Genomic DNA, 909,158 nt, shown 5'->3' on the forward strand with positions numbered 1-909,158 from the left:
CGGCCGCGAAGGGAATCACCAGCCAGTTGGCGATGCCGAGGAATGGAATCAGCGCGAAGAGCATCAGGATCATCGCGACGATGCCCCAGATCAGGCTGATCAGACCCATGGCGTAACTCCTGTTCGAGTGGCCCGGCGACGGCCGGGGTTCGGAGCAAGATTAGGACGCACGACGGCGCGCGAACAGCCGCATCCGACGAAACGCCCGATTCCGCCCCCGAAGCGCGTCCTGCGGGGACGGATGCGGGATCAGGCGTGCACGCCGTCGATCTCCACGCGCAACTCTCGGCGGCACACGGCCGCGTGCAGCACCACGCGCGGGACGTCCGGTCCCAGTCGCGCGTCGAGCTCGCGCGTGACCTGCTCCAGTTCGTCGTCGTTGCGCACGTACACCTTCAGGCGCGACTGCGGGCCGAAGTGGGCCGGCAGCGTGGGACGCTGCGCACGCGCCGCGGCCAGCAGGCTGTCGAAGTTGGCCAGCGTCTCGTCCAGCTGCGTCACCACCGAACCGGCGTGCTGCGACTCGTGGCCGACGATCGCGGCAGTGCCCGAAAGCATCAGCGGCATCGTGCTGTTCACCGGCGGCAGCATCGCGCGGGCGAAGCTCGGCGGCTGCGGGCCGTACTGTCGCGGGTAGCGGTACGCGCTGATCTGGCGCGGGTTTTCCAGCGGCGTGCCGGGCACGCGCGCGGCCAGCCAGTACACCTGCAGCCGGCGCGCACCGTCGACACGGCCGATGGCGGTGGCGGCGGGCAGCGTCTGAGTGTCGACGTGACCACCCAGGCCACGCGCGCGGCCGACGCAGAACTGACGGTAACGTTCCTCGTCGCCTTCGCCGATGGTGATGCCGTCCAGGTAGTTCCACACGCGCAGCAGATGCGGATAGCCGCGCTGTTCGAGGAATTCGAGCAGCCGGCGATACAGGCGGTCCGCCGTGGACTCGATGTCGCTCTGGCCCTGTTCGCCATCGCGCTCGTCCAGTTCGATCGCGCCGAACTGCAGCGCGCCGTCCTCGGCCCAGGCGACATCGCCGTCGCGACCACGCAGCACCGGGCCGCTGCCGCGCCAGACTTCCAGCGGCGCGGTGCCGTGCGGTTCCAATGCCACGCGCAGGTAGCGCGGGTCGTCACGCACCGGCGCGCGCGAGCCGAAGCCGATCACGGCCAGGGTGTCGGGCAGGGCGAGCGCGTCGTCGGGCGAGCCGTCGAGGTAATCCACCGACCAGTGCAGGGCCGGCATCGGCATGGGGCGCACGGCGCTCATCGTTGCGCCTCCGGACCCGGCTGCAGCGTGTCCGCGCCGCCGCCCAGTCCCACGTCCACGCGCACCTGGCGACGTCGGCGCGCCCAGCCGCGCAGCGCCTGCGGCGCCATGCTCAACGCGGTCATCGCATAGATGAAGCGGAACAGGCGCAGGCGGCGAAGCACCGCGGGGTTATCGAAGACATCACCGGCCAACATCGAGATCACCGCCTGTTCCACTTGCCACACATTGCGCGGATGGTTGAAGAGATGGCGCATCACCGGCGTCGTGAACCGGTAGATGAACCACTGGAAAAGTTTGAGGCCGCGACGCAGGCGCGCGTCCATCGCGCGTTGCAGCGCCGCTTCGCGCGAAGGCTCGCGCAGCGCGCCGTCCACCACCTGCGCGGCCTGCTCGGCACTGTTCATGCCCAGGTACACGCCGGAGGAGAACACCGGGTCGACGAACGCGTACGCGTCGCCCACCATCACCCAGCCCGGCCCATGCATGCGCGTGCAGGTGTAGGAGTAGTTGCCCGTGACGTGCACCGGCGCCACGCGCTGCGCGCCCTGCATGCGCGCCTGCACCTGCGGCTCCGATTCCAGCGTCTTCATCAGGAACGCTTCGTTCTCGCCGCGGCGCGTCTTCAGGTATTCCGGGAAGCACACCGCGCCGATGCTCATCACGCCGTCCTGCAGCGGGATCAGCCACATCCAGCCATGCGGGAAACGCTGCACGGTGATGTTGCCGGCGTCTTCGCCGTCGCGGCGTTCGACGCCGGTGAAGTGGCTGAAGATCGCCGCCGACTGGTGCAGCGGGTTCTTCTTCTTCAGCTTGAGCTGGTTGCCGAACACCGTGTCGCGGCCGCTGGCGTCCACGACGTAGCGCGGGCGCACGGTGAAGGCCGCGCCCTGGTCGTCGCGTGCATGCACCAGTGATGGGCGGCCGTCCGCATCGAACTCGACGCGTTCGACCTTGTGCTTCTCGCGCGCGTCCACGCCGCTGGCCAGGGTGTGGCGGAACAGCAGTTCGTCGAACTGCTCGCGCTTGACCTGGTACGCATAACCGAACGCGGGGTTGAGCGCGCGTGCAAAACGGAAGGTGTTGTACTGGTCCGCGCCACCGGGCACGCCGTCGTCGCCGACGATGGGGAATTCCGCGCCGGGCTTGTACGTGCCGATCGCCTTCACCTGCTCCAGCACGCCCAGGCGTTCCAGGATCGGCAGGTTCATCGGCAGCAGCGATTCGCCGATGTGGAAACGCGGATGGGCATCCTTTTCCAGCAGCAGCACCTTCCAGCCCTTGCGGGCGAGCAGGGTAGCCGCGGTGGTGCCGGCCGGGCCGCCGCCGATCACCAGCACGTCGGGTTCCAGGTGGGCGGAGGCGTTCGGGCTGGCAGCCGGGGCGGGCGCGCCCGGGGCATCCACTGGGGCGGATTCAGTCATGTGCGAATGATAAGGGAACCGCCCGTCGGGCTCCGTGGCGGCGGCCGGCCTCCCGTCCGGGGCGGGTAACGGACCGCGACGGGCGCCACGGTTGCGCGGGCGGCGCCTTTGCCGGATCGTGGCGTCCCTCGAAACGCTGTTGGAATGCCCGATGTCTGAACAAAGTCCCGTCGAACGCGAGCTGGCGCAGCTGCTGGTCTCGAGCCTGAACCTCGAGGACGTGACGCCCGAATCGATCGACCCGGAAGCCGCGCTCTTCGGCGAAGGCCTGGGGCTGGATTCCATCGACGCGCTGGAGCTGGCGCTGGCGATCTCCGGCAAGTACGGCTTCCAGCTGCGTTCGGACAGCGACGAGAACCGTCGCATCTTCGCGTCGCTGCGCTCACTGGCCGCGCACATCGAGCAGCGTCGCGCCGCTTGACCCCCCGCGCCGGATCCCTGTCTTGAACGCCACCGCCCTGCGGTCGGTCGCGGGCCCCGCGCTGGCGGTGGTACTGGCGGTCGCCTATCCGCTGCTCGCGCACTGGGCCACCCACGACGGCGGCGGTGTGTCCGCGGCCGTGGCGCTGGCCGACCTGGTCGCGCTGTGCATGGCCGGGCCGCTCGTGCAGGGCCGCACCTGGGCCTGGGCGCTGGCGGCGGTGCTGGGCGCCGGCCTGGTCTGGCTGGCGCGCACGCCCTATGCGCAGATGCTGCTGCTGGCTCCGCCGATGGTGTTCGTCGGCTTCGTCGCGTGGATGTTCGGGCGCAGCCTGCGTCCGCCCCGCCAGGCGCTGATCACCCGCATCGTCTCCGCGATGGAGCGCACCGAGCCGGCGCGCCTGCCGCCGGAACTGCTGCGCTACTCGCGCCGCCTGACGTTGATGTGGGCGCTGCTGCTGGCCGCCTTGGCGGTGGCCAACGGCGTGCTGGCGCTGATCGCCGTGCCCGACGGCGTGCTGGCGCGCATGGGCCATACGCCGGCGGTCAGCATCGGCCAGGAGGAATGGTCGCTGTTCGCCAACCTGCTCAACTACGGCATCGTCGGCGGCTTCTTCGTGGGCGAATACGCCCTGCGCAAGCGCCTGTTCCCGCACCGCCCGTACCGGCATTTCTTCGATTTCCTGCGGCAGATGGCGGCGCTGGGTCCGCGCTTCTGGCGCGACCTGTTCAACTGAGCGTCCGCCCGGGCCCGGCCCGCCATGCCGGTGGCTTATCCTGAGCGCCCTCCGACGCCGCCCTTCCGCATGCGCTTCGCGATTCCCGCCGACCACCCCTGCCTGCCGGGTCATTTCCCGGGACGGCCCGTGGTGCCCGGCGTGGTGCTGCTGGAGCGCGTGGTCGAGGCGATCGAAGCCGTGCACGGCCCGCTCGAAGGTCTGCGCCTGCCGCAGGTGAAGTTCCTGCAGCCGCTGTTGCCAGGGCAGCCGGCGCGCGTGGAGCTGGACGGCGAAGCGCCACGCTGGCGCTTCCGCGTGCTGCGCGAAGACACCGTGCTGGCCAGCGGTGAAGTGGTCGCATCGCGGGAAACGCCATGAGCGCGCAGTGGAAGCAGCGGCCCGAAGGCGGCGGCCGGTTCGCGCTGTGGCTGATCCGCAGCATCGCGCGCCATGGCGGGCGCGCACTCGCTCGCGTGTGCCTGTATCCGATCACGCTGTATTTCCTGATCGTGCGCGGCCCGGAGCGTCGCGCCTCGCGTGCGTACCTGGCGCGCGCGCTGCAGCGCGAGCCCACCACGCGGGACGTCGCGCGCCACATCCACACCTTCGCCGCGACCATCCTGGACCGCGTGTTCCTGCTGGGCGGCGAACTGACGCGCTTCGACATCCGCACGCTTGGCCTGCCGGCGCTGGCACAGCGCGTGGACCGTGGCGAGGGCGTGCTGATCTTCGGCTCGCACCTGGGCAGCTTCGATGCCCTGCGCGTGCTGGTGTTGACGCGCCCGCAGCTGCGCGTGCGCATCGTGCTCGACATCGGCCACAACCCGGCGCTGACGCAACTGCTGGACGCGCTCAACCCCCAGCTCGCGCGCGACGTGATCGACGCAGGGCAGGACGGCGTGTCGATCGTGCTCGCCATCCAGGAAGCACTCGCGCGCGGCGAGCTGGTCGCGCTGCTGGTCGATCGCGTGGCGCCGGGCGATGCCGCGGTGCGTGTGCCGCTGCTGGGAAGCGACGCGCCGTTCCCGACCGCGCCGTGGCTGCTGGCGGCCACGCTGAAGGTGCCGCTGGTGCTCGCGTTCGGCCTGTACCGAGGCGGCAACCATTACGACCTGGTGTTCGAGGAATTCAGCCCCGGGCTGGACATTCCGCGGCAGCATCGTGGCGAGGCGGTGCGCGAGCTGGTGCAGCGCTATGCGGCGCGGTTGCAGCATCATCTGCGCGACGCGCCCTTCAACTGGTTCAACTTCTACGACTTCTGGCATGGCGATGACGCAGCGGGACATTCGAACGGCGCGGTACTGGACGACGGGCGCGGCAACACTGCTGCTGGCGGGCACGGCGCTGTGCGCCGCGGCGGCTGAACCTGCAGTCGATACCGGCTGGATCCTGTCGCGCATCGCGCGTCCCGCGCCGGCCAGCACGCCGTTCCTGGAAGTGCGCGGCAGCAAGCTGCTCAAGGCGCCGCTGCGCCTGACCGGCGAGTACCGCCGACCCGACGCCGACACGCTGGTGCGCGAAGTGCGCGCGCCATACGCGGAAACCACCACGCTGCGCGCGGGTGAGGCGGTGATCGAGCGCGCGGGCCAGTCGCCGCGGCGCTTCCCGCTGGCGCGCGTGCCCGAACTGGCGGGCCTGCAGGCGAGCTTCGGTGCACTGCTGGCCGGCGACACCGCCGCGCTGGAACGCCATTACGTCCTGGGTGCCGACGGCTCGCGCGAACGCTGGACGCTCACGCTGACGCCGAAGGATCCGGCCGTCGCCAAGCGCGTGAGCGCGATCGTGCTGTCCGGCGGCGGCGCGCAGTTGCGCTGCATCGAAACCCGTCCGGCGGGCGGCGGCGATGCGCAGCGCACGCTGATGTCCGACGCCGCAACGCAGGCCGCCGGGGTCACCGATGCCGCGGCGCTGGCCGCCCTTTGCCACGGCGAACCCGCGCGATGAGCGCCACGCGGCGGCTGGCCCTCGCACTGCTGTGGCTCGCCGTGCTGGCGCTGTTCGCGCTGCTGGTCGCGCCGCGCGTGCAGGTGAGCGGCGACCTGCGCAAGTTCATGCCGGCGCCGCGCACGCCGGCGCAGAAACTGCTGATCGATGAACTTGGCGAAGGGCCGGGTTCACGGCTGTTGCTGGTCGCGCTCTCAGGCGAACCGCCCGATGTGCTGGCCGTGCAGTCGCAGGCGTTGCGCGAGCGGTTGCTGTCGGCGCGCAGTGCCGTGGACCACCCCTTCAAGCTCGTCACCAACGGCGCGGACCTTGGCCTGGATGCGATTCCGGAGCGCCTGCGCCCGTATCGATACCTGCTGTCGCCGACGCTGGACACGCAGCGCTTCGACGCAGCGTTCCTGCGTACGCAGCTCGATGCACGCGTGCAGGACCTCGGTTCGCCCGCGGCGGGATTGATCGAGCCGCTGCTGCCGTCCGATCCCACGCTGGAGACGCTGAAGCTGGCCGAAGCGTGGCAGCCGGCGAACGCACCGCAGCGACTGCATGGTGTCTGGTTCGACCGCGCCGGACGCGAAGCGCTGCTCGCCATCGAAACGCACGCGGCTGGTTTCGATCCGGAAGGCCAGCAGAAGGCAGTCGATGCGATTCATTCGGCGTTCGCCGCGGTAAGCGTCAACACCAGGACGCAGCTGACGCTGACCGGTCCTGGCGCGTTCTCGGTGGAGATCGGCGGCCGCACCGCGCGTGAGGCCAGCCTGATCGGCATGCTGGATTCGCTGGTGTTCGTGCTGTTGCTGTGGGTGGCCTACCGCAGCTGGAAGGCGCCGCTGCTGGGCGGCCTGCCGCTGGCGAGCGCGGGCCTGGCCGGACTGGGAGCGGTGGCGCTGGCGTTCGATGGCGTGCACGGCATCACCATCGCGTTCGGGTTCACGCTGATCGGCGTGGTCCAGGATTACCCGATCCATCTGTTCAGCCATCAGCGCGCAGGCATGTCGCCTTGGGCGAGCGCGCGTGCGCTGTGGCCGACGCTCGGCACCGGTGTGGCGTCCACGTGCATCGCGTACGCGACATTCCTTGTCTCCGGCGTGGACGGGTTGCAGCAGCTCGCGGTGTTCACCGTGGTTGGACTGGCGACGGCCGCACTGGCCACGCGCTTCCTGTTGCCAGCGCTGATCGATCCGTCCCCACACGACGCCGCCGATTCGGCCTGGCTGGCGCGCGCATGGTCGGCACTCGCGCGCTGGCCGCGGCTGGGCGCGTCGGGCGCCATCGCGCTGGCCGCGCTTGCGATCGCGGTGGTGACGTTCGCACCCGGCGCGGTGTGGCAGAACGACCTGGCCCGGCTGACGCCCGTGCCGCCGGCCGCGCTCGCGCGCGACGCGCAGTTGCGCACGGAGCTGGGCGCGCCCGACGTGCGTTATGTCATCGCGGTGCAGGCGAGCGACACCGAGGCCGCGCTGCGTGCCTCCGAGCGGCTGATGCCGGCGCTGGCGACTCTGCGGACGGAGGGCGCGATCGCCGGCTTCGACCTGGCCGCGCGTTACCTGCCCAGTGCCGCCACGCAGCGGGAGCGCCAGTCGCGCCTGCCAACGGACGACGCCCTGCGTTCGCAGTTGCGCGACGCGATGCACGACGGCCCCTTCGCCGACGACGCATTCACCGACTTCCTCGCCGACGTGGCGCGCGCGCGCGCCGCCGCGCCGCTGGCACCGCACGATCTGGCCGGCACGCCGCTGGCCGCCAGCGTCGAAGGCCTGCTGCTGTCGCGCGATGGGCGCGCAACGGCCCTGGTCGCGCTGACCGGCCTGGACGACGTCGACGCGGTCGCGCGTGTCGCCCAGGCCAACGGCGCGCAGTTGCTCGACCTGAAGCAGGCTTCGGAATCGTTGGTGGCCGCGTATCGCGAGCGGGTGCTGTGGGCGTTGGCGCTGGCCTCGGTGCTGCTGGCCGCAGCGGTGTGGTTCGCATTGCGCTCGCCGCGCCGCGTGCTGCGCGTGCTCGCGCCGATGGCGCTGACGACGCTGCTGATCCTCGCCGTCCTGCGCGGCGCGGGCATCGAGCTCAACCTGTTTCATCTGGTGTCGCTGATCCTCGCCGCGGGCCTGGGCCTGGATTACGCGCTGTTCTTCGACCATGCCGGCGACGATCGCGCCGAGCAGCTGCGCACGCTGCACGCGGTGATCGTGTGCAGCCTGACCACGCTGCTGGTATTCGCGTTGCTGGCGGCGTCGAGCATTCCCGTGCTGCGCGCCATCGGCGGCACGGTCGCGCTGGGCGTGGCGTTCAACTTCGTGCTGGCGTTGCTGATCGTGCGCGCACCGGTTCGGGAGGGCGACGATGCCGACGCATGAGGACATCGCCACGCTGGTGCCGCATGCGGGCGGCATGTGCCTGTGGGACGACGTGTTGGCGTGGGATGCGCAGTCGATCCGCCTGAGCACGCAGCGCCATCGCGATCCCGAGCATCCGTTGCGCCATGCGGGCCGGCTGCATGCGGTGCACCTGTGCGAATACGGCGCGCAGGCCATGGCCGTGCACGGTGGCCTGCTGGCGCGCGCTGCGGGCGAGGGCGTCAAACCCGGCATGCTGGTCGCGTTGCGCGGCGTGGAGATCGATGCGACGCGCATCGACGACCTGCCCGGCGCGCTGGAGGTCCAGGCGCAATGCCTGATCGCCGACGCCGCCGGAAGCCAGTACCGTTTCGTCATCACGCATGAAGGCCGCACGCTGGCGCAGGGCCGCGCCGCGGTGCTGCATCCGTCCGGGGAGGAATCCGCATGAGCAAGCCCAAGGTGCGTCGCGCGCTGGTGACCGGCGGCAGCGGCGACATCGGCAGCGCCATCTGCCGCCAGCTGGCCGCCGATGGCTGCGAGGTCATCGTGCACGCCAACCAGCGCCTGGAGCGCGCGCAGGACGTCGTGGCCGGGATCATCGCGGCCGGTGGTCAGGCGCACGCCGTCGCATTCGACGTGGCCGACGCGGCCGCATCGCAGGCGGCCATCGCGGCGATCCTCGAAGGCGGCGCAGTGCAGGTGGTGGTGAACAACGCCGGCATCCACGACGACGGCCCGATGGCCGGCATGAGCGAGACGAAGTGGAAGCGCGTCATCGATGTCTCGCTGCACGGTTTCTTCCACGTCACCCAGCCGTTGCTGTTGCCGATGGCGCGCACGCGCTGGGGCCGTGTGGTGAGTGTGTCGTCGGTGGCGGCCGTGATGGGCAACCGCGGCCAGACCAACTACGCCGCCGCCAAGGCAGCCCTGCACGGTGCGACAAAGTCGCTGGCGCGCGAGATGGGCAGTCGCGGCATCACCTGCAACGTGGTGGCGCCCGGTGTGGTCGAAGGTCGCATGGCCGAGGGCGCATTCTCGCCGGAGGCATTGAAACAGCTGGTTCCCGCTGCCCGCGCCGGTCGCCCGGAGGAGGTCGCGGCCCTGGTCGGCTTCCTGTGTTCGGACGCTGCCGGTTACATCAACGGGCAGGTCATCGGCATCGACGGCGGAATGAGCTGAACGACCGGCGACAGGCATCGCTTCCAGGCGACCGCCGCTGGCGTACGATCCCCGCATCTCCACCTGGAGGCGTCGCCATGCGCCGCATCGCCCGTTCGCTGATCGGAATTGCCCTGCTGGTTCCCGTGCTGGCCGTCCTGGCCGGGTGCTCGTCCACCTCGCAACTGGTCACCGGCACGCCGCGCGCGCCGATCGACCCCTCGCAGGTCCGTGTGTATTACTCCGCGCCTCCGGGCGGGTACGAGGAGATCGCGCAGCTGGAAACCTCCAGCGGCGGTTTCACGTATGGCGAACAGAACAAGCTCGACGACGTGATCAACAACCTGCGCACGCAGGCGGCCAAGCTGGGCGCCAACGGCGTGCTGTTCGTCGGCAGCCAGAACAGCATGGGCGGCAGCACCATCGGCGTGGGTGCCGGTGGCGGCAGCTACGGCGGCTACCACGGCGGTAGTTTCAGCTCCGGCGGCATCGGCGTGAGCATCAGCCCGACCAAGAAGTACGCCAGCGGCGTCGCGATCTACGTGCCCAATCCGCCGCCGGTGCAGCAACCGCCGGTCTCGCCGACGCCTCCCGCACCTCCTGCACCTCCTGCACCTCCCGCGTCGCCGGTGAAATGACCCGGCCCGGCGGCCGTCAGCGGGCGACGCTCAGCGCGCCCGCGTAGGCAGCGCCGCGGGCGGCGGCGAGGCGAACTCGCCGCTGGGGTCGTCGATCAGCGCCGGGTGCGCACGCACGAGGCGGTACATGGCGCCAAGGCCACCGCGGCGCAGCACACCCAGCACCACGTGCGAGGTGATGCGCGAGAAGTCGCGCAGTGGCTTGAAGTGGCTGGGACGGAATTCCTCGTCCGCGTGCACGCTCTTGTAGCGCGATTCGATGGGCACCGAGACACAACGCGTGCCCAGCTGCTGCGCGGCGGAAATCAGGATCTGCGCTTCGAACACGAAGTCCTCGCCGGGCACCTCGGTCAGTGCGGCGACCGCGGCCGGGTACAGGCGCTGCCCGCTCTGGCTGTCGGCCAGCTGATAGCCGGTGCCCCAGGCGATGCCCCAATCGGCGAACTCGTTGGCCAGTCGCCGGTACAGCGGCTGCTGCGAACGCCGGCGCAGGCGCGCTCCGATCACGATGTGGTCCGGGTAGCGGTTGGCCGCGGCCAGCAGGCGCGGGATGTCGCCCGGCGAATGCTGGCCGTCGCCGTCCATGCTGATCACTGCGCGCGCACCCATGCGCAGGGCTTCGGCGAAACCGTCGCGCAGGCTGGCGCCCTTGCCCATGCGCTGCGGATGGCGCAGCACGGTGACGGGCAGGTCGGCGATGCGGTCGGCGGTGCCGTCGTCGGAGCCGTCGTCCACCACCAGCACGCGCGGGCATTCGGCCAGTGCGCCCTCCACGACGTCGCGGATGCGCAACGCTTCGTTGAGCGCGGGAATGACGATCACCAGATCGTGGCGGGACAGCGGCGTGCGCGCCGGACGTGCGTTCGCGTCAGTCACGGACCACCTCCACGATCAGGTCGTGCGCCGGGCCGGCCATCAGCCTGGCTTCGCCTTCGCCACGTGCAAGGACGTCGAACAGCGGCAGCATCGGCGCCATCGCGTTACCCGAGGTGAAGCGCGACAGGGGGCCGTCCGCGTGCGAGGTGGATACGTCGGCCAGGCGCGCCTGCAGGCGTGCCCCCGTGCCGGTACGCGACAGCACCAGCGCGCCGCCGAGCAGGCCTTCGCTGGGCGCGACCCGTGCGATCGCACCGGTGGCCTGTCCGTCGTAGGCGACCAGCAGCACGGACTCGTGGCCTTCGGCGAGCTGCGCGAGGGCGTCGAGCAGGCCCTGGGCGAAACTGGCCGTGTGGGCGCTGATCGCGCTGGCCGGATGCATCGCCCCGGTGCCGATGGTCCAGTAGCCGGCGGCGGCGTTGTGCACGGAGTTGTGGAAGCGCGTGGGCGAGAGCGCGCGCGCGTCCTGCGCCAGCGTCGTGCACATGTAGTCGGTGATGCCGAGCTCGCCGTGCGTGGAGGTGAACACCGAGGGCAGCGACGCCGGATCGCGTCGCGCCGCCTCGCACGCGGCCATGGCCACTTCCAGCGCGATCGCCACCGTTTCCGGTGCGCGACGCCGCTCGTTGGCCGGCAACAGTTGCGGCGACGGGCGCGCCGGCGCTTCGTCCGGACGGGTGCCGGTGAGCGCGTACTCACGCGCCAGCGCCCACGTTGGCAACCCGCGTGTCCAGAACCCGATGCCTTCGACCCGCGCCTTCAGATTCATGCGCGACCAAATACCAGCGAGCAGTTGTTGCCGCCGAAGCCGAAGGAGTTGTTCATCGCATAGCGGATGTCGGCCCGTTGCGGGGCGAAACGGATCTGCGGACCGCAGGCCGGATCGGGCGTCTGGCTGTTGAGCGTCCCCGGCAGTTCGCCATGTTCCAGCGCGATCAGCGCGATCAGCGACTCGACGATGCCCGCCGCGCCCAGCGTATGGCCGGTCCAGCCCTTGGTCGAACTGGCGTGCAGCGTGTCGGGGAACAGGGTCGCCACCGCCGCGGCTTCGATGGAATCGTTGGCCGGCGTGGCGGTGCCGTGCAGGTTGAGATAACCGATGTCGGCGGCATCGACGCCGGCGCGCGCGAGGGCGTCGCGCATCGCCATCAGCGCACCCAGGCCTTCGGGGTGCGGCGAGGACATGTGGTGCGCGTCGCTGGATTCGCCGTAGCCACGCAGCTGCAGCCCGGTGTCGCCGTCGCGTGCGCGTTCCAGCAGCGCGAACCCACCGGCCTCGCCCAGCGACAGCCCGGTGCGGTCCGCGTCGAACGGACGACACGGTTCGCTGGCCACCAGCTGCAATGAGTTGAAACCGAACAGCACGCTGCCGCAGAGCGTGTCCACGCCGCCGACCAGCGCCGCATCGGCCAGGCCGGCCGAGATCAGTCGTGCCGCCTGCGCGAACACCTTCGCGCTGGACGAGCAGGCCGTGGCCACGGTGATGCAGGGGCCGCGCAGACCGGCGGCGCGCTGCACGAATTCGCCCAGCGCGTGCGGGGTGTGTACCTGCAACCGGGCGAGATCGTCCGGGAAGCGGCCTTCGTCAAGGCGTGCGTACGCCTCCTCGGTACTGCCGATGCTCGAAGTGGACGTGCCCACGACCACGGCAATGCGATCGGCGCCGTGGCGCGCGATGGCCTCTTCGATGGCCTCGCGCATGCCGTCCTGGCCCAGCGCGAGCCAGGCGAGGCGATGGTTGCGCGAATCCCACGGCGACAGCGCCGGGGGCAGCTCCACCGATTCGAGCCCGTCGACGCGACCGATCCAGCACTCCAGCCGATCGCGCCCGAAGTCGTTGCGACGCAGGCCGCTGCGACCCTCACGCAGGGCGTTTGCCAGGGCCGTGCGGCCCGGGCCGACGGCACTGGTGGCGGTGCACGCGCGGATCGCCAGGGGCGTCATCGGCACGGCGGTGGACGGACGAAGCGTGGACGTCACGCAGGACTCTCATTCGACATACGTCGAAGTATAGCCAGCGCCTGCCGCCGCAGCCTGGCGGAGCCCGGGTCCGGGGGCGTTGTTCAGGGCCGGTGCGGCGTTCACGGTGCGTGAACGCCGCCATTCAGGCTCAGCGCTTGCGCTGGGCGGGAATGAACACCTCGCGTACCGCCTTGGCCAGCAGGTCCGGCGGCAGCAGGCCCTGGTCGAGCAGGAAGTTGTTGAACGCGAGGCGGTCGAACTTGTCGCCCAGCGCCAGTTCGGTCTCCATGCGCAACTCGAGGATGCGGCTGTAGCCGTAGAAATAGCTGCCCGCCTGGCCCGGCGAGTTGAACGTGTAGCGGTCCAGCTCCTGCTTGGTCATGGCCTCCGACAGACCGACCTTCTCGCGCAGGATGCGACCGGCTTCCTCGCGGTCGATCATGCCCAGGTTGAGCATCGGGTCGAGCATCGCGCGCGCCGCACGCATCAGGCGGAACTGCAGCGCGATCAGCTGTCCGTCGAGCGGCTCGTACGGAACCATCTCGGCTTCGGCGTACAGCGCCCAGCCTTCGACGTTGACCGAGTTGAACGCGAACATCGTGCGTGCCAGCGAGATGCCGCGCTCGACCATCGCGGTGAACTGCAACTCGTGGCCCGGACGGCCTTCGTGCGCCGACAGCGTCCAGCGCACCGCGTCGAAGTTGAAGTCGTCGTAGGCCAGCGCCTTGCCCTCCGTCGTGGGCACCGACACCGGCAGCACGAACTGGCCCTGCTGTCCGGTGTTGCCGATCAGCGGCGCCGGCAGGAAATGCGGCGCGGGCTGCGCGGCCGATTCGGCTTCGCTGCCCAGGCGCATCACCATCGGGCGGTTCGGCACGTCGACGATGCGCTCCTTGCGGATGATCGGATCGATCGCGTCGATGACCGTGCGATAGCGCGCCTCGAGCTGGTCGTTGGGCATGTTGTCGCGCTTGAGCGCCTGGATCACCGCGACGTAGTCGGTCGGGTCGTCGACCTTCAGGCCGCGTTCCTTCGCCACCAGCGGCGCCAGCTGGCGCATCGCCGCGCGCGTCTCCATGAACTCCACCTGCGCGCGACGGATCAGCAACTGCGGATCGATGTCGATGCCGAACTGCTTGAGCTGGTTGGCATACAGCTCGGCCGGCAGCTTCGTGTCGGTACGGGCTTCCGGCAGCACCGTGGTGCGCGCCCAGTTGCCGTAGTCCTTCAGCTGCGTTTCCATCGCCGCGAGTGCAGCATCGGCGCCTTCGACCTTGTACTTGGCGAACAGCTTGCGGATGCCGTCGATGTAGGTGTCGACGTTGCCCAGCGCCTGCTCGACCTCCAGCTTCGTCGGACGCAGCAGCGCCTTGTCGCCGGCGCGTTCGCTGTAGCGGGCCTTGGCCAGCTCGGTGATCGGCGTGGTTTCCTTGCCCTGGCCGACGTAGTTCTTCAGGCGCTCCAGCGCACGCGCGCGACGCTCCGGCGGCGTCTGGTCGGACAGCAGGCCCTGCAGGCCGCTGAAGACCGTCTGCGGCACGTCGGTCCACGGCAGCGTCAGGCGTTCGTTGAGCTCGCTGGTGTGGATGTTCTCGTCGGCGGCGCGGATCATGATTTCCAGATCCTGGCGCACGTTCGGGTCGCGCTCGGTGGCGAGCTTGGCCTTGAGCTGGTCGCGCGCCTTCGCCGTGGCGGCGCGGAAGCGCGCGGACACGTCGGGCTTGAGGTCGGCGACGCGGTCGTCGTAACCGGGCACGCCGAAGAACGACATCTGCTCGGGCGCGAACTCGGCCTGCGCCTTCAGCAGGATCTGTGCGTACTCGTTGCTCTGCGTCACCCACGCCGGCGAAGGCCTGGGCGCGGCGGCGGTGGGCTTGGCGGCCTTGCCGGTCTGGGCCAACACGGGCGCGCCCGCGACGAGGGTGAGGGCGATGGCGATGGCGAGGGTCAGCGGCTTGATCATGGCTCGGCGCGGGGTGGGTGTGCCGGCGAGCATGACGGCTTGGAGAGCGCTGCACCATGCCCCGAAGGTCACTGGACCGATGCGGCATCGCCGATGCGGTCGACCTGAAAAACAAGCCCCGGGCGCGCTTTCGCACACCCGGGGCGAGGTTCGGATCGTTGGTGCGGTTCGAGCTTACGGCGTCGGTTGCAGGCAACGGTTGAAGAAGTCTTCGGTCAGGCGCAGGCGGTGCAGGTTGTCCGCGCCCTTGAGGCCGTGCTTCGCGCCGGGATAGGTCATCAGTTCGAACGGCTGGCCACGCTTCTGAAGCGCGCTCATCAGCGCGGTGGAATTGGTGAACAACACGTTGTCGTCGGCCATGCCGTGGATCAGCAGAAGCTTCGACTTCAGGCCGTCGATGTGCTCCAGCACGCGTGCTTCACGGTAGCCCTCGACATTTGCCTTCGGCAGGCCCATGTAGCGCTCGGTGTAGTGCGTGTCGTACAGGCCCCAGTCGGTGACCGGTGCGCCGGCGACGCCGCAGGTGTACTGGTCGGAGGCCTTGGCCAGCAGCATCAGCGTCATGTAGCCGCCGTTCGACCAGCCGTACACGCCGATGCGCTTGCCATCGACCCACGGCTGCGACTTCAGCCACTCCACGCCCTTGAGCTGGTCGGCCACTTCCACCGTGCCCTGCTTTCCATACAGCGCGCCGCCGAAGGCCGCGCCGCGGCGCGGCGTGCCGCGGTTGTCGATGGAGAACACGACGTAGCCGTGCTGGGCCAGGTACTGGTTGAAGTCCGGCGCCCACGCACGCTTGACGGTCTGCGAAGCCGGGCCGCCGTACACCATCACCACCACCGGATAACGCTTCTTCGCGTCGAAGTCCGCCGGCTTGAGCACGCTGTAATGCAGCGTGGTCGCGCCGTCTGCGGCCTTCAGCGTGCCGAACTCGATCGGACGCTGCGCACCGGCGAACTTCGCGTACGGATGCTGCGGATCGGACAGCGAGTTCTCCAGCAGCGCGGCGATGCGCGTGCCGTCGTTGCGGAACAGTTCCAGCTGCGGCGGCGTGGTCGGGCTGGACCAGTTGTCGACGTAGACGCTGGCGTTCTTCGCGAAGCTGGCGCTGTGCGTGCCATCGGCCTTGGACAGGCGTTCGATCGCGCCGCCCGCGAGCGGAACGCGGTACACCTGCGTGTCCAGCGGCGAATCCTTGCCGGCGGCGAAATAGACCTGGCCGGCCGCTTCATCGACCGCGAGCACGCCGTCCACCGGCCATGTGCCGGACGTCAGCGCCGTGGCCTTCGCGCCGTCCTCGGACAGCACGTACAGGTGCTCGTAGCCGCTGCGTTCGCTGTTCCACAGGATGCGGCCGTCCTGGAGGAAGCGCAGGTCGTTGTGCAACGGCACCCAGGTGGTGCTGGTCTCCGTCTGCAGCACGCGCTGGCGACCGTTGGCGAGCGTGGCTTCGACCAGCTCCAGACGGTGCTGGTCGCGCGACTGGCGCTGGAAGGTCAGGCGCTGCGGGTCGCGCCAGTCCACGCGGGCGAGGTAGATGTCCGGGTCCTTGCCCAGGTCGACCCACGTCGGCGTGGCATCCGCCTTCGGTGCGATCACGCCCAGCTTCACCAGCACGTTGCGGTCGCCGGCCGCCGGATAGCGCTGCTCGACGACTTCCGTGCGGTCCGGGTAGACCTCGTAGCGCTTCTGCACCGGAACCGGCGTTTCGTCGATGCGCGCGAAGGCGATGGCCGAATCGTCCGGCGCCCACCAGTAACCGGTGTGGCGGTCCATTTCCTCGTCGGCGACGAACTCGGCGACACCGTTTCCGATCGTCGCACTGCCGTCGCGGGTCAGCTGGACCTGCCGGCCACTGGCCAGGTCGATCGCCCACAGGTTGCGATCGCGCACGAAGCTGACGAAACCGCCCTTGGGCGAGATCTTCGGATCGGTCGCGAAGCCTTCGCCGTTGGTCAGCTTGCGCACCGCGGCCTTGCCGGTCTTCGACAGGTCGTACAGGTACAGCTCACCGCCCAGCGGGAACAGCAGCGAGCGGCCGTCCGGCGCCCACTGGTAGTCGACGATGCCGCTGAGCGCGGCGATGCGCTGACGTTCGCGGCGTGCCTTCTCGGCATCGCTGAGCACTTCGTCGCCCGGCAGGATGTCGTCGGCGTCCACCAGCTTCGCGGTCCGTCCGGTGGCGATGTCGTAGGCCCACAGGTCCAGGCCGTTCTTGTTGGTGTCCTTGCCGCGCAGGAAGGTGACGCGGCCGCCGTCGGGCGCGACCTTCGCCTTCATCAGGCTGGGGCCGGACAGCGGCGCGTCGCCGGCCAGCGCTTCGAGCGTCAGCTTGAGCGGTGCATCGGCCGGCGCGGGTTTCTGCGCGAGGGCGGGAACGGTGGCGATCGACATGGCGAGCAGACAGGCGGCGAAACCGCGGACGGTGGTGTTTTTCATGCAGTGGTGTTGGGTGGCGTTCCGAAGAGGATCTTGTGCATTTCCGGCGTCATCTCGCGCTTGCCGTACTTCTCGGCGATGGCATACGCGCGCTTGACGGCCGGGCGTTGCGCGATGGACTCGTGCCAGCGGCGCAGGTTGGCGAAGGGTGTCAGGTCCAGCGGTGCCTTGGTATAGGGATTGATCCAGGGATGCGCGGCCATGTCGGCGATGGAGAATATTTCCGCGGCGATGAACTCGCGGCCTTCCAGGCGCCGGTCGAGCACGCCCAGCAGGCGCAGCGCCTCGCGCTGGTAGCGGTCCTTGGCGTAGGGAAGGTCTTCCGGCGCGTACACGTGGAAGTGGCCGTACTGACCCGTCATCGGGCCCAGTCCACCCATCTGCCAGTGCAGCCATTGGCTGACTTCGGTGCGGCCGCGCGTGTCGGCCGGCACGAAGCGGCCGGTCTTATTGGCCAGATACGCCAGGATGGCGCCCGACTCGAACACGCTGATCGGCGCGCCGCCATCGTCAGGCGCGCGGTCGACGATCGCGGGCATCTTGTTGTTGGGGGAAATCGCGAGGTATTCCGGCTTGAACTGGTCACCCGCACCGATGTCGACCGGATGGATCGCGTATTCCAGCCCCGCTTCCTCGAGGAAGATCGTGATCTTGTGGCCGTTGGGCGTTGGCCAGTAGTGCAGGTCGATCATGGGTGGAACTCCGGCGGGTGTGGGGGCGCCCAGTGTAAGGGCAGGTCCCGTGCCGTCGCGGGCGCGCACCGCAACGCAGATTTCCGGGACGAAACCCGGCCTGCCTTGGCGCGGTCATGCACGCGCCGCTACCCTAGCCCGCCCTTTTCGGCTCCGAGCCCTTTTCGCATGTCCGAGACCCGCCAGACCCCGCTGAATCCGCTGCCTGCCCTGATTTTTTCTTCGCGCTGGCTGCAGTTGCCCCTGTACCTGGGCCTGATCGCCGCCCAGGGCGTGTACGTGGTGCTGTTCATCAAGGAGCTCTGGCACCTGATGATGCACGCCACGGAATGGACCGAGCAGCAGATCATGCTGATGGTGCTGGGCCTGATCGACGTGGTGATGATCTCCAACCTGCTGGTGATGGTGATCGTCGGCGGTTACGAGACCTTCGTCTCGCGCCTGCGCCTGGAGGGCCATCCGGACCAGCCGGAGTGGCTGAGCCACGTCAACGCCAGCGTGCTGAAGGTGAAACTGGCGATGGCGATCATCGGCATCTCCTCGATCCACCTGCTCAAGACGTTCATCGCCATCGGCAACCTGGGCGCGCCGGGCGCCACGTACACCACCGACGGCGTGATGTGGCAGACGATCATCCACTGCGTGTTCATCCTGTCGGCCATCGGCATCGCCTACACCGACCGCGTCATGGCACTGGCTTCGGCCAAGCCGCACAAGAACGGTCACTGAGGCGCACGCTCAGGGCGCGGCGGGCCGACCCGGTCCCCGCGCCATGATCGACCGGCGCAGCGCGGCCGGTCGCCCGTCCTCGAACTCGAGCGCGCCGTCCGCGGTGTCGATCGCCAGCGCGCGGTATGCCGCATCCAGCGGCGGGAACGTGCGGGAATCGGCGTAGCGTTCGTACAGGGTGGAGAACACCCGGCTGCGCGAGAGTTCGTCCAGCGATGCCAGGAAGGTTCGCGGCGGCACCTCGCCCACGCCGCGCAGGCAGCAGGCCGAATACCGCGCGAGCACCTCGTCCAGGCTGGTGTCGTGGTCGCGACGCAGGGCGATGTCGGCTTCCAGCCAGAACGCCGCGCCGGCCCAGTACACGCGCATCGTGCCGCGGTGGCGGCGCGCCAGCTCGGTCAGCGGCACGCCGCTGTCCTCGCGGCGTCCGCGACCAAAACCGGCATCCAGCAGGCGCCAGGCCTGCTCGGGCGTGAGCATTCCCGCGCGGGCGCGCAGCACGTTCTGGTAGTAGCTGGCCAGCCCTTCGGCGAGCCAGCGGCCGTCGTCGCCCAGGTAGGGATGGAACAGGTGCGAGAGCTCGTGGACCGCGGTCCAGTCGGCGCGCAGTTCCTCCACGCTCGCGTCCCGGCGCACGTACAGCAGCACCGCCGCGTCGCCGCGTCGTCGCGTCTGGCCCCAGGGCACCGGGCTTTCGTCGTCGCTGTCGATCTGCATGATCCGCACGCGCGCGCTGGGCAGGGGATAGCGGCCAAACGCCGTCAGCGTCGCCCGCGCCACGTCGGCCAGCCAGTCCTGCAGGTCTTTCCGGCGCTGCGGGTCGTCCACCTCGACCACGCTCACACGCAGCTCGCTGTCGCCGGCCCGCAGGACGCGCTCCGCGTCCGGGACCTCCTGCGCCCACGCGGACGCCATCGCCGCCGCGAGCAGCGCGCCACACAGCCATCGGCACCTCGTCGCGATCATGCGCATTCAGCCCGAAGCCTCGCCGCGGTCCGGAGCAGGTCCTGAGACGGTCGCCGCTACAATAACCGCATGGATGTCTCCCACCTGCTCGACGCGCTGAATCCAGCGCAGCGCGAGGCCGTCAGCGCCCCGCCCGGTCATTACCTCGTCCTCGCTGGCGCCGGCTCCGGCAAGACGCGCGTGCTTACGCACCGCATCGCCTGGCTGAACGAGGTCCACGGCGTGCCCACCCACGGCATCCTCGCGGTGACCTTCACCAACAAGGCCGCCGGCGAGATGCGCGCACGCGTGGACGGTCAGCTGCGCCACGGCGCGCGCGGCATGTGGATCGGCACCTTCCACGGCCTGGCCCACCGCCTGCTGCGCCTGCACTGGCAGGAGGCGAAGCTGCCGGAGGGTTTCCAGGTCCTCGATTCGGACGACCAACTGCGTCTGGTCAAGCGCGTCGTGCAGTCGCTGGAGCTGGACGAGGCGCGCTTTCCGCCGCGCCAGATCGCGTGGTGGATCAACGCGCAAAAGGACGAGGGCCGACGGCCGCACAACATCCAGTCCGGCAGCAACGACCCCTGGGCCGACGTGATGCTCAAGTCGTACGAGGCCTACCAGGAGCGCTGCGAACGCGCCGGTCTGGTGGATTTCGCCGAACTGCTGTTGCGCGCGCACGAGCTGCTGCGCGACAACCCGGCGCTGCTGGCGCATTACCGCCACCGTTTCCGCGAAATCCTGGTCGACGAGTTCCAGGACACCAACGCCATCCAGTACGCCTTCGTGCGCGTGCTGGCCGGCGACACTGGCCACGTGTTCGTCGTCGGCGATGACGACCAGTCGATCTACGGCTGGCGCGGCGCCAAGGTCGAAAACATGCAGCGCTTCCTCAAGGATTTCCCGGACACGCGCACCATCCGTCTGGAACAGAACTACCGTTCCAGCGCCAACATCCTGGAAGCAGCCAACGCGGTCATCGCGCACAACCCGGACCGGCTGGGCAAGAACCTGTGGACCGACAGCGGCACGGGCGAGCCGATCGACCTGTATGCCGCCTACAACGAAATGGACGAGGCGCGCTTCGTCGTGGAACGCCTGCGAGCGTGGGTGCGCGATGGCGGCAGCTACGGCGAGGTCGCCGTGCTCTATCGCAGCAACGCGCAATCGCGCGCCTTCGAAGAGGCGTTGCTGGCCGAGCAGGTGCCGTACCGCGTGTACGGCGGGCTGCGCTTCTTCGAGCGCGCGGAAATCAAGGACACGCTGGCCTATCTGCGCCTGATCGCCTCGCGCCTGGACGACGCGGCCTTCGAGCGTGCGGTCAACACGCCGACGCGCGGCATCGGCGAGCGCACGCTGGATGAGGTGCGTCGTCGCGCGCGGGCCGATGGCGTCTCCCTGTGGGAAGCCGCGCGACGCGTGGTCGGCGAGAACGGCCTGGCAGCGCGTTCGCGCAATGCCGTGGCCGGCTTCCTCGCGCTGATCGACGACGTCGACAACGAAGTGGCTTCGATGACGCTGCCGGAGAAGATCGACCACGCGCTGATCCGTTCCGGCCTGCGCGACCACTACTTCAACGAATCGCGCGGACAGCTGGATTCGCGCGTGGACAACCTGGACGAACTCGTCTCGGTGGCGTCGCGCTTCAACCGCACCGACGAGGAAGACGCAGCGGCGATGCCCGAACTGGTCGCCTTCCTCAGCTACGCCGCGCTGGAAGCGGGCGAGGGGCAGGTCCAGTCGGGCGAGGAAGGCGTGCAGCTGATGACGCTGCACAGCGCCAAGGGACTGGAGTTTCCGCTGGTGTTCCTCGGCGGCATGGAGGAGGGCGTGTTCCCCAGTGGGCGCTCGACCGAAGAATCCGGGCGGCTGGAGGAGGAACGTCGCCTGGCCTACGTCGGCATCACGCGGGCGCGCCAGAAGCTGATACTCAGTTACGCCGAGACGCGCCGCATCCACGGCGCCGACATGTACGGCGTGCCCTCACGCTTCCTGCGCGAGATTCCCGCCGCGCTGCTGCACGAAGTCCGGCCGAAGGTGCAGGTATCGCGTCCCTACAGTGGCGGTGTGCAACGACGCACGCTCGACCGTGGCCATGCGGCGATCGAAGCACCGGCGGTGCGGCTGGGATCGCAGGTCCGCCATGCCTCGTTCGGACTGGGCACGGTGACCGACTACGAAGGCAGCGGCGCGCATGCGCGCGTGCAGGTGAACTTCGACGACGCCGGCAGCAAATGGCTGGTGTTGGCCTACGCCAACCTCCAGCCCGCCTGAGCCTATTCGCGCAGGCGAGGTGCCTCGTCCAGCGTGCCGTCGGGTAGCAATGCGACGCAGCGCTTGCGCGCGCGGTCGTACAGCACCGGCACGGGGTCCTGGAACATCGGTCGTCTCACGAACTCGAGTGTCCACTGGAAATGCTCGAGTTCCTCCAGCGTCCGCCGCTGTGCGTCGGTAAGTCCTTTGCGCAATTCGGCGGTATCGCGCATGGGCGCGGGTTTGCGTCTTTCTCGACCGGACACTCCGTTTCCTCTTTCGTCACGATGGTGGCACTCGCGGACGGCGCGGCGTTTCTATAACGGCAAGGCGCATGTGGACTTGAGCGCCGCATCGCCGATCCCCGAGCGGAGTCACGAGGCTACGAAGCGCGCTTACAGCGCGTCGTGAAAGACCACCCCCAAAGTGTGACGTCGACCTGAACGAATTCGGCTGACACCGTGGCGCAGGTTCACGCGGTACACACCGCGCGTACCCTGCACGGGCCGATGGTGCACTGCGAACACGACGGCATCGCCCTGGCGCAGCGGTACGACTTCCGCGCGGGACTGCATGCGCGGCCGCTGTTCGGTCAGAACGAATTCGCCTCCCTCGAAATCGCGCCCCGGTTGCGACAACAGCACCGCCATCTGCAGCGGAAACACGTGTTCTCCGTACAGGTCCTGGTGCAGGCAGTTGTAGTCGCCGGCGTCGTAGCGCAGCAGCAGCGGCGTTGGCCGCGTCTGGCCCGCCTCGTGGCAACGCGCGATGAACCCGGCATGCGTGTCGGGATGGCGCGTGGCGATGCCCATCGCGGCATTCCAGCGGTCGGCGATGGGCGCCAGGTGCGGGTAGACGCACGAGCGCAGCAGCGCCACGGGAGCAGGCAGGGGGTGATCGAAGTACCGGTACTCGCCGCGGCCGAACCCGTGGCGCGCCATCACCACGCGACTGCGGAATCCGTCGCGCTGATCGTAGAGCGCCGCCAGCGCCCGGCATTCCTCCGGATCCAGCAGGCCGGGAAGCTGCGCGCAGCCGTGCGCATCCAGATCGCGCGCGACACCGAGCCAGTCGATCCAAGCAATGCGTTGCGCGAGCGCTTCCAGTGACGATCGCAATACCGCGTTCATCCGCGGGCCTCGCGTGCCAGCAGTTCGCGCTTGCGCGCCACGCCCCACCGATAGCCGGACAACGCGCCGCCGCCGGCGATCACGCGGTGGCACGGCACCGCGACGGCAAGCACGTTGGCCGCGCAGGCGGCCGCGACCGCACGCGCACGACCGGGACGTCCCAGCGCACGGGCGAGCGCGCCATAGCTGACGGTCTGGCCCGGCGGAATCGTGCGCAGGTGCTCCCAGACCTCGCGCTGGAACGGCGTGCCGCGCAGGTCCAATGGGCGGGTCAGGCACCGGTGCGGCGATTCAATGCAATCGATCACTTCGGCCAATGTCTCGTGCACGCCACCCGTATCGATGGCCAGGCGCGATTCGCGTGCGCTTTGCTGCAGCGCCTGCGCCAGGCGTCCGTCGTCGTCGCCAAACAGGATCGCGCGGATCCCGGCATCGCCTTCGGCCACCAGTACGCGCCCGAGCGAGCTGTCGCCGATGGCGAAGCGCAGGCTCGGCCCGTTGGCGAAGTGGTCAGGCCGGCAACGCAGGCAGGCACGGAAGCCTGCACACTCGGCCTGTGCCGGCGACGCGTGGAAGCATACGTTCCGTAACAGGGGCCTGCGTGAGGCGCACGAAGGCCGGCAGTAGACACCGGTGGTGGCGACGGAATAGACGAAGCGTCCATCCGCGGCGGCATTGCGCGCCTGCACGTCGGCCCAGCGCGGATCGGTTTCGGTGGGGGTATCGGACCAGCGGTTCATCGCGTTCGCTCCGTGGGGAACGCGATCGACTCTAGGCGCGCGAATGCGCCGTCGATATCCGGATCGTGCGGCGCGTATGCGGCGCCGCGCGCGTCACCAGGTCAGCAGCTTGTACTGCACCGGCGTGATCGGACCCTCGCCCTTGGAGCTGTCCAGGATGCCGTCGGCATCCTTGTCGACGAGGTAGTACACGGGCCCGCGCGCCGGCGTGATCTTGACCACGCGCAGCTGGCCGGCCACGTAGTACTCATCGATGGTGTCCCCGCCGCTGACCGTGTGCGAACGTACTTCGGGGTTGGTCAGTCCGGCCGTTGGATCGCCGTTGTCCATCGTCGCGCAGCCGGCCAGGAACATCGGAAGCAGGGCGGTCATCAGCGGACGCATGGCGGTCTCCAGGCCGAAGGTTTGAGGGGAATCCTGCGGACAGCATACGCGTCCGGCACGCGTGGGCGGGTGACGGCCGGCGCGGAACGGCAGCGTAGAATCCCGTCATGCCGACCTCCGACACGCCCAACGCACCGCGCCGCCTCGTCCTGATCGACGGCTCCAGTTACCTCTACCGCGCCTTCCACGCGCTGCCGCCCCTGACCAACGACGCCGGCGAACCCACCGGTGCGCTCTTCGGCGTGGTGAACATGCTGCGCGCGACGCTGAAGGAGCAGCCGGAATTCGTGGCCTTCGTGGTGGACGCCCCCGGCAAGACCTTCCGCGACGACCTCTATCCGGAGTACAAGGCCAACCGCGCCGCGATGCCCGACGACCTGCGCGCGCAGGTGCTGCCGATGTGCGAGATCGTGGAAGCGCTGGGCATCACCATCCTGCGCGTGGACGGCGTGGAGGCCGACGACGTCATCGGCACGCTGGCGGTGAACGCGGCCAAGGACGGCATCGACGTCACCATCTCCACCGGCGACAAGGATTTCGCCCAGCTGGTGCGCCCCGGCATCGTGCTGGTGAACACGATGAGCGGCAGCCGTCTGGATTCGGACGCCAGCGTGATGGACAAGTTCGGCGTGCGCGCGGACCAGATCGTCGATCTCCTGTCGCTGATGGGCGACAGCGTCGACAACATTCCCGGCGTGGAGAAGTGCGGCCCAAAAACCGCGGCGAAGTGGCTGGCCGAGTACGGCACGCTTGAGAACGTCATCGCGCATGCGGACGACATCAAGGGCAAGATCGGCGAGAACCTGCGCGCCGCACTGCCGCGGCTGCCGCTCAACCGCACGCTGACGACCATCAAGACCGATGTCGAGCTGGACCGCGAGCCCACGGCGCTGGTGCTGCGCGAACGTCACGTCGACGACCTGCGCGGTCTGTACGCGCGGTATGGCTTCAAGCAGGCACTGCGCGAGCTCGAAGGCCCGGGCGCGGTGGTCGAGGATCACGCCAACAGCCCCACTGGTCTGCGCAACACTGCGGCCGGCCACGCCCGCACCGGTGCGCCGGCCGAGGCGGTCGATCCGTCGCTGTCGGCGAAGGGCCAGTACGAGACGGTCCTGACGCTGGAACAGTTCGACGCATGGCTCGCGCGGCTGCGCGATTCAGGGGAATTCGCGTTCGACACCGAAACCGATTCGCTCGATCCCATGCAGGCCAGCCTGGTCGGACTGAGCTTCGCGGTCGAGGAGGGGCACGCAGCATACCTGCCGCTCGCGCACGACTATCCGGGCGCGCCGAAGCAGCTGGACCGCACGGAAGTGCTCGCGGCGCTGGCGCCGCTGTTCGCCGATCCTGCGCGCAGGAAGGCGGGGCATCACGGCAAGTACGACCTGCATGTGCTGCGTCGCAATGGCATCGAAGTGCGCAACTACGCCGACGACACGATGCTGGAAAGCTTCGTGTACAACGCCACCGCGACGCGCCACGACATGGACTCGCTGGCCAAGCGCTACCTGGGCTACGACACCGTCCGCTACGAGGACGTGGCCGGCAAGGGCGCCAAGTCGATTCCGTTCTCGCAGGTCTCGATCGAGGACGCCACGCGTTACGCGGCCGAGGACGCCGACATCACCCTGCGCCTGCATCGCGTGCTGTCGCCGAAAGTGGAAGCCGTGCCCGGGCTGTCGCACGTGTACCGCGAGATCGAAATGCCGCTGGTCCCGGTGCTCGAGCGCATCGAAGCCAACGGCGTGCGCGTGGACGCGGACGAGCTGCGTCGCCAGTCGGCCGACCTGGGCAAGCGCATGCTGGCCGCGCAGCAGAAGGCGACCGAGCTGGCGGGCCGCACCTTCAACCTGGATTCGCCCAAGCAGCTGGGCCAGTTGCTGTTCGACGAACTCAAGCTGCCGGCGCTGGTGAAGACGCCCTCCGGCGCGCCATCGACCAACGAAGAAGCGCTGGAAGCCATCGCCGAACACCACGAACTGCCGCGCGTGATCCTCGAGTACCGCGGCCTGGCCAAGCTGCGCAGCACCTACACCGACAAGCTGCCGGAGATGGTCAACCGCGACACGGGGCGCGTGCACACCAGTTACCACCAGGCAGGTGCGGCCACCGGGCGCCTGGCCTCCAGCGATCCGAACCTGCAGAACATCCCCATCCGCACCGACGACGGTCGCCGCATCCGGCAGGCGTTCGTGGCGCCGGAAGGGCGCCGCATCGTTGCGTGCGACTACTCGCAGATCGAGCTGCGCATCATGGCGCACCTGTCGCAGGACCCGGGCCTGCTGCGCGCGTTCGAGTCGGGCGCCGACATCCACCGCGCGACCGCGGCGGAAGTGTTCGGCAAGTCGATGGACGAGGTCAGCGGCAACGAACGCCGCGCCGCCAAGGCGATCAACTTCGGACTGATGTACGGCATGGGCGCGTTCGGCCTGGCGCGGCAGCTGGGCATTGCGCGCGGCGAGGCGCAGGACTACATCGGGCTGTACTTCAGCCGCTACCCTGGCGTGCGCGATTTCATGGAGCGAACGCGCCAGCAGGCGCGCGAGCAGGGCTACGTCGAGACGGTGTTCGGTCGGCGCCTGTACCTGGACAACATCCACGCCCGAAACGCCGGCCTGCGCGCCGGCGCCGAACGTGCCGCGATCAATGCGCCCATGCAGGGTACGGCGGCCGATATCATCAAGCGGGCGATGATCTCGATCGACGCCTGGCTGGCCGACCATGCCGACCGGGCGCTGATGGTCCTGCAGGTGCACGACGAACTGGTGTTCGAGGTGGAGACAGGGTTCGTGGATACCCTGGTGGACGGGGCCCGCGAGCGCATGTCCGCCGCCGCCGGCCTGAGGGTTCCGCTGGTGGTGGACGCTGGAGTGGGCGCAAACTGGGACGAGGCCCACTGACCGTTCGTCGGGAGTCCCCTCGGACCGGGGCCGGACCGTGGGTTCGCGATTCAAATCTGAACGGGAATCCCGGGGGAAAACGGTTTCTCGGAATGAATCCGAACTGAATCCAACAAATTGTTAACGGGGATCTTCACGAACCATCCATGTGGGGAATGGTCATATAGGTCGCGACAGGTGCAACGCCTGTCGCCGATCTCTCCCTCCCCTGGAGTGATCCCGGAGCGAAGGCCCCTCCCCAGGCCCCGCTCCCCAGCCCCGCCGGCCCCCCCTGCCTGCGGGGCTTTTTATTGCCTGCGTTTTTTACGCAGGCAATAAAAACCCAAAGTTTCGCGTCGCGAAACTTCGGGCCCCACTATGCGCCCCCGATCCCCCGGCTGCCGCCCGCCCCCTTACCAAGGGGGCTATGGCCTCCGGTGAGGTTGCAGTTGGGTTGCCCACGACGCGGCGAGCTTCAACGCGACCGCGACCGCATCGCGCAGAATCTCTCCTCCAACACACCGGGAAGCGCCATGTTCGAGATGTCGATGCCGTGGTGGGAGTTCATGCTGCGCGCGGTGGTGGTCTACGTGGTGCTGCTGGCGATGATCCGGTTGTCGGGCAAACGCACGATGGGGCAGTTCACGGCGTTCGACATGCTGCTGATCGTGCTGCTGGGCAACGCGGTGCAGAACGCGCTGCTCGGCAAGGACACCTCGATGACCGGCGGGCTGCTGCTGGCGGCGACGCTGATGGTGCTGAACTGGACCGTGGGTTTCCTGACCGCGCGCAGTCACAAGGCCGAGCGACTGCTCGAAGGGGCGCCGGTGGTGCTCGCGCGCAACGGGCACATCTACCGCGACGTGCTGCGTCGCGAGCTCGTCAGTCGCGACGACTTCGCCAAGTCCATGCGCGAGGCCGGTTGCAGCGAGGTCGATCGCATCCACCTGGCGCTGCTGGAAACCAACGGCCACATCACCATCCTCCTGCGCGATCCGCCCAAGGGCGGAGACGAAGGCGTGTGATCGCGCTCAGCCCAGTTCGGTGAGCCAGTCGCGCGGGCGCAGATGGTCGGCCAGGCGTGCCTCGTCGCTGCCGTCTTCGGGCGCGTAGCCGTATTCCCAGCGCACCAGCGGGGGCAGGCTCATCAGGATCGATTCCGTGCGTCCGCCCGATTGAAGACCGAACAGCGTGCCGCGGTCGAACACCAGGTTGAACTCCACGTAGCGGCCGCGCCGGTACAACTGGAACTGACGCTCGCGATCGCCGTAGGGGGCATCCTTGCGGCGTTCGACGATGGGCAGGTAGGCATCCAGGAAACCATCGCCGACGGCACGCAGGTAGTCGAAATCCTTCGTTGCGTCCTCGTGCAGATCGTCGAAGAACAGCCCGCCGACGCCGCGCGTCTCGTTGCGGTGCTTGAGGAAGAAGTATTCGTCGCACCAGTGCTTGTGCTTCTCGTAGCGCTCTTGGCCGCCGAACGGTTCGCACAACGCGCGTGCGGTGCGGTGCCAGTGCAGCACGTCTTCGTCGACCGGATAGAACGGCGTGAGATCGAAGCCACCGCCGAACCACCACGCCACGGTTTCGCCATCGCGGATCGCGCGGAAATGACGCACGTTGGCGTGCGTGGTCGGTACGTGCGGATTGCGCGGATGGAACACCAGGGACACGCCCACCGCGCGCCATGATGCGCCGGCCAGCTCCGGCCGGGCCGCGGTCGCCGACGGCGGTAGTTTCGTGCCCGATACATCGGAGAACCCGATGCCCGCCTGTTCGAACACCGCGCCGTCGCGAAGTACGCGCGTGCGCCCGCCGCCGCCTTCGGCACGCTGCCACAAGTCCTCGCGGAAGCGCGCGACGCCATCGGCGGCCTCGATCGCGCCGCAGATGCGGTCCTGCAGACCCGTGAGATAGGCGCGGACGTCGTCGAAGCCGGGGGCGGGTTCGGTCATGTTCACAGGAACTTGGCGGGGATGGCGCGCATGATACCCGCCGCCCGTTCAGGAGCCGTCGCGTCGGCCACCGCGGGCAATGGAGAGAGGCCATGCGCACGCTTCGTCTTTGCGGTGTCGTGTCGATCCTGTTCGTCGTGGCCGGGTGCTCGCGCGAATCGGCGGAACCTGCCGCGCCGGCCAAGCCGCCCGCGACCGTGCCGGCCACCGCGCCCGCGCAGCCGGCGGAGCAGGCGCAGAAGGTGTTCAACCAGGAAGAGCTCGACCAGATGGTCGCGCCGATCGCGCTGTATCCGGACTCGCTGCTCACGCAGGTGCTGATGGCGGCGACGTATCCGGGCAACGTCGCCGACGCGGTGACGTGGGCGAAGGCGCATCCCGATGCGAAGGGCGACGCGGCAGTGAAGCAGGTCGCAGACCAGCCGTGGGATCCCAGCGTGCAGTCGCTGGTCGCCTTCCCGCAGGTGCTGTCCACGCTCGGTCAGGATCCGGGTTGGGTACAGCGTCTGGGCGATGCATTCCTTGCGCAGCCGAGCGAGGTCATGGATGCGGTGCAGCGACTGCGTCGCGCCGCTCAGGCCGCCGGCAACCTGCAGTCCTCGCCGCAGCAGACGGTCAGCATGGTGCCTGCGCAGGCCGCGCCCGCACCGGCACCGGCGTCGACGGATGGCGGCGCGCCGCCACCTCCACCGCCGGCGAGCAGCGAGACGATCATCCAGATCCAGCCGACCAATCCGGAAGTGGTCTACGTACCCAGTTACAACCCGACGACGGTCTACGGCGCATGGCCGTATCCGTCGTATCCGCCCGCGTACTACCCGCCCGCGCCGATGTGGTATCCGGGCAGCGCGCTCATGACGGGTCTCGCGTTCGGCACGGGTGTGGCCGTCGCCGACGCGCTGTGGGGCGATTGGGACTGGGGCGGTGGCGACGTCGACATCGACGTCAACCGCTACAACAACATCAACACGAACCGCCAGATCGATGCCAGCCGCAACACGTGGCGGCATGACGGGAATTACCGCGGCAACGTGCCGTACCGCGATGCGCGAAGCCGCGAGCAGTTCGGCCAGCAGCGCATGCCGGGAGCGGAGAACCGCCAGGCGTTCCGCGGCAACGACGCCGCGCACGACGCCAACCGTGAGCGCGCGCGCCAGGAAATGCAGAAGCGCGGCTTCGAAGGGCCCGCCGCGAGCAACCGCCAGGCGCAGGACCGCGCACGCGAGGCGCGTCGCGAAGCGGGCGAACGGCCGGGCGGGCTCGACGGGCGCGCCGGACAGGCCGGTACCCGCGATCAGGCGTCGCGCGATCGCGCGCGCGATGTCGCGCAGCAGCGCACGCAGGGCGGCGGCCAGCGCGACCATGCACGCAATGTCGCCGATGCGCGCACGCGCCAGGGGCAGGCGGGACAGCATCGTGAAGGCCCGCGCACCTCGCAGGCGAACACGCAGCGGCGCGAGCAGGCGCGCTCCCAGCACCAGCAGGCGCGCGCGCAGCCACGTTCGCAGATCGACACGCCGCGCCAGCATCAACAGCGCCCGCAGCCGCGTGCGCACGAAGCCTCGCGCAACAATGCCTTTGCCGGCGCAAGCCATCCGCAGCAGGCGCGCGCGCAGTCCAACCGTGGGCACGCGAGCCGGCAGAGCTCGCAGCGCCCGCAGTCGTCGCGCGGCGGCGGACACCAGGTGCAACGCTCCGCGCCGCAGCGCGGCGGCGGTGGCGGCGCACGGCGCCGTGGCTGAGACGATGACGAGGAGCCTCCGATGAAGCGTCCCACCCTGCTCATGTTCGCTCTGTGCCTTGCGCTGCCCGCGGCATCCGCCTTCGCGCAGGACGCCTATCCCAGCGCCGAAGCCGCGGCCGATGCGTTCACCGCCGCGGTACAGAGCCGTGACCAGCCCGCGCTGAAGAAAGTGCTGGGCGCGAACTGGCGCGACTACATCCCCACCGAAGGCATCGACCAGGAGGACATCGATGCTTACCTGGCGCAGTGGAAGCAGTCGCACCGCATCCTCGCCAAGGGCGCGCAGGCGCAGGTTGCGGTGGGCGACGGCGGGTGGACGCTGCCGATTCCGCTGAAACAGGACAAGGCCGGCTGGCGCTTCGATCCCAAGGCCGGTGGCGAAGAGATGCGCGTGCGTCGCATCGGCCGCAACGAACTGGCGGTTCTGCAGGCGGTGCAGGCGTATCGCGATGCGCAGCTCGACTACGCCGAGAACGACCACAACGGCGACGGTGTGCTCGAGTACGCGCAGCGCATCCTCAGCAGCGACGGCGAGCACGATGGCCTGTACTGGCCCGACGACGACAGCAGCGATGTGAGTCCGCTGGGCCCGCTGTTCGGCGACGACCTGCCCAAGGGCGACTATCTGGGCTACCGCTACCGCATCCTGACGGCGCAGGGGCCGTCGGCACCGGGCGGTGCGTACGACTACCGCATCGGCAATCGCATGACGCGCGGCTTCGCGCTGGTGGCGTGGCCAGCGAAGTACAGCGACACCGGCGTGATGACGTTCATGATCGGCCCCGACGGCGAGGTCTTCGAGAAAGACCTGGGCCCGACCGGCGAAGCGCAGGCGAAGGCGATGAAGGGATTCGATCCGGACAGCAGCTGGAGCGACGCGAAAGCGGATGCGACGGCGGCGACGCCGCCGTGACTACACGCCTCTCCACTGACGCACCCCTCTCCCCTTGCGGGAGAGGGAAAGGCCGCGAAGCGGCCGTGGAATAGGGGTGGGGTGGGGTGACGTCACTGCCCTCTCCCTGACGGCCTTCGGCCGTCGGTCCCTCTCCCGCAAGGGGAGAGGGAAACGCAAGGCCTACTTCAGCGTCCGCTCGAACAGCTCGTAGATGCGGCGGTACTCGTCGTACCAGCTGTCCGAACGCGTGAAGCTGTGGCGCTCCATCGGGTACGGCGCGATCTCCCACTTGTCCTTGCGCAGTTCGATCAGGCGCTGGCTCAGCATCACCGAATCGCGGAAGAACACGTTGTCGTCGATCATGCCGTGCGCGATCAGCAGGTTGTCCTGCAGCTTGTCGGCGAAGTTGATCGGCGAGGAGACCTGGTAGGCCTCCGGGTCGAGCTCGGGCGTGTTGAGGATGTTGCTGGTGTACTCGTGGTTGTACTGCGACCAGTCGGCCACCGGACGCAGCGCGGCGCCGGACTTGAACGTGCCCGGCGCGCGGAACAGCGCCATGAACGTCATGAAGCCGCCGTACGAACCGCCGTAGATGCCGGCGTGCGCCTGGTCGCCCTGCTTGTTGGCGACCAGCCAGTCCAGGCCGTCCAGGTAATCCTCGAGTTCCGGATGACCCATCTGGCGGTAGATCGCGGTGCGCCAGTCGCGGCCGTAGCCTTCGGATGCGCGGTAATCCAGGTCGAGCACGACATAACCCTGCTGCACCAGCAGGTTGTGGAACATCTGCTCACGGAAGTAGCTCGGGTAACGCTCGGACACGTTCTGCAGATAGCCCGCGCCGTGCACGAACATCACGATCGGGTACTTCCTTCCGGCCTCGTAATTCTTCGGGCCGTAGAACTTGCCCCACACCACGCCGGCGCCGTGCTTGCTGGGCACCTGCACGTACTCGGGCTGGATCCACTCACGGCCCTTGAACTCCGGCTTGCGCGTGTCGGTCAGCTGCGTCGCCGCGCCACCGTTGGCGCTCACCACCGAAATCTGCGGCGGCATGTAGCTGGCCGAATGACGCACCAGTACCTTGCTGCCATCGGGCGAGAGCGAGAAGTCCTCCACGCCGTCCAGCGAGGTCACTTCGCGCACATCGCCGCCGCTGCGCGGCACGGCGCAGACTTCGTAGTCGCCCGGCCACTTGCGGTTGCAGGTGAAGAAGAACGAGTTGCCGTCGGCCGAGAGCGTGGGCGCGGAGACTTCCCACTTGCCCGACGTGAGCGCGCGCGACTTGCCGCCTTCGTTGAGGTAGAGGTGCGAGAAGCCCGAGCGCTCGGAGAGGAACCACAGCGCACCGTCGCGCGTCCAGCCGAAGTCGTTGAAGCCCCAGTTGATCCACGCGTTGTCGGTGAGGCGGTCGCGCGCGACCAGCTTCGCACCGGCGAGGTCGACGCTGGCGATCCAACGGTCCTTGTTGTCCACGGCGCGCACCAGCAGCGCGACCTGGCGGCTGTCGTCGCTCCAGTGGATCGCCGGGCCGGTGCCGTCGCCGTCGGTCTCGACGCGCACCGGGCGGTTGCCCTTCAGCGGATCTTTCTTCGCGGCCTTGCGCATCGCCGCGAGCGGGTCGTTGGCGATGCCCGGCAGCGTGTCGAACTTCAGCTCCGTCGCCTTGCCGGCATTCACGTCGACCAGCCACAGCGTATGCGGCACCGGATCGTTGCGACCGACGCGCGTGCGCACGTCCTCGAATTCCTCGAAGCCCGATTCGGTCACGTACTTGGGCATCTTGCCGGCCTTGCCGGCATCGGCGCCCTTCGCGGTCGTGACGACGACCAGCCACCTGCCGTCCGGCGACAGCGCGCTGTCGGCAACGGCGACGTCGTCGCCCAGGTAGATCGGCGCGGGCGCGCGGCTCGGATCGCCCTTGCGCCATTCCTCGTTCTGGCGACGCGCGGCGTCGCGCAGGTCCTTGTCGGTCTGCAGCGTGGTGATGGTCGCCAGCTGGCGCGTGCGCAGGTCGTCGGCCTTCGGCGGCGTGGCCGGGTCCTTCTCTGCCTTGAGGATCGCCGCTTCGCTGACGCCCTGGCCGGTACGCCACTGGAACCAGTCGTTGCCGCGACGGAACACGAGGCGGCCATCGCTGCTCCACTGCGGCAGCGCTTCGTCCTCATTGCTGCGCGTGACCTGCGTCAGCGTGCCGCTGCGCAGGTCGCGCACGAACACGTCGCCGTTGCGTACGAACGCGGCGCGCTGGCGCGAGGCGTCGAGCACCAGGCGGGCGCCGTCGAGGTCGGCTCGCGCCGCGCCGTCGAGCTTCACCGCACTGCCGCCGGCGACCGGCACCTGCCACGTGTCGCGGATCGTCGCGCCTTCGCGGCGCTGCTGGTACTGCACATGCTGACCGTCCCAGGCCCACCAGGCCTGTTCCACCGGCTGCCCGATCCAGTCGGGATCGGCCATGGTCTGGGTGAGCGTGATCGGCGTCTGCGCATGCGCTGGGCCGAATGCGGTGGCGAGAAGGACGAGGGCGATGGGTGTCAGGCGCATGGTCTGTGTTCGGTACGGCGAAGGACGGTGGATGACGGGACAGCAGCGGGGAGCGGCAACGGGGCGCGCGTCGAAGGACGCCCCTCGCCGGCCGGATGCGGCCGCGATGGGCGACGTTCCCTGCGCTTTCCCCGTTCGCCTTCCCCGGCAAACTTCCGCAGCGTACCAGCCGACGGGTTTGCCCGATCGGGCCATGCGTCATGGGCAGGCTTCCTACTTCACGTGACGCGGCGCACAATATCGACTCAGCGAAGTCGGCGACGGAGTTCGAAACCGTGGATGCCCTGCTGTTGTCGCGGATCCAGTTCGGATTCGTGATCTCGTTCCACATCCTCTTCCCCGCATTCACCATCGGCCTGGCGAGCTGGCTGGCCTTCGTCGAATGGCGGTGGCTGCGCACCCGCGACACGCTCTGGCGGGATCTGTTCTTCTTCTGGACCAAGATCTTCGCCGTGTCCTTCGGCATGGGTGTGGTGTCGGGCATCGTCATGAGTTTCCAGTTCGGCACGAACTGGGCCACGCTCAGCGAGCAGGCCGGCAACATCCTCGGTCCGCTGCTCAGCTACGAAGTGCTCACCGCGTTCTTCCTGGAGGCGACGTTCCTCGGCGTGATGCTCTTCGGCTGGGGGCGCGTGAGCGAGAAGCTGCACTTCCTGGCGACATGCATGGTCGCGCTGGGCACGTTGATCTCCACGTTCTGGATCATCTCGGCCAACAGCTGGATGCAGACGCCGACGGGCTACACCCTCGTCGATGGCGTGTTCCATCCCGACAGCTGGTGGGACATCGTTTTCAATCCGTCCTTCCCGTTGCGTTTGCTGCACATGGTGCTGGCGGCGTTCATCACGACGTGCTTCGTGATCGGCGGCGTGGGCGCGTCGTACCTGCTGCGCGGCGTGCACGTGGAGGCGGGCAGACGCATGCTGAAGGCCGCGGTGCTGTTCGCCGCGATCACCGTGCCGCTGCAGGTGGTGGTGGGCGACCAGCACGGGCTGGTCACGCTGAAGCACCAGCCCATCAAGGTCGCCGCGATGGAAGGCCACTGGGAGCATCTGCCCAAGGGCGAGGGCGTACCGCTGGTGCTGTTCGCGGTGCCCAACGAGAAGGCCGAACGCAACGATCTGGAGATCGCCATTCCGCGCGCCGGCAGCGTGATCCTCACGCACACCATCGATGGCGAGATTCCGCCGCTGAAGTCGGTACCGGCCAGCGAGCGTCCACCGGTGAAGCCGGTGTTCTACGCGTTCCGCGTGATGGTCGGCCTGGGCTCGTTGATGCTGCTGCTGACGCTGTGGTCGCTGTTCCAGTACTGGCGCGACGGCCTGTATGCCTCGCGCGTGGCGCTGCACGGATGGCGCGCGATGATGCTGTCGGGCTTCGTGTGCATCCTGGCCGGCTGGTACGTGGTCGAGATCGGCCGCCAGCCGTACGTGATCTACGGACTGCTGCGTACCGCCGATGCGGTCAGTCCCATCCTCGCCGCCGCCAGCGTGATGACCTCGCTGATCGTGTACGCGGTGGTGTACGCCATCGTGTTCGGCGCGGGCATCTGGTACCTCAGTCGACTGGTGAAGAAGGGGCCGTTGCCGCACGAACCGCCACAGCACACCGCGGGCGGCGACAAGACGCCGGCGCGTCCGCTGTCCGCCGCGGGCGACAACCTCGAGGAGGGCGCGTGATGGACATGGCCACCGTGCTGCCGGTGATCTGGTTCGGCGTGATCGGCTTCGGCGTGCTGATGTATGTCGTGCTCGACGGTTTCGTGCTCGGCCTGGGCATCCTGGCGCCCTTCGCCGAGGACGAGCACCAGCTCGACCTGATGATGAACACCGCTGCGCCAATCTGGGACGGCAACGAAACCTGGCTGGTGCTGGGTGGCGCAGGCCTGCTCGCGGCGTTTCCCAAGGCATATGCGGTGGTGCTGTCGGCGCTGTACCTGCCCGTGCTGCTGATGCTGATCGCGCTGGTGTTCCGGGGTGTGGCGTTCGAATTCCGCTTCAAGGCGAACCGTGCCAAGCCGGCGTGGGGCGCGGCGTTCGCGCTGGGCTCGATGTTCGCGGCGTTCGCGCAGGGCGTGATCCTGGGGTCGCTGGTGGAAGGCATGCCGCTGCAGGACGGCAAGTACATGGCCGGTGCCTTTGGCTGGTTCAGTCCGTTCTCGATGCTGACCGGCGTGGCGGTGGTGTTCGGTTACGCGCTGCTGGGTTCGACGTGGCTCATCCTCAAGACCGAGGGGCGCATGCAGGACGTCGCGCGCGGACTGACGCGTCCGCTGGTACTGGTGGTGGTGGCGTTCATGGGGCTGGTGAGCGCATGGCTGCCGTTCCTGGACTCGCGGATCATGGCGCGCTGGTTCGAGGGCTCGAACTTCTGGTGGCTGGCACCGGTGCCGCTGCTGGCGTTGTTCAACGCCTTCGCACTGTGGCGCGCGGCGATGCGACGCGGCCGCGATGCCGCCCCGTTCCTGCTGACGCTGTGCTTCTTCGGGCTGGGTTTCGCCGGACTGGTGCTGGGCATCTGGCCAAACATCGTTCCGCCGGGCCTGACCATCTGGGATGCCGCCTCTCCGCCGTCCTCGCAGGGCTTCGTGCTGGTCGGCCTGGTGATCCTGCTGCCGGCGATCCTGGGCTACACGTACTGGTCCTACAACGTGTTCAAGGGCAAGGTCGGCGCCGACGCGGGATATCACTGAGGGCAGCGCCGGCGCTTCAGGCGCCGGCCCGCCTTCACGCCGGGGCTTTACGGAAGCGGAATATCCGTTGCCGAATCCGCACGTTGCGCGGGTATGCTGTGGTCAACATTTCGCCGCGCCTTCCCCTGCGCGCCGCTGCCCTGACTCATGCAAGCCTACGTATACAAGAGCCTCCGCAAGGCCGACACCTACGTTTACCTCGCCTCGCGCGATGACTTCGCGCGACTGCCCGATCCCCTGCGCACGCAGCTGGGCAGCCTGCAGTTCGTGCTGGAAGTCGCGTTGACGCCGGAGCGCCGCCTCGCGCGCGAGGATGTCGCCGTGGTGCGCGAGAACCTGGCCAGCCGTGGGTTCCACCTGCAATTCCCGCCGACCGTGGAAGATCCGATGAAGGAGGACTGGGGCACCGATGCCTGAGCCGACGTCCTCCCGCTCGCCGGCGGCGCCGGCCCCCATTGCGCTGCGCGCCGGCGCCCTGCTTGCCGGGGGCGCGGTCCTGACCCTGCTCGCCGGTATCGGCGGCATCGTTGCAGTGCTGGCGGTCGTGCTCGCGCAGCCCCTGTTCGCACTGGGCGTGCGTGCCTGGCGCGATGGTGGCCTGCCGCCGCACCGTGATCTGATCCGTGACGGCGCGGCCCTGGGCATGGCCTGGGGCGGTGCGGTCGTGTTGCTGGGGGCCGTCATGGCCTGGCCGCTGTCCTCGCTGCGCGAGACCGGTTCGCTCATGGCGGCGCTGGGCCTGAGCATCGTCATCGCGGTCGCCCTGTTGGGCCTGTGGCGGCTGTGGCCGCTATGGCTGGGCCTGGAACATGACGGTGGACCGCTGCGTGAACACTGGCACGCGCTGGGCGAACTCGAACTGGGTGCCTGGCGCGGGCTGGGCGTGGCCGCGATCGTTCTCGCGCTGGCCTTGGCCGCGGTGGTGCTGGGCTGGCCCGATCTGTTGGGCACCGGCGCGCACTGGGCGATCGCTGGCGTGATGGCCATCGCCGCCCCTGCGATGCATGCCCTGCTGCAGCACATCGCACCGGCCGACCCGCTGCCCGGCTTCGCCTACGACGAAGGCGAAGAGGACGATTACGACGAGCCCGCGCTGGCCCTGGCCGAAGGCGAGCCGATGGCGCCGGCGCTGTACGCCGCTGCGCGCGGCGGTCGCGTGGAGCGCGCGCTGGAGTTGATCGAGCTGGGCGCCGATGTGACCGCGCCGCCGCCTGCCGATGACCGCGACCAGCGCAGCCTGGCCGTCCTGGCGGCGGTGCTGCCGGACCTGCGCCTGCTGCGCGCGCTCATCGCCAACGGCATCGACCTCAACGCCAACCACGCCGGCGTGACGCCTCTGCTGGCCGCCACGCGCGACAGCTGGCACGGGCGCCCGGACGCGGTGATGACGCTGCTGGCCAATGGCGCCGATCCGCGCCTGACGGACGCCGAGGGCAATACGCCGCTGCACCATGCCGCGCGCAGTTCCGACCCCGGTGTGGCCGCGTTGCTGCGCGATGCCGCGGCCGAACTCGATCCACTCAACCGCGATGGCCTGTCGCCGCTGGGCGTGGCCTGCGCCGTTGGCAACTGGCGCCTGGCGAAGTTCCTGCTGGAACGCGGCGCCAAGCCGGAACCTGCCGGCGGTCAGCCGGCGATGCTGGCCGCGGCCGGTGGCGAGGAAGACGACCCGGCCGGCGTCGGGTTGCTGCTCAAACACAAGGCGAAGGTGGATGCGCGCGACCGTCGCGGCCGTACCGCGCTGCACGAAGCGGCCTTTGCCGGTCACCTGGACGTGATGGGCACCCTGCTCGCCGCGGGCGCCGACACCGGCATCCGCGACGAGGACGGCCGCACGCCTTTCCTCGAATCCGCACGGGGCGCGCGCCTGCCGGTGCTGGAGAAGTTGATCGAACATCTGCCCCGTCGCGGTGCCGACGCGGCCGCCAGTGCCGACGCCCGCACCCGCAACGCGCTGGTGCTGGCCTGCATGGCCGATTCGCCATCGCCCGAATTGGTGCAGAAGCTGCTGGACCTGGGCGTGGACGCCGAACAGCGCGATGCCGATGGCAAGCGCGCGATCGATCGCGCCGCCGAGGCCGGTCGCTGGTCGCTGGTCGCCGCACTGGACCGCGCGTACCCGCTGCCGTCGGCGCTCAGTGCGGATGCCGACGACGACCTGCCGCTGCCCGATCGCGCGCCGACCGTTCTGCTGCGCGATGGTCTGCGCGACGGTCGCGCGGAGGAACTGGGCGGCCTGGCGCAACTGTTGAGCGCGCGCGAACGCGGTGCGCTGCTGCACGACGAGGACGCCGTGATCTCCGGCGACCGCGTCCAATGGCTGCTCGCGCAGGGCGCCGATCCGGAAGTGCGCAATCCCGAAGGCGAGACGCCGATGCAGGCGCTGCTCGGACGCCTGCCTGAAGCCGCCGGTTCGGTGCGTGTGCTGCTGCGCAATGCCGTTTCGCCGGCAGGCGCGGGCGGGCTCGCGCGATTCCTGGCAGCCAGTCACGCCAGCGGGCGTGATGTCGCTGCGCTGGAAGACCTGTCGCTCGAACTGCTGGAACGCGGTGCGGACCCGTTCGCGCGTTCGCCGGCCGGCGATCCGCCGCTGGCGTTGACCGTCCGCCTGGGCTGGTCGCGCCTGCTGGAACGCCTGCTCGCCATCGGTGTCGACCTCAACGCGCGCGACAGCCACGGCATGAGCGCGCTGCATCTGGCCGCCGCGCTCGGTCGCGACGGCATGCTGCGGCGCCTGGTCGCGCAGGGCGCGGCACCGGATCTGCTCGCTGCCGACGGCCAGACCCCGTTGGGCGTGGCGCTGTCCTCGGGGCGTCGCGACCTCGCCGACTGGCTCGACTGGCGCGGCTGGCCGTTGCCCAAGCGCCCGCTGCAGGCGCAGGACGTGCCCGCTGCCGCCATCGTGGGCGACGCCGATGCCGTGCGCCGCCTGCTCGATCTGGGCCTGCCGGTGGACGCCACCGATGCACAGGGTTGCACTGCGCTGCTGCGCGCCGCCGGTGGCGGCCATCGCGCGGTGGTGGACCTGCTGCTCGCACGCGGCGCCGACCCGCAATGCACCGCACATTCCGGCGCGACGCCGCTGTCGGCGGCCGTCAGCATGCGCCACGCGGAAATCGTCGATCGCCTGCTCGCTGCCGGTGCGCCGCTGGAGCAGCGCCTGCCGGGCGATCTCACGGTGCTGATGGTCGCCTGCGCGCTGGGTCTGACCGATCTGGCCGCGCGGCTGCTCGCCGCCGGTGCCAATGTGCACGCCTGCGATGCGCAGGGACGCCAGGCGCTGCACTGCGCCGCGATGTACGGCTTCAACGCGCGCGAGCGTTCGCGCCTGGTGGCGCTGTTCGACACGCTGCTGCTGGCCGGCGTGGATGCCGACCAGCCGGCCGCGGGCGCCACGCCGCTGCTGCTGTTGCTGGGTGCGCGCGCCGAGCCCGGCACGGCCGCCGATGAGGACGTGCTGATCGCGGGCGTGCAGTTGCTGATCGACCACGAAGCCTCGCTAGACGCCGGCGATCCGCGTGGCTTCGGTCCGCTGCATCTGGCCGCATTGCATGGCCTGCTGCGCGTGGTGCAGTTCCTGCTGCGCGCCGGTGCCGATCCGGACCGACGCGACTCGCTCAACCGCACGCCGCGCGAGATCGCGGTCATGCGTGGCTTCATCGATATCGCCGCGGAATTCGCGCCGGCCGCGCCGGGCCAGAACGTCTCGATGGCAAGGTTCCTGCGCGATCCGCGTTGACGGTGGGCCTCTCGTGTTCCGGCAGCTGCCGGAACACGGGTGCGCCGCGAATCACTCTTCCTCGTCGCCCGGGCCCAGATCCGCGCGCCGGCTGTCGGCGATCTCGCCGAGCAGGCCGGTGCCCTGGTCGGCGTTGAACAGTTCTTCCAGCTCGCGACGTGCATCCTGCGTGGACTGCACCAGTGCGGCTTCGTCGTCGCGGATCAGGTACTGCGCGCGCAACAGCCGCCGGTCGTGCTCGCGGAACTGTTCGGCGTGGTCGCGCGCGACCTCCTCGGGAATGCCCAGTTCGACCAGCACCTTCTCGCCCATGCGCAGGCTGCTGTAGAAGGTCTCGCGCACAGCGCGCGCGCCCAGATCCAGCAGGTCCCAGGTGTGGCGGCGATCGCGTGCGCGCGCGAACACGGTCGCGTCCGGATACAGGCGACGGATCGTGCGCACGGTGTGCAGGTTCGCCTCCACGTCGTCGATGGCGATCACGAACACCTTCACGTGCTCGGCACCCGCCGAGCGCAGCAGTTCGGCATGCGCAGGGTCGCCGTAATACACGGGGTTGCCGAACCGGCGCACGAAGTCCACCTGGTCGGCGCTGTGCTCGATGCCGATGAAGGGTGTCTTCTGCGCCGCGAGCAGTCGCGCGACGATCTGGCCGAAGCGGCCGAAGCCCGCGATCAGCACCTGCGGATGCGAGTCGGGAATCGTGTCGAACGCGCGCGGCTGCGGTTGCGGTGCGGCCGCCAGCAGCCGCGTGACGCCGATGACCAGCAACGGCGTGAGCGCCATCGACAGGCCCACGGCCGCCACCAGCCGGTCGCGCGTGGGGTCGTCGATGAGGTTGGCCTTCACCGCTTCGTTGAAGATCACGAACGCGAACTCACCGCCCAGTGCCAGCACCGCGCCCAGCCGCAGCGCCTCGCGCCGGTCCAGGCCGCCGGTCTGCTGGCCGACCAGGTAGAGGATGGCGAACTTCACCAGCAGCAGCGCCAGCGTGAGCCCGGTGATCAGCAGCGGCTCGGACAGCACGCGCTGCAGGTCGATGCTCATGCCCACGGCCATGAAGAACAGGCCCAGCAGCAACCCCTTGAACGGATCGATCTGCGCTTCCAGCTCGTGCCGGTATTCCGAATCGGCGAGCAGCACGCCCGCAAGGAACGCGCCCAGGCCCGCCGACAGCCCCGCGCCCTGCATGATCCAGGCGGTGCCCAGCACCACCAGCAGCGACGCGCCGGTGAACACCTCCGGCATCTGCGCGCGCGCGACGATGCGGAACATGTGCCGCAACAGCACGCGTCCGCCGATGACCACCGCCACGATCGCGCCAAGGGCCTTGGCCACTTCGTCCCAGCCCAGCTCCGCGTCCACCGCGACGCCGCGGCCGAGCAGCGGAATCGCCGCCAGCAACGGGATGGCCGCGAGGTCCTGGAACAACAGAATGGCGAAACCGAGTCGCCCGTGGTCGGCCGTGAGCGCCTTGCGCTCGGACAACAACTGCAGGCACACGGCCGTGGAGGAAAACGCCAGGCCCATGCCGATCACCAGCGCGGCCTGCCACGAGAAGCCGGCGATCATCGACGCGCCGCCCAGCACCAGCGCGCTGAGCACCACCTGCGCGCCGCCGGATCCGAACACCGGCTTGCGCATCACGCGCAGGCGCGCGGGCGAGAGCTCCAGGCCGATCACGAACAGCAGCATCACCACGCCGATCTCGGCCGCGGCGAGCACGGGCTCGGCGTTGGCGACGAACTGCAACCCGTACGGACCCAGTGCAACGCCCGCGGCCAGGTAGCCCAGCACCGCGCCCAGGCCGAAGCGCCGGAACACCGGCACGGCGATCACCGCGGCCAGCAGGAAAACGAGTGCCAGTTCCAGACCGCCGCCGTGCATGTAATAACGCCTCCGTCTCCGGATTATGCACGCCGGCCGTGCCCCCGCCGTTGCCGGATGCGTGACGCTGTGACCTGGCGCTCGTTCGTTGCGGTGCGTTGTGAACGGGGCGCGCGACCGATACGCTCGGCGCTCGTCCGTCCGGGGGGAGCGCACGATGCGCGGGATGTTGGGGGTTGTGCTGTTGCTGGTTACCGGTCTGTGTCACGCGCAGGGGGACTTGCGCATGCCGGTGGAGGGAGAGATCGGCGTCGATCCGCAGGGAAAGGTGTTCGATCTGAATATCGAATCGATCCTCACGCCCGAAGTGAAACGCGTGGTGGATCAGGCGGTGCGGAAGTGGACATTCGAGCCGGTGATGAGGAACGGCGTCGCGGTCCATGCCAAGGCGCAGATGTTCCTGACGCTGGTGGCCGCACCGGTCGAGGGCGGTTACCAGTTGCGGATCGAGCGAGTGCATTTCGCCGGTGACCGCCCTTCCGAGACGGTGTTGCCACCGCGCTACCCGCGCGATGCCGCACGCGCAGGGATCGGTGCCGACCAGCTCGTCGCGATTCGCGTCGATGCCGGCGGCAAGGTGCGCGAGGCCTCCGTGGTGCAGACATCCCTGCCCGCCATGAGGGGCAGCGAGAAGGAACTGGGTAAATGGCGTCGCCTGTTCGAGCAGGCCACGCTGGCCGCTGCCCGGCAATGGACCTTCCGTGCCAGCGAGGATGCGGCGAACGCCGACGACGTGACCCTGATCGTGCCGGTCGGGTTCTGCCCGCCGGGCGCGGGCAATTGCATGGACGACGGATGGCGTTACCAGTCCGCCGGTCAGCAGCAACCGATTCCCTGGCTGTCACAGAGCGAACAGCAGTTCGATGCAACGGGATTGCGGCAAGGCGAAGCCATGGCACTGGACAACACCCTGACGCTCAAGACACCGGTGGTCGGCAAATCGCTCTGAGCGACGTGCCCCATCGAACGCATACGCAGGTTCCAAACAAGGAGACGTTCATGTTGCGCAAATGGAGTGGCGTACTGGTCCTGATGCTCTGGACTTCGATCGCGCTGGCGGGTGTCACCACGGCCGACGTGCGCAGGCAGGTCGAGGCCAGCATGCTGGTGAACGGCACGATCGACATCGATGCGCAGGGGCAGGTGACGGATTACCAGCTCGCCGAGCAGGCGTCGCTACCGCCCGCGCTGCTTGCTGTCGTCGACCGGCACGTACGCGGCTGGCGTTTCGATCCGATGCGGGTGGACGGCAATGCCGTACGCGCACGTTCGCCCATGCACGTGCGCCTGGTGATGAAGCGCGACGGCGACCGGTTCCTGTTCCGGATCGCGGGTGCGACGTTCGGCACCACCTACGGGGCGGGCGCAGTGCCCACCGTGAACGGAACCCTTTCGCCGCCGCGCTATCCGGAATACGCCTACACCAGCAACGTGGGCGGCGTCGTGTACCTGGTGGTGAAGGTCGGACGCGATGGTTCGGTCGAGGATGCCATCGCCGAGCAGGTAAACCTGCGCTCGCTGGGATCGGAACACGAGATGGCGCGCTTCCGCGAGATATTGACCGACCCGGCGATCTCGGTGTCGAGGAAGTGGAAGTTCAACTTCCCCACCCGCGGCGAGGATGCCGACAAACCGTTCGTGCTGGTGCGCGTGGCGGTCGAGTATCTCGCCCGCGACATGCCATCGGAGAGGGCCGGCCGCTGGTTGCCCTACGTGCCGGGGCCGCGCCAGCCGGTGCCGTGGCGCAACTGGGACGCGGCTGGCCAGCAGCCCGACGCCATCACGGTCGGCGAGGCGTATCCGGACAATCCCAAGGGCCCCAAGCTGATCGGCAACATTGACGGCTGATGTTCCCTGTGCGGCGGGAGTAAACGCACATGGCGGGGCCGCGAACCATGGCGATGCAACGCGACTAAGCAATATCCTCATGCGGAGGATGGTGGTGCTGCCATGCCGATATAGTCGGCAACAGAGTCCCGGCTACGACAAGGAGCTACACATGTGGAAGAGGTGCGGTGTCCTGCTGGTCCTGATGCTGTGCGCTCCGGTGATCATTGCGGGCTCCAGCCGCGAGGAAGTGCGCAAGCAGGTCGAGGCCAGCATGCTCGTGAAGGGGACGATCGACATCGATCCGCAAGGTCAGGTTGTCGAATACCACCTTGAGCAGGCGGCGTCGCTGACGCCGGCGTTGCTCGGCATCGTCGACAGGCGCATCCGTGCGTGGCAGTTCGAGCCCGTGCTGCTGGATGGAAGGGCGGTCCGTGCCCGCTCACCCATGCAGTTGCGCCTGGTGACGAAAAAGGACGGCGAGAACTACCTGTTCCGCATCGCTGGCGCGACGTTCGGCAGTGTCGACAAGGAAGGTGAGTCGCCCACGTATGACGGGAAGCTGAGGCCTCCGCGGTATCCGGAAGGCGCGGTCTTCAATCGCGTGGGTGGCACAGTCTATCTGGTGCTGCGCATCGGGCGTGACGGCTCGGTGGAGGCTGCCGTCGCCGAACAGGTGAACCTGCGTAGCATCGGGACGGAACGTGAAATGAAGCTGTTCCGCGAGATGCTGGCGGACTCCGCGATCTACACGTCCCGACGTTGGAAGTTCAACTTCCCCACGCGTGGGGAGGATGCCGACGCGCCGTTCGTCTCGGTACGCGTGCCGGTGGATTTCATCGCGCCGAACATGACCGATACGAAGCCCGGTGAGTGGCAGGCCTATGTGCCTGGCCCGCGGCAGGACGTGCCGTGGCGTGACTGGGATGCAGCCATGGAGTCGCCGGATGCGATCGCCTCCGGCGGCGTGTATCCGGATCGCCCGAGCGGGCCGAGGCTGATTGGCGGCGTCGACGGCTGATCGCGTTCATCGCACGGAGAAAACAAAGGTATGGAGAAGGCCATGAGGAAGGGAGTCTGGGCGCTCGGATGCGTGCTCGCGCTGTGCGCGGGCGTGGCGCTCGCTGCGGAGCAGCGCCCGGTGCGCGAGCAGGTCGAAAACAGCATGCTCGTCACGGGGGCCATCGACATCCAGCCCGACGGGACGGTTGCCGGGCATGCGTTGGATGAGCCCGAGAAACTGCCTAGTGGCATCGTCCAGCTGCTCGCGCAGGCGACGCCGCACTGGCGCTTCGAGCCGGTGCGCGTCGAGGGCAAGCCGGTGTTCGCGAGGACGAAGATGAGCGTGCGCATCGTCGCCAAGCGCCAGGGCGACGGTGGCTACGAGGTGCGCGTGGCCAGCGCGAGGTTCGGCGAGCCGCGATCGGAGGATTGGCCGAGCCATGACGGGCCGCTAGGGCGACCGCGCTTCCCGAAGGAAGCCGCGCAGGCAGGCGTGGGCGGAACCGTGTACGTGATGTTGAAGATCGGGCGCGACGGCAAGGTCGTCGACCTCGTCGCTGAGCAGATCAACCTGAAAACTGTGGTCAGTGAAGCCGAGATGGAGATGTGGCGACACGTGCTGGCTCGGGCCGCGTTGCAGCGGGCATCCCAGTGGACATTCGTGCCGCCGACACAGGGCGCGGAGGTCGATGCTCCGTTTTGGAGCATCCGCGTACCGGTGGATTTCGTGGCCGGCGGGTCAAGGCCTGCGTATGGCAGATGGGAGACCTACATCCCGGGGTCGCGCACGCCGGCGCCGTGGGTCGATGCCGAGGAGGCGCGCATGGGGGCCGACGCCGTCGCGCTGGACGGGTTCCAGCCGATAGGCGGGGGACCCCGGCTCCTCTCCAGTCTGGATCCCGGCAGCTGATCGCGGTGCCGGTCGACCACCGCTACAAAAAACGCCCCGCATTGCGGGGCGTTTTTGCTTGCAGCGTTCGCGATGCCGCTCAGCGCTTCATCGAACTGAAGAACTCGTCGTTGGACTTGGTGGTCTTCATCTTGTCCAGCAGGAATTCCATCGCGCCGATCTCGTCCATGCCGTGCAGCAGCTTGCGCAGGATCCAGATCTTCTGCAGCAGTTCCGGCTCGATCAGCAGGTCTTCGCGGCGGGTGCCGGAGCGGTTGATGTTGATGGCCGGGTAGACGCGCTTCTCGGCGATGCGGCGGTCCAGGTGCACTTCCGAGTTGCCGGTGCCCTTGAACTCTTCGTAGATCACCTCGTCCATCTTGCTGCCGGTGTCGATCAGCGCGGTGGCGATGATGGTCAGCGAGCCGCCTTCTTCCACGTTGCGCGCGGCGCCGAAGAAGCGCTTCGGACGATGCAGTGCGTTCGCGTCGACACCACCGGTGAGCACCTTGCCCGAGGACGGCACGACGTTGTTGTACGCGCGCGCCAGACGGGTGATGGAGTCGAGCAGGATCACGACGTCCTTCTTGTGCTCGACCAGACGCTTGGCGCGCTCGATCACCATTTCGGCGACCTGCACGTGGCGGCCGGCGGGTTCGTCGAAGGTGGAGGAGACCACTTCGCCGCGCACGGTGCGCTGCATCTCGGTCACTTCTTCCGGTCGCTCGTCGACGAGCAGCACGATCAGGTGCACGTCCGGATGATTGCTGGTGATGGCCGTGGCCACCTGCTGCATCATCATCGTCTTGCCGGCCTTCGGCGGCGAGACGATCAGCGCGCGCTGGCCTTTGCCCTGCGGCGCCATCAGGTCGAGGATGCGGCCGGTGATGTCCTCGGTCGAGCCGTCGCCGCGCTCGAGGCGGAAACGCTTGCGCGGGAACAGCGGGGTGAGGTTCTCGAACAGGACCTTGTTCTTCGACGCTTCCAGCGGCTCTCCGTTGATCGTGTCGACCACGGCCAGGGCGAAGTAGCGCTCGCCGTCCTTCGGCCAGCGGATGCGGCCGGACAGGTGGTCGCCGGTGCGCAGGTTGAAGCGGCGGATCTGGCTGGGCGAGATGTAGACGTCATCCGGGCCGGCCAGGTAGCTGGCCTCTGCGGCGCGCAGGAAGCCGAAGCCGTCGGGCAGGATTTCCAGCACGCCGTCGGCGGCGACGCCTTCACCGTGGCGGGTCAGCACCTTCAGGACCGCGAAGATCACGTCCTGCTTGCGGGCGCGGGCGACGCCTTCCTGGATCTGCAGCTGGTCGGCCACGTCCAGCAGCTTCGGCGTGGGCATGCGCTTGAGGTCGCCCAGCGAGTACTGCGGGAAGCCTTCCGGTACCTGCGGGTGCGGGCGCGGGACGAAGTTCTCGCCGTTGCTGCCATCGTCCTGCATGCCGCCGCTCTGGTCGCGGTAGCGCTCGCGCTGGCGGTCGCGACGGTTGCGGAAGCGGTCGCGACGGTTGCCGCGGTTGCCGCCTTCGAGATTGTCGCGGTCGCGCTGGCCCTGGCCGCCTTCGCCGCCCTGGGCGGAGGCGCCCTCGGAACGGGCTTCGGACGGAGCAGGAGCTTCGGCGGCTGGCGCGGCCGGTTCGGCACGCGGCGCCGGTGCGCTCTGGCCGGTGGATTCGACGACGGCCGGCGCGTTGTCGGCGGCCTTGCTCACGCGCGCCTTGCGCACGCGCTTCTCGGCGACATCGCCGGCGTCAGGGGTGTTATCGGACAAGCAGGGAATCCTCGCTAAGCGGCGAGCGCTCGCAGTGGCGAGCGGAACGTCAGGGACGAATGGTTTCTAGAGTGGGGTGCGGCGCAAGACGGGGCTGGACGGTTAGGTCCGAGACGGTCAGGAACGCCGGGTGAGACGAAACTAGCACTGCCTTTGCGCGGCGGCAAGCGCCCGGACAGGGCTCGTTCACCTGGCCGGATCGGCCGGTGGGGCCGGCGCCCGCAGGGCGGGCGCGGCCGGTGGATCGGGTGGAGCAGGGGCAGCCGGGCCGGGCCCGGTCAGAGCGCCTTGTCGAGCATCTGGCTCAGCTGGGCCTTGCCCACCGCGCCGATCTGGGTCGCCTGGACCTGGCCGTTCTTGAACAGAAGCAGCATCGGGATGGAGCGCACGTGGTACTTCATGGCCGTGGTGCGGTTGTGGTCCACGTTGACCTTGGCGATCTTGACCTTGCCCTGGTAGGTCTCGGCGAGCTCGTCCAAGGCCGGCGCGATCATCTTGCACGGGCCGCACCATTCGGCCCAGAAGTCGACCAGCACGGGTTCGGACGACTGCAGCACGGCGGCATCGAAATCGGCATCGCCGACGTGCAAAATTTTCTCGCTCACGGGGATCTCCTGCGGTTTGGTGCGGCCGGTCGGCCCTCGGGCCGCCCGGACGGGGGTCTGGCCCGCCCCGGCGTTACCGGATCGGGGGTTACGGTAAACTGGGGCGTTTCGCGGCGACTTCAAGTCCTCGCCGACACCCTATCCGAGCCGGCGCCTCACCGGGCCGGCCCCGGCAGTCTGCGATGCGGACGCCACCCAAGCAAGCGCGCCAACGCACCCTGGCATGCCGCACTGCACGGCGCGCGCGGACTCTCCAAAGCTGATGAGCGACAAGCCTTTAACCGACGTTTCCTTCTCTTCCTTCGACCTGCATCCGAGCCTCCTGGCCGGACTGGAAGCCGCAGGTTTCACCCGTTGCACGCCCATCCAGGCGCTGACGCTTCCCATCGCATTGCAGGGCCGTGACGTCGCCGGCCAGGCCCAGACCGGCACCGGCAAGACCCTGGCGTTTCTGGTCGCGGTGATCAACCGACTGCTCACCCGCCCGGCGCTGGCCGAACGCAAGCCCGAAGACCCGCGCGCGCTGATCCTGGCGCCGACGCGCGAGCTGGCCATCCAGATCCACAAGGACGCGGTGAAGTTCGGCAGCGAGCTGGGCCTGAAGTTCGCGCTGGTGTACGGCGGCGTCGACTACGACAAGCAGCGCGAGCTGCTGCAGAAGGGCGCCGACGTCATCATCGCCACACCCGGCCGCCTGATCGACTACGTCAAGCAGCACAAGGTCGTGTCGCTGCACGCCTGCGAAGTGTGCGTGCTGGACGAAGCCGACCGCATGTTCGACCTGGGTTTCATCAAGGACATCCGCTTCCTGCTGCGGCGCATGCCGATCCGCACCGAGCGGCAGACCCTGCTGTTCTCGGCCACGCTCAGCCATCGCGTGCTGGAGCTGGCGTACGAGCACATGAACGAGCCGGAAAAGGTCGTCGTCGAAACCGAGTTCATCACGGCAGCCAAGGTCAGGCAGAAGGTGTTCTTCCCGGCCGACGACGAGAAGATCCCGCTGCTGCTGGGCCTGCTCTCGCGCAGCGAGGGCGCGCGCACGATGGTGTTCGTGAACACCAAGGCCTTCGTCGAGCGCGTCGCCCGCGCGCTGGAGCGGGGCGGTTACCGCGTTGGCGTGCTCTCCGGCGACGTCCCGCAGAAGAAGCGCGAGTCGCTGCTCAACAAGTTCCAGAAGGGCCAGCTCGAAATCCTCGTAGCTACCGATGTGGCCGCGCGCGGCCTGCACATCGACGGTGTCAGCCACGTCTACAACTACGACCTGCCGTTCGACGCGGAGGACTACGTCCACCGCATCGGCCGCACCGCGCGCCTGGGCGCCGAGGGCGACGCGATCAGCTTCGCCTGCGAGCGCTACGCGATGTCGCTGCCGGACATCGAGGCCTACATCGAGCAGAAGCTGCCGGTGGCGGCCGTGGAGGCGGACCTGCTGGTCGCCCTCCCGCGTGCACCGCGCGAACTGCCGGAAGGTGCCGAGGGCGAAGGCGAGCAGGAAAGCATCGGCGCGATCTTCAAGGAAGCGCGCGAGCAACGCGCCGCCGACGAGGAGCGTCGTGGTGGTGGCCGCAGCCGCAGTGGCGGCGGTGGCGGTCGTCGCGACGGGCGTGTCGAGGGTCGCGGAGAGCGCCGTGGCGACGGTCGTCGCAGCGAGGGCGGTCGTGATGGCGCGCCGCGTGGCGAACGCAAGCCGCGTCCGCAGCCGGCAGCCGAGCCCACCACGCAGGCGCATCAGGCCGTCGAAGCCGCGATGCCGCCCACCGGCGACGCCGAGCGCGCGCCGCGCAAGCGCCGCCGTCGTCGTGGTGGCCGCCGTATCGAGGGCGCCGACGGCGCAGTGGCGGCTGCAGCCTCCCCTGCATCCAAGCAGCCCACTCAGGTCCACGCGCAGAAGGCAGCGAAGGATGGCGACAAGCTCGGTCTGCTGCACCGCATCGGCCGTGGGCTGAAGTCGCTGATTTCGCGCTCGCCGCGCAGTCAGCACTGACCCGCGTCGCGCCGATCCGCGTATCGGCGCCGACGGTCGGACGTATTTCGCGGATTGTGCGCGGGTGCGTTTTCCGCCCTAGCCATCCCCGCTCGCGCCGCCGATACTTGGCGGCACGAGTGTGAGCACCGGTGAGCGATGAGCGTCCTGCGCTTCGACAATGTCAGCAAGCGATACGAAGGCCGCGATGCGTTGAGCGAGGTCAGCTTCGAGGTCGCGCAGGGCGAGATGCTGTTCGTGACCGGCCATTCCGGCGCGGGCAAGAGCACCCTGCTCAAGCTGATCCACCTGTCCGAGCGCCCCAGCCGCGGCACCGTGCTGTTCGGTTCGCAGAACCTGACCAAGGTGCGCGGCCGCCGCATCGCGCTGCATCGTCGCGACGTGGGCGTGGTGTTCCAGGACCATCGATTGCTGGCTGACCGCAGCGTCGCCGACAACGTCGCGCTGCCGCTGATCCTGCGCGGCATGCGTCGCGGCGACATCGGCAAGCGCGTGCGCAACGTGCTGGACAAGGTAGGCCTGGGCTCCCGCGCCGGCGCTTTGCCCACGCAGCTGTCGGCGGGCGAGCAGCAGCGCGTGGGCATCGCCCGCGCCATCGTCGGCGAGCCGCGCCTGCTGGTCGCCGACGAACCCACCGGCAACCTCGATCCGACGCTCTCGGCGGAAATCATGGCGCTGTTCGAGTCGCTGCCCGAGCGCGGCACCAGCGTGCTTGTCGCCAGCCACGACCTGGCGCTGGTCAAGCGCATGAAGAAGCGGGTGCTCGTGCTGAACCAGGGGCGCCTGGTCGACGACATCTCGCCCGAGGACCTGGCCCAGTGAGCGCGCAGACCGCACCGCCGCCCAGCCCGCCGCGCTCGCGCCTGGGCACCTGGTTCGACCATCACGTCTACAGCCTCGTCGCCAGCGCGGGCCGCATGCTGCGCAAGCCGTGGGCCACCGCACTGACCATCGGCGTCATGGCCGTGGCCATCGCCTTGCCGGTGGGCCTGTGGGCGGCGCTGGGCAATGTCGAACGTTTCACCGGCACCGTGGAGCAGTCGCGCCAGGTGTCGCTGTTCCTGAAGACCACGGTGGACGTGCCGCGCGCCCGCGCGCTGGCCGACCAGCTGCGCAACCGCGGCGATATCGCCGCCGTCGAACTGCGCACGCCTGAACAGGGCATGGACGAACTGCGCCACAGCAGCGGCCTGGGCGAGGCGATCAGTGCGGTCGAGGGCAACCCGTTGCCCAGCCTGCTCATCGTTTCGCCGAAGGGCGACGAGACTCTGGTGGCCGACTCGCTGCGCAACCTGCCGGAAGTCGATGTGGTCCAGCACGACGCCGCATGGCGTCAGCGCCTGGACAGCTGGCTGCGCTTCGGCGTGCGCCTGGCCTGGGTGCTGGCGGCGCTGCTCGGCCTGGGCGCGCTGCTGGTGGTGGGCAACACGGTGCGCTTGGACATCCAGTCGCGCCGCGAGGAAATCGCCGTACTGCAGCAGCTGGGCGCCACCGACGGCTTCATCCGCCGGCCGTTCCTGTACCTGGGCGCATGCTATGGCGTGGTCGCCGGCGCGCTCGCGCTGGCCTTGCTGACCGCCGCCGATCAGGCCCTGCGCGCGCCGCTGGCCGATCTGGCACGCAGCTACGGCAGCCAGTTTTCCCTGCAGGGCTTCGATCTCGCCTCCGCGGTGGGGATCGTCGTGACTTCCGGCGTTCTGGGGTGGCTGGGCGCCGGCCTCGTCACCGGCCACTACCTGCGTCAGACTCGACCCACGACATGAGCCAGGATCTCCGCCATCTAGCCAACGCCGCACCGCGGATCATGGTCGTGGACGGCTCCAAGCTGGTGCGCAAGCTCATCGGCGACGTGCTCGCCCGCGAGCTGAGCGATGCGATCGTGGTGCCCTGTGCGGGCATCGGCGAGGCGCGTGCCGCTCTCGCCAGCGGTGCGGTCGACCTGGTCACCACGTCGCTGTCCCTGCCCGACGGCGATGGCATCGCGCTCGCACGCGCCGTGCGCGAGGCGGCCGGCCAGGCCTACGTCCCGATCATCGTCGTTTCGGGCGACGCGCAGTCGCATCTGGAATCGCGCCGTTTCACCGAAGACGTCACCGACTATTTCGACAAGGCGCTGGGTCACACGGCGCTGGCCGCGTTCATTCGCGGCTACGTGCAGCCACAGCCCATCCCCGGTGCGCGCGTCCTATATGTCGAAGACAGCAAGGTCGTCGCGCTGGCGACCAAGCGCATGCTCGAGCGCCACGGACTGACCGTGCTGCACTTCGTCGGCGTGGAGGAAGCGCTGGAATACCTGGAGACGCATCGCGGGCAGGACGATGTCGGCTGCGATCTGGTGCTCACCGACGTCTATCTGAAAGGCGCACTCAGCGGCAACGACCTGCTCGCCCGCCTGCGCGAAGACTTCCGCTACGGCAAGCGTCGCCTTCCGGTGCTGGTGATGACCGGCGATGGCAACGCGGACAACCAGAGCGCACTGCTGCGCGCCGGTGCGAACGATCTGGTGCTCAAGCCGATCGAGGAACGCCTTCTGGTCACCAAGACGCTGTTCCAGCTTCGCCTGGCGCGCCTGGCGGAGCCGGCGACGCTGGACGCATGAACGAGGCCGCCGATCACGGCGCGCACGACCGCGTCCGTCTGGACCCCTCGTGGAAGGACCGGATCGGCGACTACCTGCAACGACCGGACATGCAGTCGCTGTCGGCGTTCCTGCGCGACCGCAAGGCCGCCGGGGCACGCATCTATCCACCCGGCCAGAACATCTTCGCCGCCTTCGACGCCACGCCATTCGAGGCGGTGAAGGTGGTCGTGCTGGGGCAGGACCCGTACCACGGCCCTGGCCAGGCGCATGGCCTGTGCTTCTCGGTGCTGCCCGGCGTGCCGGTGCCGCCGTCGCTGGACAACATCTTCAAGGAGATCCAGCGCGACCTCGGGATCGCCCGCCCCGATCACGGCTGCCTGCTGCCGTGGGCGCGCCGCGGTGTGCTGTTGCTCAACGCCGTGCTCACGGTGGAGGAAGGCCGGGCCGGGGCGCACCAGGGCAAGGGGTGGGAGGGCTTCACCGACCACGTGGTCGACGTGCTCAACCGCGAGCGCGAAGGCCTGGTCTTCCTGCTCTGGGGTAGTTACGCCCAGGCCAAGGGCAAGGTGATCGACCCGCGTCGCCATCGCGTGCTGAAGGCGCCGCATCCCTCGCCGCTGTCGGCGCACCGCGGCTTCCTGGGGTGCGGGCACTTCTCCGCCACCAACGAATACCTCGCCCGGAACGGGCAGTCGCCGATCGACTGGTCCCTTCCTCCGCGAGCCGAGCTGACCATCTGACCTCGTCGTCGGGAACTCCTGCGCCTGAATGCGGTCTCATCCCGTGGCTGGACGCGGCCCGGGCTCACGTTTCCTTCGGATCGCTGCCGATAGACTTGATGGCCAATCCTGGCCCGTCCAGCCAAGTGATTGATTTAAGTCGAGTTTCGCCCGTGCGCTCAGTCGAGCCGCGAGGCGGATGCTCGTTCCATTTCTGCAACACTGAGGAACTTCCAACCCCTTTAGCAGTCCCAGGACCCGACTGCTAAGATGCCTGCCATGACCCAGAACAGCCTCGCTCTTCCCCTGGTTTCCAACAACCTGCCGGTGCCGAGTGCGCTCGGTTCGCTGGACGCCTACGTCAATGCCGTGCATCGCATCCCGGTGCTGAGCGCTGAAGACGAACAGGCCCTGGCGCGTCGCTATCGCGACGACGAAGACCTCGACGCCGCCCGTGAGCTGGTCCATTCCCACCTGCGCTTCGTGGTCCACGTGGCCCGCGGCTACAACGGCTATGGCCTGCAGATCGGCGACCTCATCCAGGAAGGCAACATCGGCCTGATGAAGGCGGTCAAGCGCTTCGATCCCGAACAGGGCGTGCGCCTGGTTTCCTTCGCGGTGCACTGGATCCGCGCCGAGATGCACGAGTTCATCCTGAAGAACTGGCGCATCGTGAAGGTCGCCACGACCAAGGCGCAGCGCAAGCTGTTCTTCAACCTGCGCAAGTCGAAGACGCGCCTGGGCTGGATGAACGCCGAGGAAGTGCGTGCCGTCGCCCAGGACCTCAACGTCTCCGAGCGCGAAGTGCTCGAGATGGAATCGCGCCTTTCGGGCCGCGACATTGGTTTCGACGCACCGGACGAGGACGACGACAACGCGCCGCCGTCGCCGGTCGCGTACCTGCGCGCCGATGGCGAGGACCCCTCGCAGGCGTACGAGCGCAAGGACGAGGAAGACAGCCACCTGGCGCTGCTGCGCGAGGGCCTTTCCGGCCTGGACCAGCGTTCGCGCGACATCGTCAAACGCCGCTGGCTGGATGCGGACAGCAAGATCACGCTGCAGGAACTGGCCGACGAATACGGCGTCAGTGCCGAGCGCATCCGCCAGATCGAAGCCAATGCCCTGAAGAAGATGCGCGCGCTGTTCGCGGCGTAACCTTCCGAAGCGACATGCGACACGCGAACGGCCCGGACCTCCGGGCCGTTCTGCTTTCCGGCGTCCGTACGTTGCCTGCGCGGCCTTCACGCCGATTTCATCGCAGGGCCCCGAACGTGCGCGGGCCCTCCGCCACCGCGCGGTGCGGTGACAGGGAAGGGCGAACCCAACGCAAGGAGACTCAGGATGAGTGCGAAGCTTCCGATGGCGGCTTTGGTGCTGTGCGGTTCGATGCTGGGGACGTATGCGCCCGCGGCGAAGGCGGGAGACGTGAGCAATGCAACGCTCGCGTGCTACGTGGATACGTCGGCGTTCGACCAGCTGACGTCCGATTTCTGTTCCAGCGGCTGGCGACCGGGCCAGCCCAATCCGACCACGGCGCATTTCGAAGTGATCGGCCTGGCGCCGGGCAGCTATACCTTCCAGTGGTCGGTGACCGGTTGCGGTGCCACCGCGGCCTGGTGCAACCGTTCCATCCGCAAGGACACCAGCGGCGGCCAGCCGGTCACCGTGACCGTGACCATCCAGGACACCGCCACTGGCGCGACGAAGACCGTCACCGCCACGGCGGAGTACATCGATATCTGGACCTGATGTGACGCACCGGCGGCAGCCGCTACGCGCGGCTGCCGTCGTCGTCGCGCTGGTCGAGAGGCCCGAAGATGATCCGCGCGTGCCGCTGGTAGCTCCAGTACGCCCAGGCCCAGTTGATCAGCACGATGATGCGGTTGCGGAAGCCGATCAGGAACATCACGTGGATCAGCAGCCAGAACCACCACGCGAGCAGTCCCGACAGCTTGACGCCGTGCACGTCCACCACGGCGGCCATGCGACCGATGGTGGCGAGGTTGCCGAAGTCGCGATAGCGGAAAGCAGGAGCGGGCTTTCCGTCGAGTCTTGCGCCGATGACCTTCGCCACATGCGCGCCCATCTGCTTGGCCGCGGGCGCGACGCCCGGCACGGGCTTGCCATCCTGCTGCACGCTGGCCAGGTCGCCCGCGACGAAAATCTCCGGATGGCCCGGCACGCTCAGGTCGGACGACACCGGCACGCGTCCGGCGCGATCGCGCTCCACACCGAGCAGCGCGCCCAGCGGTGAGGCCGCCACGCCGGCCGCCCACAGCACGGTACGTGCAGGCACGAACGTGTCGCCCAGCGTGTAACCCCTGTCGTCGATGGAACCCACCGGCGTTCCCGTGACGACTTCCACGCCGAGCTTGTGCAGTTGCCGGCGCGCCTTCTCCGACAGCGACTCCGGGAAAGAGGCGAGCACGCGCGGCCCCGCTTCAATCAGGCGCACCTTCGCGTGCGAGGGATCGATGTTGCGAAACTCGCGCTTCAGCGTGTGCCGTGCGATCTCGGCCAGCGTGCCGGCGAGTTCGACGCCGGTGGGGCCGCCGCCGACCACCGCGAAGCTCAACCACGACTCGCGTTCCGCCGGGTCGTCGCAGGCTTCGGCGCGTTCGAACGCGAGAAGCAAGCGGCGGCGGATCGCCAGTGCATCGTCCAGCGTTTTCAGGCCGGGCGCGTCGGCGCTCCATTCGTCGTGGCCGAAGTACGCATGCATCGCGCCGCTGGCGAGCAGCAGGTAGTCGTACGTCAACGAGTCGCCATCGCCCAGCGAGACCGTGCGCGCCTGCGCATCCAGCCCGACCACCTCACCCAGGCGCACTTCGACGTTGCGTTGCGCGCGCAGGATGTGGCGCAGCGGCGCGGCGATGTCGGGAGCGGACAGCCCTGCAGTGGCCACCTGGTACAACAGAGGCTGGAACAGATGGTGATTGCGGCGATCGATCAGCGTGATGCGCACGTCGCGGCCGGCGAGCGCGCGCGTGGCCCACAAGCCACCGAATCCGCCACCGACGATGACCACATGCGGGCGCGGATCGGAGGTCATGCGGGTGTCCTTTCCCGAAGTGGGGCGTTGGCGTCGACGGTGTCGCGCGATTCGTGGTCACGGTCGATGCGCGAGTGGTGCTTCGTATCGCGCATGGACACGTACACCAGCAGCGAGACCGCCACGCAAGCGGTGACGTAGACGTAGAAATACGACTCGTGCCCGATCTGCTTGAACCACAGCGCGAGGTATTCGGCGGTGCCGCCGAACAGCGACACGGTCAGCGCGTAGGGCAGGCCCACGCCCAGCGCGCGGATGTGCGCGGGGAACAGTTCGGCCTTCACCACGGCGTTGATCGAGGTGTACCCGCTGACGATCAGCAGGCCCGACATCACCCACGCGAACGCATTGAGCACGGTGGACGCTGTGGCGATGCCACTGAGGATGGTGTAGGTGAACAGCGTTCCCAGCACGCCGAAGGCGATCAGGATCGGGCGGCGCCCGGTGCGGTCCGACAATGCGCCCACCACCGGCTGCAACAGCATGAACACGAACAGCGACGCGGCGGAGATGAGCGTCGCGTCCGCCTTGCTGAAGCCACCGGTGTTGACCAGGAACTTCTGCGGGTACGTCGTGAAGGTATAGAACGACAGCGTGCCGCCCATCGTCAGGCCGATGACCGTGAGCACCTCGCGCGGGTGCTGCATCAGCACGCGCAGGCTGCCGCGCTGCTGGCGATCGCGCGTGTTCCGCGCGGTGGCGAAGGATTCGGTTTCCTGCATGCCGCGGCGCAGGTACAGCGCGGTCACCGCGCACAGCGCGCCCACGACGAAGGGAATGCGCCAGCCCCAGTCGTGCAGCTGGTCTTCGGTCAGCAGCGCGCGCTGCAGCAGTACCAGCAGCGCCAGCGCGATCAGCTGGCCCATCACCAGCGTCACGTACTGGAAGCTCGACCAGAAACCGCGGTGCCGCGAGTGCGCCATCTCGCTGAGGTACGTGGCCGAAGTGCCGTACTCGCCACCGACGCTGAGCCCCTGCAGCAGGCGCGCGAACACCAGCAGCGCGGGCGCGGCCAGTCCGATGCGGTCGTAGCCCGGCGCCACGGCGATGAGCAACGAGCCTGCGCACATAAGCAGCACCGACAGCATCAGCGCCGCCTTGCGGCCGTGGCGGTCGGCATACAGGCCCATCAGCCAGCCGCCGACCGGCCGCATCAGGAAGCCCACCGCGAAGACCGCCGCGGTGTCCATCAATTGCGCGGTGGTGTCGCCCTTGGGGAAGAAATGCGGCGCGAAGTAGATCGCGAAGGCGGAGTACGCGTACCAGTCGTACCACTCCACCAGATTGCCGACCGAACCGCTGAAGATGCTGCGCAGGCGCTGGGTGGGTGTCATCGGCACGGTGGCATCCATGGTCATAGTGTGCCCGAAGCGGTGATGGTGCGGTGGCTTCCTTTGCTGTCATCCCCGCGAAGGCGGGGATCCATGCCTGCACGCGCCACTTCTTTCGAAGGGCTTGATGCGACGGATCGATGGACCCGCCTTCGCGGGAATGACGGCATGGGAAACAAAAAAGCCCGGCATCGGCCGGGCTTCTTCGTCTCATGCCAGCGAACGCTTACCCCAGCCGGGCGGCCAGCATCGCTTCCAGCTTGCGCTGGTCCGCGGCGAACTTGCGGATGCCATCGCCGAGCTTGTCGGTGGCCATCGCGTCCTCGTTGTGGTCCCAGCGGAACCCGATCTCATCCAGGCGCGCCGGTGCCGGTGCGCGCTCGCCGTTGTCGACCAGCGCACGCGGCACGCCGCCTTCGGCCGCGGCGAGCTCCGACAGCAGGTCCGGCGAGATCGTGAGGCGATCGCAACCGGCCAGCGCCAGTACCTGTCCGGTGTTGCGGAAGCTCGCGCCCATCACGACCGTGTTGAAGCCGTGGCGCTTGTAGTGGTGCCAGATGCGGGTGACCGACTGCACGCCCGGATCGTCCTGCGGCGTGGCCGGCTTCGGCGCACCGTTGGCCAGGTGCCAGTCGAGGATGCGGCCCACGAACGGCGAGATCAGGAACACGCCGGCCTCGGCGCAGGCCACGGCCTGTGCGAACGAGAACAGCAGCGTCAGGTTGCACTGGATGCCTTCGCGCTCCAGCTGCTCGGCGGCGCGGATGCCTTCCCACGTGGAGGCGATCTTGATCAGCAGGCGTTCGCGGCTGATGCCGACCTGCTCGTACAGTGCGACCAGCTTGCGCGCCTGTGCCAGCGTGGCCTGGGTGTCGAAGCTGTGACGCGCATCGACTTCGGTCGAAACGCGGCCCGGAATGAGCTTGAGGATCTCCACGCCCACCGTCACCGCCAGCAGGTCGGCGGCGTCGGCCACGCGCGCGGCCAGGTCGGTGCCACGGGCCTGCGAGATCGCGGAGTCGATCAGCGGCGCGTAGGCCGGCAGCGAGGCCGCCTTGAGCAGCAGCGAGGGATTGGTGGTGGCGTCCAGCGGGTGGAAGCGGGCGATGGCGTCGATGTCGCCGGTGTCGGCGACGACCGCCGAGAGGGTGCGGAGCTGTTCGAGCTGGGTCATGGTGGGGTTCGAAGGTCTTGTCGTGAGTTCGCCCGGCCATTGTGGAGGATCGAACGGGTCGGGGGTAGCGCTAACCCGACACACCGATGGCGTGTCGCCTGCGCTAGGCTCGAAGGCACCCGACCACCGCCTCACGGAACCGCCATGGCCGAACCCGAGCGCCGCATCGCCTTGCTGATCGACGCCGACAACGCACCGGCGGCCAAGATCGACGTGATCCTGGCCGAGGTCGCCCGTCACGGTGCGGCCAACGTGCGTCGCGCCTACGGCAACTGGAAGAGCCCCCACCTGAAGGGCTGGGAAGCGACCCTCCACGAATACGCGATCCGCCCGATCCAGCAATTCGCCTACAGCTCGGGCAAGAACGCCTCCGACATGGCGATGGTGATCGACGCCATGGACCTGCTGTACGCGCGCAACCTGGACGGCTTCGCCATCGTGTCCAGCGATGCCGACTTCACCCCGCTGGTGATGCGCCTGCTGACCGAGGGCGTGAAGGTGTACGGATTCGGCGAGAAGAAGACGCCGGCCCCCTTCGTCAACGCCTGTTCCAAGTTCACCTACGTGGAAGCCCTGTTGCAGCCCACCGGCGAAGCACCCGCGCCGTCCACCCGGCCGAAGACCGCCGCGGAGCTGCGTGGCGACACCCGCCTGGTGCAGATGCTGCGCAGCGCGGTGGATTCGGCATCCGGCGACGACGGTTGGGCGCACCTGGGCGCGGTCGGTCACCAGATCAGCAACCAGGCGTCGTTCGATTCGCGCAACTACGGCTATCGAAAACTCAGCGATCTGATCGAGGCGAGCGACCTGTTCGAGATCAAGCGCGCCGATCAGATCGTGTGGGTGCGCTACACGCCGCGAAAGCGTCGGGCCGCGCGAAAAGCCTGAATGCGCGCCTTGCCGGGGCGATAACGCCGGCGCTTCTAGACTCGCCGCATGCCCGGCGAAGCCGCCAGCGCCCGCGTGCCGTGCCGCCGCGTTCTGCTCGCGGTGCTGCTGGCCTGCACGTCGTCCACCGCGACGGCGCAGAACGCGGATCCGTACGCGGCCGCAAGGCGAGCCCTGATCGCCGAACTCAACGACGAAGCCCGTGCCGATGCCGGCACCGCGGCCCGCATCGACCGCAGCGCCATCGCGCTGCTCGCGCGGGTACCTCGCCACGAATACGTGCCAGCGTCCGAACGCCGCAACGCCTACGAGAACCGGCCGCTCGGCATCGGCTACGGCCAGACCATCTCGCAGCCGTACATCGTCGCGCTGATGACCTCGCTGGTGGAACCGCGCGCGGGGCAGACGCTGCTGGAGATCGGCACCGGATCCGGGTATCAGGCCGCGGTGCTCGCCGAGTCGGGCGCGAAGGTCCATTCGATCGAGATCGTCGCGCCGCTGGCGGTGCAGGCGGCGCAGCGCTTGCGGCGTTACCCCAACGTCGCCACGCGCCACGGTGACGGCTACTACGGCTGGAAGGAGCACGCGCCGTTCGACGCGATCGTGGTGACGGCCGCGGCATCGTCGGTACCACCGCCGTTGCTCGAACAACTCAAGCCCGGCGGACGCATGGTGATTCCCGTCGGCAGCAGCTTCTTCACCCAGACGCTGCTGCTGGTGCAGAAGGACGCGCGCGGTCGCGCACGCACCCGCCAGATCCTGCCGGTGCGTTTCGTGCCGTTGACCGGCGCCGGCGAAAGCGCACTGCGGGAGCGCTGACGCGTGGCGGACGCGCACGCCGTGAAGCCGCCTGCCTCCGCGCCTCCGGGCTCCCTGCTTCGCCTGTCGCTCGCCATCGCGCTGGTATCCCCCGCCGCGCTGGCGTACCAGTTGCTGCTGATGCGCTGGCTCGCGGTCGCGCACTGGCATCCGTTCGCGGTGATGATCATCAGCCTGGCGTTGCTCGGGCACGGCGCCAGCGGAACGTGGCTGAGCCTGTACCTGCACCGTCGCGCCCGCGAACCGGCGCGACTGGACGATCTGTTCGTCCGTTGCGCGCTGCTGTTCGCCGCAACGGCGGCCGTCGCGCCGATGCTGGCGCGCGCGATTCCGTTCAATGGGCTGGAGCTGGTGTGGAATCCGCGCCAGCTGGCATGGCTGGCGGCGCTCTACGTGACGCTGTCGGTGCCGTTCTTCTTCGCTGCCGCGTGTTTCGGCCTGGCGTTCGCACGGCACGGGCCGCGCATACCGTCGTTGTACGGCGCGGACCTGCTCGGCGCGGGCGTCGGTGCGATCGCCGCACTGGCCCTGAGCCACGTGCCGGTGCAGCACGGATTGCTGCTGTGCGCGATGGGTGGCGCCATCGCCGCACTGCTCACCGCGAACCGCGCGCGTGCACGTTGGGCGACTGCCGGGGTGGTGATCGCATTGCTGGCGATCTGGCCGGGGCCGTGGGCATCGCCGCCGGTGAACGAGTTCAAGGATCTCAGCCGCACGCTGCTCGTTCCGGGCGCGCGCGTGGTGGCCGAACAGTCGGGCCCATACGGACAGCTGACACTGCTGACGAGCGCGCAGGTACCGCTGCGCCGGGCACCGGGGTTGAGCCTGTCGTACACGGACGAGCCGCCGGAACAGATGGCGTTGTACACCGATGGCGACGACCCTTCGATCGTGGTGCACGACGACGGCGGCGCGGCCTGGCGCTGGCTGGAATCCATGACCTCGGCGTTGCCGTACCGCATGGCGCAGCCTGATTCGGTGCTGGTGCTGAGCGCCGGTGGCGGCGTCGATGTCCTGCAGGCGCTGAGCCTGGGCGCGCATCGCGTGGATGCGGTGGAGCCGTCCGCGCAGCGCCTGCACTGGGTGCGCGACACGTTGGCCGCGTACAGCGGCGAGCTGTATCGGGACCGTCGCGTGCACGCGTTCGTTGCCGAACCGCGCGCATTCGTACGCGCCAGCCCCCGGCGCTACGACCTGATCGTGCTGGCCGGTGGCGAATCCTTCGCCGGTGGCGGCGCCGGCGTCCAGTCGGTCAGCGACCAGTACGCACTCACGGTGGAGGCCCTGCGCGAGTACCTCTCGCGCCTGACCCCGCGCGGGATGATCGTCGCCACGCGATGGAGCAAGCAGCCGCCGCGCGACGAGCTGAAACTGTTCGCCACCGCCATCGATGCCCTGCGCGCGGAGGGCGTGGCTGCGCCTGCGCGACACCTCGCCGCCATCCGCAACTGGGATGCCAGCACGTGGGTGATCGCGCGCGAGCCGTTGCCGGCGCGGGCCGTCGCGTCGCTGCGGCGTTTCGCGGACGCACTCGGATTCGACGTGGTCCATGCGCCCGGCTGGCGCACGCCGGCGCAGGAGCGCTTCCACATGCTCGATCCGCCGACGTTGTTCGATGGCGTGCAGGTGCTGCTGTCGCCGCGTGCGCGCGATTACGTGCGCGGCTACAAGTTCGACATCGCACCCGCGCACGACGATCGCCCCTACTTCGGCCACTACTTCCGCTGGCGCAGCCTGCCGGAGCTGATCCGCCTGCGCGGGCAGGGCGGCGCGGTGCTGCTCGATTCGGGCTACCTGCTGCTGGTGGCGGCGCTGTTGCAGGCCATCGCGCTGGCGCTGCTGCTGGTGCTGTGGCCGCTGCGTGCCATGCCGCGTAGGCACGCGCGGACGCCGCGCTTGCGCGTCGGCGCGTACTTCCTGGCGTTGGGGCTGGCCTTCCTGTTCGTCGAGATCGCGATGCTCTCGCGCCTCAACGGACTGCTGGGGCATCCGCTGGTGGCGGCCAACGTCGGGCTGGCGGGCATGCTGCTGTTCGCCGGTCTGGGCAGCCTGCAGGTGCAGCGCTGGATGGGCGGATCGGCGATGGACGACACGCGCCTGGCACGGCGCATCGCGTGGGCCGCGCGCGCGATCGTGTTCGCGATGGTGTGGCAGTTCGTGGTGTTCGCACTGGTGCACGAATACGCCGCCGCGTGGCCGGTGGCGTGGCGCGCGGTGGCAGGGCTGGTCGGACTGGCGCCGCTGGCTTTCGCGATGGGCATGCCGTTTCCCCTGGGGCTGGCACGCCTGGCGCAGGAGGAACCGGGGCTGGTGCCTTGGGCGTGGGGCATCAACGGCTGCGCTTCGGTGGTGGCGGCGATCCTCGCCTTGCTGCTGGCGATCGCCTTCGGTCTGCGCGCGACGTTGCTGCTGGCGGTGGCGCTGTACGTGTTCGCCGCGTGGGTGTGGCCGGCGCGCGGCGCATCGCCGACGGGCTAGTACAGATCGACCGGGTCCACGTCGAGCGACCAGCGCACGCGACGCGCTTCGGGTGCGCCGTAGATCGTGGGCCGCGCGCGCGATCGTGTTCGCGATGGTGTGGCAGTTCGTGGTGTTCGCACTGGTGCACGAATACGCCGCCGCGTGGCCGGTGGCGTGGCGCGCGGTGGCAGGGCTGGTCGGACTGGCGCCGCTGGCTTTCGCGATGGGCATGCCGTTTCCCCTGGGGCTGGCACGCCTGGCGCAGGAGGAACCGGGGCTGGTGCCTTGGGCGTGGGGCATCAACGGCTGCGCTTCGGTGGTGGCGGCGATCCTCGCCTTGCTGCTGGCGATCGCCTTCGGTCTGCGCGCGACGTTGCTGCTGGCGGTGGCGCTGTACGTGTTCGCCGCGTGGGTGTGGCCGGCGCGCGGCGCATCGCCGACGGGCTAGTACAGATCGACCGGGTCCACGTCGAGCGACCAGCGCACGCGACGCGCTTCGGGTGCGCCGTAGATCGCCGGAAGCGTCGCGTCCAGCGACGCGTGCAGGCTTCGACGGTCGGCGGCGGAGAGCAGCAACTGCATGCGCTGGAATCCGGCGCGGCGCGGCATCGGCGCGGGCAGCGGCCCGTGTACGTCCAGTGGCGCGTTCAACGCACGCAGCGCTTCGCGCACGACGCGCAGGAACGCATCGCAGGCGGCGACGTCCTTGGCTTCGGCGCGGAACATCGCCATGTGCGCGAATGGCGGGAAGCCGGCGAGTTCGCGCTGCGCGAGTTCCTCGTCGGCGAAGGCGTGGTAGCCGCCCGACAGCAGCGTGGTCAGCAGCGGGTGCCCGGGGTGGTGCGTCTGCAGCAGCACCTCGCCGGCGCGCTGTGCGCGCCCGGCGCGTCCGGCAACCTGGATCAACAGTTGCGCCAGCTTCTCCGGCGCACGGAAATCCGCCGAGAACAGGCCTTCGTCCACGCCCACCACGGCCACGAGCGTGAGGTTGGGCAGGTCGTGGCCCTTGGCCAGCATCTGGGTGCCGACGAGGATGCCGCGCTGCGTGCCGAACTTCGCCAGCGCCTGTTCCAGCGCATCGCGCCGCTGCGTGGTGCCGCGGTCGATGCGCAGCACCGGTACGTCGGGGAAGCGTGCAGTGAGGGTTTCCTCGATCCGCTCGGTGCCCGCACCCTGGGGTTGCAGTGCCAGGCCGCCGCAGTCGGGGCAGGCGTTCGGCACCGGTCCACGCGCGCCGCAGTGATGGCATTGCAGGCGTCGCCCGCCCGCGTGCACGGTCATCGGTGCGTCGCAGCGCTGGCATTGCGCGCTCCAGCCGCAGTCGTGGCAGAGCAGCACCGGTGCATAGCCGCGTCGGTTCTTGAACACCAGCACCTGGCCATCGGCGTCCAGCGCATGGCCGATGGTGTCGAGCATCTCCGGCGAGAGCCCGGCTTCGAGCGGCCGCTTGCGCACGTCGCAGATGCGTACCGCCGGCGGCTGCGCATCGCCAGCGCGCTGCTGCAGGCGCAGGTGGGCGTAGCGCCCGGCCTGTGCGTTGCGCAGGGATTCCAGCGACGGCGTGGCGCTGCCCAGCAGCACGGGCACGCCCAGCGCCTTGCCACGCACGAGTGCGAAGTCGCGGGCGTGGTAGCGGATACCGTCGAGCTGCTTGAAGCTGCCGTCGTGTTCCTCGTCCACCACGATCAGCCCGGCGTCCGGCAGTGGCAGGAACACCGCCGATCGCGTGCCGACCACCACCCGCGCCTCGCCGCGTGCGAACGCGGCCCAGGTGCGCGCGCGTTCGCCGTCGCCCAGCGCCGAATGCAGCACGTGCACCGGTACGCCCAGCCGGGCGCGGAAGCGGGCAAGCGTCTGCGGCGTCAGTCCGATCTCCGGCACCAGCACCAGCGCCTGGCGGCCACGCGCCAGGCAGTCGGCGATGGCATGCAGGTAGACCTCGGTCTTGCCGCTGCCGGTGACGCCGTCCAGCAGCAGCGCGGCGAATCCCTCCCGTGAGGCGTGGACGGCCTCCACCGCCGCCTGCTGCTCGGCGTTGAGCTGTGGGCCCGGTTGCGGCATCGGTGCGTGCGCCACGGCCGGCACCGCGACACGTTCGGCCAGGCCACGTTTGGCCAGCGCACGCGCGGCCGAGCGCCAGTCCTCGAACGCCAGGTCGAGCCGGTCCTCATCGAGAGGGCCGGCGAGCAGGTGGTCGGCCAGGCGACGGGGGCGGCCATCGCGCAGGCGTTCGCGCGCGGTCTGGCCGCCCTCGGTCAGTTGCCAGGCCCAGGCATGGGTGTCGGGGAGCGGTTCGCCGCGGCGCAGCGCGGCCGGCAAGGCGGTGGCCAGCACCTCACCCAGCGGCGCGTGGGTGTAGCGGGCCAGCCAGTGCAGCGACTCGAGCAGCTCGCCCTGAAGGACGGGGTCGGGGTCGAGCCGCGCCAGCGCGTGGCGCAGTTCCGGGGCGTCGCCCTCGGCAGGGCCGACCTCGACGACGACCCCCACCAGCTCGCGCGAACCGAACGGCACCCGGACCCGGACGCCCACATCCGCCGCGCTGGCGTCGTCGCCGGGCGGAGGCAGGTAGTCGAACAGCCGCGGCAATGGCAGCGGCAGAGCCAGCCGCCAGACCGGGGGCGAAGAGGTGTCGAGCATCGGCTCAGTCTACCGGGCCGGCGCGACGGCAAACGCGCCGGATCAGTTGCGTCCCATAGCTGCCGCGGTTGTGACAAAAGTCACGCAAGTGGCCGGCCACACTGGGAAAAGTCCTTTATCCACACCGCCTGTGGATAAATCTGTGCATGGCGGGTTGGCAGAACGGCACGATCACGCAGAAACAAGCCTTTCAGTCGGGTTGGTGAAAAAAGTGCCAACCCGGATATTTCCTTTTGGATCAGATAGTTGCCTGTGAAACATGGTTGTCACCCGGGCGCGGTCCCCGTTCAGCCGAGCGTGGGTGACGTTTGCGTTACTGCTGTGCACAACCGCTTTTTCGGTGCAGGCCGCGCCACGCTTGGCGGAGCGGGTGCGGCGCCGTTGTCAAGCGGTTTTACGGGGGAAAGCGCTCGCTATGATGCGGCGTATGGTGATGCAGTCCCGATGAGCGTTCCCCCGACTTCCGTCCGTTCCGCGCCGCCGGCGTTGTCCGCCTTCCTGCGTGGCGTGGAGCGCCGCGGGGCGGTCCTGGCCGAGCTGCAGGCCGGCGACGCGATGGCCGGCGATGCCGCCCTGGTACAGGCCATGGCGCGCTTCCGCGCCGAGGCCGAATCCACCCCCATGGCCGCCTGGCCAACCCGTTTCTGGGGTCTGTTGCTGACGCAGCCACAGTTGCGCCAGCGCACCCAGGTGGCCCTGGCCATCGAGGCGACCGATCGCCTGGGTGAACTGGGCAGCGGGCCGCGTGCGGCGCTGCTGCTGCGCGTCGCGGCCGGTCTGTCGGACGAGGATGCCGCAGAGGTGCTGGGCCTGCCCGAGTCCAGCTACCGCCTGGCCCTGCAGCGCGCGTTGCCGCACCACCCGGACGGTCGTGCCGACCCCTCGACGTGGCAGCAGCTGCGCGACCAGATCCATCGCCGCATCAAGACGCTGCCGCCCGATCGTCTGGTACGCCTGAGCAACGCCCGGGAAGCAGCGTTGCGCGGCGAAGCCGGCCCGGCCGCGGAGGCTCGGGCATTGCCGGCAACGGCCCGCCGACGCCCGCGCTGGCTCATGCCGCTGCTGTGGGGCTTGCTCGGGATCTGCGTGCTGGCGCTGGCCGCGACCTTCTGGCGCTGGGGGGGCGACCTGCCGGGCATGGGGGCCTCCGGGCGTGTGGACGTCGAACCCCTGCCCGAGGGCGGCGCCCCAGCCTCGCGTTACGGCGACGAGCTGGCGATCGTGGCCCACCGCGACTTCGCCCTGCTGGCCGATGCGCAGGGCCAGGCCGATGCGCGCGACCTCGAGTTCCGCAGCTGGTTCGCCGCACAGCAGGCGGCAGGCGTCGAACGGCCCACGCCGCCGGCGGACCTGCCCGGCGACACGACGGTGCCGCCGTCGCCGGTGCCGACCGAGGGCGAGACCGAGGCCGGAGCAGAGACGTCCGATGCGCCGTGATCGCCTGCGCTGGTGCGCCCCACTGCTGGCCGGCGCGCTGTGCGCCGTCGCCGCGACGGCCGTCTCGGCGCCGCCTGAGCTGGCCGAACTGCTCGAACGCCTGCCGCCATCCGCGCAGGCGCCACTTCGACGCAATGCCGCGCAATGGGACGAGTGGTCGCCTGCGCAGCAGTCGGACTTCCGGGCGCGCATGGCCGCATGGGACGCCCTGCCGCGCGCGGAGCGCGATGCACGCCGCGAGCAGTACGCGGCGTGGCGTGCGTTGCCGGCGTCGGAACAGGCGCATCTGCAGGCCGCCGGCGAGCGTTTCGCCGCCCTCCCGCCGGACCTCCAGGCCGCATGGCGTGCGCAGTTCGATGCGATCGACCGCAGCGAACGCCGCGGCTGGCTGCTCGGTCCGACCGTCGGCGCCGACTACCGGATGCTGCAACCGCTGCTCGCGCAGGTGCCCGAAGCCGACCACGCGCGGCTGCTGGCGGCGTTGCGTTCGATGACGCCGCAGCAGCGGCAGGAACTGGGCGTGCTGGCCCAGCGCACACCACCGGCCGCTCGCGAGGCATTGCGCCGCGAACTGCTGTCGGTGCGCGCGGACGACCGGAACGACTGGCTGTGGCGACGCCTGCAGCACTAGCCGCGCGACGCGATCCGGTTCAGTCGCGCGGTGTTGCGCCGTGCTCGGACAACACCCGCAGGATGCGCCGTCGTGCCTGGAAACGGCCGCCGAAGCGCGCCTGACCTTCCGCACGCAAACGCGGTGCGTGATCGCGCAGGTAGGCTTCCAGTGCCGCCGCGTCGCGCAGCACGTAATGCACGCACAGCCACGCGCGGTCCGGCTCGGCGGCCGGTTCCTCCACCCGCGAGACGCGCGCGTCGATGAAGCCCGGCAGCGCGAGGATCTCGCGCACGTGCGCCTGCAGCCACGACACGTAATCGGCGGCGATGGCCGCCTCCAGGTCGAGGTCGACCTCGTAGATCACGCGGGTGTCGTCGGCGCCGCGCACGGTCACATCCGCACGATGCTTGCCAGCGCGAGGAATCCCACCATGAAGCCGAGCAGGACGAAGTACAGGTTGCCGATCACCAGGTAGCGCACTGTGGTGACCAGCCAGCCGTTGCCGTACACGCGCTTCTGCATCAGCCACAGGTACACCGGCATCCACGCCCACAGCGCGAACTCGATGAAGCCGGTGATCCAGCCGAACGCGGCCCAGTGCGGCGTGATCGCGTTGTCCAGCGCCATCACCAGGAAGAACGCGAGCAGCGACAGGCACAGCCACGCATGGCTGTAGAGCGCGACCACGAGGTGCTCCAGATACAGGCGGCCGGAACCGAGGTAGGCCAGCTTGAGCAGCAGCGCGAACACCGGCACCAGCAGGAACAGCGCCGACGGCACCGCACCGAGCATCGCGCGCACCCACAGACCGACGTCGCGCTGCATGCGCGCCACGTTCTCCTTGCCGTGCGCGATCTGCTTGTTGACCCAGGTGTTGAAGAACGCCGGCGCCCAGCTGAAGGTCAGCGGATTGAGTTCCTCGTCCCACGGATCGTTGCTGCCGAACAGCGTCAGCCGGCCATCGCAGTTGGTGTCGCCGTAGACGCGCGCGTCGTCGGTGGCCTTGCGATGCAGCCCGGTCTCGGTGGCGGTGGCCACGTCGATCTGCAGCTTCGCCGCACGGCAGCCCGCGGCCTGGTTGGTCTCGCGGATCTCGACCAGCTGCAGCTTGCGCTGGCGCTCCTGCGCGGCGGGGATGGCGGCCAGTTCGGCGCGCTGGCGTTCCAGGCGCTCATTGCGCAGGCGCTCCAGGTCGCCCAGGTTCTGCGCCTTCTCCATGCTCGGGATCGCCTTCGCGGCAGTGGCCTTGGTCTGCAGTTCGGCCCGCGCTTCGCGCTTTCGGCGGTCCACTTCCTCCGCCGACAGCCCGAACTCCGTGCGGATAGCCTCGATGCGACGATCGGCGGCGGCGTTCACGTCCTGCATCGCGATCTCGAACGGCTTGCGCACGTGCGGCAGCATCGTCGAAACGGCTTCGAGCCCTTCGGCGAGATCGGCCAGTTCGCGTGCGCGCACCTTCTCTACTTCCGCGATGGTGTCGGCGTCGGCGAACTTGCGGCTCTCGCGGTTGACCTTGCGGGCCTGGGCCGGCTCCCTGGACGCGCCCTCGTCGAGGAACTGCACGCCGGAGCTGGTGCTCTCGCTGTCGACGTGGATGACCAGCTGCGCCACGAAGAACGTGAGCACGCTCAGCACCACGAACAGGCGCAGCGGCGCGACGTACTTCGCGCGCTGGCCGGCGATGTAGTTGACGGCAACGCGGCCCGGCCAGAGCAGGTCGCGCAGCGTGCGGAAGATGCGGCCGTCCAGGTGCCAGAACGCCTCGAACACTTCTTCCAGCGCGTGCGTGGCGTTACGGATGGGATTGAGCACCGACTGCCCGCAGTAGTGGCAGTAGTGTCCCTGCAGCGGCGCGCCGCAGTTCTCGCAATGGGTGGGAACGTCGTGTCCAGCGGATGTGCTCACGGTCCTGCAACCTCTCCCCAGAAAGCCGCGGCGCAGGGCCATGGCGACGTGATCCCCGTGTGGAAGGGGATCGACGGACTTCGACGGACGGTCGCCCGGCGTGGTCCCGTGGACGCGTCCGGACGAACAGCGAAAGCGGCAAACCGGCGGTTCATGCCGGGTCAGTAAGATAGCCGTCCGCCGCGACCCGGCGCCAGCGCCCGACAATGGATGCGGTCGCGCGGCCGCAGTCGCGCGTCTGGTTGCATCCGATGTCGCTTCCTTCCGTTGACGCCCCGGGCCGCACGGGCCTGCTGGCCGAAGTACGCACCACCGCCCTGCTCGCCGCGCCGCTGGTCGGCGGCCATGTTTCCACGGGCCTGATCGGCTTCGTCGACAACGTACTCGCCGGCCACCACGGCACCACCACGCTGGCCTCGGTCACCATCGGCACGGCACTGTGGTGGCTGCCGATGATGGTGCCGATCGGAACGCTGCTGTCGGTACCGCCGTCGGTGTCGCAGCTCGATGGCGCAGGCCGGCGCGGCGACATCGGCTCGCTGTTCCGCCAGGCCCTGTGGCTGGCCGCGGGTCTGGGCGTGCTGCTGTTCGCCTTCCTCACGCTGATCCCGCATGCGTTGTTGCCCATGGGCATCGCACCGGAGATCGTGCCGGGCGCGACCGCGTTCCTGCACGGCATCCGCTGGGGCGTGATGGCGCTGACGCTGTTCTTCTGCATGCGCTACCTCAGCGAAGGGCTGCACTGGACCTTGCCGACACTGCTGCTCAGCGCGGGCGGGCTGCTGATCCTGCTGCCGGTGGGTTACACGCTGACGTTCGGCAAGTTCGGCTTTCCCGAAATGGGTGCCGGCGGGCTGGGTGTCGCCTCGGCGATCATGCTGTGGCTGCAGGCGATCGGCTTCTTCCTGGTGTTGCGCAAGGCCCGGCGCTTCGCCGATCTGCGGCTGTTCGAGCGCTTCGACCTGCCGCACTGGCCCACCATCCGCGGCCTGCTCGCCACCGGCCTTCCGATCGGCGTGACCGTGCTGATGGAAGGCGGCCTGTTCATCACCACCGCACTGCTGATGGGGCGCCTGGGCCAGGTGCCGGCGGCCGCACACCAGATCGCGATCAACCTCGCCGCGCTATGCTTCATGGTGCCGATGGGTCTGGCGGAGGCCACCACGGTGCGCGTGGGCCACGCGCTGGGTCGCGCCGACTTCCACGGCGTGCGCCGCGCGGCGAAGGCCGGCTACGCGATCGTGCTGGGCACGCAGTTGCTGTCGGGCATCGTGCTGCTCACCGGCAACGAACTGCTGGTGAGCTTCTACACGCACGATGCGGCGGTGGCGACGTTGGCCGCCTCGCTGCTGCTGTACGCGGCGGCGTTCCAGTTCCCCGACGGCGTGCAGGTGCTTTCCGCCGGCGCGCTGCGCGGCCTGAAGGACACACGGGTACCGATGGTGCTGGCCGCCATCGCCTACTGGGGCATCGGCATGCCGTTGGGCACCGGGCTCGGTCTGGGCCTGGGCTGGGGACCGAAGGGCATGTGGGTTGGCCTGATCGCCGGCCTGACCTTCGCCGCCGTGCTGCTGTGCCTGCGCTTCATCCGTTCCAGCCACCCGGACCGTCTGGTGATGCGCGGTCCCTGAGTCCCCGGGGCCGAAAAACCCTCACACCGGCGCGACTGGTGCGTGTTACGAATGGCGGGTGAATCCGCGCCCGCCAACGTTTAGGCTGGTTGCGTGACCCAGGAGTCCGTATGAACGACACACCGCGTCGCGGTCCCATCGCCCGTTTCTTCGTCGGGCTGTGGGACGCGATGAATTTCACCCGCCGGTTGATCCTCAACCTGCTGTTCTTTGCCCTGCTGTTGCTGTTCCTCGCGATCCTCGGCGCCGGGCCGCGCACGCGGCCGTTGCTGGACCGCACCGCCCTGGTCATCGCCCCCGACGGGGCGCTGGTCGAGCAGTTCAGCAGTGACCCCGCCTCGCGCGCCCTGGCCAAGCTGCTGGGCGAGAAGCGGGGCGAGGTGCAGTTGCGCGATCTGGTGCGCGCGCTGGACGCCGCGCGCCGCGACAAGCGCATCGAGCGCGTGGTGCTGGATCTGGACAAGCTGCAGGCTGGCGGCATGGCCTCGCTGCGCGAGGTCGCGGACGCCATCGCCCGCGTGCGTGCCAGCGGCAAGCAGGTCGTCGCCTTCTCGGAAATGATGGACCAGAAGCAGTACCTGCTCGCCTCGCAGGCGAACGAGGTCTACCTCGACCCGATGGGCGGCATGCTGCTGGAAGGCCTGGGCCGTTACCGCACGTACTTCCGCCAGGGCCTGCAGGACAAGCTCGGCGTCGACGTGCACCTGTTCAAGGTGGGCGAATACAAGTCCGCGGCCGAACCGTACGTGCTGGACGGCGCCTCGCCCGAAGCGAAGGAAGCCGACCTGTACTGGATGAACGACGTCTGGCAGCGCTACCTGGCCGACGTGGCCAAGGCGCGCAAGCTCGACGCGGCGAAGCTGGCCGAGGGCATCGACCAGATGCCCGAAGGCATCGCCGCCGCGCAGGGCGACCTGGCCAAGTTCGCCCTGCAGGCCAAACTGGTGGACGGCCTGAAGACGCGCGAGGACGTGGACGACCTGCTGATCGAGCGCGGCATCGCCGACGAAGACGCCGAAGGCGGCTTCCGCCAGGTCTCGCTGGACGAATACCTGGTCAACGTCGACAGCGGCATCCAGGCGGTCGATCAGCGTCCGCAGATCGCCGTGGTGGTCGCCGAGGGCGAGATCAGCGGCGGCGAGCAGCCGCCGGGTTCGGTGGGCGGCGTGTCGACCTCCGCGCTGCTGCGCGAAGCGCGCGACGACGAGAACGTGAAGGCCGTGGTGCTGCGCGTGGATTCGCCGGGCGGCGAGGTGTTCGCGTCCGAGCAGATCCGCCGCGAGATCGTCGGCCTGAAGAAGGCTGGCAAGCCGGTCGCCGTGTCGATGGGCGACCTGGCCGCGTCGGGCGGTTACTGGATCTCGATGGACGCCGATCGCATCTACGCCGATGCCTCCACCATCACCGGCTCCATCGGCATCTTCGGCCTGATCCCGACCATCCCGCGCGCGCTGGAGAAGATCGGCGTGCGCAGCGACGGCGTGGGCACCACGCGTTTCGCCGGCGCCTTCGACATCACCCGTCCGTTGCAGCCGGAAGTCGGGCAGGTCATCCAGGCGGTGATCGACAAGGGCTACCGCGACTTCACCGGTCGTGTCGCGCAGGCGCGCAACAAGCCCGTCGAGCAGGTCGACGAGGTGGCGCGCGGCCGCGTGTGGACCGGTGCGCAGGCCAAGGAGCGCGGTCTGGTCGACGAACTGGGCGGCATGCAGCAGGCCATCGACTTCGCCGCCGAACGCGCGAAGCTGGGCAAGGCGGGCGACTACCAGGTGCGTTACCTGGAGAAGGCCGCGACGCCGTTCGAGCGCTTCTTCACCGGCCTGATCGAAAGCCGCGCGGGCGCGGCCTGGATGCGCCATTCGGATTTCGCACGCGGGCTGATCGCCAAGGCGTCGCCGCAGGCCGCCGCCGACCTGCGTTTCCTGGAAGGCTCCATCACGCCGACCCGAGGCGTACCGGTGAAGGCGCTGGCCTACTGCTTCTGCGGGTTGTAAGCCCCGCAGAGTGCAAACGAAACGCCCGGCGATGCCGGGCGTTTTCGTATGGGGTCCCGACTCAGCCGCCGTCGGTGGACGTGGCGGCGTCGATCGCCGCGCGCTGGGCCTCGGCCGCCGCCTTCGCTTCTTCCTGCGCCTTGCGTGCCTGTTCGACGGGTGCCTGCATCGCATCGCGCATCTGGGTCGCCTGCGGCTCGACCGGGCGCTCCTTTTCCGGCGGCTTGGGCTTGGAGCAACCTGCCATCAGCACCAGCAGGGTCATTGCGCACAGCAGCGTTCGCGACATCCGGAGCATCCTCGCCTGATCCGCCGGCTATGCTACGCCGGCCGCCGCGCGCGGCAAGATCACCCCGTGCACGCCATCACGGTTGCACCCGGACGGAGGAAGGCGATGGACCCGAAGCGTTGGCGCCTGGACGGTCAGCTGGCCCTGGTCACCGGTGGCAGCGCCGGCATCGGCCGCGCGATCGCGCGCGAACTGCTGGGTTTCGGTGCCGACGTGCTGCTGGCCGCGCGCGACGTCACCGCGCTGGATACCGCGCGCGCGGAGCTGATGGAGGATTTCCCCGACCGCGAAGTGCAGGGCTTCGTCGCCGATGTCGCCGACGACGAACAGCGCCGGGAACTGCTGGACTGGGTGGAGGACTTCGGCGAGGGCCTGCACATCCTGGTCAACAATGCTGGCGGCAACCTCACCAAGGCCACGACCGACTACACCGAGGACGAGTGGCGGCAGGTGTTCGAGATCAACGTGTTCTCCGCGTTTGAGCTCTCGCGCTACGCGCACCCGCTGCTGACGCGCCACGCGGCCTCGAGCATCGTCAACGTGGGCAGCGTGTCTGGTACCACGCACGTGCGCACGGGCGCGCCGTACGGAATGAGCAAGGCGGCGATGCACCAGATGACGCGCAACCTCGCCGTGGAATGGGCCGAGGACGGCGTGCGCGTCAACGCGGTGGCGCCCTGGTACATCCGCACCCGCCGCACGTCCGACAAACTGGCCGACCCCGATTACCTGGATGAAGTGCTGCTGCGCACGCCGCTGGGCCGCATCGGCGAACCGGAGGAAGTGGCGGCGGCGGTGACTTTCCTGTGCCTTCCCGCGTCGGGCTACATCACCGGCGAATGCATCGCCGTGGACGGCGGCTTCCTGCGTTACGGGTTCTGACCTTTAGCCCGCGGTGCGTATCGCGCGCAAAAGAAAGGCCGCCGGACGGTGCTGAAGTCGTCTGGCGGCCCGACGGCAGGCTCAAGGCCTGTCCTCTTCCTCGAGGATCGGTGAATGGGCTTTCGCTCATGTGGTTCACCTCAAGGCAGGTGAAGCGTACTGCGCGCCATCGTAGGGGCAGGTGAAGAACGAACGCATCGCGCGTGACCGGCGCGTAACGCGGACTTCGCAACACCGCACGTGCGCGAACATTCGACGCGCATCCATTCGCGCTTCGCAGCGGCATCAGCGCGGACCGACGAACGATCGCTCTTCCGGCACGGGCGTGTCGAGCACGGACAATTCCACGAAGCTCACCGCGTCGCCGCCGTGGAAAATACGGTTGAGCGCCTTGGCCGGCGCGGACTCGTCGTAGTTGCGGCCGCCGGTGTTGAGGTTGCGTTCCAGCCGCGGAAAGCTGCTACTGGTGATGTCCAGGCGCAGGCGATGCCCCGCCGGCAACAGGTAGGCGATGGAACGCATCGGCACGTCCAGCACGTAACGCTTGCCGGGCGTCATCGGACTGGGGCGTTCCACGCCATCGCGATAGCGCGCGCGCAGCGCGCCTTCCTGGATGTTGATGGCGCGTCCATCCGGCGAGACGTCCACCAGGCGCGCCACGAAATCCGTGTCCGGCGCGGAGGACGACACCACCAGCTGTGCGCGCAGCGGGCCGGCGATGCGCAGCGGCGCCTGCAGCGGCGCGGAGGTGTACACGAGCACATCGTCGCGCACCTCGACGTCGCGCTGGTCGACCGGCCCCGACTGCTGCGTGGGATCGCCCGTGCAGCACAGCGGGCCACCCCGCGAGGGCACGGGGTGCAGCGGGTCGTACAGGAATTCGTCGGCGTTCGTTTCGCGCGCAGGTTGCAAGGCGAGCACACCGTCGCCGTCGCGACCGTTGGCGCGGCCGCCGCTGCCCAGGTACCACGCCTGCACGCGCGATTCGGCGGGCGGCCACTGCGTCGAGCTGAGCCAGCGCTGCTCGTTGAGTACGAAGAACTGATAGGCCGGCAACTTCGCCAGTCCGTCGCCCTTGCCGCGCAGCCAGTAGTCGAACCACGCCAGGTACCACTCGCGGTACGGGCGGTCGGCATTGCGCACGGGCAGGTCGCCGAAGCGGCCGATCCCGGCGATGAGTTCGTGCTCGCAATGGTTGCCCGGTGCGATCACCACGTGCTGGTTCGCCGCGGCGTCGGGTGAGTGGCGCCGCACCGCTTCGGTGATGGCCAGCGTGCCGGACAGGCTCGGATCGCCCCAGGTGTCGATCACCAGTGCCGGAACACGCGGTCGATCGTCCTCGGACACGTAATCGAGGGCGCGCCAGCGCGGATCACCCAGCGAGGTCTGCAGGAAGTCCTCATAGGCGTTCGCGCCGGGGCGCACGCGACGCACCACGTCGAGCGTCGGCAGCGTGCGAAGAGTCCCCGCCATGTCCAGCGTTTCGGGCCAAGGACCGTGCGAGGCCTTCAGGCCGTGCTTGGAGAACCAGCCCGCCGCGCTGGCCAGCTGGAACACGCCGCCCTCGAAGGCGCCGAAGTAGCCTGCCTGGCCCGCCACATCGCCCGCGGCGCCGCCGGCGGCCATCGGGATCATCGCCGCATGCGCGGGGTGGTTGGCGCGTGCCAGTGCGTACTGCAGCTCGCCCAGCGCCGAGCAGCCGATCGTTCCGACCTTGCCGTTCGACCAGGGTTGCGCGGCGATCCAGTCCAGCGTGGCGGCGCCATCGGCGGTGGCGTGGCGCCAGGGCACGAAATCGTCGCCGCCGGATTCGAACTTGCCGCGCACGTCCTGCACCAGCACGGCGTAGCCATTGCGCGCGAAGAACATGCCCTCGCCGAGTGCCTCGCCGTAGCGGCGACGGTCGTAGGGCAGGCGCACATAGATGGTGGGCAACGGGCTGTCCGCGCCACGCGGCCGGTACAACGTGCCGGCCAGTGGCGTTCCGTCGGGCATGACGATGCGCACGTCGTCGTCGATGCGCACGTTGAACACCAGCGCGCGCAGCGGCTGCTGCCAGTTGGCGGGGATGCGTTCGCGCAGCACGAACAACGCACCGGCTGCCAGCGCCAGCGCGACGAGCACGATCCACCAGACCAGGGCGGGGCGCACTGAGGACAAATCCATCTCCAAGGGTCGTTCCCTGCGCGCCGGACACGGGGCGGCCGCGCGCATGGATGCGTCGCCGCCGGACGAACGGAGCGTCGCACTGGAATGATTCCGCCCCTCGTGGAAAACGCGCGCGACGGGCGCAATCGGCCATTCAGGCGGGGCGGATCAGGGCGCGCAGTTGCTCGCCTCGAGGATGCCGCGCACGTGCGCGACATCGACCGGCCGGGGATCCGGCGAGTCCGGCGCGCCGAAGGCGGAGGCGGCCTGGGCGTCGTGCAGCCGTTGTTGCCAGGCCTCGCACAGGCGCGCATCGGGGATGCGCTGGCACTGGTCTTCCATGCGCTGGCACGCCAGGCCGCCCGCGCTGTCGCCCTGGCCATCCAGCCCGGTCACCTGCAACGGCGCGCAGCGCGGCGGTGGCTGTGCGTCTTCGGACAGGTAGCGCTGCTTGTCCCAGGTGCGGCATTCGTACAACGCCGGCGGTGGTTGCCGGGGTGCCTCGACGATCTCCGCAACGGGCGTGGGCGTCGGCGGCGTGGGAACGTCCATGGGTGCAGGCGCAGGCGCAGGCGCGGGCGCCACGATCGCTGGTGCGGGCACGAATGCGGGAGGCTGTGGCGTTTCCATCACGCGTTTCTGCTGCTTGCTGCCCTTCGCACACGGCGTCCCGCTTTGCAGCGTGACGGCTCCACTGGCGTCGGTGCAGCGGTAGATCACGACCTGCGCGGAAGCCGGCGCCATCGCCATGCAGGCCAGCAGTCCCATCATCGCCACGAATGCGCGGCGCGGCGCCTTGCCCGCTGCCCGCATCAGGCGCCTCCGCAGTCGCTTGCCAGGCGCGCGTCGATGCCGCGCTGTTCCTGGTCGATCTGCTGCCGCTCGCTCTGCAGCGCGCTGTTGTAGCGACGGCCCAGGTTCCAGCGTTCGTCGCGAAGGCGCGCGCAGACTTCCTCCTGCGGCAGGGCATGGCATTCGTCGTAAACCCAGGTGCCGGCACCGTACGAATCCACGGCGTAGCCGCCCGGCGGGGGCATGCCTTCGGGCGGACGCGGCGGTGGGCGATCGCCCACGCTGACCTGGTAGCGACCGTCGCCGCCATTGAATTGCCCGCCCACGCGCGCATAGACGCCGCCACCGTAGCCGGAGTCGCGCGACACCACCGTCGGATAGCCCAGCGTCCACAGCGGCACCCAGCGCGGATTGCCGGCGCTGGTGTCGCTGAGGTAGCTGCGGTTGTCGGGCGTGACGCACTCGTACATCGGACGCGGTGGCTTCATCACGACATAGTGCGTGGGCGGCAGCGTCGTTTCGGTTTCGATCTCGGGAGCGGCGGCTTTGGCGGTCGCCTTCGCGCGCGACGGTGGCGCGTCTTTCGGACGCTGCATTTCCTTCGTCTGCTGCGTTTCGCCCTTTCGGCAGGGCGTGTCCCGCAGGGTGAGGTGGCCCTGGGCGTCGGTACAGCGGTAGATGGTGATGTCCGCGGCCAATACGCCTGACGCGGCCAGCAGCAGCGGCAGCGCGGTCGTCAGGGCGGTGCGGCAGGCAGGACGCATGCGTGCATCTTGCGCCGCGCGCCTGCCCGGTGGAAGCGCCGGCCCGCCCGGGGCCGGCGCGCAGCGGACCGCGTCATCGCGCGTCGAGCTCATTTCGCGCGCGTGTACTCGATCTGCATCGCGTGCATTTCCTTGCCGCCGCGCGTTTCGTACATGTCGAAGACGTGATGGTCGTTGTCGACGATGCGCACCAGCTGGCGGACCGGAATCTTCGCGCCGCCCGCGGCCGGGTCGGTCATCTCGCCAGTGAAGGTGTAGGTGCGCGTGGCCGGGTCGTAGTCGCCGTAGGACACGAACAGCCCCGTCGAGCCGCTGTCCATCCAGCTGCTGTAGTACTTGCCGGTGACGTTGTCGAAGCCGGTGTAGCCAACGCCTTCGAACGGCTGGCCCATCCACTCGCCCTTGTAGTCCTGGCGAACGTGGCGGCCGCCCAGGACCAGCGTGCCGGTGGCGCTGCCCGACTGCACCATCGGCGGTGCGCCCGGTTCCATCCACATCGTCTGCTTCGTCGTCCAGTTGCCGGCCATGCCGGCCAGCTGCTTGTGCTGTTCACCGGGTGTGCCGGCCTTCTGCCACGCCTCCATCATCGCCTGCTGCTCGGCGGTGGGGTGCGGTGCGGCTTTCGCGGCCTTGGGTTCCTTCGCCGCGACGGCCAGCGGCAGCGCGGTCAGCAGGACGAGGCACAGCGGCATCTGCGCGATCTTCATGGCGGATTCCTTCACGTGGGCGTTGCCGATCAACGCCGGCGCCGGGATGCTGCGACCGCGCCCGTTAACGGCGCGTGCTGCCGGGTTCCCGGGCGGGTCAGGCGCGGATCTGTGCGCCGCTGCGCGCGTCGCGGATCGCGGTGGGCGAGGCCAGGCCGCCGGTTTCGCCGGTGCCGGTTCCATCCACCTGCGCCAGCACGCGCGGGTCGAGTTCGCCGCGCGCGTAGGCCGGCGGCTCGCCGGCGAGGTTGGCGCTGGTGGACACCAGCGGACCGCCGAACGCCGCACACAGCGCGACCACGTCCGGGTGTGCGCTCACGCGCACGGCCACGCCATCGTGCACGCCGGTGATCCAGCGCGGCACGCGTGGCGTGGTGGGCACGATCCACGTGTTCGGCCCCGGCCAGGAGGACAGCACCGCCTCGCGTTGCGCGTCGGTCAGGGCGTTCCAGTCGAGCAGGCCGTCGAGCTGTTCACGGGCGCCGGCGATCAGGATCACGCCCTTGTCCACCGGACGCTGCTTGAGGGACAGCAGGCGCAGCACCGCGGCTTCGTCGAACGGATCGCAGCCCAAACCCCACACGGCCTCGGTGGGGTAGGCGATCACGCCGCCGCGGCGGAGCACGGCGGCGGCGTCTGCAGCGGACAGCGGAGCGCGCATGGCCGCCCGCGCCTCAGGCCCTGGTGGCCTTCTTCACGACCTTCTTCGCCGCGGTCTTCTTGGTCGCCTTGGCCGCGGTCTTCTTGACTGCCTTCTTCACAGTCTTCTTGGCGGCGACTTTCTTGGCAGCCTTCTTCGCCGGCGCCTTGGCGGCAGTGGTTGCCTTCTTTGCGGCTTCCTTCCGAACCTTGACCGCCGGTTCCTTCTTCGCCGCCTTCTTGCCGAAGCGGCCGCGTACCGGCTTGCCGGTGTCGGCGAGCAGCTGGGTGACTTCCTCCAGCGTCAGCGACGCAGGCTCGCGGTCCTTCGGGATCTTGCCGTTGAGCTTGCCGTCGCTGATGTACGGACCGAAGCGGCCGTTGAGCACCTGGATGTCGCTGTCGTCCCACTGCTTGATGATGCGGTTGCGGGCGATCTCTTCCTTCTGCTCGATCAGGAACACCGCGCGCGCCAGGTCGATGGTGTACGGATCGTCTTCCTTGGTCAGCGACGCATACGTGGTGCCGCGCTTGGCGAACGGGCCGAAGCGGCCGATGCCGACGCTGACTTCATGGCCGTCGTTGAGGCCCAGCTTGCGCGGCAGCTTGAACAGCTCCAGCGCGTCCTCCAGCGTGATGGTGTGCATCGACTGGCCGGGGCGCAGCGAGGCGAACTCCAGCTTCTCGTCGGTGTCCTTGTCGCCGATCTGCGCATAGGGCCCGAAACGACCCAGGCGCACGCTGACCGGCTTGCCGGACTTCGGGTCGGTGCCCAGCTCGCGCGCGCCGGTGGCTTCGCTGCGGTCGACCGATTCGGTCTTGTCCTCGACCAGTTCCTTGAACGGGCCCCAGAACTTCTCCATCAGCGGCACCCATTCCTCTTCGCCGCGCGAAACGGCGTCGAGTTCGTCCTCGAGCTTGGCGGTGAAGTCGTAGTCCACGTAGCGCGTGAAGTGCGAGGACAGGAACTTCGACACCGCGCGGCCGACGTCGGACGGACGGAAGCTGCGGCCTTCCATCTCGACGTACTTGCGGAACAGCAGCGTCTGGATGATCGAGGCGTAGGTGGACGGACGGCCGATGCCGTACTCCTCCAGCGCCTTCACCAGCGCCGCTTCGGTGAAGCGCGGTGGCGGCTGGGTGAAATGCTGGTCGGCGTGGATGCGGTCCAGCGGCACGCGGTCGCCGGTCTTCATCGCCGGCAGCTTGCGGCCTTCGTCCTCGTCCTCGGCGGCCTTGGTGTCCTTGCCTTCCTCGTACACGGCGAGGAAGCCCGGGTCCACGACCGTGGTGCCGGACGCGCGGAACGCGTGCTCGCCGCCGGCGGCCAGTTCGACCGAGACCGTGTTGAGCGTCGCCGGCACCATCTGCGAAGCCACTGCGCGCTTCCAGATCAGCTCGTAGAGCTTGCGTTCGTCGTCGCTGAGGAAGCGCGCCACCGAGGACGGCGTCCGCAGCGCGGAGGTCGGACGCACGGCTTCGTGCGCTTCCTGCGCGTTCTTCGACTTGTTCTGGTACGCGTTGGGCTTGTCGGGCAGCGCGCGCGTGCCGTAGTCGCGTGCGATGACGTCGCGCATCTCGGCGATCGCGTCGACCGACAGCGTCACCGAGTCGGTACGCATGTAGGTGATCAGGCCGACCGTGCCTTCCTCGCCGATCGCCACGCCTTCGTACAGCTTCTGCGCGACCTGCATGGCCTTGCGCGTGGTGAAGCCGAGCTTGCGCGAGGCTTCCTGCTGCAGCGTGGAGGTGGTGAACGGCGCGGCCGGACGGCGCTTGCGTTCCTTGCTGGCGACGTCGGTGACGTGCAGCGTGCCCTTGGCTGCGGCGACGATACGCTTGCGCGCGTCCTCGGCGGTGTCGCCGTCGGTGACGGTGAACTGTTCGAACTTCTTGCCGTCGAGCTTGACGAGTTTCGCGGTGAAGGCCTGCGTCGGGTGCGCGCACTCGGCCTCGATCGACCAGTACTCGCGTGCGACGAAGGCTTCGATCTCCTCCTCGCGCTCCACGATCATGCGCAGCGCAGGCGACTGCACGCGGCCGGCGGACAGGCCGCGCTGCACCTTGCGCCACAGCACGGGCGACAGGTTGAAGCCGACCAGGTAATCCAGAGCGCGACGTGCCTGCTGTGCATCGACCAGATCGCTGGCGATGGCGCGCGGTTGCAGCATCGCTTCCTTGATGGCTCGCGGGGTGATCTCGGTGAACACGACGCGCTGCAGGGTCTTGCCTTCCAGCAGGCCGCGTTCCTTCAGGATCTCCGCGATGTGCCAGCTGATCGCTTCGCCTTCGCGGTCCGGGTCGGTCGCCAGGTACAGCGCCTCGGCGCTCTTGGCCGCCTTGGCGATGGCGTCCACGTGCTTCTCGTTCTTGTCGATCAGGTCGTAGCGCATGGCGAAGCCGCGCTCCGGATCGACCGCGCCCTCCTTGGGCACCAGATCCCGCACATGGCCATAGGAGGCCAGGACCGTGAAGTCCTTGCCGAGGTATTTGTTGATCGTCTTGGCCTTGGCAGGCGACTCGACGATGAGGAGGTTCTTGGCCATGGGGGCTCCGCAGGACCGTCCCGGTCCCGCCGGCGAATCTTGTTGGATGGGGGTGTTAGCGAGGGGTAAAGAAGCAGACGCCCGCGGTAGGGACCGCGGGCGTGGGGGCGCTTCCTTTTTCTATTGAGCCCATGCGCCGGGCCGGCCTGTCAAGCTCGGCCGTTCCGGACCGCCGCTACCCCGCCGGAACCGGGATCGCGGTCCCGGCCCGTTCAGCTTCGCCGTCTCAGCGGCTCATGCCCGCCAGGACGCCGATGAAGACCACGATCATCGCGAAGTAGAACACCATCAGCAGCGTGGAGAGCACGATAACGGTGATGGTCACCCCTCCCAGCTCATGGCGCTGGCGGTGCGACTGGGATGTGAAGGCCCAGCGGTCCACGACCAGGGTGCTGGCGATCATGTCGTGCAGGGCGCGCTTGCGGTCGGTGAAGGCGGCCATCAGGTAGCCGATGCACAGGATCAGCGAGCTGGGGATGGTGGCGAAGAAGCGGCCGATGCCCCGCAGCAGGCTGATCCGCTCGCCGTCGTCGTCGGTGACCTTGATGCCCACGGCCAGCTTGCCGAGCGTGGCCTGGTTCACCGAGGCATGCATCCACCCGAAGTACAGCATCATCAGCGCCAGCTGCAGCACGTAGAACACGCCGAAAGCGCCCGTGTCCTTGCCGGTGATCAGAGAGGTGCCGCTGACGCCGAACACGGCGCCCGCGATGCCGAACACGATCATCAGCAACACCGTATCGATCATGTAGGCGGCGTATCGCTTCCAGAATCCGGCGTAGACCACCTCGCCGTCGGCGACGTAGTCGTAATCGCCGGCGACCGCCGTACGCGGCGGCGCGTAGGGCGAATGGGCGTCCTGTACCGCCGGCCGCACGCGGGGCTCGGCGATCGCGTACGGGTTGTATTGGCTGTTGGCGGCGCTTGCGCGTTGCGCGTCGGAGTCCTGCGTCGCGGTGACGGGCACTTCGGGCGCGAGCACCTCACCCATCACCGAACGCCAGGGCGTCCATTCGCCCATGCCCTCGCGCCAGACCAGCGTCTCGGGGCGGAGCTGGCCGAGAGCATGCAGCTGGGCGAGGTCGGATCCACTGACCGGGCCAAGCCGGTTGCGGTCGGAATCGCTGTAGTACCACTGGGTCATGTGCAGATCCTCGAAAGCGGTGGAATCAAGGTGAAGGGCGGCACTGCCTTGGCCGGAACCGGGTCGGCAGGTCGCCGCCGGTGCAGTCCCATGTCGGGTCGTCCTGCCCGGAGCGGGTGAACATCCAGGCGTGTCCGTCGCGGTTGCCGGTGATGTCGCCCACCTGGATCAGGAACCCGCAACGGCCATCGCTCTCGCCGAACTCCACGCTCGAGGCAGGAAGCGAAGAGTGGTCCCGCAATACCGGCACCATCGCGTCATTGCCCGGGCAGCGGCCATGGTTGGCGACGTGGGCATCGACCGCATGCTCGATCTCCACGGCGGTGGGATACAGCTGGACCAGCTTCGCGCGCACGGTGTAATCGCGGTACGCCGGAACGGCGATCGCCGCGAGGATGCCGACCATCGGGACGGTCAGTGCGGCCACCACGATCAGCGCGATCGCGCAGCCCGACAGGCCGCGCTTGCGCTCGGATGCGGTGCGACGCGCGCCCGGCATCGGGCGGGAAGCGGCGGGCGTCGCGCGCGGCATGACCGGCGGCAGAGGCGGTGGCAGCGAGGCATCGGGCTGGACCCCGGCCAGATCGAGTTCGATGATCTGCCGGTCCAGCGGCTGCCATTCGGGCAGGGCGGCATGCCAGACGAGCGTGTCGCGCTGGATGAGGCGCTCGCGGAATCGCTTGCGCATCTCGTCGGCCGTATGCGGCCCGACACGACCCCGCGCGGGGTCGTGGTAGTACCAATCCGTCATGGTGCCCCCGAACTCGTCCTGAGTGAGAACCCAGCGGCCTTGCCGATGTCTCCCCAGACCCGGCCGCCGGAACCGTGACTAATGTACCGGTTCGGGCTCGTCCTCGAACATCTGCGTTTCCATCCAGGCGTAGGCCGCCTCGGACCCAGGCTGGTTGAACAGCACCATCAGCACGACCCATTTCAGGTCGTCCAGGTCGATCTCGTCCTGGTCCAGGGCCATGGCGCGATCGAGCACCAGTTCGCGCTGGTCCGCGTCCAGGACGCCGTGCTGCTCCAGGAACAGCAGGAAGCCGCGGCACTCGACGTCCAGCTTGTCCAGTTCCGGCCCGAAGTACACGCGCACCGGGCCATTGGCGCGCGGGGCGCTGGCGCTGGGCCGCTGCTGGGCCAACGCGTCAAGCCATTCGAACGCCTTGTTGATCTCGGCGGGACTGAAACCGGCCTTGCCGAGTTCGTCGAAGAGAGGGCCGCTGCGGAGCGAATCCCGGTCGCGGACGAGGTCCGCATCGTCAGTGAAGTAATGCTCGAACAGGTACAGCAGGACGTCCAGAATGCTCTCTTTCATTTCCCTCGGCCTGCGCCGCACGCGGCGCGGTGGGCAGAACTTGCAGGTGACCCGCCGCCGCCCCGGACCATGCCGTCAGCGGTTGCGGAAGTACCGGCCGTGTTGTGAAAACACGCGGCCATCAAGCTCCATGAGCAGCAGCATGGAGGACACTGCAGCGGTCGTCAATCCAGTTCGCTCGACCAGCTGATCCATAGCGGTTGGGTCGTGGCCCAGTGCGTGCCACAAGGTCTGGTAGTCGGCATCGCCGTGCCCCAGTCCCGCTTCCACTGTGGCCTCACGTCCCTGAACCGGGTGGATGGGGGCGTCCAGACGGATCTGCAAGTCCTGCGCCAGCAGCGCCGCCTGCGACGCCAGGGCCTGGATGACCTCCGTTGCGGAGGTCGCCAGCGTGGCTCCGTCGCGGATCAACCGGTGGCACCCGCGCGCCAACGGGTTGTGGATCGAGCCCGGCACGGCGAACACCTCACGGCCCGCTTCCGCCGCCAGTCGCGCGGTGATCAGCGCGCCCGAGCGCTCGGCGGCTTCGATCACCAGCGTGCCCAGAGCTAGACCGGCGAGGATCCGGTTGCGCAAGGGGAAGTGGAACGGCTGCGGTTGCGTGCCTGGCACGTACTCGCTCACGACGGCGCCCGCGCGGGCGAGACGGTCGCGAAGCGGCGCGTTGGCGGGCGGGTACGGCACGTCCGGACCGGTGCCCAGGACGGCTACGGTCCGGCCTTCGACGGACAGCGCCGCTTCGTGCGCGACGGTGTCCACGCCGGCCGCCATGCCGCTGGCCACGCACAACCCGGAGGTCGCGATGGCGCGGGCGAAATCGCGTGCATTCTCGCGGCCCGAAGGCGTGGGCGAGCGGCTGCCGACCACCGCCACCGAGGGATGCCAGAGCAGCGTGGGATCGCCGTCCACGAACAGCGCGAGGGGCGGGTCGGCGATGCGCCGCAGCGGCGCGGGGTAGTCGGGGTCGTGCCAGCCGAGCAGATGCCGCGCGTCGTCGTCGAGCCAGGCGAGGACGCGCGCGTCGACCGGGTCAGGCCGGCGCAGCGCGGTGCATTGCGGTGGCGTGAGTCCGGCGGCACGCCAGACGTCCGGCCCGGCATCCAGTGCCGCTGCGGGGGTGCCGCAGTCCTGCAGCAATTGGCGACGCGGACCGGCGGCGCCGCCGGCGGATATCAGGCGCAGCAGCGCGATGCGATCGGGAGACAGTGACATCGCGGCACGCTACGCCGCAAACGACGACGGCGCCCTGAGGCGCCGTCGCATGGATGGGTCGGAAGACTCCGAACCGTCAGTTGGTCGCGTCCGGATGCTTCAGGCGGTAGCCCAGGCGGGTCGGGCGCACGCCGTCCATGACCAGCGCGTAGCTGACCTTGTCGAAGGTGCGGAACACCATCGCATGGCCGGCGAACTCGTCGGGCATCTTCACCTTGCTGCCGCGGCCGTAAGCATCCGGGCTGCGGTTGGTGCCGTGCGCGACGCGGTCGACTTCGATGCTGCCCTCGCGCCAGGTCGAGAACACGGTGCCGTTGTCGACGCCATCCGCCGAGCCGACCGACAGCGCGATCACGTCGCGGGTGCCGCCGGTGGTGATCATGTCGGCCACGGCGATCACGCGCGCCTTCTCGACAGCGATCTCCTGGGCCGGAGCGTGCGGCATGAAGTTCAGGTCGTACGGCTGGGCTTCCACCGGGATGAGGCGGTCTCCCACGCGCACTTCGTCGCCGACGCCGTCGATCACCAGCGTGGCGGCCTCGGCGTCGCCGACGATGCCGCGGCTGATGGTGCCGGTGGTCATCTTCCGCAGCTCGTAGCCCAGGAACTCGCCGCCGCCGGCGGGGATCTGGTAGGCCCACAGCGACTCGGTGCCCCAGTCGCGGTCGCCGCGGAAGTTCAGCGTCTCGCCGCGACGGTTGGAGTTGCCACAGCAACGGTCCGGGTCGGGGCTGACGTAGCGCTGCGTCGGGCGCACCACGGCGTAACGCTGGCCGGGCTGAGCGTCCGCCAGGCCCTTCACGTAGGCGACCTGGTCCAGGCTGCTGCGCAGGCGGTCCTCTTCCAGGCCGACCACGTAGGGCAGGTCCTCGAACTGGTCGACCACGCGCAGATCCTTCAGGAAGGACTCCACGTCGGACAGCGGGATGGTGTTGATCGGCGCTTCCTGGCGCGGACCTTCCTGCACCGCGACGCGGTCAAGGTAGGCCAGGGACAGGACGTCCCCCGGGAAAATGAGGTGCGGGTTCTTGACCTGCGGGTTGGCCTGCCAGATCTCGGGCCACAGCCACGGCTTCTGGAGGAAGCGGCCAGCGATGTCCCAGAGGGTGTCGCCCTTCTTCACCACGTAGGTGTCGGGGTGGCCCCCGGCGACTTCGGCGGCAACGCCGTAGGTGGCAATCGTAAGCAGCGCAGCGGCCATTACCGTGCGCAGCGGTTTGAACATGGTGCCCATCTGGCAATCCCCTTACCGCCCCTGAATCGCTGCACCAGGCAGCTTCCCCACACGGGGCCCCGCGGCAATATAGCCCAGAAGAACCACAGGGTTGCAAGCGTCGTCACCCCATAACGGGGTTACAATCACGCTACTTCCTGCGGTTGTGACACGCGCCCCCATTTCCACGCCATGGCCCAGCTTCCGATTCTCGAATTCCCCGATCCGCGCCTGCGCACCGTCGCCGCGCCGGTCGATCCCGCGCGCGTGGCCTCTGCGGAGTTCCAGACGCTGCTGGACGACATGTTCGAGACCATGTACGAGGCCCCGGGCATCGGGCTGGCCGCCAGCCAGGTCGACGTGCACCAGCGTTTCATGGTGATCGACATCAGCGAAGAGAAGAACCAGCCGATGGTCTTCATCAACCCGGAGATCCTTGCCCGCGATGGCGAGCAGGTCTACCAGGAAGGCTGCCTGTCCGTGCCGGGCATCTTCGCCGACGTGACCCGCGCCAACCGCATCACGGTGAAGTTCCTCGACCGCACCGCGCAGGAACGCACGCTGGACGTCGATGGCCTGCTGGCCGTGTGCATCCAGCACGAGATGGACCACCTGGCCGGCAAGTTGTTCGTCGACTACCTCTCGCCGCTCAAGCGCGAGATGGTCCGCAAGAAGCTGGCCAAGGCGCGCCGCCAGGCCGCCGCGTAAGGAACAGCGGCAGCAGGACGGGGAACCCGGCTTCCGGGCCACCCCTGCACCCGCACGAGCTCGCGACGGCCCCATCCGGGCCCGCCTCGCGTTCCCATATCCGCCTCATCCATCCCGGTTCCCGCCCATGCGCATCGTCTTCGCCGGCACTCCCGACTTCGCCGTTCCGTGCCTGCGCGCCGCCGCGCAGCGTGGCGAAGTGGTTGCCGTGTACACCCAGCCGGACCGCCCGGCCGGGCGCGGGCGCGAACTCACGCCGTCGCCGGTCAAGCGCGAGGCCCTGTTGCGCGGCATCGAGGTGGTGCAGCCCGAGAACTTCCGCACCGCGCTCTCGAAGCAAGCACTGCGCGCGCTGCAGCCGGACCTGATGGTCGTGGTCGCCTACGGGCTGATCCTGCCGCAGTCGGTGCTCGACATTCCCACCTACGGTTGCTGGAACGTGCATGCCTCGCTGTTACCGCGCTGGCGCGGCGCCGCGCCGATCCAGCGCGCCATCGAGGCCGGCGACGCCCGTACCGGCGTGTGCCTGATGCAGATGGAAAAAGGGCTGGACACAGGCCCGGTGCTGCTGTCGCAGGCCATCGACATCCACGACAACGACACCGGCGGCCAGTTGCACGACCGTCTGGCCGAGCTGGGCGCGAGCGTGCTGGCCGACGGACTGGGCCTGCTGCGCGCAGGCATCCGTCCGGTGCCGCAACCGCAGCCGGAAGAAGGCGTCACCTACGCGCACAAGCTCGACAAGGCCGAAGCGAAGCTCGACTGGTCGCAACCGGCGCACGCGCTGGCCAATCGCGTGCGCGCGTTCAATCCGTGGCCGATGGCCGAGGCGGTCGTCGCCGGCGAGCGATTGCGCCTGCATGGCGCGATCGCGCTGGACGAAGCGCATGCGGCCGCGCCGGGCACGCTGCTGCGCGCCACGCGCGAGGGGCTGGACGTCGCCTGCGGCGAAGGCGTGCTGCGCGTGCGCGTGCTGCAGCGCGACGGTGGCAAGGCGATCACCGCGGCCGATTACCTCAACGGGCGTCCGGACCTGAGGACGCCATGAGCAGCGGCGCGACTCCGCGGGCGGTGGCCGCGCGCGTGATCGACGCGGTGCTCAATCGTGGCCGTTCGCTGAAGGCCGAACTCGCGCAGGCGCTGCCGTCGCTGCCCGATCCGCGCGACCGCGCGCTGGTCGAAGCGATCTGTTTCGCCGTGTTGCGCCAGCCGGCCCGTTACGAAGCGGCGTTGTCCGCGTGGGTACCGCGCCCGCTGCCGCGTCGCGACAGCGAGCTCAAGGCGCTGCTGTTCGCGGGCTTCGCGCAGTTGGATCCGCTTGCGTTGCCCGCGCATGCCGCAGTGGCCGCGACGGTGGAAGCCGCCCGCGCGCTGGGGCGCAAGCACCAGGCCGGGCTGGTCAACGCATTGCTGCGCCGTGCGCAGCGCGAAGGTATTCCCGCGGGCGACGCGCACGCGCACTGGCCACGCTGGCTGCGCGATCGCATCGCCGCGGACTGGCCGCAGGACGAACGCGCCGTGCTGGACGCCAGTGCGATCGAGCCGCCCATGTGGCTGCGCGTGAACCTGCGCCGCCAGACGCGCGAGGCCTACGTCGCACGATTGTCCGAAGCCGGCATCGTCGCGCACGTCGAGGCCGAGTGGCCCGAAGCGTTGCGTCTGGACGAAGCGGTGCCCGTGGCCGCGTTGCCGGGGTTCGCCGATGGCGACGTGTCGGTGCAGGACCTCTCCGCGCAGCAGGTGGTGCAGGCGTTGTCGCCGCCGCACGGCGCGCGCGTGCTCGACGCCTGCGCCGCGCCCGGTGGCAAGACCGCGCACCTGCTCGAACACGATCCCTCGCTGCGCATGACCGCGCTGGACGTGGAAGCGTCGCGCCTGGAGCGCGTGCGCGCCAACCTGCGCCGCATCGGTGTGGTCGCGGACGTGACGCTCGAAGCGGCCGACGCCGCCGACACCCGCACGTGGTGGGACGGCGTCGCGTTCGATGCGGTACTGCTGGATGCACCCTGTTCGGCCACGGGCATCGTGCGCCGGCAGCCGGACGTCCTGCAGCACCGCCGCGCCTCGGACCTGGATTCCTTGATCGCCACGCAGGCGCAGCTGCTCGATGCGCTGTGGCCCACGCTCGCGCCCGGCGGCGTGCTGCTGTACGCGACCTGTTCGATCCTGCGCGCGGAGAACGAAGCGCAGATCGCGGCCTTCCTGACGCGCACGCCGGACGCCGTCGCCGAGCCGCTGGACGAACGCCTCGGCCGGATCGCCGGTGCAGGCCGACAGCGCCTGCCGGGCGAGCAGGGCGCGGACGGGTTCTACTACGCGCGTTTGCGCAAACGGCCCTTGTAACCCGCTCCGACATCCGTCTCACAAGCCGCGGCTATCATCCGCGCATGCCGAAGACCCCCGCCGCCCGCGACACCTGGTTGTTCTGGATCATCGCCCTGCTGGTACTGGGTGCCGGACTGGGCCTGCGCGATCCCTGGCCCGCCGACGAGCCGCGCTTCGCCCTCGTGGCCAGGCACATGGTGGAAAGCGGCGACTGGCTGTTCCCGCACCGCGGGCATGAGCTGTACTCGGACAAGCCGCCGTTGTTCATGTGGTTGCAGGCGATCTTCCATTCGCTGTTCGGCAACTGGCGCGTCGCCTTCCTGCTGCCCTCGCTGCTCGCCGCGCTGGGCACGCTGTGGTGCGTGGTCGACCTGGGCTCGCGACTGTGGACACGCCGCGTGGGCGTGTATGCCGGTTATGCGTTGCTGTTCGCGATGCAGTTCACCTGGCAGTCCAAGAAGGCGCAGATCGATCCGCTGGTGGTGTTCTGGATCACGCTGGGCAACTACGGCCTGTTGCGCCATGTGCTGCAGGTCGCACGCAATCGTGGGCCGGACTGGCCGATGTGGATGCTGGGCTGGGCCGCCGCGGCCCTGGGCGTCATCACCAAGGGCGTGGGCATCATCGTGCTGCTGATGTTGTTGCCGGCCGGCATCGCCTCGCTGCGCGGCTGGGACGTGAAGGTGCATGTGCGCGATCCGAAGTTCTGGCTCGGCCCGCTCGCCTTCGTGCTGGCCGCGTGCGTGTGGCTGGTGCCGATGCTGATCGCCGCGCTGGGCAACACCAGCCCGGACTACCGCGCCTACGTCGACGACATCCTGCTGCGCCAGACCGCGAAGCGGTATGGCTCGTCGTGGGATCACGGCCAGCCGGTGTGGTACTTCCTGGAAGTGATGGCGACGATGTGGCTGCCGACGGTGCTCGCGTTGCCGTGGGCGATTCCCGCCTGGCGTCGCCGCCTGCGCCGTCGCGATCCGCGCTACCTGCTGCCGTTGGCGTGGTGGGTGCTGGTGCTGGTGTTCTTCTCCATCCCGGGCGGAAAGCGCGACATGTACATCCTGCCCGCGCTGCCGATGATGGCGCTGGCGCTGGGACCGCTGCTGCCGGGGCTGCTGCGACGACGCGGCGTGCAGCGCACGGTGTCGGTCTTCACCTGGGTGTTCGCCGGCGCGATGCTGCTGGGCGGGTTGGCGATGTGGTTCGGCGATCCGGGCTTCGAGCGCCGTTTCGTTGCCGAACGCAGCCTGGAGGCCGAAGCGCGCGCGCTGGCCGCGTGCATTGCCGCGCTGGGATTCTTCGGCGTGGGCAGCCTGCTGTGGATCGGCCGTCGCCGTCCGGTAGTGGCGATGCTGGCCACGCTCACCGCGGTATGGGTGGTGTTCGGCCTGGCCATCGCGCCGCTGCTCAATGATTCCTCGTCCTCGCGCGGCCTGATGACCGAGGTGGGACGACGCATCGGGCCGGACGCGGAACTGGGCCTGGTCGCCTGGCGCGAGCAGAACCTGTTGATGGCCGACCGGCCCGTCACCGAGTTCGGCTTCAAGGTGCTGTTCGACGAACAGATGCAACGCGGCCTGGCGTGGCAGCGCCAATCACCGGGCACGCGATGGCTGCTGGTGCAGGATGTCGCGTTGGCCGCGTGCATCGACGGCACGCGCACCCAGCACCTGGGCAATGCCAACCGGCGCGGCTGGACGCTCGTGCCGGGTGCCGCCAGCGAAGGCTGTCACTGACGCCGCAGTCAGCGGCGCGATTCGACCAGTCGGCGGTACACCGCTTCGGTGCGCTCGACGAAGCGGCTCACGTCGAATTCGCGCTGCGCGCGTTCGCGGGCCTTATGGCCCATGGTCGGCAGGCGTTCGCGCTGCGCGAGGATCTGCGACAGCCGCTCCGCCAGTTGTTCCGGATCGCGTGTCGGCGTCAGCCAGCCTTCTTCGCCGACGGTGATGTTCTCCGGCAATCCGGCGTAGTCGGTGAGCAGCACCGGCTTGCCCATCGCCATCATCTCGCGGCATGCGAAAGAGATGGTCTCCACGTCCCAGGACAGCACGAAGCCCAGGTCGATTGCCGCCACCATGGGGCGGGTGTCCTGCAGCACGCCGGCAAAGCGCACGTGCGATGACAGGCCGAGTTCGGCGATGCGCGCGAGCTTCGCCTCGGATGGCGGGCGACCGGCGATGACCACGCGCACGGCATCGCGCACCTGCGCCGGTGCGATCGCCAGCGCTTCGACCAGGTCCATCCAGCCTTTGTAATCGGCGGTGCCGGCGTTGCTGCCCAGCAGCAGCGCGTCGGGCGCATCGGCCAGCCAGCGCGCGCGTTCGCGTGCGGCCGCTTCCTGCGGCCACGGTTGCCAGTGCGTCACGTCGATGCCGTTGTGCACCACGTCCAGTTCGCAGCGGCGGTACGGCGTGTGCTGCAGTTCGCGTCGGGTGAACTCGCACACGCCGATCACGTCGTCGGTGCGTCGCGCGCGCAGCCACTGGCCGATGCCGCGCATCGGCTTGGTGTTGTGCTTGGTCAGCACGACGATCGGACGGGGACGCACTCCGGACAGCGCGGACAGCACCAGGCGATGATCCGCCGAACCATTCACGTGCACGATGTCGAACGCGTTCTCCTGCAGTTGGCGCCGCAGCTGGCGCTTCGCGCGCAGTCGCGCCGGCAGGCGCTTGAGGCCGTTGGGAAAGGGCTGGTCGAGCACGTGGACGCCCGCGATGGCGCGCGCTTCGCGGTTCAGCCGGCTCGACGCGGGTGCGGCGACGTGGATCTCGTGGCGACCGGCAAGGGCCGACGCTAGCGTGCGGATGTAGGTCGTGTGGCCGCCACCGTCGCCGTCGTGGAAGTTGGTGTAGAGGATCTTCATGGACGCGCGGACGCGCTGCCGAGCAGGTCGGTGTGCGTATCGATGCCGCGCTCGCAGCGCGTGATGCGCTCGTTCCGCGTCTGCTGGAACAGGCGGTTGTTGGGCAGGTCCATGTCGTTCACGTCGACCGGCGCGCGCGAGCGGTGCCACAGGTGCGCGGCCAGCGCGGCCCATTTCAGCGGACGGCGGCGCAGCCCGGCGTTCTCCAGCCGTGCGGCCAGCTCCCGGTCTTCCGCGCCGTAGCCTTCCATGCGTTCGTCGAAACCGTTGACGCGCAGCAGGTCGTCGCGCCAGAAACTCATGTTGCAGCTCATCACGCGTCCGCCGTTGCGCGATCGCGACTTCAGCCGCGCCAGCCACGGTTGCCGGAAGGCGTAGTGCCGGCGCGTGCCGTCGAACTCATGGAAATCCGCCTTCGCCCAGGGCGCGAACACCGGCGCCTTGCCCTGCAGCAGGCGCTGCGATTCGGCCTGGGTGGCCTTGATGCGGCCGCCCTGGAGGAAGAAGCCGCGCTCGGCCAGGGCTTCATGGTCGGCGATGAACTGCGGATGCAGGACCATGTCGCCGTCGAGGATGATCACGTAGTCGCCGCGTGCGGCGGCGATGCCACGGTTGCGGCAGCGAGCGGCACGGAAACCCATGTCTTCCTGCCACACATGGCGCACCGGCATCGGCAGCGTGGCGGCATGTCGCACGACCACATCGGCGGTGTCCGGCCCTGAGCCGTCATCGGCCACCAGTACCTCGTCGGGCAGTCGCACCTGACGGGCGATGCTGGCCAGCACGAGATCGAGTGCTTCAGGCCAGTTGTAGGTGAGGACGACCAGGGAGATCTTCATCGGGATCCGTCGTCGCCGGTGGGCGAATCCTGTCGCTTGAGCGCGAAGCCGAGTGCGATCGGCAACCACAGCACGAGCCAGCCGGGCCTGGGGCTGTCGAGCAGGTGCGGCAAATCGAACTGCACCATGATCATCGCGAAGACCCAGGTGGCCAGCACGAGTCGGCCGATGGGCTGTTGCCGGTGGACCCAGCCGCGCCACGCGACGGCCAGCCAGATGCCCGACCACAGCACCAGCCCCACCAGTCCCAGCTCCACCGCCAGCTGGCTGAACAGGTTGTGCGCATGGGTGAGCAGTTCCTTTCCGGCGCGGATCGTGAACTCCGAGCCCTGGCCCAGACCGATCACCGGATGCGCGCGGAACAGGTCCCACGCGCCCTGCATGATCGCCGGGCGCAGCGACCAGCCGCGCTGGATCAGCGAGGGCAGGTACAGCAGCCCGCACGCCACGCCGACGCCGATCACGATCACGCCCGAGCGCCACGGCCGGCGATGGCGCGTGAGGGCCAGCGTCAGCAGCGCGGCGAACATGGCCGCCCATGCGCTGCGCGTGAAGGTGAGCAGCACGAACATCGCGAGCACGACCCACGCGGCCGCCTTGGCGACGCGCATGCGCCGGTCCGGCGTGCGCCACACGCTCAGCCACAGCAGCGCCGCCCCCATCGCCGCGGCGGCGAGGTTGGCATTGGACATCACGCCGAAGCCTGCCTGCCGGGCATCCGCGTTCGGATGTGTCTGATACCAGGCGATCGCCACGACCGCGACCGCGGCGAGCGCGAAGGCGCAGGTGGTCAGCAGACGCTCGATCACCGCCTCGTCGTTGCCCGTGCCGCGGAACCAGCCGTACAGGAACACCGCGATGCTCAGGTTGCGTGCGATCTCGTCACCGTAACGGTGCGTCTGGCTCCACAGCAGCGACAGGCAGCCCCACGCGAGCAACGCCAGCACCGCCGGAACCAGCGGCTGGCGCCAGAACGCGACGGCCTGTCCGGGGCGCGTGAGCGCGAAGAGTGCAGGGACGTACAGCGTCAGCAGGACGATGTACTGGTACGGCTTGCCCGGGTTGAGCGAAGGGCCGGCGGGCATGAGCGCCATGCCGATGACCAGCCACAGCAGGCCGATGCGCAGCCACACACCGATCGCATCGGTCGATGCGCCGGCCGCCAGGTCCGTGGCCGGATGGGAGAGCGGATTCCACTTCATGATGCTCAGCCGGCCTGCGGCCTCAGATCCGCGGGCGGTTCCGCGAACTCGGCGGCGTGTCGTGAAAGTCCCTGTTCGGTGCGCACGCTTCCCTGTCGCCTCGTTTCGTAGAGCAGTTTGTTGTTGGGCAGTTCCGGATCGGCCGGATCGGCCGGACCCGCACTGCCGTGTTCCAGGTGCAGCGTCAGTGCCGCGAACTTGATCTGGCTGCGACGCAGGCCGGCATGCTGCAGGCGTGCGTCCAGCTCCAGGTCCTCGCTGCCGTAGCCGACCATGCGTTCGTCGTAACCGTTGACGCGGACCAGGTCCTCGCGCCAGAAACTGACGTTGCAGCCCATCGGATGACCGGAGGCGCGCGCCTTCAATCGCGCCAGCCACAATGCGCGCACCGAATGGTGGCGGCGACCGTAGTGGTAGGTGCTGCGGTTCTTGTCGTCGCGATAGTAGGCATCGACGAACCAGCCGAAGCGCACCGGGCCGCCGCCGAGCAGGCGCTTGGCCTCGGCCGCGGTCGTGCGGATGCGCGTGCCCTGCAGGAATCGACCCGGTCGCGCCAGCGCGAGGTGGTCGGCGACGAACTCCGGATGCAGCAGCATGTCGCCGTCGAGCTGGATCACGTAGTCGCCGCGCGCCGCCGCAAAGGCGCGGTTGAGCGCGCGCGCGCGCCGGAAGCCCTCGTCGGGTTGCCAGACGTGGCGCAGCGGCACGGGGAAGTCCTTGGCGATCTCGCGCAGCATCGCGCCCGTGTCCTCGCGCGAGCCGTCGTCGGCCACGATCACCTCGTCCGGCAATCGCTGCTGCGCCGCTACGCTTTTCAGCACCAGCGCCAGCGCCTCTTTCCAGTTGTAGGTGCAGATGACGAGCGAGACGGTGGGCGAGGACGGTCCGGGCATACGGCTCTCTGGGCCAGGGGTGGATCGCTCCGGAAGGCGGATGCCCGCCGGCACAGGGATGCGCCGGTGTTCCGGTCGAGGCCGCCCGTATCGTACGCGGTCGCCCGTGTACTGGCAGCGGTCCCCGCGAAGGTCGTGCGCGAAACCGCGACGCTGTCGAAGCTCCAGCGTTCCGCGGAGCCCGGGCTCAGGTCGGGTTCATCGTTCCGGCGTGGTCACGGGCTGCCCGTTCTGCAGCATCCACAGCATGATGGTCTTCTGCCGGACATAGTTGGCGCGGACGTAGGCGTAGACCAGGCCGTGCCAGCCGTCGAGGAAACCGCCGCGCAGGACATACCCGCGCCAGAAGCGCCAGGCCGGGGACAGCACCAGCTTGCCCAGCGTGGCGCGCTTGCCGCGGGCGAAGTCGTGCTCGGCCATCATGCGGGCGTAGCGCTGGGTCTTGAGCAACTGCTGCTCGAGCGATCGGTAGGGGTAATGGATCAGGTCGCCGCCCAGCGTGCGCACCGGACCGTCCACGCTGGCCGCCTCGTGCACTTCGCGCTTGCCGCGCCAGCCGCCGCGGCGGCGGTCGAACAGGCGCAGCACCCGGTCCGGGTACGCGTTGCCGTGCCGCAGGAACTTGCCGAAGTACTCGCTCAGGCGGGCGAAACGGTAGCCTGCGGCGTCGGCGAAGCCGTGCGCGCGTTCGGCCTCGATGGACGTGCGAAGCGCATCGCCCACGCGTTCGTCCGAATCCAGGCACAGTACCCAGTCGTGCGTGGCCTGCTCGATGGCGAACTGTTTCTGGCTGCGGAAGCCGTCGAAGGGCCGCTGGACCACGCGCGCGCCCAGCTCGGTGGCGATCCGGACCGTGGCATCGGTGGAATGGGAATCCACCACCACCACCTCGTCGCAGAACGACAGCGACGCGATGCAGTCGGCGATGCGGTCCGCCTCGTTGAACGCGATAATGCAGGCCGAGATCGGACATGCCGCTCGCGACGTGGCCGGCGTTTGGGGCGTCGATGGATTCGAGGAAGCGTTGATGGCCGACTACCTGTTGTTCGCGAGCGAGCGCTATGCGCTGCCCATCCTGCAGCCCGTGGCGCAGGCGCTGCAAGCGCAGGGCCACGGCGTGCACGCCTGGTTCGTGGACGGTGCGGCCGGCGCCGCGTTGCCCTCGCCGGTGCGCATGATAGGCCTGCGCGAGGCCGTGGCGCTGAAGCCGCGGGCTGTGTTCAGTGCCGCCAACTGGGTGCCCACGTTCGTGTCGGGCGCGAAGGTGCAACTGTTCCATGGATTCAACGTGGAGAAGCGTTCCGACCAGCGTGGCCACTTCCGCGTGCGCGGCCTGTTCGACCTCTACTGCACCCAGGGCCCCGCGACCACCGCGCCTTTCCAGGCGCTGGCCGCGCAGGCGGGGCATTTCGCGGTGGTCGAAACCGGCTGGCCGAAGCTCGACCCGCTGTTCCGCGACGACCAGGGCGCAGCCGCGACGATGCGCGCGCCTGCGGGTGGGCGCCCGGTGGTGATGTTCGCGTCCACCTTCACCGAGCGCCTGAGCGCCGCACCGGACCTGTTCGATGCCATCGCCGCGCAGGTCGCGCGCGGCGACCGTTACTGGCTGCTGACGCTGCATCCCAAGTGCCCGCCGGAGCTGTTCGAACGCTATCGCGCGCTGGCCGGGCCCAACGCCGTCTTCTTCGAGACCGAACAGCTGGTCACCGCGCAACGCGCGGCCGATGTGCTGCTGGCCGACACCACCTCGGTGGTGTCGGAGTTCGTCGTGCAGCGCAAGCCGGTGGTGACGTTCCGCAACCGCGCACCGAAGGCGCACATGATCGACTTCGACGACCCCGCGTGCCTGCCCGCGATGCTGGATCGGGCCTTCGCACCCGATGCCGCCCTGCGTGCCGCGCTGGATGCCTATGCCGACGCCATCCACCCGTACCGCGACGGGCATTCGTCCGAGCGCGTCATCGCCGCGACGGACGCACTGTTGGCCGGCGAGCTCGGTCGGCTGAAGCGAAAGCCGTTGTCGTCGCTGCTGCGCGGCCTGCAGATCCGGCGCGAGCTGGGCTACTGGGGCCCGGGCGCGTAGTCACCAGCGCAGTGGGCGCCGCGCCAGCGTGCGCGAGAGCGCGTCGTACAGCGCCACGGCCTCGGTCTCCGGGAGGAAACGGATGCGCAGCGGCGCGGACATCGCACCGGCACCGGCGGTGTCCAGCCACAACGTTGCGGTATGACAGCGGCGGTCGATCGGCGAACGCGTGAGCGTCAGCGCCTGCAGCTTGTCCAGTTCGGCGAAGCGCCAGCTGCGGCGCCACCAGCCTTCGCGCACGGCCAGCACGTCGTCGTTGACGCACCACGCCATCCGCCGCGCGTGCTTGCGCGCCTTGAACGCCGACCATGGCAGCCATGCCAGCGCCAGCAGACCCCACGCGCCCAGTCGCCATTCCAACGCCACGGTGGCGATCAATACGATCGGCAGCGACGGCAGGAACAGCCGCCACCAGCTCGAGGCCGGCAACTCGCGCCATTCCAGTGACGACCAGGCCGCGCGCGGCAGCAGGTGATCGATGAGTGCATCGCAGGCCTGCGGTGTGGCGATCGGCGCGAGTTCGCGCAGCGCGCGCTGCTGGCGACCGTCCTCGGCGACGGCGGTGTCCACATCCAGGCTCCGGCGCTTGAGCATCCGGTGCAGCACGCCTTCGTACAGCGTCCACGCCTGGATGCGCCGACGCGAGGCGCTGGTGCGCCAGCGCGCCAGCAGGCCGCGCTCGACGGTCAGTCGGCGGCCCGACTCGCTGAGGCGGAAGCCGTAGTACTGCAGCATCGCCAGCAGGATCGAGAACAGGCGCAGCGCGCCGACCGCGAACACGGCCAGCGCGACGCCGGTGGCGGCGTACTCGCCAACCCCGAAGCCGTGTTCGCCGGCGTAGCCGAACATCCATTCGCCGACCGTCTCGGCGAGGTTGGGCAGTGCGCGCGGACTCGCCTGCGACACCGCCGCGGCCGCCGCGCCGACCACGATCATCCCGCGGTTGGACACCAGCCCCACGCGCAACACGTCACCGGGCGACAGCGCCAGCAGGACGTCCGCCGCCGGCTCCGCATCGACCGCCGCGGTGGCGACGGCACCGCGACGGCGTACCAGCGCCTCCAGCGCAAGCGCATCGTCCAGGCGGAGCACGCGCATCTCGGCTTCGGGCTTGCGCCCGCCCGCGGATTCCAGGCGCACCTCGGCCACGCCGAAGACCCGGTGCAGCAGCGACTGCTGCAGCGCGACGTTGTGGATGCGCGCGAACGGGATCACGCGCAGGCTGCGTTCGAGCAGCCCGCTGCGGATCACCAGGTGGTCGCCCGCCACGCCGTAGCGGTAGGTGAAGTACTGCCACAACGACAGCACCACCAGTACGCCGACGCCGATCAGGGGCCACAGCTCGTTGCGGTCGCCACGGCCGAACACCAGCAGGACGATGAGCGGCAGGATGAACTGCTTGAGCTGCTGCAGCAGCACGAACAGCCACGACATCGGATGCAGGCGGTGCTCCGCCGCCGTATCGCTGCGCGGCAGGCCGGTGTCAGGCGTCGTCATCGGGGTCGATCTGCCGGCCCAGGCGGTCGCGCAGGCGCTCGGCGTCGTCGGCGTCCAGGTGCGGAACGGTCACGGCGCTGTGGCGCGTGCCGGCGGTGTGCACGATCAACGTGGCCAGCCCGCGCATGCGCTGCAACGGTCCGCGCTTGAGGTCCAGATGCTGGACACGCGTGATGGGCACGCGCGTTTCGCGCTGCCACATCCGGCCACGCCGGATGGCCAGGCCTTCGTCGTCCAGTTTCCAGTAGGTGTAGCGATACTGCTTCAGGCCGATCCAGGTCCCCAGCATCACGGCCAGCGCCACCGTGACCAGCGGGATCACCCACAGGTCCAGCGCACGCGCCAGGGCCACGCCGCCGAAAACGCCCGGAACCAGAAGCGGCAGCACCGGGCCGAGCAGGCAGAGCAGGCGCGCGCGCACTGGCAGACGCTGCCATCCGGCGGCGGACGATGCTTCGGCGGAAAGCGTGGGCTCGGTCATTCGCTGAGCTCGAAGGCGTTGTAGGACTGCGTCCAGGGGCGGCGCGACTGATAGTTCTGCAGGCGGTTCTGCATGCGGTGGCGGGTGGCGTCGTCGTCCTGCGCCAGCGCCATGATGGCGCGTTTCTGGAAGTCGGTGGCTTCGGCGAAACGGCCGTTGGCGGCGTACGCCGCGGCCACGGTGTCCAGCTCGGCCGCGGCCAGCTCGTCGGCGTGTTCGATCATCGTGGCGGCCAGCTGCAGGGCGCGTGCAGGATCGCGCTGTCCGCCGATCGGGCATGCCGCAAGCGACCACACGCGGTCATTGCGTGCGTACCGATGGCCGGCGTCCTCCGCGCGCGCCTGCCATTCCTCGGCGATGCGGCAATCGCGGGCGATGCCTCCGGCGCCGTTGAAGTAGAAACTGCCCAGCGCCGCCATGGCCTCCGGAATGCCGGCTTCGGCGGCGCGGCGCACGTGCGGCAGCGCGCGGCGGCTGCGTTCGGCCAGTGCGGCGGCACCGGTGGTCTGTTCGGTCATCAGGCCGGACGCCACGGCCCAGGCGGCCTGCACGTTGCCGTTCTCGCTGGCCTTCTCGAGATAGGCCAGCCCGCGGGATTTGTCCTGCTTCGCGAACTCCGGCGACTCGCCGCTGTACAGCAGCATTCCGTAGACGAACTGCGCGAAGCCGTCGCCATCGTCGGCCTTCCTGCCGACCGCCAGCACGCGATGGCCATAAGCCGCTGCGTAGTCCGGCCACGATTCGTTGAGGCGCGTGCGCAGGGCAGGATCGTCGCGCAGCGGGCGGTCCAGCACCGAGAGGCTGGCGGCCGCGGCGTCCTCGTCGCCGAGCATGTGCGCGACTATGGCCTGCGCCATCTGCGTCTCGCTCATGCCGGCCTCACGGGCTGTCTGCGCCACGGCCTGCGCCTCGTCCAGGGTGAGCGACTGCGTGACGACCTTCCATTGCCCCTTCTCGCGGACCAGGTCAGGACCGAACTGGAACTGCGCGCCCGTCGGTGGCCCGAGTTCGCCCACCGCCATGGTGTCGCTGATCAGCGTGACGTGACTGAGGTGCGGGGTGTCGCCGTCATCGGCCACGCCGGCCCAGCCTTCGCGGAAGGCCAGTGCGGCGACGGCGTTGTCGTCCATCGCGGCCAGCTGCGCGTCGCTTCGGGTGGCGCGCAGGCAATAGACCACCGTGCGATCGGGGCTGGGCACCCGGCGCAGCTGTTCGGGCGAGCCGAACCGTGCCAGGTCACGCAGGAACCCGAAGTGCCGCACGCTGCTGTCGGCGAGCACGCCGACGACGGCCGGGTTGCTCCTGCGGCTGAGCTCGGCGTAACGGTCCCAGGCGCGCGTGGCGGCGTTCATCTGCGCCAGTTCTTCGCGGCTGGGGCCGGCCTCGTTGATCGGGTCGGCCGCCCATGCGGGTGATGCCACCAACAACACGCCTGCCAGCAGCCAGTCACGCATCACGTTTTCCCCCAGAGTCGACGGGCGCCGCGGCCTCTGTGTCGGGCCGTTCAGCGGTTCCAGTACGGATTCTGTTCCCCTGAACCCGGCGGTCGCAGCGTATAGCGTTTGTACGTCCACTGGTATTGGGCCGGATCGCGTCGCGCGATGTGTTCGACCGCTTCGTTGAGCGCTGCCACTGCGACTTTCGGATCCGGGTCGGAAACCTCGGCTGGCGCCGCATGCAGGTGCAGGGCGAACCCCGGGCCATCGGCGTGCGTGTCGACGCGTTCGCACCAGGCGAACAGCACCGTCGCGCCCGTCCGCGAAGCCAGGCGGCCGAGCAGGGTCATCGTCAGCGCCTGCACGCCGAAGAACGGCGCGAATTCGCCGTCGCCGGCCTTGGGTTGCTGGTCCGGGAGGATGCCGACCACACCGCCATCATTGAGGCGCTTGAACAACTGGCGGATGGCCGGGCCTTCCGCGCGCACCTGGGTCACGCGTGCGGCGTCGGTGTCGGCGCGCACCAGATTGAGGAACGCCTCGACCACCGCGGACTCCGGCGGGCGGTACAGGATCGCCAGCGGCGTGCGCCAGGCCAGCCACTGGTTGAGCAGTTCCCAGTTGCCGTGGTGCGGGGCGGCGATGATCACGCCGCGGCCGGCGGCGATCGCCTCGTCCATCAGATCGGTGCCGTGCGTTTCGCGCAGCAGCGTCAGGTTTTCCGCGTGCGGGCGGGTCCACAGGCGGATCGTTTCCAGTACCTGGCGGGCGGTGGTGCGCAGGATCGCCGCGTGCATCGCGTCGCGCTGCGCGGGCAGCAGGTCCGGATAGGCCAGTTCCAGGTTGATGCGCACCACCCGGCTCTCGCGCACGTCGCGCCAGCGCCACCACGCCGCCAGGGCATCGCCCAGCCGCATGAGCCAGCGCCACGGCAGGCGGCCGATGAGGGAGGCGAGGGCGTAGAGCAGGCGTGCGGCGAGTGAGGTCATCCGGCGAAGTCTAACGGGGCCGTGGTTGACCGCTCCGCGCGCCGCCCACAGCATCGTTGGCAGAACCGCCTCCGAGGACATGCATGCTCGCCCTGATCCAGCGCGTCACCCAGGCCCGCGTCGTCGTGGGGGAGGAAACCGTCGGTGAGATCGGCCCCGGCCTGCTGGCGCTGGTGGGGATCGAGCCGGACGACGGCGACGCCCAGATCGCGCGCATGGCCGAACGGCTCCTCGGATACCGTGTATTTGCCGATGAGGCCGGGCGCATGAATCGTGGCCTCGGGGATACCGGAGGGGGCCTGCTGCTGGTCAGCCAGTTCACCCTGGCGGCCGATACCCGCAGCGGCATGCGTCCGGGCTTCAGCACCGCCGCGGCACCGGAGCTGGCTGAACCAATGTTCAGGCGGCTGGTCGAAACCTGCAGACAAAAACACACCGGGGGGGTGGAAACGGGGCGGTTCGGTGCCCATATGGTGATCAGCCTGGTCAACGACGGCCCGGTCACCTTCCTCCTGCGGTCCTGAGGCCAGCCCCGACCGGGCCGGCCTGATATACTGGAACGTTCCCCAACCCTTCCCAGCGCGGTGGCGCAGCCCATGGCCAACGAACGTCAGCCCCCCTCCTCCGATATCAAGCAGTTGATCAGCAAGGGCCTGGAGCAGGGCTATCTGACCTATGCAGAGGTCAACGATCACCTGCCCGACGACCTTGTCGATGCCGAGCAGATCGAAGACATCATCGGCATGATCAACGGCATGGGTATCGAGGTCCACGAAGTGGCCCCCGATGCCGAAACGCTGCTGCTCGCCGACGGCGGCACGGGCAACCGTGAAGTCGACGACACCGCCGCCGAAGAAGCCGCCGCAGCGCTGACCGCGCTCGATGGCGAAGGCGGCCGCACCACCGACCCGGTGCGCATGTACATGCGCGAGATGGGCACGGTTGAACTGCTTACCCGCGAAGGCGAAATCGCCATCGCCAAGCGCATAGAGGAAGGCCTCGGCCAGGTGCAGGCCTCGCTGGGCGTATTCCCGGCGACGATCGCCTCGATCCTCGAAGACTACGAACAGCACAAGGCCGGCAAGAAGCGCCTGGCCGAGATCATCGTCGGCTTCAACGACCACCTGGACGACACGCCGGAACCGCCGGCGCCGGTCGTGGCCGACGTCGACAGCGACGCGGAAGCCGACGAGGACGAGGAAGAGGTCACCGACGGCGAAACCGAGGAAGTGGTGACCGGTCCGGATCCGGTCGAGGTCGCCGCGCGCATGGAAAGCCTCGCCGACAACTACCAGAAGTTCCTCAAGGCGTACGCCAAGCACGGCCCGCAGCACAAGAGCGTGCTGAAGCTGCGCGAGGACATGGCCGCGGTGTTCGTCACCTTCAAGCTGCCGCTGCCGCTGACCGACGTGCTGGTCAAGGGCCTGCGCGACGTCGTCAACAAGATCAAGGAACACGAGCGCCGCATCCTCGACCTCGCCACGCGCGTGGCGAAGATGCCGCGCAAGGACTTCATCCGCGCCTGGGAAGGCAACCAGACCAACCTGGAGTGGGTGGAAGAGCTGCTCAAGCGCAAGCAGAAGTGGTCGTCGGGCCTGCGTGACGTGAAGGACCAGATCATCGCCGAGCAGGAAGCGACCATCGAAGTCGAGAAGTCCTCCTATCTCGCGCTGGCCGACATCAAGGACATCTCCCGCCAGATGGCCTACGGCGAAGCCAAGGCGCGCAAGGCGAAGAAGGAGATGGTCGAGGCGAACCTGCGCCTGGTGATCTCCATCGCCAAGAAGTACACCAACCGCGGCCTGCAGTTCCTCGACCTGATCCAGGAAGGCAACATCGGCCTGATGAAGGCCGTGGACAAGTTCGAGTTCCGCCGCGGCTTCAAGTTCTCGACCTACGCCACGTGGTGGATCCGCCAGGCCATCACGCGTTCGATCGCCGACCAGGCGCGCACCATCCGTATCCCGGTGCACATGATCGAGACGATCAACAAGCTCAACCGCATCAGCCGCCAGATGCTGCAGCAGTACGGCCGCGAAGCGACTCCGGAAGAGCTGGCGAAGGAAATGGACATGCCGGAGGACAAGATCCGGAAGGTCATGAAGATCGCCAAGGAACCGATCTCGATGGAAACCCCGATCGGCGACGACGAGGATTCGCATCTGGGCGATTTCATCGAGGACACGAACATCGAGTCCCCGGTCGAGGCCACCACCAACATCAACCTCACCGAGACCGTGCGCGACGTCCTCGCCGGCCTCACGCCGCGCGAAGCCAAGGTGCTGCGCATGCGCTTCGGCATCGACATGAATACCGACCACACGCTGGAAGAGGTCGGCAAGCAGTTCGACGTCACCCGCGAGCGCATCCGCCAGATCGAAGCCAAGGCGCTGCGCAAGCTGCGTCACCCGAGCCGTTCGGAACAGCTGCGCTCGTTCCTCGACATCGACTGACGTCCGCTATCGCGAACGCTGCGCCACGAAGCCCCGCTCAGCGGGGCTTCGTCGTTCTGGCAGCCTGCCTGCGCTCGGCACCGCCGGGCCAACAGATGGGGCATGGCCCCGGGCCGCGGTACTTGTGTCCGCGGCTGCAGGTTTTCCAGCCGTTGTTCGTCGGCTGCGATGCGGGTGGTTTCGTCGCGTGCATGACGACCTCCGCGGGGCGTGCGCCCCAACGCGATTACGACTTGCCCATCTCGTAGAAGAACTGCTCGTGCACGATCTTGCCGTCGCGCACGCCGTAGACGCAGATCTCCTGCATCGCCACGCGGCCCATGTCCTTGTAGGTCGCGTCGATGCCCATGACCACGCTGAACCAGCCCGGCGCGACGATGGGTTCGCCCACGCTGCCGCCGTGCACTTCAACGATGTTGTCCGCCCACTGGCGGCCCTTCTCGCGGATCGCGTCGAGGCCGCGGGTGACGCCATCGGGCTGCAGCCCGTTGCCCTCGATGCTCACCGCGTCGGCGGCGTACAGCTCTTCATGCGCCTGCTCGTACTTGCCTTCGCGGCACAGTTCGACCAGTCGCTGTGCGATCTGACGGATATCGCTCATGTCACTCTCCTTGTCTGGGGAAAGTGCCAGCCTACGCCCGGCCCCTGACAGCGTGTTGTCAGGAGGCTCGTCCGACGCATTCGGGATGCCGTAAGCTCCGCCGCGGGGAACATGAATCGAGAGATCGTCGTGGACGAGTTCAACCCGTATCGCAGGCCGGCAGCGGCCGTGCCGGCCAGCACTGCGCCGGTCGAGGGCGCGCGGCTCTACAAGGTGTCGGGCATCGGCCTGGCGACGTTCATCGGAAGCGCCCTGGCCGGCGGCTGGCTGATGGCCCGCAACTACCGTGCACTCGGCGAGCACGACAAGGCACGCCGCGCGCTGGGCTATTCGCTGTTGGCGACGATCGCCATCATGCTGTTGGGCGTCGTGCTGCCCGACAAGGTGCCCGCCTTCGCCCTCACCCTTCCGCAGCTCATCGCAGCGATGCAGGTCGCACGGCGCTACCAGGGCGACCGCATCGCGGAATACGAAGCCGCCAGCCAGGCCTATTCGAACTGGCGCGCCTTCGGCGTCAGCCTGCTGGTGCTGGTGGTCCTGCTGCTCGTCCTCGTTTCGGCGGCGGTGATGCTGGAAATGGCCGGCGTGCCCCTCTGAGCCGCCGTGCTCACTTCCACGTACGACGCAGCGGGTGCGCCTCGGTGGTCAGCACCACCTTGGCAGGATCCAGCGTCTGCGGCGGCGCGAACAGCAGGTAGAAGTACTTGAACGTCTCGGCGAGCACGAAGCTCTCCATGTCGTCCTCCTTCTCCTTCGTCACCACGCTGGCCAGCGTCGCGAAGCCCGAATCGGTGCGCGTGTAGCGGACGAAATCGTCCAGCATCGTCTTGCCCATCGCGCGGTACTGCGCGTCGCCGGTCAGGCGGTGCAGGTACCACGCCGATTCGACGATCTCCGGCCGCAGCGGATAGCCCGGCGAAACGACTTCGCGCGTGCGGTAGTCGTACGCCTCCGGTTCGATCCCGTAGCGGTTCCACATCTCGAACGACGATGCCTGCAGCCGTCGGGCCTGCGCGATGTCGCCCGACAATGCGAGCAGCCCCGGCCAGAACGCATCGAGCGCGCCGTAACGGGCGGCCAGTCGCGCGCCGCTGTTCATGTCGACGTGGCCCACCCACAACGCGCCGTCCACCTCTTCCGGGTAGTAGCGGTTGGCGGCCGCGATGCTGTCCTGCCACATGGCATGGCATTCCTCGTCGCCGAACAGCGTCCAGCACTTCCACAGGTATTCGTAGTACGAGTCGATGCGCGCGCCCACGTGGCTGCGCGTGTTCGTCCACTCACCGGTGGTTACGTCGAAACGCTCACCGACCAGGCCGATCTTCGAGCGCCGCTTGTAGGTTTCCACCAGCGCGCGCTTTGCCTTCTCGTAGTACACCGGCTTGCCCGTGAGCTTGCTGAGCGTGCCGTACTCCAGCAGCAGGGTGCCGGCTTCGGCCGGGTTGCTCTCGTTGCCGTGTGCCTTGCCCGTGCGCAGATTGACGTAGACGTAGGGCAGCCCGGTGGGCGAATCGAATGCGGGCAGCAGTCGCGTGCCCAGGTCGTCGGCCAGCGCGAGCAGGCGTGCATCGCCCGTCAGCTGGTAGCCCGACAGCAGCCCGCCCAGCAGGCGGATCACGATCTCGAAATGCTTGACGTCGAGGTCGCGGTCGAACGACAGCTTCGTCGCGATCAGCTCGCGTGCTTCGCGCGCCTCTTCGTCCAGGCCCATGACGATCATCGTGTCGAGCGCATCGATCGGCGTCATCAACAGCGTCTCGCCGTACCAGTCGTGCGGCGTGTTGCTCAGGGGCTTGAGTGCGTCATGGCCCCATGCGTTCTGGCGGTAGCCGCGCCACGCGTGCAGGAACTGCGCTTTCAATTCCTCCGCCGCGCGTGCGGACTGCGCATCGGTGAAGACGATCGGCGCCGCGACACCGGGACTTCGGGGAGGCTCGGCCGCGGCGCCGATCGTGGGGACCAGAAGCAGGGAAAGCAGGAGCGGGCGCACTCGCATCTCAACGTCCTCCGTTGCGCGCGCGCAGCACGTGGAGCACGTCGTGACAGGCGCCCATGGTGTGGTAGTCGGTCTTGCCGGCGGGACTCTTCTCGTCGCCGTACTTGCGGTTGTGGCGATCGAGTATGCGGAACCACGCGCCGTACCGGTGGTCGACGAAGTGATTCCAAGCGTAGTCCCAGAGACGGTCGTAATCGCGCCAGTAGCGGGCATCGCCCGTTGCATCGGCCAGGCGCGCCGCCGCCGCAAGCGATTCGGCCTGCACCCAGAAATACTTGTCGTCGTCGCATACGGCGAAATCGGGGGCGGGAGCGAACCCGTAGAACAGGCCACCGTCGGCGTCGTCCCATGCGCGCGCGATGGCGGTGTCGAACAGATGGCGTGCGGTGTCGACCAGCCACGGCGCGGGCGTGCCGCGCGCGCGCAGATGGCCATCGAGGATCACCAGCAGCTTCGCCCATTCGGTCTGGTGGCCCGGCTGGAAACCCCACGGGCGGAACAGGTGCTTAGGGTCGTCGCGGTGGTAGTCCCAGTCGATGCTCCAGTCGCGGTCGTAGTGTTCCCACACCAGTCCGCCGGCCTTCGCCGCCTGCTGGCGCGTCATGCGGTCGGCCAGCGTGAGGGCGCGATCCAGGTACCGGTCCTCTCCGCTGGACTCGTACGCGGCCAGCATCGCCTCGCACATGTGCATGTTGGCGTTCTGGCCGCGGTAGTCGGAGAAGCGCCACTGCGCGTCGGCTTCATCGCGGTACAGACCGGCGTGCGCCTCCCAGAAGCGGGACTCCAGCAGCGCCCAGGTCTCGTCCATCCACGGCGCGGCCTCCTCGATGCCCGCCTTCCGCGCGGTGGCATAGGCCAGCAGCACGAACGCGACGCCGTAACAGTGGTTCGTGCGGTCCTCCGCCGCGCCATCGCGGATCGTCCATGCGTAGCCGCCTGTCGCGGCGTCGCGATGCACGTCACGCAGATAGCGAAGGCCGTGGCGCGCGGCCTCGAGGTACTCGGCGTTGCCGAACTCACGCGCCGCCATGGCGTAGTTGAAAACGAAGCGCGTGCTGCTGACCAGGTGCCGGTGCGACGCATCGTAGACGCTGCCATCGTCGCGGAAGTAATGGAAGAAGCCGCCCGCCGGATCGACGGCGCGCGGGTGGTAGAACGCCATCGTGTCGGCGATGTGCGCCCGAAGGAAGGCTTCGCTGCGGAACTCGGGGTCGGCGGAAGGCGTCATGGATTGGCGTGCAGGAGTTGATCGAGCTGGTTGCGGTCGGGCATCGCGGCGAACGCGCCGTTGCGCGTGGCGGCCAGGGCGCCGCCGGCCGCCGCGTGACGCAACGCGTCGGCGATGGCGGCTTCGTCGGACAGCCATGCATCGAAGTTCTGCGCGCTCACGCCACGCTCCACAAGACGCGTCAGCAGCGCGCCGACGAAGGCATCGCCTGCTGCCGTGGTGTCGGTGACGTTGACGCGGAACGTCGGCGCCTCGCCGCTCGATTCGCGCGTGTACCAGCGAACCGGCTGGCCACCGTTGGTGATCAGCACGCAGCGCGCATGGCCGCGCCACAGGCGCTGCAGCATCGCGTTGTGGTGACCCGCGCGGCGGATCAGGAAGTCCGCCTCGCTGCGGCACAGCTTGATGATGTCGGCCTCGGCCAGTGCATCCCACAACCGCGGCGCGGCATCGAAACCTTCGGGCCACAACGATGGACGCAGGTTCAGGTCCATGCTGACCAGCGCGCCGTGTTCGCGCGCAAGGCGCATGCCGACGAGGGTCGTGGCAGCGATCTCCGCCTCGGTGAGGCTGTTGGAACACACATGCAGCGCGACCGCATCGGCGAAGCACTGCGGATCGAAGTGCTCCTCGCGGAACAGCAGGTCGGCGGCCGGCGGCCGATAGAAGCTGAAGCTGCGCTCGCCTTCGCTGTCGAGCGAAACGAACGCCAGTGCGGTGCGCGCGGCCGACGTGTGCACGGTGTAGCGCGTGTCCACGCCGAAGGTGCGCAACTGCGACATGAGGAACTCGCCGAACATGTCCACGCCCAGCATGCCGACGAACCGCGCGTTGCCGCCAAGGCGCGCGACGGCGGCGCTGACATTGGCCGGTGCGCCGCCTGCGAACTCGACGAAGTGGCGCGGCTCGCCGGCGGAGGCCGGCAGCGCCAGAAAATCGATCAGCGCCTCGCCGAAGCAGACGATCGCGTTGCGGGCCGCCGTCACGACTGTGCCACCGGCACGGCGTCGGCAACAGCAAGCGCACGACGTGCACCGCGGAATCCGTACCAGGCGATGAAGGCGTAGCACACCACCGGCAGGGCGAACGCGAGTTGCACGCCGATGCGGTCGGCCAGCAGGCCCTGCAGCAGCGGCACCACGGCGCCACCCACGATGGCCATCACCAGCAGGCTCGATGCCTTGCTGGTCAGCAGGCCAAGACCGTCGATGCCGAGCGTGAAGATGGTCGGGAACATGATCGAGTTGAACAAGCCGATCGCGACCACGCTCCACACCGCCACCTGTCCTTCGGTGAGGATGGTCGTCGTGAGCAGTGCCATCGCCGCCAGCGCGAACAGTCCCAGCAGCACGCGCGGCTCGATCCGGCGCAGCAGGAACGAGCCGATGAAGCGTCCGGCCATCGCCAGCCCCCAGTACCAGGCCAGGTATCGCGTGGCCGTGGCCTGGTCGAGTGCGCCGATGCGCGGATCGCTGATGTAGTTGATCAGGAAGCTGCCGATCGCCACTTCGGCGCCCACGTACACGAAGATCGCGACCACGCCGTAGCGCAGATGGCGGTGGCGCAGCACCTCGGTGAAGGTGTGGTGGCGATGGTCGGCGCTCTCGGTCGCCTCGGTGAGTGCGGGCAGGCGGAACAGCACGACGAACAGGGCGAGCAGGAACAGGCCGACGGCGATGCCCAGGTACGGCATCTGCACCGACTCGGCCTGCGTGAGGCGGTACGCGGCCAGTTGGGCGTCGGACATCAGCGCCAGCTCGGCCGCGCCGATCACCACGCCCGACAGGATGAGCGGCCCGATCACCAGCGGCCCCAGCGTGTGGCCCAGCGAGTTCAGCGCCTGCGCCAGCGTGAGGCGGCTGGACGCGGTCTGCGCATCGCCCAGCAAGGCGATGTACGGATTGGCCGATACCTGCAGCAGCGTGATGCCGCTGGCCAGCACGAACAACGCGAACAGGAACAGCGGATACGACGGAATCTTCGCCGCGGGGAAGAACAGCAGCGCGCCCGCGCCGGCCACGCACAGGCCGATGACGATGCTGCGCTTGTACCCGGCCATCGCGACCACCTTGCCCGCCGGCAGCGACATCAGCAGATAGGTGCTGAAGAACGTGAACTGGATGAGCATCGTCTGCGCGTAGTTCATCTCGAACACGGCTTTCAGGTGCGGGATCAGCACGTCGTTGAGGCTGGTCAGTGCGCCCCAGGTGAAGAAGATGGTGGTGAGCACCGCGATGGCGGTGGTCGAGGAAAGCTGGCGACGGCTCATGCGGTGTCCCCGTTCGGAGTGACCTGGCTGCTGGCGCGCAGCTGCAGATGGGCGGGTGCGATGGTGGCGGCCGCAGGCGCGGCCGGGTCGTGCAGGCGTTGCAGGATCAGTTCGGCGGCCTGGCGGCCGCGCGCGCGCGGGTCGACGGCGATGGTGGTGAGCGGCGGTGCGCTCACGGCCGCCTCGGGAATGTCGTCGAAGCCGGTGACGGCGAAATCGTGCCCCGCGCGACGTCCGCGCGACGCCAGTCCCGCCATCAGCCCCAGCGCGACCGCGTCGTTGTAGCAGACCGCTGCGGTGGGCGCGGGATCGCGCACGAACAGCGCGCCTGTCTGCCGTGCGGCTTCCAGTCGCGTGGGCGCGCATTCGATCTGCCACTGCGCCTGCACCGCGATGCCGGCATCGGCCAGCGCCGCGCGATACCCATCGCGCCGCTGCCGACACGAGCTGGAATCCAGATGGCCACCGAAGAACGCGATGCGACGATGCCCCTGCGCGAGCAGGTGTTCGGTCGCCAGTCGCGCACCGCGCACGTTGTCGAGCGCGAGGTAGTCCCAATCGCTGCCGAGTTCGCGGTTGAACACCAGCATCGGCGTGCGCGTGCCCAGCAAAGAACGTAGTCGCGACGGGTCCGTGCCTTCGGCGGGCGACAGGATGATGCCGGCCGGGTCGTGCTCAAGCAGCGAGGCGATCACCGCCTGTTGTCGTTCGACGGATTCGCCGGTGCTTCCCAGCAGGGTGACGTAACCGGCGTCGGCGAGTGCTTCGTCCACGCCGGCGGCGAACTCGGCGAAGAAGGGGTTCGACAGGTCGTTGATCACCAGGGCGACCGCCGAGGACACCTTGCGACGCAGGTTGGCCGCACCCCGGTGATAGACGTAGCCCTGCCGTTTGAGTTCGGCCTCGACCTTGGCGCGGGTGTCCGCATGCACCAGCGGACTGCCGCGCAGGACCAATGACACGGTCGCCCGCGACAGGTCGCAGGCCTGGGCAATGTCGGCCAGGGTCACCCGGGCGCGGCTGGCCGGCGTGGTCGTCATGGCGATGCAGGGCGGATGGGCATCAGGCGAATTTAGATCGTTCTAAAACGGACCCATCCTGCAAGGTGGATCGCGTCTCCGCATTCTGCGCTGCAGCATGAGCTGGCCGGGACCGCTGTGCTAGCGTCGCCAATTTAGAACGATCTAATTCCGATCGCCAGGAGCGCCCATGTCCCGTCGTGCCCGCCCCGCATTCCGCCTCCCTCCGATTGCGTGGTCGATGTTGTGCGCATGGGCCGTCAGCGGCATGGCCCTCGCGGCCCCACCGAAGGTCGTGGCGAACGATGCGACCGCGCGCGCCTACGCGGCGGTCGACCCCTTCATCGGCACCGGCGGCGAAGGCCACACCTTTCCCGGTGCGACGGTGCCCTTCGGCATGGTGCAGCTGAGCCCCGACACGCAGATCAAGTCGCGCAAGGAAGGCTACGGCTGGGCGGCGGGGTATCGCCATGACGACACCACCGTCGTCGGCTTCTCGCATACGCACTTTTCGGGCACAGGCCATTCCGACCTCGGCGACGTGCTGGTGATGCCCATCGCAGGCGAGGTGAAGCTGGAGCGTGGCGACGTGGCCAAGCCGGGCAGCGGCTACACCTCGCGCTTCCGTCATTCCGATGAAACCGCGGAGCCCGGCTATTACGCCGTGACGCTGCAGGATTACGACATCCGTGCCGAGCTCACCGCGAGCCCGCGCGCAGGCGTGCACCGTTACCGCTTCCCCAAGGGCAAGCCCGTGCATGTGCTGGTCGATCTGCGCACCAGCATGTACGACTACCCTGGCAAGGTGCAGTGGTCGCGCCTGCGCCTGCGCGACGACGGCACGCTCACCGGCTTCCGCGAAACGCGCGGCTGGGCGCCGGGGCGCCAGCTGTACTTCGCGATGCGCTTCTCCAGGCCGGTCAGCGGCCATCAGTTCCACGACACCGAACAGGATGTCGCCTACAAGGGCTTTCCGCCGCCGGGCGAAAAGGATCCGCGCCAGCGTGCGCAGATCGAAGGACGCCAACTGGTCGGCGCACTCGATTTCGACGATGCGTCCGGGCAGTCGATGGTGGTGAAGGTGGCGATCTCGCCGGTCAGCGAGGACGGAGCCATCGCCAACCTCGATGCGGAAGTGCCGGGCTTTGACTTCGATGCGGTGCGCCGCGATGCGAAGGCGCAGTGGATGCAGGCATTGGGCGCGGTCGACGTGGACGGCCCGGAGCCGATGCGCCGCAGCTTCTACACCGCGCTGTACCACACGCTGATGGGCCCCAGCCTCTTCATGGACAGCGACGGCCGGTATCGCGGACCGGACAACGCGGTGCACCAGGCGAAAGGCTTCACGAACTATTCGACGTTCTCGTTGTGGGACACGTACCGCGCGCTGCATCCGCTGCTGACGCTGGTGCAGCCGGAACAGCGCACCAGCGATTTCGTCAACTCGATGTTGGCTTCGCGTCGCGCCAGTCCGTATGGCGTGTTGCCGGTGTGGGCGTTCCACGGTCTGGAGACGTGGTGCATGATCGGCTACCACTCGGTGCCGGTGATCGCCGACGCGTACATGAAGGGCATCCGCGGATTCGATGCCGACGAAGCGCTGCAGGCGATGGTCGCCAGCGCCAGCTACGGCCCGTACGACGGCATCGCGCAGTACATGCAGCTGGGTTACGTGCCGATCGACGAAGAGGGCGAGGCTGCCTCGAAGACGCTGGAATACGCGTATGACGACTGGACCATCGCCCGCATGGCGGAAGCGATGGGTCGCACGGACGTCGCCGATCGGTTCGGCAAGCGTGCGGCGAACTGGCGCCATGCATTCGACGAGAAGACCGGCTTCATGCGCGCCCGCAAGCGCGACGGCAGTTTCCGCGAGCCGTTCGATCCCAGCGCCAGCGGTTACGGCACCGACTACACCGAAGGCAATGCGTGGCAGTACTCGTGGTACGTGCCTCAGGACGTGGCTGGTCTCGCGGCCGTGCACGGCGGCGACGCCGCGTTGCTCGACCATATCGACAAGGTCTTCGAAGCGAAAGTCGATCCGAAGATCTTCGAACACATGGAAGACATCACCGGCCTGATCGGCTGGTACGCGCACGGCAACGAGCCCAGCCATCACGTGGCGTACCTGTATGCCTACGCAGGCCAGCCCTGGCGCACGCAGGCACGACTGGGCCACATCATGTCCACGCAGTACGCCCCGCGCCCGGACGGTCTGGCGGGCAATGACGACCTCGGTCAGATGTCGGCGTGGTACGTCTTCACCGCGCTGGGCTTCTACCCGGTCGCGCCGGGCAGCAACGAGTACGTGATCGGCCGGCCGTTCCTGCCGCGCGCCACGCTCAACCTGCACAACGGAAAGCGCTTCACGGTCACCGCGGACGGACTGGACGACGCGCATCCGTACATCGGCCGCGCCACCCTCAACGGCAAACCGCTGGAACGCGCCTACCTGCGCCACGAAGAGATCATGGCCGGTGGCGAACTGCACTTCGTCATGCAGGCCGAGCCGAACACCGCCTGGGCCACCGCACCGTCGCAGCGTCCGTACTCGATGTCGAAACCCTGACGGGCCACGCATCGGGGTCCGCGCCCGCGGGCTGCTAAACTTCGCAGCCCACGGGCCTATAGCTCAACGGTTAGAGCAGGGGACTCATAATCCCTTGGTTGCAGGTTCGAATCCTGCTGGGCCCACCAGATGCTGATGTCCGTTTCCAACTCAAAGCGGTAGGGGGAAGCCGTGCGACATGAGCTCTACCAGCTGCTTAGCCGCCTTGAATCCGCCGGCATCAGCTTTACGCTGGGGCGGTATCGCGCGGACACAATCCTTGTTTCCCTGACTCTCGTGGGCGAGCGCGTGGAGGTAGATGTGTTCGAGGACGGGCACATGGAGGTCGCGCGGTTCACCGGCACCGAGGACATCGTGGGCGACGTGAAACTCGTCGAGCAACTCATTGCTGCGGACGCTGAGTGACTTGCCGATAGCGGGCATGCGATACAGAGCGCTCGGCCTTGGCGGCGCGTTCAGCGGTTCGTTCCCGGCTCGCGCCCTTCACCAGCCCCTTCTCTGGTGCCAAGTATCTTCAGCGGGCCGATGCCTGTGCCACCCGTGTGTAGTCGGGCTGATCGGCGAACGAGCACTCAGTCGGCACACGCGCGTCCGGAATGAATCACTCGACACCTGACTGGACCACTTACCGAACTCGCGCCTGAGGTTGCCGGCGATCCTCCCAAAATCCAAGCACCGCGAGGGTTAGGACATGGCAACAAAAGCCAAGCAACCCAACATTCTTGTAATGTGGGGCGACGACATCGGTCAGTCGAATCTGAGTTGTTACACGAAAGGCCTTATGGGCTATCGCACGCCCAACATCGACCGGATCGCGAAGGAGGGCATCATCTTCACGGATGCCTACGCGGAGCAAAGCTGCACTGCGGGCCGCGCGTCGTTCCTTACCGGACAATGCGGCCTGCGGACCGGGCTCACCAAGGTCGGCCTACCCGGCGCAGGACTCGGGCTCAAGGCAAAGGACATCACCGTCGCCGAAGCCCTCAAGGGGCTGGGCTATCGCACCGGCCAATTCGGAAAGAACCACCTGGGCGACCTGGACGAGCACCTGCCGACCATGCATGGTTTCGATGAGTTCTTCGGCAATCTCTACCACCTGAATGCCGAAGAAGAGCCCGAACACGTCGATTATCCGCTCGATCCCGAGTTCAAGAAGAAGTACGGGCCGCGCGGCGTGCTGCATTGCTGGGCCGACGGCAAGGGCGGGCAGAAGATCGAGAACACCGGCCCGCTCACGAAGAAGCGGATGGAAACCTGCGACGAAGAGTTCATGGAGGCCGCCAAGAAGTTCATCAAGGCCGCACACAAAGCCGGCGAACCGTTCTTCGTCTGGTTCAACACCTCGCACATGCATGCCTTCACGCACGTGCATCCGGATTGGCGCGGGAAGGCCGGGCACTGGCAGTCTGAGTACCACGACACGATGCTGTACCACGACGATTGCATTGGCCAGATGCTCGCTCTTCTCGACGAGCTCGGCATTGCGGACAACACGTTCGTGCAGTACAGCACCGACAACGGGCCGCATATGAACACCTGGCCGGATGCCGGAACCACGCCATTCCGCAACGAGAAGAACTCGAGTTGGGAAGGCGCCTACCGCATCCCGTGCATGGTGCGTTTTCCTGGCAAGATCGCGGCCGGGTCGGAGTCCAACGAGATCGTCAGCCATCAGGACTGGTTCCCCACCCTCCTCGCGATCGCCGGCGATGCGGACATCAAGGAAAAGCTCAAGAAGGGCTACAAGGTCGGCGACAAGACCTTCAAGGTGCACCTGGACGGTTACAACCTGCTGCCGTATCTGACCGGCAAGGAAAAACAGAGTCCGCGCAAGTCGTTCATCTACTTCACCGACGAGGGCGAGGTCGCTGCGCTGCGCTACGACAACTGGAAGATGTTGTTCATGGAGCAGCGCGTCCCAGGCACGCTGAAGATCTGGCAGGAGCCGTTCATCACGTTGCGCACGCCATACATCTTCAATCTGCGGACAGACCCGTACGAGCGTGCGGAGATCACCTCGAACACCTACTACGACTGGATGTTCCGGCGCATCTACCTGCTGGTACCGGCGCAAGCCTACGTCCAGGAGTTCCTGATGAGTTTCAAGGAGTTCCCCCCGAGCCAGAAGGCGGCCAGCTTCAATCTGGAGAACGTGCTCGCCAGTCTGGAGAACGCCTCGTCCGGCGGCGCGTGACGATCCGTAACGTCGCCGCACTGAGTACAGGCAAGCACAAAGCCCGCGGCGATTGCGGGCTTTGTGCGTGGATGGCGGGCTTGATTCAGGCGTACCAGCGACGCCTATGGGACTTCTACTCCCTTGGTCCCAGGTTCGAATCCAGCTGGGCCCACCCGTGTCCGCGCCAAACGGCCAGAGATTTGCGCCCGCGCGAGTTCCGGCAGGTGGAGTGATACCTCAGCGAAAAGGGATTGGGCTAATCTCGGCCCGACCACCTTCGCGACGAGTGCGCCATGCAGACCACGGTTGCGACTTACGGGTCGGACAAGAACGGGCTGATCTGGGGCTATCGGTTCACGCCTGAGGGCGTGGCCGAGATCATTGATGCCGATGCCGTGCCGATCTTCCTCGGAACGCAGGAAGAGGGCGCGGACGGGGCCTTCCTGTGGCTGCATTTCTCGTTGTCCAACCAGGCGACCGATCGCTTCTTCCGGCGGTCGCTGCAGTTGCCCGAAGGTTTCCTCGAATCGCTGCGCAGCGAAGTGGGCTCCACGCGCCTGGAGTTGGACGATGATCGCCTGGTCGCGGTCGTGCACGACGTCCTGTTCGAGTCGGCATTCGACGCGTCGGACGTGGGCACGACCAGCCTGTGCATCTCGCCCAACATGGTGGTCAGTGCACGACTGCGGCCGCTGCGTTCGGTCGACCAGCTGCGCAGTGCCGTGCGGTCTGGGCAGAAGTTCCGCTCGCCCGTCGAACTGCTTGCGCACCTGTTGCGCGATCAGGCCAGCGTGCTGGGTGACATCGTCCGCAAGTCCAGCGCCAGGGTCGATCAGATCGAGGACCGTCTGCTCGCGAACCGTGTGTCGACGGACCGGAAGGAGCTGGGCTCGCTGCGCAGGACATTGGTGCGATTGCAGCGCTTGCTCGCCCCCGAACCCACCGCGCTCTTCCGCCTGCTGAACCGTCCGCCGGCCTGGATCAGCCGGGACGACGTGGCCGATCTGCGACAGGCTGCCGAAGAATTCTCCACGGCGATCGGCGACTCGGCGACACTGGTCGAACGCGTCAAGCTGATCCAGGAAGAGCTTGCTGCGCTGGTCAACGAACAGACCGGGCGCACGTTGTTCGTACTGACCGTGGTTACGGTGCTGGCGCTGCCGATCAACCTGGTCGCCGGATTGTTCGGCATGAACGTGGGCGGCATGCCCCTCGCGCACAGCGCTCGAGGATTTTCAGTCATCGTGACCTTCCTCGTCGCATTGACGGCGGTACTGGCGTACCTGGCCTTCGGAAAGCGTCGTGACTGACTAGTCCGGTCGCACGAGTGCCTTCCACGGCACGACAGCGTTCAACTGAGTCGTCACCCACTGGCGGTCTTCGTCGCCGGCCCACGAAAGGACTCGATGTGCCTGGTCGCGGTAGACGGACATCAGCTCGTCCTCGCTCAGGGATTTACGCCAGAGCGGAATGGAGGCGCGCATCGCGAACAAGTCGGACGCAAGTTCGTCTCGAGACTTCTGCATGGATCAGTCTCCGCATGGGTGGCGGTCGGAGAATACCGTGCCCAAACTTCAGCACCGAGACGGCTTAGCCTCTCTTCGACGAACGGCGCTGCCGACAGAACGGTGGCCTGTTAAGCGTCGAATCTTTACGGGCAATTTACGCGCGGCGGGTGAAAGCGAATAGAGGTTTTACGCGCCCCAGGCCGAGAATTTCGCCGTGGCCAAGAAGGGCCTCGTCGATTCAAGCAGGGGTATATGAAGCATTTCATTCTCCGTGCGCGCGAGCTGCGTACGTATCTTCCGTTTGGCGTTCTTGCCATCGTTGGAGCGCTTTCGCTTGGCGCTACTGCGCGCGCGGCCGACCTGAGCGGCAGCGCTGCGCTGACCAGCGACTACGTCTGGCGCGGCACCACCCAGACCCAGGGCGACGCTGCCGTGCAGGCCGGTTTCAAGCTGGCCAGCGAGTCCGGCTTCTACGGCTCGGTCTGGGGTTCGAACGTGGAATTCGCGCCCGAAACGCATGCCAGCAGCGAGCTGGACTTCACGGTCGGCTGGGGCGGCGAGATCGCGCCGAACTGGGCGCTGGACGTGAACCTGCTGCGCTACCAGTACCCGTCCACCACGGTGGACCTCAACTGGACCGAGCTCAACGGCACCGTGACCTATGCGGGCAACTACTGGTTGTCGCTGGGCTACTCGCCCGAGGCGCTGGGCAGTGACGAAGACGGACTGTATACGCAGCTCGGCGCGAAGTTCCCGATCAACGATGTCTTCCGCATCGAGGCCGCAGCCGGCTACTACTACCTGGAAGACATCTACGGCGAGAGCTACCTGCATGGACAGCTCAGCGCGGTGTGGACCGTGAAGGCGCCGCTGGAACTGCGCGTGACGGCACACGCAACCGATTCGAACGCCGAAGACATCTTCGGCAAAGACTTCGCCGGCGACCGCATCGAAGCGGCCGTGCAGGCGTCCTTCTGATCTGAAAGGAGAACTGGTATGCCCGGCTGGCTTGCCCTGGTTTGCAGCGTGGCGGTAATCGTGGCCGCCGCCTACCTGTTGTACGTCGTTCTTCGTCCCGAAGATTTCTAAGGCAACTGCCGCCATGCCGCTTATGCGGGGGCCAGCGTCTTCTTCGGAAGGATCTGAAGGACGTTTGGCCCCCGCCTCCCGTGGATGACGGCGAGAGAACACTCACATGACCGAGATTCTTCTTGTATTCGTTCTGGCGATCGCCCTTGGCTGGCCGCTCGGACGCTACCTCGCACGCGTGATGCGCGGCGACCGTACATGGCTGGACGCCGCGCTCAATCCCATCGAGGGCGCCATCTACAAAGCCATCGGGACCGACCCGAAGCGTGGCATGACGTGGCGCGGCTACGCCAAGGCGTTCGTGTTGAGCAACCTGGTGGTCGGACTGGTGGTCTGGATCCAGTTCATGACCCAGGCCTGGCTGCCGTTCAATCCGGACGACATCCCGAACATGCGCTGGGATACCGCGCTGCACACGATGGTGTCGTTCCTCACCAACACCAATCAGCAGCATTACTCCGGCCAGGCGCAGCTGAGCTACCTGTCGCAGATGGTCGGCATCGTCGGCCTGCAGGTGGTGACGCCAATCATGGGCCTGGCGATGGTGGTGGCCACGTTGCGCGGCCTGTTCGGTGGGCGTCAGGCGATCGAGGAGCGCGCCGGGCATTCGGCCGTCGCTGGCCACGCGTCCTCGCCCGAAGGCGACCGCGATCTTGGCAACTACTGGGCCGACGTGACCCGCGCGACGCTGCGCTTCATGCTGCCGCTGTGCCTGGTGTGGTCGCTTCTGCTGACGTGGCAGGGCGTTCCGTCCACGCTCGAAGGCGGGCCCACGGTAGCGCCGGTCGATGCGTCGGTGGAAATGAAGGAGCAGAAGATCCCGCTGGGTCCGGTCGCTCCGATGGTGGCTGCCAAGCAGCTCGGCTCCAATGGCGGTGGCTGGTATGGCCCGAACAGCGCCGTGGCGCTCGAGAACCCGACGCCGCTGTCGAACGTGATCGAGATGCTCGGCATCGTGCTGATCCCGGTGGCCATCACCTTCATGGTCGGCCCGCTGGTGCGCCGCCGGAAGCTCACGGCCATGGTGTTCGGCACGATGCTGCTGATGTCCGTGGTGACGACCGGCTTGTCGATGTGGTCGGAGGTTTACTCCTCCACGGCCGCCGATCCGGCGGTGATGGAAGGCAAGGAAGTCCGGCTCGGCGTCGCGACGTCCGCGCTCTGGTCGAGCCTGACCACCCAGGTGAACAACGGCTCGGTCAATGCCATGCACGACTCGATGGCGCCGCTGACCGGTGGCATGTCGATGATCAACATGCTGATCAACAGCATCTGGGGCGGCATCGGCTGCGGTCTGCAGCAGTTCCTGGTCTACCTGATGCTGAGTGTGTTCCTTGCCGGCCTGATGACCGGGCGCACACCGGAGCTGTTCGGTCGCAAGATCGAAGCCCCGGAAGTACGACTGCTGGCATTGCTGATCCTGCTGCAGCCGCTGGTCGTGCTGGGCTTCAGCGCGGTGACGCTGGCGATTCCGTCGATCACGGGTAACTCCAATCCCGGCTTCCATGGCATCAGCCAGGTGTTCTATGAGTACACCTCGGCATTCGCCAACAACGGATCGGGTTTTGAAGGCCTGGGCGACGCGACCTACTGGTGGAACCTGAGCTGCTCGGTCGTGCTGGCATTGGGCCGGTTCCCGGCGCTGATCGTTCCGTTGGCCGTTGCGGGCCTGCTGGCACGCAAGCGCGTGGCCCCGGAGAGCAGCGGCACGCTGCACGTGGAAACCCCGACCTTCGCGCTGACGCTGGTGGCCGTGGTGGTGATCCTGACGGTGCTGCAGTTCACGCCCGCCCTCGTCATGGGCCCGATCGCCGAACACCTGACTTTCTACAGCGCCGCCTCGGCGACGCCGTGAGGTAATGAACGTGACTGAGACTACACAAACCCATCTGGGCAACGCCCGCCGTCAGGCTGTGGCGGGCCTCGACGGCGCGGCGCTTCGCACCTCGCTGATCGAGTCCTTCCGCAAGCTGGCTCCGCGCCAGGCGCTGAAGAGCCCGGTGATCGCCATCGTACTGCTGGGAACCCTCCTGTCGGCGCTGATCACCTTCGCGGTGCCGGGCAATCTCGCGTTCGGTTCCGCGGTGACGGTCATCCTGTTCATCACCGTGCTGTTCGCCAACTTCGCCGAGGCCATCGCCGAAGCGCGCGGCCGTGGCCAGGCGGCGTCCCTGCGTGCGGCACGTCGCGATCTGGTGGCGCGCCGACTGAGCGGTCGCACCCGAGTCAGTGGCGAAAGCCGCGTCTCGGCATCGACGCTTCGCCCGGGCGACTACGTCATCGTGTCGGCGGGTGAGTTCGTGCCCGCCGACGGCGAGATCGTCGAGGGCGTTGCGACCATCAACGAGGCCGCCGTCACCGGCGAGTCCGCGCCGGTGCTGCGTGAGGCCGGTACCGACCGTTCCGGCGTGATCGGCGGCACCAAGGTGCTGTCGGACGAGATCATCGTGCAGGTCAGCGCCGAGCCAGGCCAGAGCTTCCTGGACCGCATGATCGCGCTGGTGGAAGGCGCCAATCGCCAGAAGACGCCGAACGAGATCGCGCTGACCATGCTGCTGGCGGCGATGACGTTGACCTTCCTGATCGTGGTCGCGACGCTTCCGGCGCTGGCCGGATTCGTCGGCGCCAAGCTCGATCCGCTGCTGCTGATCGCACTGCTGGTGTGCCTGATCCCGACCACCATCGGCGGTCTGCTGCCCGCCATCGGCATCGCCGGCATGAACCGCGCCCTCGCGGCCAACGTGCTCGCAAAGTCGGGCAAGGCCGTGGAAGTGGCTGGCGACGTCGACGTGCTCCTGCTCGACAAGACCGGCACGATCACCTATGGCGACCGTCAGGCCACGCAGTTCCATCCGCTGGCGGGTGTCGAGATGGCGCGCCTGCGCGAGGCAGCGATGCTGTCCTCCCTGGCCGACCCGACGCCGGAAGGCAAGTCGATCGTGAAGCTTGCACGCGAGCAGGGCAGTGCGCTGCAGGACCCGGCCGATGCGAACTACGTGCAGTTCACCGCACAGACGCGCATGTCGGGCGTCGACCTGAAGGATTCAGACCTGGAAGGCGGCATCCGCGTTATCCGCAAGGGGGCGGGCGATGCGATCGAACGCCAGGTACTCGGGCTGGGTGGACTCGTTCCCGCCGAACTGAAAGGTCGCATCGAGCAGATCGCGCGCGCCGGTGCCACGCCGCTGGTGGTGAGCGAAGGCCGCCATATCCTGGGCGTGATCGAGCTGAGCGACGTGGTGAAGCACGGCGTCAAGGAGCGCTTCGCACGGCTGCGCGCGATGGGCATCAAGACGATCATGATCACCGGCGACAATCCGCTCACCGCCGCGGCCATCGCCGCCGAGGCCGGTGTCGACGACTACATCGCCGAGGCCAGGCCGGAAGACAAGCTGGCACGCATCCGTGCCGAGCAGGCCGGTGGCCGGCTCATCGCGATGGTCGGCGACGGCACCAACGACGCGCCCGCACTCGCGCAGGCCGATGTCGGCCTGGCGATGAATTCCGGAACGCAGGCGGCGAAGGAAGCCGGCAACATGGTCGATCTGGACAGCGATCCGGCCAAGCTGCTGGCGGTGGTCGAAGTCGGCAAGCAGCAGCTGATCACGCGCGGCGCGCTGACCACGTTCTCGCTCGCCAACGACGTGTCGAAATACTTCGCGATCCTGCCGGCGCTGTTCGCCGCCGCGATTCCGCAGATGGCGGCGCTGAACATCATGCAGCTGTCCAGCCCGGCCAACGCCGTGCTGGCCGCGCTGATCTTCAACGCGATCATCATCCCGGCGCTGATTCCGCTGGCACTCAAGGGCGTGCGCTTCAAGCCCGCCAGCTCGGTGGCGTTGCTGCGCCGGAACATGCTGATCTACGGCGTCGGTGGCGTGCTGCTGCCGTTCGTGGGAATCAAGCTGATCGATCTTGCACTTGTTGCCATGGGGCTTTGACATGACTTCCCTGACCTCCACTCTGCAATCGAACGCGGCCCCGGTGGCCGTTCTCGAAGAAGGAACGACCCTGCGTGCGAGCCTGGTGCTCACCGTGGTGATCCTCGTCGGCTTCGGCTTCCTGTACTCCTTGGCCGGGGCGGCGCTGGGTCGCGTGGTGTTTCCTCACCAGGCGACCGGCAGTCTGGTCGCCGTCGATGGCAAGGCCCGCGGCTCCGAGTTCGTGGCCCAACCCTTCGGCGACGCACGCTACTTCCAGCCGCGTCCGTCGGCCGCGAACTACGACCCGATGGCGGCGGCCGGCAGCAACCTGGCCCGCAGCAATCCCGACCTGCGCAAGCGCATGGATGAGCTCAGGCTCGCCGTCGCACAGCGTGAAGGCATCCCGGCCGGGCAGGTTCCCGCGGAGCTGATCACGCAGTCCGGCAGCGGCATGGACCCGCATCTGTCGCCGGCCGGCGTGCAGGTGCAGATCGCGCGCGTCGCCAAGGCGCGTGGCCTGGAATCCGCGGTCGTGTCCGGGCTGGTCAATGCCAATACGGAACCTGCCCAGTACGGTGTGCTCGGCGAGCCGCGCGTCAACGTTCTCAAGTTGAACATCGCGTTGGACGCGCTGCAAAAGAAGTCGTGATGCGCGTAGCGGGAGCCGGGCCTCCGCCTGGCTCCCGCTTTCGCAACGGAGCCAAAGCAGAAGGTGACACCGTGATTGAACGCAGCGCGGCACAACGCACGGAGCAGGCCGACGCCCTTATCGGCGAGCTGCAGCGCCAGGGCTCCGGGCGACTGACCATCTTCCTCGGCGCGGCGCCGGGTGTGGGCAAGACCTACGCCATGCTGGGACGCGCACGGGAACTGCAGCGCCGCGGCACCGACGTGGTCATCGGCATCGCCGAAACGCATGGTCGCGGTGAGACGGCGGCCTTGCTGGAGGGGCTCGAAATCCTTCCGAAAAAGCACATCGCTTACCAGGGGCGGCAGCTGGAAGAGCTCGACCTGGATGCGCTGCTGGCGCGCAAACCCAAGGTCGCACTGGTCGACGAACTGGCGCACCGGAACGTTCCCGGCAGTCGTCATGAACGCCGATGGCAGAATGTGCTTGAACTGCTGGACGCCGGCATCGACGTCTATACGACGATCAACATCCAGCATCTTGAAAGCCTCAACGACGTCGTTCACCGCACCACCGGGGTGCGGGTCAGCGAGACCGTACCGGATGCCGTGTTTGATCGCCTTCGTGACATCGTGCTGGTCGACCTGCCACCACGCGAACTGATCGAACGCCTGCAGCAGGGCAAGGTGTACGTTCCCGAGCAGGCCGCCCAGGCGCTGCAGGCGTTCTTCTCGCCCAGCAACCTGACCGCGCTGCGCGAGCTGGCCATGCAGACTGCGGCCGACCGGGTCGACAGCGACCTGCGCGAGGCACAAGCGGCGCGCGGCCTGCCGGGCATGCCGCTGCGGCGCGGCGTGATGCTGGCGATCGACGGCATGGGTCAGTCCGAATACCTCGTGCGGGTCGCCCGACGCTTGGCCGAACGACGCGATGCGCCGTGGACCGTCGTGACGGTCCAGAGCGGCGTCCCGAACGAAGCGCAGCAGCTGGAGCTGGAGCGCGCGTTCGCCCTGGCCAGAAGGCTGGGCGGCGACACGCAGGTGCTTCACGGCAACAGCATCGTGGACGCACTTCTCGACCAGGCCGCGCGATCCAGCATCAGCACGATCGTGCTTGGCCGGACGCGCGAGCGGCCTTTCGCACGGATGATCAACCGCACGCTGACGCAACAGCTGCTGCAACGCGGTGCGCATTACGAACTGACCATTGTCAGTACGCCTGAGGCGCGTGCCCGATCCCGCCGCTCATGGCGCACGCTCAAGGGGCACCTGAACGCCAACGACGCGCTGCTCGCCGTGGCATCGGCCACGCTGGCCACTGCGTTGGCCTGGTTCGCGGAGCGCTGGCTCGCGCTCGACGACCTGTCGCTGATCTTCATCGTTGCCGTCGTACTGGTGGCGGCGCGGACACGGATGACGGCAGCCGTGCTCGCCGCGGTGCTGTGCTTCCTGGCCTACAACTTCTTCTTCATCGAACCGCGCTTCACGTTGCTGATCGGTGCCCGACAGGGCGTCATCACGGTGGTGCTGTTCCTTGTCGCTGCCCTGGTCGCCGGCCGGCTCGCATCCAAACTGCGCATGCAGGTCGTCGCGCTCCGCGCGGCGAACACGCAGGCGACCGCATTGCAGACGTTGGGGCGTCAGCTTTCGACCGCGGCCGACCTTGGCCAGGTGGCACAGGCCGGGCGGGCCGCGTTGAAGCGATCGTTCGACGCCGACGTCATGCTCCAGATCGATGAGGAGCTGGAGCAGGCAACGCAACTCGGCGAGAAGGATCGTGCCGCCGCCGACTGGGCCATGCGCAATCGCCAGGCGTCTGGACGTTACACCGACACCCTGTCCGCCTCGGAGTGGTGGTTCGTGCCGCTCGCGTTGGGAGAGCGTCGAACCGGGGTCGTCGGCCTGCGGTTCCCCCCGCAGGCGCATCGCCTGGGGGCGGAGCAGCGTGGGTTGGCCGAGGCAATGGCGGAAGACATCGCGCAGGCCGCCGTCCGCACCCAGCTCGTTTCGGATCTGGAGAATGCCCGCGTCACCAACGAGACCGAGCGTTTGCGTTCCGCTTTGTTGTCATCGGTATCGCACGACCTGCGGTCGCCCCTGGCGTCCATCATCGGCTCCGCGAGCAGCCTCGACCATTACGGTGCCGCGATGAGCGAACAGGATCGCCATGGGTTGCTGGAGACCATCCGCATCGAGAGCGAACGTCTGGATCGCTACATCCAGAACCTGCTCGACATGACGCGACTCGGGCACGGTGGCCTGACCCTGAAACGGGACTGGATCGGGGTCGATGAGCTGATCGGATCGGCGGTGACCCGCCTGCAGCGCTACGAGCCACAGGCCCGCTTCAACGTGTCCATCGAGCCCGGCCTCGCGCCGATCTGGGTTCACCCGGCGCTGATCGAACAGGCGCTGTTCAACGTGCTTGAAAACGCCGCGAAGTTCTCGCCAGCGAACGATGCGGTGGACGTGGACGCCCGTACCGTGGACGGAAACCTGCGGCTCGACGTGCGCGACCGCGGTCCCGGCATTCCCGAAGATGAACGCCGTCGCATCTTCGACATGTTCTACAGCGTCGAGAACGGGGATCGGGGCCGCAAGGGCACTGGCCTTGGGCTTGCGATCACACAAGGCATGGTCGGAGCGCACGGCGGAAGCGTCGAGGCGTTGGCGGGAGCAGGCGGTCATGGCACGACCATCCGAATCACGCTGCCGAGGATCGAGCCCTAGTCGTCGGGAGTGAGGCATGAGCAGCAACAGCCTGTCGGCACGGGTTCTCGTCATCGACGACGAGCCACAGATCCGCCGCTTCCTCGACATCAGCCTGCGCGCGCAAGGCTATAGCGTGGCGATGGCTGAAAACGGCCAGAGCGGATTGGAAGCCCTGGCGACGCAGGGCGCCGACCTGGTGATCCTGGACCTGGGGCTGCCGGACATCGACGGGCAGGACGTCCTGCGTCGGATCAGGCAGTGGTCGTCGGTTCCGGTGATCCTGCTGACCGTGCGATCGGACGAAACATCGAAGGTGTCGGGGCTCGATGGCGGCGCCAACGACTATGTGACGAAGCCTTTCGGTGCGCAGGAACTCATGGCGCGCGTTCGTGTCCTGCTGCGTACCCATGCGGTCGGTGCGGAGACGCCGATCCCCGTGTTCGACGACGGCCGGCTGTTCATCGACCTGGCCCGGCGGGAAGTGAGGATCGAAGGGGAGGTGGTGCCTTTGACGCGCAAGGAGTTCGCGATGCTTGCGCTGCTTGTGCGGCACGCTGGCCGCGTCGTGACGCAGCCGCACATCCTGAGGGAGGTCTGGGGCCCCAGCCACGAAGAAGATACGCACTATCTCCGGATACTGGTCGGCAAGCTCCGCGGGAAGCTGCGCGAGGATGCGACCCAGGTTCGCTACATCGCGACGGACGCGGGTGTCGGATACAAGTTCATCGGTGCATCGAATCGGGTGTAGCGCCGTCGGTGGAGACATCCCGCCGTCCAATCAGCGCCAGATGTCGAATCGCCACGCTCATCGCGATCCTGCAGCCGGAGCCGAAGTCGCCGCTGATGGCGATCGTGGCGAGCGGTTGGCGACTGGAGCGCAGATCCAGATCCAGCAACTGGCCGCTGCGCTCGTGGATCTCGACGTACGGAACCGTGAGATGGTCGAGCGCATCGCGAAGGGACCGAAGGGCACCGTCCGGCGCCAAGTCCAGTTCACCCGGGTTGAGCAGGACGAGGTCGCTCGTTTCACACGTGCGGCCACGAAGCGAATCCACCAACGCCCCGAGGGAGGGGCTTGCCCGATAGCTCAGACAGTGCCCGCACAGTTGCGCCGCGCGCCACAGCCCCGCAGCGGTCTGTCCGTCGAGATGAGTGCTGGCCGCTCCCGGCCCCTGAAGGAATAGAACTCTCATGGCCCAGGCGAATGCGTATCGGTGGGCCGCGCTCAATCCAGCCGGTTCAGCGCCCTGACGCGCACTTCTCCCGGGCGCACTCCGTGCGCGTCCGCGGCCTGTTGCTGGATGCGACGAAGCACGTCGGCGGGGTCGAGAGCCGCACTGTCTTCGATCTCATGGACGAGCGTCGCCTGCCCCCAGACACGCAAGCGTTCGCTTACCACTATCTCGTAGTCGGCAAAGTAGCAGTACCGCATTTCAGGTCCCGACATGGATCCGGTTCTCGCACTCCGCATCGCCCAGGTACTCCAGTGCGATGGACAGGCCGAGGACGTAGCCTTGGGCGCCATAGCCGTCGATGACACTGATGGAGTCCGCGACCGATGAGATCTCGACCGCAGGGCACGGGCCCGCGTGCACCTCGATGCTGGGCTTGCCCAGGCGGGAAACGCACGCACCGATGGCACTGCGCGACAGCGAATGGGCGCCCGGATCGAACAGGACGAACTCGGTCCCGTTCCCGTTCAACTGGCGCAGGCAATCGACGACTTCCGTTGCGCTGGAACACGCGCGCACGGCTACCGTGCGCCCGGCCTGTGCGGCGCGCTCGACCAGTTGCGACACCACTTCCCGGGGCAGACCGGCAGGCTGGTCGACCAGGCCGTTCGGGGCGGTAATGATGGCGATGGACATCGACACTCTCCTCGTGGGAATGAGGACAGTCTCGGACCGGGGCGCGTAAAGTTGCTATTCACCGCGGGCGTTGCGCCGCAAAATTTCGGTAAATTCAGGTAAGCCTCGCCGTAGCTGTTGAGCAAGCTGCCGTCGCGCGGCTTGACCGCCGTCACCACGACCGCGACAGACTCAGCACCAGCGTCGAATGGTCGACCTCCGGCGAGAACGCGTAACGCACTTCCTCACCGTCGCTCCAGACCCATGCAATCTGCAGGTCACAGGCGGCGACCGTGACGCCGAGGCCGGCGCGCAGGTCGAACCGCTGGCGTTGCAATCCCGGGAACGACTGCTCGGTGGTGTCATGGTGCAGCCAGCCCGCATGCCCCAGCAGGCGCACGCGATCCGACAGAGGATGGCTTCCATTGAGTTCAAGATAGAGCGCGTCGGAGTCGTCGCCGAAGTAGCGATGCGAGAAGTTGAGGCGGGCGCTCAGATGCGCCGAGCTCAGCCCGACGTGGATCTCCGGGTAGTCGTAGCCGGACGCATCGAGGAATGCGGCGTACGAAACGCCGACATCCCAGCCGATTCCATTGCCGAAACGTCGTGCATAACCGAGGTATGGGAGCACTTGCACGTCGTTACCGCTTTCCGGATCGGGCCGCGCGCTCGATGCCAGCACGCCGGCATAGAAGCCGTCCTTATGGTCGTAGGCGAGCGCGGCCTGCACCGCTGGGCGGTTGTCGCTGAGGGAAATGCCACGGAAGCGATAGTCGGAAACGATCGCCGCGCTGCCCGAGACCTGGGCGCGGGATGGGGTGGCCAACAGCAATGCCAACAGTACGATGGCGCCACGCGGCACGGCGGCTTCTCAGCGGCGCGGCCTCCAATGTGTGGTGGATCCAGCGATGCAGTCGCATGCGCAACGCTGCGTAACGCGCACGACCGCCGCACATGCATCGATCCGTTCCGGCCGCCTCGGCGCCAAGCCTAGCTCAACTTCCGGGGCGAGCGCAGCGCGCAGCTGCGCCGGCGCCGTGGCCGGGGCCATTCCGCGTAACAGGGCCACCAGGCCCGTCACCTGGGCGGCGGCGTAGGACGAACCGGAAACGAAGCTCCAGCCGCCGCCGACCGTCGTGGCCGGAATGCCGCGGTCCGGGGCCAGCAGCGATGTCGAAGGGTGATCGCGAGCCTGTTCACCCGCCACGGCGATCACATCGTGATGCGAGGAAGGAAAGCCGCCGTCCGCGCTGTGCGTGTCGACTGCGGCGACCACGCTGATCCGCTGGCCAAGCGCCGCATCCAGCAAGCGGCCGAGCAGCGGGTCGCGGGGGCCCGTCAGGCTGAGGTTGAGCACCTGCACATGGGCGTCCAGCGCGAACTGCAGGGCCTTGGCCAGTGTGAAGCTGCTGCATACCGCGCCACTGGCCGCCGTGCTGCTGGGCCAGCATGCGCGCAGGGCGAGCAGGCGGGCCTGCGGGGCGACACCGGCAATGCCGACGCCGTCATCGCTGCGTGCGCCGATGATTCCCACGACCTGCGTTCCGTGCGATTCCGCGGGGAACGGACCGGAATCGACGAAGTTTCGCGTGACGATCCGTCGGCCTTGCAGGTCCGGATGACCGACATCGACGCCGGTATCGATCACTGCGACGTTGACGTTGCGACCGGTCCCGAGCGCATGCAGTTCGCGAAGATGCCAGTCGGTCACGATCGGCTGCGCAGCCGACAGCGGGTCTCCCTCCGCCAATGCGTGAAACACCTGCATGGGTTGCGCGAGCTCGATGCGCGGATCCGCGGCCAGCTGCGACACCAGGCGCGCGCGCGCAACACCGCTGTCGGCCTCCATCACGAAGCAATCCAGGCCCAAGGCCGGCATGGGCCAGTCGTCGAGCAGGTGCAAACCGTGGGACCGCGCGATCTGACGCGCGGTGCGTCGTCGCGCCTCGCGTCCTGCCGCGCTGCGGTAGTTGCCGGTGTAGTCCGCGTCGGGACGCAGGTGCGGTGGCGGTACGCGCAGCATCACCAGCAGTTGCCGGTCGGCCTGCGCCTCCTGCGTGGCAGTCTCGTCCACGGCTGCCGCGTGCAGTGGTGGCGCGGCCATCGCACCTGATCCAACGGCCAGACATGCCAGCAGCGATGCCAGTCGAACGCGCATCACTGGGGTCGCTCGACCGGATCGATGCTTTCGACCAGCGTGACACCGGCGGCCGCCCGCAGTGCATCGCGCACGCTGGCTTCGCGATCGGACGGTACTGCCAGCACGTACGCGCCGGCGTCGTTGGGTCCGTCGACGATCCGCGCCTGGCTGGCACGCAGCAACTGCTGCATGCGTGCGTGCTCGATGTGCGGATCGAAGACGACCACGAGATGGCGAAGATCGGACCCGGCGACAACGCCGCGTGCTGGCGCGTCGCCCAGCGTGCGATACAGCACGGCGGGCTCGTCGCGAAGCAGCGCCATGCCGAACAGGCCAAGCGTCAGGACACAGGACATCGCGACCGCACCGCGCAGCGGAATCGACAGATCCAACCATGCATTGCGTGCACGCCCCACCAGCGACGTCCGCGAATGCGCGCGCGATGGACGCAGGCGATCCTGCAGTCGGCGGAACGCGGCGGTTGGATCCACCGTCGCACGAGGTTCGGCGCATGCGGACTTGAGACCGCGAAGGAACTCGACCTCGCGCTGGCATTGCCGGCACTGCGCAAGGTGCTGATCAACACGCGCCTGTTCGGCATCGTCCAGCGTTTCGTTGACGTACCACGGCAGCAGCCGTTCGGCTTCGCTGTGCGCTGAGCCTTCGAAGCGGAGAATCTTCACATGGCCTCCTCGCGCTTCGCGCCGAGCAGCGCCTTGAGGCGGCGCCGCGCATAGAACATGCGGGTCTTCACCGTGTCGACCGGGCAATCCATGATGGCTGCGATCTCGCGGCATGCGTAACCCAGGTAGTACGTCAGCTCGATCACCGCGCGCTGCTCCGCGGAGAGCGCGCGCATCGCGTGGTCCAACATCGCATGCAGGTCGCGCTGATGCAGTTCGAGGTCCGGCGCAGGTTGCGTCGACGTCAGCGGCGAATCGTCCAGCTCCGCGGGGGTGGGGCCATCGCCCGACTGGCGAAGCGCCTTGAGCGCCTGGCGATACGCGATGCCGAAGATCCAGGTGGATACCTTCGCCTCCGGGTCGTACGTGTGTGCCCGCCGCCAGACCACCAGCATGGTGTCGTCGAGGATCTCCTCCACCAGGGCAGGGCGATGCGTCATGCCCATCAGGAAGCGCGTCAGCCTGGGGTGGTAGAGGCGATACAGCGTCTCGAACGCGTCCATCTGCTCCGCAGCCACGCGTCCCATCAGGGCGACCTCATCCACGAGGGGATCGCCAACGGTCGGATCGCCGCCGATGCCTGGCCCAGCCGTCACCCCGTGTCCTCCGCTTCGCACGTCGTCAATACCGCTGACGTCGCCGCCGGTTCAATTGTGGGCTCGCCGGCCGCGCGGAGTCGTTACGCCCACGTGAGGTTGAACCCGATCCGGCGCTCGGGGAATCCACGTCCCGCGCACGGCCCGCCGCGAACGACGTATCGCCGCAGCGCTTCCTTCCCCACACTCAGGAGCCCGGACATGAAGTCATCAGCCACACTCTGCGCGCCGTTTGCGTTGGCGATCGCGATCGCCATCGTCGCCGCTCCCGCTGCGCAGGCCGCCGACGTTCGCTTCACGCAGCGAAATCTGGTGTCGGACGGCACCATTCCCGCCGAACGCACCGATCCGAACCTTGTCAACTCATGGGGCGTGGCGTTCAATCCGTTCGGCTTCGTCTGGGTGGCCGACGCGGACGCACACGTGTCGACGCTGTACGACGGCGACGGGAACCTTCAGTCGCTGGTCGTGCAGATCCCGTCGCCCACCATGGCCACCGGCGGCGAGCCGACCGGAATCGTGTTCAACGCTTCCAACGGCTTCCAGGTCAGTCAGGGCGGACTGACCGGCGCGTCGCGATTCCTCTTCGCCACCGAGCAGGGCGTGATCGCCGGCTGGGCGCCCAATGTCGACGGCACCCACGCGATCCGCGCGGTCAACAACTCGGCCACCGGCGCCAACTACAAGGGCCTCGCCCTGAGCGCCGGCGGCGGTGGACAGCTGCTGTATGCGACCGACTTCTTCCACGCGCGCGTCGATGTATTCGACAGTACGTTCAAGCCGGTTGCGTTGCCGCCCGGGGCATTCACCGATCCGGGCATCCCGCGTGGCTTCGCTCCATTCGGAATCCAGGCCATCGGCGGCGACATCTACGTGACCTATGCCAAGCAGGACGCCAGCATGACCGACGAGGTCGTCGGGCCTGGCCTGGGCTATGTCGATGTCTACACCCCGACAGGCACGCTGATCCGCCGCGTCGCATCGCGCGGTTCACTCAATGCGCCATGGGGGATCGCACTGGCGCCGGCGGCATTCGGAAGCTTCAGCAATGCTCTGCTGATCGGCAACTTCGGCGACGGCCGCATCAATGCGTACGAGCCCGTGCTCAGCATTCCACTCGGGTTCCTGCGGGACCGGCAGTTCAGGCCGATCCACATCGAGGGACTGTGGGGCATGCAGTTCGGCAACGGTTTCGCCAATCAGCCGGTGAACACGCTGTTCTTCGCTTCCGGCCCGGATGACGAGGAGCACGGCCTGTACGGCCGCCTGGACGTGATTCCGTAGAGAGCCGCGGAGCAACTTGAAAGCGCGCGACCTGGATCGCAGCCCCGGCCGGTGGTCGGGACTGCGATCCCCCCTTTATCGGACCACCACGCCCGACGTCATGCCGTCCCGCGCGATCCTCGATGGGATGGGCCTGCATCGATGAGGAGTGCGGCGATACCCACGGCCAGCGCGGCACCTGCTCCCTGCGCGCAGACGAACGCCGCGACATCAAGCGGCCGGATGCCCGCGAATGTGCGGGTGAACGCGCGCGCCAGCGTGACCGCAGGGTTTGCGAATGAGGTGCTGGCGGTGAACCAGTACGCAGCGAAGATATAGCTGGCGACCAGCGCAGGCAGGGCTTTCGGACGGTGGCGAACGCCCAGCAGGATCGTCAGCAGCAGTCCGAACGTCGCAACCGCCTCACTCAACCATTGCGGCCATCCGGTGCGGACGTGCGTGCCCGGATCGACGAGCGGAAGGCCGAACATGGCGTGCGCCAGCATGACGCCACAGAGGGCGGCGATGAGTTGCACGATGACATACGCCACTGCATCGCGAAGGCCAAGTTCGCCGCGCCACCGCATGGCAACGGTCACGGCCGGATTGAAATGCGCACCCGAGATCGGGCCGAGTACCGCGACGAGTACGTACAACGCGCCGGCGGTGGCGGAGGCATTGGCCAGCAGCACGATGCCGTCGTTCCCGCGGGACAGTGCCTCTCCCATGATGCCCGAGCCGACCACCGCCGCGAGCAGCAGCGACGTACCGATGAACTCGGCCAGCAGCCTGCGCGGGAGCGGCATCACAGCGCAGCCAGAAGCGACTTGACGCGTTCGGAGATCTCGTCGCGCACCGCGCGGTAGCCGTCATCGTCCATGTGCTTCGGATCGGGTAGCGCCCAGTCCTCGCGGCGCCGGGCCGGTATCCATGGACAGTCATCGCCGCAGCCCATGGTGACGACGGCATCGAACTCGCCGTGGATGTCCTCGAGCGACTTCGACGTGTGGCCCGTCAGGTCGTAGCCCAGCTCGGACATGAAGCGCACCGCCTTGGGGTTGATCTGCCCCGAAGGCCTGGAGCCGGCGCTCCACGCTTCCACGCGATCGCCGCCGTGGATGCGGGCGAAGGCCTCGGCCATCTGGCTCCGGTTGGAGTTCTCGATGCAAACGAACAAGACGCGCTTCATGGGGTCATATTTCCAGCGATCGGGCCATGCAGGTGGCGGAGGCGGGACACAGCGAACGGAATTCCGCGCTGTCCCGTACCGCGGCGGGGGCGTCGATGCGATCGATGGCGCGGTAGCCGCGCATCGCAAAGAACGGCGCGGCCGTCGTCGTCAGGAGCACCAGCTGCTCGAAGCCGGCATCGCGTGCCTGCGCCTCGAGCGCATCGACCAGCCGGTTGCCGATTCCGCTACCGCGCCGGTCGGCGCGCACGGCCAATGAACGCAGCAGGCCCACGGAGCCGAATGCCTCCAGTCCGACCGCACCGACCGGTTTGTCGTCGTCGATCGCGACGATGAAGCGCACGTCCGCATCGTCGAGATCGTCAACCGGCAGCGCAGCGGCTACGAGCAGTGATCGCACGGCCGGCTGCTCGTGGGGAAGTGGAGCGCGCAGTTCCATGGTCAGCAGCACGCAGACGCCGGAGCGCAGCATCCGCCAGCGCGTGCGGAATCCGGCGTTACGGCCGGTGCAGTCGGGCTGCAGGACGTGCCATCGTTCGCGCATGTGCTGTCGGCTGCGTAGTAGGTCACAGCGTCGCCGAAGGTGTGGAAGGTCTCCCAGCGCGTTCCCTGCGGATCTTCGGTCCACATCTTGTCGGAACGTGCGTAGCAACAGGTCGCATCCGGCTCGGGCACGACGGTGCTGCCTGCGGCATCCAGACGCTGTCCAAGTTCGACGAGCTCAGCGCCGCTGTCGACCTGGATGCCCAGATGGTCGATGCCCGGCGCACGACCGGTCGTCGAGATGGCGAAGTTGACGCGCGGATCTTCCAGCATCCACTTCGCGTAGTCGCCCTTCACCACCGCGGGCGCGCTGGCGAACAACTGCGAATAGAAGCGGATGCTGTCGTCCAGGTTCGATACGTTGAGGTGCACATGAAAGCGGTTCATTTCGAGGCTCCTTTCTTCGGTGGGGCGCAGCCGCTTGCGGGGTCGCAGACGGCCTGGCCGTTGCAGCAGTTCTCGGTGAGATAGGCGATGAGGTCGTTCATCTGCAGGTAGTTGGCGCGCACCCGGATGACGCGGCCTTCGCGCTGGTCGTGGACTAGGGCCGCGCTGCGCAGCAGGTTGAGCTGGGCCGTCAGCGTGGCCGCGGGCAGGTCGAGGTGGTCGCGCAGTTCGCCGACCGACAGCCCGTCCGGTCCCGCCTGGACGAGTGCGCGGAATGCGGCGAGCCGGGCTTCGTGGCTCAGCGCGCTAAGGGCCTTGAGGGCGGTCTCGGTCTTCATGATTCGATAATCATGGAAGTATCGAATCGTGTCAAGGCCGCCGATGACGGGCATGGGTTCACGTCCAGTCCGATCGCACCGGGGTACGGTCCGCATTCGCATGCAAACCACGAGGTGCACCGTGATCCCCAAGCTGCAGCCGTGTCTCTGGTTCGACGGAAATGCCGAGGAAGCGGCACGCTTCTACGCCGAGACGTTTCCCGACAGCCGCATCGATGCGATCCACCGCGCGCCCTCCGACTACCCTGCCGGCAAGCAGGGCAATGTGCTGACGGTGGAGGTCACGGTGCTGGGCATGCGGTTCCTGCTGTTGAACGGCGGCCCGCAGTTCACGTTCGACGAGGCGGTGAGCTTCCAGGTCGCGACGGACGATCAGGCGGAAACCGATCGCTACTGGAAAGCGATCGTCGACAACGGCGGACAGGAAAGTGCGTGCGGATGGTGCCGGGACCGCTTCGGCCTCTCGTGGCAGATCACGCCTCGGCGCCTCACCGAGCTGATCACGCAGGGTGGCGAAACGTCCCGGCGCGCGTTCGAGGCCATGATGGAGATGGGGAAGATCGACATCGCCGCGCTTGATCGTGCGGTCGCGGACGTCCGTTCCTGAAGTGAGGCCGGTGTGGCGCGCAATGGACGCAATGGCGTTGCCGCCCGCGCCGGTGGCGGTTAGGGTTCGCGCGACGCCATGGAGAACCGCGGATGACCACGCCACTGCGCATACGGCCCATCGAGCGCTCCGACCTCGCGCAGTGGCGTCCGCTGTGGGACGGCTACAACGCGTTCTACGGACGCGTGGGCGAAAGCGCGCTCGCGCAGGAGATCACGTCGGCGACATGGCAACGCTTCTTCGACGACAAGGAGCCTGTGCGCGCCTGGGTGGCCGAATGCGAAGGGCGCATCGTCGGAATGGTGCATTGCGTCTTCCACCGAAGCACCAGCCGCCTGCACGACATCTGCTACCTGCAGGACCTGTTCACCGCGGAAGACCTGCGTGGGCGCGGTGTCGGCCGGCAACTGGTGCTGGCCGTCTACGAAGCCGCACGCCTCGCCGGTTGCTCGCGCGTGTACTGGCAGACGCAGGCGAACAACTCAACGGCGCGTGCGTTGTACGACACGCTCGCCGAGCACAAGGGCTTCATCGTCTACGTCCACGAACTGGCGTGAGCACGAACGCACGCACGCCACCCGGTACGGGAGGCAGACGCTATCAAGCGCCTGCGCGATCCGGCACGCCGACCTGCCCGCGGCCGCGCCAGCGGGCGAAGTAAGGCAGCAGGAACAGGTACAGACCGGACAGCATCAGCAGGATCAGAGGGAACAACGCCAGCAGTCCCACCCACACCGCCTGCTTCTGCTGGAACAGCGCGACGAGGTTGGCGATCACCGCCAGCGTGAAGACAATCGACAGCCAACGGTGGGCCTGCCGGATCCAGTGGTTCCAGTTCATGGGATCTCCTTTTCGATGGGCGCGGCCGCGACCGGCGCGGCGCGCGTGATGCGGCTCGTCGCCGCTCAGCCGGGCTTGCGGCCGTTCTGGATCATCTTCCAGCCGTTGCCGGACGGGTCGCGGAAGTTGGCATCGACGTTGCCGTAGCGCTCCTCCGGTGCCTGCGTGAACTCCACGCCGCTGGCGCGCAGGCGCTCGAACGTGGCGCGGCAGTCGTCGACGTTGAGCACCAGCGGCGGCATCGCGCCCTTGGCGACGATTTCCCGCACCGTCTGTGCGGTGCCGGCGTCGAGCACCGGCTCCTGCGGCTTGAACAGTCCAAGCTGCAGCGAGGGCTGCTCAGGGTGCTGCACCGTCAGCCAGCGGTAATCGCCATTGCGTGCGTCGGTGTGCACGCGGAAACCCAGCTTGCCGACGTAGAACTCCAATGCTTCGTCCTGGTCGCGGACGTACAGTCCGACGACACCAATGCCCTGACTCATGTGGCCTCCGTTTCTCGTGGGGGCTTCTTTGTAGCACCGGCCTGCTGGCGTCGCTTCTCCGAAACTGCGGTGGTCAGCCCGGGGCGGTGCGCGGCGCTGACATAGCAGGCCGGCACCCGATCGAGCTGGTGTCGGGCCTCACGTTCCCGTGCGCGCAGGCCGCTGGGACTTTCGCCGGTGACATCGCGAAATGTGCGGCCGAACGTGCCCAGGCTGTTCCAGCCGGTCTGCAGCGCGATGTCGAGGATGGGCAGCTCCGTGTCGCGAAGCAGCGTCTTGGCACGCTCGATCCGCCGCGTCAGCAGGTAGCGGTGCGGCGGAACGCCGAAGGCGTCCTTGAACGATCGCGCGAAGTGCGCTTCCGACACGGCGCTCACGCGGGCCAGCCGCCGTACCGGCCACTCCTCATGCGAGGCGGCGTCCATCCGGTCCTTTGCGCGCAGCAGGCGGCGCAGCAGCTCGGGGTCCAGGCTGGCGCGCGGGGCGGGCGTGTATTCGGTGTCGTCTGCCATGTGCGGCGGTGTGTTCGTCGATGCGGCAATGCGATCGCGCCCGCCGCGCGGCGGTGCGCCTACTTCTTCGCGCGGCCGGCCTTCTTCGTCGTGTTCAGCGCCACCGCGGCGCGGATCAGCGCCTTCAGGGCGTTCTCGTCGATCGTGTCGCCTTCGTGGAGATCGATGGCGCGCCGCGTGTTGCCGTCGAGGCTGGAGTTGAACAGGCCCGACGGGTCGTCCAGGGCAGCGCCTTGGGCGAAGGTCATCTTCACGTGTTGCTTGTAGGTCTCGCCGGTGCAGAGGATGCCGTCGTGCGACCACACCGGCACGCCGCGCCACTTCACTTCCTCGATCACGTCCGGATCGGCCTGCCGGATGATCGAGCGCACATGCGCGAGCATCCGTCCGCGCCAATCGCCCAGGGCTTCGATCGTCGCGTCGATCTGCGCGGACGGGTCGCCTTCCACTTCCTTGGCACCGTTCTTCTTCATGGGCGCTTGGCCTCCCGGGTGGGTTCGCATCCTTGCGGCGCAGTGTACGCGAGGGCTACATCCGTTCGCCCGGCAGCCGGCTGGCCTGCTTCACCCAATCCGTGAACTGGTCCTCATCGAACGACTCGCCTTCGCGCACGTGGAAGTAGCGGGTCCCGGCCATCCTCGAGGCCTCCGGTGGCATCGGACGCAGGGACGTTCCGCGGAAGAAGGCGATCTTGATGTACTTGTCGTAGCAATGGAGGCTGAGGAACCAGCCGCCGCCGTCGTTGCCATAGAGCGGCGAGTTCCATTTCACTGCCTTGTGCACGCCGGGAACGGCGCGCGCGATCAGCGTGTCGATGTGCTGGCCGGCGTCGCGTTTCCAGCCCGGCATGGCGGCGATGTACGCCTGCACCGGGGCATCGCCATCGCCTTTGGGAATCTGCGGATTGCCACCCGACAGCAGCCTGGGTGCCTTGCTGGACGTGTCATCGTCTGCCTTGCGCGGTGCCGGTTTCCTCGCCTTCCCGGATGCCTTGTCCGCCATGGAGCCGCTCCTTCGTGTTCGCACGGGCCGCTGGGCCCGTGTGCATCCTGCCCTTGCCGGCGTCCATCCGGCATGAACAGGCGACACAAAGCGACGTGCCGGCAGCGAGCCGCCGGCACGCGCCGACATCAGCTGCGGAAGAAGGCCAGCAGATCGCGGTTGATGACCTCGGCATGCGTGGTGCACATGCCATGCGGGAAGCCCGGGTACACCTTCAGCGTGGCGTTGCGCAGCAGCTTGGCCGAGAGCAGGGCCGAGTCCGCGATGGGAACGATCTGGTCGTCGTCGCCGTGCATGACCAGCGTCGGGACCTCGATGCTCTTGAGGTCCTGCGTGAAGTCGGTTTCCGAGAACGCGGCGACGCAGTCGTACTGCGCCTTGATGCCGCCCATCATGCCCTGGCGCCACCAGTTGGCACGGATCGCTTCGACCACCGGCGTCCCTTCGCGGTTGAAGCTGTAGAACGGAATCGGGAAATCCCAGTAGCAGGCCGCGCGGTTCTCCGCCACGCCCTTGCGGATGCCGTCGAACACGTCCTTCGGCAGTCCGCCCGGATTGGCATCGGTCTTCAGCATCAACGGCGGAACCGCGCCGATCAGCACCAGCTTGGCCACGCGACCCTTGCCGTGCTGCGCGACGTAACGCGTGGCTTCGCCGCCGCCGGTGGAATGGCCGACGTGGATCGCATCGCGCAGGTCCAGGTGCGCCACCAGCGCGGCGACGTCGGCCGCGTAGGTGTCCATTTCATTGCCCGTGGCGGTCTGGGTGGAGCGCCCATGGCCGCGGCGATCGTGCGCGATGACGCGATATCCCTGGTCCAGGAAGAACTGCATCTGCGTGTCCCAGTCGTCGCCACACAACGGCCAGCCGTGGTGGAACACGATCGGCTGGCCCGAACCCCAGTCCTTGTAGAAGATCTCCGTGCCGTCTTTCGTCCTGATCGATTGCATGTCGCGGTTTCCTCATGGTGGGGGAGGGTGAACCTCGCGGACCTTCGGGCGACGACGCGTCGATCCGGTGGGGGATCGAGTCGTCCAGCGGCCGCGGGGTCGTTGCCATCGTGCAGCGCCTCGGGGCCCGGCGGAAGGCCCGCGCGGGCCTCGCGCCGTTGCATGCCGCGCATCCATGCGTGCCGCCACGGTGCCCGACGAACGGCTGGCCGGACCGCGCGCGGATTTGCGTCAAGGCAGCCCGCGACGTGGCGCTCCACGCTCCCCGTAGTCTCCCGGGGTTTCGTTGCAGATGTGAACGATGCGTTCGCCACCGCAGGCGCGAACGATGCCGGCCATCGCGGCCGGAGATATCAGCAGCCGATCACGCCCCCGGCAGCCGAGCTCAACCGCGCGTGGGAAGCACCCAGTCCGGGCGGATGAAGTGGCAGGTGTAGCCTTCCGGATACCGCTCCAGATAGTCCTGATGCTCCGGCTCGGCTTCCCAGAACGGGCCGGCCGGTGCGATCTCGGTGACGACCTTCCCGGGCCACAGGCCCGAGGCGTCCACATCGGCCACCGTCTCCAGCGCCACCTGCTTCTGCCGTTCGTCCAGCGGAAAGATCGCGGACCGGTAGCTGGCGCCCAGATCGTTGCCCTGCCGGTTCTTCGTGGTGGGGTCGTGGATCTGGAAGAAGAACTCGAGGATGCGCCGGTAGCTGAGCACCGCCGGATCGAACACGATCTCGATGGCCTCGGCATGCGTGCCGTGGTTGCGGTACGTGGCGTTGGGAACGTCGCCGCCCGAGTAGCCCACGCGCGTGGACACCACGCCGGGAATACGGCGGATGAGGTCCTGCATGCCCCAGAAGCAGCCGCCTGCCAGGATCGCGGTTTCGGTGTTCGACGTCACGGTGGATTCCTTCGCCGGAAGACCGGCCAACGGTGTCTGCAATCAGGTAGGGGTGGATCGCCCGGATTCAAGCGCGCCAGGCCGCACCGCCGATGGAATCAGGACCGCCCGACACCCGGCGCGGCCGGCGGTCGACCCGCGCGCAGCGAGGCGCGCACCTGGCGCAGCGGCGCCTTCAGCGGCAGCGCCAGGCGGCGATAGAAGAACGACAGGGCTCGACGCGCCCGCGGCACCCGGTGCGCCAGTCCTTCCTCGATCGTGTAGACGCATGGCGCACAGATGCCGCACGGCCGGCCGCGTACCGGCGTGTGGCAGAACCACGTCATCTCCATGACCTCGCTCCAGCCGCGCGAGGCGGCTTCGCGACCGATGCCCAACTTGTCGATGCCGAACAGCGGGAAGCTGAAGTTGCCGAACAGTGTGTGCTCCGGCGTGCCGGCATGGCGGTCGTCCACACGCAGGCTGCGATAACCGGCCGGGTGATCGAACTCGACCACGAACGAACGCAGCAACGCCTGCACCTTGTCGTCGATGTGGACGCCCAGTTCCATGTCGGCGATCCCCGCCGCACGACAGAAGGCGGGAAGCCAGGCGTACTGGTTGCCGATGAAGCTTCGACGGCGGATGGCCTTCAGTGCTGCAGCGATGTCCGCATCCACCGCGACGTCCGCCGCACCGGCGACGTGGATGGCCTGCAACAGATCGCGTGTGTGCGGGTGCGCGTCGTACAGGTGACGGGAAATGCGTGCCATCGTCTGGAGCTCGATCTGCGTGGACGCGCGCGTGGGATCTTCCAGGTAATGCGGAATCACCGGCACGCGATGCACCAGCAGCAGTTGCAGCAGGCGGAACGTGGAATCCCAGCCACCCGTCCACAGCAGATAAACCGCATGCGAAGTCGCTGACGTTCCGGGTGATGGGTTCCTGTCGTCCACCTTCATCGCGCTTTGTTCGGCAAGTGGGAGGGATACCGCGTCGCGTGGCTGCATTTCGTAACAGCAGATGAACTGCGTGGAAGCGTCATGTAAATGAATGCGGCTGAGCGCACATAACGCGTTCGGATGTAATCGAGTTCGCATTCAACGATGTCGAAAAGTAAGACACGTTGGTCAACACGAGGTGAACTGTCATGCATCGAGTGCATCGTAAGCTCGCGATGCGGTGCGTTTCATCACTCCACGATTGCGGTGTTGTGGTGACACTCGCCACGACACCGTCCTCATCGGGTTGGATGCATGTCCTATCTAGATCAGCTGAACGAAACTCAGGCGCCCTCCATGTGCTTCGCGGCGATGCCGATCGACGCGCTCGACCGGCAGACTTTCTGGGAGTTCGCCGACCGCGCGAAGGAAGCCACGGAGGCGTTGGCCGAACATCGCATGCGCGCACTGGCCAACATGCCGGTGGAAGCGATGCGCCGCGTTTGCATGCAGTACCGGTTCTTCACCATCGACTACATCAGCGACCTCGCGTTGCTGCTGGCGAAGCTTCCCTTCGGCGGACTGCGCAGTCTGCTGGGCCAGATCCTCGCCGAGGAGCTGGGCGAAGGCGATCCGGACAAGGCGCATCCGGAGATCTACGACCGCTTCCTCACCAGCATCGGCGTGAAGGCCGAGCAGCTGGACCAGCGGCTGCCGCGCAATGGCGCCATCCTGGATGGACTGAGCGACGAACTGGCGCAGCGAAGCCCCGCCTTCGGTGTCGGCTTGCGCGGCATGGGCGGCGAGTGCCTGTGTCAGACCTACCTGTCGGTGATGTTCGAACACCTGCGCGAGCATCCGTACATCCGGCAGCACACGGACGACATCGCCTGGGAGTTCTGGACCATCCACACCGGTGAGGTGGACATCGTGCACGGCGAGCTCACGCGTGCGGCCATCGATGCCTACATCCGTGAAGAGCCCGAAGCGCTGCCGGAGCTCGCGCAGGGTTACGAACGCAGCATCACCGCGTGGAACCAGTTCTGGCAGAACATCTTCCAGGAATGCGCACCGCGCTCCGGCGTGGCGCTATGAGTGCCGCCATGGGTGCGATGAAACGATGAGCGCGATCACCCAGTTCCACCTGGCCTTTCCGGTGCGCGACCTCGACGAGGCGCGGCGCTTCTACGGCGACGTCATCGGTTGCCCGAAGGGGCGCAGCGACGTCAATTACCAGGACTTCGACTTCTTCGGCCATCACCTGGTGGCGCACATCGCCGCCGAGGCCGCGCCGCTGCAGGACAGCCGCTTCGACGGCGAGGCCGTGCCGGTGCCGCATTTCGGGATGAACCTGGACCGTGAGGCGTGGGAAGGGTTGGCCAGGCGACTGAAGGACGCAGGCGTGGATTTCGCCGAGGCACCGCACCTGCGCCTGAAGGGCAAGCCCGGCCAGCACGTGACGATGTTCCTGTTCGATCCTTCCGGCAACGCGCTGGAATTCAAATCCTTCGACGATCCTGAGCAGACCTTCATTCCGTGAGGGAAGCGCCATGGGCGATGACAGCGTGGATGGCCTGCGCGAGACCGCTTCGGCGGCGCGTCGCGACGACCGCAGGCATGTGCTGCACAGCTGGTCCTCCCATGGCTCGCTGGAGCCGGTCGTGGTCACGGGCGCGCAAGGCGTGCACTTCAGCGACGAGGAGGGTCGGCGCTGGCTCGACTTCTCCAGCCAGCTGGTCAACGTCAATGTCGGCCACCAGCATCCGAAGCTGGTGGCTGCCATCAAGGCGCAGGCCGACACGCTGTGCACCATCGCGCCGTACCACGCCAACGAAGCCACGAGCGAGGCGGCGCGGCTGATCGCCGAAGTCGCGCCGGGCGACCTCAACCGCGTGTTCTTCACCAACGGTGGCGCCGAGGCGGTGGAGAACGCGATCCGCATGGCGCGATTGCACACCGGCCGACACAAGGTGCTTACCGCCTATCGCAGCTATCACGGTGCGACCACCGGTGCGATCACCGCGTCGGGCGATCCGCGGCGTTGGCCATCGGAGCCCGGTGCGCCTGGTTTCGCGCGATTCTGGGGGCCGTATCCATACCGGTCAGCCTTCCATTCGGCCAACGCGCAGGAAGAAGGCGAGCGCGCACTGGCGCACCTGGCGGACACGCTGATGGTCGAAGGGCCGCACACCATCGCCGCGGTGCTGCTGGAAAGCGTGGTCGGTGGCAACGGCATCCTCGTTCCGCCCGACGGCTACCTGCAGGGCGTGCGCGCCCTGTGCGACACGCACGGCATCGTGATGATCGCCGATGAAGTGATGGCAGGCTTCGGTCGTTGCGGTGAATGGTTCGCGGTGGATCGATGGAACGTCGTGCCAGACCTGATCACCTTCGCCAAGGGCGTCAACTCGGGTTACGTGCCGCTGGGTGGCGTGATCATGAGCGATGCGATTGCCGAGACGTTCGCCACTCGCGCCTATCCGGGCGGACTGACCTATGCCGGCCATCCGCTGGCTTGCGCCGCGGCGGTGGCGTGCATCGGCATCTACAAGGACGAAGGCCTGATCGAGCGCACCCGCGTGCTGGGCGAGACGGTGTTCGGTCCCGCGCTGCAGGCGATGCAGCAGCGTCATCCGTCCGTGGGTGAAGTGCGTGGCCTGGGTGGGTTCTGGGCGATCGAACTGGTGCGCGACCGCGCGACCCGCGAGCCGCTGGTTCCGTTCAACGCCTCCGGCGCCGACAACGCGCCGATGACGGACTTCGCCAACGCCTGCAAGAAACAGGGCCTGTGGCCGTTCGTCGCCGGAAACCGGGTGCATGTGGTGCCGCCGCTGGTGATCGAGGAAGCGACGCTTCGCGAAGGCCTGTCCATCATCGACGAGGCCCTGGCCGCGGCCGACCGGCACTGCACCGGCTGAACAGCCGGGCGCGGTACGCCGTGCTTTGCGGATGCTGGCGTTCGCGACGGCCGTCGCGGTCCGGCGTTCCGTCCCCCACCCGATGCCACTCGACCGGCGACGGGCGGGCCGCTACCTTCGGGCGTTCCATTCCGTGGGAACCACCCAATGACGTCTTCGCCCCTTCGCCTGAGCCTGGCCATCGCGCTTGGCCTGGTGTCCGTCGCCTCCCTTGCCGCCGACCGGCCGGCCACCAAGCCCGAGCTGGGCAGCTTCGGCGTCGACCTGAGCGCGCGCGACCTGTCGGTGAAGCCCGGCGACGATTTCAACCGCTACGTCAGCGGCCAGTGGCTCAAGACATACGAACTGAAGGACTACGAGACCTCGTTCGGTTCGTTCAATGCGCTGCGCGACCGTTCCGAAGAACAGGTGCACGGGCTGATCGAAGGCCTGCAGCGCCGCACCGACCTCAAGGCCGGCAGCAACGGCCAGAAGGTGCGCGACTACTACGCCAGCTACATGGACCGCACCGCGCGCGACGCCGCCGGCATCGCGCCGCTGCAGCCGGTGCTCACGCGCATCGCCGCGATCGACTCGAAGGCGGCGCTCATCGTCGCGTTCGCCAACGCCGACCTCGATGCCAGCGCCTCGCCGGTGCGCCTGGGCGTGGAGCTGGACCGCAAGAACCCGGACCAGTACCTGGTCGGCCTCAACGTCGGCGGCCTGGGCCTGCCCGACAAGGACTACTACCTCAATCCGGACGCGCGCTTCGTCGCCATCCGCCAGGCCTACGTGCAGCACATCCAGCGCATGCTCGGATTCGCCGGCGTGACCGACGGCAAGGCGCGCGCCGAGCAGGTGCTGGCGCTTGAAACCGCGTTGGCCAAGCCGCAGTGGGAGCGCGCCAAGCGCCGCGACCGCGACAAGACCTACAACCCGGTGAGCTTCGCCGACCTGCAGAAGCAGTTCCCGTCGTACGACTGGGCCGCGCACCTGAAGTCGCAGGAAATGCCGCAGCCGGATCGCGTCAATGTAGTCACGCCGGACGCCGTGCAGCCGGTGCTGGACGTGATTGCCGCCACGCCTCTGCCGGTGTGGCGCGACTATCTGGCCTTCCACGCCGTCGACGGCAACGCCTCGGTGCTGAGCCGCGCCATCGACGATGCCTCGTTCGAATTCAACGGCAAGGTCCTCGGCGGGCAGAAGGCCCAGCGCGACGACTGGAAGCGCGCGGTGGCCGTGGTCGGCGCGAAGGAAGGCCTGGGCGATGCGGTGGGCGAGATGTACGTCGCGCGCTACTTCAAGCCCGAATCGAAGAAGGCGATGGACCAGCTGGTGGAGAACCTGCGCGCCGCGCTGCGCCAGAACATCCAGAACCTGGACTGGATGGGCGAGGCGACCAAGGCAGAGGCCTATCGCAAGCTCGAGACGTTCCGTCCGAAGATCGGTTACCCCGACAAGTGGACCGACTACTCCAGCGTCACCATCGTGCCGGGCGACCTGGTCGCCAACACCATCCAGATGCGCCGCTTCAACCGCGCCGACGAGAACCGTCGCGTGGGTCAGAAGACCGACCGCGACGAGTGGCGCATGACGCCGCAGACGGTGAACGCGTACTACAACTCGACCTTCAACGAGATCGTATTCCCGGCGGGCATCCTGCAGCCGCCGTTCTTCGATGTGAATGCGGACGCGGCCGTGAACTATGGCGGCATCGGTGCGGTGATCGGCCATGAAATGGGCCACGGTTTCGACGACCAGGGCAGCAAGTCCGACTACGCCGGCATCCAGCGCAACTGGTGGACCGACGCTGATCGCGCGCGCTTCGACGAACGCACCAAGGCGCTGGGCGCGCAGTACAACAGCTACTGCCCGCTGGAAGGCCAGTGCGTCAACGGCGCGCTGACGATGGGCGAGAACATCGGCGACCTGGGCGGCATCTCGATGGCCTACACCGCCTACCAGCTGAGCCTGAAGGGCAAGAAGGCGCCGGTGATCGACGGCCTCAGCGGCGACCAGCGCTTCTTCCTCGCGTTCGGTCAGATCTGGAAGGGCAAGTACCGCGACGAGTCGCTGCTGACGCTGATCAAGACCAACCCGCATTCGCCGGGCATGTACCGCGCGAACGGCCCCGTGCGCAATTTCGACCCCTGGTACAAGGCGTTCGACGTGAAGCCGGGCGACGCGCTGTACCTGTCGCCGGAACAGCGCGTGCGGATCTGGTAAGCGATCAGGACCGGCGTGGCGGGACTTTCCCGCCATGCCGGACCTCCGGGCGCGCCTTTGTCGTCACGGTGACGTGGGCGGGGGCGTGAAGCTGATCGGCACCGTGGCGGTCTGCGCGGTGCCCCGTTCGGGTTGCATGCCCACGTTCCATCCGGACGCGCGCTCGAGCGCGGCACGGTCCAGTTCCCGCGACTGCGAACTGGTGTGGATCCACTCGTCCTGCACGTTCCCGCACGGGTCGATGACCAACGCCAGGCGCAACGTACCGCCGACCCCCGTGCGCGCCGCCATCGGCGGGTATTTTGGTGCGCCCATGTCGACAGGGCGTTCATGGCACTGCGATTGGCCGAGCAGTTCCATCCACTGCAGGCGCGCGTTGCTCATGCCGTCCCGATGGGCGGGAGCGGGGATGCGAAGTTCCGTTTCAGCGGCGATGAACGCATCACACACGGAGGCATCGTCGTCGCAATAGACGAAACGCTCGACGTCGTACTGGTCCGGCGTGGTGCGCACCACCGTACGCGTGGCGCGATTGATGCGGGGAGGCTTGCCCATGTCCCGATGGAATCGCCACGCACCGGCGTCTTTGCCTTCGGTGTCGGTGAACTCGCGGATGCCGATGTTCATCGCCACCACCGGGTCCATGCGGCCAACGTTGGTATGCGACAACTGCCGGGCGAACAGGCGATCCAGCTCTCCGGGCGCCACCGGTACGCGCGTCACCACGAAGCGCGCGTTGCCTGTGGCCTTGGCGGGTGTGGCAGTGGGTACGGGTGCGACAGCAGGCTCTGCGGCTGTGGTCGGCAGGCATGCGGCAAGCAGCAGCGCGACCGCGCCGCATCGAAGGCGGTGATCCATCCGGCGTTCTCCTTTTCCCCGGCGCGACTGTAGCGCAACGCGTGCGGGGTAACATCGCGCCGGCACTCCCTACGAACCTGGCATCAGGAGACAGCACCATGAAGCTGATCATCGTCGGAGCGAGCGGACTGGTCGGGGGCGAAGTGCTTGCGCTTGCGCTGGCGGATCCCGCCGTCGAGGCCGTCATGGCACCGGCTCGCCGCGCAACGGCCACGACGCATCCGAAGTTGCACGCACCGCTCGTCGATTTCGATGTGCTCCCGTCCGACGCCGCCTGGTGGAAGGCCGATGCCGTCGTGTGCACGCTGGGAACGACGCGACGCAAGGCCGGATCGGAACAGGCCTTCCGCCGTGTCGACCACGACTATCCGCTGGCGGCGGCGAAGCTCGCGCACGCGCATGGCACGCCGACGTATGTGCTGAATTCCGCGATGGGCGCCGACGCCAACTCGCGCTTCTTCTACAACCGCGTCAAGGGCGAGGTGGAACGCGACCTGGCCGATGTCGGCTTCCGTTCGCTCACGTTCGTGCGCCCGGGTCTGATCGGCGGCGAGCGCGACGAATTCCGCGCGGGCGAACGCATCGGGCTGGCCGCCTTCGCGGTGCTCGCACCGGTGCTGCCGCGACGCCTGCGCATCAATCCGGCGGGCCACATCGCGCGGGAACTGCTGCACGCGGCGCTGCAGCCCGAACCCGGAACGCATGTCGTCGAATCCGACCGGATGATCTGAACCTCACGTCTGCGGCACGGGCTCCAGCCCACTGCGATCGTCGGAGCGCTTCTTCGACGGGAACAGCAGCGCGATCGACGCCGCGGCCAGGCCCAGCGCCATCGAGCCGATGTACATCCACGTGTAACTGCCGAAACGGTCGAATAGCCAGCCGCCCATCAGCGGGCCCAGCGCCATGCCCATGCCGGACAGCAGCGAGGCCGCGCCCATCACCGTGCCCAGGATCTGCGGGCGGAAGGCATCGCGGGCGAGCGAGGCATACAACGGCATCGTGCCGCCGTAGGCCATGCCGAACACCATCGCCACCGCATAGAAGCCATCGAGCTGGCTCACGCGCAGGTAGGACACCGCTGCGAATGCCTGGATGAACAATCCCGCCACCAGCATCGGCTTCGCACCGACGCGATCGGCCAGTACGCCGAACAGCAGGCGTCCGCCGAGACCGGCCGCGCCTTCCATGCTGTAGATGGTGACCGCGGCGGTGACGCTGAGTCCGCACCCGACGGCGTAGCTGACGGTGTGGAAGATTGGACCGGAATGCGCGGCGCAGCAGGCGAAGAAGGCCAATCCGAGCACGATGAACGCACGCGAGCGCAGTGCCTGCCCGACCGTCTTCGCACCGCTGGCGGTGTCGCCTGCATCGGCATGCATCGCGCCGGGCGGCGCGCGCACGAACCAGACCGCCGGCAGGGTCAGCGCCCAGGTCAGCAGGCCGACGATCAACAGCGTGTGGCGCCAGTCGTAATGCACGACCAGCCACGCCACCAGCGGTGACATGGTCATCGGCGCCACGCCAACGCCGGCCGACACCAGTGAAACGGCCAGGTTGCGGCGCTTCTCGAATGCCGATGCCGTCGCGGCCATCACCGGCGCGAAGAAGCTGGCCACGGCCACGCCCATCAGCACGCCATAGGTCAGCTGGAACTGCAGCAGGCTGCCGGCACGACTGGCCAGCACGCAGGCCAGACCCATCAGCAGCGCGCCGCACAGCACGACCACGCGCGGCCCGAAGCGGTCGCTGAGCATGCCCCAGCCGAAGCCGGCGAAGCCGCTGGTGATGAAGGCTATGGTCATCGCACTGGACAGCCCGGCGCGTGACCAGCCGGTGGCCTGGCTCATCGGCCCCAACAGCACGGCCAGCGCGAACAGCACGCCGATACCGACGCAACCCAGCAATGCGCCGGCGGCGACGAGGGACCAGTTGCGGTCCAGCGGAGCGGGGGAGACGACGGAACCGTTCATGCGAGTTTTCCCGTTGGCTGTGTCTGTTCGACGAACCGGCCGCACCCGAATCGACAGGCCGCCGCCGTCAGGAGCCCAGCGTGCGGTCCGCGAGACCCCCGTTCCACGGTGGCTCCCGCCATGCCCTGGCGATCGTGGAACCACTTCCCGATCGATGCGGGTCCTTGGCCGTCGACGAGCACCCCGGTCGGCCCGAACCTCGGACATCCGTTCGAAGCCGCTCCGTGGTCTGGCCGCATCCCGGCGCCCCCTGAAGCGGATCGGGCTCAGGGCGATCGAGCCTCAGACCGGGCCGCCGCAACAGACGGGTCCGGCGCCACCTGAACAGGCGAAATAGTTAGCGCTATCTTTACGTTTGACCGTACGGGCCAGAAATCCGGGAAAGGGCGCGCTTGGGAGCCCCGGGCCCCGGTGTCCGCCAGCGAAGCGTGCCAGCCGCGCCGGATCATCGTATTTCTGCACTGCAGCAAGGCTTTTTTCGTCGCCGTAGGTACAGTGCACCTACCCGCCGGCCCCCGATCCCAGACATGACTCTGCTGGTCCACCCTTCCAGTGACGGATTTCTCTGCCACCAAAATGGTAGCGCTAACTTTTTTTGGAGCGCCTCCGCATGAGTCTGTTCGTCGGTCTGGATGTCGGTACGCAGAGCGTCAAGCTGGTCGCCTATGACCCGCAGGCGCGGCGCATCGTCGCCACGCATGGCCAGCCGCTGGAGCTGATCGCCGGCAACGACGGCAGCCGCGAACAGCACGCGCAGTGGTGGATCGACGCGATCCGCACCTGCTTCGGAAAACTCGAACCCGCACTGCGCGCCCGTGTCGCGGCGATCGGCGTGTCGGGCCAGCAGCACGGCTTCGTGCCGGTGGATGCGGACGGGAACGTGCTCGCGCCCGCCAAGCTGTGGTGCGACACCAGCACCAGCGGCGAGTGCGACGAGATCATGTCCGCGGCGGGTGGCGCGCAGCGCTGCGTCGAACTGGCGGGCAATCCCATCCTCGCCGGCTACACCGCCTCGAAGCTGCCGTGGACACGCAAGCACCGGCCCGAGGTCTACGCGAAGCTCGCGACCATCCTGCTGCCGCACGATTACGTGAACTTCTGGCTCACTGGCGAGCGCTGGATGGAATACGGCGACGCCTCCGGTACCGGCTGGCTGGACGTTCGCACGCGCACGTGGTCGCGCGAGATACTCGCCGCCACCGATGCCGGCACGGCTCTGGCCGCGTTCCTGCCGCCGCTGGTCGATGCCGACCACAGCGCTTTCATCTCGCGCGCGGTGGCCGAGGAACTCGACCTGCCGCGCGACGTGCGCGTGAGCGCCGGCGGTGGCGACAACATGATGGCCGCCGTGGGCACCGGCAATGTCGTGCCGGGCGTGCTGACGATGAGCCTGGGCACCTCGGGCACGCTGTTCGCCTGCGCGGACCGGCCGGTGGTGGACGAGGCCGCCGGCTGGGCCGCCTTTTGCTCTTCCACCGGCAGCTGGCTGCCGCTGATCTGCACGATGAACACCACCGTCGCCACCGAGAACGTGGCCAGACTGTTCGGCTTCAGCACGCGCGACGGCGATGCGGTCATGGCCGGCACCGCGCCTGGCGCGGACGGCCTGACGATGCTGCCGTTCTTCAACGGCGAGCGCACGCCCGACCTGCCCAACGCACGCGCAAGCCTGCTGGGCATGGACATGGGCAACCTGACGCGCGGCAACGTGTACCGCGCCGCGATGGAAGGTGCGACCTACGCGCTGCGCAACGGCTTCGATTCGCTGCGCAACGCCGGCATGACGTTCGATTCGATCCGCCTCACCGGCGGTGGAAGCCACAGCGCGGCATGGCGGCAGATGGTCGCCGATGTGTTCGACCTGCCGGTGCAGGTGCCCGAACAGGCCGAAGGCGCAGCCTTCGGCGCGGCGCTGCAGGCACTGTGGGCGCACGGCCGTGCCACCGGCGCGGACGCCGACATCGCCAGCATCGCGCGCGAACACGTGCGCGTGGACGAAGCCGCCTCGGCGCGCCCGCAGCCGGAGGCCGTCGCGGCCTACCGCGAGGCGTACCAGCGCTTCCTGCGCCACCTCGACAACGAGCGCCAGCAGCACGCCGGCGCCAGCACCACACGATGACGCGCACGCCGCCATCGCCCTCATCCACCACTCACGACCAGCGACTCCCACGAACATGAGCAAACATTTCATCGGCGCCAAGGAATACTTCCCCGGCATCGGCCGCATCCCGTTCGAGGGACGCGATTCCGACAACCCGCTCGCCTTCAAGGTCTACGACGCCAACAAGAAGATCGGCGGCAAGACCATGGCCGAGCACCTGAAGTTCGCGGTGTGCTACTGGCACACCTTCACCAACGCCGGCCACGATCCGTTCGGCCCCGGCACGCGCAAGTTCCCGTGGGAAGGCGCGACGCCGATGCAGACGGCGGAGAACAAGGTCGACGCCGCGTTCGAGTTCATCACCAAGCTCGGCGTGCCGTACTACTGCTTCCACGACGTCGACCTGGCGCCGGATGCGGAAGACATCGGCCAGTACGAGAAGAACCTCAAGCACATGGTCGCGCTCGCCAAGGAGCGCCAGAACGCCACCGGCGTGAAGCTGCTGTGGGGCACGGCGAACCTGTTCTCGCACCCGCGCTACATGAATGGTGCTTCGACCAACCCCGACTTCAACGTCGTCGCGCGCGCTGCCGTGCAGGTGAAGGCCGCGATCGACGCCACCGTCGAGCTGGGCGGCGAGCACTACGTGTTCTGGGGTGGCCGCGAAGGCTACGCCAGCCTGCTCAACACCAACATGAAGCGTGAGCTGGACCACTTCGCGTGCTTCCTGACCATGGCCCGCGACTACGGTCGCAGCATCGGTTTCAAGGGTTACTACCTCATCGAGCCCAAGCCGATGGAGCCGATGAAGCACCAGTACGACTTTGACAGCGCCACCGTCGCCGGCTTCCTCGCCCAGCACGGCCTGGAAAAGGACTTCAAGCTCAACATCGAAGCCAACCACGCCACGCTGTCGGGCCACACCTTCGAACACGACCTGCAGGTCGCATCCGACCACGGCCTGCTGGGTTCCATCGACGCCAACCGCGGCAATCCGCAGAACGGCTGGGACACCGACCAGTTCCCGACCGACCTGTACGACACCGTCGGCGCCATGATGGTGGTGCTGCGCCAGGGCGGCCTGGTGGGCGGCCTGAACTTCGACGCCAAGGCGCGTCGCGAATCCACCGACATGGAAGACCTGTTCATCGCCCACATCGGCGGCATGGATGCGTTCGCCCGTGGCCTGGAAGTCGCCCATTCGCTGCTGACGGCCTCGCCGTGGGAGCAGTGGCGCACCGAGCGTTACGCCAGCTTCGACAGCGGCGCCGGCCAGGATTTCGCCAAGGGCAAGCTCGGCCTGGCCGATCTGCACGCGCTGGCGGTCAAGAACGGCGAGCCGACGCAGATCAGCGGCAAGCAGGAGCGTTACGAGAACCTGCTCAACCAGCACCTGCTGCGCTGAAGGTGCCGGAAGCCGCATGATGTGACGGGTGCCCTCCCGCTACCGGAGCGGGAGGGTGCAGTTTGGGGCACCGCCTTGTGCGGTGGAGGGGTCCGGTCACCACAACGAGTACAAGCGAATGAATAGCGCCACGCTCGAAAGTGCCACGTCCGCGAATGCGGAGAACACCCGTTTCATCATCCTGGTCAGCTGCGTCGCGACCATCGGCGGTTTCCTGTTCGGCTTCGACAGTGGCGTGATCAACGGCACCGTCGACGGCCTGCAACAGGCGTTCCATTCCACCAAGGCCGGACTCGGTTTCGAGGTCGCCTCCATGCTGCTGGGCTGTGCGATCGGCGCGTTCTTCGCCGGTCGCCTGGCCGACCGCTGGGGTCGTCGCTCGGTACTGATCATCTCGGCCGTGCTGTTCCTGATCTCCGCGCTCGGCGCGGGTGCGGCGGCAACCTCGACGATGTTCGTCATCGCACGCGTGATCGGCGGTTTCGCCGTCGGTGCGGCCAGCGTGATGTCGCCGGCGTACATCGCCGAAGTGGCGTCCGCGCGTTACCGCGGGCGGCTGGCCACCGTGCAGCAGATCGCCATCATCGGCGGCCTGTTCAGTGCGTTCCTCAGCAACTACCTGCTGGCCAAGACGGCCGGCGCCTCCACGCAGCCGCTGTGGATGGGCCACGAGGCCTGGCGCTGGATGTTCTGGATGATGGCGCTGCCGTCCGCGTTGTTCCTCGCGCTGCTGCTGATCATCCCGGAGAGCCCGCGCTACCTTGTCGTGAAGAAGCGCAAGGACGACGCCCTCGCCGTGCTGACCAAGCTGTACGGTGCGAGCGAGGCGAAGAACAAGCTGACCGAGATCGACGCTTCGCTGTCGGCCGACCACCATCGCCCGCAGTTGTCGGACCTGATCAACAAGACGACCGGCAAGATCCGCCCGATCGTGTGGATCGGCATCGGCCTGGCGACGTTCCAGCAGCTGGTCGGCATCAACGTCGTGTTCTATTACGGCGCGGTGCTGTGGCAGGCGGTGGGCTTCTCCGAAAGTGATGCGCTGCTGATCAACGTGCTGTCGGGCGCGCTCAGCATCGGTGCGTGCCTGGTGACCGTGCTGCTGATCGACCGCATCGGGCGCAAGCCGCTGCTGTGGATCGGTTCGGTCGGCATGGCGGTGTCGCTGGCGTTGATGACCTTCGCCTTCGCCACGGCGTCGCTCGACGCCGGCGGCAAGCTGGTGCTGTCCGATTCCATGGGCACGCTGGCGCTGATCGCCGCCAACGTCTACGTGATCTTCTTCAACGCGTCCTGGGGCCCGGTGATGTGGGTGATGCTGGGCGAGATGTTCCCGAACCAGATCCGCGGTTCGGGCCTTGCTGTCGCCGGTGCGGCGCAGTGGACCAGCAACTTCGCCATCACCGTGACCTTCCCGATCCTGCTGGCCGGCATCGGCCTGGCCGGCGCGTACGGCATCTACACCGTGGCCGCGATCGTGTCGGTGTTCTTTGTCCTGAAGTACGTCTACGAGACCAAGGGCAAGGAACTGGAGCAGATGGAAGGTTGAGGCGAAGCCCGCATGGCCTCGCCACCCACGCAACCATCGCGCCCGCGTTCGCGCGGGCGCGCTTCAGTGGTTGTTGCCGCGTTTGGGCGGAGCCACCGAGTCGCGAGTGACAAGCTGGTGCGCGACGACATGGTCCGTCACCACGCGCGTGCTCTTGTCCTTGCGGCGGATGTTGCGCAGCAGGATGTCGACGGCCGAATCGGCCATCGAGGCGATCGGCTGGTGGATGGTGGTGAGTTCCGGCCACACCGTGGTGGCGGCGGACGTGTCGTCGAATCCGACGACGGAAAGATCGCGCGGCACGTCCAGTCCGCGGCGATGCGCCACGGACACCGCGGCAGAGGCCATGTCGTCGTTGCTGGCGAAGATGGCCGTGGGCGGATGCTTGTGCGCCAGCAGCTTCTCGGTGGCATCCAGGCCGGAGCGGTAGGTGAACAGTCCCTGCTGCACGAGCGTGGCATCCACTTCGATACCGGCCTGCGCGTGCGCGGCCAGGAAACCTTCGTAGCGACGCGCGCTGGCGGTCTGGTTCGGGTTGCCCTTGATGTAGCCGATGCGGGTGTGACCGAGCGAGATCAGATGTGCGGTGATTTCCTGACTGGCGCGGAAGTCGTCGATGCGGACGCTGGAAATCTCCTGGCTGAAACGGTCCGAGGCGATGGCGACCACGGGGATTCCGGCATTGACCAGTTCGGCCACCACCGCCTTCGACTCGCACAGCGGCGGCGGCAGGATCGCGCCCGCCACGGTCTTGGCCAGTGCACGCGCCGCGTTGCGCTGCGCTTCGGCGTTGAGGGTGTCCCAGCTGTCGATCATCAACTGCGCCGCGGTACGCGCTGCACCGCGCAGCGCACCGACCAGCAACTCGCGAAGGTAGGCCGAGCTGGGGTTGGTGTAGATCAGCGCGATGCGCGTGTGCTGCGCGGCGGCGAGCGAACTGGCCGCCAGGTTGGGCGTGTAGCCCAGTTCCTTCACCGCACGCATGACGCGGTCGCGTGTCGTGTCGCGCACCTTGCCCTGGCCGTTGATGACGCGCGATACGGTCATCGGCGACACGCTCGCCAGCGTGGCGACCTCGTCGATGGTGACGGCGTGGCCCTTGCGGCGAATCGATTTCCGGGTCTTCTCCAACGTTCCTTCCTTCTTGGAAACCGCGGCCGCGCGTGCCGCAACGAACGAAGTGCGCCGCACGCGCGACGCACTCCGAAATTCACCGTGATACAGGACTGCGAATGAGAGCTCTGCACATGGTACGGGCATCCCGCCCGTACGGCGACAGCGTACGCCAGGCCGCGCAACGCGCCCAGCATGCCTGCATCGACCGGGCGCGCGCCCTCATCGCACTGCTGGCTCTGGGGTTGCTGGTCGTCCTGTCGATGCCGGGCACGGCGCGAGCCGAGGATGGTTACGACCTGTGGCTGCGCTATCGCCCGCTTGCCCAGGCCGATGCCGTGCGGCCCCATGCCACGCAGCTGGTCGCGCCGGAGACGACGCCGACGCAGTCCGCCACCCGCGCCGAACTGTTGCGCGGCCTCTCCGGCCTGCTGGGCACGGACCTTGCCGTGCAGCCTACGGCCACGGCCGATGGCGCGATCGTCGTCGGTACGCCGGCTTCATCGCCGGCCATCGCTGCCCTGCGCCTGAAGACGAAGGACCTTGGGCGCGAGGGCTATCTCATCCGCAGCGCCAGAATCGATGGACATCGCGCGACCGTGATCGCGGCCAACGACGACATCGGTGCGCTGTACGGCGCGTTCCATCTGCTGCGCCTGGTGCAGACGGCCCAGTCGCTGGACGCGCTCGACATCCGCGAAGTGCCGCGCACGCAACTGCGCATGCTCAATCACTGGGACAACCTCAACCGTCACGTCGAACGCGGCTACGCGGGCGAATCGATCTGGGACTGGCACAAGCTGCCGGACTATCTCTCCCCGCGCTACACCGATTACGCCCGCGCGAACGCATCCATCGGCATCAACGCCACGGTGCTCAACAACGTCAACGCGAGCGCGCAGCAGCTGACGCCGATGTACATCGAGAAGGCGGCCGCGCTGGCGAACGTGCTGCGCCCCTACGGCATCCGCGTGTTCCTGAGCGCGAGATTCAGCGCGCCGGTGGAGATCGGCGGACTCAAGAACGCCGACCCGCTCGATCCGGCCGTGAAGCAGTGGTGGAAGGACAAGGCCGACGAGATCTACAAGGCCATTCCCGACTTCGGCGGCTTCCTGGTCAAGGCCAATTCCGAAGGCCAGCCCGGCCCGCAGGACTACGGCCGGACGCACGCCGACGGCGCCAACATGATGGCTGACGCGGTGAAGCCGCACGGCGGCAAGGTGATCTGGCGCGCGTTCGTCTACTCGCACGAAACTCCGGACGACCGCGCCAAGCAGGCCTGGAACGAATTCGTTCCGCTGGATGGAAAGTTCCGCGACAACGTGATGGTGCAGGTGAAGAACGGCGCCATCGACTTCCAGCCGCGCGAACCCTTCCATCCGTTATTCGGTGCGATGCCGAAGACGCCGCTGATGATGGAGTTCCAGATCACCAAGGAATACCTGGGCTTCGCCACGCACCTGGCCTATCTCGGCCCGCTGTTCGAGGAAACGCTGCGCGCCGACACGCAGGTGCGCGGCCCGGGCTCGACGGTGGCGAAGGTGATCGATGGATCGCTGCACGCCGGCACGCTTCCGAAGGGCGCGATCACCGGCATGGCCGGCGTGGCCAACATCGGCAGCGACCGCAACTGGAGCGGCTCGCATTTCGATCAGGCCAACTGGTACGCCTACGGACGCCTGGCGTGGAATCCGTACCTGTCCTCGCGCGACATCGCGCAGGAGTGGGCACGCATGACCTTCTCCAGCGACGATGCCGTCGTGCAACCGATCGTCGGCATGATGATGGGGTCGCGTGAGGCCGTGGTGGACTACATGACGCCGCTGGGTCTGCATCATCTGATGGGGCGCAGCCACCACTACGGGCCGGGTCCGTGGGTGGAAGGCGGTCCGCGCGCGGATTGGACCTCGGTCTATTACCACCGCGCCTCGAAGGACGGCATCGGTTTCGATCGCACCACGCACGGCAGCGGCGCCGTCTCGCAGTACGCGCCGCCAGTGGCCGCGCAGTTCGATGACGTGAAGAAGACGCCCGAGGAATTCCTGCTCTGGTTCCACCACGTGCCCTGGGATTACACGACGAAGTCCGGTCGCCCGTTGTGGGGCGAGCTGGTGCACCGCTACTCGCAGGGCGTGGACTACGTGCGCGGCATGCGCCGCACCTGGGACGGCCTGAAGGGACGCGTCGACGACGAGCGCCATGCGCAGGTCGCGACGTTCCTCGCGATCCAGGAGAAGGAAGCGCAATGGTGGCGCGACGCCAGCATCGCCTACTTCCAGACCTTCGCGCAGCGGCCGCTGCCGGAGGGCGAAGCGCCGCCCGCGCACGCGCTGGACTACTACGAATCGCTCGAATTTCCGTTTGCCCCGGGGAATGGCTGACATGGAACACCGATTGATCGCGCCGCTGCTGGGCGCCGCGCTTGCGCTCACTGCCTTCGCCGCGCCCGCCGCGGATGCGCAGGGCGCCACGTTGTTGCACACGATGTTCCAGGACCATGCCGTGCTGCAGCGTGGCCAGCCCATTCGCCTGTACGGGCGCGCGACGCCCGGCGAAGCGGTGAAGCTGACCTTCGCCGGCAAGCGCGCAATGGCGCGCGCCGACGCCGACGGCCGCTGGACGGCGACGCTTCCCGCGCTGAAGGCCGGTGGACCGTACACGCTCACCGCAAGCGCCACCGGCACTACGCAGACCGTGTCCGACGTGCTCGTGGGCGACGTGTGGCTGTGCTCGGGCCAGTCGAACATGGAGCTGCAGGTATGGCGCTCGCTCGATGCCCGCGCGGAGATCTCCGGCGCTTCCAGCGACACCATCCGCCTGTTGACCGTTCCGCAGGACGGCGCGGTCACGCCGCAGGAAACGTTCCAGCGTCCGGTGACGTGGAACAAGCTGGATTCCGACTCCGTTCGCGACTTCTCCGCCGCCTGCTACTACTACGCACGCGAACTGCAGAAGACCGTCAACGTTCCGATGGGCCTGATCAACGCGGCATGGGGCGGTTCGCGCATCCAGGCCTGGACCAGCGGCCCCGCATTGCGCGCAACCAACCTCTACAAGGACGAGCTCGACGTGCTCGCCCAGTACGCTACCGATCCGGTCGGCGCCATCGGTCGCTGGGGCGATGTCTGGGCGCGCTGGTGGAACGCACGCCCCGACGCGAAGCCGGGCGACACGCCGTGGAGCGCGACCTACGTGCCCGGCAAGGACTGGCGCACCGCGCCGCACGACCTTGGCCCGTGGGAGAAATGGGGCGTTCCGGAACTCGCTCAGTTCGACGGCATGCTCTGGTACCGCACCACGGTGAAGCTCACCGCCCAGCAGGCGTCGCAGGACGCCGTGCTCGCTCTCGGCCCCGCCGACGAAGTGGATATGACGTGGGTGAACGGCGTCGCCGTCGGCAGCACCTACGGCGCTGGCAGCGGTCGCGAGTACGTACTGCCGCGTGGCCTGCTGAAGGAAGGCGAGAACAGCGTCGTCCTCAACGTGCTCGACACCTACCGCGACGGCGGCCTGGCCGGTCCTGCGAGCGCGCACGCGCTGCGCTTCAAGGACGGCACCAGTGTCGTGCTGTCGAATCCCTGGAAGTGGCGCGCGGTGCAAGGCACCGATTGGCCGCCGCGTGCGCCGTGGCAGACGGCCGCGGGGCTGTCCACGCTCTACAACGGCATGATCGCGCCGCTGGGTCGCTACAACCTGCGCGGCATGCTCTGGTACCAGGGTGAGTCCAACACGTTCGAGGCCGAGCGCTATCGCGATCTGCTGCGGGTGCTGCGCGCCGATTGGCGCGATCGCTTCGGCCAGGACACGCCGTTCACCATCGTGCAGCTCGCCGGTTACGGCCAACCGAAGTCGGCGCCGGGCGAGAGTGGCTGGGCCGCGCTGCGCGAGTCGCAGCGCACCGTCGCCAACGACGACGCCAACACCGGTCTGGCCGTCGCCATCGACATCGGCGACCACTACGACATCCATCCCTCGAACAAGCAGGAGCTCGGCCGCCGCCTCGCGCGCGTCGCGCGCCACGTTGTCTATGGCGAGAAGATCGCGCCGTCCGGCCCCGTGCCTACCGCGGTGAAGCGCGTCGACGACGGCATCGTCGTCACCTTCGCCGACGTCACCGGCGACCTCGTCGCGCAGGGCTCGTACGGTCCCATCGGGTTCGAACTGTGCGGTGCCGCGAAGGATTCGTGCCGCTACGCCGATGCGAAGGCGTGGGGCAACGCCGTCGCGCTGCGCGCGCCGAACGCGCACGAGGCCACGCGCGTGCGCTACTGCTGGGCCGACGGCCCGGTATGCACGCTGTTCGACGGCGCCAACCTGCCCGCCGGTCCTTTCGAGCTGTCCATTCCCACCGCTTCTTCCGACGACCACGCACGATGAACACCCCCACTGCTGAAACCTCCCGCCACGGCTCCGCGCGCGATCGCGAGATCGTCGATGCCAAGGTCATCGTGACCTGCCCGGGCCGCAACTTCGTCACGCTCAAGATCACCACGCGTTCGGGCATCACCGGCCTGGGTGACGCCACGCTCAACGGACGCGAGCTGTCGGTCGCGTCGTACCTGCAGGACCACGTCGTGCCGAACCTGATCGGACGCGACGCCGGCCGCATCGAGGACATCTGGCAGTTCTTCTATCGCGGTGCGTACTGGCGCCGCGGGCCGGTGACGATGAGCGCGATCGCCGCGGTCGACGTCGCGCTGTGGGACATCCTGGGCAAGATGTCCGGCCTGCCGCTGTACCAGCTGCTGGGCGGGCGCTCGCGCGAGGGCGCGCTGGTGTACGGCCACGCCAACGGCCGCGACATCGGCGAAGCCAGCGACGAAGTTGGCAAGTACATCGAGAAGGGCTTCCTCGCCGTGCGCGCGCAGTGCGGCGTGCCGGGCGTGAAGAAGGCCTACGGCATCTCCACCGGCGGCAAGCCGTACGAGCCGGCCGAAAGCGAACTGCCCGCCGAAACGGTATGGAACACGCCGAAGTACCTGCAGGTGGTGCCGGAGCTGTTCGAACGGCTGCGCGCCGACCACGGCAACGACGTGGAGCTGCTGCATGACGTGCACCATCGCCTGTCGCCCATCGAGGCCGCGCGCCTGGCGCGCGATCTCGAGCCCTTCCGCCTGTTCTGGCTGGAGGATGCGACGCCGGCAGAGAACCAGAAGTCGTTCGAACTGATCCGAAAGCACTCGGTCACGCCGCTCGCGGTGGGCGAGGTGTTCAACTCGATCTGGGACTGCAAGCACCTGATCGAGAACCAGCTGATCGACTACATCCGCACCACCATCGTGCACGGCGGCGGCATCACCCACCTGCGTCGCCTCGCCGACTTCGCCGCGCTGCACTACGTGCGCACCGGCTTCCACGGCGCCACCGACCTGTCGCCGGTGTGCATGGGCGCGGCACTGCACTTCGACACGTGGGTCCCGAACTTCGGCATCCAGGAGTGGATGTTCCATTCCGACGAGACCAACGAGGTCTTCCCGCATGATTACGTCTTCCGCGACGGCCGCCTGCACGTCGGCGACACGCCCGGCCACGGCGTCGATATCGACGAGAAACTGGCCGCGAAGTATCCCTACGCACCCAAGCAGCTTCCGGTCGCACGGCTGGAAGACGGAACGATGTGGGACTGGTGATTCGATGAAACACGCCGGTCGCGATACACCCTGCAAGCCGTCATCCCCGCGAAGGCGGGGATCCAACGTTGGCTGCATCACACTCTCCGGAGGCCGGGATGGCGTCGGACAGTTGGGTTCCCGCCTCCGCGGGAACGACGGCTCGCGCGCAGGTTGGATGACCCGATGGATGTCGGGTCTGGTGCTTGCCGGTCTGTGCATCGCTTCCGCGCACGCGGCCGAGCCCGTCCTCTTCGACTGGTTCGAGTACAAGGGTCACGACGCGACGTTCGAGCAGCCGTTGAAGCCGGGCCAGTACCGCAACCCGATTCTCACCGGCTTCTATCCCGACCCCAGCATCACGCGCGCGGGCGATCGCTACTACCTCGTCAACTCGACGTTTACCTACTATCCCGGCATCCCGGTGTTCGAGAGCCGCGACCTCGTGCACTGGACACAGGTCGGCAACGTCATCGACCGCCCGTCGCAGCTCGACTTCGATGGTCTGGGCATGTCGCGCGGCGTATTCGCACCGACGATCGAGTACCACGACGGTACGTTCTACGTGTTGAATACGTCGGTGGACGCGGGCGGAAACTTCATCTCCACTGCGAAGAACCCCGCTGGCCCGTGGTCGGACCCGATCTGGCTGAAGAGCATCGATGGCATCGATCCTGCGCTGTTCTTCGATGACGGCAGGATCTACCTGATCAACAACGACGCGCCAGTGGGCACGCCGTTGTACGAGGGTCACCGCGCGATCTGGATGACGGAACTGGCGCCCGACACGCTGCAGCCCATCGGCCCGCGCAAGGTGCTGATCAACGGCGGCATGGACCTGTCGGAGAAGCCGATCTGGATCGAAGGCCCGCACCTCCACAAACGCGACGGCTGGTACTACCTCGTCTGCGCCGAGGACGGCACCGGGCCACAGCATTCGCAGGTGGTTGCGCGCAGCCGCTCGATCTGGGGACCGTATACGCCGTACGAACACAACCCGATCCTCACGCAGCGCGACCTTCCCGACGACCGTCCGGATCCCATTACCAACGCAGGCCATGCCGACATCGTCGAAACCACGGATGGCACGTGGTGGGCCGTGTTCCTGGGCAGCCGCAACTACGGCGTCACGCACTACAACACCGGCCGCGAGACCTACCTGCTGCCGGTGAAGTGGAAGGACGGCTGGCCGACGATCCTGCCGCACGGAACGCGCATTCCGCAGGTCGTCGACGGTCCGTCGTTCATGCAGCGCAACGCGACGCAGGCGCCGCTCAGCGGCAACTTCACCTGGCGCGACGACTTCGACAAACCCGAGCTCGACACCGCATGGATGTTCGCGCGCGTGCCGAAGATGGTGTGGGCGGATGTGACCTCCAATCCCGGCAAGCTGGCCATCCACCCGCTCGCCGAGGGTCTGGACACGCTGCGCAATCCTTCCTTCCTCGCGCGGCGCCAGCAGCACCTCGCCTTCGAGGCAAGCACGTCGCTGGCCGTTCCGCGCGAGGCCGGTACGGAAGCGGGCCTGGCTGCGTTCCAGAACGAAACCCATTGGCTGTCGTACACCGTGCAACGCACGAAGGACGGTGTGGAGCTGTCACTGCGCGAACGCCGCGGCGACGCGACCACGGCGCTGGCGAGCACGTACCTGCCCCAAGACACGAAGCAGTTGGCGTTGAAGGTTTCCGGCAATGCAGGTGCGTACGCGTTCGCGTACGACACCGGCACCGGTTGGCGCTGGCTGAAGCAGGACGTGGACGGAACCGTACTGAGTACCGACGTCGCCGGTGGGTTCATCGGCGCCACGGTCGGACCTTATGCGCGCGTGTCGCGCGATGAACCGTGAGGATCGAACGATGCGGACAGGAATGCATGGAATGAACGGACTGCGAGTCGCCATCGCCTCGGCGCTGCTGCTGGCATCGACCGCGTTGTGCGCGCAGACGACCACTACGGCGGCAGCCGGGGACAAGCCCTGGCTCGACACCACCTTCAGTTTCCAGGAGCGCGCGGCTGCGCTGGTCTCGCAGATGACGCTGGAAGAGAAGGCCGCGCAGATGGCCAACGGCGCGCCGGCGATCCCGCGCCTGGGCGTGCCCGCTTACGACTGGTGGAACGAGGCGCTGCACGGCGTTGCGCGCGCAGGCGCCGCGACGGTGTACCCGCAGGCGATCGGCATGGCGGCCACGTTCGATGTTCCGCTGATGGCGCAGATCTCCAGCGCCATCAGCGACGAGGCGCGTGCGAAGCACCACGAGTTCCTGCGCCAGGACCAGCACGGGCGTTACCAGGGCCTCACGTTCTGGTCGCCGAACATCAACATCTTCCGCGACCCGCGCTGGGGGCGTGGCCAGGAAACCTACGGCGAAGATCCGTACCTCACGGCACGCATGGGCGTGGCGTTCGTGAAGGGATTGCAGGGCGACGATCCGAAGTATCGCAAGCTCGACGCCACCGCCAAGCACTTCGCCGTGCACAGCGGACCCGAAGCCGACCGCCACACGTTCGACGCGAAGCCGACCGAACGCGACCTGCGCGAGACCTACCTGCCCGCGTTCGAAGCGCTGGTGAAGGAAGGCGACGTCGACGCGGTCATGGGTGCGTACAACCGTGTCTATGGCGAATCCGCCAGCGCCAGCAAGTTCCTGCTGCAGGATGTGCTGCGCAGGGAGTGGGGCTTCAGGGGCTACGTGGTTTCCGACTGCTGGGCCATCGTCGACATCTGGAAGCACCACAAGATCGTCGCCACGCCGGAAGAAGCCGCCGCGCTGGCGGTGAAGAACGGCACGCAGCTCGACTGCGGCGACACCTACGCGCCGTCGCTGCCGGTGGCGGTGCGCAAGGGGCTGATCTCCGAAGCGGAGGTCGATCACGCGGTGACGCAGCTGTTCACCGCGCGCATGCGCCTGGGGATGTTCGATCCCCCGGAGCAGGTGCGCTGGGCGGGCATCCCATACTCCGCCAACCAGTCGCCCGCGCATGATGCGCTCGCGCGCAAGGTGGCGCAGGAATCCATCGTCCTGCTGAAGAACGATGGCGTCCTTCCGCTCTCGCGCGATGTGAAGCGCATCGCCGTGGTCGGCCCGACCGCCGACGACACCATGGCGCTGCTGGGCAACTACTACGGAACGCCGGCTGCGCCGGTGACCATCCTGCAGGGCATCCGCGAGGCCGTGCCGAACGCACAGGTCGTGCATGCCCGCGGTGTCGACCTGGTGGAAGGCCGCGATGATCCTGCCGCCACGCCGCTGATCGAGCCGCAGTACCTGCGACCGGATGCGAAGTCGCCCGAGCGCGGGTTGAAGGGCGAGTACTTCCGCAACCGCGACCTGTCCGGTACGCCGGCGCTCACGCGCGTGGATTCGCAGATCGGCTTCCGCTGGGATCGCGGCTCGCCGACCGACAACCTGATGGCGCGCGGCGAAGCGCACGGCGGCCAATCGGTGCCATCGGACAATTTCAGCATCCGCTGGAGCGGACAGTTGCTGCCACCGGTGACGGGCACGTATCAGATCGAGGGTGCGGCCAACGACGGCTTCCGCCTGTACCTGGACGGCAAGCTGCTGATCGACCAGTGGAAGGACAGCGATCGCCTGCGCGCCGACAGCGCCACCGTGCAGTTGCAGCAGGGCCGCGCGTACGACCTGCGCCTGGAGTACTACGACGGTGAACGCGACGCGGGCGTACGCCTGGCCTGGCGCATGCCGGGTGCGAAGCCGCCGTTCGAGGAAGCGCTGCAGGCCGCGCGCGATTCCGACGTGGTCGTCTTCGTCGGCGGCCTCACGGGCGATGTCGAAGGCGAGGAGATGACGGTGAGCTATCCGGGCTTTGCCGGTGGCGACCGCACCGACATGCGCCTGCCGGCGACGCAGCGCAAGTTGCTCGAAGCGCTGAAGGACACCGGCAAGCCGGTGGTGATGGTCCTGACAGCCGGATCCGCGCTCGCGGTGGACTGGGCGAAGCAGAACGTGCCCGCCATCGTCATGGCCTGGTATCCGGGACAGCGCGGCGGCAACGCGGTGGCCGACGTGCTGTTCGGTGATGCCAATCCCGCCGGTCGCCTGCCGGTCACGTTCTACAAGGCGGACGAGAAGCTGCCCGCGTTCGACGATTACGCGATGCGCGGACGCACCTACCGCTACTTCGAGGGCGAGCCGCTGTTCGCGTTCGGCCATGGCTTGTCGTACACCACGTTCGACTACTCCGGCCTGACGCTGGACCGCACGCGCGTGAACGCACAGCAGCCGGTCAACGTGTCGGTCAAGGTAAAGAACTCCGGAAAGCGCGCCGGCGACGAAGTGGTGCAGCTGTATCTCGCCCCGGTCAATGCGAAGCGCGAACGGGCGCACAAGGAACTGCGCGGCTTCCAGCGCATCCACCTGCAGCCGGGCGAGGAGCGCACGGTCACCTTCGCCATCACGCCGCAGAAGGATCTGCGTACCTGGGACGAGCAGCGCGACGCCTACTCGGTGGATCCGGGTGCGTACGAGGTGCAGGTTGGCGCGTCCAGCGCGGATGTACGCGTGCGCTCGAGCCTGACCGTGACGAAGTGATGGGTGGCGGTACCGAGTGAAGGGGCAGGGCGGGCCTTGGTGTTTCGGTCCGCTCCTGCTGTCATCCCCGCCTCGCGGGGATGACTGCTTCAACAGAAACAGAAACAGCAACAGACAACCACAAACCGATTCCAGCCCCATCGCAGATGACAGCCCCCGCATCGCAACGCCTTTCCTCGAGCACACTTGCCGGCCTTCCCGGAACGGTGCTGCGCCCCGCGTATGACCGCGATGCCACGCGCATCGGCATCGTCCACCTGGGCGTGGGTGCGTTCCATCGCGCGCACCAGGCGGTGTACGTGGAGGACCTGCTGGCTCTCGATGCCAGGTGGGCCATCTGCGGCGTGTCGCTCAACAGCCGCGACGTGCGCGAGGCGCTGCAGCCGCAGGAGGGCCTGTACACGCTGGCCCTGCTGGGCGAAACGACGCAGATGCGCGTGATCGGCTCCGTTCGCGAAGTGCTTGCCGCGCGCGAGCAGGGCGACGCGGTGCTTGCGCGCCTGTCGCACCCGGATGTCCGCCTGGTGACGTTGACGATCACCGAGAAGGGCTACTGCCTGAAGGGCGAGCATCTCGACCTGGCGCACGCCGACATCGTCCGTGACCTGACCACGCCACGCTCGCCGGTCAGTGCGGTGGGCTATCTCGTCGAAGGCCTCCGTCGCCGTCGCGATGCCGGTCTGCCGCCGTACACCGTGCTCAGCTGCGACAACCTGCCCGACAACGGCGGCAAGCTGCGCCGCGCGGTGCTGCAGTTCGCCGAACGGATCGATGAGGAACTGGCCCTGTGGATTGCCGGCCACGCGACCTTCCCGCGGTCGATGGTGGACAGCATCACGCCCGCCACCGACGACGCGCTGCGCGAACGCGTGGCCCAAGCGCTGGGTTGCGCCGATGCATGGCCGGTGCAGCGCGAGCGCTACACCCAGTGGGTGGTGGAGGATGCGTTCTGCAACGGGCGCCCGCCACTGGACCGCGTGGGCGTGACCTTCAGCGATGAGATCGCCGGTTACGACAAGGCCAAGTTGCGCCTGCTCAACGCACCGCACTCGGCACTGGCGTACCTGGGCTCGCTGATGAATGTCGAAACCGTCGCCCAGGCAATGGCCACGCCGGTGCTGGCCTCGTTCGTCGAACGCCTGATGCGCGATTCCATCGCGCCCAACGTCGCGGCGCCGCGCGGGTTCGATGCACAACGCTATGCCGGCGCGATCCTGGAGCGCTTCCGCAATCCCGCGATCCAGCACCGGCTGTTGCAGATCGCGTGGGACGGTTCGCAGAAGATCCCGGTGCGGCTGCTGGGCACCATCACCGACGCGCTGGCCGCGGGTCGTCCGATCGACCGCCTGTGCCTGCCGGTGGCGGGCTGGATGCAGTTCGTGCGACGCCAGGCGAACGCCGGCGTGGCACTGGTGGACCCGCTCAACGATGCGCTGGTTTCCGTCGGCGCCGCGACCACCGGATACGCCGACGCCGACGTACGCGCCTTCCTCTCGCTGGAATCGGTGTTCGCGCCGTTGTCCGGCGATGCGCGATTCGTCGCGGCCTTGCGCAGTGCCTACGCGGTGCTGGGCGATGCGTCGCCGGACGCTGTGGAACAGGCACTCGCGGACGCGTGACCGGCGGTCGCGCGCGGCGTGTAACGAAGGAATGCACCGCCGCCCGGTAACCGGTCGGCGTGATCGCTGCCGCGACGCGAACGACGCGTCGCCGGCCTCAGTGCGGGAAGCCCATCCCGGTCGCCTTCACCCGCACCCGCGCCACGAACGTGTGCGAGGTCAGGTAGAGCGTGTGGCCGTCATCGCCGAACGCGGCGTTGGACACGCGCGCGCCGGTTTCGATCATGCCAAGACGCTTGCCGTTGGAGTCCATCACCAGCAGCCCGCCCGGCGCGCTCGCGAACAGGTGGCCATCGGCGGAAACGGCCAGGCCGTCGGGCGCGCCTTCCGCACCTGCGGCGATCAGGTCCGAGGCATCGCCGATCACGCGCTTGCCCAGCACGCTTCCATCGGCGGCTAGCGAGTACGCCATCCACACCGGGCGTGCGCGGTCGGAATTGGCCACGTAGAGCGTGCGTTCGTCGGGGGAGAGGGCGATCCCGTTGGGGAACTTCAGCCCTTCCTCGATAACGTGCACGGAGCCGTCTGGATCGAGCCGATAGACGCCGTTGAAGGACTGCTCCTTCAGTGGAGATTCGTCGATGCCCTTCAACCCGTACGGTGGATCGGTGAAGAACACCGCGCCGTTGCTGCGGCGCACGACATCGTTGGGGCTGTTGAAACGCTTGCCGCGGTAGCTGGCGGTGAGCGTGGTGCGCTGCTTCGTCGCCGGGTCCAGGCGGGCGATCAGGCGCGATCCCGAATCGGCAAGCAACACCGTGCCTGCCGGTTCCGCGTCCATCCCGTTCGCGCCCGCCTCGCGCAGGCCCGACAGGTCGGTGCCTGCGTAACCCGATGGCTGCAGGAACACGGACGCGCCGTCGCGTGCGGACCAGCGATGCATCGTGTTGCCCGGCACGTCGTTGAACAGCAGATAGCCGCCGTCGCGCATCCACAGCGGGCCCTCGGCCCACTGGAAACCCTCGGCGATGCGCTCGATGCGGGCATCACGCGCGACCAGCGCGTCGAACGACGCGTCGTACGCGGTAATTCGGCCGACAGTCTCGTACGACGACGGCGCGACGGCCGGTGTGCATGCCGGGAGGCCGACCACCAGCGCGGCGGCCAGCAGTCCATTACGCAGCGCGGCACGCATCAGCGCACCTGCAGCCGCAGTGCGGCGCCCTGCAGCGACGGCGACTCCGCGCGCAGCGTCACTGTTCCGCTGCGTCCGGGAATGCCGCGCAGGATCACCAGCGCCAGCCCGTTGAATGCATTGCGTTCGTGCGAGGGAAACGCGGTCATGTCGGTCGGGTCTCCATTGTCGGTGGCAACGATCTGGGCCGGCCCATCCACCGTGAAGCGGATGGCATTTGCGGCGGTGGGCATGGGACGACCTTCGTGGTCCAGCACACGCACGGTGACGAACGACAGATCACTGTCGTCGGCGCGAATCTGCCGCCGGTCCGCCACCAGCGCCAGTGTCGCAGCATTTCCGGCCGTCCGCGTGCTCGCACTGGCCCAGGGTTTGCCGTTGCGCCAGGCCTGCACGCGCAGTTCGCCCGGCGCGTAGACCACGTCGTCCCAGCGCAGGCGGTACTCGAACGGCGCCTTCTTCTTCCGTCCCTGCGACACCCCGTTGACGAACAGCTCCGCTTCGTCGCCGGAGGTGAACACATGCACCGGCGTGATCTGGCCTTCGCGGCCCGGCCAGGTCCAGTGCGGCAGCAGGTGCACCATCGGCAGGTCTGGGCGCCATCGCGCCTGGTACAGGTAGTAGCGGTCTTTCGGGAAGCCGGCGAGGTCGACGATGCCCGAGTACGAACTGCGTGCGTCGTAGTAGGGCGTCGGCTCGCCCAGGTAGTCGAAGCCGGTCCACACGAACTCGCCGGCGACGAAGGGATGGCGGTCGAGCGCGGCAAACACCTTGTCCGCACTGGAACCGAAATCCACCGCGTGCAGTTCGTACCCGCTGACCTGATGAATGGCGGAGTCGCCGCCGCGGCCATCGCGTACCGGCGCGCTGGTTTCCTTCGTCACCGGAAACAGATACACGCCGCGGCTGCTCAGCGCCGATGCGGTCTCGGTGCTGACGATGGCCTTGTCCGGGAAGGCGGCGTGGAAGGCGTCGTACTGCGGCTTCGTGCGGATGCGTTCGGTGCCTTCGAACTCGGGCGTGTCGCGGATGCCTTCGCCCTGGTAGTTCAGGCCGATCACGTCGAGCGCGCCCGGCAGCGGCATGTCGGGCTTGGCCCAGTTCATCGCGTTGATGGTGGGCCGGGTGGAGTCTTCCTCGCGCACGATAGCGTGCAACCGCTTCGCGATCGCGGCGCCTTCCTCACCCGTGTACTGCTCGCCCACCTCGTTGCCAACGCTCCACAACACGATGGACGGGTGGTTGCGGTCGCGGCGCAGCATCGCGCGCAGGTCCGGCTCGTGCCAGTCGGGGAAGATGAGGTGGAAATCCAGTGGCGTCTTCCTGCGTTCCCACGAATCGAAGACCTCGTCGATCACCAGCAGGCCCATGCGATCGGTGAGTTCCAGCAGTTCCGGTGCCGGTGGGTTGTGCGCCATGCGGATGGCGTTGGCGCCCATGTCGCGCAGGATCTGCAGCTGGCGTTCCGCCGCACGCACATTGAACGCCGCGCCGAGCGCGCCGAGATCGTGGTGGTTGTTCACGCCCCGGATGACAATGCGCTCGCCGTTGACGAGAAGGCCCTCGTTCGCATCGAAGCGGATCGACCGGATGCCGAACGGCGACTCCACACGATCCACGACGCGGCCATCGCGCGAGACGGTCGTGATGGCGACGTAGCGGTTGGGCTGCTGCGTCGGCGGTGGTCCCCACAGGCGCGGCCGGGCGAGCGTCGTGGATCCGGACACGGAGGCGCTGGCATTGGCCGCGATTCGCGTGTGTTCGTCGATGCGCGCGACGGCGCGGCCGGTCTTCGTGCCGTTGGCATCGAGCGCGAAGATCTCGGTAGCGACCGCCACGTCGGCGGCCTCCGACGATTCGTTGTCGAGGGATACATCGAGCGCGACCGCGGCGCGTTCCCTGGACACCTCCGGCGTCGTCACGCGCGTGCCCCACTGTGCGACGTGCACCGGATCGGTCTTCACCAGCCACACGTTGCGATACAGCCCCGCGCCCGGATACCAGCGTGCGGACTCGGGCGGGTTGTCCAGGCGGATCGCAAGCTGGTTGGACGTGCCGGGCACCACGTAGGGCGTGAGATCCACGCGCCAGCCGTTGTAGCCGTACGGCCAGCCGCCCGCCAGGCGACCGTTGATCCACACGGCCGCGTAGGACATCGCGCCGTCCACATCGAGGAAGACCTTGCGTCCCGCGTCGCTGGCGGCAATGTCCAGCGTGCGGCGATACCAGACCGGGCCCCAGGTCTGCAGGCGACCCATGCCGCCGTAAGGGCCATTCTTCAGGAAGGGGCCGGCGATGGCCCAGTCGTGCGGCAGCGTGACACGCTGCCAGGCGCCGTCGTCGAACGAGCCTTGCACGTAGTCGACGTCGGCGCCGGGATCACTGGCAGGTCGCACATGGCGCTTCGCGGGATCGCGAATCAGCGGATTGGCGGTGGGCAGGATCCACGGCTTCAGCACGCGCGCATCGCGTGCCTGTACCTTCGCGGCCTCGTCAGGCCTGGCGTCGGCATCCTTGCCGTCGGCGCTCTGCGTTACGTCGGGGCGCACGTCGTAGTCGAGACCGGTGACGCCAGCAGGATCGCCCTGGTGGAAGCGCCAACCGGTGTTGATGGAGATGCGTTCGCGCGGCGAGCCGATGGCGTGGCCCGGTGAAAGGGTGAGCCAGAACGCGAAGCACGTGACCGGTAACGTGGACAGCCAACCCCTTCGACGATGCGACACGCCCGCTCCTCGCTTTGAAGATGTCATCCCCGCAAAAAAACGGGGATCCAACCGTGGGGGCGGCATGGCATCGACGCTGCGCGCCCCTCATTCGACCGACGGACTACAACCGGTACGCCCGCTTCGGCGCCGCGTACGCCAGATCCACCGCGACGTCGGCGGCTTCGTCCTCGTCCATGCGGTGCTCCGCGACCAGCTTGGCCAGGAATGCGCAGTCGATGCGACGCGCGACGTCGTGCCGAGCGGGAATCGACAGGAACGCGCGCGTGTCGTCGTTGAAACCGATGGTGTTGTAGAAGCCGCCGCTGGCCAGCGTCTGCTCGCGGAATCGCCACATGCCCTCGGGTGCATCGTGGAACCACCATGCCGGGCCGAGGAACAGCGACGGGTAGTGGCCGGCAAGCGGTGCCAGTTCGCGCGAATAGGTGCTCTCGTCCAGCGTGAACAGGATCAGCGTCAGGCGCGGGTCGTTGCCGAAGCGGTCCAGCAGCGGCTTGAGCGCATGCACGTACTCGGTGCGCAGCGGGATGTCGGCGCCCTTGTCGCGACCGAAACGTTCGAACAGCCCCGCATTGTGGTTGCGGAAGCAGCCGGGGTGGATCTGCATGACCAGCCCGTCGTCCAGGCTCATCGCCGCCATCTCGGTCAGCACCTGCGCGCGGAACAGCTCTGCATCGGCCGGCGTGGCGACGCCGCGCACCACCTTGTCAAACAACCGCCGCACTTCGTCGGTGGACAGGTTCGCGGTGGCAGCGGTCGGATGACCGTGGTCGGTGGACGTGGCACCGTGCGCGGCGAAGAACGCGCGGCGCTTGCGATGTGCGCGCAGGTATCCGTCCCAGCTGTGGACGTCCTCGCCGGTGAGTTCGCCGAACTGCTGCAGCGCGTGCGGGAATTGTTCGTGTTCCGGGTCGACCACCGCATCCGGGCGATAGGCGGTGATCACGCGGCCGCTCCAGCCGCTGTCGCGGATGGCTGCGTGGTGCTCCAGCGGATCCAGCGGCGATTCGGTGGTTGCGATCAGTTCGATGTTGAAGCGTTCGAACAGTGCGCGCGGACGGAACTGCGGCGTCTGCAGCGCTTCAGTGATGCGGTCGTAGTACGCGTCCGAGGTCGTGGCATCCAGGCGCGTGCGCAGGCCGAACACGTCGTGGAAGACGTGGTTCAGCCACATCGACGAGGGTGTGCCACGGAACAGATGGAAGTTCGACGCGAACACACGCCAGGCCTCGCGCGGATCGACCTGCGCGCGCGAGCCGTCCGCGCGCGGAATGCCCAGCGCGTCGAGCGGCACGCCCTGGCTGTAGAGCATGCGGAACACGTAGTGGTCCGGCACGAGCAGCAGCTCGGTCGCGTTGGCGAACGGCGCGTTGCCGGCGAACCATGACGGGTCGGTATGGCCGTGCGGACTGACGATGGGCAGCGTCGCCACTTGCGCATACAGCCGTCGCGCGATGGCGCGCTGCACGGCATCGGATGGGAACAGGCGGTCTTCGTGGAGGTGCAGCGGAGTGCTCATGGGGAACTCGCGGGGGCGGGCGACGCAAGGGCGCCGCATCGATGGAAGAGGATGTCACGCCCGCGCGGGCGGGCGTGCGCGTTCGTCAGGATCATCGGCGGGGGCTCTCCGGCGGACCGAGATAGCTGGCGCGTACGGTACCGCGCACGATCTCGATGCGCTGGAACACGATGCCCGGATCGACGGCCCACAGCGTCAGCGTCTGGTTGCCGGCGCGGGCGCGGTGTCGCGACGTGGCGACCTGCACGCTGTCGCTGACCGCGCGTTCCCACGCGGGGAAATCGGGATGGCGCGGCGTCGGGTCGGCCTTCACCGTGATCAGTTGTGGCGCTTCGTCGCCGATGGCCACCGCGTAGCGCAGGCCGTCGCCGTGCTGCAGGTCGAGCGCGGGCGACGTCACCACGCGCACCTCGACCTCACCATCGCGATTGAGGTGGATCGGATATTCCAGTCGCGAAGCGCCGGCGTCGGGCAACCGGGTCGGCGCCGCCTCCGGCCAGACCGTCACGCCCGAGAGCGTGCGGCCCAGATTCGGGATCGTGCGCCATTCCATACCGGGCGCCGAAAGCGCGTGGGCGTGGTGTTCGGCCTCGATGGCGATCTGCCCGTCACTCTCGACGAAGCCGTGCGGCGCGACGGTGGGGGCGGGCATCGAAACCGGAACGCGCACGGCGACCTGTGTGCCGTCGCTGCCGCGCAGCGTGACGGTGCCCTCGTGCTCGCCGACGGGCACGGTGTCCCAGTCGACTGTGACCTGCAGCGTCCGCTCATCGGCAACCGTTCCGGACTGCGGTTGCACGTGCAGCCACGGCTGCTTCGTGGTGGTGGTGTAGCGAAGCGGTGCGCTGCCGCGATTGAAGACGATGATCCCGCGCGCGGTCGCCCCGATGGGATCGAGCGTCGGCAGCGCGGCCTTTCCATCCGCACCCGGCCACGCGCGGGTGTCGCCTTCCACCGCCACGCCGAGCGCGGCCTTCGCCGGCACCGTCGGAGTGGTAAGTTGCGGCATCACGTTGCGCTCGGGCTGTTGCCAGCCGGTATAGCCGATGCGCGGCTGCGACATCATGTGGATCCACTTGCCGCCCGCGATGTCCCGCTCGTAGACGCGCGCCAGTTCCGCATCGTGCTCGAACAGTTGCGTGGCCAGGTTCGCCTGCGCCAGTGCGGACGCATTGCGGCCCTGCGAGGCATACAACCGGTTGCGGCCGACGGCGATGTACATCGCGGTGAGGTTGGCGCTGGCGGTCACCGGGTACTCGACCAGCTGCCAGTACGCATCGCGATACGCGGCCGACAGCGCGGCACCGACCTTCTTGGCCTGCTCGACCAGCGATTGCCAGTCGGCGAGCACGCGCTGCGCCTCATTGAAGTTCACCAGGCTGAAGGTTTCCGGTGTCAGCAGTTCCGGCTTGCGGCGCGCGTTGTACTGCGTGTAACGCGTGAGCAGCTCGCCGATCTCCTGCGCATGTTCAGCGCCGAACTGCTGCGCGGCCCAGTCGGCGGGATAGTCCTGCAGGCGCTCGGGCGTGATCGCCTCCGGACGCCACGCCAGGTCCAGGAACAGCGAGATCGGGAACTCCATCGGCTTGAGGTCGCCCACATTGACGATCCACAGCCGGTCCGCGCCGAACGCGCGTGCGCGCTGCATCTGCTCCCAGGTGCGTTCGATCTGCACCGTGTTGATCCACTTGTAGTTGCGTGGACCGCCGACATAGTCGAAGTGGTAGTACACGCCATACCCGCCGCCGCGTGTTTCGCCGGGCTTCGGAAGACGACGCAGATTGCCCCAGTTGTCGTCGGCGAAGAGCAGGGTGACGTCGTCGGGGACCTGCATGCCGGCGTCGAAATAGTCCTGGACTTCCTTGTACAGCGCCCACACCTGCGGCGTCTTCGCCAGCGGCTTGTGGGTTAGCTCGGCGAGGATGTTGCGCTGGTCGCGCACGATGGTCTGCAGCAGATCGATGGCGGTGCCCTGCGTCATCGGCTCGTCGCCATCGCCGCGCATGCCCAGCGTCACCACGCTTTCGTGGTCGCCCATCCGAGCGATGCCTTCACGCCAGAAGGCGCGCAGCGTGTCGGCGTTCTTCGTGTAGTCCCAGGGGCCCTTGCCGTGGCGCTCCCACTCCACGTGCGCGCGCATCATGGGTTCGTGATGGCTGGTGCCGATGACCACGCCGTACTCGTCGGCCAGCGCGGGATTGCGCGGGTCGTCGTCGGCGAAGGCGCGGCCCCACATCGCCGGCCACAGGTAGTTGCCCTTCAGGCGCAGGATCAGCTGGAAGACACGTTCGTAGAACTGGTGATTCGGTCCGCCGTAGGTCGCCTTGATCCAGCCGCCCAGCGCGGGGTCCTCGTCGTTGAGGAAGATGCCCCGGTAGCGAGCTTCCGGCGCATCGACGAAGCGGCCTGGCGCCACATGCAGCGAGGTCCGGCGCGGCACCGGCACATCGGCCCACCACGTCCACGGAGACACGCCCATGCGCCGAGAGAGTTCGTACACGCCGAAGACCGTGCCGCGCTTGTCAGCGCCCGCGATCAGGAGTGCGCGATCGATGCCGGGCTCCGGACGTTCGACGACCTGGATCAGGTGCGCTTCCCAGCGCCCGGCCACGTTGCGCGTATCGATGCGCTTCTCGCGCACGATGCGGTCCACGCGTGGGCTGTGGCCCAGCGTGCCGACGATGATCGCCGTGCGAGCGGTGGACGCTCCGGTGGAGAAGACCGCGTCGTGGCCCGACAGCGCGCTGAGGTCGCCCTGCAGGTCGCGCGCGGCGCGCACCACGCCGGGGAAGTCGTGTCCATCGGCAAGCACGCCGAGCGGAGTGCCATCGTCGATCAGGGCCAGCGCGCCACTCACCGCGCGTTCGCACACGGCGGCGGGCCGCGCGCAGTCGTCCGCCGCATGTACCTGCGCGCTCGCCAGCAGCGTGAGCGCCGCGAGGGCGGCGCGCAGCGAAGTCACGGTGTGGTCGCGGCAGCGCCGCCCACGCCACGCATGTAACCGCGCAGCCACGCCAGCGCCGGACGCTCGCTGCCGTCCTTGCGCACCAGGTTCGCGCGCTGCTTGGTGCGCCACATGCCCGGACGGTACCCCCACAGCGTCACGCCCTTCACCGCCGGGTGCTCCCAGAACACCGGGAAGATGCGCTGGTAGTCCGCGACCTGCTGTGCGTCGTTGGCGCCGTCGATGTCGAGCTCGGTCACGTAGATCGGCAGGCCGGTCTGCGCCAGCGAGTCCAGGTTGGCCTTGTGTACCGACATCGGCACGTCGGCCGTTGTCTCGAACGAATGGGCCTGCACGCCGATGCCATCGACCAGGTGGTCCTTCTGCAACAGCTCGATGATCTCGCGGTAACGCTTCGTGTTCTCGGGCTTGTTGGTGATGTTGTAGTCGTTGATCAGCAGCTTCGCGTGCGGGAAGTGCTGGCGCGCCAGCTTGTAGGACGTGACGATCCAGTCCCAGCCGGTGGCGCCGGCGCCGCCGAGCGCTTCGATGTAGTTGCCGCCGCCTTCGTCGTCCTTGCTCGGCGGATCGTTGAGCGGCTCGTTCACGACCTCGACGAAGTCCAGGTCCGGGTAGCGCTGGGCGACCGCGGCGAACCACTCCTCGATCTCTTCGCGCTGCTCGTTGACCGGCAGCTTCTCCATCCATTCCGGCTGCTGGTTGCCCCAGACCATCACATGCATATGGAACGGGAAACCGTGGTCCCTGGCGAATTTGTACGCCGCGTCCAGGCCGGTCCAGTCCATGCGGTCGCGTACCGCCTCGACTTCGCCCCACTTGCCGGCGTTCTCGGGCGAGACCTTGTTGAAGTACGTGTCGAAATCGCGGATCTGCGTGGGGCTGTGCACGCTGCCGAGGAACTTGGGTTGGCCGGCGGCGAGCGGCGCCGTCTGCGCGTTGGCGAGCAGCGGCGATGCAGCGAGCAGCGCGGTGCACAGGATCTTGCGGGTGGTGTTCATTCCGTCCCTCCTACGGATGGTGGTCATGCCGCCCGCGGGCCGTTGAAGGCCGCCGGCTGCAGTCTGGGTGCGAGCAGGTGCACGACCGCGAGCGCGATCAGATAGGCGCAACCTGCGATCAGGAAGATGCGTGCGTAGCTGCCGGTGGATTCGAGCTGCGCACCGGTGAAGACCGACATCAGCATGCCGCCCACCGCGCCGGCGAAACCGCCGATGCCCACCACCGACGCGACCGCGTGGCGCGGGAACATGTCCGACGGCAGCGTGAACACGTTGGCCGACCAGCCCTGGTGGCCCGCCATGGCCAGGCCGATCAGCGCCACCGCGATCCACAGGTTGTCGACCTGTGTCACCAGTACGATCGGCGCGACACACAGCGCGCAGGTCAACATCGCGCCCTTGCGCGCACGGTTGACGTCCCAGCCCAGGCGCATGAAGCGCCCGGCCAGCCAGCCGCCGGCGATGCTGCCGACGTCGGCCATCAGGTAGACGACGATCATCGGCAGGCCGATCGTGCTCAACGACAGCTTGTATTCCGATGCCAGGAACTTGCCCAGCCAGAACAGGAACAGCCACCAGACCGGATCGGTGATGAACTTCGCGGCGACGAACGCCCAGGCCTGGCGATGGCGCAGCAACTGCAGCCACGGCACTTTCACGTTCGGTTCCGGCGGGTCGCTGCGGATATGCGCGAGCTCCGCGGCCGACAGCTTCGGCTGCTGGTCGGGCGTGCGGTACGTGAGCAACCAGCCCACCAGCCACGTCGCGCTGAGTACGCCGGTGAACAGGAAGGCAGCCTGCCATCCCCACGTCGCCGCGATGATCGGCACCAGCAGCGGCGCGAGCACGGCGCCCACGTTGGAGCCGGCGTTGAACACGCCCACCGCCAATGCGCGTTCGCGCCGCGGGAACCATTCGGCGACCGTCTTGATGGCCGCGGGGAAGTTGCCCGCTTCGCCCAGCCCCAGCGCGAAGCGCGCCGCGGCAAAACCGATCACGCTGCCGGCCAGCGCGTGCGCCATCGCAGCCACGCTCCACACGCTGATGGCGATGGCATAGCCGACGCGCGTGCCGAAGCGGTCGATGATCGCGCCCGCGCAGAGCAGGCCGATGGCATAGGCGGCCTGGAACGCAGTGACGATGTAGCCGTACTCGATCTCGTTCCAGCCGATCTCCGATTGCAGGAACGGCGCGAGCACTCCCAGCACCTGGCGATCGACGTAGTTGATGGTCGTCGCCGCCAGCAGCATCGCGCACACGCGCCACCGGTAATTGCCCACGCGCGTCGCGGGCGCGGAAGTTCCATCGATACGGTCCGACCCACTCATTCGCGGCGATCCCGCGCGTGGTCTGCGATGCACATCCCCATGTTCCCCTACCTGTACGCCTGCGGGCACCAAAAGTGATAGCGCTATCATTAGCACGCGCGAACTGGACGCGTCACGCGCTACGAATCCGCGCGCGATTGCAAGAGGCAAGAGACACGTCCCGGCCAAAATCTTTTGCTGCAAAGCAGCATAGGCCCGGTGAAATCCAGCGGAATTTCATGTTGCTCCGCAGCGTGCGGCAAGAATGGTGGTAGCGCTACCATCCGGTCCCACTGCTTCATGGGTCATTGCGTCACCTGCGTCATCCGCGTCATCCACCACAAAAAGCCAGCCGGCCGCTGCAGGGTTTCCAGCGTCCGGATTCACCAGAAACGGGAGGGGAGTACGGTGCAACACCAAGTCAAGAGAACGACGTTGTCGCGCGCATTGGGTCTTGTGCTGCTGGGCATGGCCAGCAGTGCCGCGATGGCGCAGCAGGCGCAGACGGAGCAGGCCACGCAGCAGGAAGCGAACACGGCCGGACAGGCCCAGGCGCCGGCACAAGGGGATGCGGCCAACCAGTCGGTGACCGACCTGGACCGCGTGGTCGCCACGGGCTTCCGCCAGAGCCTGGAGTACTCCACGCAGGCCAAGCGCGATTCCACCGGTTTCACCGATTCGATCTTCGCCGAGGACATCGGCAAGTTCCCGGACATGAACATCGCCGAGTCGCTGGCGCGCATTCCGGGCATCCAGCTCAACCGTGACGTCAACGGCGAAGGCCTCAACGTCGCCATCCGCGGCCTGCCCAGCAGCTTCACCAAGACCACCATCAACGGTGCGTCGGTTGCCACGGCCTCGATCGGCCTGGACGCGACCAACCAGAACCGCGAAGTCGACCTGAACCTGTTCCCGACCGAGTTCTTCAGTCAGGTCAAGGTGTACAAGTCGCCGACTGCCGCGCTTCCTGAAGGTGGCGCGGCCGGCGTGGTCGACATGCGCAACGTGCGTCCGTTCGACAGCGGCAAGACCCAGGTCACCTACACGCTGGAAGCCGGCTACAACGACATCGCCGACAAGGTCGCCCCGCGCGGCACGGTGATCGGCTCCTGGGTCAACGACGAAGGCACCTTCGGCGTGCTGGGCGGCATCACCTCCACGCGCGGCCACATCGGCGTGGAAGGCTACGAGACCGTCGGCTGGACCAACCCGAACCTGACCAACGCCCAGTGCGGCAACGGCGGCGCGGCGGCGGGCTTCCCGGCGCTGGGCCAGCCCTGCAACGTCACCGGCGGCAACGGCTGGCGCATCCCGGACACGGTGCCGAACAACGCCTCGACCATCGCCGCCGGCCTGACGCCGGGCCAGACGATCGACGCGGCGCTGCTGCAGCAGCTCAACCCGGGCCTGACGACCGCGCAGATCGGCGAAGCGCTGATCCCGCGCCTCGGCCGTCCGGTGCACATGTCCGGCGATCGCGACCGTGATTCGTTCCTGGGCTCGGTGCAGTGGCGCCCGAACGAAAACATCGACATGTACATGGACGTCCTGTACACGAAGGCCAAGCGCACCAACGACCGCATCGACATGAATCTGATCGGTCGCAACGGCGGCATGATCCCGATCGACATGCAGCTGGACGCGAACAACGTGGTCACCAGCGCCACGTTCACGAACGCGCAGTTCTTCCTCGAAGCCCGTCCGTACACCGAAGACGTGCAGTACTGGCAGGTCACGCCGGGCGGCACGTTCTACTTCGACGAGGACGTCAAGCTCGACGTGCAGGGCAGCTACAGCCGCAGCTGGATGCGTCGCGACTCGCCGACCATCCTGTTCAACTCGCCGTTCACCACGCTGCAGTACACCAACAACGGCGACGTCCCGAGCTGGACCACCGACCTGGATCTGAACGATCCGAACCTCGGCTGGACCTGGACCGGCGGTCGCGTGTGGGCGCAGAACGAAAAGCGCGTCACCGAGACCAAGGGCCTGAACGCCAGCCTGCAGCTGGGCGACGATCGCAACAATGTCACCTTCGGCGTCGCGTGGGACACGAACTACCGCACCATCGTCGGCTTCGGCGACACCGGCACCAACTGGCAGCCGTACGCGCTCGCGCAGGTTCCCAGCTCGGCGCTGCCGAACTACATCACGCCGGGCCCGTTCGGCTTCGTGACCGTGGACTTCGACCGCTTCATGCGCGACACCAACTACGCCTACTACCGCGATACGGCGGGTGAGGCCAACGGTGCCAACACCGGTGCTCCGACCGGTGGCTTCGACGAGGCCAACACCGCCGCGTTCGTCATGATCAACGGCGAGTCGGAAGTGTGGCACCGCAACATGCGCTACAACATGGGCGTGCGTTACGCGTCGACCGACCAGGACATCAGCGGCCCGGTCACCATCAACGGCGTGCGCAACTGGCAGACGCTGACCGGCGACTATGCCGAATGGCTGCCGTCGTTCAGCGCGGCATGGGACGTGGCCAAGGACGTCGTGCTGCGCACGTCGGCCTCGCGCACCATGACCCGCCCGAACCCGAGCTCCATGCTGCCGGCCACCACCTTCACCGACATCTCGGCGCAGGTGGCCAACCAGGGCAACCCGGACCTGACCCCGTACATCTCCACCAACTTCGACATCGGTGGCGAGTGGTACACGGGCGGTGAGGGCTTCGTCGGCCTGACCCTGTTCAACAAGCGCATCGAGGGTTACACCTACCAGGGTGTCACCACGCGTCCGTTCACCGACCTGGGCATTCCGTTCGATAGCCTGCTCGCCTCGCAGCAGCAGGCGATCAACTCGCGCGGCGGCCCGGACGTGGCGACCGTGAACGTGCAGCAGCAGGTCAACGCCGATGCCGAGCTCGAGATCCGCGGCTGGGAACTGATCTGGGTGCAGCCGCTGGGCATGGTGCTCGATGGCCTGGGCTTCATGGCCAACTACTCCAAGCTCGACATCAGCACGATCGGCAAGGACGCGAAGGCACTGGCCGGCAACGTCTACGGCGTGGCGCCCAGCATGTGGAACGCCACCGTGTACTGGGAGAACGACGTCGCCCAGGCGCGCCTGTCGTACAACTGGCAGGAAGGCGCCGTCGGCACCGGTCCGAACCAGCAGGGCATTCCGTTCGCGCAGATCTACGGCGAAGACCGTGGCCAGCTCGACCTGTCGACGAGCTACACGCTCGCCAACGTCTGGTCCAAGCCGCAGATCTACTTCAACGTGACCAACATCCTCGGCGAGGAGCGTCGCTCCTTCTTCGCCTACGACAACGCGGTCAACGACATGTACGATCCGGGCACCACGTACACCGTCGGCGTTCGCGGCACGTTCTGATCCAGCGCGCGTGATCCAACAGCGGTAACCTGCGGCCCGTTCGGTGGAAACACCGGGCGGGCCGTACTACTTGGGCCCCGCGATGGCAGGGCTCCCGAATCTGACGCCGGGGCACATGAACAGCACTTCCGAAACGTTGTCGGTCACCGAGAAGGTCGGGTACAGCCTCGGCGATCTCGCCGCGAACCTGATCTTCCAGACGCTGGTCACCTTCCTGGCGTTCTTCTACACGGACGTTTACCGCATTCCCGCCGGCACCGCCGCGACGATCATCCTCATCGTCGGCATGCTCGGCGCCTTCGTCTTCACGCCGATCATCGGCTTCGCCGCGGACCGCACCAGCACGCGCTGGGGCAAGTTCCGGCCGTGGATCCTGTGGACCGCGATTCCCTTCGGCGTGTTCTCGCTGCTGGCCTTCAGCACGCCGGACCTGGGGCCCAAGGCCAAGGTCGCCTATGCCTTCGCGACCTACACCCTGCTGGTGCTGGTCTACGCGGCCAACAACCTGCCGTACTCGGCGCTCAGTGGCGTGCTGACCGGCAGCATGGCCCAGCGCAACAGCCTGTCGGCGTACCGCTTCGTCGCGGTGATGGTGGCGCAGTTCATCATCCAGGCGCTGCTGCTGCCGCTGGTGCTGATCCTGGGAGACGGCGACAAGGTGCGCGGGTTCCACAACACGATGATGCTGTTCGCCATCGTCGGCACGGTGTTCTTCCTGATCACCTTCTTCACCACGAAGGAGCGCATCGTTCCCGCGCCGGAGCAGAAGTCGACCGTCGCGCAGGACCTGGGCGATCTGTCCAGGAACCGCCCGTGGGTGGTGATGCTGCTGCTGACGATCCTGGTGTTCGTCACGCTGGCCCTGAAGGGCGGCATGTACGTGTACTACTTCAAGTACTACCTGAGCGAGCCGCACCTGGCGGGCTTCCTCGACCAGGTGGGCTTCAACGGCTTCATCGCCGGGCTCAACTCGGTGCTCACCAGCGCCGGACTGACCGAGTTCCAGTGGCCGAAGGACGCACCCACTTCGGCGCTCAGCCTGTTCAATGCCGGCGGCATCATCTTCATGATCATCGGCATCGGCTTCTCCAAGCGCTTGGCCGACCGCTTCGGCAAGCGCGATGTGTTCGGCGGCGCGCTGCTGGTGTCCACGCTGTTCATGCTGGCGTTCTACGTGTTCCCGCCGCAGGCGACGTGGGTGGTGTTCGTCTCGCAGATCCTGCACGGCTTCTTCTACGGCATCACCATCCCGCTGCTGTGGGCGATGATCGCCGACGTGGCCGACTACTCGGAGTGGAAGAACCACCGTCGCGCCACCGCGATCATCTTCTCGGCGATGCTGTGCGGCCTGAAGATCGGCCTCAGTGTCGGCGGCGCATCGGTGGCCGGCATCCTTGCCTACTACGGCTACGAGCCCGGAGCCGCCGCGCAGGCGTCGCAGACCGTCGACGGCATCCGCCTGGCGGTGAGCGTGTACGCCTCGATCCCCTTCCTGCTCTGCGTGGTGCTGTTGTTCCTGTACGAGATCAACAAGACGATGGAGTCGCGCATCGAGCATGAGCTGAACACGCGCCGCCTGCAGGCGAGCGCCGCCAGCGCCTGAGCCCCCACGACGAGTACTGCCGCCATGTCCGATCCCTCCGACACCACCGACCTCAAGACGCTCGCCGAACGCGCCGTCTCGCAGCCACTGGTCACGCACATCTACACGGCCGATCCGTCGGCGCATGTGTTCGAGGGCAAGGTCTACATCTATCCCTCGCACGACATCGAGGCTGGCATCCCGTTCAACGACCTGGGCGACCACTTCGGCATGGAGGACTACCACGTCCTGCGCATGGATTCGCCGCAGGGCGAGGCCATCGACTGCGGCGTCGCGCTGCACGTGAAGGACGTGCCGTGGGCGCAGCGCCAGATGTGGGCGCCCGACGCGGCGGAGAAGGACGGTAAGTACTACCTGTACTTCCCGGCCAAGCGCGCGGACGGCATCTTCCAGATCGGCGTCGCCGTGGGCGATCGCCCCGAAGGCCCGTTCACGCCGCAACCGGACGCCATCCGCGGCAGCTACTCGATCGATCCGGCCGTGTTCGCCGATGACGATGGCGCGTACTACATGTACTTCGGCGGTTTGTGGGGCGGCCAGCTGCAGCAGTATCGCGACAACGCGCACGACGCGTCGCACGCCGAGCCCGCCGACGACGCGCCCGCGCTGGGCCCGAAGATCGCGCGCCTGACGGCCGACATGAGGGAATTCGCCGAAGCGCCGCGCGAAGTGCTCATCCTCGACGACAACGGCGAGGTGCTGCGCGCAGGCGATCACGACCGCCGCTTCTTCGAAGCCTCGTGGCTGCACAAGTTCAACGGCCGCTACTACTTCTCGTACTCGACCGGCAACACGCATTACCTGTGCTACGCGGTGGGCGACAGCCCGTACGGGCCGTTCACCTACCAGGGTCGAATCCTAACGCCCGTCGTTGGCTGGACCACGCACCACTCGATCTGCGCGTTCGACAACCAGTGGTACCTGTTCTATCACGACTCCATCCTGTCGGGCGGCGTGACGCACCTGCGTTCGATCAAGGTGACGCCGCTGCAGCACGACGCGGACGGCCGCATCGTCACGATCGATCCCTATGGCAAGTGACGCAACGGCGCCGCTCGCACCGGGCCCGCTGCTCACGCTGACCCACGGTACGCTAGCGGTCGATGTCGCGCCGCAGGCCGGCGGTCGGCTTGCGCAGATCCGTCGCGGCGGAACGCCGCTGCTGGTCGATCACGCGGCCGCATCCGATGCCGCGATCGCGTGGGGCAGTTATCCGATGGTGCCGTGGGCCGGGCGCATTCGCCATGGCCGGTTCGTGCTGGATGGAGTGGCGCACGTGCTGCCGGCCAATCTGGGCGACCATGCCATCCATGGCGTGGGCTTCGTGCTGCCGTGGACGGTCGTGACGCAGGGCGACGCGCACGTCGATCTGTCCCTGACGTTGCCCGAAGACGCACGCTGGCCGTTCGGCGGAACCGCGCGCCAGCGCCTCGAACTGAACGCCGACGCATTGCGCATGACGCTGTCGGTCACGGCCGGCGCGCGTGCGATGCCGGCCAGCCTGGGCTGGCATCCATGGTTCCGGAAGCCCGAACGCCTGGACTTCTCGCCCGGCGCGATGTATCCGCGCGATCGCGATGGCATTGCGGTGCGCCCGCTGGTGGCACCCAACCGCGGGCCGTGGGACGACTGCTTCGTCAACCGACAACAGGTGATGATGCGCGCCGGCGGTGCGCGCATCCGTTTGACGTCCGACTGCGACCACTGGGTCGTGTTCGACGAGCCCGAACACGCCACCTGCATCGAACCGCAGAGCGGCCCGCCGGATGCGTTCAACCTGGCGCCGGTACTGCTGTCACCGGGCGAAACGCTGGAACGCTGGTTCCTGATGGAGTGGGTGTCATCGCGGTGACGTCCGACAGCGCGTGACGCGCTGACTGACCCGCAGTAGCACGCGCGGACGCATCGCCGGTCCCGGCACGTCCGGGGCCGGGCATTTGCGCGTCTGTGATCCCCACCCACTATCCTGTGTGTGCCGCGACCTGCCGCGACGCAACTGTCCGAGCCCATGATCGAACGCAGCGAACAGGCTGACGCCCTCATCGGCGAACTGCAGCGCCAGGGTGCCGGTCGTCTGACCATCTTCCTTGGCGCTGCGCCGGGCGTGGGCAAGACCTACACCATGCTCAGCCGCGCGCGCGAACTGCAGCGTCGCGGGCTCGACGTGGTGGTCGGTATCGCCGAGACGCATGGACGCAGCGAGACGGCGGCGCTGCTGGAAGGGCTGGAGGTGCTGCCGCGCAGGCGCATCGACTACGCACCCGCGAATGGGCCAAGCCACTCCCTCGAGGAGCTCGACCTGGATGCCCTGCTCGCGCGCAAACCCGCGCTGGCGCTGGTGGACGAGCTCGCCCACCGCAACGTGCCGGGCAGTCGTCACGAGCGGCGCTGGCAGGACGTGGTCGAACTGCTCGACGCCGGAATCGACGTCTACACCACGATCAACATCCAGCACCTGGAAAGCCTCAATGACGTGGTCCATCGCATCACCGGCGTGCGCGTCAGCGAGACCGTGCCCGATGCGGTGTTCGACCGTCTGCGCGACATCGTGCTGGTGGACCTTCCACCGCGCGAACTGATCGAGCGCCTGCAGCAGGGCAAGGTCTACGTGCCGGAGCAGGCGGCGCACGCATTGCAGGCCTTCTTCTCGCCCAGCAACCTCACGGCGCTGCGCGAACTGGCGATGCAGACCGCGGCCGACCGCGTCGACAGCGATCTGCGCGAGGTGCAGACGGCACGCGGGCTGCCTGGCATGGCCTTGCGTCGCGGCGTGATGGTGGCGATCGACGGCCGCGGACAGTCCGAATACCTCGTGCGCGTGGCCCGACGCATCGCCGAACGACGCGACGCCCCCTGGACGGTCGTCACGGTGCAGACCGCCGACGCGGTGGACGAGCCGCGCCAGCGCGAGCTGGACCGAGCCTTCGCGCTGGCGCGCAGGCTGGGCGGCGACACCGTGGTCGTCCACGGCAACAGCATCGTCGACGCGCTGCTCGATCACGGTGCGCGTTCGGGTGCGAACACCATCGTGCTGGGGCGCACGCGCGAGCGTCCCGTCGCGCGCATGTTCAACCGCACGCTGACCCAGCAGCTCATCCAGCGAGGCGCGCACTACGAACTGACCATCGTCAGCACGCCGGAGGCGCGGGCGCGCGCACGGCGCTCGTGGCGGCAGTTCGGCGGATTCCTCACCCGCAGCGACGCGGCACTGGCGGTGATCGCCGCCGCGGCAGCGACTGCCGTGGCGTGGGCCGCCGACCGCTGGATCGCGCTGGACGACCTGTCGCTGGTGTTCATCGTCGCAGTGGTGCTGGTCGCCGCGCGCACGCGCATGGCCGCGGCGGTCATCGCGGCGGTCCTGTGCTTCCTGGCTTACAACTTCTTCTTCATCGAGCCCCGCTTCACGTTGATGATCGGCGCACGCCAGGGCGTGACCACCGTGGTGCTGTTCCTCATCGCCGCGCTGGTGGCCGGGCGCCTGGCCTCCAAGTTGCGCATGCAGGTGCTCGCCTTGCGCGCCGCCAATGCGCAGGCCACGGCATTGCAGACGCTGGGGCGACAGCTGGCTGCCGCGGCGGACCAGGAGCAGGTGATGCACGCGGGCCGCGATGCCTTGCGGCGCGCGCTGGACGCGGACGTGACGATCCAGGCCGGCGCCCACCGCCTGCACGTCGAGGCACTGGGCGAGATGGACCGCGCGGCCGCGGACTGGGCCATGCGTCATCGCCAACCGGCGGGCCGCTACACCGATACGCTGGCCGCATCGGCGTGGTGGTTCCTTCCGCTCGCGCTGGGCGATCGCGACACCGGTGTGCTTGGCCTGCGCCTGCCGCAGCCGCATCGCATCGGCGACGAGCAGCGGCGGTTGGCCGAGGCCATGGCCGAGGACATCGCGCAGGCACTGGTGCGTACGCGGCTGGTGGCGGATCTGGAGGATGCCCGCGTGAACAACGAGACCGAGCGCCTGCGCTCGGCGTTGCTGTCGTCGGTGTCGCACGACCTGCGTTCGCCGCTGGCGTCGATCATCGGCTCGGCGAGCAGCCTGGAGCATTACTTCGACGCGATGGACGCACAGGACCGGCAAAGCCTGCTGGAGACCATCCGCATCGAAGGCGAGCGCCTGGACCGTTACATCCAGAACCTGCTGGACATGACACGGCTGGGGCATGGCGGCCTCACGCTCAACCGCGACTGGATCGGCACCGACGAGCTGATCGGCTCGGCGGTGTCGCGCCTGAAGCGGTACGAGCCCAATGCGCGTTTCGACGTGACGGTCGAACCGGACCTCGCGCCGATATGGGTGCATCCGGCGCTGGTGGAACAGGCGCTGTTCAACGTGCTGGAGAACGCCGCGAAGTTCTCGCCGCCGGGAGAAGCCGTGGCCGTGGATGCCCGACAGGTCGACGGCCAGTTGCGCATCGATGTGCGCGACCGCGGCCCGGGCATTCCCGAGGACGAGCGCCGCCGCATCTTCGACATGTTCTACAGCGTGGAGCGCGGCGATCGTGGCAGGCAGGGCACGGGCCTGGGGCTGGCGATCACGCAGGGCATGATCGGTGCCCACGGCGGACACGTCGAAGCCTTGCCGGGTCCGGACGGTGTGGGCACCACGGTGCGCATCACGCTGCCGCGGATCGAACCCTGACCTGCCAGAATGCGGGCACCCGGACGCACGCCGCTGCCATGACCGACCGCCCGACCTCCACCGCCGCCGCACCACCGCCGCGCGTTCTGGTGATCGACGACGAACCGCAGATACGCCGGTTCCTCGAGATCAGCCTGCGTGCTCAGGGCTACGCGGTGGAGTCGGCGGAGACCGGCCAGGAAGGGCTGGAGGCGCTGGCCGCGCACGGCGCGGATCTGGTGATCCTGGACCTGGGCTTGCCCGATCGCGATGGGCAGGCGGTGCTGCGCGAACTGCGGCAATGGTCGGCGGTGCCGGTGATCCTGTTGACGGTGCGCTCGCACGAAGCGGAAAAGGTGGCGGGCCTGGACGCGGGCGCGAACGACTATGTCACCAAGCCATTCGGCGCGCAGGAGCTGATGGCGCGCGTACGTGCGCTGCTGCGATCGCGCATCGCGGGCAGTGACGAGGCCGCGCCGCTTTACGACGACGGACATCTGCACGTGGACCTCGTGCGACGCGAAGTCCGCCTGGACGGCGAGCCGGTGGTGCTGGCGCGCAAGGAATACGCGCTGCTTGCGTTGCTGCTGCAGCACGCGGGCCGCGTGGTGACGCAGCCGCAGATCCTGCGCGAACTATGGGGTCCCGCGCACCAGGACGACACGCACTACCTGCGCGTGCTGGTCGGCAAACTGCGCCACAAGCTCGACGACGACGCGGCGCGGCCGCGCTACATCGCCACCGAACCCGGTGTAGGCCTGAAGTTCATCGGCCGCGACGACTGAGCCTGTCAGCGCTTCCGGTCGCCGCGATCGCCCTGGCCGGGCTTCACCGTCGTGGACGCCTCACGCTTGCGGTCCTGGGAGAGCGAACGGCTCACGTCGTCGGATTCCTTGAAGCGGCCCTTCTCGTCGCGGCGGACGTAACGCTTGTCGCCGTGGGGGGATATCAGCTCGCGCTTGCTGGACGACATGGCATTGCCTCGCATCGGTCGGGGATGTCCCCCAGGATTCTCGATGCGACGAGGTAAACGCAGGCGAACGCCCGCGTTAACGATGCGTGGTCGTGTCGGTGCGCGATGACGAAGCGTTCACCACGAGCGCACGTTTCGCATGCGCGCGTGCGATCAGCGCGTTGAGGGTGCAGCGGTTGCGCGCTTGCGGTAGACGACAATGATGACCAGGTCGTCCTTGCCGATCTGCGCGAGTGCGTGCGTGCTGCCGTCGCGGGTCAGGATGGCGTCGCCCGGGCCCACGTCGCGACGCTGTCCGTCGAGTGTCAGCTCGCCCCGGCCGGACAGCACGTAATAGATCTCGTCCTTGTCGTTGCGATGCTCGCCGATCGTCGCACCCGGATGCAGTGCGCGCTGGCGGAAGACGATGTCGAAACCCTCGGCGTCCTCGAAGAACGGGTAGGCCGTGGTGGTGCCTTTGCCTTCGTGGGGACCGGGCTGCTGCACCGCGATATCGCGCGCCTGTTCAACGTAGGAATCACGACGCGGTTCGCCTGCGTGCGCGGTTGCGCACGCAATGGCGAGCAGGAAGCAGGTGGCGATGCGAATCATGGCGTTCGTCCTCCTCTGCCCGGTGTCAGCGCCTCCCCTGCAAGCAGGGGAGGGGCACGCTCCTCAGCGCGCCAGCCAGCCGCCGTCGACCGGCAGCACCGCGCCGTTGACGTAGTCCGATGCGCTCGACGACAGGAACACCGCCGCGCCGCCCAGGTCGGCCGGCGTGCCCCAGCGTGCGGCGGGAATGCGGCCGAGGATCTCCGCACTGCGCTGCTCGTCGGCGCGCAGTTGCGCGGTGTTGTCGGTGGCCATGTAGCCCGGCGCGATCGCGTTGATGTTGATGCCCTTGCTGGCCCATTCGTTGGCGAGCAGGCGCGTGATGCCGGCGATGCCGCTCTTGCTGGCGGTGTACGACGGCACGCGGATGCCGCCCTGGAAGGACAGCATCGAGGCGATGTTGATGATCTTGCCGCGACCCTGGCCGATCATGTGGCGGCCGGCGGCCTGGGCCATGAAGAACGCGCCCTTGATGTTCACGTTCATCACGTCGTCCCAGTCCTTCTCGGAGAAGTCGACGGCATCGGCGCGACGGATCAGGCCCGCGTTGTTGACCAGGATGTCCAGTCCGCCCAGGCCGTCGACCGTTTCGCGCACGATGCGCTCCACCGGTTCGACGCTCGACAGGTTGGCTTCGATGGACACGAAGCGGCGACCGAGCGCGAGCACTTTCTGTTCGGTCTCCGTCGGCGGCGCGATGCCGGCGGCGGCGATGTCCGCGCCGGCTTCGGCCAGCGCGAGGGCGATGCCCTGGCCCAGGCCCGTGTTGGCGCCGGTGACCAGCGCGACCTTGCCTTCGAGACTGAACGGATTGGCCATGAACGCTTTCCCCTTGATGTGAGTGTCGTGCCCGGGACCGTTCGTCCCGAGCGTAGCGAAGCGAAGTCGAAGGACCATCGGCCTCGTCCATCCTTCGAATGCGGCGCGGTGCGCCTGCGCTCGGGGCGAACGAAGCGGGCGCGGCCTTATTTCAACTGACAGATATCCAGCTGGTTCATGTCGGTGTAGTCCAGGTTCTCGCCGCCCATGGCCCAGATGAAGCAGTAGTTCTTCGTGCCCGAGCCCATGTGGATGGACCACGGCGGCGACACGACGGCTTCGTCGTTGGCGATGACGAGGTGGCGCATGTCCGCCGGATCGCCCATGAAGTGCATGACGCGCTGGTCGCCGAGATCGAAGTAGAAGTACACCTCGGAGCGGCGGTCGTGCAGGTGCGGCGGCATGGTGTTCCACACGCTGCCCGGCTTGAGGATGGTCAGGCCCAGCAGCAGCTGGCAGGACTTCACCGTGGCCGGGACGATGTACTGGTAGATCGTGCGTTCGTTCGACGTCTCCAGCGCGCCGCGCTCGAGCGGAACGGCCTGGGAGATCGAGATGTGCTTCGCCTCGTAGCGCGCATGCGCCGGCGTGGAGGCGAGGTAGAACTTCGCCGGGTTGGCGGCGTCGTTCGACGCGAACTGCACTTCGCTGCCCATCGGCACGTACAGGCCGTCCTTGGGTTCGAGCGTGAAGGCGGTGCCATCGACCGTGACCGTGCCCGTTCCGGCGCCGACGTTGACGACGCCCAGCTCACGGCGCTCCAGGAACGGCTTGCCCGCGGCCGAGGCCGGCTCGGTCTGCTGCGGCAGCGACACCGGTGCGGTCGTCGGCGCGGCGCCGCCGATCACGAAGCGCTCGTTGTGGGAGTAGTTGAGGACCACCTGGCCCGGCACGAACAGGCCGTCGATGAGGTAGCGCTCGCGCAGCTGGTCGTTGCTGGCGCCGGCCATCATGTCCGGGTGGGTGGCGTGGTAGGTCTTGCGGAACATGGGCCTCTCCGGTCGTTCGGGCCGGCGCAAACGCGCGCGCGGCGGGTGATGTCGGGATGATAGCCGGGTTTTGGTAACCGGTGTCAAAGATGCTCTGCCGTGTTGCGCTTCCCTTCTTCCCGCGCGGGAGAAGGTGCCCGAAGGGCGGAAGAGGGGGCGCGCGAAGCGCGTGCTTGATCGTCGCCGTACCCTCTCCCTGGCCGCCTTCGGCGGCCTGTCCCTCTCCCGCAAGGGGAGAGGGCGAAGCGGGCGGAGTGGCTTGGTGAAGGGACGCGGTCGCGCCGCTCAGCCCTTCGGGCGCTGGCTCGAATCGCGCACGACCAGCCGCGGCGTCACCGTGCGCGGCGAGGCAACCGCACCGGTCGGCGAGGGATCGTCGCTGAGCAGCATCTGCGCGGCCATGTGGCCGAGGTCGCGGATGGGCGAATGGATGGTGGTGAGCGCCGGCCATAGCTGCGAAGCCAGTGGGCTGTCGTCGTAACCGACCACGGACAGGTCGCCGGGAATGGACAGACCGCGGCGCATCGCGGCCTTGTAGACGCCGGCGGCCATTTCGTCGTTGCAGGCGAAGATGGCGGTGGGGCGCGGCGACTTGGCGAGCAGGTATTCCGCACCGGCGACGCCGGAATCGAACGTGTAGCCGCCTTCGTAGATGTAGTCCGGCGACAGCTCGATGCCGCGCGCGTCCAGCCCCGACAGGAAGCCGCCGCCGCGCTCGATGGTGGAGCGATAGCGGCGCGGACCGGTGATCAGGCCGATGTTGCGGTGGCCCAGCGATTCCAGGTAGTTGGCCGCTTCGCTGCCGGCCTGGCGGTCGTGCGTGACCACCATGCTCGCGGCTTCGTCCAGCGGGATCGAGGCGATGCGCACGTAGCGCACGCCGATCTCGCGCAGCGCGGTGGCGAGCTGTTCGTCTTCCGACACGCGCGGGATCAGGATCACGCCATGCAGCTTCTGCTGCTGCGCGAAGCGTCGCACGCCGTCGATGTAGTCGTCCTTCGAGCTGTCGCACGGATGCACGACGAGTTCGTAGCCTGAGTCGCGCAGCGCGTCGAGCGCGCCGTACTGCATGTTCACGATGAACTGCGCGGTGGGGTTGTCGTAGACCAGCCCGATCAGGAACGATCGGCGGAACGCCAGGCCGCGCGCCTGCGGATCGGGCACATAGCCCAGCTGCTTCATCAGCGCCAGGACCTTCTCGCGCGTCTCCGGGTGCACCAGCGGGGAATTGTTGATCACCCGCGAGACCGTCTTCTTCGACACGCCGGTGAGCCGCGCGATGTCGTTGATGGTCGCCTTGCCGGGCAGCACCACGTCTTCCGGCGCGGTCGTCGGCGTTGCGGCGGTGCGGGAATGGCGGGAGCGCGGAGTGGATGCGGTCATGGGCAGCCTGCGGATTTGCGACATTCTAGCCGCCCGGGCGCCGGCTTCAGGGCAGGGCCCGGTAGCGGAAGTCCCGCACGCGCACCCGGCCTTCGCCGCTGGCGTACAGGCCCGGACGCAGGGACAGGAACTTCCCGGCGACGTTGTGGTGGTAGCCGGAGACTTCCATCTGCACGTCGTACTTGCGCCAGGTCCGGCCGTCGCGGCTGGTGTGGAAGGTGACGATATGGCGGTCGTTGGTCACGCGCAGCCACAGCCGCCCGCCCGGGCCAGGCGGCAGGCCCGCGGCGGGGCGCTCCTCGCCGTAGCGGTGCATGACGAAGGCGTCCCCGTTCGAGCCCAGGCCCACGTACAGCCGGTCGCTGTAGAACAGCACCACGCCCGCGGTGGCGCCGGGGTCGATGTCCAGCTCGGCCTGCACCTCGTAGGCCACGTCGCCGGGGATCACCGTCAGCGGTGAGCTGTCGCGCGGCGAGCGCCCCTTGGCCTTCAGCACCAGCGCGCCATCCTCGAACGCGACGCGCTGCATCTCGTCCGGGGCCGGGTCGTAGAACGCCCACTGCGGGCCCAGTCGCGGCCCGTCGAACGCATCCGACAGCGCCATGCCATGCGCGACCGCGCTTCCCGCCGGCTTGCGCAGTGGCGAGCCGAGGTCGCCGCCTTGGGCCGCGAACCAGCCATCGTCCGTCCAGCGCACCGGGTCCAGCAGCATCTGCCGGCCCAGCGTCCAGAAGCCCTTCTCGTAACCGTGGTAAAGCATCCACCACGCGCCTGCCGTGTCTTCCACCAGTGTCGCGTGCCCGCGCGACCACCAGTGTTCGTCGGCCGATTGCGTCCGCACGATCGGATTGCCCGGCGCGTTCTCCCACGGGCCGTGGATCGAGCGCGAACGCGCGGCGATGACCATGTGCCCGGTCGGCGGTCCGGCGGTGCCGCCGACCGCGGTGATCATGTAGTACCAGCCGTTGCGGAACGCGATCTTCGGGCCTTCCTGCGACCAGCTCTCCACATTCCAGTCCTGCGGATAACGCCAGCCGTCGTAGACGTGGCGCACGGGGCCGATGGTGCGAAGGCCGTCGTCGCTGAGCGGCACGTAGTCGCCGCCGCTGAGGAAGAGGTAGCGCTTGCCGTCTTCGCCGACGGCATGACCGGGATCGATGTGATCCGGCAGGTGCAGGTCGACCGGTTCGCTCCACGGCCCGCGGATGTCGTCGGCCCACACCACGTAGTTGCTGCGCCCACGCGCGCTGCGCGCCGGGAAGTACACGTAATAGCGGCCCTTGTGCTTCACCAGGTCGGGCGCCCAGATCGCGCCCACGTTCTTCGCGATCGCGTGGCCGATCGGCTCCCAGTTCACCAGGTCGCGCGAATGCCACAGCGGCAGGCCGGGATAGGCATCGAACGATGACAGCGTGAGGTAGTAGTCCTGGCCGTCGCGCAGCACCGATGGGTCGGGATGGTCGCCGGCCAGCACCGGATTGAGGAAGGTGCCGTTGCCCAGGTCCGCGCGCCGCTGGCCTTCGATGCCCTGCGGCCACGGCGACGCGGCCAGCGCCGCCAGCGGCAGCAGCAGGGCCAGCACGCCGGCGCGTACTTTCATGGGCGCGCGGTCAGGCCTTCAGCGCCGCCGGCAGCCACAGCGACAGGGCGGGCACGAACGCGACGATCAGCAGCACCGCCAGCCCCGCCAGCCAGAACGGCCAGATGGTGCGCATGCTCTGTCCGATGCTGATCTTGCCGATGGCGGTGCCCACGAACAGCACCGAACCCAGCGGCGGGCTGATCAGGCTCAGGCCGCCCTTGAGCACCAGGATCACACCGAAGTGCACCGGATCGATGCCGATGGCCTTCGCCACCGGCAGGAAGATCGGCGTGCAGATCAGGATCATCGGCGCCAGGTCCAGGAACGTGCCCAGCACCAGCAGCACCAGGATCATCAGCAGCAACATCACGTTGCGGTCCTGGGTGAGGCTGGTGAGGAATTCCACCGACGCCGCGGGCACCTGCAGGTACGCCAGCAGCCAGCCGAACACCGCCGCGGTGGCGATCACGAACAGGATCGCACCGGCACTGCGCGCGGCGTGCACCACCGTGCCGAGGAACTCGCGCCACTTCAGCTGCCGGTACAGCACGCTGGTGACCAGCAATGCGTACACCACGGCGATGGCCGCACTTTCCACCGCGGTGAAGATGCCCGCGCGGATGCCCACGAAGATCAGCGCGACCAGGCCCAGGCCCGGCAGCGCCGACACGAGACGCAGCAGCACCGCATGCCAGCCCGGGAAGATCTCCACGCCGTAGCCGCGATGGCGCGCGACCGCGTAGCAGGTGACCATCAGCACCACGGTCATCAGCAGTGCCGGCACGATGCCGGCCGCGAACAGATCGGCGATGGACAGGCCGCCACCGGCCGCCGCGGAATACAGGATGAGGTTGTGCGACGGCGGCACCAGCAACGCGACCAGCGCCGCGGTGATGCAGACGTTGACGGCGAAGTCGCGGTCGTAGCCGCGCTGCACCATCTGCGGAATCATCGTGCCGCCGACAGCGGACACGTCGGCCAGCGCCGAACCCGACACGCCGCCGAAGAACAGCGACGACAGGATGCTCACCTGACCCAGGCCACCGCGCATGCGTCCGACCAGCGATGACGCCAGGCCGATCAGGCGCTCGGAAATGCCGCCGCGCAGCATGATCTCGCCGGCGAAGATGAACAGTGGAATGGCGATGAGGCTGGCCGACCCGGCACCGGCCGACACCTGCTGCACCATCACGATCGACGGCACATCCAGGAAGAACAGCGTCGCCAGTGAGGCTGCGGCCAGCGCGAAGGCGACGGGAACGCCCATCACCAGCAGCACGCCGAACAGTGCGAAGAGCAGTGCGATCGCCATGTCAGTGGCCCTCCGGAGCGGGTGCATCGGGTGCGGCCATCTGCGCCACCGCGAACAGCGCCATCAATACGCCGCTGATCGCCAGTGGCAGGTACTCGATGCTGTCCGGTAGCGGCGCGCCTGCCGCGGCAATGTGCACGCCATCGACAAACAGCACCGTGCCCCAGTACGCCAGCATCGCGCCGATCAGGACGATCACCGCCGACTGCGCCAGATGCATCGCATGCCTCGCGCGCGGACCCAATGCATCGGCCAGCAGCGAGAAGCTGAAGTGCCGCCGCGTGTGCACGCCAGCCGCGGCGCCCAGGCTCATCGCCGTGCTCAGCAGCAGCAGCGTGACCGGCTCGGTCCAGCTGGGTGAATCGTTGAGCACGTAACGCGCGATGACCTGCCAGCCCTGCACGACCACCAGTCCGAGCAGCGCGAAGGCCGCCACGGCGATGGTCCAACCGGCGAGGCGTTCGCAGGTGCGCTGCAGGAGTGACGAAGAGACCGGAATGGCGGTGGCCGACATGGAATCCTCAGGCAAGTTCGCGGATGCGACGGTACAGCGCGTCGATCGCCGGATCGCGGCGGTACTCCGCCAGCAGCGGTTGTGCGGCGGCGCGGAACGCGGGGATGTCGGCGTCGTTGAACTTCACGCCGGACTCGATCACCGTGCGCCGCGCGGCCTCTTCCTGCTCCGCCCACAGGCGTCGCATCACCGGTACCGACTCGCGCGCCAGCTCGACCACCCGTTCGCGGTCGCGCGACGACAGGCCGTCATAGGTCTTGCGCGACATGATCAACACGTCCGGTGCGTAGGAATGATCGCTGTGCGACCAGTAGCGCGCGGCCTCGAAATGACGGCTGGACTGGAAGGCGCGGATATTGTTCTCGGCGCCGTCGATCATGTGCGTCTCCATGCCGGAGAACACTTCGCCCAGCGGCAGTGGCGTCGGGTTGGCGCCGAACAGGCGCAGCATCTTGATGAAGATGTCCGACACCGGCACGCGGATCTTCAGGCCGTGCAGGTCGCCGGGTTCGTGGATCGGGTGCTTGATGTTGTAGAAGCAGCGCGGGCCGCTGTCGTAGATCGCCAGGCCGACCAGCCCACGCGCCTCGAACCCGCGCAGCACCTGTGCGCCGACATCGCCGTCCAGCGCACGACGCAGGTGCGGCACCGAATCGAACACGTAGGGCAGGCACAGCGCCTGCGTGAGCGGGAACGCGTTGTTGAGCGCGCCGGAATACACGCGCGTGATGGCGATGGCGCCGAAGCGCGCCATGTCGATGGCTTCCGACTCGCGGCCCAGCTGGCCGGAGTGGTACATGCGCAGGCGCAGGCGGCCTTCGGTCTCGCGTTCGAGCTGCTCGCCGATCCACTGCACCGCCTGTACGGTCGGGTAGTCCTTCACATGGACGTCGGTGGCCGTGAGGATCTGCGAGCCGCCTTCGCCGCCGCGCGCGCTGGTCAGCACGCCCGCGGCGCAGGCGCCGGCGATGCCGGCCAGGAATCGGCGGCGATCGGTCATGCGTTCCCCTCGTGCACGGGTTTCGCGGCCACGGCGTTGCAATGGATCTGGCCGCGGTCGCCGAAGCTGATGCGCGAACGCTGGCCCGCGACGATGTCGTGGATGCCGGTCGCCGCGCCGGTGGTCACCAGCATGCCTTTCTTCAGCGGGTAGCCGCGACTGGCGCAGCGCGACAGTGCGAATGCCAGCGCAGCGAGCAGGCCTCCGCTGATCGTGGACGCGCCGCCTTCGCCGACGAGGTGACCGTCGATGAACGTTTCGCAGGTCAGGTCGTCGGCCGATTGGCGTCGCCAGTCCGGGATCTCCTCACCGAGGATCAGCCCCGCGTTGTTGCCGAAATCCGAGACCACGATGGGCGGGCCGAGCACGTTGATCAGCGGCAGCGGGCTACCCGCCAGTTCGACACCGACCAGCAGCGCGTCGACCAGCGCTGCGGCGTCCTGCGCGGTGTAGTCGGTCTTGTCGGCCGGCGCGTCGGCGCCCAGGCGGAACACGAACTCGGCCTCGACCGCGGCGAATCCCCCCGGAATCACCGCGAACGTCCCCGTTCCGTTCGCCGCCGATTGCACCGCGCCTTCGAAGATGGGGCCGACCAGGCGCTCTTCGCCCAACCGCGCTTCCCAGTCGGCGGGAATCTTGCCCACCTTCCAACCCACCACCGGCCGACCCCACAGCGCGATGGCCTCGTCCTGGCAGGCATACCCTTCGACCAGCGTCCGCGGCAGCGGCCCGGGGTACTCCGGCAGAGCCTCGGCCTGCCGCCGCGCCGTCACCAGGCGCCGGGCGATGCTTGCACTGTCGGCGCTTCCCGCGTCGGGCGCGTGTTTGTCCATGCGGCGGAATTCCCCTGATGTTGGCTCTTCGATGGTGTTGTATAGGAAACCGGTGTCATTGACAATCGGGGTCTACACTCGGATCACGACTCGGGGAGGGGACGGATGGGGAACCTGCGTGGAAGTGGCTTTTTTTCCCGGTTTCGGCGGGCCACCGGCGGCGCGCTGCTGGTCGGCACGCTGATCGGTGGCGCTTGCGCCGTGGTCCAGGCCGCGCAACCCGACTTGTCCCAAGGGACAGCGCTGGCGTTTCCGGGTGCGCAGGGCTGGGCGGCGCACACGCCGGGCGGTCGCGGCGGCCAGGTGATCCGCGTGACCACATTGGCTGCCAGCGGTCCGGGCTCGTTCGCCGAGGCGCTGGCGACACCGGGGCCGCGCATCGTGGTGTTCGAGGTTGGCGGCGTGATCGACCTGGACATGAAGGAGCTGCGCATCACCGAGCCGTATCTGACCATCGCCGGCCAGACGGCGCCGCAGCCGGGCATCACCGTCATCAAGGGCGGGCTGACCATCGCCACACACGACGTCGTCGTGCGCCACGTGCGAGTGCGACCCGGCGATGGCCTGCGGCCGAAGTGGTCGGGCGACATCGACGCCATCACCACCGTGCGCGGCGCGCATGACGTGATCGTCGACCACTGCTCGCTGACGTGGGCCACGGACGAGAACCTCTCGGCCTCCAGTACGCGCTTCTTCGGCGAGAGCGAGAAGGAGTGGATGGAAGCAGCCTCGCGCCGCATCACCTACAGCAACAACATCATCGCCGAAGGCCTGGCCAATGCCACGCACGCCAAGGGCGAGCATTCCAAGGGTTCGCTGATCCACGACCACGTCAACGACATCCTGATCGTCGGCAACCTGTATGCGCACAACTACGAACGCAACCCGCTGTTCAAGGGCGGTGCGCGCGGGCAGGTCATCAACAACCTCATCTACGATCCCGGCCAGCGCGCCGTGCATTACAACCTCATCGCCGAGGAATGGCTGGGCCATCCGTACTCGCGTGGCCAGGTGGTCGCGCGCGGCAACGTGATGCGCGAAGGCATCTCGACCGAGAAGGTCGCCTTCTTCCAGGTCGGTGGCTCGGGCGACCTCGACGTGTACTTCGAGGACAACCTGGCGGTGGATCGCCTGGGCAATCCGGTGCAACAGCAGGGCCGCTACACCACCACGCCGATCAAGGTCGACACCATGAAGCGCCCGCCCGCACTGCCCTTCGGCGTGACGCTGCTGCCGTCGGCGAAGGTGCAGGACGAGGTGGTCGCCAATGCGGGCGCACGTCCGTGGGATCGAGACGATGTCGATCGCCGCATCCTCGCCGACACCATCGAAGGCCGCGGCCGCATCATCGACAGCCAGGAGCAGGTGGGCGGCTATCCGAAGCAGCCCGAAACGCGGCAGGCATTCGTTCCGGCCGACTGGAACATGGACACGATGGAGCCGCTGAAGCCGCTGCCGCGACGGGCGCCGCTGAAGTAAGGGGTGCAATTCCGTTCACCCTGAGCGTAGGCCGCAGGCCGTAGTCGAAGGGTCGATCCCGTCGCGGGTCCTTCGACTTCGCGCTACGCGCTACGCTCAGGACGAACGGTGCGATGGGTTGCGGCCAAACGTCGCTCGCAGGGTCACGGCTTGCCACCCTCGCGCAACCGCTGCGCCAGCGCCAGCCCCGATCCGCGCAGCGCGTACGCGAACTCGCGCGCCATCCGCTCCGCGCCGGCGGGCGAGAAGTGCGTGTTGTCTTCCACGCCGTTCGGATAGTTGGCGTTCGCACCCGGCGCGACCCACAGGAACAGTGCCTTGGATTCCTCGACGCCGGTTTCCTGCAGGACCGCCGAACTGCGTCGCTCCATGTCGATTAGCGCAACCCGTTCGCGTGCCGCCAGTGCGCGCACCAGATCGGGGTATTCGCCATGACTGGGCACGACATGGCCCGCCTCGTCGAAGCGGCGGCGCGCGACGGGCGTGAGCAGCACGGGCGTGGCGCCTTTCGTGCGCACGTCCGCGACGAAGCGCGCCAGGTTGCGTGCGTAGTCCGCCGGTGGCGTGTAGCGATCGGGCTTCTCCACCGACTGGTCGTTGTGCCCGAACTGGATCAGCACCACGTCGCCTGCCTTCGTCGCGTCCAGCAGATCGTTCCAGCGACCTTCCTCGATGAACGTACGCGTGCTGCGACCGTTCTTCGCACGGTTGTCGACCACCACGCTGCCGTCGCGGAACTGCGCAGCGAGGAACTCGCCCCAGCCGGTCTCGGGCCGTTTCGTCGGCAGCTTCTCCGCCATCGTCGAGTCGCCCGCCAGGTGGATGGTGAGAGGCGGGCCGCCGGCGACCGTCGCGAAGGAGGTCAAGGCAAGCAGCAGACCGATCAGGAAACGGTGCATGGGCATCACGCGAAAGAGTGGACGAAGACGAATGGATCAGTCCGGCGACCAGCCGGCGAGGATCGCCTGGCGCGTGTAACGCGCGCGCTGATCGGCGGTGAGCACGCGCCGCGATGCGGTGCGCTGCGCCCCCGGCCCGCGACTGTCGTGTTCGAACAGACGCGCGGCGCCGGGCTGCAGCATCACGCGCTGGCCGTCGCGTGCGGTGTAGCCCATCTCGTCCCAGCCGCGCGCATCGATGTGCGCGTCCATCCAGCACGACAGATAGACGGCCGCGCCGACCGCGTCCGGGTCGCCGTACTTGCCGTCGGGGAACGTGCGGCCGGGCCGCCATGCGCGGCCCAGTGCGACCGAACCATCCGGGATCTCCGCATCGCGCGTGAGGCGGCAGCGCAGGAAGGTCAGCCCATACGGCTGCGCGGATGGCGTGCACGGCACGGCGACGTAGCCCTGGCGTTCCTTGCCCGGGCGGAAGCGCGAGTGCAGCTCGCACTGCTCGAACAGCGCATTGCCGCCGCCGAAGACGAAATCCACGCTGCCGCGGATGCGGCAATCGCGGAAGAACGCGCGACCGGCATCGGTGAACAGCGTGTCCTGGTGGCCGTCGAGGTCGACGCGCTCGAACGCGCAGCGGTCCGCGCCGGCGTCTAGCATCAACGCCACTGCCTGCGCACCGTTCGGGCCGATCGGTTCGAACTTCGGTACGGCGAGGTTGCCGACGTAGTCGAACGCGTTCTCGATGGTCAGGTTCTCAGCGCGGAAGTCCGGCGCGCGGACGATGACGCTGGCGCAGCCCCAGGTGCCCCAGGGCTCGCCATCGGGGCGTGCCATGCCGGCCGCGGCGTCGTAGGTCAGCACGCTACTCGCGCGGTCCTCGCCGATCAGGTGGATGTTGGGGCGATCGATCACCAGCTTCTCGTGCCAGCGGCCGCGCGTGACGAGGATGCGGAACGGTCGCGTTCCGTCCGTCGGCGCCGCGCCGATGGCCTCGCCGAGGCTGGCGAACACGCGCGCGCCTGGGTGTGGCGCGGTGGCAACGACGGCATCGAACGGCATGGATCCGGCGTTCGCACGCAGCGATGGCATGGACAGCGCTGCGGCGGAGAACAGCGACGCCTGCAGCAGGCGTCGCCGTCGTGGCTGCTCGATCGTGTCGATCACTTGAACGGACCTGCTCCCAGGATGACCAGGATCGGAACCGCCTGGGTCGGGTCGATGCGCCGGAAGAAGGTCGGCGTCCACGTCACGTTCGGATCCAGCGTCGGTGTGTTGACGGCGTTGTAGGCGGCGACGACATCGACGCGTGCGTGCCGGCTCACGCCGTTGCGCATCGTGCCCTCGTCGTGCAGCGCCGTGCCGTTGAAGCGATCGACGAACAGGTCGGCCGTGACGGCGTCCGGCACGATGAAGTGGTTGTTCTGCGCGAAGATCTGCGATTCGATGCCGGCGCCCCAGTGGTAGCCGTAACGCGCCGCGCCATCGCTGGTCAGCGTGTACTGGTTGTTGAACACGTGCACCTGTCCGTAGCGGACGCGCGGCACGCGCTGGCCCAGGTCGTGGAACAGGTTGTGGTGCAGCGTCACGCGCAGCTTGTTGCGGTCGGCCGTCGCGCTGTCGGACGAACCGATCAGCATCGCCTTGTCGTGGTTGGCCATCAGGTTCCACGAAACAGTGACGTTGTCCGATTCGTTGGTGACGTCGACCAGGCCGTCGTGGCGCTGGTAGAGGCGACCGAAGTAGGTGGGTGCGTCCTCGTCGCGCGTGGCGACGTCCAGGAACGCGTTGTGGTCGATCCAGACGTGAGTGGCGTTGCGCACCGAGATGGCGTCGTAGAGCGAGTTCCAGTTGCCCTCTGCGCCGTCGGTGGGCGACCACTGCGGGAAGCAGTCGACGCTGTCGACCAGCAACAGGTTGCGCACGATGACGTTCATCGGCTGGTTTCCGCTGGTCGAACTTGGTCGGATGTCCAGCCATGCGCCGCGCAGGCCGGCGCCGTGGCCCGCACCGATGATGGTCGTGTTGGCCGGCACGCGGATGCGCACGCGTGCCTGCTGTGCCGCGGCGGAGGCGACGCGGGCGCGCTCCTGCGGGCCGCTCGGGTTGACGCGTCCCCATACGGCCGGGTCGTACGCGGCGAGGAAGGCGTCGAGCGAGTAAAGCTCGCCGGTCGTCGGATCCGGCCGTGCGTAGTCGGCGCAGGACAGCGGTTGCCCGGCCGCGTCGACGTTGGCGTCGATCACGCCTTCGATGCGCACGATCTTCGGCGTGGCGTCGGGGAAGTTGAGTGCCGCGACCAGCGCGTTGCGGTCGGAGACGGTGTAGACGTGCGCCGCATCGGCAGCGGAGCCGCCGGTGGTGCCTTGCGGCAGCGCGGCGGTGGGCATCGCGGCCCAGCCGTCGTTGGCGGAGAGGGTCTGGCGTTCCGCATCAACCCCGGCCTGCGCGCACAACGGCAGGGCCAGCATCAATGCAAGGACAAGGCAGGTGCGAGTGCTCATCGGTGCCGCTCCTTCGTGGTGTGGACGAAGCGGACGTCGGCGTCGATGGCGGCGCGGCGTCCGCCGATGGCGGTCAGGCTCACGACTGCGACTGCGGACGGAACCGGCCGGGGCCGGGTGCTGCGGACAGGACCTACGGTGGAACAAAAAAACCGCGACGGACGGGCAGGTGGCAACCCGTCCGCCGCGGTTCGAGGGTCAGAACTTGTAGCGCGCGCCGAGGAAGTACTGGCGCCCGGTGTGGTGGTAGACCGATGCGCGATCCCCGATCGAATCGACCCACTGGTCCTGGTACTCGTCCGTGAGGTTGAGGCCTTCCAGGGTGAGTTCGAAGTGGTCGTTGATCTTGTACGAGGCCGACATGTCGATGGTCAGCGTTTCCGCGGTTCCTTCGACGTCGTTGTTGTTGCGGCCCGGCACCGTGGTCAGGAAGTCGTCGCGGTACGCAGCCGACACGCGCGCACCGAACTTCTCGCCTTCGTAGTAGAGCGTGGCGTTGTAGGCGTTCTTCGACAGACCGGTCAGGTCGGTGCGCAGCGAGGGCAGACCCGTCGAGGTCACGTACTGGATCTTCGAATCGACGTAGGTGTAGTTCAGCTGCACGCCGAAGTCGCTCCAGAAGCCGGGCAGGAACACGAACGGCTGCTGGTACGTGAACTCCAGGCCCTTGAGCGGACCGCCCTTGGAATTGACCGGGATGTTGAACTGGAAGTCGTCGTTGACCGTGGCACCGGTGCCGGCCAGCAGTTCCGCCGGCAGGCCCGAGGTGTAGTACGGCCGGGTTTCGCGCGAGGTCAGCACGAAGCTGTCGATGTCCTTGTAGAACAGGCCCAGCGCCAGCAGCGATTCCTCGGCGAAGTACCACTCGAAGCTCAGGTCCACGGTCTTCGCGCGGAACGGATCGAGCTGCGGGTTGCCGCCGGTGACCACGCGGTTGCCGCCGCTGACGTTGACCGTCACGCCCGGCGTGAGGTTGCCCAGGCCCGGACGCGCCATCACCTTGGCCGCGGCCAGGCGCACCAGGAAGTCCGGTGCCACGTCGGCGACGAGGTTGAACGAGGGCAGGGTGTCGTCGTAGCTGCGCTTGACCGTGGTCAGCTGCGGCGTGCCCGTGCCGACCGTCGAGAAACCCGACGAGGTCTGCGTGGTGTCCACCTGGCGCAGGCCGACGTTGCCGCTCAGCGGCATGCTGCCGATCTGCGTCGTGAAGTCGGCCTGCAACCAGAAGCCCTGGTCGCGTTCCTTCACCGAGCGGTTGTTGCCCAGCACGCCGGCCACCTGGTCGCTGACCGTGAAGATGCCGCTGTCGCTGTAGATGTTGAACAGGCGGTTGAACGCGTCGATGTCCGGGATCAGCCAGGTGCTGTCACCGACGTTGCTGATGCCTTCCAGGCCGATCTGCTTGGTCAGGTCGGCCAGGGTGACGCCGGCCGGCAGCGCGGGAACGACCAGTTCGGAGGCACGACGCTCTTCGCGTGTCTTGAACGTGTAGTCCTTCATCTGGCCGCCGCCGCGCAGCTTGAGCGCATCGGTCAGCTGCCAGGCGAAACCGATCTGGCCGCTGTCGATGGTGTTGTCGGCGTACTGCGGGCGCAGGCGGATTTCCGAGGTGCCGTTGATGAACGCCCACTGCGCCGGATCGTTCACGTCGAAACCGTTGGTGATGACCGGCAGGCGGTCGTCGCCACGGTAGTCGTAGACGTAGCCCTGCGCATTGAGCTTGTCGAGCGTGATCGTGGTCTGGATCGGATTGGCGAACTCGGACTTCGCGCGGCCCGCCTGGAAGTCGAGCGTGAAGTCGTCGGTCAGCTGGTGGTCGGCGTAGAAGTTGAACTGGGTGAACTTGGTTTCCAGTTCGTCGTAGCGCGCTTCCGAACGCACGTCGACGTTGTTGAACACGCCGTAGACCAGGTTGTTGCGACCATCGATCGCGCCGTCCACCACCACCGTCTGCGGCTTGCCGGTGCCGGTACGGCTGAACGACAGGCCGTTGAGGAAGTTTTCGGTACGCGTGGCGTCGAGATCGGCGTACATCACGTCCAGGCCCATCGACGTCTTGTCGGTGGGATCGAACTGCAGCGATGCGGTCACGCCCAGGCGTTCCTGCTCGTGCTCCATCACGCCGTAGCGCGGGATGCGCGGGTGGAACACGCTGGCGCTGCGCGCGGCGGCGAACGGCGAGGACGCCGCGAAGCCGCCACTGCTGGTGCCGTTGTCCCAGCGCACCGTGCTGTGGCCTTCCTCAAGCAGGCGGCGCTTGGTGTAGGCCACCGACAGCAGGGCGCCGAACTTGTTGTCCGCCCAGGTGTTGCTGATCAGCATCGTGGCGCGCGGGTCGATGTCGCTGGCCAGGTCGTTGTAGCCCAGCTGCGCACCGGTGACGAAGGTGAAGCCGTCGTAGTCGAACGGGCGCGCGGTGTTCAGGTCGACCGTGGCGCCGAGCGAGCCTTCCTCGACATCCGCCGAGGCCGTTTTGCGCACCGTGATGCTGTTGAACAGCTCCGAGGCGAAGACGTTGAAGTCGAAGCCGCGGCCACGGTTGGCGCCGCCGGAGCTGTCGGTGCCGCCGGTGGTGGTCAGCGCTTCCATTCCGTTGATGCGAACGCGGGTGAACTGACTGTCCAGGCCGCGCACCGAGATGTTGCGACCTTCGCCGGCGTCGCGCGAGATCGACACGCCGGGAATGCGTTGCAGGGACTCGGCGAGGTTGAGGTCCGGGAAGTCGGCGATGTCCTCGGCGACGATCGCATCGACCACGCCGACTTCGCTGCGCTTCTTGTCCAGGGCCTTCTCGAGGCTTCCGCGGAAGCCGGTGACGACGACCGTGTCGAGATCGGTGGCCTGATCGGTGCGCTGCCCGCTGTCCGCGCTTGCCGATGCGTCGGCGGCGGGTGCGGCCGTCTCCTGCGCCAGGGCGCTGAGTGCGGTCAGTTGGAGCGCCAGGCCGATCGAGGCGGCCAGCAAGGTAACCGGTGTCTTTTTTGCGGCACGCTGAAATTGCATAGGTTCTCCCCTCCCATATGGCAGACAGCTTGTAAGGTGCTTGTTGACTGGCTTGCGACGCTTGCTATGGTGTTCCGGCGGTGCCAATGACACCGATGGTCAAAACCCTAGCAAACCGGATGGCCAATGGCATGCTGCGGTGCGCAATGACCGGAACCGGGCACCATGTAGCGGTGTGATTCCACTAATCGGGGGGCGGGCGGTGAGCCAAAGGATCGTGTGTTTCGGGGAACTTCTGCTGCGTCTGTCGGCCCCGGGCCGGGAGCGGCTGCTGCAGAGCCCCCGGTTCGACGTCGCCGTGGGGGGCGCGGAGGCCAATGTGGCCGTGATGCTGGCCCGGATGGGACACGACGCGGCGATGGTATCGACCGTGGCCGACAACGGCCTGGGCGAGGCGGCCGTCGGCGAACTGCGCCGGCATGGTGTGGACACGCGCCAGGTGCGCGTCGCGTCCGGCCGCATGGGCCTGTACTTCCTTGCGCATGGCGCCATGCAGCGGCCGAGCGAGGTGCTGTACGACCGCGCCGACTCGGCCTTCGTGGGCGATGCCGGATACGACTGGGACGCGCTGCTCGACGGCGCGCAGTGGCTGCACCTGTCCGGCGTCAGCCCGGCGCTGGGTGCGGCCACCGCGCAGGCGACCATCGACGCCGCGCGCGCCGCGCGCCGGCTCGGGGTGAAGGTGTCGTTCGACGGCAACTTCCGCGGCAAGCTGTGGCAGGCGTGGAACGGCGACGCGGCCGGCCTGCTGCGCCAGATCTTCGCCGAGGCGGACCTGGTGTTCGCCGATCACCGCGACATCGACATCGTCCTGGGCGAACGCACGACGCTGCACGGCGAGGAAGCCGTGGCGCGCGCTGCCGAGCACGCGTTCGCCGCGTTCCCCAACCTCGGTACGCTGGCCTGCACCCTGCGCACGCAGCACAGCGTGGACCGCCATACGCTGTCGGCGGTGATGGTCGAACGCGACGGCTCGCGCCGCCGTGCCCCCGACTACACGCTGGAAGCCATCGTCGACCGCATCGGCACCGGTGATGCGTTCGCCGCCGGCGTGCTGCACGGCCTCATCACCGGCATGGCGTCGGCCGACAGCCTGCATTTCGGGCTCGGTGCGGCCTGCCTGAAGCACTCCATCCCGGGCGATTTCTGCCTGGCCACGGCGGCCGAGGTCGCCGACGTCATCTCGCAGGCGGGCTTCCATGTCCGCCGTTGACGCCGTCGCGCTGCTGAGTGGTCATCGCGTCATGCCCGTGTACACGCCCGGCGGCGTGGACGAGGCCGTGTCCACGGCGCGCGCGCTGCTGGCAGGCGGCGTCGGTGCCATCGAAGTGACGCTGCGCACCGAGGTGGCGATGGACGCGATCGCCGCGATCGCGCGCGAGGTGCCCGGCATGAAGGTGGGCGCCGGCACCGTGCTCGATCCGGCGCAGATGCGCCAGGCGCAGGCCGCGGGCGCGACGTTCGCGGTGTCGCCCGGCAGCTCGCCGGAACTGCTGCGCGCGGCGGTGGACCTGGGTATCGCCTACCTGCCGGGCGTTGCGACGGGCAGCGAAGTCATGGCCGCGCTCGCGGCCGGCCATCGACTGCTCAAGGTGTTTCCGGCGCAGGCGATCAATGCGCTCGAACTCATCCAGGCCTGGCGTGGCCCGTTTGGCCATGCGCGCTTCTGTCCGACGGGCGGTATCGATGCCACGCTTGCGCGCGAGTACCTGCGCCAGCCGAACGTCGCATGCCTCGGCGGCTCCTGGCTGACGCCCGCCGACGCGCTGCGCACGGGCGATTGGGCGCGCATCGAAGGCCTGGCGCGCGAGGCCGTCGCCCTCTCCGGAGCGTGATTGGCGGCCGTTTCGTGCTCTGTTCTGCTCGCGCATTGCACGAATACGCCAATTTCCGCGTTTTTTTGGCCTAAACCCACTTGGCGCGGCCCGGGTGTTGCCCTACATTCCGCTTGCCTAGCTGCGGTTTCCGGGCACCCATCAACCATCGAGTACTACGAGACACATATGGCGAAGACGAAGAAAGTGGCAAAGAAAGCCGCCCCGAAGAAGGCCGCCGCTGCCAAGCCGGCCGCTCCGAAGCCGATCAAGGAAGCGCTGTCGAAGTCGGGCCTGGTCGCTCACATCGCCGAGGCTACCGGCGTGGTCGCCAAGGACGTTCGTTCGGTCCTGGGCGCTCTGGAAGGCGCCGTGCACGCGTCGATCAGCAAGAAGGGCGCTGGCGCGTTCACCCTGCCGGGCCTGCTGAAGATCACTGCCGTCAACGTTCCGGCCAAGCCGAAGCGCAAGGGCATCAACCCGTTCACCAAGGAAGAGCAGTGGTTCGCTGCCAAGCCGGCTTCGGTGAAGGTCAAGGTCCGTCCGCTGAAGAAGCTGAAGGACGCTGCGGCCTGATGACCGCACGGGATGCGGTGTGCGCAATGCCACCGCATCCTTTCCGCGGATCGAACCGATCTGCGTGATGTTCGCCGCCGACCGTCCGCACGCGTGACGGTCGCGCGTGCCTGAGGCAACGCTCAGGTATCCAGCCAGCCTTTCGACACCGCTGCCGCGACGTCCGCGGGCGTGTCGATGTCGTGCGCCAGTTCCGGCGCTTCCAGTGTCCACACGTCGCGCATCGCGCTCAGTTGCGCCCCCAGCCCGCTGTCGCCCCGCCGATGTTTCGCCTGCGCCAGCATCGAAGCGGTGACCACCGCAGGCACGCCCACGCGTTCCCCATGCCGGGTCGCAGCGCAATGCGATGGCACGCTCGCCGCGCCCGCCAGCAGCCGCTGCAGGTGCGAAATCTCCAGCGCCGGTTGATCGGTGACCAGCACCAGGATCGGGCCCTCGAACCCATGCAGTGCATCGGCCGCAGCAAGACTGCTGGCGAGACCATCGGGCCACGCCGCGTTGAAGACCACCCGTACCCCGCAGGCGGTGCGCGAGGCGAGATCGTGAACGGCGGCCGAGACCTCGTGCGCGAAGGCGCCGGTGACAAGGATCACGCGCGCCGCACCGCTGTCCACCGCCAGGCGAACGGCGCGGTGCACCAGCGTTTCGCCATTACGAGTGAGCAGTTGTTTCGACTGCCCGAGACGCCGACTGCCGCCGGCGGCGAGCACCAGCGCCGCGTGCCCGGTCATGCGCCGACGCCGTGCAGATGGCGCTGCAACTGGGCGGCGATGCTCAACGCGATCGCCTCCGGCCCGCTGCCTCCCAGGTGCAGGCCGACGGGCGAATGCAATCGCGGCAACAAGGCCTCGCGAACCTCAGCCGGCAGCACCCGGAACAGATCGTCGCGTCGTCGCGTGGGGCCGAGCAGGCCGATGAAGCCGATCGGCGCGCCGGCCAGTGCGGCCAGGGCTTCGCGGTCGAGTTCGAAATGGTGGTGCATCACCAACGCCGCATCGTAGGACCGCGGGATCGCGGCGAGCGCGCCGGTGGGCGTGTCGTCGATCGTGGTGTCCGCGAACACGCCGGCGTCGCGCCAGCGCGGGCGTCGCTCGACCAGCGTGGTCACCGCGCCCATGGCGCGCAGCAGCGGAAGCAGGAGACGCGCCTCCGGACCCGCGCCGACGACCAGCACGCTGGGCGGTGCCGCGATCGACACGGCCCAGCGGGCCTGTGTCGCATCCCACGTGGGCGACTCCATCGGCAGCGACCAGGACGCATTGCGCGCCCCCATGGTCAGGTCGATGGTCCCGTTCGCGTCGATGGCGATGCGCAGCGGCGTGCCGCCACCGCGCCAGGCATCGATCCACGATGGCCAGTCGCCGAGCAGCGACAGCGGCAGCAGCGCCAGGCGCAACCTGCCGCGGCAACCCACGGCGGAACCGGACAACAGGTCTTCGTCGTCGCGAGTGTCGATCTCCATCCAGCCAACGCGCCGCCGTCGTGCCGCTTCGAGCGCGCGCGTCGCGATTTCCGGTTCCAGGCAGCCACCGCTGAGCCAGCCGACCTGCAGGCCGTCCTCGCCGAACAATGCCGCCGCGCCGGCGCGCACGTAGGTGGAGCCGCTGGTCTCGAGCACCAGCGCCAGCGTCGAAGCGTCGACCGGCGCGCGCGCGGACGCATCGAGCACGGCGCGCGACCCGCCGGTGGATGGCGCGTCGAAGGGCGGCACGGGCGGCAGGGGATGCATGGCGCCCGATTATGGAGCGAAGGGCCGTGGCGTCCTCGTCGCGCCGCGTGCACCGGAGGATCGGGCAAGGATCGGCGAGGAATGGGCTGGCCGGGCCGGACGCATCGCCGCTAGGGTCATGGTTCGAGCCGGTGCCCGCATGGAACGTCCACAGGCACCGGAGTAGGCTCGACCCGCCCAGCCGCCGCGAGGGACACCATGAAGCTGCTTGTGAATGGCACCGAGCACGACGTTTCCGCGCCGCCCGACATGCCCCTGCTGTGGGTGCTGCGCGATCTGCTGCACCTCACCGGCACCAAGTTCGGCTGCGGCATCGCGCAGTGCGGTGCGTGCACCGTGCACGTGGATGGCGCACCGCGGCGCAGTTGCGTGACGCCGGTGGCCTCGGTCGAAGGCAAGCCCATCACGACCATCGAAGGCCTGTCGAAGGACAACTCGCATCCGGTGCAGCGCGCGTGGGCGGAACTGGACGTCGTGCAGTGCGGGTACTGCCAGTCGGGCCAGATCATGTCCGCTGCCGCGTTGCTGGCGAAGTTGCCCGCGCCTACCGACACCGACATCGACCAGGCGCTGTCCGGAAACATCTGCCGCTGCGGCACGTACCAGCGCATCCGCGCCGCCGTGCATCGCGCCGCGGAGTTGAACAAGGCATAGCCCTCCCACTGCGGACATCGCGGAGCTTGGCCATGAACGCACCGATCCAGACATCCCGCCGCCAGTTCCTCAAGGCCACCGCCACCGTCGGCGCCGGCCTGGTCGTGGCGTTCGTCGTGCCGGGCGCACGGCGTTTCGCATACGCCGCGCCGGAAGCGGCCGCGGCGGTGACCACCGGACTGGTGCCCAACGCCTTCCTGCGCGTGGGGCCCGATGACCGCGTGTCTGTGCTGATTGCGCACTCGGAAATGGGGCAGGGCGTGTGGACCACGCTGGCGATGCTGGTGGCCGATGAGCTCGACGCCGACTGGACCACCGTGCAGGTCGAACATGCGCCGGCCGCACCCGCGTACGCGCACACGGCGTTCGGCATGCAGATGACCGGCGGCTCGTCGTCCACATGGTCGGAATTCGAACGCTACCGCCAGGCCGGCGCCACGGCGCGTGCGCTGCTGGTGGCAGCGGCCGCGCAGAAGTTCGGCGTGCCCGTCGCGCAGGTGCGCACCGAGAAGGGCTTCGCCATCGCCGGCGAGCAGCGCGCGCGCTATGGCGAACTCGCCGATGCCGCCGCGAAGCTGCCCGCGCCGACGAAGGTGGCGCTGAAGGATCCGAAGCAATGGACGCTGATCGGCCAGCCGACCCGGCGTCTGGACACCCCCGAGAAGATCAGCGGCCGCGCGCAGTTCGGCATGGACGTGCAGTTCGATGGCCTGCTCACCGCCGTGGTCGCGCGCGCACCGGTGTTCGGCGGAACGGTGAAATCGTTCGACGCCACCGCGGCAAAGGCCATTCCCGGCGTGCGCAACGTGGTGGAGGTGCCCACCGGCGTGGCCGTGGTCGCCGACCATTACTGGGCCGCCAAGCTCGGCCGCGACGCGTTGAAGGTCGAATGGGACCTCGGCCCGAACGCGGCGCTCGACACCACGGCCATGCGTGAACAGTTCCGCACGCTTGCGGTCACCGACGGCACCGTCGCCGCGCAGGCGGGCGATGCGAAGGGCGCGCTGGGCAAGGCCGCCCGCACGCTGGAAGCCGAGTACAACGTGCCCTACCTGGCGCACGCGCCGATGGAGCCGCTGAACTGCACGGTGAAGCTGTCGCCCGATGCCTGCGAGATCTGGACCGGCACGCAGTTCCAGACGCTGGACCAGCAGGTTGCCGCGAAGATCACCGGGCTGGCCCCGGAACAGGTGCATATCCACACCACCTTCCTCGGCGGTGGCTTCGGCCGGCGCGCCACGCCCACGTCCGATTTCGTCAGCGAAGCGGTGCAGGTGGCCAAGGCCGCCGGCGCGCCGGTCAAGACGGTGTGGTCGCGCGAGGACGACATCCGCGGTGGCTACTACCGGCCGATGTACCTGCAGCAGGCGCGCATCGGCATGGACGCGCAGGGCAAGCCGGTGGCCTGGCATCACGTGCTGGTGGGGCAGTCCATCCTGGCCGGTTCGCCCTTCGAGGCGGCGATGGTCAAGAACGGCATCGACTCGACCTCGGTCGAAGGCGTTGCCGATTCGCCGTACTTCAAGGAAATCGCCAACCACCGCGTCGAACTCCACTCGCCCCGCACCGGCATTCCCGTGCTGTGGTGGCGTTCGGTGGGGCACAGCTACAACGCGTTCGTGATGGAGAGCCTCATCGACGAACTCGCGCACGCGGCCAAGCAGGACCCCATCGCCTACCGGCGCACGTTGCTGCAGAACCACCCGCGCCATCTGGCGGCACTGAACCTGGCGGCCGAGAAGGCGGGATGGGGTTCTCCCTTGCCGCAGGGACAGGCGCGCGGCGTGGCCGTGCACGAGTCGTTCGGCAGCTTCATCGCGCAGGTGGCGGAGGTATCGCTCGATCGCCAGGCCGCGACCGGGCCCACCATCCGCGTGCATCGCGTGGTCTGCGCCATCGACTGCGGTCTGGCCGTGAACCCGGAAGGCGTGCGCGCGCAGATGGAATCGGGCATCGCCTTCGGACTGGGCGCGGCGTTGCACAGCGCATTGAGCTTCAAGGACGGCCGCGTGCAGGAGTCCAACTACCACGATTACCGCGTGCTGCGGCTGGACGAGATGCCCAGGGTCGAGGTGCACATCGTGCCCAGCACCGAAAAGATGGGCGGCGCCGGCGAGCCCGGCACGCCGCCGATCGCGCCGGCCGTCGCCAATGCGCTGTTCGCGCTCACGGGCGAGCGACTGCGCGAACTGCCGCTGCGCCCATCGTCGACCAGTACCGCCGCCTGAGGAGCCGACCATGCGTCTTGCGATCGCGATCCTCGCCATGATGCTGGCCGCGTGCTCGCCGCGCGTGGACCCGCAGAAGCAGGCCCAGGCGCTGCAGGCTTTCGCCACCGTCGAGAAGGTGTTCCAGCATCCGCGTTGCAGCAACTGCCACATTCCCGGCGACGCGCCGTTGCAGTTCGACACGCAGCAGCCGCACATGATGGGTGTGGTGCGCGGACCCAAGGGCGAAGGCGCCGTCGGCTTGCCGTGTGCGTCCTGTCACGGCGAAGCCAACCTGCCGGCCAGTTACGGTCCGAATGCACCGCCGGGCGCGCCGCACTGGTCACTGCCGCCGCCCGACCAGAAGATGGCGTGGATCGGCGTGCCCACGGCGGAGCTGTGCGCGATGATCCAGGACCGCAAGCGCAACGGGAACCGCGACCTGGAAGCGATGTTCAAGCACGTTGCCGAAGACAAGCTGGTGCTGTGGGGCTGGGCGCCGGGCGGCAACCGGCAGCCGGTGCCGGTGCCGCACGATCAGTTCGTCGCGGCCTTCCGCACGTGGATGGATGCCGGCGCGCCGTGCCCGCAGGCGCCGGCGCGCGGCTGATCCATCACACGGTCTCGGCTTCGCGCCGGTGCAGCCACGCGTACAGCGCCGGCAGCACCAGTAGCGTGAGCAGCGTCGAGGAGACGATGCCGCCGATCACCACCGTCGCCAGCGGACGCTGCACTTCCGAGCCCGCACCGACGTTGAACGCCATCGGCACGAAGCCCAGCGAGGCCACCAGCGCCGTCATCAGCACCGGACGCAGACGGCCCAGTGCGCCGTCGCTGATCGCGCGCATCAACGGGACGCCATCGGCGCGCAGCTTGCGCACGAAGGCGAGCATCACCAGCCCATTGAGCACCGCCACCCCCGACAGCGCGATGAAACCCACGCCGGCGGAGATCGACAGCGGAATGCCGCGCATCGCCAGCGCGATCACGCCGCCGGTGAGCGCCAGCGGTACGCCACTGAAGACGATGCCCGCATCGCGCGCCGAACCGAACGCCCAGAACAGCATCGCGAAGATCAGCACCAGCGTCGCCGGCACCACGACGGCCAGGCGCTGGCTGGCGGAGATCAGCTGTTCGAACGTGCCGCCGTAGCCCAGCCAGTAACCGGGCGGCAGCGTCACATCGCGTTGCAGTCGCTGCTGCAGGTCGTCGACGAACCCGCCCAGGTCGCGTTCGCGCACGTTCGCGGTGACCACGACGCGCCGTTTGCCATCCTCGCGGTTGATCTGGTTCGGGCCCAGCACCGTTTCGATCTGCGCCACTTCACGCAATGGCACCGTGCGCGGTGCACCGGAGGCCCAGGTCGCGCCGCGACTGGATTCGTCGGCATTGCCATCGCCGCGCAGCGGAATCGGCAGGTCCGCCAGGCGGACAGGATCGGCCCGCAGCGACTCGGGCAGGCGCACGACGATGTCGAAGCGACGGTCGCCCTCGAACAACTGGCCGGCGACCTCGCCGCCGATCGCGGTGGCCACCGTGTCCTGCACGTCGCCCGGATTGAGTCCGTAACCGGCGAGTGCACGCCGTTGCGGCGTGACCGACAGCAAGGGCAGGCCGGTCGCCTGTTCGAGCTTCACGTCGGCCGCGCCCGGCACGGTGCGCATCACGCGTTCGACGTCCTGCGCCACGCGCACGAGCGTGTCGAGGTCGTCGCCGTACACCTTCACCGCCACGTCCGCGCGCACGCCGGAAATCAGTTCGTTCATCCGCATCTGGATGGGCTGGGTGAACTCGTAGTTGTTGCCGGGCAGGCGCTTCGCCACCGTCTCCATCTCCGCCAGCAGCTGCGCCCTGGGTTTGCGCGGATTGGGCCACTGGTCGCGCGGCTTCAGCATCACGTAGGTGTCGGTGACCGACGGCGGCATCGGGTCGTTGGCGATCTCCGCCGTGCCGATCTTGCTGAAGACGCGTTCGACCTCGGGCAGCGAAGCGAGGGCGCGCTCCAGCTGCGACTGCATCGTCACCGCCTGGCTGAGACTGGTGCCGGGAATGCGCAGGGCATGCACGGTGACATCGCCTTCGTCCAGGCTGGGAATGAACTCGGTGCCCAGACGCGTGGCGAGCCAGGTGCACACGACCACCAGCACCGCCGCGGCGCCGACGACCAGCTGCCGGTGCGACAGCGACCATGCCAGCGCGGGGCGGTAGCCCTTCTGCGCCCACGCGACCAGGGGGCTTTCCTTCTCCGCCACGCGGCCGCGCAGGCACAGCGCGATCGATGCGGGCACGAAGGTCAGCGACAGCAGCATCGCGCCGGTCAGGGCCAGGACCACCGTGATCGCCATCGGGTGGAACATTTTCCCCTCGATGCCGGTGAGCGCGAAGATCGGCAGGTACACCGCGGTGATGATGCCGATGCCGAAGAGGCTGGGGCGGATCACCTCCGCCGTCGCCGATGCCGTGAGGTCGAAGCGCTCCTCGTCGGTGAGCTCCCGCGCGAGTGCGTGTTGCACCTCGCCGAAGCGGCGCAGGCAGTTCTCCACGATGATGACCGCGCCGTCGACGATCAGGCCGAAATCCAGCGCGCCCAGGCTCATCAGATTGCCTGAGACACCCCCGCGCACCATGCCGGTCATGGTGAACAGCATCGACAACGGAATCACCGCGGCGGTGATGAGCGCCGCGCGCAGGTTGCCCAGCAGCAGGAACAGCACCGCGATCACCAGCAGCGCGCCTTCGACCAGGTTCCGGGTGACGGTGGCGATGGTGCGGTCGACCAGCGCCGTGCGGTCATACACCGCGTGCGCCTGCACGCCCTTGGGCAGGCTGGCGTTGGCGGCTTCCACCTTCGCCGACGCGGCCTGCGCCACCTCGCGACTGTTGGCGCCCACCAGCATGAACACGGTGCCCAGCACCACTTCGCGTCCGTTCTGCGTGGCCGCGCCGTTGCGGAGTTCCGGTCCTTCGCCGACCTGCGCCACATCGCGTACGCGGATCGGCACGCCGTCGCGACGGTCCAGCACGATGTCGCCGATGGCGTCCACGTCGGCCACCTGCCCAGGCACACGAACGAGGAACTGCTGGCCGTTGCGTTCGATGTAGCCCGCGCCCGCGTTGCGGTTGTTGGCGACCACCGCCTCGACGATGTCGCGCAGCGAGAAACCCAACGCCACCAGCCGCGCCGGATCGGGCGTGATGTGGATCTGCCGTGCGAAACCGCCGATGGTGTTCACCTCGGTCACGCCGGGCGTGTTGCGCAGCTGCGGTCGCACCACCCAGTCCTGCAGGGTGCGCAGATCGGTGGCGTTCCACGGCGTGCCGTCGGGCTTGCGTGCCTGCGGCGTGGCCTCGACGGTATACATGAAGATCTCGCCCAGCCCGGTCGAGATGGGGCCAAGTTCCGGCTCCAGCCCTGCCGGCAGCTGCGATTTCACCTGTTGCAGGCGCTCGGCCACCTGCTGTCGCGCGAAGTACAGGTCGGTGCCGTCCTTGAACACCACCGTTACCTGCGACAGGCCGTAGCGCGACAACGACCGCGTGTAGTCCAGCTTCGGCAAGCCCGCCAGCGCGGTCTCGATGGGGAAGGTGACGCGCTGTTCGGATTCCAGCGGCGAGTAGCCGGGTGCCTCGGTGTTGATCTGCACCTGCACGTTGGTGATGTCGGGCGTGGCGTCGATCGGCAGGCGTTGGAAGCTCCACACGCCCAGCGCGATGAGCGCCGCGGTCAATGCCATGACCAGCCAGCGGTGGCGGATGGCGAATCGGATGATTTTTTCGAGCATTGCTCAGTTCCTCGAAGGGTGGCATGCCGTCCATGGCGGAACCGCATGGGCTCCGGATCGCCTGGCCCGGCCATCCTTGGCTGGGCGTTCAGGGCCGCAGCCGATGCCGATAGGGCATCGGCCAAACGCGTCCCCTCACTCAGTGATCGTGCGAAGCGCCGGACTTCTCGATGTCCGCCTTCACCAGGTAGCTCTGCTCGACCACGACCGGATCACCGGCGCGCAGCCCCGAAAGGACTTCCGCGCGCGTGCCGTCGCGCCGGCCCAGCGTGACCGGCCGTACCTCGTAGGTGTCGCCGACGCGCACGAAGACGACGTCCCAGTCGCGGAAGGTCTGCAGCGCGGACAGTGGCACGGCCAGATCGACCGGCTGTCGTGCCACCGTGACCTTCGCCGTGACCGCGGAACCCGGACGCCACAGGCCGTCTGCGTTGTCGATCCGCGCGCGGGCGACAGTGCTCTGGCTGGCGGTCGCCGTGCCGGGCAGCACGCGTTCCAGCGTGGTCGCGGTGCTGGCGCCGTCGCTCATGCGCGTCACCGTCACCGCGGCTCCGGGCCGCAGGTGCGTGGCGTCGGCGCCGAACACGTGCAGGTCCACCCACAGCGACGAGAGGTCGGCGATCTCGAACAGCGGCGCCCCCTCGGCCGCGACCGCACCCACGGAAGCGTCGCGCGACAGCACCACGCCGGAGATCGGCGCGGTCACGGTGTACTGCGACAGGCTGAGGTTGCTCTCGATGCTCGCCAGCGCCTGGCCCGCACTCACGCGATCGCCGACGTTGGCGCGCAGCGCGCGGATGGGGCCGGGAAAGCGCGCCATCGCATGGGCGACGCGACCTTCCACGGGCGTGAGCAATCCCTGCACTTCGTGTTCGTCGGCGATGACGCCCGGGCCCGCCTCTGCGATGCGGATGCCGGAGCGGTTGGCGACGTCCCGCTCGATGACTGTGCGGCCTTCGTAGCTGGGAAAGCTCCATTGCAGCGTCTGGCCCTGGATGCGCGCGGTGACGTTCACGTCGAACGAGTGCGGCTCGGCCACGACGGTGGTGGCTGCCAGGCGTCCATCCTCGCGTGCACGCAGCTTGTGCGTCTCGCGCACGTTGCCCAGGCGCACCAGCGAGACATCGACCTCACCTGATGTCGCGGGCAACGGTTTGCCGTCGCGGTAGAGCCACGCCTGGTACGTCGGTGGCGCGCCGTCCTCGGCGATCGCCAGTTCGACGGTGGTGCCGTGCTGCTGCAGCAGGCGGCCGCCGTGTTCGCCGCGAGCGGCTTCCTCCTCGGCGTGGTCGCCTTCGTCGTGGCCATGGCCGGCTTCGCCGGAGCTGCCGCAGCCGGCCAGCGCCAGTGCGAGGAATGCGGTGATCAGGAGTCGGATCTTCACGGGGTGTCTCCGTTCTGGCGCGCGACCGGTAGCACGAGGCTTTCTCCGGTCAGGCGCTGTATCTCGATGAGGGCGCGCTGCGCCTGCAGCGCGGCGTCGAGCTGCTGGCGCGCGGTGGCGGTGCGTTCGGATTGCAGCTGAGCCCATTCCAGGTAGCTGATGGCGCCGGCGCGGTAGGCGCGTTCGGCGGCGGCTTCGGCACGCGCGAGCCTGGGCAGGACGTCATCGCCCAGCCGCACCACTTCCAGCTGCGCGACGCGGTAGCGTCCGTGCGCGTCCGCGAGCGTGGAATACAGCGAGATGCCGCGCGATTCGCGTTCGACCTCCAGCATCGCCAGCTCCGCCTGTGCAGCGCGGACCTCCGGTTGTGCTCGGCGCGCACTGCCCAGTGGTATCGAGGCCGCTGCGACCAGGGCGACGTCGTCGCCGTCGTTGAATGCGCGTGCGCCCAGCGACCAGTCGATGTCGGCCCTCGCCTGCGACCGTGCAAGCTGCAGACGCGCTTCACCGATGCGACGACGGTCGGCGAAGGCGGTCAGTTCGGGCGTTCGCTCCAGCAGCGCCGCGAGCGCACCGAAATCGGCGATGGCCAGCAGAGCCAGTGGATCGGTCGCAGCGGGTGTGAACGTCGGTTCGCGCTCGCCCCACAACGCGGCCAGGTGCTGGCGTGCGGCTTCCTGTGCCTGCATGGCCCGGCGCTGTTCGAGTTCGGCGCGCGCGAGTGCGGCCTGCGCGGTGAGCAGCACCGATTCCGGCGATGCGCCGGCCTGCACGCGCAGTCGCGCCGCACTGACGGTGCGCTGACGTTGCGCGATGTCGGCCTGCGCCAGGTCGCCCTGTCGCGTGGCGCCGATCATGTCCAGGTAACGGCGGGCGGTCTCGGCCAGAAGGTCCAGGCGTGCGGCCTCGCGTTCTGGCGCAAGGGCGTCGATCCGACCCTGCGCGAGTGCGCGGCGTGCCTCGCGCTTGCCGCCACGTTCGAGCACGGACGCCAGCGTGAGTGTCAGCTCGGCACTGTCGAGGCCGGCGTAAGCGCCGCTGCCGAATGCGTTCTCCAGTTCGACGCCGGCACGCAGCGGTGGCGCCTGCGATGCGGCGTCGCGCTCGGCAGAGAGCACTTCGCTGCGCAAAGCAGGCAGGCGCAGGTCGGGATGGAAAGCGGCGACGCGCGCGAACGCATCGTCCAGGGTCAATCGATCGTCGGCACGCGCGGGCGCGGCCGCAACGAGCACGACGACCAGCGCGGCAGACGCCGCGAGTCGCGAAAGCATGGGGAAGCTCCGATGAGGGGGTGACGGAACGCCGGCAATGCGCCGGCAGAACGGTCAGGCCGCGATCGGAGGACGGAACGGCGCGGTGTGCGGCGCGGGCGCGAAGGCGATCGACTGCGCCGGCATCGGCGAGTCGCCATGGACCTGCGCGAGCGTCAGTTCCAGTCGTGGCAGCACGGCAGCCTGCTGGCCGCAGCAATGGGTCAGATGGAAGTGGCTGTCGTCGTGCGGCACCTGGCCATCCGGCGTGCCGGCATGCGGCGCCACGCCGTGTTCGTCGGCATGCGCGTGGCCATCGCCGGCCACGGCCGCGTGCGCGATCAGTTCGTGCATTTCCTCGGCGATCGCCAACGACGGCTTCAGCACCACGCCGCACAGCAGCAGGCCGAACAGCGTCAGCCGGAGCAGGTTGGCGAGGGCGGCAAGGGCAGGCATTGCCGCGCAGGGTACGCGGCGGACTGCGCGATACACAATTGCAGCCATTGGCTGCCGCATTGCCGTCACACGCCCTGCCTACGCTGTGCGCGCTTTTCGACGGGGGCGTGCGATGCGGATTGTCGGGACGATGGGTTTGCTGATGCTGATGCTGGTGCTGGCGGTGACGGGTTGCGACTCGCCGCCCGACGCGTCCCGATCCGTGGCTGGCGATGCGCCGCAGGCGCCGGCACTGCCAGCGCCGGTGTTCGGCGACCTCGACGCCGACGGTCTGCGCGTGCGCGCCGAACGCGCGCTGCACGAGCAGCGCATCCACGCACCGGCGGCCGACTGCGCGGTGGACTACTACCTCGCGCTGCGCCAACGCGCCGGCGAGGGACACGGTGTCGGGGCCGCGCTGGCCGAGCTGCAACCGTATGTGGTGATCGCCGCGGAGCAGGCGCTGGCGCGCGAGGATCTGGAGGAAACGCGACGCCTGCTGGCGCTGCTGGTGCGCATGGATGCGACTGCCCCGGCCGTGCCGCGTCTGCGCGAAGGCCTGCGCGTGGCCCAGCAGGCGGCCGATCGTGCCGAAGGCGCGCGCATCGTCGAGCTGGCGAAGCCCACGCCGCCGATGCCGTCGCCCGCACCGCGTCCGGTTTCGATGGCGAGCGCGCCGCAGCCGCAGCCCACCGCACCCGTCGCGAATCCCCCGCCCGCGCCGACGAAGGTGGCGTCTGCCGAGGCCACGGCGTCACCGGTCGCACCTGTCGCACCCTTGGAGTCCTCATCGCCCGCACCCCAGGCCCTGCCACGCCTGCTGGCCGATTCGCCGCCGCGCTATCCGCTGGGCGCGCAGAAGCGGCGCATCGAGGGCAGCGTGCTGGTCACTTTCACCATCCAGCCCGATGGCAGCGTCAGCGATGCACGCTCGCTGTCGGCGCAACCGGCGGGCGTGTTCGAAGACGCCGCGCTGGCGGCCGCGGCGCGCTGGCGTTTTGAAGCCACCGGCCGACGCGTGACGACCACGCGCACACTGGCATTCCGCCTGCCGCCGGACTCGAAGGGGTGACCCTTCGCTGGTCGCCGCGCGGTGCAGCGGCGACAATGCGGGCATGAACGACACCGCACCGCTGCTCGAAACCGTCGAGTTCGAAACCGCCCCCAATCCCGAATGGACCGTGCTGTGGCTGCATGGGCTGGGCGCGGATGGTCACGACTTCGCGCCGATCGTGCCCGAACTGGTGCGTCGCGACTGGCCGGCGCTGCGGTTCGTGTTCCCGCACGCGCCGGTGCGCGCTGTGACGATCAACAACGGCGTGCGCATGCGCGCCTGGTACGACATCGTCAGCTTCGTTTTCGACTCCCTGCACGCGGGCAAGCGCGCGGACGAAACCGGCGTGGCCGAATCGGTGGCGCAGGTCGAGGCCCTGATCGCCCGCGAGGAAGCCCGGGGCATTCCGGCGCACCGGATCCTCCTGGTAGGGTTCTCCCAGGGCGGCGCCATCACCCTGGCCGCCGGCCTTCGCCGCAAGGTGCCGCTGGCGGGGCTGGTCGGCCTGTCGACCTACCTGCCCGAGTCCACCGAACGTGTGGCGGCCGTGCTCCAGGCCGCCGCCCGGACGCAGCCGTTGTTCATGGCCCACGGCCAGTACGACCCCGTGGTGCCGGCCCTGATCGGCGAGCGCAGCGCCGCGACCCTTCAGGCGTTGGGCTTCCCCCTGGACTGGCATGTCTACCCGATGGCCCACCAGGTCTGCGCCGAGGAGATCCGGGACCTGGGCGACTGGCTGGCCCGCAGGTTCGCCGGGTAAGTCCTCCCGACGAGTGGTAGCCTGCCAAGGCCGGGGCTACCATCGTCCCCGTGGCTGTGCCGACAGGGGATGGAGGCGCCAATGAGGGTAGTGATCGCCGATGACGAGCCGCTCGCGCGCGAACGCCTGCGCGGGTTGCTGGCCGAACAACGCGGTGTGGAGGTCGTGGCCGAAGCGGCCGACGGCCAACACGCGCTGCACGCCTGTGCCGAGCACCGTCCCGATCTGGTCCTGCTGGACATCGCGATGCCGGGCATCGACGGGCTGGAGGCCGCGCGCCACCTCGCCGCGTTCGAGCCGCGACCGGCCGTCGTGTTCTGCACCGCGTACGACGCGCACGCGCTGTCGGCCTTCGAGGCCGAAGCGATCGACTACCTGGTCAAGCCGGTGCGCGCCGAACGCCTGGCCGCCGCACTGGAGCGCGTTCGCACCTTCGCGGCCGGGCGCGAGCGCGCCGCCGCCGCGGGCGTGCCGCAGGGCGGACAGCGCCGCAGCCACCTGTGCGCGCGCCTGCGCGGCAGCCTGCGCCTGATCCCCATCGAGGACGTGCACTACCTCCACGCCGAGGAGAAGTACGTCGTCGTTCACCACGCACGTGGCGAGGACCTGATCGAGGAATCGCTGAAGTCGCTCGAGGACGAGTTCGGCGAGCGCTTCGTGCGCATCCATCGCAACTGCCTGGTCGCGCGGCACGAGATCGTCGAGCTGCGTCGAGCCCCGGACGGCCACGTACAGGCCGTGCTCCGCCACGGCAAGCAGCCGCTGGAAGTCAGCCGCCGCTGCGTGTCGGGGCTGAAGGAGACGTTGAAGCACCTGTGATGGTCCATGCGGCGCAGACCGGCGACGACCGGTCCATGGAGGAAATGCGCGAAGCCGGGCAGGGACGCACCGTGCTCGTGCTGGGTGCGGGCGGCTTCATCGCCGGCTTCATCATCGCTGCCCTGCGCACGCACGGCTGGCGCGTGATTCGCGGCGTACGTCGTCCCGAGCGCGACGGCGATACGCGCATCTGCGATCTGAGCGATGACACCACGGACTGGCGCGCCGTCGTCGCCGGCGTGGACGTGGTCGTCAATGCGGCTGGCATCCTGCGCGAGTCGGGGCAGCAGCGTTTCGAAGCGATCCATGACGGGGCGCCATTCGCATTGGCGCAGGCATGCGTGGATCTCGGCGTGCGCCGGTTCGTGCAGGTTTCCGCGCTGGGGCGCCCGGAGGACGGCGAGTTTGTAGCTTCCAAGCATCGATTCGACGAGGCCTTGCTGCGCCTGCCATTGAGCGCTGTGGTGCTGCGACCGTCCGTTGTCTATTCGACGCGCGGATCCTACGGAGGCACATCGCTGCTGCGCGCGATGGCGGCTCTGCCGGGGGTGCTTGCGCTTCCGGGACGCGGTGACTGGCCGCTGCAGCCGCTGTCGGCCGAGGACCTTGGCGAACTCGTGGCAAGGGCTGCCACCGGTTCGGCAACCGGCGTGTTCGAAGTCGCCGGGCCTGCGCCCGTCATGCTAGGGGAGTACCTGCATCGCTGGCGGCATTGGCTGCGCGTCGGGCCCGCTGTGACCCTGCAAGTGCCGGTGTGGCTGGTGTCCGCGGCGGCATGGCTGGGCGAACGATGCGGTGTTGGCCCGCTGGGCGAGACGATGTGGAAGATGCTGCAGCGGGGCAACGTGGCCTCGTCAGACGCCTCAGTGCGGCTGCATGAAGCGTTCGGCATGGTGCCGCGCGCGCTGGACGACGTACTCGTGAGCGAACCCAGCCAGGTGCAGGACCGCTGGCACGCGCGACTGTACTGGCTTGGTCCGCTGCTGCGCGTGGCGGTCGCGGCTCTGTTCCTGCTTTCGGCATTCTCGGGACTGCTTGCACCTGTGGCGACGATCGAATCGCTCGTGCGCGACAGCGTGCTGTCGGCGTGGCATCCGGTGGCGATGGCACGACTCGCGGCCGTGCTGGACCTGGCGCTCGGTGCGTGGCTGCTCACCGGTCGCGCGCCGCGCATCGCGACGGCATCGATGATCGTGCCGGTGCTGGTTTACACCCTGGTATTCGGCAGCCTGCTTCCGCAGTCGTGGCTGGAACCGCTGGGGGGCATGGCCAAGAACCTGGTGGTGCTTCCCGCGTTGGCCGTGCTGTGGGTCCTTGGCGATCGGCGCTGAACTGGAGCTTGCATGACCTATCTCTGGCTGAAGTGGATTCACATCCTGTCTTCGACCTTGCTGTTCGGCACCGGATTAGGCATCGCGTTCTTCATGTGGATGGCGCACCGGCGGGGCGATGCGCGCCTGATCGCCGACACCGCGCGCCACGTCGTCATCGCCGACACGGTATTCACCGCGCCGGCCGTGATCGTGCAACTGGCCACGGGGCTTTGGCTGACCCGTCTCCTCGGCCTTCCACTGGGTCTGTTCTGGGTGAAGGCGGCGCTGCTGCTGTTCTTCGTCATCGGCGCATGCTGGCTGCCCGTGCTGTGGCTGCAGGTCCGCGCGCGCGACCTGGCCCGCGAATGCGTGGCAACAGGGCAACCCCTGCCTTCGTCGTATCACCGCGCCATGCGGTGGTGGTTCTGGCTCGGCTGGCCCGCCTTCCTCAGCGTTATCGCCATCTTCTGGCTGATGGTGACCAAGCCGGCCTGAGCACCTACGGCGTCCGGCGGGATTAGCGGCGATAATGCGCGGATGGATACGTTGCGCATCGCCACCCGCAAGAGCCCGCTCGCCCTGTGGCAGAGCGAACACGTCGCCGAGCGCCTGCGGGAAGTCTTCCCGGGCCTCCGGGTCGAACTCGTGCCGATGAGCACGCGCGGCGACGAGGTGCTGGACCGCTCGCTGGCGGCGATCGGCGGCAAGGGCCTGTTCCTGAAGGAGCTGGAGCTGGCGATGCTGCGCGGCGAGGCGGACTGCGCGGTGCATTCGCTGAAGGATGTGCCGATGGAACTGGAGCCCGGCTTCGCGCTGCCGGCGATCCTGGCCCGTGCGGACTATGCCGACGCCTTCGTCAGCAATCATTTCGATGACATCGCGGCGCTGCCGCAGGGCGCGCGCGTGGGCACCTCGTCGTTGCGCCGTCAGGCGCAACTGCGCGCGCTGCGTCCGGACCTGCAGCTGCGCGACCTGCGCGGCAACGTCAACACGCGTCTGGCCAAGCTCGACGCGGGCGAATACGACGCCATCGTGCTGGCCTGTGCGGGTCTGCAACGGCTGGGTTTCGATGCGCGCATCCGTTCGCGGCTGCAGGCCCCGCACTGGCTGCCCGCGCCCGCGCAGGGCGCGGTGGCGATCGAATGCCGGGACGACGACCTCGCCACGCGCGAGCTGTGCGCGCGTCTGGACGACAGCGCCACGCGCACCTGCGCGGAAGCCGAGCGTGCGATGAACCGTGCCTTGCACGGCAGCTGTCACGTGCCGGTTGCGGCATTCGCGCAGCTCAGTGGCGAGCACCTGCACCTGTCGGGTCTGGTGGGTTCAGCCAGCGAAGGCCGCCTGGTGCGCGCGGACGCCGAAGGCCGGGGCGATGCTCCCGAATGCCTGGGGCTGGAAGTCGCGCAGATGTTGCTGGAGCAGGGTGCGGGCGAGTTGATCGGCGAAGCCGACTGAGGTCGATGCCTTCCCTTCTCCCCTCGTGGGAGAAGGTGCCCGCAGGGCGGAAGAGGGGGCACGCAGTGCTTTGACGACCCTCTCCCTGGCCGCATTCGCGGCCTGACCCTCTCCCACAAGGGGAGAGGGCAAGGTCAGAACCGCCTGCGCAACTCGATTTTGCTTTCCGCGGTTTCCTTGCCGCCGCCACCCTGCGTGTCGTGGCGGATCGCGAAGTCGCTTTCCAGCGTCCAGTCCGGCCACAGGTTCACGTCCAGGCTCATCGACTGTTTGACGAAGGCCTCGCCGCGGCCGCTCTCGAACTGCACGCGTTGCCGCCACTGCGCGCGTTCGCCGATCTGCTGGCCGAAGTTGAGTTCACCGCGCAGGACCGGTCCGGCCTGGTTGATGCCGTCGTCGTACAGCGGTGCCAGGCGATAACCCGCGCCGAGCGAGAGTCCCAGCTGCGTCGGGCCGTCGCGCATTGCCTGCACGTTGTAGCGCGTGCCGATGCGGAAATCGTTGGAGTACAGCGCCTTGCTGTCGCGTGGCGTGGCCGGTGCGCTGAGCGAGGCGTAACGCTGACTGCCGGGCAGGCGGACGGTGCGCTGGCGCGGATCGCGGGGTTCCGCCGGCATCGGTGCGGACAGCGCGACCTGCCATTCCTCGTCGCCGCAGCGCGTGGAAAAGCAGTACAGCCGCATCTGCGCCGGATCGCTGGCGATGGCGATCAACGTCGGGTCGCCATTCAACGCTGGCGAGGGCAGGGTGAGGAAGGCGCCGCCGAGAAGGCCGGTCGCGAGTGCACCGAGCATGGTCAGGTTGGTTGAATGCGGACGAGTGGCGGCATGAAAGCGCTTTCATACCGGTGCGACAGTGTGCCAGAGCGCAGATGAATACGCCTCCAACCCGCCCGGCTTCAGTAGTAAAGCGTGACCATGTGCCGCGCCTGGGCGAAGAACAGCCAGCGTTCCACCAGCACGCCCAGCAACGCGAGCACCGCGCCGAGCGTGAACACCGGGCCGGCCCATTCGGGATGCGCCCATGCCAGCCATGCCGTCACCGCGGGCACCAGCGCAAACAGCAGCACCGAGATCGCGCGCAGCACGCGCGCATGCTTGCGCGCCAATACGTAGCCCATCTCGCGGTTGAGGTAGTTGTCCTGTGTGTGCGGGCGCTCGAACACCTCGACCTCGCGACCGGGCAGGCCGACCGCATCGCCGCGCGTGGCGCCCAGTGGCTGCCGGTCGATGCGATGCCAGTAGACCAGCTTCAATGCCGCGGCGACGAACGCGAGCACGAACGTCACCAGCAGGTTTACCGCGAGGGCTTCGTCCGACAGCCCGGCCCAGTTGACCAGCGCCATCAGCACCAGCCAGCCGCCGAGGATGGCGAACATCAGATAGGCCGGCACCACCAGCGCCTGCCGCCATGCGGGAATGGGCTTGAGCGAGGCGTAGATCATCGCCGTGCATACCACCGTGATGAGCGACAGCAGCAGCATCGCCGCCGCCAGCACGGGCACCACAGGGCCCTGCAACAGGGCGGTGGAACGGGTGGAGAACACGGCCGCCACCACGCCCAGCAGGGCCAGCACCGGCAGCGCCGTCAACACCGCGAACACGCCCTCGCGCGACAACCACGAACTGCGCCACTGCGAGAACGCACGCCACGCGCGCGCCGGTTTGCCGAGGTGGAACATCGAGCTCACCAGGCCGACGGTGGTCAACAACAGTCCGACCAGCAGCATCACGCCCCACAGCAGCGGCACCACGCCCTGCGTTGGCGCGCGTCCCTGCAGATAGGGCATCAGCATGAAGGCGCCGGTCCAGACCAGCAGGCCATAGCCCGCGCCGGAGAGTGTGGTGAACAGCAGGACGGAGAACGCTGGATGCATGCGGAAGGACTCAGCGGCTGAGTACGCGGTCGAGCCAGCGCAGCACGGGCGGCAGCGCGGCGGTATCGAGGGTTTCGGTGGGCACCGGAGACGGTGTCTGTGCGTCGCCGGCCCGGCGCGGGCGCGGTGGCAGGTACTGGTTCACGGGCTGGTAGCCCAGTTGCGGCAGCAGGTCCACGCCGCCGCGCTCGGCCACCAGTTTCGACACCTTCGATTCCGGATCGCCCAGGTCTCCGAAATGGCGTGCACGCGTGGGGCAGGCCTGCACGCAGGCGGGCTGACGTTCGCTCTCGTCGAGGTTCTCGTTGTAGATGCGGTCGATGCACAGCGTGCATTTCTTCATCACGCCCTCGACGTGGCTGTACTCGCGCGCGCCGTACGGACATGCCCACGAACACAGCTTGCAACCGATGCACTTGTCCTCGTCCACCAGCACGATGCCGTCCTCCGCGCGCTTGTAGCTGGCGCCGGTCGGGCACACGGTCACGCACGCGGGCTGCTCACAATGCAGGCACGAACGCGGGAAGTGCAGGGTCATCGCCGGCTGCGCGGGCGCATCGCCGCACGAGGGCGTTGCCGCCACTTCATAGCTGTGTACGCGGTTGAACCACACGCCCGACGGATCGTCGCCGTAGGGTTTTTCGTCGGTCAGCGGCGCGGCGAAGCCCCCGGCGTTCCATTCCTTGCAGCTCACCGCGCAGGCATGGCAGCCCACGCAGGTGTCCAGGTCGATGACCAGGCCCAGCTTCTTCTTCGACGGCGGCGGAAGGTCGGTCATGCGGTTCAGCGGCGCCGTGCGGTGCTGAGCAGCCACACGCCAAGGGCGAATATGCCGATGCCGAAGGTGACGCTGGGCAGCATGCCGACGACCAGCGGCATCAGCGAGTCGCCCGAGTTCGGCGACGATGCCGGATCGAGCACGCCGAAGCTCATCAGGATCATCACCGCGAATCCGGCGACGATGCACAGCCAGCCGGCGAGGATGCGAATGGATTTCATGCGTTCGTCTTGTCCTTGCGTGAGTCGCGGAACTGCGCGCCGTAACGCAGCGGGCGATCGTCGGCCTGGCCCATGTCCAGCGGCGGGAACTGCGGGGAACTGGCGTCCACGTCCGCCACGCGCGTGATACGCACGCGCAGGTCGAACCACGCGGCCTGTCCGGTGACCGGGTCGGCGTTGGCGTAGTCGCCCTTGGGCGTGATGTCGGAGATGAGATGGTTCAGCAGGAAGCCCTTGCGGCCTTCCGGCGCATCCTTGTCCAGACGCCATGCACCGCGACGCTTGCCGATGGCGTTCCACGTCCAGACCGTGTCGGGCTGTACGTTGGAAGCGAACTTCGCCTGCACGGTGATGCTGCCGAGGTGGGAGGTGACCTGGATCCAGTCCTCGTCGGCGATTCCGTGGCGCGCGGCCGTGTCCGGATGCAGGTACAGCCAGTTGCGCGTGGCGATCTGCCGCAGCCACGCATTCTGCGAACCCCATGCGTGATACATGAACATCGGGCGCTGGGTGACGGCGCTGAGCGGGAAGGGATGGGGTTCCTGTCCTCCCGTCTCCGCGCGAGCGTCGCCCTCTCCCCATCCCTCTCCCGCCCGCGGGAGAGGGGGTGTGATGGCCGTGCGGGTCTGGCTTTGTTGAGCGTTTCCGCGGTCGGCGCCATATCCGCGGTCGACCTGAGCCCCTTCCAGGGGCTCATACCAAATCGGTAGGGGGTCGAAATACGTCGCCACGCGCTCGCGATGCTCCGCCGGCGGCTGCACGGCGCCATGGCCTTGCGCGGCGAGCCGGAACTTCTGCATGGTCTCCGAGTACAGCTGCAGCACGATCGGGTCCGCGTGGCCGAGGAAGCCCATGCGCTGCGCCCAGTCGAGATAGCCGCGATTGGCCATCTTGAAGTAGCGCGCGTGCTCGGGGATCTCGCTGCGCCAGAAGCCGCCGTTGTCGATGTACCGCTGCAGCTGTTGCGGATTGGGCTGGCCCTTCGCCTCGACCTCGCCGTGCGCGCCGCGCCAGCCGGCCAGCAGGCCCACGCCCGGCGCGCGCTCGTGTCGCACGATGTAGTCGGCGTAGTCGCGGTACTTCGGCGAACCGTCGTCGTTCACCAGGCCCGGCAACCCGAGTCGCGCGCCCAGATCGATCAGCACCGACTGGAAGCCGCGCACGTCGCGTCCTTCGCGTTGCTTCGCGGCATCCAGGACCGGATGGCGGATCGCGTCGCTGGCGCCGTCGGCGTCGGAGATCGGCCGGTCGAGCAGGCTGATTGCGTCGAAGCGTTCCAGGTAGGTCGTGTCGGGCAGCACGAGGTCCGCGTAGGCGACCATCTCCGAGGCGTACGCATCGGCATAGACGATGCGCGGGATGCGGTACTCGCCGGCGTCGTCCTTGTCGGTCAGCCACGCGATGGTCTGCGCGGTGTTCATCGACGAGTTCCAGCTCATGTTCGCCATGAACATCATCAGCGTGTCGATGCGGTACGGATCGCCCGCCCAGGCATTGCGGATGACGGTGTGCATCATCCCGTGCGCGGACAGCGGGTACGCCCACGAGAACGCATGGTCGATGCGTCGCGGGGCACCGTTGGCATCGACGACCAGGTCTTCCGGTGCGTGGACGAAGCCCAGCGGTGCGGCGTCCAGCACGCCGTTGGCCTGGCGCGCCTTGCCGGGGCGGTTCGGCGGCGGAATCGGCTTCGGGAACGGCGGCTGGTAACGGAACGAGCCCGGTGCATCCACCGCGCCCAGCAGCAGCTGCAGCACGTGCAGGGCGCGGCAGGTATGGAAGCCATTGCTGTGCGCGCTGATGCCGCGCATGGCGTGCATGGACACCGGGCGGCCCTGCATCTGCGCGTGCTCGCGGCCCCATGCGTCGGTCCACGGAATCGGCAGCGAGAACGCGCGGTCGAACGCGGCTTCAGTCAGTTCGCGTGCGATGCGGCGGATGGTATCGGCGGGAATGCCGCAGCGTTCGGCCACGGCGTCGGGCGCGTATTGCGGATCGAGGTAGCGTTCGGCGACCAGATGGAACGACGGCACCGCGCGGCGGCCGTCGGGCAGCGCGTATTCACCGACCACGCGCGGAGCGATGTCGATCGCGTCGGCGCGCGCGAATCCGCCGTCCGCCGTCGCGCACAGCGCGTGGCCCTGCGCATCGCGTGCGAACAGGCCGTCGTCCGCGCCGCCGGGATTGCGCACCACCAGCCAGTGCGCGTTGGTGTATCGCACCAGGTAGTCCAGGTCGATGCGGTCGGCCTTGAGCAGCTCGTGGATCAGCGCGAAGGCGAACAGGCCGTCGGTACCCGGGCGGATGCCGATCCACTCGTCGGCGATGGCGCCGTAGCCCGAGCGCACCGGGTTCACCGCGACGATCTTCGCGCCGCGGGCCTTCAACTTGCCCAGGCCCAGCTTGATCGGATTGGAGTCGTGGTCTTCGGCCACGCCCCACAGCATCAGGTACTGCGTGTGGTCCCAGTCGGGCTCGCCGAATTCCCAGAAGCTGCCGCCCAGCGAATACAGGCCACCGGCCGCCATGTTGACCGAGCAGAAACCGCCGTGCGCTGCGTAGTTCACCGTGCCGAACTGCTGCGCCCACCAGCCGGTCAGCGCCTGCGACTGGTCGCGACCGGTGAAGAAAGCCAGCTCGTCGGGATTGCGTTCGCGGATCGGCTTGAGCCACGACGTCGCGATGTCCAGCGCCTCGTCCCATTCGATCTCGCGGAATTCGCCGGAACCGCGTTCGCCCACGCGCAGCAGTGGTTTGTCCAGCCGCGCCGGCGAGTAGTGCTGCATGATCCCCGCCGAACCCTTCGCGCACAGCACGCCGCGATTGACCGGATGGTCCGGGTTGCCCTGGATGTAGCGGATCTGCCCGTCCTTCAGCCACACCTTGATGCCGCAACGGCACGCGCACATGTAGCACGTGGTCGTCTTCATTTCGTCGCCGACGGACGGCGAGGTGTCGATGGCTGGCTCGGCGGGCGCGCGCATCCGGGCATTGTGCCCTGCGCGGCGGGATTCAGGCGACCTGAGGCATGTGCCGCGCGACCACGCCCGTCATCAGGGGCGGCAGAGCCGGCGTTCGTAGTCCAGTTGCTGTTGCAGCACCGCGCTGTCGCCGTCGAGCGCCAGGTCGCCGATGTTGCGGCGGTTCTCGCGACAAGGTTCGTCCGGGTCGCGCGCGCCGAACATGCGGCCGATGCCATTCACGACCGTGGCCACGCTGGTTTGCTGGCGCATCCGGAAGCGCTCGCTGCCCTCGCCGGGCAGACGCGCGATGCGTTGCGCGAACGGGTCGCCCGGGGCGATCGCGACAGGGGCCTGCGCCGCCTGCCGTGCCTGCATCAGATAGACCGCGGACATCGGCCGGTCGACCGGCGAAGGCGAGGATGCGTCGCGGTCTGGCGACGCATCCGGTTCCGCGGAGGCCGTCACGGTTCTCGCGAGGCGGGACAATGCGGGCGATCGTGGAACATGCGCCGTTGGCGCCGCGCCTTCCCGACGTGCGGTGTCACGTGGAATCCACACCACCTGCAGCGCGCGTTCGGCGACGACGGGAACCTCCGGCCGCATCATTCGCGTCAGAAGCCAGAACAACCCCGCATTGGCCGTTACCGTCACCACCGCCGCCACGGCGGCGTCCCATCGCAATCCCTGCGTCGACTCCATCGCGTCCCCTTCGAGTGCCGGCGGAGTATGGGGAACGCGGAGTTAAACGCCGGTTAGCCGTCGCGCTGGCGGCCGTGGAGCCACGGTGAGATGCTTTCCCTCCGAGACCCTCGCCCCGCATGCCATGGAACGCATCGAACGCATCCACGCCCTCCACCGCATCCTCAGCGCCGCGCGCTACCCGGTGACGGTGCAGCGCCTGCAGGAAGACCTGGAATGCTCCCGCGCGACGGTTTACCGCGACCTGGCCTACCTGCGCGATTACCTCATGGCCCCGGTCGTCGGCAATGGCGAGGCCGGTTTCCGCTATGACCACAGCGACGGCGACCGCTTCGAACTGCCGGGCCTGTGGTTGAGTTCGGAGGAGCTGCACTCGCTGTTGGCCGCGCAGCAGCTGCTCGTGCGCAGTGGCGGCGGCGTGCTGTCCAACGCGCTGGCGCCGCTGCAGCACCGCATCGAAAAGCTGCTGGACGAACATGCCGGAGGACGCCGTGTCCCGGTCGAGCGCGTGCGGGTGATCCCGCACCGCACGCGCAGGCTGGACGAGACCGCGTTCCGCAACGTGGCCACCGCGGTGCTCGACCGCAAGCAGCTGAGCTTCGAGTACCGGGCCCGTTCCACCGACGAGCAGACCCGGCGCATGGTGTCGCCGCAGCGCCTCACGCACTACCGCGAGAACTGGTACCTCGACGCCTGGGACCACAACCGCGAAGCGCTGCGCAGCTTCGCCGTGGACCGCATCAGCGCGGCGAAGATTTCCGAGGACGTGGCGCGCGACGTGCCCGATGCGGAACTCGATCAACACCTGGCGTCGAGCTACGGCATCTTCTCCGGCACGCCGAAGGGTTGGGCGACGATCCTGTTCACGCCCAAGGCCGCGCGCTGGGTGGCCGACGAGCACTGGCACTCGCAGCAGCAGGGACGTTTCCTTCCCGATGGCCGCTACGAGTTGAAGGTGCCCTACAGTGCCGGCCGCGAGCTGCTGATGGACGTGATGCACTACGGCAGCGATGCGGAAATCGTCGAGCCGCCGGTGCTGCGCGAGCAGGCCAGGGCGCTGCTGCAGCTGGCGCTGAGCAATTACGACCGCTGATCCGCTTTCCCCTCTGCCCGGCCAGCTGCGCTGGCCGACCCTCCCGCAAGGGGAGGGGGTTGGACAAGGGAGAGGCAGTGCTCTCCCACCTCTCCCCTTGTGGGAGAGGTCGACGCGCGCAGCGCGTCGGGAGAGGGGGCCGTCGCAGCCCCTGAGATCCCCCACCCGCACGCTGGCTCCATCAACCCGGAGCCGCGCCATGAAGACGACCCGCACCGATATCGATCCCGGCCTGGAAGGCCTGCTGCGTCATGCCGTTGCGATCGGCGCAGCCATCGTCGTGCTGCTGCCCGCCGCGCGCGGTTTCAGCCCCACCTTCGGATGGATGCCGCTGTGGCTGCTGGCCATGCCGGCCTGCGCGTGGTGGGCGCTGCATCGCTTCCGCCTGCCGGTGCGAGAGACGGACGAAGCATCGGCCTCCGTCCTGCGCCCGCGTCGTCGGGCGGGCACGCAGGCACGTCGCCGGCGGGCGTCGGTCCTGCGTCTGCGCCGGCCGCAGGCGGCCTGAGCCACCGCATCCGGCACGTCCGGAGGACCTCCGGCACGGCAGGCCCCACCGCGCGCTGTGCTAGCGTTCCGGCTCCGATTTCACCGTGCCCGGAGCGCCCATGCCGAAGCTGTCGCACGCCTGCCAGACCCTGTTGATCTCCGCAGGCCTCGCGGCCGCGTCGCTGGCCGGCGCCGCACCCGCCAAGGAGTCCCCCGCCGTGTCCGCCGATGCTTCCACCGATCCCTACGCCTGGCTTGAGGACGTCACCGGGGAACGCCCGCTGGCCTGGGTGCGCGAGCAGAACGCGAAGTCCGAAGGCGAGCTGACCACTTCGCCGCAGTTCCGCCAGCTGGAATCCGACATCCGCGGCATCCTCGATTCCGACGCCAAGATCCCCGGCGTCGAGAAGATCGGCGAGTACTACTACAACTTCTGGAAGGACAAGCAGCACGAACGCGGCCTGTGGCGCCGCACCACGCTGGCCGAGTACCGCAAGGACAAGCCGCAGTGGGAAACGGTCATCGACCTGGACGCGCTCAACAAGGCGGAGAACGAGAACTGGGTGTGGCACGGCGTGGACTGCCTGCGCCCGGACTACACCCGCTGCCTGATCGCGCTCTCGCGCGGCGGCGCCGATGCCGACGTCACGCGCGAGTTCGACCTGTCCACCCGGTCGTGGGTGAAGGACGGCTTCTTCCGCGACGAGGCCAAGGGCGCGCTGGGCTGGATCGACCGCGACACGGTGTACGTCTACACCGATTTCGGTGCCGGCTCGATGACCAGCTCGGGCTACCCGCGCATCGTCAAGGAATGGAAGCGCGGCACGCCGATCGGGCAGGCGCGCGTGGTGTACGAGGGCAAGCCCGACGACATGTACATCGCCGCGCTGCGCGACCACACACCGGGTTTCGAGCGCGATTTCGTCAGCCGCACGATCGCCTTCTACAACGACGAGCTGTACCTGCGCGCAGGCGACAAGCTTGCGAAGATCGACGCGCCCAACTCCGCCAACAAGTCCGTGCACAGGGACTGGCTGCTGCTGGAACTGCGCGAACCCTATGAGGCCGGCGGCAGGACCTGGCCTGCCGGCAGCCTGATCGCGACGAAGTTCGACGATTTCATGGCCGGCAAGCGCGAGTTCACCGCGCTGTTCGCGCCCACCGAGCGCACCTCGCTGTCCGGCTACACCTGGACGAAGACGCATCTGGTGCTGAACGTACTGGACGACGTGAAGAACCGCCTGAGCGTGCTGACGCCGGGAGCCGGCGAGTGGAAGCACAGTGAGTTCACCGGGGCGCCGTCGTTCGGAACGCTGGTGGTGGCGCCGGTCGATCCGGACGAAAGCGACGCCGTGTGGCTCACCGCCACCGACTACCTCACGCCGACCACGCTGTCGCTGGCGCAGATCGGCACGAAGCCGGAAGTGCTCAAGACGATGCCGGTGTTCTTCGACGCGTCGAAGAACGTGATCGAGCAGCACTTCGCCACGTCGAAGGATGGCACCCGCGTGCCGTACTTCATGGTGCGTCCGAAGGGGCTGGCCCTGGACGGCACCGCGCCGACGCTGCTGTACGGCTACGGCGGCTTCGAGATTTCGCTGACGCCGGCGTACTCCGGCAGCGTCGGCAAGGGCTGGCTGGAGAAGGGTGGCGTGTACGCGGTGGCCAACATCCGCGGCGGCGGCGAATACGGTCCGCGCTGGCACCAGGCTGCGCTCAAGGCCAACCGGCACAAGGCGTACGAAGACTTCGCCGCGGTCGCGCAGGATCTGATCGCGCGCAAGGTCACGTCGACCCCGCACCTGGGCATCCAGGGCGGCAGCAACGGCGGCCTGCTCACCGGCAACATGCTCACGCAGTATCCGGACCTCTTCGGTGCCGTCGTCGTGCAGGTTCCGTTGCTGGACATGAAGCGCTACAGCCACCTGCTGGCGGGCGCGTCGTGGATGGCCGAGTACGGCGATCCCGACACCGCCGACTGGGACTACATCCGCAGCTTCTCGCCGTACCACCTGTTCGACGCGAAGCGCACCTACCCGCCGGTGATCTTCATGACCTCCACCCGCGACGACCGCGTCCACCCGGGCCACGCCCGCAAGATGGCGGCGAAGATGCTGGAAGCGGGCAAGGACGTGCGCTACTACGAGAACATCGAGGGTGGCCACGGCGGCTCGGCCAACAATGCCCAGGCCGCGCACATGAGCGCGCTGGCGTTCACGTTCCTGTGGAATGAGTTGAGCGGCAAGTAAGCCGCTGCTTTTCCCTCCCCTGCAGGCAGGGGAGGGGTTCCACGAGCCGCACGTTGTCATTGGCACAACCGGACCCCATCCATGAAATCGACCCATCTCCTGCTTTCGGCCCTCCTGATGAGCACTTCCGCCACCACCCTCGCGGCCCATGCCGCCACCCCGCCCGACGCGGCCAAGAAGCCGCACGCCGTCAAGGCGCCGCACGGCGCCCAGCGCAACGACGAGTACTACTGGCTGCGCGACGACAAGCGCGAGAACAAGGAAATGCTGGCGTACCTCAACGCCGAGAACGCCTACGCCGATGCGGTGATGGCGCCGCTGAAGCCGCTGGAGAACACGCTGTACGAGGAAATCGTCGGCCGCATCAAGCAGGACGACAGTTCCGTGCCGTACCGCGAGCGCGGCCACTGGTACTACAGCCGTTTCGAGACCGGCCAGGACTACCCCGTCTACGCGCGCCGCGCCGGCACGATGGACGCCGCCGAGCAGGTCCTGCTCGACGTCAATGTCATGGCCAAGGGCAAGGACTACTTCAACGTCGGCGACTGGGAAGTCAGCCAGGACAACAAGCTCCTGGCCTGGGCCGACGACGCCGTCGGCCGTCGCCAGTACGTCATCCGTTTCAAGAACCTGGAAACGGGCGAGGTCTACGCCGACGAGATCAAGGGCGTCTCGCCGAACCTGGTCTGGGCGGACGACAACCGGACGCTGTTCTACGTCGAGAACGACCCCGAGACCCTGCTCACCGTTCGCGTGAAGAAGCACGTGCTCGGCACGCCCGCCTCACAGGACGTGCTGGTGTACGAGGAAAAGGACGACAGCTTCTACATGGGCATCGACCGCTCGCGCGACGACAAGTACATCTGCATCGGCGTGGAGAGCACGGTGTCCAGCGAGATGCGCTGCGCGCCGGCGTCGAGTCCCGAGAAGTTCGTGGTGCTGGCGCCGCGCGAGCGCGACGTCGAGTACCAGGCCGACCACCTGGGCGATCGCTGGGTCATCCGCACCAACGCCCCGGGCGCGGATGGCAAGGCCGCGAAGAACTTCAAGCTCGTCACCGCGCCCAGCGACTCGACCTCGCGCAAGCAGTGGACGGATTTCGTGCCGCACCGCGATGACGTGTTCGTCGAAGGCTTCGAACTGTTCGACGGCTTCACCGTGGTCGCCGAGCGCTCGGACGCACTGGAGCGCCTGCGCGTGCTCAAGGGCGACGGCCACGAGGAATACGTGAAGGCCGACGAGCCCGCGTACGCGATGGGCCTGGCGGTCAATTCCGAACACGACACACCGTGGCTGCGCTACAGCTACACCTCGCTGACCACGCCGGGCACCACCTACGAGGTGAACGTGCTGACCGGTGAGCGCAAGCTGCTCAAGCGCGAGCCGGTGATCGGCTACGACCCCGACAAGTACGTCACCGAGCGTGTCTGGGCCACCGCCCGCGACGGCGTGAAGGTGCCGGTGTCGCTGGTCTACCGACGTGGCTTCGAGAAGAACGGCAAGGCCGCGATGCTGCAGTACGCCTACGGCAGCTACGGTTCTTCGACCGATCCGCGCTTCAACGGCCCGGTGGTGAGCCTGCTGGACCGCGGCATGGTCTACGCCATCGCCCACATCCGCGGCGGCCAGGAAATGGGTCGCAAGTGGTACGACGACGGCAAGCTGTTCCACAAGAAGAACACCTTCACCGACTTCATCGATGTCACCTCGGACCTGGTGAAGCAGGGCTATGCCGCCAAGGACCGCGTCGCGGCCTACGGCGGCAGCGCCGGCGGCCTGCTGATGGGCGCGATCGCCAACATGGCGCCTGACCATTACCGCGTGATCCTGTCGCAGGTGCCGTTCGTCGACGTGGTCACCACCATGCTCGACCCGACGATCCCGCTCACCACCAACGAGTACGACGAGTGGGGCAATCCGGAGAAGAAGGACTACTACGACTACATGCTGTCGTACTCGCCGTACGACAACCTGTCGAAGCAGGCCTATCCGGCGATGTTCGTCGGTACCGGCCTGTGGGATTCGCAGGTGCAGTACTGGGAGCCGGCCAAGTACGTGGCGCGCCTGCGCGACCTGGACCAGGGCAAGGAGCCGGTGGTGTTCCGCACCAACATGGACGCCGGCCACGGCGGCAAGTCGGGCCGCTTCCGCCGGTACCGCGAGCTGTCGGAGATGTACGCATTCATGCTCGACCAGCTGGGGCTGTCGGGTACGCCGGCGGCGACGGCTGCAGCAAAGTAAGCGCGACTTGCTCCTCCCCCTGCTTGCAGGGGGAGGTTGGGAGGGGGTACGAAGGCGCGTAGCGCCGAATTCGCCGCGACACCTGCTTCGTTCGTTGTCTGGATGCCTTCCATGGCGCTACGCAATGCTCGATGGAACGCCCAGCCCGGCCCTCCATGGCCGGGCGTTCGGCAGGTCACGCGGCGTGCCGCGTAAGCGACCTGCCTCACCCACCCCAACCCTCCCCTGCAAGCAGGGGAGGGGGCCCAAACACCGATTCGATTCGAGTGAACCCCAAGCCGTCTCCCGCCACACCGCCCCGCAAGGTCCGCTTCCGCTGGGCCTGGTGGCTGCTGGCCTACACCAGCCTGGCCCTGGGCATCATCGGCATCGTCGTGCCCGGCCTGCCGACGGTGCCGTTCGTGCTGCTGTCGGCGTTCGCCGCGGCGCGCGGTTCGCAGAAGCTGCACGACCGGCTGCTCGCGCACCCGCGATTCGGGCCGATGATCCGGGACTGGCAGGCCCATGGCGCAGTGAGCCGACGCGCCAAACGCCTGGCCGTGGGCATGATGTCGGCATGCGCGGTGATCATGTTCCTCACCGCGCCGCGCTGGTGGATGGCCGCCACCGGCACCGCGATCATGACCGTCGTCGCGATCTGGCTGTGGGCGCGCCCGGAGCCGCCCGCTCCCCCGCGCTGACGCCGTCGAATCGTTCATCCGCGCGGGCTACACTGACGTCATGAATGCACGCCCCACCCCGAGAACGTGGCTCGCCGTCCTGTCGCTGCTTGCCCTGCCGCTGCTGCTGGCCGGCTGCGGCAACAAGGGGCCGCTGATCCTCCCGCCGAAGAACATCCCGGTCGATCCCGCCACGGTGCCGGCGAATCCGTCCAACGTCGCCATGCCGCCGCCGGAAACCACGCCCGAGGCGACCGGCACCGCTGACGAGAGTGACACCAACAAGAGCGACGCCGCGTCGGCGCAGCCGCCCACCGACGAGCCCGACGATGGTCGCCGTCGCTGATCCGACGCCGCTGCCGGCCACCGTCCTGCGCTTCAGCAAGATGCATGGCGCGGGCAACGACTTCGTCGTGCTCGACCTGCGCGGCAACGCACCGCCGCCGTCGCCGTCGCTGTGCCGCGCGCTCGCCGATCGCCACGCCGGCGTCGGCTGCGACCAGATCCTGACCGTCGAGGACGCGCAGGGCAGCGACGCCGTGGCGCGCTATCGCATCTGGAACGCCGACGGTTCCTCGTCGCAGCAGTGCGGCAACGGTGCGCGCTGCATCGCCGCGTGGATGGTGCGCGACGCGCGCTCGCGCAATGCGCCGCTGCCGACCGAGTTCGTGCTCGACAGTCCCGTCGGCGCGCATGCCGTCACCCAGCTGGGCGGCGGCGCCTTCCGCATCGTGATGGGACTGCCGCGTTTCGCGCCGGCCAGCATTCCGCTGCACGGGTTCGAAGGCGCGCAGGACGAGTACGTGCTGTACCGCGACGACGCCGTGTTCACCTTCGGCGCTGTCTCGATGGGCAACCCGCACGCGGTGATCGAGGTCGACGACATCGATGCCGCGCCGGTCGAAGCGGTCGCGCCGATGCTGCAGTCGCATCCGGCGTTCCCGGAATCGGTCAACGTCGGCTTCGTCCACGTGGAATCGCGCGACCGCATCCGGTTGCGTGTCTACGAGCGCGGCGTCGGCGAGACGCTGGCCTGTGGCAGCGGCGCCTGCGCAGCCGCCGCGGTGATGATGCGGCGCGGCCGCGTCGATCGCGAGGTCACCGTATCGCTGCCTGGCGGCGATCTGCGCATCGCATGGCCGGCCGACGACGTGGCGTTGAGCATGTCGGGGCCGACCGCGTTCGTATTCGAAGGGGAATGGATCCATGAGTGAGACGACCGAGAAGCTCGGCGCCCATGAAGTCGCTGCCTGGCTGCGCCGGCACCCGCGCTTCCTGCAGCAGTTCCCGGACCTGGCGCTGAGCCTGGTCGTGCCGCGCGAGGAAGGTTCCGCGTCCTCGCTGGCCAGTTACCAGCTCGAAGTGCTGCGCGACAAGAACCGCGAGCTCTCGCGTCGCCTGCAGGAACTGTTCGGCAACGCGCAGGAGAACGAGCGCCTGTCGGTGCGCACGCACCAGCTCACACTGGCCCTGATGCGCCAGGGCACGGCCGCCGACACGCTGCGCGCGATGGCCGCAAGCCTGGCCGAGGACTTCAACGGCGATCTCGTGCGCCTGGTGATGTTCAAGCCGGTCGACGGTCTGGGCGAAGCCGATTGGCTGCAGGTGATCGCGCAGGACGATGCGCGCCTGGAGCCGTTCCGCGACTGCCTCAAGGATGGCGAACCGCTGTGCGGGCGCCTGCAGCCGCAGAAGCACGCACTGCTGTACGGCGATCGCGCCGAAGAGGTGCAGTCCACCGCGCTGCTGCCGTTGCCGGGCGTGGGCCTGGTCGCGGTGGGCTCGCGTGATGCCAACCGGTTCTTCCCCGGCATGGGCACGTTGTTCCTGCGCATGATGGGCGAGGCGCTGGCCACGGCCCTGAAGCGGTTCGACGGCTGAACGGACGCCCGGCGATGGCAGCCAGGTCTTCGACGACACGCGCCGCGCCATCGCAGGACAGCGAAGTCCCGATGCGCGATGCGGACGTCGACGCGTTCCTCGCGCACCTGCAGGTGGAACGACGCATGTCCGCGCACACGCTCGATGCCTACCAGCGCGACCTGCTGGCGCTGAGCGGATGGGCCATGGGCGAAGGCGTCAGCGTCGCCACGCTCCACACCGAACAGGTGCGCGGTTTCATCGCCGCCGAGCATCGCCGCGGGTTGTCGCCCAAGAGCCTGCAGCGCCGCCTTTCCGCGTGCCGCAGTCTGTATGCGTGGCTGGTGAAGCAGGGGCGCGTCGCCGCCAGTCCCGCCGCCTCGATACGCTCGCCCAAGGCGCCGCGCAAATTGCCGCAGGTGCTCGATCCGGACGAGGCCAAGGCGCTGGTCGAAGTGCCCACCGATGCACCGCTGGGACTGCGCGATCGGGCGCTGCTGGAACTGTTCTATTCATCCGGGCTGCGACTGTCGGAACTGTGCGCGTTGCGCTGGCGCGACGTGGACATCGCCGATGCGCTGGTCAGCGTGCTCGGCAAGGGCAGCAAGCAGCGCAGCGTGCCGATCGGTTCGCACGCACGGAACGCGCTGGCGCAATGGCGCGCTTCGACCGGCGCGAACAACGACGCTCCCGTCTTTCCCGGCCGCGGCGATGGGCCCATCACGCCGCGCGCCGTGCAGCTGCGCCTGCGCCACCTCGCGCAGCAGCAGGGCCTGTTCAAACGCGTTCACCCGCACCTGTTGCGGCATTCCTTCGCCAGCCACATCCTGGAATCCTCCGGCGACCTGCGCGGCGTGCAGGAACTGCTGGGCCACGCCGACATCGCGACCACCCAGATCTACACGCACCTGGACTACCAGCATCTGGCCAAGGTGTACGACGCCGCGCACCCGCGCGCGAAGCGCAAGGGCTGACGCGCGACTGAACGTCACGTCCGGCGAGGCGCCCTACGCGCGGTCGCCGTGGTGAACGCGGCGATGGTTGACCGAGGTCAAGGCCTCAACGGCCCGACGGCCTAATGTGGCAGCCGTAGCAGGAGGCCACTGCGATGGCGAAGAACTTTCCCCTGAACCCGACCCACCCCGAGCGCATCTGCTGGGGCTGCGACCGCTACTGCCCGGCGCAGTCGCTGGCCTGCGGCAACGGGTCCGGTCGCGTGATGCATCCGATCGAGACGCAGGGCGAGCACTGGTACCTGGACTGGGGCATCGAGCCCTCGCCCGAGAATCCGCGCATGGCGCAGCTCTGACCCGACGGCATCGGCACCGGCACGACGCCGCGCTGCGACACCCGTGCCCACGGCTGGCTTGAACCGCTCCGGCGACGCCCCCACCCAAGAGGGCATTCCCCCGGAGGTCGTATGGACCCGAGCCAGAACCCCAACGTTTTCCACGCCACCACCATCGTGTCGGTGCGTCGCGACGGCCGGGTCGCGGTCGCCGGCGACGGGCAGGTCACACTCGGCCACACGGTGATGAAAGCCAACGCGCGCAAGGTGCGACGCCTGGGTCGCGACGGCCAGGTGATCGCCGGATTCGCCGGTGCGGCCGCGGACGCCTTCACGCTGTTCGAACTGTTCGAGGCCAAGCTCGAAAAGCACGGCCAGCTCACGCGCGCAGCGGTGGAGCTGGCGAAGGATTGGCGCACCGAACGCCGCCTGGGCAAGCTCGAAGCGCTGCTTGCCGTGGCCGATCGCGAAACCTCGCTGATCATCAGCGGCACCGGCGATGTCATCGAGCCGGAGGACGGCATCATCGCCATCGGTTCCGGCGGCATGTACGCGTTGTCCGCCGCGCGCGCACTGATCGCGCACACGCAGCTCGACGCGCGCACCATCGCCACCGAGGCGATCAACATCGCCGGCGACGTGTGCATCTACACCAACCGCAACGTGGTGGTCGAGGAACTCTGACCGCTGCCGTTCGCCCTGGGCGTAGCGCCGTTGGCGCGAAGTCGAAGGGCACCCCGCGAACCGCAACGCCACCATCCGTTCGTCCTTCGACTTCGCCGCTGTGCGGCCACGCTCGGGACGGACGGTGACAGAACGAGAACGACATGCCCATCAAGCCTGATACTTCCCACGCCACCATGACGCCGCGCGAGATCGTGCAGGAGCTGGACCGCCACATCGTCGGCCAGCAGTCGGCCAAGCGTGCCGTCGCCATCGCCCTGCGCAACCGCTGGCGCCGCATGCAGTTGCCGGCCGAGCTGCGCAACGAAGTGATGCCCAAGAACATCCTGATGATCGGCCCGACCGGCGTGGGCAAGACCGAGATTGCGCGTCGCCTGGCCACGCTGGCGAACGCACCGTTCGTGAAGGTGGAAGCCACGCGCTTCACCGAGGTCGGCTACGTCGGAAAGGACGTCGAACAGATCGTGCGCGACCTGGCCGACACCGCGGTCAAGCTGTACCGCGAACAGGCCAAGCTGCGTGTGCGCACGCAGGCCGAGGAGCGCGCGGAGGAACGCATCCTGGATGCACTGCTGCCGCGACGCCAGGGCGCGACGACCGTGTTCGGCTTCAACGCCGAGGAAGCGGCGAAGGACGAGCCGTCCTCGCAGGCCAATTCGGCAGAAGCGGGCGAAACCCGCAACAAGCTGCGCAAGCAGCTGCGCAGCGGCACGCTGGACGATCGCGAGATCGAGATCGAAACGGCGGTGAACGTCGGAGTGGACATCATGGCGCCGCCCGGCATGGAAGAGATGGGCCAGCAGCTTCGGCAGATGTTCTCCCAGGTCGCCGGCGCCAAGACGCACAAGAAGACGCTGCCCATCCGCGCAGCGCGCTCGCAGCTCACCGAAGAGGAAGCCGGCAAGCTCGTCAACGAGGAAGACGTGCGCGAAGCCGCCATCGAGGCCTGCGAGCAGCACGGCATCGTCTTCATCGACGAGATCGACAAGGTCGCCAAGCGCGGCGAGAACGTCGGCGGTGGCGATGTGTCGCGCGAAGGCGTGCAGCGCGACCTGCTGCCGCTGGTGGAGGGTTCCACCGTGAGCACCAAGTACGGCCCGGTGAAGACGGACCACATCCTGTTCATCGCCTCGGGCGCGTTCCACCTGGCCAAGCCCAGCGACCTGATCCCCGAACTGCAGGGGCGCTTCCCGATCCGCGTGGAGCTGAGCGCGCTGAGCAAGGACGACTTCGTGCGCATCCTCACCGAACCGAAGGCCGCGCTGACGACGCAGTACGTCGAACTGCTGCGCACCGAAGGCGTCGGTCTATCGTTCAGCGCTGACGCGGTCGAGCGCCTGGCCGAGATCGCCGCGCAGGTGAACGAGCGCCAGGAGAACATCGGCGCGCGCCGCCTGCACACCGTGCTGGAGCGCCTGCTCGACTCGCTCAGCTATGAAGCGCCGGATCGTGATGGGCAGGCGGTCGCGATCGATCGCGCGTACGTCGATTCGCACCTGGGCGAACTGGTGCAGGACCCGGATCTGAGCCGGTACATCCTGTAATCCTCTACCCCGTTGAATGCTCCCTCCCCTGCGCGCAGGGGAGGGCTGGGGAGGGGGTGTGAAGCCGCATCGCGGCGAGCTCGGCGCTGAGGCGCCTCGCCCCCACCTCCCCCTGCAAACAGGGGGAGGGGCAAAAGCCTCAGCGTGGTTCCACCACGACTTCCGTCTTCACCGAATTCGCGATGAAGCAGTTGCGGTGCGCGGACTCGTGCAGTTTCTGCAGCTCCTGCGCATCCGGCGCCTTCTCCGCGAAGGTGATGCGCGGGCGCAGCGTCACGTGCGTGACCGCCATGCGGCCGTCCTCGTTCTTGCCGAGCGTGCCGATGGCGTCGTCCTCGTAGACATCGATCGTCCATCCCTTCTTCGCCGCGACCGCCAGCAGCGTGAGCATGTGGCACGAGGACAGCGCGGCCACCAGCATCTCTTCCGGGTCCACGCCCTGTGCGCTGCCGAAGTAGGCGGGCGCTGCCGAGCCTGTCAGCTGCTGCCCGCGTTCGAAACGGACCGAGTGGTCGCGCGGGTAGTGTTCGTAGTCGAAGGGCTGGCCGTCGCGCGTCCAGCGGATCGAAGCGATGTGATCGGACATGGCGGACTCCTGTGGGGGCGGGTCCGCCACGATGCCACAGCGCCGTTACCGTGCGACAGGATCGGTGTGGGCGGTCGCGGCCTTGCGGCGCTGCGTGTCCTCGATGAGCAGGTCGTGGGCGGCCTTCTGCAGGCGCTCGATGCCCACCGTGTCCGGCGCCGCGCCAAGGCGTGTGGTCAGGTCGGCGACGACGCGCTTGTTCGCGTAGGTGTGCGGCGATGACATGTCGTCGCCCTGCGCGGTGATCATGTAGCCAAGCCGCTTGGCGCTGACCTCGCGGGCCTGCGTCAGCTCGACCAGCTTGGCGCGGTATTCCAGCTCCCAGCCGGTCATGCCGGGGAACGCGTTCTGGTCGGCGAAGTGCTGGGTCTCATGCCCAAGGAACACGACGCGGAAGGCTTCGCTGTCCAGGCCCTCGGTGTAACTGGGCACCACCGCGTACAACGCCTCGGCCGTGGCCCAGCCGCCCGCCGAACCGCGCTCGCAGCGGCCGTACGAGGTCCACCCGCGGCTGACGAAATCGTCCAGCAGTTCCACGCGCGCGGTGTAGGGCCCGTCGGGCAGCTGCACGTCGTACATGCGGGTGTCCTGCTTGCGCCACACCATCAGCTCGCGCAGCGGCATGGTGCGGCCCAGCTGCGCGTGGTACCCGTGTTCGAGCAGCTTCGCCTGCACGAGCGGTTCGATGGCGTCCATGTCCTTCGCCGCCGCGTCGCCGACGTTGAGCCGCTTGCGCAGGTTCTGCAGCAGCCGTGCTTCCAGTGCGTCGCGTTGCGAGGCGGGTGCGTGCATCGCGCGCCACCAGTAGTCCTGGTAATCGTCGAGCACGCCGCGCACGAACGCGTCGGCGATCTCGGCGGTGGTGTGCACGGGCTGGGCGGCGCGGTGCCGCTGCAGCATGCACGCGCGGTAGTCCGCATCCTTGCCCAGGAAGCCTTCGGCAGGCGAGGCGGCCAAGGTGTCGGCCGCACGCACGCCATCGCCCTGCAGCACGGCCGACGTGGACTCGGCGATGGCGGTCGTCGCGGCGGCGGTGGACTGGGGTTCGTCGGCGTGGGCGCCGTGCAGCAGCAGCGCCAGTGCGGCGCCGGTCAGAAGCGAAAGCGGGCGGGTCGTGCGATTCGGGGTCGGCATGGCGGGGGCGTCCGTGGTGCGATCGGAGGATCGCGTCGGGGCTATTGGGCCCGCACCGCCCCCCGGGCGTCTTGAACGCATTTGATCTGTTGCCGCAGCTGGCCGGGGGAGGCGCCGGTGGAGCGGCGCAGCGTGCGGCACAGGTGCGCCTGGTCGGCGAAGCCGCTGTCGGTGGCGATGTCGGCCAGTGCGGCTTCTCCGCGCAGCATCGCCAGCGCCCGGCGTGTGCGCAGCTCGCGTCGCAGCAGCTGCGGCGCCATGCCGTGCGAATGGGCGAAGGTCCGCGAAGCATGCGCGAGCGACACGCCCGCGCGGCGCGCCAGTTCGCCCAGCGGAAGGTCGCCGTGTTCGAGCTCGCGCAGGAATTCCACCTGCCATCCGGTCATTGCTGAAAGCGACGCTTCGCTGCACGCATGTACCAGTTGCGCCAGGCTGCCCGGTGCACGCGCGATGACCGCCGCTGCTTCGCGCAGGTCGGGCACCTGCAGCACACGCAGCGCGTCGGGCACCAGCACGGCATCCAGTTCCACGTTGACCACTCGCGCGCCACCGCGGCCGAAACGGTTGCCGTGCGCGTGCCAGCGCGGATGCAGCACCAGCGTGCCGGGCGTGCATTCGACCGGGCCGTCGGCGCTGGCTTCGACGTGGTGGCCATCCAGCACCAGCGCGGCGTACGCGCCGCCATGGCGGTGCGTGTCCAGCACCTGGCGGGCCTCGTGGCGGGTTTCGTAGGCAGCGGGCATAGGGGAATCCTGGGCGGTCCGGGCGTGGCCGGCCAGTGACGGAAGTCGGGGCCGTGCAGCCTCTGGGATGCCCGCCAGGGCGCGCGGGTTGAAACTCAGCCGTGCGCGTAGCGCCAGGCGGCGCGCAGGTAGGGCGTGATGGCCTCGATGTCGGCGGCGTCGCGCAGCTTCGCCACCTGCTGCACGCGGCCGCGGGCGTCCTGCGCGGTCTTGAAGAACATCGGGTCGTCGAACACGCGGTCCAGCTGCAGTGCCACGCGCAACGCGTCCTTCATGAACACCACGTCGGCGAAGATCCGCGTGGTGCGGAACAGGGCGTAGCGGTCCTTGTGCACCACTTCGATGTCGCCGCACTCGCGCGCGACGCGCTCCAGGGCTTCGTACAGCGCCACCAGTTCCGCCGGCTTGCGCGCGAGCATCGCGGCGCGATCGCCGGTGCCGCAGCTGTGCTTCGTGTTCGCGCGGTTGAACACGCGGCCGCATGCCGGACAAGTCCAGGCGGGCATGGCGATCAATCCTCGCCGATGTCCTCGTTCCACACGTCGGGATTCGCGCCGATCCAGTCGCCGAGCATGTGGATGCATTCGGCATCCTGCAGGTCGATCACCTTGACGCCGTTCTCCCGCAGCCAGTCGATGCCGCCGCGGAAGTTCACCGATTCGCCCACCACCACGGTGCCGATGTTGAACTGCCGGACCAGCCCGCTGCAGTACCAGCACGGCGCCAGCGTGGTGACCATGATCGTGTCGCGATAGCGGCGTTGGCGACCGGCCTTGCGGAAGGCATCGGTCTCGCCATGCACGGACGGATCGCCTTCCTGCACGCGCCGGTTGTGGCCGCAGCCGAGCAGCTGGCCGTCGTTGCGGTACAGCGCCGCGCCGATGGGGATGCCGCCCTCGGCCAGCCCTTGTCGTGCTTCGGCGACAGCGGTGGCGAGCAGGGCGCGGTAGTCGGGGGTGTCGATCATGCGGAAGCTCCGGTGGTGGCACGGCGCAGCATGTCGATGTGCGGGATGCCGTCGTCGAGGTAGGGGTCGGAGGACGGCACGAATCCATGCCGGCCGTAATAGTGCTGCAGGTGCGCCTGTGCGCCGATCTGCACGTCGTGGCCGGGCCAGCGCGACGCGATCTGCGCCAGCGCCGCACGGATCATCGGATCGCCCAGGCCACGCCCACGGTACGCCGGTGCCGTGAGCACGCGGCCGAAACTCACCTGCGGATAGCTCAGGCCCGGCGCCAGGATGCGCAGGTACGCCGCGAGCGCGCCGTCGTCGGCCGTGCCCAGCAAGTGCACCGTCTGCGGATGCCGGTCCTTGCCGTCGGGGTCCAGGTACGCGCACTGCTGTTCGACCACGAACACTTCCGAGCGCAGCTTGAGCAGCGCGTACAGCGTGTCGATGTCGAGCTCGCGGAACGTGAAGGCCTGCCAGCGGAGGTTGGGCGGTGCGCTCATGCGCGCATGATGCCAGCGCGGCTCAGCGGGCGGTGCCTTCGACGCTGGTGTCGATGCGAACCACCACCGACATGCCCGGGCGCAGTCGCGCCGCCGGCGCCTGGCCGTCGTCGATCGACACCTTCACCGGAATGCGCTGGGCGATCTTCACGAAGTTGCCGGTGGCGTTGTCGGCGGGCAGCACGCTGAACTCCGAGCCGGTGGCGGGGGAGATCTCCGCCACGCGTCCCTGCAGTCGCGCACGGCCGAGCGCGTCGACGGTGAAGCTGGCCGGCTGACCGATGCGCACGTTCGCCATCTGCGTTTCTTTCATGTTGGCGATCACCCACAGGCGCTCGGGCACGAGCGCCATCAGCTGCGTGCCGGGGTTGACGAAGGCGCCGACCCGCACCGCGACCTGGCCCAGCTGGCCGTCGCGCGGCGCGCGGATGGTGGTGTTGTCCAGGTCGATCTGCGCCAGCCGGATGGCGGCCTGCGCGTTGGCGACCGCGGCTTCCAGCGCGCCCTGGTTCACCTCCACGCTCTGCACGTTCTGGCGGGCGATCTCGCGACCTGCCTGCGCCTGCGCGACGGCGGCCTGCGCCTGCGCGCGTGCGGCCCGCGCCTGGTCGCGATCGGCCTGGGACAGCAACTGCTGTGTCGCCAGCGGCTCGATGCGGGCCAGGTCGGCCGCGGTCACCTGCGCCTGTGCCTGCGCGTTGCGGATGGACGCCTCGCTCTGCGCGACCTGCGCCTGCGCGCTGCGCCGATCCTGTACGGCATTGGCCAGCGCGGCCTGCTGGCTCTGCAGCTGCGCCTGCGCCTGTTCCAGACGCTGCCGGTAGATGCGGTCGTCGATCTGGACCAGCAGGTCGCCACGCTTCACTTGCTGGAAATCCTGCACCTTCACCTGGGTGATGTAGCCGGAAAGCTGCGGCGCGATGATCGTCACCTGGCCGCGCACGAACGCGTTCTCGGTGCTCTGGATCGCGCTGCGGAACGGCGGCAGGCGCCACGCGTAGAGCACGATCAGCACGCCGGCCAGCGCCACGCCGACGAACATCGCCATCTGCCAGCGGCGCCTGCGCTGGCGGGCCCGGGCTTGTGCGTCGGCGGTGTCGTTCGGAGCAGGGACGTTCATGGGGCAGGCGAGACAGTGGGAGTGGTGGCGACCGCGGCGGCGAGGCGGTCGCGACGCAGCAGCTGCACACGGTGGATCAGCATCCACACCATGGTCAGAAGCGCGATCGCGGCGATCGCCATGAAGACATCGTTGTAGGCCAGCACGTTGGCTTCGCGTGAAGCCGCCGCGCCCAACGCGCGCACGCCCTGGGCGTTGCGCAGCGCGGGATCGGCGATGGCCGGCGAGTAGGCCGATGCACCCGCCGCCACGCGCGCGGCGACCAGCGGGTCCTGCAGCGTCAGGTTCTCGACCAGCTGGCTGGAGTGGAACTTCTCGCGCACGGTCTGGAACGTACCCAGCACGGCCGTTCCCAGCAGGCCGCCCAGGTTCTGCGCCATGCCGAACAGCACGACGAAGGTGATGAGGTTGCGCGGCTGGCCGATCACGGTGCCCATGCCCGCGACCATCGACGGGCCCAGGAAGTAGGTACTGCCGAAACCGATCAGGAACTGGCTCAGCAGCATGTCGTCCGGGCGGGTGAGGCTGGTGGAGCGCGAATCCAGCAGCGCGCCGATCGCGATGCAGGCCAGCGCGATGGTGGACGGGATGATCATGCGGTTGGGACGGATCGTCAGCGCACTTGCGCCGATGCCCGCCACGCAACCCAGCAGCACCGCCATGAACATGCGGTGCATCTGGTCGTTGGTCAGGCCCAGCGCCTGCATGAACCCCACCGCGCCGGTGCTCTGTTCCGACAGTGCGATGCGGATGAGCATCACCGCCACCACCAGGCGCACCATCGTGCCGCTGGCCAGCCAGCGTGTGTTGATCAGCGGGTTCTCGCGGAAATGCTCCACGGCCATGGCGGCGGTCAGCAGCACGATCGCGCCGCACAGCGCCCAGCCGATCCAGGGCGCGTCGAACCACCAGTCGATACGCCCCAGCGACAGCACCGCGCACAGCAGTGCCATGCCGGGTGCGAACAGGGACAGCGTCAGGAAATCGCGTTTCTCGAACCCCTTCATGCGGTCGCTGGGTGGCAGGCGCAGCATCAGCACGCAGCCCAGCGAAAGCAGCGCCAGGCCCATTTCGAACTGGTACAGCCCGCGCCATTCCCCGAACTCCAGCAGTTCGGCCGAGAAGATCCGCGCCAGCGGCAGCGCCAGCTGCGCCACGCCGATGCCCACCACCAGCCCACGTAGCCGGTGCGCGGCGGGGAAGGCCTGCATCATGTAATACAGGCCCAAGGTGCTGAGCGCCGCGCCGGCGATGCCATGCGCCGCGCGCACCGCGATGGCCGAACCCAGCCCGTGCACGAACAGGTGCGCGAAGGTCACCAGCGCGTACAGCAGCAGGAAGACCTCGGTGAACAGACGCAGGCCGAACTGCTGGCGGAATTTCACCAGCACCAGGTTGGCCGACACGTTGGTCATCACGTAGGCGGCCGGCAACCATGCCGCCTCGGCCGTGGTCACGCCGAGTTCGCCCTGCAGATTGACCAGGTTGGCCGTGACCAAAGCGTTGCCCAGGCCGCCGGTGATGGCGACGATGAAACCGACCACGGCGAACGCGGCGCGGCGACGGGGCGAATGCAGCGGTGTCGAGGGCGACCCCGGCAGGCTGGGCCGCTCGTGCGGCTGCCATTCGCGCGGCGCGTAACGGCTCATCGGCGCGGTCGTCCCTCCTTCGGTGGCCGACGGAGCGCGTGGCGCTCGCCCGGCCGGCGGCGGCGAATTGTCGCATGGGGTGCGATAATCGCCGCATGAACGACTCCAGCCAGCGCCCAGACGCCAGATCCGGCACCACCCATTTCGGGTTCCGCGACGTACCCACGTCGGAGAAGCAGAAGCTCGTTGCGGAGGTCTTCTCGTCGGTCGCCGGCAAGTACGACCTGATGAACGACCTGATGTCGATGGGCATCCACCGCGTGTGGAAGCGCTACTTCGTCGGCACCTGCCAGGTGAAGCGCGGCGACCGCGTGCTCGACCTGGCCGGCGGTACCGGCGACATCGCGCTGCTGCTGCGCGACCGCGTGGGCGATGCGGGCAGCATCGTGCTGGGCGACATCAACGGCGCGATGCTGCGCGTCGGCCGCGATCGCATGACCGACATGGGCAAGGTCGGCGGCTTCGAGTACGTGCAGATGAACGCCGAGAAGCTGCCGTTCCCGGACGGCACCTTCAATCTGGTCACCATCGCCTTCGGCCTGCGCAACGTCACCGACAAGGACGCCGCGCTGCGCGAGATGAACCGCGTGCTGAAAGTGGGCGGCCAGGCGCGCGTGCTGGAGTTCTCCGAAGTGAAGGCCGACTGGTTCAAGCCGATCTACGACTTCCATTCGTTCAAGGTGCTGCCGCGCCTGGGCAAGCTGTTCGCGAACGACGCCGACAGCTACCAGTACCTCGCCGAGAGCATCCGCAAGCATCCGCCGCAGGACGAGCTGAAGTCGATGATGCAGTCCGCCGGCTTCGCGCGCTGCGACTACCGCAACCTGTCGGCGGGCATCGTCGCGATCCACACTGGCTACAAGGTCTGAGGCAGCGGCGATACCTGTCGATCGCGCCCGCACCTGGCCGGCGCGGTGACTGAGATGGAAACGGCTGATGCCTGGTCGGTCAGTCGCGGCGGAGGCTACGCCTGAAAGCCCGCAATGGCGCGGTAAGGCGCCAGCTCCGGGAACCCTCCATGTCGCTCACCATCTTCCGGGCCGAAGCGGAGATGACCTCCAATTCATCGACACGACGGTCCGCGGCTTCCAGCGCTGCGGAAAGCTGCGCGATCCTGCGTTCCTGCTCCTCGACCAGGTCCCGATGTGCCGCTGCCGCAAGCAATTCGGACGCGGCTTGATCGAACCGTTGCCTTGCCGGCCCCGTTCGCTGCAGGCGTCGACGCAGGTCTTCGTCGTCAAAGCCGGCCACGATATCCATGTACGCCCATGAGGTCAGGTGGCTGAACATGATGTGGTGACCCTGCTTGCTATCGCGGAAGTCCAGCCACTGGCCGTCCTGGGTGGCATACACGTACGGAAATATCTCCAGTAAACGGTCGCGGAACTCCGGCAGGGGCATCTTCCGCCAGAGGTTGAGGGCGACATAGTTCATCTCCAGCACCACGACAGGCCGATGCGCCTGCAGCATGGCCCGGGCGCCTTCCAGCACCTCAAGCTCGTACCCCTCCACATCCATCTTGACCAGATCGATTCGTTCCGCCCCGAAGCGGCTCACGACATCGTCCAGTCGATGCAGCGCGACCTCGGTGTCGAAGTGGCCCTCGTCGTCGATGGAATGCTTGTCGGCCACAAATGATCCGGACAGGTTGTCCCGCGCGCCCTGCATGTGCACCGATCCACTTTCGGAGCCGAGCGCGAAGTTGTGGAGCGTGACATTGCGCGCAGCGGCAGTCGTCACGTTCTCATCCAATAGTTTGAAGGCGGCAGGAACTGGCTCGACGGCGTTGACCGTTCCTTCGGGTGTCAGCGAGCTGAAGAGTAGTGCCGTGACACCGATGTTCGCGCCGATATCCAGCACGTGAGACGACGGGTCGCACAACGCCGCAAGCAGTGCCGAAGTCGATGGCTCGAACCGTTCGCCCAGGTGCCGCCCGTATTCGCCGTCCGTTGCAATCAGGCACGAACGGTCTCCGACGACGATGCGCTTGTGGGAAACTGGCATTCCACACCTTCCGTCCGTTCCATGGGGAAGTGGCACTGATATCACAGAACCCCATCCCGGACCCTGCGGATCCTGCTGGTCGGCTGCAGCGGCGGGCGGTTTTGGTGCGGGGACGGGACGTTGCCGACCGCTCCGGCGGCGACCCGGCGGTTCATCCGCAGAGGCGCTAAACTCGGCCGCTCACCCGTCCTGTCCGGTCTTTCGCATGCGTCATTCCCTTCTGCCCCTCTGCCTTGTCGCCGCCCTCGCGGCCGGTTGCTCGCGCGATGCCGCGCCCCCGGCCGACACCGCCGCCAAGGAGTCCGCCGCCGTGACCGCCGCCGACCAGAACGTCGCCGAAGTCGACGAGTACTCGTTCTCGCAGCCCGACAAGGTCCGCATCAACGACCTCGCGCTGGAGCTGAAGGTCGACTTCGACCAGAAGCAGCTCGCCGGCAGCGCCACCTACACGCTGGAATGGCTGGACCCGAAGGCCGTGCAGCTGATCCTCGACACGCGCGACATCGCGATCGAGAAGGTCATGGGTGAACGCGCCGACGGCAAATGGGAAGACCTGAAGTTCGCCGTCGCCGACAAGGACCCGGTGCTGGGCAACAAGCTCACCATCCAGGCGCCGTCGCGCAATCCCCGCATCCGCGTGACCTACCGCACCTCGCCGGATGCGTCCGGCCTGCAGTGGCTCACTCCGGAGATGACGGAGGGAAAGAAGTCACCCTTCATGTTCAGCCAGTCGCAGCAGATCCACGCGCGTTCGTGGGTGCCGCTGCAGGACACGCCGCGTGTGCGCTTCACCTACACCGCGCACGTGACCGCACCGAAGGACGCGATGGTGCTGATGAGCGCCGACAACGATCCCAAGGCCGATCGCGACGGCGACTACAGCTTCAAGATGCCGCAGAAGATCCCGTCGTACCTGCTGGCGATCGCCGCGGGCGACCTGGTCTTCCAGCCGATCAGCGAGCGCGCCGGCGTGTGGGCCGAGCCGACGATGGTGAAGAAGGCGGCCACGGAGTTCGCCGACACCGACAAGATGATGCAGACGGCCGAGCGCCTGTACGGCCCGTACCGCTGGGAGCGTTACGACATCCTCGTGCTGCCGCCGTCGTTCCCGTATGGCGGCATGGAAAACCCGCGCCTGACCTTCGCCACGCCGACCGTGATCGTGGGCGACAAGTCGCTGGTGTCGCTGGTCGCGCATGAACTGGCGCACAGCTGGTCGGGCAACCTGGTGACGTTCTCCACGCCGAAGGACAGCTGGCTCAACGAGGGCTTCACCAGCTACGTCGAGAACCGCATCGTCGAGGACCTGTACGGCAAGGAAGCGGCCGACATGGAGAAGGTCATCTCGCGCAACGAGCTGGCCGCCGAGTACAAGGAAATCGATCCCAAGCTGCAGGTGATGGCATTGCGCCCGGGCACGCTGGCCGATCCCGATGGCCAGAGCAGCGCCACCGTCTACACGAAGGGCGCGTGGTTCCTGCAGTTCCTGGAAGAGCGTTTCGGCCGCGAGGCGTTCGATCCGTTCCTGAAGGAGTACTTCAACCACTTCGCGTTCCAGTCGATCCCGACCACGAAGTTCATCGAGTACGCCAAGGCGAACCTGCTGGACAAGTACCCGGGCAAGGTGACCGAGGCCGAGCTGGACGAGTGGATCTACCAGCCGGGCGTGCCCGCCAATGCACCCAAGACCGTCTCGCCGCGCTTCGACGCCGTCGATGCCGCGCGCAAGGCGTGGCTCGACACCGGCACGCTGCCGGCCAAGGACGCGACGGCGAAGTGGAGCACGCAGGAATGGGTGCACTTCATCGACGGCATGCCCGAAACGCTGAAGACCGAGCAGCTGGCCGCGCTGGATGCGGCGTTCCATTTCACCGGCACGCCCAACGGCGAGATCGCGCAGCGCTGGTATCCGCTGGCGGTGCGCAGCGGCTACACGCAGGCCAACGCCGCCGCGGCGGAGTTCATCGCGCGCGTGGGTCGTCGCAAGCTCATCATGCCGACCTACAGCGAGCTGGTGAAAACGCCTGAAGGCCTGAAGCTGGCGGAAGAAACCTTCGCGAAGGCGCGTCCGGGCTATCACCCGATCACCACCGACTCGGTGGAGAAGACGATCGCCAAGGCAAAGCAGGCCGCCACCGGACCTGCGCCGGCGAAGTAAGCGCGCATGCGCTCCAAGCGCCTCACGTACGCGGCCACCCTCGTGGCGGCCGCGTTGTTGTTGGGACTGGGGCTGTTGTGGCGCAACCCGTACGCACTCATCAGCGGCGATTTCACGCGCCAGCGGCTGATGGCGGGGTTGTCGAAGGCGTCCGTCGGCGTCGGTGAGGACCGCTGGGTCTATGCCTACAGTGATGACGCGCCGGACGACGCGCCCACCGTCGTGATGCTGCACGGGTTCACCGGCAGCAAGGAAAACTGGTATCCGGTCGCGCAACGGCTGCATGGACGGTATCGCGTGATCGTTCCCGACCTGCCCGGCTGGGGCGAGAGTGATCGCCGGGCGGGCGCCGACTACGGTTTCGTCGCGCAGGGCGAGCGGGTGATGCGTTTCCTCCACGCGGTGTCAGGCAATCGGCCCGTGGTGCTGCTGGGTCATTCGATGGGCGGTGGCATCGCCGCAGTGGCTGCTGCCGGCCATCCGTCCAGCGTCTCGCACCTGGGCCTGATCGACGCGGCCGGCGTGCGCTTCAACGACAACCGCTTCGGCGAAGAGGTGCTGGCCGGGCGCAATCCCTTCGGCGTGAGCAACCGCCCGACACTGCAGCGCTACCTGGATACGGTGTTCTTCGACCCGAAGGCCCAGCCGTGGATCCCGTGGCCCGCAGATGACATCTACATCGCGCGTCGCCGTGAGGACGCCGCCTTCGAACAGCAGGTGCTGGACCGTATCGGTCGCGGCGACGAACGGTTCATCCCGGGTGAGGTGGCGCGCACGATTCGCCAGCCCACGCTGTTGCTATGGTGCCGGCAGGATGCGGTGATCGACGCCAGCGCGCTGGACCTGTACGCACAACGCATTCCGCAGGCGCGGCGCGTGCTGCTGGACGGTTGCGGCCACATGTCGATTATTGAGAAACCCGATGCGGTCGCGCAGGCCGTGGTCGACCTGATCGAGAAAGGAACCCGACGATGAAGCACTCCGCACTCACGTTCGCCACGCTCACTCTGGCCGGTGCGCTGGCCGCCTGCCAGCCCACGCCGGATCCGAAGGCCGAAGCCGCTGCGCAGGCCGCCGCGCAGGAACAGGCGGCCGGTGCGATGGCGAAGGAATTCGAGGCGGCGTACAGCGCGCAGAACTGGGAGCTGGCCCGCGCGCATGGCGACGTCCTGATGGCCAAATATCCGTCGAGCGCTGCCGCTGCAGGCATCGAGACGCGCTACAACGAAGTGAAGGACAAGGCCACGCAGGCGCGCGAAGCGCGCCGCCTCGCCGCGCTGTGGACCTATCAGTCGCAGCCGGTGGAGAAGGGCGATCAGATCTCGGCGTCGCTCTACGCCAAGGACTACGTGGATACCGACGGTAGCGGCGCGCGTCCGGTGCAGCTGATCTTCCGCGACCGGCCCGACTGGGGTCGCAGCAGCTATCTCGTGCTGGAGAAGGGCGACTTCGACTGCTATGGCGGTTGCAAGGTGAAGCTGAAGGTCGACGACGCCGAGCCGAAGCGTGTCGACGCCAGTCGCCCGAAGACCGATGAGGCCATCGCGATGTTCATCGAGGACGAGATGATGCTGTGGAAGACGGTGAAGGGTGCGAAGGTCATCGCCATCGAATTCCCCGTGAAGGCGGGCGGCACGCGCACGGCGGTGTTCGAAGTCGGCGGACTTGATCCGTCGAAGATGCCGGAGTGGAATTGAGGCGGCACCGCGCGCGAATCCTCCTTGGCGCGCTGGGTACGTCGGCGCTGATCATCGCGTCGGTGTGGCTGTGGTTCCGTACCTGGGAGCCGGACCGCGCGCGTTTTCCGTTGCGCGGCATCGATGTTTCGCACCACCAGGGCGCGATCGACTGGGGCGCGGTGGCTGACGATGACATCGCGTTCGTCTACCTGAAGGCGAGCGAAGGCGGCGACCACCACGATCGCCGCTTCCTCCAGAACTGGGCCGCCGCACGCAATGCGGGCCTTGCGACGGGTGCGTACCACTTCTTCACGTTCTGCCGGCCCGGCGCCGAGCAGGCAGACAATTTCATTGCGCGCGTTCCGGTGACGGACGACGCGCTGCCACCAGCGGTCGACCTGGAGTTTGGCGGCAACTGCGGCCGCGCGCCGACCGCGAAGCAGATGCGCAGCGAGCTGGATGCCTACCTCGCGCGGGTCGAGGCCGCGTATCGCAAGCCGGCAGTGCTGTATGTGACGCCGGAATTCCTGCAGGCGTACCGCGATGCGTTGCCGACGCGCGCGCTGTGGCGTCGCGCCATCGTGCGAACGCCCGATGCGAGCGCGCCGTGGACCGTGTGGCAGTACCACAACCGCGGGCGTGTGCAGGGCATCACTGGTCCGGTGGACCTCAACGTCTTCGTGGCCGACGAGAACGCCTTCGCGCGCTTCAAGCAGCAAACTGCCGTGCCGCTGGCGACCACGCGGGGTGGTGAAGGATGAACACCGCCTACGTCATCGTCGTGGTCAGCACGGTGCTGGTAGTGGGGCTGCACGTGGGCCTGTACTGGAAGATCCGCGGCTGGATGGATCGCGACCTCGCGTTGCGGCTGGCCGGTGAGGATGAAGCCCGGCGTACGTACATGCTGGCGCGCCTCGCGCAGGCGCGTCGCGACGGCGTGCGTCGTCGCGATCTTCCAGCGTGGCTGGAGCGCGTCGCCGGCGAGTACCGCCCCGGCTGAGGTGAACTCCGGCCTGCACGCGCGCCTTACGCGCCGGGCCGTAAGCTCCGTGTCGATGGCGGCGTTCGACCGTGCATCGGGCGGCGCAGCGCAGGAAGCGGCGTCGGTTCCCTTAAGGCGCGGCCGCGAACGGAGCGTGAGCCGGCGCGAGGTGGAGGACGCCATGCTCTCCCCGAAACTGCACAACCTGCTCGACACGGGGCAGGCGCCCTACACGACACTCACGCACCCGCGCACTGTCACCGCGCACGAGACCGCATCGGCGGTACGCGTGGAGGCCAACCATTTCGCCAAGACCGTGATGATCAAGGCCGACGGACGACTGGCGATGGTGGTGATGCCCGCGGCGTATCGCGCGGACCTGTACCGGCTCTCGCTCGCACTCGGCGGGGTGCCGGTGGAGCTGGCGGAGGAGCCGGAATTCCGCGATGCCTTCCCGGATTGCGAACCCGGCGCGATGCCGCCGTTCGGGCACCTATACGGAATGCCGGTGTACATCGATTCGCGCCTGGCGCACCAGGACGAGATCGCGTTCAACGCCGGCAATCACACCGAAGTGGTGCGCATGCCCTACGCGGAGTTCGAACGCCTGGCCGCGCCGGAGATGCTGTGGCTTGCACACATGATGTAGCGGCCCGGAAAAAACGAAACCCCGCGCGATGCGGGGTTTCGTGACGTGCATGCGACGCGCTGAATTACAGTGCGTAACCGAACTGTTGCTTGAACTGTTCGCTGAACTCGTCGATGTCGAAGCGCTGGTTCTGCGTGCCGGGATGTTCGACCTTCAGCGCACCCATCAGGTTGCCCATGCGGCCGATGGTCATCCAGTCGTAGCCCTTCTCGATGCCGTAGATCAGGCCGGCGCGGAACGCGTCGCCGCAGCCGGTCGGGTCGGTCACGCGGCGCTCGTGCGCCGGCGGGATGTGGAAGGTCTTCTCGGCGGTGTGGATTTCGGAGCCGTGCGGACCACGCGTGGTGATGTAGGCCTTCACGCGCTTGACGATGTCGTTCTCGCTCCAGCCCGTGCGTTCCTGCAGCAGGTTGGATTCGTAATCGTTGACGGTGACGTAGTCGGCCAGTTCGATGAAGTGGCGCAGTTCCTCGCCATTGAACAGCGGCATCGCCTGGCCCGGATCGAAGATGAAGGGGATGCTGGCATCGGCGAATTCCGCCGCGTTCTGCAGCATGCCTTCGCGGCCGTCCGGACTGACGATGCCGAACGTCACGCCCTTCACGTCCTTCACGTGGTTCTCGTAGCTGCGCATCATCGCGCCGGGGTGGAACGCGGTGATCTGGTTGTTGTCGTGATCGGTGGTGATGAACGCCTGCGGCGTGAACAGCTCCGGGATGATCTTGACGTGATCCAGCCGGATGCCCTGCTGCTCGAAATGTTCGCGATACGGACCGAAGTCCTGGCCGGCGGTGGCCATCGGGATCGGATCGCCGCCCAGCAGCTTCAGGTTGTAGGCGATGTTGCCGGCGCAGCCGCCGAACTCGCGGCGCATCCGCGGCACCAGGAACGACACGTTCAGAATGTGAACCTTGTCCGGCAGGATGTGGTTCTTGAACTGGTCCGGGAACACCATGATGGTGTCGTAGGCCATGGAGCCGCAGATCAGTGCAGACATCGGAAATCACCTGGGAAAAAGTTCGGCAACCGGGCCAGGAGGCGGTCGCGGGAGGATTCGGGACGGGCGGCCCGGGGCCGCGCGGGCGCTAGGGTAGCCGCTGGGACGGCAGGCGGCCAGCGGGGAACCGTTCAGGTGACGGGGCGCGGCACGAAGTGCCCGGATTTGCAGGTTTTTTCCTTGCTCGACAAGGGGGGCGTTGTTAGGCTAGCGAACCCCTCACGCGCCCCTCACGCCCCCACCATTTAACGGCCGATCCCTCGATGTTCAAGAAGTTTCGCGGCATGTTTTCCAACGACCTGTCCATCGACCTGGGCACGGCGAACACCCTCATCTATGTCCGCGGCCAGGGAATCGTCCTGAACGAACCGTCCGTGGTCGCGGTCCGACAGGACCGTCTGATCGGCGGCAACCGTACGGTGGCCGCAGTCGGCAGCGAGGCCAAGATGATGCTCGGGCGCACCCCGGGCCACATCACCACGATCCGCCCGATGAAGGACGGCGTCATCGCCGACTTCACCTACACGGAGGAGATGCTCAAGCACTTCATCCGCAAGGTGCACAAGTCGCGCTTCCTGCGGCCGAGCCCGCGCGTGCTGGTCTGCGTGCCCTGCGGTTCGACCCAGGTCGAGCGCCGCGCGATCAAGGAATCGGCCGAAGAGGCCGGTGCCCGCGAGGTCTACCTGATCGAAGAGCCCATGGCGGCCGCCATCGGCGCCGGCATGCCGGTGACCGAAGCCCGCGGCTCGATGGTCGTGGACATCGGCGGCGGCACCACGGAAGTGGCGGTCATCGCGCTGAACGGCATCGTCTACTCGGCCTCCGTCCGCATCGGCGGCGACCGTTTCGACGAATCGATCATCAGCTACGTGCGCCGCACCTACGGCACGCTGATCGGCGAAGCCACCTCCGAGCGCATCAAGATCGAGATCGGCTGCGCGTACCCGCAGCAGAAGGCCTCGTCGGTGGAAGTCTCCGGCCGCAACCTCGCCGAGGGCGTGCCGAAGATGATCACCATCAACTCGAACGAAGTGCTCGAGGCCCTGCGCGAACCGCTGGCCGGCATCGTCTCGGCGATCAAGCTGGCGCTGGAGCAGACCCCGCCGGAACTGTGCGCCGACGTCGCCGAGCGCGGCATCGTGCTGACCGGTGGTGGCGCACTGCTGCGCGACCTGGACCGCCTGATCAGCGAGGAGACCGGCCTGCACGTGCAGGTGGCGGACGACCCGCTGACCTGCGTGGCCCGCGGTGGCGGTCGTGCGCTGGAACTGGTCGACATGCACGGCAACGAGTTCTTCGCGCCGGAATAAGGCGCTTGCAGGCGGTATCGGGGACGCGGGGACACGGAACAATGGGCAGGGCCGCCAACGGCGGCCTTGCGCGGGATTCGCGTTCCATCCGCCTGCGGCCACGGCGCCCCCGTTCCAGATCCAACCCTCCCGCCACCCTTTCCGTTTTCCTGGCCCATCGTGCCCACCTACGCCGGTCCTCCCAGTTCCGCACGCACCGGTGACGTGGCTGGCACGCTCAAGCTGCTCGCCTATCTGGCGCTGGCCGTGGTGCTGATCGTGCTCGACCACCGCGGCGGATGGCTGACGCAGTTCCGTCGCCAGACCACGCTGCTGGTGCAGCCGTTGTGGATGGTGGCCGGCTGGCCGGGTCGTGTGGTCGAACGTGTGCGCGACGATGCCGGCACGCTCAGCCAGCTCAGCGACGAGAACGGTCGCCTGCGCAACGAACTGATGCTCAACCAGGCGCGCATGGCGCGCCTGCAGACGCTGGCGGCGGACAACGCGCGCCTGCGCGGCCTGCTCGACGCGGCCGATCGCGGCAAGCTGGAAGTGGTGCTGGCGCCGATCCTCGACATCGACCTGGACCCGACGCGTCAGCGCCTGGTGCTGGATGCCGGCACGCGCGACCGCGTCACCGTGGGGCAGAACGTCATCGACGCCGGTGGCCTGCTCGGGCAGATCATCGCGGTGACGCCGATGTACGCCAACGTGCTGCTGCTGACCGATCCCTCGCACGCGGTGCCGGTGGCGGTCGCGCGCAACGGCGTGCGTCTGGTCGTCTACGGCGAGGGCCGCAGCGATGTGCTGCGCCTGACCAGCGTGCCCTTGTCGAGCGACGTGAAAGTGGGCGACGTGCTGGTGACCTCGGGTCTGGGCGGCCGTTTCGCGCCGGGGTTTCCGGTCGGCACCATTGCCGCGCTGCGACCCGACGACAGCCGCGCTTTCCTCGTGGGCGAGGTGAAGCCGGCGGCGCAGCTGGATCGCGGCCGCGAAGTGCTGGTGCTGCTGTCCACGCCGAGCCCGCTGCCCGGCGCGACGGCGTTCAATGCCAGCGAAGGTGCGCCCGCCACTGCAGCGCCGGCCAATGGGGCTGCAACGCCGTCCGCGCCTGCCGGCAACGCCGCGGGTGCGGCGCCTTCGACGCAACGCATGCCGTCGGCAGCGTCGCCGGCGCGCACACCGCCGCAGCAGGCACAGCCCAACACGGAGGGACGCCGATGACCCGCGCCCGTCCGCAATGGGTGCTGCCGCTGAGCCTGGTGGTCGCCCTGTTCCTCGGCCTGCTGCCGCTGCCGCCCGTCCTGCAGCCCCTGCGCCCGTACTGGCTGGCGCTGGTGGTGGCCTACTGGGTCATCGAAGAGCCCGATAACGTCGGCCTGGGCATGGCCTTCATCATCGGCCTGGTCGGCGACCTGGTGTACGGCGGGCTGTTCGGCGAACAGGCGCTGCGGCTGGTGGTGATGGCGTACATCCTGCAGCGCTTCCGCGCGCGACTGCGGTTCTTTCCGATGTCGCAACAGGCCGTCGCCATCGGCGGCCTGCTGATCAACGACCGCATCGTCACCGCCGCGATCCATCTCGCCATCGGCGAGCCCACGCTGCCAGCGTCGTTCTGGCTGGCGCCGCTGTCCGGCCTGCTGCTGTGGCCACTGGTGTACCTGGTGCTCGATTCCCTGCGCCTGGGGCGCTGGAAGGGTCGCTGAGTCATGGCCCTGGGTCCGCGCCGCCGCGTCATCAAGAACAGTGCCGCCGAAGCCAACCAGTTCCGGTTGCGCTCGGCGTTCGCGTTCGTCTGCGTGCTGGTGGCGCTGGCGGGGCTGGGCTTCTGGTACTTCCGCCTGCAGGTGCTGCAGCACGCCGACTACGCCACGCGCTCGGAAGCCAACCGAATCAAGCTGCGCCCGGTGGTGCCGGGGCGCGGGCTGATCCTGGACCGCAAGGGCCGGGTGCTGGCCGACAACGTGCCGGCGTACCGCATCGAAGTGACGCCGTTCGAGGCGGGCAAGTCCGAGACCTGGCTGCCGTCGCTGTCGAAGATCATGGCGCTGACGCCGGAAGACATCGCGCGCTTCGAGGACGAGCGCCGCGCGACCCGTGGCTTCAAGCCGATCACGCTGAAGCTGCGCGTGACCGAGGACGAGGCCGCGCGTTTCGCCGTGGATCGCTGGCGCTATCCGGGCATCGACCTGGTGCCCTACCTCAACCGCCGCTATCCCTACGGCGAACTGCTCTCGCACGTGATCGGCTACGTCGGCCGCATCGACGCGGACGACCTGAAATCGCTGGGCGAGGGCGGGGCCGCGCTCACGCACATCGGCAAGACCGGCCTTGAGCGCTATTACGAGGACGCGCTGCGCGGCAAGGTCGGCTACGAGCAGATCGAGACCAACGTCGATGGCCGGCCGATGCGCCAGGTCGGCCACGTGCCGGCCACGCCCGGCGCGGACCTCAAGCTGAGCATCGACCTGGACCTGCAGCAGGCGATGGTCACCGCGTTCGGCGACATGGACGGTTCGGCCGTGGCGATGGACCCGCGTACCGGCGAGATCCTCGGCATGGTGAGCCTGCCGGGCTACGACACCAACCTGTTCGTCAACGGCATCTCCAACGTCGACTACCGTGCGCTGATGGACAACCCCTCGCGCCCGTTGTTCAACCGCAACGTGCTGGGCGGCGGGCCGCCGGGTTCGACGGTGAAGCCCTTGATCGCCCTGGCCGGCCTGGACAGCGGCCTGCGCAGGCCCGAGGACAAGGTGTTCTCGACCGGCACCTTCTACATCCCGGGACAGAAACGCGGCTGGCGCGACGCGCACGGCGGCGCCGGCTGGACCGACCTGCGCAAGTCGATCGCCGCCTCGGTGAACTTCTACTACTACAAGCTCGCCTACGAGATGGGCATCGAGCGCTTCGACCAGTACATGCGCAAGTACGGGTTCGGCGATCGCACCGGCATCGATCTGTCCGGCGAGAACAAGGGCGTGGTGCCGTCGCCGCAGTGGAAGCGCACGCGCAGCAAGGAACCGTGGTACGCCGGCGAGACCGTCAACGCCGGCATCGGACAGGGCTACTGGATCGCCACCGTGCTGCAGCTGGCGCGCGGTACGGCGGCGATCGCCAATGGCGGCAACCTGGTGCGGCCGCACCTGGTGGCCGAGCGCCGCGACGGCTACAACGCGCCGTGGACGCCGCTGCCGCAGGACCCGCCGCCGCGCATCACCGACAACCCGGACAACCTGCGCGCGGTGCAGGAAGGCATGATCCAGACGATCCACGGCGCTGGCGGCACCGGCCGCGCGATGGCGATCGGCGCGCCTTACATGATGGCCGGCAAGACCGGTACCGCGCAGAAGATCAGCCGCAAGGGCAACGTCAGCTTCGACCCGCATTCGCTGCCGTACAACCTGCGCCACCAGGCGCTGTTCGTCGGTTACGCACCGGCGGAGAACCCGACCATCGCGGTGGCGATCTCGGTCGAACACGGCGGCTTCGGCGGCAGCACCGCCGCGCCGATCGCGCGCAAGATCTTCGACGCCTGGCTGCTGGGCAAGATGCCCGATCCCGTTCCCACTGATCCCAAGTACGTGCGTCCGCAAATGCCGCACGCCGAGCCGATCGCGCCGGTCGCGCAGGCCGCCGCGGTGCCTGCGACCACGGCGCCGGCCGTCGCTGTCCCGGCAGGCGCTGCCACGCCGGTTGCCTCGCCACCGGCGCAGCAGCCGCAGCCACAGCCGCCCGCAACGCCCGAAACTCCAGCGCAGGAGCCAGTCCGGTGAGGATGATCCTGCGCTGGTTGTTCGACCTGCTCGTGCGCTTCGTGCGCACGCTGGATCTGCCGCTCGTTGGGGCGCTGCTGGCCCTGATGGCCATCGGCCTGGCGGTGCTGTACAGCGCCGCCGACCACTCGATGGGACTGGTCGTGCGCCAGGGCGCGTTCTTCGCGGCGGGCCTGGGCGTGATGTGGGCGCTCTCGCGCATCCCGCCCAACCAGCTGCGCAACTGGACACCCATCGTGTTCGCCGGTTCGTTGATCCCGCTGATGCTGGTGCTGCTGATCGGTACGGGCAAACACGGTCGCCACTGGATCAACCTGGGCGTGGTGTTCGTGCAGCCTGCGGAGCTGCTCAAGCTGAGCCTGCCGATGATGGTGGCGTGGTACCTGGACCGGCAGGCGTTGCCGCCGCGGTTCCGCACCGTCGTGGTGGCGGCGGTGCTGATCGCCGTGCCGACCGGCCTGATCCTGCTGCAGCCCGATTTCGGTACCGCGATGCTGGTGGCGATGAGCGGCGCGTTCGCGCTGTACCTGGCGGGGCTGCCGTGGTGGTGGTTCGGCATGGCGTTCGGCGCCGTCACCGCCATCGCGCCGGTGGCGTGGTTCTGGCTGCTGAAGCCGTACCAGAAGGACCGCATCCTGACCTTCCTCAATCCCGAGTCCGATCCGCTCGGCACGGGCTGGAACATCATCCAGTCCAAGATCGCCATCGGCGCCGGTGGCCTCACGGGCAAGGGTTGGGGGCAGGGCTCGCAGTCGCATCTGAACTACCTGCCCGAGCACACCACCGACTTCATCTTCGCCGTGCTGAGCGAGGAATTCGGCTGGATCGGCGTGGGCACGGTGCTGGCGCTGTACCTGTTCGTGATCGGCCGCTGCCTGTGGATCGCCGCGGAAGCCCGCGACGGCTACTCGCGCCTGATCGCCGGCGCGCTTGGCCTGGCGTTCTGCGTGTACGTCATCGTGAACGGCGGGATGATCTCCGGCCTGCTTCCGGTGGTGGGCGTGCCGATGCCGCTGCTGAGCTACGGCGGTACCTCGGCGGTGTCGTTGCTGGCCGGCCTGGGCGTGGTGATGGCTGTACGTGCGCACCGCCCCATCTATGCGCGCTGAGGCGCGTTCAGGCGGCGGTCCGCGGGACGAAGCTGACTCGCGTCCGATCGCCGCATGAACACGCGGTTTTGGCCTCTGATGACGCGTGCTACCCTCGCGTCGATGACCCGACGCCACCTACCCCGTAGCGCCGTGATCAGCGCGCTCCTGTTCGCGTTGGCCGGCTGCGCCACCCAGGCCTCGGCGCCCGGCCAACACACGTCCACCCCGACTGCTTCCGCCACGCGGGATCCGGGCACGCCGGCGTTGCCGGCGCCGGTGACTTCCCAGCCGATCAATCAGGCCCGCGCCGCGTTCGTGCGCGAGACGGCCGCCCAGTACGGGATCGATCCGGCGTACATCGAATCGGTGCTGGCCAAGGCGCAGATCCGCGATGCCATCGTCGCGGCGATGTCCAAGCCCGCCGAAGCGAAGCCCTGGCGCGACTACCGCCCCATCTTCATCACCCAGGCACGCATCGACGGCGGTCGCGAGTTCCTCGCCCAGCACCGCGACGCGCTGGCGAAGGCCGAGGCGACGTACGGCGTGCCGGCGCAGGTGATCGTCTCGATCATCGGCGTGGAGACCAACTACGGCCGCAACACCGGGTCCTACCCGGTGCTGGACGCGCTGTACACGCTGGCCTTCGCCTATCCGCGCACGGGCGACCCTGCCAAGGCCGACCGCGAGAACCGCCGTGAGGCGTTCTTCCGTGGCGAACTGGCGCAGCTGTTCGCGCTGGGCAAGGAAACCGGGCTGGACATCACCACCCTGACCGGCAGCTACGCCGGTGCGATGGGCTGGGGGCAGTTCATGCCGTCCAGCTACCGCGAGTTCGCGGTCGACGGCGACGGCGACGGCAAGCGCGATCTGTTCAACAACCTGGACGACGTCTTCGCCTCCATCGCCAATTACTTCGTGAAGAAGGGCGGCTGGGTGCGTGGCGGTCCGGTGACCGTGCGCGCCAACGCGGCCGCCAACGCGCAGCCGATCGAGCCGGAAAACCTGGACCCCGTGTACACGATGGCCGACCTGGCCGCGCGCGGCTTCCGCCCGCTCACGCCAGTGACGCCCGCGGACCAGAGCGCCACCGTGGTCAACCTGGACGGTGACGCGGGGCCGGAATACTGGTTCGGATTCCGCAACTTCTACGCGATCACCCGCTACAACATCTCCAAGCACTACGCGATGGCGGTGTACCAGCTCAGCGAGGCGATCGCCGGTCGCGACGTGCCGGTCGCCGCCACGCCCACCGGAGCGCCCGCCGCATGATCGGCCGGTCTCTCCACGGCATCGCCGCCCGCGCCTGCGCGGTCGCGCTGGTCCTGGGGTTGGCGGCGTGTGCGAGCGCGCCGAAGAAGTCGTCGTCCGAGGCGGTCGCCATGCCCGACCGCGATGGCGTGCATCACAGCCCGCTGTCGGGTGGCAAGAAGAAGTCCCCATACGCCCCGGCGCAGGAAGATCCGCGCACGCGTGGCAACTACACGTCCGGCGGCCTGTACAAGCCCGGCGTCGCCGACAGCACGCCGGACCACGTCCCCGACGTGGATGCGATTCCGGAACCCGAGGTCACCAGCGAACCGCGTTCGGCCATCGGCAACCGGCCCAACTACTCGGTGCTCGGCAAGAAGTACCACGTGCTCGACAACCCCAGGGGTTATGTCGAGCGCGGCACGGCGTCGTATTACGGCCAGAAATTCCACGGCCGACGCACGTCCAACCTGGAGGTGTACGACATGTACGCCTTCACCGCCGCCCACAAGACCCTGCCGCTGCCCAGCTTCGCCCGCGTCACCAACCTGGACAACGGCAAGAACGTCATCGTGCGCGTGAACGACCGCGGCCCCTTCCACGATGGCCGCCTGATCGACCTCAGCTACGCCGCCGCGGTGAAGCTGGGCATCACCCAGCGCGGCACGGGGCGCGTCGAAGTGCGCGCGCTGACGCCGGGCGAGGACGCCCCGCAGGTCGCCGTCACGCCTGCCGTGCAGGCCGAGCCCGCGAAGCCGGCCACCGCGATGGACCGTCTGGTCGCGGCCATGCCCATCGCCAGCGCGAAGGCGGGGGAACTGCCGCCCGGCGTGCGCATCGCCACGGGCAAGCCGGCCGTCATCGGTGTCGTCACCGCGCCCGTGGCTCCGGCCGCGCAGATACCCGCGACGCCCGTGCCTGCCATTGCGGCCGGCGAAGGCGACATCGTGCTGCAGGTCGCCAGCTTCACCGCCCGCGCCAATGCCGATCGGGCTCTTACGCGACTGCGTGAGGCCGGCATCGACACCGCGCGACTCACCGACGCCAGCGCCAATGGCCAGACCATCTGGCGCCTGCGCGTGGGCCCCCTGCAGGCTGAGCAGGCTCCGGAACTCGCGGCCCGTATCGCGGGTCTGGGTTTCGGCCAGCCGCAGCGCGTCCGCGACTAGAATTTGTCCCACCACCGTTTTGACCGGCCGGTACCGCCCCGGCCTCTGGAGTCGTTGAAAAGATGAAAGTCCCCGCTCTTGCCAGAGCCGCCGTCGTCGCGGCCGCCGCCACGCTCGTGGCCGGCCTCGCCCTCGCGCAGACCACGCCGCAGCCCGCCCCGCTGCCGGCCGCCAGCGACTCGCTGCCCGTGCCGCCTCCGCCGCAGATCGCCGGCACCGCCTGGATCCTGATGGACGCCGAGAGCGGCAACGTCCTGGCTGGCGAGAACTACGACCAGCGCGTCGAGCCGGCCAGCATCACCAAGGTCATGACCAGCTACGTGATCGCCGCGGAAATGGCCGCCGGCAAGGTCAAGGGCGATGACCAGGTCATGATGACCGAGAACGCCTGGCGCGTCGGCGGTGCCGGCACCGACGGCAGCTACTCCGGCTTCGAGGTCAACAAGACCGCGCCGCTGCTGGAAATGGAAAAGGGCATGGTGGTGCAGTCGGGCAACGACGCCGCCATCGCGCTGGCCGAACACGTCGCCGGCAGCACCGATGCCTTCGCCGCGCTGATGAACCAGTACGCCGCGCGCATCGGCATGACGGGTTCGCACTTCGTGAATCCGCACGGCCTGTCCGACCCGAATCACTTCTCCACCGCGCACGACCTGGCCCGTCTTGGCCGCGCGCTGATCCACGACTACCCGGTCGCGTACTCGTACAACAAGATCAAGGAATTCACGGTCGGTCCGATCACGCAGCCCAACCGCAACCTGCTGCTGTGGCGCGATCCGTCGGTCGACGGCATCAAGACCGGGCACCACTCCGGCGCCGGCTACTGCCTGATGGCGTCGGCCAAGCGTGGCGACCAGCGCCTGATCTCCGTGGTCATGGGCTCCACCAGCGAGAACCAGCGCGCAGTGGATTCGCAGGCGCTGCTCAACTGGGGCTTCCGTTTCTTCGAAACGCATCGCCTGTACGACCCGGGCAAGGCCATCGCCAAGCAGAAGGTGTGGAAGGGCGCCACCGACCAGGTGGAGCTCGGCGTCGCCGAACCGCTGCTGGTGACCGTGCAGCGCGGCAAGTACAACCAGCTCAAGCCGATGATGGACGTGCCCAAGACGCTGGTCGCGCCGATCGCCAAGGGGCAGAAGATCGGCACGATCAAGGTGATGCTGGACGGCAAGGTCGTCTCGCAGCGTCCGCTGGTCGCGCTCAACGCGGTGGAGCAGGGCGGCTTCTTCAAGCGCCTATGGGACGAGTTCTGGATGTGGTGGGAGTCGGACTGACACCCCGCGCGAACGCAACCGCATCGACGAAAGGGCCGGCACATGCCGGCCCTTCCTTTTTGCCCGACCGTCATCCCATCGTGTCCATGCCGACGTGCGAATGGGAGAAGTCCTAGAGAGTGCTACCGCCCCAAATGTTTTGATCAGCTTCGAGCCAGGCGACTGCATGGCTCATGAGGTTGGCGAGCGCGTCCCGATGCATCGGGTTCACGGTGCCGGCACGGCATTCATTACGTGGAGCGGGTTATGAAAGGCGGTAAGACGCATGTCGTCGTAGCTGCGGGTACGTTGGGGTTGAGCGTTCTGCTGGGCACAGGTCCCGCGCTGGCCGGCGCGGATCGCGAGGGTGCAAAGAGAGTCGACATGCCCGTCTGCGACACCCGGCTCGGCAGTATTTCGGTGATCGAACCGGAGGACTCCGTCGACTGGTGGTCCGGGCAACAGCTTCCGGCGCCTTCAAAGCTGATCAAGGCCTTCGTCAACCAGTCCGGCTGCTTCACTCTGGTGGACCGGGGTGCGGGACTGGATGCAGCGCTTGCCGAGCGCGAACTCTCTTATGGCGGTGAGCTGCGTGCGCAGTCCAACGTCGGCAAAGGGCAGGTCAGGGCCGCCGACTATGTGCTGGTGCCGGACCTGGTCGCCAGGAACGAAAACGCAGGGGGTGCAAGCCTGGTCGCAGGCCTGCTGGGCGCGGTGGTTGGCGGCGATGCGGGCTCGATCCTCGCAAGCATGGACTTCCGCAAAAAGACCGCCGACGTCGTGCTTACCCTGACCGATGTCCGATCTTCGGAGCAGGTCGCAACGGTGGACGGCAGCGCAAAGAAGAGCGATGTCAGCCTGGGCGGAGCCACCTTGTGGCACGGCACGCGGCCGGGGGGCATCGGCCTGTCCGGATACACCAACACCGAGATCGGTCGCGTAATCGCGCTCGCGTATCTGCAAGCCTACGCGGGCCTGGTCGAGCAGATGCGTGGACGTAACGGTGCTCCGTCGGCAGACAACGCACAACGGGCGGTTACCGTCATCAAGCCGGCGCGCCTGTTCACCACGGCGGCCGGTACCAAGGTCGTGCGTGGGCTCGATGCGGGGATGATGCTGTACCCCACCGGCAACAAGGACGGCGTGATGTGGGAGGCTGAGGACGAGTTCGGCAACAAGGGTTGGGTCTCCTCCACGCTGCTGGAGCTGTCCAAGCGGGATCCCCGCGATTCCTGAGTCCACCTGCCCGGGATCGATGCCCGCGGCGGGCCATGCCCTCCGCATTCCGGGAGATTGCGATGCCTTGGGTTCACTGGGCGGCGGACCCATAATGACCGCCATGGAAATCAAATCCGACAACCCGGACCACGGCTTCCAGTTCCCGGGCACCTTCGAGCTCAGCGCCATGGGCGCGGCCGAGAAGGACCTGGAAACGGTGCTGCCGACGCTGCTGATGGACGCCGGCATCGAAGTGGTGCAGGAAACCGTCAACTGGAAGTTGTCCAGCAACGGCCGTTACGTCTCGGTCCGCATCACCTTCCGCGCCCAGAGCCGCGAGCAGTACGACCAGGCGCACCAGGTGCTGCGCGATCATCCGGAAGTGAAGTGGACGCTCTGAGCGATCCGGTCGGGGTTTCGCCGGAGACACCGCCCGCGCTGCCGCCGACGCAGGTGCGCGACCTGGGCCGGCGCACCTACGAGCCCGTCTGGCATGCCATGCAGGCCTTCACCGACGCCCGCACCGCTGACACGCCCGACGAGCTGTGGCTGGTCGAGCACGATCCCGTCTTCACCCTCGGCCAGGCGGGCAAGGACGAGCACGTGCTGTTCCCGGGCGATATCCCGGTCATCCATGTCGACCGCGGCGGCCAGGTCACGTACCACGGCCCGGGCCAGATCGTGCTGTACCCGCTGCTGGACCTGAAGCGCCTCAAGGTCGGCGTGAAGGACTACGTGCATCGCATCGAGCAGGCGATGATCGACACCCTGGCCGACTGGAACATCCATGCCGAACGCCTGGACGGCGCGCCCGGCGTGTACGTGAACGGCGCGAAGATCGGCGCGCTCGGCATCCGCGTGCGTCGCGGATGCACGTTCCATGGGCTGGCCTTCAACATCGCCATGGACCTGGAGCCCTTCCAGCGCATCAATCCGTGCGGATACCAGGGGCTTCAGGTGACCTCGATGCTAGACTTGGGCGGCCCTTCCGGGCTGGAGGCGGTCAAGCCGGTGCTCATCGGGCACGTGGCGCGCCAGTTCGGTCTGCAGGTCGAGGCGGCCCCGCCGCCGACGTTCTAGAACCCTTCCCGACGCGCTCCGCCCACGGAGCCGCCGCTCCAGAGATCCACGCCCGACATGACCGAGTCCGCCCCCAAGACCATTCCGCTCGCGGTGGTGAGCGGCGGTGACGCGCCGTCCACGCTGCAGCCCGGTGTGAAGCAGGTGGCGGGCGACAAGATCGCGCGCTCGCCGGTGCAGTTCGCCGACGCCCCCGTGCTGCGCAAGCCGTCGTGGATCCGCGTGCGCATTCCCTCGGGCAACTCGGTGCAGCAGCTCAAGGCCAAGCTGCGCGAGAACCGCCTGGTCACCGTGTGCGAGGAAGCCAGCTGCCCGAACATCCACGAGTGCTTCAGCCACGGCACCGCCACGTTCATGATCCTGGGCGAGGTCTGCACCCGCCGCTGCAGCTTCTGCGATGTCGCCCACGGCCGGCCGAAGCCGCCGGATCCGACCGAACCGCTGAACCTGGCGACGACCGTTGCCGACATGCGCCTGAAGTACGTGGTGGTGACCAGCGTCGACCGTGACGACCTGCGCGACGGCGGCGCCCAGCATTTCGTCGATTGCATCGCCGCGATCCGCGAGCACAGCCCGCGCACGAAGATCGAGGTCCTCACGCCCGACTTCCGCGGCAAGGGCCGCATGGAGCGCGCGCTGGAAATCCTGGCGACCAACCCGCCGGACGTGTTCAACCACAACGTCGAAACCGTGCCGGAGCTGTACCGCAACGTGCGTCCGGGCGCGGATTACCAGTGGTCGCTGACGCTGCTGAAGAAGTTCAAGGCGCAGCATCCGGAGGTCGCCACCAAGAGCGGCATCATGCTCGGCCTGGGCGAGGACATGGAGCAGGTGCAGGGCACCCTGCGCGACCTGCGCGCGCACGACGTCGACATGATCACCATCGGCCAGTACCTGCAGCCGAGCGCCCATCACCATCCGGTGTTGCGCTACTGGACGCCGGACGAGTTCAAGGCCCTGGAGGAGTACGGCTACGCGCTGGGTTTCTCCCACGTCGCCTCCGGCCCGCTGGTCCGATCCTCCTATCACGCCGACCGTTCGGCGATGGAAGCCGGCGTCGTCGCCGCCGGCTGAGCCGCGCTCGTTTCCACGCTCACGCATCTTTGATCGGAAAAGCCCGAGGCTTAGCCGTGCCTGACGGCTTCCCGTCGCCCAGCTGAACGCGGTCGCGTGAATGGGCGGAGGTGAGGCCCGCAGCACGCTTAATCCCACCCCCGGTGGGTGACAGTCGCTGCAACTTTCGGCACTGTGGGGTTGTCTGACGCCGGGTCCATTCTGCGTTTCGACTCCTTGAGTTCCCCTATTTGGCCGCCCCGCGGCCGCGAAGCCTCCGCGATGAAAGCCAAGACCACGCCCGCCACCGTCCTTGTCGCCCTCCTGCTGACCACCCCCGTGGCTCTGCTGGCGCAGTCCGACAGTTCCACCGACAAGAAGACTTCGCAGGTCCAGCTTCCGGAGCACGAGAAGCCGAACCTCATCCGGTCGATGGAGCCGTCGCCGCTTCCGCGCGCGGCTACCGCCGACCAGACCACCGCCGCCAAGCTGGTGTACGGGCTGCTGTCCGACAGTCGCTACGCGTACCGTCCGGTCACGCTCGACGACACGCTCTCGGCCGACATCTACAAGCGCTATCTCGAATCGCTCGACGGTGGCAAGCAGTTCTTCACCGCGCAGGACATCGCCAAGTTCGACGCCTACAAGCTCAAGCTGGACGATGCGATCAAGAGCGGCGACCTGGCGCCGGCGTACGCGATCTTCTCCACCTACAAGCAGCGCGTCGACCAGCGCGTGACCTTCGCGCGCAACCTGCTCAAGCAGGACATCTTCGATTTCAGCGGCACTGACCGCTACGAGTACGACCGCGAGGACGCACCGTGGGCGACGGACGCCGCCGCGCTCGACGCGCTGTGGAAGGCCTCGGTGCGCAACGACTGGCTGCGCCTGAAGCTGGCCGGCAAGAAGCCGGAGGACATCCGCAAGACGCTCGACAAGCGTTACGCGAACATGGGCAAGTCGATCGCCGAATTGAAGGGCGAGGACGTGTTCCAGACCTTCCTCAACAGCTACGCCAATTCGGTCGACCCGCACACCGATTACTTCACGCCGAAGACGGCCGACAACTTCAACGTGTCGATGTCGCTTTCGCTGGAAGGCATCGGCGCGGTGCTGCAGAAGCAGGACGACGTGGTCGCGATCCGCGAGATCGTGCCCGGCGGTCCGGCCGGCAAGTCCGGCAAGCTCAAGCCCGGCGACCGCGTGGTCGCCGTGGGACAGGGCGAAAGCGGTGCGATGGAAGACGTGATCGGCTGGCGCATCGACGATGTCGTCGCCAAGATCCGCGGCGCCAAGGGCACGAAGGTGCGCCTGGATGTCATCCCGGCCGAAGCGGGCCTGGACAGCCAGCCGCAGCGCCTGGTGCTGGTGCGCGACAAGGTGCGCCTGGAAGACCAGGCCGCCAAGTCCAAGGTCATCACCATTCCCGCCACCGAGGGCGGTCCGCAGAAGCGCATCGGCGTGATCGAGCTGCCGGGCTTCTACCAGGATTTCGAAGGCCGCCGGAAGAACAGCAGCGATTACGCCTCGGCCACCCGTGACGTCGCCAAGCTGCTGGAAAAGCTGCGCGGCGAAAAGGTCGACGGCGTGGTGCTGGACCTGCGCAACAACGGCGGCGGTTCGCTCAATGAAGCCATCGAGCTCACCGGTCTGTTCATCGATCGTGGTCCGGTCGTGCAGGTGCGCGAATCCGGCGGCCGCGTCAGCGTGGAAGGCGACAGCGACACCGGCATCGCGTGGGAAGGCCCGCTGGCGGTGCTGATCAACCGCGGTTCGGCTTCGGCGTCGGAGATCTTCGCCGGCGCGATCCAGGACTACGGTCGCGGCCTGGTCATCGGCGAGACGAGCTTCGGCAAGGGCACAGTGCAGAACCTGGTCGACCTGGACCGCTGGCCGGCCAACGAGGAAGCGCGCTTCGGCCAGGTGAAGCTGACCATCGCGCAGTTCTTCCGCGTCAGCGGCGGTTCCACGCAGAACAAGGGCGTGGTGCCCGACGTCGCGTTCCCGGTGTCGGTCGACGCCAGCGAATACGGCGAGAGCACCTACGACAACGCGCTGCCGTGGACGCGCATCTCGGCCGTGCCGCACACCGCGTATGGCAACTTCGCGCCGCTGCTGCCCAAGCTGGAAGCGCTGCACACCGCGCGCATCGCCAACGACAAGGAATTCCAGTGGTGGTCGCAGGACGTTGCGGAGTTCCGCGAGGAGCGCGCGAAGAAGTGGGTCAGCCTGAATGAGGCCGATCGCCGCGCCGAGCGCGACCGCGAGGATGCCAAGCGCAAGACGCGCCAGGAACAGCGCAAGGCGCTGGGGCTGGACCTCGACCCGCTGGCCGACGACTCCTTCGACGACGGCCTGTCCGCCAACGAGCGCGACATCGCCAAGGACGCCGAGCGCGAGAAGCTGGCCGACAAGCGTCCGGACCCGCTGCTGCGCGAATCGGCGGCGATCCTGGCCGACGCGGTGCGTCTGCTGAACGCGGATCGCCAGCTGTCCGCGCAGGTGCTGCCGACGGCGACTATCGCGGGCCATTGGGCCGACTGACCGGGTCGTGACCCATCGCAAGGATCGGATAGCGGGCGCCTTCGGGCGCCCGCTACGCTTTGGGCCATGAACACCGCCCGCCAACTGCGCGACAAGCTCGACCACGCCCGCCGCCTCCTCGACGAAGGCGAACCCACGCTGGCGACGCTGGCGCAGAACGTCGGCCTGAGCGCCTCGCACCTGCAGCGCCAGTTCACCGCACGCTTTGGCCTCAGTCCGGCCGAATACCTGGCGCAGCGCAAACTGGGCACGCTCAAGCTCGCGCTGCGCGAAGGCAGCGATGTCAGCGCGGCGCTGTACGACGCCGGCTACGGCTCGCCCTCACGCGTGTACGAAGGCGGCGCGGCGAAACTCGGCATGACGCCAGCGCGCTACCGTTCCGGTGGCGCGGGCGAGCAGATCCGCTGGAGCATCGCCGACACCGCGCTCGGCCAGGCCCTGGTGGCGACCACCGGGCGCGGCATCTGCATGATCGAACTGGGCGAGGACGTCGCCGCACTCGAAGCGCGGCTGCGCGCGGAATTCCCCGGTGCGCAGCTCGAACGCGTGGACGCCGGCCGCGACGAGTTCCTTGCGCCGCGCCTGCGCGCCGTGGCCGATGCGTTGGCGGGGAAGCAGGCGCAGGTTCCGTTGGATCTCATCGGCACCGCGTTCCAGAAGAAAGTGTGGGACGCGCTGATGAAGATTCCGCGCGGACAGACGCGCAGCTACGCGCAGATCGCGCAGCAGATCGGCCATCCACGTGCATCGCGTGCCGTGGCCAATGTGTGTGCGAACAACCACGTCGCCATCGTCGTTCCGTGCCATCGCGTGGTGCGCGGGGATGGCTCCCTCGGCGGCTACCGCTGGGGCCTGCCGATGAAGCAACGCGTGCTGGAGCGCGAGCGCGTGGCGTGAGGCCGCCGTTCGTCGGGTGCGCGCGACGAACCGCCGATGGGCGCCTCGCGATTGCTCCCGATCAAGGGCGCGGAACATGGACGGGGGCAGCATAGGTCCAGTCCACCCCGGAGGATCGCCGTGTACCACCACCTCTGCCTTCCCACGGACGGCTCGCCGCTGTCCGCGCACGCCATCGAGCAGGGCCTCGCGTTCGCAAAGCAACTGCACGCGCGCGTGACCGTCCTGCATGTGATCCAGCCTTACCGTGTCTATGCCGTGTCGCCCGAGCAGCTGGCGCTGGGCGGCGAGGCCGAATACCGCAACGCGGTGCACGAATCGTCGCGGCAGCTGCTGCATTCGGTGAAGGAGCGTGCGCAGGCCCTGAGCGTCGGGTGCGACACGGTGGTGGTCGAGGACGAGCTGCCGTGGCAGGCCATCATCGCCGTGGCGAAGGAGCGCGGCTGCGATCTGATCGCGATGGCCTCGCACGGACACCGTGGCATCAAGGCGCTCCTGCTCGGCAGCGAAACCCTGAAGGTGCTCACGCACTCGACGTTGCCCGTGCTGGTGTACCGGCACCCCGACTGATGCCGGCCGCGGCCGCTACTTGCGACGACGTGCCGGCAGGCGCGTGGGCAGGTGCAGCCCCGACTTCACCACTTCGAACACCATGCGCGTTTCGTAGCGCTTGATGTTGCCCTCGTCCATGAAAAGCCGGTCGGCCACCTCGCGGCAATGCGCGACGCCGGTGGTGGCCAGGATGACCAGGTAGTCCCATTCGCCGGCGAGGGTGAAGCATTGCTGCACTTCGGGCGCGGCGCGCATGCGCGCGTGGAAGCTCGCGTGCAGTTTGGCCGACTCGCGCTCCATCGCCACCAGCACGGTTGCCAGCGTGGTCGTGCCCAGAAGGCGTGCATCGAGCACCGCGATCTCGCGCAGCAGGCCGCTCTTGCGATAGCGGGTGATGCGCCGTTGAACCGCGCTGGCCGATAGCCCCACCGCTTCGCCCAGCGTCGTCAGCGTGGCGGCGGAGTCGCGCTGCAGCAGCTCCAGCAGGCGGTGGTCGAATTCGTCGAGTGCGACGGGCGTCCTGTCCATGCAAAATTTTTGCGTGAAGGCGCAGGATTAATCAACCACGTCGCGGTGCGGTGGCGTTACGCTTGATCCATCCGAATGACTCCCGGCACCGCGCCTGCGAGGCGTCCCACCCGAAACCCGGGCCAGGACGCACCGCCCGGCACGGTGCCTTCGGTGTCGTCCGGCGATCGCGGTCGATGCAACGCTGTGTTTCCGCAGACCGCGTTCAAGACAGGCAGTGCCGCACCGCCACCCCCACGTCTGGAACACTTTTCAGGAATCGGCATGAGCACCGCTGCACCCACCGCCGACCGGGCCGCCCCCGGCGCGCTGGCCGTCGCCTTTGCCCTGGCGTCGGTCTACATCCTCTGGGGCTCCACGTACCTGGCCATCCGCTTCGCGCTGGAAAGCTACCCACCGTTCCTGCTCGGCGCCGGCCGCATGTTCCTGGCCGGTCTCATCATGTACGTCGTGCTGCGTTCGCGCGGCGTGGCCTCGCCCAGCGGGAAGCAGTGGCGCACGCTCTGGGTGCTGTCGATCTGGATGGTGCTGTTGTCCAACGGACTGGTGAACCTGGCCGAGACCGAAGTCGGTTCCGGCCTGGCGGCCATCGCAGTGGCATCGATGCCGCTGTTCGCCGGCGTGTTCGCGATGCTTCGCGGTCGTCACCCCTCGAAGATCGAATGGATCGGCCTGGTGATCGGCTTCCTCGGCGTGCTGTGGCTCAATGCCGGCGGCGAGTTGTCCTCGTCGCTGCTGGGACTGGTGTGCCTGGTGATCGCGCCCATCGCCTGGGCCTGGGGTTCGATATGGAGCCGCGACCAGGACCTGCCGCAGCCGTTCATGTCGGCCGCCGGGCAGATGCTCACCGGTAGCGTGTGGATGCTGATCGCGGCCGTCCTCCATGGCGAACGCATCACGCAGATGCCGTCGCTGTCGGCGACCGGCGCGATGCTGTACCTCGTCGTCGCCGGTTCGATCTTCGGCTTCACCGCCTACATCTGGCTGCTGCACCACGTGCGCCCGGCGCTGGCCACCAGCTATGCCTACGTCAACCCGCCGATCGCGGTCCTGTTCGGTGCGTTGATCGGCGGCGAGCACTTCAGCGCGCACGACCTCGGCGCGATGGCCGTGATCCTGCTGGGCGTGGTCATCATCACGCTGGCGAAGGCGCGCTCGGCGCGCCCCGTTGCGCCGACGCCCACGACGGAGCCGGCGGCATGAACGATCAGCACTCCGTCCGCAACGGCCTGTGGATCGCCGCGGCCTCGTTCGTGCTGTGGGGCCTGATGCCGTTGTACTGGCATCTGCTCAAGGTGGTGCCGTCGTTGCAGATCGTCATGCACCGCATGGTGTGGAGCGCGCTGCTGGTCGCCGGCTGGCTGGCTTGGAAGCAGGGCCGCGGCTGGCTGCGCGCCACGCTGGCGCGGCCGCGCACGGCGTGGATGCTGGGACTCAGCGGCCTGCTCATCGCGACCAACTGGACGCTCTACGTCTGGGCGGTGAACGCCGGTCACGTGGTCGAAACCAGCCTGGGCTACTTCATCAATCCGCTGATCAGCGTGGTCATGGGCGTGGTGTTCCTGCACGAACGCCTCAACCGGTTGCAGTGGATCTCGGTGGCGCTGGCCGCGACCGGCGTGGCGTGGCTGACCTGGCAGTACGGCCAGCCGCCCTGGATCGCGCTGGGGCTGGCGCTGACGTTCGGCCTGTACGGCTTGATCCGCAAGCTGGTCGCGGTCGACGCCGTCAACGGCCTGGGCGTGGAGAGCGTGTACCTGTTCCTGCCTGCGCTGGGCATCCTCATGTGGGCCGAGACGCACGGCAGCGGCGGTTTCGCCGGCGGTTGGGGTTGGGGCGTCGATGCGCTGCTGGTGTTCGGCGGCGCGCTCACGGCGCTGCCACTGATCGGCTTCGCCTACGCGGTGCGTCGCGTGCCGTTGTCGGTGGTCGGGCTGATGCAGTACATCGCGCCGACGCTGCAGTTCCTGCTGGGCGTGCTGTTCTTCGGCGAAGCCTTCGACCGCGAACGCGCTACCGGCTTCATCTTCATCTGGGGCGCACTGGCGATCTTCGCCAGCGAAGGCCTGTGGCGCGCGCGGCGGCAGGCCGCGCTCGCCGCCACCTGACGGGAGCGTCGCCATGAATCGGACCACGCTGAACGCACTGACCCTGTTTCCATTGCAGCTGGAAGCGCACTACCAAGCGATCCCGCCCGCGTATCGCCACTGGGCGCCGCCGAGCTGGGAGGGCATTCCCAGCGAGCACTTCACCGCGATCGAGCAGTTGTGCCACGTGCGCGACATCGAGATCGAGGGTTACCAGGAGCGCATCCGTCGCACGCTGGTAGAAACGCATCCGCTGCTGCCGTCCATCGAGAGCGAGCCGTTGGCGATCCAGCGCAGGTATGGCGATGCCGATGCCGAGGCCGTGCTGGCCGCGTTCGGTGAAGCGCGCGCACGCACCGTGGCGACGATCGCGGCGCTCGACGATGCGCAGCTTGCGCGAACGGCGCAGTTCGAAGGCTACGGTCCGCTCACGCTGCGCAGCCTGGTGCACTACCTGTGCAGCCACGACCAGCAGCACCTGGCGGGACTGCAGTGGCTGCTGGGCAAGATCGAAGCGGAGCGGGTCGGCGCCTGACCGGCCGATGACGCCATGAAAAAGGCCGCGATCGCTCGCGGCCTTTTTCGTTTCGGCAGGTTGCAAGGCTTACGCCGCTCGCAAGGCCTCCGTCACCGGCAACCGTGCCGCGCGCAGCGCCGGGAACAGGCCGCCGACCAGGCCGATGCCGAGCGCCCACTTCAGGCCTGTCCACAACAACTCCGGAGAGACGCGGAACTGGAACACTACCTGGCTGAAGTTGTTGCCCAGGGTCGATACGGTGTGCCCGTTGAACAGCAGCCACGCGATGAGCGCGCCAAGCAAGCCGCCAAGGAGCGCGAGCAGCATCGTCTCCAACATCACCGCTGTGACCACGGGCAGGCCACGAAAGCCGATGGCGCGCATCGTCGCGATCTCGCGCGAGCGACCGGCGACCGCGGCGTACATCGAGTTCAGCGCGCCAAAGATCGCGCCGATCGCCATGACCGTTCCGATGATGATGCCCAGCCACTTCAGGAACGTGGTCAGCTGCTGGGATTGCTTGGCGTAGTAGTCGCGGGTCGTCGACACGTCGAGCTTGAGGCGAGGATCGCCCGCGAGCGCGGCCTTGAGCTTCTTGAAGCCATCCTTGCCGTCCAGCTTCACCGTCACCGACTGGTAGGCCTGGCGTTGGTACGCGGGGCCGAGCACGTCGACATCGGCCCACAATTCCGATTCGTGAGAATCGCCGGACTCGAACACTCCAACCACCGTCCACGACTGGTTGGCGAGCTTGAGCTGCTGGCCGACCTCCAGGCCTGCGAACTGCCGCTGCGCCCCCCGACCCACGACCATCTCGCGCAGGCCCGGGCCGAACTTGCGACCCTCGACGATCTTCAGCTCCGGGCGCAGCGCCCACGCCGACGGACCAACGCCGCGAAACTGCACATTGGTGTCGGTGCCGTCGGCCTTGCTCTGGAGATTGACCACCTGTGACAGCTCGGGCGAGGACAACGGGCGCCCATCGGCGCCCCTGGCGATACCGGGCAACGCGCTGATCAGCGGCTCCTGGTCGCGCGTTATGACCGAGTTGGTCTCGGCCTGCGAGCCGCCACGCAGGACGATCGCGGTGTCATCCCCGCCAGTGCTGTCGAGTGTGGCCTTGAAACCTTCGCCCATCGCGAGCATCGCGACCAGCACGCCGACGACGCCGGCGATGCCGATGACGATGACCGAGGAGGCGCCCCAGCGCTGCGGCAAGCTGGCGATGCCAATGCGGGTGGCGGCCAGTGCGAGCGCGCCTGTGCGGGTGAAAGCGAGCCACAGCGCGAGGAGCACCACGATGCCAAGCACCGCATACCACGGCAGCAGGGTCCAGACGACGAGGCACGCCACGAGCAGCAATACAAGCGCAAAGTTGATCAGGAATCGCATGGCGGTCTCCTCAGCGGCCCGCGAGGGCGTCGACGATGTTGAGTCGCATGGCACGCAGGGCGGGCAGGAGCCCTGCCAGCACGCCGAATGCGAGCACGAGCACGATGCCGACGATCCAGGTTTCCAGCGGTAGATTGGTCGGCAGCTGGATGAAGCCGCCGCTCAGCTTCACAGCCAGCTGCATGGCCACCGGCGCGAACAGCAGGCCCACGGCGCCGCCGATTGCGACCAGTAGCACCGACTCGCCCAGCACCAGCCCCAGCACGCTGCGGTTGGAGAACCCGATCGTCTTGAGCACCGCCAGTTCAGGGATGCGCTCGCGTACCGCCTGCGCCATCGTGTTGCCCGTGAGCAGCAGCAGAGTGAAGAACACCGCGCCCATGATCGCGCTGACGATCAGTCCGATGTCGCCGATCTGCTTGATGAAGGCCTGGTTGAACGCTTCTTCGGTCTGCGTCTTGGTTTCGTGGTCGGAGTTGGCCGAGAGCGCGTCGATCGCCTTGGACACCCGGTCTGCGGAGCCGGCGTTGTCGAGCTGCACGATGTACCAACCCACGCGACCCTTGACGTAGTCATTGGCCTCGTCGAAGTAGTTCCAGTGGAACAGGAGGATCTGCTCCTGGCCCTTCTGCTTCTCGTTCTCTACGCGGAAGATGCCGTCGAGCTTGAACGTCCAGTCGTTGCTGCCCTTGGTCGGGAAAATCGTGGCCTGCAGCGGGATGGTATCGCCGATCTTCCAGCCGAACTTCTTCGCGAGCGTTTCGCCCACGATCGCACCGCGGCGGTCGGCTTCCCAGGCAGTACGTTGTGCGGCCGGCAGTGTGAATTCCGGATACAGGTCGAGGTAGCCGGGGCCGACAGAGAAGTTCGGAAAGAAGTTCTTCGGATCCTGGTAGATGCCGCCGAACCAGGCCGCATACGACGATCGCTTCACGCCCTGGGTCGAGCGGATCTGCGAATCGAGGCTGTAGGGCAGCATCTGCGTCAGCGAAAGCCGCGAGGAAGTGATCATCCGGTTCGCGCCCGTCACGTCGCCGCCGGAATTGAAGGCGACCCGGACCGAGTCGAGCATGCCGAACAGGAAAAAAGCCGTGATCACCGAAAACAGCGTCAGGAACGTACGGGTCTTGCTGCGGAACAGCGCGGCCCAGATCAGGTGCAGGTATTTCATCTGCGCATCCTCGAAAGTGGATCTTCACCCTTGCGGGAGAAGCGGGCCTGTTCAGTGCTCGATGGCGAGCTCGCGCTCGACCAGCGTGCCCTTGTCGAGGTGGATGGTGCGCTGTGCGTGATCGGCGGCCTTGGGATCGTGCGTGACCATGAGGATGGTCTTGCCATGGTCGCGGTTGAGCGACTGCAGCAGCGCGAGGATCTCCTCGGCCGACTGGCGGTCCAGGTCGCCGGTGGGTTCGTCGCAGATCAGCAGCGTGGGGTCGGAGACGATCGCGCGTGCGATGGCGACACGCTGCTGCTGGCCGCCGGAGAGCTCGTTCGGACGGTGCTTGCCGCGTTCGGCCAGGCCGACCAGCTGCAGTGCGATCTCCGCGTTGCGCTTGCGCTGCGCGGACGACAGCCTCGTCAGCAGCAGCGGAAGCTCCACGTTCTTCTGTGCGTTGAGCGTGGGCATCAGGTTGTAGAACTGGAACACGAAGCCGACGTTCTGGCTGCGCCAGTGCGACAGCTGCCCGGCGCTCATCGTGTCGATGCGCTGGCCATCCACCTGGATCTCGCCACCGGTGGGCGAATCCAGGCCGCCGATCAGGTTGAGCAGCGTGGTCTTGCCCGAACCGGAGGGGCCCATCAGCGCCACGAAGTCGCCCTTGGGGATGTCCAGGTCGATGCTGTGCAGCACCTCCACCTTTTCCGGACCGCGTTGATAGGTCTTCCTGAGATTGCGGATCGAAACCAGCGTAGACATCGCGACGTCCTCGGAACGGTAGAAGGGGGACTGCGTCGTACTTCGTAAGGCGGTTTATCCGTAGGGCCAGCGTGTTGCGGTGCGCGGTGCGGTCACTCGGTTTCGGTCGGCGCTTCCTCGCTCGCGGTGGCCACCCGCACGCGATCGCCGTCGGACAGGCCGGCCGGAGCATCCAGCACCACCGTCTCACCGCCTGCGAGGCCCTGGGTGACCTCGCGGTCATCGCCCAGACTGCGGCCGACGGCCACTTCGCGGCGCTGCACGCGCTCGTCGGCAACCACGAACGCGACCTGCTTGCCGTCGCGCGACGAGATGGCCGCGGCCGGTACCAGCACGCCGGGCTTCTGCGCGGGCTGTTCGGGCTTGCCGGCTTCCAGGAAGCTCACGCGCACGCCCATGTCGGGCACGATGCGCGGGTCCTTCGTCTTCAGCGCGACGCGTACCTTCACCGTGGCCTTGCCGCGGTCGGCGGCCGGGATGATGGCGATCACTTCGCCCGGGATCTTCCAGTCCTGGTACGCGTTGAGCGTGGCCTCGACGGGCATCTTCGGCTGCACCCGGCCGATGAAGGCCTCGCCGACTTCCACTTCGACTTCCAGCGAATCCATGTCGACGATGGTGCCGATGCCGGTGCGCGTGAAGCCGCCCGTCGCCAGCGGCGAGACGATCTCGCCCGGCTGCGCGGCCTTGGCCGTCACGACGCCGGCGAACGGCGCGCGCACGATCGTGTTGTCGACGCCGATGTCGGCGATGCGCAGGCGATCGCTCGCGACCTTCGCGTTGCGCTCGGCGGTGATCAGTTCGGCGCGCAGCGAATCACGCGCGGCAACGGCTTCGTCGTACTGCGACTTCGACACCAGCTGCTGCTGCACCAGCGTCGACAGACGATGCGCGTCCGCCTCGGTCTGCGCGACTCTCGCACGCACGCTTTCCACCTGGCTGCGCGCCGCGCCGGCCTGTGCAGTGGCAAGGTCGCGTTCGGCGTCGGCGTCGATGGGGTCGAGCGTGGCCATGATCTGGCCCGCTTCCACGCGCTGCCCTTCTTCGATCAGGACCTCGCGCACCTTGCCGGTGATCTTCGCCGACACCGTGGCCATGCGACGTGCGACGACATAGCCCGTGGCATCCAGCACCGACGCGCTGCCGCCGCCGTTGCCGATGGCCGTGACGGTGGCGGTCTGCACTTCCACACCGCGGCTGCGTCCGAGCACCGCCCATGCGATGAGCGCCAGCACGACCAGCGCGGCGACCGCGGCCAGCGCGATCCACAGCCCGCGGCGGGAGGGCGGAGGCGGTGGGGCCGAACGGTCGATTCGCAGTTCCTTGAGCAGGTCAGCAGAGTTGTTCATCGCGATCCGGACGATGGAAAGGGGGGAAGTGTGGGCAGTCCGGCCGCGCGTGCGCTAGGGGCCGGAAGTAACGTTTTGCCGTCGGGGCGGCCAGGACAGCGCCAAGCCTATTCGATGCGGGGCCGCGCGGTCACCTGATGCCTGTCATGTGTTCGCGGTGACGGCTGCGACTGACGCGGCGCCGTGGGCCTGCGGAGGATGTACGGCATCGGGACAACCCGCACGGAGGATCACGGCGATGAAGGATGGACATGCAGTACTGGCACGGCTGGCGGGCGTGCGCAGGTCGTATGGCGCGATCGAAGCCCTGGCCGGCATCGATCTGGAGGTGCGCGGCGGGCAGATGCTCGCGCTGCTGGGCCCCAACGGCGCGGGCAAGAGCACCGCGGTCGGCCTGCTGCTGGGCCAGGGCTTGCCCGATGCGGGCACCGTGTCGCTGTTCGGCCGCTCGCCGCACGAACTCGCGGCACGCCGTCGCGTGGGTGTCATGTTGCAGAGCGCGGGTATTCCGGACACGTTGAAGGTCTCGGAGTTGTTAGCGCTCACCCGCAGCTACTACCCGAACCCGCGCAGCATCGCCGACTGCGTGATGCTGGCCGGCCTGGACGGTCTGCTGGAGCGCCGCTACCGCCAGCTCTCCGGCGGACAGCAACGGCGCGTGCAGTTCGCCCTGTCGGTGTGCGGCCGACCGCAGCTGCTGTTCCTCGACGAACCCACGACCGGCATGGACATCGAGGCGCGCCGCACGTTGTGGCGCGCGATCCGCGAGCTGGTCGCGGACGGATGCGGCGTGCTGCTCACCACGCACTACCTGGAAGAGGCCGAGGCGCTGGCCGATCGCGTGGCGGTGCTGCAGCGTGGTCGGCTCATCGCCGAAGGATCGGTGGAAGACCTGCGCGGGCACCTGGTGCAGCGTCGCATCCGCTGCCTCAGTGCGCTGAGCGTGGAGCGCGTGTCGGCGTGGCCGCATGTGATGCAGGCACATCGCGATGATGCGCGCCTGGAGCTGGTGACCGACGCCGCGGAAGCCGTCGTGCGTCGCCTGCTGACGGAAGACCCGGCGTTGACCGGTCTGGAAGTACAGCGCGCCGGTCTGTCCGACGCCTTCCTCGAACTGACCCGCGAAGACGCCCGGGAGGCCGCATGAACACCATCACCACCGACATGCCCGAGCCGGGCACGCTGCTGCGCAGCTACGGCCTCGAGGCGAAGTACGAATTCCTGCGTGCGCTGCGCACGCCGATGTTCGCCGTGCCGACGCTGCTGTTTCCCGCGCTGTTCTACGTGTTGTTCGGCATCGTGCTCAGCGGTTCGCGCGGTGGCGTTGCGGCCGCTCAATACCTGCTGGCGACCTACGGCGTGTTCGGCGTCATCGGCGCGTCGCTGTTCGGCTTCGGCGTGAGCGTGGCGATCGAGCGCGAGAACGGTTACCTCGAACTCAAGCGCGCACTGCCCATGCCACCGGGTGCCTATCTGCTGGCGAAGATGGCGATGGCGGTGCTGTTCTCGGCCATCATCTCCGTGATGCTGGCGGTACTTGCGGCCGGGTTGGCGAAGGTGTCGCTGGCACCCTGGCAATGGCTGGCGCTGTTTCTGGTGAACCTGACCGGTGCGCTGCCGTTCTGCGCGATCGGCTTGTACGTCGGCAGCCTGGTCGGCGGCAGTGGCGCGCCGGCGGTGGTCAATCTGCTGCACCTGCCGATGGCGTTCCTGTCGGGCCTGTGGATGCCGCTGCACCTGCTGTCGCCGATATTCGCCAAGCTGGCGCCGCTGTGGCCCGCGTGGCACCTCGGCCAGCTGGCGCTGAAGGTGGTGGGGCGCGACTCGGGCGCGTCGGCGGCGATGCACGTCGCGGTGCTGCTGGGCCTTACCGTGGTGTTCTTCCTGCTCGCCCGTCGTCGGCTTTCGCGCTGACGGGGCGGCGGATACAGTCATGACCACGCGCCTTGCCGAGGGAACACGCGCCATGTCCGGATCGACCATGCCGGTGCTGCTGCGCTGGCGAGCACGCCTGGTTCCCGAGTCCCTTGGCATGGGCTGGGCACCGATCTTCCTGCTGGGCTATCTCTCGTTCCTGTTCATGCCGGCGCTGCTGGGTGTGCTGGGCGAGGCCGACCGCATGTTCGGGCATCAGCCGAGCCTGTGGCCCACGCTGTTGTCGATCGTGGTGTTCCTGCCGCTGTACTTCGCCGCGTATCGGCAGACCGGAAAAGGGCGTATCGCCTGCATGCTGGCGATCGCCGCGCTGGGCTACCTGCTGATGCCCAGCAACCCGTTCGCCAACACCTATCTGATCTACGCCTGCAGCTTCGCGTCCACCGCGGGCGGCCCGCTGTGGCAACGACTGGCGTGGATGACGGCGATGCTGGCCGGCCTGCTGGTGGAGGTCGTGTTGCTGCGGTATCCGGTGTTCGTGTTCCTGGTGACGATGATCGTCGCGGTGGCGGTGTTCTTCGGCAATCACCATTTCCTGGAGAGCCGCCGCAAGCAGGCCGCGCTGAAGCTCTCGCACGACGAGGTACGACGACTGGCCGCACTGGCCGAGCGCGAGCGCATCGGTCGCGACCTGCACGACCTGCTCGGCCACACGCTGTCGCTGGTGGCGCTGAAATCGGAACTTGCCGGCAAGCTGGTCGAGCGCGATCCCGAGGCGGCCGTGCGCGAACTGCGCGAGGTGACGCGCGTGGCGCGCGATGCACTGAGCCAGGTGCGCGCGGCGGTCACCGGTATCCGTACCGCGGGTGTCGCCTCGGAGCTGGCATCGGCGCGCCTGTTGCTGGAGTCGGACGGCGTCGCGTTCCATTACGAACTCGCGCCGATCTCCCTGCCGGCCGACGTGGAAGCGGTGCTGGCGATGACGTTGCGCGAAGCGGTGACCAACATCCAGCGCCACGCGCGCGCGCGCAACGCGCGTGCGCGGTTGCAGGCCGATGGCGCCGGGGCGGTGTTGCAGATCGATGACGACGGTCGCGGTGGCGCGATCAGGCCGGGTAATGGCCTGTGCGGCATGCGCGAACGTCTGGAAGCGCTGGGCGGCCGGTTGCGGGTGGATTCCACACCGGGGCGGGGCACCTGCGTGCAGGCGTATGTGCCCTTGCCGGGCCCGGCCGTCGCGCAGCCGGACCACGCGTCGCAGGTGCACGTGCCGCCCGCGGCGGCGTGAACCGCTGCGTGGGTGCTAACGTGCGCGCAGTGCGGCGGGGAAGCGGACGATGATCGGCGTGTTGCTGGCCGAAGACCAGGCGATGGTGCTGGGCGCGCTGTCCGCGTTGCTGCGGCTGGAGTCCGACATCGACGTGCTCGGCGCCGCCACGGATGGCGAGGCCGCGTGGGAGCAACTGCAGCGCCTGCATCGCGAAGGCCGCACGCCGGACGTGCTGGTCACCGACATCGAAATGCCGGGCCTGGGCGGCCTGGAACTGGCGCAGCGCGTGCGTAGCCACGAATTGCCGACGAAGGTCATCATCGTCACCACCTTCGCGCGCGCGGGCTTCCTGCGTCGCGCGCTGGATGCCGGCGCGCGCGGCTATCTGCTCAAGGATGCGCCGGCCGAACAGCTGGCCGAAGCGATCCGCCAGGTGCATCGCGGCGGTCGCGCGATCGATCCGCAACTCGCGGTGGATGCCTGGGGCGAGGCGGACCCGCTCAACGACCGCGAACGCCAGGTGCTGCGCATGGCCGGCGAAGGCCTGACGGCGGGCGAGATCGCCGCGCGCCTGCACCTGTCCCAGGGCACGGTGCGCAATTACCTGTCCGAGTCGATCGGCAAGCTGGGCGTGGGCAACCGCATCGAGGCGTATCGACTGGCGCGGCAGAAGGGGTGGTTGTAGCGCGCCGCTGTCATCCCCGCGAAGGCGGGGATCCAAGTTTCAGAGACGTTGCGATTCGGGAGAGCTGGATCCCCGCCTACGCGGGGATGACGGCTTCAGGCTTCAGACGCCGGCGTGCCGCTTCAACAACGCGTATGCGCCGCGCAGGCCCTGCGCTTCGCCACCGGCCGGACGGCCCGGGCGGTCGTTGTCGTTCCAGCTGTACACGTCCAGGTGCGCCCACTTCTGCGTCGGCGGCACGAAGCGGTCCAGGTACACTGCGGCCGTGATGCTGCCGGCCATCTTCGACGGCCCGCCATTGGCGATGTCGGCGATGCTGCTGGCCAGGTAGCGCAGGTACGGACGCCACAGCGGCATGCGCCACAGCGGATCGCGCTGCGCCACGCCGGCCTCCAGCCAACGCTGCGCGATGGCCTCGTCGTTGCTGTACAGCGCGGGCAGGTCGGGGCCCAGCGCGATGCGCGCGGCGCCGGTCAGCGTGGCGAAGTCGAGCAGCAGCTCCGGCTTCTGTTCCACCGCGTAGGTCAGCGCATCGCACAGGATCACGCGGCCTTCGGCGTCGGTGTTGTCGATCTCCACCGACAAACCCGCGCGCGTGGCGATCACTTCGCCCGGACGGAACGCGTTCGGACCCACGGCGTTCTCCACCGCCGGCACCAGCAGCGTGATGCGCAGCGGCAGGCGTTGTGCCATCACCAGCTCGGCCAGCGCGATCGCGTGCGCCGCACCGCCCATGTCCTTCTTCATGTTGCGCATGCCGTCGGCGGGCTTCAGGTCCAGGCCGCCGGTGTCGAAACACACGCCCTTGCCGACGATGGCCACGTGCGGGTGCGACGGGTCGCCCCAGCGCAGCGCGATCAGGCGCGGTGCGCGATGACTGGCGCGGCCGACGGCGTGGATCGCGGGGAAATTCTGGGTGAGCAGGTCATCGCCGCCGATCACCTCGATATGCGCGCCGAAGCGCTCGGCGATCTCGCACGCGATCTGTTCCAGCTGGTCCGGGCCCATGTGCTCGGTGGGTGTGTTGACCAGGTCGCGCACGCGCACGCAGGCGGCCAGCTGCGACAGCGTGTCGCCCTCCGTCTGCGCAATGCGCAGCTGCGCCGGTGCGCGCAGCGGGGTGCGGTAGCGCTCGAAGCGATAGCTGCCCAGGCCCCAGCCCAGCTGCAGCGCGGCGCGTGCCTCGGCAGGCAGATCGGTGGCCAGCGACCACGCCCGCGACGGCAGCGCGAAGGGCGCATGGCCGTACGAGAACGGGTCGAGCGGGTCGGTCACGCCGATCACCGCCGCCGCGATGCCGCCCCCTGCCGCAGGCAGCGTGATCGTCGAGAACGACGCGCCTTCGAAGCCCTGCGCATCGAGCCAGGCGTTGACCGTCGCATCCTGCGTGCTACGCCACGCGGCGAGCGTGTCGCGCGTGACGACGTACAACGGCAACGCATCGGCGGAATCGGTGAATCCAGCGGGCAGGCTCATGCGGCGAGAGGTTCCGGGGTGTGGGCCGCATCCAGCCAGTCGGCCAGTTGGGCGAGGGTGGTGAATTCGAGGTCGGGGCGCACGTCGGCGTGTGGCCAGCGCGCGTTGTCACGGTTGATCCAGCAGCTGCGCAGGCCCGCGCGATGCGCGCCCAGGACATCCATTTCTATGTCGTCGCCCACGTGCAGCACGTCGCCGGGTGTGTGCGGGAAGCGCGCGCACGCGGCGTGGAAGATGCTGGCCGCCGGCTTCGGCGTGCCGTGCTCGCGTGCACCGAGCTGGAAGGCGAAGTGCGCCGACACGCCCACGCGCGACAGATCGGCGTTGCCGTTGCTGATCGCGGCCAGCGGCACGCGCGCAGCCAGACGCGCCAGCGCGGGCAACGCGTCGTCATAGAACTCCACGCGGTTGCGCTCTTCGTAGAACGCCTTGAACGCGGCGTCGGCGTGGCCCGGGTCGTCGCCGGCCAGCTCCATCGCGCGCACCAGGCTCAGCTTGCGCAGCAGGCTGAAGTCGTGGGCCAGGTCGGGACGCTCGATGAACAGCTGCTCGCGCAGCTTCCGCATCGCTTCGATCGGGAACCGCTGCGCGGTGCGCGGGCAATGCTGCAGCAGCCACTCGTGGAGCACGCGCTCGACCCGTGCCCCGATCGGCGCGAACGGCCACAGGGTGTCGTCGAGGTCGAGGGTGATCGCGCGGACAGGGAAATGCATGCCGATATGGTAGCCCGCCTTCCGCCACGGGCCGTCCGTCGTGTGACGGCCGCTTTCGGGGAGCCTCTGTGGAGCGTGTCCCGGTTCGCCACCGTGCGCGGGTGTATGCAGGGACGGCACGCGCGGAGCCGACCGGCCTTGCCGCGCGCGTGCCACCGACCCGGTCGCCGGGCGCGCCCAGGACGGCTCGCGCCCCCGGTTCACGGCGGCCCAGCCGCCTCAAGGAGGATGTGATGCGCCAAGCAAGCAGAACAAGCCGAGTCAGAACCGTGATCGCCGCGGCCGCGTTGGCCCTGTTGATGGTCGGGGTCGCCTCGGCCGGTCGATGGCCCTACGTGATGACCTTCTATGACGAAGCCGGCAATGCGGTCGGCTGGCAGATCGGCCATTGCGACAACAGCTACAGCTTCCACGGCGTCCGCACGCCGGTGTACACGATCGAACAGTTGCAGTGCCCGGGCGATTGAATCGCCTGCACCGTTCCCTCTCCTGCGTGCAGGAGAGGGACGGTCAGCGTCATTCCAGCATCCGCGCCCAGCCGCCCATGCCCTCGATGCGCGCCAGCACCAGCTTGATGCACACCAGCAGCGGCACCGCGAGCAGCAGGCCGATGATGCCCCACAGCCAGCCGAAGAACATCAGCGCCAGGATCAGCACCAGCGGCGACAGACGCATGCTGCGACCCAGGATGATCGGCGTGATCAGCTGGCCTTCCAGCGTATGCAGGGCCAGGTACAGCGCGGCCGGCAACAGCGAGGGCAGCAGCTGGTCGAAGGCGACGAAGCCCATCAGCAGCATGATGAAGATGCCGATCAGCGGGCCCACGTACGGCGCGAAGTTGAGGATCGCGGCCATCGTGCCCCACAGCAGCGCTTCCTGCAGCGGCACGCCCAGCCAGTACAGCGAGCCGGCCAGCGCCAGTCCAAGGCCCACGTTGATCAGCGTGATGGTCAGCACGTAGCGCGAGATCGCGCGTTCGATGGACGTGAGGATGTCCACCGTCAGCTTCTTCTGCTGGCGCGTGGGCAAAAGCGCCAGCGCGTTGCGCTGCAACGACTGCCCGTAGACCATGAAGAAGAACGTCAGAAGGATCACCGCCAGCACCGAGGCCACGCGGCGCGGCGTGGCAGTGAGCGCCTTGTAGGGCTCGTTGAGTTCCGTGCGGATCACCTGCACCGGCTTGGCGCTTTCGCCGCCGGCGGCGCGCGCGATGTTCTGCGCTGCCTTGTTCGCATCAAGCATGGGCTTGGTCAGGTCGCGCAGCCTGGGCGTGATCTGCTTCAGCTCGTGCGGCACCTGGCGGACCCACTCGCCGGCCGGTTCGATCAGCTGGTTGCCCAGCGCGCCGGCGGCGGCCAGGCCGCCCAGCAGCACCAGCAGCGCGCCGAGGAAGCGCGGCACGTACAGTCGCTGCAGTCCGCGCAGGATGGGATTGCCGACCAGCGCGAAGAACGCCGCCAGCAGGATCGGCAGGATCAGCTCCTGCGCAGCCCACAAGGCGAAGAGCACGCCCAGCACGGCGATGACCACCACCGATGCCGGCGCACGCGGGCGCGGCGGTGACGGTCTCGCAGGAAGCTCGCCTGCCTCCTCCGCAGTGGATTCCGTGGACGGCGGTGACGGCTCGTTGCTCATGATTCGACCTGGTCGACGGTGGCGGTGCGCGCGGCGCGAAGGCGTGCTTCGGCCTGCGCGAGGAGAAGGGCTTCATCGTCGCCCGGTGTCGCCGGAGCGGTGGCGCCCGTCGCTTCGACCGCGGCCTCGGCCTGCACCTGCTCGTTGGCCTGGCTGGCTTCCTCGGCGGCGACGCTCGCGCGGCCGCCGGCCACCAGGCTGGAGACCATCGAGACCAGCTGCATCAGGCCGCCGCTCTTGCCCAGCGCGCGCATGGGGTCGGCGCGACCGACCACGAAGCCGGACGCCAGCCCCGCGATGACGATGCGCCACGGCGTCCACGCTTCGCGCCAGGAATGCTTGAGTTGCCCCACTTCGACCGCGACGTGACGCTCCTTCGCTTCCAGTGCGTCTTCGGCCTGCTGCACCTTGACGACCAGCTGTTCGAAGCTCAGGGATTTCGCCTTGGGCGGTTTCGTTGCCATGGCGGTCAGGGCGGAGTGATGTCGATGCCGTTGTTGGTGCCGCGCAGCTTATCCGCATCGTTGCGCAAGTCACGCGCGGCGTCGCGCGCGGAGCGGTCGTCGCCGGCGGTGGGCATGAGGTCGGCGAGCTCGCCGATGCCCAGACGCGCCAGCTGGCGGCGCGTGGCCTGCAGGCGGGTGTGTTCGAAGTAGTGCACGGCGCGGAAGCCGGCGTACACGGTCACCGCCAGGCTGAGGGCCGCGGCGATCAGCATTGCGCCCAGCCAGGACACGCCTAACTGCCGCAACAGCGTCACCAGCGTGGCCATCAGGAACAACCACGCCGATGCGCCGAACACCACCGCTACGCCGGCGAAGGTGAGCGCGCGCCCCATCGCGCTGCGTGCCAGCGAAAGATCCGCCGCCAGCAGCGCACGCAGTGCCTTGGCCGAATCGACCGTCGCGCCGAGACTGGCGCGCGCGTTGGCGCCGATCCCGCGCAGCGAATCGGCCAGGTCCGGCGCCTCGGCGGATGGACCGCGCGATTCGTCGCCGGACGTTCCGCGCTCGTCGGCTTCGCTCACGGGCAGCGGACTACTTGTCGCCGCTGCGCGCGAGCTTGGCGATGATCCAGCCCGCCGCGAAGGCGACGCCGAAAGACGCCAGCGGACGTTCTCGGATCAGTTCGGCGGCGCTGTCGATCAGGTCGCGGCCCTTGTCCATCAGCGCATCCATCTGCTCGCGCGCGGCGCCGCCGGCCTGTTCGGCCGCGGCGATGCCCGAGAGTGCGCCGTCGGCCAGATCGGCCTTGACGTTGGCCTTGCCCACGCGCAGTTCATCGCCCGCGGCGCTGGCCGCATCGCGCAGTGCGCTGCCGGCGTCGCTCGCGGCCTGGCGCAGGTGGCCGCCAGCGTCGCTCAGATTGGTGCGCACGCCTTCGCCGTAGCTGCCGGGGGTGCTGGGATCGGTGGGGCTGTTCATGCGGGAACTCCTGTGTCGTGAACGGGCGCGTCGACGGGTAGCGTCACTGCATCAGCAGATCAGCCGGACGATTGCCGCGGAGGATGCGCAGCACCAACTGTGCCGGAGCTTGCGTGAAGCTCGCGCGGAAACCCGGAAGATCCTCGAAGTTGCCGGCGTTGGACGCGATGATCACGTCGTCCTTGCGCAGTCGGTTCACCTCGGCGCGACTGCCGCGCGCGACCGATTCCACCATCACGCCCGACAGGCCTGCCTGACGCAGGCGTTCGGGCAGTTCGGCGAAGGTGGCGCCGGCCAGTCGCGGGTCCAGCTCCACACCGGCGAACGACTTGGGTTGTTCGCGCAGCGTGGCATTGAGCGTGAGCGGCTTGCCCTCGCGGCGCACGTCCAGTGCGATGCGCCCGCCCACCGGCTGCAGGCCTTCGAAATTGCGCAGCTCGTCGGGGCCGTCGATGCGCTGGCCGTTGGCGGCGAGGATCACGTCGCCCACCTTGACGCCCGCCGCGGCCGCCGCACTGCCGGAGAACACCTGCGTCACCACCGCGCCACGCGGTTCGTCCATGCCCAGCGCCTGCGCGAGGCGTGCGTCCACGTCCTGCGATTCCAATCCCAGCGTGCCGCGGATGACCACGCCGTTGTTGGCGATCAGCTGATCCATGATGCTGCGCGCCAGGCTGGTGGGAATCGCGAACCCCAGTCCGATGTTGCCGGCCATCGATCCACGCGGATTGAAGCTGGCGGTATTGATGCCGACCAGTTCGCCATTGAGGTTCACCAGCGCGCCGCCGGAGTTGCCCGGATTGATCGAGGCATCGGTCTGGATGAAGTTCTGGAAGCCCAGGCCACGCAGGCCGCTGCGGCCCACGGCCGACACGATGCCCGAGGTCACCGTCTGGCCGATGCCGAACGGATTGCCCACTGCCACCACGAAGTCGCCCACGCGCAGCGCGCTGGAGTCGGCCAGTGGCAATGCGGTCAGGTTCGGCGCGGTGATGCGCATCAACGCGACGTCGGTGTCGGGGTCGGAGCCGACGAAGTCGGCCTTCAGCGTGCGTCCGTCGGCCAGCGTCACCGCGACTTCGTCCGCGCCTTCGATCACGTGGTGGTTGGTGAGCACGTAACCGTGCTTGGCATCGACGATCACGCCCGAGCCCAGGGACTCGTTGATCCGCTCCTGGGTCAGCTCCGGAAACATGCGGCGGAACATCGGATCGTTCCCGAACGGACTGACGCTGACGCGCTGTTTGGTATGCACGCTGACCACCGCCGGCGTGACCTTCGCCAGCATCGGCGCCAGCGACGGCATCGGCTGTCCGCTCACGGCGCTGGGCAGCGCGGCGACCAGCGGCGGTACGACAGCGGCCGCGGGTGCCGCCTGCGCCGGAGGCTCCAGGCCGTCGCGGATCGCAGTGGCGGCGAAACCGCCGAACGCGGCGGCAGCGGTGAGGGCGAGCAGGGTCTTGGTCGAGTTCTTCATGGGATGCGGCGGGGTAGGGGATCGCGATCGCGCAGCGCGAATGTCGCGGGCTGCGGCCGGGGATTCAAGTGCGGGACGTTCCGGCGCCCAAGCCGTGCCGGACCGGCTGCCCTAGAATGCGCGCCACCCCAGAATTGGCAAGTCGGATGAGTGCAGACATGGAGTCGGTCGTAGTGGGTGTTCAGCCAGCCCAGGCACCCACCCGCGTGATGGCGGACGTGCGCGAGGCGATGCGCCGGGCGCTGGTGCCCTTCCTGGTATCGCGGCTGATCATCGTCGCCATCCTCGCCCTGGTCCCGGTGATCCTGGCGATCCCGGCCGAGGAATGGCGCACCAGCGACAGCATCTCCATCAAGCTCAACGGCAAGGCGATCGCCGAAGGCCTGCAGCGCCTGGCCCACGCCAACGATGCCGGCTGGTACACCGACATCGCCCGCAACGGCTACGAGCAGCGCCCCTTCGACACCACCAAGCAGGCGAACTGGGCCTTCTTCCCGTTGCACCCGTACCTGTGGCGGGGGGCGGCCGCGGTGACCGGCGAGTGGGTGTGGTCGGGCATCGTGCTGGCCAACGCGCTGTCCTTCCTCGGGTTGTCGCTGTTGTGGCTGCTGGTGCGGCGACTGACCGACTCGGGCGAACGCGCGGACGACGCGGTGCTGTTCGCGGCCTTCTGGCCGTCCGCCTATTTCATGGTGCTGCCGCATACCGAATCGCTGTTCTTCGCGGCGGTGACGCTGTCCTTCCTCGCGGCGAAGAGCCAGCGGTGGTGGCTGGCCGGGCTGGCCGGCATGTTCGCGGGTGCGACCCGCCTCAACGGCCTGTTCCTGATGCCGGCGCTGTTCGCGCGCTGGTGGCATTCGCCGCGCCGGGCGGCGGACCTGCTGATGCTGGCGCCGATCGGCTTCGGCCTGCTGGCCTTCAGCCTTTACCTGTGGGGCATCACCGGCAACGCGCTGGCCTTCAAGGACATCCAGGTCACCTGGGGGCGCGAGCTGACGATGCCCTGGGTCGCGTTGCTGGACTATCTCGACAAACCCCTGCGCGTCGCCTCGCCCTGGAACCCGAAGGTCGTGCATTTCGGCGCCACGGTCCTGGCCATCGCCAGCATCGTGACCTGCTGGCGGCGCGGCTGGCGCGGATTGGCCGTGTTCACCGCGCTGACCCTGATGGCACCCCTGCTGACCGGAACGCTCATGTCGATGACCCGCTACCTCGGCGTGGCGCCGGGCGTCTTCGTGGCGTTGTCGGTGTGGGCCGGCGAGAGCCGCCGCGTCGGCCAGCTCTGCCTGGTCGTGTCCGGCATCGCGCTGACGCTGTTGTGCACGGCGTTCGCGGCGGGCCTGAACCTGGGCGGCGCGTAGGCGCGCCAGATCCCGCCCGGCCCTTGCGTCGGGCCCCTCGCCGCGTCGGTCAAGCGGTCGATTGCACCGTTGTGATGAACGGTGCATGTCACTTTTGCGCAGCGTCGCGACTTGCCTCGACCATTCGCACGTGCAGCGCGTGCGGCCGTCACAATCGTGTGACTGCCATCAAAAAAGCGTTGACACATCCTGGAGCCGGGGGTAGCTTGAATCCTCGCCTCTGCCACTACATCTAGTGGTCATGTCGGCGACGGAAGCCCAAACTTGGGGTTTTCGCTGGATTTGCTGAGCTGTGAGCGCTTTCGGGGGAGGGCGCGGAGCGGAACAGGATGAGCGCAGATCAAATGACACAAACCGATGCCGTCGCGACCGCGCAGAACGCGGTCGCGGGCATAGCCGTCGGCGGGCCTTGAGCTCTCGCCAACGGGGCAGGACCCAACATAAGAATCCACCGGCCGCGGTCCCGATCCGTGGCCAGAAACAGGAGACAGGACAGGCATGAGCACAGTGCGTCTGGAGGCGGTCAAGACGGCCGAGGCGGAAAGGGAAATCCCGATGCAGCCCGCGTCCCAGGACATCTGGGACAAGAAGTACCGCCTGAAGACCAAGACCGGCCAGGCGGTGGACGCGAGCATCGATGCCACCTACCAGCGCGTGGCCAAGGCCCTGGCCGAGGCCGAGCCTTCGTCCGAGAAGCAGCAGTACTGGAACGAGCGCTTCGTCTGGGCGCTGCGCCGCGGGGCCATTCCCGCCGGCCGCATCACGTCCAACGCCGGCGCGCTGGAGCACAAGCCCGCCACGTCCACCATCAACTGCACCGTCTCGGGCACCATCGAAGACTCGATGGACGGCATCCTGGAGAAGGTCCACGAAGCCGGTCTCACGCTGAAGGCCGGTTGCGGCATCGGCTACGAGTTCTCGACGCTGCGTCCGCGCGGCGCGTTCGTCGCCGGTGCCGGCGCGTACACGTCGGGCCCGATGTCCTTCATGGATATCTACGACAAGATGTGCTTCACCGTGTCCTCCGCCGGCGGCCGCCGCGGCGCGCAGATGGGCACGTTCGACGTCTCCCATCCGGACGTGAAGGACTTCATCCGCGCCAAGCGCGAGGACGGCCGCCTGCGCCAGTTCAACCTGTCGCTGCTGATCACCGACGGCTTCATGCAGGCCGTGGAGAACGACGCCGACTGGCCGCTGGTGTTCCCGGTGAACATCAAGGAGAAGGGCGACCTCGACCTCGAGGACGCCGCCCAGGTCGTCTGGCGCGACTGGCCCACGCACCGAAACTACATCGTGCGCGACGACGGCCTGGTGGCCTGCAAGATCTACGGCCACATCCGTGCCCGCCACCTGTGGGACATGATCATGGTCTCGACGTACGACTACGCCGAGCCGGGCTTCATCCTCATCGACCGCGTCAACGAGATGAACAACAACTGGTGGTGCGAGAACATCCGCGCCACCAACCCGTGCGGCGAGCAGCCGCTGCCGGCGTACGGCGCCTGCCTGCTGGGCTCGGTCAACCTGACCAAGTTCGTGCGCGACGCGTTCACCGACAAGGCCTCCTTCGACTGGGAGGAATACAAGGAAGTCGTGCGCGTGTTCACGCGCATGCTGGACAACGTGGTCGAGGTGAACGGCCTGCCGCTGGAACAGCAGCGCAACGAGATCATGCGCAAGCGCCGCCACGGCATGGGCTTCCTCGGCCTGGGCAGCACCGTGACCATGCTGCGCATGAAGTACGGCAGCAAGGAATCGTGCGAGTTCACCGAGCGCATCGCCCAGGAAATGGCCGTGGCCGGCTGGGAAATGGGCCTGGCGCTGGCGAAGGAAAAGGGCGCCGCGCCGATCATGGACGAGCTGTTCCCCGTCACCGCCGAGATGCTGCGCAAGCGTCCGGAGATGAAGAAGGACGGCTGGAAGGTCGGCCAGGACATCCCGGGCCGCGTGCTGCACGCCAAGTACAGCCGCTACATGCAGCGCATCGCCTCGGTCGCGCCGCAGCTGGTGGACGAGCTGGCCGAAACCGGCGCGCGCTTCACGCACCACAGCTCCATCGCGCCCACCGGCACCATCTCGCTGTCGCTGGCCAACAATGCCTCCAACGGCATCGAGCCTTCGTTCGCGCATCACTACAGCCGCAACGTGATCCGCGAGGGCAAGAAGTCGAAGGAAAAGGTCGACGTCTACTCGTACGAACTGCTCGCCTACCGCGAGCTGGTCAACGCCAAGGCGATGCCGTTCTCCGAAGAAGCCGAAGCGCGCCTGCCCGACTACTTCATCGCCGCCGACGACATCACGCCGAAGGAACACGTCGACGTGCAGGCCGCCGCGCAGAAGTGGGTGGACAGCTCCATCTCCAAGACCGCGAACGTGCCCACGGACTACCCGTACGAGCAGTTCAAGGACATCTACCGCTACGCGCACCAGCAGGGCCTGAAGGGCTGCACCACCTTCCGTTTCAACCCGGCCGCCTTCCAGGGCGTGCTGGTGAAGGAGGCCGACCTTGAGAACACCACCTACCGCTTCGAACTCGAAGATGGCAGCGTGCTGGAAGTGAAGGGCAACGAGCAGATCGAATACGACGGCGAGATGCACACCGCCGCCAACCTGTTCGACGCCCTGAAGGAAGGGTATTACGGCAAGTTCTGATGTCCCTCGTTCCCGCGTGGCGGGAACCATGGACGCTGGAGCTTTCGCAACAAGCCGGAGGCGGCACACCGCCTCCATGTGGAATCCGGGCCGGTTCCGCATTCATCTCCAGGCCCTTGGCGGGTATAGCATCGCTTGCGTAACACCCCGATTACCGAATCGCCTTACGAATGAGACGCCCGTCAGGAGGGCACACATGAGCAATGGCAACGGAGTGACGGCGACCTTGTCGCAGGCCGCCGACAACGTGAAAGAGACGGTGACCAGCTTCAGCACCTCGGTGATGCAGCGCGCCGACGAAGCGGTGGAAGTGGCGCGCAAGAACGTCGACAAGGCGCGCAAGGCTGCCAAGAAGGCCGTGGGCAAGGCGAAGAAGAAGCTGGCCAAGGCGTCGTCCGCCGCCAAGAAGGAAGCCACCAAGCTGCGCCGCGAAGCGACCACCGCGCGCAAGAAGGCCGCCAAGAAGGTGAAAGCCGCACGCAAGGCCGGCAAGACCGCCATCGCCAAGGCCAAGGGCACCGTGAAGCGCGACGTCACCGCCGCCAAGCGCAAGGTCGCCAAGAAGACGACCAAGGCCAAGAAGGCCGCGGCCGCCACGCGCGGCAAGACCGCCGCCAAGAAGACGGCGAAGAAGGCCGCCAAGAAGACAGCGACCAAGCGCGCCACCACCCGCAAGGCGGCCGTGCGCAAGGCCGTGAAGAAATCCGCCGCGAAGACGGCGAAGAAAGCGCCGGCCCGCAAGGCCGTCGCGAAGAAGGCAGCCAAGCGACCCGCCAAGAAGGTCGCGAAGAAAGCTGCCAGGTAAGTCAGCAAGCCCCGATTGGTGGCCGCGCCCACGCGGCGCGGCCACCGCATTAACACCCATAACTAGATCAGCAACACCGCACCAGGAGCGGGTTACATGGCCGTCAAGATCGACAAGAAAATCAAGGGCTACGCCGTCGTCACGCCGGAAGACAAGGCATCGGCCAAGTCCGTCGCGCCCGTGTCCACCGTCGCCGAGCTGCCCACGGCCGACGTCATCCAGATGCACGAGCGCATCGAGCGCCCGGAAATCCTGGTCGGCAGCACCTACAAGATCAAGTCGCCGCTGTTCGAGCACGCGCTGTACGTCACCATCAACGACATCGTGCTCAACGCCGGCACCGAACACGAGCTGCGCCGCCCCTTCGAGATCTTCATCAACTCGAAGAACATGGACCACTTCCAGTGGATCGTCGCGCTCACCCGCATCATGTCGGCCGTGTTCCGCAAGGGCGGCGACGTCACCTTCCTGGTCGACGAGATGAAGGCCGTGTTCGACCCGCGCGGCGGCTACTGGAAGCCGGGCGGCGTGTACATGCCGTCGCTGGTCGCCGAACTGGGCGCCATCGTCGAGGACCACCTCAAGTCCATCGGCCTCATCCACGATCCCGAGATGAGCGACGCCCAGCGCGCGCTGATCGCCGAGAAGCGCGCGGCCTACGCGCAGCTCTCAAAAAAAAACTCTGATGTAAGCGAGAACGGCGACCTGTTCCCCGAACCGCGCACCAAGGACACCCCGCGCAGCGAAGACGTCGAAGTCACCGGCGAAGGCGCCGCCTTCCCGCCCAGCGCCACCATGTGCCACAAGTGCAGCACCAAGGCGGTGGTGATCATGGATGGGTGTGCGACTTGCTTGAATTGTGGGTATAGCAAGTGCGGGTGAGCACGAAGAGATGAGCGAGGAGGCCGGGCTGAATGTCCGGCCTTCTCCTTTTAGGGGATGCGAAAGAGGCCTTGTTGAGGTGTCGAGGCACCCAATCGATCAGCAATGGAAACGTCAGATGCCTACTCCGTGCTTGTCAAAATGATCAAGAACCTCGCACTTCTGGCAATTCTTCTGATTTCACTCGCGGGCTGCAGGCTTGGCTCGCGCGCCGAGGAGTTGGCCGCATTGCTGAGAATCGCTCCGGTGTTGCTTCAGGCGGCACCTCCTTCTGGCCCCCTGCCACCCGAGCAGTGGCCGCCTGCGCTCAAATCTCTTAATCCCAAGTCGGTCTATTCCCGGCCTGAAGGCATCTACATCGTCACCTTCTCTTTCTTCGTCGAAGAGGAGGGATTGTTCTTGCCTCGGTCACCGGCATTCGCTCCCGTGCCGGGCGGTGATCCTGAATACACGCGTATCGTTCAAGGCCTCTACTCGTACCGCCTGCAGGGCTAGCCAACCAGCGTAGCCCGGACAATGGAAGCGCATCCGGGTTGTCGAGTCGTTTCCATGATGGGCCGCGGATCTCCACTTTATCCGGGCTCCCGAAGCCACCTTGAAGCCCCAGCCCACCACCCGGTAGTGTGTCCGGACAGTCCTGGGGAGGGATTCCGATGCATCAGGCCGGTCAGAAGTCGACCTTCGTAAGCGTGGTGGCGTGGATCTTCATCGTGCTTTCCGGCTTCGGCACGCTCATCGGCATCCTGCAGAGCGTCATGGTGCTGACCGTGTTCAACACGCCGGAAGTCGCGCAGGCGATGCAGGCTCCGCCGCCGCCGGGGGCGCCGGCGTTCGCGACCTTCATGATGAAGTACATGGTCGCGTTCTTCGTGTGCATGCTGGCGTTGAATGCGGTGACGCTGGTTTCGTCGATCGGGCTGCTGCTGCGCCACAATTGGGCACGTCTTGTCTTCGTCGGGCTGATGATCTTTGGTGTCGTCTGGAACCTCGCCGGGCTGGTGCTGCAGTTCTTCATGTTCTCGTCCATGCGCGAGCAGTTCGCCGCCGTACCGGACGCGCCCGACATGGGCGCGTTCTTCGTCGGCGTCGCGGTGGTTTCCACTGTCCTTACGCTGGCCTTCAGCGTGCTGTTCGGCTGGATTGCCAAGCGGTTGATGTCGCCGCCGCTGGTGGCTGAGTTCGTGCGCTGACCGAGCGGAAGATGCCAACAATCCGCGTCAACCTAAACGAGCGATGCATCGCTGAAGTCGATGTGGATGGCCTCGATGTCCTGTCCGTTCACATCGGTGGCGCACGGGTCGATGAAGGGTTTGCTGACCTGCAGATGCACGGTGGGGCCTATCCGTCCGGCGCCGAGTCGACCTTCCTTATCTGGATCAATTCGGTAGAACTGCGAGATTCAGATCGTGTGGAAGTGATCTTCAATAGATCAGGGCGTACCTCGCACGCCGGGAAGACCGTTGCAGAACTCTTTCCGGATGAACCCGATGAGCCGGACGTGTTGAAATCGGTGCCGCAACTATTCGCACAAGTGCGCGCCAAGCCTTACGTTCGTGAGGGATATCGGTTTGGGCTGGAGTTGCCAGGGACCGAACCCTATGAGGGTGCGACCGCGGATGTCGACCACGGTTTCGGCTTCTCTGTGACCTGGGACTCGCACAAGCCCGAGAGGGCGACCGTTTCGCTGTACACATATACCCTGGATGACCTGGAACGGCAGGGCCCCACCCGTAATCACGTTCGCGCCTGCCTTTCGCCAGGGGATGTCGCCACGCTGCAGGTGTCAGCCCTTCAAGCCCAGCCGGGTAAACCAGCGTAGCCCGGGCACTCATCTTTCCTAACCCTTGAACGTCGCATCACCGCGTGCGGGCTGGTGCCCTTCCAGCCTGCGTTTGGCGAGTCAGAGCAGGAGAAGCTCAGTGCAAAGAAGTCGTGACGCCGCCGTCGCCGTGTGCCTACTCCTTTGCGGCTGTGCATCCAGCCCGGTTGCCGAACCAACCAGCCCGTTTGTGGCGGGCGCCCCCTCGCTTTGCCAGGTGATGCAGGACACCCCGCTGGGCGAAGGCAGCGTTGCACGGGTTTCGGCGACCTATCAAACCGACAAGTCCCACTACTCGCATCTGATCGACATGGGCTGCCATAAGGGCTTCGATGTCGAGAACAGGGAGCCGCTCACGGAACCCTCGGTCAAGGAGTTCTTCGACACGGGCGACCGCATCTGTGCCGATGCCGGCGCGTTTTACGTGTGCCCCATATCGGCAGCCATCGATGCGGACATCCGGGTCGTCCGCAGCAGCGACGGACTCCTGGGAGCGGAACTGCTGAAGGTCCACGGCTTCCAGTACGAGCCGCGCAAGAGGTAGCCAGCGTAGCTCGGGTAAGCGGAGCGGGGGGCAGCCTCCCAACGTAGCCCGGGTAAGCGAAGCGCACCCGGGGCCTTCGCGCATTCCTGACGAATTTCCTGTGGCACTCCCCGGGTGCGGCCTTTGGCCTTACCCGGGCTACAGACTTCTTCGCGTTGACCCTTTCGATGTGTCGAAAGGAGACTCGCTCCCGGAGTGTAAGAACTCCTCGTGAAGCGGCGCCCACCTCCGTCAAGCCGGTGGGTTTTTTGTGTCCGACCACTCCGGGCGCAACCTCGATGCAGTCGTTCGCGTCGGGAGGGGGCAGCGATACAACACCCGCAAGGGGAAAACTGTCCGGCCGTTCTTTGCGCGGTTTCTTACCCTCCCGACACCCATCCGGCCTCCGCCGCACGGGCACCGCAGTCAAAGGAGCGACTCATGAGCAGGCAGCGCAGTTCCGCGTCATCCTCTTCGTACTACCAGATGAGCGCCGCCGCGCACGCATCGCTCATACGCACGCGCGATCACCTGCGCCTGCTGGCGCGCCTGTCCGCCGCGCGCATCGTCTACGACGCCGAGGAACTGCAGCTCACGCCCGACGCGCTGGCCGCCAGCTTTCACCGACTCGCCGATGACCTCGACGGCATCCTCGGCGAAACGAGGTGCTCGCTCCGTTGAGGTCGGCAGCCCTATGATGCCTTCGGGGTTCCTGGGGGATGTCACATGGCGGCATCGTATCCGCGTCCGCGCGCATCGCGAAGGCATTCGCAATCGATGGAAGGTGACGCATGATCGATCCGGTGTCGGGCGTCGTGGTTGTATTGGTGATCGCCCTGGCCATTGCCCAGGTGCGTCTGGGAGGCGAAAAGATCGAAAGCCGCTTGCAGGCGAGCTTCGCCCAGCGCGTGTTCGACACGCCGATCGGTCGTGTCAGCGGTGCACAGCTGCGTGTGGTGAAGATCAGCAAGCAGTCCGTGCGGTTCGCCGGCGATGACGTTCATGGACTCGGCAACGCGCCCACCGCGGACGCGTTCTGGTACTGCGTCGGGCCCGGGCCGTCGTACTTCCTCGCCATAGCACTGGTAAACGTGGGGTTCGGCAAGGTGTCGGTGGAGTGGGTGGTCCGGCCACTCACCGAAGACCGCATGCGCGGTGCGCTGACGGGTGACGACAAGGCCATGGCGCTGGCGTTCGACCGTGCGGTCGAAGGCTGACGCACACGCTTCGGGTGGATGGCGTCCGGCGTCCGGCTGGTCCGGTGCGAGAGCCAGTTTTTGATCCAAGTCAATTGAGAATCATTCGCAATACGTTAAAGTAGCCCTGTCAGCCGCTGCCGTCAGGCAGTCAGCCAGATCCCGTATCAGGGCTTTCCCGTGACTTCATCCTTCCCCCGCGCTCATGCGCGCTCTTTGCTGTGCCTGTCTCTCGCCGCGGCCTTGATGTCGCCTGCATCGGTCTCCGCGCAGAATGCGGCCGACGGTGCCGATTCGGCCACCACGCTTGACACGGTGCGGGTCAACGCCTACCGCACGACCACGCACACGCAGGGCGCGACCAAGACCGACACCCCGATCGCCGAGACGCCGCAGTCGGTGTCGGTCATCGCACGCGAAGAGCTGGACGCGCGCGGCGTGCAGAACCTCAATGAGGCCATGCGCTATGTCGCGGGCGTTTCGCTGGAAAGCACCGGCATCGACAACCGCGTCGACGACTTCCGCATCCGCGGCTACGACGCCGGCAGCTGGAGCAACAACGTCACGCTGGATGGCATGCGCGCACCGCAGGGCGGCCAGTGGAACCGGACGATGTTCGACAGCTGGAACCTGGAACGCGTCGAGGTGCTGAAGGGCCCGTCCGCGGTGATGTACGGCCAGGTCGCACCGGGCGGCATGGTCAACCAGGTCAGCAAGACGCCCACGCCGGGGCAGGAGCAGATCGTCCGCCTGGGCCTGGATGCGAACGGCCAGTACAGCGCGGCGTTCGACGTGGGCGGCGGCACCGAGGACGATGCGCACCTTCTGCGCCTGGTCGGTCTGTACCGCGACGGCGACACGCAGATCGATCAGACCGAACAGCAACACTGGTTCCTCGCGCCCAGCTACACCTGGCAGATCGCCGAGCGCACGCGCCTGACCCTGCTGGGTCTGTACCAGCGCGATGACGGCGGTTCCACCTATCAGTTCCTGCCGATGGACGGCACGCTGCGGCCCACCCAGTACGGCCGCATGAAGAACTCCACCTTCATCGGTGAGCCCACCTGGAACACCTTCGACCGCAACGTCTGGACGGCGGGCTGGTTGTTCGAACACGGCTTCAACGAAGACTGGACGCTGAGCCAGAGCGCACGCCGCACCCATGTCGATTCACTGTTCCGTACGGTGGTGACCAACGGCGCCCTCAACCCGGACGGCCGCACGCAGCAGCGCCGTGCCACCTGGGGCGAAGGCGATTCGGATGGCGACACGCTCGACACGCGCATCCAGGGCCACTTCGAAACCGGAGCGCTGGCGCACACCGTGCTGCTGGGCGTGGACTGGCAGAAGGCCGATTGGGATGCCGGGCGCGGCGCGATGACCAACCCCGCGCCGATCGACATCTTCAATCCGGTCTATACCGGCTACGTGCCCGTTACCCGCACGATCGCGCTGTCGCGTGGCATCAACGAGCAGACCGGCGCCTATCTGCAGGACCAGATGGCGTGGGGTGGATGGCGCTTCCTGCTCGGCGGCCGTTACGACTGGGCCGACGACGACACCGCGACCGCGACCCATACCGTTGCGACCGGAGTGACGACGCCGTGGGTGCGCACCCATCTGAAGAGCGAGGCCTTCACCGGTCGGGCCGGTGTGCTCTACACCGCGGGTGGCTGGTCGCCGTACGTCAGCTATGCCGAGTCGTTCCAGCCCTCCACCACCGACGTCAACCAGAGTTTCACGCGTACGCCGTTCGATCCGATCACCGGCAAGCAATGGGAAACCGGTGTGAAGTATGAGCCGCAGGCAGTCGACGGCCTGGTCACGTTGGCCGCCTACGATCTGCGCCAGCAGAACATCCTCACCGACGATCAGGATCCGACCCACGTCACGTGCGGCGCCACGGGCGCCGCACGCTGCCAGGTGCAGAGCGGCGAAGGTCGCGTGCGCGGCATCGAGATCGAAGGGCGCATCACGCCGCTGAGCGGCTTCAGCATCATCGGTGCGGCCACGCGGATGGACTCGGAAGTAACCCGCGGCGCAGCGGCGGTGCAGGGCAAGCAACTGGCGATGGTGCCGGACTACACCGCCTCGCTGTGGGCCGACTACACCATCCAGCACGGCGCGCTGATGGGACTGGGTCTCGCCGCGGGCGTTCGTTACAACGGCGAAAGCTATGGCGACAGCGCCAACGCGTTCCTGATTCCGTCCTACACGCTGTTCGATGCCGCGCTGCGTTACGACCTCGGGACCGTGGGCCCCGGCGCCGCGCAGCTGGCGCTCAACGTCAGCAACCTGACGGACAAGACGTTCGTGTCCACCTGCAGTGGTGTCTCGTCGTGCTTCTACGGCACGGGCCGCACCATCACGGCCACGCTCCGGTTCGGCTGGTGATGCGTCGCATCCTGCTCGCTATCGTGCTGTTGGGCGCCGCCGTGCTGGCGCCCGCATCGGCGCAGCCGGCGCTGTCGCGCCGTGTCGGCACCACCGTGGCCGACACGGGGGCGCCGGGCTACCGGTTCGAACAGTTCCGCGTCGATTCCGCCGACGGTCAGCGCCACTACCGGGTGCGCGTGGCCGTGCCGACGCGCAGCGCGCCGCCGCAGGGATTTCCGGTGGCGTACCTGCTGGACGGCAACGCGGCGCTGATGGAGGTGGATGCGGCACTGCTCGCGCGTCTGGCCGATGCGTCGCGTCCACCGGTGATTGCCTTCATCGCCTACGACAGCGACCTGCGCATCGAGGCCGACAGCCGCGCGTTCGACTACACCCCGCGTCGTCCTGGCGGTGACGATGCGCAACGCGATGCGATTGGAGGTCGTAGTAACGGCGGCGCCGATGCCTTCCTCGCGCTGATCGAAACGTCCATCGCGCCGCGCGTGCAAGCGCTTGCGGCGTTGGACGGAACGCGCCGCGCCCTGTGGGGGCACTCGTACGGCGGCGTATTCGTACTGCACACGTTGTTCACGCATCCGCGGGCGTTCGACCTCTATGCCGCGGCGGATCCGTCGCTGTGGTGGGGCGGCGGCCATCTGCTCAAGGAAGAATCCACGAGGCCGACGGCAACCGATACGCGCGTGTTGCTCTGGGTGGGAGACGCCGAGTCATCGAGCGAAGCGCGCCAGCCGCCGCCCGGACGCGACCCGAAGGCGGTGCAGGCGATGCGCCAGGCGCGTCGGAGCGTGCCCCCGGATGCGACTGCGCAGATGGCCGCACGCCTTCGCCAGAGCGGCATGCCGGTCACTTTCACCACGCTGCCGGGGCTGTCGCATGGGCAGACGTTGGGCGCGAGCTTGCCGCTGCTGTTGGATGAACTGTCAGGCGATCCGGAGAAGGGCCGATGACGCCGCTGGCGATCGTGGCTTCGGCCATGCTCTGCCTCCTCGGGGCGCTGCTGATGTATCTGGTGTCGCCGCAGCAGCAGTGGCGCGCACACGGTCCGTGGTCGGAACGCATCCATTCAACAAACGCGATGCAAGCGCGACACGATGAGTTCGGTGCCAGGGATTGAGTGCGCGCTCGCGTTGTTTCCACGCCCGTGTCCGCCGTTCTTCACCACAGCGCGACCGTAGGGCTGGCGCAGCGGCCCGGCCCATCGCGGCCCAGACGGGCCGCCCGCACCGGCCAGAAGCCCGCTGGGCAGGGTTGCGCGCCGCAGTCACGATCGGCGGATGAAAGTGCGGTAGGCTAGTAGCACGGCACCTGCAGATCTGCACCTGCCCATTCGCGTTCCGCCCGGTCGTCCGCGCCCGCTCGCATCGCTTCCTTTCACGCGTCACCCTCCCCGCTTGCGGAGAGGTGCACCAGGGAACGGCGATGCCACTCGATTCCACTCCCATGATCCGTCCGTGCCCGCTGGGCATGCGCCTCGTTGTCGCGCCCTGAACGCCACGCAGCGCGCCGCACCGAATGTGTCGGCATGAAATCCAGCACGCATTCCTCCTCCAGCGCAGCCCATTGCTCGCAATGCGATGCCGTGTGCTGTCGCCTTACCGTGGTACTGCAGCCCGAGGACGACGTCCCCGCGCACCTGACCACGCGCACGGCGGCGCAGTTGCTCGTCATGGCACACGACGAGGATGGTTGGTGCGTGGCGCTGGATGGCGCACGCATGAACTGCAGCATCTATGAAACCCGTCCAGCCGTCTGTCGGCGATTCGTCATGGACGGGCCCTACTGCCGTGCCGTACGCAGCGAATACGCGGAAGAGCGTCTGCATGCCATCGAACTACATCTGATATGACGAAGGAGTCGCTGCATGTCCACCCTGCGCCAGCGCGGATACGGTCCGTTGTACACCTCGGGCTTCCAGCCCGCGCACGATAAGGGAAGCTCCCGGGATCGTCTGGCCGCGGACCTGGAGGCCTTCGACAAGGCGGGCGGGCAGATCGAGGTGCTGGGTACGACGCCATTGCGGCGTAAACCGGCCAAGCCCGACCAGTCGACCAAGGAACCTGCGGCAGCTTCCGGCACGGCCGTGAAGCGCGGTTGAGTCCTTCATACGGGTCGCAAGGTTCCCCGCACCCATCATCGTTCACTCCACTGAGGTAGCGCATTGGCAAAGCCCAACTACGCATTCGAAAAGCGTCAACGCGAGATCGCGAAGAAAAAAGAGAAGGACGCGAAGCAGTCCAAGAAGCGGTCCACACGCGAAGAATCCCCGCCGCCGGCGCCTGCCGTCTCGAGTGGATTCCGTGACGCACCACCGCCGAAAGCGTCTCCGGCCTGGCCGGAGCACAGCGCGGCTGCGGACGAATCAACCCCCGATCACGATGCCACTGCACGCCCAGGAACGCCGATGAAGCCCATGATCACCATCTTCAAGTTCACCATCAGCAACCGGCAGAGCATCGGACCGGAAAGCCTGCAGAAGGTCTGGGAGAAGGCGTGCCGCACCACGGATGTCAGCGTGGGACGCAGCCCCGGTCTGCGCAGCGACGACAAGCCGACCTACACGCTTTACGGGCGCCAGAACCTGGGCAACCTGGCGGAGATCGAGAAGCGTCTTCGCACGCTGCTGGACGAGATGCACATCGCGGTGTCGCTGATCAGCGTGGATCGCGTCTGACCTGCAGCAGAGCCCGGGTAAGCGAAACGCACCCGGGGCTACCGGCTTGATTCACTTCATTGCGAAGGAATCACTTCGTGAGCGGTCCCAGAAACTCTTGAAGACCGCGTGCTCGGGGATCCCGGCGACCAGTTCGCCCGGTTGCAGGAACCGGTAGAGCGCGCCCAGCGACCGGACTTCCACCTGCGACACGCGACGCAGTACGTGTTCGGGCCCGATCTGCTCGGGATGTTCCAGGCCCGCCGCGCACAGCAGGTCGCGCAGGCCGCGCAGCGTGTTCTGGTGGAACTGGAACACGCGCGTGGCCTTGTCCGGAATGTCGAGCGAGCGCCACCGCTTCGGGTCCTGCGTGGCGATGCCGGTGGGGCAGCGGTCGGTGTGGCAACTCTGCGACTGGATGCATCCCAGCGCGAACATGAAGCCGCGCGCGGCATTGCACCAGTCCGCGCCCATCGCCATCGTGCGTGCGATGTCGAACGCGCTGACGATCTTGCCGGCCGCGCCGACACGGATGCTGCCGCGCAGGTCCAGCCCGACCAGCGTGTTGTGCACCAACATGAGCGATTCGTGCATCGGCACGCCCACGTGGTCGATGAACTCCGCCGGTGCCGCGCCGGTGCCACCCTCGGCACCATCGACGACGATGAAGTCCGGCAGCATCCCGGTCTGGCGCATCGCCTTGGCGATACCGAACCATTCCCACGGATGGCCGATGGCCAGCTTGAACCCCACCGGCTTTCCGCCGGACAGCGACCGCAGGCGCTCGACGAACTCGAGCAGTTCGATCGGCGTTGAGAACTCCGAGTGCCGCGACGGCGACACGCAGTCCACGCCTTCCGGAACACCGCGCGTGGCCGCGATCTCCGCACTGACCTTCGCGCCCGGCAGCACGCCACCGTGCCCCGGCTTCGCACCCTGCGACAGCTTGATCTCGATCATCCGCACCTGTGGCAGCAGCGCGTTGTCGGTGAAGCGCGACGGGTCGAAGCGGCCCTGCGCGTCACGGCAACCGAAGTAGCCCGAACCGATCTCCCACACCAGGTCGCCGCCCGGGCCACGGTGGTAGGGCGATATCGAACCTTCGCCGGTGTCGTGATAGAAGTTGCCGCGCTTCGCGCCCTCGTTGAGCGCGTGGATCGCGCTGGCCGAAAGCGCGCCGAAGCTCATCGCGGAAATGTTGAACACGCTTGCCGAGTAAGGCTGCTGCGACAGGTCGCCGATGATCAGCCGGAAATCGTGCGAGGCGATCTCGGTCGGCACCAGCGAATGGTTGATCCATTCGTAATCGACGCCGTACACGTCCTGCTGCGTGCCGAAGGGGCGGGTGTCGTTGACCGCCTTGGAACGCTGGTACACCAGCGCGCGCTGCTGCCGCGAGAACGGCACTTCCGCAGTGTCCGACTCGATGAAGTACTGCCGCATCTCGGGCCCGATCGATTCCAGGCCGTAGCGGAAGTAGGCCAGGATCGGGTAATTGCGCCGCAACGTGCTCTTGTGTTGCAGCACGTCCCAGGTGCCCAGCAGCGCCAGCACGGCGAACACGACCGCCAGCCAGGTCCAGTCCGGATCGACGAAGGCGATGAAGGCGAACAACACCGTCAGCACGATGCTCGCGATGTAGGCGGCGTACCGGGACATCCGTCTCTCCTGAAACCACGGGCGACCAGCGGCGGCTCCGCACGTCGGGATCCACTTGACCGGCATTGTCGCAAGAGTAGAGTGATGACACGGCTCGCGGATAGACCGCCTGCCCACTACACCGTGAGGGATTCTCATGGAATTCGATTACCTGGTTTTCATCGGGCGCTTCGAGCCCTTTCACAACGGCCACGCCGCCGTTGCCCGCCATGCACTGGCCCGGGCGAAGAAACTCATCTTCCTGATCGGCTCGGCCGATACCCCCCGTTCCATCCGCAACCCCTGGACCGTCGCCGAGCGCGCCGTGATGATCCAGACGGCGTTGGACGGCCTCGACGATCGCGTGATCCTGCGGCCCCTGCGCGACCATCTCTACAACGAGAGCCTGTGGATCGCCGGCGTGCAGCGCACCGTGGCGGAAGCCATCGCCGCAGACGGCGGTGGGGAAGGGGCGAAGGTCGGCCTGGTCGGCATGGACAAGGACGCCTCCAGCTATTACCTGCGCGAGTTCCCGCAGTGGGCGCTGGTGGATGTGCAGCAGACACAGATGCTGTCGGCGACGGAACTGCGCCGCTACCTGTTCGCGGCCGGCGATATCGATTTCCACGGCGCCCTGCTGATGCTGCGCGGCAACGTGCCGGCGCCGGTGTACGCGATGCTGGAAGCGTTCCGGAAGAACTCGCCCGCGTACCCGCAACTGGTCGCCGAGTACGAGTTCATCGAGAACTACCGCGCCGCGTGGAAGGACGCACCGTATCCGCCTACGTTCGTCACCACCGATGCGGTCGTGGTCCATTCCGGCCACGTGCTGCTGGTCCGTCGCCGCGCCGAGCCCGGCAAGGGGTTGTGGGCGCTGCCGGGCGGCTTCATCGGCCAGCACGAGCCGATCCTCGACGCCTGCCTGCGCGAGCTGCGCGAAGAGACGCGCCTGAAGATTCCGGTGCCCGTGCTGAAGGGCTCCATCAAGGGCCAGCACGTGTTCGATCACCCCGAACGCAGCCAGCGTGGGCGCACGATCACGCACGCCTTCCACTTCGACTTCCCCGCCGGCGAACTGCCCGACGTGCGCGGTACCGACGATGCCGACAAGGCGCGCTGGGTGCCGGTAAGCGAAGCCCTGGAGATGGGCCCGAAACTGTTCGAAGACCACCTGCACATCCTGGAGTTCTTCCTGGGACGCGGCTGATGCCGCGGCCCGAACCCGTCGGCGGATAGACCGCCGGCCTCACCCGACGCGAAGGAGCTTCCCGTCATGCGTTGCCTCGACAACCTGCTGCTCAACACCGACAGCTACAAGGCCAGCCACTGGTTGCAGTACCCGCCCGGCACCGACGCCACGTTCTTCTACGTGGAATCGCGCGGCGGCACGTACGACCGCACGCTGTTCTTCGGCCTCCAGGCGATCCTCAAGGAAACCCTGGCCAAGCCCATCACCCACGCCGACGTCGACGAAGCGCGCGACCTGTTCGCCGCGCACGGCGAGCCGTTCAACGAGGCCGGCTGGCGCTACATCGTCGACCACCACGGCGGCCTGCTTCCGATCCGCATCCGCGCGGTGCCGGAAGGCACCGTGGTGCCGACGCACAACGCCCTGATGACCATCGAGTCCACCGACCCGATGGCGTACTGGGTGCCGTCCTACCTGGAGACGATGCTGCTGCGCATCTGGTACCCGGTGACGGTGGCGACCATCAGCTGGCATGCCAAGCAGACCATCCGCCAGTTCCTGGAACGCACCAGCGACGATCCGGAAGGGCAACTGCCGTTCAAGCTGCACGACTTCGGCGCGCGTGGCGTGTCCAGCGTCGAGTCGGCCGCGATTGGCGGCGCCGCGCATCTGGTCAACTTCATGGGCACCGACACCGTGTCCGGCCTGTGCCTGGCGCGCGCGCATTATCACGAGCCGATGGCCGGCTTCTCGATCCCGGCGGCGGAGCACAGCACGATCACCAGCTGGGGCCGCGAGAACGAAGTCGAGGCCTACCGCAACATGCTGCGGCAATTCGCCAGGCCCGGTTCGATCGTCGCGGTGGTGTCGGACAGCTACGACATCTATCACGCCATCCGCGAGCACTGGGGCAAGGCCCTCAAGGATGAGGTGATCCGTTCCGGCGCGACGGTGGTCATCCGGCCCGACTCGGGCGATCCGGTCGCGGTGGTGCACCAGTGCCTGGAGCTGTTGGACGAAGCGTTCGGCCACACCGTCAATGGCAAGGGCTTCAAGGTCCTCAACCACGTCCGCGTGATCCAGGGCGACGGCATCAACCCGACCAGCATCCGCGCGATCCTCGAACGCGTGACCAGTGCCGGCTACGCCACCGACAACGTTGCATTCGGTATGGGTGGTGCGCTGCTGCAGCAGCTCAATCGCGACACGCAGAAGTTCGCGCTCAAGTGCTCCGCGGCGCGCGTCAACGGTGAGTGGATCGACGTCTACAAGGACCCGATCACCGACAAGGGCAAGCAGAGCAAGCGCGGCCGGATGACGCTGCTGCAGCATCGCGAGTACGGCCAGTTCCGCACCGAGCCGGTACCCGCCGAAGCCGCATCGCTGGCCGACGTGCACAAGCCGATGGGCTTCGACGATGCGATGGTGACGATCTGGGAGGACGGAAAGCTCGTCAATGACTGGACGTTCGCGCAGATCCGTACGCGCGCCAACGCTGCCCGCCTCTGAGTCGCAGCCCCTGATCGCCTCGACCCGGCATCGCCGGGTCGAGCGCCACGTTCGCGCTGTGTGTCGTCACTGCTTCGCCAATGCCAGCGCCTTGTCCAGCGCCTGGTCCGCCGGTACTTCGATGTCGGGCGTGATGCCGGCGCCTTCCCAGTCCTTGCCCGTATCCGGGTCGTACGTGCGGCCCACCGGGATGAATGCCACCAGCCCGGCGCCGATGGGCTCGATGCCGCCGAAGTGATTGGCACCCGCGGTGCGTTCTCCGATCAACGTGCCGCGGTGCGTGCGCTGCAGCGCCAGCGCGAAGTGCTCGCCGGCCGAGCGCGTGCGGTTGGACGTCAGATAGAACACCTTGGCCTTCGCCAGGCGGTGTTCGCCCGCGGGAACGGCGACGTGCTGTACCACGCTCATATTCGCTGGGCCCGCGACTTCGCGCAGCGTATTGGCACCGGCCGTGGGGCCGCCGCGCGGGCCGTCCTTCGCGACGGCCATTTCCACCAGCACCGTTTCGCGGTCGAACAGATACGGGAACAGCGCGTCCATCTCGGCCAGTCCACCGCCGCGTGCGAGCGTGCGGGTGTCGATGATGACGGCGTCGGCGTTCGCATAGTCACGGACGAAGGCCTGGATGGCCGCGACGGAGGCCGGCTCGCCGGCGAACTGGTTGAAGCGCAGGTAGGCGACGCCATCGGCGATCCATTTCGTTTCCGCCACGCTGGGGAGGTCGAGCGGTGCGAGCGACGGACCGGGTGCAGACCCGCGACGTACCGCTCCGCCCGGTGCGGTCTCACCCGGCGAAAGCACCACGCGACGCGGCCCGCGTGGAGCCGGCCCCTGCACGGGCACGCCCTCGGGCGCCACGTCCACGCGCAGGTGGCCGTCGGGCGCCACGGCCTGCAGGTCCTGTGTGAGTGTTTGCGCGACCGCCCTGGCGTCGCCGATGCCGTCGTACTTCCCCGCGGCCGCGTTCGTGCGCAGCATGTCCGCATAGCGCCGGCCGGTAGCGGGATCGACGAAGCGCGTTGCCAGCTGGTCGGCCAACGTGTCGATCGCCTGCGCGTAAGGTCCGCCCGCTTCCGCGCCGAATGCCGGTGCCGTGATCGCGAAGGTTGCGGCCAGGCCGACCATCGCCGTCCATCGGCGCAGGGTGGAGGCAGTACCGGACACAGGGGACTCTTGCATGACGGATCCTCGCGCAGACATTCGGGTTTCCATCAGGATGCCGATTGCGCGCGAACCGTCGCAGCGGTGGCATGCAGAGATGGTCTCGTCCCTGGCCTGCAGGTCCGCGAAATGACGGTGGCTCGGAAATCACCCGGGTACAGGCTTGATCAAGGCACCCGGGTGAACGTGTTGATCTTCAGGATCGGCGTGCCATCTGCGGTCACGCCGCCGTGATCGGCACACTGTGCGCAGTGACCGTGGCGCCATGACTAATGGCCTTCGATGCGCGTACCGCGATCCTGAATCATCGAGTGCGTGCGAAGTGGATCGAAGGCGGCGGCACTCCGCCCGCTCGATGCACCGGCGCGTCCCCCACCAGCGTGAGCGAACTCCATGATCGATCTCTCCCCGCGGACCCTCTGCAGTGCCGTCCTGTTCGTTGGCGCATCATGGGCGTCGAGCGCGCTCGCGGCCACGTGTCCGGTGGGCGCGTATGGGCCCGGCGATGGCGATTTCGTAATCGTGACGTCGCCCGCGAGCTTGCCGCCACCCGCGCAGCGCTATCTGTTCCGCGACGGTCGTCGCGGCAGCACGACGGACGCCAATGCACAGGCCCGTTGCGAGAACGGCGCCGTGGTGGTCCGCGGCAAGGACGGGAGTGCGACGCCGTGGCCGCAGTTGCCGATGAAGGAAACCGATACGACCTTCGTCAGCCACACCACGCAGCTGCAGGGCCGCCTGATCGAGCCGGTCTCCGCGAATGCGAAGGCGCCACTGGTGGTGATGGTGCACGGCTCCGAGCGCACGCCGTCCACGCGTTCGCAGTACGCCTATGCGCTGGCCGCGCAGGGCCTGCGCGTGTTCGCGTACGACAAGCGCGGCACCGGCGAATCCGAAGGCGAATACACGCAGAACTTCGAACTGCTGGCGGACGATGCGGCAGCAGCGCTTGAACACGCGCGCACGCTGGCGGCCGGTCGCTTCGGGCGGGCCGGCTATTACGGCGGAAGCCAGGGCGGGTGGGTCGCGCCGCTGGCGGCGACGCGTTCGAAGGCGGATTTCGTTGCCGTTGGCTTCGGCCTGGTGGTGTCGCCCATTGACGAAGACCGCGAACAGATGCTCAGCGAAGCACGCGCGGCAGGCCTGTCCGCCGACGCCGTCGCCGACATCAAGCGCCTGTCGCGTGCGACCGCGACGCTGGTGTCGTCGCACTTCAGCGAAGGCTTCGACGCGCTGGATGCGTTGCGGGGCGAGCTGAAGGACAAGCCCTGGGCGAAGACCCTCCAGGGCGAGTACAGCGGCGACATGCTGCGTACCAGCGACGCCGACCTTCGGCGCGTCGGTCGCGCGCGCTTCGACAACGTCGAGCTGATCTGGGATTACGACGCGCCCGCGGTGCTGAAGCGCCTGCAGGTGCCGCTGTTGTGGGTGCTGGCTGGCGAGGACCGCGAAGCGCCCATCGACACTTCGCAGCGCGCGCTGTCCACGCTGGTGAAGGCGGGGCGCCCCATCGACGTGTACCTGTTCCCCGATACCGACCACGGCATGGTCGAGTTCACCGTCCAGCCCGACGGAAGCCGCAAGTACACACGCATCACGGACGGTTACCTGACGCTGCTCGGCGACTGGATGAAGGGTGACGTGCACGGCACCTACGGGCGGGGAACGCGATTGGGCGCACCGGCGGCGAAGTAGGCGTTCAATCTTCGATCGCCTCGATGCCCAGGCTTTTCAGGCGATCGAGGTGTGCCTTCATCGCACTCAGCGCTTCGGGCGAGTGGCCCTGCCAGTCGAGGATCTCACCGGTCACGCGCAGTGCATCGCGCGAGCGGTACGACTGCGTCGGATTCCCCGGGAATTTCCGGTCGGTGAGATTGGGGTCGTCCGCGATGGGTCCGGTGGGTTCCACCACGTAGATCCTGCCGCGTGCTTCGCCCGTGGCCAGCTCCGCGCCCCACGTCGCGGCCTCCAGGGTGCCGGTGAGATACACGTACGCCGCGGCCTTGCGGCTTCCATAGTTGGAGGGATAGCCGGGCAGGATCAGATCGCCCGGTTTCAGGTCCGCACGCGTACCGTGATAGAACCGCTGCGGAAACAGGCGGGCGCCATCGCTCATCGCGGCGCCTCCTGAAGATCGATGCGATCGTGTTGCTCGCGTGCGGCGACGAACGCGGTGTGCCTTGGTGGCGAGGTATGCATGAACGCTCTCCCAGTCGTCGATTCCGATGAATCGCGGCGATTGGGCACCATGGCCAGGGGCTTGCTGCAAGCCCCCGGGCTGATAGGATATTGAAACGGGAGGCGCCAGGCGGCGACTCCCCTTTTTATTGGGCGCCTTCGGCAGCCCATGCGCTCACGTGGTGCGTCGGGTGGTTGGCGTGCTTCGCGTAGCCCTTCAGCAGCTCGATCACGGCCGGCAATCGGCGTTGGATTCCAGCGCTTGTTGGCGTCCGGCCCCGCGTTACTTCTCGCCGATCGCCTCCCACGCGACTTCGCGCGCGCCCGGGGGCGGCGTGAACGTGAAGCGCGCATCGTCGACCCGCACGTCGGTGTTCCACGTCAGTTCCGCGCTGTAGCCGGGCAGGCCGGGATCGCGCGTATCGACGCGACTGAGCTTGCACAACAGGCCGCGCCCGTCGACGTACAACTCCCACGACACGCCGTCGCGCTTGTAGGAGTACTGGCGACATGCGGTCCCGCGCACCAGTGCTTCGCCGGTGAAGCTGGCGCGCGTGGCGCCCTGAAGCACCGCGGCCTCGCTGTCCCACGCCAATACTTCGGCAATCGGCAGTTCGAAGCCCGCGCGCCGGCGTACTTCCTGCAACACCGTCGGCAGCGTGCCTGGCGCGGCCACGCGCGCGTAAACGTTCCGGTCCGGTGCGAACACGGTGAGCGTGGCGCCGTCGTAGGTCACTTCGCGACGCAGGTTCTTGCCGTTCACGGCCGCGTGCAGGTGCGAGGGCTTGCTGACGTCGTAATGCGCCTTGCCCTCGAACGTGCGATAGCCGCCCGTGGCCAGCGCCGTCTTGGTGGTGACGTCGGCGTCGAGCGTGTAGCGCTGCAGCTCACGCAGCTTCGCCGACACGCGTGCGATGGCCTGCGCCGCCTTCGGATCCACTTCCTTCTTCGTCTGCGCGAGCGATGCGCCGGCAACCACGCACGATATCGCCACTCCAATCATCACACTGCGCAACGCATGGGCAACGATCACGTTCGGTCTCCGTCGATGGGGAAGGACGGCGCGCATCAGCGCGCTCAGGGTTGGTAATAGATCGTGGTGTCGCCGACGGCCGTCTCCTGCTTGAACACCTTTGCGGTGCCGAAGCCGGAGACCGTCAGCGTTTCGTTGGACTGCCAACGCACCGTCAGGCCGGGCTTCCCGCCGACGATGAACGCGTTGCCAGGCACGTTGGGCATGTTGGCCGTCGCGGGCATGACGGACACCTGCACGTTCGCGTCCGCGCCGGGCCCGCATTCGCGCGAGAAGACCAGCGCGGTCTTCTTGCCCGATGGCGATGGATGCGATCCGATCTCCCGATTGACGCAGCGCTGGCCGCAGCCAGTGCATGCGAAGACCAATACCGTTGCCGCGAGAACGGCGCACTTTGCCATCGGCGATTCCCTCCTCGTCAACGCGCGTTGGACGCAAATCGCGGGGTCGGCGAAGCAGGAGGCCCCCATGAAGGGGGTGTTCCAGCCTGACGCTCCACGCGTTCCATGAAGTGCACCAGGTCCACCAGCGAACGCACGCCCAGCTTGTGCAGGATGCGCGAGCGGTGAACCTTCACGGTCTTCTCGGCCACGCCCAGGTCCGCCGCGATCTGCTTGTTGAGGCGAGCCGCCAGGAGATAGGGCACCACCTCGCGTTCGCGCGGCGTCAACGTGTCCAGCAGCGCCTGCGCGTCGTGCTGGTCCACGCGCGAGCGCCGCACCTCTTCGTCCAGCGAGATGCCGCGGCGCACCGCGTCCAGGAGAGTGGCGCCGTCCACGGGCTTGGTCAGGAAGTCGATTGCACCGGCCTTCATCGCGCGGACGCTGGTGGGGATGTCGCCGCAGCCACTCAGGAAGATCACCGGACAGCCCACGCCGCGTTCGCGCAGCAGCGCCTGCAACTCCAGGCCGTTCATGCCGGGCATGGACAGATCGAGCACCACGCAGCCGGCCATCGATGCGTCGTAGGCATCGAGAAACGCGCGTGTGGTCGAGCAGGGGCAGGTCGCCAGCCCGTCGGAGGTCAGCAGTCGGGTCACCGCGGTCAGGACACCGGGGTCGTCGTCCACCAGGTAGACGGTCGGGTTCACGTTGACACCTCCTGACGTGGCAGATCGAAACAGGCGCGCGCGCCTCGTGGCTGCGCGTTCTCGACCCAGATGCGCCCGCCGTGGGCGCGGATGATGGTGCGGCAGACGGCCAGGCCCATGCCCATGCCGGTGGTCTTGGTGGATTCGAACGGCGTGAAGATGCGTTCCAGCATGTCGGCGGGAATGCCGGTGCCCGAATCCACCACCTCGGTGCATACGCCGATCTCCGACGGACTGGTACGCACCAGCACCGTGCGCTCACCCTGTTCATCCGGGAGTGCGTCGCAGGCATTGATCAGCAGGTTGAGCAGCACCTGCTGCAGCTGTATGCGATCGCCCAGGCACGTGGGCAGCCCCGGCGCGAGGTGCAGGCGGCAGACCACACGTCGATTGAGCAGGTCGTTGCGCATCAGGCGCATGCAGTCCTGCACCACCACGTTGACATCGAGTGGTGCGTACTCCCGCGTTTCCTTCTTCAGCAGGCCACGCAGGCCATCGATCACCTGACCGGCACGCCGGTCGTTCTCGACGATGTCGGCCAGGATCTCCTGCACCTCGCCGATGTCGGACGGGTCGCGCCGGAGTATGCGTTGCGCGGCCTGCGCATTGCTGAGGATCGCGGCGAGCGGTTGGTTGAGCTCGTGCGCCAGCGATCCGGACAGCTCGCCCAGCATGGTCACACGCGACAGATGCGCCAGGCCTTCGCGCTCCGCCGCGACCTCGTGCTCCATGCGGCGGCGAGAGGTAAGGTCGGATACAGCGACGACGGCGTGCGGGGTGTCGTCGATCCGAAGCGGACTGACGCGCACCTCGACGGGGAACTCTTCGCCGTCCTTGCGCACTCCGATCGAATCATCGTTGGCGGGTCGGGGGGCGCGATCGCGCTCGGTGGCGCCAGGGGCGTTCATGGCCCCGGGAACGAGCGTTTCCAGTGGAATGCCGGTGATGGTATCGGCCTCGTAGCCGAACACGCGCGCGCCTTCGATGTTGGAACAACGCACACGACCATCCGCATCGATCAGCAGCAGTGCGCTGGGCGCCGCCTCCAGCAGCGTGCGCAGCAGCGTCTCCTCGCCTTTGCGGCGTGTCACGTCGCGCGTGATGCCGCGCACTACCGCGGGGTGGCCCCGCGTGTCGTGCTCGATGTTGCCCTGCACGCTGATCCAGCGCCGCTCGCCATCGGGCCGGAGGACGCGGTACTCCAGCTGGTACGTATCGTCGTGCAGCACGTCGTCGAATTCATGGCGGACCAGACGGTCGTCAGGGTCGGCATTCCGGAACAGCGCATCGCGGGCGCACGCGCTTTCGCCCGGATTGCCGAGCAGGCCGCGGTTGTTCGCGTTCTCGCGGAATGAGTTGTGGACCACATCCCAGGACCACAGCCCGATGCCGGAGGCCGTCGCCGCCAGCTCCAGGTGCGCCTCGGCGAGCAGGCTTCGCCGCTCGCTCTGCTGCAGTTGACTGGACAGGCGCTGCGTGCGGAACAACTCGTTGCTGAGACGGTAGCTCATCGCCACCACCACGATGACGAAGCTGGGCGTGGCCGCCAGCGGAACGCGCGGCAGGCCCAGCGCCATGATCGCGGCGGAGGACATCATCAGCACCACCAGCAGGAACCAGCTGCCGCACACGATCAGCGCCGCGCGGCGGACCGATTCAGGCTCACGCGTGGAGCGCAGCATGGTCTGCGCCAGGTAGATCAGCAGCAGCGCGTTGCTGAACTGGCTCACCATCACCCACGGATTGATGTCGCCGATGGGGTGGGAGATCGTCGCGCCCCACCACTCCGAGCGGCCCACACCGTCCACGCTGATGAAGTTGAGGTTCTCGCCCGTGCTGAAATCCAGTATCAGGCCGAACACGCGCAGCGCCGCCACTCCCGCGGCCAGCACCGGCGAACCCAGGCCGAACCACTGGTGCACCACGTACAGCAGCGACACCACCATCACCGTCACGGGCACGTACATCCAGCGGATGGCGGTTGACATGCGGTTGGGGGAGAGCGCGTGGAACGTCTGGAGTTCAAGCAGCGCGAGGACGGCCACGGACACCGCGGCCAGTGCGAACGCAAGATGTACCCGCTGGCGCAGCTGAGTGAGCCACACCAATCCATGGACCAGCCCGAGCACCAGGCTGGCTGCCGCCAGCATGGGCCATGTGAGGTCGACCCAGCTCATCACCGCGGTCCCTGACGATGCGATACATCCACACGTGTGCCAACCCGAAACCCGAAGTTTGACCCGGCCTACACACGGCCGAGTGCAAACGTGAACCGGCCCGACGGGCGGCGGTTACGGGGCATGGATCTTGCTGTCCTGGTGGTGAAGATGGAGGACAGGCGTGTGGTGGGGGTGTGAAGACAGGACCGGGCCGCACACCCGGTGCCGGACACGCGTAGGGCCAACGGCCAATTGCCGCTGCTGGCGGTGACGCTCACGTTAGCGCCATGCCCGGGAAGCCGCCCACTGTTGCCGTGGTCGACGACGAGGAAGACGTGCGGCATGCGCTGCACCGATTGCTTCGCGCCGCCGGATTCGAAGTGCTGGTCTACGGATCGGGCGCCGACTTCCTGCGTCACGCCGCGGACAGTGCGCCCGATTGCGTGGTGCTGGACCTTCACATGCGCGGCCAGACCGGATTCGACGTGCAAGAAGCGCTCATCAAGCGCTCGCTGTCGATACCGGTGGTGGTGCTGACCGGAAACGACACCGCGGAGAACCGCGCGCGCGCCCTGGCCAACGGTGCGGACGGTTACCTGTGCAAGCCGGTGGACGACGAGGCGCTGATCGACGCCATCGTCGCCGCCATGCAGAAACGCGGCATGCCCGCCTAGGACCCGACCGCCTCGGAGGCACGTACCGGAAGCGCATGCATGAATCCGACCCTTCGCACCCATGACATCAACCGCTCCCGATGGCGGCTCCTCGCGCCGGCGCTGGCAACCCTGGCATTGCTGCCGGGCCGTGCCAGCGCTTCGTTGCTGAGCGGGGAGGCGCTCGACACCGCGGCCAACGTCATCGCCTGGATCGCGCTGCTCATCGTGCCGGTGGTGCTGATCACCGTGTTCTGGCTGGTGCACATCCTTCCGGAGAAGATCGCCGAGAAGCGTCGCCATCCGCAGTTGTCGGCCATCAAGACGCTGTGCCTGCTGTCGCTGGTGTTCGGCGGCCTGCTGTGGCCGTTGGCCTGGTTGTGGGCCTACACCAAGCCGGTGCTGCACAAGATGGCCTACGGCACCGACGTGGACGACCACGCGCACCACGGCGAAGCCCTGTCGCCCCTGCACGACGCAGGCATGGATCGCCACGCGGCATCGCAGCCGGCGCCCACGGTGACGGCCGATGAACCGCCGGCGGAAAGCCGCCAGGCGGAAGTGGACGAACTCAAGCGCCGCATCCGCTCGCTGGAGATGGCACTGGCGATGGCCACCGATCCGCGCCGGGGCGGACCGCCCGGCCCGGGCGAACGCGGGGAGTGAACCATGGAAATCATCCTGCTCCTCATCTACTCGTTCTTCGTGTGGCTGATCTTCTTCAAGTACAAATGGCTGCCGTGGAACTTCACCTCGCAGATCATCGTCGTCTCGCTGCCGATCTTCGCGCTGACGATGGTGATCCTGATCCTCAACGTGGTGGCGCCGTCCTCGTCCGACGTGCGCGTCATCAACTACGTGGTGCAGGTGGTTCCTCGCGTGACCGGACGCGTGATCTCCGTGCCCGTCGAGGCGAACAGGCCCATACGCAAGGGCGACGTGCTCTTCCGCATCGACCCGGTGCCGTTCCAGCAGAACCTGGCCGCGCTGGAAGCCAAGCTGCCGGAGATGTCGGCCAAGCTGGACAGCGCGCAGGCCTACCAGCGCGAACTCAACGAACAACTCAAGTCGGCGCGCTCCACGCGCGACGCCCTGTCCTCGCGGCTCGCACTGGCCGAGAAGCGCGAACGGCAGACGGCCGAACTGGCGCAGACCGGCGCCGGTTCCAAGTTCGACCATGAGCAGGCGCAGACCGAAGCGGCCAGCCTTCGCGCCGAGTACGCCTCCACCGCCGCGCAGATGGCGCAGGTGCAGCAGAAGCTGTCGGCCACCACCAGTGATGGCCAGCTGTCGGAGATCGCCCAGGCGCGCGCGGCGGTCGAACAGCTCAAGGCGCAGATCATCGACGCGCGCTGGGAGCTCGATCAGACCACGGTCTATGCGCCGGCCGACGGCACCGTCATCAACCTCCAGCTGCGCGAAGGTTCCTTCGCTGCGCAACTGCCGCTGACGCCGGTGATGAGCTTCGTGGAGAAGGAGCAGATCGTGCTGGCGATGTTCGCGCAGAACGAACTGGGCAACGTTGCGCCCGGCAACGAGGCCGAGATCTTCCTGAAGACGCAGCCCAACCGGATCATCAAGTGCAAGGTGGATTCGGTGGTGTGGGCCTCGGGCACCGGGCAGCTGCCCATCAGCGGCATGGTGCCGCAGACAGGCGCGACGCCGCTGCCGATGGGGCGTATCGCCGTGCGCCTGCGTCCCACCGGCAAGGACGCCGACACTTTCATCGCAATGGGCGCGCAGGGGTCGGGCGCCATCTACACGGAGAGCGGCAAGCTGCTGCACATCATCCGCAGGGTGTTCGTGCGGGTGAGCACCAAGCTCGACTGGCTCGTGCTGAAGCTGCACTGAGGCCACGATGAGCCATATCGCCGCGAGCCGGTCGGCAATGAAGGCGCTCACGGGCGCCTTCCTGCTCGTCGTCGCGACGGGCTGCGCGTTGCTGCCGGAACCCAGCGGCGAGGAGGTTCGCGAAAAGGCGCTGGGCCATACGACGATTCCGCCGAACTGGTCCGCGCAGGCCATCGCCGCACAGGTCGACGAGGGCTGGCTGGCCAGCTTCAACGATCCCGAGCTGACGCGGTTCGTGCACGAAGCCCTGGCGAACAACCCGGATCTGCTGATGGCCGCCTCGCGTGTCGAGCAGGCCAACGCGCAGGTCGACCTCGCCGAAGCCAAGCTCAAGCCGGCTATCGGCCTGATCGGCCGCGCGGGCTCCAAGCCCATCGCCGATCTGGTGCCGCTGCTGAGCGGCGTCATGCTGCGCCTGAGCTGGGAGATCGACCTGTGGGGTCGCCTGCGTTACGGGCGCAATGCGGCACGGGCCTCGCGCGATGCGTTCAGCGCCGACTACCGCTATGCGCAGCAGTCGCTCGCCGCCAGCGTCGCGCGTGCGTGGTTCCTCGCCAACGAAACCCGCATGCAGGCATCGCTGGCCGACGAGATGACCACGGCGTCCCAACGCCTGCTCGGGTTCGCCGAGCAGCGCGAGCGCGTCGGGCCCGGCACCGGGAGCGAGGTGGAAATGGCGCGCGCCAATCTCGCCACGTACGAGGACGCGCGTCAGCAGATCGAGTTGGCGAACCGGCAGGCGGTGCGCGCGCTGGAACTGCTGCTGGGTCGCTACCCGGGCGCAACGCTGCAAGCCGGCGGCAGGTTGCCCGCCTTCCCCGCACCGGTGCCGGCCGGCATCCCGATGGACGTGCTTGAACGTCGCCCCGACATGATCGCCGCGCAACGCCGCGTCGCTGCCGCCTTCGATCTCATCGGCGAAGCCAAGGCCGCCATGTTGCCGTCGTTGTCGCTGTCGGGCGGCTATGCGCGCATCAGCAACGAGGCCGTCGAAACTCGCGAAGACCTGGAGCAGACCACCAACACGATCAACGCCACGGCCATTGCGCCGCTGTACATGGGTGGCGCGCTGACCGGGCAGGTCCGCCTGCGCACGGCCGAGCAGAAGGAAGCCGTGGCCGACTATGCACGTCGCGCGCTCAACGCGCTGAACGAGGTGGAGGACGCACTCACCGCCGAGCGCGTGCTGGGCGAGCGCGAGCGCATCCTCTCCGACGCCGTGAGCGCGAGTCGCGAAGTCTCTCGGCTGGAGGAAACGTCGTACCGCGTCGGCAAGTCCGATCTGCGCGCGGTGAACCAGCGCCAGCTGGCGACCTGGGCCGCGGAGATCGCGCTGCTGAGCGTGCAACGCGAGCGCCTGAGCCGCCGCGTCGACCTGCACCTTGCGTTGGGCGGCAGCTTCGGCGAAGTCCCGAGCGTCGCCACGGACGAACCCCAGCCGGTGTCCGGGGCCAACTGACGGAGAACCGCCGATGATGCGATGGCTGCTTCTGCTCCTGCCGCTGGCCATCGCGCTGGAGCACTTCATGCCGGGGCGGCCGCTGCTGGTCTTCGGCGTGGCCGCAGCCGGCATCGTGCCACTGGCGGCGTTCATGGCGCAGGCCACCGGCTCGCTGGCGACGCGGCTCGGTCCGGCACTGGGCGGCCTGCTCAACGCGACCTTCGGCAACGCCGCCGAACTGATCATCGCGCTGGCCGCGCTGCGCAGTGGCCTGCACGAGATGGTGAAGGCCTCGATCGCCGGCACCATCATCGGCAACATCCTGCTGGTGCTGGGAATCGCCATGGTCGCCGGCGGCGCGCGCCACGGCGAGCAACGCTACGACGCGCGCAACGCGCGCATGCAGGCGACCATGCTGACTCTGGCGGTGATCTCGCTGATCATGCCGGCCGCGTACGAAGCCATCGTGCCCAACTCGGGACCCGCGCTGGATTCGATCAGCGCATGGATCGCCATCGCGTTGCTGCTCGTCTACGCGGCCAGCATCGCGTTCACCGTGGCGCAGAGTCGCGCGGCCAAGGCCAGGCGCTCCAACGGTGGCAACGGCGGCAACGGCGACGATCATGAGGACGCGGGCGGCCACGGACATCACGGGCCGCAGTGGAGCGTGGGCAAGGCGACCGTGGTGCTGGCCGCGGTCAGCATCGGCATCATCTGGCTCAGCGAGATCCTGGTCGGCACCGTGGAACCGGCCAGCCAGGAGCTGGGCCTGTCGGATGCGTTCACCGGCGTGTTCGTGCTGGCCGTGGTCGGCGGCGCGGCGGAACAGGCCACGGCGATCGTGGCCGCACGACAGAACCGCATGGATCTGGCGATGTCGATCGCCTTGGGCTCCGGCGTGCAGCTGGCGCTGATGGTCGCGCCGTTGCTCGTGCTGCTGAGCTACGTCATCGGTCCGCATCCGATGGGGCTGGTGTTCGGCCCGGGCCTGGTGCTCAGCATCCTGTTCGCGGTGCTCATCACCGGGCAGGTCGCCAGCGACGGGCGCACCGACTGGCTGCGCGGTGTGCAGCTGATCGCCGTGTACCTGATCCTGGGCGCGGTGTTCTTCTACGTACCGGACGTGTCGTGACCGATGACCACGCCCGCGCCCCCGCACATCAACCCTCTGCGCGCACATCGCTATGCGCTGCTGCTGGTGTCGCTGCTGGCGACGATCGCGCTGGGCCCGGTGCTGGAGGCGATGGACTTCGGAGACGCCCTGATGGAGGGCTTCCTCGGCATCGCACTGCTGGCGGCGGTCTTCCCCACCTCCAGTACGCCGCAGCGTCGCCTGATGTATGCGGCGGTCGTGCTGGTGGTCGTGCTGCGCTGGCTGGCGGCGCGGTATGGATCCGGGGCCATGACCGTGGCCGGTGCCGTGCTGTGGACGCTGCTGGCGCTGCTGGTGGCGAGCCGCGCGGTGCGCTTCGCGCTGTCGAGCGTGCGCGTGGACACCGAACGCCTGTGCGCGGCGATCAGTGCCTATCTGCTGCTCGGCGTGTGCTGGGGCGTGGTCTACGCCGCGATGTCGCACCTCGACCACGACGCCCTGCTGGTGGGCGGACAGCCACCACCCGCACCGCTGACCATGGCCGACACCCTGTATTTCAGCTTCGTCACCCTGGCCACACTGGGCTACGGCGACATCACGCCGACGGGACCGATCACGCGCGGCATCGCCGTGTTCGAGGCCATCGTCGGGCAGTTCTACCTGGCGATCCTGGTCGCACGCCTGGTCGGCCTGCAGACCGCATCGCACAGCAACGCCACCACCAATGCATCGCCACGATGGGAGGAACCATGAAACACCACAGCACCCTGCTTGCGGCCATCCTGCTGGCCTGTGCGTCGATGGAGTGCGCGGCCGTCGAGCCACTGGACACCTTCAGTGCGCGCATCGGCGGCTACATCACCGACTTCGATACCGAAGTGCGCGCCGATGGCGAAACCGCGCGCGGAACCGAGGTCGATTTCAACCGGGACCTGGGCCTGGACGAAAGCAACACGGTCGCCTACCTCGGCTTCACCTGGCGACCGTTCGACCACCACGAGTTCGGTCTGGCCTGGTACCAGGACAGCGCCGATGGCAGACGCCAGATCACGCGCGACATCGAGTTCGACGGCACCCGCTACGAAGCGCTCAGCACGGTGAAGGCCGAATTCGATCTGGACGCGTACGAGGCCTACTACGTCTGGTGGGGCCTGGACCGCGACAGCTGGACCATGGGGCCGCGCGTGGGTCTGATCTGGTACAAGCTCGACCTGTCGATAGACATGCAGGTGGATTCGGCGGGCAATCGCATCGATGGCGCCATCAGCGACAGCATCAACGCCGACCTGCCGGCGCCGACCATCGGCGGCAGCTGGCGCTGGGTGCCGGGTCAGAGCGACTGGCGCCTGTCGGCCGATATCGGGTACTTCTCCGCCGACGTCAACGACATCGACGCCGACGTGACCTTCGGGCGCTTCGGTGCGGAATGGTTCCCGTGGGAACGCTTCGGCTTCTGGGCCGACTACACGGTGCGACGCATCGAGGCCGACGCCAGCAAGACGAGCTTCGACGGCAACCTGCGCTTCATCGACACGGGCATCCGTTTCGGCGGCGTCTACCGGTTCTGACCGATGCGGACGCGCGCCGCCACGACGGGGACACAGGGCTTCGCAAAGGCGTTGCTTGCGTTGCTGCTGACGGTGCTGTGCGGCGTGCTAGCCGCGCAGCCCGCGCCGCGACCGGGTGTGCCGGCGCCCGCCGCCGTTGCCGCGGCACCCGCGACGGCGCGCTACTTCAACCGCGACATCGTGACGTTCCGCTCCACGTTCCTGGGCAACACGCCGGCGATGCGCGCGCACGCCACCGAGGCCAACCTCGCACGCATCGTGGACCGGCCCGGGCACGCGAAGAGCACGGCGCAGCTCGTTCCGCAGGGCGTGGTGATCCTGCTGGATGACCAGCTGGTCACCGTGCTCACGCCGGCCGACCGCGATGCGTTGCGCAACCAGTCGCTGGACCAGCTGCAGCGACAGACGCTGGCGCGGGTCGACGATGCGGTGGTGGCGGCAGAGCAGGCTCGAATGCCGCAGCGGATCCTGCAGGGACTGGCGTGGGTGCTGATCGCCAGCGTGGTCGTGTTCGCCTTCCTGTGGCTGCTGCGCTTCCTGCTCAGGCGGCTGCGCCATCGCGTGGATGCGTGGGTGCAGAGGCGGTTGGGCCAGGTGAAGAGCGACTCCGCGCGGCAGCTGCTGCACGGGCTCATCACCAGTGGGCGCAGCATGGCGCGGCTGATGACATGGCTGTTCGCCGCGCTGGTGTTCGAGGAATGGCTGCGTTTCGCCTTCGGCAGGTTCCCGTACACACAGCCGTGGGCGGAAGCGATGACGGGCTGGATCGGCACGCGCCTGAGCGCGCTCGGCCAGGCCATCGTCTCCGCGCTGCCCGGGCTGTTCACCGCATTCATCATCCTGTTGCTGGGGCGACTGGTCGCGCAGGCGGTGCGGATCACGTTCCACGGTGTGGAATCCGGTCGCTTTCAGGTGCTTGGCATCGACCAGCAACTGGCCGAGCCGACGCGCAAGATCGTCACGGCCATCGTGTGGCTGTTCGCCATCGCGATGGCGTACCCGTACCTGCCCGGCGCGGAGACGGACGCCTTCAAGGGCTTGAGCGTGTTCGTCGGCCTGATGGTGTCGCTGGGCGCGTCCAGCGTGGTGGCGCAGGCGGCGGGCGGGTTCACGCTGCTGTATTCGCGCACGATGCTGCCAGGCGATGTGGTGCGCATCGACGAGACCGAAGGCGTCGTGCAGCAGATCGGGCTGTTCACCACGCGCCTGCGCACGCCGCTGGGCGTGGAGGTGAGCTATCCCAACAGCGTCGTCCTCGGCGGAAAGCTGCAGAACTTCTCGCGTAGCCCCGACGGTCCGGGCATGTGGTTGGAAGCGACGGTGACCATCGGCTACGACTCGCCCTGGCGACAGGTGCACCGCTTGCTTCTGCAGGCCGCGGAGCGGACGCAGGGCGTCCAGACGACGCCGCGCGCATTCGTGGCGCAGACCGCGCTGTCGGACTTCTACGTGGAGTACGTGCTGCGTGCGCGCATTCTGGATGTGCAGCGCCGATGGCCGATCCGCAGCGAACTGCACGCCAATATCCAGGACGCCTTCAACGAAGCCGGCGTACAGATCATGTCGCCCAACTACGAGGCCGATCCGGAAGGCGCGAAGATCGTGCCGAAGCAATGGTGGGAGGGGCGGCCACAGGATGCGGGCGAGGGCTGACGCGGCGAGTGTGAATGCGCTCAGGGGGCGCCGCCCATTGCTCACCGGGCGCGCACCGGCAGGGGGCTAGATTCCGGCAGCGGGCTCGGTTGCGAACGTGCACTCGTGCCACGCAAGGACCGTCCGACGTTCCGTGAGCCGGGAGACGCATGCGTCCGCTTCTCCATATCCTGCCCGATGTGCGCATCGCGACGCTGGTGCTGGTGCTGGCGCCGGGCATCGCGCACGCGGAAGACGTGGCGGCGATGCAGGACCCCGTACCTGCGCTCGCGCCCGAACCGCCCGCGGATTCCGGCGGCCACCGCTTCTTCCTGTGGACCGACACCAGTCTGTCGGTTCTGCCGTATGGCACGGGCTTCGAAGTTGATCCGAAGGAGCAGACCACCTTCACCATCGAACACGCGCACGAGTCGAAGATCGGCGACTTCTTCGGCTTCATCGATTTCACCCACTTTCACGGCGCAGGCCAAGGGCCTGACGAAACCTGGTACGCCGAATTCGGTCCACGCCTGAGCATCGGCAAGATCTCCGGCAGGGAGATCTCGGGCCATCTGTTCCGCTGGAGCGCGTTCGAGCTGAAGGACGTACTGCTGGCCATGCAATACGAGCGTGGCAAGGATCCCGACGTGGCCGAAGCGGCGCTGGTGGGCCTGGGCCTCAACCTCGACGTGCGCGAGGCGGGGTTCCTCGGTGGACTGGGCAGGTTCAACTACGTGCAGGTGAACTTCTACGGCCGCTCGGAGCTGACCGAGGGCACGCGCAACGGGTTCCATGACATGCAGGTGACGATGGTCGCCAGCTATCCGTTCAAGGTCGGACGTGCCGACTGGCTGCTGGACGGCTATTTCGACTGGGTGGTCGGTTTCGGTTCCGAACAATGGAGCTACCACCTCAACCCGCAGCTGACCACGGACCTGGGCGCGCTGGTGTGGGACGTGCCGAAGACGTTCTACGCCGGTGTGGAAATCGACCTGTGGTGGAACAAGTACAAGATCCCCAGTTCATCGGCGTTCGACACCAACCAGCAGGCGATCAGCCTGCTGTTCAAGTACCACTTCTGAACGGGCCGCAGCCCGGCCCTGCGCTCTAGCAAGGTCCGCGCCAGCCGCGTTGGTTCTGGCATTACGGCCGACGAATGGTGCCTCGCCCACCGCTCCCGCGGGTCTGACCCCTGAGACGCGTGGGGCCAAGGGCCAATTTCGGACGTGTTCACCCCAAGCCTACGCTCCGTGACGGTGCCGCGCGGAAGCGCGCGTGCGTGCGCGGCGCGTGCCAGCCGCCGTTCCCTTTTGCTTCCCCCCGGAGCAACACCATGAACCAGAACGCCGAATCGCAGACCGACCTTTCCAATGTGCTGGTCGCTGCATCGATCCGCGCCGACCAGTGGCGTCAGCTCAATGCCACTGCGCGCCAGTGGGCGACGCAGGGCAACGGCAAGCTTCGCGATGCCTGTGCCGGACTGTTGGCGCACGTCCAGCGCATCGAGCATTGCTGGGCCTATCCGGGCGAACGCCTCCTGGGTGCGGTCCGCGAAGCGCTCGAGGACGGCGACGCGCCGCTCTTCGCACGACTGGTCCAGAAGGTGTCTTCCGCGATCCTCTCGGGCGACTACCGTCGCGATGAACAGGCATGGGACATCACCGAGGCCCCCGACCGCGCGGTCCTGGATGCGCTGCCGCCGGACATCACCGGCACGCAGGACAAACCGTACTTCGAAGTGCTGGTGGTCACGCCCAGCGACCCGGGGCAATGGCTGCGCGCGAAGGACGAGATGCGGCGCATGCGTCGTCCGGACGACGCGTTCCAGTATGCGGTGGTGCACGTGGGCAGCTTCGAGGATGCAGCGCTGGCGGTGATGGTGAACACCGACCTTCAGGCGGTGATCCTGGTGGACGGCTTCTCGTACAACTCGCGCCACGACATCCCCGACCTGAAGGAATTCCTCGGGCGGCACCTGACCATCGACAAGGACGAGATCAAGCCGGGGACGCTGGCCACGTCGCTGGCCGCCCAGATCCGCGAGTACCGCCCGGAGCTGGACCTGTACCTGCTGTCCGACCGCTCGCCCGAGCTGCTGGCCGGCAGCGACGAGGCCGCACCGATGCGACGCGTGTTCCACCATGTCGAGGAGCCGATGGAGATCCATCTGGCGATCCTGGATGGCATCAAGGACCGCTACGAGACGCCGTACTTCGACAACCTGAAGAAGTACGCGCTGCGACCCATCGGTACCTTCCACGCGCTGCCCATCGCGCGCGGCAAATCCATCTTCGGATCCAACTGGATCCGCGACATGGGCCACTTCTACGGCACCAACATCCTGTTCGCCGAGTCCTCCGCCACCACGGGCGGTCTGGACAGCCTGCTGGAGCCCACCGGCACCATCAAGCGCGCGCAGGAGGCAGTGGCACGCGCGTTCGGCGCCAAGCGTGCCTACCTGGGTACCAACGGCACCTCGACGTCGAACAAGATCGTGGTGCAGGCCATCTGCAAGCCGGGCGACATCGTCATCGTCGACCGAAACTGCCACAAATCGCATCACTACGGATTCGTGCTGAGCGGCGCGCAGCCGTATTACGTGGAGGCCTTCCCGCTCACGCAGTACTCGATGTACGGCGCGGTGCCGTTGCGCACCATCAAGCAGGCGCTGCTCGACTGCGCGGCCGGCGGAAAGCTGGACCGGGTGAAGGTGATCGACCTCACCAACTGCACCTTCGACGGCCACATGTACAACCCGCGCCGGGTGATGGAGGAATGCCTGGCGATCAAGCCGGACCTGACCTTCCTGTGGGATGAGGCGTGGTTCGGTTTCGCGCGGTTCAATCCGCTGCACCGCCGGCGCAGCGCGATGGGTGCGGCGGCGGCGCTGACGAAGCGGTATCGCAGCAAGGCGTACCGCGAGGAGTACGAAGCCTGGAAGGCCAAGCGTGGCGATCGCGACCTGACCGATCCGGCGTCGCTCGACGAGCATGGCCTGCCGGACCCGGACAAGGTCCGCATCCGCGTGTACCAGACCAACTCCACGCACAAATCGATGTCGGCCTTCCGGCAGGGATCGATGATGCTGGTGTGGGACGACGACTTCCACCAGGTCGAAGGACCGTTCGAAGAGGCGTTCTTCGCACACACCTCGACCTCGCCCAACCTGCAGCTGATCGCGTCGCTGGACCTGGCGCGCCGGCAGATGGAACTGGAAGGCTACGCGCTGACCATGCGCATGACCGACCTGGCGCTGAAGATCCGCAGCGCCATCAACAAGCATCCGCTGATCTCGAAGTACTTCCGTGTCGCCACGCCGGAAGACATGATTCCAGCGGAGTACCGCGAGTCGGGACTCAAGGATTACGGCCCGCCCAACTCAAGCTGGGGCGCGGCCGCGGATGCGTGGTCCGGGGACGAGTTCGCACTCGACCCCACGCGCCTCACCTTGATCTGCGGCGCGGCCGGGTTCGACGGTACGCAGTTCAAGGGGCTGCTGGCCGAGCGCTTCGACATCCAGATCAACAAGACCTCGCGCAACAGCATCCTGGTCCAGACCAACATCAACAACACGCACAGCGATGCGGCGCTGCTGATCAAGGCGCTGGCGGACCTGTCGCGCGAGATCGAGTCGCGGCTGTCGCAGGAAGGCGCTGTCGGCCAGCAGGTGTTCGCCGATCGGGTGAAGTCGCTGATGACCGACGTCCCCGACCTGCCGAACTTCAGCCGCTTCCACGACTCGTTCCGTGACGACCCCAAGGGCGTCGCGAACGAAGGCCACATGCGGCCAGCGTTCTTCATGGCCTACGAGGAAGCCAACTGCGAGTTCGTGAAGCTGGGCAGCGAGGAGGTCGACAAGCGGCTGCGCGACGGGCCGGAAATGGTGTCGGCCAACTTCGTGATTCCGTATCCACCGGGCTTTCCGATCATGGTGCCGGGGCAGGTCATCACCGCCGACACCATTGCCTTCATGCGCAAGCTGGACGTGAAGGAGATCCACGGCTACCACGCCGCAGTGGGCATCAAGCTGATCAAACCTTCCGTACTGGCCGGTCGACGCGCCAGTTCCACGCAGTGATCGCTTCAGGACTTCCGGAGGCAACCGTCATGCAAGCGTTCTTCCAGTTCCTGGCCGACAACCCGTACATCCTGCTGTTCTTCACCGTGGGAATGGCGGTACTGGTCGGCAAGTTCTCGGTAAAGGGATACGGCCTTGGCATGGTGGCCGCGGCTGTCGTGGTGGGCGCGGCGCTGGCAACCTGGGCCTCGACCTATGGCGTGAAGCTGCAGCTGGACAACTTCGCCAAGTCGCTCTTCTACTACCTCTTCATGTACGGCGTTGGCCTGCGCGTGGGCCCGGCGTTCTTCAACGCGCTGAAGAAGGACGGCATCACCTTCACCATCCTGGCGGTGATCTGTTCGTTCCTCGGCCTGGGGCTGGTGGTGCTCATGTCGAAGTGGCTCGCTCTGCCGCCGGGTTCCGCGGGTGGCGTGCTGGCCGGTTCGCAGACGATGTCCGCCGCCATCGGCACCGCCGAGATGGCGATGGAGCAGGGCGCGTACAAAGTGCCTGCAGGAACCACCGCCGAACAGGTGTCGGGCATGATCGCGCTGGGTTACGGCGTGACCTACATCTGGGGCACGGTCGGCATCATCCTGATCTGCAAGTACCTGCCGCGCTGGTGGGGCGTGGATGCGCGCAAGGCCGCCCTGGAGTACGAACAGGAGCACGGCGTGCGCAATGTCGATGACGCCGCGCTGACCGGCTATCGCGGCGGTGGCCTGCGTGCGTACCGGCTGGACAACGCGCAGACGGCGGGGCAGAGCATCGCGCAGTTCCGCAAGACGTACCCGCAGTACCGCATCGTCAACGTGCGGCGCGGCGAGGATTCCCTCGGGGCGGCACCCGACCTGGTGCTGCAGCGCGGCGACGTGATCGCCCTGGGCGGCAAGCTCGAGGACCTGACCGCCAACCTCGGGTTGCTCGGTGTCGAGATCGACGATCCGAAGGCGCTGAACGTGCCGCTGGATCAGGCCGAGATCCTGGTGACGGAAAAGGAGTTCGTGGGCAAGCCGCTGCGCACGCTGGCCGCCGAGGATTTCGCGGGCCAGTTGCAGGTGACGCGCCTGGAGCGTTCCGGCGAGCCGATCCCGGTCGGCGCGGAAACCGAACTCAAGCGTCTGGACGTGCTGTTCGTCACCGGCCTCAAGGGCGCCGTGGACAAGGCGGCCGGCCTGCTGGGCAAGATCGCGCGGCCGAGCACGTCGACCGACCTGCTCACGCTGTCGGCCGGCATGGTGCTGGGTCTGCTGATCGGCAAGATCAACGTGCCGGTGGGCGACTTCTCCGTGGGCCTGGGCAATGCCGGCGGCCTGCTGCTGTCGGGCATCTTCGTCTCGTCGATCGTGTCGCGCCTGCGCTACTTCGGCAGCACGCCGAATGCGGCTCGCAACATCCTCGAAGACCTCGGCCTGGTGACCTTCATCGCCATCGTCGGCATCAACGCCGGCGCGACGCTGCTGGAGCAGCTCACCGGTTCCATCGCGCTGAAGATCTTCCTCGCCGGCTTCGTGGCCAGCACGATCCCACCCTTCATCACCTGGGCCATCGGATATCACTTCTTCAAGATCAATCCGGCCGTGCTGATGGGCGGCGTGGCGGGCTCGCGCTCGCACTCCGGCCCGGCACGCGAGGCGGCCAAGGAGATCGGCAGTACGGTGCCGTGGGTGGGCTTCCCGGTGGGCTATGCCATCTCCGGCGTGCTGTACACGGTGTTCGGCTACTTCGCGATGGTCCTGTCGCAGTAGCGGGAAAGGAGGCGACATGAATGCTGTTCGATGGGAACTCGGGTGGCCGGCACGCGTGCCGGCCCTGGCCACCGGCCTGTTGGCACTTGCCCTTGCCGCCGCCCTCGCCCCCATGCAGGCGCATGCACAGGTCGCCGCGCCTGCGCCTGTGCCCGCGCCGGAAGTGGAAGTCGACGACGTCGAGCAGGTGCCTACCTCCGTCGAGCAGGGCCAGACGCCGCTCGGCGAAGCCTTCGCGCCGCGCGATCACGCCGCGTGGGTACGCGAAACGCGGCGCAAGGCGTTCCAGGACACCAAATGGGACCTGCAGGCGCGCTCGTTCTACCTGGGACGCGACAAGTACGACAACAGCGAGAGCGAGGCCTGGGCGCTGGGCGGATCGCTCGGCTTCAAGACGGGCTACTTCCGCGAACGCTTTGCCTTCGGAGCGACCGGCTATACCTCGCAGAAACTCTACGGCCCCGAGGACAAGGACGGCACGACGCTGCTGAAGCCGGGCCAGGAAGGCTACACCGTGCTGGGCGAGGTTTACGGCGAGTTCCTGCTCAACCAGGACACACGGCTGACCATCGGGCGTCGCGGCTTCGACACGCCCTACATCAACCGCAACGATGTCCGGATGACGCCCAACACGTTCCAGGCGATCGCGGTGCAGGGTCTGTATGGCGGCGATGACGGTCGGCCGGAATGGCGCGTGGGTGGCGGCTACTTCGACGAGATCAAGGAGCGCAACTCGGACGAGTTCGTGTCCATGGCGGAGGATGCGGGCGCGCCCGACGGCGTGGAACGCGGCGTCTACGCGCTGGGCGCCAACTTCAAGACCGGCGATTTCCAGATCGGTGCCATCGACTACTACAGCAACGACATCATCAACATCTTCTACACCGAGGCACGGTACGGCATCGCCCTGAACGACAAGTGGAAGCTGGCGTTGGCGGCGCAGTATTCCGACCAGACCAGCACCGGCGACGAACTGCTGCGCGGCACGGATTTCTCCTCCGACCAGTGGGGCGCGAAGGCGGAGCTGTCCTACGGCGGCGCGCTGTTCACCACCGCCTACACGCGCGCTGGCGGCGACACCAACATGCAGAACCCGTGGAGCGGCTACCCCGGCTACACCAGCGTGCAGGTCGAGGACTTCAACCGCGACGGCGAGTCCGCGTGGCTGCTGCGCGCGGGCTACACGTTCAAGGCGATCAAGGGCGCAAGCGTCTACGCGCTGTACGTGGATGGCAGCGATCCGCAGTCGCCGACCGAGTACGCCAAGAACGAATACGACCTCAACTTCCAGTGGGCGATCCCGGATGGCTTCCTGAAGGGCCTGCTGGTGCGGATGCGATACGCACGCGTGTCGCAGAGCGATCCCGCCGATTCCGATCTCGAGGACGTGCGCATCATGATCTTCTACGATCCGCCGAAGCTCTGACGCGGTTACAACCGGCATGGCGTGGTTCGCGCAGGTGCTGTCGCGCTACCCGGAACTGGGCATCTACCTCGTGCTGGGCCTGGGATTCTGGCTGGGCCGGGTACGCTTTCGCGGCTTCGTGCTGGGCGGCGTCGCCGGTTCGCTCCTCGTCGGACTGGTGCTTGGCGCGTGGTTCGCGGTTCCGGTGTCGGCAGCGGCCAAGTCGCTGGCGTTCCTGTTGTTCCTGTTCGGCATCGGCTATGAGGTCGGGCCCAGTTTCACCGCGATGAAGGGACTGGGCTGGCGGCTGGCTGCGCTGGGCGTGTTCATGCCCGTGGTGGGCCTGGCGACGGCGTGGGCCGTGGCGCGCGCTGCATCGCTGGATGCGGGCCTGGCGGCGGGCATGCTCAGTGGCGCGCTGACACAGTCGCCGGCGATGGGCACCGCGACCGAAGCGCTGCATGCATTGCCCATGGACGACGCGACGCGCGATGTGCTGCTGGCGCATGTCGGCGTCGCCGGAACGCTGTGCTACCTGTTCGGCGCGATCGGCCTGATCCTGATGTGCACCGCCATCGGGCCGCGCCTGCTGGGCATCGATCTGCGCAGCGCCTCGCGCGAGCTGGAGTCCGAGTACGGAATCGCCCGTCGCAGCCAGGGCGTGCAGGCCGCGTGGCAGCCATTCGAGACGCGTGCCTACCGCGTGCCAGCAGGTGCGGCGATCGAGGGGCGTCGCGTCGAGGAAGCCGAACGGCTCGTCGCCGACTCGCGCCTGTTCGTGCACCGCATCCGCCGCAACGGTGAACTGATGGAGCCCGTGCCGGGCATGGCCATCGAGGCCGGCGACCTGCTGGCCATCGCCGGCCGGCGCGAAGTGCTGGTCAACGTGATCGGCGAGCGTGCCGTGGAAGTCGAGGACCGCGAACTGCTGGAGATTCCGATCGCGTCCCACGAGGTGTTCGTGTCGAAGACGCGCTGGGTGGGTGCGACGCTGGAGCAGATCGCTATCTCGGACGAGATGCGCGCGGTGTTCCTGCGTCGCATCCTGCGGCGCGGCCAGGAAATTCCGATCGGTGCGCGCACGACGATCCAGCGCGGCGACCGGTTGCTGCTGGTCGGGCACGAGCGCGCGGTGCTGCGCGCGGCGGCAGGACTGGGCGAGGTGATCCTTCCCACCGACACCACCGATTTCGGGGTGGTCGGCCTGGCGGTGTTCATCGGCGGCCTGGCGGGCGTGGTTCTGGCGGTGCCGGTGGGGCGCATCACGCTGAGCCTGGGCACGAGTGTCGGCGTGTTGCTGGCGGGCATCGTGACCGGTCAGTTGCGTGCGCGGCGCCCGTCGTTCGGCCGCATTCCCGACGGTGCGGTAAAGCTGATGCAGGTCTTCGGCCTGGGCAGCTTCGCAGCGATGGTGGGGCTTGGCGCGGGCCCGCATTTCGTTTCCGCGGTGCGCGCATCGGGCATCGCGCTGCCGCTGGGCGGTGCGATCGTGACGCTGACGCCGCCGCTGCTGGCGCTGTGGTTCGGGCGCAAGGTGCTGCGCCTGCATCCGGTGCTGTTGCTGGGGGCGATCTGCGGCGGGCAGACCTCCACCACCGCGCTGTCCGTGCTGCAGGAGAAGTCCGGAAGTTCCATCGCCGTGCTGGGCTACTCCGGCGCCGTTCCGGTCGCGCACGTGTTCCTGACCACGTGGGGTGCGGTGATGGTGCTGTTGTTCCATTGAGGTGATGCCATGATCGAGCGCATGCGCCAATGGCGCCGGTTCGTCTCGGACGCCTTGTTCGAACGCGGTGGTCTGAAGCTGGTCTTCGAGCACGCGCGCAACCTGGTCGTGGCGACGTTGATCATCGCGGCCGGGCTGGAGGCCAGCCATGGTTCGCGGAAGATCGCGCTGGCCATGGATGCCTTCATCATCGGCAACCTGGTGGCGCTGGTCGGACTGGCACTGCTGGTGCTCAACTTCCTGGACGGGCTGCGCCTGCTCACGCGCCTGAACGCTCCGCGCCTGCTGCAGTGGCTGCTGGCGCTGACCTATGTGGTGTTCTCCTGGCGCGTGGCGCAGCTGGTGCTGATGTTCCGCAGCCATCCGGTCTGAACGACCCCGGTGGGGTCCATGTTGCAGTGCCTCAATGTTCCCGGGGCGCTGCCGATATCCCGTACGTATATCGGGACCCCCACATGTTCATCATCATCGGCTTCATCGTCGTGCTCGGCAGCGTGCTCGGCGGATTCGTGCTGTCGCACGGGAAGATCGGCGCACTGTGGCAGCCGTACGAGCTGCTCATCATCGGCGGCGCCGCGTTCGGCGCGTTCCTGGTGGCCAACCCGATCAAGGTCGTGAAGGCCTGCGTGGGCGGCATCCCGCGCCTGCTGAAGGGCGCCCATTACAAGAAGAGCGACTACGTCGACATCCTGGCGATGCTCTACGACGTGCTGATGAAGGCGCGCCGCGAGGGCATGATGGCCATCGAGCGCGACGTGGACGACCCCGCCTCCAGCGAGCTGTTCTCGCGTTATCCGAAGCTGCAGGCGGACACGCGCCTGATGGAGTTCACCACCGACTGCCTGCGCCTGATGGTCAGCGGCAACTTCGAGCCGCACGAGCTCGAACAGGTGCTGGACATCGAGCTGGAGACGCACACGAAGGAAGCCAACGAGCCTTCGCATGCGCTGCAGGTGCTGGCCGATTCGTTGCCGGGCTTCGGCATCGTCGCGGCCGTGCTGGGCATCGTGATCACCATGGCTTCGATCGGCGGCGAAGCGGCGGAGATCGGCAAGCATGTGGCCGGCGCGCTGGTCGGCACGTTCCTGGGCATCCTGCTGGGCTACGGCTTCGTCGGCCCGCTGGCGACGGCGATGCACCACCACGCACAGGAAGAAGCCAAGGCGTTCGAAATCATCAAGATGGCGCTGGTGTCCAGTCTGCGCGGCTACTCGCCGAGCGTGGCGGTGGAGTTCGCGCGCAAGCTGCTGTTCTCCGACATGCGCCCGGCCTTCAGCGACCTCGACGCCCACCTGCGGGCCAACAAGCGCTGACATGGCCGCCAACCGCGAACGCCCGCTGATCATCCTGCGCCCGGTCAAGCGGGTCGTGGCCGGCCATCACGGCGGCGCCTGGAAAGTGGCGTACGCGGATTTCGTCACCGCGATGATGGCGTTCTTCCTGGTGATGTGGCTGGTTGGCATCACCGACAAGCAGCAACGCGCCGCGATCTCCGAATACTTCAAGAACCCCAGTGCCGTGCCGGGCCGCTCGCTGAAACCCGCGCCGGGCGCCAACGGGCCGGGCGGCGCGGCCGACCGTCTCATTCCCACGACCAGCGCCGTGGCGGTCGCGGGCGGCCACGGCGCGGAGTTCGGCGCGCGCGAACCGATGAAGATCACGCCGCAGGCCGCCAAACAGGCGGCGCGCGAAGAAGAAAAAAGGCGACTGGACGCGCTCAAGCGCACGCTGGAGGAAGCGGTCGAACGCAGCCAGGCGCTGGCGCCGTTCAAGGACCAGTTGATGATCGACCTCACGCCGGAAGGGCTGCGCATCCAGATCGTCGATCGCCTTAACCGACCGATGTTCGACTCGGCCAGCGCACGCCTGAAGGACTACGCGCACAAACTGCTGGGCGAGCTGGGCAAGCTGCTCAACGATGGCCACCACAGCATCGCGCTGAGCGGACACACCGACGAGATGCCGTTCCACGCGCTGGGCGGTTACGGCAACTGGGAACTGTCGGCCGAGCGCGCCAATGCCGCGCGTCGTGCGCTGGTGGAAGGTGGGCTGGAAGAGGTGCGCGTGTCGCGCGTGGTCGGCCTGGCGGCATCGGTGCCGTTCGACAGGACCGATCCGCGCGCGGCGATCAACCGCCGCATCAGCATCGTGGTGCTCAACACGGAGAACGACTCGACGTTGCCGGAAGCCGCACCATCGCACCTGCCGACGCCGCGTGCGCCGGCACCGGGCTCTTCACCGGTGGAACCGGTGCGTGTGGTGGCGGGAACACCGGAAACGGCGCCCTCGCACGGCTGAGGTGTGGGCTCAGGCCTGGCAGCCGCAGCCGGTCGAGGGCTTAGCGCACATCGGCGGAACCATCCACTCCTCGCGCCAGGCCTTGGTGGATGGGGACAGCCGGATCACGGCACTGCGCGCACCGATGTACCAGCGCCCCTGACGGCGCACCAGCGAGGCGGGATACACCTGGCCCCAATGCCGGTTGGTGTGCAGTCGCGTGGCCGCCAGCGTGCGCAGGTCCACCTGCGTCATGCCGGTGCCCGTCACCAGTGTCCACGTGCTGTCCTGGGCCACGGCAGCACCCGGCGCCTCGCCCAGGTCGAGTGCCTTGTCGATCTGCCAGCGCGTCGCGCCCTGACGCTGCATGCGGTAGATCTCGCCACGGTCGAGTTGCGGCTGTCCCGTCGCGATGTAGACGTCGCCGCGGAACTGCGTGAAGGCGATGGCGTTGGCGCGCAACAGCTCCACCCGTTCGCGACCCGAGTCCGACACCCATTCCACCGTGCCCACGAACTCACCGCGGTTGCTGCCCACCAGGCGACCGCCCCCGGGCAGGGCCATGGCGAGATCCGGATGGCGCGAGGCATCGCTGGCGAACAACAGCTCACCGTGCGTACCGGTGCGCACGGTCCAGTCGTATTGCGATTGGTTGGCGCAGGTCCATTCGCGTTCGTTCGCGGGCGGTGCGACCGCCGTCCACGCGTTCGGCGGCGCACCGGTGGCCGCCGCGAACGCGACGGACCAGGCGAGCGCGCCGGTCATGAAAGTCCACATGTCGTGCCCCCGGGCACGGATTCCCCTGCGACCAGCCTACGCCGCCGCCGCGGCGTGCGATGCGGCAAGTCGATGGCCGTCGCGATGGCGGCGACGGGCGGCGGCGAAACGGCATCACATCGCACTTATGGGCGGGGTCTATGATCCATCGGCGCGCGATGTCCAGCGGTGTCCATTTCCCCGGGAGAGTCCCATGAGCGAGCACGTCTACAAGTCACTCGAACTGACCGGTTCCTCGAAGAGCAGCAGCGACGACGCGATCCGCCGCGCCATCGAACGCGCATCCGAGACGGTCCGCAACATCAAGTGGTTCCATGTGCAGGACGTGCGCGGACACGTCGAGGACGGCAAGATCGCGCACTGGCAGGTGACCATCAAGATCGGATTCACCCTGGAATGAGCGAGGCGAATCAGCGCGGCCTCATCGAAGACTGCCTGCGCGCCTGCGGCTGAGGCGCGCGCCGGCAGGCGCTTCTAGCCTTGAGCTGGATTCAACGAAGCCTTGCCAAAGCATCGCTTTTTCAACGCTCAGGAACGGCCTAACTTTCATTCCACCTCAAGTGGCAAAGGGAGTCGGCCGTGAATATCTACACCGGATTGCTGTTCCAGCAGGGCTATATCCAGGACCCCGCGCTGGCGCTGTCGCTGTCGGACGAACAGGCGCAAGGCGAGCGCGTGGAAGAAGTGGCGGCGACGCAGGCGCCGGAGCCCAGGCGCGAACGTCGTGGCGTGTGCGCGACCTTCCACAGTCACGCTGTGTCGATGGTGTGCGGCGCCACCGCGCTGTCGCCGTTCCGCTGAGCGCGGTCATGATCGCCCGGCTGTGGCATGGCATCACGCTGGCCGAGCAGGCGGAGGCATATCTGGCCTTCCTGCGCGACCGTGCGGTGCCGGACTATCGCCGCACGCCGGGCAACCGCTCGGTCAGCCTGATGCACCGCGTGGAAGGTCGGGTGGCGCACTTCCTGGTGCTCACGCATTGGGACAGCCTGCACGCGATCGAGGCCTTCGCAGGCACCGATGTGCAACGCGCGCGCTACTACCCGGAAGACGACGCCTTCCTGCTCGAGTTCGAACCGACCGTGGTGCATTACCGCGTCGACGAGGCCGCACCGCAGGCCTGAACACCCGCGCCTCTGCCACACTGTGGCGGGGGCGTCGGGGGGGCGACATGCACGCGGTGGAACGGTGGTTCGGCGAAGGGTTCGACACATTGCATCCGCGGCTGCGCGAACTGCACCGTCGCGGTAGCGTGCTGCGCGGCGAGGTGGTCGTGACATTCGGTGCGGGACTTTCCGGATGGATCGGGCGTCGCCTCGCGCGGCGCATGGGCGCGCCGGACCGGGCGTGCACGACGGAACTTCGCGTCGACCTGCACGCCGATAACGAGGTGTTGCATTGGCACCGAACCTTCGGTGGCACGAAGACGATGCTCTCGCGCTTCGTGCCCGTGGGTGCGTGGCCCGATGGCCATTGGCTGGAAACGACGGGCCCGTTGCGCCTGGCGCTGTCGGTGGACACCGCCAGCGGCGGTTGGCGATGGTGCACGCGCAGAGCATGGCTGCATGGGCTGCGCGTGCCGCTGGCGGTACTGCCGCGCGTGCAGGCGGGCAAGCGCATCGATGACGCCGGTGGCTATGTGTTCGAGGTGTCGGTGTCGTGGCCGCTGCTGGGAACGCTGTTCGCCTATAGCGGCCGACTCGCCGCCGATCCGGTTACCTGACCGATCACGCGACCGCGACGTTGCCACGGCCAACCTGCCTGCATCCGATGTTGCGGGTGCCGCCGGGAGAGTTTCATGCCGCGATGGCCGATGTTCGCGTTGCTGCTGCTGATGGGCTGCGCGCCCGTGCGGGCGGGCGGCGACGAGAACGCATCGGTCGCGCAGCTGGACCTGCAGCGCTATGCCGGGCAGTGGTACGAGATCGCACATCTTCCGATGTTCTTCCAGCGCCACTGCGTGGCGGATATCACCGCGACCTATACGCCGCGCACCGACGGCACCGTGGGTGTGCGCAATGCGTGCCGGATCAAGGATGGAACGATGGATGTGTCGCAGGGCATCGCGCGCCCCGTCGCTGGCGAGGCGGGACAGCTGGAGGTGCGCTTCGCGCCGGACTGGCTCTCATGGCTGCCGCTGGTATGGGCCGACTACTGGGTGATCGACCTGGACCCGGAGTACCGCTGGGCGGTGGTGGGCGGACCGGACCGCGAGCATCTTTGGGTGCTCTCGCGCTCGCCGCGCATGAACCATGCGTTGTTCCAGCGCCTGAAGGCGCGCGCCGCGGCGAAGGGCTACAACCTGCGCGAGCTGAAGGTGATGGCCCCGCTGACGCCCTGAACGCGCGCGCGCGGCCGCAGCCGTCCTAAAATGCCATTCCGTTCGACGCGTCCGCAGGCAGGCACCATGTCACGCAATTCCAAGGTCAAGCGCGACGCGCGCAAGAAGAAGGAGCCGGCCCGGCCGATCCGCCGCCTGGGGGCTTCATTGCAGCCGCACGCCCAGCTACTCGACGAGAACGACACCGCCGTCGGCGGCGTGGGCTGGCGCGACGGCGAGTGGTTGCTGGTGCTGGGTGGGCAGGTGGTCGCGCGCAGCGAAAGCGCCGCGATGGCCCTGGCGATGCTCAAGCACGTGGTTGCCGTGCAGGCCAGCGCCGATCGCGACCTGCGCCTGGAAGCTTCGCCCCCGTTGCTCACTGCGGCCAGCCGCGAAGCCGAGGGCCTGGGCCACACGCTGGAGGAATACCTCGCCGTGCTGGAACAGGAACGCCTGGAGCGCGCCCTCGGCGCGCCGGTAGCAACCACGCCGTCTGCTTCGACGCACTGACCACGCGCGCTGGCCGGCGCGCGTCGCCGCCCGCGTTGCCCAAGGCAGCGGGCACGCATCGGAGGCCGGTCATGCGCAGCCGTTCAATGCGGTGGTGGTTGATGGTGATGGTCTGCGCCTGCGGCGTCGCGATGGCGCAGGACCTGCGCCCGGATTCGCTCAAGCAGTACGGCGGCACCTATTCGCCCGCCTGCGGCGATGTCTCCGCGCCCCGCGTGCGCATTTCCGCCGAAGGACTGGAGATCGCGCACGGCACGCGCACCCTGCGCACGCCGGCACGCATGGATTCGTACACCAGCTTCGGCGCCGCGCCGACGTCGCCCGTGCCGGAGGGCTATCGCGTGGAGTTCATCGGCGATGATTTCTCGCTGTACGTGTTCGAAGACGCCAAGGGCCTGCACGTTCCGTTGCAGGACTTCGTTCCGGCCGCGCTGGCGGTCGTCGGCGCCAACGGCATGAAGGCGCGCTTCGCCCGCTGCGAACGCTGAGGCGTTCACGTCGCCTTCGCATCGCGCGCCGGGGGTGAAGTGCGCGCACGCTTGCGCCATGCTGTGCGCATCGTCAACGGCGTACCGGAGCGGTGGCATGGAACTGGGCATGGTCGGACTGGGGCGGATGGGCGCCAACATGGCGCAACGCCTGGTGCAGCACGGACACCGCGTGGTGGGTTTCGATCCCGGGCCGCAGGCGCGCGAACAGGCCTCGCAGCGCGGCATCGATGCGGTCGGCAGTCTTGACGAACTGGTGGATGCACTGGCCGCGCCGCGCGCGATCTGGCTGATGGTGCCCGCGGGCGAGACGGTGGATCGCACGCTGGCCGAACTGCGTCCGCGGCTGGCCGCCGGCGATGTGGTGATCGACGGCGGAAATTCGTACTACCAGGACACCGTGCGCCGTGCGAAGGAACTGGCCGTGGACGGCATCGCCTACGTCGATTGCGGCACCAGCGGCGGTGTGTGGGGCCTGGCGGAAGGCTACAGCCTGATGGTGGGCGGCGACGAAGCCGCGGTGGAACGGCTTCGTCCAGTGTTCGAAGCACTGGCGCCGGCGCCCGATCGCGGCTGGGGCCGCGTGGGTCCCAGCGGTGCGGGCCACTTCACCAAGATGGTCCACAACGGCATCGAGTACGGAATGATGCAGGCCTACGCCGAGGGCTTCGCCATCATGGAGCGCAAGCACGAGTTCGGCCTGGACGTGGCGCGCATCGCCGAGATCTGGCGCCACGGCAGCGTCGTGCGTTCGTGGCTGCTCGACCTCAGCGCCAACGCGCTGCAACGCAATCCCACGCTGGACGGCATCGCACCGTTCGTGGCCGACTCCGGCGAGGGGCGTTGGACCGTGGCCGAAGCCATCGCGCTGGATGTCTCCGCGCCGGTGATCACGCTGTCGTTGCTGGAGCGCCTGCGTTCGCGCGAGGGCGACTCCTTCGCGGACAAGCTGCTGGCCGCCATGCGCGGCGAGTTCGGCGGCCACGCCATCCGCCATTCGTGACGCCGCCGGTCGGCGCGCGGCATGACGCGCCGCCGCATCGACTTAGGCTGACGACGGGCAATCGCGCCCGGAGGGGAGACCGCCTCATGACGACTGTGGCCGCTTCGCGTCCCGCCAGCTACTGGCTGATCGCAGTGTTCGCGCTGTTGTGGAATCTGCTGGGCGTGGCGATGTTCTGCATGCAGTTCATGGCGACACCGGAGCAGATCGCCGCCATGCCACCGGAAACGCGGCAGGTCCGCGAGGCCCTGCCGGACTGGGTGCAGGTGGCCTATGCGGTTGCCGTCTTCGGTGGTGTGCTCGGCGGTATCGGCCTGCTGCTGAGGAAGCGCTGGGCGGCCACGTTCTTCCTGGTTTCCCTGGTCGGCCTGGTGGCGCAGTGCCTGGGCACGTTCCTGCTCACGCCGGCGTGGTCCGCGATGGGACCGTCGGGCCTCGTGTTGCCGATCGTGCTGGTGGCGATCGCGTGGTTCCTGTTGTCGTATGCGCGCCGTGCCGCGGCGCGTGGCTGGTTGTCCTGAGCGATCGCGGGTGCCGGCCAGTGGGCCGGCACCGCGCGAGAGGCATTGGCCCGCGCACGGGACGGCGCTTCCCTGATGCGATGGCTAATCGCCGTGCGACGGTGACGCTACGCTGACGGCCCGACCACTGCCGCCCGATGCCCATGGCCCTGACCACGTACCAGATCATGATCCCCACCGTGCTGCGCGCGCTGCGCAACCTTCACCATGTGTTGCAGGTGGGAGAGAAGCATGCGATCGACAACGGCATTGCGGCAGACCAGCTGCTGCAGTCGCGCCTGATCGAGGACATGTTGCCGCTGGTGCGCAACGTGCAGATCGCCACCGACACCGCGAAGAACGGCGTCGCGCGCCTGGCCGCGGTGGAGGCACTCAAGTTCGAGGACGACGAGACCACGTTCGCGCAGCTGTACGCGCGCATCGACCGCGCCATCGAGTACATCGCCACCTTCACGCCGGAGCAGCTGGACGGCAGCGAATCGCGCTCGATCACGCTGGCCACGCGCACCTGGGGTGACCTGCACTTCGAAGGCCCGGCCTACCTCAGCGACTTCATGCTGCCCAACTTCTTCTTCCACACCACCACGTGCTACGCGATCCTGCGCAAGGCCGGTGTGCCGCTGGGCAAGAAGGACTATCTCTTTCCCAGCTGAGCCTTGCGCGGTCGTGGTGAATGTGCCGGACGGGCGTGTGGAACAATGCGCGCTGCCGTCCATGACCGGTGCCGCGCATTCATGCCACCCCGTCGTCCAGGTCCACGCGATCTCAACCGAGCACTGCTGGCGCGGCAAGGGCTGCTGAAACGGCAACGCCGGGGCATCGCACCGGCATTGCACGCCTTCGGTGGATTGCAATCGCAGGAGCCCAAGGACCCGTTCGTGGCCCTTTGGTCGCGCCTGTCGGGATTCCGTGGCCAACAACTGCACGAAGCCGCTCGCAATGGCGAGATCGTGCGCGGCACCTGGCTGCGCGCGACGATCCATCTCGTGTCGGCCGACGACTACGTCGCGTTCCGCACGCGGTTGCAACCGGTCATCGATCGGGAACTCACCGCCACGCGCTGGCGCTCGATCGGAGACGGCTTCGATGAAGCGCGCGCGGAGCAGCTGGCTCGCGCGCTGCTGGAACGGGCGCCGATGAGCGCCCAGGCGCTGGGCGAGGCGCTGCAGGTGCACTTTCCGAAGGCGGACAGGTCGGCGCTGGGGCACTGGGTGCGCACGCGTGTGCCGTTGGCGATGGTGCCCGGTGACGAACGATGGGGCTGGTCGCGACCGCCACGCTTCGTGCCCGCCGACCGGTGGCTGCAACGTCCGCTCGAAATGTCCGACCTGGACACGTTGCTGCTCCAAGGCATCGCGGCGATCGGTCCGGTCACCGCCGGCGACCTGCGCATGTGGTCGGGATTGCCCGGCATCGCAGCGCGACTGGAGGCGTTGCGACCCCGACTGAAGGTGTTCCTCCTCGAAGACGGGCGCGAACTGTTCGACCTGCCCGACGCACCGCGCCCGCGCGCCGATACGCCGGCGCCGGTGCGGTTCCTGCCCGAGTTCGACAATGTCCTGTTGTCGCATGAAGACCGCTCGCGCATCGTGCCGGCTGCGCATGCGCGCCGCTTCAACCAGACCGCCAACGGGCGACGCCCCCGCGCGGTGCTGGTCGACGGCTTCGCGCGCGCCGGCTGGACCTGGACGCGCGAACGCAACCAGGCCACGCTGCAGCTGCAGCCGTACGAACGCTTCGATGCCGCCACGCGCGATGCGCTGGAGGCCGAAGCGCTGGCACTGCTGCACTTCCTCGAACCCGACGCCGCAACGCACCGCGTGCGGACGCATGCGATCTCCGGAGCACGCACATGACGCGAGGTTTCACCCGGGCCACCGTCCTCATCGCAGCGCTGCTGCTCGGCGCCTGCGCCAGTGCGCCACCGCGCGAACCGAAGGCGGAATGGCGCCCTTCGCTCAACCACAATGAGCGCAGTGCGGTGATGATCGTGGTGCACCAGACCGAGATGGAGAGCGCCGAGGCCGCGCTGCTCACGCTGCAGACGCGCAATTCCACCGGCCGGGTCAGCGCGCACTACCTGATACGCGACGATGGCGGCCTGTACCAGCTGGTCGCCGAAAGCGATCGCGCATGGCACGCGGGTGCCTCGCGCTGGGGCGGGGTGACCGACATCAACTCGGCGTCCATCGGCATAGAGCTGGACAACGACGGCGTGGAGCCGTTCAGCGATGCGCAGATCACGGCACTGCTGAAGCTGCTGGACGACATCACCGGGCGTCTGGACATCCCGCGTCACCTCGTCGTGGGCCACGGCGACATCGCGCCCACGCGCAAGCAGGATCCCAGTGGTCTGTTTCCGTGGAAACGACTGGCCGACGCCGGCTACGGCCTGTGGCCACGGGAGCCGCGCGCCGAACCGCCCGCGGGGTTCGATGGATGGGCGGCGCTGCGTCTGGTGGGCTACGACCTTCGTGACCCGGCGGCTGCGCTGCGCGCGTTCCATCGCCACTACCTGGGCACCGAGGAAGAGCAGTGGTTGCCGGGCGATGCGTCGATCCTGTTCGATCTGCAACAGCAACTGATGGAAATGCCACCACCGCCGCCACCGCCACCGCCGTCGCCCTGAGACTCACCTGGGGGCGCGCCGGAAGCGGTGGATCACCGCACCGATCAGCAGCGCGACGGCGGCGGCAGCCAGGTTGGCAACGCTGGCACTCGCCAGCAAACCCAGGCTCAGCACGATCGCGGCGATCGGGATGAGCGGCCCACCGGGCAGCCGCAGCGCACCTTCGCGATCGCCGTGGCGATGGCGCAGCACCAGCACCGAGCCCGCGGTGCCCAGGTACGTGCACAGGCGCGATACCACCGACAACAACGCCAGCTGCACGAACGAGCCCGAAAGCGCCAGCACCAGCGAGATCGCGCCGATGACGAGGATCGCGACCACCGGCGTGCGGAAGCGGGGATGGATGGCGGCCAGCGAGCGCGGCCCGTAGCCGTCGCTGGCGAGGGCGAGCAGGTAGCGCGGCGCCATCATCACCGTGTTGCTGCTGGTGCCCAGGATGGAGATCGAGGCACCCACGGTCATCAGCAGCGCGAGCGTCTCGCCGCTGAAACGCGAGGCCGCGTCGGCCAGCGGCGTGGAAGACGATGCCAGCCCCGGCAGTGTGCCCAGGGCCACCCATTGCACGCTGACGTACACCAGCGTCACCGTCGTGATCATGGTCAACAGCGCGAACGGCACGTCGCGGCGCGGGTTGCGGTACTCGCCCGCGGCGGCGGGCAGGTTCTCGAAGCCTGCGTAGGCGAACAGCAACAGCAACGCAGCCTCGCCCAGGGGGCGCGCGGACAGCGCCGAGTTGTCCGGCGAAGCGAGCGAGGTGTCGACATGGAACGCACCGATCGCCACGAACAGCAGCAACGGCACGAGCTTGCCGATCGCAAGCAGCGCGCCGGTCTGTGCCGCGGCGCGCACGCCGGCCACGTTCACCGCGACCAGCGCGCCGAGCGATACGGTGACGATGGCAATGCGGCCCCAGCCGGTGTCGGCGCCGGGCCAGAAATGCGTGACCGCCTCGGCCAGGCCGTTGCTCAGCGCTGCGGCGGTGGCGATGCGCGTGAGCAGCAGCATCCAGCCGACTTCGAACCCCACCAGGGGGCCGAACGCCTCGCGTGCGTACAGATAGCCGCCGCCGGGTGCGTCGAAGTAGCTCGCGGCCTGCGCGTAGCACAGCACCAGCAGGCTCACCGCCAGGCCCGCCAGCAGCACCGCCCACAGGCTCGCGGGCCCCAGCAGCGCGGCGGCGGCAGCGGGCAGCAGATAGATGCCGCTACCGATGACGTCGTTGATCGACAGCCCGACGATCTGCCATCGGCCGACAGCGCGAACCGTGGTCGGCGGCCCCGGGGGCCGCGGCGTGCGCATGTCCAATGAGGCGACTCCCGGCGTGGCCTGGAGGCCGAGCGTGCCCGAGTCCACGCATGCGCGTCATGCGGCGGCGCGCCATCGGCGTGCAGGGAGCGCGGAAAACGAAAGGGCCGCCGGTCTGCACCGGCGGCCCTTGTTCACGTCACTGCGTCGCGGTTGCGATCAGAAGTCGTAACGCACCTGCAGCTGGGCGAGATCCAGATCCGTGTCCTTGACCTCGAAGCGGCTGTACTCGCCGCGCAGCGCGAGGCTGTCGGTGAAACGGTACTGCAGGCCCACGCCGTAGGTGGGGTCGGTGCCGTTGTCGTCATTGTTGCCGACGAGCGAGGGGATCGCGGTATCGAGGTCCCAACGCTGGAAGCCGGCCTTCGCGTAACCGGAGAAGCGGTCGGTGAACGGAACGGTGCCGACGGCGGTGAGATAGACCGAACTGGCTTCGAGCTCGGGGCCAGTGCCGCGCGGCTCGAGCTTGCCGAAGTCGGCGTAGCCCGCTTCCAGACCGAAGTAGCGGTTGAACTGGTAGCCGCCGAACACCGAGAACGCGGTGTCCTCGTCGTCGTAATTGCGCTCGTCGACGAACGACTGGCCGACGCCGGCGCCAGCGTAGAAACCCTTCTCCGCGGCCTGCGCGCCGAACGCGGCGGCACCGGCAATGACGGCAACCAGGGCAGTGGACAGCATCTTGTTCTTGCTCATTTGTGCTTTGACTCCTGCATCGACACGCCGCGCGAAAGGGGGGAGGGAGCGGCTGCGTCGTGCGATGGGCCCTGGCGGAGTGCCTGGACAGCCATCGCTGCGTGAAAGAGATGGGCGCGCGCGATGCGGAACAAAGCCCGGATTCCGGGGATGCTGCGTCCCGCGAGCGGAACGTGTCGCCGGCGATAAGGCCCGTGGTAATTTGCCGAATCTGGCGGCAAGGTCATGCCCGCGTGCTGCGCTCCGCGGGCTTCCTAAGATCGGGGGTCGGCCGCCGCGTGGGGTATGGCGCGCTCCGATTCAATCCAAGACATGCAAAGGAGTCATGCACGTGATCGCAAGGAAACTGTTGCTGGCCGCCGTCCTGGCCGGCGTTCTCATCCCCCTTTCGGCCTCCGCCAACGACGCGTTCGACGTCGGTGAGGTCATTTCCAAGCAGGAGCGCGTGCGCCGCGATGCGGAAACGGGCGCGCGTGGATTCAGCGAACTGACGCCGGACAAGCGCAAGGAATTCATGCAGCGGCAATCGGCGCTGCTGGAATCGCTGCGCGGTCGGACCTACGCCGAGCTGGACGCGCAGCAGCGCACCCAGGCCGCGGGCGAGATCGCGTGGCTCGACGGCGTCGTGAGCGAAGCGGCCGACGAGCGTCTGGTGTGCGAACGCCTCCGCACGCCCGGCTCCAACCGCGTCACGCGCTCGTGCATGAGCGTTCGCCAGCTGCGGGAGCGGCAGGAAGCGGCCAGCAAGCAGATGCGCCCGCCGGAAATCACGACGCAGTCGCCGTCGTACGGCGGTGACGGCAATCGCTGACGCGTGAGCGAGGCTGAATGCCGCGTCGACGTGCGGTCCGCACGGCGGCATTCGTTCATCCTCGGCGGTGCACTGTGGCATCGCGACACCGGCATCGGCCTGCCGACCGGGCGCCGCGCGAGCCCCGTCAGAGGGCGGACTACGGGTGGTGTGGCGCGAAAGGCGGCTTCGGCCGCCTTTCGCTTTCCTGCGGCCCTGCAGTGTGCGCCGTGTCGCGAAAATGGCGGTGCCGCATGCGACAATAGGCCCAGATGAACGATTCCGCTCCCCTCGACTTGGCGCGGTTGCGCCGCAGTTGCTCCCAATGTTCGTTGCAGCAGCTCTGCCTTCCGGCAGGCATCACTGCGCACGAACTGGATCGGCTGGACGAGATCGTCCGTCGCCGGCGCACCATCGAGCGTGGCGAACGCCTGTTCCGCATCGGCGACCCGCTCGCGGCCGTCTACGTCGCCCGCGATGGCGCCTTCAAGACCGTCACCATCAGCGAGGACGGCGAGGAACAGGTGGTGGGCTTCCACCTGCCGGGCGAACTCATCGGACTGGATGCCCTGGGCGAAGGCGCGCACCGCTGCGAGGCCATCGCGCTGGGCAACGCGAACGTGTGCGACGTGCCGTTCGACCAGCTCACCGTGATCGCGGCGCAGCTGCCGAGCCTGCAGCAGCAGCTGCTGCGCGTGATCGGCCACAGCCTCAACCGCGACCACGACCACATGGAAATGCTGGTGCGTCGCCAGGCCAACGAGCGCATCGCGCTGTTCCTGCACGGCTTGGGCGAGCGTTTCCGTCAGATCGGCCAGTCGCCGGTGGCCTTCAAGCTGCCGATGAGCCGCGAGGACATCGCGCGTTACCTCGGACTCGCTCTGGAAACCGTCAGCCGCGGCTTCACGCGCCTGCAGGAAGACAACGTCATCGCCGTGCACGGTCGCCGCGTCGAGATCCTCGATCCGGAAGAGCTGGTGCGCCTGGCGCATGGCGTCGATGCGGACGAGGCGCCGGCCCGCGCACGCAGGTCGCGCTGAGGTTCATCTCCAACGCGCGTGGTGTCAGGCTGGCGGCGTCACGCAGCCCAGCGCGCCCAGCACCGAATGCATCGCGGGAACCTGCATCAGCCACGGTGCAGCGATCGTGGTCACGCCCGCCATCATCACCAGCGCCGCGCCGGCATGGCGCCAGCGTGTCTGCAGCCAGCGCCCGAAACGCGCACCGCTCCAGGTGAGCGGCAACATCACCGGCAACGTGCCCAGGCCGAAGGCCGCCATCGTCAGTGCGCCGTGCCATGCGCTCGCCTGCAACCAGGCGGCGGCGAGCAGGGTCGTGCTCAGGCCGCAGGGCAACCAGCCCCAGAGCATGGCCAGGCCGAGGCGTTTGGCTCGCGTGTCGGCAGGCAGCAGTCGCTGCTGAAGCGGGCGCAGGGCCTGCCAGAAGCGCGAACCGGGCCCACCCAGAAAGCCCAGTCGATTCTTGCGATCGAACAGGCGCAACGCGACGACGATGAGCACCGCGCCGACCAGCATGCGCAGTCCCGTCGCCAGGCCTTCCACGCGTGCCACGCCGACGATGCCGTGGCCCAGCCCGCCCGCGATCGCGCCGGCGATGACGTAACCGCCGATGCGTCCGAGGTTGGCTTCCACCGCGGGCGCGATCGAGGTGCGCGCGTTCGCGGAAAACGTACTGGCGATACCGCCGCACATCGCTGCGCAATGCGCGCCGCCCAGCAGGCCGCTCAGTGAGGCCGCGCCCAGCGTGAGCCAGTCAATCGGCATGGTCGTCCGGCGACTGCGGCTGCGACTGCTTCGGAAGCGGGAGCGGATCGTCGCGCAGGATGTCGATCGCCGGCGTGTCCAGATCGTCGAACTGTCCCTTGCGCACGGCCCAGACGAAGGCGCCGATGGCGATGCCGAGCAGCACGATGCTGATGGGAACGAGGAGAAGGAGGATGTTCATGCGCGATGCCTCGCAGTCGAAGCGCTGCGTCCAAGACGCAGCGCGTTGAGCGTCACCAGCAGCGACGAGCCCGCCATGCCCAGTGCCGCGATCCACGGTGTGACGTGACCGGTCGCGGCCAGCGGAATGGCAAGCACGTTGTAACCCAGCGCCCAGGCCAGGTTCTGCCGCACCACAGCTTGCGTGCGCCGGGCCAGGGCGATGGCCTGCGGAACGCGCAGCAGCGAGGGGCTGGTGACCACGAAGTCCGCAGCGCGCTGGGCCAGCGCGGCGCCTTCGGCCATCGCCAGCGACACATCGGCGCCGGCGAGCACCGGCGCATCGTTCAGGCCGTCGCCGACCATGGCCACCACCTCGCCGCGCGACTGGCGTTCGCGAACGAGCGCGAGCTTCTGTTCCGGCGTCTGGCGCGCGTGCACGTCGTCGATGCCGACCTGCCGGGCGAAGCGTGCCACGGCTACAGGCGCATCACCGCTGCACAGCTCCACCGCGATGCCGGCCTCTCGCAATCCGGCGACGGCGTCGCGCGCACCGTCGCGCAGGGTTTCGCGCACGCCGAAGCGCGACACCGCGCGACTGTTGCGACCCAGCCAGAGCGCGCCGTCGTCCCGCCCATCCGCGGCGAAGTCCGCGCGGCCCAGGCGCCAGTGCTCGCCATCCACGCGACCCTCGATGCCCATGCCGGCCACGGCACGCACTTCCTGCGCCACGTGAGGCGAAGCGACGTCGATGAATGCCTGCGCCAGCGGATGGCCGCTCTCGCGCTCCAGCGCCGCAGCGATCGCGAGCGCGGTGTCGGTATCGAAGCCGTCGAACGCCTCGACCGAATCCAGTTGCGGGCGCCCGTTGCTGAGGGTGCCGGTCTTGTCGAGGATGACGCGGTCGACGCGCGCCAGTGTCGCCAGCGCGTCGCCACGCAGCCCGAGCACGCCCATGCGGGCCAGCGCGCCGTGCGCCACCGTGAGCGCGGTGGGGATCGCCAGCGACAGCGCGCATGGGCAGCTCACCACCAGCAGCGCGAGTGTCACTTCGAATGCGCGCGCGGGCTCGTGCATGCGCCACCACGCGAACGTGGCCACGGCGCACAGCACCAGTACGACCAGGAATGCCGCGGACACGCGTTCGGCGATGCGCGCCAGCTGCGGGCGCGTACCCTGCGCATGTTCCACCAGGCGGGTGAGTTCGGACAGGCGGGTGTCCGCACCCACGCGCGTCACGCGCAGGCGCGCGGCCTGTTCGCGGCAGACGCTGCCGGCCAGTGCGCCTTCGCCGGGATCCCGCCGCACGGGGGCGGATTCGCCGGTGATGAGCGCTTCGTCGAACGAAGAAGACTGATCGAGCAGCACGCCGTCCGCGGGCACGGCCTCACCCGTGGCCACGCGCACCACGTCGCCCACGGCGAGCTCGCCGACCGGAACCTGCTCCGGCTGTCCGTCGCGCGCCTCGCGCGTGGCCAGCGCGGGCCGCGCACGCGCCAGTGCATCGACCTGGGCACTGGCGACGCCGCGCGCGCGCTGTTCGAACATGCGCGCCACCAGCAACAGCAGCACGAACATCACCGCCGCGTCGTACCAGACGTGCGCGCCACCGCGCAGGGTTTCGACCAGGCTGGCGAAGTAGGCGAGCAGGGTGGAACTGGCGATCAGCGTGTCCATGCCCAGGCGCCGCCCGCGCAACTCGTTCCACATGCCTTCCAGGAATGGCCAGCCGGAATAGAACACCACCGGCGTGGATACCAGGAAGGTGATCCAGCGGAAGAAATCGCGGGTAGCGGTGGGCATCTGCTGCGCGCTGTCCAGGTACAGCGCCTCGGCGAACATCATCGCCTGGAGCGCACCCAGACCCGCAACGCCCAGTCGCAACAGCCAGCGCCGGCGGTCGCGGCGGCGCGCCTGCTCGCGCGCCTCGCCCGTGGCCAGCCACGGGCGGTAGCCCAGCGCGCTCAGGCGCGACATGAGGCCCGACAGCGCGACCTTCGCCGGATCCCACGCGATCACGATGCGTCCGGTCACCGCGTTGGCACCGGCATCGAGCACGCCGGGATGGCGGCGCAAGGCGCGGTCGATCAGCCACGCACACGCGGCGCACCGCATGGCGTCGGTGAGCACGGTGATCTCGCGGCCGCCGGGAATGACGCGACTGTGCTCGGCGAGCACGACATCGCGATCCCACGCGGAGAAGTCAGCGCCGCCCGCGTCGACGCGGCCGGCCGGCACGGTGCGCAGCTGGTAGTAGTCGCCCAGCGCGGCCTCGCGGATCCACTCGGCGGCCGCGGCGCATCCGGTGCAGCAGAACGCGCCCTTCGCACCGACCACGGCGTCATCGGGAAGCGGTGCGCCGCAATGCAGGCAATCCGCACGTGCGGTGACGACGGAACCGGTCGCGGAGGCGGCGACGGACACGCTCACTCCTTGGCCAGCGAGGGCCCCAGGTAGGCGGCGAGCTGGCCGGCATGCAGGCGTCCACGCAGACGCCAGGAACCGTCCGACGGGGTCAGTTGCAGCAGCCAGTCGTGATCGAGCGGCAATTGCACCGGCGCGCGCCAGCCCAGCTCGGATGGCTGCAGCTGCAGCGTGCGGTCCTGCGTGGCTTCGGTGGGATGGGAGAGCGTGAGCGTCAGCGGACGATCGCGACCCACCGCGCCTTGGCCGAAGCCGCCGTCCACCGGCAGCAGTTCGACGTTCTTGCGGTCCACGCGCAACACGGCCGACAACTTGAGCTCCTGCGCGCGTGCATCGGGCGCGAGTTCGGTGACCTGGATCTGCGCGGTGCGTTCCACGGTGTCGATGACCGCGTCGGTGCTGCCGCTTTCCAGGGCAATCACCACCAGCCCGACGCCCGCGACGATGGAGGCGATCGGCAGGCCGATCACCAGCCAGAGCACCGGGTTTCGCATGGAGCGACGCTCATCCATCACATCGGCCCGAAGAAGGTGGAGGGAACATCCGTCTGCGCGGCGCCATCGGTGCGCTGGACGCGGAAGGTGATGGTCTGCTTTCCGCGCACGTCCTGCGGCGCGGACACCACGATCGGCAGATTGGAAACCTGCTCGGCCTGCGCCTGCACCGTCAGTTCGCCGTCGCGCAGCACGATGCCGGCCGGCGCCTGCAGGGTGATGCGGAAGGTGTGCGGTGCGGTGTCCTTGTTCACGAGCTTGAGGGTATAGCTGTTCTCGACCCGATTGTCGTCGGTCTGGCGATACAGCGCATTGCGGTCGCGCAACACTTCCGCGATCAGCGGGCTGCGGTTCGCCACGCCCCAGGCCCAGGCCAGGCACAGCGCCAGCAGCAGCGCGCCGTACACCCAGACGCGGGCGCGCAGCACACGCGTGGGCTTGCCGTCGATGGCGTTCTGCGTGGCGTAGCGGATGAGGCCGTGCGGATAGCCCATCTTGTCCATCACCTGGTCGCAGGCGTCGATGCAGGCGCCGCAGGCGATGCACTCGTACTGCAGGCCGTTGCGGATGTCGATGCCCGTGGGGCAGACCTGCACGCAGATCGTGCAGTCGATGCAGTCGCCCAGTTCATCCGGCGCGAACTTCGGCAGCGGTTCGACCTTCAGGCCCACGTCGGTGACGGCGGTGGTGCCGGCCGCCTGCATGGCGGTGTCGGTGCCGAAGTGGGCGGCGCGGACCACGTAGTCGTAGGCGGTCTTCACGTCGAGCAGGCCGCGCGCGCGTTCGAGCACGCTCTGCAGGCCGCGCTTGCGTGGACCGCGCGGTTCGCCGCGCATGGGGTCGTAGGCGATGATCAGCGTGTTGCGGTCGAACATCGCGCTCTGGAAGCGCGCATAGGGGCACATGTACTTGCAGACCTGCTCGCGCAGGAAGCCGGCGTTGCCCCAGGTGGCCAGCGCGTAGAACAGCACCCAGAAGGTTTCCCATCCGCCCCAGCCCGGCGCCTGGCCGACGAAGGGCGTGCGTGCGGCGAGGTCGGTGATCGGCGTGAAGAAGCCGACGAACGTGAAGCCCGTCCACAGCGCGAACACCAGCCACAGCGCGTGCTTGCCGCCCTTGCGCACCAGCTTGTTGCGGTTCCACGGGCCCGCGTCGAGCTTCATGCGTGCGTTGCGGTCGCCTTCGGTCCACTGCTCCATCCACAGGAAGACTTCGGTCCACACCGTCTGCGGGCAGGCGTAGCCGCACCACAGGCGGCCGGCCAGTGCGGTGAAGAAGAACAGGCAGAGGCCGGCGATGATCAGCAGCATCGCCAGGAACACGAAATCCTGCGGCCAGAAGTTCAGGCCGAACACGTAGAACTTGCGTGCGGGCAGGTCGAACAGCACGGCCTGGCGGCCGTCCCAGCGCAGCCACGGGAACACGTAGAACATGCCCAGCAGCAGCACCACGGCCAGCTTGCGCCAGGTCTGGAAACCGCCCTGTACGTCGCGCGGATAGATCTTCCGCTCGCTGACGTACAGCGCGTTGCCGCCGTCATCCAGCAGGTCGATCGCGATCTTCTTGGTCATTGCGGTTGCCCGGGATTACTCCGGCCGAAGGGGCCGGTTGAAGCGGCTGGCGGGGCGAAGCAGGACCCAGGTGAACGCACTGGATGCAGCCGTCGCCAGCCAGAACATGAAAAAGCCCAGGCTGTACCCCAGCGTGCGCGTCATCGGCAGGTCGGGGAACGTCATGTCGCGCAGGGCCAGCGGGTCGACGAAGGCGAAGAACACCATCGTCGCCACGCATGCCGAGAAGAAGCTCGGCCAAAGGATCGCCCCGAGCCGCTGGGAAAGCGGTCGGGGCGGGTGATCGAATCGCAGAGGTGTCTGAGTATTCATTGCACCGTGGTGGCTGGGGGCTTCCCGACAGGATGCGACAACGACCAGACATATGCAGCGGCCAGGCGCGCGCGGGTCTCGCCGAGCAGCTGGCGGTGCGCCGGCATGGTGCCGTGGCGTCCGCTGGTGATCGTCTGTCGCAGGCTCTCGCTGCTGTTGCCGTACAGCCAGTAGTTGTCGGTCAGGTTGGGCGCGCCCAGTTCCTGGTTGCCCTTGCCGTCGATGCCATGGCACGCCACGCACACGCCCTCGTACAGCGCCTTGCCCTGTGCGGCCATGTAGTTGTTCTGCATCGAGGCCGGATCCGACAGCGTGCGCACGTAGGCGACCACGTAATCGACCGCGTTGTCGCCGCCCATGCCGGTCAGCACCTTGCCCCATTCCGGCATCACGCCCTCGCGGCCGTCCAGGACGGTCTGCAGGATGCGATCGGGCGTACCGCCCCAATGCCAGATGTCGTCGGTCAGGTTGGGATAGCCGATCGCACCCTGTGCCGTGGAACCGTGGCAGGTGGCGCAGGTGTTGTTGAAGATCGAACGGCCCAAGGCCAGCGCCTTCGGATTGCCCGCGAGCACGTCGATCGACTTGCCCGCGTACGGTGCGAAGGTCTGCTCCAGCTTCGCATCCTCACGCGCCTTGGCCGCGGCATGCTCGCCCGAGGAGGTCCAGCCGGCGACGCCGGCGATGGCGCCCAGGCCCGGGAAATAGATCAGGTACCCGATGGCGAAAACGATGGTGATGTAGAAAAGGTTGATCCACCACTTCGGCATCGGCTTGTTGTACTCGGTGAGATCACCGTCCCAGATGTGGCTGGTGTCGGTCGGGGCGGGATCGCCCGGACGACGCTTGCCCGTCCACCACAGCAACCAGACGCAACCCAGGATGTTGATCGCAACCAGCACGATCACGTACCACGACCAGCCGGCGGTCATCGCTTTGTCTCCTTGTGATCGCCTTCGAGCGGCAGGCGTGCGGCCGCGTCGAATTCATTCTTGCGCTTCGGGCTCCAGGCCCAGATCCAGCCGGCCAGGAACAGCACCAGCAGCACGGTTGTCACGATTCCGGACAGCATGTCAGCCTCCCCTCGGGGCATGGCGACCGAGGCCCTGCAGATAGGCGACCACGGCGTCGAGTTCGGTTTTTCCCGCCACCGCTGCGGCGGCGCCGGCGATGTCCTGGTCGGAGTACGGATCACCCACGCGCTTGAGGGCGCGCATGTGGTTGGTGATCTGTTCGCCGTCCAGCTCGTTCTTCGCCAGCCACGGGAAACCAGGCATGTTCGATTCGGGCACCACGTCGCGCGGGTTGATCAGGTGCACGCGATGCCAGTCGTCGGAGTAACGCCCACCCACGCGCGCCAGATCCGGGCCGGTGCGCTTGCTGCCCCACTGGAACGGACGGTCGTAGACGGATTCACCGGCCAGCGAGTAGTGGCCGTAGCGCTCGGTCTCGAAGCGCAGCGTGCGGACCATCTGCGAGTGGCAGTTGTAGCAACCCTCGCGGACGTACACGTCGCGACCGGCGAGTTCGAGCGCGGGGTAGGGCTTAACGCCGGGCAGGGGCTCGATGGCCTCGGCCTGGTGCATCAGCGGGACGATCTCGGCGAGGCCGCCGAAGGAGACGGCCACGGCGATCAGCACCGCCATCAGGCCCACATTGGTTTCGATCTTCTCGTGTGAATGACTCATGTCGGACCTCAGGCGTGGGCACTGGCGGCATCCGGCGGCAGCACCGGAGTCGGGACGAGATCACGCGCCTGTTGCCAGGTGCGCACGACGTTCCAGGCCATCACCAGCATGCCGCTCAGGACGATCAGGCCACCGGCCAGTCGACCCAGGTAGTACGGATAGGTCGCGTTGAGCGCTTCGACGAAGCTGTAGGTGAGCGTGCCGTCGGGATTGGTGGCGCGCCACATCAGGCCCTGCATCACGCCGGCGATCCACATCGAGGCGATGTAGAACACCACGCCCACGGTGTGCAGCCAGAAGTGCAGGTCGATCGCCTTCACCGAGAACATGCGTTCCTGGCCAAGCAGGCGCGGCAGCATCGCGTAGACGGCGCCGATGGAGATCATCGCCACCCAGCCCAGCGCGCCGGCATGGACGTGACCGACGGTCCAGTCGGTGTAGTGCGAGAGCGAGTTGACCGTCTTGATCGACATCATCGGCCCCTCGAAGGTGGCGATCATGTAGAACGAGACCGCGACGATGAGGAACTTCAGGATCGGATCGGTGCGCAGTTTGTCCCATGCGCCGGAGAGGGTCATGATGCCGTTGATCGCACCGCCCCAGCTGGGTGCCAGCAGCACCAGCGAGAACACCATGCCCAGCGACTGCGCCCAGTCGGGCAGCGCCGTGTACTGCAGATGGTGCGGGCCGGCCCACATGTAGATGGCGATCAGTGCCCAGAAGTGCACGATCGACAGCCGGTACGAATACACCGGCCGGTTGGCCTGCTTGGGAACGAAGTAGTACATCATTCCCAGGAAGCCGGCGGTCAGGAAGAAGCCCACCGCGTTGTGGCCGTACCACCACTGCGCCATCGCGTCGACCGCGCCCGTGTAGAGCGAGTACGACTTGAACGCGCCGGCCGGGATGGCCAGGTTGTTGACGATGTGCAGCAGCGCGATGGTGATGATGAACGCGCCATAGAACCAGTTGGCGACGTAGATGTGCTTCACGCGCCGCTTGACGATGGTGCCGAAGAACACCACCGCGTACGACACCCAGACCAGCGTGATCAGGATGTCGATCGGCCATTCGAGCTCGGCGTATTCCTTGCCCTGGGTCAGGCCCATCGGCAGCGTGATCGCCGCCGCGACGATCACCGCGTTCCAGCCCCAGAAGGTGAAGGCCGCGAGTTTGTCGAACGCCAGCCGCACATGGCAGGTGCGCTGCACCACGTGGTAGCTGGTCGCGAACAGCGCGCAGCCGCCGAAGGCGAAGATCACCGCGTTGGTGTGCAGTGGTCGCAGGCGACCATAGCTCAGCCAGGGAATGTCGAAGTTGAGCGCCGGCCAGTACAGCTGGGCGGCGATGATCACGCCGACGAGCATGCCGACGATGCCCCAGACCACCGTCATCGCGGTGAACTGGCGCACGATCTTGTCGTTATAGGTTTCTACGGATGTCTGCATTGTGGGTCCCCCCTGCGCCACGGCCGGGTCGTCGGCATACTAGGAACGCCCTTTCAGGCGCGCTTGATTCAGATCAAGTCCCTCTGAACCCCCCGGAGAACGGCCGGAGCGTTCGCGGCGCAAGGTTGCTCCGGAGACAGTTCAGACGCCGTGAGGCTTGATGAAGCCGGTGTGGATGCCCACGGCGACGAGCGCGATCAGCAGGACCGACAGGGCGATGCGACGGGTCAGGGCCCGGACCGTGCGGCGGCTTTCGCCGCGATCCACCAGCATGTAATAGAGCGCCGCGCCCAGGTTGTAGACGATCAGGCCCAGGAAACCCACGATCAGCAGGGTCTTCATGCGGCGCTCCCGGCGATGGCCTCGTCCCGCCGGCGCAGCCAGCGGGTGCGCACCACCAGCGCCAGCGTCATCACGGCCAGGTACAGGCCATAGGCCACCGAGGTCGCCAGCACCTGTTTCCACATCGGGCCGTAGCCGGCATCGGCCTCGGCCATGCCCCAGTACATGCCGCCCGCAGCGGCGGCGGTGGCCAGCAACAGCGACGCCGTGTCGAAGGCAGCCCGGGCCGGGCCGTGCGGTTGCCGTGGGTAGCGCCAGAACAGGACGGACAGCACCGCGAACCAGGGTGCGAACAGGATCAGGGCAAGGTGCAGCTGGACGCCGGCGGACACGGGTGACCCCGTAGCGGGAGGAGGGTGCGGGCAGTCTAGGGAGACCGTATCAGTTCCAGTAGAATCAGTCGCTGCGAGGAAAAACCGTATCAGTTTGCCGTGAAGCGCTACGAAGCCCTGGCTGACGACCTGGCCCGCTCGATCGGGACCGGGGTGTTCCGTCCCGGTGAGCGGCTGCCCTCGGTCCGCCAGACCTGTGCGGCCCGGCGGCTGAGCCCGTCCACGGTCTTCCAGGCGTACTACCTGCTGGAGGCCCGTGGCCTCATCGAGTCGCGGGCGCGCTCGGGTTACTACGTCGCCACCCAGGCGCCGCGGATGCCGCCCGAGCCCGAGCTGCCCTCCTGGCCCGACGGGGATTCGCGCGAGGTCGACGTGAGCGACCTCGTCTTCGAGGTGCTCCAGTCGGCCATGCACCGCGAGGTGGTGCCCCTGGGCTCGGCCTTTCCCAGTCCGTTGCTGTATCCGCTCGACAAACTCGGGCGCGCGGTGGCCTCCGCGGCACACGATCTGGATCCGTGGAGCACCGTCGATGACCTGACCCCCGGGCTGGGCGAACTGCGGCGCCAGATCAGTCAGCGCTATCTCATGGACGGCATCGACGTGCCGGCCGAGGAGATCGTCATCACCAACGGCGCGCTGGAAGCGCTCAACCTGAGCATCGCCGCGGTGACGAAGCCCGGCGATTCGGTCCTGGTCGAGTCGCCCTGTTTCTACGCGGTGCTGCAGTCGATCGAACGCAACGGCCTGCGCGCGCTGGAAGTGCCCACGCACCCGCGCGACGGCGTGGACCTGGACGCGCTGGAACGCGCCATCGTCCGCCACGCGCCACGTGCGTGTTGGCTGATGCCGACCTTCCAGAACCCGCTTGGCGCGACGATGCCCGAGCCTGCCAAGCGTGCACTGGTGACGCTGTTGGCGGCGCACGGCATCGCGCTGGTCGAAGACGACGTCTACGCCGAACTGCACTTCGGCCCCAAACGGCCGCCGCCCGCGAAAGCATTCGACCGCGAGGGGCTGGTGATGCATTGCTCCTCGTTCTCCAAGTGCCTGGCGCCGGGCTATCGCATCGGATGGGTTGCCGCGGGGCGCTTCCGCGAAACCATCGCGCGCAACAAGCTCACCACCACGCTCAACACCAACGTGCCGGCGCAACGCGCCATCAGCCGTTATCTTCAGCGCGGCGGCTACGACCGGCACCTCAGGCGCCTGCGCGCCACGCTTGCTGCGCAACAGGAACGTTATCTCGAGGCGGTGGGACGCTTCTTCCCGGAGGGCACGCGGGTCACGCGCGCCAGCGGCGGCTACTTCGCCTGGATCGAACTGCCCGAAGGCGCCGACACGCTCGCGCTGCAACGACAGGCCGTGCGCATGGGCATCAGCATCGCGCCGGGGCCCATCTTTTCCGCCAGTCGCGGTTTCGAGCGATGCCTGCGCCTCAACTACGGGCATCCGTTCGACGAACGCGCCGAGGATGCGATGCGCACGCTCGGTGCGCTGGCGTCGGATCAGGCCGTGCGCGGGTAACGCGCGCCCGCGGCCTGCAGGTGCGGCGCGTAGGCGTCGAAGCACATCGCGATCACGCGCAGCATCAGCCGGCCGACCGGTGTGGCGACGATGCGCTCGGGCTCGATCCAGACCAGTCCATCGTCCTGCAATGGCTCAAGCCGACGCAGGCTGTCGGCGAAGTACTGTGCGAAGTCGATACCGTGCGCGCGCTGGATCGCGTCGATGGGCACTTCGCCCTGGCACATCAGGCGCTGGATGACGTCCGAGCGCAGCTGGTCGTCGGGTGTGAGGCGCAGGCCGCGCCACACGGGAAGACGCGGCTGGTCGATCGCGCGCTCCCAGTCGGACAACTCGCAGGTGTTCTGGCTGACGCTGTCGCCGATGCGGCTGACCGCGCTGACGCCCAGGCCGATCAGATCGCCATCGGCGTGCGTGGTGTAGCCCATGACATTGCGGTGCAGGCCGCCACGCGATTGCGCGAGTGCCAGGTCGTCGTCGGGCAGGGCGAAGTGGTCCATGCCGATGTGTACGTAACCGGCGTTCGTCAGGCTCTGGACCGCCAGCTGCAGCAGTTCCAGCTTCAGCTCCGGCGAGGGCAGGTCTTCGGTACGGATCTGCCGCTGCGGGCGGAACTGCTCGGGCAGGTGCGCGTAGCTGTACACCGCCAGCCGATGCGGGCGGGCGGCGATCAGCGTGTGCAGCGTGCGCGCGAAGCCCTCCAGCGTCTGCTTCGGCAGGCCGTAGATGAGCTCGACGTCGACCGAACGCATGCCATGCCGATGGCAGGCGTCGATGATCGTCAGCGTGGTTTCGGGATCCTGGCCGCGGTTGACCGCGTCCTGTACCGACGTGTCCAGATCCACCACGCCCAGGCTGGCGCGGTTGAACCCGGCGTCCACCAGCTCGGCCACGTCTTCCGGCGTGAGCTCGCGCGGATCCAGGTCGATGGAGATATCGCCTTCCGCGGCGGGACTGAAGCGGAAATGGTCGCGCAGGTCCTGCAGCGTGGCGTGCAGCTGCGCAGGCGTGAGGAAGTTCGGCGTGCCGCCGCCGAAATGCAGCTGCACCACTTCGCGGTCGGGATCGAACAGCCCGGCCATCATCCCGATCTCGCGCCCCAGACGCGTGCGGTAGGGCTCGCTGCGCGAGCGGTCGCGCGTGATGACGCGGTTGCAGCCGCAGTGGAAGCAGGGGTTGGAGCAGAACGGGACGTGGACGTAGAGCGACAGGCGCCCGGGGATCGGGTCGCCATTGCTCTGCTGCGCCGCCTCCATCAGCTGCGCGGGACCGAAGCCGGTGCTGAACTGGGGTTCGGTGGGATACGAGGTGTAGCGCGGGCCCGGCCGATCGTAGCGACGCAGCAGTTCGGTGGGGAAGGGCGGCACGTTCGGCATCGACGCAGCCTATCGGCCCGGCCAGGCGCCTTTTTTGACCTGGATCAACTCACGCCGCCCTTTCGCCCCCGTTCGAACGACGGGCCTAGAATCCGCGCCATGGTTCTGACCCGCGCCCTCGCGGCAGTGCTGATGGTCTCGACGGTCTGCGTCGCCGGGAACGCGGCTGCGCGCAAGGTCTATCGCTGCGTGCGCGACGGCACGGTCAGTCTCTCCACCGCTCCGGAGCCGGGTTCACGTTGCCGGGCGCGCGAGATCGACGACAACGCCGCCGTGCTGCCCAATCTGTGGGGCACGGGCGAGGCCGTGAGCGGTGTGCTGTACGAACGCATGCAGGACGGCAAGCCCGTGTATGGCACGCGCAAGCTGCCCGGTTCCGTCAAGGTGCTGTCCTTCACCGTGCCCGCGCCGCCTGGCGAACCGGCACACGTGGGGCTGGGCAATGTCGGGCCGCCGCAGATCGAGCGCTACCCGAAGCAATTCCGCGCGGCGGCGAAGGCGACCGGCGTGGACGAAGCCTGGTTGCGCGCGATCGCGCATGCCGAAAGTGGATTCGACGCGGCCGCCGTTTCGCCGAAGGGCGCGCAGGGCGTGATGCAGCTCATGCCCGAGACCAGTCGCGAGTACGGCGTCTCCGACCCCTTCTCGTATGGCGAATCGATCATGGGCGGCGCGCGTCACCTGCGAGCACTGATGCGTCGCTACCGCAACGATCTGACGCTGGTCGCGGCGGCGTACAACGCCGGCATCGGCGCGGTCACACGTTACGGCGGCGTGCCGCCCTACCAGGAAACGCAGCAGTACGTGGCCAAGGTGCAGACGCTCTACGGGCGTTATCGCGTGGCGCTGGGCATGAAGCCCTTGCCCGTACCGCAGGCGGCTGCGTCGTCGCCGTAAGGGCGTTGTCAGGCCATCGACTTGGCGGCTTCGAATGGCAGGGTCGTGGCGCCGGCGCTCACGACCTGCGGTTCGATGCTGTCCAGGAACGGCTTCTCTCCGTCGAGCACGACAAGAATGCGACCGGCCTGGATCTCTGCATCGAACTTGCGGCGGATTGGATCGGGCAACGACGACCCCACCAGCGCCGATGCCCACGAACCCACCAGCGCACCGGCCACCGCCGCGGCCGCAGCGCCGGCCAGCGTCAGGCCGATCGGCGTGATGACGATGGCGGCCAGTCCGGCCAGCAGACCGGCCGCGCCGCCGTAACCCGCCCCGCGCAACGCGGCTGGCATCAGGTCGGTGTCGGCTTCCTTGCGTTCGTTGGGAATCTCTTCCAGCTCGATGTCGGAGCGGGCCACCAGCAGGATGTCGTCGTCGTTCACGCCCGCTGCGCGCGCGGCATCCATCACCGACTGCGCGACCTCCAGGTTCGGCGTGCTGAACACATGGCGGATCTTCATCGCTCCTCCTGCTGTGGATGGGGCTTCACGGCGGCGGAAAAATGTCGACGTCGAGGACGCAAAGCTTTGTCCCGCGACGGTGACCGGGACGTGATGAGCGTGTGCATCGCGCCGCGTTCGCAGTGCTAAGGTGCGGACCATCCAGGCTTGCTGCGAGGTTCGCATGAACGTTCCCATCCGGCTTGCATGCGCAGGCGTCGCGATCTCCGCCGCGCTGGTGCTGGTCGCATGCAAGGCGCCTGCGCCACCGGCCGAGCCGACCGCAACGCAAGCACCGCAGGTCACCGCCGATACTTCCGAACATCCCGCGCGTTCCACCGACGTGCCCGCTCCGCAGGAACCTGGCGCGCCTGCCACGGTTGAACCCGCGGCCTTCGTCGACCGCGTGTGGCAGGTGACGGAGTCCAGCGCGGTGGAGCGCGGCACCACGTACGCGTTCCTGTCAGACGGAACGCTGGTGATCGATTCACCCAACGGCACGCCGATGCGCGGCAAGTGGTCGTTCGAGAACGGCGCGCTGACGATGGTGGAAGAAGATATTCCGTACCGGATCGACATCCTGGAGCTGAGCGCCTCCACCTTCCGAATCCGCAGCCATAACCCGGGCGAACCGGTCGATATCGCGATGGCCGCGTCGCCCAACCATCCGCTGCCGAAGCCCTGACGATGCTGCCCACTTCCGACGTGCAGTGCCCCTACTGCGGCGAGACCATCACGCTGCTGGTGGACACGTCCGTCGGCGCGCAGCAGTACATCGAGGACTGCCAGGTGTGCTGCCGGCCGATCATCGTTTCCGTGCGCGTGGACGAAGAGGGCGAACCGTGGGTGGACGTTGCCGCCGAGGACGATGCCTGATCGCGCGCAAACGTTTGCAGACCATGCGCGTTGACCATCCGCGTGGTGAAGGTTGTGTTGTGTTCATGCGGCGTGTGTCGATTCCATTCTCCGAAACAGGCGGCTCATCACATTCACGTATGTCACGTGTCACGCGTGGGCCGCGGTCCTAACGTCTGCCTAAATCCAGAGGGTTAAGACAACGTTGGTTTAACCATTGCGCATTCCGGGACGTTCATGCAGGCGTGGTCATGGTGGTTTCGTGCGGTACGCAACGGCGATCTCGCCAATCCGCGCAGACTCATTCATTACCAGGAGAGAACCCCCGCATGAGCATCCAGTCCCGCAAGCCGCTGATCGTCGTGGGCGCCCTCGTGGCGGCCCTGTCCGCCCCGCTCGCCTTCGCCCAGTCGTCGACCGCCAGCCCGACATCGCAGGATCCGGCGGCCGCCCATTCCAGTGCGTCGGCCTCGGGTGCGGCCAGCTCCGGCAAGAAGAGCTGGGCCGACGTCGACCTCGACAAGAACGGTTCGCTGAGCAAGACCGAAGCCTCCGCCGTGCCGGCGCTGGGCCAGGTGTTCGACCAGGCTGATGCCGACGCCGACGGCGCGCTGACGGCCGATGAATACAAGGCCTACGTCGCGAAGGCGCAGACCGGCGCGGGTGCCGGCGACCGCGGCGGCAAGCGCTGATCCACACTCCTTTACGGTACGTCGTGCACTGCACGACCTGGGACGGGCGGCCTTCGGGCCGCCCTTTTTTTGCGACGACGTCGGGCGCACTACACTAGGCGCATGAGTGAACTCGCCCTGGTCGGCTTCGACGCCGACGACACGCTCTGGCGCAGCCAGGACTATTTCGACGAAGCGCAGCTGGAGTTCGAACGCATCGTCGGCAACTACGTCGACTTGCGCGACGCGCGCGTGCAGGAGCGCCTGTACGAAGTGGAGAAGCGCAACATCGCCATCTTCGGCTACGGCGTGAAGGGCATGGTGCTGTCGATGATCGAGGCGGCGGTGGACATCACCGCACAGCGCATCGTCGCCACGGACCTGCACCGCATCGTGCAGCTGGGCAAGGACCTGCTGCGCCATCCGGTCGAGTTGCTGCCGGGTGTGCGTGAAGCGGTGGAAGCCGTCGCCGCCGAACACGACGTGGTGCTCATCACCAAGGGCGATCTGTTCCACCAGGAAGCCAAGGTCCGCCAGTGCGGTTTTGCCAACCTGTTCCGCCGCATCGAGATCGTGAGCGAGAAGGACGTCTCCACCTACGCGCGCCTTCTGGAGGAGTTCGACCTGCCGGCCGGGCGCTTCGTGATGGTCGGCAACTCGTTGCGCTCGGACATCGCGCCAGTGCTGGAACTGGGCGGCTGGGGCATCCACGTGCCGTACCACACGACCTGGGGCCACGAGAACGAAGCCGACGTCGCCGACGACGCGCCCCGCCTGCGCCGCATCGAAAGCGCGTACCAGTTGCCCGCGGCCGTGCGCGAGCTGGCCGCGCGGATCGGCTGAACGCGATCCCCAACGGCGGATAAGCGGCACCCGGCAACCCCGGCCGGATTAAAAAATCATTCACCTGAGGCGCCGCATCGTGGCTTCCAGAGCCCGCGGGGTGCGGGCGATCAGGGAGAGACGAACATGGCCACGGTCACGACACGATGGGTTGCCCCGATGGTGCTCGCCGCCGGACTCGGCATCGCCGCGATGGCGCCGGCTCCGGCGCGCGCCGATGACAACTGGGCGCGGGTCGTCGTCGATATCGCCGACGTGATCTACCACGGCGGCGCGCCGTACTACCGCTACGACCACGGCTACCGCGACCGCCTGATCGTGGTGCACGACTACCGCGGCCGTCCGTCCTATTACCGCAACGTGTATCGCGCCGGCCCTCCGTACGGAAACGCCTACGGCTACTGGAACGGTCCCGGTCGCGGCAAATGCAACAAGCACGGCCGCTGCAGCACGCATTACTACGACGCCCGCTACGACCGACGTTACGATCGCGGGTACTACACCGACCGCCATCACGACCACCACGACCGTTACGACCGGGATGACCGGTACGATCGTCGTTGGCGCGATGACGACTGACGGACAGGAGGCATTCGATGGGAACGATGCGGGCAACCTGGACATCGCGATGGGCTGCGCTGTTCGTCGCCGCCGCGGCCACCTTCGGTTTCGGCAGCGCGTCCGCGCAGGACTACAGCTTCGGCTGGAATCCGCGCAGCGGCGACGTGTGGGTGGATACGTGGCTGTCGGACGTCAACCGCTACGGCGCGCGCTACCGCGATCCGTTCGTCGACGAGATGGTCCGCTACTACGGCGCGCCGCGCGACCTGGTGACCGGGCTGCTCGTCGATCGTCGCTGGGCGCCGGGCGACGTGTACTTCGCCTGCGCCATCGCATCGACCATCGGCCGGCCGTGTCGCTATGTCGCAGACATCTGGGAGCGCGACCACGGCCAGGGTTGGGGCGAAGTGGCCAAGGGACTGGGCATCAAGCCGGGTTCGCCGGAATTCCATCGCCTGAAGAAGGGCTTCGTGCCCAGCTACGACCGCTGGGGGCGTTCGATCACCCTGGACCCGCAACTGCAGCGCGACTTCCCGGGGCGCGGCAAGGGGGCGCAGGACAAGGCCAAGCCGGTGCACGCTGGCGCATCGACCAAGACGCCAGCCGCCGCCAAGCCCGCGGGAAACAGCAAGGGCAATCCCGGCAATCCAGGCAAGGGCAGCGCAAAGGACAAGGGAAACAACAAGGGAAGCGGCAAGGGCCACTAGGCTCGCAGCGCATCCACACGATGCAGTCCCGCGGCGGCTTCGGCCGCCGTTTTCGTGCGCGTCGATGATCGGCTGCCTATCATGAGGGCATGAACAACCCCGCCGTCCGCATTGCCGATTACGCGCCGCGCTGGCGCGAGGATTTCGCCCGTCTCAACATCGAATGGCTGGAGCGCTGGTTCACGGTCGAGCCCATCGACCGCGAAGTGCTCGGCGATCCGGAGCGCCACATCCTGGCCCACGGCGGTCATGTGCTGTTCGCCATCGACGCGGAGGATCGCGTCGTCGGCACGGTGGCCCTCAAGCGCGAATCCGACGGCGTCTACGAGCTGACCAAGATGGCGGTTACGCCGGAGGCACGTGGACTGGGCGTCGGTCGCAAGCTCATGGAAGGTGCACTGCAGGCGTTCCGTGCACGCGGCGGACGCGAACTGTTCCTGGAATCCAGCAGCAAGCTGGGCCCGGCGCTGGCGCTGTACGAAAGCGTCGGCTTCCGCCATCGCCCGGCGCCGCGTCCCGGCTCGCACTACGTGCGCGCCGACGTGTACATGGTCTGGGAACCGGAAGGCTGACCGTTCCGGCCGGCGATCCTTTGCATTCCTCTTCGCCTGGACGCATGAGCCGGCGCCGCTGATCGACGTGCCGCGCAGCCGGCGTTCAGGGTGCCGGTGGGCGGACGGTAGAATGCGCCCATGCACCTGATCGACCCCACCGCCCTGCGCTTGTCCGTCGCTCCGATGATGGACTGGACGGAAGGCATTATAAATCAATATTTTATGAATTGATGGTGCGATAATGGCGCGGTGGCGAAGCCCTAAATTTGCGCAATAGCGCGGATTTTCACTGGCGTTTCAGCCTGCCGTTGTTGGTGTACGCCTGGTGCAGATCGCGACGAGCCCAGACCTGTCCAACTTGAGCACGTCGATCTGTGTCATCCCGGGCATGGGCAGATTCGGGTACTCGTATGTGAGTCCCTGTACGTAGTACTCGCTCCCTCGCTTGAGCAACGCGATTACCGGAAACTCCGCTCGGAAGATCTCTCGCCCGCCGGAAGGCTTGTAGGTGATCTGCTGGTTATCGCCGGGAAACCGACTGTCGGAATAGCTCCGCCACAACACCACCTCGTCGTCGCGACCATCGCCATCGGCATCGATTCCCTTCACCCCGGTGCTACGCCCCTCTTCCATCAGGCCCGGCGCTTCCGGTACGAAGACGGCGTCTGCCGGGTCTTCCCGTGCATTACCGCAGGCGGTTGAATTGAACTCGGCTGCGCTACAGATGCCGGTCGCCAGCAAGCTCGTCACGGTGACAATCCAAGCAGCCTGCATGGAATCCTTCCCCGATAGAACGCATGAGGGTGGGCAGAACAAATTCTGCTTAGGGTCGAACGCGAACATTGGCACTGCTCGCGGCCACTCTAGCCCGAATGTCTGCTACCGGCCATAAGCGGACGCTCTACTGAGGCTGGGACAACTTCGCTCCCACTGGTGTAAGAACCAACCTGCCAAGATCGCCCCCCGACTTCTCCTTGACCGTCACTGGTGCATACCCCTCGCAAGCAAACGTGATCGTCACGGCTCGAAAGCCCACCGCATAGCCTTCGTCGAAACGCGGTGCGTCGAACGCGCCAATCTTTCGCATTCCCCGGCTTTCAAACTCGTACGTGCAGTTCCGCAACGGTTGCCCATCCTGTGCAGCTACCGTGCCCCTGAAAGTCATGTGCCTGTCGCATCCGGCCAAGACTGTGACTCCGAGCATCAGGATCAAAACGTACCTGCTCATGATCTTCGGGCGGAAAGCCCATGTCCGCTATGGGTCGGAAGCGGACATTAGCACCAGGCTACCGGGCGGGCCACCGGCCGGTGGAGTCGGTGGCCCTAGCGGCCCTACGCCTCTGTTTGCTCGGAGAGTTCGAGGGCATCGTCGACTTCTATTCCGAGGTACCGGACTGTGCTTTCCAGTTTGGTGTGTCCAAGGAGGAGTTGGACGGCTCGTAGGTTCTTTGTTCGGTGGTAGATCAGCGCCGCCTTGGTTCGGCGCAGCGAGTGGCTCCCATAGGCGCTAGAGTCCAGGCCGATCTCCGCGACCCAGCGATGGACGATCCGGCAGTACTGTCGCGTCGAGAGGTGGGCCGACCGCCGAACACGGCTCGGGAACAGATAGGCATCCCCAGCAACCCCTGTGTCGGCAATCCATGCTGCCACCGCGTTTCGGGTTTGGTCCGTGATCTCGAAGCACGCCGAACGGCAAGTCTTGCGCTGTAGGATCGTCGCTCGCGTCGCAATGGCCTGTCCGTGGCTGACATCGTGCACACGGAGCGCCACCAAATCGCAAGCCCTGAGCTTCGAATCGATGGCTAAGTTGAAGAGAGCCAGTTCTCGAGGCCTGCCACGAAGCTGCAGTCTCACCCGAATGGCCCAGATGTCGCGCAGCCTGAGGGGAGCCTTCCGGCCGACGATCTTGCCCTTGTTCCAGGGGCTGAAGTTTTCGTTCGTACCCTTCATGTCGAACTCCTGTGTGGGGAGCTCGACCATGCGCTGTCTGACTCACCTGGCGGGGTGGCCGCAGCCTGCTTGGGTGGTGCTAATGTCCGCTTTCGACCCAAAGCGGTCATGCGCAGAAGCCGTCTCCATGCCCGCCGGGGCTGGTTTCCCACGGCTCTGTCCAAGTAAAGCCTCGGAAGAGACATGCTCAAGATCTTGTACATGCTGCTACCTCCACTGGCGATCAGCGCTTTCGCCGTGGGGCTGCTGTATTTCTCAGCACTACGCAAATTTGGAACCACACTCAATCAGTACGACCCGCAGCTCTTCGCGAGAATCGGAGCGAATGGTCGAACACCCATCAGCAAGGCGTACGCTGCATTGGAAGCGCTTCGAGCGAACCCAGACATGAGGGCGCAGCTCCCCCCGGAGGTTGCTCTGAAATTCAAGGATGTGTCTCGTCGCCTTTGGTTCGCTGCCGGTTGGATCATGGTTCTTTTTGCGGTGTCACTGGCCATCAGCGTCGCCAAGGCCTAACAGCTCATTCAAGCCGAAGCCGCTTCGCGGCGCGGCTCAATTCAGGCGTTGGCGAACGTCCGCTTATGGCCGTTAGTGGACATTCGGGTGGCCGCTGGGTGCGGCGAACTGTGAGGTCCGCCACGGTTCGCCGGCCACTTCCAGAATCTGCAGTGGACCAGCGCATTCCCGCTTGACAGCTGGCGGGCCGCTTGCGGATGCTCGCGTTCGCAGCGACAAGTTCGTCCACAAGGATTTGCGGACAATGGCACAGGGGAGTGCGGTGCTTTCCGTCCTGGAAGGCGCAGAGGGCGAGTCTCATGTTGATCAGGGCCTGCTGGGCCTGGTCCTGCTTGCCCAATTCCACGGCATCGCGGCCGACGCCGCTCAACTCGCACACGAGTTCGGGCGCAACGGCGAGCGCTTCGACGAAACCACGTTGCTGCTCGCAGCGAAGATGCTCGGCCTCAAGGCCAAGGTCGTTCCACAGCCCGCCTCGCGCATTGCGATGGCGAGCCTGCCAGCACTTGCGCTTCAACCGGACGGCGCTGCCTTCATCGTCGCCAAGGTCAACGGCGATCAGGTGCTCATCCACGATCTCGACGAGAAGCGGCCGCGTGCGATCTCCGTCGCCGACTTTGAGGCACGCTACGCAGGACGCCTGCTGCAGGTTGCCTCGCGCGCATCGGTGCTTGGCGAGCTTGCGAAGTTCGACTTCAGCTGGTTCATTCCGGCAGTGGTGAAGTACCGGAAGCTGCTGCTGGAAGTCTTCATCGTCTCGTTCTTCATCCAGCTGTTCGCCCTGGTGACGCCGCTGTTCTACCAGGTGGTAATGGACAAGGTGCTGGTGCACCGTGGCCTGACCACGCTGGACGTCATCGCCATCGGCCTGGTGTCGATGGCGGTGTTCGAAGTGGTGCTGACCGGCCTGCGCACCTATGTGTTCTCGCATACCACCAGCAAGATCGACGTGGAGCTCGGCGCGCGGTTGTTTCGCCATGTGCTGGCGCTGCCGCTTGCGTACTTCGAGTCGCGACGGGTCGGCGACACCATCGCGCGCGTGCGCGAGCTGGAGAACATCCGCAGCTTCCTCACCGGGCAGGCGTTGACGTCGGTACTGGACCTGTTCTTCACCGTGGTGTTCCTCGCGGTGATGTTCTACTACAGCGGCTGGCTGACGCTGATCGTCGTGCTTTCGCTCCCTGTCTACGCGCTGATCTCCGCCGGCATCACACCGATCCTGCGCAAGCGCCTCAACGAGAAGTTCGCGCGAGGCGCCGACAACCAGTCCTTCCTGGTCGAAACCGTCAGCGGGATCGGCACGGTCAAGGCGATGGCGGTCGATCCGCGCGTCACGCGCACCTGGGACAACCAGCTCGCCGGCTACGTGAGCGCAGGCTTCGGCGTGACCCGCATCGCGACGCTGGGCCAACAGGGCGTACAGCTGGTACAGAAGCTGGTCGCCGTGGCGATCCTGTTCTGGGGTGCCAAGCTGGTGATCGAGGGCAAGCTCTCCGTCGGCCAGCTGATCGCGTTCAACATGCTGGCCGGGCAGGTGGCCGCGCCGATCATCCGCCTGGCGCAACTGTGGCAGGACTTCCAACAGGTCGGCATCTCGGTCGAACGCCTGGGCGACATCCTCAACACGCGCACGGAGATTCCCGGCAGCCGGATGGCGCTGCCGCCGATCGCGGGGCGGGTGACGTTCGAACGCGTGTCGTTCCGTTACCGCCCCGATGCGCCCGAAGTGCTGGCCGGCATCGAGCTGGACATCAAGGCGGGCGAGGTGATCGGCATCGTCGGCCGTTCCGGTTCCGGCAAGAGCACGCTGACCAAGCTGGTGCAGCGCCTGTACACGCCGGAGCGCGGCCGGGTGCTGATCGATGGGCAGGATCTGGCACTGGCGGACCCCGCGTGGTTGCGACGCCAGCTCGGCGTGGTGCTGCAGGAGAACTTCCTGTTCAACCGCAGCGTGCGCGAGAACATCGCCCTCAGCGATCCTGGCATGCCGCTGGAGCGCGTGATCCAGGCGGCACAGTTGGCCGGGGCACACGAGTTCATCACCGAACTCCCCGAAGGCTACGACACTAGGGTTGGCGAACACGGCACAGGCCTGTCGGGTGGGCAACGGCAGCGCATCGCCGTTGCGCGCGCGCTCATCACCGATCCGCGCATCCTGATCTTCGACGAAGCCACCAGTGCGCTCGATTACGAATCGGAGCATGCGGTGATGCGCAACATGCGGGCGATCTGCAAGGGACGCACGGTGCTGATCATCGCTCACCGGTTGTCCACTGTCCGGCACGCGAACCGCATCGTCGTGGTCGAGAAGGGGAGGATCGTCGAGGCTGGCAGCCATGCCGCGCTGGTCGATCGGCCTGAAGGTCACTACGCGCACCTGCATCGCCTGCAGTCGGGGGAGGCATGAAGCACATCCTGCAGGGTGTGCGTGACTTCGGCGCCCGCTACGCGGCGGTGTTCCGCTCGGCCTGGGCCGTTCGCGCGCAGCTCGACCCACCCGAGCGAAGTGCGGATGAGCGCGCGTTCCTGCCGGCACATCTGGAACTGACCGAGACCCCGGTCTCGCCCACGGCGCGCTGGACCATGCGGGTCATCGTTGCCTTCTTCTGCGTCGCCGTGCTGTGGGCGTGCATCGGCAAGCTGGACATCGTCGCCGTCGCGCCGGGCAAGACGGTCGTGGATTCACGCACCAAGGTCTTGCAGCCGGCGGAGACCGGCGTGGTCCGCCGCATCCTTGTGCGCGACGGGCAGGTCGTGAAGCGCGGGCAGCTGCTCATCGAGCTGGATGCGACCGCGACCGGTGCGGAGTTCGCACAGGCAGACGAAGCGCTGGTGAACGCGCGACTCGCGGTGCTTCGCTTGGAAGCGCTCGCCGGATCGCTCCAGCGCAACGCACCACCTGCGTTGCCCAGGGCGATGGACCTGCCGCAGGACCGGCTGAAGGCCGAGCAGGCTCTCGTACGCAGCCAGTACGACACCTACCAGGCCAGACGCCAAGGTCTGCAGGCGAGCATCGCCCAGCGCCGTGCCGAGTTGCGCACGACGGAGGCGACGATCGGGCCACTGGACGAATCGGCGCGCATCTCCAAGGCGCGTGCCGAGGACTATGGCAAGCTGGTCGAAGGCAGGTATGTCGGCCGTCACGAATACCTCCTCCGCGAGCAGGAACGCATCGCCGCGGAGCGCGACCTGGCCACGCAGCGAAACCGCGTGCAGGAGATCCGCTCCGCCCTGAGCGCGGCTGAGGAAGAACTGCGTGTGCTGGTCACTGACACACGCCAGCAGACGCTGGATCAACTACGCCAGGCGACAGAACAGGTCGCGCAGCTCACCCCGGAAGTCGCGAAGACCGGGCAGCGCGACCGCCTGATGGCGTTGCGCGCGCCCGTCGACGGCACCGTTCAACAGCTGGCCGTTCATACCATCGGTGGCGTAGTGACACCCGCGCAGCCGCTGCTGGTGGTGGTGCCGAGCGAGGAATCGCTGGAAGTCGAAGCGACGGTGCTCAACAAGGACATCGGCTTCGTACGCCCGGGCCAGTCAGTAACGGTGAAGATCGAGAGCTTCCCTTACACGCGTTACGGCTATCTGACAGGAACGGTCGCGAGCGTCTCGCACGATGCGGCGCAGGATGAGCAGCTGGGCCTGGTGTTCCCCGCGCGCGTGCGGCTTTCAGGCGCGAGCCTTCATATCGAGGGTGTCGAGGTAGGGCTCACGCCCGGCATGGCGTTGAGTGTTGAGATCAAGACCGGAAAGCGGCGGGTGATCGATTACCTGCTCAGTCCGCTGCGGCAGCATGGCTCCGAATCACTTCGGGAACGTTGAACGCGACGGACTTCATCGCACCGATGATGGCGTCGACACAGGGGCAGGTGGCGAATGGCACGGCGAATGGGCATGCACGAGGAAGGGATGGCGAGACGCCGCACGCGAAGCCGTTGGCGGGTGTTTCAGATGGCGGCATGGACGGGCGCGTTGCTGCTGTCGGGCTGCGGCAACGTGAACATCGAATGGTCCGAGGACGTCCGGCTCGATGACGGGCGCATGCTGCTTGTCGAACGCACGGCCCAGGGAAAGCAGTTCTCGGAGCTCGGTGGGCCTAAGGGCTGGGACCAGACGGAGATGTCCCTGACGGTTGTGCGGGCACCTGAAAGCGTAAAGCCGCCGCCGCCATGGCGCGACGCCTACGTCCCGGTGCTCCTGGATTACCAGCAGGACACCGATTCGTGGTCCCTGTTGGCGACCTTCTATTACTGCCAGGCCTGGTACGACCTCGGCAGGCCAATCCCGCCATACATTCAGTACAGGTCGACGAATGGATCCACGTGGGCCCGCGTGCCCCTGGAGGAACGATTCATCGATCGCAAGACGAACCTGCTGACGGGGCCCCGTTCCGAGGGTGAACCGGAATTGATCACCGTTGAGGAGAAGGAACGGCGCGAACGCAGCGCCGTGCAGCGGTTCCAGCGCATCCTGCGCAAATGGGGCCAAGCGGAAGAGAACTACTGCGATCACTCATAAAACGGACTTAGGGGACTGATCCATGGCAAACGAATTCGAGTACGCGCAGCTGGCGACGCAGGTCTACAACCGCACGCCCGAGAACCGGACGCCGCTAACGGGCGGATGGGGCCAGATTGCGCGACAGGAAGACGACGGCTGGGGCTTCTCGGCGAGCGGCTACCAGAGAGGATCCGAGATCGTCATTTCCTTCGCGGGCACGAACCAGGCGATCGACTGGTCTTCGAACGTTCCCGGGGCGATGGGATTGGGGGCGCCGCAGATCACTGAGGCGATCGACTTCGTTCTCAACATCATGGCCCAGAACCCCGGGGCAACCATCAGTTTCACTGGACATTCGCTTGGCGGAGGGCTCGCCTCCGTGATGGCGGTCTTCTTCGATCTGCAGGCCACTGTCTTCGATCCTGCTCCATTCGAGTTGAGCGCGCGAGACGAGAACTTTCTCGAACTGATCGATGGCTACCCGCACTCAAGCGGGTACAGGAACCCGGCACTTGACGAGTACACGTCTACCTGGGGTGCGCATTTCTGGCGTCGGGAGTCGAACGTCACCAGTTACAGCGTGGACGGTGAGGTGCTGGAGTACCTCCGTCTGGCCATGCCGGCGATCTATGGATCAGCACGGGAGTATGAGGTCGGAACGCCATCGGTACTGGAAGCCATTCCCGGCTCCCTGGCAATCAGCCTGCATTCGATGGATCTGTTGAGCTCGGTGATGCGGTCCGATGCATTCAACGACGGGCTGATCGCTCAGAACCGTGCGTTCGATGTCTTCAGCGACGGCGATCTGTACGGGGCGGACACGCGCTCGAACAAGGCTGACTTCATGGCGCGGATGCATAACCGGCATCTGCTGGGCAGCGGGAGTCTGGATGTGCTGGGGCAGGATCTGCTGAAGATCGGCACAGACGGCACTGCATTCGAGAAGGACATTAATCGCGGCGTCCTGGCGACGCTGGCGGAGTACCACTATTTCCAGGGTGGAGGCACCGCGACTTCCTTCGTGGATTCAGTCGGTGGTGGCATCAGACTCGACCTGACGAAGATCTCCGGTTCCGACCGGCTCGGCCAGGACATGCTCCTGGCCAACGTGAAGCAATGGTTGTCCGATCAGGACAACATCTCCGAGGACATCGGACAGGTCCAACGCGTCATCCTACAGTCGGGCGAAGGCGGCCTGCAGGTCATCAGCGGTTCGGACAACAAGGCCGATCTGGTGCTGGGCGGGGAGGGGGCGGACATCATTGCGGTGGAGGGTGGAAATGACTTCATCTTCGGGCTGGATGGCGACGACCTGATCTGGGGAGGCGCAGGAAAGGACGTCATATACGGCGGCGGCGACGACGACATCCTGTACGCAGGTGCCGACGCCGAAGACCAGGACACGAGCGAGAACCGCCTCTACGGTGGGTGGGGCAACGACACGCTGTACGGGTCGGGAGGAAAGGACTACCTCAACGCCGGCGACGGCACCGACACGCTGCGCGGCGGTGGTGGTTTCGATACATACAACATCGACAACCTGGACACCATCATCGATTCGGACGGCAAGGGTTCCGTTTTTCGGGGCAACAAGCAGCTGACGGGTGGAAGCCGCAAGGAAGGCGATCCAGAGAATACGTACTACGGTGGTGGCGACACCTACGTGCTCAACGGAACGACGCTGATTATCAATGGCGGTTTGACCATCGAGAACTACGACAAGGACAAGAGCAGCCTGCAGATCGTCCTGAAGGACGACGATGATGACGACGAGGAGGATGACGAGTCGCCAGACACGGACGAGGCGTCCACGCGCACCTCGCCCATCGTCATCGACCTGGACGGCGACGGCATCGAGACGCTGGCGCTTGGGGCAAGTCACTTCGACCATGACGGCGACGGGCTTAGCGAGTCGACCGGCTGGGTGAAATCCGACGACGGCCTGCTGGCTTACGACCGCAACGGCGATGGACACATCAACAATGGCAGCGAGCTGTTCGGCAGCCACAGCGTGCTCAGCAACGGCGAGCGAGCCGACAACGGCTTCCAGGCGCTGGCCGAGTTCGACGACAATGGCGACGGCCTGGTCAATGCGCAGGATTCTTCCTACGCCTCGCTGAAGGTCTGGCGCGACCTAAACGGTAATGGCATCAGCGATGCTGGCGAACTGCAAAGCCTGGCCGAAGCCGGCGTGGCGTCCATCAGCACCGGCTATGCAGATTCCACGCACGTTGACGCCAATGGTCATCAGCACCGCCAGGTCGCCACGGTCGTCCTGAGCAACGGCACGGCATCCACTGCAGCGGACGTATGGTTCAGGGTGGACGCTGGCGATCGCGTCAACAGCGGCGACATCGAACTGACCGCAGATGTGCTGTTCCTCCCCAACGCAAAGGGCTTCGGCAAAGTCCATGACTTGCGCCAGGCGATGGTGCTCGATGCCCAGCTGAGAACGCTGCTCGAGCAGTACCTGACTGCCACGGATTCCACTGTGCGCGACCAGTTGCTCGACGACATGATCTACCGCTGGACCGGAGCCGATGGCGTGGATCCGTACAGCCGCGACCCAAGGCGCGTGTACGGACACGTGATGGATGCGCGCCAGCTGGTGACGCTGGAGAACCTGGTAGGACATGGTTACGTGGGCGTGTGGTGCTGGGGTGAGTTCGACCCGAATCCCCACGGCCAGGCAGCGCCGCTGCTCATCGCGGAGTACCTGGAGTTCAAGCGCTTCACCGCGGCGCAACTGGCGGCGCAGACCGAGTACGCCGAGGAACTGGACATCATCCAGTCGGCCTTCGGCTCCGATTCCCAGGGCACAACGGTCGACTGGGACGCGGTGCAGGGGCGGCTCAACGCCCTGTACGCCGGCGGCCAGATGGACCGGATCGCCGGAATCGTATCGGTGCTGACGGACCTGGGCATGTACTCGTCGGGCTATCGCGCCAAGCGTGATGCCGCGTTCCAGGCGATTGCTGCATCCAACCCAGACCTTGCGCCGTTCTTCGATTTCACCACCCGGATCGGAACGTCGGGCAACGATACGCTGTACGGAACGAACGCAGGCAGCATCTTCTATGGCCTGGCCGGTGATGATCGTCTGTACGGAACCGGTACGGGCGACAGCTATCACTTCTCGCGAGGCCAAGGCAACGACACGATCCTGGATCGCGGCGGACTGGATCAGATCGTGCTGGGCCTGGGTATCACTCAGGCCGATCTCACGTTCACGCGGAACGCGACGACGGTCTGGATCCACGTCAGGAATGCCGATGGCAGCAACGCCGGATCGCTACGCGTCGACAACTTCTTCGACTTCGACGGTTCCGTGGATTTCGGCGCGATCGAGCTCATCCGCTTCGCGGATGGGAGCAGCCTGAACCAGGCGCAGATCCAGGCAATCCTTACGGCAGCGGCAATCACGACCGGCAACGACCTGGTGTTCGGCAGCTCGGCTGGCGACACCATCGACGCCCTCGCAGGCAACGACAACCTTCACGGTCTTGCAGGTGACGACCAGCTGTCCGGCGGCGCCGGCGACGACGAGGTGATGGGCGACGACGGCGCCGATACGCTTTCTGGCGGAAGCGGCAATGACTCACTGGTAGGCGGTCGCGGCAGCGACACCTATCTGTTCGGCAATGGACACGGCAACGACGTGATCAGCAATGCCGCCGAAACAGCAGGTGCAAAGGTGGACCGCCTGGTCTTCGGTGCGGGCATCGATCCGACGATGGTCGTCGTGAAGCGCGTGGGCAACGACCTGCTGGTGCAGGTAACCGCCAACGACAGCGTTCGCATGACCAACTACTTCAGTGGTGAAGCCGCCAACGGCACGGCGATCGATGAGATTGCCTTCCATGACGGGACGGTATGGAGCATTGCGGCGATCAAGGTGATGGTGCTGCAGGCGACTGCCGGCGACGACGTGATCAACGGATACGCCTCAGGCGATGTGCTGTCCGGCCTCGCGGGGGATGACCGCCTGTCCGGCAATGAGGGTGACGACACCCTGGACGGCGGCGACGGCAACGACACGCTCGACGGTGGCGCTGGCAACGATGAACTTGTCGGTGCTTCCGGTACCGACAGCCTCCGTGGTGGAGACGGCGACGATCAGCTGGACGGCGGCGAAGGAAACGACTCGTTGCAGGGTGCAGGCGGCGACGACTCCCTGGTCGGTGGCAATGGCAACGACAGCCTCGACGGCGGTGCCGGGCGCGACACGCTGCAGGGCGGAATCGGAGGTGACTGGATTGGTGGCGGCGCCGGTGACGATGTGCTGGTGGGTGGACTCGACAATGACATGCTGCAGGGTGGGGTGGGTTCGGATCTCTATCAGTTCGCGGTCGGCGACGGTCAGGACACGATCGACAACTACGACAGCAGCGACGGCCGCATCGACGCGCTGGTGCTCGGCGCCGGCATCGATCCGGCACAGGTTACCGCGCGCCGGAGTGGCGACCACCTGGTCATGACGTTCGCCGGCAACTCTGACCAGGTCACGGTCAATCAGTACTTCGCCGGCGACGCAGCGGGCGCTTACCGGCTCGACCAGATCCGTTTCGCCGATGGCACGGTTTGGGGCGTGGATACGGTCAAGGCACTCGTGCTGGCATCGACCTCCGGAGCCGATACGCTGCGCGGCTATGAAAGCGCCGACGATCTTGCAGGCGGTGAGGGCAACGATACGCTGTTCGGAAACGGTGGTAACGACACGCTGCAGGGGCAGGACGGCGACGACACCATCCACGGCGGCGCTGGAGACGACACCGCCATGGGGGGCGCCGGCAACGATGTACTGAATGGCGAGGACGGGAACGACGTCCTCGATGCCGGGGCAGGCAACGACACCCTGCGCGGCGGCGCCGGCATCGATCACCTCAAGGGTCGCCTGGGCGACGACGTCCTCGAGGGTGGCGACGGCGACGACTTCTATCACTTCGCAGCGGGCGATGGTCGCGACACCATCAGCGACAGTCAGGGCCTGAGCACGATTTACCTGTACGGACTGCCGTTGAACGAGGTCTTCTTCCGTCGCGAAGGTACAGCGCTCGCCGTGCATTTCCTGAACTCCATGGGCGACCGCATCCTGCTCGCGAACTTCTTCGACCCGATCTCCGAGCTGGCCAGGCACGGGCTTCGCTTCGACATGGGCAATGGCCAGGGATGGCTTCTGGATCCGGTCGATCTCGACGCGGCCTCCATGGCGGGCACGGGGCTCGACGACATCATCTACGGCAACACGCTGGACAACGTGATCGAAGGACAAGCGGGACACGACACTCTGCGGGGCGGCGGCGGCGCAGACACGCTGGATGGTGGCGACGGCAACGACGTCCTGAACGGCCAGGACGGGAACGACCTGCTCAACGGTGGCGAAGGTAACGACGTCCTGGACGGCGGCGTGGGCGCCGACCAGATGCAGGGCGGCGCAGGCGACGACCTTTACCTGGTCGACGACGTCGGCGACATTGTGACCGAGGCGAGCGGGTCGGGCACTGACATCATTCGCAGCAGCGTCAGCTACGCGCTGACGGACGGCGTTGAGCAGCTGGTGCTTACCGGCGCTGCCAGTATCGATGCCACGGGCAACGATGCGGGGAATGAGCTGGTCGGCAACTTCGGCGCCAACCATCTGCTGGGGCTTGCAGGCGACGACGTGCTCGAAGGCAACGACGGCGACGACACGCTGGAGGGTGGCGCCGGCATCGACCTGCTCGACGGCGGCGCCGGCATCGACCACATGGCCGGTGGCACGGGCAACGACAGCTATCGGGTCGACGAGGCGGGCGACCTCATCGTCGAACTGGCGGGCGAAGGCCTCGATGTCGTCGACTCTACGGCGTACGACTACGTCCTTTCGGCGAACCTCGAAACCCTGGTACTCGTCGAAGGCAGCGCCGCGTACAACGGCACCGGTAACGACGGCGACAACGTGATCACGGGCAACTCGTCCTCCAACCGCCTGGATGGCGCGGCCGGTGCCGATCGCTTGGCGGGCGGAGGCGGGGATGACACCTACGTCGTGGATAACGTCGGCGACGAGGTCGTCGAAGTGGAGGACGAAGGCAATGACACGGTGGAGTCCAGCATCGACTACACGCTGGGCGCCACACTCGAGAATCTCGTGCTCACCGGCGAGGCCAACCTCAACGGCACCGGCAACGATGGCGACAACGTGCTGGTCGGCAACGCCGGCAACAACCGCCTCGATGGTGGTCTTGGCGGCGACGACATGCATGGCGGCGCCGGCAACGACTACTTCATCAACGACACCAGCCAGGACTGGATCTTCGAGGACGAAGGGGAGGGCACCGATACGGTCGAACGGCGCTATGAGACGAACCTGGTGCTGTCCGACAACGTCGAGAACCTGATCCTGGCCGAAGGTATCCGGACCGGCAACGGCAACGAGCTCGACAACACGATCACCGGTAATTCCGGCGCCAACGCGCTGGGCGGCTGGGATGGCGATGACGTGCTGCACGGTCTGGACGGCGACGATTCGCTGTTCGGTGGCACGGGCAGCGACGTGCTGCAGGGCGGAAACGGCGGCGATTACCTCGATGGCGGCGAAGGCGTCGATCACCTCGAAGGTGGCGCCGGAAACGATGTGTATGTGACCGACGATGCTGCCGATGTTGTCGTGGAAGCGGCGGGTGCCGGCACCGACCAGGTACAGACCACCGCGACCTACGCACTCTCGGCGAACATCGAGAACCTGTTCCTGATGGGCAGCGACGCCATCGGCGGCACGGGCAACGCCCTCGACAACTACCTCGCGGGCAACGATGCAGCCAACGTCATCGCGGGCCTGGGCGGTTCGGACACCATCGTCGCCGGCGGCGGTAACGACACGCTCGTGGGTGGCGCTGGCGACGACAAGTACGTGGTCAACGCTAACTCGGGCACCGATGCCGTGGACAACACCGGCGGTGGGTTCGATGGTGTGTTCTTCACGGATGGCATCACCCGCGAGCGCCTGTCGTTCGCGCGCGACGGCAACGACCTGCTGATCAGCGTCGACAACGCCGCCACGCCCGCCGTGCGCGTCACCAACCATTTCCTCGGCGGTGATGCGGCCATCGACTACGTGCAGCCGGACGGCGGCTTCTATCTGACCACGGCCGAGATCAACCAGATCGTTGCCGGCGGTGGCACCGGCTTCGACCAGGTGATCGAAGGCACAGCCGCGGGCGAGCAGCTCGTCGGCGGCAGCGGCAAGGACCTGATCAAGGGCCTGGCCGGAGCCGACCAGTTGTTCGGCATGGGCGGGAACGACACGCTGGAGGGCGGGGATGGCGACGATTACCTCTCCGGCGGCAACGGGGGTGGTTCGGGCTCCGCGGACGACCGCCTCGAAGGCGGCATCGGCAACGACACGCTCGCCGGCGAAGACGGCAACGACACGCTGCTCGGCGGCGCGGGTGACGACGACTACGTCTACGGTGGCGGCCAGGACGTCATCGACAACACCGGTGGCGGCTACGACGGCGTGTTCTTCAACGGTGGCATCACTGCCGCGCAACTGGCCTTCGCGCGCAGCGGCGATGACCTGGTCATCACCGTGGGCGGCAGCACCAGCAGCACGGTGACGGTGACCAATCACTTCCTGGGTGGCGATTCGGCCATCGACTTCGTCCAGCCGGCCAGCGGCGCGATGCTCGACACGGCCGCGATCAACGCCCTCGTCGGCGGTGGCGGCAACCCGCCGGGTGGTGGGAATGATGGCGATTATCCGTCGGTCGTCACTGGCACCGCGGCCGGTGAGCAGTTGCTCGGAACGAACGACCGGGATCTGATCAAGGGCCTGGGTGGAAACGACACGGTGTTCGGCTTCAACGGCGACGACAAGCTCGACGGCGGCGATGGCGACGATTACCTGTCGGGCGGCAACGGTTCGCACAACGGATCGGGCAACGACATCCTGATCGGCGGCGCCGGTGCGGACCAGCTGGTGGGCGAAGACGGCAACGATCAGATGTTCGGTGGCGCCGGCAACGACAAGTACATCTACGGCGGCGGCGCGGACACGGTCGACAACACAGGTGGCGGAACCGACTGGCTGCATTTCAACAGCAGCGCCTTCAGCGTCGCCCGCAACCGCATCACGTTCCACCGCGACGGCGACGATCTGATCGTGCGTGTCGATGCCGACGCCGCCAAGCAGGTGCGCGTGCTCAAGCACTTCCTCGGCGGCGAATACGCCATCGCGTATGTGCAGCCGACCGGCGGCAATGCGATTCCGGCCTCGCAGTTCGGCGGACTGCTGGCGCCGTTGTCGTCCGCTCCGATGGCGGAATTGGCGTCCGAGATGCCATTGGCGCGCACCGGCACCGCCGCGGTGGAGTCGATGGATGCACCCGTGTCGTCGTCCACACCGTCGAACCTGGATTGGCAGGACACGATGGACGAATCGGGTGACCGTGCCACGGCGCACTCCGCGGCGAACGCTCCGGTCTTGCCGAACCGCGAGCTGCAGTCGCTGGTGGAGGCGATGAGCAGCTTCGGCAGCGCCTCGGATGGAGCGTCTTCCGCAGACGGTTCAGAGGGGCGCTTCGAGCGCAACTTCTGGGCTGGCGGCTGGCACCAGAGCCATCGGAATGACAGCGCACGGTTGCGCCACCTGGAGCAGTAAGCCGTGATGGGAGGAGGCCCGGGCAACCGGGCCTCCTCCTGCATGGCCTCCGGCCACGACTGTAAGACGGGCTGCACGTGCCTGTCGGAGCAGGACACCGGCCACGTGATCGAGCCCAACCGCTGCCGGATGATCGCCAAGGACGGCCAGTACGAGCCGTTCCTTGATGAAGTGCAGGGCGACCGGCGGCGCCTGGACGAAGTGACCCAGCGTCGCCGATTGTTGGAGCATGAGGTCAGGGCAGGGGTGTAGGGGGCGAGCCCCTACGGCTATGGCCGCGAATGCCGCCGTTTCTTCGCCCGGTGCAGCGATCAGCGCGCCACAGGTGAGAGGGTATGGCGACCTTGGAGCCCGGATGACCGGCTCCCGCTGACCGGTTGATAGTTGCGGACCTGATCGTCGGTATCTAATGTCCGCTTTCGACCCAAGGCGGACGTTCACGCCCGCCAAACGCGAGCCGCCCATGATGCTGGCAACTCAGCACGGGGCGAAGCCATGAGCGGGAAGTCTGACACCTTGGAAAGCGGTGCTCCCGCCGGGTTTCCCGACCCAGGCGACAGCCGCGATGCCTATGACGCCGCCGACTTGGCGCGGGCGATTGAGGCCTACAAGTTCTTCTACCCGACCGTCACAGGGGCGGCGATCATCAAGGCAACGAGAGCATCGGCCTCGTCACCAACCGGGTCTTCGGAATCATGGATTCCAATCCGAAACAGGTGGTATTCACCACCAACGCCGATACCCCCTACGGCCCCTTGCAACTCGACTTGGCCATCGGCCCTATGGTGATCGAACTGCCGCCAGGTCCGCTTATCGTTTGTTCCATCGACATCAACCAGCGTTGGGTCGCCGACATGGGACTGCCCGGTCCCGATGGGGGCAAGGGCGGCAAGCACGTCCTGGTGTCGCCGAACTTCCGGGGCGCATTGCCCTCGATTGCCTATTACATCCACCGGGCCAGTAGTAATCGACAGATCGTTGGCATCCGCTCCCTTCCGGTGAATGGCGATGTGCCTGCCGCAAAGGCGCGGCTGTCGACGGTGAAGATCTATCCGCTCGATCCGAAGATGGCAGGAGCCGCAATGGTTGGACATCACCGAAAGGGAGCAGGATGGAACGCCTACCCAGTATGAGGACAAGTTCCACTACTGGGAGGTGCTGAAGGAAGTGATCGACGCCGAGCCGCCGTTCGAGGGCTATCACGTCCCCTACGGTGAGCTGGCCGCGCTCGGGATCGAGAAGGACAAGCCCTTTAAACCCGATACGAGGATGAAGAAGATCCTTGCGCGTGCGGAGCAGGAAGGCATTGCCCAGATGCGAGCGCAGAGCTTTGCCGACCGCAGGCCGGAGCGCATCGTCTGGTCGGATCGGAAATGGGAATGGGCCTCGCTGCGCTTCGAGGACGGGGATTTCAATACTGCCTATTTCATGGATACCACGGCCCGTGAGAAGTGGTTCTACCAAGCGATCGGCGCGTCGCCGGCCATGTTCCGCCGCGATACGCAGGCCGGTTCGCTGTACTGGCTGGGACTGCGCGACAGCAGCGGACGCTACTTGGACGGAGGTAAAACCTACCGGCTCGCGGTACCGTTGCCGGTGCCTGGCAAGCTGTTCTGGTCGGTGACCGTCTATGACGCAGCGACGCGCTCGCAAATCCGCACGGATCAACATAAGGCTGCGCTCCGCTCCTTGCAGGAACTGAGAGACATCGGTGATGTCCATAGCGTCGATCTCTACTTTGGCCCGAGTGCGCCGGAAGCCGGAGAGGCTCTCTGGATCAAGACTTCGCCGGGGCAAGGGTGGTTCGTCTATTTTCGCATCTATGGACCGGATGCCCCGGCGTTTGATGGCAGCTGGAAGCCGGGAGACTTCGAAGAGGTAACCTAAGTGGCGAAGTCCGCTTCGGGCGGGGCAGGGTGGCGGCCGAACTGGTGCCAATGTCCGCTTGCTCGCTTCCCCATCTTGTGGGGCGTAGGATCGAGATCGGCTCCTGCTGCGGGGTTGTGGTCGTATGGACGACGGGTACGAATACCGGCGCCGCGCTGTAAAGGGCATCGCTTACAAAGGATGTACCTTCCGGGTTGCTGCGGCGAGGTCAAAAGGCGCTTGCCGGTGGGCGTTTGAGGTGGATGTGTATCGCCCTGACGGAAGCCGGTTTCCGCGTTTGCACAGCATCAGCTTGTATTGCACTCCGGAGGACGCTTTCGCGGTCGCGGAGCGGATGGGAGGGATGCTCGTGGACTCGGAATCTTACCAAGTAAGCCCCCTCAGCCGGTTTCGGTTTCCGCCAAGTACAGGGCAGTCCGAGTATAGGAGCGAGCCTCCCAGGGCTATGGCCGCGGATGCGGCCGCTCCCGGTGCGGCGATCAGTGCGCCGCAGGTGGCCGTTACGCGATCTCGGAGTCCGGATGGTTGCGACCGACACCCGTTGCCCGAAGATCGTTGTGCTCCCGGTGGGTGGCACCTATTCGACTCATAAGCACGATGACACCGTCGAACAGGATGGCCGCGTTCATCCGGAGTAGACGAGCAGGCACGCGCCTGGAAAGGAACAGATCATGCGGGGCGCATGCGGGCTTGGTTCAAACCAGCAGGCCTGCGATTCCAGCCGGTGTGTCCGCCAACACTACCTCAGCGTTCTGCGACGCGTCTCAGAAGATCGTAGGCGTGCAGGCTTCAGGTAGCGAATCGGATGCGTGTACACCGGAACTGGCCATCCCATGCGGATGGGCGGCGGCGATATCAGGGCGCGTGGCGCTCTCAGCGAACTGAACGCGTCGTACGCGATCGAGAGGAACATTTCGACCAGGGTTTTCATAAGCGGACCATCCCTACCGGTGAGCCTTCTCAAGAAGGTCGCAGACGCGTGAGGGGCGGGCGCGGCCGCGGCTGCGACGACGGGTGGTCGTTAGCTTCCCTACTATGAACTCATTTGGCGTTGCAGACCGAAGATGCGGGACTTGGTTCATCTCGTGTACCGGTGAGTGCATGGAACAGCCAACGCTGGAGTAGCAGGCGGCCAGTCGAAGGTCGCAGCGACCGATCGGGCCAGGTTTACGCGCCAATCTGATTTGCAGTGCCCGTGTTCGACACGCCAATCGTGCCGGGCCGGACACCAGCAGAAGTGGACGTCTTCGAGCACCTAAGGTGCGTTACAGCCTCACGTATAGATCACCGGGAATGGCGCAGCTTGAAGAGGCACAACGACGCAATGTCGGGACGACCGCTCTGCCGCTCCGCTCTCTTCACCGTATAGAGCTTGGCCGATCTGCACACAAGAACGACCGGTGCCTCTGTCGTTCTCAGGACCAGCTGCTGGATCACTGGGCGATTGTCGCCACGACGGCGTCTCAAGCAGAGCATCAGCTCAATCGAGAAACATCATGAATGCTTCCAGCAGCCCCTTATTCACCGACACGCTCAAATCGATCCCCGGATTCTTCGGTATCCGATTTGATGCCAAGCCTGCGTACCACATTGAGGATATCGTAGGTAAAGTTGAGATCAGGCGATACGCGCCGTCATGGCTCGCCCAAGTTTCCGCCGACGGAAGTCATGACGCAGCCGTCGCCTTGGCGCATGAGAAGCTGGCTGATTACGTTTGCGGCGGCAATGAGAGCCGCGAGAAGATGGGGATGACATCGCCAAGCTTTGAGGTAGAGGGCGAGTCGAAGATGTTCCCCGTCTCTCTGAGTAGGCGCGACGAATCGAGCAGGCAGGAGGAATTGGACGGGTGGAGGGTCGCGTTCTTCATCTCCAATTGCTTGTCTGCTCGCGAGGTTCCCCTTCCCGATGATCCGGCGATCCAGATTCGTCAGACTCCGGAAACCCTTGTTGCGACACTCCGGTATCGGGGTGGCAACACGGAAGAGCGCCGCTCACTTGCAAAGCGAGAGCTCATTGAAGCGCTGTCGGGGTCAAAGTGGACGGCGGACGATCAGGTGTACTGGGCAAGCTACGACCAGGCATTCGTTATCCCTTATCTCACGCGCAATGAGGTTCATGTGCGTGTGCTGCGCTTCCCCGTCCGGAGTGCTGCCTCCCCGAAGAGGCGAGATGAGCTTGTTAACCCCGCCGTGCCTTATCGTGTCGACTTCGCGCTTGCGCCAGCTTGCGACGATGAAGTCGCCTTGCAGCGGGCCGAGAATGAAGGGATGCCACCCAACCTAATGTTCGAAAAAACGAGTGCGAGACTGTTCCCGCGCGTTTCCCGCTACGTTAGATCTCGCTCGACAACATCCCCGGAGCTGAGCCGGACGCTTGAGGAACTGCTCTGCGACCTTAAGGCGGCGACGCAGGGTGATGCGCAGCTACGCCGTCGATCTGCCTCGCTGATAGCCCTGATGGCATCGGATATCCGAGACGCCAAGCACTTCTCCATCGAAAGCAGCCTGGGGGCGAGGCCGATGCGCGCGTGGCGCCAGCGCTACAACGGAATAGGCGTCCTGTGACGAAGGAGGAAAGCAGCCCGCATCGCTTCCAATGTCCTGCGACTTCAGACGAACACTATCCCGGAATACCGCCATGTCCAACGTAGGGAGTTTCCACTACAACAGCTCGCCCGCCGGTGGGGATATAGCCACTGACAAGCGCGGCGAGAGGGGCCGGATCGCGGCGGACATGGTTAGATTTGCCGAAACGGGTGGGATCGTCGAGATCCTGGTAACAATACCGTTGTTCTGGAAAGGCAAGGACCCTCGACCAGCGAGCGCCCAACGAGGAGCTCGTTCGAAGTTTGACTGATCTGCTCGAGGGAGGTCTTTGCGAAGGCCTGAAGTCCGCCTGGCCGGAAGCGGCCGCGGGTGAAAGCCGCGCGAAACACGTTCTTGAAGATGACCATGCGCGAGCCTTCCGGGCGACGCGAAGACCGGGAAAGCGCCTTCGACCATAGATCCGCGGTACGGCTAACGGCCTCGATCGCCCACAATGTAAGCGTTGCAAGGCATCCGGGCACACCGTGTGCCAGTGCCCGCTTGTGGCCGTTAGAGGGCTTCGCGGGGAAGCGGATTGAAGCAGGTTTCAATGTCCGCCGCCCCATGGAGGACAGGCCAATATGACTTGTAGCCACTGTTCAGCCTAGGAGCCTGACCCCGAAACAGGTAATGAGGTGGCGCCAGGTATCGGGCGGGTGACCCAACGTCAAGGTTGCGCGTTAGGATTCATGGCCAAAGTTGGCCAGGGTGAGCCAATGCAGCAAAGACTGGCTGACTTTATCGAGGCGAATCGTCGAACGATTGTCGACCACTCATCTTTGGTCGCGGCTTCGTTTCTCTCCGGGGCCAATCGGTCGAGCGCGGACCACCTGCGTGAGCATCTTTCACAGATGCTGGATGCCGTGGTGAAGGATTTGCGCACCGTCCAAAGCCGCGAGTCCACCGTGGAGAGATCCCAGACTCCGGTAACTGCTCCGCACACGCCGGACACGGCCGCTGGGGTCTATGCACGCCTTCGGGCGCAAAGCGGCATCACCCTTGAGCAAGTGGTCGCCGAGTTACGCGCCCTGCGCGCGTCCGTCTCTATGCTATGGAAGGACGCTACTCTCCCTGACTCGCGTGCACTGGATGACCTGACGCGCTTCAACGCGGCGATGGATCAGATTCTTGCGGAATCCATTGCCAACTTTTCCGCGGAGATCGAGGGTTGGCGCGATGTGTTCCTGGGCACGCTCGCCCATGACTTGCGCGGACCACTCTCGGTGAACGTTCTCACGGCCGAAGTGTTGTCCAGGATCATTGCCGATCGCCCCGAGAAACTCCTGGTAGAACGCCTGCAGCGCAGCGCCGCCCGGATGAAGGCGCTTCTCGACAGCCTGCTGGATTACAGCAAGGCCTCGCTTGGAGGCGGAATCCGCATCTCTCCCGCCCATGTCGATCTAGATCCGGGTCTTCGGGATGAAGTAGATCTCCTTCGCGCCCTCTTTCAAGAGCATGAGATTTCGTACGAGTCCGCTGGCAGGACGAACGGCCTGTTCGATGTATCAAGAATCCGAGAGGCCTTGGCCAATCTGGTGATCAACGCGGCGAAGCACGGTGCCGCCGGTGGGCCCATTCGCATTACGCTTTATGGCGACGAAGAAGGCGCTCGACTGGTGGTCAAGAACATCGGACCGAGTCTCCCGGGTCACATGATGTCTGCACTGTTCATGCCGTTTGGTCAGCTTCGCGACACCGCAGACGACCGTCCGGAAGCTGACAGCCTTGGACTAGGCCTCTTCATCGTCAAGCAGATCGCGCTCGCACATGGCGGAAGCGTCGCAGCAACTTCGTTGAATGGATGTACTGCATTCACCATAACGTTGCCGTGGAGATCCTGAAACTCCGTCCGAACGCGCCCGACGTCCTGGTTAAGCCCCCACCCACCCACCTTCCTCCCTGCCGGTGGAGCGGGCCGCATCGACAAAGCGCCGAGTAGGCACGTTGCGCCTTGGGCACTCGCAATGTGGAAATGGGTAATACATCGAGGTGGCTCGGTACTACGTTGCGAACATGCGTCACCGTGCCCTCACTGTGCATGGGGGATGGTGATGGCTCCCCAGCAAAACCGAGAATGAGGCCATGGCTCGTGACATCCTGAAGACGCTCAAAGAAGAGCATGACGCCGTGCGCGCGCTTTTCGAGAAGATAAACGACACAACAGACCGTGCGACACAGAAGCGCGGAAACCTGTTGGAGAACATCGAAGCCAACCTGCTACCCCATGCGAAATGGGAGGAGCTGGTGTTCTATCCCGCATTCAATGAGCGCGCGGATCGCGATGGCTTGGTAACGCACGCTGAAGCAGTCTCCGAACATCACGCGGTTGAGCATTCCGTCATTCCAGAGGTTCACGAGTCGGAGATCGATACGCCGGAGTTTGCGGGTCGGGTGAAAGTCTTTGGCGAGTTCGTCGATCACCACGCCAAAGAAGAGGAAAAGACAATGTTCAAGATGGCGAGGAAGATGTTCAGTGCTGAAGAGCGCGAGCAGTTCGACATCGATTACGAGAAGTGGAAGAGCACCCCCGAAGCGGCCGCCGCGGCCATTCCGTTCAGCGATGGCGACGGAGATGGTCACCGCAGGCGAGCATGAGCGGCTCCGCACCTGCCTCTGCCTCAAGTCCCTGCGCCTAATCCATTCCTGGGAATCTAAGAAGAACCAACCTGCTTAGCCGCATGCAAAGTGGTGGCGGCTGATCGTGATCGTCCGCGGACTCAACTAGGACTTATCCCATGAAATCCACCTTTGAGGCGCTACGCCTGAACATCGTGCGCCTGGTTATACCTGTGATCCTGCGCGCGACGCGCGCAATCGACCAGGTTCGGTGATGTGAGGCATGAGATGAAGAACCGGGTGAAGGCACGTATCGCAATGTTCCGTTTTACGCTGGGGACGGGGCAGAGCATCGGACCAAGGGACTTGCAATCGCTCTGGGAGAGTGCCTGTCAGGTGGAAAACTTGAGCGTCGGTTGTGCTCCGGGACCTTCTTATGCTGACAAGCTCACCTATTCACTTTATGCCCCGCACGATCTGACAGGGCTGACGGAAGTAGAGAAACGACTTCGCTGGCTGTTTGGCGAGAGGAAGCTGCGCGTGTCCCTGATCTGCGCTCACATCAGCCATCAACATCAGAACCGGCCCCTGCCGGGCGCAGCGCGGCCGCCGCAACGAGTCAACGTGAACCAACGCTCCGGGCCCGATTCGGCAGTTCCTCAACAGTGAATAGTTCGTACGAGCCGTGGCGCAATGATGAAGTTCAACCGTCAGCCTGTGCATACCTGACGCTGATTCAAGCGATTGGGGAGAGCGCGCACGACCTGTATGGCGCGGATTGGGATCTTGCCGAAGCCGAGACGATTGAACTACGGCCCTCCTACGCACGAAACACCGGGCTCTCTTGGGCGGAGGTTCGCGTAGGTATTCGAGCGGCTTGGGAGCATGCCCGTTTGAGCCATTCGCACACGGCGGGTTTACGAACCCCCGCTTCTGGTCGACTGCCCGTAGCGGCTATCCACGTAACGCGTGGGCGTGAATCGCGGAATGGCCGACCTAGGTAGCAGACGGATGCGCGGCTCGGAGCTACGGCCGCTCGGCGTGCTTGGCCATAACGTTTCGCATGCTCGACCTTCACCATGGATTACCGCCATCGACGTACGTTCGGAACAATCCGGCGCGCGCGGATGGAACGCCTTGCTGCAGTTCCCGTGGAGTTGTCCCCGCGCCGTTGCCAGCGCCGGAGCACCAATTCTGCCCTCGATTGCGTGGAGTAAAGATGGCCACCAGGAAGACGTTACCGGTCAAAGCCAGGGCGAAGCCGCCGCGGGCGGTCTCGAGCGAATCACGCGGCTCTGGAAGCGAGTTGCACCAGCAAGCCGGTGGAATGCACCCGCCGCTGACGACCCAGCAGGGCATTCCCGTTTCCGACAATCAGAATTCGCTGCGCGTCACACCAAGCGGGCCTACCTTGCTGGAGGACTTCATCCTTCGAGAGAAGATTACCCACTTCGACCACGAGCGCATTCCGGAGCGGATCGTGCATGCGCGCGGTTCTGCCGCGCACGGCTACTTCGAGCTGACCAAGTCGCTGAAGAACTTTACCGTCGCGCGCGTTCTGTCGGAAGTCGGTGTGCGGACACCGGTCTTCTGTCGTTTCTCCACGGTGGCTGGCGGCGCCGGGTCGGTCGACACGCCGCGCGATGTCCGCGGGTTCGCCGTCAAGTTCTATACGCAGGAAGGAAACTGGGACCTGGTGGGAAACAACATCCCGGTGTTCTTCATCCAGGACGCGATGAAATTCCCGGATGTCGTGCACTCGGTCAAGATGGAGCCAGATCGCGGTTTTCCGCAGGCCGCGAGCGCGCACGACACGTTTTGGGATTTCATCTCGCTTACGCCTGAATCGCTGCACATGATCATGTGGGCGATGTCCGACCGCACGATCCCCCGCTCGCTGCGCATGATCGAAGGTTTCGGGGTGCACAGCTTCCGCCTGCTCAACGATAAGGGCGGCAGCACGTTCGTGAAGTTCCACTGGCGTCCCCGCCTGGGCCTGCAATCCACGCTGTGGGACGAGGCAGTGAAACTGGCCGGCGGGACCCCGACTTCCATCGGCGCGATCTGTTCCAGGCGATCCAGTCTGGCGCCTATCCGGAATGGGACCTGGCCGTTCAGCTGTTCACGCAGGAACAAGCCGACGCCTTGCCGTTCGATCACCTCGATGCGACCAAGCTGATTCCGGAGGAAATGGTGCCGTTGACGGTGATCGGTCGCATGGTGCTCGATCGTTGGCCGGACAACTTCTTTGCCGAAACCGAGCAAGTTGCCTATTGCCCCGCCAACATAGTGCCGGGCATTGACTTCAGCGACGACCCGTTGCTGCAGGGTCGCTTGTTCTCGTACCTCGACACGCAGCTGATCCGGCTGGGTGGGCCGAACTTCCGTCAGATTCCGGTCAATGCGCCCAAGTGTCCGTTCGCCAATCTGCAGCGCGACGGCCACATGCAGATGCAGATTCCGCATGGCCGCGTGAACTACGACCCCAGTTCGTTGCAGCCGGATTCGCCACGGGAAACGACTCGTGGCTTCCGGAGTTACGCTAATCCGCCCGGTGAAGGCAGCAAGGGCCGCATCCGCACCGAGAGCTTCGCCGATCACTACACCCAACCGCGGTTGTTCTACCGCAGTCAGAGCGCGCCCGAGCAGGCGCACATCGCCTCGGCACTGGTGTTCGAACTGTCGAAGGTAGAAACGGAGCACGTGCGCGAGGCCATCGTCGGGCACCTGCGCCATGTCGATGCTGACCTCGCTAAGCGCGTGGGCGATGGCCTGGGCATGGAGAAGCTGCCGCCCGCCCCTGCAACCGCCGTCATGCCGACCGACATGGCAGCTTCACCTGCTCTGCAGATCATTGGCAAGATGAAGCACACGCTCGAAGGGCGCGTCGTGGGCGTACTGCTCCACGACGGGTCCCATGCCGGTACCGTGCGCGCGCTTCGAAAGGCCGTTGAGGGTGCGGGGGCGACGGTCAAGGTCGTGGCGCTGAAGCTTGGGGGGGCGACATTGAGCGACGGTAGGCGAATCGCCGCCGATGGCCAGTTGGCCGGCACGCCGTCGATCGTGTTCGACGCGGTCGCGCTGGTGCTGTCGGACGAGGGAGGTGCCCGCCTTGCCAGGGAGGCACCTGCCGTCGATTTCGTTCGCGATGCCTTCGGTCACCTCAAGGCCATTGCAGCCGATGCAGGAGCACAGGCCGTGCTGAAGGCCGCGGGAGTGGCGAAGGACGACGGGGTCGTGTCGGTCGACGACACGGCCCGGTTCCTCAAGGCCGCCAGCACACGACAATGGGCGCGGGAACCGAAGGTGCGGACGCTGGCTTGATCCATCGCCGGCGCAGACTTGATCCATCGCCAGCCCAGAATCGGTGCCGAATGTCCGATTCCACCCATCCGCGGACGTCTGCATCGCCCGCTTCTATTCCACTCCTCCCCTCTGAAAGCTCATCAGGCTCTTCAACGGACGCCTTTCGCGCCGTGTCCACGCACGGATGAGCTCCGCTCCGATCGAGCTGTACACGATGCCGTTCCCGCCGTATGCCATCGCGACCAACACGCGCGGCCCTCAAGACGCACGCAAACGCAATGCAACGCAAGTCCCGTTGGGCATGCGGCCGATGCTGTTCCGTGAACTCGATCACGCCATCTGTCAGCGACTCTTCGCCGTGTGGCTTGCAAATATCATCGCCTCCCGCAGAATGGGGATCGGGGAAAGCCAGCGCGTCTTATGCGATGGGCGATGGCTGCCAGGGAGGGGGCGCCAGCTTGGGGAAGTTACGGGTAATCACGCGCGACAATGGCGCCGGGTTGAGTCGCGATCTGCGACTGGTCATCGATGCGCTTGCACCGCATCACGACGTGCGCACCATGGGCCTGGGCGCCAATCGCGCCGCCAACCGGATTAGACAATGGTACGCACGCGCGCAATGCGCCGCGTTCGGGCGCATCGATGTGCAACTGTCCCTGGAGCGCGTCTACGCCCCCATGCTCGACTGCGCGCGCAGCAACCTGCTAATGCCGAACCCGGAGTGGTTCCAGCCCGCCTGGGTCGACCTGCTGCCGCGGTTTGAACGCGTGCTGTGCAAGTCGCTGCATGCGGTACCCATCTTCGAGCAGCTGGGATGCCACGCGATCTACACCGGCTTTACCAGTGAGGATCGGCTGGATCGCGATGTGCCCCGCAAGGATGCCTTTCTCCACATCGCCGGGCGCAGCTCCGCGAAGGGGACGCGCGCGGTGCTGGACGCATGGTTGCATCACCCCGAATGGCCGCGCCTGACGGTGGTTCAGTGCGCGCGCAAGGCGCGGGTTCTGGCTGCCTCCGCGAACATCGAGCACCGTGTGGGCTACCTGCACGATGACGAGCTACGGCGCCTGCAGAACGAGCATCGGTTCCACCTGTGTCCTTCGGAGATCGAGGGCTTCGGGCATTACATCGCCGAGGCGATGAGCGTCGGCGCCGTCGTGCTCACCACGGACGCCGCACCGATGAACGAGCTGGTCACCCACGACTGCGGCGTGCTGCTCGCATGCACGGCTGGCACCCGACTCGGTCTTGGCATTCGCCACCAGGTCGACCGCGCCACCATCGAAGCGGGTGTCCAGCACGCGCTGTCACTCGATGCACGGGCGCGCCAACGCATCGGCGATGCCGTGCGAGACCGCTTCGTCGAACGCGATCGGGCGTTCCGGTTGCGGCTGGCCTCCGTGATCGCGACGGGCGATGACTGGTCTCCCGCGCGATCGCGTACGGCACGTGGCTCGCATGCGCCGACCTGATGATTCGCCGCGCCGCTGGGCACTGCTCGCCTCGGAGCAGTACTCGTTCCCGATCCTACGGCCACTGGCTGCACAGGCGATCGCGCGCGGACACGAGGTTGCGTGGCTCATGCGCGATGGGCTGGCCCCTTCCATGCTTCCCGGCGAACTGCGACTGCGCAGTCGCAGCGCACTGAAGGCATTCGCGCCGGCTGCGGTGTTCGCCACCGTGCATCGGATCCCGCCCTGGTTGCCCGGTCTTCAGGTGCAACTGTTTCACGGCCTCAACCTGAGCAAGCGCGACCCGAAGCGCGGGCACTTCCGGATCTCGGACCTGTTCGACCTGTACTGCACCCATGGCCCGGTCACGACGCAGCCGATGCAGGCGCTCGCGGATGAGCATCGCGATTTCCTAGTCGTCGAGACCGGATGGCCAAAACTCGACACACTGTTCGCAGGCGCTGGCGAACGCGCTCTGGCTCTGCGTCGCGCTGCGGCAGGTCGCGCAGTCGTCATGTACGCCTCTACGTTCAACGAGCCGCTCAGTCGCGCGCGCGATTGCCTGCCTGTGATCGAGGAACTGGTTCGCCGCGGCGATCGCTACTGGCTGCTGACGCTGCACCCGGTGTCGCCACCGGACCTGGTCGAGCAGTACCGGCGCCTGGCGGGCGCGAACGCCGTCTTTCTCTGTGCCGAACGCCTGGCGGACATGCTCCACGCCGCCGATATCCTGGTGTGCGACACGTCCTCCGTGATCGAGGAATTCGCACTTCTCGGCAAGCCGGTGGTCTCCGTGTGCCATCGCCAGCCCCAAGCCTTCATGCTTGACGTCGGCTCACCCGATGCGATCGATGCCGCGATCGCCTCCGCGCTGGCCGATCTCCCTGAACGCTATTCGCTGACGAAGGCCTACGCAGATGCGATCCACCCCACTAGGGACACAGGCTCCTCCGCGCGCGTGCTCGACGCCGTGGAGTCGGTGCTGCGCGGAGAACGCGCGACGCCGCGCCGGCGCCGACGACCGGTCTGGCGTCGCTGGTGGCGGTCATGGCGCATGCTGTGCGAGCTTCTGCCGGGGTGACGATGTGGACGCAGGTTTGGAGACCATGACGACCCCGCAGTTGCAGACGTTCGGCGCAGGCGCTGGATGCGAATGTCCGCTTCTGGCCGATAGCGGACATGAGGGTTCTCGGGTGTCGCGTACCGGTCATGCCGAGTGCCTCGAGCTCGTCCCACGCCTCCCCCATCTAGACACGCCGGTACCGTCACCGGTTGGAGAGAGCTCACGGCATCGCCCAACGACCATCGCGTTTCGCCGGAACAGGCTCAGCCGAGTTCGAGGCTGAGCGATTTCCCTTTGCTCCCCCCCCCAGCGCTTGCAGACCGACGTGCATGATCAATCCCGATGCAAACTCTCGGGACGGAGCTGCGTGTAGCGCTTCAACTCTTGCCAGCTTTCGTGCAGCGTGACAGTTGCGACCTGTTCGATGCTGTAACCCTGTTCAAATAGTCGGGACGTCGCCTCGTGGCGAAGGTCGTGGAAATGAAGGTCTTCTATTCCAAGGGCGACGCACGCGCGCCGAAACGCCGTTCCGATCGAATCCGGCTTGAAGGGGAAGATTCTCTGCCGCTCTCTGGTAGGCTGGCGATCGACGAGGGGCCACATGTCGGCGAGCAGAGGGAAGCGCTTATGATTGCCCTCCTTTGCCCGTGGATGCTTTGCATCTCTAAGTACGACCGTTCTGGTGGGCGCGTCCAAATCTTCCCAAAGAAGCCTGGTGATTTCACCTTCGCGTTTGGCAGTGCCGATGGCGAAATCGATAATGTCGGCCATAGGTAGCTTCATTCGCCACGCACTGGCTGCAAAATGTGCCTTTAGCTTCGAGAGCTCGTCGAGTGTCGGACGCCGGTTCCGCTTAACCGACTTCGATACGAGTTTTACCAAGCGGAGAGACGGACGGGCTTCAGCTACGGGGTCATGGGGCAGGGTGAGCTTGCCCATCGACTTAGCCACCTTAAGCATTTCGGAAAGGTAGCCGAGCTCGACATTCATGGTGGCGCCACTGCAGCTTGGCACGCGGTGCCCGCCCTTGTTTATGTGCTCGCCCTGGCGCCTCCTCCGCGTGTGCTCGATGACGTCCGCAGCAGTGAGTTTGCTAGCGACTTTGTCCCCAAGTCCCTCCTTAACCCTCGACAGGTTTCCCCGCTGAGTGAGGCTGATTCGTTTCAGTTGGCCCACGTATGTGCTGTACCAATCCACGAGCTCCGCGACGGTGGCTCCGTCATGCTCGGCGACACCTCGAGCTTCCTGGTCTGCCAGCTCACGTTCGATTCGGTCCGCCCAGGTTCGGGCAGCGCTCTTCGTCGGAAAGGTCCTCGATTTGGGCGCAAAGCCTTTTCGGCGGACAATAGCCCTCCACCGATCGCCGCGCTGTTGAAAGGTCGCCATGTCGTACCAGGTGAACGTGGTACACGAATGGTACACCGGGACCGGGAAGTGGCGGGAAATCTCGGGAACGCGCAGGATCAATCGAGAAGCATAAGTGACTGTAGATAAACAGAAAGCGTTGAATCCGCAGGCTATCCGATTATCGGTTGCGCCCATGATGGACTGGACCGACACGCATTGCCGTGTCTTCCATCGCCTGCTGGCGCCGCATGCGCGTTTGTACACGGAGATGGTGCACGCCAATGCGGTGATCCTGGGCGATCGCTCGCGATTGCTGGCGATGGACCCGGGTGAACACCCGGTCGCGCTGCAGCTGGGCGGAAGCGAACCGGAACTGCTCGGGCAGGCCGCGCGCATCGGCGCGGAACACGGTTTCGACGAGATCAACCTCAACTGCGGATGTCCGTCGGACCGCGTGCAGGCGGGGCGCTTCGGCGCATGCCTGATGCGCGAGCCGGCGCTGGTGGCCGAGAGCGTCGCGGCGATGGTCGCGCGCTGCGACGTGCCGGTGACGGTGAAGTGCCGGTTGGGCGTGGATGACGATCACGAGTGGGAGCGCTTCGTCGCCTTCATCGATACCGTCGCGCAGGCCGGCTGTCGCATGTTCGTGGTCCATGCGCGCAATGCCTGGCTGCAGGGGCTCTCGCCGAAGGAGAACCGCGAGGTTCCGCCGTTGCGCTACGACTGGGCGTACCGGCTCAAGCTCGAACGCCCGCAGTTGCAGGTGATCGTCAACGGCGGCATCGCCACGCAGGAAGAAGCCACCGCGCACCTGGCCCACACCGATGGCGCGATGCTCGGCCGCGCGGCCTACCACGACCCCTACCTGCTGCACCGCCTGGATGTGGCCTGGTTCGGCGGCGAGCTGCGCAGTCGCGGCGAACTGCTGCGTGCGCTGCGTCCGTACGTCGAATCGCAGCTGGAATCCGGCGTGTACCTCAAGCACATCACGCGCCACCTGCTGGGTCTTTTCGCCGGCGAGCGCGGCGGGCGCGCGTTCCGGCAGGTGCTCAGCGAAGGCGCGCACAAGCCGGGCGCGGACTGGTCACTGGTGGAACAGGCGCTGGCGGTGACCGAGTCCTTTGCCGGCGAACGGGCGGACGCGGCGTGATAACGCGGCAGACGACCACGTTCTTCGAGTTCGCGCGCGGGCTCGCGACGGATTTCGGTCCGGCCACGGCGCGCGCCGCGTTCCTGGTCGCTCCCGACGGATTCCGCCTGGCCGAGCAGTCCGCTTCGGACAACCGCTACATGGCGCAGGCCGATCGCTTCGACGCCGCGTGCGCAAGCACGCAGCACCGCGACCTGCATCGCGCGCTGTCGGAGGTGGTTCCTACCGTCTGTTTCGCCGGCGATCCGGAAGCACCCGACGACGTGTTCCCGAACAACGTCTTCGCCACGGCGGCCGGGCGGTACGTGGTCGGTCGCATGCGTCACGCCGTGCGCCAGCGCGAAGCGGAGCGCGCCGACATCCGCTCGTTCTTCGGTGGGGTGCTCGATTACGCCGAGATCGACCTGTCCACGCAGCCGCATCCATGCGAGTTGACCGGCTCGCTGGTCATCGACCGTGCGCGCGGGCTGGGGTTTTGCGGGCTGTCCGAGCGTTGCGATGAAGCGGGTGCACGGCTCATGCACGACGCGCTGGGTCTGCGCGCCACGCTGATGTTCGATCTGGCGCCCGGGGAATACCACGCCAACGTGGTGCTGGCGGTGTTGGCGGGTCGCGCAGCGCTGATCTGCCCCGGTGGCTTCGCCGATGCGGCGGTGGCCGAGGGCATCGCAGCGTTCTACGCACCCCACGCCGTGGTGCTGTCGGACGCCGAGCACCGGGCGTTCGCCGGCAACGCCATTGCCTTGTCCGACGACGTGGTCTGGATGAGCGCGTACGCCGACCGGGCCTTGTCGGAACACAGCCGCGACCTGTTGGCCGGTGCCGGCTTCCGGGTGCGCAGCGTCGAGCTCGATGCGATCGAGGCAGGCGGTGGCTCGCTTCGCTGCTGCGTGGGCGAGGTGTTCTGACGAGTCGTGGGGGCGCACGCAACGTCGACGGTTCTGAACACCGGCCAGCAGCCGTGGGAAAGTTCAGACCGGATTCACCGCCTTGTTCCAAGAATGCGCACTTGTCGCACAGTCATGCGATATTGCCGTGCCTTCGCTGCCCGAACCTCATGAAAATGCCGATTTCCCGTGCCGTGTTCCTGGTCCTGCTGGCCGCCTTGTCGGCGACCGCGGGTACCGCGTGGGCACAGCAGGGCCGCGGTGGTGGTCATGAGCGGGGGGGCGATGACCGAGGCCATCAGCGCGGTGACGATCGCCAGGGGTTGTCGGACTCGGTCCGTCGGGTGGAGCGCCGCACGGGCGGCCAGGTGCTCAGCGCCGAGCGCGTTCCCTACGACGGCCGCGACGTCAATCGCGTGAAGGTGGTCGATTCCAGCGGACGGGTCCGCATCTACATGGACGACCCCCAGACACGCGGCCGGGATCAGCAGCAGGACGACCGTACACGCCGTAACGACGACTGACCCGCCACGCTCTGGGAATCCGCCCGGGCAGCGGGATAGACAGAACGAACCGACATTGGAGTCCACATGCGAATTCTGCTGGTCGAAGACGAAGCTCCGCTGCGCGAAACCCTCGCGGCCCGCCTGAAGCGCGAAGGCTTCGCGGTCGATGCCGCGCAGGACGGCGAAGAGGGCCTGTACATGGGCCGCGAAGTTCCGTTCGACCTGGGCATCATCGACCTCGGACTGCCGAAGATGTCGGGCATGGAGCTGATCAAGGCCCTGCGCGACGAAGGCAAGAAGTTCCCGGTGCTCATCCTCACCGCGCGTTCGAGCTGGCAGGACAAGGTCGAAGGCCTCAAGCAGGGCGCCGACGACTATCTGGTCAAGCCGTTCCACATCGAAGAGCTGCTGGCGCGCCTCAATGCGCTGGTGCGCCGCGCCGCCGGCTGGAGCAAGCCGACGCTGGAATGCGGCCCGGTCGTGCTGGACCTCGCCGCGCAGACGGTCAGCGTCAACGGCAGCAACGTCGACCTGACCAGCTACGAGTACAAGGTGCTCGAGTATTTGATGATGCATGCCGGCGAGCTGGTCTCGAAGGCCGACCTGACCGAGCACATCTACCAGCAGGACTTCGACCGCGACTCCAACGTGCTGGAGGTCTTCATCGGCCGCCTGCGCAAGAAGCTCGACCCGGATGGCTCGCTCAAGCCGATCGAGACGGTCCGGGGCCGTGGCTATCGTTTCGCCATCGCCCGCACGGGCGAATAAGCAACCGCTCACGGATTCGATGATCCACACACGCCGGGCGTCGGCGAGCAATCGTCAACGCACGGCGCGCTGGTTAACCTTGGCGGCGATGCCGTCGCCCCTCCGCCCCTCCTTCGCCGGTCGCACCGGCCGTAGCCCATGAGCTGGGGTCAGCCGCGTTCGCTCCAGGCGCGCCAGTTGCTGGCCGCGAGCCTGGGCCTGGTGGCGTTCCTGGCGCTGGCCGGCTACGCACTGGACCGGGCGTTCCTCGAAACCGCCGAAAGCAACATGCGCCAGCGCCTGCGCAGCCTCGCGCTGGCATACGTGGCCGGCGGCGAATTCGCGCGCAACGGCGAGTTCATCCCCCCCTACGAAACCGTGGACCCCCGACTGGAGCGTCCCGGCAGCGGCCTGTACGCCGAGGTCGTGCTGCCGAACGGGCACTGGGATTCGATGTCCGCGCAGGGGCCGACATTGCCGGCCGGCACGTTGCTGGCCGCCAACAAGGAAAGCTTCGAGGGGCCGTTGCCGATCACCGAGATCAGCGGCCAGCCGGGCGAAGCCTACCGCTACGGACGCGGACTGATCTGGAGCGCCGGTGGCGACGATGCGCGCTCCGAGTTTCCGTACACCATCTACATCCTGGAAGACACCACCGCGCTGAGCCGGCAGGTCAGCGTGTTCCGCCAGGCGTTGTGGCGTTACCTCGGCGGCGCCGGACTCATCCTGATGCTGCTGCAGGCCGTGATCCTGCGCTGGAGCCTGCGTCCGCTGCGGCGCGTGATCGACGAACTCAAGCGCGTGCAGCGTGGCCTGGCTTCGCGCATGAGCGGACGCCATCCGCGCGAGCTGGAACCGTTGACCGAAAGCATCAACGCCTTCATCGAGAGCGAGCGCGAGAACCTCGACCGCCAGCGCAACACGCTGGCAGACCTCGCACACAGCCTGAAAACGCCGCTGGCGGTATTGCGCGCGCGCGTGGGCGAGACCGACGTCAGCGCACCGGAGCTGCGCGAAGAAGTCGACACGCAGGTGCGGCGCATGAACGACCTGGTGTCGTATCAGCTCGCACGCGCGGCGCGATCGGGCCACGTGCTGTTCGCCGCTCCGGTCGAGATCGAACCCTACGCCGACCAGATCGTGCGCAGCCTGGAGAAGATCTACGCCAGCAAGGGCGTCCTGTGCGAGTTCGACATCGACGCCGGCGTGAAGTTCTACGGCGAGCCGGGCGACTTGCAGGAGGTGCTGGGCAATCTGCTCGAGAACGCCTTCAAATGGGCGCGCTCGCGCGTGCTGCTGACGGTGAAGGAAGGCGAGATCGCGCCCAATCGCCGACCGGGCCTGTTCCTGGCGGTGGACGACGACGGCCCCGGCGTGCCGGAGGACAAGATCGACCTGGTCCTGCAACGCGGCGTGCGCGGCGATGAGCGAGTGCAGGGGCACGGCATCGGTCTGGCGACGGTGCAGGACGTGGTGCGCAGCTACCGCGGTACGCTCGATGTCAGCCGTTCGCCGGAACTGGGCGGCGCGCATTTCGAAGTGGTGCTGCCGCCGGGTCTGTGATCGGCCGCGGGTGCGCGGTTACGCGAACGGCGACGGGCCGTAGAAACGCTGCAGGTGTGCGGCGACTTCGGGCATCGCCTTGCGCAGCGAGCGCGGATCGCTGAAGTGGTACTCGGTGACGACGGCGAAGAACTCTTCCGGAGCCTCGGCGGCGTAACCGTCGATGGTCGTGCGTCGACCTGCATCGACCTGTTTGGCCAGTGCGTCGTACGCCGTCTGGAAATCGCGCGCCCACTCGCGCTGCCATGGGCGCGGCAGCGGTGGCGTGCCGTCGAGCACGCCATCGAGCACATCGATCTTGTGCGCCATCTCGTGTGCCGCCACGCAGAACCCGGCGCGCGGATCCTCGCAGTCGGCCAGCACATCGGCCCATGACAGGATCACCGGGCCCTGATCCCAGGCTTCGCCGATCAGCTCGTCTTCCCATTCGTGCAGCACGCCGGCCGCATCGACATGCGTGCGATCGACGCGAAAGGCATCGGGATAGACGATCAGCTGCGACCAGCCGCGCAGGCCTTCGCGGCCGAACTCGATCAACGGCAGACAGCACAGGGCGGCGAGGCTGCAGCGTTGCACTCCGTCGAGGACGAGTTCGCCGACCGGAGTGATGGCCTTTTCGTGCAGGAAGCGCGCTGTCAGCTCGCGCAGGCGCGCGTCGCGGGGTGCATCGAGGGCGCGCAGCCACGGCACAAGCGCATGCGCGCCTTGCCAGACGTCATCGGGAATCGAAGCGGGCTCGCGCCGCAGGCGCCGGAACAGGCCTAGCAAACGCGTGCAGCCCGCAATCGCAAATCAGCGGAACATACCCGGCAGGAAGCTATGCCAGCGCGGCGACTGCATGCGTGGGCCGGTGGCATCGCCATGCACCGTCGGGCGGGCTTTCGCTTCGCGCTGGGGTGCGGTGGCGTGAGGGGTCGCGCGCGGCGTTTCGCGAACGAGCGCGGCCGATTCCGGGCAGCTACCGCTGTTGGCGGAGCTGAGCTTGATCTCGCGCGCAGCTACGGTCGAGCTGGCGACCACGATCAGCAGGCACAGGCAGATCCGGAACATGGCGGAATCCTCGGACGAACCCGGGGCGCACCCCGGGCAAGACTGAACTATAGCGCGAATACGGGACGTCGGCCGGACGGCTGGGTGGTGCATTGCAGCAACTCTCCTTGTTCGGGCGGGGCCGCCGGCCTGGGAAATCCGGTCGGCGACCGTCGGTCCGGACGGCGCGCCTTGCAGACGCATCATCTCGTATCGATGCGTGTGCGGGGCAAAACGTTGCAACGCTTCGCCGCGCCCCGCCATCGTCCCGCCGATTCGTGACGGTCGGGTGTCCCGGAAGCGGCATTCCGCGGCCCTGCGCGGACATGGCGCTCCAGGCGCGACCGTTCGTCGGCGGGTGCGGCTACCGCATAATCCGCGCATGAAAACCCGTCGCTCCTGGCCTTACCGCGCCGCCCGTCGAGCCCCTTGCCGATGCCCGGGCTGATGGACGAGCGCGCGCTGTTGCAGCGACTCATCGCCGGTCCCGCCTCGGGCGATGCCCTCGCGCGCGACAGCGGCCAGACGCGGGCGGCGATCTGGAAGCGCATCGGCGCCCTCCGTGAGGCGGGCGTGCCGATCGAGGCCAAGGCCGGTCGCGGCTATGTGCTGGCCGCCCCCATGGACCTGCTGGACGCTGATGTCATCCGTAAGGGCCTTCCCCCCGTAGCCGCCGAGGGGCTGTCGGCCCTGGACGTGGCCTGGACCCTGGATTCGACCAACAGCGAGCTGCTTCGCCATCCGGCCCCGGATCGGGGCGCCCGGGTGCTGCTGGCCGAGCGCCAGACCGGCGGTCGCGGACGGCGTGGCCGGGAATGGGCCTCGCCCCTGGCGGCCCACCTGTACCTGTCGGTATCCCGCCAGTTCGGCGCCGGCCTGGCCCGGCTCGGCGGTTTGAGTCTGGTGGTGGGAATCGCAGCCGCCGAAGCGCTGGGCGAACTGGGGTTCGACGGCGTCCGTCTGAAATGGCCGAACGATCTGGTCGTTGTGAGAAATGATGGGCTGCGCAAGCTGGGCGGGATCCTGGTGGAAGGCGGCGGCGAACACGCCGGCCCCGCCCGCGCGGTCATGGGGCTGGGAATCAACGTACGCATGCCGGCGACCGTGGCGGCGGCGATCGACCAGCCCTGGTGCGATCTCACCGGTCTGTCCGCACCGCGCCGCGCGCCCGACCGCAACGCGCTGGCCGCAGCCGTGCTTGGGCGGTTGCTGCCGGCACTGGACGAATTCGACACGCACGGCCTGGCGCCGTTCCATCCGCGCTACGCCGCGCTGGACGCATTGAAGGACCGCGCCGTGGTCGTGCACGCTCCGACCGGTACGCTGCACGGCGTCGCGCTGGGGCTGGCCGACGACGGCGCACTGCGCGTGCGGACCGAGGATGGCCAGGAGCGACCGTTCCATTCGGGGGAAGTCAGCGTGCGGAGCGCAGCGACAGCATGAGTGCGTGGTTGTTCGACCTGGGCAATACGCGGCTGAAGTGTGCGCCGCTGCTCGACGGTGCTCGCGTCGGCGAGGCCATCGCGCTGCCGCACCGCGAAGAAGACGTTGCTGCCGCCATGGCGCAGCACCTGCCGGACCGCATCGAGGTCGCGTACCTGGCGAGCGTGGCCCAGCCAGGCCTGCGCGTGGCCGTGCTGCAGGCGCTGGCGGCGCGCTGCGGGCGCATTTCCATCGCGCGCACGCAGGCGCGTTTCGGACCGGTGCGCATCGCCTACCGCGACCCACGCAAGCTGGGCGTGGACCGCTTCCTTGCGCTGGTGGCAGCGCATGCACGCGCGCAGGGGCCGGCGCTGGTGTGCGGGGTCGGCACCGCGCTGACCATCGACCTCATCGACGCGGAAGGGCGGCACCTGGGAGGGCGCATCGCGCCGTCGCCCACCCTGATGCGCGAGGTGCTGCATGCACGCGCGCCGCAGTTGCCGGAAGACGGCGGGCGGTACACCGAATTCGCCGACGACACCGAGGACGCGCTCGCCTCCGGCTGCGAAGGGGCGGGCATCGCACTGGTCGCGCGCAGCCTGGACGAAGCACGCGCGCGGCTGGGCGAAGAGCCCGCATTGTTCGTCCACGGCGGCGGTTCGCAGGACCTGATCGACCACCTGCCCAACGCGACCGGGGTCGCAACGCTGGTGCTCGAAGGGCTCGCGCAGTGGGCGGCCGTCGAGACCGCCGCTTAGAATCGCCTCCATGCTCGTACGCGCCCTGGTCGTCCTGCTGCTGGTAATCAATGTTGGCGTCGCCGCCTGGTGGACGCTGCGCGCGCCGGCACCGCTGCCGGCCGCGGTCGAACCACCGCTGGGCGTGGCGCGCCTGCAACTGGTGAGTGAGGCACGCAAGCCTGCGCCGGCACCCGCACCCATATCCGCACCTGCGGCGCCGAGTGCGCCCGCACCCGCCGCGCCAGTGGTCGCCACGCCAGCGACTGCGCCTGCCGTGCCTTCGCTCAGCGAGCCGCACGATGCCAGCGTGCGCTGCTACAGCGTCGGTCCCTTCAACGACGAAGCTGCCGCCCAGCACGCACGTGAGCTGCTGATGGCCGTGTCCACCCGTGTGGTGCCACGCGAACAGCGCGCCGGCACCGCGCGCGGCTGGCGAGTCTATGTGCCGGCGGCCGCGACGCCCGAAGCGGCCAAGGCCACCGCGGACCGCATCTCCGCCGCGGGCTTCAATGATCTGATGATCGTGCGCCAGGGCAGCGAGGCCAACTCCATCGCGCTGGGTCGTTATCGCAACGAGGACACCGCGCAGCGTCGCGCGCAGAGCCTGGTCGCGGCCGGCTTCCCGGCACGCGCCGAAGCGCTGGGCGATGGCCGCCTGAGCCTGTGGCTGGATCTGGTGGCCAAGCCCGAGTTCGATCCCGCCCGCGTCGAAGCCGCGGTGCTCGTGCCCACCCGGCCGCTGGAATGCACGCGCGTGCGCTGACATGGGCGTGCGCGGCACCGCAGGCTAGAATGGTCTCTTCGCCGGCATAGCTCAGTTGGTAGAGCAACCGCCTTGTAAGCGGTAGGTCGTCAGTTCGATTCTGACTGCCGGCACCAGACAGGATGCCCATGCGATGAGTCGAACCATTCCTCCGGTGTCGCTGATCGGCGCCCCGACCGACGTGGGCGCCGGCCATCGCGGTTCGCGCATGGGGCCCGAAGCGCTGCGCATCGCAGGACTGGGCGAGGCGCTGATGAAGCGCGGCGTCGATGTGATCGACCGCGGCAATCTCGACGGTCCGCGCAATCCGTGGCAGAAGCCGGTGGACGGCTATCGCCACCTGCCGGAAGTGGTTGCGTGGAACCGCGCGGTCATGGACGCGGTGGGCGCCGAACTCGACGAAGGCCGCCTGCCGATCCTGCTGGGCGGCGACCACTGCCTGGGCCTGGGTTCGATCACCGCCGTCGCGCGCCATTGCCGCGCGACCGGCAAGCAGCTGCGCATCCTCTGGCTGGACGCGCACGCCGACTTCAACACCAGCCAGGTGACGCCGTCGGGCAACGTGCACGGCATGCCGGTCGCGTGTCTGTGCGGCCTGGGCCCGGACGCGCTGACCAACCTGGGCGGCGAAGCACCCGCGATCCGCCCCGAGGAGATCCGCCAGATCGGCATCCGTTCCGTCGACGAGGGCGAGAAGCGGCTGGTGCAGGAGTACGGCCTGGACGTCTACGACATGCGCTACATCGACGAGATCGGCATGAAGCGCGTCATGGAGGAAGCGCTGGAAGGCGTGGACGACAACACGCATCTGCACGTCAGCTTCGACGTCGATTTCCTCGATCCCAGCATCGCGCCCGGCGTGGGCACGACCGTGCCGGGCGGCCCCAACTACCGCGAGGCGCAGCTGGTGATGGAGATGATCGCCGACACGGGGCGCATGGCCTCGTTGGACATCGTCGAGCTCAACCCGATCATCGACAAGCGCAACCGGACGGCGAGGCTGGCCGTGGACCTGGTCGAGAGCCTGTTCGGCAAGTCGACCCTGATGCGTGACTGAAGCCGATGCCGGCCGGTCTGAATTGCGGCTGACATCACGCCCGGCGGGCCACCCGGCAGGGTGCGGGCGCGGGGCGGGCGTGCGATCCTTGCGCCATTACCGATCACGTCTCCGGAGAGACAACATGAAGCGTTTCGTTGCCCTGCTGCTGCTCGCCGCGTTCTCCGTGGCCACGCTCACTGCCTGCAACACCATGGAAGGCCTCGGCAAGGACGTGAAGAAGCTCGGACAGAAGGTCGAGGACAAGGCCAGCAGCTGACGGCTGCCGCCACATCCAGCACATCGAAGGCCGGCCTTGCCGGCCTTCGTGCCGTCTGGGCCCCGGAAACCCGAATGCCGGCACGCCCAGGCCCTGCTTAAACCCCCCGCCGCCCCGGCGCATCAGAGCCACTATGCTGACCCTTGTGACCGAAAGCCTGACCGACATTCCCGTCGCGACCGAGGACGGTAGCGAGGAGCGCAGCCTGGTGGCAGCCGCCGCGCGCGGCGAGATGGGGGCTTTCGAGAACCTCTATCGCCGTCATGCCGGTCGGGTGCACGGCGTCATCGCCCGCCTCGTCGGCGGGGCAGGGGCGCGCGCCGAGGACCTGACCCAGGAAGCCTTCGTCCGGGCATGGCAGGCGCTGCCGGCGTTCCGCTTCGAATCGGCATTCTCGACCTGGCTTCACCGCCTCGCGGTCAACACGGCATTGATGGAGCTGCGCAGCCGGCGCAGCCGCCCGCAGGACGAGGGCGATTCGGACGAGGACGTCTTCGACCTGCTCGGCAGCGCCGACTCGGCCGGCCATACCACGGCCCTGTCGATGGATCTGGAGCGTGCCGTCGCCAGTCTGCCGCCGCGGGCGCGCGCGGTGCTGGTGTTGTACGACGTCGAAGGCTGGAAGCACGAGGAGATCGCCGCCGAGCTCGGCATGGCGGTCGGCAGCTCGAAAGCGCAATTGCATCGCGCGCGCACCCTGTTGCGTGCCCGGTTGGGAGAACAGGCATGACCACGAACGACCACGACATCGACGGCAAGAACGAACTGACCGATGCGCTGCGCTGGCAGCTGCGCGCGCAGCGTCGCGACACGCCACCGGCACGCGATCTGTGGCCCGACATCGCCGCGCGCCTGCAGTCGCAGCCGCAGCGCATGGCGCCGCCGCGTCCGCGCTGGCTCACGCCGGTGGCGCTGGCCGCGACGCTGGTGCTCGCCGTGGGTTCGGTCGGTCTGTGGCGCGGTTCGGTGACGCCCACCGCGGACGCCCCTGTGCGCGCCACCCTGGTGCAGCGCGAGGCCGAAGGCATGACGCGCCAGTACCAGGCCGCGATCCAGGAGATGGGCGCCGGGCAACCGCCGGCCGAACTGCAACCCACCTTCGACGAACTGGACCGCAACGCCCAGATCATCCTCACCGCGCTGTCGCAGAACCCCGACTCGCGCCTGCTGCTCGAACAACTCCGCCGGACGTACGCGCGCCGACTCGCACTTGCGCAACGCGTCGCCTACGCCTGATGGTTTCCCTCAACCCCACGACCCGACCCTTCGCTTCCACCGAACCAATGCAGCTCCGGAGAAACTTCATGACCCGCGTCCATATCCAACGCCTCGCATTCGGCCTGGCCCTGCTGACGGCGCACAGCGCCTTTGCGGCCACTCCGATCAACGAGACGCGCCCGCTGGATCCCCGCGGCCGGGTCGAGGTCGAGAACGTCAAGGGCAGCGTCGTGGTGAAGGCGTGGGATCGCCCCGAAGTGAAGATCGAAGGCAGCCTCGGCGCGGGCGTGGAGCGCCTTGAGGTCGAAGGCGACGAAGAACACCTCAGCGTGCGCGTGCGGTATCCCAACCGCGGCGGCATGGGCATGTTCGGCAACTCCGACAAGAGCGAACCCACCGACCTGCGCCTGATGGTCCCGCTGCGCGCGGACCTGGATATCGACGTGGTCTCCGCCGACGTCAGTGTGGAAGGCGTTGCCTCGAACGAGCTGTCCGTCGACAGCGTCAGCGGCGACGTCACCGTTGCGGCCGCTCCGCGCGAAGCCGACTTCGATGCGGTGAGCGGTGACCTCAACCTGACCATCAACAGCAATCGCGTCAGCGCGGAGACCGTCAGCGGCGATCTCATGCTGCGTGGACGCATGGATGGCGAGATCGCCGTGGAAACCGTGTCCGGCCGCATCGACGTCGGCGTGCTGCAGAGCCGTCCCACCAAGGTCACCGGCTCCACCGTGTCCGGCGACATCCGCATCGACACGGGCCTGGCCAATAACGGACGCATCTCGCTGGAAAGCGTCAGCGGCGATCTTGACCTCAGCCTGCCACGGAACGTGTCGGCCAATGTGCGTGGCGAAAGCTTCAGCGGTGATCTGCGCGCGCCGGGCGCGGAGATCATCCGGCCCAAGCACGGCCCGGGCTCGAGCTTCGAGCATCGCTATGGAAACGGCGATGGCGACATCACCCTGGAAACCTTCTCGGGCGATGCGACGCTGCAGCTCAACTGAGCGACGAAACTTCCGCTGAATCGGTTTTCCACCCATCCACCCCGGCTTCACGCGCGGTCGCGTCAGATGCAGTCGCGACGCCGCATGGCGGATTCACGTGGTTTCACCGAGTCGAGGAGGATTTCATGAAGCGTTTGATGGCTCTGTTGCTGCTCGCCCTGTTTTCGATGGGCACCCTGAGCGCCTGCAACACCATGGCGGGCGCCGGCAAGGACGTGCAGAAGGCCGGCGAGAAGGTCGAAACCAAGGCCGAGGATTGCAAGGACGGCAAGTGCTGATTCGAGCGTGCCGTAGGATGTGAAGAGAAAGGCCGGAGCAATCCGGCCTTTCCTTTTTTGTTCGTGCGCGCGACACGATGAATGACGCGTTCACCGACATCAAACCGCGACTAACGCAATCGCGACCGCGCGCGAATGCATCGATTGCGAACCTGTTCGGGCGGATCAATCACCGCATGCAACCGCCACGAGAAGAGGAACGCAACGGATGAACAAAGACATCATTGCCGGCAAGTGGACGCAGCTGAAGGGGCGTGCCCAGGCGCGCTGGGGCGATCTGACCGACGACGATTTCGACGTGGCCGAAGGCAACGCCGAATACCTCGCCGGCAAGCTGCAGGAGCGGTATGGCTGGGAACGCGACCGCGCACAGAAGGAAGTCCGCGATTTCGAGAAATCCCTGAACTGAGTCGTTTGAATCGCAGTAGCTGAAGCACGCGGTGCGCACGCCGGGAAGAGTGGCGATGGTGTGGCCGTCCGCCACACCGGCGTGCGCCGATAGCTATGAAGGGGTCACCAATCACCACCCGGCGGATCGGGAACGAACTCCGCCGGGAATGCGCGCGGGCGATCGCTCGCGACGCGGTAGGGGCGGGGAATCACTCCGCGCGCCACCAGCGCATCGTATGCGTCATAGCGAAGCTCCGTCGTTTCCGCAGGCGTCGTGCTGGCGCGGACGAATTCCGTGCGCTGCGCGGGCGACCATTCGCGCGGGCCGTGCCCGGTGCCGATGGACTGCGCACGGGATTCCTCGCGTGCTGGCGCGGCGGATGATGCACGGGCGGCATCGTCCCGGCTTTCGTAAGCCACGGGTGGCTCCCACATGGATGGCCGCGCCTCTTCGAACACCGCCACTCCGATGACACCCACGTTGTCCGGTCGTCCGGTGCGGGCGGCGTAACTGTGGGCGAGGTCGGTGAACACGAAGCGGGCCACCTGGCGCATCGATTTGCGCCAACCCTCCACCTGCGTGGACTGCCACGGTTCCAGCACATAACCGGTCTGCGCGCTGGCCGCTGTCTCGCCCGTGATCGCATTGACGCCGTCCACCGACAGCACCACCAGCACGCGTCGACCGGTCGTGTTGGTGAGCCGGATGGCGTACGAACGTCCGGGCTCGCCTTCGATCCACTGCTGGCCGCGATGGCGCATGGACGCGATCCATTGGCCGCTGGCGCGATCGACGACGGCCAGGTCCACCCGTGGCGAGGCCCATGCGGGAGGGATGGCCAGGATGAGTAAGAAGGCGATCAGGCAGGGCAGGGTGTGCTTCATCGGGCAGCCTCCGGAAGGGGACACCCGGTCGAACGTGCGAGGAGGGGGCGCGGGGTTGCGGGCGGGTACACTGTGGGGCCGTTTTCCAGCGTCAAAGCGTCGATGAGCCCCACTCGCGTCCTTACCGGCATCACCACCTCGGGCACTCCGCACCTGGGCAACTACGTCGGCGCCATCCGCCCCGCCGTCGCTGCCAGCCGCGATCCGAACGTGGAGAGCTTCTATTTCCTGGCCGACTACCACGCGCTGATCAAGGTGCAGGATCCGGCCCGCGTGCAGCGCTCCACGCTGGAGATCGCAGCCACGTGGCTGGCGTGCGGACTGGAGCCGGACAAGGTGTGGTTCTACCGCCAGAGCGACGTGCCGGAAGTGCAGGAGCTGACCTGGTTCCTGACCTGCGTGGCGGGCAAGGGCCTGCTGAACCGCGCGCACGCCTACAAGGCGGCGGTGGACAAGAATCGCGAGGTCGGCGAAGACGACGATGCCGGCGTCAGCGCGGGCCTCTTCATGTACCCGGTGCTGATGGCCGCGGACATCCTGCTGTTCAACGCCAACCGCGTGCCGGTTGGGCGCGACCAGATCCAGCACATCGAGATGGCGCGCGATTTCGGCCAGCGCTTCAACCATCTCTACGGCGAACACTTCGCACTGCCCGAAGCGGTGATCGACGAGAACGTGGCCACGCTGCCCGGCCTCGACGGCCGCAAGATGAGCAAGAGCTACGACAACACGATCCCGTTGTTCGTCCCGCGCGAGACGCTGAAGAAGCTCATCTACTCCATCGTCACCGACTCGCGCGCGCCGGGCGAGGCGAAGGATGCCGAGACATCCAACGTCTTCCAGCTCTACCAGGCCTTCGCCACGAACGAGGAGACCGCGGCCATGCGCCAGGCCTTCGCCGACGGCATCGCCTGGGGCGAGGCCAAGCAGGCGCTGTTCGAGCGCATCGACCGCGAGGTCGCGCCGCTGCGCGAACGCTACGACGCGCTGATCTCACGTCCGGCCGAGCTCGAATCGATCCTGCGCGACGGCGCGCGCCGCCTGCGCGAACGCTACGCACAGCCGACGCTGGCGACGCTGCGCGCGGCCGTGGGCCTGCGCGATCTGTCGCAGGTGCAGGTGGGCGCGTCCCGCAAGGCCGCCAAGACCAGCGCCTTGCCTGCGTTCAAGCAGTACCGTGAGGGCGACGGCCGCTTTTACTTCAAACTGGTCGATGGCGACCGCGTGCTGCTGCAGAGCATCGGGCACGACTCCGCACGCACCGCCGGCCAGTTGATCGCGCGGTTGAAGCAGGAAGGCGGCGCATCGCTGCATCACGCTGCGGCCGGCGCCGTGCACCTGGGCGACGAACTCATTGGCCATCTGCACGAAGGTGCGGAGCTGGCGGAGATCGTCGAAGCACTGGCGCAGTTCGCGGCACAGGACGCATGAACCCACTGGTCGAGCTGAACCTGGCATTGATCCTCTTCCTGCCGTGGTTCGCCATTCTTGGCGTGTTGTACTGGATGTTCCCGCGGCGCCCGCGCCACACGGCGCGCAAGCTGTTCGACGGCACCGCGCTGCTGCTGGCGTTCACCGCATTCCTGCTGAGCCTGTACTGGTCGCACGCCCATGCGGACCCGGGCTACGGGCGCATGTGGCAACAGATCCTCGCCACGGCGGTGGGCTATGGCGTGTTCCTGGCGGTGCTGACCACGGCGTTCTTCGTGCGTCGCCGCTGGCTTCGCCGACATCCCTGACGCGCGCTGCGACCAAAGCCGAATCGCCGCCCGCGGCGCTGCGGTCTAGACTGCGGCTACGTCTTTCGCAGCGATATCGGACTCCATGAGCGACGCGCACGGCATCGTCACCATCGACACCGGCTTCCAGCGTCCGCGTTTCGACGCGGCCTACCTGATCGTAGAGAACGGCCGCGGTGCGTTCATCGATTGCGGCACGCAACATTCGATTCCTGCCATGCTCGACGCCCTGGCCGCACACGGACTGCAGCCGGGCGATGTCGACTGGCTCATCCTCACGCACGTGCACCTGGACCATGCGGGCGGTGCCGGTGCATTGATGCGCCGGCTGCCCAACGCACGACTGGCCGTGCATCCGCGTGGCGCGCCGCACATGATCGATCCCGAAAAGCTCGTCGCCGGTGCCACCGCGGTGTACGGGGAGGAAGAGATCGCGCGCAGTTACGGCGAAATCCTTCCGATCGACGAAGCACGCGTGCGCGTGGTGGAAGACGGTGACACGATCGAACTCGCCGGGCGGCCGTTGCTGTGCATCGATACGCCCGGCCACGCGCGCCACCACCTGTGCGTGTGGGATGAGCGCAGCCGTAGCTGGTTCACTGGCGACACCTTCGGCCTGTCCTATCGCGAGTTCGACAACGACGACGGCGCGCCGTTCGTGATTCCCACGACCTCGCCTGTGCAGTTCGAGCCGGAACCGTTGAAGCAGTCCATCGCCACGCTGCTCGCGCGCGATCCGCAGGCGATGTACCTCACGCATTTCGGTCGGGTCGACGAAGTGCAGCGGCTGGCCGTGGACCTGGTGGATCAGATCGATGCGATGGTCGCGCTCGCCGTCGCGGCGGACGCGCGGGAGGACCGTCACGCATGGCTGGTCACCGCCCTGACCGGGTTGTACATTTCGCGGGCGAAGGCGCATGGCTGCCCGCTTTCGCCGGATGACGTGCGCGCGCTGCTGGGCGTCGACATCGAGCTCAACGCGCAGGGGCTGGAAGTCTGGCTGGCCCGCCAGAATCGGGCCTCCCGCCCTGTTCAGGTTCGCTGAGCGCACACCACCGGCTGAACCGACCGTCGCGGAACGACGCACCTGTGGTTTGCATCACAGGTTGCCCCAAGGCTGGGGAGTAGCCTGAGCGGCCTTTTCAGCCCACCCCATGTCCGCCGTCCGCACCCTCTCGCCGCCAGCTGCCGATGAAGCGCGACGACAAACCGCGCTGGATGCGTATGGCGTGGTCGATACCGTTCCCGAACAGGCGTACGACGACATCGTGCGGCTGGCGGTCACGCTGTGCGACGTGCCGGCTGCGGCGATTTCGCTGATCGATCACGAGCGGCAGTGGTTCAAGGCGCAGATCGGCCTCAATACACGCGAAACGCCGCGGGCCGAAGCCATCTGCGACCAGGCCATCCGCAATCCCGGAACGACGCTGGTGATCGACGATCTGGCGCAGTCCGGTCTGCCGGCTTCGTCGCTGCGCATCGATGGCGATCCGCTGCGCTTCTACGCCGGGGTGCCATTGCTCAGCCCCGACGGCCAACCGCTGGGCGCGGTGTGCGTGCTCGACAGCAAGCCGCGTACCCTCACGCAAGGGCAGCGCGAAGGACTCGAGGTGCTCGCGCGGCAGACGCAGCATCTGCTGGAACTGCGCCGTTACGCGATGGAACAGCGACGTCTGTTGTCCGAACGCGAAGCGTTCGCGCAACGGCTGGAGGACGCACACGCCGACCTGCAGCGTCGCAACGCCCTGCTGCAGCACAGTGCCACGCACGACGCATTGACGGGTCTGCTCAATCGCGCTGCATTGGCGCAGTTGCGCGACAACCCCGACGCCATGCGGCAGCTCCAGCAATCGCCGTACACGCTGATGTTGTTGGATGTGGATCACTTCAAGGACGTCAACGACCGGCACGGACATCTGCTCGGCGACCGCGCGCTGCGCGCCGTCGCCGATGCGGTGGCCGCCTCGATCCGCGAGCGCGACATCGCCGTGCGCTACGGCGGTGAGGAATTCCTGATCCTGCTTCCGGACACGCGCCTCGCATCCGCGGTGCAGGTGGCCGAGCGCATCCGCAACCGCATCGCGCTGGCGCCGTTGCCGTTCTCGCTGACGGTGTCGATCGGGCTGGCGTCGGGCGAACCGACGCGCGACTGGTCCGAGCAGGTGTTCGACCGTGCCGACCAGGCGCTCTATCGTGCGAAGGCTACTGGCCGCAATCGCGTGGTGGTGGACGACACGCCGCTGCATCACGGGTGAGGCAGGCCGCCTGCGCGGCACTGCGCCCGTGACCGTTTTCTCCAAGCGAGGTGTTGCTTGCGTTGCGGTCATCCCCGCGAAGGCGGGGAGCCATGGACCCGGCGCAGTCCTGTCCTTCGAAGGCGGTGACGCATGCAAGCCTGGATCCCCGCCTTCGCGGGGATGACGGCATGGCGCCTCACACCCACTCGTTTGGTGTGGAACGCAGCTCCGGATTCTTCATGCGCACCACGCAGAAGCGCTGACCGGTCGGTGCTTCCATCACCCACCAGCGCTTCACGAACGCGACCTTCTTCGCGCCGAGTTTTTCCAGGCGGTCGGCTTCGGCGTCGATGTCGTCGGCCTCGATGTCCAGGTGAACGCGCGAGGGGTGCGAGACCTTCTGCACTTCGATGTACAGATCGCCGGGCGTGTCGCCGAACTGCTGGTACTCGCAGGTCTCGTCGCCGGCGTTGCGATCGGCGATGGTGACGCCCAGCGCCTGCGCCCAGAAGTCCGCGGCGGCGTCCAGGTTGTCCGTGTTGCAGTCGATGATGAAGCCGGCAAGGCGACTACGGTGAGCCATGGAACGCTCCTGTTCTGGTGACGTTCTCAGACTGCACCGGCGCTGCTGACAGGGTCCTGTCAGCAGCGATACGGTGCGGTGATCAGTTCGGAAGAGCCATGTCGTCCAGCAGGGCCTTGAGGAAACGCGCTGCCTCGCCACCGGTGCAGGCGCGGTGATCGAACGTCAGCGAGATCGGCATGCGACGGTGCACTTCGATGCCACCCATCACCGCGACGACGTCGTGGCTGAGCTTGCCCGCACCGACGATGGCGACACACGGCGGCACGACCACCGGTGTCGCGTAGCGGCCGGCGAACATGCCGAAGTTCGACAGCGAGATGGTGTAGCCACTGAGTTCGCTCGGCGGAATGGTGCGGTCCTCGACCTGTGCCCGCAGGCGATGGATCGCGCCGCGCACGCCGGCGCCGTCGAGCATGTCGGCATTGCGCAGCGCCGGAACGAACAGGCCGTCCTCGGTATCCACCGCGATGCCGATGTCCACGTGCGGATGCAGCGTGCGGCTGAGGTTCTCACCGTCGAACCAGGCGTTGAGCGCGGGCACGGCTTTGCACGCGGCGACGATCGCACGCACCAGGCGCGCGGTGATGTCCTGCTTGCCCAGCCAGGCGTGCAGGTCGGCATCGTCGCAGAGCGTGGTCGGAACGACTTTGGCATGCGCGTCGGCCATCACGCGCGCCATGTTGCGGCGCACGCCCTTGAGCTGTTCGGGCTGGCCGCTGGCGCCTGCGCCCGGCGGCTGCGTGCGTATCGGCTTGCCAGCCTGGGACAACGTGCTGCGCGCCGGTGCCGACGGCGCGGGCGCGGGCGCCGCCACGGCGCGATCTGCCGCACGGGCGACCGGCGCCGCGCCGGCCTTCGCCGAGCCGTCTGCAGAGGCGCGCTTCACATCGTCCATCGTCACCACGCCGTCGCCACCGGTGGCGCGCACGCGCGCCAGGTCCACGCCGAGCTTGCGCGCCAGCGCACGCACGGCCGGCATCGCCTTCACGCCGCCCACGGCCACGGCCTGTTCGCTGCGCACGGCGTCGGAGCTCTGCATCGCGCCGACCACCGTGCCCGAATCCGCACGCGCTTCACCCTTCGGTACCGACTCGCCCGCCGCGCTGATCGAGCCGCCGTCGTCGGAGGCGACCACCTTGTCGCCATCGTCCGGCGCATGGCTGCCGGTGCCGTGGTGGTGGCCGGTGTCCTGGCCTTCGGCACGCTGCGGCAACGAAGGGTCGATCTCGAACTCGGCCAGCATCTTGCCGGTGACGATCACGTCGCCCGGCCCGCCCGACAGCTTCAGCACCTTGCCCGATACGGGCGAGGGCACTTCGACCACGGCCTTGGCGGTTTCCATCGAGACCAGATTCTCGTCCAGGCGGATCGTGTCGCCCTCCTTCACGAACCACTCGACGATGGTCGCGTCGGGCAGGCCCTCACCGAGGTCGGGAAGCAGGAAGGTCTTCTTGGTCGTCATACCGTCTTGTCTCGTTGGAATGCGTGATGTTTCGTGACCGCCCGGCGGTGCCGGGCGACCGGTGTGTTCAGACCCACACGTCGTTGCGGGCAGTGAGCTCGCCGCCCGCATCGCCGGTGTTGACGACGTCGCGTGGTTCGACGATCAGCGCGTGGCATTCCTCGCGGGCGCGGGTGATGTGTTCGACGCCGCGCGGGATCACGAACATCTCGCCCTCGCGCAGCAGTACGTTGCGGTCGCGGAAACCGATCTCCATCTCGCCCTTCACGACCAGGAACACCTCGTCGGTATCGGCGTGCGAGTGCCAGACGAAGTCGCCGTGCATCTTCACCAGCTTGAACTCGACGTCGTTCATCCGCGCGACCACGCGCGGCGACCAGCATTCGGAGAACGTCGCGAGCTTCTCGTCCAGGTTCACCGCGCCGGTGGCATTGCGGGGGTCGCTCATGCGTCCTCGCCGTCGTTGTCGTCGAGAAGTTCCAGGGAGCGCGCCGGAATCCAGCCCTGTACGCCCAGCGCGTTCTCGGCCCACCACCACTGTGCCAGCGCATAGTGCAGGGTGAGGATTTCGTCGGCCCTGGCGTCGAGTTCACGCGTGTCGTAGTCGGCCATCGCGGTGGCCGGCCCGTGTTCGCGATCGAACAGGTGGGCGGGTACCCAGCCTTCATGGCCTTCGGCGATCGTGGTCCAGACGAATTCCGGCCAGTCGGTGTCGCGGTGGCCGAGCATCACCGGGTCGCCCGGCGCCACCCGGAGCGGTGGCCGCTCCGGGGCGCGGTGGGCGACGACGACGCGCGCATGCGGCATGGTCAGCCCGCCGCGAGGGTCCGCTTGGCCGCCGCGACGATGCGGTCCACGCTGGGCAGGTACTTCATTTCCAGGCGGAACAGCGGGATGTGCGTGTCGTAGCCGGTGACGCGCTCGACCGGCGCGAGCAGGTCGAACATCGACTCCTCGGCGAGGCGCGCGGCGATCTCGGCACCGAAGCCGGCCGTCTTCGGCGCTTCGTGCACGATCACGCAACGGCCGGTGCGGCTGACCGATTCGGCGATGGTGTCGAAGTCGAGCGGACGCAGCGTGGCGACGTCGATGACTTCGGCGCTGATGCCTTCCGCCGCGAGTTTCTCCGCCGCTTCCAGCGATTCCTTCACCTGCGCACCCCAGGTCACCAGCGTGACGTCGGTGCCGTCGCGCAGCACGTAGCACACGTCCAGCGGAAGCGCCTCGCCGTCGTCGGGCACCACTTCCTTGTACTGGCGGTAGATGCGCTTGGGCTCCATGAAGATCACCGGATCCGGATCGCGGATGGCGGCGAGCAGCAGGCCGTAGGCGCGTGCCGGCGAGGACGGCATCACCACGCGCAGGCCCGGCACGTTGGTGAAGATCGCTTCGTTGGCTTCGGAGTGATGCTCCGGCGCGCGGATGCCACCGCCCCACGGCACGCGCAGCACCATCGGACAGGTGAGGCGACCGCGCGTGCGGTAACGGAAGCGCGCGGCGTGGCAGATGATGTGATCGACCATCGGGTACACGAAGCCGTCGAACTGCGATTCGGCGACCGGCTTCATGCCCTGCGACGCCAGACCCACGGTGAGGCCGGCAATGGTGGTTTCGTCCAGCGGCGTGTCGAGCACGCGTTCCGGGCCGAACTGCTGCTGCAGGCCGGCGGTGGCGCGGAACACGCCGCCGTTGACGCCCACGTCCTCGCCCAGCACCAGCACCTTGTCGTCGACGCGCATCTCGTAGGCGAGCGCCTGCGTGATCGCCTCGATCAGGGTGATGGCCGTCGGCGTCGCCGCCTTGGCGGCGTCGATCTTCTTCTTGTCCTCGACGTTCATCAGCGGCCCTCCTGTGCGAGCGCGAACGCGCGTTGCGCCAGCAGGTCCGGCGGCGGATCGGCGTAGAGGTAATCGAACATGGCTTCGACCGGCTGCACCGGCGTCTCGAGGTAGGCGTTGATCTCCACGTCCACCTTCTTGCCGCATTCCTCGGCCCAGGCCTTCTCTTCTTCCTCGCTCCACACGCCCTGCGCGGTGAGGTAGGTGCGCAGGCGCGCGATCGGTTCGCGGGTCCAGGCGTCCTTCACCTCGTCTTCGTTGCGGTAGCGGCGCGCGTCGTCGGCGGTGGTGTGGTCGTGCAGGCGGTAGGTCATGAACTCGATCACGCTGCCGCCTTCGCCGCTGCGTGCGCGCTCGCTGGCGCGGCGCATGCCCTCGAGCACGGCGATCAGGTCGTTGCCGTCCACCTGCAGGCAGTGCAGGCCACCGGCCAGGCCCTTCTGCGCGAGCGTCTTGGCGCCGGTCTGCGCCGAACGCGGCACGGAAATCGCCCAGCCGTTGTTGACCACGCACAGGATCAGCGGCAGCTGGTACGCGCCTGCCGAATTGAGCGCCGCATAGAAGTCCGTCTTCGACGAACCACCATCGCCGCAGCACGCCACGGCCAGCTGCTTCTGCTTCATCAGCTTGAACTTCAGCGCGGCGCCGGCAGCGTGCAGGCACTGCGTGGAGATCGGCACGCACCACGAGTAGTCCTGCTTCGGGCCGGAGAAATCGTTGCCGCGCTCGTCGCCACCCCAGTACAGCAGCACTTCGCGCGGCAGCACGCCGCGCATGAACTGCGCGCCGTACTCGCGGTAGCTGGGCGCGAACACGTCGTCGGGCTGCATGGATGCACCGATGCCCACGTGCGTGGCTTCGTGCCCCAGGCAACTGGCGTAGGTGCCCAGCTTGCCGGTGCGCTGCAGCGCGATGGCCTTGCTGTCGAAGGTGCGCACGAACAGCATCTGCTTGAACAGAGGCAGCAGCGCCTTCGGATCACGGAAGGCGGCCGGCAGCTCGGCGACGGGCTTGCCGTCGGTGCCGAGGTACTGGAGGTATTCGATTTCGAAGGTCGCGGCGACCGTCATCGGAAGATCCTGGCTGGAATGGCAGGGGCCGAACCGGCCGCCGTCCCGGATCCAGTGCCGGCGGGGACCGTTCGGAGGGCTGGGCCGGAACGTGTCCGACCTGGCTCCGCGGCGTCCGCGGAGGGCCTGTTTCAAGGCCCGCGCCGACGCGCTGTGGCGTCGATGATACCCAAGGGGGTGTCAAGGATCGTTGCGCGCTGCGGCATGCAACTTTGCCGAAAAGACGCTATGCGAACCCCGCACGCAGCGGTATGGATCGCGGATGAATGCGGGCTTCCCGAAACGGAAAGGGCGCGGCCAAAGCCGCGCCCTTCCGGTGTCGTCCGGTGTCAGCGACGGATCGCGACGCGCAACGTGTCGCGATTGTTGGCGAGGTCCGGATCCGGCGTGGCCGAACCGGCCTGCGCGCTGAACTCCAGCTCGGTGCCTGCCTTCGGGCGGTCCGGCACCACGATGGCGAACGCCAGCCATTGTGTTCCCGTGGTCATCGAACCGTTGCGCGCGCACTGGGCACGGAAGCCGGCCGGGGTCGCGGCCCGCGAACAGCTCCAGCCGGCCGGCGCTGCCACCGCGGCGGCCGATACGGCCACGTTGCCTTCCAGCACCAGCGTCGGTTGATCCGCGGCATCGGGACCGGCGTTGCGCACCGGCACCAGGAAGGTCGCAATCGCGCCCTTTCGCACCGGCAGCACACCGCCTTCGATGCGCACCGACAGGTCGGCCGAGGTGACCACGGTGACCTGAGCAACGGCGTCGTTGTCGCCGTTGGACGGGTCGCGTGTCTGCGAACGCACCGCCGCTGCCATGTGCACCACGGTGCCGTTCGGCAGCGCGGGCATCGCGGCGTGCAGGGTGAACGTGGCATTGCCCTGCGTGGGCAGCGAGGCCAGCGTGCACGCCACGGTGGTCGTGCCGTTGTCCTGCACCGGCGCGGCGCAGCTCCAGCCGGCCGGAACGTCCACGCTCGGCGCGAGGTTGGCATCGAAGGCGAAGGCCACGGCGGTACCGTCGGCCGCGTTCGGCCCGGCGTTGTTTACCGAGGCCGTCCAGGTCGCGACGTCGCCGGCGCGCAGCGAGGCCGGCGAACCCGAGGCGGTCACCGACAGGTTCGCGCTGCGGAACTCCGGAACGCGGATGCGCACGCGCACCGGATCGTGGTCGGACACGCGCAGCGGCACCGAGGTGTCGCCGAAGTGGTCGACGCCGAACTCGGCATTGATGCGAGCGTGCTCCACGCTCACCGTGCTCGCGCCGAGCACCAGCGCTTCGTTGACCAGCACGTGGTCGAGCGTCTGCGCACTGCCGCCGAACACGTACGAGTAACGCTGCGCGGGATCGGCGATCAGTTCCGAACCGTCGATCAGCGGCGTGGTCAGCGGGCTGTCGACCCAGGTCAGCACCTGGTCTTCCGGCGCTTCGTCTCCCTTGATCACGCCGAGCACGTCGACATAGCCGTCGTTGAACTCGAAGGCGTTGAAGTCGCCGACCAGCACGATCTTCTCGCCCGGGTTGCTCTGCTGCAGCGACTGGACCAGCGCGGCCAGGTACGCCGCCTGCGCTCCGCGCTTGGCACGCACGCGGGCGCCGTCGGTGCTCCAGCCGTTGCTGCCCGGCGTGACGGCATCGATGTCGGTCAGCGAACGCAGGTGGTTGACGATCACCGTCACCGGATACGTCGCGCCATTGTCCTGGTGCACGCGGGCACGCAGCCGCAGCGGCGGACGGTCGTTGAGCAGGCTGGTGGAACCGTCGGGGTTGGGCAGCGTGGCGTCCTTGCCGAACTGCACCACGTCCACCACTTCGACGCGCGACACACCGGCACCCAATGCGCGCGTGGACACCAGGAAGCCGACGTTGATGCCGCCGATGTCGTTGCCCTGCGACAGGTACGGCACGTAGCCCGGCGAGCGGGCGCAGCTGCTGTTGATGCGTTCGGCCAGCATGCCCAGCACGCGCAGGTTCTCCACTTCCACCACGCCGAGGATGTCCGGCGTCTTCAGGTAGTCGCAGATGGCGCCGGCCGTCTTGCTCAGACGCTTGTCGACGGCTTCGGGCTTGATGGTCGGGGCACCGTTGCTGTCGTTCACTTCGTCGAAGAAACGCAGCAGATTGAAGCCGCCGATGGTGACTTCATCGTAGTCCGCGTCGTTGACCGCCTGCGGCAGGCGACCACCGCTCGCGGTCGGCGGCGTGGCGGTGTCGGGCAACAACGCCCACGTGCCTGCGAAGTAGTCGAGCACGCCGAGCAACCCGGCGACCTGCGCACCCACGTCCACCGACATCGCACCCGCGCCGACCTGGCCGCGGCTGCGGACCATCAGGCGTTCCTGGTTGGTGTCGAACAGCGGCGGATTCTTGCCTGCCGGCAGCGTGGCCAGCGCGGCATCCATCACGCCGATGCCCGGTTCGCGGAACGGCGTGGGCACGCCCGGCAGCGTCACGTAGAACACGCCATCGGTGGTGGATGTGGCGTCGTCCTCGTCGATGCGGCCTTCGGCGGCACCGACCACGATGGCCTGCGCCACGCTCACGCGCATGCCTTCCAACCGCTCCAGCGTGCCTGGCGTGGCCGATGGCGACAGATCGCTCGCGCTTACTTCGATCGCGGGCGGCAGTGCCGCGCCGGTGTCGAGCAGCTCCACCGTCGGCCCGGTGATCTCGGTGATGGTCAGCTGGTTCACGTTGGAGGCCGGCACGAACTCCTCGACCTCGCCGGTGACGCGCACGCGGTTGCCCACCGCGGCCGCGGCGGGCGGCGCGCTGCTGGTGAAGACGAACACGCCGTCGGAGGTGGACGCGTCGCCGTCTTCGTTGGCGCTCTGCAGGAAGAAGCCGTTGTTGAACTTCACCGCGGTGACGATGCCTTCGGTCACCACGCGCTCGCCCTCGTGCGGCGAACGCAGCGCGTTGCCCTGGATCTGCGCGATGGTGAGCGGCGTGGCCGGGTCGGGATCAACCGGCGTGGAGCCGCTGTTACGCGGCGCCGGTGCGCTGGCGGTGAAATCGGCGTTATTGCCGTTGGTGTCGCTGGCGCCGTTGTTGTTGCGCAGCGCGGCAGTGGCCGCGCTCAGCGTGGGCGCGGGGCCGGCGCCTTCGAAGAAGTTGGCGTTGCCGTAGCCCACCAGGTCCACGATAAGCGCGAGCTGTGCGGCCGAGCACGGCGTGCTGGAGCCGTTGCAGGCCAGCGCGGAAGCCGAGTTCACCAGCGCGACCTTGCCGGCCGTGGCCGACATCGCCGCCGGACCGGTCGCGTCAGGTGTCGGCAGGGGAGCGCCAGCGCTGCCGCCGCTCATCGCGACCAGGAAGTACTTGCCTGGCTGCACCGTCGCCGCAGGCAGCACGGCCACGCCGCTGAAGTTGCCGGTGCCGGTGGCGCTGGCGTACTGCACCGACATGCCCGCCAGCGATACCGGCGTGGCGCCGCGGTTGTACAGCTCGACGTAATCGTTGGCGTAGACGGCCGTACCGCCGCCACCGCCGCCATAGACCTGGCTGATGACGACCTGCGCCTGGGAGGTGCCGGCCCACGCCAGCAGAACGAAAGACAACAACGCGACCGCGCGGCGGCCCATGACCGTATCCATAGTCTTCCCCGTTGTTAGGTCCGCCAACGCCCCTGTCGCGGACCGGCTGAGTGTGCCCGAATCCTCCGGGGGCCGTGTTGCAGGCGGGTGACCGCCCCGATGCGCTACCCTTTTGGCCCCCCAGCCGGGTCGATCCGGCGCACCGCGAGCCTGCAATGACGGTCGAGAAGAACGAGCGCGAACTGGAAACCGGCATCCACACCGACTTCTCGGGACGGATGAGCTATTCCGGTTACCTCCAGCTCGACACCCTGCTGTCGGCACAGCAGCGACTGTCGAATCCGCCGCACCACGACGAGCTGCTGTTCATCGTGCAGCACCAGGTCGCGGAGCTGTGGATGAAGCTGATGATCCACGAGCTCAAGGCCGCCATCGCGCACCTGCGCGAGGACCGGCTGGGCGAGTGCCAGAAGATCTTCGCGCGCTGCAAGAACATCCTGCGCCAGCTCACCGAGATGTGGTCGGTGCTGGAAACGCTGACGCCGTCGGAATACATGGAGTTCCGCGAGATCCTCGGTCCGTCGTCGGGCTTCCAGTCGCTGCAGTACCGCACCATCGAATTCCTGCTGGGCAACAAGAACGCCGCCATGCTCAAGGTGTTCTCGCACGACGCCAAGGCCGAGGCCGGCCTGCGCGAGGTGCTGGAATCGCCGAGCCTGTACGACGAAGTGCTGCGTTACCTGGCGCGGCATGGACACGCGGTACCGGCGCACCATGTGGACCGCGACTGGTCGCACGCGCACGTGGCCGATCCCGAACTGCTGCCGGTGTTCGAACGCATCTATGAGGACACCGACGCGTACTGGGAGGCCTACCACCTGTGCGAGGACCTGGTGGACCTGGAAAGCCAGTTCCAGCTGTGGCGTTTCCGCCACATGCGCACGGTGATGCGCATCATCGGCTTCAAGCGCGGCACGGGCGGTTCCAGCGGCGTGGGCTTCCTCAAGCAGGCGCTGGAGCTGACGTTCTTCCCTGAGCTGTTCGACGTGCGCACGATGATCGGCGCCGGCGGCAGCTACGGCGCGCCGCCGGCGAAGTGATGCCATGGCGCCGCGCGTGCACGACTGCGTCGGCGCGTTGCTGGTGAGCGAAGGGCGGATCCTGCTGGGCCGGCGCAGCGACGATTGCGATTGGCTGGCCGGCGCATGGGACGTGTTCGGCGGGCATGTCGAGGCGGGCGAGAGCGGCGAGCAGGCGCTTCACCGCGAACTGCAGGAAGAGCTCGGCATCGCCCCGATGGAGATGCATTACCTCGGCGTGCTGGCGGGCGATGCGCCGGAGCCGTGGCGGCTGCGGCTGTACCGCGTTGTGCGCTGGCAGGGAGCACCGACCAACCTGGCCGAGCACGCGGAGCTGCGCTGGTGCACCCTGGCCGAGGCACAGGACCGGCTGCGGGGCGCCCACCGGGATTTCCCGGGATTGCTGGCGACGGCGATGGCGAGCGCCTCTGCGCCGCCCTGACGGGTCGCATGCGCCCATTCATCTTTGATGGTGCGGCGCAGCACACTTCTGCGGTCTTCACACAGGTTTGACGTGATGGACACCGCCGGGTAAATCTCCCCGGTCCCGTGCCACCCGGCGTGGGTTTTCATTTGCCAGTATTTCGATCCACACGGGGGACACCGCATGAGCGGAACCGCAGCACCCGCGCCCACGAGCGCGCCGATTCCCGACTTCCCGCAGACCATGGGCCATCCGCGGCCCCTGTGGATGCTCTTCATGACGGAGTTCTGGGAGCGCTTCGCGTTCTACGGCATCCGCTGGGCACTCGTGCTCTACATCGTCGCCCAGTTCTACGGCGGCAGCGGCACCGGCGAGACGCCGGCCAACCAGCTCTACGGCGCCTACCTGGCCCTGGTCTATGCGGCCGCGATCTTCGGCGGCTACGTGGCCGACCGGATCATCGGCTACCAGCGCTCGATCCTGCTCGGCGCGACGATCATGGCGGCGGGTCTGTTCATGATCGCCATGCCGAACCAGGAGGTCTTCAAGTTCGGCCTGGCGACCATCATCGCGGGCAACGGCCTGTTCAAGCCCAACATCTCCACGATGGTCGGCAAGCTCTACGCCGTGGGCGATGAGCGCCGCGATTCGGGTTTCACCCTGTTCTACATGGGCATCAACCTGGGCGCGATGATCTCGCCGCTGATCACCGGCTGGTTCGCCGAGAACGTGTTCGGCTCAGCGGGGATGCCGACCTACAAGGTGGTGTTCATCACCTCCGGCATCGGCATGCTGATCAGCCTGGTGTGGTTCTGGATCGGCCGCCGCCAGCTGCAGGGCATCGGCCTTCCGCCGGTTGGCAGCGAAAGCCGTACCCGCCTGGCGATCACCGCGCTGGGCGCCATCGTTGCGATCCCCGCGATCTACTTCCTGCTCAGCCTGGGCGCGGATTCGCTGCAGTGGGTCCTCACCGCGATGTTCCTGGTGCTGTCGGGACTGCTGCTGGTCGAAGGCATCCGCGAAGGTCCGCGCCAGCGCGACATGGTGATCGCGATGCTGATCATCTTCGCGTTCAACGTGCTGTTCTGGTGCTTCTTCGAACAGGCCGGCAGCTCCTTCAGCTTCCTGGCCGAGAAGATCGTCAACCGCGACTTCGGCAACTGGATCTTCCCGGTGGGCTGGTTCCAGTCGGTCAACTCGATCGCGATCATCACGCTCGCTCCGATCATCGCGTGGATCTGGGTGAAGATGGGTCGCCACAACCCGTCGATCCCGCGCAAGTTCAGCCTCGGCCTGATCTTCAATGGCCTGGCGTTCCTGCTGCTGATGTTCGCGCTGTCCACCCTGGTCGATCCGCAGTCGCTGAAGATCCCGTTCTGGACGCTGTTCGCGGTGTACTGGATCCAGTCCGTCGGCGAGCTGTGCCTGTCGCCGATCGGCCTGTCGATGGTGACCAAGCTGGCACCGGTGCGCCTGGTCGGCTTCGGCATGGGTGGCTGGTTCCTGTCGACGGGCATCGGCAACAACCTGTCGGGCATCTTCGCCAGCCATGTCAGCGGCGAGACCGGCATGAACGTTCAGTCGGCGCTGTCGGGCTACACCTTCGGCTTCTGGGCGCTGGTGATCCCGGGCGCGCTGCTGTTCCTGATCGCACCGCTGGTGCAGCGCCTGATGCACGGCGTGAAGTGAGGCATCGCCCGGCCCGCGCACGGCGCGGGATCGGGCCCGGCGTTTCGGTAGCGGCGACCTCCGGGTCGCCGTTGTCGTTTCCGGGGGGGCAATGCGCGGTCGTTTCGCGTTGGACGGTAAGGTAGCCATCTCGCTCCGCCGGACGCCGCCATGACCCAGCCGCCGCCCCTGCTCACGCGCGCCGAAGCCACGCAGTACGCCGAAACCTCGCGCCACACGGACGTGATGGCCTTCGTCAAAGGGCTGGTCGACCTGGGCGATCCGCGTCTGCACGTCGGCGACTTCGGCAAGACGCCCGAAGGCCGTGAACTTCCGCTGCTCGTCCTGTCCGGTAGCGGTGTGCGCACGCCGCAAGAGGCGCGCGCCAGCGACAAGCCGGTCGTGCTGGTGCTGTGCGGCATCCACGCCGGCGAAGTGGAAGGCAAGGAGGCCGGGCTGATGTACGTGCGCGATCTATTGCACGGCGCGCATGGGGACGTGCTTTCGCACGTGACGCTGCTGCTGGTTCCGCTGTTCAACGCCGACGGCAACGATCGCATCGATCCGGGCAACCGCAGGCTCGACATTGCCCACTTCACCGGGCAGCTCGGCCCGGACAGCGGCGTGGGCACGCGCGTCAACGCGGCGGGCATCAACCTCAACCGCGACTACATGCGCCAGGACGCGCCGGAAATGCGCCTGCTGCAGACGCGCGTGATGCACCTGTGGAACCCGCACCTCACCATCGACTGCCATGCGACGAACGGCTCCATCCACCGCTACGCGCTGACCTACGACATCCCGCACACCGCACTCAGCGGCCGCAGCGAGCCCGTCGAGTACATGCGCGAGCAGCTGCTTCCCGCCGTGAGTGGCGCCGTGAAGGCGAACGATGGCTTCGACACGTTCTGGTATGGCAACTTCCTGCGCGACGAAGGCGGGCATGGCGCGGGGTGGATTACCTACACGCACCATCCGCGCTTCGGCGGCAATTACCGCGGGCTGACGAACCGGTTGGACCTGCTGCTGGAGACTTACGCCTACATCGACTTCTACGATCGCGTGCACACCACGTACGCATTCCTGCGCGAGACCATCGCCTATGCCGCCGCGCACGCGCAGGAGATCGTCGAACTGCTGGCCGGTTGCGAGATGCCGCCTGACGAGATTGCGGTGCGCTATCGGCTCGCGGCGTTTGCCGATCGCGACGTCGACATCCTCACGCGCGATCCGTACACGCTGGAGGGCGAGCCGGTGAGCGCGAGGGTGCCGTACATCGGCGACTTCGTCGGCGAACACTTCGTGCAGCGCCCGCTGGCGTACGCCGTGCCGGGCGACATCGCCGATCGCCTGGAAGGACACGGGCTGGTGGTCGAGCGTCCGCCGGTCGCGCCCATGCTGCATGCGGAAATCGCCATCGTCACCGCGCAGGGATCGCAGGCCGGTCGCGACGTCCTGGAAGCCGACGCCTCACCCTGGCTGGAAACGGAAGTCACGCGCGACAAGCGGCTGCTGCCCGAGGGCTGGGCACTGGTGCGTACCGAGCAGCAGCGCGGTGCCGTGGCGGTCTATCTGTGCGAAGCAGGCAGCGACGATGGGCTGCTGGCCTGCGGATGGATCGCGCCGACGCCGGTGGGCGACGAGTTTCCCGCGTGGCGTGTGCAGGCGATCGATCACCCCGGATGACCCGGAGCGCGATCGCTCAGGTCGGGGCTTCGGCTTCCGCGCGCAGTTCCAGTTCGTCCAGCCGGTCGAGCAGGCGGAACAGCACCGCGCGCTCGGCGTCGTCGATACCGTCCAGCAGGCGACGTTCGAACGCCAGCGCCATCGGCGCGACCTCGTCGTAGATCCGGTAGCCCGCCTCGGACAGCTTCAACACGGAGCGGCGGCGATCGTCGCCATGGATGTCGCGCTCCAGCCGGCCTGCTTCGAGCAGGCGGGCCACTGCGCGGCTCACGGCCACCTTGTCCATCGCGGTGCGCTGGGCGACCTCGTTGGCCGACAGCCCCGGATACCGGCCCAGCACCGCCATCACGCGCCATTCGGTGATGCTGAGCTGGAAGCGTTCGGTGTAGATGCGCGCGATGGTGCTGCTGACGCGGTTGCTCAGCACCGACAGGCGATAGGGCAGGAAATGCTCCAGATCCAGTTGGGCATGACCGGGCAGGGGCTGGCCCAGCCGGGAAACTCCAGGGTCGCGCGCATTCATGGTGCGATGTGCCTTGATTATGGTTTCAGTTGAAACTATAAAGTGGGTTTCGACAGGCCGCTCCGGGGAATCTCCGCCGGGTCGGACCGCTACCAGAGAACAATGCCATGAATGCGCAGCCCAACCTCGGCATGCAGGTCACCACGTTCGAGAACCCGCTCGGCATCGACGGCTTCGAGTTCGTCGAGTTTGCCGCCCCGGCGGGCCAGGGCGAAGCCCTGCACGACTACTTCCGCAAGCTCGGCTTCACGGCCGTGCTGCACCACAAGACCCGTCCGATCACGGTCTACCGCCAGGGCGGCGTCAACTTCCTGGTCAACGAGGACCCGGACAGCTTCGCCGCGGACTTCGCCGCCAAGCATGGCCCCTGCGCCTGCGGCTTCGCGATCCGCTTCCGCAAGCCGGCATCCGTCGTGTTCGACACCGTCGTCAACAACGGCGGCGAAGCCATCACCGACCGGGTCGACAGCAAGGCCGTCGACGCGCCGGTGGTGAAGGGCATCGGCGACTGCATGCTGTACCTGGTGGACCGCTACGGCGATGCCGGCTCGATGTACGAAGGCGACTACCTGCCCGTGCAGGGCGCCGAGCAGGATCCGAAGGGCTTCGGCCTCACGTTCATCGACCACCTCACGCACAACCTGTTCTTCGGCAACATGCAGAAGTGGTCGGACTATTACGAGCGTCTGTTCAACTTCCGCGAGATCCGCTACTTCGACATCAAGGGCGCCAAGACGGGCCTGGTGTCCAAGGCGATGACCGCGCCGGACGGCATCGTGCGCATTCCGCTCAACGAATCCAGCGACCCCAAGTCGCAGATCAACGAGTACCTGGATGCGTACAAGGGCGAAGGCATCCAGCACATCGCCTGCTTCACCGACAACATCTACGACACGGTCGAAGCGATGCGCGCGCAGGGCGTGGAGTTCCTCGACACGCCGGACACGTACTTCGAGGTGATCGACCAGCGCGTTCCGAACCATGGCGAGGACGTGCCGCGCCTGCAGAAGAACAAGATCCTCATCGACGCCGACCGCGAGACGCACCAGCGCAAGCTGCTGCAGATCTTCACGCAGAACGCCATCGGCCCGATCTTCTTCGAGATCATCCAGCGCAAGGGCAACGAAGGTTTCGGTGAAGGCAACTTCCAGGCGTTGTTCGAAAGCATCGAGCGCGACCAGATGCGGCGCGGGGTGCTGTAAGTATTTCTAGCCCCTCTCCCGACGGGAGAGGGGTTGGGGTGAGGGGCGGAGCATGGAAGACCGTCGGAGGGCGAAACTCCCCACGGACACCTTGGCGTCGGCGCGTTCCTTGCGCGTCAATGCCACGGATGCCGAACGTGTCATCTGGCGACGGCTGCGCGGTGGCCAGTTGCCGGGCTTCAAGTTTCGGCGTCAGTATCCGATTCCGCCATACGTCGTGGACTTCGCTTGCCTCGCCGCGAAGCTCGTCGTCGAACTCGATGGCTCGCAGCATTCGACCGACGCAGACTTGCCACGCACCCGCTTTATCGAGTCGAAAGGTTTCAAAGTGCTTCGTTTCTGGGACAACGATGCGTTGCTGCAGACCGACGCCGTGATGGAGGCGATCTGGAACGCTTGCCGCTCGGCTGCCCCTCACCCCAACCCCTCTCCCGATGGGAGAGGGGCTTAACGGCAGATCTTCATGACCATCACCAGCAACGGCTACCAATCGGGTTTCGGAAACGAGTTCGCCACGGAGGCGGTGGCCGGTGCGTTGCCGGTCGGTCGCAATTCGCCGCAACGCGTCGCGCACGGCCTGTACGCGGAACAATTGTCCGGAACGGCGTTCACCGCGCCGCGTCACGCCAACCGCCGCAGCTGGCTGTACCGCATCCGCCCTGCGGCGATGCACGGCGCGTTCGCGCCCTATGCGCAGCCGCGTTTCCACAACGATTTCGGCAGCGCACCGGTGTCGCCCGACCAGCTGCGCTGGAGCCCGCTGCCGATGCCGCAGGCGCCGGTGGATTTCGTCGACGGTCTTTTCACCATGGCCGGCAATGGTTCGCCGGAAGCGCAGAGCGGCGTGGGCATCCACCTGTACGCGGCCAATCGCGACATGCAGGGCCGCTATTTCTACGACGCCGACGGCGAACTGCTCATCGTGCCGCAGCTCGGTCGTTTGCACATCGCCACGGAGATGGGCGTGCTCGACGTCGGGCCGCAGCAGATCGCGGTCATACCGCGCGGCGTGCGGTTCTGCGTGTCATTGCCGGACGGTGAGGCGCGCGGCTACGTGTGCGAGAACTTCGGCGCGATGTTGCGCCTGCCCGACCTTGGGCCGATCGGCAGCAATGGCCTGGCCAATCCGCGCGACTTCCTGGCGCCGAATGCGGCCTATGAAGATCGCGAAGGCGACTTCGAACTCATCGGCAAGTTCCAGGGCCACCTGTGGCGCGCCGACATCGGCCACTCGCCTCTGGACGTCGTGGCCTGGCACGGCAATTACGCGCCATGCCAGTACGACCTGCGCCACTTCAACACGATCGGTTCGATCAGCTACGACCATCCGGATCCGTCGATCTTCCTGGTCCTGCATTCGCCCAGCGACACGCCGGGAACGAGCAATCTGGACTTCGTGATCTTCCCGCCGCGTTGGCTGGTGGCGCAGGACACGTTCCGGCCGCCGTGGTTCCACCGCAACATCGCCAGCGAGTTCATGGGCCTGGTGCACGGTGCCTACGACGCCAAGGCCGAAGGCTTCACGCCAGGCGGCGCGTCGCTGCACAACTCGATGACCGGCCACGGCCCGGACGCGGCGACCTTCGAGAAGGCCAGCGCGGCCGATCTGTCGAAGCCGGATGTGATCCAGGACACGATGGCCTTCATGTTCGAAACGCGCGCGGTCATCCGGCCGACGGCGCAGGCCATCGAAGCCGCGCATCGCCAGCGCGACTACCAGGCGTGCTGGGCGGGACTGAAGAAGCATTTCGTCGCGCCGAAGGCCTGAGGCCCGCTTTGGCACGACGTTAACGGCGCAGGAGTAGGCTGGCCGGTCTGCGCATGCGGGGGAACGTCGGTGGAGTGGGGGCGATGAAAGAATGGTTCGTGGCGGCGTGCCTGCTGGCATTGGCCGCGTGCACCGGCCGCGATGCTGCGCCCGGTGCGACTACCCCGGAGCGATCCGCCGCTGCACCGGCACCCAATGCCGCGTCGTCCGCTGCCGGCGATGCGCCGATGCCTGCGCCGGCGGCCACATCCGCGACCGGCGCCATGCCCGCACCGGGCGCCATCGGCTACAACGGGTTCGGACCCGCGCCGTTCGGCGCGAACGAGGAACAGGTGCGCATGGCGTGGGGGGCGGATCTGGGCGGCATGAAGCCCGACCAGCCCGGCGGTTGCTACTACCTGATGCCGCAGCCGCGATCGACCGCCGGCTACCGCCTCGCCTTCATGTTCGAGGACGACCGCTTCGTGCGCATGGACGTGGACGCGCCCGACATCGAAGCACCCGGCGGTGGCAGGGCAGGGATGTTCGAGCGCGACATCCGGCGCCTGTACGGAGACCGCATGCAGGTGCAGAAGCACAAGTACGTTGAAGGCGGGCATTACCTGCGCATCCCGGACGCCAGCGGCCCTGGCGTGCTGCTGTTCGAGACGGACGCGGGTGGCCTGGTCAGGGCGTGGCGCATTGGCCAGCCGCCCCAGGTCGATTACGTGGAAGGTTGCTCCTGAGACGCCGCGCTGGACGCCCCGCGGCGCGCTGGGCATAGAATCGACGGATTGAGGCGTGGAGGGGACACGATGCTCGAGGCCATCGGCTGGTTCGTACTGGGTCTGGTGCTGCTCGCACTGGGTGGCGATTCCATCGTGAAGGGTTCGTCCGGGCTGGCACAGCGTCTGGGCGCTTCGCCGTTCGTCGCGGGCCTGATCCTGGTCGCATTCGGCACGTCGCTGCCGGAGCTGGCCGTCAACCTGCAGGCGGTGATGCGCAACCAGTCCGCCATCGCGTTGGGCAACGCAGTTGGCAGCAATGTCGCGAACTTCGGACTGACCCTGGGCGCGGCCGCGCTGGTCGCGCCGCTGACGGTGCGCTGGCGTGCGCTGGCACCGCTGTTGCTGGTGCTGCTGCTGGGCACGCTGCTGCTGGTGCTGCTGGGCCTGGATGGAACGCTGTCGCGCATCGAAGGCCTGATCATGCTGGTCGCATTCCTCATCGTCATTGCCGTCGCCGCCGTGCGCACGCGCCGCGAATCGCCGGAACTGCAGGACGCCATCGCCACCTTCGCGCACACCAGCACGGATCTGTGGCTGAACCTGCTGCGCTTCGCCATCGCCGCCGTGCTGCTGTACTTCGGTTCGCGCATGGTGGTGCGCAGCGCACCGACGATCGGCGCCGGCCTGGGCATGGCGCCGCTGCTCACCGGCCTGCTGCCGGTCGCCATCGGAACCGCGCTGCCCGAAGTCGCGGCGGCGATCTCCGCAGCGCGCAGGGGCCATGGCGACATCGTCGTTGGCCACGTGATCGGTTCGAGCCTGTTCAACCTGCTCGTGATCGTGGGCGGCATGGCCGCGATCGGTGGCGCGGTCGCGCTGCCGGAATCGTTCGTCCGCTTCGAACTCCCGGCAGCGGCCGTGTTCGCGGTGATGTTGTATCCGATGCTGCGTGGCGACCTGCACATCAGCAAGAACGAAGGCGCCGCGCTGCTGATCGCGTTCCTGGCATGGGTGGCGTTCGAAGTCGTGACGATGCAGCACTGATGGGTGTCGCGCGCACGGCCGATATACTGGGCCGATGAAGGTTCCCCACACGTCCGGCGACACGTCGTCTTCCATGCGCGGTTTGCGCGCGCTGACCGAGTTCTTCCGGCTGGAGGCGGCCGGCGGCATCGTGCTGATCGCCGCGGCGCTGCTGGCGATGGTCGCGGCGAACTCACCGCTCGCGCCTTTCTACGAGGCATTCCGCAATCTGCCGGTGCACCTGCGCGTCGGCGATTTCGAGATCGCCAAACCATTGCTGCTGTGGATCAACGACGGCCTGATGGCGGTGTTCTTCCTGCTGGTGGCATTGGAGATCAAGCGCGAGATGCTGAGCGGACAGCTCGCGCGTCGCTCGCAGCTCGTGCTGCCGCTGGTGTGCGCCTGTGCCGGCGTGGTGGTGCCGGCGCTGGTGTTTGTCGCCTTCAACCGTGGCGATGCGGATGCGATGCGCGGCTGGGCGGTCCCCACCGCCACCGACATCGCCTTCGCGCTGGGCGTGCTGGCACTGCTGGGGTCGCGCGTGCCGACCGGCATGAAGTTGCTGCTGTCGACCATCGCAGTGGTCGACGACCTGATCGCGATCCTCATCATCGCGATGTTCTATTCGCACGGACTGTCGGTGGCCGCGCTGGTGGGCGCGGCGGTGGCCATCGTGGGCATGGCGCTGCTGAACCTGCGTGGCGTCACGCGCCTGGCGCCTTACTTCGTGCTGGGCACGCTGCTCTGGGTGTGCGTGCTCAAGTCCGGCGTGCACGCCACGCTGGCCGGCGTCGTCACCGGCTTGATGATTCCGCATGCCGACCGGCAGGACGCGAACGCGCATTCGCCGCTGGAGTCGCTGGAACATGCACTGCACCCATGGGTGGCCTACGCGATCCTGCCGCTGTTCGCGTTCGCCAATGCAGGTCTCGTACTGGCGGGCATGAGTCCGCGCGATCTGCTCGAACCGCTGCCGATGGGCGTGATGGTCGGCCTGCTGGTGGGCAAGCCGGTTGGCATCGTTGGCGCAGCGGTGCTGATGCGCTCGGTCGGCTGGGCCCGGTTTCCCGATGGCATGGACCTGCGGGCAATGGTCGGCCTTGGCCTGATGTGCGGCATCGGCTTCACGATGAGCCTGTTCATCGCCTCGCTCGCGTATGCCGATCCGGTGCGTTACGAGGAAGCCGTGCTGGGTGTGCTGGTCGCGTCGCTTCTGTCGGCGGTGCTGGGATGGCTGTGGCTGCGCGCGACGCTGCCAGCCACTGCGAAGGTGGGCTGACCGATGCGGCATGCACTGGTGTTCGGAGGCACGGGGCAGATCGGCTTTCCCCTGCTCGGGTTGTTGCACCGTGACGGATGGCGCATCACGGCCGTCTCGCGCTCGCCGCAGGCGGACGAGCCCGGCCTGCAGTGGTTGCAGGGCGGTCTGGGCGACGTGGCCGGCCTGCCCTCGCGCGCGGATGCGATCCTCAGTTGCGGGCCGCTCGACGGTTTCGCGCACTGGTATGCGCAGTCGCGGATCGAATGCCCGCGCGTGATCGCGTTCGGGTCCACCAGCGTCGAGGTGAAACGCGGCTCTGCCGATGCCGCCGAACGCGATGTCGCCAGACGTCTGCGCGAAGGCGAGGAAGGTGTGTTTGCGACCGCGGCACGGCGCGGTGCCGCGGCGACGTTGCTGCGACCGACGCTGGTCTACGGCGTCGGACGCGACGCAACGCTCACGCGCATCGCGACACTCGCGCGGCGATGGCAGCGCTTTCCGCTGCCACGCGGCGCCAATGGCCTGCGCCAGCCCGTGCACGTGGACGACCTCGCCTCCGCGGCCTTTGCCTGTTTGCCGGTCGCGGAAACGCACGGACAGGCCTACGCACTGCCGGGCGGCGAGACCCTGACCTATCGCGACATGATCGCGCGCGTGTTGGCGTGCCTCACGCCGCCGCCGACACTGGTCGAATTGCCGTCGCCGTTGTTCAACGCCGCGTTGTTCGTCGCCCAGCTCACCGGCCGCGCGACCGGCCTGGGCGAAGCCGCCGTGCGTCGCATGCGCAGCGATCTGGTATTCGATGCCTCGCCGGCGCAACGCGCCTTTGGCTATGCGCCGCGCGCGTTCCATCCCCGCGCGGAGATGTTCGAGCCCCGCAGGGAACGGGACTGACTACAGCTCCTCGGCGTTCGGCAGCGAACGCGCCTTGCTCAACGCGCGCAATGCGATCAGCAACACGCCGCCCAGCACCATCGCCCCACCGATCAGCAGGCGGGGCCCCGGACGGTCGCCCCAGAACGCGATGCCCAGCCCGATTGCCAGCACCGGCACCAGCAGCAGCCATGGCGTCACCTGCGCGACGGGATAGCGCTGGATGAGCAGGTAGTACAGCCCGTGGCCGAGCAGCGACGACACGAAGGCCGCATAGAGCGCGCCACCCCATGCCACCCAGCTCGCCTGCGGCAGCTTCGCGATCGCGCCGGGTTCCAGCCACGCGCTGATCGCGAACAGCGGCAGCACCGCGAACAGCGCGGTCCAGCCCTGCTGGCTCACCGCATCCAGTCCCTTCAGGCCCTTCATGATCACCGTGCCCACGGCGAGGAACGCGGCGGAGATGAGCATCAGCACCAGCGCCATCGGGTGATCCAGCACCAGCGGATCGAAGCCGAGCACCAGCACGCCGGCGAAACTCACCGCGATGGCCAGCCCGGTGCGCCACGCAAAGCGTTCGCCCAGCGCCCACCACGCCAGCAGCGTGGTCATCGGCACGTAGCTCTGCATCACGATGGCAGGCGAAGACAGGTCGCCTGCCAGCTTCAGCGCGGTGAAGCTGAGGCCGAAATGCAGCACGCCGATGCACAGGCACACGGTGATCAGTCGCGGCCACTGACCTGCGGCCGGACGCTTGACCAGCCACATCAACGGCAGCGCGAGCAGCGCGAAGCGCAGCGCAGTGAACAGGAACGGCGGGATCTCGCGCATCGCCAGCGCGGAGGTGAGGAAGTTCCCGGCCCAGGCCAGGACGACAACGAGTACGAGCAGCAGATCGCGGGCGGGCATGGCGTTGCGTCGGTGGGAAGCGGGCACGGCGGGCGCGCCATTGTCCGCCGTTGCGGCGTTCGCGGCCAGAATTGATCCGACTCAAGCCGCGTCGCGGTGCGGTACGTACAGTCGCCTGGTTCTTCAGGGAAGCATATGGCGACGATCCTCTTCGACCAGGCGGGGCACCGCTGCATTGCCTTCAGCGACCTCGTGCGTGGCGACGATGGCGTGCAGGCGAACCAGTTCCTGGTCCAGCACGGCCAGCACAGCGCGCTGCTCGACCCGGGCGGCGCGCTGCTCTACAACCCCCTGATCCTGGCGATGGGCGCGTACGTCGCGCCGACCGACGTGACGTGGCTGCTGTGCTCGCACCAGGACCCGGACATCATCGGCTCGGTCGACAAATGGCTGCTTTACACCAACACCACGGTGGTGTGCTCGAAGCTGTGGGGACGGTTCGTGCCGCACGTGGTGCCGGGCTACCTGCGCAACGCAGGCAGCGACCGTTACCTGCTGCTGCCCGACGAGGGCGGGCGCATCCCGATGGGCGACAGCCACATGCGCGCGCTGCCGGCGCACTTCATGCATTCGGTGGGCAACTTCAGCTTCTTCGATCCGGTCAGCCGGATCCTGTTCTCGGGCGACGTCGGCGCGTCGATGGTGCCCAGCCAGACGCCGTATGCGTTCGTCACCGATTTCGAATCGCACGTGCAGCGCATGGAGGGCTTCCATCGCCGCTACATGGCCTCCAATCGCGTCACGCGATTGTGGGTGCAGATGGTGCGCGAACTGCAGCCGGCGATGATCGTGCCGCAGCACGGGCTGCCCATGCGCGGTGAAGTGATGGAGCGCTTCCTGGAGTGGCTCTCGCGCCTGGAATGCGGCGTGGACCTGATCAGCCCAGCGGACTATCGGCTGTGAACGCGGGCCGGGTCGGCCCTTCCGCTTCGGCCTGTCGTGGGGCCGGACGGAGGTGCCCGCCCGGCCCGCAGCGATGACTCAGTAACGCAGACCCAGCTTGCGGTACAGCTTCGCCAGCACCCAGGCCGGACCGATCAGCAGGTAGGTGAGATCGGTGAAGAAGCTGGGGCGCTTGCCCTCGAGCAGCTTGCTGTGGCCGATGAACTGGCCGATCCACGCCACCACGAACACGCCCACGCCCAGCCACAGCAGCGTGGTGGTGCCGTACGTGTCGTGCAGCCAGCGCGTCAGCAGGCCCATCAGCACGTAGGCGATCGCCATGCCCAAGCCCAGCGAACGCGAGGCGCGGTAGTAGAACAAGGCGGTGGCCAGCATCGCCAGGCCGGCCCAGAAGCCGGCGCGGAACCAGCTGCCGGGCGCCGGGATGCACCACAGCAGCGCGACCACGCTCCACAGGATCGCGGGCACGCAGATCACGTGGATGAGCTGGTTGGTGGCGTTGCGGTGGTCGCCCGAGTAATTGGCGAACCAGCGATCGATCGGACGTTCGGTAGAAGACGACGATTCGGCGACGGTGTTCATGGCGACCCCTCCCAAGGCGGCATGGACGTCCGCGCTCAGTGCGCGGAGGACTTCGAGAATAGCTGGATTACCGCCACGCCGGCGACAATCAGGCCGATGCCGAGCAGGGCGGGCAGGTCGAGGGGCTGCTTCAGGACAGCCCAGCCGATCAGGGCGATCAGGACGATGCCGGCGCCCGACCAGATCGCATAGGCCACGCCGACAGGGACCGTCCGTAGCACCAGCGAGAGGAAGTAGAACGCGACCGCGTAGCCGGCCACGACGATGAGCGATGGGCCGAGGCGGGTGAAAGCTTCGGAGGCCTTGAGCGCGCTGGTGGCCACGACCTCGGCGGTGATCGCGATGGCGAGGTAGAGGTAGCCGGGGCTCATGAGCGTTCCTGTGCGTCAGCGGTACGTGGCGCCGGGTGCCCAGTATTCCTCAAGCGCCGTCATCGCCTGATCCGTCCACTTGGAGCGGGGATCGAAGGCCAGCAGATCGAGGAACTGTCCCACCACGGTCTGTTCCTCGGACGAGAGCGACCCGAATCGCGGCGGGTCCCGGTCCGGTGGCTGCAGCGAGAAGAGGAGGGCGTCGGTGGCGATCGACGAATCGCGATCCGGCAAGTGATCCAGCGCGTGGCACATGAAGATCGGCAGATAGTGAAGCCAGGACGCTGCATCGAGATGGGGCAGACCCCACGCGTTGCATTCCATATACGACGCATCAGGCGCGTCGAGCGCTGCATCCCAGGGCGGTGGCGGTTCGCCGTCGTCGATCGCGTTTCCGGCCCGCAGCGATATCGCAGGCGGGCCAGGATGCGTGCGGAAGACCGTTTCGATACGGGCCTTCAGCGCTTCCGCATCGAACATCCCCGCCCCGTCGTGCATGCGCTCAGTCGACCGAAATCCCCGCCAGCTTCATCAGCGCCTCGGCGTACTTGGCACGCGTGCGGTCGATCACTTCGGCAGGCAGCTTCGGGCCGGGCGCTGTCTTGTCCCAGTCCAGCGTTTCCAGATAGTCGCGCACGAACTGCTTGTCGTAGCTGGGCGGGCTGGTGCCCACTTCGTACTGGTCGGCCGGCCAGTAGCGCGAGGAGTCGGGCGTGAGCATCTCGTCCATCACGTACAGGCGGCCGTCGGCATCGGTGCCGAACTCGAACTTGGTGTCGGCCAGCAGGATGCCGCGCTGCGCGGCGTAATCGCGCGCGAACTTGTACAGGCGCAGCGTCGCGTCGCGCACCTGTTCGGCCAGGTCGGCGCCGACCGTGCGCACGGCGGTGTCGAAGTCGATGTTCTCGTCGTGGTCGCCGACGGCGGCCTTGGTCGAGGGCGTGAAGATGGGTTCGGCCAGCTGTTCGGCCTGGCGCAGGCCGTCGGGCAGGGCGATGCCGCTGACGCGGCCGGTGCGCTGGTAGTCCTTCCAGCCGCTGCCGATGAGGTAGCCGCGTGCGATGCACTCCACCGGCACAGGCTTGAGCCGCTTGGTCACGACCGCACGCTTGCCGTACAGCGCGGCGTCCACGCCGGCGGGCAGCACCGAGGCCACGTCGATGCCGGTGAGGTGGTTGCGGATGATGTGCTCTGTCTTGCCGAACCAGAAATTGCTGATCTGGCAGAGCATCTCGCCCTTGCCGGGGATCGGGTCGGGCAGCACCACGTCGAACGCCGAGAGCCGATCGGTCGCGACCATGAGCAGGCAGTCGCCGGACCCGGCGGGCAGGCGATCGGCGGGCAGGTCGAAGACGTCGCGGACCTTGCCGCGATGGCGCAGGTGGAGGCCGGGCAGGTCGGACTGGAGCAGGGTCGTGGACAACGCGGGAATCCCCAATGGATGCACGGAAGTGCGGCTCGGAAGCCCCGCCTGACGCTCGCCTCGACTCGCGCGCGTGCGCGACAGGGCCGGCCAGTGTACGCCGGCCGGCGGCGGCGTGCAGGTACACTGTCGCCAGACCGAAACAGGCCGGCACGACGCCGCGGGAAGGACGATGAAACGCTGGTACGGCAAGCTGCTCGGCTTCTTCGCGGGGGCCGCGCTGTTCCGCTCCAACCCGTTCTTCGGGGCCCTGGTGGGGTTCCTCATCGGCCATGCCTTCGATACCGACTGGTTCAGCCTGCGCCGGGACAATCCGTACGCCGCGCTGGGCCTCTCCGCCGATGCGACCGACACCGAGGTCGACCTGGCGTACCGGCGCCTGATGTCGCAATACCACCCCGACCGCATGGCCGGGGCCGCCGCGGAACTGCGCCAGCAGGCCGAGGTTCGCGCGCGCGAGATCAACCAGGCCTACGACCGCATCAAGACGCAGCGCCGCCGTCGCTGAACCATCGTCCGACTTCCCCCGTTCCAGCCGCAGAGACTTCCATGCAATCCACCGTCATCGCCCCGTCCATCCTTTCGGCCAACTTCGCCAGACTGGGCGAGGAAGTCGACACCGTGATCAAGGCCGGCGCCGACTGGGTGCACTTCGACGTGATGGACAACCACTACGTCCCCAACCTCACCATCGGCCCGATGGTGTGCGAGGCACTGCGCAAGCACGGCGTGACCGCACCGATCGACGTGCACCTGATGGTGGAACCGGTGGATCGCATCGTGCCCGACTTCGCCAAGGCCGGCGCTACGCTGATCAGCTTCCATCCCGAAGCCAGTGCGCACGTGCACCGCACGATCCAGCTGATCAAGTCGCACGGTTGCCAGGCCGGGCTGGTGCTCAATCCCGCCACGCCCGTGGACGTCCTCGAGTGGGTGCTGGAAGAGCTCGACATGGTGTTGCTGATGTCGGTGAACCCGGGCTTCGGCGGCCAGAGCTTCATTCCTTCCGCGCTGGAGAAGCTGCGTCGCGTGCGCCAGATGATCGACCGCAGCGGCAAGTCGATCCGCCTGGAAATCGACGGCGGCGTGAAAGCCGACAACATCGGCGAGATCGCGGCCGCGGGTGCGGACACCTTCGTCGCCGGCTCGGCGATCTTCAACGCCCCCGACTACGCCGACGTCATCGGCCGCATGAAGGACGCCGTCGCGAAGGTGCGTGGATGAATACCTGCGACCTGTGCGATCTGCACGACGCGCAGGTCCGCGTGGTGGATCTGCCACTGCGCGATTTCGGCGGGCGCCTGGCGTTCAACGGCATCGTCAGCACCGTGAAGGCCACCGAGGACAACTCGCGCGTGCGTGAAGCCGTCGCCGAGGCGGGGCAGGGACGCGTGCTGGTGATCGACGGCGGCGGTTCGATGCGTCGCGCGATGTTCGGCGACCTGCTCGCCGCCGCTGCGGTGGAGAACGGCTGGGCCGGCGTCGTGGTGTTCGGCGCCATCCGCGACAGTGCGGCCATCGGCGGGCTCGAACTGGGCGTTAAGGCGCTGGGCACCTGCCCGCGCAAGACCGAGAAGCTCGGCGTTGGCGAGCGCGACGTCGACGTGGAGTTCGGCGGCGTGCGCATCCGTCCCGGCGACTGGCTGTGCGCCGATGAAGACGGCGTGGTCGTGGCCGACACCGACCTGCGCTGACGCTGCCCGGAAAACAAAAGCGGCAAGCCATCGCTGGCTTGCCGCGGAAGATTTGGAGGCAATCCCGCCTCCGTCCGTCGTCCTTGAAGATGGACTCTCATTCTCCGGACGTTCGATGACGAACGTATGACGCCGGGGCGCTGATCCTTGTCGTGTTCACGGATGCTTGCGCGTGCGTTGTTAGCCTGCGCGTTCACTCATTCATCCGCGTGGCGATGGCGAATCCACACTGGCGCCTGGTTCTCAACGGCAAGTCCGCGGGCGACGATGCGGTCCGCGAGGCCGTGACGGCGCTACGCGAGACCGGCATCGTGCTGGACGTGCGCGTGACCTGGGAACGCGGCGATGCGCAACGCATCGTCGGCGAAGCCGTCGAGGCCGGCGTGGCATGCGTGATCGCCGGCGGTGGCGACGGCACGCTCGGCGACGTCGCGGCCGCGCTGGCCGGACACGATGCCGCCGCCGATGCGTTGCCTTCGCTGGGCCTGATTCCGTTGGGCACCGCCAACGATTTCGCGGTCGCTGCGGGGATCCCACCGGGCCCCCTGGAGGCACTGCAGAGCGTGCGCGATTGGCCGGCGACGCCCATGGACCTGTTGCGCGTCGACGTCGAAGGCGCGCGCCACTGGTGCGCAAACCTCATCAGTGGCGGCTTCGGTACGGAAGTGACCGTGGAGACGGACGAAGGTCTCAAGCGGCTGCTCGGTGGCCTGGCCTATCTGGTCACCGGCATCGCGCGCGTGGGTCGGGTCGAACCGACGGTGGCGCGCGTATTGGGCGATGGCTTCGCGCGGGACGGCGCCTTCCTCGCACTGGGCATCGGCAACGGCCGGCAGGCCGGCGGTGGCCGCGTGTTGTGTCCTGACGCCTTCATCGACGATGGCCTGCTCGACGTCACGGTGATTCCCGAACTGAGTGGCGAGGTCGCCACCGGCGTCGCCACGCTGCTGCGCGAAGGACGTCGCGCCGCACTGGAGCAGGTCGCCGAACGGGCACGGTTGCGTGAGGTGCGCGTGGAGGCCCCGGAGCCGATCACGCTCAACCTCGATGGCGAACCGTTGCGTGCGCGATGGTTCCAGATCGCCTGCGTGCCGGGACGCCTGCGCATGCACCTGCCATCCGGCAGCCCGTTGCTGGGCGGATAGCCGCCCGGCGGTCGCGGGGCTCGCCTACGACCGCGCCGACCCGCTACAGTTGTCGCATGAACCTCCGGGCGACTCACCGAATCCCTGCGGCCGACACGGGTTGGCGATGGCGGCGCAACGCTGTCGTCGTGACCGCCCTTTCGTCTTCCAGGGAAACCCCGCGTGACTTCTTCCGAGCAATTCCAGCCGCAGACCGCTGACGGCCACACCCTCGTTCCCGTCGTTCGCGAAGTGCTGAGCGACCTCGACACGCCGCTGTCGGTCTACCTCAAGCTGGCCGACGGGCCGCACACCTACCTGTTCGAATCGGTCGAGGGCGGCGAACGCTTCGGCCGCTATTCGATCATCGGCCTGCCCGCGCGACGCGTTTACGCCTTCGCCGGTCACACGTTGTTCGTCACCGAGGATGGCGAGCTCATCGAGAGCCGCGTCGTAGAGGATCCCTTCGCGGAAGTCGAACGCCTGCGTGCCGCGCACAGCGTGCCGACGATTCCCGGCCTGCCCGGCTTCACCGGCGGCCTGGTGGGCTGGTTCGGCTTCGAGAGCATCCAGTACATCGAGCCGCGCCTGGCCGGTGGCGACAAGCCCGACGAGCTCGGCACGCCCGACATCCTGCTGATGCAGAGCGATGAGCTGGCCGTGTTCGACAACCTCAAGGGGCGGCTGTACCTGATCGTGCACGCCGATCCGTCCGAGCCGCGCGCGCTGGCCCGCGCGAACCGGCGCCTGGACGAACTGGTGCACCGCCTGCGTCAGGGCGGCCCGGGCTATCCGGAAACACTGGAAGGCCGCGTGCTCGACGAGACGGACTTCGTCTCCGGTTTCACTCGCGAAGGGTTCATCGACGCGGTCGAGAAGTCCAAGGAGTACATCCGCGCCGGCGACATCTTCCAGGTCGTGCTGAGCCAGCGCCTGTCGGTGCCGTTCAAGGCGCGGCCGGTGGACGTGTACCGTGCGCTGCGCGCGCTGAACCCGTCGCCGTACATGTATTACCTCGATGTCGGCGGCACCCAGGTGGTCGGCAGTTCGCCGGAAATCCTCGTGCGCCTGCAGGGCGGCACGGTCACCGTGCGCCCGATCGCCGGCACGCGCCCGCGCGGCGCGACGCCGGAAGAGGACGCCGCGCTGGAAGCCGAACTGCTGGCCGATCCCAAGGAACGTGCCGAGCACCTGATGCTGATCGACCTGGGCCGCAACGACGTGGGTCGCGTGTCGGAGCCGGGCAGCGTGGAAGTGGGCGAGCAGTTCGTGATCGAACGCTACAGCCATGTCATGCACATCGTCAGCGAAGTCACCGGCACGCTGAAGCCCGACCTGAGCTACGCCGACGTGCTGCGCGCGACATTCCCTGCCGGCACCGTAAGTGGCGCGCCGAAGATCCGCGCGCTGGAAGTGATCCGCGAACTGGAACCCATCAAGCGCAACGTCTACGCCGGGTCCATCGGTTACCTGGGCTGGGGCGAACCCGGGCGCAGCGGCGATGCCGATACCGCCATCGCCATCCGCACCGCCGTGATCCAGGACGGGCGCCTGTACGTGCAGGCGGGTGCAGGCATCGTCTACGACTCCGATCCCGCGATGGAGTGGGAGGAGACGATGAACAAGGGGCGCGCGCTGTTCCGCGCCGTCGCTCAGGCCGCGAAGGGACTGTGACACCGGTCGCCTTCACGGCGACCCTCTCCACGCCGCCTTCATCACATCGCGTCGCATCGCGAGCGCGGATGACCTCATCCGCGTTACGACAACGTTTTATTCACAGGAAGCGGGTTTCACTGCCGACGTAGAGCGTTCGACCGAACCCGGCGGGAAGGAGGCGGCCATGCAGCTCGTCCACGACGATCTCGTTCAATCCCGGTTTTCCAACACGTTCGCGCGCACGGTCGAGATGATCTGCCCGCACTGCCTGAAGGAGGCGGTGTTCGAAGCGCGAAGCTGGCAGGAGCACGGCCAGCAACTGGCCGCCAGCGAACTGACGTGCGCACGCTGCGAGGACACGGTGCTGTTCGTACAGCTGCTGCAGGCCGACGGCACGCGCAAGCAGGCCGGCCTGTTCTGCTATCCGCGGCCTGCCGGGCGCGAACCGATGGCCGGCGTCGAGCATCTGCAGACCTTGTCGGCGCCGCTGGCGCGCAGCTACGAATCGGCGCTGAAGCTGTACAACCGCGCCGAATGGGGAGCCACGGCGCTCACCGTGCGGCATCTGCTGGGCGGGCTTGCCTCGCGCATGCTGGCCGAGGACAAGCGCGATCTGCCGCTCACGCGGGCGCTGGAATCGCTGCCGCAGGAGGTGGACCTCTCGCGTCCGCTGCAGGACATCGCGCAACTGCTCGCGCCCTCGGGCACGTTCGGCCGCCAGTTCGACGACGAGGCGCAGATCGACAAGGTCACCGCCGAGCTGCTGCTGGAGCTGGTCGAACAACTGCTGACCTACCTGGTGGTGCTGCCGGGCACGATGGCCGACCTCAAGAGCCGCATCGCCACCGCTCCGGTGCCGCTGCGACGGGGCAGCGGCGCCGCCTGAGGGCCCCTGCGACGCCCCGCCTGCGGGCGTCGCGAACATTACCGATCGTTAATCCGCCGGAAAGAAGCCGGTGAGGCGATGGCGCGCAATCTGTCCTGGCGATGGGGAAACACCCCACCGGCAAACCCCTCGTCCAAGCATGTCGTCATCGTCCAAGGAGTCCTCCATGAACCTCCGCAATGCCCTTTTCGCCGTCGCCATGACCGCGTTCGCCGGCTCCGCCTTCGCCGCGCCGCCGACCACCGCACCGGCTGCGCCGGCATCGAGCACCGCGCCCGCCAAGCAGGCGCCGGCCAAGCACAAGCACGCCACCAAGGCCGAGAAGAAGGCCGAGAAGAACGCCGAAGCCAAGAAGAGCTGATCGTCACGTTCCCCGAAGCCCGTGCAACGCGGGCGGATACCCCGCCGACTTCCCTCGGCGGGGTATCCTTTTTTCGCACGTCGGGAGTTGCCATGCGCGTCCTGCTGATCGAAGACGATCCCCACACCGCCGCCTTCATCGGCAAGGGCCTGCGCGAGGATGGGCACACCGTCGATCATGCCGGCGATGGCAGGCAGGGCCTGTTCCTGGCCACCACCGAAACCTTCGATGCCATCGTCCTGGACCGCATGCTGCCCGCGCTGGACGGACTGGTGCTGCTGCAGACCCTGCGCGGCGCCGGCAACCGAACGCCGCTGCTGCTGCTCACTGCGCTGGGCGAGATCGATCATCGCGTCGAGGGGCTGCGGGCCGGCGCGGACGATTACCTGGTCAAACCCTTCGCGTACTCCGAACTGAGCGCGCGGCTGGACAGCATCGTGCGCCGCGGTCGCGAGGACACACAGCGCGAGCCCACGCGTCTGCAGGTGGGCGATCTGGAGCTGGACCTGCTCAGCCGCGACGCACGCCGCTCCGGGCGGCGCATCGAACTGCAACCGCGCGAGTTCCGCCTGCTCGAATTCCTGATGCGCCAGCCCGGCCGCGTGGTGACGCGCACCATGCTGCTGGAGGCGGTGTGGGACTACCACTTCGATCCGCAGACCAACGTGATCGACGTGCACATCAGCCGCTTGCGGCAGAAGATCGACCACGGCTTCGATCGGCCGCTGCTGCACACGGTGCGCGGCGCCGGCTATCGGCTCGCCGAATGAATCCGCTGCGCTCCACCAGCACGCGCCTGGCCCTTGCGGTGATGGCGTCGTTCCTGGTGGCGTTCGTGCTGCTGGGCGTGGGCGTGTATGTGGCCGTGTCGACGCTGCTGCTGCAGGACGCGCGCGAACTGGTGCGCAACGATGCCGCCGCGCTGGCGGAGGTGTACGGCGAAGGCGGGCGCACGGCGCTGGTCGAGGAACTGCGCGGGCGCATCGACGCGCCGGACGACCCCGACGCCGTGTACGCGCTGATATCGCCATCCGGTGCGGTCGAACTGGGCGATGCGCCACCGAAGACCTCGCTGCGCAGCGGCACCCGCTGGGTCACCTTCGATCGCTACGGCAGCGATGCCGACGCCGATGACGGCCTCTCGCGCCACGTCGTCGCCCACCTGCAGGTGATGCCCGACGGCAGCACGCTGCTCACCGGCCTGCGCCTGCAGTCGCAGGACCGCTTCCTCGCGCTGATGCTGCGCACGGCGCTGGTGGCGCTGCTGGTGGCGGCGTCGCTGGGTGCATTGACGGGCTGGCTGACCTCGCGCTGGGTCTCCGGGCGATTGAGCGCGCTCGACGTGACTGCCGCGCGTGTCGGCGCGGGCGAGCTGGGACTGCGCGTCGGGCTGGACGGAACACACGATGCGTTCGACCGGCTGGCGCGGCGTTTCAACGGAATGCTCGACCGGATCGAAGACCTGCTCGGCGGCGTGCGCCACGCGACCGACCACATCGCGCACGACCTGCGCACACCACTCACGCGCCTGCGCAACCGTCTGGAAGACCTGCGCCGACGTCCTGGCGTGGATGCGGCCGACCGCGCCGCACTGGACGCGGCCGTGCAGGAGACCGACCACCTGCTGCAGACCTTCGGCGCGCTGTTGCGCCTGGCCCGCATCGAAGCGCAACCGCCGGTGGGCGAGGGCCCGGTCCTGGATCTGGCCGACCTGGCCGCCGACGCCGTGGAGCTATACACCCCGATCGGCAGCGAGCGTGCGATCCGACTGCGCGCCACGCTGGTAGCCGTCTCCGTGCGCGGCGACCGGGACCAGCTGTTCCAGATGCTGGTGAACCTGCTCGACAACGCACTCAAGTACGCGCCTTCCGGCAGCGAGGTGGTGCTGTCGCTCGCCGCCGGACCGGACGGTGCGGTGCTGTGCATCGACGACGCGGGACCCGGCATTCCCGAGGCCGATCGTGAGCGCGTGTTCGACCGCTTCGAGCGTATGGAAAGCCATCGTGGCACCGCCGGCAGCGGCCTGGGCCTGAGCCTGGCGCGTGCGATCGTGCAGCGCCACGGCGGGCACATCGCGTTGCTGGACGGCGCCCCGGGTCTGCGCGTGCAGGTGACCTTGCCAGTGGTGTGAGCGGGCAGGGCAGGTCGCGCGTCGTGCGCCAAGCCGTTACAGTAGGGCCATGATCGTGCGTCCCTTCCCGCAGTTCCGCAAAGCCGACCTGGGTTGGCGATGGTGGCCGTTGGCTTCCGTCCAATCCCGTCTGTCGTGCTACCAGGAATTGCGCAGTGACCTTCGCCCCACGCACTGATCCACCGGCCAAACGTCCGGCCCCAGGCCTTGCCCTGCGAACCTCCCGCTGGCCCCGTGCCACGCGGGATAATGCTGTCCCCGCGGAACCGACCCGCGCCCTCCGTGCCCCTTCCGCCCCGGGACTTCGCCGATGCTGTTGATGATCGACAACTACGACAGCTTTACCTACAACCTCGTGCAGTACCTGCAGGCACTCGGGGCGGAGGTGAAGGTCGTCCGCAACGACGAGCTGTCCGTGGCGCAGATCGACGCGATGGCGCCCGAGCGCATCGTCATCTCGCCCGGCCCGTGCACGCCGAACGAGGCGGGCGTGTCGGTGGATGTCATCCGCGAGCTGGGCTCGCGCATCCCGGTGTTCGGCGTGTGCCTGGGCCACCAGAGCCTGGGGCAGGCCTACGGCGGCGACGTCGTGCGCGCCAAGCGGATCATGCACGGCAAGACTTCGCGCATCCGCCATGAGGGCAAGGGTGTGTTCGCCGGTCTGCCCGACGGCTACGAGGCCACGCGCTACCACTCGCTGGTCGTCTCGCGGCAGACCCTGCCGGACTGCCTGGAGATCACCGCCTGGACCGAGGCGGACGACGCCTCCGGCCAGTTCGACGAGATCATGGGTCTGCGGCACCGGGAGCATCCGGTGGAGGGCGTTCAGTTCCACCCGGAGTCCATCCTCACCGAACACGGCCACGCGCTGCTGAAGAATTTCCTCGAGCGCTAAAGTAGAGGCCGACACGGCCGCCCACGACCATGCCCATCACCCCGCAAGAAGCCCTGCAGCGCACGATCGAGCATCGCGAGATCTTCCACGACGAGATGGTGGATCTGACGCGCATGATCATGCGCGGTGAAGTCTCGCCGACGATGACCGCCGCCATCCTCACTGGTCTGCGCGTGAAGAAGGAGACGGTCGGCGAGATCGCCGGTGCGGCGACGGTGCTGCGCGAGTTCGCGCGGCCCGTGGACGTGGCCGACCGCGCGAACCTGGTCGACATCGTGGGCACCGGTGGCGACGGGGCGCATACGTTCAACATTTCCACGGCGAGCATGTTCGTGGTCGCCGCCGCCGGCGCGAAGGTCGCCAAGCACGGCAACCGCAGCGTGTCGTCCAAGTCCGGCAGCGCCGACGTGCTGGAAGCGCTGGGCGCGGCGATCGAACTGCAGCCCGAGCAGGTCTCGCAGAGCATCGAGCGCTGTGGCATCGGCTTCATGTTCGCGCCCGTCCACCATCCCGCGATGAAGGTGGTCGCACCGGTGCGTCGCGAGATGGGCGTGCGGACCATCTTCAACATCCTCGGTCCGCTGACCAATCCGGCTGGCGCGCCGAGCATCCTGATGGGCGTGTTCCACCCCGATCTCGTCGGCATCCAGGTGCGCGTGCTGCAGGAACTGGGCGCGGAGCGGGCGCTGGTGGTGTGGGGCCGCGACGGCATGGACGAACTCTCGCTGGGCGCCGGCAGCCTCGTCGGCGAACTGCGCGACGGCGTGGTGCGTGAGTACGAACTGCATCCCGAGGACTTCGGCATCGCCATGGCGCACAGCCGGAACCTGCGCGTGGGCGATGCCCTCGAATCCAGGGCGCTGGTGCTGCAGGCGCTGGACGATCGCCCCGGCCTGCCGCGCGAGATCGTGGTCCTCAATGCCGGCGCGGCGATCTACGCAGCGGGCGTGGCCGACAGCATCGCCGAGGGCATCGAGCGCGCGCGTGCGGCGCTGGCCTCGGGTGCGGCGCGGGCGAAGCTGGACGCCTTCGTCACGACGACGCGCGAACTCGCCGCGACCACTGCAGGAGCCTGAGATGGACGACGCCTTCGCCCGCCTGCCTTCGCCGCCGTATTACGCGGTGATCTTTTCCTCGCGCCGCAATGGCCACGACGACGCAGGCTATGGCGAAGCCGCACAGCGCATGGTCGAACTGGCCGCCTCGCAGCCCGGCTATCTCGGTGTGGAATCCACACGCGGCGCGGACGGCTTCGGCATTACCGTGTCGTACTGGGAAAGCGAGGAGGCCATCGCCGCCTGGCGCCAGCACGCCGAGCACGCCGCCACGCGCGCGCACGGTCGCGTGCACTGGTACGAACATTACGAACTGCGCGTGGCAAAAGTGGAACGCGCGTACGGCAAGCCTGAAATGAAATCGCGATCCCCCGAATGAGCGACATCCTCACCACCATCCTCGCGCGCAAGGCCGAGGAGATCGAACAGCGCAGCCGCGTGCGTCCGCTCGCGGACATGCGCGCACGTGCCCTGCTGCAGCCGCCCACGCGCGGCTTCGTCGATGCCATCCGCCGCAAGCACGCGGCCGGCGAGGCCGCGGTGATTGCCGAAGTGAAGAAGGCCAGCCCGTCGAAGGGGCTGATCCGCAAGGACTTCAATCCCGCGCAGATAGCGGCGAGCTACGAGGCCGGCGGCGCGGCGTGCCTGTCGGTGCTGACCGACGTCGATTTCTTCCAGGGCAGCAACCTGTACCTGGGCGAAGCGCGCGGCGCGTGCTCGCTGCCGGTTCTGCGCAAGGATTTCACCGTCGATCCCTACCAGGTGTACGAGGCGCGCGTGATCGGCGCCGATGCCATCCTGCTCATCGTGGCCGCCCTTGAGGACGGCCCGATGGTGGAGATGGCCAACCTGGCGATGGAGCTGGGCATGGACGTTCTGGTGGAAGTGCACGACATCGACGAGCTGGAGCGCGCGTTGCAGACCGACTGCGAGCTGATCGGCGTCAACAACCGCAACCTGCGTACCTTCGAGGTCTCGCTGGACACCACGCTGGACCTGCGCAGTGCGGTGCCGCCGGACCGCACGCTGGTCACCGAGAGCGGCATCGCCACGACTGCCGACGTCGCGCGCATGCGCGAGGCCGGCGTGCAGACCTTCCTGGTCGGTGAGTCGTTCATGCGCGAGAACGAGCCGGGCGCCGCGTTGCAGCGGTTGTTCGCGGCATGAGCGTGCCGGTCGATCATCTGCCCGGTGCAGCTGCCGTGATGCCCACGGGCCAGAACGGGGCCAGCGAGCGTCCGTATGCGCCGCTGGTGGTGTTCGATTTCGACCACACGCTGTACGACGGGGATTCGGGCAGCCATCTGGTGCTGTGGCTGATCCAGCGTCACTGGGCGCGGGTGGCGGCAGCGATCGCGTTGTCGCCGCTGCTGCTGCCGCTGATCGCGTGGTTGCCCACGCGCCGGCACGCCATCTCGGTCTATCTGTGGATCGCCACGCTGGGCACGCATCGTCGCCGCGACATGGATCGCCTCATCGATCTTTACGTGCGCACGCACGCGAAGGAGATCCGCCGGCGCCTGTTGCCAGTCGCGCTGAAGGTATTGCAGAAGCACCGCGACGCGGGCGATCGCGTGATCATCGCCACGGGTGCGTCGCCGGAACTGGCGCGCGCGATCCTCGATTTCGTCGCGCACGAGGACCTGCCCGTGATCGGCAGCATCGGTGGGCCGTTCCTGGGCGGCATGATCACCGTGGAGCACTGTCACCACGAGAACAAGATGCGGATGATCTGGGATGCGGGCTACGACCAGATCGCCGTCGCGTACTCCGACAGCAGCGCCGACCTGCCGCTGCTGAAGGCCGCACGCCGGCCGGTGGTGGTCAATCCCAAGCGGCGTCGCGTGGCGATGTTCCGGCGCGTGTTGCCGCCGGGTACGCCGATCCTCAACTGGGGTTGCAAGGGGCGCGGTGGCGAACGGGTCCGTGCCTGAGCGCCGGGCGCCTGGAGGCGCGGGCGATCAGTCGCCCAGCGCCTTGATGAAGCGCATCGATCCGTCGAGATAGCCGCAGCGGCGATAGAACGCCTGCGCGCCGGTACGGTTGGGGCTGCTGGTGATCTCGATGCGGCGCACGCCACTGCGGCGTGAGATCGATTCCACTTCCTTCAGCAGGCGCCGGCCGATGCCGCGGCCATGCCGGTCGGGCAGCACGACCAGGCCCGTGATCCGCGCCAGTTCGCAGCCGTGGACCACCGAGTAGAGGGTATAGAGCGACACGAGCCCGCAGGCGTCGCCGTCGTCTTCGGCCAGCAGCAGGTGCTGGCGTGGGTCGTGCCGGACCACCGCGATGCGTTCGGCGGCTTCGTCGCGACTGCAGGGATAGCCCAGCTCGGCCAGCAGATGGGCGACGTCGCTCGCGTCGCCCAGTTCCGCCGCGCGGACGCGGACCGCCGCCTCGTCGGATCCGGCGACGCGGCCCATGCGAAGGTCAGCGCGTCCCGTACAGGACGACGGTCTTGCCGCGGGCGTGGAGCTTGCCGTCGGCCTGCAGCTTCTTGAGCACGCGGCCGGCCATTTCGCGCGAGCAACCGACCAGGCGCGAGAGCTCCTGGCGCGAGACGCGGATCTGGGTGCCCTGCGGATGGCTCATCGCCTCCGGCTCCTTGGCCAGGTCGTGCAGGGCGCGCACGATGCGGTCGGTCACGTCGAGGAATGCCAGGCGGCCGGCTTTCCTACTGGTGTCGAGCAGACGCCGCGAGATCTGCGCGCCGATGGCGTACAGCAGCTTGGGCGCGTCCAGCGACAGGCGGGTCAGCAGCAGGTCGTAGAGACGCTCATGGCCGATCTCGGCCAGTTCGCAGGTGCTGCGCGTGCGCAGGATGACCTCGCGCTGGTCGCTGGCGATGAACAGCCCCAGCTCGCCCACGAACTCACCGGGACCGAAGTAACCCAGCACCAGCTCACGACCGTCTTCCTCCTCGGTGATGATGCTGACCGAGCCGGAGATGATGTAGTACAGCGTGCTGGCCGGATCACCGGGCCGGAACACGTCGGTGCGCGACGGGTAGCGGCGACGGTGGCAGTGCGCCAGGAAGCGCTCGATGGTAGCGGCGTCCGGCAGCAGCGGGCTGTTGGTACGGCGGACAGAGGAGGCAACCGGATTGGCGGACATGGGCGTGAAGGTTTTGTGATCGGTCGAGCTTAGGCCGAAGTAACGCGTTGGGCAAATATTCGCCGTAGTACGTCACCCGCCGAACTCTAACCTGTGATGGCGGTCTGGTTCACCTCTTCAGGCCTTCTGGCGGCCCTGGCGGTCCCGCGCGTTCCCCCCCGGGGTTTTGTGCCTCATAATTCCGGCCCTCGCCGCCCTACCGGGATACCTACTGCCGTGGTCAAGCCGTTGCCTCGCCTGAGGTTGCAGGGATTCAACAACCTCACCAAGGCCCTCTCGTTCAACATCTATGACGTCTGCTTCGCGGCGTCGGAGGACGAGCGTCGTCGTTACATCGAGTACATCGACGAGGCGTACAACGCCGACCGGCTGACCCAGATCCTGACGGATGTGGCCGAGATCATCGGCGCGAACATCCTCAACATCGCCCGCCAGGACTACGACCCGCAGGGCGCGTCGGTGACCATCCTCATCTCCGAGGAACCGGTGATCGACAAGAAGGCAGCTGGGAAGGAGATCATCTCCGACGCCGTCGTCGCCCACATGGACAAGTCGCACATCACGGTGCACACCTATCCGGAAACCCATCCGGACAGCGGCATCGCGACCTTCCGCGCCGACATCGACGTGGCGACCTGCGGCGTGATCTCGCCGCTTAAGGCCTTGAATTACCTGATCGAGAGCCTGGAATCCGACATCGTGGTGATGGACTACCGCGTGCGCGGTTTCACCCGCGACATCAAGGGCAAGAAGCACTTCATCGACCACAAGATCAACTCGATCCAGGATTACTTGGCGAAGAACATCAAGTCGCGCTACGAGATGATCGACGTGAACGTCTACCAGGAGAACATCTTCCACACGAAGATGCACCTGAAGGAGTTCGACCTCGACACCTACCTGTTCGAGGAGAAGGCCAAGAACCTCTCGTTCAAGGAGCGCATGAAGATCGAGGCGCGCCTGAAGCGCGAGATCGAGGAGCTCTACCACGGTCGCAACCTGGCCGACTGAGGTCGCCTCGCGTCGTGAATGAAAAAGGCCGGCATTGCCGGCCTTTTTTGTGCCTGCGACGACGTCAGATGCGGTAGGCCACGGCCTTCATCAGCTTCGAGGCCGCTGCCATCACCGCCGGCACCGGTGGCGGCAGGATGCGCGCACCCGCGGCTTCAGCATGGTCGGCGTGGCGGGCTTCGTCGGTCTTCATCACTTCCAGGATGGCGCGGCTGCGCGCGTCGGCGACGGGAAGCGAATCCAGGTGCTCGTCGATGTGCGCCTCGACCTGGCGCTCGGTCTCGACCACGAAACCCAGGTTCCAGCCGTCGCCACGCAGGCCCGCCAACGCGCCGATGGCGAAACTTCCGGCGTACCAGACGGGGTTCAGCAGGCTGGGTCGGCTGTCGAGTTCGCGCAGGCGGTCCGCGCACCAGGCCAGGTGGTCGGTCTCTTCCTGGGCCGCTTCCAGCAGATGCGCGCGCGTGGCCGGGTCGCGCGCGACCGCGGCCTGCCCGCAGTAGAGCGCCTGCGCGCAGACCTCGCCGACGTGGTTGATGCGCATCAGGCCGGCCGAATGGCGGCGCTCCTCGTCGTCCAGTTCGATCTGGGCCACTCCGTCGGCGGGATTCGCGCGGTCCGCCGAAGGGGCGCCGAAGACGGTGTCGAGCGCGCGCTGGGTGTCGGCGAGGAGGCGGTCCAGCGGCGTGAGGGCGCGTGCGTTCATGCGTCGATTTTACGTGTGGCCCACCGCGCGTGGCGGTGAAGGCGGGGCGTCGAGCAGCTCGGCCAGGAATTCGAGGGGATGCTGCACGGGCACGGCAGTGCCGCCTGCGAAATGCAGGCGGCAGCCGATGTTGGCGCTGAGCAGGCGTGTGGCGCCACTGGATTCCAGCTGGCGCAGGAGCGGCGCGCGGAACTCGGCCGCACGCGCCGGGTCGTCCAGCATCTGCAGGCCGGCGGCGCCGCAGCAGCCGTACCCCGCATCGAGTTCGATCACCTCCAGTCCCGGGACGGCCGCGAGCAACCGGCGCAGCGCGGGCGCCGAGCGCACCACGCTGCGCTGCGTGCAGGGCAGGTGCAATGCCACGCGCGCCTGGCTGGGGCGCCACCGCAGTGCGTCCGGCGCCTCGGCAATGCGGTCGGCGAGGAACGCGATGGCATCGACCACCCGGCGCGGGCCAGGCAGCGCCTGGGCCACCGCATCGTGGCAGCCGCTCGCGAGCGTCAGTACGGTCGCCGATGAGGCGAAGGCGTCACGGTTGCGTGTGGCGAGTCGTTGCGCGCCGTCGACATCGCCACCGTGCGCATGGAGGGTGCCGCAACAGGCCTGCCCGGCAGGCACGGCCAGCTCGATGCCCAGGGCCTGACAGCATCGTGCGAGCGCGTCCCGTACCCCGGTTTCGTACGAATCGGCCACGCAGCCCACGAACACGGAGACCCGCGCCCCGCGCGTCGTCATTTCCGGGGCGCTGTCGTGGGACGGCGGGGGCGGCAGTGTGCGCAAGCGGCCCGGCAGGAAACGGTAGGTGACCCGATAGGCCGACAACAGCGACCGCAAGAGCGGCGGCCGCGCCACGAGGAATTCGATCGCGCGGCGGCGCCAGCCCGCGCCCCGACGTGTGCGCTGACGCGCGCGCGCCGTGACCAGCAGTTCGCCATACTGCACGCCCGCCGGACACACGCTCTCGCAGCTGCGGCAGCCCAGGCACTGGTCGAGGTGGCGGTCGCCCGTCGGCGTGGGGTCAAGCGCATCCAGGGCCCAGGCCCGGGCCAGGGCGATGCGGCCGCGCGGCGACTCGGCCTCGTTCCGCTCCAGGCCGTAGGTGGGGCAGGTGGGGAGGCACAGCCCGCACTGGACGCAGCGGTCGGCCAGGGCCACCAGCGGGTCGGTCGGTCCGGGCTGGGGCGAACGCGAGGCGGTCGGCATGGGCCGATTCTAGCGTGGCGACCCTGCGACTTGCGGCGACCGGCCTGGCCCGCTATGATTCCGCTTCTTTCGTTCCACCCTCCACAGCGCGAGGCGAAATTCCGCCGGCGCGGCCCTGCCGCCCGAGAACGGAATCAGCCCGACAAAGCACCCATACAGACCAGTCATGAAGACTTTCACCGCCAAGAACGAGACCGTCCAGCGTGACTGGTACGTCGTAGACGCCGACGGCAAGACCCTCGGCCGCCTGTGCTCCGAACTCGCGCGCCGTCTGCGCGGCAAGCACAAGCCGGTTTTCACCCCGCACGTCGACACGGGTGACTACCTCATCGTGATCAACGCCGAGAAGATTGCCGTCACCGGCAAGAAGCTGCAGGACAAGCAGTACCACCGCTTCACCGGCTACATCGGCAACCTCAAGACCGAGACCCTCGCCCAGGCGCTTGAGCGCCATCCCGAGCGCGTCATCGAGATCGCCGTGAAGGGCATGCTGCCGAAGAATCCGCTCGGCCGCGCCATGTACCGCAAGCTCAAGGTCTACAAGGGCTCCGAGCACCCGCACGCCGCCCAGCAGCCGCAGCCGCTGGACTTCTGATTCGGACCCTTTCTTAGAGACATCCCATGGCACTCCAGCAGAACTACGGCACCGGCCGCCGCAAGTCCTCCACCGCCCGCGTTTTCCTGCGCAAGGGCGCTGGCAACATCACCGTCAACCAGCGTCCGCTGGATGAGTTCTTCGGTCGCGAGACCGCGCGCATGATCGTGCGCCAGCCGCTCGAGCTGACCCAGTCGACCGACAAGTTCGACGTCGTGGTCACCGTCGCCGGCGGCGGCATCACCGGCCAGGCCGGTGCGATCCGCCTCGGCATCGCCCGCGCGCTGGTCGAGTACGACGAGTCGCTGAAGTCCGAGCTGCGCAAGGCCGGCTTCATGACCCGTGACGCCCGCGAGGTCGAGCGCAAGAAGGTCGGCCTGCACAAGGCACGTCGCGCTACCCAGTTCTCCAAGCGCTAATTTCTGCGCTAAAATTGATCGCATAGCCCCGTCGCCAAGCGGTAAGGCACCTGACTCTGACTCAGGCATTCGGTGGTTCGAATCCATCCGGGGCTGCCATATCAAACAAAGAACCCGCCGCAAGGCGGGTTTTTTGTTGCCTGCGCGCTGCCAGACGCCGAATACGCGATGCGTCCCGCGACCCCGCCGGACGGACGTTGTCAGAATGCGGAGCGGTTTTACGTTCTCGTTCATGTCTCGCCGCCGTGCGCACTCGTTACAATTGAAACCATCGCGCGGCAGCGCTGAACTCACGGAGTTTCGATGAAGCTTGGTTCACTGAAGGAAGGCGGCCGCGACGGCACCCTCATCGTGGTCTCGCGCGACCTGCGTCGCGCCGTGCGCGCCACCGGCATCGCGCCGACGATGCAGCGCGCGCTGGAAGACTGGTCGAACGCCGCGCCGCGACTGAATGCCCTGTCGGATGCGCTTAATGCCTGCACCGCCGAAGATGCCTTCGAGCTCGAGATGGGGGCGCTCGCCGCGCCGCTGCCGCGTGCGTACGAATTCGTCGACGGGTCGGCCTATCTGCCGCATGTCGAACGCGTGCGCCGCGCGCGTGGCGCCGAGGTGCCGGAAAGCTTCTACACCGATCCGCTGATGTACCAGGCAGTCAGCGCCGGTTTCTACGGTCCGCGCGATCCGGTGCGCGTGCCCAGCGAGGAATACGGCATCGACCTGGAGGCTGAAGTCGTCATCGTCACCGACGACGTACCGATGGCCGCCACGCCCGAGCAGGCGGCCGCGCACATCCAGCTGGTCGGTCTGGTCAACGATGTCTCGCTGCGCAACCTGATTCCGAACGAACTGGCGAAAGGTTTCGGCTTCCTGCAATCCAAGCCGCGTTCGGCACTGAGCCCGGTGTTCGTGACACCGGACGAGCTGGGCGACGCCTGGAAGGGCAACAAGGTGCATCTGCCGCTGCTCACGCACATCAACGGCGAATGGTTCGGCGCGCCGGAGGCGGGCATCGACATGCAGTTCGACTTCGCGCAACTGGTCGCGCATGCGGCGAAGACGCGTCCGTTGTCTGCCGGCACCATCGTGGGCTCGGGCACCGTGGCCAATCAGGACACGTCGTTGGGTGCGTCGTGCTTCGCCGAGAAGCGCACCGTCGAGACGCTGGAGCATGGCAAGCCGTCGACGCCGTTCATGAGTTTTGGCGACACCGTGCGCATCGAGATGCGCGCGCGCGACGGTGGCGACATCTTCGGGGCGATCGAGCAGCGCATCGAACGCGTCGAGTAATGGGCGCCGCGCGGCTTTCGTGCCGCGCGGCAGGGTATCCGGGGGAGGGGATCGATGTCGGCTGAGCACCTGCGGTTGTATTCGTACTGGCGTTCGAGCGCGGCGTATCGCGTGCGCATCGGCCTGAACCTGAAGCAATTGCCCTACGAGACCGTGCCCGTGCACCTGCTGCGCGATGGCGGGGAGCAGCGCACCGAAGCCTTCCGCGACGTCAACCCGCAAGGCTTGGTGCCGGTGCTGCAGCATGGCGAGCGGCTGATGCGGCAGTCGGTGGCGATCCTGGAATACCTCGACGAGACGTGGCCGGAGCCGCCGCTGCTACCGACGGCGGCCCGAGACCGCCAACGCGTACGTGCCATCGCGCAGGCGATCGCGTGCGACATCCACCCGCTCAACAACCTGCGTGTGCTGCAGTACTTCAGCCACGGCTGGCACGTGCCGCAGCCCGAGCGCGATGCGTGGGTGCAGCACTGGATCCAGGACGGCTTCGCCGCGCTCGAAGCGATGCTGGCGGACCATCCGTCCACCGGCACGTTCTGCGAGGGCAATACGCCCACCATCGCAGACTGCTGCCTGGTGCCGCAGGTCTACAACGCGCGCCGCTTCGCGGTGGACCTTTCGCCCTATCCCACGATCCTGAGGATCGAGAAGGCCTGCCTCGCGTTACCGGCATTCGAGGCCGCACGGCCCGAACGCCAACCCGACGCGCCGGAAGCCAGCTGAGCCCATAACGCAGACGGCCTGCGCGGTGAGGCGCAGGCCGTCGGGTGTGGAGCACTTGTCGCGAAGATCAGGTGGCGGCGTACACGTCGGCATACGGGTCGTGTTCGCCCGTGGAGCCTTCCGACAGGCGGAACTTCAACGACAGGCCTTCGCGCGAGTCGGCGGCCTTGAGCGCTTCTTCCATGTCGATCTTGCCTTCCTTGTAGAGGCGGAACAGGCACTGGTCGAACGACTCCATGCCTTCTTCCAGCGACTCTTCCATCGCCTGCTTGATCTCGTGCACCTGGCCGCGGCGCATCAGGTCGCGGATGTGCGGGGTGTTGATCAGCACTTCCGCCGCCGGCACGCGACGACCATCGGTACCCACCACCAGGCGCTGGCTGACCACCGCGCGCAGGTTCAGCGCGAGGTTCATCAGCACGTTCTTGTGCGCCGCTTCCGGGAAGAAGTTGAGGATGCGCTCCAGCGTCTGGTCGGCGTTGTTGGAGTGCAGCGTGGCCAGGCACAGGTGGCCGGTTTCGGCGAAGGCGATGGCCGCTTCCATCGTCGTGGCGTCGAGGATTTCGCCGATGAGGATGACGTCCGGCGCCTCGCGCATCGCGTTCTTCAGCGCGTTGTGGAAGGCGTGCGTGTCCAGGCCGACCTCGCGCTGGTTCACGATCGACTTCTTGTGCTTGTGCAGGTATTCGATCGGATCCTCGATGGTGAGGACGTGGCCCGAGATGTTGCTGTTGCGGTAGTCGATCATCGACGCGAGCGTGGTCGACTTGCCCGAGCCGGTGGAGCCGACGATCAGCACCAGGCCGCGCGGGGCCATGATGATGTCCTTCAGCACCTGTGGCAGCTGCAGTTCCTCGATCGACGGAATCACGCTGCGGATGGCGCGGATCACCATGCCGACTTCGCCGCGTTGCTTGAACACGTTGATGCGGAAGCGGCCGGCTTCGGGCAGGGCAAGCGCCATGTTCAGTTCGAGGTCACGCTCGAACAGCGGAACCTGTCCCTCGTCCATCAGCGAATAGGCGATCTTCTTGACCATCCCGGGCGGCAGGCCAGTGTTACCCAGCGGGTAAAGCTTGCCTTCGACCTTGATGTACACCGGCGCGCCGGTCGTCAGGAACATGTCCGACGCATTCTTTTCCGTCATCAGCTTCAGGAAATAGCCGATGTCCATGCAACAACCCCTTCTTGGCCCTTCGGCCGCGGCCAGCCATTGCCAGCGTGCGTGCCCCTTTACGACAATGGCCGCGCGACCCTCAGGCCCGGCCTCCCCAATGCATCCAAGCTTCGCACAAATCCGATTTCCGCTGCTGGCTGCAGTTCTCGCTTCCGTACTCTCCTCCTGCGCCTCCCTGCCGCCGCCCACGGGCGAGCTGGCGGCGGCCCGCCAGGCGGTGAGCCGGGCCGAGGACGCGGATGGCGACCAGTACGCCCTCCAGGAGCTCAACACGGCCCGCGGCGAGCTGTCCCGGGCCCAGTCGGCGATGAGCGCCGGTGACGAGGACGCTGCCCGCCGGCTGTCCCTGGCCGCCGCGGCCGACGCCGACCTGGCCTACGCCAAGAGTCGGGAGGCGCTGGCGACGGCCCAACTGGGCCAGCGCCAGGGCGAGGTCGACGAGTTGCACCGCCGCCTGCAGACGGAGGGTCAGCCATGAGCCTGCGCCACCTGATCCTGCCGATGGCCCTTGTCGCGGTTTTCGCCGTGCAACCGGCGTGGGCCGCGGACAATCCCGACGTCGTTCGCCTGACCCAGCGACTGACGACGCTGGAAGCCAATTCCCAACTCAACACGTTGGCTGCATACGAGCGCCTCCAGGCGCGCCAGGCCGTGGACACGCTGGCCCAGGCCTCGGGCAAGCAGCGTCCGGACGCGCTGTACGTGGCCGAGCGTCGCGTCCAGATCGCGGAGGTTTCCGCGCGGACCCAGGCGATGCAGCGCGATATCGACCGCCTGGAGCGCGAGCGCAGCGAATTGCTGGTCGAAGCCAGCCGCCAGGATGCCGCCCGTGCCCGTGCCGAGAACGAGCGCCTGCGCCTCCAGGCGCAGATGCAGGCCGAGGAGGCCGAGCGCCTGCGCCAGCAGAGTGAGGCCGATGCGGTCGCCCTGCAGGACGTGGAAACGGCCCTCAAGGGTGTCGCCGGTGCGCAGACGGCGCGCCTCAACGCCGCGCGCGAGCGCGAGTCGAAGCTGGCCCGCGAGGAGGCCGAACTGGTTGCCGGCGGCAAGCTGCCCGCCTCCAAGCGCGACAGTCGCGGCGAGGTGTTCACCCTGGGCAAGGACAGCTTCGGTGCGGGCAAGGCCAGCCTGGGCAGTGGTGCCCAATCGACGGCCAAGACCATCGCCGCGTACGTGCAGGCGTTCTCGTCCGCCTCGGGCGTCCGGGTCGAGGTGACGGCTGCCGACGCCAAGCTGGCGCAGCGCCGCGCCGAGTCCGTTCGCGATGCGCTGGTCGCCGGTGGCGTGCCCCAGGCGAAGGTCCAGGTGAGCGGTCGCGCGGGCAAGGCTGACCGCAACGAAGTGGTCGTTCAGTCCAAGTAAAACAATGACTTGGGCGGGCACGGCCATGGCCGGTGCCCGCCCGTTGCCTCCTTCGGGACCGAGCTCACACCTCGCCGACGACACCCTTGCCGACCGTGGGAGGGAGGAGTAGGGTCAAGTCTCCAAGCGGCCTGTTTTCCGCTTGGCGATGAGCAAGGTCGATGACGTCAACGCCCCTCTCGCAGGACCCCGCCGCCCCACGCAAGTTGGTGGCCGGGCTGTGTGAAGCCGGCGCCGGATCCGATCTGCTCCCCCACGACCCCGAGCGACGCCCTGGTCCCACGACCGGGGCGTTTTCGTTTTCGGGGCCTTCCGCAAGGGCACGGGCCTGATGCCCGGGCTTCCCCAATCGCTGAAGGAGGCACTACATGTTCGAAGAACGACCGCAGCCAGAGATCGAAGCGCTGATGAAGGCCAACCCGGAATTCCGGCAGCTGTACCAGCGCCACAAGGATCTCGACAAGAGGGTGATGGACGCCGAACTGGGCGTTCTGCCGATCGATGACATCACCCTGGCGCAGATGAAGCGCGAGAAACTGGCTGCGAAGGACCGCCTGGTCCGGATGTACGACACGCAACGACACTGACGCTCTCCCACAGACTTCCTCGCCGCGGGCGGTGACTTCCTCGTCGGTCTCCCCGCCCGCGTCTCCCGGAACCGGGGCGGCTGCGTCCAGCAGCCGCCCCGGTGCGAAGGCCGGACCGCTCTCTGTCCAATGGCGGAAATACGGGTGCGTATGCCGATGCGTAAGCATCCGGAGCATCCACCCACGTCCTCCTGCGCGGCTAAACTGCGCGGATGAGCATCCACCAATCCGTACTCGAACTGATCGGCGGCACGCCGATCATCAAGGCGCAGCGTCTGGACACCGGCGTATGCGAGCTCTACCTCAAGCTCGAATCGCAGAACCCGGGCGGCTCCATCAAGGACCGCATCGGCCTGTCGATGATCGAAGCGGCCGAGAAGGCCGGGAGGATCCACCCCGGCGACACGCTGGTCGAAGGCACCGCGGGCAATACCGGCATCGGCCTGGCGCTGGTCGCGCAGCAGAAGGGCTACAAGCTCATCCTGGTGGTGCCCGACAAGATGAGCCGCGAGAAGATCTTCAACCTCAAGGCCATGGGTGCGCAGGTGGTGCTGACGCGCTCCGACGTCGCCAAGGGCCATCCCGACTACTACCAGGACCTGGCCGAACGCCTGGCCCGCGAAACGCCGGGCGCGTACTTCATCAACCAGTTCGGCAATCCGGACAACCCGGCCGCGCATGAGTTCGGCACGGGCCCGGAAATCCTCGCGCAGATGGAGAGCGTGGGTGGTATCGACGCCATCGTCTTCGGCTGCGGCAGCTCCGGCACGATGACCGGCCTGTCGCGCTGCTTCGCCGAGAAGTCGCCGCACACCGAACTGGTGCTGGCCGACCCGGTGGGCTCCATCCTCGAGGAGTACATCAACCGCGGCACGCTCAGCGACAAGTCCGCCAGCTGGATGGTGGAGGGCATCGGCGAGGATTTCCTGCCGCCGATCTCCGACTTCACCCGCGTGAAGAAGGCCTACGCCATCAGCGACAAGGAAAGCTTCCTCACCGCGCGCGAGCTGCTGGAAAAAGAGGGCATTCTCGGCGGCTCCTCGACCGGCACACTGCTCGCAGCGGCGCTGAAGTACTGCCGCGAGCAGACCAGCCCGAAGAAGGTGCTGACGCTGGTGCCCGACACGGGCAACAAGTACCTGTCGAAGATGTACAACGACTACTGGATGCTGGACAACGGCTTCCTCGCGCGCCAGCCCAGCGGCGACCTGCGCGACCTGATCCTGCGACCGTTCTCGCAGCGCGACACGGTGGTGGTCGGCCCCAACGACCTGCTGGTGACCGCGTACCAGCGCATGAAGCTCTACGACGTCTCGCAGCTGCCGGTGATGGATGGCGACAACATCGTGGGCATCGTCGACGAGAGCGACGTGCTGCTGCACGTCTACGGCGACGAGTCGCGCTTCCGCGACCCGGTCTCCACCGCGATGGTCAGCAAGCTCGACAAGATCGACGTGCGTTCGCCGATCGAATCGCTGCTTCCGGTGTTCGATCGCGGGCATGTCGCGATCGTGGTGGACGGCGACAGGTTCATCGGCCTGATCACCCGGATCGACCTGCTCAACTATCTGCGTCGCCGGGTGCAGTGACCCTGGCCGCGGGACGGGCGCAGGGGCGCCCGATCCCGCCCCGCATCACCCGGGCGCGTCGTTGATTCAGCCCTCGTTCGGGCCTTTGCCGAAGCTGCGTCCGCACCTTGCCGAGCCCGTTGCATACAGGGGGGCGGTGCTAGAATCGGCGGCCGCCATCCATGCGGAACAGGAAGGATTTGATGAGCGAACGACACGCGGAAGGCGGGGCTCGGAAGCCCGGTCTGGGAACCCTTGCGATCCACGCCGGACAGTCGCCGGACCCGAGCACGGGTGCGGTCATGACGCCGATCTACGCCACCTCGACCTACGCACAGTCCAGCCCGGGCGTGCACCAGGGGTTCGAGTACTCGCGCAGCCACAATCCCACCCGGTTCGCCTATGAGCGCTGCGTCGCCGGCCTGGAAGGTGGCACGCGCGGTTTCGCCTTTGCCTCGGGCCTGGCGGCCACCTCGACGATCCTCGAACTGCTGGATTCCGGCAGCCACGTGGTTGCCATGGACGATGTCTACGGCGGCACGTATCGCCTGTTCGAGCGCGTGCGCCGCCGGTCTGCCGGCCTGGATTTCAGCTGGGTCGACCTGAGCGACGTCAGCGCGTTCGAGGCCGCGATCCGTCCCGAAACGAAGATGGTCTGGATCGAGACGCCGACCAACCCGCTGCTCAAGCTGGTGGACATCGCGCAGATCGCCGCCATCGCGCGCAAGCGCGGCCTGATCGTGGTGGTCGACAACACGTTCTCTTCGCCGATCCTGCAGCGCCCGCTCGAACTGGGCGCGCACATCGTCATGCACTCGGCGACGAAGTACCTCAACGGCCACTCCGACATCGTCGGCGGCATGGCGGTGGTCGGCGACGATGCCGAGATCGCCGACCGCATGGCCTTCCTGCAGAACGCCATCGGTGGCGTGCAGGGCCCCTTCGACAGCTTCCTCGCCCTGCGCGGCCTCAAGACCCTGCACCTGCGCATGAAGGCGCACTGCGAGAACGCGCAGGCGCTGGCCGAGTGGCTGGAAACCCATCCGGCCATCGAGAAAGTGCTCTACCCCGGCCTGAAGTCGCACCCGCAGTACGAACTGGCCAAGCGCCAGATGCACGGCCCCGGCGGCATGATCAGCATCTACATCAAGGGCGGCGAAGCCGCCGCGCGCCGCATGATGGAGCGTTGCGAATACTTCACCGTGGCCGAGTCACTCGGCGGCGTGGAAAGCCTCATCAACCACCCGGCAATCATGACGCATGCGTCGGTACCGGCGGAGCGGCGTGCGCAGCTGGGCATCGCCGACAATCTGGTGCGGCTGAGCGTCGGTGTGGAGGACCTCGAAGACCTGAAGGCGGATGTTGATCACGCCCTTGGTCAACCGTGAACCGATTGCAGCGCCGTTGGAACTGCAAGTGAAAAAGAATGGGCGATCCGGCAGAAGTCTGAGCGCGACCGTGAGTCGTGCGGGCAGATGGGCTGCCAGTCAGTCCTGGCTGCTTGCTGCCTATAAGTTGATGCCAATGCGCATTCGCCAAGGCGTTTCTTCAACGTTCGGTGCGCACGTCCAGCGCAGCTTGGGGTTCGAACGCACCGCGCGCTGGGATGAGGACGTTGCCTTCTGGCGACCGGAACGAGAACCGTCGGCACCTTCGGATGACGGTATCGGCGTGAACCTCGTTGGGTATTTCAGCGGTCAGTTCGGGCTTGCGGAAAGCGCGCGCGCCTATGCCAAGGCCCTGATCGATGCCGGCTGCCCCATCAGCCTGCACGAAGCGGACATCGATGTGCCGCACAGCATGGGTGACCGGACCATGCGGTCCTTGATGGGCGCTGGCGCGCGTCATGGCGTCGACATCGTGTTCGTGAATCCGGATCACTTTGCGTCCGCACTCGAACGGATGCCGGTTGGTTCGCGCCGTCCGAGGATTGTCGGGTTCTGGTTCTGGGAGCTTGCCGAGGTGCCGCGCCAGTGGTTGCCCGCCATTGAGGCAGTCGACGAGATCATGGTGGCGACGGAGTTCGTCGCCGATGCCTTCCGCGCGGTGACGGACAAGCCGGTAACTACGATCAACTACCCGCTGCAGATTCCCATCTCGAGTCGCCTGGCGCGTTCCGATTTCGGCATCCCCGAGAACGCATATGCCTTCCTGTGCACATTCGATTTCAACTCCGCCATCGAGCGCAAGAACCCGATGGCTGTCGTCCGCGCATTCCGCGCCGCCTTCGCTTCCGGGCGTGACGACTTCTTTCTGATGATCAAATCCTCCAATGGGGGGCGTCAACCGGACCAGCTGCGCCGGCTGCTGGACGAGATCGGCGACGACCAGCGCATCCAGGTGCGTGATGATGTGATCGAAGGCCATCACCTTCATGCGCTTCAGCACGCGTGCGACGCTTATGTGTCGCTGCACCGCGCGGAGGGCCTTGGACTGGGCATGGCTGAGTCCATGAGGATCGGCAAGCCGGTCGTCGCAACCGGCTGGTCCGGCAACATGGCCTTCATGAACGAGCGCAACAGCCTGCTCGTCGACTACACACTGACGCAGGTAGAGGCAGGGCAATACCCGAACGCCACCGGCATGCTCTGGGCCGAGCCCAACCTCGACTCTGCTGCGAGCCTGATGAGAAAGCTCGCAGACGATCGCGAATGGGGCCGCAATATCGGTCGGCGAGCCGCTGTGGACATCGCCGAGACGCTGTCACCCGCTCGCAGCGCCGACGCGATGATGCGTTGGTTGACCACCGTGGACACCTCGGGTGTCCACCCTCACGGACAACAGCAGTCATGAAGTTCCTGCGAGCCATCTGGGCTTATCGCTATTTCATCCTCGTGTCGATCAGGAACGAGTTGAGGGTGCGCTTCACGCGGAGCAAGCTGGGCGGGCTGTGGATGGTGATTCATCCGCTTTCCCAGGTGCTCATCTTCGCCCTTATCCTGTCCGAAGTGCTGTCGGCGAAACTGCCGGGCGTCGACAACAAGTACGCCTACGCGCTGTACCTGCTTGCAGGCATGCTGTTCTGGTCACTTTTCGTCGAAACCATCGGAAAGTTCCTGACGTTGTTCATCGACAACGGCAATCTGATGAAGAAGATGGCCTTTCCCCGCATCTGTCTGCCGATCATCGCGGGCGGGACAATGCTGGTGAACAACGTCCTGTTGTGCCTGGCGATCTTCGGAGTTTTCGCAGTGCTGGGGCACTTTCCTGATCACCAGATCGTGTGGTTGCCGCTGCTCATCGTGGCCAACCTGCTGCTGGCGATGTCGCTGGGAATGCTGCTTGGAATACTCAATGTGTTCATGCGCGACCTTGGACAGGTGGTCCCGGTCGTGCTGTCGGCACTCTTCTGGCTGACGCCCATTGTCTACAACATCAACGTGCTGCCTGAGCGATTCCAGCGCTGGTTTGCGTTGAATCCGCTGCATCCCCTCGTGACGAGCTACCAGAACGTGCTTGTGTACGGAAAAGCGCCCGCGTGGGGTGGCTTGCTGGTGCTCATCCTCGGGACCATGGTGTTGTCCCTGACGGCGCTCTTCGTGTTCCGACAGGCCTCGGCGGAAATGGTGGACTCCCTATGAGTGCGCAGTTGCATGTCGAAGGTTTGAGCAAGTCGTACGCTCGCTGGTCGAACGAATGGCTGCGCGTACTTTCCTGGTTCGGCCTGCCGGTGAAGCCTGTTGAGCAGCACAACGTGCTGCGCAACATCAGCTTTACTGTCCGGCCCGGCGAGTGCGTGGGCATCGTCGGTCAGAACGGCGCGGGTAAGAGCACGCTGCTGAAGCTGATCACCGGCACATTGCAACCGACGTCGGGCCGCGTGACCAGGACGGGCAGTGTTTCGGCGATCCTCGAACTGGGCATGGGCTTCAACCTTGACCTGACCGGACGCCAGAACGTGTTCCACGCGGCAGGATTGATGGGGCGCTCACAAGCTGAGGTGGCGGCGGTCATTGCCGATATCGAGCGATTCGCCGAGATCGGGGACTACTTCGATGAGCCGGTGCGTACCTATTCCAGCGGCATGCAGATGCGCGTGGCCTTCAGCGTCGCCACAGCGTTTCGACCGGACCTTCTGATCGTCGACGAGGCTTTGTCGGTCGGCGACACGTACTTCGTGCACAAGTGCTTCGATCGCATCAAGGAGTTCCGGGAGCAAGGAACCACCCTGTTGTTCGTCTCGCACGACCCGACCGCCGTGCAGGCGCTATGCGACCGGGCGATCCTCATCGAGGCGGGCAGTCTCATCCTCGACGCGGAACCCAAGCAGGTCATCGATTACTACAATGCGTTGATCGCCAAGAAGGAGCAGGCGGCGATCACGGTGTCCACGCTTGAGCAGGGTGGCGTCTCGGTCGAGTCGGGTAGCTACGAAGCGTCGGTGGAGGGAGTCGCGCTGCTGAACGAGCGGGGAGAGGCGACCGAATATCTCGAAGTCGGCGAGATTGTCACCCTGAGTGTGCGGGTGCGGGTCCGCGATCCCCTTGAGAATCTTGTGTTTGGTTACATGGTCCGTGACCGTTTGGGGCAGGTCATGTTCGGCACCAACACTCACTACTCGGATCAGGGGCTCACAAGCTTGCAGGCAGGTGAGGAGCTGGTCTTTGAAGCGCGCTTCGCCGCAGCGCTCGGGCCAGGCAGCTATTCGATCTCGATCGCGCTTGCCGATGCGCAGGATCACATCGGCCGCAACTATCAATGGAAGGATATGGCGCTGATGTTCGCGGTGGTGAATGCGAGCCGCGACTACTTCATCGGAAGCTGCTGGCTGCCGCCGAAGATCGCCATCAAGTCGTCCCTTCAGGCGGCACAATGACCTGCTGTCCGCAGCTCATCAACGGTTCTGGAAGTTCTTGGAGCATACATGTCTGGCAGGAATGAGCATCTGATCTCGGCCGAAGAGGTGATGCGTCGGGTGCGCGTCAAGCTGGGGCTTCCCCATGCAGGGAGCACGCCAACGCTGTCCGCGCAGGAAGGGATCAATGGGCAGGGCCCGCTCCTGTCTGCCGCCGCACAGCGGGATTTCCAACGGAAAGGGGAGTACGCGCTGGGTGATCTGCTGCGTTACGATGACGCCGAGTTCGTAACCAACGTCTATCGAGCCGTGCTCGTACGCGAGCCCGATGGTGGCGCTGGCGGTTACCTGCGCGAACTGCGCGCGGGTAGCATTTCAAAGGTCGAGGTGATTGGCGCCATCCGCTGGTCCCCGGAAGGCCTTTCCCGATCGGTCCACGTCGACGGGTTGCTCATCCCTTACAAGCTTCAGGTGTGGCGCCGTCTCCCCGTCGTGGGCCGTGTACTCGGATGGGGCCTGGATGCGATCCGCCTGCCAACGCTGTTGCGGCGCCTGGAAACGCAACTGGGGCATGTGAGCGGCGATGCGCAGGCGATGCATGAGGCGCTCGGACGCGTTTCCGCGACCAACAGTGAGCGAATCGTATCGCTCGAGAAAGCCGTGACGGCACTGCCCAGCATGGAGGCCATCGAAGATCTGCAGTCGCGCATGGACGCCCAGGCCGAACGTATCTCGGCAGAAATCGAGGTTATGAAGACGTCGCGCGGTCCGGCGGTGGGCGAGAGTCTGCGCAAGGATCTTGACCAGCTCTATGCAGACTTCGAGGAACAGTTCCGCGGCCCCGAAGAACAGATCCGCCAACGTCTCGAACCCTACCTCAAGTTCGTTTCGGACCTTGGTGTAGGCACGCCGGATACGCCGGTGGTGGACCTGGGCTGCGGCCGCGGCGAGTGGTTGCAGATGCTGCGCGACCGAGGGCTTACCGCATCAGGCGTGGACCTCAACGAGGTATTCGTCCAGACCTGTCAGGCGAAGGGTCTGAACGTTGCCGCGCAAGATGCCATTGCCATGCTGCGCAGTTTGCCGGCGCGCTCGGTAGGCCTGGTCACCTCGTTCCATCTCGTCGAACACCTCCCGTTCGAGGTGATGATCGACCTCTTCGACGAAGCGCTGAGGGTGCTGGTGCCAGGGGGCGGCATGATCATCGAGACGCCGAATCCGGAGAATGCACTCGTGGCCCAGTGGGCCTTCTATATGGATCCGACGCACCGTAATCCACTCCCGCCCGAGATGCTGCGTTGGATGGTGAACTCGCGGGGGTTCGTCCAGTCGGACATCGTCAGGCTCTTCGAGGCGAGGACCCCGACCGCGTTGGAAGCGGTGCCGGCAGAGATGGCCGGCGCGGCCACCATCAATGCCCTGGCGGAGCCGACGCGCGCGTCCCTGGACTACGCGATCGTCGCGAGAAAGTCGGTGTCCGCGCTGTGAGTCGACGCGCGCTGATCACAGGGGCGGGAGGATTCGTTGGCAGCCATGTGCTGCAGGCCATCGATCAAGGTCGCTTCCCGGTCGACTCGGTCATGCCGCTGCCGGCTGGTCTGGACCTTCGGGATGCCGAGGCCGTCCGGTCTTTCGTGACGGCCAACCCGGCGGATGTCGTCGTGCACCTGGCCGCCCAGAGTTTTGTACCACGCTCGATATCGGACCCTGAAGAGACCTATCAGGTCAACGTGATGGGAACGCTCCACCTGCTCGAGGCTTTGTCGAGCGCCGGCTTCGCAGGGCGGTTGCTCTACGTGAGTTCCGGCGATGTCTACGGTCGGGTCGAAGAGCCGGCGCTTCCCGTCAATCCTTCCACGCCTGCGTGCCCGCTCAACCCCTATGCCTCCAGCAAGCTGGCAGCGGAGGAGCTGTGCTTGCAGTGGGGCCGCAGGCTGGGCCATGACGTGGTGATCGCACGGCCGTTCAATCACATAGGCCCCGGGCAGAGCGAGCGCTTCGTGGTGCCATCGCTGGCGGCGCAACTGCTGTCGATTCGTGCGGGTACGCTGCCTCCCGTTCTCGAGGTCGGTGATATCGACAGCTCGCGGGACTTCACCGATGTGCGCGATGTCGTGGAAGCCTATGGCAGGATTCTCGAATCCGGCGTACCCGGAAAGCGCTACATCGTTGCCTCGGGGGTCGAGCGACGGGTGCGCGACATCATCGAGACCATGGTGGACATGCTCGGCTTGCAGGTCGAGGTGAAGCGGGATCCCGCCAGGTACCGTCCTTCGGAACAGCGCAGGATGGTCGCGGATGCGTCGGAAACGCGTCGCGACACCGGCTGGAGCCCCGGGATCGAATTCCAGACGACTTTGAAAGACATTCTGAAGGTATGAGGTTGGCGATGAGCAATCGTAAAGCGGCGTTGATCACTGGCATTACTGGACAGGACGGCGCCTACCTGTCGCAGCTCCTCCTCGAGAAGGGGTATCGCGTGCATGGCGTGCTCGCGCGACGCAGCACGGATACCCTCTGGCGGCTGCGCGAGCTGGGGATCGATCGAGACGTCGAGCTGATCGACGGCGACCTCACCGACATGGCTTCCCTGATCCGTGCGATGCAGAAGTCGCAAGCGGACGAGGTCTATAACCTGGGTGCGCAGAGCTTCGTCGGAAGTTCCTGGCAGCAACCTGTGGTCACCGCGCAGATCGACGGCGTCGGTGTGCTGAACATCCTGGAGGCCGTGCGCCTCATCAATCCGGAGGCGCGCTTCTATCAGGCGTCGACGAGCGAGATGTTTGGCCTGATCCAGGCCGACCGGCAGGATGAGAAGACACCCTTCTATCCGCGCAGTCCCTATGGTGTCGCCAAGCTGATGGGGCATTGGGCGACCGTCAACTATCGCGAAAGCCACGGGATGCACGCCTCCAGCGGCATCCTGTTCAATCACGAGTCGCCGCTGCGCGGTATCGAGTTCGTCACCCGGAAGGTGACCGACGGCGTCGCGCGCATCAAGCTCGGGCTTTCCAGCAAGTTGCACCTGGGTAATGTCGATGCCAAGCGCGACTGGGGCTTCGCCGGAGATTACGTCGAGGCGATGTGGATGATGCTGCAGCAGGACCAGGCGGATGACTACGTCATCGCGACCGGGGTCACCACCACGGTCCGTGACATGTGCCGTATCGCCTTCGCCCACGTCGGGCTGAATCCTGAAGACCATGTCGTTACCGACGAGAAGTTCATGCGTCCCGCCGAGGTCGATGTACTGTTGGGCAATCCGGCGAAGGCGGAGCGTGTGCTCGGTTGGAAGCCGAAGACCTCGCTGGAGGAGCTCATCGTGATGATGGTCGACGCGGACCTGCGCCGTCTGAAGGCCTGACAGTCAAGGGTGTCATGGAACGACGACTGATCCGCTCGCGCGAAGCATTCGGGCCGGGCCGCCTTCGAGCGGCGATGACCTGGCTGGAACATCCGTCGGTGGCCGCGCTGGCGCTGTTGCTGACCTTCCTTGCCTTCGGGGCATTCTGGGCGTTGAACGCCGATCCACTCCGCGGCGATGCGGTGATGGCCACGTCGGTTCGCGCGACCGGTTTCGTCCCCGAAGGACGCGATGGGTTCAAGGCCGTCGAGAGCAGCGTATCGCGCGTGCTGGAAGGGCATATACCCGTGGCCGCGGATCATGGGTACGTGTACTCATTCACCGTGCGCCCCGTCGATTCGGCGGCCGTCGCGTTGACCGTCGACCTGTTCGGCCCCGGATATGACAGCCCCAGGCAGGAACAGAACCTGACGGTCCTCGGCGGGCCGGCGCCCGTCGAGTTGCGTGGCGTGATCGAGAGTGGCGACGAGGTCCCACCGGATGTGTCGTTCCGGATCCTTCATTCCGGTCCGCCAGGTGTGGTCATCGAGAACATCCGCATCGGTCGATTGAACGCGTGGCGGCTGTGGGGGCAGCACCTGGCGACGATCGCGCTCATCGTCGCGACGTTGTGGTCAGCATGGCTGTTCGGCGGTTGGGTGGTTCGGGGCGAAGAACGTCAACCCGCTCGCGTGGCAACTCCGGTCGTCGCGTTGGGGCTCATCTTTGTGGCGAGCGTCGCCCTGCGGTTCTGTGTCTCGCTCGCGTTGCCCTACTGGTCGGGGGACGAATACGTCTACAAGGCCATCGCGATGGGATTGTGGCAGGGGGGCAAGGAAGGGATTCCGTTGTCCGACCAGATCCAGCACGCCACCAACCTGCCGAACATGCTGTATCCGTACCTGATCGCTCCGGCATTCGCGATGGGTGAGTCCTTCTACACGGGCATCCGTTTCATCAATGCCGTACTGGTGTCCAGCGCCGTGTTCCCGGCCTATGCGATTGCCCGGCGGTTTCTTCCGCTGCGTGCATCGCTGGTGGTCGCAGCGGCCTCGGTAGTGCTTCCCGCTGTCTTCATCTCGGCCTACGCGGTCACCGAGGTCCTGTACTTCCCGTTGTTCCTGTTGTGCGTGGCAGTTGGCCTCAGCTCGCTGGAGCGACCCGAAGCATGGGGCCGCGCGGCGACCCTGGGATTGCTGGTGGGCGCGCTGCTGAATGTGCGCCTCAACGGGATCATCCTGCTGCCGGCGTATCTGATCTCCCTCGCACTCGTGATGCGTGCCTCCTCGCGAGGGCGCATGGTTGCATTGGCCAAGTCGGCGGCTGCCATGCTGGCTTCGATGCTGGTCGCCTATCTTGCGATCAGATCGCTGATCTCGATCTCCGGAACGGCGGGATTGGGGATGTACGAGAACCACTCCGGTGGTTGGCTCTCTTCCGCGTGGTCAGCGGCGATCTCCGATCCACGGGGCGTGTGGAAGCTGCTGCTGGGGCATCTCACCATCCTGGCCTTCCCTTTCGCGCTGGGTATCGCGACGTTGATGGCCATGATTGCGATGCCAGTCGGAAACTCGGAAGAGTCGACACGCTGGCGCCTGCACATGTTCCTTCTGCTGGCCGCGGCGGGTGCGGTAGCGATGGCGCTCGTCTTCACCCTGGGCGTTTCGAAGGTGGATCTGGGAGGGCTGGGGCGCTGGCACAGCCGCTATTACTTCAGCGTGTTCCCCTTGCTCCTGGTGGCCTGCATGGCGCCGCTGGACCGGGCTCGCGTCGGAGGGCCTGGGCGCTGGCTGTACTGGCTGACGCTGGGTGTGTTCCTGCTGGCGCCCGTGTTGTTCGTCGTCGTCCACAAGTTCAGTGCGGACCCCTGGTTTGGCGCGACCGTGGACAGCATGGAGGCGCACTGGTATCGGGCGCACGCCCGCTGGCTGGTCGTGTTGGCCGTGGGTGCGCTACTGGCCGCGTACCTGAAACTAAACAGGAGCCAGTCCGCCGCGGCACTGGCCGTCATCGGTGTGTGGCTGCTGCTGGCCAACTACGGGACCTGGCGAGAACTGCGCGATCGTAGTCCGGGTGCGAGCGACTCTCACTGTGGCGCTGTTGCGGCTGAGCTACTATCGCGAAATCCGGGGCCGGTAGCTGTCGTCGTAAGCGGCAGGAAGGGGCTGGTCGACAATGTCTTCTGGCTTCCTGCCTTTCCCGTCACGACCAGGATGGTCGATGCAAACAGCGAGCTGAGCGCTCATCAGCTGGCAAATGCGCGATATATCCTCGCCGATTCGGGTGTGACGATCAGGGACGCGACCCGGGTGTCGGGAACCGGCCTTTGCAGGATATACAAGGTGAGTGAACATGAACGCTAATGCTGCGGTCGATCCCATGCGGTCGGTCGAAACTCCTTCGGTGACCCGCGTGTCCGTCGTCATCCTGACGTGGAACGGTTTGGAGTTCACCAAGCCCTGTCTGGCAAGCGTCCTCAAGCACACCGATCCGGCGAAGGCCGATGTCATCGTCGTGGACAATGGAAGCACCGATGGGACCGTGGAGTACCTGTCGGGCATCCCGGGCATCGTCACCCTGTTCAATGGGGAGAACCTGGGATTCGTCCGCGGGAACAATGCAGCCCTGAAGCTCATAGACCCGACGCACGACGTCATCCTTCTCAACAACGACACCGAGATCGACGATCCGCAGTGGATCGAGAAGCTCCAGGCCACGGTGTCCTCGCAGGACGATATCGGAATCGCCGGCTGCCGGATCCGTCGGCTCACAGGAGGCATGCTCCAGCATGCCGGCACCTATATCCCGGATCGCAGCTTCTGGGGCCAGCAGCTTGGATCCGGCGAGAAGGACATCAATCAGTATCCGTACGACCGCGAGGTGGAGGGCGTTGTTTTCGCCTGCGTCTACATCCGGCGCGCGGTGCTCGATGCCATCGGTTTTCTCGATGAGGACTTCTTCTCCTACTACGAGGATTCCGATTACTGCTTCAAGGCCAGGCAGGCGGGTTTCCGGGTGATGAACTGCGGTTCGCTCACGGTGCGTCATCGCGAGCACGGATCAACCTCCGTCAACAAGGTCAGCCACAGCGACATGTTCCTCAAGTCGCGCGAGACCTTCCTGGGCAAGTGGCAGACAGTGCTGGATGCACGCTACACCCAGGAGCTCCATCTGCGTTCGACGTTCTTCCAGCCTGTCGGTTACGCGATGACCGCGCGTCAGATCGCGCTTGGGCTGGAACGTAACGGCGTGAAAATCTCGTACGAATACCTGTATGGCCCGGGGACGGTGTACCCCGTGGCGGAGTCCGCCGAGCAGAGCACGGGCGTCTACCAGCTTGAGGTCATCCGCCAGCGTCCCGCGCAGACCGGCGTGCCGACCCTCATCTACGGGCAGGCCGACGCGTTCGAGACTGTAACGGGCGACGGGTACCGCATCGGCTACACCATGCTCGAGACCACGGGCATCCCGAAAGAGTGGGCGGCCGGATGCAACAGCCTGGACGAGCTGTGGGTGCCTACGGAGTTCAACAAGTGGACGTTCCAGCGTAGTGGCGTCACTGCGCCAATTCATGTCATGCCGCTGGGCCTGGTGGACACGGACTATTTCAATCCGGAAATCGAGGCGCTGAAACTCGATGGCGTCTACACGTTCCTGTCGGTATTCGAGTGGGGCGAACGAAAGTCCCCGGAGATCCTGATCCGCGCCTTCAACCGCGCGTTCACCAAGGACGATCCGGTGGTGCTGATCTGCAAGTACTCCAATCGCGACCCGGGGGTTGATCCGCCTGCGATCATCCGCTCGCTCGGCCTTGATCCCGACGGCGGGAGGATCGTCTATTCCGAGAACGAGTCCGTTCCGTATTACCAGATCGCGCAGTTGTACAGGTCGGCAGACTGTTTCGTGCTGCCCACGCGCGGCGAAGGATGGGGCATGCCCATTCTGGAGGCCATGGCGTGCGGCGTGCCGGTCATCGCCAGCTACTGGAGTGCGCAGCAGGCATTCCTGGACGACGGTAACAGCTATCCGTTGCAGGTTTCGCTGGTGGATGCCGAGGCCAAGTGTCCGTATTACACCGGCTTCAAGTGGGCGCTGCCCGACGAAGATCACCTGATGCGCCTTTTCCGGCATGTCTTCGAGAACCAGCAGGAAGCACGCGAGAAAGGCCGGCGCGCCGCAGCCGACGTCGAGGAGCGCTGGTCGCTGACGCAGAGTGCGCAACGGATGCACGACCGCATCGCGGAGATCTCGAGCGACGCCAAGCAACCCGCGCGCTCGAGTAGTGCGCAGGCGGGGCGACTCCGGATCGGCGTGGACGTGTCGCGCGCGATCGGCAGCGAGGTGTCCGGCGTTGGTCGCTACACGGCATCGCTGATGAAGGGCTTGTCGCGCTGGCAATCGGAAACCGGGCGCGAGTTCGATTACCTGATGCTGCCCGGCTTCGGCGACTTCGTGCACCCGAACTACGTGCCGGGCGCCAACGGCGAGTTCTCCGTCACGCCTGCCAGCGGTATCACGATGTACAAGGGGCCGCTTCCGGCGTTCAAGGATGCCGATCGCCATGTGCCGGGACTCAGTGCGTTGTATTGCCCAGGCAACGCCTTCCCGGACAAGTTCGACGGGCCGGCGGTCGTAGTGGTGCATGACACCACGTTCCTGTCGCACCCGCAGTTTCACACCTCGGAGAACATTGCCCTGTGTTCCTCCGCGTTCGATCGCGCGGTGTCGGCCGGGGCACGCTTTGTGGCGGTCTCGGAGAACTCCCGAAAGGATTTCATCCAGCACTACCGCCTGGATCCAGCGCGCATCGACGTCATCCATTGCGGCATCGACCTGAGCGTGTTCAAGCCGGCCTCCGAGCTGCGCCGTTCCAGCGTGCGCCAACGGCACGCGCTGCCTGACAAGTACTTCCTGTATGTCGGCAGCATCGAGCCCAGGAAGAACCTGCGGACGCTGCTGAAGGCCATGAAGGGGTACGGTGGCGAAGAGACCCTGGTCGTCGTCGGCGCGTCCGGTTGGCTGAACGACGACATCAAGAAGCTGATGTCTGCCGCAGGCAGCCGCGTGAAGGTGCTCGGCTACGTACCGTTCGACGATCTCCCCGCCCTCTATTCAATGGCGACTGCGTTCGTGTACCCCTCGCTGTACGAAGGCTTTGGGTTGCCGGTGGCGGAAGCCATGGCTTGTGGCGCTCCCGTCATCACATCGAACAACAGCTCGCTGGCGGAGATCGCCGTGGACGCAGGCGTCTTGCTCGACGAACCAGGCAACGATTCAGAACTGCGCGAGCAGCTGCTTCGCGTCGCGCAGGACACCGCATATGCGGAGGATCTGCGCAGGCGAGGCAGTGAACGCGCCTACGAGTTCCGTCTTGAACGACAGGTCGAGCGTCACGTTGACCTTTTCAGGCGCCTGGTCGAGGTGGCCGGTTGAACCTGCCGCGCAGCGCATCGCTGCTGCTCGGCCTGGCGCTTGTGGCCTGCGCGCGCGAAGACGTGGGACCAAGCCTGACTCCGGACATCGCGACCGTGGAGGCGGGTACCGCGCTTGCTTCGCCACCTTCGTGGATCCTCGGCGCGCGCCCTGCGGAAGGGCTGGCGTGCTATTTGGACCTGGTGGAAGGGGCGACCCGCGAGTCAGGGGGGTGGTCGTTCACCGGTGCCGGGAACATGCGCATCCTGGGCTGGTCGGTTGAAACGACGGGCCAGCAGGCCACACAACGTGCTGTCTACGTGGTCCTGTCCAGCCCCGGGCACGCGTACGTCTTCACGGGAACCCGAAACGATCGTCCGGACGTGGCGGCTGCACCGCAGTTCGAGAAGCTGGCGCCTCGTCTGGCGGGTGTAACCGCCGATGTGGCCGGAAGCGCGTTGCCGCCGGGCGTCTACGCGATGTCGTTCGTGGTGGGGGACTCGGGACAGGCCGGCTCCTGTGCATTGGGCGAGGCGAACACGATTACCGTGCGCTGAGGGGTGAACGCGAGTGTTTGGCTTGCGCCGTGCCGTTTTTGAATGTCTCTCTGAGTTCCTAGCGAAAGCTCGGCTGTAATGCGGCACTGTGATCGCACGACGCGTGCCCTAACTACATCATCGGTCGTCTGGGAATGCGGCCGCTAACCGCCGCGCGATGCGGTCTGCATTGGCCATCAAAGTGAGCGTGTGTGCCTTGGCAGGTAGTGAGGGCAGGCTGGCGCCATCAACGACGTAAACCCCGGGTAGTCCGGCAACCTCGCCGTCGAGTCGACATTCATGCGGTGCGGGATCAATGCGTATCGGCATGGTGGAGGCGTAGTGCAAGTCCGCACCCTTCGCTCCCTCCACGAAGCTTCCCGGCAGCATCCATGCGCCCAATTTGCGGAAGGCCAAGCTCAGTGTCCTTCTGGCGTGCGCAATCGCCTCAGGCAGGTCTGGATCAGCGCCGCCCTCGATCTGGAGTGATCCGTCCGAACGCACACGAATCCTATGGTCTGACAAGTTCCCGGGCAGGAACACGTTGCCGACCACCACTGAAGACATCAAGCCTCGCAACAGGGGCAATCCTGCGCGCCGGGACACCGGCAGGTGACCGAGAAACTCGCTCATTGGCAACCCGCAGGTTGAGAAGAGATTTCCGAATGCGTTGCCGTTGTGTGGCGTGGAAACCGTGAAAGACAACTGCGCAAGTCCGAAGGAGGCCGAGCGAGGCGTCCCGAGAGCGCGAGGCTGCCACAGAAGAAAGGCAGCCATCGGGTTCGATTGAAGCCGAATCTGATCTGGCGGCGTAGGCAATGCCGCAAGCGCCAGTCGTGTGCTGGCTATCGTGCCGGCTGCCAGCACGACCCGTCGGGCATGGAAGCGTTCCCTTCCTCTAGCGGTTTCCGCAAGGACGCTCCATCCGCCGTTCCCATCCGGTTCGATTGCCCGTACAAGCGTGCCCGGCAGGAACTGCGCCAAACGATGTCGCCGTAGCGTCTCGACGTCGAACGAAGCAGACCATGTTGCCCGGTTGGCGCAGCCCCACAGACAGGTGCCGGATAGATCGCATACCGAGCGATTGGGTCGTGGTTCGGTCAGGACAGCGACGCGCGCGCGACCGATCGAGAAGTCGCTCAACGCATCGACGTGGTGCCTACGCTTCCATAGTCGGGCGTGAAGCGAATCCAGCGCAATGGCCGGTGCGGCATGTTCGTCGAGGCCTATGACTTCTCGTAGGCTATCCTCGGACGCCCCACTGATGCCAACCCGCGCGGCCACTCGAGCATAGGCTTCGCGCATTCCGTTGAGCTCGCCGGCGAGCGGACCGAGTTCCTCCTCGTCGAAGGTTGCGACTCCGCATCCCCATGCATTCGAGAGTCCTCCTGGCGCAATTGCTCCGACCAGGTGGAATCCGTGCATCGCATCGATCCGATTTTTCTCGGCATATCCCTCAAATACTGACCGAAGACCGGGGACCCTCAGCTTGGGCGACACGCTCCCTTGCGAATGAAATGCCTCGCCATGCCGGCCGATCTGCCAGCGCCATTGGTGTGGATCGCCAAACCGAAGGTTCAGATACTGACCCGGTGGCGGTGGCGTCACCTGGGCTGTCCCGGCTTCGAGCACGAGGACGGGAATCCCTCGCTCGACGAGTGCGAGGGCGGCGCTTGTACCCGCCGGACCTGCGCCAATGACAATAACGGGACTGGAAACGCTCACGTAGACCGCCTTCCCACGCGGCGAGCCCATGGAGCTACGGCGCGAACCAGAACCTCGCGACCGGCTGAGTGGGCCAAGTCTGTCACCGCACGCAGGACCCCTGCACGACCGGCAAGTGGTAGATACCCATCGGCCCATTGGGGGTCGGCCTCTGCCAGCCGCGATATCACGTCCATGCGCCAGGCAAGATCGCCGCGTTGAGATGAGCGTCTAGCGGACGCCATGTCTAGTGACGCCACCGCAGTGGCGGACATCAGTACCGCCGGCGCAAGACCTAGGCTGTCTCGTACGTCCAGCGAGTTGAGCACGCGAACATATCGGCGCATAAGAGAGCCCCGTGGCGCACGTCCGACGGTAGCGAGAGCAAGGGTTCGAGCCTCGTGTAGGAGCACGCGTCGCGCACTCCCGCGGCGATCCAGCGCTTCGGCTAACGGCCGCAGCTTGATGCCCAGGCGACGGAGGTCGTTCTCGGCATGAAGCCGCGGCAATCTCGTCAGCGAATCGAGCCGTTCGGGGGACAGCCGCGGACCTAGGAAGCGACTTGCGACGGTCAGTGCGGCTCGAAGCAGGCTGGCAGGAACAGGGACGCGTACTCGCCGAAGATGCAGGCGGTGATAGCCAATATGCAATAGCAATTGATCAAAGGGAATCGGTTCACCCGCTGCGAAAATGCACTCGCCTGCCAAGTCGCGCCGTGCGATGGCCGCAAGAATAACGGTGGCCAAATCGTCGACATGGATGGGCTGCACATCCGGGCGCGGAATGAGCATCGGTTGCACAGGCGATTGGCGAACGAGAGAGACCAGAAGGCCGAACAGCCCCGCTTCCCTTCCACCAATCACCTGTCCGGGGCGAATGAGGATGGCGCCGTACTGCTGCGTTTCCGCTTCTATGGCGGCTTTTGTCCGACCATACTGGTTTGGTGCGGTGGGCGAAGCGGCTTGGCTCGACGTGATGAGTAACGGCAAGCCACGTTCATGGCAGGCTCGGGCAAGCTCCGTGCAGAATGCGACTTCCCTGCCTGGTGGCAGTTCCTGCCCCGAGGTGTCGGCGGCTAGGTGAATGACGGCGGTCAGTCCCGCCAATGTGTCCGCCGGCAATGCTTCGCGCAAGTCGACGCGACGAAACCCGTGCGGCCCTTCGACGGGACGTCGGCCAAGCGCAATGACTCTCCATCCCGCTGCAAGCGCCAACGGCAGGAGGGCTTGCCCGAGATATCCGGATGCACCCGTGACGCCCAGGGTGGCTGTCATGAATCGCGTTCCGATGTGGTGCTAACAAAAACCAGATGACGCGAAAGTAGAAACGTCACGCCTACGCAAACTACGTCGGCTAGAAACTTGGCGAGCACTTCCATGTGCACCACATGTAACAGTACTGCCAGAGCACCGCTCGACATCGGGACATTCAACGCAAGCAGTGCTATGTAACGGAACAGTTGCGTGCGCTCGCGTCCCTTGCCGTGAACGCCGAAAGTAATCCGCCGATGTGCGACGAAGGCAAGTGAGCCTGCAACGAGTTTCGCCAGAACATTCGCGGGTAATGGCTGCCAGCCCAAGAGGCTAGTCGCGAGCAGGAAGCTCCCCATGTCGGCGGCGTACGCCACGATCTGAACTGCAACGTAGCGCGAGAACATCGCAATCATTGCTTAGCTCTGGTTGCGCTTGCGCAGGACGATCACGCGGTGGAGTCCGAGCAGGGAGCGCAGCGGAGACAACACTGACTCCATCCAGCGCAAGGGTAATGTCATGAAGGAGGGGAGTAATGGTCGAAAGTTGAGCCCACCCGACACCAGGTATCGGGGCCAGTTGGGGAGTGCGTCGCGATGCACAATCTCAAGAGCAGGGTGGGATGCCTCGAATCGAGCGCGGTCACGGTCGAATACTAGGTAGCTCAACGCCTGGTTAGCGCCGCTCATTGGGCCGCCCACCGGCGTCCGCCAGTCAGATGCCGTCTTGTCATAACCTTCGGTCGCGAACAGGCGAGGATATAACCAGGACGCGACCGGGCCACTGGCAGGCTCTATGAGGATGGCGCCGCCGCCGGGAGCGAGCGTGCGCTCGAGCTCAGCGAAGAAGCGATCAGGATCGGGGAAATGGTGAAAGACGTTCTGTAGATAGAACGCATGCACGCTCTCGTTCGGAAAATCCATCGCTCCTGCATCGATGACTTTGTCGAGATGCGGTGCCGCGACTACGTCCGTCGCGAGCACTTCCGGGACAGTTTCACGAACGGGATAGACTCCAGCCCCCAGCTCGACAAGCAACCCTTCGCTGTCGAGGTGCTTTCGATCGAGGTCAGTGAAGACCTGATGGAACTCGTCGAACACGCTACGGATCATCTGCTTGCGTCGCAGTACGGATCGGTGCGCTTCGAATCGCGCCAGCCCGTCGACGGGGCAGCCCGCTACTTCTGGTTCCAATAGCCAGTCGGTGATGCTCATGCAGATTCCTTGTGGCGCGGCCGCAAGCGTGTTGACAGCCGAGTGTGCAGAGCTCGACGAGGCATGTTGGCAATGTCATAGCCGAGGAACGCCAGCAGGAACTGAATTCCAACTAGCATCGACAACACGCTAATCATGATCGTTCCGGTGCTTGCAGGGACGTCCGTCGAAAACGACTGGAACCAACTCCACGCGCCAAAGGCGAGGCCGAAGCTAAGAAGAACCGCTGCGGCGATAAGTTCGAGGGATGCGATGGAAAGGTCGCGAAGGAAGTAGTTATAGGCGATGCGCTTCCCGAAGTTGCGCATATGTTTGAAGGCGAACTCGAACACAATATTCGAGATCTTGAGGCCGCTGACTTCATCGCCGTACTTTGCATCCATCGGGATGTCCACAACAACCGCGCGCATCGTGTTGAGGCGGAACAGGATGTCGGTTTCGAAAAAGTAGCGCCGGCTAATCGAATCGTAAGGCAATCGTTCGGCGACAGAAGCATGTATCGCCGTGTAGCCGTTGGTCGGGTCGAAGACATCCCAGTAGCCCGTACTGGCTTTTGCCATGAAGCTCAGGCCGAGATTGCCAATGCGCCTCAGCGCCGGCATGCGGGTTATCTCGCTGAGATCCCAGAAACGATTGCCCTTGGTGTAGTCGGCTTCACCCGCGAGAATCGGAGCCACGAAGCCGGGAAGCAAGGCGGGATCCATCTGCCCGTCGCCGTCGATCTTGACAATAACCCGTGCTCCATCGACAACCGCCTGGCGATATCCCGTCATGACCGCGCCACCGACTCCGAGATTGGTCGAGTTTCGCAGCACGCGAACGCGGAGGTCCTTGATTTCCCGCTCGATGAAATCGCCGCTGCCGGCCGGGCAGGCGTCATCGACGCAATAGATCACATCGACCTCCGGCCCGATCGAGGCGATGACCGCCTCGATGTGCTTCACGACCTTGTAACTAGGGATGACGACAGCGATACCGCTGTTCCAATCAACGCATCGTGCCATGTGTGCTCTGGATTCCGTAAGCAGAGACTGGGACCTTCAGCTCAACGACTTCTCCAGCTCCGGCAGCAGCTGGAACAAATCCCCCACCAGCCCGATATCCGCGATCTCGAAGATCGGCGCGTCGCCATCCTTGTTGATCGCCACGATGGTGCCGGCGTCCTTGATGCCGGTCAGGTGCTGGATGGCACCGCTGATGCCGACGGCGATGTACAGCTCCGGCGCGATGATCTTGCCGGTCTGGCCGACCTGCAGTTCGTTCGGCACGTAGCCGGCATCGACTGCCGCGCGCGAGGCACCGACGGCGGCGCCGAGCTTGTCGGCGAGCGCGTAGATCACCTTGAAGTTCTCGGCCGAGCCGACACCGCGGCCGCCGGAGACGACGCGCTTCGCGCTCTGCAGGTCCGGACGGTCGGACTTGCCGGCGGCGAGGCCGACATGGCGCGTGTGCGAGGGCAGGGTGGCGTCGACGGACACCGCTTCGATCGCAGCGCTGCCGCCCTTCGCCGCTTCCGGCCAAGACGCCGTGCGCACGGTGGCGACGACGGTGTGATCGGTCGGCGCTTCGACGTTGATGATGGCGTTACCGGCGTAGATCGGGCGCTTGAAGGTGTGGCTGCCTTCCACGGCCATCACGTCCGACACCTGCGCCACGCCCAGCAGGGCGGCGACGCACGGCATCAGGTCCTTGCCGAAGGTGGTGCTGGGGCCGAAGACATGGCTGTAGCCGGCCGCGACCTTCGCGATCTGCGGTGCCAGCACCTGGGCGATGGCGTTTGCGTTGGCGGCGTTGGCGACGGTGAGCACCTTGCCCACGCCGGCGATCTGCGCGGCATCACCTGCGACGGCGGCCGGGTCGGCAGCCAGCACGACGATGTCGATGGATTCCGGCTTCAGCGCCTGCGCGGCGGAGACGCACTTGGCGGTGGAGGCGTTGAGCTTGCCGTCCAGGTGTTCGGCGACGATCAGAACCTTGCTCATCACAGCAGCCCCTTTTGCTTGAGTGCGGCGACCAGTTCGGCCGCGTCCTTCACCATCACGCCCTTGGTGCGCTTGGCCGGCGCGGCGTAGTGGGTGGTCTTGAGGGTGTCGCCGGTGTCCACGCCCAGGTCGGCGAACTGGAGGGTCTCCAGCGGCTTGCTCTTGGCCTTCATGATGTCCGGCAGCTTGATGAAGCGCGGCTCATTCAGGCGAAGGTCGGTGGTGACCACGGCCGGCAGATCCACCTGCAGCGTCTCCAGGCCCGCGTCGACTTCACGCGTCACGGTGGCCTTGCCGTCGGCGATCTCGAGCTTGGAAGCGAAAGTTGCCTGCGGGCGGCCCCACAGCGTGGCCAGCATCTGGCCGGTCTGGTTGGCGTCGTCGTCGATGGCCTGCTTGCCCAGGATGACCAGGTCCGGCTGTTCCTTCTCGATCAGCTTGAGCAGGGTGCGCGCGGCGGTCAGCGGCTGGATCGGCTGGTCGGAAACGACGTGGATGGCTCGGTTGGCGCCCATGGCCAGGCCGTTGCGCAGGTGCGCCTGGGCGTCGGCCGGGGCGATCGTGGCGACCACGACCTCGGTCGCGATGCCCTTGTCGCGCAGGCGCAGGGCCTCTTCCAGGGCGATCTCGTCGAAGGGATTGGCCGACAGCTTGACGCCGTCGGTGACCACGCCGGACCCGTCCGGCTTGACCTGGATGCGGACATTGAAGTCCACCACGCGCTTGTAGCCGACGAGAATCTTCATCGTGCGGGGGTTCCTATGGTTGCGCGGCCGGAAGCGGGCCGAGAACCATCAATTCTAGCCGAGTGGGCCTCCCTACGCAGGCGGATGGTGGGGCCATGTCCGGACATCTCCATCGGACTCCGGGTTCAGCCGGCCCCCATACGCTCAGTTATTCTTGGCATCCCGTTTAAGAAGTCCCGGAGCCAGGATGCTTCACCCCGTAGTCCTCAGTGGCGGCAGCGGTTCCCGCCTGTGGCCCCTTTCGCGTCAGAACCAGCCCAAGCAGTTCCTGCGTCTGATCGGTGACCACTCGCTCTACCAGGAGACCGTGATCCGCGCGAACAAGCTGCCTGACGCCCAGCCACCGGTCACCGTATGCAGCGAGGATCACCGCTTCATGATCGGTGAGCAGCTGCAGGAAGTGGCCATCGCGAGCGGCGGCATCCTGCTGGAACCCATCGCGCGCAACACGGCGCCGGCGATCGCATGGGCAGCGCTTCACGTCATGGCGACCGATCCCGAAGGCTCCCTGCTGGTGATGCCGGCCGATCACCTGATCGAGGACGAAAACGCATTCCGCGTGGCGGTCGCCGCGGCGACTGGCCTGGCGGAGCAGGGTTGGCTGGTCACCTTCGGTATCACGCCCGATTACCCGGAGACCGGGTACGGCTACATCCTGCGCGGCGACGCGTTGGGCGCCGATGGTTATCGCGTGCAGCGTTTCGTCGAGAAGCCTGACCTTGCTACCGCCGAGCGCTACGTCGCCGAAGGCCGCTATGCCTGGAATTCCGGCATGTTCCTGTTCAACGCCAGTGCTTACCTGGACGAGCTGGCACGCCATGCCCCGGCGGTGCTGGAGGCGACCCGTGCCGCCTACGCCACGTCCAACAAGGACCTGGACTTCATCCGCGTCGCCAAGGACGCCTTCGCCGCAAACCCCAACGACTCCATCGACTACGCCGTGATGGAGAAGACCGAGCGCGCCGCGGTCGTTCCCGTGAGTTGCGGATGGAGCGACATCGGTTCCTGGTCGTCGCTGTGGTCGGTCGCCCAACGCGACGACGACGACAACCGCCACGAGGGCGATGTCATCTCGGTCGACACCAAGCGCAGCCTCGTGCGCGCCTCGGACCGCCGCATGATCGCCACGATCGGCGTGGAAGACCTGGTCATCATCGACACGCCGGACGCGACGCTGGTCGCGCGCAAGGATCGCGTGCAGGACGTCAAGACCGTCGTCGACCACCTCAAGGCGGCCGGCCGCCAGGAGCACCTGTTCCACCGCAAGGTCTACCGTCCGTGGGGCAGCTACGACTCGATCGACATGGGTGAGCGCTTCCAGGTCAAGCGCATCGTCGTGAAGCCCGGTGCGGCACTGAGCCTGCAGAAGCATGCGCACCGTGCCGAGCATTGGATCGTGGTTTCCGGCGTCGCCGAAGTCACCTGCGACGACCGCGTGTTCGACCTGCACGAGAACGAGAGCACCTACATCCCGCTGGGCAGCGTGCACCGGTTGCGCAACCGCGGCACCGAGCCGGTGGAGCTGATCGAAGTGCAGTCCGGCAGTTACTTGGGCGAGGACGACATCGTGCGCCTCGAGGACGTGTACGGCCGCTCCTGAGCGGCCGCGGCATCAGGCGGAGATGCGGCCCACGCACTCCGCCAACCGGTCCGCGAAGCGCCCGGCACTGCCGGGCGCATGCGCGAAGAACAGCGACGGCTCGCAGAGTTCCAGTTCCAGCAACCGCGGGTGACCGTCCGCATCGCGGATGAGGTCCACGCGCGCGTACAGCGGCGGCGCGTCCAGCTGCAGGGCGTCGACTCCCGCATCCATCACGCGCTGCGCCAGTGCGAACTCGTCCGGTTCCGGGCTGCGTGCGGTGATCGCCTCCGCAGCGAACAGATGCGGCGTCGGGCCCTCGTCCGGCCGCAGCAACGGACCCTTGCGGATCGCATGGCTGAACTCCCCGGCGAAATACATCAGTGCGGTCTCGCCCAGCTCGTCGACCGAGGCCAGGTAGGGTTGCAGCATGGCGCTGCGGTCGGCATCGAGCAGCCGGGCCATGTGATTGGCCGCAGCGAATTCCTGCGTGCGTGAATAGCGTTGCGCGTCCTTCGATCCTGCGCCCACGGTTGGTTTCACCACGAACTCCGCCGCATCCGCATGCGCTGCAAGGAACGCCTGCAACTCGGGAAGCGGCTCCACCTCCGGTTCGACGAAGCGTGTCGCAACGACCGGCACACCGCGCGCCTCCAGCTCGGCCAGGTAATGCTTGTCGGTATTCCAGCGCACCACCGGCAGCGGATTGATCAGCCGCGTCTGCGTGGACACCCGCGTGCACCATGCGAGGAACTCGTCGAGTCGCTGGGTGTAATCCCACGGTGAGCGGAGCAGCGCCGCATCGAAGCGACTCCAGGCGACCGTGGGGTCGTCCCAGGCGCGCACCTGTACCGCGAATCCCCTGGCGGCACAGGCATCCAGCAGCGGTGCGAGGTCGTCATCCAGTCCGGTGGCGGCGATCGCGGTGACAAGGGCGATTCGGGTCATGGCGGAAGTCTAGACGGTCGTCTTGCGGTTGCGGCGTGCGCCATGCCCGAAGGTACGGTGGCCGGGCCGCATGGGCGCGGTAAACTGCCGGGCATTGCGCAGATCCGAAGGGAGTCCGTCATGGCCGCGACGCAAACCGGCGCCCACAAGAACAAGCTCTTTCCCAGCGCCGCCGCGGCGCTCGACGGCATCGTCGCCGACGGGCAGACGCTGGCCGTCGGCGGCTTCGGCCTGTGCGGCATTCCCGAGGCGCTGATCGCCGCGTTGCGCGACAGCGGCGTGAAGGGCCTGACCGCCATCTCCAACAACGCCGGCGTCGATGGCTTCGGCCTGGGCCTGCTGCTGGAAACGCGGCAGATCCGCAAGATGATTTCGTCCTACGTCGGCGAGAACAAGGAATTCGAGCGCCAGTTCCTCTCCGGCGAACTCGAGCTGGAGTTCAATCCGCAGGGCACGCTGGCCGAACGCCTGCGCGCCGGCGGTGCGGGTATCCCCGCCTTCTTCACGCGCACCGGCTACGGCACGGTGGTGGCCGAAGGCAAGGAGACGCGCGAGTTCGACGGCCACCATTACGTGATGGAAACCGCGCTCAAGGCCGACGTCTCGCTGGTGAAGGCATGGAAGGCCGACAAGGCCGGCAACCTGGTGTTCCGCAAGACCGCACGCAACTTCAACCCCGCCTGTGCGATGGCCGGTGCAACCTGCATCGTCGAAGTCGAGCAACTGGTGGAGATCGGACAGATCGATCCCGACCAGGTGCACCTGCCGGGCATCTACGTCGATCGCATCGTCGTCAACGCCACGCCCGAGAAGCGCATCGAACAGCGCACCGTGCGCGTCGCCTGACCCGACGAACAGTCCTTCGAAATACAGGAAGAACGAACATGGCTTGGACCCGCGACCAGATGGCGCAGCGCGCCGCGCAGGAACTCACCGACGGCGCCTACGTCAACCTCGGCATCGGCCTGCCGACGCTGGTGGCCAACTTCATTCCCGAGGGAATGGACGTGTGGCTGCAGAGCGAGAACGGCCTGCTCGGCATCGGCCCGTTCCCGACGGAGGCCGAAGTCGATGCCGACCTCATCAACGCCGGCAAGCAGACCGTCACCGCGCGTGCCGGCGCCAGCTACTTCGGCAGCCACGATTCCTTCGCGATGATCCGCGGCGGCCACATCGACCTGGCCATCCTCGGTGCGATGCAGGTGACTGACCGCGGCGATCTCGCCAACTGGATGGTGCCCGGCAAGATGGTGAAGGGCATGGGCGGTGCGATGGACCTGGTCGCCGGCGTGAAGCGCGTGGTGGTGTTGATGGAGCACACCGCGAAGGGTGGCGAACACAAGATTCTGCCGCAATGCACGCTGCCGCTGACCGGCGTGGGCGTGGTCAACCGAATCATCACCGACCTGGCGGTGATGGACGTGACGGAGCAGGGTCTCAGGCTCGTCGAGCTCGCGCCCGATATCACCGAAGAAGAACTGCGCGAGAAGACCGGCGTGGAGTTCAGTCGCGCCTGAGGCCGCGACCTCTCAGCCGCGACGGGCGAACGCGTACGGCTGGGAGGCGGGAGGTTCGGGCTCGCCGCAGACGCCAGCGGCGCTGCGCACGCGGTAACCCGCGTCGCGCGCTGCAAGCGCAAAGACGCGCTCGATCGCATGCGCGAAGGTCCCGTCGACCTGGCCGGCCTCCGCCTCGAATTCCCAGTCGTCGAGGTGCGCGTCCAGTAGCGGACGAAGCGCCTCCAGGCGCGCCCAGAACATGCTCCCGGAGATGAAGTCGTCGGAGTCCACCTCTGGGGCCGCGATGCCGAGGCGGCTGGCCAGATAACGCACGTTGCCTTCGTTCGCGCCCCAGTAAAACCCCAAGGGCTGCACGTGGCCTTCCGGCGCCACCAGTCCGAGGCCGGAGTCCTCGCGATAGGCACGCACGATGCCATCGACCCGCGAGGGCGACAGAAGGTGCCCGATGAGCTGGCTTCGCCATGCGTCGCCGTCATGGCGGTGCGGCGATTTCTTGGTGTGCAGTTTCAGCACCAGTTGCTCGCCTTCGTTGAGCAGGCGATCCGCCACGCGCAGGAACGGCAGGATGTCGCGTCCGCGGTTCTCCACGGCCTCGATCTCCGCCTCGATGCCGTGCTTGTCGATCATTGCGCGAACCTGCGCGACCTTCTCCGCCGACGTTGTGACGATCACGCGGAAACGGTGTGCACCGGATACGAGCATCCCGATGATCTCGTCGAGCACATCCGGATACCACGCGTGGACCACAAGGCAGGGGCGCAGCAAGGTTGTGTCCGTGGACGTTGGCGTGACCGACCGCGTCAGCGCATCGCGCGTGGCCTGAAGCCACGCATGTCCCAGGCGGGCATCGGGTTCGAGCACGGCGCCTTCGGCCCACTCGTTCCATGCGTTGACGAACACGAGCCGGTCCGACGCGGGTCGGCCCGCAAGGCGTCGATGGATCGTATCGCCCAGCCAATCGCGATAGCGGCGCGGTGCCGAGTGCAGGTACGTACGCCCCGCGCCGGGACGACGCGCCTCGTTGTCCCAGCCGCAGTTCACACCGGGAAACAGGCGGTAGCCCGGCAGCGGGCGCTGCCGATAGTCGTTGGCGAGCTCACGCCAGTCGAGCACCTGGCCGCGGAAATCCGGGTTGATCAGCTGCTGGTCGGCGGTGATGTTGGCGGGCGTGGCGAGGTTCGGCGGGAATTCGACCGCGGCGTCGAAGCCATAATCGGTCGGATCGGCGCGATCGAAACTCTGGGTGTAGGCGATGAAGATCTCGCCGATGCCGTGCTCGTTGCACCACGCCCGCCAGCGCGCGGCGGTGGCCTTGGGCTCGGGAAGCAGGCCCGGGCGATACACCAGCAGCAGCGGCTTCCCATCGACACGCAGGTAGCGACGGTCGCGCAGATACGGCGCGATATGCGCGATGAACGCGAGGTCGTCCTCGGCGCTGTGCTGCTGTCCGATGAGGATGTCGTCCGCGCGGCCGTCCCAGCGACGCGACCAGTTCTCGTTGGCCCAGCACAGGCAGAACGGAAGATCGATCGAGTCGTCCTGCAGCCATTGCTGCAGCGGGGCTTCCAGCAGGGTTTTCCCGCCAAACCAGTAGTAGTAGAAGCAGAACGCGCCGATACCGTACTCGCGCGCGAGCGCCGCCTGGTCGCGCATGACGTGCGGGTTGCGCAGGTCGTAGAAGCCAAGGTCGCCGGGAAGACGCGGCTGCGCATGGCCTTCGAACTGCGGAAGCGCGCGCGACACATTGCGCCACTCGGTGAAACCCTTGCCCCACCACGCGTCGTTCTCGGCAATGGTGTGGAACTGCGGCAGGTAGAACGCGACAAGCGTGGCGGGCAAGGGCGAGGGTAGGGGCTCCTGCCGGCGAGGCACGTGGCCGAGTGCGGGAGCATCGGAGCGTGCGCGAGGGCGGTGCGCGGCCTTCGTGGTATCGGCCTTCTTTCCGCGCGGTCCCTGCGGGAGCGTGTCGGCGAAGCGTTCCAGGTACGACTGGCGCAGCCGGTCGCGCATGCGTTCCGGCATCGGCGTGATGCGGAACGCCGCGCGCAGGCCGTTGAACACTGCGGTGCGAAGGCCCTCTTGCAGGCGCGACGTCATGCGGCGATCACAGGTTCTGGTAATTCGGCCCGGAGCCGCCTTCCGGCGTCACCCAGTCGATGATCTCGTACGGATCCTTGATGTCGCAGGTCTTGCAGTGCACGCAGTTGGCGGCGTTGATCTGCAGGCGCTTGCCCGCTTCGTCCTGCACGATCTCGTAGACGTTGGCCGGGCAGAAGCGCGTGCACGGGTTGTCGTACTCCTCGACGCAACGCGTGATGCAGATGGCGGTGTCGCGCACCTTCAGATGGACCGGCTGGTCCTCATCGTGCTCGGTCGCGGCGTAGTACACGCCCTGCAGGCGGTCGCGCGGTGCCAGTGTGCGGTCCACGTATTCGCGCCTGGGTTCCTCGTGCTCGCCGACCTTGTCCAGCGAGCTCCAGTCGGCCTTGTTCTTCAGCGTCCACGGCGACAGTCCGCCCGTGAGGGTTTCCCATGCGGCGTTGGCCATGCCGAACCAGAAGCCGCGCTTGAAGCCCGGCTTGATGTTGCGCACCTTCTTCAGCTCGGCCATCGCATCGGACGCACGCAGCTTCGCGTCGAAACCCTGCGGCGCCAGTTGCGAACCCGCCAGGTGTTCGGCGGCGAGCATGCCGGAACGGATCGCCTGGTGCGTGCCCTTGATCTTGGGCACGTTGAGCAGGCCGGCGGTGTCGCCGATGAGCAGGGCGCCCGGCATCTCGCACGTCGGCAGCGACTGCCAGCCGCCGGTGACGATCGCGCGCGCGCCGGCGGAAAGAATGGTGCCGCCTTCCAGCAGGGCCTTCACGCTGGGATGGTTCTTCCATTGCTGGAAGGCCTCCCACGGCTTGTACTCCGGATCCTTGTAGTCGAGACCGCTGACATAGCCCAGTGCGATGCGGCCCTTGTCCAGGTGATACAGGAAGCTGCCGCCGTAGGTCTGGTTGTCGGCCGGCCAGCCCACGCTGTGCACGACCTTGCCGGGCTCCACGCGATCCTCCGGCACCTGCCACAACTCCTTGATGCCGATCGAGTAGCCCTGCGGATCGTGGCCTTCGTCCAGCTTGAACTGCCTGACCAGGCGCTTGGTGAGATGACCGCGCGCACCTTCGGCAAGCACCGTGACCCTGGCGCGGATGTCGATGCCGGCGGTGAAGCCGGGCTTGTGCGAACCGTCCTTCGCCACGCCCATGTCGCCGATGCGCACGCCCACCACGGCGCCGTTCTCGTCGTGCAGCGTTTCGGCCGCGGCGAAGCCCGGGTAGATCTCCACGCCCAGTGCCTCGGCCTGCGGTGCGAGCCACGCGCACATCGCGCCGAGGCTGACGATGAAGTTGCCGTGGTTGTGCATGCCCGGCGGCACCATCAGCTTCGTTCCGCCCTCCCTGGAGAGCATCCAGAACTCGTCCTTCTGCACCGGCACGCAGATCGGCGGCGGATTGTCGCGCCAGCCCGGCAGCAGCGCATCGAGCGGCGCCGGTTCGATCACCGCGCCCGACAGGATGTGCGCACCGATGGTGGACGCCTTCTCGATCACGCAGACCGAGATGTCCGGGTTGAGCTGCTTCAGGCGGATCGCGAACGACAGGCCGGCCGGACCGGCGCCGACGGTGACGACGTCGTACTCCATCACGTCGCGTTCGACGGCAGGGGTTTCGGCGTTGTGATCGGGCTGGCTCATGCTGGCTTCCGCGGCGGGCTGATGTCTTCGCTGCAGATTGTCGCGGGTTTGGCTCGCGAGCGCCAAATACGCCGTGCTAGCGTGGCGTATGGTTCTCTCGCCCGTGCCGCTGCCCGATGCCGAACTGCGCTTCGATCCGCACTGGCTGGGCCCGGTCGAGGCCGACGCGCTGCTGGAGGGCCTCCAGGCGCAGGTGCCCTGGAGCGTCCATCGGATCCGCATCTTCGGTCGGGACGTGGATTCGCCGCGGCTGAGCTGCTGGATTGGCGATCCGCAGGCGCATTACCGCTATTCCGGCGCCGATTTCGCGCCGCATCCGTGGCCGGCGCCATTACAGCCGATCCGCGAGCGCCTGCAGGAAACGCTCGGCGTGCGGTTCAACAGCGTGCTGGCCAACCAGTACCGGGACGGTCGCGATGCGATGGGCTGGCACAGCGATGACGAGCCCGAGCTCGGTCCGGAGCCGGTGATCGCCTCGATCAGCCTGGGCGCGACCCGCCGGTTCGCGCTGAAACACCGCCGTCAGCCGGAGCGCGCGCTGGCGCTGGAACTCCCGCACGGCAGCCTGCTGGTGATGTCGGGTGCGACGCAGCGCAACTACCGGCACGCATTGCCGCGCACCACGCGACCCCTCGGGGTGCGCATCAACCTGACGTTCCGCCGGATCCTGTCCCGCTGAGCCGCTCAGCCCTGCGCGGGCGGCCGGTTGCGCCGGTAGGACTCGCCGCTGGTGAGCGTCCAGCCGGCGATGTCGTGGCCGATGTTCTGCAGCGATTGCTCGAACGCATGCGCCACGTCGGGCACCGCCGTCGTCGCGGCGGGCTGCGCCTGCACGAACACTCTCGATGCGGCGACCCGCTGGTCGCTCACGTTCAGCAGCTTCGCGCTCACCTCGATCGTGGCCGAGGGTATGGCCGCCTGGGCGTAATCGGCCTCGAAGCGGCGGATGTCGAGCACGAGCCGGAAATCGCCGGCCATGCCGCTGCCCTGGCGCGCCACGCCCGCGATGCGGCCCGAATCCTCCAGCGTGCGCAGCAGCGTGTCCTGCAGCATGTCCGACGGCGTGCGCGCCCATTGCGCGCCACGGTAGACCTGCAGTTCGCCCGGCGTCGGCCGTACGGCGATGCGCAGGCTGTCGACGATGCGCGCCGCGTTCGGGGGCGCCAGCACCAGCTGCCAGTCCACGCGCGGCCAGTTCGCGTCGGCCTGTACGCGGGGATCGGGCGCATAGATGGTGCTGGTGCTCTTGGGCTTGTCGCTGAGGATCGAGCAGCCGGCGAGGACGATGGCCAGCCCGGCAGCCAACAGGTGTCGTGCGCGCATCATTCGGGTTCGAACTCCTTGGGTGCGTCGCGACCGAGCAGGTAGCGCGTGGGGTTGCCGTCCAGGCGGTCGCTGATGCGGCGCAGGTCGCGCACCAGCGAGCGCAGCTCGGTCAGCGTCGGGCCGAGTTGCGCAAGGCCATCGTTGGCGAAGCTGTGGATCGCGGCGCGGTTCTCGGACAGCACGCCGTTGGCATTGTTGGCGGCCGAATCCAGTCGCGTGAGGGTGCTGTCCAGCTTGGCGATCAGGCCGGGCAGCTTGGCGACGAGCTCGCGATCGACGCTTTCCACCGCGCGGTTGGTGGTGTCCAGCGTGGCCGACAGCTGTTCGCTGGACTTGCGCGCGCTGACGATGAGCGTGCGCAGGTCCTCGCGCTGGTCGGCGATCGAACCGGTCATCGCTTCCACGTTGGCCAGCGTGTTGGACACGCGCTTGACGTTCTCGTCGCTGAGCACCTGGTCCAGGCGGGCGACCAGGCGGTTGGCGGTGTCGGCGATGTTCTGCAGCGCCGAGGCCTCGGTCTGGATGACGGGCACTTCACGGTGATCGACGCTGGCCAGCATCGGGCTGCCGGGACTGCCGCCGGTGAGCTGGATGAAGGGGCTGCCGGTGATGCCCTGGATCGACAGCTTGGCGCGCGTGTCGGTCTTCACCGGCGCGTTGGCCTGCAGGCGCAGCAGCGCGATCACGCGGCGCGGGTCGTCCGGTGCCAGGCTCAGGCGCTGCACCGTGCCCACGGAAATGCCGTTGTACTGCACCGAGCTGCCTTCGGTCAGGCCGGTGACGGGTTCGTTGAACAGCACCGCGTACGTGCGCCATTCCTTTTCGGAGGAGTACTTCGCCGCCCACAGCGCGAACAGCAGCAGCAGCAGCGTGACCAGGATGGTGAAGGCGCCGATGAGGACGTAATTGGCCCGGGTTTCCATGATTCAGCTCGCCGACTCGCGGGTATTGCGTGCGGCACGCGCACGCGGACCGTGGAAGTAGTCCTGTACCCACGGATGATCGAAACGCTCGACCTCGGCCAACGGCGCGCAGACGATCACCTTGCGATCGGCCAGCACAGCGACGCGGTCACAGATAGCGTAAAGCGTGTCGAGGTCGTGTGTGATGAGGAAGACGGTCAGGCCCAGTGCTTCCTGCAGGGTGCGGATCAGCCGGTCGAAGGCTGCCGCGCCGATCGGGTCCAGGCCGGCCGTGGGTTCGTCGAGGAACAGCAGGGGCGGGTCGAGCGCCAGTGCGCGCGCCAGTCCGGCACGCTTGCGCATGCCGCCGGAGAGCTGCGAGGGCAGCTTGTTGAGCGCGTCCGCCGGCAGGCCGGCCAGCTTCACCTTCAGCAGTGCCAGTTCGTAACGCAGAGAGTCGGGCAGGTCGCCGTGGTATTCCTTCAGCGGCACCTGCACGTTCTCGCCCACGGTCAGCGAGGAGAACAGCGCGCCGTCCTGGAACAGCACGCCGGTGTTGCGTTCGATCGCGCGACGCTGCAAGGGATCGTCGCTGAGCGCGTCCATGCCCAGCACCTCGATCTCGCCCGCCTCCGGCTTGCGCAGCCCGAGGATGGCGCGCATCAGCACCGACTTGCCGGTGCCGGAACCGCCGACGATGCCGAGGATTTCGCCGGGCCTCACGTCCAGGTCCAGGTCGTCGTGCACGACCTGTTCGCCGAACCGGTTGACCAGGCCGCGCACGCGCACGATGGGCGTGGCTTCGTCGACATCGGGCCGCATGGGCGCGACGGCGTTCAAACGTTCATCTCCATGAACCAGATCGCGAAGAAGGCATCGAGCACGATCACCATCGAGATCGACTGCACCACGCTGGACGTGGTGCGCTCGCCCACCGACTGCGCGGTTCCTTCCACCTGCAGGCCTTCCAGGCACCCGATCAGGCTGATCAGAAGTGCGAACACCGGAGCCTTGGCCAGGCCGACCAGGAAGTGGCGCAGCTCGATCGTCTCGTGCATGCGCGCCAGGTACTGCTGCGGCGGGATGTCCAGGCTGTACGCGCCCACGGTGAGGCCGCCGAGCAGGCCGAAGATCATCGCGACAAAGGTCAGCAGCGGCAACATCACCAGCAGCGCGAGCATGCGCGGGATCACCAGCAGGTCGATCGGATCCATGCCCAGCGTGCGGATGGCGTCGATCTCCTCGCGGCTCTTCATCGCGCCGATCTGCGCGGTGAACGCGCTGGCGGTACGGCCGGCCAGCACGATGGCGGTGAGCAGCACCGCGAACTCGCGCAGGAAGGAAATGCTGACCAGTTCGACCACGAAGATCTGCGCGCCGAAGTCGCGCAGGATGTTGGCGCCCAGGAACGCAACCACCGCGCCGACCAGGAAACACAGCAGCGCGACCAGCGGCACCGCATCCAGGCCGACCTGCTCCATGTGGTGGACGGTGGCGGTGGGGCGGAAGCGCTGCGGTTCCTTGAACATGCGCAGCAGTTTCATCTGCGCCTCGCCGAGGAAGCCGACCAGCGCCAGCGCTTCCTTCCAGTTGTTGTGCACGGCGCGACCCAGGCGCTCCAGTGCGGCGCTGACGCCGTACTCGCGCTTCCTGCGCGGGCGGTCGTCGGCGACGTCCTCGATCGCGCTGACCAGTGCCTGATGCGACGCGTGGAAGGTGAAGGCGTCCAGGTCGATGCCGTGTCGCCGCGCGAAGCGCAGCAGTTGCAGCACGCCGACCGAGTCCAGGCGCTCGATGCCGGTGGCGTCGACCGATTCGATCGATTCGGGCGTGTCGAGCAGCGCGTCGGCGATCTGGCCGGCGTGGTCGAGGGTCCAGCGGCCGGACAAGCGCAGGCGCGACGGCGCCTGTCCGTCGGTGGCGATCTGCGGCGGGTGCGCGGTCGGTTCGGTCATCGAGCGGCTCTGGGCCTTGCAGGAGGATACCAGCCTTGCGTAACCGGACCCGCGCGAACGGGACGCGAAGGCCGTTGCAGGACGGTGGCGCGCCTGCTGTCACACGACGCGCCCCGTGCGATGCTTCGCGGATGTCGAACCCGCCCCCCTTGAGCGCGGCCAGCTACGCGGCACGCATCAACTTCCTGATCGAGCTGGCCGAGCGGCTGCACGCCTACGGCACCACCGCGCAGCGCCTGGAAGGGGCCATCAGCGCCGTCGCGCAACGCCTGCGTCTGGAATGCGAACCGTGGTCGAACCCGACCGGGCTGATCCTGACCTTTTCCGATCCACAGCGCGGGCCGGGCGAGAGCGACACCACGCGCGTGATCCGCCTGCCGCCCGGCGACACCGACCTGTACCGTCTGGCCGAAACCGACCGCATCGCCGAGGACGTGATGGCCGGTCGCCTCGGACTGGCCGAAGCGCATGCGCAGATGAGCGCGCTCGACCGTCCGCCCACGCGTCGCTCGCGCGCGATGCAGGTGCTGGCGTACGGCCTGGCGGCGACCGCGATCGGCGGCGTGCTGCGGTTGCCGTGGCTCGACATCGCCGTGGCCGGCATCAACGGATTGCTGATCGGACTGTTCGTGCAATTGTCCGACTGGAAAGTGCGCTTCAAGGAACCGCTGGAAGCGGTGACGGCGATGATCGCCTCCGGCGTCACGTTGCTGGTGTCGGCATTCGTCGCGCCGCTCAACCAGAACACCGTCATCATCGCCTCGCTGATCGTGCTGCTGCCGGGCATGGGGCTGACGAACGCGGTGAACGAGCTCACCAGCCAGCACCTGGTGTCGGGCACGGCCCGTTTTGCCGGCGCACTGACGACGGTGCTCAAGCTCGCCATCGGCACCGTGATCGCGTTGTACCTGGCCGACCTGATCGGCCTGCACGCGCAGGTGCGCGCGTCGCGACCGCAACCGGACTGGGTGGAGTGGGGCGCCCTCGTGCTGGCCTCGTTCGCCTTCGCGGTGCTGTTCCGCGCGCATCGGCGCGATTACCCGAAAGTGATGGCCGCCGCTGCCGGTGGTTATCTGATCTCGCGCTTTGGCGGCCAGGCGTTTGGCAGTCCCGCGGGCATCTTCCTCGCCGCGCTGGTGCTGACCGCGGCCGGCAACGCCTATGCGCGCTGGTGGCATCGCCCCGGAGCCATCCTGCGCGTGCCGGGCATCATCATGCTGGTGCCGGGCAGCACCAGCCTGCGTGGGTTGCTGACGCTCATCCAGCAGCAGGACGTGGACGCAGGGCAGGCCGCGCTGCTGGCGGTGCTGAACATCCTGCTGGCCCTCATCGCCGGGTTGCTGTTCGGCAACCTGCTGCTGCCTGCGCGACGGAATCTGTAGCCCAAAAAGAAAAAACCCCGGCATGGCCGGGGTTTCTGCAGGCGTTGTGGCCGGCGCTTACCTGATGAGGAAATCCTCGAGCTTGCGACCGGCGTCGGTATAGGCGGCCAGCCAGCGCGGCTGCTTGCCACGACCGGCCCAGGTTTCTGCGGCATTGGCCGGGTTGCGGTATTTCGGAGCGACCTTGCCCAGCGGCTTGCCGGCCCTGCGCGAAACGGCCTTTTTTGCCGGCTTCGCGGCGCGCGGCGCGGGTGCGCTGCCGCCGCCGAAGAGTTCGGCGATGGTGTATCCCTCGGCCCGGGCCAGTTGGGTCAGTTTCTTGCGTATGACGGCAACCGGCTTGCGCTTGCTCAGCGTGGTCTTGCGCTTCTTCGCCTGGTTGATGAGCGCGTCGAGTTCCTTCGCGGAAAGCGAATCGAGATTGATCGACATAAAAACCTCCGGAGCGGGGTAATCAGGGACTGATCGCGGCCCTGGGCGGGCGCATGTTCCCGATGATAGTCGCCGGGCTCGCGCGGCGTAAACGAAGCGCCGCCATGGGGCTTGGGCCTGCGCAGGTCCGCGCAGGCGTGGATCCACTCTCGAACGGCCGGATTCCGCGGTTTTCGGACGCTTCCGACAATACTGGCGATCCAACCCCTCTCCCGTCGGGAGAGGGGTTTTGGGGTTTACTTGGCCAGTTTCGCGAACACGCCCGCGCGGTCGAGGTTTTCCGCCTCGCTGGCACGACGGTGGCGGTATTCGAACGTGCCCGCCGCCAGGCCGCGCTCTGACACGACGACGCGGTGCGGAATGCCGACCAGTTCCATGTCGGCGAACATCGCGCCCGGGCGCAGGCCACGGTCGTCCAGCGCGGTCTCGATGCCGGCGGCATTGAGTTCGCGGTACAGCGACTCGGCCGCTTCGGTGACGGCGGCATCGCCCTTTGGATTGATCACGCACACCACTGCCTGCCACGGCGCCATGGGCTCCGGCCAGACGATGCCGTTGTCGTCGTGGTTCTGCTCGATCGCCGCCGCGACGATGCGCGACACGCCGATGCCGTAGCAGCCCATCACGGGCGTGGTGGCCTTTCCGCTGGAATCGAGCACGGTGAGCTTCAGGGCTTCGGCGTATTTGCTGCCCAGCTGGAACACATGGCCGACCTCGATGCCGCGCGCGATCTGCAGCGTGCCCTTGCCGTCGGGCGAGGGATCGCCCTCGACGACGTTGCGGATGTCGGCAACCTCGTCGGGTTCGGGCAGGTCGCGCCCCCAGTTCACGCCGGCCAGGTGGAAGCCCTTTTCGTTCGCGCCGACCACGAAGTCGGCCATCGCCGCGACGCTGCGGTCGGCGATCACGCGAACCTTCTTCTTGGCGTTCACCGGGCCGAGGAAGCCCGGTTCGCTGCCCAGGTGTTCGAGGATTTCCGCCTCGTGCGCCGCGCGGTAGCCGGCCAGGCCTTCGAGCTTGCCGAGCTTCACCTCGTTGACCATGTGGTCGCCACGCACCAGCGCCAGCACGAACTGAGCCTCGCCCTGCGCATTGGTACCGACGACGGCGACCGACTTCACCGTGCGGTCCAGCGCGATGCCCATCAGCGCGGCGACGTCCTCGCAGGTCTTCTGGTGTGGCGTGTCGACCTTGTGCATCGTCTCGCGCGCATCGGCGCGCGGGCCGGGCGAGATCGCCTCGGCCAGCTCGACGTTGGCGGCGTAGTCCGAACCGGTGGAGAAGAAGATCGCGTCCTCGCCCGAGTCGGCGAGCACCTGGAATTCGTGCGACACCGCGCCGCCGATGGCGCCGCTGTCGGCCGACACCGCGCGGAACTTCAGGCCCAGGCGGGTGAAGATGCGGCCGTAGGTGTCGTACATGCTGCGGTATTCGCGCCCCAGGTCCTCGTCGGTGACGTGGAAGGAGTAGGCGTCCTTCATCAGGAACTCGCGCGCGCGCATCACGCCGAAGCGCGGGCGGATTTCGTCGCGGAACTTGGTCTGGATCTGGTAGAAGTTGACCGGCAGCTGCTTGTAGCTGGACAGCTCGTTGCGCGCGAAGTCGGTGATGACTTCCTCATGCGTGGGGCCGTAGCAGTACCAGGCTTCCTTGCGGTCCTGCATCTTCAGCAGCTGGCCGCCGAACTTCTCCCAGCGGCCGGTTTCTTCCCACAGCTCCTTCGGCTGCACGGCCGGCATCAGCACTTCGATGGCGCCGGCGGCGTTCATCTCCTCGCGCACCGCGCGTTCGACCTTGCGCAGCACGCGCAGGCCCAGCGGCGACCAGGTGTACAGGCCGGCGGCGAGCTTGCGGATCATGCCGGCCTTCAGCATCAGCTTGTGGCTGATGATCTCGGCTTCGGCGGGGGTTTCCTTGCTGGTGTGGAGGTGAAACTGCGACAGGCGCATCGGCGGAGCTTCGGACGTAGGGAAGCAGCCATTCTGCCATGCGCGCACCGCGTTTCCGGCCATGTGGCCGGGGCGTGCGGTTCGGAAAGGCGCAGGCCGAAGGCCTGCGCGGTGGTTCAGCCGCCGCTGGCGACCGCGGCGTCGCCGCAGTAGGTCTTGATCTGCGCCTGCGCCAGCTCGGTGCGGTTGCCGCGCTCGCTGTCGGTGAGGTTGCGGTCGGGCTTGCCGTCCTTGTCCTCGTCCACGCCCACCGCGCCCGTGCCCTGGAGCACGGCCAGGTTGCTGCGCGCGTTGCTGCAGTTGGCGTTGGCCACCGGCTTGACGATGGGCGCCTGCGCGGGCTGGCCGTCCTTGTTCTGCATCGCGCGGCCCTTGATGACCTGGTCCGGCGGCGGCGAGTCGGAATAGTGCGTGACGCCCTGGGCGTCCTTCCACTGGTACACCTTCTGCGCGAAGGCAGGCGCGGCGAGGACCAGGCACAGGCCGGCGACAAGGCCGGGCAGCAGGCGGAACGACTTGGGCGACATGCGGGCTCCGGGTGGTCGACGCGCGGGGGAATTCCGGCGATTGCAGCACCGTGCCGGCGCCGAGGCAAGCGCCACCGTCGCGGGGCGTCGACATATGTGGTGGGCGTCTCGTTGTCCGCCCGGGCGGAGCGGCGGAAACGGGACGGGGGAATCGGCTCGGCGCGCGGATCGACTTACACTCTAAGGTCCCCGGCGCCCGCGCCGCGACGCCGGCCACCCCCAAGAGCCCATGCCGACCCCGTCCTCCATCGATCCGACCCAGCAGCCCCCGCGCCCGCGCGGCCGCGGCATCTACCTGTTGCCGAACCTGTTCACCACCGGCGGCCTGTTCGCCGGTTTCTACGCGATCATCGCCGCCACCCAGGGACGCTTCGACGATGCCTGCATCGCGGTGTTCGTGGCCGGCATCCTCGACGGACTGGACGGACGCGTGGCGCGCCTGACCAACACGCAGAGCGAGTTCGGCGTGCAGTACGACTCGCTGGCCGACCTGGTGAGCTTCGGGCTTGCGCCAGCGCTGGTGATGTACCACTGGGCGCTGTCCACGACGAAGCTCGACGGTGCCATCCCCGGCAAGATCGGCTGGGTTGCGGCGTTCCTGTATGCCGCCTGCGCGGCGCTGCGACTGGCGCGGTTCAACTCGCAGGTCGGGCAGGTCGACAAGCGCTGGTTCATCGGGCTGGCGAGTCCGGCGGCCGCGGGCCTGGTGGCCAGCTTCGTGTGGACCTGCGACGACCTGGGGTACACCGGCGAACAACTGCGCTACCTCGCGCTGGCCGTGACGGTCGCGGCGGGCCTGCTGATGGTCAGCCGCGTACGCTACTTCAGCTTCAAGGGCGGCGGTCCGCGCCACGACCGCGTGCCGTTCCTGGCGATCATCGTGGTGTTGGCGACGGTCGTCGCCATCGCCATCGACCCGCCGCGCGTGCTGCTCGCGATCGGCGCGCTGTATGCGCTGTCCGGACCGGTACATGCGATCGTGCGCCGACTGCGCCGCACGTCCACGCCCGAGGCGACCTCATGAACGGCACGTGGAGCGCGCAGCAACGCGAATGGCTGCAGGCGATGGGCCACAGCGTGTTTCAGCTGGCCGGTGTGGACGCACCGGATGAAGCGCCTGCGCGCACGCCGGACGCGCTGCGCGAAGCGGCCGGGCTGGTGCCGGAATCCGCACGTCCGGTGCGTCGCGCCGAGGCCGCGCGGCCAGCCGGCAACGGCGACCGCCTGATCCAGGCGGTGTTGCGCGCGGCCGGTGCAGGGGCGGACTCCGCCGCCGTGCTCGCGCTGGTGCCCGACGCCGCCGCCCTGCGCGGCAATGCTGCGGCCAAACGCGCGCTGTGGCCGCGCCTTCGCGGACTGCGCCGGAGCGTGGGCACGCCATGAACGCGCTCGCCGCCGACGCCGGAACCCGCGCGTCCTTCGGCGCGTTGCGGCCCATGCGCGAGGACGACCTCGAGTCGGTACATGCCGTAGAGATCCGCGCGTACGAGTTCCCGTGGACCGTCGGCATCTTCCGTGACTGCCTGCGTGCCGATTACCCCGCCTGGGTGATGCAGCGGGGCGGCCAGATCATTGGTTACTTCCTGATGAGCGTGGCCGCCGGCGAAGCGCACGTGCTCAACATCTGCATCGACCCCGCGTTCCAGGGCCAGGGTCACGGCCGCCACCTGCTGCGCGCGCTGGTGCACATCGCGCGGGGACGCGGCGCGGAACGCGTGTTCCTGGAAGTGCGGCCTTCCAACCGTGGCGCGATTGCGCTGTATCACTCCGAAGGGTTCAACGAGATCGGCCGCCGCCCGCGCTACTACCCCGCGCGCGAGGGTCGCGAGGACGCGCTGGTGATGGCGATCGAGCTGTTGCCGCCGGAGGCGTGATCGCGGCATCTCTGTCAGAGGCTCGCGGTAGTGCCACGCAATACAGCTGCAGCCTTCGCTGGGCATGTCACGGCCATCCATAGCGTCACGTAGCGGGCTTCGGGTCGCCCAGCCCGGCCATCCTGGCCGGGCGTTCTGTCACGCGCGCGGCAGTGCCGCGCAAGCGCGTGCCCTCACCCCAGCTTCGCGCGCTGCGCCGCCAGCGCCTCACGCTGCAGGTTCCAGTCGGCCAGGCGCTTGCGCTCCTGTTCGACCACGGCCGGCGGCGCATTGGCGACGAAGGTCTCGCTGGCCAGCTTGTTGTGGCACTTGGCGATCTCGCCGTCGACGCGCTTGATCTCCTTGTCCAGGCGCGTGCGTTCGGCGCCCAGGTCGACGAGGCCTTCCAGCGGCACCAGCAACTTCAGCCCGCCGACCAGGCCCGTGGCGGCGGCCGGCGAAGCCTCGCCGTCGGCGAGGACGGCGATCGATTCCAGCTTCGTCAGGAAGCGCAGCTGCGAATCGAAACGCGCGACGCGCTCGCGGTCGCTGGCGCTGCAGTCCGCCAGCAGTAGCGGGACGGCCTTCGAGGGCGCGACGTTCAGTTCGCTGCGGATCTTGCGCAGGCCGGTGACCATCGCCTTGAGCCACTCCACGTCGGCATCTGCCGCGGCGTAATCCTGCCCGGCGTAATCGGCCGCCTGCGGATAGGGGCGCAGCATGATCGTGGTCTCGGCAACGCGGAGTTTCGGCGCGATCTGCTGCCACAGCTCTTCCGTCACGAACGGCACCAGCGGGTGCAGCAGCGACAGCAGGCGTTCGAGCACGTACAGCAGCGTGTGGCGCGTGCTGCTCGCGGCCTCGGCGTCATCGCCCTGCAGCGCGGGCTTGGCCAGTTCGACGAACCAGTCGCAGAACTCGTTCCAGGCGAATTCGTACAGCGCCTGCGAGAGCAGGTCGAAACGGTACGAGGCGAAGTGCGTTTCGGCTTCCGTCGCGACCGTGGCCAGGCGCGAGAGGATCCAGCGCTCGGCGTCGGTCTTCGGCTGCGGCGTGCCGATGAAGTTCGCGCCCTCCGTGTTCATCAGCACGAAGCGCGTGGCGTTCCACAGCTTGTTGCAGAAGTTCTTGTAGCCCTCGGCGCGGCCGAGGTCGAACTTGATGTCGCGGCCGTGCGTGGCCAGCGCGGCGATGGTGAAGCGCAGCGCATCGGCACCGAATGCCGGAATGCCTTCCGGGAATTCCTTGCGCGTGGCCTTCTCGATCTTCTCCGCCATCTTCGGCTGCATCAGGCCGCCGGTGCGCTTGGCGACCAGGTCGTCCAGCGAAATGCCGTCGATCAGGTCCAGCGGGTCGAGCACGTTGCCCTTGGACTTGGACATCTTCTGGCCGTGCGCGTCACGGATCAGACCGGTGACGTACACATCGCGGAACGGCACGCGGCCGGTGAAATGGTCGGTCGCCATGATCATGCGCGCGACCCAGAAGAAGATGATGTCGAAGCCGGTGACCAGCACGCTCGACGGCACGTAGCGGTCGAAGCCGCGCTGCGCCATCGCCGGTTCGTTCGGCCAGCCCATCGTCGAGAACGGCCACAGCTGCGAGGAGAACCAGGTCTCCAGCACGTCGCTGTCCTGCGATAGCGTCACGTTGCCGCCGAGGCCGTGCTTCGTGCGGACATCGTCCTCGTTGCGGCCGACGTAGATGTTGCCCTCATCGTCGTACCACGCCGGAATGCGATGGCCCCACCAGAGCTGGCGGCTGATGCACCAGTCCTGGATGTTCTCCATCCAGTGGCGGTAGGTGTTGATCCAGTTGGCGGGGACGAACTTCACGTCGCCCTGCTCGACCAGCTCCAGCCCGCGCGCGGCGAGCGTGTCCATCTTCACGAACCACTGGTCGGTGAGGTAGGGCTCGATCACCTGGCCGGTGCGATCGCCACGCGGAACCTGCAGCTTGTGCGGCTTGGTGTCGACCAGGCGACCTTCGGCCTCCAGGTCGGCGAGCACGACCTTGCGCGCTTCGTAGCGGTCCAGGCCGCGGTACTTTTCCGGCGCGTTGTCGTTGACTGCGGCGACCGGTGTGAAGATGTTGATCAGCGGGAGGTTGTGGCGCTGGCCGACGGCGTAGTCGTTGAAGTCGTGTGCGGTCGTGACCTTGACCACGCCGGTGCCGAACTCGCGGTCGACGTAATCGTCGGCGATGACGGGAATCTCGCGGCCCGTGAGCGGCAGCGTGACGGTCTTGCCGACGAGGTGCGTGTAGCGCTCGTCCTGCGGATGCACCATCACGGCGACGTCGCCGAGCATGGTTTCCGGGCGCGTCGTCGCCACCGTGAGTTCACCACTGCCGTCGCTCAGCGGGTAGCTGATCGACCACAGGAAGCCGTCTTCCTCTTCGTTGACGACCTCCAGGTCGGAGATCGCGGTCTTCAGCACCGGATCCCAGTTGACCAGGCGCTGGCCACGGTAGATCAGGCCGTCCTCGTGCAGGCGCACGAACGCCTCGATCACCGCGTCGGCGGCCATCGGGTCCATGGTGAAGACGCTGCGCGTCCAGTCGCCCGACGTGCCGATGCGGCGCATCTGGCGCTCGATGGTGTCGCCGGACTGCTGCTTCCACTCCCACACCTTCTCGACGAAGCCCTCGCGGCCCAGCGAGTCGCGCGTTTCACCCTTGCCTTCGGCGGCCAGGTTGCGCGAGACCACCATCTCGGTCGCGATGCCGGCGTGGTCGGTACCCATCTGCCACAGGGTGTCGAAGCCGCGCATGCGGTGGTAGCGGATCAGCGCATCCATCAGCGTGTGCTGGAACGCATGGCCCATGTGCAGCGTGCCGGTGACGTTCGGCGGCGGCAGCAGGATGGAATACGGTTCGCCTTCTCCGCGCGGCTGGAATACGCCGCTGCGCTCCCACGCTTCGTACAGGCGGGTTTCGAACTGCTTGGGATCGTAGGAGGAGGCGAGGGACATGGGAGCAGGGATTCGTGATTCGTGGTTCGGGATTCGTAAGAGCGCCGGCCGGGTGGGGCGAATCTCGAATCCCCAATCCCGAATCCCGGCGCTTACATGTCGTACTTCTTCAGTTCCAGCCCGCGCGACTGGTACTGCTTCCAGCGCTCGCGCAGCGGGCCGCGTGCGGAGTCGTCGGCGGGAACGACTTCGAGCACGCGCTCGAAGGTGCCGTCCACCGGCTCGTCGCGCAGGTTGATCACCAGTGCGCGCATCGGCGTGTCGGTCTCGGGCGTGGCGATGAGCACGGGGCTGAGCTCGTCCTCATCGTCGCCGGCCATCTGGTGCGGGATGTAGGCGTCTGCGTCGAACTCCCACAGCAGCTCGTCCAGGCGCTCGGCCTGCTCGGCGTCGCGCGCCAGCACCAGGGTCCACAGGTTGGCGTCGTGCGCCTTGCGTGCCAGCTCGCACACCAGCAAAAGCGGCTCCTCGCGGAACCGCTCCTTCTGGATCAGGTAGAAATCGGCGCGCGCCACGCGGTCAGGCCACGCGGTCCAGCAGCCACTGGCTCAGCAGGCCGACCGGGCGGCCGGTCGCCATGCCCCGCTTGCCTTCGTCCGAGGCCGAACCGGCGATGTCCAGGTGCGCCCAGCGCTGGCCTTCGGCGAAGCGCGAGAGGAAGCAGCCGGCGGTGATCGCGCCGGCCCAGCGGCCGCCGATGTTGTAGACGTCGGCGAAGCTGGATTCCAGCAGGGTCTGGTACTCGTCCCACAGCGGTAGGCGCCAGGCGCGGTCGAAGACATTTTCGCCGGCCTCGAGCAGCTCGTTGGCCAGGTCGTCGTGCTTGCTCATCAGGCCCGAGGCGAACTTGCCCAGCGCGACCATGCAGGCGCCGGTCAGCGTGGCCACGTCCACCAGCGCCTGCGGCTCGAAGCGCTGGGCGTAGGTCATCGCGTCGCACAGGATCAGGCGGCCCTCGGCGTCGGTGTTGCCGACTTCGATGGTCTTGCCGGACATGCTGGTGAGCACGTCGGACGGACGGTAGGCATCGGCGTCGGGCATGTTCTCCACGGCCGGAACCACCACCACGAGGTTGATCGGCAGCTGCATGCCGACGGCGGCGACGAAGGTGCCCATGACGGTGGCGCCACCGCACATGTCGTACTTCATCTCCTCGATGCCGCCCTGCGTCTTGAGGTTGATGCCGCCGGTGTCGAAGGTGATGCCCTTGCCGACCAGCACGTACGGCTTGGCGTCGCCGCCATTGCTGTACTTCAGGACGATGAGCTTGGGCGGATTGGCCGAACCGCGGCCCACGGCCAGCAGCGAGCCCATGCCCAGCTCGGTCATCTGCGCCACGTCGAGCACGTCGCAGGAGGTGGTGGGGAAGCGGCCGGCGAATTCCTGTGCCTGCGAGGCCAGGTAGGCCGGGTTGCAGATGTTCGGCGGCAGGTTGCCCAGCTCGCGCGAGAACTGCACGCCGGCGGCGATGGCCTGGCCGTGTGCGAGGGCCGACGCGTCCTCGCCCAGGATCGACAGCGTGCGCAGGCCCGGCTCGTCCTTCTTGCGCGAGGCGCCGAGCGTGGCGGTATAGCGGTAGCAGGCGTGGTCCGCGGCGATCACCGCCTGGCGGATGTTCCAGGCCTGGTCGCGACCGGCGACCGCGACTTCGGACAGGGTGAACAGTGCCTTGGCGACCGGTCCGCCTTTGAGCGTGCGCGCGGCATCGCCCACGGCCTTGAGGTACTGCGGCACGCCGAACTTGGCGGCATCGCCCAGGCCGATCACCAGCACGCGCGGCGCGGCCACGCCCGGCAGGTCGTGCAGCAGCGCGGTCTTGCCGGTCTTGCCGCTGGCGTCGCCGCGCTCGAGCAGGGCGCGCAGGCGGCCACCACTGGCCTCATCAACAGCCTTCGCCGCAGGCGTCAGGCTGTTGTCGGCGAAGGCGCCGATCACGACGCAATCAGTCTGTGCGGCGGCAGGTGCGTCGCGGTTCAGGTCGAATTCGAGGGCCATCCAACAGATTCCCGAAGCAGATTTGAGGAAGCAGTTCCGTACAATCGAGCGGCTGTGAGGGGGATGCGAAGTCCCGGGCCGCGCATTGCGCAGCCGCCTCACGCCCTCGGACGAACCCCCGATTCTAGCAGGCCGCTGTCCGGGCCCTGCCGGTCGACGGGCGCGCCGGCGGCCGCGCAAGCGGGGGTCCGGCGGGTCGGGCCGGAGCCGGCGATGGGCCGGGCCGGTCGACATGCCGCACGCGCCCGTTCCCTTACCCTGTGACGCAACGCCGCACGAAGCCGACCGATGCCCAAGCTGGACCGCTACCTGATCAGCGAATTCGCCCTGGCCATCCTGGCCACGCTGGTCGTGCTTCTGATCGTCACCGTGGGTGGCGCGTTCACCGACGTACTGCAGGACATCGCCCGCGGCCGCGTGCCGGCGGGGCTGATGCTGGCCCAGCTGGGCCTGGTGCTGCTGAAGTGGCTGCCGCTGATCCTGCCGCTGGCGATGATGCTCGGCCTGATGCTCGGCGTGGGACGCCTCTACCGCGATTCCGAAATGCCGGTGATCGCCTCGATCGGCGTCGGCCCGCGCCGGATGCTGCGCCCGTTGCTGATGGTGGTGGGTCCGCTGGTGGCGGTGGTCGCGGCCTGCTCGCTGTGGCTGGGCCCGTGGGCCGACCGCGTGTCCAAGCAGATGATCAACGATGCCAACCGCAACCTGATCCTCGCGGGCCTTGAGCCGGGCACGTTCACCGGCATCCCCAACGGCGGCGGGGTGATCTATGTGGCGAGCATGTCCAAGGACGGTAGCCAGCTGGGGCGTGTGTTCGTCCACCGCTACGGCGAGGACGGGCGCGTCGATGTGGTCACCGCCAATCAGGGTGAGCTCATCGTCGAGCCGGGCGGCAACCGCTATCTGACCCTGCGCCAGGGCCATCAGGTCGAAGGGCCGCTGGCCGGTGGCAAGGATTTCCGCCTGGTCACCTACGCCAGCAACGAGATCCTGTTGCCCGCGGTCGAAGCGAAGTTCGACCCGCGCGCCCCCGAGATGCTGCCCACCACCGCGCTGTTCGGCGACAGCCGGCGCGAGGCGAAGGCGCAGCTGCACTACCGCATCGCGCCACCGCTGCTGGCGCTGGCCTTCGCGCTGATGGCGGTGCCGCTGGCGCGGAGCATGCCGCGGCAGGCCCGCTATGGCCGCATCGTGGTCGGTTTCCTGGCGTACCTGATCGGGCAGAACCTGATGACTGCCGGCCTGGGCTGGCTGGAGGACGGCAAGATCGCCATACAGCTGGGCCTGTGGTGGCTGTTGATCCCGGTGATGGCCATCGCGCTGTGGCTGTATTTCACCGACGGCAGTCTGGGTAGGCCACGCTCGGGCGTGCGCGCCGCTGGAGCGGCGCCATGAGGCTGCTGCCCAAGATCCACGACACCTACGTCGGCCGCACCGTGCTGGGCACGGTGGTCCTGACCTGGGCGGTGCTCGCCGGTCTGGACGTCATGCTGGGGCTGGTCAGCGAATTCGGCGACATCGGCAAGGGCCGCTATGGCCTGTCGGAAGCCTTCGTCTACATGGCGCTCAGCGTGCCGCGCCGGCTGTATTACCTGTTCCCGTACGCGGCCGTGATCGGTTCGCTGATGGCGCTGGGCCAACTGGCGGCGACCTCCGAACTGACCGCGCTGCGCGCGGTGGGCCTGTCGCGACGACGTCTGGGGTTCGCCGTGGCGGGAGCCCTGGCCATCCTGACCGCGCTGATGGTGCTCAACGGCGAGAAGATCGCGCCGTGGACGCAGCAGCGTGCCGATGCGCTGAAGAGCGCGGCCAAGTCGGGACGCGCCGTGCCGCAGTACACGCAAGGTCTTTGGGCTCGCGACGGTGAGACCATCCTCAACGCCGACAGCGGGCAGGAAATGTCGCGCGGTGCCGAACGCTGGCTGCAGCTGCGAAGCGTCTCGCTGTATCGCGTCGGCGCGGATGGGCGCCTCCAGGAAATCGTGCACGCACAGACCGCCGACCGGCGCGCGAATGGCTGGACGCTGCGCGACGTGACACGCACCCGCATCGGCGCCAACTCGGTGGAGCAGGAACGCCTGCCCACGATGCCGTGGACGTCGCGTCTGGACGCCACGATGCTGACCAGTGGCTCCGATCGGCCGCGCTATCTGTCGGCGGGCGACCTGCGCAGGGCCATCGACTACCGCCGGCGCAACGACCTGGACGCGTCGGAGTTCGAAGAACACTACTGGGGGCGCTGGTTCTATCCGATCAACGTGCTGGCCCTGTGCCTGGCCGCCGTGCCCTTCGCCTTCGGCACGCTGCGCAGTGGCGGCATGGGCAAACGGTTGTTCATCGGCATCGTCTTCGCGCTGGGCTTCTGGCTGCTGCAGACGCAGTTCGTGAAACTCGCCGCGGTCTACAAGTTCGACTACCGCGTTGCGTACCTGTTGCCCACGGTGATCATGCTGGGAGCCTCCGCCTACCTCTTCAAGAAACGGAGTGGGTGAGGCAAGCCGCTTACGCGGCATTGCCGCGTGGCTTGCCGAACGCCCGGCCATGGATGGCCGGGCAGGGCGACCCGAAGCCAATGACGCACCGCCATGGACGGCACGCAATCACCATTCGAAGTTGATGCCTACGCGGCATTGCCGCGTGGCTTGCCGAACGCCCGGCCATGGATGGCCGGGCAGGGCGACCCGAAGCCAATGACGCACCGCCATGGACGGCACGCAATCACCATTCGAAGTTGATGCCTACGCGGCATTGCCGCGTGGCTTGTCGAACCAGATCTCGTGAAACCGGTCTGCCCGCGGCGCTTAATGGCGCAGCGACGCGCGCTATTTTGCCCGCTTCGGCAACCGCACCATCCGCGTCCCACTCGCGCGATCGTGCCAGGTCAGGCGTTCGCGATCGATCCACGCCCACCAGAAGCCCAGACCAGCCAGCAGCAGCGATGCGCTGCCCACCGCGTAGCGGATCGCAAGCGCGCGCCAGTCGGGCATGCCGCCGTCGGCGCCAACCACCTTCAATCGCCACGGGCGCATGCCCAACGTCTGTCCGCCGCGGCGCCAGCTGAGCAGCGCGTATGCGCCGGTGAGCAGCCAGCACACCAGCCACAGCAGCCACTGCAACGCGCTGAACGGCGCGATGTTCTCGCGGCTGCCATGCCCGCTCAACGTGAAGGCGACGGTGAACACAACCGATGCGAGCATCCACAGTGCGATCGCGGGCAGCAGGTCGTAGACCAGCGCGGCCAGGCGCCAGCCGATCAGCGCGGTGGGACGGGAAGGAGAGGGCGATGCCATCGCATCAGGATAGCCGCTAAGCTCGCGTCATGAGAGTCAGAACACCCGCGGAACGTCGTGCGATCGCCATGGCGTTGCCCGAACTCGGCGACGACGACGCGGGCGTGATCGGCCGTTTCCTCGACGCGATCTGGGCCGAAAACGGCCTCGCCCAACCCACGCTGGACAGCTATCGCCGCGACCTGGAACTGCTCGCGCGCTTTCGTAGTGGAAAGTCCGGAGGATTGGCTGGCGCCGATCGCGCCGCATTGTTCGATTACCTGGCCTGGCGTTCGCAGCACGGCTATTCGCCGCGCAGCAACGCGCGTCTGTTGTCGGCGCTGCGCGCCTTCTATGCATGGCTGGTACGCAAGGGCGACCGTGTCGACGATCCGACCGCGCTGCTGGAGCCGCCCAAGCTGCCGCGCTCGCTGCCCAAGGCCCTGGCCGAAAGCCAGATCGACGCGCTGCTGGCCGCGCCGGATGTGGCCTCGCCGCTGGGGCTGCGCGATCGCGCGATGCTGGAACTGATGTATGCCGCCGGACTGCGCGTGAGCGAGCTGGTCAATCTGCCCTCCACGGCGGTGAACCTGCGTCAGGGCGTGCTGCGTGTGATGGGCAAGGGCAGCAAGGAGCGTCTGGTGCCCCTGGGCGAAGAAGCCCAGCACTGGCTCGAGCGTTACCTCGCCCAGTCGCGCCCGCAACTGGCCGGCAAGCGCGCGCTGGCCCCGCTGTTCCTGTCGGCCAACGGCGAAGCGCCCTCGCGCCAGCAGTTCTGGCAGCTGGTGAAGCGATATGCCGTGCTTGCCGGCATCGACCCTGTCCGCATCAGCCCGCACGGCCTGCGCCACAGCTTCGCCACGCACCTGCTCAACCGCGGCGCCGACCTGCGCGCGCTGCAGATGCTGCTGGGCCACAGCTCGCTGTCGACCACGCAGATCTACACGCTGGTAGCGCGCGAACAACTCAAGCAACTCCACGCGAAGCACCATCCGAGGGGATGAGGCAGGCCGCTTGCGCGGCACTGCCGCGTGACCTGCCGAACGCCCGGCCATGGATGGCCGGGCCGGGCGCTCCGAAGCCGGCTGCGTACCGCCATGGATGGCAAAGGAATGTCCGCCCGAAAACCGCTGGGCGGGGCGGCCGGGGGGTTCCGCAGCACCCCAATCCCCAACCACGCCCCAACGCCCCACCGTTCCGGGACTTCATCCACTGGCTGCCCGGGAATGCCATGCCACAATCCCCGGCATCCCCCATACGCGGCCCATGGCTGCTCCGTCAGGACCCCCGATGAAGCGAATCCTCCTCGCCGCCCTTGGCGCCATCAGTCTCTCCGCCTGCGCACAGGCGCCGGGTGGCGGCCAGGCCCCGGGCGCGACCGCCTCCGCCCCGGTCGCCAAGCCGACCGTCGCCGCCGCCCAGGCGAAGGCGGGAACGCCGGATGCCCGGGCGATCGAAGCCGTGCGCGTGCTCAACCCGAAGGTGAAGGTCGAGCGCGTCGGCGCGGCGCCGATGCCCGGCTTCCGCGAGGCGATCGTGGCCGGACAGGTGGTTTATGTCAGCGACGACGGCCGCTACCTGTTCCTGCCCGGCTCGGGCGGTGCGCTGTTCGACGTCCAGGCGCAGAAGAACCTCAGCGAAGACGCGATGAATGTCGTGCGCAAGCAACTGCTGCAGACCATTCCCCGCAGCGAGCGCATCGTCTTCGCGCCCACCAACCCGAAGTACACCGTCTCCGTCTTCACCGACGTGGAATGCGGCTATTGCCGCAAGCTGCACAGCGACATCGCCGAGTACAACCGCCAGGGCATCGCCATCGAGTACCTCGCGTTCCCGCGGATGGGCATCGGCAGCGACGACTACAAGAAGATGGTCGCGGTCTGGTGCGCGCCGGACCGCCGCAAGGCGCTGACCGACGCCAAGAACGGTCGCGGGCCGACCAACGCCAGCTGCAAGACCAGCGTGAACCAGCAGTACGACGTCGGCCGGCGTGCCGGTCTGACCGGCACGCCGATGATCCTGACGGCCGAGGGCGTCGAGGTGGGCGGTTACCTGCCGCCGGCCGCGCTGCGCCAGGCGCTGGACAAGCTGGCCGCCGAGCAGGCCCCGGTCGCCACGGCCAAGCCGGGCGCCTGACCGGCCTTACGCCATGGGCCCATGACGCCGCCTCCGGGCGGCGTCATCGTCTGGCGACATCGTGAATCGCCATTCCGGCGGGCAGGCAGGCGCTTTGGGTACAATGTCGGGCCCGACGTTGCACGGTTCCCCGGACATGATCGTCCTCGAGGGCGCATCCGCCCTGTCGCCGTTCCGACTGGAACGGCTCCAAGCCCGCCTGCAAGCCCTCCATCCGTCCGTCCGCCTCCTTGGCGCCTGGCCCGTGTACTGGGTCGAGCCGGAGACCGACGCCACGCCGGATCCCGACGCACTCCGCCGCATCCTCCAGGCCGACCTGGCCGAGGCGCCGCGCGCGGCCGAGGCGGTATCGCGCTATGTCACGCCGCGCCTGGGCACGCTGTCGCCCTGGGCCAGCAAGGCCACCGAGCTGCTGCACGGCGCCGGCCTGCCGGTGCACCGCGTCGAACGCGGCACCCGTTACGACCTGATCGGCTGGCCGACCGACGCGACCACGCAGGGCGTGCTGGCGAAGGTGCTGCACGACCCGATGACGCAGTCGCTGCTGGACGCGCGCGAGGACGCCGTCGCGCTGTTCTCCGTGCCCACCCGCGGCGAGCTGGAGCGCATCCCGCTGGCCGAGCTGGAACTGGCCAACACGCGCCTGGGCCTGGCCCTGGCCGACGACGAGATCGCCTACCTGCGCGAGCGCTATGCCGCGCTGGGCCGCGAGCCCTCCGACGTCGAGCTGATGATGTTCGCGCAGGCGAACTCCGAGCACTGCCGCCACAAGATCTTCAACGCGTCCTGGACCATCGACGGCGTCGAGCAGACCACGTCGCTGTTCAAGATGATCAAGCACACGCACGCGATGACGCCCGAGCACACGCTCTCGGCGTACAGCGACAACGCGGCGGTGGTGGAGGGCTATGCCAGCCGCCGTTTCCGCCCCGATCCGGTCACGCATGCGTACCGTTCGGAAGCGCAGGTCGACTCCGCGTTCGCGATCAAGGTCGAGACCCACAACCATCCGACCGCCATCGCGCCGTTCCCGGGCGCCTCCACGGGTGCCGGCGGCGAGATCCGCGACGAAGGCGCGACCGGACGCGGTGGTCGTCCCAAGGCCGGCCTGTGCGGTTTCTCGGTTTCGCACCTGCGCATCCCGACGTTGCCGCAGCCGTGGGAACGCCCGCGCGCGCTCAACCCGCGCATGGCCTCCGCGCTGGAGATCATGCTCGAAGGCCCGATCGGCGCGGCGGCGTTCAACAACGAATTCGGCCGCCCCAACCTCACCGGCTATTTCCGCAGCTTCGAGCTGGACGAAGGCACGCACGCGCGCGCCTACGACAAGCCGATCATGCTGGCCGGTGGCCTGGGTGCGATCGACCGCAACCAGGTGAAGAAACTCGGCCTGCAGCCAGGCGATGCGGTGATCGTGCTGGGCGGCCCGGCCATGCTGATCGGCCTGGGCGGCGGCGCCGCCAGTTCGGTGGCCTCGGGCGACAGCCATGAGGCGCTCGACTTCGCCAGCGTGCAGCGCGACAACCCGGAGATGGAGCGCCGCTGCCAGGAAGTGATCGACCGTTGCGTCGCGCGTGGCGAGAACAACCCGATCCACACCGCGCACGACGTCGGCGCCGGCGGCCTGTCCAACGCCATCCCCGAACTGCTGCACGACTCGGGCCTGGGCGGCATCATCGACCTGGCCAAGGTGCCCAGCGACGATCCCTCGCTGTCGCCGATGCAGCTGTGGTGCAACGAATCGCAGGAACGCTACGTGCTCGGCGTGCCTGCCGACCGCGTGCAGGAATTCGCCGATATCTGCGCGCGCGAGCGTTGCCCGTTCGCGGTCGTCGGACATGCCACCGCCGAGGAGCACCTGGTCGTCGGCTACGGCGCCACGCGCGAGAACGCGCGCGAGCCCGGCCGCGACTGGCCGATCGATTTCCCGATGGACGTGCTGTTCGGCAAGCCGCCGAAGATGCACCGCGACGCGCGCCGTCCGGCGGTCGCGCCGTGGCCGGCGCTGGACTGGGACGGACTGGAACTGCGCGATGCCGCGCTGCGCGTGATGGCGCACCCGGCGGTCGCATCGAAGAACTTCCTGGTCACCATCGGCGACCGCACCGTCGGCGGCCTGACCGTACGCGACCAGATGATCGGTCCGTGGCAGCTGCCGCTGGCCGATTGCGCGATCACGTTCGCCGGTTTCGATGGTTACGTCGGTGAGGCGATGGCGATCGGCGAGCGCACGCCGCTGGCGCTGATCGACGCCGCTGCCGCCGCGCGCATGGCCGTGGGCGAAGCCATCACCAACCTGTGCGCCGCACCGGTCGAATCGCTCAACCGCATCAAGCTGTCCGCCAACTGGATGGCCGCCGCCGGCCACGCCGGCGAGGACGCGCGCCTGTTCGACGCGGTGAAGGCCGTGGGTCTGGAGCTGTGCCCGGAACTGGACCTGAGCATCCCGGTCGGCAAGGACTCCTTGTCGATGCAGGCGCAGTGGCATGGCAACGGCACGACGGCCAAGTCGGTGTCGCCGGTGTCGTTGATCGTCAGCGCGTTCGCGCCGGTGGTCGACGTGCGCCAGCAGCTCACCCCGCTGCTGCAGCGCGATGAGGAATCGGAGCTGTGGCTGATCGGCCTGGGCGCCGGCAAGCAGCGGTTGGGTGGTTCGGTGCTCGCGCAATGCCATCCCGATGCCGTCGATGGCGAATCGTCCCTGCCTGCCTTCGCGGGCGCGCTCGGCGTGCCGGACCTGGACAACCCGCAGCGCCTGCGCGACTTCTTCGAACTGATCCGCGATGCGCGCGAGGCCGGCATCATCAAGGCCTACCACGACCGTTCCGACGGCGGCGCATTCGCGGCGCTGTGCGAAATGGCGTTCTGCTCGCGCACGGGCCTGGACATCAACCTCGACGGCTGGGGCGATGATCCGTTCCGCACGCTGTTCAACGAGGAACTCGGCGCGATCGTGCAGGTGAATGCGGAGGATCGTGCGGAGTTCGCCGACCTCGTCGCGCGTCACGGCCTGATCGACTGCGCCCAGCGCATCGCGCGCCCGACCACGGCGCCCGCCATCCGCGTGCGCGACGAAGGCAAGACGCTGGTCGAATGGCGCTGGGACGAACTGTTCGATGCGTGGTGGTCCACCAGTCACGCGTTGCAGAAACTGCGCGACAACCCGGAATGCGCCGACGAGGAACGCACGGTCGCGCGCGACTTCAACGCGCCGGGCCTGAAGCCGAAGCTCACCTTCGACGCGGCCGATGACGTCGCCGCGCCGTTCGTGAACACCGGCGTGCGCCCGAAGGTCGCGATCCTGCGCGAGCAGGGCGTCAACGGTCAGGTCGAAATGGCCGTTGCGTTCGATCGTGCGGGCTTCGAGGCCGTCGACGTGCACATGAGCGACCTCATCGCCGGCCGCTTCAACCTGGCCGATTTCAAGGGCATCGCCGCGTGCGGTGGGTTCAGTTATGGCGACGTGCTCGGCGCGGGTCGCGGCTGGGCGACGTCCGTGCTCGAGCGCAGTGCGCTGCGCGACGCATTCGCTGCGTTCTTCGCGCGCACCGACAGCTTCTCGCTGGGCGTGTGCAACGGCTGCCAGATGCTCTCGCAGCTCAAGCCGATCATCCCGGGTGCCGAACACTGGCCGAAGTTCCTGCGCAACCGCAGCGAGCAGTTCGAAGCCCGCGTCGGCCTGCTGGAAGTGATCGAATCGCCGTCGCTGTTCTTCCGCGGCATGGCCGGTTCGCGCATCCCGGTGGCGGTCGCGCATGGCGAAGGCCGCGCCGACTTCGACAGCGCACTCGACCAGGCCGCCGCGAATGTGTCGTTGCGCTACATCGACGGCAACGGCCAGACCGCCTCGCGCTACCCGCTCAATCCGAACGGCTCGCCCGATGGCATCACCGGCCTGACCAGCGCCGACGGCCGCGCCACCATCCTGATGCCGCACCCGGAGCGCACGCTGCGCAGCGCCAACTTCAGCTGGGCCCCGGCCGACTGGAGCGGCGACTCGCCGTGGATGCGCATGTTCCGCAACGCGCGGGTGTGGGTGGGCTGACCGGTCTGAGAGGCGACGGCACGCGCCGTCGCCTCATGCGTCGTCGCCTCACCGGAACGTAGGCGGTACCGGGAAGTTCGCCTGGAGGCCCGGCAGCGTGCCGTCCACCTGCGGACGGTTGATGCTGCCGATGCCCAGGTCGACGAAGCTACCCGCATCCGGGAACGTCGCCGGTTGCGTGACCTGGATTCCGGTCAGGTGCTCGAAGGTGAAAGCCGAGCCACGACGCAGCAGATCGCGCTGCGCATTGGTGTGCGACGCTCCGCCCGGGAACATGAAGCCGACCAGCGCGTGCGCCACCTCGTGCGCCAGCGAAGCGCCGAGGATGCGTCCGACGACCATCACCGCCAGCGCATTCTGCGGATTGCTGGTGCCCGGCGGGGCATTGATCGCCGCCTGGATCGTCGCGATCACGCTGTCGTCGATGTCGGTGGCGTTCGGATCGGTCATCGCACCGGGGAAGACGTCGATGACCTCGTCGAAGTCGTTCGGCCCGACTGCCGCGCCGGCGTTGAAATTGCCATTGCGGTCGCGCGTGATGCCCAACAGGCCGTTGAGCGACGCCACCGCACCGCTCGGATCGCCGCCGATGTCGCAGTGCGTGAGGAACTCGTTGGGCAGGTGCGTGGGCACTTTCTCGGTGAACGGCGCGATCGTCCACACCAGGCGCACGTTCGCATCGCTCAGCAGGTCCTCGGCGGTCGCCTTGGCCACGACCAGCACGTCGGCCTTCAACGTTGTCAGGCCGAAACGCGTCAGCACGGTGTCGAACGCGCTGTTCTCGGTGATGCTGACGAACTGGGGAATGCTCAGATCGTACTTCTGGCTCTCCACCGACGTACCGTCGGCATCGAAGACGTCGAAATCGATCTTCGCCAGGCCGGGGCGCAGTCCCGCCACGTCGGCCTTGAGTCCGTTCTGCACGGTCTGCCCGTTGCCCAGCGTGTAGCGGCCCTTCTGGTCCGGCGGAACGCTCCAGCGGACCGAGCCGCCTTCGGGAATCGGCCGCGTGGTGACCTTGAGCACGGTGCGCCCGGTCTTGCTCGGGTTCGTGGCGCTCGGACTGAACGAGCGCGAGCGCGCCCACGCCAGCGCATCGGCGGGCTCGATGATCCACGAGCGCCCGCCTTCCGGCGGCATGCGCAGCGCGAGATCCTCGCGTTCGCCACCACTGACGCGCGACATGTTGACCTCGCCGCCCGGACCGGTCGCGCGCTTGATCGCCTGCTTCACCTCGGGCGATGCGTTGAGCGACTGCTCTTCCGGCTTGGCCCCGCCCCCGATCATTCCGCTGATCGCGTTCTTGGTGAGATCCTGCGCCTGCGCGTCGCTGATGAGACCGCGTTGCTTGGCCGAATCGATCGTCTTGACCGCCTTGTCGATGTCGCGCGCCATCTTCGCCTGCAGGGCGAGATCGGCGGCCTTGCCGCCAAAGAACTGCGCCGTGTCGAACGCGCCCTGGAGCGCGGCCGCGGCGTTCTTCTGCGTGCCTTCCAGGCCGGTGATGTCCTTGAACAGGTTCGGTGTTCCCAGCAGCTGCATGGCGGCAGCCAGCCCGGTGGGATCGGGCGCGGCCGGCGCGTTCTGCAGGTTGATGATCGGAGCGGCGAAATCCTTCGCCGTGAGGTCCGGCACCTCGGCGCGCCGCGTGTCGGTACTGACCGGAAGGATCGGCGGTGGCTGGTCGGGCAGTGGCGATTCCTCCCAGCGCCAGAAGCGTTCCTCTTCCTTGCGTTCGCAGGAATTGCAGGCACCCATGACCGCCTCGGCGTATACACCGCGGGTGGGCACGGCGATGCGTGACGGCTCGATGGGCGTGTTGGGCTGGTAGTGCTCGAGCAGGTCGACGGGATTCTCGATGTCCTGCCGATAGGTCGGATCCAGATGGAATCCGCGCGCGACCGGCATCACCAGGCAGTTGCCGACGATGCCGATCAGTTCGTTCTCCACCACCGACGCAACGCTGCGGCCATCGGCGTTGGGCGCCTGGAAACCGTCGAGCAGCATGTAGCGGCGGTGCTCGCTCATGGCGTACCACAGGCAATGGTGGTACTGCTCCAGGTGCTCGTTGAGATGATCGAGCAGGTTGCGCGACAACTCCTTGTCCTCCTGCTTCGGGTTGCGCAGCTCTTCACGGCTCAGCGGCGCGAAGACGCGCGCGGCATCCCCGCCGACGACGTCGTTGAGGATGCGGGCGCCCTGGAACAGGTGTCCGCTGGAGTAATGCGTGCGATAGCGCAAGGTTCCCGACTCGACGATCACTTTCGAGCCGGTGGGCAGGATCTGCAGGAATGGGATGTTGAGCAGCCCGCTGATGTCGCTGATCTCGATGTACTGGATGTCGCGGCGTCGCACCGGCGGCAACGCGCCGGCGAGGTTCACCGACACGAACAGCGGTCGGTCGTTGATGAAATCGCTGACCAGCGTCGTGTCCACCGGCAAGCGCGTGCGCGTGCCGTTCGGGCTGACCGCAAAGAACTGCAGGTGCTGGACGAAGCGCTCGGCGATCTTCGGTGCCAGCTGTTCCTGGAAGATCCGGTCCTTCAATGCCTGTCCCTTCAGGTGCTGGCGATAGAAGTCGGAAGCGGAGATGGACGGGAACAGCGTGCCGAGGAACAGCCACGCATTCGCGTCGAAGTCGTCGTCCGCGTCCCTTGGGCGCGCGATCTCGAAGCGCAGCGTGATGTCGCCCTCCAGATGCTCGAGCAGCTGGTCCGCATAGGTGCCGTCGGGGAAATCGCTGCCGACGTACTGGTTGCGGATGCGCTCCAGCGCATCGAATCCCGGTCGCAGGCGACGGTCACCCACCACGTTGCGCAGCGTGTTGCGCCAGCGCAATGCCTTTCCCGAATCGAAGCGGCTCATGAGCAGCGGAACGAACAGGCATTCCTGCACGTCGGTCAGGCGCTGGCGTACCAGCAGGTGGCGCAGCACTTCGAAGTACTGGATGGTGACCGCGTGGCAGTGGTTGTAGTTGGCCACGGATTCGGTCGTGGCGACCACGCGCTCGCCCTGGCGAACCGTCTGGACGACGGTCGAGCGCTGGCTGCGCAGCGACGAGGCGCTCTGGATGGTGCGGTCGCGCAGCTGGTTCAGCGCGCTGGCGGCGGTGCGCCGCGACGAATCCTGCCACGACTCGGTGCCGGCGCTGGCGAAGCCGCCGCCGATGCCCAGCAGGCCGCCGACCGGTCCCAGGATCGCGCTGACGCCCAGGCCGCCGGCGATACTGCCGGTGGACGAACTGGATCCGCCACGCACGTTCTCGCTGACCGTGCCGTTGACGATCTCGTTGATGTCGCGGTCGCGGCTGATCGACGCCTCGAGCGCGTCGCGGGCTTCGAGTGCTTCGGTTCGTGACGAACTCTCGCGACGTTCCCAGTCGACCACGGCGATCTGCTTCTTCTGTCCGGGCGCCAGCGGCAGGCTGTAGAGCAGGTTGCCCATCGAATAGCCGTCGGCGACCCATTCCTGCTTGAACCGCAGCACATGGCCGTGCGCGATCGTGCAGGCCTGGTAGAGCGTCGCTTCGTGATCCCAGTCGGCCGGATTGCGGCAGCTCATCGGCTGGCGTCCGGGCTGCAGCCCCAGGTGTTGGCCGATTACGCGCAGCAGGTCGCCATGCACCGTGAGCTCCGCGGCGGCCGCGACTTTGGTCAGACTGAATCCATCGGGGTCGCGCGCGAGGGTCTGCAGGATGTTCGCGTCGAGCCGGTCGGTGGCGAGCGTCGGCGTGCGCGTGGCGGCCATCGCACTCACGTTGGCACCCGCGGCATCGACTTCGCGCGCCTGCGCGGACAGCGTCGCCTGCGGCAGGAGCCCGACGATCTTCGACAGGTCGATCTTCGCCGGTTCGCTGAGAGTGAGCCCCTTGATGGCGGGCTCGGTGGTGCGCACCACGTAGCTGAAGCTGAACTCCTCCAGCGTGCGGTCGGGACGGGTGAAGTCCACGCAGCGTCCCGCACCGGGGTCGTTGCTGTAGGTGCCGTCGGCACGCGCCAGATCGCTTGCGTCCGGATCGCGCGGCACCAGTTCGCCGGCGTGGCAATCGCATTCGTCCTCTTCCTGGGGCGGCGCCAGTTCGTCCAGGTCGATCACCAGGATCACCGACTCGGGGAATGTGCCGTCTTCCTCCAGGTGGATCGGCACCTGGACGGGTTCGCCGTCGCCCACCGCCACCATGCCGTGCGCCGTGCTGTAGGTGCCGAGCGGGTAGGGGCCGTTGAAGTAGCCATTGGCATCGGTCTGCGCGACCAGCAGCGCAAGGAAGTCCGCCGCCGTTGGCGAGGCCGGCCGTGCCGCCCACACCACGACCTGGATGTCGCGCAGTTGCCGTCGCCCCGCCTCGTCGATGACGCGGCCTTTCAGGCGCGCCGGCTTGCCCGCGCCGGGCGCGTCGTTGGGCGAGGTCTTCGCATACTCCTGCGGTGCCACCTCGAGATCGACCCGTTCCGGCAATTTCTCGCCAGGCAGCGCCGATTCCAGCAGCAACTGCCCGTCCGGAGCGCGCACGCTGAAGGTGACATTGCCCTGCAGGTCGCTGCGCGCGGGGAACACCAGCGTCGCCTGGCCGTCGGGCGGCAGCGCGAGGCCCGTGGATGCCGGCACCCAGATCGAAGTCGGATTGCCATCGGCGCCGCGCAGGATCTCGCGTCGCACGAACGTGGCCGCCAGCGCATGTCCGGTATAGGGGCGTCCGGCCGCGTTGTGCAGCGACACGCGCACCTGGGTCGCCGATTCGGTCTCGCGCGGAGCCGCGGTTCCTTCGCCTGCCGAGACGCGGTCACGAACACGTTCGAGCGCGCGTTCGCTGATGCCGGCAACGGCCGTCACCTCGTCGATCGTGCGGAAACGGCCGACACGTTCACGGTATTCGATGATGCGCTCGGCGAGGGCTGAGCCTATGCCGGGCAGTTCCGCCAATGCCGGTGCATCGGCTGAATTGAGGTCGATCTTCCTTGCCACGGTGCGATTCCTATGAAGCCGACACCCCCCGCAAGAAGTGATAACGCCGAAGTTCCGGGACGGCGGACAGTCGCACACGAACGTGAGTGGCGACCTGCTAAAGTCGAACGTCACTGCGAGGGGCATCCTGCCGAGGCCGATCACGTGAATGCCGTTGTCCACGCCAGCACGAACCCGGCACAGGCCCTCCAGACGGGAGCCGAGGAACGTATCGTCGCGGCCCTGATGGCCAAGGGGCGGCTCAAGGATGCCGACCTCGTCCGCGCACGCAGGTTGCAGGAGGAGACGGGCGGCAGCCTGCTCGGCCTGCTCGCGCGCCTGGGGCTGGTGTCCGAGCGCGACCACGCCGAAACCTGCGCCGAAGTGATGGGGCTGCCGCTGGTCGCAACGAAGGATGCGCCCGAACTTCCTCCTGACGGCGTGTCATTGTCCACGCGCTTCATGAAGCAGTTCGCGGTGTGTCCGGTCGGCGAGAGCGAGGATGCCGTCGACGTGCTCATGGCCGATCCGCAGGATGTCTACACCCACGACGCGCTGCAGTTGGCCACCGGCCGGCGCATCCGGCCCGCGGTGGCGCTGCGATCGGAAATCGGCGACCTGGTCGAGCGCTGGTACGGCCAGGGACGCAGCGCGATGGGCGCCATCGTCGAAACCGCCGAGGGCGAGGGATCTTCCGGCGACCTCGACGACGTCGAACACCTGCGCGACCTGGCTTCGGAAGCGCCGGTCATACGCCTGGTCAATCTGATCATCCAGCGCGCGGTCGAACTGCGCGCGTCCGACATCCACATCGAGCCGTTCGAAAACCGCCTGAAGGTGCGTTACCGCGTGGACGGCGTGCTGAGCGAAGGCGAAAGCCCGCCGGCCAACCTCACCGCCGCCGTGATCAGCCGCATCAAGATCATGGCCAAGCTCAACATCGCCGAGCGTCGCCTGCCGCAGGACGGTCGCATCATGCTGCGCGTGCAGGGCAAGGAACTGGACCTGCGTGTGAGCACCGTGCCGACCGCACACGGCGAGAGCGTGGTGATGCGCCTGCTCGACCGCGAGACGGTGGTGTTCGACTTCAAGCGCCTGGGCTTCACCGATGCGTTCCTGCCGCAGTTCCGGAAGGTGCTGGACCAGCCGCACGGCATCCTGCTCGTCACCGGCCCGACGGGTTCGGGCAAGACGACCACGCTGTACACCGCACTGAGCAAGCTCAACACGCCCGACGTGAAGATCATCACCGTCGAGGACCCGGTCGAGTACCAGATCGAAGGCATCAACCAGATCCAGGCCAAGCCGCAGATCGGGCTCGATTTTGCCCATGCGCTGCGCAGCATCGTGCGCCAGGACCCGGACATCATCATGATCGGCGAAATGCGCGACCTGGAAACGGCGCGCATCGCGATCCAGTCCGCGCTCACCGGCCATCTCGTGCTGTCCACGCTGCACACCAACAACGCGGCCGGCGGCATCACGCGCCTGCTCGACATGGGCGTGGAGGACTACCTGCTCACCTCCACGGTGAACGGCATCCTGGCCCAGCGTCTGGTGCGCAGGCTGGAGCCGACCCATGCGCGCCGCTACCTCGCTTCGCCTGAGGAGATCGAACGGTTCAGCCTGCGCCGCTACCAGCCGCAGGGCGACATCCATCTCTACCAGCCCATGCCGTCGCCGCTCTCGCAGACCGGCTATCTCGGTCGCACGACGATCATGGAGTTCCTCGTGATGAACGACGAACTGCGTCGCGCGGTGATGCGCCATGCAGGCATGGGCGAGATCGAACAGCTCGCGCGCCAGCACGGCATGCGCACGATGTACGAGGACGGCATCGCCAAGGCGCTGGCGGGCGAGACGACGATCGAGGAAGTGCTGCGCGTGACCGAGGACGCGTAACGCATGCCCCTCTACTACTACAAGGCCCTCAATCCGCGCGGCGAACTGCTCGACGGCCAGATGGAGGCGGTCAGTGGGGCGGAGGTGGTGGCGCGATTGCAGGAACAGGGTCATCTTCCGGTCGAGGCCAAACTGGCCAGCGAAGCCTCCAGCGCGTCGACGTGGAAGGGGCTGTTCAAGCCGCGACCGTTCGCAGGCGCGCGCCTGGTGCAGTTCACGCAGCAGCTGGCCACGCTGCTGGCGGCCGGCCAGCCACTGGACCGCGCGCTGGGCATCCTGCTGGAACTGCCGGAAGACGAAGCCGCACGACGCACCATTGGCGACATCCGCGATGCGGTGCGCGGCGGAACCTCCCTGTCGACCGCGCTGGAGCGCCAGCACGGCACGTTCTCGCGCCTGTACGTCAACATGGTGCGCGCGGGCGAGGCCGGCGGCAGCCTGCACGAGACACTCGCGCGCCTGGCCGATTACCTGGAGCGCTCGCGTGCGTTGCAGGGGCGCGTGATCAACGCGCTCATCTACCCGGCGATCCTGTTGTGCATGGTGGGCCTGAGCCTGCTCTTCCTGCTGGGCTACGTCGTGCCGCAGTTCGCGGCGATGTACGAAAGCCTGGATGCACAGCTGCCGATCTTCAGCCGCATCGTGCTCGGCATCGGACTGTTCGTGCGCGACTGGTGGATCGTGTTGCTGGTGCTCCCCGCGCTGGCGCTGTGGTGGTTCGACCGCAAGCGTCGCGATCCCGCCTTCCGCGAGGCGTTGGACGCCTGGCTGCTGCGCAACCGCATGGCAGGCCCGCTGGTGGCGAAGATCGAGACCGCGCGTCTGGCACGCACGCTGGGCACGCTGGTGCGCAACGGAGTGCCGCTGATGTCGGCGCTGGGCATCGGACGCAACGTGCTGGGCAACCGTGTGCTGGCCGCCGATGTCGAAGCGGCCGCGGAGGAAGTGAAGAACGGCGTGCCGCTGTCGATGGCGCTGGGGCGTGGCAAGCGCTTTCCGCGACTGGCCTTGCAGATGATCCAGGTCGGTGAGGAATCCGGCGCGCTGGACGCGATGCTGGTGAAGACGGCGGAAACCTTCGAGCAGGAAACCGCGCTGGCCCTCGACCGCATGCTGGCGGCGCTGGTGCCCGTGGTGACGGTGGCGCTGGCTGCGATGGTGGGCACGGTCATCATCGCCGTGCTCGCCCCCATCTACGACCTCACCAGCGCGATTGGGTGAGGCAGGCCGCTTGCGCGGCACTGCCGCGCGGCCTGCCGAACGCCCGTCCATGGATGGACGGGCCGGGCATTCCGGAGCCCTTCGCATCGCGCCATGGATGGCATCGATCACGTCAACATATGTGGGCACTGCCGCGCGGCCTGCCGAACGCCCGTCCATGGATGGACGGGCCGGGCATTCCGGAGCCCGTCGCATCGCGCCATGGATGGCATCGGTCACGTCGACATATGCAGGCACTGCCGCGCGTCGCCGAACGCCCGTCCATGGATGGACGGGCCGGGCATTCCGGAGCCCGTCGCATCGCGCCATGGATGGCATCGGTCACGTCGACATATGCAGGCACTGCCGCGCGGCCTGCCGAACGCCCGTCCATGCCCGGGCCGTCGCACCGCCGGACTCGCCCATCCCGCCGACGCAATCACCACACCCAGGGATGAAAATGGTGCATGGACAAGCGTTCCGACAGTCCTCACACCCCACGGCCGCCGGAGGGGGCGATGCCCGTTCCTGCGTTGCAGGTCCCGGAACTGAACATCGCCGTCCGCAGTCAGCCCATTGGCAACCGATTTCAGGTAAACATCCACCCTTCCCGGACGATCTTGGACAAGGAATCCACATGCGCAACCGCCGCTCGTTGACCCGTTCCCCGTCCGCTGCGCTCCAGCGCGGCATGAGCCTGATCGAGATCATCATCGTGATCGTCCTGATCGGCGCCGTGCTCGCGTTCGTGGGCAGCCGCGTGCTGGGCGGCAAGGATCGCGGCGACTACAACATCGCCAAGGCGCAGGTGCAGACGCTGGCGGGCAAGGTGGATTCCTTCCAGATGGATACCGGGCGCCTGCCGACCTCGCTGGAGGAACTGGTCACCCAGCCCAGCGACGTGAACGGCTGGCTCGGCCCGTATGCCAAGGCGACGGAACTGAAAGACCCCTGGGGCCACCCGATCGAGTATCGCGCCCCGGGCGAAGGCGGCCCGTACGATCTGGTGATTCTCGGCAAGGATGGCAAGCCGGGCGGTACCAGTGTCGATGCGGACATCAAGTACGAGTAAGCGACCGCCGCGCGGAGGCAGTGGCATGCCACGTCGCGTCCTCGGCATGTCGTTGCTGGAGATGCTGCTGGTGCTGGCGCTCATCGCCGGCATCGCGGTGCTGGGCATCGCTGCGTTCGGTGGCGGCTGGCAGGGCATCCAGTTGCGTTCCAGTGCCAAGGCAGTCGCCGCGCAATTGCGGTACACGCGCGCGCTGGCCATCTCCACCGGCACGCCGCAACGTTTCCTGATCGATCCGGCCTCGCACCGCTGGAGCGCGCCCAACGGCCGCAAGGGCGAGATTCCCGATTCCGTTCGCGTGACCTTCATCGGCGCGCGCGAGGTGCAGCCCCGACGCGGCGAGGGCGCGATCGTCTTCTTCGAGGACGGCGCCAGCACCGGCGGCCGCGTGCAACTGGCCGCACGCAAGGCGGCGTGGAATATCGACGTCGCCTGGCTCACAGGGGAGATCCGCATGCGTCGCGGCGAGGTGGCGCCGTGATGCGCGTGCGTACCGCCGCAGTGTCGCGCCAGCGCGGTTTCACCTTGCTGGAGGTGATCGTCGCGTTCGCGCTGCTGGCCGCGGCGCTGGCGTTGCTGCTGGGCATCCTGTCCAACTCCGCGCGCCAGGTGCGCTGGTCGGACGAGGCCGGGCGCGCGGCGCTGTACGCGCAGACGCTGATCGACCAGGTCGGCGTGGGCGAGCCGATCACGGCCGGGCAGCTCGATGGCGAATTCGAACAGGGCCGCTATCGCTGGCAACTGCGCATCGCACCCTGGCGCGACGCGGCCACCGCCGGCGCACAATCGCCCGCTGCCCCGAACGCACCACGCCTGTTCGAAGTGACCCTGACGATGGAGTGGGGCGCTGCCGATCCCGGACAGCGCCTGCAATTGCGTTCGTTGCGCACCGTGGCGGCCGGGACCGGGGCGGTGCTGCCATGAGGCACGCGCGCGGATTCACGCTGATCGAACTGTTGCTGGCGACGGTGTTGCTGGTGGCGGGCCTGGCACTGGCGTTCACCACGCTGGGTGCGGCCAGCCGCACGGTGACGCGCGGCGAAGCGATCGGCGAACACAGCGAGCGCGTCCGCTCCGTCAGCACCTTCCTGCGCCGCAGACTGACCGGTGCGCGGCCGGTGGGCTTCGCGTTCGACCAGACGCGCGCGGTGGCGATGCGCTTCGTCGGAGAACCGCAGCGCATGCGTTTCGTGGCGGACCTTCCCGACTACCTCGGTCGTGGCGGTCCGTACCTGCACGACCTGTCGGTCGTCGACGATGGCGAGGGCGTGCGCCTGGTGATTTCGATGTCGATGGTGTTGGCCGGCGAGGTGGTGGAGGAGCGTCCCGAGCGTCCGCCCGAAGTGCTCGCCGACAACCTGCGCGAGGTGCGTTTCCGTTATCGGGCGCTGGACGAGCGCGGTCGGATGGGCGACTGGCAGGATCGCTGGGAGGCGAGCGAACAGTTGCCACTGCAGGTGGAGATCACGCTGGTCGACCGTAATGGACGCGCATGGCCACCGCTGGTCGTTGCGCCACCGTTGGCGCCGGCATTCAGCAGCTTCAACGTTCCGCTGGAGACGCAGTGATGCGCGCGCGTCCTTCTGGCCATGCGCGCACGCGCGGCACCGCACTGATCCTGGTGCTGTGGCTGATCGTGCTGTTGACCGCACTGGTCGGCGGGTTTGCGATGGCCGCGCGCACCGAACATCTCCAGGGGCGCGTGATGGTGCGGGGCGTCGTGGCGGCCAACGCCGCGCGCGCCGGCCTGGAATACGCCATGACGCGACTGGCGCTGCCCGACCAGCGCCTGCAATGGCGACCGGACGGTCGCCCGTACCAGTGGCGCTATGCAGGCGCTGCCATCGAAGTACGCGTGACCGACGAGAACGGGAAGATCGACCTCAACCAGGCCGATCCGCAGTTGTTGGCCGCGCTGATCCAGAAGGCGGGCGTGGACGCGGCGGTGGCCTCGCGCCTGGCCGGGGCCATCGTCGACTGGCGCGATACGGACACGCTCACCCAGCCGGCAGGCGGCGGCGAGGACGCGGACTATGCCGCCGCCGGCCTGCCGTACGGGGCCAAGGACGCGGAGTTCGAAGGCGTTGCCGAACTGGAGCAGGTGATCGGGATGACGCCGGCGCTGTTCGCCCGCATCGAGCCCCACCTGACCGTCTACAGCGGTCGTTCGCGCCCCGATCCGGCGTTCGCTTCGGCGGAAGTCCTGGACGCGATGGGCCTGAACGGCGCGGACATCGTGGCCCAGCGCCGCGGGGCCGGCGATGGTGCGCCGCAGGCCGGCATGGCCGGAGTGGGCAGCGGCACCTATAGTATCCAGAGCCGCGCACGGCTCGCCGATGGTCGTCAGTCCGTGCTGCGGGCCGTGGTACGGGTGGGCGGAGGGGGACTGCCGGGAATGGCATACCTGCCGTTGCGCTGGGAGGAGGGATCGTCGCCGCGATGAATGCACGGAGCGAGAGCCGGCCGGGAGCCGACTGGGCGCAGGACAGGCTGCGGCGCCTTGGCGCGCGCGTGGTTCCGGGTGCGGGCGGCTTCCTGTCGTGGTGGACGCGCAACCTGGCGGCCTGGCTGCCGGCGCGCGTTCGCCGCGTGCTCGGCTTCGACCGCGGCCGCCTGTTGCTGCAGCTGGAAGGCGATGCCGTGCAGCTGCGCCTGCAGCAGGGCAGCGACCTGCGCGACCTGGGCACCGTGCCGCAGGCGTCGCTGCCCACCGAAGATGCCCTCGTCGCCCCGATCGACCCGCTGGCCACGCTGCTGCCGGCACGCCTGGCGGATCTCCCGCGCTGGCTGCTGCTGCCCGCCGCGACCGGCCTGCGTCGGCGACTGACGCTTCCCGCCGCCGCGGCCGATCGCCTGCGCGACGTGGTGGGTTTCGAAATCGACCGGCAGACACCCTTCACCGCCGAGACGGTCGCGTTCGACGCGCGCGTGATCGACCGTCGCGACGACGGCGCGCTCGACGCCGAGCTGGTGGTCGTTCCGCGCCAGCGCATCGAGCCGCAACAGGCTGCCCTGGGGCAACTGGCCGGGTCGCTGGCCGGCATCGACCTGTGCGCCGAGAACGGCGTGCCATTGGGCGTGAACCTGTTGCCGCCGGCGCAACGCCGCCGCCATGGCGACCCCTTCCGGTACTGGAACCTGGCATTGGCCGCGATCGCCGTGCTCACCGTTGCCGCAACGATGTGGCAGTTGCTGGCCAACCGCCGGGCCGCGGGCGATGAACTGGAACGTCGCATCGCCGACCACGCCACGGCCGCGCGCGAAGCGGCCGCGCAGCGCCAGACGCTGATCGACCTGATCGAAGGCCAGGCCTTCCTCGACCGCCAGCGCGCCCAGCGCGCGACCGCGGTGGAGGTGATGGACGAACTCACCCGCCGCCTGCCCGACACCACGTACCTCGAGAAACTCGCCATCGAGGACGACAACCTGTTGATGATCGGCCTCAGCCGCGAGGCGCCGTCGCTGGTGCAGCGCCTGCAGGGCTCGAAGCTGTGGCGGGCGCCCTCGTTGACCGGCGCGCTGATGCCCGACCCCGCCAGTGGCCGCGACCGCTTCACCCTGACGGCCGAACTCCCGTCGACAGGCAAGCCTGCGCCCGTCGCCGCACCGCGCGAAGACACGGAGGACGGCGATGGCCGTTGATCCCGCCGTCCTGACACGCAGCGAGCCGGCCGCGCCTCGCGTCGAGCGCGACCGCTGGCTCGCGCTCGGCCTGCTGGTGGCGGCCGTCGCGCTGGCCTACCTGGTGCTGGTGCATCCGTGGTGGACGGCACCGATGCTGGAAGCGCAGGAACGCATCGACACCCTGCAGCAGCGCGAACTGCGCCAGCGCATGCAGCTGGAGCAGGCGCCGCAGGTCGCACAGCGGCTGGCGCAGGTGCAGGCGCAGCAGGCACGGCAGCCGGGCTTCCTGCCGGAGAACAGTGCCGAGCTGGCCACGGCCGGACTGGTGCAGCGCCTGGAAGCGGTCGTCGCGCAGGCCAGCCCCGGCAACCGCAGTTGCGCCATCAGCAACCGTTCGCCGCTCAGCGAACCGCGTCGCGATCGCTATGCGCGCGTCGTCGTGCAGGTGCGCCTGCGCTGTGGCAGTCCCGAACTGGCCACGGTGCTCTACGCACTGGAAAGCGGCGCGCCGCGGCTGTTCGTGGGCAATCTCAACATCCTGTCCTCGCGCGGGTACTTCCTGCCGGGCAACACGCAACCCACCGGCGATGGCGGGCTGGACGTGAGCTTCGACCTCTACGGTTACCTGCGCCCGAGCGCGACCAGCACGGAGGTGGCGCGTGCGCGTTGACGACGCCGGCCCGCGCACCTGGTTGCTGGCGACGGTCGCCGGCTGGGGTCTGCTCGCATGGCTGCTGGCGATGGTCGGCATGGGCCGGCACGCGCCGGCGCTGGAATCCGACCCGGGCCTGCTGCGTCCATTGCCCCCGTTGCGCGCACCCGCGCCGGAACGCCTGGGGCCGATGTCGCAGTACGTGCAGATCGGCCAGCGGCCCTTGTTCACCCAGGATCGCCAGCCCAAGCCGTTCTTCCTGCAGGGGCAGGGCGGCGAGGAAACCGGGCAGACCGCGTTCGATTACCTGCTGACCAGCGTGCTGATCACACCGGCCCTGAAGATGGCGATCCTGCAGCCCGCCGACGGCAGCGAATCGGTGCGCGTGAGGCTGGGCGACGCGCCGGAATCGCATCCGGCGTGGCGCCTGGTGGCCCTGGATGTGCGCAGCGCGGTGTTCGAAGGCCCTGAAGGTCGTCGCGAGATGACGCTGCGCGTGTTCGACGGCCAGGGCGGGCAGCCGCCCACGGCGGTGAACACCGCACCGTCGCAGAACGCGCGGCCACAGCCGGTGGGTGTCCCGGTGCCACCCAGTGCGCCCAATGCCGCCAACGCGGCGCGCGCTGCGGCAAGCCCCAACCGCCCGTCCGCGGGCACGTCCTCGTCGAACAAGAACACCGCCGGGCAGAACTCGCCCCAGCCGGCGGTCGATGCTGCCGAAAGCGCGCCCCTGACCCCCGAGGCGCAGATGGAAGCGATCCGCAAGCGGATCGAAGAGCGTCGTGCGCAGTTGCGCCAGCAACAGAACGCACAGCCCCCGGCCCAGACTCACTAGAGTGACCGCATGAAGCCACGCTCGATGACGCCCCGCCCCCGCCGCGCCGCCCAGGCGATCGCGACGGCCACCATCGCCAGCCTGCTGGCCTCGTGCGCCACGGCGCCGGTGCCGAACCTGCGCCGTGCCGATCCGGGCGCGCAAGACCGGGCTGCCGCGCCGGGCGATGCCAGCGCGCAGCCATTGCCGGAATCGTCCACCGGTGGCGATGCCCGGCCGCAGATCCGCCGTGGCACGGGCCAGGTGATCAACCGCAGCGCGGCCTCGGCACCGCCGCCGGGCCTGGGCGCGACCACCGGCTCGGCCACGTTCAATTTCGAAGGCGAATCGCTGCACGCGGTGGTCAAGGCCATCCTCGGCGACATGCTTGGGCAGAACTACGTCATCGCTCCGGGCGTGCAGGGCACGGTGACACTGGCCACGCCCAAGCCGGTGAGCCCGGCCGAGGCGCTCAACCTGCTGGAGATGGTGCTGGGCTGGAACAACGCCCGTCTGGTCTTCAGCGGCGGTCGCTACAACATCGTGCCGTCCGACCAGGCCCTGGCCGGCAACGTCGCCGCGCGCACCGGTCCGGCCAGTGCCGCGCGCGGTTTCGAAGTGCGCACCGTACCGCTGAAATACGTTTCCGCGACGGAGATGGAGAAGATCCTCAAGCCGTACGCGCGACCCAATGCCATCGTCAACGTCGACAACTCGCGCAACGTGATCACCGTCGGCGGCAGCCGCGCGGAACTGGAGAACTACCTGCGCACCATCGACGTGTTCGACGTCGACTGGCTGTCGGGCATGTCGGTGGGCGTGTTCCCGCTGCAGTCGGGCAAGGCCACCAAGGTCGTCGCGGACCTGGAGAAGGTCTTCGGCGAACAGAGCAAGTCGCCGGTCGCGGGCATGTTCCGTTTCATGCCGCTGGAGGGCGCCAACGCGGTGCTCGTCATCACCTCGCAGCCCCGCTACCTCGACGACATCCAGCAATGGCTGGACCGCATCGACAACGCGGGCGGCAGTGTCCAGCTGTTCTCGTACGAGTTGAAGTACATCAAGGCACGCGACCTGGCCGATCGCCTGGCCGACGTGTACGGCGGTGGGCGATCCGGCAACGGTGGCGGCAGCGGCAGCGCGCCCTCGCTGATGCCGGGGCTGGACTCTGTGGAACTGAAGGACAGCGACGGCGGCAGCACTGCCACCCTGGGCAACTACGACAACGGCACCGATACCGGCACCGGCATGGGTGGTGGCAATGGCGGGGGCGGCACCAACGGTGGCTCTTTGTCGCTGGGCGCGCACCAGAACGGCAACACCAGCCTCACGCTGGAAGTGGACGGCGACCGCGTCGGCGTGTCGGCGGTGGAGGAAACCAACTCCATCATCGTTCGCAGCAGTCCGTCGGCGTGGAAGTCGATCCGCGATGTCATCGAGCGCCTGGACGTGATGCCGATGCAGGTGCACATCGAGGCGCAGGTCGTGGAAGTGCAGCTGAAGGGCGACCTGAAGTACGGCGTGAACTGGTACTTCGAACGCGCGGTCACCGACGCCGGCCTGCCCGATGCGGTCGGCCGCACCACGTGGAGCACGCTGGCCGGCAGCATCACGCCGGGCAATCCGGATGGCAGCGGCGGTCTGTCGTGGACGTTCCTGGGGCGCAATGCCGCCGCGGTCATCAGCGCGCTGGACCAGGTCACCGACCTGCAACTGCTGCAGACGCCGTCGGTGGTGGTGCGCAACAACGCCGAAGCCACGCTCAACGTCGGCAGCCGCATCCCGATCGCATCGGTCACGGTCAACCCGACCACCGGCAGCGACAACAGCTACAGCCAGGTGCAGTACCTGGACACCGGCATCATCCTGCGCGTGCGTCCGCGCGTGGCGAAGGACGGCGTGGTGTTCCTCGACATCGTGCAGGAAGTCAGCTCGCCCGGCGCGCAGGACACGGCCGACGCGAACGGCAACGTGCGCATCGACACGCGCAAGCTCAAGACCGAGGCCGCGGTGCAGAGCGGCGACACCGTGATGCTGGCCGGCCTGATCAGCGACGCGGTGCAGCGCGGCTCGTCCGGCTTTCCGGGGCTGAGCCGCATTCCCGTCATCGGCGGACTGTTCGGGCAGCAGCGTTCCAGCAAATCGCGCAACGAAGTGATCGTGCTGCTCACGCCGACCATCATGCGCAACCCGCAGGAAGCACGTGACCTGACCGACGAATACACGCGCCGCTTCCGTGCGATGGAACCGCTGCAGCGCAAACCCAGGCACCCGGGCCAGCAGTGACCGTACCGACCGCCGCCGCCCTTGTCGTCGTCGTTCCGGTGGGACGCGACGACGAGGCCCTCGACGCATGCCTGGCCGCACTCGATCGTGCGACCGCGCCGGGCACGCCCGTGTGGCTGGCCGACGATGCGCAGGCGGGACCGCGCGGCTACGCCATCATCGAGCGTTGGGTGGCGCGCACCGCGTTGCGTGCCGACTACACGCGCCGCCAGCGCAGCGTGGGCGAAGTCGCGCACCTGGATGAAGTGCTCGGTGCCTGCGGCGACGCCAATGTCGCCGTTCTCGCGCCCGATGCGGTGCCCGCGCCGGGGTGGTTGACGCGCCTGGCCGCCGGATTGTCCAGCGACGGCTCGATCGGCACCGCCACGCCGTGGAGCAACGCCGGCGAGGCTGCGTCGTGGCCGCGCATCGGCGAGATCGATCCCTTGCCCGCCGACATCGACCGCCTCGCGCGCGCGGCGGCCGCGATGCCCGCGCTGCATCCGGAACTGCCCGCCGCCGTGAGCCATGCCGTGCTGCTGCGCGGCACCGCGCGACGACGCGCGGGTGGACTGGACGCCAGCAGCTACGGTTCGTGGTATGCCGCGCTGATCGACCTCTCGTTGCGGCTGGCGGGATTGGGCTGGCGCAACGTCCTGTGCGATACCGCGTTCGTCGGCCGTCGCGAGGAGGGCATGCCGTACGACGGCGACATGGACGCACTGGCCGCGCGCTGGCCCGACTGGCACGCACGCCTGGCCCACTACCTCATGCAGGACCCGCTGCGCGGCTCGCGCGCGCAGCTGGCGAACCTGCTCGACAACATCGGACCTCCGGAACCGCAACGTGACCTTTTCGTCTGACAGCGCCGGCATCGCCGCAGTGGTGGTGACTTATCGCAGCGCCGAAACCATCGACGAATGCCTGCGCCGCCTGCGCGCGACCGAGGGCGTCGCGGCGATACGCGTGGTCGACAACGCTTCCGACGACGGCACGCTGGAGATCGTGCAGCGCCACGCCGCCGCCGACGCGCGCGTGCGCTTCATCGCCAATCCCGACAATCCCGGTTTCGGGGTGGCCTGCAACCAGGGCGCGCGCGACGTCGAATCCGGCGTGCCGTGGCTGGCGTTCGTCAATCCCGATTGCCTGGTCGAACGCGACACGCTTGCGCGCCTTCGCGCATTGGCCGCACCGCAGGGCGAAGCGTTGCTGGGCGCGGACCTGGTCGACGAGAGCGGCGTGCGCGACGGCGCGGCGCGTCGGCGCGATCCGGATTTCGCTGCGATGCTGTCCGCGGTGCTGGGCACCCGGCCCGCGCCGAAACTCGAACTGCCCGCCGACGACTCGCGGGCGCTGCAACGCGTGGACGCGGTGTCCGGCGCGCTGATGCTGATGCCGCGCGCGCTGTTCGACCGTCTGCGCGGATTCGACGAAGGCTACCGCCTGCATGCGGAAGACCTGGACCTGTGCCGCCGCGCGCGCGAATCGGGTGCACTGGTCGCCGTCGCCAACCACGTGCGCGTGGTGCACGTGCGTGGCGTCTCCAGCCGCTCCCGCCCGATGTTCGTGGAATGGCACAAGCACCGCGGCCTGTGGCGCTATTACCGAACGTTCGAAGCCCCGCGACGCAGCGCGACGACCACGGCAGCGGTGTTCACCGCGATCTGGCTGCGGTTTCCGCTGGCCTATCTGCGCGCTCGCCTGAAGTCCTGACTCACGCCAGCGCGAAGCGCAGCACGAACAACCCCGCGACCACCCACACCGCCGCATGCGCCTCGCGCGCGCGGCCGGTGAACAGCTTGAGCACGGCGTAGGCGATGAAGCCGAATGCCAGTCCGTTGGCGATGGAATAGGTGAAGGGCATCGCCAGCGTGCACAACGCGGCGGGGATCGCTTCGGTGAGGTCGTCCCAGTGCACGTCGCCCAGCTCGCGCAGCATCAGGCCGGCGACGAACAGCAGCGCCGGTGCGGTGGCGTAGGGCGGCACCATCGCCGCCAGAGGCGAGAACAACAACGCCAGCAGGAACAGCGCGGCGATCACCAGCGCGGTCAGACCGGTGCGCCCGCCGGCCTGCACGCCCGATGCGCTCTCGATGTAGGCCGTGGTGCTGCTGGTGCCCAGCACGGAACCGGCGAGGATCGCGGTGCTGTCGGCGAACAGTGCGCGCCCGAAGCGCTTCTGTTGCGCGGCGGAGGCATCGTCCAGCGGCAGCAGGCCTGCGCGACGCGCCACGCCCATCAGCGTGCCGGTGGCATCGAACACTTCCACCAGCACGAACACGATCACCACGTGCAGCATCGCCGTGATCGAGAAGGCTGCGCCGCCGCCCAGCGCGCCGGCGATGTCCAGTTGCAGGAACGTCGGCGCCAGACTGGGCGGCAGGCTGACGATGCCGCGGTAGTCGACCAGGCCCAACAGCAACGACATCGCCGTGACCGCGAGGATGCCGATGAGGATCGCGCCGCGCACGCGCCAGGCTTCCAGCACGGCGATCAGAAGGAAGCCGGCGACGGCCAGCAGCGGCTGGGGTTCGCGCAGGTTGCCCAATGCGACCATCGTGTCCGGGTTGCCGACGATCACGCCCGATTTCTGCAGTGCGATGATCGCCAGGAACAGGCCGATGCCGGCGGTGATCGCACTGCGCAGCGAATGCGGAATGCCCGCGATCAGCCATCCGCGCGCACCGGTGATGGTGAGCAGCAGGAACACCACACCCGACACGAACACCGCACCCAGCGCCTGCTGCCACGTGTAGCCCATCGCGCCGACCACGGTGAAGGCGAAGAACGCATTCAGGCCCATGCCCGGCGCCATGCCGACCGGGTAGTTGGCGGCGAAGGCCATTACCAACGTGCCGATCGCCGCGGCTAGGCACGTCGCCACGAACACCGCGCCGGTGTCCATGCCGGTGTTGCCCAGCACACTGGGATTGACGAAGACGATGTAGGACATCGTCAGGAAGGTGGTGATGCCCGCGACGACCTCGGTACGCACGTCCGTGCCGTGTTCGCGCAGGCGGAAGAGGGGCTGGAACAGGCGCTGTGGCATGTGGGGGAACTCCTGGACGCGGGCGGCGCGAGAGTCTCCCACCGGCCGCCGCGAAGGGTACCGCGGGACCATGAGAACGCGAGGCGAAAGGGTCTCGGCCCACGTGCCGACCGATGCGGCAAAGCCGGCCTTCGCAAGCTGTAACGGTCGTCACGTTCGGCGTCCCGAATCCGAGACGTGGCTCCGGTTGTGCGGAAAGCCGCCTGATAACGTGCGCGCCGCTCGCCGCGAGGAACGCGGCATGGGGGACGACTCATGGACTTCAGGCAGGCGTTGCGGGCCGGTGGGCTCGCGCTCGGGCTGTGCATGCTCGCCGCGTGCGGTGGTGGAGGCGGCGGCGACGATGACGGTCCATCGCTCACGCCCGGCAACCCTTCATCGCCCGGTACGCCGTCGCCGTATCCGGACATCCCGGCCACCGACGCCGATGCGGCCCGCTTCCTGACCCAGGCGACGTTCGGCCCCACCAACGCGGAGATCGCGCGCCTGCGCCAGATCGGTTACCGCCGCTGGCTCGACGAGCAGATGGATCCCTCGCGCACGCCGACCACGCTGGTGCTTCCGCACCTGCAGCAGCTGGTGGCCAACGGCATGCTGGCGACGGACCTGCGACCGCAGCATCGCCGCAACTACTGGCTGTGGCAGGCGGCGAACGGCAACGACCAGCTGCGCATGCGCATGGCGTTCGCGCTGAGCGAGATCTTCGTGATGTCCGATCGCGAAGTCGCCGATTCCACCGCCACGGTCAACCGCATCGCCGACTACCAGGACACGCTGGCGCGTGGCGCGTTCGGCAGCTATCGCACGCTGCTCGAACAGGTGGCCCTGCATCCGGCGATGGGCTACTTCCTCAGCCACGTCGGCAACCGCAAGGCCGACCCACGCCGCAACATCACGCCCGACGAGAACTTCGGCCGCGAGGTGATGCAGCTGTTCTCCATCGGCCTGTATGAGCGAAACAAGGACTTCAGCCCGGTGCTGGACTCCAGCGGGCAGACCGTGCCGACATACGACGAGCAGGTCGTCAGCGCGATGGCGCGCGTGTTCACCGGCTGGACCTATGCCGGCCAGACCGACGCGCAGTTCGGTCGCGGCGACAACACCAGCTTTGCGCCGATGGAATGCCACCCGGCCTTCCACGACGACCAGCCCAAGCAGATCTTCCGCGGCGTCGTCGTCAACGAAGGCAACAACTGCACGGCCAGTCTGAAGCGCACGCTCGATGCGCTGGCCGATCACCCCAACGTCGCACCGTTCATCAGCCGGCAGCTGATCCAGCGCTTCGTCACCTCCAATCCCAGTCCTGCCTACGTCGAGCGCGTCGCCACCACGTGGCAGACCTCGGGTGGCAACCTGGGGCAGGTGATCCGCGCGGTGCTGCTGGATACCGAAGCACGCATGGCCCCGCCCGATGTGGGTTTCGGCAAGGCACGCGAGCCGTTGGTGAAGGTGGCCACCTTGTGGCGTGCCTTCGGCGCACGCTACGTACCGGCCGCGAACGGCGAAGTGCGCTTCACGTTCTCCAACGCGGGCGACCTCACCGCATCGCTGATGCAGGACTCGCAGCGCGCACCGTCGGTGTTCAACTTCTTCGAGCCCGACTACCGCCTGCCGGCGGCGAACGGCGTGCAGGGCATCTTCGGGCCGGAGTTCCAGATCCTCACCGAAGCCACCTACCTGTCGATGCTCAACCAGAACGACGCGCTGGTGTGGAACTTCACCGGTGCCGCGCCGACGGCAACGACCGCAGCGCCGGTACTGGACATGAGCCGCCTGACGACGCTGGCCGAAGCGCGCGATCACGCCGGCATGGTGGCGCAGGTCAACCTGCTGCTTTTCCACGGCACGCTGGGCAGCGCGCCCTCGCAGACGATGGTGACGATGCTCGATCGCCTCGCCGCGTCCAACGAGACTGCGGCGAACCGTGCCAAGTCGCTGGTGCTCATCGCGCTGGCCTCACCCGAATTCGCGATCCAGCGCTAGGAGGCCACCATGTCCCGATCCATTCGCGAAGACCGCCGCAACTTCCTGCGCCGCGTGCAGGCCGTCGTGGCCGGCGGAGCCGCTTATGCGCTGCTGCCGCAGCTGGAACTGGTCGGCCGCGCGTACGCGGCCGAGCCGCTGCCCGGCAACGACTACCGCGCGCTGGTGTGCATCTTCCTGTTCGGCGGCAGCGATTCGTTCAACATGCTCATCCCGCATGAGGCGAACGAGCACGCGGCCTACCTCACCAGTCGCGGCGGTGTGTACGAAGCCACGACAAATCCCTTCGGTCTGGGCATCGCACGCGACAGCCTGGTGACCGTCAACGACAGCGCCGGCAAGACATGGGGTTTGCATCCGGAATGCGCCTCCATGAAGCCGCTGTTCGACGCGGGTGAACTGGCGTTCCTGGCCAACATCGGTCCACTGGTGGAACCGCTGACCAAGGACGACGTCACGCGCCGCCTCAAGCGCCTGCCGCCCTACCTGTATTCGCACAACGACCAGCAGAAGCTGTGGATGCGCGGCCACACCAATCGCGCCGGCACCACCGGCTGGGGCGGCCTGCTGGCCGACCGTGCGGAAGCGTCCAACCTGGGGCTGCAATCGCTGCCGCCGTCCATTTCCATCTCCGGCAGCAACCTGTTCCAGTTCGGGGCAACGACGCTGCCATTCGCGATGTCCTCCGGTGGGCCGGCTACTGTCAATCGCTTCCGCAACGATGGCAGCGCAACCGACAGGATCCGCTCCGAATCGCTGCGCGCGCTGGTGGAGTCGGCCTATCAGCCGATCATGCAGGACCAGTATGCGGTGATCGGCGACAGCGCGATCAATCTCAACGACACGCTGCGCGTGGCCTTGAACCCCACCAACGGCGGCGACATCACGACGGTGTTTCCGGCCGGCGGACTGGCATCACAGCTGCGCATGGTCGCGCGCATGATCAAGGCCAGCCGCACCTCGGCCATCAACCATCGTCGCCAGATCTACTACGTCAGCATGGGTGGCTTCGACACGCATCAGAACCAGATGGCCGCCAACGGCCACGGTGCGTTGCTGCGTCAGCTGGGCGATTCGCTGGCGGCGTTCCGTGCGGCGCTGGCCGAGATCGGCGCGCTCAACGACACCACCACGTTCACGATGAGCGACTTCGGCCGCACCTTGAACAGCAACGGCAACGGCACCGACCACGGCTGGGGCGGCGTGCAGCTGGTGATGGGCGGGGCGGCTGCGAACGGCGGCGCGCTGCGGGGCGGCCAGGTGTGGGGCAGCTATCCGCTGCTGGAACTCGACGGCACGCAGGCGGTGGGTCGCGGCCGCATGGTGCCGACGATATCGGTCAACCAGATGGGCGCCACGCTGGCGCAATGGTTCGGCCTGCCGGCGGGCGAGGTGGGCGCGATCTTCCCCGGCATCGAGAACTTCGCCCAGCCGAGACTGGGGTTTCTGACCTGATCGATCCGTCGCGCGCCTGCGCGACGGAGCTCAGCGATACCGGTTGATCTGGTCGCGCAGTTCGCGCGCCGCGTTCGCGGCGGCTTCGGCGTAGTCGTCGCCGCCGGAGGCATAGAGGATGGCGCGCGAGCTGCTCACCATCAGGCCGGTGCCATCGGCGGTCTTCGCGTTCGTCACGACCGCTTCCACGTCGCCACCCTGCGCGCCCACGCCGGGCACCAGGAACGGTACCTCGCCAACGATCGCGCGCACTTCCTTCAGCTGGGCCGGCCACGTAGCACCCACCACGAGCGAGCAGTTGCCGTTCGTGTTCCATTCCTGCGCCACCTTGGCGGCGACATGCTGGTACAGCGGACGCCCATCGATCGAAAGATCCTGCAGATCGCCTGCGCCCGGGTTGGACGTGCGGCACAGGATCACCACGCCGCGGTCGGCACGGTCCAGGAACGGTTGCGCCGAATCGCGGCCGAGGTACGGATTCACCGTGACCGCATCGGCGGCGTAACGGTCGAAGGCTTCGCTGGCGTAGTGCTGCGCCGTGCTGCCGATGTCGCCGCGCTTGCTGTCCAGGATGACGGGAACGCCCGGATGCGCGTCATGCAGATGCGCGATCAGGCGCTGCAATGCACCTTCCGCACCCAGCGCCGCGAAATGCGCGATCTGCGGCTTGAACGCACACGCGTACTGCGCGGTGGCATCGGCGATATCGCGGCAGAACGCGAACACCGCGTCCGCATCGTTGGCGAACTTCGCGGGAAACTTCGCCGGTTCCGGGTCCAGGCCGACGCAGACGAGGGAGTCGGCGTGTGACCAGCGCGCGCGCAGCGCCTGCATGAAGCTCATCGTGGCGTTCCTTGTTCCGTTGCGAAGACGCCCGCCCTTTTGGGGGCGGGCGTCTGTCGTGTCTTACTTCAGCGCCTTGAAGCGCAGGCGGTGCGGCTGGGCACCTTCCGCGCCGAGGCGGCGCTTCTTGTCTTCCTCGTACTCGCGGTAGTTGCCCTGGAAGAACTCCACGTGCGAGTCGCCCTCGAAGGCGAGGATGTGCGTGGCGATGCGGTCCAGGAACCAGCGGTCGTGCGAGATCACGAACGCGTTGCCCGGGAACTCGAGCAGCGCATCTTCCAGCGCACGCAGCGTTTCGATGTCCAGGTCGTTCGACGGTTCGTCGAGCAGCAGCACGTTGCCGCCCTGCAGCAGCGTCTTGGCCATGTGCAGGCGGCCGCGTTCACCGCCCGACAGCGAGCCGACCATCTTCTGCTGGTCCTGGCCCTTGAAGTTGAAGCGGCCGATGTAGGCGCGCGACTGGATCTCGATGCCGTTGATGTTGAGGATGTCCAGGCCGCCGGAGACTTCCTGGAACACGTTGTGGTTGCCGGTCAGTGCATCGCGGCTCTGGTCCACGTAGGCCAGCTTGACGGTCGAGCCCATGTCGATCTCGCCCGAATCCGGCTTCTCCTGGCCCGTGATCATCTTGAACAGAGTCGACTTGCCGGCGCCGTTGGGGCCGATGATGCCGACGATCGCGCCCGGCGGAACCGAGAACGACAGGTTGTCGATGAGCAGGCGGTCGCCGAACTTCTTGGAGACGTTCTTGAACTCGACGACCTTGTTGCCCAGGCGCTCGCCCGGCGGGATGAAGATCTCGTTGGTTTCCTGGCGCCGCTGGTAGTCGACCGACTGCAGTTCTTCCATGCGTGCCAGACGCGCCTTGCCCTTGGAACGGCCGCCCTTCGCGTTCTGGCGCGACCACTCCAGTTCCTTCTGGATCGCCTTCTGGCGCGACTTCTCCTGGTTTTCTTCCTGCTTCAGGCGCTCGTCCTTCTGGACCAGCCAGTCGGTGTAGTTGCCCTTCCACGGAATGCCGCGACCACGGTCGAGCTCGAGGATCCACTCGGCGGCGTTGTCGAGGAAGTAGCGATCGTGGGTGACGGCCACGACGGTGCCGGTGTAGCGCGCGAGGAACTGCTCCAGCCATTCGACCGATTCGGCGTCGAGGTGGTTGGTCGGTTCGTCGAGCAGCAGCATGTCCGGCTTCTGCAGCAGCAGGCGGCACAGCGCGACGCGGCGCTTCTCGCCACCGGAGAGCTTGCCGACGACGGCGTCCCACGGCGGCAGGCGCAGCGCGTCGGCGGCGACTTCCAGCTGGTTTTCCAGCGTGTGCGCATCTCCGGCGGCGAGGACCGCCTCCAGGCGTTCCTGTTCCTTGGCCAGCGCATCGAAGTCCGCGCCTTCCTCGGCGTAGGCGGCATAGACGGCTTCCAGCGCGGCCTGCGCGTTGAGCACCTCGCCCACGCCTTCCTCGACGGCCTGGCGGACGGTCATCGTCGGATCCAGCTGCGGTTCCTGCGGCAGGTAGCCGACCTTGATGCCCGGTTGCGGACGCGCTTCACCGACGAAATCCGTGTCCACGCCGGCCATGATCTTCAGCACGGTCGACTTGCCCGCGCCGTTGAGGCCCAGCAGGCCGATCTTCGCGCCCGGGAAGAAGGACAGCGAGATGTCCTTGATGATCTGACGCTTCGGCGGCACGACCTTGCTGACGCCGTTCATGGTGTAGATGTATTGCATGCGCTCTCCGGAACCGGGACGCGCCCGTGCCGGCCGGGAATGGCCTGGACGGGGCGACGGAAGCCGCGATTATCCCGCAGTAAGGGCGGGTTTCCCAGCCTGAGGGCGGGGAGGCTTCAGGTTGCCGGAATCCCTCCGCGCGCAGGGGTGAGGAGGGGCAGCTTGCGCGCCAATGGCGCGCGTCCCGACGAACGCCATCGGGCTGCGCCCGATGGCCGCGGGGTTGGGGAGAGGTTGCGAAGCCGCATCGTGGTGAGCTCGGCGCTGGCGCGCCTCAGACCCCCTCCCAGCCCTCCCCCTGCGAGCAGGGGGAGGGGCAAAGCCGTGCGACGCCTCAGATCCAGACGATGAACGCGGCCACCAGCGCCACCGCGGTGTACTTGAGCCCGTAATACAGCGACTGGTTGCGCTCGCGCAGGCCCTTGGCCTTCAGTCGCAGGGCGTAGAAGTGCTTGAACAGGCGGTTGAAGCCACCCGTCCGGTCGCCCTCCACGTTGGGCGAGGCGCCGGCGGCGATCAGGTGGCGGGCCACGAAACGGTTGATCGCGCGGACCGGAGCCAAGCGCAGGGGGCGTTCCACATCGCAGAACAGGATGATGCGGTTGGACTGGGTGTCGTTGCGCGCGCGGTGGATGAAGGTCTCGTCGAACATCGTCCACTGGCCGTCGCGCCAGCTGTAGCGCTGGCCGTCGACCTCGATGAAGCAGCCCTCGTCGTTGGGCGTCTCCAGCCCCAGGTGCAGGCGCAGCGAGCCGGCGTACGGGTCCCGGTGCGGGCGCAGCTCGCTGCCCGGCGGCAGCTCCGTGAACATGGCCGCCTTCACGCTGGGGATGTCGCGCAGCAGCCCGGTGGTCACCGGGCACAGCTGGGCCGCGGACGGGTGGGCGTCGTCGTACCACTTCAGGTAGAAGCGCTTCCAGCCGCGCCGGAAGAACGAGTTGAACCCCACGTCGGTGTAACCGTCGGCGGCCTTGATGTGCTGCAGCTCGCGCAGGCGCCGGGCCTCGTCGCGGATGGCGGGCCAGTTCGCGCGCAGCGGCTCCAGCTCGGGGAAATGGCGGCCCGGATCGTCGAGGAAGGGCGTGGTGGGCACGCGCGAGAACGCGTACATCAGCACGTTGATCGGGGCCATGAAGGTGGAATGGTCCAGCAACTGCCGACCCAGGCGGTGCCGGACCCGCCCGCGCAGGTGCACATGCACCGCGCAGGCGACGAACAACAGGACGAAGACCCATTTCATGGTCGTGGGGTTCCCAGTGGGGGTGGGGAGGGCGCGCCCGCAGCTCCAGGGCGCGCTTGGTGGCCGCATTTTAAGGCCTGGGCTAACATCTTTCGGCCTGGCCGCACCAGCCCTTCAGGCGCCATCACCCCACGTCCGAGGTTCGCGAATGTTCCCCAGCTCCGCCCGCATCGCCGGTTACGACGATGAACTCGCCCAGGCCATCGCCAACGAGGCCCGTCGCCAGGAGGATCACGTCGAGCTGATCGCCTCGGAGAACTACGCCAGCCCGCGCGTGATGGAAGCCCAGGGCAGCGTGCTGACCAACAAGTACGCCGAGGGTTATCCCGGCAAGCGCTATTACGGCGGTTGCGAGTACGTGGACATCGCCGAGCAGCTGGCCATCGAGCGCCTGAAGCAGCTCTTCGGCGCCGACTACGCGAACGTCCAGCCGCATTCGGGTTCGCAGGCCAACCAGGCCGTGTACCTGGCCCTGCTCAATCCGGGCGACACCATCCTGGGCATGTCGCTGGCGCATGGCGGCCACCTCACCCACGGTGCCAAGGTCAACGTCAGCGGCAAGCTGTTCAACGCCATCCAGTACGGCGTGAACGACCAGGGCCTCATCGATTACGACGAGGTCGAGAAGCTCGCGCTGGAGCACAAGCCGAAGATGGTCGTGGCCGGTTTCTCGGCCTACTCGCAGCACATCGACTGGGCGCGCTTCCGCGCCATCGCCGACAAGGTCGGCGCGTACCTGTTCGTCGACATGGCGCACGTCGCCGGCCTGGTCGCCGCCGGCGTGTACCCGAACCCGCTGCCGCACGCGCACGTGGTCACCTCGACCACGCACAAGACCCTGCGCGGCCCGCGCGGCGGCATCATCGTGTCGCTCAAGGCGGGCGAGGAGATCGAGAAGAAGCTGCAGAGCATCGTCTTCCCCGGCATCCAGGGCGGGCCGCTGATGCACGTCATCGCCGCCAAGGCGGTGGCCTTCAAGGAAGCGCTGGAGCCGGAATTCACCACCTACCAGCAGCAGGTCGTGAAGAATGCGCAGGCTATGGCGAAGACCATCATCGCGCGCGGCTACAAGATCGTTTCCGGCGGCACGCAGAACCACCTCATGCTGATCGACATGATCGGCAAGGGCGTCACCGGCAAGGATGCGGAAGCCGCACTGGGCAAGGCGCATATCACGGTCAACAAGAATGCCGTGCCGAACGATCCGCAGAAGCCGTTCGTCACGTCCGGCCTTCGCATCGGTACTCCCGCGGTGACCACGCGCGGCTATCAGGAAGCCGACTGCATCGAGCTGGCCGGATGGATCTGCGACGTGCTGGACGCACCGAAGGACGAGGCCGTCATCGCCGCCGTGCGCGAGAAGGTGACGGCGCAGTGCAAGAAGTTCCCGGTTTACGGCTGAGGACTGCCCAATGGCGCGGCTGACCGTGGTGGCACTGGCCTGCGCCGGTGCGATGTTCCTGGCCGGCTGCGCCAGTACGCCTTCCATGCCGGTAGCGGAAAAGGCGGGGGCGGGTTCGCGCGTGCTCGTCAGGAACGGTTCGACCTCATCGGCGAGCCACGGCGCCGCGCGCTACAGCCTGACCGACCGCGCCTGCAGCGTGGAATCGCTGCAGCTGCTTTCCGCCGATGAAGTGGACGCGCTGACCGAAGGCTGGCGCGAACCCGACGACTGCGAGGGCCCGGAGAAGCTCAGCCTTCCCGCCTATGGCGCCTCGCCGGGCCGGAAGGGCTCCGCGCACGTGCTGGTGCGGCTGACGGCCGAGGGCGCGGTCGAATCCGTGCAGGCCGTCTGCGCCACCGATCGCCGCTTTGGCGAGACCGCCGTCGAGACGGTCAAGCGCATCCGCTTCTCGCACATGACCTGCAAGGGTGTGCCGACCCGCGTGGCGTTCTTCCTGCCGCTCGATTACAAGTACGACTGACCGCGACTTCGCCCCACCGGCTGCCGACGCATGCACTGTCCTTTCTGCCAGCACAACGACACCCGCGTGATCGACTCGCGCGTGTCCGACGACGGCGCCACCATCCGTCGTCGCCGCGTGTGCGAAGCCTGCGGCGAACGTTTCTCCACGCTCGAGACCATCGAGCTCAAACTGCCGCTGATCATCAAGAGCGATGGCCGACGCGAGGCGTTCGACGCGCGCAAGCTGCGCGCCAGCTTCGACCGCGCACTGCAGAAGCGGCCGGTGTCGGAAGAACACATCGAGGCCTCCGTGCGCGCGGTGGTGCACCAGCTGCGCATGACCGCCGAACGTGAGCTGCCTTCGCGCCGCGTCGGCGAGTTCGTCATGGCCGAACTGCGCAAGCTCGACCACGTCGCCTACGTGCGCTTTGCTTCGGTCTACCGTGCGTTCCAGGACGTGGCCGACTTCCGCGAGGAGCTGGACCGGCTGGAAAGCGACAATTCCGTTGAAGGCCAGCTACCGCTGCTCGACGAGGAAGCCGAGCCCACGTCGCGGCAGCGAAAACGCTGAACCGCGATGACCGCCTTCACCGCCAACGACCACGCCATGATGGCCCGCGCGCTGCGGCTGGCCGAGCGCGGCGCGTACACCACCAAACCCAATCCGATGGTCGGCTGCGTGATCGCGCAGGGCGAGGAGGTCGTCGGGGAAGGATGGCACGAGCGCGCCGGCGAGCCGCACGCCGAGGTCTTCGCGCTGCGCGCAGCCGGTGAGCGTGCGAAGGGGGCGACCGCCTACGTGACGCTGGAGCCGTGCGCGCACACCGGACGCACCGGCCCGTGCGCGGATGCGCTGATCGGCGCGGGTATCGCGCGCGTCGTCGCGGCGATGCGCGACCCGTTCCCGCAGGTCGACGGCGCCGGCTTCGAAAAGCTGCGCGCGGCCGGCATCACGGTCGAATCGGGCCTGATGGAAGCGCAGGCGCGCGCGCTCAATCGCGGCTTCCTGTCGCGCGTGCAGCGGGGCCGGCCGTGGTTCCGCGTGAAGCTGGCGACCAGCCTGGACGGACGCAGCGCGCTGGCCAGCGGTGAATCGAAATGGATCAGCGGTGAAGCCTCGCGCATGGACGTGCAGCGCTGGCGCGCGCGTTCCGGTGCGATCGTCACCGGCGCGGGCACCGTGCTCGCAGACGATCCGCAGCTGACCGTGCGCCTGGGCGACGACACGCCGTTCGTGCCGCCGCTGCGCGTGGTGCTGGACCCGGGCCTGGCCACGGTCGCGCGCGGACGCGTTCGCGAAGGCGACGCGCCAACGCTCTACCTCCACGCGCCCGATGCGAAACCGCCGCGCGGTCTGCAGGCGCAGACGGCCGCGGTGACGGTGCGCGAAGGGCGCTTCGACCTGGATGCGGTGCTGCGCCTGCTGGCCGAGCGCGGCGTCAACGAGGTGCAGCTCGAGGCCGGCGCGACCCTGGCCGGTGCATTCCTCGGCGCGGGCCTCGTGGATGAAGTGCTGCTGTACGTCGCCCCGGTGCTGCTGGGCGAGCGAGCGCGGCCGATGTTCGACGGCCTGGGCATCGATGCGATGACGCAGAAACTGAAGATGAGCATCGTCGAGTCGCGCTACCTGGGCGAGGACGTACGTCTGCTGTTGAGGCCTGGATCCCCCACCTGAGGAAACGCCGATGAGCGGCGCGGACTTCAAGGACCATTTCTCCGGCATCGCCGACGCCTACGCGCAGGCGCGACCGGAATATCCCGACGCCCTGTTCGACGCGATCGCCGCGGTGGTGCCAGCGACGGCGCACGTGTGGGAGCCCGGTTGCGGCAGCGGTCAGGCCACGCGCGGCCTGGCGGCGCGCTTTGCCTACGTCCATGCGACCGAGCCGAGTGCGAAACAACTGGCGCAGCACTGGGCGCAGCCGGGCACGGAACGCGTGACCCTGGCGGTGGAGCCCGGCGAGCGCACGGCCCTGCCGGATGCCAGCGTGCAACTGGTCGCCGTGGCGCAGGCGCTGCACTGGTTCGACCGGGCGCGCTTCTTCGCCGAGTGCACGCGTGTGCTGGTGCCCGGTGGAGTGCTGGCCGCGTGGGGCTATGCCGACTTCGTCGCGCCCGAAGGCATGGTCGAGGCGGTGGAGGCCTTCCGTGCCCGCATCGATCCCTACTGGCCGCCGGAGCGTGCGCAGATCGATGCGCACTACGCCGGCTACGACTGGCCCTTCCCGGCGCTGCCCGCGCCGTCGCTGTGGCTGGAGGCGGAATGGTCGCTGGCGCATTTCCTGCGCTACCTGTCGAGCATGTCGGCGGTGGCCCGGTGCACGGTTGATACCGGCGAGGACCCCGTCGCCCGCTACACCCCGGCCCTGGCCGCGGCCTGGGGCGACCCGGACGAGGTGCGCACGATCCAGTGGCCGCTATTCCTGCACCTGCGCCGGAAGAGCTGAGCGACGCCATCGGCGGAACACTCCATCCGCCGGGCCCGTCCGGGGACGGATGCTAGAATTCCCGCGCCGGTTCGCCGGCACACAACTCGTAACGTCTTCAGGGCGGGGTGCGATTCCCCACCGGCGGTAGGCACGGCTGACCCCAGGGTCGACGTGCGAGTCCGCGAGCGCTTGGCGGCCACGATGGCCGTGAAGGTCAGCAGATCCGGTCCAATGCCGGAGCCGACGGTCGGAGCCTGCGGGAAACCGCGGACCTCCGGAAAGTCCGGATGAAAGAAGACAGCCGCACACGGCCTGGTGCCGTGCGCCTGCCTCATGCCTTGGGGCGTTTTTCGTTCATTCCTTCGAATGCGGGAAACGTTCACATGCAGATCCCTCTGCAAAAGCCCGTGCACCCTTGCACGGGATCCTCAGGAAAGGCCCTCGCGCGTCGCGACTTCCGCCTCCATCCACTGGAGGCGCGCTGATGTTCACCGGAATCATCGAAGGCGTCGGTCGCCTGGCCGCCACCGAGCGCGTCGGCGGTGACGTGCGCCTGACCGTCCAGGTCGGGACGCTGTCGTTCGACGCCGTGCGCATGGGCGAGAGCATCGCCGTCAACGGCGTGTGCCTGACCGTGGTCGCGTTCGACGCGAACAGCTTCGCCGCCGATGCATCGAACGAAACGCTGGCGCTCACCACGCTGGGCGCGCTGGACGTGGGCGATGCGGTCAACCTGGAGCGCGCCATGCGCCCGACCGACCGCCTCGGCGGGCACCTGGTGAGTGGCCACGTCGATGGCCTGGGCCGCGTCGAGCGCATCGCCGACGACGCGCGCGCGCAGCGCTGGCGCTTCACTGCGCCCGCATCGCTGATGCGCTACATCGCGAAGAAGGGCTCCATCTGCGTCGATGGCGTCAGCCTCACCGTCAACGAAGTCGACGATGCCGGGTTCGAGGTCGCGTTGATCCCGCACACGGTCTCGCACACGCGTTTCGCGCAGACGCAGGTGGGCGACGCGGTGAACCTGGAGATCGACCTGGTCGCGCGGTATGTCGAACGGCTGCTTGCCGGTCGCACGGAATAACGGAAGAACCTCATGCCTTTCAGCCCCATCCCCGAACTGCTGGACGAAATCCGCAACGGCCGCATGGTCGTGATCGTGGACGACGAAGACCGCGAGAACGAAGGCGACCTGATCATGGCCGCCGAACTGGTGCGCCCGCAGGACATCAACTTCATGGTCACGCATGCGCGTGGCCTGGTGTGCCTGTCGCTCACGCGCGAACGTTGCCGCCAGCTCGGCCTGCCGCCGATGGTGCGCGACAACACGTCGCCGCATCACACCAACTTCACCGTGAGCATCGAGGCGGCCGAAGGCGTCACCACGGGTATCAGCGCGTACGACCGCGCGCACACCGTGCGCACGGCGGTGCGTCCGGATGCGGCGCCCAGCGATCTGTCGCAGCCCGGCCACATCTTCCCGCTGCAGGCGCAGCCCGGCGGCGTGCTCAATCGCGCCGGTCATACCGAGGCCGCATCCGATCTGGCACTGCTGGCGGGTCTGGAGCCTGCGGGCGTGCTGGTGGAGATCCTCAACCCCGACGGCAGCATGGCGCGTCGTCCCGAACTGGAAGCCTTTGCCGCCGAACACGGCCTGAAGATCGGCTCCATCGAGGAACTGATCCGCTACCGCCTGGCCACCGAACACACGGTGGAACGCGTGGACGAGCGCGAGATCGAGACCGAACACGGCCCGTTCCAGCTCTTCACCTACCGCGACCGCCTGAGCCACGCGCTGCATTTCGCCCTGCGCCGCGGCGAGGCCGACCCTTCCGAGCCGACCCTGGTGCGCGTGCACGTGCAGAACCCGCTGGCCGATGCACTGCACTGGCGGCGAGCGGACTTCGGCCCGGCCGTGGGTGAGGTGCTGAAGATGATCGCCGCCGAAGGCAGCGGCGCCCTGGTGCTGCTGGCTGACCATGCCGACCCCGACGCGCTGCTGGCCCGTATCCGCGCACCGCAGCAGGCCGACGAGACGCCCCGCGCGCGCGCCCACGCCCTGGCCGAGTGGCGACGCAATGGCGCCGGCGGCCAGATCCTGGCCGACCTGGGTCTGGGTCGACTTCGCGTGCTGGGCACGCCCCGCAAGCAGATCGGCCTGGCCGGTTTCGGCCTGGAAGTGGTCGACTACGTCGAACTGCCGCACTGAACGTGTCGGCGACCCCTCCCCAGCAAGCCGGGGAGGGAGTTGAAAGGCCCGGACCCTGCGCGGGTTAGAATTCCCACCCTTCACGAAGAACGCCCCATGACCCACTACGAAGGCGACCTGCGCAGCCCCGACGGCGCGCGGTTCGCGATCATCGCCAGCCGCTGGAACCCGCGCATCACCGATACGCTGGTCGCCGGCGCGCGCAGGACCTTCGCCGAGAACGGCGTGGGCGAGGGCGCGGTCGACGTGATCCGGGTGCCCGGCGCGTGGGAGATCCCCGTGGTCGCGGCGCGCCTGGCCAAGGCCGGCCGGCATGCTGCGGTGGTGGCGCTGGGTTGCGTGGTGCGTGGCGACACGCGTCATTACGAACAGGTCGCCGACGGCTGCTCGGACGGTCTGATGCGCGTGCAACTGGATTACGGCCTGCCCGTCGCCAACGGTGTGCTCGCCGTGGAGCGCCACGAGGACGCCGAAGCGCGCGCCGGTGGCACGCACGGCAACAAGGGCGAGGAAGCGGCTTTGGCCGCGCTGGAAATGAGTCATCTGCTGGGGCAACTGCCATGAACCGTCGTCGTCCGGATGGAATCGACCCCGTTGCCCGCTCGCGTGCGCGTCGTCGCGCGCTGCAGGCCGTCTACGCCTGGCAGATGTCCGGCTCGAGCGCGCGCGACGTGATCGCGCAGTTCGCGCACGAGCAGGCCAAGGAACAGGCGGATCTGGAATATTTCGAAGACCTGGTGCGCGGTGTCGAACAGCATTGCGACGACCTGGACGAGGCGCTCAAGCCCTTCCTCGACCGTGACATCGACCAGGTCGATGCGATCGAGCGCGCCGCGCTGCGCATCGCTGCCTACGAGCTGCGCCACCGTCCTGACGTGCCGTACCGCGTGGTGATCAACGAGGCCATCGAATCGGTGAAGCGCTTCGGCGCCGAACACGGCCACACCTACGTCAACGGTGTGCTCGACCACGCCGCCGCGGCCTGGCGCTCGGTGGAAGTGCAGTCGCGCAAGTGATTCCCGCGCCCGCGCCGCGATGCGGAGTGGGCTCGATTGGAGGCTGGCGGTGCCGGAATTCGATCTGATCGAACGCATCCGCCAGCGTGCCGGCGCGCGCGATGACGTCGTACTGGGCATCGGCGACGACGCCGCGGTGCTGTGCGTGCCGGCCGGTCGCCAGCTGGTGGTCGCCATGGACACCCTCAATGCCGGCGTGCATTTCCCGCACGACACCGCCGCGGCCGACATCGGCTGGAAGGCGCTCGCGGTGAACCTGTCGGACCTGGCTGCGATGGGCGCCGAACCCGCGTGGTGCACGCTGTCGCTGTCGCTTGCCCAGGCCGACGACGCGTGGGTGGACGGCTTCCTCGACGGATTCCTCACGGTCGCGCACGCGCATCGCGTATCGCTCGTCGGCGGCGATACCACGCGCGGTCCGCTCTCGATCAGCGTTACCGTGCACGGCTTCGTCGATCCCGGCCGCGCGTTGCGTCGCGATGCCGCGCTGGCAGGCGACGATGTGTGGGTGAGTGGCACGCTGGGCGATGCGGCGGCGGCCTTGCGGCAATGGCACGGCGGTGGCGTGCGCGACGCGTTCCTGCGCGGTCGCCTGGACCGGCCGACGCCGCGTGTGGCGCTGGGGCAGGCACTGGCGTCGGTCGCACATGCCTGCATCGACATCTCCGACGGATTGCTGGCCGACCTTGCCCATGTGTGTCGCGGCAGTGGCGTCGGGGCGCAGGTGTCGGTCGACGAGCTCCCGCTTGCGCCGGCTTTGCGCGCGGCCTTCGATGGCGATGCACGTCGCACGTTGCAGGCAGCCGGCGGAGACGACTACGAACTGTGCTTCACGGCTGCACCGGACCTGCGTGGTGAAGTCGAACGCGCCGGCCTGGATGCCGCGACGCCCGTCACGCGCATCGGTCGCATCGTCGAAGGCGAGGGCGTCCAGACGGCCACGGCCGATGGGCAGGCCTGGCATGCGGAGCATGCGGGCTATCAGCATTTCGCCTGATCGGCCCTGAGCGGCGTCAGCACGCGGCCACGGCCGCCGGCGTAAGATCGAACGCGGCGACGCCGGGCCGCCTTGTCGCGGGTCGCCCACTTTCCGCTGCCGCAAACAGGAGCATTCGCGTGGACCAAGACACGAGGTTGCTGGTCGGATCGCTGTTCTTCGTCGTGCCGGTCATATTGCTGGTGGTGATGTTCTTCCTCAACCGCAGCCGCGGCGGCATCGGCCGCAACTGGGGCGCGGTGCTGATGGTGATCCTGTGCTGGGTGGTCGGAATGCTGCTGGTGATGAAGAAGCTGGACCAGTTCCTCTGAGCGCGCGCTCAGTCCGGCAGCAGCTTGCCCGGGTTGAGGATGCCGTCGGGATCGAACGCGGCCTTCACCGCGCGCATCATCGATAGAGTGGGTGCGTCGATCGCCTGCGGCATGAACGCACGCTTGGCCAGGCCGATGCCGTGCTCGCCCGACAGCGTGCCGCCCAGCGACAACGCCAGTGCGAACACGCGCCCCATCGCGACCTGCGCGCGTTCGGTTTCGGCGGCATCGTCGGGGTGGTAGAGCAGGTTGACGTGCAGGTTGCCGTTGCCCGCGTGGCCGAAGCACACGATGGGCAGCGCGAACTCGCGTGACAGTGCCTGTACGCCGTCGACCAGCTGCGGGATGCGCGACACCGGCACCACCACGTCTTCGTTGATCTTGCCCGGCGCCAGCGTGCGCAGCGACGGCGACAGTGCCTTGCGCGCGGCCCACAGCCTGTCGCGCGCGGCCTCGTCGGCGGCATCGTCCAGCGACACCAGCCCATCGCCATCGGCCGCACGCATCAGTGCCTCGACATCGTGCGGCAGCGTCTGCGCATCGCCATCGGCCTCGATCATGAGCAGCGCGCCGGCTTCCAGTGGAAGATCCGCGCCGCCGACGTCGCGTGCCAGGCGCACCGCATCGCCGTCCATGAATTCCAGCATCGATGGCGTGACCGGTTGCGCCATCAACCGCGCCACCGCCTGCGCTGCGCTGGAGACGTCGCGGTAGATCGCTCGCACGGCGCGGCGCGAAGCGGGCAGGGGCGTGAGGCGCAGGCTGGCTTCCACGATCAGCGCCAGCGTGCCTTCGCTGCCGACCAGCAGGCGCTGCAGGTCGTAACCGGTCGCGCCCTTGGTGGTGGCGGTGCCGCAGTGGATCAGTTCGCCCGTGCCAGTCACGGCGGTGAGTGCGAGCACGTTGTCGCGGCTGGCGCCGTACTTCACCGCGCGCGGTCCGCCGGCGTTGCAGGCGAGGTTGCCGCCGACGCTGCTGTAACCGGCGCTGGTGGGATCGGGCGGCCAGAACAGGCCGTGGGGTTTCAGTGCGGCCTGCAGTTCGCCGTTGAGCACGCCCGGTTCGACCACCGCGCAACGGTCGCCAGGTCGTATCTCCAGGATGCGGTTCATGCGTTCGAACGACACGACCACGCCACCGGCGACCGGCACCGCCGCGCCCGTGGTGTTGGTGCCGCGCCCGCGCGCGACCACCGGCACGCCCGCGTTGCGGCACGCACGCACGAGCGAAGCGACCTGCTCCCGCGTCGACGGCAGCGCCACGGCGTCGGGCAATGACTGCCGGCGCGAGTTGTCGTACGCGTAGGCCAGGCGCTCGCTGGGATCGGTACGCCAGCCGTCGCCGAGCAGCGAGGCCAGTTCCGAAGCGAGCGCGGGCGGCAACGGATTCATGGGCGGGAGGATACCGCCCGGCGCACGGCGATGGCCGCCATCACGACCAGCGCGCACGGCAACCAGACCCAGAGCATCTCGGAGAGGATCACGTCCATGCCGCGCGCGCTGAAGAAACCAGCGCCGATCGGCGACACCGCAATGGGACGCCACGGCGCGAACAGCCGTTCGTCCGACCACGGCCACCACAGCGCGACCCCCAGGCCGCCGTTGGTCAGCGCATCCAGCAGCGCATGCGAGGCCGCGCATGCGAACAGCCACGCGGCCGCGACCGTGGCTCGCGCGCGCAACGGACGGTGCAGCAATGCGCCCAGCGCAGCGATGCCGAGCGCGAACACGAACGAATGACTGGCACCGCGGTGACCGAACGCATCCGCATAGGCGATGCCCATGCGGAACGCGATCACGTCCGCGTCCGGCAGCATGGCGGCCACCGCGCCCGCGATCCACAACCGGCGGCCCAGGCGGGGAACGCCCATTGCCAATGCCGCGGCGAGCGGCACGACCGAGTGGGTGAAGACGGTTGGCATGTCAGTGGTTGTGACCAATGCTCATGCGTCGTCCGCACGGAATGCATCGCGCAGCCAGTTGAGCCGTGGCGATGCGGGATCACCGTCGGCTTCGATCACATCAAAACGACACGCGGACTGCGCATGTCGGGGGTGACTGGCCAGGAACGCCTGCGCGGCGTGTATCAGCTTGCGGCGCTTGTGCACATCCACCGAAGCCGCGCCGCCGCCGAAACGTACGTTGTTGCGGTAACGCACTTCGACGAACACCAGCATGGCGCCGTCGAGCATGACCAGATCGAGTTCGCCCAGGCGGTAGTTCGCGTTGGCCGCGACTTCGCGCAGCCCCGCACGCAACAGGTGGTCGCGCGCGGCGGCTTCGACCGCCGCACCGCGCGCACGGCGATCAGCGCCGGGTCGCATCCGGCAGCGGCATCGCGACGCCGGCGCTGAAGGTGGACCAGGCCGGCGTGCGCTGCACGTTGCCGAAGCCGTCCAGGCGCAGCTGGCCGGTCGCGCCGTCCACGCGGCCGTCCGCGCCGGTTGCCAGACGCTGCAGGTACGCGGTGATCTGCCACGCATCGAAGCCGAAGGCGAACAGGCGCGCAGCCGGTCCCTTCGCGCTGTTGAGCTGCGTGCCCACGATGCTGGCCGGCGGCAGGCCGGCCACGCCGCGCGCGGTCCACACATCGGTGGGGAAGGCGATGCCGTCGAGCACGCGATCTTCTTCCGGCTTGCCCGTGCCCGACAGCAACTGCGAGGTCGCCACACGAGGTTTGCCGGCCAGGCCCGCGACCGCGAGCTTGGGCATCAGCAATCGCGCGCTGCTGCCCTTGACCGCGAGGAACACCGCGTCCACGCCCTTCTGCGCATAAGGGCCGAAATCGGACACACCCTCGCTGGCCACGTCGGTGACCTGCGCGCCGCGCGCCACCAGGCGCTCGCGCAGGCTGGCGACCGCGCGCTGCTGTGATTCGTCGGTCGCGGCGACCACGAGTACGCGGTGCGCGCCGATGCCGAGCAGGTGTTCCGCCGCGGCGATACCTTCGTCTTCCGGCGACAGCGAGAAGCTGGCGTTGCCATTCGGCGGCGCGCCGTCGCCGCGATTGAGCGCGAGCACCGGCACCGGCAACTGTCCCTTGGCGAACAGTGCGTTCACCTCGTCGCGCCCCAACGGGCCCACCACGAAATCGTTGCCTTCCGTGGCCGCGCGGTCGTACGCCGCGAGCGCACCGCCCGGAGTGCCGGCCGTGTCGTAGAAGCTGACGTCGGGGCGGCGGCGCGTCTCGCCGTAATAGCCGGCGAGGAAACCGTCGCGCACGGGCGTGGCCGCGACGGCCAGCGTGCCCGACATCGGCAACAGCACCGCCAGCTTCACCGGCGGGCGATAGCCGTCGCTGTCGGCGGCGGGACGCCCGGCCGCATCGAAATTCCAGCCGGGACGATCGAACGGGCGCGGCAGAGGAAGGCCGCGGCGGAGCAGCGCCTGGCCCGCGTAGTTGTAGAGCGGATCGCCGGCCTTGAGCAGCGCGGCTTCGCGCGAAAGCGTGGCGTTGTCCAGCGAGGACAGCAGACGTTCGATCTCGCGGTCGTTGTCGCTGCGCGCCGCACCGGTCAGCGCGGCGCTGGCGCGTGCCTTCTCGCCGGCCTGCACGATGACGGGGTTGTGGCTCTCCTGGGATGTGCCCGTGCGCGAGGTTGTCGTCGTCGCGCAGCCTCCCAGCAATGCCGCGCTGATCGCGGCTGCAAACATCCAGTTCAACGCCAGTCGGTTCGGGGCAAGGCTCATCGGCAGGCAGGCGCCGCGACGCGGCGTTGTGAGGGACCGGTTAGGATTCTACCCGCCCCCACCGCAGACGCACGATGCACACGTCCCACACAGGCGCCTCGCCCGCACCCGGCACCCTCCATGTCGTCGCCACGCCTATCGGCAACCTCGGCGACCTGTCGGCGCGCGCGCTGGAGACGCTGAAGACCGTCCATGCGATCTGCGCCGAGGACACCCGCCACACGCGTCAGCTGCTGGCCCATTTCGGGCTTGAGCGTCCACTGCTGGCGCTGCACCAGCACAACGAGGACGCCCAGGCGGCGCAGCTGGTCGAACGCCTGCGCGCGGGCGAGTCGCTCGCGCTGGTGTCGGATGCAGGCACGCCGCTGGTGAGCGATCCCGGATTCCGTCTGGTGCGCGCCGCGCGCGAGGCGGGCATCCGCGTTTCGCCCGTGCCCGGCGCCTGCGCGGCGATCGGTGCGCTGAGCGTGGCCGGTATTCCCAGCGACCGATTCGTGTTCGAAGGCTTCCTTCCGGCCAAGGCGTCGGCCCGTCGCGAGCGCCTGACGCGTCTGGCGGCGGAAACGCGCACGCTCATCTTCTACGAGTCGGCGCATCGCATCGAGGAATCCCTGGCCGACCTGGCCAGCGTCTTCGGCGCATCGCGACGCGCGGTGGTCGCACGCGAACTGACCAAGTTGTTCGAGACGGTTCTCGACGACACCCTCGACGGCCTGCACGCACGCGTCATGGCCGACCCGAACCAGCGCAAGGGCGAATTTGTCCTGATCGTCGAAGGCGCCGGTGAGGACGCCGACGCCGCCGTGGTCGAGGGCAAGCGGCTCTACGCGAAGCTCACCGAGTATCTGAAGCCCTCGCAGGCGGCCAAGCTTGCCGCCGAACTCAGCGGCGCACCGCGCAAGGCGCTGTACAACTCCGAGGAGTAGCGGGAGTCCTGTCCACCATCCTAGTGAAAGCTGGGATCCCCCCTCCCGGTGGGAGAGGGGCCAAAAGGTGTGGCATCGCGTCGATCCGAGGAATCAGCCCCCTTTAGTAAAGGGGGCGCCGCGGCAGCGGCGGGGAATTGGAGGCCGTGAGTCGGGGCCCGAAGTTTTGCTTCAGCAAAACTTTGGGGGCAATTCGCTGCGAAGCAGTAGAATGCCGACGCGGAGTCGGCCAGGCAGTCGCGTCATCCGAAAGGGTGCCGAGGAAAGTCCGGGCTCCACAGGGCACGGTGCCAGGTAACGCCTGGGCGGCGCAAGCCGACGGAAAGTGCAACAGAGAGCAGACCGCCGAACGGCGTCGAAAGACGTGCGTGGTAAGGGTGAAACGGTGCGGTAAGAGCGCACCGCGAGTCCGGCAACGGACCGGCACGGCAAACCCCACCGGGAGCAAGACCAAATAGGGAGGCAATGCCGCGGCCCGCGGTGTCTCCGGGTAGGTTGCTTGAGCGTAGCGGTGACGCTGCGCCTAGAGGAATGACTGTCCACGACAGAACCCGGCTTATCGGCCGGCTCCGCGCTCTTTCCTGCCGCGCAGCGGCGGGAAAGAGCGCCCCAAGGTTTTGCGCACGCAAAACCTTGGGCCCCGGGCTCGCGCCCACCAATTCCCCGCGGCTGCCGCCGCGCCCCCTTTACTAAAGGGGGCTCGCTCCTCTGGATTGCGTGCGAGGGGCTGGGCGGCGTTAGGGCTTGGGAATCGATCGAGGGATTCCGATCACTTCCGCAAATGGAAGGATTGATGCTGCGACGCAGCATCGGTCCTGGGGCGATCTTTTGTCCTGACAGGACATCCGGCGTACCACCGGGCTCGTCTCAAAATTTGAGACGAAACAAGGGGTAGTGGATAAGTCTTGAACAAACCTGTGAAGTTCTTCGCAAGTCATTGACGCGACAGGTGAATTTCGCCCCCAAAACTTGTTGACAACCCTGTGGGGCCTGCCTAAGGTGGGCATCTGAGGGAAAACCGGGTTTTTTGTGGTTTTCCAGGATCAAGCCGCCCGCCTAGAGGCGGCCCCAACAGGTGCGCAATGTTCCAAGGCGAGACCGCCATCACGATCGACGACAAGGGCCGGCTGGCGGTGCCCACCGTCTACCGCGATGTCGTCGCGCGTGAATGCGCCGGTCGCCTGGTCATCACCTACAACCCCTTCGAGTCCGGCTCGCTGTACCTGTACCCGCAGGCGGCGTGGGAGCGGCTGCGCGACCAGGTCAACGCTTTGCCCAAGGCCAAGGCGGTGAACCGCGCCATGCAGCTGAAGCTGGTCGGCGCGGCGGCGTTCGTCGAACTCGACGGCAACGGGCGCATCAGCATTCCGGCCAGCCACCGCTCCGCGGTCGGCATCGAGAAGAAGGCCGTGCTGCTGGGCATGGGCGACAAGTTCGAACTGTGGAGCGAGCAGGCGCACCACGCGCAGATCCGTCAGACGATCTCTGACGAGGATCTGAGCGCGGAGCTGCTCGACCTGCAGCTGTGACGGTGGGTGGCATGGAGCGCGGCGCGCTTTCCGGCCACCTTCCCGTGATGTACGCGCAGGTGCTGGACGGCCTGAGCGTGCGCGGGAACGGAACGTACCTGGACGGCACGTTCGGGCGTGGAGGTCACGCGCGCGGCGTGCTGGAACGACTCGGCCCCGGAGGCCGGCTGCTGCTCATGGACAAGGATCCCGAAGCGATTGCGGTGGCGATGCGCGATTTCGCGCAGGACGCCCGCGTCGCCGTGTTCCGCGGCAGCTTCGCCGAACTGGCGCACTGGGACGAGACCGCACACGGTCTGGACGGCGTGCTGTTCGACCTGGGTGTGTCGTCGCCGCAACTGGACGTCGCCGAGCGCGGTTTCAGCTTCGGCAAGGATGGCCCGCTGGACATGCGCATGGACCCCGACAGCGGCGAGAGCGCCGCGCAGTGGCTCGCGCGTGCCGAAGACCGCGAGATCGCCGATGTCCTGTGGACCTACGGCGAGGAGCGCATGAGCCGGAAGATCGCGCGCGCCATCGTCGCCCGTCGCGATGCGCAGCCGCTGGAGCGCACCGCGCAGCTGGCCGACCTGATCGCTTCGGTGGTGCCGCGCGGCGACCAGAAGATCCATCCGGCCACGCGCAGCTTCCAGGCCATCCGCATCTTCATCAACCGCGAACTGGCCGATCTCGAGACCGGCCTCGACGCCGCGCTGGCGCGCCTGAAGCCCGGCGGCCGTCTGGCGGTGATCAGCTTCCATTCGCTGGAAGACCGCATCGTCAAGCAGTTCATCGCGCGCCACAGCAAGGCGCCGCCGGCCAACCGCCGCATGCCGGTGGAAGTGGCCTTCACGCCCGTCCTTCGCGCCATCGGTTCGGCGCAGAAGGCCGAGGCGGATGAAACCTCGGCCAATCCGCGTGCCCGCAGTGCGGTGTTGCGCGTGGCGGAAAAGCTGGGAATCGGGAACGGGGAAGCGAGGATCGGATCGGACGACGCCCACGAGGCGGCCGTGCAGGCAACGGGCCGCGGAGGCCGACGGGAAGCGAAGGCGTCCAATGAGTCGGTGCTCCATCGATTTTCCCTTCCCCATACCCGATTCCCGGCTTGGGAGGGCGCGCGACCGTGAGCGTCCTGCGTCTGCTGCTGAGCGTGCTGATTGTGGCCAACGTCGTTTCGGCGCTGGCCGTCGTGCAGGCGCGCCATGAGCACCGGCAGCTGTTCGTGCAGCTGAGCCGGCTCGAGCGCTCGCGCGATGAGCTCAACATCGAATTCGGGCGCCTGCAGCTCGAACAGGCCACGTGGGCGGAAAGCAACCGCATCGACCAGGTCGCGCGCGACCGCCTGGGCATGAAGTTCCCCGAAGGCGCGGAAACCGTGGTGATCCGTCCATGAACGGTCCGTCGCGGAACACCTCGTCGAAGAACGCACGCCACGGCGGTCGCAGCGGTCCGCTCGATCTCGTGCTCGCGTTGCGCGAGCGCTTCGGCGGCGGTGATCGCGACCGCGTGGCCGGCAAGGGACGTGGGCGCGCTTCGTTCAATCTGCGCAACCGGCTGATCCTGGTCGGCGGCGCGCTGGGCCTGTGCTCGATCGCGCTGGTCGGCCGCGCGCTGGACCTGCAGGTCATCAGCAACGACTTCTACCGCCAGCAGGGCGATGCGCGTTCGCTGCGCGAGATCCCGATCCCGACCTCGCGCGGCATGATCACCGACCGCAATGGCGAGCCGCTCGCGGTATCCACGCCGGTCGAGTCGATCTGGGCCAACCCGCAGGAACTGTTGAAGAACCCGGGCCGCATTCCGCAGCTGGCCAAGGCGCTGGGCGTGTCGCCCGACGCGCTGACGCGCAAGCTCGGCCAGCGCGCCGACAAGGAATTCGTCTACCTCAAGCGTCGCATCAACCCGGACGAAGCCAAGCGCATCCTGGCCTACAAGGTGCCGGGCGTGTTCTCGCAGCGCGAGTTCCGCCGCTTCTACCCGCAGGGCGAGGCGATGGCGCACATCCTGGGCTTCACCAACATCGACGACCGCGGGCAGGAAGGCCTGGAGCTGGCCTTCGACGACTGGCTGCGCGGCAAGGCCGGCGCCAAGCGCGTGATCCGCGACGGTGCCGGACGCATCGTCGAGAGCGTGGACCTGGTGACGCCGGCCGAGCCCGGCCGCGACCTCACGCTCACCATCGACCGCCGCATCCAGTACCTGGCCTCGCGCGAATTGCGCGCCACGCTGGAGCGCACGGGTGCGAGCAGCGGTTCGGTGGTGGTGCTCGACATCGCCAGTGGCGAAGTGCTGGCGATGGCCAACCTTCCCACCTACAACCCGAATGCGCTGGGCCTGGGCAATCCCGACACGCACCGCAATCGCGCGGTGACCGACGTGATCGAGCCGGGCTCGACGATGAAGCCGCTGACCGTCGCCGCAGCACTGGAAGCTGGCGTCATCACGCCGCATTCCACCTTCGACACCAACCCGGGTTGGATGCCGAATGGTCGTTTCCGCACGACCGACCACCACAACTACGGTGTGCTCGACACCACCGGCGTGATCACCAAGAGCTCCAACGTCGGCGTGTCGAAGATCGTGGCGCGCGTGCCGAGCCAGGAGTACTACGAGTTCCTCAAGCGCTTCGGCTATGGCCACAAGACCGAGAGCGGGTTCCCGGGCGAGTCCTCCGGCGTGCTCGCGCCGCCGGCACGCTGGAGCGGCACGACCAAGCAGACGATGTCCTATGGCTACGGCCTGTCGGCCACGCCGCTGCAGATCGCGCAGGCGTACGCCGCGCTGGGCAACGGCGGCAAGCTCATCGCGCCGACCTTCGTGAAGGGTGAGCGGCACGAACCCTCGCAGGTGCTCGATCCGGCCATCGCCGGCACGATCATGCGCATGATGCAGACGGTGACCGAGCCCGGTGGCACCGCCACGCAGGCCGCGATCCTGGGCTACCACGTCGCCGGCAAGACCGGCACGGCGCGCAAGTTCAACGAGACCGGCGGCTACTCGCGCCGTTACGTGTCGTTCTTCGCCGGCGTGGTGCCCGTACACAACCCGCGCTTCTCGATGGTCGTGGTCGTCAACGATCCGGATCCGGCCAAGGGCTACTACGGCGGCTTCGTGTCGGGGCCGGTGTTCAAGAACGTCATGGAAGGCGCGCTGCGCCTGATGGACGTGGCGCCCGACGACATCGATACGTGGCTGGCCGCGCAGGCCGAGGCCGAAGCCAAGCGCGTCAAGGCCAACGGCGGCAAGCCGACGGGTGCCGTGTTGCCGGCGGCCACGCAGGCGTCGCTGCCGGTGTCGACCGGCGTGGTCGCAAGCCCGGGAGGTGCGCGATGAGCCGCCTCATGCCGCTGGCGCAGCTGCTGCCCGACGTCGCCGGCATTCCGCCGGAACTGGTCATCACCGGACTCGTCCTCGACAGTCGCGCGGTGCGGCCGGGCAATGCCTTCGTGGCGATCGCCGGCTTCGGCGCGCACGGCCTGAAGTTCGTCGACCAGGCGCGCGCTGCCGGCGCGGCGGCGATCCTGTTCGAGCCGCCCGCGCCCGACGACCTGCCGGCGCCGACCGATGCGATCGCCGTGCCGGGCCTGCGCTCGCGCCTGGGCGAAATGGGCGATCAGTTCCATGGCCACGCGACGGAATCGATGACCGTCGTCGGCGTCACCGGCACCAACGGCAAGACCTCGACGGTCCAGTTGCTGACGCAGGCCTGGCATGCACGCGGCATCACCAGCGGCAGCGTGGGCACGCTCGGCGCGGGCCTGTTCGGCCACGTCGTGCCCACCGGCTTCACCACGCCGCTGGTGCTGCAGACGCATGAACTGCTGGCGCAGATGCACGACGAGGGCGCACAGGCCATCGCGATGGAAGCCAGTTCGCACGCGCTCGACCAGGGCCGCGTGGACGGCGTGCATTTCGACGTGGCCGTGTTCACCAACCTCACGCGCGACCATCTGGACTATCACGGCGACATGGCGACCTACGGCGCAGCCAAGGCGCGCCTGTTCGCATGGCCCGGCCTGAAGGCCGCCGTCATCAATCTCGACGACGCGTTCGGCCGTGAACTCATCGCCTCGCTACCCGCAGGCGTGCGCGCCGTCGGCGTGAGCTCGCGCGATGCATCCGACGCGACGTTGCGCGCGACGCACCTGCGCTTCGACAACGCCGGCATCGGCTTCGACCTGGTCGTGAACGGCGAAACACACGCCGTGCAATCGCCGCTGCTGGGCCGCTTCAACGTCGACAACCTGCTGGCCGTCGCCGGCGTGCTGTTCGCGCTGGGCGATGCGCCGTCCGTGGTGGCGAACACGCTGTCGCAGCTGCAGCCCATCCACGGGCGCATGAACCGCCTGGGCGGCGACGGCAAGGCGCCGCTGGTGGTGATCGATTATGCGCACACGCCCGACGCACTGGAGCAGGCGCTGGCCTCGCTGCGCGCGCACGTGCAGGCGCGCCTGATCTGCGTGTTCGGCTGTGGCGGCGATCGCGACCGCGGCAAGCGCCCGCAGATGGCCGCGATCGCGGAGCGCCACGCCGATGTGGTCATCGTCACCGACGACAACCCGCGCTTCGAGGACGGCGACGCCATCGTCGCCGACATCATGACCGGCTTCGAGCACCCCGCCCGTGTGACGGTGGAGCGCGACCGCGCGGCCGCGATCGCGCGCGCCGTCGGCATCGCCGGGCCCGACGACATCGTGCTGGTGGCCGGCAAGGGCCACGAGCCTTACCAGGACATCCAGGGCGTGCAGCACCCCTTCGACGATACCCTCATCGCCCGCGCGGCGCTGGAGGGCAAGCAGCGATGAAGGCGCGCCTGCTCTCCGACATCGCACGCATGGCCGGCGGCCGCCTGCAGGGGCAGGACCGCACGGTCGATGCCATCGCCACCGATACGCGCGCGCTGCCACAGGGCGGCGCCGCGCTGTTCGTCGCCCTGAAGGGCGAGCGCTTCGATGGGCACGATCACGTGGCGCGCGCCGCGCAGGCCGGCGTTGCCGCGGCGCTGGTGTCGCGCGAGGTGGTCGATGCGGACATCCCGCAGATCGTCGTGGCCGACACCGAACGCGCGCTGGCCGATTTCGCCGCCGCGGTGCATCGCGAGCGTGCGCAGACCGTCGTCGCCATCACCGGCAGCAACGGCAAGACCAGCGTGAAGTCGCTGACGCAGTCGATCCTTCAGCAGGTCGGCCCCACGTACGCCACGCCGGGCAACCGCAACAACGAGATCGGCCTGCCGCTGGCGGTGATCGATGCGCCCGAAGGCGTGCGTTTCGCCATCTACGAGATGGGTGCCGGCAAGCCGGGCGACATCGCGTACCTCACCGCCATCGCACGTCCCGACGTGTCGGTGGTGAACAACATCGCGCCGGGCCATCTGGAACGCATGGGCAGCCTGCTCGGCGTGGCCGATACGAAGGCCGCGATCTACGACGCGCTGCCGCCCGAAGGCGTGGCGGTGATCAACGCCGATGACGCGTTCGCGCCGTACTTCGCCGAGCGCGCGCACGGTCGCCGTCTGGTCCGCTTCGGCCTGGACGCCAGCGCCGACATCACCGCGCGCGACATCGAAGCGCTGGACGAAGGTTCGCGCTTCGTGCTGGTGGCGCCGCAGGGCGAGGGCAGCATCCAGCTCGCCTTGCCGGGCCGCCACAACGTAAGCAACGCGCTGGCCGCAGCAGCCCTGGCGCTCAACGCCGGCGCGCCGCTGCGGGCCGTGATCGACGGCTTGAACGCCGCGCGCCCGGTGGCCGGCCGCCTGATCGCGCACCGCCTGGACAACGGCGCGGTGCTGATCGACGACAGCTACAACGCCAATCCGGGCTCGCTGGCGGCGGCGATCGACACGCTGGCGGCTGCGCCCGGCGAAGCCTGGCTGGTACTGGGCGACATGCGCGAGCTCGGCGTCGATGCGCAGGCCATGCATGCCGAGGCCGGCCGCCGTGCGAAGGGCGCGGGCATCCGTCGTCTGTTCACGCTGGGTCCGCACAGCGCCGCGGCGACGCAGGCGTTCGGCGAAGGTGCGACGCATTTCGAAACGCACGCGGCCCTGGCCGACGTGCTGCGCACGGAACTGCACGACGGCGTGCGCGTGCTGGTGAAGGGATCGCGCGGCAGCGCGATGGACAAGATCGTTGCCGCGCTGGTGGGCGCACAAGAAGGGGGCACCCATGCTGCTTGAACTCACGCGCTGGCTTGAACAACTGCAGAGCCATTTCGGCCTGTTCGCGTACCTCACCTTCCGCGGCATCCTGAGCGCGCTCACCGCGCTGGGCCTGTCGTTGTGGTGGGGGCCGGCGGTGATCCGCCGCCTCGGCCAGCTCAAGGGCGGCCAGCCCATCCGCAAGGACGGCCCGCAGTCGCACTTCTCCAAGGCCGGCACGCCGACCATGGGCGGCGCGCTGATCCTGTTCACCGTGATGGCCTCCGTGCTGCTGTGGGGCGATCTGCGCAACAAGTACGTGTGGGTCGTGCTGCTGGTGATGCTCGCGTTCGGCGCGATCGGCTGGTACGACGACTGGATCAAGATCGTCAGGCGTGATCCCAACGGCCTGAAGTCGCGCTGGAAGTACCTGCTGCAGTCCATCTTCGGCCTCGCCGCCGGCCTGTACCTGTACCTGTACGCCGACGTGCCGGCCGCGACCACCTTCTACGTGCCGTTCTTCAAGTCGATCGCGCTGCCGCTGGCGGGCATCGGCTTCGTCGCCATCGCGTACTTCTGGATCGTCGGCTTCTCCAACGCGGTCAACCTGACCGACGGCCTGGACGGTCTGGCGATCATGCCGACGGTGCTGGTCGCCTGCGCGCTGGGCATCTTCGCGTACGCGTCGGGCCACGCCGAGTTCTCCAAGTACCTGCAGATCCCGCAGGTGCCGGGCGCGGGCGAACTGGTGATCATCTGCGCGGCCATCGCCGGCGCGGGCCTGGGTTTCCTGTGGTTCAACACCTACCCGGCGATGGTGTTCATGGGCGACATCGGCGCGCTCGCGCTGGGCGCGGTGCTGGGCACCATCGCGGTGATCGTGCGCCAGGAACTGGTGCTGGTGGTGATGGGCGGCATCTTCGTCATCGAAACGCTGTCGGTGATGATCCAGGTGGCGTCGTTCAAGCTGACCGGCAAGCGCGTGTTCCGCATGGCGCCCATCCACCATCACTTCGAGCTCAAGGGCTGGCCGGAGCCGCGCGTGATCGTGCGCTTCTGGATCATCTCGGTGGTGCTCGTCCTCGTCGGTCTGGCCACGCTGAAGGTCCGTTGATGAGCGAATCCGCGCGCCAGGCGACACGACTCGACGCGATCGGCGGCCACTTCGACCCGTGGCTGCTGGGCATCTCGTGCGCGTTGGCGTGCCTGGGTGTGGTGATGGTCGGTTCGGCGTCCATCGGCGTGGCCGACGGTCACGACGTGGGCCCGTTCTACTTCCTCGCCCGCCACGTGGTGTTCCTGGCCATCGGCCTGGTGATGGCGCTGTGGGTGATGCGTACCGAGCTCAAGACCATCGAGCAGCACAACCAGTGGCTGCTGCTGGTGTGCTTTCTGCTGCTGATCGCGGTGTTCGTGCCGGGCATCGGCCGCAGCGTCAACGGCGCGCGTCGCTGGCTGAACCTGGGCGTGTCGAACTTCCAGGCAGTGGAAGCAGTGAAACTGCTCTACATCGTCTGGCTGGCCAGCTACCTCAAGCGCTACAGCGAGGAAGTCACCGCGACCTGGGGCGCAATGCTCAAGCCGATCGGCGTCGCGGTCGCGCTGGTGATGATGCTGTTGCTTCAGCCCGACTTCGGTTCGTCCTCGCTGCTGCTGGCGATCACCGCCGGCATGCTGGTGCTGGGCGGCGTGAACATGCCGCGCATGTTCGGCCCGGTGCTGATCGGCCTGCCGGTGCTGGCCATCGTCGCCATCGCCGAGCCGTATCGCGTGACGCGCCTGACCTCGTTCCTCGATCCGTGGCAGGACCCGTTCAAGACCGGCTACCAGCTCACCAACGCACTCATGGCCGTGGGCCGTGGCGAGTGGTTGGGCGTGGGCCTGGGTGCATCGGTGCAGAAGCTGTCGTACCTGCCCGAGGCGCACACCGACTTCATCATGGCCGTGATCGCGGAGGAGTTCGGATTCCTCGGCGTGTGCACGGTCGTCGCGCTGTATGCCGGCCTGGCCGGCCGCGCGTTCTGGATCGGGCTGAAGTGCGTGGAGATGCGCCGCCACTTCGCCGGCTACTGCGCCTTCGGAATCGCGCTGTGGATGAGCCTGCAGAGCTTCGTCTCGATCGGCGTGAACCTGGGTCTGCTGCCGACCAAGGGCCTGACGCTGCCGATGATTTCCTACGGCGGCTCGTCCGTGATCATGACCTGCGCCGCGCTCGGCCTGCTGCTGCGCGTGTCGTACGAACTCGACCGCGCGCAGCGCCAGGTGGCGCGCGTGCGCAACGAGAACGCTCCGGTCATGGCCGCTTCGTCGCAGGACGTCGCCGCACCTGCGCCGACGCCGCTGGCCGCGCGCAAGCCCGGACCGGCCACGCGCGGCACCAGCCGCCTGCAGCAGCGCGTCGAACCGACGCTGGGGAGGATCGCATGATGCATGCGACGACCGACTCCGACCTGCATCCGGTGATGATCCTTGCCGGCGGCACCGGCGGGCATATCTTCCCCGGCCTGGCCGTGGCGCGTTCGCTGCGCGAGCGCGGCGTGCCGGTGCTGTGGCTGGGCGCCGAGGGCGGCATGGAAACGCGCCTGGTGCCGCAACACGGCATCGCCATCGACACCATCGCGGTGAGCGGCATGCGCGGCAAGGGCCTGGCCACGCTGCTGGCGACGCCGTTCCGCCTGATCGGCTCGGTGCGCGCCGCGCTGCAGACGCTGCGCGAACGCCAGCCGCGTGCGGTGATCAGCTTCGGCGGTTACGCCGCCGGGCCCGGTGGTCTGGCTGCAAGGCTGGCCGGCGTGCCGCTGATCGTGCACGAACAGAACCGCGCACCGGGTCTGACCAATCGTGTGCTCGCGCGTTTCGCGCGCCACGTGCTCACCGGCTTCCCCGACACGTTCCCGAACCTGCGTGAGGAAGTCGTCGGCAATCCCGTGCGTGCGGAGATTTCCGCCGTCGCGGCGCCGGCTACGCGCCTGGCCGGTCGCCACGGTCCGTTGCGCCTGCTGGTGCTGGGCGGCAGCCAGGGCGCACGCGCACTGAATACCGCCGTGCCGAAGGCCGTGGCGGGACTGCGCGGCCGGCTGCAATGCGAAGTGCGCCACCAGTGCGGCGAGAAGTTGCGCGAGGAAGCCGAGCGCGCCTACGCGCAGGCCGGCGTGCAGGCGTCGGTGGAGCCCTTCATCGCCGACATGGCCGAAGCCTATGCCTGGGCCGATCTGGTGATCTGCCGCGCCGGCGCACTGACGCTGGCCGAACTGTGCGCGGTCGGCGTGGGCAGCGTGCTGGTGCCGTTCCCGCAGGCGGTGGACGACCACCAGACCAAGAACGCGCAGTACCTCGTGGACCGCGGTGCCGCGCAGCTCGTTCCGCAGGGGCAGGGCGGCGATCTCGCCGACCGCCTCTCGGCCACCATCGAAATTCTCGGCGAACGCGGTGCCCTGCTGCAGATGGCGCAGGCCGCGCGCGCGATCGCCAAGCCCGACGCGGCTGATCGCGTCGCCCAACTGGTTCTGGAGCAAGTCGAATGAGTACGGCCCTGCGTCGCCGCCTGCAGCACACCGGCGACCTCGCCAAGGCGTTCCCGCGCGTGCATTTCGTCGGCGTCGGTGGCGTCGGCATGAGCGGCCTGGCGGAAGTGATGTGCACGCTGGGCTATCAGGTGTCCGGTTCGGACAACGCCGACAACGCGGTGACGCGCCGCCTGGCTTCGCTCGGCGTGACGGTGAACAAAGGCCACGCGGCCGCCAACGTGCTGGGCACCGATTGCGTGGTCGTGTCCAGTGCGATCAAGCCCGACAACCCGGAGCTGATGGAAGCCCATGCGCAGCGCATTCCCGTGGTGCCGCGCGCGGAGATGCTCGCCGAGCTGATGCGCTTCAAGCGCGGCATCGCCGTGGCGGGTACGCATGGCAAGACGACCACCACCTCGCTGGCGGCCAGCGTGCTCGCCGAAGGCGGCATCGACCCGACTTTCGTGATCGGCGGCCAGCTGCTCGCGGCCGGCGCCAATGCGCGCCTGGGCAAGGGCGAATGGCTGGTGGCCGAGGCCGATGAGAGCGACGGCAGCTTCCTGCGCCTGAATCCGCAGATCGCCATCGTTACCAACATCGATGCCGACCATCTGGAGAACTACGGCGGCGACTTCGCCAAGGTACAGGCGGCGTTCGAGGAATTCATGCACCGCCTGCCGTTCTACGGGCTGGCGGTTCTGTGCATCGACGACGCCGAGGTCGCCGCGCTGGCGAAGAAGACGCCGCGCCACGTCATGACCTACGGCTTCAGCGACGAGGCCGACGTGCGCGCCGAGGATGTGCAGCAGCACGGTCCGCACATGCGCTTCACGCTGTGCCTGCCCGATGCCACGCGCACGCCGATCACGCTCGCGCTGCCGGGTCGCCACAACGTGCTCAATGCGCTGGCCGCCGCGTCGGTCGCATGGCAGCTGGGCGTGGCCGCCGAAGCGATCGCACGCGCACTGCAGAACTTCGCCGGCGTCGGGCGTCGCTTCAACCTGCTCGCCAGCCCGACCACCGCGAAGGGCGCGACCGTGCAGCTGGTCGACGACTACGGCCATCACCCCAAGGAACTGGAAGCCGTGTTCGCCGCCGCGCGCGGTGGCTGGCCCGACAAGCGCCTGGTGGTGGCCTTCCAGCCGCACCGCTACAGCCGCACGCGCGACCTGTTCGACGAGTTCGCCGCCGTGCTGTCGAGCGTGGACATGCTGGTGCTCACCGAGGTGTATCCCGCCGGCGAAGTGCCGATCGCGGGTGCCGATGCGAAGTCGTTGGCGCGTGCCATCCGCGCGCGCGGCCGCATCGATCCCATCGTGGTGGGCGGCGCCGCCGACCTGTCCAGCGTGCTGCCCGACGTCCTCAACGACGGCGACCTGCTGCTGATGATGGGCGCAGGCGACATCGGCTACGCCGCACAGCAGATCGCGGCGAACGGCTTCAACGGTTCCAACGGAGAAAAGAAGTGAGCGCGCAGTCCACCCAGCCGAAGATCGGCCCGACCCGGATCACGGATCCGGCCGCGTTCGGCCGCGTCGCGTTGCTGATGGGAGGCACCAGCGCCGAGCGTGAGGTATCGCTGGATTCGGGCCGCAATGTGCTCGAAGCGCTGCGCTCGCGCGGTGTGGACGCTGTCGCGATCGACGGCATTCCGGCACTGCTCGATGCCATCCGCGCCAATTCGGTCGATCGCGTCTTCAACATCCTCCATGGCAACAAGGGCGGTGGCGAGGATGGCGTGCTGCAGGGCCTGTGCGAGGCGCTGGGCGTTCCGTACACGGGTTCGCGCGTGCTGGGTTCGGCGCTGAGCATGGACAAGATCCGCACCAAGCAGGTGTGGCTGAGCATGGGGCTTCCGACGCCGCGCTACGTGCGCCTTGCCAAGGGCGACGACGTGCACGCCGCCGCGCGCGAGCTGGGCCTGCCGGTGATCGTGAAGCCGTCCAGCGAAGGCTCCAGCGTCGGCGTGTCGCGCGTGTTCAACGACGCCGACCTCGAAGCAGCGGTCGAGCTGGCCGCGCGCTATCCCGGCGAACTGCTGATGGAACAGCTGGTCGTCGGCGACGAACTCACCGTGGCCGTGCTGGGCTCGGATGGCGCGCACCAGGCGCTGCCGTCGATCCGCATCGTTCCCAAGGGCGAGTGGTACGACTACAACGCCAAGTACATCGCCGAGGACACGCAGTACCTGTGCCCCGGCCTGGAAGGCGAGGCGGAAGACGAGATCCGTCGCATCGCACTTGCCGCGTTCGAAGCCGCGGGCTGCTACGGCTGGGGGCGCGTGGACGTGATGCGCGACCGCACCAGTGGCCGGTTCTTCCTGCTCGAGGTGAACACCGCGCCGGGCATGACCAGCCATTCGCTGGTGCCCAAGGCGGCGCGCCAGGTCGGCATTCCCTTCGAGGAGCTGTGCTGGCGCGTGCTTGAGTCCAGCCTCGCCAGCCAAGGAGGTGCGGTGGCGTGAACGCCATGCTTCGCCTCGTCGGGTGGGTCCTCGCGCTGGCACTGGTGGTGCTGCCGATCGTCGCCGTGCTCAACGGCTGGGTCGGCGCATCGCAGTGGCCGCTCACCAAGCTGCGCGTGACCGGCCAGTTCGAGCGCGTGGATGGCGCGTTGCTGCAGAAGACGCTGCTGCCGTATGCGCAGCACGGTTTCTTCGCGGTCGACCTGGCCGCGGCGCAGGACGCGGTGTCGAAGCTGCCGTGGGTGGAGCGTGCCGAAGTGCGCAAGCGCTGGCCGGACGTGCTGGAAGTCACCGTGTCCGAACACCGCCCGTTCGCACGCTGGGGCGACGACCTGCTCCTCTCGCAGCAGGGCAAGCTGTTCCCGGCCAAGGGCATCCAGGTGCCCAAGGGTCTGCCGCAGTTCGGCGGCCCCGAGTCGCGCGTGAGCGAAGTGGTGGAGCTCTACAACCAGTCGCGCGAACTGTTCGCGCCGATCGGACTGGACGTGCGCGATGTCGAACTCGATCCGCGCGGCAGCTGGACGCTGGGGCTGGACAACGGCGCGCGCATCGTGGTCGGCCGCAATGAAGCGCGTGCGCGCCTGGGCCGCTTCGTGCGGCTGCTGCCGCAGTTGCTCGCGCAGCAGGCACAGATGCTGCAACGGGCCGATCTTCGTTACACCAATGGTTTCGCACTGACGTGGGCGCCCATGCCGGCGCCGGTGGCAGTGCCGCAGCAGCAAGGACAATCATGAATCGCAAGGGTGACAAGTCGCTGATCGTCGGCCTCGACATCGGCACCTCGAAGGTGGTGGCGCTGGTCGGCGAGTACTCGCCGGGCAACCCCATCGAGGTGATCGGCATCGGCTCGCACGAATCGCGCGGCCTCAAGCGCGGCGTCGTCGTGGACATCGAGTCCACCGTGCAGTCGATCCAGCGCGCCATCGAGGAAGCCGAGCTGATGGCCGGCTGCGAGATCCGTTCGGTCTACGCGTCGATCTCGGGCAACCACGTGCAGTGCCGCAATTCGCAGGGCATCGCGCCGATCCGCGATGGCGAGGTGACCTACGGCGACCTGGATCGCGTGCTCGAAGCGGCCAAGGCGGTGGCGATTCCGGCCGACCAGAAGATCCTGCACGCCATCCCGCGCGACTACGTGCTCGACGATTCGCAGGAAGGCATCCGCAACCCGGTCGGCATGACCGGCGTGCGCCTGGAGGTGCACGCGCACCTGGTCGTGTGCGCGCAGTCGGCCGCGGCCAACATCAGCAAGTGCGTGCAGCGCTGTGGCCTGCAGGTGGACGACCTCATCCTGAGCGTGCTGGCTTCCAGCCAGGCCGTGCTCACCAGCGACGAACGCGAACTCGGCGTGGTGCTGGTCGACATCGGTGCGGGTACGACCGACATCGCGGTGTTCGTCGGCGGTGCGATCGCGCACAGCGCGAGCCTGCCGATCGCCGGCGACAAGGTGACCGAGGACATCGCGCACATGCTGCGCACGCCGACGCCGGAAGCCGAGCAGATCAAGGTGCGTTACGCGTGTGCGCTGGCGCAGATGGCGACGGCGGAAGAATCGATCCAGGTACCCAGCGTCGGCGATCGCCCGCCGCGCCGCATGCCGCGCGCTTCGCTCGCGCAGGCCGTGCAGGCGCGCTACGAGGAGATCTTCGAAATGATCCAGGCCGAGCTGCGCCGCAGCGGCTTCGAGCAGCACGTGCGCGCCGGCATGGTGCTCACGGGCGGCGCCGCGAAGATGGAAGGCGTGGTCGAGCTGGCCGAGGAAATGCTGCAGATGCCGGTGCGCGTGGGCATTCCGCAGCACGTGACCGGGCTGGGCGAAGTGGTGGGCAACCCGGTGCATGCCACCGGTGTGGGCCTGCTGTTGATGGGCAGCCAGATCGAACACCCGCGTCGTCCGGTCATTCCGACCGGTCGCGCCGGCAGCTTCTTCAGCAAGCTCAAGAACTGGTATCGCGGCGAGTTCTGACGACAGGACGCGCGGCAGGTTTCAAGGAATCGACGCGGCACGGGCCGCCGCCGGTTCCCGGTCCGGACAGTGAGTGCGGATCACGCGGGCAGGCGAGGCGACGACAAGCGGTATTTGCAGTCAGGCAACACCAGCGATTCGAAAGACACACGACATAACTAGCAATACATAACGAGGACGACGACATGGCACATTTCGAACTGGTTGAAAAAATGGCCCCGAATGCGGTGATCAAGGTCATCGGCGTCGGCGGTGGTGGCGGCAACGCCGTCGCGCACATGGTCAGCGGCAACGTGGACGGCGTGGAGTTCATCACCGCCAACACCGACTCGCAGGCCATCAAGAACTGTGGCGCGAAGCTGCAGCTTCAGCTCGGCAGCAACGTCACCAAGGGCCTGGGCGCAGGCGCGAATCCGGAAGTCGGCCGCCAGGCTGCACTGGAAGACCGCGAGCGCATCATGGATGCACTCACGGGTGCCGACATGGTGTTCATCACCGCCGGCATGGGTGGCGGCACGGGCACGGGCGCGGCTCCGGTCGTGGCGCAGCTCGCCAAGGAGATGGGCATCCTGACCGTGGCGGTGGTGACCAAGCCGTTCCCGTTCGAGGGCCGTCGCCGCATGCAGGTGGCGCTCAAGGGCATCGAGGAACTGAGCCACCACTGCGACTCGTTGATCACCATCCCGAACGAGAAGCTGATCACCGTGCTGGGCCGCAACGCCACGATGATCCAGGCGTTCCGCGCGGCCAACGACGTGCTGCTCGGCGCGGTGCAGGGCATCGCTGATCTGATCGTGCGTCCGGGCCTGATCAACGTCGACTTCGCCGACGTGCGCACCGTGATGAGCGAGATGGGCCTGGCGATGATGGGCACCGGCGCCGCACGCGGCGACGACCGTGCGCAGGCCGCGGCCGAAGCGGCGATCCAGAACCCGCTGCTGGACGATGTGAACCTGTCGGGCGCCAACGGCATCCTGGTCAACATCACCGCCGGTCCGGACTTCACGATGGCCGAGTTCGACGAGGTCGGTCGCACCATCGAGAACTTCGCCTCCGAGGACGCGACCGTCGTCATCGGCACGGTGCTGGATCCGGACATGCAGGACGAGGTCAAGGTCACCGTGGTGGCCACCGGCCTCAACCGTGCCGTGGCGCGCCAGTCGGTGCGCGGCAACGAGCGCGAGGCGCAGCGCGCCCCGATCTCGCTGGTCCGCAACGCCACCACCGGTCAGCCGGAGTTCTCGGCGATGGACGAGATGCCTTCGGCCCGTCCGGGCTTCGGCACCAGCCTGCGCGGCAGTGCCCGCGCGGCCGAGCCGGCGGCACCGGCCGTGGCCGATTTCGGCAGCGACAGCAGCTACCTGGACATCCCGGCGTTCCTGCGCCGCCAGGCAGACTGAAGAAGCGCCTTCCCCCGTTCGCCGGGGGAAGGCACCCGCACGCCCCGTCGCCAGTGGGGCGGGTGGTTCCGTCGTCCTTGGACCCGGTCCTCCGGGCTTGGGCCGGCCGGTCGCGAAAACGCGCCGGCCGGCCGGTTTCCCGTTCAGGGCTGTGACTTGTTTCCGTCATGGTTAAGCCCGCCGGGTGCTATTCTTCCCGGCCGTTCAGGCGGTAAGGCGTTGTCTCCCGCCCGTCACGCACCTACATAGCTCCACACGACAGGCCGTCCACAGGTCCCACCCGAATGCTGCGCCAGCGCACCCTCAAGAACGTGATCCGCGCCACCGGCGTGGGCCTGCACAGCGGAGAGAAGGTGTTTCTCACGCTGCGTCCGGCGCCGGTCGACACCGGCATCGTGTTCCGTCGCGTCGACCTGGATCCGGTGGTGGAAGTGCCGGCCAGTGCGGAGCTGGTGACCGAGACCACCCTGTGCACCGGTCTGAGCTGCGGCCCGGCCAAGATCCAGACCGTCGAACATCTGCTGTCCGCGCTCGCGGGGCTGGGCGTCGACAATATCTATGTGGAACTGTCCGCGGCCGAAGTGCCGATCATGGACGGCTCCTCCGGTCCGTTCGTGTTCCTGCTGCAGTCCGCCGGCATCGCCGAGCAGGACGCGCCGAAGCGTTTCATCCGCATCAAGCATCCGGTCGAAGTGCGCGAGGGCGACAAGGTCGCGCGGTTCGAGCCCTACGACGGCTTCCGCCTCGACTTCACCGTGCAGTTCGACCACCCGGCCATCCCGGCCTCGCAGTCGCGCGCGGTGGTGGAGTTCTCGACCGCCAACTACATCCAGGAAGTCAGCCGGGCCCGCACGTTCGGCTTCATGCGCGACCTGGAGTACATGCGCGAGCGCAACCTGGGCCTGGGCGGCTCGATGGACAACGCGATCGTGCTGGACGAGTTCCGCGTCCTCAACGACGACGGCCTTCGCTACGCCGACGAGTTCGTCCGCCACAAGATCCTCGACGCGGTGGGCGACCTGTACCTGGCCGGCCACCCGATCATCGGCACCTACGTCGGCTTCAAGTCCGGCCACGCGCTCAACAACAAGCTGGTTCGCGCGCTGCTCGCCGAACGTTCAGCCTGGGATGAGGTCACCTTCACTGAAACCGGTACACGGCCGGCACCGGTGACCTACGGCATCCCCGTCACCGCCTGATCCCGGCGGCGCGGCCCCTGTGCCGCAATCGTTTTCATGAATTGGGACGGCGTCACAGACGTGAACATCGCGTGACGTCTTAACTTATTTTTAACTAACTTCTAGCGAAATTTTTCTGACCCTTTAACTTTTTCATAGGGTTAGGCCTTTAGCATGCCCCGAACCCTGGCGTATCGGGGGCCGCGGCAAGGAGCTTGCCAGAGACCCGAAATTGTCAGGGTGTGTCCTTGGACCCGGAGGGGTCCGGGTCGTTCAAGGACGCGAGGGCCGCCTGCAACGATTGCAGTGCAGCCGCAGAGATGGGTTTGGCTTTCCGGTCCGATTGCGGGGAGGCAGTCACCGGGGTTGTCGTTTTGACGATGAGTTCAGCCGCATCCAGCCCGAGGGAACGGGCCGCGTCGAGTAGTTCAGGGGCAGCGAGCCGCAACTTGGCACGCCATACCGGGGCATCGACGACAAACACGAGCCTGCCGCGTTCGTAATTGGCCAGCCGCGCATGCGCGGCCAGTGACGGCGGCAGGAATGGGCGAAACCGTTGGTCCAGCTCGTCAAGCCACAAGGCACGACGAAACGGACCGCCAGCGGGCTCGGCGAGCAGCGCATCCAGTGCGTCTCGTGGAGTCGAAAGGTGGCCTTTGGGCGACCTGGGCTTGGAATCAGACATCAGACATGACCTATCCGACCATCGTAAACAAAACTCGCGCGCACCTGTCGCACTGGCTGCATCGCGCAGGGTACTGGGGCGCGCAACGTCCCGCGCTGGCCATCGCGCTTCTGCTGGGTACGGGCACGGCGCTGGGCGCCGGCATCGGTCTGGCCGACAACGCACTGCTGCGCACCAAGGCCGACCATCAGGCGGCCGCGCTGGAAACCACCCGCCGCGACGCGCAGCGTGAGATCAATGCCCTGGCTGCCCGCCTGGGCGAGCTGCAGGCCGAAGCCAACCGCCTCAACGCCCTGGGCGAACGCCTGACCCGCATCGGCCAGCTGCAGGATGGCGAGTTCGATTTCGACAAGCCCGTCGGCGTCGGCGGCGTGGGCCCCGTCCGCGACATGACCAAGTCCGAACTGGACGAGGGCATGGCCACGCTGGGCGCGCAGTTCAAGGCCTCGGGCGAGCAGCTCTCGGTGCTGGAGTCGCTGCTGTTCAACCGCCAGCTCGACATGAATGCCGTGCCGGGCCGCGAACCGATCGCCAACAGCTACATCACCTCCGGTTTCGGTGGTCGCGCCGACCCGTTCAACGGCGGCCATGCCAACCACAAGGGCATCGATTTCAAGGCCAATGTCGGCGATCCCGTGCTGTCCGTGGCCGACGGCGTGGTCAGCTACTCGGGCGTGCGTTCGGGCTACGGCAACGTCGTCGAGGTCGATCACGGCAACGGCTACGTGACCCGCTACGCGCACAACTCGCGCCTGACCCGCAAGGTCGGTGAGCTGGTCCGCGCCGGGCAGGAAGTCGCCAAGGCCGGTTCCACGGGCCGTTCGACCGGCGCCCACGTGCACTTCGAGGTCTGGGAAAACGGCCGCGTCGTCAACCCGCGCAACTTCCTCAGCCAGCAGTCGCCGCTGAAGATGCAGATCAAGGGCTGATTGCTGGGTTGCCAGCTCGCCGCTTTGCTGCGGCGTGGAGATTTGAACTCGGGGCCAGGCCCTTCCGGGGCCCAATCGGAAGCGCCGATGCGTGATGTGGCGGTTCGCCCGGCCCTCCGCGGCACGCTCCGGGCGCTCGGCCCGATGCAAGCTCATTGCTTGGATGTGTCCGATGCCGGATTGCATCGCTTCCCCGGCCCTCCGCCGTAGGCTCCGGGCGCTCGATCCGACGCAAGCTCATGGTGCTTGAATGTGTCCTGCGCTGGGCTGCATCGCTTCCCCGGCCCTCCGCCGTAGGCTCCGGGCGCTCGATCCGACGCAAGCCGATGGCTTGCAAGCGTCGGATCTCGCCCCAAGCTACAATCGGCGTGGCCACAGTTCAGGCTCGATACGATCGGGGCGCACGGCGCCCCGATTCCATTTGAGCCGGCCCGAACCTCTTCTTGGGGGAACTTGCCGGCGGACGCGGACTCTGAACGCGTCCTCCAGCCGGTCCTCCTGTTCCGCTTCCCGGATCCGTACATGCTCAACAGCCTGCTTACCCGCGTTTTCGGCAGCCGCAACGATCGTCTGCTGCGCCAACTGCAACGCTCCGTCGTCAAGATCAATGCGCTCGAGTCGGAGATGCAGAAGCTCACCGATGAGCAACTGCAGGCCAAGACCCCCGAATTCCAGAAGCGCATCGCCGATGGCGAGTCGCTGGACCGCATCCTCCCGGAGGCCTTCGCGGTCTGCCGTGAAGCCGGTCGTCGCGTGCTGGGCATGCGCCACTACGACGTGCAGCTGATCGGCGGCATGGTCCTGCACCTGGGCAAGATCGCGGAGATGCGCACGGGCGAGGGCAAGACCCTGGTCGCGACGCTGCCGGTGTACCTCAATGCGCTGGAAGGCAAGGGCGTTCACGTGGTCACCGTGAACGACTACCTGGCACGCCGCGACGCCGCCTGGATGGGCAGGCTCTACAACTGGCTGGGCCTCAGCGTCGGCGTCGTCTACCCGGGCATGCCGCACAGCGACAAGCACGAAGCGTACGCCGCGGACATCACCTACGGCACCAACAACGAGTTCGGCTTCGACTACCTGCGCGACAACATGGCGCTGTCGAAGGACGACCGTTTCCAGCGCGGCCTGCACTACGCCATCGTCGACGAAGTGGACTCGATCCTGATCGACGAAGCGCGTACTCCGCTCATCATTTCCGGCCCCGCCGACGAGTCGCCGGAGCTGTACATCCGCGTCAACCGCATCGTGCCGCAGCTGGTCCGCCAGACGACGGAAGAAAGCGAAGGCGATTTCTGGGTCGACGAGAAGGGCAAGCAGGTCTATCTGTCCGAGTCCGGCCAGGAGCATGCCGAGGCGCTGCTGCGCCAGGCGGGCATCCTGCAGGGTGAGGACGATGCGCTGTACGGTCCGCAGAACCTGAGCGTGGTGCACCACCTCAATGCCGCCATGCGCGCGCATGCCATCTACCAGCGCGATGTGGACTACATCGTGCGCGATGGCGAAGTGGTGATCGTTGACGAATTCACCGGCCGCACCCTGGTGGGTCGCCGCTGGTCCGACGGCCTGCACCAGGCGGTCGAGGCGAAGGAAGGCGTGCCGGTCCAGCGCGAGAACCAGACGCTGGCCAGCATCACGTTCCAGAACCTGTTCCGCATGTACAAGAAGCTGTCCGGCATGACCGGTACGGCCGACACCGAGGCGTACGAATTCCAGAGCATCTACGGCCTGGAAGTCATCGTGATCCCGCCCAACAAGACGGTGCAGCGCAAGGACCATCCGGACGCGGTGTTCCTCAACCGCAACGGCAAGTACCGCGCGGTGCTCAACGAGATCAAGGACGCCAACGCCCGCAAGCAGCCGGTGCTGGTCGGCACGACCTCGATCGAAGTGTCGGAAATGCTCAGCCAGCAGCTGCGCGATGCCGGCATCCACCACGAAGTGCTCAACGCCAAGCAGCACGAGCGCGAAGCACACATCGTCGCGCAGGCCGGTCGTCCGGGTGCGATCACCATCGCCACCAACATGGCCGGCCGCGGTACCGACATCGTGCTGGGCGGCTCGCTGGAAAGCGAGATCGCCGAGATTGAAGCCAAGAACGGCGGCGAGATCGACGAAGTCACCAAGGCTCGCCTGAAGTCCGAATGGCAGGCACGCCACGAGGCCGTGAAGTCGTCCGGCGGCCTGCACATCGTCGGCACCGAACGCCACGAGAGCCGCCGAATCGACAACCAGCTGCGCGGTCGCGCCGGTCGTCAGGGCGACCCGGGTTCGTCGCGCTTCTACCTGTCGCTCGAAGACAACCTGATGCGCATCTTCGCGGCCGACTGGGTGCAGCGCGTGATGGCGCGCATGGGCCTGAAGGAAGACGACATCATCGAAAGCCCGCTGGTGACCAAGCAGATCGCCAACGCGCAGCGCAAGGTCGAGGCCCACAACTTCGACATCCGCAAGAACCTGCTCGACTTCGACGACGTCAACAACGATCAGCGCAAGGTGATCTACTCCCAGCGCGACGAGCTGCTGGAAGCCGATTCGGTGCGCGAGAACGTGGATGGCATCCGCGGCGACGTGGTCGCCGACACGGTTGCGCGTTTCGTTCCGCCCAACTCGGTCGACGAGCAGTGGGACCTGCCGGGCCTGGAAGCGGCGCTGGAGCAGGAGTTCGGCGTGCAGATGCCCCTGGTCGCAATGGCCAAGCAGAGCGAGGAGCTCGACACCGAGACCATCGAGGAGCGCGTGCAGCAGGCGCTGCAGGAGCACTTCTCGCAGCGCGAGGCGCAGCTCGGCGACGAGACCATGCGCGTGCTGGAAAAGCACATCATGCTCAACGTGCTCGACCAGAACTGGAAGGAACACCTGGCGCGCATGGATTACCTGCGCCAGGGCATCCACCTGCGCGGCTATGCCCAGAAGCAGCCCAAGCAGGAGTACAAGAAGGAAGCCTTCGAACTGTTCTCCGAGATGCTGGAGAAGGTGAAGCGCGAAGTCGTCACGCTGCTGGCGCGTGTGCGCATCCGCAGCGAGGAAGAGATCGCCGCGATGGAAGCGCAGGAGCGTGCCGCCGCCGAGGCGAAGGCCCGCCAGATGCAGTTCCAGCACGCGTCCGCCGGTGGCTACGGCGCCGACGAGGAAGCCGCGCAGGTGGCCGGTGCCGCGGCCGGTGACGCATTCGCCAATGTCGGCCGCAACGACCCCTGCCCCTGCGGCAGTGGCAAGAAGTACAAGCACTGCCATGGGCAGATCGCCTGACGGCAGTCGTCCCGTCGCCTCTCCCCCGTACGCGGGGGAAGGCCAGGACTGAGGCGGGCGCGTCCCGCCTCCTTCGATGAGCACCGACGTGCCTCTTTCGTCGTCGCCTGTCCCGGCTCCGTCGCCGGGCGCAGCGACGCGGCATGTCGAAGTGGTCGCCGGCGTCATCCGCGATGCGCGTGGCCGTGTCCTGTTGGCCCGTCGCACGGAAGGTCGTGACCTCGCCGGCCTGTGGGAATTCCCCGGCGGCAAGCACGAACCCGGCGAGTCGGCCGAGGACGCCCTCGCGCGTGAATTGCACGAGGAGCTCGGCATCGAGGTCGAGATCGGCGCACCGCTGATCAGCGTGCCGCAGCAATACCCCGACAAACGCCTGTGCCTGGACGTGCGCCTGATCGCCCAGTGGCGCGGGCAGGTACGCGGCCGGGAAGGGCAGGCGCTGGTATGGGTGCCGCCCCCGAAACTGATCGCCTACGCGATGCCGCCGGCCGACCGCCCCGTCGTCGCGGCGCTGCTGCAGCCCGCGCACTATCTGGTGACGCCCACTCCCGTCGACGACGCGCAGTGGCTGACCTCCCTGCAGCGCGCCTTCGACACCGGCGTGCGCCGCGTGCAGCTGCGTGCACCGGGGCTGGACCCGCAGCGCTGGCGCGATCTGGTGGCGCGCGCGGTGCTCGCCGCCCGCGTGGCGGGTGTGGACCTGCTGGTCAACGCAGACGCGACGCTCGCGCAGGTGCACGGCATCGGCCTGCATCTCACGGCCGCGCAGTTGATGGCGCAACGCGAACGGCCGCTGCCCGAGGGGCTGACGCTCGCCGCGTCCTGCCACACCCTGGAGGAACTACAGGCCGCCGAAGCCCTTGGTTGCGAGTTTGCGGTGCTGGGCAACGTGCGGGCCACGCCGAGCCATCCCGGACGCGGAGGCATCGGCTGGGAGGGCTTTGCGCGGTTGCGCGAGTCGGTATCGCTGCCGCTGTACGCGATAGGCGGGCTCACGGCGCAGGACATCGACACCGTGCGCGGCGTGGGCGGGCAGGGCATCGCCGCCATCCGCGGCCTCTGGCCAACGGCCTGAGTCAGACCCGCTGAGCGGCGATCGCTCGATAGCGGCGGTCCAAGGCCGCCACGTGCGCATCCAGCGCGTCGACCGTTCCGCTGTTCACGATCACGTCGTCGGCGATGGCCAGGCGCTGATCGCGCGTGGCCTGGGCGGCGATCATGCGCTGCGCCAGCTCGGCATCGACCCGATCGCGCGCCATCACCCGGCTGCGTTGCACATCGGTGGGCACGTCCACCACGAGGATCCGCGACAGCCACGGGTACGCTTCGCGTCCGCCACCTTCGGCCAGCAGCGGAATCGCGGCGATCGCGTACGCACCCGGCGCGGCCAGGCAGGCCTCGCGAAGCGCGGCGCGGACGCGCGGGTGGACGATGGCTTCGAGCCGTCTGCGCGCAGCCTCGTCACCGAACACGTGTCGTCGCATGGCGGCGCGGTCCAGGCTGCCATCGGCGGCCAGCACGTCGCGGCCAAACTGTTCGACCACTTCGGCCAGCCCTTGCGAGCCCGGCGCGACGGCAACGCGTGCGGCCAGGTCGGCATCGGCCACGGTCACGCCCAACGCCTCGAAGCGGCGCGTGACCTCACTCTTGCCGGAAGCCACGCCTCCGGTGATGCCGATGATGAATCCGCTCATGCGGGCAGCATCCTAACCCGTGCCGCGCGACCCCGGCGGCACGGCGCGGGCTATCGAAGCCCGGATACCTGCAGATACGTGCCGATCATCCGGTCGCCCCAGAAGAAGACGATCCAGCCTGCGATGGCCAGGTAGGGGCCGAACGGAATCGGAGTGGCGCGATCGCGACCCTTCATGGCCAGCCAGATCGACCCGATGATCGCGCCCACCACGGAGGAGAGCAGGATCGTGGGCAGGATGCCCTTGAGGCCCGTCCACGCGCCGATCGCCGCGAGCAGCTTGAAGTCGCCGTGCCCCATGCCTTCCTTGCCCGTGAGCTGCTTGAACAGCCACCACACGATCCATAGCGACAGATAGCCTGCGACCGCGCCCAGCAGCGCCGACTTCACCGGGAAGTAGAGGTTGTCCGATGCGGCGATCAGGCCCAGCCACATCAGGGGTAGCGTCAACTGGTCTGGCAGCAGCTGCGTGCGCAGGTCGATGCCCGACAGGACGATCAGGAAACAGGTGAAGACGATCGCGCCGAATCCCTGCCAGCCGAATCCGAACTGCCACACGCTGGCAAGCACCAGCACCATCGTGAGCAGCTCGACCAGCGGGTACTGCGGCGAGATCGGCGCCTTGCAGTTGCGGCATTTGCCACGCAGCGCCAGGTAGCTGAAGACCGGGATGTTCTCGTACCAGGCCAGCTGATGCTTGCAGTGCGGACAATGCGAGCGTTCGATGACGATCCCGGGTGGCGGCGGATCGTAGGTGTCGGGCTCGCCGAGCAGCTCGCGACTGTCGCGGCGCCACTGCCATTCCAGCCGCTTGGGCAGGCGCAGGATCACCACGTTGAGGAAACTTCCGACCAGCAGGCCGAACCCGGCCGCCAGCGGGAAACCGATGGCGGGGTTTTGATCGAGGAATGCCATGCGCGCGATTGTGGCCTAAGTCGTCGCCCGGATCAGCCCACCGTGGCGGCGAGCTTGAAGATCGGCAGGTACATCGCGATCACCATGCCGCCGACGATCACGCCCAGGAACACCATGATCAGCGGTTCCAGCAGGCTGGCCAGCGCATCGACGGCGTTGTTGACTTCCTGTTCGTAGAACTCGGCGACCTTGAACAGCATGGTGTCGAGCGCACCGGCTTCTTCACCGATCGCGGTCATCTGCACGACCATGTGCGGGAACAGGTTGACCTGCTTCATCGCCACGTTGACCGGATAACCGACCGAGACGTCGTCGCGGATGTTGCGCACGGCATCTTCGTACAGCACGTTGCCGGTCGCGCCGGCCACGGTGTCCAGCGCCTCGACCAGCGGCACGCCGGCCTTGAAGGTCACCGCCAGCGTGCGCGAGAAACGCGCGATGGCCGAGTTGTGCATGATCTGGCCCACCACCGGTACCTTCAGGATCATGCGATCCAGCAGGCGCGAGAAAGCCACCGAGCGCTTCTTGGCCATGATGAAGGCCACGATCACGCCGGCAACCGCGCCAAAGACGGCCCACCACCAGCTCACCATGAAGCGGCTGAGGGCGACGATCATCTTGGTGAAGGCGGGCAGGTCGGCGCCGAAGCCCTTGAAGACTTCCTCGAACTGCGGCACCACGAACACCAGCAGGATCGAGCTGACGATCAGCGCCACCGCGATGACCATCGCGGGGTAGAACAGCGCCTTCTTGATCTTGCCCTTCAGGGCTTCGATGTTTTCCTTGTACGTGGCCACGGTGTCGAGCACCGTTTCCAGCACACCGGCGGCTTCACCGGCCTTCACCAGGTTGCGGTAGAGCTCGTCGAACTGCACCGGATGCTTGCTCAGCGCCTCGTACAGCGACAGGCCGCTCTCCAGGTCCGAACGCACGCTGTTGACCAGCGTGGACATGCGCGGGTTCTTGTTGCCGTTGGCGATGATTTCCATCGCGCCCACGATCGGCACGCCCGACTTCATCATCGTCGCGAGCTGGCGACTGAAGATGGCGATGTCGAGCGGCGTGATGGTCTTGCCGGCACCGCCGAACAGCGGCTTGCCCTTGGGCTTGACCGTCCTGGGCTGGATGCCCTGCTTGCGCAGTTCGGCGCGCAGCGCATTGGCGTTCTTCGCCTGCTGCTCGCCCTTCATCACCTTGCCGCGCTTGTCCGTGCCCTGCCAGACGAAGACGTTGAGGGGCTCGGCGCGGCGTACGGGGGTGGGGCGTGTCGCGGTGCGGGTCGCGGACATGGTTTAGTCCTTGGTTACGCGGTTGATTTCGGCGAGGCTGGTGACGCCGTTCTTCACTTTCACGAGCGCGGACTTGCGCAGGTCGTTGACACCCGACTGCAAGGCCGCTTCGGCGATCTGCAGGGCGTTGCCGCCTTCCAGCACGATCGACTGGATCTTCTCGGTCATCGGCATCACCTGGTAGATGCCGGTACGACCCTTGTAGCCTTCGGTGCAGTCAGAGCAGCCGACCGGCTCGTAGATCTTCATGCCCGCGGCGACTTCCTCGTGGGAGTAGCCCTCGGCCAGCAGGGCGTGCTCGGGCAGGTGCACTTCGCGCTTGCAGTCGTGCAGGCGACGCGCCAGTCGCTGCGCGATGATCAGCGTCACCGACGAGGTGATGTTGTACGGCGCGATGCCCATGTTCATCAGACGCGAGATGGTCTGCGGGGCGTCGTTGGTGTGCAGCGTGGAGAGCACCAGGTGACCGGTCTGCGCGGCCTTGACCGCGATCTCGGCCGTTTCCAGGTCGCGGATTTCGCCGACCATCACCACGTCCGGGTCCTGTCGCAGGAAGCTGCGCAGCGCCGCGGCGAAGGTCATGCCCTTCTTCGCGTTCATCTGCACCTGGTTGATGCCCGGCACGCGGATTTCGACCGGGTCCTCGACCGTGGAGACGTTGCGCTGTTCCTGGTTGAGGATGTTCAGGCCGGTGTAAAGCGAGACGGTTTTACCCGAGCCGGTCGGGCCGGTCACCAGGATCATGCCGTAAGGCTTGGCCAGCGCTGCTTCGTACAGGGCGCGCTGTTCGTCCTCGTAACCCAGCTTGTCGATGCCCAGCTTGGCCGCGCTGCCGTCGAGGATACGCAGCACCACCTTCTCGCCGAACAGCGTGGGCAGCGTGCTGACGCGGAAGTCGACCTGCTTGGTCTTGGAGATGTTGAGCTTGATGCGGCCGTCCTGCGGCACGCGCTTCTCGGCGATGTCCAGCTGCGCCATGACCTTCAGGCGCGCGGCGATGCGGGCCTGCAGGTTCGGCGGCACCTTGGTGATCTGCTTGAGCAGGCCGTCGATGCGCAGGCGGACGCGGTATTCGCTTTCGTACGGCTCGAAGTGGATGTCCGAGGCGCCCTTGCGGATCGCATCCACCAGCACCTTGTTGACGAACTTCACGACCGGCGTGTCGTCGGTCTTGACGTCCACGCCCGTGTCGTTGGTGAGATCGGCTTCGCCACCGCTGACGTCGAGGCTTTCCAGGCCTTCCTGGTCGCCCATGGTGTCGGCGAGGGAGTCGCTCGCCTCCAGCCACTGGTCGATGGCGCGGCGCAGGCGGTCCTCGTCGACCAGGATCGGCTCGATCGCGAAGTTGGTCTGGAACTTGATCTCGTCCAGTGCCGCCGAGTTGGTCGGGTCGGACACGCCCAGGAACAGGCGGTTGCCGCGCTTGAACAGCGGCAGCACCGAATGCTTGCGGATCGCCGCCTCGCTGACCAGCTTGATCGCCGACTGGGCGGGGTCGAACGCGGACACATCCAGCAGCGGGACGCCGAACTCGACCGAGTTGGCCGCCGCCAGCTGGGCCGGCGTGACCAGGCGCTTTTCGGCGAGATAGGCGGTGATCGGCTGTTTCTGGGCCGTGGCGGTGGCCAGGGCCTGGCGCGCGACGGTATCTTCCAGCGCGCCGTCCAGCACCAGGCGCCGGGCAATGCCGGTGATCCCCACCAGATTGGCAGTGGCGACTGTGCTCATGGAACCCCCTGTATTTCCCCGAACCGACTGTACCTCAAAGCCATGGCGTTGGAGCGGACGCGGCGCACGTTTGCGCACACGCCGGACGCCCTGTTAAGGCGGAATGGCGACGCCTGCACCTTCTGGGGGACCCCCTTTTCGCCTACTCTGTGGCAAAGGGGAGAGAAATGCGCGTTTCCGTCGTACTGCCTGCTAAAAACGAGGCCGCCGGCCTGAGTCGGACACTGCCTGCTCTGCGTGAGCAGTGGCCCCAGGCCGAGATCATCGTGGTCGACGACGGCTCCACCGACACCACGGCGGCCGTCGCCGCGGAGCACGGTGCCCGGGTCCTGTCCTCACCGTACTCCATGGGCAATGGCGCGGCCATCAAGCGCGGCGCACGGGAGGCCACCGGCGAGGTCATCGTGTTCATGGACGCCGATGGCCAGCACGATCCGGCCCATATCGGCCTGCTGCTGGACAAGCTGGACGAGGGGTACGACATGGCCGTGGGAGCGCGTGACGGCTCCGGGCAGGCCAATCTGCACCGCGGCTTCGCCAACGCTTTCTACAACCGCCTGGCGAGCTGGATGACGGGCCACGCGATCCTGGACCTCACCTCCGGGTTCCGCGCGGTCCGCGCGGAGCGCTTCCGCGAGTTCCTGCACCTGCTGCCCAACGGCTTCAGCTACCCGACCACCAGCACCATGGCGTTCTTCCGCAGCGCCTACCCGGTGGCCTACGTGCCCATCCCGGTGGCCAAGCGCATCGGCAACAACAGCCACATCCGTCCGATCAAGGACGGCATCCGCTTCCTGCTGATCATCTTCAAGATCGCCACGCTGTATTCGCCGCTGAAGCTGTTCGCGCCGACGGCGATCGTGTTCTTCCTGCTGGGCGCGGGCCATTACGCCTACACGTTCGCGACGATGCACCGCTTCACGAACATGAGCCTGCTGCTGCTGAGCGCGTCGGTGATCGTGTTCCTGATCGGCCTGGTCTCCGAACAGATCACCTCGCTGACCTACACGCGCTCGGTCCGCCTGTGAGGCGCGACGCCTTCCCGCACTCGCGGGCGGGCATGTCGCTCGCTGCGGGGAGCGCGCAATGAAGGCAGGCCCGGATCGAAGCGAACGACCGCGGTTGCTCGTACTGGCCTCCACGTATCCCCGCTGGCCGGACGATCCCGAGCCCGGATTCGTGCACGAGCTGTGCCGGCGGCTGGTCGATCGCTTCGATGTGCGCGTGATCGCGCCGCATGCGCCGGGCGCGCGAACGGACGAGGTGATGGACGGAGTCGACGTGCGGCGCTTCCGCTACGCGCCGACGAGATTGCAGACGCTCGTCAACGACGGCGGCATCGGTGGAAACCTCAAGCGCAGCGCATGGAAGTGGCTGCTGGTTCCCGGCTTCCTGTTGTCTTCCGTCATCGCGACGCTGTGGGCTGTCGTCCGATATCGGCCCGCGGTGGTGCATGCGCACTGGCTGGTGCCGCAGGGCCTCATGGCCGCTTTGAGCCGCGGCCTGATACCGAATGCGCCGCGCCTGGCCGTGACCTCGCATGGCGCGGACCTGTTCACGCTGCGAGGGCCCGCGCCGACCCGCCTCAAGCGCTTCGTGGCCCGACGCGCGGACTGGATCACCGTCGTCAGCCGATCGATGCTTCCCGCCGTCCTGGCCCTGGGTGCGCCGAAGGAGCGCACCACGGTCCGGTCGATGGGCGTGGACCTCGCCGGCCGTTTCGTTGCGGACGACAACGTGCCTCGATCGCGCACCGAACTCCTGTTCGTGGGCCGACTGGTCGAAAAGAAAGGGCTGCGCCATCTCATCGATGCGATGCCCGCCATTCTTCGCGCCGAACCCGATGCGCACCTGACCGTCGTGGGGTTCGGGCCGGAAGAGTCCGAGCGTCGCGATCAGGCGCATCGGCTGGGCGTGCAGGAGCGGGTGACCTTCGCCGGCGCCATGCCGCAGGAACGCCTGCCTTCGTTCTACGCACGTGCGGCCGTTCTGGTGGCACCCTTCGTGCGCGCCGCCGATGGCGACCAGGAAGGCCTCGGGCTGGTGGCCATCGAGGCACTGGCGTGTGGCTGCCCTGTGATCCTGGGCGACGTCGGCGCGGTCGCCGATGTACAGGCCGCGATGCCTTCGATGGTGGACGTGATCGAGAGCGAAGCCGACGCCATTGCCAACGCAGTACTGCGCCGCCTGCGCGAGGGCACGCACGCGGCATCGCTGGATGGGCTGAAGCAGGCGTTCGACTGGGAATACGTTGCACGGGACTACGGCGACGGACTTGCACGACTGGCCGAACGCGGACGTGGGCATGACTGACCTGCGCTCGCAGCTGGGTCGCATCGTCCGCAAGTTGCCGCGCGGGCGCCTTGCGCAAGGCACGGTCCTCGCGCTGGGTTGGCAGGTCTGCCGCATGGCAGCGCTGGCCGTGTGGGTCGTGATCGCTGCGCGGACGTTCGGCGTGGACGGATACGGCGTTTTCGCCGGTATCGCCGGGCTTGCCACTGCGGCGGCCGGGTTCTCCGGGCTGGGCACGGGTTATCTGCTGTGCCGTCACGTCGCCATGGCGCCGGACCAGTTCAGCGCGTACTGGAAGAAGGCGTTGCTGGCCTATTCCGGAAGCGGCCTGGTGATGGCGCTGTGCCTGGTCGCTGTCGCCTGCACGATGTTCCCGCAGACGCGCGCGGAGTTTGCGTGGCTGATCGCACTGTCCGAGGTGGCGGCCTATCCGTTCGTCTCGGCGTCCGCCTACGCCTTCGCGGCGCACGAGCGGATCGGCTGGTCGGCCGCGTTGCCTGCGCTCGGTGGGGCGTTGAGGCTGGTTGCGTTGCTGGCGTATCTCGCACTGGGTGCGGGCGATGGACTGGGTTCGTACCTGTGGTTCCATCTGGCGTCGTCCATGCTGGCCGCGATGCTCAGCGTGCTCGCCGTGCGCATGGTGCTCCGCCCTCGGCGCGTGTCCACCGGCCTGTCGTGGAGCGATCTGCGCGAGAGCCTGCCATTCAGCGCGGTCTGGTTCACCGGTATCGCCATGACCTCGTGGGACAAGGCCCTGACCTTGCGACTCGGCGGTGCGGAGGCATCGGGCCTTTACGCCGCTGCCTATCGTTTCGCATCGCTCGTCGCGCTGCCGATGGATTCCCTGGTGATGGCGATGTCGCCGCGCATGTTCCGGCATGGCGGCCTGGGCGGCAGCGACCAGGGACTCATGCGCTATTCGCTGATCGCCATCCTGGGCTTCGGGGTGATCGCGGCCGCGATGGTCTGGTGGATGGCGCCGCTGCTGCCCTGGATGTTGGGCGCGCAGTTCGGATCGTCGGTCGACGTCGTGCGTGGCATCGGTCTGATGATTCCCTTCTACGGGCTGCGCCAGCTGGGTGGCCACGTGCTGGTGACGTACGGACGCCGAGGGGCGCGCATCGCCATCGACGCCTTCGCCCTGGCCCTGATGACGTCACTGGCGCTTTGGCTCATTCCATCGCGTGGCGTCATGGGCGCGGTCACCGTGATCGTCTGCACCGAAGCGTTCCTGGCGATGGTGACGTGGAGCCTGGCGTTGCCTACGCTGCGTCGTGCGGCGTCACGCGACGTGGCGGTCAGTCCGCAGTCCTAGGAACAACACCCGCGCTGGCGATCTCCAGGTACGCCTGCGCCGCGCGGTCGATACCGAACTCCGCCGCACGTGCGCGCAGCTGCGCCGGATCGAAACGCACCTGGCCGGAAAGCGTCCGTTCCAGCGCATCCCGCAGCGCGGTCGCATCGCCGGTGGGAATCAGCTGGCCATGCCTGCCGTTGTCGAGGATCTCGCGCGGACCGTGCGGGCAATCCGTGGAGATCACCTGGATGCCGCAGGCCATGGCTTCCACCAGAACGTTGCCGAAGCCTTCGTAGTCGGAAGGCAGCACCAGCACGTCGCTGGCGGCGAGCCACGGAAAGACGTTCGCGACGAAACCGGTGAGGAAGCACCGCCCCTTCAACGCGGGTTGCGCCAGGCGCTGCACCAGCGCAGCGCGCTGCGGTCCATCACCGACGATCAGCAAACGCGCATCGTGCGAAGGCGGCAACGTTTCGAACGCATCCACCAGCAGGTCGATCCGCTTCTCGGGCGCAAGCCGTCCGGCGAAGACGATCACCGGCCCCGGCCAGGGCAATGCGGGCGCGGCTTCGGCCACGCGCGAAGTGAAGTCATCGCCGATGATCGGGTTGTGGATCACCCGGATGTGCGCGGGATCCAGTCCGGTCTGCGCCGAGACGTCCGAAGCGACCTCCTGCGTGACGGCGACATGGCCATCGGCACGGCCCAGCAGTGCCCGCATGAGTGTGCGCACGACCAGCAGTTTCACGCGCTGCCATCCCGTGGCGCGCTCGATCGGTCCGGACAGCGACAGGTGGTGCGTGGCGATCACGCGCATACGCGGAAAGCACAGGCGCTTGAGCACCACCGCGATGCACGCCACGTCGTTGGAACTGGTGAACAGGCAGTCGGGCCGGGTCTGTCGAAGGAAGCGATACAGGCCAAACGGAAACGCGAAACGTCCCGGCCGGGCGATCTCGATCACCTCGACCGCGTCGGGGAAATCACCAGAGTGGCGATGGAGCACACGTCCGGCCGCGACGACGGTGTCGACACCGCGTGCGGCGAATGCGTGTGCAAGATGGGACTGGACGCGTTCGAGGCCGCCGTTGGACAGGCGGCTCATCACGATCGCGACCTTCATGGCGTACGCGTCGGTGTCCGCGCGGGTGGAACGCACAGGACGTTCTGGTACTCGTGCAGCGTGCCCACCTCGACGGGGTCGGTGGCGCCGGCGATGGTCAGGCGGCGGAACGTGTAACCGTGCGTTGCGAGTTCCTCGAGGATCGCGCTCTGCTCATACCCCGCTGCGCGCGCGGAGGCGGCCTGCACCTCGACGATCAGATGCGGCAGGTAGCGGGAGATGGTTTCGCGCGCACCCACCAGACAGGGCAGCTCCGCGCCTTCGATGTCGATCTTGATCAGATCCAGTCGTTGGACCGGGTTCTGCACGAGGTACGCATCGAGCGTGGTCACCTCGACCGTTCCGATCGCGGACGCGTCCTCGCCGCCGAACAGGCTGCCGAGCCCGAAGTTCTCATCGTGCGGGTTGTCCGCGCCGGCCGGGTCGTACATGACCTGTTCGCCGGTGCGGTCGCCCAGCGCGATCCGTTCGACCCGGACCCAGTCGAGCGCGTTGTCCGACAGGTGTCGCTGCAGACGGTCCGCGTGGTGTGTCACCGGTTCGAAGGCGATGACCGAACCCTGCGCACCGACGCGCTTGGCTGCGATCATCGACACTTCTCCGATGTTCGCGCCGATGTCGATGAACGTCATGCCTGGCTGCAGCAGCTGGTTCAGCGTCGCGACCACTTCCCGGTTGTAATAGCCCATCCAGAAGATGCGGCTCTGCATGTGCTCGGACAGGCGCAGGTCGATCCCCAGGTCGCCATCGAAATCTCCGATGCGCACCGTGCCGGCGGCCCCCTGGAATGCGCGGCGCAACACGCGCAGCGGAAGCATGAAGCGTCCGCCGAGGCTGGCCCGCTTGGCGGCATTGCGCAGCTTGAGGATGTGTTCGGGATTCATTCGGGGCGGCGCTTGCGAAGGACGAGGGTGCCCAGCTCGAGCAGCGAGCGAGGCTCCGGGAGAGAGAGCGGAGGCGTCATGTGCCGACAGGCCTTGGTCGGCTCACACTCGCGCACCGTAGCCAGGAAACTGCAGTGGGACATGGACGTCGTTCGAGTCGAGTGTGATCTGGAAAGTGGGCGGGCCTGGCGGGGAGCGTTTCGCTCGACGGAGACCTTCCGTACTCTTGCAGCCTGACCGCCCCTGGCCCGACTGTCCGCCCCAATGCGCATTCTGGTGATTTCCAAGCGGCAATATACAGGGAAGGACCTGATCGACGACCGCTACGGCCGGCTCTTCGAGCTTCCCGAACGGCTTCAGGCGGCGGGGCACGAGGTACGCGCGATCGCATTGAGTTACCGGCGCAAGGGTGAGCGAACCCTGGTGAGTCCGCAGGGTGTGACGTGGCACTCGTTCGACGCGCTGCCCTTCGGAGCGATGCGATACCAGGCCATGGTGGATGCGCTGGTGGAGGAGTGGCGGCCGGATGTCGTCTGGGCCAGTTCCGACGCGTTCCATGCCGTGCTTGCGCGGCGTATCCACCGTCGGCATGGCATTCCCTACGTCGTCGATCTCTACGACAACTACGAAAGCTTCGGCCTGACGCGCTGGCCCGGGTTGCGCCGTGGCCTGCGCGATGCCTGCCGGGAGGCAGCGGCCGTCACCGTGGTCACATCGACGCTCCGCGAGAAGGTACGCGCCGAGTACGCGCCGCAGGGCGAGGTGATCGTGCTGGGCAACGGGGTCGACCCGGGCGTGTTCCATCCGCACGACCGTGTCGCCGCGCGCAGGGCATTGGGCCTTCCCGAACAGGCGAAGATCATCGGCACGGCGGGTGCGCTCACCCGGCACCGCGGCATCGATGACCTGTTCCGCGCCTTCGAACGTCTGGCCGAACGGCACGACACCCTGTGGCTTGCCTATGCAGGGCCGCGCGACGGGTCGCCACGACGTCATCCGCATCCACGGGCCATCGATCTGGGCGTGCTGCCGCAGCACGCGGTTCCACGGTTCATTTCGGCGCTGGATGTCGCCGTCGTGTGCAACCGCGACAGTGCGTTCGGTCGCTACTGCTATCCGATGAAGCTGGAGGAGGCGATCGCGTGCGGTACGCCGGTGGTCGCCGCGAACGTGGGCGACGTCGGCGCGCGTTTGTCCTTCGACGACGGCAGCCTGTTCCCGCCCGGCGATGACCAGGCCCTGGCCGCGAAGTTGTCGGAGCGCCTCGCGGCGACGCAGCCCGGTGCGACGCTCGCTCCCGTCACCTGGGATGCGCTGGCGGACACGCTGGAAAACGTACTGAAGCGCGCAACTCGCGAAGGCGGCGACTAGCCGCCCTTGTTCTGGATCAGCCCGATCGCGTGGGCGCGTTCCATCACGGCCTTCGCCTGGCGGACGTGGCCATCTTCCACCAGCGTCCCGAGCACCTGCTGCGCGTAGGCGTCGTCCTTGGGATTGCGTTCGATGGCCGCGACGAACATCCGGTCGGCGAGCGCTTCGTCCTTCAGGTACTTCAGCGCGAAATCGCCGTACTGCGCGTACATGGAGGCGGGCATGGGCGCGCGGTCGAGCAACGTTCCGTAGAGTTCCGACAGGCGTCGGTCGTCCAGCTCGATGCCGCGATAGCGCTGCTGCATGAGGCCGGCGACGGCCATGATTTCCTGCGTGCCGACAGGACGCGTGCGCACCTTGTGGATGATGCGGTCCCACCATGCCGGATCGACCGGCTGGCCAGTGGTGGCCGCCATCAGGATCAGGCCCTGTTCCGGAAGCGGCGAGGCGTTGGGAAGACGCGAGCCGCGTTCGAACTCCTGGCGTCCCATGTCGAAGAAGGGCGAATTGGGATCGCTGCCCGACAGGGCGATGTACAGCGTGGCCAGATCGCTGCTGGCGCGCGTGGAGGCGGGGTTTTTCGCAACCAGATCCATGGCCAGGTGAAGCTGGTTGCCCCACGTCGAAGCGCGCAGCAGCGCCAGGAAACCGAAACCGACCACGACGGCGGCCACGGCGGTGCGCTTGAGCGTCGGGCCGTCGGGCGAGGGCACCAGGCGCACCAGCTCGGCGAGCGCCAGCAGCACGCCCAGCAGCGCGAAGTAGTTGCGGTGCTCGAACACCAGTTCCAGGTTGAACACGTTGCTGGTCAGGGCGTGGCCAGCGAAGAACCACAGGATGCCCAGCGCGAGGTACGGCATGGTCCGGCGCAGGCGCCATGCGCCGGCCAGCAGGGCGACAAGCAGCAGCGCGCACAGCAGCGTGGTCGGCGGGCTCAGCCAGCCCGTGGACTTGGCGTAGTTGTCGTAATAGAAGGTCAGGCTCGACGGCAGCGGCAGCAGGATCTGGCCCAGGTACAGGCACAGCACGCGGCATTGCGTGAGCAGGCGCTCGTAGAGGGTGAAGTCGCGGCCATCGAACGCATGCGGCGCCAGGTACGGCGGAAGCACCGCGAACACGAAAACCAGCAGCGCCGCGCCCAGGCCGAGCGCATACGCCCACTTGAGCGTGCGCGTCGTGAGCGGATTGCCGGCCCTGAAACCGAGCACCGTCAATTCCAGTGCCAGTGTGTAGAGGGGAAACAGCGCAGCCGTTTCCTTGCCCAGCATGCCAACGCCTGCGAGCAGTGCCGAGCCGCCCAGCCACAGCCAGCCGCGCCGATCGCCGCTTTGCTGCAGCACGCGCCCGCGAAGGTAGGCCAGCAGCGCAAGCAGCACGAACGTCAGCGACAGGGTTTCCATCCGCTGCACGACGTACAGCGCCGACGACACCTGGATGGGGTGGATGGCCCAGATCAGCGACACGGCGAACGCCGCGGCGATGCCACGCTGCTTTCCGTCGGAATCGAGCGAGAACAACCTGCGCACCAGCCAGAACACCAGCAGCGCGTTGATTACGTGTACCAGCAGGCTGCTCAGCTTGAAGACCCAGGGGTCCTTGCCGCCGATGCTGTAGTCGATGGCGAAGCTGATGGTGGCGAGAGGGCGGCCGTAGCTGCCGGCCTGATAGGCCGACGCCGCCTTCACCAGCGAGTCCCAGTTGAGGGACTGCGCATGCACGCGGGTGTTGGTGACGATGTTCGGGAAATCGTCGAGCAGGAACCCGCCACTCAGACCCGGCGCGAGAATGGCGGCGGTGAGGAAAGCCAGCAGGAGCGACAGCAGGAGCGATTTACGACGAACGTGCATTCACGAATGACCAGTGCGAGCGGCGCAAAGCCGCGTGAATCAGGTGCAACCCTCGGGGCGATGCTTCTGCGCGATCTGCGAGGAAACATGGCAGGCCCACAGGCCGGTGGTGTTGCGGGCGATCTCGATCATCTTGCCTGCGATCAGCGGATGCCCCTTCAGCGTGCAGCGGATGTACCCGGTCGCGCCCGGGGACATGCTGATGGCGCAACGCGGGGTGGTCGACTGCAGGCCGATGTCCTGCACGTTGAACGTGGTCGCGCTGTTGGCCACCACCTGTGATTCGAAGGTGGACTTGCCACCGGTGATCTCCGACAGGCCGGCCGTGAGCTGGCTGCGGATCGTGTAGTCCTGGTAGGCCGGTATCGCAATAGCGGCCAGTATCGCGATGATGGCCACCACGATCATCAATTCGATCAGCGTGAATCCCTTCTCGGTACGCATCTGGTAAGTCCCCCCTGGGCAGTCACCTTAACCAAGCACAATGCGTGCCAACGTGTGCGGTTCCACAAAAAGAAAAACCCCAGCTTGCGCTGGGGTTTTCCGTGAAGCAGACGCAGCGATCAGTTGCAGCCGGACGGCAGGTACTTCGCGTCGAGGCTGCCGGTCACGGTGCAAGCCCAGGCGCCGCTGGTCGAGCTGCGGGTCAGGGTCACGACCTTGTTGGCGACCTTCGGGTTGCCCTTCAGGGTGCAGGTGATGGTGCCTGCGGCGCCCGGGGTCATCGCGACGGCGCAACGGGTGGTGGTCTGCTGCAGGCCCAGCTCCGGCAGACCGTAGGTCGTCGGCGTGCCCTTGTTGACGATTTCTTCGAACGCCGTCACGCCGCCACGGATGTCGGCCAGGCCGGCGGTGACCTGCGAGCGGGCCACGTAGTCCTGGTAGGCCGGCAGAGCGATGGCGGCCAGGATGGCGATGATCGCGACGACGATCATCAGTTCGATGAGGGTAAAGCCTTGCTGCTTCTTCATTGCGATTTCCCCTAGGAGTGTTGAACTTCACGTGCCTGTGGGCCGGCGTATCCGGTCCTCGGGCAGCCGTGCTCACCTGCACGTGCCGATAAGGTACACGCATAAGCCGTGCCAATGAGCATTTGTCGCTCCACCCGCGCTGAACTGGAGATGAGGTCACGATCTCTTTCAGACGTTTGCCCAGACCGCCTGACACAGAAGGTCAGAGGGATTCGAACGTGACCATTTGCGTCACTTTGATGCGGCGGCTCAGGCGAGGGGCGCATTGTGACCCGGATGGCTGGCAAACGACCGCCGAGGGCGCAAGGAGTCCACGGTCGTGACGCAGTGCCGGTTTTCGATGAGGCGGGCACTTTGGGTGGGCGGGCAGGCCGAAGCGGGCTGCCTGCACGTCCTCATTCCACGCAAGAAATGGGCCGATGCCGTAGGCGTGGACGCGTCGCGCAGTGTCCCAGGTCACCAATCGGTCCGTCCGATCCCCTTCCGGTGCGCGGTTGCGCTATAGATGACGGAGATTTTCGGGGATTTCGGGGCATGTCGATGTTGAGGGCTTCACGGCTTTCGTTCGTGTTGTTGCTGCTGTTCGTGTTGTCGGGCATCGCGGGCCTGATCTACCAGTCCATCTGGTCCCACTACCTGGGACTGGTCCTGGGGCACGCCGCCTACGCGCAGACGCTGGTGCTTGCGATCTTCATGGGCGGCATGGCGCTGGGGGCGTGGCTGGCCAGCCGCTGGAGCCAACGCTGGCGGCATCTGATCCTCGCGTACGCGCTGATCGAACTGGCCATCGGCGTGATGGGGCTGGTGTTCCATGGCCTGTTCGTCGCCTACACCGACGTCTCGCAGCAGACGGTGTTGCCGATGTTCTCCAGTGCGACGATGGCGCACGTCTACCAGTGGCTGACGGCATCGATCCTCATCCTGCCCCAGTGCATCCTGCTCGGCGCCACGTTCCCGCTGCTCAGCGCAGGCCTGCTGCGCGCGCAGGAAGAAGGCGTCGGCGAAGTGCTGGGCGGCCTGTACTTCAGCAACAGCATCGGTGCGGCGATCGGCGCGCTGCTGACGACGTTCCTGATCCTGCCGCTGGTCGGCATGCCCGGCACGATCCTGACCGCAGGCGCGCTGAACATCGTGGTGGCCGCGATCGCGTGGGGCGTCTGGAAAACGCGCGGGCGTGACCCGGTCCAGGCCCGCGTCGCGACACCGCAGGCCACGACGGCCGATGAGTCGTTCCCGCGTCTGTCGAAGATCCTGCTGGTATCGGCCTTCGTCACCGGTGCGACCTCGTTCGTGTACGAGATCGGCTGGGTGCGTCTGCTCAACCAGGCGCTGGGAACGACGATCCATTCCTTCGAACTGATGCTGGCCGCCTTCATCCTGGGCCTGGCGTTCGGTGGGCTGTGGGTGCGCAAGCGTTCGCCGCGCATCCGGGACGTGATCGCGTATGCGGGCGGCGCGCAGATCCTGATGGGCGTTTCGGCGCTGCTGTCGATCGTGGCGTTCTCGCAGTCGTTCCAGTGGGTCGGCTGGATGATGCAGGCGCTCGCGCGCACCGACGGCGGCTACACGCTGTTCAACCTCGGCGGCGCGGTGGTTTCGTTGCTGGTGATGTTCCCGGCCGCGTTCTTCGCCGGCATGACGCTGCCGCTGTTCACGCTGGCGCTGTTGAACAAGGGCGGTGGGGAGCAGGTCATCGGTCGCGTCTACGCGGCGAACACGCTGGGCGCCATCGTCGGCGTGCTGCTGATGATGCACGTGCTCACGCCGGTGATCGGCGTGCGCCTGAGCGTGATGCTGGCGGCGATCGCCGACGCGGCGCTGGGCCTGTACCTGATCCGTGCGGTGAGTCCGGCGCGGCGCACCGTGGGCTATGTGCTGGGCGGTGCCGCGACCGCGGTGGCCCTGCTCGTGGTCACCTACGGTGGACGCATCGATCCGCTCGAGCAGGTGTCGGGCGTGTTCCGCAACGGAAGCACCGCTGCGCCGGCGGGCATGACGGTTCCGTACCTGCGCGACGGCAAGACCGCCACGGTCTCGGTCTCGGCGCACAGCAGCGGCGCCGCGCTCATCGCCACCAACGGCAAGCCCGACGCGTCGCTGATGATGGATCCGCGCGAATCGCCAACGCCCGACGAGATCACCATGGTGATGGCCGGCGCGTTGCCGTACATCCACCATCCCAACCCGCGGAACATCGCGGTGATCGGCTGGGGTTCTGGCCTGACGACGCACACGCTCGCCGGCAGTCCGCGCGTGCAGTCCATCGAAACGGTCGAGATCGAGCCGGCCATGTACGAGGGTGCCCGACTGTTCCACCCTCGCGTGTCGCGTGCGTATGACGATCCGCGCTCGCACGTGCGGTTCGATGATGCGCGAACCTACTTCTCCACCGGCAATCGCCATTACGACGTGATCGTGTCGGAGCCGTCCAACCCGTGGGTGAGCGGCGTCGCCAGCCTGTTCACGCAGGAGTTCTACGGCTTCATCAGGCGGCATCTGCAAGACGACGGCATCCTCGTCCAGTGGCTGTACACCTACGAACTCAACGATCAGCTGCTGTCCACCATGGTGGCGGCGTTGATCGGTGAATTCCCGAACACCGAGGTGTACGTCACCAACACGAACGATCTGATCTTCGTCGCGCACAAGGGCAAGGCAGCCAAACCCGACTGGTCGGCGATCCGGCAGGAACCGCTCGCGTCGGAGCTGAAGCGCGTGGGTCTGGCGAGCGAAACGGATTTCGCCATCCGCCGGGTGGGTGGGCCGCGCGTCCTGCAGGCGTTCGTCCGCAATCAGGGCGCGACGCCGTACTCGGATTTCTACCCCACGGTGGCGTTGAACGCGCCGCGCAGCCGCTTCAAGCGGGAGCTGGCCGACACGCTGGTCGGTCTGGTGGACAACGGCATGCCGGTGCTCGACATCCTCGACGGTCGGCAGGTGCACGTGCCACTGCATGCGCTGGATGCGGACACGTCCCGCTTCTCGACGGGCATCCGCACGGCGGCGGCGATGCGCCACGCGCTGATCGGTCGCGATGCGAGCCAGCTGGCGGAAGTGCCCGAGCTGGCCAGTCGCGTCGGGGCATTGCAGGAAGCGTCCGCGCGCGTGATCACACCGGAGCAGGTGACCTATTGGTCTGACCTGGCCTCCAGACTGGCGGACAGCAGCCTTGGCCTGTTGCCCCCGGCGGAACAGGAAGGCCTGTGGATCCATCCGGCGTGGATCGATGTGCCGAAGCAGCCGGAACTGGTGCAGGCGCTGCTGCAGGTCTACGCCGCTGCCGCCTCGCGCGACGTGGCTGCGATGAACCGCGACGCCGTGGCGCTCCTCCGTCGATCCGACGTGTCCCAGCTGAGTCCCCACGCGCGCGAACACGTGCTGGTGATCGCACAGCTGGGCGCCATCGGCACGGGCTCGCAAACGCAGGTGTCGGCGAACGAGCGCGACTTCGGGCGCGATCTCCAACCCTCCGCCGCGCTGGGTCCCGTGCGCAGCTACCTACTCGCGTGGGCGGACGAACCCGCGAAGAACGCGGCTGCCGGCGGCCGCTGACGGCCGCCGCAGGAGGCGTGAGTTGGAAGCGACCCTCCCTTGCCGGGAGGGTCAGTCGATGCCGAGCTTCTTCAGCTTGTAGCGCAGCGCGCGGAACGTGATGCCCAGGGCCGCCGCGGTGCGCGTCTTGTTGTAACGGTTTTCCTGCAGCGCCTGCTGGATCGCGGCGCGCTCGATCTCTTCGATGTACGAGGGCAGGGGGCTGCTGGCGGTGTCGCGCGGATTCAGCGTGCGCGGGTCGATGGCCATCATCGGCTGGCCCGGAACGGCCAGCGTCGCGTTGCCTGCGGTGGTCTGCGAAGCGGGTGCCGACGCGGCGACCGGCGCAGGCTGCGTCGACGATGCGACCTGCGGCAGACGCAGGTCCTCGGCGGCAAGCGTGTCGCCTTCGGCCAGCGCCAGCGCGCGTTCGAGGATGTTCTCCAGCTCGCGCACGTTGCCCGGGAACGCATAGCTGCGCAGTGCGGCGAGCGCGTCGCTGCTGAGCAGCGGCACGGGGCGTCCCTGCGTGGCAGCCAGGCGCTGCAGCACCTTGGCGGCGAGGCCGGGCAGATCGTCCTGGCGCTCGCGCAGCGGCGGCACGCGCAGTTCGATCACGTTGATGCGGTAGTAGAGGTCCTGGCGGAAGCGGCCATCGGCCACCAGCGCGCCAAGGTCCTTGTGCGTGGCCGACAGGATGCGCACGTCCACCGGTATTTCGCTGTTCGCGCCGACCGGGCGGATCGACTTTTCCTGGATCGCGCGCAGCAGTTTGACCTGCATGGCCAGCGGCAGCTCGGCGATTTCGTCCAGGAACAGCGTGCCGCCGTCGGCGGTCTGGAACAGGCCGGGCTTGTCGGCGTGGGCGCCGGTGAAGCTGCCTTTCTTGTGGCCGAAGAACTCGCTTTCCATCAGCTCGGCCGGGATCGCGCCGCAGTTGACGGGCACGAACGGGCCGGTGGAGCGCGCGCCTTCGGCGTGGATGGTGCGGGCGACCAGTTCCTTGCCGGTGCCGGACTCGCCGACGATGTAGACCGGTGCCTGGCTGCGCGCCACCTTGCCGATGGTCTGGCGCAGCTGCCCCATGGCCGGCGACTGGCCGTACAGGCGCGCGGCGACCGCATCGGCCTGCGGCACGGCGCCGCTCTTGCGGGCTTCGTTGAGGTCCAGCGCATGGCGGACCAGATCGCGCAGCACGGCCAGGTCGACCGGCTTGGCGACGAAGTCGAACGCGCCGGCCTTCAACGCCTCGACCGCCGCTTCGACGTTGCCGAAGGCGGTGATCATGGCGACGGGCGTGTCCGGATGCTTCTGGCTGATCTCGGCGACGAGGTCCATGCCCGAGCCGTCAGGCAGGCGCATGTCCGTCAACGCAAGGTCATAGCGATTGCGCGACAGCTGGCTGCGCGCTTCGCCGAGCGTGGAGGCGGTGTCGCATCGCAGGCCCATGCGGCCCAAGGTCATGACGAGCAGTTCGCGGATGTCGCGTTCGTCGTCGACCACCAATGCACTACGTGTTTCAGCCATCCTTTCCTCCGGCCTTCACGATAACTTAAGGTTGCGTGGAGCGCCAAGCACGTTCTGGCGCATCGCGCATTCAGGAAGCCAGCAGCGTGTGGCTGCCGATCAGGCGGATGCGGAAACAGCCGCCACCACCCGGCATCGGAACGTAGTCGAGCGTGGCCTGGTTGGCGCGACACAGTTCGCGCGCGATGTACAGCCCCAATCCCGTGCCGTGGCTGGACGTGGTGAAGAACGGGCGGAACAGCCGCGAGGCCACCGACTCGGGAATGCCCGGTCCACGGTCCAGCACGTCGATGCAGGGCAGGCCCGCGTCGTCCGGGTACACATGCACGGTCACGCGCGCCGGTTCGCCCGGCATGCGCCCGTACGTCAGCGCGTTGTGCACCAGCACGGTCAGCACCTGGTGCAGCTGGCGCGGGTCGATCAGCACCGGCAGGCGCGCGACGTTGCCGGTGGCGCGCAGCGTGTCCAGATCGAGCGGATGGCTGGCCAGGTAATCCTCGACGAACAGCCGCGAGAAGCCCACCAGTTCGACGTGTTCGGGCTTCGCGGGCTCGCGCCGCGCCATGCCCAGCACGTTCTCGACGATGCCGTTCATGCGGATGCCCTGCTGGCGGATGATTTCCAGCAGCCGCCGCTCCGCGGTGGGCACGTCGTCGGATTCCTCCAGCAGCTGCACCGCGTAGTTGATGGCCGCCAGCGGATTGCGGATCTCGTGCGCGAGACTGGCCGAGAAGCGGCCCAGCGTTGCCAGCGTCATCGACTCGGCGTGGCGCGACAGCAGCGAGGTGTCGTCAAGGAAGATCAGCACCTGCTCGCTGCCGGCCAGCAACCGCGTGAAGCGCGGCACGACTTCGGGCAGGTCGGGCGCCAGTTGCAGCGGGCTGTCGTTGTGGCTGCCGTCCTGGCGCCAGCGCTCCAGTCGGCGCGCCAGCTCCGGCGCGGCGACGGCGAGGCTGCGATGGCCGTGCAGGTCGACGCTTTCGCCGGCATCGCCCAGCAGCAGCATCGCGGCCTCGTTGGCCAGGCGGATGCGATCGCCGCGATCCACCAGCAGCACGCCGGTGCGCAACCGGCGGATGATGAGTTCGTTGATCTCGCCCAGGTGCGCCGCCTCGGCGCCGCGCCGCTCGGCCAGGTCGTAGCTGTCGCGCATCTGCCGGCCCAGGATGCTGGTCAGCGTTGCGATGGCCATGTACCCGACGGAGAACATGATCGGTTCGGCCAGCGTGCGCGACTGGCCATCGACTTCCAGCAGGCTCCACGCGTATTCGCCGAACAGGCCCACCACCGCCACGATCGCGGCGCCGAAGCCGTAGCGCGGTGGCAGCAGCAACGCCGCCGCGCCCACGTTGAACAGCAGCATCAGCGCCACGCCGGTGCCGGCGGCGGGCATGGTGTGCATGGCCAGGATGCCGAAGAACAGGTCGGCCGCGATGCCGGTCAACGTCTGGCTGCGCAGTTCGCCCTGCCGGCCGAATACGAACAGCAGGGCGGCTATGAAGAGATAGGACAGGGCGATGGAGCGCGCCAGCAGCGCATGCCGCAGCGGTTCGATCAGGCCGGTGACCGGGCCGAACAGGAAAAACACCAGCAGCGCCGCCTCGAACAGGCGGTAGAGCGTGAAGAAATAGAGTTCGCGGCGCAGGGCGCGGTCGGCGTCGGCGGCGTCGATCGGGGCGAGAACGGACGGCAAGCGGCGGGGCCCGGCGTGAAGGATGCCCGACGAGTATGGACGGGCGCGGGAGTCCGTCGCCAGTCGGCGCCCCGCCATGCCGCCCGAATCGGCAAAGTGACGGCCCGCGGGCGCATCGACGCCGCCCAGGGGACCGGCCGTTTTGCCCGGGCCGCGCGGATCGGCGACAATACGGCCCCCTCGCGCACGGCCGGACGGGTCCCCATGGGCACCCGGACTGGCACCAGGCCGCGGGGATTCTTATCACTCCCCTCGGTGGACGCATGAATTTTCACGAATACCAGGCAAAGCAGCTGTTTGCCGAATACGGCATCGCGGTGCCGACCGGGCGCGTGGCCCGCACTCCGGACGAGGCCGTCGCGGCTGCCAAGACCATTCCGGGCGACCTGTGGGTCGTGAAGGCGCAGATCCACGCGGGCGGCCGCGGCAAGGCCGGCGGCGTCAAGCTGGCCAAGTCGTACGACGAGGTGAAGCAGTACGCGGCCGCGATGCTCGGCACGAAGATGGCGACCTACCAGACGGCCGGCGTCGAGCTGCCGATCGATGCGGTGCTGATCTCCGAGGGCACCGACATCGCCAAGGAGCTGTACCTGTCGGTGCTGGTCGACCGCTCGACCAAGTCGGTCACCTTCATCGCGTCGGCCGAAGGCGGCATGGACATCGAGCAGGTGGCCGCCGAGAAGCCTGAAGCCATCCACGCGCTGCACGTGAACTACGTGCAGGGCCTGCAGCCGTTCGAATGCCGCGACCTCGGCTTCGCGATGGGCCTCAACGCCAAGCAGGTGAACCAGCTGACCAAGATCATGCTGGGCCTGTACAAGCTGTTCAACGAGAAGGACCTGGCGCTGGTCGAACTGAACCCGCTGGCCATCCTCACCAACGGCGACCTCGCCGTGCTCGACGGCAAGGTCGATTCCGACGACAACGCCTCGTTCCGCCATCCGGAACTGGTGGCGATGCGCGACATCCGCCAGGAAGACGAGACCGAGGTGCTGGCCAGCCAGCACGACCTCAACTACGTCACGATGGACGGCAACATCGGCTGCATGGTCAACGGCGCCGGTCTGGCGATGGCGACCATGGACGTGATCAAGCTCAACGGCGGCGAGCCGGCGAACTTCCTCGACGTCGGCGGCGGCGCCACCAAGGAGCGCGTGACCGAGGCCTTCAAGCTGATCCTGTCGTCCGACAAGGTGAAGGCGATCTTCGTCAACATCTTCGGCGGCATCGTCCGCTGCGACATGATCGCCGAGGGCATCATCGCCGCGGTGAAGGAAGTCGACGTCAAGGTGCCGGTGATCGTGCGCCTGGAAGGCACCAACGTCGAAGCCGGCAAGGAACTGCTGAAGAACTCGGGTCTGGCCATTACCCCGGCCGACGACATCAACGATGGCGCGAAGAAGGCCGTTGCGGCCGTCGCCGGCAAGTAAGGGGCTGATGACATGTCCGTTTTGATCAACAAGAACACCAAGGTCATCGTCCAGGGCTTCACCGGCTCGCAGGGCACCTTCCACGCCCAGCAGATGCTCGAGTACGGCACCCAGGTCGTCGGCGGCGTCACGCCGGGCAAGGGCGGCACCAAGCACCTCGACCTGCCGGTGTTCAACACCGTCGCCGAGGCCGTGAAGACCACCGGCGCCGACGCGTCCGTCATCTACGTCCCGCCGCCGTTCGCGGCCGACGCGATCATGGAAGCGGCCGCCGCGGGCATCAAGGTCATCGTGTGCATCACCGAGGGCATCCCGGTGCTGGACATGCTGCGCGCCAAGAACGTGCTGAAGGGCTATCCGGACACCGTGCTGGTCGGTCCGAACTGCCCGGGCGTGATCACGCCGGGCGAGTGCAAGATCGGCATCATGCCGGGCCACATCCACATGCCGGGCAAGATCGGCATCGTGTCGCGTTCGGGCACGCTGACGTACGAAGCCGTGAAGCAGACCACCGACGTCGGCCTGGGCCAGTCGACCTGCATCGGCATCGGTGGCGACCCGATCAACGGCACCAACTTCATCGACGCGCTGAAGCTGTTCCAGAACGATCCGCAGACCCAGGGCATCATCATGGTCGGCGAAATCGGTGGTTCGGCCGAAGAAGAAGCCGCCGAGTACATCGCCAAGCACGTGACCAAGCCGGTGGTCGGCTTCATCGCCGGCGCCTCGGCCCCGAAGGGCAAGCGCATGGGCCACGCGGGCGCGATCGCCTCGGGCGGCTCGGGCACGGCGGAAGGCAAGTTCGCCGCGATGGAAAAGGCCGGCGTCACCACGGTGAAGTCGCCGGGCGACCTGGGCGCGGCGATCGCCAAGCGCCTGAAGGGCTGATTTCCGCGCCATCGGCGGCCTGAAACGAGACCCGCGCTGCGGCAACGCAGCGCGGGTTTTCTGTATCTTGGCCCCGGGGAGGGGGCATGTCGGCTCTGCAATACAAGCGGGAAATCGACGGACTGCGCGCGATCGCCGTTCTGGGCGTCGTGTTGTTCCACGCCGAGCCCGCATGGTTGCCGGGCGGGTTCCTCGGCGTCGATGTGTTCTTCGTGATCTCGGGCTATCTGATCACCTCGCTGCTGCTGCTCGAACATCACCGCTCCGGCACGCTCGATCTGACCGCCTTCTACGCGCGCCGGATGCGCCGCCTGCTGCCGGCGCTGGGCGTGGTGGTGCTGGCCACCGTGCTGGCCGGCCTGTGGCTGATTCCCGAAGACGCTCATCGCGACCTGCTGCGCTCGGCGGCGGCTTCGCTGTTGTTCGTGGCCAACGTCTACTTCCAGGCCAATACAGGCGATTACTTCGACATGCCGACCGACGAGGTGCCATTGCTGCACCTGTGGTCGCTGGGTGTGGAAGAACAGTTCTACCTCGTGTTGCCTTTGCTGCTGCTGTGGATGGCGCGGCGCGGTACACGCGGCCTGGTGAGCGTGCTGGTCGGGGCCAGCGTCGTTTCGCTGCTGCTGGCGGAACACTGGATCCAGATCCGTCCCTCGATCGCCTTCTACCAGATGCCGGCACGGTTCTGGGAATTCGCGGCGGGCGCACTGGTGGCCACCGCGCCACGCGGCCGCCTGCAGCCGCAGTTGGCCACGGCTCTGGCCTGGACCGGCCTGGGCACCGTCGTCGCGGCGATGGTGTTGGGCAGTCCGATGCATTTCCCGGGCGTGGGGGCGTTGCCGGTCGTGCTCGGTTCGGCGGTGTTGATATGGAGCCTGCACGACGGTGCGCGGCTTCACGGTGCCAGCGCGCTGCTCGGTGCGCGGCCGATGGTCTTCTTCGGCCTGATTTCCTACTCGTTGTATCTGTGGCATTGGCCGCTGCTCGCGATCCTGCGCGTGACGACGCTCGAGCCGTCGCTGGCGGCGCGATTGGGTGCGTGCGCCATCGCGATCGTGCTGGCCTGGGGCAGTCACCGGTACATCGAGACGCCGTTCCGACGCCGCCCCCCAGGGGCGACGTCGCAACGGCGGACGGTGGCGGTGGGAGCAGGGGCATCGGCGGTGTTGGCGCTGGCGCTGGTGGGCGTCGGCCAGGCGCTGACGCCTGCGCCACTGCCGACGCCGACCGGCCCGCAGGCGACCGCGGCACTGGATCGTCCGGCGAACATGAGCACCTGCCATTTCGGTCTGGATGCGGACATCGACCACCTGCAGCCGGCCGCGTGCAACTCCAACCCGGCGAAGCCGGCCAGCATCGTCCTGTGGGGCGATTCGCACGCGCTCGCATGGCAGCCGTTCGCGTGGTCGGTGGCCACCGCATCGGCGACCGCGGCAGCCAGCTTCACGCTGGACTCGTGCCCGCCGATCAGCAATTTCGACACCTGGCGCGCCGACTTTCCGCGGCATCGCGACAACTGCCGGCGCTTCAACGCGCTGGCGGCTGACTACGTCCGCCAGAAGACCCCCGACGAAGTGATCCTGGCGGGACGCTGGCTGCTGTATTTCCAGACGCGTCCGGCCAATGGCATGCGGCCGCAAAGTCCGGAATCGTTCGAACAGGGCATCGCGCAGGCCGTGGACGAGATTGCTCCCCACACGAAGAAAGTGGTGCTGATGGGGCCGCTGCCCGCGCTGGAGGCGCCGGCGCCGCGCTGCCTGTCGGCGCAGGACGAACCACGCTGCGCGATGCCGCGCCAGGAATACGATCGCCTGGCCGCCCGCGTGTGGAGCGTGTTCCGGCAGATCGCTTCGCGGCACCCGAACGTGGAGCTGATCGATCCGGCGGAGTTCTTCTGTGGCCCGGAACGCTGCCCCGCGGCGCGGGACGGCTATGCGTTGTTCTGGGACTCCAACCACGTCTCCACGCACGCGGCGCGCCAGTTCGCGCGCGTGTACCTGGCCGATCCGGCCCGCTGGCGCGCGTCCGCGGCACCGTTGCACTAGCGCCACACGGGCCGGACGACGCGGTTTTCATGCCGCGGGCAAAGTCCGATACTGGCGGCCAACGTCGTACGGAACCTGCGCCGCCATGAGTCAGCCGCTTCGCATCGCCCTCGCGCAGTTCGATTTCCCGGTGGGAGCGGTGCACCAGAACGCCGAACGCATCGCGACGATGATCGCCCAGGCGCGCGACGAGTTCGGCGCCGACATCGTGTTGTTCCCCGAGCTGGCGCTCAGCGGCTATCCGCCGGAGGACCTGCTGTTGCGCCCGGGGTTCCTGGCCGACTGCCAGGCGGCGATCGAAGATCTGGCGGCCAGCACGCGCGGGATCGTGGCCGTGGTCGGTTGGCCGCAGGCGGCCGGCAGCGTGGTCTACAACGCCGCCAGCGTGCTGCGCGACGGCCACATCTCCCACACCTACCGCAAACGCGAGCTGCCCAACTACGCCGTGTTCGACGAGCGCCGCTACTTCGACGTCGACCCCGACCGCGAGGATTGCGTGTTCGACGTGGATGGGGTGCAGGTCGGCCTGATCATCTGCGAGGACCTGTGGTTCGCCGAACCGCTGGCGAGCACGGTGGCGAAGGGCGCCGAACTGGTGCTGGTGCCCAATGCCTCGCCGTTCGAACGCGACAAGCACGCCGAGCGCGACGAGATCATGGCGCGCCGCGTGCAGGAGACCGGCGTCGGACTGGTCTACCTCAACCTCGTCGGCGGACAGGACGCGGTGGTGTTCGACGGCGGTTCGGTCGTGGCCGATGGCGACGGCACCGTGCATCCGGCCGCGGCCGCCTTCACCGACCAGTGGCTGGTGGTGGAGTTCGATCCCGATTCGCGCCGTTTCTCGCCGCTGCAGTGGGTGGAGGATGGCGACGAAAGCCGCGATGCACTGGCCTGGCGCGCGGTCGTGCGCGGCACGCAGGACTATTGCCGCAAGAATGGTTTCACCAAGATCTGGCTGGGCCTGTCGGGCGGCATCGACTCGTCGCTGGTGCTGGCGGTCGCGGTGGACGCGCTGGGCGCGGACAACGTCACCGCGGTGCGCATGCCGTCACGCTACACCGCAGGTCTGTCCAACGACCTGGCCGAGGAGCAGTGCCGCGTGCAGGGCGTCCGCCTGCTGACGCTGCCGATCGAAAAACCGTTCCAGGGGTATCTGGACGCGCTGGCGGAGCACTTCGGCGATCGGCCGGTCGACGTCACCGAGGAGAACCTGCAGTCGCGCACGCGCGGCGCGCTGCTCATGGCGATGAGCAACAAGTTCGGCGGCCTGTTGCTGACCACCGGCAACAAGAGCGAGTACGCCGTCGGCTATGCCACGATCTACGGCGACATGTGCGGCGGCTATGCCCCGCTGAAGGATCTGTACAAGACCGAGGTCTTCGCGCTGGCGCGCTGGCGCAACACGGTCGGCGACCGCGTGATCCCGCAAGGCGTGATCGACCGTCCGCCTTCGGCCGAGCTGCGCGAGAACCAGAAGGACCAGGATTCGCTGCCGGCCTACGATGTGCTCGACGCCATCCTGCTGCGCTATGTGGATCAGGAGCAGTCGCGCGACGAGATCGTGCGCGCCGGTTTCGATGCCGGCACGGTTGATCGGGTGCTGCGTCTGGTGCGCATCAGCGAATGGAAACGCCATCAGGCCGCGCCGGGCCCGAAGGTGTCGCGCCGCGCATTCGGGCGCGAGCGACGTTATCCGATCAGCAACGGCTACAGCGGCTGATCCTCGCGCGGCGCGTGCCGCGCGTCTGATTCCTCCAACGAAAAACGCCGCCCGGTGGGCGGCGTTTCGACGTTCGGCGTTGGTGCGGGTCAGCGGTTGTCGAGCGCCGACTTCTCACCCGCGAACGGGTTGAGCTTGCGCCAGTTGCTGGGGTAGTCAGGCCACTTGCCCGCCAGGAACGGATGGTTCGGATCGTTCAGCTGCAACACGCGCTTGGCGTCGGCAGCCAGCGACTCGTTGCCCAGGCCTTCGTAGGCGGCAGCGAGCGTGGCGACGGCGTCGTTCTGGTACTTGCTCTGCGGATAGGTCTCGAGCAGGAAGCGGGCGCGTTCGCTGGCCGCCACGTACGCGCCGCGACGCAGGTAGTACAGGGCCGTGTCCAGCTCGTGGCGCGCGAACATGTCGCGCAGTCCACGCATGCGCTCGCGGGCGTCGGCGGCGTAGCGGCTGTTCGGGTAGCGGTCGGCGACGATGGAGAAGTCGTTGAACGCCTGCAGCGGGGTGGCCAGGTCGCGACGGCTGGCGTCCAGGCTCCAGACCTTCTGCAGGAACACCGTGTCGCGGCTGGAATTGGTCAGGCCGCGCAGGTAGTACATGTACGCGGTGTTCTTGTGCGTCGGATAGGTGCGCAGGAAGCGGTCGATGCTGCTGATCGCGTCGTCGTGCTTGCCCGACTTGTATTGTGCGTAGGCGGTCTCGACCAGGGCCTGCTCCGTGTACGGACCGTACGGGTACTGGGCGACCAGGCGCTTGTAGGTGGTTTCGGCACCGGACCAGTTACCGTTGGTCATCGAGCGGTGGCCCTTTTCGTAGAGCTGCTCGACCGGCACGCCTTCATCCGCGTCCTTGTCCTTGAATCGGCTGCAACCGGCGCCAGCGAAGGCAACGATCAGCAGCATGGCCAGCAGACGCAGAGACTTGGAGCGTAGGGTCATGGGAAAAGGCGGGCGCCGAAGGTACGAAGACCGGATAATAGCAGTCCCCACGCGTCCGCCCTGAATCCTTCCCCTCCGATGCCTCCGGTCCCGCCAAGCTCCGCCAATCCCCTCCAGGCCATCGTCCCGGACAGCGCCGCCGGCCGCCGTTTCGATGCGGTCCTGGCCGAACTTTTCCCGGATTTCTCCCGGTCCCGTCTGGCCGCCTGGATCAAATCCGGCGACGCCCGGCTCGACGGCCGGGAGGTCCGCCCGCGCGATCCGGTACGTGGCGGCGAGACCGTCACCCTCCAGGCCACCCTGGACGTGCAGACCCATTCCGAGCCCGAGGACATCGCACTCGACATCCTCTTCGAGGACGAGCACGTCATCGTGGTCAACAAGCCGGCGGGCCTGGTGGTGCATCCGGGTGCGGGCAACCCGGCCGGCACGCTGGTCAACGCGCTGCTCCACCACGACCCCTCGCTCAACACGCTGCCGCGCGCCGGCATCGTGCATCGGCTCGACAAGGACACCTCGGGCGTCATGGTGGTCGCGCGCACGCTGCAGGCGCACACCGCCCTGATCGAACAACTGTCCTCGCGCGAGGTGCACCGCCAGTACCTGGCCGTGGTGGTGGGTTCGCTGGTGTCGGGCGGCACCGCGGATGCGCCCATCGACCGGCACCCGCGCGACCGCATCCGCATGGCCGTGCGCGAAGACGGCCGTGACGCCGTCACGCACTTCCGCCTGCGCGAACGCTTCCGCGCCCACACGCTGCTGGAATGCCGCCTGGAAACCGGGCGCACCCACCAGATCCGCGTGCACATGGCGCACCTGAAGCACCCCATCGTCGGCGATCCGCTGTACGGCGGCCCGCTCAAGTTGCCCAAGGGCGCCACCGACGACCTGATCGCCACGCTTCGCGGCTTCAAGCGCCAGGCGCTGCACGCGCAGACGCTGGAGTTCTCGCATCCGGTGACCGGCGAGGCGGTGCGCTGCACGGCGCCCGTGCCCGAGGACCTGGAGCAGCTGGTGAACGTGCTGCGCGAGGACACCCAGGCCGCCGCCGAGCGGGAGCGCTGAGGCATGGCCGTCGCGTGGCTGGACGCGCAATGGCCCGCGCCGCGCACGGTGCGGGCGTTCACCACGCTGCGCCATGCGCTGGGCGTGTCGCAGCCGCCGTTCGATCACTTCAATCTGGGCCTGCGCGCGGGCGATGACGCCGCCGACGTCGAGCGCAACCGCGCGCTGCTGGTCGAACACGCGCATCTTCCGTCGCCGCCGTGCTGGTTGCGCCAGGTGCATGGCGTGGAGGTCGCGCGCTTCGACGCGCCCAGCGGGGTCGAGCGCGAAGCCGATGCATCGGTGACCGGCACGCCGGGCACGGTGCTGGCCATCCTCACCGCCGATTGCATGCCCGTGCTGTTCTGCGACGAGAACGGCAGCGAAGTCGCGGCCGCCCACGCCGGCTGGCGCGGGCTGGCCGGCGGCGTGCTCGAGAACACGCTTGCCGCGATGCGCGGTGCTTCCGGTCGCATGCACGTCTGGCTCGGTCCCGCCGCAGGGCCGCAGGCGTACGAGATCGGCGAAGAAGTCCGTGATGCCTTCGTCGCCCGCGATTCCGGTGCGGATGCGGCCTTCGCATACACCCGCCCCGGTCACTGGCGCGTGGACCTCTACGCGCTCGCGCGTCGTCGCCTGCAGGCCGCAGGCGTGGCAGTCGAACGCATCCACGGTGGCGGTCTGTGCACGATTTCCGACCCGCAGCGCTTCTTCTCGCACCGCCGCGACCAGCGCGGCGGACGCATGGCCTCACTGATCTGGATCGAGCCGGCGCCATGACCGGATCCGCGCCGCAGCCGCTGTATCGGCAACTGCTTGCGGCGCAGTTCGATGGTCTGCCCACGTCGGTGCGCACGCTGCACGATCGCGCCGGACAGCACCGTTACCACGGCAAGGTGGAAGTGGAGCGCGGCAGTGGCCTGCTTTCACGACTGTGCAGCTGGAGCGCCCGACTGCCCAGCGCCGGGCGCGGCACCCTGCACGTGGACATCCACACCGATCCGCACGGCGAACGCTGGGCGCGGCATTTCGCCGGGCGTGCGATGCGTTCGCGACTGTGGGTGCGCGATGGTCACCTGTGCGAACGGTTGGGCCTGCTGACCTTCGCGTTCCGCCTGACGGTCGAGCCGCTTGCCGCGGGACGGGCCGTGATCTGGCACGTCGCGCGCGTACGTGCGCTGGGCGTGCCGCTACCGCGTGGGTGGTTCACCGGCGTGAGCGCGCGCGAGTACGAGCGCGAGGGGCGTTACCGGTTCGATGTCGCCGCGCGTCTGCCTGGCGTGGGCCTGCTGGTGCACTACCGGGGGTGGCTCGATGTCGGGTGAGGCGAACGCCACCATCGTCTTCGACGGCTTGTGCGTGCTGTGCAACGGGTGGGTGCGCTTCCTGCTGCGCCACGACCGCCACGGCCGCTACCGCTTCGCCGCCATGCAGGGCGAGAGCGGCCGCGCGCTGCTCGCCGCACACGGCCTGGATCCGGACGATCCCGTGTCGTTCCTGCTGGTGAATGGCACGCGGGCATTCACCGATACCGAGGCCATCGGCCGGGTGCTGTGGGGGCTGGGCGGCGTATGGGCCGTACCTGCCGCGGTGATCGCGATCTTCCCGCGTGCGCTGCGCGATCGGTTGTATCGGTGGGCCGCGCGCAACCGCTACCGCTGGTTCGGCCGTCACGACATTTGCATGGTTCCATCGCCTGCGCAGGCGGCGCGCTTCCTGCCATGACGGCGCGTGAAGCACTGGTGTTCGTTCTCGCGGCGGCGCTGTCGCTGGGCGGTTGCGTGAGCGTTCCGGATGCGTCGTCGGCCATGCACGGCGATGCCGCGCGTCCGGCGCAGGCGCAGGCCTGGATCCGCAGCGAGCTGTATTTCGCCGTCGGCAACGAGGACGGAACCGGCATCATCGACGACGCGCACTGGCGCGCATTCCTCGATGCACAGGTCACGCCGCGCTTTCCCGATGGCCTGACCGTGCTCGACGGCTACGGCCAGTGGCGCTTCCGCGACGGCGATCGCCTCGTGCGGCAGCGCTGCAAGGTGCTCGTGGTGCTGCATGAGGACACCGCCGCGCGCCGCGTCGACATCGATGCGATCCGCTCGGCGTGGAAGCGCGCGACCGGGCACGAGTCCGTGCTGTGGGCGCGGCAACCGGTCGAGGTGTCGTTCTGAGCCGTGCGCGCAACACAGCGGCCCGCACCGGGCGCTGACCGCGCCGGCCGCGCTGCGCTACGCTCCCGCCGGACGCGCGATGTCGCGTCCCCGCCCTCAATCACGCCTTCCCGGAGACCGGTCGATGACCGCAACCCCGCACCGCCGCTGGTTCGTTGCCGGCGACATCAACGGATTCTTCGGCCTGGTGGTGGACAACCTGTCCATCCTCGGCTTCATCTCCGCCGCGCTGATCGGCATCTTCCAGTTCCCGGCCGACGTGGTGTTCACGCGGATGTTCCCCGGCACCGCGCTCGGCGTGCTGGTGGGCAACCTCATCTACACCGCGATGGCGCGGCGACTGGCGCAGCGCAGCGGGCGCGACGATGTCACCGCGATGCCGCTTGGCCTGGACGCGCCGACCAGCATCGGCATGGCGTTGCTGGTGCTGGGTCCCGCGTTCGTCGCATTCAAGCAGCAGGGCATGGACGAGCAGGCCGCGGCCACCGCGACCTGGCAACTCGGCATGGCCTCGCTGATGGTGATGGGCACGCTGAAGCTGGTGCTGTCGTTCTTCGGCGATGCGATCACGCGCGCCGTGCCGCGCGCGGCGCTGCTGGGTTCCATCGGCGGTGCCGCGCTGGCGCTGCTGGGTTTTCTCCCGTTGATCGAAACGCTGCGCTCGCCGGTGGTGGGTTTCGTCACCTTCGGCCTGCTGATGTACGTGCTGGTGGCGAAGGGCAAGCTGCCGATTCGCCTGCCGGGCGTGCTGCTGGCCTTTATCGTCGGCACCGTTCTGTACTACGGCCTGGGAATGGCGGGGCTGGGTACCCCGGGCTTCCAGCTGCCCAATCCCGCGCCGCTGCGTTTCACGCTGCCGCTGCCCACGCTGGGCTTCGTCGATGGCCTGCGCTACACCGTGCCGTACCTGCCGCTGCTGCTGCCGTTCGGCCTGCTGATGGTGGTGGGCGGCATCAACGTCAGCGAGAGCGCGCGCGCAGCCGGTGACGACTACCGCACGCGCGACGTGCTGCTCGCCGAGGCCGTGTCGACGCTGGTCGCCGGTCTGTGCGGCGGTGTCGCGCAGACCACGCCCTACATCGGCCAGCCCGCCTACAAGCACATGGGCGCGCGCATGGGCTACACGTTGCTCACCGGTCTTTTCATCGGACTGGGCGGCGTGTTCGGGTACGTATCGGGTCTGGTGCAGTGGTTGCCGATCGCGGTGCTGGCGCCGATCATCGTCTACGTCGGCATGGACATCACCGTGCAGGCCTTCCACGAAAGCCCGCGCCGTCACGCGTTGGCGGTGGCGCTGGCGTTCCTGCCGTCCATCGCCTACCTGCTGGTGATCAAGGTGGGCAATCCGGCATGGATCGATCCGGCCCGTTTCGCCGCGCTGTACAGCGGCGTCGACAGTCACGGGCTGCCCGACCTGGCCACCATCGTCACGCTCGGCAACGGCTTCATCATCACCGCGATGATCTGGTCCAGTGCGCTGGTGGCGATGATCGACCAGCGTTTCCGTCGTGCGGCGGCGATCCTGCTCATCGGCGCGGTACTGACGCTGTTCGGCTTCATCCATTCGGTGGATCCGCGCGGCAGCATCTACCTGCCGTGGCATCTGGAAGGCCTTGCGCGCGCGATCATGGGGCAGTTCGCGGGCGCGTACGTGGCGCTGGCGCTGCTGCTGGGCCTGCTCTCGCTGCAGCGCCATGCCGATCCTGCCGGCACCCGCGTGGAACCCGATGCCGCGGATTGATCTGCGCGCGAACGGCCGCATCCTGATTGGATAACCCCCAGACGAGCACGACGATGTCCCTGCAGACCCAGCTCAACGCCAACCCAGGCGTGGCCGCCGACCGCGATCCGACCACCCTCGGTTTCGTCTTCAACCACACCATGCTGCGCGTCAAGGACGTGGCGAAGTCGCTGGACTTCTACACGCGCGTGCTGGGCTTCACGCTGGTGCGCCGGCGCGATTTCGACGAGGCGAAATTCAGCCTCTACTTCCTGGTGCTGGTGGACGACCCCACGCAGATCCCCGCGGAAGAGCCCGCACGTGGCCAGTGGCTGCTCTCGCAGCGCGGCGTGCTGGAACTCACGCACAACCACGGGACCGAATCCGATCCGGCTTTCGCCTATCACGACGGCAACAGCGAGCCGCGCGGCTTCGGCCACATCTGCGTATCGGTGCCCGACGTGGAGGCCGCGTGCGCGCGTTTCGAGGCGTTGGGCGTCGCGTTCCAGAAGCGCCTCACCGACGGCCGCATGAAGGACATCGCCTTCATCAAGGACCCCGACGGCTACTGGGTTGAGATCCTGCAGCCGACCGCGCGCGTGTGATCACGCGTCTGCGGACGGTTCCCGCAATGCGGCGAGGTATCTCCTGCGCCACGCCGTGATGTCATCGCGGCGCAGCAGGGCGATCATCGTTTCCCAGCGTTCCCGGCGTTCGGCCAGGGGCATTTCCATGGCCGCCGCCAGCGCGTCGGCCACGCCGTCCAGGTCGTAGGGATTCACCAGCAACGCCGCGTCCAGTTCGCGCGCGGCGCCGGCGAAGCTGGACAGCACCAGCACGCCGGGATCCTGCGGGTCCTGCGCGGCGACGAATTCCTTGGCCACCAGGTTCATGCCATCGCGCAGCGGCGTGACCAGGCCCACGCGCGCCAGGCGGTAGAAGCCGGTCAGCGTGGGATGCGGGTAGTTGCGATTGACGTAGCGCACCGGTGTCCAGTCGGGTTCGGCGTGCGCCCCGTTGATATGGCCCGACAGCTGCTCCAGTTCGCTGCGCAGGTTCTGGTACTCGAGCACTTCGCCCCGCGAGACGGGCGCGATCTGCAGATAGGTCAGCTTGCCGCGGTGGTTCGGATGGCGCTTGAGGAAGCGGCCGAACGCGCGGAAACGCTCCGGTAGACCTTTGGAGTAATCCAGCCGGTCCACGCCGATGCCCAGTGCGCGCCCGGACAGGCTCGTCGCCAGCCGCTTCACGCCCGCTTTGTTCACCGCAGCGGCGGCCTGCGCCTCGATATGCGCCGTGTCGATGCTGATGGGGAACGCACCGGCGCGCAGGCGCTTGCCCTTGTGCGTTTCCAGCACGCCATGCGAAATGACGCGGCCGCGGCCGAACAGACGCACGTAGTCCTGGAAGCGCTCGAGGTCGCGCTCGGTCTGGAAGCCGATCAGGTCGTAGGACGACAACCCTTCGAACAGGCGCTCATGTTGCGGCAACGCGGCGAGCAGGTCCGAGGACGGCATCGGCACGTGCAGGAAAAAGCCCAGCCGGCACGAAACGCCCAGCTCGCGCAGCAGCTTCGCCATCGGAATGAGGTGATAGTCGTGCACCCAGACGATGTCATCTGGTCGCAACATGGGTGCCAGTTTTTCCGCGAACAGCGCATTGACGCGACGGTACGCGGCGTAGGTGACACGGCTGTAGTCGACCAGGTCGACGCGGAAGTGCAGCAGGGGCCACAGCGTGCGGTTGGCGAAGCCGTTGTAGTAGTCGTCGTGGTCGCGCTTGGACAGGTCCATCGTGACGTAGCGGATGTTGCCGGCATCCACTTCGTGCAGGTGGCCCGACTCCTGCGCGTCGATGCGTCCGCTCCAGCCGAACCACAGCCCGCCGGTTTCCTCCAGTGCCGCCTGCAGCGCAACCGCCAGTCCGCCGGCGCTGCTCAGACCCGGAAGGGCCACGCGGTTGGACACCACCACCAGCCGGCTCATGCCGTCGCTCCACGCACCGCAGCGCTCATGCCGCGTCCTGCCACGGGCGCGACAGGCGCATCGCGGCGTTGATCAGGCCCACATGCGAGTACGTCTGCGGGAAGTTGCCCCAGGCCTCGCCGCCGTCGAACTCCAGGTCTTCCGAGAGCAGTCCCAGCGGATTGCGACGCGTGAGGATGCGTTCGAACAGCGCACGCGCCTCCTCATGCCGGCCGATCGCGGCGAGCGCGTCGATGTACCAGAACGTGCAGATGGTGAAGCTGGTTTCCGGCGCGCCGAAGTCGTCGGGAGCGATGTAGCGGAACAGCGCATCGCCGCGTCGCAGGTGCTGGCCTATCGCCTCAACGGTGCGCACGAAGCGCGGGTCGTCCGGTTTCACGAAGCCCAGGTCGGCCAGCAGCAGCAGCGAGGCGTCCAGGCGATTGCCGTCGAGCGCTTCGACGAAGTGGCCCAGGTCCTCGTTGTAGGCGTGCTCGATGATCCGCGCGTGCACTTCATCGGCGCGCTCCCGCCACAGCTTCACCTGCGGCGCCATGCGCAGGTGCACCGCGATCCGGGCCAGACGGTCGCACGCGGCCCAGCACATCACGCTCGAATAGGTGTGCACTTCCTCGCGCCCGCGGAATTCCCACAGGCCGGCGTCGGGCTTGTCGTGCAGGGCGTAGGCCAGCTCGCCCACGGGCTCCAGCCGCGCGAAGATCGAAGCGTCGCCGACGCGCGTCAGGCGCTGGTCGAAGAACAGCTGCGTGGAAGCGAGCACCACGCTGCCGTACACGTCGTGCTGCTTCTGCAGCCAGGCCAGGTTGCCGCGCCGCACCGGGCCCATGCCGCGATAGCCGGCCAGCGATTCCACTTCCGATTCCGCCAGCTGGCGTTCGTAGCCGATGCCGTACAGCGGCTGAAGCTCGCCATTGGTCGAGGCGACGTTGGCGACATAGCGCAGGTATTCCTCCATGGTGCGCGTGGCGCCCAACCGATTGAGCGCGCGTACCACGAAGGCCGAGTCGCGCAGCCAGCAGTACCGGTAGTCCCAGTTGCGCACCGTGTGCGGTGCTTCGGGAATCGAGGTGGTGATCGCGGCCACGATCGCGCCGGTCTCGTCGTACTGGCACAGCTTCAGCGTGATCGCGCTGCGGATCACCGCGTCCTGCCATTCCAGCGGGATCGACAGGTTGCGGACCCAGTTGCGCCAGTACGTGTGGGTCTGTTCCTCGGCGTTGCGCACGAACCCCGCGACCGACTGGGTGAGCGTTTCGTCCGGGCCCAGCACCAGGTGCGCATCTCGGTCCAGCACGAAGGGCAGGGCGTCGCGAATCACCCGCACGGGCACGTCGCTGGTCAGACGCAGCGTGAAGTCCGGAATGAGGTAACGGATATGGTTGCTTCCCCAGGTGGTTTCCGGCTTGACCGCGCCGTAGTCGCCCAGCGGACGCAGCCGGATGCGGATGCGCGGCGTGCCGGCAAGCGGGCGCAAACGGCGCATCAACATCACCGGTCGGTAGAAGCGATCGTTCTGGTGCCAGCGCGGTGCGAAATCCACGACCTCCACCGCACCGCCGTGCAGGTCGCGCAGTACGGTGCGCAGCATCGCGGTGTTGGTGATGTATTCCTGCTCGGAGGACGCGAAGTTCTCCAGCTCGATCGCGAAGTCGCCGCCTTCGTGGACGCCCGGCGACAGCAGGGCGCAGAAGGTCGGATCGCCGTCGAAGGCGGGGACGCAACCCCAGACGATGCGTGCGCGGGCGTCGACCAGCGCCGCGACGCTGCCGTTTCCGATGATCCCCAGGTCGAGGTTGGCGGGAAGGGTTGCAGTGGAAGTCATCCGTACTCCTGGATCGGCCCCATCTGGATCGACCGATGGGTGCGCGTGCGTGCGTCAGGCCAGCGACAGGCCCTCCTCCAGCCACGCGCGTACCGCGGCGGGATCGTGCAACGCGTAACGCGCGGCGGTGGGTTGGCGCGGGCCCACGAGAACGCCGAACCCACCATGGCTGGCGACTGCGGTGAAGGCATGCTCGTCGGTGAGGTCATCGCCCACGAACACCGGGCGACGCCCCTTGAACGGCGGCAGGGCGAGCAGGTCCACCACGGCCTCGCCCTTGTGCGCGCCGTCCGGACGCAGTTCGAGGACGTTGTTTCCGGGTTGCAGGTGGTAGCCCGGCAGGTCGATCAGCGCCGAACTGGCGAATTCGCGCAGCGGCTCTTCCGCGGCCGGTGCGCCGCGCCAGTGCAGCGCGACCGCAACTCCCTTGTCTTCGATGCGCGCACCCGGGAATTTCGCGGCCAGCGAACGTGCGGCAGCCAGCACGCCATCGAGCGCGGGCGGGCGCGCGTCACGGCTGATGTGGCCGTCGTCGCGGCGCTCCAGCCCATGCAGGCCCGCAGCCGGCAGGTGCAACGGTGCGAACAGTTCGTCCAGCTGTACCAGCGTGCGTCCGCTCACCAGGGCCAGCGCTCCGTCCAGCCGTCCGTGCAGGACAGCCAGCACGTCGATCAACTCCGGCTGCACCAGCACATCGCCCGGCGCATCGGCGAAGTCCAGCAGGGTGCCGTCGACGTCCAGGAACAGGGCCCAGTCGGGCGTGATCGCCGGTGGCGCGGGAAGGTGGGCAGGCATGCACGCATTGTGAACACGCCTGTGTCAGCATCAGGTGGACGTCTCCCAACCCGCTTGAATTGGCCCCCGGCGGGCCGCATCTGGTGCGCATTGCGGCCGCAACACGGGCCGCCACCAATTCAGAGGGACTTCCCATGCGGATGGACAAACTCACCTCGCGCTTCCAGCAGGCGTTGGCCGACGCGCAGTCGCTGGCCATCGGGCGCGACCACAACGTCATCGAACCGGTGCATCTGATGACCGCGCTGCTCGAACAGAGCGGCGGCAGCACGCGACCGTTGCTGTCGCAGGCCGGCGTCAACGTGCCGCTGCTGCGCGAACGCCTGGGCGAAGCGCTGGAGAAGCTGCCCAAGGTCACCGGCCAGGCAGGGCAGATCAGCGTGGGCAACGACCTGGCGCGCCTGCTCAACGTCACCGACAAGCTGGCCCAGCAGCGCAACGATGCCTTCATCGCCAGCGAGCTGTTCGTGCTGGCCGCGCTGGACGACAACGGCGAACTCGGCCGCGCGCTCAAGGCTGCCGGCGCCAACAAACAGAAACTGGAAGCGGCCATCGACAAGGTCCGCGGAGGCGAGAGCGTGCAGTCCGAGAATGCGGAAGACCAGCGTCAGGCGCTGGAGAAGTACACCATCGACCTCACCGCACGCGCGGAGAACGGCAAGCTCGATCCGGTCATCGGGCGCGACGAGGAAATCCGCCGCACCATCCAGGTGCTGCAGCGCCGCACCAAGAACAACCCCGTGCTGATCGGCGAGCCGGGCGTGGGCAAGACCGCCATCGTCGAAGGGCTCGCCCAGCGCATCATCAATGGCGAAGTGCCGGAAGGCCTGCGGGGCAAGCGCGTGCTGTCGCTCGACATGGGCGCGCTGATCGCCGGCGCCAAGTTCCGCGGCGAATTCGAGGAGCGCCTGAAGGCCGTGCTCAACGACCTGGCCAAGAACGAAGGCCAGATCATCCTGTTCATCGACGAGCTGCACACCATGGTGGGCGCCGGCAAGGCCGAAGGCGCGATGGACGCGGGCAACATGCTCAAGCCCGCGCTCGCCCGTGGCGAGCTGCACTGCATCGGCGCGACGACGCTGGACGAATACCGCCAGTACATCGAGAAGGATGCCGCGCTGGAGCGCCGCTTCCAGAAGGTGTTCGTCGGCGAGCCGAGCGTGGAGGACACCATCGCCATCCTGCGCGGCCTGAAGGAGAAGTACGCCGTGCACCACGGCGTGGAGATCACCGATCCGGCGATCGTCGCCGCGGCCACGCTGTCGAACCGTTACATCGCGGACCGCCAGCTGCCCGACAAGGCCATCGACCTGATGGACGAAGCGGCCTCGCGCATCCGCATGGAGATCGATTCCAAGCCCGAGGAACTCGACCGCAAGGAGCGCCGCCTCATCCAGCTCAAGATCCAGCGCGAGGCGCTGAAGAAGGAGAAGGACGCCGAGTCGAAGCAGCGCCTGGCCGACCTTGAGGACGAGATCGCCAAGCTCGAGCGCGAGTTCAACGACCTGGAAGAAGTGTGGAAGGCCGAGAAGGCCACGCTGCAGGGCGCGACGAAGATCAAGGAGCAGATCGAGCAGGCCAAGCTTGAGCTGGAAGCCGCTCAGCGTCGGCAGGACTTCGCCAAGATGAGCGAGATCCAGTACGGCACGCTGCCGGAACTCGACAAGCAGTTGAAGGCCGCGCAGGAAGCCGAAACCAAGGGCTTCACGCTGCTGCAGGACAAGGTCACCGCGGAGGAGATCGCCGAGGTCGTGGCGCGCTGGACCGGCATTCCCGTCAGCAAGATGCTGGAAGGCGAGCGCGAGAAGCTGCTGCGCATGGAAGACGTGCTGCACACGCGCGTGGTGGGCCAGGAGGAAGCGATCAAGGTCGTGTCCGATGCCGTGCGTCGCTCGCGTGCGGGCCTGTCCGATCCCAACCGTCCTTCGGGTTCGTTCCTCTTCCTCGGCCCGACCGGCGTGGGCAAGACCGAGCTGTGCAAGGCGCTGGCCGAATTCCTGTTCGACTCCTCCGATGCGATGGTGCGCATCGACATGAGCGAGTTCATGGAGAAGCACTCCGTGAGCCGCCTGGTCGGCGCGCCTCCGGGCTACGTGGGTTATGAAGAGGGCGGCTACCTCACCGAAGCCGTGCGTCGTCGTCCGTACAGCGTGATCCTGCTGGACGAGGTCGAGAAGGCGCATCCGGACGTGTTCAACATCCTGCTGCAGGTGCTCGACGACGGTCGCCTGACCGACGGCCAGGGACGCACGGTGGACTTCCGCAACACCGTCATCGTGATGACGTCCAACCTGGGCAGCCAGATGATCCAGGAGATGTCCGGCGACGACTCACCGCAGGCCTACCTGCAGATGAAGAGCGCGGTGATGGGCGTGGTGCAGTCGCACTTCCGCCCGGAGTTCATCAACCGTCTCGACGACATCGTCGTGTTCCATCCGCTGGACAAGGCGCAGATCCGGCAGATCGCACGCATCCAGATCAGCGGCCTGGAGAAGCGCATGGGCGAGCGTGGCCTCAAGCTCGCGCTGTCCGACGACGCGCTGGCGCTGCTGGCCAACGTCGGTTTCGATCCGGTGTACGGCGCGCGTCCGCTCAAGCGCGCGATCCAGCAGCAGCTGGAGAATCCGCTGGCTTCGAAGATCCTGGGCGGCGAGTTCGTCAGTGGCGACACGGTGCAGGTGGACGCGCAGGGCGGGCAACTGGTGTTCCGCAAGGGCTGACGGGAAAAACGGACGGGCCGCCTTTCGGCGGCCCGTGCGGTACAGCAGTGTTCCGCCGCGGATTACTTGGCGACGAACTTCAGCGGGCCGTGATACTGCGGCCAAGCGATGGACGATGCGCCACGCTGGTTGAGCGCGACCGCCGGTGTCGAGCCGGACTCGTTCTGCACGCTGGCCATCAGGGTCGGCACCCAGAAGTTCAACGCGAAGGTCGCGTCCTTGTAGATGACCGGCGTGATGTTCAGCGTGGTCGTCTTGCCCGGCTCGATGGTGAAGGACAGGACGTCCTGGTTCACGAACGCGCCCTTGTCGAGGATCTTCTGGACACTGAAGCCGGTGCTCATTTCCAGGCCGATGCCGGTGATCCGATACGTGCCGGCCGGGAGCGTCAGCGTTTCGGACTGGCTGTAGCGGGTCATGTGATTGACCGGGTGATCGATGAACTGCTTGGCGACCGTGGTGAACACCAGCAGGTCGTCCTTGATGCCCCATTCCAGGCCGCCGTTGCGCAGCTGCTTGTCGACCTTCTTGGGCAGTTCCTTTTCACTCGTGAACTGGGCGACGTTCACCGTCAGCGTGCCCGTGCCTTCCTGCGCGACGGCGCCCTGGCAGAACGCCAGTGCGACCAGCAGCATTACGCCCCTGAAGAGTTTCCCTGTCACTGTTGTCATCCCCTGTGAGTGCGACCGCAGTCTGCGGGGCAGCGATGGCATCCCGGAGCGGTGCGGCAGGGAATGTAGCAAGCAGCCGCCTCCAGGCGGAAGGCGCGCAGCCGTAGATCAACGTTCGTCCGAATTTCCGTTCCGGTCGGTGTGGACGGCAAGGCGTGCCTCCAGTTCGGTCACGCGTGCTTCCAGCAGGGCGATGCGTTCTTCCATCGCGGCGGCCGGCACGGCGCGTGCCGGCGCGGTGTCCGCGGGCGGCAGCTCCGGTTCGCCGCTGAGCAGATGCGCCCATCGCGATTCGCGCTGCCCGCTCTGGCGGGGCAGTTCACGCACCAGCGTGGGCTCGCGCTGGGCCAGGCGCTCCAGTGCGTACTGCACGTCCTCGGCGCCGTTGAAGCTGGCCATGCGGTCGGCGCGCGTGAGCAGTTCGTACACGGTCTGTGGCCCGCGCAGCATCAACAGCGCGAGCAGCGCCGCCTGAGGACGCGTGATGCCCAGCGTCGTTGCGAAGCGGTGCTCGTAACGATCGGCGCGGCTGCCGTGTTGCGACTTCACCCAGCCGCGTCCTTCCAGTTGGCGAAGCGCGTGGCCCACCGCGCCGGGCTCCAGCTGCATCACCGGTTCGCGCGAGGTCTTCTGGTTGCAGGCCAGCACGATGGCGTTGAGCGTGAGCGGATAGGTGTCGGGCGTGGTCGCTTCCTTCTCGACCAGGCTGGCGACGATGCGCGCCTGCATGGCGTCCAGGAGCGGGTCGGTGCCGGGGGCGGTTTCGGTCATGTCGGGATCGTCGGGTTCAGGCCGTGGCCGGGGGCAGGTGGCGCGAGCCGCGGTACAGCGGTGTGGCCATCACCATTTCGGCCAGGCTGTGGGCCAGTTCGCGTTCGGCCATGACCGCGCCGTCGGCGCCGTGTTCGAGCAGATGCTTCACCTCGGCGTCGCTGTGCGCGCGCGCCACGATGGTCAGCGCCGGGTTGATCTCGCGCAGCTTGGCGATGATCTCGCCGGCTTCCAGCGCGTTGGGGATGGCCAGCATCACCGTGTGCGCACGCTCTGGCGCGGCCTCGCGCAGCACGCGTTCGTTGGCGGCATTGCCACGGATCGCGGGAATGCCGGCCGCGCGTGCGCGATCGACCAGGTCGTCCTCGCCATCGATGACCACCAGGCCCACGCCGTGCTCCTTCAGCAGGCGTCCCAGCTCGCTGCCGACGCGGCCGTAGCCGATCTGGATCACGTGGTCGCGCAGCTCCGGCGGAATCGGCGGGTAGATGTGTTCCTCGGGTTCCGGCGCACGGTTGGCCTTCTCGCGTGCCTCGCGCCGGTCGAGCCAGGCGAACAGCAGCGGATTGACGATGATCGACAGCAGCGCGCCGGCGAGGATCAGGTCCTGGCCCGCCTTGGGCAGGATCTCCAGGCTCACGCCCAGGCCGGCGAGGATGAAGGAGAACTCGCCGATCTGCGCCAGGCTGGCCGAGATCAGCAACGCGGTGCTGTTGGCTTTTCCGAACGCTCGCACGATCGCGTAGGCGGCGATCGACTTGCCGAAGACGATGATCAGGAACGTCGCCAGCACTTCCAGCGGGCGGTGCAGCAGGATGCTCGGATCGAACAGCATGCCGACCGAGACGAAGAACAGCACCGCGAACGCATCGCGCAGCGGCAGCGTCTCGGTGGCGGCCTGATGGCTGAACTCGGATTCGTTGAGCAGCATCCCGGCGAAGAACGCGCCCAGCGCGAAGGACACGTCGAACATCGCCGCAGACCCGAACGCAACGCCCAGCGCGATGGCCAGCACGCACAGCGTGAACAGTTCGCGCGAGCCGGTGCCGGCGACGCGTTCGAGGATCCACGGGATCACGCGACGGCCGACGATCAGCATCACCGCGACGAACGCGCCGACCTTGGCCAGCGTCTTGAACAGCGCTTCCCACACTTCCACCGCGCTGCTTTCCTTGCCGCCGCCACCGAGCAGGCCCGCCAGCGCGGGCAGCAGCACCAGCGCCAGCACCATCGCCAGATCCTCGACGATCAGCCAACCCACCGCGATGCGACCGCGGCCGGTCTCGACCAGGCGCCGTTCTTCCAGTGCGCGCAGCAGCACCACGGTGCTGGCCACCGAGAGCGACAGGCCGAACACCAGACCCGCGCCGTGCGACCAGCCCAGCAGCAGCGCCAGGCCCCAGCCCAGTGCCGTGGCCAGCGCAATCTGCGCGACCGCGCCGGGCAAGGCGATGGCCTTCACGTCGAGCAGGTCGCGCAGCGAGAAGTGCAGGCCGACGCCGAACATCAACAGGATCACACCGATCTCGGCCAGCTGCGGCGCGAGCGTCTGATCCCCGACGAATCCGGGTGTGAAGGGTCCGGCGATCACGCCGGCCAGCAGATAACCCACCAACGGCGACAGCCGGAGCTTCTGGGCAAGGGCGCCGAAGATGAAAGCCAGCACGAAGCCGGCCACCAGGATTGCGATCAGGGACGTGTGATGCATCGGCTCTCCAGAAGGTGATCCTGTTCAGGATGTGGGCCGAGGGTGGGCGACGCAACCCCTGGAGCTGGTTCACGGGCCGCTCGCGCCAGATTGCGTCAGGACGCGTAAACCGCGGGTCAGGGCGTCCGAACCGATAGACTACGCGACCCGTTTTGCCGTTTTCCCGGATCCGACGTGATTTCGTTCCGTAATTTCGCCCTTCGCCGCGGCGAGCGCCTGCTGCTGTCCAATGTCGACCTTGCCCTGCATGCCGGATGGCGCGTGGGTGTGATCGGCCGCAACGGCACCGGCAAATCGTCGCTGTTCGCGGCGCTGCAGGGCGAGGTGGAGGCCGACCAGGGCGATGTCGACATCCCCGCGCGCGTGCGCATCGCCAGCGTCGCACAGGAAACGCCCGCGCTGGACGAGCCTGCGCTGGACTTCGTGCTGTCGGGCGATGCTGCCGTGCACGCGGCCATCGTCGCCGAGCGCGAAGCGATGCATCGCGAGGACTGGGAAGCCGTGGCCGAGGCGCATCACCGCCTGGAAGAGCTGGGTGGCTACGACGCCACCGCGCGCGCCGGCAAGCTGATGCACGGCCTGGGCTTCTCGCCGGACACGCACGAGCGCGCGGTCAAGGAATTCTCCGGCGGCTGGCGCGTTCGCCTGAACCTGGCACGCGCGCTGATGACGCCGTCGGACCTGTTGCTGCTCGACGAACCCACCAACCACCTCGACCTCGATGCCGTGCTGTGGCTCGAACAGTGGCTGCTGAAGTATCCCGGCACGCTGCTGCTGATCTCGCACGACCGCGAGTTCCTCGACGAGGTCACCACGCACACGCTTCACCTGCACGACGGCAAGGGCAAGCTCTACACGGGTGATTACACCGCGTTCGAGCGCCAGCGCGCCGAGCATCTGCGTCTGCAGCAGATCACCCACGAGAAGGTGCAGGCCGAGCGTGCGCACCTGCAGAAGTTCATCGACCGCTTCAGCGCCAGCGCGGCCAAGGCCAAGCAGGCGCAGTCGCGCGTCAAGCGACTGGCCAAGATGGCCAACACCGAGGCCGTGCGCGTGGAGCGCGCGCTGCGAATCGAGTTCCCCGCGCCGGACAAGCTGCCGCACGCGCTGCTGCGCCTGAACGACGCCGACTGCGGTTACGGCGACCACACCGTGCTCGACAACGTCCGCTTCGTGCTGGAAGCCGGCGACCGCGTCGCGCTGCTGGGCCCCAACGGCGCCGGCAAGTCCACGCTGGTGAAGTCGCTGGTCGGTGAGCTGCCTCTGCTCACCGGCGAACGCGGCGGCCATCCCGACCTGCGCATCGGTTACTTCGCCCAGCACACGGTTGAATCGCTGCAGGAAGGTCGCAGCCCGATCGATCACCTGGGCGATATCGCGCCGGGCGTGGGTTCGCAGCCGCTGCGCGACTTCCTGGGCAAGTGGAATTTCCCGGGCGATCGCGCGTTCGAATCGGTCGACGGCTTCTCCGGCGGCGAACGCGCGCGCCTGGCGCTGGCGCTGATCGCCTGGCGCAAGCCCAACGTACTGCTGCTGGACGAACCGACCAACCACCTCGACCTGGACATGCGCGAGGCGCTGGCCGAGGCGCTGGCGGATTTCGACGGCGCGATCGTGCTGGTGTCGCACGATCGACACCTCATCGGCCTGGTCTGCGACACGTTCTGGCGCGTGGCCGACGGCGTCGCCCAGCCGTTCGACGGCGATCTGGACGCCTACGCCGTGTGGCTGCGCACGCGCGATACCAGCTCGGAAAAGGCCAAGGCTCCCGTTGCCGCCGCGCCGGCACCGAAGACCGCCGCCAAGGCGTCGAAGGTCAACGCGCACAAGCTTTCGCAGGCGGAGGCGCGCGTGGCCGAGCTGGAATCGAAACTGCACACACTCGACATGGACCTGGCCGACCCCGACCGCTACGCCGGCGGCGGCACCGATGCCGTGGAACTGGCGAAGCAGCGCGAGCGCGTCGCGGCGCAGCTCGCGGAAGCGGAAGAAGCGCTGCTGGCGCTGTACGAGGCGTAGGGCGAGGGAACGCTCACGCCGGATCGGGCGAGGCCACGAGGTCCTGCCCGATACGCTCGCCCATCACTGCGCGGCCCTCGATCGTGACCGCGACCGGTTCGCCGTGCTCCACGTCGACCTCCACATCGAGGAAGCCGCCCAGCCCGGCGCCCGTCTGCTGCCGCGCGCGAAAGCGCACCCGCGGGGCATCGGTCGCGATCAGGCCGTGTCGCACGAGGTAGGCACCGAGTGGGCCGTTCGCATTCCCCGTCACTGGATCCTCCTCGATGCCAATGCCGGGCGCGAACATGCGGCCGTGCGTGCGCGCGTCGTCGTCCGCGTCCACATCGAGGGTGAAGACGAAGTAGCCACGCGTGCCGGCGCGTTCGTCGAGCGCGGCCAGGCGCGGCATGTCCGGGCGCAGCGCACGCAGTCGTGCGCGATGGCGGACTGGAACGAGCAGCTTGCCGTGGCCGGTACTGACGAACTGCACGGGCGCGCGTGCATCGAGTTCGTCGATCTCCAGCCCCAGCGCGTCAGCGAGTTCGCGCACCAGCGGCGGCGCCAGCGGCTCGGCGAAGATGGGTGGATTCTGCTGCATGCGGATCACGATGCCGTCGTCGCCCTGCATGGTCTCCACGCGCTGGATGCCCGCGCCGGTGAGTTGGCGACGCACACCGGGCGCGGCGCCTTCCAGCGCCAGCGCGTAGTGCGCGCCGATGGTCGCGTGCCCGCACACCGGCACTTCGACCGAGGGCGTGAAGTAGCGGATGTGCAGGTCGTGATCGTCGCCACGCGCCGGCAGCACGAACGCCGTCTCCGAATAGCCGAGCCGGTGCGCGATGGCCTGCATGCCTGTCTCGTCGAGGTCGCGCGCGTTGGTGACCACGCCGGCGGCATTGCCTTGTCCGCGCTGTGCGGTGAAGGCGTCGATGCGATAGACGCGCAGCTCGTCCGTGCTTGGTTCGCTCATGCGTGAAGCTCCGGCGGGGGAGGGCGAAGTGTAGTGCGGTGTCGGGCGCGGCCTTCAACGTCGCCGGAGTGCCCCTTCGCTACCCCGCCGGCCCGGTTTCCGGTCCGGCGGAACGGCGCATCCGCCTTCCTGAACCGGCGCGCGCCTTGAAATGGCCCGGTTTGCCGCCAGAATGCCCGCCTGCCTTTCGCGATACTCCCGTGCCATGCCGATCTACGCCTTCGAGTGCGCCGCCTGCGGCCACACCTTCGACCGTCTGCAGAAGCTGTCGGACGCCGATCCGGCGGAATGCCCCGTCTGCCATCAGCCGCAGGTGCGTCGTCAGCTGACCGCGCCGCAGTTCCGCCTGGCCGGCGGCGGCTGGTACGAGACGGATTTCAAGAAGGACGGCGACAAGAAGCGGAACCTGGCCGGCGACGGTGCGTCTTCATCCACCAGCACCACGACCGAGGCCAAGCCGGCCGAGAAGAAGACCGAGACGCCTGCGTCGAAGCCCTGAGAAGCAGCCCGGTAGCGCGCCGGAGCCTCGAAGACGTCAGCTGTCCTCGCGCATGAACACGGCGCCGCAGCCGTCGTCCACCCACACCGCGCCTTCGTGCCAACCCCAGTTTCGGTTCTCCACGCAGCGCGTGGCGGCGGTTTCGCGCGCCAGTTTCACCGGCCCACGGAACGGCGTGCGGCACTCGCGGTAGCCGCGGTTCTGGCTGTCGCACAACACCGCGTGGGGCGAGGCGGGAAAGTCCAGCTCGCCCGGGGCGGGCAGGGGGCGTTGCGCCTCCTCGGGCGCCACGAGGGTCAGGCCTACGCGCATCTGCGCCGAGGACCCCGCCTGCACCGCATCGCTGTGGCCTGTCCCCATCAGGAGCAGGGCCAGACTCAATCCCCAGGATGCGTGCTTGAACGGTGCCGTCATGACGCTGGTGCCTCCTCGATTACCGGCCGGACAATGGTCGAGACGCCGGCCAGCAACGCCGGATTCCGGGTCTCGCCCCTGCATCGGCCGCCCTGAGGAAAACTTGAGCGGTCATCCGGACTTTTTTCCGGGGAGGTGGAAGCCTGCCCCGGAGGTCGTCCCGACCCGCGTCCTCTATAGCGCGCGGCCCGTGCAGGCATCGTCAGGGCGAATCGGCGGGGCAGCCTCCGCGCGGTGCCGCTAGAATGCGCAGTTCTCCGGCCCGCAGGCCGGACCGTGCACACCCGGAGCCCCCATGCGTACCCATTTCTGCGGCCTCGTCGACGAGGCCCTGATCGGCCAGACCGTCACCCTGTGCGGCTGGGCCGACGTCGCCCGCAACCTCGGCGGCCTGTGCTTCATCGACCTGCGCGACCATGAAGGCATCGTGCAGATCGTGGCCGAGCCGACGACCGACCCGGAGCTGGGCGCTGGCGAGGCCAATGCCGCCGTGCTCGCGACCGCCGCCCAGGTGGGCTACGAGGACTGCCTGCGCATCACCGGCGTGGTACGCAAGCGCGAGTCGGTCAACAACAAGATCAAGACCGGCCAGGTCGAAGTGGTCGCGGTGAAGATCGAGGTGCTGAACAAGGCCGAGCCGCTGCCGTTCCACGCGCACGAGAACCCGGGCGAAGACATCCGCCTGAAGTACCGCTACCTCGACATGCGCCGCCCCGAGATGCAGAAGATGATGCGCACGCGCATCAAGCTGGTGCAGGCGCTGCGCCGCCATCTCGACGCGAAGGGCTTCCAGGACATCGAGACGCCGATCCTGACCAAGGCCACGCCGGAAGGCGCGCGCGACTTCCTCGTGCCGGCGCGCATGCACCCGGGCGAGTTCTACGCGCTGCCGCAGTCGCCGCAGCTGTTCAAGCAGATCCTGATGATGGCGGGCTTCGACCGCTACTACCAGATCGCGCGCTGCTTCCGCGACGAAGCGCTGCGTGCCGACCGCCAGCTCGAGTTCACCCAGCTCGACATGGAGTTCGCGTGGGTCTCCGAACGCGACGTGCAGGACACGGTCGAGGCGATGATCCGCGAGGTGTTCCGCGAAGTCGTCGACGTCGAGCTGGCGGCGCAGTTCCCGCGCATGACCTACGCCGAAGCGATGCGCCGCTACGGTTCGGACAAGCCGGACCTGCGCATCGCGATGGAATTCACCGACATTGCCGAACTGGTGAAGAACTGCGAGTTCAAGGTCTTCACCGACTGGGCCAACCATGAGGACGGCCGCGTGGTCGCGCTGCGCACCCCGGGTGGCGCGCAGTTCTCGCGCAAGCAGATCGACGACTACGCCGCCTACGCAGGCAAGTACGGCGCCAAGGGCCTGGCGTGGATGAAGATCGACGACGCCTCGAAGGGCCGAGACGGCATCAGCTCGCCCATCGCCAAGTTCCTCGACGACGCGACGCTGGCAGCCATCGTGCAGGCCACCGGCGCGACCACCGGCGACGCCATCTTCTTCGGTGCGGCCACGTACAAGTCTGCCAGCGACTTCATGGGCGCGCTGCGCCTGAAGCTGGGCAAGGACCTGGGCCTGGTGGCGCCGGGCTGGGCGCCGCTGTGGGTCACCGATTTCCCGATGTTCGAGTGGGACGAGGAGGAGGGCCGCTACGTCGCCCTGCATCATCCCTTCACCGCGCCGGCCGTGGATTCCATCGAAGACCTGCGCGCGAACGCGAAGACCGCGGTGTCGCGCGGCTACGACATGGTGCTCAACGGCAACGAGATCGGCGGTGGCTCCATCCGCATCCACAACTCGCAGATGCAGTCGGCGGTGTTCGAGCTGCTGGGCATCGGCGCGGAAGAGGCCGAAGGCAAGTTCGGCTTCCTGCTAGACGCGCTCAAGTTCGGCGCGCCGCCGCACGGCGGCATCGCTTTCGGCATCGACCGCATCGCCGCGCTGATGGCGGGCACCGAGTCGATCCGCGACGTGATCGCTTTCCCGAAGACCACCTCCGCGCAGTGCCTGATGACCGGCGCCCCGTCGCCGGTGCCGGACGTGCAGCTGGCGGAAGTTCACATCCAGGTTCGACCCAAAGAAGGGAAGTAAAACGAAATGACTGAAGTGGCTTTTGATCTCGAGTGGGAACTGCTGGGCGAAACCGGTTCGTCCGAAGGCGCGGGCCTGACGACCGAGCGCGCGCAGGTGTTCGGCGGCTGGCTGGTGCGCACGCGCACGAGCGGTGGGCAGGTGTCGATGGCGTTCGTGGCCGACGACCAGTTCCGCTGGGACGGTGAGGATTTCGGCGACGAGTACGAGGAAGAAGACGAGGACGCCGAGGAAGACGAAGAAGGCGAGGAAGAGTCCGACGAGGACGAAGAGGAAGACAACTAAGCATGGAGCTGCGCCGCGCCGTGCCGGCGGATGCCGACGCGTTGTCGGCGCTGTCCACTGCCTGCTTCACGCAGACGTTCGGCCACCTCTACCCGCCGGACGATCTTGCGACGTTCCTCGACGAGGCCTACGCGGTAGACGCGTGGGCCTCGTTGCTGGAAGACCCCGATTACGCCACCTGGGTGCTCGAAACGGACGGGGTGGCGGTCGGTTACGCGACCGCTGGCGCATGCACGCTGCCGCACGCGGACGTTGCCCCGGGCGATGGCGAACTCAAGCGCCTGTATGTGCTGCGCGCGCACCAGAACGGCGGCTGGGGCGGTCGTCTGTTCGAAGCGGCCATGCAATGGCTGCAGCGCACTGGCCCGCGCACGCTGTGGATCGGCGTGTGGAGCGAGAACTTCGGCGCGCAACGCTTCTACGAGCGGCACGGCTTCGAACGCGTGGGCGCCTACGATTTCGTCGTGGGCAACGTCCGCGACCATGAGTTCATCCTGCGTCGCCAGGCGCGATAGCGCCCGGTTCCTGTCCGGCGGCCGGCTCGTGCACCATGCGGGCATGAGCACCGCCGAGACCGATCACGTCCTCCTCCTCCACGGCCTGTGGATGCCGCGGCTGTCCATGCACTGGATCGCCGCGCGCCTGCGCCGGGCGGGATTCATCCCCGAGTCCTTCGGTTACGCCACGATCGCCGGCGGGCCGGAGGCCGCGATCCCGCGGCTCGCGCGACGCCTGCGCGATCGGCCCTCGCATGTCCTGGCCCACAGCCTGGGCGGGCTGGTCACGCTGACCACGCTGGAGCGCCATCCGGACCTGCCCGTGCCGCGCGTGGTCTGCCTGGGCTCGCCGCTATGCGGGAGCGGGGCGGCGGCGGGACTGGCCGGATACGCGTGGAGCGCTGCTTCGCTGGGGCACAGCGCCGACCTGCTGCGCCGCGGCTGCCATCCCTGGCGCGGAACGGCGCAGGTGGGCGTGGTGGCAGGCACCACGCCACTGGGACTGGGCCGCTATTTCGGGCATTTCCTCGATGCCAACGATGGCACGGTGGCGGTCGCCGAGACCTGCCTGTCGGGGGTGGCCGACCACACGGTCGTGGCCACCAGCCACACCGGGCTGCTGCTGTCGCCCGAAGTCGCGGGGCTGGCGGCGTCGTTCTTTCGCCATGGGCGCTTCCATCTCTCGGGCGAGGCGCGTCCAATCGAGTAAAATTCCCGGCTTCGAAAGCTCCAGCCGGAAGATTCCATGGGTAGAGGTCCCTCCATCGAGGCCCGCAAGAACGCGGTCGACGCGCAGCGCGGCAAGATCTTCACCAAGATCATTCGCGAGATCGGCGTGGCCGCTCGCGGCGGTGGAGGCGATCCCGGGGGCAATCCGCGCCTGCGCGCGGCGGTCGACAAGGCGCTGGCGGTCAACATGTCCAAGGACGTGATCGAGCGCGCCATCAAGAAGGCCACCGGCGAGCTGGAAGGCGTGGAGTACGAGGAGATCCGTTACGAGGGCTACGCCCCCGGCGGTGTCGCCGTCATCGTCGACTGCCTGACCGACAACAAGGTCCGCACCGTCGCCGACGTGCGCCACGCGTTCGGAAAGTTCGGCGGCAACCTCGGTACCGACGGCTCGGTGTCCTTCATGTTCAGGAAGCTCGGCGTGCTGTCCTTCGCCGCCGGCGCCGACGAGGAGAAGATCACCGAGCTGGCCATCGAGGCCGGCGCGGACGACGTGGTGGTCTACGACGACGGCGCCATCGACGTGGTGACCGCGCCGGACGGCTTCGCTGCGGTCAAGGCCGCAATGGAAGGCGCGGGACTCAAGGCGGACATCGCCGAGGTAACGCTGCGCGCCGACAACGACATCGCCGTGGGCGGCGAGACCGCGCAGCAGGTGGTCAAGCTGTTGCGCTGGCTGGAAGACATGGACGACGTCCAGAACGTGTATTCCAACGCCGACCTCGGCGAGGATGCCTACGCTTGATCCGTGGCGTAGGCTGACGACGTGATCCGAATCCTGGGTATCGACCCCGGCTCCCAGCGCACCGGCATCGGCGTCATCGACGTCGCCGCCGACGGGCGCTGCACCTACGTGCACGCACAGGCGCTGAAGCTGCTGGACGCGGAGGATTTCCCGTCGCGCCTGGGCCTGCTGTGCGAGGGGCTGGAGGCGGTGCTGGACCAATGGCAGCCGCAGCAGGTGGCCATCGAGACCGTCTTCATGGACAAGTCGGCGACGTCCGCCCTGAAGCTGGGCCACGCCCGCGGCGCGGCGCTGGCCACGGTGGTGCGCCGGCGCATTCCGATCAGCGAATATGCGCCGCGCGTGATCAAGCAGTCGCTGGTCGGTCGCGGTGCGGCCGACAAGCAGCAGATCCAGCACATGGTGCGGCTGCTGCTGAATCTGCCCGAAGTGAAACTGCAGGCCGACGCCGCCGATGCCCTTGCGGTGGCGCTTACCCATGCCCACATGAGCGCCACGGCGGCGCGCACGGGCCTTTCCACTGCGCTGTTGCGGAGACGTGGAGCATGATCGGTCGTCTGAAAGGCACTCTGGTCCTCAAGCAGCCACCCTGGCTGGTCGTCGACGTCCATGGCGTCGGCTACGAACTCGAAGCGCCCATGAGCACCTTCTACGACCTGCCCGACCTGGGCCGCGAGGTGTCGTTGTTCACCCATTACGCGCAGAAGGAAGACAGCGTCTCGCTGTACGGCTTCCTGCGCGAGGGCGAGCGCCGCCTGTTCCGCGACGTGCAGAAGGTGTCCGGCATCGGTGCGAAGATCGCGCTGGCGGTGCTTTCGGGCGTGTCGGTGGACGAATTCGCACGGTTGGTCCAGTCCGGCGACATCACGGCGTTGACCCGCATTCCCGGCATCGGCAAGAAGACCGCCGAACGCATGGTCGTGGAACTGCGCGACCGAGCCGCCGACCTGGCCGGCGTAGGCGCCACGCTGTCCGCCCCCGGCGGTGCGCACGACCCGCAGAGCGAAGCCGTCATCGCCCTGCAACAGCTGGGTTACAAGCCGGCCGAGGCTTCTCGCATGGCGCGCGAAGCCACCGCCGAGGGCGACGACGCCGCCACCATCATCCGTAAAGCGCTAAAGTCCGCGCTTCGCTGAGCCCCGGCCGTTCCGGCGGCCCGACGCAGACGCCTTCCATGTCCAGTTCCGTTCCCTCATCGCCCGCCGTCCACGGCCACCCCGGCCATGGCAAGCAGGGGCTCGCCAGCCTGATGGTCGGCGCGATCGGCGTCGTCTTCGGCGACATCGGTACCAGTCCGCTGTACACGCTGAAGGAGGCGTTCTCGCCGCACTTCGCCAAGCAACTGGGCATGGTGGTCGACCAGGCGACCGTCCTGGGCATGCTGTCGCTGGTGTTCTGGGCGCTGATGATCGTGGTGACGCTGAAGTACGTCACCATCATCATGCGCGCCGACAACCAGGGCGAGGGCGGCATCATGGCGCTGATGGCGCTGGCCCAGCGCACGCTGGCCAAGGGGTCGCGTTCGGCCTACGTGGTGGGCATCCTGGGCATCTTCGGTGCATCGCTGTTCTTCGGCGACAGCGTGATCACGCCGGCGATCACCGTGCTGGGCGCGGTCGAAGGCCTTGAGATCGCCGCGCCGGGGCTGCACCGCTTCATCGTGCCGTTGTCGGTGGTGATCCTGGTTCTGGTGTTCCTTGCGCAGCGCTTCGGCACCGACAAGGTGGGCCGCGTGTTCGGTCCGGTGATGCTGGTGTGGTTCTTCTCGCTGGCGCTGATCGGCCTGTACAACATCGTCAAGGCGCCGGAGGTCATCCAGGCGCTCAATCCGATGTGGGGCATGCGTTTCTTCGCGTCGCACGGCGCCCTGTCGGTGATGATCCTGGGCGTGGTGGTGCTGGCCGTGACCGGCGGCGAGGCGCTGTACGCCGACATGGGCCACTTCGGCCCGCGTCCGATCCGTCATTCCTGGTACTTCCTCGTCCTGCCGTGCCTGACGCTGAACTACCTGGGGCAGGGCGCGTTCGTGCTGGCGCATCCGGAAGCGGTGAAGAACCCGTTCTTCGAAGCGGTGCCGCCGTGGGCGCTGTACCCGATGATCGTACTGGCGACGATGGCCGCGGTGATCGCCTCGCAGGCGGTCATCACTGGCGCGTACTCCGTGGCGCGCCAGGCGATGCAGCTGGGCTTCCTGCCGCGCATGCAGATCAAGCACACCTCGCACGAGACCATCGGCCAGATCTACGTGCCGTACATCAACTGGCTGCTGATGGTGACGGTGCTGGTGGTGGTGCTGATGTTCCGCAGCTCCACCGCGCTGGCCACGGCCTACGGCATCTCGGTGTCGGCGACGATGCTGATCGACACGCTGCTGCTGGCGCTGGTCGCACGCGCGCTGTGGCCGCGCTGGCGCACCTGGGTGCTGCCGCTGTGCCTGGTCTTCTTCGCGGTCGACCTGGGCTTCGTGGTCGCCAACGGCGCGAAGTTCTTCGACGGCGCGTGGTTCCCGCTCCTGCTGGGCCTGGTGGTGTTCACCCTGCTGCGCACCTGGCGTCGCGGCCGCGAACTGCTGCATGAGGAAGTGCGCAAGGAAGGTATCGACCTGGATACCTTCCTGCCCGGCCTGATGCTGGCGCCGCCCGTGCGCGTTCCGGGCACGGCCATCTTCATGACGGCCGACAAGGGCGTGGTGCCGCACGCGCTGCTGCACAACCTCAAGCACAACAAGGTGCTGCACGAGCGCAACGTGTTCCTCACGGTGGAAACGCTCAACATCCCGTACTCGCCGAAGGAAAAGCGGCTGAAGATCGAGGCCATCGGCGACGACTTCTACCGCGTGCTGGTGCGCTTCGGCTTCATGGAAGTCCCCGACGTGCCGCTGGCGCTGATGCGTTCCTGCGATGCCGGCGGCACCTACTTCGATCCGATGGACACCACGTACTTCGCCAGCCGCGAGACCGTGGTGGCCAGCCGCCATCGCGGCATGCCGATCTGGCGCGATCGCCTGTTCGCCTTCATGCACCGCAATGCCGCGCCGGCCACGGGGTTTTTCCGCATCCCCGGCAACCGCCTGGTGGAACTGGGCGCGCAGGTGGAGATCTGACGCAGGGCAGGGCGTGTCGCACGTCGCTGTGACGGGCCGGGCGCGCGTGCGAACATAGGCCCATGAACGACCAACGCATCATCGCCGCCGGCTCCACGCGCGAGGACGAGGCCATCGAGGCCTCGATCCGTCCCAAGCGTCTGGACGAGTACCTCGGCCAGCAGCCGGTGCGCGAGCAGATGAAGATCTACATCGAGGCCGCCAAGGGTCGTGGCGAAGCGCTCGACCACGTGCTGATCTTCGGCCCACCCGGGCTGGGCAAGACCACGCTCAGCCACGTCATCGCCAACGAGCTGGGCGTGAACCTGCGCCAGACCTCGGGCCCGGTGATCGAGAAGGCCGGCGACCTGGCGGCGTTGCTGACCAACCTGCAGCCGCACGACGTGCTGTTCGTGGATGAGATCCACCGTCTGTCGCCGGCGATCGAGGAAGTCCTCTATCCGGCGATGGAGGACTACCAGATCGACATCATGATTGGCGAAGGCCCGGCCGCACGCTCGATCAAGCTCGACCTGCCGCCCTTCACGTTGATCGGCGCCACCACGCGCGCCGGCCTGCTGACCGCGCCGCTGCGCGACCGTTTCGGCATCGTGCAGCGCCTGGAGTTCTACAACGCCGAGGAACTCACCCGCATCGTGCGCCGCTCCGCGCAGATCCTGGGCATCGCCTGCGAACCCGAGGGCGCGGCAGAAATCGCGCGCCGTTCGCGCGGCACGCCGCGCATCGCCAACCGTCTGCTGCGCCGCGTGCGCGACTACGCGCAGGTGCGGGCCGGCGGGGATATCACGCGCGAGGTCGCCGATGCGGCGATGTCCATGCTCAAGGTCGACCCGGAAGGCTTCGATGACCTCGACCGGCGCCTGATCACCACCATCATCCAGTCCTTCGACGGTGGGCCGGTCGGCGTGGAATCGCTGGCCGCGGCGCTGAGCGAGGAGCGTGGCACGCTCGAGGACGTGATCGAGCCCTACCTGATCCAGCAGGGCTATCTGGTGCGCACCGCACGCGGCCGCATGGCCACGCCCAAGGCCTACCGGCACATCGGGCTCCAGCCCCGGGCCAGCAGTGGCGGGCTGTTCGAGGAGACCGGTCGTGACGGTTGAGGCGACGTTCAGTTGGCCGACACGCGTGTATTGGGAAGATACGGACGCGGGTGGGGTGGTCTATCACGCGCAGTACCTGGCCTTCCTGGAGCGTGCCCGCACCGAGTGGATGCGCGCCCAGGGATACGGCCAGGAGCTCCTGCGTCGCGAATACGATCTGGTGTTCGCGGTGCGCGCGATGCAGCTCGATTTCCTCAAGCCGGCGCGCCTGGACGACGCGCTGGCCGTGACTGCGGAACTGAGCGAATGCCGCCGCGCCAGCGCGGTCTTCGTCCAGGAGATCCGTCGCGGCGACGTGCTGCTGCTGACCGCGCAGGTGCGCGTGGCCGCGCTCGACGCCGGCGGTTTCCGCCCGCGAGCGATCCCGTCGCCGCTGCTGGACGAGCTCAAGGCGCTCGAACGGCCTCGGTGAGAATCCAATCCAAGTTGCAAGCCACACAGTCCCGCGCGACGGGCACGGAGAACCAAGCATGACGCCATTGTTGACCGCGCTGCAGGCCACCGCCGTGGAGCCCCTGCCGGAAGAAGCCGCGAACGCAGCGGGCCAGGCCGCGCAGGCGCTGTCGACCGCGCCGCACGATGCCACCAGCCTCAACCTGCTCCAGCTCGTGCTGCACGCGAGCATCCCGGTGCAGCTGGTGATGCTGCTGCTGTTGTTCGGCTCGATCGCTTCGTGGGTGATCATCTTCCGCAAGAAGCGCGTGCTCGACCGTGCCGCACGCGAGGCCGACCACTTCGAGGAACGCTTCTGGTCGGGCGCGGAGCTGTCCAAGCTCTACGCGGGCGCGACCGAGCGCAACCGCGACATCACGGGTCTTGAGGCGATCTTCGAAGCCGGCTTCCGTGAGTTCAGCCGCCTGCGCCAGCGCCGTGGCGCCGATAGCCGCATGCAGCTCGAAGGCGCCCAGCGCGCCATGCGCGCGACCGGTTCGCGCGAGATCGACGGGCTGGAACACAACCTCGAATTCCTCGCCAACGTCGGTTCGATCAGCCCTTACGTGGGTCTGTTCGGCACGGTGTGGGGCATCATGATTTCGTTCCAGGGCCTGGCCAACATGAAGGAGGCGACCATCGCCACCGTCGCGCCGGGCATCTCCGAGGCGCTGGTCGCCACCGCGATGGGCCTGTTCGCCGCCATCCCGGCGGTGTGGGCCTACAACCGCTTCGCGACCAAGGTGGAGCGCATGTCCGTGCGCTACGACGCGTTCTCCGAGGAGTTCTCGTCGATCCTGCAGCGTCAGGTTGACGAGGTGTAATGCGAGTCCCTCGCAAGAACCCGCACATCCATGTGCGGACTATTCAACTGCCGCCCTGGTCGCTGATGCGCCGGGCAATCTGAGGAAGGCCATGGCCGGGATCACCGCACGCCGCCATCGCAAGCGCAAACTCAAAGCCGAAATCAACGTCGTCCCGTACATCGACGTGATGCTGGTGCTGTTGATCATCTTCATGGTCACCGCGCCGCTGTTGAACCTGGGCGTCGATGTCGACCTGCCGCAGTCCAACGCGAAGTCGATCCAGGAGAAGAAGGACCCGGTCGTCGTCAGCGTCGATTCGGCCGGCAACTACTTCCTGACGTTGAAGGCCGGCGACAGCCAGGCCGTCACCGCCGAAGCGCTGCAGGCGCGGGTGCGCGGCATCGTGTCGCAGAACCCTGACGTAGCGGTGTTCGTCCAGGGCGATGCCAAGGTCAACTACCAGAAGATCATGGACGCGCTGGTGCTGCTGCAGAGCGCCAACGTCAAGAAGGTCGGCCTGATGAGCCAGCCCGACCAGAGCACACAGGGCCGCCGCTGATGCGGGAGACGCGCGCCGACACCGCGCAGGCGATCCTCTGGGCGCTGCTGCTGCACCTGATCCTGTTCGGGCTGATGTTCGCCGGTCTGATGTGGACGCGCACAACGGCGCCCGTGTCGGTCGCCGGTTCGCCGGTCACCGCCGAGCTGATCGACGCCAACGCGCTGTCGCCGGCCATGCAACGCACGCTGCGCAACCTGCCGGAGCCGGTCGAGCTGCCGCCTCCGCCGGCGCCGGAGGAGACCGCCCCGCTTCCGCAGCCCGTGCCCGAGCCCGTTCCGCAGGATTCGGTCGCACAGCCGCAGCAGCAGCCGCAGGATTTCATCCCGGTGCCGGATACCCAAAACCAGGAAGCCGTGGTCGAAACGCCGACCCCGACGCCGGCCGAGGAGAAGAAGGCCCAGGAGCTCAAGCGCAAGCAGGAGCAGATCGACCTGACCGAGCAGAAGCGCCAGCAGGAAGTCGAGCAGAAGCGCCGACTGGCCGAGCAGCAGGAGCAGGAGCGCCAGCAGAAGATCGCCGAGATCCGCAAGAAGCGTGAGGCCGCCTCGCGCGAGGTCGCAGCCGCTGCGCGTGCCACCGATCTGGCGGCCCAGCGCCAGCAGCAGGTCGCCGATGCCCGGTCGCGCCAGGGCGCCACCGACTCTGGCAGCGACGCCAGCCCTCCGCCCGGCAACAACGGGGTGGATACCGGCTTGAAGGCCCGTTATGCCGCGGCCCTGCAGGAAGCCATCCTGGCCAAATGGACCCGCCCGGAGACCGTTCCGGTGGGCTCCCGCTGCACCCTCCTGATCCGCCAGCTGCCGGGCGGGCAGGTGATGAGCGCCGAAGTGTCATCGCCCTGCTCGTACGATGAGCAGGGCCGTCGCTCGATCGAGGCCGCCGTGCTCAAGGCCCAACCGCTGCCGTACGCGGGCTTCGAGAAGGTGTTCGCCCGCGACCTCACGCTGAACTTCACCGCCCAGGACCGCTGATTGGCGCTCCCGGGACGGCGGCGTGCCGCCGGCTGGTTCAGCTTTGAGGCGGCGTTCACCTGCGGCTGCTAACAATTACAAAGCTGAACGGATTGACCCTGGACCGAACGTTCGAAAGAACGCCCGTACGACTGGAGTGCCGATGAAACGATCCCTCGCCTGGCTGGCTTCCGTGCTTGCCGTCCTCCTGCCACTGACCGCCGCAGCCCAGCAGGGGCTCGAGATCGACATCGTCGGCGGCAACGCCGCGGCGCTCCCCATCACCGTCGTGCCCATGCCGTACCAGGGCACCGCGACCGCGCCGCAGACGGACCTTTCGCAGGTGGTCACCGCCGACCTCGCGCGTTCCGGCCAGTTCCGGCCGCTGCCGCTCAACGACATCGTCGAAAAGCCCACCCGCGGCGGCGAGATCAACTACCCGACGTGGCGCGCGCTCAACCAGGACTACATCGTCGTCGGTCGTGTGCTCGATGCCGGCGCCGGCAGTTTCCGCGTTGAGTACGAGCTGTTCGACGTGGCCAAGCAGCAGCGGCTGCTTGGCTTCGCACTGACCGCTCGCAACAACGCGATGCGCGATGTCGCGCACCAGATCGCAGACGCTGTGTATGAAAAGATCACCGGCGTGCGTGGCGCGTTCTTTACCCGCATCGCGTATGTCACCGCCACCGGTACCGGCAAGGGCGCGCAGTACGCGCTGATGGTCGCCGACTCCGACGGTTTCAATCCGCAGACCGTCGTGCGTTCGCCCGAGCCCCTGCTGTCGCCGTCGTGGAGCCCGGATGGCAACCGCCTGGCCTACGTGAGCTTCGAGAGCGGCAGCTCCTCGATCTACATCCAGAACATCGCCTCGGGCAGCCGCGAGCTGGTCGCGAAGTATCGCGGCATCAACGGCGCGCCTTCGTTCTCGCCCGACGGTCGTCGTCTGGCGCTGACACTGTCGCGTACCGGTAATCCGGAGATCTACGTGATGGACCTGGCCAGCAAATCGTTGAACCAGCTCACCAATCATTTCAGCATCGACACCGAACCGACGTGGAGCGCGGACGGCAGCACGATCTACTTCACGTCCGATCGTGGTGGTCGCCCGCAGATCTACTCGGTGCCGTCGAGTGGTGGCAGTGCAACGCGCGTCACGTTCCAGGGCAGCTACAACGCCAGCGCCAGCGTGTCGGCCGATGGCAAAAAAATCGCCACGGCCCAGGGCGCAGGCAATACCTATCGCATCGCGCTGATGGACAGCACTCTGGGGGCTGCGCGCTGGAGCACACTTTCGCCGGGTTCCCTCGACGAATCGCCTAGCTTTGCCCCTAATGGTGCGTTGATCCTTTATGCTGCGCGCGAGGGCCGCCGGGGCGTGCTCTACGCCGTTTCGTCCGATGCCCGGGTGCGCCAGCGCCTGGTGCTGGCTGATGGGGACGTGCGAGAGCCCGCCTGGGGGCCATTCCGTTTGCCGCGTTGATCTAACGAAAGCGGTGTATCGCTAGTTTGCCCCGTACTGTCCCACGCCCGTAATGACGAGGAACAACCATGAATAACACCACTCGTATCCTGCTCGCCGCCGTGCTCTGCACCGCAGCCGTGGCCTGCACCAAGAAGGTCAAGGAAGAAGCGCCGGCTGAAACCACCCCGCCGCCGCCGGTCCAGACCGAACAGCCCGCCACCTCCGGCGTGTTCGGCCCGAACGACCTCGACACCGACGCTTGCCTGCGTCAGCGCGTCGTGTACTTCGACTTCGACCAGGACACCCTGCGTCCGGAGTTCCAGGCCATCGTCGGTTGCCACGCCAAGTACCTGCGTGACCGTCCGTCCTCGCGCATGACCCTCGAAGGCCACGCCGACGAGCGCGGCAGCCGCGAGTACAACCTGGGTCTGGGCGAGCGCCGCGGCAATGCCGTGTCGTCGGCCATCCAGGCCAACGGCGGTTCGGCCAGCCAGATCACCGTGACCAGCTACGGCGAAGAGCGCCCGGTCTGCACGGACTCGAACGAGGACTGCTGGGCCAAGAACCGTCGCGTCGAGATCGTCTACACCGCCAAGTAAGCGGTCGTAGAGACTCGTGATGGTCCGCAAGTCCCTACTTGCAGCAGCGTTCGCGGCGGCCCTCGTGGCCGCCGCGCCCGCCGCCGCGCAGCGCGCCAGCCTGGCCGATCGCGTTTCCGCGCTCGAACAGCAGGCCGCCAACAACCAGGGCAACGTCGACCTGCTCAACCAGGTCAGCCAGCTGCGCAACGAAGTGCAGGCACTGCGTTCGCAGGTGGAAGAGCTGCAGCAACAGAACCAGCAGCTGCTGCAGAGCTCCAAGGCCCAGTACCTGGACCTGGACGGTCGCATCAACCGGCTCGAAACCGGTGGGGCCGTTCCGCCCGCCGATGCCGCCCCGGCCACGCCCGCAGGCAAGCCGGCCAAGCCCGCTGCGCCGTCCGCCTCCGCGAAGGACCGCCCACCGGCGGTCTACGGCGACAAGGGTGCGCTGGCCAGGAACCCCGACGAACGAGCGGCCTACGATGCCGCCTTCAACGCACTCAAGGGCGGCGACTACGTCGAGTCGGCGCGTCAGTTCCAGGCTTTCATCGAGACCTACCCCGAAGGCGCCTACACGCCCAACGCGCTGTACTGGCTGGGCGAAAGCTACTACGTCACGCAGAACTACCAGATGGCGCAGACGCAGTTCCAGGCGCTGTTGGACCGCTATCCCACGCACGACAAGGCCTCCGGCGCGATGCTCAAGGTCGGCCTGTCGCAGCTGAGCCTCAAGCAGGTCGAAGCGGCCGAGCGCACCCTCGCCGACGTGTCCGTCAAATACCCCGGCACCGACGCCGCCCGCACCGCCAGCGACCGCCTCAACGCGATCCAGCTCGGTCGCCTCCGCTGAGCCCGACGGGCACAGCCCGATCCGGTAAAATGCCCGCATGAACGCCGTCCCCCTCGATGCGGCCGCCGCGTCGCCCGAGCGGCTGCGGATCACCGAAATCTTCCTGTCCCTGCAAGGCGAGGCCCGCAGCATCGGCTGGCCCACCGTCTTCGTGCGCCTGACCGGCTGCCCCTTGCGCTGCCAGTACTGCGACACCGCGTACGCCTTCCATGGCGGCGAATGGCGACAGATCGACGACATCCTCGCCGAGGTCGCCTCGCATGGCGCGCGCCATGTCTGCGTCACCGGCGGCGAGCCGCTCGCGCAGAAGCGCTGCATCGGGCTGCTGCGACAGCTGTGCGACGCCGGCTACGAGGTCTCGCTGGAAACTTCCGGCGCCATCGACATCGCCGAAGTCGACCAACGCGTGTCGCGCGTGCTCGACATCAAGACGCCCGACTCGATGGAAGTGCACCGCAACCTGTGGTCCAACCTGCCGCTGCTCACGCCGCACGACCAGGTCAAGTTCGTGATCTGTTCGCGGGAAGACTACGACTGGGCGAAGGACATCGTCGCGCAGCACCGCCTGACCGATGTCTGCGACGTGCTGTTCTCGCCAAGCTTCACCCAGATCAAACCCAGCGATCTGGCCGACTGGATCGTCGCCGACAAACTGCCGGTGAGGTTCCAGTTGCAGTTGCACAAGATTCTCTGGAACGACGAGCCGGGCCGCTGAGCCCGCCGTCCCGAAGGAAACAGACACCATGAAGAACGCCGTCGTCCTTGTTTCGGGCGGGATGGACTCCGCCGTCGTCGTCGCCATCGCACGCGAGCAGGGCTATGCCGTGCACGCGCTCAGCGTGCGCTACGGCCAGCGACATACCTCCGAACTCGAGGCCGCCGACCGCGTTGCCAAAACGCTTGGCGCTGTCGCGCACAAGACCGTCAATGTCGATCTGCGCAGCATCGGCGGCTCCGCACTCACCGACGAGTCCATCAGCGTCCCGACCGATGACGACGGACACGCCGTGGGGCAGGACGCCGTCAAGGACGCCATTCCCGTCACTTACGTCCCCGCACGCAACACCATCATGTTGTCGGTCGCGCTGGGCTGGGCCGAAGTGCTGGGCGCCAACGACATCTTCTGCGGCGTCAACGCCGTCGATTATTCCGGCTACCCCGATTGCCGTCCCGAGTTCATCGAAGCCTTCGAGAACCTCGCCAACCTGGCGACGAAGGCCGGCGTGGAAGGCGCAGGCCTGCGCGTGCACGCGCCGCTGCAGTTCATGAGCAAGGCCGACATCGTGCGCGAGGGCGTGCGCCTGGGCGTGGATTTCGCGCAGACGGTGTCGTGCTACAAGGCCGACGATGAAGGTCGTGCCTGCGGTCACTGCGACGCCTGCCGCCTGCGTGCCGAAGGCTTCGCCGCCGCCGGCGTGGCCGACCCGACGCGCTACGTCTGAACACCCCGCGCCTGTCGCCACATCCTCACGGCGGCCTGCGCTAGAATGCACGCCCCGGCGCAAGGCCGGGGTCGCACCCGCACCCGCGGGCGCATGGATCTACAAGTGGGCCGTTAGCTCAGTCGGTAGAGCATCGGACTTTTAATCCGCTGGTCGATGGTTCGAATCCATCACGGCCCACCATTCCCAATAAGAGCTGACGGGCGATTCTTCGCGCGGCAACAGTCGCGATCGTCTGCTTAGTCCGCCGAGTGGCATGTCTCGCGTCTGCGGCTGTGTACATGCGCGCAGTCATCGCGATGAACGGTCTAGCGTCCGCCTCAGATACTTCAGAGTTTGATCAGATTTGCATCAACGAGATTGATGACGAGCAACAGCACTGCCGTGCCGCAAGTGCAAAAGAAAAAGGCCGCCCGAAGGCGGCCTTTCTTCTAATCGCCGATTCGCTTACTTCGTAGGAGCGTTCAGCGACAGCGCATCCTTCAGCGCCTTGCCGGGCTTGAACGCCGGCACGATCGACGCGGCGATCTCGATGGTCTCGCCGGTCTGCGGATTGCGGCCGGTACGCCCGGCGCGGTTGCGTGCTTCGAACGTGCCGAAGCCGAGGATGGTCACCGCTTCGCCGTTCTTCAGCGCCTGGGTGACGGATTCGATCAGCGCATTGATGGCCGATTCGGCCTGCGACTTCGACAGCTGCGACTGCACGGCGATGGATTCTGCGAGCTGGGACTTGTTCATGGGGCACCGTCATGTCAGGGGCGCGTAGTAGAGCCGCTTCGCGACGCAGCGTCAAACGCGACGATTCCTGCGGGCGGCCAGAACACGGCAGAGGTGGGGCCGCAGCGACAGAAATCTTCTGATGGCCGGTCCCGGTGCTTCCGCAAAGAATCTCCGCTCCTTTCCAGTCGGGCCCATCCGGTGGGCACCGAACAGACCGCGAGGCATTCAGGATGGCAAATCTCCCCCGGCGCATGACGGCCGAACTCATCGGCACGTTCTGGCTTGTGTTTGGCGGCTGCGGCAGTGCCGTGTTGGCCGCGAACTTCGGCGGCGTTGGAAACCCGGTGGGAATCGGGTTTCTGGGTGTGTCGCTTGCCTTCGGTCTGACGGTACTGACCGGCGCGTATGCACTCGGGCCGATTTCAGGGGCGCATTTCAACCCGGCGGTCAGCATCGGCCTGTGGGCCGCTGGTCGCTTTCCTGCGCGCGATCTGCTGCCTTACATCGCGATGCAGTTGATTGGTGCCGTGGCGGCCGGGTGTCTGTTGAAGCTGATCGCGGCCGGTGCGCCCGGTTTCGTCATCGATCCGAACGCGCCGGGTGCGTTCGCGAGCAATGGCTACGGCGCGTTCTCGCCGGGCGGGTACGGGCTGATGGCGGCGTTCATTGTCGAAGCGGTGCTGACGGCGGTGTTCCTGGTGGTGATCCTGGGAAGCACGCATGCTCGCGCGCCTGCCGGCTTCGCACCGCTGGCGATTGGTCTGGCGCTGGTGCTGATCCACCTCATCAGCATTCCGGTGACCAACACCTCGGTGAACCCGGCGCGCTCGGCGGGCATTGCCTTTGTGATCGGTGGGCCTGCGTTGTCGCAGTTGTGGCTGTTCTGGGTCGCGCCGATCTTCGGTGCCATCGCGGGTGCGTTGACCTGGCGGGTGGTCCAGCCCGGGGACGCATGACGTATTCCCCGCCACCGGATGGGGACGCCGCCCGCTTGTTGCGGGCGGCGTTTCATCTTGCGCGGGCGATTGAACACGATGCCGCGTGGGCATGGTCGCGCGCGTCGAGTTCGACGCGTGAAAGCGTGGGAGGTGCGGAGGTCGAAGCGCTCACCGAACAGACGCGGACGCGTGGCGCCGCCCGCTCGCGACGCTGGATCAAGGTGGAGCGGTTCGATTCAGTCGGAACAGACGCCGCCCATTACGTACGTGCGGTGTTCGCCGTCAGCTTCGCGTCGGGCCCGCCCATGGAAGAGATGGTGGTGCTGCGCCACGACGAAGACGGCGTGTGGCGCCTGGCGGGTTACGCGATTCGCTGAGTGGTGCAGGCCGCCGCATCATGCGCGTGCGGCACGGCTTCATCGCCTCGATGTGCCGTTGGCAAGTGCGGTCGACGCGCGCATCCGACGCAGCCAGAAGACGTACGCCGTGCCTGTTAACAGACACACCGACGAGACGATCACGGCCTGTATCGCGGACTGCCCTTCCAGGCCCCGGATGATGGCGACCATGAGCGCCAGCGCCGCAAGCCCGAACCAGAACGCCACGCCGCGCAGGGCTTCGCCTTCGTTCGTCATGTGCGGTCACCTCTGGGCCTTACGAGCGGCCCCGTTTCGCAACGAGGATGACGCCTTTCGTGTGAAGAGCGAGCAGAGATGCCCGTGGGTAAGCGATGGATTCGCCGACCTGGAGCGGGACGCCGTCGACAACGGCCTTGGCGAGCGCGCGGTAGATGCGCCGCTTGCTGGTCGAGCGTTCCTGCACCGCGTGGGCGATGACGCGGTCGGCCTGCACTGAATCCACCTGCACCAGTGTGTAGAACGACGTGCGATGACGTGCGGCCGTTGGGTCATCCAGCCGGACCATATAGATGTCGCCCGCCTTCGGGTTGTCCAGGTAGGCCTGGGTGCGGTTTCCGAAGGTGAGCCGGAAAGCCGCTGTGCCGACCAGGGCCAGTGCAAGGGCAAGGATCGCGAGCTTCTGCGCGACCGGATTCTGGGCGCCGAACATGATGGAAAGGCCGGAACGGAGGGCTCAACAGTCTGTTGATCCACCCCGTACGACCCCATCGGAGGAATCCGACTCTTCCCGGTCAGTCGGCGTCGTTGGCCCGGCTGGGCACTGCGGTACTGCTTTCCTGGAAACGCGGCAGCGTGTCGGCTACGTCGAACCAGGGCAGGCGCGAACGCGTCCACACGTGGTCGTCCATGCGCACCTGTTCCGGTGAATCGAGACTGCCGACGCACACCTGCACACGGTCCTGAAGCACTTCCTCGCGCATGCCCAGCGTGCTGCCGCAGGTGTCGCAGAAGCCGCGTTCGGCGAACGGAGACGTGCGGTACCAGCGCGGTGGCGCGGCGATCCATTGGAACGCGACTGCCGGGAAATGCACGAACGCCAGCGCGGGCGCACCGGAATGGCGCCGGCACATCGTGCAATGGCAGATCACGCCACGGATCGGCGCTGCGCTCGCGCGGTAGCGGACGGCGCCGCACAGGCAACCGCCCTCGAAAATCCCCTCATCCATCATGTGTCCTTTCGTGTCCGCATCATCCGTTGTTGGTGCTGCTGCGCTGGTAGTGACGCGTGGCCTCGTCCAGTCGCTCCCACGGCAGCTTGTGTTCGATCCAGGTTTCCTTGGTCGGTGGAAACTGCTCCGGCGAATCCAGCGACGCGGTGGTGATGTCGAGCGTGTCCACGTCGTCGGCGTGGCGATACGTCAGCGGCGTGCCGCAGTTTCCGCAGAAGCTGCGCACCACCTCGGGCGAAGACTGGTACCACAGCGGCGTCCCGGCGATGAAGGCGAACGCGTCCATATGGAACGTGGACCAGGCAACCGACGGCGCTCCGCTCGCACGGCGGCAGGTCCGGCAGTGGCAGATGCTTCTGGAAACCGGGGGTGCCGTGGCGCGGTAACGGACGGCACCGCACAGGCAGCCGCCTTCGATGCACAAGCCCATGGTGTCCTCCACGACCCTGACGTGGCGGTTTCCGGCGTTATACGGCCGCTCATGTGTGTGCGGCGCGAGGATGGCGACGAGAGGGCGTGATGACCGGCCCAACGGTGTCAGGCCGCGTCGAACAGGTGCTGCAGTACCGCCTCGCCATACCGGTCGAGCTTGCTGGCGCCGATGCCCGGGATGCGGGACAGCTCGTCCAGGTCGTCCGGCGAGGCCTCGGCGATCGCACGCAGGGTGCTGTCGTGGAAGATCACGTACGCCGGGATGTTCTGCTCGCGCGCGGTGGCCGAACGCCATTCCCGCAGCGCGTCGAAGCGGATCTGCGAGTCGCGGTCCAGCTCCACCATCGGCGCGGACGTACCGCTCTTGCGTCCCTTGCGGCCACGCGCCGGCTTGGCCGCCTCGTGACGGAAACGCAGTTCGCGCTCGCCGCGCAGCACCGGGCCGCTTGCCGCGGTCAGCCGCAGCGCGCCATGGTGTTCGACGTCGGCCTCCAGCAGGCCGGCGGCGACCAGTTGGCGGAACACGCCGCGCCATTGGCGCTCGTCCAGGTCGTTGCCGATGGCCCAGGTGCTGAGGCGCTCATGGCCCCATTGCTGCACCTTGTCGGTGTTCATGCCGCGCAGCACGTCGATCACGTGGCCCGCGCCGAAGCGTTGCCCGGTCCGGTACACGCACGACAGTGCCTTGCGTGCGGCCTGCGTGCCGTCCCAGCTTTGCGGCGGGTCCAGGCAGTTGTCGCAGTTGCCGCACGCCCCGCCGTGCGCTTCGCCGAACCAGCCGAGCAGACCTTGCCGGCGACACTGAGTGGATTCGCAATAACCCAGCAGCGCATCCAGCTTGCCCAGCTCCAGCCGCTTGCGTTCCTCGCCTGCATCGCCCTGCTGGATCAGCTGGCGCAGGTTCACCACATCGCCCAACCCGTAGCTCAGCCACACCTCGGCGGCATCGCCGTCGCGTCCGGCGCGGCCGGTTTCCTGGTAATAGCCTTCGATCGACTTGGGCAGGTCCACGTGTGCGACGAAGCGCACGTCGGGCTTGTCGATGCCCATGCCGAAGGCGATGGTCGCCACCATCACGATGCCGTCCTGCTGCAGGAAACGCCGCTGGTTTCCGGCGCGCAGCGAGGCCTCCATGCCGGCGTGGTAGGGCAGGGCGTTGATGCCTGCCGCCTGCAACTGCTCGGCCACGGATTCCACGCGACGCCGCGAGAACGCGTAGACGATGCCGCTTTCGCCGCGATGGCCTTCGAGGAAATCCAGCAACTGGCGCACGCCGCCGCCGTCCTTGTGCACCACGCGGTAGCGCAGGTTCGGACGGTCGAAGGAACTGACGAACTGGTGCGCGTCCCCCAGGTTCAGGCGTTCGGCGATCTCGCGCCGCGTCGGCGCATCCGCGGTGGCGGTGAGTGCGATGCGCGGAATGTCGGGCCAGCGTTCGTGCAGCACCGTGAGCTGGCGATACTCGGGGCGGAAATCGTGTCCCCATTGCGACACGCAGTGCGCTTCGTCGATGGCGAACAGCGCGATGCGCGCACGCTCCAGGAGCGAGAGGAAGCGCGCGGTGAGCAGGCGCTCGGGCGCCACGTAGAGCAGGTCCAGCTCACCCGACAGCAACTGCCGTTCCACCTCGGCGGCCGCGGCTGCGTCCAGCGTGGAGTTCAGGTAGGCCGCGCGCACGCCCAGCTGTCGCAGGCCTTCCACCTGGTCCTGCATCAGCGCGATCAACGGCGAGACCACCAGCCCGCAGCCCTCGCGCAGCAGCGCCGGAAGCTGGTAGCACAGCGACTTGCCGCCGCCGGTGGGCATGAGGACCAGAGCGTCGCCGCCGGAGGTCAGCCGCTCGACGATCTGCGCCTGTTCGCCGCGGAAGCCGTTGTGGCCGAACACGCGGCGCAGCAGATCGAGAGCGGAATCGGACATGCGCATAGTCTAGCCGCCGGGGCCGGCCACCACCGCGGCCGATGTCCGGATGCCGTGTCGGAACATCGCCGGTTCAGCTGGCGCGGGGACGCCGAAAACGCGGAAGCCCGGGTATCCCCGGGCTTCCTGGCGTCCTGCGGCTGGCCGCCGCGACGGTCACTCCAGCAGCGAGCGCAGCATCCACGCGTTCTTCTCGTGCGTCTGCAGGCGCTGGGTCATCAGGTCGACGGTCGGGTCGTCACCGCCCTCGTCGGCGATCTTCAGCACCTTGCGCGCCGTGCGGGCCACCGCTTCGTTGCCGACGGTCAGCTGGCGTACCATCTCGCGCCAGTCCGGTGCCTCGGTCAGGCCGGGTTCCTCGGGGATGGAGCTCAGGCGGATGAATTCCGCGTACGAGCCCGGCGCGTTGAACCCCAGGGCGCGGATGCGCTCGGCGGTTTCGTCCAGCGCGTTCCACTGCTCGGTGTACTGGCCTTCGAACATCACGTGCAGGCTGTTGAACATCGAGCCGGTGATGTTCCAGTGGAAATTGTGGGTCTTCAGGTACAGGGTGAAGCTGTCGGACAGGAAGCGCGACAGGCCTTCGGCGATCTTCTTGCGATCGCCCGCGCTGATCCCGATATCGATGCCCGGGTGGCTCGGCGCCGGCGATGCCGGGGCTTTGGACTTGGCATTCTTTGCTTTGGCCATTGCTGTTCTCCCTTGAATCATGGCATTGCGGCGACAATAGGCCGTGCCGACCGCGATGTGAAATGGATCTTGCCTTTCAGTGTGATCGATGAAACCGATGGACCCGGCGCAGTCTAGCCGCGCCAATGTCAGCGATGCGTTACGCCAGGCCCGCCGCGCCATCGACGGCGCGCTCAGTCGCGACCGCGGCCGGCTGCATGGCCTGTGGTCGCGCTGGAGCGGAAAGCCCGGCGATTCCGGCGCACGCGAGGCGTTCGCGCAGGCGCTGGCGGCGTCTGTCTCGCAACGGGAAGCCCGCATCGCCTCGCTGCCGCAGGCGCCCGTCGATCCCAACCTGCCCATTGCGGCAAAGGCCGACGAGATCGTCGCGTTGATCCGTGCCCATCCGGTGGTCGTCATCGCCGGCGAAACCGGTTCGGGCAAGACCACACAGCTACCCAAACTGTGCCTGGCCGCGGGCCGTGGCGCGGCCGGCATGATCGGCTGCACCCAGCCGCGCCGCATCGCCGCGCGCGCGGTCGCGCGCCGCGTGGCGGAAGAACTGCAGACCCCGTTGGGCGCCGCGGTCGGCTACCAGGTGCGCTTCACCGAGAACGTCGGCGAGCAGACGGCGGTGAAGTTCATGACCGACGGCATCCTGCTGGCGGAAATCCAGTCCGACCGCTGGCTGTCGCAGTACGACACCATCCTCATCGACGAGGCGCACGAACGCAGCCTCAACATCGATTTCCTGCTGGGCTACCTCAAGCAGCTGCTGCAGAAACGACGCGACCTGAAAATCATCGTCACCTCCGCCACCATCGACACCGAGCGCTTCGCCGCGCACTTCGGCGATGCGCCGGTGGTGAACGTGGAAGGTCGCGGCTATCCGGTGAGCGTGCGCTATCGGCCGCTCGAGGGCGAAGGCGAGGACGACGGCGACCGGACGATCAACGACGGCATCGTCGCCGCCTGCGACGAGATCACGCGCGAAGATCCGCGCGGCGACGTGCTCATCTTCCTGCCCGGCGAGCGCGAGATCCGCGACGCGCATCTCTCGCTGGAACGCCGCAAGTATCGCGAGACCGAAGTGCTGCCGTTGTACGCGCGCCTGTCGGTGCGCGACCAGGACCGCGTGTTCAATCCGGGGCCGAAGCGCCGCATCGTGCTGGCCACCAACGTCGCCGAAACCTCGCTGACGGTGCCGCGCATCCGCTACGTAGTGGACCCGGGCGTGGCGCGCGTGAAGCGCTACAGCCCGCGTGGCAAGCTCGACCGGTTGCACATCGAGCCGGTCAGCCAGGCCAGCGCCGACCAGCGCAAGGGCCGCTGCGGACGCATCAGCGAAGGTACCTGCTATCGCCTCTACTCCGAGGCGGATTTCGAATCGCGCCCGCGCTACACCGATCCGGAAATCCGTCGCGCCGCACTGGCCGGCGTGATCCTGCGCATGCTGTCGCTGGGGTTGGGAAACATCGAGGATTTCCCGTTCCTGGAGCCGCCCGATCCGCGCGCCATCGCCGATGGCTGGCAGCAGCTGTCCGAACTCGGTGCGGTGGACGAACAACGCCGCCTCACGCCGACGGGCAAGCTGATGTCGCGCCTGCCGGTGGACGTGAAGCTGGCGCGCATGCTGGTGGCCGCCAACCAGCACGGCGTGCTGCGCGAAATGCTGGCGATCGCCTCGTTCCTGGGCATCCAGGACCCGCGCGAGCGCCCCGCCGACCAGCGCGCCGCGGCCGACAATGCCCACGCGCAGTTCGCCGACCCGCGTTCGGAGTTCGTCGGCATCCTCAAGCTCTGGGACGCCTACACCACCGCGCACGAGGACCTCACGCAGTCGAAGCTGCGCGCCTGGTGCGAAAAGAACTTCCTGGGCTTCCTGCGCATGCGCGAGTGGCGCGAGTTGCACCGCCAGTTGAAGCTGATGGCGGAGGAGCTCGACTGGAAGGAGTCACGCGCCGCGATGAACGAGCATGGCGCGCTCGATCAGTCCGCGTACGCCACCCTGCACAAGGCGCTCATCGCCGGACTGCCCACGCAGATTGGCACGCGCGGCGATCGCGGCCAGTACGACGGCCCGCGCGGGCGTAAATTCCAGCTGTTTCCCGGTTCGCCGCTGGCGAAGAAGCCGCCGCCGTGGGTGCTGTCGGCGACGCTGCTCGATACGGAGCGCGTGTGGTCGCTGACCAATGCCTCCATCGAGCCCGACTGGGCCATCGTCGAGCTGTCGCACCTCCTGTCGCGGCGCCAGCACGATCCGCGCTGGTCGCGTTCGCAGGGACGCGTGATCGGCAGCGAGCAGATCGGCCTGTTCGGCCTGGTGCTCGCCCCCAAGCGACCGGTGCACTACGGCGCGCTGTTTCCAGAGGAAAGTCGGGCGATCTTCGCGCGCGATGCGCTGGTCACCGGCGAGATCAACACGCGTGCGGCGTTCCTGCCACGCAACCTCACGACGCTGGCCAAGGCGCGCGACGAGGAAGCCAAACAGCGCCGCAGCGGTCTGGTCGTCGACGAGGACTGGATGACGCAGTGGTACCTCGACCGCCTGCCGTCGCACGTGCACAACGCACAGGCGCTGGACGCGTGGTACGGCAAGTTGCCGCCCGCCGAGAAGGCCGCGCTGGAATGGTCGTTGCCGGACCTGATGATCGGCGACGAGAGCGATGCCGTGCGCTTCCCGCCGTACCTGTCGCTGGGTAGCGTGCGCCTGGCCGTGAAGTACCGTTTCGAACCCGGTGCCAGCGACGACGGCATGACCCTGGCGGTGCCGCTGCACCTGCTCAACGCGCTCGATCCGGTGCGCCTGACGTGGCTGGCGCCGGGCTTCGTGCAGGACAAGGCCGCCGCGCTCATCAAGAGCCTGCCCAAGACGATCCGCCGCAACTTCGTGCCCGCGCCGGATTTCGCGCGCGCCTTCCACGAAGCGCATGCGCAGGCCAGCGCCGATGCCATCACCGGTGAACTGGCGCGCTTCCTGCACCGGCTGGGTGGCGTGGCCGTTGCGCCGACGGACTTCGACGAATCCGCGCTGGAACCACACCTGCGCATGAACCTGCGCCTGTTCGATCGCGACGGAAAGACCGTGCTGGCCGAGTCGCGCGATCTCGACGACCTGCGCGCACGCTTCGGCGAACGCGCGGCCGCGGCATTTGCCGCCAAGGCAGCCGACGGTCTCGCCCAGCGCGGGCTCACGACATTCCCGGAGACGCCCATTCCGGTATCCGTGCCCGGCGCCGGCGGTGTGCCGGCGTATCCGGCCCTGCATGACGACGGCGACAGCGTGTCGCTGCGCGTGCACGCCGATCGCGAGGTCGCCCGTCGCGATCACCCGCGTGGCGTGCGCCGCCTGCTCGAACTGGCGCTGGCCGACAAGCTCAAGCAGGCGCGCAAACAGCTTCCGGTGACGCCGAAGATGGGTCTGCTGTACGCATCGATCGAATCGGCTGGGCCGCGCGCGGACGGGTTGAAGGAGGGCGACCGGCTGCGACTGGACCTCGTCGATGGCGCCTTCGCTTCGCTCGCCGCCGAAGGCCTTGGCGACGTGCGCGACGCCGACGCCTTTGCCGCGCGACGCGACGCGATCATCAAGGGGTTGTTCGGCGAGGCGATGGATCGCCTGAAGCAGGCCGAGGCCATCCTTTCCGCGGTGGCCGAGGCGCGAGCGAAGCTGGAATCGCCGCTGATGGGTTGGGCCAGCGGCAACCTTGACGACATGCGCGCGCACCTGGCCACGCTGACGCCGCCGGGCTTCCTGCGCAGCGTTCCCGCCGAGGCGTTGCGCGAGTATCCGCGCTACCTGAAAGCGCTGGCGCTGCGGGGCGAGCGCGCACTGCGCGATCCCGTCCGCGACCAGGCGCGCATGCTCGAACTCAAGCCCTTCGCCGACGCGCTCGCGCAGGCCGTGACGGCGGGCGAAGCCGATGTGCCGGAATGGCAGGCGCTGCGTTGGGATCTGGAAGAACTGCGCGTGTCGTTGTTCGCGCAGGAGCTGGGCACGCGCGGCGGCGTGTCGCCGAAGAAACTGGCGCAGCGGCTGGGCCAGCTGCGCCGGTGACGCGGCCGGTGTCGCGCGTCAGTCGACGCGCTGCACCTTCAGTTTCTTTGATTCGCCTTCCATCTGCAGATACCACACACCCATGAAGCCCGGTGCGATCGTCACCTTCGGGTGGCTGGCCGGGCGACGCAGGTAGAGGCTGCCCTCGATCACGCGCCAGCGCTGGCCGTTGTCGAGCACCACGGTCGAACCGTTGGTCCATTGCCGGACTTCGCCGTCGACCGTGGCGTTGACGGCCTGGTCGGGCGTGCGCTTCTCGCGCAGGCCCACATTGCTGGCGGTGTGTTCGGCCACCGCATCGCGCGCCACGGTTTCGCGGTCGTCGCTGAGCAGCTGGTTCAACAGGCGCAACTGCTCCGGCGACAACGTGTCCAGGCCGGTCGCGTGCAGCTGTTCGGTGTTCAGGCGCTGCTCGATGGGCACATACGGCGGCTTCGCCGATGCGTTGGCGATGGCGAGGGTCGCCACCAGTACGGTGCAGGCCAGCAGTGAACGCAGGTGAATCGAACGCATCGGGTGTCCTCGTGGGGATGGTCGGTCGGCTTACTTCACGCGCTGCACTTTCGCGCGCGTGTTGTAGCCGTCGATCGACAGGTACCACGACTGTCCGACGATGCCCGGGGTGATCTTCACCTTCGGGTTGCTCCTGGCGGCGATGGTCAGCGATGCGTCGTCGATCTGCTGCCACACCTGGCCATTGTCCAGCGTGTAGCTGCGGCCGCGTCCGAAGCCCTTGAACTCGCCGTCCAGCGTCGCCAGGACCGGCTCGTCCGACGTGCGCTCGAACAGGCCGCGACGATCGTGTGCCGTTTCGGCCCGTGCCTCTTCCGCGGCCTTGGCCGTTTCGACCTGCAACTTGCCCTGCAGCCACGCGTTGAGGTTCGCCAGCTCCTGCGACGACAGACGCTCCAGGCCCGTGGCCTTGAGCTGCTCGGGCGTCATCTGCTGCTCGATGGTCTGCTGGGCCAGCGCGGTGCCGGCCAGCGGCATCAACAGGGCCAGCACGAGTACGCGGATGCGGACACGGGTGGGCGAGGGAAGGCGGATCGGGGGCATGCGCTGTTCCTCCAGACGGTTGCGGGCTAGTGTAGACCGTCCCCGCGTCGCCCACCGTTCCATCGCCATGGCAACACCGTCCCTCCAGCCGTTTTCCGCGCTGGCGCATCCCGCCGCCGCAGGCATTCCCGCGCCCCTGCGCCGGGCGATGCAGCAGGCGTCCGTGGGCAACGACACGCAGGGCGATGCACCCGAGGTGGTGGCGAGCATGCTCGATGCACTGGCGTTGCTCGGTGGCGATGGCGACACCGTCGCGGCCGCGTTGCTGCACGCCAGTCCCGCGCTCGAATCGGCGTTGCGGACGACGATCGAACGCGAGTTCCCGTCCATCGCGCCCTTGCTGGAAGGGCAGCGCGCCGCCGGACAGGTGTGGGCGCTGCATGCCGAGCGCCATGGCCAGGCGGGCAACGAAGGACTGCGCCGGTTGCTGCTGGCGATCGTGCGCGACCTGCGCGTGGTGCCGATCCTGCTGGCGCGCCAGCTGGCGCGCATGCGCCATGCCGAAAGTCTGGATGAGCCGGAGCGTCGCGAACTGGCGCTGCTCACGCGCGACATCCACGCGCCGCTGGCCAACCGCCTGGGCATCTGGCAGCTCAAGTGGGAACTGGAAGACCTGGCGTTCCGCTACCTGGAGCCGCAGACCTACCAGCAGATCGCGCGCCTGCTCGACGAGAAGCGCACCGACCGCGAGCACTACATCGAGGACGTCAAGCGCACGCTGCGCGATGCGATGGCCGCGCAGGGGTTGAAGGCCGAAATCGCAGGCCGACCCAAGCACATCTACAGCATCTGGAAGAAGATGCAGCGCAAGAACGTGCCCATCGGCGAGTTGTACGACCTGCGCGCGGTGCGCGTGCTGGTCGACAGCCTGGGCGACTGCTATGCCGCGCTCGGTGCGGTGCACGCCACCTGGACACCGATACCCAGCGAGTTCGACGACTACATCGCACGGCCCAAGCGCAACGACTACCGCTCGCTGCACACGGCCGTGATCGGTCCGGAAGGCAAGACGCTGGAAGTGCAGATCCGCACGCACGAGATGCATCGCCAGGCCGAGCTGGGCGTGGCCGCGCACTGGAAGTACAAGGAAGTCGGCAGCCACAGCGCCGACGCCGCGTTCGATCGCAAGATCGCGTGGATGCGCCGCCTGCTCGAGGCCGGCGCCGAAGGCGGGCGCGAGGATGCCTCGCTCGCGGGCGAGTTCGACACCGAGCTGGTCGAGGACCGCATCTACGTGCTCACGCCGAAGGGTGAGGTGATCGACCTGCCCACCGGCGCGACGCCGCTGGACTTCGCCTATCACGTGCATACCGAGGTGGGCCACCGTTGCCGTGGCGCGAAAGTGGACGGCCGCATCGTGCCGCTGGACCACAAGCTGCGCAGCGGCGACCGCGTGGAAATCATGACGGCCAAGACCGGCGAGCCGCGCCGCGACTGGCTGGTCGCGGCCAACGGCTTCCTGGCCAGCGGGCGTTCGCGCGACAAGGTGCGTGCGTGGTTCCACAAGCTCGACCGTGCGCGCAACGAAGCGGCCGGCAAGGACCTGCTGGACAAGGAATTGCGGCGCCTGGGCCTGCTCGGTGCGGACCTGGCGCCGGCGCGCGAGAAGTTCAACCTCGCCAGCGACAGCGAGGTGTACGTGCAGGTCGCGCTGGGCGACATCGGCCCGCACCAGGTGGGCCGTACATTGCTTGAACACGAGCGCGCCCAGCAGGCCGCGCAGGCCGCCGCCGCTGCGCCGACGACCACCGTCACCACGCCACCCGCGCCGCGGCATGTGCCACGCCGGACCACCGACTTCACCGTCGAAGGCGTGGGCAACCTGCTCGTGCAGCTGGCGCGCTGCTGCCAGCCGCTGCCGGGCGAGCCCATCGTGGGCTACCTCACGCGGGGTCGCGGCGTGAGCGTGCATCGGCCGGGGTGCGCCGCGTTCGAACGCCTGGCCGCCACGCAGCCGCAGCGCGTGCTGCCGGTGGAGTGGGGGCGCGCGGGCAGCGGTTACGAGGTCGACGTGGAGGTGCTCGCGCTGGACCGGAAGTGGCTGCTGAAGGAAGTCACCAACCTCATCGCGCAGGGCAACGCGCACGTGGTCAGCATCCGCAGCGACATGGAGCGCAACGGCGCGCGCGTCCGGTTGCGCCTGCGGCTGCGGGTCGGCGATTACGGCCAGTTGTCCACGCTGCTGGGCAAACTGTCGTCGCTGCCGGGCGTGGAGCACGCACAGCGACGCTGAACGGTGCGCGGATGAATGCACCGGTCCCCACCGGCGTGGCGCTATCCTTCGCGGGTGACGTCCAATGAGCATCGCCCCTTCGAAGCACTGCGCCGACCCGATCGCCCGGGTCCCGCCGTGCCGCCGTCGGACGGGCGCATCGAACCGCAACTGGGTTCATGGAGCCCGGATGACTGGGGTGCCGAACGCCGGCCGCACCGGCCGATCGCCCCCGAAATGCGCACCGGCATGGCCTGGGGAATCGGCGCGCTGCTGGTGGGCGCGTGCGGATTGTTGTTGTTCCTCCTGCGCCAGCCGCTCTCCGAGCGCCTGTGGCCCGACACCCGCGCGCAGCAGTTGCAGACCGACGCCACGCAGGCGCTGGCTCAAGGGCGGCTGACCTCCGCCGACGGCCGCGGCGCACGTGAGTTGTACGCGGCGGCGCTGGCGCTGGATCCGGACCGCAGCGAGGCGCGTCGGGGGCTGGACCGCGTTGGCGTGGCCGCGCTGGCGCAGGCCGAAGCGGCGATCGATTCGCGCCGCTACGCCGATGCGCACCGTCTGATCGCGCTCGCCCGTGAACTGTCCGTCCCGCGTGCGCGGTCGGATGCGCTGCAGGCCCGCCTGCGCGAACGCGAGGCCGGCGATGCAGGCATCGGCAAGCTGCTGGCGCAGGCGGAGGCCGCGCGCAAGGCCGGTCGCTTGGACGGTGGCGAAGACGCCGCGCTGCCGCTCTATCAGCGCGTGCTGGCGCTGGAGCCCAACCGCACGGAGGCGCTGGAAGGGCGCGAGGACACGCTGGCCGATCTGCTGCAGGAGGCACGCGCGTCGCTCGACCGCGGCGACGTGGCGGAGGCCTCTGCGCGCGTGCGTCGCGTGCAGGCGGCCGACCCCGGCCACGTCGACCTGCCCGATGCCCTGGCCCAGCTCACGCGCGTGGCCGAACGGCGTCGCACCCAGGCCGAGAACGACCTGCGCCGCGGCCGGCTGGCCGAGGCGGTATCCGGATACCTCGCCGCGCTCGCCGCGATGCCCGACGACTCGGCCGCCGAACGCGGGCTGATCCGCGTCGCCAACGCATACGCACTGCGCAGCCAGCGCTACGCGGGCGATTTCCGCTTCGACGAGGCCGAAGCCGCGCTGCGCGATGCGCGCGCGGTGTCGCTGGAAGCGCCGGGCATTTCGGAGGCGGAGCACCGTCTTGCGCAGGCGCGCCAGAGCCAGCAGCGCTACGGCACGCGCGTACCTGCGGGCGAGCGCAACCGACGCGTACGCCTGCTGCTGGCCGACGCCGCCGAGGCCGAGGCACGCGGCGACCTGCTCACGCCGCCGGGCGAGAGCGCATTCGACAAGCTGCGCGCGGCCCAGGCCCTGTCGCCGCAGGATGCGGGCGTGCGTGGCGCGATGGCGCGCCTGTTGCCCGCGGCGCAACGCTGCTTCGAACAGGAACTGCGCGACAACCGCCTCAGTCGCGCGCGCGAATGCCTGGATGCGCGCGCCGCGCTGGAAGGCGATAACGCCGGTGTACGCGAATCGCGCCGGCGTCTGGCGCAACGCTGGATCGCGGTCGGCGACGAACGCCTGGGCGCGGGCGAATTGCGCGCCGCGCAGGCCGCGCTCACCGCCGCGCGCGAACTGGATCCACAGGCCAACGGACTGGGCGAATTCGCCGACCGGTTGCGCGCCGCGTCCGCGGCGAACTGACCGGCCAGCCCCTCAGGCCGGCGAGAGCAGCACGCGGCGCACGACATCGCGTGCCGAATCGAGCGAGAAGTGGCGCTGCACGTTGTCCAGTCCGCGCTGGGCCAGCTGCCGCCACAGGGCTTCGTCTGAGTACAGCCGCACGACCGCATCGGCGAACGCGTCGGCATCGGTAGCGACCAGTACGTCCTCACCATCGCGCAGGTGCATGCCCTCGACCGCGCAGGCGGTCGCCACCACGGGCTGGCCGTGCGCCATGCTGAGGTTGACCTTGCCCTTCACGCCGGCACCGAAACGCAATGGCGCCACCGCGATCCGCGCGCCCTCCATGTAGGGCGACAGGTCCGGCACGTGGCCGTGCACCTCCACGCCCGGTTGCGCGGACAGCGCGGTGATCTCCGGCGTGGGATCGCTGCCGATGCAGTGGAAGCGCACGTCCGGCAATCGTGCGCGGATCCGCGGAAACACGGCGCTGGCGAACCAGCGCGCCGCATCCACGTTGGGCGGATGGCGGAAGCCACCGACGAACACGAGGTCGCGGCGCTCCGCAAAATCGCGACCGCTGCCGTGCACCTGGTGCAGGTTGGAGAGGATCTCGACGCGGGCGTCGGGTGCGTCCTGCGCCAGCAGTGTGCGTTCCACGTCGCTGACCACCAGCGTGGTATCGGCGCGCGCGATCATGTCCAGTTCCAGCGAGCGCGTGCGTTCGGAGGTGCGCGCCAGCGAGGCGTCCTGTGCGATCTCCGCACCGCGGCGCTCGCGCAGGTAGTGCAGGTCGACCGTGTCGAAAACCACCCGCGCCTGCGGCGCATGTCGGCGCAGCAGCGGCAGCCATTCGCGCAGCACGTAATGGCGGCACACCAGGACCGTGTCGAACCGCGCGCCATGTTCGCGCAGCCAGGCCGCCGGCGTGCCGAAGAACGGCGCGTACCAGGCCTGCACGCCCTGTTGCTGCAGACGCTGCGTGTGCGCGCCGGCGTGGTTGAGATCGGCGGGGACGAACGTCACCTGCGCGCCTTCCTCGCCCAGCAGTCGCATCAGGTTCACCAGGCGCAGCGAGGCCGAATCGTGGTCGGGTCGCGGAGTCGCGCTGTCGATCACCAGCACCTGTCGCCGCCCGCGCGGCGTCGCGGCCACGTCCGGCGGCGTGCCCTGCGGCCACTGCCGCTGCAGGGCGTCGTGCCACTTTTCGGCGAAGGTGTGGCGGTTGCGCACCTGATAGGCCTTCACGCCCTGATGAACGCTGGTGCCCGCCGTGACGCCTTCCAGGTGCACCACCTTCGACGCCGGCTGGTACAGCACGCGCCGTCCCGCAGCACGCACCGCGAAGGCGAGGTCGGTGTCCTCGAAGTAGGCCGGCGCGTAGCGCGCATCGAAGCCGCCCAGCCGTTCGAACAGGTCACGCGGTACGGCGACGGCGGCGCCGGAGCAGTAATCGGCGTCGCGCAGGTGCAGGTAGCGCGGATCGTTGGGGCTGGCGAAGCGGCCAAAGTTGTGTGCGTTGCCGTCGGAAAACACGAGCCCGCCGGCCTCCTGCAGTCGACCGTCGGGGTAGATCAGCTGCGCGCCGGCCAGCCCGGCATCGGCGTGGTCGGCGAAGGTTTCCAGCAGGGCATCGAGCCAGCCCGGCTGCGGGATGGTGTCGTTGTTGAGGAACACCACGTACGTGCCACGAGCCAGCGCGGCGCCGTCGTTGCAGGCGGCGATGAAGCCGCCGTTGCGGGCGCGACGGTGGTAGCGCAGCCCTTCGACCTGGCGCAGCGACGTCTCGGTTTCGTCGGATGAACCGTCATCGACGACGATGATCTCGATCGCCGCATCCGGCGGATACGCCGCCAGCGCGCGCAGGCAGCCCAGCGTGTGCGCGAACTGGTCGTAGACGGGGATGACGATGCTGGCCGCCGGGGCCGTCGAGAACGGCACGGCGAACGGGGCGAACGGCCGGGCCTGTGGCAGGTACAGCGATGGGCGATGTTCGGCCGGAACCCGATGGAACTGTCGGCCCACGGCCTGCCAGGTGGCCTTCAGGCCCCGCGTGCGCAGGCTCGCCAGGCCGCGCCTGAACAATCCCGTTCCCCGGTCGTACCAGAACCGCAGCCCGGTCCAGCTCAGGTCCATCGGATCATCGTCATGCTGAAGGAACTCCCTAACGCGGACGTGCGTCGCGGTCCGGGCGCGGGGGCACCCCTGCCGGCTGAGATAGACTGCGGCGCACTCTGGCTGATTGTCGCATCCCGTGGCCCAGATCGATTACGACGAAGACGAAACCACCGACGACAGCGAATCCCCGCAATGGCGCCGCCGCCTGGTCACCTGGGCGCTGGCCGCGATCGGACTGGGACTGGGCTTCCTCATCCCCTACACGCTGTACCTGAACCACGAAGTCAGCGAACGCTTCGGCCAGCTGCGCTGGCAGATCCCCACCCGCGTGTACGCCCGCCCGCTGGAGGTCGCTCCCGGCTTGGCACTGGATTCGGCGACCCTGAAGACCGAACTGGACGCCGCGGCGTACCACGAGGGCGATGGTGTCCGTCCGGGCACCTATTCGCGCAACGGCAGCCGCTGGCTCATTTCCAGCCGCGGCTTCAACGACGTCGACGGCCAGGTGCCCGCACGTCGCATCGAGGTCGCGCTCTCGGGCAGCAAGGTTTCCTCCGTGCGCGAGGCCGAGAAGAAGCGGGCGCTGAAGATCGCGCGGCTCGACCCGGCGCGCATCGCCACGCTGTACGGCCAGAAGCAGGAAGAACGCCGCCTGGTGCGCCTGAAGGAAGTGCCGGAACTGCTGGTGACCGGCCTGCAGGCGGTCGAGGACCGCGACTTCAACAGCCATCACGGCATCGACGTCAGCGGCATGGTGCGTGCCGCCTTCAAGACCGCCACCGGTCGTCCGCAGGGCGGCAGCACGCTGACCCAGCAGCTTGCCCGCAGCGGCCTGCTCGGCATCGGCCAGGAACGCACGATCAGCCGCAAGGGCAAGGAAATCCTCTACGCGCTGCTGATGGAAGCGCGCTACGACAAGGCGACGATCCTCGAGGCCTACTTCAACCAGGTCTATCTGGGCCAGCGCGGCGCACAGGCCATCCACGGCGTCGCCGCGGGTGCGGAGTTCTGGTTCGGCCGCGATCTGGCCGACCTCAGCACCGAACAGATCGCGCTGCTGATCGGCATGGTGCGCGGCCCGTCCTGGTACGACCCGCGCCGCAATCCCGAACGCGCGCTGGAACGCCGCAATTTCGTGCTCGGCGAGATGCGCGAGACCGACCTCATCCAGGAGCCGGAGTACCAGCGCGCTCTGAAGGCACCGCTGGGCGTCACCAAGGACCCGGGCAGCACGGCCGCCAACCGCTTCCCGGCATACGTCGACCTGGTCCGCCGCCAGCTCGCTCGCGATTACCCCGCCGACGCGCTGGCCGGCGCGGGCCTGAGCGTCATGAGCGGCATGTCGCCGTCGGCGCAGGCCATGGCCGAAGGTGCCGTGTCGCGCACGCTGAAGGGTCTGGACAACAAGCGCCGCCCGCCGCTGCAGACCGGCCTGGTCGTCACCGACGTGCACAACGGCGAAGTGGTGGCGGTGGTCGGCAGTCGCAGCGTCGCCGAGCACGGCTTCAACCGCGCCGTCGAGGCGCAGCGTCCTGTGGGCTCGCTGCTCAAACCGTTCGTGTACCTGCTGGCGCTGGCGCAGCCGGGCAAGTACTCGCTGGCCACGTGGGTGGACGATTCGCCGGTTACCGTCACGCTGGGCAAGAAGAAGAGCTGGACGCCGGGCAACTCCGATGGCCGCAGCCACGGCACGGTGCGTCTGGTCGATGCACTGGCCATGTCCTACAACCAGGCCACGGTGCGCGTGGGCATGCAGGTGGACCCGGAGCGCATCGCCAGCCTGATCCGCACGCTGGCCGGCATCGAGGCCGAGCCCAATCCGGCGCTCATCCTCGGCTCGATGGACCAGAGCCCGTACGCGATGGCGCAGCTCTATCAGTTCCTGGCCTCCGGCGGCGAGATCCAGCCGCTGCACGCGGTGCGCGGCGTGCTCGACGCCAACGGCAAGGCGCTCAACCGTTACGACAAGGAGCCCGCGCCCGCGCAGGAAGGCGATGCCATCGCCGCCCGGCTGATCACCATCGCGCTGCAGCAGGCGGTGTCCAGCGGTACCGGCACGCAGCTGGTGCGCGACGGACTGGGTCGCCTGTCGCCAGCCGGCAAGACCGGTACCTCCAACGACGGGCGCGACAGCTGGTTCGCCGGCTGGACGGGCGATCACCTCGCGGTGATCTGGGTCGGCAACGACCAGAACAAGGAAACCGGCCTGTACGGCGCGACGGGCGCGATGCGCGTGTGGTCGGCGATCTTCTCGCGCCTGCCCACCGCGCCGCTGGAAGTCGGCAGCAAGGGCATTGACTGGCAGTGGACGATCGCGTCCAACACCACCGATGCCGACTGCGCCGGCGCGCGCCGCTTCGCGTTCGTCGCCGGCTTCGCGCCGCCGTATGCGCCGTGCCCGGCGCCGGAACCTGTCGCCGAGGAAGGCGGCGGCTGGCGCGAGTGGTTCGGCTTCGGCAAGAAGGACGAGGAACAGCCGCGCGAGGAAGCGCCGCCGCAGGAGAATCAGCAGTGAAGAAGTCCCATCGCGTCCGGATGGCGTTGATCGCGCTCGGCGTGAGCGCACTGGCGGCCTGCACCACCGTGCCGCCTGTTGCGGCGCCGGTGTTCGATGCCCGCGCCGCCGTCACCGCCATCCGCGCCGCCGGCGACGTGGCCAGCAGCGAGCTCGACGTGAAGCCCATCCGCGATCCGCAGGTCGAGGACCTGCGCGAAGACGCCGAGCGTCTCGAGAAGGCGGGCCAGTACGATCAGGCCGCCGCGTCGCTCGACCACGCATTGCAGATCAACCCGGACGATCCGGCGTTGCTGCAGGAACGCGCGGAAGCGGCGTTGCTGACCACGGACCTGGACACCGCCGAGCGCCTCGCGAAGCAGGCGATCGACCGCGGTTCCAAGGTGGGCCCGTTGTGCCGCCGCCACTGGGAAACCATCGCCCAGGTACGCCAGGCGCGGCCCACGCCGATCGACGTGCCGGGCGCAGGCGTGGCCGACGCGCGCCGCGAACGCGACGCCTGCACGGTCGCCGCACCCGTGCGCTACTGAGACAGCCCACGCGGTGCAGACGTGCGCGGCCTAGAATAGGGCCGTGTGCGCAGCGACGGCCCGGAGCCGTCCCGCGAGTCCCGTGATCGGCGCGTGTCGTGAGTGGGTGGCCGTCGACGACGGCCGGCGTCCGCATGCCACCTCCATGCGATCACCAGGGCACGTCGAGAATCCATGCAAGTTGCGGCGCCATCGGCAGACGAAACGCTCACCCCCGCCAGCCGCCTGGCGCAGGCCAGTCGCGAAGCGCTGGCCGAAGGCGGCGAGCTGGCGCGCAACATCCCGTCGTTCGCCTCGCGCCCGGCGCAACAGGACCTGGCCGCTGCGGTGGCCGAAGCCATCGATCACCGCGGCACGCTGCTGGCCGAAGCCGGCACCGGCACCGGCAAGACCTTCGCCTACCTCGTACCCGCGCTGGTGTCGGGCAAGAAGACCATCGTTTCCACCGGCACGCGCGCGCTGCAGGACCAGCTGTACCACCGCGACCTGCCGCGCGTGCGCGATGCGCTGGGAATCGGCCTGAAGACCGCGCTGCTGAAGGGCCGCGCGAACTACCTGTGCCACTACCGTATGCGCCAGGCGCAGGGTGAGCCGCGTTTCGCCACGCGCGAGATGGCCGCGCAGTTCCAGCGCATCGTGTCGTGGTCCGGGCGCACGCGCATGGGCGACCTGGCCGAACTCGACGCACTGCCGGAAGACTCGCCGCTGCTGCCGATGGTCACCAGCACCGCCGAGAACTGCCTGGGAAGCGAATGCCCGTTCTTCGCCGACTGTTTCGTCGTGCAGGCGCGCCAGCGCGCACAGGCCGCCGACCTGGTCGTGGTGAACCATCACCTGCTGCTGGCCGACCTGGCGCTCAAGCAGGAAGGCTTCGGCGAGATCCTGCCTGGCGCGCAGACGTTCGTCGTCGACGAAGCGCACCAGTTGCCGGAACTGGCCGCGCAGTTCTTCGGCGAAGCATTGAGCGCGCGTCCGCTGGTGGAGCTGGCGCGCGACGCGCTCACCGAATGCAAGCAGGTGCCGTCCGCGCTGGCCGCCGTGCAGGAACCCGCGCGCGCGCTGGAACAGGCTGTGCGCGCATTGCGCGCCGCCATGGACGAATTGCCCGTGCGCGGCACGCGGCGTCGCGCGGCCGAGGAAGTGCCCGTCGAGGAAGCCTTCGACGTACTCGAACATGCGCTGCGCCAGCTGCACGGGGCTGTGCAGCCTTACGCCTCTGCATCGCCGGGCTTCGACGCCTGTGCCGCACGCGCGGTGGAATTCGAAGGCCGCCTGAAGCGCTGGCGCGACGGCGAGGCGACCGCCGCCGACGACAGCGATGCCGTCGAGGGCAGTGAGGGACGGGACGATGGCGAAGAGCCGGGCGTTCCGGCCAAGCGCGATGTCGACGACAGCGTGCTGTGGTACGAACTCACCGCGCGTGGGTTTCGCCTGAGCCGCACGCCACTCGACGTCGCCGGCCCGTTGGCGCAGCACCGCGCGCGCTCACAGGCGGCGTGGGTGTTCACCTCGGCGACGCTCGCCGTGGGCGGGCGCTTCGAGCATTTCGCGATCAAGCTCGGCCTCTATCTCAAAGGCGAGGACCCGCCGCACACGCTGCTGGTGCCCAGCCCGTTCGACTGGGAAACGCAGGCGCTGTGCTACCTGCCGCGCGGCCTGCCCGATCCCACGGTTCGCCATTACACCGAGAGCATGGTCGAGAAGATCCGGTCCGTGCTCGAAGCCTCCGGCGGTCGCGCCTTCGTGCTGTTCGCCTCGCATCGCGCGCTGCGCGAAGCGGCGGAGCTGCTCAAGGGCGGGCCGTGGCCGCTGTTCGTCCAGGGCGAAGCGCCGCGTCCGGTGCTGCTCGACCGCTTCCGCGCCTCCGGCAACGGCGTACTGCTGGGTGCGGCGAGTTTCCGCGAAGGCGTGGACGTCGCCGGCGACGCACTCAGCGTCGTGGTGATCGACAAACTGCCCTTCGCCGCACCGGACGACCCGGTGTTCGAAGCGCGCCTGGACGCGATCCGCCGCAACGGTGGCAACCCGTTCCGCGATGAACAGCTGCCGCAGGCGGTGATCGCGCTGAAGCAGGGCGCCGGCCGCCTGATCCGAAACGAAAGCGACCGCGGCGTGCTGGTGCTGTGCGATCCCCGCCTGACCAGCAAGACCTACGGCAGCGTCTTCCTCAACTCGCTGCCGCCGTTGCCGAAGACACGGAGCATCGAGGACGTGCAGGCGTTCTTCGCGCCGGACACGGCGCAGGCCACCCTGGAATCTTTGCCCTTAGAATCGCCGCCATGAAGCTGCTCGCCTTCGAAACCTCCACCGAAGCCCTGTCGGTCGCGCTGTCGATCGACGGCCAGGTGCGCGAGCGTTTCGAACTGGCGCCGCGCCGTCATGCGGAACTCGCCTTGCCCTGGGCCGACGAGCTGCTGGCGCAGGCCGGCCTCAAGCGTTCGCAGCTGGACGGCATTGCCGTCGGTCGCGGGCCCGGTGCCTTCACGGGCGTGCGTCTTGCGATCGCACTGGTGCAGGGCATCGCGCTCGCGCTGGATCGCCCGGTGGTGGCGGTGTCCACGCTGGCCGCGCTGGCGATGCGCGCGCAGGACGCCGCTCCAGGTGCAACGCTGCGCGTGCTGGCCGCGATCGACGCGCGCATGGGCGAGGTCTACAGCGGCGCGTTCGAATTGAAGGACGGCGATGCGCGTGCACTCGACGAAGAACGCGTGGGTGCACCGGACAGCGTGATCGTGCCGGGCGGCGAGGGCGGCTGGATCGGCGTCGGCACCGGTTTCGGCGCGGCCGACGGCGCGTTGTCGTCGCGGCTGTCCGCGCGTTTCGTGTCCATCGATGCCGCCCAGCTGCCGCATGCAGCGGATGTCGCACGCCTGGGCACACTGGCGTTCGCGCGTGGCGATGCGGTGCCGGCCGATCGCGTGGAGCCGGCCTACCTGCGCAACAACGTCGCCCTCACGTTGCAGGAACAGCAGGCGTTGCGCGATTCCAAGCGCTGATCCCGCTTGCTGTCATCCCCGCGCAGGCGGGGATCCAACTTCACGACGTGACACGCTGGCCGCCAGCCGTAATTGCCGGACGGGTGATGAAGCCGATGCGTGGATCCCTGCTTGTGCGGGGATGACTACTCGTCGACCAGCGTGCCGCCCGGCAGGAAGCTCCAGGTGCGGGTCACGTGCAGCACGTCCGGGTTTTCCTCGGTGCGCGGCAGCGGCGGGTAGGGCTCGGCGAGCTTGGCGATGCGCATCGCGGAAGCGTCCAGCAGCGGAATGCCGCTGGTCTTGACGATGTCCGCGCGCTCCACGGAACCATCGCGGCGGATCGCCACGCTGATCACCACCTGGCCGGCGAGGCGGCGACGGCGGGCTTCGTCGGGGTAGTTGAGATTGCCCACGCGTTCCACGCGGTCGACCCATTCGCGCAGATAGCCGGCCCACACGTATTCCTGCGTGCTGGCCGAGACGAACTTGCGCGTGGGCCGTTTGGCATAACGCTCCGAACGCATGTGGATCTCGGCGGCCAGGCGTGCCATCGCCATGTCGCGTTCGATCTTCTCCTGGCCGCGCGGCAGCGGGCGTTCGCTCGGCGAAGGCGTGCTGCGCGGCGTGGGGGTGGCGGTTTCGCCGCGCGTGCTGGCGACCACGCGTGCCTGCGGTGCCGGTTGCGGCGCGGGCGACTGCGCGCGCAACTCGCGCGGCGCGATGCCGGTGGCCGCCTGCGGCAGCGGACCGGACTGCGCTTCGCGCGGCCGCGTGCTCTTGTCGTGTTCGCCGCCGCCCTGGTTGCTGGCCTGGGCAAGGAAGTCGGCCTGCTTCGGCGTCAGCGCGGTGGTGGTCTGGGTGAGGATCACGTCCAGCGTCGGCATGACCGGCGCGGCGTTCTCCAGCGTCCAGCCCAGTCCGAGCAACAGGATGCCGTGCACCAGCAGCGACAGCACGAACGTTGCGCTGACGCGGCCGTTGCCCGCGTCTTCGTAGGGAGTTGCCAGGGTGCTCATGCGGTGCGTGCGGTGGCGGGCGCGACCATGCGCGCTTCGATCGCGTCGAACAGGGCCGAGGCGATGTTGATGCCGAACTGCGCGTCCAGTTCGCGGATGCAGGTGGGGCTGGTGACGTTGACTTCGGTGAGGTAGTCGCCGATCACGTCCAGGCCGACGAACAGCATGCCGCGGCGCTTCATCTCCGGGCCCACCTGTGCGGCGATCCAGCGGTCGCGCTCGCTCAGCGGACGACCTTCGCCGCGACCGCCGGCGGCGAGGTTGCCGCGGAATTCGTCGCCCTGCGGAATGCGCGCCAGGCAGTAGTCCACCGGTTCGCCATCGACCAGCAGGATGCGCTTGTCGCCGTCGCTGATCTCCGGCAGGTAGCGCTGCGCCATCGCGAGGCTGTGGCCGCCCTGCGTCAGCGTTTCCAGGATCACGTTGAGGTTGGCTTCGCCGGCACGCGCGCGGAAGATCGAACGGCCGCCCATGCCGTCCAGCGGCTTGAGCACCGCTTCGCCGTGTTCGGCGACGAATGCCTTGAGCGTGGCCGCGTCACGGCTCACCACCGTCGGCGGACAGCACTGCGGGAACAGCAGCGCGGCGAGTTTCTCGTTGTAGTCGCGCAGGCCCTGCGGGTCGTTCACGACCAGCGCGCCGGCGGTCTGCGCCAGGCCGAGCACCTGCGTGTCGTGGATGTATTCGCTGTCGACCGGCGGGTCCTTGCGCATCAGCACGACCTGGCCCGGGCCGAAGTGCAGCGTCTGGAAGGCGTCCAGCTCGAACCAGCCGTTCTTGTCGTCGCGCACCTGCAGCGGGGCGGCCAGCGCCTCGGCGGCGCCGTCGCGCACGGACAGCCCGCCCGGCCGGACGTACCACAGCCGGTGGCCACGGCGCTGTCCCTCCAGCAGCATGGCGAAGGTCGAGTCCTTGGCGATCTTGATCGACCCGATGGGGTCCATCACGACGACGATGTCGAGCGGCATAGGCACGGCGGGGTGAAGAATGGCGCGATGGTAGCAGGCGATCCGGCCCCGCCCGGCGCGGATGGATGGAAATCTGCGGTCCGTCGCGAGGCGGTCATCGGCCCCGGCGATACTGACTCGGGGGTGCCTCCGGCGAGGGTCGCGCAGACTGGAACCGGCGTCCCGGCTTGGCGCTTGGACGCTCGGAAAAGCCCGATATATCAGGTATATGCAACGTGCGTGCCCAGCTTCGCCCCGTGACCGGAACCCCGGTCCCCGCGATAGACCCGGTGGCGGCGCCGGCCCGACCGGTTCCGCGGCGCATTCAGCATGCCCGCTGTAAACGCTGCTTGACAGCGCAAGCCGGGATTGGAATAAAGGCGACTGGCGAAGTGCCTGCAAACACGCGGCATTCGCATGGGGGAATTCGAAAATGCTAGACGAGGTCCGCAACGGCAGCCTCGGCGGTCTCAAGGTCATGGTGATTGACGACTCCAAGACCATCCGCCGAACCGCCGAGACGTTGCTCAAGCGCGAAGGCTGTGAGGTGGTTACCGCCACCGACGGCTTCGAAGCGCTGGCGAAGATCGCCGATCAACAGCCGCAGATCATCTTCGTGGACATCATGATGCCGCGGCTGGATGGCTATCAGACCTGCGCGCTGATCAAGAACAACCATCTTTTCAAGGGTACGCCGGTCATCATGCTGTCCTCCAAGGACGGTCTGTTCGACAAGGCCCGTGGCCGCATCGTCGGCTCCGAGCAGTACCTGACGAAACCATTCACACGCGAAGAACTGCTCGACGCGATCCGCACGCACGTAAACGCCTGAACCGGGGGGTAGGGCAAGAAATGGCACGTATTCTTCTGATCGAGGATTCGCCGACCGATACGGCGGTCCTGACCCAGCTCCTCGAGCGCAACGGTCACCAGGTCCTGGCCTCCGGCAATGCCGAGGACGGTATCGAGACCTGCAAGCGCGAGCAGCCCGACCTGGTGATGATGGACGTCGTGCTCCCGGGCATGAACGGGTTCCAGGCCACGCGTGCGCTCTCGCGCGATGCGGCCACCAGCACCATTCCGGTGCTGATCGTCAGCACCAAGGGCATGGACACCGACAAGGCCTGGGGCATGCGCCAGGGCGCGCGGGACTACATCGTCAAGCCGCCGCGCGAGGACGAACTGATCGCGCGCATCAACGCGCTGCTGGGTGCCTGAGTAGATGTTGCAGTCGCCGTTCGACGTGCTGGTGGACTACGAGCGCCGCAGTTTGGCGCACGTGGTCGGCCTGCCCGAGCAGCTCGACGCGCCCGGTCTGTGGCGCGGCGTGGGCTACCGCATCGGCGCACGCCGGCTCGCATCGGGCTTCGGCGAGGTGCTGGAAATCCTGCCGTTGCCGCAGGTCACGCAGGTGCCGGGCGCACAGCCCTGGTTGCTGGGCCTGGCCAACGTCCGCGGCAACCTGCTGCCCATCGTCGACCTCAAGCAGTTCCTGGAGGGCGAGCGCACCGTTCTGCACGAGAGCCAGCGCATCCTGCTCGTCCGCCAGCCCGGCGGCGACGTGGCGGTGCTGATCGACGAGCTCTACGGCCAGCGCAGCTTCAACGAGCAGCACCGCGTCGAACTGGAGTCCGACCCGTCGGACGACAGCGCGCTGACAGCGCTCAGCCAGGGGCGTTACGCCAATTTCGTCGAGCGCGCCTACCGCCTCGAACCACACACGTGGGGCATCTTCAGCCTGGATCGGCTGGCCCGCACGCCCGAATTCCGCCAGGCGGCTTCCGAGATGCCGCATCGCATTAGCAGCACTACTTCCGAGGTCGAACCATGAGCACTGTTATGGATAGCGCTGCCGGCAAGGGCCGCAGCCTTGGCGCCAACACCTGGCTGGTCGTGCTGGGCGTCTCGTTGCTTATCGTCGGCCTCAACACCGGTTACGCGACCTGGAAGGCGGCGCGCCTCGGTGGCGCCAGCTCGTCCGCCTCGGACCTGCAGGTGAACTCGCAGAAGCTCGCGGTGCAGGGCCAGGAGGCCGTCAGCGGCGACGCCGCCTCGTTCGCCGCGTTCAAGGAAACGCGCAACCAGATCGTCAAGGACGTCCAGCAGCTCAACGCCAACTTCGGCGACACCACGGGCGTCTCCGGTCCGATCCGGACCGTGTCCGACACCTGGGGCCCGCTGGGCAAGAGCGCCGACCAGGTGCTCGCCTCCGAGAAGGCCGTGCTGGCCCTGGCCGGCAACGCCGACAGCTTCACCAGCCGCGTGCCGCAGCTGCAGGCGCGCCTGGACGAACTGGTCCGCGCGATGTCGGCTTCCGGTTCGCCGTCCTCGCAGGTCTACATCGCGCTGCGCCAGGTCGTGCTCTCGGGAACCATGTCCCGCCGCATCACGGAAATCCGCGCCGGCGGCAGCGGTGCCGCGCTCGCCGGTGAAGCGCTGGGCCGCGACGCCGCGGTGTTCGGCAACGTGCTGACGGGCCTGCGCAAGGGCGACGCCGCGTTCGGCGTGACCCCGCTGGGCAACAGCAACGCACTTAACGCCCTCGGCCAGGCCGAGACCCTGTGGCTGGAGATGAAGAAGGACCTGGACGCGATCCTGTCCTCGTCGCAGAACCTGTTCGCCGCGCAGGCCGCGGCTGAATCGATCACCGGCGGCTCCAACAAGCTGCTGACCGACAGCCAGGCGCTGTTCCAGGCGTTCACGGCCTTCGGCTCGCTGAAGGACACCAGCCTGCTGGGCAACCTGTGGGTCTCGATGATCTCCGGTGCCATCACGGTCATCGCGATTCTGTTCTTGATCGTGTCGATCAACCGCACCAACCGCCAGCGCTACCTGACCACGAAGGAACTCAACGACCGTAACCAGGAGGCGATCATGCGCCTGCTGGACGAAATGGGTTCGCTCGCAGAAGGCGACCTGACCGTGAAGGCGACCGTGACCGAGGACATGACCGGCGCGATCGCGGACTCGATCAACTTCGCCGTCGAACAGCTGCGCAGCCTGGTGCAGACGATTACCGACACGTCGGTGCAGGTCGCCGCCAGCGCACAGGAAACGCAGGCCACCGCCATGCACCTGGCCGAGGCCGCCGAACACCAGGCGCAGGAAATCAACTCCGCCTCCAGCCGTATCAGCGAAATCGCGGCCTCGATCAACCAGGTGTCGCGCAACTCGGCCGAATCGGCGGACGTGGCGCAGCGCTCGGTGCAGATCGCGACCAAGGGTGCGGGCGTCGTGCGCCAGACGATCGCGGGCATGGACAGCATTCGCGACCAGATCCAGGAAACCTCGAAGCGAATCAAGCGACTGGGTGAGTCGTCGCAGGAAATCGGCTCGATCGTGGAACTGATCAACGACATCTCGGAACAGACGAACATCCTGGCGCTGAACGCCGCAATTCAGGCGGCCTCGGCAGGTGAAGCGGGCCGCGGCTTCGCGGTCGTGGCCGACGAAGTGCAGCGACTCGCAGAACGCGCGTCCAACGCGACGAAGCGAATCGAAACGCTGGTCCAGACGATTCAGTCCGACACCAACGAAGCGGTGTCCTCGATGGAACAGACGACCTCGGAAGTGGTCGCCGGTGCACGACTGGCCGAAGACGCGGGCACGGCGCTGGGCGAGATCGAAAAGGTGTCGTCCGACCTGTCCAACCTCATTCAGGGCATCTCGAGCGCGGCGCAGCAGCAGTCCAGCGCGGCATCGAACATCACCGCGACGATGAACACCATCCAGTCGATTACCGCGCAGACCTCGCAGGGTGCGAACCAGACGGCGGCATCGATTGGAAACCTGGCGCAACTGGCCGCCGACCTTCGCCGCTCGGTCGCCGACTTCAAGCTGCCGGCCTGACCCGGGACAGGACAGGGGCATGAACGTTTTCACCAACGGCCACCGTAAACGGGGCCGCCTCGCCGCCATGCGAGGTGGACGATGACCGTGATGCGAGAGGCGATCGACACCACCACGCTGGGCTGGATCAAGCCCGAGCTGGACGAGACATTGCGCCTGGCACAGCAGGAGATCGAGGCATACGCCGAGAATCCCGCCGACGTCAGCCGCATGCGCCACTGCGCCGACCAGTTGCACCAGGTGCACGGCACGCTGCGCATGGTCGAGCTCTATGCCCCGGCGATGGTCGCCGAGGAAATGGAGCGCCTGGCGCTCGCGCTGCAGCAGGGCAAAGTCGCCGATCGCGACGAAGCCTGCGCGGCGCTGATGCGCGGCGTGGTGCTGCTGCCGGACTATCTGGAACGCCTGCAGGGCGGCCATCGCGACATTCCGATCGTGCTGCTGCCGCTGCTCAACGAGCTGCGTGCCACGCGCGGCGAAGCGGGGCTCAACGAAAGCGTCCTGTTCTCGCCGGACCTGGACCGTCCGCTGCCTGCCAACCTGCCCAGTTCGGCGGCGATGCGCGGTGCCGCGTCGGCCAACCTGGCCGCGCTGCGCGATGCACTGGCGAACTGGCCTGAAGAGGGCACGCCGACCCAGACCGAGAAGCTCGCCGGCGCCATCGACGGCCTGCTCGGCGAAGTCGTGCTGGAACCCGTGCGCCGCATGCTGTGGGTGGCCTCGTCGGTCGCCGGCGCGCTGCGCGATGGCGCACTGCCGCCCACGCGCGCGCTGCGCCAGGCCTTCGGCGGCGTGGAGCGTGAAGCCCGCCTGATGCTGTCCGACGACGGCTTCGGCGCGCACCGCGGCGAGCCCGCCGCGGAACCCACCCGCCAGCTGCTCTACCACGTCGCACACAGCGACGGGCGCCATCCGGCGCTTGACGACCTGCGCCACACCTTCGAACTCGCCGCGCACCTGCCCAGCGAGTCCGAGCTCGAACACGCCCGCGGCTCGCTCAGCGGCCGCAACCGCGCGTTGCTCGATACCGTGGCCGCAGCGATCAAGGAAGACCTGCTGCGCGTGAAGGACGCGCTGGACCTGCACCTGCGCACCGGCCAGACCGACGTGGCGCAACTCAAGCCGCAGGTGGAAGCCCTCGGCCGCGTCAGCGACACGCTGGGCATGATGGGCCTGGGCGTCGCACGCACCGTGGTGCTGCAGCAACGCGATGCGATGCACGACATCACCTCGGGCAAGCGTCCGGCCGATGAGGGCGCGCTGCTCGATGTCGCCGGCGCGCTGCTCTACGTCGACGCCTCGCTGGACGACCAGGTCTCGCGCCTGGGCCTGCCCGACGACCGTGCGGAAGACGAAATGCTGGCCGGCGAGGCCCGCAAGGTTCTGGACGTGCTGGTGCGCGAGGCCATCGCCAACTTCGGCGATGCCCGCCAGGCCTTCGTGGCCTTCGTGGAAACCAACTGGGATCACGCCGAGCTGGCCGAAGTCCCGCGCGTGCTGGACGAAGTGTCCGGCGCGCTGCGCATGCTCGAGCTGCCACAGCCGGCCGATTACCTCACCGGTGTCAAGCGCTACACCGAGGTCGAGCTGATCGGCCGCAAGCGTGTGCCCAACGGCCAGCAGCTGGACACGCTGGCCGATGCGCTCGCCAGCCTGGAGTACTACCTGGAAGCGCTGCGCGAGCAGCGCCCCAACCGCAACAACATCCTGGACATCACGCGCCAGAGCCTGGAAACGCTGCGTTACTGGCCGCTGCCGGAATTCGACATCGCCGCCACGATGGCGCCGACCTCGCCGATCAGCCGCGAAGACCTGGCCAAGGTGCCGGACTTCGAACTGACCGACGAGATCACGCTCGACGGCGCGGTGAAGTCGGCCGCGTTCGACGCGGCACTCCCGGCATCCGTCGCGGCACCGGTCGCGCCCGCCGCGCCGGCGCCCGTCGCACCGCCTGCACCCGCGCCCACTCCGGTCGCCGTGGCGACCACGCCGCAGCAGATCGCGGCCGGTGGCTTCGAACACAGCGACGACATCGACGACGAGATCCGCGAGGTGTTCCTCGAGGAGCTCGACGAGGAGATCCGTCACCTCGGCGACCTGTTGCCGGTATGGCACGAGGCGCCGGAGGACAGCGAGCGCCTGCGTCCGATCCGTCGCGTCTTCCACACCCTCAAGGGCTCGGGTCGCCTCGTCGGCGCCAAGACCCTTGGCGAGTTCAGCTGGAAGATCGAGAACCTGCTCAACCGCGTGCTCGACGGCACGCGTCCGGCCAGCCCGGCCGTGATCGGCCTGGTCGGCCACGCGTACACCGCGCTGCCGCAACTGCACGCCGCGCTGCGCAACGAAGGCGCGATCACCGCCGACCTGGCGGCGATGGAAAGCCACGCCGATCGCCTCGCCGAAGGCGACGAAACGCATTACGTTCCCAGCGAGCGCAAGCCGGTGGAAGCCGCCGCGCCCGTCGTTGCGGTGGTGGAGCCGATCGTCGCCGCGGACCTCACGCTCGAGGCGGTCAACCTCGACATCCTCGACGCCGCATCGATCGACGAAGGCTTCGAGGTCGAGGAAATCAGCTTCGAGGACGTGCCCGAACCGATCGCGTTCGACGCCTCGTCCCTGGTCGAAGAGGGCATGCCCGCCTCGGTCGACTCGGTCCTGCTGGAAATCCTCGACGCCGAAGTCAGCGGCCACCTGGCGACCATCGAGGAATGGCTCGCCATGCCGGAGCCGCGCGCCGTCGACGACGGCCTGCAGCGCGCGTTCCACACGCTCAACGGCGCCTTCGCGATGACCGAAGTGCCGGTGATCACCGAGATCACCGGACCGACCGAGGTCTACGTCAAGCGCCTGCTCGCCTCCGGCCAGCCGGCCAGCGCCGAAGGCGTGGCCGCGATGACGGACGTCGCCGACGCGATCCGCCGCACGCTGGCAACGCTCAAGACCCCGGCGCCGCGCATCCCGGCCTTCGAGGGCCTGGCCGAGCGCATGCGCGCCCTGCGCGACAGCCTGCCGGATGCCCGTCAGGCCATGCCGGTCGACATCGACGCCGAACCGGCGATCGCCTACACCGCCATCGACCTCAGCCAGTTCACCGATCTGGCCGAGGACATCGGTCCCGACATCGAGGATCCCTCGCACGCCGCGCGCGTCGAGGCGGAGCTGTCCGAAGCACGTCGCATCGAAGCCGAACGCGAGGCGATCGAAGTCGCCAACGCCGAACGCATCGATGTCGAACGCGTGGAAGCCGAGCGTTTCGCGCTGGAAGAACAGCAGCGCGAAGCCGAACGTCTCGCGCTGCTCAGGCGCGAGGAAGAGGCCCGCGCGCAGGCCGAACGCCTGGAGGCCGAACGTCTCGAAGCCCAGCGCCTGGAAGCCGAACGTGCGCAGGCCGAGCGCCTGGCCGCGGAACGTGCAGCCGCCGAGCTTGCCCAGGCGCAGCGTCTGGAAGCGGACCGCGCGCAGGCCGAACTCGCACAGGCCTCCGAACGCGCCGAAGCCGAACGCCGTGCTGCCGCCGAGCAGGCCGCCGCCGCGCAGCGCGCCGAAGCCGCGCGTTTGGAGCAGCAGCGCATCGAAGCGGAGCTGCTGGAAGCCGAACGCCTGGCCACCGAGCGTCTGGAGGCCGAACGCCTCGAAGCCGCGCGCCTGGTCGAAGAGGAGCAGGAATACGCGCGCCTCGAGGCCCAGTACGCCGAAGCCGACCGTGCGGCCCGCGAACAGCAGGCGACGATCGAAACCGCTCCGGTAGGCCACGCGACCTTCGCCGAACTGCCCAGCGCCAACGATCTGCCGGAGGTGGAGGAGGTCGCGTACGCGCCCGCCGCGCCGTCCGTGGACGAGCAGGAGCCGGCTGTTGCCGCGCTCATCGCGCAGGCGCTGGCCACCGCCGAGGATCCGGACGAAGCGCTCGACCTGAGCGAACTCGACCCGGAACTGGTCGACATCTTCGTCGAGGAAGCCAGCGACCTGCTGGATCATTCCGACGGCCTGCTCGCGCAGCTGCGCGAGGCGCCGACCGAGCGCGAATCGCTGGTCGGTCTGCAGCGCGACCTGCACACCATCAAGGGTGGCGCGCGCATGGCCGGCATCATGGCCGTGGGCGAACTCGGCCACGCCATGGAATCGCTGCTCGAAGCGGTGGTGGAAAACCGCTGCGAACTGGGCCGCGATGGCGTGCCGCTGCTGGAGCGCGGTTTCGACCGCCTGCATGCGATGGTCACCCGTGTCGGCGAACGCCGCGCGATCGCCATGCCCGATGCGCTCATCGCCGAGTTCGACGCGCGTTCGCGCGGCGAGACCACGCTCAAGGCCATCGCCTCGATGGCGGCCGCGCCGGTCGTCGCCAAGCCCGCGGTCAAGCCGGCAGCCAAGCCGGCGGCCGAAGCGCCCGCGCACGCGGATGTTCCGCATGCCGAGCTGCGTCCGCTGTCCGCGCCGATCAGCGACCAGCCGGCCGCCGACGAGGACGACATCGGTGTGCGTGCGCCGCAGGAACAGGTGCGCATCCGCGCCGACCTGCTCGACCGCCTCGTCAACTACGCCGGTGAAGTCGCGATCTATCGCGCCCGCCTGGAGCAGCAGCTGGGTGCGTTCCGTGGTGCGATCGCCGAAATGGCGGCCACCAACACCCGTATGCGCGACCAGCTGCGCCGACTGGAAATCGAAACCGAAGCGCAGATCGTCGCGCGTTACCAGCGCGAGGGCGACGACGGCGAGCAGGCATTCGATCCGCTCGAACTCGACCAGTTCTCCACGCTGCAGCAGCTGTCGCGTGCGCTCGCGGAATCCGCGGCCGACCAGACCAGCCTGCAGACCACGCTCGACGACCTGACGCGTCAGTACGAAACGCTGCTGCTGCAACAGTCGCGCGTGAGCTCGGAGCTGCAGGAAGGCCTCATGCGCACGCGCATGGTGCCGTTCGACGGCCTGCTGCCGCGCCTGCGCCGCGTCGTGCGCCAGGCCTCGGGCGAACTGGGCAAGCATGTCGCGCTGAAGCTCGACGGTACCCAGGGCGAACTCGACCGCAACGTGCTCGAGCGCATGACCGCGCCGCTGGAGCACATGCTCCGCAACGCCGTCGCGCACGGTCTGGAAACGCCGGACAAGCGCAAGAAGGCCGGCAAGTCCGAGGAAGGCACCATCCGGATCGCGGTGCGCCGCGAAGGTTCGGAAGTGGTGCTGGAAGTCGGCGACGACGGCGCTGGCCTGAACCGCGATGCCATCCTCAACCGCGGTCGCGAGCGCGGCCTGGTGCCGGACGGCGCCACGCTGTCCGACGCGGCCATCGACGCGCTGATCCTGGAACCGGGCTTCTCCACTGCCGAATCGGTCAGCCGACTGGCCGGCCGTGGCGTGGGCATGGACGTGGTCGCCAGCGAAGTCCGCCAGCTCGGCGGCACGCTGGACATCGCCTCCGTCCCCGGCAAGGGCGTCACCTTCACGCTGCGCCTGCCGCAGACGCTGGCGGTCACGCAGGCCGTGTTCGTGCGCATCGGCGAGACCACCTTCGCCGTGCCGATCGCATCGGTGCGCGGCGTGGGCCGCATCGCCCGCGATCGCCTGGACATGGTCGACGCGACCTACCGCTACGGCGGCGAGGACTACGCGGTGCACGACCTGGGCACGCTGGTCGGCCATGGCACCGCCAAGGCCGAAGGCGCGCTGCAGATGCCGCTGCTGATGATCCGTTCGGGTGACCTGCGCGCCGCCGTGTGCGTCGACCAGGTCATCGGCAACCGCGAAATCGTGGTGAAGCCGGTCGGTCCGCAGGTCGCATCGGTGCCGGGCATCTTCGGCGCCACCATCATGGGTGACGGTCGCGTCGTGGTGATCCTCGACGTCGCACCGCTGGTGCGTCGCCAGGCGCTGCTGCCGCGCGACCACGTCGCCGTGCCGGAAGTGCCGGTGGAAACCCGCCGCGTGCCGCTGGTCATGGTGGTCGACGACTCGGTCACCATGCGCAAGGTCACCGGCCGCGTGCTCGAGCGCCACAACTTCGAGGTGCTCACCGCGAAGGACGGCATCGACGCGCTGGAACGCATGGCCGAACGCGTGCCGGACCTGATGCTGCTCGACATCGAAATGCCGCGCATGGACGGTTACGAGCTGGCCACCGCAATGAAGGGCGACTCGCGTCTGCGCGGCGTGCCCATCGTGATGATCACCTCGCGTACCGGCGACAAGCATCGCCAGCGCGCGTTCGAGATCGGTGTCGAGCGTTACCTCGGCAAGCCGTACCAGGAACCGGAACTGATCCGCAACGTGTACGAACTGCTGGGCATCGAAGCAGGGGCCACGCGGAATGAGTGAATCCTCGCGTCGCGCGGTGTTGTTGGCGCGACCGGGCGCAGCGTGCGAACGCCTGCGCTCGGCGCTGGCCGACGCCGGTGCGAACCTGGTGCTGGAAGCCGATCCGACGACGCTGGATCCGGCGAAGCTGGAACAGTCCGCCGCGCAGGTGGTGGTGGTTGCGCTGGACCCGGTGACGGAAGACATCATCGAGCGCTTCGATCCGGTCCTGGCCAATCCGTCGGTGGAAGTGATCTACGAGGAAGCCGCGCTGGCGGCGACCCGCGAAGGTTGGGACCTCGCCCGCTGGATGCGTCACCTGGCGGCCAAGCTGCATGGCCATGGCGACGTGCTGCCGCCGGGCCATGAACCCGAAGACGCGATCGTCCCGGATCCGGCCGCATCGGTGGCCGATGCGGTGGTGATGCCGGTCGCTGCGCCGGTCGTGGAAGCGGCCGCGCCGGCGGTTGTGCCCGTCGTCGCTCCGCCGGTCGTCGAGGCGCCTGTCGAAGCGCCCGTCGCGCCGGTGCGCGCGATCGAACCCACGCTGGAACTGGCGCCCGTCGATGCGCCGGCGCCCGCTGTCGAGGTTCCGGTCATGACGCAGTTCACGCACGAAGCGACGTACAACGCGTTCGACCCGGTCGCCGCGGAAGCCACCTTCGAATCGTTCGATGCGGTGGAAATCGCCGCGCCGCTGGCCGATCTGGAAATGTCGCTGTCGCTGGTCGACGAAACGCCTGGCCTGTCGGTCGGCGTCGATGACATCGTGGTCCAGCCGTTCGAGTCCAGCTTCGATTTCGAGATGGCGCCCACCGACGCGCCGACGGTCGTCGAGACCACGGCCGCCGCGCCCGTCCTGATGTTCGATGCGAGCCGCGATGGCGCCGCCCCGGACTTGGCCGCGCCTGCAGAGCCCGCGCCGGCTCCGGCCGCGCCGGACTGGTCCTTCGCGGACGAATCCGCGGAAGCGGCCGCCAAGCCGTCCGCCGCGGATCACCGTTTCCAGCGCGACCTGGGTGACCTGGAACGCCGCATTTCCTCGCTGGAGCTGGTCGAGGACCGCGCACCGGCCCGGATCGACGGCGCCGTGCTGGTGCTCGCCGGCATCGGCGGCCCCGACGCCGTGCGCCAGCTGCTGAGCGGGCTGCCGGAAGGCTTCCCGCGCCCGGTGCTGGTGCAGCAGCGCCTCGACGGCGGCCGCTACGACCGCCTCGTCGCGCAGATGCAGCGCGCCACGCCGTTGCAGGTGCGACTGGCCGAGCCAGGCCTGATCACCATGCCGGGCACGATCTACATCCTTCCGAACGAAATCGGCCTGTCGGTCAGCGAATCGGGCATGCGCTTCACCGAAGGCGACGGCGACGTGCTCTCCGCGCTGCCGTCGGCCGATTCGGCCGTGCTGATGCTCAGCGGCAGCGACCCGGCCCGTGTCGATGCGGCCATGAACCACTCCTGGGCCGGTGCGCTGGTCGCCGGTCAGGCTCCCGACGGCTGCTACGACGCCGCGGCGGCCAGTGCGCTGATCGCGCGCGGCGCCGACGCCGGCCAGCCGGTCGAACTCGCCGCGCGCCTGGCCGCGCGCTGGCACTAAGCGTGCCGAATTAGGATCACGATCATGGCCAATCCGAATCCCGTCCAGCTTCCCGGTACCGAGAGCGACATCCGGGGCGTGCTGATCCAGGTGGCCGGCGGCCGCCTGCTCCTGCCCAACGCGACCATCGCCGAGGTGCTGTCGTATGCGGAGCCGGACGCCGTCGCTGGTGCGCCGGACTGGCTGCTCGGCCGCATGCGCTGGCGCGGTTGGCAGCTGCCGCTGGTGGCCTTCGCACGACTGGCCGGCCTGGCCAACGAACGCGGCGGACTGGGCAGCAAGGTGGTCGTGCTGCGCGCGCTGGGCGGCAATCCGCGCGCACCGTACTTCGCGCTGCTGACGCAGGGCTTCCCGCGACTGGTGACGGTGTCCCGCGAGGCGCTGATGGTGGTCGAGGACCACAACCCGCTGCCCAACGGCGTGCAGGCGCGCGTGCTGCTCAACGAGGACGCGGCGTTCCTTCCGGACCTGGGCGCCATCGAAGACCAGATCGGCGTCGCGCTGACGCAGGCGGCTTGAGCGCAACAGACACGCGCTTCGCGTCCGTCGATGCCCTGCGCGGCATCACGGTCGCTGCCATGCTGCTGGTCAACAACCCGGGCGACTGGGGCCACGTCTATGCGCCGCTCGAACACGCGGCGTGGCACGGCTGCACCCCGACCGACCTGATCTTCCCGATGTTCCTGTTCATCGCCGGCGCGTCCATCGCGCTGGCGCTGTTGCCGCGCCTGGAGCGCGGCGACGACGTGGGCGCACTGACGAAGACCGTCCTGCTGCGCGGCGCGCGCATCGTCGGCCTGGGCCTGTTCCTGCACCTGTGCGCACTGTGGGCGTTCGAACTGCCGCATTACCGCGTGATGGGTGTGCTCCAGCGCATCGGCCTGTGCTTCGCGCTCGCCGGCGTGGTGGCGTTGCATGTGCGACCACGCACGCAATGGGCGTTGCTGGCAGCGTTGCTGGCCGGCTATGCGTGGTTGCTGGCCGCCGGTGGAACGCTCGAACCGTTCGTGAACATCGCCAGCCGAATCGATCACGCGGTGCTCGGCGTGCACGTCTATCAGCTCGATGCAGCGACCGGTAGCGGCCACGATCCGGAAGGCCTGGTCAGCACACTGGGCGCATTGGCGACCACGCTGCTGGGCATCCGTGCCGGCGACTGGCTGCGACGCGGCGACTCACGTTCGTTGTGGATGGCCGGCACAGTCGCGATGCTCGCGGGCTGGGCACTCTCGTACTGGCAGCCGTTCAACAAGAACCTGTGGACGCCTGCATATGTGCTGTGGACCGGCGGCATCGCGAGCTGGGTACTGGCGGCATTCCATGCACTGGTCGATCGCCGCGGCTGGCCCGCACTGGGCCGCGCCTTTGGCGTCAACGCGATCGCGGCGTACGCCGGCTCGGCGTTCATGCTGTATGCGCTGGTCGCGTTCGGCTGGCTTGAACCGTTGTACCAGCACGGTTTCGCCGGTTGGATGACGCCGCGCTTCGGCCCGTTCGTACCGTCACTGGCGTACGCGCTGTGCTTCGTCGCGGTGTGGTGGGGCGTGGTGCGCTTGCTGGATGCGCGCAAGGTGTACTTCAAGATCTGAATCCGCAACGCCGGACATTCCGTCAACACGTCAGGGGGAAACGTGGAGAATCCGTATCAGAGTCCGAACGCCAGCGTCGTTACGCGCGAACGCGGCAACGATCTGCTCGATGACGTCGTTGGCGGCCAGAAGCAGGCCATCTGGGCCATGTTGCTGTACGTGGCCGCGGGGGTACTTCGCATCGGCCTGGCACCCATGGCGATGTTGGCACTGCTGTGCCTGCTGATGTCGTGGATGGGCATCTACCGGATGGGGCGTGGCCTTGGCTATCCCCTGTGGCTGCGCATCGTCCTGATCGTGCTGATGCTGGTTCCGCTGGTCGGCCTGCTGGTGCTGGTCTCGCTCAGCGCGCGTGCGACGTCGAGGCTGCGCAAGGCAGGTTATTCCGTCGGCTTGATGGGCGCGCGCAACTACTGAGGCGCGCACCGTTCGCGCGGTCTCAGCACAGATCCCCGAACCGCGCCTGCAGCGCCGCGATCGCGGCCAGGCCAGCCGTCTCCGTGCGCAGGATGCGCGGCCCCAGGCGCAGCCCGCGAAAGCCCGCGGCACGCAGTTGCTCGCGGTCGAGGTCGGACCAGCCGCCTTCGGGGCCAACGGCCAGAACCACCGGCGCATCGGCATCGATCGCCAGCGTGCCGAAGGCCAGGTCGCCTTCCGGGTCCAGGATCAGTCGCAGTCCGCCTGCGGGCAGGGATTCCAGCGTGGCTGCGAGCGAACGGGGTGCGGAGACGTCGGGCACGCGCGCACGCCCGCTCTGCTCGCAGGCCGACGACACCACGCTGCGCCAGTGCGCCAGTCGCTTCTCCGCGCGTGCTTCGTCCAGTTTCACTTCGCTGCGTTGCGACCACAGCGGGTGGAACGACGCCGCACCCAGCTCGGTCGCTTTCTGCAGGATCAGGTCCATCTTCTCGCCGCGCGCCACGCCCTGCAGCAGCACCAGTTCCAGCGACGACTCGCGTTCCACCGCCGCGGCCGAATCGATCGCCACGCGCAGCTCGCGCTTGCCGGCGGCAACGATGCGCGCCGCATAGTCGTGGCCATCTCCGTTGAACAGCACGCATGCGTCGCCGACGCCCAGGCGCAGCACGCGCACCAGGTGCGCGGCGGCGCTCTCGGGCAGCACGACCTCGGTACCGGCCGCGAGGGGTTGTTCGATATGGACGCGGGTCAGGCGCATGCGGCGGCCTCGTCGATGGCGTGGTCGATGGCTTCGCGCGTGGTGCGCGCGAGCAGTTGGAGCGCGTCGTCGTCCACGCAGTACGGCGGCATCCAGTACAGCACGTCGCCGAGCGGGCGCAGCAGCACGCCGCGCTGGAGCGCCGCGCGGTACGCGCGCAGGCCGATGCGCAGGGCGGGATCGAACGGGGTGCGTCGGTCGCCGCCGCGGGTGAGTTCGAACGCCACGATCATGCCGGCCTGGCGCACGTCGGCGACGTGCGGGTGATCCGCGAAGGGCGCGGCGAGTCCGGTCATCCGCGCCGAGGTGGCGCGGTTGCGCGCGATCACGTCGTCGCGTTCGATGATGTCCAGCGACGCCAGCGCGGCCGCGCAGGCCAACGGGTTGCCGGTATAGCTGTGCGAATGCAGGAAGGCCTTCTCGCGCGAGTCGTCGAGGAAGCCGTCGTAGATGCTCTGCGTCGCCAGCACCGCGGCCAGCGGCAGCGCACCACCGGTGAGGCCCTTCGACAGGCACAGCAGGTCGGGCTGCACGCCGGACTGCTCGGACGCGAACAGCGTGCCCGTGCGGCCGAAACCGACGGCGATCTCGTCGGCGATCAGGAACACGCCGTGCGCGTCGCACAGTTCCCGCGCCAGCTTCAGGTACAGCGGGTCGTGCATGCGCATGCCGCCGGCGCACTGCACGCGGGGCTCCAGGATCAACGCGCAGACCTCGCCGCCGTGGCGTTCGAGCAGGTCGCGCAGGCCGTCCGCGGCGCGGCGCGCGCGATCGGCCGGGCTCTCGCCGGGTTCGCACAGGTACGCGTCGGGCGACGGGGCGAACAACGCCTGCGCCAGCAGCGGTGCGTACACGCGGCGATACAGCGGGATGTCGCCCACCGCGAGCGCGCCGAGCGTCTCGCCGTGATAGCCGTTGTCGAGCGCGATGAACTTGGTGCGTCCCTCGACACCACGGTTGCGGAACCAGTGGAAGGTCATCTTCAGCGCGACCTCGACGCCGGCCGATCCGTTGTCGGCGTAGAACACCTTGGCCAGCGGCTCACGCCCGGCCTGGCGCGGGGCGATGGCCAGCAGCTTCTCCGCCAGCTCGACCGCGGGCACGTGCGAGACGCCGGCGAGGATCACATGCTCCAGCGTGCGTGCCTGTCGCGCGATGGCGTCGGCGATCCGCGGTTCGGCGTGGCCGAACAGGTTGGTCCACCAGCTGCTGATGGCGTCGAGCGTGCGGCGGCCGTCGTGGCCCACCAGCCATGCGCCTTCGCCGCGGGCGACCGCCAGCAGGGGCAGGGTGTCGTCGCCCGAGCCGAGGGCGGCGCCGTGGTCGACGTGTTCGCGCATCTGCGTGCACGGGTGCCAAAGCACGGCCAGGTCGCGGGCGCGCCAGGCGTCTGCATCGGAGCCGGCGTTCGCTATCATCGGGGGATTCAATGGCTGCATCCGGCCATTATCGGCTGGAAGAGCGGAGCCCGTGCCATGCGCACGGCGCCCGTTTCTCCTGCGGTCCCGGCCCGAGCCCTTCCCCACGCCATGTCACGACGCCTGCCCACCATCCATCGCATCACCGAGCACGACGCCGGCCCGTACCGGCTGGAGCGCCTGGACCTCGAGTTCGCCAACGGCGAGCGTCGCCACTACGAGCGCCTGCACGGCCGCGGCCACGGCGCCGTGGTGGTGGTGCCCATGCTCGACGAGGACACCGTGTTGCTGGTGCGGGAGTACGCGGCCGGCGTGCACCGCTACGAGCTGGGGCTGGTGAAGGGCCGCATCGACGCCGGCGAGACGCCCGAACAGGCCGCCAACCGCGAGCTGAAGGAAGAGGCGGGCTACGGCGCGCGCGAGGTGACCGTGCTGCGCGCGCTGACGCTGGCACCCACGTACATGAGCCACGAGGCGTACCTGGTGCTGGCGCGCGACCTGTACCCCGAACGCCTGCCGGGCGACGAGCCGGAAGAACTGGAAGTGGTCCCGTGGAAGCTGGACCGCCTGCACGAGCTGATCCTGCGCGAGGACTTCTCCGAAGGGCGCAGCATCGCGGCCCTGTTCATCGCGCGCGAATGGCTGAGGACACAAACGGCATGATTCCGCACGCACTTCGCGAGGACGTGATCGCGCTGGCCCACGATGCCGCCGCCGCGATCCTGGGCATCTACGACAGCGAATTCGCGGTACAGCACAAGGACGACAACTCGCCGCTGACCGCCGCCGACCTGGCCGCGCACCGTTGCATCGTCGATGGCCTGGCGCGCATCACGCCGGACATTCCGGTGTTGTCGGAGGAGTCCGCGCACGAAGTGTCGACCGCACAGCGCCGGCAGTGGTCGCGCCTGTGGCTGGTCGATCCGCTGGACGGCACGCGCGAGTTCGTCAAACGCAATGGCGAATTCACCGTCAACATCGCGCTGATCGAAGACGGCGTGGCCGTGTTCGGCGTCGTGCAGGCGCCGGTCACCGGCGTGTGCTGGCACGGTGGTGCGACGCTCGGGGCGTTCCGCCGCGAAGGCGACCGTGAAGACACCTTGCGCGCGCGTGCGCCCGCGACCGCGCCACTGCGCGTGGCCGCCAGCCGTTCGCACCGCGACGCGCACACGCAGGCCTTCATCGATCGCATGGGCGCGACGCAGATCATGGGCATGGGTTCGTCACTGAAGTTCTGTCGCATCGCCGACGGCGGCCTGGACGTCTATCCGCGTTTCGGCCCGACCAGCGAATGGGACACCGCCGCCGGCCAGTGCGTGCTGGAGGGCGCGGGCGGTGCGGTGGTCGATCCGCAGGGACGTCCGTTCCGTTACAACCAGCGCGAACGCATCCTCAACGGCGACTTCATCGCGCTGGGCGACACCGCATTGCCGTGGCGCACGTGGCTCGACGAAACCGACTGGCACACGCCCGGATGAGCGCGCCCATGCACGACCACGACATTGGCCGCCTGCTGCAGATCATGGCCCGCCTGCGCGACCCGCAGGGCGGTTGCCCGTGGGACCTGGAGCAGGATTTCGCCACCATCGCGCCGTACACGATCGAGGAGGCCTACGAAGTGGCCGACGCGATCGATCGCGGCGATCTGGCGGACCTGAAGGACGAGCTGGGCGACCTGCTGCTGCAGGTGGTCTTCCATGCGCAGATGGCATCGGAGCAGGGCGCGTTCGCCTTCGGCGACGTGGTCGCGGCGATCTGCGACAAGATGGTGCGGCGTCATCCGCATGTGTTCGCCGACGCCGCAGTCGAGGACGCCGACGCGCAGACCGTCGCCTGGGAAGAACAGAAGCGTCGCGAGCGCGAGGCCAACGGGCATGAGGACCGCTCCGCGCTGGCCGGCATCGCACGCGGCTTGCCCGAATGGCAGCGCGCCGTGAAGCTGCAGAAGCGCGCCGCGCGCGTGGGCTTCGACTGGCCGGACGTGACGCCGGTGATCGCCAAGCTGCACGAAGAGATCGACGAGGTGCGGGTGGAATTCGCCGCGCTGGATGCCGCGCCGGACGATGCGGCGGTGCGCGACCGGCTGGAGGACGAGATCGGCGACGTGCTGTTCGTCTGCGCCAACCTTGCGCGCCACGCCGGCGTGGACGTGGGTGCGGCGATGCGCCGGGCCAACCTCAAGTTCGAACGCCGGTTCCGCGCCATGGAAGCGCTGGCCGCGGCCGACGGCACGCAGATGTCCGACTTGCCGTTGCAGGCGCAGGACCGCTTGTGGGATCGCGCCAAGGCCGATGAGAAGGCCGCCGGCTAGTTGTGGAAACGCCCCCGGCAGCGGGCACAATGGACTTGGAGGGAATGCCGATGAAACGCTTCGCCAGCTTCCGCGAGTTCTACCCGTTCTACCTCAGCGAGCACAGCAACCGCACCAGTCGCCGACTGCATTTCATCGGCAGCTGGGGCGTGCTGGCGCTGCTGGCCATGGCGGTGGTGCAGGGCAATGCCTGGTGGCTGCTGGGCGCGCTGTTCTGCGGCTACGGCTTTGCATGGATTGGCCACTTCTTCTTCGAGAAGAACCGGCCGGCCACCTTCAAGCACCCGTTCTATTCCTTCGCCGGCGACTGGGTGATGTTCAAGGACATCCTCAGCGGCAAGCTCAAGCTGTAACGCTATTCCAGGAAGATGAGCCAGGCCGCCACGGCGATCAGCGCGAAGCCGGCCCAGTGGTTCCACTTCAACGGCTGGCCCAGGTACCAGGCGGAAAAACCGGCGAACACCAGCAGGGTGATCACTTCCTGCATGCCCTTGAGCTGTGGCGCGGAATACACGTTGCTGCCGATACGGTTGGCCGGGACCATCAGGCAGTACTCGAAGAAGGCGATGCCCCAGGAGGCGAAGATCGCCACCATCAGTGGCGCGGACTTGTAGCGCAGGTGTCCGTACCAGGCGAAGGTCATGAAGACGTTGGAGCCGAACAGCAGCAGGATGGGAGCGAGTCGTTCCAGGGGCATGGGCGTTGGGGTCTGGGTTGTTCAGCAAACGGGGGTGGCCTTCACGAAACCTCCACCGGGTCCTAGGCAGCCTTCACAAAGCTGAAGCACCGGAGGTCTGCATGCAGGGCACCAGTACAAGGGACGGCGGCCTGGTTCTCATTGTCGAGGACAACCGCAACATCTCGGAAATGGTTGGCGAATACCTCGAGGGACGGGGATTCGAAGTGGACTATGCCAGCGACGGCCTCGACGGCTACCGCCTGGCGACGGAAAACAACTACGACGTCATCGTGCTGGATCTCATGCTGCCGCGCATGGACGGCGTGGAGCTGTGCAAGAAGCTGCGCGAGGAAGCGCGCAAGTCGACGCCGGTGCTCATGCTCACCGCGCGCGACACGCTGGACGAAAAACTCACCGGCCTGGGCGCCGGTGCCGACGACTACCTGACCAAGCCCTTCGCGATCCAGGAGCTGGAAGCGCGCCTGCGCGCGCTCATCCGCCGCGAACGCCGGCAGGTGGGCGGCGAAGTGCTGAAGGTGGCGGACCTGGTGCTCGATCCGGCCAGCCTGCGCGTGACGCGCGGCGGCAGCGAGCTGCAGCTCTCGCCGATCGGCCTGCGCCTGCTGACCATCCTGATGCGCGAGTCGCCGCGGGTGGTCAGCCGCCAGGAGATCGAGCGGGAGATCTGGGGCAACGGCCTGCCCGATTCGGACACGCTGCGCAGCCATCTGTACAACCTGCGCAAGACCATCGACAAGCCGTTCGACAAGCAGCTGCTGCATACCGTCCAGAGTGCGGGCTATCGCGTCGCGGACATCTCCCAGCCGCCGGACTGAGCGGCCCGAGAACCCATGGCGCACGGACTTCCGCGCAAGATCAAACTTGCGTTCATCACGCAGGCCCTGATCGGCAGCATCGTGATCACGGTGGGCATCCTGCTCACCGCGATCGTCGTGCGCCAGAAGGTCGTCGAACAACGCGTGGAACAGGAGGCGCGTGCCTTCTGGGTGGCGTACGCGCGCGATCCTGGCCACCGCCTGCCGAGCAGTTCGACGATGTCGGCCTATCTGGTCATTCCCGGCGTGGTCACCGCGCCGCTGCCGGACGAACTGCGCAACGTGACCGGCACCGGCGTGCGCCGTCTGCCAGACAGCGGCCGCCTGGTCTACGTCGACCGGCGCCCCCAGGGCACGCTCTACCTCGTGTTCTCGGCATGGCTGGCGGACCAGTCGGTGCTCTTCACCGGATTGGCTTCGCTGGTGTTGTCGCTGGTCACCAGTGGCGTGCTGATCTGGCTGACCTATCGCACGTCGAAGCGGCTGGTCACGCCAGTGAGCTGGTTGGCCAACCAGGTCGCGCATTGGGACCCGCGCGATCCCGATGCCAGCGCCATCGCGCCCGCGCACCTGCCACCGGATGCGGGCGATGAAGTGCGCAAACTGTCCCGCGCGCTGACCGGCCTGTCGCAACGCGTGGGCGATTTCGTCCAGCGCGAGCGCAACTTCACCCGCGATGCCAGCCACGAGTTACGCACGCCGCTCACCGTGATCCGTGTCGCCACCGACCTGATGCTGGCCGATCCGGACAACACGCCGCGCGCGCAACGCTCGCTGGCGCGCATCCAGCAGGCCGGACGCGACATGGAGTCGGTGATCGAGGCCTTCCTGATCCTCGCCCGCGAAGCGGACGTGGCGCCGCAGAGCGAGGAATTCGACGTGCGCGACATCGTCGTGGCCGAGATCGAACGCGTGCGCCCCATGCTCAGCGAGCGCCCGGTGACCCTGAGCCTGCACGACGAAGGTGCGCCGCGACTGGTGGCGCCGCCGCACGTATTGCGGGTGATGGTGGGCAACCTGCTGGGCAACGCCGTGCGCTTCACCGAAACCGGCGATATCGAAGTGCGGCTCATGCCCGACCGCGTGGTCATCCGCGACAGCGGCATCGGCATGTCGCCTGAAGTGCTGGCCAAGGCCTTCGACCCGTTCTTCCGCGCCGACTATGCCGACGGCGATGGCAAGGGCATGGGCCTGTCGATCGTGCGCCGGCTGGGCGAACGCTTCGGCTGGCCCGTGAGTCTGGCCAGTGCGCCGGGGCAGGGCACGACCGCGGTGATCCGCTTCGCCCGCTGAGCGGCCTCCCGAGGCGCGCGCCGCTGCGACGCAATCGCGCCAGCGCGCATCATGGACAGAAGTCCGCCGTGCCTGACACGATCCCTTGACTGAACGAATCCGCGACGCGGCTGTCAACCGTGGCGTCGCTGGTGCGTTGTCGCCGGCATAACCCTCGAATCGAGCCTCATGAGCGCAGCCCGCCCAGCCCCCCGCAATGCCCGCAAGCCCACTCCCTGGATCCGCCACGGCATCGCCGCGGCGGTCGTGCTGGTACTCATCGCCGGTGGCGCCTTCGTGTGGCGCAAGCGCGGCGCGGAGGCCGAAGCCGGTGCGTTCCGCACCGCGCCGGTCGAACGCGGCGACATCCGCGTCGCGATTTCCTCCACGGGCACGCTGAGCGCCATCTCCACCGTCACGGTGGGCAGCCAGGTGTCCGGCCAGGTCACCGGTGTGCTGGTGGATTTCAACGATCCGGTGAAGCGCGGCCAGGTGATCGCGCGCATCGATCCCAAGACCTACGAGGCCCAGATCGCCCAGGGCAACGCGCAGGTCGCCAGTGCGCGCGCCTCGCTCTCGCAGGCGCAGGCCACGCTGGTCAATGCCGAACTGGACTACCAGCGCAAGTCGGACCTGGGCGCGCGCCAGCTGGTCGCGCGCAGCGACGTGGACCTGGCCAAGGCGGCGCTGGACCAGGCACGCGCGCAGGTGAATTCCGCGCAGGCCGTGATCCGGCAGCAGACCGCTTCCACGCAGACCACGCAGGTCAACCTGGATCGCACCGTCATCCGCTCGCCGGTGGATGGCGTGGTGCTCACGCGCAGCATCGAGCCCGGCCAGACCGTGGCTGCCAGCCTGCAGGCGCCGGAGCTGTTCACCATCGCCGAGGACCTGGCGAAGATGAAGATCGAGCTGGCCGTCGACGAGGCCGACATCGGTCAGGTGCGTACGGGCCAGAACGTGTCGTTCACCGTCGATGCCTTCCCCGATCGCCAGTTCCGCGGCATGGTCGAACAGGTGCGCCTGTCGGCGACGACCACGAACAACGTGGTCACCTATCCGGTCGTGGTGACCGTGGACAACAGCGACGGCACGCTGCTGCCCGGCCTGACGGTGAACGCGGAAATCGAAGTGTCGCGGCGCGACGACGTGCTGAAGGTGTCCAACGCGGCGCTGCGCTTCAAGCCCGCCGACGAAGCCAATGCGGCCGCGGATGCCGCGCCGCAGCCGGGCGGAAGCCCGCGTGGCGGTAGCGGCATGTTGGATGATCTGTCCCGAACCGCGGGCACGCTGAAGTTGAATGCCGACCAGCAGGCCGCGTTCGACAGTGCGCTGTCCGCCGTGCGCGAGCGTCAGCAGGCGCGCCAGGCGCAGGCCGCGCAGCAGGGCGGCGGCAATCGCCTGTTCGGCGGTGGCGGTGGTGGCGGTCCGGGCGGCGGCCCCCGCATGGTGGTGGCGGGCGGAGGCGCGGGCGGCAACGCGCAGGCGCAGATGCGCCAACGCATGGCCGAACGCTTCAAGGAAGACTTCGGTCCCTTCCGCGCGCTGCTGGATCCGGCGCAGCAGAAGGAATGGGATGCCGCGCTGTCGGCGCTGCTCAACGCCAAGCGCGCGCCGCTGTATCGCCTGGTGGATGGCAAGCCCGAACGCGTGATGGTGCGCATCGGCGCCAGCGACGGCAGCAGCACGGAAATCTCCGGCGGCGGCCTGAAGGCCGGCGATGCGGTGGTGACCGGCGAGCGGGCCCGTCAGTGAGCGATGGCATGAGTGCGATCGTCCCTCCCGTTCCGGTGATCCACACCCAACGCCTGTGCAAGACCTACGCGGCGCACACCGAGGCGGAAGTGCAGGCATTGCGCAACGTGGACCTGAGCATCCATCGCGGCGAGTTCGTCGCGATCATGGGGCCGTCGGGTTCGGGCAAGTCGACGCTGATGAACCTCATCGGCTGCCTCGACACACCCACCGCGGGCACCTACGAATGCGATGGCGTGGACGTGTCCACGCTGGATGCCGAAGACCTTGCGGTCCTGCGTCGCGACAAGATCGGTTTCGTCTTCCAGGGCTTCAACCTGTTGCCGCGCATGAGCGCGCTGGACAACGTGGCGATGCCGCTGGGCTACGCGCGCGTGCCTCCGCACGAACGCATCGAACGCGCGCGCCAGGCGCTGGTGGACGTCGGCCTGGGCGAGCGCGTCTCGCATCGCCCCAGCGAGCTGTCCGGCGGCCAGCAGCAGCGCGTGGCCATCGCGCGCGCGCTGATCAACCGGCCGCCGATCCTGCTGGCCGACGAGCCCACTGGCGCGCTCGACAGCAAGACCGGCGAGGAGATCCTCGCGCTGTTCAAGCGTCTGCGCGACGAGCAGCACACTGTGGTGCTGATCACCCATGACGCCGACGTCGCCGCCCATGCCGACCGCATCTACGTGATGCGCGATGGCGAGTTGCATCAGGAGGGCGCGGCATGAACTTCTCCGACATCCTGCGCACCGCCATCTATGCGCTGCGCGGCAACTGGATGCGCAGCGCGCTGACATCGCTGGGCGTGATCATCGGCATCGCCGCGGTGATCGTGATGGTGTCCGTTGGGCAGGGCACGCAGCAGGAAATCGACAAGATGGTCTCCGGCCTGGGTTCGCAGCGGCTGGACATCAACCCGGGCGCGGGTCGCGGTCCCGGCGGTGGCGGCGTCCGCATGAGCGCCAGCAGCTTCTTCACCCTCAACGAGGGCGACGTCGACGCAATCCGCAGCGAAATCCCCGAAGTGCAGTACGTGGCCGGCGCGCTGCGTGGCAGCACGCAGGCGGTGTTCGCCGAGAACAATGCACCGACCAGCTGGCAGGGCGTGCAGCCGGACTTCTTCGACATCAACGGCTGGGTCGTGCAGAACGGCGAAGGCTTCGACACGCAGGACTACACCAGCGCGGACAAGGTGGTGATCCTGGGCGAGACCGTGCGCCGCACGCTGTTCGGCGACGACCCCGGCATCGGACAGACCATCCGCCTGGGACGCGTGCCGTTCACGGTGGTGGGCACGCTCAAGCCCAAGGGGCAGGGCGGCTTCGGACAGGACCAGGACGACGTTGTGATGGTGCCGCTGCAGACCGCTCGCCGCCGCCTGATGGGCGCGATGGGTTTGCCGGCCGGCGCGGTGATGCAGGTCGCGCTGACCGTGGCCGATGCGAAGGACCTGACGTATGCGCAGGGCGAAGTCGAGGCGCTGCTGCGCCAGCGTCATCGCATCAAGCCTGGCGACGAGGACGACTTCAACGTACGCAACATCTCCGAGATCGTGGCCACGCGTACCGCGACCACGCGCCTGATGTCGCTGTTGCTTGGCGCGGTGGCGACGATCTCGTTGATCGTCGGCGGCATCGGCATCATGAACATCATGCTGGTCTCGGTGACCGAGCGCATCCGCGAGATCGGCCTGCGCATGGCGGTGGGCGCGGGGCCTTCGGACGTGCGTCGGCAGTTCCTCGCCGAGGCGATGCTGCTCTCGCTCGGCGGCGGCGTGCTGGGCATCGTGATCGGCGTGGTGGGCGCGCTGCTGGTGGGCCGGTTCGGCTCGCTGCCGGTGGCGCTCAATGGCCAGGTGATCGCGCTGGCGGCCACGTTCTCGATCATGACCGGCCTGTTCTTCGGCTATTACCCGGCGCGCAAGGCCTCGCAGCTGGATCCGATCGAGGCGCTGCGGCAGCAGTGATCCATTGCGCGGAGGGGCATGGGCAGGCCCCTCCGCATCAGCCGCTTCATTCGTTACGGAAAATGTCGACCGCGACCGCGACCGCGACCGCGACCGCGACCGCGACCGCGATGACGCGGCAGGCGCTATCCTCAGGACCCGACTCACGCGCCTCCCGACGCTCATGCGCCTGCTCATCCCGCTGCTTGCTTTCGCCATGACCCTCAACGCCCATGCCGCCGAGCCGTCCGCCAAGCCGAAGACGGCGCTGGTGATCCACGGCGGCGCCGGTTTCGTGCCGAAGGATTCGATCACGCCGGAAGAGCGCACCGCGTATCACGCGGCGCTCAACCGCGCGCTGGATGCCGGCAACGCCGTGCTGCAGCGCGGAGGCAGTGCGCTCGATGCGGTGACGGCCGTCGTGGTGGTGATGGAGGACGCGCCGCAGTTCAACGCCGGCAAGGGCGCCGTGTTCAACGCGAAGGGCGCGCATGAGCTCGATGCATCGATCATGGAAGGCCACACGCGCCGCGCGGGCGCCGTCGCGGGCGTCACGACCATCAAGAATCCGATCAAGCTGGCGCGCGCGGTGATGGAGCACAGCCCCCACGTGATGCTGGCCGGCGCGGGCGCCGAGGCGTTCGCGGACACGCGTCCGGAGATCGAGCGCGTGCCCAACACCTACTTCGATACCGACAAGCGTCGCCAGCAACTGGAGAAGGCGCAGCGCGAGGAGGCGGCCAAGGGCAAGCGCGAGGCGCGCAATACCGACGGCGATGCGCCGACGTATTTCGGCACGGTGGGTGCCGTGGCGCTGGATGCACAGGGGCATATCGCCGCGGCCACCAGCACCGGCGGCATGACCAACAAGAAGTGGGGCCGCGTGGGCGATTCGCCGATCATCGGCGCCGGCACCTGGGCCGACGAGCGCTGCGGCGTGTCGGGTACGGGCTGGGGCGAGTTCTACATCCGAAACGCGGTCGCGCACGACATCTGTGCACGCATGGCCTACCGCGGCGATTCGCTGCAGGTCGCGGCCGAGGACGTGGTCAACAAGGTCGTGCCCGCCGCCGGTGGCGATGGCGGTGCGATCGCGCTCGACCGTGACGGCAACATCGCCATGCCGTTCAACAGCGGCAGCATGTTCCGCGGATGGATCAAGCCGGACGGCACGCGCGGTACGGCGATCCACGAGGGCGAGTGAGGCGCTCAGCCGCGGCAGGTGAGCGTTCATCATCTGCTGCTCGCTGTCCCGCAGGGTGAGCGCTTCAGCGCCCTGTCGACTTCACCACTCCCACTCCGCCGCCCCTCACCCCAACCCCTCTCCCGCGGGGAGAGGGGCTTCGTGCTGCAATCGCAACGACGGCTCTACGCCGTCAGCCCCGCCTGCTGCTTCATCCATTCGTCCATGCGCCGCTTGAGTTCCTCCGGCGACACGTCTTCCACGTGCGTGGCCAGGCTCCACTTGTGGCCGAAAGGATCGATCAGCGTGCCCATGCGGTCGCCCCACGCCTGATTCTCCACCGGGCGGTCGGGCTTCGCTCCGGCTTTCACGGCGTGTTCGTAGGCGCGGTCCACGTCGGGCACGTAGATGACGAAGCTGGCGGTGGCGCCGCCGCGCGATTTCGGCCCCAGCGCGCCGATGTCCGGCCATTCATCCGAGAGCATGAGCATGCTGTTGCCGATGCGGATCTCGGCGTGACCGATCTTGTCGCCCATCGGCAGCCGGTAGATTTCCTCGGCGCCCAGCGCATCACGGTAGAAATCGAGCGCGGCTTTCGTGTCGTCGACGATCAGGTAGGGCGTGACGGTGTGATAGCCCTCGGGAGTGCTGGGAACGCTCATGGAGAACTCCGGTGGCCGCGTCAGTGCGGCAGCTTGCTGGCCAGCAGGTCGACCCGGTCGATCCGCGGCGGCTGGGACAGCAGGTCGTCGGCCCGTTCCATCAGGGCCGCGGCGATCGGGCCGTCCAGGTGCGCCTGGCGGCCGGCTTCGTTGTCGAAGGTGTCGTAAATGCCGAACGAACTCGGCCCGAAGCGCAGGGCGAACCAGGTCCGGGTGCCCGGCTCGGCCTCGGCCAGGGGCAGGGCGCTGCGCAGGAACTGTTCGAGCTGCTCTTCCTTGCCGGGTTTGGCCTCCAGGCGGGCCAGCAATGCGCAACGTGACATGGCGGCGGCTCTCCGGGGCGGGCCGCTCAGCCTAGGCGCGGCGACGCTAAGGGCGCGCGAAAAAGACGCTACGCGGAGCTGACCGCACGCCGTGCGGTGGCCCGGGGTCATGGGCCAGGGGCGGGGGGCTTGTGGCAAAATCGGCCCCCTGCCGCGGCCCTGCCGCGCCTCTTCCTTCGCCCGATACCGACCATGCCGATCGCCGTTCCGTCGTCCCCAGCCGTGTGCGCGTCGTCGCCCGGAACCGGCCCCAGGCCGGTGATCGCTGCCAGCGGCCGGTCTGTCCGGCCCTCCGCTTGAGTCGCCGACATGGCTGATGCGTTCGGTCATCTGCCGCGCGGCCCCGCGCGCATCCTCAAGGCGACGCGCTGGTCGATGCAGGGGCTGCGGGCCGCCTGGCTGCACGAGTCCTCCTTCCGCCTGGAGGTCTACCTGTTCGTCGCCCTGGCTCCGGTGGGCTGGTGGCTGGGCCAGACCCCGGTCGAACGGGTGCTGATGATCGGCTCGATGCTGCTGGTGCTGAGCGTGGAGCTGCTCAACTCCGCGGTCGAAGCCGTCATCGAACGCTACGGAGCGGAGTTCCACGAACTGGCCGGGCGCGCCAAGGACATGGGCTCGGCCGCCGTGTTCGTGGTGATGATGAACGTACTGCTGACCTGGGGCGCGATCCTGCTGCCCCGACTGATCCGATAGAACCCGGGAAGACCGCTAGTGATTGTCGAACTGCTCACCGATCCGCATGTGTGGATCACCCTCGTTACCTTGAGCGCGATCGAGATCGTGCTCGGTATCGACAACCTCGTCTTCATCTCCATCGCCGTCAGCAAGCTGCCCTACGCCCAGCGCGAGAAAGCGCGCAAGTTCGGCATCGCGGTGGCGTGCATCACGCGAATCGCGCTGCTGCTGACGCTGGCGTGGCTGGCCGGCCTCACCAACGACCTGTTCAACGTCCTCGGCCAGGGCATCTCGGTGCGCGACCTGGTGCTGATCCTGGGTGGTGCCTTCCTGCTGGTGAAGGGCACGATGGAGGTCAAGGACCTCATCATCGGCGAGACCGAGGAAGAGGACATCCACACCAAGCCCAAGGCGTCGTTCATGGGCGTGATCGCGCAGATCGCGGTGATCGACATCGTGTTCTCGCTGGACTCGGTGATCGCGGCGGTGGGCATGGCCAACCACACGCCGGTGATGGTGGCGGCGATCCTGCTCGCCGTCGCCGTGATGCTGCTGGCGTCCAAGCCGCTGGGGCATTTCATCGACCACAACCCGACCATCAAGATGCTGGCGCTGGCCTTCATCGTGCTGGTGGGCGTGTACCTGATCGCCGACGGCTTCGAGCTGCACATCCCGAAGGGCTACATCTACGGCGCCATGGGTTTCTCGGCGCTGGTCGAATGCCTGAACCTGTGGGCCAAGCGCCGCGCGCAGCGTCGCCTCCAGCCGGAATAAGCGCGCCGCGATGGCACGCGACAAACGGCCTCCTCCGGGAGGCCGTTTTCGTTTGGAGGCGATAACGCCCGCGTAACAAATCGCGCCGCCATTGCGCGCCGCCCGGCCGGATGGTGGAATGCCGGCCAACGACACGGAAGGAGTTCCCCCATGATCCGTCTGGTGCAAGCGTTGGTGCTGCTCATGCTCGTCGCCGTGCTCAGCGGCTGCGGATACAACACCATCCAGCAGAAGGACGAGGCGGTGAATGCCGCCTGGTCGGAAGTGCTCAACAACTACAAACGCCGCGCCGACCTGGTGCCCAACCTGGTCGCGACCGTGAAGGGCTATGCCAGCCACGAAGAACAGGTGCTGACCCGGGTGACCGAAGCGCGTTCGCGCGTGGGCAGCATCAACGTCAACGCCAACGATCCGGCGTCGCTGGCGCAGTTCCAGCAGGCGCAGGGCGAGCTGCAGAGCGCCATCAGCCGGTTGCTGGTGGTCAGCGAGAACTACCCGCAGCTCAAGGCCGACCAGAACTTCCTGCAGCTGCAGGCGCAGATCGAAGGCACCGAGAACCGGATCACCGTGGCGCGCCAGCGCTTCATCAAGGCGGTGCAGGACTACAACACCTACATCCGCCAGTTCCCGGTGAACCTCACCGCGATGGTGTTCGGCTACAAGCCCCGGCCCAACTTCACCGTCGAGAACGAAGCGCAGATCCAGGAAGCGCCGAAGGTCGATTTCGGCACGCCTTCGCAGCCGCCGCAGCAGCAACAACAGCCGCAACAGCCGCAACAGCCGCAACAGCAGCCGGCGCCGTCGAACGGCTGATCCGGGGCGCAGGCGGAAGTGCAGGGATCGCAAGACCTCGTCATTCCCGTGAAAGCGGGAAGCCAGCGACTTTCGAAGGCAGCCATGGCAACGACACTGGATCCCCGCGCTCGCGGGGATGACGAGCACGACAAGACGGCCAGGCCCGGCGCGTGGCGACGTCTCTTCGCGCTCGTGATGCTGCTGCTTGCCTGCACGCTTGCCCAGGCGCAGGACCTCGCGCCGATCCCTCCGCTGACCTCGCCGGTGGTCGACACCACCGGCACACTGGACGCGGCGACGAAGCAACAACTCGAATCGCAGGCGCTGGCGCTGCAGCAGCGCAAGGGCAGCCAGCTGCAGGTGCTGATGGTGCCGACCACTCAGCCGGAAGACATCGCCGAGTACGGGGTGCGCGCCTTCGAGCAGTGGAAGATCGGCCGCAAGGGCGTGGACGACGGCGTGCTGCTGGTGGTCGCCAAGGACGACCGGCGCGTGCGCATCGAAGTGGGCTATGGCCTGGAAGGTGCGATTCCGGATGCGACCTCGGCGCGCGTCATCCAGGAATACCTGGTGCCTAAATTCCGCAGCGGCGACTTTGCCGGTGGCATCACCGATGCCAGTGCGGCGCTGGTCAAACTGATCGACGGCGAGCCGCTGCCCGCACCGATGGCCGACCACACATCCCAGCGCGGTCGTGGCGGCAGCAGCTGGCTCTTCGCGTTGTTCGTGGCTTTCGTCGCGGCGCAGTTCGCGCGCGGCATCTTCCGTGGTGCGCCCACGGTGATGCGCGGCCTCCTGGGTGGCGCGGTGGCCGGCGGCATCGCGTGGTTGCTGTCGTCGCTGGTGGTCGGCGGCATCGGCGCGATGATCGGTTTCTTCACGGGCCTGGCGTCCATGCCCACCGGCCGCTACGCGCGCGATCGCGGCTACGGCGGTTGGGGAGGTTGGGGCGGCGGCGGTGGAGGTTGGGGCGGTGGCGGCGGCTTCGGCGGTGGTGGTGGAGGCGGCTGGGGCGGCGGCGGTGGCATGAGCGGAGGCGGTGGTGCCTCCGGCAGCTGGTAAACGGGGAAGGGACTCGGCATGCGACTGTTCAAGCACCTGTTCCCCCCGTCGGCCAAGCGCCTGTTCCCGGGCGAGAGCCTGCAGCGCATCACGCAGGCCATCGCGCGCAGCGAGCAGGGCCACACCGGCGAGATCTGTTTTGCCGTCGAGCCCGCGCTGCATCCGCGTGCCGTCCTGAACGGAACCCTGGCCCGCGACCGCGCGCACGAGGTTTTCGCCAGCCTGCGCGTGTGGGACACCCACGCCAACAACGGCGTGCTGCTCTACCTGCTGCTGGCCGACCACCGCATCGAGATCGTCGCCGACCGCGGCTTCGCCGGGCGCGTGAGCGACGAACAGTGGCGCGGCGTCTGCCAGTTGATCGAGGAGCGTCTGCGTGCGGGCGAAGCCGAGGCCGGCGTGATGGCGGGCGTGGAGGCGCTGTCGGCCATCCTGGTCGAGCACTTCCCCCGTGCCGAGGGGCAGCACGACGCCAACGAACTGCCGGACCTGCCGTACATCCTGTGATCGGCAACGCGATGGCGACCACCGTCGGGCACAATAGGATCCACGCCGCCCGGAGCCGTCCTGCCGCATGACCGTCCTGCACACGATCGATCCGATCGCACTTCACCTGGGACCGGTGCAGGTGCACTGGTACGGGATCATGTACCTGCTCGGATTCGGCACGGCCTGGTGGCTCGGACGCCAGCGCGTGCGCGCCGGGCGCCTGCCGGGCGTCAACGAGCAGTCCTATGGCGATCTGCTGTTCTACGCGATGCTCGGCGTCGTGCTGGGCGGGCGACTGGGCTATGTCTTCTTCTATTCCTTCAGCGATCTGCTGAAGGACCCGCTCATGCTGTTCCGCATCTGGGAAGGCGGCATGAGTTTCCACGGCGGACTGATCGGCGTGGTCGCGGCGGCATGGTGGTGGTCGCGCCGCCACAGACTGCACCTGATGGACACCGTCGACTTCCTCGCACCGCTGGTGCCGCCGGGGCTGGGATTCGGTCGGCTGGGCAACTACATCGGCGGCGAGTTGTGGGGCAAGTACACGCAGGCCGGCTGGGGCGTGATCTTCCCGCGCGCGGAGTCCGAATTCGCCGGCGTGCCGCTGCCGCAACTGCAGGCGCAGTTCGCGACGGGCGCGCTGGACCGCTTCGCGCGGCATCCCTCGCAGCTGTACCAGGCTTTCCTCGAAGGGCTGGTGATGTTCCTCCTGCTGTGGTGGTTCTCCAGCAAGCCGCGACCGCGCTATGCGGTTTCGGGCCTGTTCGCGCTGCTGTACGGCTGCTTCCGTTTCCTGGTCGAGTTCGTGCGCGTGCCCGATGCGCAGATCGGCTATCTCGCCTTCGGTTGGCTGACGATGGGCCAGGTGCTGAGCCTGCCGCTGATCGCACTGGGACTGTTCTGGCTGCTGCTGTGGTCGCGCCGCCAGCCCACGCTGGAGCCGCAGCCGATGCCGGCGGCAACGAAGTGACGGAGTGATGCGATGAAGCAGTACCTCGACCTGCTGCGCCACGTGCTGGAACACGGCACCGACAAGGCCGACCGCACCGGTACCGGCACGCGCAGCGTGTTCGGCTGGCAGATGCGCTTCAACTTGTCCGAGGGGTTTCCCCTGGTCACCACGAAGAAGCTGCATCTGCGTTCCATCGTGCACGAACTTCTGTGGTTCCTGCAGGGCGAAACCAACGTCGCCTACCTGAAGGACAACAAGGTCAGCATCTGGGACGAGTGGGCCGACGCCGACGGCGAACTTGGCCCGGTCTACGGCAAGCAGTGGCGACGCTGGGCGGGCGCGGATGGCATCGAGATCGACCAGATCCGCTGGGTCGTGGACGAGATCAAGCGCAATCCGGATTCGCGCCGGCTGATCGTGTCGGCCTGGAACGTGGCCGACCTTCCGCGCATGGCGCTGATGCCGTGCCACACGATGTTCCAGTTCTACGTCGCCGACGGAAAACTCAGCTGCCAGCTCTACCAGCGCAGCGGCGACATCTTCCTGGGCGTGCCGTTCAACATCGCCAGCTACGCGCTGCTCACGCACATGGTGGCGCAGGTCTGCGGGCTGGGCGTGGGCGATTTCGTGCACACGCTGGGCGATGCGCACCTGTACTCCAACCATTTCGAACAGGCGCGCGAGCAGCTCTCGCGCACGCCGCGCGCATTGCCGCAGTTGCGCCTGAACCCGGACGTGAAGGACATCTTCGGTTTCACCTACGACGACATCGCCATCGAGCACTACGACCCGCTGCCCGCCATCAAGGCGCCCGTGGCGGTGTGAAACGACCTGGGGGGGGGATTCGTGACACGACATGCGTTCAGTACGTGCCTGCTGCTGGCGGGCGTTCTCGTTTCGACGGCCCACGCGGCGACGCCTGATGGCGCCGCCGGCACGATGCAACTGCCCGAGGGCGTGAAGGTCACGGCGGTGCAGGGCGAGCCAGGCGATGCCGAGCGTACCGTCTGGGCGCTGGACTGCGACGGTGCGGATGGACTGGAGCGCGCCGTGCTGGATCAGGTTTGCAGTCCGCATGCCGGCAAGGCTGTGACGACCGATGACAGCCTCGGCCAGCTCGCGACGATGAGCACCATCGCGGGCAACTACGAGATTCGCGAACCGTCGCGCTGGACGCAGCTCGCGTCGCAGCGCGCGTACCTGACGGAAGGCGTCCGCGGCGAGGACGTGCTCATCACCCACTGGCTCGTGGGATCGGGCGACGCGCTGGTTTCGATCCGCTTCGAGCGTCTTGCCGGCGCCCCGATCGAGCGCGGCGTGCTGGATGCGATCGAGCACATGCGGTTGTCCTGCGGCCCCATCGCGACGGTCGCCGTTGAAGGCTGACATGAAGCTGTCGTTGATCGCCGCGCTCGACCGCAACTTCGCCATCGGTCGCGACAACGACCTGCCGTGGCGCCTGCCGGACGACCTCAAGCGCTTCAAGGCGCTCACGCTGGGCAAGCCCGTGCTGATGGGGCGCAAGACCGCACAGTCGCTGGGTCGTGCGCTGCCAGGACGTCGCAACCTGGTGCTGACGCGCTCGGACACGGTGCCGTTCGACGGGATGCAGGCCGTCGCGTCGGTGGACGAGGCGCTGCACATCGCGGCGTCGGACGGTGCGCAGGAGCTGTGCGTGATCGGCGGCGGCGAGGTCTACGCGCTGTGCCTGCCGCGGGCCACGCACCTGCACCTCACGCATGTCGATACCGACGTGAACGGTGCGGATGCGTTCTTCCCGATGTTTGACCCGTCGCAGTGGCGCATCGTCGCGCGCGAGCCGCACACCGTCGATGCGAAGCACGCATTCGCGTTCGAATTCGTGGATTACGAACGCAGCGCGTAGCCCACCTCACGCGCGCTGGCGTGAGGCGTCCGGATCAGTCGTGATCGCTTTCGACCGGCACGTCGCGCGCCGGTTCGTTCTGGCGTGGCTGCGTCTGTTGCTGCTGCGGGTGAGGGCGATGGTTGCGGCGCGGTTGCCCATTCTGCTGCGGCCGACGCGGACGGCGATCGTCCGGGTGGTGCGGCGGGCGCGGACGCGGCGGTTGCGCTGGCACGTCGCGGCCCGGCACCTGCACGAGGCGCAGCTCGTCGGTGTCCAGCTGCAGTGCGGTGAGCTTGCCGCCCCACACGGCGCCGGTGTCGATCGCATGCACGCCGTGGCCGATGAACAGCCCCAGCGTGGACCAGTGTCCGCACACGATTTTCAGATCCCGCTCGGCGCGTCCCGGCACTTCGTACCAGGGGTACAGGCCAGCAGGCTGCGTGCCCGGGCTGCCCTTGTCCTCGAACGAGATGCGGCCGCGCGGCGTGCAGTAACGCAGGCGCGTGAAGATGTTGATGATGGCGCGATGGCGGTCCATGCCGGCGAGCTTGGGATGCCAGGCCGGCTTGTCGCCGTACATGTTCTTGAGCAGGCGGCGGAACTGGTCGCTGTGCAGGCGTTCTTCCACTTCCCGCGCGAGGCGTTCGGCCATCTGCGTGGTCCACTGCGGCGCAAGCGCGGCGTGCACCATCATCCAGCCCAGCGAGCGGTCCACGTGCACCAGCTTCTGCATGCGCAGCCAGTCCAGCAGAACGTCGCGATCCTCGGCCAGCACGATGCGCTGCAGGTCCGGATTGACCTTGCGCTGCTCCTCCTCGCGGCGCTCGCCGATGGCCAGCAGCGAGAGGTCGTGGTTGCCCAGCACCACCACGCTGTGTTCCCGCAGCGAATGCACCAGCCGCAGGGTTTCCAGCGACTGTCCACCACGGTTGACCAGGTCGCCGCAGAACCAGAGCTTGTCGCGCGCCGGATCGAACGCGATGCGTTCCAGCAGGCGCTGGGTCGCGTCGTAACAGCCCTGCAGGTCGCCGATGGCCCAGATACTCATGCGTCGGCGCTCAGTGCAGCGTGCGGGGCACGGAGAGGCTGAAGGGCGGGATGGGGGCGTCGAAGCTCGTGCCGTCATCGGCAAGCATGCGATAGGTGCCTTCCATCATGCCGTGCGTGGTTTCCAGCACGGCGCCGGACGTGTATTCGAAATCGTCGCCCGGACGCAGCCAGGGCTGTTCGCCGACCACGCCTTCACCTTCGACCTCCTGGACGTTGCCGTTGCCATCGGTGATGTACCAGTGGCGGCGCGTCAGGCGCGCGGGCACGCGTCCGCTGTTGCGGATGCTGATGGTGTAGGCGAAGACATAACGGTCCTGGCCCGGCTCGGACTGCTCGTCGAGATAGCGGGTCGCCACGGAGATGTCGATGGCGTAATCGGTACTGCGTTCCATGCAGACAGTGTAGGGGGTGAGGCGCGGTATAGGTCAACGCGGCGTATGCGCGGGATGAAGCGGAGGTTGGGAGGCATCGCGCGTGCGACCCGCGCACGCCGTGTTTCAGCGGGCAGCCAGTGAGTTGGCCAGCCGGACGAAGTCCGCGACCTCGATCTGTTCGGCCCGCGCTTCCGGACGGACGCCCGCGGCGGCGATGGCATCGGCATCGCACAGGTTCGACAACGCATTGCGCAGCGTCTTGCGGCGCTGTCCGAAGGCGTCGCGCACCACGGCGGAGTACATCGTGGGATCCGTGATGCCGATGGTGTCGGGTGCGCGCGGCACCAGCCGCACGACGGCCGAGTCCACTTTCGGCGGCGGACGGAACGCGCCCGGCGGTACGTCGAACAGCGGCGTGACATGGCAGTACGCCTGCAGCATCACGCCCAGGCGCCCATACACCTTGCTGCCCGGGCCGGCGGCCATGCGGTCCACGACTTCCTTCTGCAGCATGAAATGCATGTCGCGGATCGCCGCTGCATGTTCGAGCGCGTGGAACAGGATGGGCGAGGAGAGGTTGTAGGGCAGGTTGCCGACCAGGCGGATCTGCCCATCGCCACCGGTGTTGTGGGCCAGTGCGGAGAAATCGACGGTGAGCACGTCGCGGTGGATCACCTCCAGCGTGCCGTGCGCGCGTGCGGCTTCGGTCAGCGGGAAGATGAGGTCGCGGTCGAACTCGATCACGGTGAGTTCGCCGTGGCGATCGAGCAGCGGGAAGGTGATGGCGCCCTGTCCCGGGCCGATCTCGACGAGCCGGTCGCCCGGTTTCGGATCGACCGCCTGCACGATCTTGTCGATGATCCCGCGCTCGTGCAGGAAGTGCTGGCCGAGGTGCTTCTTGGCCGGTTCGGTGAAGGTGTGGCTGCGCGTGCTCATGCGGGCAGGGTACGGCGTATGCGGGCGATGCGGGCGCAGGTATCGGCGGCCGCGAACAGGCTGGACGGGTCGGCGGTGCCTTTGCCCGCCAGTTCGAGGGCGGTGCCGTGGTCGACCGCGACACGCGGATAGGGCAGGCCCAGGGTCAGGTTCACCGCGCGCTCGAAGCCGCTGAACTTCAGCACCGGCAGGCCCTGGTCGTGGTACATGGCGACGACGGCGTCGAACCCGCGCAGCTTTGCCGGCAGGAAGGCCGTATCGGCGGGCAGCGGGCCAACCAGCGTCATGCCCTGCGCCCGCAGCGCGGCCAGCACGGGCTCGATGACATCCAGTTCTTCGCGTCCGAGGTGCCCGGCTTCGCCCGCGTGCGGGTTGAGGCCCAGGACAGCGATGACCGGCGCTGGAATCCCGAAGTCGCGACGGAGCGCCTCGTGGGTGATGTGCAGCGTGCGCGCCAGGGCGTCGGGAGTGATCGCATCGGCGACCGCGCGCAGCGGCAGGTGCGTGGTGACCAGCGCCACGCGCACGACGTCGTTGGCCAGCATCATCACCACGTCGGCGCCGGCCTGTTCGGCGAGCAGTTCGGTGGTGCCGCTGTAGGCGATGCCGCCCTCGTTGATCGCGGCCTTGTGTACCGGGCCCGTCACGATGCCGTCGAAGCGGCCGTCGAGGCAGCCCTGGGCGGCTTCTTGCAGCGCCCGGATCACGGCAGGGGCGTTGCGGGGATCGGGCTGGCCGAACGGCGGCGCGACGGCGTTGGGGATCTCGACCAGGGCCAGTTCGCCGGGTCGGAGCGCTGGCGTGTCCGCGTCGACAAGACGCAGCGGCTGGCCGATCGCATCGGCCGCGCGCTGCAACTGGAGCGGATCCGCGAAAACGACCAGCGAGTGGTCGCGCGGCTGATGGGCCAGCCGCACGCACAATTCAGGACCGATCCCGGCCGGTTCCCCCGGCACCAGCGCGAGCCGTACCGGGGTCATGTCCGGACTCAGCCGCCCTGGCGGTTCGGAGGCGGGCCGTGGGGCCTGCCCGGCGGCGGAGCGGGCGGGCCGTCCGGAGTGGCGGCCGGGGCAGGAGCGGCTTCAGCCGCCTTGCCGACGCGCACGTCGACGAAGGCTTCGCCGCGCATTTCGCGCAGGAAGCGGTTCCATTCGTCTTCCATCTTGCGACGGCCGATCGTTTCCTGGACCTGGGCGCGGCGGTTCTTGTCGCCCATGTCCGACTGGCGCGTGTCTTCCAGCTTCACCAGGTGGTAGCCGGCCGGCGTGCGTACGGGCGCGGACACCTGGCCGGGCTGCAGTCCGGCGACGGCGCTGCCGAAATCGGGACCGAACTGGTCGCGGGTGAACCAGCCCAGCTCGCCACCCTTGGCGGCGCTGCTCTGATCCTGCGAGTTCTCCTGCGCCAGCGTGGCGAAGTCGGCGCCACCCATCAGGCGGGCCTGCAACGTCTCGGCCTTGGCCTTCGCCTTGGCGTCCTCGGCGGGGTCTTCGACGCGGATGAGGATGTGGCGCGCCTGGTATTCGGTGACCATCGTCGGCGCCGCCTGCGAGGCGTCGCGCGTCTCGACCAGCTTGACCAGCTGGAAGCCGCTGGGACCGCGGATCGGGGTGGTGACCTGGCCCGGCGTCATCGAACGCATCATCGAGGCGAAGGCGGTCGGGATCTCGTCGTTGCTGCGCCAGCCCAGGTCGCCGCCTTCCAGCGCGTTGGGGCTGTCCGAATAACGCACGGCGGCGGCTGCGAAATCCATCTCGCCGCGGTCGAGCAGGCCCTTCACGCCCTCGATCTTGCGCTGTGCCGTGGCGATCTGCTCCGGCGTGGCGCCCTCGGGCAGGGCCACCAGGATGTGGGCCAGGTGGTACTGCACGCCGGCATTGGCCTGCGCGCTCATGGCGGCGTCGACCTCGGCCTCGCTGACGCTGACGCGGCTCTGCGCGAAACGCTGGCGCAGGCGCTGGATCAGCAGTTCATCGCGGATCGAGGTGCGGAAATCCGCGTAGGAGGTTCCCTCGTTGGCCAGCTGCTGGCGCAGCTGCTCCGGAGTGACCCTGTTCTGCGCGGCGATACCGCCGATGGCCTGATCGACCTCCTGGTCGGTCACGCGCACGCCGGTGCCCTGGGCGCGGGCGACCTGCAGCTTCACCAGGATCAGGCGCTCGAGCACCTGTCGCTCCAGCACGTCGCGAGGCGGCAGCTGGTTCTCGCGGCCGGCGTACTGGGCCAGGATGTTGTTGACGGCCCGGTCCAGTTCCGTCTTGAGAATCACGTCCTCGTCGACCACCGCGGCGATGCCGTCGATGGGGGTGACGGAGGAGGTGGCCTGTTGGGCCAGCGCAGTCGCGCCGGGCAGGGCGGCGGCGGAGAGCACCGCGACGGCAAGGGCGGACGCGAGTAGTTTCTTCATAGGGTCGGATCGGGGGTGGATTCGTCTCGGCTGCCGGTGTTCAGGCGCTCCGTGGAGCTGGGCGGCACGAGAAAGAGGTCGTCGCGGTCGTAGCCGAGAATACCACGGCGTAACGCGCGCTCCGTGTTCTGGCCGGCGGAGCCAAGGCCCTTCAGCTCGAATTCGAACATGATGCGGGTGTCCAGTTCGCCATCGCGATTGCGCAGGTATCGGCGGCCCACCAGGCGTGCGGCCAGGCAGCAGCTTTCCCATTGGACGCCGGCGATGGTCTCGAGTTCCCGCTTGTCGAGAATCGAGTAGTAGTACCGGCCGACCACGCTCCAGGTCTGGTTGATCGGGTACAGGAACGAGAAGTCGACCTGTTCGAGCAGATCGCGGCTGCTGGGCGGGTCGATGCCCTCGCGGAAGGCCGCGTTGCGACGGTAGCGGTAGCCCAGGTTGACGATGCCGCGGTCGCCCAGCAGGTAGCGCACGCGCAGGCTGGTCATGTCCTCGCCGCGGTACTTCGGGTTCCACATGTAGGTGGCGCCCAGGGTCCAGCGGTCGTTGGGCATGACGCTGGCGTCGGCGACCCACGCCGACTTGCCCTGTTCGATGGGCGTCTCGCCCGGCAGCGTCACCCGGCTGTCGTCGAAGTACTGGATCTGGCCGATGCTGGCGGCCAGGCGCTCGCGGCCGTCTTCCTCGCTGATGAAGCGCGTGGTCAGGGCCGCGGTCAGCTGGTTCGCGTCGGTCTGGCGGTCCGCGCCGGTATAGCGGTTGTCGCGGAACAGCTGGCCCCAGCTGAAGGTCATCGTCGACGTATCGAAGACCGGGAAATCGTCCTGGTTCCGGTACGGCACGTTGAGGTAATAGAGGCGCGGCTCGAGCGTGTGCAGGTACGGGCTGCCGCGGAACTCGGTGTTGCGGTCGAAGTACAGGCCGGCGTCGAGCGAGGTGATCGGCAGGCTGCGGGTCAGGGTGCGGTCGCCGAACTGCTCCGGCGTCGCGGTGCCGCCGAACCGGCGCACGAACTCCTCCGAACGCTCGGTGCCGTTGCCGTCCAACTGGTAGGCCGTGTATCGCCAGGCCAGCTTGGGCCGGATGAACCAGCTGGCGCCTTCCAGCGGCATGGCGATGTAAGGCTTGATGTCCAGGCGGCTGCCACCGAGGAACTCGGTGTGGTCGAACCGGACCGCCTCGCCGTCCACGCCGACTTCCAGCCACGGATGCACCGGCTGGCCCCAGTGGCCATAGGCGCGCGGCACCCGGTCGAAGGCCAGGTTCGCATCGGTCAGCGTGTAGTCGGCGAGCTGGTAGTGGTCGGCCATGAGCCCGGCGTTCCAGTACCGGCCAAAGCCGTAGATGCCGGCATCGCTGCGGATCGAGTAGTTCGAGATGCCGTACAGGCTGCTGCTGAAGTCTTCGAAGTAATGCGTGTCGCTGACCCAGCCCAGGTTCGCGTTGGCGTACCAGGTGCTGTTGATCGCATGGGTGGTGGTGAGCGCGAACTGCCCGCGGTTCTTGTCCGGCAGGCTCGACATGCCCTCGCCGACTTCCGGCGTCAGGTAGCGTTCGGGCTCATCGCGCGGCAGCTTGTCGCTGGGCATCCAGTTGCCGTAGACCTCGCCCTTGCCGCGCGGGTACAGCCAGCGGAACTCCGCCCCGATCAGCCCGCCGCGGTCGCTCATGTAGCGCGGATAGAGCGTGGAGTCGTAGTTGGGCGCGAGGTTGAGGTAGATCGGCTGCTTGTAGTCGAAACCGTTGCGGCCGGAGAAGGCGATCTGCGGATAGAGCAGGCCGGTGCGGCGACGGTCGTCGACCGGGAAGGTGAACCACGGTACGTACAGCACCGGCACCCGGCCGATGCGTACTGTCGCGTTGCGCGCGACGCCCATGCCACCCTCGGTGTCGATGTCGATGCGGCTGGCGCGCAGTTCCCAGTCGCGCTGGTCCGGCGCGCAGGTGGAGTACGTGGACCCGATCATGTGCCCGCGCGGGCCATCGAGTTCGATGCGGTCCGCGCCGCCGCTGCCGCGACGCCCGGTGAGCTGGTACCGCACGTCCTCGATGGTGTGCTGGTCGGTGGTCTGGTTGCCCTCGGCGCGTTCGGCGACGATGCGCATGCCGGCGTCCTGGTAACGCACGTTGCCGATCGCGCTGTAGCGGCCGGTCTCTTCGTTGAAGGTGAGCTTGTCGGTGCCCAGGAACTGGTCGCCGCGGTTCAGGCGCACGTTGTCCTGCACGACGATGTCCTGGGCGGTGCCGGCGCGCTCGAGCTGGCCGCCGGCGATGTCGGTCGGCTCGCCGGAACGGGCGGCCATGTCGCCGACGGGCGGGGGTGCATCGTCGAAGGCGGGCACGGCATCGACGATCGGACACAGGCCCCAGTTCTCCTCGTCGCCGTCGGCCGCATGCGCCGGCAGGGCCAGCGCGATGCACAGCGACAACGGGAGTAGTCGTAGGGGTTTGCGCACTCGGAGACCGTGATCGTCGACGTACTTAAACGGGTCGCTAGCTTGCCGTATCCCTTGCAAGCGGGCAACGCGACCACCATCTTGCGCCTACCGCTGTTCATTTCCGCGTCAAGACAGGAGTGGCCATGTCCCAGTTGCCTTCCGACCCCGCGTGCGTGGTCAAGACCGACGAGCAGTGGCGCGATCAATTGAGTCCGGAGCAGTACGCCGTGTGCCGCTGCTCGGCCACCGAGCGCGCCTTCACCGGCCGGTTCTGGAACCACAAGGAAACCGGCACGTATACCTGCGTGGCCTGTGCCGCGCCGCTGTTTTCGTCGGCGGCCAAGTACGATTCCGGCAGCGGCTGGCCGAGTTACTGGGAGCCCATCTCGCCCGAAGCCGTCACCGAGCACGTCGACGAAAGCCATGGGATGCGCCGGGTCGAGGTGAAATGCGCGCGCTGCCAATCCCACCTGGGGCACGTGTTCCCCGACGGCCCGCCGCCGACCGGCCTTCGCTACTGCATCAATTCGGCGTCGCTGGATTTCGTCCCGGCGGCGTCCGCCGGCTGAAGCCGGACCTTCAGTCCAGGCCCTCGCGCAGCGCGGCCACGTGGGCGACGCTGCATTCGCGCAGCGCGGCCAGGTCGTAGCCGCCTTCCAGCATCGATACGACGCGGCCGTTGGCGTGGCGCAGCGCGATGGCCATCAGCTGGTGCGTCAGCCATGCGTAGTCGTCGGTTTCCAGCTGGATCTGCGCCAGCGGATCGCGCTTGTGCGCATCGAACCCGGCGGAGATGAAGAGCAGCTGCGGACGGAAGGAGTCCAGCGTGGGCAGCAGCTGGTCCTGCCAGACGCGCCGGAACACGTCGCTGCCGCTGTCCGGTGGAAGCGGCGCATTGACGATGTTGCCCACGCCGCGTTCGTTGGCGTACCCGGTGTCCGGGTACAGCGGCATCTGGTGCGAACTCAGGTACATCACGCGCGGATCGGTGTCGAAGATCGCCTGCGTGCCGTTGCCGTGGTGAACGTCGAAGTCCACCACCGCCACGCGCGACAGGCCGTGCTTGTCGCAGGCATGCGCGGCGGCCACGGCGATGTTGTTGAACAGGCAGAAGCCCATCGCCGCCGATGGTGTGGCGTGGTGGCCCGGCGGGCGAACCGCGCAGAACGCGCGCTTGATCTCGCCGTGCATCACCGCGTCGACCGCCGCCACGCCCGCGCCCGCAGCGCGCAACGCGGCCTCGGACGAGCCGGGCGCCAGCACGGTATCCGGGTCCAGCGCCATGGGGCCGTCGACGGGTGTGTCCAGCACCAGTGCCAGCAGCGCGTCGTCGTGCACGCGCAGCAGTTGTCCGCGACTGGCCCGTGGCGCTTCTTCCCAGTCGATATCGGAAAAATGCTCGCGCAGGCCTTCGGTCACGGCCACCAGACGCAACGGCCGTTCGGCATGGCCGGGGCCGGGATCGTGGCGCGTGCAGGCCGGATGGCTGTAGATGCGCATGAGGGTGGGGATGCGCGGCGCCGCGGGCATCAGGCCTTGCGGCGCTCGTGGTTCCACAGCACTTCGCCGTGACCGTCGGCGCGCGCCAGCACGCGGGCCAGCACGAACAGCAGATCCGACAGGCGGTTGAGGTAGCGCACCGCTTCCGGGCGCACCGCTTCAAGGCGTGACAGCGCCACGGCTTCGCGTTCGGCGCGTCGCACCACGGTGCGCGCGATATGGCAGCGCGCGGCCGCTTCGCCACCGCCCGGCAGGATGAAATCCTTCAGCGCAGGCAGCGGATCGTTGAACGCGTCGAGGTGCTGTTCCAGGCGATCGATGTCGTTGTCGAAGATCGCGGCGTGGCCGGGAATGCACAGCTCTCCGCCGAGATCGAACAGCTGGTGCTGCACCGTCGTCAGCAGCGTGCGCACGTCGTCCGGCACCGTGCTGGCCAGCACCAGCCCGATGCAGGAATTGGCTTCGTCGACGGTGCCGTACGCGGCCACGCGCGCCGAGTCTTTCGCGACGCGGCTGCCGTCGCCCAGACCGGTGGTGCCGTCGTCGCCGGTACGGGTGTAGATCTTCGAGAGGCGGTTGCCCATGAGCGCGAAGTCCCGGCGGAGCGGGCGCGTTGCCGCGCCCGCGTGCTTCAGACGGTCTGCGCGCGCAGCGCCGGCACGCGCTGGCGCAGCAGCGCGAACGTGCCGAACAGCAGGGCGGCGTAGAACAGCGTGCCCAGCACCGTCCACTGGAAGAACGGAATGCCGGCGATGTACGCCGCGGCCAGGCCGCCCGCGGTCATCGGATAGGTCGGCACCGGCTGGAACAGCCACGCGCCGAAGTTGGTCACCAGGAAGAACAGCACCGAGCCCATCAGCGAGTAGCCCAGCACGCGCGCGCCACTCACGCGGCCGCGCAGGCCCAGGCCCATGGCGGTGGTGAGCGCGACGCACAGGTACACCAGCCAGATGCCGCCATTGCCGAACCAGGTGGCGTACAGGCCGCCGTTGATGGCCGCCAGCGCCAGGTCGGACAGGAGCATGCCCAGCAGCGGCACGGCGAACGCCCAGCGCTTCGACGCGAAGTAGGCGCCGCCGAACAGGGCCACGGCTTCCACCGGCGAGAAGTTCGGCGGATGCGGCAGCACGCGCGTCAGCGCGGCAATGACGATCATGCCGGCGAGGACCAGCGGGCCGGGCGCGAAGATGGTGTCGGAAGCAGGGCGGTTCATCGTGGCAAGTTCTTGGGAAGGTAACGGCCTTCAGGAACCGCTAGCATAGCGCAATGCCTGTTGCGGACCCCTCACTGCCCCCCTCCACCGCGGCCGGGGACGACCGCGTCCACGACGTCCTGATCGTCGGCGGCGGCCTGGTCGGCGCCAGCCTGGCCATCGCTCTGGAGCGCCTGGATCTGACGGTTGGCCTCATCGAAGCCACGCCTTCGGGCGTGATGCCGGCTGTATTCGATGAGCGCAACCTCAGCTTCGCCGAGGCGACCCTCAAGGCCCTCACCGCCCTCGGCGTGATGCAGAAGATTCGTGCGCCGACGGCTCCGATCGAACGCATCCATGTCAGTCGCCGTGGCGATTTCGGCCGTACGTTGCTGGACGCTTCGAAGTACGGCCGCCGCGAGTTCGGCCGCATCGTGATCGCGCGCGATTTCGGCGAGGCGCTGGAAGCGCGGTTGGCGGAGCTGCCACGGTTGCGGCGTTATCGGCCGGCCCGGTTCATGGGGCTTGGCGAAGAAATCGATGGATTGCGCGCGGTGCGGATCGCCGACGATGGCGGCGAACGCCGGCTGTTCACCCGTCTGCTGGTCGCCGCCGACGGCACCCGCAGCGTGGTGCGCGATGCGCTGGGCATCGGCAACGTCGAACACGATTACCAGCAAACGGCGTTCGTCACGCGCCTGCGCGCCGGGCGCGGTCCCGATGGCACCGCATACGAACGTTTCGGCAACGACGGCCCCACCGCGCTGATGCCTCGGGGCGATCGCCATTTCGGACTCATCCATTGCGTCGCCCGCAAGGACGAGCAGGCTGTAGCGATGCTCGACGAGGCCGCGTTCCTTGCGCGCGCGCAGGACGCTTTCGGCTGGCGCGTCGGTCGTTTCCTTTCCTGTGGCGCGCGCAGCACCTATCCGCTGGTGCGTGTGCTCGCTGCCGCGTTGACCGCGCCGCGCGCCGTGCTCATCGGCAATGCCGCGCAGACCATCCACCCGATCGGCGCGCAGGGCTTCAACCTCGGCTTGCGCGATGCGCTCACGCTGGCCGAGCTGATCGCCGACGCGCGGGCGATCGATGCGCTTGCCGATTGCGGCGCCGCGCCGCTGCTGACGGCGTATGCGCAGCGACGTGGCGACGATCGCGAACGCACCGTGCGATTCTCCGATGGTCTCGCACGCCTTTCCTCGAACGACGCTCCGCTGCTGCGCCCGCTGCGCAGCCTGGGGTTGTTTGCGATCGACCGTCTGCCGTCGGCGCAGTCGCACCTGGTCGGTGGCGCCATGGGCTATCGCGGCGACGTGCCCGCGCTGTGCCGGGAGCCACGCGCATGAGTCGCCGCGGTGGGCTGGATGTCATCGTGGTCGGCGCCGGCGTGGTCGGCGCCGCGGCAGCGCTGGCCTTCGCGCGAGACGGGATGGACGTCGCGCTCGTCGAAGCGCGCGAGCCGCCGCACTGGCAGCGCCTGCCCACGGATTCGGACCGCATCGACCTGCGCGTGTATGCCTTCGCGCCGGACAACGCCGCGCTGCTCGATGATCTGGGCGTGTGGCGCGACATCGCATCCGCGCGCCTGCAGCCCTACCGCGCGATGCGCGTCTGGGACGCCGCCGGCGGTGGTGAGCTCTCGTTCGACGCAGACGCTTTCGGTCGTCGCGAACTGGGTTGGATTGTCGAGCACGCGCTGCTGGTGGATCGCCTGTGGTCGGCGTTGCCGCGCGCTGGCGTGCAGCTGCATTGTCCGGACAGCGTGGTCGGGCTGGAACAGGACGAGGCCGGCGCGTCGGTGCGACTGGAAAGCGGGCGTACCCTGCGCGCGAAACTCGTCGTGGCCGCCGACGGTGCCGAGTCGAAGCTGCGCGAACTGGCCGGCATCGAAACATCACGACACGATTACGGACAACGAGGGCTGGTGGCGTTCGTGGAAAGCGAACGCCCGCACCAGTCGACGTGCTGGCAGCGATTCCTCACCACAGGGCCGCTCGCGTTCCTGCCGTTCGCCGACGACGGTGAAGCGCCCGGGCGCGTGAGTTCCATCGTGTGGACGTTGCCGGAAGTCGAGGCAGCCCGCCTGCTGCAAGCCGACGACACCTCGTTCATGCGCGAACTCGAATCCGGTTTCTCGGGCACGCTGGGCGCATTGACGCGCGTGTCTAAGCGCGCGGCATTCTCGCTGCGTCTGCAACTGGCACAGCGCCTGGTGGCCGGACGCGTGGCCGTGATCGGTGATGCTGCGCACGCCGTGCATCCGCTGGCGGGGCAGGGCGTGAACCTGGGGTTGCGCGATGTGGCCACGTTGCGTCGCGTGATGGCCGACGCGCAGCGTCGCGGCGTGGATCCGGGTGCAGGCACACGCCTGTCGCGCTGGGCCCGTCAGCAGCGCAGCGCGAACGCCGTGTCGGCCTATGCCTTCGACGGCATCAACCGGCTGTTCTCCAACGATTCGGTCGCGGCCACGCTGCTGCGCGGGCCGTTGCTCGGTCTGGCCGGACGCATGCCCCCACTGGCGCACGCGTTCTGGCGCCACGCCGCGGGGCAGTAACGCCTGCGATGACCGATAAGCGAATCCCTCCCGGGCGGGAGGGATTCGCCGTTACCGGCAGCTTCGGGTCATTTACCGCCGGCAAGCTCGCGCTGCGAGAGGTGCCCGTCGTGATTGGCGTCGATCGTGTTGAAGTCCGTCGCCAGCGTGGTGTTGGACGCCGCTTCGGCGCGCGTGAGGTTGCCGTCGCGGTCGAGGTCGAGTGCGTTGAAGTCGACCTTCGCGGCGAGCGTGGAGTTCGGCGGGCTCGACGTGATCGTCGCCTGCGGTTGCACGCTGGCGGAGGCCGCGGTCGCGGCGCGCGGCGGAGGCGATGCGGGCGGCGGGTTGGCTTCCAGGGCCGCGGCATCGGCCTGCGCCTGTGCCTCGGCACTGGCGCTGCCGGCGACGGACGCCGCCGCGCTTGCATCGGCCGCGCCCATGGCGGGATTGGCGCCGACGTCCGCTACGCCCTGCGCGCCACGCGCGTCGTACGCGGCGTTGACCGCCTTGTTGGATGCCTTCTGCGCGGCATCGGCATGCTGGTGGACGGTGGTGTAGCCACCGGGCGTGGCCGCGGCGGCGTCGCGCGCCCGCTGCGCGCTCTGGCGTGCGATTTCGGCCTGGTCCGAAGCGGTTTGCGCCGCCGATTGCGCCTGCTGCGCGGACTTCGCCGGATTGGCCGCCGTGCGCTGTGCGAAGGCGGGGCTTGCGATGCCGAGGGCCACCGCCAGGGCGGCGGTGAGCAACGGAAGGGAATTGGCTGAGTTCATCGTCACGCTCTCGTTGGGGAGGGCGTAGGCGACGCTAGTCCCGCGACAGTCAACCGCGGGTAAATTTCCGCGTAACGCCACGGCGATCGTTCATCGTCGTGAGAGCGGCGTCACCGTGGCGAAGACCGTGATTTCCTCGCGATCGTGATACAGCTGCCGCGCGCGCACCTGCAGCGGCTTCTGCGCCTGGCGTTCGAACAGATCCAGGCAAAGTCGCGTCTCGTCCCAGCGCTTCTTCATCGGCAGCTTGAGGTTGAAGATGGTGTGGCGGCACCAGCCTTCGCGCAGCCAGGTGGCCATGCGTTCGGCGACTCGGCGTGGCTGCTCGACCATGTCGCAGACCATCCAGTCCAGCGGCGCGCGCGGTTGCCAGTGGAAGCCGTCCTCGCGCAGATGCTCCACGCGTCCGCCCTCGAGCAGCTTTTCCTGCAGGGGGCCGTTGTCGACCGAGATCACGCGCAGTCCCTGGCGCGTCAGCACCCAGCTCCAGCCGCCGGGCGACGCGCCCAGGTCGGCGCCACGCATGCCTTCGCGCAGCAGCTGTTCGCGTTCCTTCTCGCTCAGCAGCACCATCAGCGCTTCTTCCAGCTTCAGTGCCGAACGGCTGGGCGCGTCGGCATGCATGCGCAGGCGCGGGATGCCCAGCGGCCATGGCGCGCTGTCGCCGGCTTCGCCGATCGCGAGCAGCACGTGGTCGCCGGCGAGGAACACGACGTGCAATCTGGCGCGGCGCGGGTCATCGACACCCGTGAGCCAGCCGCGCTTGCGCAGCGCCGGACGCAGTGCATTGCCGAAACTGCGCGCGAGTCCGGCCAGTGGCTTGGCTTCGTCGGAATCGGGATGCTCCACCCAGACGTCGCCGAACGTGTACGCATTGGACAGAATGGTCTCGAGCGCGCGCAGGATCGGCGTGATGCGGTCCTTCGGATCCAGTCCGCGCAACTCGGAGATCCTGGTCAGCTTCTGCCGCGCGAAGATCAGCGAATCGAACGGCAACGCCTGCGACAGCGCGCCGGCTTCGGCGCCGAGGAACTCGACGAAGCCGCTGTTGCGCTGCGTGCGTGCGTAGCCCGGGTGGCCGGCGACCGCCGCGCGCTCGCCCAGTTCGGCGGCGAGCTCGGGCTCGAAGCCGGCGCGGCAGTAGCAGAGCAGGGCGTCGCCTGGAGTCATGGAATTCGCAAGAGGGAAGGTGCGTGCGCGCGGGATCGCGACGCGGGGTCAGTAACGTTCGCCGCCGGATTCGCCGTAGACCTTGAGCACCGCGCGGGCGTCGTCGCGATGCACGTCGCGCACGACCTCGATGCCACGGCGCTCCAGCTCGCCGACCCAGTCGGCGGGCAGCGGGCCTTCGTCGAACTCGGTCAGCGTTTCCACGTCCTCGCTGCGCGCGCCGATGACCAGCCGGTCGATGCCGGCCCAGATCGTCGCGCCATAGCATTGGCAGCACGGCTGCGACGAGGTCGCCAGCGTGATCGGCCCGATGTGTTCGCCGACCGCGTCCTCGTTGAGTCGCGCGCGCTGCGTGCGCTGTTGCGCCAGCATGTAGGTCATCGTCTCGGCGTGCGCCAGCGAGCAGCTGTGCGGCAACACGCGGTTCACGCCGACGGCGATGATGCGGTCGTCGGGGCCGAACACCGCCGCGCCGAACGGACCACCGCTGCCGGCTTCGATGTTCAGTCGCGACAGGTGGATGGCGAGTTCGACCTTGGCTTCATCGCCCGCGTACGCGCGATCGGTGTCGACCGCCTCGTGCACCCACGCCGGCAGGGTGAGATGGACCTGCGCGTACAGCATCAGTGCACCATCTCCACTTCGGCGATCTTGTCCTTGCACTGGCCCTGCACGCACTGGCAGCCCTCGATGGGCTTGAAGCCACACACCGACATGCGCCCGCTGCGCGCGCATTCGCGCTGCACGCCTTCGGGATCGGTCGGACTGTCGACGTTCACGCACGCCGGCAACGAACCGCAGCAGTTGCCGACGTTCTTCACGATGCACTGTGCATCGGTGGTGCAGCTGCGATCGATCACGACGGGCGCGTCGCGGCCGCCGGGGCGCGCGGCCGGTCGCGCGTCGGTGCGGGCCGGGCGGGTCGCGCCTTGCGTGGGCGCGGGGGCCTGCGTCGATTCCGGTGCGGCGGTCGGCGCACTGTCGGCCGGCGCCGCTGCGCAGGCGGCGAGCAGGCAGATCGACAGGGCCAGCAGTGCGGTCAGAAAGCGACGCATGGAGTTCTCCTTGCTCAGGGCTTGGCGGCCCAGGTGTCGCGCAGGGTGACGCTGCGGTTGAACACCGGTGCGTCGGCGCGATGGTCGTAGCGGTCGGCCACGAAATAGCCGATGCGTTCGAACTGGAACGACTGCTCCGGCGTCGCGGCGGCCGCGGCCGGCTCCACGAAGCCGGTCACGATGCGGCGCGATTCCGGATTGAGATGATCCTTGTAGGTCTTGCCGTCGTCGTCGCTGTCCGGGTCGGGCACCATGAAGAGGCGGTCGTACAGGCGCACTTCGGCCTTCACCGCGTGCTTCGCGCTGACCCAGTGGATGGTGCCCTTGATCTTGCGGTCGGCACCGGCCATGCCGGGACGCGATTCGGGATCGAGCTCACCGCGGATTTCCACCACGCGGTCGCCGTCCTTGATCACTTCGTCGCAGCGGAAGATGCCGGCGCCGCGCAGGCGCACTTCGCCACCCGGGATGAGGCGCTTGAAGCCCTTGGGCGGCACTTCCTCGAAGTCCTCGCGTTCGATCCACAGCTCGTTCGAGAACGGCAGCGTGCGCGTGCCGGCGCTCTCGTCCTTGGGATGGTTCGGGAACGTCAGCGATTCATCAAAGCCGGCCGGCAGGTTGGTGATCACCAGCTTCAGCGGGTCGATCACCGCCATGCGGCGTTGTGCGGCAGCATCGAGGTCGTCGCGCAGCGCGCCTTCCAGGATGGAGATGTCGAGCAGCGAGTTCTGCTTGCTGATGCCGACGCGATCGACCATCAGGCGCAGCGCGGACGGCGTGTAGCCGCGGCGGCGGATGCCCTGCAGCGTGGGCATGCGCGGGTCGTCCCAGCCGTCGACCAGGTTCTCGTTGACCAGCGCGAGCAGCTTGCGCTTGCTCATCACCAGGAAGTTGAAGTTCAGGCGCGAGAACTCGATCTGGCGCGGCTTGCTGGCCTCGTTCGGGAAGCCCTTGGCCAGCAGCGGTGCGATCAGCTCCGGCGAGCTGGCCAGGTCCACCTTGTCCACGCACCAGTCGTACAGCGGGCGGTGGTCCTCGAACTCCAGCGTGCACAGCGAGTGCGTGATGCCCTCCACCGCATCGCTGAGCGAATGGGCGAAGTCGTACATCGGGTAGATGGGCCACTCGCGGCCGGTGTTCTGGTGCTCGACGTGCTTGATGCGGTACAGCGCCGGGTCGCGCAGGTTCATGTTGCCGCTGGCCATGTCGATCTTGGCGCGCAGCGTGCGCGTGCCGTCGGGGAACTCGCCCGCGCGCATGCGGCGGAACAGGTCGAGGTTCTCCTCGACGCTGCGGTCGCGGAAGGGCGAGTTGCGGCCGGGCTCGGTCAGCGTGCCGCGGTATTCGCGCACCTGTTCGGCGGTGAGGTCGCACACGAACGCGTCGCCCTGGCGGATCAGCTTCTCCGCGGACAGGTACAGCACGTGGAAGTAGTCCGAAGCGTGGCGCAGGTCGTGCCACTCGAAACCGAGCCAGCGCACATCGTCCTGGATGGCGCGCACGTACTCGGGGTCTTCCTTCACCGGATTGGTGTCGTCCAGGCGCAGGTTGCAGTCGCCGCCGAACTCGGCCGCGATGCCGAAGTCCAGGCAGATCGCCTTGGCGTGGCCGATGTGCAGGTAGCCGTTGGGCTCGGGCGGGAAGCGCGTGCGGATCGCGTGGTGCCGGCCGCTGGCCAGGTCCTCGCGCACGATCTGCCGGATGAAGTCCTGCTTGCCGCTGGCGATGGCTTCAGCGGGCGTGGTGGACGTCGACGGCTCGGAACCGGGGGCGGTGGGGCTTGGCGTGGCGGACATGCGTGATGACTGATGCGGGTAAGACCGTCAAGTTTAGCCCGTGCGGGGGTGTGCCGCCGGTTCACGTTCCCGCACAGGCGTATGCTCGCCTGGAGCCCCACTCCGGAGCGCCGCCATGAAAGTCGTCTACGAAGCCGCCAACCTGATCGACGCGCATCTGGTGAAGCATGCCCTGGAGGCGCAGGAGATCCCCGTATTCCTGCAGGGCGAGGCGCTGATGGGCGGCATGGGCGAGCTGCCGCTGTTCGGCACCATCCTGGTGTGCGTGCCGGACGTGGTCTGGCCCGAGGCGTCGGCGATCGTGTCCGCGCTCCCGCTGAACCAGCCGGACGCCGCCAGCGACGACGATGAGGCCCCGGACGGCGCCTCGGGCTGGCTTCCCGCCTGAATGGCGCGTTTGCGGGTATCGTGTCCGCCCCCTCGACGGGCCGTCCCCATGTCCGTTTTCGATTTCGACGCCCTGATCCGCACTGTCGCCGACTTTCCCAAGCCCGGCGTGACCTTCCGCGACGTGACGCCGCTGCTGGCCGACGCCGGTGGCTTCGCGCGCTGCATCGACGCGCTGGCCGAGCCGTGGCAGGGCAGCCAGGTGCAGGCGGTGTGCGGGATCGAGTCGCGCGGCTTCATCTTCGGCGCGGCGCTGGCGCAGAAGCTGCATGCCGGCTTCGTGCCACTGCGCAAGCCAGGCAAGCTGCCGCCGCCGCTGGTGCAGGTGGAGTACGCGCTGGAATACGGCACCGATCGCCTGCAGGCCCGCAACGATGCACTGCGCCCCGGTGAGCGCACGCTGATCGTCGACGACGTGCTCGCCACCGGCGGCACGCTGGCGGCGGCGCGCGAACTGGTCGCGATGCTGGGCGCCGAACTGGTGGGCGCGAGCGTGCTGATCGAGCTGGACGCACTGGGCGGCCGTTCGCGCTGGCCCGCCGGCGTCCCGCTGCACGCCCTGCTGCATTACTGACGCCTGCGCGCGACGCGAACATCGCGGCGGCCGCGCTAGAGTCGCGCCGCTGGCGCCAGGCCAGCCCACCTCGCGGGGTCGGCCGGATGGACGCATTCAATTACCTGTCGGTGATGGTGTCCATGGTGCTGGGCCTGGGCCTGACCCAGCTGTTCGCGGGCATCGGCAACATGGTGCAGGTGCGCCGTCGCGTGAAGCCGTACTGGGTGCACTCGGTCTGGATCGTGTTGATGATGGGTCTGCACATCCAGATGTGGTGGTCGTTCTGGATGCTGCGTGTCGTCCAGGAGTGGACCTACACCGGTTTCGCCTTCGTCCTGCTCGGGCCGGCGACGCTGGTCATCTCCAGCCACGTGCTGCTGCCCGAGCTGGTCGACGGCACCATCGACGTGGAAAAGCACTACTACGACACGCGCCGCGTGTTCTTCGGCCTGCTCGCCGGCGCCGGGGCATGGGCGCTCGTGCTGGAAGCGGGGATGGGGCTGCGTTCGCTGATCGTGCCGTTCCGCATGGTGCAGGTGTTCGGCATCGTGCTGATGGTGCTGTGCGCATGGACCGCCAACCGGCGCGTGCATGCGGTCAGCACGTTCATCGTCATCGCGATGCTGGTGAGCACGACGCTGCTTACGCGCTACCGGTTGGGGCAGGTCGGGATGGAGTGAGCGGGCGTGCGCGCTCACCGCGGCTGTGGATCAGAGCCGGCTGTCCTTCGACGGCGTCGCAACCGGTGCGGGCGGTCGCAGCAGCTGCTCGGGGAGCGCGCGGAACTCCGCCGCCAGCTGCATCAGGAAATCGCCCATCGCGGAACTGCGACGCCACACCATCGCGATCTGCCGGTGCGGCGCGTCGCCGCGGAAACGCAGCAGGCGGATGTCGGGTGAAGCGGGGACCGGTGGCTGCACCGCGAGCACCGGCAGCAGCGTGATGCCCACGCCGGCGGCGACCATCTGCCGCAGTGTTTCCAGGCTGGTGGCGCGGAAACCGTCGCGTTCGTCGGCGCCGGCCATGTGGCACACGTCCAGCGCCTGGTCGCGCAGGCAGTGGCCTTCCTCGAGCAGCAGCAGGTGCTGATGGTCGAGATCGTGCAGGTCGAGCGAGTCGTGCTCGGCCATCGGGTGCTGTTGCGGCACGGCGAGCAGGAACGGCTCGTCGAACAGCACTTCGACGTGCAACTGGTCGTCGTGGATCGGCAGCGCGAGCAGGCCGGCGTCGAGGCGGCCGTCGCGCAGGCGCGTGAGGATCTGGTCGGTCTTCTCTTCGATCAGCAGCAGTTCCAGACGCGGAAAACGCTGGCGCAGGCGCGGCACGATGTGGGGTAACAGATACGGGCCCAGCGTGGGGAACAGGCCCAGTCGCACGGTTCCCGCTTCCGGATCCTGGCTGCGCCGTGCGATCTCCGCCATCTGCTCGACATCGGCGATGACCTTGCGCGCACGCTCGGCGACTTCGCGTCCCACGGGCGTGAGCATCACGCGACGCGGCGCGCGCTCCACGAGCGCGACCCCGAGCTCGTCCTCGAGCTTCTTGATCTGCGTGGACAGGGTGGGCTGGCTGACGAAGCTCGCGGCGGCGGCACGACCGAAATGCTTGTGGTCGGCGAGGGCTACCAGGTACTTGAGGTCGCGCAGGTTCACGTGTCCACCCTCGCCTTGACCGTAGGAGGCGGGGCCGTAACGGCCCCGCGGGGATAGTAACCGCCCGTTGTCAGGCCGCGACGGCCGAAGCCTGTTCGGTGGTGACGCTGGTGCGGATCAGGTGGTCGAACGCGCTGAGCGCGGCCGTGGAGCCGGCGCCCATCGCGATCACGATCTGCTTGTACGGCACGGTGGTGGCATCGCCCGCGGCGAACACGCCGGGGACCGAGGTCTGGCCGCGCTCGTCGATGACGATCTCGCCGCGCGGCGACAGCGCGACGGCGCCCTTCAGCCATTCCGTGTTCGGCAGCAGGCCGATCTGGACGAAGATGCCTTCCAGGTCGATGCGGTGCGAATCGCCGCCGACGCGGTCTTTGTAGACCAGACCGGTGACCTTGCTGCCATCGCCGAGCACTTCGGTGGTCTGGCCGCTGACGATCACGCGTACGTTCGGAAGGCTGCGCAGCTTGCGCTGCAACACCTCGTCGGCGCGCAGCTGGCCGTCGAACTCCACCAGCGTGACATGCGAGACGATGCCGGCCAGGTCGATGGCCGCTTCGACGCCGGAATTGCCGCCGCCGATCACCGCCACGCGCTTGCCCTTGAACAGCGGGCCGTCGCAGTGCGGGCAATAGGCCACGCCCTTGTTGCGGTACTGGTCCTCGCCGGGCACGTTCATCTGGCGCCAGCGTGCGCCGGTGGACAGCACCACGCTGCGCGACTTCAGCGACGCGCCGTTCTCCAGGCGCACCTCGATCAGCCCGCCAGGTTCGCTGGCCGGAATCAGCTTCGTCGCGCGCTGCAGGTTCATCACGTCGACCTCGTACTCGCGCACGTGCTGCTCCAGCGCGCTGGCGAGCTTGGGGCCTTCGGTGTGCGGCACCGAGATGAAGTTCTCGATGGCCATGGTGTCGAGCACCTGGCCGCCGAAGCGCTCGGCGGCGACGCCAGTGCGGATGCCCTTGCGCGCCGCGTAGATGGCGGCCGCCGCGCCGGCCGGGCCACCGCCCACTACCAGCACGTCGAAGGGGGCCTTGCCGCGGATGCGGTCGGCCTCGCGCGCGCCGGCCTTGCTGTCGAGCCGCGCGACGATCTGCTCCAGGCTCGCGCGGCCCTGCTCGAACACTTCACCGTTGAGGAAGACTGTCGGTACCGCCATCACTTCGCGGCGTTCGACTTCGTCCTGGAACAGCGCGCCGTCGATTGCGACGTGGCGGATGTTCGGGTTCAGCACGCTCATCAAGTTCAGCGCCTGGACCACGTCCGGGCAGTTCTGGCACGAGAGCGAGAAATAGGTTTCGAACAGGTACTCGCCTTCGAGGTTGCGCACCTGCTCGATGACGTCCTGCGTGGCCTTGGACGGATGACCGCCGACCTGCAGCAGCGCCAGCACCAGCGAGGTGAACTCATGGCCCATCGGCAGGCCGGCGAAGCGCACGCCGATGTCCGTGCCGACGCGCTTGATGGCGAACGACGGCTTGCGCGCGTCGCTGTCGTCGCGCACGTAGCGGATCTGGTCGGACAGTCCGGCGATCTCGAGCAGCAGGGCTTCGAGCTCGCGCGACTTCTCGCCGTCATCGAGGCTCGCGGCCAGTTCGATGGGCTGCGTGACCTTCTCGAGGTAGGCCTTCAACTGGGTCTTCAGACCGGCGTCCAACATGTGGCGGCTCCGTTTGGAATGGGGGGCTGCTGCGCGAATCGCTTGGTTCGGGGTGAACGTCGCGAGCACCCGGGCTGGAGGGAGAGGGAGGGCCCGGGCGTCGCGACATTCGGGGGAAAGGGGCGGGATCCGGCGCGATGCCGGGCTCCCGGACCGGGCCCGCGGTTGCGGGCCCGGCGGGTGCGGTCCGTACGACGGACCGCGTGCTCATTCGAGCGGACCGCGACGCGGCCTTAGATCTTGCCGACCAGGTCCAGCGACGGAGCCAGGGTCTTCTCGCCTTCCTTCCACTTGGCCGGGCAGACCTGGCCGGGGTTGTTGGCGACGAACTGCGCGGCCTTGAGCTTGCGCAGGGTCTCGCTGACGTCGCGGGCGATGGCGTTGTCGTGGATTTCCAGCGTCTTGATCACGCCTTCCGGATTGATGACGAAGGTGCCGCGCAGGGCCAGGCCTTCCTCATCGATATGCACGCCGAACGCGCGGGTCAGCTGGTGGGTCGGGTCGCCGACCAGCGGGAACTGGGCCTTGCCCACGGCCGGCGAGGTGTCGTGCCACACCTTGTGCGAGAAGTGGGTGTCGGTGGTGACGATGTAGACCTCGGCGCCGGCCTTCTGGAACTCGGCGTAGTTGTTGGCGGCGTCTTCGATTTCGGTCGGGCAATTGAAGGTGAAGGCGGCCGGCATGAAGATCACGACAGACCACTTGCCCTTCAGGTTGGCCTCGGTGACGGCGATGAACTCGCCATTCTGGTAAGCGGTGGCCTTGAAGGGCTTCACTTCGGTGTTGATCAACGACATCAGCAAGATCCTTTATGGGTTGGGGGTGAATCGAAAGCCTGCGTAGATTAAAAGCCGCGCATTCATCCAGCAAGTTGATTGATAAGATCGGTTTAATAGACGTTATCTATTGAAACTAACCGCCATAGGTGCCCAGACGTGGATCTGCCTATCGGAAGCGACTCGCGTGTCGCAGGCGGCCACGCGACAATCCCGCCATGACCGATCTCCCTCCGACCCCGACCGTCGGTGCGCTCCTGGCCGCGGCCACACTCCGGCTGGGTGGCGAGGACGCCCGGGCCGAGGCCGCGCTCCTGCTGGCCGACACCCTGGGCGTGTCCCAGACCTGGCTGTATGTGCACCGCGACGATGAAGTCGACGCCCCCCGCGCCCGGACGTTCGACGCGCTGGTCGAACGCCGCGCGGCCGGCGAGCCGGTGGCCTACCTGCTGGGGCGGCGTGGCTTCTGGCGCTTCGACCTGCAGGTGTCGCCCGCGACCTTGATCCCCCGCCCGGAGACGGAACGCCTGGTCGAACTCGCGCTGGAGCGCCTGCCGGGCGACCGCGACGTCCGCGTCGCCGACCTCGGCACGGGCACCGGGGCCATCGCACTGGCCATCGCCCATGAGCGCCCGCGCGCGACCGTCATCGCCACCGATGCCAGTGCGGAGGCGTTGTCGGTTGCCCGCGCCAACGCCAGCGCGCTGGGACTGCCGGTGGATTTCCGCCACGGCGACTGGCTCGCGCCGCTGACGGATGAGGCGTTCGACCTGATCGCGAGCAATCCGCCGTACATCGCCGACGACGACGTGCATCTGGGGCAGGGAGACCTGCGCTTCGAGCCGCGCGGCGCGCTGGCCTCGGGGGCGGACGGACTGGACGACATCCGCCGCATCGCCGCGGACGCCCCGTCGCACCTGCGTCCCGGCGGCTGGCTGCTGGTCGAGCACGGATGGGAGCAGGGCGCGGCGGTGCGCGCGCTGTTCGAGGCGAACGGATTCGAATCCGTGGAGACGGTGCAGGACTGGGAGCGGCGCGACCGTGTAACGCTGGGGCGCAGGCGCTGACGGTTGCGTGACTAAAAACGAAAAGGCCCGGCATGGCCGGGCCTTTCGTTGCCGCGCAGGCGATGGATCAGAAGCTGGCGCGTGCGCCCAGGTTCCAGGTCTCCATGCCTTCGGCCAGGCGGACGCCCGTCTCGATGCTCCAGGTCTTGTTGAAGCTGTAGCCCATGTCGAAGTCGGCGTAGAAGTTGCCGTCGTAGTGGTGGCTGTAGTCTTCGTAGCCGAGGTAGGCGTTCGCGGTCAGCTGATCGGTCACGCGGCCGCGCACGCCGGTGCTGAGGTTGTAGCCGCTGACGTGGTCGCTGTCGTTATCGGCGTAGCAGGTGTTGGCGTAGCAGGACTTGTAGTTGGACGAGACGCCATGGCGCGCATAGGCAAGCTGCGAGACCCAATCTGCGCGGGTGCCGATTGACGTGTTGAAGCCAACGCCAAGCGTCCAGTTCTTGTTGGTCAAACGCTCACGGTCATACCACTTCCCGGACTGCCAGCTGTCGCTATCACGCGTCCGCGAGTAACTGCCGGTCACAAAAAAGTTGTCGGTGAAGGCATACGAGCCGCTGATGCCGGCGCCCTTGCCGTAGAAGCCGGCGCTGTCTTCGTAAACGCCGTCCAGCTGGACGTTGGTGTAACCGATGCCATTGGATTCACTGGCGAACGAGGCGAACGGAGCGGCGGCGAGCGCCAGAGCAATCAGAGTCTTCTTCACGAACGATTTCCTTGGAGTATGTCGATGCCCCTCGAAACGGAGCCGCGCCAGTAGAGTTTTCGGGCAGGGGGGTGCGACATAGGCCAACTCCTAAAGAATCCGTTATGGCGTTGGGATGGCCTGCGATCTTTGCTGCTTGCTGATGAGCCGCTGCATGCGATAGAAGCGGCCGCGCTAGAATTCCGCTTCCGTCCGCCGAGACTCTGCGATGCGCACGCTCTATCCCGAGATCGAACCCTTCGACAGCGGCACGCTCCAGGTGGACGATCGCCACACGCTCTACTACGAGCAGTGCGGCAACCCCGATGGCAAGCCGGTGGTGCTGCTGCATGGCGGTCCGGGCGCGGGCTGCAGCCCGAAGATGCGCCGCTTCCACGATCCGTCGAAGTACCGCATCGTCCTGTTCGACCAGCGCGGCAGCGGGCGTTCCACGCCGCACGCGGATCTCGTCGACAACACCACGTGGGATCTGGTCGCCGACATCGAGGCGCTGCGCGCCAGGCTCGGCATCGATCGCTGGCAGGTGTTCGGCGGTTCGTGGGGTTCCACGCTCGCACTGGCGTACGCGCAGGCGCACCCGCAGCGCGTTGCCGAACTGGTGCTGCGCGGCATCTTCATGCTGCGTCGCTGGGAGCTTGAGTGGTTCTACCAGGAGGGAGCTTCGCGGCTGTTCCCGGATGCGTGGGAGCACTACCTCGCCGCGATTCCCGTGGTCGAACGCCACGACCTCATCAGCGCCTACCATCGCCGCCTGACGTCCGGCGACGAAGCCACCCGGCTGGCCGCCGCGAAGGCGTGGAGCGTGTGGGAAGGCGCCACCAGTTTCCTGCACGTGGATCCCGACTTCGCCGCCAGCCACGAAGACCCGCGGTTCGCGCTCGCGTTCGCGCGCATCGAGAACCACTACTTCGTCAACAGCGGCTTCTTCGAAGCGGACGACCAGCTGCTGCGCGACGCACACCGCATTGCCGACATCCCCGGTGTGATCGTGCACGGTCGCTATGACGTCGTGTGCCCGGTCGCCAACGCATGGGACCTGAAGAAAGCGTGGCCGAAGGGCGAACTGGTGATCACGCCGGCGTCAGGACATTCGGCCTTCGAAGCGGAGAACGTCGACGCGCTGGTCCGCGCGACCGATCGCTTCGCGACCTAGGCGCAGGGCATCGCGCGACGCGGATTGCAAACGGCTGCGGCGATGTCAGAACGCCGGTGCGAGGTGCCAGCGCCAGGCGCTGTCGATGATCGTTTCCAGCGCGGAATGGCGTGGCGACCAGCCCAGCACGTCGCGCGCCTTCTCGCTGGAGGCGACCAGGTAGGCCGGATCGCCCGCGCGTCGCGGTGCGCGGTCGAATGAAATCCCGCGTCCGGTGACGCGGCGCGCCGTCTCGATGACCTGCAGTACCGAGAACCCGGTGCCGTTGCCGAGGTTGAACGCGTGCGCGCCGGGTTCGCGTTCCATCAGGTCGAGCGCCAGCACATGCGCGTCGGCCAGGTCCAGCACGTGCACATAGTCGCGCACGCAGGTGCCGTCGGGCGTCGGGTAGTCGTGGCCGAACACCTTCAGGCGCGGTCCCGTGCCCAGCGCGGAGCGCAGTACGTTGGGGATGAGGTGGGTCTCGGGTGAGTGCGACTCGCCGATGCCGCGTTCCGGCGCGGCGCCGGCGGCGTTGAAATAGCGCAGCGCCACCGAGCGCAGTCCGCGTGCCTGCGCGGCGTGGCGCAGGATCTCCTCCACCATCCATTTGCTGGCGCCGTAGGGATTGATCGGCGCCTTCGGATGCGCTTCGTCGATCAGCATCGCCTGCGGATGCCCGAACACCGCCGCGGTGGACGAGAACACGATCCGCTCCACGCCATGGCGTTGCATCGCCTCGAGCAGGTGCAGCGTGCCGGCGACATTGTTCTGGTAATAGGCGTAGGGCTGCGCCAGCGATTCGGCGACCAGCGAGCGCGCGCAGAAATGCATCACGGCGTCGACGGGGTCCTCGAAGGCGCGGTCGAGCGTGGTGGGGGCCATCAGGTCGGCATCGACCAGCCGCCCCCACCGGACCGCTTCGCGGTGGCCGGTGCTCAGATTGTCCAGGACGGTGATGCGATGGCCCTGTTCGGCCAGGACGCTGACGGCATGCGAACCGACGTAGCCCGCTCCTCCGCAAACCAGAATGTGCATTGGACCGTGCGCTCGGGTGACGCCGGCATTCTAGCGTCGCGCGGGCTCAAACCGCGGGCGAACCGTCCGGGTTGTGTTCGATCATCCACAGACCCGCCCAGAGCTTGAGGTCGAGTTCGTACCCCTCGCGCTGCTTCTGCATCAGCCAGGCCGGGGCCTGCGCGCGCGGGACTTCGTGGACGGTGATGTTCTCGTTGTCGACGCCGCCGCCGGTGCCGACGCGGGTCAGCCCGCTCGCGCGGACGAAGGCGATGCGCTCGTTGCTCATGCCCGCCGAGGTTGGGCCGACCAGCAACACTTCCAGTCGATTGGCGGACCAGCCGGTTTCCTCGATCAGCTCGCGGCCGGCCGCGGCTTCGAGCGTGTCGGTGGCATGGTCGTCGCCGACCAGTCCGGCCGGCATCTCGATGGTGGGCGCGCCGAGCGGGATGCGGTACTGCTCGACGAACAACACGTTGTCGTCCGGGGTCACGGCGATGACGATCACCGCCATGCCATCACCGTGGGTGCGTTCCACGTATTCCCAGCGCCCGCGCCGCAGCATGCGCAGCCACGGACCCTCGTACAGGGTTTCCAGCGGTTCTTCGGCGTGGGCTTCGTTCATCGGTGGCTGTGCTGCGGAAAGGTGTCCGATGCTACGACGGAAGCGCTGACGGGGCGAAGTCCAGGCCCACCGATTCGTACAACCGGCGCCGCGTCATCGGACCGAAACGGAGCGAATCGCATAGCGTGCCAAGGGCGGCGGCATCGGCGCGGCCGCGCGCGAAGTGCAGCGACGTCTCGCCAATCGGCGCATCCAGCGCGATGGTGGTCAGCTGGCGACACAGCAGCGCCTGCTCACGGTGCTGGCGCAATTTCGCCGCAGCGGCGGCTGCGCCGCGCAAGCGCAGGAAGGGCACTTCCTCCACGCGCGCGAGCAACGCGTCCAGCGTGCCGAAATGGCCGAGCAGCGCGGCCGCGGTCTTCGCGCCGATGCCGGGCACGCCGGGAATGTTGTCCACCGCATCGCCGGTGAGCGCCAGGTAGTCGGCGATCTGGTGCGCGTGCACGCCATGGCGCTCCGGCACGCCGGCCGCGCCCCAGCGCTGGCCCTTGGCGAAGTCCCACTGCTCGTCGTGGTCGCCCAGCAACTGCGACAGGTCCTTGTCCGCCGAGACGATGACCGCGCGGTATCCGTGCGGGCGCAGCGCGATCATGGCGCTGCCGATCAGATCGTCGGCCTCGTATTCGCCATGCGACAGTACGGCCAGGCCCATCGCCTCGCACAGCGCCCGGCAGTGTCCGAACTGGCGCTTGAGTTCTTCCGGCGCGGACTCGCGGTTGGCCTTGTAGGCCGGGTAGAGCGCATTGCGGAAGCACGAGTCCAGCGCCTCGTCGAAAGCGACGGCGATGTTCTGCGGGCGCGCCCGGTCGATCAGCTCCAGCAGGAAGCGGGCGAAGCCATGCACGGCGTTGGTCGGCCAGCCCTCCGCGTCGTGGAACTCGTTGGGCATGGAGTGCCAGGCGCGGAAGACGTACAGGCTGGCATCGACCAGGAACAGCGTCCCGCCGCGATGCGACGCCGGGGACGTCGGCAGGGTCATTCCGGCGTCCATTCGGTCAGCAGCTCGCGCGGATCCGGGCGCTCGCGTTCGGGGGCGTCCAGCTTCGGCGTGCCGATGTGGACGAAGCCCACGACCCGCTCGTCCTCGCCCAGGCCGAGCCAGTGGGCCACTTCCGGGTCGTAGGCCAGCCAGCCGGTCAGCCAGATCGCGCCGAAGCCCAGGGCCTGGGCGGCCTGCAGCAGGGCGAAGCAGACGCAGGAGGCGGTGGAGAAGCGCTCCGATTCAGGAATCTTTTCGTCCGGCCCGAACCGGCCGATGACCGCAACGACCAGCGGGGCGTGCGAGAATCGCGCCCGATCCTTCTCGATCACCGCCTCGCTGGCCTCAGGGTCGCGCTGGCGGCTGCGGACCGCCAGGCGTTCACCGAACGCGAGGCGGGCCTGCCCCTGGAAGCTCAGGAAGCGGAACGGGACGCGCTTGCCATGGTCGGGCACGCGTACCGCCGACTCCAGCAGGCGCAGCAGGGTGGGGTGGTCGGGGCCGGGCTCGCCCAGTTGCTTGGGCGGGATCGAACGGCGGGCGTCCAGGGGGGCCAAAGCCTGGTCGATTTGCCGGGGGTCAGAAGTGTTTAGCGACATCAGTCACAATTGTTCAAAGTGGGCCTGCAGACGATGTCGTATCTTGCCACTATGAGCAGGCGAACTGCCGGTGCGCGGCAGTTTCGGTCCACGTAACCTGGGGAAATCGCAGTGTCCGGCTACCCGCACGGCGTCGCTCAAGCCACGCGTACCGATCCCTTGCGCGTGCTCGAGGAGATCAAGCGCCAGTCTCTGGAGGCGCTCGGCGGCCTGCCGGGCACGCTCTATGGACCGGTCGAAGATGCGCTCAAGCTCGCCGCGCTCAAGAGCGACGGGAAGGTCAATCATTACGAAGAGCAGGCTGCGCTCTGGGTGCTGCGCCAGCACCAGGCGACGCATGTCATGCGCTTCCGCCAGCAGGTCGCGCAATCCTTCGACGATTTCCGTGCCCTGCGCATCCGCAGCGGCGGCGACGTCACGCTGCGCCTGGTGGATGAGCAGCAACTGGAATACGAACTGGCCAGTGGTCGTCTGAACGAGGCGCTGGTCGCCCGTTTCGCACGACCGCTGGACACGCTGCAGAGCCGTCTGCAAACGCTCGCCGATGCGATGCGCGTGCCGATGGGCGCCAACCCGATCGGTCCGGAACGCCTGGTCGCCGCTTTCTCGCAGACGTTGCTGGACGCACAGGTCCCCGACACGCTGCGCGGCCGCCTGTTCCGCTTCTACGAAACCGACCTGATTCGCGTGCTGGGCGAGCTCTACGCCCGCATCAACACGCTGCTGGCCACCTCCGGTTATGGCGGGGCTGCTCCGGCGCCGCGTCCGCCGCAGGAAGATCTGCGCCGTTTCCAGGACGACGTGCTGGTGCCCACCCCCCACATGGGTGGTTTCGGCGGCACGCACGACGGCTTCGGCGGCCAGCACTCTCCGGGCCCGGTCTCGGCCGCAGGTGCTGGCAATTTCGGTCGCACCTTGTCCACACCGATGTCCCAGCAGGACATCGCGGCCATGGCCAGCGAGCTGTCGCAGCTGCGCAGCCAACTGCACGCCTGGCGCGATTCCGTGCCGCGTGCCGATTCGCATGGCATGCCGGGCTCGGGTTTCGATCGCTCGGTGGGTCAGCGCCGCGAAATGCGCGTGGACGAGATCCTCAGCGTCGCCTCGCTGCTCCAGGCCGAACCGCCGGACGCGTTCGCCCGTGCGCTGGCCGTGTCCGGCCGCCTCGGCGAGACCATCCGCGACCATCTGCAGGACGGTGCGCGCCGCCTTGGCCTCAACCCGGACCAGGCCTGCTTCAGCGCCGAAGAAGAAGACGCGATCGATCTGGTCGCGCTGCTGTTCGACTCGCTGTTCCGCCACAACGCACTGCAGGATCGTGCGCGTCGCCTGTACGCGCGCCTCGTGCTGCCGTACGTGAAGGTGGCGCTCACCGACAACGCCGTGTTCGTCAAGCGCGAACATCCGGCCCGTCGCCTGCTCGACGCCATCACCGAAGCCTGCGAAGGCAACGACGGCGAGACGCCGCAGGATCGCGAACTGCTCGACCGCGCCACCGAGATCTCGCAGCGCATCGTTGCCGAGTACAACGAAGACCTTGCGGTGTTCGAACTCGCGCACGCCGAACTCGACGCGCTGCTGGCGCAGCAGCGTCGTCGCTTCGAGCTGCAGGAACAGCGTGCCGCCAAGGCCACCTACGGTCGTGAGCGCCTTGGCGCCGCCCGTTCGCAGGCCGAGAACGCACTGCACGAACGCACCGGCGAAACGACGCTGACGCAGGCGGTTGCCGACTTCCTGGCCATGCCGTGGCGACATCACGTGGTGCAGACGCTGCTGCGCGACAACGTCGACCAGCGCCGCCATGCCGAGGCCATTGCGCTCGGCGACGCGCTGGTGATGGCCGACCGCCTCGCCCAGCAGAACCGTGGCCGCGAACTGGCCGACCAGCTGCTCGCGTTGCAGCCGGCGATCATCGAATGCCTGGCCAGCTCCGGCCTGGACGACAGCGCTGCCCAGCACGGCCTGGCCGGTCTGGTGCGCGCGCTGGTCGATCCCGATACCTCGCGCCGCGTGCGCCCTGCGGCGCCGCTGTCGGTGCAGGAAGACGACACAGGTGAAGCGGAGCGTCGCCTGTGGCTGGCCGGCGGCACCGACACCGTCCGCCACGACCCATTGCTGGCCGAGCGCATGCGTGCGCTGGAAGTGGGCGATTGGGTGCGCCTGGTCGACGCCGATGGCGAGAGCGCAGCGGCCAAGGTCGCATGGGTCAGCCCGCTGACCTCGCGCTTCCTGCTGGTCAACCGCCGCGGCCTGCGCGTGCTGGCGGCTTCGGCCGAGGAACTGGCCGCGCTGGCCACTTCCGGCCGCCTGACCATCGGTGCCGAGCGCACCGCCTTCGACGAAGCGATGCGCCAGGTGCGTCGCCACCTCGATCGCGGAACGGGCACGCGCTGACCGACCGCCGCTTCGCGGCGACAGCATGCACGCATCCACGGGCGCCTTCGGGCGCCCGTCTGCGTTAAGACAACAGCCCGCTTGCGCGGGCTGTTGTCGTTCATTCGTGGTCGATTGCCTGGATCACGTCGGCGCTGTGCGCTCCGGCCAGACCGTCTTCGCCAGCAGCTCGTCGTTCCAGTCGAAGGCGAGGCGGCCTTCCTTCGAGGCTTCGTCGGTCACGAACAGGCTGACGAAGTTGAGCACGTTGCGCGCGTACATCTCGCTCGCGTGCACCGCGCCGGCGCTGGCCAGGTTGAGCGGCCCGGCGACGGTGACGCCGCCGCTCTCGATGGTTTCGCCCGGTCGGGTGAGTTCGCAGTTGCCGCCGGTTTCCGCGGCCAGGTCGACGATCACGCTGCCGGGCTTCATGCCCGCCACCATCGTGGTGGTGATGATCTTCGGCGCGGGGCGTCCCGGCACAGCAGCGGTGCAGACCACCACGTCCACGCCCTTGAGGTGTTCGGCCAGACGGCGTTGTTGCTCGGCGCGTTCCTCGTCGGTGAGCGCACGCGCGTAACCGCCTTCGCCCGCCGCGCTGACGCCCAGGTCGAGGAACTTGCCACCGAGAGATTCAATCTGCTCGCGCGTTTCCGGACGCACGTCGAAGCCTTCGACCTGCGCGCCCAGCCGCTTGGCGGTGGCGATGGCCTGCAGCCCCGCCACGCCGGCACCGACGATCAGCACCTTCGACGGACGGATCGTGCCGGCCGCGGTGGTCAGCATCGGGAAGAAGCGCGGTGCGAGCTGCGCGGCGATCAGCACCGCCTTGTAACCGGCCATGCCTGCCTGCGAGCTGAGCACGTCCATCGCCTGCGCGCGCGTGGTGCGCGGCAGGCGTTCCAGCGGAAAGGCGATCAGGTTGCGTGCGGTGATGGCTTCGCCGCGCGCGGAGTCGGACTGGGGTGCGAGCAGACCGACCAGCGTGGTGCCGTCGCGCAGTTGTTGCAGCGTGGTGGCCGTGGGCGGTTGCACGCACAGCACCACGTCGGCCTCGTGCAGCGCGGCAGTGCTGTCGTCGACGAGTTCGGCGCCGGCGTCGGCGTAGGCCTCGTCAGTGAAGGCGGCCTGTCGCCCGGCGCCGCGTTGCACGCGCACGCGTGCGCCGCGTGCGATCAGTTTCCTGCAGGTTTCGGGCGTCAATGCGACGCGGCGCTCGCCGCTTGCGGTTTCGCCTGCCACGCCAATCGTGATGCCCGCCATGCGTTGCTCCCCGGACCGGATGTTCCGCATCGTAGCGGATCTTGTTCCCCGATCCGAAGGTCGTGCGACAGCAGGATCAGTCGCGCGGCGGCGGACCGGGCGGCGGGCCATGCGGCATGTCGGCGGGGGCGGGGTTGGCCTTCACCCATTCGCGGCGCTGGTCGGGCGTCATCGAGCGCCACTGCGCCTTCAGCGCCTTGCGCTGCGGCTCGTCGAGCGTGCGCATCTTCGCGAACAGGGCGCGGGCCTGATCGCGCTGTTCGGGGTTCATGTGCTCCCAGCGCTGCATGCCATGGCGCGCACGCTTGCGCTGTTCGGGCGTCATCTGCTGCCAGCGCTCGGCGCGATCGAGCATGCGCTGGCGCTCTTCGGGCTGGGTGTTCCAACGCTCGCGCACGGGGCCGATCAGCGTTTCGCGCTGCGCGGGCGTCAGTTGCTCCCACGCAGGCAGTTGCGCCTGGGCCTGAGCGGGAGCGGGCGGGTCCGCGGCGAAGACAGGCAGTGCGATCGCGGCCAGGGCCAGCGTCATCGCGGAGCGAAGCAGGAAGGAAGCGGGCATGTCACGGCTCCAGGGTCGGCATGGCATCGTCGTTGGACGCCAGCCACAGGTAGAGGTCGGGGCTCTCGTCGAGCATGGCCACGGCGGTATCGGCGTCGTACGCATTCGGTGCCGTGGCCACCGCGGCCGGAGCGGCATCGGGCGTGATCGTCGGTCGCAACTGCAGGCCGATCGCCAGCGCGAAGACCGCGGCGAATCCGCTCGCCAGCACCCAGCCGAAGCCGCGTCGCGGTGCGCGTTCGCCCGCCGGTGTGGCGGCTGCATGCCGGGCCACGCGCAGTCGCGCGCGCGTGGCGGAGGACACCTGCGATACCGCCTGCGTGTGCAGGGCGCGCATGGCCTGGTCGAAACGCTCGTCGTCGGTGTGGTTCATGGGGTCGTCGCCCGGGTTCATCGCCAATCCTCCAGTTGCCGCTGCAGCGCTTCGCGCGCTCGCGACAGATGGGTCTTCACCGCGCCTTCGCTGCATCCCATCGCCCGCGCGGTCGTGGCGACGTCGAGTTCTTCCAGCACGCGCAGGCTGAAGGCCTCGCGTTGCCGACGCGGCAGCGTTGCCAGTGCGTCGGCGAGCTTGCCGTAGGCCTCGCGCCCGTCGTGGGTGCGGGACGGATCGGGGCCGTCGTCGGCCCAGTCCAGCAGGCTGTCGTCACGGTCCGGTGCGGGCGCCAACCAGCGCAGGCGGAATGTGCGACGGCGCTGCAGGTCCACCACGCGGCTGCGCAGGATGCTCCAGAACAGCGGCGCCCATTCCTGTGCGGGGCGCTCGCGGTAGGCGAGCATCTTCATCATCGCGTCCTGCACCGCATCCAGTGCGTCGTCGCGATGGCGCAGGCCCAGTTCGGCGAAGCGGAAGGCGCGCGGGCCGATGCCGGCGAGGAACTCCTCCAGCGAGGCCGGCAGGCGCACCGACACCGCCTCCGTGTCGGAGGCGGCCCGGGCGTGTGCGTCGGCCGCGTTGGTGGCCAGCACGTCGTCTTCTGCGTCGCGGTTCACGCGTCGGAGCATACGGGTTCCGAGTTAATGCCAACGGTCCCAGCGACGGTCGAAGCGGTCGCCGCGACGGTCCCAGCGCGCTTCGGCCAGGTCACCGCGGCGGTCCAGCCGGTGGTCGATGCGGTCGCCCTTCCGGTCCAGGCGGGCGGCGTTGCCCCAGTGGCCCAGCGCGGCCTGGCGGTTGGCGCGCAGGTCCAGGCGGTGGTCGATACGGTCGCCTTTGTGGTCCAGGCGCGCTTCGATGCGTTCACCCTTGCGGTCCATCCGATGATCGACGCGGTCGCCGAAATCCCCGGCTGCGGCCGAAGCCGCCGCGCCGAGCAGTCCCAATGTGAGTCCAACCGTCAGCAGCCTGCGCGATGCGTGCTTCATTGCGGTGTCTCCTCGTGGTCTGGCCCGTGCGGGCCGTGCGCAGGTGACAACGCCCGGTCGCCGGGCCGGTTGACAGCGCTGGCGCCGCGTTCATCGGCGGTTATGATGCGGAAGACAATTCGACGGGGATGGATGATGGGCGACGGGTTCGTGGCGCTGTACATCTTCATGCTGGCGGCCATCGCCGGTCACGTGATCATCTCGCGGGTGCCGGTGATCCTGCACACCCCGCTGATGTCGGGCTCCAACTTCATCCACGGCATCGTCCTGATCGGCGCGATGGTGGTGCTGGGCCACGCCGACACCACGCTGGGAAAGGTCATCGGCTTCGTCGCGGTGCTGCTGGGCGCGGGTAACGCCGCCGGCGGCTACGTCGTCACGGAGCGCATGCTCGAGATGTTCAAGACCAGCCGCAAGCCGGGGGGCAAGGCATGAGCCCGCTGGTCTGGATCGCGTCCGCCAGCTACTTCGTCGCCGCCACGTTGTTCCTGCTGGGCCTGCAGCGCATGGCCTCGCCGGTGACCGCGCGCAGCGGCATCCACTGGGCCGGCCTGGGCATGGTCATCGCGACCGTCGCCACCTTCCTGCTGCCCGGTCTGCACAACCTGCCGCTGATCGTGACCGCGCTGGTGATCGGCACGGCCGCGGCGTGGATCTCCGGCAAGAAGGTCGCCATCACCGACATGCCGCAGATGGTCGCTCTGTACAACGGCATGGGCGGCGGCTCGGCCGCGGCCATCGGTGCGGTGGAGCTGCTGCGCTTTTCGGGCGAAGGCCACGCACCGACGGCGACCACGCTGGTGCTCGCCGTCGTCGGCGCGGCGATCGGCGCGGTCTCGCTGTCGGGTTCGATCATCGCCTGGGCCAAGCTCGATGGCCGCCTCGACAAGCGCGTCGTGTTCCCGGGGCAGCAGCTGTTCAACCTCGCCGTGTTCGTGGCGATGCTGGTGCTCGGCGGCATCGTCGTGCACACGCTGTCGGTGCCGGCGATCATCGCCTTCTTCGTGCTGGCGCTTGCGCTGGGCGTGCTGATGACGCTGCCCATCGGCGGCGCCGACATGCCGGTGGTGATCTCGCTGTACAACGCGCTCACCGGTCTTGCGGTGGCGTTCGAAGGTTACGTGCTGGGCAACGAGGCGCTGATCATCGCCGGCACCATGGTCGGCGCAGCCGGTACGCTGCTCACGCAGCTGATGGCCAAGGCGATGAACCGTCCGATCCACGGCGTGCTGTTCTCCAGCTTCGGCGGCGGTGGTCAGGCGCAGGAGATCAGCGGCACGCAGAAGCCGATCGAAGCCGGCGACGTCGCCGCGATGATGGCCTATGCAGAACGCGTGGTGATCGTGCCCGGCTACGGCATGGCGGTCGCGCAGGCGCAGCACAAGATCTGGGAGCTGGCGCAGCGGTTGATGGAGCGCGGCGTCAAGGTGAAGTTCGCGATCCACCCGGTCGCCGGCCGCATGCCGGGCCACATGAACGTGCTGCTCGCCGAAGCCGGTGTGCCGTACGACCTCATCGCCGACATGGACGACATCAATCCCGAATTCCCCAACACCGACGTGTCGCTGGTGATCGGCGCGAACGACGTGGTGAACCCGGTCGCGAAGACGGATCCGGCCTCGCCGATCTACGGCATGCCCATCCTCGACGTGGCCAACTCGAAGAACACCATCGTCATCAAGCGCGGCAAGGGCACGGGTTTCGCCGGCATCGAGAACGCCCTGTTCTACCAGGACAACACGCGCATGCTGTACGGCGACGGTGCGGAAATGGCCAGCGCGCTGGTGAGCGAGCTCAAGGCGCTCGACGGCGGCGGCCACTGAGAAAGAAAAGGACCCCTCTCCCGTGGAGAGAGGGGTGGGGAAGGGATGCCGCCCTGCGGGCACGTCAGTGGTTGTTGCAGATCTCGCCGTTGACGAATGTCTCGACGGTGCCGCCGGTCTTGTGTCCACTGACGAAGAAATAGCCGGTCGCGTTGGTGAAGGCGCCCGTGCCGGAGACGATTTCCTGGTACGCCGTGACCACGCCTTCGGTGCCGCGCGTGGTGGCGCCGGTCTCGCGTGCGTGGATCGTGCCGCGCGCGGTGCGGTACTCGAACTTGCCGCTGTAGATGATGAAGTTCGGCGACGTCGAAGGACTGGTCTGCACCGCGCTGTCGGCGGCGAAGTGCGTGGTGCCGCGCAGGCCATGATTGCCATCGACTTCACCGAGGAAGCACGAGCTCAGCCCCGCGTTGCAGCCGGTGGTCGACGAGATTTCGTCCAGGTCGGCGTGGATCTGCTTGCATTGCCCGGCGTTCGCGGTGCCCATGGCGAGCGACGCGATCACCAGCGGAATCAACAGTGCGGATTTCACAGCGTTCATGGTGTTCTCCGTGGATGCGGGGCGCGAGCGCGCGTCGGCCCCGCCCAGGAAGCCCCGGACGATGCGCGCGAGGTGGGGGAGACGGTGCGTCACGTCGTGGCGCTGGCGACGGCGGCGAACCCGACCGGGCCGCGCCATCGCCCGTCCCAGGCGCGCCGCGCGAACCAGGCGCAGGGCCAGCCGACCAGCACCACGTGCGCGATCACGCTGCAGACGGTCCACAGCATCGGCAGCGAACCGCCACGCGGCGATGCCGACAACGGCACCACGACGAAGCTCATGAAGCAGAACAAAGCCACGCCGTACAGCGTGCCGTAGCGCCATGGATGGCGACGCAGCGCCGCGGCGTCGCGCGCGGCCCACGTGTAGGCCAGCGACATGCCCATCGCGATGAGGAAATGCAGCACCAGCCCGAGTGCGGCGGTGGACGCACCACCGGTGAACGCATCGCGACCGAGCAAACCCGCCGCGACGCTCTGCAGAATGCGTTGCGCCGGCACACCGTAGAAGGACCAGAAGCCGGTCGCGTAGAGCATGTCGAGCGAGCCGGCGAGCAGCCCGCCGAGCAGGGCCCAGCCAATGGCGCGGTTGGTCAGGCGGCGCATACGGAATCCTCTCCTCGGCGAGCCTGCGTGGCGGTCATGCCGAAGGCATGCTTGAACGCGCGGCAGAAGGCGCTCTGGCTTTCGAAGCCGAGCTTGTGGGTGATGGCCACCACCGGCAGGTCGGTCTCGCGGACCAGGTGCCACGCGCGCTGGTCGCGAAGGCGCGAGACGTACTCGCCCGGCGTTTCGCCGAATACGTCGCGGTGCAAACGGATCAAGTGGCCCGACGAGTAATGCGCGCGTTCGGCCAGCCAGGCGACATCGACCATCGCCTCGTCGTCCGTATCCAGATGGCAGCGCATCAGGTGATGCAGGTGAAGCAGCCGAAGCAGTGTCTGCCTGCGGTGCCGCGCCGTGCGGCCGCGACAGCGCGGCAGGTAGGCGGCGATTTCCTGCTGGCGTTCGAACAGCACCTCGTGCAGCGCCGTGCGGTGTCCGCGCATCGCATCGAGCGCCTGCGCGAGCGCATGGCAATCGTCGGCGCGCCACGGCAGCGGTTCCTCGTCGCGCGCCAGGGTGAGCTCGCGTTGCCATGCGCGGAGGTCGCCGGTCAGGCAGAACCAGCGGGCGTCCTGCACCGGACGCGCCAGCACCGCGCCACCGCGCCACAGTTGCGCCTCGCCCGCGCCCAGCGACCATTCACTGTCGCGCGCCTGCATCGCCAGCGTGCCGTGCGCGACGATCCACAGCGAAGGCCATTCCGGCGCGATGTTGAGCGGCGAGGCGGTGCCTTCGATCAGGTGCCATTCGTCCGTGGAAAGCGATGGGCTGGATGCCCATCCGGACGGCGGCGGCGTGCGGGGATGCAGGGACATGGAAGCTCCGTGCGATACCAATGGCCCCACGCTATCGATCCGGCGGCGTGCTTTGGAGAACCAATCTGCGTGCAGACAAAGGAGCCATTCCCGCGTACACGGCGCGGGCGTCGTAGCTCGATTGCGGAGTAAGGAGAGGCCGTCAGCGCGCGCCGCTGGCGACCACGTCCGGTAGCGGTGCGCCGTACCAGCGACGCGCCATCCACGCGGCGGGCACGCCGATCAGCAGCATGTGCGCCAGCAGGCAGGCCAGGTTCCACTCCGGCAGGAAGTGGCGCGGCGGCGCCGCGGAGAACAGCGGCACCGCGATGCCATGCACCAGTGCGAACCACGCCGCGCCGTACAGCGCGCCGCAGGCCAGCGGATGCGCACGCAGAATCGCGTGGTTGCGTGCGGCCACGTGGTAGACGGTGACGATCGCCGTCATCAGGTAGTAGTGCAGCAGCGCGCCGAACAACGCCGTGGTGGCGCCGCCCGCGAATGCCGCCTCGCGGCCGATGATCCAGCCGGCGATCGACTGCGGGATGCGGATCGGCGGGGTGCCCTGCGGTGCCCACCAGGCGATGGCGAAGACCAGGTCCGCGCTGCCGACCGCCAGTCCACCCATCAGCAGCCAGATCCAGGTGGCGGGACGTCCCGTGGGGGCGGTGGCGCTCATGGCGTTACTCCTGCAGGGGGGCGGGAATGGCCCTATGGAGCCGCGGGAAAGTGGCACTGGCAAGGGCCAATTCAGGGGGGTTGAATGGAGCCAATCGATCCGGGAGGCGTGACATGCACCTGCAACTCGACGGACGCGGTCCGCTGCACGCCCAACTCACCCGCGCCCTGAAAAGCGCGGTGTTCGCCGGACGCGTCAGCCAGGGCGCGCGGTTGCCGGCCACGCGTCAGCTGGCCCGCGATCTGGGCGTCTCGCGCAACACCGTGCTGGCGGCGTACGAACAACTGCGCGCCGAGGGCTTCGTCGATGGCCGCGTCGGTTCGGGCAGCTACGTGACGCCACCGTTGCAGGCACCGCGCCCGCTGCATGCGGTGGACGCCGCATTGGCGCCCCAGTCGCGCTTCGCCCGGCGCGCCCGCATCGTGCACGACCACCTGCGCATTCCCGGCCGGGCCATCCCCGGTGTCCGCTACGCCTTCCAGTACGGCGTGCCGTTGACCAACCCGGCACTGACCAGCGCCTGGGCGCGCGAACTGGCGCACGCCGCGGCCTATACCTCGCCCAATTATCCCGCCTCGCAGGGCGTGCCGGCACTGCGCGAAGCCGTGTGCGATTACCTCGCGCGCCGTCGCGGCGTGCAGGCGCAGCCGCAGGACGTGGTGATCGTGGACGGCACCCAGCAGGCGATCGCGCTCACCGCGCGGGTGCTGCTCGATCCCGACGACGAAGTGGTGCTGGAAGAGCCGCATTACTCGGCGATGCGCGAATCGCTGCAGATCCACGGCGCGCAGGTCCGTACCGTCGCGGTGGACGCCCATGGCCTGCGCTGCGATGCACTGCCCGTGCCCGCACCGAAGCTGGTGTGCGTGACACCCTCGCATCAGTTCCCCAGTGGCGCGGTGCTGTCGCTGCCGCGCCGGCTGCAACTGCTCGACTACGCGCGACGCCACGGCACCTGGATCCTCGAAGACGACTACGACGGCGAATTCCGCTACGACGCGCGCCCGCTGGCCGCGCTGCGCTCGCTCGACGAGGGCGACCGCGTGATCTACGTCGGCAGTTTCTCCAAGGCGATGTTCCCCTCGCTGCGCCTGGGCTACCTGGTGGTGCCCGCGGGCCTGCGCGGCGATTTCGTCAACGCGAAATGGCAGGACGATTTCGGATCGTGCGGCATCGAGCAGGCCGCGCTGGCGCGCTTCATCGTCGATGGTGGCTTCGAGCGCCACCTTCGTCGCACGTGGAAGACGCTGAAGGAACGTCGCGCCGCGCTGCTGGGCGGACTGCAGCGTTGCAGCCGGGGGAGGCTGCAGATCAACGACTCGCGCGCCGGCATGCATCTGGTGGTGTGGCTGAAGGACCGCACCGCCGCCGAAGGCGAGGCGTTCATCGCACGCGCGCGCAGCCTGGGCCTGGGGTTGTATCCGATCGCGCCGTACTACCTGCAGCCGCCGGATCGCGCGGGACTGCTGCTGGGCTATTGCGGCCTTTCGGTGGCGCAGATCGAGGAAGCCGTGGCGCTGTTCGCCACCTGCCTGGACGAATTCGAAAGCGTCGCCTGAGTCAGCGCGACAGCCAGGCGGCGACGATCAGCCCCAGCGCGATGCACGCGATGTCGACCGTGCTGTTGGCCAGTTGCACCAGAATCCACGCGTGGTGCGGGCCCAGGCGCAGGGCGGAATTCCACGGATCCAGGCCCATCATCGCGCCCAGTTGCGTCGCGGTGATGAACCAGTTGGCGACCACCACGATCGCGGCCGTGGCGAGCACCCCCGCCACCAGGCGGCCCAGACCGGGGCGCCATCCGCCCAGGCGCAGCAGCCAGGCGATGTCGAGCGCACCGATTACCGCCATCCAGCCCAGCTGGCGCCCCGTGTAGAGGCTTGCGAGCACCCAGACCGCGGCGAATCCGCAGGCGCCCAGCAGCAGTAGCAACCACGAGAACCATGAGGCGCGGCGGGCAGGGGCGGGTGGGGTCATCGAACGCTCGCGGAGCAGCAGGCCGCACAGCATAGCCGGTGGCGCCGCCGCAGCCGGTAGAATGGCAAGCCTTGTGCCAGCCCCGCGCACCCCAATCTTTCCGGCATGTATTCCCGTAGCAGCGAACCCGTCCGTTTCGAGCGCGATTGCGCCGTCGTCATGGTGCCCCAGGGTGAAGAAGTCACGTTGCCGGCCGGCAGCGTCGGCTACATCACCCAGGGCCTGGGCGGCAGCTACACCGTGTTCGTCGAAGGCAACCTCTTCCGCATCGCCGGCCGCGACGCCGACGCCATCGGCAAGGAAGCGCCCGAACCGCTGGAGCTGCCCGAGGGCGCCGACGACGAAGCCGTCGAGCAGATGGTCTGGCGCCAGTTGCGCACCTGTTTCGATCCGGAGATCCCCATCAACGTGGTGGATCTGGGGCTGGTGTACGAGGCCCGCATCTATCCGCATCCGGACAAGCCGGGCCTGCGTCGCGTCGAGATCCGCATGACGCTCACCGCGCCGGCCTGCGGCATGGGCGACATCCTCGTCGCCGACGTGCGCGACAAGCTGGAGATGATCCCGACCGTGGTCGACGCGGACGTCGAGCTGGTCTTCGACCCGCCGTGGAACCGCACGATGATGTCCGAGGCCGCGCGCCTCGAGACCGGCATGTTCTGAAGCCGGCTGCCGATAGCCCTTTACGACGCCCCGCCTAGCGGGGCGTTTTCGTTGGAAAGCCTGAACAGGTGGCCCGCGCAAGCTGAACAGTGACCAGCCTCCCGCAGTGACACTTTGCGTCATCTGGCGGCTCGCTGGACGGTAGGGGGGTGCGCGGCCCTCGCGTTGAGCAGCTTGGGTGGCCTGGAAACAGGAGCGGCCCGACCCCGTTCCGGTGCCGGGCCGGACGGGGGCGCTGGACCCGGCACCGCGTACCCCGCAGGTCCCGGGCCAGGGGCTTCCAGCCCTCCGAGGATCCGTGCGTTGCGTGATGGCCGGGCTGTCGCAGTCCCTGCGGCACCGGAGTCGTCTGCTGCAAACGGCCGACCGCCTCGACGCGGCGACCGCACACAGGGCCTCGCCGCACGGCGCCATGCGCCGGTAGGTGGGGTCGACCCATCACGCAGTTCCACCTTCGGGGGTTCCAACAGATGTCCGATCGTCGCCGTTTCCGCGCGCACGCGCTCTCCGTAGCCACCGCCATCGCCCTGTCGTCCGCGCTCGCCGCGCCGGCCTTCGCACAACAGGCGCACGTCAACTTCTCCGGCCTGGATGCCGAAGCCAGGAACGACCGTTTCATCGTCAAGTACAAGGACGGAAGCGCCGAACGCGCCAACGTCGCCACCTTGCAGAGCGCACTGTCCACCGCAGCGGCCACCAGCGTCGGCCGCGGCAAGGCGCTGGGCCTGAAGCACGTGCGTCGCATCGCCACCGGTGCCGACGTCGTGCGCGCCGACCGCAAGCTCGACCGCGTCGAAGCCGAAACGCTGATGCGCCAGATCGCCGCCGATCCGAACGTCGAGTACGTCGAGGTCGACAAGATCAACAAGCCCTACCTGACGCCCAACGACACCCGTTACAGCGAACAGTGGGGCTACTCCGGCACCTACGGCATCAAGGCCAACCAGGCCTGGGACGTCACCAACGGCGCCGGCTCGGTGGTCGCGGTGCTCGACACCGGCATCACCAGCCACAGCGACCTCAGCGCCAACGTGCTGCCGGGCTACGACTTCATCATCGACACCACCGTGTCCAACGATGGCAACGGCCGCGACAGCGACCCGAGCGATCCGGGCGACTGGGTCAGCGCGAACCAGTGCGGCGGCACGCACGCCGCGCAGCCGTCGAGCTGGCATGGCACGCACGTGGCCGGCACCATCGCGGCCGTGACCAACAACGCCAAGGGCGTGGCAGGCGTGGCGTACGGCGCGAAGGTCGTGCCGGTGCGCGTGCTGGGCACCTGCGGCGGTTACGACTCCGACATCGCCGACGCGATCATCTGGGCCTCCGGCGGCACCGTCAGCGGCGTGCCGGCCAATGCCAATCCGGCCGAGGTCATCAACCTCAGCCTCGGCGGCAGCGGCGCCTGCGGCACGACGACGCAGACCGCGATCAATGGCGCGGTGTCGCGCGGCACCACGCTGGTCATCGCTGCCGGCAACGACAACACCAATGTGTCCAACGCCTCGCCGGCGAACTGCAACAACGTCATCGCGGTGGCGTCCATCACCAGCACCGGTGCGCGTTCGAGCTTCTCCAACTACGGCGCGCTGATCGACATCGCCGCGCCGGGTTCGAGCATCCTCTCCACGCTCAACAGCGGCAGCACCACGCCGGGCGCGGAAACCTACGCGTCCTACAACGGCACCTCGATGGCAACGCCGCACGTGGCGGGCGTGGTCGCGCTGCTGCAGTCGGTGGCGACCACGCCGAAGACGCCGGCGGAAGTGGAGGCGATCATCAAGGCCAACGTCACCGCGTTCCCGTCCACGCCGTCGCAGACGATCGGCCCGGGCATCCTCAACGCCAAGGCCGTCGTCGATGCCGCCAACGGCACCACGCCGCCGCCGACCACGACGCCGCTCACCAACGGCGTGGCCGTCACCGGCGTCAGCGGTGCGGCGGGCAGCGACAAGCTGTATTCGCTGGACGTTCCGGCTGGAGCGAGTGGCCTGAAGTTCGTCACCAGCGGCGGTACGGGCGATGCCGACCTGTACGTGAAGTTTGGCAGCGCGCCGACCACCACCAGCTACGACTGCAAGTCCGAAGGCAGCAGCAACGCCGAGACGTGCAACATCGCCACCGCTCAGACCGGCAAGTACTACGTGCTGGTGCGCGGCTACGCGGCGTACTCGGGCCTCTCGCTGACCGGCAGCTACACCACCGGTGGCGGCGGCACGCAGACCTACAGCAACACCGCCGACTACACCATCAGCGACAACACCACGGTCGACAGCCCGATCACGGTGTCCGGCCGCACCGGCAACGCGCCGACGAGCGCATCGGTGACGGTGGCGATCGTGCACACCTATCAGGGCGACCTGAAGGTGGACCTGGTCGCACCCGATGGCAGCCTCTACAACATCCACAACCGCACCGGCGGCAGCGCGGACAACGTCAACAAGACGGTGACGTTCAACCTGTCGAGCGAGCCGCTCAACGGCACGTGGAAGCTGCGCGTCAACGACAACGCCGCCGGCGACACCGGCTACATCAACAGCTGGTCGGTGACGTTCTGATCGTGAACTGAGGTTTCAGCATCCGCCTCCGGCCAGGTGCCGGAGGCGCCTTTTTCCTGCCGCGGCGCACGGAACGGCGCAGGCAACCCACACGAATCGTGTGTCGCGGGAACGGATGTCCACCGCAGGAGGATCCCCTGATGAACCGCAAGATTCCCGTGTTCCCGCGCCTGATCGCCACGGCCGGCGCGCTGCTGCTTTCCGGTGCCGCGCTGTCGGCACAACCGCTTTTCCTTGGCCCCGCACAGGTCCAGCCCGATGCCGGCGTGGCCGCCAGTCGCCTGGCTGCGCGCCCGGCCACCGCAACGTTGCGCGCGTTGCGTGCGGACCCCTCGGTCGTCAACGCGCAGAACGGCGAGATCGAACTCGACCTCGGACTGCAGCGCGTCAATGCGTTGCTCGAATCGGCCAAGGCCAATCCGGACGGCAGCGTGGTCTGGATCGGTCACGTGCGCGAGACCCCCAAGGCGCGGTCGATGACCGCGCGCGAAGTGCGTCATGACGAATACAACTCGGTGATCCTCGTCCGTCGCGGCGATGGAGTCACCGGCAACGTGCGCGTGAACGGCAAGCTGTACCGCATCCGTCCGTTGCCCGACGGCAGCCATGCCGTGATCGAGGTGAACGAAGCCGCGATGCCGCCGGATCACCCCAGCGCGTTCGGCGACCTGCCGGAGATCCGCATGGATCCGACGGCCGGCCGCGTCGGCGCGCTCGCCATCGATCCGGGCGCGACCGCGACGATCCGTGTGCTCGTCGTCGCCACCAACACCGCGGTCAGCGCCTATGGCGGCGACATGCAGGCGCTGGTGCAGCTGGCGGTGGCCGAATCGAACCAGGGCTACGTCAATTCCAACGTCGGCATCAACATGGAACTGGCTGGCTACACGACGGTCACCTACAGCGACGTGGGCATGAGCACGGACCTGTCCCGCTTCCGTGGCACCAGCGATGGCTACATGGACAGCATCCACGCGCTTCGCGACAGCACCGCCGCGGACGTCGCCGTGCTGGTCGGAAACGACAGTTCGGCCTGCGGCCTGGCGTCGGGCATCGGTTCCACCGCGACGACAGCGTTCGCTACCGCGTACTGGGACTGCATCACCGGCTACTACAGCTTCGCGCACGAGATCGGCCATCTGCAGTCGGCGCGCCACGACCCGGCCACCGACCCGAGCACTTCACCGTACGCCTACGGCCACGGCTACCGCGCGCCGAACAATGCCTGGCGCACGATCATGGCCTACGACTGCACGAGCGGATGCCCGCGCCTGAACTACTGGTCGAACCCGGATGTCACCTACCAGGGCGTGGCGATGGGCACGGCCTCCACCAGTCATAACCAGCGCGTGCTGGTGAACACGAAGGCCACGATCGCGGCGTTCCGCGGCGGTGGTGGCGGCGGTGGAACGCAGACGTACAGCAACGGTACCGACTACACCATCAGCGACAACACCACGGTCGACAGCCCGATCACGGTGTCCGGTCGCACCGGCAATGCGCCGACGAACGCATCGGTGACGGTGGCGATCGTGCACACCTACCAGGGCGACCTGAAGGTGGACCTGGTCGCGCCCGATGGCAGCCTCTACAACATCCACAACCGCACCGGCGGCAGCACGGACAACGTCAACAAGACGGTGACGCTCAATCTGTCGAGCGAGCCGCTCAACGGAACGTGGAAGCTGCGCGTCAACGACAACGCCGCCGGCGACACCGGCTACATCAGCAGCTGGTCCGTGACGTTCTGAACCGCCTGATGTGTCTTCGCCGTTTCAGCCCCGGCCGTGTGCCGGGGCTGCCTTCTCGAGGATCCGCGCCAGTGCGACGGCATTGTTGTGCTGGATGTCGCGCGCGGCGTAGAGCAGCGTCACCTGGCGCTCGTGCACCTGCTGGCGAAGGGCTTCCAGCGCAGGCTGGCCCGCGACCTCCGCGGCATAGGCGCTGCAGAACGCATCCCACAGTTCCGGCCGTGCATGGAAGCGCTTGCGTAGTTCGTTGCTCGGCGCGACGTCCTTGAGCCACGTGTCGATGCGCGCCTCATCCTTGCCGATGCCGCGCGGCCACAGGCGATCGACCAGTACGCGCCATCCGTCGTCGGCCGCGGGCGCATCGTAGACGCGCTTGATCCGCGGTGCGGGCATCGCTCAGCCCACGGGCTCGAAACGGTTGGCTGCGACGTTCTTGCGCACTTTCGTCGGGTCCCAGATGCGGCCGTTCATGGCGATGTACACGCCCGGCGGCAGCGCTTGCACGGCACCCACGGCGCAACCGACGTTGAACTCCGCGTCCGAACCGCGGAAGCGGGCAGGGCTGAGCGCGCCGGTCAGCACGATGGTCTTGTCGTGCAGGCTGGAGAGGACGTTCGCGGTCTCGACCATGGTGTCGGTGCCGTGCGTCACCAGCACGTGGCGGGCGGGCTGCGCGGCGATGGTCGCGCGGATCAGCTCGCGGTCCTCGGCGCTGATGTGCAGCGAGTCCTTGCGCAGGATCGGGATGACGTTGAACTGGAACGCCACACCCAGCTCGCGCAGGATGCTGCCGATCTGCGGTTCGCCGATCTGGTAGTCCGACTTGTCGTCGAAGTAGATCTTGTCGATCGTGCCGCCGGTGGTGACGATGCAGAGCTGGTCCATCGAAATGCGCACGCTGGGAAGGTTGGCCGCGATTATACGGCGGCCGGACCGGAGGCCCCGGGGTTCAGCGCTTGCGGGCGAAGCGCGCGCGCAGGCCCGGCAGGCTGGCGGCGAAGATGATCACCAGCGACAGCGCCACCTCGGCCAACGCGAAACCGCGTTCGTCGGGGCGCGACCAGGCCACCATGATGCCGTGGCTGAACCAGCCCAGCGCCAGCACGCCGGCCCAGAAGGACGCCGTGCGCGACCGGCGCAGCACGCCCACCGCCAGCAGCAGCGGCGGCAGCGCGAACACCAGCAGTTCGGCGACGGGCGAGGCGCCGTGTCCGAACCACGCAATGAACACACCCATCAGCGCCAGCAGCGCCAGGACGAGGACGTGACGCACGGTCATGCGGCCACCTTCGCCACCAGCGTGGCCAGACGCCGGCCGAGGGCGCGCGCGAGCTGCGCTTCTTCCTCGGTGGGTTGCGGGTCGTCGTCGTTGCCGGCCACGTGCGAGGCGCCATACGGCGTGCCACCGCTGCGCGTGCTGCTCAGTGCCGGCTCGGTGTAGGGAATGCCCATCAGCACGCAGCCGTGGTGCAGCAGCGGCACCATCATGGTCAGCAGCGTGGATTCCTGGCCGCCGTGCATGGTGGCGGTGGAGGTGAACACCGCCGCGGGCTTGCCGACCAGCGTGCCGCTGGCCCATTCGGCGACCAGTCCGTCCAGCCAGTGCTTCACCGGCGCGGCCATGTTGCCGAAGCGGGTGGGGCTGCCGAGTGCGAGTCCGTGGCATTCGACCAGGTCGCGCGGCTCGACATAAGGCGCACCGTCCTCGGGCACCGGCGGCGCGGCCGACTGCGTCACCGCCGCCACGGGAGGTACGGTGCGGATGCGCGCCGTGACCCCTTCGACCTCGCCGATGCCGCGGGCGATCTGTCGCGCCAGCCGTGCCACCGAACCGCCGCGGCTGTAGTAGAGCACCAGAATCTCGGCCATCACACCCTCCCGTAGGCGGCACAGGATAGTGGATGCACCGCCCGCAGGCATGGGTTCGGTCGCGCCAGGCGAAGCCGGCAATGGCGTTGGCCTTGACCGGACCGTGATCTCCTGAACGCGCGCATCGGTTACCCTCCGCCGCATGGACCCGCTGGACACCTTGTATCGCTGGAGCGAACGCGCACGCGACCGTGCCCGCGTCGGCACCTTCTTCCGCTTCCTGGCGCGCCGCTTCCTCGAGGACAACCTGTTCCAGGCCGCCGGCGCACTGTCGTACACCACGGTGTTCGCGCTGGTGCCGCTGTCGATGGTGGTGTTCGGCGTGCTCTCGGCGTTCCCGGTGTTCGGCGAATGGAGCGACCGCCTCAGCGATTACATCTTCTCCAACTTCGTGCCCAGCGCGGCGCGTTCGGTGGAGGCCTATCTCAAGCAGTTCTCGGCCAACGTCGGCCAGCTCACCACCGCCGGTGTGATTGCGCTGGTGATCTCACTGCTGATCACGCTCAACGGCGTGGAGACCACCTTCAACCGCATCTGGCGGGTGAAGTCGGCGCGGCCGAGGCTGGGCCGGTTCCTGGTGTACTGGACGGTGCTCACGCTGGGCGCGCTGATGGCCGCCGCCAGCCTGGCGTTGTCGGCCAAGTTCTTCGCGATGTCGCTGTTCGAGACCGAAGCGGGCCACATGGTGCAGTCGGCGATGCTGCGCCTGGCGCCGATGAGCATCGAGCTGTTCGCCTTCGCGGCGATCTACCGCGTGGTTCCCCACCGCACCATCCACTGGCGCCACGCGTTCGCCGGTGCGTTGCTGGCCGCGGTGTTGTTCGAATTCGTGAAGTGGGGCATCAGCCTGTACCTGGGCAACTTCGGTTCGTACTCGAAGATCTACGGCACGCTCGCGTTCGTTCCGATCTTCCTGCTGTGGATCTACCTCAGCTGGATCGCGATCCTGCTGGGTGCCTCGCTGGCGTCGTCGATGTCCGAGTTCCGCTACCAGCCCATCGGCATGCGTCTGCCGCTGGGTTTCGAGATCTACGGCCTGCTGCGCCTGCTGGCGCGCTTCAACGAGGCCCGTGCGCACGGACGCGGCCTGCACAGCGACGACATCGAGACGCTGGAACCCATGCTGACCGATGCGCTGGTGCAGCAGATGCTGGCGCAGCTGCGCGAGATCAACGTCGTTCGCCGCGCCGAGACGGGCGAATGGCTGCTGTCGCGCGACCTGGACGAACTGTCGCTGGCCGAGCTCTACGAGGCCTGCCAGCTGCGCATCCCGGTCGCCGAAGCGGTGCTGCCATGCCGCGACGATTCACTGGGGCGTTCGGCGATTGCCGCGCTGGACGACCTGCGTTTACCGCTGCGCGAGCTGCTCAAGCGCAGCGCTTCCACGATTCACGCCGACGAGGGCTGATCCATGCACCGCCGTTCCGTTTCCATCTCCCTGCTGGCCGTCGCGCTGGCATCGGCCGTGCTGATCGGCGGCTGCAAGAAGCCCGCGCCGGAGCCCGAACTGGCGCAACCGCAGACACCGGCCGAGACCGGCGCACTGACCCTGCCGCAGACGCCGGACGAGCCGCGCCATGAGGGCGATGTCCGGATACCGACGCTGAAGATCGCCACGGTCGATGGTCAGCAGTACGACCTCGCCACGCGCCGCGGCAAATGGGTGGTGGTGAATTTCTGGGCGACGTGGTGCAAGCCGTGCCTGAAGGAAATGCCGGAGCTGTCCGCGCTGGATGCGATGCGCGAGCACATCGAAGTCGTCGGCCTGGCGTACGAGGACATCACGCCGGACGACATGAAGGTGTTCCTCAAGCTGCATCCGGTGGTGTATCCGATCGCGGTGGTGGACACGTTCAACCCGCCGGCGGATTTCGCCACGCCGCGCGGCCTGCCGATGACCTACCTCATCGCGCCCGATGGCACGGTCGCCGACAAGTTCCTCGGACCGGTCACGGCCAAGGACATCGAGTCCGCCATCGCCAAGGCTGGCGGTCCGAAGGCGTCACAGTCGTGAGCGCCGCGCGCTTCGTCGTCAGCGGCAAGGTGCAGGGCGTGTTCTTCCGCGCCGCGACCCGCGAGCAGGCATTGAAGCTGGGCCTGCGCGGCTACGCGAAGAACCTGGCCGATGGACGCGTCGAGGTGCTCGCCGCCGGCGACGATGCCGCCATCGATGCGCTGGCCGCCTGGCTGCGCGAGGGCCCGCCGAGGGCTCGCGTGGACGAGCTGGAACGCCTGCCCGCGCGTGATGAGGAGGCCGGGAAGGATTTCATCACCGCGTGATCGAACGCGAGTGCGCCTGATTGGACGATGAGGCGCCAGGAACATGAGCTGTCCGTGTAAGGGCTCGTGCAGGCGTACGGACTGCAGCGGTGCGATCGCTAGTCGCTGCCGTCCGGCACGATCGGCTTGAGCACGCTGTAGCGCTCCTTCTTCGGCTTGCCCTTCAGCGGCGGGAACTCCACGCAATGCTCCGGCACGCGCTTGTCGGGAATGCGCGCGAGCAGGTCGCGGATCAGGGCCAGGCGTCCGCGGCGCTGGTCGTTGAAGTCCACCAGCGTCCACGGTGCGTGCTTGGTGTGGGTGGCTTCGAGCATGGCCTCGCGGGCGCGGGTGTAGTCGCCGTAATGCTCGCGCGAGGCGGCGTCGATGGGCGACAGCTTCCAGCGCTTGAGCGGGTTCTGCTGGCGCTCGGCGAAGCGCTCTTCCTGCTCGTCCTGGTCGCAGCACAGCCAGTACTTGACCAGCGTGATGCCGTCATCGACGAGCAGCTTCTCGAACACCGGCGTCTGTTGCAGGAACGCCTTCACCTGCGCGTCGCTCGCGAAACCCATCACGCGTTCGACGCCGGCGCGGTTGTACCAGCTGCGATCGAACAGCGCGATCTCGCCCGCGGCCGGCAGGTGCGGTACGTACCGCTGGAAGTACCACTGCGCCTGTTCGCGGTCGGCGGGCTTGGGCAGTGCCACGGTGCGGCACTGGCGCGGATTGAGGTGCGCGGTGATGGCTTCGATCGTGCCGCCCTTGCCGGCGGTGTCGCGCCCTTCGAACAACACGACCAGGCGGCGACCGGTATCGGCCAGCCAGCGCGCCATCTCCACCAGTTCCACCTGCAGCGGTTCCAGTGCGGCTTCGTAGTCCTTGCGCTTGAGGTTTCCCATTACGTCCTCCTGCGCCGGCGCGAGCGGGTGCCGGCCATGCTGCGCGCCACTTCGAGCAGCGCGCCCTGTTGTCGCGTATCGAGTGCACGGTAGGCGGCGAGCAGGTCGTGCTCGCCCTGCGTGCGTGCCGGATCGAGCGTGCTGGCCAGCTCCGCCAGCAGCGCGCCGGCCGGTACGCCGAAGGCGCGGGCGAGGGCGTCGAGCTGCTCGCGTCCGGGCATCTTCTCGCCGCGCAGCCATGCACTCACCGTGGCGACGCCGGCACGCGGGATCGCGGTGGCCAGGTCGGCGGCGCTCAGGCCGCGTGCGCGGGCGAGCAGTTGCAGCGTGGTGTCCAGCGGCATGGGGTCACTCCGGCGGTCGGACCTGACGATGCGGGCAAGTCGGTGATGCGCGTGTCAGCGCTCGCGCAGGCGCGGCCGCAACGTGGCCAGGTTGCACGGTCGCGTGCGTGAATCCAGCTGCGCCGAGATGATCTTCTCCCACGCGGTGCGGCACGCGGACGTGGAGCCGGGGAGCGCGAACACGAACGTGCCGTTGGCCAGCCCCGCGAAGGCACGCGACTGCAGGGTCGAGGTGCCGATCTCGTCGAAGCTGACCGCACGGAACAGTTCGCCGAAGCCCGGCATCTCCTTGTCCAGTAACGGCAGCAGGGCTTCGGGCGTGGAGTCGCGACCGGTGAACCCGGTGCCGCCGGTGACCAGCACGCCGTCGACGGAATCGTCGGCGATCCAGCGCGACACGGTGGCGCGCAACTGATAGCGGTCGTCGCGCAACAGGGCGCGTTCGGCGAGGCGGTGCCCGGCGTCGGACAGTGCCTGCACCAGGTAATCGCCGGAACTGTCTTCGGCCAGCGTGCGTGTGTCGGACACGGTGAGCACGCACAGGTTGAGCGCTATGAAATCGGCGGTCGCGGTCATGGCGGAAGCCTACTCCTTCGGAAGGTGGGTGCGCGCCATGGCGTGCACGGCGTCGGCGAAGTCGCGCGCGAAGCCGGCCATGTCGAACAGGCCGCTGTCATCGCGCCGGCGCACCAGCTCGCCGCGCAGTGCGGACAAGGCGATCGGGTCGCGGCCCAGTTCGACGGCGCGTGCGATGAAGGCCTCGTCGCTGTCGACGTTCATCGCGTGCAGACCCAGGTGGTGGTTGAGGCTGCCGGCCACGCGTGCAGCGAATGTCGCGCCGGGGCGCGTCAGGACAGGGCAGCCGGCCCACAGTGCGTCGGACGCGGTGGTGTGGGCGTTGTAGGGTTCGGTGTCGAGGAACAGGTCGGCATGACGCAGGCGGGCCATGTACTGGGCATGCGGTTGTTTGCGCATGAACACCAGGCGCGCGGGATCGACGCCGTGGGCCGTCGCCGCCGCGCGCAGCCGATCATCCGCGCGACCCGGCCCGGACAGCAGCCACAGCACGCTGCCGGGCACGTCGCGCAATACCGCCAGGGCGCGCGCCATGCTGCGCGGGTTGAGCTTGTAGCTGTTGTTGAAACAGCAGAACACCACGCCCTGTTCCGGCAGGCCGCATTCCGCACGCGATGGCGGCTCGATCGTTTCGCGGCGCGTGTCGGAAGGCTGGAAGCAGCGTGGCAGGCGCACGACCGATTCGCTGAAGTCGCGCTCCATCGCGTTGTCCAGCACGAAGCCGTCCGCGAGGACGTGGTCGATCCACGGCGCGCCCGAAGTGCCGGGGTACGCAAGCCAGTTCACCTGCACGCGCGCCGGTCGCATCGCCAGCACTTCCGGTGCGCCGCCACCGCCCCAGCCGCGCAGGTCGAACAGCACCTCGATACCGGCGTCGCGGATGCGTTGCGCAACCTGCGCGTGCGGCCGCTGCGAGACATCGTGCAGCGCATGCGCGGCGGCCTGCAGGCGCTGGCGGATCGGACTGGCGTCGTCGCGGTTGAGCGCGAACAGGTGCAGCTCGAAGGGATCCTGCAGGCGCAGCTGCTCGAACAGCGCGACGGTGAGCAGGCCGGTCGGGTGTGCGCCGAAGCCGTTGGACAGGAAACCGACGCGCAGTCGTGCGGAGGTCGAGCGCGGCGTCGGCGGCAACACGCGCACCGCGCCGCCGACAGCCGATGCGCGCAGTTGTGCGCAGCGCAGTTGCTCGGCGCCGCTGGCGTCCTCGCTGAGGAAGGCGAATGGTTCCACCGAAGCGGTCGCGTCGCGCACGGCCGCACGCACCTGCGCGGAGAGCGCATCCAGATCGCGCCAGTCGCACAGCTTGCGTCGCCATGCGAGCAGGTAGGAAGCGATCTGCGGTTCTTCCGGGGCCAGCGCGTGTGCGTGCGCATACGCTTCCGACGCCGCTTCCGCCTCGCCGATGTCCTCCAGCGCATGCCCCAGCCATACCGCGATGCCCGGGTGTCGTGGTGCGTTGGTCGCGGCCGCGCGCAGGCTGGCGACGGCGTCGTCGCGTCGGCCCTGCATCCATTGCGCGCGGCCCAGACGCGCCAGCGCTTCCGGATGGCCAGGGCGCAGCGCGAGCGCGCGACGCGCGGCGGCTTCGCCCGCGGCCGCGTCGCCGGCATCGAGTTCGTGTTCGGCCAGCAGGATCCAGGCGAAACCGTCGCCCGGATTGTGTTCCAGGGTGCGGCGCAGCTCGATGCGTGGGTCGTTGTGCACGAGGCTCAGGCTTCCTCGTACAGCCAGGCTTCTGCGCCGGACGCCAACTGCACGCGCACGCGGCGGTAGTCGCCGGCCTCGTAAGCGTCTGCCTTCGCCAGCTCCGCCGCGCTCAGTCGCAGCACGGTGCCGGGCACGCGATCGGCTGGGTCGTCGCTGGCGCGCACGATGGGATGGCGGACGATGCCGCTGGCGGTGACCGCCGCGGCGTCGCGCGCCTCCAGCCAGTCCATGCGGTAACCGGGCAGGGCGTCGGCAACGCCGCCGTCGAGCGTGCGCCCGAACAGGCGCTGCTGGACGATGGCGTCCTGCAGGGTGCCGTACGAGAACACGGGTTCGTTGCGCACGTTCTCGGCGAAGGACCGGTAGAACCACTGTGTTTCCGCTTCGTGCCAGCCGGCGGCGCGGTACACCGCCTGCGCCGTGGCGTTGTCGCGCGTGGTTTCCAGCGTGATGCCGACCGCGCCATCGTCGCGTGCGAATTGCTCGGCCGCATCGAGCAGTGCGCGCGCCACGCCGCTGCGCCGCGCGCTGGCGTCGACGTAGAGATCGTTGAGGACCCACAAGCGTCCGGTGCGCACGGACGAGAACATCGGGTAGAGCTGCGTGAAGCCGCTCGCGTGTCCCTCGCGGGTCGCCAGCAGGATCACCGCTTCGTCGCGGCGCAGGCGTTCTTCCAGCCAGGCGCGCGCACGTGCGAGGTCGGACGGTTGTTCGTAGAACTGCCGGTACGCGTCGAACAGGGGCGCGACAGCGTCGAGGTCGGCGAGGGTGACGCGCTGGATCGCGAGGGGCATCGGGGGTGTCCGTCTCGGGCGTTGCGCCGATTCTAGTGAGGCCGATGTTTCGCTGTCATTGGGCCCGTTCCCGAGGGGATGACGGCGGGCGTCAGTCGTCCTGCGTCAGACGCGCCAGTTCGTCGGCCTGGTGTTCGTGCTGCAGCTTGCCGATCAGTTCATCCAGCGCGCCCTGGATGACGTTGGGCAGGTCGTACAGCGTGAGGCCTTCCACGCGGTGGTCGGTGATGCGGCCCTGCGGAAAGTTGTAGGTGCGGATGCGCTGGCTGCGGTCGCCGCTGCCCACCTGCAGGCGTCGCGTCTGCGCCTGGGCGGCGGCGGCCTTGGCGGCCTGCGCTTCGGCGAGCATGGCCGTCAGGCGTTTCATCGCCTTGTCGCGGTTGGCGTGCTGGCTTCGCTCGGTCTGGCTTTCGACCACGATCCCGCTGGGCACGTGGGTGATGCGGATGGCCGACTCGGTCTTGTTGACGTGCTGGCCACCGGCGCCGCTGGAGCGGAACGTATCGACCTTGAGATCGGCCGGGCTGATCTCGATCGGTTCGCCTTCCGGTTCCACCGGGATGATCGCCACCGTCGCGGCGGACGTATGGATGCGGCCCTGCGATTCGGTTTCCGGGACGCGCTGCACGCGGTGCGTGCCCGATTCGAACTTCAGCTTCGAATAGGCGCCGCGTCCTTCCACGCGCGCGATGACTTCCTTGAAGCCGCCGTGTTCGCCGGGACTGCCGGATTCGACCTCGACCTTCCATCCCTGGCGTTCGGCGTAGCGCGCGTACATGCGGAACAGGTCGCCGGCGAAGATCGCCGCTTCATCGCCGCCGGTACCGGCGCGCACTTCCAGGTAGAGGTCGCCCTCGTCGCGTGGATCCTTCGGGATCAGGTGCGCGAGCAGTTCGGCGTCCAGGCGCTCCAGTCGCTCATGCGTGGCGGCGATTTCCTCCTCCGCCAGCGCGGCCAGTTCCGGGTCGTCGCGCATCGCCTGCGCGGCGGCGAGGTCGCTCTTCGCCTGCGCTTCGTTCTTCAGCGCGGTGGCAACCGGTTCAAGCTGGGCGAATTCGCGGGAGTACCTGCGGAAGCGATCGGCGTCGGCGATCACGCCGGCATCGGAAAGCATCCGTTCGAGTTCCTCGCGACGTTCGGCGAGGGCTTCCAGTTTGCGGCGCAGCGATGGGGTCATGGCTCGGGAAGGATACGGAAGGGGAGGCCGTGCAACCGCGGGTGCGGTCGCTAGGCTTCCCGGTCCATGTCATTCCCGGCGTCGCCCGGATTCGCGGGAAACAGCTTGTCGGCGGCGCGCGCGAGGTCGGCGTTGCCGGTGAGCGCGGCCTCGCGCAGTGCCACGGTCGGCGCGTGCAGGATGCGGTTGGTGAGCGTGTGCGCGAGGAAGCTCAGCACTTCCTGCGGGTCCTGCCCGGCGGCGAGCTGCTGCTGCGCCTTCGCCAGCACGTCGGCCTTGGCGGCTTCGCCGTGCGCGCGCAGGCGCTTGAGCGGCTCGGTGCGCGTGCTGGCGGCCATCGTCTCGGTGAAGCGCGCCACCTGCAGTTCGACGATGGCCTCGGCCTCCGTCGCCGCTTCGCGACGGCTGCGGCGGTTGTCCTCGATGGCGCGTTCCAGGTCGTCGACGGTGTAGAGGAAGACGTCCTTCAGGTCGGCCACGTCCGGTGCGATGTCGCGCGGCACCGCGAGGTCGAGCAGCAGCATCGGCCGGTGCTTGCGCGTGGAGAGCGCGGCGACGACCTGCGGCTTGCGCAGGATCGGATCGCGGCTGGCGGTGGCGGAAATCACCACGTCGGCCTCGCCCAGGTGCTTGTCGAGTTCGTTCAGCGGCAGCGCGAAACCGCCGTGGCGGCTGGCCAGTTCCTGCGCGTGGGCGAGCGTGCGGTTGGCGACCAGCAGGCGCTTGGCGCGTGCCTGGACCAGGTGTCGTGCGGCCAGTTCGATGGTCTCGCCCGCGCCGATCATCAGCACGGTGGACTCCTCCAGGCGCGCGAAGGATTCCTGCGCCAGCCGCACCGCGGCGGAGGCCACCGACACCGGATTGGCGCCGATGCGCGTGTCCGTGCGTGCGCGCTTGGCCGTGGCGAATGCGTGCTGGAACAGGCGGTCGAGCTGGTTGCCCAGCGTGCCGGCGTTGCGCGCGGTGGCCCAGGCGTCCTTCACCTGGCCGAGGATCTGCGGTTCGCCCAGCACCAGCGAGTCCAGCCCGGTGGCGACACGGAACAGATGGCGCACGGCTTCGGCATCGCGATGGCGGTAGAGGTAGGCGTGCAGGTCACCGACATCGTCGGGATGCGTGGCCAGCCAGTCGGCCAGGGCCTGGCCGTCATCGTTGGAAACGGCGTAGAGCTCGGTGCGGTTGCAGGTGGACAGCAGCGCGACTTCCTGCACCTGGGGCAGGGTCCGCAGGGCATCCAGCGCGGCCGGCACGGTGGCCGCCGAGAACGCGACCCGCTCGCGCAGGCTGACCGGCGCGGTCTGGTGGTTGATGCCTAGGACGAACAGACTCATTGACGCCGGACTCTGGTTCAGGTGCTTGCGATAAGCTGCTGGCTACCCGGAGGCCGACATTCTACCGGCCCCGTCCCGTCCCGGTTGCCCTGCAGGCCTGATCGAATGCCCGTTGCCTTGCGCACGCTCTGTTTCGTCCTTGTCGTTGCGTTCGCGTCCGCGCCTTCATTCGCGGCGGAAAAGACCCCCGCCGCCCCGGCCGATCCGATGGGGGCTTCGCTGGAATCGCTGATGGTGGGCGAGTTCGCCCTCCAGTCCGGTCGCCTGGACGAGGCCGCCCAGGCCTATCTGGAAGCCGCCCGCACTGCCGACGACGCTGCCCTGGCCGAACGCGCCACTCGCATCGCCCTGCTGGCCAAGGACGACAAGCGCGCGGCGCAGGCGCTGTCGCTGTGGCGAAAGCAGGGGGGCGACGGGCTGAGCCTGTCCGCGGCCGAGGCCGTGCTGGCCATCCGCCGCGGCGACGAGCGCACCGCCCGCAAGCATCTGGCGACGCTGCTGCAGTCGCCCGGCGATACGGGCTGGCGGCAGGCGCTGGGCGTACTCAGCGGCGGCGCGCGCGATCCGAAGCAGGCCGCGCGCCTGCTGGACAAGTTGATCGACGGCAACCAGATCCCGAACAAGCTGCCGGCCTGGCTGGCCTTCGGGGGTCTCGCCCAGGGCCTGGAGCAGCCGGAGCTGGTCGAGCGTGTCGTGGCTGAAGTCGTGCGGCGTTTCCCCGGCGAAGCGCGCGTGGGCCTGCTGCGTGCCAGCCAGCTGCGCGAGGACGGCAAGGTCGAGGAAGCGCGCCAGTTGCTGGCCTCGCTGGCCGACAAGGCGGGGGACGATGCGACCCTGCGGCGCGCGATCGCCGACGAGTTCCACCGCATGGGCGACTACACCGCGGCCGAGGCGGTGCTGGCCCAGGGCGCGCAGGACGACCAGACCTACGCCCTGCGCGCGGCGCTGCTCGCCCAGGCGGAGGACAAGGCCGCGCTCACCCGCCTTTACGAAGAGCTGCGCGCCAATGCGTCCGAGCCCGACCCGCAGCGGCGCCTGCTGCTGGGGCAGATGGCCGAATTCCTCGATCGCAACGAAGCGGCGCTGGACTGGTACCGCGGTGTCGCCGGCGGTCCGCAGCGGTGGTCGGCTCGCCTGCGCAGCGCCAACGTGCTGCACGAACTCGACCGCGATGCCGAAGCCTACAAGTCGCTGCGCGAGATGCAGGCCGATGCCTCCGCGGACGACGAAACGCGCCGCGATGCGTACCTGCTGGAAGCATCGCTGCGCCAGAAGGACGACAACCTCGATGGCGAGATGGACGCGTACGCGCGCGGCCTCGCCGCGTTCCCGGACGATCCGGAAATCCTCTATTCGCGCGGCCTGAGCTGGGAGCGCCGCGACGACATCCCGCGCGCCGAAGCCGACCTGCGCAAGATCCTCGTCGCCGAACCGGACAACGTCGCCGCGCTCAATGCCTTGGGCTATACGCTGGCCGACCGCACCGCGCGCTACCAGGAAGCGTTGCAGCTGATCGAGCGCGCACGCACGGCCGAGCCCGACAACGCCGCCATCATCGACAGCTACGGCTGGGTGCTCTATCGCCTGGGCCGCAAGGAAGAAGCGCTGGTCGAGCTGCGTCGCGCGCTGACGATGCAGAAGGATGCCGAGATCGCCTCGCACCTGGCCGAAGTGTTGTGGGAGCTGGGGCACAAGGACGAGGCGCGGAAGTACTTCGATCTGTCGCGCAAGCTCGATCCGGACAACCGCTCGCTCAAGCGCGCGCTGGAGAAGACCGGCGCATGAGGGCGATCCGAGCGTTCATGGCGTCCGCATGCGTGGCGCTACTGCTGGCCGGTTGCGTGTCACATACGGTGCGCACACCGGCAGTGCCGGTGGATCACGCGCAGGCGCAGGCGCAGGACGCGCGCCGCGCCGAAGTGGTGGACTGGAGCCTCTCGGGCCGCATCGCGGTGTCCAACGGCAAGCAGGGCGGCAGCGGGCGGATCGACTGGGAAAACCGGGCCGAACGGTATGCGGTCTCGCTGAGCGCACCGGTCACCCGGCAGAGCTGGCGACTGGCGGGCGATGCCGCACACGCCCGGCTGGAGGGCATCCAGGGCGGGCCGCGTGAAAGCGACGACGTGGAGGAAATGCTGCGGGAAACCACCGGCTGGGATATCCCGGTCCGGGCCATGACCTATTGGGTCCGTGGGGTGGGTGCCGCCAGCGACGAATTCGGTCCTGCGCGGGTCGTGTATGGCGAGGGCAACCGTCCGGTGCGGCTGGAGCAGGCCGGCTGGGTGATCGATTTCGAGCAGTGGCAGGGCGCCGGCGAGCCCGCCATGCCCACCCGGCTGGTGGCGACCCGAAGCGGCGCCAAGGTGCGCCTGATCGTCGACGAATGGTCGCTGGACGCACCGAGATGACTGCCGATACCGCCCGCGGCCAGGCGTGGTCATCCTGGCCGGCGCCGGCGAAGCTGAACCTGTTCCTGCGCATCACCGGTCGTCGAGACGACGGCTATCACCTGTTGCAGACGGTGTTCCGGCTGCTGGAGTGGGGCGATGCCGTACGCCTGCGGGTCCGTGAGGACGGCCAGGTCCGCCGGCACGGCGCCTCCGCGCCGGGTGTGGCGGAGGAGGACGATCTCACCGTCCGGGCAGCCAAGTTGCTCCAATCGGTCGCTAACGTCGGCTTTGGTGCAGATATTCTCGTCGAAAAGCGCATTCCAAGCGGCGGTGGTTTCGGCGGTGGGTCGTCCGATGCCGCCTCGGTGCTTGTGGCCTTGAATGCCTTGTGGGGCGTCGGGCTGGGACTCGACGAGCTCGCGGATCTCGGTCTGCGCCTTGGGGCGGATGTGCCCGTCTTCGTGCGCGGTGAGAATGCGTGGGCAGAAGGGGTTGGCGAGCGGCTGACGACCGTCCGGCTGCCGTCGGCCTGGTATGTGCTGGCGGACCCCGGCGTGCATGCGCCGACCGCCGCGCTGTTCCGATCCCCTGAATTGACGCGTGATGCCGCGCCCGCGACAATGTCGGACTTCGTTTCGGGTGTGCCGCTCGGGAATGCGTTCGAGCCGGTGTTGCGCGCGCGCGAACCTGCCGTTGAGGCGGTGTTCGCTGCGCTGTCGTGCATCGGTCCGGCGCGCCTGACCGGATCCGGCAGCGGCTGTTTCGTCGAATTCGCCACGCGCGAAGCGGCGGAGGAGGCGCTGACGGTGTTGGCGCCGGGCCTTCGGGCCTGGGTGGCGGAAGGAGCTCAGGCTTCCCCGCTGCACCGTGCACTGGCCGACTGGACGAGACAGGCTGTATCGGCTCCCTGACCGGAGTCACCCCGCAGGGGCGTCGCCAAGTGGCCCAAGGCACCGGGTTTTGATCCCGGCACTCGTAGGTTCGAATCCTACCGCCCCTGCCAATTCAATCCGGGATCGGGAATTCGGGATTGGAGATTCGCATGTCGAGTCTGCAATCCCGAGTGCCCCTTCCGAATCCGGTGCCACACCATGCAGAACGACCGCAACCTGCTGATCTTCAGCGGCAACGCCAACCGCCCGCTGGCCGAATCGGTCTGCAAGGAACTCGGCATCCGGCTGGGAAAGGCACTGGTCGGTCGTTTCTCCGACGGTGAGGTGCAGGTCGAGATCGAGGAGAACGTGCGCCGGCAGGAAGTGTTCGTGATCCAGCCGACGAACGCGCCCACGGCCGAGAACTTCATGGAGCTGCTGGTGCTGGTGGACGCGCTCAAGCGCGCCTCGGCCGCCAGCGTCACCGCGGTGGTGCCGTACTTCGGCTACGCCCGCCAGGATCGCCGCCCGCGTTCCTCGCGCGTGCCGATCACGGCCAAGGTCGCGGCGAAGATGTTCGGCGCCGTGGGCACCGACCGGGTATTGACGGTCGACCTGCACGCCGACCAGATCCAGGGTTTCTTCGATATCCCGGTGGACAACGTGTACGCCTCGCCGCTGCTGCTCGCCGACATCTGGCGCGCGCACGGCACGGACAACATGGTGGTGGTCTCGCCCGACGTCGGCGGCGTGGTGCGCGCGCGAGCAATCGCAAAGCGCCTCGACGACGCGGACCTGGCGATCATCGACAAGCGTCGTCCGCGTGCGAACGTCGCCACGGTGATGAACATCATCGGTGACGTGGAAGGCAAGACGTGCGTTCTGGTCGACGACATCGTCGACACCGCCGGCACGCTGTGCGCGGCGGCGAACGCGCTGAAGGCGCAGGGCGCGACCAAGGTGGTCGCGTACTGCACGCATCCGGTGCTGTCGGGCGCGGCGATGGACAACGTGACCAAATCGCAGCTCGACGAGCTGGTGGTCACCGACACCATCCGGCTGTCCGAAGCAGCGAAGGCCTGCAGCAAGATCCGCCAGCTCAGCGTTGCCGAGCTGCTGGCCGAGACGATCCGCCGCGTGGCTTTCGGCGAATCCGTCAGTTCGCTCTACGTGGACTGACGAAAGAATCTGCGGTGGCGGCTCCGGCCGTCATCGCAAAACCGCTCACCTGGTCGCGGGTGAGCGTTCATCCCGCCGCGAGGCGGGTCCATTGCAAGCAAAGTGAGTTACGAAAATGTCCGAACACATCCTCAAGGCCACTGGCCGCAAGGTCGAAGGGAAGGGTGCGAGCCGCCGCCTTCGCCACGCCGCCAGCATCCCGGCCATCGTCTACGGCGGCAAGTCCGCTCCGCAGCCCATCCAGCTCGAGCACGAGAAGACCTGGCTCGCCCAGCAGAACGAGTGGTTCTACTCCTCGATCCTGACCCTCGACATCGACGGCAAGGCCGAGCCGGTGCTGCTGCGCGACATCCAGCGCCATCCGTTCAAGCAGATCATCATGCACCTGGACTTCCAGCGCGTTGATCTGAACGCCGCGCTGAAGGCCTCGGTGCCGCTGCACTTCCTCAACCAGGAAGGCTCGCCGGCCGGCAAGGCCGCCGACGTGGTCATCACCCACGAGCTCAACGAAGTCACCGTCAGCTGCCTGCCGAAGGACCTGCCGGAGTTCATCGAGATCGACCTGTCGAAGCTGGCCGTGGGCGACATCGTCCACCTGTCCGACATCAAGCTGCCCAAGGGCGTCGAGCTGCCGGAACTGAAGCTGGGCAAGGAACACGACGTCGCCGTCGTGATCGCCAAGCACGGTCGCGTCGAGTCCGAGGAAACGACCGAGGCTCCGCCGGCCGAAGTGCCGGCGACCAAGGCCGCCAAGAAGGACGAGAAGTAATCACGTCCGGTTGATCCGCCCGCGCGAGCGGGCGGGTCGCCACGTGAGTCCACGATGGCCGGTCTGCGCCTCATCGTCGGGCTGGGTAATCCCGGCGCCGAACATCTCAGGACCCGGCACAACGCCGGGTTCTGGTTTGTGGACGCCCTCGCACAGCGACAGGGCGCGCGCTTCGGTCTGGAATCCAAGCTGTTCGGCGAGACCTGCAAGGTCGACATCGCCGGCCAGCCGGTCTGGCTGCTCAAGCCGGCCACCTTCATGAACCTCTCGGGCAAGTCCGTCGCGGCCGCGCTGCGCTACTGGAAGATCGAGCCCGAAGAGATGCTGGTCGCCCATGACGAGCTGGACCTGCCGACCGGTGCCGCACGCCTGAAGTTCGACGGCGGCCATGGCGGCCAGAACGGCCTGCGCGACATTTCCCGCCTGCTCGGACACGGCAAGTACCATCGCCTGCGCATCGGTATCGGCCATCCCGGCCACAAGGATCGCGTCACGTCCTGGGTGCTCGGCAAGCCGGGCGCGGACGACGAAGCGTCCATCCTGCGCGCCATCTCCGACGCCGACGACGTGCTTCCGCTGGCCGTAACCGGCGATTTCAACGAAGCCATGAAGCGGCTTCACACCGGCAAGCCGTAACTGGGGACTGGCGGGTCCCGGTCTCCCTCGACCCGCCAGTCCCGAGTCACGATCCGTTTTCCAACCGCCGACACGGCGGGTCATCCTGGAGTTTCCATGGGCATCAAATGCGGCATCGTCGGCCTGCCCAACGTCGGCAAGTCGACCCTCTTCAACGCCTTGACCAAGGCGGGTATCGCCGCGGCCAATTTCCCGTTCTGCACGATCGAGCCGAACGTGGGCGTGGTGCCCGTGCCCGATCCGCGCCTGAATGCGCTGTCGGACATCGTCAAGCCGCAGAAGGTCATTCCCACGGCGGTGGAGTTCGTCGACATCGCCGGCCTGGTGGCGGGCGCGGCGAGTGGCGAAGGCCTGGGCAACAAGTTCCTGGCGCACATCCGCGAGGTCGACGCGATCACCCACGTGGTGCGCTGCTTCGAGAACCCGGACGTCATCCACGTCAGCAACCGAATCGATCCGATCGCCGACATCGAGACCATCGACACCGAGCTGGCCCTGGCCGACCTGGAGTCCGTCGAGAAGGCCCTGCAGCGCGCCGAGCGCTCGGCCAAGACGGGCGACAAGGACGCCAAGGCCCGCGTCGAGGTGCTGGGCCGCGTCCGTGCCGGCCTGGACGCCGGCAAGCCGGCGCGCGCGCTGGGGCTGTCGGACGACGACAGGCTGCTGCTGCGCGAGCTGTTCCTGCTCACGCTCAAGCCGGTCATGTACGTCGCCAACGTGCTGGAGGACGGTTTCGAGAACAACCCGCACCTGGACGCCGTGCGCGCCCGCGCGGTGGGCGAGGGGGCCGAGGTGGTGCCGGTATGCGCGGCCATCGAGGAAGAGCTGAGCCAGCTGGACGACGCCGACCGCGACGCCTTCCTGAAGGACCTGGGGCTGGACGAGCCCGGCCTGAACCGCGTCATCCGTGCCGCCTACAAGCTGCTGGGCCTGCAAACCTATTTCACCGCTGGCGTGAAGGAGGTCCGCGCCTGGACCGTGAAGTCCGGCGCCACCGCGCCGCAGGCCGCGGCCGTGATCCATACGGATTTCGAGAAGGGCTTCATCCGAGCCGAAACCATCGCCTACGACGATTTCATCAAGTACCGGGGCGAATCCGGCGCCCGCGACGCCGGCCGGTTCCGCCTGGAAGGCAAGGAATACCGCGTACAGGAAGGCGACGTGCTGCATTTCCGCTTCAACGTCTGACGCGCGGATGCGGCTTTTGGCGACGCGCGCGGGCCTGCTCCCGGCGCCCGCCGAAAAATTGATTCGCGAAACGCGTTGACAACCTCGGCGCCCAGTCTCAAAATTGCGGGCTCTTTTGGAGGGATACCCAAGCGGCCAACGGGGGCAGACTGTAAATCTGCTGGCTTACGCCTTCGGTGGTTCGAATCCACCTCCCTCCACCAGCTTCACCCGGTCGCGAGACTGGTGGAAAAACCGGCGGACTTACCATCCACTGGTGCAGTACCCAAGCAGGTTTGTCCGGCGCGGGAGTAGTTCAACGGTAGAACCTCAGCCTTCCAAGCTGATGGTGCGGGTTCGATTCCCGTCTCCCGCTCCATTGAACGCCGCGACGTAAACCTGCTGGAACAACTTGCTCACGTAGCTCAGTCGGTAGAGCACCTCCTTGGTAAGGAGGAGGTCGAAGGTTCGATTCCTTTCGTGAGCACCATCTTTCAGTACCACCCGTAATTCCGTCCTAAAGCGAGAGTCGACTGTCATGGCCAAGGGTAAGTTTGAGCGCACCAAGCCGCACGTGAACGTGGGCACGATCGGTCACGTCGACCACGGCAAGACGACGCTGACGGCGGCACTGACGAAGGTGGGCGCGGAGCGTTTCGGCGGCGAGTTCAAGGCGTACGACGCGATCGACGCAGCGCCGGAAGAGAAGGCGCGCGGCATCACGATCTCGACGGCGCACGTCGAGTACGAAAGCCCGAACCGCCACTACGCACACGTGGACTGCCCGGGCCACGCCGACTACGTGAAGAACATGATCACGGGTGCGGCGCAGATGGACGGCGCGATCCTGGTGTGCTCGGCCGCGGACGGCCCGATGCCGCAGACGCGTGAGCACATCCTGCTGTCGCGCCAGGTGGGCGTGCCGTACATCGTCGTGTTCCTGAACAAGGCCGACATGGTGGACGACGCCGAGCTGCTGGAGCTGGTGGAGATGGAAGTGCGTGAGCTTCTGTCGAAGTACGAGTTCCCGGGCGACGACACCCCGATCATCAAGGGTTCGGCGCGTCTGGCGCTGGAAGGCGACCAGTCGGAGATCGGCGTGCCGGCGATCCTGAAGCTGGTGGAAGCGCTGGACACGTTCATTCCGGAGCCGCAGCGTGACGTCGACAAGCCGTTCCTGATGCCGGTGGAAGACGTGTTCTCGATCTCGGGCCGCGGCACCGTGGTGACCGGTCGTATCGAGCGCGGCATCATCAAGGTCGGCGACGAAATCGAAATCGTCGGTATCCGCCCGACGCAGAAGACGACGGTGACCGGCGTCGAAATGTTCCGCAAGCTGCTGGACCAGGGTCAGGCGGGCGACAACGCCGGTCTGCTGCTGCGCGGCACGAAGCGTGACGACGTGGAGCGCGGCCAGGTGCTGTGCAAGCCGGGTTCGATCAACCCGCACACGGAGTTCGAGGCCGAGGTGTACGTGCTGTCGAAGGACGAGGGTGGCCGTCACACGCCGTTCTTCAAGGGTTACCGCCCGCAGTTCTACTTCCGCACGACCGACATCACCGGCGCGGTGACGCTGCCGGAAGGCGTCGAGATGGTGATGCCGGGCGACAACATCAAGATGGTGGTGTCGCTGATCAACCCGGTGGCGATGGACGAAGGCCTGCGTTTCGCGATCCGCGAAGGCGGTCGTACCGTCGGCGCCGGCGTGGTGGCCAAGATCATCAAGTAAGCCTGTCGCCACGGTGGTTCGCCGCCGTGGCAACTTTCCGGGATTGCGGTGGTCGAAGGCCTGCGCAACACCGGAATGGCGATCCGGGCAGGCGAGTCGGAAACGGCTCGCCGTTGCCGTCTAAGGGGCGCCAACAACAGAATGTACGCCAGTAGCTCAATTGGCAGAGCAGCGGTCTCCAAAACCGCAGGTTGGGGGTTCGAGTCCCTCCTGGCGTGCCAACCCATGCGGGTCCTCCGCAAAAAGCCCGGTCATCCGTGGTCGGTCTTTCCCACAACAGACGCGACCGTTCACGTCGCGCGATGGATCGGATGAACAGCAAGGTCGAACAACCCGGAGCCGGCTCCGCCGGCGACATCGTCAAGTACGCACTGGCATTGCTGCTGGTGGTCGCTGGCGTGGCCGTCTACATCTTTTTCGACCAATGGGCAGGCCCGTTGCGTGCGGCCGCGGTCGTGGCCGGCCTGGTGCTGGGCGCAGGCGTGTTCCTGACCAGCGGCAAGGGTCATCAGACCCGTGAATTCCTCTCCGAATCGCGCTTCGAACTGCGCAAGGTAGTCTGGCCAACCCGCCAGGAAGCCATGCGGACCACCTGGGTGGTAATGATCGCGGTCGCGGTGCTCAGCCTGATCCTGGCCGGCTTCGACCTGGCGATCCAGTTCGGCGTCAAGCTCATCCTGGGGCAGTAAGCAAATGACCGAAGTGCATAAACGCTGGTACGTCGTCCACGCCTACTCGGGCTTCGAGAAGTCCGTGGCGCAGGCGCTGCGTGACCGCATCGCGCGCGATGGCATGCAGGACAAGTTCGGTGAAGTGCTGGTCCCGACCGAAGAGGTCGTGGAAATGCGCTCCGGCCAGAAGCGCCGCTCCGAACGCAAGTTCTTCCCGGGCTATGTTCTGGTCCAGATCGCGACCCATGACGAAGCGGGCATCCCGCGCATGGACAACGAGAGCTGGCACCTGGTGAAGGAAACCCCGAAGGTGATGGGCTTCATCGGCGGCACCGCCGACCGTCCGTTGCCGATCGCCGACCGCGAGGCCGATGCCATCCTGCAGCGCGTTCAGGAAGGCGTCGAGAAGCCGAAGCCGAAGGTCCTGTTCGAGCCGGGCGAGATGGTTCGCGTCATCGACGGCCCGTTCAACGACTTCAATGGCGTGGTCGAAGAGATCAACTACGAGAAGAGCCGCCTCCGCGTGGCGGTGCTGATCTTCGGTCGCTCGACCCCGGTCGAGCTCGAGTTCGGCCAGGTCGAAAAGGCCTAAATCTCTGATATACTTACCGGCTCGCTGCCTTCGGGCGCGGGTCGAAGCCCCGGCCGCCGCATGGCGGCCGTCGGCGTGTTCAGCGGCGCCGGCCCTGCGCAGGGCGCCGCAACGTGATGTCGGGACACGTGATTTTCCCGGCGCGATGGGGAGCCTGAGGTCCAGGCGCTAGCACCCGGAGAAGAAAAATGGCTAAGAAAGTAGTCGGTTACATCAAGTTGCAGGTCAAGGCCGGTCAGGCCAATCCGTCGCCGCCGGTGGGTCCTGCCCTCGGTCAGCGCGGCCTCAACATCATGGAGTTCTGCAAGGCCTTCAACGCCGCGACCTCCAAGCTCGAGCCGGGTCTGCCGACCCCGGTCATCATCACCGCGTACTCCGACCGTACGTTCACGTTCGTCACCAAGTCGACCCCGGCTTCGGTGCTGCTGAAGAAGGCCGCTGGCATCCAGTCCGGCTCCAAGCGCCCGAACACCGAGAAGGTGGGCAAGGTCACCCGCGCCCAGCTGGAAGCCATCGCCAAGCAGAAGGAAGCCGACCTGACGGCGGCCGACCTGGATGCGGCGGTGAAGACGATTGCGGGTTCGGCCCGCAGCATGGGTTTGGTGGTGGAGGGCTAAGAACATGGCAATGAGCAAGCGCGAAAAGGCCATCAAGGCCGCTGTCGTCCCGGGCAAGACCTACGCCATCGACGACGCCATCAAGATCGTCAAGACCGCCACCAAGGCCAAGTTCGTCGAGTCCGTCGACGTGGCCGTGCGTCTGGGCGTGGATGCGAAGAAGTCCGACCAGCAGGTGCGCGGTTCGACCGTGCTGCCCGCCGGCACCGGCAAGACCGTGCGCGTGGCGGTGTTCGCCCCGTCCGGTGCCAAGGCCGATGAGGCCCTGGCCGCTGGCGCCGAAGCCGTCGGCATGGACGACCTGGCCGAGAAGATGATGGCCGGCGACCTGAACTACGATGTCGTCATCGCCACGCCGGACGCCATGCGCGTCGTCGGCAAGCTGGGCCAGGTGCTCGGCCCGCGTGGCCTGATGCCGAACCCGAAGGTCGGCACCGTGTCGCCGAACCCGGCCGAGGCGGTCAAGAACGCCAAGGGCGGCCAGGTGCGTTACCGCACCGACAAGGCCGGCATCATCCACTGCACCATCGGCAAGGCCAGCTTCGAAGACGGCTCGCTGAAGGACAACCTGCACGCCCTGCTGCTGGACCTGATCAAGGCCAAGCCGGCGACCGCGAAGGGTCAGTACCTGCAGAAGATTTCGATCAGCACGACCATGGGCCCCGGCGTGACCGTGGACCAGACTTCGCTGACGCTGAAGTAATTCGTTTCATGCCGACGGCGTTCGCGCCGACGGTCGCAAGTTTTGAGGGCGTCGCCACGGATTCCGTGGCGGCAGCCGTCAAAGACCGCAGGTGCGGTCAGCGCCTACCGGCGACGGGCAGGGATTGCTCGACATGGCAGGGAATCGCCGTCGGTGGAAGCGGGACTGCTTAATCCGGACCCGTCCGGGTCGGCCTGCGTAGATGGTGCCTTCTGGAAATCTTTTCTGGAGTGGCCACCACCGGGATGCCTCGGCGTCCCCGGCACCAGGGATCGGTGCTGCCCAGGACCGCAAGCGGCAGGAGCCGTGAGCGGAGTTCATTTGGAGGAGTGCAATGGCTCTCAATCTGTCCCAGAAGCAAGAAGTAGTCGCCGAACTGGCGGAAGTCGCTTCGAAGGCCCACTCCCTGGTCGCTGCCGAGTACGCAGGCACCACGGTCAGTCAGATGACCGCGATGCGCAAGAAGGCTCGTGAGACCGGCGTGTTCTTGAAGGTTGTCAAGAACACCCTGGCCGCGCGCGCCGTCGAAGGTACCGAGTTCGAGTGCACGAAGGATGCACTGGTCGGTCCGCTGCTGTACGCGTTCTCGTCGGAAGACCCCGGTGCCGCCGGGCGTCTGATCAAGGAATTCGCCAAGTCGAACGACAAGCTGCAGGCGAAGGTCGTCTCCATCGACGGCAAGCTCTTCCCGGGCTCGCATGTCGAAGTGCTGGCCTCGTTGCCGACCCGCGAACAGGCTCTGGCCATGCTGGCCCGTGTCCTGGCCGAGCCGGTCACCATGTTTGCCCGCGCCGTCAAGGCCGTGGCCGACAAGCAGGGTGGCGGCGAAGCGACCGCAGAAGCTGCAGCCGAGACCGAGACGGCTTAATTGCCGCTTCGTCTACGCGACTGAACACATTCGTACGTTCAAAAATTTCCAGAGGTTAACAACATGTCCCTTTCCAACGAACAGATCGTCGACGCCGTTGCCGGCATGACCATCAGCCAGGTGATGGACCTGGTCAAGGCGATCGAAGACAAGTTCGGCGTCACCGCCGCTGCTCCGGTTGCTGTTGCCGGCCCGGCCGTCGCCGCTGCCCCGGTCGAAGAGCAGACCGAGTTCAACGTCATCCTGAAGGCTGCCGGCGAGAAGAAGGTCGAAGTCATCAAGGCCGTCCGCGCCATCACGGGCCTGGGCCTGAAGGAAGCGAAGGACCTGGTCGAAGGCGCGCCGCAGACCGTCAAGGAAGCCGTGTCGAAGGAAGACTCCGAGAAGTTCAAGAAGGAACTCGAGGCCGCTGGCGCGACCGTCGAGCTGAAGTAATCAGTTCCTGCGTCGCCGGCTCTTGATCGAGAGCGCAGCAGTGGCGACCACCTGAGGCTGGGGCCGGAAGGCCCCGGCCTTTGGCCGTTGTTGAAGGGCGCGGTTTTTTGCCCGCGGCCGTGAAGCCGAACCCGCCCAACCGGGCCCAGGTCGTCTTCACCGTTCAACGCAAAACCCAACCGAGTTGGTAGTTGGAAGCAGCAGCAGAGGGCGTGCGGGTGCCGGCAATACCCGCGGCTTCCAACTGACAGTTCACTTTTCCCCTGGGGATTGGTGATTGGAGATACGAGGTTCGACACGCCAAGGCGTTCGTCCAGGCAGCACCAGCGGTTTGCCCTGGCAGTCGATCGGAAAACGGTTCCTCCGGCCTTTTCCGCACGATGGTCGAATCACGGATCCGCAATCGCAGGTCCCGTTCCAATGAGGCGGTAGCTCACCATGACCACAGCTTCCACGAACTATTCGTTCACCGAAAAGAAGCGCATCCGCAAGGACTTCGGCAAGCGCAAGTCGATTCTCGAAGTGCCTTTCCTGTTGGCCATCCAGGTCGATTCCTACCGTGAATTCCTGCAGGAACACACCGATCCGGCCAAGCGCTCGGATCGTGGCCTGCACGCCGCCCTGAAGTCGGTGTTCCCGATCGTCAGCTACAGCGGTAATGCCGCGCTGGAATACGTCGGCTACAAGCTGGGCGAGCCGCCCTTCGACGAGCGCGAATGCCGCAACCGTGGTCTGTCCTACGGCGCCCCGCTGCGCGTGACCGTGCGCCTGGTGATCTACGACCGCGAGTCGTCGACCAAGGCGATCAAGTACGTGAAGGAGCAGGAGGTCTACATGGGCGAGATCCCGCTCATGACCGACAACGGCACCTTCATCGTCAACGGCACCGAGCGCGTCATCGTCTCGCAGCTGCACCGTTCGCCGGGCGTGTTCTTCGACCACGACCGCGGCAAGACGCACAGCTCGGGCAAGCTGTTGTACAGCGCCCGCATCATTCCTTACCGCGGTTCGTGGCTGGACTTCGAGTTCGACCCGAAGGACGCGCTGTTCACCCGTATCGACCGTCGCCGCAAGCTCCCGGTGACCGTGCTGCTGCGCGCGCTCGGTTACAACAACGAGGAAATGCTGCGTGAGTTCTTCGAGGTCAACACTTTCCACATCGATCCGTCGGAAGGCGTGCAGCTGGAGCTGGTGCCCGAGCGCCTGCGCGGCGAGACGCTGAACTTCGACCTGGCCGATGGCGAGAAGGTGATCGTCGAAGCCGGTCGCCGCATCACCGCGCGTCACGTCAAGCAGCTGGAGCAGGCGGGCGTTGCCGCGCTGGCCGTGCCGGACGAATACCTGATCGGTCGCATCCTCTCGCACGATGTCGTCGATGCGAAGACCGGCGAACTGCTGGCCACCGCCAACGACGAGGTCAACGAAGACCAACTGGCCGCCTTCCGCAAGGCCGGCATCGAGGCCGTTGGCACGTTGTGGGTGAACGACCTGGATCGCGGCGCCTACCTGTCGCACACGCTGCGCATCGACGCGACCAAGACGCAGCTGGAAGCGCTGGTCGAGATCTATCGCATGATGCGTCCGGGCGAGCCGCCGACGAAGGACGCCGCGCAGAACCTGTTCCACAACCTGTTCTTCACCTTCGAGCGTTACGACCTCTCGGCCGTGGGCCGCATGAAGTTCAACCGCCGCCTCGGCCGCAAGGAAACCGAAGGCGCGTCGGTGCTCTACGACGCCAAGTACTTCGCCGACCGCAAGGACGAAGAGTCCGTGCGCCTGCGCGAAGCGTGCGGCCAGACGTCCGACATCCTGGACGTCATCCGCGTGCTGACCGAGATCCGCAACGGTCGCGGCACCGTGGACGACATCGACCACCTGGGCAACCGTCGCGTGCGTTCGGTCGGCGAAATGGCTGAGAACGTCTTCCGCGTCGGCCTGGTCCGCGTCGAGCGCGCCGTGAAGGAACGCCTGTCGATGGCCGAGTCCGAAGGCCTGACGCCGCAGGAGCTCATCAACGCCAAGCCGGTGGCCGCCGCGATCAAGGAGTTCTTCGGCTCCTCGCAGCTGTCGCAGTTCATGGACCAGAACAACCCGCTGTCGGAAGTCACGCACAAGCGTCGCGTGTCGGCCCTCGGTCCGGGCGGCCTGACCCGTGAGCGCGCCGGCTTCGAAGTCCGCGACGTGCACCCGACCCACTACGGTCGCGTCTGCACCATCGAGACGCCGGAAGGCCCGAACATCGGCCTGATCAACTCGCTGGCCGTGTTCGCCCGCACCAACAAGTACGGCTTCCTCGAGACGCCGTACCGAAAGGTCGTGGACGGTCGCGTGACCGACGACGTCGAGTACCTGTCGGCCATCGAAGAAAACGAGTACGTCATCGCCCAGGCCAACGCGCCGCAGGACGACAAGGGCCACATCACCGCCCAGTTCGTCGCGTGCCGTTACCAGGGCGAGTCGATGCTGCGTCCGCCCAGCGAAATCCACTTCATGGACGTCTCGCCGATGCAGACCGTGTCGGTCGCGGCGGCGCTGGTTCCGTTCCTCGAGCACGACGACGCCAACCGCGCACTGATGGGCGCCAACATGCAGCGCCAGGCCGTGCCGACGCTGCGTGCGCAGAAGCCGCTGGTCGGCACCGGCATCGAGCGCGCCGTGGCGCGCGACTCGGGCGTGACCGTGAATGCCCGTCGTGGCGGCGTGATCGAGCAGATCGACGCGGGCCGCATCGTGGTGAAGGTCAACGAGTCGGAGATCGTCGGTGAGACCGACGCCGGCGTCGACATCTACACGCTGATCAAGTACACGCGCTCCAACCAGAACACCTGCATCAACCAGCGTCCGCTGGTGAACGTGGGTGACGTGGTCGCGCGCGGCGACGTGCTGGCCGACGGTCCCTCGACCGACATCGGCGAACTCGCGCTGGGCCAGAACATGCTGGTCGCGTTCATGCCGTGGAACGGCTACAACTTCGAAGACTCGATCCTGCTCTCCGAGCGCGTGGTCGAGCAGGATCGTTACACCACGATCCACATCGAAGAGCTGACCTGCGTCGCGCGCGACACCAAGCTGGGTCCGGAGGAAATCTCCGCCGACATCCCGAACGTCTCCGAGCAGGCGCTGAACCGCCTCGACGAGTCGGGCGTGGTGTACATCGGTGCGGAAGTCCGCGCAGGCGACATCCTCGTCGGCAAGGTCACGCCGAAGGGCGAGAGCCAGCTGACGCCGGAAGAAAAGCTGCTGCGCGCGATCTTCGGCGAGAAGGCGTCCGACGTTAAGGACAGCTCGCTGCGCGTGCCGCCGGGCATGGACGGCACCGTCATCGACGTGCAGGTCTTCACCCGCGACGGCATCGAGAAGGACAAGCGCGCTCGCCAGATCGAGGAATACGAGATCCGTCGCGTCAAGAAGGACTTCGACGACCAGTACCGCATCCTCGAAGCGGCCATCTACGACCGTCTGCGTACGCAGCTGGTCGGCAAGGTAGCCAACGGCGGCGGCGGCCTGAAGAAGGGCGATACCGTCACTTCGCTGGTGATCGACAGCCTGCCGAAGAAGGAATGGTTCACCCTGCGCATGAAGGACGACGACGCCGTCGAGGCGATCGAGCGCGCGCAGAAGCAGATCGAAGTCCACAAGGCGGAGTTCGAGAAGCGCTTCGCCGACAAGCGCGGCAAGATCACCCAGGGCGACGACCTCGCTCCGGGCGTGCTGAAGATGGTGAAGGTGTTCCTCGCGGTGAAGCGCCGCATCCAGCCGGGCGACAAGATGGCCGGCCGTCACGGCAACAAGGGTGTCGTGTCGACCATCGTGCCGGTGCAGGACATGCCGTACGCGGCCGACGGCCAGACCGTCGACATCGTCCTGAACCCGCTGGGCGTGCCGTCGCGTATGAACATCGGCCAGATCCTCGAGGTGCATCTGGGCTGGGCCGCAAAGGGCCTGGGCCAGAAGATCCAGCGCATGCTGGAAGCGCAGCAGGCCATCGGCGAACTGCGCAAGTTCCTCAACGAGATCTACAACCATGACAGCAAGGTCGTCGGCGAGCGTGTCGACCTGACGCAGTTCACCGACGAGGAACTGCTGCGTCTGGCGAAGAACCTCACCGACGGCGTGCCGATGGCGACGCCGGTGTTCGACGGTGCGGCCGAGTCCGAGATCAAGCGCATGCTGGAGCTGGCGGAGCTTCCGTCCAGCGGCCAAACCGAACTGTTCGACGGTCGTACCGGCGAAGCGTTCGAGCGCAAGGTCACGGTGGGCTACATGCACATGCTGAAGCTGAACCACCTGGTCGACGACAAGATGCACGCGCGTTCGACTGGTCCGTACTCGCTCGTCACCCAGCAGCCGCTGGGCGGCAAGGCGCAGTTCGGCGGCCAGCGCTTCGGCGAAATGGAAGTCTGGGCGCTGGAAGCCTACGGCGCGGCCTACACCCTGCAGGAAATGCTGACGGTGAAGTCCGACGACGTGCAGGGCCGCAACCAGATGTACAAGAACATCGTCGACGGCGAGTACGAGATGGTTGCCGGCATGCCGGAATCCTTCAACGTCCTGGTGAAGGAAATCCGCTCGCTCGCGATCAACATGGAGCTGGAAGAGACCTGACCGGTGGGCGGGAAGCGCCGCGATCCGCGCGTTTCCCGCTTCATTGAGTCAGCGATTTACAGCCCATCGACGAATTCCTCCGATTGGAGAAAACCATGAAAGACTTGCTCAACCTCTTCAACCAGCAGCGCACGGCGATCGACTTCGACGCGATCAAGATCGCGCTTGCCTCGCCGGACCTGATCCGTTCCTGGTCCTACGGCGAAGTGAAGAAGCCGGAAACCATCAACTACCGTACCTTCAAGCCGGAACGCGACGGCCTGTTCTGCGCCGCGATCTTCGGCCCGATCAAGGACTACGAGTGCCTGTGCGGCAAGTACAAGCGCATGAAGCACCGCGGCGTGGTCTGCGAGAAGTGCGGCACGGAAGTGACGCTGGCCAAGGTGCGCCGTGAGCGCATGGGTCATATCGACCTGGCCTCGCCGGTCGCGCACATCTGGTTCCTGAAGTCGCTGCCCTCGCGCATCGGCCTGATGCTCGACATGACGCTGCGCGATATCGAGCGCATCCTCTACTTCGAAGCCTACGTGGTGACCGAGCCGGGCCTGACCGCGCTCGAGCGCGGCACGCTGCTGACCGAAGAGCAGTTCCTGCAGGCTCGCCAGGAGCACGGCGATGACTTCGAAGCCGCGATGGGCGCCGAGGCCGTCTACGAGCTGCTGCGCACGATCGACCTGCAGTCGGAAATGGTTACGCTGCGCGAAGAGATCGCGGCCACCAACAGCGAAACCAAGCTCAAGCGCCTCACCAAGCGCATCAAGTTGGTCGAAGCCTTCCTCGAGTCCGGCAACCGTCCGGAGTGGATGGTCATGACTGTGCTGCCGGTGCTGCCGCCGGACCTGCGTCCGCTGGTTCCGCTGGACGGCGGCCGCTTCGCGACCTCCGACCTGAACGACCTGTACCGCCGCGTCATCAACCGCAACAACCGCCTGCGTCGCCTGCTCGAACTCAACGCGCCCGACATCATCGTGCGCAACGAGAAGCGCATGCTGCAGGAATCGGTTGACGCGCTGATGGACAACGGCCGTCGCGGCCGTGCCATCACCGGCACCAACAAGCGCCCGCTCAAGTCGCTGGCCGACATGATCAAGGGCAAGCAGGGTCGCTTCCGCCAGAACCTGCTCGGCAAGCGCGTGGACTACTCGGGCCGTTCGGTCATCGTGGTCGGCCCGACCCTGCGCCTGCACGAATGCGGCCTGCCGAAGAAGATGGCGCTTGAGCTGTTCAAGCCCTTCATCTTCGCCAAGCTGCAGCGTCGCGGCCTCGCCACGACCATCAAGGCCGCCAAGAAGCTCGTCGAGCGCGAAGAGGCCGAGGTGTGGGACATCCTCGAAGAGGTGATCCGCGAGCATCCGGTCCTGCTGAACCGCGCGCCGACGCTTCACCGCCTGGGCATCCAGGCGTTCGAGCCGGTGCTGATCGAAGGCAAGGCCATCCAGCTGCACCCGCTGGTCTGCACCGCGTTCAACGCGGACTTCGATGGTGACCAGATGGCCGTGCACGTGCCGCTCTCGCTGGAAGCTCAGCTGGAAGCGCGCGCGCTGATGATGGCGTCGAACAACATCCTGTCGCCGGCGAACGGCGAGCCGATCATCGTGCCGTCGCAGGACGTCGTGCTCGGTCTGTACTACATGACCCGCGCCCTGGAGAACAAGGCAGGCGAGGGCATGGCGTTCGCCAACGTCGCCGAAGTCAAGCGCGCCTACGACAACCGTGTCGTCCAGCTGCACGCCAAGTGCAAGGTGCGCATCACCGAGACGGTGAAGAACGAGGACGGCACCAGCGAGCAGAAGACCTCGATCGTCGACACGACCGTGGGTCGCGCGCTGCTGCGCGAGATCCTGCCGGAAGGCCTGCCGTTCGCGCTGGCCAACGTCGAGCTGACCAAGAAGAACATCAGCCGCCTGATCAACTCCTGCTACCGCATGCTCGGCCTGAAGGACACGGTCGTGTTCGCCGACAAGCTGATGTACACCGGCTTCGGCTACGCAACGCGTGCCGGCGTGTCCATCGGCATCGACGACATGCTGATCCCGGTCGAGAAGAAGGGCATCCTGGACGAGGCCGAGGCCGAAGTCCTGGAAATCCAGGAGCAGTACCAGTCGGGCCTGGTCACCGCGGGCGAGCGCTACAACAAGGTCGTCGACATCTGGTCGCGCACGAACGAGCGCGTGGCCAAGGCGATGATGGACGCGATCGGCACCGAGAAGGTCCAGAACGCGAAGGGCGAGACCATCGACCAGAAGTCGATGAACTCGATCTACATCATGGCCGACTCCGGCGCTCGTGGTTCGCAGGCGCAGATCCGTCAGCTCGCCGGTATGCGCGGCCTGATGGCCAAGCCGGACGGCTCGATCATCGAGACGCCGATCACCGCGAACTTCCGCGAAGGCCTGAACGTTCTCCAGTACTTCATCTCGACCCACGGTGCCCGTAAGGGTCTGGCCGATACCGCGCTGAAGACGGCGAACTCGGGTTACCTGACCCGTCGTCTCGTCGACGTCGCGCAGGACGTGGTGATCACCGAAACCGACTGCGGCACCGTCGAGGGTCTGATGATGACCCCGATCGTCGAAGGCGGCGACGTGGTCGAGCCTCTGCGCGACCGCGTGCTGGGTCGTGTCGTGGCCGAGGACGTGTTCCTGCCGGGCAACGACGAAGAGCCGATCGTCACGCGCAACACGCTGCTGGACGAAGGTTGGGTGCAGAAGCTCGACGACGCCAGCGTGCAATCGATCAAGGTGCGTTCGACCATCACCTGCGAAAGCTCGTTCGGTGTGTGCTCGCACTGCTACGGTCGCGACCTGGGTCGCGGTCACCTGGTGAACCACGGCGAAGCGGTCGGCGTCGTCGCCGCGCAGTCGATCGGTGAGCCGGGTACGCAGCTGACGATGCGTACGTTCCACATCGGTGGTGCCGCGTCGCGTGCGGCGGCCATCGACAACGTGACGGTCAAGACCACCGGTACGATCAAGTTCAACAACCTCAAGCACGTCGACCATGCGGGCGGCCACCTGGTGGCGGTCTCGCGTTCGGGCGAACTGTCGGTGCTCGACGGCCACGGCCGCGAGCGCGAGCGCTACAAGCTGCCGTACGGCGCCATGGTGTCCGTCAAGGACGGCGCGGAGATCAAGGCCGGCCAGACCGTCGCCAACTGGGATCCGCATAACCACCCGATCGTGTCGGAAGTAGCGGGCTTCGTGCGCTTCATCGACTTCGTCGACGGCGTCACCGTCATCGAGAAGACCGACGAACTGACCGGCCTGGCCTCGCGCGAGATCACCGATCCGAAGCGTCGCGGCTCGCAGGGCAAGGACCTGCGTCCGATCGTCCGCATCGTCGACAAGAACGGCAAGGACCTGTCGATCCCGGGTACCGATCTGCCGGCGCAGTACCTGCTGCCGCCGCGCTCGATCGTGAACCTGCAGGACGGTGCGCCGGTGGGCGTGGGCGACGTGGTCGCCAAGATCCCGCAGGAAGCGTCCAAGACCCGCGACATCACGGGCGGTCTGCCGCGCGTGGCGGACTTGTTCGAAGCGCGCAAGCCGAAGGACCCGGCGGTCCTGGCGGAGCGTTCGGGCATCGTCTCGTTCGGCAAGGACACCAAGGGCAAGCAGCGCCTGATCATCAAGGACACCGACGGTAACGAGCACGAAGAGCTCATTCCGAAGTACCGCCAGATCATCGTGTTCGAAGGCGAGCACGTGGAGAAGGGCGAGACCGTGGTGGACGGCGAGCCGAGCCCGCAGGACATCCTGCGCCTGCTCGGTGTCGAGCCGCTGGCCGTGTACCTGACCAAGGAAATCCAGGACGTCTATCGCCTGCAGGGCGTGAAGATCAACGACAAGCACATCGAGGTGATCGTTCGCCAGATGCTGCGCAAGGTCGAGATCACCGACCAGGGCGACAGCAAGTTCCTCAACGGCGAGCAGGTCGAGCGTCAGCGTCTCATCGAGGAGAACGCCAAGCTGGCGTCCCGCAATGAGATCGTGGCCGGCTTCGAGCCGGTCCTACTGGGCATCACCAAGGCCTCGCTGGCGACCGAATCGTTCATCTCGGCGGCGTCCTTCCAGGAAACCACCCGCGTGCTGACCGAGGCCGCCGTGCGCGGTACCCGCGATGGCCTGCGTGGCCTGAAGGAGAACGTGATCGTGGGTCGCCTGATCCCGGCCGGTACCGGCCTGGCGTACCACACCCAGCGCCGTCGCGGCGCCACGGGCCTGACCGAGTCCGAGCTGGAGACCCTGTCGACGCCGGTCGCGGCCGCGGAAGTGGCCGAAACCGCCGAGGCTGAAGGCCAGGAATCCAGCGCCTCGTAAGGTCGGCTTTCAATAGCGACACCGGGTCGGGTACAATGCCCGACCTTTGATGGCCCCCTCGCGGGGCCATCCAGATCACGAAATGAGGTCGCAGGAAGCGCCTCGTGTTCGGCCCAGGAAGGGCGGGATCGCAGTGAAGTCCCAACCCGTGCGCCGCCAAGGCGGGCACGGCGGGACGTCCGGTGTAGTTCGCGTTGACGGTAACGTCTGACGCGGGCTATACTTTTTTGTCTCGGTATGCCGGGTTTCGTCCCGGCGTGCCTTTCGTTTTTTCCACGCAAGGCCTCACGGCCTTCTTCAAAGAGTTCCAGATGGCGACGATCAATCAGCTGGTACGCAAGCCGCGTAGCCCTGAAACCTACAAGAGCGCCTCGCCGGCGCTGGCGAACTGCCCGCAGCGTCGTGGCGTTTGCACCCGTGTGTACACCACCACCCCGAAGAAGCCGAACTCGGCGCTTCGCAAGGTGGCCAAGGTGCGTCTGACCAACGGTTACGAGGTCATCTCGTACATCGGCGGCGAAGGCCACAACCTGCAGGAGCACTCGGTGGTGCTGATCCGCGGCGGTCGCGTGAAGGACCTGCCGGGTGTGCGTTACCACACCGTGCGCGGTTCGCTCGACGCCGCCGGCGTCGCCAAGCGTCGCCAGGGTCGCTCCAAGTACGGCGCCAAGCGTCCGAAGTCCTAATCCGGTCGGCCGTTCCTTCGGTCTCCGTACAAAGAATCACGAGAATAGGTACGCACCATGTCGCGTAAAGGCTCCACTCCCCAGCGTTCGGTCCTGCCCGACCCCAAGCACGGCAGCGAAACGATCGCACGCTTCATCAATATGGTCATGCAGAGCGGCAAGAAGTCGGTCGCCGAGAAGATCGTCTACGGCGCGATGGACGTCATCGGCGAGAAGAACCCGAATGCCCTCGAGCTGGTCGAGAAGGCTCTGGGCAACGTCTCTCCGGCGGTCGAAGTGAAGTCGCGTCGCGTCGGCGGCGCCACTTACCAGGTTCCGGTCGAAGTGCGCGCTTCCCGCCGCATGGCGCTGGCGATGCGCTGGCTGATCGAGTCGGCCCGCAAGCGCGGCGAGAACTCGATGCCCCGCAAGCTCGCGGCCGAACTGATCGATGCCTCGGAAAACCGCGGTGGCGCGATCAAGAAGCGCGAAGAAACCCATCGCATGGCGGAAGCGAACAAGGCGTTCGCCCACTACCGCTGGTGATCTGAGCGAGACGACCCCATATACGGGGTCGTCGGCCCCGGCAGCCCGCTGAGCTGCCGTGGCGGCGAGACAGCCGCCATGCGAACCGGACGCCGCCCACCGAGGCGGCATCTGGCCATCTGGAATTTGAAAACTTACGAGAGGGTCCCGTGGCTCGCACCACTCCCATCGAGCGTTACCGCAACTTCGGCATCATGGCCCACATCGATGCCGGCAAGACCACCACGTCCGAACGCATCCTGTTCTACACCGGCGTCAGCCACAAGATCGGCGAAGTGCACGAAGGTGCCGCGACGATGGACTGGATGGAGCAGGAGCAGGAGCGCGGCATCACGATCACGTCCGCTGCCACCACTGCGTTCTGGAAGGGCATGGACAAGTCCCTGCCGGAGCACCGCTTCAACATCATCGACACCCCAGGCCACGTCGACTTCACCATCGAAGTCGAGCGTTCGCTGCGCGTGCTCGACGGCGCGGTGTTCGTGCTGTGCGCCGTGGGCGGCGTGCAGCCGCAGTCCGAGACCGTGTGGCGTCAGGCCAACAAGTACTCGGTGCCGCGTATGGCGTTCGTCAACAAGATGGACCGCACCGGTGCCAACTTCGACAAGGTCGTCGAACAGCTGAAGTCGCGCCTTGGCGCCTACGCCGTGCCGATGCAGGTGCCGATCGGCGCTGAAGACGGCTTCGAGGGCGTGGTCGACCTGCTCAAGATGAAGGCCATCCATTGGGATGTCGCCTCGCAGGGCACCAAGTTCGAGTACCGCGACATTCCGGCCGACCTCCAGGCGAAGGCCGAGGCCGCGCGCAGCTTCATGATCGAAGCCGCTGCCGAAGCGTCGGAAGAGCTGATGGAGAAGTACCTCTCCGAAGGCGAGCTGACCGAAGCCGAGATCATCGAAGGCCTGCGCACGCGCACGCTGAAGGTCGAGATCGTGCCGGTGTTCTGCGGTTCGGCGTTCAAGAACAAGGGCGTGCAGGCCATGCTCGACGGCGTCATCAACCTGCTGCCGTCGCCGGCCGACCGTCCGCCGGTGCAGGGCATCGACGAGAACGACAAGGAAGACAGCCGCAAGGCGTCCGACTCCGAGCCGTTCTCGGCGCTGGCGTTCAAGATCATGACCGACCCGTTCGTCGGTGCGCTGACGTTCTTCCGCGTCTACTCGGGCGTGCTCAACTCCGGCGACCAGGTGTTCAACCCGGTCAAGTCGAAGAAGGAGCGCATCGGCCGCATCCTGCAGATGCATGCCAACCAGCGTGACGAAATCAAGGAAGTGCGCGCGGGCGACATCGCCGCCGCCGTGGGCCTGAAGGACGTGACCACCGGCGACACGCTGTGCGCCGCCGACCACGTCATCACCCTGGAGCGCATGACCTTCCCGGAGCCCGTCATCTCGATGGCGGTCGAGCCGAAGACCAAGTCGGACCAGGAAAAGATGGGCATGGCCCTGTCGCGTCTCGCGCAGGAAGATCCCTCCTTCCGCGTGCGTACCGACGAGGAATCGGGCCAGACCATCATCGCCGGCATGGGCGAGCTGCACCTGGACATCATCGTCGACCGCATGCGTCGCGAGTTCAACGTGGAAGCCAACGTCGGCAAGCCGCAGGTGGCCTACCGCGAAACGATCCGCAAGTCGGACGTGAAGTCGGACTACAAGCACGCCAAGCAGTCGGGTGGTAAGGGTCAGTACGGTCACGTCGTGATCGAGCTGTCGCCGATGAACGAAGCCGATCGCGCCAACGAGGATGTCGAGAACGATTTCCTGTTCATCAACGACATCACCGGCGGCGTGATTCCGAAGGAATTCATCCCGGCCGTCGAGAAGGGCCTGCGCGAAACCATCACCAGCGGTCCGCTGGCTGGCTTCCCGGTCGTGAACGTCAAGGTCAAGCTGGTGTTCGGCTCGTACCACGACGTCGACTCGTCGGAAATGGCGTTCAAGCTCGCCGCGTCGATGGCGTTCAAGGAAGGTTTCCGCAAGGCGGATCCGGTCCTGCTCGAGCCGATGATGAAGGTCGAAATCGTGACGCCGGAAGACTATGTCGGCGACGTCATGGGCGACGTGAGCCGTCGTCGCGGTCTGCTGTCCGGCCAGGACGACAGCCCGTCGGGCAAGGTGATCAACGCGATGGTGCCGCTGGGCGAAATGTTCGGCTACGCGACGACGCTGCGCTCGATGTCGCAGGGTCGCGCCACCTTCACGATGGAATTCGATCATTACGCCGAAGCGCCGACGAACATCGCCGACGCCGTGATGAAGAAGTCCTGAGACTGACCACCCGCGAGTGCCGGCCACGCCGGCCCTCGCAGCAAGATCAACAAGCAATTCCTTTTAAAGAGAGATAACCATGGCCAAGGGTAAGTTTGAGCGCACCAAGCCGCACGTGAACGTGGGCACGATCGGTCACGTCGACCACGGCAAGACGACGCTGACGGCGGCACTGACGAAGGTGGGCGCGGAGCGTTTCGGCGGCGAGTTCAAGGCGTACGACGCGATCGACGCAGCGCCGGAAGAGAAGGCGCGCGGCATCACGATCTCGACGGCGCACGTCGAGTACGAAAGCCCGAACCGCCACTACGCACACGTGGACTGCCCGGGCCACGCCGACTACGTGAAGAACATGATCACGGGTGCGGCGCAGATGGACGGCGCGATCCTGGTGTGCTCGGCCGCGGACGGCCCGATGCCGCAGACGCGTGAGCACATCCTGCTGTCGCGCCAGGTGGGCGTGCCGTACATCGTCGTGTTCCTGAACAAGGCCGACATGGTGGACGACGCCGAGCTGCTGGAGCTGGTGGAGATGGAAGTGCGTGAGCTTCTGTCGAAGTACGAGTTCCCGGGCGACGACACCCCGATCATCAAGGGTTCGGCGCGTCTGGCGCTGGAAGGCGACCAGTCGGAGATCGGCGTGCCGGCGATCCTGAAGCTGGTGGAAGCGCTGGACACGTTCATTCCGGAGCCGCAGCGTGACGTCGACAAGCCGTTCCTGATGCCGGTGGAAGACGTGTTCTCGATCTCGGGCCGCGGCACCGTGGTGACCGGTCGTATCGAGCGCGGCATCATCAAGGTCGGCGACGAAATCGAAATCGTCGGTATCCGCCCGACGCAGAAGACGACGGTGACCGGCGTCGAAATGTTCCGCAAGCTGCTGGACCAGGGTCAGGCGGGCGACAACGCCGGTCTGCTGCTGCGCGGCACGAAGCGTGACGACGTGGAGCGCGGCCAGGTGCTGTGCAAGCCGGGTTCGATCAACCCGCACACGGAGTTCGAGGCCGAGGTGTACGTGCTGTCGAAGGACGAGGGTGGCCGTCACACGCCGTTCTTCAAGGGTTACCGCCCGCAGTTCTACTTCCGCACGACCGACATCACCGGCGCGGTGACGCTGCCGGAAGGCGTCGAGATGGTGATGCCGGGCGACAACATCAAGATGGTGGTGTCGCTGATCAACCCGGTGGCGATGGACGAAGGCCTGCGTTTCGCGATCCGCGAAGGCGGTCGTACCGTCGGCGCCGGCGTGGTGGCCAAGATCATCAAGTAAGGAATCGGCGCGGGCGTCCAGACGCCCGGGTCAATCGGACCCCTCCCGAAAGGGCGGGGTCCGGAAGCTGAACAAGGTCGCGTCCTAACCCTATGGCCATGCGCTTGCGTGAGCTGTGGATATCCGGTTAGAATGCTCGACCACTGCGGCGCTCCTCGTGAGAAGCCGCAACCAGCGAAATGAGGTGCAGGATGCGCCTCGTATTCGCCAGACAGGGACATGTCGCACGGCGCGCTCCGTACGTTCCGGGCCTTCGGGCTTCCAAGGAACGCTAAACGGGGCTCTTCGTGCGTTCTACTCCGTCTGGGCGGGCCGGGTAACCGGCCTGCCTTGTTTTTCGAGGCAAGGAAGCTCCGAAGCGAGGGTGCAGCTTCGGGGTATTCGCGTATTTCCGGGGTTCGGCACACCCAGAGGCCGGCCCGTCGCTCTTTTAACCAAGGAATTCCGTCATGGCGGACCAAAAGATCCGAATCCGGCTCAAAGCGTACGATCATCGTCTGATCGACCGCTCGGCCAGCGAGATCGTCGAGACGGCGAAGCGTACCGGTGCCCAGGTCAAGGGCCCGATCCCGCTGCCGACCAAGATCGAGCGTTACACCATCCTCGTCTCCCCGCATGCCGACAAGGATGCGCGTGACCAGTACGAGACCCGCACGCACAAGCGCGTGCTTGACATCGTCGACCCCAACGACAAGACCGTGGACGCGCTGATGAAGCTCGAGCTCGCGGCGGGCGTTGATGTCCAGATCAAGCTGACCTGAGGCCACCACCATGACCGCGAAGAAGTATTCGTTGGGCATCGTCGGTCGCAAGGCCGGCATGAGCCGCTTCTTCACTGAAGACGGCAAGTCGGTTCCGGTGACCCTGATCGAGGCGACCCCGAACCGCATCACCCAGATCAAGACCCCGGAATCCGACGGCTACAGCGCCGTGCAGGTGACCGTGGGCGTGCGCCGCGCCGCGCTCGTCAACAAGCCGGAAGCCGGTCACCTCGCCAAGGCGAAGGTTGAAGCCGGTCGTGGCCTGTGGGAGCTGCGCGTGGAAGCCGACCAGATCGGTGGGTTCGAAGTGGGCGGCGAAATCAAGGCCGACATCTTCGCCGCCGGCCAGCTGGTCGACGTCCAGGGCGTCACGAAGGGCAAGGGCTTCCAGGGCACGATCAAGCGCTGGAACTTCACGATGGGCGATGCGACGCACGGTAACTCGCTGTCGCACCGTTCGCCGGGCTCCATCGGCCAGCGCCAGACGCCGGGCCGTGTGTTCCCGGGCAAGAAGATGTCCGGCCACATGGGTGCCGATACCCAGACCACGCAGCGCCTGGAAGTGGTGAAGGTCGACGCCGAGCGCGGCCTGATCGCCATCAAGGGTGCGGTGCCGGGTGCGCCGGGTGGCGACGTGATCGTGCGTCCGTCGAGCAAGGGAGTTTGATGATGGAACTCACCATTACGAATAGCAGCAAGACGCTGTCGGTTTCCGACGCGATCTTCGGCCGCGAATTCAGCGAAGACCTGGTCCACCAGGTGGTCGTTGCCTATCGCAACGCCGGTCGCGCCGGCACCAAGGCACAGAAGACCCGTTCGGAAGTCAACGGCACGACCAAGAAGTCGAAGAAGCAGAAGGGCGGCGGTGCGCGTCACGGCGCGCTGACGGCTCCGATCTTCGTCGGCGGCGGCGTGACCTTCGCGGCCAAGCCGCGCAGCTTCGCGCAGAAGGTCAACCGCAAGATGTATCGCGCCGCGATGGCCGCGATCCTGTCCGAGCTGAACCGTCAGGGCCGCATCACGGTCGTGGAGTCCTTCGACATCGAAGCTCCGAAGACCCAGGGCCTGATCGCCAAGCTGAAGGGCCTGGAAGTCGGCAAGCGTCCGCTGATCGTCACCGAAGACGCCTCCGAGAACCTGTACCTCTCGGCGCGCAACCTGCCGTACGTCGAAGTGCGTGACGTCCAGGGCCTGGATCCGGTTTCCCTCGTGGGCGCCGACTCGGTCGTGGTCACCGCCGACGCGGTCAAGAAGATCGAGGAGTGGCTGGCATGAACGACGCCAAGCTCTACAACATCATCCGTGCGCCGCGCGTGTCCGAGAAGACCGCTCGTCTGCAGGAAGTTTCCAACCAATACGTCTTCGAAGTCGCGACGGACGCTACCAAGGCCGACATCAAGGTCGCCGTGGAAAAGCTGTTCGAAGTCAAGGTCGAGGCCGTCAACGTCGTGAACGTCAAGGGCAAGAACAAGTCCTTCCGTTTCCGCGCTGGCAGCCGCGGCGACTGGCGCAAGGCGTACGTGACGCTGGCCGAAGGCCAGTCGATCGACGTGATGGCCAAGGCCTGAGGAAAGACCCATGGCATTGATGACTTTCAAGCCCACCTCCGCCGGCCGCCGCAGCGCGGTTCGCGTGGTGACCCCGGGCCTGCACAAGGGCGCGCCGCACGCGGCGCTCGTCGAGAAGCAGGGCAAGACCGGCGGTCGTAACCACCACGGCCGCATCACCACCCGTCACATCGGTGGTGGTCACAAGCAGCACTACCGCATCATCGACTTCAAGCGCGACAAGGAAGGCATTCCGGCGCGTGTCGAGCGCATCGAGTACGACCCGAACCGCACCGCCCACATCGCGCTGCTGTGCTACGTCGACGGTGAGCGCCGTTACATCATCGCCCCCAAGGGCCTGAAGGACGGCGACCAGGTGATCGCGGGCCGCGACGCCCCGATCAAGGTCGGCAACACGCTGCCGCTGACCAACATCCCGGTCGGCTCCACCGTGCATTGCATCGAGATGAAGCCGGGCAAGGGCGCCCAGCTGGCCCGCGCCGCTGGCGCCGGCGTCCAGCTGATCGCGCGCGAGCAGGGCTACGCCACGCTGCGTCTGCGCTCGGGTGAGATGCGCAAGGTTCCGGCCGAGTGCCGCGCCACCATCGGCGAAGTCGGCAACGACGAGCACAACCTCGAGAAGCTGGGCAAGGCCGGCGCCAAGCGTTGGCGCGGTGTCCGCCCGACCGTTCGCGGTGCGGCCATGAACCCGGTCGACCATCCGCACGGCGGTGGTGAGGCCAAGGCTGGCCAGGGCAACCCGCATCCGGTCACCCCGTGGGGTGTTCCGACCAAGGGTTACAAGACCCGCAAGAACAAGCGCACCCAGCAGTTCATCGTGCGCGATCGCAGGAGCTAATCGGCCATGGCACGTTCACTGAAGAAAGGCCCGTTCGTCGACCACCACCTGATGAAGAAGGTGGAGACCGCGGGCAGCAACAAGAAGCCGATCAAGACCTGGTCGCGTCGCTCGATGATCCTGCCGGAGATGGTGGGTTTCACCATCGCCGTGCATAACGGCAAGAACCACATCCCGGTGCTGGTCAACGAGAACATGGTTGGCCACAAGCTTGGCGAGTTCGCCCTGACCCGTACGTTCAAGGGTCACGGCGGCGACAAGAAGTCGGGCAAGTAAGGAGATGACCATGGAAGCGAAAGCCATCCTGCGCACCGCGCGCATCTCCCCGCAGAAGGCCCGCCTGGTCGCTGACCAGGTGCGTGGTCTGTCGGCCGAGCGCGCCGTCAACCTGCTGAAGTTCTCGGACAAGAAGGCTGCCCAGATGATCCGCAAGGTCGTCGAGTCCGCCATCGCCAACGCCGAGAACAACCAGGGCGCTGACATCGACGAACTCAAGGTCAAGACCATCATGGTGGACGAGGGTCCCGCACTGAAGCGCTTCATGGCGCGTGCGAAGGGCCGCGGCACCCGCATCCTCAAGCGCACCAGCCACATCACTGTGGTTGTGGGCGCGGGCAAGTAAGGCGGAGTCAGACAATGGGTCATAAAGTTCATCCCACCGGCATCCGCCTGGGCATTGCCAAGGACTGGAATTCCAAGTGGTTTGCCAACAAGAAGCAGTACGCCAATTTCCTGGCGGCGGACCTGAAGGTCCGTGACCTGCTGCGCAAGAAGCTGGCTCAGGCCGGCATCTCGAAGATCTTCATCGAGCGTCCGGCGAATAACGCCCGCGTGACGATCCACACCGCCCGTCCGGGCGTGGTGATCGGCAAGCGCGGCGAGGACATCGAGAAGCTGCGCAAGGAAGTCAGTGACGTGATGGGCGTTCCGGCGCACATCAACGTCACCGAGGTCCGCAAGCCGGAACTCGACGCGCAGCTGGTCGCCGAGTCCATCGCTCAGCAGCTCGAGCGCCGCATCATGTTCCGTCGTGCGATGAAGCGCGCCGTGGGCAACGCGATGCGCCTGGGTGCCCTGGGCATCAAGGTCAACGTCGCCGGTCGCCTGAACGGTGCCGAGATCGCGCGTTCGGAGTGGTACCGCGAAGGTCGCGTGCCGCTGCACACGCTGCGTGCCGACATCGATTACGGCTTCGCTGAAGCCAAGACGACGTACGGCATCATCGGCATCAAGGTGTGGGTCTACAAGGGCGAGGTCTTCGACTTCTCCCAGGTCGGCCAGGAAAAGCAGGACGACACGCCGCGTAGCGATCGCGGTGACCGTGGTGACCGCGGTGATCGCAGCGACCGTCCGGGCCGTGGCGCCCGCGAACAGAGGTAATCGACCATGTTGCAACCCAAGCGAACCAAGTACCGCAAGGTACACAAGGGCCGCAATGAGGGCCTGAGCTGGAACGGCAACGCCGTCAGCTTCGGCGAGTACGGCCTTAAGGCGACGGCGCACGGTCAGCTGACCGCGCGCCAGATCGAGGCAGCGCGTCGTTCCATCAGCCGCTACGTCAAGCGCGGCGGCAAGATGTGGATCCGCGTGTTCCCCGACAAGCCGATCACCAAGAAGCCGATCGAAGTCCGAATGGGCTCCGGTAAGGGCAACGTCGAGTACTGGGTCGCCCAGATCCAGCCCGGTCGCATGATTTACGAGATCGAAGGTGTGGCAGAGGACGTGGCGCGTGAAGCGTTCCGCCTGGCCGCCGCCAAGCTCTCGGTGACCACCACTTTCGTTACCCGGACGGTGCGCTAATGGAACTCAAGCAACTGCGCGAGAAGTCGGCCGACGAACTGAAGGCCCACCTGGCCGAGCTGCACAAGGAGAGCTTCGCTCTCCGCATGCAGAAGGCCACTGGCCAACTCGCCAAGACCCATGAGTCCCGCCGCGTGCGCCGCGAGATTGCTCGCGTGAACATGCTGCTCGGCGAGAAGAAGTAAGGACCCTGTCATGACCGACAACAATACAGAGAAGGCTGTCCGCACGGTTGAAGGCCGGGTCGTCAGCAACAAGATGGACAAGACCGTCACCGTGCTCGTCGAGCGCCAGGTCAAGCACGCGCTGTACGGCAAGTACATCCGTCGCTCGACCAAGCTCCACGCCCACGATGCCGACAACGCCTGCAAGGAAGGCGATGTCGTGCGTGTGAAGGAGATTGCGCCGATGTCCAAGACCAAGAACTGGAGCGTGGTTGAGATCGTCAGCCGCGCGGCCGAATAAGAGGAGGCTGAGTCATGATCCAGATGCAGAGCTACCTCGATGTGGCCGACAACTCCGGTGCCAAGGAAGTGATGTGCATTAAGGTGCTGGGCGGCTCGAAGCGCCGTTACGCCGGCATCGGCGACATCATCAAGGTCACCGTCAAGGACGCGATCCCGCGTGGCAAGGTCAAGAAGGGCGACGTCTACGACGCCGTCGTGGTGCGTACCCGCAAGGGTGTGCGCCGTCCGGACGGTTCGCTGATCCGCTTCGACGGCAACGCCGCCGTGCTCCTGAACAACAAGCAGGAACCGATCGGTACCCGCATCTTCGGGCCTGTGACCCGCGAGCTGCGTACCGAGAAGTTCATGAAGATCGTCTCGCTCGCTCCTGAAGTGCTCTGAGCGGAGGAATTGATATGAACCGTATCCGCAAGGGCGATCAGGTGATCGTCACCACCGGCAAGGACAAGGGCAAGAAGGGCGAAGTGGTGCGCGTGCTCGGCGAGAAACTCGTCGTGTCGAACATCAACGTCGTCAAACGCCACACCAAGCCGAACCCCCAGGCTGGCCAGCCGGGCGGCGTGGTCGAGCGCGAGGCGCCGATCCACATTTCCAACGTGATGCTGTTCAACCCGGCCACTGGCAAGGGTGAGCGCGTTGCTTTCAAGGTGCTGGAGGATGGACGCAAACTGCGTGTGTTCCGCTCCAGCGGTGAGGCGGTTGACGCCTGAGGAATGCTCAAATGACCACCCGTCTTGAAAAGTTCTACAAGGACGAAGTCGTCCCGGCCCTGACCAAGAAGTTCGGTTACACGAACCCGATGGAAGTGCCGCGCCTGTCCAAGATCACGATCAACATGGGCGTCGGCGAAGCCGCGACCAACAAGAAGATCCTGGAAAACGCTGTCGCCGATCTGACCAAGATCGCCGGCCAGAAGCCGATCGTGACCAAGTCCCGCGTGTCGGTGGCTTCGTTCAAGATCCGTGACGGCTGGCCGATCGGCTGCAAGGTCACGCTGCGTCGTGCCCAGATGTTCGAGTTCCTGGACCGCCTGATCAACATCTCGCTGCCCCGCGTGCGTGACTTCCGCGGCGTGTCGGGTCGTTCGTTCGACGGCCGCGGCAACTACAACATGGGCGTGAAGGAACAGATCATCTTCCCGGAAATCGACTTCGACGCCGTCGACGCGATCCGCGGCATGGACATCGCGATCACCACGACCGCGAAGACCGACGCCGAAGCCAAGGCCCTGCTGGAAGCCTTCCGCTTCCCGTTCCGCAACTAACTCGAGGATTGAACAATGGCTAAGACCTCCATGGTCAACCGCGAGATCAAGCGGGCGAAGCTGGCGAAGCAGCACGGCGCCAAGCGTGACGCGCTGAAGAAGATCATCTCCAGCCTGACCGCCTCGTACGAGGAGAAGCTGGAAGCCGCGACCAAGCTGCAGAAGCTGCCGCGCGACTCGTCGCCGAGCCGCCAGCGCAACCGCTGCGAGCTGTCGGGCCGCCCGCGTGGTGTCTACCGCAAGTTCGGCCTCGGCCGCAACATGCTGCGCAAGGCGACCATGAACGGCGACGTCCCGGGTCTGCGCAAGGCCAGCTGGTAACACAGTGGGCCGGCAAGTCTGCTAGACTTGCCGGCTCGCTCGCGTCAGGCCTCGGCCGGCACGGCGGGGCTGCCGACGGGAACTTCCGGTTCCTGACCCGGCACTACAACTGAATTCGCAATCCCGCGGATATCGGTGCTACTCATAGGTGAATACACATGAGCATGACTGATCCCATCGCCGACATGCTGGTCCGCATCAAGAATGCGGCGGCTGTTCGGAAGCAGACGGTGAAGATGCCGTCTTCGAAGATCAAGGTGGCCATCGCCAAGGTTCTGAAGGACGAGGGCTACATCCTGGATTCCCGCGTGACCGAGGTTGCGACTGGCAAGTCCGAACTCGAAATCTCGCTGAAGTACTACGAAGGCAAGCCGGTGATCGAGCGCCTCGAGCGCTACTCCCGTTCGGGTCTGCGTCAGTACCGCGGAAAGTCCGAGCTGCCGAAGGTCCTGGGTGGCCTCGGCGTCGCCATCATCTCCACCTCGAAGGGCATCATGACCGACGCGCAGGCACGCCAGCAGGGCGTCGGCGGTGAGGTCCTGTGCTTCGTGGCCTAAGGGAGGAATAGACATGTCCCGAGTTGCCAAGAAGCCGGTTGCCCTCCCGAAGGGCGTCGAAATCAATATCCAGGCCGAATCGATCAGCGCCAAGGGCCCGAAGGGCACGCTGTCGATCGCCAAGCCGGCGGGCGTGAACCTCGCCGTCGACAACGGCCACGCCACGTTCTCGACCGACAACGTCGAGCTGATCCCGCTGACCGGTACGCTGCGCGCGATCCTGGCCAACATGGTCAAGGGCGTCTCCGAAGGCTTCGAGCGCAAGCTCGAGCTGGTCGGCGTCGGTTACCGCGCCTCGATGCAGGGCAAGGACCTGAACCTGGCGCTGGGTTTCTCGCACCCCGTGCTGCTGCAGGCTCCGGCTGGCATCACCATCGCGACCCCGACCCAGACCGAGATCGTGGTCAGCGGCGCCGACAAGCAGCAGGTCGGTGAGTTCGCCGCCAAGATCCGTGGCGTACGTCCGCCGGAACCCTACAAGGGCAAGGGCGTGAAGTACGCTGGCGAAGTCATCATCCGCAAGGAAGCCAAGAAGGCCTAATCGGCTCTTCAGCTTTCGGAGACAAGTACATGAACAAGAACACCGCCCGCCTGCGTCGCGCCAAGTCCACCCGCGCGCACATCCGCGAACTCGGCGTGCCGCGCCTGACGGTGCTGCGCACCGGTCAGCATCTGTACGCCCAGGTCTTCACTGCCGACGGCTCCAAGGTCCTGGCTGCCGCCTCGACCGTGCAGGCCGACGTCAAGGATGGTCTGAAGAACGGCAAGAACGCCGAAGCCGCCGCCAAGGTTGGTCGCTCCATCGCCGAGAAGGCGAAGGCCGCCGGCGTCGAAAAGGTCGCTTTCGACCGTTCGGGCTACCGCTATCACGGTCGCATCAAGGCTCTGGCCGATGCTGCCCGCGAGGGTGGTCTGCAGTTCTGATGCCTTGAAGGCATGGGGACTCGTCCCCATGCCCGGGTTTCTCCCCGCCGGCGCGGGTTGTTGCGCCGGGCATCGCCACGGGTTCCCGTGGCCATGATCCATCCGATTCACATCACAACGATAAGCGGCGAAGCCGCAAATCCCACAACTACCGAGCAATCGAAATGGCAGAAGAACAACGTGCACCGCGGGGTCGTGATCGCGACCGTAACCGCGAAGAGGTCGACGACGGCATGATCGAGAAGCTGATCGCGGTCAACCGCGTCAGCAAGACCGTCAAGGGCGGTCGCCAGTTCACCTTCACCGCGCTGACGGTGGTGGGCGACGGCAACGGCAAGGTCGGCTTCGGTTACGGCAAGGCGCGCGAAGTGCCGGTCGCGATCCAGAAGTCGATGGAGTACGCCCGCAAGTCGATGTCGAACGTCGACCTGAACAACGGCACCCTGTGGCACGCCGTCAAGTCGGGCCACGGCGCCGCCCGCGTGTTCATGCAGCCGGCTTCCGAAGGTACCGGCGTCATCGCCGGTGGCGCGATGCGCGCCGTCCTGGAAGCGGTGGGCGTGAAGAACGTGCTGGCGAAGGCCGTCGGTTCGCGCAATCCCATCAACCTGGTCCGCGCCACCCTGAAGGGCCTGGCCGACATGCACTCGCCGACCAAGATCGCGGCCAAGCGTGGCAAGAAGGTGGAGGACCTGATCAATGGCTAAGAAGGAAGCTGCGGCTGCCGGCACCGTGAAGGTGCGCCTGGTCAAGGGTCTGCGTGGCACCCAGTCGCGTCACCGTCTGTCGGTGCGTGCGCTGGGCCTGAACAAGCTCAATGACGTGCGTGAACTGAAGGACAGCCCGCAGGTGCGTGGCCTGATCAATCAGTTGCACTACCTCGTCCGAGTCGAGGAGTAATCATCATGCGTCTCAACACTCTGCAGCCCGCCGAGGGCGCCCGCACCGAGCGCACCCGCGTCGGTCGCGGCATTGGTTCGGGCCTGGGCAAGACCGCTGGTCGCGGTCACAAGGGTTCGTTCGCCCGTTCGGGCAAGGGCAAGATCAAGGCCGGCTTCGAAGGCGGTCAGATGCCGATGCAGCGTCGTCTGCCGAAGATCGGCTTCCGTTCCAAGCTCGCCAGGGACACCGCCGAAGTGCTGCTGTACCAGCTGGACAAGCTGCCGGCCGGTGATGTCGACTTCGCGGCCCTGAAGGCTGCCAAGCTGGTGCCGAGCACCGCGAAGCAGGCCAAGGTCGTCGTCAAGGGCGAAGTGACCAAGAAGTTCGTGCTGAAGGGCGTGGCCGCCACGGCCGGTGCCAAGGCCGCGATCATCGCAGCCGGCGGCAAGGTCGAGGAGTAATCGACGGATGGCGCGCAGCGGTAGCAACGCAGTTGCCGGCCTCGGCGGCGGACTCGGAAAGTTCACCGAGCTCCGCCAGCGCCTGCTGTTCGTCGTCGGTGCCCTGATCGTCTATCGCATCGGCTGCTACATCCCGGTGCCGGGCGTCAATCCTGAGGCGATGCTGCGGCTGATGGAGACCCAGAAGGGCACCATCGTGGACATGTTCAACATGTTCTCCGGTGGCGCACTTCATCGCTTCAGCCTGTTCGCGCTGAACGTGATGCCGTACATCTCGGCGTCGATCATCGTGCAGTTGCTGGTGCAGATCGTGCCCAGCCTGAAGGCCATCCAGAAGGAAGGCGAGTCGGGCCGGCGCAAGATCAACCAGTGGTCCCGCATGGGTGCCATCCCGCTGGCCGTGTTCCAGGCCTGGGGTATCGCCACGGCCCTCCAGGCCGGCGGTGCCAGCCAGGGCATCCAGGTGGTGTACAACCCGGGCCCGGGCTTCATCCTGACCGCGGTGATCGCCCTGACGGCGGGCACCATGTTCCTGATGTGGCTGGGCGAGCAGGTGACGGAGCGCGGCATCGGCAACGGCGTCTCGCTGATCATCTTCGCGGGTATCGTCGCCGGCCTGCCGGCAGCGGTGCTGGGGATGTTCGAGCAGATCCGCAACGGCGACATGAACGCGCTGAAGGCGATTGCCGTCGTGGCCATCGTCCTTGGCTTCACGTACCTGGTGGTCTTCGTCGAGCGAGGGCAGCGCCGGATCACGGTGAACTACGCCCGAAAGCAGGGCGGCCGCAGCGGGTTCATGAACCAGTCGTCGTTCCTGCCGCTGAAGCTCAACATGGCGGGCGTGATCCCGGCCATCTTCGCCTCGAGCATCGTGATGTTCCCGGCGACGGCAGCGAACTGGTTCAGCCAGGGCAACACGGGGTCGTTCCTCCACCGCGTCAGCCAGTGGCTGAACCCGGGCGAGCCGCTCCACATGATCCTGTACGCGGGTCTGATCATCGGTTTTGCGTTCTTCTACACCGCTCTGGTGTTCAATTCGCAGGAAACCGCCGACAACCTGAAGAAGTCGGGTGCGCTGATTCCGGGTATTCGCCCGGGCAAGGCCACCGCCGACTATATCGACGGCGTGCTGACTCGCCTGACGGCGGCCGGCGCGGTCTACCTGGTCCTGGTGTGCCTCCTCCCGGAGGTCATGCGCACCGAGCTGGGCACCTCGTTCTACTTCGGCGGCACCTCGCTGCTGATCGTGGTCGTGGTGATCATGGATTTCATCGCCCAGATCCAGGCTCATCTGATGTCCCATCAGTACGAGAGCCTGCTGAAGAAGGCGAACTTGAAGGGCGGCTCGCGCGGCGGTCTCGCGCGCGGGTGAACCCGGACCATTCCGCGCGCCAGAGTAGCGCGCGGGGTCGGGCAGGGCGGTTCGCCGCGTTGTCCGACCAGTCCGGATTCGTCGCCGGAGCATGGGCACACTCCCCATGCCGGGCACTGCCGCGTCCTCCCGGAGGCGGCAGGGCTTCCTATTAACCCGAGACCTAGATATAATTTCCAGTTCACTCCGCCGGGATTAATCCGTCCTGGCCGCCAAATCAGTTGGAGATCGCGTTATGGCGCGTATTGCGGGCGTCAATCTGCCTGCCCAGAAGCACGTCTGGGTTGGGTTGCAAAGCATTTACGGCATCGGCCGTACCCGTTCGAAGAAGGTCTGTGATGCCGCTGGCGTCACTTCGACCACCAAGATCCGTGACCTGTCCGAGCCCGAAGTCGAGCGCCTGCGCGCCGAAGTCGGCAAGTACGTGGTCGAGGGTGACCTGCGCCGCGAGATCGGCATTGCCATCAAGCGTCTGATGGACCTGGGCTGCTACCGCGGCCTGCGTCATCGTCGCGGTCTCCCGCTGCGTGGCCAGCGTACCCGGACCAATGCACGTACCCGCAAGGGTCCGCGCAAGGCCATCAAGAAGTAAGGACTTAGACCATGGCTAAGCCGGCTGCTGCCAAGACCAAGAAGAAGATCAAGCGAGTCGTCACCGACGGCATCGCCCACGTCCACGCTTCTTTCAACAACACCATCGTCACGATCACCGACCGCCAGGGCAATGCGCTGTCGTGGGCGACCTCGGGCGGCGCGGGTTTCCGCGGCTCGCGCAAGTCGACCCCGTTCGCCGCGCAGGTCGCCGCCGAAAAGGCCGGCCGTGCTGCGCTGGATTACGGCGTGAAGTCGCTGGAAGTCCGCATCAAGGGCCCGGGTCCGGGTCGTGAGTCCGCCGTTCGTTCGCTGAACAACGTCGGTTACAAGATCATCAACATCATCGACGTGACGCCGATCCCCCATAACGGGTGCCGTCCGCCGAAGAAGCGCCGCGTCTGAGGAGCTGAAAGAACATGGCTCGTTATATTGGTCCCACCTGTAAGCTCGCTCGTCGCGAAGGCGCCGACCTTGGCCTGAAGTCCTCGGCTCGCGCCCTCGACTCCAAGTGCAAGCTCGAGCAGAAGCCCGGTCAGCATGGCCCGACCGCCCGCAAGGGCAAGCTGTCGGACTACGCCACCCAGCTGCGCGAGAAGCAGAAGGTCAAGCGTATCTACGGTCTGCTGGAGCGTCAGTTCCGCAACTACTACAAGAAGGCCTCGAACAAGAAGGGCAACACGGGTGAGAACCTGCTGCAGCTCCTCGAGACCCGTCTGGACAACGTCGTCTACCGCATGGGTTTTGCGGTGACCCGTCCGGCCGCCCGCCAGCTGGTCTCGCACCGCGGCGTCACGGTCAACGGCAAGTCCGTCAACCTTCCGTCGTACCAGGTCAAGGCCGGCGACGCGATCGCCCTGGGCGAGCGCGCCCAGAAGCAGCTTCGCGTGCAGGAATCCCTGACCGTGTCGCAGCAGATGGACCTCTCGCCGTCGTGGGTCGAGGTTGACAGCAAGAAGTTCGCTGGCGTGTTCAAGGCTGTTCCGGATCGTGCCGACCTGCCGGCCGACATCAACGAAGCGCTGATCGTCGAGCTGTACTCGAAGTAATCCCAGGAGACGCCAACACATGACGGTTACCGCAAACCAGGTGCTGCGCCCGCGCGGCCCCCAGATCGAGCGCCTTACGGGCAACCGTGCCAAGGTCGTCATCGAGCCGCTGGAGCGTGGCTATGGCCATACGCTCGGCAATGCGCTGCGCCGCGTGCTGCTGTCGTCGATCCCGGGCTTCGCAATCACGGAAGTCGAGATCGATGGCGTGCTGCACGAGTACACCACGGTCGAAGGCCTGCAGGAGGATGTCCTCGAGGTTCTCCTGAACCTCAAGGACGTCGCCATCCGCATGCACACCGGCGAGTCGGCGACGCTGTCGCTGGCCAAGCAGGGCCCCGGCATTGTAACGGCCGGTGATATCAAGACCGACCACAACGTCGAGATCCTCAACACGGACCATGTGATCGCGCACCTGACCAAGGACACCGCGCTCAACATGCGTCTGAAGATCGAGCGTGGCTTCGGCTATCAGCCGGCCGCCGCGCGTCGTCGTCCGGATGAAGAGACCCGCGCCATCGGTCGCCTGATGCTGGACGCCAGCTTCTCGCCGGTCCGCCGCGTCGCGTATGCCGTGGAAGCGGCCCGCGTGGAGCAGCGCACCGACCTGGACAAGCTGGTCCTGGACATCGAGACCAACGGCACGATCGACGCCGAGGAAGCCGTCCGCACCGCGGCCGACATCCTGACCGACCAGCTGTCGGTGTTCGGCGACTTCACCCACCGCGACCGCGGTGCGTCGAAGCCGGCCACCAGCGGCATCGACCCGATCCTGCTGCGCCCGATCGACGATCTCGAACTGACGGTTCGTTCGGCCAACTGCCTCAAGGCCGAGAGCATCTACTACGTCGGCGATCTGATCCAGAAGACCGAAGTCGAACTGCTCAAGACGCCGAACCTCGGCAAGAAGTCGCTCACGGAAATCAAGGAAGTGCTCGCCCAGCGCGGTCTCTCCCTTGGCATGAAGCTCGAGAACTGGCCGCCGGCAGGCATCGCCTCCCACGGCATGATGGGGTAAGCATCGGCGCTTGCGCGGCACTGCCGCACGCCGATGCGAACGCCCGGGCAGGAGGCCCGGGCCGGGCTCTCCGGAGCCGACCTCGTACCGCCACGGACGGCAGTTGCAACGCTTCAGGTGCCGCGCTTCTGAATTGAAGCGCGGCATTTCCGCCGACGGGGTCAAGCCCCGCGGCATGCCGGCAACGGAACGCCGGTTCGGACCATCCGCAGTCCATTGTTTCAGCGCCTGGATGGCGACAACGAAGTCCAACGTTTCAACATTCATCAGGAATCCAAGTCATGCGCCACCAGAAAGCCGGCCGTAAGTTCAGCCGTACCAGTGCCCATCGCGATGCCATGTTCACCAACATGGCGGCCTCGCTGATCAAGCACGGCCTCATCCGTACCACGCTGCCGAAGGCGAAGGAGCTGCGTCGCGTTGCCGAGCCGCTCATCACGCTCGCCAAGGTCGACGGCGTTGCCAACCGCCGCCTCGCTTTCTCGCGCCTGCGCGACAAGGAAGCCGTGGGCACGCTGTTCACGACGCTCGGTCCGCGTTACCAGGCCCGTCCGGGTGGTTACGTGCGCATCCTTAAGTGCGGTTTCCGCGCTGGCGATAACGCACCGATGGCCTACGTCGAGCTGGTCGACCGTCCGGAAGCGGCTGAGTAATTCCGCGATCAGGCGCGACGGCCCGCCGTCGTGTCCCGGATCCAAACAGAAGCCCCGGCATCGCCGGGGCTTTTGCTTTGTCGGGTCGAAGCGTTCGGTGTGCGACGAACGGTGCACTGCCCGCGGGGAGCGGAATGCGGCGCCGGTGCAGACCGGCGTGAAGGCCGTTAAGCTTGCCGCCCATGACGACCATCCTCACGCGCGCTTCGTTCCGCCTGCAGTTCTTCCTTGGCTTCCTGGCGTGTGCAGGATTGCTCGCGTACGCGATCTACCTGCAACTGCACGACGGTCTGGAGCCGTGCAATCTGTGCATCTTCCAGCGCGTCGCGTTCGCGGCGCTGGGCCTGGTCTTCCTCTTGGGCGCGTTGCACGGGCCGAAGCGTCCGGGCGGACGGCGCGCGTACGGTGCCGTGGCGCTGATTGCCTCGCTCGCCGGCATCAGCGTTGCCGGCCGTCACGTCTGGGTGCAGATGCAGCCGCCCGGCATGACCTCCTGCGGCGCGCCGCTCTCGTTCATGCGCGAGACGATGGGCACCTGGGACGTCGTGCGCAAGGTGATGACCGCCACCGGCAACTGCGGCGACGTGGACTGGACCTTCCTTGGCCTGTCCATGCCGGCCTGGAGCCTGGTCTGGTTCGTCCTGCTGGCGATCTGGGCCGGTTACGCGGCCTTCCGCCGCCGCTAAGTGCGTTTGCACCGGTATCCCGGACCCGACCCAGGCGGCCCGGCTCGGTTGCCGCTGTAACGGTTGCAGCGTGCCGAGCGAGCGCCCATAGTGGTTCGCCGCATCGCAGCATCGTGTCATGCCCACGCCAGATCGCTCCCTCCGCGCCGTGAACCTGCCCGCCGACTGGTCGCCCCAGTCCTGGCGCAACCGCACCGCGATGCAGTTGCCGCAGTATCCCGATGCGCAGGCGCTGGACGTCGCGCTGGGCGAGCTGCGCACGCTGCCGCCGCTGGTGACGTCGTGGGAGATCCTCTCGCTCAAGCAGCAGCTGGCCGAGGCCCAGGAAGGCAAGCGCTTCCTTCTGCAGGGCGGCGACTGTGCGGAGACGTTCTCGGGCTGCACCTCCGACGTGATCTCCAACCGGCTCAAGGTGCTGTTGCAGATGAGCCTGGTGCTCGTGCATGGGCTGCGCAAGCCGGTGGTGCGCGTGGGTCGCTTCGCCGGGCAGTACGCCAAGCCGCGCTCGGCCGACAGCGAGACGATCGGCGACACCACGCTGCCCAGCTACCGCGGCGACATGGTCAACGCGCCGGAGTTCACGCGGGAAGCGCGCACGCCCGATCCGCGTCGCATGATCAAGGCGCATGCTCGTTCGGCGATGACGATGAACTTCGTCCGCGCGTTGATCGACGGCGGTTTCGCCGACCTGCATCACCCCGAATACTGGAACCTCAGCTGGGTCGGTCACTCGCCGCTCGCCGATGAGTACCGCCGCATGGTCAACGCCATCGGCGACGCCGTGCGCTTCATGGAAACGCTGTCCGGCAGCGAGGTGCACAACCTCAACCGCGTCGACTTCTACACCTCGCACGAAGCCCTGCTGCTGCCGTACGAGGAATCGCTCACGCGCCAGGTGCCGCGTCACTGGGGCTGGTTCAACCTGAGCACGCATTACCCGTGGATCGGCATGCGCACGGCGCAGGTCGACGGTGCGCACGCGGAGTACTTCCGCGGCATCCGCAACCCGATCGCGTTGAAGGTGGGGCCGTCGGTGACGCCGGACCAGTTGCTGCGCACGATCGATCTGCTCAACCCCGAGGACGAGCCGGGCCGCCTGACGTTCATCCACCGCATGGGCGCCAGCGGCATCGCCGAGAAGCTGCCGCCGTTGCTGGATGCAGTGCGCCGCGACGGTCGCCGCGTGCTGTGGGTCTGCGATCCGATGCATGGCAACACCGAGAGCACCAGCAACGGCTACAAGACCCGCCGCTTCCGCAACATCCGCAGCGAGCTGGAGCAGGCATTCGAACTGCATGCCGCGGCGGGTACGCGCCTGGGCGGCGCGCATCTGGAACTCACGGGTGAGGATGTCACCGAATGCCTCGGCGGCGCGCGTGAACTCACCGAGAGCGATCTGGAACGCGCGTACAAGTCCACGGTCGATCCGCGCCTGAACTACGAACAGGCGCTGGAGATCGCAATGCTGATCGTGCGCAAGCAGGCGCAGATCGCCGCACCAGCCTGACGCGTGTTGTCGCAACAAGGCCCGCTCAGGCGGGCCTTTTTCGTTTCAGGAAGCGCCACGCCGTGGCGGTCAGGGCCAGCACCAACGTGCCCACCACCAGCGCCGCCGTGGCCAGGGTCAGTGCGATCCACGCATCGCCGCGGCCATTGCCGAACACGAGGTGGAGATTGCCGGCCAGCAGGATCGAGGCGGGCAGCCAGGCGAGTGCCGCTGCAAGCGCGCACCACGACACCGCGCGCGTCCACGATTTCCTTCGGGTCAGTACGACCGCTGCGCCGGCCATCGCGCACAGGGCGACGGCGGCCAGCGCGTTGCCTGCGGGCAGGCCGCCCGGGAATTCGAACTCAAGCGACGAGCCGCCCAGGATCAGCCCGGCAATCGAGGCGGCCGCGGCCGCCAGCAGTCCACTGGAGTGCAGCCCGCGCCGGGACGCGAGCTGACGGGCCGACATCACCCTTTGCTCGCTCCCAGCGATGCCGTTGCCAGGAACTTCGGCGGCTTGCGCGCATGCGTCTTCTGTTCGAACGCGAACGCCAGTTCGATCAGGCGTGGTTCGCTCCATGCAGGCCCCATGAAGACGATGCCCATCGGCAGGCCGAAGTAGTCGCCCATCGGGACCGTGATGCTGGGCGTGCCGGCCACCGCGGCCGGGCCGTAGCCTTCGCCGAGGAAGTGATCGCCGCTCAGCGGGTCGATCAGCCATGCGGGCGCGGTCGCAGGCGCGACGATCGCGTCCAGCTTCGAGGCAGCCACCAGCGCTTCCAGTCCTTCGGCGCCGGCGAGGCGGCGAGCCTTGCTGCGCGCTTCGATGTAGGCGATCTCGTCCAGCGTGCCCTTGGCTTCGGCGCGCTCGAACAGCTCCTGCGCGAAGAACGGCATTTCGGTCTTGGCGTTGCGGCGGTTGTACTCGATCAGCCCTGCCAGCGAATTCACCGGCGCGCCGCTGCGCGAGAGATAGGCATTCACGCCGTGCTTGAACTCGTACAGCAGCACGTCCATCTCCGCATCGTTCCACTGGCCGTCGGTCGGCAGTTCGACGTCGATCACTTCCGCGCCGGCCTGGCGCATCGCTTCCAGGCTGCGTTCCATCGCGGCGTCGGCGCCGGGATGGAAGCCCATCGACTTGCGCAATACGCCGATGCGCGCGCCACGCAGGCCATCGCGGTTGAGGCGTGCGTGGTAGTCGAAGATGGCGCGACCGGTGCTTTCCGCAGTGACCGGGTCGCCGTCGTCGCGGCCGACGATGGCCGACAGCAGGATCGCCGCGTCGGCGACGCTGCGTGCCATCGGGCCAGCGGTGTCCTGGCTGTACGAGATCGGGATGATGCCGTTGCGGCTCACCAGGCCAACCGTCGGCTTGATGCCCACCAGACCCGCGACGGACGACGGGCAGATGATGCTGCCGTCGGTCTCCGTGCCGATGGAGGCGGCGGCCAGGCTGGCGGCCGTGGCGCTGCCGCTGCCGGAGCTGGAACCGCAGGGCGACCGGTCCAGCGCGTACGGGTTGAGCGTCTGCCCGCCGCGCGCGCTCCAGCCGGAGCTCGAGCGCGAGGAGCGGAAGTTGGCCCACTCGCTGAGGTTGGTCTTGCCCAGGATCACCGCGCCCGCATCGCGCAGGCGTGCGACCAGGAAGGCGTCGGTGCGCGGATGGTGCGAAGCCAGCGCCAGCGAGCCGGCCGAGTTGGCCATCGGCGTAGCGTCGATGTTGTCCTTCAACAGGATCGGTACGCCGTGCAGCGGGCCGCGCACGCGACCGGCCTTGCGCTCCGCATCGCGGGCGTCGGCTTCCTTCAGCGCATCGGGATTGGTCTGGATGACCGCATTGAGGTGCGGGCCGGCATCGTCGAGCGAGGCGATGCGCGTCAGATAGGCCTGCGTCAGCGCATGGCTGGTGAGCTCGCCGCGACCCATACGGGCCTGGAGTTCATCGATGCCGACCTCGGCGAACGCGAACTGCGCGTTCTCCTGGGTAGCGGCCTTCGGTTCCTTGGCGGCAGAGGGCGCGGCAATGGCCGCACCCGGTGTGGCGGTGCGCTGGCATGCAGACAACAACACGAGCAGCGTCGCCAGCGGCAACGACTTCAAGAGCAAAGAGCGCATTGCGATTCCCCGGTCGCGGATGGCTCACCGGAGCATACGTCATTCAGCTTCGTGGCGGCGGATCAGTGCCGCCGCTTGACCAGGTCGCGTGCCAGCACTGCGACGACGATCAAATTGATCAGCAGGACGCCGACGGACATCCAGCCCGGATGCCGGAACAATGCGTAGATATCCAGCGGGAGGTAGATGGCCGCGCTGATGCAGCCCAGCCACGAGGCCCAGGCCTTCGCCCGCCACAGGCCCCAGGCTTCCACCAGGCGCAGGATGCCGTACGCGAACACCACCGCCGCGGCCAGATGGACGCTGTCAGGGTTGATGGTGTTGGACAGCCAGCCCAGTGCGCCCTGGTTCGGATCGAGCTGGAAGCGCTGCGTGAGTTCGTTGACCCAGCGCAGTAGCGGCGCGGGGCCGAGCAGCTCCAGGCCGCTGGCGGCAAACAGCGCCAGCACGCCCTTGGCTGCTTCGAAGATCGCGATGACATGCAGGCCCGGATGGGCGTGCGGGTCGGGGTTGTAATGGGGGGCGTCGGTCATGGAGAGCTCTGACCGTTCGCCGCCCCCAATGGTTTCCGCTGGATCAGGCCGCACGCGACGCGCGCTTGCGATCCGTTTCGGTGCGCAGCTTCTTGCGCAGACGGATCGCCTTCGGCGTGACTTCGACCAGTTCGTCGTCGTCGATGAATTCCAGCGCCTGCTCCAGCGAGAACTTGATCGGCGGGATCAGGCCTTCGTCATCGTCCTTGCCGGCGGCGCGGAAGTTGGTCAGCTGCTTGCCGCGCAGGGCGTTGACGGTGAGGTCGTTGTCCTTGGCGTTGATACCCAGGATCTGACCCTCGTAGATTTCCTCGCCCGGCTCGATGAACAGACGGCCGCGTTCCTGCATTGCCGCCTGCGCATACGCCGGCGACGGGCCGGTGCCGTTGGAGATCAGCACGCCGTTGATGCGCTGGCCGATCGAGCCTTCGGCCTTCGGACCGTAATGATCGAAGACGTGGAACAGCAGGCCGGTGCCGGCGGTGAGCGTGCGGAACTCGGTCTGGAAGCCGATCAGGCCACGCGCCGGGATGATGTAATCCAGGCGCACGCGGCCCTTGCCGTCGGGTTCCATGTTCTGCAGCAGCGCCTTGCGCTCGCCCAGGCGGCCCATCACGCCACCCTGGAACTGCTCTTCCATGTCGACGACGAGCGACTCGTACGGCTCCTGCATGACGCCGTCGATTTCCTTGATGATCACTTCCGGACGCGACACGGCCAGCTCGTAGCCTTCGCGGCGCATGTTCTCGATCAGGATCGACAGGTGCAGCTCACCGCGGCCGGAGACCTTGAACTTGTCGGCGTCCTGCGTGTCCTCGACCTTCAGCGCGACGTTGTGCTGCGTCTCGCGGGTCAGGCGGTCGCGCAGCTGGCGCGAGGTCAGGAACTTGCCGCCGCTGCGGTCCTTCACACCGGCGAACGGCGAGTCGTTCACCTGGAAGGTCATCGAGATGGTGGGCTCGTCGACGGTCAGCACCGGCAGCTGCTCGACCGCGGACGGGTCGCACAGCGTGTCGGAGATGCCCAGGCCCTCGATGCCCGAGAAAGCGATGATGTCGCCGGCCTGCGCCTCGCCCACTTCCACGCGCTCAAGGCCCATGAAGCCGAGCACCTGCAGCACCTTGGCGTTACGGGTCTTGCCGTCCGGCGCGATCACGGTGACCTGCTGGTTGGTCTTGACCTTGCCGCGCTGGATGCGGCCCACGCCGATGATGCCGACGTAGTTGTTGTAGTCCAGCGAGGTGACGCGCATCTGGAACGGGCCTTCCGGATCGACCGGCGGGGCGGGCACGTGGTTGCAGATGGCCTCGAACAACGGGGTCATGTCGCCGCCGCGGACGTCCTCGGTCATGCCGGCGTAGCCCTGCAGGCCCGAGGCATAGACGGTGGTGAAGTCCAGCTGGTCGTCGGTCGCGCCCAGGCGGTCGAACAGGTCGAAGGTCTGGTCCAGCACCCAGCTGGCGCGCGCGCCCGGGCGGTCGACCTTGTTGACCACGACGATCGGCTTGAAGCCCATCGCGAAGGCCTTCTGCGTGACGAAGCGCGTCTGCGGCATCGGGCCGTCCATCGCGTCGACCAGGATCAGCACCGAGTCGACCATCGACAGCACGCGCTCGACCTCACCGCCGAAGTCGGCGTGGCCCGGGGTGTCGACGATGTTGATGCGCCAGGTCTCGCCCGTGGTCGGGTTGGTCCAGCGGATGGCGGTGTTCTTCGAAAGGATCGTGATGCCACGTTCCTTTTCGATGTCGTTGCTGTCCATCACGCGGTCCGGGACGACGGCGCGTTCGTTCAGCGTGCCGGACTGCTTGAGCAGCTGGTCGACAAGCGTGGTCTTGCCATGGTCGACATGGGCGACGATGGCGATGTTGCGCAGGCGTTCTACGGACTGGGAAGCGGACATGAGAGCAGGGCGCCAGAACGGCGCTCGTTCGGAAAAGGAAGCCTGACAGTATACCTGTCCCGTGACAGGTTCGCCCTGTTCAGCTGAACGCCCGTTGCGGGCCCTTGTGGATCGCCCCCGGAGCCGCCATGTGGGCCGACGAACGCGGGAATTCCTCCCCACTACCCAACGTCCAGGAGAGACGGAAATGAGCCTGATCGCCAACTTCGACACCGACCGCGGCACCATCCGCGTCGAACTCGCCGCCGACAAGGCGCCGCTGACCGTCGCCAACTTCGTGAACCTGGCCCAGCGCGGCTTCTACAACGGGCTCAGCTTCCACCGCGTCATCAACGATTTCATGATCCAGGGCGGCTGCCCCCAGGGCACCGGCACCGGCGGCCCGGGCTACCGCTTCGAGGACGAGACCCGCACCGGCCTGAGCCATGAGCGCGGCGTGCTGTCGATGGCCAACGCCGGCCCGGGCACCAACGGCAGCCAGTTCTTCATCACCCACGTGCCGTGCCCGTGGCTGGACGGCAAGCACACCGTGTTCGGCAAGGTGATCCAGGGCCAGGACATCGTCGACAGCGTGAAGCAGGGCGACAAGATCAAGGCCGTGACCATCGAGGGCGACGCCGATGCCGCCGTGGCCGCCAAGGCCGACCGCGTCGCCGAGTGGAACAAGACGCTCGACGCGCGATAACCGGCCAGTGCCGGTGACCCCCGAATTTGCTGACGCAAACTTCGGGCCCCGCGCCACCGCTTCCAATTCCCCGCGCTGCCGCGCAGCCCCTTACTAAAGGGGCCTGTGTGACCTCCGGCGAAGCCTCGCGACAAGGACGCCCGCACCGGCTTGCCGGGGCGGGCGTTTTCGTTGCTGGCGGCGAGGCTCGCGGGCGGTGCGTGTTAACATTCCGGGGCTCGATGGCCAGCGGTTTTCGAGGCCCGGGCGCACCCCACATCGAATCCCAAGAGGTTCCCGCGATGCCCCAGCTTGCCCGGCGCATCGGTCGCGCCAAGCCCAGCGCGATCATGCAGGTTGCCGAGAAGGCCAAGCGGCTCAAGGCCGAAGGCCGCGACATCATCAGTTTCTCGATCGGTGTTCCCAACTTCCTGCCCGGCGAGCATGTCTACGCCGCCGCGCGCGATGCGTTGGCGAAAGACAGCGGCCAGTACGGCAGCAATCGCGGTCCCGACGCGCTGCTCGATGCCTTCGTCGAACACATGGCGAAAATCGGCCTGACCGGCTACGGCCGCGTCAACTGCGCCACCGGCATCGGCGCCAAGCACGTCATCTACAACCTGGCCGAGGCGCTGCTCGACGAAGGCGACACCATCGCCTTCCCGACGCCGTACTGGACCAGCTACCTCGACATCGCCGAGATCGTCGGCGCGAAGATCGACCTGCTGCCGTGCCCGCCGGAACAGGACTACAAGCTCAAGCCCGCGCAGCTCGAGGCCGCGCTGGCCAAGAAGCCGAAGGTGTTCCTGTTCAACAACCCGTCCAACCCGACGGGCATGGTGTACACGAAGGAAGAGATCGACGCGCTGGCCGATGTCGTGGCGAAGTATCCGGACACCTGGATCATCACCGACGACATCTATAACCGCATGGTGTTCGACGGCCTGGGCTACCACAACTTCGTGCACGCCCGTCCGGAACTGAAGGACCGCGTGATCTTCCTCGACTCGCTGTCCAAGACCTACGGCATGCCGGGTTGGCGCGTGGGCTTCATGGCCGGTCCGGAAGCCGTCGCGCAGGCGCTGGTGACGATGAACTCCAACCACATCACCAACGTGCCGGAAATCGTCTGCGCCGCGGCCATCGCCGCGCTCAACGGTCCGCAGGATGTGCCCACGCAGCGCTGCGCCGAATTCCAGGCCAAGCGCGACCAGGTGATGGCGGTGATGAATGCCATCCCGGGCGTGGTGTGCCCGCGTCCGCAGGGTGCGTTCTACGTGTTCCCGGACATCAGCGTCGCCTTCGGCAAGACGCACACGCCGTCGGGCACGAAGATCGGCAACGACGTCGACTTCTGCAACGCGCTGCTCGAAGCCAAGGGCGTGGCGTGCGTGCCGGGCTCTGCCTTCGGTGAGCCGCGCGCGCTGCGCATCAGCTACACCTGTCCGACGCCGCAGCTGGCGCCGGGCCTGCAGCGGTTCCAGGAATTCTTCGCCGAACTTTCGTAATCCATTGCGGGGCGCGCGTCGCCCCGTTTTTTCGTCCAGGAGTTAGACATGAAGACCCCCGTCCGCGTTGCCGTCACCGGTGCTGCCGGCCAGATCGGCTACTCGCTGCTGTTCCGCATCGCTTCCGGCGAAATGCTCGGCAAGGACCAGCCCGTCATCCTGCAGATGCTCGAACTGCCGATGGAGAAGGCCCAGGCCGCGCTCAAGGGCGTGATGATGGAGCTGGAAGACTGCGCGTTCCCGTTGCTGGCCGGCATGGTCGGCACCGATGACGCCGAAGTCGCGTTCAAGGACGCCGACATCGCCCTGCTGGTCGGCGCGCGTCCGCGCGGCCCGGGCATGGAGCGCAAGGACCTGCTGCTCGAGAACGCCAAGATCTTCACCGCCCAGGGCGCCGCGCTGAACAAGGTCGCTTCGCGCAACGTGAAGGTGCTGGTCGTCGGCAACCCGGCCAACACCAATGCCTACATCGCCATGAAGTCGGCGCCGGACCTGAAGGCTGCGAACTTCACCGCGATGCTGCGCCTGGACCACAACCGCGCGCTGTCGCAGCTGGCCAACAAGGCCGGCGTGGCCGTGGGCGACATCGACAAGCTGGTCGTGTGGGGCAACCACAGCCCGACCATGTACCCGGACTACCGCTTCGCCACGGTCAACGGCCAGTCGCTGAAGGACAAGATCAACGACGCCGACTGGAACGCGAACGAGTTCATCCCGAAGGTGGGCAAGCGCGGCGCGGCGATCATCGAAGCGCGCGGTCTGTCGTCGGCCGCTTCGGCCGCCAACGCTGCCATCGACCACATCCGCGACTGGGTGCTGGGCAGCAACGGCAAGTGGGTGACGATGGGCATTCCGTCGGATGGCAGCTACGGCATTCCGAAGGACGTGATGTTCGGTTTCGCCGTCACCACGAAGGACGGCGAGTACACGATGGTCAAGGATCTGCCGGTCGACGACTTCAGCCAGAAGGCCATCGACAAGACGCTGGCCGAGTTGGAAGAAGAGCGTTCGGGCGTGGCGCACCTGCTGGGCTGATTCGCCAGCGCGAATGCAGTGACTGGAACGCCGGCCCCGCGCCGGCGTTTCCTTTTTCAGGCGGTTGGTGCCGGGTCGGTTTGATCCTGGCTGAACACCGTTGTCGTTATGGTGCCTCGAGCCTCCGAGGAGAAGCGCCATGGGAATCCGGATTGCGTTGTTGTCGCTGTGCCTGGTGAGCGGCGTCGCGGCGGCGCAGGTCGACCTGAAGGGCATCACGGGCGGTTCCGCGCTGCCCGGCCTGCCCAGCCTGGATTCGAGCGTCACCGGCAACGTCGCCGGCACGTTGCAGTACTGCCTGAAGAACAACTACCTCAGCGCCGATGCCGCATCGGGCGTGAAGGACAAGCTGCTGGCCAAGGTGCCAGGGCAGGGCGACGACTACAAGAAGGGCGAGCAGGGTGTCCTCACCGGCAGCGACGGCAAGACGCTGAACATGACGACAATTTCCAGCAAGCTTCGGCGCAAGGCCTGCGATCAGGTGCTGCGCAGCGCCAAGTCGTTGATCTGACCGGCGCCAGCGGCCCGGCGTTCGACCATGGTCGGAAGGATGGCGCGCAGGCGTCGTCCTATGCTGCATGGGCACGCAGATTGTGGAGTCCGCTGATGGGTTACGAAGAGTTCTACCGCCGTTCGATCGAACAACCCGAGGAGTTCTGGGGCGAACAGGCGACGGCGATCCACTGGCACAAGCCGCCGGAGAAGATCCTCGAGTACTCCAACCCACCGTTCCGCAAGTGGTTCGTCGGTGGAGAGACCAACCTCTGCTTCAACGCGGTCGACCGCCACCTGGGCGAACGCGCCGATCAGCTCGCGCTGGTCGCCATCTCGTCGGAAACCAACGTCACGCGCGAGGTTACCTACCGCGAACTGCATCGCGAGGTGAGCACGTTCGCGGCGGTGTTGCGATCGCTCAACGTCGGTCGCGGCGATCGCGTCGTGATCTACATGCCCAACATGGCCGAGGCGGTGTTCGCGATGCTCGCCTGCGCGCGCATCGGTGCCGTGCACTCGGTGGTGTTCGGCGGCTTCGCGGCGCACAACCTCGCGCTGCGCATCGACGATGCACAACCGAAGCTGCTCATCTGCGCCGACGCCGGCGTGCGCGGCGGAAAGGTGATTCCGTACAAACCGCTGGTGGATGCCGCCTGCGAGGAAGCGACGACGCCACCGCCACACGTGCTGGTGGTGGGACGCGGACTGGACCCGCAGCATTCGGTGGTGGCCAGTCGCGATGTCGACTACGCCACGCTGCGTGCGCAGTACGACGGCGCGGAAGTCGCGGTCGAATGGCTGGAATCGAACGAGCCCAGCTACCTGCTCTACACCTCCGGCACCACGGGCAAGCCCAAGGGCGTGCAGCGCGATGTCGGCGGTTACGCGGTCGCACTCGCGCTGTCGATGTGGTCCATCTACGACTTGCGCGCGGGGCAGGTGATGTTCTCCACGTCCGACGTGGGCTGGGCGGTGGGGCATTCGTACAACGTGTACGGCCCGCTCATCGCCGGCGCCACCTCGGTGCTGTACGAGGGGTTGCCGACGAATCCGGATCCCGCCGTGTGGTGGGGCATCTGCGAGCGCTATGGCGTGCGCACGATGTTCTCCTCGCCCACCGGCATCCGCGTATTGAAGAAGCAGGATGCGTCGTGGCTGGGCAAACACGATCTGTCGAAGCTGCGATGGCTCTTCCTTGCGGGCGAACCGCTGGATGAGCCGACCGCGCAATGGATCACCGACGGCATCGGCAAGACCATCATCGACAACTACTGGCAGACGGAAACGGGCTGGCCTGTGTTGTCGTTGATGCCGGGACTGGAACTGAAGCCGGTGAAGTTCGGTTCGCCCGGATTGCCCACGCCCGGCTACAAGCTGCGCGTGATCGACGACAACACCGGCGAGGACGTCCCGGCCGGACGGAAGGGCGTGCTGGTGATCGAGCCCCCGTTGCCGCCCGGTTGCCTGACGACGGTATGGCGCGACGACGCGCGTTTCCTGTCCAGTTACTTCAGCCACTTCAAGGAACTGGTGTACAGCTCGCTGGACTGGGCGATCCGCGACGAAGATGGTTACACCTTCATCCTCGGCCGCACGGACGACGTCATCAACGTCGCCGGCCATCGCCTGGGCACGCGCGAGATCGAGGAGTCGTGCTCCACGTATCCAGGCGTGGCGGAAGCGGCCGTCATCGGCGTGCACGACGAGTTGAAGGGGCAGGTGCCGGTGGTGTTCGCCACGCTCAAGGCCAGTGCGCAGGGCGAATCGCCGGCGCAGGCGGCCGCGCGCGTGCAGCAACGCGTGGTCGAACAGCTCGGCGCGGTGGCGCGCCCGGCACGCGTGTACGTGGTCAACGCGTTGCCGAAGACGCGCTCGGGCAAGCTGTTGCGACGCTCGCTGCAGGCGCTGGCCGAAAGCCGCGACCCGGGCGACCTGTCCACGCTCGACGATCCCGGCGCGCTGGAGGAAGTGAAGCGCGCGCTGGAGCGCGGGCCGGATATCGGCGGCTGACCGGATTTGCTCTCTCCCGCTGAGAGGCGCAGCGACAGGCAGCCAAGGGACCAACCCCGTTCGCCCTGAGCGTAACGAAGTGGAGTCGGCGCTGCGCACCTACGCTCAGGGCGAACGTGGTGAGGAAGGCCCGCCGCGCGCTATTCCTGCGTCGGCGGCTGCACCCCCGCATACCGCGCGCGCGGCCGGATCAGGCCGCCGTGCGCCTGTTGTTCCAGCGCGTGCGCCAGCCAGCCGGCCAGACGACCCGCCGCGAACATCACCAGTGCCGGTGTCGCGGGCAAGGCGTAGGCGTGGCAGATGGCGGCCAACATGAAGTCGATGTTCGGACGCTGGCCGCTGATCTCGTCCGTCACCTCGACGATGCTGTCGAGTTTCTCCAGCATCGCCCGGTCGGGCATGTGCGTGCGCAGGCGTTGCAGCAGTTCTGCCGCGCGCGGGTCGCCATGCGGATACAGCGCATGGCGGAAACCGGGCAGATCGTCGCCGCGCTGCCAACGTGCGGCGATCGAATCGCGCGGTGACGTCGCCTGCATCGCTTCGGCGATGAGTGCGTACGCGCGTGCGGTGGCGCCGCCGTGGCGTGGTCCGGACAGCGCCGCCAGTCCGCTGCACACCGTCGCGTGCAGGTGCGCACCGGTCGAGGCCACCACGCGCGCGGCGAAGGCCGACACATTGAGTTCGTGGTCCGCGCACAGCACCAGCGCGGAGCGCACCAGATCCTCGAAGGCGGCATCGTCCGGCCGCCACGTCCGCGCGAGCACACGATGCACGGGATCGATGGAGGGCGGCTGCGCGACCAGCAGCGCGGCGTTCTGGCGCAGCAGCGTCGCCGCGACGCGGTGGCGGATCTGGGGCGCCGAGTTGAACGAATGGCGTTCCTGCAGCGCGAGCAACGGGATCGCCGCCATCGTCCGCTCCAGCGGCGGCAGGCGCGCATCGCTGGCGAGGGCAGCGACCGTGTCCGGCCAGGCGGGCACCGGCATTGCGAAGGGGTCGTCGGCGCCGCAGTCCCACAGCAGACGCGCCACGTCTTCCAGGCTCGCCCCGGCACGCAGCTGCGCGATGGCCGAGTGGCCGCGGTAGTAGGGGCCGTCCGGGCGGATCAGCGAGATGCGCGTCTCCAGCACCGGCAGACCACGGTCCAGGCTCTGCGCCGCGCCCCGCGCCGCCCCGCGACCCACGCGCTGACGCTCTGCCAGCCGCTCCACGTCCTGGCGCAGATACAGGCGGCTACGGTGGTCGGGGCCCGGGCGCGACTCCAGCAGACCGCGGCTGACATAGGCATACAGCGTGGCCCGGCTGATGCCCAGAAGGCGGCAGGTGTCGCGGGCGGAAAGCAGGTCGTCGGTCATCGTGCGGGAACAGATTGATTGGGACGATCAAGATTGATCAACCAGTGGGATGGTGCCAGATTGGCGGCCGCCGCACACAGGAGTTCCCCCAATGAGTTCCGCTTCCAACGGCGCCCGTTTCCGCGCCGCGATTTCCGAGGAAACGCCCCTCCAGGTGATGGGTGCCATCACCGCCTACGCCGGCCTGATGGCCAAGCGGGTGGGTTACAAGGCGCTGTACCTGTCCGGCGGCGGCGTTGCCGCCAATTCGCTGGGAATCCCGGACCTGGGCATCAGCACGATGGAAGACGTGCTCACCGATGCGCGTCGCATCGTCGACGCCACCCAGATGCCGTTGCTGGTGGACATCGACACCGGCTGGGGCGGCGCATTCAACATCGCGCGCACAGTGCGTTCCTTCATCAACGTCGGCGTCGCCGCCGTGCACATGGAAGACCAGGTCGGCCAGAAGCGTTGCGGTCACCGCCCCGGTAAGGAAGTGGTGCCGACCAGCGAAATGGTCGATCGCATCAAGGCCGCCGTGGACGCGCGCACCGACGCCGGCTTCGTGATCATGGCGCGCACCGACGCCGCCGCGACCGAAGGCGTCGACGCCGCCATCGAGCGTGCCGTGGCCTACGTGGAAGCGGGCGCCGACATGATCTTCCCCGAGGCGATGAAGACGCTGGACGACTACCGCCGTTTCAAGGCCGCGGTGAAGGTGCCGATCCTGGCCAACCTCACCGAGTTCGGCTCGACGCCGTTCTTCACCACCGACGAGCTGCGCGAGGCGAACGTGGACATCGCCCTGTACTGCTGCGGTGCGTACCGCGCGATGAACAAGGCCGCGTTGAACTTCTACGAGACCGTGCGCCGCGAAGGCACGCAGAAGAACATCATCGACACGCTGCAATCGCGTGCCGACCTGTACGACTTCCTGGGCTACCACGCGTACGAGGACAAGCTCGACGCCTTGTTCGCGCGCGGGAAATAAGCGTGGAAAAGGTCGGCCGACGGAGCGTACAGGGCCTTCCCGTAAAGTCCCCCTGTCCCCATCTCCGCCGGCGCGTCCGTCCGCCTTTCGACCGCGGCGAGCGCGATACTGGCCCGCCACGGTCGTCTGCGACCTGCCCGTCGCAGTCAGGCCAATCCCCTGCTGCCACCCTGTAATCCTGACAACGTCGCACCCCGGCGGCACCGGACAAGCCCGCGCCGCCACGCCAAGCACGAGGAGGAACACCCAAATGTCCGACACCAACCCGGTCCTGCCCAAGGCCAAGAAATCCGTCGCGCTCAGCGGCACCGCGGCGGGCAACACCGCGCTGTGCACCGTGGGTCGCAGCGGCAACGACCTGCACTACCGCGGCTACGACATCCACGACCTGGCGACCAAGTCGACGTTCGAGGAAGTCGCCCACCTGCTCGTGCACGGCGCGTTGCCGACCGTTTCGCAGCTGAAGGCCTACAAGGCCAAGCTCAAGCGCCTGCGCGGCCTGCCGGCGATCGTGTCCGAGGCGCTGGAGCTGGTGCCCGCCAACGCGCATCCGATGGACGTGCTGCGCACCGGCTGCTCCGTGCTGGGTACGGTGCTGCCCGAGCGCGAAGGCCATCCTGCCTCGGAAGCGCGCGACATCGCCGACAAGCTGGTCGCCAGCTTCGGCTCGATGCTGCTGTACTGGTGGCACTTCACCCGCAACGGTCGCCGCATCGACGTGGAGACCGACGACGATTCCGTCGCCGCGCACTTCCTGCACCTGCTGCACGGCGAAGAGCCGTCGCAGCTGCACGCCGACTCGCTCGACAAGTCCCTCATCCTCTACGCCGAGCACGAGTTCAACGCGTCCACCTTCACCGCGCGCGTGATCGCCGGTACCGGTTCGGACCTGCATTCGTGCATCACCGGCGCCATCGGCGCGCTGCGCGGCCCGAAGCACGGCGGCGCGAACGAAGTGGCGATGGACATCATCGCGCGCTACGGCACGGCCGACGAAGCCGAAGCCGACATCCGCGCACGCATGGAGCGCAAGGAAATCATCATCGGCTTCGGCCACCCGGTGTACACCATCGGCGATCCGCGCAACCCGATCATCAAGGAACTCTCGCGCAAGCTGTGCGCCGACGGCGGAAACCAGACGCTGTTCGACGTGTCCGAGCGCATCGAGAACCTGATGATGGACACCAAGAAGATGTTCCCCAACCTCGACTGGTACAGCGCATCGGCCTACCACATGATGGGCATCCCGACGCCGATGTTCACGCCGCTGTTCGTCATCGCACGCACCACCGGTTGGAGCGCGCACGTGATCGAACAGCGCGAGGACGGCAAGATCATCCGCCCGAGCGCGAACTACGTCGGCCCGGAAGACCGCGCGTACGTGGCGATCGACAAGCGCTGATCGTTGCGTTTCCGTGACACGAAAAGGCCGCGCACTGCGCGGCCTTTTTCGTTCCAGAAGCAGAGCGCGGATGCTGAACGACATGGCGATGCAGGACTTCACGCTGGCGCAACGGGCCGCGTGAAGAATCCATCAGGCCCGCCGCGCGGGTGGGCGCACCTCCACCCCCGGGAGATCGTCATGGCACAGAAGAAGGCCCCCGCGAAAAGCGGGCGCGGCACATCGCAAACTGGCTCATCGAGCAAGCCGAACATCCTGGTCATCTTCGGCGACGACATCGGCATCCCGCAGATCAGCTTCTACACGCGCGGGCTGATGGGTTACCAGACACCGAACATCGATCGCATCGCCAATGAAGGCGCGATGTTCACCGATTCATACGGCCAGCAGAGCTGCACAGCGGGGCGCGCATCCTTCATCCTGGGGCAGGAACCGTTCCGCACCGGTCTGTTGACCATCGGCATGCCGGGCGACCCGCATGGCATCGCCGACTGGATGCCGACGATTGCCGACGTGATGAAGTCGCAAGGCTATGCGACCGGCCAGTTCGGGAAAAATCATCTGGGCGATCAGGATCAGCACCTGCCGACCAATCATGGATTCGACGAGTTCTTCGGCAACCTCTACCACCTCAACGCCGAGGAAGAACCCGAGGGCTATTTCTATCCCAAGGATCCGAAGTTCCGGAAGAAGTACGGTCCGCGTGGCGTGATCCACTCATACGCGGGTGGCAAGATCGAGGACACCGGCCCGCTGAATACCAAGCGCATGCCGACCGTGGATGAGGAATTCCTCGGTGCCGCGCAGAAGTTCATCAAGAAGAGCGTCAAGGCGGAGCAGCCGTTCTTCGTGTGGTTCAACACCACGCGCATGCACATCTTCACCCACCTGAAGAAGGAATCGGTGGGCAAGAGTGGCAAGGGGCTGCACGCCGACGGCATGGTCGAGCACGACGGCCACGTCGGCCAGTTGCTGGACCTGCTCGACGAACTGGACATCGACGACAACACCATCGTCGTCTACACCACCGACAACGGCGCGGAGATCGCGTTGTGGCCCGATGGCGCGATGACCATGTTCCGCGGTGAGAAAGGCTCGACCTGGGAAGGCGGATTTCGCATCCCCATGGCGATCCGCTGGCCGGGCGTGATCAAGCCGGGTACGGTGGTCAACGATCCGATCTCGCTGATCGACATGTTCCCGACGTTATGCGCGGCCGCGGGCGTTCCGGACGTCAAGGAACAACTGGCCAAGGGCGCCACGTTCAACAAGAAGAAGTTCAAGGTGAAGCTGGATGGCTTCAACTTCATGCCGTACTTCCAGGGCAAGGAGCAGAAGGGACCTCGCGACGCGATCTTCTATTTCGACCAGGGCGGCAACCTCAACGCGTTGCGGTTCCAGGACTGGAAGCTGAGTTTCGCGATGCAGTCGCACGGCAACATCGCCACCGGTTCGCGAACCGTCACCAATTGGGCGCTGATCGCCAACCTGCGCATGGACCCGTACGAACGGGGGCAGGACGAAGGTGGAGGCGCGGTGGATTTCCTTGCACGGCAGATGTGGTTGATCGTGCCGGTGATGGGCGCGATCAAGGCATTCTTCTCCGACTTCACGGATTACCCGTACCAGGCGGGCAGCTCGCTCAACGCAGCCGGGATCAATTACGGACTGCTCAAGCAGGCCGATGCCCTCAAGCGGCTGAAGCAGGTGGAGTCGCTGCATCCCAGCAGCTGAGCGGCGGGGCGGCCCGGGCGATGCGTGTCGCCCGGGTCGGCGCCCGGCACGCGCGCCCCTGGCCCTCTCGTGGCATAGTCGGCTGGCATTCGCAGCCAATGGTCCGGGGGGAGCCATGCGCGACGACGAAGTGCCGAACAAGACCGACGCCGGGCGCGACGAGATCCAGAGCCGCGCGCTGAAGCTGCCCAATGTGCTCCGATCGATCCTGCTGATGGTGGATGGCCAGCGTAATGTCGGCCAGCTGCGCGGTGTGATCGCCGGACTCAAGGGGCCGGACGATGCGCTCGACCAGCTCGAAGCACTGGGCCTGATCGCCGCGCCCAGAAGCCTGGCCGCCGCGGCTGCCGCGACGATTCCCGACGCGGTGCGCGCTGCGGCATCGCCCGCTCCCGCGCCGTCGGCGGTGGCCGTTGGCAACGGCTATTCCGCGCTGTACACGCTGATGTCGGAAACGGTGCGCGACCACCTGGGCCTGCGCGGGTACTTCCTGCAGCTCAAGGTCGAACGCTGCAGCGACGTGGGCGACCTGATGGCGCTGCTGCCGGACTTCAGCGCGGCGCTGGGGAAAGCCAAGGACGTGGGTTTCGCGACGGAAATGGACCGCCGCTTCCGGGCGCTGGCCGAAGCCTGAGCGTGTGGGGCTGGTGAATCGCCGCGGAGGCGTCATGCGCCTCCGCGGGATGCCTGTGCCTCAGGCCAGGCCTTCGGCCTTCAGCGCCGTCTGCACGCCGGGGTCGGCGTCCATGCGGGCCTTGAACGCGGCCAGATGGTCCAGGCCCGACAGGTCGATGCCCACGCCCTGCGCCCATCGCAGCGTGATGTAGAGGTAGGGGTCGGCGAAGCTGCGGAAGCCGGCGAGCCACTGCTTGCCGGCGAGCTGGCGGTCGGCCACTTCGAACTGGGCGCGCACGCGCTTGCGGGCGGTGGCCTTCACCGCGTCGAACTGGCTGTCGTCGGCGATGAAGTTGCCCGGGCCGAACAGCGGCTTGAAGGCCGGATGCACGTCCGAATTGACGAAGGCCAGCCAGCGGGCCGCCTCGGCGCGCTGGCGCGCGCTGCCGTCGCCGGTCAGTCCGGCCTCGGGGTAGGTGTCGGCGATGTAACCCATGATCGCCGCGTTCTGGGTCAGCACGAAGTCGCCGTCGACGATCGCCGGCACCGCGCCGGTGGGATTGATCGCGAGGTAGGCCGGCGCCTTCATCGTGTCCTTGTCGAGGATCTCGACCGAGAACGGCTGGCCGGTCCACTGCAGGGCGATGTGGTCGGCGGTTGAGCACGCGCCGGGCTTGCTGTAGAGCTTCATGCGGGGATCCCTGTGAAAGAAGCGAATCCCGACACTATGGCCGAGCGGGCGTGACGCCCTCAACGGCGGAGACGCAACGATTCATCCCGCGCGGGGCGTTGCCGTTTTTTCACCCCGCAGGAGCGGAACGGGCCGCCGAAGCGGCACGGGCGGACTTACGTCCGCCGCGGCTTCAGCGACTGCACCTTATAGAAGGTGTGATCGCCGATCGTCGCCACCTGGTACGCCGTACGCCACGACGGGCTGGCGATGGCATGGGCGGCGAAATGGCTGGCGCCGGGAACGATCTCCTTGCGCTGGCCAGCCGGGAGCGCCCAGTTGCGCTCGGCATCGAGGGCGATGGTGACGGACTCGGCCCAGGCCTCGGTGTTGGTCAGGCGCGTGGCCGGCGACACCAGGGTCGGGGCGAACTGCTTGCGGGCCGTGACCACGTCACAGACCGTATTGCCCCACAGACCGCTGTCGCGGCGACGCAGGGCGACCTCGGCGACCGCCTGCTGGCCCCGGACCGACTGGTCGCGGGCTTCCAGGTAGACGGTGGTGCTCAGGCACAGCGAATCGGCGGTTTGCGGTGGCAGCACGGAGGCCAGCCACAGGATCCAAGCCAGTTTCATCTAATCGGACTCCTTGCTCCGTTGCGCCTGCCCGCGGGTGGCGCCCTCTCTGGAAAGGAGACGGGAACCGCGACACGGACCGGCATGGCGTACTGGGGAGGGCAGCGGCTCTGCGGCGCGCTTTTGCCCATTCACCAAATCCGCGCGGAAGGTACGGCTGCGCGGGCGGTGAGGGTCGCCACCAAAAGGGGTGGCCGAAAAAGTTGGCGCAAGGTAGCGGCGCGAAGATAAACGTCACGTGAACGAAGGGGGCTTGACCGTGCGCCGCCGCATGCGGCTGGAAATTCTGGGTCCCGTCGTAACGTCTTGATTCTGCTTGGATGTTTTTCGGCCACAGGCCAGCTAAAAACCAAACGCCCGTTCAGGATTCCTCTTCCGGGCGCCCGCGCATCACTCGATGCACGTCGCGCGAATGCCGTCACAACACGCTGCAGCCCCCGTCCCGCAAGGGCTGCGCAGTTTGGCTACAACGCCGCCGCCAGGCGGCTGCCCTGGGCGATCGCACGCCTCGCGTCGAGTTCGGCGGCGACGTCCGCACCGCCAATTACATGCGCCGTGATGCCGCGCTGCGCCAACGCGTCGGCGAGCGGCCTATAGGGTTCCTGGCCCGCGCAGACCACAACATGATCCACTGGCAGCGTCTGTTCGCTGCCGTCCACGCGAACGTGCAGGCCCTCGTCGTCCACGCCCACGTACTCCACGCCGCCCAGCATCCGCACGTGCCTGGCCTTCAGCGTGGCGCGGTGGATCCAGCCCGTCGTCTTGCCCAGGCGGGCGCCCGGGCGGCCGGGGCTGCGCTGCAGCAGCCAGACTTCGCGCGCGGCGGGCTCGGCTTCCGGCGGCGCCAGGCCACCGCGGTTGCCCTCGTAGGCCAGGTCCACGCCCCACTGCCGACGCCAGCGCTCGGCGTCGAGGCTGGCGCTGGGGCCGTGCTCGACCAGGAACTCGGCCACGTCGAAGCCAATGCCGCCCGCACCGATGATCGCGACCTTGCGGCCCGGGACCACGCGGCCGCTGAGGACTTCCAGATAGCTGACGACCTTGGCGTGGTCGGCGCCCGGCATGTCCACCTCGCGCGAGCGGATGCCGCTGGCCAGCACCACGTCGTCGAAGCCGGCCAGCGCATCGGCATCGGCCCGGGTGCCCAGCCGGACGTCCACGCCCGTCTGCGCCAGTTTCCGGCCGAAATAGCGCAGGGTCTCGTGGAACTCCTCCTTGCCCGGGATGCGCTTGGCCAGGTTGAACTGCCCGCCGATCTCGTCAGAGGCCTCGAACAGCGTCACGTGGTGGCCGCGTTCGGCCGCCACGGTCGCCGCCGCCAGACCGGCCGGGCCGGCACCCACCACGGCGATGCGCTTGGGGTTCGTGGTCGGCGCGTAGTTCAGCTCGGTCTCGGCACAGGCGCGCGGATTGACCAGGCAACTGGCGGTCTTGTTCTCGAACACATGGTCCAGGCAGGCCTGGTTGCAGGCGATGCACGTATTGATGTCGTCCGCGCGGCGCTCGCGTGCCTTGTTCACCCATTGCGGGTCGGCCAGCAACGGCCGGGCCATCGAGACCATGTCGGCCTCGCCACGGGCGAGGATGCCCTCGGCCACGTCCGGCATGTTGATGCGGTTGGTCGTCACCAGCGGCACCGACACGTGCGGCTTCAGTCGCGCGGTGATCCCGGTGAAGGCCGCCCGCGGCACGGAGGTGGCGATGGTTGGTACGCGCGCCTCGTGCCAGCCGATGCCGGTGTTGATGAGCGTCGCGCCGGCGGCCTCGACGACCTTGGCCTGCTGCACGACTTCATCCCAGGCCAGCCCTTCATCGACCAGGTCCAGCATCGACAGGCGGTAGACGATGATGAAATCCGGCCCGCAGGCCTCGCGGATGCGACGCACGATCTCCACCGCGAAGCGCATGCGCTTGCAGGCGTCGCCGCCCCAGGCGTCGTTGCGGTGGTTGGTGCGCGGCGCGGTGAACTGGTTGAGCAGGTATCCCTCCGAGCCCATCACCTCGACGCCGTCGTAGCCGGCCTCGCGCGCCAGCGTCGCGCTGCGCACGAAGGCGCGGATCTGGCGTTCCACGCCGCCGGCCGACAACGCGCGCGGCGTGAACGGATTGATCGGGGCCTTCAGCTTGCTGGGCGCCACCTGCAACGGGCTGTAGCCGTAGCGGCCCGCGTGCAGGATCTGCAGGCAGATGCGCCCGCCATGTGCATGCACCGCGCCGGTGACCTGGCGATGCCGGCTCACCTCCCACGGGAAGCGCATCGTGCCGCCGAACGGCTTGAGCCAGCCGGCGAGGTTGGGCGAGAAGCCGCCGGTGACGATCAGTCCCACGCCACCGGCCGCGCGCTCGGCGAAATAGGCGGCCAGCTTGGGGAAGTCGGCGGCCTTGTCCTCCAGCCCGGTGTGCATGGACCCCATCAGCACGCGGTTGCGCAGCGTGCAGAAGCCCAGGTCCAACGGCGCGAACAGGTGCGGGTAGAGCGGGTGGCGCTCCGTTGCGGAATCGAAGGTCAGGGGGCTGGCGACCGTCATGGCAAATACGCTGGCGTATGGAAGCCGGCACGATGCCGTGAAAGCCCGCGCGCTTCAAGCCGCTCGCGCCATGTCGACCGGATGACCGACGGAAGGCGCCATGTGCGGCGCTTCCTTCTCCTTTCCGTCCGCGCCGGAGCCGGCCGTCAGCTGCCCGGCATAGGCAGGCACTCCATCACCTCCACGGCATCGCCGGGGAAGATCGCGAAATGCGGGTGGCCTTCGAACATGCGCGCCGCGGCCTCCTGCGACTCGGCGCGGACCACGGTCCAGGCGGCCAGTTCGTTGCGAACGTCGGCGATGCCCTGCGCGCTGATGCGCTTGGTCCGGCCCAGCGGGCTGCCGCCGTCGACGATCGCCGCGCGGTGCCGCTCGACCCACTGCCCCCAGGCCTCCATGCCGGCGGTCTCGCGGCGGCTTCGTTCCACGTCGTCCAGCGCCTTCCACGCGTCCATGGAGGCGGCCGATCCCAGGAACACGGCGAGGTAGTTCTTCATGCGTCACTCCTTGTCGGTGGGGCGGCAGGTGGCCGTCCCTCCTGATACGACGAACGCCACCGGGCCGCATCGACATCCGCCGCCTTCCCGACGACCGGCGCGGGCGCCGGCCCCGGCTCGGCGCCGCCTCACCAGCCGGCCAGCACCAGCTTTCCGATGGTCGTGCCCGACTCCAGTCGGCGGTGCGCTTCGCGCAGGTTCGCCGCGTTGATGGGTGACAGCGTTTCGCGTTGCGTGCCGCGCAGTTGCCCGTCGTCGATCAGCTGTGCGACGCGGTCGAGGATGCGGCCCTGTTCGTCCATGTCCGGCGTCTGGAAGCGCGGACGGCCGAACATCATTTCCCAGTGGATGCCGATGCACTTGAACTTGTACGGATCGCCCAGGCGCACCGGTTCCTTCGGCTCCACCACCAGCCCGACGTGGCCCTGCGGCGCGAGCAGTTCGCCCAGTTGCTCCCAGTAGCGGTTGGTGTCGTACAGGTTGAGCGCCGCATCGACGTGCTCGAAACCCAGCGCCGCCAGCTGTGGGCCCAGCGGCTGGCGATGGTCGATGACGTGGTGCGCGCCCATCTCCTTGCACCACGCGATGGTGTCCGCACGCGACGCGGTGGCGATGACGGTGAACCCGGCACGCCGCGCGATCTGGATCGCGAACGAACCCACGCCGCCGGCGCCGGCGATGATCAGCAAGGTCTTGCCCTTGCCGCCGTTCTCGCTGTCGTAGGGCATGCGCTGGAACAGAAGCTCCCACGCCGTGAGTGCGGTCAGCGGAAGCGCGGCGGCCTGCGCGGCATCCAGTGTCTTCGGTGCGTGGCCGACGATGCGCGCGTCCACGAGCTGCAGCTGCGCGTTGCTGCCGGTGCGTGTGATGTCGCCGGCGTAATACACACGGTCGCCGGGCTTGAAGCCGGTGACCTTGTCGCCGATGGCTTCGACCACGCCCGCGGCGTCGTAGCCCAGCACCTTCGGTTGCGCTTCGACCTGCGGCTTGGGCGAGCGCACTTTCGTGTCGACGGGATTCACCGATACGGCCTCGACGCGTACGCGCAGATCGAAGCCTTGCGGCGCGGGCGGATCCGGCAGTTCGACATCGACCAGCGATTGCGGATCGTCGATGGGGAGATAACGGGTGAGTGCGATGGCTTTCATGGGGACCTCGATGTTCCTTCTCCCATCGGGAGAAGGTGCCCGGAGGGCGGATGAGGGGTGGCGAAGCAGGAGTGGCGAAGATCGTGAGTGCCGTGCGGTGCCGGACAGCCGCATCGCATCGCACGTCCCGACCCTCACCCCAACCCCTCTCCCGCAGGAGAGGGGCTTCAACATCACACCGGCGAAGGATTCCGTTCCGAGAAGCCCGCCTGGTGCCAGTACGGATACGCCGGCGTCACGGCGCTGGCTTCGTCCAATCGCGCGACCTGTTCCGGCGTGAGGTTCCAGCCCACCGCGCCGAGGTTCTGCTTCAGCTGTTCTTCGTTGCGTGCGCCGATCACGACCGTCGAGACGGTCGGACGTTGCAGCAGCCAGTTCAGCGCGATCTGCGGCACGGTCTTGCCGGTTTCCGCGGCGACGGCGTCGAGCGCATCGACCACGCGGTACAGATGTTCCTCGTCCACCGGCGGACCGTAGTCGGAGCTGCCGGGCAGGCGACTCACTTCCGGACGCGGCTGGCCGCGGCGGATCTTGCCGGTAAGACGGCCCCAGCCGAGCGGACTCCAGATCACGCCGCCCACGCCCTGGTCCAGGCCCAGCGGCATCTGCTCCCATTCGTAGTCGCGGCCGATCAGCGAGTAGTACGCCTGGTTGGCGACGTAGCGCGTCCAGCCGTGGCGCTCCGCGGCGGCCAGCGATTTCATCAGATGCCAACCGGAGAAGTTCGACACGCCCAGGTAACGGATCTTGCCCGCGCGCACCAGGCCATCGAGCGTGGACAGCGTTTCCTCCACCGGCGTCTTCGCATCGAAGCCGTGCAACTGGAACAGGTCGATGTAATCGGTGCCCAGGCGCTTGAGCTGTTCGTCCACCGTGCGCAGCAGGTGGAAGCGGGACGATCCCACGGCGTTGGGGTCGTTCTCGTCGAAACGGAACGTGGCCTTGGTCGAGATCAGCACCTTGTCGCGACGGCCCTTGATGGCCGCGCCGAGGATGCTTTCGGCCATGCCGCCGGAGTACACGTCGGCACTGTCGAACAGGTTGAGGCCGGCGTCGAGGCACACGTCGATCAGGCGCGAGGCCTGCGCGACGTCGGTGTTGCCCCACGATCCGAACAGTTCGCCCTTGCCGCCGAACGTGCCGGTTCCGAAGCTCAGTGCGGGGACGCGAAAGCCGGAGTGGCCCAGGTAACGGTATTCCATGGTGCGTTTTCCTTAAGGGGAGGAAGAAGAAGCCGCGGCGTCGCCGAGCAGCGCGTCGAGGTCGATGGCCTGCGCCATCGCGCGGTATCCGGCGTCGCCGGGATGCAGGTGGTCGCCCGAATCGTAGTCGGGCAGGAAGCGTGGGGGTCTTGCGGGATCGCGCGTGATCGCGTCGAAGTCGACGACCGCATCGAACTCGCCGCCGTCGCGGATCCAGGCGTTCACGGCCTGGCGCACGCGTTCCTTGTCGGCGTTGAAATAACCGCGCATGGGTGTGTCCTGCAGCGCGCCTTCGAAGGGTGTCAGCGTGGCACCGACGATGCGCACGCCGCGTGCATGCGCGCGCTGGATCAACTGGCGATAGGCGGCGATCAGCGCGTCCGCGCTGGCGATGCCTTCCTCGGGGCCCAGCGGCGTGCCGTGCCAGCCGATGTCGTTGATGCCCATCAGCACGATCACGGCGGCGATGCCGGGTTGCGACAGGACGTCGCGGTCGAAGCGCGCCGGTGCGTTCTCGCCCATGCGGTCGCGCAGCACGCGCGCACCGGAGATGCCGGCGTTGAGCACGGCCACGTTGCGCGATGCCAGACGCTGCGCGAGCGCGTCGGGCCAGCGCGTGTTGGCGTCCATCGTGGCCATGTTGCCGTCGGTGATCGAATCGCCGATGGCGACGACCGTGCGCGTGGACGCCGGCGCTTCCACCTGCACGGCGCTGACGAACACGCGCGTGGTCAGCGTGGCGTCGTGCTTCATGCGCACGTTTGCGGTCTGGTTGCCGGGGCCGACGTACGCGGTCTGCCGCGCGTCCCAGTGGAACGTCGCGGGCGCCGTGGGCTGTGGGAAGTACAGACTGATCGACACCTCGCCCAGTGCTGGAACGGGCAGGTCGATCGCATCGCTCAGCATCGATGCGCCGGGCGGAACCGTCACGGACGCGTTGCCAGCGAACGTGAGTGCGTGATCGCTACCGGCGACGATGTCGGCTGCCTTGCCCGCAAGCGCCACATGCGCCGCGCCGATCCGCAACGGCTGCGTGCCGTACTGGTTCGACAGCAGCACGCGGATGCGTGGGCCGCCGACGCTCACGCGCGCGGTCTGGCGCACGGTCTGGTCCCAGAAGTGGAAGGGCAGGTTGGTCGGCAACGCGAAGTCGCCGTCCCAGCGCGCCTGCGGGCTGGCGGTCCACGTGGGGACCCACGTGGTCGTCGGCGCCGCCGCGTGCAGCGGCGCGGCGATCACGGCGAACAGCAGGGCGGTCAGCGCAATGCGGTGGAGCGGGTTCATCTTGAACACGTGTCTCTCCTGCGAGGGTTCGTATGAAGCACGGGACTTCGCGTCGGGCTCAGGCGCCTTCCGGTGCGCAGTGCGCGGGCAGTGCGATGCGCTGCGACGTGCGGCGCTCCAGCCACACGCTCCACAGCGCCACCAGCAGGCCGGCGACGGTCACGGCCGAAGCGACCCAGGTAATCGCCGCCAGCCCGGGGCCACGATCGATCACCATGCCGCCCAGCCACGCGCCGATCGCATTGCCCAGGTTGAACGCGGCGATGTTGAAGCTGGATGCCAGGTTCTGACCCGCGCCTTCGGCATGGCGCAGCACGCGCAACTGAAGGGGCGACACCGTGGCGAACGCGGCGATGCCGAGCACGCCGACGAAGGCCACCATCGCAACGGGGCTGCGCAGCCCGAAGCTCATCACCGCCAGCACCGCGGCCAGTGCGAGCAGCGTGCCCAGCAGCGCCGGCGTCGCCTTGCGGTCGGCCAGACGTCCACCCAGCAGGTTGCCCACCACCATTCCGCCGCCGAACACCAGCAGGATCGGCGACACCGCGCTCTCGGCGAAACCGGTGAGCTGCGTCAGCAGCGGCTGCACGTAGGTGATGACGACGAACACGCCGGCGAAGCCGAGCATCGTCATCAGCAGGCCCAGCAGCACCTGCGGGCGTGCGACGGTGGCTAGTTCGTCGCGCAGCGCGACCGGCGCGCTGTCGTCGCGGCTGCGCGGCACCAGCAACGCGATCACCGCAAGCGATACGATGCCCACCACGCTCATCGCCCAGAACGTCGAACGCCAGCCCAGGTGGAGTCCAAGCCATGCACCGGCGGGCATGCCGAGCAGGGTCGCCAGCGTCAGGCCCGAGAACATGATCGAAATGGCCGAGGCCTTGCGTTCGGCCGGCACCAGTCCGGTTGCGACAACGGCGCCGACGCCGAAGAACGTGCCGTGCGTGAGCGAGGTGATCACGCGCGCGACCATCAACGTGGCGTAGTCGGGCGCCAGCGCACAGGCGATGTTGCCGACGGTGTAGATCACCATCAGCGCCATCAGCACCGCCTTGCGCGGCATGCGGCGGGTGAGCAGCGTCAACACCGGCGCGCCGGCGAACACGCCCAGGGCATAGCCCGACACCAGCATGCCGGCGGCGGCGATGGACACGTGCAGATCGGCGGCGACCTGCATCAGCAGGCCCATGATCACGAACTCGGCGCAGCCGATGCCGAAGGAGCCCGCAGTCAGCGCGTAGAGCGCGACGGGCATCCGGCCGGCGGCAGTGGCCGGAGCGGGAGAAGCGGAAAGGGGAGCGGCCACGGCGGCCTCCGTTACGGGAAGCGCGCAGGCTAGGCTCTTGTATCTTCTTCAGAAACCGCCACGATGGTTAATAAGTTTCAACCGATTGTTGATAATTGGAGGCGGGCATGGACCGGATCGGCGATATCGCCCTGTTCCTGAGGGTCCTGGACCTGGGGTCGATCAGCGCGGCCGCACGCAGCCTGGACCTGTCGGTGGCGGTCGCCAGCCAGCGCCTGAAGCGCCTGGAGCGCGATCTCGGCGTGCGCCTGCTGCACCGGACCACGCGACGCCTGCACGCCACGCCCGAGGGCGCCGCACTGGCCGAGCAGGGCCGCCCGCTGGTGGAGGACCTGGAGGCGCTCACCGGCGGCCTGCGCCAGGCCGGCACGGAGATCGCCGGCACCTTGCGTGTGACCGCGTCGGCCTCGTTCGGGCGGCAGTACCTGTCGCCGCTGTTGCCGGAATTCCTCGCATTGCATCCGCGCGTGAAGCTGAGCATCAACCTCACCGACCAGATGGTCGACCTGGTCAGCGCCGGTTTCGACATGGCCATCCGCATCGGCGCGCTGGACGACTCCTCGCTGGTCGCACGCAAGCTGGCCGTGAACCATCGCCTGCTGTGCGCCTCGCCCGAGTACGTGCGCCGCCACGGTATGCCGCGCACACCGCAGGAACTGGCCGAGCACGAATGCGTGCTGCTGGTCGGCAGCCACGGGCGACAGGACGTGTGGCGCTTCGGCGACGGTGCCGGCGGCGAGATCGCGGTGCGCGTGCGCGGTCGCGTGGAGACCAACTACGGCGAACTCGTTCGCGACGCAGCCGTCGCGGGGCTGGGCATCGCCGTGCATTCCAGCTGGCACGTCTGCAACGACCTGCGCGAAGGACGGCTGGTGCAGGTACTGCCGGACTATCCCATCGCCGACAGCGGCATCTACGCCGTGATGCCGCAACGTCGGCTGGTGCCGCCGCGCGTGCGTGCGTTCGCGGATTTCCTGGCGGAGAAGTTCGCGGTCCCGCCGTGGGGCGAGCAGGCGCGTTAGCGAGGCACTGCCTCGCGCGCCTGCACGCCGACCGGCCATGGATGGCCGGGCAGGGGTGTCCGCAGGCCCGAGCGCCGCGCCATGGATGGCTGCCGTGTTGCCGTGCGACTTCCCGGGTGCGCTTCGCTGGCCGGGCTACAACGCGCAGCCGTCAGTCAAACGCGAACGCGTCCAGCGCCAGCGATCCGAACTCGTGCGAGCGATGCAGCGTGCGCGCCTCCGCCGAATCGCCCGCGGCGCCCAGTGCCACGAACAGCGGCATCAGGTGTTCCACCGTGGGGTGCGCGTGATGCGCGTGCGGCGCGCGCTGCTGCCAGTCGAGCAGCGCGTCATGGTCGTTGGCGTCCAGCTGCGCATGCATCCAGTCGCCGAATTCGCGTGCCCACGGCGCCAGCGGTGCATCCGGGTGCTTCCAGTCCAGGTCGCCCAGGTTGTGCACGAAACCGCCCGAGCCGATCACCAGCACGCCCTCATCGCGTAACGGCGCCAGCGCCCGCCCCAGTGCGTAATGCTGCGCCGCCGTGCCGTGCGGCATCACCGACAGCGGCACGACCGGGATGTCGGCCTCCGGATACATGCGGCGCAACGGCACCCACACGCCGTGATCCAGGCCGTGGTTCTCGCGCACGCGCGCAGGCAGGCCCGCATCAGCCAACCGCTGTGCGATCGCTTCGGCCAAGTCGGGCGCGCCGGGCGCGGGGTAGTGCAACGTGTACAGCTCCTGCGGGAAGCCGCCGAAGTCGTGCACGGTGTGCGGTTGCACGTGGCCGCCGAGCATCGGGCGATCGGTCATGAAATGCGCCGAGGCCACGACGATGGCCTTCGGCCACGGCAGCTCGCGGCCCAGGCCGTCGAGGAAACGGCCGGCGGGGGAGTCCTGCACGGCCAGCATCGGTGAGCCGTGGGAGAGGAAGAGGGTGGGCAGGCGGATCGGTGCGTCCATCTGGAAAGGGTGATCCCGTCGACGGGGTTTTCCAAGCGCGACGCCCGCGCCGGTGCGTTCCGTTCGTCGGCCCAATTTCACGGCGACGCAAAGCGTGCTCTGGCACAACGCGGGTTCGGCTTCCTGGAGGGCCCGCCCATGAGCCACTTCGAACCCCGCTCGGCCGCACGCCCCCATCCCGACGCGCCGATGGTGGATATCGCCGACTACCTGGTCGATCGCACCATCGACTCGACCGAAGCGTTCGACACCGCGCGCTACGTACTGCTGGACTCGCTGGCCTGCGCTGCGTTGGCGATGGACCACACCGAATGCGTGAAGCATCTGGGGCCGCTGGTGCCCGGCGCGGTGCTGCCGGGTGGCGCGCGCGTGCCGTTCACCGCGCACGAGCTCGACCCTGCGCAGGCCGCCTACAACATTGGCGTGCAGATCCGTTGGCTGGACTTCAACGACACCTGGCTCGCCGCCGAATGGGGCCATCCGTCGGACAACCTCGGCGCCATCCTGGCCGTGGCCGACTACCTGGGCCGCCTGGCCGAAGCCCGGGGTGATGCGGCAATGACCGTGAGGGACGTGCTGGGCCATGCGATCCGCGCGCACGAAATCCAGGGTTGTTACGCCCTGCGCAATGCATTCAATCGCGTCGGGCTGGACCACGTGATCCTGGTGCGGCTGGCATCCACCGCGGTGGCCACGCGCATGTTCGGCGGCGACAAGGACGAGATCGTCAACGCCATCTCGCACAGCTGGATCGACAACGGCGCGCTGCGCACCTACCGCCACGCGCCCAACACCGGACCGCGCAAGAGCTGGGCCGCCGGCGATGCCTGCCGCCGCGCCGTCGTGCACGCGCTCAACGCGATGAAGGGCGTGGTGGGTTATCCCAGTGCGTTGAGCGTGCCGACGTGGGGCTTCTACGACGTCGCCTTCCGCGGCGAAGCGTTCGCGTTCGAACGCCCCTTCGGCACCTACGTGATGGAGAACATCCTCTTCAAGATCAGCTATCCGGCCGAATTCCATGCGCAGACCGCAGTGGAATGCGCGATGGCGCTGCACGACGAGGTCGCGCCGCGCGTGCGTGCGCAGGGTGTGGACGCGATCGACCGGATCGTCATCGAAACCCAGCAGGCCGGCATGCGCATCATCGACAAGACCGGTCCGCTGTCGAACTACGCCGACCGCGACCATTGCATCCAGTACATGGTTGCAGTGCCGCTGCTGTTCGGCCGCCTTACCGCGGACGATTACGGCGACGCGGTGGCCGCCGATCCGCGCATCGACGCGCTGCGGGACCGCACGCAGGTCCGCGAGAACCCCGATTTCACCCGCGATTACTTCGATCCCGACAAACGGTTCATCGGTAATTCGGTTCAGGTGTTCTTTGCCGACGGCACCGCCACGCAAAAGGTTTCGATCGATTATCCCGTGGGCCACCGACGGCGCCGCGCGCAGGGTATCGGGCTGCTGATGGAGAAGTTCGAGCGGGCCGTGCGGATGAAACTGCCTGCCGGGCAGGCCGATGAACTGCTGGCTTTGGCGGCGCGGCCGGAGGAACTCGAAGTCATTTCCATCACGCGCCTCATGGCAATGCTGCGCGTCTGAATCATTTCGAAGCCGTAAAACCGCTTACGGGAACTTCCTCGAATGTTAGACGGACGTTAACACCGCTTTCACATTGGCAAACTTAACCTGCGCCCGATGGCGTCATAGGGCGGCCGTCCGAAGGACATCGCAGACGCCGTTACCGGTTTTCTGATCAAGGAGCTTGATATATGAATAAGAAACTCCTCTGCGCCGCCCTGTTGGGTGGTCTGAGTCTGGCCCAGGTCGCCAATGCTCAGGTCGCCGACGACCGCTGGTATCTCACCGGCGCGGCCGGCATGAACATCCAGGACAACGATCGCGGCACGCGCAATGCGCCGTTCGGTTCGCTGGGTGTCGGCAAGTTCCTCAACGACAACTGGTCGCTGGACGGTGAGCTGAATTATCAGAACCCGAACAACGACGACAACCAGGATCTCAACTGGAGCCAGTACGGCATCTCGTTCGATGCCCGTCGCTTCTTCAATGCCGAAGGCCGTAACTGGGCGCCGTACATCCTGATGGGCCTGGGTTACCAGCAGTCGGAAGAGGAGTTCGACAACTTCCCGAGCACGGACTCGCCGGGTGAGCGCTCGGAGGGCAACGTCGCCGCCAAGGTCGGCGTCGGTATCCAGAGCGCCCTCGCAGGCAAGCGTGCGGCGATCCGCACCGAGTTGGCCTACCGTGCCGACTACGACCACGGCACGCCCGATGCCGGTCCGGAGGCGGACCGCGACGAGAGCTGGTTCGGCGATCTGCTGGCCTCGGTCGGCGTCGTGATCCCGCTGGGTCCGCCGGTCGTTGCCGCTCCGCCGCCGGCTCCGGCGCCGAGTTGCGCAGACCTGGACGACGACGGCGACGGCGTCAACAACTGCGACGACAAGTGCCCGGATTCGCAGGCTGGCCAGACGATCGGTCCGGACGGTTGCCCGGTGCCGGTGTCGATCGACCTGAAGGGCGTGAACTTCGACTTCGACAAGGCCGTGCTGCGCCCGGATGCGATTTCGATCCTCAACGAGGCGATCGAGATCTTCAAGCGCTATCCGGAGCTGCGCGCCGAAGTGGCCGGTCACACCGACCAGTGCGGTTCGGACGAGTACAACCAGAAGCTGTCGGAGCGTCGCGCCAGGGCGGTGTACGACCACCTGACCAGCAACGGCATCGACGCGGCGCGTCTGACCGGTCCGAACGGCTACGGCGAGAGCCGTCCGCTGGAGGACATGGGCCAGACGTTCCCGGGATGCAAGAGCGAGAAGAACCGCCGCACCGAGCTGAACGTCCAGAACTGACGCCCGGATGCGTTCTAGCTCCATGTAGTACGACGAAGCCCGGCCTGGCCGGGCTTCGTTTGTGTTTACCGTGCATTTTTACGGCAAAACGTTAACTAGTATTAACAAATATCTTGACGGGTGTATCATTCCGGCCGTCAGCGGCCTGTTCAGGTCTCTGCCGGGTGTGTGCCCGCCTGCAGTAAAGACGTGTTCCCCCCAACCGCTTTTTTACTGATCCAAGGAGTGACAGATGAAGATCCGTTTGTTGAGCACCGCGCTGTTGGGTGGTCTGGCGTTTGCCCAGGTCGCCGGCGCGCAGGAATTCGACGACCGCTGGTACCTGACCGGCTCGGCCGGTTTCAACATCCAGGACAACGACCGCGGCACGCGCAACGCGCCGTTCGGTGCGCTGGGTGTCGGCAAGTTCCTCAACCAGGACTGGTCGCTGGACGGCGAGCTGAACTACCAGAACCCGAACAACGACGACAACCAGGATCTCAACTGGAGCCAGTACGGCTTGTCGGTGGACCTGCGTCGCCATTTCACCGCCGAAGGCCGCAACTGGGCGCCGTACCTCCTGATGGGCCTGGGCTACCAGCGTTCGGAAGAAGAGTTCGACGCGTTCCCGAGCACCAACTCGCCGGGCCGTCGTGAGGAAGGCAACCTGGCCGCCAAGGTCGGCGTGGGCATCCAGAGCGCCCTGGCTGGCAAGCGCGCCGCCATCCGCACCGAACTGGCCTACCGCGCCGACTTCGACGACAGCAGCCATAACGCCCCGAGCGAAGACTGGTTCGGCGACCTGCTGGCCTCGGTCGGCGTCGTGATCCCGCTGGGTCCGCCGGTTGTTGCCGCTCCGCCGCCGGCTCCGGCGCCGAGCTGCGCCGACCTGGACGACGACGGCGACGGCGTGAACAACTGCGACGACAAGTGCCCGGATTCGCAGGCTGGCCAGACGATCGGTCCGGACGGTTGCCCGGTGCCGGTGTCGATCGACCTGAAGGGCGTGAACTTCGACTTCGACAAGGCCGTGCTGCGCTCGGATGCGATTTCGATCCTCAACGAGGCGATCGAGATCTTCAAGCGCTATCCGGAACTGCGTGCCGAAGTGGCCGGTCACACCGACCAGTGCGGCTCGGACGCGTACAACCAGAAGCTGTCGGAGCGTCGCGCCAAGGCGGTGTACGACCACCTGACCAGCAATGGCATCGACGCGGCGCGTCTGACCGGTCCGAACGGCTACGGCGAGAGCCGTCCGCTGGAAGACATGGGCCAGGCGTTCCCGGGCTGCAAGAGCGAGAAGAACCGTCGTACCGAGCTGAACGTCCAGAACTGACAGCCCGACACGCGGAATCGCTCCGCAACAACTTCGAAGCCCGGCCTCGTGCCGGGCTTCGTCGTTTTTGTAAGAACCTTTCGCCGGTTCGCTCCAACTAACGTCTTCTTATCATTCCGTCGCTTCGTAAGCGCAGCGATTGCAGCCGTCATGGCCCCGCTGCTCCCCTCAGTTGCAAGGAGTGACAGATGAAGATCCGTTTGTTGAGCACCGCGCTGTTGGCCGGTCTGGCGTTCGCGCAGGTTGCCAACGCGCAGGAATTCGATGATCGCTGGTACGTGACCGGTGCGGCCGGCATGAACATCCAGGACAACGATCGCGGCACGCGCAACGCGCCGTTCGGTGCACTGGGCGTGGGCCGCTTCCTCAACCAGAACTGGTCGCTGGACGGTGAGCTGAACTTCCAGAACCCGAACAACGACGACAACCAGGATCTCAACTGGAGCCAGTACGGCGCCTCGCTGGACCTGCGTCGCCATTTCATCGCCGAAGGTCGCGACTGGGCGCCGTACCTGCTGATGGGCCTGGGTTACCAGCGTTCGGAAGAAGAGTTCGTCGTCGCCCGCGCGGATTCCCCGTGGCAGCGTGAGGAGGGCAACCTGGCCGCCAAGGTCGGCGTTGGCATCCAGAGCGCCCTGGCCGGCAAGCGTGCGGCCATCCGCACCGAGCTGGCCTACCGCGTCGACTTCGACGACGGCAGCGTTCACGCGCGCGACGAGGATTCCTTCGGCGATCTGCTCGCGTCGGTGGGCGTGGTGATTCCGCTGGGTGCGCCGGCCGCGGCCGCCGTGGTCGCCCCGCCGCCGCCGGGCTGCGACGCACGCGATGACGACGGCGACGGCGTCAACAACTGCAGCGACAAGTGCCCGGACTCGCGGGCTGGCCAGGTGATCGGCAACGACGGCTGCCCGGTCGAGCAACTGACGATCGACCTGGACGGTGTGAACTTCGACTTCGACAAGGCAACGTTGCGCCCGGGTTCGATCGAGACGCTCGCGACTGCGGCGGAGATCCTGAAGCGGCATCCGGAGCTGCGCGTCGAAGTTGCCGGTCACACCGACCAGTGCGGCAAGGATGCGTACAACCAGACGCTGTCGCAGCGCCGCGCGCGCGTGGTGCATGACTATCTGGTCGCCCATGGTATCGACGCCTCGCGCCTGGCCGGCCCCAACGGGTATGGCGAGAACCGCCCGCTGGAGGACATGGGCCAGAAGTTCCCGGCGTGCAAGAGCGAGAAGAACCGCCGTACCGAGCTGAACGTCCAGCGCTAAGCGTGTAGCTTCCCTGCAAGCTTCGAAGCCCGGCCTCGTGCCGGGCTTCGTCGTTCATGGCCGTGGCTTCACGGCACCGCACGAGCCCGGGCGTACACTGCCCGCGCAGCCGGCGCACCGACCGTCGCGACTCGAGAGGAGAACGCCCATGCGTGCATTGATGACTCTGTCGCTGTGCCTGCTCGCCGGCGCCGCACAGGCGCAGTCAGCGCAGTGTGCATCCATGGCCGCGCCCAAGTCGCTGCCGATCCGGCCGACCATCGTCGCTCCCATCGCACCGGAACTGACCGCGCCCAGTCACCAGCTCGGCGCGCCCACGGGCGTGCTCTCGCAGGCCTTCGACGAATCGCTGGCCGTCGACCAGGTGTTGTTCCGCCTGCGTCTGGAAGGGTGCCAGGTCGCCAAGGCGCTGCCCCCGCCGACACCGTCCGCCGCACCCGGTGCGAGCGATGCCGCGGCCTATAAACCCAAGACGCAATACGACAACACGCCATGGCGGTTCGACATGAACCAGAATGGCAAGCGGATGACCGCAGAAGAGTTCGATGCATGGATGAAGGCCAAGGGCGTTCGCGTGGTAAGGGCCAAGCCCGCGGCGACGGTGCCCGCCGAGCCGCCGAAGGTCGAGCCCGAAGCGAAGAAATGATCCGGCCGCCGCGGCGCCCCGCGGGCGTCGCTGCATCGTCGCCTCGCCATGGCCTGGCACGCGTGCTGTCGAAGCAGGGACTGTGTTCGCGCACCGAAGCCGCGCGCTGGATCCAGGCGGGTCGCGTGCAGGTCGACGGTCGTGTGGTCCGCGATCCCGAATTTCCCATCGTGCAGGGCCGCCATCGCGTGGTCGTCGATGGCCAGCCACTGGACGCCGCCACGCGGCTGTATGTGATGCTCAACAAGCCCCGCGGGCTCGTCACCACCGTGCGCGATGAACGCGGGCGCGACACGGTCTATCGCTGCTTCGATGACGCGGCGCTGCCGTGGCTGGCACCGGTCGGGCGTCTCGACAAGGCCAGCGAAGGGCTCCTGTTGTTCTCCAATGATCCGGCGTGGGCCGCCCGCATCACCGATCCCGAAACCGGCCCCGAAAAGACCTATCACGTGCAGATCGACAGGCAGCCCGACGACGCGCTGCTGGCCACGCTGGTGCGCGGTATCGAGATCGAAGGCGAGCACCTGCGCGCCAGTGCGGTGCGAGTGCTGCGCAGCGGAGAGCGCAACGCGTGGCTGGAGATCGTCCTCGATGAAGGGCGCAACCGACACATCCGCCGCCTGCTGGAGGCATTCGACATCGCGGTGCTGCGGCTGGTGAGAGTCGCCATCGGGCCGTTGTGCCTGGGCGAACTGCCCAAGGGGCAGTGGTGTCCATTGAGCGCGGAAGAGGTCGCTGCCCTGGGGGGCGACGCGCATTCAGCTTGAAAACACGGGTCGCGTGAAGATGCGGCGTGCTGCGCACAATGCGGGATTGTGTGGAAGATCACCTTTTCACTTGTGCCAAACCGCCTGTTGGGCCATACACTGCCGCGAACTTCGTCGAGGGGAGAGCGTCATGTTCAAGGTGTCGATGGCAGCGTCGTTGTTGCTGGTGTCCGCTGCAGCCGCAGCGCATTCGGGTTCGGGTGTGAAGGCCGAGGGCACTCGCGCTCCGGCGGCGCAGCACTCGCTCGTGCGGTTCCAGGATGGCCAGATGGTGGCCGCGGGCAAGAAGGCGGCTCCGAAGGCCGAGGAAGCCAAGGCCGAAGCTCCGAAGGAGGAGTCGGCTGCGATCAATGCGAACGAGTACAAGCCCAAGACCCAGTACGACAACACGCCGTACCGCTTCAACATGCAGCAGAACGGCAAGAAGATGACCGCCGAGGAATTCGATGCCTGGATGAAGTCGCGCGGCATCCGCGTCGCCAAGGGCGCACCTGCCGGTGGTGCCGCTCCGGCCGCGAACCCGCAGGGCTCGGCCGTGGCGAGCGAGGCGAAGAGCAAGTAAGCCTCCGCGCGAAACAGCACAACGGAACGAAGAAAGGCCGGTCATCGACCGGCCTTTCTTTTTGCGCGCAACGAGAGCGGAGGGCGATCAGCCCTTGATCACGCCCAGTTCGCGGCCGATGCGGATGAACGCGTCGATGGCCCGGTCCAGATGCTCGCGCGTGTGCGCGGCCGACATCTGCGTGCGGATGCGCGCCTGGCCCTGCGGCACCACCGGGAAGAAGAAGCCGATGGCGTAGATGCCTTCCTCCAGCAGACGCTGCGCGAACTTCTGCGCCAGCGGTGCGTCGTACAGCATCACCGGACTGATCGGATGCACGCCCGGCTTCACGTCGAAACCGGCCTGGGTCATGCGCTCGCGGAAGTAGGCGGTGTTGGCCGCCAGCTGATCGCGCAGCTCGCCCGCGCTGGACAGCATTTCGAATGCCTTGATGCCCGCCGCCACCACGTGAGGCGGCAGCGAGTTGGAGAACAGGTACGGACGCGAGCGCTGGCGCAGCATCTCGATCACTTCGCGCTTCGCCGTGGTGAATCCGCCGAGTGCGCCGCCCATGGCCTTGCCCAGCGTGCCGGTGAAGATGTCGATCTTGTCCATCACGCCCTTCACTTCGGCCGAGCCGCGGCCCGTCGCGCCGAGGAAGCCGGTGGCGTGGCATTCGTCGATGTGCACGAGCGCGCCGTACTGCTTCGCCAGCCGCGTGATCTCGTCCAGCGGCGCGATGAAACCGTCCATCGAGAACACGCCGTCGGTGGTGACCATGATGGTGCGCGCGCCGTCGGCCTTCGCCTGCTGCAGCTGCTTCTCCAGGTCGGCCATGTCGCAGTTGGCGTAGCGGTAACGCTTGGCCTTGCACAGGCGCACGCCGTCGATGATGGAGGCGTGGTTGAGCGCGTCGGAGATGATCGCGTCCTGTTCGCCCAGCAGCGGCTCGAACAGGCCGCCGTTGGCGTCGAAGCAGGCGGCGTAGAGGATGGTGTCTTCCGTGCCGAAGAAGTCCGCGATGGTCTTCTCCAGTTGCTTGTGCAGGTCCTGCGTGCCGCAGATGAAACGCACCGACGCCATGCCGAAGCCGTGCGTGTCCAGCGCGTCCTTCGCGGCGGCGATCACGTCGGGATGATCGGCCAGGCCCAGATAGTTGTTCGCGCAGAAGTTGAGCACCGCGCGCCCGTCCTCGAGCGTGATCTCCGCCGACTGCGGCGAGGTGATGATGCGTTCGGACTTGAACAGGCCCTGCGCGCGGATCGAATCGAGCTCGTCGGCGTAGCGGGCGGTAAGGGAAGCGGTCGACATGGGTCTGGTCCATCCGATGGTGCGTGAGGTGCGCAGTTTAGCCGCTGACAGTGATGGCCGCGGTGTGTTGACACGCGCATCGCCGCGATGGCCTAGCATCGGCCGCGATGGACGCCGGCGCCTCGCCCCGCTTGACCGTGCCGCTGTGGCCGCTGCCGTTGCTGGCCGCGCTGATGCCCTTCGTCGTGGGGCATCTGGCGTGGTGGCTGTCGGTGCGCGACGGGCTGGTTCCCGGCTGCAACCTTTACTGGGACGGCTGCGTGTCGATCAGCCGCGCGGCACGCCATGGTGTGGGCAACCACCTGTTCCGGCTGGTGATGCTGCCCTGCGCGACCGTGCAGGTGCTGTGCTGGTTCGCGGCCGCGCTATGGCTGCGTGGCGACACGCCTGCGCGCGCGCGCATGCTGCCGTGGCTGGGGCTGCTGGCCGGCGTGTTCCTCGCCCTGTACGCAACGTTCCTGGGCACCGAAGGCCGCGCCTACGAAGCGATGCGCCGCTACGGCATCAATCTGTACTTCGGATTCACCTATCTGGCGCTGATGGCGACGCTGCACGCATTGTCGCGCACGACACCACGCCGGCCCGGCTATCGGCCACTGCTGGTCGTCGCGCTGGGGTTCATGGCGCTGGGGCTGGCGAGCGTCTTCGTGCGCTATGCGCTGGACGATGAAGTCGCGCTCGACCGCTGGGAGAACGCACTGGAGTGGCACCTGGGCCTGTGGCTGACCGCGATGTTCGCGGTGCTGGCGTGGCGCTGGTGGCGCGATGGGGTACGGATCACGCTGGTGTGATTGTCGCGAACAACGGATGTCGGCTGTCATCCCCGCCTTCGCGGGGATGACAGCGTCATTACGAACATTCGACGGGCGCGATCAGTTCCAGCTCAGCACGACCTTGCCGGCCTTGCCCGATTCCATCAGCTCGAAGCCTTCCTGGAACGAGTCGATCGGCAGCTGGTGCGTGAGCACCTTGCCGAGCGGGAAACCGCTGAGCACCAGCTGCGTCATCTTGTACCAGGTCTCGTACATCTTGCGGCCGTAGATGCCGTGCAGCGTGAGGCCCTTGAAGATGATCTTGTCCCAGTCGGCACCGGCGCCCTTGGGCATGATGCCGAGCATCGCGATCTTGCCGCCGTGGTACATGCAGTCGAGCATGTCGTTGAAGGCGCGCGGGTTGCCGCTCATTTCCAGGCCCACGTCGAAGCCTTCCATGTGCAGGTCGGCCATCACGTCCTTGAGCGAGGTCTTGGCGACATTCACCACGCGCGTGGCGCCCATGTCGGCGGCCAGCTTCAGGCGGAAGTCGTTGACGTCGGTGACCACCACGTTGCGCGCACCGATGTGCTTGCAGATGCCCGCGGCGATGATGCCGATGGGGCCGGCGCCGGTAATCAGCACGTCCTCGCCGACCACGTCGAACTCCAGCGCGCAGTGCGCGGCGTTGCCGTAGGGGTCGAAGAACGCGGCCAGTTCCGACGGGATCTGGTCCGGGATCGGCCACAGGTTGCTGGCCGGCATCACGATGTACTCGGCGAACGCGCCGTTGCGGTTCACGCCGATGCCGACGGTGTTCGGGCACAGGTGCTGGCGGCCGGCGCGGCAATTGCGGCAGTGACCGCACACGATATGGCCTTCGGCCGACACGCGCTGGCCGATCTTGTAACCCGTCACGCCGGCGCCGAGCTCGACCACGCGGCCGACGAACTCATGGCCGATCACCAGGCCCGGCTTGATCGTGCGCTGGCTCCACTCGTCCCACAGGTAGATGTGCAGGTCGGTGCCGCAGATCGCGGTCTTCTCCAGCTTGATCAGCACTTCGTTCGGGCCGGGCGAGGGGACGGGCACTTCTTCCATCCAGATGCCCTTGCCGGCTTCGCGCTTGACCAGCGCCTTCATCGTTTGCGTCATGTGGGTCGTCCGCGACTGGCGGTAAAGAAGCGCGAATTATACGCCGCGGCCCGCGTCCGACCGGGCCTGCGTTTGCCGCGGGCGGGCGGGTTCGCCTATCGTCGCTGGCTCCCTTGCCGCTTCCGCGAGACCCGTCTGACCATGCGCCGCCGTCTGTTGACCCTGTCCCTCTCCGTCCCGCTGGCCCTGGGCCTCCTGGGCACCGCCCGCGCCGACGAGGGGATGTGGATGCCCTCGCAGTTGCCGGAGATCGCGCGCCAGCTCAAGGCCGCCGGTTTCAAGGGGCAGGCCCGCGACCTGGCCGAACTGGCGAAACCGCCGATGAACGCGGTGGTGAAGGTGGGCGGCGCCAGCGGCGCGTTCGTGTCGAAGGAGGGCCTGGTGCTGACCAACCACCACGTCGCCTTCGGCGTCATCCAGTACAACTCCAAGCCCGGGCGCGACCTCATCCAGGACGGCTACATCGCCGCCGACCGCGCGGGCGAACTGCCGGCCAATCCCGACTACCGCGTGCTGGTGACCACCGGCTTCGACCGAATCACCGACCGCATCCTCGCCGATGCGAAGGGCAAGCAGGGCCGCGCCTACTTCGACGCCGTCGATACCGCGACCAAGAGCGCCGTGGCCGAATGCGAACGCGATCCCGGCTATCGCTGCAGCGTCGCCAACATGTACTACGGCACCGACTTCTACCTGGTGCGCCAGCTCGAGCTTCGCGACGTTCGCCTTGTGTATGCCCCGCCGAACGACATCGGCAACTTCGGTGGCGAAGTCGACAACTTCGTCTGGCCGCGACATGCCGGCGACTTCACGCTGCTGCGCGCCTACGTCGGCACGGACGGCAAGCCGGCCGACTACTCGCCCGACAACGTGCCTTACGTGCCGCCGGCGCACCTGCAGGTGTCCACGCGCAACGTGAAGGAAGGCGACTTCGCGATGCTCGCCGGCTACCCCGGCGTGACATTCCGCCACCGCATGGCCTCGGAGTTCGCCAACCAGATCGACTGGCAGCTGCCGTCGCGTGTGGCCGTGTACCAGCGCATGATCGACGTGATCGAAGGCACGGCCGCGAAAGACGAAGCAGCGCGCGTCAGTTACGCCAACCAGGTGCGCGGACTGAAGAACACGCTCAAGCGCGCGCAGGGCGAACTCGACGGCCTGCGCCGCAGCGATGCCGCTCGCGTGCGCCGCGAGGACGAGGCGGCCATGTTCGCCTGGCTGGACACGCAGGCCGACGCGACGGCGACGAAGGCCGACATCGCCGCGGCACAGGCGGTGCTGGACGCAGGCGTGGCCATGCGCGAGCGCGACCAGCTGCTTGGCCTGATCCAGTCGCAGACGCAGCTGCTGCGCGTCGCGCTCACCGTGCAGCGCCTCGCACACGAGCGCACGCGTCCCGACGCGGAACGCGAGTCCGGTTTCCAGCAGCGCGACGAAACGCTGATTACCGGCCAGCTCAAGCAGGTGCAGCGTCGTTACGCGCCGGAGGTCGAGAAGGCGTTGCTCACCGATCTGGTGACCCAGTACCAGGCATTGCCGGCGTCGCAGTACGTGCCGGAATTCAATGCCGTGTTCGGCACCACGCCGGCGCAGCTGAAGCGCAAGCTAGACGCGATGTATGCCGGCACCCGTCTGGGTGAGGAAGCGCAGCGTCTTGCCGCCATGGACGCCGATGCCGCGACGCTGGCGCAGTCGGACGACACCGTGCTCAAGGCCGCGGCGACGCTGCTGCCGGCGATCCTGCGCATGGAAGAAGCCAGCAAGAACAGTGCTGGTGAGCTGCTGCGCCTGCGCCCGGCCTACATGCGTGCGCTCATCGCATTCCGCAATTCGCAGGGTCGCGGCGTGTATCCGGACGCCAACTCCACGCTGCGCGTGAGCTATGGCCGCATCAGCGCGATGGACCCGCGCGATGGCGTGCACTACCGTCCGCTGACGACGGTGCAGGGCATCCTGGAGAAGCACACCGGCGAGGAGCCGTTCAACGCACCGCAGCCGCTGCGCGATGCCATCGCCAAGGGCGATTTCGGCAGCACCGCCGAACCGAGCCTCGACACGCAGACGGTGGATTTCCTCACCAATCTGGACACCACCGGCGGCAATTCGGGTTCGCCCGTTCTGGATGCGCAGGGCAAGCTCATCGGCCTGAACTTCGACAGCAACTGGGAGGCGGTGAGCGCCAGCTGGATGTTCGATCCGCGCTTCAAGCGCGCGATCCACGTCGACATGCGCTACCTGCGCTGGCTGCTGGCCAAGGTGTATCCGGCGCCGCACCTGTTGGAGGAAATGAATCTGCCGGCGGAGTAAGCGGCGATGTCCTGATGCGGCACGCACGTTGCTGTGCACCGCATCATGGATCCGGTGGCGCATCGGGCTAGACTCGACCTCTGACGTTTTTTCAATGCAGGAGTGGAGCATGCGACATACGGGGTTGGCGGCAGCCGTGTTCGGCGCCATCGCGACGATGGCGGGCATCGCCCATGCGGGCGAGGGCATGTGGGTGCCGCAGCAACTGCCGGATATCGCGGTTCCGCTGAAGAAGGCGGGGCTCAAGCTCGATCCGAAGCAGCTGGCCAACCTTACCGGGGACCCGATGGCGGCGGTCGTCTCGCTCGGTGGTTGCACGGCGAGCTTCGTCTCGCCGCAGGGGCTGGTGGTGACCAACCACCACTGTGCCTACGGCGCGATCCAGCTCAACTCCACGCCCGAAAAGAATCTGATGCGTGACGGCTTCAACGCCGCCACGCGGCCCGAGGAAGTCTCCGCCGGTCCGAACGCGCGCATCTACGCGCTCGACACCATCCAGGACGTCACGAAGCAGGTACGCGACGCCATTGCGGCCGCGCCCGATGCGCTGGGGCGCACGCGCGCGCTGGAAACGATCGAGAAGCAGCTCGTGTCCTCGTGCGAACGCGAAGGTGGATACCGCTGCCGCCTGTACAGCTTCTCCGGCGGTAACACGTATCGCCTGTTCCGCAACCTGGAGATCAAGGACGTACGCCTGGTCTACGCACCGCCGGGCAGCGTCGGCAACTACGGTGGCGAAGTCGACAACTGGACCTGGCCGCGCCACACCGGCGACTTCTCGTTCTACCGCGCTTACGTCGGCAAGGACGGAAAGCCCGCCGCGTACTCTCCCGACAACGTGCCTTATCAGCCGAAACACTGGCTGAAGGTCGCCGACAAGCCGCTGTTCGCGGGCGACTTCGTGATGGTGGCCGGTTACCCCGGCCGCACCGCGCGCTATTCGTTGGCGGAAGAGTTCGATGAAACCGCCCAATGGTCGTATCCGACCGTCGGTGCGCATTACAAGAAGCTGGTCGCGCTGGTGCAGGCCGAAGGCCGCAAGGACCCCGACATCGCGGTGAAGTACGCCAGCACGGTACGTGGCTGGCAGAACGTGATGAAGAACTACGACGGTCAGCTGGAAGGCTTCAAGCGCATCAACGCCGCCGCGACCAAGCACGCCGAGGAAACCGCGGTGCTCGACTGGCTGCGCGCGCAGGGCGGAAAGGGCGATGAAGCGCTGGCTGCGCACGCGAAGCTCGTTTCGCTGGACGAGGCCGCACGCATCCATCGCGAACGCGACCTGGTGTTCGGTCAGCTGCGCAGCACCGGCGTACTCGGTGCGGCCACGCAGCTGTATCGCCTGTCGGTCGAGCGCGCCAAGCCGGATGCGGAACGCGAGCAGGGTTACCAGGAACGCGATCTTCCGACCATCGAAGGCGCGATGCGCCAGATGGAACGCCGCTATGTGCCGGCGATGGATCGCGAACTGCAGGCCTACTGGCTGCGCGAGTACGTGAAGCTGCCCGACGCACAGCGCGTGCCAGCCGTGGACAAGTGGCTGGGCGGCAACGACGAGAAGGCCATCAATGCCGCGCTCGACAAGTTGTCGAAGACCCGGCTGGGCAGCACGGATCAGCGCCTGTCGCTGATGAAGGCCGACCGTGCCTCGTTCGAGAAGAGCAAGGACCCGGCCGTGCAGTTCGCGGTGGCGATCATGCCGACCGTGCTGCAGCTGGAACAGGAAGGCAAGGCGCGCGCCGGCGATGCACTGCTCGCGCGTCCGCTGTATCTGCAGGCCGTGGCCGATTACAAGAAGAGCAAGGGCCAGTTCGTCTATCCCGATGCCAACTCCTCACTGCGCATCACCTTCGGCAACGTGATGGGCTACACCAGGACCGATGGCAGCAAGCAGGTTCCGTTCACGCGTCTGGAGGAAGTCGCAGCGAAGGCGACTGGACAGGATCCGTTCAACGCACCCAAGGTCCTGCTGGACGCGATCGCCGCGAAGAACTACGGCGGCCTGGCGGACAAGAAACTCAAGACGGTCCCGGTGAATTTCCTGTCGGACCTGGACATCACCGGCGGCAATTCCGGTTCGCCCGTGCTCGACGCGCACGGCAAGCTGGTCGGCCTGGCATTCGATGGAAACTGGGAATCGGTGAGCAGCAACTGGGTGTTCGACCCGGCGATGACGCGCATGATCGCGGTCGACCAGCGCTACATGCGCTGGATCATGCAGGAGGTCTACCCGGCGCCGCAGCTGCTGCAGGAACTTGGCGTTCCCGAGAAGAAGTGAACGTCGTGGCCTGCCTTCCCTGACGGTGGAGGCAGGCCTGTGACCGCCTTGACGAGCACGCGTCCGAAAGGCGCGTGCCGTGAACTCGACTGACGCGTTCGGGCGTTCCCGCCCGCCCAGCGAACCGCCAGCGTCGGCAAAGCGTCCGATTCCGATCCACCCGCGAACCCGGTAGACTCCGCCGATTCCTGCGACGGCGGTCACATGTCGCTGCGGGTTGGGGAACAACCCCGTCGCCACGCGAACGCGCATCGGCACACGGGTCAGGGGATACATCCGGAAGTAATCCAGTGGGCAGGCCGGGCGGGCTGCCCGCGGTCGTGCGCGCGTCGCCGGCCGGGTCGCGGTTTTCAGGGGGAATACATGGCAGGGAAGAACATCGGGCGCGCATTCGGCGCGCGCGTGCTGTCGCGGTTGCGCGACGGAGCAGGGTCTTTGGCATTGCTGCTGGCGCTGGTCGCGGGTTCGGCGCTGGCCGATGCGCAGGCGGCAGTCTTCAGCGAGACGTTCACGGCGCAGCCGCCGGGGTTGCCGACCGCGCCAACCCCCGGCGTCACCAGTTTCAGCATGATGCTGGGTGGCCAACCCTTCACGTACTCGATCGTCGGACCCTCCGCGGACCTGTCCTGGGATCCGTCGAGCTATCCGGGCGACCCGGGCGTCAACATCAACAGCGGGGGGGCGGCCACGCTCACCATCGCGCGTTCCGACGCTGCCAATTTCCGCATCGATGGCATGACGGTCGACGTCTCGCCCGCGGCGCCTTCGGTGGTGATGCTGCAGGGCTACCTCGACGGGGCGCCGGTCGGACCGGGGGCCACGATCATGCCGGGCGTGCGAACCCATGTGGGTCTGGGCATGGTCGTCGACGAGGTGCGCCTCACCTCGGACGAGTTCGTGTTAACGCTGATCGACAACATCAGCGGCGACAGCGCGGTCGACCTGACCGCGCCGTCGGTGACATCGATCAGCAGCAGTACGCCCAACGGCACGTACAAGGTCGGCGACGTCGTACCGGTCCAGGTCAATCTCAGCGAAGCGGTTTTCGTGATCGGCACGCCGCAGCTGACGCTGGAAACGGGCGCCACCGATCGTGTCGTCAATTACGTGAGCGGCTCGGGAACCAGCACGCTGACCTTCATCTACACCGTGCAGGCAGGCGACCAGAGCTTCGATCTGGACTACACGAACACAACGGCGCTTGCGCTCAATGGGAGCACCATCCGCGATGCCGCCAACAACAACGCCACGCTGACGCTGGCATTGCCGGGTACCTTCGGTTCGCTGGGCGCCGACAAGAACATCGTGATCGACGGCGTCGTGCCGACGGTCAGCACCGTCAGTTCGTCCACCGCGAACGGAAGCTACAAGATCGGCGACGTCATTTCGGTGACGGTCGCGCTCTCCGAATCCGTTGTCGTCACCGGCACGCCGCAGCTCACGCTCGAGACCGGGGCCATCGACCGCGTGGTCAACTACGTGAGCGGTTCGGGCACCGGTACGCTGACCTTCAACTACACCGTGCAGGCAGGCGACCAGAGCGCCGACCTGGACTACACGGGCACCACCGCGCTGGCGCTCAACGGCGGCACCATCCGTGATGCCGTCGGCAACAACGCCACACTGACGCTGGCCTCGCCGGGTGCCGCCGGCTCGCTGGGCGCCAACAAGGCCATCGTCGCCGACGGTGTCGCCCCGGCGGTGAGCAGCATCGTCGTCAGCGGTTCGCCGGCCGCCACGGCCACGACGATGGCGTTCACGGTGACGTTCGGCGAAACCGTGAGCAACGTGTCCACCGATGACTTCACCCTGGTCGGGTCGGGAAGCGCGTCGGGCACCATCGCCAGCGTGTCCGCGTCCAGCGGCAGCACGGTCGATGTCCAGGTCAGTGGTATCCAGGGCACCGGCACGCTCAAGCTCAACCTCAACGGCGGCACCAACGTCATCGACGTCGTCGGCAACGCGGCGCCGGCGTACACCAGCGGGTCCACGCACACCGTGGCGATTCCCACCGCGCCGGACGCACCGACGATCGGCGCCGCGACCCCGAACAATGGCCAGGTGTCGGTGGCGTTCACCGCGCCGGTCAACAACGGCGGTTCGGCGATCACCGTCTACACGGTCACGTCCAGCCCCGGCGGCCTGACCGCCTCGGGTGCATCGTCGCCGATCGTGGTGACCGGCCTGACCAACGGCCAGAGCTACACCTTCACCGTTACCGCGACCAATGCGATCGGCACCAGCGTCGCTTCGAGCGCCACCGCAGCGGTCACGCCGAAGACCAGCCAGACGATCGCTTTCGCCAACCCCGGCGCGCAGAACTTCGGCGCCACGCCGACGCTGACGGCGATCGCGAATTCGGGCCTGACCGTGAGCTTCTCGTCGTCGACGACGGGCGTGTGCACCATCACCTCCGGTGGCGCGCTGACCTTCATCACGGCCGGCTCGTGCACCGTCAACGCCGACCAGGCCGGCAACGCGGCGACCAACGCTGCCACCACGGTCTCGCAGACGTTCACGGTGAACGCCGTGACGCCGGGTGCGCCGACCGTCGGTACCGCGACGGCGGGCAACACGCAGGCGACGGTGACCTTCACCGCGCCGGCCAGCAACGGCGGCGCGAGCATCACCGGTTACACCGTCACCGCCAATCCGGGTGGCGCCACCGCTTCCGGTGCGAGTTCGCCGATCACGGTGACCGGCCTCACCAATGGCGTGGCCTACACCTTCACCGTCACGGCGACGAATTCCGCCGGCACCGGTGCCGCATCGGCCGCGAGCAATTCGATCACGCCGGCGAGCGCGCAGACGATCACCTTCGCCAATCCCGGCGCACAGAACTTCGGCACCACGCCGATCATCACCGCCTCCAGCGACTCCGGACTGACCGTGAGCTTCACCTCGACGACGACGGGCGTGTGCACGATTACCTCCGGTGGCACGTTGACGTTCGTCAGCGCCGGCACCTGCACCATCAACGCCGACCAGGCCGGCAACAGCAGCTTCCTGGCGGCCACGCAGGTGTCGCGTTCGTTCACGGTCAATTCGGTCGTCCCGGGCGCGCCGGTGTCGGTCGTTGCCACGGCTGGTGACACCCAGGCCCTTGTGGCATTCACCGCACCGGCCAGCACTGGTGGTTCGACCATCACCGGTTACACGGTCACCGTGAGTCCGGCTGACGTGGCACCGGTCAACGGCGCCTCATCACCAATCGTGGTGACGGGCCTGACCAACGGCCAGGCCTACACGTTCACCGTTACCGCGGACAACCTGGCGGGCACGGGACCGGCGTCTTCGGCATCGAATTCCGTGACGCCGAAAGCGACGCAGACGATCACCTTCGTCAACCCCGGCGCGCAGAACTTCGGCACCACGCCGACGCTGACCGCCACCAGCGACTCCGGCCTGACGCCAACCTTCACCTCGTCGACGACGGGCGTGTGCACGATCACGTCCGGTGGCGCGCTGACGTTCGTCACCGCCGGCGCCTGCACCATCAATGCCGACCAGGCCGGTAATGGCAGCTACCTTGCGGCCACGCAGGTCAGTCGATCGTTCACGGTCAACGGCACCGCGCCCGGCGCGCCGACCATCGGCACGGCCGTCATCGCCGGCGCGAACTCGGCCACCGTATCGTTCACCGCACCGGCCTATTCCGGTGGCACGTCGGTCACCGGTTACACCGTGACCAGCAGTCCGGGTGGTCTTATCGCAAGCGGCACCGCCAGCCCGATCGTCATCAGTGGGCTCGCCAGTGGGCAGGCCTACACCTTCACCGTCCGCGCGACCAATGCATCGGGCACTGGCGCCTCGTCGGCGGCTTCCAACACCGTCACGCCGGCGCCGGCTCTGGTGCTGTCGACGGGCGCGCTCGCCACGGCCACGCATGCGACGGCGTTCGCGCAGGCGCTGGTCGTCACCGGCGGCGCCGCACCGTTCACCTTCACAGTCGCGTCCGGCGCCTTGCCGCGTGGCGTTGCGCTGGACAGCGACGGCACGCTGTCGGGCACGCCGGAGGAAACCGGCCGTTTCTCCTTCACCGCGGAAGTGCGCGACGCGAACAGCACCGTGGCGATGCAGGCTTATGAGCTGGTGGTCGCCGCGTCCGCGCAGTCGATCACCGGCTTCACCGCCAACCCGACTGCACCGGTGTTTGCCCCCAATGGCACATTCACCGTGTCGGCCACCGGCGGTGCGTCGGCTAATCCGGTCGTGTTCGCCACCACCACGCCGGCGGTGTGCCGCGTCACTGCGGCGACGGTGACGATGCTGTCCATCGGCCGCTGCAGCCTCACCGCCGACCAGGCCGGTGACGCCAACCATCAGGTCGCCGCCCAGGTGAGCCTGGACGTCGACATCGCGCCGGCCCAGCCGACGCTGGTGTGGACGCAGGAGCTGCGCAAGGTCCTCGGTGAGCCGGCGTTCGAGCTGAGCATTCCGCAGAGCCCGAGCACGGGTGCCTTCACCTTCGCCAGCAACAACACCGCCGTGGCCAGCGTCAGTGGTCGCACCGTGACGATCGTGGGCCCGGGCACGGCGATCATCACCGCCACGCAGGCCGCGGCCGGCAACTACCACGGTGCGTCGATCGAGGTGCAACTGGTGGTGGACGGTCGCCCCGACCCGACCCGCGACAACGGCGTGACCGGCCTGTTGCAGGCGCAGGTCGATGCCAGCGTGCGGTTCGCGCAGGCGCAGCAGTCGAACATCCACGATCGCCTGCGCCAGGTGCGCAGCGGCAACAACGCATCGGGCAACAACCTGTCGCTGAGCTACGCCAGCCTCGGCGGCCGCCAGGGCCTGTCGGTTCCGCTTGCTCAGACGACCGACGACACCCTGTGGCCGCAGATGCCGCAGGGTTGGGGACTGTGGAGCGCGGGCACGGCGACGTTCGGTGACAGCGGGCAGGGCAGCTACGGCTTCCGTACGGACGGCATCACGTTCGGCGTCGATCGCGTGATCGGCGACAACCTGCTGCTGGGCCTGGCGGGCAGCGTCGCGACCAACGACAGCGACCTCGACCGCTCGACCTCGCGCATGGCGTCCGACCAGCGCTCGCTGGCGCTGTACGGCCTGTGGCGCGCGGGCGACAACCTGTTCGTCGACGGCCTGATCGCGACCGGCTCGCTGGACTTCGACATCCGCCGTTACAGCCAGGAGGCCAACGTCATCGGCACCGCGCAGCGCGACGGCGACCAGTGGTTCGGTTCGCTGTCGTTCGGCTACGAGCACCGCAACGACGGCATGACCTTCACCGGTTACGGCCGCTTCAACGCGCAACGCTCGACGCTCGATGCCTACCGCGAACACGGCCTTGGCCTCTACGATCTGGCCTATCGCGAGCAGGACGTGGACAACAGCACCGTCGCGATCGGCCTGGAAGGCAGCTACCTCATGGGCGCGAGCGTGCGTCCGTTCTGGAGCGCGGAATACCGCGAGGCGCTGGAGAACAAGGGCGAGGCGGCGATGAACTACGTGGTCTTCCCGAACCCGACCGACTACCGCTTCGGCATGCGCAGCTACAACGACCATGCGCTGTCGCTGGCGGCGGGCATCGACATGCAGCTGGGCAGCGGCTGGCAGCTGTCGTTCCTGTTCGGGCACGAGCAGGCACGCAACGCGACCGACAGCAACACCTTCGGTGCGCGCATCCAGTACGGCGCTCAGCCGTCGGCCGTCGGCCGCGCGGTCTCGGACGAACCGGTAGCTCAGGATGACGGAGCGTTGAGCGATCGCCGCTCGCGGAGCCGCAGCGGACGTTGATCGTCGACTACCGTGTCAAAGCAGAAGTCCGGCCGAAAGGCCGGGCTTCTTGTTTTACATGCCTGTTTACGTGCCTGCGCGACGAGGATGATCGCGCCGCGCCGCAAGCTACTCGGCGATCTCGTAATCGAACGAGTAGAAATGCTTGCCTTCGACGATGTCGATGGTCATGCGGCCGCTGAGGCCCTGCAGGTCATCGGTGCCGGAGTCGGGCACCACCGTGACCGAGAGCGTGGGCGCGCCACGGTCCAGCGTGCCGTTGTGCTGGGTGAGGAAACTGCCGCTGAGCCCATCGAGCGTGCCGCTGATACGTTCGATGGCGACATAGGCCGCCGAGCCTTCCACCGCGGTACCCACGGCCAGCATGTGCACGATGCTGCTGGCGTCCAGCGCGCCATGGAACTGCTTGTCGAACCGGAAGTGCCCGGTGACAGACCCTCCGCCCAGGTCGAAGCCGCCTTCCGGCGTGCGTTTGACGTCGAACTCGCCCTTGACCTGTGCCATCGCCATCGCTCCGTGAGTGGGAAGCGCATGTTCCCGCAGCAGGGCGGCGGTTGCCAGTGCAACGGTTGTGCGGCCCGCGGCATTTGCTAGGCTGCGGTGCTCACCCCACCTCCGCCACGATCATGCGCATTCTCCTCGCCCGCCACGGCGAAACACCCTGGAACGCCGAAGGCCGCTATCAGGGCCAGGAAGACATCCCGCTCTCGCCGGTCGGCATCGCCCAGGCGCGCGCGCTGGGCGAACGGCTGCGCGAGGTATCGATCACCCGCGCCGTGGCCTCGCCGCTGGGGCGTGCGCGGCAGACGGCCGAGTTCGCCCTTGGCGAGCGCGACCTGCCGCTGACGCTGGACCCGGGCCTGATGGAAATCGCCCACGGCACGTGGGAAGGGCTGCTGGCCAGCGAGATCCGCGAACGCGATGGCGAACGCCTGCAGGCCTGGCGCGACACGCCGCACGAAGTGCTGATGCCCGAAGGCGAGTCGCTGCAGCACGTGTTCGACCGCGCATGGCCCGCGTTCGCACGCGCCGCCGAAGGGCTGGGCGACAGCGACACGTTGCTGGTCGTCGCCCATGACGCAGTCAACCGCGTGCTGCTGTGCCACGTGCTGGGCATTCCGTTCGCGAAACTGTGGACCTTCCGCCAAGCGCCGACCACGATCAACCTGCTCGAGGGTCCCGACGTCGATCACCTCGACGTGGTGCGCCTGAACGACTGCAGCCACCACACCGCGTTCTTCGGCGAGGCGGTGCATCGCGCGTTGTAAGTCCGCGCGCAGGCGATGAGCGGAATCGAACAGACCCTCGACGATGTCTGCGCGTTGATCGATCGCGTTCCGGACTGTTCCGTCCAGCGCTGTCATCTGGAGTCGGACCGGGCCGTCATCGAGATTGCCGGTGAGCTGCCTGCGTTGATGGCGCTCCAGGAGGTCTGCCTGGCCGCCAACGCGGACATCGAGCCGTGGCTGCGGCGCAATGCGCAGGTACCGGGCGCCGTCGTGCGGCAGACACTATTTCCCCGTGTGACACCGAGGGATCTCATCGACCACGGAAGTCTGCAATTGCTTGGCATTCACCTGGCCTGGGGATTGCACCGCCTCCGCTTGTTGAGCGCGACGGAGGCGAACCGCTTCCTGCAGCGTTGGCGTGCCGGGCTGGTCGAAGGCTGAGGCGGTCGTGCTACCTCGTCGCGCTCATGGCTCCACGACGATGGTGCGACGGATGAAGGCGCGCGCGGCATCGCGATCGCGCGCGGCTTCCGCGCTCACCCAGTCGCGGAAGCTGACGATCTTGCGGCTGTCATGCCGTGCCGCAGGGTAGGTGAACCAGAACGCGCGACCGTCGCTCACGACCAGGTCGTGCGCCGGCACCAGCCGGCCGGCATCCAGTTCGTCGCGGAACAGGATGGGTGAGCCGATCGCGACGCCCTGTCCCGCGACGGCGGCCGCGATGTCCAGGTATTCGGCGGACAGCTGCATGCCGAACCGGCCGGGCGGAATCGTGCCGTCGAAACCCAGCGCGCGATACCACAGCGACCACCAGTCCGGTCGCCCCAGCAACGGCACCGGCAAAGGTTGGTGCGGATCGCGGCCGATGTCCGTCGCCGAGGCGCGCAGCGACGGCGCGCACAGCGGCATGAACAGACTTGGCAGCAGTTCGACCGTATGCAGGCCCGGCCAGCGGCCATGGCCATTGCGGATGGCTGCGTCGTAGCGACCGCCGTTGAGGTCTTCCGCCGCGGCCGACAGGTCCAGTTCGAGCGCGATCTCGGGATGACTCGCGCGGAATCGTCCCAGTCGTGGCGTCAGCCAGCTGGTGGCCAGCGTGGGCAGCGTGGTCAGCGACAGATGGGTTTCGTTGACTTCGGCTGCCTGCACGAAGCTCGCGCGCAGCGCGGCGAAGGCGTTGATGGCTTCGCGCGCGACGATGTCGCCGGAGCGGGTCAGCAGGACGTGGTTGGGGTGGCGCAGGAACAGGGTGACGCCGATCTGCTGCTCCAGGCGGCGCACGTGGTAGCTCACCGAGGCCGCCGTGGTGTCCAGCTCGTGCGCGGCCTTCGAAAAGCTGCCCAGCCGGGCGGCGGCCTCGAAGGCCCGGATGGCCGACAGCGAAGGGAATCGGCGGTCGCTGACCATAAGTGTGGCTGAGTGTGCGACCCGCATTTCGAGTGGTCAACGTGGCACCGCGCTCGCCATGATCGGCCCACGATTCCCGTGTCGAAGGAGCGCCTCTCGTGACAGGACCGTTTCCGCATCGCCCCGACGTCGACCTCGACGCCTGCAATCACGCACGCCGCCAGTTCGTCGGCGCCCTTGCCGGCGTCGCGGCGTCCTCGCTGGTGTTGCCGGCATTCGCGGCCGCGCCGGATGCAACAGGCCTGGCCGCGCACACCCACGATTGGCAGTGGCTGGTCGGAACCTGGGACGTGTGGCACCGGCGCCTGAAGGAGCGGCTGGCGGGAAACGACGACTGGGAGGAGTTCCCCGGCAAGAGCGTGTTCTGGCAGACCCTGGGCGGGCTGGGCAATGTCGACGACAACATCGTCGACATTCCGTCGGGCACGTACCGCGGCCTGAGCATCCGTGCGTTCGACCCAAGCACGGGCAAATGGGCGATCTGGTGGCTGGACAGCCGCGCCGCGACCCGTATCGATCCACCCGTGTTCGGCGCGTTCAAGGACGACAGCGGCACGTTCATCGGACACGACACCTTCAAGGGCCGTCCGATCGTCATGCGCTTTCGCTGGAGCGACGTTCACGGCGCGCGACCGTGGTGGGAACAGGCGTTCTCGCCCGACGACGGCGCCAGCTGGGAGGTGAACTGGCGCAACTACTTCACACGCACGTCGTCGCAGTCGAAACCGCTGCCGAAGCTTGCCGATGCGCCGAAGGACTGGGACTTCCTCGCCGGAAACTGGAAGGTGCGCCATCGTCGCCTGCGCGAACGCCTGGTCGGCAGCGATCAGTGGGACACGTTCGGCGGCACGCTGGTCAACTGGCCCGTGCTCGGTGGCAAGGGCAACGTGAGCGACAACGTGATGGAATTTCCCGGCGGCACGGTGCGCGGTGTCGGCATCCGTGCGTTCGATGACGCGAGCGCGCAATGGTCGAGCTGGTGGCTCGACGGTCGCGAACCGGCGGCCATCGGTGCACCGCTGCGCGGCCGCTTCGTCGATGGCGTCGGCACGTTCGTTGGCGATGAGGCCGTCGGCGGACGCGCGGTGAAGTCGCGCGTGCAGTGGTCGCAGATCACGCCACGTTCGGCGCGCTGGGAGCAATCCAGTTCCGCCGACGGCGGCGCAACGTGGGAGAGCAACTGGGTCAGCGAGTTCACGCGCGTGTGAGTCCACGCCAGGCCGCGCGAGTGTGTCCGCCACGCGGACGCCTGCGCCCGGGCGATGCGGACGGCTGGGCGCCGGGATTCGCGGCCAGGCGGGAGGATGCCTCCACGGCATGGGGCCAAGGGCCAATTCCCCGGTGGATCGACGGCTCCTAACGTTCGGGTCAGAGGTCACCTGTCCGTGGGGTGGTTGGCATGTCCAACCCGCATGACGACAACGGCCAATGCCCGACCGATGTCGACACCGCCTTTCCCGGAATCGCGCTGGAAGACGCGCGCATCGGGCAGCCTTGCATCGTCCGCAACCTCCGCCCGCATGGCACGCATGCGCCGCGCGCCCAGCGCTGCGGCGCGATGAGGTCCGGGAAGGAACATGGCCGTCTCTGATGCGCCCATGCAGCGAGCCGGGCCGCAGCGCGGAGACATCGTCGCCGGGCTGACCGCCGCTGCGGTCGTCATTCCCAAGGCAATGGCCTACGCGACCATCGCGGGGCTTCCGATCGAAGTCGGCCTGTATACGGCCTTCGTTCCGATGCTGGTGTATGCGCTGTTGGGCACGTCGCGTCCGTTGTCGGTCAGCACGACCACGACCATCGCCATCCTCACCGGCGCGGAATTGACGGCCGTGGTGCCCACCGCCGATGCCGGCCAGCTGATCGTGGCCACCGCCACGCTCACGCTCATGGTCGGCGCCATCCTCATCGTCGCGTCGCTGCTGCGACTGGGGTTCGTGGCCAACTTCATCTCGTTGCCGGTGCTGGTGGGCTTCAAGGCCGGCATCGGCGTGGTGATCATCGTCGATCAGTTGCCGAAGCTGCTGGGCCTGCATTTCGAGAAGGGATCGTTCGTCCAGAACATCGGCGAGATCCTGCGCGGGCTGGGCCACATTTCGTGGCCGACGCTGGCGGTGGGGGCGGGCACCATCGTGGCGCTGACGCTGATCGAGCGCCTGCGTCCGCGTTGGCCCGCACCGTTGATCGCGGTGGCCGCCGCGATCGCCGGCGCGGGGCTGTTGGGTTGGCAAAGTCACGGCATCGATCTGGTGGGAACGGTACCCAGCGGCTTTCCACACCTGACGCTGCCCGACCTCACGCTGGCGCAGCAGTTGTGGCCCGGCGCGTGCGGCATCGCGCTGATGAGTTTCACCGAGACCATCGCGGTGGGGCGCGCATTCCAGGCCAGCCACGAACCCTTGCCCCGCGCGAACCGCGAACTGCTCGCCACCGGCGCCGGCAATCTGGCCGGTGCGTTCTTCGGTGCGATGCCGTCCGGCGGCGGCATGTCGCAGACCGCGGTGAACCGCCGCGCTGGTGCGCGGACGCAGATGGCGCAGGTCGTCACCGCGGCCGCGACCGTGGCCACGATGCTGCTGCTCGCACCGCTGATCGGCCTGATGCCGCATGCCACGCTGGCCGCGCTGGTCATCGTCTACTCGATCGGCCTGATCCATCCGGCGGATTTCCGCGACATCCTGCGCGTGCGCCGCACTGAATTCATCTGGGCCGTCGCCGCATTCGCCGGTGTCATGCTGCTGGGCACGTTGAAGGGCATCCTCGTGGCGATCGTGGTCTCGCTGGTCGCACTGGCGCACCAGGCCGCCGACCCGCCCGTGCGAGTGCTGGGCCGCAAGCGCGGCACCCACGTGTACCGCGGCCTCACGCCGGAGCATCCGGACGACGAGACCTTCCCGGGCCTGTTGCTGCTGCGCGTGGAAGGCCGTCTGTTCTTCATGAATGCCGAGCGCGTGGCGGAGAAGGTGCGGCCACTCATCACGGAGCATCGCCCCGACTACGTGGTGTTCGATCTGTCGGGGTTGTTCGACCTGGAGTACTCGGCGCTCAGTGCGCTCGTCGATGCCGAGCGGCGGTACCGCGCCGCCGGCGTGCAGCTGGTGCTCGTCGAGTTGAATCAGGACGTCCTGGCGATGGTCCGCCGCTCCCCGCTCGGTGACGCGCTGGGCGAGCAGTGGATGTTCCAGAACCTGGAGATTGCGGTCGATCGCCTGCAGGCGGACGCCGCTGGAGACGCACGACACGTGGAGCCACCGACATGAAGCAGAGCAAGGCAAGCACCGCAACAATCGCCAGGCCGCGCCCGCCGACCAAGGCCGCCGCGAATAAGGCCAGCGCGAAGAAGGCCAGCGCGAAGAAGCCCAGTGCAAAGAAGGACGCGCCGGGCGCCGAAGAACGCACGCGCATGAAGCGCAGCGATTACGAAGATGAGTTGGAGAAGCTGCACGTGGAGCTGGTGAAGCTGCAGCAGTGGGTGACTGCCAAGGGCCTGAAGGTGTGCGTCGTCTTCGAAGGGCGCGATACCGCGGGCAAGGGCGGCACCATCAAGGCCATCACCGAGCGCGTGAGCGCGCGCGTGTTCCGCGTCGTCGCGCTGCCGGCACCGACGGAGCGCGAGCGCTCCCAGATGTACATCCAGCGCTACGTCCGCTACCTGCCGGCCGCGGGCGAGGTCGTGATCTTCGATCGCAGCTGGTACAACCGCGCCGGCGTGGAGCGGGTGATGGGCTTCGCAGATGAAGCAACGGTGCACACCTTCCTGCAGATCGCGCCGCTGATGGAGAAGGCCATCGTCAAGTCGGGCGTGATCCTGCTCAAGTACTGGCTGGAAGTGAGCGAGGAGGAGCAGGGCCGGCGCCTGAAGGAACGCGCCAACGATGGGCGCAAGATCTGGAAGCTCACGCCGATGGACCTCAAGTCCTACAGCCGGTGGTACGACTATTCGCGTGCGCGCGATGACATGTTCGCCGCCACGGACACCCCGCACGCGCCCTGGTATGTCGCGCGCACCGACGACAAGCGCCGTGGGCGACTCAACATCATCCAGCACCTGCTGGACCACGTTCCCTACGAAGCGATTCCACGCAAGAAGGTGAAGTTTCCCAAACGCCAGAAGCGCGGCGGCTATACGCCGCTGGACCATCCGTACAAGTTCGTCGACGAGCGCTATTGATCAATCCGTGTCGGGGAACGTATGGGCGTGCTGGTAGCGCACCAGATGCACCAGCGCCGTGCACGCGTCGCCGACCACCAGCGGTGCCGGTACGGACAGCATCAGATTCAGCGGCAGGCCGAACTCTTCGATGTTCCATCCGTGCACGTCGAGCACCCCGTCCGGGCCGATCGCCTGCGGGTGCCGCTCGCGGATGCGCTCGGCGAAGCTGCCGTGTTCGGGGATGTAGCCGAACACCGGCTTTCCCTTGGCCACCGCGTAGCCGACCTCGAAACAGGTGCCGCTGTCCGGCTCGGGGCCGCGGAAGAAATCCAGGTTGGCCAGTACGGCATCGGCGCGTTCGATCAGGCCAATGTTGGCGTCGTAGATCCAGGCGGCCCGTTCGCCCGGATCGGTGATGTGCGCCGGCACGTCCTGGTCGAGCGGGAACAGGCCCTCGATGTCGAACTGCGCGCACAGGGCCTTGAGCTCCAGTCCACGCGCGTGCGCGTCGGGGCGGAACACGTCCGGGCCGGCAAGGTAGAGCGAGCGGATCATGCGGACATCCAGTGTGGGGCACGCCATTGTCGGCGGGTTGTACCGGCGTTGCACGTCCGACGATGCGACCGGCGGTGGCGATCCGGGGTGCATCGCAGGCGCGTCGGCGGGCCCGGCGGGCAGGACTTCTGGGACGGGTCCGGGCACCGGCCGCGGCTATAGTGGCGGGCACCATCCCAGCCAGGGGCGTTGCCGTGATCAGGTCCAGCCTTCCGCTCGTCGCTCTGTTAGCCGCCGCCACCACCGCATCGGCCGGTGCGCTTCACGGGATACATCCGGAGGACATCAACCGCAAAGGCGATGCCTGCACCGATTTCTTCGACTACGCCAACGGCGCGTGGCGCCAGCAGAACCCGATTCCCAACTACATGGATCGCTGGAGCCGGCGCTGGCAATCCGGTGAGGTCAACAAGGAGCACGTGCGCGACATCCTGACGGAGCTGTCGGCGAAGACCGACTGGCCCAAGGGCAGCGCGGGCCAGCTGGCCGGCGATTTCTACGCCGCGTGCATGGACGAATCGCAGGTCAACGCGCTGGGCAGCAAGCCGGTGCAGCCGTGGCTGTCGCAGATCGACGCGATCGGCGACAAGGCCGGGTTGCAGGGCATGATCGGAAAACTGCACGACGTCGGGGTGGCCGTGCCGTTCCAGGTCTTCGCCGGCGAAGATGCGCACGACCCCTCCCAGACCATCGCGTACTTCTATGCCGGCGGCCTGGGCATGCCGGACCGCGACTACTACCTCAAGACGGAGCCGCGCTTCGTCGAGGCACGTGCCAAGTACCTCGAACACGTGGCGAAGATGTTCGAGCTGGCCGGTACACCGGCGGCACAGGCCAGGCAGAACGCCGACACCGTGTTCGCCTTCGAGAAGCGCCTGGCGCAGGCCTCGTTCGACAACGTCCAGCTGCGCGATCCCAAGCTGCAGGACAATCCCACCGCATTCGCCGACCTGTCCAAGCTGGCGCCGGGTTTCGACTGGGGACGCTATTTCGATGCGGCGCACATGCCGCGCAATGCGGTCATCGTGACGCAGCCCAAGTTCCTGCAGCAGGTGGACAAGGAACTGGCGACGACGCCGCTGCCGCAGTGGAAGACCTACCTGCAGTGGCACGTGCTCAATACCGCGGCGGATTCGCTCTCGCAGCCGTTCGTCGAGGAGAACTTCGCCTTCAACGGCAAGTACCTCAGCGGCACGACCGAGATCAAGCCGCGCTGGAAGCGTTGCGCGGAAGCCACCGACCAGCAGCTGGGCGAGGCGCTGGGCGCGAAGTACGTCGAGAAGTACTTCCCGCCGGAAGCCAAGGCGCGCATGCAGGAGATGGTGAAGAACATCCTGCTGGCAATGGACGACACCATCCACGAGCTGGACTGGATGGACGAGGCGACCAAGCAGAAGGCGCTGGAGAAGCGCGCGACCTTCTTCCCCAAGCTCGGCTACCCGGACAAGTTCAAGGACTACCAGGGCGTGGTGATCTCGCGCGATTCGTCGTGGGACAACGTCGTCGCGGCCTCGCGCTGGAATGTCGCCGATAACCGCAGCCAGGTCGGCAAGCCGACCGACCGCAGCCGTTGGGGCATGACGCCGCCCACCTCGAATGCGTACTACAACCCGCTGCAGAACGAGATCGTGTTCCCGGCGGGCATCCTGCAGCCGCCCGCGTTCGACGTGAACGCCACCGACGCCGTCAACTACGGCGCGATCGGCGTGGTCATCGGTCACGAGATCAGCCACGGCTTCGACGACCAGGGCGCGCAGTTCGATGCGCAGGGACGCCTGGCCAACTGGTGGACGCCGGAAGACAACAAGCAGTTCCAGGCGAAGGGGCAGTGTGTCGTGGACCAGTTCGAGGGCTACTTCATCGAGCCCAACGTCCACCACAACGGCAAGCTGGTGCTAGGCGAATCCATCGGCGACCTCGCCGGCGCGAAGATCGCCTACCGCGCGTACCTCAAGTCGCGCGAGGGCAAGGGACCGGAGCCGACGCTGGATGGCTTCACGCCCGAACAGCAGTTCTTCCTGGCCTGGGGCCAGTGGCGCGGTGACGAAACGCGCATGGAAACCCAGCGCACCATGATCCAGGGCGACCCGCATCCCATAGCCAAGTACCGCGTCAACGGGCCGCTGTCGAACCTGCCGGCGTTCCGCGCGGCGTTCAACTGCAAGGCGGACGCGCCAATGGTCCGACCGGAAGCCGACCGCTGCGAGGTGTGGTGAGGCGAGCTGGGTAGACGCCGATCGCATCGACCGTCGAAAGCCCGCCATCAGGCGGGCCTTCGCGTGTGGAGTTTCCATGAGGCTTTGGAAACGACCGTTCGCGTCAGGGGCGACCACCGGGATCGATGCTAATGTTCGCTTCCGACCGCATTCGGTCGTTTCGTCGGGCCGCTGGGGAGCGCGCCTGCGACGTTCAGATCTCAGGCCAGGGGAACCCAGTGACGCTTATCGCTCGTCGTTTTGTCATCGTGCTGTGCATGACCGTCCTCAGCGTGGGCTGCACCATCGCCCAGCCCGAACCGGGTGACGTCGCCGTCTACCAGGACCGCCCGTATCTCTTCGGCCACGAAGGCATCCGCCCCGACGTCCTGACGGAAGGTCGTGACGTGACATGGGCGTCCACCACGATCATCTACGTCACCACCGCGCCGCAAACGCTGCACGTGCCGTTCCAGGACCTCTCGTCGATGGACAACATCCTGCTCGACTTCGACACCAGCGTGCAGTTGCGCGTGGTCGATGCGGCCGACACCCTGAAGCGCTTCGGTCCCCGCTGGTGGGAGAACAACGTGGTCTCGCCCTACAACTCGATCGTCCGCAAGGCGGTCAAGTCCGAGAAGATGGCGCAGATGATGTCCGACCCCGTGGCCGCCGAGAAGGTCGATCAGGAAGTGACCGAACAGCTGCGCGCGCTGGTCAAGGCATCCGGCATTCGCGTGGAAGTCATGGCGGTCAACCTGGGCAAGGCCAAGCCGAACGACAACGTGCTGGCACAGATGAACAATACGGCCGCCGAGCAGCAGCGCAACCTGACGCTGGTCGCCGCGACCATCGCCGAGCAGCAGCGCAAGCTGGAGCAGGAAGCCAAGGCCGAAGCCGACAACGCCTACCGCAACCGGATGGGCCTGTCGCCCGAGCAGTATCTTGCGCGCCAGTTGGCCGAGATCCAGGCCGACGCATGCAGGAAGGCGGCCGCGTGCTATCTCGTGCCGCAGGGCACGAACGTCGTCGCCAGGTAGGTTTCAGACGTCAGACCCAAGGGGGCTTGCTTTGAAGCGTTCACTGTCCGTTCTTATCGCGTTCGCAGTGCTGGCATCTCCGCTCGCGCAGGGTGCAAAGCTCAAGGTCAAGACAGACCAGGTCGTGGCGCTGACGCGCTTCCTGGAGGAAAAGCCGCTGGATGAGCGCGCACCTGGAGTTCGTGCGCTTCTCCTGGATTGGGAGGACAAGAGCGAGGATGTCGTGGATTACGTATGTTCCGGCGTGCTCGCCCCAATCCCGGCGGACCATGTTCCCAATTCTTCGGAGTTGCTGGCTCAGTTCATCTTCGGGAGCGCAGCGCACCAGGTTGCCAACCCGGGCGACAAGGGGAAGGTCGTGCCCACTCAACTTGCGGGCATGCGCAGCATGCTCAAGGCGTATGGCGCGTTCCTTGCGGCAGATTCGACAGCGCGTATCCCAAGGTTGGATGAGCTGTCCCGGATGGACAGCGCAGGGACTCTGCCGGAGTACCTCGCGCCCATCGCCGTGAAGGAGTGTGGGCAGGGCTCGTCACCCTGAGGCGCTGGCGGATGTCCGCTTCTGGTCGTTAGCGGTCATGGGGTCAAGGCGGTCGTCGGTCCGGTTTCATTCGTGCCTGTGGGCAAGGAGGCTCGGTTGAAGAAGGTGCTCGCATGTCTGGGCGTGCTCGCCATCTGGCTGCTCGGCTTCCAGGCGATGACGATGGGAGTGTTCAAACCGTCCCCGGGCTGGGCCGTCTTTTCGGTGCTTCCGGCAGCGTTCGCGGCGTGGTACCTGGCAAAGGTGGCAGCGCGGCAATCCCGCGCGGCATCACGGCGACCAGCCTCTCGCAATGCCGACCGGGCGCCGATCTTTCTCTGCGTGCTGATGTTCATTGGGCCGTACCTGTTCGCGAACTGGTTCGTGGGCATGAACCTGGCGCTGGTCACGGGGGAAATGCACCAGCGTCGTGCGATCGTGCACCGATGGGACCCCAACGCACGAGCCTCCCGAAGAGGAGGGCGTTGCGTTCGTGTGGGCGCCATGATCGAGCACCCAAGGAAGATCCCCGTGAACCTGTGTCTCCACACTCGGTATGGCTTTGTGCTCGGCAGCGGGTCGCTCGTCTACCTCCAGACGTACGAGTCGATCATTGGCGATGTGATCGTGCCGAAGATCTATTTCGCACCGATCTTCGATGGTGATCCGGACCGGTAGCAAGCGCGGGTTCCCACTACCCCCCGATCACGTGCACCGTGGGCTGTCCGTCGACCTGGTCGAACCGGATTCGATACACCAGCGTCACCGCCTGCGGGATGCTCTTGCCGCCGTCGCAGCTGGCGTGCGCCCGCTCCTTGTCCTGCACGTTGCGGAAGACACAGCGCAGTGCGGGGTCGAACTTCCAGGTCCTCGCCGCCATTTCCGATGCCGCCAGGAACTCGGGTTCCGCATCCGGGACACAGAACTCCGAGGCCGGCGCCTTGGCAACCGCGATCACGGCGCCCTTCTCGTCGATGCCCACTCTCAGGCACACCGTGCGCGGGGGTAGGTGTTGGCCGAGCAGGTTCTGCGGATAGGTCGGATGGACATTCTTCCGGTCGTCCAGCGGCAACAGGAACGACTCGTTCTCCGCCATCACCAGGCGATTGCCCTGGGCGGCGGTGTCCGCCGCGCGTGCCGGCGTCGGCGTCGCGGCCGTCGTGGTTTGCGCGTGCGCCCATGCGGCATGGCCGCAGAGCACGAATGCGGCACAGCCCAGAGTGATCCGCTTGCTCATCGCTTCTCTCCCATTCGATCGCCTGGCGTGGTTGCACCACCGGCGTGCCCTGCCTGCAAGCAGCCGCTACCCGCCGTATTCAGCCCAACGCAACGGGACGTTCCAATCCGGCCAACCGGGTCCGGTAGCCGGCAAGCGAAGCGTACCTTTGGGGGCTACGGTGGGACGTGAGCGTCGGGCGGCGGCAGGGTGATGTTCGTTTTGGGGGCGAGAGCGGGCATTGTGGCGGTGGAGTCGCAGCGGCCGGTGCTAATGTCCGCTTTCGACCCGAAACGGACGTTCCGGGCATGCCGACAGGGGACGAGATGGACCGCCACGCTCAGCGCAGCACGGAAAATGCGGCCGCCTTCGATTGGGCGCACGACGACGTGTTCGGGCGCATCGCCTCTCGTTACGACCTGCTGTGCGATCTGTTCAGTCTGGGTATTCACCGACTCTGGAAGCGGCGCGTAGCACGGCGCATCGCTGAGGAGCGCTGGACCCGGCTGCTCGACGGCGCGACCGGTACCGGAGACATCATCCTGCGTCTTGTGGCGCACGAATCCACAGCGGATCGCCAGATCGTAGCGTCCGACGTGAGCGCGGGGATGCTGGGAATCGCGCAGCGCCGGCTGGGTTCCAACGCCGACCGGGTCAGGCTCGAATGCCTCGATGCGGAGCGCATGCCTTCGGTGGCAGATGGAAGCGTGGACGCGTACTCCATTTCCCTGGCACTGAAGATCTGCAATCGCACGCAGGTGCTCAACGAGGCGTTCCGCGTTCTCGCGCCGGGTGGCCGGCTGATCGTGCTCGAAGCGTCCAATATTCCCTGGAAGCCCCTGCAGGCAACGTACCTTGCCTACATGTCGGCGTGCATGCCGTTGCTGGGATGGATCGCCACGGGAGGTGATGCGTCCGCCTACCGATATCTGTTGCACGGCATACGTGAGTTCCCTACCGCAGAGGGTCTTGCAGAAGAGCTGAGTGCGCACGGCTTCGTGGACGTAGCATTCGAACGGCAGTCGCTCGGAATCGTCGCGATACACACTGCGCGCAAACCGCGGACGGCGTAGGTGGCCGACATGGCCGGGAAGACGGCGGCGAGAAGCCATAGCGCCCCGCGCCTGCTCCCGGCCTTGGCGGACATCGGGGTCACGTGTGGATACGCGTCAGGCGTATCCGCGGGGCGCCGCGCCCGTCACGATGCAGTGGCTTAAACTAGGGCAGTCCATGCAGCAGGCAGCTCGAAATCAATGATCGCCAACGACGTGCTGCGCAGCATCCGCTACATGCTCGATCTCAGCGACCAGCGCGTCGTGGAAATCACCCAGTTGGCCGATCCGGCGTTCGCGCTCGACAAGGCCGACGTGCAGGCGTTCCTGCGCCGGGAAGACGACCCCGAGTACGCCGATTGCAGCGATGCCGTGCTCGCGCGTTTCCTCGACGGGTTGGTGGTGTACTGCCGTGGCCGCGACGAGCGCCTGCCGGCGCGGCCGCCAGAGAAGCGCGTCACCAACAACGTGGTGCTGAAGAAGCTGCGGGTGGCATTCGAGCTGAAGGATATCGACATGCACGCGGTGTTCGAATCCGCGGGATGGCCAGTGTCCAAGCCGGAGCTGACGGCGCTGTTCCGACAGCCGGGCCATGCCAATTACCGCCCGTGCGGGGACCAGCTGCTGCGCAACTTCCTGAAGGGCCTGACGATGCGCGTGCGCGGCGACTGACGCAGCGTCGCGCTAGAACCGCTCACCCACCGGCAGATAGCGCCATTGCCCGGCCGGCATCTTCGCCAGCGACACCTTGCCAATTCGCAGGCGGCGCATCGCCACAACCTGCAGGCCCACCTGCGCACACATGTCCTGGATCTGGCCGGGCTGCACGTCCTTCAGCGCGAAGCGCAGGCGGATCTCGTTCTGCCAGCTGACCTTGCACGGCGCCAGCTCGCGCCCCTTGTAGCGCAAGCCGTGGTTGAGGCGACGCAGACCATAGGGCGCGATCTCGCCGGACACCTCGACGACGAACTCCTGCTCGATCTGCGCGGCGTCCTCGGTGAGTCGGCGCCATACGCGACCATCCTGGGTCAGCACCATCAGGCCGCTGGCCTGCGCGTCCAGCGGCACCAATGGGGTCAGTCGGACGAAATGGCGTTGCAGCAGGCGAACGCCGCTTGCGTCACCTTCCCAGCGAGTGGCGGGCGCGACCAGCGCGGCTGCCGGCTGGAGCCCGGCGATCGCATCGAAGCCGGCGGGCTTGTGGAGCAACACCGTGGCGGGCTCCGGCGCATCCAGCACGGCCGCCGGGTCCAGCTCGACGCGCTCGTTCGTCACCGAATGCTGCGGCGCCTCGACGACCTGGCCGTCCACCCGCACCCAGCCGTTCTCGATGTAGCACTCGGCATCGGCGCGCGAACACCCGGCCAGCTCGGCCACGCGTTTGGAAAGTCGGATGGGATCGGTCATGAGAAGGCTCGATGGGGGCGGTACTTTGGCACACGTTGCCACGGTGCAGCCGAATGCGCCGTGCAAAAAGGGGGTTGGATTCATTTGTCCAGCGGGAAGACACCGATCCTGGCGACCCGCTTCTGCCCGATAGGGGACATTGAGGCGGTCGGAGCGGTCAGAGCGGTGCTAATGTCCGCTTCCGGACGCAAAGTGGACATCCATCATCGGGGCTGTTCGGGCAGACGCAGGGGAAAGCATGACACCAGTCCGAAAGATGACCGTTGCCATCGTTGTTGCACTCTGCGTGGCAAGCGTTGTGTTCCACGTGTACTTGGCGAACTCGGACGTTTTCGCCGCTGCCGAAAGGGCGGTTCGAGCGCAGGATCGCTCACGTAACCACACGATCCGTCTTTGTGCCCTATGCCGGACCCACGTGTCGTGCGGCGCAGGCAAATGCACTTACAACTTCAGCCTGGTGATCGACGGCAAACGTCGCTTGCCAGTGCAGGTCAGGACGGATGGGGCCAACGGCAGGCAGGCCTACACGGTCGACCTAGGCCGCGGGACCGGCGAGGTCCACTAGCGGGCCGATAGTGGACCTAGGATTCCGGTCAGGCGGCAACTGGATGCTAATGTCCGCTTCCGACCCAAAGCGGGCATTTTGTGCAGCAGGGGAACAGGATGAACAAGCTGCTTGAAGGGATAGGCTGGCTGGTTCTGGGCGTCGGGATTCTCGTAGTCGTGTTCTGCGTCCTCGCCATCCTGAGCGCGTTGTTCGGGTCTGGCGCCGGCGCGATGCCGGACGCGCGTGGAATGGTGCAGGGAACCTCAGTCGCGGCGTTGTTCTTTGTCGGGATGCCCTTCAGCGTAGTTGGCGGCATTCTGATACACCGCGCCAAGCGAGCAGCCAACAGTTCGTGATGTTTACCTCTGGCCGATAGCGGACATTCCGAACGGCACGGGGAAAACTGCGTCGCACATCCATTGCGGACACGGTAACGGGGGAGTGGATCCATGATGATTATTGTTGCGGTATCGGCGATTGCCCTTTCGCTCGGCATTTGGGCAATCGTTGGGGAGCTGAGACACGTGCGCGCAGAACTGAGCCGGATTGCCCGGAACCTCGACCAAGGGCGCAGGGACGGCCAATGACCGCTTCTGGCCGATAGCGGACATTGGGTAGGGCGGACGGTGGGGGCTGATGCTAATGTCCGCTTTCGACCCAAAGCGGTCGCTCGTCGAACGTTTGAAGCGCCAGCCTCCGCCCAATCGTTCGATCGTTCGATCGTTCATGGTGCCTATGGAACCCAATCAGATCGTTCATTCGCGCGGTTCGATTCTGGCGCTTCATCCAGTGCTTGAGTGCCGCGAGGTAGGTGATGTTGTCATCGTCATTTATGACTATATGTGTTTCCGGCAAGGCGAACCCGCCAGAAATCTCTACGCATACTCGGCGCAAACGGGCGAAGTACTTTGGCGTGCCGAGGATGGTGGCGCCTGCTCCACCGACGCCTACGTCAACGTAGTAAGTGAATCGCCGCTAGTTGTTGGCAACTTCGCAGGGTTCGATTGCCAGTTGGACATCAAGACGGGCCTGGTCGTTGGGAAGGCGTTCTCGCGATGAGTGCGCGATGTCCGCTTCTGGCCGAAAACGGACATTGGGGAAGGGAACGGGGCGACCAGTTCGCTGGGATGTGGCTTCAGACGTATAACCGGACCCACGGGTCCGTCTATTAGGTAGTTTGCGCCCATGACCAGAGTTCTCGCCATCCTGACCGCTTTAACCTTGGTTGGCTGCAACAGTTCGGAGTTCCCAGCAGCGAAAGGGGCTTCTTGCCAAGCGCCTTTTGCGGATCTCGCAAACTCTGGCGCCAGCACAGAGGACCAGCAGGTACTCCGCGAGGCCTCAGAGGACTTCTGTGCCGTCGTCTCAGGCAAGGAGCCGCGTCACGCCAAGTTCGATGACACGGCCGCCCTGCCTTCCGATGGAGGCACACTGTTTTACGTTGGCCGCAAGTACAGGCTGACTGTACTCAACAGCCTTTCCAGTTTTGGATCTCTCAATGGCACCGCCCATGGCCCGATCCTTACATTTGATGAGTCCTTTGCACCAGGCAACACCAACGTAATCTCCAACATCCGCGTTTATCCACTTCCACGCAGCCAGGAAGGGCGCTAACAATTCATCCAAGCCGAAGCCGCTTCGTGGCTCGGCTTGGTTCGTCGGCAGAACTCGGGAATGGATCATCTTGATTGACATGGATCGTAGGCATGCGCGCTAGCTACTCCTTGCTTGCGCTGGCATACCGCCAATGGCACTACCGCACAACGCTGGCGCGGTTCGAGCAGCCCGGTGGGCCCGCAGCGGCGTTCACGGCGCTTCAATGGCTCAACATCTTCAGCATTACGATGCTCGTCCCGCCAAACGTCATTCCAGTCTGGCTCTTTGTCAGCGCACTTTTCGGGATCGGCGCTCTGGTGTACGTGCATGTCAGTAACATCTATCGCGCTAACCCCATGCCATCGCGTTACGCAGCGCTCACAGACCCTGTGCCACGTGGACGCGAGTTCCCACTGGTCTACGCTTACCTTTTTTGCACGTTGGTGCTGTTTGTGGGCTGTCTATCCTGGGCTCTGCATCGGGCCTCCTTACAGCACTAAGCCACGCCTTTGGGGCGCGCGACGCTGCATCAGCCAGAGCGAGTGTCCGCTCCTGGCCGATAGCGGCATTTGGGGCAGGGCGGAAGGCGGGAGCTGGTGCTAATGTCCGCTTTCGACCCAAAGCGGACATTCGAAGCGCGTGCCGATAAGCTCGAAAGAACTCAGGAGTGTCCGGCCATGGCAGCACTGCCGATTTCGGAAGAGCAAACACGAAAGGCCCTAGAGCTTCTCTCGCGTCTCCAGCCGCCGCCCCTCGCGCTCTATTGGGAATATCAAGACGCGGCCACATCAGCATTGTTTGTTGTGAGCGTTCCAGACCAATCGGAAGCTGCCGTCGTTGAGACCTACTTTGGGCAGGTTGTTCCCCATTTGCGGAACCTCATCCCGGAATCAGGAGAGACGCCGGCTTGGATGGTCATTTTCCAAGACTCCACCGGCCACCTCATTACGTCGTGCAGCTCGGTTGAGGTGATGTAGATGTCCGCTTCTGGCCGATAGCGGGCATTCGGATGGGAACGGCGACCAGAAGTGCTAATGCCCGCTTTCGACCCGGAGCGGATTTAGTTCGTTCCGGGCGGAGTGCAGGCCGAGACGGCATACGCCTCCACGCAGCGCGTGAATCGGGTTCAGGGGATAGGGGAAGCGATCCAAATGGATGCGCACGACGACAGCATGCCCAACGGCCTTCTTCAGCGGCTGTGCTTCCTGCACAGGAGCGTGTCGACTCTGATGGATGACCCCCTGGGCGAGCAGGAGTCGACCGCGAACTACTATCTGACAGTGCACTGCCTGATGCTCCTGCTCTTCCTGTTTGGCATCGTCGACAAGCATCTCTTCGACCTGAGGGGTTTCCTGCATGACGTCTGGCCAGTGAAGTCCCAGAACTTCAGGAACCCATTGTCGCTGGGGCCGATCCTTTCGATGGGGCTTGGCGTTCCGATCTTCCTGTTCTGGAGGAAGCTGGGTAAGACCGGTGGTAGCACGCGGCACAAAGGTCGGCCCCAGCGCGGCTATATGTCGGCAACGTTCTTCAGCGCTTTGGGCGTGAACTCCCTGCTCCTTTTTGTCGCCGCGAAGCTGGGGCTCCCGGAAGTGAGCCTCGTGCTGGGCGCGCTCAACTTCGCCTGGTGGGCGCGCTGGAGCACTGGTGTATATCGAAGACAGGTGCTCTGCGCTGCGGCTGGGCGGTGCTAATGTCCGCTTTCGACCAGGCGGTCGTTGTGCCGAGGATGGGGACCCGGCGCGGTGTCCGACCCCATTCCTTCAAGGCGAGGTCTAACAGGATGGCCCAGCGGTTTGCACCTGGTGACATCTTTGGAGTACCGCTCCCTGACGGTTCAATGGGCGTCGGCCAGGTGCTGAGCCTGGAGCCTGACGCACTCAATTCTGTAGGGTGCGTCTTCCTGTCGGCGATCGTCGGTCCTCTGGGACTATCGGGTGAACCAAGGCCTATAGCTGCGCTGCTGATCACTCCCGATCTGCTGATGAGCGGCGTATGGCCAGTCAAGGCAAGCGCGCCTGTTCTTCTGCCGCGCGAGGAGTGGCCATACGAGCCGTATCGCGCATCGCACTGGGTCGGAGTCAAGGTCACCGGGTCCGGAATCGTCCGCGCGCTTTTGGCGGCTTACCATCGCCTCACGCCATGGGATGACTGGCAGGATCCCAACTACCTCGACTCACTGTTGCTCGCGGGCGTCAGAAGGCCGGATGGGGTGTTGTTGAGCCGGTCTGCCTAATGTCCGCTATCTGGCCGATAGCGGAAATTCCATGAGGGGCAGGGCGTCGCGCGTTCTGGCAAAGTGCGCGTGGGGACCAGGAGGAACTCGTCGTCGTATGTCCATTGCTTCCGCGCTGCCCTTCCGCCGGCCGTGGCGCGACTACCAGGCGCGCGTATTGAAAGCGCTCGACGGGCATCTGGTGGACCGTCGTCTCCACATTGTCGCGGCGCCCGGATCGGAAAGACCGTACTTGGGCTGGAGGTGTTTCGACGCCTCGGTCGTCCGGCGCTGGTCCTGTCGCCCACGCGCACCATCCGCGACCAATGGGTGGAACGCTTGCGCGACTTCCTGCGGGAAGACGCGGTCGCAAGCCGGATGGGCCGGTGGATGTAGGGAGTCGGTCTGATGGCCTGGGAAGAGAAGTACGGTGGGATCTGGTGCCTCGCCCTTCGCGATGGCGAACGTGTGCTATCGGAGCGCTTCTTGCCGGAGCACGATCTGATCACCCTCGTCGTAAATAGGGCGGACGGCAATCTGTGCGCCTCCGTTCTGAGCAGGGGGCACGACCCTCAATGGCGATTGCCCTTCTGGAGCGAAGCGGATATCCCGGTCCTCGTCGCCACGCTGGCTGATGCTGAGCGCTACTTTGAAGCCTGGCTCGGGGAACATCGCCCAACGTCCGTGCCTGGCCGATAGAGGACGCAAGACAGGCCGTCGAAGTCGACGCGGATTCGGTGCGCGGGCATCAGGCCCGTACAGACCGAAATCATCGGATCGTCTGAAAGAAGAACGGCGGGGCAAGCCCCGCCGTTGCACTGGTTCAATCCGATGACGTTACTGCCTGGTCGGAATGTTGACCTTGTTGATGCCGTGGATGACACCGTTGCTGGAGCTGATGTCGGCCGACGTGACTTCCGCGCCGTCGATGCTGACCTTGTCGTTGGTCAAGGTGATCGGAGCGGGCTGACCGTTGACCGTCCTGGCGGCGTCCCACTTTCCGATGTCCGCCACGGTCTTGCGACCGCTGACAAGGTGGTAGTTCAGCAGCGACACGAGTTCTTCCTTGTTCTCGGGCTTGAACAGGGCTTCCAGCTTGCCGTCAGGAAGCTTTTCGAACGCCGCATCGGTGGGTGCAAACACGGTGAACGGACCCACGCCGCGCAGGGTGTCGCTCATGCCTGCACGTTCGATGGCCTTGCCGAAGGTCTTGAACGACCCGTCAGCGGCAGCCGTGTCGACGAGGTTCTTGGTGTTGGTGCTGGTATTGGTCATGGTGCTCATGAAGATGATTGCCTTTGTATGCGATCCGAAGTGCACGGAATCGAGGATGGCCGAAGCCAGGCTCCTGCCGACGGCAGGGGCTATAGGACTCAGTGCGGGTAAGGGATTGGACGTGCTGCGCGGCTGAGTGGCCGTTACGACATTGCGTCGTAGTGCCGGTGGAGAGTGCGCTATCGGTTGTTACTTAGTTGTGATCTGACGTTCGTGATTCGCGCTTGCGTTCATGAAGCGACGTGTGCCGCCTTCCGGATGAAAATCGCGAGTCGCGCCGATCGATTCATTCAGAAGCGCGGTGCGACAGCATCGAACGTGCTAGATTGAACTCGAACCGCGAACGCGTGCGCATTGAGTCTGACGGACCGTTTGCAACGTATCGGTTCTCGCGCGATGAGGTCGCCCCATGCTTCCCGTCAAGCATCACAGGATCGTGCGACATGCGTCGGCTCGGTCCCAAATCGTTCCCCTGCAAGCATCCGGACGCCTGGCTGCCAGCGCGGCCATTGAGGCTGCGGAGAATGAGGGTTGGCCGGCAAGAATTCCGCCGGCACGCGCACCAAGGCACGCTGCATCCGTTCCTGCGCGTGGCGACACGAAGGTCACTCCCCGGATCGGATCCTCATGAACCCGTTCACCGCAATCGCCGGTACGTTGTTCGCTGCCGCGATCGCGGTGGAAACCGCGGTGTGGCTGGCGTTCCTGAATCGACTCAGGGTGCGGCATCCACAGCAATGGCTGCATGCCGAGCAACCCATCATCTGGCAGGACAGGACCGTGATGAGTGCGCGCAGCACCATGCTCTATCTGCATCATCGCGAGTATGCGGACAGCCTGGATAGAGACGGCATCCGCTACTGCGATCGCTATCGGGCCGTGATGTTGCTCGCGTACTGGTTTACGGCAGCAACTGGCTCGGCTGCGCTCATGACGTTGGCGTTCTATGGATGGTGAAGGCGTCAGCGGACAGTTGGGGCGTGCCTTGACGACGGGCCTCAAACTCCCAGCGGCGCATCGATGCAGTCGATCTCGTCCTTGATCTGTCCGATGATCAGCGCGTACGCACCCGCTGCGCCCGCTGGCGTCGCTGCGATGTCGGGGAAGAAGAGCCTTCCTTCAAGCGAGAAGGTGCGCTCACAGTAGATTGCCGCGCTTGCGAACCAGGGCCCGTCCTGCAGGACGCGGGAAAGCTCGACCAGGATTTCACGCCCCCGGTAGGAGCACACTGCGCTGCTCCATACCACGCCATCCCCTGGCGGCACGCCATCGTTGTAGTCGCCACGGTGATATCGGGTGCGCAGGCGCTTGCTGTCGAACGCACGACGGCCGGCCTCGATCAGCTGATTCTCCCACCAGTGGTGGAGATCCTCCGGAACTTCGTGCGGCGAGGGCATGCTTTCGCATGCAGCCCTCCATGCCCGCCACAACGCGGTGTGGTCCAATGCGTCGTTGGCGGCTCGCGCCATCGTTTCGTCGATGGTCCCGACCAGTCCCTGCAGTTCGCTGCGTGTCTTCATGAGGCGCGGTTGCCGATGCAGGCCAGGTGCTCCGCCTTGCATTTGCTGCGGCCTGGCTCTCCCCTCGCCATGCGAACGCCCGGCTATCCGGCCAGCAGCCCGGCGAGACATTGCTTGTGACTTTGCCAGCCCGAGCAATCGCCGAAGAAGTAGTCTGCCCAGCTTTCCTTCAACTCCAGCGGTCCGTTCTCCTGGAGTGCGTGGCCCAGCATCGCGGTCACCGCGGGCGGGACACGGGAGGTGGATACACTGAGAACCAGCTCTGCCGGCTCCAGTAGTTGCGGGGCCATCATGCAGTCGTCCAGCAACAGGTACCCTGTTGCCGTGCGGTAGATGAGGAGATTCATCGAATCGACCTTCGTGCAGAAGTGCACGAGGCTCCAGGAACGAGTCGCCCTTTTTCCGCAGCGACTGGTGCAGGCACACACTAGACCATGCCCGTGACAGTGATGTATTCACCCGTTCAATTGAGTTGAAGCACCGTTGGTGCAAGCGAAACCGGATCACACGATCAGCAAAAGCCAGCTCAACCAGGAGTCAGGCAGACATGGACATCACCTATCTAGCGATCTGGATTTGCCTTCCCCTGATCGCGGCCTACATGGCGCATCGAAAGCAGCGGTCCTGGATGGGAGCCTTGTTCCTGACCGCAATTGCGCCGCCGCTGGGACTTCTCGCGGTGTTGCTCACAGGTCCAAAGCCGGACGGCGGCAAGGGCGCCAGCCTGAAGGCAAGGCTGCTGTTCGGCCTCCTTCCCTTCTGGATCGCCCTCACGCTCATGCTTGCAGGCGGCGTGACCAGCAAGTCCGCCGAGTACTGGAACGTCGCTCCCTGGCTCTTCTTGATCGCGATACCGGCCAGCATCGTGACCCTGCTGCTGACGGAGCTCTTCGTGCTGATCCGGCGATCCGGCCAGGAACCCTGAGCTACTGGATCAGGCACTGGCCAATGTCCGCTCGTGGTCGATAGCGGACATCCGCGCGGGGGCTGACGTCCGCTTTCGACCGGGTTCCGCGCAACTCCTCAACGCGCTGCGTTCATCCCGGGTGCCTGGGCTCTTCACCAGCCCGACACGGGCCCGGGTCGAGCATCCGCAACGTAACGTCCAGGGGGCTGGCGTGAGGGCCGTCCAAGGGCGGTTGCGCGGCTGGACAGGACTCCCTTCCACGCTGGAGAAACCGCCGTGATCCCAACGCGTTTGCATGCTTCCATCGGACTGCTGTCGCTGGCGCTCGCCGTCCCGACGACGGTACACGCGGGCGACGGCTGGGACTGGTCCGTTGCTCCCTACCTGTGGGCACCGTCGGTTGGAGCGGACCTGCGCGAGGACCAGCCGCCTGCCGAGGACCAGGAGTCCTTCGTCGACTGGATGGACAAGATCGAGTTCGCCTTCCTGGGCCACGTCGAAGGGCAGGGCGACCGCTTCGGCATGTTCGGCGATGTGGTGTACCTCGCGCTCGGCGACAGCCAGGAGTATCCACGCGTGCGTACCGATGGCGACCTCGATGCGGGCATCGTCGAACTGGCAGCGGTACTTCCGTTGGGTGAGGAACGCTTCGAGGGACTGGACCTGTTCGCGGGCCTTCGCTACTTCGATGTGAGCACCAAGGCCCGCTTCGACCCCGTGAACGATCTGCTGCCGACGGTTTCGCGCGATCGCGACGAAAGTTTTTCCGACTTCCTGTTCGGCGCGCGCTACACGACGAAGTTCTCCGAACGCTGGGGCCTCACCCTTCGCGGCGATGGCTCGACAGGCGACACCGATGGCAGCTGGAGCGCGAGCGCGAACGTGCAATACCACGTGGGCCCCGGCTTCCTGGCATTTGGTTACCGTTACCTGGAAGTGGACCTGCCGATGCGTGATTCCTCGCTGGACCTCAAGCTGTACGGTCCGCTGGTGGGGTACGCCTTCACGTTCTAGGGCGACCCGATCCCGATCAGGAAATCCATTCTCCACTTCTCCCTCGAAGAAGGGGGCGGCCATCGTGGCGCCCGGCTCCGGCCTCATACTGCGCAGCATCTTCAGCGAGCGTCCGGAGCCTACATGCGTCGTCGCGACTTTCTCAGTGCAGCGGTAGCTGCCACCGGTGCCTTCATGCTGCCCGGCGGGTCGGCCCTGGCCGCCCCCACCGGTGTGGCCGGCCTGACCTCGTTGACCGTCGGCGCAAAACCCATCCCGGCCGAGGAGCGATTGGCGCGGATCGCCAAGCTGCAACGGTTGATGGTCGATCGGAAGATCGATGCCCTGATCCTGGAGTCGGGCTCGAGTCTGGATTACTTCACCGGCATCCAGTGGCATCGCTCGGAGCGGACGACGGCCGCCGTGATTCCGGCCCGCGGCGATGTCGTCGTCGTGACGCCGGCGTTCGAAGAACCCTCCGTTCGCGAGACGCTGGCCGTGAGCGGCGACGTGCGCCCATGGAACGAACATGAAAGCCCGTTCGAGCGCCTCGTTGGCGTATTGCGCGATCGCGGTGTGAGTTCCGGCGCGATCGCCTTCGAACCCACCACGCGTGTGTTCATCGTCGACGGCGTGCGCGAGGCAGGTGCGGGGGGCTATCGCGTGGTATCCGGCGATGCGCTGGTGAAGGCCGTCCGGCTGATCAAGTCCCCGGCCGAACTCGCGCTGATGCAAGCGGCCAACAACGTCACGCTGGCAGCGCTGCGCCATGTCCATGGCAACGTCCGACAGGGCATGCGGCCCGACGAGATCGCTGCCATGACAAACGCCGCCACCGTGGCCCTGGGCGGCGAGCCGGGATTCGCGCTCGTGCTGCTCAACGAGGCCAGCGCCTATCCGCACGGTTCAAAGCAGCCGCAGATCGTGCGCGAAGGTTCGGTCATCCTGATGGACGTGGGCTGCACCGTGCATGGCTATCAGTCGGACATCTCACGCACGTGGGTGATGGGCCAGCCAACGGCGAAACAACGAAAAGTGTGGGAGACCGTCAAGCGCGGACAGGAGCTCGCATTGGCGACCGCAAAACCGGGCACGCCGGTGGGTGCGATAGACGACGCCGTGCGCGCCTACTACGAAAAGGAAGGCTGGGGCCCCGGCTATCGCTTGCCCGGCCTGTCCCACCGCACCGGCCACGGCATCGGGCTGGACGGTCACGAGCCGCCTTACCTCGTGCATGGCGACACCACACCGCTTGCACCGGGCATGTGCTTTTCCGACGAGCCGGGCCTCTACATCCCCGGAGAATTCGGAATCCGGATGGAAGACTGCTGGTACATGACCGAGACGGGACCGAAGCTTTTCACCGAGCTGGCCCGATCGATCGAGGCGCCGATCTGACGGCTTCCGGAAGCTGGTGCTAATGTCCGCTTTCGGACTCGAATGGCGGTCGTCAACACAGTTGTTTGTCCCATCCTTCTCGCAGGGGGCGAGGAAACATGCGCTGCTTCAATCGTCATGGCGCCGACGCGGTCGGTGCCTGCAAGCAATGTGGCAAGGGACTTTGTCCGTTGTGCCTGACCGATCTGGGGCACGGGCTTGCATGCAAGGACCTGCACGAAGATGACGTGCAAGGCATCAACAGTTTGGTTATGCGAAACCGGCAGCTCACCAGCGTCGCGCCTAAAGCATGGTTCGTGGTGCCGACATTCACCGCGTTCCTTGGCGCCGTCTTCCTCGGCTCCAGTCTCTTCACCCACGGAAGGGGGGGTGTGTTCTCCGCCCTCATGGGCGCTGGGTTCCTGACTTATGCGGCCGTGCTCTTCGTGGTGAACTACCGCGCGTTCAAGGGCGTGAAATCGCAGTTGGTGTAATTGGCTGTCCCAAGGAATTTGACCAATGTCCGCTTCTGGCCGATAGCGGACATTGGGGTAGGGCGGACGGCGGAGCTGGTGCTAATGTCCGCTTTCGACCCAAAGCGGACATTGGACATGGAACGTTTTTTGCTCGCCGTGCTGATGCTGACCCTTTCGGCGGCAGCAAGGGCAGATGATCGCTGTCCGGTCGAAGTGCGCGTCCACGCTACAACCCATGGGACAGGTATCGGCATAAATGGATCGAGCTGCAAAGCCAGCCTCGAGGAGTTCTGGCGCGTCGTGGAGGGCCGCCTTCCGCGTCCGTTACCTCGGGATCTGACGTGGTTGTCCTTGATGATGCCTGCCGGTGCCGACCAGGTCGCCGCCATGTCGCGCGCGTGGGGCCGTGGCTGCAATTCCCCCGGGTGGCTCGGGGCGTCCTTCCTGGCAGCTTACAAACAAGAGCCGGCCGCCAGGGTCCTGGCGCCCTCATTGGCCAAACTGACGCCCGTCCCTGACAGTGTGGACAACTTCTACGTAGTCAAACGCTCGAAGGGGAGCATCAGCAATTCGGCGTGCGATGGCGACTTGATGGAACCCGTCATCTATTACAGCCTTTCGCCTGCCCGCTGAACGTCCGCTTCTGGCCGTTAGCGGACATTAGGCGGGGCAGCAGCGGGGACTGGCGCAAATGTCGGCTTTCGCCCCGACCCGAAGAGGACCTCTGCCGGCCCCTCGCACCACCTGACCGTGCTAATTTCCGCCTTGCCAAGTCGCCAAGGGGACGCAGGATGCGCAGGTTGATTGGATCCGCACTGGGTATCGCCGTAGCGATTGCATCCGTCCAAGCGTCGGCTACCGGCACTGATCCCCTGACCGAAGTGGCGCAGGCTGTTGTGCAGACGCAGACCATGTCGGCACGCTGCCAAAAGTCGTTGCCGGGCCTGAAGCCACAGTTGCAGGACGCTCGCACCACTTGGACGTCGATGCTCAGCGCCGACCAACTGCAGGCTGCCGAAGCATACGAGCAAAGCAAGGACGGGAAGAGGTTCGCAAAAGCGCTTGAAAACGGACTTTCCAGAGGATTCAACGAGAGTGTGATGGCGGCCGCCGAAACCTGCATCGGCCTGCTCAAGTTTTACCGAGTTTCCTATCCAACACCTGTTGGCACTTCGATACCCGCAGACAAGGTGAAATGGCACCTGGACAACTTCGCACCCCTCGTCCTTTCTGCGCTCAAATGCGCTCGCCTGGATGGCATCGACGTTGCAGCAGCGTCTGATGGGGTGGAAGTCTGGACTTACCGTGGGTGCGGCCGTTCCGAGACGCTGGATGTTGCGCCGCCCTCAGATCAAAGATGGCCGATGGACGGTGCGATAGCCGACCGATTGTTCGCGACGATGGTCCGCTGAACCCTTCATCATTTGCACGCAGCGATCAGCCAGGGCCGTTGAATAGAAGCGGTTGAGGACGGCCGCTTTCGGCCGATAGCGGACATCGGGGCAGGGCGGAGACCGGATCGGATGCTAATGTCCGCTTTCGGCCCATAGCGGACACAGGGAAGGCATTCCGCATGTCCCGTAACGTTGCCTTGCTCATAACTGCAACAATCTGGCCAGCCACGTTGGCGATCTTCGGCGCGCAAGCGCTGCGTGGCGTCGGTCCGATATCTGGCAACGTTTTTGTCTGGTGTGCGCTTATCGGGTTTGCAGTTGGGGTCGCAGTGTATGGGCATGGCTGGAAGGGCATGCATCTGGTTGCGGGTCTGTCCGTCCCTAACGTGCAGGATCACGAACGTCCCCTCAGCCGCCGGCGGATCGCAGGCCTCGTCTCCTCCGGCGCCGGCGTTGGCGCTCTGGCTGTTCCGCTGGTCACGTGGATGGTTGGGAACGCCACTGGCATCGGTGTCGCGTCCCAGTTCGCGGCGGTGACCGTCGTGGTCGCTTCCTGCATCTGTTGCCTACTCCTGATCTCCACCGGCTTGCGTGCCTGGGCCCGGTACACCAGCAGGAGATGACCGAGGGTGACGTCCGCTTATGGCCGATAGCGGTCATTGGGGTAGGGCGGACGATGGGAGCTGGTGCTAATGTCCGCTTTCGACCCAAAGCGGTCATTCAAATCAGGGACGACCTTCATGAACCGAATGACGTGCAGCTCTCCACTGCGACAGACAAGCGACAGGAAGCAAGTGCATGCCAAGTGGCTGACGTGGCTGACCTGTGCGGCACTTCTCGCGCACTTGCCCGCGCAATGTGCGGAGGCGTCGGACGAGAATCTCGTACTCGACGTCCGCTTCTCATGCGCAGAATCTGGTTTTCCGCAGTTGCGGATTTCACTGCGAAACCAGGGTAATCAAGACCTGATCATGCACGTTGACCAACTTCCGCAAAGTACGAGTAGTGGTGTGATGGAGCTTGGATTCAATCGAGTGAATGAGGACTCCAGGCCGCTGTTCGAAACGCTCAAAGGAACGGTCGAGCGCGGCTTTGTAGTGCTGCCTGCTGGCGGGGTGGTTGCAGGCTCTGTCCCTTTGGATAACGAAGATTTCCAGCAATCAGTTGCTGCTGAGCCCACTTTCGTCGCCTGGAACTACACGCCCACCGGCATCAATCCCCATGCGGTTAGTGGGCGGACGGGTGGGATTTACTTGTCTTCCCACCTCCTAAGCCGTTGCCAAGATCAGACCGGGCGGCAAGCGTCCGCTCCTGGCCGATAGCGGACATTCGGGCGCGGCGGGCAGTCAAACGAATCCGCGCAAGAGGCGAGATGGTGGGGGGCGACGCTGCTTGTAAGGATGGCAAGACGTTCTGTGTCGCGAACCCAGAGCAGCAGAGCGACAGTACTGACACCACTGTTACGTACATGACGGTCTATGACTTCCGTGTCCCGCTGCACAGGCAGTAGAACGTCCGCTTCTGGACGACAGCGGACAGTGGCGGGCTGAGGTCCCGCTACTGGCAAGCAGGTCTAATGCACCAGACGAGTTGCGTGCGCAGGCCCTAGCTTCGACGAAGCCCCTTCAACTGCCGGTGCCGACACCGTGGCAATCCATCCGCTGATGGCATCGAGGAAGCCCGGTACGTATTCCGGGCGAAGCTGTGCGTACTCCGCGCGCGCTCCGGACTTTGCAGCCCAGAACTGGTGATTCGCGCCATCGAATACGGTGATCTTGAGCTGCTTGTTGCCGCCTTCTCGCAGGGCCGTTTCGATCCTGTCCACATTGCGTGCCGGGGGAACCATCGTGTCCAGCTCCCCGAAAAGCGCAAGCACGGGCACGTGTATACGGCGTAGCGCCGGAGCCGGATCGAACTCCACCGTGTAGCACAGCGGGTGCAGTCGGGTCAGGCGACAGGCCGGGGCGATGGCATCCATGACACCAAGCCAGCGGTCGACGACCCTGACGCGCTTCTCCACCTCAACAAGCGGATGGCCACTGCGCAGCAGTTCGTTGCGCTCGTCCGTCAGCACCTGCTCACGGACGGTCTCGCCTGGCCCCGCCATGAGCACGACGAAGGCCACGTCTGGCGAGTTGGCTGCGGCCAATTCGGCGACCCACCCGCCTTGACTGTGACCCAGAATGCCAACGTGTCCGGCATCGATCTCCGGCCGCGCACGGAGCCATTGCAATGCGTTCAGCACGTCCCGGGCGCGATCCTCGATGCGTTCGTGCTTCCAGTTGCCGGCCGATCCGCCAACACCGCGTCGATCGAGGAGAAGCACTGCGGTGCCGGAACGGGCCAGGTGCTCCGCGATAACGCCGTAGGCCGGAAAGCCCCTGATGTGCCCATACCGATCATTCGGGCCCGAGCCTGAAACCATGACGACGGCCGGCGAGCGCGTGGCCTTCGAAGGCAACACAAGCGTGCCCGCCAGGACCGCCCTTCCTTCACCGATCTGGACATCCAGCGACTGTGGGGTGAGCGTGGATGCCACTGTGACCGCGGCCGTGCCTCCTGCATCGGACTGCGCCAGCGCGGACGCCGAGAAGCCACAGACGGTGGACACTGCAACGACGACGATGATCCTGCGTGCTTTCAGAGTGGGGCGATCAAACGCCGCTGACACAAATGTGGCCTGCCGCGTAGGACGATGCAGCATCAACTCGGTTGCCCGCATGACGGGCGCCAGGATCAGCGACAGCAGCATGGTTCTTCCTTGTGATTATGGGCGGAAGGCCAGGTGCCGACGGCGCCTGGGAGAAGGCGCGGCGACGTTAGCGTCGAGTCGAGGGGAAGTTCCAGAGGGTAGCGACGAAACGAACTGCCGGCCGACGAAACCGGGTTGGGAGAGTGTGAAGTCGTGGAACGAGTGGCCGGGTGCGGACGTCGCAGCGGATGTGAGAGGTCCGAGGTTCGTTGCAGATGGCGGGGGCATAGGACAGCCAAGCGCCGGAACGAATGCTCGTCGGTGCTGCCGTGCTTATGGCAATGACTCCCTGACCACACTCAGGCCCAGAAGTGGCTTCGTGGCTTAGGTCAAAACGGTGCGTTTGGCGATGTCCGTCTTAGCGATAGCGGACATTGGGGTAGGGCCGCGGCGCGAGCTGGTGCTAATGTCCGCTTTCGACCCATAGCGGACAAACGGACTGCCGCCATGAAATGCCGGGCCGTGGGGCCAATCTTCGTGTTCTGCATTGCGGTTGCGGTTGCGGGTTGCGAAACGGACGTCGCGCAGAGTCGGTATGCAACGCTGGCAGATGCCCGGGTGGATCATCTCTTTGAGCGTGGCTGGCTTCCCGACCTGCTCCCGCCAACGGCCACCGACATACACACCGTCAACAATCTGGACGTCGACACCTCGACAGGGAGCTTCCGTTTTCCGCGATCCGAAGGTCCGCAGCTGTTCGGGAGACTCGCTCGCGGCGTGCCCGAAGCGCCTTTTTCAGACTGGTCGATCAGGGTCGCCAGCTACGAGATGCGAGGCTTCAGCTTGTGGAGTTACGAGGAGGGCGATTCGCAATGGGCGTTCTTCTGCCTCGCGGAGGTGGGCGTCTGCGAGTACACGTCCTGGACGAGATAGCCACGCATCGACGTGTCGTTAAGAGACCGCTTCTGACAGATAGCGGACATTCGGGCAGACAAGGCTACGGCCCGCGATGCTGATGTGCCATGGAACCAATGCGCGAAAGCCATGCGAACGATCAGGGAATGAAGGAGTGAGTGTGAAACGAGCCATGAGGACTGGTTTGCTCCTGCTTGCCTCGACGATGGCGGGTTGCGGCGCATCGGAGCGGGCAGGGGATTCCCAGAGTGCGGTCGGGTGGTGCGCGAAGGACAGCGCCAACTGCACGACCATCGTGTTTCGCGGGGGCGTGGCTGACCCTTCCCTGGCTGCCGCTCATCCGCCGACGCTCAGGATTCCAGACGCCTACATTGCGGAAGAATTTCGCGATCGGATAAGTGGCGCGGAATCCGTCGTGCTTCCCTCGGTGGTCCTCACCGTGCCGGCGTCTGCCTGTGGCCTGGACGCCGGGCTGTTGGATACGAAGGGCGTGGCGGTCGGGTTGACCGAGGTTTCAACCGACTGGTCCCGGATGATGATGGAAGGCAGACGCCGGGCGGCGGATGACTACCCCGCGCAATTTCCGATACTGACCGACCCTCGATCGAAGCTGCGATACCAGCAGTTGGAGTCATATCCGAACTGGCATGTGCGGCGTCGCTATCTCAACGAAGCTCCGCAGTCGGTGGGCTTCGTCTCGATGGAGTGCACGCATCCTGCCGCGGGCCGCAAACCCGATGGCATCGTTGGCAGGTGCTGGTTGCACACGAGCCCGGTCGAAGGGTTGATGACGATGACGGTGTTCAAGGAAGCCCGCCTCGAAGACTGGGGCGAAGTACGCCGTTGCGTCGACGACCTCGTCCTGAGGTTCGTCGACGATGCGCGAACGTCGCCTTCTGGCCGTTAGCGTGACACGCAGGGAACCGACCCGGGCGATCGCGGTTCGGCTCAGTTCTTCGCCTTGGCGAACGGCAGGCCCTTGAGCACGTCGGCCTGGTACTGGGCACACCCGTCCTGCGCGGTGGCGCAGACCAGGGCGACCTTCACCACGGGTTCGTCGTTCTCCACGACCGGCCGGTAACGCGCGGCGAGGTTTCCGTTCCGGTACCAGAACTCGGGTGCGGCCGCATTCCCTGTGGCGACAAACAAGCCGCGCTCGTACATCGGCAAGCCAGGCAGGTACAGCGGTGCGCCGATGCGACCCTGCAGGAAGGCCCCGGATATCAGCGAGTGGGCTTCGGCGAAGGAGGGCAACGCCTCGGACGCGGACTCCAACTCATAGCGTGGACGAGCGTGCGTCGCCGGCCAGCCAAGCTGCTCCGGCGAGGACATGGCACCCACTTCGGAAGGCGGGAAGAAGTCGACCGGCGCCTCGTAGCGTCCGTCCACCAACTTCCAGTCCGGTTGGGGCTTGCCGAGCGTCCAGGTCCTGGCGGTCGCAAGGGATGCCTCGTCCAGTGCCCGGTTTCCGGTCTTCTTCGCCATCCTGACATCGGTGACGCGGCCACAGGCATCGAATGCAATGCTGACGACGCCGTGTCCGCCCCGGCCTGCCTTCGCCTGCGCCATGGGATATCTGGGTGGGCGGAGTTGCCGCGCGGGACACTCCTGCGTGTCGGCGGCAGGCGCCTGGGTCTGCGGCTGCGCGTGCACTGGTATCGCTGATTGCGCGGCGGCCAGGCAGGCAACGCCTGCGCCGATCAGAAGAACTTTCTTCAACGTCGCTCTCCCCGACGAAGTGAACGGCCATCGTGGTGACGACGGCATCTTTCGGCTGCGCCCCGTGCAGCCTCGCGACCGAGTTTGCCGGCCGGGCGTCGACCGTTCAAGACGCGCAAGGCGAGCACGAGGGGCAGCGACCACCACCCGGCATCCTTGCCGGATGGTAAAGCCGCCTCTCTTTGATGCGTTACGCCAGTGCGGGCAGGACGAACGCGAACATCGCGCCAACCACCGTGCAGACCGTCGCCGCCCACCACAGCACGGCGCTGGCCGTCCGAAGGCGCGCGCAGGCGCGGGCCAATGCCGCATCGGCCGGGCAGGGAAGGCGCCTCGCCCGCCACAGCAGCACTCCGGATATCGCGAGCATCGCCGACGCGATACCGAACACGCCTGCCTTGTGCTCGGACAGCCAGACCAGCTGTGGCACCGCGGTGACCAATCCCGCCAGTGCCGCGCCCGCACCCAGCGCGACCATCACCGCAGGCAGGACGCAGCACACCAGCGTCCCGCTGCTGGCCAGCAGCGTCAGCAACGCGACGCCCAGATTGCGCCTGAGCGGGACCTGCGCAGGAAAATCAGTCATCGGTCTTGACCCGCTGGCGAATGGCATCGAGGGACTCGTCGGTGCGGCGTATCGCGACCACCGTGTAGCCGGCGTCCGTGATCGCCTTGCGCAAGGTGGCGTCGTCGATGTCGCTTCCGTCCTTGAGGTGCACGGCGACGATCCGGTGCTCCAGACTGACGAACACCGCCTCCGTCGCCGGGAATGCCTTGAGCGACTTCTCGATGCCCTGCGCACAGAACGCGCATACCAGTCCGTTCACATCCATCTCGATGGTCCGCGCGGACACGAGAGACGAAATGGAAAGCAGTGCAGTTGCGACCAGCAGCTTGAAGCGGTTGGATTGGAAGAGGTTCATGGAAGTGTGATCCGTCAGAAATTGAACATGGCCATGGCCTGGACCTTGCCGTCCGTCGTGGCACCGATCTCGACCCAGGTGCCGCCCTTGAAGAACCGGACGAGGAACGCGGTTTCGGTGCCGTCGAAGAGGTCGCCGGTGTAGCGTCGCCCCTGGACGACGAACCAGGTCGCCAGCGTGTTGTAGTCGTGCTTGTACGGCGCCCAGCCGAGCTGAAGCGTGTCGATGCGATGCGAGAAGTGATCGCTCTCCTGCAGGTCGGAGCGGAACGCGCCGTAGACGCGACGTGTTTCGTAGTCGGCCTGGAAGCCGATGTTGCGGGCCAGGTCGCTGCCTTCGAAGTCGTTGCCCGTTGCGCGGCCCAGGCCGCCCCAGACGAACACGTTCGCTTGGGCCGCCGGCATGTTCCAGCGCTTGGCGAGCAGGTTCCCGCGCAGGTAGGTGATGTGCCGCTGCTTGCGGCCGTCCTCGCTGTCGAGTTCAAGCCAGCCGCCGCCCGCCGAGTACCAATAGCGCGGCGCATAGAACACCTGTGCCTCGTTCATGGTGCCGGCGCCGTGTTCGACCATCACCGTCGTGCCCTTGGCGAACGCGATCGGTTTGGCCGCTGCCAATGCAGGCAGCAGCCCGAGCAGCACGAACGCTGCCCACTGTTTATGAGTGTCCACTCTGAGTCTCCGTGATCGCCGCACAGGGCGGCGCGAGGCGCGGATGCGCCCGGTCTTGCTACGGAATGGTCAGACGATGGGTGGCCTGAATGGCGTCTCGATCGCACCCGTCGGAACGGGTGGCTGACGCCACGCTTGGGCTGCGGTGACGTTGGGAACGCTGGCGATCAGTTGGGGCAACCCGGGCAGGCAGCCCGTTCCCAGGCACGCCGAGATGTCGCAGGTGCGAGAAGCGCAGCAATCGCAGGGCTGCTGACTTCCGGGTGATGGACGCATCTGGTCGCATGGGCCATCGGCGTGGCCGCTCGTGTCTGCGGCGGCTGCGGCCGCCTGCATGGCCTGCGTGACCGACCGTGCCGGCGCCGCCACCGCGGGGATGGCAATTAATGCCACCAGCAGCAGATGCATTGCAACGCGTTGGAGCCGGCGCCAGGTCATGCCCGTGAGTGTATTCCGCTTCTCCTGGATCAGGCCATCGGGACGACGGCCTGTTCAGGCGAGCGCGACGACGCACCACGCTATGCTTTGTGTTGGATAGGAGAACAGGTGTCCGGGATGAGCGACTGTTGCGGATGCGGAAGCACGATTGACGTGGCTGCGATGCAGGCCAGGCAACGTCGCACGCTGACGATCGTGCTCGTCATCAACCTGGCCACCTTCGTCATGATGGTCGGCGCGGCGTGGTACAGCCACTCGTCCTCGCTGCTGTCGGGAGGCCTGGACAACCTTGGCGACGCACTCACGTATGCCCTGAGCCTCGCAGTCATCGGATCGAGCATGCGTGCAAAGGCACGCGTGTCGCTCCTCAAGGGCGGTTTGATCCTGGCGGCGGCATGCGCCGTTGGTGTGCAGATCGTGTGGCGCATCGGAAACCCCACGCTTCCGCTGTTCGAGGGCATGGGGATCGCGGCGCTGTTGAACCTGGGCGCCAACCTGGTGTGCCTCAAGCTGCTTACGCCCTACCGCAGCGGCGATGTGAACCTTGCCTCGGCCTGGGAGTGCGCACGCAACGACATCTTCGAGGGATTCGCAGTGTTGGCTGCCGCGGTGCTCGTCGGACTGTTCGGTGCCGGCTGGCCGGACCTCCTGATCGCGGTCGTTCTGTTGATCCTGTTCCTGCGCTCGGCACTGCGCGTGTTCGGCGCGTCATTCCGGTCGTTGCGGGCGGCCCAGGGAGTGTCTGCTTCTGGCCGGTAGCGGTCGTTCCAGGGCAGTGCCGCTGCGGTGTTAATGTCCGCTTTCGACCCGGAGCGGGCATGCAAACGGGGGCTGCCAAGTGCTGAGAATGGCAGGCCCGAGGCCTGAAACCGTACGACCGGACACAACAAGTACTCATTCGCCACAGGGGGTGGCTTGATGCTCACGGCAACTCTGGTTTTCGCGTTGGCGCAGTCGGTCGGCGCCGCCGCCACGGAAGATCCCATCGCCTTTCAAGCCGCGGAATGCGGGGTTCAATACAAGATCCGCGAAGTGAATGCGCAAACGGACGAGGGGCGGAGCCTCAATGTGCGCAATCAGAAATTCATGATCGCGCTGATGATGGACAGGAACCTGCCGGTTGCCCGATTCGAGGAAATTGGCGGTGCCTACAAGACGCGCTTCATGGACACCGTCCAGAAGGATGACGCGCAGGCGGCCGAGTTTCTCAAGTCGGAAATCCTGCGGTGCGATCTGTTCGTCAAGGAGCAGGCGGGCGAACTCGTCAAGAAGGGTTACGGCAGCGGTGGGTGATGTCGATCGAGCCGATGCTGCTTCGCGGCTCGATGCTGTTTCAAGCCTTCCCGAGTGTCCGCTTCCGGCTCACTGGTGCCCGCATGCAAGACGGTGACATCGATTACTCCAGGTACACGATCGACGAGCTTGAGGAAGCCCTCGCTGGCATCAACCGGGACATGTACCCGAGGAACTATCACAACCTGCGTGCCGCGCATGAGCGCCTTGCCGCCAGCCGCGCGCCCGCTTCCCATCCCGATGCCTTTAGCGCGGTCCACGACGCTTCAGAGAAGCCTGGCGTGTGGGAAGGTCTTCGAAAGTCGCGCCCTGTCACGGCAGCCATCGGTGCCGTTTGCCTTTGGTGGGCATACGACATCGTTGCGCAGGCGGAAGAATGCCCCGCGGGCAGAAGGCTCATTGGCGAAATCGTCAATGTGCTCTGCGAACGTTTTGGCCGCGAAGTGGCCGCAAGCATTCCATTCGCGCTTGGGCTGGCTCTGATCCTTCGCGCGGCATACAGAAGGCGGCCGACTGCGGGCTAGCGATCCTTCCGGGCGCCTCTTGGTTGTTCGGACGTGCGTGGAAGCGAAACGGGGCGGACCGCGGTGCCGATGTCGGCTTCGACCCGTGGCGGGAATGGGCTGGAACATCCCGGCGGCGATTCCGGCCCCCTTCCGGCCGCCACTGAATCTGGAGGCACCGCGCCGCGGCAGGCGATAATGCGCGGATGACCCGCACGCTTGCCGACTGGCTCCAGACCATTGAACGCATCCACCCCAAGTCCATCGACATGGGGCTGGAGCGTATCCGCGAGGTGTCGCAGCGGCTGGGTCTGCGGCGTCCCGGAAAGGCCGTCATCACCGTGGGCGGCACCAACGGCAAGGGTTCGACGGTGGCGTTCATCGAGTCCATCGCGCGGGCCGCGGGCTGGAAGGTGGGCGCGTACACCTCGCCGCATCTGCTGGCGTACAACGAGCGCGTGCGCATCGATGGAGCGGACGCCAGCGACGCGGACCTCATCGCCGCGTTCGAAGCCATCGAGTCCGCGCGGGGACAGACGCTGCTGACCTATTTCGAATACGGCACGCTCGCGGCGCTGTGGTTGTTCGAGCGCGCGGATCTGGACCTGGCAATCCTCGAAGTCGGCCTGGGCGGACGCCTGGATGCGACCAACCTGGTCGATGCCGATGTCGCGGTGATCACCACCGTAGACCTGGACCACCAGGATTACCTGGGCGAGGACCGCGAGGCGATCGGCGCCGAGAAGGCCGGCATCGCACGCGCATGGAAGCCGCTGGTGCTGGGCGACGACGATCCGCCATCGAGCGTGCTGGGTCATGCATACCGCATCGGTGCGCCGACGTGGCGCATCGCCAACGATTTCTTCTTCGAGGCACTGCCGCAGAAGCTGGGCGCCAGTGGCACGCCCGTGCCGCCGACCTGGCGCTGGCGCGAGGTCGGCCGACGCATGGAGCTGCCGATGCCGAAGCTGGCCGCGCCGGTGCAGTTGCGCAACGCCGCGGTGGCCATTGCCGCGCTGCGTGCGCTCCCGAAGGCGCCCGGAAGGTTGTTGCGGGCGGCCATCGCGCAGGGCGTCGCCGATGCGGACGTGCGCGGACGCCTGCAGCGTTTCGATCGCAAGGGCGTGGAGGTCGTGGTCGACGTGGCCCACAACCCGCAGGCGGCGCGCGCGCTGGCCGCGTGGTTGCGCGCTGCGCCGTCGCAGGGGCGGTTGCACGCCGTCTATGCCGCGTTGTCCGACAAGGATGTCGCGGGTGTGGTGGACGCGCTCGCACCGTTGGTCGCGCATTGGCATCTGGCCGGGCTGGACGATGCGGGCCCTCGAGGCGGCCCCGTGGACACGCTGATGGAGCGCCTCAGCGGCACCGCGGCCGCCGGAGGCACGCGCCATGCGCAGGTCCTGGACGCGCTGCAGGCCGCATGCGAACAGGCGGTTCCGGGCGATCGCGTGCTGGTGCTGGGCTCGTTCCACACCGCCGCTGCGGCGCTGGACTGGCTCGCCCGCGACTGAACGCCGCCGGCAATGTGCCGGTGAGGACGGAAGGCAAGGGTATAATTCGCGCGCCCATCCGCCTGCGGTATGCGAGACCCGATGGAACCTGCCCTGAAACAGCGCGTCATCGGTGCGGTCGTATTGATCGCACTGGCAGTGATCTTCCTCCCGATGCTGATCAAGGGCCCCGCGCCGGAAAGCGGGGCGTCCAATGTCCCGCTGGAGCTGCCAAAGGCGCCCGAGGGGGATTTCGAAACACGTGAGCTGCCGCTGGTCAGCCCCGGCCAGACGCCGCAGGGCGGGGCCGTGGGCATGAACACGGCCGCGGAAGGCGACGCGCTTCCCACCGTCGACACCACGGCGGAAAGTCCCGCGCCGGCGACCGACGCGGCCTTCCCGGCCGCCACCGCCGGTGGCAATTTCGTGGTGAGCTTCGGCAGCTACGCCAGCGTCGCGGATGCCGACCGCGTGATCAGGGCGCTCGGCGCCGCACAGCTGCCCGCCTATCAGGAACCGGCCAGCGCCAGCGGTGGTCGATCCGTCCATCGCGTGCGCATCGGTCCGTTCGCGACGCAGGCCGAAGCCGAGGCCGCGCGACTGCAGTCCGGCAAGGTGCGCAGCGACGTGGGCGCCAAGGTGGTCGCGCTGGACGCCGAGGCCGCCGCGCCGACGGCAACCCCAGCCACCGCGACCGTTTCGCAGCCTGCAACGCCGGCGCCGGCCGTGTCGGCTGCCGTGCCGCTGTCCGAATCGCGCACCGCGACCACGACCGCCACACCGCTCCCGCCCGAACCCGCGAAGCCCGCGCCGAAGCCGGTCGCCCCGCCGCCCGCCGAGAAGCCGGCAGCCAAGCCGGTCGCCCCGGCGCCGACACAGGTCGCTGCACGGGCCGCGCCGGCGGCGGCAGGCGTCGGTTTCGCCGTCCAGCTGGGCGCCTTCGGCAGCGCCGCCGAGGCCGACAAGCTGCGCGACCGCGCGCGCTCGGCCGGCTTCAGCGCCTTCGTCGAACAGGTGCGCACCGACAAGGGCATGCTCAACCGTGTCCGCGTCGGGCCGGTGGCCAGTCGTGGCGAGGCCGACCAGCTCAAGGGCCAGGTCGCCGCGAAGCTGGGCGTCAGCGGCATTGTCCGACCCCATCCCTGACCCCATCTAGGCCGGGCAGACAATGGGCGCGATCGACTGGGTGCTGTTGGCGGTGGTCGCGGTATCGGCGCTGTTCGGGCTGATGCGCGGCTTCGTCGGCGTGCTGGCGTCGCTGGCGGCCTGGATCCTCGCCGGCTGGGCGGCCTTCCACTTCGGCGGCCCGCTGGCGCTGTTGATGTCCTCCGACGCCGAAACGGGTGCCGGTGAGCTGTTCGCCGGTTACGCCCTGTGCTTCATCGGCGTGCTGGTGGTGGTGGGACTGGTCGGCTGGGCGGTGCGCAAGCTGGTGCAGTCGGCCGGTCTGTCGGGACTGGACCGCACGCTGGGCCTGGCCCTGGGCCTGGCGCGTGGCGCACTGGTCGCCTGCGCGCTGGTGCTGCTGCTGGGCCTGACCTCGATGCCGCGCGAGCCGGAATGGCAGCGCTCGCAGGTCGTCCCGGTGTTCGTGCCGGGCGCGCAATTTTTGCGCGCATGGCTGCCCGACTGGGTGGCCGCGCACGTCGACCTGGACGGTCGCGAAGAATCCCTCCCGGCGCCGTCGCAGGCGCCGGCCACGGAATCGGCCTTGCCGACTCCGGTCAGCGAGGCCTGACGGCCTCGCACGCAATACACAACTTCACAGCAGGACTCATCACCATGTGCGGCATTCTCGGTATCGTCGGCCACAACGACGTCGCGGCGCAGCTCTACGACGGCCTGACGGTGCTGCAGCATCGCGGCCAGGACGCGGCCGGTATCGCCACCGCCAACGGCAGCAAGCTGCGCGTGCACAAGGGCAACGGCCTGGTGAGCGATGTCTTCGACGAGGACTCGATGCTTCTGCTGGAAGGCCGCGTCGGCATCGCCCATTGCCGCTACCCGACCGCGGGCAGCGAGGGCTACGACGAGGCGCAGCCGTTCTACGTGAATTCGCCCTTCGGCATCGCGCTGGCGCACAACGGCAACCTCATCAACACCGACGCGCTGCGTCGCGAGGTGTTCGAACAGGACCGTCGCAACGTCAATACCGAGTCGGACTCGGAAGTGCTGCTCAACGTGTTCGCGCACGAGCTGGACACGCAGAAGGCGCTGAACCCCGAGGCGGCGTTCCGCGCGATCGAGGGCGTGCACCGCCGTTGCGTGGGCGGTTTCGCCGTGGTGGCGACGGTGCTGGGTCTGGGCCTGGTGGCGTTCCGCGATCCCAACGGCATCCGTCCGCTGGTGCTGGGCAAGCGCACCTCGGGCGGCCAGGACGAGTATGCGGTGGCGTCGGAGTCCGTCGCACTGGATCTGCTCGGCTTCGAGCGCCTGCGTGACGTGCGACCGGGCGAAGGCATCGTGGTGACGCCGCGTGGTGAGCTGTTCACGCGCCAGTGCGCCGAACCGCGCGAGCACACGCCGTGCATCTTCGAGTACGTGTACTTCGCGCGTCCGGACTCGATGATGGACGAGGTCTCGGTGCACAAGGCGCGCATGCGCATGGGCCAGAAACTGGGCGAGAAGATCCTGCGCCTGCGTCCGGACCACGACATCGACACCGTCATCCCGATTCCCGACACGTCGCGCGACGCGGCGCTGGAAATCTCCAACGTGCTTGGCGTGAAGTACCGCGAGGGCTTCATCAAGAACCGCTACGTCGGCCGCACGTTCATCATGCCGGGGCAGGGCGAGCGCGCGAAATCGGTGCGCCGCAAGCTCAACCCGATCCCGCTGGAATTCCGCAACCGCGTCGTGCTGCTGGTGGACGACTCCATCGTGCGCGGCACCACGTCGAAGCAGATCGTGCAGATGGCGCGCGATGCCGGTGCCCGCAAGGTCTACCTGGCATCCGCGGCGCCGCCGGTGCGCTTTCCCAATGTGTACGGCATCGACATGCCCTCCGCCGAGGAGCTGGTCGCGCACGACCGCACGGACGACGAAGTCGAGAAGCTGCTCGGCGTGGACTGGCTGATCTACCAGGACCTTTCGGACCTGGAAGAAGCCGTGTCCGGGCCCAAGCACCGCATCGACCAGTTCGATTCGTCGTGCTTCAACGGTCAATACGTGACCGGAATCGAGCCGGGTTACTTCGAGCGCATCAAGCAGCTGCGATCGGACGAGGCGAAGAAGACGCGGAGGGCGTGACATGCGCGCGCTGCAGCTGGCGATGATCCCGGACGACGAGAACGGTCAGGTGCTCAAGCGCATGATCGAGGACGGCGACGACCTGGAACGGCCGCGCCCGATCGATTTCTACCACGTGTTCGCCGAAGAGTCCGATGCGCAGGATTTCGCCGCCGCCGCTTCCGCGCAGTCGGATCTGGTGGTGGAAGGGCCGGACTTCGACGATGACGACGGCATCTGGGAAGTCAGCGCAACGCGCGTGATGGCGGCCCGCCACGCGGCGATCACCGCGCTGGAGACCGAACTGGCGGAGCTGGCGACGCGATACCGCGGCTACCCCGATGGCTGGGGCTGCGATCCGGCCACCGACACGCACTGACGTGAGCGCTTCGCTGTTCGACGCTGCGCGCGCCTGCCTCGATGCGGCCACGCCCGAGGCGAAGGTCGCCGCCACGTTCGCCGCCGCCGAGGCCTTCGCACGCGGCGAGCTGACGATTCCGGACGACGCGCCGGAACCCGAACCCATCCGCATGCCCGGCCGCCCGGAGCGGCCACTGCTCGTGCATCCGCGCGACCTGCCGCGCCGCGGTTTCGGCAGCATCGAAGGCCGTGCGGCATTCATCCACGCCATCGCGCACATCGAGTTCAACGCGATCGACCTGGCGTGGGACGCGGTCTACCGCTTCCGCGGACTGCCGCGCGAGTTCTACGTGGATTGGGTGAATGTCGCCCACGACGAAGCGCGCCACTTCGCCATGCTGCGCGAACGCCTGCGCGAGCATGGCCACGACTACGGCGATTTCGACGCGCACAACGGCCTGTGGGAAATGGCCGAGAAGACCGCGCACGACGGCCTGGCGCGCATGGCGCTGGTGCCGCGCGTGCTGGAAGCGCGCGGCCTGGATGTGACGCCGGGAATGATCGTGAAGCTGCGCTCGCTGGGCGACGACGCGACGGCGGACATCCTGGAAATCATCCTGCGCGAGGAAGTGGCGCACGTCGCCGCGGGGTCGCGCTGGTTCCGCTGGTACTGCGAACGCGCCGGCGTCGATCCCGCACCGCGCTTCCGTGAGCTGCTCGCGCAGTACGCACGCGCCGTGCTGTACGGCCCGTTCAACCATGAGGCGCGCAGCGCGGCGGGTTTCGGGCCGGACGAACTGGACGCGTTGGAGAAGCTGGCGGGTTGACCGCGCGCGTTTGCCGGCTACAACGGCAACCCGCGCAGTTCGAACCCCTTGCGATCCACCCGCAATACCGAGCCCTGGTCGTACCAGTCGCCCAGCACGATGCGTTCGCGCGGGCGGCCGTCGACGGTGAGCTCGTGCACGGCCGGGCGGTGCGTGTGGCCGTGGATGATGCGGTCCAGGCCGTAGCGGCTGAACGTGCTTTCGACGGTGGCGGGCGAGACGTCGGTGATGGTGTCCATCGTGCCCTGCTGCTTCAGCCCGCTCTGGTGCGCCTTGCTGGCCGCGCGCGCCTGTTGCGCGAACGCCACGCGCGCCACCAGCGGCTGCGCGAGGAACTGCGCCTGCCACTGCGGGTTGCGCGTCTGTGCGCGGAACTGCTGATAGGCCACGTCGTCCGTGCACAGCAGGTCGCCATGCATGATCAGCGTCGGCTGGCCGTACAGCACCACGACGGCGGGGTCGGGCAGGATCGTCATGCCCGCACGCTGCGCGAAGACTTCGCCCAGCAGGAAGTCGCGATTGCCGCGGATGAAATGCACCGGTGTTCCGGAGGCCTGCAGCGCCTGCAGCTCGCGTGCGACGTAGGCGCCGGCATCGGAGGGGTCGTCATCGCCGACCCATGCCTCGAACAGATCACCCAGGATGTACAGCGCGTCGGCTCCACGGGCTTCCGAGCGCACGAACTGACCGAACAGCTCGGTGATCCGGGGGCGCTCGGCGTCGAGGTGGAGGTCGGAGATGAAAAGGGTCGTCATGCCGGGGATTCTAGGACGTGACGCCCATGACGACGCGGCCTAACGTCCGGGTTCGGTAAAATGACCGGTTTCCGCCGTCCCGAGCCTGCCATGAGCTGCCGAACCCGCTTCGCCCCCAGTCCCACCGGCTACCTGCATATCGGCGGCGCGCGCACCGCGCTGTACAGCTGGCTGGAAGCGCGCCGTCGTGGCGGGACGTTCGTCCTGCGCATCGAGGACACCGACCGCGAGCGCAGTACCCAGGGCGCCATCGACGCCATCCTGGATGCCATGGTCTGGCTGGGCCTGGACTACGACGAGGGCCCGATCTTCCAGACGCAGCGCCTGGACCGCTATCGCGAGGTCGCCGAGCAGATGGTCGCCGCGGGCACCGCGTACTACGCCTACGAGACCAAGGACGAGCTGGAAGCCATGCGCGAGAAGGCGATGGCCGCCGGCGACAAGCCGCGCTACAACGGCGCCTACCGCGACCGCAACGAACCCTTCCGCGACGATCCCAACCGGGTCATCCGGTTCAAGAATCCGGTCGACGGCACGGTGGTTTGGGAAGACAAGGTGAAGGGCCGCATCGAATTCGCCAACAGCGAACTGGACGACCTGGTCATCTTCCGCTCCGACGGTTACCCGACCTACAACTTCGCGGTCGTCGTGGATGACGTGGACATGGGCATGACCGATGTCGTGCGCGGCGACGACCACGTCAACAACACGCCACGGCAGATCAACATCTACCGCGCGCTGATCCAGATGGGCGTGGCCTCGGAGGTGCCGCACTTCGCGCACCTGCCGATGATCCTGGACCCGGAAGGCGCCAAGCTGTCCAAGCGCAGGGGTGCGGCCGACGTCATGCAGTACCGCGAGATGGGCTACCTGCCGCATGCGCTGCTGAACTACCTGGCGCGCCTGGGCTGGTCGCACGGGGACCAGGAGATCTTCTCCGTCGCGGAGATGAAGCAGTTGTTCGACCTGAAGGACGTCAATGCCAAGGCGTCGCGCATGGATCCGGCGAAGCTGGGCTGGCTCAACCAGCAGTACCTCAAGAGTGATGATCCGGCGGACGTCGCGCATCACCTGGAATGGCATCTGCGGGCGCAGGGTCTCGACCCGGCCAAGGGGCCGAAGGCGGCCGACATCGTGATCGCACTGCGCGACCGCGTGCAGACGTTGAAGGAAATGGCCGAGCGCGCCGCCGTGTGGTTCGGTCCGCTGACCCAGTACGACGAGGCGGCCGTGGCCAAGCACCTGAATGCCGCGGCCCGTGCGCCGCTGGCCGACGCGCGCGAGCGCCTGGCGGCCCTGCCGGAATGGAGCGCCGATTCGGTGTCCGCGGCGCTGCACGCCACCGCCGAGGCGCTGGGTATCGGCATGGGCAAGGTCGCACAGCCGATGCGCGTGGCCATCACCGGCACCCAGGTGAGCCCGGACATTTCGCACACGGTCTACCTGGCCGGGCAGGCCGAAGCGCTGGCGCGCATCGACGCCGCCCTTGCAAAACTGCCGGCGGATGCCTAAATCGGGACTACCCGATCACGGGAATCCGGACCTCATGAGCCACGGCCACGCCTGCACCGACCCCTCGCACCACGTCCACGACGGCGATGCCTTCGTGCACGAGGTCGAGCGTGCGTGCGAGCAGCGCGGCCTGCGGCTCACGCCGATCCGCGCGCATGCGCTGCGGCTGATCGCCGATGCCGGCCGGCCGGTGAAGGCGTACGAGCTGCTCGACCAGATGAAGGCCACGCACGACGCCGCCGCGCCGCCGACGGTCTACCGTGCGCTGGATTTCCTGCTCGAGAACGGCTTCATCCACAAGCTCGCCTCGATCAACGCGTTCGTCGGCTGCCATCATCCCGGCTCGGCGCAGCATGCGGTGCCGTTCCTCATCTGCGATCGCTGCCAGTCCGCGACAGAGCTGGAAGACGAACGCATCGTCGAAACGCTGGATCGCCGCGCGCGCGAGCTGGGCTTCACCCCGCAGGCGCAGACGCTGGAAGTGCATGGCGTCTGCGCCGCGTGCGCGGCCAGCGTGTCCGCCGCCTAGAGGTAGTCCACCGTCACCAGATACAGGCGTCCGGTTGCGATGCCTGCTTCCTGCGAACGCCTGGCGAAGTAATCGAGGATCTCCCCCCGTGGCGCCGCGATGGCGTTCAGTGCCTGCGTCGTGCTGCGACGCGGTGCATCGCCGGCGGATCCCTGGGCGTGGTCTCCGGCGTCATGGCTGGAGGTGGTGCCTTCGACGATTGCGCCGCGGAAGCTGATCGTTGCGGACTGGGCCGACGCTTGCGCGACGGCGAGGAACAGCGCGATTGCGCACAGCCAGCGGGGCGTCGCCATGACACGGCTTCCCGAGTCGGAAGCACAACCCCCCGGCCGCACGCGAACTTTTCCCTGCTTCGTCTGGGTGCCGTGCAGGCAGGGCGGTTCGCCCACTGCGCGCGTCGGGGCCGCAGGGTGACGGAAGGAAGCTGTCTTCATGTTCGCTTTCCACGGGACACGGCACATCGCCGCGGAATCATTCTGCGAAAAAGTCTCCTCGCTCCGGGTTAAGAACGAACGAGAAAAAATCGCATTTCAATGCGATTTTAGAATGTGCTAGAAGCGCGCTGGTTCACGCAAGGGGCATTCCGCGCAACCCGTGCCGTCCCGGCTTCAGCTCGAACAAGCGCCTGTGCAGGGCGATGTCCCGCAGGTCCTCAAGCCATCATCCCGACCTTCGCCGGGATGACAGCCAGTTTCCGAATGACCACGGGACTCGTCAGAAGAATGCCCGCACGCCGAACGCCACGCCGCGACCGGGCAGCGGTGCGACGTCCTTCAGGAACGAAGTGTGCACGCGCGCTTCCTCGTCGAGCAGGTTGCTGCCGTCGACGAACAGTTCCCACGCATTGCCCTTCGCGGTGTCGGCGTGCCACGCCACGTGGGCATCGACGAGCGTGTAGCCGGGCGTTTCGTTTTCGAACGCGGCGACATCGTCCTGGCGCGCGTAGCGCACCGCGCCCAGTGAGGCGCGCCACGCGCCCTGTTCCCAGCGCACTTCACCGCCCAGTCGCTTCGGAGCGATGCGCGGCAGGTTGCCGCCGCGTGCCAGGTCGACGGTGTAGGCGTCGCTGTGGTCGTCTTGCGGCACGGAGAAACTCACCTCGCGCGTACCGGTGCCGGTGAGCTCGGCGCGAACGATGTCGCCGAACACGCGCAGATCCCAGCTGCCGCTGGCGTTGTCGGCGAAATTCCATCCGAACTCGGCCTCGGCGCCGTTGAAGCGCGCATCGTCCTGCGTCCACACGCGAACCGGGCCGTCCTGGTCTTCGATGCCGGTGTCGGCCAGGTAGATGAAGTCGTCGTAACGCACGTGGTACAGCGATGCGCTCAGCTTGAACGGACCGCCGTGCCAGTGCAGGCCGACCTCCGCACGGTTGGCAGTTTCCACGTCCAGTTCCGGCGAACCCAGTTCCACGCTCGCCGTGGCCACGTGCAGGCCATTGGAATACAGCTCTTCCGCCGTCGGCGCGCGCTGCGCACGGTCCAGTCCGAACGACAGGTGGAATGCATCGTTGATGTCCCTCTTCAGCGCGGCCGACAAGCTGGTGGTGTGGAAGTCGCGATCCGGGCCGATGGCCACCGCGTCGTCCACGTCCACTTCGTTGCGGTCGAAGCGCGCGCCCACTTCAGTTTTCACCGCGCCGAACGAACGCTGGCCCAGCCAGAACACACCCGCGTCGTTGCCCTTGGACGGCGGCACGAAGGCCTCTTCGCCGATCGCTTCGAAATCGCGCTGACCCCATTGCACTCCGACGGCGCCATCCCAGCCCAGCAGCGGCTGGTGCACGAGCTCCACGCGCGCCTCGGTGCTGGTGTTGTCGAACACGGTGCCGGTCTGTTCGCCTTCGTATTCGGTGTGCGTGTACTCGGTGCGCGCGACCTTGGCACGCAGCGACTTGAACACGCCCAGGTCGTCCAGCCCGCCACGCATCTCATAGCGGTGCTGGGTCATGGCGATGGACACGGGGCCTTCCTCTTCGCCGCCTGGCTCCGCGCCGTGCTCGTGCGCATCACCGGGCACGCCGTAGCGCGTGTCGAACAGGCTCGCACCGACGCCGAGGAATCCGCGTTCGCCAATCCAGCTCACGCCCAGCGCGCCGCTGTCGGTGCGCACGAAACTGTTGGGTAGAGTGCCCTTGGTCGCCGGATCGGGTGTTTCGCCTTCCTCTGCCATGCGCTGCGCGCTTTCGGGATAGCCGGGGATGTCGTAATCGCCGGTTTCGCGGTGCAGGCCGTCGATGTGGAACACCGTGTGGCCCGACGCCGAAGTGGCATCGAGGCGGAACATGCCGGTGGTTTCGTCGTTGACGGTGTTGCCGCGCAGTTCGGCGCGGCCCTCCAGGGGCTCGTCGGTGACGGCCTCGGGGATGCGACCGTCGACCACGTTCACGGCGCCGCCGATGGCGCCGCTGCCGTAGAGCAGGGTGGCCGGACCCTTCAGCACTTCGATCTGGTTGGCCAGGAAGGGCTCGATGCTGACGGCGTGGTCCACGCTCACCGTGGACACGTCGCCCGAGCCCAGTCCGTCGCTCAACACCTGCACGCGCGCGCCGTCGAAGCCGCGCACGATCGGACGGCCGACGCCCGCTCCGAAGAAGGACGACTGCACGCCGGGCAGCTTGCCGACGGTTTCGCCCAGCGAATTGGCCTTGGCTTCGTCCAGGCGCTGACCCGCGAGTATGTCCACCGGACGCACGAGGTCTTCGGCGGTGCCGACCAGCGGCGTGGCCTGCACCTCGACGCCGGCGAGGTCTTTCGGCTGGTGTTCGTGGGATCCCTGATCGTCGGCATGCGCCGCAAGGGGAAGGGCTGCCGCCAGGGCCAGGGAGAGGGGAAGGCGTCTGAACAGGGCGCGCTTGGGCATCGGGTCGGGTAAAGTGGGGTGGCGGGATCTGTGGAATGTTATATTATAACTCGACGGGTCCCGCACCCTCCCGGAAGTCACCCCCATGCCTCCCACCCCATTGCGCAAAGTGCCCCGCAAAGTGCTCGATCGCATCGGTGCGTTCGGGTCGCTGCTGTGCGCGATCCATTGCGCGCTGCTGCCGCTGGTGATCGCGGTGCTGCCGTCGCTGGGCGTGGCGGCATGGCTGGGGTCGGGCTTCGAGGAGGCCTTCGTGATCTTCGCCACCGGGCTGGGGCTGTTCAGCCTGGTCTGGGGTTATCGCCGACACCGCGCGGTGCAGGCGCTTTCGCTGCTGGTCCCGGGCCTGACGATCCTCTGGGTGGGCGTGCTGTACACGCCGCTGCACGAGAGCCTGGTGCCTCATGCCATCGCGATGACCTTCGGCGGCACGCTGGTCGGGCTGGCGCATCTGGCGAACCTGCGGCTCAACCACCTGCACGTGCACGACGCGACCTGCGTCCACTGAGGCACTGCCGGGGTCCGCGAGGAAGGCTCGGGTGCGCGGCGTCCGACCCGGTGCTAGACTGCGCGGCCTCGCGCGAAGCGACCGCGTATTCTCGTAACCCCCGCACCCCGGTGCGGATTCGGACAGTTCCAGGAGCAGATCATGGGTAAGGGCGACCGCAAGACCGCCAAGGGCAAGCGTTACAACTCCAGCTACGGCAACGCCCGCAGCAAGGCCGTGACCAAGGCCGCCGGCACCGCCGCCGCGCCGGTCGCCAAGAAGGCGACCAAGACCGTGGCCAAGGCCCCGGCCGCCAAGAAGGTCACCAAGAAGGCTGCCACCAAGGAATAAGCGCCCAGCGCACGTTCCCGGACGGCCGTCCAGCAAAAAGCCCCGCCTTGGCGGGGCTTTTGTTTTGCGCGATCCGCGACGGGCGCGGTCAGTGCTGCGCCGCCTTTTCCACCTGCGACCACACGCGCAGCAGGTTGCCGCCCAGGATCTTGCGGATATCGGCATCGGAGTGCCCACGCTTCTGCAGACCGGCGACCAGGTTCGGGTAGTCGGCCACCGAACGCAGTTCCACCGGCAGGTTGCCGCTCACGCCGTCGAAGTCCGAACCGATGCCCACATGGTCCACGCCGATCAGCTTCACGGCGTAGTCGATCTGGTCCAGCACCGCGTCGATGTGCGTCACCGGCACCGGATGCGCATCCTTCCATGCCTTCTCGAACTCGTCCTTCGAACGCACCGGCTTGCCGGCCTTGGCCAGCGCCGCGTTCTCGCGCTCGAAATCCGACTCGGCCTTGAAGTACGCGGTCAGGTCGCTGGCGGCCTTCGGATTGACGAAGGCCGTGCCGAACACCAGCTGCACCACGCCGCCTTCGGCGGCCACGGCCTTGGCCAGCTCGTCACTGATGTTGCGCTCGAAGCCCGGGGTGAAATGGCGCATGCCCGAATGGCTGGCGATCACCGGTACGTCGGTCACGCGCAGCACGTCGCGGATCGCATCGTCGGACAGGTGCGATACGTCGACCATGATGCCCACGCGGTTCATCTCGGCCACCACCTGTTCGCCGAACGGGCTCAGGCCGCCCCACTTCTTTTCCAGCTGGTAAGACGAATCGCTGATGCGGTTGGCGGCGCTGTGCGCCAGCGTGATGTAACGCACGCCTCGCGCGTGGAATGCCGCCAGCTTGGAGAGGTCGTCGCCGATGGGCGCGCCGTTCTCCATGCCCGGCGTCAGCAGCACGCGGCCGCCCTTGCGCAGCTTTTCCACGTCGGCCGGAGAACGCAGGATCGCGAACTTGTCCGGATGCCGAGCGACCATCGCCTCGACCGCGTCGATCTGCGTGTTCGCCGTCTGCCACGCGGTGCCGGCGGCGTCTTCGTCGGGCGAGGTGTAGATCGACATGAAGGCCACGTCGAGTCCGCCTTCGCGCGCACGCGGATAGTCGAATTCCCGGCTGGGTGTCGCCTCGCCCAGGTCGTTCCAGTGCGAGAGCAGTTCGCTGGGCGCGTCGATGTGGGTGTCGACGATGATGGCGTCCTGCGCCAGGTCACGCGGGTTGCGGCTCTGCGCTTGCACGGTCAACGGCAGCAGCAGGCCCAGGCCAACGGCAATCACGATACGCACGGCACCTCCGACGGTGGATGGGACAGCGGAATGAATGCCGCAGCGTACCGCAGCGCGTGGCGGGCGCCACGTGCCGGCTCCATCCGAACAGGACACGCAAGATCGGCCCGGTCGGACGGGCCGGAAACTCAACGGACGCGATGGCCGCCGGCGTGCACGGCGGTGGCCAGTGGGCCGCCGAGCCAGTAGCACAGCTCCGACGGGTGCCCGATGTTCCATTGCACGAAGTCCGCGCGCGCGCCGGCGCGCAGCACGCCGCGGTCGTGGAGCCCCAGCGCCTTGGCCGCGTGGACGGTCGCGCCACGCAGCGCTTCCTCGGGCGTCAGGCGGAAATGGGTGCAGGCCAGCTGCATGGCATGGCGCAGCGACAGCAGCGGCGAGGTTCCGGGGTTGCAGTCGGTCGCCACGGCCATCGGCACGCCGTGCTCGCGGAACGCGTCCAGCGGCGGCAGCTTCGTTTCGCGCAGCACGTGGAACGCGCCCGGCAGCAGCACCGCGACGGTGCCGTGCAGTGCCATCGCGCGCACGCTGGCCAGGCTGGTGTGTTCGACGTGGTCGGCCGACAGCCCGTTGAACGCCGCGGCCAGCGCGGCCCCGCCCAGGTCGCTGAGCTGGTCGGCATGCAGTTTCACCGGAAGGTCGAGCGCGCGCGCGGCCTGGAACATGCGCGTGGTCTGCGCCGGAGTGAAGCCGATGCCCTCGCAGAACGCATCGACCGCATCGACCAGACCTTCCACGTGCAGGCGCCCGAGCCATTCGATCGCCGCATCGATGTACTCGTCGCCACGCCCGGCGAATTCCGGCGGCAGCGCATGCGCGGCCAGATAGGTGGTGCGCACGCTAATGCCCAGCTGTTCCAGCCTGCGCGCCACGCGCAGCATCTTGCGTTCGTTGTCGAAGTCCAGCCCGTAGCCGGACTTGATTTCCACCGTGGTGGCGCCGTCGGCGATCAGGGCGTGGGCGCGCGGCAGGGACTGGCGCAGCAGCTCGCCTTCGTCCGCGGCGCGGGTGGCGCGCACGGTGGACAGGATGCCGCCGCCCGCACGGGCGATCTCTTCATAGCTGGCGCCCTGCAGTCGTTGTTCGAATTCGCGCGCGCGGTCGCCGGCGAAGACCAGGTGCGTGTGGCAGTCCACCAGGCCCGGCGTGATCCAGCCGCGCGTCTCGATGACCTCGCGCGCCAGCCGATGCGGGGCGTCGGGCAGCTCGGAGCGGGGACCGACGAAGGTCAGGCGGTCGTCCCGCCAGGCCAGCGCGCCGTCGGAGATGTCCGCATAACCCCGGGGAGCATCGAGGGTGGCGAGTGAAGCGCCGAGGATCAGTCCATCCCAGGCCGTATGCGTGCTGGCGGTCATGGGCGGGGATTCTAGCCGTGCGAAGGGTGTGGCCGGAGTGAGTTCCTGCCCGACGGTCGGTCTCTTCGCCACGATCACGTCGTCGCGAGACAATGCCGCCATGAAGACCCTCGATGCCGCAATGCTGTGGACCCCGGACGGCTGGCGTGCCGACGCCGGATTCGATATCGACGACCAGGGCCGCATCCAGGCCCTGCAGGCTGCCGAGCCCACGGCGAGCGCGAGCTGGGTGGTGCCCGGCATCGCCAACCTGCACTCGCATGCCTTCCAGCGCGCGATGGCCGGTATGGCCGAGCGACAGACCAACCCGGAAGACTCCTTCTGGACCTGGCGCGAAACGATGTACCGCTTCGCCGCGCGCTTCACGCCCGAGATCCTGCACGCAGTGGCCACGCAGCTGTATGCCGAAATGCTCGAAGCCGGCTACACCACGGTCTGCGAGTTCCATTACCTGCACCACGCGCCCGACGGCCGCCCGTACGACGACCCCGCCGCCATGTCGCGCGCGCTGATTGCCGCCGCCCATGAGGCGGGCATCCGCCTCACGCTGCTGCCCGTGCTCTACATGACCGGCGGTTTCGACGGTCGTCCGTTGGGTGAACGCCAGCGTCGCTTCGGCCATGACGTGGATTCGTACCTGGCCCTGATCGACATGCTCTGCGAGGACGTCAGCCCCACGCTGCATGTGGGCTGCGCGTTGCACAGCCTGCGCGCCGTGCCGCCGGATGCGATGCGTGCCGTGCTCAATGCGCTGCCGCCGGCGATGCCGGTGCACATCCATATCGCCGAGCAGGTGGGCGAAGTGCAGGACTGCGTGGCGATCCGCAACGCGCGTCCGGTCGAGTGGTTGCTGGGCAATGCGGCGGTCGATTCGCGCTGGACGCTGGTGCATGCCACGCATCTCACACCGGCCGAAACGCGCGGCATCGCGCGAAGCGAGGCGACCGTGGCCATCTGCCCGACCACGGAAGCCAACCTCGGCGATGGGCTGTTCCCGTTGCGCGATTACCTGGATGCAGGCGGCCGCTGGGGCGTGGGTTCGGACTCGCACATCTCGGTGTCGCCGGTGGAGGAACTGCGCTGGCTGGAATACGGCCAGCGACTGTCCACGCGTCATCGCAACATCGCCGTGCGCGCGGATTCGCCCAGCGTTGGCGAGACGCTGCTGCGCGATGTCGCACGCAGCGCCCGGCAGTCCAGCGGGCATGCGATGGGCACGTTCGCGCCGGGCGAGTTCGCCGACGCCGTCGTGCTCGACACCGATGCACCGCAGCTGTTCGGCCTGGCGCCACACGACGCCATCGACCGCTGGATCTTCAGCGGCAACCGCAACCTGGTGCGCGATGTGTACGTGGGAGGACGGCGCGTCGTCGAAGGCGGACATCACGTGCAACGCGCCGCGATCGCCGCGCGCTACCGGGCGGCCATCGCGAAACTGATGGCCGAGTGAGGTTCAGCCGAACAGGTCGACCGCGCGCGGCAGTGCGCCTTCCATCGTCAGCAGGAATTCCTTGGTCGGCAGGCCGCCGCCGAAACCGGTGAGGCTGCCGTCGCTGCCGATCACGCGGTGGCACGGCAACACCAGCGGCAACGGGTTGCGCCCGTTCGCCGCGCCCACTGCGCGCACCGCCGTCGGACGCCCCACGCGGTGCGCGAGCTGCGAATAACTGATCGTCTCGCCGTACGGAATGTCCGCCAGCGTGCGCCAGACGTGCTGCTGGAACGGCGTGCCGCGCGGCGCCAGCGGCAGGTCGAAATCGCGGCGCGTGCCGGCGAAATACTCGTCCAGTTGCCGTGCGGTGCGGTGCAGCGTGTCGTGCTCGCCTTTGCGCCAGTCCTCGCCTCGCCGCATGGGATGGCGTGGCGTGTGGAACTCGATCAGGTGCAGGCCATCCTCGCTTGCCGCCAGCAACAGCGGGCCGACCGGACTGGGCACGTGCGTGTAGACGATCATGGTGTGGCGGCCGCGTTCGTGCGGACTCGGGCTGTGCGCGTGGAACGGGTGCGTTGCAAGGCCGGTTTCGCCACCGCCGCGGGCAATGCGGCGGCATCACGCCACAGGTGGATCACCGCATAGCCGCGCCACGGCCGCCACGCCTCGGCGCGCGCGCCCAGCGCCTTCGCGGTGAGGCGAGAACCGTCCGCAGGCAGGGATTTCTGCAGCACCAGGTCTTCGGCAGGAAACGCATCGGGATGCCCGAGCGCGCGAAGCGCGATGTACTGCGCCGTCCACGGGCCGATGCCGGGCAGCGCGACCCAGCGCGCCACCATGTCGTCCAGCGTGCGATCGGCATGGAAATCCACGCGTCCCTCCAGCAGCGCACGCGCGACGCCGCGCACCGTCTCCGCACGCGAACGGATCAGGCCCACCGTGACCAGGTCCGCCTCCACCAGGTCCTCGGGCGTGGGGAACAGATGCTCCAGTCCCGGCGCGAACGGTTGCGGCAACTTTCGTCCGAACCGCTGCGCCAGACGCGATGCCAGCGTGCGTGCCGCGGCCACGCTGACCTGCTGGCCGATGATGGCGCGCACCGCGATCTCGAACCCGTCCCAACCACTGGGAAGCCGCAGGCCCGGGCGTTGCGCGACGAGCGGCGCCAGGCGTGGGTCTACCGATAATGCGTCGGCGATGGCCTGCGGATCGGCATCCAGATCGAACATGCGGCGCAGGCGCTGCACGATCTCCAGCAACCTCGTCGGCGCGGCACCGTGCACCTCCAGCTTCAGCGCGTGCTCACCGTTCGGCCAGGCGCTCACGCGCAGCCAACCGGGTCGCTCGATCGGTCCGGTCACGCGCGCGTAGCTGTGCTCGTCGACCACTTCCACACCGGGAAGCGCGCGACCGCGCAGGAAGTCGAGCATCGCGGCGAAGTCGTACGGCGGACGATACCCCAGACGCAGCGTAAGACCTTCGCTGGAGGTCGACGGCGGCAGCTCGCGGTTGCGGCGCAGGTCGCGCGGCGCCATGCGGTACGCGTTGCGGAAGGCATCGTTGAAACGACGCAGGCTGCCGAATCCCGACGCCAGCGCGACCTCGGTGATGGGCAACGCGGTTTCGGTCAGCAGTTGCTTGGCGAACAGCAGACGGCGGGTGCCGTGCACGCCGATGGGTGCGACACCGACGCGCTGCACGAACAATCGTCGCAACTGGCGCTCGCCCAGGCCGACCCGCGCGGCCAGTACGGACAGCGGCTGGTCGGCCAGCGCGCCGTCGTCGATCAACTTGAGCGCTCGCGCCACCGCTGCGTCGCCGCGACGCCAGCTGCCATCGTCCGGCGACAGTTCGGGCCGACAGCGCAGGCACGGGCGATAGCCGGCGGCTTCGGCGGCCGCGGCGTGGCGGAAATACTCCACGCGCTTGGCGGCCGGTGCCGGGCAGACGGGTCGGCAGTAGATGCGCGTGCTGAACACGGCGGTGAAGAACAGGCCGTCGAAGCGCGGATCGCGCGTGAGGCGTGCCTGCTCGCACACCTGCCAGGCGGGCAACGCGTCGCTGTGCGTGGAAGCGGGGGTGTTCATGGGGGCAGGCTAGCACCGGCCAATCGCGCGGACTCGCCGGATCCGGACATCGTCATGGACACCGCGCGGCGCGGCCGCCGCAGGGTCAGCGCGGGTCGCGCAACGCCGGCAGCAGCGGTGTCACGTCGCCATCGTTCGGTGCGGGGCGCACGCCCAGCAGTCGCGCCAGCAGCGGGTAGACATCGACGTTGTCGAATGCCGGCAGATGCGTGCCCGGTTCGAACGACGGGCCGCGCGCGACGAACAGTGCTCGCATCGACGGCAGCGCGGGATCGAAACCGTGCGAGCCGCGCGTGTCATCGGCCGGGCGGCGCGCCAGCTTCTCCGGATACAGCGCGTCCCAGCCTTCGTCCATCTGGCAGACGATGGGCGGCACGCGCGGGTTG

The 909,158-nt window shown here is 67.5% G+C and carries 858 protein-coding genes, 9 tRNA genes, 1 other RNA gene, 8 pseudogenes and 1 riboswitch (2 of these 877 running past the window's edge); of the genes and pseudogenes, 549 read left to right on the forward strand and 327 right to left on the reverse strand.

Translation table 11 applies throughout. From position 1 onward, the window contains the following. From QLQ15_RS05115 to QLQ15_RS05125, 3 genes are all read right to left on the reverse strand, one after another. Positions 1–109 carry the 5' portion of a hypothetical protein gene (locus tag QLQ15_RS05115; protein ID WP_283211763.1) on the reverse strand. Its footprint begins 140 nt before the window's first position, so only the first 109 of its 249 coding nucleotides appear in the window; its start codon is at positions 107–109; the stop codon falls past the left edge of the window. Positions 110–249: 140 nt separating this feature from the next. Continuing rightward, on the reverse strand, positions 250–1,263 hold the full coding sequence (locus tag QLQ15_RS05120) for a chorismate transformation FkbO/Hyg5 family protein (protein ID WP_283211764.1): 1,014 nt from the start codon (positions 1,261–1,263) through the stop codon (positions 250–252). Next, a complete protein-coding gene (locus QLQ15_RS05125) occupies positions 1,260–2,687 on the reverse strand; it encodes an NAD(P)/FAD-dependent oxidoreductase (RefSeq protein ID WP_283211765.1) in 1,428 nt (475 codons plus the stop codon). Before QLQ15_RS05125 ends, QLQ15_RS05120 begins: the two co-directional genes overlap by 4 nt. A gap of 151 nt (positions 2,688–2,838) precedes the next feature. On the opposite strand from QLQ15_RS05125, the gene QLQ15_RS05130 reads away from it, so the two are divergent. The 9 genes from QLQ15_RS05130 to QLQ15_RS05170 all read left to right on the forward strand — a co-directional run bounded on the left by QLQ15_RS05130 (position 2,839) and on the right by QLQ15_RS05170 (position 9,899). Continuing rightward, positions 2,839–3,108 (forward strand): phosphopantetheine-binding protein, encoded by a 270-nt coding sequence (locus QLQ15_RS05130; RefSeq protein ID WP_283211766.1) that lies wholly within the window; start codon positions 2,839–2,841, stop codon positions 3,106–3,108. A 22-nt stretch (positions 3,109–3,130) separates the two neighbouring features. Further along, on the forward strand, positions 3,131–3,844 hold the full coding sequence (locus QLQ15_RS05135) for a COG4648 family protein (protein ID WP_283211767.1): 714 nt from the start codon (positions 3,131–3,133) through the stop codon (positions 3,842–3,844). A gap of 69 nt (positions 3,845–3,913) precedes the next feature. Then, a complete protein-coding gene (locus QLQ15_RS05140) occupies positions 3,914–4,204 on the forward strand; it encodes an ApeI family dehydratase (RefSeq protein WP_283211768.1) in 291 nt (96 codons plus the stop codon). Beyond that, the gene (locus QLQ15_RS05145) at positions 4,201–5,190 is read left to right on the forward strand and encodes a lysophospholipid acyltransferase family protein (protein WP_345782412.1); all 990 of its coding nucleotides are present in this window, start codon (positions 4,201–4,203) and stop codon (positions 5,188–5,190) included. The genes QLQ15_RS05140 and QLQ15_RS05145 overlap by 4 nt, the downstream gene beginning before the upstream one ends. Further along, positions 5,090–5,770, forward strand: a complete 681-nt coding sequence (locus QLQ15_RS05150) for a LolA-related protein (RefSeq protein ID WP_283211769.1) — start codon at positions 5,090–5,092, stop codon at positions 5,768–5,770. The genes QLQ15_RS05145 and QLQ15_RS05150 overlap by 101 nt, the downstream gene beginning before the upstream one ends. Further along, on the forward strand, positions 5,767–8,121 hold the full coding sequence (locus tag QLQ15_RS05155) for an MMPL family transporter (protein ID WP_283211770.1): 2,355 nt from the start codon (positions 5,767–5,769) through the stop codon (positions 8,119–8,121). Before QLQ15_RS05150 ends, QLQ15_RS05155 begins: the two co-directional genes overlap by 4 nt. Beyond that, the gene (locus QLQ15_RS05160; RefSeq protein WP_283211771.1) at positions 8,108–8,551 is read left to right on the forward strand and encodes a hotdog family protein; all 444 of its coding nucleotides are present in this window, start codon (positions 8,108–8,110) and stop codon (positions 8,549–8,551) included. The genes QLQ15_RS05155 and QLQ15_RS05160 overlap by 14 nt, the downstream gene beginning before the upstream one ends. Next, on the forward strand, positions 8,548–9,282 hold the full coding sequence (gene fabG / locus QLQ15_RS05165; RefSeq protein WP_283211772.1) for a 3-oxoacyl-ACP reductase FabG: 735 nt from the start codon (positions 8,548–8,550) through the stop codon (positions 9,280–9,282). The genes QLQ15_RS05160 and fabG overlap by 4 nt, the downstream gene beginning before the upstream one ends. Positions 9,283–9,359: 77 nt before the next feature. Continuing rightward, the gene (locus QLQ15_RS05170; RefSeq protein ID WP_283211773.1) at positions 9,360–9,899 is read left to right on the forward strand and encodes a hypothetical protein; all 540 of its coding nucleotides are present in this window, start codon (positions 9,360–9,362) and stop codon (positions 9,897–9,899) included. Positions 9,900–9,929: 30 nt separating this feature from the next. Here the strand turns inward: QLQ15_RS05170 and QLQ15_RS05175 are convergent, their stop codons facing one another. The 6 genes from QLQ15_RS05175 to QLQ15_RS05200 form a co-directional block, all read right to left on the reverse strand. Continuing rightward, complete coding sequence (locus QLQ15_RS05175; RefSeq protein ID WP_283211774.1) at positions 9,930–10,775, reverse strand: glycosyltransferase family 2 protein; 846 nt, start codon at positions 10,773–10,775, stop codon at positions 9,930–9,932. Next, a complete protein-coding gene (locus QLQ15_RS05180) occupies positions 10,768–11,544 on the reverse strand; it encodes a beta-ketoacyl synthase chain length factor (RefSeq protein WP_283211775.1) in 777 nt (258 codons plus the stop codon). The genes QLQ15_RS05175 and QLQ15_RS05180 overlap by 8 nt, the downstream gene beginning before the upstream one ends. Beyond that, a complete protein-coding gene (locus QLQ15_RS05185) occupies positions 11,541–12,719 on the reverse strand; it encodes a beta-ketoacyl-[acyl-carrier-protein] synthase family protein (protein WP_283213935.1) in 1,179 nt (392 codons plus the stop codon). Before QLQ15_RS05185 ends, QLQ15_RS05180 begins: the two co-directional genes overlap by 4 nt. Before the next feature lie 166 nt (positions 12,720–12,885). Beyond that, positions 12,886–14,697, reverse strand: coding sequence for a DUF885 domain-containing protein (locus QLQ15_RS05190; RefSeq protein WP_283213936.1), 1,812 nt, complete (start codon positions 14,695–14,697; stop codon positions 12,886–12,888). 177 nt (positions 14,698–14,874) lie between these two features. Beyond that, the gene (locus tag QLQ15_RS05195) at positions 14,875–17,094 is read right to left on the reverse strand and encodes a S9 family peptidase (protein ID WP_283213937.1); all 2,220 of its coding nucleotides are present in this window, start codon (positions 17,092–17,094) and stop codon (positions 14,875–14,877) included. Between the two features lie 41 nt (positions 17,095–17,135). After that, entirely contained in the window at positions 17,136–17,831 is a 696-nt protein-coding gene (locus tag QLQ15_RS05200; RefSeq protein ID WP_283211776.1) for a glutathione S-transferase N-terminal domain-containing protein, read from the reverse strand. Positions 17,832–17,999: 168 nt separating this feature from the next. On the opposite strand from QLQ15_RS05200, the gene QLQ15_RS05205 reads away from it, so the two are divergent. Continuing rightward, positions 18,000–18,560, forward strand: coding sequence for a TIGR00645 family protein (locus QLQ15_RS05205; RefSeq protein WP_283211777.1), 561 nt, complete (start codon positions 18,000–18,002; stop codon positions 18,558–18,560). Positions 18,561–18,569: 9 nt separating this feature from the next. On the opposite strand, the gene QLQ15_RS05210 is transcribed toward QLQ15_RS05205, so the two are convergent. After that, positions 18,570–19,526 (reverse strand): M61 family metallopeptidase, encoded by a 957-nt coding sequence (locus tag QLQ15_RS05210; protein ID WP_283211778.1) that lies wholly within the window; start codon positions 19,524–19,526, stop codon positions 18,570–18,572. 69 nt (positions 19,527–19,595) lie between these two features. Here QLQ15_RS05210 and uvrD point away from each other — a divergent pair, with 69 nt between their 5' ends. Then, positions 19,596–21,782, forward strand: coding sequence for a DNA helicase II (gene uvrD / locus QLQ15_RS05215; RefSeq protein WP_283211779.1), 2,187 nt, complete (start codon positions 19,596–19,598; stop codon positions 21,780–21,782). Between the two features lie 2 nt (positions 21,783–21,784). Here the strand turns inward: uvrD and QLQ15_RS05220 are convergent, their stop codons facing one another. The 4 genes from QLQ15_RS05220 to QLQ15_RS05235 all read right to left on the reverse strand — a co-directional run bounded on the left by QLQ15_RS05220 (position 21,785) and on the right by QLQ15_RS05235 (position 24,015). Beyond that, the gene (locus tag QLQ15_RS05220) at positions 21,785–21,994 is read right to left on the reverse strand and encodes a hypothetical protein (protein ID WP_283211780.1); all 210 of its coding nucleotides are present in this window, start codon (positions 21,992–21,994) and stop codon (positions 21,785–21,787) included. 162 nt (positions 21,995–22,156) lie between these two features. After that, a complete protein-coding gene (locus QLQ15_RS05225; protein WP_283211781.1) occupies positions 22,157–22,891 on the reverse strand; it encodes a 2OG-Fe(II) oxygenase in 735 nt (244 codons plus the stop codon). Beyond that, the gene (locus QLQ15_RS05230) at positions 22,888–23,631 is read right to left on the reverse strand and encodes a methylated-DNA--[protein]-cysteine S-methyltransferase (protein WP_283211782.1); all 744 of its coding nucleotides are present in this window, start codon (positions 23,629–23,631) and stop codon (positions 22,888–22,890) included. The genes QLQ15_RS05225 and QLQ15_RS05230 overlap by 4 nt, the downstream gene beginning before the upstream one ends. A gap of 93 nt (positions 23,632–23,724) precedes the next feature. Then, complete coding sequence (locus QLQ15_RS05235; protein WP_283211783.1) at positions 23,725–24,015, reverse strand: DUF2782 domain-containing protein; 291 nt, start codon at positions 24,013–24,015, stop codon at positions 23,725–23,727. 107 nt (positions 24,016–24,122) lie between these two features. Between QLQ15_RS05235 and polA the strand changes: the two genes are divergently transcribed. Continuing rightward, entirely contained in the window at positions 24,123–26,915 is a 2,793-nt protein-coding gene (polA, locus tag QLQ15_RS05240; protein WP_283211784.1) for a DNA polymerase I, read from the forward strand. Positions 26,916–27,427: 512 nt separating this feature from the next. Next, positions 27,428–27,919, forward strand: a complete 492-nt coding sequence (locus QLQ15_RS05245) for a DUF421 domain-containing protein (protein ID WP_283211785.1) — start codon at positions 27,428–27,430, stop codon at positions 27,917–27,919. 6 nt (positions 27,920–27,925) lie between these two features. Here the strand turns inward: QLQ15_RS05245 and hemF are convergent, their stop codons facing one another. Continuing rightward, the gene (gene hemF, locus QLQ15_RS05250) at positions 27,926–28,849 is read right to left on the reverse strand and encodes an oxygen-dependent coproporphyrinogen oxidase (protein ID WP_283211786.1); all 924 of its coding nucleotides are present in this window, start codon (positions 28,847–28,849) and stop codon (positions 27,926–27,928) included. 92 nt (positions 28,850–28,941) lie between these two features. Here hemF and QLQ15_RS05255 point away from each other — a divergent pair, with 92 nt between their 5' ends. Together QLQ15_RS05255 and QLQ15_RS05260 are read left to right on the forward strand one after the other, a co-directional pair. Then, entirely contained in the window at positions 28,942–30,591 is a 1,650-nt protein-coding gene (locus QLQ15_RS05255) for a DUF3300 domain-containing protein (protein WP_283211787.1), read from the forward strand. A 21-nt stretch (positions 30,592–30,612) separates the two neighbouring features. Continuing rightward, positions 30,613–31,506: a DUF2950 domain-containing protein gene (locus QLQ15_RS05260; RefSeq protein ID WP_283211788.1), complete on the forward strand. Its 894-nt coding sequence runs from the start codon at positions 30,613–30,615 to the stop codon at positions 31,504–31,506. Positions 31,507–31,668: 162 nt separating this feature from the next. On the opposite strand, the gene QLQ15_RS05265 is transcribed toward QLQ15_RS05260, so the two are convergent. After that, a complete protein-coding gene (locus tag QLQ15_RS05265) occupies positions 31,669–34,029 on the reverse strand; it encodes an alpha/beta hydrolase family protein (RefSeq protein WP_283211789.1) in 2,361 nt (786 codons plus the stop codon). Positions 34,030–34,304: 275 nt separating this feature from the next. Between QLQ15_RS05265 and QLQ15_RS05270 the strand changes: the two genes are divergently transcribed. From QLQ15_RS05270 to QLQ15_RS05285, 4 genes are all read left to right on the forward strand, one after another. Continuing rightward, complete coding sequence (locus QLQ15_RS05270) at positions 34,305–35,708, forward strand: cytochrome ubiquinol oxidase subunit I (protein ID WP_283211790.1); 1,404 nt, start codon at positions 34,305–34,307, stop codon at positions 35,706–35,708. Beyond that, positions 35,708–36,721, forward strand: a complete 1,014-nt coding sequence (cydB, locus tag QLQ15_RS05275; protein WP_283211791.1) for a cytochrome d ubiquinol oxidase subunit II — start codon at positions 35,708–35,710, stop codon at positions 36,719–36,721. The genes QLQ15_RS05270 and cydB overlap by 1 nt, the downstream gene beginning before the upstream one ends. 147 nt (positions 36,722–36,868) lie before the next feature. After that, entirely contained in the window at positions 36,869–37,138 is a 270-nt protein-coding gene (locus QLQ15_RS05280; protein WP_283211792.1) for a YcgL domain-containing protein, read from the forward strand. After that, complete coding sequence (locus tag QLQ15_RS05285) at positions 37,131–40,460, forward strand: ankyrin repeat domain-containing protein (RefSeq protein ID WP_283211793.1); 3,330 nt, start codon at positions 37,131–37,133, stop codon at positions 40,458–40,460. The genes QLQ15_RS05280 and QLQ15_RS05285 overlap by 8 nt, the downstream gene beginning before the upstream one ends. Positions 40,461–40,511: 51 nt before the next feature. Here the strand turns inward: QLQ15_RS05285 and QLQ15_RS05290 are convergent, their stop codons facing one another. Then, positions 40,512–42,344: a monovalent cation:proton antiporter-2 (CPA2) family protein gene (locus tag QLQ15_RS05290; protein WP_283211794.1), complete on the reverse strand. Its 1,833-nt coding sequence runs from the start codon at positions 42,342–42,344 to the stop codon at positions 40,512–40,514. Positions 42,345–42,501: 157 nt separating this feature from the next. Between QLQ15_RS05290 and QLQ15_RS05295 the strand changes: the two genes are divergently transcribed. From QLQ15_RS05295 to QLQ15_RS05310, 4 genes are all read left to right on the forward strand, one after another. Next, entirely contained in the window at positions 42,502–43,293 is a 792-nt protein-coding gene (locus QLQ15_RS05295) for an energy transducer TonB (protein ID WP_283211795.1), read from the forward strand. 50 nt (positions 43,294–43,343) lie between these two features. Beyond that, positions 43,344–44,192, forward strand: a complete 849-nt coding sequence (locus QLQ15_RS05300; protein WP_283211796.1) for a TonB C-terminal domain-containing protein — start codon at positions 43,344–43,346, stop codon at positions 44,190–44,192. Between the two features lie 151 nt (positions 44,193–44,343). After that, the gene (locus QLQ15_RS05305; RefSeq protein WP_283211797.1) at positions 44,344–45,192 is read left to right on the forward strand and encodes an energy transducer TonB; all 849 of its coding nucleotides are present in this window, start codon (positions 44,344–44,346) and stop codon (positions 45,190–45,192) included. 30 nt (positions 45,193–45,222) lie between these two features. Next, on the forward strand, positions 45,223–46,083 hold the full coding sequence (locus QLQ15_RS05310) for an energy transducer TonB (RefSeq protein WP_283211798.1): 861 nt from the start codon (positions 45,223–45,225) through the stop codon (positions 46,081–46,083). A gap of 79 nt (positions 46,084–46,162) precedes the next feature. Here the strand turns inward: QLQ15_RS05310 and rho are convergent, their stop codons facing one another. After that, positions 46,163–47,782, reverse strand: a complete 1,620-nt coding sequence (rho, locus tag QLQ15_RS05315) for a transcription termination factor Rho (RefSeq protein WP_432277843.1) — start codon at positions 47,780–47,782, stop codon at positions 46,163–46,165. Between the two features lie 323 nt (positions 47,783–48,105). Next, positions 48,106–48,432, reverse strand: a complete 327-nt coding sequence (gene trxA / locus QLQ15_RS05320) for a thioredoxin TrxA (RefSeq protein WP_283211800.1) — start codon at positions 48,430–48,432, stop codon at positions 48,106–48,108. Between the two features lie 262 nt (positions 48,433–48,694). Here trxA and rhlB point away from each other — a divergent pair, with 262 nt between their 5' ends. The 7 genes from rhlB to QLQ15_RS05355 all read left to right on the forward strand — a co-directional run bounded on the left by rhlB (position 48,695) and on the right by QLQ15_RS05355 (position 55,465). After that, on the forward strand, positions 48,695–50,416 hold the full coding sequence (rhlB, locus tag QLQ15_RS05325; RefSeq protein ID WP_283211801.1) for an ATP-dependent RNA helicase RhlB: 1,722 nt from the start codon (positions 48,695–48,697) through the stop codon (positions 50,414–50,416). A gap of 138 nt (positions 50,417–50,554) precedes the next feature. Further along, positions 50,555–51,238: a cell division ATP-binding protein FtsE gene (gene ftsE / locus QLQ15_RS05330; RefSeq protein WP_283211802.1), complete on the forward strand. Its 684-nt coding sequence runs from the start codon at positions 50,555–50,557 to the stop codon at positions 51,236–51,238. Next, positions 51,235–52,179: a permease-like cell division protein FtsX gene (ftsX, locus tag QLQ15_RS05335; protein WP_283211803.1), complete on the forward strand. Its 945-nt coding sequence runs from the start codon at positions 51,235–51,237 to the stop codon at positions 52,177–52,179. Before ftsE ends, ftsX begins: the two co-directional genes overlap by 4 nt. Continuing rightward, positions 52,176–53,015, forward strand: a complete 840-nt coding sequence (locus tag QLQ15_RS05340) for a response regulator (RefSeq protein WP_283211804.1) — start codon at positions 52,176–52,178, stop codon at positions 53,013–53,015. The genes ftsX and QLQ15_RS05340 overlap by 4 nt, the downstream gene beginning before the upstream one ends. Beyond that, entirely contained in the window at positions 53,012–53,737 is a 726-nt protein-coding gene (ung, locus tag QLQ15_RS05345; RefSeq protein ID WP_283211805.1) for a uracil-DNA glycosylase, read from the forward strand. Before QLQ15_RS05340 ends, ung begins: the two co-directional genes overlap by 4 nt. Before the next feature lie 258 nt (positions 53,738–53,995). Next, on the forward strand, positions 53,996–54,871 hold the full coding sequence (gene rpoH, locus QLQ15_RS05350) for an RNA polymerase sigma factor RpoH (RefSeq protein ID WP_283211806.1): 876 nt from the start codon (positions 53,996–53,998) through the stop codon (positions 54,869–54,871). 186 nt (positions 54,872–55,057) lie between these two features. After that, positions 55,058–55,465 carry a hypothetical protein gene (locus QLQ15_RS05355; RefSeq protein ID WP_283211807.1) on the forward strand — a complete coding sequence of 136 codons (408 nt, stop codon included), beginning with the start codon at positions 55,058–55,060 and terminating at the stop codon, positions 55,463–55,465. 22 nt (positions 55,466–55,487) lie between these two features. Here the strand turns inward: QLQ15_RS05355 and QLQ15_RS05360 are convergent, their stop codons facing one another. From QLQ15_RS05360 to tal, 3 genes are all read right to left on the reverse strand, one after another. Beyond that, on the reverse strand, positions 55,488–56,768 hold the full coding sequence (locus tag QLQ15_RS05360) for an NAD(P)/FAD-dependent oxidoreductase (protein ID WP_283211808.1): 1,281 nt from the start codon (positions 56,766–56,768) through the stop codon (positions 55,488–55,490). Beyond that, positions 56,765–58,120 carry an MFS transporter gene (locus QLQ15_RS05365; RefSeq protein WP_283211809.1) on the reverse strand — a complete coding sequence of 452 codons (1,356 nt, stop codon included), beginning with the start codon at positions 58,118–58,120 and terminating at the stop codon, positions 56,765–56,767. The genes QLQ15_RS05360 and QLQ15_RS05365 overlap by 4 nt, the downstream gene beginning before the upstream one ends. A gap of 205 nt (positions 58,121–58,325) precedes the next feature. Further along, a complete protein-coding gene (tal, locus tag QLQ15_RS05370) occupies positions 58,326–59,273 on the reverse strand; it encodes a transaldolase (RefSeq protein ID WP_283211810.1) in 948 nt (315 codons plus the stop codon). A gap of 144 nt (positions 59,274–59,417) precedes the next feature. Between tal and QLQ15_RS05375 the strand changes: the two are divergent. The 4 genes and pseudogenes from QLQ15_RS05375 to QLQ15_RS05390 all read left to right on the forward strand — a co-directional run. Next, positions 59,418–60,237: pseudogene (locus tag QLQ15_RS05375) on the forward strand (NYN domain-containing protein); the annotation flags it as partial. Beyond that, complete coding sequence (locus QLQ15_RS05380; RefSeq protein WP_283211812.1) at positions 60,210–60,980, forward strand: protein-L-isoaspartate(D-aspartate) O-methyltransferase; 771 nt, start codon at positions 60,210–60,212, stop codon at positions 60,978–60,980. The pseudogene QLQ15_RS05375 and the gene QLQ15_RS05380, both read left to right, overlap by 28 nt. A 21-nt stretch (positions 60,981–61,001) precedes the next feature. Next, entirely contained in the window at positions 61,002–63,458 is a 2,457-nt protein-coding gene (locus tag QLQ15_RS05385) for a spermidine synthase family protein (protein WP_283211813.1), read from the forward strand. Positions 63,459–63,510: 52 nt separating this feature from the next. Further along, complete coding sequence (locus QLQ15_RS05390; RefSeq protein WP_283211814.1) at positions 63,511–63,888, forward strand: hypothetical protein; 378 nt, start codon at positions 63,511–63,513, stop codon at positions 63,886–63,888. Here QLQ15_RS05390 and QLQ15_RS05395 read toward each other — a convergent pair. After that, on the reverse strand, positions 63,885–66,077 hold the full coding sequence (locus QLQ15_RS05395; RefSeq protein WP_283211815.1) for a primosomal protein N': 2,193 nt from the start codon (positions 66,075–66,077) through the stop codon (positions 63,885–63,887). The two genes, QLQ15_RS05390 and QLQ15_RS05395, sit on opposite strands and share 4 nt — an antisense overlap. Positions 66,078–66,521: 444 nt before the next feature. On the opposite strand from QLQ15_RS05395, the gene QLQ15_RS05400 reads away from it, so the two are divergent. Together QLQ15_RS05400 and QLQ15_RS05405 are read left to right on the forward strand one after the other, a co-directional pair. After that, positions 66,522–67,514: a sigma factor-like helix-turn-helix DNA-binding protein gene (locus tag QLQ15_RS05400; RefSeq protein WP_283211816.1), complete on the forward strand. Its 993-nt coding sequence runs from the start codon at positions 66,522–66,524 to the stop codon at positions 67,512–67,514. Continuing rightward, entirely contained in the window at positions 67,504–68,145 is a 642-nt protein-coding gene (locus tag QLQ15_RS05405) for a DUF3106 domain-containing protein (protein ID WP_283211817.1), read from the forward strand. Before QLQ15_RS05400 ends, QLQ15_RS05405 begins: the two co-directional genes overlap by 11 nt. 19 nt (positions 68,146–68,164) lie before the next feature. Here QLQ15_RS05405 and QLQ15_RS05410 read toward each other — a convergent pair whose 3' ends face one another. Together QLQ15_RS05410 and QLQ15_RS18345 are read right to left on the reverse strand one after the other, a co-directional pair. Then, positions 68,165–68,515, reverse strand: a complete 351-nt coding sequence (locus QLQ15_RS05410; protein WP_283211818.1) for a DUF4286 family protein — start codon at positions 68,513–68,515, stop codon at positions 68,165–68,167. A 1,216-nt stretch (positions 68,516–69,731) separates the two neighbouring features. Then, positions 69,732–70,005: pseudogene (locus QLQ15_RS18345) on the reverse strand (DUF3667 domain-containing protein); the annotation flags it as partial. A 278-nt stretch (positions 70,006–70,283) separates the two neighbouring features. Here QLQ15_RS18345 and QLQ15_RS05420 point away from each other — a divergent pair. Beyond that, the gene (locus tag QLQ15_RS05420; protein WP_283211820.1) at positions 70,284–71,663 is read left to right on the forward strand and encodes an MATE family efflux transporter; all 1,380 of its coding nucleotides are present in this window, start codon (positions 70,284–70,286) and stop codon (positions 71,661–71,663) included. A gap of 110 nt (positions 71,664–71,773) precedes the next feature. Beyond that, the gene (gene sppA, locus QLQ15_RS05425) at positions 71,774–73,657 is read left to right on the forward strand and encodes a signal peptide peptidase SppA (RefSeq protein ID WP_283211821.1); all 1,884 of its coding nucleotides are present in this window, start codon (positions 71,774–71,776) and stop codon (positions 73,655–73,657) included. A gap of 61 nt (positions 73,658–73,718) precedes the next feature. Here sppA and QLQ15_RS05430 read toward each other — a convergent pair whose 3' ends face one another. Further along, positions 73,719–73,946 (reverse strand): hypothetical protein, encoded by a 228-nt coding sequence (locus QLQ15_RS05430; RefSeq protein ID WP_283211822.1) that lies wholly within the window; start codon positions 73,944–73,946, stop codon positions 73,719–73,721. 105 nt (positions 73,947–74,051) lie between these two features. Between QLQ15_RS05430 and QLQ15_RS05435 the strand changes: the two genes are divergently transcribed. Then, positions 74,052–74,828, forward strand: coding sequence for an SDR family oxidoreductase (locus QLQ15_RS05435; RefSeq protein WP_283211823.1), 777 nt, complete (start codon positions 74,052–74,054; stop codon positions 74,826–74,828). A gap of 285 nt (positions 74,829–75,113) precedes the next feature. Here QLQ15_RS05435 and QLQ15_RS05440 read toward each other — a convergent pair whose 3' ends face one another. From QLQ15_RS05440 to QLQ15_RS05490, 11 genes are all read right to left on the reverse strand, one after another. After that, on the reverse strand, positions 75,114–76,979 hold the full coding sequence (locus QLQ15_RS05440; RefSeq protein ID WP_283213938.1) for a CocE/NonD family hydrolase: 1,866 nt from the start codon (positions 76,977–76,979) through the stop codon (positions 75,114–75,116). A 165-nt stretch (positions 76,980–77,144) separates the two neighbouring features. Then, positions 77,145–77,789: a DUF4124 domain-containing protein gene (locus tag QLQ15_RS05445; protein WP_283211824.1), complete on the reverse strand. Its 645-nt coding sequence runs from the start codon at positions 77,787–77,789 to the stop codon at positions 77,145–77,147. After that, the gene (locus tag QLQ15_RS05450) at positions 77,789–78,532 is read right to left on the reverse strand and encodes a DUF4124 domain-containing protein (protein ID WP_283211825.1); all 744 of its coding nucleotides are present in this window, start codon (positions 78,530–78,532) and stop codon (positions 77,789–77,791) included. Before QLQ15_RS05450 ends, QLQ15_RS05445 begins: the two co-directional genes overlap by 1 nt. Before the next feature lie 89 nt (positions 78,533–78,621). After that, positions 78,622–79,239, reverse strand: coding sequence for a DUF1579 domain-containing protein (locus tag QLQ15_RS05455; RefSeq protein WP_283211826.1), 618 nt, complete (start codon positions 79,237–79,239; stop codon positions 78,622–78,624). Between the two features lie 97 nt (positions 79,240–79,336). Beyond that, positions 79,337–79,900 (reverse strand): L-threonylcarbamoyladenylate synthase type 1 TsaC, encoded by a 564-nt coding sequence (gene tsaC, locus QLQ15_RS05460; RefSeq protein ID WP_283211827.1) that lies wholly within the window; start codon positions 79,898–79,900, stop codon positions 79,337–79,339. A 13-nt stretch (positions 79,901–79,913) separates the two neighbouring features. Beyond that, positions 79,914–82,424: a DNA topoisomerase I gene (locus tag QLQ15_RS05465; protein ID WP_283211828.1), complete on the reverse strand. Its 2,511-nt coding sequence runs from the start codon at positions 82,422–82,424 to the stop codon at positions 79,914–79,916. 226 nt (positions 82,425–82,650) lie between these two features. After that, on the reverse strand, positions 82,651–83,568 hold the full coding sequence (locus QLQ15_RS05470; protein WP_283211829.1) for an RDD family protein: 918 nt from the start codon (positions 83,566–83,568) through the stop codon (positions 82,651–82,653). A gap of 25 nt (positions 83,569–83,593) precedes the next feature. Continuing rightward, positions 83,594–84,319, reverse strand: a complete 726-nt coding sequence (locus tag QLQ15_RS05475; protein WP_283211830.1) for a GYF domain-containing protein — start codon at positions 84,317–84,319, stop codon at positions 83,594–83,596. A 78-nt stretch (positions 84,320–84,397) separates the two neighbouring features. Next, positions 84,398–84,886 (reverse strand): DUF494 family protein, encoded by a 489-nt coding sequence (locus QLQ15_RS05480; protein WP_283211831.1) that lies wholly within the window; start codon positions 84,884–84,886, stop codon positions 84,398–84,400. A gap of 75 nt (positions 84,887–84,961) precedes the next feature. Continuing rightward, positions 84,962–86,098, reverse strand: a complete 1,137-nt coding sequence (gene dprA / locus QLQ15_RS05485; protein ID WP_283211832.1) for a DNA-processing protein DprA — start codon at positions 86,096–86,098, stop codon at positions 84,962–84,964. A 76-nt stretch (positions 86,099–86,174) separates the two neighbouring features. Next, positions 86,175–87,323: a LysM peptidoglycan-binding domain-containing protein gene (locus tag QLQ15_RS05490; RefSeq protein WP_283213939.1), complete on the reverse strand. Its 1,149-nt coding sequence runs from the start codon at positions 87,321–87,323 to the stop codon at positions 86,175–86,177. Positions 87,324–87,503: 180 nt separating this feature from the next. Here QLQ15_RS05490 and def point away from each other — a divergent pair, with 180 nt between their 5' ends. From def to QLQ15_RS05510, 4 genes are all read left to right on the forward strand, one after another. After that, positions 87,504–88,019 (forward strand): peptide deformylase, encoded by a 516-nt coding sequence (gene def, locus QLQ15_RS05495; RefSeq protein ID WP_283211833.1) that lies wholly within the window; start codon positions 87,504–87,506, stop codon positions 88,017–88,019. 127 nt (positions 88,020–88,146) lie between these two features. Further along, complete coding sequence (fmt, locus tag QLQ15_RS05500) at positions 88,147–89,067, forward strand: methionyl-tRNA formyltransferase (RefSeq protein ID WP_283211834.1); 921 nt, start codon at positions 88,147–88,149, stop codon at positions 89,065–89,067. After that, complete coding sequence (rsmB, locus tag QLQ15_RS05505; protein WP_283211835.1) at positions 89,064–90,362, forward strand: 16S rRNA (cytosine(967)-C(5))-methyltransferase RsmB; 1,299 nt, start codon at positions 89,064–89,066, stop codon at positions 90,360–90,362. Before fmt ends, rsmB begins: the two co-directional genes overlap by 4 nt. A 44-nt stretch (positions 90,363–90,406) precedes the next feature. Continuing rightward, on the forward strand, positions 90,407–92,077 hold the full coding sequence (locus tag QLQ15_RS05510) for an ArnT family glycosyltransferase (RefSeq protein ID WP_345782413.1): 1,671 nt from the start codon (positions 90,407–90,409) through the stop codon (positions 92,075–92,077). Positions 92,078–92,085: 8 nt separating this feature from the next. Here QLQ15_RS05510 and QLQ15_RS05515 read toward each other — a convergent pair whose 3' ends face one another. From QLQ15_RS05515 to QLQ15_RS05535, 5 genes are all read right to left on the reverse strand, one after another. Beyond that, complete coding sequence (locus QLQ15_RS05515; protein ID WP_283211836.1) at positions 92,086–93,210, reverse strand: glycosyltransferase family 4 protein; 1,125 nt, start codon at positions 93,208–93,210, stop codon at positions 92,086–92,088. Beyond that, a complete protein-coding gene (locus QLQ15_RS05520; protein ID WP_283211837.1) occupies positions 93,207–94,049 on the reverse strand; it encodes a glycosyltransferase family 2 protein in 843 nt (280 codons plus the stop codon). The genes QLQ15_RS05515 and QLQ15_RS05520 overlap by 4 nt, the downstream gene beginning before the upstream one ends. Beyond that, positions 94,046–95,251 (reverse strand): O-antigen ligase family protein, encoded by a 1,206-nt coding sequence (locus QLQ15_RS05525; protein WP_283211838.1) that lies wholly within the window; start codon positions 95,249–95,251, stop codon positions 94,046–94,048. The genes QLQ15_RS05520 and QLQ15_RS05525 overlap by 4 nt, the downstream gene beginning before the upstream one ends. A gap of 5 nt (positions 95,252–95,256) precedes the next feature. Beyond that, positions 95,257–96,144 carry a glycosyltransferase family 2 protein gene (locus QLQ15_RS05530; RefSeq protein ID WP_283211839.1) on the reverse strand — a complete coding sequence of 296 codons (888 nt, stop codon included), beginning with the start codon at positions 96,142–96,144 and terminating at the stop codon, positions 95,257–95,259. A 198-nt stretch (positions 96,145–96,342) separates the two neighbouring features. Beyond that, on the reverse strand, positions 96,343–97,110 hold the full coding sequence (locus QLQ15_RS05535; protein ID WP_283213940.1) for a glycosyltransferase family 2 protein: 768 nt from the start codon (positions 97,108–97,110) through the stop codon (positions 96,343–96,345). 58 nt (positions 97,111–97,168) lie between these two features. Between QLQ15_RS05535 and QLQ15_RS05540 the strand changes: the two genes are divergently transcribed. After that, positions 97,169–98,227, forward strand: coding sequence for a CDP-glycerol glycerophosphotransferase family protein (locus QLQ15_RS05540; protein ID WP_283213941.1), 1,059 nt, complete (start codon positions 97,169–97,171; stop codon positions 98,225–98,227). Here QLQ15_RS05540 and QLQ15_RS05545 read toward each other — a convergent pair whose 3' ends face one another. Genes QLQ15_RS05545 through QLQ15_RS05560 form a run of 4 tightly spaced genes read right to left on the reverse strand, consistent with a single transcriptional unit; the run spans position 98,228 to position 102,711 of the window. Further along, positions 98,228–99,724: a PH domain-containing protein gene (locus QLQ15_RS05545; protein ID WP_283211840.1), complete on the reverse strand. Its 1,497-nt coding sequence runs from the start codon at positions 99,722–99,724 to the stop codon at positions 98,228–98,230. Next, positions 99,711–100,205 carry a PH domain-containing protein gene (locus QLQ15_RS05550; protein WP_283211841.1) on the reverse strand — a complete coding sequence of 165 codons (495 nt, stop codon included), beginning with the start codon at positions 100,203–100,205 and terminating at the stop codon, positions 99,711–99,713. The genes QLQ15_RS05545 and QLQ15_RS05550 overlap by 14 nt, the downstream gene beginning before the upstream one ends. Continuing rightward, positions 100,202–101,659 carry a tetratricopeptide repeat protein gene (locus QLQ15_RS05555; RefSeq protein ID WP_283211842.1) on the reverse strand — a complete coding sequence of 486 codons (1,458 nt, stop codon included), beginning with the start codon at positions 101,657–101,659 and terminating at the stop codon, positions 100,202–100,204. The genes QLQ15_RS05550 and QLQ15_RS05555 overlap by 4 nt, the downstream gene beginning before the upstream one ends. A gap of 50 nt (positions 101,660–101,709) precedes the next feature. Beyond that, positions 101,710–102,711 (reverse strand): lauroyl acyltransferase, encoded by a 1,002-nt coding sequence (locus QLQ15_RS05560; protein ID WP_432277776.1) that lies wholly within the window; start codon positions 102,709–102,711, stop codon positions 101,710–101,712. A 2-nt stretch (positions 102,712–102,713) separates the two neighbouring features. Between QLQ15_RS05560 and dtd the strand changes: the two genes are divergently transcribed. Beyond that, positions 102,714–103,154, forward strand: a complete 441-nt coding sequence (gene dtd, locus QLQ15_RS05565; protein WP_283211843.1) for a D-aminoacyl-tRNA deacylase — start codon at positions 102,714–102,716, stop codon at positions 103,152–103,154. A 72-nt stretch (positions 103,155–103,226) separates the two neighbouring features. Further along, entirely contained in the window at positions 103,227–105,083 is a 1,857-nt protein-coding gene (gene rpoD, locus QLQ15_RS05570) for an RNA polymerase sigma factor RpoD (RefSeq protein ID WP_283211844.1), read from the forward strand. 226 nt (positions 105,084–105,309) lie between these two features. Here rpoD and QLQ15_RS05575 read toward each other — a convergent pair whose 3' ends face one another. Continuing rightward, on the reverse strand, positions 105,310–105,684 hold the full coding sequence (locus QLQ15_RS05575) for a SnoaL-like domain-containing protein (RefSeq protein ID WP_283211845.1): 375 nt from the start codon (positions 105,682–105,684) through the stop codon (positions 105,310–105,312). Positions 105,685–105,795: 111 nt separating this feature from the next. Between QLQ15_RS05575 and QLQ15_RS05580 the strand changes: the two genes are divergently transcribed. Beyond that, entirely contained in the window at positions 105,796–106,281 is a 486-nt protein-coding gene (locus QLQ15_RS05580) for a hypothetical protein (protein ID WP_283211846.1), read from the forward strand. Positions 106,282–106,291: 10 nt separating this feature from the next. Here QLQ15_RS05580 and QLQ15_RS05585 read toward each other — a convergent pair whose 3' ends face one another. The 5 genes from QLQ15_RS05585 to QLQ15_RS05605 are packed head-to-tail and all read right to left on the reverse strand — an operon-like array spanning position 106,292 to position 112,217. Then, a complete protein-coding gene (locus QLQ15_RS05585; RefSeq protein ID WP_283211847.1) occupies positions 106,292–107,680 on the reverse strand; it encodes a glycoside hydrolase family 47 protein in 1,389 nt (462 codons plus the stop codon). 1 nt (position 107,681) lies between these two features. Further along, entirely contained in the window at positions 107,682–108,908 is a 1,227-nt protein-coding gene (locus tag QLQ15_RS05590) for an AGE family epimerase/isomerase (protein WP_283211848.1), read from the reverse strand. Further along, on the reverse strand, positions 108,905–109,894 hold the full coding sequence (locus tag QLQ15_RS05595; protein WP_283211849.1) for a carbohydrate kinase family protein: 990 nt from the start codon (positions 109,892–109,894) through the stop codon (positions 108,905–108,907). Before QLQ15_RS05595 ends, QLQ15_RS05590 begins: the two co-directional genes overlap by 4 nt. Next, the gene (fucP, locus tag QLQ15_RS05600; RefSeq protein ID WP_283211850.1) at positions 109,891–111,177 is read right to left on the reverse strand and encodes an L-fucose:H+ symporter permease; all 1,287 of its coding nucleotides are present in this window, start codon (positions 111,175–111,177) and stop codon (positions 109,891–109,893) included. Before fucP ends, QLQ15_RS05595 begins: the two co-directional genes overlap by 4 nt. After that, positions 111,174–112,217 carry a LacI family DNA-binding transcriptional regulator gene (locus QLQ15_RS05605; protein ID WP_283211851.1) on the reverse strand — a complete coding sequence of 348 codons (1,044 nt, stop codon included), beginning with the start codon at positions 112,215–112,217 and terminating at the stop codon, positions 111,174–111,176. Before QLQ15_RS05605 ends, fucP begins: the two co-directional genes overlap by 4 nt. A 247-nt stretch (positions 112,218–112,464) precedes the next feature. Here QLQ15_RS05605 and QLQ15_RS05610 point away from each other — a divergent pair, with 247 nt between their 5' ends. From QLQ15_RS05610 to QLQ15_RS05630, 5 genes are all read left to right on the forward strand, one after another. Continuing rightward, positions 112,465–114,765 carry a GH92 family glycosyl hydrolase gene (locus QLQ15_RS05610; RefSeq protein WP_283213943.1) on the forward strand — a complete coding sequence of 767 codons (2,301 nt, stop codon included), beginning with the start codon at positions 112,465–112,467 and terminating at the stop codon, positions 114,763–114,765. A gap of 52 nt (positions 114,766–114,817) precedes the next feature. Beyond that, positions 114,818–114,893 (forward strand) — tRNA-Ile (locus QLQ15_RS05615). A 43-nt stretch (positions 114,894–114,936) separates the two neighbouring features. Next, positions 114,937–115,170: a hypothetical protein gene (locus QLQ15_RS05620; protein ID WP_283211852.1), complete on the forward strand. Its 234-nt coding sequence runs from the start codon at positions 114,937–114,939 to the stop codon at positions 115,168–115,170. Positions 115,171–115,456: 286 nt separating this feature from the next. Next, the gene (locus QLQ15_RS05625) at positions 115,457–116,959 is read left to right on the forward strand and encodes an arylsulfatase (protein ID WP_283211853.1); all 1,503 of its coding nucleotides are present in this window, start codon (positions 115,457–115,459) and stop codon (positions 116,957–116,959) included. A 275-nt stretch (positions 116,960–117,234) separates the two neighbouring features. Beyond that, entirely contained in the window at positions 117,235–118,251 is a 1,017-nt protein-coding gene (locus tag QLQ15_RS05630) for a transporter (protein ID WP_283211854.1), read from the forward strand. Here the strand turns inward: QLQ15_RS05630 and QLQ15_RS05635 are convergent, their stop codons facing one another. After that, positions 118,252–118,467: a hypothetical protein gene (locus QLQ15_RS05635; RefSeq protein WP_283211855.1), complete on the reverse strand. Its 216-nt coding sequence runs from the start codon at positions 118,465–118,467 to the stop codon at positions 118,252–118,254. Between the two features lie 234 nt (positions 118,468–118,701). Here QLQ15_RS05635 and QLQ15_RS05640 point away from each other — a divergent pair, with 234 nt between their 5' ends. From QLQ15_RS05640 to QLQ15_RS05670, 7 genes are all read left to right on the forward strand, one after another. Next, a complete protein-coding gene (locus tag QLQ15_RS05640) occupies positions 118,702–119,427 on the forward strand; it encodes a TorF family putative porin (RefSeq protein ID WP_283211856.1) in 726 nt (241 codons plus the stop codon). 18 nt (positions 119,428–119,445) lie between these two features. Further along, positions 119,446–119,538, forward strand: a complete 93-nt coding sequence (locus tag QLQ15_RS05645; RefSeq protein WP_158984036.1) for a potassium-transporting ATPase subunit F — start codon at positions 119,446–119,448, stop codon at positions 119,536–119,538. Positions 119,539–119,644: 106 nt separating this feature from the next. Next, on the forward strand, positions 119,645–121,393 hold the full coding sequence (kdpA, locus tag QLQ15_RS05650) for a potassium-transporting ATPase subunit KdpA (RefSeq protein WP_283211857.1): 1,749 nt from the start codon (positions 119,645–119,647) through the stop codon (positions 121,391–121,393). A gap of 58 nt (positions 121,394–121,451) precedes the next feature. Continuing rightward, a complete protein-coding gene (kdpB, locus tag QLQ15_RS05655) occupies positions 121,452–123,479 on the forward strand; it encodes a potassium-transporting ATPase subunit KdpB (RefSeq protein ID WP_432277844.1) in 2,028 nt (675 codons plus the stop codon). A 1-nt stretch (position 123,480) separates the two neighbouring features. Further along, positions 123,481–124,110 carry a potassium-transporting ATPase subunit KdpC gene (kdpC, locus tag QLQ15_RS05660; RefSeq protein ID WP_283211859.1) on the forward strand — a complete coding sequence of 210 codons (630 nt, stop codon included), beginning with the start codon at positions 123,481–123,483 and terminating at the stop codon, positions 124,108–124,110. Next, positions 124,110–126,818, forward strand: a complete 2,709-nt coding sequence (locus tag QLQ15_RS05665; protein WP_283213944.1) for a sensor histidine kinase — start codon at positions 124,110–124,112, stop codon at positions 126,816–126,818. The genes kdpC and QLQ15_RS05665 overlap by 1 nt, the downstream gene beginning before the upstream one ends. 16 nt (positions 126,819–126,834) lie before the next feature. Then, the gene (locus QLQ15_RS05670) at positions 126,835–127,548 is read left to right on the forward strand and encodes a response regulator (RefSeq protein ID WP_283211860.1); all 714 of its coding nucleotides are present in this window, start codon (positions 126,835–126,837) and stop codon (positions 127,546–127,548) included. On the opposite strand, the gene QLQ15_RS05675 is transcribed toward QLQ15_RS05670, so the two are convergent. The 7 genes from QLQ15_RS05675 to QLQ15_RS05705 form a co-directional block, all read right to left on the reverse strand. After that, positions 127,523–127,993, reverse strand: a complete 471-nt coding sequence (locus QLQ15_RS05675; RefSeq protein ID WP_283211861.1) for a hypothetical protein — start codon at positions 127,991–127,993, stop codon at positions 127,523–127,525. The two genes, QLQ15_RS05670 and QLQ15_RS05675, sit on opposite strands and share 26 nt — an antisense overlap. A gap of 32 nt (positions 127,994–128,025) precedes the next feature. Beyond that, positions 128,026–128,247: a hypothetical protein gene (locus QLQ15_RS05680; protein ID WP_283211862.1), complete on the reverse strand. Its 222-nt coding sequence runs from the start codon at positions 128,245–128,247 to the stop codon at positions 128,026–128,028. Then, on the reverse strand, positions 128,234–128,668 hold the full coding sequence (locus tag QLQ15_RS05685; protein WP_283211863.1) for a type II 3-dehydroquinate dehydratase: 435 nt from the start codon (positions 128,666–128,668) through the stop codon (positions 128,234–128,236). The genes QLQ15_RS05680 and QLQ15_RS05685 overlap by 14 nt, the downstream gene beginning before the upstream one ends. 151 nt (positions 128,669–128,819) lie before the next feature. Further along, complete coding sequence (locus tag QLQ15_RS05690) at positions 128,820–129,509, reverse strand: TorF family putative porin (protein WP_283211864.1); 690 nt, start codon at positions 129,507–129,509, stop codon at positions 128,820–128,822. 9 nt (positions 129,510–129,518) lie between these two features. After that, positions 129,519–130,550: a S8 family peptidase gene (locus QLQ15_RS05695; RefSeq protein ID WP_283211865.1), complete on the reverse strand. Its 1,032-nt coding sequence runs from the start codon at positions 130,548–130,550 to the stop codon at positions 129,519–129,521. A 254-nt stretch (positions 130,551–130,804) separates the two neighbouring features. Next, complete coding sequence (locus tag QLQ15_RS05700; protein ID WP_283211866.1) at positions 130,805–131,470, reverse strand: zf-HC2 domain-containing protein; 666 nt, start codon at positions 131,468–131,470, stop codon at positions 130,805–130,807. Beyond that, on the reverse strand, positions 131,467–132,066 hold the full coding sequence (locus QLQ15_RS05705) for an RNA polymerase sigma factor (RefSeq protein ID WP_283211867.1): 600 nt from the start codon (positions 132,064–132,066) through the stop codon (positions 131,467–131,469). The genes QLQ15_RS05700 and QLQ15_RS05705 overlap by 4 nt, the downstream gene beginning before the upstream one ends. A gap of 201 nt (positions 132,067–132,267) precedes the next feature. Here QLQ15_RS05705 and QLQ15_RS05710 point away from each other — a divergent pair, with 201 nt between their 5' ends. Beyond that, positions 132,268–133,350, forward strand: coding sequence for a TIGR03118 family protein (locus QLQ15_RS05710; RefSeq protein ID WP_283211868.1), 1,083 nt, complete (start codon positions 132,268–132,270; stop codon positions 133,348–133,350). 98 nt (positions 133,351–133,448) lie between these two features. Here the strand turns inward: QLQ15_RS05710 and QLQ15_RS05715 are convergent, their stop codons facing one another. Genes QLQ15_RS05715 through QLQ15_RS05735 form a run of 5 tightly spaced genes read right to left on the reverse strand, consistent with a single transcriptional unit; the run spans position 133,449 to position 135,786 of the window. Next, a complete protein-coding gene (locus QLQ15_RS05715) occupies positions 133,449–134,135 on the reverse strand; it encodes an aquaporin (RefSeq protein ID WP_283211869.1) in 687 nt (228 codons plus the stop codon). Continuing rightward, a complete protein-coding gene (locus QLQ15_RS05720) occupies positions 134,135–134,518 on the reverse strand; it encodes an arsenate reductase ArsC (RefSeq protein WP_283211870.1) in 384 nt (127 codons plus the stop codon). Before QLQ15_RS05720 ends, QLQ15_RS05715 begins: the two co-directional genes overlap by 1 nt. 4 nt (positions 134,519–134,522) lie before the next feature. Then, on the reverse strand, positions 134,523–134,969 hold the full coding sequence (gene arsN2 / locus QLQ15_RS05725) for an arsenic resistance N-acetyltransferase ArsN2 (protein WP_283211871.1): 447 nt from the start codon (positions 134,967–134,969) through the stop codon (positions 134,523–134,525). Next, positions 134,960–135,448 (reverse strand): ArsI/CadI family heavy metal resistance metalloenzyme, encoded by a 489-nt coding sequence (locus QLQ15_RS05730; protein WP_283211872.1) that lies wholly within the window; start codon positions 135,446–135,448, stop codon positions 134,960–134,962. The genes arsN2 and QLQ15_RS05730 overlap by 10 nt, the downstream gene beginning before the upstream one ends. Next, positions 135,445–135,786: an ArsR/SmtB family transcription factor gene (locus tag QLQ15_RS05735; protein WP_283211873.1), complete on the reverse strand. Its 342-nt coding sequence runs from the start codon at positions 135,784–135,786 to the stop codon at positions 135,445–135,447. Before QLQ15_RS05735 ends, QLQ15_RS05730 begins: the two co-directional genes overlap by 4 nt. Before the next feature lie 121 nt (positions 135,787–135,907). Between QLQ15_RS05735 and QLQ15_RS05740 the strand changes: the two genes are divergently transcribed. Further along, entirely contained in the window at positions 135,908–136,393 is a 486-nt protein-coding gene (locus tag QLQ15_RS05740; protein ID WP_432277845.1) for a VOC family protein, read from the forward strand. 92 nt (positions 136,394–136,485) lie between these two features. After that, complete coding sequence (locus QLQ15_RS05745; protein ID WP_283211874.1) at positions 136,486–136,950, forward strand: GNAT family N-acetyltransferase; 465 nt, start codon at positions 136,486–136,488, stop codon at positions 136,948–136,950. A gap of 43 nt (positions 136,951–136,993) precedes the next feature. On the opposite strand, the gene QLQ15_RS05750 is transcribed toward QLQ15_RS05745, so the two are convergent. From QLQ15_RS05750 to QLQ15_RS05785, 8 genes are all read right to left on the reverse strand, one after another. After that, positions 136,994–137,233 (reverse strand): hypothetical protein, encoded by a 240-nt coding sequence (locus QLQ15_RS05750; protein WP_283211875.1) that lies wholly within the window; start codon positions 137,231–137,233, stop codon positions 136,994–136,996. A gap of 65 nt (positions 137,234–137,298) precedes the next feature. Next, complete coding sequence (locus QLQ15_RS05755) at positions 137,299–137,715, reverse strand: VOC family protein (protein WP_283211876.1); 417 nt, start codon at positions 137,713–137,715, stop codon at positions 137,299–137,301. After that, positions 137,712–138,227 carry a helix-turn-helix domain-containing protein gene (locus QLQ15_RS05760; RefSeq protein WP_283211877.1) on the reverse strand — a complete coding sequence of 172 codons (516 nt, stop codon included), beginning with the start codon at positions 138,225–138,227 and terminating at the stop codon, positions 137,712–137,714. The genes QLQ15_RS05755 and QLQ15_RS05760 overlap by 4 nt, the downstream gene beginning before the upstream one ends. Positions 138,228–138,286: 59 nt before the next feature. After that, positions 138,287–138,700, reverse strand: coding sequence for a DUF1801 domain-containing protein (locus QLQ15_RS05765; RefSeq protein ID WP_283211878.1), 414 nt, complete (start codon positions 138,698–138,700; stop codon positions 138,287–138,289). A gap of 55 nt (positions 138,701–138,755) precedes the next feature. Beyond that, positions 138,756–139,229 (reverse strand): DUF1801 domain-containing protein, encoded by a 474-nt coding sequence (locus QLQ15_RS05770; RefSeq protein WP_283211879.1) that lies wholly within the window; start codon positions 139,227–139,229, stop codon positions 138,756–138,758. A gap of 128 nt (positions 139,230–139,357) precedes the next feature. Beyond that, positions 139,358–140,179, reverse strand: coding sequence for an alpha/beta fold hydrolase (locus tag QLQ15_RS05775; RefSeq protein WP_283211880.1), 822 nt, complete (start codon positions 140,177–140,179; stop codon positions 139,358–139,360). A gap of 385 nt (positions 140,180–140,564) precedes the next feature. Beyond that, the gene (msrA, locus tag QLQ15_RS05780; protein ID WP_283211881.1) at positions 140,565–141,071 is read right to left on the reverse strand and encodes a peptide-methionine (S)-S-oxide reductase MsrA; all 507 of its coding nucleotides are present in this window, start codon (positions 141,069–141,071) and stop codon (positions 140,565–140,567) included. A 98-nt stretch (positions 141,072–141,169) separates the two neighbouring features. Next, positions 141,170–142,012, reverse strand: coding sequence for a hypothetical protein (locus tag QLQ15_RS05785; protein WP_283211882.1), 843 nt, complete (start codon positions 142,010–142,012; stop codon positions 141,170–141,172). Positions 142,013–142,306: 294 nt separating this feature from the next. On the opposite strand from QLQ15_RS05785, the gene QLQ15_RS05790 reads away from it, so the two are divergent. From QLQ15_RS05790 to QLQ15_RS05805, 4 genes are all read left to right on the forward strand, one after another. Beyond that, on the forward strand, positions 142,307–143,086 hold the full coding sequence (locus QLQ15_RS05790) for an iron-containing redox enzyme family protein (protein WP_283211883.1): 780 nt from the start codon (positions 142,307–142,309) through the stop codon (positions 143,084–143,086). Between the two features lie 25 nt (positions 143,087–143,111). Then, positions 143,112–143,531: a VOC family protein gene (locus QLQ15_RS05795; RefSeq protein WP_283211884.1), complete on the forward strand. Its 420-nt coding sequence runs from the start codon at positions 143,112–143,114 to the stop codon at positions 143,529–143,531. 10 nt (positions 143,532–143,541) lie between these two features. After that, complete coding sequence (locus QLQ15_RS05800; protein WP_283211885.1) at positions 143,542–144,909, forward strand: aspartate aminotransferase family protein; 1,368 nt, start codon at positions 143,542–143,544, stop codon at positions 144,907–144,909. Between the two features lie 147 nt (positions 144,910–145,056). Next, the gene (locus QLQ15_RS05805) at positions 145,057–147,114 is read left to right on the forward strand and encodes a M13 family metallopeptidase (protein WP_283211886.1); all 2,058 of its coding nucleotides are present in this window, start codon (positions 145,057–145,059) and stop codon (positions 147,112–147,114) included. Positions 147,115–147,177: 63 nt separating this feature from the next. On the opposite strand, the gene QLQ15_RS05810 is transcribed toward QLQ15_RS05805, so the two are convergent. After that, positions 147,178–147,972: an energy transducer TonB gene (locus QLQ15_RS05810; protein WP_283211887.1), complete on the reverse strand. Its 795-nt coding sequence runs from the start codon at positions 147,970–147,972 to the stop codon at positions 147,178–147,180. A 98-nt stretch (positions 147,973–148,070) separates the two neighbouring features. Here QLQ15_RS05810 and QLQ15_RS05815 point away from each other — a divergent pair, with 98 nt between their 5' ends. Next, entirely contained in the window at positions 148,071–148,703 is a 633-nt protein-coding gene (locus tag QLQ15_RS05815; RefSeq protein ID WP_283211888.1) for an NAD(P)H-binding protein, read from the forward strand. A 3-nt stretch (positions 148,704–148,706) separates the two neighbouring features. On the opposite strand, the gene QLQ15_RS05820 is transcribed toward QLQ15_RS05815, so the two are convergent. Beyond that, entirely contained in the window at positions 148,707–149,945 is a 1,239-nt protein-coding gene (locus QLQ15_RS05820) for an MFS transporter (protein WP_283211889.1), read from the reverse strand. 610 nt (positions 149,946–150,555) lie between these two features. Between QLQ15_RS05820 and xylB the strand changes: the two genes are divergently transcribed. From xylB to QLQ15_RS05835, 3 genes are all read left to right on the forward strand, one after another. Further along, complete coding sequence (gene xylB, locus QLQ15_RS05825) at positions 150,556–152,064, forward strand: xylulokinase (RefSeq protein WP_283211890.1); 1,509 nt, start codon at positions 150,556–150,558, stop codon at positions 152,062–152,064. A 55-nt stretch (positions 152,065–152,119) separates the two neighbouring features. Beyond that, the gene (gene xylA, locus QLQ15_RS05830; RefSeq protein ID WP_283211891.1) at positions 152,120–153,451 is read left to right on the forward strand and encodes a xylose isomerase; all 1,332 of its coding nucleotides are present in this window, start codon (positions 152,120–152,122) and stop codon (positions 153,449–153,451) included. 82 nt (positions 153,452–153,533) lie between these two features. Beyond that, entirely contained in the window at positions 153,534–155,000 is a 1,467-nt protein-coding gene (locus QLQ15_RS05835) for a sugar porter family MFS transporter (RefSeq protein ID WP_283211892.1), read from the forward strand. A gap of 63 nt (positions 155,001–155,063) precedes the next feature. On the opposite strand, the gene QLQ15_RS05840 is transcribed toward QLQ15_RS05835, so the two are convergent. Continuing rightward, entirely contained in the window at positions 155,064–156,131 is a 1,068-nt protein-coding gene (locus QLQ15_RS05840; protein ID WP_283211893.1) for a LacI family DNA-binding transcriptional regulator, read from the reverse strand. Positions 156,132–156,232: 101 nt separating this feature from the next. Between QLQ15_RS05840 and QLQ15_RS05845 the strand changes: the two genes are divergently transcribed. From QLQ15_RS05845 to QLQ15_RS05870, 6 genes are all read left to right on the forward strand, one after another. Continuing rightward, positions 156,233–158,494 carry an alpha-glucuronidase family glycosyl hydrolase gene (locus QLQ15_RS05845; RefSeq protein WP_283211894.1) on the forward strand — a complete coding sequence of 754 codons (2,262 nt, stop codon included), beginning with the start codon at positions 156,233–156,235 and terminating at the stop codon, positions 158,492–158,494. Between the two features lies 1 nt (position 158,495). After that, positions 158,496–160,490 carry a sialate O-acetylesterase gene (locus QLQ15_RS05850; protein ID WP_283211895.1) on the forward strand — a complete coding sequence of 665 codons (1,995 nt, stop codon included), beginning with the start codon at positions 158,496–158,498 and terminating at the stop codon, positions 160,488–160,490. Beyond that, positions 160,487–161,743, forward strand: coding sequence for a D-mannonate dehydratase ManD (gene manD, locus QLQ15_RS05855; protein WP_283211896.1), 1,257 nt, complete (start codon positions 160,487–160,489; stop codon positions 161,741–161,743). Before QLQ15_RS05850 ends, manD begins: the two co-directional genes overlap by 4 nt. A 169-nt stretch (positions 161,744–161,912) precedes the next feature. Next, the gene (locus tag QLQ15_RS05860; protein ID WP_283213946.1) at positions 161,913–163,568 is read left to right on the forward strand and encodes a glycoside hydrolase family 43 protein; all 1,656 of its coding nucleotides are present in this window, start codon (positions 161,913–161,915) and stop codon (positions 163,566–163,568) included. Positions 163,569–163,599: 31 nt separating this feature from the next. Continuing rightward, positions 163,600–166,275 (forward strand): glycoside hydrolase family 3 protein, encoded by a 2,676-nt coding sequence (locus QLQ15_RS05865; RefSeq protein WP_283211897.1) that lies wholly within the window; start codon positions 163,600–163,602, stop codon positions 166,273–166,275. Positions 166,276–166,421: 146 nt separating this feature from the next. Further along, positions 166,422–167,894 (forward strand): mannitol dehydrogenase family protein, encoded by a 1,473-nt coding sequence (locus QLQ15_RS05870; protein ID WP_283211898.1) that lies wholly within the window; start codon positions 166,422–166,424, stop codon positions 167,892–167,894. Positions 167,895–167,991: 97 nt separating this feature from the next. Here QLQ15_RS05870 and QLQ15_RS05875 read toward each other — a convergent pair whose 3' ends face one another. The 6 genes from QLQ15_RS05875 to QLQ15_RS05900 all read right to left on the reverse strand — a co-directional run bounded on the left by QLQ15_RS05875 (position 167,992) and on the right by QLQ15_RS05900 (position 178,562). Beyond that, positions 167,992–169,029 carry an SMP-30/gluconolactonase/LRE family protein gene (locus tag QLQ15_RS05875; RefSeq protein ID WP_283211899.1) on the reverse strand — a complete coding sequence of 346 codons (1,038 nt, stop codon included), beginning with the start codon at positions 169,027–169,029 and terminating at the stop codon, positions 167,992–167,994. Further along, positions 169,029–171,668 (reverse strand): beta-galactosidase GalB, encoded by a 2,640-nt coding sequence (galB, locus tag QLQ15_RS05880; protein WP_283213947.1) that lies wholly within the window; start codon positions 171,666–171,668, stop codon positions 169,029–169,031. Before galB ends, QLQ15_RS05875 begins: the two co-directional genes overlap by 1 nt. 187 nt (positions 171,669–171,855) lie before the next feature. After that, positions 171,856–173,271 carry a glucuronate isomerase gene (uxaC, locus tag QLQ15_RS05885; protein WP_283211900.1) on the reverse strand — a complete coding sequence of 472 codons (1,416 nt, stop codon included), beginning with the start codon at positions 173,269–173,271 and terminating at the stop codon, positions 171,856–171,858. A gap of 91 nt (positions 173,272–173,362) precedes the next feature. After that, positions 173,363–176,233 carry a glycosyl hydrolase 115 family protein gene (locus tag QLQ15_RS05890; RefSeq protein ID WP_283211901.1) on the reverse strand — a complete coding sequence of 957 codons (2,871 nt, stop codon included), beginning with the start codon at positions 176,231–176,233 and terminating at the stop codon, positions 173,363–173,365. Continuing rightward, positions 176,230–177,234 carry an endo-1,4-beta-xylanase gene (locus QLQ15_RS05895; protein ID WP_283211902.1) on the reverse strand — a complete coding sequence of 335 codons (1,005 nt, stop codon included), beginning with the start codon at positions 177,232–177,234 and terminating at the stop codon, positions 176,230–176,232. Before QLQ15_RS05895 ends, QLQ15_RS05890 begins: the two co-directional genes overlap by 4 nt. A gap of 23 nt (positions 177,235–177,257) precedes the next feature. Next, positions 177,258–178,562 carry an MFS transporter gene (locus tag QLQ15_RS05900; RefSeq protein WP_283211903.1) on the reverse strand — a complete coding sequence of 435 codons (1,305 nt, stop codon included), beginning with the start codon at positions 178,560–178,562 and terminating at the stop codon, positions 177,258–177,260. A gap of 387 nt (positions 178,563–178,949) precedes the next feature. Between QLQ15_RS05900 and QLQ15_RS05905 the strand changes: the two genes are divergently transcribed. The 6 genes from QLQ15_RS05905 to QLQ15_RS05930 all read left to right on the forward strand — a co-directional run bounded on the left by QLQ15_RS05905 (position 178,950) and on the right by QLQ15_RS05930 (position 188,895). Further along, the gene (locus tag QLQ15_RS05905; RefSeq protein ID WP_283211904.1) at positions 178,950–181,883 is read left to right on the forward strand and encodes a TonB-dependent receptor; all 2,934 of its coding nucleotides are present in this window, start codon (positions 178,950–178,952) and stop codon (positions 181,881–181,883) included. A 115-nt stretch (positions 181,884–181,998) separates the two neighbouring features. Further along, positions 181,999–183,486 (forward strand): MFS transporter, encoded by a 1,488-nt coding sequence (locus QLQ15_RS05910; RefSeq protein WP_283211905.1) that lies wholly within the window; start codon positions 181,999–182,001, stop codon positions 183,484–183,486. A gap of 24 nt (positions 183,487–183,510) precedes the next feature. After that, positions 183,511–184,527: a glycoside hydrolase family 43 protein gene (locus QLQ15_RS05915; protein ID WP_283211906.1), complete on the forward strand. Its 1,017-nt coding sequence runs from the start codon at positions 183,511–183,513 to the stop codon at positions 184,525–184,527. Further along, the gene (locus tag QLQ15_RS05920) at positions 184,517–185,338 is read left to right on the forward strand and encodes an aldose 1-epimerase (protein ID WP_283211907.1); all 822 of its coding nucleotides are present in this window, start codon (positions 184,517–184,519) and stop codon (positions 185,336–185,338) included. The genes QLQ15_RS05915 and QLQ15_RS05920 overlap by 11 nt, the downstream gene beginning before the upstream one ends. 156 nt (positions 185,339–185,494) lie before the next feature. Beyond that, entirely contained in the window at positions 185,495–188,131 is a 2,637-nt protein-coding gene (locus QLQ15_RS05925; protein ID WP_283211908.1) for a sensor histidine kinase, read from the forward strand. A gap of 38 nt (positions 188,132–188,169) precedes the next feature. Next, entirely contained in the window at positions 188,170–188,895 is a 726-nt protein-coding gene (locus QLQ15_RS05930; RefSeq protein ID WP_283211909.1) for a response regulator, read from the forward strand. Between the two features lie 5 nt (positions 188,896–188,900). On the opposite strand, the gene QLQ15_RS05935 is transcribed toward QLQ15_RS05930, so the two are convergent. The 10 genes from QLQ15_RS05935 to QLQ15_RS05980 form a co-directional block, all read right to left on the reverse strand. Continuing rightward, positions 188,901–189,083 (reverse strand): hypothetical protein, encoded by a 183-nt coding sequence (locus tag QLQ15_RS05935; protein WP_283211910.1) that lies wholly within the window; start codon positions 189,081–189,083, stop codon positions 188,901–188,903. A gap of 153 nt (positions 189,084–189,236) precedes the next feature. Further along, complete coding sequence (locus tag QLQ15_RS05940) at positions 189,237–189,674, reverse strand: cupin domain-containing protein (RefSeq protein WP_432277777.1); 438 nt, start codon at positions 189,672–189,674, stop codon at positions 189,237–189,239. A 63-nt stretch (positions 189,675–189,737) separates the two neighbouring features. Further along, positions 189,738–190,493, reverse strand: coding sequence for a 2-dehydro-3-deoxy-D-gluconate 5-dehydrogenase KduD (gene kduD, locus QLQ15_RS05945; protein WP_283211911.1), 756 nt, complete (start codon positions 190,491–190,493; stop codon positions 189,738–189,740). Positions 190,494–190,639: 146 nt separating this feature from the next. Beyond that, the gene (kduI, locus tag QLQ15_RS05950; RefSeq protein ID WP_283211912.1) at positions 190,640–191,482 is read right to left on the reverse strand and encodes a 5-dehydro-4-deoxy-D-glucuronate isomerase; all 843 of its coding nucleotides are present in this window, start codon (positions 191,480–191,482) and stop codon (positions 190,640–190,642) included. 285 nt (positions 191,483–191,767) lie between these two features. After that, complete coding sequence (locus tag QLQ15_RS05955) at positions 191,768–192,865, reverse strand: LacI family DNA-binding transcriptional regulator (protein ID WP_283211913.1); 1,098 nt, start codon at positions 192,863–192,865, stop codon at positions 191,768–191,770. 46 nt (positions 192,866–192,911) lie between these two features. Continuing rightward, positions 192,912–194,465: a family 43 glycosylhydrolase gene (locus tag QLQ15_RS05960; RefSeq protein ID WP_283211914.1), complete on the reverse strand. Its 1,554-nt coding sequence runs from the start codon at positions 194,463–194,465 to the stop codon at positions 192,912–192,914. A 10-nt stretch (positions 194,466–194,475) separates the two neighbouring features. Beyond that, positions 194,476–195,759, reverse strand: a complete 1,284-nt coding sequence (locus QLQ15_RS05965; protein WP_283211915.1) for a TRAP transporter large permease — start codon at positions 195,757–195,759, stop codon at positions 194,476–194,478. A gap of 1 nt (position 195,760) precedes the next feature. Beyond that, a complete protein-coding gene (locus QLQ15_RS05970) occupies positions 195,761–196,273 on the reverse strand; it encodes a TRAP transporter small permease (RefSeq protein WP_283211916.1) in 513 nt (170 codons plus the stop codon). A gap of 7 nt (positions 196,274–196,280) precedes the next feature. Beyond that, positions 196,281–197,273, reverse strand: a complete 993-nt coding sequence (locus QLQ15_RS05975) for a TRAP transporter substrate-binding protein (protein ID WP_283211917.1) — start codon at positions 197,271–197,273, stop codon at positions 196,281–196,283. Then, entirely contained in the window at positions 197,270–198,106 is an 837-nt protein-coding gene (locus QLQ15_RS05980) for a 2-keto-4-pentenoate hydratase (RefSeq protein WP_283211918.1), read from the reverse strand. Before QLQ15_RS05980 ends, QLQ15_RS05975 begins: the two co-directional genes overlap by 4 nt. Positions 198,107–198,331: 225 nt before the next feature. Between QLQ15_RS05980 and QLQ15_RS05985 the strand changes: the two genes are divergently transcribed. Then, a complete protein-coding gene (locus QLQ15_RS05985) occupies positions 198,332–199,585 on the forward strand; it encodes a pectate lyase family protein (protein ID WP_283211919.1) in 1,254 nt (417 codons plus the stop codon). Positions 199,586–199,728: 143 nt separating this feature from the next. On the opposite strand, the gene QLQ15_RS05990 is transcribed toward QLQ15_RS05985, so the two are convergent. From QLQ15_RS05990 to QLQ15_RS06005, 4 genes are all read right to left on the reverse strand, one after another. Further along, positions 199,729–200,484 (reverse strand): rhamnogalacturonan acetylesterase, encoded by a 756-nt coding sequence (locus QLQ15_RS05990; RefSeq protein ID WP_283211920.1) that lies wholly within the window; start codon positions 200,482–200,484, stop codon positions 199,729–199,731. Positions 200,485–200,520: 36 nt separating this feature from the next. After that, positions 200,521–201,645: a pectinesterase family protein gene (locus QLQ15_RS05995; RefSeq protein ID WP_283211921.1), complete on the reverse strand. Its 1,125-nt coding sequence runs from the start codon at positions 201,643–201,645 to the stop codon at positions 200,521–200,523. After that, a complete protein-coding gene (locus QLQ15_RS06000; protein WP_283211922.1) occupies positions 201,642–202,982 on the reverse strand; it encodes a pectate lyase family protein in 1,341 nt (446 codons plus the stop codon). Before QLQ15_RS06000 ends, QLQ15_RS05995 begins: the two co-directional genes overlap by 4 nt. 198 nt (positions 202,983–203,180) lie before the next feature. Beyond that, entirely contained in the window at positions 203,181–205,985 is a 2,805-nt protein-coding gene (locus QLQ15_RS06005; RefSeq protein ID WP_283211923.1) for a TonB-dependent receptor, read from the reverse strand. Between the two features lie 202 nt (positions 205,986–206,187). Between QLQ15_RS06005 and QLQ15_RS06010 the strand changes: the two genes are divergently transcribed. The 3 genes from QLQ15_RS06010 (at position 206,188) to QLQ15_RS06020 (ending at position 208,375) form a co-directional block, all read left to right on the forward strand. Continuing rightward, complete coding sequence (locus QLQ15_RS06010; RefSeq protein ID WP_283211924.1) at positions 206,188–207,198, forward strand: sugar kinase; 1,011 nt, start codon at positions 206,188–206,190, stop codon at positions 207,196–207,198. Continuing rightward, the gene (gene eda / locus QLQ15_RS06015) at positions 207,185–207,820 is read left to right on the forward strand and encodes a bifunctional 4-hydroxy-2-oxoglutarate aldolase/2-dehydro-3-deoxy-phosphogluconate aldolase (RefSeq protein WP_283211925.1); all 636 of its coding nucleotides are present in this window, start codon (positions 207,185–207,187) and stop codon (positions 207,818–207,820) included. The genes QLQ15_RS06010 and eda overlap by 14 nt, the downstream gene beginning before the upstream one ends. Before the next feature lie 168 nt (positions 207,821–207,988). Next, positions 207,989–208,375, forward strand: coding sequence for an HU family DNA-binding protein (locus QLQ15_RS06020; RefSeq protein ID WP_283211926.1), 387 nt, complete (start codon positions 207,989–207,991; stop codon positions 208,373–208,375). Between the two features lie 122 nt (positions 208,376–208,497). On the opposite strand, the gene QLQ15_RS06025 is transcribed toward QLQ15_RS06020, so the two are convergent. Both QLQ15_RS06025 and QLQ15_RS06030 read right to left on the reverse strand, forming a co-directional pair. Beyond that, the gene (locus tag QLQ15_RS06025) at positions 208,498–209,106 is read right to left on the reverse strand and encodes a nucleotidyltransferase family protein (RefSeq protein WP_283211927.1); all 609 of its coding nucleotides are present in this window, start codon (positions 209,104–209,106) and stop codon (positions 208,498–208,500) included. Next, positions 209,103–210,104: an XdhC family protein gene (locus QLQ15_RS06030; protein ID WP_283211928.1), complete on the reverse strand. Its 1,002-nt coding sequence runs from the start codon at positions 210,102–210,104 to the stop codon at positions 209,103–209,105. The genes QLQ15_RS06025 and QLQ15_RS06030 overlap by 4 nt, the downstream gene beginning before the upstream one ends. A gap of 198 nt (positions 210,105–210,302) precedes the next feature. On the opposite strand from QLQ15_RS06030, the gene QLQ15_RS06035 reads away from it, so the two are divergent. From QLQ15_RS06035 to QLQ15_RS06045, 3 genes are read left to right on the forward strand one after another with little or no spacing between them, the layout of a single operon-like run. Next, positions 210,303–210,758 (forward strand): (2Fe-2S)-binding protein, encoded by a 456-nt coding sequence (locus QLQ15_RS06035; protein WP_283211929.1) that lies wholly within the window; start codon positions 210,303–210,305, stop codon positions 210,756–210,758. Positions 210,759–210,790: 32 nt separating this feature from the next. Further along, a complete protein-coding gene (locus QLQ15_RS06040) occupies positions 210,791–212,986 on the forward strand; it encodes a xanthine dehydrogenase family protein molybdopterin-binding subunit (protein WP_283211930.1) in 2,196 nt (731 codons plus the stop codon). A gap of 10 nt (positions 212,987–212,996) precedes the next feature. Next, positions 212,997–213,575 (forward strand): hypothetical protein, encoded by a 579-nt coding sequence (locus tag QLQ15_RS06045; protein WP_283211931.1) that lies wholly within the window; start codon positions 212,997–212,999, stop codon positions 213,573–213,575. Positions 213,576–213,579: 4 nt separating this feature from the next. On the opposite strand, the gene QLQ15_RS06050 is transcribed toward QLQ15_RS06045, so the two are convergent. The 4 genes from QLQ15_RS06050 to QLQ15_RS06065 all read right to left on the reverse strand — a co-directional run bounded on the left by QLQ15_RS06050 (position 213,580) and on the right by QLQ15_RS06065 (position 219,837). Beyond that, positions 213,580–216,747 carry an efflux RND transporter permease subunit gene (locus QLQ15_RS06050; RefSeq protein WP_283211932.1) on the reverse strand — a complete coding sequence of 1,056 codons (3,168 nt, stop codon included), beginning with the start codon at positions 216,745–216,747 and terminating at the stop codon, positions 213,580–213,582. 139 nt (positions 216,748–216,886) lie between these two features. After that, on the reverse strand, positions 216,887–218,131 hold the full coding sequence (locus QLQ15_RS06055) for an efflux RND transporter periplasmic adaptor subunit (protein WP_283211933.1): 1,245 nt from the start codon (positions 218,129–218,131) through the stop codon (positions 216,887–216,889). Next, positions 218,128–219,402 carry a TolC family protein gene (locus QLQ15_RS06060; RefSeq protein ID WP_283211934.1) on the reverse strand — a complete coding sequence of 425 codons (1,275 nt, stop codon included), beginning with the start codon at positions 219,400–219,402 and terminating at the stop codon, positions 218,128–218,130. The genes QLQ15_RS06055 and QLQ15_RS06060 overlap by 4 nt, the downstream gene beginning before the upstream one ends. 54 nt (positions 219,403–219,456) lie before the next feature. Next, positions 219,457–219,837, reverse strand: coding sequence for a hypothetical protein (locus tag QLQ15_RS06065; protein ID WP_283211935.1), 381 nt, complete (start codon positions 219,835–219,837; stop codon positions 219,457–219,459). 130 nt (positions 219,838–219,967) lie between these two features. Between QLQ15_RS06065 and QLQ15_RS06070 the strand changes: the two genes are divergently transcribed. The 6 genes from QLQ15_RS06070 (at position 219,968) to hemC (ending at position 225,217) form a co-directional block, all read left to right on the forward strand. Next, positions 219,968–220,888 (forward strand): TonB family protein, encoded by a 921-nt coding sequence (locus tag QLQ15_RS06070; protein WP_283211936.1) that lies wholly within the window; start codon positions 219,968–219,970, stop codon positions 220,886–220,888. 43 nt (positions 220,889–220,931) lie between these two features. After that, positions 220,932–221,630 carry an alpha/beta hydrolase gene (locus QLQ15_RS06075; protein WP_283211937.1) on the forward strand — a complete coding sequence of 233 codons (699 nt, stop codon included), beginning with the start codon at positions 220,932–220,934 and terminating at the stop codon, positions 221,628–221,630. An 81-nt stretch (positions 221,631–221,711) separates the two neighbouring features. Further along, entirely contained in the window at positions 221,712–222,449 is a 738-nt protein-coding gene (locus tag QLQ15_RS06080) for a LytR/AlgR family response regulator transcription factor (RefSeq protein WP_283211938.1), read from the forward strand. A 35-nt stretch (positions 222,450–222,484) separates the two neighbouring features. Then, positions 222,485–223,780, forward strand: a complete 1,296-nt coding sequence (locus QLQ15_RS06085; RefSeq protein WP_283211939.1) for an SDR family oxidoreductase — start codon at positions 222,485–222,487, stop codon at positions 223,778–223,780. A gap of 12 nt (positions 223,781–223,792) precedes the next feature. Further along, positions 223,793–224,257, forward strand: coding sequence for a DUF2269 family protein (locus tag QLQ15_RS06090; protein ID WP_283211940.1), 465 nt, complete (start codon positions 223,793–223,795; stop codon positions 224,255–224,257). 42 nt (positions 224,258–224,299) lie between these two features. Then, a complete protein-coding gene (gene hemC, locus QLQ15_RS06095; protein WP_283211941.1) occupies positions 224,300–225,217 on the forward strand; it encodes a hydroxymethylbilane synthase in 918 nt (305 codons plus the stop codon). 134 nt (positions 225,218–225,351) lie between these two features. Here hemC and QLQ15_RS06100 read toward each other — a convergent pair whose 3' ends face one another. From QLQ15_RS06100 to QLQ15_RS06125, 6 genes are all read right to left on the reverse strand, one after another. Beyond that, entirely contained in the window at positions 225,352–226,011 is a 660-nt protein-coding gene (locus QLQ15_RS06100; protein WP_283211942.1) for a DUF481 domain-containing protein, read from the reverse strand. Positions 226,012–226,115: 104 nt separating this feature from the next. After that, on the reverse strand, positions 226,116–227,093 hold the full coding sequence (locus tag QLQ15_RS06105) for a dimethyl sulfoxide reductase anchor subunit family protein (protein WP_283211943.1): 978 nt from the start codon (positions 227,091–227,093) through the stop codon (positions 226,116–226,118). Between the two features lie 10 nt (positions 227,094–227,103). Next, positions 227,104–227,871, reverse strand: coding sequence for a 4Fe-4S dicluster domain-containing protein (locus QLQ15_RS06110; RefSeq protein WP_283211944.1), 768 nt, complete (start codon positions 227,869–227,871; stop codon positions 227,104–227,106). A 5-nt stretch (positions 227,872–227,876) separates the two neighbouring features. Beyond that, positions 227,877–228,092, reverse strand: a complete 216-nt coding sequence (locus QLQ15_RS06115; protein WP_283211945.1) for a hypothetical protein — start codon at positions 228,090–228,092, stop codon at positions 227,877–227,879. After that, positions 228,089–231,076, reverse strand: coding sequence for a molybdopterin oxidoreductase family protein (locus QLQ15_RS06120; RefSeq protein WP_283211946.1), 2,988 nt, complete (start codon positions 231,074–231,076; stop codon positions 228,089–228,091). Before QLQ15_RS06120 ends, QLQ15_RS06115 begins: the two co-directional genes overlap by 4 nt. Before the next feature lie 69 nt (positions 231,077–231,145). Beyond that, positions 231,146–231,754, reverse strand: a complete 609-nt coding sequence (locus QLQ15_RS06125; RefSeq protein WP_283211947.1) for a hypothetical protein — start codon at positions 231,752–231,754, stop codon at positions 231,146–231,148. Positions 231,755–231,878: 124 nt separating this feature from the next. On the opposite strand from QLQ15_RS06125, the gene QLQ15_RS06130 reads away from it, so the two are divergent. From QLQ15_RS06130 to hslU, 12 genes are all read left to right on the forward strand, one after another. Continuing rightward, on the forward strand, positions 231,879–232,847 hold the full coding sequence (locus tag QLQ15_RS06130) for a helix-turn-helix transcriptional regulator (RefSeq protein WP_283211948.1): 969 nt from the start codon (positions 231,879–231,881) through the stop codon (positions 232,845–232,847). A gap of 199 nt (positions 232,848–233,046) precedes the next feature. Beyond that, entirely contained in the window at positions 233,047–233,355 is a 309-nt protein-coding gene (locus tag QLQ15_RS06135; RefSeq protein WP_283211949.1) for a hypothetical protein, read from the forward strand. A 100-nt stretch (positions 233,356–233,455) separates the two neighbouring features. Further along, entirely contained in the window at positions 233,456–235,585 is a 2,130-nt protein-coding gene (locus QLQ15_RS06140; protein ID WP_283211950.1) for a prolyl oligopeptidase family serine peptidase, read from the forward strand. Between the two features lie 117 nt (positions 235,586–235,702). After that, positions 235,703–237,826: a S9 family peptidase gene (locus QLQ15_RS06145; protein ID WP_432277778.1), complete on the forward strand. Its 2,124-nt coding sequence runs from the start codon at positions 235,703–235,705 to the stop codon at positions 237,824–237,826. Between the two features lie 266 nt (positions 237,827–238,092). Next, complete coding sequence (locus QLQ15_RS06150) at positions 238,093–238,506, forward strand: YbaN family protein (protein WP_283211952.1); 414 nt, start codon at positions 238,093–238,095, stop codon at positions 238,504–238,506. 40 nt (positions 238,507–238,546) lie between these two features. Further along, entirely contained in the window at positions 238,547–238,831 is a 285-nt protein-coding gene (gene lptM, locus QLQ15_RS06155) for an LPS translocon maturation chaperone LptM (RefSeq protein WP_283211953.1), read from the forward strand. Next, positions 238,815–239,699, forward strand: coding sequence for a diaminopimelate epimerase (gene dapF, locus QLQ15_RS06160; protein WP_283211954.1), 885 nt, complete (start codon positions 238,815–238,817; stop codon positions 239,697–239,699). The genes lptM and dapF overlap by 17 nt, the downstream gene beginning before the upstream one ends. Then, on the forward strand, positions 239,692–240,366 hold the full coding sequence (locus tag QLQ15_RS06165; protein WP_283211955.1) for a DUF484 family protein: 675 nt from the start codon (positions 239,692–239,694) through the stop codon (positions 240,364–240,366). The genes dapF and QLQ15_RS06165 overlap by 8 nt, the downstream gene beginning before the upstream one ends. A 14-nt stretch (positions 240,367–240,380) precedes the next feature. Next, entirely contained in the window at positions 240,381–241,319 is a 939-nt protein-coding gene (gene xerC / locus QLQ15_RS06170; protein WP_432277779.1) for a tyrosine recombinase XerC, read from the forward strand. Positions 241,320–241,453: 134 nt separating this feature from the next. Next, the gene (locus tag QLQ15_RS06175) at positions 241,454–241,654 is read left to right on the forward strand and encodes a DUF3079 domain-containing protein (protein WP_283211956.1); all 201 of its coding nucleotides are present in this window, start codon (positions 241,454–241,456) and stop codon (positions 241,652–241,654) included. A gap of 111 nt (positions 241,655–241,765) precedes the next feature. Beyond that, positions 241,766–242,317: an ATP-dependent protease subunit HslV gene (gene hslV, locus QLQ15_RS06180; RefSeq protein WP_283211957.1), complete on the forward strand. Its 552-nt coding sequence runs from the start codon at positions 241,766–241,768 to the stop codon at positions 242,315–242,317. Positions 242,318–242,460: 143 nt separating this feature from the next. Next, complete coding sequence (gene hslU, locus QLQ15_RS06185; protein WP_283211958.1) at positions 242,461–243,861, forward strand: ATP-dependent protease ATPase subunit HslU; 1,401 nt, start codon at positions 242,461–242,463, stop codon at positions 243,859–243,861. 139 nt (positions 243,862–244,000) lie between these two features. Here the strand turns inward: hslU and QLQ15_RS06190 are convergent, their stop codons facing one another. From QLQ15_RS06190 to QLQ15_RS06225, 8 genes are all read right to left on the reverse strand, one after another. Beyond that, positions 244,001–244,447, reverse strand: coding sequence for an OsmC family protein (locus QLQ15_RS06190; protein WP_283211959.1), 447 nt, complete (start codon positions 244,445–244,447; stop codon positions 244,001–244,003). A 45-nt stretch (positions 244,448–244,492) separates the two neighbouring features. Then, complete coding sequence (locus QLQ15_RS06195; RefSeq protein ID WP_283211960.1) at positions 244,493–245,581, reverse strand: hypothetical protein; 1,089 nt, start codon at positions 245,579–245,581, stop codon at positions 244,493–244,495. Positions 245,582–245,622: 41 nt separating this feature from the next. Next, the gene (locus QLQ15_RS06200; protein WP_283211961.1) at positions 245,623–246,324 is read right to left on the reverse strand and encodes a helix-turn-helix domain-containing protein; all 702 of its coding nucleotides are present in this window, start codon (positions 246,322–246,324) and stop codon (positions 245,623–245,625) included. Between the two features lie 95 nt (positions 246,325–246,419). Beyond that, complete coding sequence (locus QLQ15_RS06205) at positions 246,420–246,830, reverse strand: DUF5655 domain-containing protein (protein WP_283211962.1); 411 nt, start codon at positions 246,828–246,830, stop codon at positions 246,420–246,422. A 5-nt stretch (positions 246,831–246,835) separates the two neighbouring features. Beyond that, the gene (locus QLQ15_RS06210) at positions 246,836–247,291 is read right to left on the reverse strand and encodes a nucleoside deaminase (protein WP_283211963.1); all 456 of its coding nucleotides are present in this window, start codon (positions 247,289–247,291) and stop codon (positions 246,836–246,838) included. Next, positions 247,288–247,776 (reverse strand): GNAT family N-acetyltransferase, encoded by a 489-nt coding sequence (locus tag QLQ15_RS06215; RefSeq protein WP_283211964.1) that lies wholly within the window; start codon positions 247,774–247,776, stop codon positions 247,288–247,290. Before QLQ15_RS06215 ends, QLQ15_RS06210 begins: the two co-directional genes overlap by 4 nt. A 22-nt stretch (positions 247,777–247,798) precedes the next feature. Next, positions 247,799–248,896, reverse strand: coding sequence for an HlyD family secretion protein (locus QLQ15_RS06220; protein ID WP_283211965.1), 1,098 nt, complete (start codon positions 248,894–248,896; stop codon positions 247,799–247,801). Continuing rightward, entirely contained in the window at positions 248,893–250,545 is a 1,653-nt protein-coding gene (locus QLQ15_RS06225) for an MFS transporter (RefSeq protein ID WP_345782414.1), read from the reverse strand. The genes QLQ15_RS06220 and QLQ15_RS06225 overlap by 4 nt, the downstream gene beginning before the upstream one ends. 95 nt (positions 250,546–250,640) lie before the next feature. Here QLQ15_RS06225 and ubiE point away from each other — a divergent pair, with 95 nt between their 5' ends. Continuing rightward, positions 250,641–251,414, forward strand: a complete 774-nt coding sequence (ubiE, locus tag QLQ15_RS06230) for a bifunctional demethylmenaquinone methyltransferase/2-methoxy-6-polyprenyl-1,4-benzoquinol methylase UbiE (protein WP_283211966.1) — start codon at positions 250,641–250,643, stop codon at positions 251,412–251,414. A 79-nt stretch (positions 251,415–251,493) separates the two neighbouring features. Here ubiE and QLQ15_RS06235 read toward each other — a convergent pair whose 3' ends face one another. Further along, the gene (locus tag QLQ15_RS06235) at positions 251,494–252,549 is read right to left on the reverse strand and encodes an FkbM family methyltransferase (RefSeq protein ID WP_283211967.1); all 1,056 of its coding nucleotides are present in this window, start codon (positions 252,547–252,549) and stop codon (positions 251,494–251,496) included. 205 nt (positions 252,550–252,754) lie between these two features. On the opposite strand from QLQ15_RS06235, the gene QLQ15_RS06240 reads away from it, so the two are divergent. The 6 genes from QLQ15_RS06240 to QLQ15_RS06265 all read left to right on the forward strand — a co-directional run bounded on the left by QLQ15_RS06240 (position 252,755) and on the right by QLQ15_RS06265 (position 258,017). Next, entirely contained in the window at positions 252,755–254,707 is a 1,953-nt protein-coding gene (locus QLQ15_RS06240; RefSeq protein WP_283211968.1) for a M1 family metallopeptidase, read from the forward strand. A 6-nt stretch (positions 254,708–254,713) separates the two neighbouring features. Then, positions 254,714–255,682: an alpha/beta fold hydrolase gene (locus QLQ15_RS06245; RefSeq protein WP_283211969.1), complete on the forward strand. Its 969-nt coding sequence runs from the start codon at positions 254,714–254,716 to the stop codon at positions 255,680–255,682. After that, a complete protein-coding gene (locus QLQ15_RS06250) occupies positions 255,679–256,404 on the forward strand; it encodes a hypothetical protein (protein ID WP_283211970.1) in 726 nt (241 codons plus the stop codon). Before QLQ15_RS06245 ends, QLQ15_RS06250 begins: the two co-directional genes overlap by 4 nt. Beyond that, positions 256,401–257,147, forward strand: coding sequence for a glycoside hydrolase family 25 protein (locus QLQ15_RS06255; protein ID WP_283211971.1), 747 nt, complete (start codon positions 256,401–256,403; stop codon positions 257,145–257,147). Before QLQ15_RS06250 ends, QLQ15_RS06255 begins: the two co-directional genes overlap by 4 nt. Next, positions 257,144–257,386, forward strand: coding sequence for a hypothetical protein (locus QLQ15_RS06260; RefSeq protein WP_283211972.1), 243 nt, complete (start codon positions 257,144–257,146; stop codon positions 257,384–257,386). The genes QLQ15_RS06255 and QLQ15_RS06260 overlap by 4 nt, the downstream gene beginning before the upstream one ends. 163 nt (positions 257,387–257,549) lie before the next feature. After that, a complete protein-coding gene (locus QLQ15_RS06265; protein WP_283211973.1) occupies positions 257,550–258,017 on the forward strand; it encodes an aminoacyl-tRNA deacylase in 468 nt (155 codons plus the stop codon). A 64-nt stretch (positions 258,018–258,081) separates the two neighbouring features. Here the strand turns inward: QLQ15_RS06265 and QLQ15_RS06270 are convergent, their stop codons facing one another. Beyond that, a complete protein-coding gene (locus QLQ15_RS06270; protein ID WP_283211974.1) occupies positions 258,082–259,014 on the reverse strand; it encodes a carbohydrate kinase family protein in 933 nt (310 codons plus the stop codon). Positions 259,015–259,277: 263 nt separating this feature from the next. Here QLQ15_RS06270 and QLQ15_RS06275 point away from each other — a divergent pair, with 263 nt between their 5' ends. From QLQ15_RS06275 to QLQ15_RS06345, 15 genes are all read left to right on the forward strand, one after another. Further along, positions 259,278–260,324, forward strand: a complete 1,047-nt coding sequence (locus tag QLQ15_RS06275) for a rod shape-determining protein (RefSeq protein WP_283211975.1) — start codon at positions 259,278–259,280, stop codon at positions 260,322–260,324. A 204-nt stretch (positions 260,325–260,528) separates the two neighbouring features. Continuing rightward, on the forward strand, positions 260,529–261,527 hold the full coding sequence (mreC, locus tag QLQ15_RS06280) for a rod shape-determining protein MreC (RefSeq protein ID WP_345782415.1): 999 nt from the start codon (positions 260,529–260,531) through the stop codon (positions 261,525–261,527). Further along, complete coding sequence (gene mreD / locus QLQ15_RS06285; protein WP_283211977.1) at positions 261,524–262,009, forward strand: rod shape-determining protein MreD; 486 nt, start codon at positions 261,524–261,526, stop codon at positions 262,007–262,009. Before mreC ends, mreD begins: the two co-directional genes overlap by 4 nt. A gap of 3 nt (positions 262,010–262,012) precedes the next feature. Then, positions 262,013–264,079, forward strand: a complete 2,067-nt coding sequence (mrdA, locus tag QLQ15_RS06290; protein WP_283211978.1) for a penicillin-binding protein 2 — start codon at positions 262,013–262,015, stop codon at positions 264,077–264,079. 2 nt (positions 264,080–264,081) lie between these two features. Continuing rightward, positions 264,082–265,188 (forward strand): rod shape-determining protein RodA, encoded by a 1,107-nt coding sequence (rodA, locus tag QLQ15_RS06295; protein ID WP_432277846.1) that lies wholly within the window; start codon positions 264,082–264,084, stop codon positions 265,186–265,188. A 102-nt stretch (positions 265,189–265,290) separates the two neighbouring features. Next, a complete protein-coding gene (gene mltB / locus QLQ15_RS06300) occupies positions 265,291–266,439 on the forward strand; it encodes a lytic murein transglycosylase B (protein ID WP_432277780.1) in 1,149 nt (382 codons plus the stop codon). After that, the gene (locus tag QLQ15_RS06305; RefSeq protein ID WP_283211980.1) at positions 266,436–267,587 is read left to right on the forward strand and encodes a septal ring lytic transglycosylase RlpA family protein; all 1,152 of its coding nucleotides are present in this window, start codon (positions 266,436–266,438) and stop codon (positions 267,585–267,587) included. Before mltB ends, QLQ15_RS06305 begins: the two co-directional genes overlap by 4 nt. 62 nt (positions 267,588–267,649) lie before the next feature. Further along, positions 267,650–268,861: a D-alanyl-D-alanine carboxypeptidase family protein gene (locus QLQ15_RS06310; RefSeq protein ID WP_283211981.1), complete on the forward strand. Its 1,212-nt coding sequence runs from the start codon at positions 267,650–267,652 to the stop codon at positions 268,859–268,861. Between the two features lie 246 nt (positions 268,862–269,107). Further along, the gene (locus QLQ15_RS06315) at positions 269,108–270,076 is read left to right on the forward strand and encodes a CsgG/HfaB family protein (protein ID WP_283211982.1); all 969 of its coding nucleotides are present in this window, start codon (positions 269,108–269,110) and stop codon (positions 270,074–270,076) included. A 103-nt stretch (positions 270,077–270,179) separates the two neighbouring features. Next, positions 270,180–270,458 carry a DUF493 family protein gene (locus QLQ15_RS06320; RefSeq protein WP_283211983.1) on the forward strand — a complete coding sequence of 93 codons (279 nt, stop codon included), beginning with the start codon at positions 270,180–270,182 and terminating at the stop codon, positions 270,456–270,458. Beyond that, complete coding sequence (gene lipB / locus QLQ15_RS06325) at positions 270,446–271,138, forward strand: lipoyl(octanoyl) transferase LipB (RefSeq protein WP_283211984.1); 693 nt, start codon at positions 270,446–270,448, stop codon at positions 271,136–271,138. The genes QLQ15_RS06320 and lipB overlap by 13 nt, the downstream gene beginning before the upstream one ends. Before the next feature lie 57 nt (positions 271,139–271,195). Beyond that, positions 271,196–272,212 (forward strand): lipoyl synthase, encoded by a 1,017-nt coding sequence (gene lipA / locus QLQ15_RS06330; RefSeq protein ID WP_283211985.1) that lies wholly within the window; start codon positions 271,196–271,198, stop codon positions 272,210–272,212. 261 nt (positions 272,213–272,473) lie between these two features. Beyond that, positions 272,474–274,735: a carboxy terminal-processing peptidase gene (locus QLQ15_RS06335; RefSeq protein WP_283211986.1), complete on the forward strand. Its 2,262-nt coding sequence runs from the start codon at positions 272,474–272,476 to the stop codon at positions 274,733–274,735. A 66-nt stretch (positions 274,736–274,801) separates the two neighbouring features. Beyond that, positions 274,802–275,632 carry a methylated-DNA--[protein]-cysteine S-methyltransferase gene (locus QLQ15_RS06340; RefSeq protein WP_283211987.1) on the forward strand — a complete coding sequence of 277 codons (831 nt, stop codon included), beginning with the start codon at positions 274,802–274,804 and terminating at the stop codon, positions 275,630–275,632. Between the two features lie 120 nt (positions 275,633–275,752). Next, entirely contained in the window at positions 275,753–276,202 is a 450-nt protein-coding gene (locus QLQ15_RS06345) for a universal stress protein (protein ID WP_283211988.1), read from the forward strand. Positions 276,203–276,217: 15 nt separating this feature from the next. Here the strand turns inward: QLQ15_RS06345 and QLQ15_RS06350 are convergent, their stop codons facing one another. Further along, complete coding sequence (locus QLQ15_RS06350) at positions 276,218–276,712, reverse strand: Lrp/AsnC family transcriptional regulator (protein WP_283211989.1); 495 nt, start codon at positions 276,710–276,712, stop codon at positions 276,218–276,220. Between the two features lie 264 nt (positions 276,713–276,976). Between QLQ15_RS06350 and yedA the strand changes: the two genes are divergently transcribed. Genes yedA through QLQ15_RS06365 form a run of 3 tightly spaced genes read left to right on the forward strand, consistent with a single transcriptional unit; the run spans position 276,977 to position 279,334 of the window. Beyond that, positions 276,977–277,915, forward strand: coding sequence for a drug/metabolite exporter YedA (yedA, locus tag QLQ15_RS06355; protein ID WP_283211990.1), 939 nt, complete (start codon positions 276,977–276,979; stop codon positions 277,913–277,915). Further along, positions 277,912–278,820, forward strand: a complete 909-nt coding sequence (rarD, locus tag QLQ15_RS06360; protein WP_283211991.1) for an EamA family transporter RarD — start codon at positions 277,912–277,914, stop codon at positions 278,818–278,820. The genes yedA and rarD overlap by 4 nt, the downstream gene beginning before the upstream one ends. Positions 278,821–278,833: 13 nt before the next feature. Further along, a complete protein-coding gene (locus QLQ15_RS06365) occupies positions 278,834–279,334 on the forward strand; it encodes a DinB family protein (RefSeq protein WP_283211992.1) in 501 nt (166 codons plus the stop codon). 69 nt (positions 279,335–279,403) lie between these two features. On the opposite strand, the gene QLQ15_RS06370 is transcribed toward QLQ15_RS06365, so the two are convergent. From QLQ15_RS06370 to QLQ15_RS06385, 4 genes are all read right to left on the reverse strand, one after another. Continuing rightward, positions 279,404–280,708 (reverse strand): ABC transporter permease, encoded by a 1,305-nt coding sequence (locus QLQ15_RS06370; protein WP_283211993.1) that lies wholly within the window; start codon positions 280,706–280,708, stop codon positions 279,404–279,406. A 10-nt stretch (positions 280,709–280,718) separates the two neighbouring features. After that, positions 280,719–281,879, reverse strand: coding sequence for an ABC transporter permease (locus QLQ15_RS06375; protein WP_283211994.1), 1,161 nt, complete (start codon positions 281,877–281,879; stop codon positions 280,719–280,721). 51 nt (positions 281,880–281,930) lie between these two features. Continuing rightward, positions 281,931–282,626: an ABC transporter ATP-binding protein gene (locus QLQ15_RS06380; protein ID WP_283211995.1), complete on the reverse strand. Its 696-nt coding sequence runs from the start codon at positions 282,624–282,626 to the stop codon at positions 281,931–281,933. Between the two features lie 92 nt (positions 282,627–282,718). Then, complete coding sequence (locus tag QLQ15_RS06385; RefSeq protein ID WP_283211996.1) at positions 282,719–283,975, reverse strand: efflux RND transporter periplasmic adaptor subunit; 1,257 nt, start codon at positions 283,973–283,975, stop codon at positions 282,719–282,721. A 238-nt stretch (positions 283,976–284,213) separates the two neighbouring features. Here QLQ15_RS06385 and QLQ15_RS06390 point away from each other — a divergent pair, with 238 nt between their 5' ends. The 4 genes from QLQ15_RS06390 to QLQ15_RS06405 are packed head-to-tail and all read left to right on the forward strand — an operon-like array spanning position 284,214 to position 287,805. Beyond that, entirely contained in the window at positions 284,214–285,122 is a 909-nt protein-coding gene (locus QLQ15_RS06390) for an ABC transporter ATP-binding protein (RefSeq protein ID WP_283211997.1), read from the forward strand. Next, the gene (locus QLQ15_RS06395) at positions 285,119–285,889 is read left to right on the forward strand and encodes an ABC transporter permease (protein WP_283211998.1); all 771 of its coding nucleotides are present in this window, start codon (positions 285,119–285,121) and stop codon (positions 285,887–285,889) included. Before QLQ15_RS06390 ends, QLQ15_RS06395 begins: the two co-directional genes overlap by 4 nt. A gap of 19 nt (positions 285,890–285,908) precedes the next feature. Beyond that, the gene (locus QLQ15_RS06400; protein ID WP_283211999.1) at positions 285,909–287,138 is read left to right on the forward strand and encodes a sensor histidine kinase; all 1,230 of its coding nucleotides are present in this window, start codon (positions 285,909–285,911) and stop codon (positions 287,136–287,138) included. 49 nt (positions 287,139–287,187) lie between these two features. After that, a complete protein-coding gene (locus QLQ15_RS06405; protein ID WP_283212000.1) occupies positions 287,188–287,805 on the forward strand; it encodes a response regulator transcription factor in 618 nt (205 codons plus the stop codon). Between the two features lie 102 nt (positions 287,806–287,907). Here the strand turns inward: QLQ15_RS06405 and QLQ15_RS06410 are convergent, their stop codons facing one another. Together QLQ15_RS06410 and QLQ15_RS06415 are read right to left on the reverse strand one after the other, a co-directional pair. Beyond that, positions 287,908–289,281 (reverse strand): leucyl aminopeptidase family protein, encoded by a 1,374-nt coding sequence (locus tag QLQ15_RS06410; protein ID WP_283212001.1) that lies wholly within the window; start codon positions 289,279–289,281, stop codon positions 287,908–287,910. Then, a complete protein-coding gene (locus QLQ15_RS06415; protein ID WP_283212002.1) occupies positions 289,278–289,994 on the reverse strand; it encodes an HAD-IA family hydrolase in 717 nt (238 codons plus the stop codon). The genes QLQ15_RS06410 and QLQ15_RS06415 overlap by 4 nt, the downstream gene beginning before the upstream one ends. A 269-nt stretch (positions 289,995–290,263) precedes the next feature. Here QLQ15_RS06415 and QLQ15_RS06420 point away from each other — a divergent pair, with 269 nt between their 5' ends. Continuing rightward, on the forward strand, positions 290,264–290,461 hold the full coding sequence (locus tag QLQ15_RS06420; protein ID WP_283212003.1) for a DUF6289 family protein: 198 nt from the start codon (positions 290,264–290,266) through the stop codon (positions 290,459–290,461). Positions 290,462–290,510: 49 nt separating this feature from the next. On the opposite strand, the gene QLQ15_RS06425 is transcribed toward QLQ15_RS06420, so the two are convergent. The 5 genes from QLQ15_RS06425 to QLQ15_RS06445 are packed head-to-tail and all read right to left on the reverse strand — an operon-like array spanning position 290,511 to position 294,530. Continuing rightward, positions 290,511–291,629 carry an AI-2E family transporter gene (locus QLQ15_RS06425; RefSeq protein ID WP_283212004.1) on the reverse strand — a complete coding sequence of 373 codons (1,119 nt, stop codon included), beginning with the start codon at positions 291,627–291,629 and terminating at the stop codon, positions 290,511–290,513. After that, on the reverse strand, positions 291,626–292,093 hold the full coding sequence (locus tag QLQ15_RS06430) for a hypothetical protein (protein WP_283212005.1): 468 nt from the start codon (positions 292,091–292,093) through the stop codon (positions 291,626–291,628). Before QLQ15_RS06430 ends, QLQ15_RS06425 begins: the two co-directional genes overlap by 4 nt. 5 nt (positions 292,094–292,098) lie before the next feature. After that, positions 292,099–292,656, reverse strand: coding sequence for a phage holin family protein (locus QLQ15_RS06435; RefSeq protein ID WP_283212006.1), 558 nt, complete (start codon positions 292,654–292,656; stop codon positions 292,099–292,101). Positions 292,657–292,666: 10 nt separating this feature from the next. Continuing rightward, on the reverse strand, positions 292,667–293,053 hold the full coding sequence (locus tag QLQ15_RS06440) for a hypothetical protein (RefSeq protein WP_283212007.1): 387 nt from the start codon (positions 293,051–293,053) through the stop codon (positions 292,667–292,669). Between the two features lie 43 nt (positions 293,054–293,096). Further along, positions 293,097–294,530 (reverse strand): trypsin-like peptidase domain-containing protein, encoded by a 1,434-nt coding sequence (locus tag QLQ15_RS06445; protein WP_283212008.1) that lies wholly within the window; start codon positions 294,528–294,530, stop codon positions 293,097–293,099. A gap of 158 nt (positions 294,531–294,688) precedes the next feature. Here QLQ15_RS06445 and QLQ15_RS06450 point away from each other — a divergent pair, with 158 nt between their 5' ends. The 16 genes from QLQ15_RS06450 (at position 294,689) to QLQ15_RS06525 (ending at position 308,836) form a co-directional block, all read left to right on the forward strand. After that, positions 294,689–295,891 (forward strand): hypothetical protein, encoded by a 1,203-nt coding sequence (locus QLQ15_RS06450; RefSeq protein WP_283212009.1) that lies wholly within the window; start codon positions 294,689–294,691, stop codon positions 295,889–295,891. Between the two features lie 498 nt (positions 295,892–296,389). Further along, positions 296,390–298,543 carry an adenosylcobalamin-dependent ribonucleoside-diphosphate reductase gene (locus QLQ15_RS06455; RefSeq protein ID WP_283212010.1) on the forward strand — a complete coding sequence of 718 codons (2,154 nt, stop codon included), beginning with the start codon at positions 296,390–296,392 and terminating at the stop codon, positions 298,541–298,543. A 196-nt stretch (positions 298,544–298,739) separates the two neighbouring features. Further along, on the forward strand, positions 298,740–299,348 hold the full coding sequence (locus QLQ15_RS06460) for a hypothetical protein (protein WP_283212011.1): 609 nt from the start codon (positions 298,740–298,742) through the stop codon (positions 299,346–299,348). 96 nt (positions 299,349–299,444) lie between these two features. Continuing rightward, complete coding sequence (locus QLQ15_RS06465) at positions 299,445–300,230, forward strand: TSCPD domain-containing protein (protein WP_283212012.1); 786 nt, start codon at positions 299,445–299,447, stop codon at positions 300,228–300,230. Positions 300,231–300,371: 141 nt separating this feature from the next. Next, entirely contained in the window at positions 300,372–300,725 is a 354-nt protein-coding gene (locus QLQ15_RS06470; RefSeq protein WP_283212013.1) for a hypothetical protein, read from the forward strand. 158 nt (positions 300,726–300,883) lie between these two features. Then, on the forward strand, positions 300,884–301,420 hold the full coding sequence (locus QLQ15_RS06475) for a hypothetical protein (RefSeq protein WP_283212014.1): 537 nt from the start codon (positions 300,884–300,886) through the stop codon (positions 301,418–301,420). Positions 301,421–301,431: 11 nt separating this feature from the next. Then, entirely contained in the window at positions 301,432–302,049 is a 618-nt protein-coding gene (locus tag QLQ15_RS06480; protein WP_283212015.1) for a hypothetical protein, read from the forward strand. Between the two features lie 217 nt (positions 302,050–302,266). Beyond that, entirely contained in the window at positions 302,267–302,593 is a 327-nt protein-coding gene (locus QLQ15_RS06485) for a hypothetical protein (protein WP_283212016.1), read from the forward strand. A 420-nt stretch (positions 302,594–303,013) separates the two neighbouring features. Beyond that, positions 303,014–303,253: an XAC0095 family protein gene (locus QLQ15_RS06490; RefSeq protein WP_283212017.1), complete on the forward strand. Its 240-nt coding sequence runs from the start codon at positions 303,014–303,016 to the stop codon at positions 303,251–303,253. A 110-nt stretch (positions 303,254–303,363) separates the two neighbouring features. Next, on the forward strand, positions 303,364–303,789 hold the full coding sequence (locus tag QLQ15_RS06495; protein ID WP_283212018.1) for a hypothetical protein: 426 nt from the start codon (positions 303,364–303,366) through the stop codon (positions 303,787–303,789). A gap of 225 nt (positions 303,790–304,014) precedes the next feature. After that, on the forward strand, positions 304,015–306,162 hold the full coding sequence (locus QLQ15_RS06500) for a TonB-dependent siderophore receptor (protein ID WP_283212019.1): 2,148 nt from the start codon (positions 304,015–304,017) through the stop codon (positions 306,160–306,162). Then, entirely contained in the window at positions 306,162–307,112 is a 951-nt protein-coding gene (locus QLQ15_RS06505) for an alpha/beta hydrolase (RefSeq protein ID WP_283213950.1), read from the forward strand. The genes QLQ15_RS06500 and QLQ15_RS06505 overlap by 1 nt, the downstream gene beginning before the upstream one ends. Next, entirely contained in the window at positions 307,109–307,279 is a 171-nt protein-coding gene (locus QLQ15_RS06510) for a hypothetical protein (RefSeq protein WP_283212020.1), read from the forward strand. Before QLQ15_RS06505 ends, QLQ15_RS06510 begins: the two co-directional genes overlap by 4 nt. A 408-nt stretch (positions 307,280–307,687) precedes the next feature. Beyond that, a complete protein-coding gene (locus QLQ15_RS06515) occupies positions 307,688–308,011 on the forward strand; it encodes a YkgJ family cysteine cluster protein (protein ID WP_283212021.1) in 324 nt (107 codons plus the stop codon). A 15-nt stretch (positions 308,012–308,026) separates the two neighbouring features. Next, positions 308,027–308,260: a hypothetical protein gene (locus QLQ15_RS06520; RefSeq protein WP_283212022.1), complete on the forward strand. Its 234-nt coding sequence runs from the start codon at positions 308,027–308,029 to the stop codon at positions 308,258–308,260. 306 nt (positions 308,261–308,566) lie between these two features. Continuing rightward, entirely contained in the window at positions 308,567–308,836 is a 270-nt protein-coding gene (locus tag QLQ15_RS06525; RefSeq protein ID WP_283214053.1) for a hypothetical protein, read from the forward strand. A 51-nt stretch (positions 308,837–308,887) separates the two neighbouring features. Here QLQ15_RS06525 and QLQ15_RS06530 read toward each other — a convergent pair whose 3' ends face one another. Beyond that, positions 308,888–310,474, reverse strand: a complete 1,587-nt coding sequence (locus tag QLQ15_RS06530; protein ID WP_283212023.1) for an FMN-binding glutamate synthase family protein — start codon at positions 310,472–310,474, stop codon at positions 308,888–308,890. Positions 310,475–310,610: 136 nt separating this feature from the next. On the opposite strand from QLQ15_RS06530, the gene QLQ15_RS06535 reads away from it, so the two are divergent. Beyond that, positions 310,611–311,660 carry a bifunctional nicotinamide-nucleotide adenylyltransferase/Nudix hydroxylase gene (locus QLQ15_RS06535; protein WP_432277781.1) on the forward strand — a complete coding sequence of 350 codons (1,050 nt, stop codon included), beginning with the start codon at positions 310,611–310,613 and terminating at the stop codon, positions 311,658–311,660. Between the two features lie 66 nt (positions 311,661–311,726). Continuing rightward, positions 311,727–313,151: a nicotinate phosphoribosyltransferase gene (locus QLQ15_RS06540; protein ID WP_283212024.1), complete on the forward strand. Its 1,425-nt coding sequence runs from the start codon at positions 311,727–311,729 to the stop codon at positions 313,149–313,151. 66 nt (positions 313,152–313,217) lie between these two features. On the opposite strand, the gene QLQ15_RS06545 is transcribed toward QLQ15_RS06540, so the two are convergent. Beyond that, positions 313,218–314,330 (reverse strand): S41 family peptidase, encoded by a 1,113-nt coding sequence (locus QLQ15_RS06545; RefSeq protein ID WP_283212025.1) that lies wholly within the window; start codon positions 314,328–314,330, stop codon positions 313,218–313,220. Between the two features lie 504 nt (positions 314,331–314,834). Between QLQ15_RS06545 and QLQ15_RS06550 the strand changes: the two genes are divergently transcribed. Then, entirely contained in the window at positions 314,835–316,007 is a 1,173-nt protein-coding gene (locus tag QLQ15_RS06550) for an alpha/beta hydrolase family protein (RefSeq protein WP_283212026.1), read from the forward strand. A gap of 4 nt (positions 316,008–316,011) precedes the next feature. Here QLQ15_RS06550 and arr read toward each other — a convergent pair whose 3' ends face one another. From arr to QLQ15_RS06575, 5 genes are all read right to left on the reverse strand, one after another. Further along, the gene (gene arr, locus QLQ15_RS06555; RefSeq protein WP_283212027.1) at positions 316,012–316,428 is read right to left on the reverse strand and encodes an NAD(+)--rifampin ADP-ribosyltransferase; all 417 of its coding nucleotides are present in this window, start codon (positions 316,426–316,428) and stop codon (positions 316,012–316,014) included. A gap of 345 nt (positions 316,429–316,773) precedes the next feature. Beyond that, positions 316,774–317,523: a DUF2092 domain-containing protein gene (locus QLQ15_RS06560; protein WP_283212028.1), complete on the reverse strand. Its 750-nt coding sequence runs from the start codon at positions 317,521–317,523 to the stop codon at positions 316,774–316,776. Positions 317,524–317,567: 44 nt separating this feature from the next. Then, positions 317,568–317,924 (reverse strand): hypothetical protein, encoded by a 357-nt coding sequence (locus tag QLQ15_RS06565; RefSeq protein ID WP_283212029.1) that lies wholly within the window; start codon positions 317,922–317,924, stop codon positions 317,568–317,570. A 17-nt stretch (positions 317,925–317,941) separates the two neighbouring features. After that, positions 317,942–318,613 carry a response regulator transcription factor gene (locus QLQ15_RS06570; RefSeq protein WP_283212030.1) on the reverse strand — a complete coding sequence of 224 codons (672 nt, stop codon included), beginning with the start codon at positions 318,611–318,613 and terminating at the stop codon, positions 317,942–317,944. After that, entirely contained in the window at positions 318,610–320,790 is a 2,181-nt protein-coding gene (locus QLQ15_RS06575; protein WP_283212031.1) for a PAS domain-containing sensor histidine kinase, read from the reverse strand. The genes QLQ15_RS06570 and QLQ15_RS06575 overlap by 4 nt, the downstream gene beginning before the upstream one ends. 269 nt (positions 320,791–321,059) lie before the next feature. Here QLQ15_RS06575 and QLQ15_RS06580 point away from each other — a divergent pair, with 269 nt between their 5' ends. The 16 genes from QLQ15_RS06580 (at position 321,060) to motB (ending at position 340,244) form a co-directional block, all read left to right on the forward strand. Then, a complete protein-coding gene (locus tag QLQ15_RS06580) occupies positions 321,060–321,446 on the forward strand; it encodes a response regulator transcription factor (RefSeq protein ID WP_283212032.1) in 387 nt (128 codons plus the stop codon). Between the two features lie 39 nt (positions 321,447–321,485). Then, on the forward strand, positions 321,486–322,091 hold the full coding sequence (locus tag QLQ15_RS06585) for a DUF3302 domain-containing protein (RefSeq protein ID WP_283212033.1): 606 nt from the start codon (positions 321,486–321,488) through the stop codon (positions 322,089–322,091). A 3-nt stretch (positions 322,092–322,094) separates the two neighbouring features. Then, on the forward strand, positions 322,095–323,276 hold the full coding sequence (locus QLQ15_RS06590; RefSeq protein WP_283212034.1) for an HlyD family secretion protein: 1,182 nt from the start codon (positions 322,095–322,097) through the stop codon (positions 323,274–323,276). Between the two features lie 7 nt (positions 323,277–323,283). Then, positions 323,284–324,735, forward strand: a complete 1,452-nt coding sequence (locus QLQ15_RS06595; RefSeq protein ID WP_283212035.1) for an efflux transporter outer membrane subunit — start codon at positions 323,284–323,286, stop codon at positions 324,733–324,735. A 13-nt stretch (positions 324,736–324,748) separates the two neighbouring features. Next, on the forward strand, positions 324,749–325,849 hold the full coding sequence (gene cax / locus QLQ15_RS06600; RefSeq protein ID WP_283212036.1) for a calcium/proton exchanger: 1,101 nt from the start codon (positions 324,749–324,751) through the stop codon (positions 325,847–325,849). A gap of 3 nt (positions 325,850–325,852) precedes the next feature. Further along, the gene (locus tag QLQ15_RS06605; RefSeq protein WP_283212037.1) at positions 325,853–326,563 is read left to right on the forward strand and encodes a potassium channel family protein; all 711 of its coding nucleotides are present in this window, start codon (positions 325,853–325,855) and stop codon (positions 326,561–326,563) included. Beyond that, complete coding sequence (locus QLQ15_RS06610) at positions 326,560–327,378, forward strand: hypothetical protein (RefSeq protein ID WP_283212038.1); 819 nt, start codon at positions 326,560–326,562, stop codon at positions 327,376–327,378. The genes QLQ15_RS06605 and QLQ15_RS06610 overlap by 4 nt, the downstream gene beginning before the upstream one ends. A gap of 3 nt (positions 327,379–327,381) precedes the next feature. Next, the gene (locus tag QLQ15_RS06615; RefSeq protein WP_283212039.1) at positions 327,382–329,031 is read left to right on the forward strand and encodes a mechanosensitive ion channel family protein; all 1,650 of its coding nucleotides are present in this window, start codon (positions 327,382–327,384) and stop codon (positions 329,029–329,031) included. A 149-nt stretch (positions 329,032–329,180) separates the two neighbouring features. After that, complete coding sequence (locus QLQ15_RS06620) at positions 329,181–330,092, forward strand: outer membrane protein OmpK (protein WP_283212040.1); 912 nt, start codon at positions 329,181–329,183, stop codon at positions 330,090–330,092. 251 nt (positions 330,093–330,343) lie between these two features. Further along, positions 330,344–333,088, forward strand: coding sequence for an aminotransferase class I/II-fold pyridoxal phosphate-dependent enzyme (locus QLQ15_RS06625; RefSeq protein WP_283212041.1), 2,745 nt, complete (start codon positions 330,344–330,346; stop codon positions 333,086–333,088). Between the two features lie 29 nt (positions 333,089–333,117). After that, positions 333,118–334,818, forward strand: coding sequence for an aspartate:alanine exchanger family transporter (locus QLQ15_RS06630; protein ID WP_283212042.1), 1,701 nt, complete (start codon positions 333,118–333,120; stop codon positions 334,816–334,818). Between the two features lie 16 nt (positions 334,819–334,834). Then, positions 334,835–336,244, forward strand: coding sequence for an OprD family outer membrane porin (locus QLQ15_RS06635; RefSeq protein ID WP_283212043.1), 1,410 nt, complete (start codon positions 334,835–334,837; stop codon positions 336,242–336,244). A 16-nt stretch (positions 336,245–336,260) separates the two neighbouring features. After that, positions 336,261–337,946: an aspartate-alanine antiporter-like transporter gene (locus tag QLQ15_RS06640; protein ID WP_283212044.1), complete on the forward strand. Its 1,686-nt coding sequence runs from the start codon at positions 336,261–336,263 to the stop codon at positions 337,944–337,946. A 9-nt stretch (positions 337,947–337,955) separates the two neighbouring features. Beyond that, entirely contained in the window at positions 337,956–338,318 is a 363-nt protein-coding gene (locus QLQ15_RS06645; protein WP_283212045.1) for a hypothetical protein, read from the forward strand. Positions 338,319–338,401: 83 nt separating this feature from the next. After that, positions 338,402–339,259 carry a flagellar motor stator protein MotA gene (motA, locus tag QLQ15_RS06650; protein ID WP_283212046.1) on the forward strand — a complete coding sequence of 286 codons (858 nt, stop codon included), beginning with the start codon at positions 338,402–338,404 and terminating at the stop codon, positions 339,257–339,259. 1 nt (position 339,260) lies between these two features. Further along, entirely contained in the window at positions 339,261–340,244 is a 984-nt protein-coding gene (gene motB, locus QLQ15_RS06655) for a flagellar motor protein MotB (protein WP_283212047.1), read from the forward strand. A 9-nt stretch (positions 340,245–340,253) separates the two neighbouring features. On the opposite strand, the gene QLQ15_RS06660 is transcribed toward motB, so the two are convergent. After that, positions 340,254–341,000, reverse strand: coding sequence for a hypothetical protein (locus QLQ15_RS06660; protein ID WP_283212048.1), 747 nt, complete (start codon positions 340,998–341,000; stop codon positions 340,254–340,256). A gap of 193 nt (positions 341,001–341,193) precedes the next feature. On the opposite strand from QLQ15_RS06660, the gene QLQ15_RS06665 reads away from it, so the two are divergent. The 12 genes from QLQ15_RS06665 to QLQ15_RS06720 all read left to right on the forward strand — a co-directional run bounded on the left by QLQ15_RS06665 (position 341,194) and on the right by QLQ15_RS06720 (position 348,471). Next, a complete protein-coding gene (locus QLQ15_RS06665) occupies positions 341,194–341,400 on the forward strand; it encodes a dodecin (RefSeq protein WP_283212049.1) in 207 nt (68 codons plus the stop codon). A 179-nt stretch (positions 341,401–341,579) separates the two neighbouring features. Beyond that, positions 341,580–341,801: a hypothetical protein gene (locus QLQ15_RS06670; RefSeq protein ID WP_283212050.1), complete on the forward strand. Its 222-nt coding sequence runs from the start codon at positions 341,580–341,582 to the stop codon at positions 341,799–341,801. Between the two features lie 8 nt (positions 341,802–341,809). Beyond that, complete coding sequence (locus QLQ15_RS06675; RefSeq protein ID WP_283212051.1) at positions 341,810–342,124, forward strand: antibiotic biosynthesis monooxygenase; 315 nt, start codon at positions 341,810–341,812, stop codon at positions 342,122–342,124. A 47-nt stretch (positions 342,125–342,171) separates the two neighbouring features. After that, on the forward strand, positions 342,172–342,723 hold the full coding sequence (locus tag QLQ15_RS06680) for a DUF4166 domain-containing protein (protein WP_283212052.1): 552 nt from the start codon (positions 342,172–342,174) through the stop codon (positions 342,721–342,723). Positions 342,724–342,798: 75 nt separating this feature from the next. Beyond that, a complete protein-coding gene (locus QLQ15_RS06685) occupies positions 342,799–343,341 on the forward strand; it encodes a lipocalin family protein (RefSeq protein WP_432277782.1) in 543 nt (180 codons plus the stop codon). A gap of 66 nt (positions 343,342–343,407) precedes the next feature. After that, positions 343,408–343,830 carry a hypothetical protein gene (locus tag QLQ15_RS06690; protein WP_283212053.1) on the forward strand — a complete coding sequence of 141 codons (423 nt, stop codon included), beginning with the start codon at positions 343,408–343,410 and terminating at the stop codon, positions 343,828–343,830. A 71-nt stretch (positions 343,831–343,901) separates the two neighbouring features. After that, positions 343,902–344,318 (forward strand): hypothetical protein, encoded by a 417-nt coding sequence (locus tag QLQ15_RS06695; RefSeq protein ID WP_283212054.1) that lies wholly within the window; start codon positions 343,902–343,904, stop codon positions 344,316–344,318. Positions 344,319–344,415: 97 nt separating this feature from the next. Next, positions 344,416–345,321, forward strand: coding sequence for a phosphogluconate dehydrogenase (NAD(+)-dependent, decarboxylating) (gnd, locus tag QLQ15_RS06700; protein ID WP_283212055.1), 906 nt, complete (start codon positions 344,416–344,418; stop codon positions 345,319–345,321). 86 nt (positions 345,322–345,407) lie between these two features. Then, entirely contained in the window at positions 345,408–345,842 is a 435-nt protein-coding gene (locus QLQ15_RS06705) for a hypothetical protein (RefSeq protein ID WP_283212056.1), read from the forward strand. 143 nt (positions 345,843–345,985) lie between these two features. Beyond that, positions 345,986–346,495: a DUF1993 domain-containing protein gene (locus tag QLQ15_RS06710; protein WP_283212057.1), complete on the forward strand. Its 510-nt coding sequence runs from the start codon at positions 345,986–345,988 to the stop codon at positions 346,493–346,495. Between the two features lie 225 nt (positions 346,496–346,720). Next, positions 346,721–347,698, forward strand: coding sequence for a winged helix DNA-binding domain-containing protein (locus tag QLQ15_RS06715; protein WP_432277783.1), 978 nt, complete (start codon positions 346,721–346,723; stop codon positions 347,696–347,698). After that, positions 347,695–348,471, forward strand: coding sequence for an N-acetylmuramoyl-L-alanine amidase (locus QLQ15_RS06720; protein ID WP_283212059.1), 777 nt, complete (start codon positions 347,695–347,697; stop codon positions 348,469–348,471). Before QLQ15_RS06715 ends, QLQ15_RS06720 begins: the two co-directional genes overlap by 4 nt. A gap of 3 nt (positions 348,472–348,474) precedes the next feature. On the opposite strand, the gene QLQ15_RS06725 is transcribed toward QLQ15_RS06720, so the two are convergent. Next, positions 348,475–349,770, reverse strand: coding sequence for an APC family permease (locus tag QLQ15_RS06725; protein ID WP_283212060.1), 1,296 nt, complete (start codon positions 349,768–349,770; stop codon positions 348,475–348,477). Positions 349,771–349,935: 165 nt separating this feature from the next. Then, positions 349,936–350,469, reverse strand: a complete 534-nt coding sequence (locus tag QLQ15_RS06730; RefSeq protein ID WP_283212061.1) for an outer membrane beta-barrel protein — start codon at positions 350,467–350,469, stop codon at positions 349,936–349,938. Between the two features lie 331 nt (positions 350,470–350,800). Between QLQ15_RS06730 and QLQ15_RS06735 the strand changes: the two genes are divergently transcribed. Both QLQ15_RS06735 and fnr read left to right on the forward strand, forming a co-directional pair. Continuing rightward, positions 350,801–351,280, forward strand: a complete 480-nt coding sequence (locus tag QLQ15_RS06735) for a hypothetical protein (protein WP_283212062.1) — start codon at positions 350,801–350,803, stop codon at positions 351,278–351,280. A gap of 251 nt (positions 351,281–351,531) precedes the next feature. Continuing rightward, positions 351,532–352,299 carry a fumarate/nitrate reduction transcriptional regulator Fnr gene (fnr, locus tag QLQ15_RS06740; protein ID WP_283212063.1) on the forward strand — a complete coding sequence of 256 codons (768 nt, stop codon included), beginning with the start codon at positions 351,532–351,534 and terminating at the stop codon, positions 352,297–352,299. A gap of 24 nt (positions 352,300–352,323) precedes the next feature. Here the strand turns inward: fnr and QLQ15_RS06745 are convergent, their stop codons facing one another. The 12 genes from QLQ15_RS06745 to QLQ15_RS06800 all read right to left on the reverse strand — a co-directional run bounded on the left by QLQ15_RS06745 (position 352,324) and on the right by QLQ15_RS06800 (position 361,813). Then, positions 352,324–353,043 carry a sulfite exporter TauE/SafE family protein gene (locus QLQ15_RS06745; RefSeq protein WP_283212064.1) on the reverse strand — a complete coding sequence of 240 codons (720 nt, stop codon included), beginning with the start codon at positions 353,041–353,043 and terminating at the stop codon, positions 352,324–352,326. Then, on the reverse strand, positions 353,033–353,224 hold the full coding sequence (gene ccoS / locus QLQ15_RS06750) for a cbb3-type cytochrome oxidase assembly protein CcoS (RefSeq protein WP_283212065.1): 192 nt from the start codon (positions 353,222–353,224) through the stop codon (positions 353,033–353,035). The genes QLQ15_RS06745 and ccoS overlap by 11 nt, the downstream gene beginning before the upstream one ends. Further along, positions 353,221–355,626, reverse strand: a complete 2,406-nt coding sequence (locus QLQ15_RS06755; protein ID WP_283212066.1) for a heavy metal translocating P-type ATPase — start codon at positions 355,624–355,626, stop codon at positions 353,221–353,223. Before QLQ15_RS06755 ends, ccoS begins: the two co-directional genes overlap by 4 nt. Before the next feature lie 2 nt (positions 355,627–355,628). After that, complete coding sequence (locus QLQ15_RS06760) at positions 355,629–356,120, reverse strand: FixH family protein (RefSeq protein WP_283212067.1); 492 nt, start codon at positions 356,118–356,120, stop codon at positions 355,629–355,631. 17 nt (positions 356,121–356,137) lie between these two features. Continuing rightward, positions 356,138–357,691: a 4Fe-4S dicluster domain-containing protein gene (locus QLQ15_RS06765; RefSeq protein WP_283212068.1), complete on the reverse strand. Its 1,554-nt coding sequence runs from the start codon at positions 357,689–357,691 to the stop codon at positions 356,138–356,140. Positions 357,692–357,706: 15 nt separating this feature from the next. Then, positions 357,707–358,003, reverse strand: coding sequence for a hypothetical protein (locus QLQ15_RS06770; RefSeq protein ID WP_283212069.1), 297 nt, complete (start codon positions 358,001–358,003; stop codon positions 357,707–357,709). Further along, entirely contained in the window at positions 358,000–358,935 is a 936-nt protein-coding gene (gene ccoP, locus QLQ15_RS06775) for a cytochrome-c oxidase, cbb3-type subunit III (protein ID WP_283212070.1), read from the reverse strand. The genes QLQ15_RS06770 and ccoP overlap by 4 nt, the downstream gene beginning before the upstream one ends. Then, positions 358,932–359,075, reverse strand: coding sequence for a cbb3-type cytochrome oxidase subunit 3 (locus QLQ15_RS06780; RefSeq protein WP_283212071.1), 144 nt, complete (start codon positions 359,073–359,075; stop codon positions 358,932–358,934). Before QLQ15_RS06780 ends, ccoP begins: the two co-directional genes overlap by 4 nt. Position 359,076: 1 nt before the next feature. Then, the gene (gene ccoO / locus QLQ15_RS06785; protein ID WP_283212072.1) at positions 359,077–359,691 is read right to left on the reverse strand and encodes a cytochrome-c oxidase, cbb3-type subunit II; all 615 of its coding nucleotides are present in this window, start codon (positions 359,689–359,691) and stop codon (positions 359,077–359,079) included. Between the two features lie 8 nt (positions 359,692–359,699). Further along, entirely contained in the window at positions 359,700–361,139 is a 1,440-nt protein-coding gene (gene ccoN, locus QLQ15_RS06790; protein WP_283212073.1) for a cytochrome-c oxidase, cbb3-type subunit I, read from the reverse strand. Between the two features lie 141 nt (positions 361,140–361,280). Then, positions 361,281–361,481: a twin transmembrane helix small protein gene (locus QLQ15_RS06795; RefSeq protein WP_283212074.1), complete on the reverse strand. Its 201-nt coding sequence runs from the start codon at positions 361,479–361,481 to the stop codon at positions 361,281–361,283. Next, complete coding sequence (locus QLQ15_RS06800) at positions 361,478–361,813, reverse strand: hypothetical protein (protein ID WP_283212075.1); 336 nt, start codon at positions 361,811–361,813, stop codon at positions 361,478–361,480. The genes QLQ15_RS06795 and QLQ15_RS06800 overlap by 4 nt, the downstream gene beginning before the upstream one ends. Before the next feature lie 99 nt (positions 361,814–361,912). Between QLQ15_RS06800 and QLQ15_RS06805 the strand changes: the two genes are divergently transcribed. Then, positions 361,913–363,337: an aminotransferase-like domain-containing protein gene (locus QLQ15_RS06805; RefSeq protein WP_283212076.1), complete on the forward strand. Its 1,425-nt coding sequence runs from the start codon at positions 361,913–361,915 to the stop codon at positions 363,335–363,337. On the opposite strand, the gene hemN is transcribed toward QLQ15_RS06805, so the two are convergent. After that, positions 363,319–364,713: an oxygen-independent coproporphyrinogen III oxidase gene (gene hemN, locus QLQ15_RS06810; RefSeq protein WP_283212077.1), complete on the reverse strand. Its 1,395-nt coding sequence runs from the start codon at positions 364,711–364,713 to the stop codon at positions 363,319–363,321. The genes QLQ15_RS06805 and hemN overlap by 19 nt on opposite strands. A 99-nt stretch (positions 364,714–364,812) precedes the next feature. Between hemN and QLQ15_RS06815 the strand changes: the two genes are divergently transcribed. Beyond that, a complete protein-coding gene (locus QLQ15_RS06815) occupies positions 364,813–365,610 on the forward strand; it encodes a lytic transglycosylase domain-containing protein (protein WP_283212078.1) in 798 nt (265 codons plus the stop codon). An 8-nt stretch (positions 365,611–365,618) separates the two neighbouring features. Here QLQ15_RS06815 and QLQ15_RS06820 read toward each other — a convergent pair whose 3' ends face one another. Continuing rightward, complete coding sequence (locus QLQ15_RS06820) at positions 365,619–366,116, reverse strand: hypothetical protein (RefSeq protein ID WP_283212079.1); 498 nt, start codon at positions 366,114–366,116, stop codon at positions 365,619–365,621. A 163-nt stretch (positions 366,117–366,279) separates the two neighbouring features. On the opposite strand from QLQ15_RS06820, the gene QLQ15_RS06825 reads away from it, so the two are divergent. From QLQ15_RS06825 to QLQ15_RS06855, 7 genes are all read left to right on the forward strand, one after another. Further along, the gene (locus QLQ15_RS06825; protein WP_283212080.1) at positions 366,280–366,780 is read left to right on the forward strand and encodes a hypothetical protein; all 501 of its coding nucleotides are present in this window, start codon (positions 366,280–366,282) and stop codon (positions 366,778–366,780) included. Positions 366,781–366,782: 2 nt separating this feature from the next. Then, positions 366,783–366,971 carry a CPXCG motif-containing cysteine-rich protein gene (locus QLQ15_RS06830; RefSeq protein ID WP_283212081.1) on the forward strand — a complete coding sequence of 63 codons (189 nt, stop codon included), beginning with the start codon at positions 366,783–366,785 and terminating at the stop codon, positions 366,969–366,971. Positions 366,972–367,279: 308 nt separating this feature from the next. After that, the gene (locus tag QLQ15_RS06835) at positions 367,280–367,642 is read left to right on the forward strand and encodes an EF-hand domain-containing protein (protein ID WP_283212082.1); all 363 of its coding nucleotides are present in this window, start codon (positions 367,280–367,282) and stop codon (positions 367,640–367,642) included. Between the two features lie 102 nt (positions 367,643–367,744). Beyond that, the gene (locus QLQ15_RS06840; RefSeq protein WP_283212083.1) at positions 367,745–368,464 is read left to right on the forward strand and encodes an HAD family hydrolase; all 720 of its coding nucleotides are present in this window, start codon (positions 367,745–367,747) and stop codon (positions 368,462–368,464) included. A 126-nt stretch (positions 368,465–368,590) separates the two neighbouring features. Further along, positions 368,591–369,043, forward strand: coding sequence for a hypothetical protein (locus tag QLQ15_RS06845; RefSeq protein WP_283212084.1), 453 nt, complete (start codon positions 368,591–368,593; stop codon positions 369,041–369,043). 17 nt (positions 369,044–369,060) lie between these two features. Then, positions 369,061–369,732 carry a hypothetical protein gene (locus QLQ15_RS06850; protein ID WP_283212085.1) on the forward strand — a complete coding sequence of 224 codons (672 nt, stop codon included), beginning with the start codon at positions 369,061–369,063 and terminating at the stop codon, positions 369,730–369,732. An 89-nt stretch (positions 369,733–369,821) separates the two neighbouring features. Next, positions 369,822–370,304: a GNAT family N-acetyltransferase gene (locus QLQ15_RS06855; protein ID WP_283212086.1), complete on the forward strand. Its 483-nt coding sequence runs from the start codon at positions 369,822–369,824 to the stop codon at positions 370,302–370,304. Positions 370,305–370,583: 279 nt separating this feature from the next. Here QLQ15_RS06855 and QLQ15_RS06860 read toward each other — a convergent pair whose 3' ends face one another. Then, complete coding sequence (locus QLQ15_RS06860; RefSeq protein WP_283212087.1) at positions 370,584–371,060, reverse strand: hypothetical protein; 477 nt, start codon at positions 371,058–371,060, stop codon at positions 370,584–370,586. A gap of 558 nt (positions 371,061–371,618) precedes the next feature. After that, positions 371,619–372,266 (reverse strand): tyrosine-type recombinase/integrase, encoded by a 648-nt coding sequence (locus tag QLQ15_RS06865; protein WP_283212088.1) that lies wholly within the window; start codon positions 372,264–372,266, stop codon positions 371,619–371,621. A gap of 153 nt (positions 372,267–372,419) precedes the next feature. Here QLQ15_RS06865 and QLQ15_RS06870 point away from each other — a divergent pair, with 153 nt between their 5' ends. The 15 genes and pseudogenes from QLQ15_RS06870 (at position 372,420) to QLQ15_RS06945 (ending at position 398,762) form a co-directional block, all read left to right on the forward strand. Further along, positions 372,420–372,752, forward strand: coding sequence for a hypothetical protein (locus QLQ15_RS06870; protein WP_283212089.1), 333 nt, complete (start codon positions 372,420–372,422; stop codon positions 372,750–372,752). A gap of 244 nt (positions 372,753–372,996) precedes the next feature. After that, positions 372,997–375,159 (forward strand): type I secretion system permease/ATPase, encoded by a 2,163-nt coding sequence (locus QLQ15_RS06875; RefSeq protein ID WP_283212090.1) that lies wholly within the window; start codon positions 372,997–372,999, stop codon positions 375,157–375,159. After that, positions 375,156–376,577 (forward strand): HlyD family type I secretion periplasmic adaptor subunit, encoded by a 1,422-nt coding sequence (locus tag QLQ15_RS06880; protein ID WP_283212091.1) that lies wholly within the window; start codon positions 375,156–375,158, stop codon positions 376,575–376,577. The genes QLQ15_RS06875 and QLQ15_RS06880 overlap by 4 nt, the downstream gene beginning before the upstream one ends. A 66-nt stretch (positions 376,578–376,643) precedes the next feature. Then, on the forward strand, positions 376,644–377,273 hold the full coding sequence (locus tag QLQ15_RS06885) for a hypothetical protein (RefSeq protein ID WP_283212092.1): 630 nt from the start codon (positions 376,644–376,646) through the stop codon (positions 377,271–377,273). Positions 377,274–377,295: 22 nt separating this feature from the next. After that, on the forward strand, positions 377,296–385,896 hold the full coding sequence (locus tag QLQ15_RS06890) for an SPM autocatalytic domain-containing protein (protein ID WP_283212093.1): 8,601 nt from the start codon (positions 377,296–377,298) through the stop codon (positions 385,894–385,896). Between the two features lie 105 nt (positions 385,897–386,001). Further along, positions 386,002–386,148 carry a hypothetical protein gene (locus QLQ15_RS06895; RefSeq protein ID WP_283212094.1) on the forward strand — a complete coding sequence of 49 codons (147 nt, stop codon included), beginning with the start codon at positions 386,002–386,004 and terminating at the stop codon, positions 386,146–386,148. Between the two features lie 443 nt (positions 386,149–386,591). After that, positions 386,592–387,029 carry a DUF1254 domain-containing protein gene (locus QLQ15_RS06900; RefSeq protein WP_283212095.1) on the forward strand — a complete coding sequence of 146 codons (438 nt, stop codon included), beginning with the start codon at positions 386,592–386,594 and terminating at the stop codon, positions 387,027–387,029. Continuing rightward, positions 386,983–387,783: a DUF1214 domain-containing protein gene (locus tag QLQ15_RS06905; protein WP_283212096.1), complete on the forward strand. Its 801-nt coding sequence runs from the start codon at positions 386,983–386,985 to the stop codon at positions 387,781–387,783. The genes QLQ15_RS06900 and QLQ15_RS06905 overlap by 47 nt, the downstream gene beginning before the upstream one ends. A 1,496-nt stretch (positions 387,784–389,279) precedes the next feature. Next, positions 389,280–390,347, forward strand: a complete 1,068-nt coding sequence (locus QLQ15_RS06910) for an SOUL family heme-binding protein (protein WP_283212097.1) — start codon at positions 389,280–389,282, stop codon at positions 390,345–390,347. A 710-nt stretch (positions 390,348–391,057) separates the two neighbouring features. After that, complete coding sequence (locus QLQ15_RS06915; RefSeq protein WP_283212098.1) at positions 391,058–392,209, forward strand: sensor histidine kinase; 1,152 nt, start codon at positions 391,058–391,060, stop codon at positions 392,207–392,209. 241 nt (positions 392,210–392,450) lie between these two features. Further along, positions 392,451–392,963, forward strand: a complete 513-nt coding sequence (locus QLQ15_RS06920) for a hemerythrin domain-containing protein (RefSeq protein ID WP_283212099.1) — start codon at positions 392,451–392,453, stop codon at positions 392,961–392,963. Positions 392,964–393,212: 249 nt separating this feature from the next. Beyond that, positions 393,213–393,593, forward strand: coding sequence for a hypothetical protein (locus QLQ15_RS06925; RefSeq protein ID WP_283212100.1), 381 nt, complete (start codon positions 393,213–393,215; stop codon positions 393,591–393,593). Between the two features lie 550 nt (positions 393,594–394,143). Further along, a pseudogene (locus tag QLQ15_RS06930) lies at positions 394,144–396,248 on the forward strand (catalase). A 302-nt stretch (positions 396,249–396,550) separates the two neighbouring features. Beyond that, positions 396,551–397,702, forward strand: coding sequence for a glycosyltransferase (locus tag QLQ15_RS06940; RefSeq protein WP_283212101.1), 1,152 nt, complete (start codon positions 396,551–396,553; stop codon positions 397,700–397,702). Further along, positions 397,689–398,762 carry a CDP-glycerol glycerophosphotransferase family protein gene (locus QLQ15_RS06945; RefSeq protein ID WP_283213953.1) on the forward strand — a complete coding sequence of 358 codons (1,074 nt, stop codon included), beginning with the start codon at positions 397,689–397,691 and terminating at the stop codon, positions 398,760–398,762. Before QLQ15_RS06940 ends, QLQ15_RS06945 begins: the two co-directional genes overlap by 14 nt. 315 nt (positions 398,763–399,077) lie before the next feature. Here the strand turns inward: QLQ15_RS06945 and QLQ15_RS06950 are convergent, their stop codons facing one another. Next, complete coding sequence (locus tag QLQ15_RS06950; protein ID WP_283212102.1) at positions 399,078–400,286, reverse strand: site-specific integrase; 1,209 nt, start codon at positions 400,284–400,286, stop codon at positions 399,078–399,080. Between QLQ15_RS06950 and dusA the strand changes: the two genes are divergently transcribed. The 5 genes from dusA to QLQ15_RS06975 all read left to right on the forward strand — a co-directional run bounded on the left by dusA (position 400,285) and on the right by QLQ15_RS06975 (position 404,944). Further along, the gene (dusA, locus tag QLQ15_RS06955) at positions 400,285–401,241 is read left to right on the forward strand and encodes a tRNA dihydrouridine(20/20a) synthase DusA (protein WP_283212103.1); all 957 of its coding nucleotides are present in this window, start codon (positions 400,285–400,287) and stop codon (positions 401,239–401,241) included. The genes QLQ15_RS06950 and dusA overlap by 2 nt on opposite strands. Next, positions 401,238–402,149 (forward strand): arginine deiminase-related protein, encoded by a 912-nt coding sequence (locus QLQ15_RS06960; RefSeq protein ID WP_283212104.1) that lies wholly within the window; start codon positions 401,238–401,240, stop codon positions 402,147–402,149. Before dusA ends, QLQ15_RS06960 begins: the two co-directional genes overlap by 4 nt. Positions 402,150–402,304: 155 nt before the next feature. Next, complete coding sequence (locus QLQ15_RS06965; protein WP_283212105.1) at positions 402,305–402,652, forward strand: hypothetical protein; 348 nt, start codon at positions 402,305–402,307, stop codon at positions 402,650–402,652. A 66-nt stretch (positions 402,653–402,718) separates the two neighbouring features. After that, a complete protein-coding gene (locus QLQ15_RS06970) occupies positions 402,719–403,402 on the forward strand; it encodes a response regulator transcription factor (protein WP_283212106.1) in 684 nt (227 codons plus the stop codon). Positions 403,403–403,540: 138 nt separating this feature from the next. Next, positions 403,541–404,944: an ATP-binding protein gene (locus tag QLQ15_RS06975; RefSeq protein ID WP_283212107.1), complete on the forward strand. Its 1,404-nt coding sequence runs from the start codon at positions 403,541–403,543 to the stop codon at positions 404,942–404,944. Between the two features lie 18 nt (positions 404,945–404,962). On the opposite strand, the gene QLQ15_RS06980 is transcribed toward QLQ15_RS06975, so the two are convergent. Both QLQ15_RS06980 and QLQ15_RS06985 read right to left on the reverse strand, forming a co-directional pair. Then, positions 404,963–405,703: a M90 family metallopeptidase gene (locus QLQ15_RS06980; RefSeq protein ID WP_432277847.1), complete on the reverse strand. Its 741-nt coding sequence runs from the start codon at positions 405,701–405,703 to the stop codon at positions 404,963–404,965. Positions 405,704–405,736: 33 nt separating this feature from the next. Then, positions 405,737–405,994, reverse strand: coding sequence for a hypothetical protein (locus QLQ15_RS06985; protein WP_283212108.1), 258 nt, complete (start codon positions 405,992–405,994; stop codon positions 405,737–405,739). 426 nt (positions 405,995–406,420) lie between these two features. Here QLQ15_RS06985 and birA point away from each other — a divergent pair, with 426 nt between their 5' ends. The 11 genes from birA to QLQ15_RS07040 all read left to right on the forward strand — a co-directional run bounded on the left by birA (position 406,421) and on the right by QLQ15_RS07040 (position 413,123). Next, positions 406,421–407,416 (forward strand): bifunctional biotin--[acetyl-CoA-carboxylase] ligase/biotin operon repressor BirA, encoded by a 996-nt coding sequence (birA, locus tag QLQ15_RS06990; RefSeq protein WP_283212109.1) that lies wholly within the window; start codon positions 406,421–406,423, stop codon positions 407,414–407,416. Then, entirely contained in the window at positions 407,413–408,153 is a 741-nt protein-coding gene (locus QLQ15_RS06995) for a type III pantothenate kinase (protein ID WP_283212110.1), read from the forward strand. The genes birA and QLQ15_RS06995 overlap by 4 nt, the downstream gene beginning before the upstream one ends. A 10-nt stretch (positions 408,154–408,163) precedes the next feature. Continuing rightward, positions 408,164–408,898 (forward strand): SPOR domain-containing protein, encoded by a 735-nt coding sequence (locus QLQ15_RS07000; protein WP_283212111.1) that lies wholly within the window; start codon positions 408,164–408,166, stop codon positions 408,896–408,898. A gap of 40 nt (positions 408,899–408,938) precedes the next feature. After that, a tRNA-Thr gene (locus QLQ15_RS07005) sits at positions 408,939–409,014 on the forward strand. A gap of 17 nt (positions 409,015–409,031) precedes the next feature. Further along, a complete protein-coding gene (gene rocF / locus QLQ15_RS07010; protein WP_283212112.1) occupies positions 409,032–409,955 on the forward strand; it encodes an arginase in 924 nt (307 codons plus the stop codon). Between the two features lie 124 nt (positions 409,956–410,079). Beyond that, positions 410,080–410,214 carry an entericidin A/B family lipoprotein gene (locus tag QLQ15_RS07015; RefSeq protein WP_283212113.1) on the forward strand — a complete coding sequence of 45 codons (135 nt, stop codon included), beginning with the start codon at positions 410,080–410,082 and terminating at the stop codon, positions 410,212–410,214. Positions 410,215–410,347: 133 nt separating this feature from the next. Next, positions 410,348–410,944 carry an RNA polymerase sigma factor gene (locus tag QLQ15_RS07020; protein WP_283212114.1) on the forward strand — a complete coding sequence of 199 codons (597 nt, stop codon included), beginning with the start codon at positions 410,348–410,350 and terminating at the stop codon, positions 410,942–410,944. Then, positions 410,941–411,450 carry a hypothetical protein gene (locus QLQ15_RS07025; protein ID WP_283212115.1) on the forward strand — a complete coding sequence of 170 codons (510 nt, stop codon included), beginning with the start codon at positions 410,941–410,943 and terminating at the stop codon, positions 411,448–411,450. The genes QLQ15_RS07020 and QLQ15_RS07025 overlap by 4 nt, the downstream gene beginning before the upstream one ends. 68 nt (positions 411,451–411,518) lie before the next feature. Continuing rightward, entirely contained in the window at positions 411,519–412,436 is a 918-nt protein-coding gene (locus tag QLQ15_RS07030) for a DUF4097 family beta strand repeat-containing protein (protein ID WP_283212116.1), read from the forward strand. Positions 412,437–412,561: 125 nt separating this feature from the next. Then, a complete protein-coding gene (locus QLQ15_RS07035) occupies positions 412,562–412,714 on the forward strand; it encodes an entericidin A/B family lipoprotein (RefSeq protein WP_158982695.1) in 153 nt (50 codons plus the stop codon). Between the two features lie 208 nt (positions 412,715–412,922). Further along, the gene (locus QLQ15_RS07040) at positions 412,923–413,123 is read left to right on the forward strand and encodes a CsbD family protein (protein WP_283212117.1); all 201 of its coding nucleotides are present in this window, start codon (positions 412,923–412,925) and stop codon (positions 413,121–413,123) included. Positions 413,124–413,227: 104 nt separating this feature from the next. On the opposite strand, the gene QLQ15_RS07045 is transcribed toward QLQ15_RS07040, so the two are convergent. Then, entirely contained in the window at positions 413,228–413,989 is a 762-nt protein-coding gene (locus tag QLQ15_RS07045; RefSeq protein WP_283212118.1) for a hypothetical protein, read from the reverse strand. Between the two features lie 102 nt (positions 413,990–414,091). Here QLQ15_RS07045 and QLQ15_RS07050 point away from each other — a divergent pair, with 102 nt between their 5' ends. From QLQ15_RS07050 to QLQ15_RS07065, 4 genes are all read left to right on the forward strand, one after another. After that, the gene (locus QLQ15_RS07050) at positions 414,092–415,420 is read left to right on the forward strand and encodes a tryptophan--tRNA ligase (RefSeq protein ID WP_283212119.1); all 1,329 of its coding nucleotides are present in this window, start codon (positions 414,092–414,094) and stop codon (positions 415,418–415,420) included. Beyond that, positions 415,417–415,728, forward strand: coding sequence for a hypothetical protein (locus tag QLQ15_RS07055; protein WP_283212120.1), 312 nt, complete (start codon positions 415,417–415,419; stop codon positions 415,726–415,728). Before QLQ15_RS07050 ends, QLQ15_RS07055 begins: the two co-directional genes overlap by 4 nt. A gap of 85 nt (positions 415,729–415,813) precedes the next feature. Beyond that, complete coding sequence (locus tag QLQ15_RS07060; RefSeq protein ID WP_283212121.1) at positions 415,814–416,773, forward strand: MBL fold metallo-hydrolase; 960 nt, start codon at positions 415,814–415,816, stop codon at positions 416,771–416,773. Positions 416,774–416,882: 109 nt separating this feature from the next. Beyond that, the gene (locus QLQ15_RS07065) at positions 416,883–417,983 is read left to right on the forward strand and encodes a GGDEF domain-containing protein (RefSeq protein ID WP_283212122.1); all 1,101 of its coding nucleotides are present in this window, start codon (positions 416,883–416,885) and stop codon (positions 417,981–417,983) included. Between the two features lie 178 nt (positions 417,984–418,161). Here the strand turns inward: QLQ15_RS07065 and QLQ15_RS07070 are convergent, their stop codons facing one another. From QLQ15_RS07070 to QLQ15_RS07100, 7 genes are all read right to left on the reverse strand, one after another. Further along, entirely contained in the window at positions 418,162–418,548 is a 387-nt protein-coding gene (locus QLQ15_RS07070; RefSeq protein WP_283212123.1) for a VOC family protein, read from the reverse strand. An 82-nt stretch (positions 418,549–418,630) separates the two neighbouring features. Next, positions 418,631–420,013 (reverse strand): dihydrolipoamide acetyltransferase family protein, encoded by a 1,383-nt coding sequence (locus QLQ15_RS07075; RefSeq protein WP_283212124.1) that lies wholly within the window; start codon positions 420,011–420,013, stop codon positions 418,631–418,633. Positions 420,014–420,080: 67 nt separating this feature from the next. Further along, complete coding sequence (locus QLQ15_RS07080; RefSeq protein ID WP_283212125.1) at positions 420,081–420,461, reverse strand: cupin domain-containing protein; 381 nt, start codon at positions 420,459–420,461, stop codon at positions 420,081–420,083. Further along, positions 420,458–420,820 carry an SH3 domain-containing protein gene (locus QLQ15_RS07085; protein WP_283212126.1) on the reverse strand — a complete coding sequence of 121 codons (363 nt, stop codon included), beginning with the start codon at positions 420,818–420,820 and terminating at the stop codon, positions 420,458–420,460. Before QLQ15_RS07085 ends, QLQ15_RS07080 begins: the two co-directional genes overlap by 4 nt. Before the next feature lie 2 nt (positions 420,821–420,822). Then, positions 420,823–421,851 carry an alpha-ketoacid dehydrogenase subunit beta gene (locus QLQ15_RS07090; protein WP_283212127.1) on the reverse strand — a complete coding sequence of 343 codons (1,029 nt, stop codon included), beginning with the start codon at positions 421,849–421,851 and terminating at the stop codon, positions 420,823–420,825. After that, positions 421,851–422,921 (reverse strand): pyruvate dehydrogenase (acetyl-transferring) E1 component subunit alpha, encoded by a 1,071-nt coding sequence (pdhA, locus tag QLQ15_RS07095; protein ID WP_283212128.1) that lies wholly within the window; start codon positions 422,919–422,921, stop codon positions 421,851–421,853. Before pdhA ends, QLQ15_RS07090 begins: the two co-directional genes overlap by 1 nt. A 329-nt stretch (positions 422,922–423,250) precedes the next feature. Continuing rightward, positions 423,251–426,493, reverse strand: coding sequence for a lamin tail domain-containing protein (locus QLQ15_RS07100; RefSeq protein WP_283212129.1), 3,243 nt, complete (start codon positions 426,491–426,493; stop codon positions 423,251–423,253). 167 nt (positions 426,494–426,660) lie between these two features. Between QLQ15_RS07100 and QLQ15_RS07105 the strand changes: the two genes are divergently transcribed. From QLQ15_RS07105 to QLQ15_RS07120, 4 genes are all read left to right on the forward strand, one after another. Beyond that, the gene (locus QLQ15_RS07105; RefSeq protein ID WP_283212130.1) at positions 426,661–427,545 is read left to right on the forward strand and encodes a tryptophan 2,3-dioxygenase; all 885 of its coding nucleotides are present in this window, start codon (positions 426,661–426,663) and stop codon (positions 427,543–427,545) included. A gap of 4 nt (positions 427,546–427,549) precedes the next feature. Continuing rightward, on the forward strand, positions 427,550–427,966 hold the full coding sequence (locus QLQ15_RS07110) for an NUDIX domain-containing protein (RefSeq protein WP_283212131.1): 417 nt from the start codon (positions 427,550–427,552) through the stop codon (positions 427,964–427,966). Positions 427,967–428,131: 165 nt separating this feature from the next. Continuing rightward, complete coding sequence (locus QLQ15_RS07115; protein WP_283212132.1) at positions 428,132–429,637, forward strand: peptide MFS transporter; 1,506 nt, start codon at positions 428,132–428,134, stop codon at positions 429,635–429,637. A gap of 150 nt (positions 429,638–429,787) precedes the next feature. Continuing rightward, positions 429,788–431,302, forward strand: coding sequence for a M14 family metallopeptidase (locus QLQ15_RS07120; RefSeq protein WP_283212133.1), 1,515 nt, complete (start codon positions 429,788–429,790; stop codon positions 431,300–431,302). 16 nt (positions 431,303–431,318) lie between these two features. On the opposite strand, the gene QLQ15_RS07125 is transcribed toward QLQ15_RS07120, so the two are convergent. Continuing rightward, on the reverse strand, positions 431,319–431,825 hold the full coding sequence (locus QLQ15_RS07125; RefSeq protein ID WP_283212134.1) for a MarR family winged helix-turn-helix transcriptional regulator: 507 nt from the start codon (positions 431,823–431,825) through the stop codon (positions 431,319–431,321). A 131-nt stretch (positions 431,826–431,956) separates the two neighbouring features. On the opposite strand from QLQ15_RS07125, the gene hppD reads away from it, so the two are divergent. From hppD to QLQ15_RS07160, 7 genes are all read left to right on the forward strand, one after another. Further along, the gene (hppD, locus tag QLQ15_RS07130; RefSeq protein ID WP_432277848.1) at positions 431,957–433,027 is read left to right on the forward strand and encodes a 4-hydroxyphenylpyruvate dioxygenase; all 1,071 of its coding nucleotides are present in this window, start codon (positions 431,957–431,959) and stop codon (positions 433,025–433,027) included. 52 nt (positions 433,028–433,079) lie between these two features. After that, positions 433,080–433,478 (forward strand): endonuclease domain-containing protein, encoded by a 399-nt coding sequence (locus QLQ15_RS07135; RefSeq protein ID WP_283212136.1) that lies wholly within the window; start codon positions 433,080–433,082, stop codon positions 433,476–433,478. A 12-nt stretch (positions 433,479–433,490) separates the two neighbouring features. Then, complete coding sequence (hmgA, locus tag QLQ15_RS07140) at positions 433,491–434,795, forward strand: homogentisate 1,2-dioxygenase (protein ID WP_432277784.1); 1,305 nt, start codon at positions 433,491–433,493, stop codon at positions 434,793–434,795. Between the two features lie 83 nt (positions 434,796–434,878). Then, positions 434,879–435,520 (forward strand): hypothetical protein, encoded by a 642-nt coding sequence (locus QLQ15_RS07145; RefSeq protein ID WP_283212137.1) that lies wholly within the window; start codon positions 434,879–434,881, stop codon positions 435,518–435,520. A gap of 69 nt (positions 435,521–435,589) precedes the next feature. Then, positions 435,590–436,546 carry a calcium/sodium antiporter gene (locus QLQ15_RS07150; RefSeq protein WP_283212138.1) on the forward strand — a complete coding sequence of 319 codons (957 nt, stop codon included), beginning with the start codon at positions 435,590–435,592 and terminating at the stop codon, positions 436,544–436,546. Positions 436,547–436,580: 34 nt separating this feature from the next. Further along, positions 436,581–437,804: a Na+/H+ antiporter NhaA gene (gene nhaA / locus QLQ15_RS07155; RefSeq protein ID WP_283212139.1), complete on the forward strand. Its 1,224-nt coding sequence runs from the start codon at positions 436,581–436,583 to the stop codon at positions 437,802–437,804. Between the two features lie 3 nt (positions 437,805–437,807). Further along, positions 437,808–438,680 (forward strand): NAD-dependent epimerase/dehydratase family protein, encoded by an 873-nt coding sequence (locus QLQ15_RS07160; RefSeq protein WP_283212140.1) that lies wholly within the window; start codon positions 437,808–437,810, stop codon positions 438,678–438,680. Here the strand turns inward: QLQ15_RS07160 and QLQ15_RS07165 are convergent, their stop codons facing one another. Continuing rightward, positions 438,681–439,568 carry a DMT family transporter gene (locus tag QLQ15_RS07165; RefSeq protein WP_283212141.1) on the reverse strand — a complete coding sequence of 296 codons (888 nt, stop codon included), beginning with the start codon at positions 439,566–439,568 and terminating at the stop codon, positions 438,681–438,683. A gap of 135 nt (positions 439,569–439,703) precedes the next feature. On the opposite strand from QLQ15_RS07165, the gene QLQ15_RS07170 reads away from it, so the two are divergent. Beyond that, a complete protein-coding gene (locus QLQ15_RS07170; protein ID WP_283212142.1) occupies positions 439,704–440,471 on the forward strand; it encodes an oxygen-binding di-iron domain-containing protein in 768 nt (255 codons plus the stop codon). 78 nt (positions 440,472–440,549) lie between these two features. On the opposite strand, the gene QLQ15_RS07175 is transcribed toward QLQ15_RS07170, so the two are convergent. The 4 genes from QLQ15_RS07175 to QLQ15_RS07190 are packed head-to-tail and all read right to left on the reverse strand — an operon-like array spanning position 440,550 to position 442,847. Next, positions 440,550–441,053 (reverse strand): Mpo1 family 2-hydroxy fatty acid dioxygenase, encoded by a 504-nt coding sequence (locus QLQ15_RS07175; protein ID WP_283212143.1) that lies wholly within the window; start codon positions 441,051–441,053, stop codon positions 440,550–440,552. A gap of 35 nt (positions 441,054–441,088) precedes the next feature. After that, positions 441,089–441,424 carry a DMT family transporter gene (locus QLQ15_RS07180; protein WP_283212144.1) on the reverse strand — a complete coding sequence of 112 codons (336 nt, stop codon included), beginning with the start codon at positions 441,422–441,424 and terminating at the stop codon, positions 441,089–441,091. 15 nt (positions 441,425–441,439) lie between these two features. Continuing rightward, a complete protein-coding gene (locus QLQ15_RS07185; protein WP_283212145.1) occupies positions 441,440–441,922 on the reverse strand; it encodes a DUF6714 family protein in 483 nt (160 codons plus the stop codon). Between the two features lie 4 nt (positions 441,923–441,926). Beyond that, complete coding sequence (locus QLQ15_RS07190; protein ID WP_283212146.1) at positions 441,927–442,847, reverse strand: phosphoribosylaminoimidazolesuccinocarboxamide synthase; 921 nt, start codon at positions 442,845–442,847, stop codon at positions 441,927–441,929. Positions 442,848–443,019: 172 nt separating this feature from the next. Here QLQ15_RS07190 and QLQ15_RS07195 point away from each other — a divergent pair, with 172 nt between their 5' ends. The 14 genes from QLQ15_RS07195 (at position 443,020) to QLQ15_RS07260 (ending at position 454,583) form a co-directional block, all read left to right on the forward strand. Next, entirely contained in the window at positions 443,020–443,355 is a 336-nt protein-coding gene (locus tag QLQ15_RS07195) for a J domain-containing protein (protein WP_283212147.1), read from the forward strand. A gap of 41 nt (positions 443,356–443,396) precedes the next feature. After that, positions 443,397–444,071, forward strand: coding sequence for a ribulose-phosphate 3-epimerase (gene rpe, locus QLQ15_RS07200; RefSeq protein ID WP_283212148.1), 675 nt, complete (start codon positions 443,397–443,399; stop codon positions 444,069–444,071). Continuing rightward, positions 444,068–444,541, forward strand: coding sequence for a ribonuclease E activity regulator RraA (gene rraA / locus QLQ15_RS07205; RefSeq protein ID WP_283212149.1), 474 nt, complete (start codon positions 444,068–444,070; stop codon positions 444,539–444,541). The genes rpe and rraA overlap by 4 nt, the downstream gene beginning before the upstream one ends. Before the next feature lie 215 nt (positions 444,542–444,756). Then, positions 444,757–445,686, forward strand: a complete 930-nt coding sequence (gene yegS, locus QLQ15_RS07210; protein WP_283212150.1) for a lipid kinase YegS — start codon at positions 444,757–444,759, stop codon at positions 445,684–445,686. A 162-nt stretch (positions 445,687–445,848) separates the two neighbouring features. Further along, positions 445,849–447,339, forward strand: a complete 1,491-nt coding sequence (trpE, locus tag QLQ15_RS07215) for an anthranilate synthase component I (RefSeq protein WP_283212151.1) — start codon at positions 445,849–445,851, stop codon at positions 447,337–447,339. Between the two features lie 166 nt (positions 447,340–447,505). Further along, positions 447,506–448,207, forward strand: coding sequence for a hypothetical protein (locus tag QLQ15_RS07220; protein ID WP_283212152.1), 702 nt, complete (start codon positions 447,506–447,508; stop codon positions 448,205–448,207). 166 nt (positions 448,208–448,373) lie between these two features. Further along, positions 448,374–448,568, forward strand: a complete 195-nt coding sequence (locus QLQ15_RS07225; protein WP_283212153.1) for a hypothetical protein — start codon at positions 448,374–448,376, stop codon at positions 448,566–448,568. 92 nt (positions 448,569–448,660) lie between these two features. Continuing rightward, entirely contained in the window at positions 448,661–449,338 is a 678-nt protein-coding gene (locus tag QLQ15_RS07230) for a response regulator transcription factor (RefSeq protein ID WP_283212154.1), read from the forward strand. Continuing rightward, the gene (locus tag QLQ15_RS07235) at positions 449,335–450,699 is read left to right on the forward strand and encodes a sensor histidine kinase (protein WP_283212155.1); all 1,365 of its coding nucleotides are present in this window, start codon (positions 449,335–449,337) and stop codon (positions 450,697–450,699) included. Before QLQ15_RS07230 ends, QLQ15_RS07235 begins: the two co-directional genes overlap by 4 nt. A gap of 310 nt (positions 450,700–451,009) precedes the next feature. Continuing rightward, positions 451,010–451,594: an anthranilate synthase component II gene (locus tag QLQ15_RS07240; RefSeq protein WP_283212156.1), complete on the forward strand. Its 585-nt coding sequence runs from the start codon at positions 451,010–451,012 to the stop codon at positions 451,592–451,594. Positions 451,595–451,623: 29 nt separating this feature from the next. Then, positions 451,624–452,670 carry an anthranilate phosphoribosyltransferase gene (gene trpD / locus QLQ15_RS07245; RefSeq protein ID WP_283212157.1) on the forward strand — a complete coding sequence of 349 codons (1,047 nt, stop codon included), beginning with the start codon at positions 451,624–451,626 and terminating at the stop codon, positions 452,668–452,670. 1 nt (position 452,671) lies between these two features. Continuing rightward, on the forward strand, positions 452,672–453,028 hold the full coding sequence (locus QLQ15_RS07250; RefSeq protein ID WP_283212158.1) for an antibiotic biosynthesis monooxygenase family protein: 357 nt from the start codon (positions 452,672–452,674) through the stop codon (positions 453,026–453,028). Beyond that, positions 453,025–453,816 (forward strand): indole-3-glycerol phosphate synthase TrpC, encoded by a 792-nt coding sequence (trpC, locus tag QLQ15_RS07255; RefSeq protein ID WP_283212159.1) that lies wholly within the window; start codon positions 453,025–453,027, stop codon positions 453,814–453,816. Before QLQ15_RS07250 ends, trpC begins: the two co-directional genes overlap by 4 nt. Positions 453,817–453,854: 38 nt before the next feature. Continuing rightward, a complete protein-coding gene (locus QLQ15_RS07260; protein WP_283213956.1) occupies positions 453,855–454,583 on the forward strand; it encodes a haloacid dehalogenase-like hydrolase in 729 nt (242 codons plus the stop codon). A 27-nt stretch (positions 454,584–454,610) separates the two neighbouring features. Here QLQ15_RS07260 and QLQ15_RS07265 read toward each other — a convergent pair whose 3' ends face one another. Both QLQ15_RS07265 and crp read right to left on the reverse strand, forming a co-directional pair. Further along, positions 454,611–455,072 carry a GNAT family N-acetyltransferase gene (locus QLQ15_RS07265; RefSeq protein ID WP_283212160.1) on the reverse strand — a complete coding sequence of 154 codons (462 nt, stop codon included), beginning with the start codon at positions 455,070–455,072 and terminating at the stop codon, positions 454,611–454,613. 7 nt (positions 455,073–455,079) lie between these two features. Then, complete coding sequence (gene crp / locus QLQ15_RS07270) at positions 455,080–455,763, reverse strand: cAMP-activated global transcriptional regulator CRP (RefSeq protein ID WP_283212161.1); 684 nt, start codon at positions 455,761–455,763, stop codon at positions 455,080–455,082. Positions 455,764–455,979: 216 nt separating this feature from the next. Here crp and speD point away from each other — a divergent pair, with 216 nt between their 5' ends. After that, positions 455,980–456,774, forward strand: a complete 795-nt coding sequence (speD, locus tag QLQ15_RS07275; RefSeq protein ID WP_283212162.1) for an adenosylmethionine decarboxylase — start codon at positions 455,980–455,982, stop codon at positions 456,772–456,774. A 64-nt stretch (positions 456,775–456,838) separates the two neighbouring features. Here speD and coq7 read toward each other — a convergent pair whose 3' ends face one another. Both coq7 and QLQ15_RS07285 read right to left on the reverse strand, forming a co-directional pair. Next, a complete protein-coding gene (gene coq7, locus QLQ15_RS07280; RefSeq protein WP_283212163.1) occupies positions 456,839–457,480 on the reverse strand; it encodes a 2-polyprenyl-3-methyl-6-methoxy-1,4-benzoquinone monooxygenase in 642 nt (213 codons plus the stop codon). A gap of 9 nt (positions 457,481–457,489) precedes the next feature. Beyond that, a complete protein-coding gene (locus QLQ15_RS07285) occupies positions 457,490–458,683 on the reverse strand; it encodes a (Fe-S)-binding protein (RefSeq protein ID WP_283212164.1) in 1,194 nt (397 codons plus the stop codon). Positions 458,684–458,849: 166 nt separating this feature from the next. Between QLQ15_RS07285 and rplM the strand changes: the two genes are divergently transcribed. The 5 genes from rplM (at position 458,850) to maiA (ending at position 461,707) form a co-directional block, all read left to right on the forward strand. Beyond that, positions 458,850–459,278, forward strand: a complete 429-nt coding sequence (rplM, locus tag QLQ15_RS07290) for a 50S ribosomal protein L13 (protein ID WP_283212165.1) — start codon at positions 458,850–458,852, stop codon at positions 459,276–459,278. A 26-nt stretch (positions 459,279–459,304) separates the two neighbouring features. Further along, entirely contained in the window at positions 459,305–459,697 is a 393-nt protein-coding gene (gene rpsI / locus QLQ15_RS07295; RefSeq protein WP_283212166.1) for a 30S ribosomal protein S9, read from the forward strand. Positions 459,698–459,721: 24 nt separating this feature from the next. Beyond that, a tRNA-Gln gene (locus QLQ15_RS07300) sits at positions 459,722–459,796 on the forward strand. Between the two features lie 204 nt (positions 459,797–460,000). Further along, positions 460,001–460,984 carry a fumarylacetoacetate hydrolase family protein gene (locus tag QLQ15_RS07305; RefSeq protein WP_283212167.1) on the forward strand — a complete coding sequence of 328 codons (984 nt, stop codon included), beginning with the start codon at positions 460,001–460,003 and terminating at the stop codon, positions 460,982–460,984. 54 nt (positions 460,985–461,038) lie between these two features. After that, a complete protein-coding gene (maiA, locus tag QLQ15_RS07310; protein WP_283212168.1) occupies positions 461,039–461,707 on the forward strand; it encodes a maleylacetoacetate isomerase in 669 nt (222 codons plus the stop codon). Between the two features lie 67 nt (positions 461,708–461,774). Here the strand turns inward: maiA and QLQ15_RS07315 are convergent, their stop codons facing one another. Beyond that, the gene (locus QLQ15_RS07315) at positions 461,775–462,881 is read right to left on the reverse strand and encodes a PilT/PilU family type 4a pilus ATPase (RefSeq protein WP_283212169.1); all 1,107 of its coding nucleotides are present in this window, start codon (positions 462,879–462,881) and stop codon (positions 461,775–461,777) included. A gap of 100 nt (positions 462,882–462,981) precedes the next feature. Here QLQ15_RS07315 and QLQ15_RS07320 point away from each other — a divergent pair, with 100 nt between their 5' ends. The 14 genes from QLQ15_RS07320 to QLQ15_RS07385 all read left to right on the forward strand — a co-directional run bounded on the left by QLQ15_RS07320 (position 462,982) and on the right by QLQ15_RS07385 (position 480,508). Next, positions 462,982–463,362 carry a DUF4398 domain-containing protein gene (locus tag QLQ15_RS07320; protein ID WP_283212170.1) on the forward strand — a complete coding sequence of 127 codons (381 nt, stop codon included), beginning with the start codon at positions 462,982–462,984 and terminating at the stop codon, positions 463,360–463,362. Continuing rightward, complete coding sequence (locus tag QLQ15_RS07325) at positions 463,359–464,246, forward strand: OmpA family protein (protein WP_283212171.1); 888 nt, start codon at positions 463,359–463,361, stop codon at positions 464,244–464,246. The genes QLQ15_RS07320 and QLQ15_RS07325 overlap by 4 nt, the downstream gene beginning before the upstream one ends. Before the next feature lie 368 nt (positions 464,247–464,614). Next, positions 464,615–464,833 (forward strand): HP1242/YdcH family protein, encoded by a 219-nt coding sequence (locus QLQ15_RS07330; RefSeq protein ID WP_283212172.1) that lies wholly within the window; start codon positions 464,615–464,617, stop codon positions 464,831–464,833. Positions 464,834–465,045: 212 nt separating this feature from the next. Continuing rightward, positions 465,046–466,422 carry a pyridoxal-phosphate dependent enzyme gene (locus tag QLQ15_RS07335; protein ID WP_283212173.1) on the forward strand — a complete coding sequence of 459 codons (1,377 nt, stop codon included), beginning with the start codon at positions 465,046–465,048 and terminating at the stop codon, positions 466,420–466,422. Positions 466,423–466,604: 182 nt separating this feature from the next. After that, positions 466,605–467,789 carry a cystathionine gamma-synthase gene (locus QLQ15_RS07340; protein WP_283212174.1) on the forward strand — a complete coding sequence of 395 codons (1,185 nt, stop codon included), beginning with the start codon at positions 466,605–466,607 and terminating at the stop codon, positions 467,787–467,789. Further along, positions 467,761–469,194 carry a glycosyltransferase family 4 protein gene (locus QLQ15_RS07345; protein WP_283212175.1) on the forward strand — a complete coding sequence of 478 codons (1,434 nt, stop codon included), beginning with the start codon at positions 467,761–467,763 and terminating at the stop codon, positions 469,192–469,194. Before QLQ15_RS07340 ends, QLQ15_RS07345 begins: the two co-directional genes overlap by 29 nt. Beyond that, the gene (locus QLQ15_RS07350) at positions 469,191–469,982 is read left to right on the forward strand and encodes an ABC transporter permease (protein WP_283212176.1); all 792 of its coding nucleotides are present in this window, start codon (positions 469,191–469,193) and stop codon (positions 469,980–469,982) included. The genes QLQ15_RS07345 and QLQ15_RS07350 overlap by 4 nt, the downstream gene beginning before the upstream one ends. Next, a complete protein-coding gene (locus QLQ15_RS07355; protein WP_283212177.1) occupies positions 469,979–471,217 on the forward strand; it encodes an ABC transporter ATP-binding protein in 1,239 nt (412 codons plus the stop codon). The genes QLQ15_RS07350 and QLQ15_RS07355 overlap by 4 nt, the downstream gene beginning before the upstream one ends. Positions 471,218–471,265: 48 nt before the next feature. Then, positions 471,266–472,684 carry a methyltransferase domain-containing protein gene (locus tag QLQ15_RS07360; RefSeq protein WP_283212178.1) on the forward strand — a complete coding sequence of 473 codons (1,419 nt, stop codon included), beginning with the start codon at positions 471,266–471,268 and terminating at the stop codon, positions 472,682–472,684. Beyond that, positions 472,681–473,577 carry a GDP-mannose 4,6-dehydratase gene (locus tag QLQ15_RS07365; RefSeq protein WP_283212179.1) on the forward strand — a complete coding sequence of 299 codons (897 nt, stop codon included), beginning with the start codon at positions 472,681–472,683 and terminating at the stop codon, positions 473,575–473,577. Before QLQ15_RS07360 ends, QLQ15_RS07365 begins: the two co-directional genes overlap by 4 nt. Positions 473,578–473,585: 8 nt before the next feature. Continuing rightward, entirely contained in the window at positions 473,586–474,560 is a 975-nt protein-coding gene (locus QLQ15_RS07370; protein ID WP_283212180.1) for a GDP-mannose 4,6-dehydratase, read from the forward strand. A 14-nt stretch (positions 474,561–474,574) separates the two neighbouring features. Next, positions 474,575–476,902 carry an ArnT family glycosyltransferase gene (locus QLQ15_RS07375; protein WP_283212181.1) on the forward strand — a complete coding sequence of 776 codons (2,328 nt, stop codon included), beginning with the start codon at positions 474,575–474,577 and terminating at the stop codon, positions 476,900–476,902. After that, on the forward strand, positions 476,892–479,972 hold the full coding sequence (locus tag QLQ15_RS07380; RefSeq protein ID WP_283212182.1) for a glycosyltransferase: 3,081 nt from the start codon (positions 476,892–476,894) through the stop codon (positions 479,970–479,972). The genes QLQ15_RS07375 and QLQ15_RS07380 overlap by 11 nt, the downstream gene beginning before the upstream one ends. Beyond that, on the forward strand, positions 479,969–480,508 hold the full coding sequence (locus QLQ15_RS07385) for a hypothetical protein (protein ID WP_283212183.1): 540 nt from the start codon (positions 479,969–479,971) through the stop codon (positions 480,506–480,508). Before QLQ15_RS07380 ends, QLQ15_RS07385 begins: the two co-directional genes overlap by 4 nt. Before the next feature lie 117 nt (positions 480,509–480,625). Here the strand turns inward: QLQ15_RS07385 and QLQ15_RS07390 are convergent, their stop codons facing one another. From QLQ15_RS07390 to QLQ15_RS07420, 7 genes are read right to left on the reverse strand one after another with little or no spacing between them, the layout of a single operon-like run. Further along, positions 480,626–482,212 carry an FAD-binding protein gene (locus tag QLQ15_RS07390; RefSeq protein ID WP_283212184.1) on the reverse strand — a complete coding sequence of 529 codons (1,587 nt, stop codon included), beginning with the start codon at positions 482,210–482,212 and terminating at the stop codon, positions 480,626–480,628. Beyond that, complete coding sequence (locus QLQ15_RS07395) at positions 482,209–483,465, reverse strand: NAD-dependent epimerase/dehydratase family protein (protein WP_283212185.1); 1,257 nt, start codon at positions 483,463–483,465, stop codon at positions 482,209–482,211. Before QLQ15_RS07395 ends, QLQ15_RS07390 begins: the two co-directional genes overlap by 4 nt. Continuing rightward, entirely contained in the window at positions 483,462–483,857 is a 396-nt protein-coding gene (locus tag QLQ15_RS07400; protein ID WP_283212186.1) for a GtrA family protein, read from the reverse strand. The genes QLQ15_RS07395 and QLQ15_RS07400 overlap by 4 nt, the downstream gene beginning before the upstream one ends. Before the next feature lie 3 nt (positions 483,858–483,860). Next, positions 483,861–484,655, reverse strand: a complete 795-nt coding sequence (locus QLQ15_RS07405) for a class I SAM-dependent methyltransferase (protein WP_283212187.1) — start codon at positions 484,653–484,655, stop codon at positions 483,861–483,863. Beyond that, positions 484,652–485,659, reverse strand: coding sequence for a glycosyltransferase family 2 protein (locus tag QLQ15_RS07410; RefSeq protein WP_283212188.1), 1,008 nt, complete (start codon positions 485,657–485,659; stop codon positions 484,652–484,654). The genes QLQ15_RS07405 and QLQ15_RS07410 overlap by 4 nt, the downstream gene beginning before the upstream one ends. A 36-nt stretch (positions 485,660–485,695) precedes the next feature. Further along, entirely contained in the window at positions 485,696–486,637 is a 942-nt protein-coding gene (locus QLQ15_RS07415) for an electron transfer flavoprotein subunit alpha/FixB family protein (protein WP_283212189.1), read from the reverse strand. Then, entirely contained in the window at positions 486,637–487,383 is a 747-nt protein-coding gene (locus QLQ15_RS07420) for an electron transfer flavoprotein subunit beta/FixA family protein (RefSeq protein ID WP_283212190.1), read from the reverse strand. Before QLQ15_RS07420 ends, QLQ15_RS07415 begins: the two co-directional genes overlap by 1 nt. A 187-nt stretch (positions 487,384–487,570) precedes the next feature. Between QLQ15_RS07420 and QLQ15_RS07425 the strand changes: the two genes are divergently transcribed. Next, positions 487,571–488,983, forward strand: a complete 1,413-nt coding sequence (locus QLQ15_RS07425; RefSeq protein ID WP_283212191.1) for a mannose-1-phosphate guanylyltransferase/mannose-6-phosphate isomerase — start codon at positions 487,571–487,573, stop codon at positions 488,981–488,983. 12 nt (positions 488,984–488,995) lie between these two features. On the opposite strand, the gene QLQ15_RS07430 is transcribed toward QLQ15_RS07425, so the two are convergent. Beyond that, positions 488,996–489,910, reverse strand: coding sequence for an ATP-grasp domain-containing protein (locus QLQ15_RS07430; protein ID WP_283212192.1), 915 nt, complete (start codon positions 489,908–489,910; stop codon positions 488,996–488,998). Between the two features lie 120 nt (positions 489,911–490,030). Here QLQ15_RS07430 and QLQ15_RS07435 point away from each other — a divergent pair, with 120 nt between their 5' ends. Further along, entirely contained in the window at positions 490,031–490,756 is a 726-nt protein-coding gene (locus QLQ15_RS07435; protein ID WP_283212193.1) for a CoA transferase subunit A, read from the forward strand. A gap of 38 nt (positions 490,757–490,794) precedes the next feature. After that, on the forward strand, positions 490,795–491,427 hold the full coding sequence (locus tag QLQ15_RS07440) for a CoA transferase subunit B (RefSeq protein WP_283212194.1): 633 nt from the start codon (positions 490,795–490,797) through the stop codon (positions 491,425–491,427). Between the two features lie 12 nt (positions 491,428–491,439). Here the strand turns inward: QLQ15_RS07440 and QLQ15_RS07445 are convergent, their stop codons facing one another. Next, complete coding sequence (locus QLQ15_RS07445) at positions 491,440–493,527, reverse strand: glycoside hydrolase family 99-like domain-containing protein (RefSeq protein WP_283212195.1); 2,088 nt, start codon at positions 493,525–493,527, stop codon at positions 491,440–491,442. Between the two features lie 7 nt (positions 493,528–493,534). Beyond that, entirely contained in the window at positions 493,535–495,169 is a 1,635-nt protein-coding gene (locus tag QLQ15_RS07450; RefSeq protein WP_283212196.1) for an electron transfer flavoprotein-ubiquinone oxidoreductase, read from the reverse strand. 88 nt (positions 495,170–495,257) lie between these two features. Here QLQ15_RS07450 and QLQ15_RS07455 point away from each other — a divergent pair, with 88 nt between their 5' ends. Next, on the forward strand, positions 495,258–495,848 hold the full coding sequence (locus QLQ15_RS07455; RefSeq protein ID WP_283212197.1) for an alpha-ketoglutarate-dependent dioxygenase AlkB family protein: 591 nt from the start codon (positions 495,258–495,260) through the stop codon (positions 495,846–495,848). A gap of 5 nt (positions 495,849–495,853) precedes the next feature. Here the strand turns inward: QLQ15_RS07455 and QLQ15_RS07460 are convergent, their stop codons facing one another. The 4 genes from QLQ15_RS07460 to QLQ15_RS07475 are packed head-to-tail and all read right to left on the reverse strand — an operon-like array spanning position 495,854 to position 499,352. Continuing rightward, complete coding sequence (locus tag QLQ15_RS07460) at positions 495,854–496,495, reverse strand: ABC-type transport auxiliary lipoprotein family protein (protein WP_283212198.1); 642 nt, start codon at positions 496,493–496,495, stop codon at positions 495,854–495,856. Further along, complete coding sequence (locus QLQ15_RS07465) at positions 496,492–497,418, reverse strand: MlaD family protein (protein ID WP_283212199.1); 927 nt, start codon at positions 497,416–497,418, stop codon at positions 496,492–496,494. Before QLQ15_RS07465 ends, QLQ15_RS07460 begins: the two co-directional genes overlap by 4 nt. 3 nt (positions 497,419–497,421) lie before the next feature. Next, positions 497,422–498,219 (reverse strand): ABC transporter ATP-binding protein, encoded by a 798-nt coding sequence (locus tag QLQ15_RS07470; protein WP_283213957.1) that lies wholly within the window; start codon positions 498,217–498,219, stop codon positions 497,422–497,424. Positions 498,220–498,233: 14 nt separating this feature from the next. Next, positions 498,234–499,352, reverse strand: coding sequence for an ABC transporter permease (locus tag QLQ15_RS07475; protein WP_283212200.1), 1,119 nt, complete (start codon positions 499,350–499,352; stop codon positions 498,234–498,236). 131 nt (positions 499,353–499,483) lie between these two features. Between QLQ15_RS07475 and QLQ15_RS07480 the strand changes: the two genes are divergently transcribed. Next, positions 499,484–500,734, forward strand: coding sequence for a threonine/serine exporter family protein (locus QLQ15_RS07480; RefSeq protein WP_283212201.1), 1,251 nt, complete (start codon positions 499,484–499,486; stop codon positions 500,732–500,734). A 57-nt stretch (positions 500,735–500,791) separates the two neighbouring features. Here QLQ15_RS07480 and QLQ15_RS07485 read toward each other — a convergent pair whose 3' ends face one another. The 3 genes from QLQ15_RS07485 to QLQ15_RS07495 form a co-directional block, all read right to left on the reverse strand. Further along, the gene (locus QLQ15_RS07485; RefSeq protein WP_345782417.1) at positions 500,792–501,166 is read right to left on the reverse strand and encodes an H-NS histone family protein; all 375 of its coding nucleotides are present in this window, start codon (positions 501,164–501,166) and stop codon (positions 500,792–500,794) included. A gap of 236 nt (positions 501,167–501,402) precedes the next feature. After that, entirely contained in the window at positions 501,403–503,115 is a 1,713-nt protein-coding gene (locus QLQ15_RS07490; protein ID WP_283212202.1) for a proline--tRNA ligase, read from the reverse strand. 116 nt (positions 503,116–503,231) lie between these two features. Further along, positions 503,232–503,642 (reverse strand): DUF4124 domain-containing protein, encoded by a 411-nt coding sequence (locus QLQ15_RS07495; protein WP_283212203.1) that lies wholly within the window; start codon positions 503,640–503,642, stop codon positions 503,232–503,234. Positions 503,643–503,871: 229 nt separating this feature from the next. Here QLQ15_RS07495 and pssA point away from each other — a divergent pair, with 229 nt between their 5' ends. Genes pssA through rimI form a run of 3 tightly spaced genes read left to right on the forward strand, consistent with a single transcriptional unit; the run spans position 503,872 to position 505,516 of the window. Next, on the forward strand, positions 503,872–504,666 hold the full coding sequence (gene pssA, locus QLQ15_RS07500) for a CDP-diacylglycerol--serine O-phosphatidyltransferase (protein ID WP_283212204.1): 795 nt from the start codon (positions 503,872–503,874) through the stop codon (positions 504,664–504,666). Continuing rightward, a complete protein-coding gene (locus QLQ15_RS07505; protein WP_283212205.1) occupies positions 504,663–505,025 on the forward strand; it encodes an alanine acetyltransferase in 363 nt (120 codons plus the stop codon). The genes pssA and QLQ15_RS07505 overlap by 4 nt, the downstream gene beginning before the upstream one ends. Next, on the forward strand, positions 505,022–505,516 hold the full coding sequence (gene rimI, locus QLQ15_RS07510; RefSeq protein ID WP_283212206.1) for a ribosomal protein S18-alanine N-acetyltransferase: 495 nt from the start codon (positions 505,022–505,024) through the stop codon (positions 505,514–505,516). Before QLQ15_RS07505 ends, rimI begins: the two co-directional genes overlap by 4 nt. A 173-nt stretch (positions 505,517–505,689) precedes the next feature. On the opposite strand, the gene QLQ15_RS07515 is transcribed toward rimI, so the two are convergent. The 3 genes from QLQ15_RS07515 to QLQ15_RS07525 form a co-directional block, all read right to left on the reverse strand. After that, on the reverse strand, positions 505,690–508,467 hold the full coding sequence (locus QLQ15_RS07515; protein ID WP_283212207.1) for a valine--tRNA ligase: 2,778 nt from the start codon (positions 508,465–508,467) through the stop codon (positions 505,690–505,692). Positions 508,468–508,559: 92 nt separating this feature from the next. Beyond that, positions 508,560–508,982, reverse strand: coding sequence for a DNA polymerase III subunit chi (locus QLQ15_RS07520; RefSeq protein ID WP_283212208.1), 423 nt, complete (start codon positions 508,980–508,982; stop codon positions 508,560–508,562). 4 nt (positions 508,983–508,986) lie between these two features. After that, positions 508,987–510,462: a leucyl aminopeptidase gene (locus tag QLQ15_RS07525; protein WP_283212209.1), complete on the reverse strand. Its 1,476-nt coding sequence runs from the start codon at positions 510,460–510,462 to the stop codon at positions 508,987–508,989. Positions 510,463–510,750: 288 nt separating this feature from the next. On the opposite strand from QLQ15_RS07525, the gene lptF reads away from it, so the two are divergent. Together lptF and lptG are read left to right on the forward strand one after the other, a co-directional pair. After that, positions 510,751–511,857 carry an LPS export ABC transporter permease LptF gene (gene lptF, locus QLQ15_RS07530; RefSeq protein WP_283212210.1) on the forward strand — a complete coding sequence of 369 codons (1,107 nt, stop codon included), beginning with the start codon at positions 510,751–510,753 and terminating at the stop codon, positions 511,855–511,857. Further along, entirely contained in the window at positions 511,854–512,954 is a 1,101-nt protein-coding gene (gene lptG, locus QLQ15_RS07535) for an LPS export ABC transporter permease LptG (RefSeq protein ID WP_283212211.1), read from the forward strand. The genes lptF and lptG overlap by 4 nt, the downstream gene beginning before the upstream one ends. Before the next feature lie 330 nt (positions 512,955–513,284). On the opposite strand, the gene QLQ15_RS07540 is transcribed toward lptG, so the two are convergent. Beyond that, positions 513,285–513,752 carry an RDD family protein gene (locus QLQ15_RS07540; protein ID WP_283212212.1) on the reverse strand — a complete coding sequence of 156 codons (468 nt, stop codon included), beginning with the start codon at positions 513,750–513,752 and terminating at the stop codon, positions 513,285–513,287. A gap of 29 nt (positions 513,753–513,781) precedes the next feature. Between QLQ15_RS07540 and xerD the strand changes: the two genes are divergently transcribed. From xerD to purL, 3 genes are all read left to right on the forward strand, one after another. Beyond that, complete coding sequence (xerD, locus tag QLQ15_RS07545) at positions 513,782–514,735, forward strand: site-specific tyrosine recombinase XerD (protein ID WP_283212213.1); 954 nt, start codon at positions 513,782–513,784, stop codon at positions 514,733–514,735. 286 nt (positions 514,736–515,021) lie between these two features. Next, positions 515,022–515,867: a DsbC family protein gene (locus QLQ15_RS07550; RefSeq protein WP_283212214.1), complete on the forward strand. Its 846-nt coding sequence runs from the start codon at positions 515,022–515,024 to the stop codon at positions 515,865–515,867. A gap of 136 nt (positions 515,868–516,003) precedes the next feature. Next, positions 516,004–519,912, forward strand: a complete 3,909-nt coding sequence (gene purL, locus QLQ15_RS07555; RefSeq protein WP_283212215.1) for a phosphoribosylformylglycinamidine synthase — start codon at positions 516,004–516,006, stop codon at positions 519,910–519,912. A gap of 48 nt (positions 519,913–519,960) precedes the next feature. On the opposite strand, the gene QLQ15_RS07560 is transcribed toward purL, so the two are convergent. Beyond that, positions 519,961–524,874: a ComEA family DNA-binding protein gene (locus tag QLQ15_RS07560; RefSeq protein WP_283212216.1), complete on the reverse strand. Its 4,914-nt coding sequence runs from the start codon at positions 524,872–524,874 to the stop codon at positions 519,961–519,963. A 225-nt stretch (positions 524,875–525,099) separates the two neighbouring features. Here QLQ15_RS07560 and gspE point away from each other — a divergent pair, with 225 nt between their 5' ends. From gspE to QLQ15_RS07625, 13 genes are all read left to right on the forward strand, one after another. Next, the gene (gene gspE / locus QLQ15_RS07565; protein WP_432277849.1) at positions 525,100–526,755 is read left to right on the forward strand and encodes a type II secretion system ATPase GspE; all 1,656 of its coding nucleotides are present in this window, start codon (positions 525,100–525,102) and stop codon (positions 526,753–526,755) included. Positions 526,756–526,758: 3 nt separating this feature from the next. Further along, the gene (xpsF, locus tag QLQ15_RS07570; protein WP_283212218.1) at positions 526,759–527,976 is read left to right on the forward strand and encodes a type II secretion system protein XpsF; all 1,218 of its coding nucleotides are present in this window, start codon (positions 526,759–526,761) and stop codon (positions 527,974–527,976) included. 616 nt (positions 527,977–528,592) lie between these two features. Beyond that, on the forward strand, positions 528,593–529,027 hold the full coding sequence (gene gspG, locus QLQ15_RS07575) for a type II secretion system major pseudopilin GspG (protein WP_283212219.1): 435 nt from the start codon (positions 528,593–528,595) through the stop codon (positions 529,025–529,027). Beyond that, positions 529,005–529,508 (forward strand): type II secretion system protein XpsH, encoded by a 504-nt coding sequence (xpsH, locus tag QLQ15_RS07580; protein WP_432277785.1) that lies wholly within the window; start codon positions 529,005–529,007, stop codon positions 529,506–529,508. Before gspG ends, xpsH begins: the two co-directional genes overlap by 23 nt. A 20-nt stretch (positions 529,509–529,528) precedes the next feature. Beyond that, the gene (xpsI, locus tag QLQ15_RS07585) at positions 529,529–529,951 is read left to right on the forward strand and encodes a type II secretion system protein XpsI (RefSeq protein WP_283213958.1); all 423 of its coding nucleotides are present in this window, start codon (positions 529,529–529,531) and stop codon (positions 529,949–529,951) included. Further along, entirely contained in the window at positions 529,948–530,595 is a 648-nt protein-coding gene (locus QLQ15_RS07590) for a prepilin-type N-terminal cleavage/methylation domain-containing protein (RefSeq protein ID WP_283212221.1), read from the forward strand. Before xpsI ends, QLQ15_RS07590 begins: the two co-directional genes overlap by 4 nt. Further along, complete coding sequence (locus tag QLQ15_RS07595) at positions 530,595–531,470, forward strand: type II secretion system minor pseudopilin (RefSeq protein WP_283212222.1); 876 nt, start codon at positions 530,595–530,597, stop codon at positions 531,468–531,470. The genes QLQ15_RS07590 and QLQ15_RS07595 overlap by 1 nt, the downstream gene beginning before the upstream one ends. Continuing rightward, complete coding sequence (locus tag QLQ15_RS07600) at positions 531,467–532,669, forward strand: PilN domain-containing protein (protein ID WP_283212223.1); 1,203 nt, start codon at positions 531,467–531,469, stop codon at positions 532,667–532,669. The genes QLQ15_RS07595 and QLQ15_RS07600 overlap by 4 nt, the downstream gene beginning before the upstream one ends. Then, entirely contained in the window at positions 532,659–533,321 is a 663-nt protein-coding gene (gene gspM / locus QLQ15_RS07605) for a type II secretion system protein GspM (protein WP_283212224.1), read from the forward strand. Before QLQ15_RS07600 ends, gspM begins: the two co-directional genes overlap by 11 nt. Further along, a complete protein-coding gene (locus QLQ15_RS07610; protein WP_283212225.1) occupies positions 533,311–534,138 on the forward strand; it encodes a general secretion pathway protein GspN in 828 nt (275 codons plus the stop codon). The genes gspM and QLQ15_RS07610 overlap by 11 nt, the downstream gene beginning before the upstream one ends. Before the next feature lie 24 nt (positions 534,139–534,162). Continuing rightward, on the forward strand, positions 534,163–536,400 hold the full coding sequence (gene gspD / locus QLQ15_RS07615; protein WP_283213959.1) for a type II secretion system secretin GspD: 2,238 nt from the start codon (positions 534,163–534,165) through the stop codon (positions 536,398–536,400). Continuing rightward, a complete protein-coding gene (locus QLQ15_RS07620) occupies positions 536,397–537,242 on the forward strand; it encodes a glycosyltransferase family 2 protein (protein WP_283212226.1) in 846 nt (281 codons plus the stop codon). The genes gspD and QLQ15_RS07620 overlap by 4 nt, the downstream gene beginning before the upstream one ends. Continuing rightward, entirely contained in the window at positions 537,226–538,092 is an 867-nt protein-coding gene (locus tag QLQ15_RS07625) for a glycosyltransferase (RefSeq protein ID WP_283212227.1), read from the forward strand. The genes QLQ15_RS07620 and QLQ15_RS07625 overlap by 17 nt, the downstream gene beginning before the upstream one ends. Before the next feature lies 1 nt (position 538,093). On the opposite strand, the gene QLQ15_RS07630 is transcribed toward QLQ15_RS07625, so the two are convergent. Next, on the reverse strand, positions 538,094–539,428 hold the full coding sequence (locus QLQ15_RS07630) for an NCS2 family permease (RefSeq protein ID WP_283212228.1): 1,335 nt from the start codon (positions 539,426–539,428) through the stop codon (positions 538,094–538,096). Positions 539,429–539,683: 255 nt separating this feature from the next. Between QLQ15_RS07630 and QLQ15_RS07635 the strand changes: the two genes are divergently transcribed. Together QLQ15_RS07635 and QLQ15_RS07640 are read left to right on the forward strand one after the other, a co-directional pair. Beyond that, positions 539,684–541,411, forward strand: coding sequence for a DUF1800 domain-containing protein (locus QLQ15_RS07635; protein WP_283212229.1), 1,728 nt, complete (start codon positions 539,684–539,686; stop codon positions 541,409–541,411). Between the two features lie 9 nt (positions 541,412–541,420). Next, a complete protein-coding gene (locus QLQ15_RS07640) occupies positions 541,421–542,866 on the forward strand; it encodes a DUF1501 domain-containing protein (protein WP_283212230.1) in 1,446 nt (481 codons plus the stop codon). 30 nt (positions 542,867–542,896) lie between these two features. Here QLQ15_RS07640 and pyrF read toward each other — a convergent pair whose 3' ends face one another. The 3 genes from pyrF to QLQ15_RS07655 form a co-directional block, all read right to left on the reverse strand. After that, on the reverse strand, positions 542,897–543,709 hold the full coding sequence (pyrF, locus tag QLQ15_RS07645; protein WP_283212231.1) for an orotidine-5'-phosphate decarboxylase: 813 nt from the start codon (positions 543,707–543,709) through the stop codon (positions 542,897–542,899). 63 nt (positions 543,710–543,772) lie between these two features. After that, positions 543,773–545,434, reverse strand: coding sequence for an energy-dependent translational throttle protein EttA (ettA, locus tag QLQ15_RS07650; RefSeq protein WP_283212232.1), 1,662 nt, complete (start codon positions 545,432–545,434; stop codon positions 543,773–543,775). A 334-nt stretch (positions 545,435–545,768) separates the two neighbouring features. Continuing rightward, a complete protein-coding gene (locus tag QLQ15_RS07655; RefSeq protein ID WP_283212233.1) occupies positions 545,769–546,674 on the reverse strand; it encodes an aspartyl/asparaginyl beta-hydroxylase domain-containing protein in 906 nt (301 codons plus the stop codon). Between the two features lie 148 nt (positions 546,675–546,822). Here QLQ15_RS07655 and glyA point away from each other — a divergent pair, with 148 nt between their 5' ends. The 11 genes from glyA (at position 546,823) to QLQ15_RS07710 (ending at position 555,542) form a co-directional block, all read left to right on the forward strand. Next, positions 546,823–548,076, forward strand: a complete 1,254-nt coding sequence (gene glyA / locus QLQ15_RS07660; RefSeq protein ID WP_283212234.1) for a serine hydroxymethyltransferase — start codon at positions 546,823–546,825, stop codon at positions 548,074–548,076. Positions 548,077–548,086: 10 nt separating this feature from the next. Beyond that, positions 548,087–548,599: an energy transducer TonB family protein gene (locus tag QLQ15_RS07665; RefSeq protein WP_283212235.1), complete on the forward strand. Its 513-nt coding sequence runs from the start codon at positions 548,087–548,089 to the stop codon at positions 548,597–548,599. A gap of 30 nt (positions 548,600–548,629) precedes the next feature. Continuing rightward, the gene (gene nrdR, locus QLQ15_RS07670) at positions 548,630–549,151 is read left to right on the forward strand and encodes a transcriptional regulator NrdR (RefSeq protein ID WP_283212236.1); all 522 of its coding nucleotides are present in this window, start codon (positions 548,630–548,632) and stop codon (positions 549,149–549,151) included. A gap of 6 nt (positions 549,152–549,157) precedes the next feature. Continuing rightward, complete coding sequence (ribD, locus tag QLQ15_RS07675) at positions 549,158–550,255, forward strand: bifunctional diaminohydroxyphosphoribosylaminopyrimidine deaminase/5-amino-6-(5-phosphoribosylamino)uracil reductase RibD (RefSeq protein ID WP_283212237.1); 1,098 nt, start codon at positions 549,158–549,160, stop codon at positions 550,253–550,255. 10 nt (positions 550,256–550,265) lie between these two features. Further along, positions 550,266–551,027 (forward strand): class I SAM-dependent methyltransferase, encoded by a 762-nt coding sequence (locus QLQ15_RS07680; RefSeq protein ID WP_283212238.1) that lies wholly within the window; start codon positions 550,266–550,268, stop codon positions 551,025–551,027. An 89-nt stretch (positions 551,028–551,116) separates the two neighbouring features. Then, positions 551,117–551,312: riboswitch (FMN riboswitch) on the forward strand. Positions 551,313–551,493: 181 nt separating this feature from the next. Then, positions 551,494–552,093, forward strand: a complete 600-nt coding sequence (locus tag QLQ15_RS07685; RefSeq protein ID WP_283212239.1) for a riboflavin synthase — start codon at positions 551,494–551,496, stop codon at positions 552,091–552,093. Positions 552,094–552,105: 12 nt separating this feature from the next. Further along, positions 552,106–553,218 carry a 3,4-dihydroxy-2-butanone-4-phosphate synthase gene (ribB, locus tag QLQ15_RS07690; protein WP_283212240.1) on the forward strand — a complete coding sequence of 371 codons (1,113 nt, stop codon included), beginning with the start codon at positions 552,106–552,108 and terminating at the stop codon, positions 553,216–553,218. Positions 553,219–553,314: 96 nt separating this feature from the next. After that, entirely contained in the window at positions 553,315–553,782 is a 468-nt protein-coding gene (ribH, locus tag QLQ15_RS07695) for a 6,7-dimethyl-8-ribityllumazine synthase (protein WP_283212241.1), read from the forward strand. Further along, entirely contained in the window at positions 553,779–554,234 is a 456-nt protein-coding gene (gene nusB, locus QLQ15_RS07700; RefSeq protein WP_283212242.1) for a transcription antitermination factor NusB, read from the forward strand. Before ribH ends, nusB begins: the two co-directional genes overlap by 4 nt. A 49-nt stretch (positions 554,235–554,283) precedes the next feature. Beyond that, positions 554,284–555,231 (forward strand): thiamine-phosphate kinase, encoded by a 948-nt coding sequence (thiL, locus tag QLQ15_RS07705; RefSeq protein WP_283212243.1) that lies wholly within the window; start codon positions 554,284–554,286, stop codon positions 555,229–555,231. A gap of 119 nt (positions 555,232–555,350) precedes the next feature. Next, the gene (locus QLQ15_RS07710) at positions 555,351–555,542 is read left to right on the forward strand and encodes a hypothetical protein (protein ID WP_283212244.1); all 192 of its coding nucleotides are present in this window, start codon (positions 555,351–555,353) and stop codon (positions 555,540–555,542) included. Positions 555,543–555,550: 8 nt separating this feature from the next. On the opposite strand, the gene QLQ15_RS07715 is transcribed toward QLQ15_RS07710, so the two are convergent. From QLQ15_RS07715 to QLQ15_RS07730, 4 genes and pseudogenes are all read right to left on the reverse strand, one after another. Further along, positions 555,551–556,933 (reverse strand): FAD-binding oxidoreductase, encoded by a 1,383-nt coding sequence (locus QLQ15_RS07715; RefSeq protein ID WP_283212245.1) that lies wholly within the window; start codon positions 556,931–556,933, stop codon positions 555,551–555,553. Continuing rightward, complete coding sequence (locus QLQ15_RS07720; protein ID WP_283212246.1) at positions 556,930–557,463, reverse strand: metal-dependent hydrolase; 534 nt, start codon at positions 557,461–557,463, stop codon at positions 556,930–556,932. The genes QLQ15_RS07715 and QLQ15_RS07720 overlap by 4 nt, the downstream gene beginning before the upstream one ends. A 21-nt stretch (positions 557,464–557,484) precedes the next feature. Beyond that, positions 557,485–557,865 (reverse strand): YraN family protein, encoded by a 381-nt coding sequence (locus QLQ15_RS07725; protein WP_283212247.1) that lies wholly within the window; start codon positions 557,863–557,865, stop codon positions 557,485–557,487. After that, positions 557,849–559,090, reverse strand: a pseudogene (locus tag QLQ15_RS07730) (penicillin-binding protein activator); the annotation flags it as partial. The pseudogene QLQ15_RS07730 and the gene QLQ15_RS07725, both read right to left, overlap by 17 nt. Before the next feature lie 215 nt (positions 559,091–559,305). Between QLQ15_RS07730 and rsmI the strand changes: the two are divergent. The 17 genes from rsmI (at position 559,306) to lpxC (ending at position 578,339) form a co-directional block, all read left to right on the forward strand. Continuing rightward, positions 559,306–560,157 (forward strand): 16S rRNA (cytidine(1402)-2'-O)-methyltransferase, encoded by an 852-nt coding sequence (gene rsmI, locus QLQ15_RS07735; protein WP_283212248.1) that lies wholly within the window; start codon positions 559,306–559,308, stop codon positions 560,155–560,157. A gap of 221 nt (positions 560,158–560,378) precedes the next feature. Beyond that, an RNA gene (rnpB, locus tag QLQ15_RS07740) (RNase P RNA component class A) lies at positions 560,379–560,732 on the forward strand. 507 nt (positions 560,733–561,239) lie between these two features. Further along, positions 561,240–561,686, forward strand: coding sequence for a division/cell wall cluster transcriptional repressor MraZ (gene mraZ, locus QLQ15_RS07745; RefSeq protein WP_283212249.1), 447 nt, complete (start codon positions 561,240–561,242; stop codon positions 561,684–561,686). Positions 561,687–561,697: 11 nt separating this feature from the next. Beyond that, positions 561,698–562,792 carry a 16S rRNA (cytosine(1402)-N(4))-methyltransferase RsmH gene (gene rsmH / locus QLQ15_RS07750; protein WP_283212250.1) on the forward strand — a complete coding sequence of 365 codons (1,095 nt, stop codon included), beginning with the start codon at positions 561,698–561,700 and terminating at the stop codon, positions 562,790–562,792. A 5-nt stretch (positions 562,793–562,797) separates the two neighbouring features. Continuing rightward, positions 562,798–563,058 (forward strand): cell division protein FtsL, encoded by a 261-nt coding sequence (gene ftsL, locus QLQ15_RS07755; protein ID WP_432277850.1) that lies wholly within the window; start codon positions 562,798–562,800, stop codon positions 563,056–563,058. Beyond that, complete coding sequence (locus QLQ15_RS07760; RefSeq protein ID WP_345782418.1) at positions 563,055–564,998, forward strand: peptidoglycan D,D-transpeptidase FtsI family protein; 1,944 nt, start codon at positions 563,055–563,057, stop codon at positions 564,996–564,998. The genes ftsL and QLQ15_RS07760 overlap by 4 nt, the downstream gene beginning before the upstream one ends. Further along, positions 564,995–566,470 carry a UDP-N-acetylmuramoyl-L-alanyl-D-glutamate--2,6-diaminopimelate ligase gene (locus QLQ15_RS07765; protein ID WP_283212252.1) on the forward strand — a complete coding sequence of 492 codons (1,476 nt, stop codon included), beginning with the start codon at positions 564,995–564,997 and terminating at the stop codon, positions 566,468–566,470. The genes QLQ15_RS07760 and QLQ15_RS07765 overlap by 4 nt, the downstream gene beginning before the upstream one ends. Then, complete coding sequence (locus QLQ15_RS07770) at positions 566,467–567,843, forward strand: UDP-N-acetylmuramoyl-tripeptide--D-alanyl-D-alanine ligase (RefSeq protein ID WP_283212253.1); 1,377 nt, start codon at positions 566,467–566,469, stop codon at positions 567,841–567,843. Before QLQ15_RS07765 ends, QLQ15_RS07770 begins: the two co-directional genes overlap by 4 nt. Then, on the forward strand, positions 567,833–568,918 hold the full coding sequence (gene mraY, locus QLQ15_RS07775) for a phospho-N-acetylmuramoyl-pentapeptide-transferase (RefSeq protein WP_283212254.1): 1,086 nt from the start codon (positions 567,833–567,835) through the stop codon (positions 568,916–568,918). The genes QLQ15_RS07770 and mraY overlap by 11 nt, the downstream gene beginning before the upstream one ends. Continuing rightward, complete coding sequence (gene ftsW / locus QLQ15_RS07780) at positions 568,918–570,231, forward strand: putative lipid II flippase FtsW (protein ID WP_283212255.1); 1,314 nt, start codon at positions 568,918–568,920, stop codon at positions 570,229–570,231. The genes mraY and ftsW overlap by 1 nt, the downstream gene beginning before the upstream one ends. After that, positions 570,231–571,328 carry an undecaprenyldiphospho-muramoylpentapeptide beta-N-acetylglucosaminyltransferase gene (gene murG / locus QLQ15_RS07785; protein ID WP_283213961.1) on the forward strand — a complete coding sequence of 366 codons (1,098 nt, stop codon included), beginning with the start codon at positions 570,231–570,233 and terminating at the stop codon, positions 571,326–571,328. Before ftsW ends, murG begins: the two co-directional genes overlap by 1 nt. Positions 571,329–571,336: 8 nt before the next feature. Further along, complete coding sequence (murC, locus tag QLQ15_RS07790) at positions 571,337–572,779, forward strand: UDP-N-acetylmuramate--L-alanine ligase (protein ID WP_283213962.1); 1,443 nt, start codon at positions 571,337–571,339, stop codon at positions 572,777–572,779. Between the two features lie 23 nt (positions 572,780–572,802). After that, positions 572,803–573,774 (forward strand): D-alanine--D-alanine ligase, encoded by a 972-nt coding sequence (locus QLQ15_RS07795; protein ID WP_283213963.1) that lies wholly within the window; start codon positions 572,803–572,805, stop codon positions 573,772–573,774. Further along, complete coding sequence (locus QLQ15_RS07800) at positions 573,771–574,508, forward strand: cell division protein FtsQ/DivIB (RefSeq protein ID WP_283212256.1); 738 nt, start codon at positions 573,771–573,773, stop codon at positions 574,506–574,508. Before QLQ15_RS07795 ends, QLQ15_RS07800 begins: the two co-directional genes overlap by 4 nt. Next, positions 574,505–575,740 (forward strand): cell division protein FtsA, encoded by a 1,236-nt coding sequence (gene ftsA, locus QLQ15_RS07805; protein ID WP_283212257.1) that lies wholly within the window; start codon positions 574,505–574,507, stop codon positions 575,738–575,740. Before QLQ15_RS07800 ends, ftsA begins: the two co-directional genes overlap by 4 nt. Positions 575,741–575,925: 185 nt before the next feature. Beyond that, positions 575,926–577,140 carry a cell division protein FtsZ gene (gene ftsZ, locus QLQ15_RS07810; RefSeq protein ID WP_283212258.1) on the forward strand — a complete coding sequence of 405 codons (1,215 nt, stop codon included), beginning with the start codon at positions 575,926–575,928 and terminating at the stop codon, positions 577,138–577,140. Positions 577,141–577,424: 284 nt separating this feature from the next. Then, positions 577,425–578,339 (forward strand): UDP-3-O-acyl-N-acetylglucosamine deacetylase, encoded by a 915-nt coding sequence (gene lpxC / locus QLQ15_RS07815; RefSeq protein WP_283212259.1) that lies wholly within the window; start codon positions 577,425–577,427, stop codon positions 578,337–578,339. Between the two features lie 214 nt (positions 578,340–578,553). On the opposite strand, the gene QLQ15_RS07820 is transcribed toward lpxC, so the two are convergent. Then, a complete protein-coding gene (locus QLQ15_RS07820; protein ID WP_432277786.1) occupies positions 578,554–579,003 on the reverse strand; it encodes a DciA family protein in 450 nt (149 codons plus the stop codon). Between the two features lie 5 nt (positions 579,004–579,008). Between QLQ15_RS07820 and QLQ15_RS07825 the strand changes: the two genes are divergently transcribed. The 3 genes from QLQ15_RS07825 to QLQ15_RS07835 all read left to right on the forward strand — a co-directional run bounded on the left by QLQ15_RS07825 (position 579,009) and on the right by QLQ15_RS07835 (position 584,259). Next, entirely contained in the window at positions 579,009–579,932 is a 924-nt protein-coding gene (locus QLQ15_RS07825) for a M23 family metallopeptidase (protein WP_283212260.1), read from the forward strand. Between the two features lie 522 nt (positions 579,933–580,454). After that, entirely contained in the window at positions 580,455–583,184 is a 2,730-nt protein-coding gene (gene secA / locus QLQ15_RS07830) for a preprotein translocase subunit SecA (RefSeq protein WP_283212261.1), read from the forward strand. Positions 583,185–583,260: 76 nt separating this feature from the next. Then, positions 583,261–584,259, forward strand: a complete 999-nt coding sequence (locus QLQ15_RS07835) for a Nudix family hydrolase (protein WP_283212262.1) — start codon at positions 583,261–583,263, stop codon at positions 584,257–584,259. 1 nt (position 584,260) lies between these two features. Here the strand turns inward: QLQ15_RS07835 and coaE are convergent, their stop codons facing one another. The 4 genes from coaE to pilB are packed head-to-tail and all read right to left on the reverse strand — an operon-like array spanning position 584,261 to position 588,809. Next, positions 584,261–584,878: a dephospho-CoA kinase gene (gene coaE / locus QLQ15_RS07840; protein WP_283212263.1), complete on the reverse strand. Its 618-nt coding sequence runs from the start codon at positions 584,876–584,878 to the stop codon at positions 584,261–584,263. 50 nt (positions 584,879–584,928) lie between these two features. After that, positions 584,929–585,792: a prepilin peptidase gene (locus QLQ15_RS07845; protein ID WP_283212264.1), complete on the reverse strand. Its 864-nt coding sequence runs from the start codon at positions 585,790–585,792 to the stop codon at positions 584,929–584,931. A gap of 32 nt (positions 585,793–585,824) precedes the next feature. After that, on the reverse strand, positions 585,825–587,081 hold the full coding sequence (locus tag QLQ15_RS07850; protein WP_283212265.1) for a type II secretion system F family protein: 1,257 nt from the start codon (positions 587,079–587,081) through the stop codon (positions 585,825–585,827). A 3-nt stretch (positions 587,082–587,084) separates the two neighbouring features. Then, the gene (pilB, locus tag QLQ15_RS07855; protein ID WP_283212266.1) at positions 587,085–588,809 is read right to left on the reverse strand and encodes a type IV-A pilus assembly ATPase PilB; all 1,725 of its coding nucleotides are present in this window, start codon (positions 588,807–588,809) and stop codon (positions 587,085–587,087) included. Between the two features lie 167 nt (positions 588,810–588,976). On the opposite strand from pilB, the gene QLQ15_RS07860 reads away from it, so the two are divergent. From QLQ15_RS07860 to QLQ15_RS07870, 3 genes are read left to right on the forward strand one after another with little or no spacing between them, the layout of a single operon-like run. Continuing rightward, the gene (locus tag QLQ15_RS07860) at positions 588,977–589,837 is read left to right on the forward strand and encodes a glycosyltransferase family 2 protein (RefSeq protein WP_283212267.1); all 861 of its coding nucleotides are present in this window, start codon (positions 588,977–588,979) and stop codon (positions 589,835–589,837) included. A 58-nt stretch (positions 589,838–589,895) separates the two neighbouring features. Further along, positions 589,896–591,122, forward strand: coding sequence for a glycosyltransferase (locus QLQ15_RS07865; RefSeq protein WP_283212268.1), 1,227 nt, complete (start codon positions 589,896–589,898; stop codon positions 591,120–591,122). Further along, positions 591,115–592,416, forward strand: a complete 1,302-nt coding sequence (locus QLQ15_RS07870) for a lipopolysaccharide biosynthesis protein (RefSeq protein ID WP_283212269.1) — start codon at positions 591,115–591,117, stop codon at positions 592,414–592,416. Before QLQ15_RS07865 ends, QLQ15_RS07870 begins: the two co-directional genes overlap by 8 nt. Here QLQ15_RS07870 and QLQ15_RS07875 read toward each other — a convergent pair. Both QLQ15_RS07875 and QLQ15_RS07880 read right to left on the reverse strand, forming a co-directional pair. Next, on the reverse strand, positions 592,400–593,521 hold the full coding sequence (locus QLQ15_RS07875) for a glycosyltransferase (protein ID WP_283212270.1): 1,122 nt from the start codon (positions 593,519–593,521) through the stop codon (positions 592,400–592,402). The genes QLQ15_RS07870 and QLQ15_RS07875 overlap by 17 nt on opposite strands. Continuing rightward, positions 593,518–594,405 carry an FkbM family methyltransferase gene (locus QLQ15_RS07880; protein ID WP_283212271.1) on the reverse strand — a complete coding sequence of 296 codons (888 nt, stop codon included), beginning with the start codon at positions 594,403–594,405 and terminating at the stop codon, positions 593,518–593,520. The genes QLQ15_RS07875 and QLQ15_RS07880 overlap by 4 nt, the downstream gene beginning before the upstream one ends. A gap of 264 nt (positions 594,406–594,669) precedes the next feature. Between QLQ15_RS07880 and QLQ15_RS07885 the strand changes: the two genes are divergently transcribed. Continuing rightward, on the forward strand, positions 594,670–595,776 hold the full coding sequence (locus tag QLQ15_RS07885; protein ID WP_283212272.1) for a glycosyltransferase: 1,107 nt from the start codon (positions 594,670–594,672) through the stop codon (positions 595,774–595,776). Here the strand turns inward: QLQ15_RS07885 and QLQ15_RS07890 are convergent. The 3 genes from QLQ15_RS07890 to QLQ15_RS07900 all read right to left on the reverse strand — a co-directional run bounded on the left by QLQ15_RS07890 (position 595,773) and on the right by QLQ15_RS07900 (position 598,594). Next, positions 595,773–597,623 (reverse strand): ArnT family glycosyltransferase, encoded by a 1,851-nt coding sequence (locus QLQ15_RS07890; protein ID WP_283212273.1) that lies wholly within the window; start codon positions 597,621–597,623, stop codon positions 595,773–595,775. The genes QLQ15_RS07885 and QLQ15_RS07890 overlap by 4 nt on opposite strands. 39 nt (positions 597,624–597,662) lie before the next feature. After that, positions 597,663–598,067 (reverse strand): pilin, encoded by a 405-nt coding sequence (locus QLQ15_RS07895; RefSeq protein ID WP_283212274.1) that lies wholly within the window; start codon positions 598,065–598,067, stop codon positions 597,663–597,665. Between the two features lie 119 nt (positions 598,068–598,186). Continuing rightward, complete coding sequence (locus QLQ15_RS07900; RefSeq protein ID WP_283212275.1) at positions 598,187–598,594, reverse strand: pilin; 408 nt, start codon at positions 598,592–598,594, stop codon at positions 598,187–598,189. 534 nt (positions 598,595–599,128) lie between these two features. Between QLQ15_RS07900 and QLQ15_RS07905 the strand changes: the two genes are divergently transcribed. After that, a complete protein-coding gene (locus QLQ15_RS07905; protein WP_283212276.1) occupies positions 599,129–602,146 on the forward strand; it encodes a spermine/spermidine synthase domain-containing protein in 3,018 nt (1,005 codons plus the stop codon). 51 nt (positions 602,147–602,197) lie between these two features. Here QLQ15_RS07905 and QLQ15_RS07910 read toward each other — a convergent pair whose 3' ends face one another. Further along, a complete protein-coding gene (locus tag QLQ15_RS07910; protein ID WP_283212277.1) occupies positions 602,198–603,652 on the reverse strand; it encodes a sigma-54-dependent transcriptional regulator in 1,455 nt (484 codons plus the stop codon). 70 nt (positions 603,653–603,722) lie between these two features. After that, entirely contained in the window at positions 603,723–605,345 is a 1,623-nt protein-coding gene (locus QLQ15_RS07915) for a sensor histidine kinase (protein ID WP_283212278.1), read from the reverse strand. A 263-nt stretch (positions 605,346–605,608) separates the two neighbouring features. Between QLQ15_RS07915 and sucC the strand changes: the two genes are divergently transcribed. The 4 genes from sucC to QLQ15_RS07935 all read left to right on the forward strand — a co-directional run bounded on the left by sucC (position 605,609) and on the right by QLQ15_RS07935 (position 611,431). Continuing rightward, positions 605,609–606,775, forward strand: a complete 1,167-nt coding sequence (gene sucC, locus QLQ15_RS07920) for an ADP-forming succinate--CoA ligase subunit beta (RefSeq protein WP_283212279.1) — start codon at positions 605,609–605,611, stop codon at positions 606,773–606,775. A 12-nt stretch (positions 606,776–606,787) separates the two neighbouring features. After that, positions 606,788–607,663 (forward strand): succinate--CoA ligase subunit alpha, encoded by an 876-nt coding sequence (gene sucD / locus QLQ15_RS07925; protein WP_283212280.1) that lies wholly within the window; start codon positions 606,788–606,790, stop codon positions 607,661–607,663. A gap of 86 nt (positions 607,664–607,749) precedes the next feature. Continuing rightward, positions 607,750–609,711, forward strand: coding sequence for an acyltransferase family protein (locus tag QLQ15_RS07930; RefSeq protein ID WP_283212281.1), 1,962 nt, complete (start codon positions 607,750–607,752; stop codon positions 609,709–609,711). 85 nt (positions 609,712–609,796) lie between these two features. Continuing rightward, positions 609,797–611,431, forward strand: coding sequence for an NAD+ synthase (locus QLQ15_RS07935; protein WP_283212282.1), 1,635 nt, complete (start codon positions 609,797–609,799; stop codon positions 611,429–611,431). Positions 611,432–611,520: 89 nt separating this feature from the next. Here the strand turns inward: QLQ15_RS07935 and QLQ15_RS07940 are convergent, their stop codons facing one another. After that, entirely contained in the window at positions 611,521–612,366 is an 846-nt protein-coding gene (locus tag QLQ15_RS07940) for an outer membrane protein assembly factor BamD (RefSeq protein ID WP_283212283.1), read from the reverse strand. Positions 612,367–612,444: 78 nt separating this feature from the next. On the opposite strand from QLQ15_RS07940, the gene rluD reads away from it, so the two are divergent. From rluD to gloA, 7 genes are all read left to right on the forward strand, one after another. Further along, on the forward strand, positions 612,445–613,431 hold the full coding sequence (gene rluD, locus QLQ15_RS07945; protein WP_283212284.1) for a 23S rRNA pseudouridine(1911/1915/1917) synthase RluD: 987 nt from the start codon (positions 612,445–612,447) through the stop codon (positions 613,429–613,431). Between the two features lie 3 nt (positions 613,432–613,434). Further along, positions 613,435–614,190, forward strand: a complete 756-nt coding sequence (pgeF, locus tag QLQ15_RS07950) for a peptidoglycan editing factor PgeF (RefSeq protein WP_283212285.1) — start codon at positions 613,435–613,437, stop codon at positions 614,188–614,190. Beyond that, positions 614,187–614,735, forward strand: a complete 549-nt coding sequence (locus tag QLQ15_RS07955; protein WP_283212286.1) for a DUF4166 domain-containing protein — start codon at positions 614,187–614,189, stop codon at positions 614,733–614,735. The genes pgeF and QLQ15_RS07955 overlap by 4 nt, the downstream gene beginning before the upstream one ends. After that, a complete protein-coding gene (locus QLQ15_RS07960; RefSeq protein ID WP_283212287.1) occupies positions 614,725–615,135 on the forward strand; it encodes a thiol-disulfide oxidoreductase DCC family protein in 411 nt (136 codons plus the stop codon). The genes QLQ15_RS07955 and QLQ15_RS07960 overlap by 11 nt, the downstream gene beginning before the upstream one ends. Further along, positions 615,132–615,578, forward strand: a complete 447-nt coding sequence (locus QLQ15_RS07965; RefSeq protein WP_432277787.1) for a DUF3574 domain-containing protein — start codon at positions 615,132–615,134, stop codon at positions 615,576–615,578. Before QLQ15_RS07960 ends, QLQ15_RS07965 begins: the two co-directional genes overlap by 4 nt. 124 nt (positions 615,579–615,702) lie before the next feature. Then, on the forward strand, positions 615,703–617,319 hold the full coding sequence (locus QLQ15_RS07970) for a SulP family inorganic anion transporter (RefSeq protein ID WP_283212288.1): 1,617 nt from the start codon (positions 615,703–615,705) through the stop codon (positions 617,317–617,319). 53 nt (positions 617,320–617,372) lie between these two features. Next, complete coding sequence (gloA, locus tag QLQ15_RS07975; protein WP_283212289.1) at positions 617,373–617,903, forward strand: lactoylglutathione lyase; 531 nt, start codon at positions 617,373–617,375, stop codon at positions 617,901–617,903. On the opposite strand, the gene otsA is transcribed toward gloA, so the two are convergent. From otsA to otsB, 3 genes are read right to left on the reverse strand one after another with little or no spacing between them, the layout of a single operon-like run. Continuing rightward, positions 617,904–619,283, reverse strand: a complete 1,380-nt coding sequence (gene otsA, locus QLQ15_RS07980; protein WP_283212290.1) for an alpha,alpha-trehalose-phosphate synthase (UDP-forming) — start codon at positions 619,281–619,283, stop codon at positions 617,904–617,906. Positions 619,284–619,308: 25 nt separating this feature from the next. Then, positions 619,309–621,105, reverse strand: a complete 1,797-nt coding sequence (locus QLQ15_RS07985) for a glycoside hydrolase family 15 protein (RefSeq protein ID WP_283212291.1) — start codon at positions 621,103–621,105, stop codon at positions 619,309–619,311. A gap of 54 nt (positions 621,106–621,159) precedes the next feature. Beyond that, positions 621,160–621,900 carry a trehalose-phosphatase gene (otsB, locus tag QLQ15_RS07990; RefSeq protein WP_283212292.1) on the reverse strand — a complete coding sequence of 247 codons (741 nt, stop codon included), beginning with the start codon at positions 621,898–621,900 and terminating at the stop codon, positions 621,160–621,162. A gap of 134 nt (positions 621,901–622,034) precedes the next feature. On the opposite strand from otsB, the gene clpB reads away from it, so the two are divergent. Next, positions 622,035–624,620 (forward strand): ATP-dependent chaperone ClpB, encoded by a 2,586-nt coding sequence (clpB, locus tag QLQ15_RS07995; protein ID WP_283212293.1) that lies wholly within the window; start codon positions 622,035–622,037, stop codon positions 624,618–624,620. A gap of 62 nt (positions 624,621–624,682) precedes the next feature. Here clpB and QLQ15_RS08000 read toward each other — a convergent pair whose 3' ends face one another. The 3 genes from QLQ15_RS08000 to ybaL form a co-directional block, all read right to left on the reverse strand. Next, complete coding sequence (locus QLQ15_RS08000; RefSeq protein WP_283212294.1) at positions 624,683–625,255, reverse strand: hypothetical protein; 573 nt, start codon at positions 625,253–625,255, stop codon at positions 624,683–624,685. 144 nt (positions 625,256–625,399) lie between these two features. Next, positions 625,400–626,062 (reverse strand): YceH family protein, encoded by a 663-nt coding sequence (locus QLQ15_RS08005; protein WP_283212295.1) that lies wholly within the window; start codon positions 626,060–626,062, stop codon positions 625,400–625,402. 16 nt (positions 626,063–626,078) lie between these two features. Next, positions 626,079–627,770: a YbaL family putative K(+) efflux transporter gene (ybaL, locus tag QLQ15_RS08010; protein ID WP_283212296.1), complete on the reverse strand. Its 1,692-nt coding sequence runs from the start codon at positions 627,768–627,770 to the stop codon at positions 626,079–626,081. Positions 627,771–627,944: 174 nt separating this feature from the next. Here ybaL and QLQ15_RS08015 point away from each other — a divergent pair, with 174 nt between their 5' ends. After that, positions 627,945–629,789, forward strand: a complete 1,845-nt coding sequence (locus QLQ15_RS08015) for an ABC-F family ATP-binding cassette domain-containing protein (RefSeq protein ID WP_283212297.1) — start codon at positions 627,945–627,947, stop codon at positions 629,787–629,789. A gap of 13 nt (positions 629,790–629,802) precedes the next feature. Here QLQ15_RS08015 and QLQ15_RS08020 read toward each other — a convergent pair whose 3' ends face one another. Beyond that, the gene (locus tag QLQ15_RS08020; protein ID WP_283212298.1) at positions 629,803–630,741 is read right to left on the reverse strand and encodes a PhzF family phenazine biosynthesis isomerase; all 939 of its coding nucleotides are present in this window, start codon (positions 630,739–630,741) and stop codon (positions 629,803–629,805) included. Between the two features lie 205 nt (positions 630,742–630,946). Between QLQ15_RS08020 and QLQ15_RS08025 the strand changes: the two genes are divergently transcribed. Further along, positions 630,947–631,240: an FmdB family zinc ribbon protein gene (locus QLQ15_RS08025; protein WP_283212299.1), complete on the forward strand. Its 294-nt coding sequence runs from the start codon at positions 630,947–630,949 to the stop codon at positions 631,238–631,240. 36 nt (positions 631,241–631,276) lie between these two features. Here QLQ15_RS08025 and QLQ15_RS08030 read toward each other — a convergent pair whose 3' ends face one another. Next, positions 631,277–631,654: a DUF3011 domain-containing protein gene (locus QLQ15_RS08030; protein ID WP_283212300.1), complete on the reverse strand. Its 378-nt coding sequence runs from the start codon at positions 631,652–631,654 to the stop codon at positions 631,277–631,279. Between the two features lie 295 nt (positions 631,655–631,949). Between QLQ15_RS08030 and aspS the strand changes: the two genes are divergently transcribed. The 20 genes and pseudogenes from aspS (at position 631,950) to QLQ15_RS08130 (ending at position 647,751) form a co-directional block, all read left to right on the forward strand. Then, positions 631,950–633,746, forward strand: coding sequence for an aspartate--tRNA ligase (aspS, locus tag QLQ15_RS08035; protein ID WP_283212301.1), 1,797 nt, complete (start codon positions 631,950–631,952; stop codon positions 633,744–633,746). A gap of 6 nt (positions 633,747–633,752) precedes the next feature. Then, the gene (locus tag QLQ15_RS08040) at positions 633,753–634,031 is read left to right on the forward strand and encodes a DNA primase (protein WP_283212302.1); all 279 of its coding nucleotides are present in this window, start codon (positions 633,753–633,755) and stop codon (positions 634,029–634,031) included. A gap of 2 nt (positions 634,032–634,033) precedes the next feature. Further along, positions 634,034–634,546, forward strand: coding sequence for a GNAT family N-acetyltransferase (locus tag QLQ15_RS08045; RefSeq protein WP_283212303.1), 513 nt, complete (start codon positions 634,034–634,036; stop codon positions 634,544–634,546). A 43-nt stretch (positions 634,547–634,589) separates the two neighbouring features. After that, complete coding sequence (locus QLQ15_RS08050; RefSeq protein WP_283212304.1) at positions 634,590–635,237, forward strand: esterase/lipase family protein; 648 nt, start codon at positions 634,590–634,592, stop codon at positions 635,235–635,237. Positions 635,238–635,273: 36 nt separating this feature from the next. After that, positions 635,274–636,002 carry a YebC/PmpR family DNA-binding transcriptional regulator gene (locus QLQ15_RS08055; RefSeq protein ID WP_283212305.1) on the forward strand — a complete coding sequence of 243 codons (729 nt, stop codon included), beginning with the start codon at positions 635,274–635,276 and terminating at the stop codon, positions 636,000–636,002. A gap of 21 nt (positions 636,003–636,023) precedes the next feature. Then, the gene (ruvC, locus tag QLQ15_RS08060; protein ID WP_283212306.1) at positions 636,024–636,551 is read left to right on the forward strand and encodes a crossover junction endodeoxyribonuclease RuvC; all 528 of its coding nucleotides are present in this window, start codon (positions 636,024–636,026) and stop codon (positions 636,549–636,551) included. Further along, positions 636,548–637,138 (forward strand): Holliday junction branch migration protein RuvA, encoded by a 591-nt coding sequence (gene ruvA, locus QLQ15_RS08065; protein WP_283212307.1) that lies wholly within the window; start codon positions 636,548–636,550, stop codon positions 637,136–637,138. The genes ruvC and ruvA overlap by 4 nt, the downstream gene beginning before the upstream one ends. A gap of 113 nt (positions 637,139–637,251) precedes the next feature. Then, positions 637,252–639,105: a potassium transporter Kup gene (locus tag QLQ15_RS08070; RefSeq protein ID WP_283213966.1), complete on the forward strand. Its 1,854-nt coding sequence runs from the start codon at positions 637,252–637,254 to the stop codon at positions 639,103–639,105. Positions 639,106–639,167: 62 nt separating this feature from the next. Beyond that, complete coding sequence (gene ruvB / locus QLQ15_RS08075; protein ID WP_283212308.1) at positions 639,168–640,208, forward strand: Holliday junction branch migration DNA helicase RuvB; 1,041 nt, start codon at positions 639,168–639,170, stop codon at positions 640,206–640,208. Continuing rightward, on the forward strand, positions 640,171–640,620 hold the full coding sequence (gene ybgC / locus QLQ15_RS08080) for a tol-pal system-associated acyl-CoA thioesterase (RefSeq protein ID WP_432277788.1): 450 nt from the start codon (positions 640,171–640,173) through the stop codon (positions 640,618–640,620). Before ruvB ends, ybgC begins: the two co-directional genes overlap by 38 nt. Before the next feature lie 58 nt (positions 640,621–640,678). Further along, positions 640,679–641,464 (forward strand): protein TolQ, encoded by a 786-nt coding sequence (gene tolQ / locus QLQ15_RS08085; protein ID WP_283212310.1) that lies wholly within the window; start codon positions 640,679–640,681, stop codon positions 641,462–641,464. 91 nt (positions 641,465–641,555) lie between these two features. Further along, a complete protein-coding gene (tolR, locus tag QLQ15_RS08090; RefSeq protein ID WP_283212311.1) occupies positions 641,556–642,005 on the forward strand; it encodes a protein TolR in 450 nt (149 codons plus the stop codon). After that, positions 642,005–642,979, forward strand: a complete 975-nt coding sequence (gene tolA, locus QLQ15_RS08095; protein WP_283212312.1) for a cell envelope integrity protein TolA — start codon at positions 642,005–642,007, stop codon at positions 642,977–642,979. Before tolR ends, tolA begins: the two co-directional genes overlap by 1 nt. A gap of 142 nt (positions 642,980–643,121) precedes the next feature. Then, positions 643,122–644,438, forward strand: coding sequence for a Tol-Pal system beta propeller repeat protein TolB (gene tolB / locus QLQ15_RS08100; RefSeq protein WP_283212313.1), 1,317 nt, complete (start codon positions 643,122–643,124; stop codon positions 644,436–644,438). Between the two features lie 68 nt (positions 644,439–644,506). Further along, a complete protein-coding gene (gene pal, locus QLQ15_RS08105) occupies positions 644,507–645,019 on the forward strand; it encodes a peptidoglycan-associated lipoprotein Pal (RefSeq protein ID WP_283212314.1) in 513 nt (170 codons plus the stop codon). Between the two features lie 19 nt (positions 645,020–645,038). Beyond that, positions 645,039–645,851 carry a tol-pal system protein YbgF gene (gene ybgF, locus QLQ15_RS08110; RefSeq protein ID WP_283212315.1) on the forward strand — a complete coding sequence of 271 codons (813 nt, stop codon included), beginning with the start codon at positions 645,039–645,041 and terminating at the stop codon, positions 645,849–645,851. Between the two features lie 37 nt (positions 645,852–645,888). Further along, positions 645,889–646,566, forward strand: a complete 678-nt coding sequence (queE, locus tag QLQ15_RS08115) for a 7-carboxy-7-deazaguanine synthase QueE (RefSeq protein WP_283212316.1) — start codon at positions 645,889–645,891, stop codon at positions 646,564–646,566. Between the two features lie 16 nt (positions 646,567–646,582). Further along, positions 646,583–647,293, forward strand: a pseudogene (queC, locus tag QLQ15_RS08120) (7-cyano-7-deazaguanine synthase QueC); the annotation flags it as partial. Between the two features lie 107 nt (positions 647,294–647,400). Next, a tRNA-Lys gene (locus QLQ15_RS08125) sits at positions 647,401–647,476 on the forward strand. A 98-nt stretch (positions 647,477–647,574) separates the two neighbouring features. Continuing rightward, positions 647,575–647,751 carry a hypothetical protein gene (locus tag QLQ15_RS08130; RefSeq protein WP_283212317.1) on the forward strand — a complete coding sequence of 59 codons (177 nt, stop codon included), beginning with the start codon at positions 647,575–647,577 and terminating at the stop codon, positions 647,749–647,751. Here the strand turns inward: QLQ15_RS08130 and QLQ15_RS08135 are convergent. After that, positions 647,741–648,031, reverse strand: a complete 291-nt coding sequence (locus tag QLQ15_RS08135) for an HU family DNA-binding protein (protein ID WP_283212318.1) — start codon at positions 648,029–648,031, stop codon at positions 647,741–647,743. The genes QLQ15_RS08130 and QLQ15_RS08135 overlap by 11 nt on opposite strands. A 212-nt stretch (positions 648,032–648,243) precedes the next feature. Between QLQ15_RS08135 and aqpZ the strand changes: the two genes are divergently transcribed. Continuing rightward, complete coding sequence (aqpZ, locus tag QLQ15_RS08140; RefSeq protein ID WP_283213967.1) at positions 648,244–648,969, forward strand: aquaporin Z; 726 nt, start codon at positions 648,244–648,246, stop codon at positions 648,967–648,969. Beyond that, on the forward strand, positions 648,966–649,328 hold the full coding sequence (locus QLQ15_RS08145; RefSeq protein ID WP_283212319.1) for a DUF4019 domain-containing protein: 363 nt from the start codon (positions 648,966–648,968) through the stop codon (positions 649,326–649,328). The genes aqpZ and QLQ15_RS08145 overlap by 4 nt, the downstream gene beginning before the upstream one ends. A 39-nt stretch (positions 649,329–649,367) precedes the next feature. Here QLQ15_RS08145 and QLQ15_RS08150 read toward each other — a convergent pair whose 3' ends face one another. From QLQ15_RS08150 to QLQ15_RS08175, 6 genes are all read right to left on the reverse strand, one after another. Beyond that, positions 649,368–649,586: a hypothetical protein gene (locus tag QLQ15_RS08150; protein ID WP_283212320.1), complete on the reverse strand. Its 219-nt coding sequence runs from the start codon at positions 649,584–649,586 to the stop codon at positions 649,368–649,370. 19 nt (positions 649,587–649,605) lie between these two features. Continuing rightward, entirely contained in the window at positions 649,606–650,019 is a 414-nt protein-coding gene (locus QLQ15_RS08155; RefSeq protein WP_283212321.1) for a hypothetical protein, read from the reverse strand. A gap of 82 nt (positions 650,020–650,101) precedes the next feature. Then, positions 650,102–650,536, reverse strand: coding sequence for a GFA family protein (locus tag QLQ15_RS08160; RefSeq protein WP_283212322.1), 435 nt, complete (start codon positions 650,534–650,536; stop codon positions 650,102–650,104). Between the two features lie 22 nt (positions 650,537–650,558). Next, positions 650,559–650,969 carry a GFA family protein gene (locus QLQ15_RS08165; RefSeq protein WP_283212323.1) on the reverse strand — a complete coding sequence of 137 codons (411 nt, stop codon included), beginning with the start codon at positions 650,967–650,969 and terminating at the stop codon, positions 650,559–650,561. A 107-nt stretch (positions 650,970–651,076) separates the two neighbouring features. After that, positions 651,077–652,891 carry a DNA helicase RecQ gene (gene recQ, locus QLQ15_RS08170; RefSeq protein ID WP_283212324.1) on the reverse strand — a complete coding sequence of 605 codons (1,815 nt, stop codon included), beginning with the start codon at positions 652,889–652,891 and terminating at the stop codon, positions 651,077–651,079. A 156-nt stretch (positions 652,892–653,047) separates the two neighbouring features. Beyond that, positions 653,048–653,581 (reverse strand): Dps family protein, encoded by a 534-nt coding sequence (locus QLQ15_RS08175; protein ID WP_283212325.1) that lies wholly within the window; start codon positions 653,579–653,581, stop codon positions 653,048–653,050. 97 nt (positions 653,582–653,678) lie between these two features. Between QLQ15_RS08175 and hrpA the strand changes: the two genes are divergently transcribed. Then, a complete protein-coding gene (gene hrpA, locus QLQ15_RS08180; protein ID WP_283213968.1) occupies positions 653,679–657,617 on the forward strand; it encodes an ATP-dependent RNA helicase HrpA in 3,939 nt (1,312 codons plus the stop codon). A gap of 18 nt (positions 657,618–657,635) precedes the next feature. Here the strand turns inward: hrpA and QLQ15_RS08185 are convergent, their stop codons facing one another. Together QLQ15_RS08185 and QLQ15_RS08190 are read right to left on the reverse strand one after the other, a co-directional pair. Beyond that, the gene (locus tag QLQ15_RS08185; RefSeq protein WP_283212326.1) at positions 657,636–658,130 is read right to left on the reverse strand and encodes a hypothetical protein; all 495 of its coding nucleotides are present in this window, start codon (positions 658,128–658,130) and stop codon (positions 657,636–657,638) included. Positions 658,131–658,160: 30 nt separating this feature from the next. Then, positions 658,161–658,673: a hypothetical protein gene (locus tag QLQ15_RS08190; RefSeq protein WP_283212327.1), complete on the reverse strand. Its 513-nt coding sequence runs from the start codon at positions 658,671–658,673 to the stop codon at positions 658,161–658,163. A gap of 67 nt (positions 658,674–658,740) precedes the next feature. Here QLQ15_RS08190 and QLQ15_RS08195 point away from each other — a divergent pair, with 67 nt between their 5' ends. Together QLQ15_RS08195 and QLQ15_RS08200 are read left to right on the forward strand one after the other, a co-directional pair. Then, the gene (locus QLQ15_RS08195; RefSeq protein WP_283212328.1) at positions 658,741–660,906 is read left to right on the forward strand and encodes a RelA/SpoT family protein; all 2,166 of its coding nucleotides are present in this window, start codon (positions 658,741–658,743) and stop codon (positions 660,904–660,906) included. Between the two features lie 228 nt (positions 660,907–661,134). Beyond that, positions 661,135–662,589, forward strand: coding sequence for a tetratricopeptide repeat protein (locus QLQ15_RS08200; RefSeq protein WP_283212329.1), 1,455 nt, complete (start codon positions 661,135–661,137; stop codon positions 662,587–662,589). Positions 662,590–662,601: 12 nt separating this feature from the next. Here the strand turns inward: QLQ15_RS08200 and QLQ15_RS08205 are convergent, their stop codons facing one another. After that, entirely contained in the window at positions 662,602–664,704 is a 2,103-nt protein-coding gene (locus QLQ15_RS08205; protein ID WP_283212330.1) for a glycosyltransferase, read from the reverse strand. A gap of 118 nt (positions 664,705–664,822) precedes the next feature. Between QLQ15_RS08205 and mrcB the strand changes: the two genes are divergently transcribed. The 4 genes from mrcB to tsaB all read left to right on the forward strand — a co-directional run bounded on the left by mrcB (position 664,823) and on the right by tsaB (position 670,727). Further along, positions 664,823–667,201 carry a penicillin-binding protein 1B gene (gene mrcB, locus QLQ15_RS08210; protein WP_283212331.1) on the forward strand — a complete coding sequence of 793 codons (2,379 nt, stop codon included), beginning with the start codon at positions 664,823–664,825 and terminating at the stop codon, positions 667,199–667,201. Further along, complete coding sequence (locus tag QLQ15_RS08215; RefSeq protein ID WP_283212332.1) at positions 667,198–667,731, forward strand: tetratricopeptide repeat protein; 534 nt, start codon at positions 667,198–667,200, stop codon at positions 667,729–667,731. Before mrcB ends, QLQ15_RS08215 begins: the two co-directional genes overlap by 4 nt. A gap of 174 nt (positions 667,732–667,905) precedes the next feature. Further along, positions 667,906–670,014, forward strand: a complete 2,109-nt coding sequence (yoaA, locus tag QLQ15_RS08220) for a DNA repair helicase YoaA (RefSeq protein ID WP_283212333.1) — start codon at positions 667,906–667,908, stop codon at positions 670,012–670,014. Beyond that, the gene (gene tsaB / locus QLQ15_RS08225) at positions 670,011–670,727 is read left to right on the forward strand and encodes a tRNA (adenosine(37)-N6)-threonylcarbamoyltransferase complex dimerization subunit type 1 TsaB (RefSeq protein WP_283212334.1); all 717 of its coding nucleotides are present in this window, start codon (positions 670,011–670,013) and stop codon (positions 670,725–670,727) included. The genes yoaA and tsaB overlap by 4 nt, the downstream gene beginning before the upstream one ends. A 125-nt stretch (positions 670,728–670,852) precedes the next feature. On the opposite strand, the gene QLQ15_RS08230 is transcribed toward tsaB, so the two are convergent. After that, the gene (locus QLQ15_RS08230; protein ID WP_283212335.1) at positions 670,853–671,725 is read right to left on the reverse strand and encodes an energy transducer TonB; all 873 of its coding nucleotides are present in this window, start codon (positions 671,723–671,725) and stop codon (positions 670,853–670,855) included. Then, a complete protein-coding gene (gshB, locus tag QLQ15_RS08235) occupies positions 671,722–672,693 on the reverse strand; it encodes a glutathione synthase (protein ID WP_283213969.1) in 972 nt (323 codons plus the stop codon). Before gshB ends, QLQ15_RS08230 begins: the two co-directional genes overlap by 4 nt. Before the next feature lie 412 nt (positions 672,694–673,105). Here gshB and pilG point away from each other — a divergent pair, with 412 nt between their 5' ends. From pilG to QLQ15_RS08280, 9 genes are all read left to right on the forward strand, one after another. Continuing rightward, positions 673,106–673,504 (forward strand): twitching motility response regulator PilG, encoded by a 399-nt coding sequence (gene pilG / locus QLQ15_RS08240; protein WP_115843698.1) that lies wholly within the window; start codon positions 673,106–673,108, stop codon positions 673,502–673,504. A gap of 20 nt (positions 673,505–673,524) precedes the next feature. Next, positions 673,525–673,890 carry a response regulator transcription factor gene (locus tag QLQ15_RS08245; RefSeq protein WP_283212336.1) on the forward strand — a complete coding sequence of 122 codons (366 nt, stop codon included), beginning with the start codon at positions 673,525–673,527 and terminating at the stop codon, positions 673,888–673,890. Between the two features lie 7 nt (positions 673,891–673,897). Next, a complete protein-coding gene (locus QLQ15_RS08250) occupies positions 673,898–674,503 on the forward strand; it encodes a chemotaxis protein CheW (protein WP_283213970.1) in 606 nt (201 codons plus the stop codon). After that, a complete protein-coding gene (locus tag QLQ15_RS08255; RefSeq protein ID WP_283212337.1) occupies positions 674,500–676,521 on the forward strand; it encodes a methyl-accepting chemotaxis protein in 2,022 nt (673 codons plus the stop codon). The genes QLQ15_RS08250 and QLQ15_RS08255 overlap by 4 nt, the downstream gene beginning before the upstream one ends. A gap of 81 nt (positions 676,522–676,602) precedes the next feature. Next, positions 676,603–682,830 carry an Hpt domain-containing protein gene (locus tag QLQ15_RS08260; RefSeq protein WP_283212338.1) on the forward strand — a complete coding sequence of 2,076 codons (6,228 nt, stop codon included), beginning with the start codon at positions 676,603–676,605 and terminating at the stop codon, positions 682,828–682,830. Then, positions 682,823–684,403 (forward strand): chemotaxis protein CheB, encoded by a 1,581-nt coding sequence (locus tag QLQ15_RS08265; protein WP_283212339.1) that lies wholly within the window; start codon positions 682,823–682,825, stop codon positions 684,401–684,403. Before QLQ15_RS08260 ends, QLQ15_RS08265 begins: the two co-directional genes overlap by 8 nt. 24 nt (positions 684,404–684,427) lie before the next feature. Next, positions 684,428–684,922 carry a chemotaxis protein CheW gene (locus QLQ15_RS08270; protein ID WP_283212340.1) on the forward strand — a complete coding sequence of 165 codons (495 nt, stop codon included), beginning with the start codon at positions 684,428–684,430 and terminating at the stop codon, positions 684,920–684,922. After that, on the forward strand, positions 684,919–685,992 hold the full coding sequence (locus QLQ15_RS08275; RefSeq protein ID WP_283212341.1) for an acyltransferase family protein: 1,074 nt from the start codon (positions 684,919–684,921) through the stop codon (positions 685,990–685,992). The genes QLQ15_RS08270 and QLQ15_RS08275 overlap by 4 nt, the downstream gene beginning before the upstream one ends. Before the next feature lie 42 nt (positions 685,993–686,034). Then, positions 686,035–686,409, forward strand: coding sequence for a hypothetical protein (locus tag QLQ15_RS08280; protein WP_283212342.1), 375 nt, complete (start codon positions 686,035–686,037; stop codon positions 686,407–686,409). A 22-nt stretch (positions 686,410–686,431) separates the two neighbouring features. Here the strand turns inward: QLQ15_RS08280 and QLQ15_RS08285 are convergent, their stop codons facing one another. Together QLQ15_RS08285 and bioA are read right to left on the reverse strand one after the other, a co-directional pair. Further along, complete coding sequence (locus tag QLQ15_RS08285; RefSeq protein WP_283212343.1) at positions 686,432–687,169, reverse strand: 16S rRNA (uracil(1498)-N(3))-methyltransferase; 738 nt, start codon at positions 687,167–687,169, stop codon at positions 686,432–686,434. After that, a complete protein-coding gene (gene bioA / locus QLQ15_RS08290) occupies positions 687,160–688,587 on the reverse strand; it encodes an adenosylmethionine--8-amino-7-oxononanoate transaminase (RefSeq protein ID WP_432277790.1) in 1,428 nt (475 codons plus the stop codon). The genes QLQ15_RS08285 and bioA overlap by 10 nt, the downstream gene beginning before the upstream one ends. A 111-nt stretch (positions 688,588–688,698) precedes the next feature. On the opposite strand from bioA, the gene nudE reads away from it, so the two are divergent. Genes nudE through QLQ15_RS08310 form a run of 4 tightly spaced genes read left to right on the forward strand, consistent with a single transcriptional unit; the run spans position 688,699 to position 691,251 of the window. Then, entirely contained in the window at positions 688,699–689,250 is a 552-nt protein-coding gene (gene nudE / locus QLQ15_RS08295) for an ADP compounds hydrolase NudE (RefSeq protein ID WP_283212345.1), read from the forward strand. Further along, a complete protein-coding gene (gene cysQ, locus QLQ15_RS08300; protein WP_283212346.1) occupies positions 689,247–690,065 on the forward strand; it encodes a 3'(2'),5'-bisphosphate nucleotidase CysQ in 819 nt (272 codons plus the stop codon). Before nudE ends, cysQ begins: the two co-directional genes overlap by 4 nt. Beyond that, positions 690,062–690,898, forward strand: a complete 837-nt coding sequence (mazG, locus tag QLQ15_RS08305; protein WP_432277791.1) for a nucleoside triphosphate pyrophosphohydrolase — start codon at positions 690,062–690,064, stop codon at positions 690,896–690,898. Before cysQ ends, mazG begins: the two co-directional genes overlap by 4 nt. Positions 690,899–690,948: 50 nt before the next feature. Beyond that, complete coding sequence (locus tag QLQ15_RS08310) at positions 690,949–691,251, forward strand: Mpo1-like protein (protein WP_283212348.1); 303 nt, start codon at positions 690,949–690,951, stop codon at positions 691,249–691,251. Between the two features lie 2 nt (positions 691,252–691,253). On the opposite strand, the gene QLQ15_RS08315 is transcribed toward QLQ15_RS08310, so the two are convergent. Continuing rightward, positions 691,254–691,595 (reverse strand): DMT family protein, encoded by a 342-nt coding sequence (locus tag QLQ15_RS08315; RefSeq protein WP_283212349.1) that lies wholly within the window; start codon positions 691,593–691,595, stop codon positions 691,254–691,256. Between the two features lie 101 nt (positions 691,596–691,696). On the opposite strand from QLQ15_RS08315, the gene QLQ15_RS08320 reads away from it, so the two are divergent. The 6 genes from QLQ15_RS08320 (at position 691,697) to QLQ15_RS08345 (ending at position 698,574) form a co-directional block, all read left to right on the forward strand. After that, positions 691,697–692,413 carry a response regulator transcription factor gene (locus QLQ15_RS08320; RefSeq protein WP_158982465.1) on the forward strand — a complete coding sequence of 239 codons (717 nt, stop codon included), beginning with the start codon at positions 691,697–691,699 and terminating at the stop codon, positions 692,411–692,413. Between the two features lie 15 nt (positions 692,414–692,428). Continuing rightward, positions 692,429–693,706, forward strand: coding sequence for a sensor histidine kinase (locus QLQ15_RS08325; RefSeq protein WP_283212350.1), 1,278 nt, complete (start codon positions 692,429–692,431; stop codon positions 693,704–693,706). A 168-nt stretch (positions 693,707–693,874) separates the two neighbouring features. Beyond that, positions 693,875–695,440: an efflux RND transporter periplasmic adaptor subunit gene (locus tag QLQ15_RS08330; protein ID WP_283212351.1), complete on the forward strand. Its 1,566-nt coding sequence runs from the start codon at positions 693,875–693,877 to the stop codon at positions 695,438–695,440. A gap of 8 nt (positions 695,441–695,448) precedes the next feature. Further along, positions 695,449–696,153, forward strand: a complete 705-nt coding sequence (locus tag QLQ15_RS08335) for an ABC transporter ATP-binding protein (protein ID WP_283212352.1) — start codon at positions 695,449–695,451, stop codon at positions 696,151–696,153. Next, positions 696,150–697,391: an ABC transporter permease gene (locus QLQ15_RS08340; protein WP_283212353.1), complete on the forward strand. Its 1,242-nt coding sequence runs from the start codon at positions 696,150–696,152 to the stop codon at positions 697,389–697,391. Before QLQ15_RS08335 ends, QLQ15_RS08340 begins: the two co-directional genes overlap by 4 nt. A gap of 163 nt (positions 697,392–697,554) precedes the next feature. Then, complete coding sequence (locus QLQ15_RS08345; RefSeq protein ID WP_432277792.1) at positions 697,555–698,574, forward strand: isoaspartyl peptidase/L-asparaginase family protein; 1,020 nt, start codon at positions 697,555–697,557, stop codon at positions 698,572–698,574. A gap of 164 nt (positions 698,575–698,738) precedes the next feature. On the opposite strand, the gene QLQ15_RS08350 is transcribed toward QLQ15_RS08345, so the two are convergent. Beyond that, positions 698,739–699,215 carry a VOC family protein gene (locus tag QLQ15_RS08350; protein WP_283212354.1) on the reverse strand — a complete coding sequence of 159 codons (477 nt, stop codon included), beginning with the start codon at positions 699,213–699,215 and terminating at the stop codon, positions 698,739–698,741. 20 nt (positions 699,216–699,235) lie between these two features. Continuing rightward, positions 699,236–699,538, reverse strand: coding sequence for a putative quinol monooxygenase (locus tag QLQ15_RS08355; protein WP_283212355.1), 303 nt, complete (start codon positions 699,536–699,538; stop codon positions 699,236–699,238). A gap of 309 nt (positions 699,539–699,847) precedes the next feature. Here QLQ15_RS08355 and QLQ15_RS08360 point away from each other — a divergent pair, with 309 nt between their 5' ends. The 9 genes from QLQ15_RS08360 (at position 699,848) to QLQ15_RS08400 (ending at position 706,170) form a co-directional block, all read left to right on the forward strand. Further along, entirely contained in the window at positions 699,848–700,231 is a 384-nt protein-coding gene (locus tag QLQ15_RS08360; protein ID WP_283212356.1) for a diacylglycerol kinase, read from the forward strand. Between the two features lie 18 nt (positions 700,232–700,249). Beyond that, entirely contained in the window at positions 700,250–700,987 is a 738-nt protein-coding gene (locus QLQ15_RS08365) for a TerC family protein (protein ID WP_283212357.1), read from the forward strand. A 150-nt stretch (positions 700,988–701,137) separates the two neighbouring features. Then, the gene (locus tag QLQ15_RS08370; protein ID WP_283212358.1) at positions 701,138–701,800 is read left to right on the forward strand and encodes a LemA family protein; all 663 of its coding nucleotides are present in this window, start codon (positions 701,138–701,140) and stop codon (positions 701,798–701,800) included. Positions 701,801–701,977: 177 nt separating this feature from the next. Beyond that, positions 701,978–702,844, forward strand: a complete 867-nt coding sequence (locus QLQ15_RS08375; protein ID WP_283213972.1) for a TPM domain-containing protein — start codon at positions 701,978–701,980, stop codon at positions 702,842–702,844. A gap of 18 nt (positions 702,845–702,862) precedes the next feature. Continuing rightward, entirely contained in the window at positions 702,863–703,351 is a 489-nt protein-coding gene (locus QLQ15_RS08380) for a TPM domain-containing protein (protein ID WP_283212359.1), read from the forward strand. A 67-nt stretch (positions 703,352–703,418) separates the two neighbouring features. Continuing rightward, a complete protein-coding gene (lgt, locus tag QLQ15_RS08385; protein WP_283212360.1) occupies positions 703,419–704,303 on the forward strand; it encodes a prolipoprotein diacylglyceryl transferase in 885 nt (294 codons plus the stop codon). A 12-nt stretch (positions 704,304–704,315) separates the two neighbouring features. Then, positions 704,316–705,110, forward strand: coding sequence for a thymidylate synthase (locus tag QLQ15_RS08390; RefSeq protein ID WP_283212361.1), 795 nt, complete (start codon positions 704,316–704,318; stop codon positions 705,108–705,110). Positions 705,111–705,224: 114 nt separating this feature from the next. After that, positions 705,225–705,671, forward strand: a complete 447-nt coding sequence (locus QLQ15_RS08395) for a hypothetical protein (protein ID WP_283212362.1) — start codon at positions 705,225–705,227, stop codon at positions 705,669–705,671. 1 nt (position 705,672) lies between these two features. Continuing rightward, the gene (locus QLQ15_RS08400; protein ID WP_283212363.1) at positions 705,673–706,170 is read left to right on the forward strand and encodes a dihydrofolate reductase; all 498 of its coding nucleotides are present in this window, start codon (positions 705,673–705,675) and stop codon (positions 706,168–706,170) included. Positions 706,171–706,204: 34 nt separating this feature from the next. Here the strand turns inward: QLQ15_RS08400 and QLQ15_RS08405 are convergent, their stop codons facing one another. The 6 genes from QLQ15_RS08405 to lptD form a co-directional block, all read right to left on the reverse strand. After that, positions 706,205–707,200: a symmetrical bis(5'-nucleosyl)-tetraphosphatase gene (locus tag QLQ15_RS08405; RefSeq protein ID WP_283212364.1), complete on the reverse strand. Its 996-nt coding sequence runs from the start codon at positions 707,198–707,200 to the stop codon at positions 706,205–706,207. A 10-nt stretch (positions 707,201–707,210) separates the two neighbouring features. Then, positions 707,211–707,594 carry a Co2+/Mg2+ efflux protein ApaG gene (gene apaG / locus QLQ15_RS08410; RefSeq protein WP_283212365.1) on the reverse strand — a complete coding sequence of 128 codons (384 nt, stop codon included), beginning with the start codon at positions 707,592–707,594 and terminating at the stop codon, positions 707,211–707,213. Positions 707,595–707,699: 105 nt separating this feature from the next. Continuing rightward, positions 707,700–708,512 carry a 16S rRNA (adenine(1518)-N(6)/adenine(1519)-N(6))-dimethyltransferase RsmA gene (gene rsmA, locus QLQ15_RS08415; protein WP_283212366.1) on the reverse strand — a complete coding sequence of 271 codons (813 nt, stop codon included), beginning with the start codon at positions 708,510–708,512 and terminating at the stop codon, positions 707,700–707,702. Next, a complete protein-coding gene (pdxA, locus tag QLQ15_RS08420; RefSeq protein WP_283212367.1) occupies positions 708,509–709,492 on the reverse strand; it encodes a 4-hydroxythreonine-4-phosphate dehydrogenase PdxA in 984 nt (327 codons plus the stop codon). The genes rsmA and pdxA overlap by 4 nt, the downstream gene beginning before the upstream one ends. Positions 709,493–709,500: 8 nt before the next feature. After that, complete coding sequence (locus tag QLQ15_RS08425; RefSeq protein WP_283212368.1) at positions 709,501–710,919, reverse strand: peptidylprolyl isomerase; 1,419 nt, start codon at positions 710,917–710,919, stop codon at positions 709,501–709,503. Then, entirely contained in the window at positions 710,916–713,375 is a 2,460-nt protein-coding gene (gene lptD, locus QLQ15_RS08430; RefSeq protein WP_283212369.1) for an LPS assembly protein LptD, read from the reverse strand. The genes QLQ15_RS08425 and lptD overlap by 4 nt, the downstream gene beginning before the upstream one ends. A 125-nt stretch (positions 713,376–713,500) precedes the next feature. Here lptD and msrB point away from each other — a divergent pair, with 125 nt between their 5' ends. Beyond that, complete coding sequence (gene msrB, locus QLQ15_RS08435) at positions 713,501–713,926, forward strand: peptide-methionine (R)-S-oxide reductase MsrB (RefSeq protein WP_283212370.1); 426 nt, start codon at positions 713,501–713,503, stop codon at positions 713,924–713,926. 10 nt (positions 713,927–713,936) lie between these two features. Here the strand turns inward: msrB and QLQ15_RS08440 are convergent, their stop codons facing one another. From QLQ15_RS08440 to QLQ15_RS08450, 3 genes are read right to left on the reverse strand one after another with little or no spacing between them, the layout of a single operon-like run. After that, positions 713,937–714,857: a histone deacetylase family protein gene (locus QLQ15_RS08440; RefSeq protein ID WP_283213973.1), complete on the reverse strand. Its 921-nt coding sequence runs from the start codon at positions 714,855–714,857 to the stop codon at positions 713,937–713,939. A 29-nt stretch (positions 714,858–714,886) separates the two neighbouring features. Then, positions 714,887–715,441, reverse strand: coding sequence for a cob(I)yrinic acid a,c-diamide adenosyltransferase (locus QLQ15_RS08445; protein ID WP_283212371.1), 555 nt, complete (start codon positions 715,439–715,441; stop codon positions 714,887–714,889). A gap of 47 nt (positions 715,442–715,488) precedes the next feature. Continuing rightward, the gene (locus tag QLQ15_RS08450; RefSeq protein WP_283212372.1) at positions 715,489–716,070 is read right to left on the reverse strand and encodes a DUF6580 family putative transport protein; all 582 of its coding nucleotides are present in this window, start codon (positions 716,068–716,070) and stop codon (positions 715,489–715,491) included. 53 nt (positions 716,071–716,123) lie between these two features. Between QLQ15_RS08450 and ubiH the strand changes: the two genes are divergently transcribed. Together ubiH and QLQ15_RS08460 are read left to right on the forward strand one after the other, a co-directional pair. Beyond that, a complete protein-coding gene (ubiH, locus tag QLQ15_RS08455) occupies positions 716,124–717,395 on the forward strand; it encodes a 2-octaprenyl-6-methoxyphenyl hydroxylase (RefSeq protein WP_283212373.1) in 1,272 nt (423 codons plus the stop codon). Then, a complete protein-coding gene (locus tag QLQ15_RS08460; protein WP_283212374.1) occupies positions 717,392–718,603 on the forward strand; it encodes an FAD-dependent oxidoreductase in 1,212 nt (403 codons plus the stop codon). Before ubiH ends, QLQ15_RS08460 begins: the two co-directional genes overlap by 4 nt. A 68-nt stretch (positions 718,604–718,671) precedes the next feature. On the opposite strand, the gene QLQ15_RS08465 is transcribed toward QLQ15_RS08460, so the two are convergent. From QLQ15_RS08465 to QLQ15_RS08485, 5 genes are all read right to left on the reverse strand, one after another. Then, entirely contained in the window at positions 718,672–719,355 is a 684-nt protein-coding gene (locus QLQ15_RS08465) for an EF-hand domain-containing protein (RefSeq protein ID WP_283212375.1), read from the reverse strand. A gap of 90 nt (positions 719,356–719,445) precedes the next feature. After that, positions 719,446–720,525: a 23S rRNA (cytidine(2498)-2'-O)-methyltransferase RlmM gene (gene rlmM, locus QLQ15_RS08470; RefSeq protein ID WP_283212376.1), complete on the reverse strand. Its 1,080-nt coding sequence runs from the start codon at positions 720,523–720,525 to the stop codon at positions 719,446–719,448. Between the two features lie 48 nt (positions 720,526–720,573). Then, a complete protein-coding gene (locus QLQ15_RS08475) occupies positions 720,574–721,149 on the reverse strand; it encodes a nucleoside deaminase (RefSeq protein WP_283212377.1) in 576 nt (191 codons plus the stop codon). Beyond that, positions 721,149–721,580 carry a hypothetical protein gene (locus QLQ15_RS08480; RefSeq protein ID WP_283212378.1) on the reverse strand — a complete coding sequence of 144 codons (432 nt, stop codon included), beginning with the start codon at positions 721,578–721,580 and terminating at the stop codon, positions 721,149–721,151. The genes QLQ15_RS08475 and QLQ15_RS08480 overlap by 1 nt, the downstream gene beginning before the upstream one ends. Positions 721,581–721,594: 14 nt before the next feature. Next, positions 721,595–723,376 (reverse strand): glutamine--tRNA ligase/YqeY domain fusion protein, encoded by a 1,782-nt coding sequence (locus QLQ15_RS08485; RefSeq protein ID WP_283212379.1) that lies wholly within the window; start codon positions 723,374–723,376, stop codon positions 721,595–721,597. 115 nt (positions 723,377–723,491) lie between these two features. Between QLQ15_RS08485 and QLQ15_RS08490 the strand changes: the two genes are divergently transcribed. From QLQ15_RS08490 to QLQ15_RS08500, 3 genes are all read left to right on the forward strand, one after another. Then, positions 723,492–723,764 carry a putative signal transducing protein gene (locus QLQ15_RS08490; RefSeq protein ID WP_283212380.1) on the forward strand — a complete coding sequence of 91 codons (273 nt, stop codon included), beginning with the start codon at positions 723,492–723,494 and terminating at the stop codon, positions 723,762–723,764. A gap of 48 nt (positions 723,765–723,812) precedes the next feature. After that, a complete protein-coding gene (locus tag QLQ15_RS08495; protein ID WP_283212381.1) occupies positions 723,813–724,337 on the forward strand; it encodes an adenine phosphoribosyltransferase in 525 nt (174 codons plus the stop codon). An 86-nt stretch (positions 724,338–724,423) separates the two neighbouring features. Then, entirely contained in the window at positions 724,424–724,999 is a 576-nt protein-coding gene (locus QLQ15_RS08500; RefSeq protein WP_283212382.1) for a hypothetical protein, read from the forward strand. A 30-nt stretch (positions 725,000–725,029) separates the two neighbouring features. Here the strand turns inward: QLQ15_RS08500 and oxyR are convergent, their stop codons facing one another. The 3 genes from oxyR to ahpC form a co-directional block, all read right to left on the reverse strand. Further along, positions 725,030–725,971, reverse strand: coding sequence for a DNA-binding transcriptional regulator OxyR (gene oxyR, locus QLQ15_RS08505; RefSeq protein ID WP_283212383.1), 942 nt, complete (start codon positions 725,969–725,971; stop codon positions 725,030–725,032). A gap of 70 nt (positions 725,972–726,041) precedes the next feature. Then, complete coding sequence (ahpF, locus tag QLQ15_RS08510; RefSeq protein ID WP_283212384.1) at positions 726,042–727,631, reverse strand: alkyl hydroperoxide reductase subunit F; 1,590 nt, start codon at positions 727,629–727,631, stop codon at positions 726,042–726,044. A gap of 233 nt (positions 727,632–727,864) precedes the next feature. Further along, positions 727,865–728,428, reverse strand: a complete 564-nt coding sequence (gene ahpC / locus QLQ15_RS08515; RefSeq protein WP_283212385.1) for an alkyl hydroperoxide reductase subunit C — start codon at positions 728,426–728,428, stop codon at positions 727,865–727,867. Positions 728,429–728,625: 197 nt separating this feature from the next. On the opposite strand from ahpC, the gene prmC reads away from it, so the two are divergent. Continuing rightward, a complete protein-coding gene (gene prmC, locus QLQ15_RS08520) occupies positions 728,626–729,474 on the forward strand; it encodes a peptide chain release factor N(5)-glutamine methyltransferase (RefSeq protein ID WP_283212386.1) in 849 nt (282 codons plus the stop codon). Positions 729,475–729,541: 67 nt separating this feature from the next. Here prmC and QLQ15_RS08525 read toward each other — a convergent pair whose 3' ends face one another. After that, positions 729,542–730,177: an outer membrane beta-barrel protein gene (locus tag QLQ15_RS08525; RefSeq protein WP_283212387.1), complete on the reverse strand. Its 636-nt coding sequence runs from the start codon at positions 730,175–730,177 to the stop codon at positions 729,542–729,544. Positions 730,178–730,385: 208 nt separating this feature from the next. Here QLQ15_RS08525 and pip point away from each other — a divergent pair, with 208 nt between their 5' ends. Continuing rightward, positions 730,386–731,330: a prolyl aminopeptidase gene (gene pip, locus QLQ15_RS08530; RefSeq protein WP_283212388.1), complete on the forward strand. Its 945-nt coding sequence runs from the start codon at positions 730,386–730,388 to the stop codon at positions 731,328–731,330. Between the two features lie 45 nt (positions 731,331–731,375). Here the strand turns inward: pip and galE are convergent, their stop codons facing one another. Genes galE through QLQ15_RS08550 form a run of 4 tightly spaced genes read right to left on the reverse strand, consistent with a single transcriptional unit; the run spans position 731,376 to position 734,529 of the window. Further along, positions 731,376–732,347, reverse strand: a complete 972-nt coding sequence (gene galE, locus QLQ15_RS08535) for a UDP-glucose 4-epimerase GalE (RefSeq protein WP_283212389.1) — start codon at positions 732,345–732,347, stop codon at positions 731,376–731,378. 46 nt (positions 732,348–732,393) lie between these two features. Further along, complete coding sequence (locus tag QLQ15_RS08540) at positions 732,394–732,951, reverse strand: NUDIX hydrolase (RefSeq protein ID WP_283212390.1); 558 nt, start codon at positions 732,949–732,951, stop codon at positions 732,394–732,396. A 31-nt stretch (positions 732,952–732,982) separates the two neighbouring features. Further along, positions 732,983–733,930 carry a 5'-3' exonuclease gene (locus tag QLQ15_RS08545; protein WP_283212391.1) on the reverse strand — a complete coding sequence of 316 codons (948 nt, stop codon included), beginning with the start codon at positions 733,928–733,930 and terminating at the stop codon, positions 732,983–732,985. Next, positions 733,927–734,529: a nitroreductase family protein gene (locus QLQ15_RS08550; RefSeq protein ID WP_283212392.1), complete on the reverse strand. Its 603-nt coding sequence runs from the start codon at positions 734,527–734,529 to the stop codon at positions 733,927–733,929. The genes QLQ15_RS08545 and QLQ15_RS08550 overlap by 4 nt, the downstream gene beginning before the upstream one ends. Positions 734,530–734,640: 111 nt before the next feature. Between QLQ15_RS08550 and QLQ15_RS08555 the strand changes: the two genes are divergently transcribed. After that, the gene (locus tag QLQ15_RS08555) at positions 734,641–736,923 is read left to right on the forward strand and encodes a DUF1631 family protein (RefSeq protein ID WP_283212393.1); all 2,283 of its coding nucleotides are present in this window, start codon (positions 734,641–734,643) and stop codon (positions 736,921–736,923) included. A gap of 123 nt (positions 736,924–737,046) precedes the next feature. On the opposite strand, the gene QLQ15_RS08560 is transcribed toward QLQ15_RS08555, so the two are convergent. From QLQ15_RS08560 to QLQ15_RS08580, 5 genes are all read right to left on the reverse strand, one after another. Next, a complete protein-coding gene (locus tag QLQ15_RS08560) occupies positions 737,047–738,165 on the reverse strand; it encodes an NAD(P) transhydrogenase subunit alpha (protein WP_283212394.1) in 1,119 nt (372 codons plus the stop codon). A gap of 76 nt (positions 738,166–738,241) precedes the next feature. Next, positions 738,242–738,724, reverse strand: a complete 483-nt coding sequence (locus QLQ15_RS08565) for a DUF3106 domain-containing protein (protein WP_283212395.1) — start codon at positions 738,722–738,724, stop codon at positions 738,242–738,244. Position 738,725: 1 nt separating this feature from the next. Continuing rightward, positions 738,726–739,118 (reverse strand): hypothetical protein, encoded by a 393-nt coding sequence (locus QLQ15_RS08570; protein WP_283212396.1) that lies wholly within the window; start codon positions 739,116–739,118, stop codon positions 738,726–738,728. Continuing rightward, positions 739,115–739,636, reverse strand: a complete 522-nt coding sequence (locus tag QLQ15_RS08575; protein ID WP_283213974.1) for an RNA polymerase sigma factor — start codon at positions 739,634–739,636, stop codon at positions 739,115–739,117. The genes QLQ15_RS08570 and QLQ15_RS08575 overlap by 4 nt, the downstream gene beginning before the upstream one ends. Positions 739,637–739,741: 105 nt before the next feature. Beyond that, entirely contained in the window at positions 739,742–740,089 is a 348-nt protein-coding gene (locus tag QLQ15_RS08580) for a hypothetical protein (RefSeq protein WP_283212397.1), read from the reverse strand. A 135-nt stretch (positions 740,090–740,224) separates the two neighbouring features. Here QLQ15_RS08580 and QLQ15_RS08585 point away from each other — a divergent pair, with 135 nt between their 5' ends. Both QLQ15_RS08585 and QLQ15_RS08590 read left to right on the forward strand, forming a co-directional pair. After that, a complete protein-coding gene (locus QLQ15_RS08585; RefSeq protein WP_283212398.1) occupies positions 740,225–740,524 on the forward strand; it encodes an NAD(P) transhydrogenase subunit alpha part 2 in 300 nt (99 codons plus the stop codon). Further along, positions 740,521–741,912, forward strand: coding sequence for an NAD(P)(+) transhydrogenase (Re/Si-specific) subunit beta (locus QLQ15_RS08590; protein WP_283212399.1), 1,392 nt, complete (start codon positions 740,521–740,523; stop codon positions 741,910–741,912). Before QLQ15_RS08585 ends, QLQ15_RS08590 begins: the two co-directional genes overlap by 4 nt. A 64-nt stretch (positions 741,913–741,976) precedes the next feature. Here QLQ15_RS08590 and QLQ15_RS08595 read toward each other — a convergent pair whose 3' ends face one another. The 4 genes from QLQ15_RS08595 to QLQ15_RS08610 all read right to left on the reverse strand — a co-directional run bounded on the left by QLQ15_RS08595 (position 741,977) and on the right by QLQ15_RS08610 (position 744,531). Further along, entirely contained in the window at positions 741,977–742,453 is a 477-nt protein-coding gene (locus QLQ15_RS08595; RefSeq protein ID WP_283212400.1) for a hypothetical protein, read from the reverse strand. 89 nt (positions 742,454–742,542) lie between these two features. Then, positions 742,543–743,058 carry a hypothetical protein gene (locus QLQ15_RS08600; protein ID WP_283212401.1) on the reverse strand — a complete coding sequence of 172 codons (516 nt, stop codon included), beginning with the start codon at positions 743,056–743,058 and terminating at the stop codon, positions 742,543–742,545. After that, complete coding sequence (locus tag QLQ15_RS08605; RefSeq protein WP_283212402.1) at positions 743,046–743,873, reverse strand: helix-turn-helix transcriptional regulator; 828 nt, start codon at positions 743,871–743,873, stop codon at positions 743,046–743,048. Before QLQ15_RS08605 ends, QLQ15_RS08600 begins: the two co-directional genes overlap by 13 nt. Positions 743,874–744,015: 142 nt before the next feature. Next, positions 744,016–744,531 (reverse strand): hypothetical protein, encoded by a 516-nt coding sequence (locus QLQ15_RS08610; RefSeq protein WP_283212403.1) that lies wholly within the window; start codon positions 744,529–744,531, stop codon positions 744,016–744,018. Positions 744,532–744,644: 113 nt separating this feature from the next. On the opposite strand from QLQ15_RS08610, the gene pdxR reads away from it, so the two are divergent. Beyond that, a complete protein-coding gene (pdxR, locus tag QLQ15_RS08615; protein ID WP_283212404.1) occupies positions 744,645–746,090 on the forward strand; it encodes a MocR-like pyridoxine biosynthesis transcription factor PdxR in 1,446 nt (481 codons plus the stop codon). Position 746,091: 1 nt separating this feature from the next. On the opposite strand, the gene QLQ15_RS08620 is transcribed toward pdxR, so the two are convergent. After that, positions 746,092–746,508: a hypothetical protein gene (locus QLQ15_RS08620; RefSeq protein WP_283212405.1), complete on the reverse strand. Its 417-nt coding sequence runs from the start codon at positions 746,506–746,508 to the stop codon at positions 746,092–746,094. A gap of 105 nt (positions 746,509–746,613) precedes the next feature. On the opposite strand from QLQ15_RS08620, the gene sufT reads away from it, so the two are divergent. The 5 genes and pseudogenes from sufT (at position 746,614) to QLQ15_RS08645 (ending at position 751,480) form a co-directional block, all read left to right on the forward strand. After that, a complete protein-coding gene (gene sufT, locus QLQ15_RS08625; RefSeq protein WP_283212406.1) occupies positions 746,614–747,171 on the forward strand; it encodes a putative Fe-S cluster assembly protein SufT in 558 nt (185 codons plus the stop codon). 470 nt (positions 747,172–747,641) lie between these two features. After that, positions 747,642–749,369: pseudogene (locus QLQ15_RS08630) on the forward strand (S8 family peptidase); the annotation flags it as partial. Positions 749,370–749,501: 132 nt separating this feature from the next. Then, a pseudogene (locus QLQ15_RS08635) lies at positions 749,502–749,729 on the forward strand (proprotein convertase P-domain-containing protein); the annotation flags it as partial. 140 nt (positions 749,730–749,869) lie between these two features. Next, a pseudogene (locus QLQ15_RS08640) lies at positions 749,870–751,117 on the forward strand (zinc-dependent metalloprotease); the annotation flags it as partial. Positions 751,118–751,246: 129 nt separating this feature from the next. Then, on the forward strand, positions 751,247–751,480 hold the full coding sequence (locus tag QLQ15_RS08645; protein ID WP_489753171.1) for a proprotein convertase P-domain-containing protein: 234 nt from the start codon (positions 751,247–751,249) through the stop codon (positions 751,478–751,480). A gap of 24 nt (positions 751,481–751,504) precedes the next feature. On the opposite strand, the gene QLQ15_RS08650 is transcribed toward QLQ15_RS08645, so the two are convergent. From QLQ15_RS08650 to wrbA, 4 genes are all read right to left on the reverse strand, one after another. After that, the gene (locus QLQ15_RS08650; RefSeq protein WP_283212407.1) at positions 751,505–751,873 is read right to left on the reverse strand and encodes a DUF488 domain-containing protein; all 369 of its coding nucleotides are present in this window, start codon (positions 751,871–751,873) and stop codon (positions 751,505–751,507) included. Between the two features lie 3 nt (positions 751,874–751,876). Continuing rightward, a complete protein-coding gene (locus QLQ15_RS08655; protein ID WP_283213977.1) occupies positions 751,877–752,365 on the reverse strand; it encodes an asparaginase domain-containing protein in 489 nt (162 codons plus the stop codon). Between the two features lie 64 nt (positions 752,366–752,429). Next, positions 752,430–752,759: a DUF2069 domain-containing protein gene (locus tag QLQ15_RS08660; protein ID WP_283212408.1), complete on the reverse strand. Its 330-nt coding sequence runs from the start codon at positions 752,757–752,759 to the stop codon at positions 752,430–752,432. Then, a complete protein-coding gene (wrbA, locus tag QLQ15_RS08665) occupies positions 752,756–753,349 on the reverse strand; it encodes an NAD(P)H:quinone oxidoreductase (RefSeq protein WP_283212409.1) in 594 nt (197 codons plus the stop codon). The genes QLQ15_RS08660 and wrbA overlap by 4 nt, the downstream gene beginning before the upstream one ends. Before the next feature lie 142 nt (positions 753,350–753,491). Between wrbA and QLQ15_RS08670 the strand changes: the two genes are divergently transcribed. From QLQ15_RS08670 to QLQ15_RS08680, 3 genes are read left to right on the forward strand one after another with little or no spacing between them, the layout of a single operon-like run. Continuing rightward, positions 753,492–754,757, forward strand: coding sequence for a YihY family inner membrane protein (locus QLQ15_RS08670; RefSeq protein ID WP_283212410.1), 1,266 nt, complete (start codon positions 753,492–753,494; stop codon positions 754,755–754,757). A gap of 3 nt (positions 754,758–754,760) precedes the next feature. Continuing rightward, the gene (locus QLQ15_RS08675) at positions 754,761–755,363 is read left to right on the forward strand and encodes a TlpA family protein disulfide reductase (RefSeq protein WP_283212411.1); all 603 of its coding nucleotides are present in this window, start codon (positions 754,761–754,763) and stop codon (positions 755,361–755,363) included. Next, a complete protein-coding gene (locus QLQ15_RS08680) occupies positions 755,360–755,629 on the forward strand; it encodes an acylphosphatase (protein WP_283212412.1) in 270 nt (89 codons plus the stop codon). The genes QLQ15_RS08675 and QLQ15_RS08680 overlap by 4 nt, the downstream gene beginning before the upstream one ends. 98 nt (positions 755,630–755,727) lie before the next feature. Here the strand turns inward: QLQ15_RS08680 and ppk2 (QLQ15_RS08685) are convergent, their stop codons facing one another. From ppk2 (QLQ15_RS08685) to hemA, 7 genes are all read right to left on the reverse strand, one after another. Continuing rightward, entirely contained in the window at positions 755,728–756,507 is a 780-nt protein-coding gene (gene ppk2 / locus QLQ15_RS08685) for a polyphosphate kinase 2 (protein ID WP_283212413.1), read from the reverse strand. Beyond that, complete coding sequence (locus QLQ15_RS08690; RefSeq protein ID WP_283212414.1) at positions 756,507–756,851, reverse strand: helix-turn-helix domain-containing protein; 345 nt, start codon at positions 756,849–756,851, stop codon at positions 756,507–756,509. The genes ppk2 (QLQ15_RS08685) and QLQ15_RS08690 overlap by 1 nt, the downstream gene beginning before the upstream one ends. Positions 756,852–756,905: 54 nt before the next feature. Next, a complete protein-coding gene (gene moaB / locus QLQ15_RS08695) occupies positions 756,906–757,427 on the reverse strand; it encodes a molybdenum cofactor biosynthesis protein B (RefSeq protein WP_283212415.1) in 522 nt (173 codons plus the stop codon). A gap of 9 nt (positions 757,428–757,436) precedes the next feature. Next, positions 757,437–759,131: an O-linked N-acetylglucosamine transferase, SPINDLY family protein gene (locus tag QLQ15_RS08700; RefSeq protein WP_283212416.1), complete on the reverse strand. Its 1,695-nt coding sequence runs from the start codon at positions 759,129–759,131 to the stop codon at positions 757,437–757,439. A 5-nt stretch (positions 759,132–759,136) separates the two neighbouring features. Beyond that, positions 759,137–759,928 carry a GNAT family N-acetyltransferase gene (locus QLQ15_RS18325; protein WP_345782419.1) on the reverse strand — a complete coding sequence of 264 codons (792 nt, stop codon included), beginning with the start codon at positions 759,926–759,928 and terminating at the stop codon, positions 759,137–759,139. Positions 759,929–760,019: 91 nt separating this feature from the next. Further along, positions 760,020–761,105: a peptide chain release factor 1 gene (prfA, locus tag QLQ15_RS08715; RefSeq protein WP_283212417.1), complete on the reverse strand. Its 1,086-nt coding sequence runs from the start codon at positions 761,103–761,105 to the stop codon at positions 760,020–760,022. 50 nt (positions 761,106–761,155) lie between these two features. After that, positions 761,156–762,436: a glutamyl-tRNA reductase gene (gene hemA, locus QLQ15_RS08720; protein ID WP_283212418.1), complete on the reverse strand. Its 1,281-nt coding sequence runs from the start codon at positions 762,434–762,436 to the stop codon at positions 761,156–761,158. A 105-nt stretch (positions 762,437–762,541) separates the two neighbouring features. Between hemA and QLQ15_RS08725 the strand changes: the two genes are divergently transcribed. The 54 genes from QLQ15_RS08725 to QLQ15_RS08990 all read left to right on the forward strand — a co-directional run bounded on the left by QLQ15_RS08725 (position 762,542) and on the right by QLQ15_RS08990 (position 805,455). Next, on the forward strand, positions 762,542–764,221 hold the full coding sequence (locus QLQ15_RS08725; protein ID WP_283212419.1) for a tetratricopeptide repeat protein: 1,680 nt from the start codon (positions 762,542–762,544) through the stop codon (positions 764,219–764,221). Then, the gene (gene lolB, locus QLQ15_RS08730; RefSeq protein ID WP_283212420.1) at positions 764,218–764,844 is read left to right on the forward strand and encodes a lipoprotein insertase outer membrane protein LolB; all 627 of its coding nucleotides are present in this window, start codon (positions 764,218–764,220) and stop codon (positions 764,842–764,844) included. The genes QLQ15_RS08725 and lolB overlap by 4 nt, the downstream gene beginning before the upstream one ends. Continuing rightward, positions 764,841–765,737: a 4-(cytidine 5'-diphospho)-2-C-methyl-D-erythritol kinase gene (ispE, locus tag QLQ15_RS08735; protein WP_283212421.1), complete on the forward strand. Its 897-nt coding sequence runs from the start codon at positions 764,841–764,843 to the stop codon at positions 765,735–765,737. Before lolB ends, ispE begins: the two co-directional genes overlap by 4 nt. A 15-nt stretch (positions 765,738–765,752) precedes the next feature. Continuing rightward, positions 765,753–765,829 (forward strand) — tRNA-Gln (locus QLQ15_RS08740). Between the two features lie 88 nt (positions 765,830–765,917). After that, the gene (locus QLQ15_RS08745; protein WP_283212422.1) at positions 765,918–766,877 is read left to right on the forward strand and encodes a ribose-phosphate diphosphokinase; all 960 of its coding nucleotides are present in this window, start codon (positions 765,918–765,920) and stop codon (positions 766,875–766,877) included. A 115-nt stretch (positions 766,878–766,992) separates the two neighbouring features. Next, positions 766,993–767,646, forward strand: a complete 654-nt coding sequence (locus tag QLQ15_RS08750; RefSeq protein WP_283212423.1) for a 50S ribosomal protein L25/general stress protein Ctc — start codon at positions 766,993–766,995, stop codon at positions 767,644–767,646. 54 nt (positions 767,647–767,700) lie between these two features. Continuing rightward, the gene (gene pth, locus QLQ15_RS08755; protein ID WP_283212424.1) at positions 767,701–768,282 is read left to right on the forward strand and encodes an aminoacyl-tRNA hydrolase; all 582 of its coding nucleotides are present in this window, start codon (positions 767,701–767,703) and stop codon (positions 768,280–768,282) included. Between the two features lie 96 nt (positions 768,283–768,378). Continuing rightward, positions 768,379–769,470, forward strand: coding sequence for a redox-regulated ATPase YchF (ychF, locus tag QLQ15_RS08760; protein WP_283212425.1), 1,092 nt, complete (start codon positions 768,379–768,381; stop codon positions 769,468–769,470). Between the two features lie 117 nt (positions 769,471–769,587). Beyond that, positions 769,588–769,673: transfer RNA gene (locus tag QLQ15_RS08765), tRNA-Tyr, on the forward strand. 81 nt (positions 769,674–769,754) lie between these two features. Further along, positions 769,755–769,828, forward strand: a tRNA-Gly gene (locus QLQ15_RS08770). Positions 769,829–769,863: 35 nt separating this feature from the next. Continuing rightward, positions 769,864–769,939: transfer RNA gene (locus tag QLQ15_RS08775), tRNA-Thr, on the forward strand. Between the two features lie 48 nt (positions 769,940–769,987). Beyond that, the gene (tuf, locus tag QLQ15_RS08780; protein WP_283212426.1) at positions 769,988–771,178 is read left to right on the forward strand and encodes an elongation factor Tu; all 1,191 of its coding nucleotides are present in this window, start codon (positions 769,988–769,990) and stop codon (positions 771,176–771,178) included. Between the two features lie 145 nt (positions 771,179–771,323). Beyond that, a tRNA-Trp gene (locus QLQ15_RS08785) sits at positions 771,324–771,399 on the forward strand. Positions 771,400–771,489: 90 nt separating this feature from the next. Beyond that, positions 771,490–771,867 carry a preprotein translocase subunit SecE gene (secE, locus tag QLQ15_RS08790; protein WP_283212427.1) on the forward strand — a complete coding sequence of 126 codons (378 nt, stop codon included), beginning with the start codon at positions 771,490–771,492 and terminating at the stop codon, positions 771,865–771,867. 4 nt (positions 771,868–771,871) lie between these two features. Next, entirely contained in the window at positions 771,872–772,441 is a 570-nt protein-coding gene (gene nusG, locus QLQ15_RS08795; RefSeq protein WP_158982384.1) for a transcription termination/antitermination protein NusG, read from the forward strand. A 188-nt stretch (positions 772,442–772,629) separates the two neighbouring features. Then, on the forward strand, positions 772,630–773,058 hold the full coding sequence (gene rplK, locus QLQ15_RS08800) for a 50S ribosomal protein L11 (RefSeq protein ID WP_115647034.1): 429 nt from the start codon (positions 772,630–772,632) through the stop codon (positions 773,056–773,058). A 4-nt stretch (positions 773,059–773,062) separates the two neighbouring features. Beyond that, on the forward strand, positions 773,063–773,761 hold the full coding sequence (gene rplA, locus QLQ15_RS08805) for a 50S ribosomal protein L1 (RefSeq protein ID WP_283212428.1): 699 nt from the start codon (positions 773,063–773,065) through the stop codon (positions 773,759–773,761). Between the two features lie 334 nt (positions 773,762–774,095). Further along, positions 774,096–774,629 (forward strand): 50S ribosomal protein L10, encoded by a 534-nt coding sequence (gene rplJ, locus QLQ15_RS08810; protein ID WP_283212429.1) that lies wholly within the window; start codon positions 774,096–774,098, stop codon positions 774,627–774,629. Between the two features lie 63 nt (positions 774,630–774,692). After that, positions 774,693–775,064 carry a 50S ribosomal protein L7/L12 gene (rplL, locus tag QLQ15_RS08815; protein WP_283212430.1) on the forward strand — a complete coding sequence of 124 codons (372 nt, stop codon included), beginning with the start codon at positions 774,693–774,695 and terminating at the stop codon, positions 775,062–775,064. Between the two features lie 438 nt (positions 775,065–775,502). Continuing rightward, complete coding sequence (rpoB, locus tag QLQ15_RS08820; RefSeq protein ID WP_283212431.1) at positions 775,503–779,669, forward strand: DNA-directed RNA polymerase subunit beta; 4,167 nt, start codon at positions 775,503–775,505, stop codon at positions 779,667–779,669. Between the two features lie 95 nt (positions 779,670–779,764). Next, positions 779,765–783,988: a DNA-directed RNA polymerase subunit beta' gene (gene rpoC, locus QLQ15_RS08825; RefSeq protein ID WP_283212432.1), complete on the forward strand. Its 4,224-nt coding sequence runs from the start codon at positions 779,765–779,767 to the stop codon at positions 783,986–783,988. A 311-nt stretch (positions 783,989–784,299) separates the two neighbouring features. Beyond that, positions 784,300–784,674, forward strand: a complete 375-nt coding sequence (gene rpsL / locus QLQ15_RS08830) for a 30S ribosomal protein S12 (protein WP_158982377.1) — start codon at positions 784,300–784,302, stop codon at positions 784,672–784,674. A 57-nt stretch (positions 784,675–784,731) separates the two neighbouring features. Beyond that, positions 784,732–785,199 carry a 30S ribosomal protein S7 gene (gene rpsG, locus QLQ15_RS08835; RefSeq protein WP_283212433.1) on the forward strand — a complete coding sequence of 156 codons (468 nt, stop codon included), beginning with the start codon at positions 784,732–784,734 and terminating at the stop codon, positions 785,197–785,199. Positions 785,200–785,348: 149 nt separating this feature from the next. Next, a complete protein-coding gene (gene fusA / locus QLQ15_RS08840) occupies positions 785,349–787,466 on the forward strand; it encodes an elongation factor G (protein ID WP_283212434.1) in 2,118 nt (705 codons plus the stop codon). A gap of 79 nt (positions 787,467–787,545) precedes the next feature. Continuing rightward, a complete protein-coding gene (gene tuf, locus QLQ15_RS08845; protein WP_283212426.1) occupies positions 787,546–788,736 on the forward strand; it encodes an elongation factor Tu in 1,191 nt (396 codons plus the stop codon). A 449-nt stretch (positions 788,737–789,185) separates the two neighbouring features. Continuing rightward, entirely contained in the window at positions 789,186–789,497 is a 312-nt protein-coding gene (gene rpsJ / locus QLQ15_RS08850; protein WP_036137876.1) for a 30S ribosomal protein S10, read from the forward strand. A gap of 10 nt (positions 789,498–789,507) precedes the next feature. Beyond that, a complete protein-coding gene (gene rplC / locus QLQ15_RS08855; RefSeq protein ID WP_283212435.1) occupies positions 789,508–790,164 on the forward strand; it encodes a 50S ribosomal protein L3 in 657 nt (218 codons plus the stop codon). Positions 790,165–790,166: 2 nt separating this feature from the next. Further along, a complete protein-coding gene (rplD, locus tag QLQ15_RS08860; RefSeq protein WP_283212436.1) occupies positions 790,167–790,772 on the forward strand; it encodes a 50S ribosomal protein L4 in 606 nt (201 codons plus the stop codon). After that, on the forward strand, positions 790,769–791,065 hold the full coding sequence (gene rplW, locus QLQ15_RS08865; RefSeq protein ID WP_283212437.1) for a 50S ribosomal protein L23: 297 nt from the start codon (positions 790,769–790,771) through the stop codon (positions 791,063–791,065). The genes rplD and rplW overlap by 4 nt, the downstream gene beginning before the upstream one ends. A gap of 10 nt (positions 791,066–791,075) precedes the next feature. Next, positions 791,076–791,903: a 50S ribosomal protein L2 gene (gene rplB / locus QLQ15_RS08870; protein WP_283212438.1), complete on the forward strand. Its 828-nt coding sequence runs from the start codon at positions 791,076–791,078 to the stop codon at positions 791,901–791,903. A gap of 6 nt (positions 791,904–791,909) precedes the next feature. Beyond that, positions 791,910–792,179 (forward strand): 30S ribosomal protein S19, encoded by a 270-nt coding sequence (gene rpsS, locus QLQ15_RS08875; protein WP_283212439.1) that lies wholly within the window; start codon positions 791,910–791,912, stop codon positions 792,177–792,179. Positions 792,180–792,189: 10 nt separating this feature from the next. After that, a complete protein-coding gene (gene rplV, locus QLQ15_RS08880) occupies positions 792,190–792,525 on the forward strand; it encodes a 50S ribosomal protein L22 (RefSeq protein WP_158982368.1) in 336 nt (111 codons plus the stop codon). 14 nt (positions 792,526–792,539) lie between these two features. Beyond that, positions 792,540–793,283, forward strand: coding sequence for a 30S ribosomal protein S3 (gene rpsC, locus QLQ15_RS08885; RefSeq protein ID WP_283212440.1), 744 nt, complete (start codon positions 792,540–792,542; stop codon positions 793,281–793,283). Between the two features lie 6 nt (positions 793,284–793,289). Continuing rightward, positions 793,290–793,703: a 50S ribosomal protein L16 gene (rplP, locus tag QLQ15_RS08890; protein ID WP_055902334.1), complete on the forward strand. Its 414-nt coding sequence runs from the start codon at positions 793,290–793,292 to the stop codon at positions 793,701–793,703. Further along, complete coding sequence (gene rpmC, locus QLQ15_RS08895; RefSeq protein WP_115843868.1) at positions 793,703–793,888, forward strand: 50S ribosomal protein L29; 186 nt, start codon at positions 793,703–793,705, stop codon at positions 793,886–793,888. Before rplP ends, rpmC begins: the two co-directional genes overlap by 1 nt. Positions 793,889–793,898: 10 nt before the next feature. Next, the gene (gene rpsQ, locus QLQ15_RS08900; RefSeq protein WP_115843866.1) at positions 793,899–794,168 is read left to right on the forward strand and encodes a 30S ribosomal protein S17; all 270 of its coding nucleotides are present in this window, start codon (positions 793,899–793,901) and stop codon (positions 794,166–794,168) included. A gap of 14 nt (positions 794,169–794,182) precedes the next feature. Next, positions 794,183–794,551: a 50S ribosomal protein L14 gene (gene rplN / locus QLQ15_RS08905; protein WP_056136003.1), complete on the forward strand. Its 369-nt coding sequence runs from the start codon at positions 794,183–794,185 to the stop codon at positions 794,549–794,551. 14 nt (positions 794,552–794,565) lie between these two features. Next, positions 794,566–794,880: a 50S ribosomal protein L24 gene (gene rplX / locus QLQ15_RS08910; protein ID WP_283212441.1), complete on the forward strand. Its 315-nt coding sequence runs from the start codon at positions 794,566–794,568 to the stop codon at positions 794,878–794,880. 11 nt (positions 794,881–794,891) lie between these two features. Then, complete coding sequence (rplE, locus tag QLQ15_RS08915; protein WP_283212442.1) at positions 794,892–795,434, forward strand: 50S ribosomal protein L5; 543 nt, start codon at positions 794,892–794,894, stop codon at positions 795,432–795,434. A 15-nt stretch (positions 795,435–795,449) separates the two neighbouring features. Further along, positions 795,450–795,755 carry a 30S ribosomal protein S14 gene (gene rpsN / locus QLQ15_RS08920; protein WP_283212443.1) on the forward strand — a complete coding sequence of 102 codons (306 nt, stop codon included), beginning with the start codon at positions 795,450–795,452 and terminating at the stop codon, positions 795,753–795,755. A gap of 158 nt (positions 795,756–795,913) precedes the next feature. Then, entirely contained in the window at positions 795,914–796,312 is a 399-nt protein-coding gene (rpsH, locus tag QLQ15_RS08925) for a 30S ribosomal protein S8 (protein WP_283212444.1), read from the forward strand. A gap of 13 nt (positions 796,313–796,325) precedes the next feature. After that, positions 796,326–796,853, forward strand: a complete 528-nt coding sequence (gene rplF, locus QLQ15_RS08930; RefSeq protein ID WP_283212445.1) for a 50S ribosomal protein L6 — start codon at positions 796,326–796,328, stop codon at positions 796,851–796,853. 29 nt (positions 796,854–796,882) lie between these two features. Further along, positions 796,883–797,236 carry a 50S ribosomal protein L18 gene (rplR, locus tag QLQ15_RS08935; protein WP_283212446.1) on the forward strand — a complete coding sequence of 118 codons (354 nt, stop codon included), beginning with the start codon at positions 796,883–796,885 and terminating at the stop codon, positions 797,234–797,236. Between the two features lie 164 nt (positions 797,237–797,400). Further along, on the forward strand, positions 797,401–797,943 hold the full coding sequence (gene rpsE / locus QLQ15_RS08940) for a 30S ribosomal protein S5 (RefSeq protein ID WP_283212447.1): 543 nt from the start codon (positions 797,401–797,403) through the stop codon (positions 797,941–797,943). Continuing rightward, positions 797,936–798,136, forward strand: coding sequence for a 50S ribosomal protein L30 (rpmD, locus tag QLQ15_RS08945; protein ID WP_283212448.1), 201 nt, complete (start codon positions 797,936–797,938; stop codon positions 798,134–798,136). The genes rpsE and rpmD overlap by 8 nt, the downstream gene beginning before the upstream one ends. After that, positions 798,136–798,579 carry a 50S ribosomal protein L15 gene (gene rplO, locus QLQ15_RS08950; protein WP_283213979.1) on the forward strand — a complete coding sequence of 148 codons (444 nt, stop codon included), beginning with the start codon at positions 798,136–798,138 and terminating at the stop codon, positions 798,577–798,579. Before rpmD ends, rplO begins: the two co-directional genes overlap by 1 nt. Before the next feature lie 7 nt (positions 798,580–798,586). After that, positions 798,587–799,951: a preprotein translocase subunit SecY gene (gene secY / locus QLQ15_RS08955; RefSeq protein ID WP_283212449.1), complete on the forward strand. Its 1,365-nt coding sequence runs from the start codon at positions 798,587–798,589 to the stop codon at positions 799,949–799,951. Between the two features lie 235 nt (positions 799,952–800,186). After that, the gene (gene rpsM, locus QLQ15_RS08960; protein ID WP_283212450.1) at positions 800,187–800,543 is read left to right on the forward strand and encodes a 30S ribosomal protein S13; all 357 of its coding nucleotides are present in this window, start codon (positions 800,187–800,189) and stop codon (positions 800,541–800,543) included. A gap of 11 nt (positions 800,544–800,554) precedes the next feature. Further along, positions 800,555–800,947, forward strand: coding sequence for a 30S ribosomal protein S11 (rpsK, locus tag QLQ15_RS08965; protein WP_158982354.1), 393 nt, complete (start codon positions 800,555–800,557; stop codon positions 800,945–800,947). A 14-nt stretch (positions 800,948–800,961) separates the two neighbouring features. Further along, positions 800,962–801,591 carry a 30S ribosomal protein S4 gene (rpsD, locus tag QLQ15_RS08970; RefSeq protein WP_283212451.1) on the forward strand — a complete coding sequence of 210 codons (630 nt, stop codon included), beginning with the start codon at positions 800,962–800,964 and terminating at the stop codon, positions 801,589–801,591. Positions 801,592–801,610: 19 nt separating this feature from the next. Next, on the forward strand, positions 801,611–802,609 hold the full coding sequence (locus QLQ15_RS08975) for a DNA-directed RNA polymerase subunit alpha (RefSeq protein ID WP_283212452.1): 999 nt from the start codon (positions 801,611–801,613) through the stop codon (positions 802,607–802,609). 281 nt (positions 802,610–802,890) lie between these two features. Further along, the gene (gene rplQ, locus QLQ15_RS08980; RefSeq protein ID WP_283212453.1) at positions 802,891–803,262 is read left to right on the forward strand and encodes a 50S ribosomal protein L17; all 372 of its coding nucleotides are present in this window, start codon (positions 802,891–802,893) and stop codon (positions 803,260–803,262) included. Positions 803,263–803,444: 182 nt separating this feature from the next. Continuing rightward, positions 803,445–803,948, forward strand: coding sequence for a disulfide bond formation protein B (locus QLQ15_RS08985; protein WP_283212454.1), 504 nt, complete (start codon positions 803,445–803,447; stop codon positions 803,946–803,948). Between the two features lie 118 nt (positions 803,949–804,066). Further along, entirely contained in the window at positions 804,067–805,455 is a 1,389-nt protein-coding gene (locus tag QLQ15_RS08990) for a class II 3-deoxy-7-phosphoheptulonate synthase (protein WP_283212455.1), read from the forward strand. Positions 805,456–805,480: 25 nt separating this feature from the next. On the opposite strand, the gene QLQ15_RS08995 is transcribed toward QLQ15_RS08990, so the two are convergent. The 4 genes from QLQ15_RS08995 to typA form a co-directional block, all read right to left on the reverse strand. Beyond that, positions 805,481–805,906, reverse strand: coding sequence for a hypothetical protein (locus QLQ15_RS08995; protein ID WP_283212456.1), 426 nt, complete (start codon positions 805,904–805,906; stop codon positions 805,481–805,483). Further along, positions 805,906–807,555 carry an amidase gene (locus QLQ15_RS09000; RefSeq protein WP_283212457.1) on the reverse strand — a complete coding sequence of 550 codons (1,650 nt, stop codon included), beginning with the start codon at positions 807,553–807,555 and terminating at the stop codon, positions 805,906–805,908. The genes QLQ15_RS08995 and QLQ15_RS09000 overlap by 1 nt, the downstream gene beginning before the upstream one ends. 62 nt (positions 807,556–807,617) lie before the next feature. Continuing rightward, complete coding sequence (locus tag QLQ15_RS09005; protein ID WP_283212458.1) at positions 807,618–808,088, reverse strand: DUF2127 domain-containing protein; 471 nt, start codon at positions 808,086–808,088, stop codon at positions 807,618–807,620. A gap of 43 nt (positions 808,089–808,131) precedes the next feature. After that, positions 808,132–809,991 carry a translational GTPase TypA gene (typA, locus tag QLQ15_RS09010; protein ID WP_283212459.1) on the reverse strand — a complete coding sequence of 620 codons (1,860 nt, stop codon included), beginning with the start codon at positions 809,989–809,991 and terminating at the stop codon, positions 808,132–808,134. A gap of 187 nt (positions 809,992–810,178) precedes the next feature. On the opposite strand from typA, the gene QLQ15_RS09015 reads away from it, so the two are divergent. The 5 genes from QLQ15_RS09015 (at position 810,179) to prpE (ending at position 815,703) form a co-directional block, all read left to right on the forward strand. Further along, on the forward strand, positions 810,179–810,676 hold the full coding sequence (locus tag QLQ15_RS09015; protein ID WP_283212460.1) for a peptidylprolyl isomerase: 498 nt from the start codon (positions 810,179–810,181) through the stop codon (positions 810,674–810,676). A gap of 281 nt (positions 810,677–810,957) precedes the next feature. Then, positions 810,958–812,163 carry a pyridoxal phosphate-dependent aminotransferase gene (locus QLQ15_RS09020; protein ID WP_283212461.1) on the forward strand — a complete coding sequence of 402 codons (1,206 nt, stop codon included), beginning with the start codon at positions 810,958–810,960 and terminating at the stop codon, positions 812,161–812,163. A 48-nt stretch (positions 812,164–812,211) separates the two neighbouring features. Then, entirely contained in the window at positions 812,212–813,198 is a 987-nt protein-coding gene (locus QLQ15_RS09025; protein ID WP_283212462.1) for a malate dehydrogenase, read from the forward strand. A 139-nt stretch (positions 813,199–813,337) separates the two neighbouring features. Beyond that, a complete protein-coding gene (locus tag QLQ15_RS09030) occupies positions 813,338–813,709 on the forward strand; it encodes a DUF2501 domain-containing protein (protein WP_283212463.1) in 372 nt (123 codons plus the stop codon). Continuing rightward, the gene (prpE, locus tag QLQ15_RS09035) at positions 813,706–815,703 is read left to right on the forward strand and encodes a propionate--CoA ligase (protein ID WP_283213980.1); all 1,998 of its coding nucleotides are present in this window, start codon (positions 813,706–813,708) and stop codon (positions 815,701–815,703) included. The genes QLQ15_RS09030 and prpE overlap by 4 nt, the downstream gene beginning before the upstream one ends. 140 nt (positions 815,704–815,843) lie before the next feature. Here prpE and QLQ15_RS09040 read toward each other — a convergent pair whose 3' ends face one another. Then, positions 815,844–817,058, reverse strand: coding sequence for a citrate synthase family protein (locus tag QLQ15_RS09040; protein ID WP_283212464.1), 1,215 nt, complete (start codon positions 817,056–817,058; stop codon positions 815,844–815,846). 91 nt (positions 817,059–817,149) lie between these two features. On the opposite strand from QLQ15_RS09040, the gene prpB reads away from it, so the two are divergent. The 4 genes from prpB (at position 817,150) to QLQ15_RS09060 (ending at position 821,801) form a co-directional block, all read left to right on the forward strand. Further along, a complete protein-coding gene (gene prpB, locus QLQ15_RS09045; protein WP_283212465.1) occupies positions 817,150–818,031 on the forward strand; it encodes a methylisocitrate lyase in 882 nt (293 codons plus the stop codon). A gap of 250 nt (positions 818,032–818,281) precedes the next feature. Then, entirely contained in the window at positions 818,282–819,433 is a 1,152-nt protein-coding gene (prpC, locus tag QLQ15_RS09050; RefSeq protein WP_283212466.1) for a bifunctional 2-methylcitrate synthase/citrate synthase, read from the forward strand. 180 nt (positions 819,434–819,613) lie between these two features. Next, positions 819,614–821,167: an arylsulfatase gene (locus QLQ15_RS09055; RefSeq protein ID WP_283212467.1), complete on the forward strand. Its 1,554-nt coding sequence runs from the start codon at positions 819,614–819,616 to the stop codon at positions 821,165–821,167. A gap of 115 nt (positions 821,168–821,282) precedes the next feature. Continuing rightward, positions 821,283–821,801, forward strand: coding sequence for a hypothetical protein (locus QLQ15_RS09060; RefSeq protein ID WP_283212468.1), 519 nt, complete (start codon positions 821,283–821,285; stop codon positions 821,799–821,801). Between the two features lie 60 nt (positions 821,802–821,861). Here the strand turns inward: QLQ15_RS09060 and QLQ15_RS09065 are convergent, their stop codons facing one another. The 8 genes from QLQ15_RS09065 to QLQ15_RS09100 all read right to left on the reverse strand — a co-directional run bounded on the left by QLQ15_RS09065 (position 821,862) and on the right by QLQ15_RS09100 (position 831,001). Beyond that, positions 821,862–822,473, reverse strand: a complete 612-nt coding sequence (locus tag QLQ15_RS09065; protein ID WP_283212469.1) for a glutathione S-transferase N-terminal domain-containing protein — start codon at positions 822,471–822,473, stop codon at positions 821,862–821,864. A 155-nt stretch (positions 822,474–822,628) separates the two neighbouring features. Next, positions 822,629–823,087, reverse strand: a complete 459-nt coding sequence (locus QLQ15_RS09070) for a cell wall hydrolase (protein WP_283212470.1) — start codon at positions 823,085–823,087, stop codon at positions 822,629–822,631. Between the two features lie 464 nt (positions 823,088–823,551). Continuing rightward, complete coding sequence (locus QLQ15_RS09075; protein WP_283212471.1) at positions 823,552–825,615, reverse strand: NADPH-dependent 2,4-dienoyl-CoA reductase; 2,064 nt, start codon at positions 825,613–825,615, stop codon at positions 823,552–823,554. Between the two features lie 146 nt (positions 825,616–825,761). Then, positions 825,762–826,112 carry a hypothetical protein gene (locus QLQ15_RS09080; protein ID WP_283212472.1) on the reverse strand — a complete coding sequence of 117 codons (351 nt, stop codon included), beginning with the start codon at positions 826,110–826,112 and terminating at the stop codon, positions 825,762–825,764. A 128-nt stretch (positions 826,113–826,240) separates the two neighbouring features. After that, the gene (locus QLQ15_RS09085; protein ID WP_283212473.1) at positions 826,241–827,260 is read right to left on the reverse strand and encodes a zinc-binding alcohol dehydrogenase family protein; all 1,020 of its coding nucleotides are present in this window, start codon (positions 827,258–827,260) and stop codon (positions 826,241–826,243) included. Positions 827,261–827,433: 173 nt separating this feature from the next. Beyond that, complete coding sequence (locus QLQ15_RS09090) at positions 827,434–828,462, reverse strand: aldo/keto reductase (RefSeq protein ID WP_283212474.1); 1,029 nt, start codon at positions 828,460–828,462, stop codon at positions 827,434–827,436. A gap of 12 nt (positions 828,463–828,474) precedes the next feature. After that, positions 828,475–829,746, reverse strand: coding sequence for an SGNH/GDSL hydrolase family protein (locus QLQ15_RS09095; protein ID WP_283213981.1), 1,272 nt, complete (start codon positions 829,744–829,746; stop codon positions 828,475–828,477). A 58-nt stretch (positions 829,747–829,804) separates the two neighbouring features. Then, the gene (locus QLQ15_RS09100) at positions 829,805–831,001 is read right to left on the reverse strand and encodes an MFS transporter (protein WP_283213982.1); all 1,197 of its coding nucleotides are present in this window, start codon (positions 830,999–831,001) and stop codon (positions 829,805–829,807) included. Between the two features lie 158 nt (positions 831,002–831,159). On the opposite strand from QLQ15_RS09100, the gene QLQ15_RS09105 reads away from it, so the two are divergent. Then, positions 831,160–832,074 carry a LysR family transcriptional regulator gene (locus tag QLQ15_RS09105; protein ID WP_283212475.1) on the forward strand — a complete coding sequence of 305 codons (915 nt, stop codon included), beginning with the start codon at positions 831,160–831,162 and terminating at the stop codon, positions 832,072–832,074. A 151-nt stretch (positions 832,075–832,225) separates the two neighbouring features. Here QLQ15_RS09105 and QLQ15_RS09110 read toward each other — a convergent pair whose 3' ends face one another. Then, entirely contained in the window at positions 832,226–833,017 is a 792-nt protein-coding gene (locus QLQ15_RS09110; RefSeq protein WP_283212476.1) for a DODA-type extradiol aromatic ring-opening family dioxygenase, read from the reverse strand. Positions 833,018–833,155: 138 nt separating this feature from the next. Between QLQ15_RS09110 and QLQ15_RS09115 the strand changes: the two genes are divergently transcribed. The 7 genes from QLQ15_RS09115 (at position 833,156) to QLQ15_RS18330 (ending at position 840,448) form a co-directional block, all read left to right on the forward strand. After that, on the forward strand, positions 833,156–834,619 hold the full coding sequence (locus QLQ15_RS09115) for a bifunctional 2-methylcitrate dehydratase/aconitate hydratase (protein WP_283212477.1): 1,464 nt from the start codon (positions 833,156–833,158) through the stop codon (positions 834,617–834,619). Positions 834,620–834,789: 170 nt separating this feature from the next. Then, positions 834,790–835,887 (forward strand): OmpA family protein, encoded by a 1,098-nt coding sequence (locus QLQ15_RS09120; RefSeq protein ID WP_283212478.1) that lies wholly within the window; start codon positions 834,790–834,792, stop codon positions 835,885–835,887. A gap of 232 nt (positions 835,888–836,119) precedes the next feature. After that, positions 836,120–837,202, forward strand: coding sequence for an OmpA family protein (locus QLQ15_RS09125; RefSeq protein ID WP_283212479.1), 1,083 nt, complete (start codon positions 836,120–836,122; stop codon positions 837,200–837,202). A gap of 188 nt (positions 837,203–837,390) precedes the next feature. Beyond that, positions 837,391–838,473, forward strand: coding sequence for an OmpA family protein (locus tag QLQ15_RS09130; RefSeq protein ID WP_283212480.1), 1,083 nt, complete (start codon positions 837,391–837,393; stop codon positions 838,471–838,473). A 148-nt stretch (positions 838,474–838,621) separates the two neighbouring features. Then, positions 838,622–839,119: a hypothetical protein gene (locus QLQ15_RS09135; RefSeq protein WP_345782420.1), complete on the forward strand. Its 498-nt coding sequence runs from the start codon at positions 838,622–838,624 to the stop codon at positions 839,117–839,119. Further along, on the forward strand, positions 839,116–839,886 hold the full coding sequence (locus QLQ15_RS09140) for a pseudouridine synthase (protein WP_283212481.1): 771 nt from the start codon (positions 839,116–839,118) through the stop codon (positions 839,884–839,886). Before QLQ15_RS09135 ends, QLQ15_RS09140 begins: the two co-directional genes overlap by 4 nt. Positions 839,887–840,016: 130 nt before the next feature. Continuing rightward, a complete protein-coding gene (locus tag QLQ15_RS18330) occupies positions 840,017–840,448 on the forward strand; it encodes a hypothetical protein (RefSeq protein WP_345782421.1) in 432 nt (143 codons plus the stop codon). Positions 840,449–840,535: 87 nt separating this feature from the next. Here the strand turns inward: QLQ15_RS18330 and kbl are convergent, their stop codons facing one another. Beyond that, positions 840,536–841,738 carry a glycine C-acetyltransferase gene (kbl, locus tag QLQ15_RS09150; RefSeq protein ID WP_283212482.1) on the reverse strand — a complete coding sequence of 401 codons (1,203 nt, stop codon included), beginning with the start codon at positions 841,736–841,738 and terminating at the stop codon, positions 840,536–840,538. 107 nt (positions 841,739–841,845) lie between these two features. On the opposite strand from kbl, the gene QLQ15_RS09155 reads away from it, so the two are divergent. Then, on the forward strand, positions 841,846–842,529 hold the full coding sequence (locus QLQ15_RS09155; RefSeq protein WP_283212483.1) for a G protein-coupled receptor family protein: 684 nt from the start codon (positions 841,846–841,848) through the stop codon (positions 842,527–842,529). A gap of 81 nt (positions 842,530–842,610) precedes the next feature. Here QLQ15_RS09155 and tdh read toward each other — a convergent pair whose 3' ends face one another. After that, the gene (gene tdh, locus QLQ15_RS09160; protein WP_283212484.1) at positions 842,611–843,645 is read right to left on the reverse strand and encodes an L-threonine 3-dehydrogenase; all 1,035 of its coding nucleotides are present in this window, start codon (positions 843,643–843,645) and stop codon (positions 842,611–842,613) included. A 135-nt stretch (positions 843,646–843,780) separates the two neighbouring features. Between tdh and QLQ15_RS09165 the strand changes: the two genes are divergently transcribed. The 3 genes from QLQ15_RS09165 (at position 843,781) to QLQ15_RS09175 (ending at position 853,993) form a co-directional block, all read left to right on the forward strand. Beyond that, positions 843,781–845,952, forward strand: coding sequence for a S46 family peptidase (locus QLQ15_RS09165; protein WP_283213983.1), 2,172 nt, complete (start codon positions 843,781–843,783; stop codon positions 845,950–845,952). A 109-nt stretch (positions 845,953–846,061) separates the two neighbouring features. Continuing rightward, on the forward strand, positions 846,062–848,230 hold the full coding sequence (locus QLQ15_RS09170; RefSeq protein WP_283212485.1) for a S46 family peptidase: 2,169 nt from the start codon (positions 846,062–846,064) through the stop codon (positions 848,228–848,230). Between the two features lie 363 nt (positions 848,231–848,593). Continuing rightward, a complete protein-coding gene (locus tag QLQ15_RS09175; protein WP_283212486.1) occupies positions 848,594–853,993 on the forward strand; it encodes an autotransporter domain-containing protein in 5,400 nt (1,799 codons plus the stop codon). A gap of 108 nt (positions 853,994–854,101) precedes the next feature. Here QLQ15_RS09175 and QLQ15_RS09180 read toward each other — a convergent pair whose 3' ends face one another. Then, positions 854,102–854,497: a DUF3224 domain-containing protein gene (locus QLQ15_RS09180; protein WP_283212487.1), complete on the reverse strand. Its 396-nt coding sequence runs from the start codon at positions 854,495–854,497 to the stop codon at positions 854,102–854,104. A gap of 122 nt (positions 854,498–854,619) precedes the next feature. Between QLQ15_RS09180 and QLQ15_RS09185 the strand changes: the two genes are divergently transcribed. Continuing rightward, entirely contained in the window at positions 854,620–855,261 is a 642-nt protein-coding gene (locus tag QLQ15_RS09185; RefSeq protein ID WP_283212488.1) for a histidine phosphatase family protein, read from the forward strand. 15 nt (positions 855,262–855,276) lie between these two features. Then, positions 855,277–855,663, forward strand: a complete 387-nt coding sequence (locus tag QLQ15_RS09190) for a hypothetical protein (RefSeq protein ID WP_283212489.1) — start codon at positions 855,277–855,279, stop codon at positions 855,661–855,663. 24 nt (positions 855,664–855,687) lie between these two features. Here QLQ15_RS09190 and QLQ15_RS09195 read toward each other — a convergent pair whose 3' ends face one another. Then, complete coding sequence (locus tag QLQ15_RS09195) at positions 855,688–856,629, reverse strand: LysR substrate-binding domain-containing protein (protein WP_283212490.1); 942 nt, start codon at positions 856,627–856,629, stop codon at positions 855,688–855,690. A 98-nt stretch (positions 856,630–856,727) separates the two neighbouring features. Between QLQ15_RS09195 and QLQ15_RS09200 the strand changes: the two genes are divergently transcribed. From QLQ15_RS09200 to ppk2 (QLQ15_RS09215), 4 genes are all read left to right on the forward strand, one after another. Continuing rightward, positions 856,728–857,837, forward strand: a complete 1,110-nt coding sequence (locus QLQ15_RS09200) for a hypothetical protein (RefSeq protein ID WP_283212491.1) — start codon at positions 856,728–856,730, stop codon at positions 857,835–857,837. Between the two features lie 191 nt (positions 857,838–858,028). Further along, a complete protein-coding gene (locus QLQ15_RS09205) occupies positions 858,029–858,220 on the forward strand; it encodes a hypothetical protein (protein ID WP_283212492.1) in 192 nt (63 codons plus the stop codon). 7 nt (positions 858,221–858,227) lie between these two features. After that, positions 858,228–859,886 (forward strand): SulP family inorganic anion transporter, encoded by a 1,659-nt coding sequence (locus QLQ15_RS09210; RefSeq protein ID WP_283212493.1) that lies wholly within the window; start codon positions 858,228–858,230, stop codon positions 859,884–859,886. Beyond that, positions 859,883–860,797, forward strand: a complete 915-nt coding sequence (ppk2, locus tag QLQ15_RS09215; RefSeq protein ID WP_283212494.1) for a polyphosphate kinase 2 — start codon at positions 859,883–859,885, stop codon at positions 860,795–860,797. The genes QLQ15_RS09210 and ppk2 (QLQ15_RS09215) overlap by 4 nt, the downstream gene beginning before the upstream one ends. On the opposite strand, the gene QLQ15_RS09220 is transcribed toward ppk2 (QLQ15_RS09215), so the two are convergent. Continuing rightward, on the reverse strand, positions 860,798–861,334 hold the full coding sequence (locus QLQ15_RS09220) for a nucleoside 2-deoxyribosyltransferase (protein ID WP_283212495.1): 537 nt from the start codon (positions 861,332–861,334) through the stop codon (positions 860,798–860,800). Positions 861,335–861,528: 194 nt separating this feature from the next. Here QLQ15_RS09220 and QLQ15_RS09225 point away from each other — a divergent pair, with 194 nt between their 5' ends. From QLQ15_RS09225 to QLQ15_RS09240, 4 genes are all read left to right on the forward strand, one after another. Then, on the forward strand, positions 861,529–863,550 hold the full coding sequence (locus tag QLQ15_RS09225) for a M13 family metallopeptidase (protein WP_283212496.1): 2,022 nt from the start codon (positions 861,529–861,531) through the stop codon (positions 863,548–863,550). Between the two features lie 257 nt (positions 863,551–863,807). Continuing rightward, positions 863,808–864,569, forward strand: coding sequence for an SPFH domain-containing protein (locus QLQ15_RS09230; RefSeq protein WP_283213984.1), 762 nt, complete (start codon positions 863,808–863,810; stop codon positions 864,567–864,569). Positions 864,570–864,600: 31 nt separating this feature from the next. Next, positions 864,601–865,110, forward strand: coding sequence for a hypothetical protein (locus tag QLQ15_RS09235; protein WP_283212497.1), 510 nt, complete (start codon positions 864,601–864,603; stop codon positions 865,108–865,110). Between the two features lie 96 nt (positions 865,111–865,206). Continuing rightward, entirely contained in the window at positions 865,207–865,767 is a 561-nt protein-coding gene (locus tag QLQ15_RS09240) for a hypothetical protein (RefSeq protein WP_283212498.1), read from the forward strand. Between the two features lie 16 nt (positions 865,768–865,783). Here QLQ15_RS09240 and QLQ15_RS09245 read toward each other — a convergent pair whose 3' ends face one another. After that, the gene (locus QLQ15_RS09245) at positions 865,784–866,326 is read right to left on the reverse strand and encodes a hypothetical protein (RefSeq protein ID WP_283212499.1); all 543 of its coding nucleotides are present in this window, start codon (positions 866,324–866,326) and stop codon (positions 865,784–865,786) included. Positions 866,327–866,631: 305 nt separating this feature from the next. Between QLQ15_RS09245 and QLQ15_RS09250 the strand changes: the two genes are divergently transcribed. Both QLQ15_RS09250 and QLQ15_RS09255 read left to right on the forward strand, forming a co-directional pair. Continuing rightward, positions 866,632–867,378 carry a ubiquinone/menaquinone biosynthesis methyltransferase gene (locus tag QLQ15_RS09250; RefSeq protein WP_283212500.1) on the forward strand — a complete coding sequence of 249 codons (747 nt, stop codon included), beginning with the start codon at positions 866,632–866,634 and terminating at the stop codon, positions 867,376–867,378. Between the two features lie 180 nt (positions 867,379–867,558). Then, on the forward strand, positions 867,559–868,029 hold the full coding sequence (locus QLQ15_RS09255; protein WP_283212501.1) for a YehS family protein: 471 nt from the start codon (positions 867,559–867,561) through the stop codon (positions 868,027–868,029). Between the two features lie 12 nt (positions 868,030–868,041). Here the strand turns inward: QLQ15_RS09255 and QLQ15_RS09260 are convergent, their stop codons facing one another. Beyond that, complete coding sequence (locus QLQ15_RS09260) at positions 868,042–868,764, reverse strand: rRNA pseudouridine synthase (RefSeq protein ID WP_283212502.1); 723 nt, start codon at positions 868,762–868,764, stop codon at positions 868,042–868,044. 663 nt (positions 868,765–869,427) lie between these two features. Here QLQ15_RS09260 and QLQ15_RS09265 point away from each other — a divergent pair. The 7 genes from QLQ15_RS09265 to QLQ15_RS09295 all read left to right on the forward strand — a co-directional run bounded on the left by QLQ15_RS09265 (position 869,428) and on the right by QLQ15_RS09295 (position 873,821). Beyond that, entirely contained in the window at positions 869,428–869,667 is a 240-nt protein-coding gene (locus QLQ15_RS09265; protein ID WP_283212503.1) for a hypothetical protein, read from the forward strand. Between the two features lie 286 nt (positions 869,668–869,953). Then, positions 869,954–870,370, forward strand: a complete 417-nt coding sequence (locus tag QLQ15_RS09270; protein ID WP_283212504.1) for a DUF7957 family protein — start codon at positions 869,954–869,956, stop codon at positions 870,368–870,370. 126 nt (positions 870,371–870,496) lie between these two features. Then, positions 870,497–870,925: a hypothetical protein gene (locus QLQ15_RS09275; RefSeq protein WP_283212505.1), complete on the forward strand. Its 429-nt coding sequence runs from the start codon at positions 870,497–870,499 to the stop codon at positions 870,923–870,925. A gap of 584 nt (positions 870,926–871,509) precedes the next feature. Beyond that, positions 871,510–871,884, forward strand: coding sequence for a hypothetical protein (locus QLQ15_RS09280; protein WP_283212506.1), 375 nt, complete (start codon positions 871,510–871,512; stop codon positions 871,882–871,884). A gap of 174 nt (positions 871,885–872,058) precedes the next feature. Continuing rightward, a complete protein-coding gene (locus QLQ15_RS09285; protein WP_283212507.1) occupies positions 872,059–872,601 on the forward strand; it encodes a hypothetical protein in 543 nt (180 codons plus the stop codon). Positions 872,602–872,747: 146 nt separating this feature from the next. Next, the gene (locus QLQ15_RS09290; protein ID WP_283212508.1) at positions 872,748–873,143 is read left to right on the forward strand and encodes a hypothetical protein; all 396 of its coding nucleotides are present in this window, start codon (positions 872,748–872,750) and stop codon (positions 873,141–873,143) included. Positions 873,144–873,530: 387 nt separating this feature from the next. Beyond that, positions 873,531–873,821 (forward strand): hypothetical protein, encoded by a 291-nt coding sequence (locus QLQ15_RS09295; protein ID WP_283212509.1) that lies wholly within the window; start codon positions 873,531–873,533, stop codon positions 873,819–873,821. Positions 873,822–873,959: 138 nt separating this feature from the next. Here QLQ15_RS09295 and QLQ15_RS09300 read toward each other — a convergent pair whose 3' ends face one another. Then, positions 873,960–874,406, reverse strand: coding sequence for a fasciclin domain-containing protein (locus tag QLQ15_RS09300; protein ID WP_283212510.1), 447 nt, complete (start codon positions 874,404–874,406; stop codon positions 873,960–873,962). A 618-nt stretch (positions 874,407–875,024) separates the two neighbouring features. On the opposite strand from QLQ15_RS09300, the gene QLQ15_RS09305 reads away from it, so the two are divergent. After that, on the forward strand, positions 875,025–875,354 hold the full coding sequence (locus tag QLQ15_RS09305) for a hypothetical protein (protein WP_283212511.1): 330 nt from the start codon (positions 875,025–875,027) through the stop codon (positions 875,352–875,354). 41 nt (positions 875,355–875,395) lie between these two features. Here QLQ15_RS09305 and QLQ15_RS09310 read toward each other — a convergent pair whose 3' ends face one another. Together QLQ15_RS09310 and QLQ15_RS09315 are read right to left on the reverse strand one after the other, a co-directional pair. Beyond that, positions 875,396–875,794, reverse strand: coding sequence for a hypothetical protein (locus QLQ15_RS09310; protein ID WP_283212512.1), 399 nt, complete (start codon positions 875,792–875,794; stop codon positions 875,396–875,398). Positions 875,795–876,000: 206 nt separating this feature from the next. Further along, on the reverse strand, positions 876,001–876,264 hold the full coding sequence (locus QLQ15_RS09315) for a hypothetical protein (RefSeq protein ID WP_283212513.1): 264 nt from the start codon (positions 876,262–876,264) through the stop codon (positions 876,001–876,003). 200 nt (positions 876,265–876,464) lie between these two features. On the opposite strand from QLQ15_RS09315, the gene QLQ15_RS09320 reads away from it, so the two are divergent. From QLQ15_RS09320 to QLQ15_RS09350, 7 genes are all read left to right on the forward strand, one after another. Next, entirely contained in the window at positions 876,465–876,842 is a 378-nt protein-coding gene (locus QLQ15_RS09320; protein ID WP_283212514.1) for a hypothetical protein, read from the forward strand. 258 nt (positions 876,843–877,100) lie between these two features. Then, the gene (locus QLQ15_RS09325; RefSeq protein ID WP_283212515.1) at positions 877,101–877,838 is read left to right on the forward strand and encodes a hypothetical protein; all 738 of its coding nucleotides are present in this window, start codon (positions 877,101–877,103) and stop codon (positions 877,836–877,838) included. 123 nt (positions 877,839–877,961) lie between these two features. Further along, a complete protein-coding gene (locus QLQ15_RS09330; RefSeq protein ID WP_283212516.1) occupies positions 877,962–879,215 on the forward strand; it encodes a M24 family metallopeptidase in 1,254 nt (417 codons plus the stop codon). Between the two features lie 98 nt (positions 879,216–879,313). Further along, positions 879,314–879,688, forward strand: coding sequence for a hypothetical protein (locus QLQ15_RS09335; RefSeq protein WP_283212517.1), 375 nt, complete (start codon positions 879,314–879,316; stop codon positions 879,686–879,688). An 84-nt stretch (positions 879,689–879,772) separates the two neighbouring features. Then, on the forward strand, positions 879,773–880,303 hold the full coding sequence (locus QLQ15_RS09340; RefSeq protein ID WP_283212518.1) for a hypothetical protein: 531 nt from the start codon (positions 879,773–879,775) through the stop codon (positions 880,301–880,303). Between the two features lie 158 nt (positions 880,304–880,461). Next, on the forward strand, positions 880,462–881,082 hold the full coding sequence (locus QLQ15_RS09345; protein ID WP_283212519.1) for a hypothetical protein: 621 nt from the start codon (positions 880,462–880,464) through the stop codon (positions 881,080–881,082). Between the two features lie 674 nt (positions 881,083–881,756). Next, positions 881,757–882,386, forward strand: coding sequence for a hypothetical protein (locus QLQ15_RS09350; RefSeq protein ID WP_283212520.1), 630 nt, complete (start codon positions 881,757–881,759; stop codon positions 882,384–882,386). 251 nt (positions 882,387–882,637) lie between these two features. Here the strand turns inward: QLQ15_RS09350 and QLQ15_RS09355 are convergent, their stop codons facing one another. Next, positions 882,638–883,816, reverse strand: coding sequence for an alpha/beta hydrolase family protein (locus tag QLQ15_RS09355; RefSeq protein WP_283212521.1), 1,179 nt, complete (start codon positions 883,814–883,816; stop codon positions 882,638–882,640). Positions 883,817–884,263: 447 nt separating this feature from the next. Here QLQ15_RS09355 and QLQ15_RS09360 point away from each other — a divergent pair, with 447 nt between their 5' ends. Both QLQ15_RS09360 and QLQ15_RS09365 read left to right on the forward strand, forming a co-directional pair. Then, entirely contained in the window at positions 884,264–884,689 is a 426-nt protein-coding gene (locus tag QLQ15_RS09360) for a YbbD-related protein (RefSeq protein ID WP_283212522.1), read from the forward strand. 166 nt (positions 884,690–884,855) lie between these two features. Continuing rightward, complete coding sequence (locus QLQ15_RS09365) at positions 884,856–885,578, forward strand: hypothetical protein (RefSeq protein WP_283212523.1); 723 nt, start codon at positions 884,856–884,858, stop codon at positions 885,576–885,578. A 41-nt stretch (positions 885,579–885,619) separates the two neighbouring features. Here QLQ15_RS09365 and QLQ15_RS09370 read toward each other — a convergent pair whose 3' ends face one another. From QLQ15_RS09370 to QLQ15_RS09390, 5 genes are all read right to left on the reverse strand, one after another. After that, positions 885,620–886,438, reverse strand: coding sequence for an energy transducer TonB (locus QLQ15_RS09370; RefSeq protein WP_283212524.1), 819 nt, complete (start codon positions 886,436–886,438; stop codon positions 885,620–885,622). Between the two features lie 142 nt (positions 886,439–886,580). Then, entirely contained in the window at positions 886,581–886,976 is a 396-nt protein-coding gene (locus tag QLQ15_RS09375) for a hypothetical protein (protein ID WP_283212525.1), read from the reverse strand. Then, positions 886,969–887,313, reverse strand: a complete 345-nt coding sequence (locus QLQ15_RS09380) for a heavy-metal-associated domain-containing protein (RefSeq protein ID WP_283212526.1) — start codon at positions 887,311–887,313, stop codon at positions 886,969–886,971. Before QLQ15_RS09380 ends, QLQ15_RS09375 begins: the two co-directional genes overlap by 8 nt. 14 nt (positions 887,314–887,327) lie before the next feature. Next, the gene (locus QLQ15_RS09385; protein ID WP_283212527.1) at positions 887,328–887,981 is read right to left on the reverse strand and encodes a hypothetical protein; all 654 of its coding nucleotides are present in this window, start codon (positions 887,979–887,981) and stop codon (positions 887,328–887,330) included. Between the two features lie 69 nt (positions 887,982–888,050). Beyond that, positions 888,051–888,389 (reverse strand): hypothetical protein, encoded by a 339-nt coding sequence (locus QLQ15_RS09390; RefSeq protein WP_283212528.1) that lies wholly within the window; start codon positions 888,387–888,389, stop codon positions 888,051–888,053. Positions 888,390–888,536: 147 nt separating this feature from the next. On the opposite strand from QLQ15_RS09390, the gene QLQ15_RS09395 reads away from it, so the two are divergent. From QLQ15_RS09395 to QLQ15_RS09435, 9 genes are all read left to right on the forward strand, one after another. After that, positions 888,537–889,178, forward strand: a complete 642-nt coding sequence (locus QLQ15_RS09395) for a cation efflux transmembrane domain-containing protein (protein WP_283213985.1) — start codon at positions 888,537–888,539, stop codon at positions 889,176–889,178. Between the two features lie 159 nt (positions 889,179–889,337). After that, positions 889,338–889,712: a hypothetical protein gene (locus QLQ15_RS09400; RefSeq protein WP_283212529.1), complete on the forward strand. Its 375-nt coding sequence runs from the start codon at positions 889,338–889,340 to the stop codon at positions 889,710–889,712. Further along, the gene (locus tag QLQ15_RS09405) at positions 889,712–890,236 is read left to right on the forward strand and encodes a hypothetical protein (protein ID WP_283212530.1); all 525 of its coding nucleotides are present in this window, start codon (positions 889,712–889,714) and stop codon (positions 890,234–890,236) included. Before QLQ15_RS09400 ends, QLQ15_RS09405 begins: the two co-directional genes overlap by 1 nt. Before the next feature lie 185 nt (positions 890,237–890,421). After that, the gene (gene folC / locus QLQ15_RS09410; RefSeq protein WP_283212531.1) at positions 890,422–891,726 is read left to right on the forward strand and encodes a bifunctional tetrahydrofolate synthase/dihydrofolate synthase; all 1,305 of its coding nucleotides are present in this window, start codon (positions 890,422–890,424) and stop codon (positions 891,724–891,726) included. Between the two features lie 81 nt (positions 891,727–891,807). Beyond that, on the forward strand, positions 891,808–892,851 hold the full coding sequence (locus QLQ15_RS09415) for an SPOR domain-containing protein (protein ID WP_283212532.1): 1,044 nt from the start codon (positions 891,808–891,810) through the stop codon (positions 892,849–892,851). Between the two features lie 22 nt (positions 892,852–892,873). Beyond that, a complete protein-coding gene (locus tag QLQ15_RS09420; RefSeq protein WP_283212533.1) occupies positions 892,874–893,443 on the forward strand; it encodes a CvpA family protein in 570 nt (189 codons plus the stop codon). Between the two features lie 44 nt (positions 893,444–893,487). Continuing rightward, positions 893,488–894,954: an amidophosphoribosyltransferase gene (purF, locus tag QLQ15_RS09425; protein ID WP_283212534.1), complete on the forward strand. Its 1,467-nt coding sequence runs from the start codon at positions 893,488–893,490 to the stop codon at positions 894,952–894,954. 1 nt (position 894,955) lies between these two features. Further along, a complete protein-coding gene (locus QLQ15_RS09430) occupies positions 894,956–895,312 on the forward strand; it encodes a ribonuclease E inhibitor RraB (RefSeq protein WP_283212535.1) in 357 nt (118 codons plus the stop codon). Then, positions 895,275–896,120 carry a ferritin-like domain-containing protein gene (locus tag QLQ15_RS09435; protein ID WP_283212536.1) on the forward strand — a complete coding sequence of 282 codons (846 nt, stop codon included), beginning with the start codon at positions 895,275–895,277 and terminating at the stop codon, positions 896,118–896,120. The genes QLQ15_RS09430 and QLQ15_RS09435 overlap by 38 nt, the downstream gene beginning before the upstream one ends. A gap of 17 nt (positions 896,121–896,137) precedes the next feature. Here the strand turns inward: QLQ15_RS09435 and lpxH are convergent, their stop codons facing one another. Further along, entirely contained in the window at positions 896,138–896,875 is a 738-nt protein-coding gene (gene lpxH, locus QLQ15_RS09440) for a UDP-2,3-diacylglucosamine diphosphatase (protein ID WP_283212537.1), read from the reverse strand. Positions 896,876–896,965: 90 nt separating this feature from the next. On the opposite strand from lpxH, the gene gltX reads away from it, so the two are divergent. Both gltX and QLQ15_RS09450 read left to right on the forward strand, forming a co-directional pair. Continuing rightward, positions 896,966–898,387 (forward strand): glutamate--tRNA ligase, encoded by a 1,422-nt coding sequence (gene gltX / locus QLQ15_RS09445; protein ID WP_283212538.1) that lies wholly within the window; start codon positions 896,966–896,968, stop codon positions 898,385–898,387. A gap of 34 nt (positions 898,388–898,421) precedes the next feature. Next, complete coding sequence (locus QLQ15_RS09450) at positions 898,422–898,916, forward strand: transcriptional repressor (protein WP_283212539.1); 495 nt, start codon at positions 898,422–898,424, stop codon at positions 898,914–898,916. Here the strand turns inward: QLQ15_RS09450 and QLQ15_RS09455 are convergent. Together QLQ15_RS09455 and QLQ15_RS09460 are read right to left on the reverse strand one after the other, a co-directional pair. Continuing rightward, entirely contained in the window at positions 898,913–899,209 is a 297-nt protein-coding gene (locus QLQ15_RS09455) for a hypothetical protein (RefSeq protein ID WP_283212540.1), read from the reverse strand. The two genes, QLQ15_RS09450 and QLQ15_RS09455, sit on opposite strands and share 4 nt — an antisense overlap. Positions 899,210–899,630: 421 nt before the next feature. Next, complete coding sequence (locus tag QLQ15_RS09460) at positions 899,631–901,778, reverse strand: TonB-dependent receptor (RefSeq protein WP_283212541.1); 2,148 nt, start codon at positions 901,776–901,778, stop codon at positions 899,631–899,633. 85 nt (positions 901,779–901,863) lie between these two features. Between QLQ15_RS09460 and QLQ15_RS09465 the strand changes: the two genes are divergently transcribed. Then, positions 901,864–902,286: a MerC domain-containing protein gene (locus tag QLQ15_RS09465; protein WP_283212542.1), complete on the forward strand. Its 423-nt coding sequence runs from the start codon at positions 901,864–901,866 to the stop codon at positions 902,284–902,286. A gap of 141 nt (positions 902,287–902,427) precedes the next feature. After that, on the forward strand, positions 902,428–902,616 hold the full coding sequence (locus tag QLQ15_RS09470) for a 30S ribosomal protein THX (RefSeq protein ID WP_283212543.1): 189 nt from the start codon (positions 902,428–902,430) through the stop codon (positions 902,614–902,616). Positions 902,617–902,704: 88 nt separating this feature from the next. On the opposite strand, the gene QLQ15_RS09475 is transcribed toward QLQ15_RS09470, so the two are convergent. Both QLQ15_RS09475 and hutI read right to left on the reverse strand, forming a co-directional pair. Continuing rightward, entirely contained in the window at positions 902,705–903,898 is a 1,194-nt protein-coding gene (locus tag QLQ15_RS09475) for a dipeptidase (protein WP_283212544.1), read from the reverse strand. Between the two features lie 128 nt (positions 903,899–904,026). After that, positions 904,027–905,253 carry an imidazolonepropionase gene (gene hutI, locus QLQ15_RS09480; RefSeq protein WP_283212545.1) on the reverse strand — a complete coding sequence of 409 codons (1,227 nt, stop codon included), beginning with the start codon at positions 905,251–905,253 and terminating at the stop codon, positions 904,027–904,029. 100 nt (positions 905,254–905,353) lie between these two features. Here hutI and QLQ15_RS09485 point away from each other — a divergent pair, with 100 nt between their 5' ends. Beyond that, entirely contained in the window at positions 905,354–906,703 is a 1,350-nt protein-coding gene (locus tag QLQ15_RS09485) for a formimidoylglutamate deiminase (RefSeq protein WP_283212546.1), read from the forward strand. Between the two features lie 3 nt (positions 906,704–906,706). Here QLQ15_RS09485 and QLQ15_RS09490 read toward each other — a convergent pair whose 3' ends face one another. The 3 genes from QLQ15_RS09490 to QLQ15_RS09500 form a co-directional block, all read right to left on the reverse strand. After that, on the reverse strand, positions 906,707–907,207 hold the full coding sequence (locus tag QLQ15_RS09490; RefSeq protein ID WP_283212547.1) for a methylated-DNA--[protein]-cysteine S-methyltransferase: 501 nt from the start codon (positions 907,205–907,207) through the stop codon (positions 906,707–906,709). After that, on the reverse strand, positions 907,204–908,772 hold the full coding sequence (locus tag QLQ15_RS09495; RefSeq protein ID WP_283212548.1) for a DNA-3-methyladenine glycosylase 2 family protein: 1,569 nt from the start codon (positions 908,770–908,772) through the stop codon (positions 907,204–907,206). The genes QLQ15_RS09490 and QLQ15_RS09495 overlap by 4 nt, the downstream gene beginning before the upstream one ends. An 85-nt stretch (positions 908,773–908,857) precedes the next feature. Beyond that, a protein-coding gene (locus QLQ15_RS09500; RefSeq protein ID WP_283212549.1) for an alkaline phosphatase family protein crosses the window boundary here: on the reverse strand, positions 908,858–909,158 show its 3' portion. Its footprint extends 956 nt past the window's final position; 301 of the gene's 1,257 nt are visible here — the last part of the coding sequence; the start codon falls outside the window, past its right edge; it ends in the stop codon at positions 908,858–908,860.

The sequence above is a fragment of the Lysobacter stagni genome (assembly GCF_030053425.1).
Taxonomy (GTDB): Bacteria; Pseudomonadota; Gammaproteobacteria; order Xanthomonadales; family Xanthomonadaceae; genus Lysobacter_J; species Lysobacter_J stagni.

Coding starts and splice junctions, on each gene's coding strand:
- QLQ15_RS05120 (WP_283211764.1), bottom strand. CDS start 1,263: ATGAGCGCCGTGCGCCCCATGCCGATGCCGGCCCTGCACTGGTCGGTG.
- QLQ15_RS05125 (WP_283211765.1), bottom strand. CDS start 2,687: ATGACTGAATCCGCCCCAGTGGATGCCCCGGGCGCGCCCGCCCCGGCT.
- QLQ15_RS05130 (WP_283211766.1), top strand. CDS start 2,839: ATGTCTGAACAAAGTCCCGTCGAACGCGAGCTGGCGCAGCTGCTGGTC.
- QLQ15_RS05140 (WP_283211768.1), top strand. CDS start 3,914: ATGCGCTTCGCGATTCCCGCCGACCACCCCTGCCTGCCGGGTCATTTC.
- QLQ15_RS05145 (WP_345782412.1), top strand. CDS start 4,201: ATGAGCGCGCAGTGGAAGCAGCGGCCCGAAGGCGGCGGCCGGTTCGCG.
- QLQ15_RS05150 (WP_283211769.1), top strand. CDS start 5,090: ATGGCGATGACGCAGCGGGACATTCGAACGGCGCGGTACTGGACGACG.
- QLQ15_RS05155 (WP_283211770.1), top strand. CDS start 5,767: ATGAGCGCCACGCGGCGGCTGGCCCTCGCACTGCTGTGGCTCGCCGTG.
- QLQ15_RS05160 (WP_283211771.1), top strand. CDS start 8,108: ATGCCGACGCATGAGGACATCGCCACGCTGGTGCCGCATGCGGGCGGC.
- fabG (WP_283211772.1), top strand. CDS start 8,548: ATGAGCAAGCCCAAGGTGCGTCGCGCGCTGGTGACCGGCGGCAGCGGC.
- QLQ15_RS05170 (WP_283211773.1), top strand. CDS start 9,360: ATGCGCCGCATCGCCCGTTCGCTGATCGGAATTGCCCTGCTGGTTCCC.
- QLQ15_RS05180 (WP_283211775.1), bottom strand. CDS start 11,544: ATGAATCTGAAGGCGCGGGTCGAAGGCATCGGGTTCTGGACACGCGGG.
- QLQ15_RS05185 (WP_283213935.1), bottom strand. CDS start 12,719: ATGACGCCCCTGGCGATCCGCGCGTGCACCGCCACCAGTGCCGTCGGC.
- QLQ15_RS05195 (WP_283213937.1), bottom strand. CDS start 17,094: ATGTCGATCGCCACCGTTCCCGCCCTCGCGCAGAAACCCGCGCCGGCC.
- QLQ15_RS05200 (WP_283211776.1), bottom strand. CDS start 17,831: ATGATCGACCTGCACTACTGGCCAACGCCCAACGGCCACAAGATCACG.
- QLQ15_RS05205 (WP_283211777.1), top strand. CDS start 18,000: ATGTCCGAGACCCGCCAGACCCCGCTGAATCCGCTGCCTGCCCTGATT.
- QLQ15_RS05210 (WP_283211778.1), bottom strand. CDS start 19,526: ATGATCGCGACGAGGTGCCGATGGCTGTGTGGCGCGCTGCTCGCGGCG.
- uvrD (WP_283211779.1), top strand. CDS start 19,596: ATGGATGTCTCCCACCTGCTCGACGCGCTGAATCCAGCGCAGCGCGAG.
- QLQ15_RS05220 (WP_283211780.1), bottom strand. CDS start 21,994: ATGCGCGATACCGCCGAATTGCGCAAAGGACTTACCGACGCACAGCGG.
- QLQ15_RS05225 (WP_283211781.1), bottom strand. CDS start 22,891: ATGAACGCGGTATTGCGATCGTCACTGGAAGCGCTCGCGCAACGCATT.
- QLQ15_RS05230 (WP_283211782.1), bottom strand. CDS start 23,631: ATGAACCGCTGGTCCGATACCCCCACCGAAACCGATCCGCGCTGGGCC.
- QLQ15_RS05235 (WP_283211783.1), bottom strand. CDS start 24,015: ATGCGTCCGCTGATGACCGCCCTGCTTCCGATGTTCCTGGCCGGCTGC.
- polA (WP_283211784.1), top strand. CDS start 24,123: ATGCCGACCTCCGACACGCCCAACGCACCGCGCCGCCTCGTCCTGATC.
- QLQ15_RS05245 (WP_283211785.1), top strand. CDS start 27,428: ATGTTCGAGATGTCGATGCCGTGGTGGGAGTTCATGCTGCGCGCGGTG.
- hemF (WP_283211786.1), bottom strand. CDS start 28,849: ATGACCGAACCCGCCCCCGGCTTCGACGACGTCCGCGCCTATCTCACG.
- QLQ15_RS05255 (WP_283211787.1), top strand. CDS start 28,942: ATGCGCACGCTTCGTCTTTGCGGTGTCGTGTCGATCCTGTTCGTCGTG.
- QLQ15_RS05260 (WP_283211788.1), top strand. CDS start 30,613: ATGAAGCGTCCCACCCTGCTCATGTTCGCTCTGTGCCTTGCGCTGCCC.
- QLQ15_RS05265 (WP_283211789.1), bottom strand. CDS start 34,029: ATGCGCCTGACACCCATCGCCCTCGTCCTTCTCGCCACCGCATTCGGC.
- cydB (WP_283211791.1), top strand. CDS start 35,708: ATGGACATGGCCACCGTGCTGCCGGTGATCTGGTTCGGCGTGATCGGC.
- QLQ15_RS05280 (WP_283211792.1), top strand. CDS start 36,869: ATGCAAGCCTACGTATACAAGAGCCTCCGCAAGGCCGACACCTACGTT.
- QLQ15_RS05285 (WP_283211793.1), top strand. CDS start 37,131: ATGCCTGAGCCGACGTCCTCCCGCTCGCCGGCGGCGCCGGCCCCCATT.
- QLQ15_RS05290 (WP_283211794.1), bottom strand. CDS start 42,344: ATGCACGGCGGCGGTCTGGAACTGGCACTCGTTTTCCTGCTGGCCGCG.
- QLQ15_RS05295 (WP_283211795.1), top strand. CDS start 42,502: ATGCGCGGGATGTTGGGGGTTGTGCTGTTGCTGGTTACCGGTCTGTGT.
- QLQ15_RS05300 (WP_283211796.1), top strand. CDS start 43,344: ATGTTGCGCAAATGGAGTGGCGTACTGGTCCTGATGCTCTGGACTTCG.
- QLQ15_RS05305 (WP_283211797.1), top strand. CDS start 44,344: ATGTGGAAGAGGTGCGGTGTCCTGCTGGTCCTGATGCTGTGCGCTCCG.
- QLQ15_RS05310 (WP_283211798.1), top strand. CDS start 45,223: ATGGAGAAGGCCATGAGGAAGGGAGTCTGGGCGCTCGGATGCGTGCTC.
- rhlB (WP_283211801.1), top strand. CDS start 48,695: ATGAGCGACAAGCCTTTAACCGACGTTTCCTTCTCTTCCTTCGACCTG.
- ftsE (WP_283211802.1), top strand. CDS start 50,555: ATGAGCGTCCTGCGCTTCGACAATGTCAGCAAGCGATACGAAGGCCGC.
- QLQ15_RS05340 (WP_283211804.1), top strand. CDS start 52,176: ATGAGCCAGGATCTCCGCCATCTAGCCAACGCCGCACCGCGGATCATG.
- ung (WP_283211805.1), top strand. CDS start 53,012: ATGAACGAGGCCGCCGATCACGGCGCGCACGACCGCGTCCGTCTGGAC.
- rpoH (WP_283211806.1), top strand. CDS start 53,996: ATGACCCAGAACAGCCTCGCTCTTCCCCTGGTTTCCAACAACCTGCCG.
- QLQ15_RS05355 (WP_283211807.1), top strand. CDS start 55,058: ATGAGTGCGAAGCTTCCGATGGCGGCTTTGGTGCTGTGCGGTTCGATG.
- QLQ15_RS05360 (WP_283211808.1), bottom strand. CDS start 56,768: ATGACCTCCGATCCGCGCCCGCATGTGGTCATCGTCGGTGGCGGATTC.
- QLQ15_RS05365 (WP_283211809.1), bottom strand. CDS start 58,120: ATGGATGCCACCGTGCCGATGACACCCACCCAGCGCCTGCGCAGCATC.
- tal (WP_283211810.1), bottom strand. CDS start 59,273: ATGACCCAGCTCGAACAGCTCCGCACCCTCTCGGCGGTCGTCGCCGAC.
- QLQ15_RS05380 (WP_283211812.1), top strand. CDS start 60,210: ATGCCCGGCGAAGCCGCCAGCGCCCGCGTGCCGTGCCGCCGCGTTCTG.
- QLQ15_RS05395 (WP_283211815.1), bottom strand. CDS start 66,077: ATGCTCGACACCTCTTCGCCCCCGGTCTGGCGGCTGGCTCTGCCGCTG.
- QLQ15_RS05400 (WP_283211816.1), top strand. CDS start 66,522: ATGAGCGTTCCCCCGACTTCCGTCCGTTCCGCGCCGCCGGCGTTGTCC.
- QLQ15_RS05405 (WP_283211817.1), top strand. CDS start 67,504: ATGCGCCGTGATCGCCTGCGCTGGTGCGCCCCACTGCTGGCCGGCGCG.
- QLQ15_RS05420 (WP_283211820.1), top strand. CDS start 70,284: ATGTCGCTTCCTTCCGTTGACGCCCCGGGCCGCACGGGCCTGCTGGCC.
- sppA (WP_283211821.1), top strand. CDS start 71,774: ATGAACGACACACCGCGTCGCGGTCCCATCGCCCGTTTCTTCGTCGGG.
- QLQ15_RS05430 (WP_283211822.1), bottom strand. CDS start 73,946: ATGTCGCGAACGCTGCTGTGCGCAATGACCCTGCTGGTGCTGATGGCA.
- QLQ15_RS05435 (WP_283211823.1), top strand. CDS start 74,052: ATGGACCCGAAGCGTTGGCGCCTGGACGGTCAGCTGGCCCTGGTCACC.
- QLQ15_RS05445 (WP_283211824.1), bottom strand. CDS start 77,789: ATGCGGGCAGCGGGCAAGGCGCCGCGCCGCGCATTCGTGGCGATGATG.
- QLQ15_RS05450 (WP_283211825.1), bottom strand. CDS start 78,532: ATGCGTCCTGCCTGCCGCACCGCCCTGACGACCGCGCTGCCGCTGCTG.
- QLQ15_RS05455 (WP_283211826.1), bottom strand. CDS start 79,239: ATGAAGATCGCGCAGATGCCGCTGTGCCTCGTCCTGCTGACCGCGCTG.
- tsaC (WP_283211827.1), bottom strand. CDS start 79,900: ATGCGCGCTCCGCTGTCCGCTGCAGACGCCGCCGCCGTGCTCCGCCGC.
- QLQ15_RS05465 (WP_283211828.1), bottom strand. CDS start 82,424: ATGGCCAAGAACCTCCTCATCGTCGAGTCGCCTGCCAAGGCCAAGACG.
- QLQ15_RS05470 (WP_283211829.1), bottom strand. CDS start 83,568: ATGACCCAGTGGTACTACAGCGATTCCGACCGCAACCGGCTTGGCCCG.
- QLQ15_RS05475 (WP_283211830.1), bottom strand. CDS start 84,319: ATGACGGATTGGTACTACCACGACCCCGCGCGGGGTCGTGTCGGGCCG.
- QLQ15_RS05480 (WP_283211831.1), bottom strand. CDS start 84,886: ATGAAAGAGAGCATTCTGGACGTCCTGCTGTACCTGTTCGAGCATTAC.
- dprA (WP_283211832.1), bottom strand. CDS start 86,098: ATGTCACTGTCTCCCGATCGCATCGCGCTGCTGCGCCTGATATCCGCC.
- QLQ15_RS05490 (WP_283213939.1), bottom strand. CDS start 87,323: ATGTTCAAACCGCTGCGCACGGTAATGGCCGCTGCGCTGCTTACGATT.
- def (WP_283211833.1), top strand. CDS start 87,504: ATGGCCCAGCTTCCGATTCTCGAATTCCCCGATCCGCGCCTGCGCACC.
- fmt (WP_283211834.1), top strand. CDS start 88,147: ATGCGCATCGTCTTCGCCGGCACTCCCGACTTCGCCGTTCCGTGCCTG.
- rsmB (WP_283211835.1), top strand. CDS start 89,064: ATGAGCAGCGGCGCGACTCCGCGGGCGGTGGCCGCGCGCGTGATCGAC.
- QLQ15_RS05510 (WP_345782413.1), top strand. CDS start 90,407: ATGCCGAAGACCCCCGCCGCCCGCGACACCTGGTTGTTCTGGATCATC.
- QLQ15_RS05515 (WP_283211836.1), bottom strand. CDS start 93,210: ATGAAGATCCTCTACACCAACTTCCACGACGGCGACGGTGGCGGCCAC.
- QLQ15_RS05520 (WP_283211837.1), bottom strand. CDS start 94,049: ATGAAGATCTCCCTGGTCGTCCTCACCTACAACTGGCCTGAAGCACTC.
- QLQ15_RS05525 (WP_283211838.1), bottom strand. CDS start 95,251: ATGAAGTGGAATCCGCTCTCCCATCCGGCCACGGACCTGGCGGCCGGC.
- QLQ15_RS05530 (WP_283211839.1), bottom strand. CDS start 96,144: ATGCCCGGACCGTCCTCGCCCACCGTCTCGCTCGTCATCTGCACCTAC.
- QLQ15_RS05545 (WP_283211840.1), bottom strand. CDS start 99,724: ATGACGACGCCTGACACCGGCCTGCCGCGCAGCGATACGGCGGCGGAG.
- QLQ15_RS05550 (WP_283211841.1), bottom strand. CDS start 100,205: ATGACCGAGCCCACGCTTTCCGCCGAAGCATCGTCCGCCGCCGGATGG.
- QLQ15_RS05555 (WP_283211842.1), bottom strand. CDS start 101,659: ATGCGTGACTGGCTGCTGGCAGGCGTGTTGTTGGTGGCATCACCCGCA.
- QLQ15_RS05560 (WP_432277776.1), bottom strand. CDS start 102,711: ATGTCCTCGGAGGCGGTTCTGCCAACGATGCTGTGGGCGGCGCGCGGA.
- dtd (WP_283211843.1), top strand. CDS start 102,714: ATGCTCGCCCTGATCCAGCGCGTCACCCAGGCCCGCGTCGTCGTGGGG.
- rpoD (WP_283211844.1), top strand. CDS start 103,227: ATGGCCAACGAACGTCAGCCCCCCTCCTCCGATATCAAGCAGTTGATC.
- QLQ15_RS05575 (WP_283211845.1), bottom strand. CDS start 105,684: ATGAGCGATATCCGTCAGATCGCACAGCGACTGGTCGAACTGTGCCGC.
- QLQ15_RS05580 (WP_283211846.1), top strand. CDS start 105,796: ATGAATCGAGAGATCGTCGTGGACGAGTTCAACCCGTATCGCAGGCCG.
- QLQ15_RS05585 (WP_283211847.1), bottom strand. CDS start 107,680: ATGCGAGTGCGCCCGCTCCTGCTTTCCCTGCTTCTGGTCCCCACGATC.
- QLQ15_RS05590 (WP_283211848.1), bottom strand. CDS start 108,908: ATGACGCCTTCCGCCGACCCCGAGTTCCGCAGCGAAGCCTTCCTTCGG.
- fucP (WP_283211850.1), bottom strand. CDS start 111,177: ATGAGCCGTCGCCAGCTTTCCTCGACCACCGCCATCGCGGTGCTCACC.
- QLQ15_RS05605 (WP_283211851.1), bottom strand. CDS start 112,217: ATGACGACCACGCCGGCCAGCCGCGCCCGGGTGACCCTGGCCGACATT.
- QLQ15_RS05610 (WP_283213943.1), top strand. CDS start 112,465: ATGGCCCTCGCGGCCCCACCGAAGGTCGTGGCGAACGATGCGACCGCG.
- QLQ15_RS05625 (WP_283211853.1), top strand. CDS start 115,457: ATGGCAACAAAAGCCAAGCAACCCAACATTCTTGTAATGTGGGGCGAC.
- QLQ15_RS05630 (WP_283211854.1), top strand. CDS start 117,235: ATGCAGACCACGGTTGCGACTTACGGGTCGGACAAGAACGGGCTGATC.
- QLQ15_RS05635 (WP_283211855.1), bottom strand. CDS start 118,467: ATGCAGAAGTCTCGAGACGAACTTGCGTCCGACTTGTTCGCGATGCGC.
- QLQ15_RS05640 (WP_283211856.1), top strand. CDS start 118,702: ATGAAGCATTTCATTCTCCGTGCGCGCGAGCTGCGTACGTATCTTCCG.
- QLQ15_RS05645 (WP_158984036.1), top strand. CDS start 119,446: ATGCCCGGCTGGCTTGCCCTGGTTTGCAGCGTGGCGGTAATCGTGGCC.
- kdpA (WP_283211857.1), top strand. CDS start 119,645: ATGACCGAGATTCTTCTTGTATTCGTTCTGGCGATCGCCCTTGGCTGG.
- kdpC (WP_283211859.1), top strand. CDS start 123,481: ATGACTTCCCTGACCTCCACTCTGCAATCGAACGCGGCCCCGGTGGCC.
- QLQ15_RS05665 (WP_283213944.1), top strand. CDS start 124,110: ATGCGCGTAGCGGGAGCCGGGCCTCCGCCTGGCTCCCGCTTTCGCAAC.
- QLQ15_RS05670 (WP_283211860.1), top strand. CDS start 126,835: ATGAGCAGCAACAGCCTGTCGGCACGGGTTCTCGTCATCGACGACGAG.
- QLQ15_RS05675 (WP_283211861.1), bottom strand. CDS start 127,993: ATGAGAGTTCTATTCCTTCAGGGGCCGGGAGCGGCCAGCACTCATCTC.
- QLQ15_RS05680 (WP_283211862.1), bottom strand. CDS start 128,247: ATGTCGGGACCTGAAATGCGGTACTGCTACTTTGCCGACTACGAGATA.
- QLQ15_RS05685 (WP_283211863.1), bottom strand. CDS start 128,668: ATGTCCATCGCCATCATTACCGCCCCGAACGGCCTGGTCGACCAGCCT.
- QLQ15_RS05710 (WP_283211868.1), top strand. CDS start 132,268: ATGAAGTCATCAGCCACACTCTGCGCGCCGTTTGCGTTGGCGATCGCG.
- QLQ15_RS05715 (WP_283211869.1), bottom strand. CDS start 134,135: ATGCCGCTCCCGCGCAGGCTGCTGGCCGAGTTCATCGGTACGTCGCTG.
- QLQ15_RS05720 (WP_283211870.1), bottom strand. CDS start 134,518: ATGAAGCGCGTCTTGTTCGTTTGCATCGAGAACTCCAACCGGAGCCAG.
- QLQ15_RS05730 (WP_283211872.1), bottom strand. CDS start 135,448: ATGAACCGCTTTCATGTGCACCTCAACGTATCGAACCTGGACGACAGC.
- QLQ15_RS05735 (WP_283211873.1), bottom strand. CDS start 135,786: ATGAAGACCGAGACCGCCCTCAAGGCCCTTAGCGCGCTGAGCCACGAA.
- QLQ15_RS05745 (WP_283211874.1), top strand. CDS start 136,486: ATGACCACGCCACTGCGCATACGGCCCATCGAGCGCTCCGACCTCGCG.
- QLQ15_RS05750 (WP_283211875.1), bottom strand. CDS start 137,233: ATGAACTGGAACCACTGGATCCGGCAGGCCCACCGTTGGCTGTCGATT.
- QLQ15_RS05755 (WP_283211876.1), bottom strand. CDS start 137,715: ATGAGTCAGGGCATTGGTGTCGTCGGACTGTACGTCCGCGACCAGGAC.
- QLQ15_RS05760 (WP_283211877.1), bottom strand. CDS start 138,227: ATGGCAGACGACACCGAATACACGCCCGCCCCGCGCGCCAGCCTGGAC.
- QLQ15_RS05765 (WP_283211878.1), bottom strand. CDS start 138,700: ATGAAGAAGAACGGTGCCAAGGAAGTGGAAGGCGACCCGTCCGCGCAG.
- QLQ15_RS05770 (WP_283211879.1), bottom strand. CDS start 139,229: ATGGCGGACAAGGCATCCGGGAAGGCGAGGAAACCGGCACCGCGCAAG.
- QLQ15_RS05775 (WP_283211880.1), bottom strand. CDS start 140,179: ATGCAATCGATCAGGACGAAAGACGGCACGGAGATCTTCTACAAGGAC.
- QLQ15_RS05785 (WP_283211882.1), bottom strand. CDS start 142,012: ATGAAGGTGGACGACAGGAACCCATCACCCGGAACGTCAGCGACTTCG.
- QLQ15_RS05790 (WP_283211883.1), top strand. CDS start 142,307: ATGTCCTATCTAGATCAGCTGAACGAAACTCAGGCGCCCTCCATGTGC.
- QLQ15_RS05795 (WP_283211884.1), top strand. CDS start 143,112: ATGAGCGCGATCACCCAGTTCCACCTGGCCTTTCCGGTGCGCGACCTC.
- QLQ15_RS05800 (WP_283211885.1), top strand. CDS start 143,542: ATGGGCGATGACAGCGTGGATGGCCTGCGCGAGACCGCTTCGGCGGCG.
- QLQ15_RS05805 (WP_283211886.1), top strand. CDS start 145,057: ATGACGTCTTCGCCCCTTCGCCTGAGCCTGGCCATCGCGCTTGGCCTG.
- QLQ15_RS05810 (WP_283211887.1), bottom strand. CDS start 147,972: ATGGATCACCGCCTTCGATGCGGCGCGGTCGCGCTGCTGCTTGCCGCA.
- QLQ15_RS05815 (WP_283211888.1), top strand. CDS start 148,071: ATGAAGCTGATCATCGTCGGAGCGAGCGGACTGGTCGGGGGCGAAGTG.
- QLQ15_RS05820 (WP_283211889.1), bottom strand. CDS start 149,945: ATGAACGGTTCCGTCGTCTCCCCCGCTCCGCTGGACCGCAACTGGTCC.
- xylB (WP_283211890.1), top strand. CDS start 150,556: ATGAGTCTGTTCGTCGGTCTGGATGTCGGTACGCAGAGCGTCAAGCTG.
- xylA (WP_283211891.1), top strand. CDS start 152,120: ATGAGCAAACATTTCATCGGCGCCAAGGAATACTTCCCCGGCATCGGC.
- QLQ15_RS05845 (WP_283211894.1), top strand. CDS start 156,233: ATGAGAGCTCTGCACATGGTACGGGCATCCCGCCCGTACGGCGACAGC.
- QLQ15_RS05850 (WP_283211895.1), top strand. CDS start 158,496: ATGGAACACCGATTGATCGCGCCGCTGCTGGGCGCCGCGCTTGCGCTC.
- manD (WP_283211896.1), top strand. CDS start 160,487: ATGAACACCCCCACTGCTGAAACCTCCCGCCACGGCTCCGCGCGCGAT.
- QLQ15_RS05860 (WP_283213946.1), top strand. CDS start 161,913: ATGTCGGGTCTGGTGCTTGCCGGTCTGTGCATCGCTTCCGCGCACGCG.
- QLQ15_RS05865 (WP_283211897.1), top strand. CDS start 163,600: ATGAACGGACTGCGAGTCGCCATCGCCTCGGCGCTGCTGCTGGCATCG.
- QLQ15_RS05870 (WP_283211898.1), top strand. CDS start 166,422: ATGACAGCCCCCGCATCGCAACGCCTTTCCTCGAGCACACTTGCCGGC.
- QLQ15_RS05875 (WP_283211899.1), bottom strand. CDS start 169,029: ATGCGTGCCGCGCTGCGTAATGGACTGCTGGCCGCCGCGCTGGTGGTC.
- uxaC (WP_283211900.1), bottom strand. CDS start 173,271: ATGAGCACTCCGCTGCACCTCCACGAAGACCGCCTGTTCCCATCCGAT.
- QLQ15_RS05895 (WP_283211902.1), bottom strand. CDS start 177,234: ATGAACACCACCCGCAAGATCCTGTGCACCGCGCTGCTCGCTGCATCG.
- QLQ15_RS05900 (WP_283211903.1), bottom strand. CDS start 178,562: ATGAGTGGGTCGGACCGTATCGATGGAACTTCCGCGCCCGCGACGCGC.
- QLQ15_RS05910 (WP_283211905.1), top strand. CDS start 181,999: ATGAACAGCACTTCCGAAACGTTGTCGGTCACCGAGAAGGTCGGGTAC.
- QLQ15_RS05915 (WP_283211906.1), top strand. CDS start 183,511: ATGTCCGATCCCTCCGACACCACCGACCTCAAGACGCTCGCCGAACGC.
- QLQ15_RS05920 (WP_283211907.1), top strand. CDS start 184,517: ATGGCAAGTGACGCAACGGCGCCGCTCGCACCGGGCCCGCTGCTCACG.
- QLQ15_RS05925 (WP_283211908.1), top strand. CDS start 185,495: ATGATCGAACGCAGCGAACAGGCTGACGCCCTCATCGGCGAACTGCAG.
- QLQ15_RS05930 (WP_283211909.1), top strand. CDS start 188,170: ATGACCGACCGCCCGACCTCCACCGCCGCCGCACCACCGCCGCGCGTT.
- QLQ15_RS05935 (WP_283211910.1), bottom strand. CDS start 189,083: ATGTCGTCCAGCAAGCGCGAGCTGATATCCCCCCACGGCGACAAGCGT.
- QLQ15_RS05940 (WP_432277777.1), bottom strand. CDS start 189,674: ATGATTCGCATCGCCACCTGCTTCCTGCTCGCCATTGCGTGCGCAACC.
- kduD (WP_283211911.1), bottom strand. CDS start 190,493: ATGGCCAATCCGTTCAGTCTCGAAGGCAAGGTCGCGCTGGTCACCGGC.
- kduI (WP_283211912.1), bottom strand. CDS start 191,482: ATGTTCCGCAAGACCTACCACGCCACCCACCCGGACATGATGGCCGGC.
- QLQ15_RS05955 (WP_283211913.1), bottom strand. CDS start 192,865: ATGACCGCATCCACTCCGCGCTCCCGCCATTCCCGCACCGCCGCAACG.
- QLQ15_RS05960 (WP_283211914.1), bottom strand. CDS start 194,465: ATGAAAGTACGCGCCGGCGTGCTGGCCCTGCTGCTGCCGCTGGCGGCG.
- QLQ15_RS05965 (WP_283211915.1), bottom strand. CDS start 195,759: ATGGCGATCGCACTGCTCTTCGCACTGTTCGGCGTGCTGCTGGTGATG.
- QLQ15_RS05970 (WP_283211916.1), bottom strand. CDS start 196,273: ATGTCGGCCACCGCCATTCCGGTCTCTTCGTCACTCCTGCAGCGCACC.
- QLQ15_RS05975 (WP_283211917.1), bottom strand. CDS start 197,273: ATGACCGATCGCCGCCGATTCCTGGCCGGCATCGCCGGCGCCTGCGCC.
- QLQ15_RS05980 (WP_283211918.1), bottom strand. CDS start 198,106: ATGGACAAACACGCGCCCGACGCGGGAAGCGCCGACAGTGCAAGCATC.
- QLQ15_RS05990 (WP_283211920.1), bottom strand. CDS start 200,484: ATGCACCGTTTCCTGATCGGTCTGCTGCTTGCCTTGACCTCCTTCGCG.
- QLQ15_RS06000 (WP_283211922.1), bottom strand. CDS start 202,982: ATGAGCACTCGCACCTGCCTTGTCCTTGCATTGATGCTGGCCCTGCCG.
- QLQ15_RS06005 (WP_283211923.1), bottom strand. CDS start 205,985: ATGCAATTTCAGCGTGCCGCAAAAAAGACACCGGTTACCTTGCTGGCC.
- eda (WP_283211925.1), top strand. CDS start 207,185: ATGTCCGCCGTTGACGCCGTCGCGCTGCTGAGTGGTCATCGCGTCATG.
- QLQ15_RS06020 (WP_283211926.1), top strand. CDS start 207,989: ATGGCGAAGACGAAGAAAGTGGCAAAGAAAGCCGCCCCGAAGAAGGCC.
- QLQ15_RS06025 (WP_283211927.1), bottom strand. CDS start 209,106: ATGACCGGGCACGCGGCGCTGGTGCTCGCCGCCGGCGGCAGTCGGCGT.
- QLQ15_RS06030 (WP_283211928.1), bottom strand. CDS start 210,104: ATGCATCCCCTGCCGCCCGTGCCGCCCTTCGACGCGCCATCCACCGGC.
- QLQ15_RS06035 (WP_283211929.1), top strand. CDS start 210,303: ATGAAGCTGCTTGTGAATGGCACCGAGCACGACGTTTCCGCGCCGCCC.
- QLQ15_RS06040 (WP_283211930.1), top strand. CDS start 210,791: ATGAACGCACCGATCCAGACATCCCGCCGCCAGTTCCTCAAGGCCACC.
- QLQ15_RS06045 (WP_283211931.1), top strand. CDS start 212,997: ATGCGTCTTGCGATCGCGATCCTCGCCATGATGCTGGCCGCGTGCTCG.
- QLQ15_RS06050 (WP_283211932.1), bottom strand. CDS start 216,747: ATGCTCGAAAAAATCATCCGATTCGCCATCCGCCACCGCTGGCTGGTC.
- QLQ15_RS06060 (WP_283211934.1), bottom strand. CDS start 219,402: ATGCTTTCGCGACTCGCGGCGTCTGCCGCGCTGGTCGTCGTGCTCGTT.
- QLQ15_RS06065 (WP_283211935.1), bottom strand. CDS start 219,837: ATGCCTGCCCTTGCCGCCCTCGCCAACCTGCTCCGGCTGACGCTGTTC.
- QLQ15_RS06070 (WP_283211936.1), top strand. CDS start 219,968: ATGGGTTTGCTGATGCTGATGCTGGTGCTGGCGGTGACGGGTTGCGAC.
- QLQ15_RS06075 (WP_283211937.1), top strand. CDS start 220,932: ATGAACGACACCGCACCGCTGCTCGAAACCGTCGAGTTCGAAACCGCC.
- QLQ15_RS06080 (WP_283211938.1), top strand. CDS start 221,712: ATGAGGGTAGTGATCGCCGATGACGAGCCGCTCGCGCGCGAACGCCTG.
- QLQ15_RS06085 (WP_283211939.1), top strand. CDS start 222,485: ATGGAGGAAATGCGCGAAGCCGGGCAGGGACGCACCGTGCTCGTGCTG.
- QLQ15_RS06090 (WP_283211940.1), top strand. CDS start 223,793: ATGACCTATCTCTGGCTGAAGTGGATTCACATCCTGTCTTCGACCTTG.
- hemC (WP_283211941.1), top strand. CDS start 224,300: ATGGATACGTTGCGCATCGCCACCCGCAAGAGCCCGCTCGCCCTGTGG.
- QLQ15_RS06100 (WP_283211942.1), bottom strand. CDS start 226,011: ATGCTCGGTGCACTCGCGACCGGCCTTCTCGGCGGCGCCTTCCTCACC.
- QLQ15_RS06105 (WP_283211943.1), bottom strand. CDS start 227,093: ATGCATCCAGCGTTCTCCGTCCTGCTGTTCACCACACTCTCCGGCGCG.
- QLQ15_RS06110 (WP_283211944.1), bottom strand. CDS start 227,871: ATGACCGACCTTCCGCCGCCGTCGAAGAAGAAGCTGGGCCTGGTCATC.
- QLQ15_RS06115 (WP_283211945.1), bottom strand. CDS start 228,092: ATGAAATCCATTCGCATCCTCGCCGGCTGGCTGTGCATCGTCGCCGGA.
- QLQ15_RS06120 (WP_283211946.1), bottom strand. CDS start 231,076: ATGCGCGCGCCCGCCGAGCCAGCCATCGACACCTCGCCGTCCGTCGGC.
- QLQ15_RS06125 (WP_283211947.1), bottom strand. CDS start 231,754: ATGGAGTCGACGCAGGGATTGCGATGGGACGCCGCCGTGGCGGCGGTG.
- QLQ15_RS06130 (WP_283211948.1), top strand. CDS start 231,879: ATGGAACGCATCGAACGCATCCACGCCCTCCACCGCATCCTCAGCGCC.
- QLQ15_RS06135 (WP_283211949.1), top strand. CDS start 233,047: ATGAAGACGACCCGCACCGATATCGATCCCGGCCTGGAAGGCCTGCTG.
- QLQ15_RS06140 (WP_283211950.1), top strand. CDS start 233,456: ATGCCGAAGCTGTCGCACGCCTGCCAGACCCTGTTGATCTCCGCAGGC.
- QLQ15_RS06145 (WP_432277778.1), top strand. CDS start 235,703: ATGAGCACTTCCGCCACCACCCTCGCGGCCCATGCCGCCACCCCGCCC.
- lptM (WP_283211953.1), top strand. CDS start 238,547: ATGAATGCACGCCCCACCCCGAGAACGTGGCTCGCCGTCCTGTCGCTG.
- dapF (WP_283211954.1), top strand. CDS start 238,815: ATGGTCGCCGTCGCTGATCCGACGCCGCTGCCGGCCACCGTCCTGCGC.
- QLQ15_RS06165 (WP_283211955.1), top strand. CDS start 239,692: ATGAGTGAGACGACCGAGAAGCTCGGCGCCCATGAAGTCGCTGCCTGG.
- xerC (WP_432277779.1), top strand. CDS start 240,381: ATGGCAGCCAGGTCTTCGACGACACGCGCCGCGCCATCGCAGGACAGC.
- QLQ15_RS06175 (WP_283211956.1), top strand. CDS start 241,454: ATGGCGAAGAACTTTCCCCTGAACCCGACCCACCCCGAGCGCATCTGC.
- hslV (WP_283211957.1), top strand. CDS start 241,766: ATGGACCCGAGCCAGAACCCCAACGTTTTCCACGCCACCACCATCGTG.
- hslU (WP_283211958.1), top strand. CDS start 242,461: ATGCCCATCAAGCCTGATACTTCCCACGCCACCATGACGCCGCGCGAG.
- QLQ15_RS06190 (WP_283211959.1), bottom strand. CDS start 244,447: ATGTCCGATCACATCGCTTCGATCCGCTGGACGCGCGACGGCCAGCCC.
- QLQ15_RS06195 (WP_283211960.1), bottom strand. CDS start 245,581: ATGCCGACCCCGAATCGCACGACCCGCCCGCTTTCGCTTCTGACCGGC.
- QLQ15_RS06200 (WP_283211961.1), bottom strand. CDS start 246,324: ATGCCCGCTGCCTACGAAACCCGCCACGAGGCCCGCCAGGTGCTGGAC.
- QLQ15_RS06205 (WP_283211962.1), bottom strand. CDS start 246,830: ATGCCCGCCTGGACTTGTCCGGCATGCGGCCGCGTGTTCAACCGCGCG.
- QLQ15_RS06210 (WP_283211963.1), bottom strand. CDS start 247,291: ATGATCGACACCCCCGACTACCGCGCCCTGCTCGCCACCGCTGTCGCC.
- QLQ15_RS06215 (WP_283211964.1), bottom strand. CDS start 247,776: ATGAGCGCACCGCCCAACCTCCGCTGGCAGGCCTTCACGTTCCGCGAG.
- QLQ15_RS06220 (WP_283211965.1), bottom strand. CDS start 248,896: ATGAACGTCCCTGCTCCGAACGACACCGCCGACGCACAAGCCCGGGCC.
- QLQ15_RS06225 (WP_345782414.1), bottom strand. CDS start 250,545: ATGAGCCGTTACGCGCCGCGCGAATGGCAGCCGCACGAGCGGCCCAGC.
- ubiE (WP_283211966.1), top strand. CDS start 250,641: ATGAACGACTCCAGCCAGCGCCCAGACGCCAGATCCGGCACCACCCAT.
- QLQ15_RS06235 (WP_283211967.1), bottom strand. CDS start 252,549: ATGCCAGTTTCCCACAAGCGCATCGTCGTCGGAGACCGTTCGTGCCTG.
- QLQ15_RS06240 (WP_283211968.1), top strand. CDS start 252,755: ATGCGTCATTCCCTTCTGCCCCTCTGCCTTGTCGCCGCCCTCGCGGCC.
- QLQ15_RS06245 (WP_283211969.1), top strand. CDS start 254,714: ATGCGCTCCAAGCGCCTCACGTACGCGGCCACCCTCGTGGCGGCCGCG.
- QLQ15_RS06250 (WP_283211970.1), top strand. CDS start 255,679: ATGAAGCACTCCGCACTCACGTTCGCCACGCTCACTCTGGCCGGTGCG.
- QLQ15_RS06260 (WP_283211972.1), top strand. CDS start 257,144: ATGAACACCGCCTACGTCATCGTCGTGGTCAGCACGGTGCTGGTAGTG.
- QLQ15_RS06265 (WP_283211973.1), top strand. CDS start 257,550: ATGCTCTCCCCGAAACTGCACAACCTGCTCGACACGGGGCAGGCGCCC.
- QLQ15_RS06270 (WP_283211974.1), bottom strand. CDS start 259,014: ATGTCTGCACTGATCTGCGGCTCCATGGCCTACGACACCATCATGGTG.
- QLQ15_RS06275 (WP_283211975.1), top strand. CDS start 259,278: ATGTTCAAGAAGTTTCGCGGCATGTTTTCCAACGACCTGTCCATCGAC.
- mreD (WP_283211977.1), top strand. CDS start 261,524: ATGACCCGCGCCCGTCCGCAATGGGTGCTGCCGCTGAGCCTGGTGGTC.
- mrdA (WP_283211978.1), top strand. CDS start 262,013: ATGGCCCTGGGTCCGCGCCGCCGCGTCATCAAGAACAGTGCCGCCGAA.
- rodA (WP_432277846.1), top strand. CDS start 264,082: ATGATCCTGCGCTGGTTGTTCGACCTGCTCGTGCGCTTCGTGCGCACG.
- mltB (WP_432277780.1), top strand. CDS start 265,291: ATGACCCGACGCCACCTACCCCGTAGCGCCGTGATCAGCGCGCTCCTG.
- QLQ15_RS06305 (WP_283211980.1), top strand. CDS start 266,436: ATGATCGGCCGGTCTCTCCACGGCATCGCCGCCCGCGCCTGCGCGGTC.
- QLQ15_RS06310 (WP_283211981.1), top strand. CDS start 267,650: ATGAAAGTCCCCGCTCTTGCCAGAGCCGCCGTCGTCGCGGCCGCCGCC.
- QLQ15_RS06315 (WP_283211982.1), top strand. CDS start 269,108: ATGAAAGGCGGTAAGACGCATGTCGTCGTAGCTGCGGGTACGTTGGGG.
- QLQ15_RS06320 (WP_283211983.1), top strand. CDS start 270,180: ATGGAAATCAAATCCGACAACCCGGACCACGGCTTCCAGTTCCCGGGC.
- lipA (WP_283211985.1), top strand. CDS start 271,196: ATGACCGAGTCCGCCCCCAAGACCATTCCGCTCGCGGTGGTGAGCGGC.
- QLQ15_RS06335 (WP_283211986.1), top strand. CDS start 272,474: ATGAAAGCCAAGACCACGCCCGCCACCGTCCTTGTCGCCCTCCTGCTG.
- QLQ15_RS06340 (WP_283211987.1), top strand. CDS start 274,802: ATGAACACCGCCCGCCAACTGCGCGACAAGCTCGACCACGCCCGCCGC.
- QLQ15_RS06350 (WP_283211989.1), bottom strand. CDS start 276,712: ATGGACAGGACGCCCGTCGCACTCGACGAATTCGACCACCGCCTGCTG.
- yedA (WP_283211990.1), top strand. CDS start 276,977: ATGAGCACCGCTGCACCCACCGCCGACCGGGCCGCCCCCGGCGCGCTG.
- rarD (WP_283211991.1), top strand. CDS start 277,912: ATGAACGATCAGCACTCCGTCCGCAACGGCCTGTGGATCGCCGCGGCC.
- QLQ15_RS06365 (WP_283211992.1), top strand. CDS start 278,834: ATGAATCGGACCACGCTGAACGCACTGACCCTGTTTCCATTGCAGCTG.
- QLQ15_RS06370 (WP_283211993.1), bottom strand. CDS start 280,708: ATGCGATTCCTGATCAACTTTGCGCTTGTATTGCTGCTCGTGGCGTGC.
- QLQ15_RS06375 (WP_283211994.1), bottom strand. CDS start 281,879: ATGAAATACCTGCACCTGATCTGGGCCGCGCTGTTCCGCAGCAAGACC.
- QLQ15_RS06380 (WP_283211995.1), bottom strand. CDS start 282,626: ATGTCTACGCTGGTTTCGATCCGCAATCTCAGGAAGACCTATCAACGC.
- QLQ15_RS06385 (WP_283211996.1), bottom strand. CDS start 283,975: ATGAACAACTCTGCTGACCTGCTCAAGGAACTGCGAATCGACCGTTCG.
- QLQ15_RS06390 (WP_283211997.1), top strand. CDS start 284,214: ATGAAGGATGGACATGCAGTACTGGCACGGCTGGCGGGCGTGCGCAGG.
- QLQ15_RS06395 (WP_283211998.1), top strand. CDS start 285,119: ATGAACACCATCACCACCGACATGCCCGAGCCGGGCACGCTGCTGCGC.
- QLQ15_RS06400 (WP_283211999.1), top strand. CDS start 285,909: ATGACCACGCGCCTTGCCGAGGGAACACGCGCCATGTCCGGATCGACC.
- QLQ15_RS06405 (WP_283212000.1), top strand. CDS start 287,188: ATGATCGGCGTGTTGCTGGCCGAAGACCAGGCGATGGTGCTGGGCGCG.
- QLQ15_RS06410 (WP_283212001.1), bottom strand. CDS start 289,281: ATGAGCCTGCCCGCTGGATTCACCGATTCCGCCGATGCGTTGCCGTTG.
- QLQ15_RS06415 (WP_283212002.1), bottom strand. CDS start 289,994: ATGCATTTCCCTGTCCGCGCGATCACCCTCGACCTCGACGACACCCTG.
- QLQ15_RS06425 (WP_283212004.1), bottom strand. CDS start 291,629: ATGAGCAACGAGCCGTCACCGCCGTCCACGGAATCCACTGCGGAGGAG.
- QLQ15_RS06430 (WP_283212005.1), bottom strand. CDS start 292,093: ATGGCAACGAAACCGCCCAAGGCGAAATCCCTGAGCTTCGAACAGCTG.
- QLQ15_RS06440 (WP_283212007.1), bottom strand. CDS start 293,053: ATGAACAGCCCCACCGATCCCAGCACCCCCGGCAGCTACGGCGAAGGC.
- QLQ15_RS06445 (WP_283212008.1), bottom strand. CDS start 294,530: ATGAAGAACTCGACCAAGACCCTGCTCGCCCTCACCGCTGCCGCCGCG.
- QLQ15_RS06450 (WP_283212009.1), top strand. CDS start 294,689: ATGGAGTCGGTCGTAGTGGGTGTTCAGCCAGCCCAGGCACCCACCCGC.
- QLQ15_RS06455 (WP_283212010.1), top strand. CDS start 296,390: ATGAGCACAGTGCGTCTGGAGGCGGTCAAGACGGCCGAGGCGGAAAGG.
- QLQ15_RS06460 (WP_283212011.1), top strand. CDS start 298,740: ATGAGCAATGGCAACGGAGTGACGGCGACCTTGTCGCAGGCCGCCGAC.
- QLQ15_RS06465 (WP_283212012.1), top strand. CDS start 299,445: ATGGCCGTCAAGATCGACAAGAAAATCAAGGGCTACGCCGTCGTCACG.
- QLQ15_RS06470 (WP_283212013.1), top strand. CDS start 300,372: ATGATCAAGAACCTCGCACTTCTGGCAATTCTTCTGATTTCACTCGCG.
- QLQ15_RS06475 (WP_283212014.1), top strand. CDS start 300,884: ATGCATCAGGCCGGTCAGAAGTCGACCTTCGTAAGCGTGGTGGCGTGG.
- QLQ15_RS06480 (WP_283212015.1), top strand. CDS start 301,432: ATGCCAACAATCCGCGTCAACCTAAACGAGCGATGCATCGCTGAAGTC.
- QLQ15_RS06490 (WP_283212017.1), top strand. CDS start 303,014: ATGAGCAGGCAGCGCAGTTCCGCGTCATCCTCTTCGTACTACCAGATG.
- QLQ15_RS06495 (WP_283212018.1), top strand. CDS start 303,364: ATGATCGATCCGGTGTCGGGCGTCGTGGTTGTATTGGTGATCGCCCTG.
- QLQ15_RS06500 (WP_283212019.1), top strand. CDS start 304,015: ATGTCGCCTGCATCGGTCTCCGCGCAGAATGCGGCCGACGGTGCCGAT.
- QLQ15_RS06505 (WP_283213950.1), top strand. CDS start 306,162: ATGCGTCGCATCCTGCTCGCTATCGTGCTGTTGGGCGCCGCCGTGCTG.
- QLQ15_RS06510 (WP_283212020.1), top strand. CDS start 307,109: ATGACGCCGCTGGCGATCGTGGCTTCGGCCATGCTCTGCCTCCTCGGG.
- QLQ15_RS06515 (WP_283212021.1), top strand. CDS start 307,688: ATGAAATCCAGCACGCATTCCTCCTCCAGCGCAGCCCATTGCTCGCAA.
- QLQ15_RS06520 (WP_283212022.1), top strand. CDS start 308,027: ATGTCCACCCTGCGCCAGCGCGGATACGGTCCGTTGTACACCTCGGGC.
- QLQ15_RS06525 (WP_283214053.1), top strand. CDS start 308,567: ATGAAGCCCATGATCACCATCTTCAAGTTCACCATCAGCAACCGGCAG.
- QLQ15_RS06530 (WP_283212023.1), bottom strand. CDS start 310,474: ATGTCCCGGTACGCCGCCTACATCGCGAGCATCGTGCTGACGGTGTTG.
- QLQ15_RS06535 (WP_432277781.1), top strand. CDS start 310,611: ATGGAATTCGATTACCTGGTTTTCATCGGGCGCTTCGAGCCCTTTCAC.
- QLQ15_RS06540 (WP_283212024.1), top strand. CDS start 311,727: ATGCGTTGCCTCGACAACCTGCTGCTCAACACCGACAGCTACAAGGCC.
- QLQ15_RS06545 (WP_283212025.1), bottom strand. CDS start 314,330: ATGCAAGAGTCCCCTGTGTCCGGTACTGCCTCCACCCTGCGCCGATGG.
- arr (WP_283212027.1), bottom strand. CDS start 316,428: ATGAGCGATGGCGCCCGCCTGTTTCCGCAGCGGTTCTATCACGGTACG.
- QLQ15_RS06565 (WP_283212029.1), bottom strand. CDS start 317,924: ATGGCAAAGTGCGCCGTTCTCGCGGCAACGGTATTGGTCTTCGCATGC.
- QLQ15_RS06575 (WP_283212031.1), bottom strand. CDS start 320,790: ATGAGCTGGGTCGACCTCACATGGCCCATGCTGGCGGCAGCCAGCCTG.
- QLQ15_RS06580 (WP_283212032.1), top strand. CDS start 321,060: ATGCCCGGGAAGCCGCCCACTGTTGCCGTGGTCGACGACGAGGAAGAC.
- QLQ15_RS06585 (WP_283212033.1), top strand. CDS start 321,486: ATGAATCCGACCCTTCGCACCCATGACATCAACCGCTCCCGATGGCGG.
- QLQ15_RS06590 (WP_283212034.1), top strand. CDS start 322,095: ATGGAAATCATCCTGCTCCTCATCTACTCGTTCTTCGTGTGGCTGATC.
- QLQ15_RS06595 (WP_283212035.1), top strand. CDS start 323,284: ATGAGCCATATCGCCGCGAGCCGGTCGGCAATGAAGGCGCTCACGGGC.
- cax (WP_283212036.1), top strand. CDS start 324,749: ATGATGCGATGGCTGCTTCTGCTCCTGCCGCTGGCCATCGCGCTGGAG.
- QLQ15_RS06605 (WP_283212037.1), top strand. CDS start 325,853: ATGACCACGCCCGCGCCCCCGCACATCAACCCTCTGCGCGCACATCGC.
- QLQ15_RS06610 (WP_283212038.1), top strand. CDS start 326,560: ATGAAACACCACAGCACCCTGCTTGCGGCCATCCTGCTGGCCTGTGCG.
- QLQ15_RS06615 (WP_283212039.1), top strand. CDS start 327,382: ATGCGGACGCGCGCCGCCACGACGGGGACACAGGGCTTCGCAAAGGCG.
- QLQ15_RS06620 (WP_283212040.1), top strand. CDS start 329,181: ATGCGTCCGCTTCTCCATATCCTGCCCGATGTGCGCATCGCGACGCTG.
- QLQ15_RS06625 (WP_283212041.1), top strand. CDS start 330,344: ATGAACCAGAACGCCGAATCGCAGACCGACCTTTCCAATGTGCTGGTC.
- QLQ15_RS06630 (WP_283212042.1), top strand. CDS start 333,118: ATGCAAGCGTTCTTCCAGTTCCTGGCCGACAACCCGTACATCCTGCTG.
- QLQ15_RS06635 (WP_283212043.1), top strand. CDS start 334,835: ATGAATGCTGTTCGATGGGAACTCGGGTGGCCGGCACGCGTGCCGGCC.
- QLQ15_RS06640 (WP_283212044.1), top strand. CDS start 336,261: ATGGCGTGGTTCGCGCAGGTGCTGTCGCGCTACCCGGAACTGGGCATC.
- QLQ15_RS06645 (WP_283212045.1), top strand. CDS start 337,956: ATGATCGAGCGCATGCGCCAATGGCGCCGGTTCGTCTCGGACGCCTTG.
- motA (WP_283212046.1), top strand. CDS start 338,402: ATGTTCATCATCATCGGCTTCATCGTCGTGCTCGGCAGCGTGCTCGGC.
- motB (WP_283212047.1), top strand. CDS start 339,261: ATGGCCGCCAACCGCGAACGCCCGCTGATCATCCTGCGCCCGGTCAAG.
- QLQ15_RS06660 (WP_283212048.1), bottom strand. CDS start 341,000: ATGTGGACTTTCATGACCGGCGCGCTCGCCTGGTCCGTCGCGTTCGCG.
- QLQ15_RS06665 (WP_283212049.1), top strand. CDS start 341,194: ATGAGCGAGCACGTCTACAAGTCACTCGAACTGACCGGTTCCTCGAAG.
- QLQ15_RS06675 (WP_283212051.1), top strand. CDS start 341,810: ATGATCGCCCGGCTGTGGCATGGCATCACGCTGGCCGAGCAGGCGGAG.
- QLQ15_RS06680 (WP_283212052.1), top strand. CDS start 342,172: ATGCACGCGGTGGAACGGTGGTTCGGCGAAGGGTTCGACACATTGCAT.
- QLQ15_RS06685 (WP_432277782.1), top strand. CDS start 342,799: ATGCCGCGATGGCCGATGTTCGCGTTGCTGCTGCTGATGGGCTGCGCG.
- QLQ15_RS06690 (WP_283212053.1), top strand. CDS start 343,408: ATGTCACGCAATTCCAAGGTCAAGCGCGACGCGCGCAAGAAGAAGGAG.
- QLQ15_RS06695 (WP_283212054.1), top strand. CDS start 343,902: ATGCGCAGCCGTTCAATGCGGTGGTGGTTGATGGTGATGGTCTGCGCC.
- gnd (WP_283212055.1), top strand. CDS start 344,416: ATGGAACTGGGCATGGTCGGACTGGGGCGGATGGGCGCCAACATGGCG.
- QLQ15_RS06705 (WP_283212056.1), top strand. CDS start 345,408: ATGACGACTGTGGCCGCTTCGCGTCCCGCCAGCTACTGGCTGATCGCA.
- QLQ15_RS06710 (WP_283212057.1), top strand. CDS start 345,986: ATGGCCCTGACCACGTACCAGATCATGATCCCCACCGTGCTGCGCGCG.
- QLQ15_RS06720 (WP_283212059.1), top strand. CDS start 347,695: ATGACGCGAGGTTTCACCCGGGCCACCGTCCTCATCGCAGCGCTGCTG.
- QLQ15_RS06725 (WP_283212060.1), bottom strand. CDS start 349,770: ATGCGCACGCCGCGGCCCCCGGGGCCGCCGACCACGGTTCGCGCTGTC.
- QLQ15_RS06730 (WP_283212061.1), bottom strand. CDS start 350,469: ATGAGCAAGAACAAGATGCTGTCCACTGCCCTGGTTGCCGTCATTGCC.
- fnr (WP_283212063.1), top strand. CDS start 351,532: ATGAACGATTCCGCTCCCCTCGACTTGGCGCGGTTGCGCCGCAGTTGC.
- QLQ15_RS06745 (WP_283212064.1), bottom strand. CDS start 353,043: ATGCCGATTGACTGGCTCACGCTGGGCGCGGCCTCACTGAGCGGCCTG.
- ccoS (WP_283212065.1), bottom strand. CDS start 353,224: ATGAACATCCTCCTTCTCCTCGTTCCCATCAGCATCGTGCTGCTCGGC.
- QLQ15_RS06760 (WP_283212067.1), bottom strand. CDS start 356,120: ATGCGAAACCCGGTGCTCTGGCTGGTGATCGGCCTGCCGATCGCCTCC.
- QLQ15_RS06765 (WP_283212068.1), bottom strand. CDS start 357,691: ATGACCAAGAAGATCGCGATCGACCTGCTGGATGACGGCGGCAACGCG.
- QLQ15_RS06770 (WP_283212069.1), bottom strand. CDS start 358,003: ATGAATACTCAGACACCTCTGCGATTCGATCACCCGCCCCGACCGCTT.
- ccoP (WP_283212070.1), bottom strand. CDS start 358,935: ATGACCGCCGGCTGGTCGTGGTACGTGATCGTGCTGGTTGCGATCAAC.
- QLQ15_RS06780 (WP_283212071.1), bottom strand. CDS start 359,075: ATGCTGTCCGGAATCGTGACAACCGTGCTGCTGGTGCTGTTCCTGGCC.
- ccoO (WP_283212072.1), bottom strand. CDS start 359,691: ATGAGTCATTCACACGAGAAGATCGAAACCAATGTGGGCCTGATGGCG.
- ccoN (WP_283212073.1), bottom strand. CDS start 361,139: ATGCAGACATCCGTAGAAACCTATAACGACAAGATCGTGCGCCAGTTC.
- QLQ15_RS06795 (WP_283212074.1), bottom strand. CDS start 361,481: ATGAAGACCCTGCTGATCGTGGGTTTCCTGGGCCTGATCGTCTACAAC.
- hemN (WP_283212077.1), bottom strand. CDS start 364,713: ATGCCGAACGTGCCGCCCTTCCCCACCGAACTGCTGCGTCGCTACGAT.
- QLQ15_RS06815 (WP_283212078.1), top strand. CDS start 364,813: ATGGTTCTGACCCGCGCCCTCGCGGCAGTGCTGATGGTCTCGACGGTC.
- QLQ15_RS06820 (WP_283212079.1), bottom strand. CDS start 366,116: ATGAAGATCCGCCATGTGTTCAGCACGCCGAACCTGGAGGTCGCGCAG.
- QLQ15_RS06825 (WP_283212080.1), top strand. CDS start 366,280: ATGAACGTTCCCATCCGGCTTGCATGCGCAGGCGTCGCGATCTCCGCC.
- QLQ15_RS06830 (WP_283212081.1), top strand. CDS start 366,783: ATGCTGCCCACTTCCGACGTGCAGTGCCCCTACTGCGGCGAGACCATC.
- QLQ15_RS06835 (WP_283212082.1), top strand. CDS start 367,280: ATGAGCATCCAGTCCCGCAAGCCGCTGATCGTCGTGGGCGCCCTCGTG.
- QLQ15_RS06840 (WP_283212083.1), top strand. CDS start 367,745: ATGAGTGAACTCGCCCTGGTCGGCTTCGACGCCGACGACACGCTCTGG.
- QLQ15_RS06845 (WP_283212084.1), top strand. CDS start 368,591: ATGGCCACGGTCACGACACGATGGGTTGCCCCGATGGTGCTCGCCGCC.
- QLQ15_RS06850 (WP_283212085.1), top strand. CDS start 369,061: ATGGGAACGATGCGGGCAACCTGGACATCGCGATGGGCTGCGCTGTTC.
- QLQ15_RS06855 (WP_283212086.1), top strand. CDS start 369,822: ATGAACAACCCCGCCGTCCGCATTGCCGATTACGCGCCGCGCTGGCGC.
- QLQ15_RS06860 (WP_283212087.1), bottom strand. CDS start 371,060: ATGCAGGCTGCTTGGATTGTCACCGTGACGAGCTTGCTGGCGACCGGC.
- QLQ15_RS06865 (WP_283212088.1), bottom strand. CDS start 372,266: ATGGTCGAGCTCCCCACACAGGAGTTCGACATGAAGGGTACGAACGAA.
- QLQ15_RS06870 (WP_283212089.1), top strand. CDS start 372,420: ATGCTCAAGATCTTGTACATGCTGCTACCTCCACTGGCGATCAGCGCT.
- QLQ15_RS06875 (WP_283212090.1), top strand. CDS start 372,997: ATGGCACAGGGGAGTGCGGTGCTTTCCGTCCTGGAAGGCGCAGAGGGC.
- QLQ15_RS06880 (WP_283212091.1), top strand. CDS start 375,156: ATGAAGCACATCCTGCAGGGTGTGCGTGACTTCGGCGCCCGCTACGCG.
- QLQ15_RS06885 (WP_283212092.1), top strand. CDS start 376,644: ATGGGCATGCACGAGGAAGGGATGGCGAGACGCCGCACGCGAAGCCGT.
- QLQ15_RS06890 (WP_283212093.1), top strand. CDS start 377,296: ATGGCAAACGAATTCGAGTACGCGCAGCTGGCGACGCAGGTCTACAAC.
- QLQ15_RS06900 (WP_283212095.1), top strand. CDS start 386,592: ATGGATTCCAATCCGAAACAGGTGGTATTCACCACCAACGCCGATACC.
- QLQ15_RS06910 (WP_283212097.1), top strand. CDS start 389,280: ATGAATGCTTCCAGCAGCCCCTTATTCACCGACACGCTCAAATCGATC.
- QLQ15_RS06915 (WP_283212098.1), top strand. CDS start 391,058: ATGGCCAAAGTTGGCCAGGGTGAGCCAATGCAGCAAAGACTGGCTGAC.
- QLQ15_RS06920 (WP_283212099.1), top strand. CDS start 392,451: ATGGCTCGTGACATCCTGAAGACGCTCAAAGAAGAGCATGACGCCGTG.
- QLQ15_RS06925 (WP_283212100.1), top strand. CDS start 393,213: ATGAAGAACCGGGTGAAGGCACGTATCGCAATGTTCCGTTTTACGCTG.
- QLQ15_RS06945 (WP_283213953.1), top strand. CDS start 397,689: ATGCGCCGACCTGATGATTCGCCGCGCCGCTGGGCACTGCTCGCCTCG.
- dusA (WP_283212103.1), top strand. CDS start 400,285: ATGATGGACTGGACCGACACGCATTGCCGTGTCTTCCATCGCCTGCTG.
- QLQ15_RS06950 (WP_283212102.1), bottom strand. CDS start 400,286: ATGGGCGCAACCGATAATCGGATAGCCTGCGGATTCAACGCTTTCTGT.
- QLQ15_RS06965 (WP_283212105.1), top strand. CDS start 402,305: ATGCCGATTTCCCGTGCCGTGTTCCTGGTCCTGCTGGCCGCCTTGTCG.
- QLQ15_RS06970 (WP_283212106.1), top strand. CDS start 402,719: ATGCGAATTCTGCTGGTCGAAGACGAAGCTCCGCTGCGCGAAACCCTC.
- QLQ15_RS06975 (WP_283212107.1), top strand. CDS start 403,541: ATGAGCTGGGGTCAGCCGCGTTCGCTCCAGGCGCGCCAGTTGCTGGCC.
- QLQ15_RS06985 (WP_283212108.1), bottom strand. CDS start 405,994: ATGTTCCGGATCTGCCTGTGCCTGCTGATCGTGGTCGCCAGCTCGACC.
- birA (WP_283212109.1), top strand. CDS start 406,421: ATGGACGAGCGCGCGCTGTTGCAGCGACTCATCGCCGGTCCCGCCTCG.
- QLQ15_RS06995 (WP_283212110.1), top strand. CDS start 407,413: ATGAGTGCGTGGTTGTTCGACCTGGGCAATACGCGGCTGAAGTGTGCG.
- QLQ15_RS07000 (WP_283212111.1), top strand. CDS start 408,164: ATGCTCGTACGCGCCCTGGTCGTCCTGCTGCTGGTAATCAATGTTGGC.
- rocF (WP_283212112.1), top strand. CDS start 409,032: ATGAGTCGAACCATTCCTCCGGTGTCGCTGATCGGCGCCCCGACCGAC.
- QLQ15_RS07015 (WP_283212113.1), top strand. CDS start 410,080: ATGAAGCGTTTCGTTGCCCTGCTGCTGCTCGCCGCGTTCTCCGTGGCC.
- QLQ15_RS07020 (WP_283212114.1), top strand. CDS start 410,348: ATGCTGACCCTTGTGACCGAAAGCCTGACCGACATTCCCGTCGCGACC.
- QLQ15_RS07025 (WP_283212115.1), top strand. CDS start 410,941: ATGACCACGAACGACCACGACATCGACGGCAAGAACGAACTGACCGAT.
- QLQ15_RS07030 (WP_283212116.1), top strand. CDS start 411,519: ATGACCCGCGTCCATATCCAACGCCTCGCATTCGGCCTGGCCCTGCTG.
- QLQ15_RS07035 (WP_158982695.1), top strand. CDS start 412,562: ATGAAGCGTTTGATGGCTCTGTTGCTGCTCGCCCTGTTTTCGATGGGC.
- QLQ15_RS07040 (WP_283212117.1), top strand. CDS start 412,923: ATGAACAAAGACATCATTGCCGGCAAGTGGACGCAGCTGAAGGGGCGT.
- QLQ15_RS07045 (WP_283212118.1), bottom strand. CDS start 413,989: ATGAAGCACACCCTGCCCTGCCTGATCGCCTTCTTACTCATCCTGGCC.
- QLQ15_RS07050 (WP_283212119.1), top strand. CDS start 414,092: ATGAGCCCCACTCGCGTCCTTACCGGCATCACCACCTCGGGCACTCCG.
- QLQ15_RS07055 (WP_283212120.1), top strand. CDS start 415,417: ATGAACCCACTGGTCGAGCTGAACCTGGCATTGATCCTCTTCCTGCCG.
- QLQ15_RS07060 (WP_283212121.1), top strand. CDS start 415,814: ATGAGCGACGCGCACGGCATCGTCACCATCGACACCGGCTTCCAGCGT.
- QLQ15_RS07065 (WP_283212122.1), top strand. CDS start 416,883: ATGTCCGCCGTCCGCACCCTCTCGCCGCCAGCTGCCGATGAAGCGCGA.
- QLQ15_RS07070 (WP_283212123.1), bottom strand. CDS start 418,548: ATGGCTCACCGTAGTCGCCTTGCCGGCTTCATCATCGACTGCAACACG.
- QLQ15_RS07075 (WP_283212124.1), bottom strand. CDS start 420,013: ATGACGACCAAGAAGACCTTCCTGCTTCCCGACCTCGGTGAGGGCCTG.
- QLQ15_RS07080 (WP_283212125.1), bottom strand. CDS start 420,461: ATGAGCGACCCCCGCAATGCCACCGGCGCGGTGAACCTGGACGAGAAG.
- QLQ15_RS07085 (WP_283212126.1), bottom strand. CDS start 420,820: ATGCCGCATGCGCGCGTCGTCGTCGCCCACCGCGCCCCGGAGCGGCCA.
- QLQ15_RS07090 (WP_283212127.1), bottom strand. CDS start 421,851: ATGAACGTCGAGGACAAGAAGAAGATCGACGCCGCCAAGGCGGCGACG.
- pdhA (WP_283212128.1), bottom strand. CDS start 422,921: ATGACGGTCGCCGCGACCTTCGAAATCGAATACCTCCAGTACCTCGGC.
- QLQ15_RS07100 (WP_283212129.1), bottom strand. CDS start 426,493: ATGGGCCGCCGCGCGGTCGCGTTGTTGTCTTTCGTTCTGCTGGCGTGG.
- QLQ15_RS07105 (WP_283212130.1), top strand. CDS start 426,661: ATGACGGTCGAGAAGAACGAGCGCGAACTGGAAACCGGCATCCACACC.
- QLQ15_RS07110 (WP_283212131.1), top strand. CDS start 427,550: ATGGCGCCGCGCGTGCACGACTGCGTCGGCGCGTTGCTGGTGAGCGAA.
- QLQ15_RS07115 (WP_283212132.1), top strand. CDS start 428,132: ATGAGCGGAACCGCAGCACCCGCGCCCACGAGCGCGCCGATTCCCGAC.
- QLQ15_RS07120 (WP_283212133.1), top strand. CDS start 429,788: ATGACCCAGCCGCCGCCCCTGCTCACGCGCGCCGAAGCCACGCAGTAC.
- QLQ15_RS07125 (WP_283212134.1), bottom strand. CDS start 431,825: ATGAATGCGCGCGACCCTGGAGTTTCCCGGCTGGGCCAGCCCCTGCCC.
- hppD (WP_432277848.1), top strand. CDS start 431,957: ATGCAGGTCACCACGTTCGAGAACCCGCTCGGCATCGACGGCTTCGAG.
- QLQ15_RS07135 (WP_283212136.1), top strand. CDS start 433,080: ATGGAAGACCGTCGGAGGGCGAAACTCCCCACGGACACCTTGGCGTCG.
- hmgA (WP_432277784.1), top strand. CDS start 433,491: ATGACCATCACCAGCAACGGCTACCAATCGGGTTTCGGAAACGAGTTC.
- QLQ15_RS07145 (WP_283212137.1), top strand. CDS start 434,879: ATGAAAGAATGGTTCGTGGCGGCGTGCCTGCTGGCATTGGCCGCGTGC.
- QLQ15_RS07150 (WP_283212138.1), top strand. CDS start 435,590: ATGCTCGAGGCCATCGGCTGGTTCGTACTGGGTCTGGTGCTGCTCGCA.
- nhaA (WP_283212139.1), top strand. CDS start 436,581: ATGAAGGTTCCCCACACGTCCGGCGACACGTCGTCTTCCATGCGCGGT.
- QLQ15_RS07160 (WP_283212140.1), top strand. CDS start 437,808: ATGCGGCATGCACTGGTGTTCGGAGGCACGGGGCAGATCGGCTTTCCC.
- QLQ15_RS07165 (WP_283212141.1), bottom strand. CDS start 439,568: ATGCCCGCCCGCGATCTGCTGCTCGTACTCGTTGTCGTCCTGGCCTGG.
- QLQ15_RS07170 (WP_283212142.1), top strand. CDS start 439,704: ATGGCGACGATCCTCTTCGACCAGGCGGGGCACCGCTGCATTGCCTTC.
- QLQ15_RS07175 (WP_283212143.1), bottom strand. CDS start 441,053: ATGAACACCGTCGCCGAATCGTCGTCTTCTACCGAACGTCCGATCGAT.
- QLQ15_RS07180 (WP_283212144.1), bottom strand. CDS start 441,424: ATGAGCCCCGGCTACCTCTACCTCGCCATCGCGATCACCGCCGAGGTC.
- QLQ15_RS07185 (WP_283212145.1), bottom strand. CDS start 441,922: ATGCACGACGGGGCGGGGATGTTCGATGCGGAAGCGCTGAAGGCCCGT.
- QLQ15_RS07195 (WP_283212147.1), top strand. CDS start 443,020: ATGAAACGCTGGTACGGCAAGCTGCTCGGCTTCTTCGCGGGGGCCGCG.
- rpe (WP_283212148.1), top strand. CDS start 443,397: ATGCAATCCACCGTCATCGCCCCGTCCATCCTTTCGGCCAACTTCGCC.
- rraA (WP_283212149.1), top strand. CDS start 444,068: ATGAATACCTGCGACCTGTGCGATCTGCACGACGCGCAGGTCCGCGTG.
- yegS (WP_283212150.1), top strand. CDS start 444,757: ATGGCGAATCCACACTGGCGCCTGGTTCTCAACGGCAAGTCCGCGGGC.
- QLQ15_RS07220 (WP_283212152.1), top strand. CDS start 447,506: ATGCAGCTCGTCCACGACGATCTCGTTCAATCCCGGTTTTCCAACACG.
- QLQ15_RS07225 (WP_283212153.1), top strand. CDS start 448,374: ATGAACCTCCGCAATGCCCTTTTCGCCGTCGCCATGACCGCGTTCGCC.
- QLQ15_RS07230 (WP_283212154.1), top strand. CDS start 448,661: ATGCGCGTCCTGCTGATCGAAGACGATCCCCACACCGCCGCCTTCATC.
- QLQ15_RS07235 (WP_283212155.1), top strand. CDS start 449,335: ATGAATCCGCTGCGCTCCACCAGCACGCGCCTGGCCCTTGCGGTGATG.
- QLQ15_RS07240 (WP_283212156.1), top strand. CDS start 451,010: ATGCTGTTGATGATCGACAACTACGACAGCTTTACCTACAACCTCGTG.
- trpD (WP_283212157.1), top strand. CDS start 451,624: ATGCCCATCACCCCGCAAGAAGCCCTGCAGCGCACGATCGAGCATCGC.
- QLQ15_RS07250 (WP_283212158.1), top strand. CDS start 452,672: ATGGACGACGCCTTCGCCCGCCTGCCTTCGCCGCCGTATTACGCGGTG.
- trpC (WP_283212159.1), top strand. CDS start 453,025: ATGAGCGACATCCTCACCACCATCCTCGCGCGCAAGGCCGAGGAGATC.
- QLQ15_RS07260 (WP_283213956.1), top strand. CDS start 453,855: ATGCCCACGGGCCAGAACGGGGCCAGCGAGCGTCCGTATGCGCCGCTG.
- QLQ15_RS07265 (WP_283212160.1), bottom strand. CDS start 455,072: ATGGGCCGCGTCGCCGGATCCGACGAGGCGGCGGTCCGCGTCCGCGCG.
- crp (WP_283212161.1), bottom strand. CDS start 455,763: ATGTCCGCCAATCCGGTTGCCTCCTCTGTCCGCCGTACCAACAGCCCG.
- coq7 (WP_283212163.1), bottom strand. CDS start 457,480: ATGAACGCACGCGCCCTCACGCCGCTGGACCGCCTCCTCGCCGACACC.
- QLQ15_RS07285 (WP_283212164.1), bottom strand. CDS start 458,683: ATGCCGACCGCCTCGCGTTCGCCCCAGCCCGGACCGACCGACCCGCTG.
- rplM (WP_283212165.1), top strand. CDS start 458,850: ATGAAGACTTTCACCGCCAAGAACGAGACCGTCCAGCGTGACTGGTAC.
- rpsI (WP_283212166.1), top strand. CDS start 459,305: ATGGCACTCCAGCAGAACTACGGCACCGGCCGCCGCAAGTCCTCCACC.
- QLQ15_RS07305 (WP_283212167.1), top strand. CDS start 460,001: ATGAAGCTTGGTTCACTGAAGGAAGGCGGCCGCGACGGCACCCTCATC.
- maiA (WP_283212168.1), top strand. CDS start 461,039: ATGTCGGCTGAGCACCTGCGGTTGTATTCGTACTGGCGTTCGAGCGCG.
- QLQ15_RS07315 (WP_283212169.1), bottom strand. CDS start 462,881: ATGGACATCGGCTATTTCCTGAAGCTGATGACGGAAAAGAATGCGTCG.
- QLQ15_RS07320 (WP_283212170.1), top strand. CDS start 462,982: ATGCATCCAAGCTTCGCACAAATCCGATTTCCGCTGCTGGCTGCAGTT.
- QLQ15_RS07325 (WP_283212171.1), top strand. CDS start 463,359: ATGAGCCTGCGCCACCTGATCCTGCCGATGGCCCTTGTCGCGGTTTTC.
- QLQ15_RS07330 (WP_283212172.1), top strand. CDS start 464,615: ATGTTCGAAGAACGACCGCAGCCAGAGATCGAAGCGCTGATGAAGGCC.
- QLQ15_RS07335 (WP_283212173.1), top strand. CDS start 465,046: ATGAGCATCCACCAATCCGTACTCGAACTGATCGGCGGCACGCCGATC.
- QLQ15_RS07340 (WP_283212174.1), top strand. CDS start 466,605: ATGAGCGAACGACACGCGGAAGGCGGGGCTCGGAAGCCCGGTCTGGGA.
- QLQ15_RS07345 (WP_283212175.1), top strand. CDS start 467,761: ATGTTGATCACGCCCTTGGTCAACCGTGAACCGATTGCAGCGCCGTTG.
- QLQ15_RS07350 (WP_283212176.1), top strand. CDS start 469,191: ATGAAGTTCCTGCGAGCCATCTGGGCTTATCGCTATTTCATCCTCGTG.
- QLQ15_RS07355 (WP_283212177.1), top strand. CDS start 469,979: ATGAGTGCGCAGTTGCATGTCGAAGGTTTGAGCAAGTCGTACGCTCGC.
- QLQ15_RS07360 (WP_283212178.1), top strand. CDS start 471,266: ATGTCTGGCAGGAATGAGCATCTGATCTCGGCCGAAGAGGTGATGCGT.
- QLQ15_RS07370 (WP_283212180.1), top strand. CDS start 473,586: ATGAGCAATCGTAAAGCGGCGTTGATCACTGGCATTACTGGACAGGAC.
- QLQ15_RS07375 (WP_283212181.1), top strand. CDS start 474,575: ATGGAACGACGACTGATCCGCTCGCGCGAAGCATTCGGGCCGGGCCGC.
- QLQ15_RS07380 (WP_283212182.1), top strand. CDS start 476,892: ATGAACGCTAATGCTGCGGTCGATCCCATGCGGTCGGTCGAAACTCCT.
- QLQ15_RS07395 (WP_283212185.1), bottom strand. CDS start 483,465: ATGACAGCCACCCTGGGCGTCACGGGTGCATCCGGATATCTCGGGCAA.
- QLQ15_RS07400 (WP_283212186.1), bottom strand. CDS start 483,857: ATGATTGCGATGTTCTCGCGCTACGTTGCAGTTCAGATCGTGGCGTAC.
- QLQ15_RS07405 (WP_283212187.1), bottom strand. CDS start 484,655: ATGAGCATCACCGACTGGCTATTGGAACCAGAAGTAGCGGGCTGCCCC.
- QLQ15_RS07410 (WP_283212188.1), bottom strand. CDS start 485,659: ATGGCACGATGCGTTGATTGGAACAGCGGTATCGCTGTCGTCATCCCT.
- QLQ15_RS07415 (WP_283212189.1), bottom strand. CDS start 486,637: ATGAGCAAGGTTCTGATCGTCGCCGAACACCTGGACGGCAAGCTCAAC.
- QLQ15_RS07420 (WP_283212190.1), bottom strand. CDS start 487,383: ATGAAGATTCTCGTCGGCTACAAGCGCGTGGTGGACTTCAATGTCCGC.
- QLQ15_RS07425 (WP_283212191.1), top strand. CDS start 487,571: ATGCTTCACCCCGTAGTCCTCAGTGGCGGCAGCGGTTCCCGCCTGTGG.
- QLQ15_RS07430 (WP_283212192.1), bottom strand. CDS start 489,910: ATGACCCGAATCGCCCTTGTCACCGCGATCGCCGCCACCGGACTGGAT.
- QLQ15_RS07435 (WP_283212193.1), top strand. CDS start 490,031: ATGGCCGCGACGCAAACCGGCGCCCACAAGAACAAGCTCTTTCCCAGC.
- QLQ15_RS07440 (WP_283212194.1), top strand. CDS start 490,795: ATGGCTTGGACCCGCGACCAGATGGCGCAGCGCGCCGCGCAGGAACTC.
- QLQ15_RS07445 (WP_283212195.1), bottom strand. CDS start 493,527: ATGACGTCGCGCCTGCAAGAGGGCCTTCGCACCGCAGTGTTCAACGGC.
- QLQ15_RS07450 (WP_283212196.1), bottom strand. CDS start 495,169: ATGAGCCAGCCCGATCACAACGCCGAAACCCCTGCCGTCGAACGCGAC.
- QLQ15_RS07455 (WP_283212197.1), top strand. CDS start 495,258: ATGGTTCTCTCGCCCGTGCCGCTGCCCGATGCCGAACTGCGCTTCGAT.
- QLQ15_RS07460 (WP_283212198.1), bottom strand. CDS start 496,495: ATGATGCGCGCACGACACCTGTTGGCTGCCGGGCTGGCCATCGTCCTC.
- QLQ15_RS07465 (WP_283212199.1), bottom strand. CDS start 497,418: ATGGAAACCCGGGCCAATTACGTCCTCATCGGCGCCTTCACCATCCTG.
- QLQ15_RS07470 (WP_283213957.1), bottom strand. CDS start 498,219: ATGCGGCCCGATGTCGACGAAGCCACGCCCATCGTGCGCGTGCGCGGC.
- QLQ15_RS07475 (WP_283212200.1), bottom strand. CDS start 499,352: ATGACCGAACCGACCGCGCACCCGCCGCAGATCGCCACCGACGGACAG.
- QLQ15_RS07480 (WP_283212201.1), top strand. CDS start 499,484: ATGTCGAACCCGCCCCCCTTGAGCGCGGCCAGCTACGCGGCACGCATC.
- QLQ15_RS07485 (WP_345782417.1), bottom strand. CDS start 501,166: ATGTCGATCAATCTCGATTCGCTTTCCGCGAAGGAACTCGACGCGCTC.
- QLQ15_RS07490 (WP_283212202.1), bottom strand. CDS start 503,115: ATGCGCCTGTCGCAGTTTCACCTCCACACCAGCAAGGAAACCCCCGCC.
- QLQ15_RS07495 (WP_283212203.1), bottom strand. CDS start 503,642: ATGTCGCCCAAGTCGTTCCGCCTGCTGCCCGGCCTTGTCGCCGGCCTG.
- pssA (WP_283212204.1), top strand. CDS start 503,872: ATGCCGACCCCGTCCTCCATCGATCCGACCCAGCAGCCCCCGCGCCCG.
- QLQ15_RS07505 (WP_283212205.1), top strand. CDS start 504,663: ATGAACGGCACGTGGAGCGCGCAGCAACGCGAATGGCTGCAGGCGATG.
- rimI (WP_283212206.1), top strand. CDS start 505,022: ATGAACGCGCTCGCCGCCGACGCCGGAACCCGCGCGTCCTTCGGCGCG.
- QLQ15_RS07515 (WP_283212207.1), bottom strand. CDS start 508,467: ATGTCCCTCGCCTCCTCCTACGATCCCAAGCAGTTCGAAACCCGCCTG.
- QLQ15_RS07525 (WP_283212209.1), bottom strand. CDS start 510,462: ATGGCCCTCGAATTCGACCTGAACCGCGACGCACCTGCCGCCGCACAG.
- lptF (WP_283212210.1), top strand. CDS start 510,751: ATGCCCAAGCTGGACCGCTACCTGATCAGCGAATTCGCCCTGGCCATC.
- lptG (WP_283212211.1), top strand. CDS start 511,854: ATGAGGCTGCTGCCCAAGATCCACGACACCTACGTCGGCCGCACCGTG.
- QLQ15_RS07540 (WP_283212212.1), bottom strand. CDS start 513,752: ATGGCATCGCCCTCTCCTTCCCGTCCCACCGCGCTGATCGGCTGGCGC.
- xerD (WP_283212213.1), top strand. CDS start 513,782: ATGAGAGTCAGAACACCCGCGGAACGTCGTGCGATCGCCATGGCGTTG.
- QLQ15_RS07550 (WP_283212214.1), top strand. CDS start 515,022: ATGAAGCGAATCCTCCTCGCCGCCCTTGGCGCCATCAGTCTCTCCGCC.
- purL (WP_283212215.1), top strand. CDS start 516,004: ATGATCGTCCTCGAGGGCGCATCCGCCCTGTCGCCGTTCCGACTGGAA.
- gspE (WP_432277849.1), top strand. CDS start 525,100: ATGGCCAAGGGGCGGCTCAAGGATGCCGACCTCGTCCGCGCACGCAGG.
- xpsF (WP_283212218.1), top strand. CDS start 526,759: ATGCCCCTCTACTACTACAAGGCCCTCAATCCGCGCGGCGAACTGCTC.
- gspG (WP_283212219.1), top strand. CDS start 528,593: ATGCGCAACCGCCGCTCGTTGACCCGTTCCCCGTCCGCTGCGCTCCAG.
- xpsH (WP_432277785.1), top strand. CDS start 529,005: ATGCGGACATCAAGTACGAGTAAGCGACCGCCGCGCGGAGGCAGTGGC.
- QLQ15_RS07590 (WP_283212221.1), top strand. CDS start 529,948: ATGAGGCACGCGCGCGGATTCACGCTGATCGAACTGTTGCTGGCGACG.
- QLQ15_RS07595 (WP_283212222.1), top strand. CDS start 530,595: ATGCGCGCGCGTCCTTCTGGCCATGCGCGCACGCGCGGCACCGCACTG.
- QLQ15_RS07600 (WP_283212223.1), top strand. CDS start 531,467: ATGAATGCACGGAGCGAGAGCCGGCCGGGAGCCGACTGGGCGCAGGAC.
- gspM (WP_283212224.1), top strand. CDS start 532,659: ATGGCCGTTGATCCCGCCGTCCTGACACGCAGCGAGCCGGCCGCGCCT.
- gspD (WP_283213959.1), top strand. CDS start 534,163: ATGACGCCCCGCCCCCGCCGCGCCGCCCAGGCGATCGCGACGGCCACC.
- QLQ15_RS07630 (WP_283212228.1), bottom strand. CDS start 539,428: ATGCCACAGCGCCTGTTCCAGCCCCTCTTCCGCCTGCGCGAACACGGC.
- QLQ15_RS07635 (WP_283212229.1), top strand. CDS start 539,684: ATGGACTTCAGGCAGGCGTTGCGGGCCGGTGGGCTCGCGCTCGGGCTG.
- QLQ15_RS07640 (WP_283212230.1), top strand. CDS start 541,421: ATGTCCCGATCCATTCGCGAAGACCGCCGCAACTTCCTGCGCCGCGTG.
- pyrF (WP_283212231.1), bottom strand. CDS start 543,709: ATGAGCTTCATGCAGGCGCTGCGCGCGCGCTGGTCACACGCCGACTCC.
- ettA (WP_283212232.1), bottom strand. CDS start 545,434: ATGCAATACATCTACACCATGAACGGCGTCAGCAAGGTCGTGCCGCCG.
- QLQ15_RS07655 (WP_283212233.1), bottom strand. CDS start 546,674: ATGAAATGGGTCTTCGTCCTGTTGTTCGTCGCCTGCGCGGTGCATGTG.
- glyA (WP_283212234.1), top strand. CDS start 546,823: ATGTTCCCCAGCTCCGCCCGCATCGCCGGTTACGACGATGAACTCGCC.
- QLQ15_RS07665 (WP_283212235.1), top strand. CDS start 548,087: ATGGCGCGGCTGACCGTGGTGGCACTGGCCTGCGCCGGTGCGATGTTC.
- nrdR (WP_283212236.1), top strand. CDS start 548,630: ATGCACTGTCCTTTCTGCCAGCACAACGACACCCGCGTGATCGACTCG.
- ribD (WP_283212237.1), top strand. CDS start 549,158: ATGACCGCCTTCACCGCCAACGACCACGCCATGATGGCCCGCGCGCTG.
- QLQ15_RS07680 (WP_283212238.1), top strand. CDS start 550,266: ATGAGCGGCGCGGACTTCAAGGACCATTTCTCCGGCATCGCCGACGCC.
- QLQ15_RS07685 (WP_283212239.1), top strand. CDS start 551,494: ATGTTCACCGGAATCATCGAAGGCGTCGGTCGCCTGGCCGCCACCGAG.
- ribB (WP_283212240.1), top strand. CDS start 552,106: ATGCCTTTCAGCCCCATCCCCGAACTGCTGGACGAAATCCGCAACGGC.
- ribH (WP_283212241.1), top strand. CDS start 553,315: ATGACCCACTACGAAGGCGACCTGCGCAGCCCCGACGGCGCGCGGTTC.
- nusB (WP_283212242.1), top strand. CDS start 553,779: ATGAACCGTCGTCGTCCGGATGGAATCGACCCCGTTGCCCGCTCGCGT.
- QLQ15_RS07715 (WP_283212245.1), bottom strand. CDS start 556,933: ATGAATCCGTTGCCGCCCGCGCTCGCTTCGGAACTGGCCTCGCTGCTC.
- QLQ15_RS07720 (WP_283212246.1), bottom strand. CDS start 557,463: ATGCCAACCGTCTTCACCCACTCGGTCGTGCCGCTCGCCGCGGCATTG.
- QLQ15_RS07725 (WP_283212247.1), bottom strand. CDS start 557,865: ATGCGACCCGGCGCTGATCGCCGTGCGCGCGGTGCGGCGGTCGAAGCC.
- rsmI (WP_283212248.1), top strand. CDS start 559,306: ATGCACACGTCCCACACAGGCGCCTCGCCCGCACCCGGCACCCTCCAT.
- mraZ (WP_283212249.1), top strand. CDS start 561,240: ATGTTCCAAGGCGAGACCGCCATCACGATCGACGACAAGGGCCGGCTG.
- rsmH (WP_283212250.1), top strand. CDS start 561,698: ATGGAGCGCGGCGCGCTTTCCGGCCACCTTCCCGTGATGTACGCGCAG.
- QLQ15_RS07760 (WP_345782418.1), top strand. CDS start 563,055: ATGAACGGTCCGTCGCGGAACACCTCGTCGAAGAACGCACGCCACGGC.
- QLQ15_RS07765 (WP_283212252.1), top strand. CDS start 564,995: ATGAGCCGCCTCATGCCGCTGGCGCAGCTGCTGCCCGACGTCGCCGGC.
- QLQ15_RS07770 (WP_283212253.1), top strand. CDS start 566,467: ATGAAGGCGCGCCTGCTCTCCGACATCGCACGCATGGCCGGCGGCCGC.
- mraY (WP_283212254.1), top strand. CDS start 567,833: ATGCTGCTTGAACTCACGCGCTGGCTTGAACAACTGCAGAGCCATTTC.
- ftsW (WP_283212255.1), top strand. CDS start 568,918: ATGAGCGAATCCGCGCGCCAGGCGACACGACTCGACGCGATCGGCGGC.
- murG (WP_283213961.1), top strand. CDS start 570,231: ATGCATGCGACGACCGACTCCGACCTGCATCCGGTGATGATCCTTGCC.
- ftsA (WP_283212257.1), top strand. CDS start 574,505: ATGAATCGCAAGGGTGACAAGTCGCTGATCGTCGGCCTCGACATCGGC.
- ftsZ (WP_283212258.1), top strand. CDS start 575,926: ATGGCACATTTCGAACTGGTTGAAAAAATGGCCCCGAATGCGGTGATC.
- lpxC (WP_283212259.1), top strand. CDS start 577,425: ATGCTGCGCCAGCGCACCCTCAAGAACGTGATCCGCGCCACCGGCGTG.
- QLQ15_RS07820 (WP_432277786.1), bottom strand. CDS start 579,003: ATGTCTGATTCCAAGCCCAGGTCGCCCAAAGGCCACCTTTCGACTCCA.
- QLQ15_RS07825 (WP_283212260.1), top strand. CDS start 579,009: ATGACCTATCCGACCATCGTAAACAAAACTCGCGCGCACCTGTCGCAC.
- secA (WP_283212261.1), top strand. CDS start 580,455: ATGCTCAACAGCCTGCTTACCCGCGTTTTCGGCAGCCGCAACGATCGT.
- QLQ15_RS07835 (WP_283212262.1), top strand. CDS start 583,261: ATGAGCACCGACGTGCCTCTTTCGTCGTCGCCTGTCCCGGCTCCGTCG.
- coaE (WP_283212263.1), bottom strand. CDS start 584,878: ATGAGCGGATTCATCATCGGCATCACCGGAGGCGTGGCTTCCGGCAAG.
- QLQ15_RS07845 (WP_283212264.1), bottom strand. CDS start 585,792: ATGGCATTCCTCGATCAAAACCCCGCCATCGGTTTCCCGCTGGCGGCC.
- QLQ15_RS07850 (WP_283212265.1), bottom strand. CDS start 587,081: ATGTCCGCGACCCGCACCGCGACACGCCCCACCCCCGTACGCCGCGCC.
- pilB (WP_283212266.1), bottom strand. CDS start 588,809: ATGAGCACAGTCGCCACTGCCAATCTGGTGGGGATCACCGGCATTGCC.
- QLQ15_RS07860 (WP_283212267.1), top strand. CDS start 588,977: ATGCGCGTTTCCGTCGTACTGCCTGCTAAAAACGAGGCCGCCGGCCTG.
- QLQ15_RS07865 (WP_283212268.1), top strand. CDS start 589,896: ATGAAGGCAGGCCCGGATCGAAGCGAACGACCGCGGTTGCTCGTACTG.
- QLQ15_RS07870 (WP_283212269.1), top strand. CDS start 591,115: ATGACTGACCTGCGCTCGCAGCTGGGTCGCATCGTCCGCAAGTTGCCG.
- QLQ15_RS07875 (WP_283212270.1), bottom strand. CDS start 593,521: ATGAAGGTCGCGATCGTGATGAGCCGCCTGTCCAACGGCGGCCTCGAA.
- QLQ15_RS07880 (WP_283212271.1), bottom strand. CDS start 594,405: ATGAATCCCGAACACATCCTCAAGCTGCGCAATGCCGCCAAGCGGGCC.
- QLQ15_RS07885 (WP_283212272.1), top strand. CDS start 594,670: ATGCGCATTCTGGTGATTTCCAAGCGGCAATATACAGGGAAGGACCTG.
- QLQ15_RS07890 (WP_283212273.1), bottom strand. CDS start 597,623: ATGCACGTTCGTCGTAAATCGCTCCTGCTGTCGCTCCTGCTGGCTTTC.
- QLQ15_RS07895 (WP_283212274.1), bottom strand. CDS start 598,067: ATGCGTACCGAGAAGGGATTCACGCTGATCGAATTGATGATCGTGGTG.
- QLQ15_RS07900 (WP_283212275.1), bottom strand. CDS start 598,594: ATGAAGAAGCAGCAAGGCTTTACCCTCATCGAACTGATGATCGTCGTC.
- QLQ15_RS07905 (WP_283212276.1), top strand. CDS start 599,129: ATGTCGATGTTGAGGGCTTCACGGCTTTCGTTCGTGTTGTTGCTGCTG.
- QLQ15_RS07910 (WP_283212277.1), bottom strand. CDS start 603,652: ATGGCTGAAACACGTAGTGCATTGGTGGTCGACGACGAACGCGACATC.
- sucC (WP_283212279.1), top strand. CDS start 605,609: ATGAATTTTCACGAATACCAGGCAAAGCAGCTGTTTGCCGAATACGGC.
- sucD (WP_283212280.1), top strand. CDS start 606,788: ATGTCCGTTTTGATCAACAAGAACACCAAGGTCATCGTCCAGGGCTTC.
- QLQ15_RS07930 (WP_283212281.1), top strand. CDS start 607,750: ATGTCGGCTCTGCAATACAAGCGGGAAATCGACGGACTGCGCGCGATC.
- QLQ15_RS07935 (WP_283212282.1), top strand. CDS start 609,797: ATGAGTCAGCCGCTTCGCATCGCCCTCGCGCAGTTCGATTTCCCGGTG.
- QLQ15_RS07940 (WP_283212283.1), bottom strand. CDS start 612,366: ATGACCCTACGCTCCAAGTCTCTGCGTCTGCTGGCCATGCTGCTGATC.
- rluD (WP_283212284.1), top strand. CDS start 612,445: ATGCCTCCGGTCCCGCCAAGCTCCGCCAATCCCCTCCAGGCCATCGTC.
- pgeF (WP_283212285.1), top strand. CDS start 613,435: ATGGCCGTCGCGTGGCTGGACGCGCAATGGCCCGCGCCGCGCACGGTG.
- QLQ15_RS07955 (WP_283212286.1), top strand. CDS start 614,187: ATGACCGGATCCGCGCCGCAGCCGCTGTATCGGCAACTGCTTGCGGCG.
- QLQ15_RS07960 (WP_283212287.1), top strand. CDS start 614,725: ATGTCGGGTGAGGCGAACGCCACCATCGTCTTCGACGGCTTGTGCGTG.
- QLQ15_RS07965 (WP_432277787.1), top strand. CDS start 615,132: ATGACGGCGCGTGAAGCACTGGTGTTCGTTCTCGCGGCGGCGCTGTCG.
- QLQ15_RS07970 (WP_283212288.1), top strand. CDS start 615,703: ATGACCGCAACCCCGCACCGCCGCTGGTTCGTTGCCGGCGACATCAAC.
- gloA (WP_283212289.1), top strand. CDS start 617,373: ATGTCCCTGCAGACCCAGCTCAACGCCAACCCAGGCGTGGCCGCCGAC.
- otsA (WP_283212290.1), bottom strand. CDS start 619,283: ATGAGCCGGCTGGTGGTGGTGTCCAACCGCGTGGCCCTTCCGGGTCTG.
- QLQ15_RS07985 (WP_283212291.1), bottom strand. CDS start 621,105: ATGACTTCCACTGCAACCCTTCCCGCCAACCTCGACCTGGGGATCATC.
- otsB (WP_283212292.1), bottom strand. CDS start 621,900: ATGCCTGCCCACCTTCCCGCGCCACCGGCGATCACGCCCGACTGGGCC.
- clpB (WP_283212293.1), top strand. CDS start 622,035: ATGCGGATGGACAAACTCACCTCGCGCTTCCAGCAGGCGTTGGCCGAC.
- QLQ15_RS08000 (WP_283212294.1), bottom strand. CDS start 625,255: ATGCTGCTGGTCGCACTGGCGTTCTGCCAGGGCGCCGTCGCGCAGGAA.
- QLQ15_RS08005 (WP_283212295.1), bottom strand. CDS start 626,062: ATGACCGAAACCGCCCCCGGCACCGACCCGCTCCTGGACGCCATGCAG.
- ybaL (WP_283212296.1), bottom strand. CDS start 627,770: ATGCATCACACGTCCCTGATCGCAATCCTGGTGGCCGGCTTCGTGCTG.
- QLQ15_RS08020 (WP_283212298.1), bottom strand. CDS start 630,741: ATGAGCGAACCAAGCACGGACGAGCTGCGCGTCTATCGCATCGACGCC.
- QLQ15_RS08025 (WP_283212299.1), top strand. CDS start 630,947: ATGCCGATCTACGCCTTCGAGTGCGCCGCCTGCGGCCACACCTTCGAC.
- QLQ15_RS08030 (WP_283212300.1), bottom strand. CDS start 631,654: ATGACGGCACCGTTCAAGCACGCATCCTGGGGATTGAGTCTGGCCCTG.
- aspS (WP_283212301.1), top strand. CDS start 631,950: ATGCGTACCCATTTCTGCGGCCTCGTCGACGAGGCCCTGATCGGCCAG.
- QLQ15_RS08040 (WP_283212302.1), top strand. CDS start 633,753: ATGACTGAAGTGGCTTTTGATCTCGAGTGGGAACTGCTGGGCGAAACC.
- QLQ15_RS08045 (WP_283212303.1), top strand. CDS start 634,034: ATGGAGCTGCGCCGCGCCGTGCCGGCGGATGCCGACGCGTTGTCGGCG.
- QLQ15_RS08050 (WP_283212304.1), top strand. CDS start 634,590: ATGAGCACCGCCGAGACCGATCACGTCCTCCTCCTCCACGGCCTGTGG.
- QLQ15_RS08055 (WP_283212305.1), top strand. CDS start 635,274: ATGGGTAGAGGTCCCTCCATCGAGGCCCGCAAGAACGCGGTCGACGCG.
- ruvA (WP_283212307.1), top strand. CDS start 636,548: ATGATCGGTCGTCTGAAAGGCACTCTGGTCCTCAAGCAGCCACCCTGG.
- QLQ15_RS08070 (WP_283213966.1), top strand. CDS start 637,252: ATGGTCGGCGCGATCGGCGTCGTCTTCGGCGACATCGGTACCAGTCCG.
- ruvB (WP_283212308.1), top strand. CDS start 639,168: ATGAACGACCAACGCATCATCGCCGCCGGCTCCACGCGCGAGGACGAG.
- tolQ (WP_283212310.1), top strand. CDS start 640,679: ATGACGCCATTGTTGACCGCGCTGCAGGCCACCGCCGTGGAGCCCCTG.
- tolR (WP_283212311.1), top strand. CDS start 641,556: ATGGCCGGGATCACCGCACGCCGCCATCGCAAGCGCAAACTCAAAGCC.
- tolA (WP_283212312.1), top strand. CDS start 642,005: ATGCGGGAGACGCGCGCCGACACCGCGCAGGCGATCCTCTGGGCGCTG.
- tolB (WP_283212313.1), top strand. CDS start 643,122: ATGAAACGATCCCTCGCCTGGCTGGCTTCCGTGCTTGCCGTCCTCCTG.
- pal (WP_283212314.1), top strand. CDS start 644,507: ATGAATAACACCACTCGTATCCTGCTCGCCGCCGTGCTCTGCACCGCA.
- ybgF (WP_283212315.1), top strand. CDS start 645,039: ATGGTCCGCAAGTCCCTACTTGCAGCAGCGTTCGCGGCGGCCCTCGTG.
- queE (WP_283212316.1), top strand. CDS start 645,889: ATGAACGCCGTCCCCCTCGATGCGGCCGCCGCGTCGCCCGAGCGGCTG.
- QLQ15_RS08130 (WP_283212317.1), top strand. CDS start 647,575: ATGCGCGCAGTCATCGCGATGAACGGTCTAGCGTCCGCCTCAGATACT.
- QLQ15_RS08135 (WP_283212318.1), bottom strand. CDS start 648,031: ATGAACAAGTCCCAGCTCGCAGAATCCATCGCCGTGCAGTCGCAGCTG.
- aqpZ (WP_283213967.1), top strand. CDS start 648,244: ATGGCAAATCTCCCCCGGCGCATGACGGCCGAACTCATCGGCACGTTC.
- QLQ15_RS08145 (WP_283212319.1), top strand. CDS start 648,966: ATGACGTATTCCCCGCCACCGGATGGGGACGCCGCCCGCTTGTTGCGG.
- QLQ15_RS08150 (WP_283212320.1), bottom strand. CDS start 649,586: ATGACGAACGAAGGCGAAGCCCTGCGCGGCGTGGCGTTCTGGTTCGGG.
- QLQ15_RS08155 (WP_283212321.1), bottom strand. CDS start 650,019: ATGTTCGGCGCCCAGAATCCGGTCGCGCAGAAGCTCGCGATCCTTGCC.
- QLQ15_RS08160 (WP_283212322.1), bottom strand. CDS start 650,536: ATGGATGAGGGGATTTTCGAGGGCGGTTGCCTGTGCGGCGCCGTCCGC.
- QLQ15_RS08165 (WP_283212323.1), bottom strand. CDS start 650,969: ATGGGCTTGTGCATCGAAGGCGGCTGCCTGTGCGGTGCCGTCCGTTAC.
- recQ (WP_283212324.1), bottom strand. CDS start 652,891: ATGTCCGATTCCGCTCTCGATCTGCTGCGCCGCGTGTTCGGCCACAAC.
- QLQ15_RS08175 (WP_283212325.1), bottom strand. CDS start 653,581: ATGGCCAAAGCAAAGAATGCCAAGTCCAAAGCCCCGGCATCGCCGGCG.
- hrpA (WP_283213968.1), top strand. CDS start 653,679: ATGGACCCGGCGCAGTCTAGCCGCGCCAATGTCAGCGATGCGTTACGC.
- QLQ15_RS08185 (WP_283212326.1), bottom strand. CDS start 658,130: ATGCGTTCGATTCACCTGCGTTCACTGCTGGCCTGCACCGTACTGGTG.
- QLQ15_RS08190 (WP_283212327.1), bottom strand. CDS start 658,673: ATGCCCCCGATCCGCCTTCCCTCGCCCACCCGTGTCCGCATCCGCGTA.
- QLQ15_RS08195 (WP_283212328.1), top strand. CDS start 658,741: ATGGCAACACCGTCCCTCCAGCCGTTTTCCGCGCTGGCGCATCCCGCC.
- QLQ15_RS08200 (WP_283212329.1), top strand. CDS start 661,135: ATGGCCTGGGGAATCGGCGCGCTGCTGGTGGGCGCGTGCGGATTGTTG.
- QLQ15_RS08205 (WP_283212330.1), bottom strand. CDS start 664,704: ATGGACCTGAGCTGGACCGGGCTGCGGTTCTGGTACGACCGGGGAACG.
- yoaA (WP_283212333.1), top strand. CDS start 667,906: ATGCAAGTTGCGGCGCCATCGGCAGACGAAACGCTCACCCCCGCCAGC.
- tsaB (WP_283212334.1), top strand. CDS start 670,011: ATGAAGCTGCTCGCCTTCGAAACCTCCACCGAAGCCCTGTCGGTCGCG.
- QLQ15_RS08230 (WP_283212335.1), bottom strand. CDS start 671,725: ATGAGCACCCTGGCAACTCCCTACGAAGACGCGGGCAACGGCCGCGTC.
- gshB (WP_283213969.1), bottom strand. CDS start 672,693: ATGCCGCTCGACATCGTCGTCGTGATGGACCCCATCGGGTCGATCAAG.
- pilG (WP_115843698.1), top strand. CDS start 673,106: ATGCTAGACGAGGTCCGCAACGGCAGCCTCGGCGGTCTCAAGGTCATG.
- QLQ15_RS08245 (WP_283212336.1), top strand. CDS start 673,525: ATGGCACGTATTCTTCTGATCGAGGATTCGCCGACCGATACGGCGGTC.
- QLQ15_RS08255 (WP_283212337.1), top strand. CDS start 674,500: ATGAGCACTGTTATGGATAGCGCTGCCGGCAAGGGCCGCAGCCTTGGC.
- QLQ15_RS08260 (WP_283212338.1), top strand. CDS start 676,603: ATGACCGTGATGCGAGAGGCGATCGACACCACCACGCTGGGCTGGATC.
- QLQ15_RS08265 (WP_283212339.1), top strand. CDS start 682,823: ATGAGTGAATCCTCGCGTCGCGCGGTGTTGTTGGCGCGACCGGGCGCA.
- QLQ15_RS08270 (WP_283212340.1), top strand. CDS start 684,428: ATGGCCAATCCGAATCCCGTCCAGCTTCCCGGTACCGAGAGCGACATC.
- QLQ15_RS08285 (WP_283212343.1), bottom strand. CDS start 687,169: ATGCGCCTGACCCGCGTCCATATCGAACAACCCCTCGCGGCCGGTACC.
- bioA (WP_432277790.1), bottom strand. CDS start 688,587: ATGATAGCGAACGCCGGCTCCGATGCAGACGCCTGGCGCGCCCGCGAC.
- nudE (WP_283212345.1), top strand. CDS start 688,699: ATGTCACGACGCCTGCCCACCATCCATCGCATCACCGAGCACGACGCC.
- cysQ (WP_283212346.1), top strand. CDS start 689,247: ATGATTCCGCACGCACTTCGCGAGGACGTGATCGCGCTGGCCCACGAT.
- mazG (WP_432277791.1), top strand. CDS start 690,062: ATGAGCGCGCCCATGCACGACCACGACATTGGCCGCCTGCTGCAGATC.
- QLQ15_RS08310 (WP_283212348.1), top strand. CDS start 690,949: ATGAAACGCTTCGCCAGCTTCCGCGAGTTCTACCCGTTCTACCTCAGC.
- QLQ15_RS08315 (WP_283212349.1), bottom strand. CDS start 691,595: ATGCCCCTGGAACGACTCGCTCCCATCCTGCTGCTGTTCGGCTCCAAC.
- QLQ15_RS08320 (WP_158982465.1), top strand. CDS start 691,697: ATGCAGGGCACCAGTACAAGGGACGGCGGCCTGGTTCTCATTGTCGAG.
- QLQ15_RS08325 (WP_283212350.1), top strand. CDS start 692,429: ATGGCGCACGGACTTCCGCGCAAGATCAAACTTGCGTTCATCACGCAG.
- QLQ15_RS08330 (WP_283212351.1), top strand. CDS start 693,875: ATGAGCGCAGCCCGCCCAGCCCCCCGCAATGCCCGCAAGCCCACTCCC.
- QLQ15_RS08335 (WP_283212352.1), top strand. CDS start 695,449: ATGAGTGCGATCGTCCCTCCCGTTCCGGTGATCCACACCCAACGCCTG.
- QLQ15_RS08340 (WP_283212353.1), top strand. CDS start 696,150: ATGAACTTCTCCGACATCCTGCGCACCGCCATCTATGCGCTGCGCGGC.
- QLQ15_RS08345 (WP_432277792.1), top strand. CDS start 697,555: ATGCGCCTGCTCATCCCGCTGCTTGCTTTCGCCATGACCCTCAACGCC.
- QLQ15_RS08350 (WP_283212354.1), bottom strand. CDS start 699,215: ATGAGCGTTCCCAGCACTCCCGAGGGCTATCACACCGTCACGCCCTAC.
- QLQ15_RS08355 (WP_283212355.1), bottom strand. CDS start 699,538: ATGTCACGTTGCGCATTGCTGGCCCGCCTGGAGGCCAAACCCGGCAAG.
- QLQ15_RS08360 (WP_283212356.1), top strand. CDS start 699,848: ATGGCTGATGCGTTCGGTCATCTGCCGCGCGGCCCCGCGCGCATCCTC.
- QLQ15_RS08370 (WP_283212358.1), top strand. CDS start 701,138: ATGATCCGTCTGGTGCAAGCGTTGGTGCTGCTCATGCTCGTCGCCGTG.
- QLQ15_RS08375 (WP_283213972.1), top strand. CDS start 701,978: ATGCTGCTGCTTGCCTGCACGCTTGCCCAGGCGCAGGACCTCGCGCCG.
- QLQ15_RS08380 (WP_283212359.1), top strand. CDS start 702,863: ATGCGACTGTTCAAGCACCTGTTCCCCCCGTCGGCCAAGCGCCTGTTC.
- lgt (WP_283212360.1), top strand. CDS start 703,419: ATGACCGTCCTGCACACGATCGATCCGATCGCACTTCACCTGGGACCG.
- QLQ15_RS08390 (WP_283212361.1), top strand. CDS start 704,316: ATGAAGCAGTACCTCGACCTGCTGCGCCACGTGCTGGAACACGGCACC.
- QLQ15_RS08395 (WP_283212362.1), top strand. CDS start 705,225: ATGCAACTGCCCGAGGGCGTGAAGGTCACGGCGGTGCAGGGCGAGCCA.
- QLQ15_RS08400 (WP_283212363.1), top strand. CDS start 705,673: ATGAAGCTGTCGTTGATCGCCGCGCTCGACCGCAACTTCGCCATCGGT.
- QLQ15_RS08405 (WP_283212364.1), bottom strand. CDS start 707,200: ATGAGTATCTGGGCCATCGGCGACCTGCAGGGCTGTTACGACGCGACC.
- apaG (WP_283212365.1), bottom strand. CDS start 707,594: ATGGAACGCAGTACCGATTACGCCATCGACATCTCCGTGGCGACCCGC.
- rsmA (WP_283212366.1), bottom strand. CDS start 708,512: ATGAGCACGCGCAGCCACACCTTCACCGAACCGGCCAAGAAGCACCTC.
- pdxA (WP_283212367.1), bottom strand. CDS start 709,492: ATGACCCCGGTACGGCTCGCGCTGGTGCCGGGGGAACCGGCCGGGATC.
- QLQ15_RS08425 (WP_283212368.1), bottom strand. CDS start 710,919: ATGAAGAAACTACTCGCGTCCGCCCTTGCCGTCGCGGTGCTCTCCGCC.
- msrB (WP_283212370.1), top strand. CDS start 713,501: ATGTCCCAGTTGCCTTCCGACCCCGCGTGCGTGGTCAAGACCGACGAG.
- QLQ15_RS08440 (WP_283213973.1), bottom strand. CDS start 714,857: ATGCGCATCTACAGCCATCCGGCCTGCACGCGCCACGATCCCGGCCCC.
- QLQ15_RS08445 (WP_283212371.1), bottom strand. CDS start 715,441: ATGGGCAACCGCCTCTCGAAGATCTACACCCGTACCGGCGACGACGGC.
- QLQ15_RS08450 (WP_283212372.1), bottom strand. CDS start 716,070: ATGAACCGCCCTGCTTCCGACACCATCTTCGCGCCCGGCCCGCTGGTC.
- ubiH (WP_283212373.1), top strand. CDS start 716,124: ATGCCTGTTGCGGACCCCTCACTGCCCCCCTCCACCGCGGCCGGGGAC.
- QLQ15_RS08460 (WP_283212374.1), top strand. CDS start 717,392: ATGAGTCGCCGCGGTGGGCTGGATGTCATCGTGGTCGGCGCCGGCGTG.
- QLQ15_RS08465 (WP_283212375.1), bottom strand. CDS start 719,355: ATGAACTCAGCCAATTCCCTTCCGTTGCTCACCGCCGCCCTGGCGGTG.
- rlmM (WP_283212376.1), bottom strand. CDS start 720,525: ATGACTCCAGGCGACGCCCTGCTCTGCTACTGCCGCGCCGGCTTCGAG.
- QLQ15_RS08475 (WP_283212377.1), bottom strand. CDS start 721,149: ATGCTGTACGCGCAGGTCCATCTCACCCTGCCGGCGTGGGTGCACGAG.
- QLQ15_RS08480 (WP_283212378.1), bottom strand. CDS start 721,580: ATGCGTCGCTTTCTGACCGCACTGCTGGCCCTGTCGATCTGCCTGCTC.
- QLQ15_RS08485 (WP_283212379.1), bottom strand. CDS start 723,376: ATGTCCGCCACGCCAAGCCCCACCGCCCCCGGTTCCGAGCCGTCGACG.
- QLQ15_RS08490 (WP_283212380.1), top strand. CDS start 723,492: ATGAAAGTCGTCTACGAAGCCGCCAACCTGATCGACGCGCATCTGGTG.
- QLQ15_RS08495 (WP_283212381.1), top strand. CDS start 723,813: ATGTCCGTTTTCGATTTCGACGCCCTGATCCGCACTGTCGCCGACTTT.
- QLQ15_RS08500 (WP_283212382.1), top strand. CDS start 724,424: ATGGACGCATTCAATTACCTGTCGGTGATGGTGTCCATGGTGCTGGGC.
- ahpF (WP_283212384.1), bottom strand. CDS start 727,631: ATGTTGGACGCCGGTCTGAAGACCCAGTTGAAGGCCTACCTCGAGAAG.
- ahpC (WP_283212385.1), bottom strand. CDS start 728,428: ATGTCGTTGATCAACACCGAAGTGAAGCCCTTCAAGGCCACCGCTTAC.
- prmC (WP_283212386.1), top strand. CDS start 728,626: ATGACCGATCTCCCTCCGACCCCGACCGTCGGTGCGCTCCTGGCCGCG.
- pip (WP_283212388.1), top strand. CDS start 730,386: ATGCGCACGCTCTATCCCGAGATCGAACCCTTCGACAGCGGCACGCTC.
- galE (WP_283212389.1), bottom strand. CDS start 732,347: ATGCACATTCTGGTTTGCGGAGGAGCGGGCTACGTCGGTTCGCATGCC.
- QLQ15_RS08540 (WP_283212390.1), bottom strand. CDS start 732,951: ATGAACGAAGCCCACGCCGAAGAACCGCTGGAAACCCTGTACGAGGGT.
- QLQ15_RS08545 (WP_283212391.1), bottom strand. CDS start 733,930: ATGACCCTGCCGACGTCCCCGGCGTCGCATCGCGGCGGGACGCTGTTC.
- QLQ15_RS08550 (WP_283212392.1), bottom strand. CDS start 734,529: ATGTCGCTAAACACTTCTGACCCCCGGCAAATCGACCAGGCTTTGGCC.
- QLQ15_RS08560 (WP_283212394.1), bottom strand. CDS start 738,165: ATGGCGGGCATCACGATTGGCGTGGCAGGCGAAACCGCAAGCGGCGAG.
- QLQ15_RS08565 (WP_283212395.1), bottom strand. CDS start 738,724: ATGCCCGCTTCCTTCCTGCTTCGCTCCGCGATGACGCTGGCCCTGGCC.
- QLQ15_RS08570 (WP_283212396.1), bottom strand. CDS start 739,118: ATGAACCCGGGCGACGACCCCATGAACCACACCGACGACGAGCGTTTC.
- QLQ15_RS08580 (WP_283212397.1), bottom strand. CDS start 740,089: ATGAAGCACGCATCGCGCAGGCTGCTGACGGTTGGACTCACATTGGGA.
- QLQ15_RS08585 (WP_283212398.1), top strand. CDS start 740,225: ATGGGCGACGGGTTCGTGGCGCTGTACATCTTCATGCTGGCGGCCATC.
- QLQ15_RS08590 (WP_283212399.1), top strand. CDS start 740,521: ATGAGCCCGCTGGTCTGGATCGCGTCCGCCAGCTACTTCGTCGCCGCC.
- QLQ15_RS08595 (WP_283212400.1), bottom strand. CDS start 742,453: ATGAACGCTGTGAAATCCGCACTGTTGATTCCGCTGGTGATCGCGTCG.
- QLQ15_RS08600 (WP_283212401.1), bottom strand. CDS start 743,058: ATGCGCCGCCTGACCAACCGCGCCATTGGCTGGGCCCTGCTCGGCGGG.
- QLQ15_RS08605 (WP_283212402.1), bottom strand. CDS start 743,873: ATGTCCCTGCATCCCCGCACGCCGCCGCCGTCCGGATGGGCATCCAGC.
- QLQ15_RS08610 (WP_283212403.1), bottom strand. CDS start 744,531: ATGAGCGCCACCGCCCCCACGGGACGTCCCGCCACCTGGATCTGGCTG.
- pdxR (WP_283212404.1), top strand. CDS start 744,645: ATGCACCTGCAACTCGACGGACGCGGTCCGCTGCACGCCCAACTCACC.
- QLQ15_RS08620 (WP_283212405.1), bottom strand. CDS start 746,508: ATGACCCCACCCGCCCCTGCCCGCCGCGCCTCATGGTTCTCGTGGTTG.
- sufT (WP_283212406.1), top strand. CDS start 746,614: ATGTATTCCCGTAGCAGCGAACCCGTCCGTTTCGAGCGCGATTGCGCC.
- QLQ15_RS08650 (WP_283212407.1), bottom strand. CDS start 751,873: ATGCCCGCACCGCGGATCAAGCGCGTCTACGATGCGCCCGCGGCCGAC.
- QLQ15_RS08655 (WP_283213977.1), bottom strand. CDS start 752,365: ATGGACCAGCTCTGCATCGTCACCACCGGCGGCACGATCGACAAGATC.
- QLQ15_RS08660 (WP_283212408.1), bottom strand. CDS start 752,759: ATGACCGTGCGTCACGTCCTCGTCCTGGCGCTGCTGGCGCTGATGGGT.
- wrbA (WP_283212409.1), bottom strand. CDS start 753,349: ATGGCCGAGATTCTGGTGCTCTACTACAGCCGCGGCGGTTCGGTGGCA.
- QLQ15_RS08670 (WP_283212410.1), top strand. CDS start 753,492: ATGGACCCGCTGGACACCTTGTATCGCTGGAGCGAACGCGCACGCGAC.
- QLQ15_RS08675 (WP_283212411.1), top strand. CDS start 754,761: ATGCACCGCCGTTCCGTTTCCATCTCCCTGCTGGCCGTCGCGCTGGCA.
- ppk2 (WP_283212413.1), bottom strand. CDS start 756,507: ATGGGAAACCTCAAGCGCAAGGACTACGAAGCCGCACTGGAACCGCTG.
- QLQ15_RS08690 (WP_283212414.1), bottom strand. CDS start 756,851: ATGCCGCTGGACACCACGCTGCAACTGCTCGCCCGCGCACGCGGCCTG.
- moaB (WP_283212415.1), bottom strand. CDS start 757,427: ATGACCGCGACCGCCGATTTCATAGCGCTCAACCTGTGCGTGCTCACC.
- QLQ15_RS18325 (WP_345782419.1), bottom strand. CDS start 759,928: ATGCCCCTCGCGATCCAGCGCGTCACCCTCGCCGACCTCGACGCTGTC.
- prfA (WP_283212417.1), bottom strand. CDS start 761,105: ATGACCCCATCGCTGCGCCGCAAACTGGAAGCCCTCGCCGAACGTCGC.
- hemA (WP_283212418.1), bottom strand. CDS start 762,436: ATGAGTCTGTTCGTCCTAGGCATCAACCACCAGACCGCGCCGGTCAGC.
- QLQ15_RS08725 (WP_283212419.1), top strand. CDS start 762,542: ATGCCCGTTGCCTTGCGCACGCTCTGTTTCGTCCTTGTCGTTGCGTTC.
- lolB (WP_283212420.1), top strand. CDS start 764,218: ATGAGGGCGATCCGAGCGTTCATGGCGTCCGCATGCGTGGCGCTACTG.
- ispE (WP_283212421.1), top strand. CDS start 764,841: ATGACTGCCGATACCGCCCGCGGCCAGGCGTGGTCATCCTGGCCGGCG.
- QLQ15_RS08745 (WP_283212422.1), top strand. CDS start 765,918: ATGCAGAACGACCGCAACCTGCTGATCTTCAGCGGCAACGCCAACCGC.
- QLQ15_RS08750 (WP_283212423.1), top strand. CDS start 766,993: ATGTCCGAACACATCCTCAAGGCCACTGGCCGCAAGGTCGAAGGGAAG.
- pth (WP_283212424.1), top strand. CDS start 767,701: ATGGCCGGTCTGCGCCTCATCGTCGGGCTGGGTAATCCCGGCGCCGAA.
- ychF (WP_283212425.1), top strand. CDS start 768,379: ATGGGCATCAAATGCGGCATCGTCGGCCTGCCCAACGTCGGCAAGTCG.
- tuf (WP_283212426.1), top strand. CDS start 769,988: ATGGCCAAGGGTAAGTTTGAGCGCACCAAGCCGCACGTGAACGTGGGC.
- secE (WP_283212427.1), top strand. CDS start 771,490: ATGAACAGCAAGGTCGAACAACCCGGAGCCGGCTCCGCCGGCGACATC.
- nusG (WP_158982384.1), top strand. CDS start 771,872: ATGACCGAAGTGCATAAACGCTGGTACGTCGTCCACGCCTACTCGGGC.
- rplK (WP_115647034.1), top strand. CDS start 772,630: ATGGCTAAGAAAGTAGTCGGTTACATCAAGTTGCAGGTCAAGGCCGGT.
- rplA (WP_283212428.1), top strand. CDS start 773,063: ATGGCAATGAGCAAGCGCGAAAAGGCCATCAAGGCCGCTGTCGTCCCG.
- rplJ (WP_283212429.1), top strand. CDS start 774,096: ATGGCTCTCAATCTGTCCCAGAAGCAAGAAGTAGTCGCCGAACTGGCG.
- rplL (WP_283212430.1), top strand. CDS start 774,693: ATGTCCCTTTCCAACGAACAGATCGTCGACGCCGTTGCCGGCATGACC.
- rpoB (WP_283212431.1), top strand. CDS start 775,503: ATGACCACAGCTTCCACGAACTATTCGTTCACCGAAAAGAAGCGCATC.
- rpoC (WP_283212432.1), top strand. CDS start 779,765: ATGAAAGACTTGCTCAACCTCTTCAACCAGCAGCGCACGGCGATCGAC.
- rpsL (WP_158982377.1), top strand. CDS start 784,300: ATGGCGACGATCAATCAGCTGGTACGCAAGCCGCGTAGCCCTGAAACC.
- rpsG (WP_283212433.1), top strand. CDS start 784,732: ATGTCGCGTAAAGGCTCCACTCCCCAGCGTTCGGTCCTGCCCGACCCC.
- tuf (WP_283212426.1), top strand. CDS start 787,546: ATGGCCAAGGGTAAGTTTGAGCGCACCAAGCCGCACGTGAACGTGGGC.
- rpsJ (WP_036137876.1), top strand. CDS start 789,186: ATGGCGGACCAAAAGATCCGAATCCGGCTCAAAGCGTACGATCATCGT.
- rplC (WP_283212435.1), top strand. CDS start 789,508: ATGACCGCGAAGAAGTATTCGTTGGGCATCGTCGGTCGCAAGGCCGGC.
- rplD (WP_283212436.1), top strand. CDS start 790,167: ATGGAACTCACCATTACGAATAGCAGCAAGACGCTGTCGGTTTCCGAC.
- rplW (WP_283212437.1), top strand. CDS start 790,769: ATGAACGACGCCAAGCTCTACAACATCATCCGTGCGCCGCGCGTGTCC.
- rplB (WP_283212438.1), top strand. CDS start 791,076: ATGGCATTGATGACTTTCAAGCCCACCTCCGCCGGCCGCCGCAGCGCG.
- rpsS (WP_283212439.1), top strand. CDS start 791,910: ATGGCACGTTCACTGAAGAAAGGCCCGTTCGTCGACCACCACCTGATG.
- rplV (WP_158982368.1), top strand. CDS start 792,190: ATGGAAGCGAAAGCCATCCTGCGCACCGCGCGCATCTCCCCGCAGAAG.
- rpsC (WP_283212440.1), top strand. CDS start 792,540: ATGGGTCATAAAGTTCATCCCACCGGCATCCGCCTGGGCATTGCCAAG.
- rplP (WP_055902334.1), top strand. CDS start 793,290: ATGTTGCAACCCAAGCGAACCAAGTACCGCAAGGTACACAAGGGCCGC.
- rpmC (WP_115843868.1), top strand. CDS start 793,703: ATGGAACTCAAGCAACTGCGCGAGAAGTCGGCCGACGAACTGAAGGCC.
- rpsQ (WP_115843866.1), top strand. CDS start 793,899: ATGACCGACAACAATACAGAGAAGGCTGTCCGCACGGTTGAAGGCCGG.
- rplN (WP_056136003.1), top strand. CDS start 794,183: ATGATCCAGATGCAGAGCTACCTCGATGTGGCCGACAACTCCGGTGCC.
- rplX (WP_283212441.1), top strand. CDS start 794,566: ATGAACCGTATCCGCAAGGGCGATCAGGTGATCGTCACCACCGGCAAG.
- rplE (WP_283212442.1), top strand. CDS start 794,892: ATGACCACCCGTCTTGAAAAGTTCTACAAGGACGAAGTCGTCCCGGCC.
- rpsN (WP_283212443.1), top strand. CDS start 795,450: ATGGCTAAGACCTCCATGGTCAACCGCGAGATCAAGCGGGCGAAGCTG.
- rpsH (WP_283212444.1), top strand. CDS start 795,914: ATGAGCATGACTGATCCCATCGCCGACATGCTGGTCCGCATCAAGAAT.
- rplF (WP_283212445.1), top strand. CDS start 796,326: ATGTCCCGAGTTGCCAAGAAGCCGGTTGCCCTCCCGAAGGGCGTCGAA.
- rplR (WP_283212446.1), top strand. CDS start 796,883: ATGAACAAGAACACCGCCCGCCTGCGTCGCGCCAAGTCCACCCGCGCG.
- rpsE (WP_283212447.1), top strand. CDS start 797,401: ATGGCAGAAGAACAACGTGCACCGCGGGGTCGTGATCGCGACCGTAAC.
- rpmD (WP_283212448.1), top strand. CDS start 797,936: ATGGCTAAGAAGGAAGCTGCGGCTGCCGGCACCGTGAAGGTGCGCCTG.
- secY (WP_283212449.1), top strand. CDS start 798,587: ATGGCGCGCAGCGGTAGCAACGCAGTTGCCGGCCTCGGCGGCGGACTC.
- rpsM (WP_283212450.1), top strand. CDS start 800,187: ATGGCGCGTATTGCGGGCGTCAATCTGCCTGCCCAGAAGCACGTCTGG.
- rpsK (WP_158982354.1), top strand. CDS start 800,555: ATGGCTAAGCCGGCTGCTGCCAAGACCAAGAAGAAGATCAAGCGAGTC.
- rpsD (WP_283212451.1), top strand. CDS start 800,962: ATGGCTCGTTATATTGGTCCCACCTGTAAGCTCGCTCGTCGCGAAGGC.
- QLQ15_RS08975 (WP_283212452.1), top strand. CDS start 801,611: ATGACGGTTACCGCAAACCAGGTGCTGCGCCCGCGCGGCCCCCAGATC.
- rplQ (WP_283212453.1), top strand. CDS start 802,891: ATGCGCCACCAGAAAGCCGGCCGTAAGTTCAGCCGTACCAGTGCCCAT.
- QLQ15_RS08985 (WP_283212454.1), top strand. CDS start 803,445: ATGACGACCATCCTCACGCGCGCTTCGTTCCGCCTGCAGTTCTTCCTT.
- QLQ15_RS08990 (WP_283212455.1), top strand. CDS start 804,067: ATGCCCACGCCAGATCGCTCCCTCCGCGCCGTGAACCTGCCCGCCGAC.
- QLQ15_RS08995 (WP_283212456.1), bottom strand. CDS start 805,906: ATGTCGGCCCGTCAGCTCGCGTCCCGGCGCGGGCTGCACTCCAGTGGA.
- QLQ15_RS09000 (WP_283212457.1), bottom strand. CDS start 807,555: ATGCGCTCTTTGCTCTTGAAGTCGTTGCCGCTGGCGACGCTGCTCGTG.
- QLQ15_RS09005 (WP_283212458.1), bottom strand. CDS start 808,088: ATGACCGACGCCCCCCATTACAACCCCGACCCGCACGCCCATCCGGGC.
- typA (WP_283212459.1), bottom strand. CDS start 809,991: ATGTCCGCTTCCCAGTCCGTAGAACGCCTGCGCAACATCGCCATCGTC.
- QLQ15_RS09015 (WP_283212460.1), top strand. CDS start 810,179: ATGAGCCTGATCGCCAACTTCGACACCGACCGCGGCACCATCCGCGTC.
- QLQ15_RS09020 (WP_283212461.1), top strand. CDS start 810,958: ATGCCCCAGCTTGCCCGGCGCATCGGTCGCGCCAAGCCCAGCGCGATC.
- QLQ15_RS09025 (WP_283212462.1), top strand. CDS start 812,212: ATGAAGACCCCCGTCCGCGTTGCCGTCACCGGTGCTGCCGGCCAGATC.
- QLQ15_RS09030 (WP_283212463.1), top strand. CDS start 813,338: ATGGGAATCCGGATTGCGTTGTTGTCGCTGTGCCTGGTGAGCGGCGTC.
- QLQ15_RS09040 (WP_283212464.1), bottom strand. CDS start 817,058: ATGACCGACGACCTGCTTTCCGCCCGCGACACCTGCCGCCTTCTGGGC.
- prpB (WP_283212465.1), top strand. CDS start 817,150: ATGAGTTCCGCTTCCAACGGCGCCCGTTTCCGCGCCGCGATTTCCGAG.
- prpC (WP_283212466.1), top strand. CDS start 818,282: ATGTCCGACACCAACCCGGTCCTGCCCAAGGCCAAGAAATCCGTCGCG.
- QLQ15_RS09055 (WP_283212467.1), top strand. CDS start 819,614: ATGGCACAGAAGAAGGCCCCCGCGAAAAGCGGGCGCGGCACATCGCAA.
- QLQ15_RS09060 (WP_283212468.1), top strand. CDS start 821,283: ATGCGCGACGACGAAGTGCCGAACAAGACCGACGCCGGGCGCGACGAG.
- QLQ15_RS09065 (WP_283212469.1), bottom strand. CDS start 822,473: ATGAAGCTCTACAGCAAGCCCGGCGCGTGCTCAACCGCCGACCACATC.
- QLQ15_RS09070 (WP_283212470.1), bottom strand. CDS start 823,087: ATGAAACTGGCTTGGATCCTGTGGCTGGCCTCCGTGCTGCCACCGCAA.
- QLQ15_RS09075 (WP_283212471.1), bottom strand. CDS start 825,615: ATGACGGTCGCCAGCCCCCTGACCTTCGATTCCGCAACGGAGCGCCAC.
- QLQ15_RS09080 (WP_283212472.1), bottom strand. CDS start 826,112: ATGAAGAACTACCTCGCCGTGTTCCTGGGATCGGCCGCCTCCATGGAC.
- QLQ15_RS09085 (WP_283212473.1), bottom strand. CDS start 827,260: ATGAAAGCCATCGCACTCACCCGTTATCTCCCCATCGACGATCCGCAA.
- QLQ15_RS09090 (WP_283212474.1), bottom strand. CDS start 828,462: ATGGAATACCGTTACCTGGGCCACTCCGGCTTTCGCGTCCCCGCACTG.
- QLQ15_RS09095 (WP_283213981.1), bottom strand. CDS start 829,746: ATGAACCCGCTCCACCGCATTGCGCTGACCGCCCTGCTGTTCGCCGTG.
- QLQ15_RS09100 (WP_283213982.1), bottom strand. CDS start 831,001: ATGCCCGTCGCGCTCTACGCGCTGACTGCGGGCTCCTTCGGCATCGGC.
- QLQ15_RS09105 (WP_283212475.1), top strand. CDS start 831,160: ATGGACCGGATCGGCGATATCGCCCTGTTCCTGAGGGTCCTGGACCTG.
- QLQ15_RS09110 (WP_283212476.1), bottom strand. CDS start 833,017: ATGGACGCACCGATCCGCCTGCCCACCCTCTTCCTCTCCCACGGCTCA.
- QLQ15_RS09115 (WP_283212477.1), top strand. CDS start 833,156: ATGAGCCACTTCGAACCCCGCTCGGCCGCACGCCCCCATCCCGACGCG.
- QLQ15_RS09120 (WP_283212478.1), top strand. CDS start 834,790: ATGAATAAGAAACTCCTCTGCGCCGCCCTGTTGGGTGGTCTGAGTCTG.
- QLQ15_RS09125 (WP_283212479.1), top strand. CDS start 836,120: ATGAAGATCCGTTTGTTGAGCACCGCGCTGTTGGGTGGTCTGGCGTTT.
- QLQ15_RS09130 (WP_283212480.1), top strand. CDS start 837,391: ATGAAGATCCGTTTGTTGAGCACCGCGCTGTTGGCCGGTCTGGCGTTC.
- QLQ15_RS09135 (WP_345782420.1), top strand. CDS start 838,622: ATGCGTGCATTGATGACTCTGTCGCTGTGCCTGCTCGCCGGCGCCGCA.
- QLQ15_RS09140 (WP_283212481.1), top strand. CDS start 839,116: ATGATCCGGCCGCCGCGGCGCCCCGCGGGCGTCGCTGCATCGTCGCCT.
- QLQ15_RS18330 (WP_345782421.1), top strand. CDS start 840,017: ATGTTCAAGGTGTCGATGGCAGCGTCGTTGTTGCTGGTGTCCGCTGCA.
- kbl (WP_283212482.1), bottom strand. CDS start 841,738: ATGTCGACCGCTTCCCTTACCGCCCGCTACGCCGACGAGCTCGATTCG.
- QLQ15_RS09155 (WP_283212483.1), top strand. CDS start 841,846: ATGGACGCCGGCGCCTCGCCCCGCTTGACCGTGCCGCTGTGGCCGCTG.
- tdh (WP_283212484.1), bottom strand. CDS start 843,645: ATGACGCAAACGATGAAGGCGCTGGTCAAGCGCGAAGCCGGCAAGGGC.
- QLQ15_RS09170 (WP_283212485.1), top strand. CDS start 846,062: ATGCGACATACGGGGTTGGCGGCAGCCGTGTTCGGCGCCATCGCGACG.
- QLQ15_RS09175 (WP_283212486.1), top strand. CDS start 848,594: ATGGCAGGGAAGAACATCGGGCGCGCATTCGGCGCGCGCGTGCTGTCG.
- QLQ15_RS09180 (WP_283212487.1), bottom strand. CDS start 854,497: ATGGCACAGGTCAAGGGCGAGTTCGACGTCAAACGCACGCCGGAAGGC.
- QLQ15_RS09185 (WP_283212488.1), top strand. CDS start 854,620: ATGCGCATTCTCCTCGCCCGCCACGGCGAAACACCCTGGAACGCCGAA.
- QLQ15_RS09190 (WP_283212489.1), top strand. CDS start 855,277: ATGAGCGGAATCGAACAGACCCTCGACGATGTCTGCGCGTTGATCGAT.
- QLQ15_RS09195 (WP_283212490.1), bottom strand. CDS start 856,629: ATGGTCAGCGACCGCCGATTCCCTTCGCTGTCGGCCATCCGGGCCTTC.
- QLQ15_RS09205 (WP_283212492.1), top strand. CDS start 858,029: ATGTCCAACCCGCATGACGACAACGGCCAATGCCCGACCGATGTCGAC.
- QLQ15_RS09210 (WP_283212493.1), top strand. CDS start 858,228: ATGCAGCGAGCCGGGCCGCAGCGCGGAGACATCGTCGCCGGGCTGACC.
- ppk2 (WP_283212494.1), top strand. CDS start 859,883: ATGAAGCAGAGCAAGGCAAGCACCGCAACAATCGCCAGGCCGCGCCCG.
- QLQ15_RS09220 (WP_283212495.1), bottom strand. CDS start 861,334: ATGATCCGCTCGCTCTACCTTGCCGGCCCGGACGTGTTCCGCCCCGAC.
- QLQ15_RS09230 (WP_283213984.1), top strand. CDS start 863,808: ATGACCGTCCTCAGCGTGGGCTGCACCATCGCCCAGCCCGAACCGGGT.
- QLQ15_RS09245 (WP_283212499.1), bottom strand. CDS start 866,326: ATGAGCAAGCGGATCACTCTGGGCTGTGCCGCATTCGTGCTCTGCGGC.
- QLQ15_RS09250 (WP_283212500.1), top strand. CDS start 866,632: ATGGACCGCCACGCTCAGCGCAGCACGGAAAATGCGGCCGCCTTCGAT.
- QLQ15_RS09255 (WP_283212501.1), top strand. CDS start 867,559: ATGATCGCCAACGACGTGCTGCGCAGCATCCGCTACATGCTCGATCTC.
- QLQ15_RS09260 (WP_283212502.1), bottom strand. CDS start 868,764: ATGACCGATCCCATCCGACTTTCCAAACGCGTGGCCGAGCTGGCCGGG.
- QLQ15_RS09265 (WP_283212503.1), top strand. CDS start 869,428: ATGAACAAGCTGCTTGAAGGGATAGGCTGGCTGGTTCTGGGCGTCGGG.
- QLQ15_RS09270 (WP_283212504.1), top strand. CDS start 869,954: ATGTCCGCTTTCGACCCAAAGCGGTCGCTCGTCGAACGTTTGAAGCGC.
- QLQ15_RS09275 (WP_283212505.1), top strand. CDS start 870,497: ATGACCAGAGTTCTCGCCATCCTGACCGCTTTAACCTTGGTTGGCTGC.
- QLQ15_RS09280 (WP_283212506.1), top strand. CDS start 871,510: ATGTCCGCTTTCGACCCAAAGCGGACATTCGAAGCGCGTGCCGATAAG.
- QLQ15_RS09285 (WP_283212507.1), top strand. CDS start 872,059: ATGGATGCGCACGACGACAGCATGCCCAACGGCCTTCTTCAGCGGCTG.
- QLQ15_RS09290 (WP_283212508.1), top strand. CDS start 872,748: ATGGGCGTCGGCCAGGTGCTGAGCCTGGAGCCTGACGCACTCAATTCT.
- QLQ15_RS09295 (WP_283212509.1), top strand. CDS start 873,531: ATGGCCTGGGAAGAGAAGTACGGTGGGATCTGGTGCCTCGCCCTTCGC.
- QLQ15_RS09300 (WP_283212510.1), bottom strand. CDS start 874,406: ATGAGCACCATGACCAATACCAGCACCAACACCAAGAACCTCGTCGAC.
- QLQ15_RS09305 (WP_283212511.1), top strand. CDS start 875,025: ATGAACCCGTTCACCGCAATCGCCGGTACGTTGTTCGCTGCCGCGATC.
- QLQ15_RS09310 (WP_283212512.1), bottom strand. CDS start 875,794: ATGCCCTCGCCGCACGAAGTTCCGGAGGATCTCCACCACTGGTGGGAG.
- QLQ15_RS09315 (WP_283212513.1), bottom strand. CDS start 876,264: ATGAATCTCCTCATCTACCGCACGGCAACAGGGTACCTGTTGCTGGAC.
- QLQ15_RS09320 (WP_283212514.1), top strand. CDS start 876,465: ATGGACATCACCTATCTAGCGATCTGGATTTGCCTTCCCCTGATCGCG.
- QLQ15_RS09330 (WP_283212516.1), top strand. CDS start 877,962: ATGCGTCGTCGCGACTTTCTCAGTGCAGCGGTAGCTGCCACCGGTGCC.
- QLQ15_RS09335 (WP_283212517.1), top strand. CDS start 879,314: ATGCGCTGCTTCAATCGTCATGGCGCCGACGCGGTCGGTGCCTGCAAG.
- QLQ15_RS09340 (WP_283212518.1), top strand. CDS start 879,773: ATGTCCGCTTTCGACCCAAAGCGGACATTGGACATGGAACGTTTTTTG.
- QLQ15_RS09345 (WP_283212519.1), top strand. CDS start 880,462: ATGCGCAGGTTGATTGGATCCGCACTGGGTATCGCCGTAGCGATTGCA.
- QLQ15_RS09350 (WP_283212520.1), top strand. CDS start 881,757: ATGTCCGCTTTCGACCCAAAGCGGTCATTCAAATCAGGGACGACCTTC.
- QLQ15_RS09355 (WP_283212521.1), bottom strand. CDS start 883,816: ATGCTGCTGTCGCTGATCCTGGCGCCCGTCATGCGGGCAACCGAGTTG.
- QLQ15_RS09360 (WP_283212522.1), top strand. CDS start 884,264: ATGAAATGCCGGGCCGTGGGGCCAATCTTCGTGTTCTGCATTGCGGTT.
- QLQ15_RS09370 (WP_283212524.1), bottom strand. CDS start 886,438: ATGCCGTCGTCACCACGATGGCCGTTCACTTCGTCGGGGAGAGCGACG.
- QLQ15_RS09375 (WP_283212525.1), bottom strand. CDS start 886,976: ATGACTGATTTTCCTGCGCAGGTCCCGCTCAGGCGCAATCTGGGCGTC.
- QLQ15_RS09380 (WP_283212526.1), bottom strand. CDS start 887,313: ATGAACCTCTTCCAATCCAACCGCTTCAAGCTGCTGGTCGCAACTGCA.
- QLQ15_RS09390 (WP_283212528.1), bottom strand. CDS start 888,389: ATGCATCTGCTGCTGGTGGCATTAATTGCCATCCCCGCGGTGGCGGCG.
- QLQ15_RS09395 (WP_283213985.1), top strand. CDS start 888,537: ATGAGCGACTGTTGCGGATGCGGAAGCACGATTGACGTGGCTGCGATG.
- QLQ15_RS09400 (WP_283212529.1), top strand. CDS start 889,338: ATGCTCACGGCAACTCTGGTTTTCGCGTTGGCGCAGTCGGTCGGCGCC.
- QLQ15_RS09405 (WP_283212530.1), top strand. CDS start 889,712: ATGTCGATCGAGCCGATGCTGCTTCGCGGCTCGATGCTGTTTCAAGCC.
- folC (WP_283212531.1), top strand. CDS start 890,422: ATGACCCGCACGCTTGCCGACTGGCTCCAGACCATTGAACGCATCCAC.
- QLQ15_RS09415 (WP_283212532.1), top strand. CDS start 891,808: ATGGAACCTGCCCTGAAACAGCGCGTCATCGGTGCGGTCGTATTGATC.
- QLQ15_RS09420 (WP_283212533.1), top strand. CDS start 892,874: ATGGGCGCGATCGACTGGGTGCTGTTGGCGGTGGTCGCGGTATCGGCG.
- purF (WP_283212534.1), top strand. CDS start 893,488: ATGTGCGGCATTCTCGGTATCGTCGGCCACAACGACGTCGCGGCGCAG.
- QLQ15_RS09430 (WP_283212535.1), top strand. CDS start 894,956: ATGCGCGCGCTGCAGCTGGCGATGATCCCGGACGACGAGAACGGTCAG.
- QLQ15_RS09435 (WP_283212536.1), top strand. CDS start 895,275: ATGGCTGGGGCTGCGATCCGGCCACCGACACGCACTGACGTGAGCGCT.
- lpxH (WP_283212537.1), bottom strand. CDS start 896,875: ATGACGACCCTTTTCATCTCCGACCTCCACCTCGACGCCGAGCGCCCC.
- gltX (WP_283212538.1), top strand. CDS start 896,966: ATGAGCTGCCGAACCCGCTTCGCCCCCAGTCCCACCGGCTACCTGCAT.
- QLQ15_RS09450 (WP_283212539.1), top strand. CDS start 898,422: ATGAGCCACGGCCACGCCTGCACCGACCCCTCGCACCACGTCCACGAC.
- QLQ15_RS09455 (WP_283212540.1), bottom strand. CDS start 899,209: ATGGCGACGCCCCGCTGGCTGTGCGCAATCGCGCTGTTCCTCGCCGTC.
- QLQ15_RS09460 (WP_283212541.1), bottom strand. CDS start 901,778: ATGCCCAAGCGCGCCCTGTTCAGACGCCTTCCCCTCTCCCTGGCCCTG.
- QLQ15_RS09465 (WP_283212542.1), top strand. CDS start 901,864: ATGCCTCCCACCCCATTGCGCAAAGTGCCCCGCAAAGTGCTCGATCGC.
- QLQ15_RS09470 (WP_283212543.1), top strand. CDS start 902,428: ATGGGTAAGGGCGACCGCAAGACCGCCAAGGGCAAGCGTTACAACTCC.
- hutI (WP_283212545.1), bottom strand. CDS start 905,253: ATGACCGCCAGCACGCATACGGCCTGGGATGGACTGATCCTCGGCGCT.
- QLQ15_RS09485 (WP_283212546.1), top strand. CDS start 905,354: ATGAAGACCCTCGATGCCGCAATGCTGTGGACCCCGGACGGCTGGCGT.
- QLQ15_RS09490 (WP_283212547.1), bottom strand. CDS start 907,207: ATGATCGTCTACACGCACGTGCCCAGTCCGGTCGGCCCGCTGTTGCTG.
- QLQ15_RS09495 (WP_283212548.1), bottom strand. CDS start 908,772: ATGAACACCCCCGCTTCCACGCACAGCGACGCGTTGCCCGCCTGGCAG.